The 922,746-nt window shown below is 37.5% G+C and carries 794 protein-coding genes, 14 tRNA genes, 5 pseudogenes and 1 riboswitch (2 of these 814 cut by a window edge); of the genes and pseudogenes, 445 read left to right on the forward strand and 368 right to left on the reverse strand.

The window, feature by feature from the left end; translation table 11 throughout:
- Together PQ459_05770 and PQ459_05775 are read left to right on the forward strand one after the other, a co-directional pair.
- Positions 1 to 85, forward strand: the final stretch of a protein-coding gene (locus PQ459_05770; GenBank protein WDF47988.1) for an exodeoxyribonuclease III. 680 nt of this gene lie to the left of the window's left edge; only the last 85 of its 765 coding nucleotides appear in the window; its start codon lies beyond the left edge, outside the window; it ends in the stop codon at positions 83 to 85.
- A gap of 83 nt (positions 86 to 168) precedes the next feature.
- Positions 169 to 801 (forward strand): trimeric intracellular cation channel family protein, encoded by a 633-nt coding sequence (locus PQ459_05775; GenBank protein ID WDF47989.1) that lies wholly within the window; start codon positions 169 to 171, stop codon positions 799 to 801.
- 160 nt (positions 802 to 961) lie between these two features.
- Here the strand turns inward: PQ459_05775 and PQ459_05780 are convergent, their stop codons facing one another.
- Positions 962 to 1,525 carry a DUF2892 domain-containing protein gene (locus tag PQ459_05780; GenBank protein ID WDF47990.1) on the reverse strand — a complete coding sequence of 188 codons (564 nt, stop codon included), beginning with the start codon at positions 1,523 to 1,525 and terminating at the stop codon, positions 962 to 964.
- Positions 1,526 to 1,709: 184 nt separating this feature from the next.
- Here PQ459_05780 and PQ459_05785 point away from each other — a divergent pair, with 184 nt between their 5' ends.
- Positions 1,710 to 2,114 carry a hypothetical protein gene (locus tag PQ459_05785; GenBank protein WDF47991.1) on the forward strand — a complete coding sequence of 135 codons (405 nt, stop codon included), beginning with the start codon at positions 1,710 to 1,712 and terminating at the stop codon, positions 2,112 to 2,114.
- Positions 2,115 to 2,116: 2 nt separating this feature from the next.
- Here the strand turns inward: PQ459_05785 and uvrC are convergent, their stop codons facing one another.
- Positions 2,117 to 3,907, reverse strand: a complete 1,791-nt coding sequence (gene uvrC / locus PQ459_05790; protein ID WDF47992.1) for an excinuclease ABC subunit UvrC — start codon at positions 3,905 to 3,907, stop codon at positions 2,117 to 2,119.
- Positions 3,908 to 4,087: 180 nt separating this feature from the next.
- Here uvrC and sbcD point away from each other — a divergent pair, with 180 nt between their 5' ends.
- Complete coding sequence (gene sbcD, locus PQ459_05795) at positions 4,088 to 5,293, forward strand: exonuclease subunit SbcD (GenBank protein ID WDF47993.1); 1,206 nt, start codon at positions 4,088 to 4,090, stop codon at positions 5,291 to 5,293.
- 62 nt (positions 5,294 to 5,355) lie between these two features.
- Positions 5,356 to 8,391, forward strand: coding sequence for an AAA family ATPase (locus PQ459_05800; GenBank protein ID WDF47994.1), 3,036 nt, complete (start codon positions 5,356 to 5,358; stop codon positions 8,389 to 8,391).
- Here PQ459_05800 and PQ459_05805 read toward each other — a convergent pair.
- Together PQ459_05805 and PQ459_05810 are read right to left on the reverse strand one after the other, a co-directional pair.
- Positions 8,388 to 9,440 carry a lysylphosphatidylglycerol synthase transmembrane domain-containing protein gene (locus PQ459_05805; GenBank protein WDF47995.1) on the reverse strand — a complete coding sequence of 351 codons (1,053 nt, stop codon included), beginning with the start codon at positions 9,438 to 9,440 and terminating at the stop codon, positions 8,388 to 8,390. The genes PQ459_05800 and PQ459_05805 overlap by 4 nt on opposite strands.
- Positions 9,441 to 9,452: 12 nt before the next feature.
- Positions 9,453 to 9,803 carry an aspartate 1-decarboxylase gene (locus PQ459_05810; GenBank protein ID WDF47996.1) on the reverse strand — a complete coding sequence of 117 codons (351 nt, stop codon included), beginning with the start codon at positions 9,801 to 9,803 and terminating at the stop codon, positions 9,453 to 9,455.
- A 359-nt stretch (positions 9,804 to 10,162) separates the two neighbouring features.
- Here PQ459_05810 and PQ459_05815 point away from each other — a divergent pair, with 359 nt between their 5' ends.
- Positions 10,163 to 10,462: an HU family DNA-binding protein gene (locus PQ459_05815; GenBank protein WDF47997.1), complete on the forward strand. Its 300-nt coding sequence runs from the start codon at positions 10,163 to 10,165 to the stop codon at positions 10,460 to 10,462.
- Positions 10,463 to 10,520: 58 nt separating this feature from the next.
- Here the strand turns inward: PQ459_05815 and ribA are convergent, their stop codons facing one another.
- The 9 genes and pseudogenes from ribA to PQ459_05860 all read right to left on the reverse strand — a co-directional run bounded on the left by ribA (position 10,521) and on the right by PQ459_05860 (position 19,775).
- Complete coding sequence (gene ribA / locus PQ459_05820) at positions 10,521 to 11,117, reverse strand: GTP cyclohydrolase II (GenBank protein WDF47998.1); 597 nt, start codon at positions 11,115 to 11,117, stop codon at positions 10,521 to 10,523.
- Between the two features lie 22 nt (positions 11,118 to 11,139).
- Positions 11,140 to 11,598: a hypothetical protein gene (locus tag PQ459_05825; protein ID WDF47999.1), complete on the reverse strand. Its 459-nt coding sequence runs from the start codon at positions 11,596 to 11,598 to the stop codon at positions 11,140 to 11,142.
- Positions 11,595 to 12,209 carry a DUF4254 domain-containing protein gene (locus tag PQ459_05830; GenBank protein ID WDF48000.1) on the reverse strand — a complete coding sequence of 205 codons (615 nt, stop codon included), beginning with the start codon at positions 12,207 to 12,209 and terminating at the stop codon, positions 11,595 to 11,597. The genes PQ459_05825 and PQ459_05830 overlap by 4 nt, the downstream gene beginning before the upstream one ends.
- Positions 12,210 to 12,218: 9 nt before the next feature.
- Entirely contained in the window at positions 12,219 to 12,428 is a 210-nt protein-coding gene (locus PQ459_05835; GenBank protein ID WDF48001.1) for a twin-arginine translocase TatA/TatE family subunit, read from the reverse strand.
- 30 nt (positions 12,429 to 12,458) lie between these two features.
- Positions 12,459 to 13,994 carry a peptidoglycan DD-metalloendopeptidase family protein gene (locus tag PQ459_05840; GenBank protein WDF48002.1) on the reverse strand — a complete coding sequence of 512 codons (1,536 nt, stop codon included), beginning with the start codon at positions 13,992 to 13,994 and terminating at the stop codon, positions 12,459 to 12,461.
- Positions 13,991 to 14,788, reverse strand: coding sequence for a DUF4292 domain-containing protein (locus tag PQ459_05845; GenBank protein WDF48003.1), 798 nt, complete (start codon positions 14,786 to 14,788; stop codon positions 13,991 to 13,993). The genes PQ459_05840 and PQ459_05845 overlap by 4 nt, the downstream gene beginning before the upstream one ends.
- A 125-nt stretch (positions 14,789 to 14,913) precedes the next feature.
- A complete protein-coding gene (locus PQ459_05850; protein ID WDF48004.1) occupies positions 14,914 to 15,933 on the reverse strand; it encodes a sugar phosphate nucleotidyltransferase in 1,020 nt (339 codons plus the stop codon).
- Between the two features lie 41 nt (positions 15,934 to 15,974).
- A complete protein-coding gene (locus PQ459_05855; GenBank protein WDF48005.1) occupies positions 15,975 to 17,432 on the reverse strand; it encodes an oligosaccharide flippase family protein in 1,458 nt (485 codons plus the stop codon).
- A gap of 45 nt (positions 17,433 to 17,477) precedes the next feature.
- Positions 17,478 to 19,775 (reverse strand): annotated as a pseudogene (locus PQ459_05860) (GH92 family glycosyl hydrolase).
- Between the two features lie 179 nt (positions 19,776 to 19,954).
- Here PQ459_05860 and PQ459_05865 point away from each other — a divergent pair.
- Positions 19,955 to 21,295, forward strand: a complete 1,341-nt coding sequence (locus PQ459_05865) for a dihydroorotase (protein WDF48006.1) — start codon at positions 19,955 to 19,957, stop codon at positions 21,293 to 21,295.
- 138 nt (positions 21,296 to 21,433) lie between these two features.
- Here the strand turns inward: PQ459_05865 and PQ459_05870 are convergent, their stop codons facing one another.
- The gene (locus tag PQ459_05870) at positions 21,434 to 22,036 is read right to left on the reverse strand and encodes an NAD(P)H-dependent oxidoreductase (protein ID WDF48007.1); all 603 of its coding nucleotides are present in this window, start codon (positions 22,034 to 22,036) and stop codon (positions 21,434 to 21,436) included.
- Between the two features lie 109 nt (positions 22,037 to 22,145).
- On the opposite strand from PQ459_05870, the gene PQ459_05875 reads away from it, so the two are divergent.
- Complete coding sequence (locus PQ459_05875; protein ID WDF48008.1) at positions 22,146 to 22,532, forward strand: helix-turn-helix domain-containing protein; 387 nt, start codon at positions 22,146 to 22,148, stop codon at positions 22,530 to 22,532.
- A gap of 78 nt (positions 22,533 to 22,610) precedes the next feature.
- Here the strand turns inward: PQ459_05875 and PQ459_05880 are convergent, their stop codons facing one another.
- The 6 genes from PQ459_05880 to PQ459_05905 all read right to left on the reverse strand — a co-directional run bounded on the left by PQ459_05880 (position 22,611) and on the right by PQ459_05905 (position 28,553).
- On the reverse strand, positions 22,611 to 23,507 hold the full coding sequence (locus tag PQ459_05880) for a helix-turn-helix transcriptional regulator (protein ID WDF48009.1): 897 nt from the start codon (positions 23,505 to 23,507) through the stop codon (positions 22,611 to 22,613).
- Positions 23,508 to 23,703: 196 nt separating this feature from the next.
- Positions 23,704 to 24,705 (reverse strand): aldo/keto reductase, encoded by a 1,002-nt coding sequence (locus PQ459_05885; GenBank protein WDF48010.1) that lies wholly within the window; start codon positions 24,703 to 24,705, stop codon positions 23,704 to 23,706.
- Between the two features lie 104 nt (positions 24,706 to 24,809).
- The gene (locus PQ459_05890; protein ID WDF48011.1) at positions 24,810 to 25,724 is read right to left on the reverse strand and encodes a helix-turn-helix transcriptional regulator; all 915 of its coding nucleotides are present in this window, start codon (positions 25,722 to 25,724) and stop codon (positions 24,810 to 24,812) included.
- A gap of 43 nt (positions 25,725 to 25,767) precedes the next feature.
- Entirely contained in the window at positions 25,768 to 26,667 is a 900-nt protein-coding gene (locus PQ459_05895) for an SDR family oxidoreductase (GenBank protein ID WDF48012.1), read from the reverse strand.
- Positions 26,668 to 26,750: 83 nt separating this feature from the next.
- Positions 26,751 to 27,665, reverse strand: a complete 915-nt coding sequence (locus PQ459_05900) for a helix-turn-helix transcriptional regulator (protein ID WDF48013.1) — start codon at positions 27,663 to 27,665, stop codon at positions 26,751 to 26,753.
- A 48-nt stretch (positions 27,666 to 27,713) separates the two neighbouring features.
- The gene (locus PQ459_05905) at positions 27,714 to 28,553 is read right to left on the reverse strand and encodes an SDR family NAD(P)-dependent oxidoreductase (GenBank protein WDF48014.1); all 840 of its coding nucleotides are present in this window, start codon (positions 28,551 to 28,553) and stop codon (positions 27,714 to 27,716) included.
- Between the two features lie 422 nt (positions 28,554 to 28,975).
- Here PQ459_05905 and PQ459_05910 point away from each other — a divergent pair, with 422 nt between their 5' ends.
- Complete coding sequence (locus PQ459_05910) at positions 28,976 to 29,857, forward strand: SDR family oxidoreductase (protein ID WDF48015.1); 882 nt, start codon at positions 28,976 to 28,978, stop codon at positions 29,855 to 29,857.
- Between the two features lie 197 nt (positions 29,858 to 30,054).
- On the forward strand, positions 30,055 to 32,253 hold the full coding sequence (locus PQ459_05915) for a M1 family metallopeptidase (protein ID WDF48016.1): 2,199 nt from the start codon (positions 30,055 to 30,057) through the stop codon (positions 32,251 to 32,253).
- A 170-nt stretch (positions 32,254 to 32,423) separates the two neighbouring features.
- Here the strand turns inward: PQ459_05915 and ribB are convergent, their stop codons facing one another.
- The gene (gene ribB / locus PQ459_05920) at positions 32,424 to 33,545 is read right to left on the reverse strand and encodes a 3,4-dihydroxy-2-butanone-4-phosphate synthase (protein ID WDF48017.1); all 1,122 of its coding nucleotides are present in this window, start codon (positions 33,543 to 33,545) and stop codon (positions 32,424 to 32,426) included.
- 296 nt (positions 33,546 to 33,841) lie between these two features.
- Between ribB and PQ459_05925 the strand changes: the two genes are divergently transcribed.
- Positions 33,842 to 33,912: transfer RNA gene (locus PQ459_05925), tRNA-Cys, on the forward strand.
- Between the two features lie 85 nt (positions 33,913 to 33,997).
- Here the strand turns inward: PQ459_05925 and PQ459_05930 are convergent.
- On the reverse strand, positions 33,998 to 34,639 hold the full coding sequence (locus PQ459_05930) for a class I SAM-dependent methyltransferase (GenBank protein ID WDF48018.1): 642 nt from the start codon (positions 34,637 to 34,639) through the stop codon (positions 33,998 to 34,000).
- 200 nt (positions 34,640 to 34,839) lie between these two features.
- Between PQ459_05930 and PQ459_05935 the strand changes: the two genes are divergently transcribed.
- Entirely contained in the window at positions 34,840 to 35,670 is an 831-nt protein-coding gene (locus tag PQ459_05935) for an MBL fold metallo-hydrolase (GenBank protein WDF48019.1), read from the forward strand.
- 112 nt (positions 35,671 to 35,782) lie between these two features.
- Here PQ459_05935 and PQ459_05940 read toward each other — a convergent pair whose 3' ends face one another.
- From PQ459_05940 to PQ459_05965, 6 genes are all read right to left on the reverse strand, one after another.
- Positions 35,783 to 36,190: a PaaI family thioesterase gene (locus tag PQ459_05940; protein ID WDF48020.1), complete on the reverse strand. Its 408-nt coding sequence runs from the start codon at positions 36,188 to 36,190 to the stop codon at positions 35,783 to 35,785.
- A 10-nt stretch (positions 36,191 to 36,200) separates the two neighbouring features.
- Positions 36,201 to 36,524: a cupin domain-containing protein gene (locus PQ459_05945; GenBank protein ID WDF48021.1), complete on the reverse strand. Its 324-nt coding sequence runs from the start codon at positions 36,522 to 36,524 to the stop codon at positions 36,201 to 36,203.
- Positions 36,525 to 36,526: 2 nt separating this feature from the next.
- Positions 36,527 to 37,489 (reverse strand): bifunctional helix-turn-helix transcriptional regulator/GNAT family N-acetyltransferase, encoded by a 963-nt coding sequence (locus tag PQ459_05950; GenBank protein WDF48022.1) that lies wholly within the window; start codon positions 37,487 to 37,489, stop codon positions 36,527 to 36,529.
- A 290-nt stretch (positions 37,490 to 37,779) separates the two neighbouring features.
- Positions 37,780 to 38,193 carry a hypothetical protein gene (locus PQ459_05955; protein WDF48023.1) on the reverse strand — a complete coding sequence of 138 codons (414 nt, stop codon included), beginning with the start codon at positions 38,191 to 38,193 and terminating at the stop codon, positions 37,780 to 37,782.
- An 11-nt stretch (positions 38,194 to 38,204) separates the two neighbouring features.
- Entirely contained in the window at positions 38,205 to 40,754 is a 2,550-nt protein-coding gene (locus PQ459_05960; protein ID WDF48024.1) for a collagen-like protein, read from the reverse strand.
- A 4-nt stretch (positions 40,755 to 40,758) separates the two neighbouring features.
- The gene (locus PQ459_05965) at positions 40,759 to 41,238 is read right to left on the reverse strand and encodes a T9SS type A sorting domain-containing protein (protein WDF48025.1); all 480 of its coding nucleotides are present in this window, start codon (positions 41,236 to 41,238) and stop codon (positions 40,759 to 40,761) included.
- Positions 41,239 to 41,368: 130 nt separating this feature from the next.
- Here PQ459_05965 and PQ459_05970 point away from each other — a divergent pair, with 130 nt between their 5' ends.
- The 4 genes from PQ459_05970 to PQ459_05985 all read left to right on the forward strand — a co-directional run bounded on the left by PQ459_05970 (position 41,369) and on the right by PQ459_05985 (position 46,175).
- The gene (locus PQ459_05970) at positions 41,369 to 42,073 is read left to right on the forward strand and encodes a LytTR family DNA-binding domain-containing protein (GenBank protein WDF48026.1); all 705 of its coding nucleotides are present in this window, start codon (positions 41,369 to 41,371) and stop codon (positions 42,071 to 42,073) included.
- Positions 42,070 to 44,157, forward strand: coding sequence for an ATP-binding protein (locus tag PQ459_05975; GenBank protein WDF48027.1), 2,088 nt, complete (start codon positions 42,070 to 42,072; stop codon positions 44,155 to 44,157). The genes PQ459_05970 and PQ459_05975 overlap by 4 nt, the downstream gene beginning before the upstream one ends.
- A 146-nt stretch (positions 44,158 to 44,303) precedes the next feature.
- Positions 44,304 to 44,708, forward strand: a complete 405-nt coding sequence (locus PQ459_05980) for a hypothetical protein (protein ID WDF48028.1) — start codon at positions 44,304 to 44,306, stop codon at positions 44,706 to 44,708.
- Between the two features lie 129 nt (positions 44,709 to 44,837).
- Positions 44,838 to 46,175 (forward strand): Mur ligase family protein, encoded by a 1,338-nt coding sequence (locus PQ459_05985; GenBank protein WDF48029.1) that lies wholly within the window; start codon positions 44,838 to 44,840, stop codon positions 46,173 to 46,175.
- A gap of 149 nt (positions 46,176 to 46,324) precedes the next feature.
- Here PQ459_05985 and PQ459_05990 read toward each other — a convergent pair whose 3' ends face one another.
- The 3 genes from PQ459_05990 to PQ459_06000 form a co-directional block, all read right to left on the reverse strand.
- Complete coding sequence (locus tag PQ459_05990; GenBank protein ID WDF48030.1) at positions 46,325 to 46,771, reverse strand: thiol:disulfide interchange protein; 447 nt, start codon at positions 46,769 to 46,771, stop codon at positions 46,325 to 46,327.
- Between the two features lie 32 nt (positions 46,772 to 46,803).
- The gene (locus PQ459_05995; GenBank protein ID WDF48031.1) at positions 46,804 to 48,894 is read right to left on the reverse strand and encodes a TonB-dependent receptor; all 2,091 of its coding nucleotides are present in this window, start codon (positions 48,892 to 48,894) and stop codon (positions 46,804 to 46,806) included.
- A gap of 218 nt (positions 48,895 to 49,112) precedes the next feature.
- Positions 49,113 to 49,796 carry a Bax inhibitor-1 family protein gene (locus PQ459_06000; protein WDF48032.1) on the reverse strand — a complete coding sequence of 228 codons (684 nt, stop codon included), beginning with the start codon at positions 49,794 to 49,796 and terminating at the stop codon, positions 49,113 to 49,115.
- A gap of 410 nt (positions 49,797 to 50,206) precedes the next feature.
- Here PQ459_06000 and PQ459_06005 point away from each other — a divergent pair, with 410 nt between their 5' ends.
- Complete coding sequence (locus tag PQ459_06005) at positions 50,207 to 51,361, forward strand: homogentisate 1,2-dioxygenase (protein WDF48033.1); 1,155 nt, start codon at positions 50,207 to 50,209, stop codon at positions 51,359 to 51,361.
- A gap of 62 nt (positions 51,362 to 51,423) precedes the next feature.
- Here PQ459_06005 and PQ459_06010 read toward each other — a convergent pair whose 3' ends face one another.
- Positions 51,424 to 51,714: a hypothetical protein gene (locus PQ459_06010; GenBank protein WDF48692.1), complete on the reverse strand. Its 291-nt coding sequence runs from the start codon at positions 51,712 to 51,714 to the stop codon at positions 51,424 to 51,426.
- Between the two features lie 181 nt (positions 51,715 to 51,895).
- Between PQ459_06010 and PQ459_06015 the strand changes: the two genes are divergently transcribed.
- From PQ459_06015 to PQ459_06045, 7 genes are all read left to right on the forward strand, one after another.
- Entirely contained in the window at positions 51,896 to 53,167 is a 1,272-nt protein-coding gene (locus PQ459_06015) for an acetyl-CoA hydrolase/transferase C-terminal domain-containing protein (protein ID WDF48034.1), read from the forward strand.
- Positions 53,168 to 53,238: 71 nt separating this feature from the next.
- Positions 53,239 to 54,036 (forward strand): hypothetical protein, encoded by a 798-nt coding sequence (locus PQ459_06020; protein WDF48035.1) that lies wholly within the window; start codon positions 53,239 to 53,241, stop codon positions 54,034 to 54,036.
- A 368-nt stretch (positions 54,037 to 54,404) separates the two neighbouring features.
- Positions 54,405 to 55,535 carry a 4-hydroxyphenylpyruvate dioxygenase gene (hppD, locus tag PQ459_06025; protein ID WDF48036.1) on the forward strand — a complete coding sequence of 377 codons (1,131 nt, stop codon included), beginning with the start codon at positions 54,405 to 54,407 and terminating at the stop codon, positions 55,533 to 55,535.
- Positions 55,536 to 55,650: 115 nt separating this feature from the next.
- On the forward strand, positions 55,651 to 56,898 hold the full coding sequence (gene fahA / locus PQ459_06030; protein WDF48037.1) for a fumarylacetoacetase: 1,248 nt from the start codon (positions 55,651 to 55,653) through the stop codon (positions 56,896 to 56,898).
- Positions 56,899 to 56,913: 15 nt separating this feature from the next.
- Positions 56,914 to 57,372: a hypothetical protein gene (locus tag PQ459_06035; protein ID WDF48038.1), complete on the forward strand. Its 459-nt coding sequence runs from the start codon at positions 56,914 to 56,916 to the stop codon at positions 57,370 to 57,372.
- The gene (locus PQ459_06040; GenBank protein ID WDF48039.1) at positions 57,372 to 58,196 is read left to right on the forward strand and encodes a flavin reductase family protein; all 825 of its coding nucleotides are present in this window, start codon (positions 57,372 to 57,374) and stop codon (positions 58,194 to 58,196) included. The genes PQ459_06035 and PQ459_06040 overlap by 1 nt, the downstream gene beginning before the upstream one ends.
- A gap of 34 nt (positions 58,197 to 58,230) precedes the next feature.
- On the forward strand, positions 58,231 to 58,476 hold the full coding sequence (locus PQ459_06045) for a hypothetical protein (protein WDF48040.1): 246 nt from the start codon (positions 58,231 to 58,233) through the stop codon (positions 58,474 to 58,476).
- 7 nt (positions 58,477 to 58,483) lie between these two features.
- Here PQ459_06045 and PQ459_06050 read toward each other — a convergent pair whose 3' ends face one another.
- From PQ459_06050 to truA, 3 genes are all read right to left on the reverse strand, one after another.
- A complete protein-coding gene (locus PQ459_06050) occupies positions 58,484 to 59,005 on the reverse strand; it encodes a hypothetical protein (protein ID WDF48041.1) in 522 nt (173 codons plus the stop codon).
- A 20-nt stretch (positions 59,006 to 59,025) separates the two neighbouring features.
- The gene (locus PQ459_06055) at positions 59,026 to 60,774 is read right to left on the reverse strand and encodes an ABC transporter ATP-binding protein (protein WDF48042.1); all 1,749 of its coding nucleotides are present in this window, start codon (positions 60,772 to 60,774) and stop codon (positions 59,026 to 59,028) included.
- Between the two features lie 98 nt (positions 60,775 to 60,872).
- Positions 60,873 to 61,607 (reverse strand): tRNA pseudouridine(38-40) synthase TruA, encoded by a 735-nt coding sequence (gene truA / locus PQ459_06060; GenBank protein WDF48043.1) that lies wholly within the window; start codon positions 61,605 to 61,607, stop codon positions 60,873 to 60,875.
- A gap of 83 nt (positions 61,608 to 61,690) precedes the next feature.
- Here truA and PQ459_06065 point away from each other — a divergent pair, with 83 nt between their 5' ends.
- From PQ459_06065 to PQ459_06085, 5 genes are all read left to right on the forward strand, one after another.
- Positions 61,691 to 61,993, forward strand: a complete 303-nt coding sequence (locus PQ459_06065; GenBank protein ID WDF48044.1) for a hypothetical protein — start codon at positions 61,691 to 61,693, stop codon at positions 61,991 to 61,993.
- A 20-nt stretch (positions 61,994 to 62,013) separates the two neighbouring features.
- Positions 62,014 to 62,508, forward strand: coding sequence for a metallophosphoesterase family protein (locus tag PQ459_06070; GenBank protein ID WDF48045.1), 495 nt, complete (start codon positions 62,014 to 62,016; stop codon positions 62,506 to 62,508).
- Between the two features lie 163 nt (positions 62,509 to 62,671).
- Positions 62,672 to 63,166 (forward strand): DNA mismatch repair protein, encoded by a 495-nt coding sequence (locus tag PQ459_06075; GenBank protein WDF48046.1) that lies wholly within the window; start codon positions 62,672 to 62,674, stop codon positions 63,164 to 63,166.
- A gap of 11 nt (positions 63,167 to 63,177) precedes the next feature.
- A complete protein-coding gene (locus PQ459_06080) occupies positions 63,178 to 64,017 on the forward strand; it encodes an alpha/beta hydrolase fold domain-containing protein (GenBank protein WDF48047.1) in 840 nt (279 codons plus the stop codon).
- Positions 64,017 to 64,406: a DUF1398 family protein gene (locus tag PQ459_06085; protein WDF48048.1), complete on the forward strand. Its 390-nt coding sequence runs from the start codon at positions 64,017 to 64,019 to the stop codon at positions 64,404 to 64,406. Before PQ459_06080 ends, PQ459_06085 begins: the two co-directional genes overlap by 1 nt.
- An 87-nt stretch (positions 64,407 to 64,493) precedes the next feature.
- Here PQ459_06085 and PQ459_06090 read toward each other — a convergent pair whose 3' ends face one another.
- Positions 64,494 to 65,042: a YqgE/AlgH family protein gene (locus PQ459_06090; protein ID WDF48049.1), complete on the reverse strand. Its 549-nt coding sequence runs from the start codon at positions 65,040 to 65,042 to the stop codon at positions 64,494 to 64,496.
- 757 nt (positions 65,043 to 65,799) lie between these two features.
- Here PQ459_06090 and pdxH point away from each other — a divergent pair.
- Together pdxH and PQ459_06100 are read left to right on the forward strand one after the other, a co-directional pair.
- Entirely contained in the window at positions 65,800 to 66,450 is a 651-nt protein-coding gene (gene pdxH / locus PQ459_06095) for a pyridoxamine 5'-phosphate oxidase (protein ID WDF48050.1), read from the forward strand.
- Positions 66,451 to 66,538: 88 nt separating this feature from the next.
- Positions 66,539 to 67,120 (forward strand): N-acetylmuramoyl-L-alanine amidase, encoded by a 582-nt coding sequence (locus tag PQ459_06100; GenBank protein WDF48051.1) that lies wholly within the window; start codon positions 66,539 to 66,541, stop codon positions 67,118 to 67,120.
- A gap of 49 nt (positions 67,121 to 67,169) precedes the next feature.
- On the opposite strand, the gene hisIE is transcribed toward PQ459_06100, so the two are convergent.
- The 16 genes from hisIE to PQ459_06180 all read right to left on the reverse strand — a co-directional run bounded on the left by hisIE (position 67,170) and on the right by PQ459_06180 (position 82,788).
- Positions 67,170 to 67,757: a bifunctional phosphoribosyl-AMP cyclohydrolase/phosphoribosyl-ATP diphosphatase HisIE gene (hisIE, locus tag PQ459_06105; protein WDF48052.1), complete on the reverse strand. Its 588-nt coding sequence runs from the start codon at positions 67,755 to 67,757 to the stop codon at positions 67,170 to 67,172.
- Complete coding sequence (gene hisF / locus PQ459_06110; GenBank protein ID WDF48053.1) at positions 67,754 to 68,506, reverse strand: imidazole glycerol phosphate synthase subunit HisF; 753 nt, start codon at positions 68,504 to 68,506, stop codon at positions 67,754 to 67,756. The genes hisIE and hisF overlap by 4 nt, the downstream gene beginning before the upstream one ends.
- Complete coding sequence (gene hisA / locus PQ459_06115; protein WDF48054.1) at positions 68,506 to 69,222, reverse strand: 1-(5-phosphoribosyl)-5-[(5-phosphoribosylamino)methylideneamino]imidazole-4-carboxamide isomerase; 717 nt, start codon at positions 69,220 to 69,222, stop codon at positions 68,506 to 68,508. Before hisA ends, hisF begins: the two co-directional genes overlap by 1 nt.
- 147 nt (positions 69,223 to 69,369) lie before the next feature.
- Positions 69,370 to 69,951 carry an imidazole glycerol phosphate synthase subunit HisH gene (hisH, locus tag PQ459_06120; GenBank protein WDF48055.1) on the reverse strand — a complete coding sequence of 194 codons (582 nt, stop codon included), beginning with the start codon at positions 69,949 to 69,951 and terminating at the stop codon, positions 69,370 to 69,372.
- 71 nt (positions 69,952 to 70,022) lie between these two features.
- Positions 70,023 to 71,156: a bifunctional histidinol-phosphatase/imidazoleglycerol-phosphate dehydratase HisB gene (gene hisB, locus PQ459_06125; GenBank protein WDF48056.1), complete on the reverse strand. Its 1,134-nt coding sequence runs from the start codon at positions 71,154 to 71,156 to the stop codon at positions 70,023 to 70,025.
- Between the two features lie 109 nt (positions 71,157 to 71,265).
- A complete protein-coding gene (gene hisC, locus PQ459_06130) occupies positions 71,266 to 72,297 on the reverse strand; it encodes a histidinol-phosphate transaminase (protein WDF48057.1) in 1,032 nt (343 codons plus the stop codon).
- Positions 72,287 to 73,579, reverse strand: a complete 1,293-nt coding sequence (gene hisD / locus PQ459_06135; GenBank protein ID WDF48693.1) for a histidinol dehydrogenase — start codon at positions 73,577 to 73,579, stop codon at positions 72,287 to 72,289. Before hisD ends, hisC begins: the two co-directional genes overlap by 11 nt.
- Positions 73,579 to 74,436 carry an ATP phosphoribosyltransferase gene (hisG, locus tag PQ459_06140; GenBank protein ID WDF48058.1) on the reverse strand — a complete coding sequence of 286 codons (858 nt, stop codon included), beginning with the start codon at positions 74,434 to 74,436 and terminating at the stop codon, positions 73,579 to 73,581. The genes hisD and hisG overlap by 1 nt, the downstream gene beginning before the upstream one ends.
- Before the next feature lie 231 nt (positions 74,437 to 74,667).
- Entirely contained in the window at positions 74,668 to 75,480 is an 813-nt protein-coding gene (locus PQ459_06145; GenBank protein ID WDF48059.1) for an aminotransferase class IV, read from the reverse strand.
- Positions 75,477 to 75,743, reverse strand: a complete 267-nt coding sequence (locus PQ459_06150; GenBank protein ID WDF48060.1) for a DUF5808 domain-containing protein — start codon at positions 75,741 to 75,743, stop codon at positions 75,477 to 75,479. The genes PQ459_06145 and PQ459_06150 overlap by 4 nt, the downstream gene beginning before the upstream one ends.
- A 9-nt stretch (positions 75,744 to 75,752) precedes the next feature.
- The gene (locus PQ459_06155; protein ID WDF48061.1) at positions 75,753 to 76,139 is read right to left on the reverse strand and encodes an START-like domain-containing protein; all 387 of its coding nucleotides are present in this window, start codon (positions 76,137 to 76,139) and stop codon (positions 75,753 to 75,755) included.
- 470 nt (positions 76,140 to 76,609) lie between these two features.
- Complete coding sequence (locus PQ459_06160) at positions 76,610 to 77,788, reverse strand: aspartate aminotransferase family protein (protein WDF48062.1); 1,179 nt, start codon at positions 77,786 to 77,788, stop codon at positions 76,610 to 76,612.
- A 294-nt stretch (positions 77,789 to 78,082) separates the two neighbouring features.
- Entirely contained in the window at positions 78,083 to 79,828 is a 1,746-nt protein-coding gene (locus PQ459_06165; GenBank protein ID WDF48063.1) for an OstA-like protein, read from the reverse strand.
- The gene (locus tag PQ459_06170) at positions 79,828 to 80,307 is read right to left on the reverse strand and encodes a transcriptional repressor (GenBank protein ID WDF48064.1); all 480 of its coding nucleotides are present in this window, start codon (positions 80,305 to 80,307) and stop codon (positions 79,828 to 79,830) included. Before PQ459_06170 ends, PQ459_06165 begins: the two co-directional genes overlap by 1 nt.
- Positions 80,308 to 80,335: 28 nt before the next feature.
- Positions 80,336 to 82,315, reverse strand: a complete 1,980-nt coding sequence (locus tag PQ459_06175) for a KUP/HAK/KT family potassium transporter (protein ID WDF48065.1) — start codon at positions 82,313 to 82,315, stop codon at positions 80,336 to 80,338.
- Positions 82,316 to 82,461: 146 nt separating this feature from the next.
- The gene (locus PQ459_06180; protein ID WDF48066.1) at positions 82,462 to 82,788 is read right to left on the reverse strand and encodes a hypothetical protein; all 327 of its coding nucleotides are present in this window, start codon (positions 82,786 to 82,788) and stop codon (positions 82,462 to 82,464) included.
- A 225-nt stretch (positions 82,789 to 83,013) separates the two neighbouring features.
- On the opposite strand from PQ459_06180, the gene PQ459_06185 reads away from it, so the two are divergent.
- Together PQ459_06185 and PQ459_06190 are read left to right on the forward strand one after the other, a co-directional pair.
- Positions 83,014 to 83,187, forward strand: coding sequence for a DUF5522 domain-containing protein (locus tag PQ459_06185; protein ID WDF48067.1), 174 nt, complete (start codon positions 83,014 to 83,016; stop codon positions 83,185 to 83,187).
- Between the two features lie 7 nt (positions 83,188 to 83,194).
- A complete protein-coding gene (locus PQ459_06190; GenBank protein ID WDF48068.1) occupies positions 83,195 to 83,728 on the forward strand; it encodes a DUF4136 domain-containing protein in 534 nt (177 codons plus the stop codon).
- Positions 83,729 to 83,822: 94 nt separating this feature from the next.
- On the opposite strand, the gene PQ459_06195 is transcribed toward PQ459_06190, so the two are convergent.
- The 5 genes from PQ459_06195 to PQ459_06215 form a co-directional block, all read right to left on the reverse strand.
- On the reverse strand, positions 83,823 to 84,662 hold the full coding sequence (locus PQ459_06195) for a restriction endonuclease (protein WDF48069.1): 840 nt from the start codon (positions 84,660 to 84,662) through the stop codon (positions 83,823 to 83,825).
- A gap of 164 nt (positions 84,663 to 84,826) precedes the next feature.
- On the reverse strand, positions 84,827 to 86,143 hold the full coding sequence (locus PQ459_06200; GenBank protein ID WDF48070.1) for an ATP-binding protein: 1,317 nt from the start codon (positions 86,141 to 86,143) through the stop codon (positions 84,827 to 84,829).
- 120 nt (positions 86,144 to 86,263) lie between these two features.
- The gene (locus PQ459_06205; protein WDF48071.1) at positions 86,264 to 87,607 is read right to left on the reverse strand and encodes a sigma-54 dependent transcriptional regulator; all 1,344 of its coding nucleotides are present in this window, start codon (positions 87,605 to 87,607) and stop codon (positions 86,264 to 86,266) included.
- 15 nt (positions 87,608 to 87,622) lie between these two features.
- Positions 87,623 to 88,603, reverse strand: coding sequence for a hypothetical protein (locus PQ459_06210; protein WDF48072.1), 981 nt, complete (start codon positions 88,601 to 88,603; stop codon positions 87,623 to 87,625).
- The gene (locus PQ459_06215; GenBank protein ID WDF48073.1) at positions 88,551 to 88,919 is read right to left on the reverse strand and encodes a hypothetical protein; all 369 of its coding nucleotides are present in this window, start codon (positions 88,917 to 88,919) and stop codon (positions 88,551 to 88,553) included. Before PQ459_06215 ends, PQ459_06210 begins: the two co-directional genes overlap by 53 nt.
- Positions 88,920 to 89,145: 226 nt before the next feature.
- Between PQ459_06215 and PQ459_06220 the strand changes: the two genes are divergently transcribed.
- The 7 genes from PQ459_06220 to PQ459_06250 all read left to right on the forward strand — a co-directional run bounded on the left by PQ459_06220 (position 89,146) and on the right by PQ459_06250 (position 99,117).
- Entirely contained in the window at positions 89,146 to 90,387 is a 1,242-nt protein-coding gene (locus tag PQ459_06220) for an efflux RND transporter periplasmic adaptor subunit (GenBank protein ID WDF48074.1), read from the forward strand.
- 19 nt (positions 90,388 to 90,406) lie between these two features.
- A complete protein-coding gene (locus PQ459_06225; GenBank protein ID WDF48075.1) occupies positions 90,407 to 91,183 on the forward strand; it encodes a DUF2807 domain-containing protein in 777 nt (258 codons plus the stop codon).
- A gap of 35 nt (positions 91,184 to 91,218) precedes the next feature.
- Complete coding sequence (locus PQ459_06230; GenBank protein WDF48076.1) at positions 91,219 to 91,941, forward strand: ABC transporter ATP-binding protein; 723 nt, start codon at positions 91,219 to 91,221, stop codon at positions 91,939 to 91,941.
- Positions 91,942 to 92,075: 134 nt separating this feature from the next.
- Complete coding sequence (locus tag PQ459_06235; protein WDF48077.1) at positions 92,076 to 94,490, forward strand: ABC transporter permease; 2,415 nt, start codon at positions 92,076 to 92,078, stop codon at positions 94,488 to 94,490.
- A gap of 81 nt (positions 94,491 to 94,571) precedes the next feature.
- A complete protein-coding gene (locus tag PQ459_06240; GenBank protein WDF48078.1) occupies positions 94,572 to 96,989 on the forward strand; it encodes an ABC transporter permease in 2,418 nt (805 codons plus the stop codon).
- A gap of 1 nt (position 96,990) precedes the next feature.
- Entirely contained in the window at positions 96,991 to 97,812 is an 822-nt protein-coding gene (locus PQ459_06245) for a GLPGLI family protein (protein ID WDF48079.1), read from the forward strand.
- 21 nt (positions 97,813 to 97,833) lie between these two features.
- Entirely contained in the window at positions 97,834 to 99,117 is a 1,284-nt protein-coding gene (locus PQ459_06250) for a TolC family protein (protein ID WDF48080.1), read from the forward strand.
- Between the two features lie 83 nt (positions 99,118 to 99,200).
- On the opposite strand, the gene PQ459_06255 is transcribed toward PQ459_06250, so the two are convergent.
- Positions 99,201 to 100,748, reverse strand: a complete 1,548-nt coding sequence (locus tag PQ459_06255; protein ID WDF48081.1) for a T9SS type A sorting domain-containing protein — start codon at positions 100,746 to 100,748, stop codon at positions 99,201 to 99,203.
- 324 nt (positions 100,749 to 101,072) lie between these two features.
- On the opposite strand from PQ459_06255, the gene PQ459_06260 reads away from it, so the two are divergent.
- Positions 101,073 to 103,172, forward strand: a complete 2,100-nt coding sequence (locus PQ459_06260; GenBank protein WDF48082.1) for a DNA topoisomerase 3 — start codon at positions 101,073 to 101,075, stop codon at positions 103,170 to 103,172.
- 70 nt (positions 103,173 to 103,242) lie between these two features.
- Here PQ459_06260 and PQ459_06265 read toward each other — a convergent pair whose 3' ends face one another.
- Positions 103,243 to 104,730 (reverse strand): glycoside hydrolase family 28 protein, encoded by a 1,488-nt coding sequence (locus PQ459_06265; GenBank protein ID WDF48083.1) that lies wholly within the window; start codon positions 104,728 to 104,730, stop codon positions 103,243 to 103,245.
- 466 nt (positions 104,731 to 105,196) lie between these two features.
- Here PQ459_06265 and PQ459_06270 point away from each other — a divergent pair, with 466 nt between their 5' ends.
- Entirely contained in the window at positions 105,197 to 106,399 is a 1,203-nt protein-coding gene (locus PQ459_06270) for a trans-2-enoyl-CoA reductase family protein (protein ID WDF48084.1), read from the forward strand.
- Positions 106,400 to 106,483: 84 nt separating this feature from the next.
- Here PQ459_06270 and PQ459_06275 read toward each other — a convergent pair whose 3' ends face one another.
- The 4 genes from PQ459_06275 to PQ459_06290 form a co-directional block, all read right to left on the reverse strand.
- Positions 106,484 to 107,275, reverse strand: coding sequence for a lysophospholipid acyltransferase family protein (locus PQ459_06275; protein ID WDF48085.1), 792 nt, complete (start codon positions 107,273 to 107,275; stop codon positions 106,484 to 106,486).
- A 94-nt stretch (positions 107,276 to 107,369) separates the two neighbouring features.
- Entirely contained in the window at positions 107,370 to 107,999 is a 630-nt protein-coding gene (locus PQ459_06280; protein ID WDF48086.1) for a CoA pyrophosphatase, read from the reverse strand.
- A gap of 152 nt (positions 108,000 to 108,151) precedes the next feature.
- Complete coding sequence (locus PQ459_06285) at positions 108,152 to 109,510, reverse strand: TolC family protein (protein ID WDF48087.1); 1,359 nt, start codon at positions 109,508 to 109,510, stop codon at positions 108,152 to 108,154.
- Positions 109,511 to 109,627: 117 nt separating this feature from the next.
- On the reverse strand, positions 109,628 to 111,001 hold the full coding sequence (locus PQ459_06290) for a glycosyl hydrolase family 28 protein (protein WDF48088.1): 1,374 nt from the start codon (positions 110,999 to 111,001) through the stop codon (positions 109,628 to 109,630).
- Between the two features lie 177 nt (positions 111,002 to 111,178).
- On the opposite strand from PQ459_06290, the gene PQ459_06295 reads away from it, so the two are divergent.
- The 4 genes from PQ459_06295 to PQ459_06310 all read left to right on the forward strand — a co-directional run bounded on the left by PQ459_06295 (position 111,179) and on the right by PQ459_06310 (position 115,859).
- On the forward strand, positions 111,179 to 111,868 hold the full coding sequence (locus PQ459_06295; protein WDF48694.1) for an ABC transporter ATP-binding protein: 690 nt from the start codon (positions 111,179 to 111,181) through the stop codon (positions 111,866 to 111,868).
- Positions 111,869 to 111,999: 131 nt separating this feature from the next.
- Complete coding sequence (locus PQ459_06300; protein ID WDF48089.1) at positions 112,000 to 113,229, forward strand: ABC transporter permease; 1,230 nt, start codon at positions 112,000 to 112,002, stop codon at positions 113,227 to 113,229.
- Positions 113,230 to 113,311: 82 nt separating this feature from the next.
- Positions 113,312 to 114,580, forward strand: coding sequence for an ABC transporter permease (locus PQ459_06305; GenBank protein WDF48090.1), 1,269 nt, complete (start codon positions 113,312 to 113,314; stop codon positions 114,578 to 114,580).
- 88 nt (positions 114,581 to 114,668) lie between these two features.
- Positions 114,669 to 115,859 carry an efflux RND transporter periplasmic adaptor subunit gene (locus PQ459_06310; GenBank protein WDF48091.1) on the forward strand — a complete coding sequence of 397 codons (1,191 nt, stop codon included), beginning with the start codon at positions 114,669 to 114,671 and terminating at the stop codon, positions 115,857 to 115,859.
- 201 nt (positions 115,860 to 116,060) lie between these two features.
- On the opposite strand, the gene PQ459_06315 is transcribed toward PQ459_06310, so the two are convergent.
- The 3 genes from PQ459_06315 to dapF form a co-directional block, all read right to left on the reverse strand.
- Positions 116,061 to 118,658: a TonB-dependent receptor gene (locus tag PQ459_06315; protein WDF48092.1), complete on the reverse strand. Its 2,598-nt coding sequence runs from the start codon at positions 118,656 to 118,658 to the stop codon at positions 116,061 to 116,063.
- Positions 118,659 to 118,688: 30 nt separating this feature from the next.
- On the reverse strand, positions 118,689 to 119,714 hold the full coding sequence (gene mltG, locus PQ459_06320; GenBank protein WDF48093.1) for an endolytic transglycosylase MltG: 1,026 nt from the start codon (positions 119,712 to 119,714) through the stop codon (positions 118,689 to 118,691).
- A 65-nt stretch (positions 119,715 to 119,779) separates the two neighbouring features.
- On the reverse strand, positions 119,780 to 120,556 hold the full coding sequence (gene dapF / locus PQ459_06325; protein WDF48094.1) for a diaminopimelate epimerase: 777 nt from the start codon (positions 120,554 to 120,556) through the stop codon (positions 119,780 to 119,782).
- Positions 120,557 to 120,824: 268 nt separating this feature from the next.
- On the opposite strand from dapF, the gene PQ459_06330 reads away from it, so the two are divergent.
- Positions 120,825 to 121,382 carry a sigma-70 family RNA polymerase sigma factor gene (locus PQ459_06330; GenBank protein ID WDF48095.1) on the forward strand — a complete coding sequence of 186 codons (558 nt, stop codon included), beginning with the start codon at positions 120,825 to 120,827 and terminating at the stop codon, positions 121,380 to 121,382.
- A gap of 13 nt (positions 121,383 to 121,395) precedes the next feature.
- On the forward strand, positions 121,396 to 122,265 hold the full coding sequence (gene lipA / locus PQ459_06335) for a lipoyl synthase (protein WDF48096.1): 870 nt from the start codon (positions 121,396 to 121,398) through the stop codon (positions 122,263 to 122,265).
- A 33-nt stretch (positions 122,266 to 122,298) separates the two neighbouring features.
- Here lipA and PQ459_06340 read toward each other — a convergent pair whose 3' ends face one another.
- Entirely contained in the window at positions 122,299 to 122,487 is a 189-nt protein-coding gene (locus PQ459_06340) for a hypothetical protein (protein ID WDF48097.1), read from the reverse strand.
- A 169-nt stretch (positions 122,488 to 122,656) separates the two neighbouring features.
- Between PQ459_06340 and PQ459_06345 the strand changes: the two genes are divergently transcribed.
- From PQ459_06345 to PQ459_06355, 3 genes are all read left to right on the forward strand, one after another.
- A complete protein-coding gene (locus PQ459_06345; GenBank protein WDF48098.1) occupies positions 122,657 to 124,000 on the forward strand; it encodes an ammonium transporter in 1,344 nt (447 codons plus the stop codon).
- Positions 124,001 to 124,117: 117 nt separating this feature from the next.
- Entirely contained in the window at positions 124,118 to 124,771 is a 654-nt protein-coding gene (locus PQ459_06350; protein WDF48099.1) for a hypothetical protein, read from the forward strand.
- A gap of 114 nt (positions 124,772 to 124,885) precedes the next feature.
- Positions 124,886 to 126,217 (forward strand): hydroxymethylglutaryl-CoA synthase, encoded by a 1,332-nt coding sequence (locus tag PQ459_06355; protein WDF48100.1) that lies wholly within the window; start codon positions 124,886 to 124,888, stop codon positions 126,215 to 126,217.
- Between the two features lie 208 nt (positions 126,218 to 126,425).
- Here PQ459_06355 and PQ459_06360 read toward each other — a convergent pair whose 3' ends face one another.
- Positions 126,426 to 127,343 (reverse strand): AraC family transcriptional regulator, encoded by a 918-nt coding sequence (locus PQ459_06360; protein ID WDF48101.1) that lies wholly within the window; start codon positions 127,341 to 127,343, stop codon positions 126,426 to 126,428.
- A 206-nt stretch (positions 127,344 to 127,549) separates the two neighbouring features.
- On the opposite strand from PQ459_06360, the gene PQ459_06365 reads away from it, so the two are divergent.
- Together PQ459_06365 and PQ459_06370 are read left to right on the forward strand one after the other, a co-directional pair.
- Positions 127,550 to 129,079 (forward strand): aldehyde dehydrogenase, encoded by a 1,530-nt coding sequence (locus PQ459_06365; GenBank protein ID WDF48102.1) that lies wholly within the window; start codon positions 127,550 to 127,552, stop codon positions 129,077 to 129,079.
- A gap of 325 nt (positions 129,080 to 129,404) precedes the next feature.
- A complete protein-coding gene (locus PQ459_06370; protein WDF48103.1) occupies positions 129,405 to 129,794 on the forward strand; it encodes a DUF779 domain-containing protein in 390 nt (129 codons plus the stop codon).
- 136 nt (positions 129,795 to 129,930) lie between these two features.
- Here PQ459_06370 and PQ459_06375 read toward each other — a convergent pair whose 3' ends face one another.
- Positions 129,931 to 131,145 (reverse strand): dicarboxylate/amino acid:cation symporter, encoded by a 1,215-nt coding sequence (locus tag PQ459_06375; GenBank protein ID WDF48104.1) that lies wholly within the window; start codon positions 131,143 to 131,145, stop codon positions 129,931 to 129,933.
- 175 nt (positions 131,146 to 131,320) lie between these two features.
- On the opposite strand from PQ459_06375, the gene PQ459_06380 reads away from it, so the two are divergent.
- Positions 131,321 to 132,571: a CinA family nicotinamide mononucleotide deamidase-related protein gene (locus PQ459_06380; protein WDF48105.1), complete on the forward strand. Its 1,251-nt coding sequence runs from the start codon at positions 131,321 to 131,323 to the stop codon at positions 132,569 to 132,571.
- 67 nt (positions 132,572 to 132,638) lie between these two features.
- On the opposite strand, the gene PQ459_06385 is transcribed toward PQ459_06380, so the two are convergent.
- Genes PQ459_06385 through PQ459_06435 form a run of 11 tightly spaced genes read right to left on the reverse strand, consistent with a single transcriptional unit; the run spans position 132,639 to position 142,706 of the window.
- Entirely contained in the window at positions 132,639 to 133,382 is a 744-nt protein-coding gene (locus PQ459_06385; protein WDF48106.1) for a dienelactone hydrolase family protein, read from the reverse strand.
- Positions 133,383 to 133,384: 2 nt separating this feature from the next.
- The gene (locus tag PQ459_06390; GenBank protein ID WDF48107.1) at positions 133,385 to 134,578 is read right to left on the reverse strand and encodes an MFS transporter; all 1,194 of its coding nucleotides are present in this window, start codon (positions 134,576 to 134,578) and stop codon (positions 133,385 to 133,387) included.
- A gap of 3 nt (positions 134,579 to 134,581) precedes the next feature.
- Entirely contained in the window at positions 134,582 to 135,526 is a 945-nt protein-coding gene (locus PQ459_06395) for an aldo/keto reductase (GenBank protein ID WDF48108.1), read from the reverse strand.
- Between the two features lie 12 nt (positions 135,527 to 135,538).
- The gene (locus PQ459_06400; GenBank protein ID WDF48109.1) at positions 135,539 to 136,531 is read right to left on the reverse strand and encodes an alpha/beta hydrolase; all 993 of its coding nucleotides are present in this window, start codon (positions 136,529 to 136,531) and stop codon (positions 135,539 to 135,541) included.
- 17 nt (positions 136,532 to 136,548) lie between these two features.
- A complete protein-coding gene (locus PQ459_06405; GenBank protein ID WDF48110.1) occupies positions 136,549 to 136,935 on the reverse strand; it encodes a DoxX family membrane protein in 387 nt (128 codons plus the stop codon).
- A gap of 4 nt (positions 136,936 to 136,939) precedes the next feature.
- Positions 136,940 to 137,785: an NAD(P)-dependent oxidoreductase gene (locus tag PQ459_06410; protein ID WDF48111.1), complete on the reverse strand. Its 846-nt coding sequence runs from the start codon at positions 137,783 to 137,785 to the stop codon at positions 136,940 to 136,942.
- A 14-nt stretch (positions 137,786 to 137,799) separates the two neighbouring features.
- Entirely contained in the window at positions 137,800 to 138,090 is a 291-nt protein-coding gene (locus tag PQ459_06415; GenBank protein WDF48112.1) for a DUF3861 domain-containing protein, read from the reverse strand.
- A 3-nt stretch (positions 138,091 to 138,093) separates the two neighbouring features.
- Positions 138,094 to 139,215: an aldo/keto reductase gene (locus tag PQ459_06420; protein WDF48113.1), complete on the reverse strand. Its 1,122-nt coding sequence runs from the start codon at positions 139,213 to 139,215 to the stop codon at positions 138,094 to 138,096.
- Positions 139,216 to 139,257: 42 nt separating this feature from the next.
- Positions 139,258 to 140,241 carry an aldo/keto reductase gene (locus PQ459_06425; GenBank protein ID WDF48114.1) on the reverse strand — a complete coding sequence of 328 codons (984 nt, stop codon included), beginning with the start codon at positions 140,239 to 140,241 and terminating at the stop codon, positions 139,258 to 139,260.
- A gap of 2 nt (positions 140,242 to 140,243) precedes the next feature.
- Complete coding sequence (locus tag PQ459_06430; GenBank protein WDF48115.1) at positions 140,244 to 141,356, reverse strand: L-dopachrome tautomerase-related protein; 1,113 nt, start codon at positions 141,354 to 141,356, stop codon at positions 140,244 to 140,246.
- Between the two features lie 6 nt (positions 141,357 to 141,362).
- Positions 141,363 to 142,706 (reverse strand): amidohydrolase family protein, encoded by a 1,344-nt coding sequence (locus PQ459_06435; GenBank protein ID WDF48116.1) that lies wholly within the window; start codon positions 142,704 to 142,706, stop codon positions 141,363 to 141,365.
- A 198-nt stretch (positions 142,707 to 142,904) separates the two neighbouring features.
- On the opposite strand from PQ459_06435, the gene PQ459_06440 reads away from it, so the two are divergent.
- Positions 142,905 to 143,753, forward strand: coding sequence for an AraC family transcriptional regulator (locus PQ459_06440; protein WDF48695.1), 849 nt, complete (start codon positions 142,905 to 142,907; stop codon positions 143,751 to 143,753).
- Between the two features lie 13 nt (positions 143,754 to 143,766).
- Here the strand turns inward: PQ459_06440 and PQ459_06445 are convergent, their stop codons facing one another.
- The 5 genes from PQ459_06445 to PQ459_06465 all read right to left on the reverse strand — a co-directional run bounded on the left by PQ459_06445 (position 143,767) and on the right by PQ459_06465 (position 149,476).
- Complete coding sequence (locus tag PQ459_06445) at positions 143,767 to 144,180, reverse strand: DUF6157 family protein (GenBank protein ID WDF48117.1); 414 nt, start codon at positions 144,178 to 144,180, stop codon at positions 143,767 to 143,769.
- Positions 144,181 to 144,186: 6 nt separating this feature from the next.
- Positions 144,187 to 144,663, reverse strand: a complete 477-nt coding sequence (locus PQ459_06450) for a hypothetical protein (protein WDF48118.1) — start codon at positions 144,661 to 144,663, stop codon at positions 144,187 to 144,189.
- Between the two features lie 10 nt (positions 144,664 to 144,673).
- Positions 144,674 to 146,212 (reverse strand): sodium:solute symporter, encoded by a 1,539-nt coding sequence (locus PQ459_06455; protein ID WDF48119.1) that lies wholly within the window; start codon positions 146,210 to 146,212, stop codon positions 144,674 to 144,676.
- Between the two features lie 424 nt (positions 146,213 to 146,636).
- Positions 146,637 to 147,854 carry an MFS transporter gene (locus tag PQ459_06460; protein WDF48120.1) on the reverse strand — a complete coding sequence of 406 codons (1,218 nt, stop codon included), beginning with the start codon at positions 147,852 to 147,854 and terminating at the stop codon, positions 146,637 to 146,639.
- A gap of 110 nt (positions 147,855 to 147,964) precedes the next feature.
- Positions 147,965 to 149,476 (reverse strand): trypsin-like peptidase domain-containing protein, encoded by a 1,512-nt coding sequence (locus tag PQ459_06465; GenBank protein ID WDF48121.1) that lies wholly within the window; start codon positions 149,474 to 149,476, stop codon positions 147,965 to 147,967.
- Between the two features lie 311 nt (positions 149,477 to 149,787).
- On the opposite strand from PQ459_06465, the gene PQ459_06470 reads away from it, so the two are divergent.
- From PQ459_06470 to mtaB, 3 genes are all read left to right on the forward strand, one after another.
- Positions 149,788 to 150,111, forward strand: coding sequence for a hypothetical protein (locus PQ459_06470; GenBank protein WDF48122.1), 324 nt, complete (start codon positions 149,788 to 149,790; stop codon positions 150,109 to 150,111).
- A 27-nt stretch (positions 150,112 to 150,138) separates the two neighbouring features.
- Entirely contained in the window at positions 150,139 to 150,618 is a 480-nt protein-coding gene (locus PQ459_06475; GenBank protein ID WDF48123.1) for a hypothetical protein, read from the forward strand.
- A 131-nt stretch (positions 150,619 to 150,749) separates the two neighbouring features.
- Positions 150,750 to 152,108 (forward strand): tRNA (N(6)-L-threonylcarbamoyladenosine(37)-C(2))-methylthiotransferase MtaB, encoded by a 1,359-nt coding sequence (gene mtaB / locus PQ459_06480; GenBank protein ID WDF48124.1) that lies wholly within the window; start codon positions 150,750 to 150,752, stop codon positions 152,106 to 152,108.
- A gap of 76 nt (positions 152,109 to 152,184) precedes the next feature.
- On the opposite strand, the gene PQ459_06485 is transcribed toward mtaB, so the two are convergent.
- On the reverse strand, positions 152,185 to 152,949 hold the full coding sequence (locus PQ459_06485; GenBank protein WDF48125.1) for a hypothetical protein: 765 nt from the start codon (positions 152,947 to 152,949) through the stop codon (positions 152,185 to 152,187).
- A 59-nt stretch (positions 152,950 to 153,008) separates the two neighbouring features.
- Here PQ459_06485 and PQ459_06490 point away from each other — a divergent pair, with 59 nt between their 5' ends.
- Complete coding sequence (locus PQ459_06490; protein WDF48126.1) at positions 153,009 to 153,443, forward strand: RNA-binding S4 domain-containing protein; 435 nt, start codon at positions 153,009 to 153,011, stop codon at positions 153,441 to 153,443.
- Here PQ459_06490 and PQ459_06495 read toward each other — a convergent pair.
- Positions 153,440 to 153,955 carry a shikimate kinase gene (locus PQ459_06495; GenBank protein WDF48127.1) on the reverse strand — a complete coding sequence of 172 codons (516 nt, stop codon included), beginning with the start codon at positions 153,953 to 153,955 and terminating at the stop codon, positions 153,440 to 153,442. The genes PQ459_06490 and PQ459_06495 overlap by 4 nt on opposite strands.
- Before the next feature lie 107 nt (positions 153,956 to 154,062).
- On the opposite strand from PQ459_06495, the gene PQ459_06500 reads away from it, so the two are divergent.
- From PQ459_06500 to PQ459_06510, 3 genes are all read left to right on the forward strand, one after another.
- Positions 154,063 to 154,135: transfer RNA gene (locus tag PQ459_06500), tRNA-Lys, on the forward strand.
- 35 nt (positions 154,136 to 154,170) lie between these two features.
- Positions 154,171 to 154,253: transfer RNA gene (locus PQ459_06505), tRNA-Leu, on the forward strand.
- A 99-nt stretch (positions 154,254 to 154,352) separates the two neighbouring features.
- A tRNA-Lys gene (locus PQ459_06510) sits at positions 154,353 to 154,425 on the forward strand.
- 100 nt (positions 154,426 to 154,525) lie between these two features.
- Here the strand turns inward: PQ459_06510 and panC are convergent.
- On the reverse strand, positions 154,526 to 155,371 hold the full coding sequence (panC, locus tag PQ459_06515) for a pantoate--beta-alanine ligase (protein WDF48128.1): 846 nt from the start codon (positions 155,369 to 155,371) through the stop codon (positions 154,526 to 154,528).
- Positions 155,372 to 155,671: 300 nt separating this feature from the next.
- On the opposite strand from panC, the gene PQ459_06520 reads away from it, so the two are divergent.
- The 12 genes from PQ459_06520 to PQ459_06575 all read left to right on the forward strand — a co-directional run bounded on the left by PQ459_06520 (position 155,672) and on the right by PQ459_06575 (position 170,650).
- Positions 155,672 to 156,442 (forward strand): glycogen/starch synthase, encoded by a 771-nt coding sequence (locus PQ459_06520; GenBank protein WDF48129.1) that lies wholly within the window; start codon positions 155,672 to 155,674, stop codon positions 156,440 to 156,442.
- A 37-nt stretch (positions 156,443 to 156,479) separates the two neighbouring features.
- Positions 156,480 to 158,039, forward strand: a complete 1,560-nt coding sequence (locus PQ459_06525; protein ID WDF48130.1) for a DUF4270 family protein — start codon at positions 156,480 to 156,482, stop codon at positions 158,037 to 158,039.
- A 16-nt stretch (positions 158,040 to 158,055) separates the two neighbouring features.
- Entirely contained in the window at positions 158,056 to 159,909 is a 1,854-nt protein-coding gene (gene glmS / locus PQ459_06530) for a glutamine--fructose-6-phosphate transaminase (isomerizing) (GenBank protein ID WDF48131.1), read from the forward strand.
- A gap of 106 nt (positions 159,910 to 160,015) precedes the next feature.
- Positions 160,016 to 161,437 (forward strand): gliding motility lipoprotein GldK, encoded by a 1,422-nt coding sequence (gene gldK, locus PQ459_06535; GenBank protein WDF48132.1) that lies wholly within the window; start codon positions 160,016 to 160,018, stop codon positions 161,435 to 161,437.
- A gap of 36 nt (positions 161,438 to 161,473) precedes the next feature.
- Complete coding sequence (gldL, locus tag PQ459_06540; GenBank protein WDF48133.1) at positions 161,474 to 162,151, forward strand: gliding motility protein GldL; 678 nt, start codon at positions 161,474 to 161,476, stop codon at positions 162,149 to 162,151.
- Positions 162,152 to 162,197: 46 nt separating this feature from the next.
- Positions 162,198 to 163,766, forward strand: a complete 1,569-nt coding sequence (gldM, locus tag PQ459_06545) for a gliding motility protein GldM (protein ID WDF48134.1) — start codon at positions 162,198 to 162,200, stop codon at positions 163,764 to 163,766.
- A 53-nt stretch (positions 163,767 to 163,819) separates the two neighbouring features.
- Complete coding sequence (gene gldN, locus PQ459_06550; GenBank protein WDF48135.1) at positions 163,820 to 165,037, forward strand: gliding motility protein GldN; 1,218 nt, start codon at positions 163,820 to 163,822, stop codon at positions 165,035 to 165,037.
- 58 nt (positions 165,038 to 165,095) lie between these two features.
- Positions 165,096 to 166,127, forward strand: a complete 1,032-nt coding sequence (locus PQ459_06555; protein ID WDF48136.1) for an FAD-binding oxidoreductase — start codon at positions 165,096 to 165,098, stop codon at positions 166,125 to 166,127.
- Positions 166,128 to 166,211: 84 nt separating this feature from the next.
- Complete coding sequence (locus tag PQ459_06560; GenBank protein WDF48137.1) at positions 166,212 to 166,925, forward strand: phosphoadenylyl-sulfate reductase; 714 nt, start codon at positions 166,212 to 166,214, stop codon at positions 166,923 to 166,925.
- Positions 166,926 to 166,942: 17 nt separating this feature from the next.
- Positions 166,943 to 167,851, forward strand: a complete 909-nt coding sequence (cysD, locus tag PQ459_06565; GenBank protein WDF48138.1) for a sulfate adenylyltransferase subunit CysD — start codon at positions 166,943 to 166,945, stop codon at positions 167,849 to 167,851.
- A gap of 255 nt (positions 167,852 to 168,106) precedes the next feature.
- On the forward strand, positions 168,107 to 169,345 hold the full coding sequence (locus tag PQ459_06570) for a GTP-binding protein (protein WDF48139.1): 1,239 nt from the start codon (positions 168,107 to 168,109) through the stop codon (positions 169,343 to 169,345).
- Between the two features lie 15 nt (positions 169,346 to 169,360).
- On the forward strand, positions 169,361 to 170,650 hold the full coding sequence (locus PQ459_06575; protein ID WDF48140.1) for a TSUP family transporter: 1,290 nt from the start codon (positions 169,361 to 169,363) through the stop codon (positions 170,648 to 170,650).
- 172 nt (positions 170,651 to 170,822) lie between these two features.
- Here PQ459_06575 and PQ459_06580 read toward each other — a convergent pair whose 3' ends face one another.
- Positions 170,823 to 171,338 (reverse strand): hypothetical protein, encoded by a 516-nt coding sequence (locus PQ459_06580; protein ID WDF48141.1) that lies wholly within the window; start codon positions 171,336 to 171,338, stop codon positions 170,823 to 170,825.
- Positions 171,339 to 171,354: 16 nt separating this feature from the next.
- A complete protein-coding gene (locus tag PQ459_06585) occupies positions 171,355 to 173,262 on the reverse strand; it encodes an ABC-F family ATP-binding cassette domain-containing protein (protein WDF48142.1) in 1,908 nt (635 codons plus the stop codon).
- 298 nt (positions 173,263 to 173,560) lie between these two features.
- Between PQ459_06585 and PQ459_06590 the strand changes: the two genes are divergently transcribed.
- Complete coding sequence (locus PQ459_06590; protein WDF48143.1) at positions 173,561 to 174,385, forward strand: carboxypeptidase-like regulatory domain-containing protein; 825 nt, start codon at positions 173,561 to 173,563, stop codon at positions 174,383 to 174,385.
- A 38-nt stretch (positions 174,386 to 174,423) separates the two neighbouring features.
- The gene (locus PQ459_06595; protein ID WDF48144.1) at positions 174,424 to 175,203 is read left to right on the forward strand and encodes an alpha/beta hydrolase; all 780 of its coding nucleotides are present in this window, start codon (positions 174,424 to 174,426) and stop codon (positions 175,201 to 175,203) included.
- Between the two features lie 83 nt (positions 175,204 to 175,286).
- Here the strand turns inward: PQ459_06595 and PQ459_06600 are convergent, their stop codons facing one another.
- On the reverse strand, positions 175,287 to 176,147 hold the full coding sequence (locus PQ459_06600; GenBank protein ID WDF48145.1) for a GH25 family lysozyme: 861 nt from the start codon (positions 176,145 to 176,147) through the stop codon (positions 175,287 to 175,289).
- 133 nt (positions 176,148 to 176,280) lie between these two features.
- On the opposite strand from PQ459_06600, the gene PQ459_06605 reads away from it, so the two are divergent.
- Positions 176,281 to 176,622 (forward strand): hypothetical protein, encoded by a 342-nt coding sequence (locus PQ459_06605; protein ID WDF48146.1) that lies wholly within the window; start codon positions 176,281 to 176,283, stop codon positions 176,620 to 176,622.
- 148 nt (positions 176,623 to 176,770) lie between these two features.
- On the forward strand, positions 176,771 to 177,421 hold the full coding sequence (locus PQ459_06610; protein WDF48147.1) for a hypothetical protein: 651 nt from the start codon (positions 176,771 to 176,773) through the stop codon (positions 177,419 to 177,421).
- A 124-nt stretch (positions 177,422 to 177,545) separates the two neighbouring features.
- Here PQ459_06610 and PQ459_06615 read toward each other — a convergent pair whose 3' ends face one another.
- Complete coding sequence (locus PQ459_06615; GenBank protein WDF48148.1) at positions 177,546 to 178,130, reverse strand: DUF3109 family protein; 585 nt, start codon at positions 178,128 to 178,130, stop codon at positions 177,546 to 177,548.
- 14 nt (positions 178,131 to 178,144) lie between these two features.
- Positions 178,145 to 179,050, reverse strand: a complete 906-nt coding sequence (locus tag PQ459_06620; GenBank protein ID WDF48149.1) for a DUF6427 family protein — start codon at positions 179,048 to 179,050, stop codon at positions 178,145 to 178,147.
- 42 nt (positions 179,051 to 179,092) lie between these two features.
- Between PQ459_06620 and PQ459_06625 the strand changes: the two genes are divergently transcribed.
- A complete protein-coding gene (locus tag PQ459_06625; protein ID WDF48150.1) occupies positions 179,093 to 179,326 on the forward strand; it encodes a hypothetical protein in 234 nt (77 codons plus the stop codon).
- 86 nt (positions 179,327 to 179,412) lie between these two features.
- Here PQ459_06625 and PQ459_06630 read toward each other — a convergent pair whose 3' ends face one another.
- From PQ459_06630 to PQ459_06645, 4 genes are all read right to left on the reverse strand, one after another.
- Positions 179,413 to 179,856, reverse strand: coding sequence for a universal stress protein (locus tag PQ459_06630; GenBank protein ID WDF48151.1), 444 nt, complete (start codon positions 179,854 to 179,856; stop codon positions 179,413 to 179,415).
- 102 nt (positions 179,857 to 179,958) lie between these two features.
- A complete protein-coding gene (locus PQ459_06635) occupies positions 179,959 to 180,567 on the reverse strand; it encodes a fumarylacetoacetate hydrolase family protein (protein ID WDF48152.1) in 609 nt (202 codons plus the stop codon).
- 90 nt (positions 180,568 to 180,657) lie between these two features.
- Positions 180,658 to 181,422: an exonuclease domain-containing protein gene (locus tag PQ459_06640; GenBank protein WDF48153.1), complete on the reverse strand. Its 765-nt coding sequence runs from the start codon at positions 181,420 to 181,422 to the stop codon at positions 180,658 to 180,660.
- An 82-nt stretch (positions 181,423 to 181,504) separates the two neighbouring features.
- Entirely contained in the window at positions 181,505 to 182,251 is a 747-nt protein-coding gene (locus tag PQ459_06645; GenBank protein ID WDF48696.1) for a CDP-alcohol phosphatidyltransferase family protein, read from the reverse strand.
- Between the two features lie 117 nt (positions 182,252 to 182,368).
- Here PQ459_06645 and PQ459_06650 point away from each other — a divergent pair, with 117 nt between their 5' ends.
- The 10 genes from PQ459_06650 to PQ459_06695 all read left to right on the forward strand — a co-directional run bounded on the left by PQ459_06650 (position 182,369) and on the right by PQ459_06695 (position 188,768).
- Positions 182,369 to 184,288 carry a sulfatase-like hydrolase/transferase gene (locus PQ459_06650; protein ID WDF48154.1) on the forward strand — a complete coding sequence of 640 codons (1,920 nt, stop codon included), beginning with the start codon at positions 182,369 to 182,371 and terminating at the stop codon, positions 184,286 to 184,288.
- Positions 184,289 to 184,451: 163 nt separating this feature from the next.
- Entirely contained in the window at positions 184,452 to 184,868 is a 417-nt protein-coding gene (locus PQ459_06655; protein ID WDF48155.1) for a DUF2147 domain-containing protein, read from the forward strand.
- 127 nt (positions 184,869 to 184,995) lie between these two features.
- The gene (locus tag PQ459_06660; GenBank protein WDF48156.1) at positions 184,996 to 185,979 is read left to right on the forward strand and encodes a pyruvate dehydrogenase complex E1 component subunit beta; all 984 of its coding nucleotides are present in this window, start codon (positions 184,996 to 184,998) and stop codon (positions 185,977 to 185,979) included.
- 562 nt (positions 185,980 to 186,541) lie between these two features.
- Positions 186,542 to 186,739 (forward strand): 30S ribosomal protein S21, encoded by a 198-nt coding sequence (gene rpsU / locus PQ459_06665; protein WDF48157.1) that lies wholly within the window; start codon positions 186,542 to 186,544, stop codon positions 186,737 to 186,739.
- A 75-nt stretch (positions 186,740 to 186,814) separates the two neighbouring features.
- On the forward strand, positions 186,815 to 187,693 hold the full coding sequence (locus PQ459_06670; GenBank protein ID WDF48158.1) for a tyrosine-type recombinase/integrase: 879 nt from the start codon (positions 186,815 to 186,817) through the stop codon (positions 187,691 to 187,693).
- A gap of 69 nt (positions 187,694 to 187,762) precedes the next feature.
- Positions 187,763 to 188,053, forward strand: a complete 291-nt coding sequence (locus PQ459_06675) for an HPF/RaiA family ribosome-associated protein (GenBank protein WDF48159.1) — start codon at positions 187,763 to 187,765, stop codon at positions 188,051 to 188,053.
- 274 nt (positions 188,054 to 188,327) lie between these two features.
- Positions 188,328 to 188,401 (forward strand) — tRNA-Thr (locus tag PQ459_06680).
- A gap of 18 nt (positions 188,402 to 188,419) precedes the next feature.
- Positions 188,420 to 188,500, forward strand: a tRNA-Tyr gene (locus PQ459_06685).
- Between the two features lie 85 nt (positions 188,501 to 188,585).
- A tRNA-Gly gene (locus tag PQ459_06690) sits at positions 188,586 to 188,658 on the forward strand.
- A gap of 38 nt (positions 188,659 to 188,696) precedes the next feature.
- Positions 188,697 to 188,768 (forward strand) — tRNA-Thr (locus tag PQ459_06695).
- 116 nt (positions 188,769 to 188,884) lie between these two features.
- On the opposite strand, the gene PQ459_06700 is transcribed toward PQ459_06695, so the two are convergent.
- Positions 188,885 to 190,399, reverse strand: a complete 1,515-nt coding sequence (locus PQ459_06700) for a DUF4394 domain-containing protein (protein WDF48160.1) — start codon at positions 190,397 to 190,399, stop codon at positions 188,885 to 188,887.
- Between the two features lie 240 nt (positions 190,400 to 190,639).
- Between PQ459_06700 and tuf the strand changes: the two genes are divergently transcribed.
- The 4 genes from tuf (at position 190,640) to nusG (ending at position 192,733) form a co-directional block, all read left to right on the forward strand.
- Positions 190,640 to 191,827 carry an elongation factor Tu gene (gene tuf / locus PQ459_06705; GenBank protein ID WDF48161.1) on the forward strand — a complete coding sequence of 396 codons (1,188 nt, stop codon included), beginning with the start codon at positions 190,640 to 190,642 and terminating at the stop codon, positions 191,825 to 191,827.
- A gap of 55 nt (positions 191,828 to 191,882) precedes the next feature.
- Positions 191,883 to 191,953: transfer RNA gene (locus tag PQ459_06710), tRNA-Trp, on the forward strand.
- Between the two features lie 13 nt (positions 191,954 to 191,966).
- Positions 191,967 to 192,170: a preprotein translocase subunit SecE gene (gene secE / locus PQ459_06715; protein ID WDF48162.1), complete on the forward strand. Its 204-nt coding sequence runs from the start codon at positions 191,967 to 191,969 to the stop codon at positions 192,168 to 192,170.
- Positions 192,171 to 192,187: 17 nt separating this feature from the next.
- Entirely contained in the window at positions 192,188 to 192,733 is a 546-nt protein-coding gene (nusG, locus tag PQ459_06720; GenBank protein WDF48163.1) for a transcription termination/antitermination protein NusG, read from the forward strand.
- 106 nt (positions 192,734 to 192,839) lie between these two features.
- On the opposite strand, the gene PQ459_06725 is transcribed toward nusG, so the two are convergent.
- The gene (locus tag PQ459_06725) at positions 192,840 to 193,235 is read right to left on the reverse strand and encodes a hypothetical protein (protein ID WDF48164.1); all 396 of its coding nucleotides are present in this window, start codon (positions 193,233 to 193,235) and stop codon (positions 192,840 to 192,842) included.
- Positions 193,236 to 193,420: 185 nt separating this feature from the next.
- On the opposite strand from PQ459_06725, the gene PQ459_06730 reads away from it, so the two are divergent.
- The 12 genes from PQ459_06730 (at position 193,421) to PQ459_06785 (ending at position 210,751) form a co-directional block, all read left to right on the forward strand.
- On the forward strand, positions 193,421 to 195,079 hold the full coding sequence (locus PQ459_06730; GenBank protein WDF48165.1) for a hypothetical protein: 1,659 nt from the start codon (positions 193,421 to 193,423) through the stop codon (positions 195,077 to 195,079).
- Positions 195,080 to 195,116: 37 nt separating this feature from the next.
- Positions 195,117 to 195,572 (forward strand): S41 family peptidase, encoded by a 456-nt coding sequence (locus tag PQ459_06735; GenBank protein ID WDF48166.1) that lies wholly within the window; start codon positions 195,117 to 195,119, stop codon positions 195,570 to 195,572.
- Positions 195,573 to 195,721: 149 nt separating this feature from the next.
- On the forward strand, positions 195,722 to 196,165 hold the full coding sequence (rplK, locus tag PQ459_06740; GenBank protein ID WDF48167.1) for a 50S ribosomal protein L11: 444 nt from the start codon (positions 195,722 to 195,724) through the stop codon (positions 196,163 to 196,165).
- A gap of 11 nt (positions 196,166 to 196,176) precedes the next feature.
- A complete protein-coding gene (gene rplA, locus PQ459_06745) occupies positions 196,177 to 196,869 on the forward strand; it encodes a 50S ribosomal protein L1 (protein ID WDF48168.1) in 693 nt (230 codons plus the stop codon).
- Positions 196,870 to 196,886: 17 nt separating this feature from the next.
- Positions 196,887 to 197,480 carry a 50S ribosomal protein L10 gene (rplJ, locus tag PQ459_06750; GenBank protein ID WDF48169.1) on the forward strand — a complete coding sequence of 198 codons (594 nt, stop codon included), beginning with the start codon at positions 196,887 to 196,889 and terminating at the stop codon, positions 197,478 to 197,480.
- Between the two features lie 48 nt (positions 197,481 to 197,528).
- Positions 197,529 to 197,894, forward strand: a complete 366-nt coding sequence (gene rplL / locus PQ459_06755; GenBank protein WDF48170.1) for a 50S ribosomal protein L7/L12 — start codon at positions 197,529 to 197,531, stop codon at positions 197,892 to 197,894.
- A gap of 131 nt (positions 197,895 to 198,025) precedes the next feature.
- Positions 198,026 to 198,682, forward strand: coding sequence for a hypothetical protein (locus PQ459_06760; GenBank protein WDF48171.1), 657 nt, complete (start codon positions 198,026 to 198,028; stop codon positions 198,680 to 198,682).
- Positions 198,683 to 198,759: 77 nt separating this feature from the next.
- Positions 198,760 to 201,162, forward strand: coding sequence for a thrombospondin type 3 repeat-containing protein (locus PQ459_06765; GenBank protein WDF48172.1), 2,403 nt, complete (start codon positions 198,760 to 198,762; stop codon positions 201,160 to 201,162).
- 11 nt (positions 201,163 to 201,173) lie between these two features.
- A complete protein-coding gene (locus PQ459_06770) occupies positions 201,174 to 201,758 on the forward strand; it encodes a hypothetical protein (GenBank protein ID WDF48173.1) in 585 nt (194 codons plus the stop codon).
- A gap of 384 nt (positions 201,759 to 202,142) precedes the next feature.
- Complete coding sequence (gene rpoB, locus PQ459_06775) at positions 202,143 to 205,970, forward strand: DNA-directed RNA polymerase subunit beta (protein WDF48174.1); 3,828 nt, start codon at positions 202,143 to 202,145, stop codon at positions 205,968 to 205,970.
- A gap of 123 nt (positions 205,971 to 206,093) precedes the next feature.
- Positions 206,094 to 210,359: a DNA-directed RNA polymerase subunit beta' gene (gene rpoC, locus PQ459_06780; GenBank protein WDF48175.1), complete on the forward strand. Its 4,266-nt coding sequence runs from the start codon at positions 206,094 to 206,096 to the stop codon at positions 210,357 to 210,359.
- A gap of 86 nt (positions 210,360 to 210,445) precedes the next feature.
- Entirely contained in the window at positions 210,446 to 210,751 is a 306-nt protein-coding gene (locus PQ459_06785) for a DUF3467 domain-containing protein (GenBank protein ID WDF48176.1), read from the forward strand.
- A gap of 277 nt (positions 210,752 to 211,028) precedes the next feature.
- On the opposite strand, the gene PQ459_06790 is transcribed toward PQ459_06785, so the two are convergent.
- The 3 genes from PQ459_06790 to PQ459_06800 all read right to left on the reverse strand — a co-directional run bounded on the left by PQ459_06790 (position 211,029) and on the right by PQ459_06800 (position 214,507).
- Positions 211,029 to 211,598 carry a hypothetical protein gene (locus PQ459_06790; GenBank protein WDF48177.1) on the reverse strand — a complete coding sequence of 190 codons (570 nt, stop codon included), beginning with the start codon at positions 211,596 to 211,598 and terminating at the stop codon, positions 211,029 to 211,031.
- Positions 211,599 to 211,659: 61 nt separating this feature from the next.
- Entirely contained in the window at positions 211,660 to 213,513 is a 1,854-nt protein-coding gene (locus tag PQ459_06795; protein WDF48178.1) for a GEVED domain-containing protein, read from the reverse strand.
- Between the two features lie 364 nt (positions 213,514 to 213,877).
- Entirely contained in the window at positions 213,878 to 214,507 is a 630-nt protein-coding gene (locus tag PQ459_06800) for a hypothetical protein (protein WDF48179.1), read from the reverse strand.
- A 206-nt stretch (positions 214,508 to 214,713) separates the two neighbouring features.
- On the opposite strand from PQ459_06800, the gene PQ459_06805 reads away from it, so the two are divergent.
- Entirely contained in the window at positions 214,714 to 215,991 is a 1,278-nt protein-coding gene (locus tag PQ459_06805; protein ID WDF48180.1) for an ectonucleotide pyrophosphatase/phosphodiesterase, read from the forward strand.
- 594 nt (positions 215,992 to 216,585) lie between these two features.
- Here PQ459_06805 and PQ459_06810 read toward each other — a convergent pair.
- The gene (locus PQ459_06810; GenBank protein WDF48181.1) at positions 216,586 to 217,650 is read right to left on the reverse strand and encodes an NAD(P)-dependent alcohol dehydrogenase; all 1,065 of its coding nucleotides are present in this window, start codon (positions 217,648 to 217,650) and stop codon (positions 216,586 to 216,588) included.
- A 52-nt stretch (positions 217,651 to 217,702) separates the two neighbouring features.
- On the opposite strand from PQ459_06810, the gene PQ459_06815 reads away from it, so the two are divergent.
- Positions 217,703 to 218,134 carry a VanZ family protein gene (locus tag PQ459_06815; GenBank protein ID WDF48182.1) on the forward strand — a complete coding sequence of 144 codons (432 nt, stop codon included), beginning with the start codon at positions 217,703 to 217,705 and terminating at the stop codon, positions 218,132 to 218,134.
- Here PQ459_06815 and PQ459_06820 read toward each other — a convergent pair.
- Both PQ459_06820 and PQ459_06825 read right to left on the reverse strand, forming a co-directional pair.
- On the reverse strand, positions 218,121 to 219,803 hold the full coding sequence (locus PQ459_06820) for an OmpA family protein (protein WDF48183.1): 1,683 nt from the start codon (positions 219,801 to 219,803) through the stop codon (positions 218,121 to 218,123). The genes PQ459_06815 and PQ459_06820 overlap by 14 nt on opposite strands.
- Before the next feature lie 92 nt (positions 219,804 to 219,895).
- Positions 219,896 to 220,243, reverse strand: coding sequence for a T9SS type A sorting domain-containing protein (locus PQ459_06825; GenBank protein ID WDF48184.1), 348 nt, complete (start codon positions 220,241 to 220,243; stop codon positions 219,896 to 219,898).
- A gap of 106 nt (positions 220,244 to 220,349) precedes the next feature.
- Here PQ459_06825 and hemB point away from each other — a divergent pair, with 106 nt between their 5' ends.
- A complete protein-coding gene (gene hemB, locus PQ459_06830; protein WDF48697.1) occupies positions 220,350 to 221,342 on the forward strand; it encodes a porphobilinogen synthase in 993 nt (330 codons plus the stop codon).
- Positions 221,343 to 221,616: 274 nt separating this feature from the next.
- Here the strand turns inward: hemB and rmuC are convergent, their stop codons facing one another.
- From rmuC to PQ459_06845, 3 genes are all read right to left on the reverse strand, one after another.
- Positions 221,617 to 222,900: a DNA recombination protein RmuC gene (rmuC, locus tag PQ459_06835; GenBank protein WDF48185.1), complete on the reverse strand. Its 1,284-nt coding sequence runs from the start codon at positions 222,898 to 222,900 to the stop codon at positions 221,617 to 221,619.
- Between the two features lie 148 nt (positions 222,901 to 223,048).
- A complete protein-coding gene (locus tag PQ459_06840; GenBank protein WDF48186.1) occupies positions 223,049 to 223,927 on the reverse strand; it encodes a polyphosphate kinase 2 family protein in 879 nt (292 codons plus the stop codon).
- Positions 223,928 to 224,004: 77 nt separating this feature from the next.
- A complete protein-coding gene (locus PQ459_06845) occupies positions 224,005 to 224,505 on the reverse strand; it encodes a DUF1573 domain-containing protein (protein ID WDF48187.1) in 501 nt (166 codons plus the stop codon).
- 122 nt (positions 224,506 to 224,627) lie between these two features.
- On the opposite strand from PQ459_06845, the gene PQ459_06850 reads away from it, so the two are divergent.
- From PQ459_06850 to PQ459_06880, 7 genes are all read left to right on the forward strand, one after another.
- A complete protein-coding gene (locus PQ459_06850; protein ID WDF48188.1) occupies positions 224,628 to 227,246 on the forward strand; it encodes a valine--tRNA ligase in 2,619 nt (872 codons plus the stop codon).
- Positions 227,246 to 227,890, forward strand: a complete 645-nt coding sequence (locus tag PQ459_06855; GenBank protein ID WDF48189.1) for a DUF4241 domain-containing protein — start codon at positions 227,246 to 227,248, stop codon at positions 227,888 to 227,890. The genes PQ459_06850 and PQ459_06855 overlap by 1 nt, the downstream gene beginning before the upstream one ends.
- 72 nt (positions 227,891 to 227,962) lie before the next feature.
- The gene (locus PQ459_06860; GenBank protein WDF48190.1) at positions 227,963 to 228,871 is read left to right on the forward strand and encodes a PfkB family carbohydrate kinase; all 909 of its coding nucleotides are present in this window, start codon (positions 227,963 to 227,965) and stop codon (positions 228,869 to 228,871) included.
- A gap of 55 nt (positions 228,872 to 228,926) precedes the next feature.
- Positions 228,927 to 229,790, forward strand: coding sequence for an alpha/beta hydrolase (locus PQ459_06865; GenBank protein WDF48191.1), 864 nt, complete (start codon positions 228,927 to 228,929; stop codon positions 229,788 to 229,790).
- A gap of 112 nt (positions 229,791 to 229,902) precedes the next feature.
- Positions 229,903 to 230,547, forward strand: coding sequence for an HD domain-containing protein (locus PQ459_06870; protein WDF48192.1), 645 nt, complete (start codon positions 229,903 to 229,905; stop codon positions 230,545 to 230,547).
- A gap of 28 nt (positions 230,548 to 230,575) precedes the next feature.
- Positions 230,576 to 231,172 (forward strand): hypothetical protein, encoded by a 597-nt coding sequence (locus PQ459_06875; protein WDF48193.1) that lies wholly within the window; start codon positions 230,576 to 230,578, stop codon positions 231,170 to 231,172.
- 390 nt (positions 231,173 to 231,562) lie between these two features.
- Positions 231,563 to 232,852 carry an NAD-dependent succinate-semialdehyde dehydrogenase gene (locus PQ459_06880; GenBank protein WDF48194.1) on the forward strand — a complete coding sequence of 430 codons (1,290 nt, stop codon included), beginning with the start codon at positions 231,563 to 231,565 and terminating at the stop codon, positions 232,850 to 232,852.
- Between the two features lie 225 nt (positions 232,853 to 233,077).
- On the opposite strand, the gene PQ459_06885 is transcribed toward PQ459_06880, so the two are convergent.
- Positions 233,078 to 234,109 carry a L,D-transpeptidase gene (locus tag PQ459_06885; GenBank protein ID WDF48195.1) on the reverse strand — a complete coding sequence of 344 codons (1,032 nt, stop codon included), beginning with the start codon at positions 234,107 to 234,109 and terminating at the stop codon, positions 233,078 to 233,080.
- 117 nt (positions 234,110 to 234,226) lie between these two features.
- Positions 234,227 to 235,189: a YpdA family putative bacillithiol disulfide reductase gene (locus PQ459_06890; protein ID WDF48196.1), complete on the reverse strand. Its 963-nt coding sequence runs from the start codon at positions 235,187 to 235,189 to the stop codon at positions 234,227 to 234,229.
- Positions 235,190 to 235,256: 67 nt separating this feature from the next.
- Here PQ459_06890 and PQ459_06895 point away from each other — a divergent pair, with 67 nt between their 5' ends.
- Complete coding sequence (locus tag PQ459_06895; GenBank protein ID WDF48197.1) at positions 235,257 to 235,868, forward strand: hypothetical protein; 612 nt, start codon at positions 235,257 to 235,259, stop codon at positions 235,866 to 235,868.
- A 15-nt stretch (positions 235,869 to 235,883) separates the two neighbouring features.
- Here PQ459_06895 and PQ459_06900 read toward each other — a convergent pair whose 3' ends face one another.
- Positions 235,884 to 236,423 (reverse strand): lipocalin family protein, encoded by a 540-nt coding sequence (locus PQ459_06900; GenBank protein WDF48198.1) that lies wholly within the window; start codon positions 236,421 to 236,423, stop codon positions 235,884 to 235,886.
- Positions 236,424 to 236,561: 138 nt separating this feature from the next.
- On the opposite strand from PQ459_06900, the gene PQ459_06905 reads away from it, so the two are divergent.
- A complete protein-coding gene (locus PQ459_06905; GenBank protein ID WDF48199.1) occupies positions 236,562 to 237,992 on the forward strand; it encodes a M20/M25/M40 family metallo-hydrolase in 1,431 nt (476 codons plus the stop codon).
- Between the two features lie 119 nt (positions 237,993 to 238,111).
- On the opposite strand, the gene PQ459_06910 is transcribed toward PQ459_06905, so the two are convergent.
- The 3 genes from PQ459_06910 to PQ459_06920 form a co-directional block, all read right to left on the reverse strand.
- The gene (locus PQ459_06910) at positions 238,112 to 238,444 is read right to left on the reverse strand and encodes a 2Fe-2S iron-sulfur cluster-binding protein (GenBank protein WDF48200.1); all 333 of its coding nucleotides are present in this window, start codon (positions 238,442 to 238,444) and stop codon (positions 238,112 to 238,114) included.
- A 151-nt stretch (positions 238,445 to 238,595) separates the two neighbouring features.
- Complete coding sequence (locus PQ459_06915) at positions 238,596 to 239,648, reverse strand: NAD(P)/FAD-dependent oxidoreductase (GenBank protein WDF48201.1); 1,053 nt, start codon at positions 239,646 to 239,648, stop codon at positions 238,596 to 238,598.
- Between the two features lie 201 nt (positions 239,649 to 239,849).
- The gene (locus tag PQ459_06920; GenBank protein WDF48202.1) at positions 239,850 to 241,055 is read right to left on the reverse strand and encodes a methyltransferase domain-containing protein; all 1,206 of its coding nucleotides are present in this window, start codon (positions 241,053 to 241,055) and stop codon (positions 239,850 to 239,852) included.
- 276 nt (positions 241,056 to 241,331) lie between these two features.
- Here PQ459_06920 and PQ459_06925 point away from each other — a divergent pair, with 276 nt between their 5' ends.
- The 4 genes from PQ459_06925 to PQ459_06940 all read left to right on the forward strand — a co-directional run bounded on the left by PQ459_06925 (position 241,332) and on the right by PQ459_06940 (position 247,644).
- Positions 241,332 to 241,925: a TetR/AcrR family transcriptional regulator gene (locus PQ459_06925; GenBank protein ID WDF48203.1), complete on the forward strand. Its 594-nt coding sequence runs from the start codon at positions 241,332 to 241,334 to the stop codon at positions 241,923 to 241,925.
- Positions 241,926 to 242,026: 101 nt separating this feature from the next.
- Positions 242,027 to 243,379 (forward strand): TolC family protein, encoded by a 1,353-nt coding sequence (locus tag PQ459_06930; GenBank protein WDF48204.1) that lies wholly within the window; start codon positions 242,027 to 242,029, stop codon positions 243,377 to 243,379.
- Between the two features lie 7 nt (positions 243,380 to 243,386).
- Positions 243,387 to 244,448: an efflux RND transporter periplasmic adaptor subunit gene (locus tag PQ459_06935; protein WDF48205.1), complete on the forward strand. Its 1,062-nt coding sequence runs from the start codon at positions 243,387 to 243,389 to the stop codon at positions 244,446 to 244,448.
- 7 nt (positions 244,449 to 244,455) lie between these two features.
- Positions 244,456 to 247,644 (forward strand): efflux RND transporter permease subunit, encoded by a 3,189-nt coding sequence (locus PQ459_06940; GenBank protein ID WDF48206.1) that lies wholly within the window; start codon positions 244,456 to 244,458, stop codon positions 247,642 to 247,644.
- A 127-nt stretch (positions 247,645 to 247,771) separates the two neighbouring features.
- On the opposite strand, the gene PQ459_06945 is transcribed toward PQ459_06940, so the two are convergent.
- Entirely contained in the window at positions 247,772 to 248,218 is a 447-nt protein-coding gene (locus PQ459_06945; GenBank protein WDF48207.1) for a KTSC domain-containing protein, read from the reverse strand.
- A gap of 273 nt (positions 248,219 to 248,491) precedes the next feature.
- On the opposite strand from PQ459_06945, the gene PQ459_06950 reads away from it, so the two are divergent.
- From PQ459_06950 to PQ459_06965, 4 genes are all read left to right on the forward strand, one after another.
- On the forward strand, positions 248,492 to 250,135 hold the full coding sequence (locus PQ459_06950) for a sensor histidine kinase (protein ID WDF48208.1): 1,644 nt from the start codon (positions 248,492 to 248,494) through the stop codon (positions 250,133 to 250,135).
- 4 nt (positions 250,136 to 250,139) lie between these two features.
- Positions 250,140 to 250,793, forward strand: a complete 654-nt coding sequence (locus PQ459_06955) for a response regulator transcription factor (GenBank protein ID WDF48209.1) — start codon at positions 250,140 to 250,142, stop codon at positions 250,791 to 250,793.
- Between the two features lie 106 nt (positions 250,794 to 250,899).
- Entirely contained in the window at positions 250,900 to 252,906 is a 2,007-nt protein-coding gene (locus PQ459_06960) for a DUF5050 domain-containing protein (protein ID WDF48210.1), read from the forward strand.
- 113 nt (positions 252,907 to 253,019) lie between these two features.
- Positions 253,020 to 253,421: an META domain-containing protein gene (locus PQ459_06965; GenBank protein WDF48211.1), complete on the forward strand. Its 402-nt coding sequence runs from the start codon at positions 253,020 to 253,022 to the stop codon at positions 253,419 to 253,421.
- A 52-nt stretch (positions 253,422 to 253,473) separates the two neighbouring features.
- Here the strand turns inward: PQ459_06965 and PQ459_06970 are convergent, their stop codons facing one another.
- The 13 genes from PQ459_06970 to PQ459_07030 all read right to left on the reverse strand — a co-directional run bounded on the left by PQ459_06970 (position 253,474) and on the right by PQ459_07030 (position 264,413).
- Entirely contained in the window at positions 253,474 to 253,719 is a 246-nt protein-coding gene (locus PQ459_06970; GenBank protein ID WDF48212.1) for a hypothetical protein, read from the reverse strand.
- Between the two features lie 147 nt (positions 253,720 to 253,866).
- A complete protein-coding gene (locus PQ459_06975; protein WDF48213.1) occupies positions 253,867 to 254,439 on the reverse strand; it encodes a hypothetical protein in 573 nt (190 codons plus the stop codon).
- A gap of 6 nt (positions 254,440 to 254,445) precedes the next feature.
- A complete protein-coding gene (locus PQ459_06980) occupies positions 254,446 to 255,336 on the reverse strand; it encodes a 3-hydroxybutyryl-CoA dehydrogenase (GenBank protein ID WDF48214.1) in 891 nt (296 codons plus the stop codon).
- 66 nt (positions 255,337 to 255,402) lie between these two features.
- A complete protein-coding gene (locus tag PQ459_06985; protein ID WDF48215.1) occupies positions 255,403 to 256,401 on the reverse strand; it encodes a DNA adenine methylase in 999 nt (332 codons plus the stop codon).
- A gap of 3 nt (positions 256,402 to 256,404) precedes the next feature.
- On the reverse strand, positions 256,405 to 257,019 hold the full coding sequence (locus PQ459_06990; GenBank protein ID WDF48216.1) for a hypothetical protein: 615 nt from the start codon (positions 257,017 to 257,019) through the stop codon (positions 256,405 to 256,407).
- A complete protein-coding gene (locus PQ459_06995; GenBank protein ID WDF48217.1) occupies positions 257,019 to 257,837 on the reverse strand; it encodes a M23 family metallopeptidase in 819 nt (272 codons plus the stop codon). Before PQ459_06995 ends, PQ459_06990 begins: the two co-directional genes overlap by 1 nt.
- A 3-nt stretch (positions 257,838 to 257,840) precedes the next feature.
- Positions 257,841 to 258,665: a hypothetical protein gene (locus PQ459_07000; GenBank protein WDF48218.1), complete on the reverse strand. Its 825-nt coding sequence runs from the start codon at positions 258,663 to 258,665 to the stop codon at positions 257,841 to 257,843.
- Positions 258,666 to 258,670: 5 nt separating this feature from the next.
- On the reverse strand, positions 258,671 to 259,636 hold the full coding sequence (locus PQ459_07005) for a Gfo/Idh/MocA family oxidoreductase (GenBank protein ID WDF48219.1): 966 nt from the start codon (positions 259,634 to 259,636) through the stop codon (positions 258,671 to 258,673).
- Between the two features lie 322 nt (positions 259,637 to 259,958).
- Positions 259,959 to 260,216 (reverse strand): hypothetical protein, encoded by a 258-nt coding sequence (locus PQ459_07010; GenBank protein ID WDF48220.1) that lies wholly within the window; start codon positions 260,214 to 260,216, stop codon positions 259,959 to 259,961.
- Positions 260,217 to 260,242: 26 nt separating this feature from the next.
- Positions 260,243 to 261,271: a Gfo/Idh/MocA family oxidoreductase gene (locus PQ459_07015; GenBank protein WDF48221.1), complete on the reverse strand. Its 1,029-nt coding sequence runs from the start codon at positions 261,269 to 261,271 to the stop codon at positions 260,243 to 260,245.
- Between the two features lie 196 nt (positions 261,272 to 261,467).
- On the reverse strand, positions 261,468 to 262,220 hold the full coding sequence (locus tag PQ459_07020; GenBank protein ID WDF48222.1) for a hypothetical protein: 753 nt from the start codon (positions 262,218 to 262,220) through the stop codon (positions 261,468 to 261,470).
- A gap of 259 nt (positions 262,221 to 262,479) precedes the next feature.
- A complete protein-coding gene (locus PQ459_07025) occupies positions 262,480 to 263,304 on the reverse strand; it encodes an SDR family oxidoreductase (protein WDF48223.1) in 825 nt (274 codons plus the stop codon).
- Between the two features lie 131 nt (positions 263,305 to 263,435).
- Complete coding sequence (locus PQ459_07030; protein WDF48224.1) at positions 263,436 to 264,413, reverse strand: ketoacyl-ACP synthase III; 978 nt, start codon at positions 264,411 to 264,413, stop codon at positions 263,436 to 263,438.
- A 294-nt stretch (positions 264,414 to 264,707) separates the two neighbouring features.
- Here PQ459_07030 and PQ459_07035 point away from each other — a divergent pair, with 294 nt between their 5' ends.
- The 3 genes from PQ459_07035 (at position 264,708) to mazG (ending at position 266,796) form a co-directional block, all read left to right on the forward strand.
- The gene (locus PQ459_07035; GenBank protein WDF48225.1) at positions 264,708 to 265,358 is read left to right on the forward strand and encodes a protein-L-isoaspartate(D-aspartate) O-methyltransferase; all 651 of its coding nucleotides are present in this window, start codon (positions 264,708 to 264,710) and stop codon (positions 265,356 to 265,358) included.
- Positions 265,358 to 265,798 (forward strand): PH domain-containing protein, encoded by a 441-nt coding sequence (locus PQ459_07040; protein WDF48226.1) that lies wholly within the window; start codon positions 265,358 to 265,360, stop codon positions 265,796 to 265,798. Before PQ459_07035 ends, PQ459_07040 begins: the two co-directional genes overlap by 1 nt.
- Positions 265,799 to 266,022: 224 nt before the next feature.
- Complete coding sequence (gene mazG / locus PQ459_07045) at positions 266,023 to 266,796, forward strand: nucleoside triphosphate pyrophosphohydrolase (protein WDF48227.1); 774 nt, start codon at positions 266,023 to 266,025, stop codon at positions 266,794 to 266,796.
- Here the strand turns inward: mazG and PQ459_07050 are convergent.
- Positions 266,791 to 267,360 carry a Crp/Fnr family transcriptional regulator gene (locus tag PQ459_07050; protein WDF48228.1) on the reverse strand — a complete coding sequence of 190 codons (570 nt, stop codon included), beginning with the start codon at positions 267,358 to 267,360 and terminating at the stop codon, positions 266,791 to 266,793. The genes mazG and PQ459_07050 overlap by 6 nt on opposite strands.
- Positions 267,361 to 267,626: 266 nt before the next feature.
- Between PQ459_07050 and PQ459_07055 the strand changes: the two genes are divergently transcribed.
- The 3 genes from PQ459_07055 to PQ459_07065 all read left to right on the forward strand — a co-directional run bounded on the left by PQ459_07055 (position 267,627) and on the right by PQ459_07065 (position 272,453).
- Positions 267,627 to 268,361 carry a hypothetical protein gene (locus tag PQ459_07055; GenBank protein ID WDF48229.1) on the forward strand — a complete coding sequence of 245 codons (735 nt, stop codon included), beginning with the start codon at positions 267,627 to 267,629 and terminating at the stop codon, positions 268,359 to 268,361.
- A gap of 166 nt (positions 268,362 to 268,527) precedes the next feature.
- Positions 268,528 to 271,731: a hypothetical protein gene (locus PQ459_07060; protein WDF48230.1), complete on the forward strand. Its 3,204-nt coding sequence runs from the start codon at positions 268,528 to 268,530 to the stop codon at positions 271,729 to 271,731.
- A gap of 65 nt (positions 271,732 to 271,796) precedes the next feature.
- Positions 271,797 to 272,453, forward strand: a complete 657-nt coding sequence (locus PQ459_07065) for a hypothetical protein (GenBank protein WDF48231.1) — start codon at positions 271,797 to 271,799, stop codon at positions 272,451 to 272,453.
- Between the two features lie 107 nt (positions 272,454 to 272,560).
- On the opposite strand, the gene PQ459_07070 is transcribed toward PQ459_07065, so the two are convergent.
- Both PQ459_07070 and PQ459_07075 read right to left on the reverse strand, forming a co-directional pair.
- Positions 272,561 to 273,037: a cupin domain-containing protein gene (locus PQ459_07070; GenBank protein WDF48232.1), complete on the reverse strand. Its 477-nt coding sequence runs from the start codon at positions 273,035 to 273,037 to the stop codon at positions 272,561 to 272,563.
- Positions 273,038 to 274,033 (reverse strand): zinc-binding alcohol dehydrogenase family protein, encoded by a 996-nt coding sequence (locus tag PQ459_07075; GenBank protein ID WDF48233.1) that lies wholly within the window; start codon positions 274,031 to 274,033, stop codon positions 273,038 to 273,040.
- 91 nt (positions 274,034 to 274,124) lie between these two features.
- Between PQ459_07075 and PQ459_07080 the strand changes: the two genes are divergently transcribed.
- The 4 genes from PQ459_07080 (at position 274,125) to PQ459_07095 (ending at position 276,384) form a co-directional block, all read left to right on the forward strand.
- Positions 274,125 to 274,496: a helix-turn-helix domain-containing protein gene (locus tag PQ459_07080; GenBank protein WDF48234.1), complete on the forward strand. Its 372-nt coding sequence runs from the start codon at positions 274,125 to 274,127 to the stop codon at positions 274,494 to 274,496.
- Between the two features lie 82 nt (positions 274,497 to 274,578).
- A complete protein-coding gene (locus tag PQ459_07085) occupies positions 274,579 to 275,181 on the forward strand; it encodes a LemA family protein (GenBank protein ID WDF48235.1) in 603 nt (200 codons plus the stop codon).
- Positions 275,178 to 275,609, forward strand: a complete 432-nt coding sequence (locus tag PQ459_07090; protein ID WDF48698.1) for a TPM domain-containing protein — start codon at positions 275,178 to 275,180, stop codon at positions 275,607 to 275,609. The genes PQ459_07085 and PQ459_07090 overlap by 4 nt, the downstream gene beginning before the upstream one ends.
- Entirely contained in the window at positions 275,590 to 276,384 is a 795-nt protein-coding gene (locus tag PQ459_07095; protein ID WDF48699.1) for a TPM domain-containing protein, read from the forward strand. The genes PQ459_07090 and PQ459_07095 overlap by 20 nt, the downstream gene beginning before the upstream one ends.
- A gap of 56 nt (positions 276,385 to 276,440) precedes the next feature.
- Here PQ459_07095 and PQ459_07100 read toward each other — a convergent pair whose 3' ends face one another.
- Positions 276,441 to 276,941 carry a hypothetical protein gene (locus tag PQ459_07100; protein ID WDF48236.1) on the reverse strand — a complete coding sequence of 167 codons (501 nt, stop codon included), beginning with the start codon at positions 276,939 to 276,941 and terminating at the stop codon, positions 276,441 to 276,443.
- Positions 276,941 to 278,392 (reverse strand): hypothetical protein, encoded by a 1,452-nt coding sequence (locus tag PQ459_07105; GenBank protein WDF48237.1) that lies wholly within the window; start codon positions 278,390 to 278,392, stop codon positions 276,941 to 276,943. Before PQ459_07105 ends, PQ459_07100 begins: the two co-directional genes overlap by 1 nt.
- Before the next feature lie 208 nt (positions 278,393 to 278,600).
- On the opposite strand from PQ459_07105, the gene PQ459_07110 reads away from it, so the two are divergent.
- From PQ459_07110 to PQ459_07140, 7 genes are all read left to right on the forward strand, one after another.
- Positions 278,601 to 279,125, forward strand: coding sequence for an NAD(P)H-dependent oxidoreductase (locus tag PQ459_07110; GenBank protein WDF48238.1), 525 nt, complete (start codon positions 278,601 to 278,603; stop codon positions 279,123 to 279,125).
- Positions 279,122 to 280,975 (forward strand): monovalent cation:proton antiporter-2 (CPA2) family protein, encoded by a 1,854-nt coding sequence (locus PQ459_07115; GenBank protein ID WDF48239.1) that lies wholly within the window; start codon positions 279,122 to 279,124, stop codon positions 280,973 to 280,975. Before PQ459_07110 ends, PQ459_07115 begins: the two co-directional genes overlap by 4 nt.
- A gap of 324 nt (positions 280,976 to 281,299) precedes the next feature.
- Positions 281,300 to 283,438: a M3 family metallopeptidase gene (locus PQ459_07120; protein ID WDF48240.1), complete on the forward strand. Its 2,139-nt coding sequence runs from the start codon at positions 281,300 to 281,302 to the stop codon at positions 283,436 to 283,438.
- Positions 283,439 to 283,547: 109 nt separating this feature from the next.
- On the forward strand, positions 283,548 to 284,714 hold the full coding sequence (locus tag PQ459_07125) for a histidine kinase (GenBank protein WDF48241.1): 1,167 nt from the start codon (positions 283,548 to 283,550) through the stop codon (positions 284,712 to 284,714).
- Positions 284,715 to 284,717: 3 nt separating this feature from the next.
- Positions 284,718 to 285,398, forward strand: coding sequence for a LytTR family DNA-binding domain-containing protein (locus PQ459_07130; protein ID WDF48242.1), 681 nt, complete (start codon positions 284,718 to 284,720; stop codon positions 285,396 to 285,398).
- A gap of 103 nt (positions 285,399 to 285,501) precedes the next feature.
- Positions 285,502 to 286,242 (forward strand): intradiol ring-cleavage dioxygenase, encoded by a 741-nt coding sequence (locus PQ459_07135; GenBank protein WDF48243.1) that lies wholly within the window; start codon positions 285,502 to 285,504, stop codon positions 286,240 to 286,242.
- A 209-nt stretch (positions 286,243 to 286,451) separates the two neighbouring features.
- Positions 286,452 to 287,117 carry a hypothetical protein gene (locus PQ459_07140; GenBank protein ID WDF48244.1) on the forward strand — a complete coding sequence of 222 codons (666 nt, stop codon included), beginning with the start codon at positions 286,452 to 286,454 and terminating at the stop codon, positions 287,115 to 287,117.
- A 111-nt stretch (positions 287,118 to 287,228) separates the two neighbouring features.
- Here the strand turns inward: PQ459_07140 and PQ459_07145 are convergent, their stop codons facing one another.
- The 8 genes and pseudogenes from PQ459_07145 to PQ459_07180 all read right to left on the reverse strand — a co-directional run bounded on the left by PQ459_07145 (position 287,229) and on the right by PQ459_07180 (position 293,392).
- Positions 287,229 to 287,672, reverse strand: a complete 444-nt coding sequence (locus PQ459_07145; GenBank protein ID WDF48245.1) for a carboxymuconolactone decarboxylase family protein — start codon at positions 287,670 to 287,672, stop codon at positions 287,229 to 287,231.
- A gap of 6 nt (positions 287,673 to 287,678) precedes the next feature.
- On the reverse strand, positions 287,679 to 288,119 hold the full coding sequence (locus PQ459_07150) for a DoxX family membrane protein (GenBank protein WDF48246.1): 441 nt from the start codon (positions 288,117 to 288,119) through the stop codon (positions 287,679 to 287,681).
- Between the two features lie 59 nt (positions 288,120 to 288,178).
- Positions 288,179 to 288,752: pseudogene (locus PQ459_07155) on the reverse strand (Crp/Fnr family transcriptional regulator).
- A 30-nt stretch (positions 288,753 to 288,782) separates the two neighbouring features.
- The gene (locus PQ459_07160) at positions 288,783 to 289,676 is read right to left on the reverse strand and encodes a DUF5829 family protein (protein WDF48247.1); all 894 of its coding nucleotides are present in this window, start codon (positions 289,674 to 289,676) and stop codon (positions 288,783 to 288,785) included.
- Positions 289,677 to 289,693: 17 nt separating this feature from the next.
- A complete protein-coding gene (locus tag PQ459_07165; GenBank protein WDF48248.1) occupies positions 289,694 to 290,041 on the reverse strand; it encodes a hypothetical protein in 348 nt (115 codons plus the stop codon).
- Positions 290,042 to 290,074: 33 nt separating this feature from the next.
- Entirely contained in the window at positions 290,075 to 290,683 is a 609-nt protein-coding gene (locus PQ459_07170) for a PH domain-containing protein (protein ID WDF48249.1), read from the reverse strand.
- A gap of 140 nt (positions 290,684 to 290,823) precedes the next feature.
- Positions 290,824 to 291,342 (reverse strand): transposase, encoded by a 519-nt coding sequence (locus PQ459_07175; GenBank protein ID WDF48250.1) that lies wholly within the window; start codon positions 291,340 to 291,342, stop codon positions 290,824 to 290,826.
- 124 nt (positions 291,343 to 291,466) lie between these two features.
- Positions 291,467 to 293,392 carry an ABC-F family ATP-binding cassette domain-containing protein gene (locus PQ459_07180; protein WDF48251.1) on the reverse strand — a complete coding sequence of 642 codons (1,926 nt, stop codon included), beginning with the start codon at positions 293,390 to 293,392 and terminating at the stop codon, positions 291,467 to 291,469.
- A 126-nt stretch (positions 293,393 to 293,518) separates the two neighbouring features.
- Between PQ459_07180 and PQ459_07185 the strand changes: the two genes are divergently transcribed.
- Together PQ459_07185 and PQ459_07190 are read left to right on the forward strand one after the other, a co-directional pair.
- Positions 293,519 to 294,163 (forward strand): hypothetical protein, encoded by a 645-nt coding sequence (locus tag PQ459_07185; protein ID WDF48252.1) that lies wholly within the window; start codon positions 293,519 to 293,521, stop codon positions 294,161 to 294,163.
- 28 nt (positions 294,164 to 294,191) lie between these two features.
- Positions 294,192 to 295,166: a deoxyhypusine synthase family protein gene (locus PQ459_07190; GenBank protein WDF48253.1), complete on the forward strand. Its 975-nt coding sequence runs from the start codon at positions 294,192 to 294,194 to the stop codon at positions 295,164 to 295,166.
- Positions 295,167 to 295,255: 89 nt separating this feature from the next.
- Here the strand turns inward: PQ459_07190 and PQ459_07195 are convergent, their stop codons facing one another.
- The 3 genes from PQ459_07195 to PQ459_07205 all read right to left on the reverse strand — a co-directional run bounded on the left by PQ459_07195 (position 295,256) and on the right by PQ459_07205 (position 296,424).
- Positions 295,256 to 295,402, reverse strand: a complete 147-nt coding sequence (locus PQ459_07195; GenBank protein WDF48254.1) for a hypothetical protein — start codon at positions 295,400 to 295,402, stop codon at positions 295,256 to 295,258.
- Between the two features lie 87 nt (positions 295,403 to 295,489).
- Complete coding sequence (locus PQ459_07200) at positions 295,490 to 295,795, reverse strand: DUF493 domain-containing protein (protein WDF48255.1); 306 nt, start codon at positions 295,793 to 295,795, stop codon at positions 295,490 to 295,492.
- 74 nt (positions 295,796 to 295,869) lie between these two features.
- A complete protein-coding gene (locus PQ459_07205; protein WDF48256.1) occupies positions 295,870 to 296,424 on the reverse strand; it encodes a ferritin in 555 nt (184 codons plus the stop codon).
- 269 nt (positions 296,425 to 296,693) lie between these two features.
- On the opposite strand from PQ459_07205, the gene PQ459_07210 reads away from it, so the two are divergent.
- From PQ459_07210 to bglX, 5 genes are all read left to right on the forward strand, one after another.
- Positions 296,694 to 299,510 carry a SusC/RagA family TonB-linked outer membrane protein gene (locus PQ459_07210; GenBank protein WDF48257.1) on the forward strand — a complete coding sequence of 939 codons (2,817 nt, stop codon included), beginning with the start codon at positions 296,694 to 296,696 and terminating at the stop codon, positions 299,508 to 299,510.
- Positions 299,511 to 299,521: 11 nt separating this feature from the next.
- Positions 299,522 to 300,943 carry a RagB/SusD family nutrient uptake outer membrane protein gene (locus PQ459_07215; GenBank protein WDF48258.1) on the forward strand — a complete coding sequence of 474 codons (1,422 nt, stop codon included), beginning with the start codon at positions 299,522 to 299,524 and terminating at the stop codon, positions 300,941 to 300,943.
- A gap of 77 nt (positions 300,944 to 301,020) precedes the next feature.
- A complete protein-coding gene (locus PQ459_07220) occupies positions 301,021 to 302,409 on the forward strand; it encodes a glucoamylase family protein (GenBank protein ID WDF48259.1) in 1,389 nt (462 codons plus the stop codon).
- Between the two features lie 246 nt (positions 302,410 to 302,655).
- Positions 302,656 to 303,360 carry a prolyl oligopeptidase family serine peptidase gene (locus PQ459_07225; protein WDF48260.1) on the forward strand — a complete coding sequence of 235 codons (705 nt, stop codon included), beginning with the start codon at positions 302,656 to 302,658 and terminating at the stop codon, positions 303,358 to 303,360.
- A 24-nt stretch (positions 303,361 to 303,384) separates the two neighbouring features.
- On the forward strand, positions 303,385 to 305,712 hold the full coding sequence (gene bglX, locus PQ459_07230; GenBank protein WDF48261.1) for a beta-glucosidase BglX: 2,328 nt from the start codon (positions 303,385 to 303,387) through the stop codon (positions 305,710 to 305,712).
- Between the two features lie 81 nt (positions 305,713 to 305,793).
- Here the strand turns inward: bglX and PQ459_07235 are convergent, their stop codons facing one another.
- Entirely contained in the window at positions 305,794 to 307,152 is a 1,359-nt protein-coding gene (locus PQ459_07235; protein ID WDF48262.1) for a PQQ-dependent sugar dehydrogenase, read from the reverse strand.
- 224 nt (positions 307,153 to 307,376) lie between these two features.
- Between PQ459_07235 and secD the strand changes: the two genes are divergently transcribed.
- Positions 307,377 to 310,286: a protein translocase subunit SecD gene (gene secD / locus PQ459_07240; protein WDF48263.1), complete on the forward strand. Its 2,910-nt coding sequence runs from the start codon at positions 307,377 to 307,379 to the stop codon at positions 310,284 to 310,286.
- 313 nt (positions 310,287 to 310,599) lie between these two features.
- Here secD and PQ459_07245 read toward each other — a convergent pair whose 3' ends face one another.
- The 3 genes from PQ459_07245 to PQ459_07255 all read right to left on the reverse strand — a co-directional run bounded on the left by PQ459_07245 (position 310,600) and on the right by PQ459_07255 (position 312,815).
- A complete protein-coding gene (locus PQ459_07245) occupies positions 310,600 to 311,388 on the reverse strand; it encodes a hypothetical protein (GenBank protein ID WDF48264.1) in 789 nt (262 codons plus the stop codon).
- A gap of 297 nt (positions 311,389 to 311,685) precedes the next feature.
- Positions 311,686 to 311,940: a hypothetical protein gene (locus tag PQ459_07250; GenBank protein ID WDF48265.1), complete on the reverse strand. Its 255-nt coding sequence runs from the start codon at positions 311,938 to 311,940 to the stop codon at positions 311,686 to 311,688.
- A gap of 185 nt (positions 311,941 to 312,125) precedes the next feature.
- The gene (locus PQ459_07255) at positions 312,126 to 312,815 is read right to left on the reverse strand and encodes a hypothetical protein (GenBank protein ID WDF48266.1); all 690 of its coding nucleotides are present in this window, start codon (positions 312,813 to 312,815) and stop codon (positions 312,126 to 312,128) included.
- Between the two features lie 133 nt (positions 312,816 to 312,948).
- Here PQ459_07255 and PQ459_07260 point away from each other — a divergent pair, with 133 nt between their 5' ends.
- Positions 312,949 to 314,166: a TCR/Tet family MFS transporter gene (locus PQ459_07260; protein WDF48267.1), complete on the forward strand. Its 1,218-nt coding sequence runs from the start codon at positions 312,949 to 312,951 to the stop codon at positions 314,164 to 314,166.
- 96 nt (positions 314,167 to 314,262) lie between these two features.
- On the opposite strand, the gene PQ459_07265 is transcribed toward PQ459_07260, so the two are convergent.
- Positions 314,263 to 315,513 carry a chloride channel protein gene (locus tag PQ459_07265; protein WDF48268.1) on the reverse strand — a complete coding sequence of 417 codons (1,251 nt, stop codon included), beginning with the start codon at positions 315,511 to 315,513 and terminating at the stop codon, positions 314,263 to 314,265.
- Positions 315,514 to 315,662: 149 nt separating this feature from the next.
- Between PQ459_07265 and PQ459_07270 the strand changes: the two genes are divergently transcribed.
- Both PQ459_07270 and PQ459_07275 read left to right on the forward strand, forming a co-directional pair.
- Positions 315,663 to 315,989 (forward strand): twin-arginine translocase TatA/TatE family subunit, encoded by a 327-nt coding sequence (locus PQ459_07270; GenBank protein ID WDF48269.1) that lies wholly within the window; start codon positions 315,663 to 315,665, stop codon positions 315,987 to 315,989.
- Between the two features lie 5 nt (positions 315,990 to 315,994).
- A complete protein-coding gene (locus PQ459_07275) occupies positions 315,995 to 316,558 on the forward strand; it encodes a phosphatase PAP2 family protein (GenBank protein WDF48270.1) in 564 nt (187 codons plus the stop codon).
- 477 nt (positions 316,559 to 317,035) lie between these two features.
- Here PQ459_07275 and PQ459_07280 read toward each other — a convergent pair whose 3' ends face one another.
- Positions 317,036 to 317,509 carry a 23S rRNA (pseudouridine(1915)-N(3))-methyltransferase RlmH gene (locus PQ459_07280; protein ID WDF48271.1) on the reverse strand — a complete coding sequence of 158 codons (474 nt, stop codon included), beginning with the start codon at positions 317,507 to 317,509 and terminating at the stop codon, positions 317,036 to 317,038.
- 30 nt (positions 317,510 to 317,539) lie between these two features.
- Here PQ459_07280 and PQ459_07285 point away from each other — a divergent pair, with 30 nt between their 5' ends.
- Positions 317,540 to 318,475: a YihY/virulence factor BrkB family protein gene (locus tag PQ459_07285; protein ID WDF48272.1), complete on the forward strand. Its 936-nt coding sequence runs from the start codon at positions 317,540 to 317,542 to the stop codon at positions 318,473 to 318,475.
- A gap of 208 nt (positions 318,476 to 318,683) precedes the next feature.
- On the opposite strand, the gene nhaA is transcribed toward PQ459_07285, so the two are convergent.
- Complete coding sequence (nhaA, locus tag PQ459_07290) at positions 318,684 to 319,850, reverse strand: Na+/H+ antiporter NhaA (GenBank protein ID WDF48273.1); 1,167 nt, start codon at positions 319,848 to 319,850, stop codon at positions 318,684 to 318,686.
- Positions 319,850 to 322,051 carry a RelA/SpoT family protein gene (locus tag PQ459_07295; protein ID WDF48274.1) on the reverse strand — a complete coding sequence of 734 codons (2,202 nt, stop codon included), beginning with the start codon at positions 322,049 to 322,051 and terminating at the stop codon, positions 319,850 to 319,852. Before PQ459_07295 ends, nhaA begins: the two co-directional genes overlap by 1 nt.
- Positions 322,052 to 322,305: 254 nt before the next feature.
- Between PQ459_07295 and PQ459_07300 the strand changes: the two genes are divergently transcribed.
- The 4 genes from PQ459_07300 to PQ459_07315 all read left to right on the forward strand — a co-directional run bounded on the left by PQ459_07300 (position 322,306) and on the right by PQ459_07315 (position 326,247).
- A complete protein-coding gene (locus PQ459_07300) occupies positions 322,306 to 323,748 on the forward strand; it encodes a circularly permuted type 2 ATP-grasp protein (protein WDF48275.1) in 1,443 nt (480 codons plus the stop codon).
- 76 nt (positions 323,749 to 323,824) lie between these two features.
- Positions 323,825 to 324,754, forward strand: coding sequence for an alpha-E domain-containing protein (locus PQ459_07305; GenBank protein WDF48276.1), 930 nt, complete (start codon positions 323,825 to 323,827; stop codon positions 324,752 to 324,754).
- 57 nt (positions 324,755 to 324,811) lie between these two features.
- Positions 324,812 to 325,792, forward strand: a complete 981-nt coding sequence (locus PQ459_07310; GenBank protein ID WDF48277.1) for a transglutaminase family protein — start codon at positions 324,812 to 324,814, stop codon at positions 325,790 to 325,792.
- Between the two features lie 32 nt (positions 325,793 to 325,824).
- Complete coding sequence (locus tag PQ459_07315; protein WDF48278.1) at positions 325,825 to 326,247, forward strand: VanZ family protein; 423 nt, start codon at positions 325,825 to 325,827, stop codon at positions 326,245 to 326,247.
- A gap of 13 nt (positions 326,248 to 326,260) precedes the next feature.
- On the opposite strand, the gene proC is transcribed toward PQ459_07315, so the two are convergent.
- From proC to PQ459_07365, 10 genes are all read right to left on the reverse strand, one after another.
- The gene (proC, locus tag PQ459_07320; GenBank protein ID WDF48279.1) at positions 326,261 to 327,064 is read right to left on the reverse strand and encodes a pyrroline-5-carboxylate reductase; all 804 of its coding nucleotides are present in this window, start codon (positions 327,062 to 327,064) and stop codon (positions 326,261 to 326,263) included.
- 24 nt (positions 327,065 to 327,088) lie between these two features.
- A complete protein-coding gene (locus PQ459_07325) occupies positions 327,089 to 327,790 on the reverse strand; it encodes a DsbA family oxidoreductase (protein WDF48280.1) in 702 nt (233 codons plus the stop codon).
- Between the two features lie 54 nt (positions 327,791 to 327,844).
- Positions 327,845 to 328,993 carry a cytochrome c peroxidase gene (locus PQ459_07330; GenBank protein WDF48281.1) on the reverse strand — a complete coding sequence of 383 codons (1,149 nt, stop codon included), beginning with the start codon at positions 328,991 to 328,993 and terminating at the stop codon, positions 327,845 to 327,847.
- A 2-nt stretch (positions 328,994 to 328,995) separates the two neighbouring features.
- Positions 328,996 to 330,390 (reverse strand): hypothetical protein, encoded by a 1,395-nt coding sequence (locus tag PQ459_07335; protein ID WDF48282.1) that lies wholly within the window; start codon positions 330,388 to 330,390, stop codon positions 328,996 to 328,998.
- 147 nt (positions 330,391 to 330,537) lie between these two features.
- The gene (locus PQ459_07340; GenBank protein ID WDF48283.1) at positions 330,538 to 331,749 is read right to left on the reverse strand and encodes a DUF4876 domain-containing protein; all 1,212 of its coding nucleotides are present in this window, start codon (positions 331,747 to 331,749) and stop codon (positions 330,538 to 330,540) included.
- A 13-nt stretch (positions 331,750 to 331,762) separates the two neighbouring features.
- On the reverse strand, positions 331,763 to 334,507 hold the full coding sequence (locus tag PQ459_07345) for a TonB-dependent receptor plug domain-containing protein (GenBank protein ID WDF48284.1): 2,745 nt from the start codon (positions 334,505 to 334,507) through the stop codon (positions 331,763 to 331,765).
- Between the two features lie 119 nt (positions 334,508 to 334,626).
- Positions 334,627 to 335,661: a UDP-N-acetylmuramate dehydrogenase gene (gene murB, locus PQ459_07350; GenBank protein ID WDF48285.1), complete on the reverse strand. Its 1,035-nt coding sequence runs from the start codon at positions 335,659 to 335,661 to the stop codon at positions 334,627 to 334,629.
- Positions 335,658 to 335,990, reverse strand: a complete 333-nt coding sequence (locus PQ459_07355; GenBank protein ID WDF48286.1) for a hypothetical protein — start codon at positions 335,988 to 335,990, stop codon at positions 335,658 to 335,660. Before PQ459_07355 ends, murB begins: the two co-directional genes overlap by 4 nt.
- Before the next feature lies 1 nt (position 335,991).
- Positions 335,992 to 336,438 carry a hypothetical protein gene (locus tag PQ459_07360; GenBank protein ID WDF48287.1) on the reverse strand — a complete coding sequence of 149 codons (447 nt, stop codon included), beginning with the start codon at positions 336,436 to 336,438 and terminating at the stop codon, positions 335,992 to 335,994.
- A 17-nt stretch (positions 336,439 to 336,455) separates the two neighbouring features.
- Complete coding sequence (locus PQ459_07365) at positions 336,456 to 337,658, reverse strand: pyridoxal phosphate-dependent aminotransferase (protein ID WDF48288.1); 1,203 nt, start codon at positions 337,656 to 337,658, stop codon at positions 336,456 to 336,458.
- Positions 337,659 to 337,990: 332 nt separating this feature from the next.
- Here PQ459_07365 and PQ459_07370 point away from each other — a divergent pair, with 332 nt between their 5' ends.
- Positions 337,991 to 338,617 carry a YiiX/YebB-like N1pC/P60 family cysteine hydrolase gene (locus tag PQ459_07370; GenBank protein ID WDF48289.1) on the forward strand — a complete coding sequence of 209 codons (627 nt, stop codon included), beginning with the start codon at positions 337,991 to 337,993 and terminating at the stop codon, positions 338,615 to 338,617.
- Positions 338,618 to 338,835: 218 nt separating this feature from the next.
- Here the strand turns inward: PQ459_07370 and PQ459_07375 are convergent, their stop codons facing one another.
- Positions 338,836 to 339,156 carry a hypothetical protein gene (locus PQ459_07375; GenBank protein ID WDF48290.1) on the reverse strand — a complete coding sequence of 107 codons (321 nt, stop codon included), beginning with the start codon at positions 339,154 to 339,156 and terminating at the stop codon, positions 338,836 to 338,838.
- Positions 339,157 to 339,277: 121 nt separating this feature from the next.
- Between PQ459_07375 and PQ459_07380 the strand changes: the two genes are divergently transcribed.
- Positions 339,278 to 339,589 (forward strand): NIL domain-containing protein, encoded by a 312-nt coding sequence (locus PQ459_07380; protein ID WDF48291.1) that lies wholly within the window; start codon positions 339,278 to 339,280, stop codon positions 339,587 to 339,589.
- Positions 339,590 to 339,637: 48 nt separating this feature from the next.
- Here PQ459_07380 and murA read toward each other — a convergent pair whose 3' ends face one another.
- The 4 genes from murA to PQ459_07400 form a co-directional block, all read right to left on the reverse strand.
- Entirely contained in the window at positions 339,638 to 340,951 is a 1,314-nt protein-coding gene (gene murA / locus PQ459_07385; GenBank protein WDF48292.1) for a UDP-N-acetylglucosamine 1-carboxyvinyltransferase, read from the reverse strand.
- On the reverse strand, positions 340,951 to 341,619 hold the full coding sequence (locus tag PQ459_07390) for a DUF4290 domain-containing protein (protein WDF48293.1): 669 nt from the start codon (positions 341,617 to 341,619) through the stop codon (positions 340,951 to 340,953). Before PQ459_07390 ends, murA begins: the two co-directional genes overlap by 1 nt.
- Positions 341,620 to 341,853: 234 nt before the next feature.
- Entirely contained in the window at positions 341,854 to 342,276 is a 423-nt protein-coding gene (locus PQ459_07395) for a DUF393 domain-containing protein (GenBank protein ID WDF48294.1), read from the reverse strand.
- A complete protein-coding gene (locus tag PQ459_07400; protein WDF48295.1) occupies positions 342,273 to 342,734 on the reverse strand; it encodes a heme-binding domain-containing protein in 462 nt (153 codons plus the stop codon). Before PQ459_07400 ends, PQ459_07395 begins: the two co-directional genes overlap by 4 nt.
- 444 nt (positions 342,735 to 343,178) lie before the next feature.
- On the opposite strand from PQ459_07400, the gene der reads away from it, so the two are divergent.
- Together der and upp are read left to right on the forward strand one after the other, a co-directional pair.
- A complete protein-coding gene (gene der / locus PQ459_07405; GenBank protein WDF48296.1) occupies positions 343,179 to 344,489 on the forward strand; it encodes a ribosome biogenesis GTPase Der in 1,311 nt (436 codons plus the stop codon).
- Positions 344,490 to 345,172: 683 nt separating this feature from the next.
- On the forward strand, positions 345,173 to 345,823 hold the full coding sequence (gene upp / locus PQ459_07410; GenBank protein ID WDF48297.1) for a uracil phosphoribosyltransferase: 651 nt from the start codon (positions 345,173 to 345,175) through the stop codon (positions 345,821 to 345,823).
- A 76-nt stretch (positions 345,824 to 345,899) separates the two neighbouring features.
- Here upp and PQ459_07415 read toward each other — a convergent pair whose 3' ends face one another.
- The 3 genes from PQ459_07415 to glgP all read right to left on the reverse strand — a co-directional run bounded on the left by PQ459_07415 (position 345,900) and on the right by glgP (position 349,059).
- Positions 345,900 to 346,556, reverse strand: coding sequence for a double zinc ribbon domain-containing protein (locus tag PQ459_07415; protein WDF48298.1), 657 nt, complete (start codon positions 346,554 to 346,556; stop codon positions 345,900 to 345,902).
- Positions 346,557 to 346,652: 96 nt separating this feature from the next.
- Entirely contained in the window at positions 346,653 to 347,309 is a 657-nt protein-coding gene (locus tag PQ459_07420) for a hypothetical protein (GenBank protein WDF48299.1), read from the reverse strand.
- Between the two features lie 97 nt (positions 347,310 to 347,406).
- On the reverse strand, positions 347,407 to 349,059 hold the full coding sequence (gene glgP, locus PQ459_07425) for an alpha-glucan family phosphorylase (GenBank protein WDF48300.1): 1,653 nt from the start codon (positions 349,057 to 349,059) through the stop codon (positions 347,407 to 347,409).
- 283 nt (positions 349,060 to 349,342) lie between these two features.
- Here glgP and PQ459_07430 point away from each other — a divergent pair, with 283 nt between their 5' ends.
- From PQ459_07430 to PQ459_07575, 30 genes are all read left to right on the forward strand, one after another.
- Positions 349,343 to 350,122: a hypothetical protein gene (locus PQ459_07430; protein ID WDF48301.1), complete on the forward strand. Its 780-nt coding sequence runs from the start codon at positions 349,343 to 349,345 to the stop codon at positions 350,120 to 350,122.
- 174 nt (positions 350,123 to 350,296) lie between these two features.
- A complete protein-coding gene (locus PQ459_07435) occupies positions 350,297 to 354,496 on the forward strand; it encodes a GEVED domain-containing protein (protein WDF48302.1) in 4,200 nt (1,399 codons plus the stop codon).
- A gap of 296 nt (positions 354,497 to 354,792) precedes the next feature.
- Positions 354,793 to 360,255 (forward strand): T9SS type A sorting domain-containing protein, encoded by a 5,463-nt coding sequence (locus PQ459_07440; protein ID WDF48303.1) that lies wholly within the window; start codon positions 354,793 to 354,795, stop codon positions 360,253 to 360,255.
- Positions 360,256 to 360,445: 190 nt separating this feature from the next.
- Positions 360,446 to 367,258 carry a GEVED domain-containing protein gene (locus PQ459_07445; GenBank protein ID WDF48304.1) on the forward strand — a complete coding sequence of 2,271 codons (6,813 nt, stop codon included), beginning with the start codon at positions 360,446 to 360,448 and terminating at the stop codon, positions 367,256 to 367,258.
- 273 nt (positions 367,259 to 367,531) lie between these two features.
- Positions 367,532 to 371,179 (forward strand): T9SS type A sorting domain-containing protein, encoded by a 3,648-nt coding sequence (locus PQ459_07450; protein WDF48305.1) that lies wholly within the window; start codon positions 367,532 to 367,534, stop codon positions 371,177 to 371,179.
- A 251-nt stretch (positions 371,180 to 371,430) separates the two neighbouring features.
- On the forward strand, positions 371,431 to 377,778 hold the full coding sequence (locus tag PQ459_07455; protein ID WDF48306.1) for a T9SS type A sorting domain-containing protein: 6,348 nt from the start codon (positions 371,431 to 371,433) through the stop codon (positions 377,776 to 377,778).
- A 138-nt stretch (positions 377,779 to 377,916) separates the two neighbouring features.
- Positions 377,917 to 378,189: a hypothetical protein gene (locus PQ459_07460; protein WDF48307.1), complete on the forward strand. Its 273-nt coding sequence runs from the start codon at positions 377,917 to 377,919 to the stop codon at positions 378,187 to 378,189.
- A gap of 47 nt (positions 378,190 to 378,236) precedes the next feature.
- Entirely contained in the window at positions 378,237 to 378,836 is a 600-nt protein-coding gene (locus PQ459_07465) for a sugar transferase (GenBank protein ID WDF48308.1), read from the forward strand.
- Positions 378,833 to 379,441, forward strand: coding sequence for an acetyltransferase (locus PQ459_07470; protein WDF48309.1), 609 nt, complete (start codon positions 378,833 to 378,835; stop codon positions 379,439 to 379,441). The genes PQ459_07465 and PQ459_07470 overlap by 4 nt, the downstream gene beginning before the upstream one ends.
- Positions 379,442 to 379,714: 273 nt before the next feature.
- Entirely contained in the window at positions 379,715 to 380,848 is a 1,134-nt protein-coding gene (locus PQ459_07475; GenBank protein WDF48310.1) for an aminotransferase class I/II-fold pyridoxal phosphate-dependent enzyme, read from the forward strand.
- A 17-nt stretch (positions 380,849 to 380,865) separates the two neighbouring features.
- Positions 380,866 to 382,797: a nucleoside-diphosphate sugar epimerase/dehydratase gene (locus PQ459_07480; protein ID WDF48311.1), complete on the forward strand. Its 1,932-nt coding sequence runs from the start codon at positions 380,866 to 380,868 to the stop codon at positions 382,795 to 382,797.
- 41 nt (positions 382,798 to 382,838) lie between these two features.
- The gene (locus PQ459_07485; protein WDF48312.1) at positions 382,839 to 383,642 is read left to right on the forward strand and encodes a polysaccharide biosynthesis/export family protein; all 804 of its coding nucleotides are present in this window, start codon (positions 382,839 to 382,841) and stop codon (positions 383,640 to 383,642) included.
- Between the two features lie 22 nt (positions 383,643 to 383,664).
- Entirely contained in the window at positions 383,665 to 385,992 is a 2,328-nt protein-coding gene (locus tag PQ459_07490; GenBank protein WDF48313.1) for a polysaccharide biosynthesis tyrosine autokinase, read from the forward strand.
- Positions 385,993 to 385,999: 7 nt separating this feature from the next.
- Complete coding sequence (locus tag PQ459_07495; GenBank protein WDF48314.1) at positions 386,000 to 388,375, forward strand: polysaccharide biosynthesis tyrosine autokinase; 2,376 nt, start codon at positions 386,000 to 386,002, stop codon at positions 388,373 to 388,375.
- Between the two features lie 41 nt (positions 388,376 to 388,416).
- Positions 388,417 to 389,850 (forward strand): oligosaccharide flippase family protein, encoded by a 1,434-nt coding sequence (locus tag PQ459_07500; protein ID WDF48315.1) that lies wholly within the window; start codon positions 388,417 to 388,419, stop codon positions 389,848 to 389,850.
- Between the two features lie 6 nt (positions 389,851 to 389,856).
- Complete coding sequence (locus PQ459_07505) at positions 389,857 to 390,867, forward strand: glycosyltransferase family 2 protein (protein WDF48316.1); 1,011 nt, start codon at positions 389,857 to 389,859, stop codon at positions 390,865 to 390,867.
- Between the two features lie 140 nt (positions 390,868 to 391,007).
- Positions 391,008 to 391,859 (forward strand): glycosyltransferase, encoded by an 852-nt coding sequence (locus tag PQ459_07510; GenBank protein ID WDF48317.1) that lies wholly within the window; start codon positions 391,008 to 391,010, stop codon positions 391,857 to 391,859.
- A 5-nt stretch (positions 391,860 to 391,864) separates the two neighbouring features.
- Positions 391,865 to 392,959 (forward strand): EpsG family protein, encoded by a 1,095-nt coding sequence (locus PQ459_07515; GenBank protein WDF48318.1) that lies wholly within the window; start codon positions 391,865 to 391,867, stop codon positions 392,957 to 392,959.
- 2 nt (positions 392,960 to 392,961) lie between these two features.
- Positions 392,962 to 393,843 (forward strand): glycosyltransferase, encoded by an 882-nt coding sequence (locus PQ459_07520; protein WDF48319.1) that lies wholly within the window; start codon positions 392,962 to 392,964, stop codon positions 393,841 to 393,843.
- Positions 393,844 to 393,854: 11 nt separating this feature from the next.
- Positions 393,855 to 394,919, forward strand: coding sequence for a glycosyltransferase family 1 protein (locus tag PQ459_07525; GenBank protein WDF48320.1), 1,065 nt, complete (start codon positions 393,855 to 393,857; stop codon positions 394,917 to 394,919).
- A gap of 18 nt (positions 394,920 to 394,937) precedes the next feature.
- Positions 394,938 to 395,900, forward strand: a complete 963-nt coding sequence (locus PQ459_07530; protein ID WDF48321.1) for a glycosyl hydrolase — start codon at positions 394,938 to 394,940, stop codon at positions 395,898 to 395,900.
- A gap of 16 nt (positions 395,901 to 395,916) precedes the next feature.
- On the forward strand, positions 395,917 to 397,035 hold the full coding sequence (locus PQ459_07535; GenBank protein WDF48322.1) for a glycosyltransferase family 1 protein: 1,119 nt from the start codon (positions 395,917 to 395,919) through the stop codon (positions 397,033 to 397,035).
- Between the two features lie 68 nt (positions 397,036 to 397,103).
- Positions 397,104 to 397,574 (forward strand): hypothetical protein, encoded by a 471-nt coding sequence (locus PQ459_07540; protein ID WDF48323.1) that lies wholly within the window; start codon positions 397,104 to 397,106, stop codon positions 397,572 to 397,574.
- 663 nt (positions 397,575 to 398,237) lie between these two features.
- Positions 398,238 to 399,356 (forward strand): glycosyltransferase family 4 protein, encoded by a 1,119-nt coding sequence (locus PQ459_07545; GenBank protein WDF48324.1) that lies wholly within the window; start codon positions 398,238 to 398,240, stop codon positions 399,354 to 399,356.
- Positions 399,356 to 400,324 (forward strand): NAD(P)-dependent oxidoreductase, encoded by a 969-nt coding sequence (locus PQ459_07550; GenBank protein WDF48325.1) that lies wholly within the window; start codon positions 399,356 to 399,358, stop codon positions 400,322 to 400,324. The genes PQ459_07545 and PQ459_07550 overlap by 1 nt, the downstream gene beginning before the upstream one ends.
- A gap of 60 nt (positions 400,325 to 400,384) precedes the next feature.
- Positions 400,385 to 400,843 carry an adenylyltransferase/cytidyltransferase family protein gene (locus PQ459_07555; protein ID WDF48326.1) on the forward strand — a complete coding sequence of 153 codons (459 nt, stop codon included), beginning with the start codon at positions 400,385 to 400,387 and terminating at the stop codon, positions 400,841 to 400,843.
- A complete protein-coding gene (gene rfbC, locus PQ459_07560) occupies positions 400,840 to 401,385 on the forward strand; it encodes a dTDP-4-dehydrorhamnose 3,5-epimerase (GenBank protein ID WDF48327.1) in 546 nt (181 codons plus the stop codon). Before PQ459_07555 ends, rfbC begins: the two co-directional genes overlap by 4 nt.
- A 118-nt stretch (positions 401,386 to 401,503) precedes the next feature.
- Positions 401,504 to 402,895 carry an exopolysaccharide biosynthesis polyprenyl glycosylphosphotransferase gene (locus PQ459_07565; protein WDF48328.1) on the forward strand — a complete coding sequence of 464 codons (1,392 nt, stop codon included), beginning with the start codon at positions 401,504 to 401,506 and terminating at the stop codon, positions 402,893 to 402,895.
- 89 nt (positions 402,896 to 402,984) lie between these two features.
- Positions 402,985 to 404,286 (forward strand): 30S ribosomal protein S12 methylthiotransferase RimO, encoded by a 1,302-nt coding sequence (rimO, locus tag PQ459_07570; GenBank protein WDF48329.1) that lies wholly within the window; start codon positions 402,985 to 402,987, stop codon positions 404,284 to 404,286.
- 523 nt (positions 404,287 to 404,809) lie between these two features.
- Entirely contained in the window at positions 404,810 to 405,178 is a 369-nt protein-coding gene (locus tag PQ459_07575; GenBank protein ID WDF48330.1) for a septal ring lytic transglycosylase RlpA family protein, read from the forward strand.
- Between the two features lie 75 nt (positions 405,179 to 405,253).
- Here PQ459_07575 and PQ459_07580 read toward each other — a convergent pair whose 3' ends face one another.
- From PQ459_07580 to fbp, 12 genes are all read right to left on the reverse strand, one after another.
- Positions 405,254 to 407,374: a cation:proton antiporter gene (locus PQ459_07580; GenBank protein ID WDF48331.1), complete on the reverse strand. Its 2,121-nt coding sequence runs from the start codon at positions 407,372 to 407,374 to the stop codon at positions 405,254 to 405,256.
- A gap of 11 nt (positions 407,375 to 407,385) precedes the next feature.
- Complete coding sequence (locus tag PQ459_07585) at positions 407,386 to 407,955, reverse strand: hypothetical protein (GenBank protein ID WDF48332.1); 570 nt, start codon at positions 407,953 to 407,955, stop codon at positions 407,386 to 407,388.
- Between the two features lie 231 nt (positions 407,956 to 408,186).
- A complete protein-coding gene (locus tag PQ459_07590) occupies positions 408,187 to 408,453 on the reverse strand; it encodes a hypothetical protein (protein WDF48333.1) in 267 nt (88 codons plus the stop codon).
- A 20-nt stretch (positions 408,454 to 408,473) separates the two neighbouring features.
- A complete protein-coding gene (locus tag PQ459_07595; GenBank protein ID WDF48334.1) occupies positions 408,474 to 409,079 on the reverse strand; it encodes a Pr6Pr family membrane protein in 606 nt (201 codons plus the stop codon).
- A 160-nt stretch (positions 409,080 to 409,239) separates the two neighbouring features.
- The gene (locus PQ459_07600; protein ID WDF48335.1) at positions 409,240 to 411,303 is read right to left on the reverse strand and encodes a M48 family metallopeptidase; all 2,064 of its coding nucleotides are present in this window, start codon (positions 411,301 to 411,303) and stop codon (positions 409,240 to 409,242) included.
- Between the two features lie 153 nt (positions 411,304 to 411,456).
- Complete coding sequence (gene groL / locus PQ459_07605; protein ID WDF48336.1) at positions 411,457 to 413,079, reverse strand: chaperonin GroEL; 1,623 nt, start codon at positions 413,077 to 413,079, stop codon at positions 411,457 to 411,459.
- Positions 413,080 to 413,181: 102 nt separating this feature from the next.
- Entirely contained in the window at positions 413,182 to 413,460 is a 279-nt protein-coding gene (locus PQ459_07610; GenBank protein WDF48337.1) for a co-chaperone GroES, read from the reverse strand.
- Positions 413,461 to 413,629: 169 nt separating this feature from the next.
- Entirely contained in the window at positions 413,630 to 414,115 is a 486-nt protein-coding gene (locus PQ459_07615; protein WDF48338.1) for a hypothetical protein, read from the reverse strand.
- 32 nt (positions 414,116 to 414,147) lie between these two features.
- Positions 414,148 to 414,861, reverse strand: a complete 714-nt coding sequence (locus PQ459_07620; protein ID WDF48339.1) for a hypothetical protein — start codon at positions 414,859 to 414,861, stop codon at positions 414,148 to 414,150.
- Positions 414,862 to 414,914: 53 nt separating this feature from the next.
- The gene (locus tag PQ459_07625; protein WDF48340.1) at positions 414,915 to 417,293 is read right to left on the reverse strand and encodes a M1 family aminopeptidase; all 2,379 of its coding nucleotides are present in this window, start codon (positions 417,291 to 417,293) and stop codon (positions 414,915 to 414,917) included.
- 104 nt (positions 417,294 to 417,397) lie between these two features.
- On the reverse strand, positions 417,398 to 418,405 hold the full coding sequence (locus tag PQ459_07630) for an o-succinylbenzoate synthase (protein ID WDF48341.1): 1,008 nt from the start codon (positions 418,403 to 418,405) through the stop codon (positions 417,398 to 417,400).
- 60 nt (positions 418,406 to 418,465) lie between these two features.
- On the reverse strand, positions 418,466 to 419,485 hold the full coding sequence (fbp, locus tag PQ459_07635) for a class 1 fructose-bisphosphatase (protein ID WDF48342.1): 1,020 nt from the start codon (positions 419,483 to 419,485) through the stop codon (positions 418,466 to 418,468).
- A 240-nt stretch (positions 419,486 to 419,725) separates the two neighbouring features.
- Here fbp and PQ459_07640 point away from each other — a divergent pair, with 240 nt between their 5' ends.
- The 7 genes from PQ459_07640 (at position 419,726) to PQ459_07670 (ending at position 425,487) form a co-directional block, all read left to right on the forward strand.
- A complete protein-coding gene (locus tag PQ459_07640) occupies positions 419,726 to 420,964 on the forward strand; it encodes an aspartate kinase (protein ID WDF48343.1) in 1,239 nt (412 codons plus the stop codon).
- Positions 420,965 to 420,971: 7 nt separating this feature from the next.
- Positions 420,972 to 422,816, forward strand: a complete 1,845-nt coding sequence (locus PQ459_07645) for a lysophospholipid acyltransferase family protein (GenBank protein WDF48344.1) — start codon at positions 420,972 to 420,974, stop codon at positions 422,814 to 422,816.
- 94 nt (positions 422,817 to 422,910) lie between these two features.
- Positions 422,911 to 422,983 (forward strand) — tRNA-Phe (locus tag PQ459_07650).
- A gap of 68 nt (positions 422,984 to 423,051) precedes the next feature.
- A tRNA-Phe gene (locus PQ459_07655) sits at positions 423,052 to 423,124 on the forward strand.
- Between the two features lie 84 nt (positions 423,125 to 423,208).
- Positions 423,209 to 423,640 carry a hypothetical protein gene (locus tag PQ459_07660; protein WDF48345.1) on the forward strand — a complete coding sequence of 144 codons (432 nt, stop codon included), beginning with the start codon at positions 423,209 to 423,211 and terminating at the stop codon, positions 423,638 to 423,640.
- A gap of 20 nt (positions 423,641 to 423,660) precedes the next feature.
- Positions 423,661 to 424,008 carry a helix-turn-helix domain-containing protein gene (locus PQ459_07665; GenBank protein WDF48346.1) on the forward strand — a complete coding sequence of 116 codons (348 nt, stop codon included), beginning with the start codon at positions 423,661 to 423,663 and terminating at the stop codon, positions 424,006 to 424,008.
- Positions 424,009 to 424,074: 66 nt separating this feature from the next.
- Positions 424,075 to 425,487 (forward strand): S41 family peptidase, encoded by a 1,413-nt coding sequence (locus tag PQ459_07670; protein WDF48347.1) that lies wholly within the window; start codon positions 424,075 to 424,077, stop codon positions 425,485 to 425,487.
- 50 nt (positions 425,488 to 425,537) lie between these two features.
- Here PQ459_07670 and coaD read toward each other — a convergent pair whose 3' ends face one another.
- The 3 genes from coaD to PQ459_07685 all read right to left on the reverse strand — a co-directional run bounded on the left by coaD (position 425,538) and on the right by PQ459_07685 (position 427,664).
- Positions 425,538 to 426,011, reverse strand: a complete 474-nt coding sequence (coaD, locus tag PQ459_07675; protein ID WDF48348.1) for a pantetheine-phosphate adenylyltransferase — start codon at positions 426,009 to 426,011, stop codon at positions 425,538 to 425,540.
- Between the two features lie 55 nt (positions 426,012 to 426,066).
- Positions 426,067 to 427,050 carry a D-alanine--D-alanine ligase gene (locus tag PQ459_07680; GenBank protein WDF48349.1) on the reverse strand — a complete coding sequence of 328 codons (984 nt, stop codon included), beginning with the start codon at positions 427,048 to 427,050 and terminating at the stop codon, positions 426,067 to 426,069.
- A 248-nt stretch (positions 427,051 to 427,298) separates the two neighbouring features.
- Positions 427,299 to 427,664: a diacylglycerol kinase family protein gene (locus PQ459_07685; GenBank protein WDF48350.1), complete on the reverse strand. Its 366-nt coding sequence runs from the start codon at positions 427,662 to 427,664 to the stop codon at positions 427,299 to 427,301.
- Positions 427,665 to 427,779: 115 nt separating this feature from the next.
- On the opposite strand from PQ459_07685, the gene dnaN reads away from it, so the two are divergent.
- From dnaN to PQ459_07720, 7 genes are all read left to right on the forward strand, one after another.
- The gene (gene dnaN / locus PQ459_07690; protein WDF48351.1) at positions 427,780 to 428,910 is read left to right on the forward strand and encodes a DNA polymerase III subunit beta; all 1,131 of its coding nucleotides are present in this window, start codon (positions 427,780 to 427,782) and stop codon (positions 428,908 to 428,910) included.
- A 125-nt stretch (positions 428,911 to 429,035) separates the two neighbouring features.
- Positions 429,036 to 429,269, forward strand: coding sequence for a hypothetical protein (locus PQ459_07695; protein WDF48352.1), 234 nt, complete (start codon positions 429,036 to 429,038; stop codon positions 429,267 to 429,269).
- Positions 429,266 to 429,538, forward strand: coding sequence for a Txe/YoeB family addiction module toxin (locus PQ459_07700; protein ID WDF48353.1), 273 nt, complete (start codon positions 429,266 to 429,268; stop codon positions 429,536 to 429,538). Before PQ459_07695 ends, PQ459_07700 begins: the two co-directional genes overlap by 4 nt.
- 110 nt (positions 429,539 to 429,648) lie before the next feature.
- Positions 429,649 to 432,078, forward strand: a complete 2,430-nt coding sequence (gene pheT / locus PQ459_07705; GenBank protein ID WDF48354.1) for a phenylalanine--tRNA ligase subunit beta — start codon at positions 429,649 to 429,651, stop codon at positions 432,076 to 432,078.
- Positions 432,079 to 432,151: 73 nt separating this feature from the next.
- Entirely contained in the window at positions 432,152 to 433,405 is a 1,254-nt protein-coding gene (locus tag PQ459_07710) for a photosystem II stability/assembly factor-like protein (protein ID WDF48355.1), read from the forward strand.
- Positions 433,406 to 433,691: 286 nt separating this feature from the next.
- Positions 433,692 to 435,050: an oxygen-independent coproporphyrinogen III oxidase gene (gene hemN, locus PQ459_07715; GenBank protein ID WDF48356.1), complete on the forward strand. Its 1,359-nt coding sequence runs from the start codon at positions 433,692 to 433,694 to the stop codon at positions 435,048 to 435,050.
- A 105-nt stretch (positions 435,051 to 435,155) separates the two neighbouring features.
- Positions 435,156 to 435,986: an alpha/beta fold hydrolase gene (locus tag PQ459_07720; GenBank protein ID WDF48357.1), complete on the forward strand. Its 831-nt coding sequence runs from the start codon at positions 435,156 to 435,158 to the stop codon at positions 435,984 to 435,986.
- A 3-nt stretch (positions 435,987 to 435,989) separates the two neighbouring features.
- On the opposite strand, the gene PQ459_07725 is transcribed toward PQ459_07720, so the two are convergent.
- Complete coding sequence (locus PQ459_07725) at positions 435,990 to 436,457, reverse strand: hypothetical protein (protein ID WDF48358.1); 468 nt, start codon at positions 436,455 to 436,457, stop codon at positions 435,990 to 435,992.
- An 89-nt stretch (positions 436,458 to 436,546) separates the two neighbouring features.
- Here PQ459_07725 and PQ459_07730 point away from each other — a divergent pair, with 89 nt between their 5' ends.
- A complete protein-coding gene (locus tag PQ459_07730) occupies positions 436,547 to 436,990 on the forward strand; it encodes a 6-carboxytetrahydropterin synthase (protein ID WDF48359.1) in 444 nt (147 codons plus the stop codon).
- 74 nt (positions 436,991 to 437,064) lie between these two features.
- Positions 437,065 to 437,694: an outer membrane beta-barrel protein gene (locus tag PQ459_07735; GenBank protein ID WDF48360.1), complete on the forward strand. Its 630-nt coding sequence runs from the start codon at positions 437,065 to 437,067 to the stop codon at positions 437,692 to 437,694.
- A 45-nt stretch (positions 437,695 to 437,739) separates the two neighbouring features.
- Here the strand turns inward: PQ459_07735 and PQ459_07740 are convergent, their stop codons facing one another.
- Positions 437,740 to 438,936, reverse strand: a complete 1,197-nt coding sequence (locus PQ459_07740) for a DUF1343 domain-containing protein (protein WDF48361.1) — start codon at positions 438,934 to 438,936, stop codon at positions 437,740 to 437,742.
- A 4-nt stretch (positions 438,937 to 438,940) separates the two neighbouring features.
- Between PQ459_07740 and PQ459_07745 the strand changes: the two genes are divergently transcribed.
- The gene (locus PQ459_07745) at positions 438,941 to 440,170 is read left to right on the forward strand and encodes an FtsX-like permease family protein (GenBank protein WDF48700.1); all 1,230 of its coding nucleotides are present in this window, start codon (positions 438,941 to 438,943) and stop codon (positions 440,168 to 440,170) included.
- Positions 440,171 to 440,421: 251 nt separating this feature from the next.
- Positions 440,422 to 441,405 (forward strand): pyridoxal-phosphate dependent enzyme, encoded by a 984-nt coding sequence (locus PQ459_07750; GenBank protein WDF48362.1) that lies wholly within the window; start codon positions 440,422 to 440,424, stop codon positions 441,403 to 441,405.
- A 157-nt stretch (positions 441,406 to 441,562) separates the two neighbouring features.
- Here the strand turns inward: PQ459_07750 and PQ459_07755 are convergent, their stop codons facing one another.
- The 5 genes from PQ459_07755 to PQ459_07775 all read right to left on the reverse strand — a co-directional run bounded on the left by PQ459_07755 (position 441,563) and on the right by PQ459_07775 (position 444,746).
- The gene (locus PQ459_07755) at positions 441,563 to 441,811 is read right to left on the reverse strand and encodes a hypothetical protein (protein WDF48363.1); all 249 of its coding nucleotides are present in this window, start codon (positions 441,809 to 441,811) and stop codon (positions 441,563 to 441,565) included.
- Positions 441,808 to 442,137, reverse strand: coding sequence for a DUF2752 domain-containing protein (locus tag PQ459_07760; GenBank protein WDF48364.1), 330 nt, complete (start codon positions 442,135 to 442,137; stop codon positions 441,808 to 441,810). The genes PQ459_07755 and PQ459_07760 overlap by 4 nt, the downstream gene beginning before the upstream one ends.
- A gap of 45 nt (positions 442,138 to 442,182) precedes the next feature.
- The gene (locus PQ459_07765) at positions 442,183 to 442,830 is read right to left on the reverse strand and encodes a DUF4279 domain-containing protein (GenBank protein WDF48365.1); all 648 of its coding nucleotides are present in this window, start codon (positions 442,828 to 442,830) and stop codon (positions 442,183 to 442,185) included.
- Between the two features lie 11 nt (positions 442,831 to 442,841).
- On the reverse strand, positions 442,842 to 443,684 hold the full coding sequence (locus tag PQ459_07770) for an isoaspartyl peptidase/L-asparaginase (GenBank protein WDF48366.1): 843 nt from the start codon (positions 443,682 to 443,684) through the stop codon (positions 442,842 to 442,844).
- Between the two features lie 153 nt (positions 443,685 to 443,837).
- Positions 443,838 to 444,746, reverse strand: a complete 909-nt coding sequence (locus PQ459_07775) for a cyanophycinase (GenBank protein ID WDF48367.1) — start codon at positions 444,744 to 444,746, stop codon at positions 443,838 to 443,840.
- 354 nt (positions 444,747 to 445,100) lie between these two features.
- On the opposite strand from PQ459_07775, the gene cphA reads away from it, so the two are divergent.
- From cphA to PQ459_07790, 3 genes are all read left to right on the forward strand, one after another.
- Positions 445,101 to 447,728, forward strand: a complete 2,628-nt coding sequence (gene cphA, locus PQ459_07780) for a cyanophycin synthetase (protein WDF48368.1) — start codon at positions 445,101 to 445,103, stop codon at positions 447,726 to 447,728.
- Between the two features lie 217 nt (positions 447,729 to 447,945).
- On the forward strand, positions 447,946 to 448,668 hold the full coding sequence (locus tag PQ459_07785; protein ID WDF48369.1) for an MBL fold metallo-hydrolase: 723 nt from the start codon (positions 447,946 to 447,948) through the stop codon (positions 448,666 to 448,668).
- Positions 448,669 to 448,732: 64 nt separating this feature from the next.
- Positions 448,733 to 449,863 carry an alpha/beta hydrolase-fold protein gene (locus PQ459_07790; GenBank protein ID WDF48370.1) on the forward strand — a complete coding sequence of 377 codons (1,131 nt, stop codon included), beginning with the start codon at positions 448,733 to 448,735 and terminating at the stop codon, positions 449,861 to 449,863.
- Positions 449,864 to 449,918: 55 nt separating this feature from the next.
- Here the strand turns inward: PQ459_07790 and PQ459_07795 are convergent, their stop codons facing one another.
- Both PQ459_07795 and PQ459_07800 read right to left on the reverse strand, forming a co-directional pair.
- Entirely contained in the window at positions 449,919 to 450,236 is a 318-nt protein-coding gene (locus PQ459_07795) for a nuclear transport factor 2 family protein (GenBank protein WDF48371.1), read from the reverse strand.
- Positions 450,237 to 450,256: 20 nt separating this feature from the next.
- Positions 450,257 to 451,051, reverse strand: coding sequence for an SDR family oxidoreductase (locus tag PQ459_07800; protein WDF48372.1), 795 nt, complete (start codon positions 451,049 to 451,051; stop codon positions 450,257 to 450,259).
- A gap of 123 nt (positions 451,052 to 451,174) precedes the next feature.
- On the opposite strand from PQ459_07800, the gene PQ459_07805 reads away from it, so the two are divergent.
- Entirely contained in the window at positions 451,175 to 451,546 is a 372-nt protein-coding gene (locus tag PQ459_07805; GenBank protein WDF48373.1) for a winged helix-turn-helix transcriptional regulator, read from the forward strand.
- A 9-nt stretch (positions 451,547 to 451,555) separates the two neighbouring features.
- On the opposite strand, the gene PQ459_07810 is transcribed toward PQ459_07805, so the two are convergent.
- The 11 genes from PQ459_07810 to PQ459_07860 all read right to left on the reverse strand — a co-directional run bounded on the left by PQ459_07810 (position 451,556) and on the right by PQ459_07860 (position 459,988).
- Positions 451,556 to 451,984, reverse strand: coding sequence for a hypothetical protein (locus tag PQ459_07810; protein WDF48374.1), 429 nt, complete (start codon positions 451,982 to 451,984; stop codon positions 451,556 to 451,558).
- A 237-nt stretch (positions 451,985 to 452,221) separates the two neighbouring features.
- A complete protein-coding gene (locus PQ459_07815) occupies positions 452,222 to 452,806 on the reverse strand; it encodes a hypothetical protein (GenBank protein ID WDF48375.1) in 585 nt (194 codons plus the stop codon).
- A 74-nt stretch (positions 452,807 to 452,880) separates the two neighbouring features.
- Positions 452,881 to 453,042 (reverse strand): hypothetical protein, encoded by a 162-nt coding sequence (locus PQ459_07820; GenBank protein ID WDF48376.1) that lies wholly within the window; start codon positions 453,040 to 453,042, stop codon positions 452,881 to 452,883.
- A gap of 95 nt (positions 453,043 to 453,137) precedes the next feature.
- The gene (locus tag PQ459_07825) at positions 453,138 to 453,530 is read right to left on the reverse strand and encodes a hypothetical protein (protein WDF48377.1); all 393 of its coding nucleotides are present in this window, start codon (positions 453,528 to 453,530) and stop codon (positions 453,138 to 453,140) included.
- Between the two features lie 414 nt (positions 453,531 to 453,944).
- Entirely contained in the window at positions 453,945 to 454,328 is a 384-nt protein-coding gene (locus PQ459_07830; protein WDF48378.1) for a DUF5004 domain-containing protein, read from the reverse strand.
- Positions 454,329 to 454,343: 15 nt separating this feature from the next.
- Positions 454,344 to 454,841, reverse strand: a complete 498-nt coding sequence (locus tag PQ459_07835) for a hypothetical protein (GenBank protein ID WDF48379.1) — start codon at positions 454,839 to 454,841, stop codon at positions 454,344 to 454,346.
- A gap of 13 nt (positions 454,842 to 454,854) precedes the next feature.
- Positions 454,855 to 455,451 carry a hypothetical protein gene (locus PQ459_07840; protein WDF48380.1) on the reverse strand — a complete coding sequence of 199 codons (597 nt, stop codon included), beginning with the start codon at positions 455,449 to 455,451 and terminating at the stop codon, positions 454,855 to 454,857.
- Positions 455,452 to 455,655: 204 nt separating this feature from the next.
- Positions 455,656 to 456,609, reverse strand: a complete 954-nt coding sequence (locus PQ459_07845) for a hypothetical protein (GenBank protein WDF48381.1) — start codon at positions 456,607 to 456,609, stop codon at positions 455,656 to 455,658.
- Positions 456,610 to 456,840: 231 nt separating this feature from the next.
- Complete coding sequence (locus PQ459_07850; GenBank protein WDF48382.1) at positions 456,841 to 457,257, reverse strand: hypothetical protein; 417 nt, start codon at positions 457,255 to 457,257, stop codon at positions 456,841 to 456,843.
- Between the two features lie 130 nt (positions 457,258 to 457,387).
- Positions 457,388 to 459,373, reverse strand: coding sequence for an ATP-binding protein (locus PQ459_07855; protein ID WDF48383.1), 1,986 nt, complete (start codon positions 459,371 to 459,373; stop codon positions 457,388 to 457,390).
- A gap of 222 nt (positions 459,374 to 459,595) precedes the next feature.
- Positions 459,596 to 459,988 carry a hypothetical protein gene (locus tag PQ459_07860; protein WDF48384.1) on the reverse strand — a complete coding sequence of 131 codons (393 nt, stop codon included), beginning with the start codon at positions 459,986 to 459,988 and terminating at the stop codon, positions 459,596 to 459,598.
- A gap of 235 nt (positions 459,989 to 460,223) precedes the next feature.
- Between PQ459_07860 and PQ459_07865 the strand changes: the two genes are divergently transcribed.
- On the forward strand, positions 460,224 to 460,787 hold the full coding sequence (locus PQ459_07865; protein WDF48385.1) for a hypothetical protein: 564 nt from the start codon (positions 460,224 to 460,226) through the stop codon (positions 460,785 to 460,787).
- A gap of 237 nt (positions 460,788 to 461,024) precedes the next feature.
- On the opposite strand, the gene acs is transcribed toward PQ459_07865, so the two are convergent.
- Positions 461,025 to 462,965 (reverse strand): acetate--CoA ligase, encoded by a 1,941-nt coding sequence (gene acs / locus PQ459_07870; protein ID WDF48701.1) that lies wholly within the window; start codon positions 462,963 to 462,965, stop codon positions 461,025 to 461,027.
- A 208-nt stretch (positions 462,966 to 463,173) separates the two neighbouring features.
- Between acs and PQ459_07875 the strand changes: the two genes are divergently transcribed.
- The 8 genes from PQ459_07875 (at position 463,174) to argH (ending at position 472,211) form a co-directional block, all read left to right on the forward strand.
- Positions 463,174 to 463,752 (forward strand): GNAT family N-acetyltransferase, encoded by a 579-nt coding sequence (locus PQ459_07875; GenBank protein WDF48386.1) that lies wholly within the window; start codon positions 463,174 to 463,176, stop codon positions 463,750 to 463,752.
- Positions 463,745 to 464,938, forward strand: a complete 1,194-nt coding sequence (locus tag PQ459_07880; protein WDF48387.1) for an argininosuccinate synthase — start codon at positions 463,745 to 463,747, stop codon at positions 464,936 to 464,938. The genes PQ459_07875 and PQ459_07880 overlap by 8 nt, the downstream gene beginning before the upstream one ends.
- Before the next feature lie 288 nt (positions 464,939 to 465,226).
- The gene (argC, locus tag PQ459_07885; protein ID WDF48388.1) at positions 465,227 to 466,192 is read left to right on the forward strand and encodes an N-acetyl-gamma-glutamyl-phosphate reductase; all 966 of its coding nucleotides are present in this window, start codon (positions 465,227 to 465,229) and stop codon (positions 466,190 to 466,192) included.
- A 73-nt stretch (positions 466,193 to 466,265) separates the two neighbouring features.
- Positions 466,266 to 467,435 (forward strand): aminotransferase class III-fold pyridoxal phosphate-dependent enzyme, encoded by a 1,170-nt coding sequence (locus PQ459_07890; protein ID WDF48389.1) that lies wholly within the window; start codon positions 466,266 to 466,268, stop codon positions 467,433 to 467,435.
- A 172-nt stretch (positions 467,436 to 467,607) separates the two neighbouring features.
- The gene (locus PQ459_07895) at positions 467,608 to 468,558 is read left to right on the forward strand and encodes an N-acetylornithine carbamoyltransferase (protein WDF48390.1); all 951 of its coding nucleotides are present in this window, start codon (positions 467,608 to 467,610) and stop codon (positions 468,556 to 468,558) included.
- A 170-nt stretch (positions 468,559 to 468,728) separates the two neighbouring features.
- Positions 468,729 to 469,520: an acetylglutamate kinase gene (argB, locus tag PQ459_07900; GenBank protein ID WDF48391.1), complete on the forward strand. Its 792-nt coding sequence runs from the start codon at positions 468,729 to 468,731 to the stop codon at positions 469,518 to 469,520.
- Positions 469,495 to 470,577, forward strand: a complete 1,083-nt coding sequence (locus tag PQ459_07905) for a M20 family metallo-hydrolase (protein WDF48392.1) — start codon at positions 469,495 to 469,497, stop codon at positions 470,575 to 470,577. The genes argB and PQ459_07905 overlap by 26 nt, the downstream gene beginning before the upstream one ends.
- A gap of 329 nt (positions 470,578 to 470,906) precedes the next feature.
- Entirely contained in the window at positions 470,907 to 472,211 is a 1,305-nt protein-coding gene (gene argH, locus PQ459_07910; protein WDF48393.1) for an argininosuccinate lyase, read from the forward strand.
- Positions 472,212 to 472,365: 154 nt separating this feature from the next.
- Here the strand turns inward: argH and PQ459_07915 are convergent, their stop codons facing one another.
- A complete protein-coding gene (locus tag PQ459_07915; protein WDF48702.1) occupies positions 472,366 to 472,821 on the reverse strand; it encodes an Lrp/AsnC family transcriptional regulator in 456 nt (151 codons plus the stop codon).
- A gap of 258 nt (positions 472,822 to 473,079) precedes the next feature.
- On the opposite strand from PQ459_07915, the gene PQ459_07920 reads away from it, so the two are divergent.
- The 3 genes from PQ459_07920 to carB all read left to right on the forward strand — a co-directional run bounded on the left by PQ459_07920 (position 473,080) and on the right by carB (position 478,385).
- Positions 473,080 to 473,982: an aspartate carbamoyltransferase catalytic subunit gene (locus tag PQ459_07920; protein ID WDF48394.1), complete on the forward strand. Its 903-nt coding sequence runs from the start codon at positions 473,080 to 473,082 to the stop codon at positions 473,980 to 473,982.
- Positions 473,983 to 474,112: 130 nt separating this feature from the next.
- The gene (carA, locus tag PQ459_07925; GenBank protein WDF48395.1) at positions 474,113 to 475,201 is read left to right on the forward strand and encodes a glutamine-hydrolyzing carbamoyl-phosphate synthase small subunit; all 1,089 of its coding nucleotides are present in this window, start codon (positions 474,113 to 474,115) and stop codon (positions 475,199 to 475,201) included.
- A gap of 1 nt (position 475,202) precedes the next feature.
- Positions 475,203 to 478,385 carry a carbamoyl-phosphate synthase large subunit gene (carB, locus tag PQ459_07930; protein ID WDF48396.1) on the forward strand — a complete coding sequence of 1,061 codons (3,183 nt, stop codon included), beginning with the start codon at positions 475,203 to 475,205 and terminating at the stop codon, positions 478,383 to 478,385.
- A gap of 66 nt (positions 478,386 to 478,451) precedes the next feature.
- On the opposite strand, the gene PQ459_07935 is transcribed toward carB, so the two are convergent.
- Complete coding sequence (locus PQ459_07935) at positions 478,452 to 479,498, reverse strand: hypothetical protein (protein WDF48397.1); 1,047 nt, start codon at positions 479,496 to 479,498, stop codon at positions 478,452 to 478,454.
- A gap of 165 nt (positions 479,499 to 479,663) precedes the next feature.
- On the opposite strand from PQ459_07935, the gene PQ459_07940 reads away from it, so the two are divergent.
- From PQ459_07940 to PQ459_07950, 3 genes are read left to right on the forward strand one after another with little or no spacing between them, the layout of a single operon-like run.
- On the forward strand, positions 479,664 to 479,966 hold the full coding sequence (locus PQ459_07940; protein ID WDF48398.1) for a hypothetical protein: 303 nt from the start codon (positions 479,664 to 479,666) through the stop codon (positions 479,964 to 479,966).
- Between the two features lie 30 nt (positions 479,967 to 479,996).
- A complete protein-coding gene (locus PQ459_07945; GenBank protein ID WDF48399.1) occupies positions 479,997 to 480,536 on the forward strand; it encodes a Crp/Fnr family transcriptional regulator in 540 nt (179 codons plus the stop codon).
- A gap of 53 nt (positions 480,537 to 480,589) precedes the next feature.
- Complete coding sequence (locus tag PQ459_07950; GenBank protein ID WDF48400.1) at positions 480,590 to 481,150, forward strand: DinB family protein; 561 nt, start codon at positions 480,590 to 480,592, stop codon at positions 481,148 to 481,150.
- On the opposite strand, the gene PQ459_07955 is transcribed toward PQ459_07950, so the two are convergent.
- Complete coding sequence (locus tag PQ459_07955) at positions 481,131 to 482,720, reverse strand: class I SAM-dependent methyltransferase (GenBank protein WDF48401.1); 1,590 nt, start codon at positions 482,718 to 482,720, stop codon at positions 481,131 to 481,133. The genes PQ459_07950 and PQ459_07955 overlap by 20 nt on opposite strands.
- A 151-nt stretch (positions 482,721 to 482,871) precedes the next feature.
- Here PQ459_07955 and PQ459_07960 point away from each other — a divergent pair.
- The 4 genes and pseudogenes from PQ459_07960 (at position 482,872) to PQ459_07975 (ending at position 485,021) form a co-directional block, all read left to right on the forward strand.
- Positions 482,872 to 483,357, forward strand: a pseudogene (locus PQ459_07960) (Ada metal-binding domain-containing protein).
- Between the two features lie 30 nt (positions 483,358 to 483,387).
- The gene (locus tag PQ459_07965; GenBank protein ID WDF48703.1) at positions 483,388 to 483,894 is read left to right on the forward strand and encodes a methylated-DNA--[protein]-cysteine S-methyltransferase; all 507 of its coding nucleotides are present in this window, start codon (positions 483,388 to 483,390) and stop codon (positions 483,892 to 483,894) included.
- A gap of 26 nt (positions 483,895 to 483,920) precedes the next feature.
- A complete protein-coding gene (locus tag PQ459_07970) occupies positions 483,921 to 484,493 on the forward strand; it encodes a T9SS type A sorting domain-containing protein (protein WDF48402.1) in 573 nt (190 codons plus the stop codon).
- A 3-nt stretch (positions 484,494 to 484,496) separates the two neighbouring features.
- Positions 484,497 to 485,021, forward strand: coding sequence for a GNAT family N-acetyltransferase (locus PQ459_07975; protein WDF48403.1), 525 nt, complete (start codon positions 484,497 to 484,499; stop codon positions 485,019 to 485,021).
- 170 nt (positions 485,022 to 485,191) lie between these two features.
- On the opposite strand, the gene PQ459_07980 is transcribed toward PQ459_07975, so the two are convergent.
- The 3 genes from PQ459_07980 to PQ459_07990 all read right to left on the reverse strand — a co-directional run bounded on the left by PQ459_07980 (position 485,192) and on the right by PQ459_07990 (position 488,245).
- On the reverse strand, positions 485,192 to 485,575 hold the full coding sequence (locus PQ459_07980; GenBank protein WDF48404.1) for a DUF3037 domain-containing protein: 384 nt from the start codon (positions 485,573 to 485,575) through the stop codon (positions 485,192 to 485,194).
- A complete protein-coding gene (locus PQ459_07985) occupies positions 485,553 to 486,341 on the reverse strand; it encodes an aminotransferase class I and II (GenBank protein ID WDF48405.1) in 789 nt (262 codons plus the stop codon). Before PQ459_07985 ends, PQ459_07980 begins: the two co-directional genes overlap by 23 nt.
- Positions 486,342 to 486,469: 128 nt before the next feature.
- The gene (locus PQ459_07990) at positions 486,470 to 488,245 is read right to left on the reverse strand and encodes a T9SS type A sorting domain-containing protein (protein WDF48406.1); all 1,776 of its coding nucleotides are present in this window, start codon (positions 488,243 to 488,245) and stop codon (positions 486,470 to 486,472) included.
- 181 nt (positions 488,246 to 488,426) lie between these two features.
- Between PQ459_07990 and PQ459_07995 the strand changes: the two genes are divergently transcribed.
- From PQ459_07995 to PQ459_08005, 3 genes are all read left to right on the forward strand, one after another.
- Positions 488,427 to 489,410, forward strand: coding sequence for a nitronate monooxygenase (locus PQ459_07995; protein ID WDF48407.1), 984 nt, complete (start codon positions 488,427 to 488,429; stop codon positions 489,408 to 489,410).
- A gap of 127 nt (positions 489,411 to 489,537) precedes the next feature.
- On the forward strand, positions 489,538 to 489,966 hold the full coding sequence (locus tag PQ459_08000) for a DUF4268 domain-containing protein (protein ID WDF48408.1): 429 nt from the start codon (positions 489,538 to 489,540) through the stop codon (positions 489,964 to 489,966).
- 46 nt (positions 489,967 to 490,012) lie between these two features.
- On the forward strand, positions 490,013 to 490,249 hold the full coding sequence (locus tag PQ459_08005) for a hypothetical protein (GenBank protein WDF48409.1): 237 nt from the start codon (positions 490,013 to 490,015) through the stop codon (positions 490,247 to 490,249).
- A gap of 28 nt (positions 490,250 to 490,277) precedes the next feature.
- Here the strand turns inward: PQ459_08005 and pnuC are convergent, their stop codons facing one another.
- Positions 490,278 to 490,940 (reverse strand): nicotinamide riboside transporter PnuC, encoded by a 663-nt coding sequence (pnuC, locus tag PQ459_08010; GenBank protein ID WDF48410.1) that lies wholly within the window; start codon positions 490,938 to 490,940, stop codon positions 490,278 to 490,280.
- Between the two features lie 176 nt (positions 490,941 to 491,116).
- Here pnuC and PQ459_08015 point away from each other — a divergent pair, with 176 nt between their 5' ends.
- Positions 491,117 to 492,760 (forward strand): amino acid permease, encoded by a 1,644-nt coding sequence (locus tag PQ459_08015; protein WDF48411.1) that lies wholly within the window; start codon positions 491,117 to 491,119, stop codon positions 492,758 to 492,760.
- A 311-nt stretch (positions 492,761 to 493,071) separates the two neighbouring features.
- Positions 493,072 to 494,091 (forward strand): glycosyl hydrolase, encoded by a 1,020-nt coding sequence (locus tag PQ459_08020; GenBank protein WDF48412.1) that lies wholly within the window; start codon positions 493,072 to 493,074, stop codon positions 494,089 to 494,091.
- 20 nt (positions 494,092 to 494,111) lie between these two features.
- Here the strand turns inward: PQ459_08020 and PQ459_08025 are convergent, their stop codons facing one another.
- Positions 494,112 to 494,945 (reverse strand): GLPGLI family protein, encoded by an 834-nt coding sequence (locus tag PQ459_08025; GenBank protein WDF48413.1) that lies wholly within the window; start codon positions 494,943 to 494,945, stop codon positions 494,112 to 494,114.
- Complete coding sequence (locus PQ459_08030; GenBank protein ID WDF48414.1) at positions 494,929 to 496,095, reverse strand: hypothetical protein; 1,167 nt, start codon at positions 496,093 to 496,095, stop codon at positions 494,929 to 494,931. Before PQ459_08030 ends, PQ459_08025 begins: the two co-directional genes overlap by 17 nt.
- 207 nt (positions 496,096 to 496,302) lie before the next feature.
- On the opposite strand from PQ459_08030, the gene PQ459_08035 reads away from it, so the two are divergent.
- Positions 496,303 to 496,956, forward strand: a complete 654-nt coding sequence (locus PQ459_08035; GenBank protein WDF48704.1) for an HAD family hydrolase — start codon at positions 496,303 to 496,305, stop codon at positions 496,954 to 496,956.
- On the opposite strand, the gene PQ459_08040 is transcribed toward PQ459_08035, so the two are convergent.
- From PQ459_08040 to PQ459_08110, 15 genes are all read right to left on the reverse strand, one after another.
- Entirely contained in the window at positions 496,953 to 497,657 is a 705-nt protein-coding gene (locus tag PQ459_08040; GenBank protein WDF48415.1) for a DUF421 domain-containing protein, read from the reverse strand. The two genes, PQ459_08035 and PQ459_08040, sit on opposite strands and share 4 nt — an antisense overlap.
- Before the next feature lie 83 nt (positions 497,658 to 497,740).
- Positions 497,741 to 498,922, reverse strand: a complete 1,182-nt coding sequence (locus PQ459_08045) for a hypothetical protein (protein ID WDF48416.1) — start codon at positions 498,920 to 498,922, stop codon at positions 497,741 to 497,743.
- A gap of 25 nt (positions 498,923 to 498,947) precedes the next feature.
- Complete coding sequence (locus PQ459_08050) at positions 498,948 to 499,784, reverse strand: GMP synthase (GenBank protein ID WDF48417.1); 837 nt, start codon at positions 499,782 to 499,784, stop codon at positions 498,948 to 498,950.
- A 90-nt stretch (positions 499,785 to 499,874) separates the two neighbouring features.
- Positions 499,875 to 500,978: a carboxylate-amine ligase gene (locus tag PQ459_08055; protein WDF48418.1), complete on the reverse strand. Its 1,104-nt coding sequence runs from the start codon at positions 500,976 to 500,978 to the stop codon at positions 499,875 to 499,877.
- A gap of 191 nt (positions 500,979 to 501,169) precedes the next feature.
- A complete protein-coding gene (locus PQ459_08060) occupies positions 501,170 to 502,120 on the reverse strand; it encodes a hypothetical protein (protein ID WDF48419.1) in 951 nt (316 codons plus the stop codon).
- A gap of 91 nt (positions 502,121 to 502,211) precedes the next feature.
- Positions 502,212 to 502,925 (reverse strand): alpha/beta hydrolase-fold protein, encoded by a 714-nt coding sequence (locus PQ459_08065; protein ID WDF48420.1) that lies wholly within the window; start codon positions 502,923 to 502,925, stop codon positions 502,212 to 502,214.
- 77 nt (positions 502,926 to 503,002) lie between these two features.
- Complete coding sequence (locus PQ459_08070) at positions 503,003 to 504,196, reverse strand: ATP-grasp domain-containing protein (protein ID WDF48421.1); 1,194 nt, start codon at positions 504,194 to 504,196, stop codon at positions 503,003 to 503,005.
- A gap of 63 nt (positions 504,197 to 504,259) precedes the next feature.
- Positions 504,260 to 504,622: a hypothetical protein gene (locus tag PQ459_08075; protein WDF48422.1), complete on the reverse strand. Its 363-nt coding sequence runs from the start codon at positions 504,620 to 504,622 to the stop codon at positions 504,260 to 504,262.
- A gap of 36 nt (positions 504,623 to 504,658) precedes the next feature.
- Positions 504,659 to 504,946, reverse strand: a complete 288-nt coding sequence (locus PQ459_08080) for a hypothetical protein (protein WDF48423.1) — start codon at positions 504,944 to 504,946, stop codon at positions 504,659 to 504,661.
- A gap of 30 nt (positions 504,947 to 504,976) precedes the next feature.
- A complete protein-coding gene (locus tag PQ459_08085) occupies positions 504,977 to 506,383 on the reverse strand; it encodes a leucyl aminopeptidase family protein (protein ID WDF48424.1) in 1,407 nt (468 codons plus the stop codon).
- A 65-nt stretch (positions 506,384 to 506,448) separates the two neighbouring features.
- Positions 506,449 to 507,573, reverse strand: a complete 1,125-nt coding sequence (locus PQ459_08090; protein ID WDF48425.1) for an alpha/beta hydrolase-fold protein — start codon at positions 507,571 to 507,573, stop codon at positions 506,449 to 506,451.
- A gap of 233 nt (positions 507,574 to 507,806) precedes the next feature.
- On the reverse strand, positions 507,807 to 509,567 hold the full coding sequence (locus PQ459_08095) for a discoidin domain-containing protein (protein ID WDF48426.1): 1,761 nt from the start codon (positions 509,565 to 509,567) through the stop codon (positions 507,807 to 507,809).
- A gap of 7 nt (positions 509,568 to 509,574) precedes the next feature.
- Positions 509,575 to 510,087, reverse strand: a complete 513-nt coding sequence (locus PQ459_08100) for a hypothetical protein (GenBank protein ID WDF48427.1) — start codon at positions 510,085 to 510,087, stop codon at positions 509,575 to 509,577.
- 66 nt (positions 510,088 to 510,153) lie between these two features.
- Entirely contained in the window at positions 510,154 to 511,158 is a 1,005-nt protein-coding gene (locus tag PQ459_08105) for a bestrophin family ion channel (GenBank protein ID WDF48428.1), read from the reverse strand.
- 23 nt (positions 511,159 to 511,181) lie between these two features.
- Entirely contained in the window at positions 511,182 to 511,598 is a 417-nt protein-coding gene (locus tag PQ459_08110; GenBank protein WDF48429.1) for a thioesterase family protein, read from the reverse strand.
- Positions 511,599 to 511,733: 135 nt separating this feature from the next.
- Between PQ459_08110 and dnaA the strand changes: the two genes are divergently transcribed.
- The 7 genes from dnaA to PQ459_08145 all read left to right on the forward strand — a co-directional run bounded on the left by dnaA (position 511,734) and on the right by PQ459_08145 (position 518,449).
- Positions 511,734 to 513,188, forward strand: a complete 1,455-nt coding sequence (gene dnaA, locus PQ459_08115) for a chromosomal replication initiator protein DnaA (GenBank protein ID WDF48430.1) — start codon at positions 511,734 to 511,736, stop codon at positions 513,186 to 513,188.
- A 96-nt stretch (positions 513,189 to 513,284) separates the two neighbouring features.
- The gene (locus tag PQ459_08120) at positions 513,285 to 513,725 is read left to right on the forward strand and encodes a low molecular weight phosphotyrosine protein phosphatase (GenBank protein ID WDF48431.1); all 441 of its coding nucleotides are present in this window, start codon (positions 513,285 to 513,287) and stop codon (positions 513,723 to 513,725) included.
- A 39-nt stretch (positions 513,726 to 513,764) separates the two neighbouring features.
- The gene (locus PQ459_08125; GenBank protein ID WDF48432.1) at positions 513,765 to 515,042 is read left to right on the forward strand and encodes a dicarboxylate/amino acid:cation symporter; all 1,278 of its coding nucleotides are present in this window, start codon (positions 513,765 to 513,767) and stop codon (positions 515,040 to 515,042) included.
- Positions 515,043 to 515,311: 269 nt separating this feature from the next.
- Positions 515,312 to 516,010: an SAM-dependent methyltransferase gene (locus PQ459_08130; protein WDF48433.1), complete on the forward strand. Its 699-nt coding sequence runs from the start codon at positions 515,312 to 515,314 to the stop codon at positions 516,008 to 516,010.
- A gap of 84 nt (positions 516,011 to 516,094) precedes the next feature.
- Positions 516,095 to 517,246 carry an AI-2E family transporter gene (locus tag PQ459_08135; GenBank protein WDF48434.1) on the forward strand — a complete coding sequence of 384 codons (1,152 nt, stop codon included), beginning with the start codon at positions 516,095 to 516,097 and terminating at the stop codon, positions 517,244 to 517,246.
- A 138-nt stretch (positions 517,247 to 517,384) separates the two neighbouring features.
- The gene (locus PQ459_08140) at positions 517,385 to 517,999 is read left to right on the forward strand and encodes a DUF1684 domain-containing protein (protein WDF48435.1); all 615 of its coding nucleotides are present in this window, start codon (positions 517,385 to 517,387) and stop codon (positions 517,997 to 517,999) included.
- A gap of 72 nt (positions 518,000 to 518,071) precedes the next feature.
- Positions 518,072 to 518,449, forward strand: a complete 378-nt coding sequence (locus PQ459_08145; protein ID WDF48436.1) for a hypothetical protein — start codon at positions 518,072 to 518,074, stop codon at positions 518,447 to 518,449.
- A gap of 45 nt (positions 518,450 to 518,494) precedes the next feature.
- Here PQ459_08145 and PQ459_08150 read toward each other — a convergent pair whose 3' ends face one another.
- From PQ459_08150 to PQ459_08165, 4 genes are all read right to left on the reverse strand, one after another.
- A complete protein-coding gene (locus tag PQ459_08150; GenBank protein WDF48437.1) occupies positions 518,495 to 520,642 on the reverse strand; it encodes a DNA mismatch repair protein MutS in 2,148 nt (715 codons plus the stop codon).
- A gap of 399 nt (positions 520,643 to 521,041) precedes the next feature.
- Entirely contained in the window at positions 521,042 to 521,545 is a 504-nt protein-coding gene (locus tag PQ459_08155; protein ID WDF48438.1) for a YceI family protein, read from the reverse strand.
- A 69-nt stretch (positions 521,546 to 521,614) separates the two neighbouring features.
- Positions 521,615 to 522,901: a hypothetical protein gene (locus tag PQ459_08160; GenBank protein WDF48439.1), complete on the reverse strand. Its 1,287-nt coding sequence runs from the start codon at positions 522,899 to 522,901 to the stop codon at positions 521,615 to 521,617.
- A 33-nt stretch (positions 522,902 to 522,934) separates the two neighbouring features.
- Entirely contained in the window at positions 522,935 to 523,471 is a 537-nt protein-coding gene (locus PQ459_08165; protein ID WDF48440.1) for a YceI family protein, read from the reverse strand.
- A gap of 422 nt (positions 523,472 to 523,893) precedes the next feature.
- Here PQ459_08165 and PQ459_08170 point away from each other — a divergent pair, with 422 nt between their 5' ends.
- The 6 genes from PQ459_08170 (at position 523,894) to PQ459_08195 (ending at position 537,944) form a co-directional block, all read left to right on the forward strand.
- Complete coding sequence (locus PQ459_08170; protein ID WDF48441.1) at positions 523,894 to 525,477, forward strand: Na+/H+ antiporter; 1,584 nt, start codon at positions 523,894 to 523,896, stop codon at positions 525,475 to 525,477.
- A gap of 10 nt (positions 525,478 to 525,487) precedes the next feature.
- Entirely contained in the window at positions 525,488 to 525,934 is a 447-nt protein-coding gene (locus PQ459_08175) for a hypothetical protein (protein WDF48442.1), read from the forward strand.
- Between the two features lie 988 nt (positions 525,935 to 526,922).
- The gene (locus PQ459_08180) at positions 526,923 to 529,955 is read left to right on the forward strand and encodes a GEVED domain-containing protein (GenBank protein ID WDF48443.1); all 3,033 of its coding nucleotides are present in this window, start codon (positions 526,923 to 526,925) and stop codon (positions 529,953 to 529,955) included.
- Between the two features lie 111 nt (positions 529,956 to 530,066).
- Positions 530,067 to 532,826, forward strand: coding sequence for a M4 family metallopeptidase (locus PQ459_08185; GenBank protein WDF48444.1), 2,760 nt, complete (start codon positions 530,067 to 530,069; stop codon positions 532,824 to 532,826).
- Positions 532,827 to 533,220: 394 nt separating this feature from the next.
- A complete protein-coding gene (locus PQ459_08190) occupies positions 533,221 to 534,615 on the forward strand; it encodes a LuxR C-terminal-related transcriptional regulator (protein ID WDF48445.1) in 1,395 nt (464 codons plus the stop codon).
- Positions 534,616 to 534,764: 149 nt separating this feature from the next.
- On the forward strand, positions 534,765 to 537,944 hold the full coding sequence (locus tag PQ459_08195) for an Ig-like domain-containing protein (GenBank protein ID WDF48446.1): 3,180 nt from the start codon (positions 534,765 to 534,767) through the stop codon (positions 537,942 to 537,944).
- A gap of 186 nt (positions 537,945 to 538,130) precedes the next feature.
- Here PQ459_08195 and PQ459_08200 read toward each other — a convergent pair.
- A tRNA-Leu gene (locus PQ459_08200) sits at positions 538,131 to 538,212 on the reverse strand.
- Positions 538,213 to 538,329: 117 nt separating this feature from the next.
- Positions 538,330 to 539,097, reverse strand: coding sequence for an MBL fold metallo-hydrolase (locus PQ459_08205; protein ID WDF48447.1), 768 nt, complete (start codon positions 539,095 to 539,097; stop codon positions 538,330 to 538,332).
- 54 nt (positions 539,098 to 539,151) lie between these two features.
- Here PQ459_08205 and PQ459_08210 point away from each other — a divergent pair, with 54 nt between their 5' ends.
- Both PQ459_08210 and PQ459_08215 read left to right on the forward strand, forming a co-directional pair.
- Complete coding sequence (locus PQ459_08210) at positions 539,152 to 540,576, forward strand: TonB-dependent receptor (GenBank protein ID WDF48705.1); 1,425 nt, start codon at positions 539,152 to 539,154, stop codon at positions 540,574 to 540,576.
- Between the two features lie 4 nt (positions 540,577 to 540,580).
- The gene (locus PQ459_08215) at positions 540,581 to 541,027 is read left to right on the forward strand and encodes a GAF domain-containing protein (GenBank protein ID WDF48448.1); all 447 of its coding nucleotides are present in this window, start codon (positions 540,581 to 540,583) and stop codon (positions 541,025 to 541,027) included.
- 72 nt (positions 541,028 to 541,099) lie between these two features.
- Here the strand turns inward: PQ459_08215 and PQ459_08220 are convergent, their stop codons facing one another.
- The 6 genes from PQ459_08220 to PQ459_08245 all read right to left on the reverse strand — a co-directional run bounded on the left by PQ459_08220 (position 541,100) and on the right by PQ459_08245 (position 544,823).
- Positions 541,100 to 541,825, reverse strand: coding sequence for a helical backbone metal receptor (locus PQ459_08220; protein ID WDF48449.1), 726 nt, complete (start codon positions 541,823 to 541,825; stop codon positions 541,100 to 541,102).
- 67 nt (positions 541,826 to 541,892) lie between these two features.
- Positions 541,893 to 542,468: a DUF5606 domain-containing protein gene (locus PQ459_08225; protein ID WDF48450.1), complete on the reverse strand. Its 576-nt coding sequence runs from the start codon at positions 542,466 to 542,468 to the stop codon at positions 541,893 to 541,895.
- 96 nt (positions 542,469 to 542,564) lie between these two features.
- Positions 542,565 to 543,137, reverse strand: coding sequence for a peptide deformylase (gene def / locus PQ459_08230; protein WDF48451.1), 573 nt, complete (start codon positions 543,135 to 543,137; stop codon positions 542,565 to 542,567).
- Positions 543,134 to 543,547, reverse strand: coding sequence for a Holliday junction resolvase RuvX (gene ruvX / locus PQ459_08235; GenBank protein WDF48452.1), 414 nt, complete (start codon positions 543,545 to 543,547; stop codon positions 543,134 to 543,136). The genes def and ruvX overlap by 4 nt, the downstream gene beginning before the upstream one ends.
- 116 nt (positions 543,548 to 543,663) lie before the next feature.
- On the reverse strand, positions 543,664 to 544,257 hold the full coding sequence (locus PQ459_08240) for a hypothetical protein (protein WDF48453.1): 594 nt from the start codon (positions 544,255 to 544,257) through the stop codon (positions 543,664 to 543,666).
- An 80-nt stretch (positions 544,258 to 544,337) separates the two neighbouring features.
- Positions 544,338 to 544,823 carry an RNA polymerase sigma factor gene (locus PQ459_08245; protein ID WDF48454.1) on the reverse strand — a complete coding sequence of 162 codons (486 nt, stop codon included), beginning with the start codon at positions 544,821 to 544,823 and terminating at the stop codon, positions 544,338 to 544,340.
- 515 nt (positions 544,824 to 545,338) lie between these two features.
- Here PQ459_08245 and PQ459_08250 point away from each other — a divergent pair.
- The 7 genes from PQ459_08250 to kbl all read left to right on the forward strand — a co-directional run bounded on the left by PQ459_08250 (position 545,339) and on the right by kbl (position 554,157).
- On the forward strand, positions 545,339 to 546,034 hold the full coding sequence (locus PQ459_08250) for an ATP-binding cassette domain-containing protein (protein WDF48455.1): 696 nt from the start codon (positions 545,339 to 545,341) through the stop codon (positions 546,032 to 546,034).
- Positions 546,035 to 546,123: 89 nt separating this feature from the next.
- Positions 546,124 to 546,381, forward strand: a complete 258-nt coding sequence (locus PQ459_08255) for a hypothetical protein (GenBank protein WDF48456.1) — start codon at positions 546,124 to 546,126, stop codon at positions 546,379 to 546,381.
- Positions 546,378 to 546,656: a Txe/YoeB family addiction module toxin gene (locus PQ459_08260; protein ID WDF48457.1), complete on the forward strand. Its 279-nt coding sequence runs from the start codon at positions 546,378 to 546,380 to the stop codon at positions 546,654 to 546,656. The genes PQ459_08255 and PQ459_08260 overlap by 4 nt, the downstream gene beginning before the upstream one ends.
- A gap of 90 nt (positions 546,657 to 546,746) precedes the next feature.
- Positions 546,747 to 549,194, forward strand: coding sequence for a primosomal protein N' (priA, locus tag PQ459_08265; protein WDF48458.1), 2,448 nt, complete (start codon positions 546,747 to 546,749; stop codon positions 549,192 to 549,194).
- A gap of 149 nt (positions 549,195 to 549,343) precedes the next feature.
- Positions 549,344 to 550,795 (forward strand): D-alanyl-D-alanine carboxypeptidase/D-alanyl-D-alanine-endopeptidase, encoded by a 1,452-nt coding sequence (gene dacB, locus PQ459_08270; GenBank protein ID WDF48459.1) that lies wholly within the window; start codon positions 549,344 to 549,346, stop codon positions 550,793 to 550,795.
- A gap of 79 nt (positions 550,796 to 550,874) precedes the next feature.
- On the forward strand, positions 550,875 to 552,806 hold the full coding sequence (locus PQ459_08275) for a M1 family aminopeptidase (protein WDF48460.1): 1,932 nt from the start codon (positions 550,875 to 550,877) through the stop codon (positions 552,804 to 552,806).
- A 154-nt stretch (positions 552,807 to 552,960) separates the two neighbouring features.
- Positions 552,961 to 554,157: a glycine C-acetyltransferase gene (kbl, locus tag PQ459_08280; GenBank protein WDF48461.1), complete on the forward strand. Its 1,197-nt coding sequence runs from the start codon at positions 552,961 to 552,963 to the stop codon at positions 554,155 to 554,157.
- 197 nt (positions 554,158 to 554,354) lie between these two features.
- On the opposite strand, the gene rplS is transcribed toward kbl, so the two are convergent.
- Entirely contained in the window at positions 554,355 to 554,714 is a 360-nt protein-coding gene (rplS, locus tag PQ459_08285; GenBank protein ID WDF48462.1) for a 50S ribosomal protein L19, read from the reverse strand.
- Between the two features lie 219 nt (positions 554,715 to 554,933).
- Positions 554,934 to 555,386, reverse strand: a complete 453-nt coding sequence (locus tag PQ459_08290; protein WDF48463.1) for an FKBP-type peptidyl-prolyl cis-trans isomerase — start codon at positions 555,384 to 555,386, stop codon at positions 554,934 to 554,936.
- A 508-nt stretch (positions 555,387 to 555,894) separates the two neighbouring features.
- On the opposite strand from PQ459_08290, the gene PQ459_08295 reads away from it, so the two are divergent.
- The 5 genes from PQ459_08295 (at position 555,895) to PQ459_08315 (ending at position 563,823) form a co-directional block, all read left to right on the forward strand.
- The gene (locus PQ459_08295; protein ID WDF48464.1) at positions 555,895 to 556,317 is read left to right on the forward strand and encodes a transcriptional repressor; all 423 of its coding nucleotides are present in this window, start codon (positions 555,895 to 555,897) and stop codon (positions 556,315 to 556,317) included.
- 573 nt (positions 556,318 to 556,890) lie between these two features.
- Positions 556,891 to 558,822: a heavy metal translocating P-type ATPase gene (locus tag PQ459_08300; protein ID WDF48465.1), complete on the forward strand. Its 1,932-nt coding sequence runs from the start codon at positions 556,891 to 556,893 to the stop codon at positions 558,820 to 558,822.
- 235 nt (positions 558,823 to 559,057) lie between these two features.
- Positions 559,058 to 560,791 carry a cellulase family glycosylhydrolase gene (locus PQ459_08305; GenBank protein WDF48466.1) on the forward strand — a complete coding sequence of 578 codons (1,734 nt, stop codon included), beginning with the start codon at positions 559,058 to 559,060 and terminating at the stop codon, positions 560,789 to 560,791.
- Positions 560,792 to 560,926: 135 nt separating this feature from the next.
- Entirely contained in the window at positions 560,927 to 563,395 is a 2,469-nt protein-coding gene (locus PQ459_08310; protein ID WDF48467.1) for a hypothetical protein, read from the forward strand.
- 128 nt (positions 563,396 to 563,523) lie between these two features.
- A complete protein-coding gene (locus PQ459_08315) occupies positions 563,524 to 563,823 on the forward strand; it encodes an MGMT family protein (protein WDF48468.1) in 300 nt (99 codons plus the stop codon).
- Between the two features lie 109 nt (positions 563,824 to 563,932).
- On the opposite strand, the gene PQ459_08320 is transcribed toward PQ459_08315, so the two are convergent.
- From PQ459_08320 to PQ459_08330, 3 genes are all read right to left on the reverse strand, one after another.
- On the reverse strand, positions 563,933 to 566,443 hold the full coding sequence (locus PQ459_08320) for a M1 family aminopeptidase (protein ID WDF48469.1): 2,511 nt from the start codon (positions 566,441 to 566,443) through the stop codon (positions 563,933 to 563,935).
- A 92-nt stretch (positions 566,444 to 566,535) separates the two neighbouring features.
- Positions 566,536 to 567,330, reverse strand: a complete 795-nt coding sequence (locus PQ459_08325; GenBank protein ID WDF48470.1) for a thymidylate synthase — start codon at positions 567,328 to 567,330, stop codon at positions 566,536 to 566,538.
- A gap of 132 nt (positions 567,331 to 567,462) precedes the next feature.
- Positions 567,463 to 568,212 carry a glucose 1-dehydrogenase gene (locus PQ459_08330; protein WDF48471.1) on the reverse strand — a complete coding sequence of 250 codons (750 nt, stop codon included), beginning with the start codon at positions 568,210 to 568,212 and terminating at the stop codon, positions 567,463 to 567,465.
- A 427-nt stretch (positions 568,213 to 568,639) separates the two neighbouring features.
- Here PQ459_08330 and PQ459_08335 point away from each other — a divergent pair, with 427 nt between their 5' ends.
- The 4 genes from PQ459_08335 (at position 568,640) to PQ459_08350 (ending at position 572,556) form a co-directional block, all read left to right on the forward strand.
- Entirely contained in the window at positions 568,640 to 569,851 is a 1,212-nt protein-coding gene (locus PQ459_08335) for a membrane dipeptidase (protein WDF48472.1), read from the forward strand.
- 337 nt (positions 569,852 to 570,188) lie between these two features.
- The gene (locus PQ459_08340) at positions 570,189 to 571,214 is read left to right on the forward strand and encodes a histidine kinase (protein ID WDF48473.1); all 1,026 of its coding nucleotides are present in this window, start codon (positions 570,189 to 570,191) and stop codon (positions 571,212 to 571,214) included.
- A 10-nt stretch (positions 571,215 to 571,224) separates the two neighbouring features.
- Positions 571,225 to 571,818 carry a hypothetical protein gene (locus tag PQ459_08345; protein ID WDF48474.1) on the forward strand — a complete coding sequence of 198 codons (594 nt, stop codon included), beginning with the start codon at positions 571,225 to 571,227 and terminating at the stop codon, positions 571,816 to 571,818.
- A gap of 12 nt (positions 571,819 to 571,830) precedes the next feature.
- Positions 571,831 to 572,556, forward strand: coding sequence for a LytTR family DNA-binding domain-containing protein (locus tag PQ459_08350; protein WDF48475.1), 726 nt, complete (start codon positions 571,831 to 571,833; stop codon positions 572,554 to 572,556).
- 53 nt (positions 572,557 to 572,609) lie between these two features.
- Here PQ459_08350 and PQ459_08355 read toward each other — a convergent pair whose 3' ends face one another.
- The 3 genes from PQ459_08355 to PQ459_08365 all read right to left on the reverse strand — a co-directional run bounded on the left by PQ459_08355 (position 572,610) and on the right by PQ459_08365 (position 575,577).
- A complete protein-coding gene (locus tag PQ459_08355; GenBank protein ID WDF48476.1) occupies positions 572,610 to 573,050 on the reverse strand; it encodes a hypothetical protein in 441 nt (146 codons plus the stop codon).
- Between the two features lie 127 nt (positions 573,051 to 573,177).
- Positions 573,178 to 574,602 carry an HD domain-containing protein gene (locus tag PQ459_08360; protein ID WDF48477.1) on the reverse strand — a complete coding sequence of 475 codons (1,425 nt, stop codon included), beginning with the start codon at positions 574,600 to 574,602 and terminating at the stop codon, positions 573,178 to 573,180.
- A 420-nt stretch (positions 574,603 to 575,022) separates the two neighbouring features.
- A complete protein-coding gene (locus PQ459_08365; protein ID WDF48478.1) occupies positions 575,023 to 575,577 on the reverse strand; it encodes an L-threonylcarbamoyladenylate synthase in 555 nt (184 codons plus the stop codon).
- Positions 575,578 to 575,826: 249 nt separating this feature from the next.
- Here PQ459_08365 and PQ459_08370 point away from each other — a divergent pair, with 249 nt between their 5' ends.
- The 6 genes from PQ459_08370 (at position 575,827) to PQ459_08395 (ending at position 583,122) form a co-directional block, all read left to right on the forward strand.
- Positions 575,827 to 576,303, forward strand: a complete 477-nt coding sequence (locus tag PQ459_08370) for a hypothetical protein (protein ID WDF48479.1) — start codon at positions 575,827 to 575,829, stop codon at positions 576,301 to 576,303.
- Positions 576,304 to 576,725: 422 nt separating this feature from the next.
- Positions 576,726 to 579,272 (forward strand): TonB-dependent receptor, encoded by a 2,547-nt coding sequence (locus PQ459_08375; GenBank protein ID WDF48480.1) that lies wholly within the window; start codon positions 576,726 to 576,728, stop codon positions 579,270 to 579,272.
- 30 nt (positions 579,273 to 579,302) lie between these two features.
- Positions 579,303 to 580,487, forward strand: a complete 1,185-nt coding sequence (locus tag PQ459_08380) for a hypothetical protein (GenBank protein ID WDF48481.1) — start codon at positions 579,303 to 579,305, stop codon at positions 580,485 to 580,487.
- Between the two features lie 636 nt (positions 580,488 to 581,123).
- Positions 581,124 to 581,816: a dipeptidase PepE gene (pepE, locus tag PQ459_08385; protein WDF48482.1), complete on the forward strand. Its 693-nt coding sequence runs from the start codon at positions 581,124 to 581,126 to the stop codon at positions 581,814 to 581,816.
- Between the two features lie 10 nt (positions 581,817 to 581,826).
- Positions 581,827 to 582,513 (forward strand): hypothetical protein, encoded by a 687-nt coding sequence (locus PQ459_08390; protein WDF48483.1) that lies wholly within the window; start codon positions 581,827 to 581,829, stop codon positions 582,511 to 582,513.
- A gap of 3 nt (positions 582,514 to 582,516) precedes the next feature.
- Positions 582,517 to 583,122, forward strand: a complete 606-nt coding sequence (locus PQ459_08395) for an HD domain-containing protein (protein WDF48484.1) — start codon at positions 582,517 to 582,519, stop codon at positions 583,120 to 583,122.
- Positions 583,123 to 583,178: 56 nt separating this feature from the next.
- Here PQ459_08395 and secG read toward each other — a convergent pair whose 3' ends face one another.
- Complete coding sequence (secG, locus tag PQ459_08400; protein WDF48485.1) at positions 583,179 to 583,523, reverse strand: preprotein translocase subunit SecG; 345 nt, start codon at positions 583,521 to 583,523, stop codon at positions 583,179 to 583,181.
- A 61-nt stretch (positions 583,524 to 583,584) separates the two neighbouring features.
- A complete protein-coding gene (locus tag PQ459_08405; GenBank protein ID WDF48486.1) occupies positions 583,585 to 584,196 on the reverse strand; it encodes a T9SS type A sorting domain-containing protein in 612 nt (203 codons plus the stop codon).
- An 88-nt stretch (positions 584,197 to 584,284) separates the two neighbouring features.
- Between PQ459_08405 and PQ459_08410 the strand changes: the two genes are divergently transcribed.
- Positions 584,285 to 586,279 carry a S9 family peptidase gene (locus PQ459_08410; protein ID WDF48487.1) on the forward strand — a complete coding sequence of 665 codons (1,995 nt, stop codon included), beginning with the start codon at positions 584,285 to 584,287 and terminating at the stop codon, positions 586,277 to 586,279.
- 129 nt (positions 586,280 to 586,408) lie between these two features.
- Positions 586,409 to 586,954 (forward strand): hypothetical protein, encoded by a 546-nt coding sequence (locus tag PQ459_08415; GenBank protein ID WDF48488.1) that lies wholly within the window; start codon positions 586,409 to 586,411, stop codon positions 586,952 to 586,954.
- Between the two features lie 106 nt (positions 586,955 to 587,060).
- On the opposite strand, the gene PQ459_08420 is transcribed toward PQ459_08415, so the two are convergent.
- On the reverse strand, positions 587,061 to 587,927 hold the full coding sequence (locus PQ459_08420; GenBank protein WDF48489.1) for an aldose 1-epimerase family protein: 867 nt from the start codon (positions 587,925 to 587,927) through the stop codon (positions 587,061 to 587,063).
- 132 nt (positions 587,928 to 588,059) lie between these two features.
- Between PQ459_08420 and PQ459_08425 the strand changes: the two genes are divergently transcribed.
- Together PQ459_08425 and PQ459_08430 are read left to right on the forward strand one after the other, a co-directional pair.
- On the forward strand, positions 588,060 to 589,226 hold the full coding sequence (locus PQ459_08425) for a HAMP domain-containing sensor histidine kinase (GenBank protein ID WDF48490.1): 1,167 nt from the start codon (positions 588,060 to 588,062) through the stop codon (positions 589,224 to 589,226).
- A 153-nt stretch (positions 589,227 to 589,379) separates the two neighbouring features.
- On the forward strand, positions 589,380 to 590,729 hold the full coding sequence (locus PQ459_08430) for a DEAD/DEAH box helicase (GenBank protein WDF48491.1): 1,350 nt from the start codon (positions 589,380 to 589,382) through the stop codon (positions 590,727 to 590,729).
- Between the two features lie 33 nt (positions 590,730 to 590,762).
- On the opposite strand, the gene PQ459_08435 is transcribed toward PQ459_08430, so the two are convergent.
- Genes PQ459_08435 through PQ459_08445 form a run of 3 tightly spaced genes read right to left on the reverse strand, consistent with a single transcriptional unit; the run spans position 590,763 to position 593,536 of the window.
- Positions 590,763 to 591,215 carry a lipocalin family protein gene (locus PQ459_08435; protein ID WDF48492.1) on the reverse strand — a complete coding sequence of 151 codons (453 nt, stop codon included), beginning with the start codon at positions 591,213 to 591,215 and terminating at the stop codon, positions 590,763 to 590,765.
- A gap of 47 nt (positions 591,216 to 591,262) precedes the next feature.
- Positions 591,263 to 592,573 (reverse strand): ABC transporter permease, encoded by a 1,311-nt coding sequence (locus tag PQ459_08440; GenBank protein ID WDF48493.1) that lies wholly within the window; start codon positions 592,571 to 592,573, stop codon positions 591,263 to 591,265.
- 57 nt (positions 592,574 to 592,630) lie between these two features.
- Positions 592,631 to 593,536 (reverse strand): ATP-binding cassette domain-containing protein, encoded by a 906-nt coding sequence (locus PQ459_08445; protein WDF48494.1) that lies wholly within the window; start codon positions 593,534 to 593,536, stop codon positions 592,631 to 592,633.
- A 1,059-nt stretch (positions 593,537 to 594,595) separates the two neighbouring features.
- On the opposite strand from PQ459_08445, the gene PQ459_08450 reads away from it, so the two are divergent.
- The 5 genes from PQ459_08450 to PQ459_08470 all read left to right on the forward strand — a co-directional run bounded on the left by PQ459_08450 (position 594,596) and on the right by PQ459_08470 (position 598,479).
- Positions 594,596 to 595,666 (forward strand): diphosphomevalonate decarboxylase, encoded by a 1,071-nt coding sequence (locus PQ459_08450; protein WDF48495.1) that lies wholly within the window; start codon positions 594,596 to 594,598, stop codon positions 595,664 to 595,666.
- 192 nt (positions 595,667 to 595,858) lie between these two features.
- A complete protein-coding gene (locus PQ459_08455; GenBank protein WDF48496.1) occupies positions 595,859 to 596,179 on the forward strand; it encodes a GIY-YIG nuclease family protein in 321 nt (106 codons plus the stop codon).
- A gap of 82 nt (positions 596,180 to 596,261) precedes the next feature.
- Positions 596,262 to 597,134 carry an ESP-1 family subclass B3 metallo-beta-lactamase gene (gene blaESP / locus PQ459_08460; GenBank protein ID WDF48497.1) on the forward strand — a complete coding sequence of 291 codons (873 nt, stop codon included), beginning with the start codon at positions 596,262 to 596,264 and terminating at the stop codon, positions 597,132 to 597,134.
- 33 nt (positions 597,135 to 597,167) lie between these two features.
- On the forward strand, positions 597,168 to 598,097 hold the full coding sequence (locus tag PQ459_08465; GenBank protein ID WDF48498.1) for a hypothetical protein: 930 nt from the start codon (positions 597,168 to 597,170) through the stop codon (positions 598,095 to 598,097).
- 4 nt (positions 598,098 to 598,101) lie between these two features.
- Positions 598,102 to 598,479 carry a VOC family protein gene (locus PQ459_08470; GenBank protein WDF48499.1) on the forward strand — a complete coding sequence of 126 codons (378 nt, stop codon included), beginning with the start codon at positions 598,102 to 598,104 and terminating at the stop codon, positions 598,477 to 598,479.
- A gap of 90 nt (positions 598,480 to 598,569) precedes the next feature.
- Here PQ459_08470 and PQ459_08475 read toward each other — a convergent pair whose 3' ends face one another.
- Both PQ459_08475 and PQ459_08480 read right to left on the reverse strand, forming a co-directional pair.
- Positions 598,570 to 598,956 carry a DUF1634 domain-containing protein gene (locus tag PQ459_08475; GenBank protein ID WDF48500.1) on the reverse strand — a complete coding sequence of 129 codons (387 nt, stop codon included), beginning with the start codon at positions 598,954 to 598,956 and terminating at the stop codon, positions 598,570 to 598,572.
- Positions 598,957 to 599,787 (reverse strand): sulfite exporter TauE/SafE family protein, encoded by an 831-nt coding sequence (locus PQ459_08480; GenBank protein ID WDF48501.1) that lies wholly within the window; start codon positions 599,785 to 599,787, stop codon positions 598,957 to 598,959.
- Between the two features lie 85 nt (positions 599,788 to 599,872).
- Here PQ459_08480 and PQ459_08485 point away from each other — a divergent pair, with 85 nt between their 5' ends.
- The 6 genes from PQ459_08485 (at position 599,873) to PQ459_08510 (ending at position 604,198) form a co-directional block, all read left to right on the forward strand.
- On the forward strand, positions 599,873 to 600,409 hold the full coding sequence (locus PQ459_08485) for a DUF1543 domain-containing protein (protein WDF48502.1): 537 nt from the start codon (positions 599,873 to 599,875) through the stop codon (positions 600,407 to 600,409).
- 2 nt (positions 600,410 to 600,411) lie between these two features.
- Positions 600,412 to 600,852 (forward strand): nuclear transport factor 2 family protein, encoded by a 441-nt coding sequence (locus tag PQ459_08490; GenBank protein ID WDF48503.1) that lies wholly within the window; start codon positions 600,412 to 600,414, stop codon positions 600,850 to 600,852.
- Between the two features lie 31 nt (positions 600,853 to 600,883).
- Positions 600,884 to 601,996 (forward strand): 5-(carboxyamino)imidazole ribonucleotide synthase, encoded by a 1,113-nt coding sequence (locus PQ459_08495; protein WDF48504.1) that lies wholly within the window; start codon positions 600,884 to 600,886, stop codon positions 601,994 to 601,996.
- A 265-nt stretch (positions 601,997 to 602,261) separates the two neighbouring features.
- A complete protein-coding gene (locus PQ459_08500; protein ID WDF48505.1) occupies positions 602,262 to 602,873 on the forward strand; it encodes a hypothetical protein in 612 nt (203 codons plus the stop codon).
- Positions 602,874 to 602,880: 7 nt separating this feature from the next.
- Positions 602,881 to 603,525 (forward strand): hypothetical protein, encoded by a 645-nt coding sequence (locus PQ459_08505; GenBank protein WDF48506.1) that lies wholly within the window; start codon positions 602,881 to 602,883, stop codon positions 603,523 to 603,525.
- A gap of 22 nt (positions 603,526 to 603,547) precedes the next feature.
- Positions 603,548 to 604,198 (forward strand): hypothetical protein, encoded by a 651-nt coding sequence (locus tag PQ459_08510; GenBank protein WDF48507.1) that lies wholly within the window; start codon positions 603,548 to 603,550, stop codon positions 604,196 to 604,198.
- 35 nt (positions 604,199 to 604,233) lie between these two features.
- Here PQ459_08510 and PQ459_08515 read toward each other — a convergent pair whose 3' ends face one another.
- Positions 604,234 to 605,196 (reverse strand): EamA family transporter, encoded by a 963-nt coding sequence (locus PQ459_08515; protein WDF48508.1) that lies wholly within the window; start codon positions 605,194 to 605,196, stop codon positions 604,234 to 604,236.
- A gap of 37 nt (positions 605,197 to 605,233) precedes the next feature.
- Between PQ459_08515 and purE the strand changes: the two genes are divergently transcribed.
- Entirely contained in the window at positions 605,234 to 605,737 is a 504-nt protein-coding gene (gene purE, locus PQ459_08520; GenBank protein WDF48509.1) for a 5-(carboxyamino)imidazole ribonucleotide mutase, read from the forward strand.
- 160 nt (positions 605,738 to 605,897) lie between these two features.
- On the forward strand, positions 605,898 to 606,308 hold the full coding sequence (locus tag PQ459_08525) for a hypothetical protein (GenBank protein ID WDF48510.1): 411 nt from the start codon (positions 605,898 to 605,900) through the stop codon (positions 606,306 to 606,308).
- On the opposite strand, the gene PQ459_08530 is transcribed toward PQ459_08525, so the two are convergent.
- The 8 genes from PQ459_08530 to tsaE all read right to left on the reverse strand — a co-directional run bounded on the left by PQ459_08530 (position 606,309) and on the right by tsaE (position 613,748).
- Positions 606,309 to 607,154 (reverse strand): prephenate dehydrogenase, encoded by an 846-nt coding sequence (locus PQ459_08530; protein ID WDF48511.1) that lies wholly within the window; start codon positions 607,152 to 607,154, stop codon positions 606,309 to 606,311. It lies immediately after the preceding gene.
- A gap of 165 nt (positions 607,155 to 607,319) precedes the next feature.
- The gene (locus PQ459_08535) at positions 607,320 to 609,599 is read right to left on the reverse strand and encodes a cation:proton antiporter (GenBank protein ID WDF48512.1); all 2,280 of its coding nucleotides are present in this window, start codon (positions 609,597 to 609,599) and stop codon (positions 607,320 to 607,322) included.
- Between the two features lie 114 nt (positions 609,600 to 609,713).
- Entirely contained in the window at positions 609,714 to 610,103 is a 390-nt protein-coding gene (locus PQ459_08540; protein WDF48513.1) for a hypothetical protein, read from the reverse strand.
- 98 nt (positions 610,104 to 610,201) lie between these two features.
- Positions 610,202 to 610,900 carry a response regulator transcription factor gene (locus PQ459_08545; protein WDF48514.1) on the reverse strand — a complete coding sequence of 233 codons (699 nt, stop codon included), beginning with the start codon at positions 610,898 to 610,900 and terminating at the stop codon, positions 610,202 to 610,204.
- On the reverse strand, positions 610,875 to 611,648 hold the full coding sequence (locus tag PQ459_08550) for a histidine kinase (protein ID WDF48515.1): 774 nt from the start codon (positions 611,646 to 611,648) through the stop codon (positions 610,875 to 610,877). Before PQ459_08550 ends, PQ459_08545 begins: the two co-directional genes overlap by 26 nt.
- A 57-nt stretch (positions 611,649 to 611,705) precedes the next feature.
- A complete protein-coding gene (locus PQ459_08555) occupies positions 611,706 to 612,077 on the reverse strand; it encodes a hypothetical protein (protein WDF48516.1) in 372 nt (123 codons plus the stop codon).
- A 9-nt stretch (positions 612,078 to 612,086) separates the two neighbouring features.
- Positions 612,087 to 613,283: an alanine dehydrogenase gene (locus PQ459_08560; GenBank protein WDF48517.1), complete on the reverse strand. Its 1,197-nt coding sequence runs from the start codon at positions 613,281 to 613,283 to the stop codon at positions 612,087 to 612,089.
- A 57-nt stretch (positions 613,284 to 613,340) separates the two neighbouring features.
- A complete protein-coding gene (gene tsaE, locus PQ459_08565) occupies positions 613,341 to 613,748 on the reverse strand; it encodes a tRNA (adenosine(37)-N6)-threonylcarbamoyltransferase complex ATPase subunit type 1 TsaE (GenBank protein WDF48518.1) in 408 nt (135 codons plus the stop codon).
- A 152-nt stretch (positions 613,749 to 613,900) separates the two neighbouring features.
- Here tsaE and dnaG point away from each other — a divergent pair, with 152 nt between their 5' ends.
- From dnaG to PQ459_08615, 10 genes are all read left to right on the forward strand, one after another.
- Complete coding sequence (dnaG, locus tag PQ459_08570) at positions 613,901 to 615,826, forward strand: DNA primase (protein ID WDF48519.1); 1,926 nt, start codon at positions 613,901 to 613,903, stop codon at positions 615,824 to 615,826.
- Positions 615,827 to 615,901: 75 nt separating this feature from the next.
- The gene (gene clpP, locus PQ459_08575) at positions 615,902 to 616,579 is read left to right on the forward strand and encodes an ATP-dependent Clp endopeptidase proteolytic subunit ClpP (protein ID WDF48520.1); all 678 of its coding nucleotides are present in this window, start codon (positions 615,902 to 615,904) and stop codon (positions 616,577 to 616,579) included.
- Positions 616,580 to 616,936: 357 nt separating this feature from the next.
- Positions 616,937 to 617,197 (forward strand): hypothetical protein, encoded by a 261-nt coding sequence (locus PQ459_08580; protein ID WDF48521.1) that lies wholly within the window; start codon positions 616,937 to 616,939, stop codon positions 617,195 to 617,197.
- A 146-nt stretch (positions 617,198 to 617,343) separates the two neighbouring features.
- Positions 617,344 to 618,726 (forward strand): dipeptidase, encoded by a 1,383-nt coding sequence (locus tag PQ459_08585; GenBank protein WDF48522.1) that lies wholly within the window; start codon positions 617,344 to 617,346, stop codon positions 618,724 to 618,726.
- Positions 618,727 to 618,780: 54 nt separating this feature from the next.
- Positions 618,781 to 619,482 carry an SDR family oxidoreductase gene (locus tag PQ459_08590; protein WDF48523.1) on the forward strand — a complete coding sequence of 234 codons (702 nt, stop codon included), beginning with the start codon at positions 618,781 to 618,783 and terminating at the stop codon, positions 619,480 to 619,482.
- A 305-nt stretch (positions 619,483 to 619,787) separates the two neighbouring features.
- Entirely contained in the window at positions 619,788 to 620,534 is a 747-nt protein-coding gene (locus tag PQ459_08595; GenBank protein ID WDF48524.1) for an electron transfer flavoprotein subunit beta/FixA family protein, read from the forward strand.
- Positions 620,535 to 620,611: 77 nt separating this feature from the next.
- Positions 620,612 to 621,562 (forward strand): electron transfer flavoprotein subunit alpha/FixB family protein, encoded by a 951-nt coding sequence (locus tag PQ459_08600; GenBank protein WDF48525.1) that lies wholly within the window; start codon positions 620,612 to 620,614, stop codon positions 621,560 to 621,562.
- Between the two features lie 279 nt (positions 621,563 to 621,841).
- Positions 621,842 to 622,447, forward strand: coding sequence for a bifunctional nuclease family protein (locus PQ459_08605; protein WDF48526.1), 606 nt, complete (start codon positions 621,842 to 621,844; stop codon positions 622,445 to 622,447).
- A 25-nt stretch (positions 622,448 to 622,472) separates the two neighbouring features.
- A complete protein-coding gene (locus PQ459_08610; GenBank protein WDF48527.1) occupies positions 622,473 to 623,852 on the forward strand; it encodes a nucleoside permease in 1,380 nt (459 codons plus the stop codon).
- A gap of 56 nt (positions 623,853 to 623,908) precedes the next feature.
- Positions 623,909 to 624,475 carry a hypothetical protein gene (locus PQ459_08615; protein WDF48528.1) on the forward strand — a complete coding sequence of 189 codons (567 nt, stop codon included), beginning with the start codon at positions 623,909 to 623,911 and terminating at the stop codon, positions 624,473 to 624,475.
- A gap of 17 nt (positions 624,476 to 624,492) precedes the next feature.
- Here the strand turns inward: PQ459_08615 and PQ459_08620 are convergent, their stop codons facing one another.
- The 7 genes from PQ459_08620 to PQ459_08650 form a co-directional block, all read right to left on the reverse strand.
- Positions 624,493 to 624,759 carry a hypothetical protein gene (locus PQ459_08620; GenBank protein WDF48529.1) on the reverse strand — a complete coding sequence of 89 codons (267 nt, stop codon included), beginning with the start codon at positions 624,757 to 624,759 and terminating at the stop codon, positions 624,493 to 624,495.
- Between the two features lie 177 nt (positions 624,760 to 624,936).
- The gene (locus tag PQ459_08625) at positions 624,937 to 625,914 is read right to left on the reverse strand and encodes a chorismate-binding protein (protein ID WDF48530.1); all 978 of its coding nucleotides are present in this window, start codon (positions 625,912 to 625,914) and stop codon (positions 624,937 to 624,939) included.
- A 16-nt stretch (positions 625,915 to 625,930) separates the two neighbouring features.
- Complete coding sequence (locus tag PQ459_08630; GenBank protein WDF48531.1) at positions 625,931 to 626,362, reverse strand: hotdog fold thioesterase; 432 nt, start codon at positions 626,360 to 626,362, stop codon at positions 625,931 to 625,933.
- 95 nt (positions 626,363 to 626,457) lie between these two features.
- Positions 626,458 to 627,030: a 1-acyl-sn-glycerol-3-phosphate acyltransferase gene (locus PQ459_08635; GenBank protein WDF48532.1), complete on the reverse strand. Its 573-nt coding sequence runs from the start codon at positions 627,028 to 627,030 to the stop codon at positions 626,458 to 626,460.
- Between the two features lie 255 nt (positions 627,031 to 627,285).
- Entirely contained in the window at positions 627,286 to 628,116 is an 831-nt protein-coding gene (locus PQ459_08640) for a GLPGLI family protein (protein ID WDF48533.1), read from the reverse strand.
- A 117-nt stretch (positions 628,117 to 628,233) separates the two neighbouring features.
- On the reverse strand, positions 628,234 to 629,958 hold the full coding sequence (locus PQ459_08645; protein ID WDF48534.1) for a PspC domain-containing protein: 1,725 nt from the start codon (positions 629,956 to 629,958) through the stop codon (positions 628,234 to 628,236).
- Positions 629,959 to 629,963: 5 nt separating this feature from the next.
- Positions 629,964 to 630,299: a PadR family transcriptional regulator gene (locus tag PQ459_08650; protein ID WDF48535.1), complete on the reverse strand. Its 336-nt coding sequence runs from the start codon at positions 630,297 to 630,299 to the stop codon at positions 629,964 to 629,966.
- 616 nt (positions 630,300 to 630,915) lie between these two features.
- On the opposite strand from PQ459_08650, the gene thrA reads away from it, so the two are divergent.
- The 4 genes from thrA to rpsO all read left to right on the forward strand — a co-directional run bounded on the left by thrA (position 630,916) and on the right by rpsO (position 636,539).
- Positions 630,916 to 633,360, forward strand: a complete 2,445-nt coding sequence (gene thrA / locus PQ459_08655; GenBank protein ID WDF48536.1) for a bifunctional aspartate kinase/homoserine dehydrogenase I — start codon at positions 630,916 to 630,918, stop codon at positions 633,358 to 633,360.
- 89 nt (positions 633,361 to 633,449) lie between these two features.
- A complete protein-coding gene (locus PQ459_08660; protein ID WDF48537.1) occupies positions 633,450 to 634,379 on the forward strand; it encodes a homoserine kinase in 930 nt (309 codons plus the stop codon).
- 355 nt (positions 634,380 to 634,734) lie between these two features.
- On the forward strand, positions 634,735 to 636,063 hold the full coding sequence (thrC, locus tag PQ459_08665; protein WDF48538.1) for a threonine synthase: 1,329 nt from the start codon (positions 634,735 to 634,737) through the stop codon (positions 636,061 to 636,063).
- Positions 636,064 to 636,269: 206 nt separating this feature from the next.
- Complete coding sequence (rpsO, locus tag PQ459_08670) at positions 636,270 to 636,539, forward strand: 30S ribosomal protein S15 (protein ID WDF48539.1); 270 nt, start codon at positions 636,270 to 636,272, stop codon at positions 636,537 to 636,539.
- A 74-nt stretch (positions 636,540 to 636,613) separates the two neighbouring features.
- Here the strand turns inward: rpsO and PQ459_08675 are convergent, their stop codons facing one another.
- The 9 genes and pseudogenes from PQ459_08675 to rlmB all read right to left on the reverse strand — a co-directional run bounded on the left by PQ459_08675 (position 636,614) and on the right by rlmB (position 646,065).
- Positions 636,614 to 637,654 (reverse strand): tetratricopeptide repeat protein, encoded by a 1,041-nt coding sequence (locus PQ459_08675; GenBank protein ID WDF48540.1) that lies wholly within the window; start codon positions 637,652 to 637,654, stop codon positions 636,614 to 636,616.
- Positions 637,655 to 637,733: 79 nt separating this feature from the next.
- Positions 637,734 to 638,223, reverse strand: a pseudogene (locus PQ459_08680) (GNAT family N-acetyltransferase).
- Between the two features lie 77 nt (positions 638,224 to 638,300).
- A complete protein-coding gene (locus tag PQ459_08685; GenBank protein ID WDF48541.1) occupies positions 638,301 to 638,717 on the reverse strand; it encodes an RDD family protein in 417 nt (138 codons plus the stop codon).
- A 14-nt stretch (positions 638,718 to 638,731) separates the two neighbouring features.
- A complete protein-coding gene (locus tag PQ459_08690; GenBank protein ID WDF48542.1) occupies positions 638,732 to 641,269 on the reverse strand; it encodes a YfhO family protein in 2,538 nt (845 codons plus the stop codon).
- Between the two features lie 167 nt (positions 641,270 to 641,436).
- Positions 641,437 to 641,664, reverse strand: a complete 228-nt coding sequence (locus tag PQ459_08695; GenBank protein ID WDF48543.1) for a hypothetical protein — start codon at positions 641,662 to 641,664, stop codon at positions 641,437 to 641,439.
- 11 nt (positions 641,665 to 641,675) lie between these two features.
- On the reverse strand, positions 641,676 to 642,854 hold the full coding sequence (locus PQ459_08700) for a hypothetical protein (GenBank protein ID WDF48544.1): 1,179 nt from the start codon (positions 642,852 to 642,854) through the stop codon (positions 641,676 to 641,678).
- A 129-nt stretch (positions 642,855 to 642,983) separates the two neighbouring features.
- Entirely contained in the window at positions 642,984 to 644,177 is a 1,194-nt protein-coding gene (locus PQ459_08705) for a hypothetical protein (GenBank protein ID WDF48545.1), read from the reverse strand.
- An 18-nt stretch (positions 644,178 to 644,195) separates the two neighbouring features.
- Positions 644,196 to 645,236 carry a DUF6263 family protein gene (locus PQ459_08710; protein WDF48546.1) on the reverse strand — a complete coding sequence of 347 codons (1,041 nt, stop codon included), beginning with the start codon at positions 645,234 to 645,236 and terminating at the stop codon, positions 644,196 to 644,198.
- Between the two features lie 73 nt (positions 645,237 to 645,309).
- Entirely contained in the window at positions 645,310 to 646,065 is a 756-nt protein-coding gene (rlmB, locus tag PQ459_08715; protein WDF48547.1) for a 23S rRNA (guanosine(2251)-2'-O)-methyltransferase RlmB, read from the reverse strand.
- 101 nt (positions 646,066 to 646,166) lie between these two features.
- On the opposite strand from rlmB, the gene PQ459_08720 reads away from it, so the two are divergent.
- Positions 646,167 to 647,528, forward strand: coding sequence for a T9SS type A sorting domain-containing protein (locus PQ459_08720; protein ID WDF48548.1), 1,362 nt, complete (start codon positions 646,167 to 646,169; stop codon positions 647,526 to 647,528).
- A gap of 44 nt (positions 647,529 to 647,572) precedes the next feature.
- Here the strand turns inward: PQ459_08720 and PQ459_08725 are convergent, their stop codons facing one another.
- A complete protein-coding gene (locus PQ459_08725) occupies positions 647,573 to 648,007 on the reverse strand; it encodes a hypothetical protein (protein WDF48549.1) in 435 nt (144 codons plus the stop codon).
- Between the two features lie 3 nt (positions 648,008 to 648,010).
- A complete protein-coding gene (locus PQ459_08730) occupies positions 648,011 to 648,487 on the reverse strand; it encodes a DinB family protein (GenBank protein WDF48550.1) in 477 nt (158 codons plus the stop codon).
- A 221-nt stretch (positions 648,488 to 648,708) separates the two neighbouring features.
- Here PQ459_08730 and PQ459_08735 point away from each other — a divergent pair, with 221 nt between their 5' ends.
- From PQ459_08735 to PQ459_08755, 5 genes are all read left to right on the forward strand, one after another.
- Complete coding sequence (locus tag PQ459_08735) at positions 648,709 to 649,713, forward strand: MoxR family ATPase (GenBank protein ID WDF48551.1); 1,005 nt, start codon at positions 648,709 to 648,711, stop codon at positions 649,711 to 649,713.
- A gap of 169 nt (positions 649,714 to 649,882) precedes the next feature.
- The gene (locus tag PQ459_08740; protein WDF48552.1) at positions 649,883 to 650,743 is read left to right on the forward strand and encodes a DUF58 domain-containing protein; all 861 of its coding nucleotides are present in this window, start codon (positions 649,883 to 649,885) and stop codon (positions 650,741 to 650,743) included.
- A 40-nt stretch (positions 650,744 to 650,783) separates the two neighbouring features.
- A complete protein-coding gene (locus tag PQ459_08745; protein ID WDF48553.1) occupies positions 650,784 to 651,728 on the forward strand; it encodes a hypothetical protein in 945 nt (314 codons plus the stop codon).
- Between the two features lie 48 nt (positions 651,729 to 651,776).
- On the forward strand, positions 651,777 to 652,766 hold the full coding sequence (locus tag PQ459_08750) for a VWA domain-containing protein (protein WDF48554.1): 990 nt from the start codon (positions 651,777 to 651,779) through the stop codon (positions 652,764 to 652,766).
- 4 nt (positions 652,767 to 652,770) lie between these two features.
- Complete coding sequence (locus PQ459_08755; GenBank protein ID WDF48555.1) at positions 652,771 to 653,778, forward strand: VWA domain-containing protein; 1,008 nt, start codon at positions 652,771 to 652,773, stop codon at positions 653,776 to 653,778.
- Between the two features lie 31 nt (positions 653,779 to 653,809).
- On the opposite strand, the gene PQ459_08760 is transcribed toward PQ459_08755, so the two are convergent.
- The gene (locus PQ459_08760; protein ID WDF48556.1) at positions 653,810 to 654,244 is read right to left on the reverse strand and encodes a type I restriction enzyme HsdR N-terminal domain-containing protein; all 435 of its coding nucleotides are present in this window, start codon (positions 654,242 to 654,244) and stop codon (positions 653,810 to 653,812) included.
- Between the two features lie 8 nt (positions 654,245 to 654,252).
- On the opposite strand from PQ459_08760, the gene holA reads away from it, so the two are divergent.
- The 3 genes from holA to trxB all read left to right on the forward strand — a co-directional run bounded on the left by holA (position 654,253) and on the right by trxB (position 657,163).
- The gene (holA, locus tag PQ459_08765) at positions 654,253 to 655,290 is read left to right on the forward strand and encodes a DNA polymerase III subunit delta (GenBank protein ID WDF48557.1); all 1,038 of its coding nucleotides are present in this window, start codon (positions 654,253 to 654,255) and stop codon (positions 655,288 to 655,290) included.
- Positions 655,291 to 655,317: 27 nt separating this feature from the next.
- Entirely contained in the window at positions 655,318 to 656,013 is a 696-nt protein-coding gene (locus PQ459_08770; GenBank protein WDF48558.1) for a hypothetical protein, read from the forward strand.
- A 178-nt stretch (positions 656,014 to 656,191) separates the two neighbouring features.
- Positions 656,192 to 657,163, forward strand: coding sequence for a thioredoxin-disulfide reductase (trxB, locus tag PQ459_08775; GenBank protein WDF48559.1), 972 nt, complete (start codon positions 656,192 to 656,194; stop codon positions 657,161 to 657,163).
- A gap of 109 nt (positions 657,164 to 657,272) precedes the next feature.
- On the opposite strand, the gene PQ459_08780 is transcribed toward trxB, so the two are convergent.
- The 8 genes from PQ459_08780 to PQ459_08815 form a co-directional block, all read right to left on the reverse strand.
- On the reverse strand, positions 657,273 to 658,121 hold the full coding sequence (locus tag PQ459_08780) for a YoaK family protein (protein WDF48560.1): 849 nt from the start codon (positions 658,119 to 658,121) through the stop codon (positions 657,273 to 657,275).
- Positions 658,122 to 658,163: 42 nt separating this feature from the next.
- On the reverse strand, positions 658,164 to 658,655 hold the full coding sequence (locus tag PQ459_08785) for a hypothetical protein (protein WDF48561.1): 492 nt from the start codon (positions 658,653 to 658,655) through the stop codon (positions 658,164 to 658,166).
- 345 nt (positions 658,656 to 659,000) lie between these two features.
- The gene (locus tag PQ459_08790; protein ID WDF48562.1) at positions 659,001 to 660,392 is read right to left on the reverse strand and encodes a HAMP domain-containing sensor histidine kinase; all 1,392 of its coding nucleotides are present in this window, start codon (positions 660,390 to 660,392) and stop codon (positions 659,001 to 659,003) included.
- 5 nt (positions 660,393 to 660,397) lie between these two features.
- Positions 660,398 to 661,102, reverse strand: coding sequence for a response regulator transcription factor (locus PQ459_08795; GenBank protein ID WDF48563.1), 705 nt, complete (start codon positions 661,100 to 661,102; stop codon positions 660,398 to 660,400).
- Between the two features lie 150 nt (positions 661,103 to 661,252).
- Positions 661,253 to 661,337, reverse strand: a tRNA-Ser gene (locus PQ459_08800).
- Positions 661,338 to 661,448: 111 nt separating this feature from the next.
- Positions 661,449 to 661,814, reverse strand: coding sequence for a fluoride efflux transporter CrcB (gene crcB / locus PQ459_08805; protein ID WDF48564.1), 366 nt, complete (start codon positions 661,812 to 661,814; stop codon positions 661,449 to 661,451).
- Positions 661,815 to 661,888: 74 nt separating this feature from the next.
- The gene (locus PQ459_08810) at positions 661,889 to 662,503 is read right to left on the reverse strand and encodes a hypothetical protein (GenBank protein WDF48565.1); all 615 of its coding nucleotides are present in this window, start codon (positions 662,501 to 662,503) and stop codon (positions 661,889 to 661,891) included.
- Positions 662,504 to 662,572: 69 nt separating this feature from the next.
- Complete coding sequence (locus tag PQ459_08815) at positions 662,573 to 663,181, reverse strand: ferritin-like domain-containing protein (GenBank protein WDF48566.1); 609 nt, start codon at positions 663,179 to 663,181, stop codon at positions 662,573 to 662,575.
- A gap of 320 nt (positions 663,182 to 663,501) precedes the next feature.
- Here PQ459_08815 and PQ459_08820 point away from each other — a divergent pair, with 320 nt between their 5' ends.
- The 5 genes from PQ459_08820 to PQ459_08840 all read left to right on the forward strand — a co-directional run bounded on the left by PQ459_08820 (position 663,502) and on the right by PQ459_08840 (position 667,399).
- Positions 663,502 to 664,062 (forward strand): AraC family transcriptional regulator, encoded by a 561-nt coding sequence (locus tag PQ459_08820; protein WDF48567.1) that lies wholly within the window; start codon positions 663,502 to 663,504, stop codon positions 664,060 to 664,062.
- 451 nt (positions 664,063 to 664,513) lie between these two features.
- Positions 664,514 to 666,025: an acyl-CoA/acyl-ACP dehydrogenase gene (locus tag PQ459_08825; protein ID WDF48568.1), complete on the forward strand. Its 1,512-nt coding sequence runs from the start codon at positions 664,514 to 664,516 to the stop codon at positions 666,023 to 666,025.
- 375 nt (positions 666,026 to 666,400) lie between these two features.
- Entirely contained in the window at positions 666,401 to 666,823 is a 423-nt protein-coding gene (locus PQ459_08830) for a cold shock domain-containing protein (GenBank protein ID WDF48569.1), read from the forward strand.
- 34 nt (positions 666,824 to 666,857) lie between these two features.
- On the forward strand, positions 666,858 to 667,052 hold the full coding sequence (locus PQ459_08835) for a cold-shock protein (protein ID WDF48570.1): 195 nt from the start codon (positions 666,858 to 666,860) through the stop codon (positions 667,050 to 667,052).
- Between the two features lie 86 nt (positions 667,053 to 667,138).
- Complete coding sequence (locus PQ459_08840; protein ID WDF48571.1) at positions 667,139 to 667,399, forward strand: SemiSWEET transporter; 261 nt, start codon at positions 667,139 to 667,141, stop codon at positions 667,397 to 667,399.
- Here the strand turns inward: PQ459_08840 and pdeM are convergent.
- From pdeM to PQ459_08865, 5 genes are all read right to left on the reverse strand, one after another.
- A complete protein-coding gene (gene pdeM / locus PQ459_08845; GenBank protein ID WDF48572.1) occupies positions 667,396 to 668,040 on the reverse strand; it encodes a ligase-associated DNA damage response endonuclease PdeM in 645 nt (214 codons plus the stop codon). The genes PQ459_08840 and pdeM overlap by 4 nt on opposite strands.
- A 97-nt stretch (positions 668,041 to 668,137) precedes the next feature.
- Positions 668,138 to 670,594 carry a ligase-associated DNA damage response DEXH box helicase gene (locus PQ459_08850; protein ID WDF48573.1) on the reverse strand — a complete coding sequence of 819 codons (2,457 nt, stop codon included), beginning with the start codon at positions 670,592 to 670,594 and terminating at the stop codon, positions 668,138 to 668,140.
- Between the two features lie 163 nt (positions 670,595 to 670,757).
- Positions 670,758 to 672,338, reverse strand: a complete 1,581-nt coding sequence (locus PQ459_08855) for an ATP-dependent DNA ligase (GenBank protein ID WDF48574.1) — start codon at positions 672,336 to 672,338, stop codon at positions 670,758 to 670,760.
- Positions 672,339 to 672,594: 256 nt separating this feature from the next.
- Positions 672,595 to 673,617: a ligase-associated DNA damage response exonuclease gene (locus PQ459_08860; GenBank protein WDF48575.1), complete on the reverse strand. Its 1,023-nt coding sequence runs from the start codon at positions 673,615 to 673,617 to the stop codon at positions 672,595 to 672,597.
- Between the two features lie 130 nt (positions 673,618 to 673,747).
- Entirely contained in the window at positions 673,748 to 674,254 is a 507-nt protein-coding gene (locus PQ459_08865) for a pyridoxamine 5'-phosphate oxidase family protein (GenBank protein ID WDF48576.1), read from the reverse strand.
- 166 nt (positions 674,255 to 674,420) lie between these two features.
- Between PQ459_08865 and PQ459_08870 the strand changes: the two genes are divergently transcribed.
- The 5 genes from PQ459_08870 to PQ459_08890 all read left to right on the forward strand — a co-directional run bounded on the left by PQ459_08870 (position 674,421) and on the right by PQ459_08890 (position 680,174).
- The gene (locus PQ459_08870; protein WDF48577.1) at positions 674,421 to 675,200 is read left to right on the forward strand and encodes a Ku protein; all 780 of its coding nucleotides are present in this window, start codon (positions 674,421 to 674,423) and stop codon (positions 675,198 to 675,200) included.
- A 96-nt stretch (positions 675,201 to 675,296) separates the two neighbouring features.
- Entirely contained in the window at positions 675,297 to 677,837 is a 2,541-nt protein-coding gene (gene ligD, locus PQ459_08875) for a DNA ligase D (GenBank protein WDF48578.1), read from the forward strand.
- A gap of 767 nt (positions 677,838 to 678,604) precedes the next feature.
- Complete coding sequence (locus PQ459_08880) at positions 678,605 to 678,739, forward strand: AraC family transcriptional regulator (GenBank protein WDF48579.1); 135 nt, start codon at positions 678,605 to 678,607, stop codon at positions 678,737 to 678,739.
- A 125-nt stretch (positions 678,740 to 678,864) separates the two neighbouring features.
- Positions 678,865 to 679,548, forward strand: a complete 684-nt coding sequence (locus tag PQ459_08885; GenBank protein WDF48580.1) for an NAD(P)H-dependent oxidoreductase — start codon at positions 678,865 to 678,867, stop codon at positions 679,546 to 679,548.
- Between the two features lie 14 nt (positions 679,549 to 679,562).
- Entirely contained in the window at positions 679,563 to 680,174 is a 612-nt protein-coding gene (locus tag PQ459_08890; GenBank protein WDF48581.1) for an NAD(P)H-dependent oxidoreductase, read from the forward strand.
- A 69-nt stretch (positions 680,175 to 680,243) separates the two neighbouring features.
- Here the strand turns inward: PQ459_08890 and PQ459_08895 are convergent, their stop codons facing one another.
- Positions 680,244 to 681,002: an SDR family oxidoreductase gene (locus PQ459_08895; GenBank protein ID WDF48582.1), complete on the reverse strand. Its 759-nt coding sequence runs from the start codon at positions 681,000 to 681,002 to the stop codon at positions 680,244 to 680,246.
- An 84-nt stretch (positions 681,003 to 681,086) separates the two neighbouring features.
- Positions 681,087 to 682,028: a helix-turn-helix transcriptional regulator gene (locus PQ459_08900; protein WDF48583.1), complete on the reverse strand. Its 942-nt coding sequence runs from the start codon at positions 682,026 to 682,028 to the stop codon at positions 681,087 to 681,089.
- A 527-nt stretch (positions 682,029 to 682,555) separates the two neighbouring features.
- Here PQ459_08900 and PQ459_08905 point away from each other — a divergent pair.
- The 14 genes from PQ459_08905 to PQ459_08970 all read left to right on the forward strand — a co-directional run bounded on the left by PQ459_08905 (position 682,556) and on the right by PQ459_08970 (position 705,988).
- Positions 682,556 to 683,173 carry a hypothetical protein gene (locus PQ459_08905; protein WDF48584.1) on the forward strand — a complete coding sequence of 206 codons (618 nt, stop codon included), beginning with the start codon at positions 682,556 to 682,558 and terminating at the stop codon, positions 683,171 to 683,173.
- Between the two features lie 83 nt (positions 683,174 to 683,256).
- Positions 683,257 to 689,319 (forward strand): thrombospondin type 3 repeat-containing protein, encoded by a 6,063-nt coding sequence (locus PQ459_08910; GenBank protein ID WDF48585.1) that lies wholly within the window; start codon positions 683,257 to 683,259, stop codon positions 689,317 to 689,319.
- A gap of 17 nt (positions 689,320 to 689,336) precedes the next feature.
- Complete coding sequence (locus PQ459_08915) at positions 689,337 to 689,870, forward strand: hypothetical protein (protein WDF48586.1); 534 nt, start codon at positions 689,337 to 689,339, stop codon at positions 689,868 to 689,870.
- Positions 689,871 to 690,034: 164 nt separating this feature from the next.
- A riboswitch (cobalamin riboswitch) is annotated at positions 690,035 to 690,220 on the forward strand.
- Positions 690,221 to 690,329: 109 nt separating this feature from the next.
- Positions 690,330 to 692,345, forward strand: coding sequence for a TonB-dependent receptor (locus PQ459_08920; protein WDF48587.1), 2,016 nt, complete (start codon positions 690,330 to 690,332; stop codon positions 692,343 to 692,345).
- Positions 692,342 to 693,472, forward strand: a complete 1,131-nt coding sequence (locus PQ459_08925; GenBank protein ID WDF48588.1) for a YncE family protein — start codon at positions 692,342 to 692,344, stop codon at positions 693,470 to 693,472. The genes PQ459_08920 and PQ459_08925 overlap by 4 nt, the downstream gene beginning before the upstream one ends.
- A 196-nt stretch (positions 693,473 to 693,668) precedes the next feature.
- Complete coding sequence (locus tag PQ459_08930; GenBank protein WDF48589.1) at positions 693,669 to 694,871, forward strand: cell surface protein; 1,203 nt, start codon at positions 693,669 to 693,671, stop codon at positions 694,869 to 694,871.
- A gap of 35 nt (positions 694,872 to 694,906) precedes the next feature.
- The gene (locus tag PQ459_08935) at positions 694,907 to 697,180 is read left to right on the forward strand and encodes a DUF5074 domain-containing protein (GenBank protein WDF48590.1); all 2,274 of its coding nucleotides are present in this window, start codon (positions 694,907 to 694,909) and stop codon (positions 697,178 to 697,180) included.
- A gap of 334 nt (positions 697,181 to 697,514) precedes the next feature.
- Complete coding sequence (locus PQ459_08940) at positions 697,515 to 698,153, forward strand: hypothetical protein (GenBank protein ID WDF48591.1); 639 nt, start codon at positions 697,515 to 697,517, stop codon at positions 698,151 to 698,153.
- A gap of 83 nt (positions 698,154 to 698,236) precedes the next feature.
- Positions 698,237 to 701,392: a hypothetical protein gene (locus tag PQ459_08945; protein WDF48592.1), complete on the forward strand. Its 3,156-nt coding sequence runs from the start codon at positions 698,237 to 698,239 to the stop codon at positions 701,390 to 701,392.
- A gap of 19 nt (positions 701,393 to 701,411) precedes the next feature.
- A complete protein-coding gene (locus PQ459_08950) occupies positions 701,412 to 701,945 on the forward strand; it encodes a hypothetical protein (protein ID WDF48593.1) in 534 nt (177 codons plus the stop codon).
- Positions 701,946 to 702,310: 365 nt separating this feature from the next.
- Entirely contained in the window at positions 702,311 to 703,648 is a 1,338-nt protein-coding gene (locus PQ459_08955) for a tetratricopeptide repeat protein (protein WDF48594.1), read from the forward strand.
- A gap of 9 nt (positions 703,649 to 703,657) precedes the next feature.
- The gene (locus PQ459_08960) at positions 703,658 to 705,103 is read left to right on the forward strand and encodes a hypothetical protein (protein WDF48595.1); all 1,446 of its coding nucleotides are present in this window, start codon (positions 703,658 to 703,660) and stop codon (positions 705,101 to 705,103) included.
- 110 nt (positions 705,104 to 705,213) lie between these two features.
- Positions 705,214 to 705,687 (forward strand): transposase, encoded by a 474-nt coding sequence (locus PQ459_08965; protein WDF48596.1) that lies wholly within the window; start codon positions 705,214 to 705,216, stop codon positions 705,685 to 705,687.
- Complete coding sequence (locus PQ459_08970) at positions 705,671 to 705,988, forward strand: helix-turn-helix domain-containing protein (protein ID WDF48597.1); 318 nt, start codon at positions 705,671 to 705,673, stop codon at positions 705,986 to 705,988. The genes PQ459_08965 and PQ459_08970 overlap by 17 nt, the downstream gene beginning before the upstream one ends.
- 7 nt (positions 705,989 to 705,995) lie before the next feature.
- On the opposite strand, the gene PQ459_08975 is transcribed toward PQ459_08970, so the two are convergent.
- The 11 genes from PQ459_08975 to kduI form a co-directional block, all read right to left on the reverse strand.
- Positions 705,996 to 706,916 carry a glutaminase gene (locus PQ459_08975; protein WDF48598.1) on the reverse strand — a complete coding sequence of 307 codons (921 nt, stop codon included), beginning with the start codon at positions 706,914 to 706,916 and terminating at the stop codon, positions 705,996 to 705,998.
- 165 nt (positions 706,917 to 707,081) lie between these two features.
- Positions 707,082 to 708,695, reverse strand: a complete 1,614-nt coding sequence (locus tag PQ459_08980) for an altronate dehydratase family protein (protein WDF48706.1) — start codon at positions 708,693 to 708,695, stop codon at positions 707,082 to 707,084.
- A gap of 205 nt (positions 708,696 to 708,900) precedes the next feature.
- Positions 708,901 to 710,358, reverse strand: a complete 1,458-nt coding sequence (locus tag PQ459_08985; GenBank protein ID WDF48599.1) for a tagaturonate reductase — start codon at positions 710,356 to 710,358, stop codon at positions 708,901 to 708,903.
- 5 nt (positions 710,359 to 710,363) lie between these two features.
- Positions 710,364 to 711,893, reverse strand: coding sequence for an MFS transporter (locus PQ459_08990; GenBank protein ID WDF48600.1), 1,530 nt, complete (start codon positions 711,891 to 711,893; stop codon positions 710,364 to 710,366).
- Positions 711,894 to 711,923: 30 nt separating this feature from the next.
- Positions 711,924 to 712,589, reverse strand: a complete 666-nt coding sequence (locus tag PQ459_08995; GenBank protein WDF48601.1) for a bifunctional 4-hydroxy-2-oxoglutarate aldolase/2-dehydro-3-deoxy-phosphogluconate aldolase — start codon at positions 712,587 to 712,589, stop codon at positions 711,924 to 711,926.
- A gap of 5 nt (positions 712,590 to 712,594) precedes the next feature.
- Positions 712,595 to 713,044 (reverse strand): YhcH/YjgK/YiaL family protein, encoded by a 450-nt coding sequence (locus PQ459_09000; protein WDF48602.1) that lies wholly within the window; start codon positions 713,042 to 713,044, stop codon positions 712,595 to 712,597.
- 11 nt (positions 713,045 to 713,055) lie between these two features.
- Complete coding sequence (locus PQ459_09005) at positions 713,056 to 714,060, reverse strand: sugar kinase (GenBank protein ID WDF48603.1); 1,005 nt, start codon at positions 714,058 to 714,060, stop codon at positions 713,056 to 713,058.
- A gap of 114 nt (positions 714,061 to 714,174) precedes the next feature.
- A complete protein-coding gene (locus PQ459_09010; GenBank protein WDF48604.1) occupies positions 714,175 to 714,522 on the reverse strand; it encodes a cupin domain-containing protein in 348 nt (115 codons plus the stop codon).
- A 217-nt stretch (positions 714,523 to 714,739) separates the two neighbouring features.
- Entirely contained in the window at positions 714,740 to 716,143 is a 1,404-nt protein-coding gene (gene uxaC, locus PQ459_09015) for a glucuronate isomerase (protein WDF48605.1), read from the reverse strand.
- Positions 716,144 to 716,199: 56 nt separating this feature from the next.
- On the reverse strand, positions 716,200 to 716,985 hold the full coding sequence (locus PQ459_09020) for a gluconate 5-dehydrogenase (GenBank protein ID WDF48606.1): 786 nt from the start codon (positions 716,983 to 716,985) through the stop codon (positions 716,200 to 716,202).
- A 2-nt stretch (positions 716,986 to 716,987) separates the two neighbouring features.
- Positions 716,988 to 717,824: a 5-dehydro-4-deoxy-D-glucuronate isomerase gene (kduI, locus tag PQ459_09025; GenBank protein ID WDF48607.1), complete on the reverse strand. Its 837-nt coding sequence runs from the start codon at positions 717,822 to 717,824 to the stop codon at positions 716,988 to 716,990.
- 795 nt (positions 717,825 to 718,619) lie between these two features.
- Between kduI and PQ459_09030 the strand changes: the two genes are divergently transcribed.
- The 19 genes from PQ459_09030 (at position 718,620) to PQ459_09120 (ending at position 747,902) form a co-directional block, all read left to right on the forward strand.
- The gene (locus PQ459_09030; GenBank protein ID WDF48608.1) at positions 718,620 to 721,904 is read left to right on the forward strand and encodes a TonB-dependent receptor; all 3,285 of its coding nucleotides are present in this window, start codon (positions 718,620 to 718,622) and stop codon (positions 721,902 to 721,904) included.
- A gap of 10 nt (positions 721,905 to 721,914) precedes the next feature.
- Positions 721,915 to 723,735, forward strand: a complete 1,821-nt coding sequence (locus tag PQ459_09035) for a RagB/SusD family nutrient uptake outer membrane protein (protein WDF48609.1) — start codon at positions 721,915 to 721,917, stop codon at positions 723,733 to 723,735.
- 259 nt (positions 723,736 to 723,994) lie between these two features.
- On the forward strand, positions 723,995 to 726,559 hold the full coding sequence (locus PQ459_09040) for a T9SS type A sorting domain-containing protein (GenBank protein ID WDF48610.1): 2,565 nt from the start codon (positions 723,995 to 723,997) through the stop codon (positions 726,557 to 726,559).
- Between the two features lie 119 nt (positions 726,560 to 726,678).
- Positions 726,679 to 727,707, forward strand: a complete 1,029-nt coding sequence (locus PQ459_09045) for a pectinesterase family protein (protein ID WDF48611.1) — start codon at positions 726,679 to 726,681, stop codon at positions 727,705 to 727,707.
- Positions 727,708 to 727,817: 110 nt separating this feature from the next.
- The gene (locus PQ459_09050) at positions 727,818 to 728,816 is read left to right on the forward strand and encodes a DUF4861 family protein (GenBank protein WDF48612.1); all 999 of its coding nucleotides are present in this window, start codon (positions 727,818 to 727,820) and stop codon (positions 728,814 to 728,816) included.
- Positions 728,817 to 728,837: 21 nt separating this feature from the next.
- Positions 728,838 to 730,088, forward strand: a complete 1,251-nt coding sequence (locus PQ459_09055; protein WDF48613.1) for a glycoside hydrolase family 88 protein — start codon at positions 728,838 to 728,840, stop codon at positions 730,086 to 730,088.
- Between the two features lie 179 nt (positions 730,089 to 730,267).
- On the forward strand, positions 730,268 to 731,521 hold the full coding sequence (locus PQ459_09060) for a glycoside hydrolase family 88 protein (protein WDF48614.1): 1,254 nt from the start codon (positions 730,268 to 730,270) through the stop codon (positions 731,519 to 731,521).
- A gap of 135 nt (positions 731,522 to 731,656) precedes the next feature.
- Positions 731,657 to 733,294, forward strand: coding sequence for a glycoside hydrolase 43 family protein (locus PQ459_09065; protein ID WDF48707.1), 1,638 nt, complete (start codon positions 731,657 to 731,659; stop codon positions 733,292 to 733,294).
- A 56-nt stretch (positions 733,295 to 733,350) separates the two neighbouring features.
- Positions 733,351 to 735,021 carry a glycoside hydrolase family 28 protein gene (locus tag PQ459_09070; GenBank protein WDF48615.1) on the forward strand — a complete coding sequence of 557 codons (1,671 nt, stop codon included), beginning with the start codon at positions 733,351 to 733,353 and terminating at the stop codon, positions 735,019 to 735,021.
- Between the two features lie 11 nt (positions 735,022 to 735,032).
- Complete coding sequence (locus PQ459_09075) at positions 735,033 to 735,941, forward strand: alpha/beta hydrolase (GenBank protein WDF48616.1); 909 nt, start codon at positions 735,033 to 735,035, stop codon at positions 735,939 to 735,941.
- Between the two features lie 199 nt (positions 735,942 to 736,140).
- On the forward strand, positions 736,141 to 737,109 hold the full coding sequence (locus PQ459_09080; protein WDF48617.1) for a pectinesterase family protein: 969 nt from the start codon (positions 736,141 to 736,143) through the stop codon (positions 737,107 to 737,109).
- 205 nt (positions 737,110 to 737,314) lie between these two features.
- The gene (locus tag PQ459_09085) at positions 737,315 to 738,052 is read left to right on the forward strand and encodes a rhamnogalacturonan acetylesterase (GenBank protein ID WDF48618.1); all 738 of its coding nucleotides are present in this window, start codon (positions 737,315 to 737,317) and stop codon (positions 738,050 to 738,052) included.
- A gap of 55 nt (positions 738,053 to 738,107) precedes the next feature.
- Positions 738,108 to 739,007: an alpha/beta hydrolase gene (locus PQ459_09090; GenBank protein WDF48619.1), complete on the forward strand. Its 900-nt coding sequence runs from the start codon at positions 738,108 to 738,110 to the stop codon at positions 739,005 to 739,007.
- An 18-nt stretch (positions 739,008 to 739,025) separates the two neighbouring features.
- Entirely contained in the window at positions 739,026 to 739,937 is a 912-nt protein-coding gene (locus PQ459_09095) for an alpha/beta hydrolase (GenBank protein WDF48620.1), read from the forward strand.
- Positions 739,938 to 740,325: 388 nt separating this feature from the next.
- Positions 740,326 to 741,135, forward strand: coding sequence for a T9SS type A sorting domain-containing protein (locus PQ459_09100; protein WDF48621.1), 810 nt, complete (start codon positions 740,326 to 740,328; stop codon positions 741,133 to 741,135).
- Between the two features lie 492 nt (positions 741,136 to 741,627).
- Positions 741,628 to 742,410: a T9SS type A sorting domain-containing protein gene (locus PQ459_09105; protein WDF48622.1), complete on the forward strand. Its 783-nt coding sequence runs from the start codon at positions 741,628 to 741,630 to the stop codon at positions 742,408 to 742,410.
- A gap of 214 nt (positions 742,411 to 742,624) precedes the next feature.
- A complete protein-coding gene (locus PQ459_09110) occupies positions 742,625 to 743,938 on the forward strand; it encodes a T9SS type A sorting domain-containing protein (GenBank protein WDF48623.1) in 1,314 nt (437 codons plus the stop codon).
- 45 nt (positions 743,939 to 743,983) lie between these two features.
- Complete coding sequence (locus PQ459_09115) at positions 743,984 to 746,629, forward strand: pectinesterase family protein (protein ID WDF48624.1); 2,646 nt, start codon at positions 743,984 to 743,986, stop codon at positions 746,627 to 746,629.
- A gap of 241 nt (positions 746,630 to 746,870) precedes the next feature.
- Positions 746,871 to 747,902 (forward strand): LacI family DNA-binding transcriptional regulator, encoded by a 1,032-nt coding sequence (locus PQ459_09120; GenBank protein ID WDF48625.1) that lies wholly within the window; start codon positions 746,871 to 746,873, stop codon positions 747,900 to 747,902.
- Between the two features lie 79 nt (positions 747,903 to 747,981).
- Here the strand turns inward: PQ459_09120 and PQ459_09125 are convergent, their stop codons facing one another.
- Positions 747,982 to 748,647 (reverse strand): DUF2807 domain-containing protein, encoded by a 666-nt coding sequence (locus PQ459_09125; protein ID WDF48626.1) that lies wholly within the window; start codon positions 748,645 to 748,647, stop codon positions 747,982 to 747,984.
- A gap of 129 nt (positions 748,648 to 748,776) precedes the next feature.
- Here PQ459_09125 and PQ459_09130 point away from each other — a divergent pair, with 129 nt between their 5' ends.
- The 3 genes from PQ459_09130 to dnaJ all read left to right on the forward strand — a co-directional run bounded on the left by PQ459_09130 (position 748,777) and on the right by dnaJ (position 752,335).
- Positions 748,777 to 750,318, forward strand: a complete 1,542-nt coding sequence (locus PQ459_09130) for a S41 family peptidase (GenBank protein ID WDF48627.1) — start codon at positions 748,777 to 748,779, stop codon at positions 750,316 to 750,318.
- A gap of 288 nt (positions 750,319 to 750,606) precedes the next feature.
- Positions 750,607 to 751,146: a nucleotide exchange factor GrpE gene (locus PQ459_09135; protein WDF48708.1), complete on the forward strand. Its 540-nt coding sequence runs from the start codon at positions 750,607 to 750,609 to the stop codon at positions 751,144 to 751,146.
- 67 nt (positions 751,147 to 751,213) lie between these two features.
- Positions 751,214 to 752,335 carry a molecular chaperone DnaJ gene (gene dnaJ, locus PQ459_09140; protein WDF48628.1) on the forward strand — a complete coding sequence of 374 codons (1,122 nt, stop codon included), beginning with the start codon at positions 751,214 to 751,216 and terminating at the stop codon, positions 752,333 to 752,335.
- Positions 752,336 to 752,410: 75 nt separating this feature from the next.
- On the opposite strand, the gene PQ459_09145 is transcribed toward dnaJ, so the two are convergent.
- Positions 752,411 to 753,058 carry a metal-dependent transcriptional regulator gene (locus PQ459_09145; protein ID WDF48629.1) on the reverse strand — a complete coding sequence of 216 codons (648 nt, stop codon included), beginning with the start codon at positions 753,056 to 753,058 and terminating at the stop codon, positions 752,411 to 752,413.
- A gap of 121 nt (positions 753,059 to 753,179) precedes the next feature.
- Here PQ459_09145 and PQ459_09150 point away from each other — a divergent pair, with 121 nt between their 5' ends.
- The gene (locus tag PQ459_09150; protein ID WDF48630.1) at positions 753,180 to 754,211 is read left to right on the forward strand and encodes an aminotransferase class V-fold PLP-dependent enzyme; all 1,032 of its coding nucleotides are present in this window, start codon (positions 753,180 to 753,182) and stop codon (positions 754,209 to 754,211) included.
- A gap of 2 nt (positions 754,212 to 754,213) precedes the next feature.
- On the opposite strand, the gene PQ459_09155 is transcribed toward PQ459_09150, so the two are convergent.
- The 3 genes from PQ459_09155 to yidD all read right to left on the reverse strand — a co-directional run bounded on the left by PQ459_09155 (position 754,214) and on the right by yidD (position 756,191).
- Entirely contained in the window at positions 754,214 to 754,630 is a 417-nt protein-coding gene (locus tag PQ459_09155) for a hypothetical protein (protein WDF48631.1), read from the reverse strand.
- A 43-nt stretch (positions 754,631 to 754,673) separates the two neighbouring features.
- On the reverse strand, positions 754,674 to 755,513 hold the full coding sequence (gene lgt / locus PQ459_09160) for a prolipoprotein diacylglyceryl transferase (protein ID WDF48709.1): 840 nt from the start codon (positions 755,511 to 755,513) through the stop codon (positions 754,674 to 754,676).
- Between the two features lie 441 nt (positions 755,514 to 755,954).
- Complete coding sequence (gene yidD, locus PQ459_09165; protein ID WDF48632.1) at positions 755,955 to 756,191, reverse strand: membrane protein insertion efficiency factor YidD; 237 nt, start codon at positions 756,189 to 756,191, stop codon at positions 755,955 to 755,957.
- A 310-nt stretch (positions 756,192 to 756,501) separates the two neighbouring features.
- Between yidD and PQ459_09170 the strand changes: the two genes are divergently transcribed.
- Positions 756,502 to 757,653, forward strand: coding sequence for an MFS transporter (locus PQ459_09170; GenBank protein WDF48633.1), 1,152 nt, complete (start codon positions 756,502 to 756,504; stop codon positions 757,651 to 757,653).
- A 43-nt stretch (positions 757,654 to 757,696) separates the two neighbouring features.
- Here the strand turns inward: PQ459_09170 and PQ459_09175 are convergent, their stop codons facing one another.
- Positions 757,697 to 758,314: an alpha-ketoglutarate-dependent dioxygenase AlkB gene (locus PQ459_09175; protein ID WDF48634.1), complete on the reverse strand. Its 618-nt coding sequence runs from the start codon at positions 758,312 to 758,314 to the stop codon at positions 757,697 to 757,699.
- Positions 758,314 to 758,769 carry a nuclear transport factor 2 family protein gene (locus tag PQ459_09180; protein ID WDF48635.1) on the reverse strand — a complete coding sequence of 152 codons (456 nt, stop codon included), beginning with the start codon at positions 758,767 to 758,769 and terminating at the stop codon, positions 758,314 to 758,316. Before PQ459_09180 ends, PQ459_09175 begins: the two co-directional genes overlap by 1 nt.
- Before the next feature lie 97 nt (positions 758,770 to 758,866).
- Between PQ459_09180 and dacB (PQ459_09185) the strand changes: the two genes are divergently transcribed.
- Together dacB (PQ459_09185) and PQ459_09190 are read left to right on the forward strand one after the other, a co-directional pair.
- Positions 758,867 to 760,240: a D-alanyl-D-alanine carboxypeptidase/D-alanyl-D-alanine-endopeptidase gene (gene dacB / locus PQ459_09185; GenBank protein ID WDF48636.1), complete on the forward strand. Its 1,374-nt coding sequence runs from the start codon at positions 758,867 to 758,869 to the stop codon at positions 760,238 to 760,240.
- 57 nt (positions 760,241 to 760,297) lie between these two features.
- Complete coding sequence (locus tag PQ459_09190; GenBank protein WDF48710.1) at positions 760,298 to 760,786, forward strand: DNA-deoxyinosine glycosylase; 489 nt, start codon at positions 760,298 to 760,300, stop codon at positions 760,784 to 760,786.
- A gap of 2 nt (positions 760,787 to 760,788) precedes the next feature.
- On the opposite strand, the gene PQ459_09195 is transcribed toward PQ459_09190, so the two are convergent.
- From PQ459_09195 to PQ459_09205, 3 genes are all read right to left on the reverse strand, one after another.
- The gene (locus tag PQ459_09195; GenBank protein ID WDF48637.1) at positions 760,789 to 761,274 is read right to left on the reverse strand and encodes a hypothetical protein; all 486 of its coding nucleotides are present in this window, start codon (positions 761,272 to 761,274) and stop codon (positions 760,789 to 760,791) included.
- Positions 761,275 to 761,399: 125 nt separating this feature from the next.
- Positions 761,400 to 761,726: a LytTR family DNA-binding domain-containing protein gene (locus PQ459_09200; protein ID WDF48638.1), complete on the reverse strand. Its 327-nt coding sequence runs from the start codon at positions 761,724 to 761,726 to the stop codon at positions 761,400 to 761,402.
- A gap of 10 nt (positions 761,727 to 761,736) precedes the next feature.
- On the reverse strand, positions 761,737 to 762,462 hold the full coding sequence (locus PQ459_09205; GenBank protein WDF48639.1) for a shikimate dehydrogenase: 726 nt from the start codon (positions 762,460 to 762,462) through the stop codon (positions 761,737 to 761,739).
- Between the two features lie 127 nt (positions 762,463 to 762,589).
- Here PQ459_09205 and PQ459_09210 point away from each other — a divergent pair, with 127 nt between their 5' ends.
- A complete protein-coding gene (locus tag PQ459_09210; GenBank protein WDF48640.1) occupies positions 762,590 to 763,423 on the forward strand; it encodes an aldo/keto reductase in 834 nt (277 codons plus the stop codon).
- A gap of 66 nt (positions 763,424 to 763,489) precedes the next feature.
- On the opposite strand, the gene PQ459_09215 is transcribed toward PQ459_09210, so the two are convergent.
- Genes PQ459_09215 through PQ459_09225 form a run of 3 tightly spaced genes read right to left on the reverse strand, consistent with a single transcriptional unit; the run spans position 763,490 to position 767,403 of the window.
- Positions 763,490 to 763,861, reverse strand: a complete 372-nt coding sequence (locus tag PQ459_09215) for a response regulator transcription factor (protein ID WDF48641.1) — start codon at positions 763,859 to 763,861, stop codon at positions 763,490 to 763,492.
- A 24-nt stretch (positions 763,862 to 763,885) separates the two neighbouring features.
- On the reverse strand, positions 763,886 to 765,751 hold the full coding sequence (locus PQ459_09220; protein ID WDF48642.1) for a PAS domain-containing protein: 1,866 nt from the start codon (positions 765,749 to 765,751) through the stop codon (positions 763,886 to 763,888).
- Positions 765,752 to 765,762: 11 nt separating this feature from the next.
- The gene (locus tag PQ459_09225; protein WDF48711.1) at positions 765,763 to 767,403 is read right to left on the reverse strand and encodes an amino acid permease; all 1,641 of its coding nucleotides are present in this window, start codon (positions 767,401 to 767,403) and stop codon (positions 765,763 to 765,765) included.
- A gap of 313 nt (positions 767,404 to 767,716) precedes the next feature.
- Between PQ459_09225 and PQ459_09230 the strand changes: the two genes are divergently transcribed.
- The 3 genes from PQ459_09230 to PQ459_09240 all read left to right on the forward strand — a co-directional run bounded on the left by PQ459_09230 (position 767,717) and on the right by PQ459_09240 (position 772,759).
- Positions 767,717 to 770,689, forward strand: coding sequence for a tetratricopeptide repeat protein (locus PQ459_09230; GenBank protein ID WDF48643.1), 2,973 nt, complete (start codon positions 767,717 to 767,719; stop codon positions 770,687 to 770,689).
- Positions 770,690 to 770,825: 136 nt separating this feature from the next.
- Positions 770,826 to 772,619, forward strand: coding sequence for a TonB-dependent receptor (locus PQ459_09235; GenBank protein WDF48644.1), 1,794 nt, complete (start codon positions 770,826 to 770,828; stop codon positions 772,617 to 772,619).
- Positions 772,620 to 772,685: 66 nt separating this feature from the next.
- A tRNA-Arg gene (locus tag PQ459_09240) sits at positions 772,686 to 772,759 on the forward strand.
- Between the two features lie 65 nt (positions 772,760 to 772,824).
- On the opposite strand, the gene PQ459_09245 is transcribed toward PQ459_09240, so the two are convergent.
- The 3 genes from PQ459_09245 to PQ459_09255 are packed head-to-tail and all read right to left on the reverse strand — an operon-like array spanning position 772,825 to position 775,091.
- Entirely contained in the window at positions 772,825 to 773,313 is a 489-nt protein-coding gene (locus PQ459_09245) for a hypothetical protein (GenBank protein WDF48645.1), read from the reverse strand.
- 18 nt (positions 773,314 to 773,331) lie between these two features.
- On the reverse strand, positions 773,332 to 773,751 hold the full coding sequence (locus tag PQ459_09250) for a Dabb family protein (GenBank protein ID WDF48646.1): 420 nt from the start codon (positions 773,749 to 773,751) through the stop codon (positions 773,332 to 773,334).
- Between the two features lie 11 nt (positions 773,752 to 773,762).
- Positions 773,763 to 775,091 carry a hypothetical protein gene (locus PQ459_09255; protein ID WDF48647.1) on the reverse strand — a complete coding sequence of 443 codons (1,329 nt, stop codon included), beginning with the start codon at positions 775,089 to 775,091 and terminating at the stop codon, positions 773,763 to 773,765.
- Between the two features lie 205 nt (positions 775,092 to 775,296).
- On the opposite strand from PQ459_09255, the gene PQ459_09260 reads away from it, so the two are divergent.
- From PQ459_09260 to PQ459_09365, 22 genes are all read left to right on the forward strand, one after another.
- On the forward strand, positions 775,297 to 775,986 hold the full coding sequence (locus tag PQ459_09260) for a response regulator transcription factor (protein ID WDF48648.1): 690 nt from the start codon (positions 775,297 to 775,299) through the stop codon (positions 775,984 to 775,986).
- A complete protein-coding gene (locus tag PQ459_09265; protein WDF48649.1) occupies positions 775,983 to 777,356 on the forward strand; it encodes a HAMP domain-containing sensor histidine kinase in 1,374 nt (457 codons plus the stop codon). Before PQ459_09260 ends, PQ459_09265 begins: the two co-directional genes overlap by 4 nt.
- A gap of 147 nt (positions 777,357 to 777,503) precedes the next feature.
- On the forward strand, positions 777,504 to 778,145 hold the full coding sequence (locus tag PQ459_09270; protein WDF48650.1) for a hypothetical protein: 642 nt from the start codon (positions 777,504 to 777,506) through the stop codon (positions 778,143 to 778,145).
- 5 nt (positions 778,146 to 778,150) lie between these two features.
- Positions 778,151 to 779,284, forward strand: coding sequence for an AAA family ATPase (locus PQ459_09275; GenBank protein ID WDF48651.1), 1,134 nt, complete (start codon positions 778,151 to 778,153; stop codon positions 779,282 to 779,284).
- Positions 779,257 to 780,000 carry a hypothetical protein gene (locus tag PQ459_09280; GenBank protein WDF48652.1) on the forward strand — a complete coding sequence of 248 codons (744 nt, stop codon included), beginning with the start codon at positions 779,257 to 779,259 and terminating at the stop codon, positions 779,998 to 780,000. The genes PQ459_09275 and PQ459_09280 overlap by 28 nt, the downstream gene beginning before the upstream one ends.
- A complete protein-coding gene (locus PQ459_09285; GenBank protein WDF48653.1) occupies positions 779,991 to 782,381 on the forward strand; it encodes a hypothetical protein in 2,391 nt (796 codons plus the stop codon). The genes PQ459_09280 and PQ459_09285 overlap by 10 nt, the downstream gene beginning before the upstream one ends.
- On the forward strand, positions 782,365 to 784,092 hold the full coding sequence (locus PQ459_09290) for an APC family permease (GenBank protein WDF48654.1): 1,728 nt from the start codon (positions 782,365 to 782,367) through the stop codon (positions 784,090 to 784,092). The genes PQ459_09285 and PQ459_09290 overlap by 17 nt, the downstream gene beginning before the upstream one ends.
- On the forward strand, positions 784,085 to 785,107 hold the full coding sequence (locus PQ459_09295) for a hypothetical protein (protein WDF48655.1): 1,023 nt from the start codon (positions 784,085 to 784,087) through the stop codon (positions 785,105 to 785,107). Before PQ459_09290 ends, PQ459_09295 begins: the two co-directional genes overlap by 8 nt.
- A 605-nt stretch (positions 785,108 to 785,712) precedes the next feature.
- Positions 785,713 to 787,086, forward strand: a complete 1,374-nt coding sequence (locus PQ459_09300; GenBank protein ID WDF48656.1) for a glycosyl hydrolase family 28 protein — start codon at positions 785,713 to 785,715, stop codon at positions 787,084 to 787,086.
- Positions 787,083 to 789,935 carry a glycoside hydrolase family 2 TIM barrel-domain containing protein gene (locus PQ459_09305; protein WDF48657.1) on the forward strand — a complete coding sequence of 951 codons (2,853 nt, stop codon included), beginning with the start codon at positions 787,083 to 787,085 and terminating at the stop codon, positions 789,933 to 789,935. The genes PQ459_09300 and PQ459_09305 overlap by 4 nt, the downstream gene beginning before the upstream one ends.
- Before the next feature lies 1 nt (position 789,936).
- Positions 789,937 to 791,259, forward strand: a complete 1,323-nt coding sequence (locus tag PQ459_09310; protein ID WDF48658.1) for a rhamnogalacturonan acetylesterase — start codon at positions 789,937 to 789,939, stop codon at positions 791,257 to 791,259.
- Between the two features lie 365 nt (positions 791,260 to 791,624).
- Complete coding sequence (locus PQ459_09315; GenBank protein ID WDF48659.1) at positions 791,625 to 794,402, forward strand: glycosyl hydrolase; 2,778 nt, start codon at positions 791,625 to 791,627, stop codon at positions 794,400 to 794,402.
- A gap of 9 nt (positions 794,403 to 794,411) precedes the next feature.
- A complete protein-coding gene (locus PQ459_09320; protein WDF48660.1) occupies positions 794,412 to 795,215 on the forward strand; it encodes a DUF4350 domain-containing protein in 804 nt (267 codons plus the stop codon).
- Positions 795,216 to 795,597: 382 nt separating this feature from the next.
- Complete coding sequence (locus PQ459_09325; protein WDF48661.1) at positions 795,598 to 797,499, forward strand: rhamnogalacturonan lyase; 1,902 nt, start codon at positions 795,598 to 795,600, stop codon at positions 797,497 to 797,499.
- A gap of 5 nt (positions 797,500 to 797,504) precedes the next feature.
- On the forward strand, positions 797,505 to 798,668 hold the full coding sequence (locus tag PQ459_09330) for a glycoside hydrolase family 88 protein (GenBank protein ID WDF48662.1): 1,164 nt from the start codon (positions 797,505 to 797,507) through the stop codon (positions 798,666 to 798,668).
- Between the two features lie 293 nt (positions 798,669 to 798,961).
- A complete protein-coding gene (rhaT, locus tag PQ459_09335; protein WDF48663.1) occupies positions 798,962 to 800,050 on the forward strand; it encodes an L-rhamnose/proton symporter RhaT in 1,089 nt (362 codons plus the stop codon).
- A 319-nt stretch (positions 800,051 to 800,369) separates the two neighbouring features.
- On the forward strand, positions 800,370 to 803,411 hold the full coding sequence (locus PQ459_09340) for a TonB-dependent receptor (GenBank protein ID WDF48664.1): 3,042 nt from the start codon (positions 800,370 to 800,372) through the stop codon (positions 803,409 to 803,411).
- A gap of 18 nt (positions 803,412 to 803,429) precedes the next feature.
- On the forward strand, positions 803,430 to 805,499 hold the full coding sequence (locus PQ459_09345; GenBank protein ID WDF48665.1) for a RagB/SusD family nutrient uptake outer membrane protein: 2,070 nt from the start codon (positions 803,430 to 803,432) through the stop codon (positions 805,497 to 805,499).
- A 180-nt stretch (positions 805,500 to 805,679) separates the two neighbouring features.
- Positions 805,680 to 807,782 (forward strand): bifunctional aldolase/short-chain dehydrogenase, encoded by a 2,103-nt coding sequence (locus tag PQ459_09350; GenBank protein ID WDF48666.1) that lies wholly within the window; start codon positions 805,680 to 805,682, stop codon positions 807,780 to 807,782.
- A gap of 243 nt (positions 807,783 to 808,025) precedes the next feature.
- Entirely contained in the window at positions 808,026 to 809,303 is a 1,278-nt protein-coding gene (locus tag PQ459_09355) for a TIM barrel protein (protein WDF48667.1), read from the forward strand.
- Positions 809,304 to 809,542: 239 nt separating this feature from the next.
- A complete protein-coding gene (locus tag PQ459_09360) occupies positions 809,543 to 810,931 on the forward strand; it encodes an FGGY family carbohydrate kinase (protein WDF48668.1) in 1,389 nt (462 codons plus the stop codon).
- A gap of 63 nt (positions 810,932 to 810,994) precedes the next feature.
- Positions 810,995 to 812,146, forward strand: a complete 1,152-nt coding sequence (locus tag PQ459_09365; protein ID WDF48669.1) for an alpha-hydroxy acid oxidase — start codon at positions 810,995 to 810,997, stop codon at positions 812,144 to 812,146.
- Positions 812,147 to 812,217: 71 nt separating this feature from the next.
- Here the strand turns inward: PQ459_09365 and PQ459_09370 are convergent, their stop codons facing one another.
- The 6 genes from PQ459_09370 to PQ459_09395 all read right to left on the reverse strand — a co-directional run bounded on the left by PQ459_09370 (position 812,218) and on the right by PQ459_09395 (position 822,566).
- Positions 812,218 to 813,264, reverse strand: coding sequence for a GntR family transcriptional regulator (locus PQ459_09370; protein ID WDF48670.1), 1,047 nt, complete (start codon positions 813,262 to 813,264; stop codon positions 812,218 to 812,220).
- A 223-nt stretch (positions 813,265 to 813,487) separates the two neighbouring features.
- On the reverse strand, positions 813,488 to 813,709 hold the full coding sequence (locus PQ459_09375) for a hypothetical protein (GenBank protein WDF48671.1): 222 nt from the start codon (positions 813,707 to 813,709) through the stop codon (positions 813,488 to 813,490).
- Positions 813,687 to 814,895, reverse strand: a complete 1,209-nt coding sequence (locus PQ459_09380) for a hypothetical protein (protein WDF48672.1) — start codon at positions 814,893 to 814,895, stop codon at positions 813,687 to 813,689. The genes PQ459_09375 and PQ459_09380 overlap by 23 nt, the downstream gene beginning before the upstream one ends.
- 149 nt (positions 814,896 to 815,044) lie before the next feature.
- Positions 815,045 to 817,180, reverse strand: a complete 2,136-nt coding sequence (locus PQ459_09385) for a hypothetical protein (protein WDF48673.1) — start codon at positions 817,178 to 817,180, stop codon at positions 815,045 to 815,047.
- Between the two features lie 372 nt (positions 817,181 to 817,552).
- Positions 817,553 to 821,161, reverse strand: coding sequence for a DUF4450 domain-containing protein (locus PQ459_09390; protein WDF48674.1), 3,609 nt, complete (start codon positions 821,159 to 821,161; stop codon positions 817,553 to 817,555).
- Between the two features lies 1 nt (position 821,162).
- On the reverse strand, positions 821,163 to 822,566 hold the full coding sequence (locus PQ459_09395) for a glycoside hydrolase family 28 protein (protein ID WDF48675.1): 1,404 nt from the start codon (positions 822,564 to 822,566) through the stop codon (positions 821,163 to 821,165).
- A gap of 225 nt (positions 822,567 to 822,791) precedes the next feature.
- Here PQ459_09395 and PQ459_09400 point away from each other — a divergent pair, with 225 nt between their 5' ends.
- Genes PQ459_09400 through PQ459_09415 form a run of 4 tightly spaced genes read left to right on the forward strand, consistent with a single transcriptional unit; the run spans position 822,792 to position 826,146 of the window.
- Positions 822,792 to 824,027 (forward strand): hypothetical protein, encoded by a 1,236-nt coding sequence (locus PQ459_09400; protein ID WDF45115.1) that lies wholly within the window; start codon positions 822,792 to 822,794, stop codon positions 824,025 to 824,027.
- A 19-nt stretch (positions 824,028 to 824,046) separates the two neighbouring features.
- Positions 824,047 to 824,607 (forward strand): LemA family protein, encoded by a 561-nt coding sequence (locus PQ459_09405; protein WDF45116.1) that lies wholly within the window; start codon positions 824,047 to 824,049, stop codon positions 824,605 to 824,607.
- On the forward strand, positions 824,591 to 824,971 hold the full coding sequence (locus tag PQ459_09410) for a hypothetical protein (protein WDF45117.1): 381 nt from the start codon (positions 824,591 to 824,593) through the stop codon (positions 824,969 to 824,971). The genes PQ459_09405 and PQ459_09410 overlap by 17 nt, the downstream gene beginning before the upstream one ends.
- 8 nt (positions 824,972 to 824,979) lie before the next feature.
- Positions 824,980 to 826,146: a hypothetical protein gene (locus PQ459_09415; protein WDF45118.1), complete on the forward strand. Its 1,167-nt coding sequence runs from the start codon at positions 824,980 to 824,982 to the stop codon at positions 826,144 to 826,146.
- 50 nt (positions 826,147 to 826,196) lie between these two features.
- On the opposite strand, the gene PQ459_09420 is transcribed toward PQ459_09415, so the two are convergent.
- The 3 genes from PQ459_09420 to PQ459_09430 form a co-directional block, all read right to left on the reverse strand.
- Positions 826,197 to 827,651: a sigma 54-interacting transcriptional regulator gene (locus tag PQ459_09420; protein ID WDF45119.1), complete on the reverse strand. Its 1,455-nt coding sequence runs from the start codon at positions 827,649 to 827,651 to the stop codon at positions 826,197 to 826,199.
- A gap of 5 nt (positions 827,652 to 827,656) precedes the next feature.
- The gene (locus tag PQ459_09425) at positions 827,657 to 828,799 is read right to left on the reverse strand and encodes a VWA domain-containing protein (GenBank protein WDF45120.1); all 1,143 of its coding nucleotides are present in this window, start codon (positions 828,797 to 828,799) and stop codon (positions 827,657 to 827,659) included.
- Positions 828,800 to 828,928: 129 nt separating this feature from the next.
- Positions 828,929 to 829,573: a MarR family transcriptional regulator gene (locus tag PQ459_09430; protein WDF45121.1), complete on the reverse strand. Its 645-nt coding sequence runs from the start codon at positions 829,571 to 829,573 to the stop codon at positions 828,929 to 828,931.
- Positions 829,574 to 829,680: 107 nt separating this feature from the next.
- On the opposite strand from PQ459_09430, the gene PQ459_09435 reads away from it, so the two are divergent.
- Complete coding sequence (locus tag PQ459_09435; GenBank protein WDF45122.1) at positions 829,681 to 831,114, forward strand: SDR family oxidoreductase; 1,434 nt, start codon at positions 829,681 to 829,683, stop codon at positions 831,112 to 831,114.
- Between the two features lie 140 nt (positions 831,115 to 831,254).
- On the opposite strand, the gene frr is transcribed toward PQ459_09435, so the two are convergent.
- Both frr and pyrH read right to left on the reverse strand, forming a co-directional pair.
- The gene (gene frr / locus PQ459_09440) at positions 831,255 to 831,809 is read right to left on the reverse strand and encodes a ribosome recycling factor (GenBank protein ID WDF45123.1); all 555 of its coding nucleotides are present in this window, start codon (positions 831,807 to 831,809) and stop codon (positions 831,255 to 831,257) included.
- Between the two features lie 106 nt (positions 831,810 to 831,915).
- Positions 831,916 to 832,623, reverse strand: coding sequence for a UMP kinase (gene pyrH, locus PQ459_09445; protein WDF45124.1), 708 nt, complete (start codon positions 832,621 to 832,623; stop codon positions 831,916 to 831,918).
- Positions 832,624 to 832,805: 182 nt separating this feature from the next.
- On the opposite strand from pyrH, the gene porQ reads away from it, so the two are divergent.
- From porQ to PQ459_09470, 5 genes are all read left to right on the forward strand, one after another.
- Positions 832,806 to 833,801, forward strand: a complete 996-nt coding sequence (porQ, locus tag PQ459_09450; GenBank protein WDF45125.1) for a type IX secretion system protein PorQ — start codon at positions 832,806 to 832,808, stop codon at positions 833,799 to 833,801.
- A 126-nt stretch (positions 833,802 to 833,927) separates the two neighbouring features.
- On the forward strand, positions 833,928 to 834,605 hold the full coding sequence (gene cmk / locus PQ459_09455) for a (d)CMP kinase (protein ID WDF45126.1): 678 nt from the start codon (positions 833,928 to 833,930) through the stop codon (positions 834,603 to 834,605).
- Positions 834,606 to 834,698: 93 nt separating this feature from the next.
- Positions 834,699 to 835,076, forward strand: coding sequence for a YtxH domain-containing protein (locus PQ459_09460; GenBank protein WDF45127.1), 378 nt, complete (start codon positions 834,699 to 834,701; stop codon positions 835,074 to 835,076).
- Positions 835,077 to 835,168: 92 nt separating this feature from the next.
- Positions 835,169 to 835,477: a hypothetical protein gene (locus PQ459_09465; GenBank protein ID WDF45128.1), complete on the forward strand. Its 309-nt coding sequence runs from the start codon at positions 835,169 to 835,171 to the stop codon at positions 835,475 to 835,477.
- Positions 835,478 to 835,481: 4 nt separating this feature from the next.
- Complete coding sequence (locus PQ459_09470; protein WDF45129.1) at positions 835,482 to 835,976, forward strand: phosphoribosyl-ATP pyrophosphatase; 495 nt, start codon at positions 835,482 to 835,484, stop codon at positions 835,974 to 835,976.
- Positions 835,977 to 835,978: 2 nt separating this feature from the next.
- On the opposite strand, the gene PQ459_09475 is transcribed toward PQ459_09470, so the two are convergent.
- Positions 835,979 to 836,707: an RNA methyltransferase gene (locus tag PQ459_09475; GenBank protein WDF45130.1), complete on the reverse strand. Its 729-nt coding sequence runs from the start codon at positions 836,705 to 836,707 to the stop codon at positions 835,979 to 835,981.
- Between PQ459_09475 and PQ459_09480 the strand changes: the two genes are divergently transcribed.
- From PQ459_09480 to rsgA, 12 genes are all read left to right on the forward strand, one after another.
- Complete coding sequence (locus PQ459_09480; GenBank protein WDF45131.1) at positions 836,693 to 839,284, forward strand: BamA/TamA family outer membrane protein; 2,592 nt, start codon at positions 836,693 to 836,695, stop codon at positions 839,282 to 839,284. The two genes, PQ459_09475 and PQ459_09480, sit on opposite strands and share 15 nt — an antisense overlap.
- 13 nt (positions 839,285 to 839,297) lie before the next feature.
- Positions 839,298 to 840,332 (forward strand): polyketide cyclase, encoded by a 1,035-nt coding sequence (locus tag PQ459_09485; protein ID WDF45132.1) that lies wholly within the window; start codon positions 839,298 to 839,300, stop codon positions 840,330 to 840,332.
- A gap of 124 nt (positions 840,333 to 840,456) precedes the next feature.
- The gene (locus PQ459_09490; protein WDF45133.1) at positions 840,457 to 843,267 is read left to right on the forward strand and encodes a 2-oxoglutarate dehydrogenase E1 component; all 2,811 of its coding nucleotides are present in this window, start codon (positions 840,457 to 840,459) and stop codon (positions 843,265 to 843,267) included.
- Positions 843,268 to 843,335: 68 nt separating this feature from the next.
- Positions 843,336 to 844,577: a 2-oxoglutarate dehydrogenase complex dihydrolipoyllysine-residue succinyltransferase gene (gene odhB, locus PQ459_09495; GenBank protein WDF45134.1), complete on the forward strand. Its 1,242-nt coding sequence runs from the start codon at positions 843,336 to 843,338 to the stop codon at positions 844,575 to 844,577.
- A 78-nt stretch (positions 844,578 to 844,655) separates the two neighbouring features.
- Complete coding sequence (locus PQ459_09500) at positions 844,656 to 845,126, forward strand: hypothetical protein (protein ID WDF45135.1); 471 nt, start codon at positions 844,656 to 844,658, stop codon at positions 845,124 to 845,126.
- Positions 845,127 to 845,457: 331 nt separating this feature from the next.
- Complete coding sequence (dnaX, locus tag PQ459_09505; protein WDF45136.1) at positions 845,458 to 846,540, forward strand: DNA polymerase III subunit gamma/tau; 1,083 nt, start codon at positions 845,458 to 845,460, stop codon at positions 846,538 to 846,540.
- A gap of 191 nt (positions 846,541 to 846,731) precedes the next feature.
- Complete coding sequence (locus tag PQ459_09510) at positions 846,732 to 847,157, forward strand: hypothetical protein (protein WDF45137.1); 426 nt, start codon at positions 846,732 to 846,734, stop codon at positions 847,155 to 847,157.
- Between the two features lie 24 nt (positions 847,158 to 847,181).
- Positions 847,182 to 848,318: an AraC family transcriptional regulator gene (locus tag PQ459_09515; protein WDF45138.1), complete on the forward strand. Its 1,137-nt coding sequence runs from the start codon at positions 847,182 to 847,184 to the stop codon at positions 848,316 to 848,318.
- 94 nt (positions 848,319 to 848,412) lie between these two features.
- A complete protein-coding gene (locus PQ459_09520; GenBank protein WDF45139.1) occupies positions 848,413 to 849,852 on the forward strand; it encodes a serine hydrolase in 1,440 nt (479 codons plus the stop codon).
- Between the two features lie 61 nt (positions 849,853 to 849,913).
- On the forward strand, positions 849,914 to 851,392 hold the full coding sequence (locus PQ459_09525; protein WDF45140.1) for a serine hydrolase: 1,479 nt from the start codon (positions 849,914 to 849,916) through the stop codon (positions 851,390 to 851,392).
- Between the two features lie 445 nt (positions 851,393 to 851,837).
- A complete protein-coding gene (locus tag PQ459_09530; protein WDF45141.1) occupies positions 851,838 to 852,917 on the forward strand; it encodes a chorismate mutase in 1,080 nt (359 codons plus the stop codon).
- A 300-nt stretch (positions 852,918 to 853,217) separates the two neighbouring features.
- Positions 853,218 to 854,144 carry a ribosome small subunit-dependent GTPase A gene (gene rsgA, locus PQ459_09535; protein ID WDF45142.1) on the forward strand — a complete coding sequence of 309 codons (927 nt, stop codon included), beginning with the start codon at positions 853,218 to 853,220 and terminating at the stop codon, positions 854,142 to 854,144.
- Between the two features lie 61 nt (positions 854,145 to 854,205).
- On the opposite strand, the gene PQ459_09540 is transcribed toward rsgA, so the two are convergent.
- Positions 854,206 to 855,618, reverse strand: coding sequence for a hemin receptor (locus PQ459_09540; GenBank protein ID WDF45143.1), 1,413 nt, complete (start codon positions 855,616 to 855,618; stop codon positions 854,206 to 854,208).
- Between the two features lie 30 nt (positions 855,619 to 855,648).
- The gene (locus PQ459_09545) at positions 855,649 to 856,695 is read right to left on the reverse strand and encodes a prolyl-tRNA synthetase (protein ID WDF45144.1); all 1,047 of its coding nucleotides are present in this window, start codon (positions 856,693 to 856,695) and stop codon (positions 855,649 to 855,651) included.
- 146 nt (positions 856,696 to 856,841) lie between these two features.
- Here PQ459_09545 and proS point away from each other — a divergent pair, with 146 nt between their 5' ends.
- From proS to PQ459_09560, 3 genes are all read left to right on the forward strand, one after another.
- A complete protein-coding gene (gene proS / locus PQ459_09550) occupies positions 856,842 to 858,317 on the forward strand; it encodes a proline--tRNA ligase (protein WDF45145.1) in 1,476 nt (491 codons plus the stop codon).
- A gap of 183 nt (positions 858,318 to 858,500) precedes the next feature.
- Positions 858,501 to 859,850 carry an OmpA family protein gene (locus PQ459_09555; protein ID WDF45146.1) on the forward strand — a complete coding sequence of 450 codons (1,350 nt, stop codon included), beginning with the start codon at positions 858,501 to 858,503 and terminating at the stop codon, positions 859,848 to 859,850.
- A gap of 115 nt (positions 859,851 to 859,965) precedes the next feature.
- Complete coding sequence (locus PQ459_09560; GenBank protein WDF45147.1) at positions 859,966 to 861,303, forward strand: Nramp family divalent metal transporter; 1,338 nt, start codon at positions 859,966 to 859,968, stop codon at positions 861,301 to 861,303.
- Positions 861,304 to 861,517: 214 nt separating this feature from the next.
- Here PQ459_09560 and fsa read toward each other — a convergent pair whose 3' ends face one another.
- From fsa to gyrA, 3 genes are all read right to left on the reverse strand, one after another.
- On the reverse strand, positions 861,518 to 862,171 hold the full coding sequence (fsa, locus tag PQ459_09565; GenBank protein WDF45148.1) for a fructose-6-phosphate aldolase: 654 nt from the start codon (positions 862,169 to 862,171) through the stop codon (positions 861,518 to 861,520).
- A gap of 107 nt (positions 862,172 to 862,278) precedes the next feature.
- Complete coding sequence (locus PQ459_09570; protein WDF45149.1) at positions 862,279 to 863,658, reverse strand: hypothetical protein; 1,380 nt, start codon at positions 863,656 to 863,658, stop codon at positions 862,279 to 862,281.
- A 65-nt stretch (positions 863,659 to 863,723) separates the two neighbouring features.
- Positions 863,724 to 866,351, reverse strand: coding sequence for a DNA gyrase subunit A (gyrA, locus tag PQ459_09575; protein WDF45150.1), 2,628 nt, complete (start codon positions 866,349 to 866,351; stop codon positions 863,724 to 863,726).
- Positions 866,352 to 866,500: 149 nt separating this feature from the next.
- On the opposite strand from gyrA, the gene PQ459_09580 reads away from it, so the two are divergent.
- Together PQ459_09580 and PQ459_09585 are read left to right on the forward strand one after the other, a co-directional pair.
- A complete protein-coding gene (locus tag PQ459_09580) occupies positions 866,501 to 866,815 on the forward strand; it encodes a DUF4286 family protein (GenBank protein WDF45151.1) in 315 nt (104 codons plus the stop codon).
- Between the two features lie 234 nt (positions 866,816 to 867,049).
- Positions 867,050 to 868,693: an AarF/UbiB family protein gene (locus PQ459_09585; GenBank protein WDF45152.1), complete on the forward strand. Its 1,644-nt coding sequence runs from the start codon at positions 867,050 to 867,052 to the stop codon at positions 868,691 to 868,693.
- Positions 868,694 to 868,710: 17 nt separating this feature from the next.
- Here the strand turns inward: PQ459_09585 and PQ459_09590 are convergent, their stop codons facing one another.
- On the reverse strand, positions 868,711 to 869,949 hold the full coding sequence (locus PQ459_09590) for an MFS transporter (GenBank protein ID WDF45153.1): 1,239 nt from the start codon (positions 869,947 to 869,949) through the stop codon (positions 868,711 to 868,713).
- A gap of 216 nt (positions 869,950 to 870,165) precedes the next feature.
- Between PQ459_09590 and PQ459_09595 the strand changes: the two genes are divergently transcribed.
- Positions 870,166 to 872,373 carry a polyribonucleotide nucleotidyltransferase gene (locus PQ459_09595; GenBank protein ID WDF45154.1) on the forward strand — a complete coding sequence of 736 codons (2,208 nt, stop codon included), beginning with the start codon at positions 870,166 to 870,168 and terminating at the stop codon, positions 872,371 to 872,373.
- A 541-nt stretch (positions 872,374 to 872,914) separates the two neighbouring features.
- On the opposite strand, the gene PQ459_09600 is transcribed toward PQ459_09595, so the two are convergent.
- Positions 872,915 to 873,649 (reverse strand): hypothetical protein, encoded by a 735-nt coding sequence (locus PQ459_09600; protein ID WDF45155.1) that lies wholly within the window; start codon positions 873,647 to 873,649, stop codon positions 872,915 to 872,917.
- A gap of 191 nt (positions 873,650 to 873,840) precedes the next feature.
- Between PQ459_09600 and PQ459_09605 the strand changes: the two genes are divergently transcribed.
- Positions 873,841 to 874,326: a hypothetical protein gene (locus PQ459_09605; protein WDF45156.1), complete on the forward strand. Its 486-nt coding sequence runs from the start codon at positions 873,841 to 873,843 to the stop codon at positions 874,324 to 874,326.
- A 193-nt stretch (positions 874,327 to 874,519) separates the two neighbouring features.
- On the opposite strand, the gene PQ459_09610 is transcribed toward PQ459_09605, so the two are convergent.
- Both PQ459_09610 and PQ459_09615 read right to left on the reverse strand, forming a co-directional pair.
- Complete coding sequence (locus PQ459_09610) at positions 874,520 to 876,163, reverse strand: hypothetical protein (GenBank protein ID WDF45157.1); 1,644 nt, start codon at positions 876,161 to 876,163, stop codon at positions 874,520 to 874,522.
- Positions 876,164 to 876,232: 69 nt separating this feature from the next.
- On the reverse strand, positions 876,233 to 877,615 hold the full coding sequence (locus PQ459_09615; protein ID WDF45158.1) for an RtcB family protein: 1,383 nt from the start codon (positions 877,613 to 877,615) through the stop codon (positions 876,233 to 876,235).
- A 226-nt stretch (positions 877,616 to 877,841) separates the two neighbouring features.
- On the opposite strand from PQ459_09615, the gene PQ459_09620 reads away from it, so the two are divergent.
- From PQ459_09620 to PQ459_09630, 3 genes are all read left to right on the forward strand, one after another.
- Positions 877,842 to 881,837: an AAA domain-containing protein gene (locus tag PQ459_09620; protein WDF45159.1), complete on the forward strand. Its 3,996-nt coding sequence runs from the start codon at positions 877,842 to 877,844 to the stop codon at positions 881,835 to 881,837.
- On the forward strand, positions 881,834 to 882,166 hold the full coding sequence (locus PQ459_09625) for a HopJ type III effector protein (GenBank protein ID WDF45160.1): 333 nt from the start codon (positions 881,834 to 881,836) through the stop codon (positions 882,164 to 882,166). Before PQ459_09620 ends, PQ459_09625 begins: the two co-directional genes overlap by 4 nt.
- 101 nt (positions 882,167 to 882,267) lie before the next feature.
- Entirely contained in the window at positions 882,268 to 883,278 is a 1,011-nt protein-coding gene (locus tag PQ459_09630; GenBank protein ID WDF45161.1) for a WYL domain-containing protein, read from the forward strand.
- Here PQ459_09630 and PQ459_09635 read toward each other — a convergent pair.
- The 4 genes from PQ459_09635 to PQ459_09650 form a co-directional block, all read right to left on the reverse strand.
- Positions 883,275 to 884,417 (reverse strand): DEAD/DEAH box helicase, encoded by a 1,143-nt coding sequence (locus PQ459_09635; GenBank protein ID WDF48712.1) that lies wholly within the window; start codon positions 884,415 to 884,417, stop codon positions 883,275 to 883,277. The genes PQ459_09630 and PQ459_09635 overlap by 4 nt on opposite strands.
- A 43-nt stretch (positions 884,418 to 884,460) precedes the next feature.
- A complete protein-coding gene (locus tag PQ459_09640) occupies positions 884,461 to 884,967 on the reverse strand; it encodes a MepB family protein (protein ID WDF45162.1) in 507 nt (168 codons plus the stop codon).
- 78 nt (positions 884,968 to 885,045) lie between these two features.
- Positions 885,046 to 887,181, reverse strand: coding sequence for a S46 family peptidase (locus PQ459_09645; GenBank protein WDF45163.1), 2,136 nt, complete (start codon positions 887,179 to 887,181; stop codon positions 885,046 to 885,048).
- 113 nt (positions 887,182 to 887,294) lie between these two features.
- Positions 887,295 to 887,714: a hotdog domain-containing protein gene (locus tag PQ459_09650; protein ID WDF48713.1), complete on the reverse strand. Its 420-nt coding sequence runs from the start codon at positions 887,712 to 887,714 to the stop codon at positions 887,295 to 887,297.
- A 175-nt stretch (positions 887,715 to 887,889) separates the two neighbouring features.
- Here PQ459_09650 and PQ459_09655 point away from each other — a divergent pair, with 175 nt between their 5' ends.
- From PQ459_09655 to PQ459_09695, 9 genes and pseudogenes are all read left to right on the forward strand, one after another.
- Positions 887,890 to 888,765 (forward strand): carbon-nitrogen hydrolase, encoded by an 876-nt coding sequence (locus tag PQ459_09655; protein WDF45164.1) that lies wholly within the window; start codon positions 887,890 to 887,892, stop codon positions 888,763 to 888,765.
- Positions 888,765 to 889,823 carry an agmatine deiminase family protein gene (locus tag PQ459_09660; protein WDF45165.1) on the forward strand — a complete coding sequence of 353 codons (1,059 nt, stop codon included), beginning with the start codon at positions 888,765 to 888,767 and terminating at the stop codon, positions 889,821 to 889,823. Before PQ459_09655 ends, PQ459_09660 begins: the two co-directional genes overlap by 1 nt.
- A gap of 49 nt (positions 889,824 to 889,872) precedes the next feature.
- Positions 889,873 to 891,270 (forward strand): MFS transporter, encoded by a 1,398-nt coding sequence (locus PQ459_09665; protein WDF45166.1) that lies wholly within the window; start codon positions 889,873 to 889,875, stop codon positions 891,268 to 891,270.
- 214 nt (positions 891,271 to 891,484) lie between these two features.
- Entirely contained in the window at positions 891,485 to 891,901 is a 417-nt protein-coding gene (locus PQ459_09670; protein ID WDF45167.1) for a DUF1801 domain-containing protein, read from the forward strand.
- Positions 891,902 to 893,086 (forward strand): class I SAM-dependent methyltransferase, encoded by a 1,185-nt coding sequence (locus PQ459_09675; protein ID WDF45168.1) that lies wholly within the window; start codon positions 891,902 to 891,904, stop codon positions 893,084 to 893,086.
- Between the two features lie 125 nt (positions 893,087 to 893,211).
- A complete protein-coding gene (gene typA / locus PQ459_09680; GenBank protein ID WDF45169.1) occupies positions 893,212 to 895,017 on the forward strand; it encodes a translational GTPase TypA in 1,806 nt (601 codons plus the stop codon).
- 126 nt (positions 895,018 to 895,143) lie between these two features.
- A complete protein-coding gene (locus PQ459_09685; GenBank protein ID WDF45170.1) occupies positions 895,144 to 896,688 on the forward strand; it encodes a family 10 glycosylhydrolase in 1,545 nt (514 codons plus the stop codon).
- Positions 896,689 to 896,881: 193 nt separating this feature from the next.
- Positions 896,882 to 897,325 (forward strand): hypothetical protein, encoded by a 444-nt coding sequence (locus PQ459_09690; GenBank protein ID WDF45171.1) that lies wholly within the window; start codon positions 896,882 to 896,884, stop codon positions 897,323 to 897,325.
- An 18-nt stretch (positions 897,326 to 897,343) separates the two neighbouring features.
- Positions 897,344 to 897,712: pseudogene (locus PQ459_09695) on the forward strand (formyltetrahydrofolate deformylase).
- On the opposite strand, the gene PQ459_09700 reads toward PQ459_09695, so the two are convergent.
- The 4 genes from PQ459_09700 to PQ459_09715 all read right to left on the reverse strand — a co-directional run bounded on the left by PQ459_09700 (position 897,699) and on the right by PQ459_09715 (position 901,037).
- Complete coding sequence (locus tag PQ459_09700) at positions 897,699 to 898,217, reverse strand: hypothetical protein (protein ID WDF45172.1); 519 nt, start codon at positions 898,215 to 898,217, stop codon at positions 897,699 to 897,701. The pseudogene PQ459_09695 and the gene PQ459_09700 overlap by 14 nt on opposite strands.
- Positions 898,218 to 898,253: 36 nt before the next feature.
- A complete protein-coding gene (locus PQ459_09705) occupies positions 898,254 to 898,961 on the reverse strand; it encodes a LytTR family DNA-binding domain-containing protein (protein WDF45173.1) in 708 nt (235 codons plus the stop codon).
- A 2-nt stretch (positions 898,962 to 898,963) separates the two neighbouring features.
- Positions 898,964 to 900,127, reverse strand: coding sequence for a sensor histidine kinase (locus PQ459_09710; GenBank protein ID WDF45174.1), 1,164 nt, complete (start codon positions 900,125 to 900,127; stop codon positions 898,964 to 898,966).
- 70 nt (positions 900,128 to 900,197) lie between these two features.
- Complete coding sequence (locus PQ459_09715) at positions 900,198 to 901,037, reverse strand: DUF5694 domain-containing protein (protein ID WDF45175.1); 840 nt, start codon at positions 901,035 to 901,037, stop codon at positions 900,198 to 900,200.
- A gap of 147 nt (positions 901,038 to 901,184) precedes the next feature.
- On the opposite strand from PQ459_09715, the gene PQ459_09720 reads away from it, so the two are divergent.
- Positions 901,185 to 902,288, forward strand: coding sequence for a histidinol-phosphate transaminase (locus PQ459_09720; GenBank protein ID WDF45176.1), 1,104 nt, complete (start codon positions 901,185 to 901,187; stop codon positions 902,286 to 902,288).
- A 10-nt stretch (positions 902,289 to 902,298) separates the two neighbouring features.
- Positions 902,299 to 902,637: a hypothetical protein gene (locus PQ459_09725; GenBank protein ID WDF45177.1), complete on the forward strand. Its 339-nt coding sequence runs from the start codon at positions 902,299 to 902,301 to the stop codon at positions 902,635 to 902,637.
- Positions 902,638 to 902,671: 34 nt separating this feature from the next.
- Here the strand turns inward: PQ459_09725 and PQ459_09730 are convergent, their stop codons facing one another.
- Complete coding sequence (locus tag PQ459_09730) at positions 902,672 to 903,544, reverse strand: AraC family transcriptional regulator (protein WDF45178.1); 873 nt, start codon at positions 903,542 to 903,544, stop codon at positions 902,672 to 902,674.
- 163 nt (positions 903,545 to 903,707) lie between these two features.
- Here PQ459_09730 and PQ459_09735 point away from each other — a divergent pair, with 163 nt between their 5' ends.
- The gene (locus PQ459_09735) at positions 903,708 to 904,301 is read left to right on the forward strand and encodes a DUF3244 domain-containing protein (GenBank protein WDF45179.1); all 594 of its coding nucleotides are present in this window, start codon (positions 903,708 to 903,710) and stop codon (positions 904,299 to 904,301) included.
- Between the two features lie 117 nt (positions 904,302 to 904,418).
- Here PQ459_09735 and PQ459_09740 read toward each other — a convergent pair whose 3' ends face one another.
- The 3 genes from PQ459_09740 to PQ459_09750 form a co-directional block, all read right to left on the reverse strand.
- On the reverse strand, positions 904,419 to 906,155 hold the full coding sequence (locus PQ459_09740) for a thiamine pyrophosphate-dependent enzyme (GenBank protein ID WDF45180.1): 1,737 nt from the start codon (positions 906,153 to 906,155) through the stop codon (positions 904,419 to 904,421).
- An 84-nt stretch (positions 906,156 to 906,239) separates the two neighbouring features.
- On the reverse strand, positions 906,240 to 907,238 hold the full coding sequence (locus PQ459_09745; GenBank protein WDF45181.1) for a glycosyltransferase: 999 nt from the start codon (positions 907,236 to 907,238) through the stop codon (positions 906,240 to 906,242).
- A gap of 172 nt (positions 907,239 to 907,410) precedes the next feature.
- Positions 907,411 to 908,580, reverse strand: a complete 1,170-nt coding sequence (locus PQ459_09750) for a class I SAM-dependent RNA methyltransferase (protein WDF45182.1) — start codon at positions 908,578 to 908,580, stop codon at positions 907,411 to 907,413.
- Positions 908,581 to 908,682: 102 nt separating this feature from the next.
- Between PQ459_09750 and PQ459_09755 the strand changes: the two genes are divergently transcribed.
- From PQ459_09755 to PQ459_09780, 6 genes are read left to right on the forward strand one after another with little or no spacing between them, the layout of a single operon-like run.
- Positions 908,683 to 909,462, forward strand: a complete 780-nt coding sequence (locus PQ459_09755) for a class I SAM-dependent methyltransferase (protein WDF45183.1) — start codon at positions 908,683 to 908,685, stop codon at positions 909,460 to 909,462.
- Positions 909,463 to 909,470: 8 nt separating this feature from the next.
- Positions 909,471 to 910,163, forward strand: coding sequence for a ZIP family metal transporter (locus tag PQ459_09760; GenBank protein ID WDF48714.1), 693 nt, complete (start codon positions 909,471 to 909,473; stop codon positions 910,161 to 910,163).
- 55 nt (positions 910,164 to 910,218) lie between these two features.
- Positions 910,219 to 910,593 (forward strand): bacillithiol system redox-active protein YtxJ, encoded by a 375-nt coding sequence (gene ytxJ / locus PQ459_09765; protein WDF45184.1) that lies wholly within the window; start codon positions 910,219 to 910,221, stop codon positions 910,591 to 910,593.
- A 44-nt stretch (positions 910,594 to 910,637) separates the two neighbouring features.
- Positions 910,638 to 911,231 (forward strand): Crp/Fnr family transcriptional regulator, encoded by a 594-nt coding sequence (locus tag PQ459_09770; protein WDF45185.1) that lies wholly within the window; start codon positions 910,638 to 910,640, stop codon positions 911,229 to 911,231.
- 8 nt (positions 911,232 to 911,239) lie between these two features.
- Complete coding sequence (locus PQ459_09775; protein ID WDF45186.1) at positions 911,240 to 911,737, forward strand: thermonuclease family protein; 498 nt, start codon at positions 911,240 to 911,242, stop codon at positions 911,735 to 911,737.
- Positions 911,734 to 912,180: a GNAT family N-acetyltransferase gene (locus tag PQ459_09780; protein WDF45187.1), complete on the forward strand. Its 447-nt coding sequence runs from the start codon at positions 911,734 to 911,736 to the stop codon at positions 912,178 to 912,180. The genes PQ459_09775 and PQ459_09780 overlap by 4 nt, the downstream gene beginning before the upstream one ends.
- Before the next feature lie 6 nt (positions 912,181 to 912,186).
- On the opposite strand, the gene PQ459_09785 is transcribed toward PQ459_09780, so the two are convergent.
- From PQ459_09785 to PQ459_09815, 7 genes are all read right to left on the reverse strand, one after another.
- Positions 912,187 to 913,047 (reverse strand): hypothetical protein, encoded by an 861-nt coding sequence (locus tag PQ459_09785; protein WDF45188.1) that lies wholly within the window; start codon positions 913,045 to 913,047, stop codon positions 912,187 to 912,189.
- Positions 913,048 to 913,078: 31 nt separating this feature from the next.
- On the reverse strand, positions 913,079 to 913,558 hold the full coding sequence (locus PQ459_09790; GenBank protein WDF45189.1) for a hypothetical protein: 480 nt from the start codon (positions 913,556 to 913,558) through the stop codon (positions 913,079 to 913,081).
- Between the two features lie 77 nt (positions 913,559 to 913,635).
- On the reverse strand, positions 913,636 to 914,640 hold the full coding sequence (locus PQ459_09795; protein WDF45190.1) for an adenosine deaminase: 1,005 nt from the start codon (positions 914,638 to 914,640) through the stop codon (positions 913,636 to 913,638).
- Between the two features lie 79 nt (positions 914,641 to 914,719).
- A complete protein-coding gene (locus tag PQ459_09800; GenBank protein WDF45191.1) occupies positions 914,720 to 914,968 on the reverse strand; it encodes a hypothetical protein in 249 nt (82 codons plus the stop codon).
- Positions 914,969 to 915,027: 59 nt separating this feature from the next.
- The gene (locus PQ459_09805) at positions 915,028 to 915,339 is read right to left on the reverse strand and encodes a thioredoxin family protein (protein ID WDF45192.1); all 312 of its coding nucleotides are present in this window, start codon (positions 915,337 to 915,339) and stop codon (positions 915,028 to 915,030) included.
- An 87-nt stretch (positions 915,340 to 915,426) separates the two neighbouring features.
- On the reverse strand, positions 915,427 to 916,059 hold the full coding sequence (locus tag PQ459_09810) for a peroxiredoxin (GenBank protein ID WDF45193.1): 633 nt from the start codon (positions 916,057 to 916,059) through the stop codon (positions 915,427 to 915,429).
- Positions 916,060 to 916,383: 324 nt separating this feature from the next.
- Complete coding sequence (locus PQ459_09815) at positions 916,384 to 917,574, reverse strand: pyridoxal phosphate-dependent aminotransferase (GenBank protein WDF45194.1); 1,191 nt, start codon at positions 917,572 to 917,574, stop codon at positions 916,384 to 916,386.
- Between the two features lie 251 nt (positions 917,575 to 917,825).
- On the opposite strand from PQ459_09815, the gene PQ459_09820 reads away from it, so the two are divergent.
- The 3 genes from PQ459_09820 to rsmG form a co-directional block, all read left to right on the forward strand.
- Positions 917,826 to 919,073, forward strand: a complete 1,248-nt coding sequence (locus PQ459_09820) for a LuxR C-terminal-related transcriptional regulator (GenBank protein ID WDF45195.1) — start codon at positions 917,826 to 917,828, stop codon at positions 919,071 to 919,073.
- 288 nt (positions 919,074 to 919,361) lie between these two features.
- Entirely contained in the window at positions 919,362 to 922,415 is a 3,054-nt protein-coding gene (locus PQ459_09825; GenBank protein ID WDF45196.1) for an Ig-like domain-containing protein, read from the forward strand.
- A gap of 99 nt (positions 922,416 to 922,514) precedes the next feature.
- Positions 922,515 to 922,746 carry the beginning of a 16S rRNA (guanine(527)-N(7))-methyltransferase RsmG gene (gene rsmG, locus PQ459_09830; protein WDF45197.1) on the forward strand. Its footprint extends 404 nt past the window's final position, so the window shows 232 of its 636 coding nt (coding positions 1-232); it begins with the start codon at positions 922,515 to 922,517; its stop codon lies off the right edge, out of view.

The raw sequence follows: 922,746 nt of genomic DNA on the forward strand, positions 1-922,746 counted from the left end.
GAAAGAAAAAATGACCAGAGCGGTGATCCTCCCAGAGGTCAAACATTCCGATCATTGTCCTGTGATGGTGGAACTATCAATATAAATGATAAGCGATGAATGATAATTGATTTCATTCAGCCGCAATTTTATCATTCATCATTTATCAATCATCAATTATAAAAATCCGTGCACGAGCAATTCAATCTTATCATAGAAATCTTAGGAACCATTTCTTTCTCGATGTCGGGCAGTTTTGCCGCGATGCAGAAACGCTTGGATCCTTTTGGTGTTTTGATCATTGCCTTTGTGACGTCTGTTGGTGGTGGAACTGTGAGAGATCTGCTGCTGGATGTTCCTGTTTTTTGGATGACCGACCTTTTGACGTTTGTATTGATCCTGACGACTTGTGTGTTCACGATGATCTTCAAATCAATTGAGAAGAATTTCAAGGTGACGCTGTTTATCTTCGATAGTTTTGGGTTGGGATTGTTTACGATCATTGGGATCCAAAAAGGATTGAGTTTAGGTTTTCATCCTTTGATCTGTCTGACATTGGGAACCATCACGGGTTGTTTCGGTGGGATCATCCGTGATATTTTGTTGAACAGAATTCCATTGATCTTTCGAAAGGAGATATACGCCACGGCTTGTATCGTAGGTGGAGGAACATTTTTACTGTTGTCGAAATATTCGATCTTGTCTTATACGCTCGTTCAGATCTTTACGATTCTTCTGATTGTTTCTATCAGGACCTTGGCTGTGAAATATCATTGGAGAATTCCGAAATTCTATGGCTACGAAAGTAATCAGGAAATGTAAACACTCGAATCATAGCCCTGATTGCAGTGGAAATCCCACAGCAGGCCCTTCGACAGGCTCAGGACAGGCTGGCTTGCGAGGAATTGCAACGGAAAGCAGGTTCCCGGCTCCTAAAAATAAAAAAAGGATTGAAATAGTTTCAACCCTTTTGATCTGTTATTTAGAATTTTCCTCTTTGTCTCATATGAGGATTGTGCATATGCTTCTGCATCGTTGGCATTTTCATTTGGTCTTTGATCATTTTGATCTGATCGGTCATCATACCTGCAGAATCTAATTGTTTTGCTTCTTCCAGTAATTTTTGAGCTTCAGATTTTCTGCCTTTTGCAAGAGCTGATGCGGCAAGGTTGAGTTTTGCCATTGCGCGGTCGTGCTTCATATTCAGGCCGTAATCCAGCGCTTTTTTCATCAATCCTTCTGTTTTTTGAGGATTGTCCTGAGCGGTTGTCAAAGCCTGCAGATAGTGGAAATAACCGTATTGGCTTTTGTGAAGCTGAGATTGGTAATTGGTGATATTGGATAAAAATTTTGAAGCTTTTTCCATATTCTGTTTTCTGAGTTGCCAAAATGCCAAAAGAATATTTTCGTTTTTGAAGAAAAGCGCAATTGGAATCGCAGATAGAATCACCAAAACGATGCCCCAGCCAAAGTTTCGGTTGAACATCAAATAAACGCCCAAAGCGATAATGACTGCAGCAACTACAAATTTTATGTATTTGTTCATGTTTAAATTTTAGGTTGCAAAGATAATAATTAACGATTGAAATTCCGAATGGGAACTTTATTGATTTCGATTTTAAATTATTGCAATATATTATTTGATATTCGGATTATAATATTAACTTTAATTGTTGATAATTGATTGATTATCAAGTTTTAATTTTGTTTAATCTTAAATAACTAAAGTTATGAAAACAATTACAAATTCATTAATCGCTGGCTTATTTCTGTCAAGTCTATTTTGTTTTTCTCAACAAACTACAAATCCGCTAGCCAATACGCAGTGGAAAGGTATTGCTAATGTTCCGACACCAGCTGAGGTTGTTTTTAGGTTTAATACAGATGATCTTGATCTTCTTTACCAAGGAAACGTCATTGAGAAAATGAAATATTCTTTCACAGACCAAGGCACCTTGAAATTGGTGAAGATTGAAGGCAATTCTCCTTGCGACTCTAAGGATGAAGGTTTGTACAAATATCAAATTGCCAATGATACGCTCACTTTTATAATTATGAATGACAATTGCGGAGAAAGGCAAGCAGCTTTTGATGGCAATGGTTACAAAAAAGTAGTTGCAGGAATGGCTGAGTAGGTTTAGGAATTAAAAAACTCCCAAACCACTTTTGCTTTCACTTTTCCGAGGATTTCCTCCAAGGTCACGATATCCGCTTCTTTGATTCTTTTGACAGATTTCAGTTTTGTCAAAAGCATTTCTATGGATTTTGGACCTACGCCCGGGATTTGTTCCAGTTCAGATTTGATGGTCGAATTTGTTCGTCTCGTTCTGTGATGTTTCACGCCAAAACGGTGAGCTTCATCTCTCACGCGTTGGAGGATTTTCAGCGTCTCCGCTTTTTTATCAATATACAAAGGAATAGAATCTTCTGGGAAATATATTTCCTCCAGACGTTTTGCAATCCCGATAATTGTGATTTTTCCGTAAAGTCCGAGTAGTTTCAAGCTTTTGACTGCCGAAGACAATTGTCCTTTTCCACCATCAATTAGAATGAGTTGTGGCAAAGGTTCGCCTTCTTCCAGCAATCTTCGATAACGGCGATAGATGACTTCTTCCATCGTTTTGAAATCATCAGGACCAACCACGGTTTTCGGATGGAAAATTCTGTAGTCCGCTTTGCTCGGTTTCCCGTCTTTGAAAACCACACACGCCGAAACAGGATTGGTTCCCTGAATATTCGAGTTGTCAAAACCTTCAATATGTCTGGGCTCAACGGGCATTCTTAGGAGTTTTTGCATTTCTGCCATTATTCGGTTGGTGTGTCTTTCTGGGTCGATGATTTGGACTTGCTTTAGTTTTTCAAGTCTGTATTCCTTCGCATTTTTCTCGGAAAGTTCTACGATTCTTTTTTTGTCGCCGACTTTTGGGACAATCAATTTGACATTCGGGATTTCCAAACCGAGATGAAAGGGAATCAAAATCTCTTTGGAGGTGGAATCAAATTTCTGACGAATTTCCACCAGAGCTTCCTCCAACATATCTTCATCGCTTTCCTCTAAAACTTTCTTGATTTCGGTCGTAAAACTTTGAACGATGGAGCCATTTCTGATTTTAAAATAATTAACGTAAGCCGCCGTTTCATCGCTCGTCATACCGAAAACATCAACATCATCGATGCTTGGATTCACGACGGTATGTTTTTCCTGATAATTTTCGAGAGACTCGATATTATTCTTAATCATCTGAGCCTTTTCAAACTCAAGATTCGATGCGAAACGGAACATTCTTTCTTCCAGATATTTCTTTGCAAAGCGGAAATCACCTTTGATAATTCCTCTTATCGCCTCTACTTTTTCATCGTAATCTTCCTTAGATTCCAAATCTTCACAAGGTCCGTTGCAGTTTTTGATGTGATATTCCAGACAAACTCTGTATTTTCCTTCAGCAATTTTAGTTGGAGCAAGATTCAGATTACACGTTCTTATTTTATAAAGATTCTTAATCGTATCAAGCAGAACTCTAGCTGGTTTTACTTTGGCGTAAGGTCCAAAATATTCGGAGCCGTCTTTTATTTTGGTTCGGGTCAAAAATATTCTTGGAAAATCTTCATTCTTGATGCAAATCCAAGGATAGGTTTTGTCATCTTTCAGCATCACGTTGTAGAATGGCTGATGCGCTTTTATGAGATTGTTTTCCAATAAAAGTGCGTCGTATTCGCTGTTCACAACGGTTGTTTCCAATCTATGAATCTTCGAAACCATTATTCTGGTTCGGTAACCATTTTGATTTTTGTTGAAGTAGGAGAGGACTCTTTTGTTGAGATGTTTTGCCTTTCCGACATACAAAAGCTGGTCGTTCTTATCATAATAACGATAAACGCCTGGTTCCGATGGAAGTGTTTTGAGCTGAAGTTCTAAGTTGGGATTCACAGAGCAAATTTACGGAATGATATTGATTCGTGAGAATTGTTGAAACGATATTTCTTTGATGAAAAAATCATCTTTGTCAGTGAATTGTCTAAATATTATATATCGATTTTTTTTTAACGATTCTAAAATCTTTACGGTTTTCCGTTTTGTCCTCTTTCATCAAAAAACTATCTTTATAAAATGAAAATCCTTCACACCGCCGATTGGCATCTCGGAAAACGCCTAGAAAATTTTTCCCGTTTGGAAGAACAAAAACTTGTAATGAACGAGTTGGTGGAGATTGCTGATGCCGAGGATGTGGATTTAGTTCTTGTTGCAGGCGATTTATTTGATAATTTCAATCCGTCGACCGAAGCGGTAGAATTATTTTATAGGACTTTGAAACAACTTTCCAAAAATGGAAAACGTCCGGTTGTTGCCATTGCAGGAAACCACGATTCGCCAGATAGAATTGATGCGCCAAATCCGTTGGCAAAAGAGTGTGGAATCATTTTGATTGGTCATCCTAACGCAGAAATTCCGATTTTCGAACTGGAGCATTTTAAAATTATCAATACCGATAAAGGATTCATCGAACTCAAATTAAATCAATTCGATTATCCGATAAGAATTCTTCACACAGCTTATGCCAACGAAATCCGTTTGAAGGAATATCTTGGAGAAGACAATAAAGAAGTAGCACTCAGCAATTCTTTGCAAAAAACGTGGCAGAATCTAGCTGATACTTATTGCGACGAGAACGGAATCAATGTGCTGATGGCGCATCTTTATATGATGAAAAGAGGTGCTGAAAAACCCGAAGAACCAGAAGGCGAAAAACCAATTATGATTGGAAACGCCGACTTGCTTTACACGGAAATTATTCCATCTCAAATCCAGTACACAGCTTTGGGACATCTCCATAACTTCCGGAATATTGGGACATTGGAGAAGCCTGTTGTTTATTCGTCATCTTCTTTGTGTTATAGTTTTAGTGAAGCTGGGCAGAAAAAATCTGTCAATATCATAGATTTGAAACCTGCAGAAAATCCTCAAACCAAAACCGTCGAAATCAAAAGTGGAAAACTGCTTTTCCGGAAAACCTTTGATAATATTGAAAATACAATTTCCTGGTTGCAAGATAATCCGGAAACTTTGTTAGAATTGACTTTGGAAAGTGACACCTTTCTAAAAGCTGAAGATAGAAAGTTGCTTTATCAAACCCATCACGGCATTATTCATCTCATTCCGAAACTTAAATATGATATCGTCGATTTTATTGAAACGGATAAAAGCATCAATCTGAATCAGGACATTCAGGACTTGTTCAAAGATTACTTCAAATCGAAAAATCAAAATCAGGAACCGAATGACGAACTGATGGATATTTTCAAAGAATTGATTTAAAGAAAGATAAAATTTAAAGACTCAAAAATCAATCAACCAGCAATTATCAACCAACGACCAAAATGCTTCCAATAAAACTTACAATAGAAGGACTTTATTCCTATCAAACCAGACAAACGATTGACTTTTCGGAACTGACTCAAGCTGGCTTGTTCGGGATTTTTGGAGCCGTTGGCTCTGGGAAATCCTCAATTTTGGAGGCTGTCAGTTTTGCACTTTATGGTGAAACTGAAAGGATGAACAGCAAGGACAGTCGTGCTTACAATATGATGAATCTCCGTAGCAATCGGTCTTTCATCGAGTTTGATTTTCAGAATTATGAGAACAGAACGTTTCGCGCTGTTCGTGAGTTTCGTAGAAATGCAAAACGTTTTGATGATGTCAAAGTTTACAACACTTGTTTTTACGAAGAAAAAAATGGTGAATGGATTCCACTGGAACATACGAATGCGTCTGAAATTCTGGGTTTGAGTTATGAGAATTTCAAGCGGACGATTATTATTCCGCAAGGTCAGTTCAAGGAATTTCTGGAATTGGGAGCCAAAGACCGAACGCAAATGATGAAGGAAATCTTCGGACTTCACAAATACGATTTGCAGGACAAAGTTTCTACGAAAGTTTCCGAAACCAAATATGAATTGGCGGAACTCGAAGGGAAACTGGGAACTTTTGAGGAAGTTTCAGAAGAGCTTATCAATCAAAAAAATGAAGAACTGAATCTCTCTAAAATTAATTTTGGTAAGGAAAAAGAAGTTCATAATCAACTTGAAGTAAATTTTCAGAAACTCAAAAATCTGAAAACTGATTTTGATAATCTTAAAATAAAAGAAGCCGAATTCGTCATCAAAGAAACAGAAAATGAAAAATTCCAGAAGCTTGAACAGCAATTGGAAGTTTTTGAAACTGCGGAAAGAAACTTCCAATCGGTGTTGACGGAAAAGAAGCGTTTATCTTCTGAAATCAATCAAAATGTTAAGACTCAAGAATTAACAAAGATTGAATTTGATGCTCTTTCTGAAACTTTAAATCAATTAAAACAAAATATTTCGGCATTAGAAAATGATTTCAATCAACTTGAAAACAGCAAACAAAAAGCCGTTGATTTGTTGAATGTTTCCAAGATTTTGGATTTTGAAACTCAGAAAAATCTGTTGTTGGAAAGAATTGAAAAAGGCGAAAAAACCATCTCAGATTCGAAGCAAAAGGAAATTGAGATTCAAAAAATTATAGATATTGAATCCAAATCGATTTCGGATTTGAAGTCTAAGAAAACGGATACTAAAATTCTGATGGAAGTTGAAAACTGGTTTCAAATCAGGAAAAACTACCAAACCGAATCGTCTAATTTTCAAAAAAATATTCTTTCGAAATCTGAGGAAATTGCGAAACAGCAAATCTTATTGAATGAATTTCCCGAAAACTGGAAAGAAGAATTCTCTTCCAAAAATCTTGCTTTGAATGAGAAAAAACTAAATCATCAAAATAAGAAAAGTCATTTGGAATTGTCTCAAAAATTAGCAGAATTTGCTCAGAACATCGAAGACGGAAAGCCTTGTCCGCTTTGTGGCTCACTGGAACATCCGAAGATTTTGGTCTCAGAAAATGTTTCGGTATCAATGAAGACTTTGAATGCTGAACTTCTGGATATTGAAGAATTAATTGAGGAAATTAAAACAGACGAGAAGCAGATTGAGAAAATTCTGGAACTGAAACAGCTTTTGGAAAATCAGAAAATTGAACTGGAAAATCAAAAATCAGAATCTGATAAAAAATTGAAACTACATTCTGAACAATTCATTTGGAATCAATTTGATAAAGAAAATGAAACCCAATTTTCTATCCAGAAAACTGAAGCTTTTGTATTGGAACAGAAAATTTCTTCTGCGGAGAAATTGCTTGATGAACATCGAAGAACATTAGAAATTCAACAAAAAGAAACCAAACGTTTTGAAGAGGCGATTGTTGATTTTAAAAATAAAAAAATCAGTCTGAAAACTTCTATTTCAGATTTAAAGCAAAATTTGAAAGTGCTTGATTTTAGAGATTTTGAAACCGCAAATTCGGCAGAAATCAAAATTGAAGCTGAGAATCTGTCTATCAAAAATAGTTCGGTCGAAAATCAATACAAACAATTTCAAAAGGATTTGTTGGAAACAACGCCGAAAGTTGCTTCTAAGGAAACCTTGCTTGCCCAAATTTCAAAACAAATTGAAGAACTTCAAAAATCTGAAAAAGAAAATATTGAAAAGATTGAATCTGTCTTAGCTAAATCCTCATTCACAAACCTTGAAGAAGTTGAAGCGATTTTATCTCAGGATTTTGATATTCAAACGTTGCGGAAGGAAATTCAGGATTTTAAAATCAGTTTTAATACGCTGAAAGAAATCATTAATTCTTTAAAGTTGAAATTGAAAGAGTCCAATTTCGAAGAATCAGAATTCGTGGCAAAGGAGAATGATTTTTTAGTTTCTCAGGAAAATATTTCTCAATTACAAAAACAGTTGACAATTATCGAAAAACAACTTTCGGATTTGCAGAAAAGCTTTGAAACCAAGAAAGAATTGATTCTCGAGCAAAATAAATTGTTGCTAAGAAAAACAAATCTTGATACACTTTCTAACCTTTTCAAAGGTGCTGGTTTTGTGCAATATGTTTCGTCGATTTACCTGAAACAACTTTGTGATAACGCGAATATCAGATTCCATAGAATGACTAGAAATCAACTCAGTTTGCAAGTCAATGACAAGAATGAATTTGAAATCATTGATTATCTGAACGAGGGAAAAACGCGAAGTGTAAAGACTTTATCAGGCGGACAAAGTTTCCAGGTTTCGTTGAGTTTAGCTTTGGCTTTGGCGGAAAGTGTGCAATCGCAGGCGAAATCGGAGAGGAACTTTTTCTTTATTGATGAAGGTTTTGGAACACAAGACCCGGAATCTGTGAATTTGGTCTTTGAAACATTGATGAATCTTCAGAAAGAAAATCGAATTGTCGGAATTATTTCGCACGTTGAAGAACTGAAAGAGAAAATCCCAATTTCGCTGAATATTACTAAAGATGAAGAAACTGGAAGTAAAATTGAAATGATTCTGAGTTAAATCTTCCTATTCTTCGCCAACATCGGAATCGAAATCAAGCCCATTACGAGCATAATGATGATTTGCAAGGGCAATGTGATGAAAGAGTAGGCGAGTCCCAATTCTCCGCCTTTTACGGCGTCTTTTCCCATCGAAATGAATAAGGCGGTGAATCCAAATTTCATTGCTAGATTAAAAGCGCCGATTCCGCCACTTGCTGGGATTATCATTCCCAAAGTTCCAACGACCAAGATGAAACAGCCGTCTGCAGGTGTGAAATTGGAAGTTTCTGGCAAAGCAAAGCAAACAAGATAAGATGCGAAAAAATAGCAAATCCAGATTCCTGCTGTGTAAAGGATGAATTTTCCTTTTTGTTCTAAAGTCAGAATAGATTTTAGACCTTCAAAAACCCCTTTTGCAAAATCGATTAATTTATCTTTTTTATATATGAATAAATAGGTTAAGACTGCGATTATAATAATTCCAATAGATATTTTTGAAAAGAAATAAAATTTTTCTAAATCAGTAATTCCAATTTTTAGCAAAGATTGCTCAAACCAATTTAATTCTTTTTTTTCTGTAGCTTTTTGTTGAGTCGCCGCTTTGTAGAAAGCCAAAAGCGCATCATATTTGAAAACCAAAGTCAATAATGCGAAGATTCCCACACAAACCAAATCGACAACTCGTTCCAAAATAATCGTTCCAAAAGACTTGTCAACCGGAACTTTCTCTACGCCATAAAGTGCAGTTGAACGCGCAACTTCACCACTTCTGGGAATCGTAAGATTCATTAAATAACCGAAAGAAAGTGACCAAAGTGAGTTGGAATTGGAAATCTTATGACCCATCGGCTCCAACAAAAGATTCCATCGGATGGCTCTGAACCAATAAGCGGAAACACCAAAAAATCCTGCAAACGCAACCCAAAGGTAATTGGCTTTTTGTAATGAACCTTTGATTTTGTCAAAGTCCAATCCTTTGAGTGCAAGCCATAGAAATAATCCTGCAATCGCAATCGAAATTAAAACTGTCAGAATATTTTTGAGTAATGATGGCTTCTTTTCTTCCAATGTGATGAGGAATTATGTGAGGAGATTGGTCGCTTCGTCTGGGAAAACGATTTTTGGCTGGAAATCTTTGGCTTCCTCAGGGCTCATCTGTGCATAAGCAATGATGATGATGATATCGCCCTTCTGTACTTTTCGAGCTGCAGGACCATTGAGGCAGATTTCGCCGGATTTTCTTTTCCCTTTGATGACGTACGTGTCAAAACGTTCGCCGTTGTTCACGTTTACAATATAGACTCTCTCGCCAACAATCAAGCCGGCTGCTTCTATAAGGTCTTCGTCAATAGTGATGCTTCCAATATAATCAAGGTCTGATGCCGTGACACGGACCCTGTGGATTTTCGATTTAAAAACTTCGATAAACATAGTTGCAAATTTACGCTAAATAATAAAAGTGAGAAAGAACATTTTATGATTCCTCAGAATTGGCATCATTTTTCTATTGAGAGAGACATTGCAAATATTTTTAAAATCGATATTCGATATTATGAATTTATGAATATTGTAAATATTAATTGTTACGTATTATCATTGTTGATGGATAAAGATAAATTATTAAAAATCATCTTCAAAAAATCGAGTGTTTTCGTTAAAAATTGATTTGTCGAAAATTCATTGATTTAAAAAGAATGATACATACTTCACTAATTTTTATAAAAATATTTGCACGATATGAAAATTGTCTTATATTTGCTATAACAACATAACTTTAATTAATAAATATTATGAACAAATCTGAATTAATCGACGCTATCGCGAAGGATGCAGACATCACAAAAGCTGCTGCTAAAAAAGCTTTGGAATCTTTTGTTGCTAACGTAACAGAAACACTTAAGAAAAAAGACGGTAAAGTATCTCTAGTAGGTTTCGGTACTTTCTCTGTATCTGAAAGAGCTGCAAGACAAGGTATCAACCCTGCAACTAAAAAACCAATCCAAATTGAAGCAAAAACTGTTGCTAAATTTAAAGCTGGAGCTGACTTGGCTACTGCGGTTGCTGGTCCTGCTACAGGTAAGAAAAAATAATTTTATTTGAGTTTATTCAAATAAAAAACCGTCGCAAGACGGTTTTTTGTTTTTATTATTAAGAATTCTCGTCATCCAAAAGATGTCCGAAAAAGTCTTTCTTAGTTTTAAGGTAAGATGCGCTGGACAAGTTGGATTTGATTTGCAAAGGTATTCTAGAATTGAAGTTAATATCGCTATCCTCAATGATTTTAATCTTTTCCGGATTGTTGGTCATTAAATTAAGAGACTTTACCTCTAATTTTTTAAGCATTTCTATCGCAATATCAAAATTACGGTCGTCTGCTGGCAATCCCAGTTCCAGATTGGCTTGAACGGTATCAAATCCTTTCTCTTGCAAGGCGTAAGCTTTCAACTTATTGATGATTCCGATGTTTCTGCCCTCTTGTCTAAGGTAGATGATCATTCCGCCGTTTTCCTGCATATATTGCATCGCTGTATTCAGTTGCTGTCCGCACTCACATTTCTGGGAATGGAAAACCTCACCTGTAATACATTCTGAATGAATCCTTACATTAACCGGTTTTGTCAAGTCTGTATCTTTAGCAATCAGAGCCATATGTGGCATCCAATCTTTTTCATTTTCTGAAAAAGCCATCATTCTGAATTCCCCGAAATCTGTGGGAACATTCGATTCCGCTTGTATTTGTAACATTAAGTAGAGTAGTGGTAATAAATTAATTGGAAGACATAGATGTCTCAACACTTTTCGATTGTGAAGCTTCCAAAAGATTGATATTGGTTTTAATTTTAACCATATATCGATTCAAAACTTCGTCATCATCTTTTACCATGAATTTTCTAAGTTTCTGAATTTTCTTATAATACTTTTCAAAATCTTCTAAAGATCGGTGTTTAGAAGATTGATTGAATTCTCTCACCGCTCCCAAATAGTTCGAAAGTGAACCTTTCAAGGATGAAACTTCTCTGTTAACGGCATCATTCCTGAATTTAGGAAAAGTTGCAATTAGATTGGAAATTGAAGATGCATAAACAATAGCTTCTGGAGAGAGATAAGCATAAGTATCAGAAAGCAAATCAGAATGTACCTGTTCCGATGCCGCTGAATTGGTGGAACAAGATCCTAAAATCGCTGTAATAAGTGTTATCGCTAAAAGTTTATGGAAACTTTTCATTTTTTCTGCATTTTTTGATACAGGATTGGATTAAGACTTTCGTCATTATACATCTTCATTTGCTTATAAAGCTTCATCTTAACTTTACCATTCTCAATATCAGAAAGCAGTTGGTCTATGGCTGTGGAAAGGTCTTTTTTCTGTTCCAAAAGTACATTTAGCTTTTGTGAACATTGTAATTTATGTTCTTCAGAAGCATCTTCACGAGAAGCCTCAATAGACATATGATATATTTTCAAAGATAAAATCGAAAATCGATCTATGCACCAAGCCGGAGTTTCGCTGTTTATTCTAGCATCTGGATCAGAAGTAATATTCTCGAAGTTTTTATAAAACCAAAAATCGATCTGTTCTACCAAATCTGTTCTTTTTTGATTAAGTTTATCAATTCTTCTTTTTATTTTAAGAGCTTCTGTTGGGTCGATATCTTCCTCACGTATAATATCTTCCAAATGCCATTGAACGGTATCAATCCAGTTCTTTGAATACAAAATCCATTCCAAACTATTAGCTTGGAATGGATTGTTTTCTTCAGAATTAACATCGTCATTGATGTGATAATCATTAACCGATTGGTTAAAGATCTCCCATGATTTTTCTGTTAAACTCATCAATACTTCTTATAGATTTTGATTAGGTTCGTTGGTTGTAGAAGTAGGATCTTTTTTCTTGTCCTCTTCTTTTACCGCGTCTTTAAACTCTTTGATTCCAGAGCCTAAGCCTTTCATTAATTCGGGAATCTTTTTTCCTCCAAACAACAAAAGAAGAATCAAGGCTACAATTAGGATATGTTGCCAAGAGATACTTAATATAACAGTGGATAATGTCATCTTGATTTTTTTACAAAGTTAAATTATTTTTTAATACGAAACCCATCCTAATGGATCAACTGGATTCGTACCATTCCAAATTTGGAAATCTAATGTAATAGACTCATCAAAATCACTGCCAACTTCTCCAATCAGCGTTCCTGCAGATACTTGTTGATTTGCTTTCACCAATGTGCTGGCAAGATTTGAATAAACTGTGAAATATCCGCCGTGTTTCACAACGACTGTACGGCTTCCATTGATAGACTGAATGCTGGAAACAATGCCCGGGAAAACGCATCTAGCTTTTGTTCCAGGTGAAACTGCTATTTTCACCCCAATATTTTCTTCTACAATATTTTTAAAAACAGGATGCGGCTGTCTGCCAAAACGATGTGTTACAGTTCCCTTTTCAACAGGGAAACCAATTCTTCCTCTATTCTCTGCAAAATTATTTCCTACAACATTGCCAATATCATAGTTTTTCATTACTTTTTTCTCCGCAGCATCTTTTGCATCTTCATTTTTTTTGTTGATAGCGGCTTCATTAGCTTTAGCTGATGCTACTTTTTCATTTGCAATCTTGGCTCTGTCCGCAGCTTCTCTACTTGCTCTCTCTGCAGCTTCTTTTTTCTCAATTGTCTTGTTGGTCTCAGCGAGTTTTCTTTCCTCCTCTGCACGTCTTGCTGCTAAGTCACTGGCACGTTTAGCTTCAAGTTCTGCTTTTTTTCTTTCCGCTTCCGCAGCAGCTATTTTTGCTCTGTTTTCGGCTTCTATTCTGTCTTTTTCTCGTTTTGCAGCGATGTCTGCTAATCTTTTTCTTTCAGCTTCAGCTTTCTTTTCTGCTTCTTCTTTAGCCTTTGCTAGTCTGATTTCTTCTGCAATGATGTTTCTGATTTGACGTTCCAATTCTTTGGACTGTGTCTGTTTTTGTCTGAGTTCACCAGTAAGTTTGACTTCGTTCTTTTTGAATTCGTCCAGCAATTTTTGTTTCTCAATCCTTTCAATTTCTATTGTTGCTAAGTCTTTTTTCTGGGATAATAAAAGATTGTCTTTTTCATTAGCAGACTTCTTCTTCAAAGCAATATTTTTCTTTATTTCATTTGCTTTATTAGAAATTTCGGCTGCTTTTTTATCTTGATATTCAGAATATCTTTTGAGATATTCCACTCTGCTGAGTGCTTCTCCTACATTTTTAGAAGAGAGAATGAAGGTTACTTTGTTCTGTACACCTTTTGTTTTGTAAGCTTTTACCAGAATCTCAGCATAGTTTTTTCTCAAAACCGTAAGCTCACGGTTGTTTTTATTGATTTCTAATTGACGTTTGTAAATATCATCTTCTATAAATCTTTTTTCCTTCTGAGTATTATTGTACACTTTTTCTCTCAGATTAAGTTTCTGATTTACAGTGTTGAGGTATGCGATGGAAAGTTTGGACTCTTGTTTGGTTTGATTCAAAGTCGCATTGAGAGAAGAAATTTGTTTCTTCAAGTCAGCATTTTGCTTTTGCAAAACTTCTTTGTCTTTTTGTCCAAATGCGCTTCCGAAAAGGATGATACTTATAAAAAAACTTAGTTTCTTAATCATTTAATCTCTGTCTTTTTGTAATTGGCAGGAACGGAATAAGTAGTTTCCATCCGGGAAAAATCAAATTTCGTATTTTCTAATAATATTTCGTCCGTTTTCTTAGCTTTTATAATTATTTTAACACTTTTTGGAAAGCTTTCATTGTTGATAATTTCCCTATTGGAATAAGTGATTTCCAGCTGGTCATTATTAGCAGGATTTGACAAGAGCACGTGGCTCAGGTTGAAGTCTGCGTCATAATCCAAGGAGATTTTGTACTCTGTCGTTTTACCGTTTTCTGTAATCTTTTGATTTTGCTTAGAAGTCAAATTAAAACCAGAAATATTCTGAGTCAGATTGTAATCACTCTCAGAAACAGGAATGAAGGTCTTGCCTAAAAGTAAATTCTGTAACGCATTATAATCTATAAAATTGACATTCAGTAATTTATTGAGATAACCAAAATCAGAATCGATATAAGTTTTATCCAATTTGTAATAGCCTTTAATTCCTTCTGGAGTTGCGACTCCTCGTGCTGCCTGTAGAATAACGGCAGTCAAATTCATCCAGACTTTCTGACCATTTTCGATATAAATCACCGCGTCTAGTGTTGGAATAAACGAGCCGGTTTTAGCATCAATTTTACTGTTGATTTTAACGGCATCAAACGTTGATTTTTTCTCTATTGTAGAAAAAAAACTTGCATTGTTTGAGATAGGTTTAGTCGTGCTAATAGGCGTTGTGTTTTGTTTTTTTTGAACTTTACAAGATATAACAAGTAAGGCTGAAACTATGATAAGGATGTACTTTTGCATATTTTTTTAGGATGAAACTTACAATATTAACGCCAAAAATAAACATATATTTCCACGTTGGTATCAAAAAAAAACTTTGTCAAAGTTCTGAACCTTGACAAAGTTGTTAATTTATTATGATCAATTTAATCTTTTGAAAGGAAATCTAAAACTGAATAATCACCTAAAGAGATTTCTCTTGCAACTCCAAAATATTTGGCAGAATTACCAATCATTGAGTTACTTAGGTTTCCATGATCGATAATCGTATTTTCCTGGATTAACGAATTGTCGATGTTGGAATTGATGACAACAGTATTATTTCCAAGAGATACATTCGGGCCAATTTTAGAGTTGAGGATTTTCACATTTTCTCCGATGAAACAAGGCGGGATAATCATACAGTTTTCAATCTCAGCAGATGCTGGATAGTTGGCCATGTTTTCTCTTTCATACTGTAATATCTTGCTATTGGTTTCTACGGTTGCATTTTTGTTCCCGCAATCCATCCAATCATCTACTTTTCCGAGGGAGAATTTGGCACCTTTAGCTCTTAAGTTTTCTAACGCTGTTGTCAATTGATATTCACCACCTTCTGTAATATTGTTTTCCATAATATGGTCAATTTCTGTCATCAATTTCTCAGCAGAATTGAAATAATAGATTCCGATAATGGCAAGATCAGAAACAAATTCTTTAGGTTTCTCAACGAAATCTGTGATGAAACCATAGTCATCCAATTTCACAACGCCAAAAGCAGAAGGATCATCTACTTTTTTCACCCAAATCACACCGTCAGCATTGGTGTCCAGTTGAAAATCTGCACGGAAAAGTGTATCCGCAAATGCGATGATCACAGGTCCGCTCATACTTTCTTTCGCACAATTGATGGCGTGCGCTGTTCCCAAAGGCTCAGTTTGGGCATAGATGCTTCCTTTTGCACCAAGATTTTCAGCGACTTTGATAAGAGATTCCTCTACCTCTGGACCGAAGTCACCGATAATAAAAGCAATTTCCTCAATAGGTTGATTTGCAACTTTTGCAATGTCTTCTACGAGTCTTTGGACAATTGGTTTTCCACCAATTGGAATCAATGGTTTTGGAACCGTTAATGTATGTGGTCTTAATCGGGAACCACGTCCAGCCATTGGAACTATTATTTTCATAAGTTTGTTTTAAGTTGTTGACTATTAATTTGTTAATAGGTTTATTTTATGCCAATTTTGTTTAACATTTTTTGAGGAATCAAATTCTCTGTCTTTAGCAAAATGGTTGCCAAAAGTAAAAATATAAGATTTCCCAACCAAATATTTTCTTTTAAATATTGGTAATACGCCAAAGATACAACCATGGTTACAAGAATGATAATTGTATTTTTATAAATATTATATGGTACCGGATATTTGTATTGTCCCCAAATGTACGATATCACCATCATTGCGAAATAACTGGCAATGGTCGCCCAGGTGGAAGCCCAATATCCATATTTAGGAATAAAATAAAAATTAATAATTATGGTTATCAAAACGCCAATTCCTGAGATGTAAGCTCCAATAATTGTTTTGTCCGTCAACTTATACCAAATCGAAAGGTTGAGATAAATTCCTATAAATAAACTGGCAAAAAACAAAATTGGTAGAATCGAAATTCCCTCATAATATTCCGGATTGTTGATGTAAACTTTTGCAATCCAGTCCAAATTGACAGATAAGAATAAGACAATCAAACAATTGATGGCGATGAAAATATCCATTAGTTTGACATACATTTCTTTCGCATTTGCATTTTTGGAATTGCTGAAAAAGAACGGTTCGATTCCCAAAGAGTAGGCTTGTCTGAACAAAATTACAAACGTCACCACTTTCGCAACACCGCCGTAAACGCCCAATTCGTGTCTTCCGATTTCGTCTGGTAAGAGAAATTTAAGAAACTGTCTGTCAAAGGTTTCATTAATGATTCCTGCTAAACCTGCAATCGTGATTGGCCAGGAATATTTTATCATTTTTTTCCAAAGTTCCCAAGAAAAATGCTTTATTCTTGCGATTAAGAGTTCTTGTGATAACATCAAAAATGTCACTGAACTTGCGACCAAATTAGCAACAAAAACATAACCAATTCCGAATTCCGGACTGTATTTCAAACCAAAAATTCCTTCCGGATATCTTGGCAGAATAATGATGAAAAATATGACTAATAAAAAATTGATGATGCCATTCGTGATTCGGATTCCTGCGTATTTTAATGGTCGTTCGTTTTTCCTTAACATTACAAAAGGCATCGCAGAAAAAGCGTCCAATGCTAAAGTCACAGTAAGAATCGCTAGCAAATCAATCTGGTCCGGCGTTTTGAATGCAATCGCTAAAGGCTGTCGGTAAACTAATGTGAAAAATAAATAAACCAAAGTCACAGCCAATACGCTGAAAAAAGCAGTCGAAATTAGTTTTCTGTCATCTTTCTCGTCCAATGCAAATCGGAAAAAAGTAGTTTCCATTCCGTGGGTCAAAAGCACAGCGATAACGCCAGCTACAGAATAAAAATCAGCAAAAGGAGAATAAGCGGTTGGACCAAATGTTCTTGTAATAATTGGATTAATTACAAACGGAAACAGCCTGATAATCACAGTTGTTAATCCATAAAGAGCGGTTTGTCCGAGAAGCTTCTTCAATTCAAAAATTTTTGCAAAAATAATCTATTCTGATAAGATTCCGATTTATTTCTTCAGCTTATAATTCATAAAGAAAACCAATTTTCCACCTTTCATAATGTCTTCGTGCTTCAATTTATAGCCTTCAAACGGTTTTCCATTCAGCTCGATTCTTTCGATGTAGACATTTTTTTCTGATTGATTTTTAGCTTCGATTTCAAATGTTTTTCCGTTCTCCAGATTTAATTTTGCATTCACAATGCTGGGACTTCCAATCCAATACTCATCGGAACCAGGCGAAACAGGATAGAATCCCAAACTGCTGAAAATATACCACGCACTCATTTGTCCGCAATCGTCATTTCCGCCCAATCCATCTGGTTTTGCTTTGTATTGCATCGTCAGGATTTTTCGGATTTGAGACTGTGTTTTCCAAGTTTGTCCGGCAACATTATAAAGATAAGCGACGTGATGCGCCGGTTCGTTTCCGTGAACATAACCACCGATGATTCCTTCTCTTGTAATATCTTCCGTATCAGCAAAAAACTCGTCAGGCAGATGCATTGAAAACAATTCATCAAGATTTTCGCCGAATTTCTTTTGTCCGCCCATCGATTTCATTAATTCCTCAGGATTGTGCGGAACGAAGAAACTGTAATTCCAGGAATTGCCTTCGATAAAGCCTTGTCCGTGCGTGCTCATCAAATCAAATTCCTTTTTGAAACTTCCGTCAGACAATCTCGGTCTCATAAAACCAATTGAATTATCGAAGACATTTTTCCAGTTTTCGGAACGTTTTAAATATTCGTTGTAGATTTCTGTTTTGCCTAATTTCTTCGCAATCTGTGCAATTGCCCAATCGTCATAAGCATATTCCACTGTGTTCGAAACCGAAGTTCCGTTTTTCTCGGCAGAGATGTAACCTTTGTCGATGTATTCGCCGATGCCTTCGTAATTTCTTTTGTTGGAAGTCGCAATACAAGCCTTCAAGGCTTCTTCCGGATTTCCGGTGTAAGTTCCTTTGATAATCGCATCGGCAATCAAAGAAACCGAATGATAACCGCTCATACACCAGTTTTCGTTGGCATAATGTGACCAGACCGGCAACATTTTCAAACTGAATTGGTCGTAATGCGCCATCATCGACAGAATCATATCATTGTTCCGTTTTGGCTGAATGATATTGAAAAACGGATGCAACGCACGATAAGTATCCCAAAGTGAAAACGTTGTGTAATTCGTAAATCCTTTGGCCTGATGCAAATTTTGGTCAAGACCTTTGTATTCACCGTTCGAATCCATCTAAGTGGTTGGATTGATAAATGTGTGATACATCGCCGTGTAAAAATTCACTTTGTCATCTTCGGAAAGCGTGTTGACAACGATTTTATTCAGTTCTTTGTTCCAATCATCTTGAGCTTGAGATTTTACCTTTTCAAAGTTCCAATCGGGCGTTTCTTTGGTTAAATTTTCCAAAGCATTGGCCTGACTGACAGGCGAAATTGCAAATTTGATTTGAACTTTCTCATTTTCTTGTGTGTCAAAATCAAAATGCATTCTGATTTTCTTTCCTGCAATCTCCGGGAAATTTTCGTCCTGATTCCATTTTCTCCAGAAACCTCGGTAAGCCTGTTTTGTGTCAAAATTTTTCTGACCATAAGATTTGAACGGCTTCGAAAATTCCATTGCAAAATAAACCGTTCTCGTTCTTGCCCAGCCGTTGGTTTGTCGGTAACCCGTAATTCTGTGGTCGTTTTCAATTCTCACGTAGGTCCAAACATTTTTATCATCATAATTGTAAATTCCCGCCATCAAATCCAAAATAATGTGTGCATCATCAGATTTCGGAAAGGTATATTGATGAACTCCAACTCTTGTTGTAGCAGTCATTTCGGCCAGAATATTATAATCGTCAAGTTTCACTTTGTAATAACCGGCTTCCGCTTTTTCGTTTTGATGAGAGAATCGCGAACGAAATCCACTTTCTGGTTTTTGGGCAGTTCCGGGATTTAATTTTAATTTTCCGACTGTTGGCATTACCAAAAAATCGCCCAAATCCGAATGTCCCGTTCCGCTAAAATGCGTATGTGAAAATCCGACTATCGTTTTGTCTTCATAGCGATAACCGGCGCAATACTTATAAACATCGGGATTGTATTTTCCATTGACTTCATAAGAAAGAGAATCGGTTTCCGGACTCAGCTGAACGGCACCAAAAGGAACTGTTGCACCCGGAAAAGTATGTCCCATTTTTTCGGTTCCGATGATTGGATTCACGAATTTTGAAAGGTTTTCTAATTTCTGAGAACTAAATAATGAAGCGAATAAAACGGGTAGAATTAAAATGTATTTTCTCGGAGACATTCTTTGGAATTTTGAAGCAATTTAGTTAAAACCACAAAAGGCACAAAAGTTTTCTTGACTTTAGAAATCCTAAATAATGAAAAACTTTGTATTCTTTGACTTAATTAATGAAGATTGCTTTTTTCTTTTGTGGTTTATAAATTCAAAAACTTAATTTTGTTTCAATCTAAAAAAGTAAAATGAAAATTCTAATAAAAAATGCCCAAATCGTCAATGAAAATCTGGTCTTCGAAAGTGATATTCTGATTGAGAATGACCTGATTTCAAAGATTTCAAAAAATATCTCTGAAGAAAATGTTGACCAAATAATTGACGCGTCTGGAAAATATCTGTTGCCTGGAATCATCGATGACCAAGTTCATTTCCGTGAACCAGGCTTAACATCAAAAGGCGACATCGAAACCGAATCAAAATCTGCAATCGCAGGCGGAATCACAAGTTTCATCGACCAACCAAACACGGTTCCGAATGCGGTGACCCAAGAATTGTTAGCAGATAAATACGAGATTGGTTCTCAAAAAGCGTACGCCAATTACGGTTATATGATGGGCGGAACGAATGATAATCTTGAAGAAATCCTCAAAACAAATCCAAGAAATGTTCCCGGAATAAAACTGTTTCTAGGTTCATCAACAGGAAATATGTTGGTTGATAATCCGGAAACTCTGGAAAATATTTTCAGTAATACCAAAATGCTGATTGCCGTTCATTGCGAAGATGAAGCGACAATTAGAGAAAATACGGAAAAGTACAAAGCGGAGTATGGCGACGACATTCCTGTGAAATTCCATCATTTGATAAGAAGTGAGGAAGCTTGTTATAAATCATCTTCAAAAGCAATTGAATTAGCACAAAAAACGGGCGCAAGACTTCACGTCTTCCATTTGTCAACAGCGATTGAAACAGACCTTTTTCGAAATGATATTCCTTTAAAAGATAAAAAAATAACGGCGGAAGTTTGTGTTCATCATTTGACTTTCACCAACGAAGATTACGAAACCAAAGGAAACCTCATCAAATGGAATCCTGCAGTAAAAACTTTAAAAGATAAAGATGGACTTTGGGAAGCGTTGCTGGACGATAGGATTGATGTCATCGCGACTGACCACGCGCCTCACACCTGGGAAGAAAAGCAAAATGTTTATACGAAATGTCCATCTGGAGCGCCTTTGGTTCAGCATTCTTTAGTGGTAATGTTGGAGAATTTCAGAAATGGAAAAATTACTTTAGAGAAAATCGTGGAGAAAATGTGTCATAATCCTGCGATTCTTTTCAGAATTGAGAAAAGAGGTTTTGTGAGGGAAGGTTACAAAGCGGATTTGGTTTTGGTAGATTTGGATGAAAACTGGACGGTTTCTAAAGAAAATATTTTGTACAAATGTGGTTGGAGTCCGCTGGAAGGAACTGAGTTTCATTCCAAAGTGACACACACTTTTGTGAATGGAAATTTGGTTTATGAGAATGGAAAAATCAATGAGGAAAAATTTGGAGAGCGTTTGCTTTTTGAAGTTCAGGAATAAACAAAAAAGACTGCGATTATGCAGTCTTTTGTTTAAAGTTTCTCGCAGATTAAGGAGATTTTGCAGATGATTACATTGAAAAAAAATCTGCTTTATCTGCCAAATCTGCGAGAGATTATTTCCTGATAAATTTAAATATTAGTCAATCACAATGCTGTCAATTCCTTTTGCCAATGCGTTTTCCATAATTCCCGGAATCGAAAGACCTTCTGCACGGAACACGCTGACATCTTTGACGCCGTAGAAACCAAAAACATTTTTTACATAAGGAACATTCGAGTCAAAAATCTGATAAGGACCTTCCGAATAAATATTTCCCGATGCGAAAGCAATATATAATTTCTTGTCATTCAAAAGACCTTCAGGACCTTTTTCACTGTATTTGAAAGTGTAACCTGCTCTTGATGTAAAATCAAAATATGCTCTGAGTGTCGCGGGAACGGAGAAATTATACATCGGAGAATCAATGACAATAATGTCGGCTTCCTGAAGTTCCGAAATCAAATTTTCAGAATAGGCATTGATGGACTGTTGCTCGGGAGAATGACTTTCTGCGGGAGAGAAAAAAGTGTTGATGTGTGCTTCTTCCAAAAGCGGAACGAGGTTTTTTGTAAGGTCGCGTTCTGTGACAACACTGTCACGATATTTTCCCTGGATTTTTTCAATAACAGCATTTCCTAATTTTCTGCTTGCGGACAAATCCTTTCTCGGACTCGAAATAATGTGAAGTATATTTTTCATTTTTTCTGATGATTAAAATTCTTCAACAAAATTATGTACATTTGCTTATCAAAAGTTAGTACTAAACAAAAGGTTAGTAGTAACCTTTGAGTTAGTTAAGCTTATTTTTATGGAAAAAACTATTGAATTAGAAGAGCCAATTACCGCTCGCAGATGTTCAGAAAGTCTGTCGTCTGTGGAAGATGCGATTTATGTCATCGGTGGAAAATGGAAATTGAAAATTATTATTGCGTTGCAGGAACAGGGAAGTATTCGTTTCAATGAGCTTCAAAGAATTGTTGTGGGAATATCTGCAAGAGTACTTTCGAATGAGTTGAAAGATTTGGAACTTAACGGTTTTGTAAAAAGAATAGTTCATAGCGAACAAACGCCTGTGGTCGTAGAATATATTTCCACAGATTACAGCAAAACGTTGAAGCCAGTGATAATGGCACTTTCCGAATGGGGAAGAACGCATAAAAATAATCTCCGAGAAGATATTTTCGAAAATAAATAAGACGCTCGCAGATTTGGCAGATAATGTAGATTTTAATTTCAATCTGTAAAATCCACAAATTCTGCGAGAGAAATATTTTTAATTAAACGACTGCCGAAATTCCAACGGCGACATCTTAGTTTTCTTTTTAAATAAGGTACTGAAAGACTGCGAATGCTCAAATCCCAGTTCATAAGCAATTTCACTCACCGAAAGTTCCGTGGTAGAAAGTTTCTCTTTTGCTTTGCTGATGAGCTTTTCGTGAATGTGTTGTTGTGTATTTTGTCCGGTTTGGATTCTTAATAAATCACTTAAATAATTCGGCGAAAGATTCATCGCTTCGGCAATTTGATGAACTGTTAGAAGTCCTTTTTCGGAAGATTCTTTATCGAAATATTCGTTCAAAAACGTTTCAAATTTCGTCAAAAGTTGATGACTTCCACTTTTTCGCGTAATGAATTGTCGCTCGTAAAAACGTTTGGAATAATTCAGCAACAATTCAATTTGCGACAGAATAATTTCCTGTGTATGTTGGTCGATGTGCTGACATTCTTTATCGATTTTATTTAAAATTTCAAGCAGGTCATTTTCCTCATCTTCAGATAGATGCAAGGCTTCATTCACGGCGTATGAGAAAAATCCGTAAGACGAAATTGTCGTTGCCAAAGGTTGTTTCAAAAGAAAATCTTCGTGGAAAATCAGCAGATAACCCGTATTTTCACAATCCATCGTTTTCAAATCGAGATACTGAACCTGATTGGGCGCTGTAAAACTCAAAACACCTTTGTCGTAATCGTAATGTTGCTGGCCGTATTTTATTTTTCCCGTCGCATTTCGTTTCAGTGCGACACAATAATATCGGCTCACAAAACCTTTCCAGACCTCATCTTCAATGAAAATACTTTCAGAAAGATTGATGACGCTGACCATCGGATGTTTCGGTTCCGGAAGCGACAATAATCTGTGAAAAGCTGAAATGGAATGTATTGTGTTCATAACTTCAAATTCTAAATATTAAAGATAGTATTTTTTTGGGCGCCTCTTTCCGTCTTCCACTCCCGCTTTTTTGCTCGTCGTACCTCCTCACAAAAAGAGCTCCGTTCAAGCCGGGGCGCGATAGTATTGCGTTTTAAACAAACCTCATAGGTTTCAAAACCTATGAGGTTTACATCTTCGAATCGCCACGAATAAATCAATAATCCAAAAGTCCCATCCCAAATTCATCGTAGGTTGCTCCCGTATCCGTTCCCAAAGGTACAATACTTTCCAGCTTTTGAATATCAGCGTCACTTAAGACAATTTTACTGGCTTCAATATTCTGCTCAAGATATTTTCTGCGTTTCGTCCCCGGAATCGGAACAATTCCCTTGCTGATAATCCACGCCAAAGCCAGTTGAGAAGAAGTAATTTCTTTTTCCTTCGCCAGATTTTCAATCGCTTCCACCAGCTCAATATTTTTGTGGAAATGCTGTTCCTGAAATCTTGGAATTCCTCTTCTGAAATCGTTTTCCGGCAAATCATCAATCGAACGAATCTGTCCGGATAAAAATCCTCTTCCCAAGGGAGAATACGCCACAAAACCAATTCCCAGTTCATTTAAAGTTTTAATAACGCCTTTTTCTTCAACCGTTCTTTCAAAAAGAGAATATTCACTTTGAACTGCTGTGATTGGATGAATGGCGTGCGCTTTTTTGACCGTTTCAGAAGAAACTTCAGACAAACCAATGTAACCGATTTTTCCTTCCTTGACTAAATCGCTCATCGCACCAACAGTTTCTTCAACAGGAACATTTTTGTCGAGACGATGCATATAATAAAGGTCGATGTAATCCGTTTTCAGGTTTTTCAGCGAACGCTCAACCGACTTTTTTACATAATCTTTCTGTCCGTTGATTTTCCAAGTCACTTGCTCATTGTCATCGATTTCCCAACCGAATTTAGTAGCGATAATGTATTGGTCACGATTGCCTTCAATGGCTTTTGCAATCAATCGTTCATTCGCAAAAGGGCCGTACAAATCGGCTGTGTCGAGGAAGTTTCCACCCAATTCCAAAGAGCGGTGAATGGTTGCAATCGCTTCTTTCTCATCGGTTTTGCCGTACATATCGGCGTCGCCAAAACCGGTCATTCCCATACATCCCAATCCGATATTTGGAATGATTAATCCTTGATTTCCTAATTTTACTTTATTCATTTTTTCAATATTAATTTTGATAAAGCAAAGTTGAGCATAAGTGAAGAATCCGATGTATGCAAAATGAAGATTGTCGTATGCAAATTACGGATTGATGATTTTGCTTAATTAAACAACTTACGAAACTCCAAAGGCGAAATATCCGTTTTAGCTTTAAACAGTTTATTGAAAGACTGCGAATGTTCAAAGCCTAATTCATATGCAATTTCACTTACTGAAAGTTCGGTTGTGGAGAGTTTTTCTTTGGCTTTTTCAATGAGTTTTTCGTGGATAATCTGCTGTGTGGTTTGTCCGGTCAAGGTTTTAAGAAGACTGCGCATATATTGTGGCGACATATTTAGTTCGTCTGACAGAAACTGAACGCTAGGCAATCCCTTTTCTTTAAAATCATCTCTTTCAAAATAATCATTAAGCAAAACCTCTAATTTTTCTAAGAACTGATGATGTGCTTTGTGCCGGGTTAAAAATTGTCTTTGATAGAATCTTTCTGAATAATTCAGAAGTGTTTCCAGCTGAGAGATAATTATATTCTGACTGAATTTATCAATATTCGCCTGGTATTCCTGCTTAATATTTTCAGTGATTTGCTGGATTTTTATTTCCTCATCTTCGGATAAAAACAGGGCTTCATTCACAGAATAATCAAAGAATTCATATTTTTTGATGGCAGTTGCCAATGACGTATTCCAGAGAAAATCCGGATGAATCATCATCATCCATCCGGAAGGATTTTTGCCGTGCTCTTCTCTGATGACGCTCAGAATCTGATGCGGCGCCATACAGAACATCACACCTTCGTCAAAGTCATAATCCTGCTGGCCGTATCTGTATTTATGATTCATATCTCGTTTGACAGAAATCATATAAAAATCGAATATCAAACTCTGCTTTCCGCTTTCCAAAGCGAGTGCCATATCCTGAAAATTAATCACACTGATAAGCGGATGCTTCGGCTTTGGTAATCCTCTCAACGTATGAAATTGGGAAATGGTTTTTATTCTCATCGGCGAGTCAGACATCGGTTTAATATTTAATCAAATTTAATGAATCTAAAGGTACAGATTATTGTGCTTCAGAGAAATAAATATCACTTTGCAAATCATCCATCAGAGTTGGATGTTGAGGTTCCCAACCTAATGCTGATTTGGTTTCTTCGCTTGAAGTTAAATTATTAAGCTTAGCAAAATGCGCAAACCAACCAAAATGTTCGGTTGCTTCATCACTTTTGAGAGAAACAACAGGAACCTGCAATCTTTCTGCGATAAATTTGGCAATATCTTTAAACGGAATTCCCGGTTCTGCAACGGCGTGATATCTTGTTCCGCTTTCAAAGGGTTTTTCCAAAGCTAATCTGTATAATTTTGCAGCATCTAATTTGTGAACGGCCGGCCAGAAATTATTACCATCATTAATTACAGCAGATTTGCCTTTTTCTTTTGCAATCCTAATCAATGTAGGGACAAAACCAATGACATCGCCTTTACCGTGAACGGATGGCGACAATCTTATAACCGCCACTTTCACACCTTTCGCGGATACAGCATCGGCAGCATTTTCTGTTGCAATTCTGGGATGTGGATTTACTGAACGGTCTGTTTCTACGGTAAGTCCGTCTTTTGAAAAAAGTGCCGTCCCTGAAGTAATGAGAAATGGTTTTTCGGTTCCCAACAATGCTTCGCCGATGGTTTTGATGACTTTCCCATCCAATTCACACATTTCAGCAAATCTTGTAAAATCGTGAACAAATCCTAAGTGAATCACGGCATCAGAAACTTCAGCTCCGGATTTCAGACTTTCAAAATCATTTAAATCTCCTCGGTGTACTTCTGCGCCGGCCACAATAAGTTTGTTTGCGGATTCCTCTGAACGCGCCAATCCTAAAACTTGATGGCCATTGGCTAATAATTCCTGTACTACAGCTGTTCCTACAAAACCTGTAGCGCCTGTAACAAATACTTTCATTTTGATATATTTTAATGAAGCAAAGTTGAGGTTTCGCTGTCGTACTCTTGTAGCCGAAAAGTATTTTCTTGTAGCCTAAAAATTTAATTAAATGACTTCCGAAACTCCAAAGGAGAAATATCCGTTTTAGATTTAAAAAGTTTACTGAAGGACTGAGAATGTTCAAACCCCAATTCATAGGCGATTTCACTTACGGAAAGTTCGGTAGTCGAGAGTTTTTCTTTGGCTTTCTCAATCAGTTTTTCGTGGATGTGCTGTTGTGTAGTTTGTCCGGTTAATTGTTTTAATAAGCTTCCAAGATAATTTGTCGAGATATTCAATTGCTCCGCTATAAAATTGGCGGTTGGCAAACCTTTATCCATCACATTTTCATTAAAATAATCTTCCAAAATGATTTCTAATTTATCTAAAACCTGATGATTGGTCTTTTTTCGGGTAATAAACTGTCTTTGGTAAAATCTTTCGCAGTAATTTAAAATCACCTCAATCTGAGAGATGATGATACTTTGCGTAAACTGGTCAATTCCCGACTGGTATTCTTTTTCGATGCCTTTGAAAAGTCCAATTAACGTCTCTTCTTCTTTCTCAGATAGGAATAAAGCTTCGTTCACATCATATCCAAAAAATTTATAATTATTAATGGTTTTTGCCAAAGGTGTATTCCAAATAAAATCTGGATGAAATGCCAAAAGATATCCTGAAGGTTTTGTTTCATATTTGCTGATAACCATTTTGACAACCTGTCTCGGCGCAATAAAACACATTAAACCTTCATCAAAATCATACTGACCCTGACCGTAGTGAAGTTTCCCCTGAATATCTCTTTTGAAACCCATAAAATACAAATCCTGAACCCAGCTTATTTCGGATTCCTCGATTTGATACTCTACCAAACTGTAATCTACCAGACTGATGAGCGGATGCTGAGGTTTGGGCAATCCTGAAATTCTGTGAAATTCAGAAATGGTATCGATGGTGTATAATTTTCTGTTATGCATAACTTTAAAAATTAAAGGCAACAGCAAGAAACTGTTGCCTTTACAAATTTAATAATCTGTAGATGTACTTAGCGTTTTAAACTCAGAAATTTCACTTTGAAGCGCATTTAATTTGTTTCCGGCAATGCCGAATGCATCAGAACCTAAAACCAAATGAACCGGCGGATTTTCTAATGCTACCAATTCCATCAATGCCACAGCTGCTTTTTCAGGGTCGCCCGGCTGATTTCCATTGATGTCTTTTTCGTGTGCGGTCTGAAGTTGTCTTGCTACGGTGTATTCCTCGATTTCAGTTTTCGGCGTTCTGAGTGAACCACCCGTTAAGAAATCTGTTCTGAAATATCCGGGATACACCACCGTTGCATTCACTCCAAATTCTTTCACTTCTGCTGCCAAAGCTTCTGTGAATCCCACAACTGCAAACTTGGTGGCACAATAAATTCCCCAACCTGCGAATTCACCTGTTAATCCGCCAATTGAAGCGATATTGATGATGAATCCGCTTTTCTGTTCTCTTAAATAAGGCATTGTTTTTCTGACGATATTCAAAGAACCGAAAACATTGGTGTCAAAATTCTGACGGCTTTCCAAATCAGAAATTTCCTCCAAAGTTCCCAATTGTCCGTACCCAGCGTTATTCACGACCACATCCAGTTTTCCGAATTTCTCTATCGATTTTGAAACTGCTGCTTCAACAGAGTTCTCGTTAATCAAATCAACTTCCAGCGGAAGAAATGATGCATTTTCTTCACTGATGGCTTTCTGAAGTTCAGCAATGTTTCTGGAAGTTGCTGCTACAGAATGACCTTCTGCCAATAATCTTTTGACTAAAGTTAATCCTAATCCTTTTGAAGCTCCTGTCACGAACCATACTTTTTGTGTGTCCATTTTTTTTATTTTTAATTGATTAATTTTTACAGTACAAAGTTGGTCAGAATTCAAAAGCTAGATGTAGCTAAATCAATGCTTGTTGTAGCTGAAACACAGATTTGTAAAAGTGAAATTATTTGGGCAGCTTATCCGCCTTCCGCTCCCAAACCTAACGAAGTGGTTCGACGAAGTCAATCTTTTTTGCAGACGCTCTCAGTTTAAATTGAACTTTTAGAACAAGCAAAAAGGGATTTCCGCTCAAACCTAACGAAGTGGTTCATCGATTCAAATGAAAAATAGAAAAATGAGATAAGTCGGGCTGCTATCGTATGACGTTCATATTTCGCGCATAACTTTTGTTAATTTCCAATCCAAAATAAAAATCTAATTTTACCAAAGCCACAAATGATTTCACTTTTAATCTCAAAATCATTCAATTAATGAATCCATATTCACAACCAATGTTACGCGCAGACGCACTCAAAGATAAAGTAGCCATCGTCACAGGTGGCGGAAGCGGACTGGGAAAAGCAATGACCAAATATTTTCTTCAGCTCGGTGCAAAAGTCGTAATCACTTCCAGAAACCTGGAAAAACTCCAAGGAACTGCAAAAGAATTAGAGGAAGAAACCGGCGGAAAAGTCCTTTGCGTAGCCTGCGACGTCCGAAATTGGGATGAAGTGGAAGCTATGAAAGAAGCTGCTTTGAAGGAATTCGGGAGAATCGATATTCTCTTGAACAACGCCGCCGGAAACTTCATATCACCAACCGAAAGATTGACGCATTCTGCATTTGATTCCATCCTTGATATCGTCTTGAAAGGCACCAAAAACTGCACACTTTCCATCGGTAAATATTGGATTGATAACAAAGTTCCCGGAACGGTTCTGAATATTGTGACCACTTATGCCTGGACAGGTTCGGCCTACGTTGTTCCATCCGCTTGTGCAAAAGCAGGTGTTTTGGCAATGACAAGAAGTTTGGCTGTAGAGTGGGGCAAATATAACATCCGTTTCAACGCGATTGCTCCAGGTCCATTTCCGACGAAAGGTGCTTGGGACAGATTGCTACCCGGCGATATGAAAGATAAATTTGATTTGGCTAAAAAAAATCCACTAAAAAGAGTAGGAGAACATCAGGAATTGGCCAATCTTGCGGCCTATCTGGTTTCTGATTTTTCTTCTTTCGTAAATGGCGAAGTTGTGACCATCGATGGTGGCGAATGGCTTCAGGGTGCCGGCGAGTTCAATATGTTGGAGGATATTCCGCAGGAGATGTGGGATACTCTGGAAGCGATGATCAAAGCCAAAAAATCAAATTGATTTCTACTCAATTTTAGATATTAAAAAAAAGTAAGCTTACTCTTATCAAATACTAAGCTTACTCTTGACCAAAAGTAAGCTTACTTTCACCCGATTGTAAGCCTACTTTTTTGCCCTATCTCACAGTTATTCCTAATGATGTAACAAGTTCTGGATTTTATTGACTAATTTTATTTTAATAATAAATCTATTCCTCAATGAAATTCAAAATTCCAACACTTCTTTCTGCGGTTGCGATATTTGCTTTCTCAGCAAATAGCTATGCGCAGGAAACGCCTGCCTACAGCTACACCGAAGCTTTCAAACCCTTGTTCTATCCTCAGACTGGAACAGAAACCCGCTCTGCAAGCGGACAACCTGGCCACAAATATTGGCAGAACTCAGCAGATTATCAACTCAATGTAAGCCTTGATGCTGCTAAAAATGAGATCACAGGTTCAGCAGAGATCACTTATACCAACAACAGTCCTGATCAATTGGGATTTCTTTGGTTGCAATTGGACCAGAATCTTTTTGCAAAGGATTCCAGAGGTAATGCGGTAGTGCCACTTTCCGGAAGTAGAAATGGTGCACACGGCGAAGAGTTTGATGGCGGTTACAAGATCAAATCTGTAACATACGATGGTAAAGATGTGAAATACACCATCACCGATACCAGAATGCAGATCGATCTTCCAAAAGATCTGAAAGCGAACGGCGGTGTTGCAAAATTGAAGATCGAATATTCCTTCCTATCACCAAAATACGGTTCCGACAGAATGGGGATCGAAGATACGAAGAACGGAAAGATCTTCACGATGGCGCAGTGGTACCCAAGAATGTCTGTCTATGACGACGTTTTGGGTTGGAACACTTCACCATATTTGGGAGCTTCAGAATTTTATTTAGAATACGGAACTTTATCAGCTAACATTACCGTTCCTGCCAATCAATATGTGGTGGCTTCCGGTGAATTATTAAATGAAAAAGAAGTTTACAGCAAAGAAGAGATCAGCCGTTGGAATCAGGCGAGAAGCAGCGACAAAACAGTTGCGATCCGTCCAGAATCTGAATTGGGAAAAAATAATGCAACAGGAACCAAAACCTGGAAATTCAAAATAGAAAATGCTAGAGATTTTGCCTGGGCATCATCAGCAGCTTTCATTTTGGATGCAGCGAGGATCAATTTGCCAAGTGGTAAAAAATCTTTAGCAATCTCTGCTTATCCAGTAGAAAGTGCTGGCGAAAAAGCGTGGGGAAGATCAACCGAATACACGAAAGCTTCCATCGAGCATTATTCAGGAAAATGGTTTGAATATCCATATCCAGCAGCAACCAACGTTGCCGGAAACGAAGGCGGAATGGAATATCCAGGAATCGTCTTCTGTCATATGAGTTCCAAAGGCGAAAGTCTGTGGGGCGTTACCGATCACGAGTTTGGTCACACTTGGTTTCCGATGATCGTGGGTTCCAACGAGCGATTGTTTGCCTGGATGGACGAAGGTTTCAATACTTTCATCAATGAAGGTTCTACCGCAGCTTTCAACAATGGGGAATATTACCACAAACAAAACATCGCACAGATGGGTGCTTACGTTCTTAATGATAATTTTGAACCAATAATGGTTGGTCCAGATAATATGAAGGAAAGAAGCATCGGTGTTTTGGCTTACTTCAAACCAGGATTGGGATTGGGGATTTTGAGAGAAACGATCTTAGGTCCTGAGAAATTTGATAAAGCGTTCAAAACTTACGTGGCGAGATGGGCGTTTAAACACCCGACACCTTGGGATTTCTTCCACACGATGGAAAATGTTTCTGGAGAGGAGCTGAACTGGTTCTGGAGAGGTTGGTTCATCAACAAGTGGAAAGTGGATCAGGCTGTGAAATCGGTAAAACCTTTCAATGGCGATTATAAGAACGGCGCACAGATCACCGTTGAGAATCTTGGTCAGTTACCTATGCCGACAACGGTTGAATTGACCTTCAAAGATGGAACAAAGCAGGTGGTGAAATTACCTGTTGAGGTTTGGAAACGCAACACAGAATGGACCTTCAAAGTGAATTCTACCAAAGAAGTAAGTGAGGTGAAATTGGATCCAGCATCTGGCGTTCCGGATATCAATCCTAAAAACAATGTTTGGACCTCAGCGCAAGCAGCTCCAGTAGAAAAAGTGAATATGAAAGAATTCGCAGGAACCTTCAGCACAAAGGAAGTACCGTTGAAACTGACTTTCACAGAGAAAGGAGGGCAATTATACGGACAGGCAACAGGTCAGCCAGAGTTTCCTTTGGAATATTTGGGAGAGAGCAAATTCTCTTTTGAGCAGGCAGATGTTACCATCACATTTAGCAAAGACAAGAAGAGTATTGATTTTTCACAAGGTGGCAAAGCCTTCAAATTCAATAAGGAATAAGTTGATTATACTTGAAATAACAAAGCTCCGAAATTATTCGGAGCTTTTGTTTTATATTTTTGAACGCTGAATCTTAGCAGCCCGGCTTGAGTGGAAATCCTTTTTTGCGGCTGGAAAAGTAAGGCAAAAAAGATTGGGAACGGAAGACGGATAAAGCTGCCCAAATAATTTTACAGAGCCACCATTTCCGTCACCTCCACATCATATCCGGAGATCACTGGTTTGATGTTCGGATTCTGCGTGATCACTTTGAATTTGTTGATTCCAAGGTCTTTCAAAATTTGAGTTCCGATTCCATAATCACGGAAGTTTGGTGCGATTGTCGGAAGTTCGCTGGTTCCATCTTGATAATTAAGGAAATGCTGAAGTTTGCTCAACGTGTTCTCTTTGTTGGAAACATTATTGATGAAGACCACGGCGCCTTTCCCTTCAGAATTGATGAGGTCCACCACACGCTGCATCAACGGATGTTCGCCATTGGAAAGTCTGCTCAACACATCAAAATATGAACTCGACGATTGAACCCTGACCAAGACAGATTCGTCCGGCGTCCAAGTTCCCGTCGTCAATGCAAAGTGGATCTGCTCCGTCGGTTTTTCCTCGAAAACATAGAATTTGAAATCCCCGAAATGCGTTTTGATATCACGCTCCTCGATTCTTTCCACCAGGTCGCCTTGTCTCAGTCTGTAATGGATCAGGTCTTCTATAGAAACCACCTTCAGTCCGTGTTTCTGTCCAAACTCCAGCAAGTCCGGCATTCTCGCCATATCGCCGTCATCCTTCATGATCTCGCAGATCACGCCGCCTTCCTTCAGTCCTGCCAATCTTGTCAGGTCGATCGCAGCTTCGGTATGTCCGGCTCTTTTCAGTACGCCACCTTCTTTTGCGCGGAGCGGGAAGATGTGTCCAGGTCTCATCAGGTCGCCAGGTTTGGTGTTTGGGTCCATAATGGCTAGAATCGTCTTCGCACGATCACCGGCAGAGATGCCTGTCGTAGCGCCTTTTCCAAGCAGGTCCACAGAAACGGTAAATGCAGTTTCCTTCGGATCGGTAGAATTGGCCACCATCGAGTTCAGTTCCAGTTCGTCACATCTTTTCTCGGTCAGCGGCATACAGATCAGGCCTCTCGCGTGGATGGTCATAAAGTTGATCATCTCCGTCGTCGTCAGTTCTGCAGCAGCAAGAAGGTCACCTTCGTTCTCACGGTCCTCGTCATCTACCACGATGATCATTTTTCCGTTTTTAAGGTCTTCCAGTGCTTCCGCTATCGTATTTAGTTGGATCTTATCCATTGTGCTAAAATTTTTTTGCAAAGATACTTATTTAGAACGTAAATAAAGATTGTAAAAACCGATTAAAGATATGTAGAACGTGTCTATTTTTTGGAGCCGGGAACCTGCTGTCCATTGCAATTCCTCGCGCCAAGCTTTGTCCAAGGCTTGCTGTGGGATTTCCACTACCATCAGGGCTAGGAGACGTTTGGTCTATTAATCAACATTTTACCGTGGTTGAAAACTTTTTTTTGAAATTAAAAGCCGATAAAATTTGAAATTTGAAAAAAAACACTAAATTTGCAATCCAAGAAAACGGTGCTTTGGCCGAGCGGCTAGGCAGTGGTCTGCAACACCACCCACAGCGGTTCGAATCCGCTAGGCACCTCACTGGTAAACCCTAATTCATTTATTTATAATGTTTTAGGGTTTTTTGTTTATTGGATTTCCCAATCAGATCAATGAGATTTTTTTCACGTTAGAAATTCTGCTTTCTGAAAGACAAATGTTGTAAATGATTTGCCGTTTGGTAATCCATTTTCCTCTGATGCAGTAAGTTCCAATCCAAACTTCGATGCAACTTCCTGCAACTCGTCTTTATTTACAATTTTGAAAATATCTTTTACAGATTTGATACTTTCAATGCCAGTCGGACTTACGGAGCCAGCGCCATTATTTGATTGTATCGTGATTATGAGTTTTGCAGATTCGGTCATATTGTTATCAACAAACCTCAAAGCATTATCCAAATCAACATATTCAAAGATCAAAGCTGCCCACAAAAGATCTGCCTTGATAATCGATTGTATGGACTCGGAAATATCCAGATTAAAAAGTTCCAATTGCTCCAGCTTCTCACCAAATCTCTTTTTCGTTTCCTCAAGATAACTTTGATTGATATCAATGCCACATATCCTTTTTGCTTTATTGGCATCAATATGTTCCAAACCATTTCCACCACTGATTCCTAGGAACAAGATATTTTCGGGCTCGTATTTGGTCAGATATTTATTTGTAAGAGCGCTGATCAATTGCGCTTGTGCAACTTCTTGGTGTCGCATATGTTGCTCATAGTCGTCTAGTGGGATTGTGTTCCAGGGATTGGTTTGCTTCATCTTTCTTCGTTCAATTTTTCGCTGTCGAAAGTTACGGAATAATGCGATGATCGTGATTGTGTTTCAATTTAGCTTACCAATTCTTAAATTAAGTTTTTAAATAATTGTTAATTCAACGTTGTTCAAAAAAGAGTTGCCTGTGGTAGCATATTAATTGCTTGCTACTTAGATCAATTTTTATTCAATAAAATATTCAGCGTATGAAATTTTCTTTCAGTATTGCATTTTTGTTGTTAATTCATTTTGTGTTTGCCCAAACGGAGATCAAAGAATACAAAGCACAGGACAATATTTATTTGGTGGGTGACCGTGTTTTTTCACTGTTTTACATCACTCCGAAAGGTGTCATCGTTGTTGATCCTACCAATGATAAAATTGCTGCTGAAACATTGAAGTCGATCAAAAAACATACAAAACTTCCCATCAAATATGTGATCTACAGTCATAATCATTGGGATCATAATTCTGGAGGTAAGATCTACAAGGAACTCGGCGCGAAATTTATTGCCCACGCAAAAGCTGTAGAAAATATGACGCCCAATGAAAACGTCATTGAGGTCGATTCCACCTGGACTGGTAACAAAACTGTTTTTAGTTTGCGAGGTAAAAATATCGAGCTCCATTACTATGGTAAAAATCACGGTGATGGTATGACCGTTTTCCGATTTCCGGAGGAGAAAACGGTTTTCACAGTCGATCTGGTGGTGCCCGATCGTGTTCTCTACGCCTATCTGCCAGATGCCAAACCAAAACAATGGTTGGAAGATCTGTATGAAATCAAAAAACTGGACTTCGATCAATTATTGATGGCTCACGTGAGACCTATTGGAAATCGCAAAGATTTGGATCTGCAGATCAATTACTTCGAAGATCTGTACAAAGCGACCGAACTGGAAATGAAGAATGGAACAAACCTATTCGAGATTCCTACAACGGTGAAATTGCCACAATACAAACATTTGCAAAACTACAACGAATGGCTTCATATGAATGTGTGGCGGATCTTGATGGAAAAATCGATTGGGCAGTAAATTGCAATCTTGATTTTTTTACCTTTAGGCATCAATAGTTTTATCTCACCATATTTGGAAGAAATAGGACATTCTTCATTTAATGTGGTAATTAATTTAAATTTAAATTGTTTCAAATCGGTTTCCCAACGGAAATCATAGTGGCCGTCATTTTCGAGATGAGATTCTTTTCGGAACTGTCATAGACATAGCCTTCGCAAATAGTGAGGGTTTTTCCGGATTGTAAAACCTTGCCGAGAGCAATCAGCTTGTCGGTTTTAGCAGGTTTCAAAAAATTGATCTTAAATTCTACTGATAACACTTCCATATCTTCCGGCAGCATCGTCAACGCAGCGTAGCCACAAGCACTGTCCACAATGCTCGTGGCTACGCCCGCGTGGAAAAAGCCATGCTGTTGCGACAAACCCTCCGAGAAATCTACGGAAATTTTCACCACACCTTTTTCTATGCTCACTAGTTCTGCATTAAGCGTTTTCATCAAACCTTGCTTTTCGAAGCTGTCTTTGATTCTTCTTTGCATCAATAAAAAATTACAAATAATCCTGACGGATTGGACTGAAAACATCTACTACTTCACCAGCTTCCAAAATTACAATAGAGTGCTCAACATCTGCCGGGATAGAATAAGTGTCGCCCTGTGATAACTCATATTCTTCTCCTTCAAATTTCAGTATATATCTTCCAGAGATCACGTATCCGCTTTGTTCATTCGCATGTTTGTGAAATGGGACATTGTCTGTCGATTTGTATAGCATTTTTGTAACCATGGTATTTTTGCCAATAGAAAGCACCACAAAATCGACTCCTAAAAACTGTCTGTTGACAGCGTTTTCCTTTGTTACTATATTTTTCATGATTAAGAATTGTTTTTCAAATTAAGTTCCATCTGGATATTACAACGTTTGTAAGGCGTCGTACGGCCAACGATCTTTTCGTAGCCCATTTTATAATACAAATTGATGGCGGGTTTTAGGATCGTGTTGCTTTCCAGATATAATTTTGAAGCACCCAACTCTTTTGCTTTATTGATGATTGCCTGTCCGAGGAGCCAACCGATGTTTTTGCCTTGTGCTTTGGGAGAAACGGCCATTTTGCTCATTTCGAAGTCATAATCTGGGTCATCCATTTTTATTAGCGCACAAACGCCAAGTGGTTCTTCATTGTAAAGTGCAACCAGGATTTTGCCGCCTTTGTCAAGAATATATTCCTGAGGATTGTCTAAAGCTTTGTAATCGGCAGCTTCCATCTCGAAGTAGTTGGAGATCCATTCCTCGTTCAGGGCTTTGAAGGCAGATTGGTATTTCGGCTCGTAGTCTACGATTTTTACATTTTTACTTTCACGAAGTTTTTTCTGGTCCTGAACTCTTTTTAGCAGTGATTTTTGCTCCAGGAGAAATTCCCATTCTGCAATGGCTTCCCAAAGATTGTGATTGGCCTCGTTAATCATATTTTCCACAGCAATGTCAATATCGCTAAATTGGTCTTTCATCTGCTCAGAGAGTTGTTGTCCTTTGTCGGTGAGACCAACCAGATTTCTGCGTTTGTCTTTGGATTCCAAGTTGTTTTCGACCAATCCTGACGTTGCCATTTCCTTGATGATCTTGGTGACAGAAGGCTGCGAATGTGAGATTTGTTCGGCAATTTCGGTGATGGTCTTCTCGCCATCTTGTGCCAGAATAAAAAATACGGGAAACCATTTGGGTGAAAAATCGTTGCCATACAGCTCGTAGATTTTCGAAGCATCATCGGTAAACTTAGCGGTCAACAGACGTAATCTGCTTCCCAAAGCCATTTTACCAGTTCTCTCAAATAAATTCATAATAGTATAATTAATTACATAATCAGTTATGCAAATTTATAAAAGTTTATTTAAGACACAAATTATTAATGATAAAATATTGGGTTGAATAAGTTGGCTAAAACTTTAGAATGGCTTAATTAAAAATAAAATAGGGAGACCAACAAAGCGTCCCCCTACTTATTCTTAAAAACTATATATAACAGTGAATGGTATTTTTTTAATAACAATTATGCTGCCAAAAATCAGAGGAATGAAAAATCAGAGCAAAATTAATTACTCTGATTCTGGCCATTAGTTTTAAAAAAGGGTTATGGATTTTTAGGAATTGTCTTTTTGATTTCTTCCAAAGTCGCTGTGTTAGGCAGACCTTTCACTGCATTTGTAGGTTTTGAAGCTGTGTTTCTCACCACTTTTCTGTTGGGAATGCTAGCTAAGATTTCTTCCAACGTTGCGTTGTTTGGGATTAATTTTCCTGAAGAAGCGCTGGATTTTGGCTGTGGTGTTGCAATTTTATTTTTCTGTTCCAGACCTTGTTCCGAAGCCAATTGAGCAGTTTTTGATTCCGCTTTTTTCTCGCTTTGCTGATTCATCATCTTTTGCTCGAATGCTTTTGAGTCTTTGATGTGCTGGATGTTGTCCTGCTGTTCGACGGTTTTATTGTCCTGTGCTTGTATAGAAACGATGCCTGCCAACAGGAATGTTGTGATATATAATGTTTTCATTTGGATTGATTTTATTTGATGCTTACTAAAACTTTGATTTTTCCAATGCCTTCCTGATTGTAATCCTGAAGTGCCTTTCCAAGAACCTGACCGATTTGAACTTTTTTCGGGTCAGCCTTCATCGCAACACCTGAGATCGAAGATGTCACAAGCAGATCACCACGTTTGATGTTTCCGCCTTCCAGACAAACTTTGGTTGGAATCACACCAATGACGCCCATTGGGACTTTACCAACTAATTCAGAATCGATGTTTTCCTCGGTTAATAAAACACCAGGTTTCGTGGCGTAAACACCAGCCACAAGCGTAGAGTAGGCTTCGGAAGATTTCTCGATGGTTCTGTCTGTATCGGTTGAGATGACCAGAATGTCGCCTGGTTCGTAATCTGCGGTGTTGCCTTCTACATTAAATGCTTCGGCAACGTCGGCGCCAGTATTCTGCGTTCCATTATTGAAGAAACCTCTTCCTGTTTTATCAATTCTTGCAACATTGGCACTTGCGCTTTGGAAAACAGCGAGATTTCCTGATGGCCCTTGGTGGTTGATAAGCAATGTCGAACCAGTACCAGTTGTAGTGACGTGGACCACTGGTTGGCTGTTTGCATTATTAAAGTTTCTGAAATAGCCGGCTTTACCGGTTCCAAAATTAGGTATCCAACCGTAGATGGCCGAACCTGTACCATCTGCTGTAGCTTCCACGCCGTCTCCGTTGCCGCCTGCATTGGCCGTGATTCCATTTCCGGCTCCTTCAGTCAGGGCTAGTAAAGCGGGACCATTTCCCGCGGCGTTTGAGGCATAAAACAAACCTCCGTATCCACCTGTGCCAGAGGATAGACCATAGACACCTGCAGTACCAAAATTAGCAAAAATAGAATTGACTTCACCTTTCACTGCTGGAGATGTTCCATTGGTATTATCTACAAAGAAATCTCCTGCAGTACCATTTCCCACAGTTGTTGCAGTGAGACTTGCATTGTTATTCGATGTGTTGAAATTTTTGAATTCCGCTGCTTTGCCCGTACTGAATGTAGGTACCCAGCCGTAAATTGCACGGCCAGCTCCATCCACATTCGCCTCTATGGCATCTCCATCTTTTCCTGCGTTTGCAATGAATGCGTCACCATTTCCATCGTTTAAGGCGACCAAAGCTCGTCCATTTCCAGTTGGATTTGAGGAGTAAAATAATCCACCAAAACCTCCTGTTCCAGATGAAACCCCGAAAATACCTGCCGCGCCAAAGTTGCCGAAAATCGTTTTTACCTCACCTCTCACCGCTGCACTTACACTATTGGTATTATTAGAAAGAAAAGATGAGACATTGCCCTGCGTATTATCCGGTATATTTCCATTACCGTTTGATTCCACTTCAAAGGTATTTCGGTCATTGGTCGCATTCGTATTTACAAATCTGCCTGCACGGCCTTTGCCACTATTTTGTCCCACCTGTCCCAGTACACCAACAGATGTTCCTGTTGTATTGCCAGAAACAAAGCCTCTCACGCCAAATCCACCACCATCATTTCGGCCGACAACTGCGCCTGCAATGTCACTGGTATTTCTTCCGACCACGGCTTCTCCGGCACCATTATTATCAGCAATGACACCTGCAGAAGCTTGAGAACTCGTAATTCCGTGGATGGCAAAGCCTGTTCCTGTACTACTCATTACTCCTGCTCCGGAACCAGTGGAAGAAACATTGATTACTACTCCGTTTCCTGAGTTGGAGGCATTAAGGACATTGTTATTATTAGCACTGTTGAAATTGCTCATACTTGCTGCGATACCATTGGTGCTGGTAGCTGTTAGTCCTGTTCCGGTACTACTGTTTGCATAAACGCCAGTTCCAGAACCTGTTGAATTTCCATAAACGCCTAATCCATTAGGTGTTACGCCATAAACGCCCCAACCTGAGCCCGCTTGTGAACCCCAGACGCCAACACCCAATCCGCCAGTTCCATTGTTGATTCCCCGCACGCCAGAAGAAAAACCGCCTGGCGCAACATTGGAAACTGTACCTCGTACAGCAGCAATACTCGAAGTTGTGGTATTGTTGATCCCTTCAACCGAAGTTCCGTCGCCGTCATTGGTCAATGAAAAAAGCGTTGAAGCGTTGTTGGTCGTCGCTGTGTAAGGTAATGTCAAACTTCCGCCGCCACCGCCGCCAGAACTTTTTGCGTACAAGGCATAAGGAACGCTCAGTAATTGACTTGTTCCTGCGATCGTGTAATTAGTTCCGCCTGCAGGATCGGTCTCAGTTTTTAGGTAATAACTGTTGGTTCCCCAATTGATGGCGTTAAAGGTTCCAGAAAGCACAGTTCCTGAACCAATTTCCAGACTTACCAAGCCATTCACATTCGTTGTTCCTGTGACTCTCTCGGAGTACACGGCTGTTCCAGCTGCGGAACCTTGCAACACGCTTACTCTTACCGCAACGTTTTGATTAGTCAATAGTTGTCCAGATGCATTTCTGACAATGGCCTGATAGCTCATTTTTTCAGGAGCCTGAGCGGAAACCATATAAGTTCCCAATGCCAAAGCTGCAATTAATACAATTTTTTTCATAAGGTTATTTTTTAATGATTTTAAATGTTTTGATGTTCTTTTTATCCTGGAAGATCTGAATGATGTACACAGATGTTGGAAGGCTCGTCATATCCAATTCCGTTTTTTGCTGGGAAAAGTTTCCTGTTTTGATCAATTTTCCTTGGGAATCAAACAGGACGTAATTAGAATTGTAGAAGTTTTCCTTTCCGAAATCAACGTGCAGAAAATCTCGTACAGGATTTGGATAGAGTAGGATCTTTTTCTCCATTATGGATTCGTCATCTACTTCCAGCGTGATGATTTCGTACGCCTGTTGTACACCTTCCATCACTTGCTGATCGGCTCCTTTTTGAGAATAGACAACTTGGCCAACACTGTAGGTTGTACTTCCGGATGCACCTGTTGCCGTGCTTCCCGTTGTGAGAATCGCTGTCTGAGCCTTGGTCAATCCAAACGGAATGATGATCAGAGCCAGAAATTTCATTAATAGTATTTTGCTCATTGTAATAGGTTTTAAAATTTTTATCGAAGTTATAGAGAATGCTATCCTATAAAAAGATGTAATAGACGAACAACATTTTAAATAGACCAATGACTTTTTTTCTTAAATTTGATAAAACAAGCAGGCAATAATGGAAAACTTAAAGTGTATTATTGTTGATGACAACGAGATCGATAGATTGACGGTTTTGTCTTTTGCGAAGAGGTTTCCCAACCTCCACATTCTTGGGACTTTTTCTGATTCTATTGAAGCTTTGAAAGCCATAGAAAATCAGTCTGTAGATATTCTATTCCTGGATATTGATATGGCAGAGCTGTCTGGGGTTGGACTAAGAAAGAAGGTAAAATACGTTCCCGCCTGTATTTTTATCACTTCTCATCCGGAGTTTGCAGTTGAAAGTTTTGAATTGGAAGCATTAGATTTTATCGTAAAACCTTTAAAGTTTGATCGTTTTGATCAGACGATGAGAAGAATCACTGATTTTTTCGAAATTCGGAATAAAGCCAGCCTTTTTGAAGCCAGTATCGGTGGTGATGTGATCTACATCAAAGAAGGTCACGAACAAATTAAAGTAAAACTTCACGAAATCCTTTACCTGGAAGCTTTGAAGGACTATACTCTGGTAGTCACTTCCAAAAAAAGACATTGCGTACTCTCCAGTATTGGACTTTTGCTAAAAGAAGTGAGTTTCCAATCGTTTATCCGTATTCACAGGAGTTTTGCGGTGCAGAAGCAATTCATTAATAAAATAAATACGCACGAGATTATTCTGAATAATAATATTGCCATTCCGATTGGTAGAAGTTTTAAAGATAATTTGAAATTTCTGTTATGAAAAGGCTGTTGCTTTTTTTTGCTTGTCAATTGTTTGCTTTTTCATTTTCTCAGGAGCAGCCGGATCTTTCAAAATATCAAAACATAAATGATAAATTAAAAAGATGGGACAATTACTGTAAAGAATTGAGAGATGATGAAAAATATACACTCTTACTTGATAAAGCTGAGTACGGAATTCAACTCGCCAAAAATCATCCAAAGTATTTGAGTAAATTCTATTTCTATAAAGGATATGGTTATGAATATACAGATAACCAATATGAAAAAGCAACTTTTTACTTTGAGAAATCACTGAAGCTGAGTCAAACGACAAAAGATATAAAGCAGGAAGCATTGGCATTAATGCGTCTGAATTATATGTATTACTCCATCAAGGAGCACAAAAAAGCTGATAATCTCATTCATTATATCAAAAAGATTGTTGATACGATACAAGATTCGGACTCCAAAGGAATTTTATTGGGAAGTCTGGGGGAGTATTATCTGGATCGTTCGGAATTTGAAAACTTCATCAATTATAAACTAAAAGCGATTGATTATCTGAAACTTGATAAAAAAGCAGATTCTCTGAAGTTGAATAATATTGGAGTTTCATATCTGCAGATTGCGGATGCTTATAATGATATGAAGCAATTTGAGAAATCTGTGGAATATTGCAACTACGCCAAGCCCTTTCTCAATAAATCTGACGGTGTTGCATTTTTATACAATTCATTGATAGAGGCTTACACACATTTGGGTAATTTGGATCTGGCCAAAAAGAACTATCTCGAGTTGTATGATCTGGCAAATAATAATCCGATGCTGGATCTTAATATTAGTTATGCTAATCGAAATATGTCAGAGTTTTATTTGGGTAAGAACAGATTGGAACTCGCAGATGATTATGCAGATAAGGCTTTGCATTTTGCCATCAAATCAAATGATGAAGAAATAGAAATGGAAGCCAACATCGTCAAAGGAAAAGTTCTTCTGGAGCAAAAAAAATATAAGCCGGCAATCGAAAGATTAAATAAGGCTTTAAAATTTGCATACGTGTACGATAAAAGATCTTTTGCCGAAATCAACAAAAAACTGTCCGAGGCTTACGCAGCTCAGAGTCAATGGAAAAAAGCCTATGACTATCATCAAATTTATACCCAAACCAACGACTCTTTGTCTGTAGAATCTGGTAAAAAAAGTCTTGCTGATACCGAGGCAAAGTATCAAAACAAAAACAAACAACAGGAAATAAAATCACTGTCGGCTGAAAATACAATTCACGAATTGACAATCAGAAATGCCAAAAAACAACGGGTCTATCTCATTTCTGGTTTGATTTCGATTGCTATTATTGGAGGTTTGCTTTACAATCAAAGCAGAAATAGAAAACGGATTAATAAAAAATTATCATTCCTGAATTCTGAACTGGAAAAAGCAAACAAAACAAAAATGCAATTCTTCGGAATTCTAAATCACGATCTAAGAAGTCCCGTTGTATCATTGATTCATTTTCTTGATCTTCAAAAAAACGCACCTGATTTAATAGATAATGAAACCAAGATCCGACTGGAAAAACAAACCTCAGATTCGGCTGATCAACTTTTGACACAAATGGAAGATCTGCTTCTCTGGAGCAAAGGCCAAATGGAAAACTTCGAACCGAATAAACAGTTTTATAGCGCAGATGAGGTCTTTGATGAAATTAAAAAAGAATTTGTCTGGGTTTCAAATATTGATCTGGAATATGAAATTCCTTCAAACCTTAAAATTTTTACAGACAAAGAATACCTTAAAACGATCCTTAGAAATTTGATAAATAATGCCGTCAAAGTTTTGCAAAATGTCGATCAACCTCACATCTTCTGCAAAGTTTGGGAGCAGGGCGATTTTCATTACATTCTAATCAAAGATAATGGCGGTGGAACCAACATTGAAAAGTTCCAAGCTTTGTATGATGACAAGATGAGCATCGGAACCACCAAAGGTTTGGGAATGCACGTGATCCGCGATCTTTGCAAAGCAATTGATTGCAAAATTGAGGTCGATACAAATGTAGAAGTTGGCGAGACTAGAATTATGCTATGCATAAAAAAGATTTGATTTAATTTCATTTTTGATAATTTCCCTTTTTTCTGTTCAATTGTTAAAGTTTGCTTTTTTGGTAGCAAAGAAGAATTGTTTAGCTTTTTGGCAACGATTTTGTTAAGTAGATAATTACCTATATATAATCACTAACATTTTCGCATATGGAAGCCACAGAACTTAGACTCAACAATTTGGTCATCTATGAAGATGAGATCGTACCAGTAATCGGGATGGAAAACAAAAACAATGGTCTTTTTATTAAGATCGACCCATACACCGCGGTAGATCAAAGAAAGCTAAAACCAATTGCCCTTACAGCAGAATGGTTTTCAAAACTTGGATTCAAGGAAGTTTATCGTTCGTCCACGAGAGTGCGATTCGACCTTCCGAATTTCTGCAGATATGATTTTGACCTTAGTTCAAACAAAATTCTTGAAGGATTTTTGTTCTTTGGAAATTACATCAAATGCACGCATCTTCATCAATTACAGAACATCTATTTCACGCTGACAGGCGAGGAATTGAAAGTCGAACACAATCTTACACAAAAAGAGATTGTAGCTTAAAAAATAAAAAACCTGATTTGCAAAAACGAATCAGGTTTTTTTATATCTGAATTTAATGAAAGGAAAAATCTAAGTTCTGGCTTCTAACTTCACACATCTTTCCTTACTTTTGTCTAAAATTATTCAGAATTGAAAACCCATTTCATTGCTATTGGCGGTTCTGCAATGCACAATCTTGCCATTGCGCTCAAAGATAAAGGCTATCAGGTCACAGGCTCGGACGATGCTATTTTCGAACCTTCAAAATCCCGTTTGGAAAAGAAAGGAATTCTTCCCACAGAATTGGGTTGGTTTCCCGAAAAACTAACTTCGGATATTGACGCCGTAATCCTCGGAATGCACGCTCACGCCGACAATCCTGAGCTTGCCAAAGCAAAAGAATTAGGTTTGAAAATCTATTCTTATCCGGAATTTCTTTACGAACAATCGAAAGAAAAAACCAGAGTGGTCATCGGCGGTTCCCACGGCAAAACCACGATTACATCGATGATTCTTCACGTTCTCAATTTCCATCAGAAAGATATTGATTATATGGTTGGCGCCCAATTGGAAGGCTTCGATTGTATGGTGAAAATTACGGATGACAATGATTTTATGATTCTTGAAGGCGACGAATATCTGTCTTCTCCGATTGATTTGCGTTCGAAATTTTTGTTATATCAACCTAATATCGCTTTGGTTTCAGGCATTGCTTGGGACCATATCAATGTGTTCAAAACCTTTGATGATTACATCGACCAATTCAGGAAGTTTGTGGCGAGCATCACGCCTGGCGGTGTTTTGGTTTACAATGAGGAAGATGCGGAAGTGGTGAAAGTGGTGGAGTCGGCTGAAAATTATTTCAGAAAAATTCCTTACAAAACCCCAGATTACGAAATTGTAAATGGCATCGTCAATCTGAAGACCGATATGGGCGATATTCCATTGTCCGTTTTCGGAAAACACAATTTGCTGAATATGGAAGGCGCAAGATTCATCTGTTCGCAATTGGGTATTATGGAAGAGGAATTCTATGAAGCGATTATGAGTTTCAAAGGTGCATCAAAACGTCTTGAAATTGTTAAAAGAGCTGATGGCGGACTGCTTTACAAAGATTTCGCGCACGCACCAAGCAAAGTGAAAGCTACTGTTTCCGCATTTGCAGAACAATTTGCAAAAACTGAAACGTTTGGATTTTTAGAATTGCACACCTACTCAAGTCTGAATCCAGTTTTTCTTGAGCAATACGACCACGCAATGGATGGTTTGGACAATGCCGTCGTTTTCTATTCAGAAGACGCTTTGAAAATCAAAAGGATGGACCCGATTTCTCCGGATTTGATTAAGGAAAAATTCAAAAATGAAAACCTGAAAGTCTTTACCAATGCCGAAGACCTTCACGCATATTGGGAAACTTTGGACAAATCGAAAGGCGCTTTTGTAATGATGAGTTCCGGTAATTTCGGAGGCTTGGATTTGACGAAATAAATTTTATTAAATAATTATCAACCTTCTGTATTAATTTTCAGAAGGTTTTTTATTAATGACAAATCCGAAACCCAAAAATGAAAGTCCCAAAGGGACGACCGATTTCCCAGCATAGGAATTTATTCCTATGCGAATAATATGATAATACATCAATTCAATTTCCCCAACAATAATTTCAAAATCCCATTATCAACCAATCCCTCATTGCGAAACAAAACTTTCCCATCTTTATCAATCAAAATCCAACTCGGATAAACAGGTTTTTTGTTTAATGAAAGCTCAACCGCTAATTCGTGAATCCCAGAATTTCCATTCGAAATGTAGTTGTAATTTTCATCAAAGAATTTAATCGATTCCTTATATTTTTCAGGATTGAAAGTGATAAAATAAACCTTCTCATCCATCAGATTTTTCAACTCCAAATCCTTCTCCATCTGATATTTCTGAATTTTACAAATCGAGCACCAATCGGTTTTGATATAAATCAGAATCGGTTTCTCTAACTTTTCCGGCAAACTTTCAAATCCATAATGCTTCACTTCCTGCGAATTAAAAATCCCGGAAATCATTAATAATATGAAAGTTAATATCTTCACTAGTCTAACTTCTAAAATCTAATTTCTAACTTCTATCTTATCTGATAACGAATCCCCAAAAACGTCCGAATTCCCTGCATCGGCGCATAGCCATAAGTCGTATCAAAAGTATAACCGTAAGGATTGCTGGCAACATCATCCGCTTGATTATCAAACGGGTCAAACGGTCTCAGAATCGGGTTTTTCGGTGTGAAGTTTAATAAATTTCTCACGCCTCCATAAATCTCAAACCCATTATCAAATTTCTTCGTCAACTGAATATTCATCAACGTAAACCAAGGCGAATATTCTGGTCGGAAATCATCCGGAACAGTTGGCAATCGCATTGGTCCGTAAAATTGTCCCGTCAAATCCATCGAAAATTTGTTTGCAAACTGATAACTCAAATTGTAAGTTCCGCTCCATTTCGGCGCGTGCAATTGCTGGATTCTGTCGCCTTCATTTTCCTGATAGACATCCATATAAGTCACTCCAAACATCAACTGAATCGGCAAACTCCAATTGGTGCTAATATCTGCAGAAATCCCTCTAGAAATTGCGTGTCCAGCCAGATTATCATAAATAATTTTATCCGGCTCGGAATCAAAGTCACCCACAATTTTATTGTTGAAATAAGAATAAAATCCGTTCACATCAACATTGATAAAATAATCTTTGATTGGAATTTTCATCAGATAACTCAGATTCGTATTCAAAGATTTTTCCGGCTTCAAGTCATCTGCAATTATCACTTCCCGAGAACCAGTCAGCGCCGAGTGGTCTTCCGTAAAAAGATTCACAACACGGAAACCGGTTCCAAAACTCAACCTCAAAGTATGATAAGGATTCGGCTCAAATTTCCAAGCCACTCTCGGGGAATGCACAGATTTATGAATCTTGTGATAATCATATCTGTAACCCAAAAGCAAAGTATTTTTATCATTGATTTCCCATTCGTCTTCCAAATAAAGACCGTAAATCGGTGATTTCATCGGCTGATTTTCACCTTCTAGATTTGCTGTTCCAGGCGTGTTATCATCGTAGAAAGTCGATTTCAAAGTCGTTCCACTTTTCAAAAGATGTTTGCCCAATTGCTTTTCCCAGTTCATTTGCAGAAACAAAACTTTCTGAGTCGCCAAGTAAGAAGTGTTCCCATAAAACGAATCCTGATGATGATAATTGTAAGAATATTGAAGCAAAAATTTCTCCTTTAAAGGCAATTGATAAATTCCAAAAAACTCAAAACGGTTCGTGTAAATGCTTTCGCCGTAAACATCATCCGAACCGCGGTTTCGCTTTTGCCACTGCATTTCACCACCAAATCTATCTTCGTAAAAATATCTCAATGCAAAACTTGCCTGTCGATTTTCTTTTCTTTTGAAATTCCATTTGTTGAAAACTGAGATTCGGTTTTGCAAAGGCGTGTCGGTGAAATTGTCTTTGTTCTGGTCACTTCTGTTCCCGAAATAGAAATAATTGAGACTCAGCAAACTGGAAAAATTCTTGTTGTCAAACACTTTCTTCGCAATGTCAAGATTGATTTCACCTTGATTTCCCGTCATCACATCGGTAGCAAAATCCGGCGCTTGCAAAGCATTTTTTGTGATGATATTAATAACGCCACCCATCGCTTCCGAACCGTAAATAGACGAAGCCGGACCTTTCGTCACCTCGATTCTGTCAATCAAACTATTCGGAATTCCGCTGAGTCCGTAAACGGTGGAAAGCGAACTGACGATGGGCATTCCATCAATCAAAATCATCGTGTAAGCGCCTTCCAAACCGTTGATGTGAATGTCTCCCGTATTACAAACCGCACAATTCAGCTGAGGTTTCACACCGTTTACCATCGCAATCGCTTCAAATATATTAGCAGTCGGATTTTTCCTAAAAAATTGTTGCGAATAAACATCCGTCGAAATCGGACTGTTCAATTTCTTCACAGAAAACTGATTGATGGTCACTTCATCAATATCATTTGATTTTTTCAAAGTGTCAACTGAAGCATTTAAGGAATCTTCCCGACTAGTTTGCGTCACCTTCAAAGTGTCCACAGAAGAAGTTAAAGAATCTTGCGGAATTGATTCAACTTGCGCATTAATTAAAACCGAAAATAAGCTGAGTATGATGTAGATTAATTTCATTAAAACAAAAATGTTAGACAAAGCTAACAATTTTATTAGAAATAAAAAATTTACTTTGATTTTAATTTCTCGCACACAAAAAAACTCATCAAAAAAATGATGAGTTTTAAATTATAAATTGTCAGTCTGAGGCTCTTGAAAACCTTTAACAATATCAGTTTGAGGTTTTCGAAGACTTTTAGCAATGTCAGTCTGAGGCTCTCGAAGACCAATAAATATTAATCTCTTCTGCTCAAAAATATTCTCAAAATATACCAGAACAAAAGCATTATGGATGAGAACAATTGTAAAGCCGCGCCGACATATTGACCTTTAGAGTATTGATTTTTGATGTTGTAAGTCTCATACAAAATACTTGCACTTGCCAACGCAACCATCGCCAAAGAGAACCAAAGTCCAAGATTGAAGCCGAAAATTGCGCCAACCACAATTACGCCCAGCGCTACAAATCCACCAATCACGATGATATTTCTAAGGAAAGAAAAATCTTTGTTCGTGAGGAAAACTGCCGCCGTCAATCCAGCAAACATAAATGCTGTTACCAGCGCTGCCTGCGTGATGATTTCCGGTGCGTACAAAGTTGCGATGCCCAACATCGGAAGGAAAATTACCGCTTGTATCAAGACAAACAGTCCCAATCCCAAATATTGCGTGGTTTTTGAAACGGAAAACGACAATTTGGTCGCCAACATAGAAACCATCCAAAACACGCCGATGATGAGCAACCAAGTGTATTGGCCAGAAACCATCGACAAAATCATTTCCATAGGAACCACTTTCAACAAGATGCTTTCCACCGCTCCGAACGCCAAAATCGCCACTGCGACGTGCATATACGTTTTTCTGTAAAATTCTGCTCTTTCGATTTCCGAAATTTCCGAAACCATTAATGAATCATTCATTTGTAATAATTTTAATAATCTCAAAGATAGCAAAAGATACAAGAATCAAGAAAAGTTGATGTTATGTTTTTATTTGGGCAGCTATTTCCGCCTTCCGTTCCCAATCTTTTTTGCCTAGCTTTTCCAGCGACAAAAAAGGATTTCCACTCAAGTCGGGCTGCGGTTTTCCAGTATAAATCAACAGTCAGCATAAAACCAATTTTTGTCATTCCGTAGGAATCTCAGCAGTTTAGATTCCTACGGAATGACAAAATTGATGTGAACTGTTTTTTAATTTTCTTTGATGAGTTTTACGTCTTTGCGAACTCAAAAATATTTTCAATAATTTCAAAAAAATCTTTGCGCGCTTAGCGTTCAAATCACAGTGTCAGAAAAAAATATTACATTTGAGAAAAGCCAAATCCAACAAAATGAGATACGTTCAGTTAGGTAAGATTCCACCAAAAAGACACACGGTTTTCAAATCCGAAGACGACCAGTTCTATTACGAGCAACTCTTTGGAACAGAAGGTTTTCACGGCATTGCGTCGTTGTTGTATCACACGCATCGCCCGACTCAAATCAAATCCATTGGCGAAGCAAAAGACGTGACACCGAAAATCGCAGTAGAGAAAAACGTCACGCCAAGAATGATAAAAGGCGCACAAGTGACCGCCGAAGATGACTTTTTGGAAAGCCGAAAGGTTTTGATGCTAAACAACGATTTGAAAATGGGTCTAGCAAAACCCAGAAAATCGCCTGATTATTTTTATAAAAATGCAGAATGCGACGAACTACTTTTCGTACACGCCGGAAGAGGAATTCTGAAGACGATGCTCGGAAACATTCAGTTTTCTGTCGGTGATTATCTCATCATTCCGAGAGGTACGATTTATCAGCTGGAATTGGAATCCGAAGACAATGTTTTTCTTTTCATAGAAGCGCATTCCCCAATTTACACGCCGAAGCGTTACCGAAATGAGTTCGGACAATTGCTGGAGCATTCGCCGTTTTGTGAGCGCGATATTGTTCCGCCAACTTTCGTAGAACCTAAAAATGAGAAAGGCGATTTTCTCATCAAAGTCAAAAAGGAAAATCAAATCACGGATTTCATTTATGCCACGCATCCGTTTGATGTCGTTGGTTGGGACGGATATTTTTATCCTTACAAATTCAATATCAAAAACTTCGAACCGATTACGGGGAGAATTCATCAACCGCCTCCGGTTCATCAGAACTTCGAAGCGCATAATTTTGTGGTGTGCTCGTTCGTGGCAAGAATGTACGATTATCATCCACAAGCGATTCCTGCGCCTTACAACCATTCGAATATCGATTCGGATGAGGTTTTGTTTTATACGGAAGGTGATTTTATGAGCAGAAACCACGTGGATTTGATGGACTTTTCACTTCATCCAGGTGGCGTTGTGCACGGTCCGCATCCAGGCGCAATGGAACGAAGCATCGGCAAAAAATCGACCGACGAATATGCGGTGATGGTTGACCCGTTCAGACCTTTCAAACTGACGGAAGAAGCGATACGAGTTGAAGACCCGACTTACAAGACGAGTTGGTTGGAAGATTAAATGAATAAAGAAAAGCTAACAGAAATGTTAGCTTTTTAAATTTAGTTTCAAAATTAAATGGATTAACTCCCAGCAATCGGACTTCCAAAAATCCCAACGGCCATTTCTGCCCAAATCAAAATTAATAAAGCAATAATCCCGAAAACTAAAATCAATCTGGATTTGAGAGTCTTCACTTTCTTCAGGACAAAATCTACAGCAAATGCCGTTGCGAAAAGCAGTACGCCCATTATCAAAAAGTCTGAAGCTGTCCAATTGACTTCGGTCGTAAATTGCATTGCTATAAGTGGTGCGGTCAAAATAAATGCTGCTGCAGAATAAATAAAAGCTGAGGTTCGGTTTTGTGTTATCATCATTTTAAAATTTAATTCATATTATTATAAAGAACTTTGAATTGCAAAGTAAAATGATTTTGTTGAATTCTCAAAATATTATTGTGACTTTTATCATTTTAAATAATAAATAGAGAGTTGGCTGATAATGCTCATTTTTTACCATTTAATTAAATTCTAACTTTGTTAAAAATAAAAAGCAATGATCAATTACGTAAGCCCAGAAGAAGCAGTTTCAATCATTAAAAGTGGTGACAGGATTTTCGGACACGGAAGTGCGTGTACTCCTAACCTTTTGTACGATGAATTGGCAAAACAATCCTCACGTTTGAAAGATGTGGAAATGGTTTCCATCACGCAGCAAGGCAATGTGGAAATCGCCAAACCTCAATATAAAGATAGTTTTTACATCAATTCACTCTTCACATCTGCGCCAGTTCGGGAAGCTGTGAATTCCGAAAATGGCGACTACGTTCCAATTTTTCTGAGCGAAATTCCAATTCTTTTCAAAAATGGGATCTTGCCAATTGATGTTGCTTTGATCACCGTTTCGCCTCCAGATGCTCACGGCTACTGCACGCTTGGAACTTCTGTAGATGTAGCGCGTGGTGCAATTGATACGGCGAAAAGAATCATTGCGATCGTGAATCCGAAAATGCCAAGAACTCACGGCGATGGAATGATCCACATCAACCGAATTGAAAAATTGGTTTGGAGTGAGGAAGAACTTTTGACCATTAATTATAGCGAGAAAGTGGGTGAGGAAGAGATGAAGATTGGTAGAAATGTGGCCGAATTGATTGATGACAAAGCGACGATCCAAATGGGAATCGGAACTATTCCGGATGCGGTTTTGCAGTGCCTTCACAACCACAAAGACCTTGGTGTTCACACAGAAATGTTGAGCGATGGTGTCATCGATTTGATTAAAAATGATGTCATTAATAATAAATATAAAGGCACGCACGCCAACAGAACGATTACCAGTTTTTGTTTCGGGACCAGAAGATTGTACGACTTTGTAGATGACAATCCTGCCGTGGCTTTTATGGATGTTCAGCACGTGAATTTTCCAATCAATATTATGAAGAACAAGAAAATGCACGCCATCAATTCCGCAATCGAAATTGATTTGACAGGACAGGTTTGTGCAGATTCTATCGGAACTTATCAGTTCAGCGGAATCGGTGGACAGATGGACTTTATGCGTGGCGCAGCGTTGAGCGAAGGCGGAAAGCCAATTATGGCCTTGTCTTCCAGAACAAAAAAAGGTGTTCCTAGAATAGTCCCTTTCCTAAAACAAGGTGCTGGTGTTGTGACAACGAGAGGTCATATCCATTACGTGGTGACGGAGTTTGGAACGGCTTATCTTTATGGCAAAAACCTTCGTCAGAGAGCGCAAGCTTTGATAGAGATTTCGCATCCCGATGACAGAGAAATGTTGGATAGAGCAGCGTTCGAAAGATTTAAATAAAACTAAACAAACTTTTAATTTTTTCTTGATTTTGTTGTATATTTGATTAAACACACAAGAAAAAAAACTAATTGAAATCAATCTATAACTTACTGAAAGAAGAGGTAAGAAAAAATCAAGCTGTTCAGAATTCTATTTTAGGTAATTCTCATCCTTGGAAAAGGAGTCATTATATCATACTTTCTGAAATCATTAAAGAAGACCTTTCTAACCGAGAAGAGTTGCAAAATGAACGCAAATTTGAGTTGGGAACCAGCATCTCTCACATCACTTTGCAACGTTTTTTCGAAAGTGATTATCATTATAAAACCCATAATGACCTTCGGTTTTTGAAGACTTTGGACAAAATCTGCATCTTCCTTGGTTTCAAAGACCTGAACAGCTACGTGATGAATGTTAAGGAAAACAACATCTACAACGAGGCTTTCTTCAGCAAGGAATTCACCACAGATATTGTCTATCGATATTGCCACACCAATTTTGAGTTCTTCAAATATTTTCCCACATTACAACTGGAAGTATTTGACGGACTCATATTTCCGGAAGCACCGTTCATAGAACGCATCAAAAATTACAGTTCCAAACTTTGCGACAATGGATTGAAATTGTTTACACATAACAATCGTTCCAATTTTGAAATTTTTGACCTCGACATCATTTCCGAAGAATCTGACAAAATGGTCATTAAGACCCAGGAGTTTTGGAATTTGGTTTTCGTTGTAGAAGAAACGGGCGAAGAGTATATTGTGAATGAACTCAACACACAAATATATTTTATCAAGAATATTGACGAAAAATGGATGATTTGGGATAATTATAATCCAAATTCTGGATTACTTAACAATGTGATAAACAAAAAACCGCACTAGGTACGGCTTATTCATTGATTTGTTTTTTTAGAATCTTGATAATTCTTTAACAAAAGTAGTCATAGAAAACGAACGAAATTAAACTTAAATAAACTTGTAAATACATATTGTATTATTATCATTAAAGTTAAATTAATAATGTGGATTGATTAACCTTTGTTAATTAATTTTATATTTAAATTTTAAAATGATGATTTATAATGAATTATCAATAGTGCAATCGGTTGCATTCAAGTCGTTGATTTTATTTAATACTAATTCACAATCACACGGATTACATTCTCCAAAAACATAAAAACTAACAATCGTTAGTTAGTTTCTGAAAAATTCTTATCTTGGCATCAACAGATATAAAAGTAAAAAGTAAAATGTCAACACTCACTTTTGCCGAGAAAATCGCACAAGCCGAGAATTTTCTCCCCATCAACGGAACAGATTATTTAGAGTTTTATGTAGGAAATGCCAAGCAGGCGGCGCATTTTTACAAAACCGCATTCGGTTTTCAGTCCGTGGCTTACGCAGGTCCGGAAACTGGCGTCAGAGATAGAGCGTCTTACGTTCTTCAGCAAGGAAAAATCAGATTGGTATTAACTTCAGGACTTAAATCCGATTCTCCAATTTGTGAACATCAAAGAAAACACGGCGATGGTGTCAAGATTTTGGCACTTTGGGTAGATGATGCCGAAAAAGCCTTTGAAGAAACCACAAAACGAGGCGGAAAACCATATTTGCAACCTCAAACTTTGACCGACGAATTTGGCGAAGTGAAGATGTCCGGAATCTACACTTATGGCGAAACGGTTCATATGTTCGTGGAACGTAAAAATTACAATGGCGCCTTTATGCCAGGCTACGAACCTTGGAAAAGCGACTACAATCCTTCCGATGTTGGACTTTTGTACGTGGACCATTGCGTCGGAAATGTCGGCTGGGACAGGATGATTCCAACGGTTGAGTGGTACGAGAAAGTGATGGGATTTGTGAATATTCTCTCGTTTGACGACAAACAAATCAACACAGAATATTCCGCTTTGATGTCAAAAGTAATGTCCAACGGAAACGGATTTGCAAAGTTCCCAATCAACGAACCAGCTGAAGGTCAACGAAAATCTCAGGTCGAGGAATATCTCGATTTCTACGAAGGCGAAGGCGTTCAGCACATTGCCGTTGCAACAAAAGATATCGTGAAAACTGTTACAGAACTGAAGAGTAGAGGCGTCGAATTCCTTTCACCACCGCCAGAAGCCTATTACGATATGATTCCGGACAGAGTAGGGAACATTGACGAAGACATCAAGAAACTTCAGGATTTAGGCATTTTGGTGGATTGTGATGAGGAAGGTTATTTGCTTCAAATTTTCACAAAACCAGTGGAAGACAGACCGACGTTGTTCTACGAAATCATCGAGAGACACGGCGCTCAGAGCTTCGGTGCTGGAAATTTCAAAGCACTTTTCGAAGCCTTGGAAAAAGAGCAGGAAAAGCGTGGGAATTTGTAATTTTTTTTAAACTTAATATAGTTAACCCTTTCAGAGTTTTAAACTCTGAAAGGGTTTTTTGAATTTGCTTTAAATTTTCACCAATATTTTTTACCTTTCAAAATAAATTAAAAAAATGAAATCATTCATAGAATATTCCTCAGATTCAGACTTTTCCATTCACAATATTCCGTTTGGCGTTTGTGTTTTTAATAAAGAATTTATTGCCTGTGCAACAAGAATTGGTGACATCGTCATTGATTTGGCAACTTTGTACGACCTCGGCTATTTTGAAGAAATCACGGAAATGGACGACAATGTCTTCGAAGCTTACACCATCAACGAATTCATCGAACTTGGAAAACCAGTTACGAATAAAGTCAGAGAAAAAATCCAACAATTGTTAATGGAAGATTCGCTTCTTTCAAAAGATGAACGGACGATTACAGATTGCTTCTATAATATCGATGAAATCCAAATGATGATGCCTTTGCACATCCCGAATTACACCGATTTCTACAGCAGTATCCAGCACGCAACCAATGTCGGGATGATGTTCCGAGACCCTGCCAATGCGCTTCTTCCAAACTGGAAACATTTGCCGGTTGGTTATCACGGTCGTGCTTCATCCATCGTTTTATCAGGCATCGACATTATCCGACCTTGCGGACAAATCAAACCGCCAGATGCAGACAAACCGATTTTCAGTGCATCAAAACAACTGGATTTTGAATTGGAAATGGCTTTTGTCGTAAATAAAAATACAGATTTGGGCGATAGGATTTCTGTGGCTGAGGCCGAAGACGCGATTTTCGGAATGATGATTTTCAATGATTGGTCGGCGAGAGATATTCAAAGTTGGGAATATGTTCCGTTGGGACCATTTTTAGGAAAGAATTTTGGCTCGTCTATTTCGCCTTGGATTGTGACTTTGGAAGCTTTGAAACCTTTCAAAACCGAATCTCCAAAGCAAGAACCGGAAGTCTTGGATTATCTGAAATTTGAAGGCGATAAAAACTACGACATCAATCTCGAAGTTTATTTGAAACCGGAAAACTCAGAAGAAAATCTGATTTCACAAAGCAATTACAAATTTATGTATTGGAATATGTTCCAGCAATTGGCGCATCACACAGTCAATGGTTGCAATGTGGAAGTGGGCGATGTTTACGCCAGCGGAACGATTTCCGGAGAAGACGAAAACTCCTATGGCTCGATGCTGGAATTATCTTGGAAAGGCACAAAACCATTGCAATTGAAAAACGGCATCGAAAGGAAATTCATAGAAGACGGCGATACGATAACGATGAAAGCTTGGTCTGAGAAAGACGGCATCCGAGTTGGATTTGGGGAAGTTTCTGGGAAGATTTTGCCTGCTGTTTAAAATTTATCGCTTAATATGAAAGTTTCAATTCTTCTTTTTATTTTCATTCTTTTGTTTAGTTGCAAAAAAGAGCACGAAGGAATTAGTGATTGTATGTGCGTCAACGGAGATGTGCTGGATTCGGTAATGACAATTACCAATCCTGTTTTTGAAACTAATGATAATCAAGAGTTTGTACGTTATAATTGTGCTGAGGTAGAAATCGCAATCGCTTCTGTGACAGATTCTGCAGGCAATGAATCTTGCGAAAATCTAGTAGATGTTGTGTGTATTTCCAACACGCCTTATACTGTGAAACTGGCAAAAAAAATCAATTATACTTCTACAGATTTCACTAAAATCAGCACGGATAAAGAATCTGATAAACGTTTTCTAATTAATGAATTTAAAGAAAATTCTAAGCAAATTTTCGAAGTGAATATTGATAAGAATAAAGAAATCGTAGCAATAAAAAACTTGAGAAATAATAAATAATGAAAACAATCATCCCATCCGGTATTTCCGCCGTTCAGTTGCAACAAGTAATGCAAACTGCGATTGCACCGAGACCAATCGCTTTGGCAAGCACCATCAACGCAAAAGGAGAAATCAATCTTTCGCCTTTCAGTTTTTTCAATATGTTCAGCACGGTTCCACCAGTTGTGATTATTTCGCCTTCGAGACGGGTGCGTGACAATACGACCAAACACACTTTGGAAAACCTGAAAGAAGTTCCGGAATTGGTCATTGGAAATGTGAATTTTGAGATGGTTCAGCAGGTTTCTTTGGCGAGTACGGAATACGAAGATGGCATCAATGAATTCATCAAATCCGGATTGACGATGAAACCATCCGACATCGTAAAACCACCTTTGATTGCAGAATCGCCAGTTAATTTTGAGTGTAAAGTTCTTGAAATTAAAAGTTTAGGAAAACTTGGAGGCGCAGGAAATCTTGTGATTGCAGAGATTGTAAAAATTCATATCAATGAAAAATATTTGGATAAAGCGGGAAATCTAAACCAAAAACAATTGGATTTGGTCGCAAGATTAGGCGGAAATTTCTACTCCCGTAACAACGAAAGTAACATCTTCGAAGTTCCAAAACCGCTGGTGACAAAAGGAATTGGTTATGACCAGCTTCCAGACGAAATCAAACAAAGTCATATTTTCACGGGCAACGATTTAGGAATGTTGGCGAATGTGGAAATTTTATCGACTGGTCGTTTTTCTTCGGAAAAAGATGTACATTTATTAGCTCAGAATTATTTAAAAAACAATGAAATTGAAAATGCGTGGAACGTTTTAAAATCTGAATGATAGCCATTAAAAACTAAAAACCATTAATTAAACTATGAGAAAATCGGGGTATCAAACCATCATCAGCCTTCTGATTTTGGTGATTGTGATGTCGGTTTTTGCCGTTGTCAACATTCAGGTCAGTTTGAAATATGAAACTGAGAATATGAAAGATTGCATTTCTCTGATTTCCGGGAGAAATCTTTGTCAGGAATTGTTGGTGTCAAAAATCATCATTGTGATTTGCCTGATAATTGTTTCTGGGATGTTGAGTTTTAGAAATAGGATTGTGAGAGATTGAATTTATATTATTGTTTTGATGCAATTTCAATTTTTTTAATATCATTCATTTCATCTCCTTTTACATAAGTGATTCTAACCTTCAATCCGTTATAGAAAGTTCCTGAATGATTTCCTCCAAAATGATTGAATTCGTAGAGAGCATTATCTATGTATCGGAATCTTACAGAGTCAACTGTAAAACTTTCACTTGTATCTTTTCCATTTCTAACATATACTACTGTTCTTTGATAGTTTGATATCTTTCCTTCGACCTTTTGTAGTGTCTTGGCGTCCAATAATTCATTTAATCTTTTCTCATTTCTAGTATCATCTTCTATAATTAGCTTTAAATAGAAATATCCAAAACAAGAAATAATTAAAAATAAACCTGATAGAGTCAAATACAATTTCTTCTCAAAATCAGATTTTTTGAATTTTAAGATTGATAAAAAAAGACATAACGAAAGAATTAAAATAATTAGAAAGATTGTGCTGGAAGATGTAGAACTTGGAGAATCGTGAATTGACCAATAAGTATAATATTCCATCTGGTATCTTCTTTAAAATTCTAAATCATTTTATCCCCATCAGGCGAAACCACTTGCGCCTTGTAAAGCAAAGAATAATAACCATTTTTCGTAATCAATTCCTGATGCGTTCCTTCTTCCACAATCAATCCGTGGTCCATCACGATGATTTTGTCGGCTTTTTCAATGGTTGAAAGTCGGTGTGCGATGAGGATTGACGTTCTGTTTTTTGTGATTTTCTCTGTGGCTCTTTGGATTAATTTTTCGCTCTCGTGGTCGATGGATGAGGTCGCTTCGTCAAGGATTAAAATTTTCGGGTTGGAAAGATAAGCTCTCAAAAATGACAATAATTGTCTTTGTCCAAGCGAGATAGATGAACCTCTCTCGCTCACCACATAATCGTAACCGTTTGGCAAACTTTCAATAAATTCATCAACGCCAATTTCCTTTGAAGCTTTTTTGACTTGTTCCAAAGTAATGCTTTCGTCGCCCAAAGTCAGGTTTTCAAAAATACTGCCGTGGAAAAGGAAAACGTCCTGAAGAACCACGCCAATATGACTTCTCAAATTATACAATTCATATTCCCGAATATCAACATCGTCCAACATTATCTTTCCAGAATTGATGTCGTACAGCCTTGTAATCAAACTGATAATGGTAGATTTTCCAGCACCAGTTGCGCCGACGATTGCGACACTTTCACCCGAATTAACCTTAAAGTCAATGCCTTTCAGAACTAATTGCTTCTCGTCGTAAGCAAAGTGAACAATCTGAAATTCAATCTTTCCGTCGAAATGGTCTCGGGCAATCGTTCCGTTATTTGGCATTGCTTGGTCTTCATCCATCACGCCAAGAACCCTTTCTGCACCTACAATTCCACGTTGGATATTATTAAATCTATCCGCAATCTGTCTCAACGGACGAATCAACATATTGATGAATTGAATAAAAGCAATGATTACACCTGGCGTAGATTTGATGAAACCACCATAAAATAAGATGAATCCAATGAAAAGTGACGAAATCAATTCCACAACTGGAAAAAATAGCGAAAAGATGAAAACCGTTCTCAACAAAGCTTTCTTCAGTTCGATATTAATTTTATCAAACTTAGTAAATTCCGCTTCCTGTCTGTTAAAAACTTGGATTAATGGCATTCCTGCCAAACGTTCCTGAACAAAACTATTCTGCGTCGAGGTCCAGCTTCTTTCCAATCCGAAAGCCGTTTTCAATTTTTTCTGGAAAACCCTCGTAATCACCACCATCAGCGGAAGAATCGCCAATGAAATTAGACTGAGATGCGTGTCCACCTGAAACATCGCAAATAACACCATTACAATTCTCAGAATATCCCCAAAAACCATCAAAAATCCGTCTGTGTAAACCGTCGCAATCGTTTCTACATCGCCAACCGCTCTTGTTACCAAGCTTCCAATCGGGGTTTTATCAAAAAATGCGGTCCGGAAATAAATCAGTTTGTGATAAAGCCTTTCTCGGATGTCACGAATCACATTCTGAGAGATGAAATTTGAGAAATAAACCAAGAAAAAATTCAGAATCGTCTCTGCAACCACCAGTCCGATGAGCAGATAGATGTGCTTCATCAATTGAGACTTATCTCTCAGCTGAACGATGTCGATATCCACAACATCCTTCGTAAGAATCGGTCGGTAAGTGGAGACAATTGCCAGAACGATGGAGATGACCAGCGTGATGATGAACCACGAACGGAATTTCATCCCAATTAGAAATAGTCTTTTTACAATATCCCAAGTCGTTTGTTTCTTCATTTTTCTTTTAATTCCAGAGATTTTCGCTGTTGAAAAAATCTTTGCAAAAATAAGGTTTTAAAATTTTAAAACTTCCCGAAAAAAAATTGAAATATATATTAAAATTCATACCCAACATCCACCAAAAAAAGACCTTGCGCTGGAGCAGAAACGCCCGCTGAATTTCGGTATTTGTCTTCAATGATTTTTCGCAAATCGTTGGGTTGTAATTTTCCGGTTCCGATTTCTACCATTGTGCCGACAATGGCTCTTACCATATTTCTCAAAAATCGGTCAGCTGAAATCGTGAATTTCAGCTGATTTCCAAACTGTTCCCATTCTGCTTTGTATATTTTGCAGATGTTGGTTTTGTTGTCTGTGTGGAGTTTGGCGAAACTTGTGAAATCATCGTACTCAAAAAGGATTTTACACGCCTCGTTCATCGCATCGATGTTCAATGGTTTTTGACGCCAGGTTTGCCAGGACGAGTCAACTGTGAACGGATTTTTCTCAGTTGAAATATAATATTCATAAGTCCGGAAAGTCGCACTGAATCGCGCGTGCATATCGGCTGGAACTTCAAAAATTTGTTTGATGGAAATATTTTCTGACAAAAAGGAATTGAGTTTGTAAACCAAATTTCCATCGATATTTTGTTCGGTTTCAAAGTGAGCAAACATTTTTTTTGCGTGCACGCCAGTGTCAGTTCTTCCTGCTCCGGTTGTTTTTATCGGCTCTCTCAGAATCGTGGACAAGGCTTTTTCCAATTCTTCCTGCACAGAAATTTCGTTGGGCTGGATTTGATAGCCAAAAAAAGAAGAACCGTCGTAAGCAAACTCTATAAAATATCTCATTTCGACGCAAATTTCCTGATTTTTTTTTAATTAATAAGAAAATCTTAATTCGTAATTTCGTGACTCGAAAAATCCTTCAATCAATGAAACCGCTCAAGACAAACAAACTTTCCAATCCTTCAGAATTCATCAAGCTGATGGTCATCATTTTTGTTTTGGTCTCAGTTTTTCTTTTCAGTCAAGGAGTTTCGCAACAGCAAACCATCATCAACGTTGTCGTCCTTTTGATTCTTTTCATTTGTTTGCAATTAACATTTGTTATTTTGTACAAAAAGGGAATCAAAACTTTGGCTTTTTGGATTTTGATGATTTTGTTATTAATGGGAATTTCGTTGGGTGTGGCAATCTGGTATTATTCAAAATATGGAATTACTTTTCAGCTTTAATCATTAATTTTAATTTTAAAATGAAACGCATCCTCCTTTTATCAGACACACATTCCTATATCGATGACCGCATTCTAGATTACGCCAAAGATGCGGACGAAGTTTGGCATTGTGGCGATTTTGGGAATATGAAAGTCATTGAAGAATTAGAAAAAATAAAACCAATCCGTGGCGTCTACGGAAACATCGACGAAGCAAAAATCAGAACGATTTTTCCTGAAGTTTTGAGTTTCAAATGTGAGGATGTTGATGTTTTGATGATTCACATCGGTGGTTATCCAGAAAGATATTCAGCTTTGGCGAAACAAGAGATTGCTGAGAAAAAACCGAAGTTGTTCATTTCCGGACATTCTCATATTCTGAAAGCGATGTATGACAAGAGAAATAATTTATTACATCTCAATCCCGGTGCTTGCGGAAAAGTCGGCTGGCACAAAGTGAGAACAATGATGCGTTTTACAATCATTAAAGATGAAATCAAGGATTTGGAAGTGATAGAATTGGGAAGTAAATAAGTTGGAGAGTTGGAGAGTTGGAGCGTCGGAGGATTTGAGAATTTTAGAGTTGGAGTCAAAGTCCTATCGGGACGATTATATCTTAGCATAGGAATTTATTCCTATGAATGGAGATTATATGCAAGCATAGAAATATATTCCGATGGAAATTAATAAATAGAAAATGAAAATAGGAGACAAAGTTTCGGTAATAGATGATGATTTGAAAGGAACCATTTTGAAAATCATTGCTGACCAGGTGAAAATCGAGGATGAGCACGGTTTCACCTACAATATTCCTAAAAGTCAATTGACGCTTATTGATTCTGGATTATATGAGAATTCGCCGGTCATCAGAAAAAATGAAAGCTCGAAAAACGTTTCCAAAAGACATAATAAAACACCTTTAAAATTAGATTTACATTTTCAATTATTGGTCAAAAATACATCTGATTATGATGCTTTCGAGAGATTGATGATTCAAAAAGAAAAACTTTTGGAGACCATCGATTTCTGTAGAAAAAATCACATCAAGAATTTGGAAATCATCCACGGCATCGGCGATGGCGTTTTGCAGAAAATGGTCTATGATATCTTGGAAGGACTATCAAATGTAGAATACGATGAACACGGATTTTTCTACCACGAATCGGGTAGAGTAGAAGTCAAATTTTTATAAAATTATTAATGATGCTAAGAAAACATTTAAGCCTTATTCTGATTCTTGTGTTTGCAATTTCTTTTGCTCAGACAGAATATAAAACCGAGAACAATATTTCCTATTATCCGGAAAATATTTTGAAAAAAGATGCTTACATCAACTCTCAGTGCAAGCTGAACTTCTATTATCCGACCAATGTCAAGGACTTCTCAACGGTCATTTGGTTTCACGGTGGCGGATTGACTGGCGGAAGCAATGAGCTGCCAAAAGAATTATTGAATGAAAATATTGCTGTCGTAAGTGTAGAATATCGCTTAGCGCCAAAGGTCAAAGCGCCAGCTTACATAGAAGATGCAGCCGCTGCAACGGCTTGGGTTTTTGAAAATATCGAAAAATATGGGGGAAATAAAAATCTCATTTTCCAATCCGGCCATTCGGCTGGAGGCTATTTGGGAATGATGATCACGTTGGACAAAAAATACCTTCAAAAATATAAGATTGATGCGAATGAGATTGCAGGTTTGATTCCATTTAGCGGCCAGGCGATCACACATTTCCAAATCAGAAAAGAAAAGGGAATTGCTGAACTGCAACCAACAATTGATGAATATGCACCACTGTTCCACGTCAGAAAAGATGCGCCGCCAATCGTCCTGATCACGGGCGATAGAAATCTGGAATTGTTCGGACGCTACGAGGAAAACGCCTATTTGGCAAGAATGTTGGAGCTTGTGAAGCATCCTTCGGTCAAACTATTGGAAGAAGATGGATTCGACCACGTGAGTATGGCAAAACCAGGTTTTCCTTTGTTGCTGAAGGAAATCAGAGAATTATCAAAGAAAATTAAAACACAGAAAAATATAAAATAATGTTTACACTAGCACAGATCGAAGCTGCACATTCCGATGTGGAAAGCGGAAAAAATTTCCCAGCGTTTGCAAAGACCATCAAAGAATTAGGCGTTCAGACCTTCGAAACCTACGTGGAGGATGGCTCCACAACTTATAAAGGCAATGACGAAACCCAAGTGACTTCAGCCCAACAATACGCCCCATTGCTGATTTATGGAATCGTGAATCCTGAAAAATTTTTAGCAGACCTAAGGAATCACCAACAAGGAAATACCGACTTTTTCCAATTCTGCAAAGATTGCGCAGACAGTGGTGTTTTCAAATGGATTGTAGATTTGGATGCAAAAACCTGCACTTATTACGATTGCGAAGGCAAAAGCATTTTCGAAGAGAAAATCCCAGGTTAGAAGTCATTAATCAAAAAATGGTCATAAAAAAAGGAGACAATAGCAATGATCTATTTTCTCCTTTTTTATTTTAAGGTATAAGTAAAATTAATTCATCGAAACATCCTCCGGCGCATTCGCCCACAGCAGAAATTCGCCGCCCAGATTTTGCATAATATTTTTCCAGAGACCTTGGTCATTTGGCAGCGTGTAATCCAGATTGTAAACATCCACAATCGTCCACATTTTCCTTTGCAATTCGCCTTCCAGCTGCATCGCAGACCAACCAGAATATCCAGAAAAAACCTTAATGTCAAACGTGCTGATCTCGCCATTGATCATCGCCGAAACCACAGAGTCAATATCTTCAGTCAAATAGAATTCTTTATTGATCTCCACGAACTCCGAGGTTACTTTTTCACCTTTCACGATAAAGTAGATCCTTTCGTTTTCCACAGGTCCACCTTCGTACAGTTCCACGGGGAAACCCAGGATATTAAGCAGTTTGGAGCTCATATTCTGGTTCTTTTTATTCAGTATCAAACCAAACGCGCCATTCTCGTTGTGATCCACAATCAGAACGACCGAACGGGAAAATATATCACCCGAGATATCCGGCGTCGATATTAAGATTTTACCTTTGTAAGAGTAATTCATCTATCAAATCTATAAAAAAATATTTTTTTGAAAAAAGAATTCGACGAAAATTTAAGTTAAAATTGTCTCGATTCAAATAATTTGGGCAGCTTGATCCGTCTTCCACTCCCAATCTTTTTGCCATAGCTTTTCCAGCCACAAAAAAGGATTTCCGTTCAAGCCGGGCTGCAGCTTCGCCAAGTTGAAGATTTGTCTGTCAATCAAACTTTCACTTTCCATTCGAAGTTGTAACAAAGGTTGTTAAGCTATATCAAAAACTATAGAAGAAATACAAAGCCGCAGAGCGTCGAACTATTGTTAGAATAATACAAACACCACAAAAAAAGCTCCAGAGGAGCGACTGTCAAACCAACATTTATATCCAATTTGAAATTTTAAACATTGCTTTCCTCTTTATATTAAAAACTTAACTCCATATGCTAAACTGTAGAACGGCAAACTATTGGTAGAACAATACAAACACCACAAAAAGCTCCGGAGGAGCGACTTTCAAACCAACATTTGTATCCAATTTGAAATTTTAAACATTGCTTTCGTTTGTATATCAAAAACTTAATTCCATAGGCAAAGCCGCAGAGCGGCAAACTATTGGTAGAACAATACAAGCACTACAAAAAAAGCTCCAGAGGAGCGACCTACAAAAATGCGACAACCAATTCTTAATTCGATATCCAAAACGGGCTTCTCCAAAATTAAATCAAATTATATAAAAAATCTTAACGAACTTTGCGTTTAGAAATTTAGAATTCGAAAGAAAATGAACAGCGAAAACCTCCACGATAAACGAAGAATCTACGAAAAATCACAACTCATAGAAACTGAGATAAAAGAAAATCCAATCGAGCAATTCCGCGACTGGTTCCTGGATGCAGAAAATAATCTCGAAGTCTCAGAATCCAACGCAATGGCAATCTCAACAGTGGAAGAAGACGGCTGTCCCAGAACAAGAATGGTTCTCCTGAAATCATACAATTGGGAAGGCTTCATCTTCTACACCAACTACGAAAGCCGAAAAGGAAAATCAATCGAGAGCACGCACAAAGCTTGTCTGCATTTTTTCTGGCCAAGTCTGGAGAGACAAATCATCATCAAAGCAAATGTCGAGAGAATCGCAGAAAATCTCAGCGACGGCTATTTTCATTCAAGACCGAAGGGAAGCCAATTAGGCGCCGCAGTTTCTCCACAAAGTCAAGAAATTCCCAACCGCGATTTCCTCGAAAATAAATTAAAAGACCTCGAAAAAGAATTCGAAAACAAAGAAGTTCCAAGACCACAAAACTGGGGCGGCTACATCGCAAAACCCTACGAAATCGAATTCTGGCAAGGCCGTCCAAACCGCCTTCACGACAGAATTATCTACACTTTGGAAGATAACATCGATTGGAAAATCTCAAGATTGGCACCGTAATCTTAACATTTTTTATAAGATTGTTAACGTAGATTTTGATTAATTTTTTCGTTATTTGTTTAATTAACCATTTAAAAACAAATCAATTATGAAAAATTTACTGAGAGTCATCAGCGTTGTCGCGCTTGGCGTTTTGTTATCATTCAGTTTTTCGAAGGAGAAAAAAGTCGTGGTCATAGATGCTGGTCACGGCGGTACCGATTTGGGCGCGACTAGAGAAGGCGTTTCGGAGAAAGAGATTGTCCTGAATGTTGCCAAGAAAATTAAAGCGCTCAACCAAAATCAAAACCTCGAAATCATATTGACCAGAGAAGATGACAGTTATCCATCATTGGCGCAAAGAACAGGGAAAATCAATGAACTGAAACCTGATTACACGATTTCTTTGCACGTCAATAATTCACCAAGAACAACCACAGAAAGTAAAGGAGTGGAGGTTTTCGTTCAGGAAAATGAAGTTTCAAAAAAGTTGGCAACCAAGTTTTCAGAAAAGTTCCAGGCTACAAAAATTAGAACGGGCAACCTTCATATGTTAAGAGAATCCAAAGTGCCAACCATCTTATTGGAATTAGGATTTATGAACAATCCGCAAGAAAGAGAATATCTGGGAAGTGAAAAAGGACAAACCGAAACAGCAGAGAAAATATTGAAATTTATTGATGAGAATTAATTCGATTCAGAAATTTAACACACAGAAAAACCAGCAATTGCTGGTTTTTTTATTTGCTTCTTGCTTTCAAAATCTGCTCCACATCTTCCAAAGTAAAACCTTTCGCTTTCAGCAAAATCAGATAGTGATAAAGTAAATCAGAAGCTTCATTTAAAAAAAGTTCGTCATCATTATCTTTCGCTTCAATCACAAGTTCCACAGCTTCTTCGCCCACTTTTTGCGCGACTTTGTTGATGCCTCTTTTGTAAAGTTCATTGGTGTAAGAACTTTCGTCATCGCTATCAATTTTATCCGAAATCGTTTGCTGCAATTCGTACAAAAATCCTTTATCGGTTTCTTCAGCAAAACAAGTCGTCGTTCCGTTGTGACAAGTTGGTCCGAAAGGTTTTGCTTTGATGAGAATCGTGTCTTGGTCGCAATCGATTTTCCAATCAATCAATTCAAGAAAGTTTCCAGAAGTTTCACCTTTAGTCCAAAGTCTGTTTTTGGAGCGGGAGAAAAAAGTGACTTTCTTTTCCTGCAGAGTTTTATCAAAAGCTTGCTGATTCATATAACCGAGCATCAAAACTTTCAGATTGAGATAATCCTGAATGATTACGGGAACCAAGCCTGTATTGTTATCAAATTTTATAGTCATCGTATGGGTAAGTTTTTAGATTTTAAATAGTTTTTAAGTTCCGGAATTCCGATTTCGTTGAAGTGAAAAATACTCGCCGCCAAAGCTCCGGTTGCTTTGGTTTCCGTGAAAACATCTTCAAAATGTTGCATTGTTCCTGCGCCTCCAGAAGCAATCACTGGAATATTGATTAATTCCGAAAGCGTTTTGGTAATTTCAATCGCGAATCCAGCTTTGGTTCCGTCCGTGTTCATCGACGTTAAGAGGATTTCTCCGGCTCCCAGATTTTCGACTTCTTTTGCCCAGGAAAACAATTCTTTATCAGTTTCGACTTTTCCGCCGTTGCTGAAAACTTTGTGTTGATTTCCAACGAATTTGGTGTCAATCGCCAAAACCATACATTGTGAGCCAAACCGTTTGGCGACTTCACTTATCAAATTTGGATTCGATAATGATGCAGAATTGATTGTGATTTTGTCCGCACCATTTTTCAGAAGTTCCTCCACATTTTCCAAAGCATTGATTCCACCTCCAACGGTAAACGGAATATTGATGTTCTCTGCAATTTCCTTTACTAACGGAATTAAAGTTTTTCTTCGTTCGTCCGTTGCAGAAATATCAAGAAAAACCAATTCGTCTGCACCTTGCTCAGAATATTTGATGGACATTTCCACCGGATTTCCAACTTCTTTTAAATCTAAGAAATTGACGCCTTTCACAGTTTCTCCGTTTTTAATGTCGAGACACGGAATGATTCTTTTTGCTAGCATTAGAGAAATGGTTTTAAATCGTTAAACGTGATTCTGTTTTCATACAAAGCTTTCCCGATGATTGCGCCTTCACAACCTAATGATTTTAATTGAACTAAATCGTTAGTAGAAGTGATTCCACCGGAAGCGATTAATTTGATTTCAGGATTTTGAGAAATTATATTTTGATATAATTCAAAAGAAGGACCTTCCAACATTCCGTCTTTATCAATATCTGTAGAGATAACGTACTCGATTCCGGATTCTGTTTTTTCTTTGATGAAATCATAAATATTCTTTTCGCTTTCTTCCAACCAACCGGAAACTGCGATTTTTTCCTGTCGTGCATCAGCGCCTAAAATGATTTTTTCTGAACCATATTTTTCAAAACTTACTTGAAACAATTCTGGATTTTTCACAGCGACACTTCCAAGCGTGACTTGAGTTGCGCCACTTTCGAAAGCGATTTCAATGTCGTTTTCGGATTTCAAACCGCCTCCGAAATCTATGATTAAATTGGTTTCTTTTGAGATTTGTTCTAAGATTTTATAATTGATGATTTGATTTTGTTTTGCGCCGTCCAAATCGACCAAGTGTAAAAATTGGATTCCGTTGGCTTCGAAGTTTTTGGCAACGTCCAAAACATTGGAATTATAAATTGTTTTTCGGTTGTAATCGCCTTTGGAAAGCCGAACACATTCGCCGTTGATGATGTCTATTGCTGGGATGATTCTCATTTCTATTTACTTTAATGTTCGATTGATAGGGAAAACTTCGATTTTTGCGAAGCGCGCCCCGGCCTGAACGGAGCTCTTTTTGTAAGCCTTGGAAAAGCCTTGGCACAAAAAAGCGGGAGTGGAGGACGGATAAAGGCGCCATAATAATTATAATTTTAAAAAGTTCTCTAATATTTTGCTTCCCAAAATTCCACTTTTCTCTGGGTGAAACTGAACGCCGAAAAAGTTGTCTCTTTGCAAAGCCGTGCTGTACGCTTCGGAATAATCCGTGGTCGCAATCGTGTGTTCGTTTTTCGCAACGTAGTAACTGTGAACGAGATACGTGTAAGTCTGCTCCGGAATTCCCTCGAATAAATCCGATTTCAAATCATAAATCTGATTCCAGCCAATCTGCGGAACCAAAACAGAATCCGGAAATTTCCTGACCGAAACGTCGAAGATTCCGAGCGCTTTCGTACTGCTTTCCTCCGAATCTTTGCATAGCAACTGCATCCCGAGACAAATTCCTAAAAGTGGCTGTCGGAGCGCCGGAATCAGCGAATCCAGCTGGGTTTCCCGCAAGGAATTCATCGCAAAAGAAGCTTCGCCAACGCCAGGAAAAATGACTTTGTCGGCGTTGGAAATCTCATCCGGATTGCTCGTAATCTTCGCCGAAAAACCCAGTCTTTCTATGGCAAACAGGAGACTTTGGACGTTTCCGGCTTTGTAATCTATGATAACTGTATTCATTTTTTTATTTTTTAGATGATAAATTCAAGATTCAAAATCTATCATCTATTTGTCTATTATCTAATTGTCTCCTACAACATTCCTTTTGTTGATGGTAAAATCATTTTGTCTGGGTCGCGTTTTACGGCGGATTTCAGGCATTTTGCGAAGGCTTTGAAAATCGATTCTATTTTGTGATGCTCGTTGTCGCCTTCCGCTTTGATGTTGAGATTTGCCCTTGCCGAGTCGGAGAAGGATTTGAAGAAATGGAAGAACATTTCGGTGGGCATTTTTCCAATCATTTCGCGTTTGAAATCCGCTTCCCAAACAATCCAGTTTCTTCCGCCAAAATCAAGTGCGACCTGCGCCAGACAATCGTCCATTGGTAAGACGAAAGCGTAACGCTCGATTCCCAATTTGTTGCCTAAAGCTTGATAAAACGCTTCTCCAAGCGCAATTCCAGTATCTTCAATCGTATGATGTTCGTCCACTTCCAAATCGCCATCCACTTTGATTTCCAAATCCATCTGACCGTGTTTCGCAATCTGGTCGAGCATATGATTGAAAAAAGGGATTCCTGTTTCGATGTTGGATTTTCCGGTTCCATCGAGGTTTAGGTTTATTTTGATTTTCGTTTCGTTGGTATTTCTGATGATTTCGGAAGTTCTGTTTTTGAGTTTCAGGAATTCGTAGATTTCTTTCCAAGAAGTGGTTTTTAAACTAACTACGCTTTCTAAATCATCATTTTCTAGAATTTCTTCTGCACCAAGATTTTCATCGGTATTAATGAAAATAGCTTTTGAATTGAGGTTTTTTGCCAGTTTCACATCAGTAATTCGGTCACCGATAACGAAGGAATTTTCTAAGTCGTAAGTTTTTTTATCAAAATATTTTGTCAGTAAACCTGTATTCGGTTTTCTGGTTGGCGCATTGTCTTTGGCGAAGGTTTTATCGATGAAGATATCTTCGAACTTGATGTCCTGGCTTTCAAACGCTTCAATGATAAAATTCTGAATCGTCCAAAAGTTTTCTTCGGGATGAGAATCTGTTCCCAAACCGTCCTGATTGGTCACCATCACCAATTCGTAATCCAGTTCGTTGACGATTTTTGAAAGGTAAGTGAAAACCTGCGGATAGAATTTCAGCTTTTGAAAAGAATCAACCTGATAATCTTCGGGTTCGAGGACCAAAGTGCCGTCGCGGTCTATGAATAGTAGTTTTTTCATTTTTTTTATGGACTTTTTATTTTTATGTGGCTTCGAGAGCCTCAGCCTGAAAACTGCTTAAACTTTCTTACAATTTTTATTTGTCACACTGAGCTTGTCGAATTGCTTTTTAATTCAATTTTTGGAGCGTTTCTATTAATTTCAAATTCTCTTGTGGAGAACCGATTGTGATTCTCAAGCAATTTTTGATGACCGAATTTCGGTTTCTTACAATCACATTTTCATCCACTAATTTTTGATAAATCAAATCTGCATTTTCAACTTCTATCAAAATAAAATTGGCGTCTGAAGGAAAAATTTTCTTAATCAATTTCAGTTGTTGTAAATTTTGAATCAGACTTTTTTTCTCATTCAAAATCAGTTTGATATTTTCTGAAACTTGATTGATATTTTCATCATTCAAAGCATTAAGAATTGCATTTTGATTAAGCTGACTGATGTTGTATGGCGGTTTTGTCTTATTGTAAAATTTGATAATTTCCTCGGAAGCATAAGCAATTCCAACCCGAACAGAAGCCATTCCCCAAGCTTTGCTGAAAGTTTGACTGACGATTAGATTGGGATAATTTTTAATTTGAATTCTGAAACTTTCTTCCGGACTGAAATCAATGTAAGCTTCATCAATGAAGACAATTCCGTTGAAGTTTTCAAGAATGTATTCTATGTTTTTAATTGAATTTCCAGTTGGATTATTTGGTGAGCAGATGAAAATAATTTTTAGGTTTTCGTCTTGTAAATACGGTTTCAAAGTCTCCAAATCAATTTGAAAATCTTCATTCAATTCCATATTGATAAGTTCAACATCATTTATGTTCGCAGAAACTTCATACATTCCATAAGTCGGTGAAAATGTCAAAACTTTATCCTTTTTCGGTTCACAAAAAATTCTGAAAGCCAAATCAATCACTTCGTCGCTCCCGTTTCCTAAGAAAATATTTTCAATAGAAATCTGATTAAGTTCACTTAGTTTTTCTTTAATTTTCCTTTGGTAAGGGTCGGGATAACGGTTCAATTCTCCGAAAGGATTTTCGTTGGCATCCAGAAAAATCCCGTTCTCACCTTCGAATTCGTTTCTTGCGGAAGAATATGGTTTGAGATTCAGAATATTTTTTCTCACCAATTTTTGAATATCAATTTTCATTTTTTAAGTATTTTAATCGGACAGAAACTGCGTTTTTGTGAGCCATCAATTCTTCGGCTTCCGCCATTAATTCGATGGTTTTTCCGATGTTTTTAATTCCATTCGTAGTGATATTTTGGAAAGTGATTTTCTTCACAAAACTATCCAGAGAAACACCACTGTAATTTTTCGAAAAACCATTTGTAGGCAAAGTATGATTGGTTCCGGAAGCGTAATCGCCTGCGCTTTCGGGACTGTAATTTCCTAGGAAAACTGAACCTGCATTTGTGATTTTATCAGTGAAATTTTCAGCGTTTTCGATTGACAAAATCAAGTGTTCTGGCGCATAAAAATTAGAAAAATCAATCGCTTCATCAATGGAATTCAACAAAATCGATTTACTGTTTTGCAATGTGATTTCAGCAATTTCGTTACGCGGTAATTCTTTGAGTTGGTTCTCTATTTCAATATTAATTTCATTTATAACTCTTTCAGAATCACTCAATAAAATCACCTGAGAATCCGTTCCGTGTTCCGCTTGAGACAATAAATCTGACGCTACAAAAGCTGGAATTGAACTTTCTTCAGCAATCACCAAAACTTCACTAGGACCAGCTGGAATATCGATGGCGACATTATAATTGAGAGCCAATTGTTTCGCAAAAGTCACGTATTGATTTCCTGGTCCGAAGATTTTATCAACTTTCGGAAGCGTTTCTGTTCCAAACGTCAAACCTGCAATCGCTTGACTTCCACCAACTTTAAAAACATTTTTAATTCCAACCAAATCAGCCGTAAACAAAATGGCTGGATTGATTTTTCCATCTTCGTCTGGAGGCGAACAAAGCGCAATATTTTTACAACCTGAGATGTTCGCCGGAATTCCCAACATCAGAACCGTAGAAAACAAAGGCGCTGTTCCACCTGGAATATAAATCCCAATATTTTCAATCGCTCGGCTTTCTCGCCAGCAAAAGACGCCTTCCGTCGTTTCAATGATTTTCTTCTCTTCTTGTTGAGATGCGTGAAATTTTCTGATGTTTTCTGAAGCTGTTTTTATAGCAGATTTTAATTCTTCAGAAACTAAATTTTTTGCATCATTGATTTCTGATTCTGAGACTTTTAAATCATTAAGAACAACGCTATCAAATTTTTCTGTGAAGAACTTCAAAGCTTCATCACCATTAATTTTCACTTCATCAAATATAGATTTTACTTGCTCAGAAAGGTTTTCCTGATTTTGCAAAGGTCTTTCGCAAAGTGACTTCCATTCTTTGATATTTGGATATTTGTACTGCTTCATCATAATATCATTTTTTCGATTTGCAAAACTAAAATTCCTTGTGCGCCTTCATTTTTCAATTTTTCTATCACTTCCCAAAACTGGTCTTCTTTGATGACTGAGTGGATGGATGACCAGCCACTTTCCGCCAATGGAAGAATCGTCGGCGATTTCATTCCGGGTAAGATGTTGATGATTTTTTCCAAGTTTTCATTAGGCGCATTCAGAAGGATATATTTGCTTTCAGAAGCTTCTTTTACGGCGTTGATTCGGAATAACAATTTTTTCAGAATGTCTTTTTTATCTTCTCGTAAATCAGAATTGGAAACCAAAACTGCTTCACTTTCTACAACCGTTTCAACTTCCTTCAAACCATTTGTCAACAAAGTTGAACCTGTGCTAATGATATCGAAAATCGCATCGGAAAGTCCGATTCCAGGAGCGATTTCTACGCTTCCACCAATCTTTTCAATTTGTGCATTGATTTTTTTTTCTTGGAAATAGTTGGAAAGAATCTCTGGATAAGATGTTGCAATCTTTTTACCTTCGAAATATTGAATTCCATTATAGCTTTCTTCTTTAGGAATCGCCAAAGACAATCTGCATTGTGCAAATCCCAATTTCTGGATGGTTTCAATTTGCTTTTTCTGTTCCAGAACTTCATTCAGACCAAGAATTCCGATATCGGCAACGCCTTGTTCCACGTATTGGGGAATATCATCGTCGCGAAGGAAAAGGATTTCCAGTGGAAAGTTGGACGAAACGGCTTTCAGTTTCCTGGTGCCATTGGAAATTTTGATTCCGCATTCTTCGAGGAGTTTGAGCGATTTTTCGCTCAGTCGTCCGCTTTTTTGTAAGGCTAATTTCAGTTTACTCATTTTAGATTTTGACATAAGTCCGAGTAAACGACAGGAGAATTTTTGGAATAAAAAAAACCGACTGATTACTCAGACGGTTTATATTTTTAGAAGTTATGACATATCACTACCTTCCCGTCTGTGCGAGGAAATGGTGATGATGATGCATAAATTGTGTAGTCATTTTGATATTTTAATGAAGCAAATGTATAGAACTTATTTTAATAAAATCTAACTTTTCTGGAAAATTAACTAAATAAAATTCTCGGCCCACTTCTGGACCATCTCAGAAAACCGTGTGTTTTCAAAGGTTTTGTTCCTGATTTTGGAAACCGAATGAACACCTTTTTCATCCGAAATTCTTAAAATCTCTTCTGCTTTTTGAGATTCGAAAGCAATGATTTCCGCTTCTTCGATTTCAGCCAGTTTATTTTTATGGATAAAAGTGACGAAGTTTTCCATTAGTGGCGAAATGTATGCGCCTTCGGTTTGTTTCGGGATTTTAATCACGTTATCCTGCAAAAACAAAAGATTTCCAAAGATACTTCTGGCGATTTTTTTGTTTGGATTAAGTAGAATTACATCGTCCAAATCATTTTCCTTAGCATAGATTTGAGCGTAAATATTTTCCGGAGAATGCACTCTGATATTACTCAGAAGATTAGCATTCACATTGATTTCCTTAATCAAATCCAACTCTACATTGCCTTGGATTCTCAAAACATCTTCCGTCTCATCCACTTCAAAGAAGAACGCCGTTTCCGATTTTGCCAAAGGTTTTTCGTCCTGTTTTCTGTAAGCCATCAACTGGACGATTCCGTTCTGAACGCCTTTCGATAAAACTTCGTTCTGAAAAAGTTCCTGAAAAAACTCCAATGTGTAAGTCAAAGGAATGTTCAATCTCATCTTTCGCATCGAAGCCATTAGGAAGAAGTAAGATTCTTCCGCCATTATGATTTGACCGTTTCTGATGAAAAATGAAACCCAAACCGAATCTCCAAAGAGAAAAGACCGATTTAGTATCTGTAAATTGTCTTGTATGTAAATTAATTTTTGTGAAATCATTTTTGTGAATGATTATTTATCATAAAAAATATAAAAAGAAAAAAGCACATCATTACAACAAATGCAAAGATAGATTTTGCGTTGGCAAAATTAATTGTCCAACCAAGCGCTGGATTACGTTTTGGCGGAAATAATCTTTTGTCTTCTTTATTATAATAAAAAATGCCGTATTTCCATAATTTGGAGCCGTCATTATTTAAATTTGAAGAATTCATTTGTAGTACTTTATTTATAAAAAAATAATGAACGATAAAATCGTTCATCCATTATTTTTAAGAAGCTCCTAATTTTAACTGTAGATTTTCTATCAGGTTTTCCCAATAGAGTCTGTTTTCCTCCTCATCGCCAGGCTCGCAGAAGTCTGTGATATTAAGAGAAAGGTCATCTGTAATCTCGTCTATGACAATAGAAAGTTCGAAGAAATATTTGGAACCTTCGTCCTCTTCCCAACGGAAACGCACGAAACTTTCCGGCTTATATCTGATAAGTGTCGCCTTTTCAGCAGGACCACTTCCCCAGCTGAAGAAAAAATCGTCTCCACGCTCCACCACATCTTCCGCAAACCATTCTGATAATCCTTCTGCACTCGCCAAATACTCGTACAAAATCTCTGAGAGACAATGCATATTGTATTCGTACTGCACTTTCGTTTTCGCCATATTCAAATTCTAATTGTGGCGCAATATATAAATTAATTTTTTATTTCCAAATCAAAATGTCTATGGAAATTCAAAATTTTTATAGAAATAATGTATGATTTTTATTAGCTGATTTCTACGATTCGAAAAACCTACAATTCATCGATTATTGGGGCAGCTTTATCCGCCTTCCGCTCCCAATCTTTTTTGCAGACCATTTCAGTTAAGTTGAACTTGAGTACAAGCAAAAAAGGATTTCCGCTCAAGTCGGGCTGCAGATTCGTCGGTAAATCAAACTTTGTCCTAAAAACATAATTTTGTCATTCCGTAGGAATCTCGATAGTGAAGTTCAGATTGCCTTAGTCTAACCAGTTCGTTAGGTTTACTACGGAATGACAAAGTATATTAAAATTCTTTTCTAAGCGTAGCGCCTTTGTGAACTTTAAACATTTGATTGTTAAAAAAATCTTAGTGTGCTTTGTGTTTAAAAACTATTCCACTTCATTCAAAGCTTCCAAGATAATCGCACAACCTTTTCTAATTTCTTCTTCCGAGATGGTCAAAGGCGGAGAGATTCTCATATACTCATTTCGATAAAGTTGCCAGAAGACAATCAATCCTTTTTCCATACATCTGGAAGCGACTTTCAAAGTGTATTCCGGACTACCAAGATTCACAGCCAACATCAAGCCTTTTCCATTCACATTTTTGATTTTTGGATGAACGAGTAATTCACGGAAGAGTTTTTCTTTTTTGTCGGTTTCTTCCATCAATCCACTTTCCAAAACTTCTTGTAAAGTTGCAAGAGAAGCAGCTGCAATCAGCGGATTTCCACCAAAAGTCGTAATATGTCCCAACTTCGGCGAATGCGAAAGGCTCGTCATAATTTCTTTAGAACTCATAAATGCACCAACCGGAACGCCACCGCCCATTCCTTTTCCCATCACTAGAATATCCGGAACAATCCCAAAATGCTCAAAAGCAAACAGTTTTCCCGTCCGTCCAAAACCTGGCTGAATCTCATCAAGAATCAACAACGCTCCGACTTCCTCACAACGTTTTTTCAACTGAATAAAATAGTTGTCTTTCGGCATTATAAACCCTGCAGCACCTTGAATTGTTTCTACAATCACGCAAGCTGTTTTCTCCGTGATTTTATCAAAATCATTTTCATTATTGAACTCGATGAAATTGACCATTGGCAACAACGGACGAAATTCTCTTTTGTGGACTTCATTTCCGGCAACAGAAAGTGCGCCGTGCGTGTTCCCGTGATAAGCTTCTTTGAAAGCTATGATTTCTTCTCTTCCAGTATAACGTTTCGCCAATTTCAAACTTCCATCAATGGCTTCTGCGCCTGAGTTGACAAGATAGGTTACTTCCAAAGGTTCAGGTGTTGCTTCTGCCAAAAGTTTGCAAAGCGCGACTGGTTTTTCCTGAGCATATTCTCCGTAAACCATCACGTGCAGATATTTGTCTGCTTGTTCTTTGATGGCGTTTACCACTTTCGGATGCGAATGTCCCAACGTATTTGCAGAAACGCCGGCTACAAAATCCAAATAAGCTTTTCCATCTTTTCCGTAGATGTAGCTGCCTTCTGCTTTTTCCACTTCGAAACCTGCGGCGTAAGGTGTTGTCTGGGCTTGGTATTTGAAAAAATCGGTCTTCATTTTAATATTTATAACATCAGTTTGTCATTCCGTAGGAATCTAAATAAAGCTGTCGAGATTGACTTCGTCGAACCACTTTGTTGGGTTTCCTAGGGAATGACTAAAATGGGATTATTTTTATAATTTAAGAAATTTCAAAGTTCGGAAAATTCTTAGTTTTTTCGTGGATATATCGACGAAAATTTCAATCTTGACGAAGCGCGCCCCGACTTGAGTGGAGCTCATTTTTGTTGCTGGTTTTAGCGAGGGCAAAAATAGCGGGAACGGAAGGCGGATAAAGGCGCCCAAATAAAATTACTTCTTCACCCGAATCGGTGTCTTCGGTTTGTTCTTTTCCTCGAGTTTTTTGCGTTCGGCATCTGCTCGTTCGAAGAGAGAATTGTCCGATTGATAAACGGTTTCCGGATAGTTTGGTGTGTCCAGGAAGATGTCGCGCCACTTTTGTGGTCGGTCTTTGGTGTTCCAGTTGAAATCCTTGAAAAACCGCTGTTCTTTTGAAATCAAACTCATCGGATAGGTGTCCGTATTGGCACCGATATTACAATCTACAACTTCCAATCGACGTTCCAAAAACTGCGCTGCGATCTCGCCACAAGTGGACAAGGCGACACCAATTCTCGTGATCTCGTGAGTTTTTTGATTTTCGTCATCGGCATAATTGATGGCTTGGGCATTGCCAACAGCTTTTGCAATGTCGATGGCGTTGTCTTTCAGATAGACGATCATATTTTTGCTTTTGATCTGGTGGAATTCGTCTTTCATATTCAGTGAGTCCACTTTGCTGATCGCGAAGGCATTTCCTAAAACCCGGATGGAATCTGTGATCTCTTTTTCTGGATTGCTGTATACGCGGATCTCATCGCCAGTAACCTGTTTCACGCCCATCCAAAGGATCGGTTTTCTGATCAGGTGCATCTCGCCGTCGGTCTCATTGAAACTTAATGAATCGGAACGGCCTTGCATATTGGTTTTGAAAATCCGTACTTTTTTGAACGCTCTCAGGAAGCTTTTTTTCTTAAGCTTGTTTACAGAATCCGGACGCTGATAGGTCAGGAATTTTTCTGCGGAAATATAGACGGAATCTTTGCTAAGGATTTTGACAGCGTAAGGTTTGTCCGTTACCATCGCAGAATCTTTTTTCTCGTAGATCTCGCCATAGCCGCCTTTGATGAAACGTTTTTGCTGTGGGTCGTCCAAGGTCACGTTGCCGTTTCCTTTTCCAAAACCTGTGTTTCTATTGAAATAGAGTTTGTCTCCGGTCAGGATCTTGTCGTTGTAATGTATTCTTGAATTCTTGTTAAGGAAAGATTCGCCGGTTTTGGAATTGTGAGTTCCCAATTCTGTGTAGACGTAATTTCGTGGATTCTCTTTAGCTCTGATGGTTGTTGGTCCAAAGAAGTCGGACACGCCTGTTGTCTGATTGGTTTTGATATTATCGCTTACAATAGTGTATTTATCGGTTTCGATGTTGGAACGACCAATGAAATCAATCATCTTGGTGTTGAGATAATAAGTTGCCGCCTTGGTGTACATTACGCTTCCATCGTTACTGTAAATCGTTCCGCCAGTGTTGAAGTAGGCCGTATTCGGAATCTTATCGTAATATAACGTTTCTGTTTTGATGGTTTGTTTCGGGTCGGTGAGGACCACGTTTCGTCTGGCAATTCCACGTTCGGTATTGCCATCATATTCCATTTCTTCTGCTGTGATCCGGTTACCGTCCGCCGTAGTCAGGACGACGTTTCCGATGGCTTTCAGGAAATTTTCTTTTTGATAAAGAACGACCTCGTCAGCTGTAAGCACAGAGCCTTGATGTTCAAACACAACGTTGCCAGAGAAAACAGGATTTCCCTCGTACTTGTCTTGTTTGATACCAAAAACATCAGAATGTTTATGTTGAACTTTCTTGGAAGCTTCCGTATTTGGTTTTGGATTGTTGAAAAAAGGATCTTTTACCAGACCTGTATTTTGGGTTGGCGCTACTTGCGAAAAGATTCTTACAACAACTAAAAGTAATATTAAAAGAAAGGTTTTCTTCATTAATTTTCAGACTTCTTATGTCCGTAGAAGTACAGCGAGTGCGTATCAATACTGACACCAAATGCTTTTTCAATCGAGTCTTTGATCCCTTGAATCCTTGGGTCGCAAAATTCTATGATCTCTGCAATTTCTTTGTCAGAATCTTCTTTGTATATCACCAAATGGTCGTGCTGCTTATCGAAATATGATTTTTCGTACGATGATGTACTCAATGTTTTCTCTCCGAACTGGTGCTTTCTGATCAATCCTGCATCAAGGAAAATCTCAATCGTATTGTAGATCGTGGCTTTGCTCACGTGGTATTTTTTCTGCATCATCAGAAGATAAAGATCGTCCACGTTGAAGTGATGTTCCATATTGTAAATCTCTTCCAAAATGGTATAACGCTCCGGCGTGTTGCGGAAGCCTTTATCCATAAGGTATTGTCTTAGAACATCTTTTATAGTTGCGATATTCAACTCTTTTTGTTTCGTATCCATCTTACAAAATTAGCGATTTTTTTTGTGATTAATCAAAATGCTTGCCTTCGACTCTTTCTATCTTCTCTGTTTTGATCTTCTGATCCAGTAGTGGCGCAGATTCTACAACCACATTGTGACTTGCAACACCATAAGCCGTGAAATCGTTGCTTCCAAGTTTCTTAACAAAATTATAGATGTTAAGAATAATTTTATCACGGATCGTCAATAAGAAGTCGTTGATGTAAACATTATCGATGATGACAAATTTCAGATCCGGTGGAATGTTATGCGTTCTGAGTGACGGATGTGAACTTCTGGATGGAATCGTTCCTTCTTCCATCATCTCTGCCAAAACTTGCTGGAAATAGTCGTTGATCCTTCTGTCTCTTTTGAAACCGAGTAAGAAACTGATCTTATAAATTGTTCCAGGTAGAATTTCCTCCACATTATATTTGAAGCTGTATGGATCTTCCTGGTTGACGATATTTAGAATGAAATAATGGTCTGCTCTCTTAGGTTGCGCTCTGATAATGGAGTAGATGATCTTTGATTCCACTTCGTCGTCTCTTTTTGCACGGCTGATAAAGGCCAGATTGGTCGCATATTTTGGAATCGTTTCATCCAGCTTCATATCTTTTATTGTGGAGATATATTTCTCAAGTTTCACAAATTTTATGAAAGTGGTTTTGATAATTCTGCCGTTGTACCAAGCGTACATACAGATTCCGATGAATCCTGCCAGAAGAACAGACATCCAACCGCCGTCAAAGAATTTGATGATGTTGGCACTGAAAAATCCACCTTCGATGACGATATAAATTAAAGCAAAAAAAGCAATCCATATTTTATTGGTTCTTGTTTTAAGAAACCAGAAAATGAGAAGAATCGTTGTCATCAACATTGTGACGGTAATGGAAAGTCCGTACGCCGCTTCCATTTTACTGGATTCTTTAAAGTAAATCACGACGATGAAACAAAGTATCAATAATCCCCAGTTGATTTTCGGAATATACATTTGACCTTTGATTCCAGAAGGATATTCGATTTCCTGATTTGGCCAAAAGTTGAGCGACATTGCTTCCGAGAACATTGTGAAAGCACCTGTGATAACGGCTTGACTGGCAATGATTGCTGCAGCGGTCGCGAGAACAACACCTGGAATAATAAACCATTCCGGCATAATTCCAAAGAATGGATTCTTGCCTGCAAAAACTTCGTGGTAATTGCTTAATAACCAAGCTCCTTGACCAAGATAATTTAGAATCAACATCGCTTTTACGAAAATCCAACTGGCCTGAATATTCTTAATACCACAATGTCCAAGGTCAGAATATAAAGCTTCTGCTCCCGTCGTACAAAGGAAAACAGCGCCTAAAATCACGATGGCACTTGGCGAATTATAAATCAATTTAAGTCCGTAATAAGGATTGAAGGCTTTCAAAACCATTGGGTGTTCTATCAATTGTACAAGGCCAAAACCTCCCAGAACCAAGAACCAAAGCACCATTACAGGTCCGAAGAATTTCCCGATAAAGCTGGTCCCAAATTGCTGAACAACAAAAATCACAATCAAAATGACTAGAGTAATAGGAACAACAGGCGGCTTATGCGTCACGAGTTCCAGACCTTCTATGGCAGAAATGACCGTCATCGATGGTGTGATAATACTGTCGGCGACCAATGTTGCCGCACCAATGATGGCCACGATGTAGAGCCACTTTTTCTTAAAGCGTTTCACGAGAGAGTAGAGTGATAAGATTCCACCTTCGCCTTTGTTATCGGCTTTCAAAGCGATGATAACGTATTTGATTGTCGTCTGTAAAGTCAGTGTCCAGATGATACACGAGAGTGCACCTTCGATGTATTCTTCCGAGATGATGCCTCCGGATTTTCCAGCGTTGATGATGGCCTTCATCACGTACAACGGCGAGGTTCCGATGTCTCCGAAAACAATTCCTAATGAAACTAAAATCCCAACTGCGGAAAGTTTTTTGAGGTCAAAATGACCACTGCTATCTTGCGACATAATTTAAGAATTATTGAAAAATAATTTTGCAAATTTAGATTATTTTATAGTCTGAGAAATTTTTTTAGTGAAAATGTAATATTGGAGAAGTTTTTGTAATTAATATAATTGATTGTCAGGCGGTTGTGAGCCCGATTTTTCTTGAATTACAAATACGAAATGAAACTCCACCATTTCCTGTTTTTAAGATAATCTAAGTTTTGGTCGTTCTTGTAAGCTTCTCTTTCGAAGCTGATGTTTCGGTAAGCCAGGTCTGGATTTTTGTATTTAAGATATTTGATGTAATATTCTGACAAGTACCAAATGTAAAATGGAATAATCAAAAGTTCCAGCTGCTGCCTAAGATGGATTTTCTCGTGGTTGATGAGAACCGGATTGTGTCTCAACTCTTTTTTCCTCAGCAAAATAAACGGGAACAAGGTAATCCCCGAAATTTTAGTATTTTTGAGTAATCTTTGGCAGATGATTATCATAGTTGAGTTTGGAAGATGGAAGTTAGAGGATGGAAGTTAAATCTTATTTTTAATTGATAAATTTGATTTGAAGACGAATCTGCAGCCCGACCTGAGTGGAAATCCTTTTTTGTGGCTGGAAAAGCGCAGGCAAAAAGATTGGGAACGGAGGGCGGAAATAGCTGCCATAATAATTTTGATTAATAATCTATCAAAGATAAAAATTTTGGTACAGTTTTTTAACTTATGAAACTAAATGACATCAAAGAGAACGAAGACTTCTACTACAACGAGCAAGGTTACAAGGTTTTTACGGAGAAATTCCATCTGAAACGTGGCTATTGCTGTAAAAGTGGATGTCGACATTGCCCATATGGCTACGATAAAAAGACGGATACATTTATTAAAAAATCTAAATAATATTACAATGAAAAAATATTTCTTCATATTACTGGCAACAGTTTCTCTGGGCGTGACTTCTTGCAGCCCTTTCAACGTGAAATCTGACTATGCAGCGACGGCAAATTTTGCCAACTACAAAACGTATTTGCTGAGAACAGACGACTTGAAACTGAACGATATCGACAAAGACAGAGTTTTGAACGAATTGTCCAAACAATTGCAAGCGAAAACTTTGACGTCGGCTCAGAATCCTGATTTGATTATCAATGTGAAAGCTTCGCACAAGAAAGTGCAGGATGTGACGACTTCTTACGGCGGCGGTTTCGGCTGGGGACGACCTTGGGGCTGGGGCGGTGGTTTCGGAATGGGAAATACCTGGACGAACAATTACAACAGTGGAACCATCGTAGTGGACATCGTGGATGCGAAAACCCAGAAATTGGTTTGGCAGGGCATCGGAAGCGGACTTTCTGTAGATTCGCCGAAGTCTAAACAAAGACAAATCCCGGAAATCGTAGCAGAGATAATGAAAAATTATCCGCCACAGAAAGGAAAATAGTTTTCAAAGACATTTAGATAATAGACTGATAGATTTTAGACTTTATCTTTCTTGTACAAATATTAACCATCTCATTTTTTATGAGATGGTTTTTTTATTCCGAAATTTTGATGACCAGAAGTTCTTTTGCTTCTTTCAAAATTTCTGATTTTCTTGCTTGATTAAGTTCCAAAATGTCTAGTAAATTTTGATTGTTGAATAATTCCTTTACCAAAACACATTTTTTCTCCAGCAGTTTTTGTTTCTGTTTTCCGTCCAAGGTTGTTAGACAAGTGATTGGATAGAGCGCATTTTGGTCCACCAAACTTTTGATGTTTTTACCTTTTGGATAATCCCAAGACAACAATCGGAGTCCGTAATATTCGCCAAAAGCCACAGAATCTTTGGTGAAATAGGTATTGGTGATGAGCCAGCCATCGGTAAATTCGGTTTGAGTTCCGAAGAGATTATAATTAATTCCAGAAATATCTTTGATTCTCGATAAGACGTACATCGGCGTTGTGACGGAGATTTTCGTGTCTTCCGCATTTCGGAATTTGCATTCTACCCAATAGGTTTTCTCATCTTTTTTGGCGATGACGTCCGCTTCGTGCGTCACCGAATGTCCTTTTATCAGTTGTCCGGTTTCCGTTTTGTAGCCGATGTTTTGAAAAACTCTCGCAATCCACTGTTCGAAATAAAATCCCGCAGGTCCCAATTCCAACAACGCTTTTTTCAGGCTGTATCTCGCTGCGACTGAGTTTGAGATTTTCTTCAGCTCGTCGAAAGCCAATTTGTAAATTTCTCGTGTTGTGACACCTTCGATGCAATTTGGTAAAATATTGTCAATCACTTTTTTGATGGAATTTTCTTCCGCTCCGGAGTTCCGAAGTGAGTTTTCCAGTTTTGAGATTTCAAATTCTACAATTTCGCCAGCGTTGTTTTTGATTTTCATAGTTTAATTTTTATTTGGGCAGCTTTATCCGCCTTCCGCTCCCAATCTTTTTGCCTAGCTTTTCCAGCCACAAAAAAGGATTTCCGCTCAAGTCGGGCTGCGAGCAATTCGACGTCCTAAAAGATAATAAATACTTTGTACTTAATACATTTTACTTTTTACATTTATTCCAAAAACCACATTTCAAATCGACTTCCTTTTTCCAAAGGTTTATAATTAAGGTAACCTTTATGCGCTTCAATAATACTTTTGCTCAAAGTTAAACCAATTCCGGAACCGCTGATTCGGGTTGTGAAAAATGGCAGGAAAATCTTGTCTTTAATTTCATTAGAGATTCCGATGCCGTTGTCTTCAACGCTTAAAAGAATTCGTTTGTTGAATGTTCTTATTTCTGTTTTAATGATTCTTTCTGAATTGTCAGCAACTGCATAAATTGCGTTTAGGTAAAGATTAATCAAACATCTCTCAATCATTTTCTGGTCAGCAAATATCACTTGATTCTCCAGGAAATTAATGATTGTAATCTGATTTTTTTCGAACTCTGGCTTGAGGAAATTAAGTGCAGATTCTACAATTTGAGTCAGAGAAATAGTTTTGAAAACGGGTTTTGGAAGTTCTGCAACTTGTCGGTAATCGTCCACGAAATTCAACAGTTGTTTGGATTTTGAATTGATAATCATCAGACTTTCCTTCATTTCTTCCTGGTCATCTTTGTCAACAATATCCTGATTGGCGATATATTCAAGATTTTGAATCAAACTGTTGACAGGTGTTAAGGTATTAAGAAGTTCGTGCGAAATGACTTTCATCAAATTATTCCACGCTAGTTTTTCTTTTTGCTCAATGATTTTCTGAACAGATTCCAAACTGATGATGCAGAAACGGTTTTTGACATTCTGAACTTTTTTGGTACGAAGTGAAAATGACTGCTTCACATTTTCATTAATCGAAATATCAAAGAATTCCTGCGAGTTTTCATAATTGGTTTGCTCGATGATTTTATAAAATTCTGATGTTTTGGATTCGTACAATTCCCAGGAATTATATTTTGGAATTTGTAATATTTCCAGGAAAACAGGATTCACATAAAAAACTTCCCACTGATTGTTTTTCTCAGAAAGAATCATCAACCCGATTTCCAGTTGATTGAGAATTTCTTCGTACAAAAGTTTGTAAGATGATAATGACAAATATTCTTCTTTGCTTTGATAATAAAGTTTTACAGCATTATCCACCAGATTATTTTCCTCCGTTTTTGGAAACAATGAAAAATCTTTTTTCTGAATCGCCAACAATATTTTCTCACTTTTCTGAACATAACTCAAAGCTGAAATCTGCGCCAAAATAATGCATCCAATAATTATAGCAGTAAACAATCCGAAGTTAATCCACTTGCTTTGTGTATAAAAATCAAAGGCGAAAATCCCACTGACAATCGCCAGAAGAATAAATATTAGCCAGATAATTTGTTGTTTGTTCATCTACAATTCAAATTTTGATTAATAGGATTTCATCCTATTCTTGATTAAATAGTTCCTTCGGAACTGTGCTTGAATTTTAACTTCAGACTTCCTTCCTCCATCTTCCAACTTCCTGCTTTATCACAATTCAAATTTTTCCATTCTTCGGTAAAGTGCCGCACGCGACAATCCCAAATCTTCCGCCGCGAGAGAAATATTTCCCCGGTGTTTTTTCAAAGCTTTTTTGATGAGAATTTCTTCCATTTCCTCGATGTTGAGATTGACGATTGGTTTGTCAGATTCTTCATCCTGAGGCATTAACAATTTCAAATTTTTCTCGTTGGAAAGAATCACGCTTCTCTCGATGCAGTGGTCGAGTTCACGGATATTTCCCGGCCAGGAATACGTTGTGAGTTCATTAGTCAAAGATTCATTTAAAGCTAAATCAGATTTGTGATACTTCTGTTTGTACTTCTCCAAAAAATAGTTAGCCAAAGTTGGAATATCTTCCAATCGCTCTCGTAAACTCGGAATTTGCAATTCAACGGTGTTGATTCTGTAATATAAATCTTTTCTGAAACGATTTTCTGAAACGGCTTTTTTTAAATTTTCATTCGTCGCAAAAATAAATCTGACATCCAAAGTTCGTTCTTTATTTTCCCCGATTCTGGTTAATTTTCGATTTTGAATCAGGCTCAACAATTTGGTTTGAAGATGAAGCGGAAGATTTCCAATCTCATCCAAAAATACCGTTCCGTTCTGGGCATTTTCAATTTTCCCCGAATAATCCTGATTCGCGTCGGTAAACGCTCCTTTTTTGTAACCAAATAATTCCGCTTCAAACAAATTTTCCGACAGACTTCCCAAATCGATATGAACGAAAGGCTGGTTTTTTCTTTCCGATAATTCGTGGATGTGCTCTGCCAAAACATATTTTCCCGTTCCATTTTCTCCTAAAAGTAAAACGTTGGCGTCAGTCGGTGCCACTTTTGTGATTTGTTCCATCACTTCTTGCATCGCAAAAGACGCAGTTTCCAATTGGTATTGATTGGTTTTTACGCTCACATTTTCCCACTGATTCAGTTTTTTATTTTTTCTGGAAATATCGACTGCGAGATTCACGGAAGCATATAATTTTTCATTATTCCAAGGTTTTAGAATAAAATCCGATGCGCCGTTCTTCAAAGCTTCAACCGCCAATTCCACCTCTCCGTAAGCGGTCATCAGAATAATTGGAAGCTGAGGTTCCAAAGTTTTGATTTCATTCATCCAATACAATCCATCCTGTCCGTTTTCAAAACCTTTCCGGAAATTCATATCGAGAAGAACCGTGTCAACCTGTTGTTCGGCTAAAAATCTCAGAATATTCTTCGGCTGACTCAGACAACTAACTTCGGTGAAAAATTTCTTGAGCCAGACTCTCGCCGAAAATAAAATATCCTCGTCGTCATCTACTATTAAAATATGAGCTTCTTTTTTTCGCATTTTAGTTTAATATAATTATTCTGCACCAGTTTCAAATTCAAAAAGATAAGGCTTTGAAAAAATACCATTTTTATTTCTGAATCCATTATTGCCTTTTATCATAACCTGATATTTTTTGTTAGGTGCAACTTCTATTTCGATGGTCAGAGCTCTATTGTTATTGCTCCAACCTATTAGTTTTTTGAATTTATAAATTGCCTGTTCTCCCAATGGTCCATAATCAAAGCCTCTGAAATTGATGTCCATTTCCTGAGAAAAATTGATTGAATATTGTATAACTCCCGGTTTTACATTTTTACTGCCATTTTCAATCTGGGAAATTGAAAGAACTTTTGGCTGATTTTTTTCAAATTCTTTCTTATAGAAATCTAATTTCTTTGGAAAATAATTTGCCTTTTCAACAAAATTAATGAGCTTGTTTTCATTATTATAATCAAGCTGAATCATTTCTTTTACTGCAACTTTCTTGTCTTTGGATTGCTGGTAATATTTTTTACAAATCGCGTAACCTACAAAATATCCCAAATCACGCATCCCAAACTGATTATCAGGCGAATTCATAATCCAGTTATAAATATTTGGAGAAAACATTTCTTTTTCGAATTCACGTTTTATCTTTTCTTCATTTTTATACCCGAATTCAATTTGAGGATTAGGCGATTTTGTATTTAAAGCAATTTCTGCCAAAAATTCGGCTACACCTTCCATTATGGTTTGTGATAAAAGTGTATTTCCAATCGTTTCTTTCTGTTGAGTGTGAATATATTCGTGCGTATTGAGGAAGACAACATCATTGATAGGATTTGTATCAAAATGATTTCTAAGATTAGGATATTTCTTATCAAATTCTTCTGTAATGACTGATTTATCAGCCAAAGCAACTTCACTGCCAATCAGTAACATTCCATCAATTGTAGTTCCTCCGGTTCTTAAAATTCCGATTTCAAAATAAGTATTGACCGGTTTTAATTCCGGATAAATATTTTTTAGTTTCAACTCCTTTTTCTATTTGTTTTGAAAATTGATTCGATTTAAGTGTGTTTTCACGAATCGATTTCCAGAATTTTGGGTAATTATTGATAGCAAAAACATATTCTTCTGCGGAATAATTTCTTGCCTTCATAATTCCAGCCAATCCTGGAGTTGCCTTATCAATGTATAAGGTTTTAATTAAATTGATTTGATTATCCTGATTCTTTTCCTGAATGATTTTATCATAAGCATTCCAAAAATTAGAGACATCTTTGGTAATAATTTGTTGTCCGAATCCTAAAAATGGTAAAGTCAAGAACAGTAATTTTAAATATTTCATAAATAGTTTTTTAAGTAGACATTTGAAGTTTCTATATCATTACATTTCCGCTTTTCTTAAATTAAAATAAGAATGATTGTCCGTTTTCGCACAAAAAGTGTCCGATAATGAACAGTCTTAAAATTAAATAAAATATATTTAGTCACATTTTCAGAGTGTTACAAACTTATAAATCTCTGGCATCTGCATTGTGTAATAGTCTGTAGATAAATAAGTTATCTAAAATATGGATACGAAAATAGTAAAAAAGAAATCTAAACTAAAATTAATATCGATTATCATTCTTTCTGGTTTGTCGATTTCAGTTTTTGGCTGGTACTTTTTGAATCAGAAAAAAACTTATAATGTAAAGTTGGAGGATATTCAAATGGATGAAGTGACGAATGGAAAGTTTGAAGATATGTTGATGGTGACGGCGCAAACGCAATCTCTCAATTCTTCCCTAGTGAATGTTCTGGAAGGTGGCGCGGTGAAAGAAATCTTTGCGGAAGATGGACAACTGGTAACGAAAGGACAGCCTATCGCAAGAGTTTACAATCCGAATACAGAATTCAATTATCTGAATCAGGAAACGGGAATTATGCAACAAATCAGTCAGATGAGAAGTTCGCTTTTGGAATTGAAGAATCAGGAATTCAATCAGGATAAAGAGTTGCTTCAGTCTCAAAATGATTACAACACAGCTTTGCAATCCTTCAATCTTCAGAAAAGATTGTACGATGCGGAAATCGGAAAGAAAACCGATTATGATATCGCTTTACAAAATCTGAATTATCAAAAACAAAGAAAAGTGATTGTGGAAAAAGGCGCTTCCAGTGAAAAGGCTTCCAGAAATTCTCAGTTTTCCGCCATTAATAGTTCCATTAATCAAATGGAAAAAAGTCTGAATATTCTTCGTTCCAACAAAAATAATTTCCTGATAATGTCGCCGGTTTCTGGAAGATTGTCATCATTTAATATTTCATTAGGACAAAATCTGACGAGTGGAGAAAGCATTGGAAAAGTCGATTTGATGGGCGGTTATAAGCTGATTGCAAAAGTGGATGAGTATTATATCAATAAATTAATCAACGGCATCAAAGGAAATCTGGAAAGCAATGCGAAACAGTTTGATGTGATTATTACCAAGATTCTTCCGGAAGTGAAAGACGGACAATTTTCTGTGGAACTTAATTTCGTTGATGTAAAACCTGAAAATCTGAAAATCGGAATGACGTTCGGAGTTAAACTGAAATTGTCTGCTGACACGCAAAGTATGATGATTCCAAAAGGAAATTTCTACAAAGACACCAACGGAAAATGGATTTTCGTAGTAAAAGGAAACAAAGCTGAAAAGCGAAGCATCAGTCTGGGAAGAGAAAATCAAATGTATTACGAAGTGGTTTCCGGACTGAAACAGGGTGAAACGGTCATTACATCAGATTACACTGAACTGAAGAAATATGAGATTTTAGATATTCAAAAATAAACTTAAAAAACTAAATATAATGCAAAAACTATTTTTACTAATAATAACAATGATTATCGGACTTTTTGTGTCCTCGACAACAATTAAAGGAAATGATTTTTCGAACGGGATTCAGAAATCAGAAACAAAAACTTTTAATTTGAGTTCTTTTAATGCTGTGAAAACTTCTCAGGCGATTGAAGTGGAAATTGTAAAGTCGAACGAGGAAAAAGCGGTTGCAACAAGTACGCATTTATCAGAACTAAAAATCGAAGTGAAAAATAAAACACTTTATATACAATACAAACCAAATGTTTCTCTTAAGAATGCCGATACAAAAGTTGTTGTCTATGTAAAAGACCTTGTAAAGGCAGAAGCTGGAAATGCATCTTCTATAAAAGTGAAAAGTGTTTTCGAAAACGCAGAGCAAACTTTTGAAAGCAATGGAAGTGGAAAAATTTATGCAGATTCAAAAGCTTCGGTTGTTAACATCAATACAAATAGTGCAGGCGGATTTTCAGGAAAAATCAATACAAAAAATCTGAATGTTGATGCTAATTCTGCAAGTATGGTAAAAATCAGCGGTTCAGCTGATAATGCGGAAATCAATGTGGATAGCGCAAGCTCTCTGGATGCAAAAAGTATGATTATTCAAACTGCAAAAGCCACGGCAAGAGCCACATCATCAATCACTTTGAGCATTTCAAAAGAATTGAGAGCATCCGCAAGTTCATTAGGCAAAATCAGATACAAAATGTTGTCAGGTATCAAATTTTCTGCAAGTAGAAGTTCAGGCGGAACAATCGATTCAATTTAATTCAAAATAAACTATAAATTCAAAATAATACTACAATGATAAATATTCAAAACCTTTCAAAAATCTATAAAACAGAAGATGTTCAAACCAACGCTCTGAATAATGTAAGCCTGCACATCAAAGAAGGCGAATTTGTAGCGATAATGGGACCTTCCGGTTGTGGAAAATCTACCTTCCTCAATATTCTTGGACTTCTGGACAGCGCTTCCTCCGGTTCTTATCAATTCGAATCAACAGAAACTATCGGAACTTCTGAGAAGAAAAAATCGGACATCCGAAAGAAGAATATCGGTTTCATTTTTCAGAATTTTAATTTGATTGATGAACTCACGGTTTATGAAAATATCGAACTTCCATTAATCTACAACGGCGTTTCTTCCTCAGAGAGAAAAAAACGTGTGGAAGAAATTATGGAAAAAATCAACATTGCGCACAGAGCAAAACATTATCCACAGCAACTTTCCGGCGGTCAACAGCAGAGAGCGGCCGTTGCTAGAGCATTGGTGACAAGACCAAAATTAATCCTTGCCGATGAGCCAACCGGAAACCTCGACAGCTCCAACGGAAACGAGGTGATGAACCTTTTGGCGGAACTTCACAGAGAAGGTTCCACAATTGCGATGGTAACGCACTCGTCTTACGACGCAGGTTACGCCTCAAGAATCGTGAATATGAAAGACGGCGAAATCTTCAGCGAGGAACATTCTTCTCAAAGAAAAGACGTTTTTGAGAAAGCAGATTCCAAGAATTTTGAGTAAAAATCCTCCCTTAACAGGGACTAAAAGTCCCAAAGGGACGGACGATTTGAAAAGCATAGGAATTTATTCCTATGAATACAAGAAAAATTCATTTCCATATTAAATCATTAAGGTTTTAGTAAAAATCAACAACTATGTTACAAAACTGGCTCAAAATCGCCTTCATCAATTATAAAAAAAACTGGCTTTCCACCATCATTAATCTTTTTGGATTGACAATAGGACTGACAGGATTTATGCTCATCCTGATGCATTGGAATGACGAAGAATCCTATGAAAAATGGAATCCGAAGAAGGATAATATTTATGCATTTCAGCAACACAACATCAAAGAAAACAAGTACAGCCCAAGTATTTCTTACCCACTTGCAGACCGCGCGGTGAAAATGATTCCGGAAATCAAAGATTATGTTTTGGTGAGTAGTTCTGGGATGGGTTTCAAAATGATAACCAAAAACAAAACGGCCTATCAAAAAGATGGAATGTCTGTTTCGGAAAATTTCTTTAATTTTTTCCCTTTCAAATTGATTTCGGGAAGTTACAAAGACGCTTTGAAGGGAGAAACTTCGATTGCCATTTCTACAGTCACCGCGAAAAACTTATTTGGCAAAACGGATGTGGCAGGAGAAAGTATAAAATTTGATGGTGACAATTTTGTAGTTACTGCAGTGTACGAGCTTCCGAAAGGAAACAGCGTCATCAATCCAGAATTTGTAATCCTGGCCTACGAACAATTGAAAAATGACAAAGAAGGCTGGGGCAATTTCAACTACGGTTGCTTTTTTATGCTGGACAAAAATGCGGATACAGAAGTTGTACAGAAAAAACTCTATGACGACGTGTTTCTCTACCGTGCGAAAATGAATGCGAAGGGTGCTGGAGTCACACCTCAGAAATTTTTGGAATTGTACGGTCCGCAAGGAAGTTTGCTCACACCGTTGGACCAGATGAAACTCCACGGAAAGGCCTACTGGTTTGGGACTGGCGATTTGAAAACAATGATGATTCTGTTTACACTTTCTGTGTTGATTTTGATTTTGTCAGCCATTAATTTCATTAATTTAAAAACAGCTCAGGCTTCTCAGAGAGCAAAAGAAATTGGCGTAAGAAAGGCTATTGGTAGCAATAAATCCAAATTGGTTTTGCAGTTTTTATTAGAAACTTTCGTGATTTGTTTTGCCTCGTACATTCTGGCTTTAGCCTTGACAGAAATCCTCTTGCCGAGCTTCAACAAGTTTTTTGACAAACAGATTGTAATGAACGATTGGCGCATCTACTTTTATTCATTTGCAATGGTTTTGCTAATTGCGCTGATTTCGGGATTGATTCCTGCAACCTACTTGGCCAACTTCAAAGCGATTGAAACGCTGAAAGGAAATTTTGCCAGAAGCAGACACGGGATTTGGCTCAGAAACGGAATTCTGACTTTACAATTGATAATCTCTTCATTCTTCATTATTGCAAGCCTGATTGTAAGTTCACAAGTGAAACATATGATGGATAAAGACCTTGGTTTCAGTGGAAAACAGGTTATGATAGTCACCTTCAATGATAATGTGCCTCAGCCTTGGCTAAAGTATGAGCGCCTCAAAAACGAAATGCGAAAAATACAGGGTGTGGACGATGTATCATATGGTGAAGCCGTCGCAGGAAGCTATCGCTACAGCAATTCCAATATGGATTATATGGATAAAACAATCTATGCGCAACACGGCTCGATGGATTACAATTACCTCCAGTTTATGAATGTGAAACTGAAAAAAGGTCGTTGGCTGGATTCCAAATTGGCTTCTGACACGATTAATAATGTCTTGGTCAATGAAACATTTGTGAAGCAATTCGGTTGGAATGATGACCAGGCTTTTAAGAACGAATTCCGCCCAGGTTTTGATGAGAAACCCTACAAAATCGTCGGAATTGTAAAGGATTTTAATATCCAAAGTTTGAAAACCGAAGTAGAGCCGATGATTTTCTTTCATTACCGCGCAACCTCTTGGAAACGTTTCAACGTCTATAATATTCAGCTGAAAATAAAACCAGAAGATATGGACGGAACGGTGAAAAGAATCAAAAAATATTGGCAGGCAAATGTAGAACCCGGTTATCCCTTCGAATCTAATTTTATTGATAAGCAATTCGCAAAAACCTTTGTTAAATATCAAAAACAACAAACGCTTTTCACAATTTTAAACGCGATGGTTCTGATGGTAGCCTTACTCGGATTATTCGCCTTATCATCCTTAATGATAGAACAAAAACTGAAAGACGTCGCCATCAGAAAAACGCTTGGCGCATCAGACGGAACTTTGATTGTCGGATTGACAAAACAATTCCTCTGGATTACATTAATTGCAGTACTTATCAGTATTCCAATCAGTTATTATTTGATGAATGAATGGCTGAAAGATTTCGCTTACCGAATTGATATGCCAGTTTTCCCATTTGTCTTGAGTTTGATTTCATTATTGATTTTGACATTCGCAGTAGTAAGCGTCAAAGCATATCAAGCCACAAAAGTGAACCTTGTCAAATATCTGAAATACGAGTAAAATTTGTTGACAGTTGTCAGTTGATAGTTGATGGGAATTATCACCTGTCAACTATCAACCATCAACTAAAAACCATCAACTATGTTAAAGAACTGGCTCAAAATAGCATTCATCAATTACAGAAAAAACTGGCTTTCCACCATTATTAATATTTTGGGACTGAGTGTTGGTCTGTGCGTTTTCCTGTTGATATATATCCATTGGCAGGATGAAAAGTCTTACGAACAATGGGTTCCCAACAATGAAAATATTTATTTTGTGGAAAATAAAAGTTCGGCATTTGGCGTAATGTCAAGCTCCAGTTATCCCGAGATTTTTGTTTCCAAAGAAAAATTTTCAGAGATTGAAGATGCTACAATCTATAATGATTGGGGAAAGGAGAAACTCAGTTTTGGAGGCAATTCTGCCTATGTTGCAGGCTCGGTTTCCGTAGATTCGTTCTTCAGACTGTTTCCTTTTGAGAAAGTTTCAGGTAATTTTCAGGGTGCATTGTCGGATAATGGAAAGGTCGCGTTGTCAGAAAAAACTGCACGGTTATTATTCGGTGATGATTATCTCAATGCCGTCGGAAAATCCATAAAAAATGATTCCAAAGGCACAGAATATGTGGTGACCGCAATTTACAAACTTCCTGCAAGCAACACGGTTTTCCAGCCAGATTTTATCTACAAAAATCCCTATTTGGAACAATCCAAAGACCAATGGACCAGTTTTAGCTACAACGGATTTTTCAAGTTGAAGCCAGGCACAGATGTCAAGGCGCTGGAAGACAAACTATCGAAACAGATGCAATTGCAAGACGAGATTTCTGCCAAAAAATGGGGTTATGCAGTTGATAAGAAAAATCTGCCATTGGTCTATCTGACACCTATCAGCAAGATGAAACTTGATGCAAAAAGTGAAGGCATCAACAAAGGTGACAAAAAATCTATTCTGTCTTTACTGGCATTATCTGCCTTGATTCTGCTATTATCTGGTATTAATTTGATAAATCTGAAAACTGCGCAAGCTTCCCAAAGAGCGAAAGAAGTAGGCGTGAGAAAAGTAGTGGGAAGTTCGAAATCGAAATTGGTTTTGCAATTCCTGCTGGAAACATTTTTGATTTGTCTCGTAGCTTATTTCATCGCTTTTGCAATGGTAGAATTGTTTTTGCCGTCATATAACAAATTTCTCAACAAGGAAATCAAACTCAATAATCTAAATTTATTCTTTTACACAGGCCTATTGCTGTTGATTTTCTCATTGATTTCGGGATTGATTCCGGCACTTTACCTTTCCAACTTCAAACCTATTAATACATTGAAAGGCAATTTCGCAAGAAGCAAACAAGGCGTTTGGTTGAGAAATTCTATTCTGACCCTGCAATTGATTATCTCATCATTTTTCATTATTTGTTCGCTTATTATTCATACGCAGGTCAGTTTTATGATGAATAAAGATTTGGGTTTCAAAGGCAATCAGGCCATTCAAATCAATTTCAAAAAAACAAATTGGGAAAATAACTTTAATGTTAAGAAGTACCGTCAACTCAAAAATGAATTGTCAAAAATCTCTGGCGTCATTGATGTCACAGGTTCGGTAAATTCCATAGGTAGCGGTTCTGCCAACGCCTCTGTCGCTAAAAAATCAACTGATACAACTAAAACTGTCCAGACTATGCTTGGCGGAATAGATGAAAATTTCCTACGCTTTTACGATGTGAAATTCCTATCCGGCCGAGACTTGGATTGGAAAAAAGCATCCGACACCATTAACGGTGCTGTGGTAAACGAAACCTTTGCAGGAAAACTGGGCTATAATCCCAAAACAGCGTTAGACAAAGAATTTTTCACTGGTTGGGACGGCAAGAAAAAATATAAAATATTAGGCGTGGTAAAAGATATAAACTACGCCGGTGTTGAACAACAAGTTATGCCAATTGTGTACTTCAATTATGACAGAAACTGGGTCAAAAATAATATGTCAAATCTTCAAATAAAAATATCAGGAGACGATATCAACGGAACATTGGAGCGCATCAAAGAATTTTGGCTTACCAAAGCAGAACCTGGCTATCCTTATGAATATCAATTTGTTGATAAGCAATTCGCCAAAACCTTTGAAAAATTCCAGAAACAGCAAACGCTTTTCACCATCTTAAATATCGTGGTTTTGGTGATTGCACTATTAGGATTATTCGCCTTGTCATCATTATTAATAGAACAAAAACTGAAAGACGTTGCCATCAAAAAAACCTTGGGCGCAGATGAGAAAACCATCATTTGGGATTTGACGAAAAGATTTTTACTGATTTGCGTGGTTGCCGTTTTAATAAGTATGCCATTCGGATATTATGCAATGAATGAGTGGCTGAAAGATTTTGCCTACAGAATCGAAATGCCCGTTTGGCCTTACGCTCTGAGTATGATTCTATTATTCATTTTAACCTTCGTGGTCGTGAGTTTCAAAGCTTACCGAGCCACAAAAATTAACCTTGTCGAATACCTTAAATACGAATAAAATGGAAAAACTAATTATCCTAATATTTACATTGATTATCAATTTGCTTTGCGCACAAACCAATAGATTCATTTACGAAATGGAGATGAAACTTTCTGAGCGACCAATGAAAATGAATATGGTTCTGGACATCGATAAGAATTTTACCAAATTTTACGATTATGATTTCCTCAAAAATGATTCCATCAGCAAGAAAACCGGACAAAACTGGCAGTCCAATACGCAATCTGACCAATTGATTTTAAGAAAAACCAATTCCAATGAGAACAAAGCTTTTCACGACAATATGTTCGACTATTTTGTAATTGAATCAAAAGATGAAATGAATTGGAAAATAGAAAATGAAACCAAAAAAAGCGCGGAATATACTTTGCAGAAAGCAACGACTAATTTCGGCGGGAGAAAGTGGACGGCTTGGTTTTGCTCTGCGATTCCTTTTCAGGAAGGACCTTACAAATTCCGCGGTTTGCCGGGATTGATTTTCGAATTGCAGGATGACAAAAGCGATTACAGCTACACCTTATCAAAAAGCATCAATCTTCCCGAAACATTCGTCACAACCAATTTTCTGGAAACGCATTACGGAAATCAGCCTGTGAAAGTCAGTTTGAAACAATTTCAAAAAGTAAAACTCGATTATTACAGCGACCCGACAGCAGATATGAAAAACGCACTCAAAGGTGGCGGAACGGTGATGATTTCTGGAGAGAAAATCACGAGTCTGGAACAACTTGACCAAAAAAGGAAATTCCTCCAGAAAGATATTTTGAATAATTACAATCCAATAGAGCTAGACAAGGCAATTCCTTATCCCAAAAACTAAAATTGTCAACGACAATCTGTTATGAAAAAACTATTCTTCATATTAATCATCAACCTTTTCCCAGCACAAACCTGGACTTTGAAACAATGCTTGGATTACGCCTCTGCCAATCATCCGTTGGTGAAGCAATCGTCGGTCAACATTCAAAAAAATGACCGATTGGTTTCCGCGTCCAAAGGAATGCTGTTGCCGTCTGCAGATGCCGGAATCAACCATAATTACAACTTCGGAAACGGCATCAATCCGCAGAATAATCAGCGTGAAAGCATCAATACCCAAAATGACAATTTCTACGCACAAGCCAATTGGGAACTGATGAACTGGCGAAACTACCTCAATATTTCGTTGTCCAAAATCAATCGCGAAACCTCAACTTTCCGAATGAAACAAGCACAAAATGAGGTGAAACTGAACGTTATCCAAATGTTCTTCAATTATCAAAACAACAAAAGTTGGCTGGATGTTCTGGAAACCCAAATCGCCGGAATCGAAGACCAAATCAAGCGTACCGAAAAGGAAGTGGAAATCGGAAACCGACCAAAAAGTGACGTTTACGATATCAAGGCCAACCTCGGAACTTTGCAGGAACAATGGGTTAGCGCAAAGAATTCCAGAGATTTGTCCAAGATTAATTTGCTGAATGCCTTAGCCATCACTACCGATTCTTTGGATTTCAAAATGGAAGACGACGCGTTGGCGCATTCCAATTTCAACGATGCGGATTTTGTCAAAAATCTCCTCGAAAAAAATCCGGCTTATCAAACCGTTTTGACCGAAATCAAAACCAATCAAAAAAACATTGCCATCGCAAAATCCGCCTATTTGCCGACGTTGAACGGCTCTTACACTTGGTCGAGTTTCTACAGCAAAACTTTGGGCGAGTCGGCGGATGCATTTTCGGAACAATTCAAACGCAACAAAAATCAACAATTAGGTTTCGGACTCAATATCCAGATTTTCAACAAATTACAAGTGAAGAATAACGTTGAAATTGCAAAACTGAACGTCATCAATTCCAATTATGACAAAGAAATTGTCATTAATAATCTCACGCAAAGCATCAATTCCATCAAGGCACAATTCCAGAATTCCGAAGAAAAATACACGTTACTCCAAGCCAATTTCGAAAATCAAAAACTCTCTTTCCAAAAATCCGAAGAGAAATACAAAGAAGGCTTAATGGACGCTTACACATTTTTCGTAGTTCGAAACAACTGGCTACAAGCAAATTACAATCTCATCAACAGCAAAAACGAAGTCATCCAGCAAACCGAACTTTTGAAAGTTTTCGAAGCTGGATTTTAAGTTAAAAAATACATTATAGATTCTCACGAATCCTTCCGGAATTTATGACTTCGGAGTAATTTTTTTATGGGTAAAATTTTGGATTATTTCTTAATTACTTTTTCTATAGTTGTTTTTCCTTCAGAAATAATTTGTATCAGGTATGTTCCTTTTTGCAAAGATTGTAAATTGATTTTAGTAAAATCATGAGTTTCTTCTAATATTTTTTTACCAGACAGATCTGTTAATATTATTTTATCAATTTTCTTCGCAGATTGTAAATATAAAATATCAGCAGTAGGATTTGGATAAAGAGTAAAAGATTTATTTTTAGACAAATCCTGTACATCTAAGTTATCTGCAGCTAATTTGACAACCCATACATCTGCACTCCCGTGGTAATTCGAATTTGTTGTATCACCATCAGTGGAAGCTGTCCAGCCGGCTACAATATAACCACCATCATTAGTTTGCTGCAAACAATAAGATTGATCGTATTGTGAACCGCCTAAGGTTTTTTTCCATTTGATTGTCCCAAGACTATTAAGCTTTACAACCCAAAAATCGGCACCTCCATGATTTCCAGTTACATCGCCGTTAGTCGAAAAAGAGCGTCCTGTAAGAATATATTCTCCATCAGTTGTCTGGTGTATTTTATGCATCTCGTCGTAACTAGAACCACCTAATGTTTTTTGCCATTCTTTGGTACCGTTACTGCTGATTTTTAAGACCCAATAATCCATCCCGCCTTTAGAGCCTGTGACATCACCATTATTTGATTCTGTATTTCCACCAACAATATAACCACCATCACTCGTTCTTTCTATGGAATAAGCAATATCGCTCCCTGTTCCGCCATATGTTTTTTGCCATTGTATAGATCCTGTATTATCTAATTTCAGAACCCAATAATCGTAATTACCTTTATTTTCTGTGACATCACCATCGTTAGAATATGTCCAGCCAGCAGCTATGTAACCTCCATCTGGAGTTTGTTGGATACTTTGTAAATAATCTGAATTGGTGCCTCCATATGTTTTTTGCCATTCAACATTTCCTGTATTGTTAAGTTTAATAATCCACCCGTTTACATCACCATCCACATCAGAATCTGTAATATCACCGTCAAAAGAAGATGTCCAGCCAGCAACGATATAACCACCATCTGTAGTTTGATGTATATCTTCTACATATTCATAATTATTCCCGCCAAATGTTTTTTGCCACTGAATCTCTCCAATACTACTAATTTTTATCACCCAAAAATCAAATCCATAATATCTCTTATCTGTTATATCTCCATCAGTAGAGCCAGTCCAACCTCCAATGATGTATCCACCATCTGATGTTTGACGGATAGTATATGCTTCCTCAGAACCGGATCCTCCGAAGGCTTTTTGCCATTGTAAGCTTCCGTTGCTGCTAAGTTTTATCACCCATATATCATTATAAGCATGATGGCCAGTAACGTCTCCATCGTTGGATTGTGTATCACCAACAATTATATATCCACCGTCAGACGTTTGTCTAATATCTTTCGCTTGATCATATTCGCTTCCTCCATAGGCTTTTTGCCATTGTATAGATGGAGACTGAGAAAAAATATTAATGGTAGAAAAAAAGGTAAGAAAAAAAAGTAATTTTGTTTTCATAGGTGTATAGTCTGTAAAAGTTTTATACCACAAATATAATTTATTAATCCGGGTTTATTTATGATTTGTAAATGTTTGATGTCAATATAAAGTAATGATATTGAGGGTGAAAATTTATATTTTATAATTTTTTGAAAATTTTTTAAAATTGATCTGACAACGATAATGTTTCTTAATATTAAAGAGCAGGTTTGCAAAAAATTATATATTGATTCATGAAATTATTTAGAAAAAAAAATCGCATTTTTGCAAGCCTTATTTCCAAACTGAAGATGAAACGTATTGACGTTCCATTTGACCTTTAAAGAAAAATAGAATCCTCAAATGAAACTTTGTATAGCCGAAAAACCCAGCGTTGCCCGTGATATTGCCAAAGTTTTGGGAGCCAACAATCCCAAAAGCGGTTATATGGAGGGAAATGGCTATTGCGTCACCTGGACTTTCGGACATCTTTGCACGCTGAAAGAACCGCAGGATTACGCACCACATTTCAAATCCTGGGATTTAATTTTCCTGCCCATCATTCCCAAACAATTCGGAATCAAACTGATTGATAACAATGGCGTTGAGAAACAATTCAACACCATCGCAAAATTGGTGGAGGAATGTGATGAGGTCATCAATTGTGGTGATGCCGGGCAGGAGGGTGAATTGATTCAACGGTGGGTATTGCAAAAGGCAAAATGCGACAAACCGATGAAACGGCTGTGGATTTCGTCCTTGACGGAAGATTCCATCAAAGAAGGTTTTGAAAATTTGAAACCTGCGGAAGATTACAAAAATCTTTATCAGGCTGGAAATGCAAGAGCAATCGGCGACTGGCTTTTGGGAATCAATGCAACCAGATTATTCACTAAAAAATTTGGAGGAAACAAAGCGGTTTTGTCAATTGGTCGAGTTCAAACGCCGACTTTGGCAATGCTCGTTCAGCGTCAAAAAGAAATTGATGCGTTTTCTCAGGAAGAATATTGGGAACTGAAAACCAAATACCGTGATGTGCTTTTCAGCGCTTCAATCGACCGATTAAAAACCTTTGAAAAAGCTGAAAAAGGTTTAGAATATCTCAAGAAAAATCAATTCGAAATTGTCTCTTTTGAAATCAAGGAAGGAAAAGAAAAGAATCCAAGATTATTCGATTTGACGGGACTTCAGGTGGAAGCCAATAAGAAATTTGGTTTCTCGGCGGAACATACGCTTAATTATATTCAAAGTCTGTACGAGAAAAAACACACGACTTATCCAAGAGTTGATACGACTTACTTATCAGAAAACCTCTATCCAAAAATTGGTGGCATTCTGAAAAGTATGACTATTTATTCAGACTTGATTTCGCCGTTGCTCTCTCAACCAATTCCTAAAACTAAAGCGGTTTTTGATGATACGAAAGTGACGGACCACCACGCGATTATTCCGACAGAAATTCCGCCTTCATCAAATTTGAGTCGTGAGGAAAAATTAATTTATGACCTTGTCGCAAAACGATTTATCGCTGTTTTCTATCCGGAATGTAAAATTTCAAATACTTTAGTTGAAGGTCTGGTTGGTACAATTCCGTTCAAAGCTTCCGGAAAACAAATCCTGGAACCAGGTTGGCGAGCGGTTTATGCGAAAGATAAAAAAGAAGAAAAGGACGAAAAAGATAAAGACGAGGAACAAACAATCCCCGAATTCGTAGCCGGCGAAAAAGGCGACCACGCACCATTGATTCATCAGGGAAAAACTTCGCCACCAAAACCTTACACGGAAGCAACTTTGCTGAGAGCAATGGAAACCGCAGGAAAACAAGTGGAAGATGAAGAACTCCGCGAAATGCTGAAAAATAACGGCATCGGAAGACCTTCAACCCGAGCCAACATCATCGAAACTTTGTTCCGAAGAAAATACATCGAACGCAAAAAGAAAAATCTGGTAGCGACCTCGATTGGTATTAATTTGATTGACACCATCGAAGACGAAGTTCTCAAAAGCCCTGAACTCACGGGAGAATGGGAATCGAAACTTCGAAGAATCGAAAAAGGAGAGTACGAAGCGAACCAGTTCAAAGACGAATTGATAGAAATGGTAACAGAATTGACCCGAAAAGTCATCAGTTCAAAAGGGAAAGTGATTAATTTTGAGGAAGAAAAACCTGCACCGCCAAAAGAAAAAGTGCCGAGAGTAAAAACCGAAATCATCTGGACGGAAACCCAATGTCCAAAGTGCAAAGCCAACAATTTGATGAAAGGAAAAACCGCCATCGGCTGTTCGGATTTCAAAGCTTGTGGTTTCAAAGTTTCATTCGAAATATTAGGAAAAAAACTATCAGAAAAACAACTTCAGGATTTGATTCTTAAAAGCAAAACTTCAAAACTGAAAGGTTTTACACAAGGTCAGGAAGAAGGCGTTTTGCTAATGAACGAAGATTTTTCTATCGCTTTAAAATAAAATAGAAAAAACCCTTTCAGCTTCAATCTGAAAGGGTTTTGAAAATAACACCTTTAATAATTGTAAAAAATTATTTCACAACAATTGCTTTCTTCAGATTACTATCGATTTTATAATCTGTACTGTTATTGATTTTCACATTTTCAAAAACGATATTGTTGGCATTTTTCCCAACAATTCCTTTTTTACTCGTGATATTCACGTTTTTAAAGAAAAGGTTCTCAATCAATTTCTCAGGAAGTCCACTGAAACTGAAAGCCGTTTCCGCCGAAGAACAGTTGATATTACTCACATAAAAGTCGTGGAAATAAGGGACTTTGTCTCCAGAATGTTGCGCCTCTTCGCTTTCTTTCGTACTTCCAACTGGCGCATCTGCGTAGAACGTGTCAAAGAAAACAGCAGATTTCACAATGTTTTTCATCTCGATATTATCAATGAAAATCTGACTCACATCGCCACCTCTTCCGGAGTTGCTTTTCACACGGATTCCGATGTCCGTTCCGTCAAAATTACAGTTCGAAACAAAAATATTTTTCATTCCGCCATCCGTATTACTTCCGATGACGAATCCGCCGTGACCCTCACCAACAGTACATTCTGCGATGATGACGTTTTGCAGATTCGCTTCGCCATTTTTCGGCGTTCCGCTGGATTTCATACAAATTCCGTCGTCGCCGGCGTTCACTTTTGTGTTGTAAATAATTACATTTTTAGAAGCACTAATGTCAATTCCGTCACCATTTTGAGCCCATTTCGGATTGTAAACGGTTGTGTTTCTGATGACAAGGTTTGTAATTTGTTTTGGATTGATGACAAATTTCGGTGAGTTTCGGAACGTTGGGCCATCAATCAAAAGATTCGTCACTTTGGAAAGCGTGAACATCATCGGTCTCAAGAAATGGTGCAACTGCTGGTACATATCAATCGTAGCATTGGGCGTTTTCGCAATCACTTTTGCCAATTGTTCGCCATTTTTTGCCGACTCGCTAGGCCACCAGATTTTCCCGTCGTCGCTCAGCGTACTTCCTTTTTTCGCCAGCAATTCTTTCCATTGCGCATCCGTCGTTTTGAATTTCTTCACAGGACGCCAAGCTTCTCCTGCACCGTCGAAAATTCCTTTTCCGGTGAAGGAAACATCCTTCAAATTATTTCCCCAAATCGGAGCCGTCACTTCAAATTTCCCAGACGAAGTTTCTCTCATCGGAAATTGCTTGATATCACTGCTGAACTGCACGATTGCGCCTTCCTCCACGTGGAAATCGATTTTACTTTTCAGCTCGATTGGCCCCGTCAACCAAGTTCCAGCTGGCACAATCAATCTTCCGCCACCATTCGCGGAAATTGTCGTGATTGCTTTTTCGAACGCTTTGGTGTTCAGGGTTTTTCCATCAGCAACACCTCCAAAATCCTTGAAGTTGTAATCCTTTTCTGGAATATTAGGCAAAACCATTGCTCCAAATTTGAAAGGCGCTTTGTCGATGTAATATTGGATGTCATTTTTCTGAGCAGAAATGAGCGTTGCAACAGAAAACGCAAGACCTATTAATAGTTTTTTCATTGTTTATTGATATGAGTTCTTTTGATTGATTATAAATGTTTTAGTTAAGTCAGTTCATTAATTATAATTTGGGCAACTTTTCCGCCTTCCATTCCCGCTATTTTTGCCTTCGCTTTTCCCGCCACAAAAAATGAGCTCCATTCAAGTCGGGTTGCGCTTCGCAAGGTTCAACGTTTGTCTATCAATCAAACTTTTCCCAAAGTATCGAATTTCCTTAAAAGCCTTGTCAAGGTTTCAAACCTTGACAAGGCTTAATGGTAGATTCGACTTTTTATAACTTACCGACCGCAGTAAAATTAAAAAAAATAACAACCTGCGCAATCGATTGCATAAAATAAAGATTCACATATTCGTAAAGTCTCATTAATGCTAATCAAATTAAAATTTAATAAGTTCTTTTTAAACAAAAATTCCTCATTATTTGCTCAAATTTCTTTAATTTGCAATGCTAAAAATAATTTCAACAATGATTATTCAACCAAGAACAAGAGGATTTATTTGCTTGACTGCGCATCCAGATGGAGCACTTCAAAGCGTAAAAAATCAAATAGAATATGTAAAGTCCAAAGGCGCTATCAAAAACGGGCCAAAAAAAGTTTTGGTAATCGGTGCTTCTACAGGTTTCGGACTTTCTTCCAGAATCACGGCGGCTTTCGGTTCCGATGCGGCAACAGTTGGTGTTTTCTTCGAGAAGCCAGCTTCTGAAGGTAAAATGGGAACTGCTGGCTGGTACAATTCGGCTGCTTTCGAAAAAGAAGCGCACGAAGCTGGACTTTATGCCAAAAGTATCAACGGCGATGCATTCTCAGACGACATAAAAAAACAAACGATTGAATTAATCAAAAAAGACCTTGGTCAGGTTGATTTGGTGGTTTACAGTTTGGCTTCTCCAAGAAGAACGCATCCAAAAACGGGCGTTGCACATTCATCTGTTCTTAAGCCAATCGGGAATTCTTACACCAACAAAACGGTGGATTTTCACACAGGCGTAGTTTCTGATGTGACGATTGCTCCGGTTGAAAACGAAGAAGATATTCCAAACACTGTTGCCGTAATGGGTGGCGAAGACTGGAAATTCTGGATGGAAGATTTGAAAGCGGCTGGCGTTTTGGCTGACGGTGTTCAAACGGTTGCCTATTCTTACATCGGCCCAGAATTGACTTTCCCAATCTACAGAAATGGAACCATCGGTCAAGCGAAAAACGACCTTGAAGCGACTGTGACTGTTCTAAATGATTTATTGAAAGACCTTAACGGAAAATCGTATGTTTCTGTAAACAAAGCTTTGGTAACTCAGTCCAGTTCTGCGATTCCTGTAGTTCCATTGTATATTTCTCTACTTTACAAAGTGATGAAAGCGAAAGGAACGCACGAAGGAACAATCGAGCAAATTCAAAGACTTTTTGCTGATAGATTATACACGGAAAATGGCGAAGTTCCTTTGGACGAAGCTGGTAGAATCCGAGTTGACGACTGGGAAATGGCGGAAGATGTACAGGCAGAAGTTGACAAATTGTGGAAGGAAACAACAACTGAAAACCTTTCTGAAATCAGTGATATCGCAGGTTACAGAAAAGAATTCTTCAACCTTTTCGGTTTCGAAGTGGACGGTATTGATTATGAGATAGATGCTAATGAGAATGTTCAAGTTCCAAGTATTGAGGCTTAAATTTAGACTGAGAGATGAGAGACTATGAATAAGTCAATCATTTTAATTATAAACAAAAACGGCTACTTTTTCAGTAGCCGTTTTTTATTGTTGGGATTTTGATTCTTTCAGTTTGGTGTCGTAATCGTGTAGAATGTTGTGTTCGGGTGTTTGCTCGATGGCGTGCATTATTTTGTCCAGAATCTCGTTGGCCGACTCATTATCATAATCAATATCCAAAGCAGGTTTGAACTCCAATGTTGGTTTTACGCCAGTGACTTTTATCTTCAGACCTTTCTTGTCAAATGCGCGCCGGAAACCATTGATTTTAATGGGAATTACAGTTGGTCTTTGATTCTTTATCAATTTTGCAGTTCCTTTTCTCCCTTGTGCAAAAGCGGAAGTTGTACCTTGAGGAAATGTTACGACCCAGCCATTATCTAAAGCCTTCATAATATTCTCAATTTCGCTCATATCTACCATTCGGTTGACATTTTTTCCTTCTGCGCGCCAAGTTCTCTTCACTGTCACAGCACCGGCAATTTTGAAAATTCTTGCCAACACACCTTTATTCATAGTTTCCTCTGCAGCAACGTAATAAAAGTCTACTTTTGGATTCAGAAGATAGACAGGATTTTTGATGGTGTTGTGAAAACCATTGTTCACAGCGCAAAAAGTATGATACATCGCAGCAACATCTGCAAAGTAAGTTTGATGATTGGAAACGAAAAGCACATTGCTGTCTGGCAAATCGCCTAAGTTTTCCGTTCCCGTGATTTTCAGTTTGTTGAAACCGTTGAACCTCCTGTAGGAAACCAATCCCAAAAGAAAAATGATAAACCTTTTTAAAACATAGATGTTTCCAAAAGAATCGGTAAAAATATTTTTTTTTGCCATTTATGCTTAAATAGATTTTAAACTTAAAACCATTATTAATTTAATAAATTGATTAACCAATTTTCATTCCCAAAGCATAGGAATCTCTGCAAAACTAAACATTTTTTAATAAGTTGCTGAATTCGCTGAGTATCATAGAGGTAGCGCCCCAGATGATGTAGCCATTAAAATCGATGACTGGAACTTCCGCGCCATTGGTAGATGGCAAAACCATATTTTTTGGCTGGTCGGGAAGACTTAATAAAGAAGAAATCGGAAATTCTATCAATTCCACCGCTTCACTTTCTTGAAGGAAAAATTCCGGATTTTTTTTGGTGTAAGAAACAAAAGAGTGAACATAAAAATTACTTGGCGGAATGTAAATCGGGGACATTTCTCGGATGATTCTTACGTAATGTTCATCAATTCCTAACTCTTCGGAAGTTTCACGTTTTGCTGTGTGGGCAAAATCCAAATCTTCTTTTTCATTTTTTCCGCCAGGCAGAGAGATTTGTCCGCTGTGTCTGTCACGTTCATTTTGAGAGCGAACAATCAACGGGAAATGCCACTCGTTATTTTTTAGATAAAGTAAAATATTGACGGCCGCGAACTTTGGATTTCGTGTCAGAATATCTTCATAAGTAAAAATAGGACGATACGGCGGAGAATAGATTTTATGAGCGTTTTCGCCCAGCAATTCCGCACTTTTTATATCTCTGAGTAAATCTTTTCCAAAGGTCTGCATATCTCAAAGATAAGAAAAATATCAATAATTTTTATCGCAAAGTCACAAAATTAGTCTCAACCAAATCGGAAAAAGTCGCAAAGATTGGCTTTGCGACTTTTAAAATATTATAGATTCAAAAACTTGCTTGCGTCTTTGCGTTTTTGTTTTACTTAAAGCGAAATCCCACGTCCCGCATAGAAATCCAAAACTTTCACACTGAATAAATAATTATACTTTGCTTGAGCCACAGAACCTTGTGCATTTGCAAAATTGTTTCTCGCCATCGTGACGTCATAAATGGTCGAACGTCCAGCTTCATAACTTTTCGTTGCAAAATCCAGCGCCAGTTTTGTACTTTTCTCAGCTTCCATCGCAGAAACATAAATCTCGTAGTTCGAATCAGCATTGAACTGCGCCTGCTGAATATCCTGCTTCAACTGGAACTTCTGTTGCTCCAAATTATTTTTCGCAATCGACTCATTGATTTTGGTTTGCTCCACTTGCAATCTTGTAATTCCTTTGTTAAAAATTGGAATGTTGGCAGAAATCCCGACTTGCTGACCAAAATTGGATTTGTATTGCTGGATGAAACTTCGTTCCTGCACGGCAACTGGAAATCCGCTTGATGCGTCGTAGCCGGTGATGTTGGTGTTCAGTAGATTGTTGTAGAAAGTTCCAATTCCTGCAGTAGCCGTGATTGTCGGATAGAAATTCGTCTTCACCACTTCCGTTTGTGCCTCTGCAGATTTGATTCTACTTTCCGCCGCTTTTATCACGGGCTGAGATTCATAGGCAATATTCAAAACCTCATCCACGGTTTCTTTTTGAGGTACCAACTCATCCGGAACAGGAATATCTACAACATCAAAACTCTTGTAATCCTGAAGCTGTAAAATCTGAGCCATTGCAAACAAAGCCCTGTCCACATTGATTTGAGCCGTTTGTACATTCTGTTTTTCTCTGGCGACGGAAGCGGTTGCTTCTGCCAAAACCGTTTGTGCGGTCGTTCCAACTTCGGTTGTGATTTTCGCGCGGTCGTAGAGTTGTTGAGCATTTTCCATTGCACTTTGGGAGATTTTCTTGATTTCCCTGTTCAGCATTACAGAAAGATATTGTTGTGCAATTTGAAGCGCGATGTTATTCTTTATCGTTTCAATATCCTGCAAACTCGCCTCCACATCGAAACCCGTTTTTCTAATCGCTTTCTCCAGCCTTCCGTTGTTGTACACCAGAATATTGGCGCCGACACTCGAGTTGTTGCTGAAGTTGTCATTTCGAATACTCGTGTTCACAAACTGTGTGTTTCCAAAACTTGCCGTGTTCGAGATGCTTCCGGAAACCGACGGTAGATAATCTCTCTTTGCCATTTCCAGATTTTTTGTCTGCACATCTTTGTTGAGAGCCTGCGCCTGAACCTGCAGATTATTTTTAATCGCATAATCCACACATTCCTGAATCGTCCATTTCTTCTGAGAAAATCCCAAAACCCCAATAGACAAAAGCGAAATACAAAAAACTTTTTTAAGCATAAAAGAAAAATTATACACAATAAGACTTCGGAATGTTGGATTTGTTACAATTGAAATTTACAATCGGATACTTTTCATAAAATTTTTTGTTTTATAGAAAAAAACATTAAACAAACTTTAATGTTTAGAAGATGGGATTTGTTCTTCTTTACCAATAGTAACATTATTAAAAATAATATTCTCTGTATTGGTCATGCTTATTGCATTCTTTGCTTCATTGATTTTTACATTAGAAAATACAATATTATTTACTTTCTTCGTAGGATAACCCTGTATTACGATTCCAGCGTTGGTCGCTTTTTTAACTTTGAAATTATTGACAAATAAATTATGGATGTCTGTTTCGTGACCTTCTCCTTCCCCTTTGTAGAAAGATGTGATGTAAATTGCATCCTCTACCTCTCCAAAATCTACATTGTTGATGTAAATATCCTTGATGTAACCACCTCTGTCCGCATTAGATTTCAGATATAGAGCACGTTTGCAATAGCCGGCAAAGGTCGAGTTTTCTACAAAAACGTTTCTTACGCCAGATGACATTTCACTACCAATCACAATCGCATGCAAACCTTTGAAACGGCTATTTCTAACGATAATGTTTTCTGATGGCATATTGGTTTCTCTGCCTTCTCTGTCTCTCCCAGCTTTGATGGTGACATTGTCATCTGCATTGTCAAAATCTACATCATCAATCAAAACATTTTTAGAATATTCTATGTCGAAGCCATCATTGTTTTTGTTTTGAGAATCAAATTTTACTTTCCGAGCGGTGATGTTTTCTGATTTTAGGAAATGAACACACCAGAATGGAGCGTTTGTAATGGTAACACCTTCAATCAAAATATTTTTACTTTCAAAGAACTGAACAAGCTGAGGTCTTAAAAAGCTGTTTTTCCCGAAGATTCTTTCCTTTACAGGCGTCATCTTCAAGTTCATATCTCTGGTTTTTGCCTGTGCAGGTTTTTGCTTGTCGTACCATTGGCTGAAACCATCTTTGCCATTTCCATCAATTGTTCCTTCACCAATTATCGCAACATTTTCTACTTGATAGGCGTAAATCAAGGGACTGTAATTATAAATAAGTGTTCCTTCCCAACTCGTGAGAACGGCAGGAAGGTAATCTTTTTCATTTGTTCCAAAGATTATTTTTGCATCTTTTTTTAATTCCAAAGTCGTGTTGCTTACGAAGTGAATCGGCCCGTTAATCAAGTAAACACCTGCCGGAACTACTATTTTTGCGCCTTTTTTTGCCTTGCTTTGTTTCATTGCTTTGTCAAAAAAAGGTTTATTATCTGTTTTAGAATCGCCCTTGGCACCGAGATTTGTAATTAGAATTACATTTTTTGAAACTTTGGGAGCTTCTATTGTTTTAAGAATATTATCGATTGCACGAGATTCAACAGTTGCAGTATCAAGGATGTTTATGTTAATTTTCGCACCAAAGCAAAAAAATGAAAGACTGTAGAAAACGATTAAAATAATTTTTTTCATTTTATTTTTATTGAGATTTTTTATTTCGTTAATAATAATAAAAATCATTGTAATGATGGTTGATTTTCACGGTTAATGTATTGTTTTTTTCTATTGAAGTGGTTTTTATCTTTTTTTGATGTAACAATTCAGCAATCGGATTTACTTATATGTAAAATCAAGACAATGTCTCATCCCATTCTAAGAATAGAAGATATCAACAAATCCTACGACACAGGCAAGAGCAAATTGCACGTTCTCAAAGGCATCAACCTGAATATCAACGAAGGCGAATTTGTTTCTATTATGGGAAGCTCCGGTTCCGGAAAATCGACATTGCTAAACATCATCGGTATTTTGGACGAGGCAGACAACGGCATCTACGAGTTGGACGGCGTTCCCATCAAACATCTCACAGAAGTCAAGGCCGCGGAGTACAGAAGTCGTTTTCTTGGATTTATTTTTCAGTCTTTCAATTTGATTAATTATAAAACAGCTTTGGACAATGTGGCGTTGCCGTTATATTACCAAAATGTTTCCAGAAAAGAAAGAACCAAACGCGCCGAAGAATATCTCGAAAAAGTAGGACTTCTAAGTTGGAAAGACCACCTTCCAAGCGAACTTTCCGGAGGACAAAAACAAAGAATCGCCATCGCGAGAGCACTCATCACAGATCCGAAATTAATCTTGGCCGATGAGCCGACTGGAGCTTTGGATTCCAAAACGACAAACGATATTATGAAGTTGCTTCAGGATATTAACAAAGAAGGAAAAACAATCGTCGTCGTAACACACGAGCCCGATGTGGCCGCGCAAACCAAGAGAAACGTCGTCCTGAAAGACGGATTAATAGAAAGCGATACATTCATCAATCAAATTGTATTGTAGAGCTGGATGACGGAAGTCTGGTGATGGAAGTTAGCTTCAAGAGCCTCAGCCTGACAAAAAAATAAAAATTAAAATAATGCGAAAAGTAGGAAACTTCCAACTTCCTTCTTCTAGCTTCCAACCCAAAAATTATGTTTGACTTAGACCGCTGGCAAGAGATTTTTAGTTCCATTCGCAGTAATGTATTGCGGACGGTTCTTTCTGGGTTTACGGTGGCTTTGGGATTGTTCATCTTCATTGTATTGTTTGGCATTGGAAACGGCCTTAATAATTCATTTGCCAAAGCATTTACAAGAGATGCAACCAATCTGATTATGATTTGGGCAGGCAAAACCACCGTTCCTTATGCGGGTTTGCAATCCGACAGACAAGTGACTTTCAACAATGATGATTTCGATGCCATCGTGAAAGAAAGCGAGGGGAAATTAGAATATGCTTCGCCAAGGTATCAAACCAGTCTTACTGTGAAATATGGAAAAGAAAGTGGTGGTTATCAAATCAACGGTGTTTTGGGCGACGAGAAATTCCTTGAGAACAGAACAATGATTGATGGACGCTACATCAACCAACGAGATAATGCGCTGAAACAAAATGTAGCTTCGATTGGAAGAATGGTTTGGCGAGATCTGATCCGAGACGGAAATCCGATCGGGAAAGATCTGGAGATCAATGGGACGATGTTCAAAGTGGTTGGTGTTTTCTCAGATCCTGGCGGTGACTGGGACGAGCGACACATTTCGGTGCCACTTTCTACATTGCAACAGATGAAGAAAAGTTCTGACACCATCAGTACCGTAATGTTGTCTTATGACCCAAATATGACGCCGGATCAAGGGGTGAAATATGGGAACGAATTGGAGAAAAGTATCAAAGCACGACATAAAATTTCTCCGGATGACCAGCAGGGAATCAGAATCAATAACAATGCGAAAAATACACAGGATTCATTTGCTTTTCTATTTGTGATCACTGTCGTTGTTGGATTTATCGGACTTGGAACTTTGCTTGCGGGAATCATTGGGATCAGTAATATTATGGTTTATATCGTAAAGGAGAGAACCAAAGAAATCGGTGTCAGAAAAGCGATTGGCGCAAAACCAGGTGGCATCGTCGCATTGATTCTTCAAGAAAGTATTGTGATTACGGTGATTTCAGGAATTGTTGGCGTTGGCTTGGGCGTTTTGGCACTTAAACTCATTGGGAATAATCTCGAAGATTACTTCATCACAGAACCTTCCGTGGGTTGGGGATTGATCGCTTCTGCATTTTTCTGTCTTTTGCTTTCGGGAACCATCGCTGGATTTGTACCAGCCTACAAAGCTTCCAGGATTAAACCAATTGAAGCATTAAGATCAGAGTAAAAGAGAAACGAATCAAGAACAAATAGACAAGATCAAGACTCAGCAAAATCATCAACTATCAACCAACAACCATCAACCAAAAATGAACATACTTTTCAAAAGAGATACCTGGCAAGAAATTTATTATTCCCTTCGGAATAATAAGCTCCGAACGTTTCTCACGATGATTGGCGTTGGTTGGGGAATGTTTTTATACGTAAGCTTGCTTGGCGCGGCGAATGGAATGGAAAATGGGTTCAACAGATTGTTCTCAGGTTTTGCAACCAATTCCGTTTTCCTTTGGCCACAAAGTACCAATATTCCTTACGAAGGTTTTCCAAAAGGCAGAAAGATGGATCTTCACTTGAAAGATATTGAATATATCACCAAGAAAGTTCCAGAAGTCGATTATATTTCGCCCCAAAGTGTGAGAGGGAATTTTGGAACGCCGGGCGATCAGATCTCTAGAAACGGGAAGAAAAATACATATATGATTACGGGAGATTTTCCGGTTGGTAATCAGATTTCTAAGAAAAAATTGTTGTTCGGAAGATATATCAATGACGCTGATATTCAATCTAAAAAAAATGTGATCGTAATAGGAGAGGAGATCTACAAAAATCTTTTCGATGCCAAGAAAAACGAGAATCCAATTGGAAAATCAGTCAATTTGAAAGGGATATTTTTCAATGTCATCGGTGTTTTCCGAGTGCCAAGAGGTGGCGGGATGGAGAATGACCAATCGGCTTATATTCCGTTTTCCACTTATTCCGGAATGTACAACGAAGGCGACAAAGTCGGATTCTTCGCGATCGTTGGAAAACCAAATGCCGAAGCCGCGGTCGTAGAAGCTAAAGTGAAGGATGAGCTTAAGAAAATCAACCACGTTTCGCCAGAAGATACTAATGCGTTTGGAAGTTTCAATCTCGCTAAAGAGTTTAAAAAACTAACAGGATTTCTGACCGGAATGCAATTGCTGACCATCATTGTCGGAACCTTGACGATTTTGGCTGGTGTCATCGCGATTTCAAATATTCTATTAATTACAGTGACAGAGCGAACCAAAGAAATCGGAATCCGAAGAGCTTTGGGCGCAAAACCAGCTGAGGTTCGAAATCAGATTCTGTTGGAAAGTGTTGTGATCACGCTGTCGTCGGGACTTTTAGGATTTTTGTCTGGAATATTTTTGCTCATTATTCTAAATATTGCGACGATGAACAATGATGCTTTTCCATTTTACAATCCAACAGTCGATTACGGAAACGTGTTCTCCGCCATGGGAATTATGATTTTCCTTGGATTGATCATCGGATTGATCCCCGCACAAAGAGCGGTAAAAATTAGACCAATTGAAGCTTTACGAACAGAGTAATTATAAAATTATAAATGATAATCGATTAGTGATAAATGATTTTACTAATTTTTAATATTAAAATAAAAACAAACTATATTTCTATATAATGGAAAAAAAGAAATTTACATTCAAAAAAGCATTGTCCATATTTTTCGGATTGCTATTCGTGGTCGCGGTGATTGGTGGAATCGGTTATCTCATCAAATCAAATTCGGCTGAGAATGAAGTTTTCCTCACCAGGAAACCGACCATTCAAAATCTGGATGACAAAGTGATGGCAACCGGTAAGATTGAACCTCGCGAGGAAATCGAGATCAAACCAAATATCTCCGGAATCATCCAAACCATCAATGTGGACGAAGGTGACAAAGTGACTGCAGGACAACTCATCGCAACCATCAGAATCGTTCCGAACGTCACAGATGTGAACAACGCGACTATGCAGATCAACAATTCTCAAATTCAACTGACGAATGCCAAGATCAACGTTGAAAATCAGAAGAAACAATTTGAGATGCAGGCAAAACTGTACAAGCAAGGTGTAATTTCCAAGCAGGAATACATCACGGCTCAGCAACAGTTGGAGACCAATATCCAACAACAGAAATTGGCAGTTCAACAGTTGAACGCAGCTCAAAAACAATTGCAAATCGTGAGAACTGGAGCGACACCGGAACTTCAAAGTATGGCAACCACGCAGATTCGTGCAAAAGCGGCGGGTGTAGTTTTAGAAATTCCTGTGAAAGTAGGAAGTCAGGTGATCGAGGCCAATGCCTTCAACCCGGGAACTACGATTTGTTCTATTGCAGATCTTAATGCCTTGATTTTCAAAGGTGATATAGACGAAGCACAAGCTGGAAGATTACAGCAAGGGATGGAAATGAAAGTGGTAATTGGTGCATTGCAAAATAAATCTTTCCCTGGAAAATTGACGCTCATCGCACCAAAAGGAAAAGAAGAAAGTGGAACGATAAAATTTGCTGTAGAAGGCGATGTTTACAACAAATCTGGAGATTATATCCGCGCAGGATTCAGTGCAAATGGAGAAATCTTATTGAGTTCTAAGAAAAATGCATTACTTTTGGACGAGTCGCTGATCCAATATGAAAAGGGCAACAATAAATCCTTTGTAGAAGTGAAACAGCCGAAAGGAAACTTTAAGAAAGTTTATGTTAAGCTGGGATCGAGTGACGGAATCAATGTTCAGATCCTTTCCGGAATCGATAAGAATGCGGAAGTGAAAGTTTGGAATCCATCAGACAAAGACAAAGAAGAACTGAAGGAACAAAAGAAATAGACCTTTAAATTATAATTGTTAAAAAGATCCGTCTGGTATTCATAGCTAGACGGATTTTTATTTTTAAGATTATTATAATAGATAAAAATTCTAGTTGAAGTAATTTGAGAAATCAACATAGATTATTATTGCGATGTATCTTTAATAATAAAAAATCCTGCAAAATTACTTGCAGGATTTTTAAGTATTGTATGTTTGAAATTACATAGGACCTTGTTGATCGTCACCACTTGCGTTGGAATTGATGTCCTTTTTACGCTTCGGCTGATCTACTTTTTCGCCTTGTTTGAATCTGTATGTCAGAGAAACCGTGAACTGTCTTGGTTGCCATTGCATATACGAATCTCTTGTGCTGTTGGCTGTGTAAGTCGTTGCCTGCATTGCTCTCGTGTTGAAAACATCCTGAATGTTGAACGCAATCGTTCCATTTCCGCTCCAGATGGTTTTGGAAGCACCAAAGTTGATGGCGTACATTTCTTTTCTATGTTGGAATTCCGTTTTCGTAGCGCCTCTGAAGAAACCTTGAACTTGGAAATTTAATGTTTTGTCAAGCTTAAAAGTACTTGTCAATCGGCTTCTTGTGGAAACGCCCGTACCATTGAAATTAGCTGTGGAAACAATTGGATTTAAATCTTGATCCAATGTGTCGTACAAGGTACTTCCTTTGATATTATATCCGAAGACATCCACATTCCCCATAAATTTCAACCAGCTTGTAGCATCCCAATTGAAGTTAAGATCCAAACCATAAGTTTCTTCTGATCCAAGATTGATAGGTCTTGTATGGAATTCAATTCTTTTTCCAATTTGTGTATCACCTTGTTCATCTAGGAATTCGTACTCAATAGCTTTATTATAAACCAACATTTTGGTGTCGTCTGTTTTACGCTTATAATATAAAGTCGGATTGATTGTGAATTTTTTCTTAGAAATACTGTATCCAACTTCGAAAGAGTCAACATAAGCAGGATTTAGATCGATGTTTCCATCAAAGATATTCTGATTGTCGCTGTAGCTTGGATTTGGAATTAAGAAAAATCCTCTTGGTCTGTCAATTCTTCTCGAGTAATTTACCAATAATTGATTGTCCTTCGCAAACTCATAGCTCAAGAAGATACTTGGGAAAAGATTGTTGTAGGTTTTCTTATCGTTTACAATTGGCTCTGTATAACCTTCAGATCCAGGAGTTAAAAGATTTTGATAATCGATTGTTACATTAGAAAGTTCATTTCTAAGTCCTAATTGGTAACCTATCTTTCCTGTTTTACTTTTAAATTGTAAGTAAAAAGCATTGAACACCTCTTTGTAGTTAGCATCGTAAGTGTACAAAGGTAATAATGCCAAATTTGGATTTGCAGATGTGCTTTCCAAAACATTATTGTCATAGCTATTATCATTGGAATCCAAACGGTAACCAGCTTCTAATTTTGAGATTTCGCCAATTGGCAATTCGTAATCAAGTTTCGCAACGATGTTTTGATTTTTGGTTGTTTGATTGATAATATTTTCAAGAGTAGTTTCAGGATTGAAATTCTCATATTCCAGGATGTTCGTGTCATTGTTGGAACGGTTTTTTTGTAAACTTAATGACAATGATAAATTCTGTCCTTTGTCATCAAACTTATGATCCAAACCAAAATCTCCCTGGAAAGCCAAGTTGTTGTTTTTACCAATGTTTCTTCTCAATGTATAAGTGCTTGGTGCATTTAGTAGAGAAAAATTATAATCGATATTTCCAACGTTGTCACTTTCAAACGTTCTTACAGTTCCGGAAGCATTTACCGAAGTTTTGTCATTGATGTCATAAACAATCCCGGCAGTTGCGTTGTAGTTGCTGTTTTTGTTTGTGATTTCAGAATTTTGACGAGATTCTAATTCGTTCCCATCTATCTTTACGTTGTTGTAGATATTGGTATTTCTGTTGGTATTTTTAGATTCTCTGTAACCACCGCCACCGTTTAAAAACCAAGAAAAATTGCCTTTTCTCCAGCTTAAACTTGTGTTGAGGTTGGTCTGAGGAAGATATCCAAGCGTTCCGATCACACTTCCGTTGAAACCTGTTTTTTTGTTTTTCTTAAGTATGATATTCAAAATACCAGCGGTTCCGCTCGCTTCAAATTTCGAAGAAGGATTTGTGATCACTTCAATCTTTTCGATTTGATCTGCCGGAATACTTTGCAACGCATTCGCACCATCATCGATTCCGAGAAGGGCAGAAGGTTTTCCATTGATCAAAAATCTCACATTGGAACTCCCTCTCATAGAAACTGTTCCGTCCGTATCCACAGAAACTGAAGGTACATTTTGCAAAACATCCTGCAAACTTCCACCTTTGCTCACCAGATCCTGAGAAGGGTCGTAAGTTTTTTTATCGAGTTCTACTTTATAAGGTTTTGTAGAAGCTGCTGTAATGACAACACCTTGGATATCGGTTGTATTCGTCAGGTTCGTTTTTCCCGCTGATACAATTACAAAAGGTGCAATTGGTCCCGCTTTTTCAACTCTTATTGTCTGCGTGAATTTTTTGTAATCTACAGCTTCGATTGTGACATCGTAGCTTCCCGGAGTCAAATCTAATTTATAGTTCCCATCTGCATCTGCCAGTGCGGCATCGCTCAATTGTGAATTTTGTTGGTTTTTGAAAGTTACAGACGCATATCCAATTGCGCCATTTGCATCTTTCACATTTCCAGAAACATTCACTTTTTGCTGAGCCATTACAAAGCTTGCGGCTCCTATTGTCAAGGCAAGACCAAAAGCTCTCTTTTGAAATACACTTACAATTTCCGTTCTTTTCATTCCTAGTTTATTTATGAGCACTTGCTCTATTTATTTTATATTCTTTTTATTCAGCCAATCTTGGTAAGCTTTTGCGTTTATCGCATGTTCTGCAGCATTGTCCGTGAATTTATGATAACCAAATCTCGATGGATCCGCACACATAAAGATGTAATTGTTGTTCTCTGCATCCAAAACCGCATTCAGAGAATTTTGGTCAACAATACAAATTGGACCTGGTGGAATGCCTTTATTCGCATACGTATTATAAGGCGAAGGTTCTTTTAGGTGTTTGTAATAGACACGTTTAATTTGTTGTGTAAAATTACTGGCTTTGTTCACAGCATAGATCACCGTAGGGTCACTTTGCAGTTTCATTCCTTTTTTATATCGATTCAGATATAGGCCAGCGATTGTTTTCTGCTCATCCGGTTTTCCACCTGATTCTTTGTAAACGATAGAGGCCAAAGCGTAGATTTGATCTCTTGTCAAGCCGGATTGTTTTTCTTTTGCAATTCTCTCCGCAGTCCAAAATGCTTTATATTCATTGTCGAATTTCTCAAAGAATTCCTTAGGCGTCACGGTCCAGAAGAAATCGTAGGTGTTATTGAAGAAATATTTTTTCAGATCTTCAGCATTTTTGTAACCTTTGCTGACAGCGATTTCATTCATTTGATCAGCAAATTTTGTGGAATCGATTTCTGTCTTTTTGGTCACTCGACCGATCATCTGATAAACATCATCGAAGTCTTTGATCCGGAAAGAATTCGGTGTTTGATTTCCTGCGAGGATCATATTGACGATTTCGCGGTTGTTCATTCCCGATTTCAGTTCGTAGCGTCCTGGTTTGTAATTTGCCCCAAGATTTTTGTCTTCTGCGATACTGGTGAAATGATCTTTATTTTTAATATAAGGAGAGATCGAATCCAAGATCTGCTGAGACTTCGCATTGTGCGGGATCAAAACAAAGCCTTCTTTCTCCACATTATTTCCGACATATTTATTGTAAAATCTGATCCCGAAAAATCCCAGGATCGCGATGACAACAATAGATATTATAAGAATTATTTTTTTCATAGTTTAATTTGTAAAAGAGATCTAGAACTTTAAATTTTTTAATTTTCTAATTATTGAATCTTTAATTATAATGCAATATCTCCTTTAAAAACTTGATTTGCTGGCCCTTCCAACCAAATGTCACTGAAACCTTCGCCATTTTTCTCAGCATAAACTTTCAGTTGTCCACCCAAAACCTTGACTGCAACAGAGGTTTGATTGTTTTTATCCATAAAAGTTAAAGCCGCAGCCGTCACTCCGGTTCCACAACTGTAGGTCTCATCTTCCACGCCACGCTCGTAGGTTCTTACAAACAATTCCCTGTCAGAAACAGTTTCCACAAAGTTGACATTGATCCCTTCTTTCTTATAAGTTTCAGAATTTCGTATTTCGTTACCATTTTTGAAAACATTATAATTATTTAACATTTCCACGTACTTTACGTAATGTGGTGAACCAGTATTTAAAACAAAGTCATTTCCGTCTGTGCTAATGTTTTTCACATCGATCATTTTCAATTTTACGATGCCGTTTTTGATTTCCGCTTTGTGTAGTCCATCGATCGCATCAAATGTCGTCTTGTCCTCGAAAATATCCAAGAAATGGGCAAATGCCACGATGCAACGGCCACCATTTCCGCACATTGTACTCTCGTTCCCGTCGGAATTGTAATACACCATTTTGAAGTCCGATTTTTCATCGTTTTCAAGTAGGATCAGACCGTCGCCACCTATTCCGAAACGTCTGTCGCAGAGTTTTTCGATGAATTCGGTGCTTTTTGGGAATTCCAGATCGCGGTTGTCGATCATTACAAAATCATTTCCTGTTCCTTGATATTTATAAAATTTGATTTGTTTGTTCATAGTTCCTGTATTGGTAAATGCAACGCTTAAGTATATTTTGTTGAAACAATATTTCCACAAGCATTTTATTTATAATTCTGATTGTTAGTTGATTAATTTGATTTTCCATTACAAAAATCAAGCCTGTAAAAATACTTATTTTAAAGACAATCCAATCTTGATAAATGTTATTTAAATTTAATCTAAAATGCTCCTTCATTATAGAATTTCTCAATCTTGCTATGTTGAATTTTTTTAATTATTATACCTATCTTTGTTCGTCGAAAAAATGAAAGAAGATCAATTACTTACGCTCATTCTAAAAGCCCGAGACAAAGATCAAAAGGCTCAGACACAACTCATTAATTCTTTTTGGGTGGATGTGTTCTCATTTGTGATGAACAAAGTGAAAGATGAAAATGATGCGGATGAGATCACGGTTTCGGTTTTTTCGAAAGTCTTGAACAAGTTAGATCTCTTCGATCCCAGCTTCCAGTTCAAAACCTGGATCTTGACAATCGCGCAAAATACGATCATCGATTTTTGGAGAAAAAGAAGCCGCGAAAACGAAGATCCAAATGCCAACCTTCAAGACGTTAAGAATGAATTTGCAAGATCTCCCGAGGAGTTATTGATCTCCGAAGAAGACCAGCAAAAGATCATCAAGATCATAGAAACAATGGATGCTAAGAATCAAGACATTATCCGTCTAAGATTTTTCGAAGAGAAAAGCATCAAAGAAATAGCAGAAGAACTCAATCTTTCTGTGGCCAATACAAAAGTGAGAATAATGCGCGCCAAAAAGATCTTGGCCGAGTTATTAAAAGAAGACGAAACCGATTTTTAAATTTAAGATCAAAATGGAGGATTTAATTCAACAAGATACAGCCATTCAAAAACCAAAATGGATCCGCGTAAAATTGCCAACTGGCAAAAATTACCGCGAACTAAGACATTTGGTAGATAAATATAAGCTGAACACCATTTGCCAAAGTGGAAGCTGTCCAAATATGGGCGAATGTTGGGGCGAAGGAACCGCAACGTTTATGATCCTCGGAAACATCTGCACCAGAAGTTGTGGATTTTGTGGTGTGAAAACTGGAAAACCCTTGGATGTGAATTGGGATGAGCCGGAAAAAGTAGCACGTTCTATCAAATTAATGAAAATCAAACACGCAGTTTTGACTTCGGTTGACCGCGACGATTTGAAAGATATGGGTTCGATTCTTTGGGGTGAAACGGTGAATGCTGTTCGTAGGATTTCTCCGGGTACAACGATGGAAACGTTGATTCCAGATTTTCAAGGCATTACAAAACACCTTGACAGAATGGTAGAAGTAGCGCCAGAAGTGATTTCCCACAATATGGAAACTGTAAAACGTTTAACCAGAGAAGTGAGAATTCAAGCGAAATACGAAAGAAGTCTTGAAGTTCTCAGATATTTGAAAGAAGCTGGACAAAATCGTACAAAAACTGGCGTAATGCTAGGTCTTGGCGAAACAAGAGACGAGGTTTTCCAAACAATTGAGGATATCAGAAACGCCAATGTGGATGTGATCACGATGGGTCAATATCTCCAACCAACCAAAAAACACCTTCCTGTGAAAAGTTTTATCACGCCGGAACAGTTTGATGAGTACGGCGATTTTGCAAGAAGCTTAGGTTTCCGTCACGTGGAAAGTTCACCTTTGGTGAGAAGTTCTTATCACGCTGAGAAGCATATTCACTAAGATTTCAATTTGATTCAAAATAAAAAAAGACTCCTATATGGAGTCTTTTACTTTTTGTTCTACAGGTTGTATGTTTTCGGTTTTGTTCATATTCTCCACTTGTTGTGGGATGAACATCATATAAGCAAAATATCCTAATAGGAATACAACTACCACAATGATAATGGCTATCATTGGGCCTTTGTTGGTTTCGCTGTCTGCTTTCGGAATGTCTGATCTCATAGTTTGGATTTTTTTAATCTATTGCAAAACTAGTGCCTGATTGTTATTTAAATAATTTTCAAATTATTAATTTGTCATCTGTAAAAATTACGAGGTGTAATTGGCTAAATTATATGTTTTTTAAAATTAACCCTCTATATTTGCAGGGTTAAAAATTAAATTTATTAAAATGAAAATAGAGAAACGCTGGATTATTTCTTTTGTTGTCATAAGTATTATTGCAATTGCAGCACTTTTCTGGCCAGAACAGACGTCTTTGCCATTACCGGGAACTTTTCTGGGTGAAGACAGTATTGTAGGAGCCGATGTTGCTTGGATTTTAGCTTCCTCCGGTTTGGTTTTATTAATGACACCCGGACTTTCATTTTTCTATGGCGGAATGGTCGGGAAAAAGAATATGATCTCTACAATGCTTCAAAGTTTTATTGCCTTGGGTGTGATCAGTATTTTGTGGGTTGTAGTTGGTTTCAGTTTGTCATTTGGAGAATCTATTGGAATCACGATCGATGGCGAACATTATGGTTTGATAGGAAATCCAACCACATATCTATTTTTCAACAATGTGGGTGTTTTGCCACACAGCAAGATGGCTTCTACTGTTCCTTTTATTCTGTTTGCTTTATTTCAAATGAAATTTGCCGTCATCACACCAGCTTTGATCACGGGTTCTTTTGCAGAACGCGTCAGATTTATTTCCTACTTGTTGTTTATGGTTTTATTTAGTTTGATCATCTATACGCCGCTTTGTCATATGGTTTGGCATCCAGACGGTTTGTTGAACAAATATTTTGGAGTGAAGGATTTTGCGGGAGGAACAGTCGTTCATATGAGCGCAGGATTCGCTGCTTTGGCTGGCGCAATGATGATTGGCAAAAGAAAAAATCCACACCACGAACCTTCGAATATTCCATTTGTCATCCTAGGAACTGGGATGCTTTGGTTTGGCTGGTTTGGTTTTAATGCTGGTTCTGCTTTGGCTGCGAATGCGACCGCTGCGATGGCTTTTGGAACCACAACGATTGCGTCAGGAACGGCAATGTTATCCTGGATATTTTTCGATAGAGTCAATGGAAGAAAGGTTTCTGCTTTAGGTGCTTGTATTGGTGCTGTTGTAGGTTTGGTAGCTATTACGCCTGCCGCAGGTTTTGTGACGATTCCGCACGCGATTTTTATAGGTTTTGTTTCAGCGATTGTTTCAAATCTGATGTGCCACTGGAAACGTCTGAAAAAAGTAGACGATACTTTGGATGTATTTGCGTGTCACGGCGTTGGCGGAATTATGGGAATGATTCTAACAGCGATTCTGGCGCAAGGCGAGAACGCAAGTCTTCTCCACGGCGGCTTCGAAGTCTTTGCACATCATATGATGGCCTTGGTTTTGGTTTCCGCATTCACATTCTTAGGCTCATTGATTTTATATAAATTGACAGATATGATCATTCCATTGAGAGTTGCTGAGGACTCAGAGAATATTGGATTGGATTTATCTCAGCACGATGAAAGTTTTGCATAATAATGCAGCGATGCATATTTGATTTTGATATGAAGAAAGCCTCACTAATAATGTTAGTGAGGTTTTTGTTTTATTTAGAGTAAATGTTTTTAAATTTGTTATTATTAATAAAAACTAATGAAAACCAGAATTTTAGTATTAAGTTTTATCATCCTTTTCTTTAACTGCAAATCGCAAGATTGTCCACAAGGTATCAATGTTTTACCAATGTATGGAAATGCGAAAAAATGTAAGGAACAACTCGAAAGTGACAAGGAATTTCTTGCAGAGATGGACAAAAAATTTGATAACAGAAAAGATGCTGCAAAGAGTCTGATAAAATCTGGATGGGATTATTTTTACAAAAATGATTATAATACTTCGATGAAACGCTTCAATCAAGCTTGGTTGATAAATAAGGAGATTTACGAGATTTATTGGGGTTTTGGTAATTTGGTGGCCGTTCAGGGAAATCCTGAGAATGCTCTAAAATACTTTGATTTGGCAAAAAAATACAATCCACAAAATTCAGATTTTTACAGTTCGACTGCGATCGCATATGCTCAAATTTATTTAAAAAACAACAATAGTGAATTACTAAGAAAGGCCATAAAAGATTTGGAAACAGGATTGAAAATTGATCCAAAAAATGCAAAGCTTTACTCACTATTATCAACGTCTTACTTTTATTTGAACGATATGAAGAACGCGAAAGCTTATTTTAAGAAAGCAGACGAAATTGATAGTTCAGTAATTAATCAAGAATATAGAAAAATAATCAATTCCAAATAATAATTGGCATCTATTAAATATAAAGTATTTCTAATAATTCCCAAACTTTCTCCCCAAAAGACACCCAAAATCCGCCGAAAAATCTCTAAATTCGTGTCTTAAATTTTTTATGAGATGACGAAATTCGGAGTGGATGCGGCCAGTTTTTATGTGCCTTCTTTATATTTAGAAATCAAAGACCTTGCAGAGAAAAGAGGAATTGAACCCGCGAAATTGGAGAAAGGTCTGGGGCTTCACAAAATGGCTTTGCCAGATGTTCACGAAGATGCAGCGACGTTTGCGGCAGAAGCTTTACTCAGATTAATTCAAAATTACAATCTCAATACTAAAGAAATCTCCAGAGTTTACCTCGGAACGGAAAGCGCTTTGGATGCCGCAAAACCAACTGCTACCTATGCGGTTCAAATGGTGGAAGAATTTTTAACCGAAGAATTTGGTGAAAGGGTTTTCAAGCACTGTGACGTTGTTGATATGACGTTCGCTTGCATTGGAGCGGTGGATGCTTTACATAACGCTTTGGATTTCGTAAGAGCAAATCCAACAAAGAAAGCTGTCGTCATAGCCAGCGATTACGCAAAATATGAATTGGCCTCATCAGGAGAATATACGCAAGGCGGTGGCGCAGTTGCCTTATTGGTTTCAGCCAATCCGAAATTAATAGAGATTGATAACAATTGGGGAGTTGCCACAGAAAGTGTTTTCGATTTCTTCAAACCGAGACGTCATTTTTCTAAAGCCGATTTCCCATCTGCTCCGGAAAATTTCCCTGACAAAATTGAAGTGTTCACAGACGAACCAGTTTTCGATGGTCAATATTCGAATGTTTGTTATCAGGACAGAATCCGTGAAGCTTATGAGCATTACAAAGAGCAGACTTTCACCGTAAGACCTTATGAGAATTGGCGCTATTTGATTTTCCATTTGCCCTATGCTTTCCACGGAAAAAGAGTTTTCACCGAAATTTATAGTTTAGAAAATCACCTTGATTATTCTGATGCAGAGAAACAAAAAGCCATAGCAAAATCCGAAGATTATATCAATTTCATTAATGAAAAAATAGAGAAATCTCAACGCGCGTCTTCTGAGATTGGAAATATGTACACGGCTTCAATCTTTATGGCGTTGCTGTCAGCGTTGCAAACTTCGCTTAATGAAAATGAGGATTTGGCAGAAAAAGAAATTGGATTCTTAGCTTACGGAAGTGGCTCCAAATCGAAAGTCTTCGTCGGCAAAGTTTCCCCAGAATGGAAATCGGTCGTTGAAAAATGGAATCTTTTTGAAGAATTGAAAAACAGATTACCAATCGATTTCGACACTTATGAAAAACTACATCGCAAACAACTAGATTTTTCGGTTAACCAAAATTACAAAGGTTTTGGATTGACGAGAATTGAAAAAGAAAGTCCAGTTCTGAATGGTGCGAGATATTACAGTTATCAGAAATAAAAATTAGTTAACCAAATAGACAGATAGATTTTTATTTTTCAAAAAGTAAAAATAGATATCCCAGCTATTTCTACTTTATTATCTAAATTTTTAATTTTAAAATAATCTATGTGCCTATGTGGTTCAAAACAAAACGTATAAAATCGAAAACGAGCAGAAATTTCTGCTCGTTCTCTTTTGAAAATCTATAACTAACTACTAACTTAATTCAAATTATTTTTTTGTTCTGAAATATTTTCGGCGTCACACCTTCAACTTGTTTGAAAACCCGAATGAAATAATTCGTATCCGAAAATCCAGTACTGAAAGCCGTTTCACTCACCGAATTCTGTTGGCTCAATAACTCCTTCGCTTTTTTGATTCTCTCTTGGATGATAAACTCATTCGGAGAAAGTCCCAATTCCTGTTTGAACATCTTGAAGAAATTCGATTTGCTGACGTAAGCCATCTTCGCAATCGCATCAATCGATAATTTCTGATGAAGATTCTTCTTGATGAAATCTGCGACAAAACCAATTCTCGATTGATTTTTCAACGTATTCTTCTCAACCAAGTTTCTCGCTTGCGTCTGCATCAGTCGGATTAATAATTCCTTCAAAGCAAAATCTGCAATCACATCTTTATGAGAATTATCGTCCATTGCAATCCTCATAATATTGTTCGTTGCTGAAGCAAGTGCTTTGTTATTAAGCAAATAAAATTCGTCAAGAGAAATATTCCAATGCGAAGAATCATCGATTTTTGTGGATGTGAAATTTAAATTTTCCAGAGATTCTTTCACAAATTCAGGACTCAAAGTCAAAGAAACACATTGTGCTGGCTGAATATCAGCTTCCGGGAAATCAATCACCATCGTTTCGCCAGGCGCAACCAAAACACTTTCTCCAGGAAGATATTCGAAGTAATTGCTTTTGTCTTCAAGCTTCATCCATTTCTTTCCTCGCAACATTCCAGTGAACGCCAGATGCTCAAAATGCAGTTTCACATCGTAAGCCGTCTTGTGCGTTTCATAGACACTGAGTTCACAATTATTTAAACTGAACTTGGTTTGATTTTCTACCAACGTATTCAATTTTTTTTCGTGCGTCAGGCTTGGTTTGTTAAGTTGAAAATGATTTGGATTCATAATTTCAAGATTTGTAACATCCTGTTTTTCAAATATAAGATTTATTTATGACTTCGGCTCTTAAATTTTGTTAAGGACTTATAAACTATTATAAATGTAGGATTTTACTGTTTATTTGGAGGATTGTGCTATAATTCTTGTTGTATTAGTAATTAATTTAGCATTAATCAAATATTAATTCAGTATTAATAAAACCAAATATTATTATGAGTACAACAGCAGAACAAACACAAAATTCAACCACTTTGGCTTGGCCAGAATTCAAATCAAAATATGATAATTACATCGGCGGAAAATTTGTGCCGTCAGCAGGCGGACAATATTTCGATGTGATTTCTCCAATCAACGGACAGGTTTTCACACAAGCCGTTCGTTCCAACAAGGAGGATTTAGAGAATGCCGTCAATGCTGCGTCAGAGGCTTTCAAAACTTGGAAACTTACCTCTGCAACAGAGCGAAGCATCATTCTAAATAAAATCGCTGACAGAATAGAGGAGAATTTGGAATATATTGCAACAGTTGAAACGATTGACAATGGTAAAGCCGTAAGAGAAACTCTGGCTGCCGATATTCCTTTGGCGATTGACCATTTCAGATATTTCGCTTCCGTAATCAGAGCAGAAGAAGGTTCACACAACGAGTTAGACAAAGACACCGTTTCGTTGATTGTTCACGAGCCACTCGGTGTGATTGCACAAATTATTCCTTGGAATTTCCCAATCTTAATGGCAGTTTGGAAGCTCGCTCCAGCTTTGGCCGCAGGAAATTGCGTGGTGTTGAAACCAGCAGAAAGCACGCCAGTTTCTATTATGGTTTTGATGGAGTTGATTGGCGACCTACTTCCTGCAGGAGTGGTAAATATCGTCAATGGTTTTGGAGCAGAACTAGGAAGAGCGTTGGTTACGAATCCAAAAGTCAACAAGGCGGCCTTCACAGGTTCTACGGTGACTGGACGAATGGTGATGCAATATGCAACAGAAAATATCATTCCGGTGACTTTAGAGTTAGGAGGAAAATCACCTAACATTTTCTTCAATTCCGTGATGGATGCGGATGATGAGTTTCTTGATAAAGCTGTCGAAGGTGCTGTAATGTTTGCGCTGAATCAAGGTGAGATTTGTACTTGTCCATCAAGATTGTTGGTACAGGAAGATATTGCAGACGCATTCATCGCAAAAGTGATTGAAAGAACTGAGGCTATCAAAATTGGAAATCCATTGGATAAAACGGTGATGATGGGAGCGCAGGCTTCGAAAATCCAGAAAGATAAAATTATGGGTTACCTGAAACTCGGTAAAGAAGAAGGTGCGGAAGTTCTGACAGGAGGTGAAGTAAATGAAATTGAAGGTCTGGAAGAAGGTTATTACATCAAGCCTACCATCTTCAAAGGAAACAACAGAATGAGAATTTTCCAAGAGGAGATTTTCGGACCAGTTGTGGCTTTTACGACTTTCAAAGATGAGGCAGAAGCTCTGGAAATTGCTAATGATACGATTTATGGTTTAGGAGCGGGCGTATGGACGCGTGATGCACACCAATTGTACAACATTCCAAGACACGTGGAAGCGGGTAGAGTTTGGGTGAATCAATACCACGCTTATCCTGCTGGTGCGCCTTTCGGAGGTTACAAACAGTCGGGAATTGGTAGAGAAAATCACAAAATGATGCTTGACCATTACCGTCAAACCAAAAATATGTTGATTTCTTACGATAAGAAAAAATTAGGGTTCTTCTAATCTTAATGTTTTATAATTAAGTTTAAGACTTATCAATACTCTGAACCCGACAGATTTTTTTGTCGGGTTTTTGTTTAACTTTAAAATAATAATGCGCACAAATATTACTTGCCGATTTTAAAGTCAAAATGTTCAAATTAATTAGGAATATTTCACAAAGCTCCAGAAGAGCTAACTATTGGTAGCAAAAGATAACAAGCAAAGTAGCAAAGCTCCGGAGGAGCGACCTGTTGGTAGAAAAAAGGAAGCAACCAAAATAGCAAAGCTCCGGAGGAGCGACCTATCAACCGGCATTATTATTTATTAATTTCAAAAATAAAAAGAAATGGAAACTAAAGATAAAATCTCAAGACTATCCGTCACCGACGAGGCGATGGAAGTCATTTGGGAACTCGAGAAAAAACACGGCGAACTGATGTTCTACCAAGCTGGTGGCTGTTGCGAGGGCACGCAACCCCAATGTTTCGAAAAGGGCGGATATTTCCCAAGGATGAATGACGCGATGATTGGAACCATTAATGGTTTCGAGTTTTGGATAGACCGCGACCTTTTTGAATATTGGAAATATTCGCATTTCACATTGGACGTTTTGGAAGGTTGGGGACCAGGCGGATTTTCTTTGGAAACGCCTTTGGGAAAGACATTCAAGGTTCATTACAGACTTTTCACGGCAGAAGAATTGGAAAACCTGGAACCGATAAAGCGAAGTGAATAGATTATAGAATCGTGACATATCCCCGATAGGAACGGCATCCTTTTTTGCTTTTTGTACCAACTTTCTTTCGAAGAGCAAACTTTCTGAAAGCAAAAAAGATATAGTGGATAGCGGGAAATAGCTCCTAATTAATATTTTAGCTAGTTTCTACTTTTACGAATTTTGAGACAATCATCGAAGCCAAAATGTTTCCGACGGAATTGAGGACGGTTGCCAACGGGTCTACCAAAGTTCCGATGATAATGACTGCTGGAACGACGTCGGGTGGGATTTTGTAAACCGAAATCATCAGCATTTCGCCAATGTAGCCACCATTTGGGATTCCGCCAGCGACTGCGCTGACGAAAACGGTGATACCAAGAGCCATTATGAGATTCATCGGTTCGAAGAAATTCCAGCCCAAGAGTTGGAATGCGACGTAGATTTTGATGATGGAGGAGATGGACGAGCCGTTTTTGTGAATCGTCGTTCCAATCGGAATCACAACGTTGGCGATGGATGCGGGAAGGCCCATTCTTTTGGCAGACTCGATGGCGACGGGCATTGTCGCCAAACTGCTACACGTGCTGATGGCAGTTGCTGATGGCAAAAGGCTTTCTTTCCAAAATGCTTTCACGCCGTTTCCACCTTTCCAAACGAAGGCGTAAAGACTGAAAAACACGATGAAATAAATGGTTCCGGCAATGTAATAAAGTCCTAAAGGTTTCGCGTAAAATCCAAAAAGCTGAGGGCCAATCGTGCCAACTTGGTACGCAAAATAAGCGCCTAATCCGACGGGTGCGACTTTCATTATTAACAACAAAAGCTGTTTCATCACTTCGTTTCCGGAGAGGATGAAGTTTTGGAATGCCTTTCCCATTTCGCCAGATTTTCTGATGGAAATCCCCACCAAAAAAGAAAAGACCAAAAGTGCGAGCATATTTTGTCTCGAGAATAAATGATAGAACTCGCTGACGGTGAAAAATCCTACGATTTGGTCATTGATACTGGTATTATTTTGAATGTTTTCTGATATGGTTTCGCTAATGTTTTTTGGCGCTTCAGTTGGGAAGAAATAAACTAATATGATGCAAAAAGTGGCGGAAATCAAGATGAAACTGAGGAAAGTCAAAACCATTGTGCCGATGATTTTTCCCAATTGATTTTGTTGCTCGATGCTTGAAATGGCGGAAACAATCGCGAAAAAAACGAGTGGAATGACGGTTACGAAAAGTAAATTCAGGAAAATATCGCCAATCGGTTTTAGGTAAACGACAAAATCCGGTGCGAAAATTCCCACGAGACTTCCAATGAAAATCCCGATGAGAAGCAGGATGATGTTGCTGTAGTTTTTCCAGAAAGATGATTTCATTCCTCAATTTTAATCAAAGATAAATATTCTTGATGCAAAATAAATTATAAAAATAACATTCACTTTGTCATTCCGCAGGAATCTAGATAGTTGAGATTCCTGCGGAATGACAAAGCTGTTTTTTTATTCTTCAATAAATTGATTTGAGACGGAAAAATTCCCGAAATTTGTTCTTATGAAAACAGCTGTTCTGATTACCATCGGAGACGAGATTCTCTCTGGAAATACCGTTGATACCAATTCCAATTTCATTGCCACACAACTCAAAGAAATTGGTGTGAAAGTGACTTCCATCTTCACAATTCCAGATGATGAAAGTGCGATTGTTTCTACACTTGCAAAAGCATTTGAGATGGCAGATGTGGTTTTCACGACTGGCGGATTGGGTCCTACGAAAGATGATATTACCAAGAAAGCGTACGCTGAATTCTTTGAAGACGAGTTGGTTTTTTCTGATAAAGTCTACGAACATTTGCGTGCTTATCTCGAAAAGCGAAACCGACTTTGGATTTTGGAACACAATAAGGAGCAATCAATTGTCTTATCAAAAGCTGAGGTTTTTCTGAACTATTTCGGGACTGCACCTTGTATGGTTATGGAAAAAAATGGAACGTTTTGTTTCAGTTTGCCGGGCGTCCCTTACGAGGTGAAACCTGTGGTGAAAGACCAAATAATTCCATTTTTGAAAGAAAAATTATCATTAGAACATATCGTGACGAGAATCGTTTCCGTAGTAGATGTTCCAGAAAGTATTTTGTCAGAAAATATTGAAAGTTGGGAATTGGCTTTGCCGAAACATATTGCGTTGTCTTATTTGCCAATCGGAACACGAGTGAAATTAAGATTGACCGCTTCCGGAAGTTCTCAGGAATTATTAAATCAGGAACTTGAAACTGAAATCCAGAAATTAGTACCAATCATCGGTGAAAATATCATCGCTACACACGAAGATAAAATCGAGAAAATCCTAGGCGAATTGCTGAATGACAGAAAGTTGACCATCTCGGTTTCGGAAAGTTGCACAGGCGGAGAATTGTCAAGATTAATCACATCAATCACAGGAAGTTCGAAATATTTTATTGGTGGAATTGTGAGTTACGCGACAGAGAAAAAAGTTGATATTCTGAATGTCAATCCAAAAACAGTCGAGGAATTCACCGTCGTGAGTGAGCAGGTTGCTTCCGAAATGACGAAGGGTTGTCAGGAATTATTCAAAACGGATATTGCTGTTTCTACAACAGGCGTTGCTGGTCCTGGAAAAGGCGAGGATGGGAAAGATGTGGGAACAGTTTATTATACAATTAGAATTGGCGATGAAGAAGTAACCTCAAAATTATTTTTGCCACATCTGGAAAGGATTGATTTTATGAATTTCGTTTCTCAGAAAGTGGTGCAGGATATTGTTTCATTGCTCATCAAAAAATAAAAAAAGACAGCTGTAATGGCTGTCTTTCTTTCTAACTTCTAATATCTAAAGTCTAACTTCTTTCTATCTATTTCAAAATTTCTTTAAGGAAAGTCAAAGTGTGATTCCACGCGCGTTTCGCCATTACTTCGTTGTAATCTAAAGATTCCGGACTTGTGAAAGTATGTTTGGAATTGGCATAAGTGATGATTTGAAAATCCGTTTTTCCGGCTTTCAATTCCGCAATCAGATTGGTCATATCTTCGGGTTTTACGCTTTCGTCGTCGGCTGGATGTTCTACGAGAACTTTAGTTTTAATGGGAACATTCAGTCTATCATTTCCTTTCGCCAATCCGCCGTGAATAGAGATGACGCCAGCAACAGGCATTTGCGCTCTCGCCGTTTCCAATGCGCCCGTTCCACCGAAACAATAACCGATAACCGCAATTTTATCTGGGTTTGCACCTTGTTTTTTCAATTCTTCCAAAGCCAGAGCAATTCTTTTTTGATACGCTTTGTAATCTTGCTTGTAAGTTCCCGCAATCTTTGAAGCCGAAGCATTGTCGGTCGGGATATTTCCTTCGCCATAAATATCAGCGATGAAAGCGATGTAACCTTGCTTTTCCAATTCTATGGCAGAATTTTTAGCTTCATCGTCAATGCCTTTCCAAGCTGGCAGAATCAAAACGCCGGGAAGTTTTTTTCCTGCGTTGGAAGTGACTAAACCATTCAATTTTTGAGTGTCGTCTTGATAAGCGACGGATTTTAATTTTTGTGCTAATGTGAGTTGCATTCCGAGGAACACAGCGAATAATGTGAGTGAGAGTTTCATATTTAAGATTTTGTTTGATTAATTTTCTTCCGTTTGACGACGTTCATTAGATTCATTAAAAGTACAACTAAACTGAATACCACGAGCTGAATTCCAACATAATGCCAAGCACCAAGTTCCCAACATTTGAGCCCAATGAAAGTTCCCAAAGCGCCACCAACAAAGTAGGAAGTCATATAAATCGTGTTGATTCGGCTGTTCGCTTTTTCATCTAAACGATAAATCAATGCAACATTCGTGACTTGAATGGACTGGACGCCAACATCAATGAAAATCACGGCGATAATAATTGAAATCAAATAACTCGGAAACAGAAAAATCACGACCGAACCAACTAACAAGATAACACTTGCAATCAATTGTGTGTATCTGGAATCGCCTTTGTCAGAAGCTTTTCCAATCAATGGCGCAACCAAGGCACCGGCAATTCCCAACATTCCGAAAAGTCCAATCGTGTCTGAACTGTAATTGTAAGGTTTTTCAACCAACAAAAATGTCAAAGTTGTCCAAAACGAACAAAACACCGCAAATGCAATTCCGCCAAGCAAGGCCATAAACCGCAATTGTGGAAATCGTTTTAATTGATAAAACGACGACGAAATCAATTTAAAATAAGATTCTTTGAACGTTGGTTTTACACTTGGCAATTTGAAATAGACAAAAGCCAAAGAGAAAATCGTGAATCCAGCAGAAAGATAATACACCATTTTCCAACTGCTCCATTCAGAAATATAACCGCTGAAAACCCTTGCCATCAATATCCCGACAAGAATTCCGGTGAATATTATTCCGACATTTTTCCCTTTTTCGTTGCCTGATAATTCCGCCGCCATTGGCAAAATAACCTGAGCCGCAACCGCCGTCAATCCCAACAATAAACTGAATAAAAAGATGAAGTAATAATTGGAAACCAACCCGATTGCAATCAAAACAAAGAATAAAGTTCCCAGTAAAGTCAGTATTAATTTTTTCCTATCAACTTTATCGCCCAACGGAACCAATGTCAAAAGTCCAGCGCCATAACCGACTTGTCCGAGTCCGACCATAATTCCCATTTTGCTTTCCGGAACGCGGAAACTTTCGGCGATTTGATGTAGAATTGGCTGTGCAAAATAAATGTTCGAAACGCTAATTCCTGCGACGACAGCCATTCCAAGAACCTGACCTTTGCTCAGTTGTGATTTTACCTCTGACATCGCTTATTTCGAAGCTTGGTTAAGGATTTCCAAATCTTCAGAATCTAAACTCAATTTTGGTGCATCGAAAATGGTTTGTAATTGTCTTTCGCTCGTCGCACTTACGATTGGAGCAGTGACTAGCGGATTTGCCAACAACCAAGCCAATGCAACTGTTGCAGGTTGAGCTTGATGTTTTTCGGAAACTTTATCCAATGCACTTAAAACTGCTTTTCCTTTATCATCAAAATATTTCTTGATGCCGGCGCCTCGGGTTGTTTTCTCAAAATCTTCTTCGGTCCTGTATTTTCCGGTTAAGAATCCTGCGGCCAAAGACCAATATGGGAAAGCGCTCAATCCGTATTTTTCAACCAATGATGCGTATTCCGTTTCGAATTTTTCTCTTTCCACCAAATTGTAATGAGGTTGAAGTGCAACATATTTTGGCAAATTATTTTTCTCAGCAACTTCAAAAGATTCAATCAATCTTTCTGGCGAAATATTCGAAGCGCCGATATATCTTACTTTTCCAGCTTTGATGATTTTGTCATATGCAGAAAGCGTTTCTTCAACCGGCGTTACTTTGTCGTCAAAATGCGTGTAATACAAATCGATGTGGTCTGTCCCAAGACGTTTCAGAGATTCATCCACAGATTTCAGGATGTGTTTTTTGCTGATGTCAAAGCCGTGTTCTTTGGTTTCGGAACCTACTTTTGTAGCGAGAACGATGTCTTGTCGGTTCTTTTTTTCCTTCATCCATTTTCCGATGATTTCCTCGGATTGTCCGCCTTTTCCGTTCACCCACCAGGAATAAGTGTCCGCTGTATCGATGAAATTAAATCCTCCTTCGTCAAATTTATTCAGGATATTGAATGATTCTTTCTCGTCCAAAGTCCATCCAAAAACATTTCCTCCAAAGTTAATTGGAGCGATTTCTAAGTCTGTATTTTTAATATTTACTTTTTTCATTTTGATAATTTATTATTTTAAAAATTCCTTTACAGGTTTGATGAATTGGTCAAAAACCTCGATGTGTGGCAAATGTCCAACGTTGTCGATTTCCACCAGTTTCGAACCTTTTATTTTTTGTTGAGTAGTTTTTCCCAATAGGTCGTATCGTCCCATCGTTTCAGCTATTTTTGGGTCTTTCACATTATTTTTTCCAATCGCCGTTCTGTCTCGCGTTCCGATAATTAATAAAGTTGGAACATTCAAATTTTGAAATTCATAGACCACGGGTTGCGTGAAAATCATATCCGAAGTTTTTGCGTTGACTAAAGCCACTTTAGGATAATCTGGCGCTTTTGTCCAGCCTGTCAAAAGATAAACCCATTCGTCATATTCCGGTTTCCATTTGTTGTCGTAATAGAATCCGTTTTGATATTTTTTCGTCGATTCGTAGTCTGCTTTCAGTTCGGTTTCGTAATTTTTATCGATGGAAGTGTAAGGCGCCACCAATTTCCAATCTTCCAGTCCTATTGGATTTTCGAGGATTAATTTCTCAACGGTTTCTGGGTACATTAATGAAAATCTTGTCGCCACCATTCCGCCCATCGAATGTCCGAGAAGATAAATTTTATCGATTTTTAATTCATCCAAAATAGCTTTCGTATTCTGAGCCAATTGCTGAAAAGTGAATTGATAATCAGTTGGTTTTGATGATTTACCGAAACCAATCTGGTCTGGAACGATTACTCGAAATCCTTCTTTTGTCAAAGCGTCAATCGTAGTTTTCCAATACGCACCATTGAAGTTCTTGCCGTGAAGCAGAAGGACGGTTTTTCCATTCGCTTTATTTGGTTTGATGTCCATATAAGCCATTTTCAAATCCTGATTTTGGCTTTTGAAATTCAGAAAACTGACTTTGTATGGATATTCATAATTCGTCAACATTATATCCAAAACCGGCCGATTTGCCTGAGCGGATAAATTGATTGATAAAATCAGAAATGCTATTATTTTTATTAATTTCATAATTTAATTTTTGTTGATTAATGAGTTGAAGCTGGTCGATATCGTTCCCAATACCAAAGCAATCCACCCAAATAAATCGAATGTACCAATTGCGCTTCAATCGCGCTCCAATTTTCCACAGAAGCACTTCCCAAAACTAAAAGTCCCATCAACGCCAAGCCAGCATAAATGGCGTATTTGGTTTGATAGCCAATTAATAAAACCAATCCAATCAGAAATTCTGCAATCGGAATCAAGTACCCAAAAGGCGTCAGCAAACTCTCAGGAATTGCTGATTTCTCCATCGATTTTACCATTCCTTCCGTGAAGATTTGCAACTTTGGCAATCTTACTAAGCCGTGACCAAAAATGGAAAGCGCGATGGGCAATCGTAAAAAGAAATAGGTGGTTTTGAAGTCTTTCATCGGTTTATTTTTTCAGATAATTGATAATTCCAATCACGTCATCTTTCCCAAAACCTGCGTCATTGGCTGATTGATAAGTTTCTATCAAAGTCTTTGTTAAAGGAAAATCGGCGCCTGCATCTTCCGCTAGCAAAATATCTTTCAACATCAAATCCAAAGCAAATGTCGGTGCATAGTTTTCTTCCGTCAACAGAGGCGTTTTCACCTTCGTAGCGCCACTTCCGCTCGCACTTTCATTAATGATGTCGAGCATATCCGAACGATTGATTCCCTGAGACTCTGAAAACAAAACCGTCTCTGCCAAACCTTGATAAATGGTAGCTATAAAGTAATTGACCGATAGTTTCGCCGCCAAGCCTTTTCCATTTTCTCCCAAATGTTTGATGCTTTTTCCTAATTTTTGCAAATAAGGCTCAGCACGTTTCACATCTTTTTCATCGCCACCGACCATTATAATCAATGTTCCGTCTGTTGCTGGTTTTGTGCTACCGGCAACCGGCGCGTCCAGAAGAGAAGCTTCTTTTATTTTTAAAGCTTTTGCAATTTCACTGGATACTTCCGGCGAAATGGTACTCATATCAATGAATAATTTTCCCGTAATATCAAGCGATAAAATCTCTTCATAAACTGCTTTTACCGCATTATCATTTGTAAGAATGGTGAAGATGATGTCGCTGTTTTCAACCAGTTCGCTGATACTTTCAGCAATGTTTGATTGGTCTTTGAAGTCTTCTGCTTTTTCGATGGTTCTGTTGAAAACGGATAAATCAAATCCAGCTTTCTCGAGATTCTTTGCCATCGGATGGCCCATATTTCCAAGACCTATAAATCCTATTTTTTCTGAACTCATTGTTTTAATACTAATTACTGACTTTTTAACTTTTTCATAAATTCCATTATCGCCGGTCTTAATTCCTCAAATAATGGATGTTGTTTGTTCTTCAGCATCACTTCGGTAAATAGTTTTAAACCTAAAGCGAATTCGGTTGCCGTATTTTCATCATCAAAAATTTTCTTGGATTTAATGACCTCAAAAATGTTGAAAATATCATCGTGGTTATCAAATTCAAGACTTACACTTTTTGTGCCTTCAGAACCTTCTTTCAGTTTAAGTTCCTTTAAATCTAATTGATAAGTATTGTTTCTTTTTTCCATTAATTAAGATTTTGGAACTGGCGCATTGGCTTCGATTAATTTTTCTTTCTTCAGTTCTGCCCAGAAATCAGCCGGAATTTTCGCTTTGAATGAGGCCGCATTTTCCTCAGCCTGCTTCACCGTATGTGCACCAGGAATCACACCCGAAACCACTTCCGGCGCTGCTGCAAATTGAAGTGCCGCCGTTCTCAAATCTACTTTGTGATTGTCAGTAACCCTTTTCAAAGCTGCTAATTTGTCTTTCACACCATTCGGGAAATCGCCGTTGTACAAATATCTGTCCTTACCAGAAAGAAAACCAGCACACAGCGGAGCGCCGACAACAATCGAAATGTCTTTTTCGGCCGCTTTCGGGAAAACTTTGTTGAGGTCATCGGAATGATGAATTAGCGAATACTGACAGGCAGAAAGGAAAATATCAGGGTCCGAAACTTCGATGGCCTTCAAAATCGGCTCGATGGTGTTGACACCAAATCCCCAACCTTTTATCAGACCTTCCTCACGCATTTTGATAAGTTCCGGCATTGCGCCTTTCGCGGCAATATCAAAATATTTGACCCAATCGCCTTTCATATCTTTGTTGTCAGGAGAAAGGTCGTGGATGAAAACAACGTCCAATGAAGCAACGCCTAAACGCTGTAAACTGTCTTCAACACTTTTTCTCGCGCCAGCGGCTGAGTAATCATAGTCGTAAGAAAAATTAAGTTTTCCTTTCCAAAGTCCATCCAATTTGAAATCATCGTGAGGTTTCAGGATTCTTCCCATTTTGGTGGAAATTGTGAATTCATCGCGCTTTTTATCTTTCAAAAACAGTCCCATTCGGTGCTCGCTGAGTCCCAAACCGTACCACGGCGATGTGTCAAAATAACGAACTCCCGCATTCCAGGCGGCTTCTATAGATTGTAAACATTCAATATCCGGATTGATGTTGAAACCATTTCCCAAAGCGACTCCGCCGAAACCGGATTTGTTTTTGGGTCTGAATCTTTTATGCTGATTTGAATTGTCAAACTGTTCCATAATGTTTCCTTTTAGTAATTGTGATGCAAATGTGGGAATGGCAGATGAAGCCATTAATCCTGCAGCAGCCAGTCCGCTGTTTTTAATAAATGTTCGTCTTTCCATTTTTTATATTTTGTGATTGGTGATTTTATTTTATTTTAAAGCTTAAAAAGCATTGACAAGTTCATCGATGGTCTGTAATTCTTCTTTTGTAAGATTAATGTCCATCGCTTTTGCATTTTGAACGGCTTGTTCTGCATTTCTTGCGCCAGCCAATGCAATCGTAATTCCAGGTCTTTCAATCGTCCAACGAAGAACCAATTGTCCAAGCGTTGCATTATGCTCGTCGGCAATCGGTTTGATTTTGTCGAGAAGTTCGTTGGTCTTCTTGATAAAATCTGGTTGAAAATGAGGATGACCTGCTCTGTGGTCGCCCTCTTGGAATTTGTAATCTGAAGTAATTTTTCCCGTCAACAATCCTCTTTCCAAAGGACTGTAAGCCAAAATGGATTTGTTGTTTTCGATGCAGTAAGGAACGGTTTCGTCCTCAATACCACGATTGACCATACTGAATGGAATCTGATTTGAAACCAATTTCAACGTTTTCTCAGCCTCGACCATTTGTTTTGCGTCATAATTACAAACGCCAGCAAAACGGACTTTTCCTTGTTCAATCAATCTTGAAACCGCTTCAAATGTTTCATCAATTGGCGTCGTAGTGTCCGGCCAATGGATTTGATAAAGGTCGATGTAATCTGTTCCCAATCTCTTCAAACTTTGCTCACATTCGTAAATGATGCTTTCTTTTCCGGCGTATTTGTAAATGTCGATATCATTTCCGTCGTTATTTTTGCTGTTCATTGCCAACGTTCCCTTGTCCAAATCCCAACGCATTCCAAACTTTGTAAGGATTTGAACCTTGTCTCGAGCAATATCTTTAATCGCTTCGCCCACAATTTCTTCGCTCGTTCCTTGTCCGTAGATGGGCGCAGTGTCAATAGAAGTTACGCCGACATCATAAGAAGCTCTGATGGCCTCGATGGCTTCATTTCTGTCCGTACTTCCCCACATCCAACCGCCGGCAGCCCACGCTCCGAAAGTGATTGCTGAAACTTCTAAATCGCTGTGTCCTAATTTTCTATATTCCATTTTTAATTTTTATCTGTTTTGATTTTTACTACTAAATAAGGTGGTTTTCTCAGGTCTTTCCCATCATTGAAACTTGGAAGTCTGTTCCATTGCCCGAGTGTGACGTAGACGTAGCCGTTTCTGTAAGCCAAACCATCCGGCCAGACGAAGTTATCTTGGTCGTGTGACAAAAGGGTAAATTCGCCGTCTTTGTTTCTTTTAACGATTGATTGCTGTTCGAAGGCTCCGAAGTAAATATTTCCCTTTTCATCTTCTGCCAGACCATCACAAGCCGGTCTTTCGCCTTCGAGTTTGACGGCGTCTTCAACTTGTTTTTCTGTTGAATTAAAGTTGCTTAAAATATCTGTGGAAATGCTGAACAGTTTTCTCCCTGAAATGGCTGTCCAATACAAAGTTTTTTCGTCCGGGCTAATGGCGATTCCATCTGCGCCTCCAAGGGGAAATTTTTGTTTTTTGAAATCATATTTGAGTGGTTTTCCTTCCAGAAATCCCATAAAACCAGGTTCTGGCGAAGTGGAATAATGGTTGAGTAAAACTTCCTCTGCTTTCCCGGAATCAATATCCAAAACAACCAAAGAAAAACGTTCTCCGAACCCTGAATTGGCAATGTAAACTGTTCCTTTTTTTCCGTGTGAAAGGTCGATTCTCAAATCATTGTAATGCGAATCATCCGACAGAATTGGTTTGGGGATAATAATGGTGTGAAGGATTTTCTTTGAATTAATATCAATGCCAACCACTTTCGCTGCACCTTCCGGAATTTCCTTGATTCCTGAACGTTTCCCGTCGTCCAAAACCCAAAGGACATCATTTTTATCAATGTAAATCCCGTGAGGAGAAACCAGTTTGTCTTTGTAAGGTTTGTCGCTCGGATAAACATATTCTTTATTAGGAAACGGAATCAGATTTCCGTTGACCAGTTCTGCCAAAGCAAATTCCTTGTGGTCATCTGCGTGGCGTGGAAATCCTAAGAAAACGCGGTCTTTGGAACTTACTGCAATACCCGATGGGTCAGGATTTGGTGCTGAAATTTTTGTAACAATTTCGTAATTGGATTGTGCATTGGTCATCAATGAAATTCCGCCGAGACATAAACTTAATAATAACTTCTTCATCTTCATTTATTTTTCTAATGGTCCTTTGCTCACTTCCTTCCCCGCTTTGTAAACTGAAAAAATATCTCTTGTATTCTTAATATTTTCTGTAGGATTTGAATTTAAAATAATAAAATCAGCCGTTTTCCCAACTTCAATCGTTCCAAAATCTTTATCAATCTTCAAAGCTTTAGCTGAATTTTTGGTAGCAACTGTGATGGCCTGAATTGGCGTCAATCCAGATTCCGTCATCAACTGTAATTCCAAATGTTCCGAAAATCCCTGAGCTCGCAAAGGCATTGCACCGCTGTCAGTTCCCATCGCAACAAGAATTCCGAAATCATAAACTTTTTTCAGATTCTGTTTAGCGGTTTCAAAAGCTTTGATATTCAAATTATAGTTGGGAGAATTTTTTATTTCATTTTGATATTTCTCAGAAGTTATCATTTCGTAAACGCCTGGTTCTAGTGATTTTTTGAAGAATTGATTATCGACCCATTCCGGTTTTTTGGCGTACACGTAAGCGTATTCGTCAAGCGAAAGAGTAGGGATGTAAATGATATTTTGCGCTTTCATTTTCGCTAACGTCGCATCATCAATCACTTCGCTTCGTACGCTGTGGCCGATGACATCGATGCCGTTTTCAACCAGTTGTTTCAAATCCGAGAGATAATAAACGTGCGCAGCAACTCTCAGATTTCTTTTGTGAGCTTCCGTGATAATGGCTTTGTAAATCTCAGGACTAATTTTTTTCTTGAATTTTCCATTAAAATCATCGACCCAGATTTTCACCAATTCTGCATTGATGTTTTTTAAACTGTCCATCTGAGCCGGAATTTTATTCACAGAACTTGGTCTGAACACTTTATCCATTGCAAAATCGAGTGGTGGAGCGCCGTCGGTCACGCCAAATCCATAACCTGCAGAATGTATTCTTGCGCCATCAATTTCGCCTTTCGCAGACTTTTCCCTCAGTCCGCTTTCAAACAACAAAGGCCGGTCGGTTCCCATCGACATTACATTGAGAACGCCGTAATCTTGATATTTTTTAAGTTGCGAAAGGATGTTTTCTTCGGTATAATTTTCTGGAACTGTGGTTTTTCCCTTCAAAGTTCCAACGTGGGAATGGGCAGAAATCAAAGCTGGAATAATTGTTTTGCCCTTTAGATTAATCCGTTTTTCGGTTTTGTCAAAAATGGTTTTTCCGATTTTGGAAATTTTATCATTCTTAATGAGAATACTCGTGCTTTCTATTGGAGTTCCGCCGTTTCCATCGATGAGCCGGACGTTTTCTAAGATTAAACTATTTTGCCCGAAAGAAAAATTAATGATGAAAAAAGATAAAGCGGTAATTATTTTCCAATATTTCATAATGTTAAAATTTTTGATGTTTCAGAATATTTTAAGAACTAAAAAAGGTTTCTGAAAAATGAATATTATCGAGGGAACAATTATTATGCCCCGCAATTGCATTACAAATGTTGAAAAAAAATAAAAATTTTAGCTTGTAGAATTAATTTAAATAATTGTAGATTTATCCTATCATAACAAATTTAAAATTAATTTAATATTGTGAAAAAACTGCAGTTTGAGTCTTTGGTGATAGGTGATTTGGAAGGTGAGGAGTTTGGTCATCCATCGCACAGCCATACTTATTATGAAATGATTTATGTTTTGAAGGGAAATGGCAATCATCACATCAACAACATTATTCTGCCTTACAAATGTGGCGACCTATTTCTGATTTCGCCCGATGACCAGCATTATTTTGAGTACAATAAATATTCAAGATTGATTTTCATTAAGTTCACCGATGATTATTTCAAAGGGAACAAACACCTTTCGCCAGATTCTTTCGCGATGAATTCTCCGGAAAACGTGATGCGAAAGCAAATCCTGAAAGAGAAAAAACTCATCTTCACCGAACCCTGCAAGACGATTCTGAAAAAGACGATTGAGAATATTTTGTCCTACAATTGCAGAAAAGATGTTTCCACATCGCCGATTGTATTTTATCAAATCCTTTCAATTTTCGGATTGATAAAAGAAGCGACCTCAAAAATGGACATCAGATTGGACGTTGGACTTCAGAATAAGGAAGATGTGATTTCGTATATCCATCAGAATATCTACCAGCCGGAGACGATTCGAATCAAAAATATCGCCTATCATTTCAATATTTCACCGACTTATTTCAGTGCTTACTTCAAACGGAATTTCGAAGTTTCTTATCGCGATTATGTCAATGATTATCGGATGACTTTGATAGAAAGACGAATGGAATCGGGACAAAATACCATCAAACAAATCGCTTATGAGTTTGGTTTTACGGACGAAAGCCACTTGTCGCATTATTTCAAAAATAAGAAAAGCAAAACGCTGGGTTCGTACAAAAATAAGAGTCGGAGTTTAGCGTAGATAAATGGTGAAATCACTTTTTTGACTTCATCGCCTTTACTTTTTTGACAGAATCATCAGCCAACATTTTTTGATAATCATCAGATTCAGCTGGAATCAATTGGACTTTGGAATCTTCATTGTGAAAAATCCCGAATCCATTTTTCTTAGCCAAAGGTGACGTTCGCAAACAAGGTTGACCTTTGGAAAAGAATTTCTGTTTTTCTTCTTCAATTTCTGAAGGCGAAACATCATTTCGTTCCGCAAAGATTTCAAATAACAATTCGTCGGAAGTATATTTCAAAGGTTGTTTCGAAAGCTTTTCGAATTGATAATTGGCAATCGTTTTCTTCTCATTCTTCACCACCGGAATCACTGCTTTGGAAACCGGAGAATCTTCCGCGATTTCTATTAAGGTGTTGGTGTAATTGGTGGTGTGGGTTTTCATTTACTTTTATAATTTCAAAAGTCTAATAATATGCAAACCATCTGTTCTTTTCAAAATTTCTTCAACAACAAATTTTTCTGTATTGTTTTTACTAATGATATTTAGAATCAAATTATTGGATTCAATTGTATATCCAATTGTATACCAGTCATCTCCTGTTGTTACTGTTGAAAGAGGCGGCTCTGAACAAAGATTTGAAATGTTTTTAATAAATTTGTTTTTCTTGTAAAAAGTCCAATTAATATATTGACAACAATCGCTAAATTTTTCAAATTTTGTTTCATACAAAAAAATTTCATTGCTAGTTGTTTCGATACACAGTTTCCAGGAATTTTCACCAATACTGATTTTTGATTTTCTTGGCTGATGAATACTTTTCGTAAATACTTTTTCTAATGCAGATTTCTGTGCATTTAAATCTTGGCTAAAAGCAAAATGAAAATTACAAATCAGTATTAAAAATAATAATATCCTTAGTTGCATATCTCTTTAATTATTCTACAATTAAAGTTTCTCTCTTCGACCTCACCAACCACAACCCAACAAACGTCAAAAACCCATTCAAAATAATCAGTTCCACCCCAATTCTGTAATCCGTATTATTTGTCACATAAAGATTAATCAAATAAGTCAAAACCGGCGCAAGTAGCGTTACCGCCAATATCGAATACTTTTTCACAATCGTGAATTTCGTCAAAATCCCAAAAGCAAACAGTCCTAAAAGTGGCCCGTATGTGTAACCTGCGATTTCCATTATCAGGTAAACAATCGACTTCTCATTGATGGCTTTGAAAACCATTATCAACGCAAAAAATATGACCGTAAACGTCAAATGAACTTTCATTCTCAGTCTTTTCTTTTGCTTCTCGGTTTTTTGCTGGTCTTCGTTCAAACCCAAAAGGTCAACGCAGTAAGAACTCGTCACCGCCGTCAAAGCCCCATCAGCAGACGGAAACAAAGCGGAAATCAAACCGATGATGAAAATCACAGCCAGCGCCATCGGAAAATGTCCAAGTGACAAAGCTGGGAAAAGGTCGTCGCCCATTATATTGCTGATTTGTCCATCGGCACCCTTGAAACCGAAAACGCCATCGCCATAAACTGCTCCATTTTGTATCGCAAAAAGATAAAGCAAACCACCCAAAAATAAGAATGCGAGATTCACAAAGAGCAAAGTTCCGGCAAACGTCAGCATATTCTTTTTCGAGTTTTTCAGGTTGTCCACCGAGATGTTTTTCTGCATCATTTCCTGGTCAAGACCCGTCATCGCAATCGTGATGAACATCCCGCCGAGAATCGTTTTCAGGAAAAAAGTCTTTGAATTAATGTCAGTATTAATGAAATGCGTGTACTGCTTTTGCTCCAAAATGGAGTAGGCCTCTCCAAACGACAAATTCAGATTCGATAAAATATAAACGATGCACGCAATCAAACTCAAAATCATAAACGATGTCTGCAACGTATCCGTAATCACAATCGTCTTCACGCCACCTTCAAACGTGTAAAGCAAAATCATCAAAAGCAACACAAAAGCCGTTACCCAAAACGGAACGCCCAGATTCTCAAGCAAAAATATTTGAAGAATATTCACCACCAAATACAATCTTGCCGTCGCCCCAATCGCTCTCGAAATAATGAAAAACAAAGACCCGATTTTATGCGCCTCCACATTGAATCGTCGCCCTAGATAAGTATAAATCGAAGTCAGATTCATCCGGTAATACAGCGGAAGCAGAACGCCAGCCACGATGAAATAACCGATGAAAAACCCAATCACCATCATATAATATTCGAAACCGCCAAACGCATAATCGCCCGCCGTCATCTTCCCAACCGTCCCCGGAACGGAGATAAACGTCACGCCCGAAAGCGACGTCCCAATCATTCCAAACGCCACCAGCCACCATTTACTTTTCTTGTTTCCGATGAAAAAAGACTGGTTGTCGGAGTTGCGACTTGTAAAATAGGAGATTACCAAAAGCCCAATAAAATAGGCGAATACGAATAATAATAAAACAGTTCCCGGATTCATTGTTCAAATTTGAGTGGAACAAAAATAGTTTTTTTATCGCATTGGTTCGAAAATAATTATTTGGGCAACTTATCCGCCTTCCGTTCCCGCTTTTTTGTCATTGCGAACGACGTGACTCAATCAATAGAACCATTCTACAATCGCAATGACAAAAAGAGCTCCACTCAAGTCGGGTTGCAGATTCAACATAAAACCACGATTTGTCCTATGTATAGAGAGCTTTAAAAATATTTTTGCATCCGTAAGTTATATTCTTGCATCCGGAAGCTATATTTTAACATCCGGAAACAATATTCTTGCATCCGGAAAGTATATTCTTGCGTCTGGAAGTTATATTCTTGAATCCGGAAACAATATTTGTGCTACGATAAATTATATTCTTGCTCCTGCAAACTATTTTCTTGCACCTGTAAATAATATTCAACTACCGCGTCGGAATCATCTTCTTCACCACAATATAAATCAAAACCGCCGACAACGCCAACACACCAAACGACCCAATCCACAAACTGTCAAACCCAAATTGACTCACCACATAAGTTCCCAAAAACGGCGTGAAGATAAATGAGAAGGAAAATGCAATACCATTCAGTCCCATATACGCACCTTTGTTTCCCCGCTCAGCGCGCAATGCCGTCACGGTGGACATAAACGGAAGCACCCAAATCTCCGCCACCGACAATATCGTCATTGACAGCAAAAGTAACGCAACATTACTTCCCAAAAGCAAAATCAAATACGATAATCCAGCCATTACAATCCCAATGAACAAAATTTGAGGAATCTTCAAAGTCCGTTCTGCAATACTTACCAAAGGTATTTCCAATAACACAATGATAAATCCACTATAGCCCAAAACAAACCCAATCGTACTTTGACTCAACTTCGCAACATCTTTATAAAACAATGGAATCGTATTAAAAAATTGGAAAAAACAAACCGCAAAAACTGCACACAAAATACTGTAAATCAAAAACGGGAAATCTTTGTAAGGTGATTTCGTCGCGATGTTCTGAACCTTTTTTTCAGGTTCCAATCTCTTTTTCTCCCGAAAAATTTGGTTTCTTTTTCTGAAAAACACAACGTAAATAATGCCTGCAACCACAGCGCCGATGGCATTTACCACAAACAAAAAATTATAAGAAATCCCAGATAGAATTCCGCCCAAAGCCGGTCCAATTGAGAATCCAAGATTGATGGCCATTCGGTTCAATGAAAAAGCTTTCGTCAGATTTTCAGGTCTTGCATATTTCGTAATCGCTACAGAATTCGCCGGACGAAATGTATCGCTAATCGTACTTTGAAGGAAAATCAGAAACGCCATCATCTCAATACTCGGAAAAAATGGAATGATGAGAAATATCGGCGCACTCAAAAACAAACTCCAACATTGCACGTAATATTCACCAAATTTGTCCGTCAACAATCCGCCCAAGTAAGAACCGAGCACAGAACCAATCCCGTAGAAACTCAAAACGATTCCCGCATTTTCCAAACTGAACTTCAAATGGTCTGTCATATAAACACCCAAAAATGGCAAAACCATCGAGCCGGAACGGTTGATGAGCATTACGATAGACAACATCCAAGCTTCCCTGGAAAGCCCTTTGAAGGTTTTGATATAAGAATTGAAAAGTTTCATTTTGATTTTCGAACCGCAAATTTACCCAAAAAAGAAAGCCATCCGTAAAGAATGGCTTTCAAAATTTATGATTTAGAATTAGTCTAACTACTAAAGTCTAACTTCTAGTCTTATTGTAATTTAAATCCTCTTGTCGTAATTCTTCCGTAGGCGTCCACATATTTTACCTGAACGTTTCCTTTGTAACCATTTAGGATTTTCTCAACATCTTTCTGAGAGTTAACAGGTTTTCCGTTGATTTCCATTACGATGTAATTATCAACGACGCCAATCTTATCCATCTCGCTTCCTTCTGTCACATTTTTCGCGATAACGCCACTTTCCAGACCGTAATCTGTTTTCACCCTTTCGCTTAATGGCTCGAACTCAGAGCCGATTTTTTCAGTCACTGTCAGGTCATCTTTGCTTCTGGATGAGGTTCCGCCTTTCAAATCTTTCAGGGTCACATTCACGTTGTTGACTTTACCGTTTCTGGTGTAAGTTACCGCTACTTTGTCGCCAGGTCTTCTGCTTCCAATTGCTAGAGAAAGGTCAGAGAATCCGGAGATGTCTGTGTTGTCGATTTTTGTGATGATATCACCAGGTTGAATTCCTGCATCTTCAGCACCACTTTTTTTGGTGATTTCTGTTACGTAGATTCCGTCGCCGGCTTTTAGGTTTTTCTTTTCTCTTTGGTTGTAAGCCGCCACTTGCATTTCATTAGACAAATCTAAACTTCCAACTCCCAAGAAACCTCTCTGAACCAAGCCAAATTTCTTGATATCCTCAACGATTTTTCTCGCCAGGTTCGAAGGCACTGCAAATCCATAACCTTCATAATATCCAGTTTTTGACTGAATCGCTGTGTTAATTCCAATCAAATCTCCGTTCACGTTGACCAATGCGCCACCACTGTTTCCAGGGTTGATTGCCGCATCCGTTTGGATGAAACTCTCAATCGGTGTTCTGGATTGTTGACTCAAAATATCAATGCTTCTCCCTTTCGCTGAGATAATTCCCGCTGTTACAGTGGAATTAAGTCCAAGCGGATTTCCGACAGCTAGAACCCATTGTCCAACTTCTGTCAAATCAGAGTTGGCAAAATTGAGATAAGGAAGACCTTTTTCTTCAATTTTTAAAAGTGAAATATCGGTGTTTGGGTCAGTTCCAATCAATGTTGCGATGTAAGTTTTTTTGTTACTCAATACCACTTCCAATTTATTGGCACCTGCAACCACGTGATTATTGGAAATAATATAGCCGTCTGGCGAAATAATTACACCAGAACCCAATCCTGAAGGCATATTTTTAGGAGGCTGCTGTTGTCTCTGTTGATTCCCACCTTGTGGACCAAAGAAAAAATCGAACATATCCGTCTCCGGCATTCTTTGGGAAGCCGCACGGTCTTGATAATTTTTGATGGTTACTACAGCTGGAACCGTAGTTTTAGAAGCTTTTACAAAATCATCACCAACCGCGGAACCAATGCCTGCGAAGGATGCTTTGTTAGAAGCTGTCGTGAAATATGAGAAATCTTCTCCATTTTTTTCTGAGCTGATGTAGTGACTCGCCCCGAAAACCGTTGCACCGGAAATAACCCCGGTCAATGCGTAAGGCATTAGTTTTTTGAAAGTATTCTTCATCTTAATATTCATTTCTTTTTTGAGATTATTGTTAGACAAATTTAATGCTAAATTAGTATGAACTAAAAACTTAGTGTTACAGTTTTAACGAAGTTTAACCAATTTTAAAAATTCCTTAATAAAATTATAATTATTTTAAGTCAAATTGGCAGTATTCATCGATTGGTTCATTTGGAAATTAGATGATTCTTTGTCTCGATTGTTAAAATTTGTTGAGAAATTAATCAAAACAAAATTATGATGTCAATGTAAAATGTTGTCGCTGTCACTTTTGGCAGAACTTTTGTTTTTAAACTTTAAAATAAGTTAATATGAAAAATACGATAAAAGTTGCGTTGGGATTTGCTGCAGGTGGCGCATTGATTCTTTTAAATCAATTAAGAAAGAGAAAGCAGAAGGAAAATAACAAGTTTATGGCGCCGGACGGCAACAAATATCTGAAAAACGAAATGTACCGAAGTGCGGAAGGCGAGATTTTCAAAAATGGAAAGAAACTACATTTCGAAACACCGAAACATTTGGACGATGCCAATAATAAAATTGATGCTCGTCTCGCCAGAAATGTTCAGTTCAATGACCAAAATCCGAACAACAGAAATGTGACCTATCACAAGCGCGGGGTTAGGCATCATTAATAAAAATTAATCACAAAAGAATAAATTATGGAAACGGAAAATATCGTCGAAAGACTAAACAAATACGAGTTTGATAACAGCAACGTCTACACAGGATTTAAATCGGTAGGTGAGGCAAGGCAGTTCGCAACCGAACGAAATGGGAAATTAGTAGAAGTGGGTTTCCTTGACGGAAATGACAATCCTGTGGAAGATGATTCCCAAAATCTGATTGCTGAAAATAAATATTACAAAGCTTTTGCTGGACGAGATTACAAAATCATCCACTCATCGGATGAAGGTTTTCAGGAAGTTGCAGATAAATTAAAAGAGAGACAAACCGAAATCACGGACAAAAGTCCCGATGAAAAATACTTCTCAGATGCCGATTGGCAAATCAAAGAAGATGCGGTGATTGTCTTGTTCAAGGGTGAAATTGAAAATATTACTTCCCGCGAACGTTCAAAATATCTGATGCATACGAAAGTTTATGAATTGGCCGTTAGCGTTCCAAAATCGACTGAATAAGTTAAAATAACATTCATTATATAAAGAAAATCCGGGTCATTGATTCGGATTTTTTTGTCTGATTATCTAATTTAATTGGGGAAATTCTTCATTTGGAATGATTTGGATTTTATTAATAACTTTGCAGACTTATGTCGAATGTCATTTCTCAACCGAAAACCGTTGCGTTTCACACACTTGGCTGCAAACTTAATTTTGCAGAAACGTCCACTATTGCCCGAACTTTAACAGATGCAGGTTATCAAAAAGTCAATTTTGATGAGCCGGCGAAAGTTTATATCATCAATACTTGCTCAGTTACCGAAAACGCTGATAAGGAATGTAAACTTCACGTCAAACGTGCGGCGAAGGCGAATCCTGATGGATTGGTTGCCATTATCGGTTGTTACGCGCAGTTGAAGCCGGAAGAAATCTCTTCAATTACCGGCGTAGATTTGGTGTTGGGAGCGAAGGAGAAATTCAATATTCTGAGTTATCTGGATGATTTGGAAAAGTCTGAAAGTCGTGCTGAGATTCATTCTTGTGAGATTGATGAAGCTGATTTTTTTGTGGGTTCTTATTCAATCGGCGACAGAACGAGAGCTTTTTTGAAAGTTCAAGACGGTTGTGATTACAAATGTACTTATTGTACGATTCCTTTAGCCAGAGGAATTTCACGTTCGGACACCATCGATAATGTAGTGGCGAATGCCAAAGAAATTGCGGCGAGAGACATTAAAGAAATCGTTTTGACCGGCGTCAATATCGGTGATTACGGAAAAGGTGAATTTGGAAACAAAAAACACGAACATACTTTTCTTGATTTAATTTCTGAATTGGATAAAGTGGAAGGCATCGAAAGAATCAGAATTTCTTCCATCGAACCAAATCTTCTGAAAGACGAAAGCATCGAATTGGTTTCCAAAAGCAGAAGTTTTGTGCCGCATTTCCATATTCCGCTTCAGTCTGGAAGCGATGAATTGCTGAAAAAAATGAAGCGTCGTTATTTGACGAATTTATATTTTAACCGCGTAAATAAAATTCGTGAAGTAATGCCGGAAGCGGCAATTGGTGTGGATGTTATCGTTGGATTTCCTGGCGAGACGGAAGAATTATTTATGGAAACTTATAACTTCCTGAATGATTTGCCAATCAGTTATCTTCACGTTTTCACTTATTCCGAAAGAGAAAATACGGAAGCGGCTAATATGCAAGGCGCAGTTCCAATCCCAGAAAGAAAACGCCGAAACAAAATGCTGAGAATCCTTTCCGAAAAAAAGAAAATGGAATTCTACAGAAGTCAATTGGGAAGAAAACTGAGCGTTCTTTGGGAACACGAAAATAAAAATGGATTGATGTTTGGCTTTACAGAAAATTATGTGAGAGTTTCGAAAGCATTTGATGAGAATTCTATCAATCAAACAGAAACTATTATTCTCGATAAGATCTTAGAAGACGGCAGTGTTTCTAGTAAAGAAAAACAGTTTGAGGATTTTCTTGCGAAAATCTAGATGTTTAAAATCATAAAAATAAAAAGCGGAATATTTTAAAATACTCCGCTTTCTTTATGCTTATTTTTTTATAAAATTAATCTCCAGCTACCGCTCTTGTTTTGGTATTATAAATCTGGAAATTAAAAACAAAAGTTCTATTATTCCAATTTGAATTGTTGTAAGGATAATGAACATCCCTAGCAAAAGCAGCTCTTGAAGGAACAATAATTACACCTTGAAGATTATAATCTGCAGCGTCAGTAAGATCAAAAGATTTAAAGTTTTTTAAACCTTCAATAAATCCTTCTATCTGATAAAATGACTTGTCATAGCTTGTACTATTTGTTGTGTTGTAAGTATCCACCACCGTTTTTTTAACGTAATAGTAAGCAGGATCGTAAATTGGTACTCCAGAACCTGTAATTGTATTACTGAAAATTAATCCCGAAGTTAGGCTGATATTGCCTGTGGTAATGTTTTTAGCAGCAACATAAGCAGTAGTATTCTGCATTATGGTGATAGCGTCGTCCGTATTAATTGTTTTTCCAGGATTTGGTTGGAGAGAATCTTCACGTTTAACATAAACAACTCCTGAATTTAGTTTTACAACATCATATGCAGAAAGCTTTTTCTCATTATTGTCGGTTTCGATAGCATCATCGAACGCAACTACATTTCCCTTCGCATCAAAGTAGTGTTCATCCAAAAATTTGGTGATAGAAGTATCATCCCAAGTGTTTTGCTCATCTGTTGTCTCGGCAATTATAATGGTGGATGTTTCCTCATCATTATCATCATCCTTCTTGCATCCTTGCAGTACAACTACAGAAAGAGCAATTCCTAAAAGTATTTTCTTCATTTTTTTTATTTAATCTTAAATTGCGATTAATTTTTAACGTGACAAAAGTATAAAAAAATATGAGAATAGATAAATATTTGTGGAGTGTAAGATTTTATAAGACAAGAACAATCGCTACAGAAGATATAAAAAAGAACAGAGTCATCATTGGCGAAAATCCAGTAAAAGCTTCCAAAGAAGTAAAAGCTGGCGATGTCATCAAGATCAGAAAGAACCAAATAGATTACAAAATAAAAGTTCTGGACATTCCGAAAAGTAGAGTAGGAGCAAAGCTGGTTGCTTTATATGTTGTTGATATGACAGAAAAGGATCAATATGAAATCCTAAAGATGAGAAAAGAATCGCAAGATTACTACAGGCATAAAGGCATCGGAAGACCTACGAAAAAAGACCGAAGAGATATGGATGATTACGTAGACGATGGTGCTCCAAATGATACGGAAAATGACGATTGGGATACTTTTTTCAAAGAGATTGATGTTACCGAAGATTAGATTTCTAATAATTTTGTGATCTCTTCAGATACTTCTGCGGCATTTTTCGAATCGGTATCTATTGTGAAGTGCGCTTTGGAATAGTAGAGATTTCGCTCGAAGAGATGCTTTGCAATGAACTCCGGGACATCAGAATCTTCCAGTTTTGCGATTAGCGGTCGTGTGTTTTTTTGTAATAGGACGCGTTTAGTAAGAGTGTTCACAGATGCTCTTAGGAAAAAGCTTTTTGATTTTTCATTAATGATCTCCATGTTTTCATAGTACACAGGTGTTCCGCCTCCAAGACTTAGGACAAGGTTTTCTTCAGTGGTCAAAATTTCTTCCAAAATCCGTTTTTCTTCTTTTCGAAAATAGATTTCGCCTCTCTTTTCGAAGATTTCGGGAATCGTTTGCTGATGTTCTTCAGAAATTTTCTGATCGAGGTCAATTAATTTAAAATTTATTTTTTGGCTCAAGTTTTTGGAAATGTGAGATTTACCACTGCCCATGTACCCTAAGAGAGAAATTATCATAATTTTATTTTAAACAAAGTTCGAAAAAAATTTTGAGATTTTAAAAAAACGCCTATCTTTGCACCACTTTAAAACGAAATAGTAATATTGAAATTTTAAATGTGGCCGACTCGGTAGCTCAGCTGGTAGAGCAATACACTTTTAATGTATGGGTCCTGGGTTCGAATCCCAGCCGGGTCACAAGCAAAAAGTCCGTAGCGATACGGTTTTTTTTTGCCTGCGTGGTGAAATTGGTAGACACGCCATCTTGAGGGGGTGGTTTCCTAAGGATGTGCTGGTTCGAGTCCAGTCGCAGGCACTGCAAAAATTAAGAATGAAAAATTGAAGAATTTATTTTCCGATGTTTTTCAAAACCAAACAACAATTTTGATTAATAGCAATATTAATTAAAGTGGCCGACTCGGTAGCTCAGCTGGTAGAGCAATACACTTTTAATGTATGGGTCCTGGGTTCGAATCCCAGCCGGGTCACAATTTACGCAAGTAAATTTTTTTCATATTAATATTTTGTGATTTGGTGTAGGAACTTCTTGTATAAAGAAGTTCCTTTTTTTATGTCCAAATTTTAAATTTAATCCAAATGAAGATTGTCAATCAATCTCACATTTCCAACATTCACTACAATGAAAGCCCGGAAATCATCATCCGCCGAAAAGAAATCCACCTCTTTTAAGGTTGATTCTTCCGCAATCATAAAATATTCCAGATCCATATCTTCTTGCTCAAATATTTCTTCAACTCTTGTTTTGATTTCCGGTACAGAAATCACCTTAAACCACTCATTCACTCTTTTCAAAGTTTGGTAGATGAGCGCAGAAGTTTCCTTTTCGATTGCAGAAAGGCGCATATTTCTGGAACTCATCGCAAGGCCATTTTCTTCCCGATGGATTTTGACGCCGTGGATTTTAATATTCAAATCCAAGACTTCAACAAGTTTCTCGATTATCTTGAGTTGCTGAAAGTCTTTTTCTCCAAAATAGGCATTGTCTGGCTGGACTTGTAAAAATAATTCTTGTACCACAGTTCCGACACCGTCAAAATGTCCTGGTCTGGCGGCGCCTTCCATTTCGTTTTCTATGCCTCCAAAATCATAGTGTTTTCTTTCCATTCCATTTGGATAGATATCTTCGACCCTTGGGACGTAAACTGCATCCACAAGTTTGGAAGTTTCTAATTTCTTGATGTCATCCTCCACAGTCCGAGGATATTTTTCCAGATCTTCCGGATTATTAAATTGTGTTGGATTGACAAAGATTGACGAAACTACAATATCATTATCTCGTCGTGCTTCTTGATAAAGTGAAATGTGACCTGCGTGCAAAGCGCCCATTGTAGGAGCAAATCCAATGGTTTGGTGTTGTTCTTTCTTTGATTTGATATATTCAGAAAAAGAATTCTTGTCGTAGAAGACCTGCATGTTTTATTATTTTATCAATCAAAGATAATCGTTTTTACAAATTCTAATATAATAGAATGCTGAATAAACAGTCATTTCACCATAAAAGGCTGGAAATAATAATTCTAGAGAATTTTAACAATTTGAAAAAGAATAGATAAGTGATTTCTCGTACAAAAATTAACATTAATGATAAAGTAACTGGTTGATTTCTAATATGTTTTCCATTTGACTATTAATATTAACTAAAATAAATAATTTGATTTAATTTTTTGTAATTTTGCAAAATGAAGATTTTATACTTCATTTAAAGTAAATTTTATGCCTAATCAAAAGATTTTATACGTTACTACAGAGATGTTTCCATACCAAGAAGACACTAATATGGGAAGTTTGGTACACAAAATGGCGCTGAAAATGCACGGAAGTGGTAACGATGTGAGGGTTTTTATGCCCAGATTCGGACAGATAAGTGAAAGAAAATTTCAACTTCACGAGGTAATCAGACTATCCGGGATGAACATTATTATTAATGATCTGGATCAGCCTTTGATTATTAAAGTTGCTTCTTTGCCAGGCGAGCGTCTGCAGGTTTATTTTATTGATAACGAAGAGTACTTCAAAAGAAAACAATATTATCACGATGATGAAGGAAAAGCATTTGAGGATAATAACGAAAGAGCCATCTTCTTCGCAAGAGGCGTTATCGAGACCATCAAAAAATTAAATTGGGTACCTGACGTTATCCACCTGAATGGTTGGATGTCTTCATTAATTCCTATTTATCTGAAGACTTATTACAAAGACGATACTTATTTCAACGATACAAAGATTGTACTTTCAGTTTACAACGAAGAGGACATCGAACTCAATAGCAACACAAAAGAAGTTTTGGCTTTTGATAATATTTCCGATCTGCAATCGTTAGATAATCCTAGCTTTCTCAACTTTGTGAATGACAGTATGCAGTATGTAGATGTCATCGTCAAAGGCAATGAGTTTTTGGAGGAAAAGCTAGATGAGGCTTATGGAAAAGCAAATGCCGAAAAATCTGATTATTTGAATGCAGATTCTATAGCAACAGTTTATTAATTACTATTTTTTTAGAATGATAAAAATAAAAAATTTAATGAAGATGATCCCGTTTTTGGTAATGGGAATGATGGTTTTGAACTCTTGTGAAGGAGAATTGGATGATCTGGGATCACAATTGGTAAATGGCAACGAGGCAAATGGCAATGAAACAGCTTACAGTCTTGTAGCATATAATATAAGTAACAAAGATACAATCCAAGCTGACGCATCAAAAATTGACAGTGTAAGATTAGGTGCTTTTAAAGAATCTGTTTTCGGAGGACAAAAGGTTTCCTATATTACCCAAGTCAGATTAGCTACCTATAATCCGGATTTTGGAAAAAACCCTGTCGTAGATTCTGTTGTTTTGACAATGAAACCCAGATACGAGACGGCTACAGACTCTGTTAAAACTACAACCAACGAAGATTATATCTATCCGGACGGAGCAGTGGCAGCTAAGAAAGTTGTAACCACTTATCCTGTAAGCAAGTATGGTAAAGCTAAAATAGACGGCAAAACGAAATTTACAATCAGAGTACATGAAGTTGATGATTTCTTAGGCGGGACGTCTGACAAGCTTTCTTCTAATAAGGTTGTTGCTTTGAATTCTAACGTAATTGGGTCCAAGGTGTTTGATGGTACTGTAAATTCTGTAGTGGTTACAAAAGATTCAGATGCTTCAGAATTGTTAAACAGATCAGTTTCATTGCGAATGAAATTGGACAGTGCTTTTTTTCAAAACAAACTTATTGCTAAACAGGGAAATCAAGTGTTAAAGGATGTTGCTTCTTTTATCAGATATTTTAAAGGAATCAGTATTTCTGTTTTAGAGAACGATGGTTATTTGTTTTCAATGGCGCCTAATGACACGGCAATCACTATTTATTATAAAAATGATGTGACCGCTACAGATGGGACAGTGACCCGTACCAAAGCAGAATTAGCTTTGAATTTAGGATCTGGAAATGTTCATTTGAGCCAAATAATCTATGACAGAGCAGGATCAGATTATAGTGGTGCAATTTCTGATAACAATGCGCCAAATGATATTTCTGGTGATGAGGTGATCTACACTCAGGGGATGGGAGGTGCTAGTTTTGGGATTAGAATACCAGATAATACAGTAGCTCGCCTAAGAGAAATGTATAAAAATGAGAAAATTGGAATTGTATCTGCGAAAATCAGACTCTATAATGACGAAACCAAATGGAATAATTCTTACAGAAAACCAAGTAGTTTCTTAGTTAGAGAAAGAGGAGCAACCAAAGATTCTATAAGATTTCTTCCAGATATGACAGCTTTATCTTCTGCTGGTTACACTTTGATAAGAACTGCAAATCTTGGAACCAAGGACGCTTATTATGAAATTGGAATTACAAAGAGTCTAAAAGATATTGTTGAAGCAGAATCTGTAATTAGAGGATTTAGAGTTGATGTAGGTGGCTATTTGATAGATAATCAAGGAATTTTATTAGGACAGAATTTTAATACAAGAGCATACAGCCCTTTCCGAGTTGTTCTTAAAGGAACAGGTCAACAAGGTATTATAGGTGATGCCATAAATAAGGAATCCAAAGTAGCTCAGTTAAGAATAATATTTACAAAAAAATAAAAACAAATAATAGTATATGTGTGGAATCGTAGGATATACAGGTTTTAGAGATGCTTATGATATTGTGATCAATGGATTGCGTCGCTTGGAATATAGAGGATACGACAGTGCAGGAGTTGTTTTAGAAACCGATAATGGAGAATTTGAAGTCAAAAAAACAAAAGGTAAAGTTGATGATCTTGTAGCAATTTCCAAAGCATTAAAAAGTACTTCTAAAATTGGGATGGGACACACCAGATGGGCAACTCACGGTATTCCTAGTGATAATAACTCTCATCCTCATGTTTCTAATAATGGAAAAATAGCACTTGTTCATAATGGTATCATAGAGAATTACGATACAATCAAAACAATGCTTATCAATAAAGATTTTGATTTTAAATCTGAAACAGATACAGAAGTTCTAGTTAATCTTATCCAGTATTTTATGGACAAAGAGCCAACTTTGGAGTTTCCCGAAGCTGTTAGATACGCTTTGAATGAAGTGTATGGTGCCTATGCTGTTTCTGTAATGCACGAGGATTTTCCAGGACAACTGGTGGTTGCGAGACTTGGATCTCCTTTAGCTGTTGGAATTGGTGAAAACGAATTTTTTGTAGCATCTGATGCTTCTCCATTTGTTGAGTTTACAAAAGAAGCTGTATATCTTGAAGAAGGACATATGGCTACGATATCACTGGAAACTGGAATCGATATCAGAACGATCAAAGAAAACACAAAAATAGAGCCTGCAATACAGGAGTTAAGACTTAATCTTGAGCAAATCGAAAAAGGAGGTTACGAGCATTTCATGTTAAAAGAAATATTCGAACAGCCAAAATCCATACTCGATACAATGAGAGGAAGATTGCTTGCAGACGAAGGGATCATAAAAATGGCTGGAATCTGGGATCATTTGGAAAGATTAACAAATGCGGAGAGAATCATCATTATTGCTTGTGGAACGTCTTGGCACGCCGGACTTATTGGGGAGTATCTTATCGAAGAATTTGCCAGAGTACCGGTAGAAGTAGAATATGCTTCAGAGTTCAGATATAGAAATCCAATTATCAGTTCCAAAGATGTTGTTATCGCAATCTCTCAATCTGGAGAAACTGCGGATACGATGGCTGCTATTAAATTAGCTAAAGAAAAAGGAGCGTTCGTATTTGGTATTTGTAATGTTGTAGATTCTTCTATTGCAAGATACACAGATGCTGGGGCTTACACTCACGCTGGACCAGAGATTGGTGTAGCTTCTACAAAAGCCTTCACAGCTCAGCTTACCATATTGTCTCTTATTGCTATCAAATTAGGAAATCATAACGGTAATCTCGGAAAAGCAGATTTCATGAGATTGATTACAGAACTGGAAGCTATTCCTAAAAAAGTAGAAGAGGTTCTGAATACTGTTGATGATGTTGTCAAAAATATTGCTAAAAAGTTTGCAAATGCTACCAACTTCTTATATTTAGGAAGAGGTTACAACTTCCCTGCTGCTTTGGAAGGAGCACTTAAACTTAAAGAGATTTCTTACATCCACGCAGAAGGTTATCCTGCAGCAGAGATGAAACATGGTCCAATTGCATTAATCGACGAGAATATGCCAATCGTTATCATTGCTCCAAAAATCGGACACTATGATAAGATTGTAAGTAATGTACAGGAAATCAAAGCGAGAAAGGGCAAAGTGATCGCAGTTATTAATAAAGGTGATGTGCAGGTAGCAGCTATGGCAGACTATATCATAGAAATCCCTGAAACGTCTGAGTGTTTCTCACCAATCTTAGCATCAGTCCCTCTACAACTGCTTTCGTATTACATTGCAGTAGAAAGAGGTGCAAATGTGGATCAACCAAGAAACCTTGCAAAATCAGTAACAGTAGAATAATTTCACGGTTTGTGAAATATTCTTTAACAATTTACGTTTTGAATAAAAATTGATAATTATTCATAAAAAAAATTATATATTTACCGCTTAATTTCTTTAAAATAGGATGAAAAGGATATTACTAATATTATTATCAACGTCGGTTATTGTTTCTTGCTCCAAAGGTAGTAAGGGAAGTGCTGGTAAGCCCGGTCTTAAGGGAGAGCTTGTTCCGAGAGGATCATCAAAATCATTTGTTGCAGAACGCCCTTACGGTATGGTGTCCATACCAGGCGGGTCATTTGTAATGGGTATGGCGGATCAGGACTTTGCAGCTACACCCGAAAAAGCAATGCCTAAAACTGTAACAGTATCTTCTTTTTTTATGGATGAATCTGAAATTACTAATGCAGAGTACAGAGTATTCATCAATGCAGTTAGAGATTCTATCGCAAGAGGTCTATTAGCAGAGGCTGCTGGAGAAGGCGGCGGCGAAGAAGGTGGAAATGGAGGTTCCATTGGAGATTACGCTTATGCTGGTAAAAAGACAGGCGAAGAGGCTACACCTTATCAAAAATTCATGGAGTCTCAAGGTGGTAGAGATGGTTACGACGATTCTAAAAAATTAGATTGGAAAGTTCCAATCAATTATAATACTTCTGCTTATCCAGACGAAAAATATGCTGAGGTTCTTGAATCTATGTATCTGCCTACAGAAAAAAGAATCAATAATGAGAGAATCATAGATTGGTCAAAGATCAAATATAATTATCAATGGGAAGATGTAATGTCTGCCGTAAAAGATAAAGATAGAGGTGCTAACTATTTGAAAAAAGAGAGCATCGCAATATATCCGGATACAACTGTTTGGGTTAAGGATTTTAATTATGCGTATAACGAGCCTTTGTTCGATCAATATTTTTGGCACAATGCTTATAAAGAATATCCAGTTGTAGGTGTAACTTGGGATCAGGCAAGAGCGTTCTGTGATTTCAAAACAAAATTGAAAACTGATTATAACAACAGTCAGAAGAAGAAAAAACAAAAAGCTATGAGATTCCGTCTTCCTACAGAAGCAGAGTGGGAATATGCTGCTAAAGGTGGAATCGAGAATGCTACTTACCCTTGGGGTGGTCCGTATTTGCAAGACGACAGAGGATGCTATTTGGCAAACTTCAAACCGAAAAGAGGTAGTTATATAGAAGACGAGAAAAAAGGAAACTACACTTATACAGCTCCTGTTAAGAAATTCCCTAAAAATGGTTTCGGTCTCTACGATATGGCTGGAAACGTTTCTGAGTGGACTGAGTCGCCGTACAGCAACTCAACTTACGAATTCTCCTCAACGTTGAATCCTTATTTATCTAATCAAGCTTATAGAGAAGTGAAGAAAACTGTGAGAGGTGGATCTTGGAAAGACGTAGGATATCTACTAATGACTGGAAACAGAGATTGGGAAAGAAAAGATTCTGCAAGAAGTTATATCGGGTTCAGAACAATTCAGGATATCCCATCCGGTGCTGGCAAATTTAAAAGAACAACTAAATAATTAACTAACTATTACTAACTAAAAATTTAAAAGAACATGTTTAAAACTAAAGATTCTATCACGAATTTTGTGTATTCGTTTGGTGCTGCTATCGTAATCTTGGGAGCTTTATTTAAAATGACTCACTGGAGTATTGGTCCTATCTCAGGAAACGTTGCTCTTGCTGCTGGTTTGATTACAGAAGCATTAATCTTCTTATTCTTCGCTTTCGATCCACCAAAATCTGAAGAAAACTATGCTTGGGAAAATGTTTATCCAGAATTATTAGATGAAACTGCAGAAAGACAGCCTAAGAAAGTTGTTGCTAAAGTTGAAAACAAAGAATTGGAAGTGTCTCTTTCTAGCAAACTAGATCAAATGCTTGCTGATGCAAAATTAGACGTAAGCTTATTCGAAAGACTAAGAGGAGGAATTGATAAATTCTCATCTTCAGTAGATCAGATCAACCAAACAGTAGACGTTTCTGCTTCTACTCACAAATATAATGAGCAACTTAACTTGGCTGCTTCTCATTTGGAAAGTATGAATGCTTTGTATGCACTTCAATTAGAGCAAGGACAAAAGCAATCAGAATTCAGTAAAAAATATGTTGAAGATATCCAAAAATCTGCAGCACACTCAGAAAAATTCAACGAAGAACTACAAGGCCTTACTGGTAATCTAAATAATCTTAATAGAGTTTATGGTGGTATGCTTAGCGCAATGAAGTCTTAATCACTATCATTTTAATTTTGTTTAACAATTAATTTAATTTATTAAAATGGCAGGAGGCAAACAGACACCACGTCAGAAGATGATCAACCTGATGTACCTGGTTTTCATCGCGATGCTAGCGATGACAATTGATCAGCAAATCATTAGGTCATATAAAGATACAAATCAGTCATTGACTGATACAAGGCTTACAGTTGAAGACAGAAACGATAAAATCTTCAAAAAAACATTAGAGGCTAAGGCCGTTTCTTCACCTGAAAATTATGGTCCTTTATTAGAACAATATAAAGGTTTAGAAGCTAAGACCAACGATCTTGTAGGTTTTATCGAAGGAGTAAAGAACAAAATGATTACTGAAGGAGAGTATGATGCTACTCAGCCTATCGAGGAAAGTCTTACTGCTCTTAACAATACAGAACCTTCTACAAAGAATTTCTTTAAAGACGGTGATGAGGAAACACCTTCTAAAACATCAGAAGATCTTAAAAATAAAATTAATGATTTAAGAACTTTTATTATTTCAACTTTTGGAAGTAATCCTCAACTTAAGGCAGTAGCTGACAGAGCTACAAGAACTCTTGTTGCCGAGTTTCCAAAAGGAGACAAAAGAAGTAATCAAGGATGGGTACAGTACAAATTTTATAATCAGCCTTTAGTTGCTGCACTTTCTAACTTGGAAGTGATACAATCAGAAGCTAGAAACTTACAGTCAGATGCATTGACATCTATGTTGCAAGAAAAAGTGGATGCTGATATCAAATTTGATTCTTATGAAGCTTTGGTTTCTGGTCCGAGTTCAGTAATGAAAGGTGAGCCAGCTGAGATTAAAGTCGCAATTGGAACTTTTGCAAGTTCTGTTCCTGGATTAAGCATCTCTGGTGCTAAATTGGTTAATGGTCAAGGTATCATTACACCAGCAACAGGAGCTGTAGGAACTCAGGAATTAAAAGGTCAAATTTCATTTACTGATAAAAACGGTAAAGTTCATACACTTCCATATGCTCATACGCTTAATGTTGTATCAGGTGCAGAAGCATTGAAAGAACAGAGTGGTGCTATATTAGCGGCGGATAAAATGAATGTTCTTTATAGAGGTTTATCTAACCCAATTTCTGGATCTATCTTGGGTGCAAATCTAGACGCGACTACATTGTCTGCTCCAGGTGCATCTGTAAGTGGAGGAAAAGGAAAATGGAATGTAACACCTGGCGGTGGAAACGAGGTGACACTTACAATTGCTGGAAAATCCCCAAGTGGAAAAACCATATCTCAACCTTTCAAATTCAGAGTTAAAAACATCCCTCCACCAAGAGGAGAGATCAGAGGTAAGAGTTATGATGTAATGCCTGCCAATATGATATCTAAACAAACTTTGACTGCAACACTTAAGGATTTTGATTTCCCAGTTTCTTTCAACGTTGTTAGTTTCAAAGTGAAGGTTCCAGGAAAAGCAGTAATGTCTGTGAATGGTAGCTCTCTGGCGCCAGTGGAATCTTTGACAAAAGGTTTACGAGCAGGAGACAATATCGCAATATTTGATGTTCAGGCAACTGCACAAGGTTTAAGTGGCGTAGTACTTCCAAATATTGGAGGTGTTGTGATCAGTGTACTTTAATTTATTTTAAAAAGTTATTTTTAGCTTATTGATTTTATATTTCAATAATTATTATGAAAAAGATTATATATAGTTTAATTTGTCTTTCCTCAACGATGGCTTTTGGACAAAGTAGCATTCTTAATGCTGGTTCTCCTCAAACATTCCGAGAAGACCGTGAGGTTAAGAAAGATAGTATTACACCTCTTAAGTATGGATTTATCGAAGATAAAGACATCTTGAGAAGTATGGTTGTATGGGAAATAATTGATATGAATGATAAGATCAATCAGCCTTTTTATCATAACAGTGATGGTCTTGTAACTCAAAACAAATCCCTATATCAGATTTTATTGGATGCTGTTAATTCAGGTAAAATAAAAGAAGTGTATTCTGGTGATGATTTTACAACAAGATTGACTCCTGAGGGAATTGCAGCTGCAACGTCTGTTCCAATGGTCGATAATTATTTTATCGAAACTTTGAATGCAAACAAGATTTCAGATTCAGAAGCTCAAGGTTTGTTAAAGTATTTCACTTCATTGAAGGGAACTGATAACAAACAAGTCAATGGAATGTTTATGAAATATTCTACAAGGCTAGCAGACGTTTTAGAATTTAATGGTTCTGCTCAACCTGCTGCTACAGAAGAAACTGTAACAACTGGTAAAGGAAAAAAGAAGAAAACCGTTAAGAAAACTTCTAAGGCACCATCTATCGAGCCGGGAACTATGCTAGTGAACTTGGATGGATCTTGGTATAAGATCAAGAAGTCTGATATCGAAGCTAACGTTGGATTCTCTGAAACTAAAACTGAGAAAGTAAAAGCATTGAAGTTGATGGGTATGTGGTATATCGATAAGAGAGATACACAACTTAGATACAGATTGCTTGGTATTGCCGCGATGGGAGAAGATCCTAATGCTGCCATATTGAAGGCCGAAAGAGCACAACAGATGCAAGAGTCTGGAGCGCCTATGGATCCATCAATCCTTAACGAAGCGGGTGATTTGATCGACCTTTTCTGGATCTATTATCCGGATGCAAGACAGGTACTATCCAGCAACTACATATTCAACGCGAAGAACTCAACTTCTGATATTACTTTTGATGATGTTCTTAATGCAAGAAGATTCTCAGCTGTTATCTACAAATCAGATAATGGTCTTGGAAGAGGTGGAAGCGGAATCATCGATGAGTACATCCCTGCAGATGCTGACGGACAATTGGACGAAAGCGACAGGATCAAAGCACAGATCCTACAAATGGAAAATGATATGTGGAATTACTAATATTTCTCATATTCCAAATAGAAAAACCTGAGTATCTTTACTCAGGTTTTTTATTTTTATGAAGCAGATAGATTATATTATTGTCGGAGGTGGTTTTGCAGGTTTTTTTCTTGCACATCAACTGCAGAAGGAGAACAGGTCTTTTGTTATTTTTAATGGAAGACAAATTTCCGGGTCACACATCTCCGCAGGTGTTTGTAATCCTGTCATCCTAAAGAGATTCAGTACTTTCTGGAAGTCCAAAGAACAAATGGATTATCTGGAAACGATATTCTCGGAAATAGAATCCTACACCGGTAAAAATTACATCATTAATGAACCCGTTGCCCGGATTTTTCACGATGAAGCTGAGAAGAAACAATGGCTCAAAAATTCAAAGAAAGAAGATCTGGAATCTTTCTTGGATAATGATTTTGTCACTTTAAAATCTGTAGAAAATCCACTGGAATCAGGAGTTGTAAAAAATTCCTGCAGAATAGATGTTGAGAATTTCTTTAAAGATATGTTTCAGTATTTCGATATAAAAGGCGTCCTTATCAATGCGTCTTTTGATTACGATCTCATTGATTTTGATAATTCAACTTACAAAGATTTTCAATTCAAACATATTGTTTTCTGTGAAGGCATTCATACCAAAGACAATCCGTATTTTAACACGATTCCAATTCTTCCAAACAAAGGCCATTGCTTGGAAGTCAAGATTGGTGGACCAATTGATCCGTACATCATCAAGAAAAAACATTTCTTATTCTCACTTTCGGAGAATCGATTTTATTATGGTGGAACCTACAACCGCTTTGATCAGACACCAGATATCAATTCCGAATTTGTACAAGAATTAGAAACAGGACTTCAAGCTTTTTACAAAGGCAATTATTCCATCAACAAAGTCAGGACAGCGTTCCGAGCAACAGTTGATGACCGACGTCCAATCCTTGGAACGCATCCGGAATTTAAAAATCTTCACATCTTCAACGGTCTCGGCGCAAGAGGTGTTCTGAACGGAACCTATTTTTCCAAAGTGATGTGCGATTATTTGGAGAAAGATCTAGACCTTGATCCGGAGATCGATGTAAAAAGATTTTATTAATAAGGTCTTTTTGCATTTCATATTATACTAATTTGGTAAGATATGTATGAATCATTAACTTTGCAACCAGCAACGATTAAAAAAATGAACGAAGATTTAAAGTCCATCTTTCAAAACCTAATTCAAAACAACATTCAGAACAATTCTATCGAAGAAGTTTTGGATCATCTAACCGACCTTTTCCACCAAGATATCTGCTTTTCTACCAGTTTCAGTATGGAAGATCAGGTCATCACAGATTTTGTTAAGGATTCCGACATCAAGATTTTTACATTGGACACAGGCCGCCTTTTCGAGGACACTTACAACACTTGGAATTTAACGAGGTCAAAGTACAAAGTCAATGTCAAAGCCTACTATCCAGATCAGGAAGAATTGGAACCGTTCATTCAGGAAAAAGGTCCCGATTCTTTTTATACCTCGGTTGATAACAGAAAAAAATGTTGCGAGATCAGAAAAGTTCATCCGCTGAAGCGCGCTTTGAAAGGCAACAAAGTTTGGATCACAGGTCTGCGAGCAGAACATTCGCCAGATCGCGAAAATCTCCAGCAATTTGAATGGGATGAGTCTAACCAGATCATCAAGTACCATCCGATTCTTTTCTGGACCACCGAGCAGGTCAAAGATTATATCAAACAAAAACAAATTCCCTACAACATCCTACACGACAGAGGTTTCGTAAGCATCGGTTGTGCGCCTTGTACAAGAGCAATTCAGCCAGGCGAGGATTTCCGCGCTGGTCGCTGGTGGTGGGAAGATGCCAACAAAAAAGAATGTGGCCTTCACGTTCACAAATAACTATTTAACAGAACAAAATGTCAAAATATCAATTGGATTATCTGGAGCAACTGGAGTCCGAAGCCATTCATATTTTCCGCGAGGTAGCGGGTCAGTTCGAGCGCCCAGCTATGCTTTTCAGCGGAGGGAAGGACAGCATAACGCTGGTTCACCTTGCACTCAAAGCTTTTCGCCCTGGGAAATTTCCTTTCCCGCTGGTTCACATCGATACAGGCCACAATTTCCCCGAAGTTCTGGAATATCGGGATCAATTAGCCGAACAGATCGGTGAAAAACTGATCGTAAGAAAAGTGGAAGACACGATCAAAGAAAAAGGTCTGACTGAGCCAAAAGGCAAATTGCCAAGCCGAAATGCACTCCAAACCTTCACACTTCTAGACACCGTGGAAGAATTCGAATTCGACTGCTGCATCGGCGGTGGAAGACGCGATGAGGAAAAAGCTAGAGCCAAAGAAAGGATTTTCTCCGTTCGAGACGATTTCGGACAGTGGGATCCAAAACTTCAACGCCCCGAATTGTGGAATACCTACAATGGTAAGATCCACAAAGGCGAGCAGGTGAGAGCATTCCCGATCAGCAACTGGACAGAACTCGACGTTTGGAATTACATCTTGAAAGAGAACATCCAATTACCATCGATCTATTTTTCTCACGAGCGCGAGGTCCTCAACTTCGATAGCCAGTTCATCGCAATGAATGAGTTTGTCAATCTCGAGGAAAGTGATGTTGTGACCACAGAAAAGGTCCGCTACAGAACCGTTGGCGATATGACCTGCACCGCCGCAGTCCTTTCCAATGCCGCGAATCTGGAAGAAGTGATTGCCGAGATCATCACCACCAAAACCAGCGAACGAGGCGAAACCAGAATCGACGACAGAACCTCCGAAGCCGCAATGGAAGACCGAAAAAAGGCCGGCTACTTTTAATTATTAATGAAAAAATTATAAGTGATGAATGATTAAATAGCAAACAAATTCTCAAAATCATTTATCACTTATCAATCATCAATTATAATGAGGAGCCGGGAACCTGCTGTCCACTGTATCTTTTTCTCGGTGCCTCAGCTTGCCCGACCCCAACGAGAAAAAGGATGCCGTTCCCATCAGGGCTATGGAGCAATTCAAAACAATTATAGTTGCAAAATAGACGATCAACTATCAACCAACAACTGACAACGAAAAATGGACATATTAAGATTTATAACAGCCGGAAGTGTAGACGACGGAAAAAGCACACTGATCGGCAGATTATTATACGACAGCAAAAACATTCTTATCGACCAGCTGGAAGCCGTAGAACGTGCCAGCAAATTCAAAAATGATGGCGAACTGGATCTGGCTTTGCTTACAGATGGTTTGCGTGCGGAGCGCGAACAAGGGATCACCATCGATGTGGCTTACAAATATTTCTCGACCCCAAAACGAAAGTTCATCATCGCAGATGCGCCAGGTCATGTGCAATACACGAGAAATATGATCACCGGTGCCAGCAATGCAGCTTTGATCATTATTCTAATTGATGCCAGAAATGGGATCATAGAACAGACGAGACGCCATTCCATCATCGCATCGCTCCTCAACATCCCAAATGTGGTGGTGGCGATCAACAAATTAGATCTTGTCAACTATTCCGAAGAGATCTTCAACAATATCAAAGAGGAATATTCCAAAATCGCAGAGCAGCTGTCGCTGAACAATGTGATTTATATACCAATCAGTGCCTTGGACGGTGACAATATTGTAGACAGATCCGAGAAATTATCTTGGTACGAAGGGAAAACTTTGCTAGACCATCTGGAAACTGTGGAATTGGAAAATACAATCAACCTTGATAAAGCCAGATTTCCTGTCCAATACGTCATCCGCCCGCAGTCTGAAGACTACCACGATTACCGCGGTTATGCCGGAAAGATCACCAGCGGTATTTACAAAGTAGGAGACGAAGTGACTATTCTGCCTTCTGGAACAGAAAGTAAAATCTCCGCGATAGAAATAGATCAGAAAAACGTGGAAGAGGCTTTCGCACCTCAAAGTGTGATCCTGCATTTGGAAACAGATGTCGATATCAGCCGAGGCGATCTGATTGTCAAGTCAGATGATTTGCCAAAGCTCGAGCAGGAACTGGAAATCCTGGTATGTTGGATGGGCGAAAAACCGTTGAAGGTCGGTTCCAAATACCTGATTCAAAACAACACGACTCAAACCAAAGCCGTGATCAGAAACATCGAATATAAATTAGATGTCAACACACTGGAAAAGCACGACGTGGAGCAGGTTTCTCTTAATGAGATTGTGAAATTGAAACTCAAGACTGCAAAACCATTTGCCTATGATGCGTACAAAGATCTGGCTTCAAATGGCGGCATCATCTTCATCGATGAGACCAGTTTTGTGACCGTTGGCGCAGGTTTGATCCAATAATTTAAATCTGATAATTTGAAAACAAAGATCTCACTTCCAATTTTCATCAACGCATCCACCAACAAGATCCTGATTGTTGGCGGTGGGAAACTGGCGTCGGAACAGCTCAATGATATGATGCAGAATATTCCGGAGGCTGATATCAGTGTCCTGGCCAAAAGGCTTTCAGACGATATCAAAAACCTGTTGTTGGAAAATACTTTCATCAAGATCATCAATGACGATTTCAAAGATGAATATTTAGAAATCGCAGATCTGTTTATTGTGGCAACAGAAGATCCAACGCAAGATCAGCTCATCATCTCAAAATTAAGGGAACACAAGAATCTATATTTCGCACCCAACAACCCGACAGAAAGCGATTTTACCTTTCAGACAGACGATCAGCACGAGAAAAAAACCATTTTCCCAATCAATAATGAGAAGAAATGGCGCAGAACCGCCACCGTATTCTTCCTCGCTTTTGTCATTCTTTTAATTGGAAATATCCTGTCTTTTTACATCGGTTTCAAAGATTTGGAGGTCGCTTACCAATATTTGAACGCAAACACAGACGAACGTTTTTTCTGGCTGTTTCTCGTCGGATTTTTAGCACAATTGATTGACGGAGCCCTGGGGATGGGCTATGGCGTGACTTGTACTGCAGCATTGTTGTATATCGGGATTCCTTTGCCCGCAATTAGCAGCAGTATCCATACCGCCGAAATGTTTTCCAGTGGCGCATCCGGTTTCAGCCATTATAAGTTTGGGAATATCAACAAGAAATTATTCAAAAATATCCTGATTCCAGGCGTTTTAGGTGCAATATTGGGAGCACTAATGTTATCTTACTTGGGAGAGAAATATGCAGGAATTATCAAACCGATTCTCGCTCTTTATACATTCATCCTAGGCATAAGGATTTTACTGAATGCCTTCAAGAAAAATAAAATCAGAAAGAAAACCAAAAGAGTAGGTTGGTTAGCCGGAGCTGGCGGATTCCTGGATTCCTTCGGCGGTGGCGGTTGGGGACCATTGGTCACATCAACCTTGATATCGAAAGGAAAAACCCCGCGCTACGTCATTGGAACCGTGAGTTTGACTGAGTTTTTCGTCACTTTTGCCAGTGCATTGACCTTCTTTTCCGTCATCGGAATCAGCCATTGGCAACTCATTGCAGGATTGATTTTGGGTGGTGTTCTAGCTGCGCCTATTGCCGCAAGATTAGCGGGTAAATTACCTTTGAAAGCAATGTTCATCGGAGTCGGCGCCATCGTCATCATCTGGAGCTTGAATGTTTTACTCAAAACTTTCCATATCATATAGAAAATTTAGGGCAAATCCCTCGCCCACGCTTGTCATCCTGAGGCTCTCGAAGGGCCTCCGCTCGGGTCGGGCTGTCCGTTACTATCTTTTTCTTCCCTCAGCTTTTGCCTGCCCAAGAAAAAGGATATCCACTACCATCCCTTTTGCAGCTGGCGCAAATAGGAAACTAAGTTTATAAAAACGTCAACAACAAGGCAATTACAACCCCAATCGCTGTGAAAACCATTCCACGTTTGAAGACCTTGGATTTAGGCGGGAACATCCAGAAACTGGAAATCACAAAGAACAACAGACAGATGCCGAAAAATGTATTCAGCGGAGAAAGTGCATTTTCAGATTTTGCCTTGTGAAGTTTCGTCATTTTATCCCAAACAAAAGGCAATTCCTTCTTCGTATAATCCGCTTTTCCAGTTATAGAATTATAAGTGCCTTCTTTGAAATAAAAGACGCCGTTCTCACTTTTGGTCACTTCAAAGTTCTTGATTTTCGTCTCTTCACCAACTTGTTTCTCGGTCAGATTTTTCTCAAAGATTTTCTCGTAATGATTTTCTCTTTTCAAAAAATCCGTATCACGGTAAACGAGAATCACACCGCTGATGGCATAGACAGCCATTATGCCCGCCATCAAATATCCAAGATATCTGTGAACGATTCTCATAAAACTTCTCGTGTCCTTTATCTTATCCATAGAATTTTTATTGGATTTAATCCTGCAATTCCAGCCAACGCAATTCGAAATTCTCCAATTTCTCAGAGATGCTTTCCAATTCCGCTGAGAATTTTGCAATTTTCTCGTAATCGGTTTCGTTGTTCAGTTCATCAAGGATTTTGCTTCGTTGCTCTTCCAATTTCGGCATTTCCTTTTCGATTGTTTCCAACTCGTGTTGCTCTTTGAAAGATAATTTCTTCTTTGGTTGTTGGTTGTTTGTTGGTTGAGGATTTGTCACAACTTGCACAGTCGATTTTTCTTCCGACTTCTGACTTCCGGCTTCCGTCTTTTCTGCCTTAGGATTTTTCTCTTCGTTCTTCAGGTTCTCTCTGTACTCTGAGAAATTTCCAACAAACTCTTTTATTTTTCCGTCACCTTCAAAAGCCAGAACGTGGTCCACAATTCTGTCCATAAAATAACGGTCGTGAGAAACGATAATCAAACTTCCCTGGAAATTCTGAAGAAAGTTTTCAAGAACTGTCAAAGTCGGCAAATCCAAATCATTCGTAGGCTCATCAAAAATCAAGAAATTTGGATTCTGATACAGAATATACATCAAGTGCAAACGGCGTTTTTCTCCGCCCGAAAGTTTCGAAATTGGTGAATATTGCGTTTGGTCATCAAATAAAAATAATCTCAAGAACTGAGAAGCCGAGATGGTCTTTCCATTAGCCAAAGGAAAATTCTCCCCAATTTCTTTGATGAAATCAATCACGCGTTCGTCTTCTTTGTAAGTCAACCCTTTCTGTGCAAAATATCCGAATTTAATCGTTTCGCCGGTTTCAATCTCTCCAGAATCTTTCGGCTCAAAACCTTGAATGATATTAAGTAAAGTCGATTTCCCAGCACCGTTTTTTCCAACAATCCCTACTTTTTCACCTCTTTGAAATTGGTAGGAGAAATCTTTGAACAATACTTTCTCTCCATAACTTTTATTGATGTCTCGAAGTTCAAGGATTTTATTCCCCAATCTTTTCATCTCGAAATCCAACGCCAGAGTTTCTTTTCTCGTGTCGGTTTTCGCTATTTTTTCAGTTTCGTAGAAATCATCTTGACGCGATTTTGATTTCGTGGTTCTCGCTTTTGGCTGTCTTCGCATCCATTCCAACTCCTTTCTGTAAAGATTGTTGGCTTTATCAATCGTCGAATTCAAGTTGTCCTCGCGAATCATTTTATTCTCAAGGTAAGTCGCATAACTTCCGTTGTGGAGATAGAGATTTCCGTCTTCCATTTCCCAAATCTTGTCGCAAACGGCATCCAAGAAATAACGGTCGTGCGTCACCAAAAGCAAGGTAATTTTCGCCTTACTCAAATAATTTTCCAGCCATTCTACCATTTCCACGTCCAAGTGGTTGGTCGGCTCATCCATAATTAATAACGTATGACGATGTTCCGCTCTGGTTTCTGTCAATAGTTTTGCCAACGCAATTCTTTTGATTTGTCCACCAGAAAGCGTTCCCATTTTCGCCGACAAATCGGTGATTTTCAATTGGGAAAGAATCTGTTCCATCTCATTTTCCAAATCCCAGGCCTTATGGATTTCCATCTCAGCCAAAGCCGTTTCCATATCATCTGGATTTTCCGAGGTCAAAGCGTGATGGTATTTCTTCAAAGCGAGAATTGGCGCAGAATCCAAAGTCATCATAAACTCTTCTACAGAAAGTTTCGGGTCAAAATCAATTTCCTGATCGAACAAAACAACCTGAATGTCTTTGTTAATCACCACTTCACCTCCATCCGCGATTTCTTTTCCCATTAGGATTTTCAGAAGTGTGGATTTTCCGCTTCCATTTTTGGCAACGATGGCAATTTTGTCGCCTTCGTTCACGTGGAAGGTAATATTTTTGAACAGAACTTTGACGCCGTAAGATTTGCTAAGATTTTCTGCAGAAACGTAATTCATTTTGGGTTGGATGATGAAGGTTAAATGCTGGAAGTTTTTCCAGCTGCGAAAGTACGAAAATGAAATTTTAAAATTCAGATAATCATAATTATTTGGGCAGCTTTATCCGTCTTCCACTCCCAATCTTTTTGCCAGCGCTTTTCCCTCGAAAAAAGGATTTCCGTTCAAGCCGGGCTGCGGAGATTCTATGTTTCATTGACATCTTTAGAAAAATTTAACGAAAACCAAAACGCATTTAACCTTTCCTTGAGATAATTGGAATGGGAAATTTCAGATGTTTGCAATCAAATTAAACTCTATGAAAAAACTCAACTTTCTTTTTGCCATCTTCGCATTCGTAGCTTTTCAGGCACAAACCATTTCCGGAATTGTCCTTTCAAAAGAAGATAACACACCAATTCCTTACGCTAAAATTGGGATTATGAACGAAGGTTCCGGAATTCAAGCGGATGAAAATGGGAAATTCCAAATTCAATTGGACAATGTTTCGAAAGACAAAGAATTAATAGTCGCTGTTCCCGGCTACAAACAGTTCCGCAGCTCGGTAGAAGATTTTGTAAAACAGAATCCTCACACTATTTATTTGTACGAAAAAGTCACCGATATTCAGGAAGTAGTCTTGGCTCCAAATAATTACAAAGACAAAAATCTGGGTGTGAACAGCAAATCGAAATCTGTGATGTTTACGCCGAATATGGAAAAAGGAAATTCAGTCGTAGAAGAAACTGCGGTGGAATTCAGCTCCAGCAAAAAACTGAAAATCACCAAAATCAATATCAATTTTTCCAGATTCGAAGCTACGACGCCCATCAAAGTTCGTTACACGATTTACGATGAGAAAGATGGCAAACCGAACAATCTGATTTTGAATAAAGACATCATCGCTAACATTGATAAAAGTAAATTGGATAATTCAACTTTTTCTGTGGATGTGAGCAATGAAAAAATCTGGCTTCAAGGAAAATTCTTTGTAGGGATTCAGTTTATTGGACAGTCGGATGGGAAAGTGGCTTTGAGTGGAGCGCTTTTCAGGTCGGGATATTACCGTTCGTTCTATGGTAATTGGGAAAAAATCGGAATGGCAGCGCCAGCTATCAACATTGATGTGAAAGTGAAAAAGTAGTTTGATTTATTTCTAAATTTGACCATTAATCAAATCCAATGAAAAAGATAATATTTTTAGTCTTGTTATGTAGCTGCATTTTCGGCATTGCCCAGGTTTCGGATTTTGGAAAAAATGAAAAAGTGGGAAAAGCACTTCATTTAAAAGGTGCTGATATCTACTATGAAATTTACGGAGAAGGAAAACCATTATTTTTGCTTCACGGAAACGGCGGAAGCATCGATGCTTTTTCAAAAGAAATCCCGGAGCTTTCTAAACATTTCAAAATCATTGCGATGGACACGCGCGCTCAAGGTAAAAGTACGGATACTTCGACTGGACCTTTGACCTACATTAAATTTGCTGATGATGTAAAAGCTTTGGCGGATGAATTGAAATTAAAGAAAATCAATATTCTCGGCTGGAGCGATGGCGGAAATATTGCGATTGAATTTGCAATCAAATATCCAAAAAATATTAATAAAATCATCACAAGTGGCGCCAACGTTTTCCCGAATGGCGTAGGAGAAAGTGAAGTCGAAAATATGAAAAAGGACGCCGCGAAAATGAAAGCTGAAAACAAACCTGAACGTGAGATTCGCCTGCTTCAATTGATGATTGACGAACCAAAAATCACCACGGAACAACTAAACCATATCAAAGCGAAAGTCTTTGTCCTAGCTGGAGAAAATGATTTGATTCTGCGTTCGCATACAGAATACATCGCTAAAGAAATTCCTAATTCCAAATTGAAAATCTACAAAGGTGCTTCACACGGCGTTCCGATAGAAAGAGCGGAAGAGTTGAACAAGGATGTGATTGAGTTTTTGAAGAAGTGATAAATAAAACACTTCGACTCCGCTCAGTGTGACATTTATAATACTAATTGTCTGTCAGTCTGAGCGGAGTCGAAGACCTTTGTCTAATCTATCGTCATCATTTTCAAGCTCCAGAGATTTCCATTGTAAATATCCAAATCAACTTTGGAATTAATCCCATAGACAATACCGTTTTCTGAGAATTGCCAGAACTGAAACTCATCATCTGGTGACGGCGTAGGAACATCATTGTAATTCGCCAGCCACAGCGGATAATCATCGAATTCGCCTTTTAGATAATCTTTGTAATAATGGTAGTAGGTGTAGATGATTGGTTTCTCACCGTATGTTTCTTCCATTATTTTAATCCAAACCTTGAGGTCAGAAACCAATTGTTCTTTTGATTTTTTTCTTGGATTTTTTTCGATGTCAAGGATTGGAGGCAAGTCGCCCGATTCTAATTTTGCAACTGAAAGGAAGGAGTTCGCCTGCATTATCGGGTCTTCATCCGGACGGTAAAAGTGGTAAGCACCTCGGATAAGACCGTGGTGTTTTGCCGTTTCCCAAAAATGGTCAAAGTTCTTATCCAATTTTCTATTGCCCATACTTGCTCTCAGAACTACGAATTTCAAAGGAATCGTTCGGTTGCCAATACTCAGACTATCCCACTGGATGTCTTCTTTTCTTTGATAATGGGAAATGTCGAAGCCAAAAGTCTGATTGGAATAGAGACCAACGATTTTATCAATTCTCGTTGATTCCTTTTGCGAGTTCGTGAGATTCTTGTGTTCAAAGTGTTTTCCTAAATAGTAGGAGAAGTAATAATTTATTTTTTGCCTTAGATAAAAACCTGTACCGAGCAGAGACACCAAAAGAATCAAGAGAAGAATCCAACGCTTTTTGATAAAAACGTTTTTTCTCTTCTGATGGATTTTCCGCTTCGTAGATTGGTTTGTCTTCGCCATAAGTTTTGCAAAAATATTATATTTCCCTTTTGAAAAAGAACAAGATGAATTTATTTTTAAAATTTAAAATATTGATTAATTTTTTTGGCTTACTTTGTGCTTAGAATATCATATTAATTTAAAATATAAAAAGATGAAAAAGAGAATCTTATCAGCAGCCGCATTTCTATTAGTAGCAGTTGCAATGAATGCCCAAACTGTAAAACAGGAAGTGAAAAAGGATGCAAAAGCTGTAGGAACGGCCGTTGAAAAAGGTGCAAAAGCAACTGGTGAAGGCGTGAAAGATGGCGCAGAATGGGTTGGCGATAAAACCAAAAAAGGCGCAAAAGCGACCAAAAAAGGTGTGAAGAAAGGCGCAAAATGGACAGGCAAAACAGCAAAAAAAGGTGCTAAAGCCGTAGAGAAAACGGCAGTGAAAGGTGCTGATGCTGTAAGCGACACTTATAAAGACGTGAAGGCGGATATCAAGAAATAGATTTAGTTCAGAAAGACTTCAAAATTTGAGGTCTTTTTTTGTAACATTTTACTATAATTGATAACTAAATAAAAGACAATATTTCACGAAAGGAATATTTGATCTTAGAAAATTGACTAATTTTATTCAGGGAAAAATTTAAAAAAATATGAAACGAATCATTTTGACATTCGCATTATCGGTTATGATGGTGGTAACGATGTCTGCACAAACGGTGCCAACAGCAAAACAAATCATTGATAACTACGTGACTGTTCTTGGTGGAAAACAAAAATTAGAAGCTGTAAAAACACTTTCTATGAAAAATACCATCAGCGTGATGGGAATGGAAATGGAAGGAAAGACCTTGAAGAAAGATAACAAGTTCAAATCCACACAGTCTATGATGGGACAGGAGATGGTTCAGGTTTTTGATGGCGAGAAAGGTTATGCGTCTCAAATGGGTCAGAAAATGGATCTTCCTGCAGACCAGATATCAAAACTAAAGACAGCTAAAATAATGGATGCATTAGGATTGGATCCGGCGAAAATCAAAACTGTTGAGAAAACTCAGATTGATGGAAAAGATTATTATTTGCTTTCTTCAGACGATTCCAAATCTTACTTCGATGTGAAAACTGGATTGCTTTTCAAAACTGAAAATGAAAAAGGCAATATGACCATCAACAAATATACGGACGTGGACGGAATCAAATTCGTAGAAGAAATGTCTGTAGATGCAGCAGGACAGCAGATCAGTGTCAAAAACTCTGATATCAAGATCAACCAACCGATCTCTGATGACGAGTTTAAATTGTAAAAAGAAAAATGTATATTGTACATTGTACATTGTACATTGTACAAATATTACTAAATAAAAAAAGGAGTCCAAATTGGATTCCTTTTTTTGTCTCTTATCTCCTGTCTTAAGATCTCCTGTCTAACTAAGAATTATATTCTTTTTCCCATTCTTCTGCGGCGTCGCAAAGGGTTTTGTAGAATTCTTCCCCGTATTTGCGGATGAGTGGCTCTTTCAGAAATTGATAGATTCTCACTTGTAATTCTTTCCCCAAAGTACAGGCATCATTACAAATTTCCCACTCGTGATAGTTTAGCGCGATGAAGGTTTTATAATCATTCACTCTTATTGGATAAAGGTGACACGAAATTGGTTTTTTCCAATCAACAACGCCGTCTTCATAAGCTTTTTCGATACCACATTTGGTTGTGCCTTTCTCATCAAAAATAACATAGGCACATTCGCTTCCGTTGACCAATGTCGTCACGTAACCGCCGTCATAAGGGTCTATAACCCAAGTTCCCTGTTCTTCGATGGCCTTTACGCCTTCTGGCCTGAGGTAAGATTTTATTTTAGGGAAAATTTCCTCAAGAATTGGCAATTCGTCCTTGTCGAGTGGTGCACCAGTGTCACCATCTACGCAGCAAGCGCCTTTGCACTTGGTAAGGTTGCAGACAAAACTTTCTGCAAATATATCTTCGGAAATCAGTTTATCATCTATCTGGATCATTCTTCATCAATTATTTAATATTGTGCAAAATTAGCGATTTTAAATGCTGCCAAGCAAAAAACAACAATCCAAAGTCCCAATTCCTGCATCCAGTATTTTGGAAGGAAACGCAACATTCGGCTGATAATAATGCTTACAGGCAAAGCAAGTAGCAAAAGATATTCGTAATCATAGCCCATATAAAAAATGATCGTGATCAATTGCGCAAGCGAAAAAACCAGGACAAAAGTATATTTGTATCGGCTGATAGGACTTTTCTCATTGTAATGTTTGAAGTGATCGGAAAGCGAGTAGATGATCATCAAGGCAATCGGGATCAAAATATATAAAGGATAATATGATCTCAACATTTCAAATGAAGCTGAAAATGGTAGATAAGAACGATCCCACGTGGTGAAATGTATCAAGTACATCACACCAAAATAACTCAAGACAATCAAAATGGCTCCAAACAAAAGGCGAAACATATTAAGACCAATTCGTCCGGAAGTTCCGATGATATGGAAGATCACGAACACAGCCATTGGCCAGCTGGGCGGGAAAACGAGAAATGTAAAAGCCAAAATTGCACCTACAAGCATATATGAACTTTTCCTCAATTGGTCATTTTGACTCGTCAAGATCAATAATAAAATGGAGCTCATCAAGAAAGTACAGGCCAAACCCAGATTGATGGTTCCATCGTAAAAAGCAACCACAAAAACCGTGTAAAGAAATAATGGAAGATGAGAGAATTGGTTTAATGCAATCGCATTGAATAAAAAATATCCCAAACTGATTCCGGTGAACGTAATTAAAGTCGGAATAAGCGTTATGTTTTTGAAATCTAATAAGTTAAGTGATAGAAATATCAGAAACAAAGCGCCAATGTAGGCCGGAACAGAAAAAATATTGCTTTCTTTTGAAAGTAATCGAAACATTTTTTATAAATTTGTGCAAAGTTAATTTAAAAAAAGAAAAATATGACATCTTTCTGGTTAGCATTAAGTGCAGCTTTCAAATGGTCTTTCGGATTCTATAATCTTTTTGGTAACGTTCTGAACTGGGTGCTGTTTCTTGTAGCAACAGGATTTTTCTGCTACTGGTGTTATATTTTGGTAGTGACTTTGGGCGCTCAAAAGGACAAAGATTACTTCTCTCCAACAGAAGGTAAAAATCCATATTACGACCCGAAAATTTATAAAAACGAAGGTTAAATAAATTGATTATATAATAAAAAACCCGTCTTGTTTTTGCAACGAGACGGGTTCTTTTATTTTAGTATCTTGATTTTTATTTCATATTATTCTTCATCGTGACAAGGAACAACCAGAACAGGTATCTTTGACTTTTTGGTGATCTCCTTGGTCAAACTTCCGATGAAAACATCATAAACACCGCTTCTGCCGTGTGAACCTACCACGATGTAATCTCCATTTTGTTCATCTGCAAATTCCAAGATCGTGTCGCCAGCAATTCCCTGTTTTAGGATATGATTACAAGTAACGCCCTGTGCAACCACTCTTTCCTGAATTTTATTAAGTTCTTTCAATTCGTATTTGATCTCATTTTCCTCAACTTCAGGAAAATATTGGAATCCCATATCACCGATCACAAAACCAATATCTGTCGCCGCAACGTGGATCAATTGGATTTCGGCATTGACTTCTTTCGCAAAATTGATGGCATAATCTACCAATTTATTTGAGGTGTCGGAAAAATCTACGGGTAAAATAATTTTTTTCATAATCTAAGTTTATAAGCTACAAAGTACAAAAATTTAGCCATTATAAAAAGAATTCAACTGATAACCGTCAACTATTAACCAATAATCATCAACTAATTCTGACTATTGGATCTTTAAACTGAACAATTTTTTATCTTCCAAATAAGCTTCAAGCAGATCATTCTCAGAAACTTTTCCAACACCTTTTGGCGTTCCCGTAAAAATCAAATCGCCAACTCTCAAAGTGAAATATTGCGATGCAAAAGCAATGATATCCTCGGGACTGAAAATCATTTCGCTCGTGTTTCCGTCTTGAACTTTCTCATTGTTCTTGGTCAATGAAAATCCAAGATTTGTCAAATCAAAATTGTCTTTCGAAACAAAATCTGAAACCACCGCCGAACCATCAAAACCTTTCGCCAATTCCCAAGGCAAACCTTTATTTTTCAGCTTGGTTTGCAAATCTCTCGCCGTGAAATCCAATCCTAAACCAATCTCATCATAATGATTTCCTGCATTTTCTTTTTGAATATATTTTCCACCTTTTGAGATTTTCAAAACCACTTCCAATTCATAATGGATGTCATCAGAAAATTCAGGAATGTAGAAATCCGAGCCTTTTTTCAAAATGGCGGTGTCAGGTTTCATAAAGATCACTGGATCTTCCGGAATGTTATTTCCCAACTCTTTGGCGTGCTCGCCGTAATTTCTTCCTACGCAGATTATTTTCATAATATTAATGTAACAATTTATCAGTAGAACAATGTAACAATCTTTAATTTCAAATTCTTACGCTATTCGATTTTCACAATGGTAATTTAATTAAAACCTAGATTTCAGCTGGATTTTTGTAAATATCTTCTTTGTATAAAGCGGAAAATCAGCACTTTGAAGCCAGCCGTAATAGCCAATATCTTTTTGGAAAACGTCCTTCACAAGTTGTCCTTTGTATTTCCCAAAAGCAAAAATTTCCTGGTCTTTGTCATTAAAATGAATCATTCCAGCCAAATCTGCGAACTTGCTGTGGAAAGAAAACTCGCTAAGGCCAGCAACTTCATTCGGCAAATCTTCGTAATGTCCAACTTGCGCATCCAAAACTTCGAAAGTCGCCAAAACATCGGCTTCCGCAGAATGCGCGTTCTCCAAAGTTTTTTGACAATAGAAATTGTACGCTGCAGAAAGATTTCTCGGTTCCATTTTGTGATAAATGGTTTGCGCATCCACCAGCTTGAATTTGCTCAGGTCGAAATCCAAACCAGCACGCAAAAGCTCTTCTGCCAAAAGTGGCACATCAAAACGGTTGGAATTAAAACCTCCCAAATCCGCTCCGGAAATCATTTCCAGAATTTTCGATGCAATGTCTTTGAAAGTTGGTGCGTTCACAACGTCTTCATCGTAGATTCCGTGGATGGCGGAGGATTCTTTTGGAATTGGCATTTCTGGATTTACTTTCCAGGTTTTACTTTCTCTTGATGCGTCCGGATTTACTTTCAGGATGCAGATTTCCACGATTCTGTCTTTTCCCACGTTGGTTCCCGTCGTTTCCAAATCGAAAACGCAAAGTGGCTTATATAGTTTTAAGTTCATTTGTTTATAATTATGAGTTACTAGTTATGAATTATGAGTTTTCAAGTAATATTAATGATAACTTTTAACTCAAAACTCATAACTATTTAAGTTGTTTTTGAAATATTAATGAAACAAAAATGTAATAAATGATAATCAACGGAATTCCGACTGTTTTGAAAATTAGTAAAATCAAAATTCCTCCAATTAATAAAGCCAATTTTGGATAATTATCTTCTAATTTTTTTGATTTGAATTTCATTGCAATCATTTTGATTGGCGAAATAAGTAACCAAGAAGAAATGATTGTAATAATTATCCAAACTTCTGCACTAATGTTTAGAATAAAATTTCCTAGTTCGTTTGGAGGGAATATGCTAAGAACACTTTTTGTTATTTCTAAATTATAATAAATTCCAAAAATCAAAACTGTATTACTCGGTGTATTCAAACCTTTAAAATAATACTTCTGATCGTCATCCAAATTGAAAATTGCTAATCTAAGACAAGAAAAAAGTGTAATCAAAAATCCAAAATATTTAATTTCAAAGGGTAATTCGATTCCTAAAAAATTATTGCCAAATGGTTCTAGCATTTTCATCATCGCAACGCCAGGCAAAAATCCGAAACTTACCATATCTGCCAAAGAATCCAATTGTCCACCCAGATTACTGCTGGAATTCATTGCTCTTGCAATAAAACCGTCGAAAAAATCGAGAACCAATGAGATAATAATGCAAATCGCTGTCGTTTGATAATCGCCCGAAATGAGGTGAACAATCCCAACACATCCCGAGAAAAGATTCCCTAAAGTAAATGCGTTGGCAAGGTTGTTTTTGATGAAATTCATATCACAAAAATAGGAAAATTGTTGGAGGATGGAGGTTGGAAGATGGAAGTTTTTCAGGTGTGTGGAAAAACTTCCATCTTCCATCATCTGACTTTACACTTTTCGTAATTTTGCAAAATGAAAAATTTGAGAGGGCAGGAAGTTTTGGCCTTGGTTTACAGACTTTTTTTGGTGTTTTTCTTTTATCAAATGGCGAGATTCCTGTTTTGGTTTTTCAATCGTGAATTGGTGAAGGTCGATGGAATTTCCGAATATTTCAAGCTTTCTTATTACGGGACTGCGTTTGACACGACTGCGATTCTTTATGTGAACTCGGTTTTTATTTTGTTAAGCATTATTCCGATTGTTATCAATACAAAAAAGAATTATCAGAAATTTCTGTTTTTCTGGTACTTCATCACGAATGGAATTACTTACGCTTTCAACTTTGGCGACATTATTTATTATAGATTTAGCCAAGCGCGATTGACTTCCGCTGTTTTTTCTGTAGCTAAAAACGAAAGTAATATCGGAAAGGTCTTTTTCAATGCGGTTTTGCAGAATCCGTTTGTGATTGTTTCCTTTATTTTAATGATTTTCCTGTGGATTTTCCTTTACAAAAAAGTGAAAGTGGAAGAGGAGAAACCTAAAAATTTAATCAAATATTTTGCCTCATCTGTTGCTATTTTGTGTGTAATAGCACTTTTAGTGGTTGGCGGAATCCGTGGCGATTTTAAACATTCCACAAGACCTATTAATTTGGTTGATGCCAACAAACACGTCAGCAATCCACTTCAAGGAAACTTAGTTCTGAACAGTGTTTTTTCATTTTTCAGAACGATTAATACCAACAATTTCAAGCTCGTCAATTTTGTTGATGAGAAATTCATTAATCAAGAAATTAAACCTTATAAATTATACGAAAGGGAAGTGGGAGACAAGCCAAATATTGTCATTTTCATTATGGAAAGTTTCGGAAAAGAATATTCTGGGGCTTTTAATAGAAATTCGAACATCAAAGATTTTGTTTCCTACACGCCATTTCTCGATAGTTTGGCAAAAGAAAGTCTGATTTTCACCAATGCGTTTGCGAACGGAAGACAATCCATCCACGGAATGAGTTCTGTGCTTGCGGGAATTCCGAGCTTGACCGATGCTTTTACGAGTTCCCCTTATTCCAATCAAAAAATCCAGTCGATTGTTTCGGTTTGTAATGATTTGGGCTACGACACGAGTTTCTACCACGGCGCGCCAAATGGCTCGATGGGTTTTCAAGGTTTTGGGAATATTTTGGGTTTCAAACATTATTTTGGAAAAAACGAATACAATAATGACAAGGACTTCGACGGAATGTGGGCGATTTGGGATGAACCATTTTTTCAATATTTTGCGAAGAACATTGGGAAAAAGCAACCGTTTATGTCCACAATGTTTTCAGCTTCGTCTCACGACCCGTTCAAAGTCCCGGAGAAATATCACAACAAGTTCAAATCTGGGCCATTGCAGATCCACGTTCCAATCCAATACACAGATTTTGCGTTAAAGAAATTCTTCGAAACGGCGAGCAAGCAATCTTGGTATCAGAACACAATTTTCGTCATAACGGCCGACCACACCAATCAAATCCATTATGAGGAATATCAAAAAGCGATGAACAGATTTGCGATTCCGCTATTGTTTTTCTCTCCAAATCCAAAATATAATTTGAAAGGAATTGATGACCGTTTTGCCCAGCAAATCGACATTTATCCAACTTTGGCTGACTTGCTTGGTTATAACAAAAAAATCAGAAGTTGGGGCAGAAGTTTGGTTTCGGACAAGAATGAAGATCATATGATCATCCATTCCGATTCCATCAATGAGCAAATTGTAATTGGAAACTACGTCTACATTTTTGATGGAAAAGAAGTGACGGGAATCTATGACAAAACAGATCTGGCGTTGTCCAAAAATCTGTTCAGCAAAAACCTTAATCCAGAACAAAAACTCGGAATCCTAAAAACAAAAGCGTGGTATCAGGATTATATGGATCGTGTGATCAACAGAAAACTGTATTAGATAAAGGTGTTTAATATTAAAAAATTCTGTCAATTGGCTTTATTTATGCTTTGGATAGCAAATAATTCTTGTTTGTTTAAAATTAATTTATATTTTTATCAATATTAATTTAACGTTAACAAGTTAATCACATCAAACAATAAACAAACTTAAAATAAAGACAATGAAAAAGTTATTATTATCATTTGCCTTATCATTCATCGGGGTTCTTTCATTTGCTCAGATCGAAGGAAAATGGAAAACTATCGATGACGAAACCGGAAAACCAAAATCCATCGTTGAAATTTCTAAAGATTCTAAAGGGAAATACAACGGGAAGATTGTACAACTATTGATCAAACCAGAAAATGCGAACTGCGTAAAATGTAAAGATGACCGCAAAAACAAACCATTAATCGGATTAGAGATCATCCGTGGTCTTTCAAAAGATGGCAACGAATTCTCTGGCGGAACCATTACCAATCCAAAAGACGGAAAATCTTACAAAACTGAGCTGGTACGTGAAGGTGATGTCCTGAAAGTAAAAGCCATTGTATTGGGAATTGCTGTTAAAACGCAAACTTGGCATAAAGTGAACTAACAATCTTTATGATAATTGACAGGCTTCCAGATGGGAGCCTTTTTTGTTATGCAGATAATAAAAAAATTAATACTTTTGTATTTCGAAATTTAACAAAGAACATTTTCATAATCAATATTACATTATAATGAAGGAATATACATTTCGTGAAGTAATTGCTCAGGCTATGAGCGAAGAAATGCGTAAAGACGAATCCATTTTTCTAGTAGGAGAAGAAGTTGCAGAGTACAATGGTGCTTACAAAGCGTCCAAAGGTATGCTGGCTGAATTCGGAGAAAAAAGAATCATAGATGCACCAATTGCGGAACTTGGATTTACAGGGATCGCTGTAGGCGCGGCAATGAACGGGAATCGTCCGATCGTAGAATATATGACTTTCAACTTCTCTTTGGTTGCGATCGATCAGATCATCAACAACGCTGCGAAAATGTACCAAATGACAGGTGGACAATGGAATATTCCAATCGTTTTCCGTGGTCCTACAGGTTCAGCAGGTCAGTTGGGAGCAACACACTCTCAGGCTTTCGAAAGCTGGTACGCCAACTGTCCAGGTCTCAAAGTGATCATTCCTTCCAATCCTTACGATGCAAAAGGCCTTTTGAAATCTGCGATCCAAGATAACGATCCAGTGATCTTTATGGAGTCTGAGCAGATGTATGGTGACAAAATGGAAATTCCAGAAGAGGAATATTACATCCCGATCGGAAAAGCAGACATCAAGAAAGAAGGAAAAGATGTGACTTTGGTTTCTTGGGGTAAGATTATGAAAGTAGCTTTGCAAGCTGCAGAAGACTTGGAAAAAGAAGGAATCTCTGTAGAAGTGATCGACCTTAGAACCATCCGTCCTTTGGATTACGATACGATTCTGGAGTCCGTAAAGAAAACAAACAGATTGGTAGTTCTGGAAGAATCTTGGCCATTTGCAAGCATCTCTACCGAGATCACTTATATGGTTCAGCAGAAAGCATTCGACTATTTGGATGCGCCGATCAAGAGAATTACAACGCCAGATGCATCAGCGCCATATTCAGCGCCATTGTTTGCAGAGTGGTTCCCGAAAGTGGAAAAAGTGAAAGAAGAGATCAAAAACGCTCTTTACATCAAAGCATAAAACAAAACTCCCGGATTCATTCGGGAGTTTTTATTTGTAGACTATGTTGGAGCTGTTTGACGTAAGTCGAATAGCTTTTTTAGATTTTTTATTTGGAGCTGTTTCCCGCTTTCCGTTGCAATCTTTTTTGCCCGACGATTTCCCTCTAAATAGAACTTTGAGCAAACGCAAAAAAGGATTTCCACTGCAATCGGGGCTAGGGATTTTGTCATCCAATCAACAAGACAGATAATAACACCATTTTGTCATTCCGTAGGAAGCCTAACAAAGCGGCTCGACATAGTCAATCTCAACTGTCGAGATTCCTACGGAATGACAAACTTAACGTCAAATTCTAATCTACAAAATTTGCTCAATCTGCGAGACACAAAAAAACTTTGATGAGTTTTACGTCTTTGCGAACCTTACAAAATATTTTCAATAATGTCAAAAAATCTTTGCGGTCTTTGCGTTAAAAATATTTAGATGGAAAAAGTTCTTTATAATATTAAAAATAACTCTTCAAAAATTTGCGAATTAATAAATAATTCATATTTTTGCAATCCAAAATGAGATGTAATATATGTTAATAATTCCAGTAAAAGACGGAGAGTCTATCGACAGAGCTTTAAAAAAGTACAAGAGAAAATTTGATAAAACAAGAGTTGTAAGAGAACTTAGATCAAGACAACAATTTATCAAGCCTTCTGTAACTTTGAGACAATCAAAACTTAAAGCAGCTTACAAACAAAGAAACGCAAGCATCGAAGAACAAGCTTAAGTTCTTTTTTGCAAAACATAAGAAAAATCACTTCCGAATTTCTATATTTGGAAGTGATTTTGCATTTATAGACCTATGATAGAAAGATTCCTGGAGTACATCGAAGTGGAAAAGAGATATTCTCCACACACGCTTACCAATTACACAAAAGACCTTTCGGACTTTTCAGCCTTTGTTTTGAAAACAGAAGCAACGGAAGATGTGGTCCACGTACATAAGAAAGTAATCAAGAATTTTATCGTAGAACTCAGCAATTCCGGTCTGGCTAAAAGAAGCATCAACCGGAAACTTTCATCACTCCGAAGTTTCTATCTATTTATGCTCCGTTTGGAGGAGATAAAAGTCTCGCCAATGGAAACCATAGATTCGCTCAAATTCTACGCAGAAAAGCGCATTCCGTTCTCTGTGGAAGAGATGGACACAATGAAAACGGAAGTGGAGGAGAAGGGACAGATGACACTTCTCGAGAAACTCATCATAGAAACGCTCTACCAAACCGGAATCAGAAAAGCTGAACTATGTAATCTCCTACTTAATAATGTCGATTTCTCAAAAAAAGAGATTTTGGTCATCGGAAAAGGAAACAAGGCCAGGATCATCCCGATCGCGGACGAATTGCTTTCCGATTATCAGACCTATCTTGCTACAAGACTTCCAGATCCCGAAAACCAGCAATACTTTTTCATCAATAAAAAAGGAAAAAAACTGGGAGAAAAATTTGTTTATGTAGTCGTTAATAGGTACTTTAGTAATGTTACTTCCAAGCAGAAAAGAAGTCCACATATTTTAAGACATACCTTTGCTACACACATTCTAAACGAAGGTGCAGAGATATCAAAGGTTCAAAAATTGATGGGACATTCCAGTTTGGCAAGTACGCAAGTTTATACCAGCGCGAATATTGAGAAACTGAAAGAAGTTTACAAGAACGCGCATCCAAGAGAGAAAAAATAAATTTGATAAAATAGAGAAGATGGAATGATTTTTACATTTTACATTGTTTAACCATTTAAAACAGACGTTATGAAGATTACAATTCAGACTGCAGGTGTCACACCGCACGAACCATTAAAAGAAAGAATTGAAAAAAAATTAGCTAAGCTTGAGACCTTTTATGACAAAATTGTTGAGGCTACGGTTTACCTTAAAGTTGAAAATACTACTGAGAAGTTAAATAAAACGACCGAGCTCGTTATCAAAGTTCCAGGTGATGATATCGTCGTAAAAAAGACTTGCGCTACTTTTGAGGAAAGTTTAGACGAATCTGTTGATACCGCTAAGAAACTGTTAATCAAGAAAAAAGAATTAGCTTAGAAAAAAATACGTTTTTTTGTAAAAAAACATTTGTAGGTTTCAAAAAAGAGTCTCATATTTGCACTCGCAAAACGGAAGCAACCGGATTGCAGAAATATGATCTTTAATTTGAAGCCTACTTTTTTGTTTAAACTGACTGTTTAGATTAAATAAAAAAAATCAAAATTTTTTTAAAAAATATTTGCAGGTTTGAAGAAAAAAGTCTCATATTTGCACTCGCAAAAAGGAAGTAACCTTAGCGCAAGATTGACGATCATTATTAAAAAAAATAAATGCCTCCATAGCTCAGTTGGCTAGAGCAGCTGATTTGTAATCAGCAGGTCGTGGGTTCGAGTCCCTCTGGAGGCTCATTTATAGAAAAATTTTGGGGAGATACCAGAGCGGTCAAATGGGGCTGACTGTAACTCAGCTGCTTCGGCTACGTAGGTTCGAATCCTGCTCTCCCCACTTTTTTTATAAAAAATTTATTTGCAGATTATAAGATTTATTTCTAAATTTGCACACCGTTAACCAACCTTTTTGGAAACAAAATGCGAAAGTAGCTCAGTTGGTAGAGCGTCAGCCTTCCAAGCTGAATGTCGCGGGTTCGACCCCCGTCTTTCGCTCAAAATCACAAACCTTACGGAATGTGATTTTTTTTTAGGCCGACTTAGCTCAGGGGTAGAGTGCTTCCTTGGTAAGGAAGAGGTCACGGGTTCAAATCCCGTAGTTGGCTCAGAAGGTCCCGAATCCGTTCGGGATTTTTTATGTTTAAATTAAAACTGTTGTTAAAATAAGAAGCCCAGAATAGATTTCTATTCCGGGCTTCTTTATGAAGATCTAAGGTTGTTTTTAGAATCCTAATCCTACAGCAAATCCTTTGACCATATTCGGATAGTTTGAAACAGCTGTTGCGGCTGCATTCGTAGTGTTTACCGTATAGATTTTAGTTTCAGTACCGACGGTCGCTACCAAGTATGCTTTCTGGCTTGTACTTCCGATATCAAATCCGTTGTTTGAAGTGATGTTGATTCCCAAAGCGCCTCGTTCTACTAATGTTCCAGCATTCGGTGGATTTTGAAGATATAATTTATCGGTGTTGTGGTCGATTACAAACAGTGAAGTCGTTGTTGCGCCAGCGAAGTTGTCTGTGTACGCTGCAGAGCTTAACGTCGGTGTTCCCGGGTTTATGATGCCATCTACTGCTGCCACAGCGCCATCAATTGGATTTAATCTAAGATTTTGTCCAGCATCACTTACGACTCTAATTCTGTCAACCGTCGGATTGAAATCAAATCCGAATTCGGTTCCGATAAGTGGTGTAGAAAGTGTTCCAGAGCCAACTTGAGTTGCAGCGCCAGTTCCTAGATTGATCGTGTAGATTCTGCTAGAGCTTCCCAAAGCGTAAAGTTGTCCATTCAAAGGTCTAAAGTCGATTCCCAAAATACCTTCTCCATTTTGCAATCCAGTGATTGCTTTTGAAACGGGTTCTGGTTTGTTGGGGTTAAAGATTTGTAGTGTATTCGAAGCATCAATAGCGTAAGCAACGGCATCAGTTGGAATAGCAATGTCGATCAGTTTTTGAGATAAGGTTCCAATGTTTGTGGTTTTACCATTGGTAAGGTCCAACGTGTAAAGATTGTTTTTAGAATCTTTAGTGGTTGCAATCAATGCCACGCTATTGTCCGGATTGATGTCAAATGCTGCCTGTCCAGTGAAGGTGATTCCCAAACTGCCGACCTCTACCAAAGTTCCATTATTCGGCGGGTCTTGTTTGAATAATTTTCCTGAAGTCATATCCAGATCATATAGAATTGTAGAAGAAGCACCTGATTTACTATTGGTGTAAGCGATTCCGGCAATCGAAGATGTAGTGGCAATGCTGGTGTCCATAGCGGCAAGAGCTCCATTTTCAGGATTTAGACGAAGATTTTGGCCTGTATTTGAAACCAATCTGATGCGGTCCACTGTAGGATTGAAATCAATGGAGGCGATTGTTCCCGTAATTGCGGGCGTGAAAGCCGTCGTGCTTACAACTCTGGAAGTTGCTGTCGCAGTATTGATGATGTAGAACTTACTAGCATTAGACAAAGCGTAGAGTTCACCTGTAGCTGGTCGGAAATCAATGCTTAACAATTTTTCTCCTGTAGCAATACCTGCAATTGCGGTTTTCGAACTGAACGTAGAAGGGTTGTTGGCGTTGAAAGCAACAAGTTCATTGTTCTCCGTAAGTCCATAGGCCAGTTGATTTGGACCCACGGTTACAGCTGGTTCTTCCGGCATTCCGGTGATGGTGTCATCATTATCACAAGAGATTACCGAGACAATGGCAACAGTTGCCACACAAAATTTGAATAATTTTTTCATAAAGCTTATTTTTTTAGAGTTTCAATAAGCATATACGAGATAAAAATGATATTGGATTTAATGCGCTTTTTTTAATTGATTTTTTTATGTAAATTTGCAACGTCAAAAGACAAAAATGCTTTGGTTTGTGGTTTTTGAATTTGAATATCGAAATTTTTAATAAAAATATTTTTGATATTCAAAAAATCGTTATATTTGCAAACCGAAAAAAATAAATAATTAATTAATAAATATTAAATCATGGCAAAGGAAACGTTTAATCGTAACAAACCCCACTTGAACATTGGTACTATTGGTCACGTTGACCATGGTAAAACTACACTTACAGCTGCAATCAGTAAAGTGTTATCTGATAAAGGATTCGGAACTGCAAGAGATTTCTCTTCTATCGATTCTGCACCAGAAGAAAAAGAAAGAGGTATCACTATCAATACTGCTCACATCGAGTACGAAACTGCAAACAGACACTACGCTCACGTTGACTGTCCAGGTCACGCGGATTACGTAAAAAACATGGTAACTGGTGCTGCTCAAATGGATGGAGCTATCCTAGTAGTAGCTGCTACAGACGGACCAATGCCTCAAACTAGAGAGCACATCTTGCTTTGCCGTCAGGTAAACGTACCTAACGTACTTGTTTTCATGAACAAAGTAGATATGGTAGATGATGAAGAATTATTAGAATTAGTAGAATTAGAGATCAGAGATCTTTTATCTTCTTACGAATATGACGGAGACAACGCTCCAATCATCCAAGGTTCTGCTTTAGGTGGATTGAACGGTGATGCTAAATGGGTAGGTAAAATCGAAGAATTAATGGATGCTGTTGATACTTGGATCGAACTTCCAGTTAGAGATCAGGATAAACCATTCTTGATGCCAATCGAAGACGTATTCTCTATTACAGGTAGAGGTACTGTTGCAACTGGTAGAATTGAATCAGGTGTAATCAATACAGGAGATCCTGTTGATATCGTAGGTATGGGTGATGAGAAATTGACTTCTACTATCACTGGTGTTGAGATGTTCAGAAAGATCTTAGATAGAGGTGAAGCTGGAGATAACGTAGGTCTATTGTTGAGAGGTATTGAAAAAACTGACATCAAGAGAGGTATGGTTATCGCTAAGAAAGATTCTGTTAAACCACATAAAAGCTTCAAAGCAGAGGTTTATATCCTTTCTAAAGAAGAAGGTGGACGTCACACTCCATTCCACAACAAATACAGACCTCAGTTCTACGTTAGAACAACTGACGTTACAGGTGAGATCTTCTTGCCAGAAGGTGTAGAAATGGTAATGCCTGGAGATAACTTAACTATCACTGTAGAATTGTTGCAACCAATCGCTCTTAACGTAGGTCTTAGATTTGCGATCAGAGAAGGAGGTAGAACAGTAGGTGCTGGTCAGGTTACTGAAATCACAGACTAATTATCTAAATAATATAAAAAGTTCCGTAAGGAAACTTACGGAACTTTTTTAATCTACGGGCATCGTCCAATGGTAGGATACCGGTCTCCAAAACCGTTGATCTGGGTTCGAATCCTAGTGCCCGTGCAAAAAGAAAATAATGAGCTTAGTAGAATTTTTAAAAGGTTCTTACACAGAATTCAAAGATAAAGTAGAGTGGCCAAAATGGGCAGACTTGCAATCTTCTACGATTGTAGTTTCTATCACTACTGTTATTCTTGCTTTATTTACATTCGGAGTGGATTCACTTTTCAGTGTAACGATAAAGAATTTTATTGCGACGTTTATTAATATGTTTAACTAATCCCTAATACTTTCCTAATGAGCGAATCGAAATGGTATGTGCTGAAAGCTATTAGCGGACAGGAAAATAAGGTGAAGAACTATATTGAGAGCGAGATCCAGAGAATGAATATGGAGGCTTACGTCACTCAGGTAGTAATTCCGATGGAAAAAGTGATCCAAATCAGAAATGGTAAGAAAGTTCCGAAAGAAAAACCTTACTATCCTGGTTACCTAATGGTGGAAGCTGATCTGATTGGAGAAGTACCTCACGTAATCAAAAATATCCCTGGCGTAATTTCTTTCTTAAGTTTGACAAAAGGAGGTGAGCCAGTTCCAATGAGAAAGTCTGAAGTCAACAGAATGCTCGGAAGAATGGATGAACTTTCTGAATTTGCTACAGATGTAGAAATTCCTTTCGTAGTTGGAGAAAACGTGAAAGTGGTCGATGGTCCTTTCAACGGATTCAACGGAACGATTGAAAAAATCTTAGAAGACAAGAAAAAAGTGGAAGTTTCTGTTTTGATCTTCGGAAGAAAAACGCCAATGGAACTAAGCTTTATGCAAGTAGAAAAAGTAGTATAAAAAATTATACTTTTAAAATATAGAAAGCTATCAAATTTTGATAGCTTTTTTTTGTGCTCTAAAATAAATTTAAACTCAGAAAAAATCAATTCATTATTATTGAAAATCATTTGAATTTATTTATAAACAAAAGTATCGCAGAGAATATAAACGCAATCCCAATCATATTAATAACCCATGAAAAAGGCGCATCGCTCTCTTTCGAATATCCGAAAGTAGGATGGTAATTTCTGTAAATTGAATTTTTTGCTTTTTCATCTTCTGAAATATACAATTTCTTGTCTGAAATTATTTTTCCTTTATAATCAAAACTTACGGAAGCGGAATAGTTGTAATTAATATTAGTGTTTTTTTTATAAGATGTACTGTCAATTTTATGAATTTTCACATTCACTTGATCTCCTAGATAATAGGAAAGAGTAGATTTATAGGAGATTGAAAAAATGAAAATTCCAAAAGAACCGAAAATGATTCCGATAATGATTTTTGTAGTTGAGTTCATTTTTTAAATTTAAAAATAATTTAAAATAATCTGCCTTCATTCTTTTAAGATTTGTTAATTCTGAAACAAGCATTTCTTCTCAAAAAATCCTAACAACTATTAATATTTGTTAATTTTCTTTAATGAAATTAAATATGCTTAAAAGGAATAGCGATTAGTTCTATTTTGGCCAAAAAAAATTATCTATGAAGAAAACTACGTTATTATTTATTTTGTTTTCAGGAATGGTGTTTTCTCAAACTACTGCTGAACTTCAAAAATTAAAAGATTTTGCTAAAGCTTACGGAATTGTAAGATATTTTCATCCGAGCGATGAAGCCTCGCAAATCAACTGGAATTATTTTGCTTCCTACGGAATCGAACAAATATCCAAAGCAAAAGATCAAAAAGAATTTGAGGGAACTCTGAAAAATATATTCTCGCCAATTGCGCCTTCTGTTACATTTAATGAAAAAAAATATGTTTGGAATGATAAAAATTTGGTTCCCGTTTTTTGGATTCATCAAGGATTGGGAATTGATGTCGTAAAAGAAAAAAGTATTTATTCTAGCAAAAGATCGAACAGGGCAGAATCTTCGAGAAAGATATTTAATTTTGTTTCCTTAACGATGAATCCTGAGAAAATTGATTCTCAAATAAAAATTACCTACGAAGCAAAAAGTACAAATGACACCGAAAGTTTTGTGTACACCAATGTTTATAACGCCGGAAATGAAAAGCCAAATTTTAAAACACATCAACACGAACCTGTAACTTCGAATAATTGGGAGAAAAAAGAACTGTTGATTGATAATGATAAATCAGTTAGTAAAATTAATATAGGCTTGATGTCTTCAAAAGGGGGATCCGAATTTCAAAATTTAAAACTTTTGTATTTGAATGATAAAAATGAATGGATTTCCTATAATCTTCCAGGTTTCACAGATGTTAACTGGAAGGCGAATAAACCAACGAACCAAACTGAACGTTCAGATTCTGTTTTGAAAATTGTAAATAAATCTAATGCAAATGCCGATTCTCACACGATTGATTGGGATAAATATCTTACAATAAATCTCTCAAATAATTTTAATTTGAACGTTCCAACTGTGGTTTATTCCGATGAAAAATCTACGTTGCCTATTTCGGACAAGCTCAAATTTGATGAATTGAAATCTCAATTAAAATCTGGAAAATTCAATAGAAATATCGCTCTGGCAAACGTCATCATCAGTTGGAATATTTTTAAACATTTTTATCCTTACCAAGATGTTGTGAAAACCGATTGGGACAAAGTGTTGGAAGAAGCCTTGAAAGATGCTTATGATGACCAAAATGAAGATGACAATTATCTTACACTGAAAAAATTCACTTCGAATTTTGATGACGGACACATGTCGGTTTTCAACAAAAGTGTGAATGATAAAAACAAATTTGCTCCCGGAATTGCTTTGAGGTTTTTAAATAATGAATTAATTGTTAAAAGTGTTGCTTTAGGAATTGTAGGAGTTGAAAAAGGCGACATTATCACAAAAATTAATGGTACGGAAACTCAAAAAGTCATCGCTGATCTGCAACAATACATTTCCGGTTCAAAACAGTATAGAAATTGGTTAGCTCCACAATCTTTACTGAGAGCGGCGGAAAACAGCACCATTACTTTAACTTTAAAAAATAATAAAGAAATTATTGTAAAAAGAGACCGTGAATATTCTCAGAATTTTGATTTTTACACAAGAGAAGATGTCACAAAATCGAAAGAAATAAATCCTGAAACCTATTATGTAAATATGGATAAACTTTCTGCCGAAGAAATGGAAGCCGAAATTCCCACCATTAGAAAGTATAAAAAATTTAATTATTGATCTAAGAGGATACCCAAGAACCGACCAATCGCATCGATTGCTGAATTATCTTTTGCCTGTTGAAGATTCTACAAAATGGCTTTGTGGAAGAGAGATTTATCTCCCTGATTTTAAAAATTATAAAGAAACTTGTAATGGTCATCGTTTAAGAAAATTTATTTCAGATCATCCGCTGAAAACCAATAACGTATTGCTTGTTGATGAAAGAAGCGTAAGTAATGCAGAAATGTTTTCGCAAGTAGTAAAACATTACAAATTAGCAACAATTATTGGCAGAGCAACAGCCGGAGCAAACGGAAACAGAAATGATATTCATTTATTAAACGAATTTACGATTGGGTTTACAGGCTTAAAGGTAATCAATCCCGATGGTTCCCAATTTCATGCAGTTGGTGTTGTTCCCGATATTTTTATTAATGAAAGTCAGCAAGATATCAAAAACGGAAAAGATGTGTTTGTAGAAAAGGCTTTAGAAATTTTTAGTAAAAAATAACTAAAAATCAACACATTCCGTTTGCTGTTTCAAAATTTATTTATACTTTTGCAATCCGAAATGTAGGTCTTCTTTTATGCGAAGTGACTTATGTTGAATAATTAATGCTTCCACATTCAATTATTTATTAATCAAATCAAAACATTAAAATGGCTAAAAAAGTCTTTAAAATGGTAAAACTTCAGGTGAAAGGTGGCGCTGCCAACCCTTCTCCACCAGTAGGTCCAGCATTGGGTTCTGCAGGTGTGAACATCATGGAGTTTTGTAAACAATTCAACGGTAGAACTCAGGATAAACCTGGTCAAGTTCTTCCGGTAGTTATCACGGTGTATGAAGACAAGTCTTTTGAATTCATCATCAAAACACCTCCAGTTGCAATCCAATTATTGGAAGCTGCAAAATTGAAAGGTGGTTCTGGAGAACCTAACAGAAACAAAGTAGGTGCTGTATCTTGGGCTCAGGTTCAGAAGATTGCAGAGGACAAAATGGGAGATCTTAACTGTTTCTCTGTAGATCCTGCAATTTCTATGGTAGCTGGTACTGCTAGATCTATGGGATTGAGAGTAACAGGAACTAAACCAACTAACGCTTAAAACTTAAAGAAATGGCAAAATTGACAAAAAAGCAAAAAGAAGCTTTAAGCAAAGTGGAAAAAAATAAAATTTACAATCTTGACGAAGCATCTGCTTTGGTGAAAGAAGTAAATTTTGCAAAATTTGACGCATCTGTAGATATCGCTGTTAGATTGGGTGTAGATCCAAGAAAAGCAAACCAAATGGTAAGAGGTGTTGTATCTCTTCCTCACGGTACTGGTAAAGATATCAAAGTTTTGGCTTTGGTAACTCCAGACAAAGAAGCAGAAGCGAAAGAAGCTGGTGCAGACTATGTAGGTCTTGACGAGTATTTGACTAAGATCAAAAACGGTTGGACAGATGTTGACGTTATCGTGACTATGCCTGCAGTTATGGGTAAACTAGGACCTTTGGGTAGAGTTTTGGGACCAAGAGGTCTTATGCCAAACCCTAAGTCTGGTACTGTAACTATGGACATCGGAAAAGCTGTAGCTGAGGTGAAAGCTGGTAAGATCGACTTCAAAGTAGATAAATATGGTATTATCCACGCAGGTATTGGTAAAGTATCTTTCGATGCTGCTAAACTTAAAGAAAATGCTGCTGAGTTGATCTCAACATTGATTAAGTTAAAACCAACTGCTGCAAAAGGAACTTATGTAAAAAGCATCTATTTGTCTTCTACAATGAGTCCTGGAATTGCAATTGATACTAAATCTGTTAACTAATTATAATCCTTAAGACAATGACAAAAGACCAAAAAGTTGTAGCAATACAAGAGATCAAAGACTTGCTTCAGGATGCAAAAGTAGTTTATGTAGCAGATCTTGAAGGATTGAACGCTTCTAAATCATCTGATTTCAGAAGACAAGCTTTCAAACAAAATATCAAAGTAAAAGTTGTGAAGAACACATTGCTTCAAAAAGCAATGGAACAGATCGAAGGTGTAGATTACGCTGAGATGTTCGAAACTTTCAAAGGAAACTCTGCATTGATGATTGCTGAAACGGCTAACGCGCCAGCAAAATTGATCAAAGATTTCAGAAAGAAAGAAGAGAAACCAGCTCTTAAATCTGCTTTCGTACAAGAAACTTTCTATGTTGGTGATGAGAACCTAGACGCTCTAGTAAGCATCAAGTCTAGAGAAGAAATGATCGGTGAAATCATCGGATTGCTTCAGTCTCCAATCCAAAGAGTTGTTTCTGCTCTTCAAAACAAATCTGAAGCTGGAGAAGCAAGCGCTGAAGAAGCGGCTCCTGCAGTAGAAGAAACGCCTGCTGAGGCAGCTCCAGAAGCTCCAACTGCAGAAAGCACTGAGGAAACTCCAGCTGCTGAATAATTAGAACTCAAAAAAATCAATCAATAATCAACAAAAAACATTACAACAATGTCAGATTTAAAAAATTTAGCTGAAACGCTAGTAAACTTAACAGTAAAAGACGTAAACGAATTAGCTACTATCCTTAAGGATGAGTACGGAATTGAGCCAGCTGCTGCTGCAGTAGTAGTTGCTGCAGGTGGTGGAGAAGCTGCTGAAGAGAAAACAGAATTCGACGTGATCCTTAAAGCTGCAGGTGCTTCTAAATTAGCAGTTGTTAAATTGGTAAAAGATTTAACTGGTGCAGGTCTTAAAGAAGCTAAAGATATGGTAGATGGTGCTCCTGCTGCAATCAAGCAAGGTGTATCTAAAGACGAAGCTGAAGCTCTTAAGAAACAACTTGAAGAAGCTGGTGCTGAAGTAGAATTGAAATAATTCTGGTTTACATCCAAATATAGACGCCCAGACTTAGGTTTGGGCGTTTTTTGTGTTAATTTTCCGTAATATGGATTAACAAAAGTTAATTTTAAGCCCAACGACAGGCTTATTTTTAGTAATTTTGCGCGATGAAAAAAGACTTACTGTCTTTCAACGCGCAGGTAGGAATTGGTATTGATTTTTTAAGTAAAATCAAGCTGGTTTTTGTACTTCTTTTTTCATTTTTTATCATTCCATTTTCGGCTCAGGAAATCAAGAGTGAGGAAGATCTAAATAGCCAAGTTGTCATTACTGTTATAGATGATGCATTCATCTATTCAAAAGATGAAGCTTTTAATAAGCAGGTTTCTAATAATAAGGATTTACAGGAACATTCTACAATTGAAATCAGCCAGGATCACGGCCTGAAAATTAGTGCTAAAACCTCAATCCAATTTTCTCCCAAAGAATCTGAAAAGAAGAAACCAACAAATATAGTTTTAGCATCCAAGAAAAGCGATCAATACAAACCTGTTGATTTACCTAAAAAAGCTGTAGAAATTATCATTCGAAACGGAGCAGAAGGTGATCAATTTCTCTTGGGCTCCAATGCGTCGGGCAGTTCTTTTGTGACGCCAAGCAATGATCTACTTACATCAAAGTACTTTCTGATTTATACTGATAAATTAGTAAAAGTTTCTTTGTTGTTTTCTTATTTTGTCAATTATTTTTATCAGAATAATAATTCGAAATCACAAGTCTTTCATAATGACTATTCCGTGAGACCACCACCTTCTCTGATTTAATTTTCAACTTTTCGATCTACTATTTCTATGAATTTTTCAATTCATAGCGATCAATTATTTATCAATAATAATTTTCTATGAAAAAATTAAATCTACTTTATATAACGGTTTTCCTGCTTATAGGGACAGGAATGCTGTATTCTCAGGCTTCTGCAGACAGGCTTTATTTATCTCTACAAGCTACAGGAAGAATATACGACATCACAACACCGCCTGCTAATGCTGCCACAGCCATAGCTTTGCCTGCGCCAGTAAATAATCCAGGTATTCCAGGTGGCGCTGCAGCCAATGCAAGTAACCTTGCTGTAGGTTATGACGTACAGGGTGGTAATCCAGGTAATCTTGTTTTTTTACAATCTAATATTGATCCAACTGTTAACTCTGCTATTTATAAAAACGGAACAGCTATTAATGGAACAGTACTACCTTCTGGTAATAACTTGACAATTGGTGGTTTTGCAACAAATAATGTACCTGGGGCATACTTTGGAAATACCTATGGTTTTGGATCTAATTCTAAAACAATTTACCCAATCTATCCAAGCGGTGCACCGATAGCTGTAACAGGAGATAATGAATGGACAAATGGTACTACGCTAGGTACCGATACGTTTTATGATTATCTGAACAACATTTATATGTTTATCAACTTTCCTACAAATAATCCTACGACAAGATATTTATATAAAATTACTCCAGCTGGTGTTGCTACAAAAGCATCTCCCGCCATCACTGGTCCTGCTGGAATTTCCTTAACAACAATACAAGGGATGGCTTATTTGCAAGGTTATGTATACGTTGCCACCGTTACCAACAATCCTCAAGTTGTAACAATACGTAGGATTAATATGTTTGACGGTACTTCTACTTTGTTTGCGACATACACAGGTGGGAATTTTCAAAATTTAGATTTAGGAACTGTTCCATATTATGTTCCGTTTCAATTTACTTGTAGCGGAATCACACAGACTTCTAATGTGCCATTTGTTGCAGGAGTACCAAGTAATTCACAAAAATTCATTACCATTCCAATTACAAACGTTTATGAAGACGGTAATTATATTATTAATGTTACCGGCACTGATTTTACGAATCCAGCGTACTCTGCTGCTATTACAAGATCTACTACGTCCATACAGGTTCCGTTAATCTATAATGGAACAGGAGCTGCCGGTACACGAACTCTTTCTGTCAATCTTAATGGTAGTACTACCGCTTGTTCAGTAAATGTAATAGTTGAAGCGGATACGGACAGCGATGGTATTGGAAACTCACAGGATCTGGATTCTGATAACGACGGTATTCTTGATATTTTTGAATGTCCTGATGCTTTTGTAAGTGTTGACTATAACTCCACGAACGGAACTGTAACAAACTTTTCTGCACCAGCTGCAGATCTAGGATTTATATTCGATGTTTATACGCTTGATAACTCTTTCAACTTGAATATCAATGGGGTTAATCTATCAACTTCTGTACTGGAGTTTCAGCCGGATCAAACAGATAATGTCAGATTCCTAGATGGATCCCGATACGGTAACGGTGGGATTCCAGAAATTTATCAAATGACGGGAAGTGCTGCTACGCCTTTGGTAAGAATTATTATCCACAAAAACGGTTCTGTAAATATGTATGGAAGCAAAGCTAGTAACGGACAGTTATTCCCTCTTCAGCTTTACAACGGTAATTCATTTAATACGATTATTTGGAATCAGTCAGGGCCTAACTCAATTGCCCTAAGTCAACCAGTAGTAGGAACAACTTACATTACCGGTAGAGGTCAAGGTATCAAAAATGGATTCTGTGATCCTGATAATGATGGGATTTCCAACCAATTTGACGTAGATAGCGATGGTGACGGCTGTCCAGATGCAATTGAAGGCAGTGAAGCTGTAAGATATGATCAGGTCAATTCTATGACTAGTCTGCCAATCGCAAACCGTGGCCAGATCAAAGTAACTTATAATGGTACAACGACTGGTACGCCAGCACAAATCATTAGTACAACGCCATCTTCTAATGGGGTTCCTCAATTAGTGAATTATGCAGGTGTCAATTTTAATGCAACTACAAATGCTTCCAACTTAGCTGGTCTTGTGGATAATACAGATGGAACTATGGATGTTGGGCAAGGTGTCGGAACTTCACAAAATGCAGCGGCAAGAGATGTAGAATGTGACAGATGCTTCCGTCCTGCAACAAGTCCGGGCGTTGGTGGATTATCTACCAGCCAAGGTTTCACAGCGCTTGAAAGAGCAGGTGGAGGAACTACAGATTGGCCAATCAAAATCAAAGGAGCGTACACAACTCTGGATGCAAAGACCAAAGGTTTTGTAATTAACAGAGTTCCTACCTCATCATTAAGTTCTATTGTTGGCGTGGTTGGTATGATGGTTTATGATACCACTGTCAATTGTCTTAAAATTTATGATGGAACAACTTGGTCTTGTTTCTCTGTACAAACTTGTAATAATCAATAAGAAAAGAAAAGATGAAGACATATATAATATTTTTATCCGTATTGACATCCATTGTATCTTTTGGACAAGTAACAATTGGTAAAACCAACCCTTCAAGCGCTCCGGCAAATGCAACAGTATCTTTGGAATTCGGTAATGCGACAGACGCAGGTGGATTACGACAAAAAGGAATCGTTTTACCTTGGGTGACATCAGCAACCAGTGTTACTACGCCTGTTCCCGGAACGTTGATTTTTGACAGTGCTGATCAGAAAATTAAATTTGGTACCGCAACTGCGCAAAATGCAACTGCAATTACAGGTTGGGTAGATTTATCTGCCGGAGCTTATGCGCCTACCACAGCAAATGTTCCTGATGCCAATACAGAAAATACTAGCGCAAAAGCCTTAATAGGAGGAGTTCCAACCACGGATACAACTTCTGGGATTTTGGTGTTAGGAGATACGAACAAAGCGATGATTCTACCAAGAGTGAATTCATTTGCAGATATTGTAAATCCAAGTGCTGGGATGATGGTTTATGTCACAGGAACCACGCCGAACCAGTTGGCTTTTTTCAATGGCAGAGAATGGTCTTTCTGGACAAAACAACCGTAAGATATTCATAATTAAATATTTCTAAACCACTTTCGAAAGGAAGTGGTTTTTTATTTTGAATAATAATTTGTATATTTGCACCATCTTTTGGCGCGACTTAATATTATACTTTAAATAACGAATACTCTTTCATCTTAATGGAAGGGCATTTTCTGTTTAATGATACCGTTACTTCAAACCAAAAAAAATAAAATATTTTGCACTACACCGTGAAAAGATATACCGGTGTTGCTCTTAGGAAGAATCAGATTAATAAGTTAAAAGCCAAGGTCTCACGTGCGCGCCAAAACACTTTTTCCTTTTGCCTTTTATCTTGTTTCTTAAGTTTTTCCTGATATTTTTTGTGAATCAAAATATTTTTTAACCATTTTTTCTTATAATTTTATGAGTAAAACACAGGCCACACAAAAAGTGAAAGGAACGGAAAGAATCAACTTTTCCACTGCGAAAGGTAGAATCGACACCCCTGACTTTTTGGACATCCAAATCCAGTCTTTCAAGGAGTTTTTCCAGTTAGACACGCTTCCTGAGCAACGTTTGAACGAATCACTTTACAAAACGTTCCAGGAAAATTTCCCAATTACAGATTCTAGAAACCAATTCGTTTTGGAATTCCTAGACTATCTGGTAGATTCTCCTCGTTACTCTATAGATGAGTGCGTTGAGAGAGGTTTGACGTACAACGTGCCTCTAAAAGCTAGACTTAAACTATACTGTACAGATCCGGAACACGAAGATTTCCAGACTGTTGTACAAGATGTTTATTTAGGTCCGGTTCCTTATATGACACCTTCTGGTTCATTCATCATCAATGGTGCAGAACGTGTTATCGTAACTCAGTTACACAGGTCTCCGGGTGTATTCTTCGGACAGACGTACCACGCAAATGGTACCAAACTTTATTATTCAAGAATTATCCCTTTCAAAGGATCTTGGATGGAGTTTACGACGGATATCAATAACGTAATGTATGCGTATATCGATCGTAAGAAAAAATTACCTTTAACTACATTGTTAAGAGCGATCGGTTTCGAATCTGATAAAGAGATTCTTCAGATCTTCGACCTTGCTGAGGAAGTGAAAGTTTCCAAAGCAGCGCTTAAAAAAGTAGAAGGAAGAACATTGGCTGCGAGAGTTTTGAACACTTGGTTCGAAGATTTCGTAGACGAGGATACAGGTGAGGTGGTTTCTATCGAAAGAAACGAGATCATCCTAGACAGAGAAACGATTCTTGAAAAAGAACACCTTGATGTTATTTTGGATTCTGGCGTTAAGTCGATCTTGATCCACAAAGAAAATAGCAGCGAGTTCTCTATCATCCAGAACACGTTACAAAAAGATCCAACCAACTCCGAAAAAGAAGCGGTTGAATATATCTACCGTCAGTTGAGAAATGCTGATGCACCAGATGAGGAAACTGCAAGAGGAATCATTGAAAAACTATTCTTCTCCGAGCAGAGATATTCATTAGGTGAAGTAGGTCGTTACAGACTTAATAAAAAATTGGGTCTTAACATCTCTCAGGAAAATCAAGTATTGACGAGAGAAGACATCATCTCTATCGTAAAACACTTGATCGAGCTAGTTAACTCAAAAGCTGAGGTAGATGATATCGATCACTTGTCAAACAGAAGGATCAAAACTGTTGGAGAGCAATTGTCTGGACAATTCGGCGTAGGTCTTTCTAGAATCGCTAGAACGATCAAAGAAAGAATGAACGTTAGAGATAACGAGATCTTTACACCGGTTGACTTGGTTAATGCTAAGACTTTGACGTCTGTTATTAATTCATTCTTTGGTACCAACCAGCTTTCTCAGTTTATGGACCAGACCAATCCTCTATCAGAGATCACGCACAAGCGTAGACTTTCTGCCCTAGGACCTGGTGGTTTATCAAGAGAAAGAGCAGGTTTCGAGGTTCGTGACGTTCACCATACACACTATGGCCGTATCTGTCCGATTGAAACGCCAGAGGGACCAAACATTGGTTTGATCTCTTCTCTAGGAATGTATGCGAAGATCAACACGCTTGGTTTCATCGAGACGCCTTATAGAAAAGTTGAAGACGGTAAAGTAGATCTACAAGCTGCTCCAACTTATCTAAATGCTGAGGATGAGGAATACAAAGTAATTGCTCAGGCAAACGTTGAGTTGGATGATAATGGTGTTTTCCAAACAGACAGAATCATTGCTCGTCTAGATGGAGATTATCCAGTAGTTGAGCCTCAACAAGTGGATTTGATCGATGTTGCACCAAACCAGATCTCTGGTATTTCTGCTTCATTGATTCCATTCTTGGAGCACGATGATGCGAATAGAGCGTTGATGGGATCGAATATGATGCGTCAGGCTGTTCCATTGCTGAATCCTCAGGCACCAGTTGTAGGTACAGGTTTGGAAAAACAAGTAGCTAGAGACTCTAGAGTTTTGATCAATGCAGAAGGAACTGGAGTTGTAGAATATGTGGATGCTGAGAAGATCACGATTAAATACGAAAGAAGCGAAGAAGACGATCTAGTTAACTTTGACTCTGCAACTAAAACTTATAAACTGACCAAGTTCAGAAAAACCAACCAGAGTACGACCATTACACTAAGACCAAACGTAAGAGTAGGTGATGTAGTAGAAAAAGGACAAGTTCTTTGCGACGGTTACGCAACTGAAAACGGAGAGTTAGCTCTTGGTAGAAACTTAGTAGTTGCGTTTATGCCTTGGAAAGGTTACAACTTTGAGGATGCGATCGTAATCAATGAAAAAGTAGTTCGTGAGGACTGGTTTACATCGATTCACGTGGACGAATATTCTCTTGAAGTTAGAGATACCAAATTAGGTATGGAAGAACTGACAGCAGATATTCCTAACGTTTCTGAAGAAGCTACCAAAGATCTTGATGAGAATGGTATGATCAGAATCGGAGCAGAAGTGAAGCCTGGTGATATCCTTATCGGGAAGATCACTCCAAAAGGTGAATCTGATCCAACACCGGAAGAAAAACTTCTTAGAGCGATCTTCGGAGACAAAGCTGGTGATGTGAAAGATGCTTCATTGAAAGCAGATTCTTCATTGAGAGGAGTTGTGATCAACAAAAAATTGTTCTCTAGAAATATCAAGGACAAAAAGAAAAGAAGCGAAGAGAAGATCAAATTGGAAGAGATCGAAAATACTTACAAAGCTAAGTTCGACGGTCTAAGAAATACTTTGATCGACAAATTGAATACATTGGTTTCTGGGAAAACTTCTCAAGGTGTACAAAACGATCTTGAAGAAGAAGTGATCAGCAAAGGAACTAAATTCACATTGAGATTACTTCAAAATGTTGAAGATTATAACAACATCAGTGGTGCAGATTGGACCGTTGATTCTGACAAGAATGAATTGATCAAACAATTGGTTCACAACTACAAGATCAAATACAACGATCTTGCAGGGGTTAAAAACCGTGAGAAATTTGCATTGTCTATCGGAGATGAGTTGCCTGCAGGGATTATCAAACTAGCTAAAGTTTACATCGCTAAGAAACGTAAATTGAATGTTGGTGATAAGATGGCTGGTCGTCACGGTAACAAAGGTATCGTTTCAAGAATCGTTCGTGAAGAGGATATGCCGTTCCTAGAAGACGGAACACCAGTAGATATCGTATTGAATCCACTTGGGGTACCTTCTCGTATGAACATTGGTCAGATCTACGAAACTGTTCTTGGATGGGCTGGTACCAAACTAGGACTTAAGTTTGCAACACCGATCTTTGATGGTGCAACGCTAGAGCAGATCACAGAATACACAGAACAAGCTGGCGTTCCGAAATTCGGAAGTACACACTTGTACGATGGTGGAACTGGGGAGAGATTTACTCAGCCTGCAACTGTAGGGGTGATCTATATGCTGAAACTAGGACACATGGTAGATGACAAGATGCACGCACGTTCTATCGGACCATATTCATTGATCACGCAACAGCCATTAGGAGGTAAAGCGCAATTTGGAGGTCAGAGATTTGGAGAGATGGAGGTTTGGGCTCTAGAAGCTTTTGGAGCATCCAATATCTTGAGAGAGATCTTGACTGTGAAGTCAGATGACGTGATTGGTAGAGCGAAAACTTACGAAGCGATCGCGAAAGGAGAAGCAATGCCTGAACCAGGTATTCCGGAATCTTTCAACGTATTACTTCACGAGTTACAGGGTCTTGGACTTGATGTAAGATTGGAAGAGTAATTTAAATTAAATTATCAAAAAATTTAAAATTAAATTATTAACCAATGGTTGAAAAGAATGATTTCTAAAAGTAATTTTTTAATCATTTAATGTTTCAATCTTTTAATCAAATACATAAAACAAATGTCAAATAAAAATAAAACAAGTAGATTTACTAAAATCACTATTGGTTTAGCTTCACCAGAATCCATTCTTCAGGAATCGAGAGGAGAGGTCTTAAAACCAGAAACGATTAACTATCGTACACACAAGCCGGAAAGAGATGGATTGTTCTGCGAGAAGATCTTTGGTCCTGTAAAGGATTACGAGTGTGCTTGTGGAAAATACAAACGTATCCGTTACAAAGGGATCGTTTGTGATAGATGTGGGGTAGAAGTAACAGAGAAAAAAGTACGTAGAGAAAGAATCGGACACATCGGTCTGGTTGTTCCTGTAGCGCACATCTGGTATTTCCGTTCTTTACCAAACAAAATCGGTTATTTATTAGGTATTCCTTCCAAGAAATTGGATATGATCATCTATTACGAAAGATACGTCGTGATCCAGCAAGGTATTGCTAAGAAAGCAGACGGTTCTGACTTCGATGACAAAGAATTCCTTACGGAAGAAGAATATCTGGATGTTCTGGAAACGCTTCCTGTAGAAAATCAATATCTTGATGATTCTGACCCGAACAAATTCCTTGCGAAAATGGGAGCAGAAGCGGTTGAAGAATTGTTGAAGAGAATCGACCTTGATTCTTTATCATTCGATCTAAGACACAAAGCGCACAACGAATCTTCTAAACAAAGAAGAACCGAGGCTCTTAAAAGATTAAATGTTGTAGAAGCATTGAGAGGTGCCAATACAAGAATGATCAACAAGCCTGAGTGGATGATCATGCGTGTACTTCCAGTTATACCACCAGAATTGAGACCATTGGTTCCATTGGATGGAGGACGTTTCGCAACTTCTGACTTGAATGACCTTTACAGAAGGGTGATCATCAGAAACAACCGTCTGAAGAGATTATTGGAAATCAAAGCTCCGGAAGTGATCTTGAGAAATGAGAAGCGTATGCTTCAGGAATCAGTAGATTCATTATTCGATAATACAAGAAAATCTTCTGCCGTAAAATCTGAATCAAACAGACCATTGAAATCCCTTTCTGACTCATTGAAAGGTAAGCAAGGTCGTTTCCGTCAGAACTTACTTGGTAAGAGGGTAGATTACTCCGCTCGTTCGGTAATTGTTGTAGGACCGAGTCTTCAACTTCACGAGTGTGGTATCCCGAAAGATATGGCTGCAGAGCTTTACAAACCGTTCATCATCAGAAAACTGATCGAGAGAGGAATTGTAAAAACTGTAAAATCAGCTAAAAGGATCATCGACAGAAAAGAGCCTGTAGTTTATGATATCTTGGAAGGTGTAATGAAAGGTCACCCTGTACTATTGAACAGAGCACCTACTTTGCACAGACTTGGTATCCAGGCATTCCAGCCGAAGATGATCGAAGGTAAAGCGATCCAGCTTCACCCATTGGTAACGACGGCTTTCAACGCCGATTTCGATGGGGATCAGATGGCGGTGCATTTACCTTTAGGTCCAGAAGCTATTTTGGAAGCGCAACTATTAATGTTGGGTTCTCAGAATATCCTTAACCCTGCAAATGGTTCTCCTATCACGGTACCATCTCAGGATATGGTTTTGGGTCTATATTTTATGACCAAACAATTGGATTCTACAGATGATATGAAAGTAAAAGGCGAAGGTCTTGCTTTCTATTCTCCAGAAGAAGTAGAGATCGCTTATGCTGAGGGACAAGTTTCTCTTAATGCAAAAGTAAGATGTCGTCTTCCAATCAAAGAGAATGGTGTCATTACAACGAAGTTATTCCCTACGACAGTTGGTAGAATTTTATTCAACCAGATCGTACCGAAAGCTTCTGGTTATATCGATGAGTTATTGACTAAGAAATCTCTTAGAAATGTAATTGGTCAGGTATTGGCAGACACAGATTTCCCAACTACGGTGAAGTTCTTGGATGATATGAAAGATCTTGGATATGCAAACGCATTCAAAGGTGGACTTTCATTCTCTCTAGGAGATATCGTGATCCCGGTTGAGAAAAAGAAAATGATCGCAACTTCTATCGAAACTGTAGATGAGATCAAGGCTAACTATAATATGGGTCTTATCACAGATACAGAGCGTTATAATCAGGTAATTGACGTTTGGACTAATACCAACGCCAGCCTTACCGAAATGATTATGAGCAGAATGAAAGTAGATCAAGGTGGATTCAACTCTGTATATATGATGCTTGATTCTGGTGCGAGGGGTTCTAAGGAACAGATCCGTCAGTTATCTGGTATGAGGGGATTGATGGCAAAACCACAAAAAGCAGGTTCTGTTGGTGCTGAGATTATTGAAAACCCGATTCTTGCAAACTTTAAAGAAGGTTTGTCGATTTTGGAATACTTTATCTCTACCCACGGTGCTCGTAAAGGTCTTGCGGATACCGCTCTTAAAACTGCCGATGCTGGTTATTTGACCAGAAGATTGGTGGATGTTGCACAGGATGTTATCATTACAGAACAAGACTGTGGAACACTTAGAGGTACAGAAATTACTGCACTTAAGAAAAACGATGATATCGTAGAAAAAATCGCTGAGAGAATTCTTGGTAGAGTTTCGCTTCACAATATCTATCACCCGGAAACGGATGAGATCTTGGCACAAGCGGACGAGTTGATCGTAGAAGCAGTGGCTAAGCAGATCGAGGAAGCTGGAATCGAAGCTGTAGAAGTTCGTTCTCCATTGACTTGTGAGGCTAAAAAAGGTATCTGTGCAAAATGTTATGGTCGTAACCTTGCAACAGGTAAAGGCATCCATATGGGAGAAGCTGTTGGTGTAATCGCTGCACAGTCTATTGGTGAGCCGGGAACTCAGTTGACATTGAGAACGTTCCACCAAGGTGGGGTTTCAAATAACATCTCAGAAAATCCAAGCATCGTTGCAAAACGTGATGGTATCGTTGAGATGGATGAGGTTAGAACTATTAAATCGGAAGGTGAAAATGGAGAGTCAGCAGATATCGTTGTTTCCCGTTCAACTGAATTCCGTTTGGTAGCTGACAACGAAGCTAGAACACCGATTATGATCGCTAACGTTCCTTATGGATCCGAGTTGTTTGTACAGCCAGGTGACAAAGTGAAAAAAGGAGATATGATTGCTAAGTGGGATGCTTATAACGCGGTAATCATTGCAGAGAACTCTGGTAAGGTAGAGTACGAGGATATTATCCAAGGTGTCTCTTTCGTATTGGAGATCGATGAGCAGACTGGTTTTGAAGAGAAAGTAATCTCTGAATCTAGAAATAAAAAAGCCGTTCCTACCCTTAGAGTTGTTGACTCCAAAGGTGTGGAGCAAAAAGGTTACAACTTACCGGTTGGAGCCCACATTATGGTAAACGATGGTGAGAAAATCAAGGCTGGTAAGGTCTTGATCAAGATCCCAAGAAAATCTGCGAAAGCAGGGGATATCACCGGAGGTCTTCCGAGAGTTACCGAGTTATTCGAAGCTAGAAATCCTTCCAACCCAGCGGTTGTTACAGAGATTGACGGTGTAGTTTCTTACGGTAAAATCAAAAGAGGTAACCGTGAGCTTATTGTGGAAGCTAAAACTGGAGAGATCAAGAAATATTTGGTTAAATTATCCAACCAGATCCTTGTTCAGGAAAATGACTTCGTGTATGCAGGAGGCGCACTTTCCGATGGTTCTGTGACGCCAGACGATATCTTGAAGATCAAAGGTCCAACTGCGGTTCAGGAATATTTGGTTAATGAAATTCAGGAGGTTTACCGTCTTCAAGGGGTGAAGATCGATGACAAGCACTTCGAGATCATTGTTCGTCAGATGATGACAAAAGTATCGATTGTGGATGGCGGAGATACGCAGTTCCTAGAAGGAGCTTTGGAACACAAATACGACTTCTTGCAAGAGAACAACAGAGTATTTGGTCTGAAAGTAGTAATGGAAGCGGGAGATTCTAAAGAATTCAAACCAGGACAGATGATCACAGCTAGAGAACTTAGAGATGAGAACTCGAAACTAAGACGTGAAGATCAGGCATTGGTTGAAGTAAGAGAAGCACTTCCTGCAACTGCAACTTCTGTACTACAAGGTATTACAAGAGCGGCACTTCAAACCAAATCATTTATGTCTGCAGCATCGTTCCAGGAAACGACTAAGGTTCTAAACGAAGCAGCAGTGTCTGGTAAGATCGACTTCCTGACAGGTCTTAAAGAAAATGTAATCGTAGGACACAGAATCCCTGCAGGTACAGGTCTTAAGGATTACCAAAATGTGATCGTAGGTTCTAGAAAAGAATTCGAGGACATTAACTAAAATTAATCAAAATGAAATTTGAGGTTTGGAATTATTTTTTATACTTTCACAACCTCAAATTTTAATAAAAAAAATAACAAAACAAAATGGACAATAATCAAAACCAAGATCCAAACAACATCAACATCAATCTAAACGAAATGGTAGCTGCAGGAGCATATTGCAACCTAGCATTGGTAAACCATTCTCCATCAGAATTCGTAGTGGATTTCATCCAATTGATGCCAGGTGTACAGCAAGCGAACGTGCGTTCAAGAGTAATTCTTGCGCCACTTCACGCAAAGAGAGTTTTAGCAGCATTGCAACAAAACATCACTAACTATGAGCAGCAATTCGGAGAGATCAAAGAATTGGAGCCTTTCGTAGTTGGAGGTAACAACGTACAAGCTTAAGATTTTTTTCTTAACATAAATAATCCCGTTTCGTTTTATTACGAGACGGGATTTTTTTATTTAATGATAAGAAGCGTAGTAAAATACTATGATAATTTTATAGCTTGTAACTTTTTCAAAATGTCATCAATATTTAAGTCTAAAACCATTCATTACTTGATAAGCAAATAAAATTATAGCACTTTACACATATATTAACTTCGAAAAAATATTTATAACAAAAAAGCGGATAGATTTTTAAGATCTATTCGCTTTATCATAGCCTATTTTATTTTCTCTAAGGTTTCCAAAATGTCCATTTCTGTCCGTTGAAGATAATCAAGCGATGCTCATCTGCTGTTAGTCCCTTTAGGAATGCCATCATTCCCGGAGAGGGATTTATGATAGCGGTATAACTGGAAACAATTGGTAAAACCAATGCTTTATCTGTAGAATCTAATACCAGGACACCGTCTGTCGTAGTATTAGCGTCACCTATAATGACTTTTGCATTATTTTGATCTGCTAATGGCAAAGCTTGTGGCGTCTTTACCGCTGTTTCGACATTGGATGAGTATCCCGATATTCCACTGAGATCTTTCCAACCGTTGTTTTCATTTTTAATTTTTACTTTGTACTCCGTGTTTGCAGAAACATCAAAGATGATGGTGCCGCCTTTTGAATTGTTCGCTCCTGTAGGTACCGTTTCAACGTAAGGAAGGATAATACCTTTGTTACCATCTGTACCAAATTCCAACAATACGGAGGTACTGGAAACATTGGCTGCCGAATTTGTAGCTCCTATTCTTACCTGGGAAAATGCCAGAGCCGAAAGAAATATGGTTAAAATAATTGCTGTTTTGTTCATGATTTTTTATGTTGTTTGAGAACTTAAGACTTTTAATACTCTGAAAGTTAGATTTCACTATTTAATGAAGAAGTACGCTGCAACCTTGAGTGTTGAAACATTTCCAGCCTTCTCCAGTGCCCGCGCCGGTGTAGATCTTAATACAACCTGCGCCTGCGTTCTCATCGGTATCGAAAACCATCATTCCCACAACCGGAATTGCGATAGTCGTTTCTGGATTGCTGTTTCTGGTGATCACGAAACCTTTGGTCTTGCTTTCCAATGCTGTGTATGCAGAGTTTCTGATTGTTGGCCAATCTCCAGCGTTTGCTCTTCCAAGAACTGTTATGCCATGTTTTACAGGGTAGAGTTGTCCTGGATCCAAAGTTGGGTCATCATAGCAATATCCGGGAATTGTTAATTTTCCATCTTCTACTTCCCCTCCGAAGGCAGAACCTGTTGGCAGTGTGATATCTGCAGCGTTTTTTGCAATTCTCAGTCGGTAATAAGTATCTCCTGCTGTTAATCCTGATAATCCTGTCCAGGTAAGCGAAACGCTTGTTGCACCATTTGGAACGGTCACTGTAGCAGATTCTGACGAATCAAAAATTCCGTTTTTGTTAAAATCTATCCAGCCTTTCAGTGTTGCGCTACCTCCTGTTGTATTGACTACAGGAACAACAGCGGTGTAAGAAGTGGATGATGTATACAAGGTTGTAATTGAGATGCTGTTTTCATCATTGATATTACTCAGATCATCGCCATTTGCACTCGTATTAGGACTTCCGTTAATTTCTAAATCTAATTTGTTCCCAATCATCAATGATGCAGTATTGGTTATGGCATCATATTGAGAAGCTCTATGCCTTGGACCATCGGATGTAAGGAATGTTTTATAAGTATCGGGCGCATCACCGAAATCAGATACTGCAAATGGGCTTATCGGAAATGCACAACTTGTTAAATCTCCACCACCTCCTGCAGGCGATATTGCACCGATAGAGGAGATGGTAAAGTCGCCATTCATTCTGAATAAGGTTGTATTGGTAGTGATGTACATTTCACCGGTCGGACTGAAAGCAATACCATTAGGACTACTTCCAATATCTTGTTTTACAATTTGTTCCAAAACCAAAGGCGTTGCTCCCATATTTGTTGTAGGAACTGGGCTCTTAGCTCTGAAAACGTAAGCTGTTGGGCTAGAGCCGGTACCTGCCAAGATCCAAAGATCACCGTTACCATCCATAGCGATATCGCCACCACCATAGCTGGCAAGAAGTGATGTAAGGCTGGCTCCGTTTTGATCTACATAAGTGCTTGTAATTGTCGTCCAAGTATTATTTGTAATGCTGTAATATTTTAATACATTACCATTGGTAATAGCATAATAGCCAGAACCATTAGTAGTTACGGTACCTCTGTAAATAGTTCCTGTTGTTCCCGCCAGCGTTTCGTACAAATTGGTAGCAGGATCATAACTTACAAAAGTATTGTTACCAGAAGTAGCCTGAATCTGAACATAATAAAATTTATTGGTCAGATTGCTGTATCCCAAGGCATTTGCACCATTGGCAGAACTTGCAGGTTTGACGGGATAAGCAGTCGTGTTTACGACAGTTCCCAGTGTACCTGATGTGGCAGGATCTATGAATGCTTTGATTTCTCCTGTAGCTCCAGCCAAACTGTAGATTTTTCCTGAACAATCAAACGCATCAACTGCAATTTTAACCACATTTGAATTTGTAGTGAAGTTATCGGAAGTTACCGCTGTGAATGGTACCAATTGCGTTTGACCATTTTCTTCACCTGCAGTCATCTTGAGTGATATTCCAGCGCTGAGACCTCTCAGCTGGGCAAAAGCTAGATTGCTAATCAGCAGTAAAATTATGACGATGAAATGTTGGACTCGCCCTAGAGTGGGCTTCAATTTTTTCATTTATTTAGTGTTTTTTATGTTTTTATTAATGAATCATATAGTTTTAGAAAGGCCTTTGTTTCTTTGGTCAAAAGTTAAATTGTTGAGATTTTCCATTTTGTCAATTTGATTTATTGACAGGGCTTTATGCTCGAAACACCAAAGTTTTGGTTCAGAGTTTTATTTTGACCGCTGCGTTCCAGAATTGGATCGTGCCAAGTGATGTTTTGAGTTTTAGCTGAACTGCAGGAAGTAACTGCTGGTTTTTAATTTCCAGTGCTTATAATCCTGTACGGTTGAAAATTGATAAATGCATTTTACTTTGGCAGCACATCGGGATGTGATCTCTTTTTAACTACCGAAGAAATAGTAATTAAAGAAAAATCTATACGTAAAAAGGAGGAGGTCTTACAGCGTAAGAATCTGAATGGATATTGCTATGAAAGCACGCTAGATATGTTGAAATGTATTTCTCAATTTGATCTAAAACAATTATTTGAGAATAAATAAAACCAATATTGACAAAATATTTTAGAACTTGGTTTTGTGTTTGGACAATGGCAATTTGATTGATGTGTTGGATGGAAATTGCAATATCAGATTCTGGAGATGAAGTGAAAGTCTCCTCTGATTGCGAATGAGTCTGAGCTAATCTTGGTCTTTGATACTCCGTTTTTATCACAATCTTCTTTTTGCTTTCTATTTTTGAAGACTTCGAGGCAATCGATTTTTTTGGATTTGAGACCTTTACAATTTTATAGTTTGTCTCTGTATCCAGATTTGAGATGCTAACGCCGGATGTAATGTAGATGACAGCTTGAGATGTATTTGGACCACACAAAGAAATGGAATCTTGTGATTCTATATTTCCTTTTTCGAAATCAATGCTATCATTTTTTATGGATTTGGCAAAATTATTTTGAAAAATCAGAAACAACAATAGGAACAATATCTTACCGTCGAATGACAATAAAATATGGTTGCTATTTCCGTAATCTGTTTCTCTTTTTTGCATTGATTAAACTGGTTGATTTTTCCGCGGCAAAGGTAAAAAGCCTAAGTTAATTATACTAAAATTAACGTACCCATCAGCGACCCTTTAATTTTAAATAATTGTTTATCAGTTGATTGTGTTTTAATCGAAATATATTTAAACTTGATAATAGCTTCATATTCACTTAAAAAGAAACCATTATTTTTGCATTAATTTTTTTTGTTTTAATGAGGATTTATCTCACCATCTTATTCGTTTTGTCTTTCGTTCTTTCATTTTCTCAAAGTAAAATAGATACTGCACAAATTGTTGTTACAAATAGGATTAACAGCGCAGAGGCTATTTCAAAACCTTATGTCATTATGATTTCTACAGATGGTTTTCGCTATGATTATGCTAAAAAGTACAATGCGGAGAATCTCTTGAAATATTCAAAACACGGCGTACAGGCAAAAGCGATGATTCCAAGTTATCCAAGCATCACTTTTCCTAATCATTGGAGTTTGATTACAGGACTTTACCCTTCTCATCACGGTTTGATTGATAATTACTTTTATGATTACAATAGAAAGGAGAGGTATGCGATGAGCAAAAGGGAAAATGCCGAGGACGGAACTTGGTACGGCGGAATCCCACTTTGGGCTTTGGCAGAAAAGCAAGGAATGATCTCGGCTTCGTTGCAATGGGTTGGATCTGCAAGTGATGCTGGTGGAAATAGACCAACTTATTATTATCATTATCACGAAAAATTCACACCCTCGGAGAAAGTTGATAAAGTCATTAATTGGCTGAAGTTGCCGGAAGATCAAAGACCACATTTCATCTCATTGTATTTTCCGGAAGTGGACGGGGCGGGACATCATTTTGGACCAGAATCTAAGGAAACAGAAAGTGCAGTTCATCTGATTGACGATGCGATTGGCAATTTGGTTCAAAAAGTCAATAGTCTGGGCTTAAAGAATGTCAATTTTGTTTTTGTTTCCGATCACGGAATGATTCAGGTAAATGGAGGAAATCCTTTGGAAATTCCTCAGATGGTGATGGATAACGATAGATTTGACTACTATAATTCTCAGACTTTATTTAGAGTTTATGTTAAAAATCCGAAAGAAATCCGATCCGTTTTCAGAGAATTGAAGAACAAGGAAACCGATGATTACGATGTTTATCTGGATAAAAGATTGCCAAAATATCTGCATTTTGCCACAAGAGATGACCAATATAAAAGGATAGGGCAAATCCTCTTGATTCCCAAAGCACCGAAAATATTTTTAGAAAAAGGACAGAAAACCTCTAGTGGAAAACACGGCTACGATCCCAAATTGGTTCCAGAAATGAAATCAACATTTTTTGCCTGGGGACCTGCATTCAAAAGCAATCTGATCATTAATGAATTTGAAAATGTGAATATCTATCCTTTGGTAGCAAAGATTCTGGATTTGAAAATAAATCAGAAAATAGATGGTAAGCTGAAAAATTTGGAATGTGTTTTGAATACAAAATAATTATTTAGAACTAATATTAGACTAAAAAAAAAGCCCTCAAAACCGGATTAGGCTTTGAGGGGAGATGTGGAAGTAAAAACACACAAATTACTTCCTAAGTTACCAGTTTACCAATGATAAAAAATAAACTGGTTTTTTTTTATAATGATAATGGATAACTTTTCCATCGTCAATTGTTTTTATTTTTAACGATTCCAATCAGCTTGGTTTATTAAAACCAACGAAGCTAAGTTCTATCATTTTTTTTCTTTAGGGATCGTAATTTTTTTCAGTTATTACTACGGTTTGTTTTTTTTGGTAATGAGGTTGCAAAGAAATGTAGATAAGCTGTTTTTTGCTAAAAATCCGATACCCATCCGATACCCAATTTCAGTAAATTATTGATTGTAAATTAAAAAGGATTATTGCCAATCTGCAACTGGTTTTTGATGGAAAAAATAATTTAACTTTCTAAGTATCTTTCGGTGCGAAAAGATCAGTTTTTTATATCAGTTATTTTATAAAAGGGTACCTAGTGGGTCTTGAATATAATTAGGTTATAAAAAAAGAGAACACAAAAATGTGTCCTCTTTTTTTATGATATGAAGATTTAAATTAATCTTTAAAGCTTTTCATATCAATTACGAATCTGTATTTCACATCGCTTTTCAACATTCTTTCATATGCTTCGTTGATGTCTTGCATTTTGATAATCTCTATGTCAGAGACAATATTTTTCTCCCCACAAAAGTCCAACATTTCCTGAGTTTCCTTAATACCTCCAATCAACGATCCTGCGACAGAACGTCTTTTATAAATCATTGGTTTGGTACTTACAGAATCATTTTCGAATTCTCCAATAAACCCTACCAAAACCAAAGTTCCATTCACAGCAAGAGTCTGCATATAAGGATTAATGTCGTGTTCGTAAGGAACTGTATCGATGATTAGATCAAATTTATTAAGAGCGGCTTTCATCTCTTCTTCGTCTGTAGAGATGATTACCTGATCTGCGCCTAATTTTTTAGCATCTTCCGTTTTTCCCGCACTTCTGGAGAACAAGGAAACTTCAGCTCCCAAACCTTTCGCCAGTTTGATTGCCATATGTCCCAGTCCGCCTAAGCCAACGACTGCTACTTTAGAATTTTCATTCACATTCCAGTGTTTCAAAGGCGACCAAGTCGTGATTCCTGCACAAAGAAGTGGTGCAACAGCTGCCAAATCCAAGTTCTCAGGAACGTGCAGCACAAAATGCTCATCCACAACAACGGATTCTGAGTAACCGCCATATGTTCTTTGGTTCTCTATGTATTTGTCTTTTCCGTTGTAAGTTCCTGTAAATCCATTTTCGCAGAATTGCTCAAGATCCTGAGCACAGCTGCTGCAAGTTCTGCAAGAATCCACCATACAACCTACGGCAGCCAGATCCCCAACTTTGAATTTCGAAACTTCGCTTCCAACACCTGTGATTCTACCTACAATCTCGTGTCCGGGAACTGCAGGGTAAACAGATCCTCCCCAGTCATTTCTCGCTGTGTGTAGATCTGAGTGGCAAACGCCGCAATACAGGATATCAATCTCTACATCTTTTGGTTGGATTTCTCTTCTCTCGATGGTTATTAGTTCCAAATCGCTTTCAGGAGCGTCTGTCCCGAAGGCTTTTACTTTGTGTGTCTGCATTATTTTGAATATTTTTACTTAAAATTTTTATTAATTTATCTATTATCGTTTGATGAAAAAACTGCTTTACAAATGCTATCCTGCACTTATCAATGTCTATACCGTTTGGATGTTATATTTGCTTTTCTTTGCATCTTTTCGCTTTTCAGAGACCATTCTTTTTACAATCAAGACTGTTCCTTTCAAGACCATTGATGAGTACACAGTAAACGTCATCAGATACGATAAGTTAGAATTTTTCAAGAACATCTTTGGAAATATCATTCTATTTATTCCTTATGGTTTTCTAGGCATTCTTTATCCAAAACTCAACAACGTCATTTGGTCTATTCTTACTTTTTTTGTCGTCATTAATCTTGTAGAGTTTTCGCAGTTTTATTTCAAAAGAGGGTTTGCTGATATAGATGATGTTATTCTCAATACTTTTGGATTTGTGATTGGTTTTGTTATATATAAAAGATTTTTCTTTACTAAGGACAAATAACTTTCATCTCCGTTCTACGATTAACTTGATGTTGATTTTCTGTGCAGTTTACATTATTTTTGCATTTATTCAATAGTTGTGTTTCTCCGTACCCGATAGGTTTCAGTCTTGTCTTGGCGATTCCTTTTGCAACCAAATAATCTACAGCTGCATTCGCTCTGTTCTGAGACAATGTTTTGTTATAATCATCCGAAGCTCGTGAATCTGTATGCGATGCTAATTCCACTTTTGCATTCGGGTTGTCTTTCATAAACTGTACCATTTTGTTGAGCTCAGCTTTTGCATCCTCACGAATGAAAAATTTATCCAGATCATAATGGATATTTTTCAGATTGATTGGTTTTCCGCAAGTGGTTTCCTCCATACAGACTTGTAGATTTAGGAAAAACGTATTGTTTCTGTCTACATTTTTCGAACTTACAGTTTCGGTTTGCGAGAAGTAATTTCCTTTTTTTCCGTAGATGTGATAAGCGGTGTTCTTTTCAGCTTTGAAATAGAATCTACCTTCAATGTTGGTTTTTATCTCGTGGACAATTTCGGTTTCATTATTCTTAATGACAACCGTGACATCTCTCAGCGGATTTTTAGAATTACAAATATTCACCTGCCCCTTTACGAAAAATGTTTCCTTATCTGTCGTGATCTCTTTCTTCAACATTCCATTTTTGACGAACTCACTTTTATCCGTTTTGGAAGAAATCAGATCTATATTATAAAGACTTCCTTTGATTTCATAATTTTCAGGCTTGATATTTTTAAAGAAGGCAACCCCTTGCGCATTGGTTTTGGCGAAGTAAGCGCGTTTCCCATTCTTATAAAGTTCTACAAAAGTATCTGGCAAAATTGTTCCTGTTTCTTTATCTCTAGCAATAACAGATAATCCATAATTTGGACTTGAGTCTTTGCCTGAAAATCTGAACGTAAGTCCTGCAAAAACACCAACCGAATGCGCCTCATGATCCAAAGCCGAAGTTCTAATCTCAGTGTTTGCCGTAGAGATCGTGTTTCGATTATCCGTTGTCGCAAAAGGAATATAACCAGATGCATTTCCATTCGCCACTAAATCCTTTGTTTTGAAATGTTGCAAGTAATATCCGCCGACATTCAGCCCAATATTTTCTGAAAAGAACCAGTTAAATTCCAATTCGCCTTTCCCGGAAAAAACATTTTTCTCATCATAACCTCTATGAAAATTAAGATTGTAAGCTGTTGCGCCATTATTTGAGATTAATGAAGTTTCGCCACCTTTGATATTCGAGATTCCACCTTTTAGCTTAAAGGTCAATCCCATATCATCGTTGATCACCCATCGAAAATTCGGACCGATTCCAAAGAAATAACGTTGGATTTTGTTTTCCCTTAAACTTGGATCAGAAAGTTTCATACTTCCCAAATATAAATTCTCCGTTGGATAAGAACTTTTTGGAGTGTTTGAAAGATAATCCGCATTGATTCCCAAACCGATCCAATTAAAATAATAATCTGCCGAAATCCCCAGATTCAAATTAGGTTTGTAATTAATGTATTTTGTTTGGTTGTCGTAGGAAGGAAAATCCAGTCCGCCTCGTAGTGAGATATTAAATTGATTTTCGTCGTACAAAGAACTCCTGAACTGCGAATTGAAAAACTGAGTGAAAATTAGGAATAAAAGAAGGAGAGATTTTCTCATTGATGTAGCTTTCTTGGTTGCCACAAATTTACTGAAATTAATAAATAAAAATGCCGGCTATAAACCGGCATTGTATGTTGAAAATAAAATTTTTACTGTTTGATGATCTGTGTGATCTTCTGTGTATTATCATCCAACGTGTATCTCATTAGATATTTTCCTGGACGCAATTTGTCAAGTCTTAATTCAGTATTATTACTATTGATGTTATACTCTGCAACTTGAGCTCCCAAAATCGAGAAGAAAGTCACTGTTTTAATTTTAACAGAAACGTCTTTTGATTTTAAAACCAAAACATCCTTGGTAGGATTAGGATAGGCTATCAAAACACCATCATCGGTCCTTTGAGAAGAGATTGTACGTGCAGTCTGTGCTTTCATTTCTCCCGAAAATCCTACTGATACTACCGTAAATATGATAAAGAATAAAAGTTTTTTCATTCGCTTTAGTCTGTATTATTACAATTACAACAAATATATTTTAAATAAATTACCTACGCAATAGTCTAACAATAAAAGTATAATTAAATTTGCATAAATATTTTCAATAAAGATGATCTCAAGAAATAGAAGACTCAGAACCAACGATTCTATCAGAAGTCTAGTGCGCGAAACCAGCCTTACAACAAACGATTTGGTCTTGCCAATGTTCGTTACAGAAGGTGACAACAAAAAAGAAGCCATCTCATCTATGCCTGGCGTTTTTAGACAAAGTTTAGATCTTACGGTTAAAACTGTTAAAGAAAATTATGACCTTGGCATCAAAGCCATCAATCTATATATGAAGGTTTCTGAAAACCTGAAAGATAACACCGGAAAAGAAGCCTGGAATCCAAACGGATTGATGCAGACTGCCATCAAAGCTATCAAAGACGCTGTTCCAGGAATCATCATTATGCCAGATGTGGCGTTGGATCCATACTCGATCTACGGTCACGACGGCATCATCAAAAATGGAAAGATTGACAACGATTCGACTGTAGAAGCACTCGTAAAAATGGGCGTTTCCCTTGCAGAAGCCGGCGCAGACATTCTCGCACCAAGCGATATGATGGACGGTCGAGTATTAGCAATGCGCGAAGGTCTGGAGGAAAACGGATTCACAGATGTTGGGATCTTGTCCTACGCCGCCAAGTATGCAAGTGCGTTCTACGGCCCGTTCAGAAGTGCTTTGGATAGTGCACCAGTTGACAATCAGGATATTCCAGCGGACAAGAAAACCTATCAAATGGATTTCCACAATTCCCGCGAAGCCATCGATGAAGCCTTGAAAGACGTGGACGAAGGTGCCGACATCATTATGATAAAACCCGGAATGCCTTACCTGGACATCGTTTCCAAGATCCGCGAACTCATCACGCAACCAATCGCTGTTTATCAGGTCAGTGGCGAATATGCAATGTTGAAGGCCGCAGTGCAAAACGGTTGGCTGGGCAATGACAAAGTGCTCATAGAAAGCCTCACCTCCATCAAACGTGCCGGCGCCGATATGATCTTCACCTACGCCGCTCCCGAAGTTGCAAAACTATTGAATAGATAATATTTTAGGAGCTTAATCCCGCTTTCCACTATATCTTTTTTGCTTTCATCACATTTGGTTTTCGAAACACGATTTGTAAAAAAGCAAAAAAGGATGCCGTTGCAATCGGGGCTATGGGTTTTGTCATCCAAACATTGCTTTGTAAAAAAGTTTTTCCATCTCTTTAAAGAAAGCCAAAGAGTGGCGACCTATTAGTAGAAAATGTAGTTAGGATGAGCAAAGCTCCATAGGAGCGACCTGTAAAAACAGGCATTAAAAAAAATATATAAAAAAATCAATCTTCCTCGCCCAAACCCTGAGGAAGATTTTTTTTGTTCTTAATTCCCAGACCTTTCAACTTCTGAGTCTGGATGATCAAATTGTCATTCCCAGAGCTCAACTGCTTGAAAGCGTCATTGTAAGAATTCTTAGCCTGATCGATATTTTTTCCAATGCGTTCCAGATTATCAACAAAGCCAACAAATTTATCGTACAATTTCGCGCCTCTGTCCGCAATTTCCATCGCATTTCGATTTTGATGTTCGCGTTTCCAAAGGTCTTGAACCAATTTCAAAGAAGTGATCAAATTAGTTGGACTCAGTAACAAAATCCTTTTGTCATAGGCAAAATTCCAAAGATTTGGGTCAGTTTGCAAAGCCGTCATATAAGCCGCTTCACTTGGAACAAACATCATTACAAAGTCCAAGGATTTATCAAAATCATCGTAGGCTTTCTGACTCAGTTGCAAAATGTGATTTTTGACCGATTGCAAATGTTGATTCTGCTTGATGGTGAAAATTTCAGCATCCGTTTCGTCCGTCATTTCCACAAAAGCGGTGAGAGAAACTTTGCTGTCGATGATCACATTTCTATTGTCTGGGTATTTTACAACCGCGTCAGGACGCATTTTTTTACCGGAAAATTCGGAGAAAATGGCTTTGTTGTTTTCATCTCGGAGTTCGTGCTCCATAAAATATTCCTGATTTTTCCTCAATCCAGATTTTTCCAGAATACTTTCCAAGATCATTTCTCCCCAATTTCCTTGGGTTTTGCTCTCGCCTTTCAAAGCGCGCGTCAGCTTTTTGGCGTCTTCGGAAATCTGTTGGTTCAGATCTTTCAGTTCACGCACTTTTTCGCCAAGAGAAAAACGTTCCTTGGATTCCTTGTCATAAGTTTCGTTCACTGTATTTCTCAGTTCATTGATCTTTTCCTGAAAAGGTTCGAGAATCAACTTCAATTGATTCTGATTGAGTTGCGTAAATTTCTCAGATTTTTGTTCCAGAATTTGATTTGCCGTTTTCTCAAACTGAAGTCGATTCGTTTCCTGAAGTTTTTCGAAATCCTCTTTTTGATGTTCTAGATTTTCCTGCAGGTTTTTGTAATGCGCATTCAGTTCCGCATTTGTGAAAAGAAGTTCTTCCTTACTTTTTTGGATCAATGAATTTTCTCTCGTCAATTCAAGATTGGAAAGTTTTAACTCTTCAATTTTTTGTTGATAATTGAGTTCATTTTCCTGAGCGCGAATCAGTTTTTCATTGGCTTCGTCAAAGTTTTTTTTGCTGACGGAATTTGATTTCATTAAAAGGAAGATTAAAATTCCTCCTACGATTATTCCAATAAATAAGTAAATGATTTCCATTTTATCCTTCGTTATTTTTCACAATATTAAAATAACTTCTGTTCATAAAACTGAGGTTTTCCGTAAAATTAATAATTGATCCAGAATCTTATTTCTCGTTTTCCAACTTATTTTTAGATTCTGCCAAAGCTTTTTTCTCTTTGCCGGAAAGTTCAGGAAATTGCAGATCCATTTCCTCGAGCTTATCAATGATGATTTGAATTGCAGCAACTCTGGAAAACCATTTTTGGTCAGCTGGAATCACAAACCAAGGTGCAGAATCTGTGGAAGTCTCTTTGATTGCTTTTTCGTAAGCTTTTTGATAATCATCCCAGAATCCTCTTTCTGTAATATCGCCTTCCGCAAATTTCCAGTTTTTATCTTCTTCATTGATCCTATCGAGAAATCTTTCTTTCTGCTCCTCTCTGGAAACATTCAGAAATATCTTGATGATCTTCGTTCCGTTATTGGCCAAATGCTTTTCAAAGTTGCGAATACTTTCGTATCTGTTCTCCCAAAACTTATCATCAAATTGCTTCACATCGGTCCAGGTTTTTTCGCTGAGATTATATTCTGGATGAACTTTGCAAACAAGAACACTCTCGTAATGAGAACGGTTGAATATCCCGATTTTTCCCTTCGCAGGAAGAGCCAGATAATGTCTCCAGATAAAATCGTGAGAATAATCTTTGGAACTTGGCGTTTTAAAGCTGGTCACTTCACAGCCTTGCGGATTCACACCACCAAAAACGTGTTCTATCAAACTGTCTTTTCCTGCAGCATCCATCGCTTGAAGGACGATTAGCAAAGATTGACTTCCATCCGCGTAGAGTTTTTCTTGCAGCAATCGAAGTTTCTCTTTTTCAATTTCTAAAAGTTGTTTTGCTTCGTCTTTGTTGATCTTTCCTTTATATTTTGTTTCGTGTTTTCCTATTTCGAATTTTGAGTTTTCTTTGATCAAAAAGTCGTCTGAGAAATTGTAGTCCATAATTAATGATTTAATGTAAAAATATAAAAAAAACCGCTCCAGAAAAGGAGCGGTTTCAAATATTTGTGACTAAATAATTATTTAGCAGCAGCTTCTACATTTTTAGAAGTCGCTCTCTTGATTGCTTTTTTAGCTGGTGCTTGCTGAGCTTTAACAGTTGCAACTGGTTCAGGGTTAGCAGTCAAACTTACGGCTTGAGCTGTAGCTCCGGCAACATCTTCTACATTACCTTTGATGTAAAGTACAGATCTGTTATTTGCAGGGTCGTTGGAATAAACTTCAATTAATTTATTGAAAGCACCTTTGATACCTGTATTGTATCCAACTTTTATTTGAGCTGATTTTCCTGGTAAGATTGGGTCTTTGCTCCATTCTGGAGTTGTACATCCGCAAGAAGGTTTTACCTCACTGATGATAAGTGGCTTGTCTCCTGTGTTTTTTACAGTGAAAAATCTGTGACCATCAGCTCCAGCTTTTACATTTCCGTAATCGAAAGTCGTTTTGTCAAATGAGATTGTTTGAGCAGATGCAAAAGCCAAAGCTCCTGTCATAAATAATCCTGCAAGAATCTTTTTCATATTTTTTTGTTTTAGTATAATTAAACTTTTAAGTAACAAAGTTATAAATAATTTAAATATGTGATGTTATTTTTTCACATTATCTTATTTTTGCAACTTATAAGCCAAAAATAACTTAAGAAATGCAGATCGCTGACAAGTATAGTCCACAAGAAACTGAGCAAAAATGGTACGACTTCTGGTTGGAAAACAAATATTTCCACTCAACACCGGATGACAGACCACCTTATACGATTGTAATTCCGCCGCCAAACGTGACAGGGATTCTTCATATGGGTCACATGTTGAACAATACCATTCAGGATGTTTTGGTCAGAAGAGCGAGAATGCAAGGTTTCAATGCTTGTTGGGTTCCGGGAACGGATCACGCATCAATAGCAACCGAAGCGAAAGTTGTGGCAAAACTGAAGTCTGAAGGCATCAGCAAAAAAGATATCACGAGAGAAGAATTCCTGAAGCACGCTTGGGAATGGAAAGAAAAATACGGTGGAACCATTTTGGAACAATTGAAAAAATTGGGTTGTTCTTGCGACTGGGACAGAACGAGATTCACGATGGAAGAGAATCTTTCCAAATCTGTGATCAAGGTTTTTGTTGATCTTTATAATAAAGGATTGATCTACAGAGGTTACAAAGTGGTGAATTGGGATCCGGAAGCTCAAACCAATATTTCTGACGAAGAAGTAATCTTCAAAGAACAAAACGGGAAATTATTCTATTTAAAATATAAAATCGAAGGAACAGAGGATTTCCTAACTGTTGCGACGACACGTCCGGAAACCATTTTTGGTGATGTTGCGGTGTGTGTAAATCCAAATGACGAGAGATATGCTCACTTGAAAGGTAAAAACGTGATTGTTCCAATTGTAAACAGAGTTGTTCCAATTATTGAAGATGATTATGTGGATATTGAATTCGGGACTGGAGCGTTGAAAATCACGCCGGCTCACGATATCAATGACTACGAAATTGGACAAAGACATGGCTTACCAATCATCGATTCTATGGATAATGACGCGGTTCTGAACGAACACGGAATGCATTACCAAGGTCAAGGCAGATTCACGGTTAGAAAAGAAATTGCCAAAGAATTAGAAAAAAATGACCTTCTTCTAAAAGCGGAAGATTACGTGAATAAAGTTGGAACGTCTGAAAGAACCGGCGCCGTGATCGAGCCGAAAATATCGGTTCAATGGTTCCTTAAAATGTCTGAAATGGCAAAACCAGCTTTGGATGTTGTGATGGATGATAAGATCAAATTCCATCCTGAGAAATTCAAAAATACCTATCGCCATTGGATGGAGAATGTTCACGACTGGAATATTTCTAGGCAGCTTTGGTGGGGACAACAGATTCCGGCGTTCTACTATGGAACGGGCGAAAATGAATTTGTGGTAGCTGAAAATATCGAAGATGCTGTAAAATTAGCTCAAGAAAAAACTTCCAACTCCCAACTTCAAGCTTCTGATTTAAGACAAGACGAAGATGCGCTAGATACTTGGTTCTCCTCTTGGTTGTGGCCAATGTCGGTTTTCGAAGGGATTTTGGATCCGGAAAATAAGGACATCAATTATTATTATCCGACTGCGGATCTGGTTACTGGACCAGATATTATTTTCTTCTGGGTTGCCAGAATGATCATGGCTGGATTGGAATTCAGACAAGAAGTACCGTTTAAAAATGTTTATTTTACAGGAATTGTAAGAGATAAACAAAGACGAAAAATGTCCAAGCAACTAGGAAACTCACCAGATCCAATTGATTTGATCGATAAATATGGCGCAGATGGCGTTCGTGTGGGAAGTTTGTTGAGTTCTGCAGCAGGAAATGATCTTTTGTTTGATGAAGACTTGATGTTGCAAGGAAGAAATTTCGCAACGAAAATCTGGAATGCGTACAAACTGATCCAAGGTTGGAAGCGCGACGAATCTATCAAAGCTCAAAACCACGACCTTCAAACCATTGAATGGTTCGGTGAACAACTGAATAAAACGATTGGCGAGATTGAAGATCAATTCTCTAAATTCAGGATTTCTGACGGATTGCATTTGGTTTACAAATTGATCTGGGACGATTTTTGTTCTTGGTATTTGGAAGCTGTAAAACCGAATTTCGGTGAGGCAATTAGCGAAGATGTTTATCAGAAAACAATTGCTTATTTTGAGGAATTGATGAAGCTTTTGCATCCATTTATGCCTTTCTTGTCAGAAGAACTTTGGCAATCAATTTCAGACAGAAAGATTGATGAAGCTTTGATCATTACACAACAGAAAAAATCTGAAAGTTATAACGAACAGACCATCAAAGATTTTGATTTTGCTAAAGAAGTAATTTCCGGCGTTAGAAATTACCGTCAGTCAAAAGGAATTTCGCCAAGAGAATCTGTAGAAGTTTTCACAAACGCAACAGAATTAAAAGATGCTGAGGTGATTCAGAAATTATCCAATATTTCAGAAATCAATTTCGGTCAGAAAACCGATAAACCTAGTTTCACATTCTTGGTTGGTTCCAATGAATTCTCAATTCCATTAAGCGAAAATCTTGACCTTGGTGAAGAAAAAATCAAAACTGAAGAAGAGATCAAATATCTGAAAGGTTTCTTAATTTCGGTTGACAAAAAGCTTTCAAACGAGAAGTTTGTGGCTAATGCAAAACCAGAAGTTGTAGAGATCGAACGTAAAAAACAAAAAGACGCTCAGGATAAAATTGTCCTTTTAGAAGAAAAACTGAAAAGTTTATAATGACTCATATAGAAAACATAAAAAAATTATTCTCCAAAAATTTTGTAGAAAACCCACTTCTGGAAACGTATGAGGCTGGAGAAATTCATATTTCTTCAGGTTTCATCGTGGCCAGCGATCCTTTGATTTCGCCAGATCATTCGGCTTTCACGCAGGAATTCCCAAAAGGTAATTTCCCGGTTCATATTTACAAGGAAACAGAATCCAATTGCGTGGCTTACGCGGAGATTGTTTTTGATAAAAATAAAATCGCTGAAAACTGGAAACTCGCTTTGTCTGACGGTCAGAATTTGAAAGATCTGAAGGACGAAGAAATCTACGGCTATCTTGTAGAATCCGGGATGGGAAGTTTTATGGACAAAGATGCTCAGAACGCTTTGAACCAATTGGAAAAAGATTTATTTAATCAAAAAGGCGATCAGTTTATGGGAATCTATGAGGAATTTTTCCATTCGCATTTCTTCAATGATAATGGCGCAATTGACCAATTTTCATTATTAAAACCATACGAAGATAAAAAGGAAAATATCGCCGCATTCGAGACAGGTTATGGCGAAGGTTTCTATGCAACGTATATCGGTTATTCTAAAGATAATCAAGTAGTTAAATTAATTTCTGAATTTATAGAAATTGGTATGGATTAATTGATTACTTTAGCTTCAATTGAAATCGTAATTGGCGATTCCATTTGACTCCTAATATTATCAAAATTACCAATGAAACTGAGTAATGCAAAACCGCAAATCGTAGTTGTAGGAAGTTCTTCTATTGATTTGATTATGAAGACTTCCAAAATTCCAACCGCAAACAACACTGTTCTCGCAGAGAATCTGTCGAGTTATTTGGGTGGAAAAGGAGCGAATCAAGCAATTGCAACTTCACGACTAGGCGCGCATACATCGCTCGTGAGTTGTGTGGGAATGGATCCTTATGGGCAACAGGTTTTAAGAAATTTGGATGATGAAGAGGTGAATGTGGCCTACGTTTTCGAAGATGAAGAAGAAGCCACTGGAACGGCATACGTAACAGCTTCCGAAGATGGAAATGCCATCACAGTAGTTCCCGCAGCCAATTACAATTTATCCCCGAAAAATATAGACGAGGCCGAAAAATATTTGGCAACCGCAGATTTGATCCTGACTCAGATGGAAATTCCTGCAAAAACTGTGGAATATCTTTTCAAAAAAGCCAAAAAACTGAATAAAAAAATCGGAATTTACGCTGCTCCGGCAAGCAGACTTTCTGATGAGGTCATAGATTATGCCAGTTTCATTGTTGCGAAAAGCACAGATTTAGAAATTATCTTTGGTGAGGGAAATCATGAAGATATTATGAAACATCTTCCTAATAAATTATTTGTGAGAGATGGCGCCAACAGTACCAGTTATTTTGGTGGTTCTGAGATGAAATATTTCCGAAAAAATCCAAGCACAGAAGCGCACAGCATGGGATTGGGAGACGCTTTTACATCAGGATTTTCTATCGCACTTCTTCATCATAATTCTATAGAAGATTGCGTAAAGTTTGGGAATGAAGTTGCTTTAAAAGCCGCCGATTACAGAGGTTCTCAGAAAGGTTTGCCTTACCTTAATGAGATGAAGGAATTAATATCTCTTGCATATTAAAAGTCCCTAAAACTCAAATAAAATTTTCTACTTTTACTGAAATCTAATCGCTTTCATGAAAAGTATCGATGTTTTGACCCAGGACAATTATTCATTGTCTGTCCACCTTTTTGAGCCTGCAGATCCGAATCACAAATTAATACTGATCAACTCTGCAACTGGCGTTAAACAGCAGATCTACTTTTCATTTGCACAATTTTTCTGTGATCAAGGTTTTACGGTCATCACTTACGATTATCGCGGCATCGGACTTTCGAAACCAAAAAAGATGAGAGGTTTTGAAGCATCGATGAGGGTTTGGGGAACAGTAGATTATAAAGCAATCACAAGTTACATTAAAACCAATTTTCCAGACTATCAAAAGTTTTGCCTTGGACATTCGCTCGGTGCTTTGATCTTGGGAATGAATGAAGATTCGAAGATGTTTGAGGAGTTCATTTTTGTTGGAACGCAGAATGCTTTTGTTGGAAATTTAAAGTTCAAAACAAAAATCGAGGCTTATCTTGGCTTCGGAATTGCACAGCCGTTGTCGACAAAGATTTTAGGCTATTTTCCCGGAAATTGGTTCGGACTTGGCGAAAGTTTACCAGCTGGAAGTGCTTTCGATTGGCAAACGCTGATTCTCAATAGAAGATCGACCAACAAGTTATTGGAAAAGGTAAAGGATTATTCAAAAGAGCTGACTCAAAAGGTTTTTGTTATCAGGGCAGAAGACGATGCGTGGCTCACGGAAAAAGGCGTAAAGTCTCTTTTGGAGGACACTTACCCGAATATGAGACCAACTTATAGATTAATAAAAACCTCCGAATCCGAAAGGAACGAAATAGGACACATCAACTTTTTCCGAAGCTACAATAGGAAACTTTGGAATATCATTCTTGAGGAGCTAGAAGTTGGAGGTCGGAAGTCAGAAGATTAAAAAAGGTAAAAAAATAATTTCTTTCTTTGATGAGTGAAACATCCTTGCGAATCTTAAAATATTTTTAATATAAATAAAAAAATCATTGCGCATTTTGCGTTTAAAAAGTAATATGGAATTGATCAACAAAACAATAGAATTAGTAAAAGAAAAATTAGAAGGTACAGAATCCGGCCATGACTGGTTCCACATAGAACGCGTTTGGAAGCTGAGTTTGAAAATTCAGGAAAAAGAAGGTGGAGACAAATTAATCATCGAATTAGCTGCGCTTTTGCACGACATTGCCGACCCAAAATTCCATAATGGCGACGAAACAATCGCTACAAAGATTGTAACCGAATTTCTGACCGAACAAAAAGTAGATCAGGAAACCATAGACAAGGTCATTTTCATTATAGAAAATATGTCCTTCAAAAACAGAAATGATGCTCCGAAAGAGTTGCCTTTGGAACTGAAAATTGTCCAAGATGCAGACAGATTAGACGCGATTGGTGCCATCGGAATTGCCAGAACTTTCAACTTCGGCGGCTACAAAAATAATCTGATGTACCATCCAGACATCCAACCAAAACTGGGACAATCCAAAGAAGAATACAAAAAATCCAACGGAACCACCATCAACCATTTCTATGAAAAATTGTTGCTTCTCAAAGATCTGCTCAATACAAAAACAGCCAAAGAAATCGCAGAACACAGGCATCAATTTATGCTTCAATTCCTGGATGAATTCTACAAAGAATGGAATGTCACTTTTTAATTAAAGAGAAACCATTATCTTTGTTTCAATGATAATCATTCTAATCCTAATTTTTCTCATCATTGCATTGTTTCTATCGGGCATCCGGGGAGGAAAATGGAGTTTTTGGAACAAGGTCGTCCGCACAATTATTACCATTTCTGCAGCGGCCTATTTCACATTTTGGTTCGTAGAGAGGAGTGTTTCCCAGTTTTTGGAAAACTCATTGGCGGTTCAGGTCATCAATTATCTGCCGCAGCCGATAGATTTCTACATCATCAGAATTCAAGACCAAGTGCCTGAATATCAGAAATTCAGTTCCAAACACGTTGGTCAGATCCGCCCAGAATATTTCAGGATCGAGTATCTTAATATGCAGAAGTCCAATGAGTTTTGGGTCGTTGGTTATCTGGGGAAAGGTAATTTGGTTTACTTTTCACAAGTTGCCGTTCCAAACAAAAACGAAGACAAGATCATCGAGGTTCGCAACTACATCAACCACAGTTTGAAACTCTCTGCCATCGCCACAGAAAAAGTAGCCGAATTGAAGTACGAGAACATCAAACTCAGCATTTGGGTGACTTTGGACCTGCTGTTGATATTCCTGAACGCCGTTTTGCTTTTCAAAAGCAGTAAGAAAAAGTAGAATTATTTGGGCAGCTTTTGACATCCGTCGAAACCTTATTTTTATTGTTTTTATGGCAGCTTTTCCGCCTTCCACTCCCGCTATTTTTGCCTTTGCTCTTCCAGCCACAAAAAATGAGCTCCGTTCAAGTCGGGCTGCGATGACGACCTAGTTTCGACACTTGTCTTAACAAGTAAAAGGTTTAAGCCATAATTTTCATATTTATAGATTTTACGCTGAACTGAGTCACAACATTTTACAAATCTCCAATTTCATTATTTATAAAATTTAATACTAAAATTTATAAAAAGTATAAAATTTGGTTTTCGGTTGATGAGCAACTTTGTACATTTAGCAATTCAAAAAAAGTGGTACAATTACTGCAGCCTAATTAGACAAAAAATATTTCGAATGAATCTAACCAACAATATAAATTCAGCACAGAAAACTTTCCTGGAATGGAAAAAAGTACCGTTCACAGAAAGACAAACTTTACTCCTAAAACTCGCTGACGTCCTTGAAAAAGACAAAGAAAAATTCGCAAAACTCATCACCACAGAAATGCACAAACCGATTTCTCAATCCATTGCAGAAATCGAAAAAAGCGCAGGAATGATAAGATATTATGCAAAAGCAGAAAACGTCCTGAAACCAGAGAAAATCAAAACCGAATTCGATGTTTCTGAAGTTCATTACGATGCGTTGGGAATTATTCTAGGCGTGATGCCCTGGAATTTTCCGTTCTGGCAAGTCCTTAGATTTGCAGTTCCAGCGATTTTGGCAGGAAATGTAGTCTTGTTAAAACACGCTTCCATCTGCTTCGAAAGTGGCGATGCGGTCGAGAAAGTTTTTAAGGATGCAGGTTTCCCAGAATACATTTTCCAAAATCTGAGAATCGGCCACGAAGAAATCAAAGAAATCCTGGAAAATCCATATGTAAGAGGCGTAAGCTTGACTGGAAGCGAAAAAGCCGGTGCAAACGTTGCAGCACTCGCTGGGAAAAATATCAAAAAATCTGTTCTGGAATTGGGCGGAAGTGATGCTTACATTGTGTTGGACGATGCAGATGTAGAAAAAGCAGCAACAGAAGCGCCAAGCGGAAAACTTCAAAATACAGGTCAGGTTTGTAATGCAGCGAAACGTTTCATCGTGCATCAAAAAGTGGAGAAAGATTTTGTTCCGAAATTCGTTGCGGAATTTAATTCTTATCAACCAGCTGACCCTTTCAATAAGGAAACGAAGCTGAGCAAAATGGCAAGACCAGATTTGGCGGACGAACTGGAAAGCCAGTACAAAAAAGCTTTGAGAAATGGGGCAGAAGTGGTTTTGGCCTTGGAACGTATTTCGGAAAGTGAGTTTCGTCCGGGAATCATCTTGGTGAAGGAAGGTAATCCGATTTTGCAGGAAGAACTATTCGGACCCTTGGCTATGCTGATGGTTGGAAAAGATGATGAGGAGATTCTGAAACTGGCGAATGATATTCCGTTTGGATTGGGAAATTCTGTCTGGACGAAAGATAAAAAACGCGCACAATTCTTCATAGAAAACCTGGAATCTGGAACGGTTTCCATCAACAAATCTACAAGTTCTGATGCAAGACTTCCTTTCGGCGGTGCAAAATCCTCTGGTTACGGCGTTGAGTTGTCTTTGCACGCCATCAAGGAATTTACGCAAATCAAAACGGTGGTTGGAAATATTTAGATAAGTAAAAGATAAGCGCTTTGACTCAGCTCAGTGTGCCGATTATAATAATAAAAAACCCTTTCAAGATAATCTTTGAAAGGGTTTTTGTTTTATTTGAATGACAAATCTTGTTTTGAAGACCAATCCCATAGCCCCGATAGTAACGGTTACCCCACAGCAGGCGTTGGGAAAGCCTTGGCGCGAGGAGTAATAGTGGATAGCGGGATCAAGCTCCTAAAAAACTTAATTCATATTTGCTGATAGTTGATTCTGGCTTTTTAGATTGGCGAGAGAATCTGCTTTTGCTTTTTTCTCAGCTGTAACCTGCTGAATCACAATGTCTCTGTTTTCCTGCTCTTTCATAATGGTTGCAAGATGAGGTTCTATGATTTTGTTCATTTCATCTTCGGAAATGTTGTTGGCTTCCGGCGAATCTAGAAGTTTTTTCCAAGGTCGTCTCTTGCCCCAAGGATAATCGCCGTAAACGATAACAGGCGTTCCCTTTGCTCTTTCTGTTGCTCCGCCTTTGTTCAGAACCCAATTGTCAACCCAGGTGTACATCCATTTGGCGTCCTCCTCCAACATCCGGAGACAAGCGTGCGAAGCTGGATATCCAGGCATTGCGTACTGGTGCCAGCCGATGCCGTCGAAATTGGCAATATTCACGTTCCATCGCAACTTCCACTCATCGCTGACGGTGGAGATGGCGACTTCTTTTTTCCAGTTGGCGAACATCAAACCGGTCTTGGTCTTGGTGGCTTTTTTGCCCATACTGGTTGGTCCCCATTTCACGATGTTTCCGTACTCATAAACGCCGTACGCCTGAATCGGGTAGGAGAAGAACACGAATTTTTTCACATTCTCCAGACTCGTGATGTGACCTGGAAATGGTGAGTATATCAGGAAATCGTCCTCGATTTTTGCGGGAACTACCAAAGTGTCTGCTGCGCCAATGTTGGCTCTGTCCAAGCGGTTGAGCGCAAGAATCGTGTAGAGTGCTTTGCCGGTAAATTCTTTTTTGTTCTTTTGAGAAACGGAGTCGGTGCTTTTGTAGACCCAAGGGAAAAATCCGAAATCTTTTCTTGGGATGACCACGTCCGGTACTTTTGGTTTTTCTTCTTCTTCTTTTTTCTCTTCCTCTTTTTTGTCATCGGAACCCAAAATGTCTGTGATGGGATTGTCTCTTGTCTCGGAAGGTACATTTTCGTCCTTTTTACATTGAACCAAAATTAAGCTCGAGGCGATGAATAAAGGAAGTAAGTTTTTAATTTTCATAGGATTCTTAGTGTTTTTTTTTCAGCCTGAATATAAACAAAAAGAGTACCATTTGGAAATTAAAATGAGTCTTAACTGATAAATGTGGAAAATTTAATTATCAATATCAATAATCGTTTATGACTTCTCAATGATGTTTTTGATGATTTGTTTGGCGTGGATTCTGGAATTCTCTATAAACCAGAGATGCGTGTCTTTTCCACCACAAACGACGCCTGCGAGGTAAATCCCTTCGATATTGCTTTCCATTGTCTCGGGATTGTAATTGGGATTCAGACATTCGTTTTGTAAATCGATGCCGATATTTTGGAGGAAATTAAAATCTGGCAGATAGCCTGTCATTGCGAGGACGAAGTCATTTTCTATTTCTTTGATGTCACCGGTTTCTGTTTTGAAGATAACGGAATGTTCCTTCACTTCCAAGAGTTCAGCGCCGAAGAAAGCCTTGATGCTGCCTTCTTTGATTCGGTTTTCGATGTCTGGTTTGACCCAATATTTGACGCTTGGTGAGATTTCATTTTTACGGACAATCATCGTCACGTTTCCACCTTTTCTGTAGATTTCCAAAGCAGCATCCACTGAGGAATTACTGGAGCCTATGACCACAACATTTTGAAAGGCGTAAGGATAAGGTTCCGTGTAATAATGCTTAGCCTTAGGTAAATCTTCTCCTGGAATGTCCATCATATTTGGAATATCATAGAAACCTGTGGCGATGATGACATTTTTGGCAAAGTAAATCTGTTTACTCGTCTCGACCTGAAAAAAAGTTGATTTCTCAATATTCAGAACTTTCTCATACGGTCTGATATTAAGTTCTTTTTGACGCGCAATGCCTTGGTAATATTCAAGGGCGTCTTGTCTGCCAGGTTTTGGTTTGGTGGTGATGAATGGGATTTCGTCAATTTCCAAACGGTCGGCCGTTGAGAAAAAAGTCATATACAAAGGATAGTTGTAAAGGCTGTTCGCCACCGTTCCTTTTTCTATAATGATATATTTTAAATTATTTTTTTTCGCTTCCAGAGCGCTCGCCAAGCCTATTGGTCCGCCGCCAACAATAAGAACATCGTATAATTCCATAACTCAAATTTACGAAGATAAAATTTTGATTGTATATTTATGGCCATTATTTTGATAAAAATTAATTATGAAAATCAATACATTATTAGTCTCGGTAATTCTAATTGGATGTAATAAAGTAGATCCTAATCAAGCGATTATGCAGAAAACAAATACCGAACTTACAGTAGAAAAAGGAAATTCGGAAGAAAAAACGATTATTAATATTAATAAAGAAATCGTTGATGTGCTGAAAAACAAAGATTACGCAAAGCTCTCTACGTATCTTCATCCGGAAAAAGGAATTCACTTTTCGATGTACAGCTTTGTTTCGGATCAAGACAAGAGTTTTTCCAAAGCGGATTTCGAAAAATATATTGATGCTGATGAGAAATTCACCTTCGGTCACAAAGATGGTTCCGGTGCGATTTACACCGTGTCACTCAAAGATTATCTAAAGGATTGGGTTTACAAAAAAGATTTCAGCACTGCTAAGGTCAATTACAATAATTTTGAAGGAAAAGGAAATAGCCTGAACAATGTCAAAGAAAAATATCCCAACGCAGTAACTGTTGAAAATTACTTGGCTGGGACAGTGGAGTATTCTTATATGGATTGGAATAGTTTGATCTTGGTCTTCGAAAAGGTTGATGATCAGTATTATTTAGTTTCGATTTGTAATAATCAATGGACGGTTTAGTCGTGTGAGTAAGCGCTATTGTTTGACCCAGATCAACTTCGAGGTGTCATAGCCGACAGATTTTGCTTTTTCCAAAAATCTGCTTTTGATCTCTTCTGGAATCGTTTTTTCTCTAGAAAGAATCCAAAGGTAATCCAGGTTTTTTCCTGCAACCAAGGCGTATTTGTAATTCTCGTCCAGGTCGATCACGTTGTAGCCTGACCAAAATGGTTTGAAAAAGGAAACTTTCAATCGCGCCTCGTTCTCAGCATTCACAAACTTGGCTTCGCCCGTGCTTTGTTTCCATTCTTTTTTGACGTAATCATAACCTCGGTTTTCAACTTTGATCGTACCGTCTGGATTTTTGGAATAAGTTGCCGTCACCTGGTCCATATTTTTTTCAAATTTATAATCGAATCTGGCAATCTCGTACCATTTCCCAAGGTATTTTTCAGATTCAAAATTCTGAATGGCTGTGGCCTTTTCCGGGATTCCCGCTGAGCAAGAATTTAAAAGTATTAATCCTAAAATTCCCAATGATACAGGGATTCCTATTTTTAAGAATGAATTTTTCATTTGATAATATTTCTTCCATCAATTCAAAAATAGTTCCATTCAAAGTAGATTACAGAATGCTTTGTTATTATTTAATATTATTAATGATAATTAAATTATTTGGTTAATTTTACGAATTATTAATTATAATTATTAGAAATGAAGATAAAATTATTTTCTATACTTTCAATCGCTTTGTTTGGTCAGCTCTCAGCGCAATCCGATAAATTCTACGCAACTACAGATGCCAAGAATGCTATCGAATTAAAATCAAAAATGCCAAACGAGGTCGAGATCATCGGTTCCAATGATAGGGAATCTGTCGTTTTTCTATCTCCAAAAGCAGCAGAATTCCTCCATCATAATGTCATCACACACGGCCCAGGCTATATTTATAAATCTTCCGAGCAAGAAGCGCTATTGGCTATCAGTAAATCAAAGAAGTCCAATAAAGTTTTAGCCTTCACCATTGATCAAGATGCAACGGTAAATTCTGCCATTGGAAAAGTAAATGCGGATAATATCAAAAGCCACATCCAAGTTCTGGAAGCCTATGGAACCAGACGTCACAATACAAATCAAGCGCTGACCTCTGTCCAGGATCTGAAGGCGAAGTGGGAAGGCCTGATCGCGACAACTGGCAGAACCGATCTGTCTGTGAGAATTGTAAATCACGTCGGAACGCCGATGCCTTCTCTTGTTTTTACGATCAATGGAAATTCGGCGCCAAATGAGTACATCATTGTTGGCGGTCATATGGATTCGATTTCCAGCAGTGCGGCGGCGCCAGGCGCGGATGATGATGCTTCCGGGATTGCAACTGTTACAGAAATGATCCGTGTCCTTCTGAATATCAATTACAAACCTGCCAAAACCGTAGAATTTATGGCTTATGCTGCAGAAGAAATCGGTTTGGTTGGATCCTCTGAGATTGCGGAAGATTATGCAGCGAATGGCAAAAACGTCATTTCCTATGTACAGTTCGATATGACCAATTACAAAGGCTCCAACCGCGATGTTTACATCTCCACGGATGCTTACAACAGCAACGATCTCAATTTGTTTTTGATAGAGTTGATGGAGCATTACAACAAAACTGGAAGTCACGTTTTCACTTACGGAAACACTATCTGTAATTATGGATGTTCCGACCATTTCAGTTGGGCGCAAAACGGCTATGATGCTGCTTTTCCGTTTGAGGCTTCTTTTTCACAATCCAATCCTTATATTCACTCGGCCAATGATACGTTGTCCAGAAGTAATAATTCAGCGACACACGCAGCGAAATTTGCAAAACTTGGTTTGGAATTTATCATCGAGACAGCGAAAGGTTCCGTTTTGGCAACTTCAGAAACGTTAAATCAATCGGTTGAGATTTATGTGAAAAACAAATCCCTTAATTATAAACTCGGAAAAGAATCCATTGAAACTCTAACGATCATCGACACCAGCGGAAGACAATTGGTAGAATCAAAAAATCTTCTATCAATAGGAAAAATCGATTTGAATAAAATCAATACTGGTTTTTATCTTGCTGTTTTCAAAACAAAGTCTGGAAAAGTAATCACGAAGAAATTTATTTTAGATTAATGATTTAAAATAACATTAACACAAATTTTAAAATAAAAAAGAGCAAATAGATTTCAATTTCTATTTGCTCTTTTAATTTTTGAGGAACTAAACAATGTTCCTGTGTGGTCGATTTTGATTTACGCTTCTGGTGCAAGTTCTACAATCAGTCCTTCCAATTCTGCCGTTACAGGAATTTGGCAGCCCAAGCGGCTGTTTGGTTTCACGTTGTAGGCTTCATCCAACATTGCTTCTTCATCCGGCAACATTTCCGGAAGTGGCACATTTTCGCTCAAGATATAGCATTGGCAAGAGGCGCACATCGCCATTCCGCCGCAGATTCCGATGGTTCCTTCTTCCGCCAATTCGTAGGCACGAACGATTTCCATTAGGCTCATCGCCATATCGGTTGGAGCGGGAATTGTGTGAGAAACGCCGTTTCTGTCTATGATTGTAATATTAACGTCTGACATTTTGCAAAGATAAGAGATAGATCTTAGACAATAGATGACAGAAGTTGGAAATTTTGATTAAGCACAAAAAAAGAGGACTTAGAAATCCTCTTTTAATATTAGATGAAGTCAGAAAAATCTAATCTCTAACTTCTAAAATCTAATTTCTTTCTTAATCAATAGATTTCACGACCGCTTTTTCAGCTTCTTTTCTGGTTCCGTCGAAACCGTCAACGCCGCTTACGGTGGTGTATTTTAGGACAAATTTCTTACCTGGATTCATTCTGTTGTACACGCTTTGGACCATCAAAGTTGCCTCGTGGAAACCACAAAGGATCAGTTTTAATTTTCCTGGATAAGTGTTGATGTCACCAATTGCGTAGATGCCTTCGATGTTGGTTTGATAATCCAAAGCGTTGTTCACCTTGATTGCATTTTTCTCGATTTCTAACCCCCAATCTGATAATGGTCCCAACTTAGGCGTCAATCCAAAAAGTGGAATCAAATAATCTGTTTCGATGATGGATTTTTCGCCGTCTTTTTCAATTTCGATTGCTGTGATCTTATCTTCACCAATCAAGCCCGTCACTTCTGCAGGAGTGATTAGGTTAATTTTTCCCTGATGCTTCAATTCTGATACTTTTTCAACAGAATCTAAAGCGCCACGGAATTCGTTTCTTCTGTGGATCAACGTCACGTCAGAAGCAACATCGGCCAAGAAAACCGACCAGTCCAATGCAGAATCTCCACCGCCAGCGATCACGATTTTCTTATCACGGAACATTTCCGGATCTCTCACGAAATATTCAACGCCTTTTTCCTCGAATTTAGCGATGTTTTCCAATTCCGGTTTTCTTGGGTCAAAACTTCCCAGTCCGCCAGCAATTGCGATGGCTTTTCCTTTCACTTTGACGTCACGGCTTGTGGTCACGATGAATTGTCCATCTTCGGTCTTCTCATAGCTCACTGCCTTTTGAGCCAATGAAAACTGAGGTTCGAACTGCTTGATCTGCTCCATCAAATTATCCACCAAAACACCAGCATCCACACTTGGAAATCCAGGTATGTCGAAAATCGGTTTTTTAGGATAAAGTTCGGTCAATTGTCCGCCAGGTTGTGGCAACGCGTCAATCAAATGACATCTTAGTTTCAACAATCCCGCTTCGAAAACAGTGAAAAGTCCAGTCGGACCAGCACCTATTATAATGATATCTGTCTCAAACATTTATATAAATTTTGGAGTCCAAATTTAAAAATTATAAACTATTTTTAGAATTAATCTAAATATGATTTTACTTAGCTAAAATTAATTCCCAATAAAATCTTACCAAATGATAAGAAATTATTTTACGGTTTCCCGTAATATTGTCCTTTCATCATTTGTGTTTTTAATTCCTGAGCGTAATTTATTACCTCAGGAATTTTTTTATGCATTACGCTTGATGAGCGCCATATAGAATCCGTCGTAGCCTTCGCTCGGCATGATCTTTTGGTCTTTGATCAAGGTGTAATCTGGATTATTTTCCAAGAATGTCTTCACTTGTTCGTTATTTTCTGAAGGTAGAATAGAACAAGTCGCATAGATCATCTGTCCACCTTTTTTAAGGATTTTAGAATAATCCTGAAGGATTTGTTGTTGTTCTCCTTTGATTCTGTCGATGAAAGCTTGGTCGATTTTCCATTTGGAATCTGGATTTCTTTTCAAAACACCAAGTCCGGAACAAGGTGAGTCGATCAGCAATCTATCTGCTGTGTTGTGAAGTCTTTTGATGACTTTGTTGTCAGAGATCATTCTTGCTTCTATGTTGTGAGCACCGGCTCTCTTGGCGCGTCTTTTCAGTTCTGCCAATTTCCATTCGTAGATGTCTAGTGCGATGATCTGGCCTTTGTTTTTCATCAAAGCGGCCAAGTGCAACGTTTTTCCACCTGCACCAGCACAAGCGTCCACCACGCGCATTCCTTCCTGTACATCCAGTAATTCTCCGATTTTTTGGGAACTTGCATCCTGAACTTCGAAGAATCCATCTTTGAAAGCACTGGTCAAGAAGACATTTTTCTTTTCTGCCAATTGGATCGCGTCTGGATAATTCTTGATTGTGAAAGCTTCCACATTTTCGTCATTCAGGTCTGCGATCAATTCTCTTGGAGTAGTTTTCAAGGTGTTTGCACGTAGAACCGTTGGTGCTTGCTCATTGAGCGCGACCATTTCTTTTTCCCAGTTTTTACCTAATTCTTTTTCCAAAGTCTCAGCCAACCAATCTGGAATCGAATGTTCGATAGCCTTCGTAGGAACAGTTCCTTTTTTCAGTTTTGTAAGGATATCGGCAACTTTGATCCCGTCGAATTCCTCAAATTTTTTGTAATGCGTTTTGCTCCAAAGCAAATAAGCAATGATCATTTTATAAACATTGGTCGGTTTTACACTTTCGCCCATGTAGTATTCCAGACGTTTTTTCCAACGGATGATGTTGTAGAAAATCTCGGAAACTACGCGTCGGTCTTCGCTTCCCCATTTTCTGTGGGCTTTTAAGAGTCTTTCTATGACCTTGTCAGCGTATTTTCTGTCTTCGAAAAAGGTTTCTTGCAGGCAATCGTGAATCCCGATCAGAAGGTTGCGGTGTATAAGTTCCATTGATTATGATAAAATGTTATGATTTACTATTTGAGAATGTGTGTCTTACAGAATGGATAGGTTCAATTTTACGAATTAAAAATTTCTGTAATTCAAGCGGCAAAGTTAATGATTTTAATTTAATTTTTTTTGAGTGTTCTTGCCTTATGAAAAGCTGCACAGATTAGAGCTATGTTAAATTTGTATTAAGTTTCTCAAATTTGTTTAATTAATTTGTTTAACAATTTTGTCAAAACAAATGATTGATATAAATTTGCACAAAATTGTTTAACAAAAATGTCAAAACAAGAAAAAAAGGACCAAACACAGGAATTGATCAAAGAAACGACCAAGAATTTATTCTTCGTCAAAGGGAAGTTTGATGCCACCACGCAAGAGATTGCGGATGAGGCGGGCGTCAACAGAACGCTTATCAATTATTACTTCAGATCTAGAGATAATCTCGTTCAGATCGTTTTTGATGAAGCGCATAAAGTGGAAAAAGAAAAGTCTGAGATCATTATGCGATCTGATCTCTCTTTCAAGGAGAAGATCAGTCAGTTCATAGATGGAAGCCTCTCAACAAGTTTGCAATATCCATATCTCGAAACCTACATTGTTTCTCAGATCAACAAAGGGAGTTGCCATAAACGAGATGTGGAAAAAGAAGATCTCGAATTGTTTTACAGAGATATCAAAAAAGAAATGGAATTGGGAACGATTGAAAAAATGGAACCCGTTCAGTTTATCTTCAACATGATCTCTCTCTTGGTTTTTCCAAGTGCAATAAGACCTTTGTTTATGGAAAATATGATGATCAGTGATAAGGAATTTGATAGATTGATTGCCGACCGGAAAGAAATCATTCTAAATATGCTTTTTAAGAATTAGTTAAAATAATTAAAAATTGTTAAAGTATTTATAAAATCGGATCGTCATCAATGATTAGAGATAAAAAGAAAAAAATTAAAAATAAAAGAATTAATTAAATTATGAATAGAAAACGTATAACTGCAAAGAAGCTAGGAATCAGCGTCGCTGCAGTATTTATGATTTTCGGCTCTACATCTGCGTTTGCCCAACAGCAGGTGTCTTTGCAGGAAGCCATCAAACAGGCCTTGCAAAACAAAGCAGAAGCCAAAAAGGCCACGCTTGAGATCAAAAGAGCTGAATTGAAGATCACTGAAGCCAGAGCTGGAGCACTTCCACAAATTAGTGCGACTGCAGGTTTAACATATAATCCTATCATTCAGGAATCTTTACTGGAATTTGGTGGAGAAAGAATCAGAGCGCAACTGGGACAGCCCTGGACCTCAAGTGCTGTTGTTACTTTGAATCAGGCGATCTTTGATCAAAGGGTTTTTACAGGTCTAAAAGCAGCGAAATCTACCAGAGAATTTTACGTTCTGAATGCGCAACTTTCCAACGAACAGATCATCGAGAATGTTGCAACAGCATATTATCAGGTTTTTGTTCAGGAAGAGAATCTGAAGACGCTTAATGTAAGTTACACCAATACGGAAAAAGTACGTAACGTCATCAAAAGTTTGGTGGATAACGGTTTGGCAAAAGGAATCGATTTGGACAGAACGAATGTTCAGTTGACAAACATCAGCGCCAACAGACAACAATTGATCAATGCGGTGGAACTTTCCAAGAACTCTTTGAAATTCTATATGGGTGTTCCAATTGAGAAACAGATTGAACTTGAAGAGAAATCCATCGAGCCAAGACCAGAACTGATTACTGGAAACGTAAATCTCGATGAAAGAATAGAAGTGAGAGTTCTTAATAAAAATAGAGAACTTCTTCAATATAATCTAAAAGCTACAGAAGCTTATCTGTATCCGACAGTTGGCTTGCAGGCAAACTATGGTTGGGCTGGACAAGGACCTAAATTTCCTCTTTCCAACGGTTTAAGAAACGGTGTCCTTTGGAGCGACTATTCAGCGATTGGCTTGAATGTCAATATTCCGATTTTCACAGGAGGCGCTACGAAATCTAAGATCCAGCAGGCTGAGATTGATATTCAATCTTTGGATGTGGATATCCAAGAAACCCAATTGAGTTTGAGTCTGGAGTACAAAAATGCCATTACCAATATGGAAAATTCTATCATCACCATCGAAAATATGAAAGGAAATGTGGAGTTGGCAGAAAAAGTACAGAAAGACACACAGTCCAATTATCAATACGGTTTGGCAACTTTGACAGAGGTTCTAGATTCTGAAAATGCACTCACAGATGCAAAACAGAACTACACGACTTCATTATTAGATTATAAACAAGCCGAGATCAAATTGATCAAAGCAAAAGGAGAACTTAATACATTACAAAATCCATAATAAAACTATGAAAAAGACTTTTATATATATCATCGTAGCAGCTGTACTTGTAGGTCTGGCCGCTTGGAAAATTGCCGATAATAAGAAGAAGCAGGAAACTGAAGTAAAAGAAGTAGCAAAACAGGTTGACAAGATCAACGTGAACGTAGTGACCGCTTCCAGAACCAACATCGATACAGATTATTCTGCAAACGGAACATTCATTCCAAAACAAGAAACCAATCAGTCTGCGGATATCTCAGGACGTGTGGTAAGTGTTTTCGTGAAAGAAGGTTCTAGAGTAGGTGCTGGACAAGTTCTAGCTACCATCAAAAGAGATGCGATCGAAGTGGATGTGACTCAGGCTCAGAACAATTTACAAAATGCCATCATCGATAACCAACGTTACGAAAATGCTTTCAAAACTGGAGGTGTGACCAAACAACAATTGGACAACTCAAGATTGCAACTTCAAAATATGAAAGCTGCAGTAAGAGCGCAAGGTGTTAAGATTAATGATACAAGCGTGAGAGCTGGGATCAGCGGAACGATTAACAAAAAAATGGTTGAGCCAGGAGCAGTGGTTGCGCCAGGAACAGCTTTGTTCGAGATTGTAAATATCAACTCTCTTAAGCTTTCTGTTTTGGTTGATGAAAGCCAGGTTGGAAGAATCCAAATTGGTCAAACCGTGAACATCAATGTGAATGTTTTGCCTGACGAATCTTTCAGCGGTAGGATTACCTTCATCGCTCCAAAAAGTGATGCGTCTCTTAACTTCCCAGTAGAAATTGAAGTTCAAAACAAAGGAAACTTAAAAGCCGGGATGTACGCAACAGCAGTTTTCAAAACCAACCACGGTGCAGAAACTCAGAATATGTTGACCGTTCCTGCAGAAGCTTTCGTAAATGGTGTAAGTTCAGGTCAATTGTTTATCGTTCAAAACGGAACTGCAAAATTGATCACGGTACAAACAGGAAAGGTTTACGGCGACAAAGTTCAGATTATCAGCGGTCTTAATGGTGGCGAGCAAGTGATCACCAGCGGACAGATCAACCTAGATAACGGTTCAAAAATCAATATCGTAAAGTAACAGAAGAATGAAGTTAGCAGAAATATCCATTAAAAGACCGTCCCTCGTTATCGTACTCTTTACGATCCTGACGTTGGGAGGTTTGTTAAGTTACTCCATGATGGGGTACGAGTTGATCCCGAAATTTGAAACCAATATGGTAACGATCTCTACCGTTTATCCGGGAGCTTCGCCTGCAGAGGTGGAAACTTCGGTGACGCGTAAGATCGAGGATGCCGTTGGTTCTTTGGAAAACGTAAAAAAAGTAGAGTCATCTTCCTACGAAAGTTTATCGGTAATTATGGTTCAGTTGAACACAGGTGCCGATGTGAACTATGCTTTGAATGATGCTCAGAGAAAGGTAAATGCGATTTTAGCAGACCTTCCGGAAGATGCAGATCCGCCGTCATTACAGAAATTCTCACTGGATGATCTCCCGATTATGACATTGAGTATTTCCAGTAATAAGTTAAACAACAAAGATCTTTATGACCTTTTAGATAAAAAAATTGAACCGATCTTTTCCCGTGTAAATGGTGTCGCTCAGGTTGACCTAGTTGGTGGACAGGAAAGAGAAATTCAGGTGAGTTTGGATGAGAAAAAAATGCAGGGTTACGGTCTTGCGATTGCAGATGTACAGCAGGCGATTCTTTCTTCAAACTTAGATTTCCCGACGGGAGCTTTGAAAACCAGAACTTCAAGATCTACGATCAGACTTTCTGGGAAATATAGAGATGTACAGGAAATGAACAATCTTGTGGTTTCTAACAAGGATGGCGCGCAGGTTCGTTTGTCTGATATCGCAACGGTTTTCGATACACAAAAAGATATTGAGAAAGTAGCGAGATACAATCAGAATTCTACAATCTTGATGCAGATCAAAAAACAATCGGATGCGAATGCTGTAGCGGTTTCAGAATTGGTGCAGAAAACCATTGCTCAGGTAGAAGGGAATTATAAAGTTCAGGATATCAAAGTCAATATTGTAGATGATACGACAGAATTTACCCTGGAAGCGGCAGATCACGTAATTTTCGATTTGTTCCTGGCGATTATCTTGGTAGCTGTCGTGATGTTATTATTCCTTCACAATATCAGAAATGCATTTATCGTAATGGTTTCGATTCCTGTGTCGTTGATTGCAACGGTGATCGGAATGTATTTAATGGGATATACTTTGAACTTGATGAGTTTATTGGGACTTTCATTAGTTGTAGGTATCCTTGTGGATGACGCGATTGTGGTTTTGGAGAATGTTTACCGTCACATGGAGATGGGGAAAAGCAGAATCCGTGCAGCTTATGATGGTGCTTCCGAAATTGGATTTACAGTAACAGCGATCACGATGGTAATTGTCGTGGTATTCTTACCAATTGCGATGAGTTCCGGATTGGTGTCTGATATCCTGGCGCAGTTCTGTGTCACGGTAGTTATTGCGACGATGTTCTCATTGTTGGCTTCATTTACCATCATTCCTTGGTTGTCTTCAAGATATGGTAAATTGGTTCATTTGACTGGTAAAAATCCTTTTGAGAAATTCATTCTTTGGTTCGAAAAACAATTGGAGAAATTCACACATTGGATCTCAGGAATTCTAGAATGGGCGCTCAAATCTGGATTAAGAAGAATAATGGTGGTTGTAGTGACTTTCATTGTTTTGATTGCTTCATTTATGTTGGTAGCATTCGGATTTATTGGAGGTGAATTCTTTCCGAAAATGGACAGAGGACAGTTCCTTGTTCAGATGGAATTATCAAAAGATGCGTCTGTAGAGAAAACCAATCAGGTGACTTTGGCAGTTGAAAAATATTTGAGAGATGATAAAGATGTAGTCGATATGATCACAACCGTTGGTCAGCAGTCATCAGGTTTTGGTGGTGCGCAGGCAACTTTGTATCAATCCGAAATCCAGGTAATTTTAGTTGACAAATCTGAACGTAACGAAAGTACTGACATTAAATCAGCAAAAATAAAGAGAGCTTTAGAAGAGAAATTCACAGGCGTTGAGTTCAAAACAGCACCAATTGGATTAATGGGAGCAGACAACGCACCAATCGAAATGGTGGTAACTGCTCAGGACAACGCAACAGCAAATAAAGAAGCGAACAGAATCCTAGAATTACTGAAAAAAGTGCCTGGTTCTGTAGATGCAGAATTGTCAACCGACTCCGGAAGTCCGGAAGTTCAGGTGAATATCGACAGAGATAAAATGTCTTCTTTAGGTTTAAATCTTTCCAGTGTAGGACAAACGATGCAGACTGCATTTAGTGGAAATACAGACGGAAAATTCAGAGCTGGAGAATATGAATATGACATCAACATCCGTTTTGGTGATGCCAACAGACAATCGATTGATGACGTTAGAAACTTAATGTTCACCAATCCTTCCGGACAGCAAGTAAGATTGAGCCAATTCGCAGATGTGAAAATGGGTTCAGGACCAAGTTTGCTGGAGCGTAGAGACAAAGCACCTTCTGTAAAAGTAAAATCCAAAGTGGTAGGTCGTCCTGTAGGTGATGTTGCCAACGAATGGGCTGCACAGTTTATGGACAACGAAAAAACCAAACCAGCAGGCGTAAGCTACATCTGGAGTGGAGATATGGAAAATCAGACCGAAGGTTTCGGTACATTAGGAATCGCTTTGTTGGCGGCCATCGTATTGGTTTATTTGGTAATGGTTTCCTTGTATGACTCGTTTGTCTATCCGTTTGTGGTATTGTTCTCAATTCCTTTGGCATTGATTGGAGTAATGGTAATTCTCGCCATCACAGGAAATTCATTGAACATCTTTACGATGCTCGGGATGATTATGTTGATTGGTTTGGTTGCGAAGAATGCGATCATGATCGTCGATTTTGCCAATATGAGAAAAGCCGCTGGTGCAAGTACGCACGACGCTTTGATCCAGGCCAACCACGCGCGTCTTCGTCCGATTTTGATGACGACGATCGCAATGATCTTTGGTATGATCCCGATTGCAATTGCAAAAGGAGCAGGAGCGGAGATGAACAATGGTTTAGCTTGGGTAATCATCGGTGGTTTGACATCATCATTGTTCCTAACCTTGATTATCGTACCAGTTGTTTATTCATTATTTGATTCACTTCTTAGAAGAATGGGCAAAGGCGAACCAGTAGATTATGACGCTGAAATGAAAGCCGATTATGACCACAGAGAACTAAGTGAAGACGGATTTACCCCGAAACACGTAGATTAAAATATCAATTATTTAATCCTTGAAACCGTATCAATTTTTATTGATGCGGTTTTTTTGTTTAATAGTTATAGTAAAAAAAACTCCCAGAAAAATCTGAGAGCCTTCAATATATTTTTAAAGCTAGAAATTAATCTGCCATTGCTTCACCGGATTTTCTGTAGATGAAATTTCCGTAGATGTGTCTTCTCGCAAAACGGCTTGGAGAATCAGAATTCACCATTTTGATATAGATGTTTCTTGGAACACCAATGTATTCAAACATTTTCCCGTTCAAGTGCTGAACTTTCAAGATTGATTTTTCTAGATAGAAATCTGTGATGATAGATGTCGTGATCGTATCTGTGTATTCTTCTTTATATTTTTCCTGAGTTTCCTCGTGGATGCTCACTAGAAAGTGGTAAGCCTCGATCACAGATTTGCTTTTGTCTTCTGCTTCCAGTTTTCCAGCTTCGTCATTCACAAATTTGTCAGGATGCGTGTCCTTCATTGTGTTTCTGTAAATGGTTTTAAGGTCTTTCAGAGTTGCAGTTTTGTCAACGCCAAGAAGCTTTCTGTGTTCGCCTATTCTTTTCATAAGTAGATTTTAATAATTTGTCATAGACCAAATCACGGGTCTATTTTCGGGGTGCAAAATTAAGCTTTTAAATTTAAAAAATCATAACTTATTCATTATTAATTTATTTGAAACTTTCGGATAACTTTTTGGATTTGCTTTTGGTGTGATTTAGATCAAAATATCTTTATTTTGTATTGCGATTCTGAGATTGTCGATATGAAAAAAATAATTCTAAATTTTTATCTATTTATAAAACCAATTGGATTATGCTTTTTCTTATCATTTGTTTTTATGAATGCTAATGACAAAAATCCATTGGCGGATGCTCACGATCTCATTAGGAAAAACAAAATCGATGAAGCAATCATTTTCCTTAAACAAGAAATTCCGAAATCAGAATCCGAGGTAGAGAAGGCTCTTTTTCTTGTCGAACTTGGAAATGCGTACAAACTAAAACAGCAGTACGAAAAATCGCTCAATGCGTATCAAACGTCGCTTCAAATCTTTCAGCGCAAAGGACTTTTGCAAAATGAGTTTTTGGTTTACACGCAACTTGCAGAGTTTTACAGGTATCGCAGAATGTATTCAAAGTCAGAAGAATATTTAAAGTTGTGCGAAAATATTTTAAAACGGGAAAAAATCACAGATGCGCATTTGATGAAGTTTTACAGCAGAAAAGCCGCACTTTTTTCTGAATATCAAAATAACCAAGACAGCGCAATTTCTTATTCAAAAAAATCCTTGAAATTATCTCAGAAATTAGGTGATTCCGAAAGTGAATTGGTTTCATTGATGGAAATTGCCGGCATTTATGAAAATAAAAAAAAATATGCTGAGGCGATAAAACAATTCAGTAAAATCATAAATCTTGCTGCTGAGAAAGCAAATATCCAGTTGCAGTGCGATGCAATGGTCAACCTTTCCAGAAATTATAATGCTGTAAAAAATTATAAAGCCTCAATTGATGTTTCATTGATGGGATTTGATCTGGCAGAGAAAAATAAATTAAGCTTCAACCAACTTCTGTTTGCTGACAATTTGCAGATGGCATACGCCAAAACTGGTTATCATCAAAATGCATTTAAATTTCTAAGTACAAGATTAAAATTGACAGAAGAATATTATCACAAACTCTATGATAATAAGGTTTTGGAGTACGAAGAAAAATTCAAAGTTGCGGAAAAGCAGAAGATCATTAACGAAAACAAAAAACTAATCGAGCTGAAGGAAGAAGAGATCAAAAGGCAAAGTCTGATCAAGTATTTCATTCTTTTCGGATTGATTGCCATCCTGATTTTTGCTGCGATTTTACTTAATTATATCAAGATCATCAGGAAACAGAACAAAAGATTGACTTTTGTATCTGAGCAGAATGAATTTTTGGTTTCCGAGACGCATCATAGAATTAATAATAATCTCCAGTTAATCACCATCCTGATCCAAAATGAATTAAAAAAAAATCCAAACTCAGATGATCTTACCAACCAAAGGATCATTGCGAAAATAGATTCATTGGGGATTTTGCACCGGCAGTTATATGAGAATCAAGACAAGAAAAATCTCGATTTGAATGGCTTTTTATTAGATGTTAAAAAGAATATGGACTTGCTGTTCACTGAAAATAATATTCAAGTTCACTTTGATGTTGAAAGTATTTTGATTCCTGTCAACAGTGCGATGTACATTGGGCTTTTGGTGACAGAGCTTTGTATCAATTCTATGAAACACGCCTTTTTGGATCAGTCTGAGAAAAGGATCGATCTCAGGATTCATTCTGTTGAAAATCATATTTATTTTGATTATCAGGACAATGGCGAAGTAAAAAAAGAAATCACAAAACTAAATCTGATTGAAAAACTTTGCAGACAGTTGAAAATCAAATATAAAGTTGATGTGGAAAATGGTTTTAAGTTTAGTTTTAATAGGAAATTGTAAGCTTGTGAATTTTGTAAAAATTTTAATTGTAGAGGATGAGGTTCTGATTGCAGATTACATCAACGATATTCTGGAAAGTAATGGCTGCAGTCGTATTTCTATGGCTCATTCTGTAACAGAAGCGCGGGAGAAAATGGAAACTTTTCAGCCAGATATCATCTTGATGGACATCAATCTGGAAGGTCATTATGAAGGAATAGAACTGAGCAAATTGAAGCGTAAGGACGCATCTGTCATTTTCATTACAGGACAAAGTGATTCTAAAACCGTGGAAGACGCGCTCAGCATCTCTCCGGATTCTTACCTCACGAAACCAATTCGGGAAATAGAACTGATCACAGCGCTGAAGATTATCATTAATAAAAAACAAAAACAATATCTCTTTGTGAAAGATGGCTATGCTGATATCAAGCTCATCATACAGGATATCATCTACATCGAAGTGGACAGAAATTACCTGGATATTTTTACCATCAATAGAAAAGTGACAGTGAGAAAAACATTGCAGGAATTTGGAAAAGAATTGCCTTCCACTTTCAAACAGATCCACCGTTCCATTGTCATCAATACAGATCTGATAGAGGAGATCTCTTCTGATGAGGTCTTGGTAAAAGGCTTCCGGCTGCCAGTTTCCAGGCATTTCAAACAAAATTTGTAGTCATATTTTACTTTTATATACAAAGTTTTGCATTTCGTCCCAGTTTAATATTATGTTAAATAGCGGTCGTTATTTTTGCTTCGATAATTAGTAAAAATAAACGTTTATGAAAAACTTTTTCCATGTGGTTTGTCTGGGAGTTTGTCTATTTTTAGGTACTCTTGCTTCAGCACAAACAATCTTAGTTGAAAATCTCAACACACCTTATGATGTGATTGGAGATCAGGATGGTCACATCTATATCAGTGATACATACAACCGAAGAATCATTAAAACCAATTCCGATGGAAGCAATCCTATTGTATTGAATACTTTTTCAGGAACTGTTTACGGTCTCTTGATTAGTAATAACAAATTGTTTGCTCTGGTCGGAGGAAACCTGATGAAAATGAATCTCGATGGAACTGATCCTCAAATTTTAGTGCCTGCTCCAGGTGTTTATTATTTAGCATCTGGTAATGACAACTATATTTATTTTATAGGTAATCAGAGTAAAAATCTACAAAAAGTAAAAGAAGACGGAACTGGGCACACTACGATTGCCAGTTTGGTAAATCCTATGGGTGTTACCTATGATCCAAATCTGGATTTGTTGTATTATACAGATAATGGTGCGGTCTATTCTATAAAAAGAGACGGGACAGATAAGCAATTTATATTAGATGGATTTTATAATCCTCACAACTTAAGATTAGATTCTTCTGGAAATATCTACATTGCTGTTACCAGTAGCAATTGGATCAGAAAAATATCCGCTGATCGAAAGACAGTTACAACATTCCCCACCACATCTTTGAATGCGCCAACATCTACATTTGTAACGAAAAATGGAAATATCTTGATTTCCGATACTTGGGGAAATAAAATCAGATCTATAGATGCGCCAGCTGCAACTTCCCTCAATTTTGATGGCATTGATGATTATATCTCAGGAACCAACAGCAGCTTACCACAAGGCGCCAACGAAGTCACGATTGAAGCAGTCGTTAAAACATCTTCTGATAAAACAGGATCAATATTTGACTTTGGTAGTTTCTCTCAATTCAATAGATTTTGTATGTTGTCGTTTGGTGGTAAACTTACCTTTATGGGAGATGGGCACGGTGTTGTAAGTGATGTACAATTAAACGATAACAAATGGCATCACATTGCTATTACTTATAAAAATAATCAGATTAAAATATATGCAGATGGCACACTTGTAAAACAAGATGTCTTGTATAATCTAAATATTACTGGATCACAATTCCATATAGGAGCCAGCAACAGAAATGGGATTGATGAACTTTTCGAAGGTGATATCGATGAGGTCCGTGTATGGAAAAGAGCGCTCAGCGAAAATGAACTGAAGAACAGCAAAAATTGTGAAGTTTCAAACCCAGTTTCTAAGGACGGACTTGTAAGTTATTTCAAATTCAATCAGGGGAATAATGAAGCGGACAATAATGGCGTGACGACATTGATAGACGAAACGGGAAAAAGTACATCTGTCACTCTCAACAACTTTGCGCTGACAGGAGCACAATCCAATTGGCTGTTGTCTTCACCTATTGTAGCAGGCAGTTCTTGTCCACCTTATGTTGCACCATTATCTTGTGCCACAGTTACTTTGCCTTCCAATGGTGTGTCGCCAAACGTAAATCCGACAGTGAGTTGGTCCGCCGTAACCAGTGCAAACAATTACAAAGTTTTCGTTGGCACATCTTCAGGGAACTACGATATTATTAGTGCAGCTTACGTTAGTTCTACCAATTTTGTATTGGAAGGATTATCAGAAAGTACAACTTACTATGTGAAAATAGTACCAGACAGTTCCACTGGATCTGCAATTGGGTGTACAGAATCTTCTTTTACCACCGGAACTTATCTTTCAGTTGGCAGCGCAAATAAAAAGTCAATCACTTTGTATCCGAATCCTTTTACAAATGAAATCCATCTGTCCTATCTGGAAGACGTCGTTTCCGTTACAGTAAATGATAATTCCGGAAAATTATTGAAAACTGTAAAACCATCAAAAATTATAAATCTATCTTCTCTGACGCAAGGATTGTACATCATCAATGTAAAACTGACAGATGGAACATCTAAATCATTCAAAGCAATCAAGAAATAAGAATAACCATAAAACCAAATGAAGAAAGGAGACAGTTTAAAACCTGTCTTTTTTCTTTTTATGAATATTATGTTAAAAAGAAAATCCTATCTTTGGAATATAATTTATATCAAATGAAAAATATTTTTTATACCACCATAGTAGTACTGGTAATGGCTTCCTGTACCAGCAGAGTAGGGAATGCTTCCAAAGTTGGGAAATCACAGGCAGCGGTTACAGGCACACAATGGGTTTTGGCAGATGACATCACAAACAAGCCAACCCTGCTTATAGAGCAAAACAGAATCTCTGGAAACGCAGGCTGCAACAATTATTTTTCTGATGCAGTGATAGATACTTCTGCAGGTAATTTTTCTGCAAAGAACATTGGTTCTACAAGAAAGATGTGCAACAATATGACTGCGGAGACCAGTTATATCAGTGTTTTACAGGAAGTGAACAAATATGTGGTAACAGAAAATACATTGGAGCTTTATAAAGACAATCTATTGTTACTGAAGTTCAACAAGCAATAGTCATAAAATTAAAACATAAAAAAAGGAACTCAAAACTGAGTTCCTTTTTTTATTATTCTTCGTCTTCTTCCTCGTCGTCGTATTTTGCTAGTTCTTCATCACACCATTTGAAGGCTTCTTCAACAACTTTCGTAGCCTCGTTTGCTACAGTTTCTTCATCATCTCCTTCCAAGTCATCCAACCATTCTACATCCTCTTCTTCTACGTTAAGGATAAAACGTGGATACTCTGTGTGAACTACAAAAAGATCTTCTGGAAATTCAGAATTGTCGGCTAATAAAAACTTAGGTAATTTCATAATATAAAATTTTAAAATAAATCAGAGCATTCGTGACTCTCACTCTATGGTTCAAAGATAGAAAAAATCCCGAAATTAATTATTGATAATTATTTTTTTTGCTGATGAATATAATTTCAGATTGATATCATTTATAACCATTAAAACTTATTCTTTATATAGCCTTTTTTTCTCCGCAAGATAATAGCTTGTGTCCTTATCTATGTAAATCGAAAAAGCATTTCCGAGATTGTCAAAATAGGCTTTTGGTAAAACCATTTTCTTTTTGATAGTGGGGATTTTGACTAATTCCGTTTTGTTGTTATCCCAATAATTCCATTCACCGATGTAAGTATTCGTAAGCAGATTCACGCTGGATTCTCCACTTCCGTCATTGTTGGCCGGACCAAATTCGTTACGTTCCATTCCAATGAGGCGCATCTTTCCGGTTTCTTTTTCGAAGCGAAATTGATAAGCATTGGAAGCCCGCATTTGATTTAGACTCACTCTGAAACCATTTTTAGCTTTATCAAAAAATATTTCGCCGGAATCTTCAAATTGATCGGACGATACTTTTTTGAATTTCTGCGAAGAAAGTTGATAAACCACGGCTCCGATTTTGGAATCCAAATAGACTTTGTCATTAACCTTATCACCATCGAAATCTGCAGAAAGTATCTTTTCCTGCGAAAAAATCAGCGTAGGAAAAAGGCAAAATAACAAATACTTTTTTGCAAACATTTCAATTTATTTTAAGAACATTTTCGAAACTTTTTCTGCTTTTTTACTTTCGGAATAATCATAGAAACCTTCACCGGATTTCACACCTTTTTTACCAGCCATTACCATATTTACCAATAAAGGATTCGGTGCATATTTCGGATTTTTGAAACCGTCGTACATCACATTGAGGATTGCTAAACAAACATCAAGCCCAATAAAATCTGCCAACTGCAAAGGTCCCATTGGATGCGCCATTCCGAGTTTCATCACGGTATCGATCTCCTCCACGCCTGCAACGCCGTTGTAAAGTGTTTCGATTGCTTCGTTGATCATTGGCATCAGGATTCTGTTGGCTACAAATCCAGGATAATCATTCACTTCAGTAGGCACTTTTCCTAAAGCTTTACTCAGTTCAAAAATTTCGTCAAATGTTTCTTTGGAAGTCGAGTAACCTTTGATGATTTCTACCAGTTTCATAATCGGAACCGGATTCATAAAATGCATTCCAATGACTTTCTCAGGACGTTTCGTCGCAGCTGCAATTTGAGTGATAGAAATAGATGATGTGTTGGTCGCAAGAATACAATTAGCTGGCGAAAGTTCGTCCATCTGCGCAAAGATTCTCAGTTTCAAATCCAGGTTTTCTGTGGCTGCTTCTACAATAAGATCAGCATTGGGAGCTGCATCTTTTAGATCCGTAAATGTTGTAATATTTCCAAGAGTATTGGCTTTTTCTTCCTCAGTCAGGTTTCCTTTGGCGATGATTCTGTCCAGATTGGTGGTAATGGTTTTCAGAGCTTTATCAAGATTTTCCTGTTTCACATCTACCAAACTTACTTGGAATCCACTTTGGGCAAAGGTATGAGCAATTCCGTTCCCCATAGTTCCTGCGCCTATTACAACAATGTTTTTCATTATATTTTTATTTAAATTTTAATATTGATTTGTAGTTAAGTCTAAAACCTATCTCCTAAAACCAAATTACTTTTTCTCCAGATAATAAAGATACTCAGTCGTTTTCGAAGCTTTATGATTTCGGTTGTTTTCCTTATCTGCACGGAAACGCTGATACTCGGTTGTAAATATATCATATTTCCCGAATTTTGAAAGTATCTTTTTAATATCGCTTTCAGCCATCAATCCTTCATTGTTATAGCTCAGGAAAATATGCTGGAATTTCGCGTTTTCAATAAGGTCTTCAAAGGTTTTCAAAACTTCTGGTTTGCTGCAGTATTTTGATTTTTGATAATCCCGAAGTCCCGTTTTTCCTTTCGGAGAGAAGTTGTCGTATTTCGCAATCGTGTTCAAAAGATGATAGTTGGCGCCGTATTGACGGGCGTTGTAAGGCGGATCGAGATACAGAATATCGCCTTCTATTTTTTGTATTAATGAGTTGCTGTCTTCGTTATAAACATCGTGTGCATTTTCAGTCAATTCAAAAACGGAAGGAATAATTTCCAGTTTTTTCTGAGCGGATTTTTTAATTTGTTTAAGGAAAGCGCCGTAAACTGAAGCCGTGTTGGCAATTTTATCAGCAGCTTCCAAAAGTGAACACAGCAGAAAATAATATTGATTTTCATCTATTTTCCCAGAGATTTTCCAATCTTCAATTTTTTGTCGGATCACATCTATTTTCTTCCCGTTTTCTTCCGAAAAATAAAGCCTTTCCGATTTCCCATTCTCCGAATATTCCTCTGAGATAAAACCAGATTTACCTTCTGTCGAATTCAATTCAGCAATCAAATCTTCATCATTAAATTTCTGATGATTTCCGACATAGTTTCTGTTCAGAACGTAGCTGTAAAATTCAAAATCATTGCTGATAACTTTCTTCGTTCCCGCTTTGAAATTCCGTCCGACAATCCCGGTTCCTGCAAAGAGATCGCAAAATATTTTGTTGGATAAATCTTTGTCAACAACTTTATAAACGGTTTGTTTGATGAAATCCGAAAGTTTGTTTTTGGAACCGATGTAATTCATGAATTAAGCTTTGATCCAGATGATGTCTGATAGGATCTCGTGAGATTCCAAATTTAAGGAAACTAAATTGTCTCTCGAAAAATTGCTGAGATATTCTGTGATTTTTTCTTTGATTAAAGTCAGTTCGGTTTTCAATTTCCAATGTTCTCCATTTTGCTCATCATAAAAAATGATGAACAACCGATTAGCGTGATGTTTCCTGCCTTGCTGACTTTGATTGTTATAAAGCCATTCAATCAATTCTTTTTTGTGATCAACAGCATAATCAAAATTTTTCCCAAACTGTCTCGGAAAAACACTGCTTTTATGATCAAATGGAATTCCTGAAATGTAAAAATCTACGGTTTTAGAAAATTCATTGTCCTCTTTTTTTACCAGATGATTTGATGTGAAAATATATTCAACGGCTTTTGCAGACCAGAAATTCAGCCAACGGTTGAACGCATAGTTTCTTAGACCTTCTTCAAAATCCTTGCATTGATTTTCCAGACTTTCAAAATCTTTAGTCTGATAAATAAGTTTGGTTTTAAAATCCCAATCATCAGACTGCTTTCTCCCCCAGTTATAAGGAAAATTAAGTCGTTTTTTGAGTTCGGATTCCAGTTGAGTTAAGGTCATTAATAATTTCGTGTATATTTTCCTTTCTCCTGCAAGTAGATCGGATTGGGGCTTTCTTTTACTTTAAATTTTGTTTTATAGTAAGTTCGCTCGCCATCAATCGTATTTGTAAAAACTGAAAAATGAAGGTGCGGACCTTTGCTCCAACCTGTATTTCCGCTGTATCCTATAAGTTGACCTTGTTTTATCTCATCACCATTATTGACAATAACGCCATTTTTTTTGAGATGAACATATTCGGCAAAGGTGCCATCATCGTGTAGGATGATGATCTTATTGTTATATTTTGCACAGTCTTTTGTTAAACAAGATTGGTCGGAATCGGACTTTGTGATCACTATTTTTCCACTTCTTGCGGCATAAACTTCCGAGCCCAATTTGTGACTGAAATCTAATGAGTAACTATTCTGATGAGAAAATTTCCCATTATAACCTTGGTAGATGGATTCCGTTTTATTCGTCGCAAAAGGAAGCCAGTATATTTCTTCTATGTCAGAAGGCTTAGCATTCACATCACCAAAAGCATAACGGACTTTGTAGCTGAAGTTATAGGCTTTCGTTTTATTTTGCTGATCGATCCTCGTGATTGTAAATCTTTTCGCATTTCCGGGAACTACAATGATCTGCTTGTTTGCTAAACTAGATTTTATATTTTCTCCTGTATATTCATATTCCACACTCACTGGGCAGATTTCCTCATTGTCTGCAAAGATCACAATGGTATTCTTGTCGTTGTATTTGTCAAACTTCAAGTTTGGTGATTCTTGAGAGAAGAAAAATACTGGTAACAATATTAGAAATATAAAAATCTGTTTCATATTTTATTTTGAAAAATCTATTTTTCCGTCATTGTACGCAAACTCCCAAGTTCTAATTGCAACAGTTGAAGCTTGACCAAAATAATTATAAGACTTTTTTTCATAATGTCTGTAATTGTTTTCAGAAAGAGAACGATTGAATACATCATCAAAAATCATTAAATTTTTGGTTGGATTTTCGCTGTTATCATAATCTTTAAAAATCTCTACAGTTCTCATTTTCGGATAGTAAGGAGAGTAGCCATAAGACTGATTTGCAGAATTGTATACGAGATCTCTTGTAACAATGCTATCCAGATTTCCTTTAGAATTATAATGATAAAGCGTTTCTGAGGTTGGTTTTTTGTAATTTCTGATTGCTTTGGATAATTTATTATGCGTGTAAAAATAATTTATAGTGTCAACAGGAATATTATTACTTCCAACATTGACTCTTCTCACTATTTTTTTATTTTCAAATTTAAAATGCCTAGTCGTAGAAAGTAATTGAGGATAAGAATAAGACTTTTCCTTTATAGCAACATCATCATTTGTATAAACAAGATCATCATAAACATCGGAGGAAAATGCAAAATCAAAACCGGACGCTTGTGGCAATCTTACCAAGCCATTATTTCTTTTGATAGGTCTTCCTTTGTTATCATAATCAATAGTTATCAGTCCATTTCCAGACGCAAGCACGCCATCAGGAAAATTCATATTCCTGAAATGATAAGAATACAATTGTGGAGTTTCTGTTGATTCAGTATTCTCATCTCTATCTTTTTCGCAACTAAGGATAGAGATTAAAATCAATAAATAGAAAATGATTTGGTTATTAGTTTTCATTTTAGTTATTTCTGAATCAACCTCATAATCTCCAGCGCCACCTTCAAAGCCTCCGTTCCATCTTCCAAAGAAACCTGAACGGGAACATCATATTGGATAGCATTGGCAAAACTTTCCAACTCATCAAGAATCGCATTATTCGGCTGAATGTTTGGATATTCGAAAAGGATTTGGTTTTTTTCGCCTTCCGCATTTTCGATGATCATATCAAAGTCGGATGGATTTTCCGGCGCCGGTTTCATTCGGATAACTTCCGATTTTTTTTCCAAGAAATCGACGGAAACATAAGCATCTTGCTGGAAAAATCTCGATTTCCGCATCGCTTTCATTGAGATTCTGGACGTCGTCAAATTCGCAACACAACCGTTTTCAAACTCAATTCTCGCGTTGCAAATGTCCGGCGTTTTGCTCACAACCGAAACACCACTGGCGTGAATCAACTTCACTTTCGACTTCACCAGACTCAGCAAAATATCCAAATCGTGAATCATCAAATCCAAAACCACAGAAACATCCGTCCCTCTTGGATTGAATTCCGCAAGTCTATGAATCTCGATGAACATTGGATTTTTAATATAATCTTTCGCACCAATAAAAGCTGGATTATAACGTTCAACGTGACCAACCTGCGCCTTGATTCCAAACTCGTTGCATTTTTGAAGAATTTCTTCCGCCTGTTCCAGCGTTTGCGTCACAGGTTTTTCAATGAAAAAATGGATGCCTTTTTCAATCGCTTTTAATGCGTAATCATAATGGTAAAGCGTTGGCGTCACAATATCCAACATTTCGATTTCGTTCAAAAGTTCTTCTAAACTTTCAAAATATTTATAACCGAATTCCGCTTCCAGTTTTCGGCCGTTTTCTGCGTCTTTGTCGTGGAAACCAACGAGTTCGTACTTCTCAGATTGATTCAACAATCGCAAATGGATTTTCCCCAAATGTCCCGCGCCCACAAGTCCGGCTTTTATCATAGCTAATTTTTCTTAAAGACGTAAATTTAAGAATTATCGCCAACCAACATAAAAAAAGACCCAGAATTTTTAAACTTTCTGAGTCTTGTCATTTTAAATATTTTTATTTGGGCAGCTTTATCCGCCTTCCACTCCCGCTTTTTTTTTCATTGCGATTGAGGCTTTGTCAATCAATAGAACTTTACAATTCTCGCAATGAAAAAAAGAGCTTCGTTCAAGTCGGGCTGCAGATTCTGCATTAAAACAAGATTTGTAATAATCACAACGTTTGTCATTCTGAAAGAATCTAAACAAGCTGTCAATCATTTCCTTAGAGATAATGCTATTTTGAGTTCCACCAATTCATTATTTGATTCACAAAAATTTCTGAATTAAACTCATTGCTAAAAAGACCATAAGTCGAAATTAATTCTGATTGTAATATTCTGTCAATTTTTTCTACGTCTGCATTTTTATAAAGCTCACTCAAAATTTTATTGTTAAGAGAATCAAATTCATCATCCTGACTTCCAGAAATCAGATTCCAAGAATTGATGATTTTTCTTAATTGTGAAAAATCTCCATCGTAAATTCTTTTCAAAGCTTTTTTCTCCAATATACTATTATTTACAAAACAGCAATTTTCCCTTTCTCCGAACTTTCCTTCGCCGCTTCAATCACTTTCATCGTATGAAAAGCTTGTTTCGCCGTTACAGGAACTTTCTTGTCATTCACAATCGAATCATAAAGGTCATCACAAAAATTAAGATAATTCCCTTGAAAAGTAGGGAAGTGGACAACTCTATCATTGTAAACTAAAAGTCCGGTTTTCTCTTCCGGCTCCGTTCCCCAATTCTCTCGATTCGGAACTTTTCCCAATTTCAATTCATCTTCTTGCACGTCGCCACGGTGTTTCAGGAAACTTCCTTTCTTGCCGTGGAAAACATAAGCTGGCGTTGGTTCTTTCACGAAATAACTGGATTTCAATCTCACACGTTTGTCAGGATAATAAAGCAAAATATCAAAATAATCATCAATCTGCGTATTCTCTCTCGTCCTTCTGATATCCGCAAAAACTTTCTCAGGATAACCGAACAAAGTCAAAGCCTGGTCGATGATATGCGAACCCAAATCCATCAAAATACTTGCGCCGGGATTTCCATTTTCTTTCCACGCTTTCGGGCTCAGTTCCGGATTGTATCTTTCAAAACGGATTTCTGCTTCCACAATTTCGCCAAGATAATCCTCATCCAAAACCTTTTTCACAGTTTTGAAATCGCTGTCATATCTTCGGTTTTGATAAACACAGAGTTTTAGTTTTTTCTCTTTCGCCAGTTTGTGCAGTTCCTCAGCTTCCTCAGAAGTTGTCGTAAAAGCTTTCTCCACCAAAGCATTTTTCCCAGCTTCCAAAACTTTCTTTGTAAATTCGAAATGTGTGTCGATTGGCGTATTCACCACAACCAATTCAGCATCGCTTTCCAGAACGGCTTCGAGAGAATCAAAGCTCGTGACTTCCGGATAATCTTGCTGGATTAATTTCTTGCTTCGTTCATAAGCGCCCAATAATTCGTAACCTTCGTGAACTTCGAAAAACGGTGCGTGAAACAATTTCCCGGAACCGCCGTAAGCCAACAAAGCTGTTTTTATTTTTCTCATAAAATTTTTACAATTAATTTGAAATAATTTCTGTCTTGCAAAGTCGCAATAAATTTAAAATAAAACCACAAAAGTCACATAGGAATTTTGCAGTTAAAAAAATATTGTTTTAGTATTTTGGGCAACTTGGGAATACAACTGGAATTTATTAAAAATTTAACCTAATGAACTATGCTAGACTTTTATGATGCAACATTTATTTTCTCTTTTTTGAAAAAACTTCCAAAACTCCATTTTTTCCTTTTTCTCCATACTTATCTGTTGCATTTTTTCCTTTTATCACATTAATTTTGTCGACATCTTCAGGTTTTAGAGAATACATTGATTCTTCACTAACTTCTTTTCCGTCCAGTATTATTAATGGTTTTACCTCTTCCGGATTTTCTTTATGATATGAATAACAATTAGCCCAAAAGGCAATTCCTACAATAGGTTGTTCTGAATAATATTTTTTATCAACTGGATATTGTGGTTTTTTGTCCTTATTGATTTTTACATAAAAGTAGATTTTTTTACCTTTATTAATTCCATAATAATCAGAGCACCCACGAGATGTCCAAGTCAGGCTATCATATTTTTTTATAATGTCATTTGCTTTTAGGGTTTTCATATCAATATAATTTCCATCAGGCAAATAACCTTTAAAGTCTTCTGTTAAATGAATTTTCGCAATCGTATTTAAGTCAGATTGGTGTTTTTGAAAAATCACGCCTGGATATAATTGGCTTTCATATCCAATTCTGTTTTCAAATCTAGCATCTTGAACAAAACCATCTGAGCATAAATCCATCTCGACGACGCTGGATTGCTTTAAATTTGGGTCTTTTTGTTTCAGATAATCAATTGTCAACTCACATAATTTAAAATCGAAAAGTTTAATAGTATCGTTTCTTTGTGAATACGTTTTAATAGTTGTAATTAAAACTAAAATTGTTAAAATTTTCTTCATTGTAAAGTTTTCTATAGTCAGATATTTGGCAGACTAAGCTGATTTTGCAGATTCAATTTTATAAATCTCCTCAATCTGCCAAATCAGCGAGATATTTGTACTTGTGTTTGTTATTGAACATAAATATAGAAAAGACTTCGAGAGCCTCAGCCTGACATCGCTGAAAATAAACAGTTAGGAATTAGATTTGTCACTCTGAGAGGATTCGAAGACCTTCAAAACTCTAAGACTCTAAAACACTCCAAATCTCAAACCCAAATTATCCCATAATATGAAAACCACCATCCACGTGACGGATCTCGCCAGTGATTCTCGTTTCTTTTCTGAACAGATGAACAATCTCGTGCGCCAAATCTTCAGGTAATGCATTCCCAAGCGGACTGATTCTGTCAGCTCTTTCAACATCTTCAATTTTCAGCGTTGCGTTTCCGGCCTTGCTTCCCATATAAGGTGAAAATCTGATGGCGTTGGCGCGGATTCCGTATTCTTTTCCTAATTCATAAGCCATTTCAATCGTTAGCCTTTCGAGCGCGGCTTTTGCAATACTCATATTGATGTAAGGGAAAAACGAGACTTTTTCTGCTGCGATATAACTCAACGAAACAATCGAAGAACCTCTTTGTAAAACACCATTGGACAACAAAGCGTGACATAAAGAAATCAGCGAAAACGCCGAAACATTCATCGTATCATTGAATTCCTCAGCCGTTACTTCCAGCATCGGTTTTACAGATTTGTTTCGGATGGTTTTGTCCATCGCAATTGCGTGAAGAAATCCATTCAGCTGAATATCTTTACTTTTCAAATCCTCAGCAAGGAACTTTAAACTTTCTGGAAGCGTCACATCCAAAGGTGCGGTGTAAACATCATTTCCTAAAACTTTCTTACAGGCCGATTCAAAATCCTCATAGTTTTTATTGAGAAATCCTGCTGCTTTTTCCGAAAGATTGTTGTGGAAAGGTGTGACGCCCAAACCTGTGCAAACGACTTTTCCGTTGTTTTCTAATATTTTCTCAGCGGTTTTCATCGCCAAAGAATTTTCATCTGCAATTCCTGTAATCAAGAAAGTTTGATTTTCTAACATAGTTTCCAAGTGTTATTTATTAACGCAAAGGCGCTATTTTTTTATTTGAATTTTGTTTAAAAGTCGCAAATGAAAACTTTGCGACTTTTATTAGTTTTTTACTTTGAAATCTTGCGACTTTGCGATAAAAATTATGCCTTATAAAGCGCAGTTCCCCAAGTCCAACCCGAACCAACAGCTGCAAAAAGCAAGATATTTCCAGGTTTTACTTTTCCACTCTTGTAGGTTTCATCAAGGACTATTGGGATTGTTCCGCCGGAAGTGTTGGCGTATTTGTCCATATTAGTCATCACTTTTTCGAACGGAATATTGGTTTTTCTCGCTGTTTCCTGAAGAATCCTGATGCTTGGCTGATGTGGAATTACCCAATCTACATTGTCAGAAGTCATTTTGTTTGCTTCCAAGATTTCGTCGATTGTTTCTGGTAAAACACGAGTGGCAGTTTCAAAAACTTCTTTTCCATTCATTTGGAAATAATGAAGTTTCTGTTTTAAAGTTTCTTCAGAAGCCGGCATTTCCGAACCTCCTGCTGGAATATTAAAATGATATTTCCCAGTTCCGTCTGCGTGCAGTTTGAAATCGAAAAAGCCTTTGTCTTCAGTTGTTGCAGATAACAAAATCGCACCTGCACCGTCTCCAAAGAAAACTGAATCTTTTCTTTCCCAATCCGTAATCGTCGAAAAAGTATCCGCGCCGATAACCAAAACATTCTTGTACATTCCGGTTTCTATGAATTGGCAACCGATTGCGATTCCATAAAGTCCGCCTGAGCAAACTGCCGAAATATCGAAGGCAACCGCTTGTGGCGCATTCATTTTTTCCTGCACGAAACAAGCGGTTGATGGTGCTTGACGGTCAGGCGTTGAAGTGGCGACTATTATTAAATCAATATTTTCTGGTTTTACATCGGTGTTTTCCAACGCCTTGAGTCCGGCTTTGTAGGCCAAATCGCTGGTGACTTCTCCTTCCGCGATTCTGCGTTCTCTGATTCCGAGATTCTTGAAAATCCATTCATCGGACGAACCTACTTTTTCGAAAAATTCATTTTTTAAAATTTTTGGTGGAACGTACGAGCCTGTTCCTTTAATGTAAGCTCTTATTTTCTGCATAACATCCATTCGTTCATTCAATTAATTAAAAGTTTATTTAAATATTTGGTAAAAAAACAATCAAATTTATAAAGTTTATTCTGAATTGGGATTAAATTTTTAATAAATGTTGAAAATTATGATTCTTGTTTGGATTTTAAATTTATCCTTCGGAAATTGCAAGTTATAATAGTTAATTCCATAAAACGGAAAGGCTTCGACTCCGCTCAGCCTGACATCGCTGTAGTAATAGCTTAAGTATTAGAGTTGTCACACTGAGCGGAGTCGAAGTGCCAATTAAAAAGCAATTAGTAAATGAGAGATACTTACGTTCACAAAGGGAAAAGAAAACAATTAATGGATTATCTTCATCAGAAGATTGGAATCACGGATGGTTTTGTTTTGTCTGCGATGAACGAGGTTCCAAGGCATCTTTTCATAGAAAGTGTTTTTGAGGATTATGCGTACGAAGACCGCGCTTTTCCGATTTTGGCGAAGCAGACGATTTCTCATCCGTCAACTGTTGCGGAACAAACCGAATTGTTGGAAGTTGAAGAAGGCGAAAAAATCCTTGAGATTGGAACTGGTTGCGGTTATCAGACGGCGGTTCTTATAAAAATGAAAGCTTTGGTTTACACAATTGAACGTCAAAAAGACCTGTTCGATTTTTCTCATAAACTTTTCAAAGAATTGGATTTGCGTCCTAAGTTCCAGAGTTTTGGTGATGGATTTGCGGGTTTGCCAACGTTTGCGCCTTTTGATAAAGTGTTGGTAACTTGTGGTGCGGAAGTTTTACCCACCGAATTGTTGAAACAATTGAAAGTCGGAGGAAAGATGGTGATTCCGCTCGGGAAAACCGATGAACAGATTCTTTACCGATTTACGAAGATTTCGGATACACAGTTTGAGAAAGAGGAATTTGGGGTTTACAAGTTTGTTCCGATGTTGCAAAATAAGTCACACTGATGAAAGTTTACAAAAGCAGAAGAGACTGGATTTATGGTTCTATATTTTTGGGAATCACTTTGCTTTTTGCTGTCATTTTGGTTTCATCTTATTTCGACAGCGACTTTTGGGATTGGATGTGGATGGTTTTTATTTTAGTTGGAATCGATTTGATAATATTAATCAATTTTTTCTTTATTAAAATTAAAATCAAAGATGAAGAATTGATGGTTAGCGTCATCTATAATGTTTTCAAAATCAATATTTTCAAAATCACGAAAATCAGAATCGGAGAAACAATGTGGAGCGGATTTCATAAATGTGGAACTGCAACGGGCGGACTGATTATCTTTTCGAAAAATAAAAATGACCTTTACATTACACCCGAAAATCAAGATGAATTTTTGGAGGAATTGCTAAAAGTCAATCGTCACATCATTATTGAAGATGTCAGGAAATAGTTGATGGTTGTTGGTTGAAAGTTGATGGAAATTGACTTTGAAAGACAAATATTGAACTTTGCGAAGCGCAGCCCGACTTGAGCGGAAATCCTTTTTTGCTTCTTCTCAGTTTCTATTAAATTAGAAATGTTGTGCAAAAAAGATTGGGAGCGGAAGGCGGATGAAGCTGCCCAAATAAAATAGAGTAGAATTAATAATCATTTATCAAATATCATTCATCATTTATGAACACACGAGAGGAAAAAATGGAGGCTTTTGGAAGGCTTCTCGATATTATGGATGATTTGCGGGAAAAATGCCCTTGGGACAGGAAGCAGACCTTGGAAAGTTTGCGCCATCTGACGCTTGAGGAAACTTACGAATTGTCTGACGCAATATTGAATAATGACCTTTTGGACATCAAAAAAGAGATTGGCGATGTGCTTCTGCATTTGGTTTTCTATGCGAAAATTGGTTCTGAGAAAGAGAGTTTTGATATTGCTGATGTCATTAATTCTTTGAATGAAAAATTGATTTTCCGTCATCCACATATTTACGGCGATGCTGTTGCGGAAGATGAGGAAGCTGTGAAGCAAAATTGGGAAAAACTGAAATTGAAGGAAGGGAATAAGTCCGTGTTGGAAGGTGTTCCGAAGAGTTTGCCTCCGATTATCAAGGCTTACAGGATTCAGGATAAAGTGAAGGGAATCGGTTTTGAATTTGATTCTGCGGAAGATGCGTGGGCAAAAGTGGAAGAGGAGCTGGAGGAATTTCACGCGGAAACTGAGGCTGATAAAAAAGAACAGGAGTTGGGCGATGTGTTTTTCTCTTTGATTAATTATGCGAGAATTTCGGGTTTGAATGCTGATACAGCTTTGGAGCGAACGAATTCGAAATTCATTTCCAGATTTCAGAAAATGGAAGAGATTGCGAGGTCAAAAAACCTTAACCTTTCCGATTTGAATCTTGTGGAAATGGATGAACTTTGGGAAGAGGCAAAGAAAGAAATAGGCCTATAAATTCAAATTTTTTCTAATTCTGCTCAAGGCTTGTGGCGTGACGCCGATGTAAGACGCAATGTAATTGAGTGGAATCTGATCTATGTACTTCGGGAAGTTTTCAATGAGAAACTGATAGTATTCTGTTGGCGTTTTGGTCAAAAGATTGAACTGTCTTTTTTCTTTGATCAGAAAATTTTGCTCCGTAATTTTTCGTGCAATCAAATTTCCGGACTCTGTCTGTTTATAAATCTTCTGAATGTCATCGTAATGGATTGACAGTAATTTGATGTCTGTCACAGCATCTACCGTGTACTTGGACGGAAGTCTGGACAGGAATGAGTCGTATGAACTGACAAAATTATTTTCAAATCTAATATCTACAGTTGTTTGTTTCCAATCACCCTCGTGATAGATTCTTGCAATTCCATGAGAAATGAAACTCACATAATCTTCAACCTTGTCTTGATGACTAATAATTTCTCCCTTTTTTAGCTCCCGGACCCAAATTAAGCTTTCTATGTAATCCCAATTTGTATTTTTATCAGGAATGAAGTTTTCTATAAAACGTCTGAAATTCTTCATTATTTGTGTTAATTGTGTTTTTTTATCAGTATATTTTACTTATTTAAATGATTGTAAAATAATGTTGGGAATCTACTAATTAATTTTAAATAAATAAAATATGAGCTAGATAAGATGTTAATTGATAATTAATTGCCTAAAAATTAAAATATTTTGAGATAATGAACTTGGGTTCAGCGATACATTTTATAAATGAGTGTACTTTTGCAATGCTTTAAAAGGAAGCGTTGTAATTTCTCTCTTTTTATTAAAGTTTTGCACAAATGATGAACCTGAAACAAAAAATTTCCATTGGCGGATTTTCGAATATATTTTGCTGTCTAGCATTATATATGGTTGTTTTCTGTACTTTCGTCTATTTCGTTTTTAATTTTGACAGAGGGAGAAATCGTCTTTGCAATCGTTTATTTGGTATTTCTGCTAGTAAAGAACATTTTCAATTTCCTTCGGTTAGTAGAAGGAGCCTTTCTCTTTTATTTTCTACTGCCTTTCTTTTTACTTCCTTTTTCAATGGACAAACTTCCGTTCCTAATGATGAATCCGTATTACATATTACGGAGGGAACTATGGTTTATGGCGGGACATCTATATATGTTGATGAAAAACCTGAAATTTCACACAGTGCCAAAAAAGAAGTTGTAGAAAATAGAACTTCAAAAGATGACAAAAAAAATGTAATCAAGGATGCTGTAGAAAAAAAGAAAGTAGCGCTGGAATTGCCGAAAGGTAATTTTGATGAAATAATCTATCGCAAGGACTTAAAATCGAACTCTTTCTTTCTCAATTCAACTTTTAAATTTAATAGTTGCGCAATCGTTTGCGCTAGTTCTCTGCACAATTTCATAGGCGAGAATTTCATCGCCTACAATGATTTTCAAACGTCAAAAGAAGTTCAGTACTGCAATTTAAAAATTGAGTTTTTAAGTAGTGCTGCATTTTTTCTTTCGGAGCATTTTTCCTATCAGTTTTTTGGTACTTCGCCGCCTTTTTCTTTAGGCTAATACAATCATTCGTAGATATATTCTACAATTTTCCTATTCCTGAACAACTCGTGATTTTGTTTGGGGTGGTAAAACTTTGACCTAATTCTCGAGTTTTTTTAAAAGAATCATTCAATTAAAATAATCTATCCATTGGATCTTAGATTATTTTTCAAAACATCAATTAATGAAAAAATTTCTACTATTCTTATTGGTTTTTGCAGCCAATATCTATTCTTATGCACAAAGCTGTAATTGTGCCAACTCACTTTCCACCAATAGCAACAACTTTACATTTCCCTCCGGAGCGACTTGCGTGAGTGGTAATGTCACTTTGGAAGACACTGTCACTTTTGATACTGACGCTGTGATTTGCGTTTCGGCAGGACAAACTTTGAACTTTAATAATGTAAACAATTTCAACTTTCCGACAACAGGTGAAGTTATAATAGAAGTTTATGGTGATCTTAATATCAATGGGAATCCAACATTTGGTAAAAATATCCATATCAATATTCATCCAGGAGGAAATTTGATAACCGGCAATTTGAAATTTGAGGGTGATTCCAGCAGCATTACAAATAATGGCTCTGTTTCATTTTCCAACTTAGAATTAGGTAATGGAAAAACAATTACCATCGATAATTATGCAACAATGCAAGTTCAGGGAAATATGAACTTTGCCTCCGGAACTTCATTCGTAAGAAACCAAGCGAATTTGAATGTAACAAGTAGTTTCAGCGTTTCTGCAACATCTGTTTACACGAATTGTGGAGCTTTCGAAGGACAGTTTAACCTTGGCGGTGGAAAAGTGATCAATACAGGTCATTTCATCAGTTCACAAATTAATATGGGAGGAAATTCGAATGCCAGATTTGATAATTACAACCACGTCCAACTTACTGGGAATCTCAATATGGGAGGCACTAACTCTATTTTTTACAATCAAGGTTTTGTAGATGCTTCCACCGGAAACGGAAATATCCAGTCTGATGGAAATTTAATTGGTCCGGAAACCGGAAAAGGTTTCTTCCTACTGCGATCTCAAACTGTAATCAACAATGGAAATATTGGACCCAATTTAGGCTTCACAAGAAGTGATTTGGGAAGTGCCACAATCTGGAGTGATGTTTTCAATAGTAGTCTGATTGTGCAGTCGTCCGTCACTTTTGGCGATGCGATGCCACCATTGACTAGTTTGCCATTAGTAACGTGTCCCAATCTGGATGGGAGTTTTCCCCACGTACCTTTGAGCTTGGCCTGCAATGAGTTTACGGCTATTGCTGCGCCAGCATTTCCTTTGGAGATTGTTCAGGCTAATACAGGAACGTTAGGATTTGGTGTAGTTTCTCAAGCTCAAAATGTTATCGACGGTGATTTTACGAGTTATGCCTCTTTGTCTCCTGTTCTTTTGTCTTCCGCATTTTTATCAGTCAAAGATAAGACAAACATCTATCCGGCGGAAACATTTGTAGGATTCAGAATTACAAATCAGAAGGCGCTAAGTCTAGACCTGGTTGGTAATACATCTATCGTAACTTATTTAAATGGCGTACAGCAGGAATCTGTGTCTGGAAATGCTTTGCTTTTAGATGTAGGATTATTGAATTTTAACTCTCCAAAAACAATAGGATTCATTACCACTTTACCGTTCAACGAGGTTCAAATCAAACAGAAAGCTACAGTTAACTTAGGTACAACAAAAGTTTACAGCGTTGTGATGAAAAAATTCTGTGAAGGAAATCCCTTGCCTTGCAATACGTATATCGATTACACAACACCTGCTTATCCTGTTGCCATTAACTCGGCGGAAACAGGAATTAAAGGACTGCTTGCTGTTGGAGCTTCTGTCAATTCTACTGATGCTGTTCTTGATAATGATCTCAGCAATTTTGCAACAATTACTTTGGTGGATGGTGTTGGAACTTCCGGAGTACTTGCTGTTAAAAAACCATTATCAAATTTTGAAGCAGGAACTTTCGCAGGTTTTGAGATCGAAAATACCAATTTGTTAGATCTTAATCTTTTGGATAATATTCAGCTTTCCACTTATAAAGACGGTGTTTTTCAGGAAAGTGTTTCAGGAAGCGGATTGATAGTAGGACTAAATACTGATTTGCTGGGATCTTCCGGTAAGAACACAATTGGTATCAGTTCTACATTGGAGTTTGACGAAGTTCGATTATCGATTAATAGCTTACTTGCCGTAAATCTTGGGACTACAAAAATTTACAAGTTTATAGTTTTCAAAGGCTGCGCTCTTGTTTTGGAATGTAATAATACCTATACGCTCAAGAATCCGGAATTTCCAGTTGTTATCAATTACAACAGAACGGGCGTTCAGGGCATTGCGTGTGTACAGTGCAAAGTGGAGGACGCGCAGAATTTGATAGACAGTGATCCCACAAATAAGGCAAGATTATATACTACTGTGGGAGCAGTAGGATCGGTGGATATTAGTGTTTTAAATCCAATCAGTTTATATCCAAAAGGCTCATTTGCCGGATTTACAATCTCTCAGGATGTTGTTTTGCTTAATTTAAATCTACTGGATTTTATAGTGGTGACCACTTACTTGGATGGCGTTTTACAGGAGAGTAAGACAGGAGCTGATCTACTGGATTTATCATTGCTGTTTACTGCCAGCACTGGAGAAAAAAATGTAGGCTTCTATACTACCAAAGATTTTGATGAGATTAAATTTACAGTACTTCCAATAGTCGGTGTCATTAACTTGGTTAATGTCCACAAGGCTTTCATCGATACATCAACCAGCGATGGTTTTAATTGTATAAAAGCCGTTAAAGATGATTTCACAATATCCGCAGGAGGCAGCAGTACAATCTCTATTTTAGATAATGACTTAATAAATATAACACAGGCAAGTCCATCAAATGTGATTATTACTGAAATTTCATCTACCAATTCGGGAGTGTCAATTGATACATCTACCGGGATTATCAATGTTGCACCAGGTACACCGTCTGGAACGTACACAATGGTTTATAGAATATGTGACATCACGGATTCTGGTAAATGCTCTTTGACAATCGTAACTGTAAATGTGCAAGGCGCTTGTTACAAACCAGCAAGTTTAGGCGGAACTTCATTACCAGTGAATCACGGAATTACAGCATTGTCCCGAGCTGGCGCAGAAACTGGAAACTGGCCAATGGAAAGGAAAGGTGCCTGGACAGTTTTAGAATCAAAATCAAAAGGTTTTGTTGTAAACAGAATCCCGACGACACTGGCACTTTCCAACATCACAAACCCAATAGAAGGAATGATGGTTTATGACGAAGAAGCCACTTGCCTCAAAATCTACACCATCAAAGAGGGCGAACTTTCCGCAGGATGGCATTGTCTGTCAAAACAAACTTGCCCAGATTAATCATTAATAGAATCAAAAAAACGGAATCAGAGTTTCGTGAATTCAATAAAAATAACATTAAAATTATGAACAACAATATATACTTAATAATCTCAATATTTCTAATGTCAAAACTCGGCGCTCAGGTCGCAATTGGAAAATCAGGGCTAAGCAAATTGGCAGATAGCGTAACGGTGAATCCCAGTATATCCTTAGAGTTTTACGATGGCGAAGACAATGCTAAAGGTCTTGTTTTGCCCTGGGTTTCTACAGTTGCAAATAGTCCGACAGTTTACGATGCAATCACAGGAGAAGGTTACAACGGATTGCAGGGTAATTTGTCAGACGGAACCATTATTTTTGACCTATCCGACAAAAAAATAAAATACAGAAAACCTGGCGAATGGTTCGATTTAACAGGCGAACCAACTTTTCCCCTCACTGTTAAAAATGAGTTGAATAATAATATTGTAATTACTGCATTTGATTCAGTAGATTCTACTTTGCAGGACAATATGCAAGAACAGGAAACTGCTAAAGTTGCCATTGGTAGTAATGCCTCAGATGATCACACAGTCGGGATTCTAGTCCTTACAGATACAGATAAAGCGATGGTTTTACCAAAAGTGGCAAGTCCGCATCTAGCAATTCAGAATCCTGCCGCAGGTATGATGGTCTATGACACCACGAAAAAGCAATTGGCAGTCTATAACGGAACTCTTTGGTCATTTTGGAAACCTTAATCTCAACGATATATTCAGATTTTAAATTCTCGCTGATTTGGCAGATGAAGAAGATTTTCATCAAAAATAAATCTGCAAAATCTGCGAGATGTAAAATATTGTGCTAATTATTCAGCATCAATCAAAACTGCCAATTGGATACAGTTTTCATCAGAACGATTACTCCAAGCGTGATTCGTTCCGGTCTGAATAACAATGTCGCCAGCTTGCAAAAGCGTTTCATCTGTGTCGGTGATTAGAAAAATTTCTCCCGACAAAATAATGATGTAATCCAGACTTTTGGTTTGATGCATCAGCGGATGAGGTTGTCCCGCAGGCGCTTCGATTCCTAGTTGCTTATCTGGTGGAATCTGAACGTAGCGGAAATAAGTTCCATTTTTAATGACACTTGGAATTGCGGAATTTTCTATTGGTTTTTCCTGTTCAAAACTTGCAGGCGTTTTGCTGGTTTGCCAAACGTCAGAAATGATTAATCCTTTAAAATGTTCTGAGACATTGGTGACGATTTCGTCTTTTTCGATGTAAGATTTTCCATCTTTCGTTCCGGTGATGATTCGTCTTGGAATTGCTTTGATGTTGCTCATTTATTCTTGATTTTGCATTATTAATTTTTTGCCTTGCGTTTGATTATTCTTCAATAATTGTTGCGCTTTTTCAGCAGTTTCAGAGGAAAGTCCGCCTACAATTTTGATTGGTAAAGGTTTGACTTGTCCATCGTCGATGTATTGTTTGATTTGATTGAGAGATGTTCTGAAATGATTGTAATTTTTCTCTTTTGCATAAATAAAATTTGAAATGTTGAGAATTGTTGCGCCAATTCCGAAGAGTGAATCGTTGGCTTTTGAAGTTATAAAATGGGTAACGTTGGCATAAATCCCATTAGCTTTCAAAACGTCGGCGGAGATTTCTGATAATTGATGTCCAACTGCATCGATGACCAAATCGAATTTTTGATTTTGATTGATTTCTAAAATCTTCTCAGCTAAATCATCTTGCTTGTAACTGATGATTTGATTTTCATTAAGACCAAGATTAATCAATTGCTGAATACTTTCTTGATTTCCTGCTGTGACAACCATCTTCTTATTTAAATTTCCTAAAATCAATCTCAAAACAAAATTTCCAACGCCGCCGGAAGCTCCAGTTATAAGAACACTTTCTATTTGATTCCAATCAACACGATTGAAAATTTGTAAAGCTGTAATTCCGATAGAAGGCAGACCAGCTGCTTCTTCAAAACTGATTGAAGTTGGTTTTTTAGCAACAATGCCTTGAGTCAAAATAATTTCTTCAGCATAAGTTCCGTTGCTTCCCATACTTCCGCAAACAAAAAAAACTTCGTCATCAATCTTCAAACCGCTTACATTTTCTCCAGTTTCGACGATGATTCCGGAACCTTCTCTTCCAAGGATATTCGAAAACAAATATTTCTTTTCGTGTTCATTTTCCCTCATCTGATAATCGATGGGATTGAAGCCGGACGCGATGATTTTGATTCGGACTTCATCTGGATTTATTGGTCTTAGCGTGACGGTTTCGTCTTTAAGCTGATTGTTGTCGTCTAGAATAATAGCTTTCATCTTGCTTTCTTTTAATACAAAGTTATTGGTTAAAAGCTTTAATTTTGTTAGTAGTTAACCAAAGGTTACTAGTTACCTTAATGAAATCGATATGAGTAAAATTGTTGTAAATAATATAGAAAGAGAAGCAACTTGCGGTGAAGAACTGATGGCGATGAGAGATTGTCTGGATATTCTGGGCGGCAAGTGGAAGCTGATGATATTGAGATACTTGACCAATCGGGAACATCAAAAGTTGCATTTCAAAAAACTTCAACGCGAAATTAATGGAATCTCTGCCAAGATGCTCAGTAAGGAATTGAAAGAATTGGAAACCAATCTTCTCATCACCAGAACTGTCGAAGATGACACGCAAATAATGGTTTTCTACGCCATTACGGAATACGGTAAAAGCGTCACGCCACTTACAGAAAATCTCGTCCAATGGGGAATCAAACACAGAAAGAAGATTATTGAAGGTTAATGCCATTATCCATAAAAATTAATTTTAAGATTGCATTTAATTTGTATATTTGATTAATTAACAATTATAAAAAACATAAAATATGAGAGGTAAAGGTTGCCTGGTTGTCGGTGTCGCATTATTGGTCATCGCAGCATTAGTTTTCTTTTGGGGATCTGGAAGATACAATTCTATGGTTCAAGCGAATAATGACGTTCTGGAAAAATGGGCGAATGTAGAGACCGTTTATCAGAAACGTGCGAACTTGATCCCGAATCTTGAAAGAACGGTAAAATCTTACGCAAAATTTGAGCAGGAAACATTGACTCAAGTGGTAGAAGCGAGAGCAAAAGCAACTTCTGTGAATGTGGACCCAACAAATATGACAGAAGCGGATATGGCAAAATTCCAGCAGGCTCAAAGCCAATTGAGTGGTGCGCTAGGAAAATTATTGGTCGTGGTTGAGAAATATCCTGACCTGAAAGCTGATCAGCAATATATCAATTTCCAAAGAGAATATACGGCGATTGAGAACAGCATTCGTTCAGAAACCGTTTACTACAATGGTTCTGTGAAAGGCTTCAACAATTTGGTTGAAAGTTTTCCTGGAAATATCGTAGCGGCATTTTTTCCAAAATTCCAACCTAAACCAACATTCAAAGCAACAGAAGGCGCACAAAATGCACCAAGTGTTTTCTCAGAATAATGAATCATTTTCTTACAAATACAGAGATGGCTTCCCTCGTGGAAGCCATCAAAATAGCTGAAGATCACTCCTCGGGAGAAATTCGTGTGCATATCGATTCGACCTCCGAAACCAATTTTGCAGAGAAGGCTTTTGGCATCTTCAAATCTTTAGATATGCATTTGACCAAGGAAAGAAATGCCGTTCTATTCTATGTGAATTTTGAACAGCATTACCTCACGATCATTGGCGACGAAGGCATTCATAAAAAAGTGAGACAATCTTTTTGGGACACGATCCACGATGAGATCACAGCTGAGTTTGCTAAAGAAAATTATTACAACGGACTGAAACAAGCCATCCTGAAAACAGGCTTCGAACTGAAAAAATATTTCCCTGTAATTGGGGAAAATATCAATGAACTATCCAATGATATCAGCTTCTCTTAAACGATATACATTCGCATTATTCCTGATCTTTGGTTTGTTTATCAAAGCTCAGCTTGTGCCCGAGAAACCTGTGGTACTTTATCCAGTTTATGATAAAGCCAATTTGCTTTCGGAAAGTGAAAAGGAGGCGCTCAATCAAAAATTGATCAAATTTTCTGATTCCACTTCTACAGAGATCGAAGTTATCATTCTTCCAACCACCAATGGCGAAGATGTCAATTATCTTGCGACAATGTATGGAGAGAAATGGGGAATCGGACAAAAAGGTGTTGATAACGGTGTCGTCTTTTTAATTGCCACGGAAGACCGCACAATGTCTATTCAGCAAGGTCGAGCTGTTGAACAATATTTGACAGCTTCGGTTGCCGGACAGATCTTGGATTATCTCGTAACACCAAGTTTCAAAAAAGGCGAATGGTACAATGGCATAGACCGTGGAACTTCCGCAATAATGGAAGCTGTTCAGGGGAAATTCAAACCAATTGTCAAGAAACAGAACAAAGATGGCGGTATCAGTATTGGCTCGCTTGTGTTGATTGTCATTATTATCATTATTTTAATCAGCATAATGACCAAGAATAACCGAGGTAACGATGACGACGATGATTACACGCTTTCCAGAAAAGGTAGCCGAAGATACGGCGGCGGATTCTTCCCATTCCCAGGCAGTTTCGGCGGCGGTGGATTTGGTGGCGGAAGCAGCGGTGGCGGCGGTTTCGGTGGATTTGGCGGCGGCGGAAGTTTTGGCGGCGGCGGTGCTTCTGGAGGCTGGTAAACTAATTAAGCTAAAAAATATTCAAGTCAAAATTCAGCAATGGATTTTGACTTTTTTTATCTCCAAAAATTCCAAACCTTACCATCAAATACAGCTACCGATTTGGATGTTGTATCATAGCAGATCATACCTGGATATGGACTTCTGACGTTGGTCTGTGGTGAGGCAATCTTTGGCAAGACCAATGCTTTATTTGTAGCTTCCAAAACTAAAACTCCACTTGCAGAAGAGCTGTTACTTCCGATAATTACACCGTTTCCAACTTCTGAACTCGTGTTTTGCGCTATTTTTGACAAATCTCCAGGATTGGTCATATCAACCCAGGTGTTGTTTTGCCTCATTTTTACCTTGAGATCCGACCGGTCAACTAAAAAAGTTCCATTTGATGGACTTGTAGGTAAACTTGTTACTGCAGACAGAATGAGTCCATTGGTTGTTCCAGTAGCAAAATCCAGAATTGCACCAGTGCTGTTAGGTGCTTTACTGATGGCAACTTGTGATTTATAATTTTGAAAAGTTACAAAAATCGAAAATATTAAAATGGTTTTCTTCATCATTAATCAATGCAAATTCTTTGGATACAACGCCAGGTTGTACCATTGTAAAGTTTAATACAGTTATCTGTTGTGTCGTAGATCAGCATTCCTTCCACCAGATTTGCTGTAGGAATAGATGCGGCCGTGGTTCTGGTAATTACTAAACCTTTATTTTGAGATTCCAATGCAATGAAACCATTGGGAATACTTAGTGGCCAAGTGGAAGAAGCACTTTCCTGTGTGTTGATTCCAACTTTTGTGGTATTGGTACTGGCAGCAGTATTGAAAGGCTTTGTACAGTATCCGCCGGGAATAGTGACGGTCACAAATGCATTGTCACATTGGTTAGCATCACAGATCTGATACTCAAAGATGACAACATTATTGGTCTGAGTATTGGACGCGGCTGTGAAGATAATATTGTTACCGGAAACAACTGCTGTTCCTTCAGAAGGCGGTGTGTAAATTGTTAAGGTTACGGGATTTGATGAATTATACAGGTCATTATTCAAAACGGGAATTGTGACAGAAGTTCCTGGATTGGTTGTTGCAAAATCATCATTTGCTAAGAAGAAATTAAATGTTTCTTCATTATAAGCTAATATTCCAGGGTCACTCTGTCCGTTGAATCGATACTTGAATGTCTTTACAGCAGCATAATTTGCTGTCGTGATTCCAAAAGACGTAATATCTGTCGCAAACACACGGATGTCTCTCACGCCATTGGTATTCCAGACGGGTGTGTTTTGCTTGATCTCGTAGAAGTCCATATTCCATCTTCCAACGGAAGGATTCTGCGTGTTGGATGAGAAGTTGATGGTCACCATATTTCCTATCATTACACCATTGGCATCTTCAAACCAACCTTCATCGAAACCATTTGTACCTGGATCCGCCTGTTGTGTAAAAAACATATCTGGCGTTCCATCATTGATCTTTGTGGGATCCAGAGGGAATTGCAAAGTAAACTCAAGAGGTGTGGAGGAAGGCACGTTTGTAAGTGCTGACCCAAGTCCCATACCTTGTGAACCTCTGTTGAGCGCAATCGATATTTTGTAATCAGGAAATTTAAAAGGTGGTGTGAGCGCTTGATTCACATTTCCATCTATTGCAGAGGCAAAAGCAAAAAGAAATGGTCCGCCAGATCCAGAGATTGGCTCTCCAGCAGCATTACCAGGGAATTTGACATCTTTGATTGGTAATGATCGGAATCTTGTATTCTGAAATGCCACACCGTTAGTGGTCAGTAGTGTGTTGTTAACACCCGTAGAATAAACTCTGGTTGTGGTTCCATTATTGTATCGGAAGCCCAAGAGTTCACAATCGTTATTAATTGGGATTGAGGTCATTCCGCTATTCCAGTAACCATTGAAATTACTATAGATGTAATCTACTCTTTGGGAGAATGCAAAAGAAGAAATTATTAAACAAAAAAGAATTAAAGCGTAAAGATTTGTGTTTTTAGGAATCATTTATTCTAATTAAACAAGTGATGGTTTAATATTAATATAGTGCAAATATAGAATAATATGCTTTAAAATTGCTGATTGGTACGGCTTTATTAATGTAAAATTAATTCAATTGTAAACTGGATTCGCATAATTTTGGATAACTTACTTCAAAAATAATTCTTGATTTTTTTACATTTATTAACTATATTTACGAAAATCGCAGTTTCTTTTGAAAAAAACATTGGTACTTTTTGCACATCCTTATTTTGAACATTCTACTACAAATGTTAGATTGTTAGAATGTTATGAGAATATGCCAAACGTTACTTTCAGAGATCTTTATGAGGATTATCCCGATTTTCACATTCAGCCGTTTCGCGAGAGAAAGAGGATTGTAGAGTATGAGAGAATCATTTTTCACTTTCCAATCATTTGGTTTGGATTGCCGCCATTGCTGAAACTTTGGATAGATGAGGTTTTTGATATGCGCTGGATCTCGGAAGGACAACAGAATATTTTGTCCGGAAAAGATGCAATCATCATTACAAGTGTTGGTGGAAGCGAAGGAAACTACACCAGAGAAGGAAAATATAAAACGACTGCAGAAAGCCTCCTCACAGGTCTCCAGGTTTCTTTGGATATTAATAATATAGAACTCAAAAAAACGCACATCATTTACAACGCAGATAATCTGGATGAGAAACAGTTGGATGTTTTTTGTGCAGAATTGGCAGCAATATTAAAATTAGAATGACAGAAAATTCAATTGCTATGACAATCCTTATCTTTCTGGGTGTTGCCATCATTATGGTGCCGCTTGGGAAAAAACTGGGTTTGAGTTCCGTCATTGGATATCTGCTGGGCGGAATTTTGATTGGTCCTTTTTGCTTACAATTGACCGGAAGAGATGCAGAAGACATCATGCATGCTTCTGAACTGGGCGTTATTATGCTTCTGTTTTTAGTAGGTCTGGAACTTGAACCTCAGAAACTTTGGCAGATCAGAAAACGAATATTAGGACTTGGCTTAAGCCAAATGCTACTCAGTATTGTCGGAATTTTCATTGTATTTTATATCGCCGGTTTTGGACTTCAAAAATCCCTAATCATTTCGCTTTGTTTTGCAATGTCATCTACAGCGATTGTTTTGCAGACCTTGAAGGAGAAGAATCTTTTCCGGACTGTAAGCGGCGAATCATCGTTTTCAATTTTGCTTTTCCAGGATATTGCAGTAATCCCGATTTTGGCGCTTTTGCCCTTTCTCTCGAAGTCGCAAAAAGCAATTTCCCAGGCGGATCATGACAAAGTATTGCTGCATTTCATTCCCGAATGGTTGCAGCCTTTTACTGTTATCGGAGCCGTTCTAGCATTGATCTTATTAGGACGATATATCTTCATTCCTTTTTTAAGATTTGTTTCCAGGTCAGGTCTCAATGAACTTTTGACCGCTGCTTCGTTATTCCTTGTGATCGGTGTTTCAGAATTGATGATCTCAATTGGACTGAGTCCTGCTTTAGGCGCATTCATCGCTGGTGTGATGTTGGCCAATAGTGAGTTTCGTCACGAACTGGAAAGTAACATTGATCCATTTAAAGGTTTGTTATTGGCCGTATTTTTCGTGAGTGTTGGTGCAACGATCAACTTCGATATTATTGCTTCAAAACCTGTTTTTATCTTTACGGCAGCCTTCATCGTTTTGGCAATCAAAGCAACAGTTCTTTTTGGGATTGGAAAATATTACAAGATGAACAATGAGCAGAGTTTCTTCCTCGCCTTTGCATTGTCGCAGGTCGGTGAGTTTGCTTTTGTTTTGATTAATTTCTCCGCCAGTTTATTTTTAATTGATTATCAAGCGAACTCAGAGTTGATGGCAATCGTAGCGATCACGATGTGTATCTCGCCATTGCTTTTGATCTTCAAAGAAAAAGTTCTCGACAAGCGATTTATCAAACAAAAATCTGAGGAAAACGTAGAACTCGGGATCATCAAACAACGGAAGATCATCATCGTCGGATTCGGATATTTTGGAAGTACAGTGGGAAGATTGTTGAAAGCCAACGGCATCCGCTCCACGGTTTTGGACAATGATCCGGATCGCGTCGCGCTGTTGCGTTCCAACGGTTTCAACGTGTATTACGGCGATGCCACGAAACCCGCATTGTTACGTTCTGCCGGGATCGAAGAGGCGGAATTGCTCGTCATTTGTCTGGATGATCCGGAGAAAAACAAATTCCTCGTCGATTACGTCAAAGAAAATTATCCCGATATAAAGATCTTCGTCAGAGCCAAAAACCGTTTGGATGCCTACGAATTTCTCAACAAAAAGGTCGACAATATTTACCGCGAAACCTTGGGAACTGCCGTAGATATGGCCGTCGACATCCTAAAGGAAAACGGAATGCGCAAGTACACCGCCAGAAGAATGGGAAAACGTTTCATGATCATCGATAAAGCGATGACTAGACGACTGGCCAGGGAAAAAGACGAAAATATGGTCACGTTCACCCTCAGAGAAACTTTGGAACGTGAGGCACAACTGTTGGCTCTCGACAGCATCTCCTTCGAGGAAAACCATTGGAGCGGCGATGAAGACGAGGATAAGTAACTAGTTGATTCCTATTTGCGAACAGCTACAAATGGGAATTATTTGGGCAGCTTTTGACATCCCTCGAAACCTAATTTTTATTGTTTTTATGGCAGCTATTTCCGACTTCCACTCCCGCTATTTTTGCCTTTGCTTTTCCAGCCACAAAAAATGAGCTCCGTTCAAGTCGGGCTGCAGATTTCACGGTAAAAGAAACATGGGTCTTCGGAATCACGAAAATCGTTACGTAGCAGATCGATCAATTCCGAGATCATTACTTCAAAAAAGCAAGTCGATTATTCCCTCACTTTTCATTACTTTTATTCCCCAATTAATTTTTATTATATGAAGAAAATAAAAACATCATTGCTTGTCGCATTTATGGCGTTCAATACAGGAAATATGATGATAAATGCCCAGCAGAAAAAGACCACGGCAACCACAGAAAAAGCTATGAACAACAATCCATTTCTTAAAAAAAGTACCTTACAATATCAAGCACCGGAATTTGACAAGATCAAAGACGAGCATTTCAAACCCGCTTTCGAATTTGGTTTGAAAGAACAATTGGCCAACATCGATAAAATTGTGAATGACAAAGCGGCTCCAACATTCGAAAATACCGTTCTTGCTTTGGAAAACAGCGGACCAACTTTGGGAAGAGCAACCATTATTTTTTATAATTTGACGAGCTCCAATACCAACGATGCGCTTCAGAAATTAGAAGAAGAATTTGCGCCGATCTTTGCATCGCACGCAGACAAGATCTCTTTGAATGAAAAATTATACAAGAAGTTAAAAGCCGTAAAAACGGATAAACTCGACGCAGAAAGCAAAAGACTGACAGAATTTTACCTCACCAATTTCGAATTGGCCGGCGCAAACCTTTCTGCAGAGAACAAAGAAAAATTAAAAGAGATCAACCAACAATTGGCAACTTTGGCAACCCAATTCAGCAACAAATTGTTGGAAGCCAGAAAGAATGGCGCCGTTCTGATCTCTGATGTCAAAGAACTAGACGGACTTTCTGCCGACGATATCGCTGCAGCTTCGGAAGACGCAGAGAAAGCTGGACAAACGGGAAAATATCTCCTGGCTTTACAAAATACAACGCAGCAGCCACTTCTTCAAAATCTTAAAAACAGAGCCACCAGAGAAAAACTCTACAAAGCATCCTGGACCAGAGCCGAAAAAGGTGACGCCAACGATACGAGAGAAACGGTTGAGAAATTGGCTAAACTAAGATTGCAAAAAGCACAACTCTTCGGAAAGAAAAACTTCGCAGAATGGAGCTTGCAAGACCAAATGGCAAAAACGCCGGAAGCTGCAATGGGACTTCTAGCGCAATTGGCTAAGCCAGCAGTAGAAACTGCAAATCGGGAAGCGGCGGAAATCCAGGAAGTGATCGATGCGCAGAAAGGTGGTTTCAAAGTGGAACCTTGGGACTGGAATTTCTATTCCGAGCAAGTTAGAAAAGCAAAATATGACCTGGATGATAACGAGATCAAACCTTACTTCGAAGTCACGACGGCTTTGGAAAAAGGTGTTTTCTACGCTGCTGAAAAATTCTACGGCATCACTTTCAAAGTGAGAAAAGACCTTCCGGTTTATCATCCAGATGTGGTGGCTTACGAGGTTTTCGATAGAGACGGCAAATCTTTGGCGCTTTACTATTTGGATTTCTACACCAGAAGCAACAAAAGTGGTGGTGCGTGGATGAACAACTTCGTTCAGCAGTCACATTCTCTAGGTCAGAAACCGGTGATCGTAAATGTTTACAATTTCCAGAAACCAGCGCCAGGAAAGCCATCTTTGATTTCCTACGATGATGTAGAAACCTTATTCCACGAGTTTGGTCACACTTTGCACGGCTTATTTGCGGATCAAAAATACGCCTCGATCTCTGGAGCCAACACACCGAGAGATTTTGTTGAATTTCCGTCTCAGATCAACGAACATTTTGCTTTGGAACCAGAGATCTTGAAAAATTATGCTTTGCATTATCAAACCAAACAACCAATGCCACAAGCACTGATCGATAAGATCAAAAAAGCGTCCAACTTCAACCAAGGTTATGCAACGACAGAATTGGTAGCGGCTGCAACTTTGGATATGAACTGGCATACGGTGACTGCCGACAAACAATTGATCCCAGTTTTGGACTTCGAAAAACAAGCTTTGAACAAGTACGGATTGTTGGTTCCACAAGTTCCGCCAAGGTACCATACACCATATTTTGCGCACATCTGGGGCGGTGGCTACTCAGCGGGCTATTATGCTTATCTGTGGTCAGAAACTTTGGATTCCGATGCTTGGGAATGGATCAAAGCCAATGGTGGGATCACGAGAGAAAACGGTGACCGTTTCAGGAAATATATTCTTTCCGTTGGTAACAGCGTTGACTTGAACAAAGCTTTTGAGGGTTTTACTGGTCATAAGGCAGACATCAAACCATTGCTAAGAAGCAGAGGTTTTATCAAATAATAATAAAGTTCAATTATAAAAAACGTTTCTAATTTTGGGGACGTTTTTTTTGTTCTAGATTCGAAATATTTTTGACTAACTTCGTTTAAATTTAGAAAACAATCATTTTTTGAAAAACATCTACTACCATATTCTCTTGATTCTATTACTGTTACTGATTCCAATATTATCTTCACCGGAATTGGACGGTAGTCTGCGTTTGATCAGTTCGAGTTTCTTTCAGAGGGACTTTTCCAGATATGTTTTGTTTATTGTTTTCTTCTATTTGAATCTGGCTTTTCTGCTTCCAAAGTTATATGATAAAAGAAGGCTACTACTTTATTGGGTGAGTGTTTTTGTGTCATTCATCTGGATTTGTACACTTCCTTATTTCATATTTCCAAATGACCACGGAAGCGACCCGAAGTTCGATTTTTTTCAGAATCAGATTTCAAATCAATCACAGAAGAATCAACAACGTTTTCAGGATTTTCCACCACCACCTGAAAATTTTTCGCCAAAGGATAGAGCCGAATTTGAAGCTCATAACTTTCCGGAGATGCAACGCAGCAAAAAAGGTTTTCCGCCGCCGCCACATCTGAGAAAAGATGATTCGTTTAGCAGGAAATATGTGTCTAGTATTTTGCCATTTCTGTTTTCGTTTCTCAGTTCTTTCTTTTTGTACCAGTCCATCAAAAAAAAGGAAATGGAACGCGCGAAAGCAAAAGCTGACCTTCTCAATCTCAGATATCAATTGCAGCCGCATTTTTTATTCAATACGCTGAATTCTGTTTACTCATTGATTTTGATTAAGTCTGATGACGCGTCGGAAGGGATTTTGAAATTGTCAAATGTAATGCGCTACATCGTAGAAGAAAGCGAAAATGATTTTGTGCTACTGTCAAAAGAATTATTTTACATCAAGGATTACATTGCATTACAGTTGATGAGAACTGACGAAAGTCTCGATTTTGATTATCAAGAAAATGGCGTGACAGATGATGTGAAGATCGTTCCGATGATTCTCCTCAATTACATCGAAAATGCCTTCAAATATGGTGTGAACGCAGAAGAGAACTCCAAAATTTCTATTGAAGTGAATGTGAAAGACGGACAACTGAACTTCAAAGTTTTTAATCACATCGTCAATCATTCCGCTGCTGACGAATCGACCAAAGTTGGAATGAAAAACACAACAGAACGTCTTGAGAAACTATATCCAGGAAAATATACTTTAAACATCGAAGAAAATAAAAAATCGTATTTTGTGGAACTCAATCTGGACCTCAGTTCATAACTTATGATAAAAGCAATCGCTATAGACGACGAAATCCTGGCTCTAAAGATCATCGAAACTTTCGCTTCGAAGATGGAAGGCATCAGCCTGGAAAAGACTTTTCATAAACAGAGCGACGCTGAAAAATATCTGCGTAAGTTTCCCGTCGATTTGATTTTTTTGGACATCCAGATGCCGAACAAAAACGGATTGGAGTTCTATAAAGATCTTTCCCAGGACATCAAGGTGATCTTCACTACCGCTTTTTCGGAATATGCTGTCGACGCTTTTGATGTGAATGCGATTGATTATCTGGTCAAACCTTTTTCATTTGATAGATTCCAAAAAGCGGTTGAAAAATTAGCACTTAAATCTTCAAATGAACTGCAGCCGCAACATCTCCTGATCCGCGCAGACTACAAACTTCATAAGATAGAATTTGAAGATATTATATTGATAGAAGGTTTGGACGATTACATCCAGATCCATCTCAAAAATGCCCCGAAAATCACAGCAAGGTCATCTATGAAAAATATTTTGGCGAAGCTTCCGGAGAAGGATTTTATCCGTGTTCATAGGTCTTACATTCTTCCGGTCAAAGCCATCAAAGGGATTGTGAACAAGAATATTCATCTGGAAGATTTCATCATTCCGGTTGGTGAGACGTACAAAGATGATCTCAAAAAAATCATTGGATATTATTAAGATACCTTTAAGATTTAGCCGAAAAATCGACACATTTCTTTCGTTTCTCTCAAAAATTTCTTCCTCTTTCTAGCTCGTCCTACTTTTGTCCTGTAAAACTTAAATGTTTAGAAAGATGAGGATGGTGAGTAGGAAAGACTTCCTGAAAAGTCTCGGATTAGCAGGTGTAACTGCTGTTGCAGCACCATTTATTTTGCGTTGCAGCAGCAAAAGTGAAGAAGAAGAAAATGCAGCGATCGATAATTCTGTTTCTACAGAATGTGCGGTGACGAATTCTGAAACGGAAGGTCCTTTCCCCACCAAATCCCCATCGACTCTAGTTCAAAACAATATTGTTGGTGACAGAACAGGATTTCTCTTTGACATTAATTTGACAATTCAGAACGTAAAAAACAATTGTGCGGCTTTGCAAGGCGTGATCGTAGATATCTGGCATTGCGACAAAGACGGTAATTACTCCGAATATGGCGGCGGCGGAATGCAGTCCACGAATTACACCAATTATCATTTCCTGAGAGGCAGACAGACGACGGATGAGAACGGGAAGGTAAGTTACAGATCGGTTTTTCCTGGTTGGTACAATGGTCGGGCGACGCATATTCACGTTCATATTTATAACAATGTGGGAACGTCGCTTCTCATCACGCAAATCGCTTTTCCGGAAGGTTCGGGAAGTCAGGTGGAACTGGTGAATGCAAGCAGTGGTTATCGCGGAATGAGCGGTTATACCTACAACGCCAATGACAATGTCTTCGGTGATGGAACGGCAAATGAGATGAGTACAATCAGCGGAAATTTAAATGAAGGATTCAAGCTGGAACACACGATCAAGGTGAATGCTTAAATCATTGGGTCTTAATAAAATATTCTAATATCTTTTTAAAAATTTAACATCTGTAATCTTTTGTCTCTCGTAGATATAGATGTCCATAATAATTTTCATAAGTTTATTTTTTTTCCGGGATTCATGATGTTGTCAGATTTTCATAGGTTAATGGCAATGGATCCCGGAATTTTTTTTAAGTCCATTCACTAATGTTTTAAAAATAAAATATGTTGGTTCAAACGCCTTCAAAAATATTGAAATCAGATTACAGGTTTTGGGATCTTGCCCCAAGTGCTGCCATTGCGGATGTTTACAAAAATGAGAGAAAGGTAGGCGGCACGGACCATACGTTGTATGAAGTTTTAGAGTTTGTGATTTATAGAGACTCTCAAAACCTTGTAACTCTGAAAGCGGATCAAAAGGCGATCTTTCTACCACTTTACGGAAAGATCAGGATCAACAACTTCCAAAAGGTTATCGAAACAGGCGAGGCTGTCATCTTTGAAGCGTCCGAAGATCAGGACGTTTTCATCAAGAATATTCTGACCGATGAAGATGCGGATGTCTTAGTGATTAAATTCAATAAAAAGATAACGGAAAATTCTTACCGCATCAATCAATTGAATCTTGAGATCCGAAACAAATTGAACTTCATTGATACAGGTTTCAGTTTTCCTGGTTTCATTGGGATTTTCGATGGGAGAGAAGTAGGACGCTACATCCTGAAAGAACGAAATAATGGAATCTTCGGAATGGTGATCAATGGCGCCTTTGAGTTTCAGAACAGATTGCTGGAAAACCGGGATGCTGTTTTGATATGGGACATTGAGGAACTGGAATTCGAAGCGTTGAGTGAAAATGCTATTATTCTTTTCTTTGAGATCCCAGAATAAAAATTAAAATTGTTGTTATTAATAAATTTTCATTTTTTCGATTTATTAACCCAAAGAATCCCGGTCAGATTTTGATCGGGATTTCTTTTTTGATGAAGGTATTTCGAGCAATTATTCTCCTATTTGAAGTTGCGTACTGATCGCAATCCTGTTCCAGGCATTGATGGTCACAATGGCCATAATGATCTCAGCGACTTGTTTCTCAGAAAAGAATTTCAAAGCTTTTTGATACGTTTCATCGCTCAAACCGTATTGCGAAATTTGTGTGATCTCTTCCGTCATCTTCAAGGCAACTCTTTCCTCTTCTGTGAAATGACTTTCTGCCTCGTGCCAAGCGCTGACGATGAAAAGCCTCTCTGCGCTTTCACCATATTTGATGGCATCTTTGGTGTGCATCGCCAAGCAATAAGCACAATTGTTGATCTGTGAAGCACGGATTTTGATGAGTTCTTTGATGGTTTTAGAGATTTCTGCCTGAGCCAGATAAGCTTCCAATCCTAGCATTGCTTTGTAAGCGTGAGGTTCTGTCGTGTTGATGTTGATGCGTTTGTCCATTGTGAATTATTTTTTAGGTTGATTTAAATTTTCATCGATGCTGAAAGGGAATTTTTCCTGAGCTGAAAGCAAAAATGCCGCAGCGCTTCCTACCCAAACCGAATAGTCAAAGGTCGCTTTGATACCGAGCGTGATGCTCATACTCAGTGCAAAGATCAAGAGCAGTGATCCTGATGCGTAGGCGGTGATCTTGGTTTTGAAACCCAAAATCAGAAAGAGGGCAAAAACAATTTCTAAAAATGTCGCAGCATAAGCGCCGAACTCGCTGAAAGATCCTGGTAGAAAAGCAGTGATCTGTCTGGTGTAAGTGACAAAATTTTCCCAGTTCCCCCAAACGGTATTTTTTCCTAAAATTCCCAAGCGGTCTGCCACTGCGGACAAAAATGTAAAGGCTAATGCCAGTCTTAGGAAGAGCTGTGGATAGATTTGTTTTAGAGGATATTTCATTTGTTCTTGTTTTGCTTGGCAAAGTAACAAAGAATGATTTTCTAAAAACTTAAACTGGTTTAAGAAACGATCCTTTTCCGGATCTCACTCAGATATTCTGGCGTGAAACCAAGAAAAGAAGCAATGAGATATTGCGGAACACGCTGAACGAAAGCTGGTTGCTTCCTCAATAGATTGAAATAAAATTCTTCTTTGGAAAGTGAGAAGATATATTTGACACGCATTTGGTTGGCAGCATACGCCCGTTGGTAAACAAACCTGAAATATCTTTCCATCACAGGAAATTCTACCAACAATTTTTCCTGAGAATCACTTGATATTACCAAAATTTCAGATTTCTCGACAGTTTGAATATAAAATTCCGAAGGTAATCTGTGCTCGTAAGAGATGTTGTCCGTCATCCACCAGGTTTCGATGGCAAATTCTGTAATCTGTTCCGTTCCTTTTTCATTAATGAAAAACTTGCGCAGAAGTCCGTTCAGTACAAAATAATTGTACTTGCAAACTTGTCCTTCTTCCAAAAGATTTTCTTTTTTAGCAAAATTTGACCTCGAAGTAAGACAAGATTTCTTCAAAATCTTCATCGTTGATCTTGATAAATTTTTCTAAATGGTTTCGGAAGATCTGAGACATTGTTGTTAAGTTTAAACGAATTTATTTTGTTTAATGATCATTCGGACAGCATTGATCTTTTGGATAAAACCACCAGGTGCTTTGTTCTTTTTCAATTTCAATTTTTGAGTCATTTGAAAACTTGATCTCTCGTTTCTTCGGAGAATAATTGTTTTTAAATTGGAGATACCACAGTTTGTTTTGCTCGCCGTGGAAAAGAGAAAATGTCATCTTTCCTTTTTGAAAAACAGAAGCTCTTTTGTTGGGCTGGCTTTTGTAGCCGATCGTCTGCAACCATTTGGATGTTTTTTCAAACTCAGAACTGTCGAGCATCAATCCAATATCGGTAATTTCTTTAGCGATCGTATTCTTGGAATAGTATCTTTCGGCGCGTTGTTTTTTGCCTGTAATATCATATGGCGTTTTCTGTTTTCCAAAATTATTCTCGATGAATCTTGGATAGAATTGCTGCAACCAAAGGTCTAGGTTTGTTGCTGAATTATTTTCTGGTTTAATGTAAAAAGTGGTGTGTAGCTTCTGTTTTAGACTGTCTTTTTCGTCGTAGGATTCCACTTCTTGGTATTTTGATCTTAGAAGTTCAGACAATTCTTCCTGAGAGTTTTCTTTATTACTTGCCCAGCCGATTCCTATTTTATCAAGTGGTTCTTTCCATTTGTTCTGGTCGCTTAGTAATTCAAAATAGCTGTTTTCCAATCTGAAATACACTTCTTTCTTTTCCGGAGAATCTATCGCTTCGAACTTGGGCCAACCTTTGTCGCCACTGGTAAAGATTTCTAAAAAATAGGAATCTGAAACCACTTTTTGAAAGACAGAATCCGGAATTACAAAGTACAAATGGTCAAATTCTATGTTTTTGGTAATCGCTTTTTCCTGCCCGAATACAAAGCTTTGAATCAAAATAAAAACGACAATCAATGATCTCATAATTCAAAAATTTTTGATCAACGCATCCAGTCGATCGTATCGATCATCCAGCCACAAAAACATTCTCTACTGGCCATCAAACAACCAATGTAAACGATAAAAATGAAAAACGGAATCAGAAAAGGAATATTGATCAAAGCAATTTTGTACTCTTTTCTGCTTAGTCTCACCAAAAGATCGACGAGAAATCCGACGAATAAAGTGATTAGAATAAAGGCAAGCAAAACGACGATTCCCAAACCTGCGTCTGTTGGATGTTCTTTTTCTCTGTTGGCTTTAAAAGCTATTTGAGCATAACAATACAAAGCCAGCAGAGGAATTGCAACGATCATCAATCGGAGTAGAAAAGCTTTGAGTAACTTCATTCTTTACATTGGTTTCTGAAACGAGGAAAGAACTTACATTCTAGCCAAGATCTCTTTCTTTTTGGCTTCGTAATCTTCGGCAGAGATGAGGTCATTGTCCAGATAGGCTTTCAATTTCATCAGCGTTTCCATTGGATCTTCTGTTGGAATGTCTTTCTTCGGTTCTTCTTTTTGCTCAGGCTGCGTATTGACCGTGATTCCTCCAGAAGTTGCACGCTTGTCTTCCAGTTCTTTTTGTCTGCGAAATTCTATCATTTCTTCCTCTTTGGCTTGTGCATATTGATACAACTTTCTCGCTTGAGATTTTGGAATATAATCAATCGTCTCCACAAATCCGCTTACCGCCGTCATCTTAAAAGTAGAACCAAGAATCGCCTCGCTGATATGACTTTCACCCACATCTTTCCAAAGATAATCCTGAAAATCCGTCACCAAACCAAACGATTTTGAACGGAAAAAGATGATCCTTTTATTCGTAAGGACAATTGAATCTGGCGAAATGTTGATTGCAGGTTTATTCTGAACAGCGATGTATTCCAGGGTTTCACCATTGGTCAAAAGGTCATTTACTTTTTCTATGATTTTTTCAACGGATCTTGGGTCTTGCTCTTCGTTGAGGTATTTTTTGAGGTTGTTGATCATCGTATAACTTTTGTGATTGAGGTTTTATTAAATGTGAAATTACGAAAACAAACGGAATATTTGTAATGCTGTTTCCAAGTCTCAACTGAACTTAAAAGTAAAAAAGCAAAATCAACATTTTTCTTTGTATTTGATATAAATTAGTTCCAATTTACTTTAAGGTCTCTCAATTCGATATTTGATTTAGTTCCAAATCCAGAACTTTTCTCCGATAAATAAAGTGTTTTAAACCTGAATAATTTTATAAATAAAGGTTCGCCCTGTATTTCTCTGAATAAAAAACTTAATTTAAGAGGAACATTTGTTGCCAATTGCGGATATGGTCTACTAGATTTAACTAAGTCTTCTTTATACTCATTCCCTTCAGTATCTATAATAGAAATATCGCTTATGGTCATATTTTTATTTTCGTCTTTAGCTTCAACAAGAAAAGTAATAGTGATAGTTTTATCAGCTTTATTACCAACAACTTTTGTGATTCTAAAATTATTATTGTTTTTCTCAGATTCCAGAATTGGCGTATTTAACTCAACAACTTTTTTTAGATAATCATTTTCCGTTTTTAGATTCGTGTTTTCAAGTTTTACATTGTCGCAGTTGCTTTGCGCATAAAAAACGCCACTAAGAAGAATAGCTGAAATCAGGATGTGTTTTTTCATCATCGTGTTTTAAATTAAAAATTGTGTTTTACAATCAGTGAAAATATAAAAAACTAAATATATTAAACAAAAAACTGCATCAGAATATCCAATGCAGTTTATATTTTACCTTAAAGTTCAAATCCTAACCTTCCAACTGAGTTCCCAAGAATTCCCATTCCTGCAAAGTCAGATCCAATTCTTCTTTGATTTTGTTGTAAGTTTCCAAAGTTTCTTCAGACGGATTTTCTTTGGTGAAAGAACCTTCGAATTCCTCGATTTTCAATTCAAGTTCAGAGATCTTTTCTTCGACTTTTTTGATCTTATTTTGGATGTTCTTTTGTTCTTTGCTAACGATGATATTAGATTCTTTCACAGGCTCTTGAACCTTAACTTTTACTTCCGGGATCTCTTCTTCCTGATGAAGTTTTGCTTTCTCAGCAGAGATCTCACGGATGCTTTCTTTCTGTCTGAATTCCAGATATTCGTTGATGTCACCAAGAAATTCCTTCATACGTCCATCACGGAATTCGAAGATCTTGTCAGACAATCCTTGTAGGAATTCACGGTCGTGAGAAATGACGATCAAGGTGCCTTCAAACTTCTGAAGTGCCAATTTGATAATTTCCTTTGACTGGATATCCAAGTGATTCGTAGGCTCATCCATGATCAACGTGTTGAACGGACGAAGCAACAATTTACAAAGCGCCAAACGGTTTCGCTCACCTCCGGAAAGGACTTTCGTTTTCTTCGTCACATCTTCGCCTTGGAAAAGGAAAGATCCCAAAAGATCTCGAACTCTAGGTCTTGTTTCCTCGGTTGCAGAGTCTTCCGCTTCCTGTAGAACGGTTTTATCCGGCGTCAAAACTTCTTCCTGATTCTGAGCAAAATAACCGATGTTCACATTGTGTCCAAGATTCCAGCTTCCAGAAAAATCGGTGATATCGCCGGCAAGAATTTTTGCCAAAGTCGTTTTTCCTTGTCCATTTTGTCCAAGCAAAGCGATTCTTGCGCCTCTTTCTACGATGAAATCCACCTTATCAAAAATCTGTTTTTTACCGTAGGCTTTCCCCAGATTTTGAGCTTCGAAGATCACTTTTCCAGGTTGTACACTCGGTTGGAAACGAATATTGAATTTAGAAACATCTTCATTCTCCACTTCAATGCGTTCTACTTTGTCTAGTTTTTTGATCAACGATTGCGCAAAAGAAGCTTTGGAAGCACTCGCACGGAATTTGTTGATCAATTCCTCTGTATGTTTTATTTCAGCATCCTGATTCTTTTTGGCCTGGATGAGTTTTTCTTTTCTGTCTTTTCTTAATTCAAGATATTTGGAGTAGTTTGCCTTGTAATCGTCTATTTTTCTGTTGTTGACATCAAAAGTTCTGTTACAAGTAGAGGTCATAAATTGCTTGTCGTGACTTACAAGCAACATCGAGCCTTGATAATCTTTCAAAAAATCCTCCAGCCAAATGATAGATTCCATATCCAAGTGGTTGGTAGGCTCATCCAGAAGCATCAGGTCGTTTTGCTGAAGAAGCAATTTTGCCAGTTCGATTCTCATTCTCCAACCGCCGGAAAACTCATCGGTGATTTTTTGGAAATCATCCGCTTTGAAACCCAATCCAAATAGGATCTTCTCCACATCGCCTTCCAAATTGTAAGCATCGAAATTCATTAGAAGATCGTTCAGATCTGTCATTCTGTTAATGAGATCGGTGTAGGCATCACTTTCGTAATCGGTTCTGGTAGCGAGTTGGTGGTTGACTTCTTCCAACTCATCCTTCAAAGCATTGATCTGCTCAAAAGCCTGCATCGTCTCGTCCCAAACGGTTCTTCCTTTTACGAAGTCAAGATCCTGTTTTAGGAAGCCGATTGTGATCTTACCTTCTGTGACCACATTACCTTCGTAGAAATTGATCTCTCCGGAAAGTATTTTGAGAAGCGTGGATTTTCCAGCTCCGTTTTTTCCGACCAATCCGATCTTATCACCTTTTTTGATGGTAAAATTGGTGTCTTTGAAAAGATAATTTCCTGCGTGATGTAAGCCTAATCCCTGAACCGAAAGCATTGTATTCTATATTTTATTTGAATTTGCAAAAGTAATGAATTATGTTGGAAGTTGACTAGTATATAATATGTACAATATTTAACCAAATTGATTATTACAAATTGTTACTTTTGCAAAAAAATTAATATGATCAAAAAATTACTTTTTGCAGCAATGTGTTCTGCATCAATATTTTCTTTTGCACAGGAAAAATTTTCAATTATTCCATCTGTAGGTTTCGGATGGAGAACTGCTGAGAATCCTGAAGGACTTACAAATGCAGAAGAAGATTACATCAAAGGTTTGAAAAGCGGTGTGAATTTCGATATCTCGGCTTATTATCATTTAAGAGGAACTGTTGCGCTGGGACTTAAATTTTCAAACTACAGTGCATCCAGTACTGGTACATTGTCTGGCGCAGATCAAAATGGTAACGTGGTCTATATCACAGCTGATACCAAGGATAATATCACTTATTTTGGACCTTCTGTTATGATTTCCAATTTCAATGACAATACAAGACATAAAGGTTTTGTTGATATTTCTCTTGGTGTAATCAGCTATACCACCAGAACTGGAAATGTGAAAGGCACTGGCTCAAACTTTGGTGCAGAGATGAATCTGGCCTACCAGTATGAGGTAAGCAAATTTTTCTATATTGGTCCAAAACTTGGATTGACGGGTGGAACACTGAGCAAGATGAAATATAATGGACAGACGATTAATTTTGGAGATGATAAGGAAGGTTTAAGCAGAGTTTCTTTAAGCGCCGCTGCTACTTTCCGCTTTTAATTTTATCTTTGCAAAAATCTTAAACAAAATGAGCAAACCGATTACTGAGTTCATAGAGAAATATTATCTGCATTTCAATGCTGCGGCGTTGGTAGATGCGTCCAAAGGATATGTTGCGCATCTAAAAGATGGCGGGAAAATGATGATCACACTTGCTGGTGCAATGTCGACTGCGGAATTAGGGAAAATTCTTGCTGAGATGATCCGCCAGGGAAAAGTGGATTTCATTTCTTGTACTGGTGCAAACCTTGAGGAAGACTTGATGAATCTTGTGGCGCACACGCATTACGAAAGAGTTCCAAACTATAGAGACCTTACGCCGAAAGAAGAATGGGATTTGTTGGAAAGAGGCTTGAATAGAGTGACTGACACTTGTATCCCGGAAGAAGAAGCGTTCCGAAGATTGCAGAAGCATATCTACGAGATCTGGAAAGATGCAGACGAAAAAGGAGAAAGATATTTCCCGCACGAATATATGTACAAAATGATCTTGTCTGGCGTTCTTGAACAGTATTACGAAATCCCGAGAGAAAATTCTTGGATGATCGCGGCGGCAGAGAAAAATTTGCCAATCGTGGTACCAGGCTGGGAAGATTCTACAATGGGAAATATTTTCACATCTTATTGCATCAAAGGCGATTTGAAATTTTCTACAATGAAATCAGGAATCGAATATATGGCTTATCTGGCTGATTGGTACCCGAAAAATTCTGGTGGAAAAGGCGTTGGATTCTTCCAAGTTGGTGGTGGGATTGCAGGTGATTTCCCAATCTGTGTGGTGCCGATGTTGTACCAAGATATGGAGATGCACGATATTCCGTTCTGGAGTTATTTCTGTCAAATCTCTGATTCTACAACTTCTTACGGATCATATTCCGGAGCAGTTCCGAACGAGAAGATCACTTGGGGAAAATTGGATATCAACACACCGAAGTTCATCGTGGAAAGCGATGCAACGATCTGTGCACCATTGATGTTCAGTTATATCTTAGAAAATTCATAAAGCTGGATGACGGAGGTCAGAAGCTTGAAGATAAAAAGAAAGCGTTCAAATTATTTTGAACGCTTTCTTTTTTATTTAATGTTGATGATCTAGTCTAATGAATTTACCAAAACCTTATATCGATAACCGAAAATGAGTTTCTGAAATTTGTTGAGTTTTGTAAAATCTCGTTTGCTATATTTTGGTAAAATTGCTTTGTTAATGTTGTTCAGAACTCTGAAAAATGCTTTTTTCATAACTTGAAATTTTAAAATACTAATGGTTAAAATACAAGTTTCAAGCCACTCTAAAATCATTTATCGATCATCATTTATCAACTATAGTTACAGCATCATCACATTTTCTATTTTCGCCACCTTTTGATAGATGTCGATGACTTGATCCGCATCCATCACGAAACATTGCAAAGAAACGGATGTGTATTTACCTTTGGAACTTTCTCTGTTGGATAAAGTGTATTTAAGGCCATCAAAAACTCTCAAGATCTCTGTGATCTTTTCAGAATCTCCAGGAACTATGAACTTGAAAAGGTATTCCTCTGGAAAGTTGTGCTGACTTTCTAATTTTTCCTTTAATGATTTGTAAAACTCTTCTGGATTATTGTGGTTGGTTTCTACGATATCTGCCATGGTTTTGAATATTAAATTAATAAAAAATCTCCGCTAAAAAACGGAGATCAAAGTTAGTGATATTTAATTTGTCCTTACGAAGGATTTTCAGCAGTCGCCTCTTGTGGAAGGGAAACGTCGTCTGGCGCTGTTTCCAAGGCTTTGTCCAACGTGAAAAGAGATTCGTCTGAAGCGCTGTCTCCACCAGCGATTTTCAATTTGTCGATCAATTCCAAAGCTAATTTTTCTTCCTCAATTTGTTCTTTCACAAACCATTGCATAAAATTCCACGTTGCCCAATCTTTCTCTTCAAAAGATAAGTTTACGATTTCGTAAATGGCAGTTGTATTGTCCACTTCGTGTTCAAAAACCTTATTGAAGGCGTCCGTTAGATTGAAAGGATTTTCCGGTGGTGCAGGAATCGCTTCCACTCTTGCCTCGCCACCTCTGTCCAAGATGTAACGCATAAATTTTATCATATGATTTCTTTCCTCCTGTGAGTGTCTGTATAGGAAATTGGCAATTCCGCCATAGCCTTTGACGTCTGCCCAACAGCCGTAGGAAAGGAATATTTGTGAAGCGTGTGCTTCTTTTGTCATCTGTTTGATTAATGCCTCTTGCATTTGGGGCGATAGTCTATTAGTATTCATTTTCTAATATTTTTTGTAATGTTAATTTTTTATTTGAATTGAAAATTATTATTGGCTCATTTTGAAACAATAAAGGAAGTGTTTTTATAAAAAGACAAATATTGAGCCAAAATCCGGTGAAGTAGAAAGGGTTTGTTATCATACGAATGGCGTGATTTTTGATGTGTAATTGTCTCATTATTAGTATATTAAATTTTTTTTAGGATTAATTAACATTCTGTTAATTATTTGTTTATATTCGATGTAAGAAAATAATACATAAGAACATTATGAGAAAAAATTATGTGAAATTACCATTGCTCATTGCTGCGATCTATTTTGGAGGCAATTTGCATGCCCAATCCACACAGGATACAATTTCTAAAGAAAACAAAATTGAGGAAGTTGTTGTTGTGGGTTATGGTACTCAAAGAAAAGAGAATGTGACGGGAAGTATCGGGATTGTAACTGCAAAAGATTTAGCAGATAAACCTAATGCGAATCCACTTAACTCTGTGCAGGGAAAATTGGCCGGTGTGAATGTTGTGACTTCTGGTACGCCAGGAGGATCTCCAAGAGTTGACATCCGAGGTGTTGGATCATTATCAGGAAATACGGTTTTCATCGTAGATGGAATGATGACAGAAGATATATCTTTCCTAAATCCTCAGGATATCGAATCTATGAGTGTTTTGAAAGATCCATCATCTTTGGCGATTTTTGGAGCGAAAGCAGCTAATGGTGCTGTAATCATCAAAACCAAAAGTGGGAAAGGAAAACCAGTTTTTAATGTAAACTCTTATTTGGGTTTCAAGACGGTTACCAATGTTCCAAAAATGGTCAACTCTGATCAGTATATTGAACTTTACAATGAGAAACTGATCAATGATAACGGATCTTCTGCAGGATCTATTTCCAGAGCAAATTTTCCGGCTGACACAGATTGGTTCAAAGAGATTTTCCGCACAAGTATTATTAATTCAAACGATTTTTCTGCATCCGGAAGTTTAGGGAAACTTAATTATTATGGTAGTGTTGGATATCTTCAGGATGAAGGTAATTTGGCTGCCGGCCAGGGAATCAACTCAGGAAGTGGTTTTAATAGATTTAATACAAAATTGAATCTTAGCTACAAGATCACAGACAATATTACAATTGGGAATAATTTCTCTTTCTCAAAAACACGTACAGACGTGTCGCAAAATCCTTTGCTAAATGCACGTAATGCACCGCCATTGTTCCCGACAATGGATCCTGCAACTGGTAGCTATCAGTTTTTCAACGGATATTCTATCGCCAATCCAAGAGCTCAGCTGGATCTTTACAGATCTCAGGTAAGACAGGAGAGATTGCTTAATAACGTTTTTGCAGAAATTAAATTCCTAAAGGATTTCACTTTTAGAAGTAGTTATACTACAGATAATTATAGTCCAAGTCAGTACGAATATACTCCAGCAATTACATATACTCCACAAGCAACTATTTCTAATTTGCTAACTAGAAACAACAGATACAGAAATTATGTTTGGGATAATACGATTAACTGGAAAAAGAGTTTCGGAAATCATAACCTAGAATTATTAGGTGGTTTCTCTAGAATTAGAGATTCCCAGTCTGAAGAAGTTTGGAATGCAAAGAATGTTGCTTATGATGGAACAAATGGATCTTTGGATGTCTTTAACGGAACAGATATACTATATTACAATGATACAGCAGAGGCTACCGGTGCAAGACCAGCTGCAACTCAGGATCAGCGTAGAATAGAGTCAATATTTGGAAGAATCAACTACGACTATGCTGGGAAATACCTTTTGAACGCTTCGGTACGTAGAGATGCAACATCACAAATTTCTACAGATAGATACAAAACTTTTCCAGCTGTAAGTGTTGGTTGGGTTGTATCTAAGGAGGGATTCATGAGCGAGCAAAATGTTTTCAATCTATTGAAGTTCAGAGCGAGTTATGGTGAATTAGGAAATCCAAACGTAACAAGAAGATTTACTCAACGTGTTACAGTGATAGGCGGCGGTGCATATTATGGAAATAACGGATATCCAGCTTCTACAGTTGATGAGGTAATTGATCCAAGTATTGGATGGGAAACTACTGTAGGTACCGATTTCGGAGTTGAAATGGCTTTCCTTAATAATGATTTGAAAATCGAAGGGACTTACTATAATAAAGAATCAAAAGATGTGGTTTACGGAATTAACCAAGGAACAATATCTGGAGCAAGTAACCCTAGAAACTTTATTACCAATGCTTATTCTTTCAGAAACAAAGGTTTCGAGGTGTCGCTTAATTATAACAAGAACCTTAGCGAAAGTGTAAAATTGGGATTCTATGGTAACTTCACATCACTTAAAAATGAGATTACTGATGTTTTCGGAGGATCTTTCTTAGAAACAGGTGCTAGTTTGTTTGGTAACTCAATCGTTAGATTGCAAGCTGGACAGGCAGTTGGCTCTTATTATGGATACGATGTTGCGGGTGTATTCCAGACAGATGCGGAAGCGGCAGCCTCTGGTCAGACTGGTGCAAAAGCTGGTTGGTTTAAATTTGCTGATCAAGATGGAAACGGCATCATTGATACCAGAGATAAGACATTCCTAGGAAGTCCTATTCCAAAAGGAACTTATGGTTTCGGTTTCACGCTTAATGTACATTCCATGGATTTTGGAATTGATTTCCAAGGTGTATTCGGGAACAAAATTTATAATTACAATCGTGAACAACGTTATGGTAACGAAAGTTGGGATCTAGATATGTACAATAATAGATGGAGAGGTGCTGGAACTTCTAACACCAATTCTATGATTACTTCTAATCAATCTATTATTTTGCCAAGCAGCTTTTATGTAGAAGATGGCAGCTATTTCAGAATCAGAAATATTCAAGTAGGTTACAGCTTACCTTCAGTGATAGCTCAATCTCTATCTGTTAAAAAACTGAGAATTTATCTTAGTGCACAAAACCCTTGGACTAGCTTCAAGTACAACGGATTCTCCCCGGAGATTATGAACCAGGATAGAGTACAGATGGGTATTGATAATAATATCTATCCTATCTCTGCGATTTATACAATGGGTATGAACTTAACATTTTAATTAGAAAAATCATGAAAAAAATATTTTTAACACTCTCCATATTCTCCGTATTTGCTAGTTGTAGTGAGGATTTTGTAGACATAAAACTAGAAGGAGTCACAGTAGCAGATGATTTCTTCAAAACACCAGATGATGCTATGAAAGCTACCAATGCTATTTATAGTTTCTTAAGAAGCTGGGAGAACACAGGCTTTCCTGCACAGTATGTATTTGGTGTAACAGGAGATGATGTGGAAAAAGGATCTAATCCTGGTGATGCATCTTTCATCAATGCTTATGATAACTTCAGTTACACAATCAGTGATGACGGGGTTCACGGTTATTGGACGGGACAATGGCAGGCAGTTCAGAGAGCTAATCAAGTTATTACCAACGTTCCAAAAATCGAAATGGATGAAACTCTAAAAAACAGATTAGTTGCAGAAGCTAAAATGTTGAGAGCTTATTTCTACTTCAATCTTGTAAGAATCTACGGTGGCGTTCCAATTTTTGATGGATTGCAAACCAATTATATTCAACCTAGAAACTCTTCCGCTGAAGTTTATGCTTTTATCGTAAAAGATTTGACAGAGGCATCACAAATTCTACCTCAGAATTATCCAGCATCTGATGTTGGTAGAGTTACAAAAGGAGGTGCTTTGGGACTTCTTTCAAAAGTTTATCTTTATATGAAAGATTACCAAAAAGCTTATGATACTTCTAACCTAGTAATGGGATTAGGTTATGGATTAGATCCAGATTTTAACCATTTGTTCAGACCAGCTGGAGAATTCGGTTCAGAGTCAGTTTTCGAAGTAAACTGTGGATGTTCAGCTGAATTTGGAGGTAGTCAATATGCAGAAGTTCAAGGTGTTAGAAATCAGTTTGGATGGGGCTTCTTCACGCCTACTCAAGCTTTGGAAAATGCATTTGAACCAGGTGATATCAGAAAAGAATTGACGATTTTGAGAGAAGGTGAAACAACTCTTGAAGGAGATTTGATCAAGAAAGGAGATCCTCAGGCAGGAAACATGTGGAATCAAAAAGTATATGTTCCAACATCTCTAAACAACAATGCTTGTGGCTATGGTTCTATCCAGAACTTAAGAATTTTAAGATTTGCAGATATTCTTTTGATTAATGCAGAAGCTGCTAATGAGTTAGGAAATACAGCTGCAGCAATCACTAATATTAATAAAGTAAGGCTTAGAGCTAATCTTGGAGAAACTACCGCTAGTACCCAATCTGCTCTTAGAACTGCAATCTGGCAGGAGAGAAGAGTAGAGTTGGCAATGGAAATGGACAGATTCCCAGATCTTGTAAGAACAGGTCAGGCTGCTGCAGTTCTAGGACCATTAGGATTCCAAACAAATAAAAATGAGTTGTTCCCAATTCCTTTGCAGGCAATTACAGATAGTAAAGGTGTTTTAACACAAAACCCAGGATATAACTAATAGTTTTTGTAACCTGAAAATTTTAAAGAGGAGGATTTTGTCCTCCTCTTTTTTTATTAATTGATATAATATAAATTATGAAAAATATAGTATCATTAGCGGTTGTTCCGCTCACACTTTTACTTTCCTGTAAAAATTCACAAGTCACGAATTCTGACCCAAGTGCAAAACAAATCTCAAAAAAACTCACAGACAATCAACTCATGGACAAAGTCCAAAGCGATGCTCTCAAATATTTCTGGGAATTCGCAGAACCAAAATCTATGTTGGGCAGAGAACGCTACCACGAGGATAACATCTATCCGGATAATGACAAACATGTAGTTACAACTGGCGGTTCAGGTTTTGGATTGATGACGATTTTAGTAGGTGTTGATAGGAAATTTATTCCTCGTCAGGAAGCTGTCAAAAGACTCAATCATATTGCAGATTTTCTGGCAACAGCAGACCGTTTCCACGGCGCCTGGCCACATTGGATCAACGGAGAAACTGGCAAGGTTGTCCCTTTTGGAAAGAAAGATAACGGCGGAGATCTTGTAGAAACCGCATTTTTGACACAGGGAATCATCTGTGTCAGAGAATACTTCAAAAATGGAAATACAGAAGAAAAACAACTGGCCGCAAAAATGGACAAACTCTGGAAAGGCGTCGAGTGGAACTGGTACACAAAAGGTGGACAAAAGGTTTTATATTGGCACTGGTCGCCAACTTATGGCTGGGAAATGAACTTTCCACTAGAAGGTTACAACGAGTGTCTGATAACCTACGTTCTCGCAGCAGCATCACCAGATTATTCCATAGATTCAGAAACTTATAACAAAGGCTGGTCTCGCAATGGAACCTACACCACGGACCGCACAAAATACGGATTGCCACTTTACGTCAAACACAATTATGCGGAAGAATTCGGAGGGCCATTGTTTTGGTCGCAATATTCTTACTTAGGTTTGGATCCACGCGGACTATCGGATCAATATGTGAAAAGCTATTGGGATCTCAATCGAAATCATGTGTTGATAGATTACAAATACTGCGTTGAAAATCCGCTAGGCTTCAAAGGATATTCAGAGAAATACTGGGGACTTACGGCTGGCTACACACGAAACAAAGATGGCTCCGTAGGTTATGCAGCGCACCAGCCTATGAAAGAAGACTTTGGTGTCATCACGCCAACAGCAGCGCTGAGCTCAATGCCATACACACCTCAGGAATCAACAGCATTTTTAAGATTTTTGTACGAAGAAAAACCGAAATTTATCGGTCAGGCTGGGCCATATGATGCAACTTCCATCAATTTTGATGACTGGACAACGCCACGATATCTCGCTATAGATCAAGGCACTATTGCACCAATGATAGAGAATCACAGATCAGGATTACTTTGGAATCTTTTTATGAACGCACCAGAAATAAGAAATGGTCTCAAAAAAATCGGATTTAAGTCCACAGAACATAAGATTCAATAAAACAAAAAGTACTATCTTTAAACACTAAATTTTATTGTATCTTTTTGAGACATTAAATAATTTTTGGAGCTTAATCCCGCTGTCCGCTATATCTTTTTTGTTTTGGAACGTTGTCATTTTGATTTAATTTTTTACAAAAAACAAAAAAGGATGCCGCTACCATCGGGGCTAGGGATTTGTACATAGAATAAAAATTCAACACAGATAGAAGATTTGAATTCTAAAGTGTTTTTGAAAATTTAAAATATGAAATTAAAAAATATCGCTTTTTTGCTACTGGTTTTTTCATCTTTCGCAAAGGCACAGGAGATAAAATCTGAGTTTAATAAAGAAGTTAAAATCCAGAAGAAACTATCATACATCCTGGATATTCCTCAAAATACAAAAAACAAAATACCGTTGATTGTATTTCTGCACGGCTCAGGAGAACGGGGAAACAACCTGGAAATAGTAAAGAATCATAGTCCATTCACTTACAAAAGCCTGATCAGCGAGCCTGTTGCTATTTTAGCACCTCAATGTCCGGAAAATACATGGTGGGACACAGACGCTGTTTATTTTCTGATCAAAGAAATCTCAGAAAAGTATAAGATTGACAAAGACAGAATCTATCTCACTGGACTATCCATGGGAGGCTGGGGAACTTTGAAGTTAGCTAGCGAGCACCCGGAAATGTTTGCAGCAGTTTCAGCAGTTTGCGCACCTACGGACAGAGTAATGTTGGCAAATATTCAGAATTACAAAGGTCTTAATATCAAATTATTCCACGGTGGAATGGATGATATTGTACTTCCGGAAAATGCTTTCAATTTCTATCAAAAATTACATCCCGTGAATCCAAAGGCAGAACTCACAATCTTTCCAAACGATAACCACAACTCTTGGGATTCCACATATTCTGATCCTAAACTATATGAATGGATGTTATCTTTGAGAAAAAATAGAAATTAGAAAAAAAAATTAAATATATATAGAATGAAAAAGTTTGTAATCTTAGCTGCATTGGCATTATCGCCATATTTTCTGGCTCAGAATATTATATCAAAACCTGTCCAGTCTTATCAGTCGGCGCAGTACCAATCTAAGAAAAAAGTTTTCGTAGACAACTTGCTTTCCAAAATGACTTTGGACGAGAAGATTGGACAGCTTAATCTGCCTTCTTCAGGAGATTTTACCACTGGCCAGGCTCAGAGTTCAGACATTGGTAAAAAAGTAGAACAAGGCTTGGTTGGAGGACTATTCAACATCAAAGGTGTTGATAAAATCCGCGAAGTTCAAAAAGTAGCTGTTGAAAAAAGTAGACTGAAAATTCCAATGATTTTTGGGATGGACGTAATCCACGGTTATGAAACAACATTCCCAATTCCTTTGGGAATTGCATCATCCTGGGATATGGATTTGATCCAGAGATCTGCTCAGATTGCTGCTCAGGAATCAACTGCCGACGGAATCAACTGGACATTCTCACCGATGGTAGATGTTTCAAGAGATCCACGATGGGGAAGGGTTTCCGAAGGTTCAGGTGAAGATCCGTACTTGGGAAGCGAGATTGCCAAAGCAATGGTTTATGGATACCAAGGTGATGATCTTTCTAAGAAAAATACAATGCTTGCGTGTGTAAAACACTTTGCACTTTATGGCGCGGCAGAAGCTGGTAGAGACTACAATACCGTAGATATGAGTCATGTGCAGATGTACAATACCTACTTTCCACCTTACAAAGCGGCTGTAGATGCAGGCGCGGCTTCTGTAATGGCATCTTTCAATGAAGTGGACGGAGTTCCTGCCACTGGAAACAAATGGCTGATGACAGATGTACTCAGAAAACAATGGAATTTCAAAGGATTCGTTGTAACAGATTACACCGGAATCAATGAAATGATTGATCACGGAATGGGCGATCTTCAGCAGGTTTCTGCTTTGGCAATGAACGCTGGTGTAGATATGGACATGGTTGGAGAAGGGTTTTTAAAAACTTTGAAACGATCAATCACAGAAGGAAAAGTGACCGAGCAAACCGTGACGGATGCAGCAAGAAGAATTTTAGAATCCAAATATGATCTTGGTCTTTTCGATGATCCTTACAGATATATCGATTCCAAGAGAGCACAAAAAGAAGTTTTCAGTCCGAAAAATCTAGAAGCAGCGAAAACAATTTCTTCGCAATCTATGGTTCTTCTGAAAAATGACAAACAGGTTCTTCCGCTTAAAAAATCTGGAACGGTTGCAGTGATAGGTCCATTGGCAGACAATGCCTTGAATATGACCGGAACCTGGAGTGTTGCAGCAAAGCATGCTAATTCAATATCATTACTTAGAGGTCTTAAGGAAACCGTTGGTAAAGATGTGAATTTCATTTATGCAAAAGGAAGCAACATTTATGAATCTGCTGCTATGGAAGAAAAAGCAACAATGTTTGGCAAAACAGCAGAAAGAGATAGTCGCCCAGCAGAGCAGATCAGAAAAGAAGCAATTGCGATAGCAAACCAGGCTGATGTGATTGTTTTGACAATAGGAGAAAGTGCCGAGATGAGTGGAGAATCCAGTTCCAGAACGGACATCGGAATTCCCGAAACTCAGAAAGAATTGTTGAGAGAACTTAAGAAAACTGGCAAACCGATTGTTTTGGTTTTATTCACTGGTCGCCCACTTGTCTTGACAGAAGAATCCCAATTGGCTGATGCTATTTTGAATGTATGGTTCCCTGGAAGTATGGCTGGATACGCCGTTTCAGATGTACTTTACGGTAAAGTAAATCCTTCTGCAAAATTGCCGATGACTTTCCCAAGAAGCGTAGGACAGGTTCCTCTTTATTACAATGCTAAAAATACAGGAAGACCACTAAGTGTAGAAAATACGGAGAAATGTACGTTTGAAAAATTCCGTTCCAATTATCTGGATGAGTGCAACACACCTCTTTACCCTTTCGGATTTGGATTGAGTTATACTAATTTTGGATATTCAGAGGTTTCTGTTAGCAATGCAAAACCTGTTGGGAATACACCTATTGAAGCAACTGTTACATTAACCAATAATGGAAAATATGACGGAGCAGAAGTGGTTCAGCTTTATATCAGAGATTTAGTGGGAAGCATTACAAGACCAGTTAAAGAATTGAAAGGTTTCCAAAAAGTTTATCTGAAAGCTGGCGAGAGCAAGAAAGTCACTTTCAAGATTTCTCCAGACGATCTCAAATTCTACAACAATCAACTGAAATATGATTGGGAAGCTGGCGATTTCGATGTGATGATCGGAACCAATTCCCACGATGTGAAAACCACAAGAGTTAATTGGAGTAAATAAAATTTTATTCAAATTACAGAAATGAAAAAAGCCTTTCGGAAAACTCTGAAAGGCTTTTTTATAATATAGAATACTACTTTATTATTCTTTAATTATTTTCTGACTAATTAATTTGATATCATCTCTTTTCAGAACCAAAATGTAATCACCGGATCTTAAAGTTGTAACATCAATGCTTTTATCATTTTCAGCAACCTTAGTGTTCAAAACAGATCTTCCTGATAAATCCAGAATTTCAACGGTCAGATTTTTCTCATTAATGTTTTTAATATAAATAAAATCTTTCGCCGGAATCGGAGTAATTTGAATACTAGATTTGTCAACGTCCGAAACTGCCAGGAAGTTAGTTTTTACTTTAAATATTTTCCCACTTGCAGCAGCAATATATAATTGTTTGCTATTGTCCTCTCCAAAAGTTGTAAAATTATTACCGGAAAACGCAGAGCTCCAAGTGATAGTCGTATTATCAAGAATCCCAATTTGAGTAGAGCAGTAATCTGCAAATACATATTTCCCAGCTAAATCAGCATAGAGATTTCCTCTGTAAACATAGCCTCCAGTGATGGAACATTTTCCTCCGGAATGATCATAATCTACAACAGGAAAAGTCATTGTTGAAGCATTCGCACAGCCAGCAGTATTGTACTCACTGTTGCCTTCGTAACATCTCCAGCCATAATTAATACCTGGAGTCGTTGCCGGAACTCTGTTTATTTCTTCAATCAAATTCTGTCCCACATCCGCAATCCATATATTATTCGTCGTTCTGTCAAAAGAATACTTCCAGCCGTTTCTAAGACCGTAAGACCATATTTCATCCGCACCATCTACGCCAACAAAAGGATTACCTGCAGGGATGCCATACGCTTCTGTAGAGTTCACATCAATTCTCAATAGTTTCCCTAAAAGTGAATTTTTGTTTTGTGCATTATTATCGGTATCGCCGCCACCACCGCCGTCACCAGTAGAGATGTAGAGGAATCCATCTGCTCCAAAGTGTATACTTCCACCATTGTGATTGGTCTGGCTTTTCGGAATCGACATCATTACTTTTTCTGAAGCTGGATCCGCAATATTTGGATTAGCAGAATTGGCAGTAAATCTCGAAACAGTAATCGTTCTGCCAGCTCTGTTGTAATAAACGTAGAAATAACGGTTCGTTGCAAAGTCCGGATGAAATGCCAAACCAAGCAATCCCATTTCCCCACTGAAGTTGACTCTGTCTGTGATATTTAGAAAATTAGTAGCTTCAAAAGTACCGTTTGTGTTCAGAATTCGGATGGTTCCGGATTGTTGGACTACGAAAAGTCGGTTGTCATTCGTTGGAGATGCCGTCATTTCTACGGGATTGGAAGCCGTTGCAAACTCCTCCAGTATGATCTGTTGTGCTGATATTTCCGATGCCAGTGCAAGGGAAAAAACAAGTAGTAATTTTTTCATAACTTATTATTTTATAGATTATTAATTAAGTTACCAAATTTAATGCCTTACCTTTTGATAATTATTTAATTGATAATAAAAGTTCATTTTTCACTTGTTTTTACAAAGAAAAACCAGAATTAATTTCAATATAAAAACTATAATGCACTTTTCTCATTTTCAAATTCTTATTTCCGCTATAAATCATTATATTTGCCGACTTAATTTATATATATCGTAAGAAAATGCAAGGAAAAGGACTCGTTACATTAGTTGCCATCGTTCTTGGATTAATTTGCCTCAATGAGCTTCTGCCTTCTTTCTATGCCAACAAAATAGAAAAGGAAGCAAGAGCAGTTGCCGGCGAAAATTCAGTGAAATATCAGGCTGAGCTCGCAAGACTTTCTAAAGACACCCTTAATCTAGGTTTTACAAAACTGGATTATGCGTCTGCTAAGCAGAAAGAAATGAAACTCGGACTGGATCTTAAAGGTGGTATCAACGTATTATTGGAGATCAACCAAAGAGATTTGGTAAATGATCTTAGTAATTACTCTACAAATGCTACTTTAATAGAAGCACTTAACAGAACAGACAAAGCACAGAAAAACTCAAGTAAGCAATACATCGAGGATTTCTTCACGCAGTTCGACACTGTTAATCAGGAAAAAGGAACCAACCTGAAACTTGCAGATCCTGAGATCTTCGGGAACACCAATCTTTCTGAGATTAAGTTCAACACACCGGATGATCAGGTAAAAAATATTATCAGAAAAAAAATCGATGCCTCTGTAGGAACGGCTTATGAAGTTCTTAGAACACGTATCGACAAAATGGGCGTGACGCAGCCAAACGTTCAGAGAGTTCCTGGAACTGGAAGAATCTTGGTGGAAATGCCAGGTATCAAAGATATCGACAGAGTTAAAAAAATGCTTCAGACTTCTGCAAAACTTCAGTTTTGGGAAGTACAACTAGGACCGGAAGTGGTTCCATATTTCTCTCAGCTGGATCAATTGGTTAAAGTGAAAGGCGATTCTATCGGTGTTGCAAAAACAACGAATCTGATGAACTTGATCCAGATGAATTCTACACCTGGAAATGCTGTTGCTAATGTAAAATTGGCTGATACAGCAGTTGTGAATAAATTACTTAACAGCGATGCTGCTATCAAAGCAAGACCTGTTAACTTGAAATACACCCAGTTTATGTGGGGTTACAAACCGGAATCTACAACTTCCAACAGTCTTGTTCTTTACGCGATCCGTGGGAACATCTCTCAGAATGCGCCAGTTGACGGTGCTGTAGAATCTGCAAACATCAACTATGACCAGTTGGGTCGTATCGTTGTAGATATGCAGATGGATTCTCAAGGTGCCCGTGACTGGAAAGCAATGACTGAGAAAAACAATGGAAAAGTGGTAGCGGTAACTTTGGACAACAGAGTTTACACGGCGCCTTCTGTAAACAGCGTGATCCCTGACGGTAGAACGCAGATCTCAGGAAACTTCACTCAGGAAGAAGCTAAGGATTTGGTAGATGTTTTAGGTGCTGGTAAATTGCCTGCAGGTGCAAAAATTGTACAGGCAGACGTTGTAGGTCCATCACTTGGAGCTGAATCTATCAACGATGGTGTGATGTCCTTCCTTATCGCATTTGCAGTAATTATTGTTTACATCATTTTCTACTACGGTGGTGCCGGCGTTTATGCGGTTATCGCAATGGTGATCAACTTATTCTACATCTTCGGAATTATGGATTCTGTAGATGCAACATTGACGCTTCCTGGTATCGCAGGTATCGTATTGTCTATGGCAATGGCGGTGGATGCGAACGTTATCATCTACGAAAGAACAAAAGAAGAACTCTTCCGTGGGAAAAGTATTCTGGAGGCTTACAAAGATGGTTTCAAACACGCAATCTCTGCAATTATTGATGGTCACGCGACTACTTTCATTACCGCATTGATTCTTTATATCTTCGGAACAGGACCTATCAAAGGGTTTGCAGTGACGTTGATGATTGGATTGGTGATGACATTGTTCACTTCTGTATTATTATCAAGAGTTATGATCTTCAGCAGACTGGAGAAAGGTAAATCTCTTTCTGTATGGACTGCTCCTACGAAGAATCTTTTCAGAAACACTTGGATCGATTTCATCGGGAAAAGAAGATACGCATATTATTTCTCTGCTATTTTGATGGTGATATCAATCGCTTCAATTGCAAAGAATGGTTTCAAATTCGGGATCGATTTTACAGGTGGACGTAACTATGTTGTGAGATTCGAAAAGCCGGTAGATGCAGAAAATATTGAAGCAGGTATTGCTAAATTGATGAAGACTGCAGACGGTCAAAACAATATTGTTGAGGCTAAAACTTTCGGAAACTCTTCTCAATTGAAAATCACAACCGATTATTTGATTGATGATGAATCTCTTGCAGCTGACCAGACTGTAGAGCAGAAAATATACGAAGGTATCAAATCCGAATTACCTGCTGGAATGACTTTAGCAGATTTCAAATCAGCGGACAAAGGACACGCAGGAATTGTATCTTCCACCAAAGTTGGACCTACTGTAGCAGATGATATTCAGACACACGGGATGCTAGCAGTCGCTGCTTCATTGCTAGGTATCTTTATTTATATCTTGGTAAGATTTGACAAATGGCAGTTCTCTCTTGGAGCAGTTGTTGGTTTGTTCCACGATACGGTGGTGATCCTTGGGGTTTACTCATTGTTCTACAAAGTAATGCCGTTCAACATGGAGATCAATCAGGATTTCATTGCGGCGATTCTTACCGTAATTGGATATTCCATCAATGATACGGTGATCATCTTCGATAGAATTAGAGAGTACCTACGTGAGAAAAAAGCATTGACACTTGCAGGATTATTCGATGACTCTATCTCTAGTACAATCGGTAGAACTTTCAACACTTCTTTCACAACGATTTTGGTGATCCTTGCGATCTTCATCTTTGGGGGAGATAACTTGAGAGGCTTTATGTTCTGTTTATTGATTGGTATTGGATTCGGTACTTACTCATCTATCTTTATCGCATCGGCTACGGCTTATGACTTCCTAAGAGGTAAGAAAAGAGAAGACAAAGTGACCGGAAAATCTTCTATCAGCAATGCTGAAATAGTAGAATAATTTTCTTAAAATATATAAAAAAAGCCCTCAAGAGATTGAGGGCTTTTTTTGTTTTATGTATTAGGTCTTTTCGATTACGCTCAGACACCAGTGAGGGAGTGGTTGGTTCGAGAAGTAATTTGTGATTCCAAAGGACTCGAGAACGTAGAACAACATATTTTTTTACTAAGGAAATTCTTTTTTTTATGGTGTCTGAGCGTAGCCGAAGACCCATTAAAAATCCTACAGAAATATATCTGTAGGATCCAAATTGGCTGACACCATTATGAAACATAAAACACACTAATGAAACCCACCGATCAGCCAATCTTTATTATTCAACAGGTGGCGGTACAACTTCTGGGAGACCACTTGGCGTATCATAGATGATGTAGTCATTGTACTTCGCTTCGTCAATTTCGTAGAAGATGTCCTGTCCTATGCCTGCATATTTGGTCAGCAGTCGGTAGAGGGTGTTGAGGGTTTCCACGCGGTCTTCCGTGGCGACATCCCGGTCCGAGATGCCTTTCGCTTGCGCATCCAGAGCCAGGTCCAGAGCCAGGTCCAGAGTTTCGCGCTGTGAAGTGAGCACATCGATTTTGGCCGTCGTCAAGCCTTCCGGTTCCAGTTCTGGCAGGTATTTGTCTGCTGCGGCCACCATTATCCTGGCGTTGCGGACGAGCTCTGCATCTGGCTGACGGCTGACATCCGATGCACCAAACTCCTTATGCTTGGCACTAGTGAATCCAAAGACATTCTCTGCCATGTTGAGGATGGTGCGCATCGTTTTTTCCAAGGCACGGCGGGCATCATCCTTTTGGGTGGTGAGGTCTATTTTGATGGCTTCCAGTTGTTCATCGGACGGGAACTCATCCACAGCGTTGCGGGCATTGGTAAGTTCGGTTTTCTTGGCAGGCGAGTAGCCCCGGTCTGTGAATTCTACAATATCGCGGTCCAAGAGGTTGATAAATTCATCTGCTTTTTGTCTTAGGACGGCATCCGGGAATAGATATCCCCTTGTAACAGGATTTTTTTTCATAGTAAAGATCATTTGTGTTAATATTTCTAAATTATCATTTTTTTTCATTCTCACAAATATCTTGGTGTAAAATTCTGAAAACATTGCCTAACTAATTGGATGATAGTGAATTTGCCTCAACTAAATGAATCAACGGCTCAACTAAATGAATCACTGGCTTAACTAAATGAATCAATGTTCCAACTAAGTGCATCAATGGCCCAACTCAATGGATCATCAGTATAACTAATAGAAACAGGGTCACTACTAAGTTCATCAATGATATTTATAAATCCATCAATGACATAGCTAAATGAGTTTCTGATATTTTTAATCATTTCACTAAAAAAACAGACATTGGCGATGTCTGTTTTGGTTGTTGTATGGTTTGTTGCCGGAAAGTTATTGTTTTGTAAATGTCCAATCGCCTGAGAGCGTGCCGTTTTTCCAGGTTCCTTTTTTATCTTTTAACTTACCATAGAGAAAGAATGTGTAGTTTTCTGATAAGACCGGCTGCAATGTACCATCGTCATAAACGTAGCTTAGTAATCCATCATTATTCTGTCCGTACGTTCCGGTGATATTTCCGCTTTTCGATACCGAGAGAATGAGTTTTCCATTGCCTTGTCCGGTGTAAGATCCGACCCATTTTCCCATGTAGGGTGAAGTGTAGTTTTCTTGAGCTTGGTGTTCGTAGTAGTTGTCTATGATGCGATCGCAGGATGTGAATGCGCAAGACAGGATAAGAAGTGAGAGGAGGGTTTTGGTTTTCTTTGGTTGTTGTCTTAGTTTGTGAATTTAGGAAAAAAAGACATCGAAAGTGTCTGTTTTGTATGTTGGAGCTAGTGTATTTTACTTATTAAATCTAAATTAAGCTTATTAATTCCAAATTTCGAGATTTTATTTTCAATAAATATTTTATTTCCAAAAATCGGTTTAGCAATAATTCCTGCAACATTTTCGCAAAATTTAGGGTAATCTTTTAAAATTGAGTATTTATTTTCAAAATCTAAATAATCTCTTAAATCAGTAGCAGTTATAAAATCATTCTCCAAACCGATGACGTCGATGCAGATAATTAATTTATAATCATCAAAACAAACCAAATCTCGATATGTTTCTTCCTTATTAGTAATTTTTGATAACTGAGGAATAAAATTTTTTCTTGACGTAGAAAATGATGTTTTTTGATGACCAATATATTCATCTCTTTTAAACAATTCTATTTTAGAATTTAATTCTTTTTCTAAAGTGTTTATTTTTTTTACTTCGAATATAATATTTTGATTTTCAGATTTTACCAACCAATCAGGTGTTTTTCCATTTAGCTTCGGCTCGTAAACTACTTCTGAAAAAATCTGGTTTAGTGAATAGCCAAATTCCATCTCAGAAAAAATAGATAAAATGTTAATTTCATTTTTCTCTTTTGTTAATTTCTTTGTGAATCTCCCATTGTATTGAGAATCTAAATAATCAAGATTAATTCTATAATCTGATTTATTACTTAGAATTTTTTGAGCGGTTATATTCATTTTTTTAAATATAGATATGGTGTAAAGTAGACATGTAATATTACTAATTTTTAAAGTACAGTGTTCTAATGAATTTCTAAAAGCCTATTTAGAATAAAAATTCTAAAATCAAAAAATTCCTATCTTCGCAAGCATGAAAACAAATCAAAAATCTGCTGCCATTGGTTTCATCTTTATCACGCTGTTGATAGATATTACGGGTTGGGGAATCATCATTCCCGTGGTGCCGAAACTGATAGAAGAACTGATCCATGCAGACATCAGCGAGGCAGCGAAATATGGCGGCTGGCTGAGTTTTGCATACGCCTTTATCCAGTTTGTTTTCTCACCATTCGTAGGAAATCTGAGTGATAAATATGGACGAAGACCTGTGATCTTGCTGTCGCTTTTTGGCTTCTCCATCGATTATATTTTCCTGGCTTTGGCACCGAGTATCTGGTGGCTATTTGTTGGAAGGATCATTGCGGGGATCACCGGCGCAAGCATCACGACGGCGAGTGCTTACATTGCAGATATCTCTAATGATGAAGACCGTGCGAAGAACTTCGGAATGATTGGGGCGGCGTTTGGTCTTGGGTTTATCATCGGGCCTGTGTTGGGCGGTGTCTTAGGACATTATGGGGCGCGCGTTCCGTTCTATGCGGCGGCGGTCTTGTGTATGATCAATTTTATCTATGGCTATTTCGTGTTGCCGGAAAGTCTTAGCAAAGAAAACCGACGAGAGTTCAGCTGGAAACGCGCAAACCCGATCGGTTCTTTCAAATTCCTGAAAAGACATCCCGAAATCTCAGCCCTTACAACGGCTTTGATCCTGATCTATATTGGCGGACATGCGGTGCAAAGCAACTGGAGTTTTTACACAATGTACCGATTTAGTTGGGATGAGCGCATGGTAGGCTACTCACTAGGTTTAGTCGGTTTGCTGGTTGGTCTGGTACAAGGCGTTTTGATCCGGTGGATCAACCCAAAGATCGGTGACCAGAAAAGTATCTTTTATGGCTTGATGCTTTACGCGGTTGGAATGCTGTTGTATGCCTTTGCGACGGAAGGTTGGATGATGTTGGTCTTCACGATTCCTTATTGTTTGGGTGGGATCTGTGGTCCGGCATTGCAATCCATCATTACCAAGAATATTCCGTCCAACGAACAGGGTGAACTGCAAGGTGCGCTGACGAGTTTGATGAGCGCCACTTCTATCATTGGGCCACCATTGATGACACAGCTCTTTTATTACTTTACACACAAAAATGCGCCGTTTTTGTTTCCCGGTGCGCCATTTCTTTTAGCATTCTTGTTGTTTGCGGTGAGTATTTATTTTGTTTCGATTAGCTTTAAGGGGAAGAAATCTTAAAGATGAATCTTCCGCAGATCGAGCTGATTTTGCGGATTTTTAAAGAAATCTGCTTTATTTGCTGAATCTTTGAGATTTGAATTTTTAAAATAGATTTTAAGCTTTCGGAGCGTAGGTGTACACGTTGTAAGGCAAAATTCTTTGCGCTGTTTTCTGAGCAAGAATACATCCTAATAAAATAGGGAAGAACAGAGCGTAACCGTTTGGAACCAGACTGCAGGTCAGGATCAATGCGGTGAAAGGTGCGTAGATTGCGGCAGATAATGTGGCGGCGATGCCTATCAAAACAAAATTGATCAAGATCAAAGACGTCCCGAAAAAAGTGTTGCATGCGATGGCAAACGCTAATCCCAAGTAGGCACCCACAACAATGCTCGGTGCAAAAACGCCACCGTCGCCACCAGCACCTAAGGTGAGAGATGAGGCCAATGGCTTCAGCAAGATCAAAGCAAAAAGGAACAGCAGTGAATAACTTTGTGGATGATCAATCAATTCATTCAAAGAATAGTAACTTTCACCATACAGGAATGGGAAAATACAGATCAAAGTTCCAACTGCCAAAGCACCTAGATTGACTCTGATAAAATTGTTGTTGATCCCAGAAAAGAATTCCTTCATTTTGATGACCAAGAACGTGAAATAGACCGACAGAGTTCCGCTGAGTAAACTTAGAACAACCATAAATGGAATCGCTACCCAATGCCATTCTGTAACGGGTAAACTGATCAAAGAAGTGGAAGGGAAAAAGTATAGGAACAACCACGACAACAAGGCCGAAGCAGAACAACTGATGAGCAAAGTCTTACTGAATTTCCTCGCGATCACTTCCAAAGCAAACAGAAAACCAACCAATGGATTTCCGAAAAGCACGCCAACGCCAGCCACGACGCCAGCACAAATCAATTCCAACTTATAGACATTTGCGGCAAACTCTTTCTCATAAACCGAATTACCGACGGTCGCCGTCGCTACAACGGTTGAAACCTCGATGCCTGTTGACCCACCGAAGATGACGGTCAAAAAGCCATTGAAGTAGTGGGATGGAATTTTGAAGAAAGGCAGATGGTCTTTCCGCTGATCTACGGTTTTGTAGATCTCTGTAATGCCTTTGTTCTTTCTGTTTTTGAAAAGGTATTTTCTTAAAAAATAAATGGTCGTGATCCCGACTGTTGGAAGAATGATGAAGAGATAGGAATTGTTTTTCTCCGCAAATTCGAAGAGGTGTTCCTGGCAATATTCTGTAATATTTTTAAGAGAAAGCGCCAGAAAAGAAGCAATGATTGCGATGAATAATGATGATGTGATCAATTTGAAATAATTGTGCGCCTGTACTTTTTGTCTTTTCATTTCCCTAAACTCTTACTGGTCACAAATTTACGGTAAAAAGTCCAAAATGTTTTCAGTCCAGAGATGACATATCTCTTTTTATCAATTTTATAATAAATTTAATAATGATCTGTATATCACTTTTCTAAATCTTTGCTTAATTTTGTCGAATGGAATTGAGTATTGGTGAAATGCTGATGATTGCTTTGGCGATCGTTGTTTTATTTGGTCCCGATAAATTACCCGAAATCGCAAGAGGTTTGGGCGAAGGTGTGCGCAAAATGCGTGGTGCCGTGGACGATATCAAAACCGAAATAATGAAAGAAGCGGACAATCCCCTTTCCGATATCAAAAAAGAAATTGATAACGTGAAGAAGTCTGCCCAAGATTACAATCCGCTGGCTGATAGTAAAACAGAAACTTTCATTAATGAAGAAACGCCAAAGAAAATCGATCTCTCTGAAGATGATTCTCACGAAGGACCAGTAAGCCGATAATTTTTATGAACGGATTGATCGAAAAAGACCAGCAGCTTCTACTTTTCCTCAATGGACTGGGCAATTCTGCCTTTGATCCTTTTTGGCTCACGGTTACCGGAAAATGGTTTTGGATTCCGTTTTATGCTATTTTACTCTATTTACTCTACAAAAGTTTTCCGCTTAAGAAATTACTTTTTGTTTTAATTTTTATTACCATCGGAATTACAATTTCTGACCAGTTGGCGGGAATTTTCAAACATGGGATTGCAAGATACAGACCTTGCCACACGGATTCGTTAATTGCGCATATGCGGCTGGTGATTTGCGGTGGTAATTACGGATTCTATTCTTCACACGCTTCCAATTCATTTTTCCTGTTCAGTTTTCTCACCATTCTGATAGGAAAGAAATACAAATATCTGCCTTACATTTTGTTCGTTTGGGCAACTATAGTTTCTTATAGCCGAATCTATCTAGGCGTTCATTTTCCTTTGGATATTGCGTTTGGTGCTGCGGTTGGTTTCCTTTTAGGTGGTGTTTTGGCGAATTTGGCAGAGAGAGTTGTTTACAAACAAACTGCGATTTAATCTACTCTTATTGGAGAATAATTTTCAAACTATCTCGACTTGTTTGATTATCCATCAAAATAACTTTTTTTAAACTGTCCTTTTCCACCACTAATCTGACTTTTGGACATCCAAATCCGCATCCAATCAAAATGGTTTGTGATTTGAAATAGCCACTCTCGTTTGTATATAACGTTTTATAACGGATATATTTTCCTTGAAGGCTGACGTGTAAATCATCTTTTATTCCAGATTTTCTTAAGTCGTTTCTTCTTTCGATGGAAACCGAATCTGGTTCTGAACCAATCTTTTCTATTGGTCTTTTATTGATGAGTAAAGTGATTTTTGCGTTAGAAATTGGTTTGTTTGAGGAGTCATAAACGTTTCCATTAAATCTTAAAATGCCTCACAAGAAGTTAAACAGAACAATATAACGACAATGTTTATAATTTTAAAAGGAGCTGTTTTCATCAGATTTGTCATTAAAATAATTAAGATCTAATCATTATGATAAGGCTTCCCTTGCAAAATAGTTGCAGCTCTGTAGATCTGTTCCACGAAAAATAAGCGGATCATCTGATGCGTGAAAGTCATTTTGGATAATGAGATTTTTTCATTTGACCTTTGATACATTTCTTCCGAAAAACCATAGGCGCCACCAATTAATATATTAACTTTCTTCACGGAACTTCCCATCCAGAAATCAATTTTCTCAGAGAATTCGCGGCTTGTGAATTGCTTTCCTTTCTCGTCTAGAAGAATGACGAGTTCAGAAGACTCCATTTGACTTAGGAATAATTTGGCCTCCTCTTTCTTCAACTGGTCAGGCGTGAGGTTTTTAGCATTCTTAATATCAGGCATCTCGATAAGTTCGAAATTCCAGTGTTTCGGGATTCTGGGAAGATAATATTTGATGAGAGAAATGATTTCTTTGTCATCCGTTTTCCCAATGCAGATCAAATTAATACGCATTTACTATATTTGTCGTGCAAAGATAAATGAATGGCAAAAAAAATACAGCGTTTTTTCCTTAATATCAAAAACTTTTTCGACGGGATTCATATTCCGGTTTTGGGAATTTCTTTGTGGAAAATGTTCTCGATCTATTCCGATGCGATTTTCAAAAATCCTTTGGGGAGACAGGCTGCGAGTATTTCCTGGAACTTTTTTCTGAGTCTTTTTCCGATGATTTTGTTCTTCTTGTCCGTTTTGCCGTTTATGCCTCATTATGATAAGCTTCAGTTTTATATTTTCGAAGTTTTGATGCCCAGAGTTTTCCCTTCTCATATGCAGAGCGATGTCACGAGTTACATTCAGGAAAGCATCATTCCCAATATGAAATCGATTAGTAATCTTACAATTCTACTGTCTTTCGTTTTTGCGACCAATGGTTGTTTTACTTTGATTAATGGTTTTAATAGAAATACAGAACTCTCCAGAACTTTTGTGAAAGAATATCTTCTGGCGATGCTGGTGACGATATGTTTTCTCACACTCGTGTGTATTTCGATTTTTGGAATCTACTACAGCGAGGTTGTTTTGAAACTTTATACGCCGACTTATGACATCACTTGGTTTACGAAAAACCTTACCAAAATTATCAGTTTCGTTTCTTTTCCGATATTTTATTTTGCGCTGCTAACTTTATTTTACTGGGTTGGCTGCTTGAAGATCACAAGAATCAGAGAAGCGTTTCCTGGCGCAATTTTGACAACAGTTTTGTTTGTTTTGCTGACTTATTTCTTTGCAATTTATGTTTCTAATATTGCCCGTTACAATGTGCTTTACGGATCCATCGGTTCCATTATTTTGGTAATGGTCTGGGTGAACGTGAATGTGTTTTTGGTTTTAATGGGAAATGAACTTAATCTCGCTATCAAAAAAGTGAAGTTGGAAAAGATAGTTCGGGATGAGATGCGGACTCTCAATGGATTTTAATTCAAATCTAAACTTAGTTTTGAAAGGAAATTATTATATTTACAATACTTAAAAGCAACTAACACTAAAATATAATAATATGGCAAAAGGTCAGGACGTAAAAAAGGCTGTGAAAAAGGAGCCTCTGAAAACAGCAAAAGAAAAGAAAGAAGCAAAAAGAGAAAAGAAAAATGCTTCTAAAAGAGATTAAAATAACAAACCTTTCAATTTAATTATTGAGAGGTTTTTTCTTGGATTTCAAAATAAAATATCCCACAATTCCCGATAAAACAGAAGCAATCAAAATACTGATTTTCGCAATATTCTGAATTTCAACTTCATCTGGGAAAGCCAGAAGTGAAACGAAGATTGACATCGTAAAGCCAATTCCGGCCAGAAATCCTACGCCAATCATTTCCCGCCAACCAGAAAATGTTGGTAATGTTGCCCATTTTGATTTGATGGCAACCATTGAAAAAATATTAATGCCCAAAACTTTTCCAATAAATAATCCACCAATAATTCCCAAGCTCAAAGGATTGATAAAACCTTCAAAAATCTCTTTCTGAAAAGTAATATTCGTATTAGCCAAAGCGAATAATGGCATAATCAAAAAACTGACAGGGATGTGCAGTTTACCTTCCAGTTTTTCTAAAGGTGAAATCTCAGTTTTAGACCTATTTGTAGGAATTGTGAAAGCTAAAATTACCCCAGCAATCGTAGCATGAATCCCTGAATGGTGCATAAAATACCAAAGAAAAAGTCCGGGAATGAGATATAATATTAAATTTTTAACACCGTATCTATTCAAGATAATTAACAACATTGTAATTCCTGCACAAATGCCTAGTGAAATCCAGTCAATTTGATCTGTATAAAATAGTGCGATGACCAGAATTGCTCCCAAATCATCTACAATCGCCAACGCACTTAGGAATATTTTGAGTGAAGCTGGAACGCTTTTTCCCAACAGAGAAATGATGGCCAAAGAAAATGCAATGTCCGTCGCCATCGGAATCGCCCAACCATTTTTATAATCTGTGTTGTGATTGAAGATAAAATAGATTAAAGCCGGAATTAGCATTCCGCCAACCGCTGCAAAAATTGGTAAACTTGCTTTTTTGATGTCGGACAATTCGCCTTCCAGCAATTCACGTTTGATTTCCAAACCAACCAAGAGGAAGAATACTGCCATCAATCCATCATTGATCCAAATAGAAACCGAATAATCAAGATGAAAAATCTCCGTCCCAATCTTTGTGTCCAGTAGATTTTGAAAACTTGATGACAATGAAGAGTTTGCAATCAGCAAAGAAATCAAAACACAAATGATCAGAACAATTCCGGAACTTTTGCTGTTGTGAAAAAATTGCTGGAAATATTTGGATAAAACCATTATGTTCGTTTCACTTTAGAAACCCCATTGATGCTTTTCAGTTGTTTGAAGGTTTCCTCCAGCTGGCTCTTATTCTTCACTTCCAAGTTGATGTTTCCTGTAAAGATCCCATCGTTAGACGAGATGCTCATACTTTTCATATCCATATTCATAGAACCACTGATGACCGCTGTAATGTCATTGATCATTCCAATTCTATCCAAGCCTTCTATCTCAATCTTAATTCTGTTTTTGAAACTTTCTGCATTTACCCATTTAGCCTGCAAAACCCGGTAGTCATAATTGGCTCTCAGATTGATAGCATTCGGACAACTCTCACTGTGTATTTTAATTCCGTCCGAAATAGTGATGAATCCAAAAATCTTGTCCCCAGGAATCACTGTACAGCATTTTGCAAAAGAATAGTTTAGTTTTTCTTCATCTTTTCCAAAGACAATCATATCAAGATTGGAATCCACTTTTTCTACAAACTCCTCTTTGTTAGAAGTCTTTCTAAAGCGTTGAAATAGGTTGCTCAATATGCTTTTTCCGTCTGCGTACCGTTTGATATCTCCAATGTCAAAAGTGCCATTTTGGAAACCAAGGAAAAGATCTTGTGACGTTTTCAGGTTAAGGGATTTTTGCAGACCATTAATTTCTTCATCAGAGAAATTCAGTTTTGCATGGCGCATTTTTCTTTGTAGGATTTCCTTTCCTTCTGATGTATTCAGGTTTTTTTCAGAATTAAGAATATTTTTGATCTTGGATTTGGCTTTGGAAGTCACTACAAAATCCAGCCAATCCGGTTTTGGTTTTTGATTCTGAGAAGACAGAATATCAATCTGGTCACCGTTTTGAAGTACGTAACTAATAGGAACCAGTTTTCCATTGATTTTTGCACCAAGACATTTGGTTCCCAAGTCAGAGTGTACAGAAAATGCAAAGTCCAATGCTGTTGCCCCAGTTGGAAGAATCTTGATTTCTCCTTTTGGTGTGAAAACGAAAACTTCCTTGGAGTATAGATTAAGTTTAATATTATCAAGAAGTTCTGATGTAGAAAGGTTTTGCTGTTGTTCCAAAACATCACGAATCTCCGCAACCCAGTTTTCAAACCGTTGATCGTCGGTGTTTTTTCGGTAGCCTTCTTTGTATTTGTAGTGTGCTGCAACTCCTTTTTCAGCAATCTCATTCATTCTTTCTGAACGGATTTGTACTTCGATCCATTTTTTGTCCGGCCCCATCACAGTAAGGTGGAGACTTTCGTAGCCTGTGGATCTTGGCTGCGAGATCCAGTCACGCATTCGGGAAGGATTGCTTTGATAAAGATCTGTCACGATAGAATATATTTTCCAGGCCAGGAATTTCTCATTCCTAGGATCGGATTTGTAAATAATTCTGATCGCATAATTATCATATACTTCTTCGAAAGTCACATTTTGCTTCTGCATCTTACGATAGATAGAGCTGATAGCTTTCGCACGACCTTTGATTGTGAAGTTTAGGTTTTCCTCCTGCAGCTGCTCAGAAACTTCCTTGGTAAATTCCTCAACATATTTTTCACGACCTTCCTTCGCTGTCTCCAACTTGCTTAGGATCTCATTGTAAACTTCCGGATTATTGTATTTGAGAGAAAGATCTTCCAACTCAGATTTGATGGAGTAAAGTCCGAATCTATGGGCCAGCGGTGCGTAGATATAAGCGGTTTCCGATGCAATTTTTTTCTGCTTGATGGGATGCATACTGTCTAGCGTCCTCATATTGTGCAGTCGGTCTGCAATCTTTATAAGGATGACCCGAAAATCTTCGGAAAGTGTGAGAAGTAGCTTCCTGTAATTTTCAGATTGTACAGAAATATTTTGCTGATTCATCACAGAGATTTTGGTCAGTCCACTCACAATGTCAGCAATGGTTTTCCCAAAAATTTTACTTAAGTCCTCGTACGTGTATTCAGAATCCTCTATGACGTCGTGCAGTAGTGCACAAGCGATACTTGTTGCACCTAAGCCGACTTCGTTGGCGACAATCTTTGCAACCTCTATCGGATGATAGATGTATGGTTCTCCGGTTTTTCTGCGCTGATCTTTGTGCGCATCCAAAGCAATGTCAAAGGCTTTTCGGATCAGCTTGTTTTGTTCCTCATCCAAAGTACGGTATGTATTGGTAATGAGGTCTTTGTATCGGGCAAGGATTTCCTTGTTTTCTTTCTCTAAATCGTAGATCATCGGCTTATGTTATCTCTTAACGAATATAAGAAAAATTGAGGCCATTGTCAAGAGTTATTTTGCACGGTCAGAATAAATTTTCGCGTTTTTTTTAGTTGTAATAATTTTTTTTCTAAACATTCGAATTTTAAAATTTGATTAATTTAAATTAAAACCCCTTTTTATTTTAGTTATTGTATATAAAATTTATAAAAAATCACAATATTACCCCTTTAAATTTATATATTAGTTCTTGAAATTATAAAAACTAATATATGGCTGAAGGTTTACTCAATCATTATCAAACTTTGGAAAGTGTTTTTGATGAGATGATGTCTGATCAATTTGTAAGGAGTCATTATCAAGAATTCATTAGTTCTTTTGAAAAAATGGACATTTCTGAAATGGATCAGAAAACTGAGCTTGCCAAAAAGCTTTTTATGACGCAAGGTATCACTTTCACTGTTTATAACGACGGCGAAGGCATCGAGAAAATATTTCCTTTTGATATTGTTCCAAGGATCATCCAATCCGCAGAGTGGGGTTTTATAGAAAAAGGGATCAAGCAACGTTTGAAAGCTTTGAATATATTCCTGAAGGACGTTTATCATCAGCAATTCATTTTGAAAGATGAGATCATTCCTTCTTCTTTGATATATAGCTGTCCGAATTTTCTTCGGGAAATGATCAATGTGGATGTTCCTTTTGATATCTACACGCACATCAGCGGAATCGATCTTATCAGAGACCACGACGGGAGTTATTATGTTTTGGAAGACAATCTCAGAACGCCTTCGGGAGTAAGTTATATGCTTGAGAACCGTAAAATGAGTTACCGCCTTTTTCCTAATATTTTGCCGAACATCAAAGTAAAACAAGTCAATAATTATCCAGATCTACTAATTAAAAATCTACTCTCGCTCGGAAGGCAAATCAGTTCAAAGCCAAATGTGGTCCTTCTCACACCTGGGATTTACAATTCCGCCTATTTTGAACATACCACTTTAGCGAGATTAATGGGAATTGAGTTGGTAGAAGGTCGCGATCTTGTGATTCAAAATCATATGGTCTATATGAAAACGACAAAAGGTCTTAAAAAAGTGGATGTGATCTATCGCCGGGTTGATGATGAATTTTTGGATCCACTGGTCTTTCAGAAAACGAGTGTTTTGGGTGTTCCAGGATTGTATCATTCTTACAGAAAAGGAAATGTGATCATCGTGAATGCAATGGGAAATGGTGTGGCAGACGATAAAGCCATTTATTCTTACGTTCCCGATATGATCCGGTATTATCTCGGCGAAGAACCGTTATTGAAAAGCGTTCCAACCTACCGAATGGAAAATATGGACGAACGGAAATTCGCAATCGAGAATATGGATAAAATGGTCATCAAGAAAACCGACGAAAGTGGCGGTTACGGAATGTTAATCGGCGACGTAGCAACTGATGAAGAGATTGCAGAATTCACCAAGCAGATCAACCTTAATCCAAGAAATTATATCGCCCAACCAATTATCAAATTATCAACTTCTCCCTGTTATATTAATGGTGTTTTGCAACCAAGACGCGTCGATCTGCGTCCATTTGCTTTATACGGTCCAGACGGAATCGATATCGTTCCAGGCGGATTGACAAGAGTGGCGATGAAGGAAGGTTCCATCGTGGTGAATTCCTCACAAGGCGGCGGAAGCAAAGATACTTGGGTCGTGGACTAATTATAAATGATTAATGACCAATTATAAATGATGAAAAATCTAAAAACCAAAAACCATCACCAAACACCAGGACAAAATGTTAAGTAGAGTTGCAGAGAATATCTTTTGGATGAGCCGTTACATGGAGCGCTCCAATTTCCAGATCAAGGTTTTCCATACCCGGTACATTGCCTATCAGGATGGCGCTTCCACAGAAAGTTGGGAGAATTTTTGTGATGAATATCAGATCAAAGTCGATGATGGCGATTACAGTTTTGGAAACCTTTTGTCCAAAGCACTTTTCGATATCGAGAACGATTCTTCTATCGCAAATAATATCTTCCGGGCAAGGGAAAATTGCAGAAGTGCGCAGGATCATATCAACAAAGATGTGTGGCAATGTCTCAACGATTTTCATCATCAAATGAAAGATCAAAGTCTGATCCGTCAGGCAAAATACGGCGATCCGATAAGCGTTTTCGATGCTTTGGTAAAGCAGGCGATGGTCTATTATGGTGTCATTGATAATTCTGTGGCAAGAGATTTTGGCTATTGTTTTATCGAGTTGGGAAAATACGTGGAAAGGATTCTGAATGGCATCAATCTCATCAGGAAACAATGGCTTTTGTACGGCGAGGATCTTTTGGATAATGATTATTCCAGCTGGCGGTATTTTCTGAGTTCGGTGAGTGGTTACGACTTTTATCTTCGGAACAATCTCGGAACAATGGAAAAGGAAAGGATATTTTATCAGATCATTTATGAACCTTTGTTTCCAAATTCAATAGCTTATTGTCTTCAGGAAATAGAAAAGTTTGCCAAACATTTGCAGGCCAACAGCAATGCTGAGGAAAAAGATGAATCTGTGGAATTCTTCATTGGGAAATGTATTGCAAACGTCCAGTTCACGAGGCATCCGAGAACGAGAGATGAAAAAATGCAGTTTCTCGCCAAGATAGAATCCGATGTTTACGAAGTCGTGAATGTCTTTAATCAAAGCTTTTTCGGATTGGTCTTGAAAATCTGAAAATCTGTCTCAATTTAATTATCACTCTAAAACCCTCAAACTCTCCAACCTAATATTATGCCAGTTTTTAACGTTTTACATATCACAAAATACGAATATCCATCGCCTGTTACAGATAGTGCGAACCAAATTATCCTATCGCCTTTGAGTAATGATTTCCAAGAGGTCATCAGCCAGAAATTGAGTCTTTTTCCTAATGTCAAACTTGATTTCTATTTTGATTTTTTCACCAATAAAGTCGGTGTGTTTACCATTGTAGAACCTCACAATTTTCTGGAAATCAAATCAGAATTGGTTGTGGAAACTTACCCGATTGAATTGCCAATTGTCGATATGGATGTCCAAACGCAATGGCAAGATGTAAAAGAGCAAAGTCAGGTTTTTCCTTATGTAGATTTTGTACGTCAGGAAAAGATTCAAAGCAAAGATGAAATCTTCGAAACGGTTAAAGATATCGCAAAACCAGAGTTGTCTGTGATGGAAACAACGACTGAACTTTCTACTTATATTTATGAGAATTTTGCCTACAAACAAGGCGTTACAGATTATGAAACCGAGATTGACGAAATCTGGAAACTGAAAGCCGGCGTTTGTCAGGATTTTGCACACTTGCTTTTGGCGATGCTGAGAATGTTAGGAGTTCCTTCGCGATACGTGAGTGGTTATATCAGTCCAAGTAATCAGGAGCTTAGAGGTGAAGGTGCGACGCACGCCTGGGTCGAGGTTTACATTCCTGGTTATGGCTGGCTGGGGAATGACCCTACAAATAATTGCTGGGTGAGCGACCGACATATCAAAATCGCCATTGGACGAGATTTCAACGATTGTACGCCTGTGAAAGGAACTTACAAAGGTCTTTCTAATCATATTTTAAGCGTTTCAGTGATTATCACAAATGAAAATACCAAAGAAAAAACCAGTTTACCGATTATTCCGATGTATGTGAGAGAAAATCCAAAAGTGATAGAGCAGACGTTGGATAACAATTCTTACCGCCGATTTTTGGAAATTCAGCAACAGCAACAACAGCAGCAGTAATTTTGAATATTAGATTCTGTAATTTTGCAGAAATGTTTCAGAAGTTTTATAAAATTACGATTCCGTTTTACACGATTTTTCTTTTGTATCTGATGTTTTTCGGATTCGGGAGAAGTCAGTACGATATTAATATTGTAAGGCTTTCACCGCTGATCTCCACCTTTAGTTTTGTGAAGGAAACGATTCTGTGGAAAACGATTATCATTAATGTTTTCGGGAACATCATAATGTTTACGCCCTTTGGATTTCTCGGAATTGTCTTTCCGAAACTCAACGATTTTAAAACATTAATCATCAACTTTCTATCTGCAATTATTCTGATAGAAAGTCTCCAATATTTTACAAGACTCGGCGTATTCGATATTGATGATATTATTTTGAATACGGTTGGTGTAGCGATAGGCTTTTGGGTTTATAAATTCTTCAAGTTGAATAATCCATCAACCAACAACTGACAACCAACAACAATTATTTATTCAATTCCTTAGCCCGATTTTCCGCCGCCAAGATTCCTTTTTTCAGGATTGTTTTCAATTCGTTTTCGTCAAAAGTTTTGAGTGCAGCTTCTGTTGTTCCACCTTTTGATGCGACGTCTTTTATTAATTCTTCCAGAGACTTGTCCGAATTATTGATAAGATGATAGGCGCCCAACATCGTTTGTTTCACAAATAGTTTCGAAAGATTTTCATCGATTCCCATTTCGGTTCCGGCTTTTATCATCGCATCGATGATGTAGTAGAAATACGCAGGTCCGCTTCCGGAAAGCGCCGTTACACCGTCCAAAAGACTTTCGTCTTCCAAATAAACAGAGCGTCCTGTCGAATTCAATAGTCGCTCGACATTCATTAATTCAGAAAAAGAAATTCCGTCTGCCGCTGTATAACCCGTGATTCCCATTCCCAGAAGCGTAGGGGAATTTGGCATTGCACGAACCACGAATTTATGATTCAAAAGTTTCTGGATTTTTTCGATGGAAATTCCCGCCATTATCGACAAGACCAAAGATTTTTCTGAAATTTTGAAAGGCAGATTTTCCGCAACAAAAGTAAAATCCTGAGGCTTCACCGCAATGATGATTAAATCGGCTTCCAGATTTTTAACTTCTTCAAAAGTGGAGATTTCTGAGTCGGGAAAAGATTCTTTCAGTTTGGATTTTTTGTTCTCGTTTCTTATGATGAGATGAAGGTTTTGCGGTTTTATCAATTCATATTTCAAGAACGACCTTGAAAACGAAATTCCCATATTTCCTGCTCCTAAAACTGCGATTTTCATAGTTGTGTTTTGTTTTTTTGTGGATTAGCAATTCCCGTCAACGTCACAAGAATCGCCTTCTTCAATAATTTTTAATTTTGAATCATATTCAGAAAATTCTGACCAGCTTTTCTCCAAAACTTCAGAAAAAAGGTCGGTAGGTTGCGCACCAGAGACACCATATTTTTCATTGAAGACAAAAAACGGAACTCCTTTAATGCCTAAGGAACTAGCGGCGAAAATATCATTCTTCACCAACTTTGCCAACTCTGGAGATTGTACCGCATCTTGAATTTCTTCTTTTGAAAATCCCAATTTTTCTCCAATGTCCGAAAGCACTTCAACATCGTCAATATCTTTTCCCAATTGGAAATAAGCTTCGAAAAGAAGTTCTTCCATTTCATTCGCTTTTCCTTTTTCTTTTGCGAGTTGAACCAGCATTTGGCTTTTGAAAGAATTAGAAACCTTCACGTCATCAAAATTAAAATAAATCCCAGCATTTTTCCCCGATTGAATCAGGTTTTCGTGCATTTGCATAATTTGAGACATCGGAAAACCTTTCACTTCAGAGAGATATTCGTAGTGATTTTTAGTCAAATCGGTTTTCATATTGGGGTCGAGTTGGAACGAATGCCAATTGACCTCGACTTTATCATTCTGAGAAAATGCCTGAAGCGCTTTCTCAAAATTTCTTTTTCCGATGAAACAAAACGGACAACGTGTGTCACTCCAAATATCTACTTTCATTGCTTGTCTTAAAATTAATCTATTAATGGAAAACAGAGTAAATTTAGGTAGAATTTATTTAACAGGAATCTCTGGTCTTCTCATTTTGTATTTGGTACCATTCAGAGATTCCAGAAAAGAGATCAAGGCAGATTTTTCATCTTTTGTCAATTTTAATGGTTGCATCAAAGAATCGGTAACAGGATAGGATGGGTCTTTTAATTTTTGCTCAGGTTTTGGGTCAATCATATGCATCCCGCTGTTGTAGATATTTACAATACCTTCCAACTGGTCAAACAAGCCGTTGTGCATCCAAGGTCTGGTCAGGTTAAGGTCTCGTAGCTGTGGTGTTCTGAATTTACCTACATCTTCAGGCTTCTTTGTCACGTTATAAAGTCCCAGATCTTCGTATTCTCTTTTGTAGTAAGTCAGTCCGATATTGTGAAAGGATTCATCGGTCAAGTTTTTTCCATTATGGCAGTTCATACATCTTGCTTTTGTGCGGAAGATGTGCATTCCGTAGATTTCCTGATCGGTAAGCGCATTATATTTGCCATCAATGAATTGGTCAAATCTGCTGGGCTGGCTTTTGATGGTCTTTTGAAATTCGGCAAGCGCTTTCACTATTTTGTTGTAGGTCACTTTTTTATCACCATAAGCGTTTTCAAAAAGAATCGAGTAATCTTTGATCTTTTGGATTTTTTTTGGTAATTGTTTTACATCCATTGCCATCTCGTGATGTGCGCCAAGTGGTCCGGAAGCTTGCTCTTCCAAAGATCTGGCTCGTCCGTCCCAGAAAAAAGCTTTGCGGTCGGCAATATTGTAAAGAGACATTGTATTCCTGTTCCCCATCAGATGGTCATTTCCCAATGCGACACGTCTTTTGTCTGTCCATCCCATTTCTGGGTCGTGGCAAGAGCTGCAGGAGATTTGATTGGAATTTGAAAGTTTTGGGTCAAAGAATAGCATTTTTCCGAGGATCACCTCAGGACGTTCCTGTTCTTTGAAATATAAGGAATCTCGTTTGATGGAGGAAAATTCGTTCCATTTTACGCCGTAATGAATGGTTGGTTTTGGCCATTCTGTGATTGCTTTTTTGTAGCTTTTGACAATTTCTTCGATGCTTGGATCTGGATTGTCCATCAGATCTTGTCCTACTTTTGGAGTAAAACTGAATAATATAAAAACTAGAGCACCGAAAATTGCAAGAAAAAATCTCTTCATCACTAAAATGTTATGCCTAAACTAAGGACAGCAAAATTATTATTTTTTTCTTTAATTCTATTCGTGATCCATTGTCCGCTAACAAAGAAAGAGGGTAGCTTCTGAATTTTGACATCGTATCGCAACAATGCTCCAACAGTAGTGATCTCACTTGTCAGGATTGTGAAGTCATCATAGATCCATTCCAGTTTGCCAGAACTTACATTGGTGTCCAAGGCGTTAATGGCCTTATTCACATTTCGAAAAGCATAATTTGGTCGGAAGGTCAGAACTTGTTTTTTATTGATCTCTAGTTTCAAGTCCAAGTCCAATCCAAAAGTGTAAGAGTCGTATTTTTGACCAGAAAAAGGATAGATTCTACGGTCTGTAACTTCCTGATGAGAAAAAAATGGTATTGCCGTAAAAGTGTATTTTTCTTGATTGAGTTGATATAGACCTTTAATGTTTGTTGTGTAATGTTCTTTTTTGTAGGCTTTTCTTTTGAAGATCACTTCGGTGTTATCAGAATTGCTGGTGTAGCCATATTCTTCGCCAGTTCGGATATTAGAATTATAATTAAGTATCAAACCAATCCGATTATTATTTAAATTAATGAATTTAGCCGCTTCAATTTGAGATATTCTACTTTCCAAATCGCTTGTGTCATAATAGCGATTGCTATTTTTTGGGTAGATGCTTTTTACATTATTTGAGCTCGAAAGCGTTCCGATGATATAAAAGTCTTTCCCATTTTTGCTGGAAATCTGTCCACCAATCTTGTAACCAAATTCCTCAAACTGGGTTTTGAAGCTGTTGTTGAAAAAATAATTGGTATATCCAAATCCAATGGATTGATAAACAATTGGATAGCTGACGATATTTACAAAGCTCAGCGCACTATTCTGTGAATATTTATTAAATTCACCAAATATTCCCACTTGATAATCTCTGTACACTTTATAATTGATCCCGGCAGAAAGTAGCAGGTCGGATGTCGTGTTTCGCAAGCGTGGATCCCTGGATCTGTAAGCCATTTGAGCATCATAACTTCCGGAAAGGCCAAAGGAAAAACGATTCAGTTTTTTTGCAAAACCTCCCGAGAAGTGATAGTTTTCTAAATTAATATCGCCGCCGACAGAATCTAATGTGACGTAAGGCGCTATTCTTTCAAAATCCAGATTCTCGTTGTATCGCAGGTTTTTTCTCGTCATATTGCTATAACTGGCATCTCCCCAAACAACGCTGTTGGACTTCAGTTTTTTGTATGAATTGGTCTTTAGAATCATCCCGTTGTCACCAGAACCCATTTGCCTAAGGTAGGTTTTTTGTTTATCAGACTGATAATTGACATTAAATTCCGACATCGAAAAATCACTATAATCCGACATATTTGCCGGATTATAGTAATAGTTTTTCATTTGTATTCTTTCATCATTGTATTGGTTGCTGATCCTTGGAAATAGCCGTAGACTGTCTTGTCCAAAAATAAAGGTGGAACCTAAAGAAAGAAAAAAAATGAAGAAAGATTTTGATCTATTCATTATTAGAAAAGATTATTTCCAATGTTATTTTACGATACCATTTTTTAAACTTGGTTCAGAATTGCGAACAAAATCCAAAGTCGAATTGTTGGTGTCTTTGTAAAGATTTTTACCGTTTGACATCGTTCCTAATACTTTTCTTCTTACTGTTTTTCCATTGTATCCAGGCGATGCAGTTGTCCATCCTGCATCAATAGAAGGTGTGGTAACGATTTGAAGGAAGTCATTCTCACGGGTTGTGTTAAGCGCATCTACGATCCAGGTATTTGGGATTTTATAAACACTTCTATTCGTAACGCCTCCTGCTGAATTGGTGTACGAATAATCGTATTTGTTTTGTGCCAGGAATGTCTCAGAAGTTTGTCCTTCGGGAAGTCTTGCCAACGCATAGCCTTGCTGACTGGTTGTGTAGAGGAAGATCATATTGAAAGTCATCTGAGTATAAGCTATGTTCATATTCGGAACACTTGGGTTGTCCACTTGTCCAAGACTTGGGTTTGTAGAAGGAAATTCAAAATCCGCGTTTGTCAAATTGAAACCGTTAGAAGCAGTATGGTCAATCGCATTATCTGCTACAACGATGAAGCTTCCTGGCTGCACCGGATGTTCCTTGCCTGTTCCCGGAACAATCATTACCGCACTGATAGGGAAGGCCTGATCTACAATGTTCGGTGTTACCGTTCTAGCCACAGTTGTAAAAAATTCTGAAGTTGCGATCATCAATCGGTCTGCATAAAGAACCTCATCTGTATTATTGGTAATTTTGAAATAACGGGAATTGTTGTAATTTTTACCGTCATTTGTTTTTACACCAGCAAAGAAAACCTCTTCTATGATGAAATCTTTGTTAAATTGTTTGATGATCAACGGCAAAGATAGATTGACAACACCAGTATTGATATCCTGTTGAGCAGTTGCACCTACTTGTACTTCCTCGTTGTCTTTGGTTACAACGGTTCCGTTGGCTACGATTTTGTAAGATCCATAAGGTAATTCAAAGGAATAGGCACTTGCATTTTCCAATGTTTTTTTTGTGATGGCTCCGGAATTGGTTTCTAGGATCTCCAGTTCAATTGTTTTGAAAGTGGCAATATTGTCGCCTGCCAAAGTTACAGTAAGAACACTTTTGTTAGAAACTTCTGTCCCGAAGTCATCATCGTCGCTAGAGCAAGAAACAATTACTGTTGTAGAAGCCAGGACGGCCATAAAACCGATTGCTAAAAATCTTTTTTTCATAATATATTAAATTTTAAAAGTTATAATTGAGTTCCATTCCGAAGTAAGGTTCGTTCCCATCCTTTCTGATGATTTTTGTTCCCACGAAATAGTATGGATGTTCGTAACTGAATAATCTGTTGACAAACATTGATGTTTTAAGACTTTTGTAAATGATCTTTGTCACTTTGAAATTTGCCCGGATCGTATAGGTGTATCTCCTGGGAAGATTGTCTGAAGTAGAGACGTTTCTTACAAGCCATTGTTTAAAAGTATCTGTTCTGTCAGATTCCAAAAAAGGATGTGTTACGCCGTCCAGGTCAATATAAGAAATTGGCTCTGGTATTCTATGATCTTGTTTCTGATAATTGTATAGAGAACCTTGTACTGAAGCGGAAACTATCAATCCTAAATTAGGAATATAAGTATCTATGATCAGATTGTAATTAAGGTTTTCATTGATATAACCGTGATCATTTTTGTAAATTCCGTAGTAGGGATAGGAGCTTCCAACTAAGGAAATACCTGGACGTTCCAAAACAGGAACCGTATTTCTATATTGTGTTTTGAACCAGGCACCAGTTAAAGTAAATTTGGTATTGATGCCTTTAATCCTCGGGGAAGTGTAGCCAAACTCAATCCCGTCTTTAAGCGTAGCACTTCCGTTCTCTGTGATACTATAATCACCAAATTCTCGGATGGTCTCGTATGGAACATCGGTCAAATCAGGTCCATTTTCCCCCCACTGTGACAGGTCGATATAGGCTGTATTGTATTTCTTATAAGAATGAACTGGATTTTGTGTTGTGCTTCGGAATCCGTTTTTAAGGTCTTCTTTGAAATAGGTGATGAAGAAGTCGTGACCTTTGTAACTTAGATCAAGACGCATCTCTTTCTTAATGTTCTTTGCAGCAGTTAAGTTTTTATTTTCACGGTTCTGAACATAGGTCATAAAGTTGACGTAGCGGTAGTTTTCGTCATTGTGGTAATAATTCACCTGAGCATAATCCGAAAATTTCTGATTAGGATATAACATCAACAAAGTTGGTTGCTTGTACAGGATTCCGTAGCCTAGTGTTACATCTATTTTCAAGGGATTGTCATTAATGAAAATATGTGGCAGGTTGTACTGGAAGTTAGCTCTGGGCTCTGCGAATATCTTTTTGCTGATGGCATAGGAATTATCGATTCCCAGAAGTTTGGAAACGCGCAGACCTGTATATAGAGTAAACTTGTGCTGATTGAGATTATAAGACATTTGGTTTCCTGCAAAAAGAGCCAAATTCTGCCAAGCAGGAATATCATCAAATTCCCTTGGTCTTGTTCCTATAGTTGCGGAAGGTGGCGTTGCCATATCCCATTGTTGGCCTTTTCCAAAGTTTTTGGAATATTTCCAATCGATGCCTATTTCATATTCATTATTAAGCTTGCCAATTTTTCTGGAACCTGTGGCTTGAGAAAAGACGGATAGATCCATAGGTTTTCCGTCTGTAGAAGATTCTGCAATATAACGCGTGTTTGGATAGATCCCAATGTTTTCTCCAGCGGTTGTAGCTAGAGAAAGAGCTCTGGGGCCAGAAAGCTGTACCAATTTGACCTGTTCTATACGCTCGAACCCTTGTCGGATGGCCGTATTCAAAACCAATTTGTCGAAAATAGCGTTAGCATCAAGTTTGTAAATGAAGTTGTTGGTAATGCTTACACGCTGGTTGGAGTTTTTATAAGAATCTGTCAATGCATAACCCGTGTCAGGGTCATACTTCTTTTTATCGATGTTGTTAGAGAAATCGATATTCGAACGCCATTCCAGTGGTCTTTCCCAAAGGTTTGTTTTTAATTTGGAGCGTAATGATGCAGTGATTCTCTGATAGTTTTCAAATTCATCAGTTGGATTTTGCTTGGAATCCAAATAGTCCATATTGGCATTGATACTCCAGTTTTTATTAATAATAAAACCTTTCCCAACATAATATTGTTTGCTGAAACCATCCGCCTTAAATCTTGCTTCCAAAGCTGAATAACCAATTTTTCTCTCGATTTTGATGACCCCTGAAGTCAAATCTCCATAGGCAGCAGATGGGATTCCTCGGATGACTTCCACTTTTTCAATATCATTGGTGGATATCGTTCGCATATCTGTTCCTATGCCTGGTGTCGTCCTGTTTCTTGGAGCTTCGCCCATTTGGGTATCATCAATTGAGGTCTGCAGATTGGCATTGGTGTTCCAGACGTTGTCGTCGATCATGAACTGAGTACCTAAAGATGTTGTATTATAAGACGAAGGACCACCTGGATTTTCTCTTAATAAGACTCTATTGGCTGTGCTGAGGTTGGGGTCTCGGGACAATCCACCCGGAAGCAATTCCATCAGGTCTGCAAAACTGGAAGGCTGCAAATGTTCCATCGCTTGTCTGTTGATGACAGATTTGCTGGTCAGGCCTTTACCTTCCTTTGCAGTAATGATGACTTCTGCAATTCTGGTCTCTTTTTTTAACTCTACCGTTTGCGTTTGCTGACTTTCAACATTGAGATGAAACTCTTTTTCATCGTAACCATCTCGCGTAATAAGTATGGTGTGTTTTCCTTTTGAAAGATTGAGAACGGCAATTCCATCCGTATTGGTAAGTACATCTTTTTCTCGGTCTTGCTTTACGATTGCATTCACCAAGGGACCTTTCGAATCATTAAGAACTTGAATGGTAACAGGAAAACTTTCGGATTGTGCTTGTACATTGATGCACACAAAACTCAAAAGAAAAAAACAGAAGTATTTAAACACACCGGTTATTTAAAAATAAGGGTGCAAAAGTATAGATTAGATTAAGTTAATCCAATGTTTATTTAGACTTATTTAAAATAAGGAATATGATTTTTGTCTTGTTTTGAGATAATAGGTTTTTAAATGATATTCACTTCCCGTTCCAGCTCAATCCCATATTTTTCTTTTACGGAATCAAGAATCATTGTTGAGAAATCAAAAATCTCTTTTCCAGTCGCATTCCCAGTTGCATTGATGATGACCAAAGCCTGCAATTTGTGCGAAGCCACATTCCCGATTTGTTTGCCTTTCCAACCACACTGTTCAATTAGCCAGCCGGCGGGGACTTTTACAAAATCGCCATTCGGATAACCCGGAATATTTTCGAATTTTAGTTTTAAAGTCTCATATTGAGTGAGCGGAATTGTCGGATTTTTAAAGAAACTTCCAGCGTTTCCAATCTCTTTTGGGTCGGGCAATTTGCTTTGTCTGATGTTAATCACTGCTTTGGAAACATCTTGAATAGTCGGATTGATGATTCCTATACTTTCCAATTCCGATTGGATGGCACCATATTCAACATCAATTCTATGGGTTTTTGTGGTCAATCGGAAAGTCACTTCCAAAATCACATATTTCCCTTTTCCTTCCTGCTTGAAAATCGAGTCTCTGTAACCAAATCGGCATCTTTCTACATTGAACACTTCGAGAGCCTCAGTGTGACATTCGTTGAGCGTTTCAAGATTCAAAACTTTGCAACTTTCAAATACGTCCTTGATTTCCGTACCGTAAGCGCCAATATTTTGCATCGGCGAAGTTCCGACGTTTCCTGGAATCAACGACAGATTTTCCAATCCACCATAATTTTTCTCAAGACAAAACATCACAAATTGATGCCAGTTTTCACCCGCTTTTGCAGTGACATAAACTTCATTATCATTGATGATTTCCTCCGTGATTCCTTTAAGATTTAATCTAATTGCCAAACCTTCAAAATCCTTTGTCAAAAGCAAATTGCTTCCGCCACCTAGGAAGAGTTTGGGCGTTTGAGGGTTTGAGGATTTGAGAGTTTCTGTGAGTTCTTCTACTGAATTGACTTCAGCAAAATATCTAGCAGAAACATCTACGCCAAAGGTGTTGTAAGTTTTGAGAGAAATGTTTTCCTGAATTGTCATAAATTCTTTGAAATGTATAGAGTGTCTGATTTTAAAATGCCAAATACTTTTGGGGTTTTAAAAACATCAATTTTTTGTTCATTATTTATATTCTTATCGAATCTCTCTTTTATTAACAACTCCTTTTTTTGGATTTTAAATTTTTTATCTATCTCAAAATCCCATCTACTTTCAAAATAATCATAATAGTGGTCACTTCCTTTGTAAAAATAACCTTCAAACGTAGGAGAAGAATTTATTACGAATGTATTTTCAGAAGCTTTTACTTCCATATATTTTTCACAAGATAATGTTAAAATAAAGATTGAGAATAATAAAATTCTTCTCATCTTATTTATACTGAGGAAGCAAATTATTCAATTCGGTTTTCAATTTTTCCAATTGCTTGTAACCTACAGATCCAACGGGAACATTGTAAAATTCATATTCTTTGGAATCTGTAACGATGGTAAAAATCTGATCTGGACCGTCATAATGTCCGCGTCTTTCGCCACTTTGGGTTTTTTCTAAAACTGAGATATCAATTCCGGAAACTAATTTTGTCCAATCCTTCGTATTTATTTTCTTCTTGAAGCTTGGGAATTCCTCAGTTCTTCCACCTCTCGCAGATGATTCCAAAGAGTCTTTGCTTGCATTGATAAAAGTTGCGCCGCCTCGTCCCATTGTATGTCTGTACGAAATCGATTTGATGGACGAAGTCGTTTGAGCAGTTGTTTTGCAACTAAGCAAAAATAAACTGATTGCTGAAAGGACGAATCCTATTTTGATAATTTTCATCACTGTATTTTTTTATTTTAATTAAATTCAGAATTGTATTGGGTGATCGCATCTTTCAGGATCTCAACACTTCTTTTCAGGTCTTCCTGTTTCAAAACGTAAGCGATCCTCACTTGTTTTTTTCCAAGTTCAGGATTGCTGTAGAAGCCACCCATTGGCGCGACCATTACGGTTTCGCCGTTGTTGGAATAGCTTTCCAAAAGCCATTGTGCAAACTTCTCTGTGTCATCCACTGGCAATTCTACACCACAGTAAAATGCGCCTTTTGGTTTTGGACAGATGACGCCTGGGATCTCATTCAATAATCCGACCAAAAGGTCACGGCGCTGTTTGTATTCCTCTCTTACTTTAGCAATATATTCTGCATCATTTTTATGCGCCGCAGTTGCCGCGATCTGTCCCAATAGTACTGGACTCAATCTGGCCTGAGCAAAAAGAATTGCCGCGTCGTGAATTTTTTTGGAACGCGTGATGAGGCAGCCAATTCTTGCGCCACACATCGAATATCTTTTCGATTCAGAGTCGATGACGATAACGTTGTCTGCCACTTCTGGAAACTCGAACATAGAGATCTGCTGTTCTCCGTCGTAAACATATTCTCTGTAAACTTCGTCGGAAATAATGACGATGTCGTGCTTTTTTGCGATTTCTGCCAATTGCTGAAGTTCTTCTCTTGAATACAAATAGCCTGTTGGATTGCCTGGATTACAGATGACGATCGCTCTTGTTTTATCTGTAATTCTTTTCTCAAATTCCTCGATTTCTGGCAAAGCAAATCCTGTATCAATCGTAGATGGAACAGCAACGATATTGATGTTGAAAGTTCCTGCAAAACCGTTATAATTTGCGTAGTAAGGTTCTGGAATGATAATTTCGTCTCCATCATCGCAAAGTGTGGAAATGGCGAAGTTCAAAGCTTCGGAACCACCGTTGGTTACGATGAAATTATCGGTGGTGAGATCTGTGAATCCTAAAGAATGGTAGTAGTCTCTAAGCGCAGTTCTGTATTCCAGATTACCTTCGGAAAGGGCGTATTCGTAGATTTTGAGGTGGTTGTTTTTGATGGCTTCCAGCGCTGTCTCCGGCGTTTCGATGTCGGGTTGACCAATATTGAGGTGGTAAACTTTGATTCCTTTCTGTTTTGCTGCTGTTGCAAACGGAACTAATTTTCTAACTGGAGACGCGGGCATATGTTGAGCGCGCTGAGATATTTTCGGCATTGTTTATTGACTTTGGGATACAAAAATAGTGATTTTTTGGTTGTCGGTTGATGGTTGTCAGTTGATAGTTTTCAAAATTCGAGAGAATGTGATTTGATGACAGATCGTGAACATTTGCGAAGCTGCAGCCCGGCCTGAGTGAAAATCCTTTTTTGCTTGTACTAACATTCTGTTGAACTGGAAACTGTCTGCAAAAAAGATTGGGAACGGAGGACGGAAAAGCTGCCATAAAAATATTTGTAAATAGCTTTCGACTCAAAGTCTAATAGCTGCCCAAAAAATTAATAAGTAAATGCTTTCTGTAATTTGAATCTTCAATTATCTTTGCAGCTATGAAAAATTTTGTTTTACTTTTTTTGTTCTTGTTGACATTAAGTTGTAAAACTTACAATACCTCAATTTTGGAAAACGGTGACCTACTTTTTGTGCCTGCTGTAGAAACGGGATTGTCCGGCGCCATCAATAATGTGACGCAAACGGAAAAGAAAACTTCGTACGACCATATCGGAATCGTGAAGAAGGAATCTGAGCATTTGTACGTATTACACGCTGCTCCAAAAGGTGGTTCTCAGAAACAAAAACTCAATTCTTTTTTGAAAGAGCAAACCAAACTCGGACAGAAAATCGACGTTTATCGTTTGAAAGAAGCATACAAATCGTCCATTCCAAATTCTGTTTTGAAAGCTGAAACTTTGGTTGGCAAGCCTTATAATTTCAATTATATTCTGGATGAAAATTCTTATTACTGCTCAGATTTTGTGGAAAGAGCTTTTCGGGAAAATCAAATCTTCACATTGGAACCAATGACATTCATCGACCCGAAAACGAAAAAGACGAATGCGTTTTGGGAAAAGTTCTATCAAGATAGAAAACTGAAAGTTCCGGAAGGTGAGCCAGGCTGTAATCCAAACGGTTTGGCTGCTTCTGAAAAATTGAGTAAAGTCGGGGAACTGAAATAAAATTTTTTTAAATTTAATTCATACTTATTTGGTGGGAATTAAATAATTTATATATTTGCAGTAGAATTAGAATTAAATGAAAGGCATCTTCTCTCAAATCATAATGTGTAACTCCAAGTAAATCATTGGATAGGAGAGAATATGTCATAAGCTTTACCTTTCCGGTAGAGCTTTTTTTATTTAAAAATTTTAAGAACAATGAATCAAACAAATAAATTTTACACGGACGAAAATACAGTCAGATCGACTGCGTTTTTGGTGATCATTGTTCTCGCGGTCGCCCTTATTTTCAAGTGGCCGTATTTGGTTTTACTCTTAGTTTTTGATTTTATTATGAGGGCTTTAGGCTTATCACTTTCTCCTTTAGCCCTTTTTTCAAGATCGATCTCGAAAATATTGGGATGGAAAAGGAAACCGATATTCGCCGCACCAAAAAGATTCGCGGCGACATTGGGTTCTCTTTTTACATTATTAGTTTTTTTATTAATGCTCAATGGATTGTATGATCCGGCTTTCGCAGTCGGGTTTCTCCTGATCATCTTAGCCAGTCTGGAAAGCTTTTTCAAGGTTTGCGTCGGCTGCTATCTCTACCAATTCATTGTGATTCCCATCCAAAATAAATTTAAATAACAAATCAACTCACCAAAAAAATATTCAATTATGATCTATCCACAAGAAACGCAGAAAGGAGGCTTCTTTCAAAAGCCCGCAAAGGAAATAATCCTGGAAATAGAACTGAATGGTAAAATAAGATTTGATATCCTGCTTTACACGATCTACAATCATTACAAGATCAGCTACAAGATCGTGAACGCCCATATCGAATATCTGAATGGCAATAACTTCGGCAACGTAAAACTTCTTCTGAAGATCACGGATGACGAAATTGATAAGATTGAAAATTACCTTGGTGAATACAAACTGATGAGTTGCAAAATACCAGTCCTACAACAAACAAAGGAAGCTTCATAATGAGCTTCCTTTAATTTTTTATAAACGATCAAGCTGTCGGCTGACAACTTATTGTTCGATTCTTCTGATGTCTGCGCCAATCGCTCTCAATCTTTCGTCGATATTCTCATAACCACGATCGATCTGTTCGATGTTCTGAATGATGGATTTTCCTTCTGCAGAAAGCGCCGCGATCAACAAAGCATTTCCAGCTCTGATGTCTGGCGAAACCATAGACGTTCCTCTCAATGGTGTTTCCTGATTCATTCCGATGACGGTTGCTCTGTGTGGATCGCAAAGGATGATCTGCGCGCCCATATCGATCAATTTATCGACGAAGAACAAACGGCTCTCGAACATTTTTTGGTGGATCAAAACAGAACCTTTGGCCTGAGTTGCCACAACCAATATGATTGATAAAAGATCCGGCGTAAATCCTGGCCAAGGTGCATCTGAAACTGTCAAGATTGATCCATCGATGAATTTCTGGATCTTATAATTCTCCTGAGAAGGAATATAGATATCATCGCCTCTTTGTTCCAATTCAATTCCTAGTTTTCTGAAAGTATTTGGGATCACGCCCAGTTCATTCCAGTTTACATCCTTGATGGTGATCTCCGATTTGGTCATCGCAGCCAATCCTATCCAAGAGCCGATCTCTACCATATCTGGTAGCATTCTGTGGTCTGTTCCGTTCAATTTGTCAACACCTTCTACAATTAGAAGATTGGAACCAATTCCGGAGATATTTGCACCCATTCTGTTCAGCATCTTGCATAGTTGCTGAAGATATGGTTCGCAAGCCGCGTTGTAAATACTTGTTTTTCCTTTTGCCAAAACGGCAGCCATTACAATATTGGCCGTTCCGGTTACAGAAGCCTCTTCAAGAAGAATGAATTTTCCTTTCAGTTCTTTAGCTCTTAGAGAATAATAAGCTTCTTCCTCATCATAAGTGAATTCTGCGCCCAATTCCACAAAACCTTGGAAATGCGTGTCCAAACGTCTTCTTCCGATCTTGTCTCCACCTGGTGTTGGCAAATAGGCTTCCCCAAATCTCGCCAACATCGGACCCAAGATCATCACAGAACCTCTCAGTTTTGCGCCATCTTTCTTGAATTCCTGAGATTTTATATAATCGAAATTGACCTCATCTGCTTTGAAAGTGTAGTCTCCTTTTCCGTTTTTCGTAACTTTTACGTTAAAATCCTGTAAGATGTCAATCAATTTGTTGACATCTTTAATATCCGGAATATTACTGATTCGCACCTCATCTTCAGTCAACAAAACAGCACAAAGGATTTGTAAAGCTTCATTTTTCGCACCTTGTGGTGTGATCTCTCCGCTTAATTTTTTTCCTCCTCGTATTTCGAACGCATTACTCATTATTTTCTCTTGTTTTTATGGTTTTGGAAGTTATTCCTTCTGTTATTGTTGTTATTATTTTGATTTGGATTCCTGTTGTTACTATTTGGGTTCCTGTTGTTATTGTTCCTGTTGGCAGCGTAGTAGATCTTGCTTCTTTCCAGAGATTCCAAAGTGGTAAGGTCCAATTTGTCATTGGAAAGTTCCTTCAAGTGGCGGAAGATCACATCGTCCTGCACGTGTTCCTTGTTGTAGACATTGTAGGACTTTTTCATATTGTTGGCGATCACGTGGGTCAAAGCTTCTTTTTCGTCGCCTTCTTCCAGTGCGATGGCTTTTTCTATCAATTGCAGGATGCTCTTTCCGTAGAATTTATAAGCATTATCCAAAGAAGGATAGTCCATTTTTCTAGGTTTCGTGATCAGGTCATCCGCAGAAAGTACCGGATACGGAGAATCTACATCCAAGTTGTGGTCTGCCAAAATAAACAAGTGGTCCCAAAGCTTGTGCTTGTAGTTTTCCTCATCGCGAAGATGTGGGTTTCTCTGTCCCATAAACTCGATGATGGCAAGCGCCATTTCATTTCTTTCCTCTTTTGTTTGCAGGGTTTTGCAATGCTCCACCAGCTGCTGTATGTTGCGCCCATATTCGGGCAGTAATAGTTGTGTTCTGTCGGTATTATAATCCATAATGTGCAAATATAAAAATATAAAATCAGAAAAAATTCAATTTTAAAATTTTAGAAAAAACTAACAATTATTTGGGCGTGTCCCTTTGTTTCCCAGCCGCAAGATCCCAACGCAAAACAAGCGGGCCGTGCTTTCCGCTATATCTTTTTTCCGCAGCCGCATTTCCACCACCACAAAAAAGGATGCCGCTGCAATCACTCACGCAGCTACAACGTCAATTCACGCTACAACCAATTAGTTGATGAATTTTTTCCGCTGTTCCGCACTCGGTAAGAAACATTGATTTGCAGCCAATTTTTTACGATTTCTGGAAACGAGATTGTAGAATTGATTCCCGATCGCATCAGGAAGTATTTTACCAATTGAAGCCAAAGAATAAATACCGCCAATTTCTGAAGCTATTTCCAAAATCGCCTGATATTTGGTCAAGTAAAAACTATCTGGTTTCCAAAGGTAAAGCGTATCAAAAACCTGGTTGGGCAGATTTCGTTCATTCAAAAATTTCTGTCCAAATTCCGATTGTAATGACGAGAACAAGAACTTGTCATTTTTATCCTTCTCCAAGATCCATTGCACCCAATGGTTGCAAAATCCACATTCGCCATCATAGAAAACGATGTTCTTGTCTTTGAAACTTACTGAGATATCTGTGGTCATAAGGCGTTGGCTTGTTGGATTTGTTTTTGGACCATTCGAAAATAATCCACTAGTTGTTTTCTTTGTTCATCGGTCAATTTCGCATCGGGATGTCCGAGTGTGTAACTTTCCAAAGGCATTTTCTTTTGCTCCACATATTCCGCAGCCTCTTCCAATTTATGGATTTGACGTTTGGAATCGTAGGTTGCAAATGTAGAGAAATTAAGCTCCAGTCTTGCCTCATCAATATGACTTTTCAAAAGCCAACCCGCTGGCTGAATGTAACTGTAAGCCGGATATTTGGTCTCGTTGGAATGACAATCGTAGCAGGAATTTCTGATGATGTTGGCAATCGGTTCCGGCGTATTTTTAATTTTTATAAAATCCATTCCATCATTGGTCGCTGGATTCACTTTATCAATTTGAAAAAATTGGATCATAATGAAAGCCACCAAAAGAACAATTAATACTTTTTTCATAGTTTGATTTTGCATTAATATAACAAAATCTCGTCCAAAAGGTAAAATCAAGAACCAAGGCTTCGAGAACCTCAGCCTGACAGGAAAGAATTAAGACAAAAAGTAAAAAAAATCAAGTTTGGAAAATCCATAAATAATAATTTTGAGTTTTTCGGTTTCGACCTTTAAATCTTTGATGAGTTTGTAGTCTATACTGAGCTTGTCGAAGTGTCTTTCCGAACCTTAAAATATTTTCAATAAAGTCAAAAAATCTTTGCGGACTTTGCGTTCAAATACCGCATAATTATCCCTCACAAAACCTTGAAGCTGAAACTCAAAACCTTAAACCCGAAAAATTTCGTACATTTGCAAAAATTTTGGGCTTCGAAAGTCGAAGTAACCCATTCTTAACCAAGTCTTATGCTCAATGATTCTTAAGCTGAGCTGAGACCAAGAAACAAATTTATGTCAAATATTGTCGCAATCGTTGGGCGTCCCAACGTAGGAAAATCCACATTATTTAATCGATTATTAGAAAGAAGAGAAGCCATCGTAGATTCCACTGCCGGCGTTACCAGAGACCGTCACTACGGAAAATCTGACTGGAACGGCGTTGATTTTACCGTGATCGACACAGGTGGTTACGACGTAGGAACAGACGACGTTTTCGAAGTGGAGATCCGCAAGCAAGTTCAATTGGCTGTGGACGAAGCAACCTCTATCATCTTTATGGTAAGCGTGGACGATGGACTTACAGACACCGATCAAGAGATCTTCGAATTATTAAGAAAATCAAACAAGCCATTATATTTGGTAGTCAACAAAGTGGATTCTTCCAAAGAAGAACTTCCTGCAACAGAGTTTTACCAATTGGGCGTTGAAAAATATTTCACTTTATCTTCCGCAACAGGCTCCGGAACTGGAGAATTGCTAGATGCTGTTGTAAGAGATTTCCCGACAACGGATTACAAAGATCCATTCGAAGGTTTGCCAAAGATTACCATCGCAGGTCGTCCAAACGTAGGAAAATCTACAATGACGAACGCGCTCCTTGATGTGGAAAGAAATATCGTAACCGACGTTGCAGGAACCACAAGAGACAGTATCCAGACTTTGTACAACAAATTCGGACACGAGTTTGTGTTGGTAGATACAGCTGGAATGCGTCGTAAAGCGAAAGTTTCCGAGGATCTGGAATTCTATTCCGTAATGAGATCCATCCGCTCCATCGAATATTCCGACGTCGTGATCTTGATGGTAGATGCCACACAGGGTTGGGAATCTCAGGATATGAACATTTTCGGATTGGCTCAGAAAAACAGAAAAGGAATCGTGATCCTTGTCAACAAATGGGATCTCATCGAGGACAAACACACCAATACGATCCGTGATTTCGAGCAATCCATCAGAGACAAGATCGGTCAGTTCAATGATATTCCAATCCTTTTCGTTTCAGCTTTGACAAAACAAAGGATCCTGAAAGCCGTAGAAATGGCAATGGTCGTTTACGAAGACCGTAAGAAGAAGATCAAAACGTCCAAACTGAATGAAGTGATGTTGCCGATCTTCGAAGCAATGCCACCGCCATCCAACAAAGGAAAATACATCAAGATCAAATATTGTGTGCAGTTGCCAACGCCATCGCCACAGTTCGTATTCTTCTGCAACCTTCCGCAATATGTGAAGGAGCCGTACAAGCGATTCACCGAAAATCAACTTCGAAAAAACTTTGGTTTCACCGGAGTGCCGATTGAGATCTACTTCAGACAAAAATAAAAATCCAAACCCTTTCTTAGTTCAAACTTCGAGAGGGTTTTTTATTTTTAGGAGCATCACGTGTTTATTTCTTTTCACCATTCCAACCCGCTATCCACTATATCTTTTTCTTTTCCGTTGCCTGAGCGTAGCCGAAGTTAACGGAAAAGAAAAAGGATGCCGTTCCTATCGGGGCTATGTTGAAGCTTTCAACCATCTTTCAAGTTTTCAAAATGCTTCAAAGCAAAGTTATATCAGAAAAAGTCGCGGAGCGATAATCTGTTGGCAGGAAAACAAATCACGACCTGTGGCAAAGCTCCAGAGGAGCGACCTGTTACAATGAGATAATATGATGTGATAACCAATGCAATTATGTCTTCCTAGAAAAACCAAACAGTCTAGATTCCTACGGAATGACAAAATAATGATAAGAAAATCTAATGTTAGCAAAATCACCAAAGCCTAAGATTTAGAAAGAAACCACAGCGTGGCGACCTATTGGTAGAAAAGTAATTGAACGATTGGCAAAGCTCTAGAAGAGCGACCTGTTGGTAGGAAAAAAATCAACACCATTAGCAAAGCTCCAGAGGAGCCACCTATAACAATCAAAATATCATTAAATAACTAATTTCATCTAAAATAATTTGGAACCAAATCCAGACAATTTCCAAATTTTTACGATATTTACCCACAAAATAAACGAAATGCTAAAAGTTTTATCAGAAGAATTCTCATTGGTGAACTCCTGGATCAATGACCTTCGAAATGTTGAGGTACAAAATGACCGCTTAAAATTCCGTAGAAATATGGAACGTATCGGTGAAATTGCCGCTTTCGAGATCAGCAAAACTTTGAATTTCATCGACATCGAAATCACCACGCCACTTGAAAAAATCTCCGTCAAAGAAATCGAAACACAACCAGTGATCACTACGATTCTTAGAGCTGGCGTTCCATTGTTCCAAGGGATTCTCAATTATTTTGATAAAGCAGATTGTGGATTTGTAGCGGCGTATAGAAAACACGACATCAACGATTATTTTTCCATCAAACAAGATTATCTCACTTGCCCGAAATTGGACAATCGTCCACTGATTGTATCTGATCCAATGTTGGCAACCGGCGCATCCCTAATCGAAGCCATCAAAGATCTTTTGACCAACGGAAAACCTACGTCCATTCATATCGTCGCGGCTATTGCAAGCCGACAGGGTGTAGAAACCATCCAGAAAGCTTATCCTGACGCAAAGATCTGGATTGGCGCATTGGACGAAAGTTTAACTCCAAAAGGTTACATCACGCCAGGTTTGGGCGACGCGGGGGATTTGAGTTACGGTGAGAAACTTCAGAGATAGATCATTATAAACGATAATTGATAAATGATAATCGATTGCCACTCATCATTTATCAACTATCAACCATCATTTATATTTACACATTCATCGCCATCACAAGCAAACTGACCCTCACATTGTCTGAATTATTTATGATTTCCCAAGCGATGTTGGAACTTGTGTTTCCAGTGGTGTAAACATCATCGATCAATAATAGATGCTTATCACGGATCTTCTCGGTCAGTTGGTAAGCATTTTTTGTTTTTAGACGTTCGCTTTGCCCTTTCTTTGCTTGTGCTTTGGAATGTTTCGTTCGCTGAAGAAGAGAATGACTGATCGGAATCTGAAAATGCTTTGACAACTCATTCGAGAAAATATGAAGTTGGTTGTAGCCTCTTTGTTTCAGCTTTTTGGGATGGAGTGGAACGGTGGCGATGAGGTCTGGTTTTTTGTCTTCGAAGTTGAGTTTCTCGATAGTCCATTCTGCGAGATTCTTCCCGATCTTTTCTCGGTGGTTGTATTTCAGTTGTTGGATGATCTTCTGCGCCAGACTTTCCTTTTCGTAAAGCATTAATGAAAATGCATTTTCGACCGGAAATAGGAGAGAAGCCTTTTCCTTCAAACCATTGTTTTCTGAGAATTGATGATGGGAAAAATGGATCTTGTCTTTGCAAATCTCACAGACGATCTCATTTTTGTCAATCAACTGATTGCAATCCAGACAGCGGTTTGGAAAAAGAAAATCGAGGATCATAATTTGTGTTTTTGAAACTTAAAATTAGGAAATAAATCCAAATTAAAAAGCCTTTCAGAAAATTCTAAAAGGCTGATGTGAAAAGTTTTCGAAAAGTTATTCTACATTGCTTGCTTTGAACTCATTGTATTCTTTTACAATTTGTGGGATGTCTTTCGCAGATAATTTTTTACTTTCGATTTTATCTACCAAGGTTTTATCATCGGACATAAATCTCGCAACACTTTTCTTCAAATATTTGTGAAAAGGAGAAAATGCAGAAAAGCCATCAATGTTTTCTGAAGAAAAAAAATCTCCTTCTTTTTCTTTTTCCTTTTTGATGAAATAATATACCGCCGGAGTTTCCGCTACATTATATTGCTTGTCTGAAAACTGAATATTTCCTTTTTTATCAAATGAAATATCTGCGTAAAAATATAAATCATAATAACCTGAATCTAGTTTTAACATCAAAAGAGATTCTGGCTTTTTTCTTTTTTCGTCCATAAAGACAGATACATTTTCAAATTCATAACTTTCTCCAAAAGAATCTTGAAGGCTAAATGATTTTACTAGATCAATGGAAAGTGTTTCGGTAGAAGATTTTTCGCTGCTTTTGAATTTTATTTTCTTAGCTTCTTTATCAATTTTACCATTTACAAAACCAGTTTTTGTATTTCCATCAACCATCTGAATTATTGCTTTCTGAAATTTTTGTCCAAACAGAAAGCTTGAAATAGTGAGAAGAGTTAAAATGATAATTTTGGTTTTCATTATTTAGTTGGTTAAAATATGTTATTTTTTGGAAATTTACAAAAAAAGCCTTTCATATGTATGAAAGGCTTAAATTATTTATAAAATTAATGGAAGATTAATAAAGTAATTTGTAATATTCATCTGCCATTCTATCACTTCCAAATTGGATTTTCACATCGTCCATTGCAGTTTGAACAATCTTTCTCCACTGGTCAGGTTTTTCGTAATATGCTGGGATGATCTCGTTTTCCAAAACATCATAAAGATTATTAAGATCGAAATTATCTTGCTCTATCGTTGGCCAGTTGTCGTAATCTGCTTTAGGAACTACGAAGGAGTTTTCTCCGTGTTTCGCAAATTCAGGGATCCAGCCATCGTCAGTTGAAAGGTTGACAGATCCATTCATAGAAGCGGTCATCCCACTGGTTCCGGATGCTTCTCTTGGAACTCTTGGATTGTTCAGCCAGATGTCAGAACCTTGTTTTAATGATTTGCTTAATGCCAATTCGTAGCCTGTAAGCACGGCCATATTTTTATGATTTTTGCTTTCCTCAACCAGGTTGTTGAAAGTCGAGATCGATCCATAATCCATCGGGTAAGGTTTTCCTGCCCAAATGATCTGAACTGGATGATCTTTGTTGGATAGCAATTTTCTGAAACGCTCTTTGTCTGCCAAAAGAAGGTCTGCTCTTTTGTAACCTGCGAAACGTCTTGCCCAAACAATGGTGAGAACTTTTGTGTCAAACATATTTCCAGTTTGATCTGCTACGATTCTGAAGGCTCTTTTCTTTAGATAAGCTTTTCTGATGTCAAATTCTTCATTGTCGCCATTTTCTTTGTGCTGATAGAGTGCTTTGTCTCCCCAATAACCAAATTCCTGAGCGTTGGTGATCGATTTGATTTCGCAGATGCCTTCATATTTGTTCCACATTTCTCTGGAAACCACGCCGTGCAACTGGGAAACACCATTTGCAACTCTCGCCATTCTCAAGGCACAAAGTGAGTGGTTGAATCTGTCGTCTTCTACACCTTCGATCTTCTTTACCTCATCGATGGTCAATCCGCAAAAATATGACATATCGTGGCAAAGGTAGATGTTGTGTTTTTCGTTTCCTGCTTCTTCTGGTGTGTGCGTTGTGAAAACTAATTTTTCTTTCACTTTGGCCAAATCACCGCCATATTTTCTTAATAAATAAAATGCCGCTGGCAATCCGTGCGCCTCGTTCAAATGGTAAACATCTCTTTCGAAATTCATCAAATCCAAAAGTTTTGCTCCACCTTTTCCTAGAAGGATGTATTGGGCAACTTTAGTAGATTCGTTGGCGTCGTAAAGTTTATGGCAGATTGTTTTTGATAAATGGTCGTTTTCTGGTACGTCTGTGCTCAAGAAGAACATTGGACAAGTTTTGAAAGTCTCTGGAGCCAAGTACCAAACTTTTACCCAAACCGGGGCGTTGTGGATCTCGATTTGAAATTTGATGCCTGTATCTTCCAGGAAGCTGTACATTTTTTTTGTCCAGATAGGATTCAGGGTTTGATCCATATTTCTGCTTTGGTCGTAGTAACCATATTTCCACAAAATCCCGATTCCCACGAAATCCTGTTTCAAATTGTAAGCACTTTTCATATGAGAACCTGCAAGGAATCCCAGACCGCCACTATAAATCTTAAGTGATTGGTCTATCGCGAATTCCATAGAGAAATAAGCTGTTTTCTTGGTGTAATCTGGATTGATGCTGTAAGGCATCTTGAAGTTTTTAAAATCCATTCGTATTATAATTTTTTAAGGTCTTGTCTATATGCCTGCAAATATAACAATTAGTTTTTTGTACAATGAGTTACGGACTTATAATGTGAAAAAATGTGGTTATCAAATTAAGAATTCCGCTGTCATTGCTTGTTTGTGAAGCTATATTGCTTTTGGAATGTCACTCTTTAATGGCATTTTTCATTAAGCGACTTCCCATTAATTATTAATTTTAATTCATATAAGTATTTTGTAATCAATTATTTATTAAATTTAAACAGGTTAAATTTCTAATAAATTCAAAATGATCTATTGTGAAGACCTTCAGAAAAATTTGGATGTGTATGTCGCTTCCAAAACTTGCCAATCGGATAATATGGTAAAGTGGTACGATTCCATTGGCAACGCCAATCTGCACGAGCGCGAGGAATATCAAAAGAAAACCGAGCTCCTTTTGCTCAGTACCTTATTCGCCCATTATCCAGATATCGAGATCGAAAATTTGACAGGTGAGAGTCCGGATTTCATTATTAATTATCAGGGAAAAAGCATCGGTGTTGAAGTTTCAGAGATCATCAATCATTTTGAACTCAAGAAAAAGGAAAGTTACATCAATCATATCTTTCGAACCGTGGAAAGTTTGCTGTCAGATTATAAAAGTCTCTCTGGTATCTATTATCTCAGCATCGATTATCACCAGGAGGATTTTTACCAGCAACCAGAGCAGTTGATCAAAGAAATCTCGTCTGCAATCACCAACAACAAGAACACGAAATTTGTCAAACATATCAGAAGAATGCCCCATCACAAGGGCGTTCTTTTGTTTTTAGAATATCGGTTTTCTCTGTTTGATGAGCTTCACTCCGAAAAAATCCGACAAGTAATTGAAAAGAAAAACAGCAAGTACAAACTTTACAATACGAAAGCCAAAGAATGCTGGCTGGTGCTCGTCTCCAATATGTACAATATTGCTTCCCGATATACTTATATCCACGCCAAGGAAGAGTTGAAGAACATTAGCAGTCCATTTTCTAAGATTTTACATATTGAAAATCTTTATAGTGAAATGATGGTTATAAAGTAATTTAGTTTGATATTACTTCTTTAGTATGAATTAATTTTTTTTATTGTTAATTATTTTTTTTATTGTAAAATAAATTTATATTTGATGATGATGTAAAAATATAATTCTATTATGATGAAAAATTTATTTATTTATGATTGCGTAAGTATATTTCGCAATTTTGTAATTTCGTGCATGGCTTTGTTTTGTGTGGTGAATATCTCAGCGCAAGCTTCCCTAAACTATTTTGATGATTTTGAAGGAACCAACGAATGGGTTCTCGTAAATGGTACCCAAGTTAACAAATGGCATGTGGGCGGAGCGACCTCTAGTGGATTGGGGTCCAAATCTCTTTATATCTCCAATGATAATGGATCGACGAATGGCTATAACGGAAATGCTGCCTCTGTTGTTCACGCTTATCGAGAAATCGCAATCCCTTCAGGTACTACAAATGCTACGCTCAGTTTCGATTGGAAAACGAGGGGCGAATATTTTTTGACCTATTACGATTATTTACGTGTCTGGCTCGTTCCTTTGAGCTATAACCCAACTGCAAGTACTAACATCTCGGCGTCGTCAATAAGGATACAGGTCTCTGGTTATTTTGTAGATCAACCCAATTTTGTAACATTTACCAGTACGCAAAATCTTAGCAGCTTCGCAGGTCAAACAATGAAGCTAATCTTTGAATGGACTAATGATGGAAGTGTCGCAAACCTACCTCCGGCAGCTATAGATAATGTATCCTTGTCAGTCAACAGTTGCCTCATCAATCCATCTAATACAAATGTCTATGATAGGATTGTTAATATGAGTCTTACCAGTTCGCTAGGAGCAACTTATTCCAATGCGACACCGACAGGGAACTCCGGTTATTTGTATACTAACAATCAACCACCATTAGATCTTGTAAGAGGTTCGACAACAAACACGCTCACGATGACTTTCGGTACTAATGATCCTGTTGATATTCAGTATAGCGGTGCCTGGATAGATTTTAATGGGAATGGTATTTTTGAAGCGACAGAAACTATTGCAATGGCTATAGTTCCTGCTACCAGTAACGCTACGGTGACATATACGTTTTCAATCCCGGTGACTGCAGGTCTTGGGCAAAAAAGAATACGGCTGCGGGGTGGAAGTGATACTGCATACACCAATGCCGGAGCGTGTAATACCACCATCTACGGAGACACAGAAGATTACAATGTCAACATTGTGGACTCATCCATCTCAAACAATTTTACATGGAACGGAAATGTCAATTCAAACTGGCAGATTGCTTCCAATTGGTCGCCAAATGGGGTGCCTACAACGTTTGATAATGTAATCATCAATTCCGGTGCAACAAATCTTAATATCACAGATAGCCGAGCCATCAACAACTTTACACTGAATGGCAATCTGAATATGGCAGCAAACAGCAATCTGATAATTCGCGGGAATGTTTCTTACAATAGTGCTGCTGCTACGGCTAATCTAAACTGCGCCAGTAAAATTGAAATTAGGAGTGCTGTCTCGCAAACTATTCCGCCGCTTAACTATGGTACGCTGGATGCGGCAGGTGGAAACAGGGTTTTGTCTAGTACGGGCACAGTTGGGATCTGCAATGTTTTTAATCCTGGAGTGGGAACTTATACCGTGACAGGAAGTACAGTGAATTTCTTCTCACCTGCTACGGGTAATGTTTTCACTGCTCCATCTTTTACATATAATAATCTTACGATCAGCGGGACTGCAACTTACACGGTCGGGCAGGGCAATACCATTAATGTAAGAGGTAACTATTTGCAGTCTGCAGGTATTGTCAATCTAACCAACTTTACTAGCGGAAACAATACTATAAACATCGATGGCGACATGACTATCACTGGTGGTGTTTTTGATATGAATGCCAATGCGGCTCCGGGTGCAGTCTCAACTGTTAATCTGAAAGGCGATCTTACAGTGACTGGTGGAAAACTGGATGCGTCCCTGGATAATAATTCAAATAAGATATTTAATTTTAATGGTGTAGGAAACGGTACTTCGGCAAGCCAGATTCAAAGTTTGAATGTTGCTTTTCCAGATGTTGCCCGCAATCGAAGAATTCAGTTTTACGCAAGAGCTGGCAGTTATGTGCAATTATCAAGGGATTTTGATCTTGGAGATAGATCGAGATTTTATGTGGACGGCGGTGCTGTTTTGGATTTTGGATTTACAGGAACTACTGCTAACAATATCACAGGAAACGGAAGGATTGCAACAGATTTCACTTCTGCGATAGGTGCGTATCTCAAAATCTCATCGCCACAAGGTATTTCTGATGTTGCCGGCTCAGTTGGAAACGTGAGAACCACAAACAATCCAAACTTTGCTTATGCAACCTTCCATTACATCGGGAAAGTAAATCAAAGTATGGGAGCTGGAATTGGAACTGGAGCCAACGGTAGTGCTGTGATTGTAGAGCTTGATAATAATAACTTGGTTTTATCACCTAGCACCGCTTTCAGACTCATCAATTTACCGAATGCTAATATCAATAATGGTCTGGGAGGTATTCTGGATATCAGAAGAGGACGGGTAGAAGAGACGGATGTCAACTTCATCTCTACTTCAGCTATGATGAGTGCTTCCGGTATTCTCAAGATGGCTGCAGGCACAGGTTACAAGATTACCAAAGCATCATCTAATAATATTGACTCAGAGTATATTCCTAGATTCTTCAATATGAATCTATCAGGTGGTGAGATTGAGCTGGCTTCTGCAGAAAATCAAACGCTGAGAAGTAGCAATTCTTATCAAGACATCAGAATCTCAAATAGTGGTGTGAAAACGTTGTCTGGTAATACAAGGGTTAATAATCTGATTGCTGTCACAGGCGGTACGCTTAGAGTTCCGCTCACCTTGGATTTGGTTTCACCAGTCGTCCTTACTGCAGCAAAAGGAATTCAGAATACCGGTGGATCTGTGATTTTCGAGAATAATGCGCAACTTTTGCAGGATGCAGATGCTGTTAATACTGGCAATATCCAATACCAAAGGTTGGCTAGCAATATTAATAATCTTACGATCCAGATGGATTACTTGTACTGGAGTTCTCCGGTAGCAGGGCAGGGCTTGCAGGCTTTCTCTCCAGGTACGCCGGCTAACAGGCTGTATCAATATAATGAGAGTAATGATTTGTTCAATGCCGTAAATCAAACCTTAGAGCCAAACTTTGTGGCAGGAAAAGGGTATGCCTTCCGTGCAGAAAGTACAGTTGTCAATGGCAGTTCCAAGACTTATGTCTTCACCGGAACTCCAAATAATGGTAATATTAATTATGATATTAAAAGATCGGCTAATACAGGAACTGACGGATCGATGGTTCACGGTTATAACCTTATAGGAAATCCTTATCCATCGAATATCAAGTTTGATGAGTTGTATTTAGGAAACAGTTCCTTGATTTGGAACACGGCTTACTTCTGGACCAACAACAACTTTACGCCTACGCAGATTGGTTCCAATTACTCGGCAAATAACTATGCTGTGTACAACGGGACTGGAGGTAATGCGGCAACTTATGCAGCAGGAGGTACCGGCATCCTGGCAATTCCCAACGGTATTGTAAAAGTTGGCCAAGGATTCATCGTTCAGAAAAAAAACTTTGGAACAGGAAGTCTCCAGTTTAAGAATTCTTACAGCGCAACCAACATATTACGGGTTGCGAGTAATGGAACTTTCTTCCAGAAAAGTGAGGAATCTAAAAACAGATACTGGCTCACAATGACGTCTCCTAAAGATATTGTCAATTCACTATTAGTGGGCTATATTCCTGGTGCAACAGATGATTATGAAACCGATTATGATGGTGAATTATTCATGGTAGGTTCTGACTCGTTCTACTCAATCTTGGGTGCGAAGAAACTTGCGGTGCAGGGAAAAGTTGCAGCTTTCAGCACGGAAGATGTGGTGCCGTTGGGCATTGTCTTCTCTGCGGCTGGCAATTACACCATCACACTTCAAACGCGGGAAGGCATTTTTGATGGTGCTCAAACCATTTACCTAAGGGATAAACTACTGAACCAATACGTTAATCTAAGCAGCGATGGCAGCTACACATTCCAGGCTGCAAAAGGAACAGATGCTACACGTTTCGAGATCGTTTACAAGGAGTCTGCAGTTCTTGGAAGCTCAGATGTTTCAAAATCTGATTTCCAGGTTTACAGAGATGGAGATTCCTTTGTGGTGAAATCGTCTAAAGTTTTGGGTCAGGTTGCGCTTTATGATGCGGGAGGCAAGCTGGTTAAAAGTTATAAATCTCCGTCTAAAGATTTAAGGATTGATGTGTCTGCGCTTCCAAACGGTGTATTCATCATCAAAGCTGAAAATAGTGGCGATATGCGGACTAAGAAAATCATCAGATAAATTTTTCATATTTCATATTTCATTTTTATTTGAAAATACACTCCATTCAGGGGTGTATTTTCGTTTTTAATGAGGCGGTGTTATTTGTTGTGGTTTTGCTGATATGTTTATTATTTAAAATAGATCTCATCATTTAATTTGGGACTGTTTAATATTTAGTAAAGGATCCATTTTTTGAATGTTAATCAAATCTGAAGTAATTGTAAAGAGACAATTACATTTATATTAACAATTAGGAATCCCGGTTTTGTGGTGATTTGAAGGATTATATTTGCGACCTAAGTAAACAAATGAAAATGAAACCAAATTTATTCTCTATGAGAACATTTATTCTTGTCAAATCGATAGAAGCTTTTTTCTTTCTTTTTTTGATAATGTATGGGGTGAACGTTTTTGGACAGACAATTACGATTGTTCCTAACAAAACCATTACTGGTACTACTAGTAATGCGTATATAACTTCTGCAACTGATTTTAGCGCATCTAGTGTTGGGTGGTCTATTAATAACTGGAATCCCAGTAATTTGCAAATTCGAGGCAATCAGGCATCTTCTGGTTCGAATTTTCAGTTTTCAAATACCAGTGCAGTCCCTGGGGATATTACTAAAATTACAATAAACAGGTCATCAGGTTCTTTAGTTCCAAGTAAAATCAGACTGCTGGTTGGGGCAGATGAGCAGACAGCAGTATCTGGTGGAGAATTAGGTACAGGATCTGCCGCGCAAGTAGAATGGACGCCTGATGCGGGAAATAAGTTCTTTAAAATTTATTTCGAAAATGGAGGTACCTCAGGTAATACGTATATTACTAATATTGTGATAGAATACGCCTCGGGTCCATCTATCACAACCACCACTCCTATCTCAGGTGCACCATTTTGTGTTACCTCTGCAGCAGGTGCACCTTTGAATGTTCCATACACAATAAGTGGTGCATTTACAACAGGGAATGTTTTTACTGCTCAACTTTCTAATGCTTCTGGAAGTTTTGCATCGGCTACTACCATTGGAACAAGAACAGCAATTAATGCTGGAACAATTAATGCAACTATCCCTGCTGGAACGGCTACGGGAACAAATTATAAAATCAGGGTCATTGCCAGTAATCCATCTATCACGGGTTCTGAAACAGCAGCGTTTGCAATCAATCTAAGATCTTCTGCTATTTCACCTACGACTGTTCAAAATATAGTTACTGGTGCGAATGGATCTACACTTTCTTCAACTGCTACCGGAGTCACTTCCAGACAATGGAAGTATTCTACAACAGCGGGAGGACCTTATAATAATACCATTGCTGGTGCAACAAACTCAAGTTACATCCCCAGTTTTTCAACGCCAGGAACTTATTATGTGGTTTGTGAAGCTACATTTGCTGGTTGTGGTGTCATTACTAGTAATGCAGTTCAGATCAATGTAACCGCAGCAACCGCAACCCTCACAGTTTCGCCTTCCACCTTATCCGGTTTCACATATTCTGTGAGTAATGGGCCATCTCCATCGCAGAATTTCACAATCACCGGTAATACTTTGAATGGATCTAATGTGGATATTCTTCCTGGAGATGACTACGAAATATCTTTGGACAACGGAGCTACCTGGGCAGATTATAGTGCATCGCCAATCAATGTGCCTTATATTGGTTCAACAATTTCCAGGCAAGTATCAGTTCGTTTGAAAGCTGGTTTGGCGGCGGGTAATTATAACAATTCAAGCAATCATATTATTGTTGTAGAAGGTGGTGGTGTTGTCTCCGGTCCTAAGTTGACTTTGTCCGGAATAGTTACTGCGTGTGTTGCGCCTACAACTCAGTCGGTGGTTGCGCCATTTACAGGAGTAGGTACAAATGCGATGACTGTGAATCTTACGTCCGGAAACGGTGTAGGAAGAGTGGTGACGATTAATACTACTAATAGCTTTACGAATCCTATTACTTCTAATACGTTGCCGGCAGCTAATTCAGTCTATGCAGGCAGTGGACAGCAGGTTGTTTATGCTGGTACGGGTAATAGTGTGGCGGTAACTGGCTTATCGCATTCCACAACTTACTATGTGAGAGTTTATGAATATAATATCTGTTCTGGTAATTATACATACAATACGACAACGCAGACAAATAATCCAAGAAGTCAGACAACTCTGTGCGAATTACCTGTAAATCCTGCGGGCGAGGTAGATTTGGAGAATCCTTATTGTGGTTCCGCAACACTTGTCTATCAGCATGGTTCTGCGCAGCCGCAGACAGGAGTTGCTTACTATTGGCAAACAACTGCGAATGGGACATCTACGGCAAATCCTGTAACCAATACTTATACTGTGACATCCGGAGGTGCTTATTATGTTCGTGCTTATAATGGCAATTGCTGGAGTGCGGAATCTTATCCGACCCAGGCTGTTGTGATCAGTTCTGCCGCAGCTGTCAGCACGCAGCCAACGAATCAAAATGCTGTGGTAGGAGCTACCGCAACCTTTACTGTGGTAGGAACAGGGTCGCCAAGTTATCAGTGGCAGCTTTCTACTAACAATGGCACAACTTGGACTAATATTTCCGGAGCAACGTTTGCATCTTACACCACGCCAGTGACAACCTTAGCAATGAACGGCTACAGGTACAGAGTGCGTTTGAGTAATTCTTGTAATGCAGTGACTTCTAATGTGGTTGTATTGTCTGTGGTTTCAGGACCTTGTTTGAGTGAAGGTTTTGATTCCGGATCCACGCCGTCAGGTTGGTTGGCAACTGGGGTGAGTTGGACAGAATATAGTGATGGAGGAAGTTTTAATGCTAATAATGGAACTTTGACTTCTCCAGAACTAAGTAAGCCTTCTAGATTGACATTTGATTTAAGAAGAACAGGAAATACAACTGCTAAAACTCTGTTGGTGAAAATTTCTACTACTGGGCAAAATACTGGTTTCGATACGACTATTGCTACATTTACTCATGCTAACACAACAAATAATGGACTTACATCTGTTGATATTGACTTGTCTGACTATTCTACAGAAAGTAAAGTTTGGATTCGTTTAGAAAAGTCTTCGGCTACTACAGCTCCTTGGAGATTTGATAATTTTGAAGTGTTCTGCGCGCCAGTATGCACCCCAGCAACCATCACTGCGACACCGGATAATGGTCCAGCAAACACAGTTGTTATTATTAATGGAAGTAATTTTACATCTGGTTCAACGATTAAATTCGGGACAATTGATGCAGATGTGGAATATATCAGCGCTACACAATTAAAAGCGACAGTTCCGGCATCGGCAAATGGAAATATCATCGTCGATACTGCGCTAGATTGTGATTCTGAGACGGCCTTTACATTAATAAAACAAGATGCATCTGGTTGTGAAGTTTTACCAAACGGATCGGGTTCCGGAAATGCCTTCGCTTCGGATTTGATTTTCTATGAGGTTTATGACGAGAACGGCGGAACTGGCGGAACAGTTACAATTTATAATGGAACCAATGCTGCCGTAAATCTGAATGATTATAGTTTCTTCAGGTCAAGAAATGTTGGAACTGATGCCTACGAACAATACGGAACGCTATCTGGAAGTGTTGCATCGGGTGAACTTGCAATCATTGGTATAAGTGGAACGTGTACCATTAGTCCAACACCTATAAATGGAACTATTAGCGGAGGTTTTAATGATAATGATGGTTTCCGTCTGATGAAAGGATCTGCAATTGTAGATGAGGTGCTTGCTCCTAACTATGTTGGATACTATATGAAAAGAAAACCAGCCAACCTTTCGTCTAAGTCTATTTATGATAGTAATGATTGGACGACGGACGATGTAACACAGTGTGTGGCAGGAGTAGGTTCGGAAACGCCGGCAGTGAAAACATTGCCGCCTGTCATTGTAGTCCAGCCAACATACACGCTTTCTTGCGATGTGGTGAATGCGGCTCTTACGCTGACTGCTACTGAAGGTTATGAAGGTGGGAATGCGTTGGCTTACCAGTGGTATGTTTTGGATAATTCGGGAATCTGGAGTGCGGTTTCTAATAATTCTAACTATTCTGGTGCAACCACTGCCAATTTGAATATTGCTGATGTGGCCGTTGTGGATAATTTCCAGTATTACTGTCAGGTAAGAGAAAATACTCAAACTTGCTACACGGCGACTGCTGCAACACAAATCAAATCAGCTTCCAATACCTGGAACACGGCTAAGGTTTGGTCTAATGGGTTGCCGGTTCTTGGCAGTAAAGTCATTATCGCAGGAAGCTATGATTCTCAAGCTAACGGAGCTTTGGATGTTTGTGAATTGACGATCAATGCTACCGGAACTATGATTGTGAAAGCGAATAGTCCTGTTAAAGTAAAAAAGAAAATCATTAATAATAATATTGCTGCAGATAGTTTTGTAGTTGAAAGCGATGCAAATCTTATTCAAACAGACAATATCGCCAACCAAGGAAACATCAAAGTTGAAAGAGCTGTGACTGGAATGAATAATGTAACCGGAAATATTGATTACGTGTATTGGAGTTCGCCGGTAAGCAATCAGCCAATCAAAGCATTTTCGCCAAACACACCAAACAGTGGTTTCCAGCAGTATAATGAACCTAATGATAAATTTACGGTAACTTCGGATCCGAATTTTGTTACAGGTAAAGGTTATGCTATCCGTGCAGAGAATGTTTTGGCGAATAGTTATAATAAGACTTATAGTTTCAGTGGTGTTCCTCACAACGGCGATGTTTCCACTCCGCCATTGCTAAAATCACCAGGTGCGGATAAGGGTTACAATCTTATTGGCAATCCATATCCTTCAAATATAGATTTTGATCAGTTCCACGCGCATAATGCCAATAAGATTTATGCATCGGCATTCTTTTGGACTAATAATACTTACACGGCACAACAAATGGGATCAGGCTATGCGGGAAACAACTATGCAATTTACAATATTACAGGCGGTGTGCCTGCAACTTATGACAAAACAAATCCAAACTATTCTATCGCACCAAATGGTAAAGTAAAAGTGGGTCAGGCATTCATTGTGCAGTCGAAAATTGCAGGAGCATTGGATTTTAATAATAGCATAAGAGTTACGGACAATGGTACTTTCTACCAAAAGAATACCGCTAAAAACAGATTCTGGCTGACGATGACATCGCCTAATAATTTGGTAAACACAATTTTGATTGGTTATGTATCAGGTGCTACAGATGCTTACGAAACTGATTTTGATGGTGAATTGTTTGCTGTAGGTTCGGATTCATTCTATTCAGTTTTGGGCGCAAGGAAGTTGGCGATCCAGGGAAGAGCAGATCAATTTACTCCGGAAGATGTAGTTCCTGTCGCAAATGCATTTTCGGTAAACGGAAATTACACCATTGCACTTCAAAATCCTGAAGGTTTGTTTGATGGCAATCAGCAGGTTTTTCTAAAAGATAAATTACTGAATCAATACATCAATCTAAGTACTGAAACAAGTTATACATTTTCGGCAAACAAAGGTACAGATGCCACACGTTTTGAAATTGTTTACAAAGACCAGAAAGTTTTAGGCGCAGGTGAAGTTTCTAAAAGTCATTTTGATGTTTACAGGTATGGATCAGTTTATGTGATTCAGTCATCAAAACCGTTAGGCCGAGTTGATATTTATGACGCAACTGGCCGACTTTTGATAAGTCAAAAAACATCAGAAAAGACTTTGAAGTTTGATGGTACAAGACTTAACAGCGGAATGTACATCATCAAAGCAGAAAACTCTGGTGAAATGAAGACCAAGAAAATTTTAAAGTAAGTTTAGCGAAAATTATAATTTGTAAAACACCTCTATTAGAGGTGTTTTTTTTGTTTTAGTACTGTAAGTAATTCATATTTTAAAGTCTGTAGTGTGCTTTTTTATAATGAATGATGTGTTAAATTTATAAAAAATGTATTTTATTTTTCAAATAAAGTTATATTTGTTTATTAATAAAACACAAATTGATATGAAAAAATATTTATTCTTCAAACGAATGTTTGAGGGGAATTCTACCCCCAAAACTTTTCTTTTTTCTTTTTTCTTTTTGATTGTTACACATTTTTCAGGGCAGGTAACGATGTTTCAATTCGACTTCGAATCAGGAACTTCGCCTAGCGTAGATAATGTAACAGGAACTCCTTCTTTGTCGAATATTGGAATTCTCAGTAATTATAACACTACTGCATGTAATGGAGTTGGTGGTTATCAATATACAGCCTGGGACTCTGGAGACGCCTATAGATTTACTGTAAATACAACTGGTTTTACAAATATGACTTTCAATTACAATGAAAGAACATCAAATAACTCAATTGGTAATTTTCTTGTAAGAGTTAGTTCAGATGGTGCTAATTGGACAACTATCAGAAATGCTTATGTTCCAACATCAAATTGTGAGGCATCAGGTAGTTTGACTATTCCCAATACTTTTGGAAATCAAGCTTTAATGTATGTTGAAATTTACAAGCCATCAAATGCAGGTGCTGCGGGTAATAATTTTAGAATTGATGATGCAACTTTAATCGGTTATGTCTTAGCACCCTGCTCTGGAACACCAACTCCAGGAAATACTTTAGCGGCTACAAATCCTGTGGTTTCTGGAGGAACAACAGTTTTGTCTTTACAGAATTCAACTGCAGGCTCAGGCGTTACCTATCAATGGCAAAGTTCTACTACAAGTGCAAGTTCAGGCTTCAGTAATGTTACGGGCGCAACTAATTCTACTTATACAGCTACAGTTACTGCTAAAACCTGGTACAGATGTCTTGTAACTTGTGGCAGTAACAATGGAACATCGAATCCTGTTGAAGTTAATTTGACGTATTGTACACCAGCAGGAAGTTTGAACTGTACGCTTAATGACTTTATAAGTAATATTACTATTAATACCTTAAATAATTCTACTGCTTGCAATTCCGGAGGATATACTTTGTTTCCGGCAAGTGGAACTCAAACAACCAGCTTAACTCAAGGGTCGGCATATGTTCTTTCTTTATCAGTTGGATCTGGTACAGGAACTCATAGTGCAGCTGTTTACATTGACTGGAATCAAGATGGAGATTTTGTAGATGCTTCAGAATTTATCCTAATTGGAAATTCAATAGCTGCTAGTTCTACCAATACTGTATCAGTGAATGTTCCCTCTGGTGCTGTTTTTGGAAATACAAGAATGCGTGTGAGGTATTCATTTAACCAAAATATGACTATCGCTACTAGTTGTACAATTGCAGGTAATTATGGAGAAACAGAAGATTATATTGTCAATGTCGTTGCGCCACCTGCAAATCCTGTTCTGGCGATCTCAGGTACGCCAATAGACCATGGTTCTGCATGCCTGGGAACAGCAGCAACTCCTGTGACTTACACCATTACCAATACGGGAGCTTCTGCAGCAACAGGAGTTAGTTTAAATTCTAGTGATCCTCAGTTTGCAGTAAGTGGCTTATCATCTTCTACCATTGCTGGCAGTGGAGGAACGGCTACTTTTACGGTGACTTTCACACCATCTTCTGCTGGTGCAAAATCTGCGACTATTACTGTATCAAGTCTTACAAGTGGAAGTAATGCGCCAACCATCACGCTTGGTGGTACAGGAAATGCTTCTGTTACACCCGTTGCAGTTGCTCTTGCTGCTAATAATATCACGGTAGATGCGGCAAGACTACGTGCGAGTGCAGGAACTACATTTGGTGTTTGTCCTACAACTGTAGAAAAAGGTTTTGTTTACTCATCTGTAAATAGTTTACCTACCGTAACGGATACAAAAATTGCAATACAACCATTAGGAACTACAGGAGTTGCATACAACTATGACGCAACAGGTTTATTTCCTGCTACAACTTACTATTATAGAGCTTATCTTTACGATGGAACAACATACACTTACAGCGCTGTTCGAAATTTTACAACGCTTACGCCTCCGGCAAATGATCTCTGTGGGAATGCGGTCGATGTAACAGTAAATTCAGCAGCAATTACTGGAACGCTTGTGAATTCTACTTTTTCCGCACCTTTTTCCAGTGGTCGGGATGTTTGGTATAAGTTCACACCTGGTTGTTCAGGAAATCATACTGTTACGGTGAATGGTTTTTCAGGAGATGTTGATATTTATCTTTATCAAGGTTGCCCTACGGTAGATTCAGCTTTAGCAGCTTCTTCTAGTAATACTGGTACGTCAGAGGCTTTTACTTATAATGTTACGGCGGGTGTTACTTATTATGTTGCTGTTTCAGCTTATGACGCTGCTGCAGAATCCAGTGTATTTAATATTTCTGTAAACAATCAAATTCCTATTGTAACACAACCATTAAATCAGGTAGTAACGGAGGGGACAACGGCTTCATTTGGAATCTCCACTCCTGGAAATCAAACCGGAAGACAATGGCAGGTTTCAACAGACAATGGTGTCTCTTGGAATAATATCGCTGGAGCAACGGGTTCACCATACGTTACCCCTGCAACAACAATTGCAATGAATGGTTATAAGTACCGCGCAGTCATTTCTAATGGAACTTGCAGTACTGTCATTTCCAACGAGGTAACTTTGACGGTGAATTATGCCTCTCCTAATAATGCTGCCAATCTAGCTGCGTGTATTGCAAATAATCAGATTACATTAAAATGGGCAGCGCCTGCTACAGGAAGTGCGCCTACAGGCTATATTGTTTTTGCTTTACCAAATACAACAGTTCCTGCAATGACTGCTGCATCCGCTGGAAACGCTTCTTCTTATATTGCCAATTCAGATTATTCTGTAGCAAATACTTACACCACTTTAGGGAAAGCTGTTTATAAAGGAAGTGCACTTACTGCAACTGTTACAGGGCTGGTTAATGCCTCTCAGTACACCTTCAAAGTGGTAGCTTATCGGGGTGAAACAGGTACAGCCTGGGCAGGAGGAATTAATGCTACCGGATCTTGGAACCAGACATATTTGGCTGATGTTCCGGAGATTTCAAATCTAGCAGCTTCTATTAACCCAACATCTTCTACGGTAACGTGGAATGTGGTGCCAGCATCTGTCGGTTGTTATGAATATCTTGTAGTTGCCAATCAGGGTGCTGTTTCGTTCACACCTTCTGGAGATGGCTCAGCATATACATCCATTAGTTCTGTTTACACAATGCCTAATCAAGTGGTTTATAAAGGAACAGGGAACAGTGTTATCGTAACGGGACTTACCGATGGTTTGCAATATTGTTATAAGGTATTTGTAAGAGAAATTAATAGTGGAAACCAATGGAGTGATGGGACTTCGGTCTGCCAAACAACTGGTGTCAATTACTGTACGTCCACAGGTAGTATGACGGATCTTACAAGTATTACATATGTAAAATTTAATACTATAGAAAATGCGACACCGACAAAGGTGCAGGCTTACACCAATTTTGCAACGCCAACAACGACTGTTGTAAGAGGTGAGGTCATTCCGTTGACTGTTCGGGTAAACACAGATGGAGATTATACTGTTTACACAAAGGTTTGGTTTGATTGGAACCGTGATGGAGACTTTGCAGATTCGGGTGAAGAGTTTGTGTTGGGAACTGCAAAAAATGTTACTGATGGAGCAACATCTTTATCTCCTTTAAATATTACCATACCAACAACTGCAGCATTAGGAAATGTAAGAATGAGGGTGAGTTCGAAATTTAACTTAGCTTCCACATCTTGTGAGAGTTTCACTTTTGGCGAGGTGGAAGATTATACAATTACTGTTACTCAGCCAACCAATGCGGAAATCAATGTCAAAGGAGGGAATATCTCCATTCCAAATGGTTTTGATGAGCCTTACGGACTTAACAATACGGTGTTTGCGGCGACTAATATAGGTTCTGAATCTACAGAAAAAGAATTCACAATAGAGAATTTAGGTTTGGCTAATCTTAATCTTACAGGATCGCCAATTATAAATATTATCGGAACTAACCCTTCGGATTTCATTGTGACACAACAGGCCGTTACTCCGGTGGTGAATGGTGTTACTACATCCTTTAAAATTAAATTCCGTCCTACGGTGGCGGGTATTCGCCAGGCGGATGTCAGCATTGCAAATAATGACAGTGATGAGAATCCTTATGTTTTCAGAATCCAGGGAACGGGAACTTGTGCAACTTCCCTTTCTATAGCTGCATCTCCATTATCTGGTCCTGCGAATACAATAGTTACATTCACATCATCAGTTAATGATTTGAGTTCTGCAACCGTAACTTATAATGATGTAGCCGTACCAATAATTTCTGCAAATACCGGTAAGTTAGAGGTCGCAGTTCCGGCTGGGGCATTAGATGCTAATTTTGTTGTGAGTTTACTGAATGGTTGTAACGCGACACAGGTCTTTGATGTAATTAATTCTGTACTTACAGATTGCGAAACAACATCTGGCGGACCTGTAACTGCACCTGCTTCGGATTTAATAATTTACGAAGTATATGATGAGAAATCAGGTTCTGGAGGTATTGTTACAATTTTTAACAGAACAGGATCTGCTGTTAATCTGAGTTCATATTCCATTCAGAGAGCTGGTGATTATGGGGGTACTTATTCTACATATGCAAATTTATCTGGAACTGTGGCAGCAGGATCTATAGCAATAGTAGGAGTTAGCGGATCTAGCTGCGGATATGTTACAACAGGGAACGGAGGTTTTGGAACAGGTTTCAATGCGAATGATGGAATTAGACTGATGAAAGGAACGGTGGTGATAGATGATGTGCATGCGCCCAATATCACTGGATTCTATCTGAGAAGAAAAAATGATTATCTCTCTCCTAAAACTGTTTTTGATGGTAATGAATGGACTAATCAAGCCTTAGCTAGCGGACAGTGTCTTCCTTCTAATGAAGTGGGGCAACCACCGGTCGTTAAAAATCCACCAATTGTGAATACGCAACCTTCGTATTCTTTGTCTTGTGATGTCGAAGGTACTTCCTTGGCAATTTCTGCATCGGAAGGCGTCGTGGGAGGAAACGGGTTGACATATCAATGGTTTGTATTAGGAACTTCTGGAACTTGGAATGCGCTTGCTAATGGTGGTGTTTATTCCGGAGCGACTTCTGCAACTTTAAATATTAGCAATGTTACCGGACTCAATAATTATCAATATTACTGCCAGGTGAGAGAAAACACAGCGACATGTTTTACGGCTACCAATGCAGTTCAAATCAAAGATGTGACGAATACATGGGAAGTTGCAAATGTTTGGTCAAATGGAACACCGATATTGGCAAGTAAAGTAATTATTGCAGGGAATTATGATACACAAGTACATGGTGCTTTGGATGTCTGCGAGCTTACTGTAAATTCTTCAGGAACTATGGTTGTGAAACCAAGTAGCCCAATTAAAGTAAAAAAGAAAATCACTAACCTTAATACAGCAAATGACAGTTTTGTGGTAGAAAGTGATGCTAATATGATTCAGGTCGATAATATTACTAATGAAGGGAGTATTAAAGTCGAAAGAAGTGTGACAGACATGAATAATGTGACTGGAGATATAGATTATGTTTATTGGAGTTCACCAGTAAATGGTCAAACCATCAAAACAGGATTTTCTCCAGGTACGCCTGCAAGTGGCTACCAGCAATACAATGAAAGCAATGATAGATTTATTGTAACGCAGGATGTAAACTTCGTAGCAGGGAAAGGATATGCGATTCGTGCAGAAACAGGTTTTCCTGATGGATATTCTAAAACGTATAGCTTTACAGGAATTCCGCACAATGGTAATCTGTCTTCACCATTCCTTAACAAAAGTGCAGGAGCAGATAAAGGTTATAATCTAATTGGTAATCCTTATCCGTCAAATATAGATTTTGATTTGCTTCACTCTCTAAACTCTGCTAAGATGTTTAGCACTGCATTTTTCTGGACAAACAATACTTACGAACGCCTCCAAATGGGTTCTGCCTATGCTGGAAACAATTATGCAATCTACAACGGCACGGGTGGTGCTCCCGGAACTTACAATGATGAAAATCCAAATTATGGAATCGCTCCCAACGGAATCGTCAAAGTGGGGCAGGGTTTCATCATTCAGTCAAAAATTGCTGGTGCAATAGATTTTAATAATAGTATTAGACTTACGGATAATGGTACTTTTTACCAAAGAGGAATAGTTAAAAACAGATTCTGGTTGACTTTAAAATCACCAAATAACTTAATTAATACAATCTTGATAGGTTACATTCCTGGTGCTACTGATAATTTTGAAACAGATTTTGATGGAGAGTTGTTTGCAGTAGGATCAGATTCTTTCTACTCGATATTGGGTGCAAAAAAATTGGCCATTCAGGGAAAAGCGGATAACTTCTCAGTTGAGGATGTGGTTCCCGTGGGCAATGCGTTTTCTGTAAATGGCGACTACACCATCAGGCTTAAGACTGCGGAAGGCATTTTCAATGGTAGTCAAAAGATCTATTTGAAGGATAAGCTGCTGAACAAATATATTGATTTGAGTTCAGAAACTAGCTACACATTCTCCGCTGTAAAAGGTGCTGATGCCACACGCTTTGAGATTGTTTTTAAAGAGAATGCTGTTTTAGGCAATGATGAAACTCAAAAATCTGATTTCATCGTTTACAAAGACGGAGATCATTTTGTTATCAAATCATCAAAAGTAATTGGTAAGGTAGATGTTTATGACGCCGGTGGCAGGCTGATTCGTCAGTTGTTTTCCAAAGAAAATAAATTGATAATCGACGCTGTGGATTTCGCAAATGGTGTTTATATCATCAAAGCTCAAAATTCCGGAGACGTAAAAACAAAAAAAATACTGAAATAATTAATCTTAAAACCATTTTATTAAAACACCTCAATTGGGGTGTTTTTTTTTTTTTTTTTTTTTGTTTTTTTTTTGTTTTTTTTTGTTTTCATTAATAATAATGATATATGAATAGATTATTACAATCAAAATGTATTATATTATTATAAAATGTTTTTAATAATGATTTAAATTCATTGATTTTGCAATTGTGATTTAATTTTTTACTAAATAATAAGATAAATCAAATAAAAAATATAAATTTGCGCCAGACCTTAAAAAAACACAAATCTGATGAGAAAACTTTTCTTATGGTTATTCCTATGTGGAGTAACCATGCTTTTTGGGCAAGGAAAACTTCACTTTACAACCACAAATGCTGGTAGAGTAAATCTTTATAAATTTGATCCTGTAGAAGCAGTTGGCTGGCCAGGAAGCACTGTTGCAAATCCATCAATTAAATTTGATGATGCAGGAGGAGGCGGTTTTTATTCAGATAATATTAGTCCTCAGAAAAAATTCATCCTAAATAATATTAATGGTTCGGGAAGTCAGACTGGAAATATTGATATAAGCCAAGACACCTGGGGCCAATACAATGGTACAAGCACATTCACGTCATTAATGACCACTTCTACAATGACAAATGTTGGAATCGTTAAGTTTGCTTCGGGTGGATTACCTGGTGGATGGGCTACGCAGGAAAATACCAGTTATGATGCAATCAACCAAGTTTATACTTTAACAAAATCTTACACCAGTGGAAGTGGATTTGATATTTATATTAATGGGACTAAGTTTTTGTACCGATCCACTTCTCAAGTTATAGGTTATAATACTTCTTATAATGGTGCCTCGGTAACAATTACCTTCAATCCATATACAGGTGTGGTGGCAATGACGCCAGGACCTACAGTTTCTGCAAATTCAATTTCCGCAACTTCATTGTGTGCAGGTGCTTCTGTAAATGTACCTTACACTGCAACAGGAACTTTTGGTACTGGAAATACTTTCACTGCTCATTTGTCTGATGCAAGTGGTTCTTTTAACGCGCCTACAACAATTGGTGGTTTAACATCTGTTTCATCAGGAACCATTGCCGCAACCATACCAGCGGGAATTTCCTATGGAACGGGCTACAGAATCAGAGTTGTTGCAAGCAATCCTAATATTACAGGGGGGAACAATGGGACAGATTTAACTATCTATCCGGCTATTACGTCAGCCATTATTCAAAGTCCAAAAACAGCAGTGATTTGTGACAATGTTCCATTTACGGTTTATGGACGAGTAGGTGCCGCTGGAATTACCAATAATGATTCAACGCCATTTTCAGCTCTCACGGCACAATTCGGGTACGGAGCATCCAGCAATCCAAGCACGTGGACTTGGAGTTCTGCGACTCATAATATTCAAGGTGCAAGTATTGACGGTACAAAAGACGAATACAATTCCACAATTCCTGCGAATACTCTATCTGCAGGTACACCTTATTATTATGGTTTTAGGTTTCAGTTGGGAAGCTGTATGACTGTAGTGGCAGGGCAGAACGGAATTTTTAATAATGATCCCGGTGTCCTGACAGTTTCACAGGCTACGAAGATTACCGCACAGCCTACGCCTTCACAAACTGTAAATCTTTACACGCATACCACTCTTTCTGTAGGTGCAACAGCCAATACGTCTGGTCCATTATCTTATCAATGGTACAGAAATACAACAAATTCCAATGTGGGAGGTGTTGCAATTGCGGGTGAAACTACTTCAACTTATGTGGTGAATACTTACACTTCCGGTACTTTCTATTATTATGCAATAGCGACGACAGGAAGCGGATCTTGTGATTCTGTTACAAGTAACGTTGCAACTGTAGTTGTGAACAGTGCTGCAACATCAGGAACTGCGAACTGGGCGAACATCCAGAGTCCAAAGACAGAGGTGAATGTTTTCTTAGGCGTCGGTATTGATGTTTTTGCGCAGGTTTTTGTACCAAACTCAACGCCGGGGCCAGGATATGATCCTGCTATCAAAGCATGGATTGGGTACAATTTTTCCAACACCAGTCCAAACACATGGCCGGAGACACAGTGGGTAGAAGCGGAAATCAATTATTTGCAATCTCAGCTTGTAGAAAATAATGATGAGTACATGAAACAGAAGTTTGGTGCGGATCTACCAGCAGGAACTTACTATGTTGCTTCTCGTTTTCAAAAAGGATCGGGTGCTTTCATCTACGGAGGAACGGAAGATACCACAGACAATGTGAGTGGCGGAATCTGGGGTGTTGGACCTTACAAAAGTTTGAAGATCAACATCAATCAAATTGTGACCTGGCTTCCAAATGTTGGTGCTACGGCAGGAGAATGGAACAATGGTAACGGTCCGGTAATTACAAGTCCTGCAGTTATTGCCACAGACATCACGTCACCACCATCTTTTTCTGCCAAAAAATTAACAATTAATAATGGCGTTGGACTTACAATTCCAAGTGGTCAATCTATCACTTTGGAGAATGAGCTGATTAATAACAATGAGACTTCACCTACCAAAACTTTGGTAGTAGAAAGTGGGGCTAATTTTATTCAGAATAATGCATCAATTTCGAATCTCGGAAAAATCCGTGTGAAGAGAGATGCGTCTGTCCCTGCCATTCAGTATAATTTCTGGAGTTCACCGGTTGCTGACCAGGAGCTTTATACTTTTTATCAAACTGGAAATGCAGTAACGCCAAAGAGGGTTTTCACTTACAATACATTGACGGATTACTACACGACTGTCAATTCCGGGACGTTTGCAAAAGGTGTTGGCTATTCTATCAAAGGAGAGAATTTTGGAAATTCCAATGCCGTATTTTTTGGTGCGCCTCACAATGGGAATGCGACTGTGAATCTGGCGTCTACTGGTCAAAGATATAATTTGATAGGAAATCCGTACGCTTCCAATATTGATGCTGTGGAGTTCTATCTTGAAAATCAAAATAATATTGAAAACACACTTTACTTCTGGGATAATAATGGTAATAAAGCAACAAGCCAAATGGGATCCGGTTACACAACTTATACGTCCAACAATTTTGCAACCTATAATATCAGTTCAGAAATTGGGAATCCGGGAACAGGAACTCAAAATGGAGCCAGCAAAATCCCGAATGGAAAAATAGTTGTAGGACAAGGATTCATAGTTCAGGCAAAAAGTGGCGTTACAACTCCTTCTGTCATTTTTAAAAATGCAATGAGAACGGCGGAAAATGGCGTGTTCTTCGCCAGACAAAGTCAAGAGAAAAATGCTTTCTGGTTGCAGTTGATTGCACCTTCTCAGTTGATTAGTACGACGGCGGTTATTTACAAAGACAATGCACAAAATCTACTGGATACTTTCGATTCCGAAGTAGCAACCTTAAGTTCTGACGCTTTATTTTCTTTTGCTGATAATAATCCTAAGAAACTCAGTATCCAAGGCAGGAATGCCAATCAACTTGAGGATGATGTGATGAAGCTGGGAACTCAGTTTTACAAAGATGGTGTTTATACTTTTGCATTGAAAGATAGGCAGGGCATTTTCGCCAACGGACAAAGCATTTATCTGCACGATAAGCAGAATGGTATCTATACAGATTTGCAAAACGAAAACTACACTTTCTCAGCCATCAAAGGTCTGGACGAAAACCGATTTGAGATTGTGTACAAAGAAAATGCAGTTCTTGGAAATGATGATACAAAAACTTCCGATTTCCAAATCTACAGAGACGGTGAAAGTTTTGTGGTCCAATCTGGCAAAAATCTTGGTAGGATAGAAGTCTATGGCATGACAGGACAACTGTTGAAAACTTTCTTTGCTAATAGTAAATCGGTCAAGCTCGTTGTTTCAGATTTGCCGGTAGGAACTTATATCATAAAAGTTGATAACTCCGGAGACGTACGAACGAAAAAAATTATCAGATAAACATTGATTAAACAAGAAATTGTAATTGTAAAATTTAAACTAAAACACTCTATTTGTAGGGTGTTTTTTTATTGCTTTGTCTTGATAATCATAATCATAAAGTTAAAAATCAGTTCCTTTGATTGTTGAATTAATTAAATGATCGTTTGTTTTATTGTTAAATTTTTAATAAATGATTGTAGATGATGGAAATCTATTTACATTTGCAATCCTTTTTTAGGAGATAAAATATTAAAAACAACAACACTTATATGAATAAAAGTTTATCCACACCGCGCGGACAATCTCTTTACCAATTCGCAAAAACCCTGCTACTACCAGTTCTTCTTTTTTTATGGGGGAATATTTGGGGGCAGACTACGGTTACACATACTTTTGCGGGTACTTCAGGTACTATTGATTCAAATATTTCTTTTACCACACAATCAAATTCTGCATCAAATGCACCAGCATTTAATGCAGGTGATAATACATTAAGATTATATTTTGGAAGTGCTTCGCCTTATAATGGATGTTCTATAACATTAATTCCTTCAAATGGTGCTACTATTACAGCTGTTGAACTAACAGGAGTCACTGGGAATACTCCGGTTATGAGATATAGCATTGGTACAACAGCGACAACTTTATCTGACCCTGCTTTAGCTTTAGCAGGTAACATCTATACTGTGTCAAGTCTAAGTGTCACTTCTAGTTTAAAAATTAGAAATGCAAATACCAGTAATACGCACGGTAGATTTACTGGTATTAAAGTCACCTATACACCTGGGGGACCAACAATTGCTTCTTCAGCAACCACACTTACAGGTTTTTCCGCAACGCCTTCTACGCCTTCTGCGCCACAGACTTTTAACGTTTCTGGAAGTAGCCTTGGTGCTAATATCTCAGTAACGCCTCCAACTAATTATGAAATTTCTCTTTCTTCAGCATCTGGATATACTTCTTCAGCAATATCTTTAACACAAACCAGTGGTACAGTTCCGTCAACACCAATCTTCGTTAGATTAAAGTCTGGTCTTGCACTAGGTGCTTACAATGGAGAAGTGATTAATATAACAAGCGGCTCCGCAACAGCTAAAACGGTTACATTAAGTGGAGATGTTGTTAGGAATACAATTATTTCTACAACCAGTGGAGACTGGAACACCGGAACAACTTGGGTGGGTGGAGTAGTTCCTACTTCTGGCGATAATGTGGTGATTTCAACAGGACACACGGTTTCTGTTGCTGCAGGAGTCACAAGAGATACCGGAGTTACTACTACTGTAAATGGTTCTTTCCAATTAAATAATGGTGGTTACGCCGGTGGAGCTCCTTTCACCTATGCTGCAACTGGTAGTGGATTAATATTCAACAATGGAAGTGTTTATGGCGTTGGAGTGGGTAATGCATTTTGGCCAACAACTACTCCGCCTTTTAATGTGACGATTAACTCAGGTTCTGGTGCAAAGCTTGACACGCCGGTTGGCTTAGTTTCTGGGACATTGACACTGAATGGTCAACTTAACGCCGTAAATGCAATTACCGTAAATGGAACTTTGCAATTAAATAATGGTGGATTTGTTTCTTCCAATGCACCTGTGTATGGAGCATCCTCAACATTAGTTTATAATACAACTTATGGAGTAGGTACGGAATGGACTACAACCGGTACAACTGCCGGAAGTGGAATTCCAAATCACGTTACAATCCAAAATAATGCAGCTGTAACTTATGGGGCAGTGGGAGCAAGAGGTTTGGCGGGTAACCTTACTATTACTTCAGGGTCATTAACATCGGGAGATATTCTAAATGTAAAAGGAACAACTACGAACGTTGGAACATTGACTACGAATTCTACCGCTAATTTTACAGGATTGGTTACAAACTCAGGAACGTTTAACTCTAATGGAGTTTCAAATCTTGCAGGTAACTTTACCAATTCTGTGACTGCTGCTATTCTTAGTTTAGGAGGCGATTTCTATTTAGGAGGAAACTGGGCAAATGCCGGAACTTTCACACCAAATAATAAAGCTGTATTCTTTAATGGTGCTACAGGCACACAGTCTATAACAAATACAAATTCATCCAATTCGAATACCGAAACGTTTGCATATTTAGTTAATAATAAGGCTGCGGGAACACTATCTATCACAAGTAATATTATTATCTCTGGTACTTCTGGAGATGTTTTTCAGATTATAAATAGTGCAGCCACAAGTCTTAATGGGGCAAACAGAACCATAACATTCAATGGAAATGGTGGTAATATCCTGGTATCAGGAGCAGAGCGTACTATTACAGGAACATCTACTACTGCTGCAATTGTGATTAATGGAACAAAAACAGTACGATCAACTTCTGGAGGTACACTTGTTTTGGGTACAAATATTACAACAAAACTTTCCAATGGAATCAATTTTGGAGCGGGACTTACAACGGTTTCAACTGCATTGGAAATTAATAATGGAGGTTATGTCATTACAAATGCACCAATCTACGCATCTACATCTACGCTGACTTATAATGTTGGTGCTGGGTATGGTGTAAATAATGAATGGACTGGTAATGCAACAACCGCAGGAGCAGGAATTCCTCAGAATGTTATCATTACAGGGAATACAATAATTAATATGCCAAATAGCATAAGAGGACTGGCTGGAAATCTTAGTATTAACGCGCTAAGTTCTTTGAATATGAACAATACTATTGGGGCAGATCTTGCTTTGGGAGGAAACTTCACAAACAATGGAACTTTTGCACCGAATAATACGGCTGTTATTTTTAACGGGAATGATACTACGCAGACTATTTCCGGAGCAACAGCATTTGATTATTTTATAGTCAATAAAACTGGAACATTTGGAACTGTAACCTTGGCATCGTCTATTATTATTAATAAAGACCTTACATTAACAAGTAGAAGCATTACACTTAGTTCTTTTAATTTGACTTTACCAAATAAGTCTTCTGTTATAACTTCTAACGCGAATTCTTATATTAATGCGACAGGTACAGGTAAATTGATTCGTCAAAATATTGATGGTACAGCAGATTGGATATTTCCAATGGGTGTTGCTGCGACATTAAGGTATGCACCATTAACAGTTAAAAATCTTTCAGGAACTACTGAAATTGGTGTGAATGTGAATGCTACTTTATCAAAGTCTGTTTCAGTTGCTGCAAATACACTTAAGACAGAATGGAGAGTTTCAACTACAAATAATGTAACTGCAAATGTAAGAGCTGACTGGACTGCTACCGAACAGAATACAGGAGTTGTAAATCCTGGTCCGGGAGATTTGGGAGTTTACAATTCTACAGTTGGAAGTAATTACACCTTATATGATGTTACGCTTGCACAATATAACACTCAGGCGACTGGTGTTGTACTAGCAAATACTGGTACAAACTCTATTGTAATTGGAAATGATGATTCCATCATACTTAGTAATGATGAATGTTTAGGCGCAAAAATAGTTGTAGTAGATGCTGTTTCAATTTCAGGTTCCAATACAGGAGCGACCACCAGTACAGGAGCAGTATGCGGAGGATCAGTGGCTAGTGATGTCTGGTTTAAATTTACAACCAGCGAAGCGGGATCTTATAAGATAAATGTGGTAGGGGCAAGTGGTGTAGATCCTATTCTCAATTTGTATTCCGGTACTTGTGGATCTTTAACTTCTTTGGCTTGTACTAATGCAACTGGAAGTGGAGGAACAGAGTTTATTACACAACCTTTGAGTGCAAATACTATTTATTATTATAGAGTATATACTCTGAGTGCTTTATATCAGGGAGCCTTCACAACAAACGTAGTAACCGTCCCAACAATTACGGTTAATCCAACATCATTAGCTTTTGGAGATGTTTCTGTTACCACAGATTCTACTGTAAAAACTTTCAGTGTACAAGCGAGCCTACTTACATCTGCTACAGGAAATATTGATTTAAATGCTCCAGCCGGATATCTTTTATCATTAGATGGAACTACAGCTTGGTCTTCTGTATTAAATCTTCCTTTTACAGGATCAAAACTTGCAGAAACAATAGTTTATACCAAATTTAATCCTTCAACTTGCGGCGATTTTAATTCAAATATTACAGCTTCGGGAGGTGGAGCAACTAGTGCTAATGTTGCAGTTACTGGTAAAGGGGTTATCTCTGCGCCTACGGCAAACTCAGGAACAGATATCACAGCAACAACTTTTGCTGCTCATTGGAATGGAATTCCTGGAGCGACAGGTTATTTGTTAGATGTATATTTTAAAGGAACTGTTGTTAACACATTGATAAATGCGACCTTTGATGATGTTGCCGGGACAGGGGGGAACTCTGGCGGCTGGAATGGTAGTATTGCTACGGGTTCTATTCCAACAGCATATACTACAGCTGGATGGGTTTTCAACAGTTCAGCTGGAGCTGATAAAAGTATTAAAGCTGGTTCAGGTTCTAATCTTGGAAGTGTTACAACACCAGAATTAGCAGTTAACGGTTCTGGAACTTTAACTTTCCGTGCTGGAGCTTGGGACGGTACTTCAGAGAGTACAACTTTAAAATTAACTGCTACCAATGCAACGCTAAGTACACCTACTGTTACTTTAGTAAAAGGTAGTTTCAGTACTTATTCTGTAAATATTACTGGAGCAACAGGAAATGTTAAGATTAGTTTTACAGGAAATACTGCTGCTAATTCAAGGTTCTTTATTGATGATATTAAGGTAACTACCTCTGGTATCGGAAATATTGCTTTTTCTGGTTATAATCCAAAAACAATTGCAGGAGGTTCAACAGTAACAGAAGTAGTTAATGGACTGTCATCAAATACTCAATATTATTATACAGTTAGAGCAACAACCGCAACTTGCGAATCTGCAAACTCTAGTGAAATAGAAGTTACAACAAACAATACAGTAATTTGGAACACAGGAGCTTGGAGTAATACCACGGGGCCTGATGCAACTCTCGATGCAATTATCAGATCTCCGTTTGTTGTAGGAGCAAATGCGTCTCAGGCAACTTTCACAGTCAAAGATTTGACGGTCGAAAATACAGGTCTCCTGGAAATTCCTGCAAACCAGGGAATTACTGTTGCAGGTAAAATTACTACAGCTGACAACAAAATCGTAATTGATAGTGACGGAAGTCTTTTGCAGACTAATTCACCAGCTGCTAATGATAATTCAGGTAAGATCATTGCGAAGCGAGATGTAAAAATGAGTAAAACGGATTATACTTATTGGAGTACACCGGTTACTGGACAGAAACTTTTGAATAACGCGGCCCTTGGTGACGGATTCTCAGTTGGTACGCCAAATAACAGAATTTATGATTATTACGAGCCAACAGATAATTTCAAAGCAACGGCAGATTCTAATTTTGCAAATGCAAAAGGTTATGCGATAAGAGGTAAAGATACATACAGTTCGACTGTTCATACTTTAGATACAGATATGAAATTCACCGGAGTTCCAAACAATGGATCTTATGTGATTGATATTCAGAAATCTAAAAATACAGTTTCTGGAAATCCGCTGGAAACCTATACACATGGCTACAATCTAATTGGAAATCCATATCCTTCTAATATTAATTTTATTCAGTTCTATAATTTAGAAAGAGGCGATGGAACGAAGAATAGTGATGTCATCAATGCTAAAGCTTGGTTCTGGACAAATTCTTCTCCTACAAAAACCCAAAGTGGTTCTTCGTATGCCGGAAATAATTATGCTACTATTACTTTAGCAGGTGGTACACCTCCTACAATAGCTAATGGTCAATCTGCTGGAACGCCAATACCTAATGAGTTTATAAAAGTAGGACAAGGCTTTATTGTTGAGATGCTTGGAACGCCTCCAACAGGTAATACACCTTTAACTGCTAATTTGAAATTTGATAATACAATCAGAACTAATAATAGCACAGGGCATTTCTATAACAATAACAAATCATCTGATGCAATCAATCGTTATTGGGTTAAGATGATTTCTCCGGAAAATGTTGTTAATACAATTCTTGTAGCACATATGGATGGCGCAACGAATCAGTATGATGCTAACTATGATGCAGAATTACTGGCAGTAGGTGATGACTCTTTCTATTCTAAACTGAATACTCAAAAACTGCAAATCCAGGCAAGAAGCAATCCGCTAACTACGGAAGATGTGATTCCTCTGGGTAATAAATATTCTGCAAACGGAAACTACAAAATATCGTTAGGCAACAAAGAAGGTATTTTTGCGGGTGATCAAAAAATCTATCTTTTAGATAAACTTAACAATTTGTACACAGATCTTTCCGTTCAAGATTATATATTTACAGCTAGTAAAGGGACAGATGATACACGTTTCGAAATTGTTTATAGAAATCAAGAAGTGCTTGGTACAGACAATTTAAGCAAATCGGATTTCTCGGTTTACAGAGATGGGACAAGCTTTGTTATCAGATCTACTTTTAGTCTGGGGAAAATAGAATTGTATGATGCGAGTGGAAAATTGGTAATAGCAACATCTTCTAATCAAAAGGAATTCAGATTAGATGCTGCTGCGATTGCTTCAGGTGTTTATATTATCAGAGCAGAAAACTCCGGAAATATCAGGACCAAAAAAATTATCAAATAGTTAAAAATTAAATTTATTTAATATTAACTTCATTTAAGTTTTATCAATTTTTTATATATTTACACCTTGAAAATTATGTTTAGTTTTAAACTGCAGATGAAAAAATATTTAACTTTATTATATGTAACCTTTAGTGTTATGTCTTTTGCTCAGTTCACAGACAATGTCTTTGATCAAAATCAGTCAACGTCAGGAGCGTCCAAGACTGAAGCAAATCCAGGCACGTACAATCCAAATGAAACAGAGCAGACATCATCATCAATTGGTGTTCCTGGGCCTGGAGATCACGAAGAAGCGCCAGGTAACCCTGGAGAACCGGTGCCGATTAATGGTTACATCCCAGTCCTGCTACTGGCTGGTTTGACTCTGATTATTTATTATCAGAAGAAAAATAAAAAGATTAATATTTAAAAATATCAAAATCCGAAATTACTTAATTTCGGATTTGTTTTGCCCTTATGTATAGAAATGTTATTAAACCCTTTTTCGACTTTTTGTTAGCATTGACATTGGTTCTGTTTTTATTACCTGTGTTCATTGTCATCATTATCCTGTTGTATTTTTTCAATCAGAAGAATGTATTCTTCTTTCAAGAAAGACCAGGTAAAAATGATAAGGTTTTCAGGATCATAAAGTTCAAAACAATGACGGACGAGAAGGACGAATCAGGCAATCTTCTGCCGGATGAGTTTCGTCTTACCAAGATGGGAAAATTTGTTAGAAAAACATCTCTGGATGAATTGCCCCAGCTAATCAACGTGCTGAAGGGCGATATGAGTTTCATAGGCCCGCGACCGCTATTGGTAAGCTACCTCGAGTTGTACAACGAGGAGCAAAAAAGAAGACATCTTATAAAACCGGGCATCACAGGCTGGGCACAGGTGAATGGCAGAAACACGATAAGCTGGGAGAAAAAATTTGAATATGATGTCTGGTACGTAGATCATTTGTCTTTTGCTTTGGATTTCAAAATTTTACTATTGACAGTGAAAAAGGTGATTAAAAGCGAAGGAATCAATACCGCAGGACAGGCGACAACAGAAAGTTTTAAAGGATGAAGGAAGAAATTTGCATAGTAGGTGCCGGAGGTCATGCCAAGGTGGTCATAGAAATTGCGGAACTGCTTGATTATAATATTAAAGGAATTTATGATCTGAATGAAACTGTAGAAGATGTTTTGCACTATCCAGTTTCTCATAACTTCGAAAGTATAAAAGAAGGAGCGAATTTATTTTTTGCACTTGGGAATAATCAGAACAGGAAAAAGAACTCGGAAAGTTTTAAATATCAGTCTGTTAATCTTATCCATCCTGCTGCAGTTGTATCTAAAAATAGCCAATGGGGAATTGGCAATGTTGTGATGGCAGGTGCGGTTGTAAACTCATCAGTAAAAATCGGTAATCATTGCATTATAAATACCTCCGCCAGCGTAGATCATGATTGCAAAATTGAAGATTTTGCTCATATTTCTCCGCAGGCTGCTCTTGCAGGTAATGTGAAAGTAGGCGAGGGCGCACAGGTGGGAATTGGAGCTTGCGTCATACAAAATGTTACCATTGGAAAATGGTCTGTAATAGGTGCTGGGAGTGTGGTGATAGAAGATGTACCAGACAATGTAATTGTAGTAGGCAATCCAGCCAAAGTCATTAAATATATCGAATAATTAATTTTCGAATTGCAGATATTTTTAATATTGAATGTCCGTTTTCGAGAATGAAAACAGATGTCTGTAAAAAATATGAAAATCGAATTTTTTTTTGATTAAATTAACTAACTTTGCAAAATTGTTGGGGATAAATGATTTAATATTTTTTTTAACTGAAACAATATCATTAAAAAAATACTATTAATATTTCTTGAGAATAATATTGTTTTGCACAACTGTAAATACAGCGAAACATTTAATATAGATAAAAATACAGAATTTAAAAAATAAATGGAGTCTAAAATTTGGCTATCATCGCCCCATATGGGAGGTGGAGAAATGAAATATATTCAGGAAGCATTCGATCATAATTGGGTTGCTCCTTTGGGTAAAAATGTAGATGAATTTGAAATAGCGATTGAAGATTTTCTTAATCAAAATAAATTTGCTTCTGCACTTAGCTCGGGAACTGCAGCGCTGCACTTGGCGCTTATCCAATTAGGTGTAGGATATGGTGATGAGGTCATATGCCAGTCTTTTACCTTTTCAGCATCTGCCAATCCTATCAAATATCTGGGTGCGACTCCCGTTTTTATAGATTCTGATGAGAAAAACTGGAATATGTCTCCTGTTTTTTTGGAAACTGCAATTCAGGATAGAATTAAAAATCATAAAAAGCCAAAAGCCGTCATTGTGGTACACCTCTATGGTATGCCTGCTCTGATGGATGAGATCTTGGAAGTTTGTAACAGATATGATATTCCATTGGTAGAAGACAGTGCAGAATCGCTAGGCTCTACCTATAAAGGACAAAAATGTGGAACCTTTGGTGAGTTTGCATTATTATCCTTCAATGGTAACAAAATCATTACAACTTCTGGCGGTGGAGCTTTGATAACGAATAATATGGATCAAAAAGCCAAAACGATTTTCCTCTCTACCCAAGCCAGAGATCAGGCACCACATTATCAGCACTCGGAGGTGGGCTATAATTACAGATTGAGTAATATCTGCGCGGGAATTGGAAGAGGCCAAATGGAAGTTTTGGAGGAAAGAGTAGCACAAAGAAGAGCAAATCATGATTTTTACAAAGATTTGTTTTCTCAGATAGAAGCGGTCAATGTCTTCACAGAAGCCAATTCAGATTTCTACTCCAATCATTGGCTAAGCAGCATTACATTAAATAAAGATTTAACCACACGGACAAATCTTGACCTGATGAATGCATTTGCTGAAAAAAATATTGAAACACGACCATTGTGGAAACCAATGCACCTTCAGCCTGTTTTTAAAGATTGTCCGTATTACGGAGAAAATGTAGCTGAAGAATTATTTAACCAAGGTTTGTGTTTGCCTTCTGGTTCGAACCTGACAAATGATGATAAAAAAAGAATCTATGAAGTAATTAATAATTTTCAATTTTAAAATAACCACCAAGAACAATGGAAAAGGTTAAAAATCTTAAGAGATTTTCACTCAATGATAATGTATTAGATCTTGCAGATCTCAAGTTCTTTCCGAGATGGGTTATCTTAGTAATTGATGTATTCATAGTACTTGCTTCACTTTTCATGTCGCATTTGCTGATAATGGGTCTGGAGGTAAATCACTACAAAGTCTTCCCATTACCTTATGTATTCCTGTTTATAGTGGCGGTGAATGTTTTTTATATGTATATATTCAAAACATATCTCGGTGTTATCAGGCATTCTACTTTTGTGGATCTTTTCAAGATATTCTTGGCCAACCTATGTGGGATTCTTACCATTGTAATTATTAATTATACTTACTATCTGAGTGTTCACGTCAAAGTGGTTCTCATTCCTTTCCTAGGATTATATTTTGCGATTTCATCATTGTTTTTATTTGTTTTCAGATTGTGTGTTAAAGGTTTTTTCAACATCATCAAAGAAAATAAAAGAAGCGGGAGCCGAAAAAAAATATATATTTTGGGAGATGATGATACTTCTGTTGCAATAGCGCAGGTAATCCTTTCCAATCCTAATTTGCCTTTTGATATTCGCGGTTTTATTTCTTACCATAACAAGAGGGCAAGTATAAAGCTGCTAGACAAAAAAATTATTACCAAAGTAAACTTCCTAAATAACCTGAAAAATGGCAATAATGAAGTTAGTGGAGTTTTGGTGATCAAAGAAACATTACAAAAAGAAGAGTTGGACTTTTGGGTCAATATCTTTTTGGAATACAATCTGAAAATTTATAAAGCACCATCACTTCAGAAGTTGAGAAGTAATGAGATCATCAATCAAATTAATACAATACAGATTGAAGATCTTCTTAACAGAAGACCCATAAAGCTGGATAATCTGGAAATCAAGAAGAGACATTTCCAAAAAACGGTATTGGTGACTGGGGGAGCTGGTTCTATCGGTCGTGAAATTGTAAGACAAGTTGCACTTTTGGAACCTATGCAAATTGTGATTTTGGATCAATCGGAAACGCCTCTGTACGATACAGAGTTGGAAATGAAGGAAACTTACCCTCACATCAATTTCAAATTTGTGTTAGCAGATATTTCTAACCTTAGCCGTTTGGAGCCTATTTTTAGAAAGTATAATTTTTCGATGGTTTATCACGCGGCTGCCTACAAACATGTTCCTCTAGTAGAAGAAAATCCGCACGAAGCTGTATTGGTAAATGTAATGGGAACCAAAAATCTGGCATTGCTTGCTAGTAAATATGCAGTAAACAGATTTGTAATGGTTTCTACAGACAAGGCTGTGAACCCAACGAATGTAATGGGTGCATCCAAAAGGGTGGCAGAATTATTTGTGCAGTCTTTGCAAAACCTGGACAACAACCATACGAAATTTATTACAACTCGTTTTGGGAATGTTTTAGGCTCCAACGGCTCCGTGATTCCTCATTTCAGAAAGCAAATCGAAAAAGGAGGGCCGGTTACAATTACCCATCCGGATATTGTAAGATATTTCATGACCATAGCAGAAGCATGCGAATTGGTTTTGAATGCTGGTACAATGGGACAAGGTGGCGAAATCTATGTTTTTGATATGGGAGAACCTGTCAAGATTTTGGATCTGGCGAAAAGAATGATAAAGTTATCTGGGTTTGAGCCTGATATTGATATAAAGATTATCTATACAGGACTGAGACCAGGAGAAAAGCTATATGAAGAGCTCTTGAGTGATAATGCGCGCACATTACCAACCTCCCACGAGAAAATTATGATTTCCAAAGATCCATCTATGGCATTTGAAGAAATCGACGAATTAACTGAACTGGTGATTGATTTTTCTAAGAAAGAAGAGAAGCAAGAAATTGTGAGGATACTAAAATCTATCGTAAAAGAATTTAAAAGCAATAATTCTATATATGAATCGTTAGATAAATAAGAATCCCTATATTTGCAAACCTTCAATTTAAGAAATCATTTATGAGAAGAGCTTTATCCATAATTTTTATGGCTTCATTGTTTTGTGTAATTTTTTCATGTAAAGTAAAAGAGGATATCGATTACATGAAGAATATAGAGCAGACAGCAATTCAAACATCGATCCAAACTTCAACTTTTACTATTCAGCCGGGTGATCAGTTAGTGATTAATGTTTCCGCTAAGGATATGGAGGTTGTTAAACCATTCAATCAGAATTATTCTTCCAGCGATATTTCACAATTTTCAATATCTAGTAGTAATCTTCCTGCACAGGGGCAATCATCTGTTTCTGGTCCAACTTACTTAGTGGATTCTAAAGGAAATATTCAATACCCTATTCTTGGAGAGCTTAGCACCAATGGTAAAAATTTGGAGCAGTTTCGTGATTTGATAAAAGAGAGACTTAAACAATATATTAAAGATCCCGGCGTAAATGTTAGAAATACCAATTTCAAAGTTACAGTCCTGGGGGAAGTGAATAAAACTGGTACTTACCTTATTCCGGATGGACAGTCTATGACCTTATTTGGTGTATTGGGTATGGCTGGAGATCTTACCATCTATGGCCAAAGAAAGAATGTTCTTGTGATAAGAAATATAGATGGTGCTACAACTAAAGAGTATATAGACCTTACCAATGCAGAATTATTCAATTCTCCTTATTACTACATAAAACAAAATGATGTGATCTACGTTTCACCAAACAATACGAGAAAAAACTCTTCTGCATACGGACCTCAGGCAGGAATTTTTATCTCAATTGCTTCGGTACTGGTAGGTCTACTAGCACTATTATTTAGATAAACTTCATTTTAGTTTATACTTGATGGAAAAAAACACAAATAACCTCCAAAATTTTGACGTAGAAGCAATTATTAAACCATACCTTTCCAAATGGTATTGGTTCTTAGTAAGTATTCTTCTTTGTCTAATCTTGGGCATCTTATATATTAAGACGTCCATTCCAGTTTATAATGTAAAGGGTGCTGTACTTATCAAAGATGCCAAAAAAGCCTTAGGTGGAGCAGGCGATATGGGAGTCTTAGAAGGACTTTCCGGATTTGGCGGAATGAGTACCAACAGCATAGAAAATGAACTTGAAGTTTTCAAAACAAAAAAACTAATCAGGGATGTTGTAGCAATCAATCAGTTGCAGACTTCTGTACATACAAGTTCCCAAATCAAGAAAAAAGAACTTTTTGGAGATACTTCTCCTATTGTCATTCATATAATTAATGAAAAAAAGAACAAGAAGTATCCGGAAAAAAGTTTCCTAATTACTTTTGAAAACAATAAAGTCATATTGGAATCTGAGGAATTTGATTTCAAAAAAGAAATTGAATATGGAAGATCGATCAGTCTTCCTTTTGCCAATATTATCATCACAAAGAATATCAAATTTGATAAAGAAAAGGCGGGTGATATTGGCAATACGCTGGAAGTTGATTTTTCGCCATTAGAATCTTGTGCATCCAATGTTCAGAATATGGTGAAAGTAGATCTTGCGGACAAAGATGCGACAGTCATTAATCTTTCTGTGGATTATGCACAGACGGATAAGGCTAAGACAATCATCAACTCTTTGATTGACGCGTACAACAAGGATGCGATCCTGGATAAGAATTCAGAATCTCAGAAAACAAAAGAGTTCATTGATAATAGAATTGATAAAATATCCAAAGAGCTTGGCAATGTAGAATCTGAAAAAGAAAGATTCAAAAGTGAAAACAAGATTACAGATATTATGACTGAGGCTAAAATCAGTCTGGAAAGTTCTGCGGATGCCAAAAAGAAGCAATTGGAGCTTGATGCCCAGTTGGAACTGAATGATGACCTGATTTCTTATCTTAGTAAGCAAAATAGTTATCAGCTTTTACCAGTCAATATTGGTCTGGAAAGCGCAGAGTCGAATAACAGCATTGCCACTTACAACAAAATGGTGATGGATAGAAACAGATTGCTGGAAAATGCTACGCCTCAAAACCCATTGGTCGTGGATATCACGCAACAGATCAATTCTATGAAAAGATCTGTTTCCGAATCTTTGCAGAAAAATAAAGTAGCTTTGCAATTTGCGTTGAATGAGTACCAATCTGAGCAAAATAAAATAGGTTCCAAAATAACCAAAATTCCGCTTCAGGAGAAGCTTTTTAGGAGTTTGGAAAGGCAGCAGCAAATCAAGGAAAATCTGTATCTTCTTTTACTGCAAAAAAGAGAAGAGACCGCAATTTCCCTTGCTGTAGTGGCTCCAAAAGCACGTGTAGTAGAGCCTGTCTTTGTTTCGGACAAGCCTGTGGCACCTAAAAAGATGATCATTTTTTTTATAAGTTTAATGATTGGTCTGGCGATTCCTTTTGTCATCATTTACCTGAAGGAGTTTTTCAATAATAAAATTGTTTCTAAGAATGATCTGAAAGACTTGACAGAAATCCCAATTGTAGCAGAGGTTCCGGCAATCAGTAAGAATATTGATCATCTGATACGCCACAATGACTTCTCACCTTTGGCAGAAGCATTTAGGATATTGACGACCAATATTGGATTTATGATGGATGAGAGTAGCAGTAGCAAAATTATCTACGTCACATCATCTATAAAAGGAGAAGGTAAAACCTTTGTTTCGATGAATTTGGCGCTGTCTCTGGCAAACTCCAGCAAAGACAAGGTCATCATCATAGGGGCAGACATTAGAAATCCGCAACTGCAGAGATATAAGATACAAAAAGGACTAGATAAAGGATTGACTGAGTTTTTATATGATAAAAATGTAACTGCAGATGAAGTGATTTTCAAAAATCCTGTCAGTGACAAGGGTGATATCATCTATTCAGGGACAATTCCTCCAAATCCAACTGAACTGTTGAAAAATGGAAGATTGAAGGTCTTGTTGGATGAGCTGAAAACAAAATATCAATATATTGTAGTAGATACGGCTCCTCTGTTGCTGGTGACAGATACGTTGACAATTTCGCAGTATGCAGATCTCAAATTGTATGTTACCAGATCCAATTTTACGGAAAAATCACTCATTGATTTTGCAAATGAAGCCGTGGAATCTGGTAAATTGAAGAATGTAGCTTTTGTTCTGAATGATTTGACAAAAGAAAACTTTGGCTATGGTAACAAGTATGGCTACGGTTATAATAATAAATAATACTTAAATGGACGTTACGAGAAAAGAAGAAGAAATCAATTTAAGAGAACTTATCAAGCCTTATACTAAAAAGTGGTATTGGTTTGTACTAGGGGTTATTAGTTTTTTAATATTAGCTGTTATCTATATCAAATTAACGGTTCCAGTTTACAGAGTACAATCATCTGTCCTTATCAAAGATGCGAAAAAGATGTCTAGCGCTTCGGGAGATTTTGGAGTATTATCTGGTCTGGGTGGATTTGCCGGGATGGGTACAAACAGTATCGAAAACGAATTGGAAATCTTCAAGTCCAAAAGAATTGTAGCAGATGTTGTGAGCAACAAAAAGTTACAAACTTCTATTTATTCCAGAGAAAAATATTACGATGTTGAGCTTTACAAGGATACCAATCCGGTAAATATATATGTCCTTAATGAAAAATCTTTCGAAGAACTTCCGAAGAAGCCTATTGATATTAAAATAAAAGGGGACGAAATTACTCTAAGTTCTGATGAGCTAAAAAAGCCTGTGACAGGAACTTTTAACAAAACAATAAGTCTACCTTATGCGAATCTAATCGTTACTAGGAATCCAGATCTTAACCGTAAAAGGGTTAAAAAGATGAAATTGGATGATTTATATTTCACTTATTCCACTTTGGAGAACGCTGCAGACGGCCTTCATAAATCAATTAATATCGATCTTGTTGATAAAGATGCAACCGTAATAGGTCTTACAATCAACTATGCCAATCAGGACAAAGCAAAAGATATTCTGAATGATATCGTAACAGTTTATAATGATTATGCTACATACGATAAAAATAATGAGTCAAAAAAGACCAAAGATTTTATCGATGAGAGAATTCTTATCATTTCGAAAGAATTAGGAGATGTAGAAACACAGAAGGAGAATTTTAAAATCAGCAATGACATTGTTGACATCCCAACCGAGGCCAAACTTAATTTGCAGATCTCTACCGAGACCAGAAGAAAAACTTTGGAATTGGATACTCAGATTGAGCTCGCAAGAATGCTTCTGGATTATATAAATGCCCAGGCCAACAACTATCAGGTTTTGCCGACCAATATTGGTTTGGATAATCAAAATGCGACATCTAACATCGTTGCTTACAACAAACTGGTAATGGATAGAACAAGACTATTGGAAAACGCAACACCTGAAAATCCATTAGTTCTAGAAATTACAAAAGATTTGAACTCACTGAAAAACGCAATGAGAGAAAATCTAAACCGATGGTTGATATCTTTAAGTGTTACGAAGAATCAAGTGGTGGGTGAAAATGCATCCAGCGATTCCGAAATTCATAAAGTGCCTACGCAGGAAAAACTGTTTAGAAATATTGAAAGACAGCAACAAATCAAAGAAAATCTATATCTATTGCTTTTACAAAAGAGAGAAGAGGCTGCGATCTCAATGGCTATTACAAGTGATAAAGCAAGAGTTGTTGATTTTGCATACACTTCACCAAAACCTGTGGCACCTCAGAAAATGCTGGTACTACTTGGCTCCGTTATATTAGGATTATTGTTGCCATTTGCATATATCTACTTGAGAGATCTATTCAATAATAAGTTGGTAGGGAAGCATGATATGGATAAGTTGACAAAGGTTCCTGTACTGGCAGAAATTCCTAGAATCTCTAGTAAAGAAAGTGAATTGGTACAGATGAATGACGTAACGCCACTGGCAGAATCATTCAGGATCCTCGTGACGAATACGACGTTTATGCTTCCCAAAAAAGCGGATGCCAGTATCATATTGATTACTTCTACCGTGAAGGGTGAAGGGAAAACATTTGTTTCTGTCAATCTAGCATTAGCATTGGCCTCTCTTCAGAAAAGAGTTTTGGTAATAGGTTCAGACATCAGAAATCCACAATTGCAGAGATATAATCCTTCTATGAAAGGCTCAGAAGGTCTTACAGAATTTTTATACGGTGGGGTGGAAAATGTACAGGATATTATACATCCAAGTGGATTTAATCCAAATTGTGACTTCATTTATTCAGGAAGTATTCCTCCGAATCCGGCAGATCTTCTGCAAAATGGAAGATATCAGCTATTATTAGAATCTCTGAAAGACAAATACGAATTCATCATTCTAGACACTGCACCATTGATGCTTGTGACGGATTCATTCCTTATTTCTGAGTTTGCAGATGCTACCATTTATGTAACTAGATCTGAGGTGACAGAGAAAGATTTTATAGCATTTGCTAATAAAAACGTTGAGTCTCAAAAAATAAAAAATGTAGGATTTGTTCTGAATGATGTTCATAAAACAAATTTCGGATACGGTAATAAATATGGATACGGATATCAGGCGGAAGAAAAAGGTTTTTTCGGTAAGCTGCTAGATAAGTTTATTCCGGGTAGATAGGCTTAGCGATAGCTATCTGTTAAGTTGTAAGAGAAATTATAATGAGTGTCAAAAAAAACTTTGCTTTTAATGCAATACTGTCTGTAAGTCAGATCATTTTTCCGATCATTACTTTTCCTTATGTAACGAGAGTTTTACTGCCCAATGGTTTAGGAACCATTACTTTTATTGATAGTTTCGTTCAGTATTTGGTAGTGGCGAGTGCCTTGGGAATTCCTATGTACGGTGTTCGCGAAATTGCACGGATAAAAAATGATAAAGAAAAGTTGTCAAAAACTTATTCTGAATTGATCATTATCCACACGGTGCTTTCAACTTTGTTTTCAATTGTTTTTTGGATTCTCGCGCAGATGATTCCTAAACTAACGGTTGAATATGAGCTGTGTATGATAGGTATCGGCATAATAATCAGCAACGTTTTTCTAATCAATTGGTTTTTCGCCGGTATGGAAAAATTTGCATTTATCTCCACTATTTCCATTATCATCAGAGTTTTAACGATTACGTGCATTTTTATTTTTATAAAAACACCGGAGGACAGAATTCTATATTACAGCTTTAATCTAATAGGAAATGTCATTACAGGTATCATCTGCATGATATTCGCTCACAAGAGTACGAGTTTTACTTTCAAGGATCTTAATTTTACACAACACTTGAGATCTCTGATTCTTCTATTTTCACTTACTGTTATTACAAGTGTGTATGTACTTTTGGATTCTGTAATATTAGGTTTTATGAAGAATAATACAGAAGTGGGTTATTACGGCACAGCCATGAAACTTAGTAAGATTCCTATAGCTCTTCTTTCAGCACTTACTTCGGTTTTGCTGCCCAAATTGTCATCTCTGGAATTTGGTGATGAGTTTAGAAATTTATTAAATAAATCAATGAGTTTCTCATTCATAATAAGTATTCCGATCGCTTTTGGACTGTTTGTATTATCTAAGGAATTCATTTTGATATTTGCAGGAGAGTTATATCTTCCAGCTCTGGATGCCTTTCGAGTTTTATCATTTATCATTATTCCTATTGGATTTGCTCTGGTAAACTATCAGATTTTACTTCCCTACAATAGAGAAAAGTATATGATGAGCTGCTCCATCATTGGTGTGGTTTGCAGTCTTTTGCTTAATTTTTTATTAATTCCGTATATTGGTAATGTTGGAAGTGCTATAAGCAGCTTGAGTACAGAGGTTCTTGTTTCTGTGGTTCTATTTGTATTAAGCTATAAATTGTGCAAAATCAGGATACCTTATAAAATGATTTCATATTCTGTGCTCACATGCAGCAGTTTCTTTGGCGTTAAATATCTGATTTATTTATTCTCAAGCAATCAGTATGTGGTTGTCGTTATCACGGGAATTATATGTACACTATTTTATTTTATCATTATGGGATTTGTTTTTAAGATACAGCTCATTAATGATTTCTGTAAAACGATATTTGCTAAGATTAATCTTAAAATTCACTAAAATCTTATGATGGAAAAAGATTTTTTAGTATCAGTAATCATACCTAATTACAACCATTCTTCATTTCTTAAAGAGAGAATAGAATCTGTAATTGCTCAGACCTATAACAACTATGAAGTCATCTTAATGGATGACTGCTCAAAAGATAATAGCAGAGATATTATAGAAGAATACAGATTGCATCCAAAGGTTTCCCAAGTTATATTTAATGAAGTTAATTCCGGTAGTACATTTAAACAATGGAATAAAGGAATTTCAGCAGCAAAGGGCCATTATATATGGATCGCCGAGTCAGATGATGTCGCGTCCCCTTTATTCTTAGAAAAAATAATGGCTCCGATAATGTCAGACGAAAAAATTGTGCTTAGTTTTTCCCAGTCGTACCGAATGGATCATAAAGGCAGTGTTACAGGAAGCTGGCTGGATTTTATGAAATCAACAGACAAAGATCTTTTTTTAACTGATTTTGTTTTAGAAGGATCAGAATTTATAAAAAGATCACTCTTATTTAAAAATACGATACCTAATGCTAGTTCGCTAGTTTTCAAAAAATTAGCTTACTTGGAGATTGGAGGCGCTGATACAACTCTGAAGTACTGCAGTGATTGGTTAACTTGGCTTAAAATTGCAACCGTTGGAAAAGTAAGTTTTAATACATCTCCATTAAATTATTTCCGATATCATCAGAATAGTGTGATAGCAAAATCTAAAGTATCAAAAGAGATATTCAAAAAAAAATATGATATCATTTTAAGAGAACTATTTGCAAAATTTTTAAAAAGTTCATCTCCAGACACTTCAATTTTAGGAGCAAATGAAAAACAAAAGCAGGCAGAAATTGAAATTGAGAAATTTGTAATCCTTAAAGCAGAAAAAAAATATCTATCTGCTGTAGGTGTAATATTTCCAAATATATTTGATAATAGATTTTTCAAAATGTTTATTGATGTTATGAAAGAATCTATTTCAGAAAAAGTCAACAAGACAATGCTCAAAAAATTACGGAAGCAAGTCTAAAAATAGGTTGCTTTTAGATAAGCTGTTTTATATATTTACGTTTTTAATATCAAATTTGAAATGGCATATATAAATTTTGAAATGATATTTAACTTGTTAATATAAACATAGAGTTAATAAAAAATAATTAAAAAAAATTAATGAAATTATTATCGGTAGTTGTAACATATGTTCCAGATTTTCATGATTTGAAAAAGAATATCAAAACATATCTCCCTCACGTAGATCAATTGATTGTATGGGAAAATACACCTACCAATCAAATAAAATATAATAAAGAAGAATTAGATAAAGAAAATGGAAAGCTGATTTTCCTAGGAGAAGCGAAAAATGTAGGTATGGGAAAAGCTTTGAATGCAGCTGCTCGATATGCTGTTGAGAATGGATTTACCCATTTACTTACTATGGACCAAGATAGTTTTTTCGAAAAGGGAATGCTAGAGAAGTTCAAACAATTAATCATAGACGGTGATTTTTCAAACGTAGGAGCGTTTGGTGTCAATTATGCGTCCAATGATAAATTAGCATATAAGAAAGATTCCACAGGTATAACAACAGTGGAAGAGTGTATTACTTCAGGTTCTATATTTCCAGTTGAACTATTCAGAGAAGATATATTCTTTGATGAAAAATTGTTTATAGATGCTGTTGATTTTGAATATTGTTATCGGTTGAATAGAGAATTTGATAAGAAGACAATTATTTTTACAGATGTTGTTTTAACACATCAGCTAGGGTATTCTGATGATTCTTTTTTTGGTAAATGGGCAAATAATTATTCAGCTTTCCGAACTTATTATCTGTTAAGAAACCAACTTTACATTTGGAGAAAATACCCAGAATTTTTTGGTTTTTATAAAAGAAGACACTTTGTTGTACATTATGTAGGTATCAGGTTTTTTTCTATAATTTTTTCAGAAGATGATAAAAAAGAAAAACTAAAATCTTTTTTTAAAGGTTTGTTTAAAGGATTGTTTGATAAAATAAATTAATAGTAGTGCTAATAATCGTTCTCATTTTTTTACTTCATTTTATATTCGGACTGATTGTTGAGAATCTGTCGGGAAGATTTGTATCGCTATTTTTTAACATTTTTCTATTTGCTTTGATTTTGGTGTTTTCTGTAGGCGTTACTTACACTGCAGACTGGCAAATGTATTATTGGTTTTTTAAATATGAAGAAGATACAACCGATAAGGTCTATTACAGCCTCACATTATTATTCAAAAAATGGGGACTGCCGTTTGAAGACTTATTCAAATTCCATATCGTAGCTATTAATGTTCTATACTATTTTTTAATCAGAAAATTTACAAGAAACTACTTCTATGTAATGCTTGTATTTGTAGTAATAAACTATGTCCATTCTGTCAACCAGCTGAGGTTTTTTTTAGGATTACCCATCATTCAGATTGGCTTCTATTATCTTTTGTATAAAAGAAATTTATTGATTTCCTTACCACTTTTGGTTTTGGGAGTTCTTTGCCATTCTGCATTGGTTTTGCTATTAATATTGATACCAATGTTTTACATATCCCAACAAAAATATTTAAAAAAAATATTAGTTGCTACAGCGGTATCTTCAGTAATAATATTAATAGCATTAAAAACTGGTTTGATGGCTATACTACTGCATTTTAGTGCCTACTTTGAAGATGATGCCACCAGTAGTTTTTTAGGAGGTCTTTTTAATGCTTTTCCATATATAATTTATATTACCTTTTTATACATTGAGAATAAAAAGATGATTAAAATATTTCCTGAATATGAAAATGATAAGCTTTATCAATATCTCTATAAACTAACTTTCTTTCCAGTAATATTTATACCGCCTGCTTTTGTAGCACCAGTTTTGGGACATAGATACGTAATACCATTTATCGTTATCTGGGTTATTTTTTATTTATATATAATAAAGGATTTGAATCATAAACAAAGATTTACCAAATTTTTGGTATTTATGATGATACATATTATTGTGACATGCTTTTACTATATTTTTCCAGATTTCATTGCAAAAGACAATCATTATCTCCATGAACTTGATGTAATGTTGAAATCTATCAATTATTTAAAATCTTTTTATTATTAACAATGAAATCTCTATCCGTAATTATTCTTACATATCTTTCTAATAGTGATATTATAAATTGTATACAATCAGTGATTCAGCAGTCAGATATTCCAAGTGACCAGCTGGAAATTATTGTGGTGGATAATAGTCCTATGGAAGTTTTTTTAGAAATGGAACAACTCATAAAAAAAGAATTTGGGGATCTTATCAATGTTATTAAAAATACCGATAACAAAGGATTCGGACAGGGGAATAATGTTGGAATAAGAGCTAGTAAGGGGAGATATGTATGTGTTGCAAATCCTGATATACTTTTCTTGAGACCAATGTTCAAAAAAGTATTAGAACTTTTTCAACAAGATAAAGATCTTGCATTGATAGGGGGAAAACAGTTCGGAGGAAGAGATGTATCTTTTCTAAATAGGATGGAGTATGATTTCTTCATAATTACAGCACCTCTATTTAATTTACTTAATAAGCTCAATATTTATATTGAGAAATACAGTTATCTATCAGGGGCATTACTATTTATGGACAAACAAAAATTCGAAGAAATAGGGCTGTTTGATGAAAGTATTTTTTTATGCTGTGAAGAGGCAGATATAACCAAACGTTTCTTGAATAAGAATTACAAGACCAAATTTGTCAAAAATTTTGAATACAAACACCTGATAGATGATAGAACAGGTGTTTCCTCAGAGAATAATTTTAAGTATAATTATGATGCAGCAAAAATATATCTTGAAAAAAACAATTATAGTTTTCGTTGGTTTTTGACTAAAAAAATTATTTCATATCATATCATAGCATTCTGTTATAGGCTATTGGGAAGAAAAGAAGATGTTGCTAAAAATAAATTATATTTATCTAGGTTTCAAAAAATGAAGGAACATACTCTTTAAAGTTAGGTTTTATGTTAGTTATCAATGCAAGGTTTTTGACACAATCAATAACGGGAGTCCAGCGTTTTGCGTTAGAACTTTCACGAATATTGAAAAGAGATCTGAAAGGAGAAGTCCAGTTTGTGACTTCAAAGGATGTATTACATAAAGACATACAGCAAGAATTAGATGCAAAAATTATCGGTAAAAATACGGGGCACCTTTGGGAGCAAATAGATCTTCCAAAGTATTTGAAAAGTATTGGTTCGCCATTGTTGCTAAGTCTTGCAAATTCATCGCCTATTGGCTATAACAATAAGATTGTAGCATTACATGATATTACTTTCGCTCGTTTTCCAAAGTCTAGTACCAGAAAATTTTTTTATTTTTATAAAATACTGACACCTCTAGTACTCAAAACATCGAAACATATACTAACAGTTAGTGAGTTTTCAAAGAAAGAAATTATTGATTATTATAAGATTAATGGAGATAAAATTTCTGTAATATATAATGCAGTTGTACAGGATTTTGTGGCAGATCAAAAGATAGATCATACGGGTAACGATTATTTTATGACTTTATCCTCTACAAAGCAAAATAAAAATCTGGTATCACTTTTAGAAGCCTTCAAGCTTTTAATAAAAATATATCCAGATATAGAACTTCGGGTTGTTGGAAAAATGCTGTCAGAAACTAAGAATGATTTGAATATTGCAGAATATCAAAGTGTGAAGAATATCAAATTTCTTGGAAGAGTAGACGATAATGATTTGAAAAAGATGTATAATAATGCCAGAGGTTTTATTTTTCCATCCTTATATGAGGGATTTGGCATACCTCCGTTAGAAGCACAGTCCTGTGGATGTCCTGTAATTGTCTCTGACAGAAGTTCTTTGCCTGAGGTTTTTTCTGATAGTGCTTTGTATATTGAACCAACTAATTTAGAAGATTTGAAAGAAAAAATGCAAAGTTTGTTAGTTAATAATAATCTTAGAAATGATCTTATTCAAAAAGGGTACGAAAATAGTAAGAGATTTTCTTGGGAAAAAAGTGCACATCAAATCATAGCGATTCTGGATAATATTAAAAACTAAATATTTAAAAAAACACAAATGAAAAAGTTTAAGAATATAAAAATTGTTTTGCGACAAAATATATCTTTACTGCTACTGCTGATTGGAAGTTTAAATCTCCAAGCTCAAATAATATCAGGAGTAAATGGTCATCCATTATATTCAGAAGATTACAGACCATTCAGTTTTGAGCAGCAAATGCAGCTATTGAAAAAGAATAATTTTTCCTATTATAGATTCGAAGCAACTTTTAATCCAGATGGCACTATAAGATATACTAATGGTACACTTACTGATCTTATAGCTGTTGCTAAAAAATATAATGTTAAGTTACTTCCCAGTATTTTGATTCCTTCATCAGAAGTCCTTGATTCTGTTTCTAATGTGTATGAAAAAGGTTTTACAGAAGGACGAAAAGTAGCTACTCAAAATGCAAAGTACTTCCCCGTAATTGAAGTTGGAAACGAATACAATCTTAGGATAGTTAAAGACGGCAAGATTCCAGAAGATGGAGTGTTTGTTTATGATACTCGTAAAGAAGTGATTCTCATGGGATATATGAAAGGCTTTATAAACGGAATCAAAAGTGTAGATAAATCGGTCAAGATACTTGTTGGTGTTGCGTTGGATGATTATCATTTTTTTGAAGAAATGAAAAAATTCAATATTGATATCGATATCATAGGTAATAATAGATATAAACCTGGTGATGCCGCAATCTTTAAAAAAATGTATGATGTATACAAAAAGCCTATTTGGATTACAGAATTCAATTATCCAGAAGGCAGTACTCATGCAGATGTTTCAAAACAATCAAAATGGGTAAATGAAAATATAAAGAAACTTAAAAGTATAAAATATATTGAGGCGATTTTTATTTATCAGCTTCTTGATGAGAACCGTAATCTAAACAAGGCTAATATTTTACCTGCAGAAGCTAATTATGGTCTGTACAAAGTACAGGGTACAAAACTTACCCGTAAGTTGTCTCTTAAACCATAATTCGTAATATAACAAGATGAGAAGAATAGTTATTGATTGTAGGATGTATTTTTCATCTGGTATTGGTCGTTATTTACAAAATATTGTCCTTCATCTTTTGCAAAAGACAAAGGAATATGAGGTCATTCTTTTAGGAAACGAAGACTCTATAAAAAAACAGCTTGTTGCTTCTGGTGTTCTTGCCTCAGAGATTAATATAATCAATTTTGATGTTCCAATATACACCATAAAGGAACAATTGAAGTTACCATTTGTTATCCCCGAATCAGACATTTTTTGGTCTCCGCATTTTAACATACCGTTATTACCTATTAAATCAAAAAGAAGAATTGTCACAATTCATGATGCGTATCACTTAGCATTTTTGAATCAATTGACTTTCAAAGAAAAAATTTATGCAAAAATAATGTACAATAGTGCCTTACGAAAATCAGATAGAGTAATTACTGTTTCAGATTTTTCAAAAAAAGAATTGTTGAAGTATTCTAATTTTTCCAAACCAGAAAAAATCGAAGTTATTCATAATGGAGTTGCAGAAATATCTTTAGAAGGGAATAATTTTCATAATCCGGAATATATACCATATTTATTGTCGGTGGGGAATTTAAAGCCTAACAAAAATTTCATAAATGCATTGTTGGGTTTTTCAAAATTTTTGCAAGAAAATAGAGATAGTAATTTAAAATTCATAATCATTGGAAAGAAAGAAGGGTTTGTAAATGGTGATAACCGTATTGATGATCTCATGAATAAATATTCATATCTTCAGGACAAAGTTTATTTTACTGGACATGTATCGGATCAGGAACTAGCGGTATTATATCAAAACGCTACTGCTTTCATTTTCCCTTCTATATACGAAGGATTTGGTTTGCCACCGTTGGAGGCAATGTTGTATAATGTTCCTGTACTGTGTTCCAACGCGGCTAGTATGCCAGAGATATGTGGAGATTCTGTCTTGTACTTTAATCCAATTGATCCAGATGACATAGCTAGGTCTATTGTTCAAATCTCCACGGATGATATTTTATCAGAGGAGTTACAAAAAAAAGGTAAGGAGCGTTCTAGTCAATTCACATGGGAGCTCTCTGCAAAAAAACATTTTTCCATTATTGATGAATTATTTAGTTCGTGAAATTAAAATTTGTTTGGAAATAATTTAAAAAATTGCTTAATCTTGCAAGAGATTGCTGAATAATAAGGATGATCAAAAAAACACAAAAGAATGATAGGAAGTATGATAGTAAAAGAATAATGGAAAAGGGTAATCATATATTTAATAAGTTAGATAGATACATTGGTATTCCTGTATTATTTATACTCGGTTTTTTCAAAAGAAAAACTGTACTTCCTAATATCATAAAAAGAATAGCTATTCTCAATTTGGGATCTAATGATCACAGCCATGAAAAGCATGAAATAGACAATTATAGGGCGTTGATTAATTCATTACATATTGCTAATAGTAATAATCCACAACTTATTAATAAAAAATTTGATCTTAGTAGATTAGGATTAAATACGTCTAAGAAAATAGCAATTTTTCATCCGTGGTTGGGCAGGTTGAAAAAATTAGATGAGCAATGGTCAAATGATAATTGGAAAGACTTATATTTTAATATATCCAAAGACTTTAACCCAGCCTTTAACTGGTGTTCAACGCTTCGCAATTGAAATCTCTAAAATATTAAAGAAAATAGTTTAAGTCTGATGTCATCTTTATATCACTCACAGATATAATACACAAAGATATAGCATCTGAATTAGAGGTTGGGAAAACAGGGAAACACAAATGCCATTTATATAGGAACAGATAGAATTGCCTAGGTTCTAGAAAAACAAGGTTCTCCATTACTGATTAATCTTTGTAATACGGCTCCATTATTTTAATAAAAAAATCTTCTGATATTCATGATGTTGGTTTTGAGGCTTTTCCAGACATACTCGAAAAGATTTCTTTTTTTTTATATAATTTCTTATTAGAAAGACAGCCAAATCACCAGGTACCCCACCACTTGAAACGCAAAAAATGTGGAACACCATCTATTCTTTCAAAAGCCAGTTGTTTTCCAGAGATATTTGGAGAAAGTGTATTATGACCCATATAATGTTTCTTCTCTTGTAAAGCAAATAGAACTAATTTCAGATGATGAAACTAGAAAAAAAAATTTAGTAATAAATTGAATAAATAATGAAAACAATACAATTGGAGAAAAAATACTCTTAAATTAATAAATATTATAACATCCATAAAATATTAAATTATATATTTATATGATTTAAACATATAATTTATTAATTTTTGAGATCAAAAGTCATTAATACTATTTTAAAGTTATGAAAGTCGCAATTATTCAGGAATGGCTAGTCTCAGTAGGAGGGTCAGATAAAGTTGTAAAAGCAATAACTGATATTTTCCCTACAGCTGATATTTATACATTGGTCGCAGATAAAGGAGTATGTGAAGAGCTTGGGATCAACTATTCAAAAGTGAACACCTCTTTAATCCAAAAGCTTCCCTTTGGTGCTAAAAAGTACAAAATGTATCTTCCTCTTTTTCCTTATGCTATAGAGCAATTTGATTTGCGAGGTTATGATGTGATTATATCATCATCTCATGCTGTAGCCAAGGGAGTTCTTACAAAAGCTGATCAACTACATATTTCCTATTGCCATTCACCTATAAGATATGTATGGGATATGTATAATGAATATCTTGAAGAAGGTGGTCTTACAAAAGGATTTAAAAGTTTTTTAGCAAGATATCTATTACATAGAATTCGAAAATGGGATGTTTTATCAAGTTTCCGGGTAGATCATTTTATTAGTAATTCTAATAACGTGGGAAAAAGAATAAAAAAAACCTACAGACGAGATTCGGTAACAATATATCCAAACATAGATATATCCAATTTCACACTTTGTTTGGAAAAAGAAGATTTTTATTTAACCAGTAGCAGATTAGTTCCATACAAAAAAATCGATTTAATTGTGAAAGCTTTTAACCAGATGCCAGATAAAAAATTAAGGGTTATAGGATCAGGGCCAGATTACGAAAAAATAAAAAAAATAGCAAAGTCCAATATCACTGTTATGGGGTATCAGCCATTTGATATACTGAAAGATAATATGCAGAAAGCTAAAGCATTTGTTTTTGCAGCAGATGAAGATTTTGGAATGATTCCAATCGAGGCTCAGGCTTGTGGGACACCTGTTATCGCTTTTGGAAAGGGTGGCTCTCTAGAAACTGTCGTAAATAATGAAACAGGACTATACTTTTATCAGCAAACATCTGACTCAATCATTGAAGCTGTATCACGATTTGAACAGATAGGAAATACTTTTAATTACGATAGAATCAGAAGCCACGCAGAAAAATTTTCAGAGGAGCGATTCAAGAAAGAAATCAAAAAATATGTAGTAGAAAAGTATGATGAATTTTTAAAAAATAAATAATGAATTATTATCTTTTTGGAGGTTCCGGCTTTATTGGAACACACTTGGTCAATCTTTTAGCAGAAAAATATCCTAATAGTATTATTTATAACTTAGATATTAAAGAAAATAATCACAGCGGAAAATCCAAATACATCAACTGTGATGTCCGCAATCCGATCAAATTAGATATTTCTGTTGATCAACGTGATGTCATAATTAATCTAGCAGCTGTTCACACCACACCAGGTCATCCAGATCACGAGTATTTCGAAACCAATATGTTGGGCGCAGAAAATATTACTGCATTTGCAGATTTGTTTGGTATCAGAAAGGTCGTTTTTACATCATCAATTGCTCCATATGGCGCATCGGAGAGTATGAAAACTGAAACCACTTTACCTACACCTAATACACCATATGGTATCTCTAAATTAGTTGCTGAAAAAATCCATATTGCCTGGCAGGTAAAGAACGAAAATGAGAGGGAATTAACGATTTTAAGACCCGGAGTGGTCTTTGGAAAAGGCGAAAATGGAAACTTTACAAGATTATATTTTGGAATAAAGGGTCGTAAGTTTTTTTATGCAGGAAGAAAAGATACCATCAAAGCTAGCATCTATGTCAAGGAGTTAGTTCGTTTTATCTTATTTAGAATTAATTCTTCCAATCCTGGTTATGATATTTTCAATTGTACTTATGAACCAGCGTTTACCATTCAACAGATTTCTGAATCTATGATGAAGGCTACCAATATGAAAAGGAATATTCAGAAAATTCCTGCAGGACTGTTGATGTTTGCTGCAAATATTATAGGTTCATTAGGTGGTAAAAAATTAGGAATCCATCCAGATCGTGTAAAAAAACTAATGATCTCTACCAATGTTAATGGTGCGAAATTGGCTAAATCGGGATACAATTTTCATTATACTTTTGATGAAGCGTTGACTGACTGGTATAAGGATAATAATGACACTGCACTTAAGTAATAATTTTGATAACGTATTGCAAAATATTTTCCTATTTTTGTAATCAGAAAACTAAAATTTATGAAAACACAGAAAGTTGGAATAACCTTTTCTTCTTTTGACTTACTTCATGCAGGACACATCAAAATGCTCGAAGAAGCAAAAACTGTCTGTGACTATCTGATTGTAGGACTAAAGTTGGATCCCACATTTGACCGCCCTAATAAAAATAAACCATCTCAATCTATTGTAGAGCGCTACATCCAGCTAAAAGCATGCAAGGATGTGGATGAAATCATTCCATATAACACAGAGGAAGACTTGATGGATATCTTACAATCCTTTGTGATAGATGTTCGTATCATCGGAAGTGACTATAAAGATAAAAAGTTTACCGGCAAAGAGTACTGTGAGGAAAAAGGGATAGAGATTTTTTACAACAAAAGAGATCACAGATTTTCAAGTTCTGCCCTCAAAAAATCCGTATTCGAACAGGAACTGAAGAAACTTGACTCCACATTAGGAAAACAAATTGTATGAAAATAAAAGAAACACCACTTAAAGATTGCTATATTATTGAACCAACGGTATTCGAGGATGATAGAGGATACTTTTTTGAAAAATATAATGAGAAAAAATTTGAGGAAATCACTGGACTGAATGGTCACTTCGTTCAAGACAATATTTCAAAATCATCTTATGGTGTCTTAAGAGGTCTTCATCTCCAAAAAGGTGAGCATGCACAGGCAAAATTAGTTTCTTGTCTGGAAGGTAAAGTCTTCGATGTTGCTGTGGATTTGAGAGAGGATTCTCCTACTTTTGGAAAATGGTTTGGGATAGAACTAACGCCTGAAAATAAGCTGCAACTATACGTGCCGAGAGGTTTTGGTCACGGATTCTCAGTTTTGAGTGATACAGCAGTTTTTGCATACAAATGTGATAATTTTTACAACAAAGAGTCGGAAGGTGGCGTGCTTTGGAACGATGAAGACATCAATGTCGATTGGCAACTTCCATTGGAAGACGTTATTTTATCGGAAAAAGATGCAGTACTTACGAAGTTTTCAGAACATAATTTTTAAAGTAAATTTGTATCAAATTGTTAAATAAATGTTATATTTGAGAATAACATTTATATGACCTATTTGAAAACCAGATTTATCTGATGGAATTAAAAAATTATATTTCATATTTTAGAATATGCCTCTGTATTTCCTAAAAAAACTATCCAGGTACCTCGTATTTGGAGATTATATAATAATCAATATTTTCTTTCTATTAGGGATTAATTTTTTCATTAGTCCTTCGGAAATCTCTGTTATCAAACCAGATTATAAAACTCAGCTTTTGATTCTTAACTTTTCTTGGTACATTATTTCCAAATTAGTGAAATTGTACGAAGATACTTACTACAAAGATTCTGCAAAGCAATTCAGCTCGTTATTCAAAGCGCTTTCCATATTTATCATTTTCTTTTTCTTTTACAATACATTAATCTATTCCAAGTCAATAAGTATTTGGTTTACTGTGAAGTATCTGCTATCTGTGACTTCGATGCTTGTTTTGGGAAGGATTGTGATATTTTTGATTAGGAAAAAATATAGAATCAAAATCAACAGAGAATTAAGTTCTGTCAATACTATTTTAATTGGTAAAAATAACTTTTCAAAAACCATATTGTCCAATGATGAGATTAGATCGTCTATGGGGATCCGTGGTTTTTATTCTCTCGAAGATACAACTGAAAAAGGTAAATATCTCGGAGATATTAATAAACTCCTTGTAGATCTAGAAAATGAAAAAATAGATAATATCATCCTGTGCGATGACTCTATAGATGAGCAGCTTTATCATGAGATTGTTTATTTGGCAGATCACAAGATGGTTAGGATTTATATAGTACCGGATTTTAAGTACATCAACATGGGTCCTCATTCTCTTAATGTGATACAGGGTGTCCCATTTTTGAAACTAATGTCAGAACCACTGACTAATTCTGAAAATCAATTCATTAAAAGATTTTTTGATATTGCTTTTTCTCTTTTTGTCATTGTTTTTGTTCTCTCTTGGCTTATTCCTATCGTTGCATTGATTATTAAACTGGAAAGCGCAGGTCCCGTTTTTTTTCTACAAAAGAGATCTGGGATCAAAAATGAACCTTTTAGCTGTATCAAGTTCAGAAGTATGGCCATAAACAAACATGCGGACATTGCGACTGCAAAAAAAGGTGACAGCAGGATTACTAAGTTTGGTAAATTTATGCGCAAAACAAGTATTGATGAGTTACCACAGTTTATCAATGTATTGATTGGCAATATGTCTGTTGTAGGTCCAAGGCCGCACATGCTTTCGCAAACCAAACAGTATTCTAAGATTACAAAGAAATATATGTTGAGGCATATTGTAAAGCCGGGTATCACTGGTTGGGCGCAGGTAATGGGTTCTCGTGGAGAGATTTTTTCTGATAAAGACATGGAAAAAAGAATCGAGAAAGACATCTGGTATATCCAAAATTGGTCATTCTTTTTAGATTTGAAAATTGTTTTCCTAACATTTTACAATATTATAAAAGGAGATGAACAAGCTTACTAAATCTGCTTGTTTAAACACAGTCTAAATAGAAAGAACCAAATTTTGGTTCTTTTTTTTATCACTAAATTTGCAACCTCAAATTTTTATTAATGCGTACGAAATCAACAGGTAAGAAAAAAATAAATATAGTAACTCTAGGATGTTCCAAAAATGTCTATGACTCAGAAGTTCTGATGGGGCAGCTGGAGGCCAATGGCAAAAGCGTGGTGCACGAGGAAAAAGGCGATATTGTGGTGATCAATACTTGTGGATTTATTGATAATGCAAAAGAAGAAAGTATCAACACCATTTTGGAATATGTTGATCTGAAAAATCAAGGTGTTGTAGAAAAAGTTTTTGTGACAGGTTGTCTTTCCGAAAGATACAAACCAGATTTGATCCGTGAGATTCCAGATGTAGATCAATATTTCGGAACAAGAGATCTGCCTATTCTATTGAAGCACCTTGGCGCTGATTACAAGCACGAATTGGTTGGCGAGAGATTGACGACTACTCCAAAACATTACGCTTACCTCAAGATTTCCGAAGGTTGCGATAGACCTTGTTCTTTCTGCGCCATCCCATTGATGAGAGGAAATCATATTTCGACGCCAATTGAAAAATTAGTGATTGAAACTCAGAAATTGGCGAAAAAAGGAGTGAAGGAATTAATTCTCATCGCTCAGGATTTGACTTTCTATGGTCTTGATATCTATAAGAAAAGAGCTTTAGGAGAATTACTTCAAGAACTGATAAAAGTAGAAGGTATCGAGTGGATCAGACTTCATTACGCTTTTCCAACAGGTTTCCCAGAAGATGTTCTTGACATCATTAGAACAGAACCGAAAATTTGTAATTACATTGATATTCCACTTCAGCACATCAATACAGAACTCTTAAAGGCGATGAAACGTGGAACTACTTTCGAAAAAACAAATGCACTTCTTGATAAGTTCCGTGAGAAAGTTCCAGATATGGCGATCAGAACCACTTTGATCGTTGGTTTCCCGGGCGAGACAGAAGAGAAGTTTGAGGAGTTGAAACAGTGGGTCAGAGATCAGAGATTTGACCGTTTGGGTTGTTTCACATATTCTCACGAAGAAAATACAACTGCTTATGTCTTAGAAGATATTATTTCTGACGAAGAAAAGCAGAATCGAGTAGAACAGATTATGGAAATCCAGCAACAAATCTCTTGGGAGAAAAATCAAGAGAAAATTGACAAAACATTTAAATGTATCTTCGATAGAAAAGAAGGTGATTATTTCGTCGGTAGAACAGAGTACGATTCTCCAGATGTTGATAATACAGTTTTGGTTCCTGCAAAGGATGTTTATATTTCCATTGGAGAGTTTGCAAATGTGAAGATTACTTCTGCGGAAGATTTTGACTTGTACGGAGAGTTGGTATAAACTGAATTTTAAATAATAAAAGCCTTCATATTTTGAAGGCTTTTTTGTTTTCTGTTAAAATTTTGAATCAATTTATGTAAATAACTGACAGTTAGGTTTTTATATTAAATCTAAGTTGAGCTAATAGCTATTTATATAAATAAATATTAATTTGATATTAATATGTGTTATATCAAGTTGTATTAATCATTATCGGGATTAAATATTAAATTGTTTTAGCTAAAAAAGCTTTAGAATTATTGAATAAATAATTTTTGATTTGGTTGTGAATTGCCTTATTTTATATAAGTTGTTGTTAATTAAGTATTTGTGTATTGCGTGTTTTGTCGCTGCATTGTAATTAATTAACAAAATATGAATTAAATTAACATTTTTTAACAAATCTCGTGGTTGACTTACTGTAGGTTGTTGTAGAGGATTTGAAATTTGAAAAACTCCCGTATTGTGCGGTGTTTGCTGGAAAGTGAGGTAGCGATACGCTTTCCTGGTATCTTTGCGGAGTCAAAACCAATAAAAATTCAACATGATAAAAAGAATTCTTCTTGTAGTCATAATGATGATTTCAACACTTGGTATTTATTCTTTCAAGAGTTATGCCACAGATGCCAAAACAAGTTTTGCATCGTTCTACCACGATAAGTTTAACGGTAGAAAAACAGCAAGCGGGGAAATTTTCAGCAACAAAGCACTTACCGCTGCGAATAAAACACTTCCTTTCGGGACAGAAGTAAAAATTACAAATTTGATCTCTGGGAAAAGTGTTGTAGTTAGAGTTAACGACAGAGGACCATACCACTCATCTAGAGCCTTTGATCTCTCGAAAGCTGCATTTGATTCGATAGGCGACACCAGAAAAGGTACCATCGCAATCGAATACGAAATTATCGACTAAGATTCAACTTATTTTAAAGTTTAAAAGCCATCCGATTCGGATGGCTTTTTTGTTTGTTTTAGTCTCTCTAAAATATTATCTGAAAATCTTCTTGATGATATTTCCAATCTCGACAAAATCATCGTGGTTTCTTACAGATCGGATTTCTGTGTTTTCTTCATCAACCTTTGAGTATGGATAGATGAGCAGATAATTCTTGTTCGGAAGTTTTGAGTTGAGGAAATCCGGAATATATCTCATTTTTGGAAAGTACGAAGTCATTCCACGTTTGGCCAGGATCAAGATCAATCCTTCATTGTCCTTTATTTTTTCCGCTTTCTTCTCTGCATCTGCCCAAGAGTCGGTGATGATGAAATCTGCCTCGATATTGACTTTCTTGATGATCTTCTTCAAGACATTGATGATGTTTTCAGGCGCATAGAAGCTGATCACCGCGCCAGAATTTTTACCAATGTTCCAAACTCTTGCCAGAGAATGGAAGAATCCAGATTCCATATGTGCATTCTCCGGAATCATCACCAAATATCGTTTCACTGTAGAAAGTGGTTGTGCGGCGTGATACACGAAGATATTGATATCGTTGTTCTGCAGATAACCATTGTAAAGATTGTCTGCAAACGACGCGGAGAAACCTTTCTCATCTTCCAAACCAATGATCAGGTCCGTGATCTTCTGCTCTTTCACCACGTTATTGATTCCGTTGATCACATCGTTGTCGTAGCGTGTCAGAGGCTTTAATTTGACATCTGCTGCAGAAGCGGTGTTCACGGCGTAACTCAGGATTTTCTCAGCGTTTTTGATAGAGGAATCATTTTTATCTTCATTAATGACATTCAGGCCGAACATATTTTCTGTGTTCGCGTGATTTTTAACCAATAATCCAAGATTTACGGTCTTATCAACCATTCCTTCATAATTAAGCGCCAAAAGGATATTTTCCTGCTCGTGATTGTTTCCGGTGAGTGTGTCTTCATTTTCAGCTTCTGCAATCTTTTCCGCGCTTGCCATTGAGATGAATGATGAAATGGTACACGATATTAATATTAATAAAATACTGCCATTCAAAACGTGTTCGTTCAATAATCTGACAGGTTCGCCAGCTTCGTTTTCAGAAAGGATAATGTTGTAACCAACCATTACTGCGGCCAGAGTTGCAGCGGCCGAGGCGGAACTTAATCCAAAAATCAATTTTCCTTCGTGCTTTGTCAATCGAAATGTTTTCTGGGTCAGAACGGCCGCTACATATTTTCCTAAAATGGAAGCCACCAACATTACAGATGCGACTTGCAAAGTTTCCCAACTTTTGAAAAAGACTTTGAAATCGATCAACATTCCAACGCTGATCAAAAAGAAAGGAATGAAGATCGCGTTCCCGACAAACTCGACCCGATTCATCAATGATGAAGTGTGTGGAATCAATCTATTCAAAGCCAATCCTGCCAAGAATGCGCCGATAATGGCTTCAACGCCAGCTAATTCTGCCAAAAGTGCGGCCAGGTAGATCATTACAAGTACAAAAATATACTGCGAAATCTTATCATCCACTTTCTTGAAAAACCATCTGCCGATGATTGGAAATATTAATAAAACCACCAATCCGAAAGCTAAAACCGAAACGGAAAGCTTGATCCAAAATTCGCTCCCAACTTCACCCTGCGACATTCCGACGACCACCGCCAAAACCAATAGGGCAAGCACATCGGTGATCATCGTTCCACCAACGGTGATGTTTACAGAGAGATTCTTCGCAACGCCCAACTTGCTGACAAGCGGGTAAGCGATCAAAGTGTGTGATGAAAAAAGACTGGCAAAAAGGACGGTCGTCAAAAGCGAGAATCCTAAAATATAATAGCCGCCCAAAAAGCCGAGGACAAAAGGAACAACGAAGGTGTAAAGTCCAAAGGTCAAACTTTTCCATTTGTTCTTTTTGAAGTCGCCCATATCGATTTCCAGACCGGCGAGAAACATAATGTAGAGTAGTCCGGTTGTGCCTGTTACCACAATACTGCTGTCTCTCGAGAGAACATTGAAACCATTTGGTCCAATGATGGCGCCTGCGATGATGAGTCCGAGAAGATGTGGAACTTTGATTTTGTTGAGTAATAGTGGCGCGCTGAGAATGATGATGAGAACCACCAAAAATTTCAGAACGGGATCTTCTAATGGAAGACTGAGGTTGTGAATACTTAAAAGCATTTGTGTGTTTTTTATTTTGGACGTACCAATTCTACAGAAAATACAGCAGAACAGTTGTTATTGACAGTGATTGTTCTCTTTCCGCGAATCTTTTCGGGCGAGATCTCATTGAGCAGAATGTTCATATCAACCAGCTTGGAAGAAGTAGAATCGGTTTTGAAATTGAGTTTGATCTCGTTGTTTTCCAGCTTTCCGGCGTATGTTCGTACCAAATTATTTTTGCTGTAAACATTGACCGAAGTTTGCAAAGAATCATTCACGAATTCCCAGATGTCCGTTCTCTGGTCACCGATCACGTAGTCGGAGCAGTTGGATTCTGTGCAGATCACCTTTCCGGTCCACTTCCCAAGAATGTATTCTGGCCAAGTCGGGATCATTACAGAATCTATTTTTTTTGCGTATAGACTGTCTCGCATTTTCAACAGCGCATCAAATTCTGCTTCTTTTTGGGAGAAGACATTTTCCTTTTCAGACAAGAGTTTTTCCCTTGCGTCCAGCTGTTTTTCGCGTTCGTTTTCTTTACAGGAAAATAAAAATATTGACAGACAGCATAACAGTAGAATTTTCGTACTTCTCGGCATAATTTGATTTATTTTAAATCTCAAATTAACAAAAAATATCCAAAGTCGCAACTGCAGAAAACGCTGGATTGGTGGTTTTGATTAAATATTTTCTCTCAAAACGCTAGAATATTGGAAGTTGTGGTGGTTTTATAAAAAGAAAAATTGTAATTTTTAATTTGTGAATATTGGTTTTTTAAGACTTTTTTCAGATATTGAAAATCACTTTTTCATTAAGATTAATTTTAAATATCAAGAAAGTTTCACCAATCTCACAATCTGATAGACCGCGTGATTTTTCAGAGACAATGATCTTGTAATTTCCGGAATCGCCTGCAGGTTGGCCTCACACAAATATCCAAATTCCAGTTCTTTGATGACTTTGCAATGTTCAGAGATTATTTTCTTCAGCTTTTTATCCGCTTTGTAAAGCTCGACGTAAACGAGATATTTGCTGTCAGAATATTCGTTAGGATTACCGATATTCTTAATGTATTTTTCCAGATCTTTCTTTTTCATTTTGATGAAATTTAAATTAATTAATGTTTTTCAAATTTGTTATTAATAGCAATTAGCACAGATCCGATGGCTAAAAATACGAAAAGCATCAACACGATATTGATACTGACCTGCTCATATCCAAGTTTCCGAGCATCCAAAAAAGGGTAGGGGTACCAATGCACGATGGCGCCACGGATTAGAGAATAGACCAAATAAATTAGTGGAAAGATCAACCAGAAAAATCCGTGCTTCCAACGCAATTTTTGTTTTTTGACAAAGAATATCCAGTGCAAAATATATGAAACCGGAATGACGACGTGCAACATATTATCCAAAAATAATTGCCAGCCGGTGGGTTTCCAAATGCCACGCAAAATGATATTATAAACAACAAAGACGACGAAAATGTAAAGTGCGATCGCTGTTTTGACGGAAAGGCTGGCGAAAAAATTTCCCAGTTTCGTTCCATTGAGAAATGTAGAAAAAGTCAAACTAAGCGCAACCAAGAGATTGCTTAGAATTGTAAAGTAGCTCAGTACATTCGAAAAAGTTCCTTCTGTGATGTAGAACTGAAGGATCACGCAAAACCAAGCAAGCAAAGCAATTGTGGAAGCGAAGATGGTTTTGGTTTTTAGGTTTTTCATTAATGTCAGTATTTAGATCAATGAATTTTGATTAACGAACAAAACAAAATAAACTTTTCGTTTGCTCATCTTTATTTTTAATTCAATCAATAATAATTCTAAAATTATCATTTTATGTCAGAGTAAAAAACCGCTCACGAAAATTGAACGGTTTTTAAAATTATGAAACTTGAGATTGAACTTTGCTTTTTTCCAAACTGGACATTTGATCCAAAAGTCTTTTCTTCAGAAGGAAATAATTTCTTGCAATGTAATATTGGTAACTATTGATGGCGAAAAACAATTGTTGCAGATTTTTGTCAAAATACTCGTTGTGGCTAAAATAGATCATCGTATAATTCGCATAATAATCCAAATCCTTTCTGTTTTGCTCGTCGATTTCGTTTTCAAGAAGTGGATTTTTCAGAATGCTTTTCAATGCTTCTTTCAGTTTGGCTTCTAGAGGAATGTTGTTTTTGAAATTTTTCGCAATCTGTTCAAAAGGTGTCGTCACACTCACGAAGGCAAATGCGTTGCTAAGATCCAAATACAATTGGAATTGATTTTCGTAAGTCACATCGCACTCTGCAAAGTCGGAATAGATTTTTCTAAAGTCGGTTTCCAGATTTTGGGTTTTGGCAAGATTCAGGAAATAATGGTAGAAGTTGATGTCGTTTTCTGTCACTTCTTTTTCCAAACTTTTGATTTCATTTTCCAAGGTTGGAATCAGCTTTTTCGCGTCGGAAGCTTTGTATTTGGTTCCATCGTAGTCAAAAGTTTTGATGTCCAATTCCTTTTTGGAAATCGCTTCGATGGTACTTTTATCATTTTGAAGTGCGATCAGATTGTAGGCGATCTCGATTTTATCTTTACCAAAAAGTTCGTTAAAACTTAGGTTTTCATTGGTTGGCGAAGCATTTTCAATATCAAATTTATCCGGATTTTTGTTATCATAATAATTGTTGAAAATTTTATCAAAAGTATCTTTGTTGTAATTGGCTTCGAATTCTTCTTTGAAATGATCAAATTCCAAATTGGATTTTTCACTTTCGTATTGAACATTCGAAAACAATTTGGTGGTCAGCTTTTCTTCTGTTTCTTCAAAATTTTTGAAAAGGAATTTTGCCGGCTGATTGTCCGCATTTTTCTGAATATTCAATTGTCTCAGGCGGTTGACTCTCTCCTCGGTCGACGGATGCGACGCCCATTGATTCTCGATGACCAATTTTGATTTGTTGAAAAGTCCTGCTTCTTCCAATTTTACAACTGGCAAATCATATTTGTTTTCCAAATCGCTTTCCTTCGCCAAAAATCCCATCACGTAGGATTGTTCTCTATAGATATTTTTGCTGGCTTTGTTTTCCTTGATTTTATTTTCATAGAAACTGAGGACATTGTTATACGAATTATCTGCCAAGTCCAGCCTCAAAAGCGATTCTTCCAAAGCCAATGATCCAGCGATATTGGCAGAAACTTCATCTGCGTGAAACTCCATTTCCCTGGAAAGTGCAAGATGCCTGATATTCACAAAGGAATACATCTTCGCAAGAATCCACTGGATACCTGATGTGAATTTCAATGCTAATTCTGCAAAGAATGCGAAATATCCACTTGCGTTGGACCAGCTTTGAATCGTGTTTCTGTAGGATTCGTCGTCATTCACCAAATTGAAAATAATCTGATTCACATTGTAAACATAACTTCCCACTTTCATCGATCTTTGAGAAAAATGTCCGAACTCGTGTGCGAGAATCGCCTTCAGCTCCTGTTTTGTACAAACGTTTACGAGTCCAACTCCAATTGTCAGATTCTTTTTGATTGGCAAAAACATACTCCAAAACGTGGAATCGTAGAAAACGCTTGCGTTGACATCGTAGCTCAGATAGACTTTTTTAGGAAAATCCGTTCCTGTTTCTTTTACCAGTTCGTTTATCATTGCGAAAAGTTCGGGTTCGTCTTTTTGTTGGATTTCCGTGAGGTAACTTCTGTCGTTGATGTGTTTTTTGAAAATAAATTTTATCAAAAAGTAAAAGATCAAAATTCCAAAAATTGCCAGCCCAAGACCGATCATCACTGTAAAAAACATCGGCTTTGCGGCAATTAGGAAAATTCCTCCTGCGATGCAAGCAACCGTCAATGCAATGGCGGCAATGAAAAGTAAAATGTAAACGATGATAAATGAGATGATGGAAAAAATAGCGGCTTTGCTTTTCTTCCTGAAGTCTGCCGAGGTTTGGATTAGCATAAATCTAATTGGTTGTTAATTTTGAATTAAAAATATAAAAACCATTTAAAATTTCCGAATCATTTGATATTAATTTTAATAAAAAGTAGAATTCATAAAAAAACCGCTCAGAAAAAATCTGAACGGTTTTATATATTTAGTTGTCGTTGACTGTTACATCATTCCTGGCATCCCGCCGCCCATTGGCATTGCAGGCTCAGCGCTTTTCACTTCAGTGATCACACATTCAGTTGTCAATAGCATTCCAGAAACAGAAGCTGCGTTTTCCAAAGCAACTCTCGTTACTTTAGTTGGGTCAATGATCCCAGCCTCAAGCATATTCACGTATTCGTCAGTTTTTGCGTTGTAACCGAAATCTCCAGTTCCTTCCGCTACTTTTGCAACGATCACAGAACCTTCGCCTCCAGCGTTGGTAACAATCTGTCTCAACGGCTCTTCGATCGCTCTTTTGATGATCTTGATACCAGTCGTTTCGTCAGCATTTGAACCTTCGAAGTTAAGGGCAGCAACCGCTCTTACCAAAGCAACACCACCACCGGCAACAATTCCTTCTTCAACAGCAGCTCTAGTTGCGTGCAATGCATCATCAACTCTGTCTTTTTTCTCTTTCATTTCTACTTCAGAAGCAGCACCTACGTAAAGTACAGCAACACCACCAGCCAATTTAGCCAATCTCTCCTGAAGTTTTTCTCTGTCATAGTCAGAAGTCGTTGTCTCCATCTGAGCTTTGATCTGAGAAACTCTTCCTTTGATCTGAGCTTCCTCGCCACCACCGTTTACAAGGGTAGTATTGTCTTTGTCGATCACTACTTTCTCAGCAGTTCCCAACATATCGATGGTAATGTTTTCCATATTGAAACCTCTTTCTTCCGAGATCACGGTTCCGCCTGTCAAGATTGCGATATCTTCCAACATTGCTTTTCTTCTGTCACCAAATCCTGGTGCTTTCACAGCAGCAATTTTAAGAGAACCTCTCAATTTGTTCACTACCAAAGTTGCCAAAGCTTCTCCTTCAACTTCTTCAGAAATGATCAAAAGAGATTTTCCACCTTGTGCAACTGGCTCAAGAACTGGCAATAATTCTTTCATCGAAGAGATCTTTTTCTCAACCAACAAGATGTAAGGGTTTTCTAGTTCAACCACCATTTTTTCTGGATTGGTCACGAAATATGGAGATTGGAAACCTCTGTCAAACTGCATTCCTTCTACAACATCTACAGTTGTATCTGTTCCTTTTGCTTCTTCAACAGTGATCACACCTTCTTTTCCAACTTTTCCAAAAGCTTCAGCGATCAATGATCCGATTGTATCATCATTGTTTGCAGAGATAGAAGCAACTTGTTTGATTTTTTCTGAGTTGTTCCCCACTTCCTGAGACTGAGATTTAAGGTTTTCAACCACAGCCAATACAGCTTTGTCGATTCCTCTTTTCAAGTCCATTGGGTTTGCACCAGCAGCAACGTTTTTAAGACCTTCTCTTACGATAGCCTGAGCAAGTACTGTAGCGGTAGTTGTACCATCTCCAGCGATGTCATTGGTTTTAGAAGCGACTTCTTTCACCATTTGAGCACCCATATTTTCTACTCTGTCTTCCAGTTCGATCTCTTTTGCAACGGTTACACCATCTTTGGTAACGTGTGGTGCACCGAAAGATTTTTCGATGACAACGTTTCTACCTTTTGGTCCTAAAGTTACTTTAACTGCATTTGCCAATGCGTCAACACCTCTTTTCAAAGCGTCTCTTGATTCAATATCGAATTTAATTTCTTTTGCCATTTTTTGTTGTATTAATGTACTTTGTACAATGTATTAATGAATGTTGTATTCACGAAAATTTAAATCATTTTACGTAAATACATTTTACTTTTTACAAATTTTTTACCCAATAATTCCAAGTAGATCTCCCTCTTTCACGATAAGATAATCTTTCCCTTCAAACTTAAGTTCTGTTCCTGAATATTTTCCATAAAGCACTTTGTCACCAACTTTTACAGTGGTTGGCTCATCTACTTTTCCTGGACCAACTGCTACAACCGTTCCTTCCTGAGGTTTTTCTTTTGCAGTGTCTGGGATGATGATTCCTGATGCTGTTTTAGTTTCTGCAGGTGTTGGTTCTACCAAAACTCTGTCCGCTAATGGTTTGAAATTTACTGACATAATTATATTTGATTTTTTAATATTTATTCTCATTCCTACATCTCCAAGAATGTGCCAATGATGAAGGAAGTTGGAAGTTGGAAGATGGATGTTCTATTTGGCAGAGTTTTATTCTTGATGCTGAAATTTTGGCAGAAAAAAAGTCATTCGGTTTGAATGACTTTTGCGGTTAGCTATTGTGCGTTTTATGTTTTTTGTTTTTACTTCTGGAAGTTTTTAATAATTGTTTAGCATAATCTACAGCCATACAACAAACATTGCCAAAGCTATTCTCCTCCAAATATTTTTGATATGAATTGATGAAATTAAAATATCCAATTTTTGCTTTTGAATTTTTTTTTGCTTCTAATAAAATATTGTAAGACGAATTTCTATATTCCTTAGCAAAAATATCATCTACGTATTTTCGTAATTCTTCATCCGAAACATAGATTTCATTATCAAGTTCTTCGTGTTCCTTCTTTCGATTTTCTTTTTCTTCTGGAGTTTGTCTCCCAAATAAATCTTGCACGATTCCTTGATTCATCGCATCATAATCTGCTTTGTACTTATGAGGAAAAGCAACCAAACTGTTTCCTTTTTCATCTGCAGGATAAAACCAGATTTGCTTGCGAAGTTTTTTCTTTTCTAATCGAGGTAATTTAAACTTGTCCATAATGTTTTTTACTGATGACCAAATTACTCTATTTATTCAATTATCATCTTTCTTCCACCAGCATTAATTTCTTGTTTAATGACTTTCCTTGTAACCGAATCAATGTAATAAACGCTTTCCGTTTTTCTATCCTGAATATCATCCGTAGTATTCACGATCCAAACATCCTTTCCATTATAGTCACTTTTTTCAACCTTTTCAATATAAGCTTTGATAACACCTTTTTTTGCTGTTGGATTATAATCATAGATAGAAATTTCAGATGTGTAATTTTCTTTTAAAGGCAAAAATCTTATTAATGCCGGATAACTATTACTGTCAAAATAGGCTGAAGTTGTAGCTTCATTAATCAAATCTTTTTTCTGAGTTTTCTTATCCAAATAATAGCCTGTCACCTTATTTTTATTAAATCTAAGCGACATATTTCTCATCGAATTAAAGGACGAATGATAAACTGGCTGGAAATCTGAGATTTTAACAATCGTAGAATCAACCCAAGCCTCAGGAGCTTGCTTCATTTTGACTGTTGTTCTTATCAAAAGGTCTTTCTTGTTTAATTTCTTAAATTCTGTTGTCACTTTTCCGATTTCTATTTTAGCGCCTGCATTTTCCATTGTCCAGCCAACTTCTGATAATTCTTCCTGAATGTATTTTGAATCAATTTTAATGTTTGAAGGTGAAAGCAGATTTTGTGCAGAAAAAAAATTGGCACTACCAATTATTAAAAGGATAAGAAATGTTCTCATATTTTTTAATAATAAGTGGTGCCGAATATTATAAAGTTACAGCAAAACTAAATTTACTTTTTCCCCGCGGCCTGCATTGGATTCACTTTTCCGCTTGCGCCGCCTCTTGCGGTCTCTCTTTGAGCCTGTTTGAAAACTTGGAATTTCGAAGGCGCTTCTGTTGATGAAGTTGCTGCCCAATAATTGTTGGAAGTGTCAATGTCTGCAGTTTCTTTCATCGGATCCAATTGGATGGATTTAATTTTCTTACCGAAATAGTAAGTTTTTGAAACTTTCTGCTCATTAGATCTCCAGATTTGAACATTGATCTTGTCATTCAATTTGGAGCCATCTTCAAAGGTAAATTCCAGAATGATCGGCATTACCAATCCGCCTTTGTTCGTAAAATCGATTTGATAAGCAGTGATGTTTTTATTAATGCCTTGAGTTTTTTCTTGAGCCGACAGTTTTTCGGAAGCTGGAGATTTTAAAGTATACTCTTTAGATGTATCCACTTTTTCCTCGCCTCGGTCATATCTGTAATAGAAATCCTGAACGGCTTTGTCGCCATCCACATAGAATTTGATCTTCTCATCTCTGTTTCTAACTTTCGAGATATCTTCAAACTCGTTAAGCGCTGGCGCATCGGTTTTATATTTTACTTCCGTTGCTTCTCTTGGTGCTGCATCGTAGTCTGGTGTTGCGATAGAAACTTTGTCAATAGCTATATCTACTGGATCTGTGCTGTAGAACCAACCTCTCCAAAACCAATCCAGGTCTTCGCCGCTCGCATCTTCCATTGTTCGGAAAAGGTCTGCAGGCTCTGGATGACGGAATGCCCATCTTTGCGCGTAGGTTTTGAAGGCTTTATCAAAAAGTTCTCTGCCCATAATGGTTTCACGAAGGATATTCAATCCAGTTGCTGGTTTGGAATAAGCGTTTGGTCCAAAACGAGCGATGTTTTCTGAGTTGGTCATAATCGGTTCCAATTCGTCTTTCGGAAGTTTCATATAATCTACAATCGTCCAAGCTGGTCCACGTTTCGAAGGGAATTTATTATCCCATTTTTCCTCGGTCAAATATTCTACAAAGGTATTCAAACCTTCATCCATCCAAGACCATTGTCTCTCGTCTGAGTTGATGATCATTGGGAAAAAGTTGTGTCCAACTTCGTGGATGATCACGCCCAACATTCCGTTTTTGATGGCTTCAGAATAAGTTCCGTCTTTCTCCGTACGTCCATAATTAAAACAGATCATCGGATATTCCATTCCGTTGGAAGCTTCTACAGATTGTGCTACCGGATATGGATAAGGAATCGTGAATTCTGAATAGGTTTTTATGGTGTGAGCCACCGCTTTTGTAGAGAATTTCCTGTAAAGTCCGTAAGCTTCTTTTCCGTAGAAACTCATCGCCATTACCTTATTGTTGTTTTCTGGGATCAAAACTTTCATGCCGTCCCAAACAAATTTTCTTGATGAACCCCAAGCAAAGTCACGCACATTTTCCGCTTCGAATTTCCAGGTTTTTCTTTCCTTGGATTTATTTTTTTCTGCTTTTTTAGCTTCATCAAGTGTTACGATCTCAATCGGTTCGTTAGAATTTTCAGCTTGCTTGTATCTTGCCAATTGAGCCGAAGTCAAAACTTGGTCATAATTTTTACAAACACCAGTTCCGCCAATGATGTGATCCGCTGGAACATTCATAGAAACTTTGAAGTTTCCAAAAACCAATGCGAACTCGCCACGACCTGTAAATTGATGGTTTTGCCAACCGTGGAAATCGCTGTAAACGCACATTCTCGGATACCATTGTGTCATTGTGTAAAGGTCATTGCCATCGTCAGGGAAGTTTTCATAACCACCACGACCGCCTTTTTCCATTCGGTTCGGGATGTTATAGTTCCAGTCCACTTTGAAGGTGAATTTCTCTCCAGCTTTCAAAGGTTTTGCCAGGTCGATCCTCATCATCGTTTTGTTCACGACATATTTGATCGGCGAACCGTTGGCGTCGGTCACTTTTTCAAGATTTACACCGTAGCCATCGTCTTTTGCAGGAAGTTCAGATGTTTTTAATCTATCGATGTTTGCTGCTTTGGGTAGAGTGGAGGAAGAAGGGTAATCTGCATTTTTTACAGAAGATTGCTGATTCTCATCCAGCTGAAGCCAAAGATATTCTAAAGTGTCGGGAGAATTATTATAATAGGTGATCGTTTCGGAACCTTTAAGATTTCTTTTGTCTTCATCCAAATAGGCGGAAATATCGTAGTCGGCACGTTGTTGCCAATATTGATTTCCTGGCGCACCAGAAGCCGTCCTGTAAGTATTTGGTGTTGGAAGGATCGTGCCGAGTTGTTCAAACTTATTCCCGTGATTGCTCCCAGGATTGTTTTGAATATTTTGAGCACCGACAAAAACACTGGCAAATAGAAGACCTAAAACTTTTAATTTCATTTCCGAAAAATTAATGACTAATAAAATTATATGTCATCAAATTTAGGAAATAGTTACTGAAAAATTTGAAAAGGAAAAGGCTTATTGCTGTTTTGTTTGCAAAATCAATTTTTAAACCACAGATTTTCGCCTTTTAGAATCAGTGGACTTGGAAAATTGTTGGTAAATAATCCTCCAGTTCCCAGACCTTGTGGCATTGGATTCTTTTTGTTATAAGTATATTGTGCTATGGCGTTCAGTCCGATGTTGCTTTCCAATGCGGAAGTGATCCACCAATCGATGTTGTTTTTTTCTGCCAAATTGATCCACTCATCTGAGCCGGAAAAACCACCGATCAAACTTGGCTTCAAAATAATGTATTGAGGTTCGATCTCCTTCAGAAGTTCTTTTTTTGACTCGATATTTAAAACGCCTATTAATTCCTCGTCGAGAGCAATTGGCGTTGGCGTGTTTTTGCAAAGTTCAGCCATCGCTTTCCAGTTTCCAGCTTGTATTGGCTGTTCGATAGAATGAATTTCTAATTCTGCCAATTCTTCCAAAACCAATTTTGCCTGTTCCGGAGAGAAAGCACCGTTTGCGTCCACACGAAGTTCGATTTGTTCTTTCGGGAATTTATTTCTTATTGATTTGATCACTTCTTTCTCCGATTGCCAGTCTACGCCGATCTTCAGTTTGATGCAAGTGAACTGATCTTTCAATTTTTCTTCAATTTGAGAATGCATAAATGCTGCATTTCCCATCCATATCAAACCATTGATCTTGATTGAATCTTTTCCTTCTGTAAAATCACTCGGAAAATAGAGGTCGCCTTGATGTTTCAAATTGGCAAGCGCTTGTTCGATCCCAAAAATAATCGACGGATGATTTACCAATTCTTCCTTCAATTCTTCAAAACTCAAATTGATGTTCCGACAAGCCCATTCCAAAGCAGCTTCGTAATCGTCGTCGTCATCAAAACTCAATCCTCGGAAAAGTGCACATTCTCCAATTCCTTTTTTGTCGTCTTCGGTAATTTCTATGAAATAAGTTTCTTTCGTATTCAAAACACCTCGAGATGTTCCACTTGGCTGTTTGAAATTAAGAATGTATTGGTTGAATGTCGCAGTCTTCATCCTACAAAAATAAGAAAAGACCGAGAAAATCGGTCTTTTGTATAGTTTAAAATTTTAATTCTAATTTTTGCTGACAGCTTTTGCCATAAATTCCTCAGCCTGCGTCACCATTGCCGCGCTTCCGCAGAAAAACGGAACACGCTGATGCAATTCTGTTGGCTCGATCTCCATAATTCTCTTGAAACCGTCGCTGCACTTTCCGCCAGCCTGTTCTGCTAAGAAAGCCATTGGATTGGCCTCGTAGAGCAGTCTCAATTTTCCATTTGGTGAATGTGATGTTTGCGGATAGATGTAGATCCCACCTTTCAACATATTTCTGTGAAAATCTGAAACCAAAGATCCAATATAACGTGAAGTGTAAGGTCTGTCGCCTTCTTCCTCCTGACAATATTTGATGTAATCTTTCACACCTTGAGGGAATTTTGCATAATTTCCTTCATTGATGGAATAGATTTTCCCCATCGTTGGGAATTTGATGTTTTCGTGAGATAAATAATAAGTTCCAATCGATGGATCTAAAGTAAATCCGTTCACGCCATTTCCTGTCGTGTAGACGATCATTGTAGAAGAACCGTAAACCACATAGCCTGCAGCCACCTGATTGACACCTTTTTGTAAGAAATCTCTCAATTCTACTGGGCTTCCTGGATCGGAAACTCTTCTGTAAATAGAGAAGATCGTTCCCACAGAAACGTTCACATCAATGTTGGAAGAACCATCCAGAGGATCGATCAAAACAACATATTTGCTAAGGTGCGCATTTTCTGTACATTTCACCTCGATGAAATCATCACTTTCTTCTGATGCGATGCCGCACACAACTTCTCTCTGAGATAATGCGGCGATGAAGATGTCATTCGCCAAAACATCTAGTTTTTGCTGATCTTCACCTTGGATATTCATATTTCCAACGTTTCCGATGATGTCTGCAATTCCGGCTTTGTTCACTTCACGGTTTACAATTTTGGTTGCAATTCTGATAGAGCTTATAAGACGGGAAAGTTCTCCGGTGGAATATTTGAAATCATCCTGTTTATCGATGATGAATTCTCCTAAAGTTTGTAACGCTTGTTTTGACATGGGTTTAATTTTCAGATTTACAAAACTATATTATTTTTCAAACAAATGAAACAAAATTTATCACTATTTGATGATACTTATCATATTTCTATTAATATGGTGTAATGTTTCATATTGAGTCATTAAAAAATGCAAAGTCCAATTTTTATATTTCGTTCATTATTAATATTTTTGGGGGTTAATAATAAATTAACGATTTTATTACATTAAAATCAACTGCTTTAAGTCTTAAAAAATCTAATGAAAATCTACAAATTTGGTGGTGCGTCTGTAAAAGATGCTGAAGGTGTAAAAAATGTAGCCTTGGTTCTGGAAACTCAGGGTTTTGAAAAATGTCTGCTGGTGGTTTCCGCAATGGGGAAAACCACGAATGCTTTGGAAAAAGTAGTGGAATATTATTTCAAGAAACAGGATTACCAGAAGGAGATCGAACTGATAAAGAACGATCACATCGCCATTGCCAAAGGTTTATTTTCTGAGAATCATCAGGTTTTCGGAGAGATCTCATTATTTTTTGATGACATTGATTCTTTCTTAAGACGAAACAAATCGCCTAATTATAACTTTGTTTACGATCAGGTTGTGAGTTGCGGCGAGATGATTTCTTCAAAAATATTAAGTGAATATCTTAATGAGATTCAGTTTTTTAACCATTGGCTTGATGCTAGAGATTACATTAAAACTGACAGCAATTACAGAGAAGGAATCGTAAACTGGCAGGAAACGGAACAGAATATTTCCAAATTGGATAAAATCAATTGCTACGTTACTCAAGGATTTATCGGTTCCGAGACCAATAATTTCACGGTAACTTTAGGAAGAGAAGGTTCCGATTACACGGCCGCAATTTTTGCTTATTGCCTCAATGCGGACGAAATGACCATCTGGAAAGATGTTCCGGGTGTGATGACTGGAGATCCTAGGAAATTTGATAACGTGGAATTGTTGTCTTTCATCTCTTACGAAGAAGCAATCGAGATGGCTTATTACGGCGCATCCGTCATTCACCCAAAAACTTTACAGCCACTTAAACAGAAGAATATTCCGTTTTTCGTAAAATCTTTTGTAGAACCGAAAGAACCGGGTACCAAAGTCGGAAACTCCACAGAAAACGAATCTATCGAAAGTTACATCCTCAAAGAAAATCAAACTTTGCTGAATGTTGAAACCCGAGATTTCTCTTTCATAGCCGAGGATCACATCAGTTTGATCTTTACACTTTTAGCAAAATATAAAATTAAAGTTTCTTTGATGCAGAATTCAGCAATTTCATTAGCTTTATGTTTGGAAGACAAATTTGGAACGGCGAACGAATTTAACGAAGAACTGCAACAGAGTTTCATCACACAAATGACGAAAAATGTATCCTTGTTTACCGTTAGAAATGCTGAATTGGACAAGCTGGAGAAATTCTACAAGGACAAAAAAGTACTGTTGGAGCAGATTTCCAAAAAAACCTTCCAAATGGTAACCATGTAAAAACACTATGAGCTTAATTTCTAAAGAAGACTTGATAAAAGCAGCCGGACTCGATAAAATTGGTTTTCTCAAGAGACCCGTTGCGTCTGCGATCATGAATCTCACCAAAATAAATGAAGTCAACACACTTTATAATAAACTCATCCATACAAAAGGTGTGGAATTTTTTGATGAATTTGTAAAAGCGCAGGAACTCAGCTACATTGTTTTTGCGGAAGATCTTTCCAAAATTCCCAAGACCGGACCTTTCATCATTGTTTCCAATCATCCACTGGGTGCGTTGGATGGGATATTGATGTGCAAGATCATTTTGAGTGTCCGTCCGGATTTCAAAGTGATGGGGAATTTTCTCTTGTCCAAAATCAAACCGATGGAACCCTTCGTGATTTCCGTAAATCCATTTGAGGAGCGGAAAGATGCGTATAGCAGTTCATCGGGAATGAGAGAAACTTTCAGACATTTGTCGGAAGGCGGATGTTTGGGAATATTTCCAGCTGGCGAAGTTTCAAATAAAAATAATGAGTACGGGGAAATTCTCGACAGACCTTGGGGAAAAACAGCGCTGAAGATCATTAAAAAAGCAAAAGTTCCTGTAGTTCCTATGTATTTCCACGCCACCAATAGTAAGATTTTTTACAATTTGGCCAAGCTGCATCCAGATTTGCAAACCTTGATGTTGCCAACAGAAATGATGCGCAAGAGAGATCATCCAATCCGTATCCGAATAGGAAAGGCCATCTCTGTAAAGCAAATGCAGGAAGAGGAAACGATCGACGAACTTGGCGATTATCTTTATAATAAGGTTTATATGCTGAAGTCCTATTACGAAAGGAGAAAAAGCATTACGGAAAAATTGAAGCTTCCAAATATGTCGCTCAAAAATCCATTGGTAAAGCAGAATAATATCGTACAGAATATCATTGATGAAACGCCGACGGAGGATATTGAAACCGAAATAAACACGCTAAAAAATACCGAAAACAAAAAGCTTTTCTCTCACGGCGATTACGATGTGTTTTTTACGACGTCAGCCGAGATTCCTTTTATAATGAGGGAAATCGGGCGTCAAAGAGAATTGACGTTCCGGGCAATTGGTGAAGGCACAAACCTCCCTTTTGATCTGGACGAATATGATAACCATTATCACCACCTTTTTATGTGGGATAATGCCGGCAAAAAGCTGGTTGGCGCCTACAGGATGGCTTTGGGGTCAGAAGTGATGAAGAAATATGGAATTGATGGATTCTATACGAGCTCACTTTTCGAATACGATCCGGAGTTGCAACCATTCTTCCGAAAAGTGATCGAAATGGGACGTGCTTATGTTTCTGTGGAATATCAGCAGAAGCCTTTTCCGTTATTCTTACTGTGGAGAGGAATTGTGCACGTTTGCCTCCGAAATCCAGAGCATAAATTCCTGATGGGTGGTGTAAGTATCAGCAATAAGTTTTCAGAATTTTCGAAATCTTTGATGATTGAGTTTATGCGATCTCACTATTACGATTCTGCCGTTGCGCAATACATTCATCCAAAAAATGAATTTAAAGTGGTGATGAAGGAACGTGATAAAGCGTTGTTTTTCGAAGATATTGATGCCGATCTTAATAAATTAGATAAGATTATTGATGATCTAGAGCCAGAACTTAGATTGCCGGTTTTAATCAAAAAATACATCAAGCAGAATGCAAAAATGATCGCCTTCAACGTAGATCCAAACTTTAACGATGCGATTGATGGATTGATGTACATCCGAATCAGCGATCTTCCGGAAGATACGATAAAGCCTGTTTTGGAGGAGTTAAGTGATTTTTTCAAAGCACAAACTGAAAAAAAATCCTCTGAAAATCAGTAATTTTCACATAAATATTGACTAATTTTCAATATAATTTGCATCGTAAGGATAAAGACTATATTTTTGCACCACTCAAAATAACAATGCGAGTGATGGTTTCTTAGCTCAGTTGGTAGAGCAATGGATTGAAAATCCATGTGTCCCTGGTTCGATCCCTGGAGAAACCACAATTTAATATTGATTTACTATTAATATTTTAAAACTAATAAATGAGTTCATTGCTCAAAAAAACAATGGTTTCTTAGCTCAGTTGGTAGAGCAATGGATTGAAAATCCATGTGTCCCTGGTTCGATCCCTGGAGAAACCACTTAAAACCGCCTAACTTTAGGCGGTTTTTTTTATTTGTATTTTTGATCAATTTAATATTCTTTTCACAAATCACTCTCGTCAAATGAAATTTGAATTTTACAAACCAAAAAATGAACTTTTGAGAAAGTACATTGAAGGATATTATTTCATTTCGCCAGATGAGAACGCAGGGCCATTGCATTACTGGACGTTCCCAAATAATTTCTTCATAGTCTCCATAAATCAAAATGCAGATGTTGAGATCAATGACAAGCAAATAATCGTCAGGCAATCCAAGAATGAAAATATCATTTCAGATTTTGTTGCAAAATATACTAAGCCAATTGAGGTGTGCTACGAAGGTGTGGTAGCTGAAGTGACAATTTACTTCAAGCCATTAGGGATTAATCAATTTGTGAAAAATCCTGAGATTTTCTTTAAAAATATTCTAGGTCTGCATTTTAATCCTTTCGAAGATTTGAATGATTCGATGGAAAGTATCTTCAAAATCAAGGATAGAGAAATTCAAAATTAGAAGAATTTTGGCTTTCAAAGTTGGAAGAGAAGGATTTTTCAGATTTAGAAAATATAATTTCCGACATCGAATCAGATTTTAGAATTGATGATATTGCCATCAAAAATAATTTCTCAAGACAATATCTAAACAGACTTTTTTCTAAGACAATCGGAAAATCGCCGTCGGAATATCGCAAGATTCATCGTTTTAGAAATGCGATTATCAATCAAAAAAATCAGAAAAATTTGACCGATCTGTCACTTGAAAGTTCATTTTACGACCAGTCACATTTAATCAAGGATTTCAAGCAACTTACGAATGTGAGTCCGAATTCTTTCTTTAAAACCGTCAATACGGAAAAGGAAAATGTCTGGCTTTTTATCTAAGGTTTCCATTTTTACAATCTCAGGTTGTTTCCCAAATCTATATTTGCATCATAATATTTAGATATAATGAAACAATTACTTTTTTTAACGGCAGTATTGTTAGTAAATTTCACTTTCTCCCAAGAAACTAAATGCAACTGCAGCCAGGCATTAAATCAATTGATCAACAAGATAGAGAACAATTATCCAGGTTTTGAAGATAAAACCAAGGACAAAGAATCTTACATCGATTTTAAAAACAACCTGATTAGTCAATCCAAAAGTTCAGACGATTTGGCTTGTCAAAAAACAATGAAAAAGTACACCGATTTCTTCAAAGATCCGCATCTTTGGGTAGGGATGAACAATCGGCCTTTTGCAAATGCAAATAATGGTTCTGCTGAAAAACTAAATATTGACATTAAAGATTTTCAGAAAAATATAGTTAAGTCAGTTGATGAATTTGAAGGTATTTGGTCAACAGACGGTTATAAAATCGGAATTAAGAAGACAAATGCGAATGAATATGTCGGTTTTATCATTGAATCTGCTTCTAATTCCTGGAAAGCTGGCGATGTAAAATTCAAAATATTCTCCGAACAAAAATTTGAATATTTGTTAGGAGATAAATCCAAAAAATATGGAAAATATAAGTTCTTCGATAAAAACATTTTGTTCTTCGATGAAATAGATGTCGCATTAGCAAAGGAGATTTCCAAACCAAGTGTCGCTTTTGAACAGCAGGAGAAAAGATTGAAAGACTTGACAGGTTTTAGTTTTAAAAAAGTGTCGGAGAAAACTTCAATTCTGAAATTACCAAGTTTTGAACACCATCTTGTAAAAGAAATCGACAAACTGATCGAAGATAATAAAGCTTTGCTAGAAAACAGCGAAAATCTCATTATCGATATTAGAGGAAATGGTGGAGGAAATGGTGGAGGAACAACGGATGCATACCAAAAACTATTGCCTTACATTTCTGGAAAATCAATCCAACATACTGGCGTTGAGTTCTTGGCAAGTCAGACTTTCCTCAATAGTTTGGAAAAATATAAAAAGAACCTTGGAAAAGATGAGTCAACTGAAATTGTTGATAATCAAATTGCTAAAGTGAAAGAAAACCTGGGACGATATTTTAATTACGATGAAAAAGGCGGATTGAATCGTGTCCAAAAAATTGATGTCGCATCAAAAAGTCCAAAAAACATAATTATTCTGGCCAACAAATGGACAGGAAGTTCCGCGGAATATTTGCTTTACATTGCCAAGCAAAGCAAGAAGGTAAAAATTATGGGAATCCCAAGTTACGGCGCTTTGGACTATGGAAATGCAATTTATACAGAATTTGGCTGTCAGGATTATCAGCTTTTATTACCAACTTACAAGGCGATGCGCTTGCCGGAATATCCAATTGATAACATCGGAATTCAACCCGATATTTATCTGGATCAATCGGTGGAAGATTGGACACAATTTGCAATCGATTATTTAGAAAATTAGTTTTTAATAAAAACAAAAAATCCTGAATCGTAAATATTCAGGATTTTCTTTTATAGTTTTTTCTCAACTCTCACTGCATCAGGAACCATAATCTGATAGTTTCCGCCATAGGAGATTATTTCTCGAACAATGCTACTGCTGATGTACGATTTGCCTGAAGATGTCAAAAGGAAAATTGTTTCAATGGTATTTTCCCTTGTCAAAGCTCGGTTGGTTTGGGCAATTGACTTTTCAAATTCAAAGTCGGCCGGATTTCGCAAGCCTCTCAAAATGAAATTCACGTTTTTACTTTTACAGTAATCGATGGTCAATCCTTCAAAATCATCGACTTCAACATTAGGAAATTTTTCGAAGGTTTTTCTGATGAATTCCTTGCGTTGCTCCAGAGAGAACATATATTTTTTCTGAGAATTCTTTCCGATGGCGATGATGATCTTGTCAAAAAGCGGAACGGCGCGCTCTACGATATCGTAATGTCCAAGTGTGATGGGATCGAACGATCCGGGGAAAACAGCAATTTTCATTTATTTCAGATTTAAAAAAAATTAAGCCAAAGACTTTTCTCTGGCTAATTTATAATTATTTATTTAAAGCTTTCTCAACTTCGCTTCCACAAAGGTCTTTGATGGAGATTCCGTAGATTTTCGCTTGTTGCGGAAGGATACTTGCCGGCGAAAATCCAGGATTTGTATTCATTTCCAAAAGGTAAGGAATTCCGTCCACAATGATGAATTCTGACCTCGAAAATCCACTCATTCCAAGTGATCTATAAGCTTTGATGGAGATCTCTTCCACCTTCTTTGTCGTCTCTTCGTCAATTCTTGCAGGCGTGATCTCCTGGGAAGCGCCTTCATATTTGGCTTCATAATCGAAGAATTCTTTGTCCGGGATGATTTCCGTAATTCCAAGCACGATGACTTCACCTTTGTAATCCAAAACGCCCACAGAAACCTCGGTTCCGTTTAAAGCGCTTTCAATTAGGATCTCGTCGTCTTCCTTGTAGGCGATTTCAAGTGCATTTTTCAATTCGCTTTTTTCTTTGACCTTGGAAATTCCGAGTGAAGAACCGCTTTGATTGGGCTTCACGAAAAGTGGCAATCCCAATTCTTCCACGATTTTGTCATCAGAAATATCTTCGCCTTTTCTTAGGTAAATACTTTTTGCTGATGGAATTCCGTATTTTGAAAGAACCGCTAAAGTATCTTTTTTGTTAAAGGTCAAGGCACTTTGATAGAAATCACAGCCCGTATATTTTTGTCCAACAGCGTCCCAATAAGCTTGCAGAATTCCGTTTTCGCCAGGCGTTCCGTGGATGATATTGAAACAAGCATCGAATTTCAGACTTTCTCCATTTCCTAGATCGGCAGAAAAATCAGCTTTGTTGATTGGTTTTTTTTGATCGTTTTCATCGAGGAAATACCATTCATCCTTCAGGATGACCACTTTGTAAACATTATAGATTTCACGGTCCAAAGAATCGAAAATCAATTGTCCACTTTTTAGAGAAACTTTGTATTCATCAGAATATCCGCCCATTACGACGGCGATGTTTTTTTTGCTCATTCTAGAATTATATTGAAAACAAATGTAAAAATTTTATGTAGAAAATAGGATTAAATCTTTTCTAATTTTTAAAATATAAACTTAATGTGAAATCAAAAAAACACAAAGGCACAAGATCATTTATAATTATTGATTTATTTAAGGCGCAAAGTTTAATTTCATTAAATAAAAAATCTCTGATTTTCCTCGTGCCTTAAAGCAATAAAATGTTAAAAGAATATTGTGTCTTTGTGTTAAACAAATTTATATCAATAAAAATACAACTTCAAATAAGGCCAATAAACCAAAGCTCCAATACAGATTGCAGATATAGTCGCTAGCAAAACCGCTCCACCAGCCAAATCTTTAATAAGTCCAATTTTCAGATCAAATTCCGGTTGGATGTAATCGCAGATCTTCTCTACGCAAGTATTCAAAGCTTCCGTCACCAAGACGAAGAATGAAACCATAATGATCAACGCACTTTCAAAATTTGAAAGTCCCAAATAGACGATCAGAAAAAGATTAATGATCAATCCCAAAATATGGATCTGGAAATTGCGCTCGTTCCTCAAAATCCACAGGATTCCACGGATTGTGAACTGAACACTTTTATGAAATGGCGGTTTTTTCATAGGAATAATATCAACAAAGATAGATAAATCTAAAAATTGTTAATAACTAAATAAATACAGCTTTTAAAATCACATCAAATTCATTATCTTTGTAGAATTGAAATAAATACAGTTTATGAGATTTATTGTTGCCAGTGGCGATTTGCAAAAAGCTTTACAGACCGTTAGCGGTGTGATTTCCGGTTCACAGTCCAGACCGATTCTGGAGAATTTTCTTTTCGAGTTAGATCAGAACTTGTTGACTGTTACCGCATCAGACGGCGAAACAACGCTAATCACTTCTCTTGAGGTGAAGTCAGATGACAAAGGAAAAATAGCAGTTCCCGGGAAGATCTTTCAAGATTTCTTGAAGACTTACGGCGAGCAACCTTTGACTTTGGCCGTGAAAGATTCCGAAGACGGAAACGGGAGCGTGCTGGAGATCTTGGATGAGAAAGATAACTTTGCAGTAGCGCTAGACAATGCGGACGATTACCCGGAATTGCCGGAGTTCGATGCGTCTCAAAAAGTGTCCATCTCTGGTGGCGTTTTGGCAGAAGCTTTGGCGAACACTTTGTTTGCGACGAGTAACGATTCTCTTCGTCCAGTGATGACAGGTGTTTTGTTTCAATTCAAAGAAGATGAGACGAACTTTGTGTCCACAGATTCTCACAGATTGGTGGTTTATAAAAGAACAGATGTCACACATCCTGAGACTTTGGAATTCATTATGCCGAAAAAACCATTGGCGATCTTCAAAAATATCCTGAACAATTCAACGGAAGATGTTTTGATCGAGTTTAGCGACAATATGGCGAAATTCACCTTTGGGAACAACACTTGGATCTGTCGTTTGATTGATGGAAAATATCCAAACTACAACGCTGTTATCCCGAAAGAAAATCCAAACGTTTTGACCATCAACAGAGGTTTGCTTTTGAGTTCTATCCGTAGAGCGTCCATTATGTCAAACAAATCGACCAATCAGGTAAGATTCAAATTGTCTGGAAACGTGCTTCACCTTCACGCAGAAGATACGGAATACGCAAACAAGGCAGATATGCAGATTCCTTGCGATTACAATGGTGATGATATCAACATCGGTTTCAGTTCAAAATTCCTGACAGAGATGTTATCCGTTTTAGCTTCAGATGATGTCACGATGAAAATGTCTCAGCCAAACAGACCAGGAATCGTAGAACCAGTTGACGGATTGGAGGATAACGAAAGTATCCTGATGCTGTCAATGCCAGTGATTGGTTTATAAGTGATAAATGATAATTGATGAATGATTATTTATCAATTTTATAAATAAGTAAGATTTGAGATTTGATGATTCAAATCTCAAATTTTGTTTAATAAATATTTTTTTAACCTATAAAATAACGGAATATGACAACGTTCACATTTGAAGCGGATAAATCCGAAGTTGAAAAAATCCGCACAATTTTAAAAGCGCTTGGCGTTAAAAAGCTTAAGGTAAAAGAAAATGCTTCAGATTCAGCTGAGAAAATAAAATATTCTCGTAAGGAATTTGACGAAATGCTTGATGAATCAAAAAAAAGCAAGAGCAAAAAGGTGCTGAAGTCAAAAGACGAGGTCAAGAATTTTTTTGATTCATTATGAGTTTTTCTGTAAACTATACCGAAAAATTTATTGAAGACCTGAAAAAACATAAAAAATCAGGACAAAAACAGTTGCTTTCAAAAGTCGAACGTTTTGTAACGGAATGTCTGGATAGTCCTAGAATTGGAACGGGAAAACCAGAACAGCTTAAACATCGAAAAGTTGAGACTTGGTCTCGCGAAATCAACAAGCAACATCGTTTGGTTTATGAGATAGAATCTAATGATATTCTTTTTCTTTCGGCTTGGGGACATTATGATGATAAGTAGAATACAGCTTTAAAATAAAAAAAGAGATTTGAAGATTCAAATCTGAAAAAAATTAAATTAAAATAAAACCTCGGACATCAGACTTCTGACTTCCGACAATAATATAAATAATGAAAATTTCAAATAATTGGCTTAAGGATTATATCAAAACTGAACTTTCTACGGAGAAGATCAGTGCGTATCTTACAGACATCGGTCTGGAAGTGGAAGGCGTGGATAAATTCGAAAGCGTAAAAGGTAGCTTGGAAGGAATCGTTGTTGGCAAAGTTTTGACTTGCGAAAAACATCCGAATGCAGATAAACTCAACAAAACAACCGTTGATGTTGGTGGAAAAATTCTAGAGATCGTTTGTGGTGCGCCAAATGTTGCTAAAGGGCAAACCGTTCCCGTTGCAGTGGTTGGAACCAAGATTTATGCAAAGGACGGCAGTTCTTTCGATATCAAAAAGGCAAAGATCCGTGGCGAAGTTTCCGAAGGGATGATCTGCGCAGAAGACGAATTGGGCTTAAGCGATGATCACGGCGGAATTATGGTATTGGATTCAGAAAAATTCGAAGTTGGAAAGAATTTCGCAGACTATTTTGAATTGACAAACGATGAGGTTTACGAGATTGGATTGACGCCAAACAGAACCGACGCAATGTCACATTACGGCGTTGCCAGAGACTTGCAGGCTTTCTTGGTTTCCAATAACCTGAAATCAGAATTCACGAAAATAGAATCCAAAGTTTTAAATATCGAAGGTTCTCACGATTTCAAATTACAAATAGAAAACTCTGAACTTACACCAAGATATTTGGGTGCAGTAATCGAAAATGTAGAAGTGAATACTTCTCCAGATTGGTTGAAAGCAAGATTGAAAGCCATCGGACTTTCGCCGATCAATAATGTGGTAGATATTACCAATTATATTCTTCACGGTCTCGGACAACCACTTCACGCTTTTGATGCAGACAAAATTGCAGACAAGGTCGTGAAAGTTGGAACAGTCCAAGAAGGGACAAAATTCAAAACTTTGGATGGTGTGGAAAGAACTTTGAACGGTTCCGAGATCATCATCAAAGACGGAAAAGACAATCCGCTTTGCATTGCCGGCGTTTTTGGTGGAAGTGAAAGTGGTGTTTCTTCGGAAACCAAAACGATATTTTTGGAAAGTGCTTACTTCAATCCGGTGGCGATCAGAAAAGCTTCAAAATTCCACGGACTCAATACCGATGCATCTTTCCGTTTCGAAAGAGGTGTGGATCCGAACAATGCAAGAACCGCTTTGACACACGCGATCCAGTTGATCGATGAATTGGCTGGCGGAAAATTGGTTGGCGAGATCTTGGAAAGTTATCCGGAGAAGATCAAAGACCATTACGTCGTTTTCAGATATTCGAAGATCGATCAGATTCTTGGAACTAAAATTCACAGAGAGAAGATCAAAGAGATTTTAAAATCTTTGGAGATTACAATTCTTAATGAAATTCAAAATGGATTGGAATTATCAATTCCAGTATACAGAGCCGATGTTACCAGAGAGATTGACGTCATCGAAGAAGTTCTAAGGATCTACGGTTACAACAAGATTGAAGCACCAAAGAAGATCTCCTTCACGCCTGTGAAATTAGATTTCGAAGATCAAGATGCTTTGGAAAACGCTTGGGCAAGGACTTTACAAGGCAATGGCTTCAACGAGGTGATGAACAATTCATTGACTTCTGTGAAAGACGAGACCGATGCAGTAAAGTTGTTGAATCCATTGAGCAACGATTTGGCTTATATGAGAAAGTCTTTGCTGGAAGGACTTTTGGGAAATGCAATCTACAATATCAACAGAAAATCAGCCGACATCAAGTTTTTCGAATTAGGGAAAATTTATCATAAAAAAGAATCAAGCGAAGCGTATCTTGACCAAAGGGAAAAAAAGTACGAAGAAAGAAAACAATTGGCGATTCTGACAACTGGGAGAGAAGTTGCAGAGAACTGGCTTCAGCCAAAAAGCGCGACAGATTTCTACCATTTGAAAGCTTACGTGAAAATTCTTTTGGAAAAATTAAACCTTGACCTTCACGAATCCGCTTTGGAAGATCCACGTTTTTCCGACGCTTTGGAAATCTCGGCAGATGGGAAAACTTTGGCAAGATTAGGGAAGGTTTCCCCACAATTGTTGAAGGATTTCGACATCAGCCAAGACGTTTTCTACGCAGAGATCGAGCTGGAAAATTGCCAGTGTTTCAGAAGCAACGAAAACCTGAAATTTGTCGATATTCCAAAATTCAACAAGATCAGAAGAGACCTTGCGTTGCTGGTGGACAAGACGATTTCTTACTCAGAATTGTACGAGTTGGCGAAGAAGAACAAATCGCCTTTCCTCAAGAAGATCAACCTTTTCGATGTTTACGAAGGCAAAAATCTTCCAGAAGGCAAAAAATCCTACGCGATGAGTTTCGAACTCCTCAACGAAGAAAAAACCTTGGAAGACAAAGACATTACAGAAGTAATGAACTCGCTTATCAAGTCCTTCACAAAGGAATTGAACGCAGAATTGAGATAAGCATTTCATAACAGATAAAAATTAAATCGGGAATTATATCCCGATTTTTTTATTTTTACGAAAAATTAAAACCTTGAAAAAACTATTATTTTTTCTGCTAATTATTGCAGATCTAGCTTCAGCACAGACTTATAATTGGAAATCATTATCATCGCCTCCTTCAACAACCGGAAGATATGACGATGTTTTTTTTCTTAATGAAAATATAGGCTGGGCGGCGAGAGGCGGAAACGGAACTGTTTTCAAAACGACCAACGGCGGCGTCAGCTGGACAGAACAAATTGTAAGTTCTACCACAGGACAATATTTTAGGAATATAGAATTCCTCAATGAGAACATTGGTTTTGTAGGTACGCTTAATAATAATTTTTATAAAACAGTAAATGGCGGAACCACCTGGACAAAAGTCAATAATATTTCCCCCAATCCACCAGCTATTTGTGGATTAGACGCTGTTGGAACATCTACAGTTTATGGCTGTGGTGCTTGGTTTTCTCCAGCTTATGTCATTAAATCCACAGATTCTGGATCCACTTGGAAGTTTATCGATATGTCTGCCTACGCAACAGCTCTTGTTGAGATAATGTTCATAGATGAAAATGTTGGTTTCGTTTCCGGAGGAGATGACCAAGGCGCAGTGATCCTAAAAACTATAGACGGCGGCGAATCCTGGACTCAAATTTACAGAACCAATGAACCGGGAGATTACGTTTGGAAAATGCAGATTTTTGAAGACCAAAAAAAAATGTTCTGCTCCATAGAATCTGAGACACAGGGAAAATTATTAAAAACATTGGATGGCGGAATTAATTGGCAAACAAAGAATTTCCCGGATCCTTATGTTCAGGCGGTAGGTTTTGTGTCAGAGACACACGGCTGGATGGGAGGTCACAACTCGGGTTTTATAGAAACTTTTGACGGCGGAACTACTTGGGTCAACAACAATCTCGGCGGGTCTCTCAACCGAATCTTTTTTGTGAATAACAATGTTGCATTTGCCTCAGGAAATCATATTTATAAAATGACGACCACAGGCTTGGCAACCAACGAAACAGAAAATGAAAAAGTAATAAATCTAAAAATTGAAGTTGTTCCAAATCCTATTAAAGACAAGCTCAACCTCAATATTCAGTATTTACATTCGGATCATATTATCATTGGATTATATGATTTGACGGGAAAATATTTGGGAAATATTCTGAAGGATGACGTAAGCAGTAAAGGACTAAAAAAGTATTCTCTGGATTTCAACTATCCTGTTGGAGAATATATTTTAGCAGTACATTCCAATCTCGGAAGACAGTCTATAAAGATTGTAAAGAAATAATAAAAAGAAATTAATTTAAATTTCAACCTTTCAAAATCAGAATTTGAAAGGTTTTTTTGTTCAATTTTTAGGAGCTATTTCCCGCTATCCACTATATCTTTTTTGCTTTCAGAAAGTTTGTCATCAAAAGAAAGATTGTACCAGAAAGCAAAAAAGGATGCCGTTCCTATCGGGGCTATGGACTTTGTCGTTTTATAGAAATTTGGACATCCATTATAGAAACTACCAATCAAAAGTCATCCTAATTCAAATTCATTCCAAACTCAAATTTTGTAACTTTGCCCCAATGAATTCTTTAGTTGACAAATACAATATTCCTGGTCCGCGTTACACCTCTTACCCGACTGTTCCTTATTGGAATGAGGAAGGTTTTACCGCAGATCTCTGGAAAAAATCAGTGATAAGATCTTTCTCGGAAAGCAATTCTGAGGAAGGGATTTCTATTTATATTCATTTGCCTTTTTGTGAGGCGCTTTGTACATTTTGTGCCTGTCACAAGAGAATTACGAAGCAACATTCTGTAGAAATTCCATATCTGGAAAGCGTTTTGAAAGAATGGAAATTGTACTTGGAATTGTTCGATCACAAACCAAAATTGAAAGAACTTCACCTTGGAGGCGGAACTCCGACTTTCTTCTCACCAGAAAATTTGAGAACACTTTTACAAGGCATTTTTGATACGGTAGAAATTGCCGAAGATCAGGAATTCAGCTTTGAAGGTCATCCGAATAATACAACCCGCGAACATCTTCAAACCTTGTTTGATCTAGGATTTACGAGAGTTAGTTTCGGTGTTCAGGATTATGATCCGAAAGTTCAAAAGGCGATCAACCGGGTTCAGCCTTTCGAAAATGTCGAAAATGTGACCAATTGGGCAAGAGAAATTGGCTACAAAGGCGTGAGCCACGATTTGATCTTTGGATTGCCACATCAGACTTGGGAAGCGATGGAATTCACAATCCGTAAAACAATGGAATTGAAGCCGGACCGATTGGCTTTTTATTCCTACGCACACGTGCCGTGGGTGAAAGGTGTTGGTCAACGTGGTTTCGACGAAAATGATTTACCAAGTGGCGACGAAAAGAGAAGACTTTACGAAGACGGAAAAAAACTGTTGGAAGATCTTGGTTACATAGAAATTGGGATGGATCATTTCTCTTTGGAACACGATGATCTTTATCAATCTCAAATTCAGAAAAAACTGCACCGTAATTTTATGGGTTACACATCAAGCAAAACCCAACTGATGGTTGGTTTGGGAATGTCCGCAATTTCAGATTCCTGGTATGCGTTTGCACAAAACGTGAAAACGGTGGAGGAATATCAGAAGTTAGTTGAAGAAGGACAAATCCCGGTTTTCCGAGGTCATATTTTAGACGCAGAGGATCTGAATATCAGAAAACATATTTTAAATCTGATGTGTCAGCTGGAAACCAGTTGGGATCTGCAGAATTCCTTCCCAGAGATTGAAAACTCCATTGAAAAACTGAAAGAAATGGAATCTGACGGATTGGTAGAAATTTCGGAAAATCAAATCAAGATCACGGAAAAAGGAAGGGCTTTCACAAGAAACGTTGCGATGGTCTTTGATCTAAGAATGTTAAGGAACAAACCGGAAACACGGATTTTTTCGATGACGATATAAAATATATTTGTTTCAAAATTTTACATCTTTTTGTCATTCCGCAGGAATCTAAACTATTGAGATTCCTACGGAATGACAAAATTGTGTTTTAACAATACTTCAATTATGAACTTGATCAAACAAAAAAATATTGTTCTAAAAGGTGAAAGAGAATTCTTGGCAGATGCCTTTTTTCCTGAATCAGAAAAGAAGCTTCCTTTAATAATATTTGTTCACGGTTACAAAGGCTATAAAGATTGGGGAACTTGGGAACTGATGGGAGAGAAGTTGGCGAATGCAGGATTTTATTTTGTCAAATTCAATATGTCGCATAATGGAACCACGATTGAAGATCCAAACAACTTCGGCGATCTGGAAGCTTTTGGGCAGAATAATTATTCAAAAGAATTAGATGATCTGGAAACTGTTATCGATCATTTCAAAAATCAAAAAGAAGTTGACGCTGAAAATATAATTTTACTAGGACACAGCCGAGGTGGCGGAATTTCGATTGTTAAAGCTTCAGAAAATCAAAATATTACCGCATTAATAACGCTTGCAAGTATTTCGACGCTTGACAGATTTCCGAAAGATGAAGCTTTTGAAAACTGGAAAAAGAATGGCGTATATTTCATCGAAAATGCCAGAACCAAACAAAAAATGCCTCATTATTTTCAATTTTTCGAAGACTACGAAAATAAAAAGGAAAGATTTGATGTTGAGAAAGCTTGCAAAAATCTGAAAATTCCGGCTTTATTCATTCACGGAACTGATGATGAAGCGGTTACAATCGATCATTCCGAAAACCTTCATCATTGGACAAAGGATTCTCAATTCAAAATCATACACCAGACTGGTCACACCTTCGGTGCAAAAGAGCCTTGGAAAAGCGATTCTTTACCAAAAGAATTAGATGAAGCCGCTGAAATCTGTATTGATTTTCTAAAAGAAAGATAGAGTTTACTTTTGCTTCTTAACAAGGTTGTTATTCTCAATCCAGCGTTTGTTGCTATTAATATCTTTCAAATACCAGATGTCGCTCGCATTCATGATGTATAAACTGTAAACCAATGGCATGGCAATCTGTTTGCCTTCCAGGAAATTGGCTCTTACAGAAACCGCATTTTTCTTGCGAATATAATCTCCCGTGAAAATATTAGAAAAACTCTGTCCGCTGGATTTGTCATCAATCAGTTCAATTAATGTCAAAGTCCCGTCAGCATTGAATTCTAAAACGTGACGTTCTCCGTGGTCTTCAAAATCCTCTACCAAAACGAATTTTTTACCTTTGAGATCGTAATTGGTAGCATCTTTCATTTTTTTTCCTTTTTCCTCAATTTTTTCCAGGATTTTGTTGATACCAGAAAAATCTTGAGAATAGAAATAAACAGAGGAAATTAAACTTAAGAATAGAAGTGCTTTTTTCATAATAACATTGTGTCTTTGACTGCAAAAATACGAATTTGAAAAAGTTTATCGTCAAAATAATTAAACAGATTTTTAATTATCTTTGCAGAATGATAAGGATTACCAAGATTTTTACTTTTGAGACCGCTCACGTGCTCTATAATTATGATGGAAAATGCAAGAATATGCACGGCCATTCCTATAAATTATTTGTAACTGTGAAGGGAAATCCGATCAACAATCTCGATGACCACAAGAACGGAATGGTCGTAGATTTTGGTGATATCAAAAAAATTGTAAAAGACGAAATAATTAATCTTTGGGATCACTCAGTTCTTGTGAATGGAGCATCGCCACACAAATTGCTAGGAGAGAGTTTGGAAAATCAAGGTCATAAGGTGATTTTTTGTGATTATCAGCCGACTTGTGAGAATATGCTCTACGATATCGCTTCAAAAATCAAATCCAAACTTCCATCTGAAGTTCAGCTTGCGTACCTGAAACTTCACGAAACCGAAAATTCTTACGGTGAATGGTTGGCAGAAGAAAATTAATTTTATGATTTCTTATAAGTTGTTTTGTTTTAAGTTAAAATAATCTTAAAATTGCAGACTAAAATTAATCAACTATGAAAAAACTATTAGTTCTTGGAGCCATTGCACTTTTTGGAACAATGAACGCTCAAACTGAAAAAGGATCTTGGGTTGTCGGTGGATCTACTACTTTAGGATTTAATTCCGCCAACACAAAATATAAGTATGATAATAACTCCACAGACGGACCAAAAGTATCAACTTTTACAATCACACCTTCAGCGGGTTACTTTGTGATTGATAAATTAGCTATTGGTATTGATCTAGGTTACACATCACTTACTACGAAAGTGGAGAGCACTTTTATGGGGACAAATTACTCCGCAAAAACCACATTGTCCACATTTTCTATCTTGCCAACTGCAACTTACTACTTTAAATCAGACTCTAAAGTTTTACCTTATTTAGGTGCTGGTGCAGGATATTCTACTTCTAAAGAGAAATTTACACAGACTGGAACAGGGTCTAACAATTACGAAGATAACCTGAACGGCTTTGCTTGGAAAGGAAAAGGTGGAATTGTTCTTCTTATAACACCTTCAATCGGTATCGACCTTGGGGTTTCTTACACTGGGACTAACGGTAAGTACGATGATGACAGCGATGTGAAAGTACAAACAAACACTTTCGGTGTGAACGCTGGTATTTCAGTTTTCTTGAAATAACAGAATAATAAAAAAAACAGAAACCTCGCATTCCGCGAGGTTTTTTTAGTTTGGATAAACAATATATTTCTGTCTTACTTTCTCAAAATCTGCAAGATCTTTTTTCCAGCTTTCTTTGATTTCTTTTTCAGATTTTCCAGCAATGATCTGTTTTCTGAGTTCATCACTTCCTGCTAATTTGTCAAAAAATAAATTTTGTAAAAAATAGTTTTGTTGAGGATTTTTATAGTCCTTGTAAGATTTGATTAGCCATTCCAGACTCAAACCCCGCAAGTCCTTTGAGTAACTGCTAAGATTTTCTCCGTAGCATAATTTTCCATTGAGGAATGGATCTTTTGCACCTTCAGCTGGTTTTGGCGTGAACTGATAAGGAAAGGTTTTTGTCCAGGGACTTCCAAAGATTTGGAAAGGAAGATTTGTTCCCCTTCCCACAGAAACCTGTGTTCCTTCAAAAAAACAAAGACTTGGATAGAGATTGATGGATTTATCATTTGGAAGATTGGGCGAAGGTTTATCGGAAACGCCATATCTTTTTTGCTTGTGATAATTCAGCATCGGAACCAAAGTGTATTTTGCTGTGATGTTATTTTTGAGCCATCTCTCTCCATTTACCATTTTTCCATATTCGCCAATTGTGAGTCCGTAAACCACAGGAACATTATGCAATCCTACAAAGCTTTTCCATTGGTTTCGCATCATTGGTCCATCGGTGTAGCCATCGTGCGGATTTGGTCTGTCCAGAACAATCACTTCGATGTTATTTTCAGCCGCCGCTTCCATTATATAGGATAATGTGGAAATGTAGGTGTAAAATCTAACACCAACATCCTGGATATCGAATAAAATCACATCTGCACCTTTCAGATATTCAGCCTTTGGTTTTTTGTTGTCACCGTACAGCGAAACGATTGGCAAGCCGGTTTTCTTATCAACGCCGCTTTTCACGTGTTCACCAGCATCGGCAGTTCCGCGAAAGCCGTGCTCGGGTGCAAAGATGGATTTGATTTTGACATTATTCTCAACTAAAAAATCAACCAAATGCTTTTTATCCTTTAGGAGGCTGGTTTGGTTTGCAGCAACAATTACGTTTTTATTCTTCAAAAGTGGAAGGTAAAGTTCCGGTCTGTCGGCAGCAGTTGCAAAACAGTCTTTTACAGCATTCTGAGATTTAATAAAAGTGATTGAACTAAAATAAATTAGCAGGATAAAAACTAAAGTTTTATTTTTGAAGCTTAATATCATTGATTTGAATTTTCCGTTATATTTCTCGAAAAAGATAGCGTTTTCCAAAGATAATAAAAATAATCTCTCGAAAGTGATTGTCTACATTGGCAGGCTTTCCGTTGCATTAGGCATCATTGTTTCTTTGATTACAATCTCTACAGGTCTCGGCTCCAAAAAAGCCATAGAAGACCGAATCTCAAATTTCAGCGGCGATATTTCTGTCAAATCCACACGTTCCAATTCTTCCTACAACTCATCGGTTTTGGAAACGCAAGGTTTGGATATCAATGCGGTGAAAAATATTACCGGCGTAGCAGGATTACAATCTTACGCCTCAGTCAGTGGAATCCTGAGAACAGAAACTAATTTTGCAGGAATCATTCTGAAAGGTGTCGGGAAAGACTTTGACAAAACCAGATTTCAGCCGTTTATGATTTCCGGATCCATTCCGGATTTCAAAGAAGAGGGGTACAACAACGAAATTATTTTGTCCGAAAAAATAGCCAACGATCTTTCTCTGAAAGCGAATGACAGCATCGTTACTATTTTTTCAAAGGAAGATCAGAAACCGATTTACAGAAAATTTGTCGTCAAAGGGATTTATAAAACCGACATCAAACTTGTGGATGATCTCTACATCATTGGCGATATCAACCACGTCCGAAAAGTGATGAATATGGAGGACAAGCAAGTCGGCGGATTGGATATTTTCCTGGATGATACAGACAAAATAGATCAAGTCTTTCCGGAGATCGAAAAATACATTGGCTATAAAAATTATGCAGAAAAAGTAACAGAGAAATATCCGCAGATTCTGGATTGGATCAATATCTTCAACCAGAATATTTCGCTTATTATCACGATAATGCTTTTGGTAGTTGTCATTAATATTGTAATGGTTCTCTTAATTTTAATCATAGAAAGGACCAACTCCATCGGTGTTTTGAAAACAATGGGCGCTTCCAATGCACAGATCAGATCCATCTTCATCAATTACACATTATTAATTATGATACCGGGATTATTGGCAGGAAATGTCATCGGGCTGGGATTATTATTGATTCAGAAATATACAGGATTTATCAAATTAGATCCCGAGAATTACTTTATCAGTACAGTTCCGGTGGATCTCAATCCGCTTTACATCATTGCAGTTTCAGTCGGCATCTTTATTGTTTCAGGTATAGCGATGATCTTGCCAAGTTATCTCATCAGTAAAATCTCACCAGTAAGAGCCATCAAGTACAGTTAAAAAATTATTGTAATTTGGGCAGCTTTTCCGCCTTCCGTTCCCGCTTTTTTTTGCCAAGGCTTTTCCCGATGCAAAAAAAGAGCTCCACTCAAGTCGGGCTGCAGATTCAAAATAGAAACAACGTTTTCTCATCATTTAGAACCAGTTACAATTAAAAATATAAAACACAATTAAAAATATCAGATAGTTATTAAGCGATTCTTCGATTATCGTCAATCATTTATAAACTATCAATCATCAATTATACAATTATGAAATATTACAACAACATCGTAGAAACCATTGGTAATACACCATTGGTCAAAATAAACAGAGTTTTGGGAGAAGATTTCCCAGCTTTGGTTTTGGCAAAAGTTGAAACGACAAATCCAGGAAATTCCGTAAAAGACAGAATGGCCCTCAAAATGATCGAAGATGCTGAGAAAGACGGTCGTTTACAACCAGGCGGAACCATCATCGAAGGAACTTCCGGAAACACAGGAATGGGATTGGCTTTGGTTGCAATTCAAAAAGGTTACAAATGTATTTTCGTAACCAACTCCAAACAATCTAAAGAAAAATGTGACATTCTCCGTGCTGTAGGAGCAGAAGTGATAGTTTGTCCAACAGACGTAAAACCGACAGATCCAAGATCTTATTATTCAGTTTCAAAAAGACTGGCGAAAGAAACTGAAAATGGCTGGTACGTAAATCAATACGATAATCTTTCCAACAGATTAGCACATTACGAAAGTACAGCGCCAGAAATCTGGGAACAGACAGACGGAAAATTAACGCATTTTGTTGCTGGCGCTGGAACAGGCGGAACAGTAACAGGTTGCGGAACATTCTTCAAAGAGAAAAATAAAGACATCAAAATCATTGGTGTGGATACATACGGTTCAATCTTAAAAGAAATCCACGAAACTGGAGAAATCCACCTAAATCACGCCTACACATATATTACAGAAGGCATTGGCGAAGATATCCTTCCAGAAAATTACGATATGAGCGTCATCGACCATTTCGAGAAAGTGACCGACAAAGACGGTGCTATCTATGCGAGAAGACTGGCGAAAGAAGAAGGGATTTTCTGCGGCTATTCTGCGGGAAGTGCAATGTCTGCTTTGGTTCAGATGAAAGATCAGTTCACGAAGGACGATGTTATTGTCGTTTTGCTACACGATCACGGAAGTCGTTACGTTGGAAAAATCTACAACGATGATTGGATGAAAGAAATGGGTTGGCTGGAGTAATTATAAATGATGAAACATCAACGATAGATGATAGAAAAACCGTCTTGTTCTGTAACAAGACGGTTTTATTTTATCAATAGGAGTGGGCTTTAGCCCGCTTGTTCGTTGGACTTGCTTGCAATTGGCTTTAGCCTAAATAAATATCATTCCTTAGTGATTACAAAATTCCGCCGCCTAAAATCAATCTGATAAATCCGAAAAATGCCGCCGCGCCACACATTGCGATGCCAGCGATGGCGTTTCCTTTTGGCAGATCATCTTCTTGCACGTAAGCTACAATGCTGATCACCAATCCGATCATTGAAAATGGAATGTTGAGCCAGTTGAACGCTCCCAAACAAGGGATGAATCCGAAAAGCATTCCGAAAATCGCTAAGATTCCTATCACCAGACTTGCTGTTTTCATAGTTTTGTTTTATAGTTTTTAAATAAATATTTTAAAAAGAAAAGTGAATTTAAGATTAGTAAAACACACATAAACGGACTTAACTTATTCAATGCAAAAGCACCACTGAAATTCAGTTTTTTAAGTTCGATAAAAGCGTGAGTAGATCCACATAGAAAACATTCCAATCCCTTTTTCCGAGCTTCACAAGTTGGAAGTTGTAACAGGATTTTTTGCTCATCTACAAAAAATAAAACCAATAAGATTAAAAGTGATAAAATTGCAGAGACTTGCCAGACAATTACAATCGCGTTTTTGAACTCTTGGTTTTTGTAGATTTGATTCATTTCCTAAGCTTTTCTAGAAAGTTCATTAAGCAATTAACTTGGTTTCTAAGAAATGAATTTATTTCCCGAAACGGCTAGATCAAAATCTACTGATAAATCCATTTCGCTTAATTTTTGAATGATTTCTTTAGACAAATTTGGACCTCCAATCAAGCCATTTCCATTATGAAACTCCATAAGAACCTGAATGTAGCCATCTGCAAGTTCAGCTAATTTTTTAATGCCATCTCTGTCATTTTCTAATTCAGAAATTAATGCATTAAGTTTTGCTTCAAATGAGTCTGGAGTTTTGTTAATATCAATAATTACAGAACTGAAGCTGTAAATTCCTTTTCCGTTTTTTCTAATATCTCCTTTGTTCCAACTTTCAGTAATTGCCAGTTTTGTATTTTTTCTAAGTTCATCACTACTTAAATTTTCCGATGTTGCTCTAAAATAAATCGAAATGTAAGGCTCAGTCGATATTCCAAAAATTTCTTTTTTGATTAAATCAATATAGAAAGTCAGATAGAATCTTTCTCCAACAATCGGAAGATATACAGTCACTTCATTATTGGCTGTGATTATATTTTCGATTTTGACAATATTATTAATGTAAACCGGAGAATGAATTTCTAGAAATTGTTCTGTAAAACCCCAATCCTTTTTTTCTATTTCAGTTTGGATAAGAGTAATTATTTCTGATTCATTCATTTGAAAATAATTTACCCAAAAACATCAAAATCCACCCCGTCAAAACTCGCAAAAACCATCGTAGGATAAGAATCCTGATGGAAAATATTTCCCTCAGAGTCAATCCCAATAGCGCCTGCAAAACCATCAATTTCTTTCAACTCTTCAAAAGTTCTGTCGAAGGCATTTTCAATAGAAATTCCGTCTGTGACTCTAGTCACGATTTTGGTAGCAGTCGCATTGCTCACAATATCTTCGCCAACGCCTGTGCAACTCACGGCACAAAAACGATTGGAATAATTTCCAGCAACCGTTGCAGAATCAGATATTCTTCCCGGGATTTCAAAACCTTTTCCGCCGGTGGAAGTGGCGACTGCCAATTTGCCGTCTTTGTCAATCGCAACAGCGCCAACAGTTCCTTTGCCTCCGGTTTTCAGTTTTTCTTCGTACTCTTTTCTTCGTTGTGGGATTTCCGTTGAGAAATCTTCAAAACCATTCGCCGTGGCGTATTTTTTTGCGCCATTTCCGCCAAGAACGCGGTCGTCTTCTTTCATCAATTCCTTAGCCACAAAGATTGGATTTTTCACATTCTGGATATTGATGACGCCGCTCATCTTCTGCGTTTCACCATTCATAATTGCAGCGCTCATTCGGATCACACCGTCACTTTGGATTTGTGAACCAATGCCAGCGTTGTAGAGATCATCATCTTCCAAAAGCGAAACTGCGTAAGCAACAGTATCAAAAGCCGAATTGTTTTGTAGGAATTCATAAGACTTTTTTGCAATCTCTTTCAGTGAATTTTGTTTTGCTAATTTCACTTCGTTGCTTTGATTGCTTTCGGAGAAGAAACCGCCGTGGATGATTATTTTCATAAATGGAATTTTAGTTTTTATGTCTTCGAGAACCTCAGACTGACAAAAGAACTTTCTATATGTTTTCTCTTCATCAGGCTCAAGATAAACTTCGCCTCAGACTGACAATCTTAAATTCTAAAATTTGTCACACTGAGCGGAGTCGAAGTGTTTTTAATCGCTCGTATAATTACTCGGGATTACCTGCGGAATCGGGTTGTACTGGGAATTGACGATTGTCATTTCTCTGGATTTCAAATCAAAAGTATCATTCATAGAAAGGACATCCACAACTAGATTTTTAATGGAAATCGGTTGTCCGAGATCAACATTGGTCAAGTTGGTGTCTTTAATTTGAAGTCCATCCACAATGATGACCAGACCAGAACCGATCGCTGTCATTGTATCATCCTCGATAAATAAACCTGTATCTTCACCAAGACCAATTCCTAATGTTCTCGGATTGTTGACAACGGCCTGAAACAATCTTCCGATTCTTCCTCGCTGCACGAAATGCGTATCGATGATCACATTTTCTATGAATCCAAGACCTTGTGTGGTTTTGATTTCGCCTTTCAACAACGCTTCAGAACTGGAACCTTGATAGATCATATTTTCAGAAGCAGCAGCAGCACCGGCAGAAGTTCCCGCGTAGATGAAATCTTCGGTCTGATATTTCGTTAAAATCGCATCGTGAAATCGGGTTCCGCCGAGAATAGAGGTTAAGCGAAGTTGGTCGCCACCCGTGAACATCACGACATCTGCCGCATTTGCTCTCGCTACGATGGCGTCGCTGTTTGCTTGTTCACGGTTTTGGATGTCCAGGATGTTACAGTTTTTAATGCCAAGATACTCGAACGCCTTTTTATATTCTGGTCCCACAATATCTGGAATCTGAGAAGCTGTGGTAATCACTTCGATGACAGAATCTTCTTTGTTTTTAGATTCATCGATGATCTTTCTGAGGATTCCTCGTTCAAAAAAGTTGAGGTTTTTTTCGACGTTTTGGTCAAAACTGGTCTCTGTAAAACTACCTTTGTTTACAGCGCCTCCAATGATGACTAGTTTTCCTTTTGATTTCATAGTTAACAAAAATAATAAATCATAATAGAATATACGTCATATTTAGAAGGTTAAAATCAGCAACTCTCATTTAAAGTTTTAATTATTAAATATTTATTTAATGTAAAAATCGTATTTAAATTAACAAATCATTAATTATTTTATAAAAATGATAAAGAATCTGTTTTATAACAAAATATTTATTTCTAAATTTTCTTGATTTAAATGCTTTTCTATTATCTTTGATAAAACTAGAATTTAGGAACGGCTTTGGTAAGTGTTTTTGATTGTCTGAGGTCACTCAATTATAAAATTTCAAAGCATTGATTTTAAGACCAATACTGAAATCTAATATCTAACAACTACTTTTTAAATATGAAAATCGAAAAAATACAGGTTCTAAGAGGTCCGAATATCTGGAGCATCACTAGAAAAAAATTGATACAGATGCGTTTGGATCTGGAAGAAACAGAACATTTCCCAACCAATAAGATAGATGGTTTCCGAGAAAGAATAGAACAATTGCTTCCATCATTGATCTCCCACAGATGTTCCGAAGGCTGCGTAGGTGGATTCTTCAAACGTGTGGAGATGGGAACTTGGATGGGCCACGTGATCGAGCATATCGCTCTGGAAATCCAAACGCTGGCTGGAATGGACGTAGGATTTGGAAGAACCCGCGAAACCAAAACACCAGGCGTGTACAACGTGGTTTTCAATTATAGAGAAGAGCAAGCCGGTATTTACGCAGCGGAAGAATCCGTAAAGATCGCTGAGGCGTTGATGGCTGCAACAGAATATGATATCGACAAATGTATCCATAATCTGAAAGAACTCCGTGAGAGCGAAAGATTGGGCCCATCTACTGGCAGTATCGTAGAAGAGGCCGTTTCCAGAAGGATTCCGTGGATCCGATTGGGAAAAAATTCTTTGGTTCAATTGGGTTATGGGATCAATCAACAAAGATTTCAGGCTACGATTACAGGTAACACGAGTAGCATTGCCGTAGATATTGCTTGCAACAAAGAATTGACGAAAAAAATGTTGGAAGATGCCGCAATTCCTGTTCCTTCCGGAAGTTTGGTAGTAGACGAGGAAGGTTTGGATCTTGCAATCAGAAAAATAGGTTACCCAATCGTGATCAAACCATTGGATGGCAATCACGGGAAAGGGGCTTCCATCAATGTGAATGATTATGAAACGGCTGTGGTTGGGCTGACACACGCGCAACAATATTCCAGAAAAGTAATTGTTGAAAAGTACATCACCGGTTTCGATTTCCGTGTTTTGGTCATCAATCATAAAATGGTGGCAGCAGCGAGAAGAGTGCCAGCTCACGTGGTTGGCGATGGCGAGTTAAACATCCAAGAACTAATCGATAAAGAAAATACGGACCCAAGAAGAGGTTACGGACACGAGAACGTCTTGACCGAAATTGATGTCGATAAAGACACCAACGAACTTCTTGAAAAATTAAATTATACTTTAGCAACGATTCCTCAAAAAGGAGAAATCGTTTACTTAAAATCAACTGCAAATCTATCTACCGGCGGAACATCCATCGATGTGACCGATATGATCCATCCAGAGAATGTTCAGATGGCAGAACGTGTTTCCAGGATCATCGGATTGGATGTTTGTGGGATCGATATTATGGCTGAAAACCTGACGCAACCGTTGAAGGAAAGCGGTGGCGCGATCTTGGAAGTCAATGCGGCACCAGGTTTCAGAATGCACCTTGCGCCAAGCGAAGGTTTGCCGAGAAACGTTGCAGCGCCGGTTGTAGATATGCTTTATCCACCAGGAAAAGAATTCAGGATTCCAATCATTGCTTTGACGGGAACGAATGGAAAAACGACAACCACGCGAATTCTTGCACACATCGTAAAAAACAATGGAAAAAGAGTAGGATTTACCACATCTGACGGCATCTACATCCAAAATACATTACTACAAAAAGGCGATACGACCGGACCTCAATCTGCCGAATTTATCTTGAAAGATCCCACTGTGGAATTCGCTGTTCTGGAAACGGCGAGAGGCGGAATTCTTAGATCAGGACTTGGTTTCGGAACTTGTGATATTGGTGTTTTGACGAATATCAAAGAAGACCATTTGGGAATCAGCGATATTCATAATCTTAAGGACCTGACGCGAGTAAAACGTGTGGTTCTGGACAGCGTCAAAAAAGATGGCTGGTGCATCCTGAATGCTGATGACGAATATTCTATGAGATTGGTCGATGATTTGAAATCAAAAGTAGCCTTGTTCAGTTTGGATGAGAACAATCCGCACATTAAACGTTTTGCTAAAGAGGGTAGAATTACCTGTGTTTATGAAGATGGATATGTGACCATCAAAAAAGGCGAGTGGAAGATCCGCATAGAAAGGGTGAAAAATATCCCAATCACGATGGAAGGCAAAGCGAAGTTTATGATCGCGAACGTTTTGGCAGCGTCATTGGCCGCTTACGTTTATGGTTTCGAAATTCCAAACATTGCTTTGGCTTTGACGACATTTATTCCAAGTGCGCAATTGACACCTGGACGATTGAATATCTTCAATTTCAAAAACTTCAAAGTGATGATCGATTTTGCGCATAATCCTGCTGGTTATGAAGCGATTGAAGATTTCTTGAAAAGCGTGGAGGCCAATAAGAAAATCGGAATCATCTCAGGTGTTGGCGATAGAAGAGATGGCGACATCCGCGAGATCGGGAAAATTGCCGGAAGAATGTTCGATCACATCATCATCAGAAACGAAAAACATCTGCGAGGAAGACCAGAAGAGGAAATCAATGGACTTATCATCGAAGGAATCCAGGAAGCCAATCGAGACATCAGCTACGAATGCATCCCAAAAGAGATCGATGCTTTGAAACACGCGATGAGTCTGGCCGAGGAAGGAACATTCATCACAGCACTCAGCGACGTGATCACGAATGCCATAGAATTGGTTCAGGAATATCAGGCTAAGGAAGTTCAGGACGAAGGAAAATATTAGACGAACTTTTTTAAATTAATAAAACCGCTCTAGCAAAGGGCGGTTTTGTTTTTGTCAAAAGATACTTTATCACAATAATCGGTCTTTCAAATCCGAGCCTTATTTTCTCCACGCTACATCTTGGAGCTACTTCATTTTCCTCCTTGGAATTGTGGTTTTGATTTCTTATTTTTTGTCATTGAGAAAAATGAAAGTTATTTAATTTAAAAGATTTAAGATGAAAATATATCCGCTAAAAGACGGGAATTTCAGTGTTGATAAAAATAAAAATTTTACCTATCTCGAAGATTCCGAAAACGAGAAGGACCTCAAAATAGCAATACAACCGTTTCTAATCGAGAACAAAGATGATCTGACCTTGTTAGATGCTGGACTTGGCTGGCTGGAAAATGGCGTTCCGAAGATCCACCTCAATGTTGAAAAAGCCGGTCTGAAACCTGAAAATGTGAAGAGGGTCCTGCTTTCTCATCTGCACAAAGATCATATCGATGGATTGGTGAATAAGGATGGAGAACATTGGTCGCTTAATTTCCCTGAAGCCGAAGTTTACCTTCAAAAACGTGAATTGGAATTTGCCCGGTCCAAAGATGGAAATCCCTCATTCGATCTGGAGGTTCTGAATTTTATTATTGATAATGCCAAAATTGTTTGGATGAATCTCGACAAAGGAAACCTCACAACCGAAATTTCATACGAAGTGACAGGTGGACACACGCCATTTCATCAGGTTTTTTGGATCAAAGAAAATAGTGAGACCGCATTCTACGGCGCAGACAATCTTCCACAAATGGGTTATCTGAAATATCAGATCGCCTTCAAAACAGATTTTGACGGGAAAAAGGCAAGGGACGAAAGAATGCTTTGGGAAAAACAGGCGAGGGAAGAACAGTGGAAAATCCTTCTTTACCACGATCTGGAACTGGATATTGTGACAATATAAATAGGTTTGATTAATTTATAGAATTTGTAAATTGCATAGTTTTCTAACATTTTCAAATAGTCCAATGCAAAAATTAAAAATCATAACAGCTGCTCTCGTTTTCAGTTCGGCTCTGTTGTTTTCTCAAAACTTTAAAACGTCTGTCACAGCAAAGGACGGAAAAGAATTTCCTCGAATTGATGCTAACCGAAAAGCAGAGTTCAAAGTCTATTTTCCCAAAGCAAAATCTGTGACGATAGAAGGTGGAGACGGAATGCAGAACCTCTCTTACGATGCTGCTGAAGGAACCGATGGATTTTGGTCTTTTTCAACGTGGCCATTGGAAATTGGCTTTCATTACTATTGGTTCAACGTTGATGGCAAAAGGACGAATGACCCGAATACAGAACTTTACTTCGGCTACGGCCAGCCTACAAGTGGGATTGAAATTCCGTCTGGTGAAGATTTCTTTTTTGAGAAAAATGTAAAACACGGAAAGATTATAGACGACAGTTTTGAATCTGAGATCACCAAAGGGAAACGAAACTTTAAAGTGTATTTGCCACCAAATTATGGCACGCAGAAATTCCCGGTCTTATACCTCTATCACGGAACTGGCGAAGATATGACTGGTTGGGAAAGACAAGGTTACATCAAAAATATTTTGGATAATCTTTTCGCAGATAAGAAGGCAACCGAAATGATTGTCGTGATGGATTACGGCGTTGCACTAACTTCCGAACAGGAAAAATTACCCGACGATTATCCAAGAACAGTTCTTTCTACAAAAAATCTAGACAAGCTGGTGACTCAGGAGCTGATTCCATTCATCGAAAAAAAATATAAAACGAGTGGTGAAAAAGCTATCGCAGGCCTTTCTAGAGGAAGCTATCAGGCAATGTTCATCGGGGCAAATCATCCCGAATTGTTTTCTGCCATTGGCTCGTTCAGTCCGGTGATCTACGAAGGAACGGAACTTCAGCCTTTTAAAGAATTGCCTGTTGAAAATCTATTGAGATCAAAACAAAAACCATTTTTCTTCATCGGAATTGGCGAGAAAGAAGAAAAGCGTTTTGCGGAATACAACACCACGTTAGCTAATTATTTAAATGAAAACAAATATCCATTCGTCCAATATAATTCAGCAGGAACCTACCACGAATGGCTGACTTGGAGACGTTGTCTCAATGAATTTGCACAACAGATTTTTAGATAATTTAAACTAAAAAAAACCGTTCTTCAACAGAACGGTTTTTTTATGAATGAGATTTCTAACCTGTAATTTTTAGAGAGTCGATCAATCCGTCTTTTAACTTAAAATGATAAGCCAAAACAATTGGACTGCCTGGGAAATTCCCTGAAACTTCAGCTTTCAAAATTTCATCGGCTTCAGAATATTCCAAAGGTTTCATAGTGGCTTTGTATTCTGTATTGGCTTTCTCAATCCATTGTTGGATCTCGGCTTTTCCGTGGTGCGTTTTTCCTTCGTCAAAAACTTCTGCGTTTTCGGAAAAACAATTGGCGTAAGCAAGACTGTCAAAATCGTTTTGAGCATTTGCTAGATCTGTGATGACGTTTGGTAAGTTCATAGGTTTGATTTTTAAAATGATTAAATTGTTGGGATGGTTCCGCCGTCGATGATGTATTCTGTTCCGGTGAGATAATTGGCTCTTGGGGAAACCAGGAAACCGACAAACTCTGCAATTTCCTCGGGCTCAGCTGGCCGTCCGATTGGGATTCCTCCCAAAGCATCCATCACGCTTTTCCTAGCTTCTTCGATGGTAGAATTGGAGCTTTCGGAGATGCGTTCCAGCAATCTCGTAGATGATTCTGTCATGATCCAACCTGGTGAAACGGTCAAAACCCGAATGCCCTTTGGCGAAACTTCCTTAGAAAGTCCTTTGCTGTAATTGATGAGACCAGCTTTTGCGGTTGCATAAGGCAAAGTAGAATCGTACAAAGGCAATCTTCCCTGTATGGAAGCAATGTGAATGATCACGCCACTTTTTTGCAAGAGCATTTGTGGGAGAAATTCTCTGTCCAATCTGATAGGCGCCAAAAGATTTACATTGATACTTTGTTCCCAATCTTCATCAGTCAAAACCGAAAAACCGCCACCTTGGGTTTCCGAGCCACCAAGATTGTTAATAAGAATATCCAGTTTTCCAAACTTGGCAAAAACTTCTTCGGCTACTTTTTTAGTGCCTTCTGATCTGCTGAGGTCGGCAGAAATGAAATGTAAGTTTTCTGTCGCCGTTTCGGGTTGGTTTCTTGCCGTGATGATGACGGTGGCGCCAGCTTTCAGAAGTCTTTCTGCAATTGCTTTTCCCGCGCCTTTTGTGCCTCCAGTTACCAAGGCGATCTTGCCAGATAACTCGTTGTTGAAATTAAAATCTTGTACCATTGCTTTATTTTTGTACAAATTTCTAACATACTTCAACATTGCACAATTACGGAAATACGATTCACATAGGGAACAATTTTTCCCCTATTGCACAATTTGGAACATAGGTTTAATTTTGCTTCTATGTATGAGAGAAAGATTTTACCCAACCTCAATTGTGGCCTCGATCTGATCGGCGAAGTGCTCTATGGCAAATGGAAAATTCGGCTGCTTTGGTTTATCAATCAAGGACATCTGCGCCCGAGCGAATTGCAACGCAAAATTCCCGATGCAACCAGACGCGTTTTGAATATTCAACTGAAAGAAATGGAGGAGCACGAGCTGGTAACGAAAGTCATTTATCCTGTGGTTCCGCCAAAAGTGGAGTACAACTTGACTGATTTTGGAAAGTCTTTGATTCCCGTGATCTCCGTTTTAGGAAATTGGGGCGACGAGAATGAGGAACGTCTGAGATCTGTGATTATGAAAAGATTTGAGTCCGAAAGTGATGAGTAGCGCAACTTACTAGCGGTTCGTGGTTCTGGATTTCAGTTCTGCATGGCTGTTATTGTACGTCTTTCCTTTTTTCGGATGGGTGAATTTTATGCCAGACCAAATTTCATTGATGCTCAGACACGTGCTTTCCACCAGTCCGAATTCGTAACCGGTCTTGATCACTTTTGGCAGAGAAAGGTCGGTTTCCAGCTGTCCGCCTTTTGGCCATGAGACCCACAGCATTCCATCCAGTTTCAGGTGCTCTTTTAATGTTTGAAAGATTTTGGCTTGCTCGCTTTGTTTTATGACAAACAAATGGATGTAGCCAAATTCTCCACTTAACTTTTCTTTCAGTTCAATGTTGGGAAGTTCTATTGATAAGATCACATCCTCAGGCGCATTGGCGAAATAGCTTCTGACATCTTCCTTGATTCCCATCTTCTGTGCTACGGTTTTCATTGCGATTGCTTTTGTGTTATTAATTTTCCGAAACAGTAATTGCGCCAAATTGATTATTCTTAATATTGACAATCTATTGTAATGGCACTTTGTATCTCTAAAAATACGACCTCATCTTTCATTCATTTAGATTAATGACAGTTTCAATAATCATTGTTCAGGTATCAAATGAAAAGGTTAATTATTATGACTTGCATTCCCAATATTTCCATTAGAAGAACAAAGTCAAAATTTGATTTACTTAAGCTGTGAAAAAAGCGTTGCAACTTCCTGATGCTTCTCCAATGGAACAATTGTAAAAACATAGCTGTCCGAGTCGATATCCAAAATTTCCAAAGAATAACCAATGGATTTCAATTCCTTATCATTGATGTGATTCAGAATATCAAAGGTTTCATTGTCATCATATTTTGATCCGCTTGAAAGGCTTGCATAATTTTTTGCCTCCAAAATTCGGTTGATGGCATATCGGATTTCATCTTCATCTTCCTTCCAATCCACTTCTGCCATTTGATCTTCGTCTTGCATTGTATCTATCAAAACAAACTTCGGCGTCAGCGCCACATCTTCTGGGTAAGTCAGTCCACGCTCAGACAGTTTGAATTCATTATCATCATCGTAAAAAGATTTTGGATCTTCGAAAGCTTGTTTCAACTTTAGTTTCAGGCTGGTTTGCAAAGCTTCAGAAATAGTAATGTGATTAACAGTTTCCTCGTACAGTGTAAAATCAGTTTTTGTTTTGTCGGTAGAAAATTGGTCGGTTGCGTTGGACTTCGCTTCGTCTTTGCTTTTTTGTCCGAATAAGTTTGAAAATAATCCCATATCAATGTGTTTTTATTTGGTTTGATTTCATTAATAGAATCAATTCCAAGATCCTAAATTTAGTCCGTTAAAAGTTACTTCTCCACTCTCCTCGTGTAATGCCTTACCAGCACCGCAACTGCAAACAAAAAAGTAACCGCATACAGCACAGACAATGCCGGCTTCTCCACAGTCATCGTATTAAAATCAATTTGTTTGTATAAGGCAGAACCAACAATGATGGCTACTATTCCCATTGTGAACACGGGTGCTTTGCTCTTTTCCATAGTTTTAGAATATTTAAGTTTTCTGTTTAGTTTAATAGAACTAAAATAAGAATTATTTTCAAGAGTTAATTCTGATTAACAGATAAAAGTCTTTTGCTGGTCTTGTCAAAGGTGAGCGTCTTATTTGGTCCGCCATAGAAAAGGGTAATCGCAAGCGTGCTGTCTGTTTCTTTTTCAAGAACAATATTCTTTGCCTGGCTGATCCTCAATTCCGGTCGCAGCAGGACATCGTACTTAACATTGATGGGTTCGTTTTTCAGCCGCTCGATGTCCATTTCGGTGGTTTTGTAAACGACTTGCTCCAGCAATCCTTGTTTCTCGATCACCTCTAGCCACGGGTGAACCATCACGCCATAACCCACAATTTGCGCGCGGTACTTATCATTCAAATCCTTTTTCAGATGCAGTCCTGCTGAGGTCATAGAGAGTATCAGGCTGTAGAGTGGAAGTCCCATCATCAGCACACTTCCCAACACCGCCAAAGCCATCAAGCCCAGAAATACTTTGGCCATAACTTTTCGCCAGTAAAACACAATTACAAAGAGACTAGACAGAAGCCAACTCCAAAACAGAATAATATCACTGTAGTACCCAGCCAGACTAATATTATGATAATAAAACATCAGACAGTCAGTCGACAGCAAAACGGTGCAGAGGATGAAAAGGTAAAGGCTTATTTTCATGCTAATAGAAATGGTTTGATAGAACTAATTTAATTAAATCGACTGTAACCATTACAATTAATATTCTCCTCAGCTGGTTTTAATTCAGTTCACCAGACTTTCTATAAGTTTTTGGATGTTTCAAAACCGAATGATCAAGTGTGAAAAACAAAAAACCACCTCAAAAGGTGGTTCTAATTGATAAAAAAGTTACTTAATTTGCTCTGGCTCTTTCACTTTCAGATAAGTAAAGGTTCCGAGATCTTTATAGGTCATCACACGTCTGTCTGTGTCAAAAGAGTCGATCCTGAAGGTGACGGGCAATAGGGCCGAGGTCATCGTCAGCTCCGTATTGTCTTTGGAAAAGTGCCATTTACCTTTGTGGCTTTCGCCGGCCACCAGACTTTCAAACGTACGGTCGTCGTGGAAAATTTGAAACACCTGATCTGTCTTGAAATAAGACTGGATGTCTTTCTCCTGTCCGTTTTTCACCCACTTCACGAGTTGCCATTTCCCAAACAACTCCTGAGAGGTCTGTCCGCTCACACCGATGAACACGGCAAGCATTAAGCTTAAAATTAATTTCTTAATCATGGTTCTAAAGTTTAATTACAAGGTCTTGCGTACAGTCACATTCGGCGCTTCGCCTTGTGGGACGATGAAGATGGCATTGTCGCTCACCGATCCGCCATTGTCCAGGAAGTAACCCGATATGACCGGGATTACAAAGCTTTGGTATTTCCCCTCCTTGGTGTACGCCCAGTAGGTCACGTTCAGGTTTTGAGGACTCATTTTCAGAGCCAGTTTTTTAGACGTCAGTTTGACGCCGGTCGCATTGATGCAGTTCAGTTCTACCAACTCTGTGTTGGTCACCACTTGCGGGGCGTTGCTCATTCGCAGGTTGAAGTCTTTTCCGGAGTTGTTCACCAGTGTAGCCGAGACCTTGTAGCGGTCATAGGTTTTTCCGCCTGCCGTCACAGACTCTTTGTTCAGGATGTTGAAGGTTACGGCCAGGCCGTCCACCGTCACTGTCTCGCCGTCTGCAATCTTCTGGGCACTTAGGCTTGTGAAGACCAGCAATAATAAAAGAGGGATCAGTTTTTTCATAACGAAGATATTTTTAGAATTGATGCTCGGTGAGTTGTTCTGTGAAGATGCCTTGCGCATAGTCGCTTGGCTCTTTGGTAGAAGCGGGTAGGACAGAAGGGTTCGATGGATATTTCCCATTCTTAAACGTCAGTTGTTTCCATCCGTCACGGTCCTGCACGAGTAGTGTTTTCCATCCATCCGTTGTTTCTTGCTCGGCATAGAGTGGTGGCGTGGTGACTGTGAATTTCGTGATCGGTTTCAGATGATCGTCTAGCAAAACCATAGAGCAGCCGCCGGAGCCGCAGAAGTAAGGCGTGAAGAAACTCACAAAGACTTCCATCTTCCCATCGGTGTTCAGGTCGATTGCTTGGTAGCGGAATTTCCGCTCGCTCATCGGGATGGCTTTCAGGTCGCCGGGGGTCAGGTACTCGTTGGCAATGTAGTGTGCTACTTTCTCTGCGGTGTCGTCCTTGTTTTCGGGTTGTAGGTTTGGTTTGGCAGTTACCGTGTCGCTCAGAGAGAGTTTCTGAGGCTCTGGTGCAGGGCTTTTTTCCGTTTTACTGCATTGAAGCGTCAGGAATGCCATAGGCACCAAAATAAGAGATCGTGTTATGAGATGCTTTTTCATAATCAGAATTTGTTCCCCGAAGTTACGCCAATTTTGCAAAACCTTTGATGATTGATGTTAAATTTTGGCTGATTTTTAGGAAAAATAAAACCGCACTTTAGCAGCGCGGTTTTGGTATTATTCTATGGATGATCCGAGGTTCTGTCCTTACTTTAGTAGACCGCCAAATCCGCCATTTTTACAAATTGTTGTCAGCAGAAGTTTCTATTGATGTAATTTCTCTAATTCCGACAACTCACTTTTATACTTTTCAACGTCCCAATTCAAATTCCAGTTTTTAACATAGTCAGAGATAGGGCCAAGGCCAACTTCTGTTCTTCTTTTATCCACATTGTCAGGGTCGGTCAATGGTAAAACATAGTGCGAATTATCTTTCGGATTGATACCTATCTGACTGCCGTAGATTTGTTTCCGGCCTTCTCGGATTTCTATCCTGTCGATCAACAAAGCCAAAGAACCTGCATTTGCATTTCCTTTGGTTACAGCTTCTCTCATCATTGGCAAATACTTTCGTTGCGTCTCCAGATCCGAATGTTGAATGACAAGAAATATCGCACTGTTGGCTTGCGCGCCTACTTTTTCTTTTCCAACCCAACCTTTTTCATCTAATATCTTTTTTACTCTTAATAAGTTGATTGAGTCGCTCTGAAGTGTTATTTTCCAGAGGTCTTGCATTTCTTTAGAGTCATCACTGTGGGTTTTTAGCGTTTCGTGGATCTGCTTTCTGTATTTTTGGTCTTCCTCCAGAATGGTCAACAATTCGGCCTGCAATGGTTTGTCATAATTCGCTTCTACCAACTCTAATTTCTTTTCCAACTTTTCAACCGTTTTCTCCCATTCTTTTTTTGAATGCAGATTGTCCAGATCAGTATCCGACTTTAAGTGCCTTAGATTGGTCCAGCCATTTTCTATGGATAAGTTCAACCATCTGAATGCTTTTTTTGTATCGCCTGCCAATGCAGATGCACAAGCACCATTATACAAGTGACTTGGATTTTTGCTTTCGATTTTAAAAGCTTTATCATACAGCTCAGCAGACATTTTGTAATCTTTTGAGGCGTACGATTGATTCGCTTCACCGATTAAGGTCGAATAGTCTTGCGCATTAACACCTGTGAATAAAAATAATAATAACAAAGTATAAAGGTGGTTTCTCATTTTTTTCTTTATTAGATTTTAGAGGTTTGCGTTGTGTTTTTTCTTAATGTTTGCTAACTTTATGAGGCGCTTGATATTACGGATTTGTAATTCGCGTTATCTTGGTATTGTATTCTGCCACTGGTGCGAGGCTCTGGCTCGTATCATCTTTCATTTAATATAGCTTTAAAGATTTTAAGTAGTACACAAGCGTGACGCTCGCGCCAGCGGGGGTGCATATTTGTTATCAAACTACTTTTTCAAATTATCTATAATTGTTCCTATAAATGCTCCTCCTGCTGCGGTAACAAGAAATAATGGAAGTCCTATTGCTGAACCCAATGCTGCTATACCAGCTCCTTGTGCTCCCGCAAACAAAATTCCTACGCCACCTCCTACTAAACTCAATCTTGTTGGAAGGTTTGCGTTTTTCCATTTAGTAGAAAAAATTTGTGTGACAATTTTGAAGGCACTTTTAAATGCTTTAGAATTGTTAAGCTCTTTTAATTCTTTTAATTTTTCTTTTTTGGATAACGTTGTTTGATCTTGAATCATTTTGATCTGAGTCGCCCAGTCTAAAACAATTTCACGGTCACTTTCTGGTATCTTTAAAATTTCAATTTCGAGTCGCTTACTACTTTCTGTCTTAGTTAGATTAGTGTTCATCATTATTTTTTATCCTTTGTAAGATTTCGTGTTGGTGCGAGGCTATGGCTTATATCCTAATTAAATTAAAGAAAACTCTTGAGATTTTTAATATTATGCGAGCGAATGCTCGCACCACCGGGGGATATAGATCTTATAAAATAGTATAAATATTATCTTGATCACTTGGCTGAAGACCCCATCTAAAAGCCATATGAACTTCCCAATCATAGCCAAAGTCTTCAAATTTCGGTACTAAATAGCGATTTTCTTCGAAATCTTTTCGTTCAATGAATCCATCATGCTTTACTTTAGTTGCAGTGATAAAATTAATTTTATATAAAAAAGCTGCTAATTGTCTCGCATCAGCAGGTTTGCCATTTGAAAATTTGAATTCACCACGCTCTCTAATTTTATTAATTTTTAAAAGAAGACCTTGTGTTGTATAATAAAAACTATCTGACGTCTTCGCAGTTCTACGATCTGGTTTCATCCCGAAAAGTAATCTTTCTATTGCTGGAAGCTCAGATTTGTATTCATTTATAGTATCCTGAATTCTGTCTAACGAATATTCATCAAAGACTGCCTTTAAATCTTGAGTTGAAATAATCGGAGATTTTCTGTTTTCAGCATTTCTTGCTGCTAGTGTTAAAAGTTTTACCAAATCCCTTGGTCTTTTTCTTATCACTGATAGTAGTACTCTAAATGTCTCCCGACTTTCCCATTTTCCTTGACCAGAGAAGATAGGCTCAATAATACTTATTAAGTTTCTCGCTAGATCTGCTTGATGTGAACTACGTAATAATGCCTCATCAACGGGTTTCTTAAAAAAAGTCCTAACACGTTTTACAAGTAAGGCTAGAATCTCGTGGTAAGACCATCTATACCAAATTACAGAACTTTGAGTTTTATCTGTACTTTCATCTGATGTTCTATATAAAAAATATACATCTGATCTTAAAGAAATTTTAAAATGTAAACGGCGGTTCTCCTCACTAATTATATCTCTGATTGCATTTAAAAGTGCAGATATTTTAGTAATATCCGATTTAGTACCTTCCCAGCCACGATCTAAATCATCAACGTAGATATTTATTGCGGGATTTAATAAAAAATCTTCCAATGACTTTTGGTGTTTCTCAGGTACAAATCCGTCATTTATAGATTCTTCAAGCTTTTCAATAATTAAATCTACAAAGTTTCCTTCGAAATCACTGAAGTCTATTTCTTCAATCTGCTTAATCCCAAAATAGCTGAAAGTTTTTTTTAAGATAATTGTAAATAAATTAACTCTCCAGTTTCTGATTATGTCTGAGAATTCTGTTAAGCCTTTACCTATTTGAGCAACATCGTTAGGCTTAATTTTTATAGGTAATTTTCCTGCATCTTTATCTTCAGACATTGCTACACTAAAAAGAGCTGATTTTCCAATTCCTTTGTGACCAACTAATATTCTGAGCGGTAAATCAACGGCTATTTTATTGAAAATTTCATTTTTGAAATAATATTCTTTTAGTCTTTCAACGTCTTCATCTTCTGCTGCTTCATTTCCAAATAATTGTTGTATTGTAATTTCATCGAATTGAAAAGACGTTTCTCGATTTTTAGCAATTACTTGTGCTTTTGAATTTAATTGTGCTTTCTGTGGTATAGTTTTTAACCAATCTGAAATTCGTACTACTTCATCATATCCAGCTTTTTCATTACTTGTATTTCTTCTAATGTAAATAACATTTCTCTCTAATGAACCGCCAAAAGCAGTTGGTAAGCAAGGACTAGAATATCTTTCAACTGGAATTTCTATGATCTGATATTTTAAACCATTTTCATCAATGAAGGGGTAAGTATTAAATTTAGGGATAGGCAATATTTTATCTTTAATTTTTGATTGAAGAACTGCACCATCTATAAATTCATTTTCTCCAATTCCAATCCTATCGCCATTATCCTTAACTCCAATAATAATATATGCGTTAACATCTCGGACTGTATTAGTAAAGGCAATTATATCTTTCACGAATTCTGCGTCTTTGTCTTTTTTTGAAGAGCTTACAGAGTCTGTAAAATATCCAATTTCTTTAAAGTCTACGAAGTCATTTTCTCCATTAAGGATGAGTTGATTAAATAATTCTGTTGTCATGGTTTTTTTTTTTAAAACGAAGGAAATATAATGAATTTTGTCTTCGCATCGTCCAAGTTATGTTCTCGTATATATTAATCTGTAATTGTAGTTAATTATGTGAATTTTAGCTAATTAGGATATAAAAGTGATAGAAGTAAAAGAATTTTCTTCATTGGAGGGGTTATGGTATTACTTTTTTTAGTTTGACTCAAATTTACAAAATATTCCGATGTCACGTTATTACTCTTCCTTTAAACAAAACGCACTATAGAATCCCTCTCCAATAGAATCTGGTGTTACGTATTCTAGATCTACAAGGTATTCTTGTTCTGACATCTTGCTCATAAGTTTTCCCTCTTTGGAATAAACACTTACTTGTATTAAACCTATTTGTTTGGAGTAACAGTCAAATTTCCACAATGTTAATCGGTAACCGTCAACGTATTTTGAGGTTTTCGACGTTCGGGTGGGATAATATTCCGTTTTATCGGATACTGATTTAATCCAAGCAGTATTTTCTGTATTAGGCTTGTAGTAGTAAGCGACGTCATCCGCTTCAAAGATCGGTTTCCAATCCTGAGCATAGCTGAGTGAGAATACAAGAAGTAATAGAAGCAGAAGAATTTTCTTCATCGGAGGGTAATGGTATTAGTTTTATAGTTTGATTCAAATTTACAAAATACTCTGATATTCAGTAAATTAATTTTATAACTTAACATAATATAAACCATAATTAATAAATTAAGTCTTAAAAATTCAATTTATCATAATACGTTATATAAATAATTCATTAAAAATACTTTTTGTATTAATAAAATATTTATTTTAGAAGTTCAAATTTATGTTAAATCTTTAAAAACAACAAACGATGGCAGAAAGCAAAAACAACATCATCACACACGGCCTTAGCGGTAAAGTAGGAGACCTTATCGTATTCAGCCAAAGAAACGGCAAAACCATAGTGTCCAAAGCACCAAGGGATAAAACCGGAGAAGATTCTCAAAAACAAAAAGACCAACAGCTCAAATTTCAGAGAGCTGTCCTCTACGCCAAAGCGGTCTTAAATGATCCGGAGCAAAAAGAATTGTACGAGGCAGAGTCAGACCGTTCAATAGGTGTTAGTACCTACAATGTAGCGGTAGCAGACCTCCTCAATGCCCCAAAAATAGAAAAGATAGACCTCTCAGAATATGCAGGACAAAGAGGGGATGTCATCAAAATCACAGTAACAGATGATTTTCAGGTAAAAGAAGTGACTGTTCGGATTGAGAATGAAGATGGCAGCCTGGTAGAAGAGGGTTCCGCCCTGGATAGCGGCTTCGAATGGCTTTACACAGCAACTAAGGCAAACTCGGATTTATCTGGAGACAAGATCACGATAAAAGCAACGGACAACCCTGCCAATCTGACAGAAAAGTCTCAAACCCTATAGTTCCCAAAAACAAACTTCCGACGAAGGATCGACGAAGGAACGACGAAGCGACACACGCCTAAAATAATATGTCAAAATGACAAAGCCACCCAATCCAGGTGGCTTTTGCTATAAATATTTGAAGATCTAAGTCATTGTCAGGCTGAGGCTCTCGAAGCCCATCAATATAAAAACCAACGCCAAAACCACAGAATCGAAACGTCTCTCATCTCTCATCTATCCGTCTCTTATCTCAAATTAAACTCTTTCATTCTTAATCTCATCCACAATCTCCGGATTCAGCAAAGTCGAGATATCCCCAAAACTGTTGAAGTCGCCCTCCGCGATCTTTCTCAGAATTCTACGCATGATCTTCCCGGATCTCGTCTTCGGCAACCCGGACACAAATTGGATCTTGTCCAGCTTCGCGATCGGCCCGATCTGCTCAGAGATCAACTGGTTGATCTCCTTAGCAAGGTTCTCGCGGTTTCTTTCCACCCCTGCATCTTTCAGGATCACAAAACCGTAGAGGGCATTGCCTTTCACATCGTGCGGATAACCCACTATCGCAGACTCCGCCACCGCAGGATGCTCATTGATGCTATCCTCGATAGGCGCCGTCCCCAGATTGTGCCCGGAAACGATGATCACATCATCCACGCGCCCCGTGATCCGGTAATAGCCCACTTCATCTCTCAAAGCCCCATCACCCGTGAAGTATTTCCCAGGGAACGCAGAGAAGTAGGTCTCCTTGTACCGCTGATGGTCGCCCCAAATTGTTCTCGCAATCCCAGGCCACGGAAAACGGATGCAAAGATTTCCATCCACCTGATTTCCGGTGATCTCATTCCTTTTCTCATCCATCAACACCGGCTGAATGCCTGGCAATGGAAGGGTAGCGTAAGTTGGTTTGGTAGGCGTCACAAAAGGGATCGGCGAGATCATAATGCCACCTGTTTCCGTCTGCCACCAGGTATCCACGATCGGGCATTTCTTCTTCCCAACGTGGTCATTGTACCAATGCCAAGCCTCATCGTTGATAGGTTCACCCACAGAGCCAATGACTTTCAGCGAACCTAGATCGTGCTTCTCCACCCATTCCACGCTTTCCTTCGCCAAAGAACGGATTGCCGTAGGAGCTGTGTAGAACTGGGTCACTTTGTGTTTCTCAATCACTTCCCAGAATCGCCCAGCATCAGGGAAAGTCGGCACCCCTTCGAAGATGACGGTGGTCGCACCATTTAGAAGTGGTCCGTACAAAATATAAGAATGCCCCGTGATCCAGCCGATATCCGCCGTACACCAATAGATGTCATTTTCTTTATAATTAAACACATTCTTGAACGTGTAGGCCGTATAGACCATATAACCCGCGCAAGTGTGCAACATCCCTTTCGGTTTCCCAGTCGACCCCGAAGTGTAAAGGATAAACAACGGGTCCTCCGCATCCATAATCACCGTCACGAAATCCGCGGAGGCTTTGTCGTAGTATTCGTCCATCCAGTGGTCACGGCCTTCTTTCATCTTCACGTCGTTGTGCGTTCTTTTCACAACCAATACGTTTTCGACGGTCGGTGTTTTCTCTAAAGCTTCATCCACAAGACTTTTCAAATCCAGAACTTTGTTTCCCCTGTAACTTCCGTCAGACGTGATGACCATTTTCGCACCGCAGTCATTCACCCTCGAAGCCACCGCCGAAGCAGAGAATCCAGCAAATATCACGGAATGCACAGCGCCCAATTTAGCACAAGCCAACATCGTGATCGCCAATTCCGGAATCATCGGTAGATAAATACAAACACGGTCGCCTTTCTCAATGCCCATTTCACGGAGGATATTCGCTACTTTGTTGACCCTGGTGTACAGTTCGCTGTATGAGATATGCTGTGCTTCTTCCTTTGGGTCGTTCGGTTCCCAGATGATGGCAGTCTTGTCACCACGCACAGAAAGGTGTCTGTCCAAGGCGTTCTTGGTGATATTGAGTTTCGCATTCTTGAACCATTTGATATTGGCTTCCTGCATATCGTAATCCACAACTTTGGACCAGCGCTGATACCAGACGAAGTTCTCATCCGCAATCTTATCCCAAAACTTCTTTGGATTCTTAATTGACTTTTTATACTCTTTGAAATAATCCTGCAGATTCTGAATGTGATAATTTCTCATACTGATTGATTTATGATGGTGGTTTTGATTAATGAATAGTTGCGAATCCTTTATAGACCGCAGTAATAGCTTAGCCAAATTACACAAAATCTATAACAAATAGAATATCTGCCACGATTATTATTTGGCTGAATAACAGATAATATTGTTGTTAAATAATAATTAACAGATAATATTATCTTTTTAATTTGGATAATAAAGATAAATGTATTTAAATTTGCCACTTAATTAGATAATATCAATGAAATTAGAAGTTTCCTCAGAGAAGCATTTGGTCTATGTGGAAGAAATCCGAAACGAAATGGAGGATTCTGCAAAGAAAAGAGGAACTGGCATCGCAAAACGTTCCTCCGAATATCTGGGCAAAAAAATCTCGGAAGGTAACGCCATCATCGCCATCGACGAGGATGGAACCTGGGCAGGCTTCTGCTACATCGAAACCTGGACGAACGGAGAATACGTCGCGAATTCCGGATTGATTGTTTCGCCACAATTCAGAAACGCAGGATTGGCCACTTTGATTAAGGAACGAATCTTTGAGCTTTCCCGGGAGAAATATCCAAATTCAAAGATTTTCGGCCTCACCACCGGATTGGCAGTGATGAAAATCAACAGCAGTTTAGGTTATAAACCGGTGATTTATTCGGAGCTGACTCAGGATGAACAGTTCTGGAACGGTTGCAAAAACTGTGTGAATTATGAAATTCTGATGATGAAAGAACGCAAAAACTGTCTTTGCACAGCAATGCTTTTCGTCCCGGAAAAAGTAAATGTGAATAAAGAAAAAGATTTTGAATCTATAAATAAAGACAATGAGTAAGAAAGTAGTTTTGGCATTTAGCGGAGGTTTGGACACGTCGTATTGCGCCAAATATCTAAGTGAAACTTTGGGTTACGAAGTTCACGCAGTCACAATCAACACGGGTGGTTTTGATAAAAACGATGAGGTTTTGCTTAAGGAAAAGGCAGAAAAATTAGGCGTGGCTTCTTACAGGTTTATCGATGCTTCAGAAAAATATTATAACGATTGTGTCAAGTATCTGATTTTCGGTAATGTTCTGAAAAACAACACTTATCCATTGTCAGTCAGTGCAGAAAGAACAATTCAGGCGCAAACCATTGCCGAATCTGCTTTGGAAATCGGAGCCGATGCAATTGCACACGGAAGTACAGGCGCAGGAAATGACCAGATTCGTTTCGATTTGATTTTCAATGTTATGTGTCCGAAAATCGAAATTATCACACCAATCCGTGATTTAAGTTTATCGCGTGAAGACGAAATCCAATTCTTGAAAGACCACAACTACGAAATGGATTTTGACAAAGCCAAATATTCCATCAACAAAGGACTTTGGGGAACTTCCGTTGGCGGAAAAGAAACTTTGACCTCCCGATTTTCGCTTCCAGAAGAAGCTTTTCCTTCGCAAGTTGAAAAAACGGAACCATCTCAATTGGAAATCGAATTCAAAAATGGCGAATTGATTTCTGTCAATGGCGAAACTTTTCCCCATCCGGTTTTAGCGATTCAGAAGATTGAAGAATTGGCATCACCTTACGGAATTGGTCGTGATATTCACGTTGGAGACACGATTGTCGGGATAAAAGGGCGTGTTGGTTTTGAGGCCTCGTCGGCGTCAATCATCATCAAAGCGCATCATCTTTTGGAGAAACATACACTTTCCAAATATCAGCAGACCATCAAATCGCAATTGTCAGATTGGTACGGAAACTGGCTTCACGAGGCGCTTTTCCTGGACCCAGTGATGAGAAACATCGAATCGTTTTTGCAGGATTCTCAGAAGACAGTCAACGGAAAAGTATTTATCACACTTCATCCTTACCGTTTCGTCTTGAACGGAATCGAGTCTGAAAATGATTTAATGTCTTCAAAATTTGGAAGTTACGGCGAAGAAAATCTCGCTTGGAGTGGCGATGATGTGAAAGGTTTTACCAAAATCCTCAGCAACTCGCTTAATATTTATCATCAGGTCAACAAATTGAATTAGAATTTTTTGGGCAGCTTTTCCGTCTTCCACTCCCAATCTTTTTTGCAAGACGATTTCAGTTTAAGTAGAACTTGAGTATAAGCAAAAAAGGATTTCCGTTCAAGCCGGGCTGCAGATTCGGTAAAAAAAAGGCAACATAAAAACACAATTTTGTCATTCCGTAGGAATCTCGATAGCTAAGTTGAGATTCCTACGGAATGACAAAAGAACTTTAAAGTCTAGCTCTTTGCGGACTTAAAATATTTTCAATAATTACAAAAAAAACTTTGCGCTCTTTGCGTTAAAAATATGAAAAAATCAGTCGGAATCATCGGAGCCAATGGCTACACAGGAAGCGAACTCGTTCGTTTGCTCGCATTCCACTCGAATGTAGAATTAAAGTTTTTGTTCAGTCGTTCCAATTCCGGAGTGAAAATTTCCGAATTATATCCGGATTTGGACTCGATTTGTGATTTGGTTTTGACGAATGAAATTTCAGAAACGGACATTCTTTTCCTCTGCCTTCCTCACAAAGAAAGCCAAAACTGGCTGAATGAAAATCCAATTTCAGAAAATACTTTGGTCATCGATTTAGGAAATGATTTCCGTCTAGATGGCGATTTTGGAAACAGAAATTTTGTTTATGGTTTGCCCGAAATTTATTTTAATGAAATTCAGAATGCGAAAAGCATTGCGAATCCTGGATGTTTTGCAACCGCGATTCAATTGGCATTATTGCCTTTAGCAACAGAAAATTTGCTGAAAGATGTTTACACAGCAGGAATTACGGGTTCAACAGGTGCAGGACAATCTTTGCAACCGACAACGCATTTCACTTGGCGAAATGACAATATTTCAGCCTACAAAACTCTGAATCATCAGCACGTCGACGAGATTTTAAAACAAGTGAATTTGCTTAATGAAAAGAATGTGGAACTCAATTTTGTGCCTTGGCGTGGCGATTTTGCAAGAGGGATTTTTACCAGTTCTATCATCGAATGTGATTTGGAATTAGAAAAAATTTACACCTTATATAAAGACTTTTACAAAGATTCAATTTTTGTGAAAATTTCAGAGAAACCGATTGATATGAAACAAGTTGTGAACACCAATTTCTGCGTCATCCAAATCGAAAAACAAGGAAGCAAAATAGCAGTTCATTCCGCAATCGACAATTTATTAAAAGGCGCATCCGGACAAGCGGTTCAAAATATGAATGTCGCCAATGGCTGGGAACAAAACCTCGGATTAAACTTAAAACCATTGGCTTTCTAAACTTTGCGACTTAAAAGCAGTTTGAAATTAAAAAAAATCTTCGCGCACTTTGCGTTAAAATAAAAATGTAAAAATGAATTTATTCAACGTATATCCACTGTTCAATATCAATCCTGTCAAAGCCGACGGTTCTTTCCTTTGGGATGAAAACGGACAAAAATACCTCGATTTTTACGGTGGTCACGCTGTGATTTCCATCGGTCACAATCATCCGCATTATGTTGAAAAATTGAAAAACCAACTGGATAAAATCAGTTTTTATTCCAATTCGGTTCAGAATAATTTGCAAACTGAATTAGCTGAGAAATTAGGAAAATTATCAGGTTACGAGAACTACTCATTGTTTTTATGCAATTCTGGAGCAGAAGCAAACGAAAATGCTTTGAAACTGGCTTCATTCCACAACGGAAAAAAGAAAGTCATTTATTTCTCCGAAGCTTTCCATGGCCGAACTTCTGCCACGGTTGCTGTAACAGACAATCCGAAAATCGTAGCACCAGTCAACGAATCCGAGAATTTCATTAAATGTGAATTCAATAATTCTGTAGAATTGGAAAAAGTTTTTGCCAAAAATCAGAACGAAATTTCAGCAGTAATTGTAGAAGGAATCCAAGGTGTTGGCGGAATCAATTTGTTGGAAAAAGATTTCATTTTAACGATTGAAAAATTATGCAAAGAAAATGATGCGATTTTGATTTTGGACGAAGTGCAGTCTGGTTACGGACGTTCCGGAAAATTCTTTGCGCATCAGGAATTCGACATCAAACCAGATTTAATCACGGTTGCCAAAGGAATGGGAAATGGCTTCCCGATTGGCGGTGTTCTGATTAGTCCAAAATTCAAGGCGAGTTACGGATTATTGGGAACTACATTCGGCGGAAATCATCTCGCTTGCGTGGCTGGAATTGCAGTTTTGGAAGTGATTGAAAATGAAAATCTGATTGATAATTCAGAAAAAATCGGAGCTTACATCGAACAAAAAATCAAAGATTTTCCTCACATCAAAAATATCAAAAGGCGCGGTCTGATGATTGGAATCGAGCTCGACCAAGCTTGCGCAGATGTCAGAAAAGAATTGTTATTCGAACATTTTATTTTCACTGGAAATGCCAATGACAAGAATGTTCTTCGGATTTTACCGGCGCTCAATATTTCGGAAAAAGAATCCGATTTGTTCATCAATGCTTTAGAAAAAACCTTGACAGCCATTGATTCTAAAAAACAGGTTTTAACAGAGAATTAAAAACATACTATTTGTCATTCCGTAGGAATCTAAACCGTCGAGATTCCTACGGAATGACAAGTGAATGTTTCAAAATTGCTTAGCTGAGCGTAATCGCCTTTGCGAACCTTAAAACGTTTTCAATAATTAGTAAAAAATCTTTGCGCGCTTTGCGTTCAAAAAAATCTTCAAAATGAAAAATTTCACTTCGGTTTACGATATAGATAATTTGCAGGAAATCATTGCAAAAGCCTTAAAAATAAAAGAAAATCCATTAGAAAATCCAACCAAAGGAAAAGGGAAAACGATTGGTTTGGTTTTCCTTAATTCCAGTCTCAGAACAAGATTGAGTTCTCAAATCGCCGCTCAGAATTTAGGGTTAAATGTCTTAACACTCAACGCTGCACAAGAAGCCTGGAATCTGGAATTCGCTGATGGAACTGTGATGAACGGCGACACAGTTGAGCACATCAAAGATGCCATCGAGGTTCTGAATCAATATTGTGATATCATCGCCGTAAGATGTTTCGCAGGAATGAAAAGCAAAGAAGACGACGTGAACGAAAGTATTCTGAGCCAATTCCTAAAACACGCCAAAGTCCCAGTGATTTCCTTGGAATCCGCAACGCGTCATCCGTTGCAAAGTCTGGCAGATTGCATCACAATCACAGAAAATTGGACAGAAAACAGAAAACCAAAAGTCGTTTTGACTTGGGCGCCTCACATCAAACCGATTGCGCAGGCTGTCGGAAACTCATTCACAGAATGGATGCAACAAATGGACGTTGATTTCGTGATTGCCAATCCCGAAGGTTACGATTTGGATAAAAATTTCACAAAGGATGCGAAAGTAATTCATAATCAGGATGAAGCATTGAAAGATGCAGATTTTGTTTACGTTAAAAACTGGTCGTCGTTTGAAGATTATGCAACTATGTCGAAAGTTGAAGAAAACTGGATGTTGACCAATGAAAAGTTAAAATTGACAAACAATGGAAAAGTGATGCATTGCCTTCCCGTCCGTAGAAATTTGGAATTAAGCGATGAAGTAATGGACGGCGAAAACTCAATCATTTATCAGCAGGCAAAAAACAGGATTTTTTCTGCACAGGCTGTTTTCTCTGAAATATTAGATGACTTATAACTCCCTCTCCTTTGGAGAGGGTTGGGGAGAGGAAAAACTTTGCTGAGCGTAAGCGCCTTTATCTCAAATGTTTATTGATTTTAAAGGAATCGATGAATCTTTGATTTGCGAACCTCAAAATATTTTCAATAATTAAAAAAAAATCTTAACGCACTTTGCGTTCAAAATAAATGCAAAAACTACACATCATAAAAATCGGAGGCGCTCTAATCGATGACAAAAAATCATTGAAAGCTTTTCTTCAGCAGTTTTCTCAAATCGAAGGCGCCAAAATCCTGATTCACGGCGGTGGAAAGATTGCAGAAACTTTGGCAGAAAAACTGAAAATCACACAGACGATGATTGATGGACGCAGGATTACCAACAAGAAAACTTTGAAGTTGGTGACGATGGTTTACGCCGGAAGAATCAACAAAAATATTGTGGCGAAATTGCAGAGTTTCAATTGCAACGCGATGGGATTTTCCGGCGCAGACGGCAATTTAATTCAAGCTGAAAAACGCCAGCATCCAACCATTAATTTTGGATTTGTGGGCGATATTAATGAAAAAAGCATCAATCACGAATTGATTACAAATATGATAAATCTGGGTTTGGTTCCGGTGTTTTCTGCAATCACTCACGATAAAAAAGGAAATCTGTTAAACACCAACGCAGACACGATTGCCGGAACTATTGCTCAGGCTTTATCAAAAAATTTCGAGACAGAATTGTTGTTCTGTTTCGATAAAAACGGGGTTTTGGAAAATGTGGAAGACGAAGATTCAAATCTTAAGATCATTAATAAAAATGAATTTTCTGAATTAAAATCACAAAGAAAACTTCACAAAGGAATTTTACCAAAACTCGAAAATGCTTTCAAGGCCAAAGAAAATGGCGTTCAGAAAGTGTCTTTGATTAACGAGAAAAAACTGTCAGACCAAATAAAACAAGGAAATGAAGGAACTGAAATCTGTCTTTAGCAGAGAAGAACTTGCGGAAAACGCCGTCAAATTACTGAAAAAACTCATCGCAACACCCTCTATGAGTCGAGACGAATACAACGCTTCGCTCATCATCGAAGGCTTTTTCAATGAGCATCAATTGAATGTCAACAGATTCAAAAATAACATCTGGGCAACCAACAAATATTTTGATGCAGGCAAACCATCCATTCTTCTGAACACGCACCACGACACGGTAAAACCAAACAAAGCTTACACTTTGGACCCGTTCATTCCAGTGGAAAAAGACGGCAAATTATTCGGTCTGGGAAGCAACGATGCAGGCGCGTCTTTGGTAGCTATGGCGCAGACGTTTCTTTATTTTTATGAAGCCGAAGATTTGTCGCATAATTTAGTAATTGCTTTGACAGCCGAAGAAGAAATCTCAGGTCTGGACGGCATCGAAGCCTTGTTTCCGCAACTTCCGAACGTCGAATTGGCAATCGTTGGCGAGCCCACAAAAATGAATCTGGCGATTGCAGAAAAAGGTTTGCTCGTCATCGATGGCGAAATGCTGGGAACGCCTTCTCACGCTGCGCATCCAAACGATGACAATGCGATTGTGAAATGTATGAAGGATTTGCAAAACATCCTCGATTTCAAATTTCCGAAAGTTTCCGATTATTTGGGCGAAGTGAAAGTCACATTATCAGTTCTCAACGCAGGAACGCAACACAACGTGGTTCCCGAAAAATGCAATTTCACACTGGATGTCCGCGTGACAGACGAATACACGAATCGCGAAGTTTTCGAAATCATCCAGTCGCAGATGAAATCCAAACTGACACCGAGGTCATTCCGTCTCAATTCCTCAAAAATCGACGTCAACCATCCGTTTGTTCAGGCTGGATTGGCGTTGGGCAGGACAACTTACGGTTCGCCGACATCCTCGGACCAGGCGATTATTCCGTGCACGTCGGTCAAGTTGGGACCCGGCGACAGTTTGCGTTCCCACACCGCAGACGAGTTTATCTACATCGACGAAATCCGAGAAGGCATCGATGTTTACATTAAAATATTAGAAAATATTTTATAAAGTCCTAAAAGGACGTTTTAGCAAAGGATAGAATGTAATCCTATTAAATAAAGTAGAAAAATAAGGATTTGGGCAGCTTTTCCGCCTTCCGCTCCCAATCTTTTTTGCCTACAATTCCAGTTTAAATAGAACTTGAGTATAAGCAAAAAAGGATTTCCGCTCAAGTCGGGCTGCGCTTCGCAAAGTTGAAGATTTGTCTTCAATTCAAAAGAACTTTAGAATTCATTCTTTGGTGAGCGTCAGCGCCTTTGCGAACCTCAAAAAATGTTTTCAATAAAATAAAAAAAATCTTTGCGCGCTTTGCGTTCAAAACATCAAAATATTACAAAATGAAAAAAATCTGGCAAAAAGACAATACGACAACCAATGATTTGGTTACAAAATTCACAGTCGGGAAAGACTTGGATTTTGACGACAGATTAGCAAAATACGATGTGTTGGGTTCTATCGCCCACGCAAAAATGCTCGCAGAAGTTGGATTGATTCGACTGGATGAAGAGCAGGCAATTGTGGCCGTTTTGGAAGAAGTTCTTTCTGAAATCGAAAAAGAAACTTTCGAAATCGATAAAACAGCAGAAGATATCCATTCTCAAATCGAAAATATCCTCATCGAAAAACTGGGCGAAACAGGAAAAAAAATCCACACCGCAAGGTCCAGAAACGACCAGATTTTGACGGATATCAAATTATACTTAATAGACGAAATCAGAGAAATCACAGAGCTGACCGATTCATTTTTTCAAATCCTGAAAGACAAAGCCAATCTTCACAAAGATGTTTTGTTGCCTGGCTACACGCATTTGCAGGTGGCGATGCCGTCGTCTTTCGGATTGTGGTTTGGTGCGTATGCAGAATCTTTGGTGGACGATTTGGAATTGCTGTTTGCGACGAAGAATATCATTAATAAAAATCCACTAGGCTCGGCTGCAGGTTACGGTTCGTCATTCCCGATTGACAGAGAAAGTACGACTTACAAACTCGGTTTCAGAACTTTGAATCATAATGTGGTTTATGCGCAGATGACGCGTGGGAAATCCGAGAAATTGTTGGCGAATTCGTTGTCGGTTATAGCAGGAACTTTAAGCAAATTTTCTTACGATGTTTGTCTTTATTTAAGTCAGAACTTCGATTTCATAAGTTTTCCGAAAGAATTCACAACTGGAAGCAGTATTATGCCACACAAGAAAAATCCCGATATTTTTGAATTGGTAAGAGCGAGATGCAACAGAATTCAGGCTTTGCCAAATGAATTGATTTTGGTGACGAATAATCTGCCGTCAGGTTATCACAGAGATTTGCAATTGACAAAAGAAATCCTTTTTCCGGCCATCGATTCCTTGAAAGAATGTCTGGAAATCCTGATTTACACGCTTCCAAACATCGAAGTAAAAGACAATATTCTGGATGATGAAAAATACAAATACATCTTCAGCGTAGAGAAAATCAACGAAGAAGTGAAGAATGGAAAATCATTTCGAGATGCCTATATCCAAATCGGTCAGGAAATAGAAAATGGCATGTTCGAATATGATTATAAAGAACTCAATCACTCTCATCAAGGCAGTTTGGGAAACCTTTGCCTCGACGAAATCGAATATCAATTCAATAAAGTCAGAGATAAATTGTTGGGTTGAAAAATATCGCAAAGGCGCAAGATTTAATTAAACTTGATGTTTTAAGTCGCAAAGTTTTAAGTTACTTGGAATGATGTAAATCGAAGGTTTTATTTTGCGACTTTCAGCAGTTTATTAGTAAATAATTTTGCGACTTTGCGATAGAAATATATTTTTAATCCAGTTTGAACTTGGTAGATTTTTTCACTTCAGCCAAAACAATAGAACTGTGATATTGCCCAATGTGAGGACTGTTTGAAATCACATTAACAGTGAAGTGATTATAGGAATAAATGTCGTTTGCTAAGATTTTCAATTGATAATCATATTCGCCGGAAAGACTGATGATTTCCTGGACTTCATCATATTTTGAGATATAATTTTCGAAATCTTTAAGCGTGTTTTGAGACTGTTCTTTGAGTCGGACATTGCAATAGACAACGATATTGATTCCGAGTTTTTCACGGTTGAGTAGGGCGACATATTTTTCTACAACGCCACTTTTTTCAAGGTTTTTGATACGCTCGTAGGTCGGCGTGAAAGTCAGTCCGATTTTTTCGGAGATTTCCTTTACCGATAGCGTAGAATCTTCCTGTAGAAGCGAGAGAATTAATTTGTCTTTTTTGTCCAAACTCATAATAATGTCAATTCTTTCAAAAGTAAAGAAAATATTTGACTGGAGAAATTTTAAGCGTAGAAGTTCATTGATTTATTACAAAAAAAATAGATAAGATTTCATCATATCGAAAATATTGGTATCTTTGCACCCAATGAATCTGGTACAGAATTTAGCGACAATAGTGTTTGGCAAATTTGCCGACAACAACAATATTTTTTATATTTAACGAAGTCTTTTAGGCTTCGTTTTTTTTATTTAAAAATTTCAGATATGATTAAGCTTGCACGCGTCTCCACGGAGAGTATAGAAAAAATTTTACAGGAAGCACAACAGTTTGCAGATGGTAAAGTCAGCAAAATTAAAGGTGATGTTTTCGCCGCGAACCTCTTTTTTGAGAATAGTACAAGAACCAAAACAAGCTTTGAAGTTGCTGAAAAGAAACTCGGACTTCAGGTTATTGATTTTGAAGCTGAAAAAAGTTCCATCGCAAAAGGCGAAACAATGCTTGATACGATTAAAACTTTGGAGGCTATCGGCGTGGAAGTTGCGGTTATCAGACATTCTGAAAAAAGATATTACGACCAGCTTCAAGATGCGAAATTGAGTATCGTAAATGCTGGCGACGGCGTTGGAAGCCATCCTTCACAGGCGCTTTTGGACGCTTTGACCATCATTCAGGAATTTGGAAAGATAGAAGGTTTGAAGATTGGAATCGTAGGTGATGTGAAACACAGCCGAGTTGCCAATTCAGGCGCAGGATTGTTCAGAAGAATGGGAGCGAAAGTCTATTTCTCTGGCCCGGAATTCTGGTTTGACGAAGGAATGTTGGTCAACGGAACGTATATGCAGTTCGACGATTTGGTGAAAGAAGTGGATGTTTTGATGTTGTTGAGAATCCAGCACGAGCGTCACGAGAGAACTTTCAACTTCAAGTCCGAAGATTATCTTAAGAAATTCGGTTTGACCAAGGAAAGAGAAAAGAAAATGAAGCCAAACGCCATCATTATGCATCCGGCACCAATCAACAGAGGTGTGGAGATTGATTCGGAATTGGTGGAATGTGAAAGGTCCAGAATCTTCAAACAAATGCAGAACGGCGTTTTTGCAAGAATGGCGATTCTTAAATTTGACCTTGAGAATAAAGGATTCGAGTTTGTCGACTCCCAAAATTAAAAATTAATTCACGCTTTTCGGGCGTGTTTTTTTTGAGTAAAAATGGAATAAAATATAGAAAGGAAGACAGAAGCGGGGAGAAGGAAGACTTCCAACATCCATCTTCCCGCTTCCAACATAAAAAGTAAAAATGAAAAAGAAATTAATATTAGAATCCGGAGAAGTATTCAATGGGGTAGGATTCGGAGCAGAACAGGAGACTGCCGGCGAAGTGGTTTTCAACACAGGAATGACGGGTTATCAGGAATTGATTTCCGACCCAAGCTATTGCGGACAAATCGTTTGTATGACGTACCCGTTGATAGGAAATTACGGCATCAACCGCGACGATTACGAAAGCATCGAACCGGCAATCAAAGGTTTGATTGTCAAAGAATTGTGCGATTTACCTTCCAACTTCCGAACTCAAATGACCTTGGATGAACTTTTCAAAAAGAAAAATCTATCCGGAATCTCAGGAATTGACACGAGAAGACTGACCAGAATTCTTCGCAACAAAGGTGTGGTTAAAGGAAAAATCGTTAACGCAGAAACTGACGAAAATTCTGTGGTTGAAGAATTGAAAGTAACTAATTTCCCTATCAATCAAGTAGAATCTGTTTCCACAAAAACTGCTTATGCAAGTCCTGGAAGAGGCTTCAAAGTGGTGTTGGTAGATTTCGGTTCCAAGTTGGGAATCATCCGCGAATTATCTCAAAGAAATTGCGACATCATTGTGGTTTCTCAGGACACAACCGCAGAAGATATTTTATTGATGGACCCAGACGGCATAATGCTTTCCAACGGTCCCGGCGACCCGGAAGATGTGAAAGGTGCCTCAGAATTGATTAATGGATTGCTCGGAAAAGTGCCGATTTTCGGGATTTGTTTAGGTCATCAATTGATTGGTCTGGCTTGTGGCGCAAAGACTTACAAACTGAAATTTGGTCACAGAGGTGGCAATCATCCGGTTTTGGATTTAGAAAAAAATAAAGTGGCTATCACTTCTCAGAATCACGGTTACGCGATTGACCAGGAATCTTTGAAAAACACAGACTTAATCGAAACACACATCGCACTGAACGACAAAACCAACGAAGGTCTGAAACACAAAATCCATCCTTGTTTCTCCGTTCAATACCACCCGGAAGCAAGTCCAGGCCCAGAAGATGCGAATTATCTATTTGATGATTTTATTGAATTAATGGAGGAGTTTAAATCTAATCAAGTAAAAAAGTAAAATGGCAAAGCGTACAGACATAAAAACAATTTTAGTAATCGGCTCAGGTCCCATCATCATTGGCCAGGCGGCGGAATTTGATTATTCGGGGACACAAGCTTGTCTTTCCTTGAGAGAGGAAGGTTACAGCGTGATTCTAATCAATTCCAATCCGGCAACGATAATGACGGACAAAGAGATTGCCGACAAAGTTTATATCGAACCGATTTCTCTGGAATTTGTTTCCAGAATCATCAGAAAAGAACGTCCGGATGCATTGTTGCCAACTTTAGGTGGACAAACCGGACTTAATATGGCGGTTGAATTACAGAAATCCGGAATCTTGGAGGAATGTAAGGTGGAAGTTCTGGGAACCAAATTAGACGCTATCAATCAAGCCGAAGACAGAGACCTTTTCCGTGAATTGATGCACGAATTGAACGAGCCGGTTCCAGATTCCGACATCGTAACAACTGTTGAAGGCGCAATTGATTTTGCTAATAGAATCGGTTATCCGGTAATTGTTCGTCCCGCTTTTACAATGGGTGGAACAGGCGGTGGAATTGCTGCCACAGAACCCGAACTTCGTGAAATTGCTGAATTGGGATTGAAATATTCTCCCGTAACGCAATGTCTGATTGAGAAATCTATCGCAGGTTTCAAAGAAATCGAATACGAAGTGATGCGTGACAAAAACGACAACGCCATAGTGGTTTGTAATATGGAAAACATCGACCCGGTTGGTGTTCACACGGGAGATTCAATTGTTGTTGCGCCCTCGCAAACACTTTCTGACAGAGAATATCAGATGCTACGAAATGCATCACTCAAAATAATTCGAGCATTGGGAATCGAAGGTGGTTGCAACGTTCAGCTCGCTCTCGACCCGCATTCTTACCAATATTATATCATCGAAGTAAATCCGAGAGTCTCGCGTTCATCGGCTTTAGCAAGTAAGGCAACTGGTTATCCGATTGCGAAAATTGCTGCAAAAATTGCCGTTGGATTGACATTGGACGAAATCAAAAATCCTGTAACCGGAACGTCTTACGCTTGTTTCGAGCCAGCTTTGGATTATGTCGTGACCAAGTTTCCAAGATTCCCATTCGATAAATTTGAAACGGCTGACAGAAGATTGTCGACGCAAATGAAAGCGACGGGCGAAGTAATGGCCATCGGAAGAAATTTCGAAGAGTCTTTGCACAAAGCCATCCGTTCTTTGGAAACCGGACTTCGCCATTTGGGATTAAAAGCAAAACAAGCTTTAGCCCTTACCGACGAGGAAATTGAAAGAAGGATTCGCGTTTGTGATGACGAGAGATTGTTCATCATCGGTGACGCTTTGAGAAGAGGATACGATTGGGAACAGATTGTGGAATGGAGCAAAATCGATAAATTCTTCATCTGGAAAATCAAAAAATTAATTGATTTCGAAAAGACAATTGCAGATAACAAGTTTGAGAAGGAAACGCTTATCGAAGCTAAGAAATTAGGCTTTGCTGACCTAAATATCGCTCATCTTTGGGAAACGACACAACGTGAAGTTTTCAATTTCAGAAAAGAAAATGGTGTGATGCCGGTTTACAAAATGGTGGATACTTGCGCGGCAGAATTTGAATCTGAAACGCCTTATTTCTACGGAACTTACGAAGAAGAAAATGAAAGTGTGGTTTCTGACAAGGAAAAAATCATCGTTCTTGGTTCAGGTCCAATTAGAATTGGGCAAGGTGTTGAGTTCGATTATGCTACGGTTCATTCGGTTTGGGCGATTCAGCAGATGGGTTACGAGGCGATTATCATTAATAATAATCCGGAGACGGTTTCTACAGACTTCTCGATTGCTGACAAATTATACTTCGAACCTTTGGCGGAAGAAGACGTGATGAACATCATCGAACTTGAAAAACCAAAAGGTGTTGTGGTTCAGTTTGGCGGACAAACCGCTATTAATTTAGCAGATAAATTATCGGCTCACGCCGTTCAGATTTTGGGAACTTCACTCGAAGATTTGGATAGAGCGGAGAACAGAGATAAATTCGAGAAAGCGCTTCAGGAACTGGGAATCCCACAGCCTTTAGGAAAAACTTCGACTTCAAAAGAAGAAGCAATTGTGATTGCCAACGAAATTGGTTATCCGGTTTTGGTGCGTCCAAGTTATGTTTTGGGAGGTCGAGCTATGGAAATCGTTTATACGGAGAAGGAACTTTCGCATTATATGGAAAATGCGGTGGAAGCGAGCCCAGACCAGCCAGTTTTGATTGACCGATATTTGACAGGCCAAGAAGTCGAAGTAGATGCAATTTGCGACGGCGAAACGGTTGTCATTCCAGGGATTATGGAACATATCGAAAGAGCTGGTGTCCATTCCGGAGACTCAATCGCCGTTTATCCGCCACAACATTTGACGGAAACTCAAATCAAAACTTTAGAAGATTACACGATAAGATTAGCTAAAGGCTTGAATGTGATTGGATTAATGAACATCCAATACGTGATTTCCAAAGGTGAAGTTTTTGTAATAGAAGTGAATCCACGTTCGTCCAGAACCGTTCCTTTCCTATCCAAAATAACGGATGTTCCTATGGCAAATCTTGCAACCAAAGCAATTCTTGGGGCGAAACTCAAAGACTTGGGTTACACATCGGGATTGATTCCGAACAAAGAAGGCATTTTCGTGAAAGTTCCGGTTTTCTCTTTCAGCAAATTGACGAAAGTGGATATCTCTCTCGGACCAGAAATGAAATCGACAGGCGAAGTAATGGGCAAAGATTCAACCTTCGAAAAAGCCTTGTACAAAGGATTAATCGGTGCTGGAAGAAAAGTGCCGACACACGGTTCCATCTTATTCACAGTGGCTGACCAGGACAAGGAAGAAGCGTCTGAAATTGCGAGAAGATTCCATACGATTGGTTTCAGAATCTGGGCAACAGAAGGAACGGCGAAGTATTTCGAGGAAAAAGGAATCCAAACCAAAATCGGTTACAAGATTGGAGAGGAAGATGTCAATTTGATTGATTTGATTCAAAAAGGAAAAGTCCAATACGTTGTGAATACGACCACCAAAGGAAAACAAGCCGAAAGAGACGGTTTCCAAATCCGAAGAATGTCAGTTGAAAACGGTGTTCCTTGTTTAACGTCAATGGATACGGTTGAAGCGATTTTGAAGGTGATTGAGAGTATGACTTTTAAAATGGAGGCGATGTAATTTTAGGATTAAATATAATAAAGAAAGCGTTGTTAGATTTATTCTAACAACGCTTTCTTTTATTTATTATTTAATGGTTTTCCATTTTGGATTTTCTGAATTATCTGCAATCTTGAGAGGGATAAAAGTTTTAAAATCTTTTGTTTTGTATTCAATCAACATCGATGGGCAACAATTTGCATCATCTTCTTTGTACAAATTGGTTGACAAAAAATATTCATCACTGGTCTTTTTTATATCAGCTCCTGCTCTTCCTTCAAAACGGAAACCTTTCTTGACATATTTAGAAACTTTTTTAACGAAATTTTGGTCTTCATAAGGATAAACGGAAATGGGAATTATGTTATCGCCATCAATTTTATAATAATTTTCGAAGGTTCCTGCTGCATAACCGGAAGTTACACCAAATGCAATGATTTCGTTATTTACAACCTCATAAATTTGCGCTTCGCTGTCGTGCTTGGAAACTGGATTTGGAAAGTTGATATAATTTGGACTGAAGTTTTTCAACAATAATTCTTCAGTTTCTTCGGAGTTGTAATTCTTTTTGGCAAATTGCTCATTTAATTTTTGAATCACCAATTTTCTGCTTTCTGGTGAATAGATGCTGTTGAAAGGGTTTTTTTGAAACTCATAGTTTTCCCTATACTGCTCATAATCTTTTTTCACATCTCCTGTTTTGTCGGATGTATTGTCCAATATACTGGTAAAAAGTTTGTAATGTTTTGGGTCGTCTTTTTTCATTTTTTCCAAGCTTTCCTTTCGTTTTTTTTCTCTTTCCTTTTCAAGTGAAGCATATTCTTCAAAGGTCATCAGTTTTTCTTCTTTATCATTAGAAGTTTCTTCGTCAAATCCAAAATCGTTGCGTAACACGATTGAATCTGTAAATTTTTTCAGCAGATTATCAGAGTATTTTTTGGAATTAAAATTCTTTTTTATTTTTTCGAAAAGACTTGCTTTTAAATATTGACTATAAAATTCCTGTTGTTCATTTGCAGGTATCGAATTCTGCATATTTTGAAGTTCCGAAGTTGAATAAATGTTTGCTATTTTTTTTTGAGCAATCATAAAACCGCCTATCAGTACGGTAGAGAAGATAATTAGTTTTTTCATTGTAAATTTTCTGGAAAATTATATATAATTAATAAAACTTCCTTACGGTTTCCCGTAATGCGTAAAAAATATTTTGTCTTTATTATAAAATTTTTTGTACTATAAATATCTCTTATTTGCAGTTAGAATTAATCGTATTTTTGATTTCAAATAAATCATCAAAAAATGAAAGCAACAAACATTTTAATTTTAGCCATTTCCGCATTGTCAATTTTCTCCTGCAAGTCCGTTCACGACAGATTGCAAACAGGAACCATTGTGAGAGATTGTACGGGAACTTATGTCAGAGTCGCAGAAAACGAAGATTACTTGGTTTGCAATGCAGATATTTTAGCCACGAAAAATGATGGCGAAAAAGTATCAGTGATTTACGATTACACAAAAGAATGCGCAGAAAGGGACGGCAAAATAATGTGTATGATGTACCACGAAAACAAAGGAATGATAAGAGTTAAAAGCATAAAATAACTCCAAAATATTACAAATCCTCATCTGAAAATGAGGATTTTTTCTTTGGATATGATAATAGATTTATTGCAAAAAGAATTGCATTGGGAAACCAAAAAGCTGAAACGAAATGAATTTCTAAAAATTTCCGGGACCACAGATACAAATGTTTATTTGGTGGAAGAAGGAAGCGTTCGGATTTTCATTGATGATGATAACGAGGAACGCATCATCCGCTTCGGTTACAAAGGAAATATCATCGTTTCTCTGGATTCTTTTTTGTCGGATAAACCATCGGAATTTTATATTCAGGCGATTAAAAGTTCCATTTTCAAAGTAGCATCCAGAAAGGATTTTTATACATTTGTCAACTCAAATGTTGAACATCTGAAACTTTGGAATTCCATTCTGGAAGATTTGGTCTTGCAACAGATTGAGCGCGAAAAAGATTTGCTGTACAATTCTCCGAAAATCCGCTACGAAAGGGTTTGGAGGCGAAGTCCGAAATTATTCCAAGAAATCCCGAATAAATATATCGCCAAATACCTTCGGATGAGTCTGGAAACTTTGTCAAGGCTCAAAAAATCTTGAGTTCAGTCAAGATTTAAGAATGATTTTCTGAGGATATTTGTAAAAAATCATCAATGAAAATTTCGACTTCAAAATTAATTTCAGAATTAAAAAACATTACCCACGAAAATATTCAATTTGCAAAAACGCTTTTGGGTAAAGAGATTTCCGAACTCAATTTTCGAAATTCCGAAGAAAGTTGGAGCGTTTTGGAATGTCTGGAGCATCTCAACCGTTATGGTAATTTTTACATTCCCGAAATTGCCGACAGAATTTCGACTTCTAAGTTTCCTCCAAAAACTGAATTTTCATCTGGGATTTTAGGAGATTATTTTGCCAAAAGTATGCTTCCAAAAGAGAAGTTGAACAAAATGAAAACCTTCAAATCAATGAATCCAATCCACAGTAATTTGGACAAGGATGTTGTGAAAGAGTTCATCAATCAACAAAATCAATTGCTCGGTTTATTGGAACAATCGAATAGAATCAATTTAGAAAAAACCAAAACCTCAATCAGTATTTCAAAGCTCGTCAAACTCAAGTTGGGCGATACATTTCGCTTTGTCATCTATCATAATTTAAGGCATATTGAGCAAGCGAAAAATGTTTTGAAAATTATTTCTTCAACAAATTGATACTCACCGTCGCCAACTCAGAGTCCGGAAATTTCTTGAACAAATTGACGTCCGGTTCCAAACCAGATTCCTTGCAAATCCTGTGGAAAACATCGACTTCCAAAATGTATTGGTCAGAAAATCCGTGTGTCGCGTCGTACGCTGTGGAAGCTGTCAAACCAAGATTTTTCGAAGTGATTTCTGGCGAAAGTGTGTGAAGCTCAATCAAAAGCAAGCCAAATTTCTCAACATAAGGCGTCCATTTTTTGAGATGATTCAAAAGATTTTCTTCGACATCACGATTGGACAATCGTTTTCCTCGGAACGCAAATGCGCCTGTTGAAGTGCTGATTCTTTGGCTGTCGGTGTCCAAAACGTCTTCCCAAATTCGGTTATGGTCGAGGAATGTTCTGATGTTCAGCAAATCTCCCAATTCGATATTGTAGTCGGATTGCAAATCTTCGGCAAGTTGTTTCGGATTTCCAATGTCGCCCCAAATCACCTTTGCCCAAATGTCATTTTTGATGAGATTGGCGCGCGTTACTTTCAACGATGCTGGATTGTAATCTGCGCCAACCAAAAATAACGGATGTTCTTCCAAATATTTTCCGCGCAAAGTTTGTCTTTCTATGACTTCATAAAGATGTTGCAAAAGAGCGCCGTTTCCGCAACCCATATCCAAAATTCCCTTTGGTTGCTCATTGATTGGCCGGTTGAAAATCTCGATGATAAACTCATCAATCACTTTGAAGTAAGTCAAATGCGCGCCACCACTTCCCCAAACATTCATCTCGCGGTTCACGTGAATCTCGTCTTCGCCATCTTCAATTTCACGGATTTCTGAGGCTTTTCCGAAAATCAGATTGTCCAATTTTGAGAACATAGGAAGGTAAGAAACCGTTACGCCATAAGCTGTTGCGCGTCTCGCAAAGAAAAGTCCCGTTTCCGTGAATTGGAAATTATTTCCCTTTTTGGAAAACCAGCCGATTTCTGAAAGATAATTGAGGATGATTTCAAAATAATGCGGATTCTTGTGAAACTCTTCCGCGCTGAAACTCGCTTCCATAAAGTATTTGTGGAACATTCCACTCATTCCGAGTTTGATGATGATGGGACCAACCAGCGCACCTTCGATGTGTTTTTGGATTTGATATTTCAATGAATTTCCATCTACATTTTCCATCAAAAAAGATTTGTATTTTTCGAAGATTGCAATCCACTTTTTGCAGAGTTCTTCGGTCAGTTCTTTGGAATTGATGACGTTTGGGTCGGCCAGAAATTCTGCCAAATCACAGTAGATTTTTTGATAAGAAAATGCTTCTTCAGTTTTGGAATTGGCTGATATTTTCACAACATTCGTTTCATTATTCAAGTGATAATCCAGAAAACCTTGAGACGCCAAAACTCTCAGTGCAACATTCAAATAACCTTCATTGGAATTGAATTTTTCATTGATTTCAGAAAGTTCCAAAGTTTGTTTTTCGTTAATGAAATCTAAAATATTTTTCTTTGACAAAGCTGAAATCACTGGCGCTGTCACAATCCCATCCAAATGTCTGAAAATCGATTCCCGAAGTTTTTTCTTATCCATAAAACTGTTGATTTTGTGTTTTGGAAGATAATATTTTTCAGGAATATGAAAGAGAAAAATTGCTTGTTCATTTTTCGGTTGTCATCAAATTTCCAAAACGATTACATTTGTATCATTAATTATCATTTTTATGAAACCGAGTTTCGAACAGATGTACCAAGCTTCTTTCCAGAAAAATCCCGACTTCGAAGGTGTCTTTTGGATGGGCGTGAAAACGACCGGGATTTTTTGTCGCCCAACTTGTACTGCCAGAAAACCAAAACCTGAGAATGTTGAATTTTTTGATAATACAAAAGATGCCATTCTAAAAGGTTATCGACCGTGCAAAGTTTGTAAACCATTGGAAAATCCAGATGAAACGCCGATTGAAATTCAAAAGTTGATGTATGAATTGTCCGAAAATCCAGAACTAAAATTCAAAGATGTGGATTTGATCAGTCGTGGATTATTGCCTGCAACCGTAAAACGTTGGTTTCTAAAACACCACGGAATGACTTTCCACACTTTTCAAAGAACGTTTAAAATCAACTCGGCTTTCAAAAAACTTCAGCAAGGTGAGAATGTTTTGAATGTCGCTTTGGAAAATGGTTATGAAAGTTTGAGTGGTTTTAATGAAAGTTTCAAATCCATCATCGGAACTTCACCAAAAAATTCAAAGTTTGAAAAAATTGTAGACCTCAAAAGAATCGAAACACCGCTCGGAACTATGATTGCCTGCGCCAACGAAAATGGAATTTGTCTATTGGAATATTCCGACCGAAAATCACTTTCGAGAGAATTAGAGGAAATCTCAAAATACTTTAAAGCGAATATTATCCAAGGAGAAAATCCGCATTTCAAAACTCTGGAAACAGAATTGAGCGAATATTTCGAAGGCAAAAGATTGGATTTCACCGTTCCGCTTTCGCCAGTTGGAACAGATTTTCAAAAGAATGTCTGGCAAATTCTAAGAACCATTCCGTACGGAACGACGAGAAGTTACCAGCAACAAGCTGACATTCTTGGCAATCCAAAAGCTGTGCGCGCTGTTGCCAATGCGAATGGCCTTAATAAAATTTCAATTATTATCCCTTGTCACAGAGTAATCGGAACCAATGGAACTTTGACGGGTTATGGCGGTGGAATCTGGCGGAAGCAGAAACTTTTGGAATTGGAAAAAGCTATTTTGTTTTAATTATTTTAGATTTGTAAAAAAACACAATGAAACTAAAATTACTCTTTTTATCAATTTTCTTTTTTTGTTTTGCACAGTCACAAATTAGCATTTCCAGTCCGGTTGATGCTACAATTTGTGTTGATAACAATAGTGAATTTGTAAGCGTTAATCTTATGAATTATAATTCGCAGTTTTCGGATAATGTGAATTTTTCGTTTAAATATTTTTCAAATTTGAGTGATGCTCAAACAAATATAAACTCTATTCCGTCGCTACAAAATATATCAGGTTCAACGACATTTTATGTGAGAGTAGAAAGCCCGCAGGATGGTTTTGCGATAGGGTCTTTGAATATTATACTCAATGATAACTGCGAGATGTCCGTTTCTGAAATTGTATCAGGAAAAATTCAAATATATCCAAATCCTGTTGTTGATTTTATTATGATAAAAAGTGAAGAAAAATTTATCAAAGCTGATGTCTTTTCTTTATTAGGAACAAAATTGTCTTCTTCAAAAGATGCAAATGTTAACCTGTCAAAAGTAAAATCTGGAGTTTATATCTTGAAAGTTTTCACAGATAAATCTGAAAAATCGTTTAAAATTATAAAGAAGTAAATAATGAATTTCTCTGTTCAACCTATTCTCGAAAACGAAAATGTAAAACTCGTTCCGCTTGATCAAACTGATTTTGAGCAATTATTTTCTGTTGCTTCGGATCCTCTCGTTTGGGAACAACATCCGAACAAGGACCGCTACAAAAGGGAAATCTTCGAGAATTTTTTCAAAGGTGCGATGGAAAGTAGTGGTGCGTTCAAAATCATTGAGACAAACACAGGCGAAATTGCCGGAAGTACAAGGTTTTATGATTATAATTCTGATGATAACTCAATCTTCATTGGTTATACTTTCTACGGAAGGAAATTCTGGGGCTCAAAACTGAATCCACAGGTCAAGAAACTAATGCTGGATTATATTTTTCAATTCGTTGATAAAGTCAATTTCCACGTTGGGAAAGACAACATCCGTTCGCAAAAAGCGATGGAAAAATTGGGTGCGCAAAAAGTGGATGAAGTGAATGTTGCATATGCTTATGAACCAGAACGATTGAATGTCGTTTTTGAAATTAAAAAAGAGAATTATTAGAAGTTAGAGGTTTTTTTAAATTTCATCAAAATTATTTCCCCCAACCCTAAAGGGAGTAATTTCGATGAAATTTCTAATTGATTTTTGCTCCCTTTAGGTTTCGGGTAAACAAAAATCAATTAGAAAAAAATATTAGGTCTTCTACACAGAATCTTTTCGTTCAAAATTTTTCACAAAACCAATTCCTCGAACAATCTCTCAAAAGTCTTCTCCAAATCCAAGCTCGCTCCAGGATGCGGGCGAGAAGTCTGAATGATAGAACTCTTCACAGCGGTCAACCATCGGAAACGCTCGGGAATTTCGAGTTGCGCAATGGAGCCAGCCGACTTTTCGCCATTGGCAATATTGACAAAAGATTCCAAATGTTTCTTCACATCATCAAAATCAATTTTCGAGTGGATTACCCGAAATTTCTCCTCACAAAGATGAATTTTCACCTTGATGAATTTCTCTCTTTTTGAGAATAAAATCAAGCCGACGTTGAAAAATTCCTCACGCTCAGGCTTTGGTACCAGGCGGATCACCGCGTACTCATATAACTTTTGCTCTTGCATTTTTGGCTTCATTTAAAAAGTTATCAGAATGGTCTCGTCTCAAAGTCAGAAATTGAAAGTAAACATTTTTTATTTCAGTCGGCGTCAGTTCGGTATCGTTCCATTGCAACCAATCTTCAGGAATTAGTTCTACGATCTCTCTCAAAACGTCGTCCGTCAATATCGCTTTGAATCTTTCATTGGCAGAATCCAATTCAGAAGCTTGAGGCAACAAAACGTGGTCTTTGATCATCACAAACGGACTCACGGCATTCTTCTCCCAATTGTCCCAAGAATGGTGGAAGTAGAGCGAGGCACCGTTGTCAATCAGCCACAATTCCTTGTGCCACATCAGCATATTCGTATTTCGGAAAGTACGGTCGATATTGGTGAGGAATGCATCCAGCCAAACAATCTCGGAAGACAATTTCGCATCGATTTTCACTGCGCCAGGATCGTAAGTGATGGCGCCGGAAAGATAATGCAAAGCGAGATTCAGTCCGCAACTACCCTTCAAAAGGTCCTGGATCTCTTCATCGGCCTCACTTCTCCCAAAATCCACGGAAAGATTCGCAAACACCAATTCTGGAATTCGGAATCCCAAAACCTGCGAGATTTTCCCACCGATCAATTCCGAGATCAAAGCTTTGACGCCGTGTCCAGCACCTCGAAACTTCAACACATATTTGAAATCGTCGTCCGCTTCCGCCAACGCTGGCAGAGAACCACCTTCCCGTAAGGGCAGGATGTAGCGGGTTACCGTAACTGTTCTTAAGGATAAGTCCAATTTATAATTTTTTGTAAAAATAGGGATTTGTGAAGCGTTATTTCAAATTATATTTTTAGTAATTTCTGCGATCAGGTTTAAAAAAAAGACTGTCAATCAGACAGTCTTTAGTATAGAATTTATTTTGATTATTTTTTGATTATTTTCAAGGATTCTGATTGTTTATCAGTGTTCACTTTCAGAATATAGACACCGGCTGGTAGAACTTTCATATCAATAGAACCTTTCTCAGAATTAAGTTCAATATTTTTCATTAATTGTCCGGAAGCATTGTAGATATCTACATTTTTGATTTTGCTGGTATTGGTAATTTGCAGGTAATCTGTAACAGGATTAGGATAATAGCTGATTCTTGCTTTATTGACATCATGAATTGCAAGTGTTACATCTGTGAATTCATTTCCACCTAAATCAGGCGTTGTAGTACTTCTGGTGTTTCCATCTATATCCAGAGCTACCTCTGCAATAGGAGTGCCTTTATTATCTAATGCTGCATTGCCAGTAGTGGCCAGATGGAGATCTGTAGCGGATACAAATGCTGGAAGAATGTTAAGGGAATTCACGTTTCCTCCAAATCCTGTCTGTATTGCGGCGAGATTAATTCTTGCCGATCCGATGTAACCTAAGTTGGTTCCGGTAGAGTAATAATCGTTGTAATTTATATTAGAGTACACAGTGTTTGCAGCTCCCGAATATATAGCATATCTGTCTCCTGCCTGGGTTTGCTTGTTTACAAAGATATTATTTCTGATATCGATTGATGCAGCGGTAGTTACAGTACTTAAAATATTTAGTGCGGAAGGGCGCCCGGCATTGGTCTGGTTTGTATCCATCACCACAGTATTGTAGTAAAGTTTAAACCCTCCACCATTACCAATCACGATACCGTTCCCGTTATCCGCTAGCCCGCCGCCTAAAGAATAGCCAGTCCCTGCGATATCATTAATGAAGTTGTTATATATTAATAAATTGGATGCGGGCACATTTGAATTGATATATAGTCCTACCGCTCCATAGCCCGCAGTGTTTGGCTGTTTAATATCTGAGATTTTATTGTTGAAAATTTGTCCATTAGTCACTGCTGCACCTACTAAAATACCTTGTGCTGTACCGGTCGAAGTTGCAGGCAAAGCAACCCCTTTTATAATATTTCCGCTAACTTCAAAGTTTTTGGCATTTTGAACAGCAATACCTCTGAACAACATTTTATCTGCAGCAACGGTTGAGCCTATTTCATTATTTCTAATAATCCAGCCAGTATCTGTATTGGTTGCATTACCAACACCGAAAATTCCGTTTTGCGCTCTTGCGAAAGTATTATTGATTGCAGAAAAATTATTATTTGGAAATTCAGCCGCACCCAACGCCGTTCCCGATATGATTACAGCTCCAACTGTTCCAGCGCTTGTAGATCCTGAAAAATTAGTATTCTTGAGCGTAACATTTTCTGCCCCGTCTGTAGTTGTTGAAGATACCCAAAGTGCTACTGGATTTGTACCTGTTGTAGCAACATACGTTGTGTTGATGCTAAGGTTTCTGGAAGAACTTCCGTTGTTGCTGCCATCTATAGTCACATTATCAGCTCCAAAGAATCTGATAGTTGCAACTGGACTTGCACTTGTAATTGTTGCATTTACACCTGTTGCAGGTTTGATCAGGACTGAAGTGTAACTGGATGTCCCCGCGCTTGCATTTAAAACAGCAGTTGTGGTTTCTGTTGTGTCACCAGTAACATTGATGATAATAGCACCTTGATGTGTTCCTGCATTAATTGCATCGAATGCACCCTTTAAAGTGGTATAGCTTCCTGTGGATGTGCCGGAAGTCGCACTTACATTCACTTGGGCTTGCAAATTGTTTGCAAGAAAACCCAACACTGCTAAAGATAGTAGAGTTTTTTTCATAAAATAATATATATAATAGTTTGTTGTTGTGAATTTAATAAAAATATTAGATATATAGAATTAGATTTACATTAATTTTTTAAAATAATTATTTTGCAGTGATTTGAGGCGTCGAAAAGATTATTTGATAACTGGTTAATCCTACCAAAATCTTTTTTTACTTTTGGGAAAAATAAAATCAATGTCCAGCTTCATAGACTTCGGAATTGCCTCAAAACAATATCACGGAATGAACAAAATCACACAGCTTTTCAACATCAAATATCCAATCATTCAAGGTGGAATGATTTGGCACTCAGGATGGAAGTTGGCTTCCGCCGTTTCAAACAATGGCGGATTGGGATTGATAGGTTCTGCCAGTATGTATCCCGATATTCTGAGAGAAAATATTCAGAAATGTAAACAAGCGACGGACAAACCTTTTGGTGTCAATATCGCTTTGCTTTATCCAAATATTGAAGAGATCATCAACATCATTCTGGAAGAGGGCGTAAAAATCGTTTTCACATCAGCAGGAAATCCAAAAACCTACACCGAAACTCTAAAGAAAGAAGGCATCAAGGTTGCTCACGTGGTGGCGAGTTCCAAATTTGCAGTGAAATGTCAAGATGCAGGCGTAGATGCTGTTGTAGCAGAAGGTTTCGAAGCGGGTGGACATAATGGTAGAGAAGAGACAACAACACTTTGCCTAATTCCAAATGTCAAAAAACATATCGATATTCCACTCATCGCAGCGGGCGGAATTGGACTGGGAAGTCAGATGAAAGCAGCGATGATTCTTGGCGCAGACGGCGTTCAAATTGGTTCTCGTTTCGCAGCAACAGTTGAAGCAAGTTCGCACGATAATTTCAAACATAAAATCACGGAATTGAAAGAAGGCGACACGCAATTGACTTTGAAGGAATTGGCGCCAGTAAGATTAATTAAAAATAAATTCTACCACGATTTGGAAGGCCTTTACGACTCTGGCAGAAATGTTGAAGCGTTGAAAGCAACTTTGGGAAGAGCTCGCGCAAAACTTGGGATGTTTGAAGGTGATCTCACGGAAGGTGAATTGGAGATCGGACAAGTTTCTGCTTTGATTGATGAAATTCTTCCCGTAGAAAAAGTCTTTCAAAATTTAATCAAGGAATTCAACGAAGCAAAAGTAGATTTGACTTTATAAGAAGTAAGATAAAAGGCAAAAGAGTCAAGGAAAAATTATTTTAAAAAGCCTTCGAGAGCCTCAGCCTGAGAAAGCCGAATTACAAATCATTTATCAATCATCATTTATCAATCATCAATCATCATTTATGTTTTCAAAGCAAGAAGCACAACAACTCAAGACAGAATTCTGGACGGCTTTCGGAAAGGCTTTTCCGAGGAAATGGTTGTTGTACGATACCAAGATCAAGGATTTTTCTTTCAAGTTTTCTGCTGATAACAAAAAAGCGGAGGTCTCAATTGATATTGAAATGAAGGATGAACTCTTCAGAAATGCCTACTTCGAGAAGTTTCAGTCTTTGGAAGATCTGTTGAAAGATGAGATCGGCGAATTCCAGATGGATGAATTTTACACTTTGGAAAGTGGAAAAGTCATCAGCAGAATTTGGGTGGAAAAACACAATGTCAGTATTTTTAATAAGCAAACCTGGCCAGACACTTTTGAATTCTTTGTCGAGAAAATGAATGCCTTCGAAATATTCTATTATGAATATGAGGATTTTATAAAATCAGTTTAAAACAAAATTCATTATACTTTTTACATTCTACATTTTACAATTAACAATGAAAAAAATTACAATAAAAGCCAACGACTTCTTCGAACTACTCAAACTTAAAGGCGAATCGATGTGGGATATTTTCGCACAATTAATTGATGATGAGGAAAAGGAAATCACTTTTGTAGATGACAAAAACGAATATCTTTTCCATTACATTTTGCCAACAACCTTAGAGAAACTTCAGCAAGATAAAGAGGTTTTCGCAAAAGAATATGGCGACAAGTTATCAGGAGCTAACTAAAAATTATCAGTTTCGGCAAGAGGGAATTTCAAATTTTTGCTAGGCTTTTCTTCCATTCCACATAACCTATGATGGCCATTATCGTAAAAATAACGTATTGGATAGACGTGATGGCTAAGCCTTTCTGATACATCATCGGAACACAAATGATATCTGCTACAATCCAGAAAATCCAATTCTCGATGTTTCTTTTGGCCATAAAATACATTCCGACGAAAAACATAGAAGCCGTAAGAATATCTGTGTAATTCGCCCAATCTAAGTGGTAAAGTCCCATCTGTACGTTTTCCATAGAAAATTTATTATCAATAAAAGGCTTGTAATAATAAATGATTCCGATCAAAATCAAACTGCCTACAAACAGCAGACTTCCTTCCTTCCATTCTTTCGCACTGGCCTTTTTGATTGCCACATGAATATCGTCTTCCGAATTTTTTGACCAAAGAATCCAGCCGTAGATGCTCATTACACTGTAATAAAAGTTAATGAGCATATCGCCCAACAGACCAAATTTGTATGTAATATATATGAAAAGTACTGTGGATATGATGCCGGTAGGATAAACCCAGATATTCTGTCTGATTGAGAAAAAAACACTCAGTAATCCAAAAATAACGGCAATCGCTTCAAAATAAATAAGATAAGTCTCGTAGGAACTGTACTGCGCAGTGAGAGTTTGTAAAAAATCCATTTTCAAAGATAATTATTAAGCGTCAGAAAGTCTGGTAAAATCTGGAATTAATACAAATAAGTAAAATTATTTAGTTAAAAAAAGTTAAGGATGACATTTTTTTAATATTTTCGTAATTCAAAACAAACAAACAGAAGAAAAGCCCCTCAATTTTTTGGGGATTAAAAAATTAAATTATGGCAAACATTTGGATTAAGAAGCCAATGGAAGCGTACGAAGCAGACATCAAAAAAAGTCAGCTGAAACGCGTATTGGGGAAATGGAGTTTAACGGCTATTGGAATTGGTGCTATCATTGGGGGTGGCATTTTTGTTTTAACAGGTACAGGAGCTTATTATAATGCTGGTCCGGCTTTGGCACTTTCATTCGTTGTGGCTGGGATTGCCTGCGTTTTTGCAGCACTTTGTTATGCAGAATTTGCTTCAATACTTCCGGTAGAAGGTTCAGCTTACGCTTATGCTTACGGAACAGTTGGAGAGATCTTCGCTTGGATCATCGGTTGGGGATTGATTTTGGAATATGCAATGGGATCTATGACGGTTGCTGTCTCGTGGTCCGGTTATTTTGCGAAACTGCTCAAGATGTTCGGTTTGCATCTGCCATACTGGATGACTACAGATCCCGGGACAGCTAACAAAGCCTTTGGAGAAGCTACTTCACAGATTGCTGCAGGAGGATTGCCATTAGAAAAATTACAAGCGTTTCAGGAAACTATCAATAATTTCAATGCAGCGCCTGAACTCTTGAATTTCAAATTGTTCTTGAACTTACCTGCATTACTAATCGTTTTGGTAGTTATTTCAATCTTAGTAAGAGGAACAAAAGGAGCCGCAAAAGCCAACAACTTTATTGTTATCTTAAAAGTTTCTGCTATTATTTTCGTGATTGTAGCCGGCGTATTTTTTATCAATGTTGAAAACTGGACACCTTTCATTCCGGAAGCTACAACGATAATTGAGAACGGAAAATCCGAACCAGCTTATGGTTACAGCGGGATTATTGCCGGTGCAGCTGCTATTTTCTTTGCTTACGTAGGCTTTGATGCCGTTTCTACACAGGCAGGAGAGGCGATCAATCCGAAGAAAGACGTTCCTTTTGCAATCATCACTTCATTGGTAGTTTGTACTGTTTTATACATATTGGTTTCATTGGTACTAACAGGAATGATGCATTACACGGACTTCAATCCACTAGGTAAATATCCGGACGCCATCAAAGCACCTGTGGCTTACGCCTTTGATATCGCAGGACAGGCTTGGGCAGGCTACATCATCACGATTGCAGCTACAGTAGGTTTGATCTCAGTTTTAATGGTAATGATTATGGGACAATCCAGAATTTTCCTAGGAATGTCAAAAGATGGTTTGATTCCTTCCACTTTCTCAAAAGTAGATGCAGAAGCAGGCGTTCCGAAAAAGAATCTTTACATCTTGGGCGCAGTGATTGCAGTAGTTGCAGCATTCACGCCAATTAATGATTTGGCGCATATGACCAGTTTCGGGACATTATTTGCCTTCACAATGGTTTGCGTAGCCGTTTGGATCCTAAGAAAGAAAGAACCGAATCTGCAAAGAAACTTCAAAGTTCCAATGCTGCCGGTTGTTGCAACTTTAGGGATTTTGATCAACGTTTATTTGATTTTCAACCTTAGTCCGGAAGCTCAGAAATATTCATTGATCTGGCTAGCTCTAGGATTTGTGATTTATTTCCTTTACAGTAAGAAAAATTCCAAGATGCAGAATGGCGGATTTGGAGAGACTTTCAAGGCAGAACAGACACCTTTGGAAGAAGTGGACGTCGATATAGACAACAAACATTAAGAATATAAATTCCGCCTCGTGCGGAATTTTTTTTTGGAGCTTAATCCCGCTATCCGCTATTACTCCTCGCGCCAAGGCTTTTCCCATCGCTTGCTGTGGGGTAACCGCTACTATCGGGGCTATGGGTTTTGTTTTTCAATCAAATTTTGCCACAGTTGAAGATATTTGACATAAATTTTATAAAAAATAATATGCGCATAATTGCAATGAGGTTCCAAATAAGCCAATAAATAAATTACACTGTCATGCTGAGGTTCTCGAAGCATACAATAAATTAACTAACTTTTCCAAACTTTCATTAAATTTATAAAATGAAAAAACTAAGTTTACTTCTACTGTTGATTTCAATATTCTGTTATTCTCAGAACTTCAAAATCGATACATTATTGAGAGATAAGATCAGCATCCGAGCCATTCAAATTTGGGATGGGAAAGTTTGGTACGCAGGGACAGATTCCAAGTTTGGTTATGTGAATATGAAAGATAAATCTGATAAGAAGCAAATTGTGTTTTCTCAAAAACCATTACAATTCAGAACGTTGGGGCAGAACAAAAATAATTTCTATACAATTAATATAGAAAGTCCAGCTTACTTTTTTCAGATTGATAAGAAAACTTTAGATTTTAAAGTTGTTTTTAATGATAACGATAGTACAGCTTTTTATGATGTATTAAAATTTGTTGACAACGACTTCGGAATTGCCTTCAGTGATCCAACCAATAATCAACGTCTAAATATTTCTCAAACCAGAAATGGCGGAAAAAAGTGGGTGCACTGTAATGATTGCAAAAATTTCCCTTACTTAGAAAAGGGCGAAGCTGCATTTGCAGCAAGTAATACAAATATTGCAAGTGCTGGCGATGCAATTTGGATTGCGACAGGAGGTAAAAAATCCAGAATTTACAGAATGAGAAACAAAGATTGTGATTGGAAAGTTTTCGAAACACCATTCACTCAAGGAACATCATCACAAGGCATCTATTCCATAGATTTCTACGACAAAAATTTAGGAATTGCAGTCGGTGGAGATTACACAAAACAAGCAGATAATATCAACAATATCGCCACCACAAACGACGGCGGACAAACCTGGCAAATCCAAGCCAGCGGACAAAATGCGGGTTATATGACCTGCGTCAAATTCCGTCCGAAAACCAAAGGCAAAGAAATCGTTGCAGTCGGCGATCAACACATCAGTTTCTCAACAGACTATGGCAAAACGTGGACGAAAATCTCAGACGAAAAAAATCTCTACGCCTGCGAATGGCTAAATCACGATACGTTGATTTTAGCAGGAAAAGGTAAAATATTAAGACTGAAATTCGATTAGAAAAATTAATTTTATGGCTATCAAGGATAGTTTATAGCTTTGTCCAATTCGATTGGATTATTATATTTCTTGATAACATTGCGAAGTTGATTGTTGATTTCTCTCTGATTTTGAGAGTTAACAACTGTTCCATCATTTAAAAAGAAGTCATCATTTTTTGAGTTACCGATTCCATTTTGGATAAAGCTGACAGGAGATTCGTAATAGTTCAGTTTCATTGCTTTATACTTTTTCCAATCTACGGCGATGCTCATCTGTCTAGACATTTCTATGAATTGATTCTCTTCTGGGTTTGCGATTTTTTCAGATTTAGCCAATTCAAAACGGTAATTGTTTTTATCATCAGAAAGTTCAATGATTAGACCCGGCAAACCGTGGAATTTATTCGGACCCTCTGGAAATGGTAAACTTGTTGTGAACCACGCAATCCAATGTCTTCCGCCCCAAGTTGTGGTAGCTTTTTGTAATATTAAATTTTTAATCTGTTTCTTTTCATCGGTCAATTTCCAGTTTTGGCTGTTCTCAGTTTTTAGATTCAGAACTGTATTTTCTATCAGGTCATATTCCTCAAACTGATTACTTCCAATCTTGTGAGCGATGATGTTAGAAGTATTTAGTTTCATTTCCTTAGGAAAAGGAATATTGTTATTAATTAATGAATCTGCGAGATAAAAATCCCGAGTGTAGAAAAGCGTTTCAGACTTGTTAATATCCAAGATGTAATTTTCCTTCGTAGTAACCTCAGATGTAGAATCTTTTTTATAAATCACATCATATATGAAACGGTGAGTTTGCCCTTTTGCAAAATTGGTAAGCATTACCAATGCTAAAAAAATATTAATCCTGTATCTCATTCGATTTTTCATTGATGAATTCTTCTTCTTCTTTCGATAAAAGTATTTCGCCTTTATCATTACTCATCTTCAAATCTTGCCAATAATCTTGGTTGATTTTGACTGGATTTTGAACACCTTCTGACGTTGATTTTGCAAAATTTTTGAAAATAATCTCTCTTGCAGAACGTTTCTCATAAATTTTATCTCCGACATAAGTTTTTAATTTTTCTACCGCAAAACCAATTTTCGATGGCACATAGCGGTCTCCATTTTTATAATAATCAAAACTAAGAATTCCATCTCCTAATTGTCGTAGATATTCTACACCATCCTCATCTTTTAATGATAAAGGTTTGGTAGAACTTTGATTGAAATGTAGGTCAAAATGCGTGATGGCTTTATCTATTTTATTATACAAAATCCGTCCCTTGTAAATATGAGTAGAATCTAATTTGATAAGAAAAGAAATGTCTTGTTCTGTTCCATTATCGTCTAACAGCTTTCCTGATGTTTTTGACCTTTTCAATTCAGCAAACCTCAAGGTTCGGAAAAGTTCAAAACTTAAGAACAAATCTCCGATGTTATCTTGAGTAGTATTTTGTTTTTTTACTTTGATTTTATTCTCATAAGTTTCGGATTTCAAGTATCGCAAATCATCTAGCTGGAGTTGAACGAAATTATCAAATCTGTTGTTGATAGCTTCTTTTGGATAATAGGTTCCATCTTTACTCCAGAATTTTCCATCAGCAATCATCAGAAGTTTCATTTGGTTATTTTCGAAAGCTCTTTGTTTTATCGTGATGTCATAAAGTTGAGGTTGGTCATAATAGATTTTGGAGTAATTGTCAGAAACATCTTTCAATATTTTTTTGATGTCGATGGAAACAATTTTTACTTCATCAATATTTTGATATTTTGGTTTTAAACTAATTGTTGGTTTGTAATTTTTCACTGTTTCCGACAAATAACCAATTGCAGAAATCTCTTGTTTATCATTATTTTCTGGTAAGAGAATAAAGCCATCATCATTGGAATAATAAACATTTTGGTTGGAGATGATTCTGGCATTAGGAATTGGTTTGGATGTCTCGGAATCTAAAATCTGTACTTTCTGTTGAGCGAGGAAAAGAATGGGAAATTGTAAAAAGATAAATAGTATTCTTTTCATATAAAATGGTTTTAATTTTTATAAAATTACTTTAAATACAACGCTTCTTGTTATAATATATTACTAAAATTGATTTGCTAAATGTTAATTTATACCAATTAATTAGAGCTTAAAATTGATAATTTGAATCGTAGTTAATCAAAACAACCAATATATAATCACTATTTTTGCACCAAATTAATGAAACTGAATAGAGGAAAGTTACGAATGAAAAACACGGTTATTTTTGATATGGACGGCGTGATTGTAGATACAGAGCCACTTCACAAGAAAGCTTACTACCAACATTTCGCAGAATTGAACATCGAGATTGACGCTGAATTATTCTCAAAATTCACAGGCAAATCTACCCGAAACGTCTATCAAATGGTCAAAGATATTTTCGGCATCGATACAGCAACGGAAGTATTAATTCAAAGGAAAAGGACTATTTTTTATGATCTTTTCGATACAGATCCAGCACTCAAATTATTGGATGGCGTAGAAACTTTGATTAATCAACTTCATTCCCAAAATTTCCAATTAATCTTAGCATCTTCTGCTGCAAAAACGACAATCGACAGAGTTTTTAAGCGTTTCAATTTATTTCCGTTTTTTACATTTCTCGTAAGTGGAGAAGATTTCCCGGAATCAAAACCGCACCCTGCAATCTTCATAGAAGCACAGAGGCTTTCCGGAAATGACAAATCAAATTGTATAGTGATAGAAGACAGTACCAACGGAATCTTGGCAGCCAATGGCGCAGAAATATTTTGTGTTGGATATAAAAGTGCCAACAGTAAAAATCAAAACTACGCCTTGGCAGATTTGGTTATCCATCATTTTGATGAGTTGGATGTTGAGAAACTAAAAATTCTTTAGGAAATTCTTTTTTTGTTAGAAGATTCCACCCATTCATCTTTGCCACAAACTTTGCATTGGCTTTTGTTGTGTATTTCAAATTCTTGAGTGTAACCGCAAAAGCTGCAGGAATAATATGAGTTTTTAGCAAATGTTTTAATGGCTTTGTCCAGAGAATTTGGCATAATCGGCAGACCGTATTTCACGTCCTTGTCCTCATAATAGAAAACACTGATCTCACCCGAAATTTCCTCAATTGCTTTTTCGATTTGACCAAGATGAGAAACACCTTTCAATCTTAATTCTGCAAAGAATTCGTCTTCGCCAAGTGCTTCTTTTTTAAAGTCTTTTATGCAGAAAACGCCTTGATCAATTAAACAAATTGGTTTTCCTTCAACCAATTTTTCAAACTTTTTACTTTTGCTGATAATATAAGTGATAATGCTGTAAAGACTGATGATCATTGTGAAAACCACCAACGCAGGCATAATTCCGACGTCTTTGTAAAACATCGGATCTCCAGCCGCTGAACCTAATCCGATAATTACAACCAGCTCAAAAACTGACAATTGTTTTACACCTCGTTTCCCAAGAAGCCGAAGTCCGAAGATAATAATGAAGAACATAATACTCGTTCTCAGAATGGTCTCCAAAAGGAAACTCCATTCTTCAGAACCGAGTAGAATTTGTTTAAGGTCGAATGAATCGCTGGTGAGAAACATAGTTTTTTTGAGTAGCTATGTCAAAAAATACGCCAGAGGAAAATTGATAGTTTTTTTATAATTTGATAATAAAAACTATTTGATTAATTCCCAAAAAACGCCATAGAACTCCCGATCCAAATCGCATCTTTCTTGTTAAAATCCACATTCACCATTGCAGCTTTTGTCATTCTAACAAGATTTACCAATAACTCCGGATCTTCTTTTTTCGGATCCCAACCAAAAAGCAAACGAATCTCTGCTTTGGAAAATTCGCCGTTGATGTCTTCGAAAAGTGGAGCGTAAGTTACTTTTCTTTGGAGAATGTAATTTTCTTTATCATCAATTTGGTCAATGATTTCCTGAGTTGGATTCAGGTTGACGCCACTTCCTGCGAAAGAGAAAAGGGGTTTTAATACAAAATTTTCAAGCGTTTCATTTTCTGGAAAATCAGACAGGAAATAACTCTTCGGAACAAACGCGTGTTTCAATTTTGGAAGAATATATTTTGAAACTTTGAAGAACCAATTCGGATGCGTGATCCATTCCACATCCACATCTTCACGGAAATCAAATTCTGTTTTCAATCCTTCGATCTTATCCAATTCATCAAAGATCACTCGATTGTAAATACGATTGATCGGAATTAATTTTCCATCTTTTTCATAAAACAATTTTTTGCCTTCCTTTTTAACTTTCGTCAGACAAACCGTTTTGATTCCCAACAATTGTTCTGTCAATACAAAATCAACCGACGTTTTTTGTTTCTCGGGATAGATTTCCAGCAAGATGACATTCTCTGGATTCTCGTCTCCAACAATCACAGCTTTCAATTTTTCAACGAATTCTTCCTGTGAAAGCGATTTCTTCAGATCATTAAGAAAAGGATAAACTTCTGTGATCACTCCCTCAAACAACCTTTGAAATCCAAACAAACTTGGAAACGCTTGCAACTCTATCAATTGTGGAATGATCTCGCCATTTTCATCTTGACAGATCCCAAAATCTATAGCTAGAAAGTGTGGTTTCTTGGTGTCATTCGGAACCTTGCAATTGGCGGGAATCGCTTTGCTCAATTCTTCATCAGACATATTTTTGATCTGCGTAATAATCGATTGTGAAGCGTCGTCCAGCTTATTCCAAAAATCGTTAGTGAGAAAAATCGGACTTTCAGAAAGACGAAACGCGGCTTCCTGACCGCATTTCTCTATGATTAGCTCATTTGTTTTCTGATATTTTTCCTGAGAAAATTCTTTGTTGAATTGAGTTCTGTATTTTGGGATCATAGTTTGTGTTTGGTGGTTTTTTTTATTAACTGTAAGCTAAATTTTTAGCGATCTGCTCAGATGCAAATTTCAAGAATCTTGGAACGATCTGCGCTTGTGTCAGAACAATCTTGTCATCATCATTCATTCTGTCGATGGTTTCCAGATATTTTTCCATTCCGAAGGTTTCGATCATTGCTGTTTTATTTTTGGCGTCTTCAAGATTCTTCACAAATCCAGTTGGATCTGCTTCCGGATGAAATTGTGTTCCGAAAATCTCATCAGAAAAACGAACGGCCATCAAAGCTCTTTCCAAATGAACTGTTGGACGGTATTTTTCCAAAGCCACGACTTTCATATCCAATTCATCTATTTTTTCCTGATTCGGCTCAATGCATTGATAACCTCGGGAATCTACTGCGTAGAAAGGGTCTGCGAGATTTTTGAACAAGAATTCTTTCTCTCCGTCTTCAGATTTGTGGATCGGCATCACACCGAAAGAGTACGATTTTCTCTTGCAAACATTCGCAATTCCAAAATGGATCACTGCCAATTGGAAAGAATGACAAATTAGAAATGCATATTTTTTCTGTTCACTTTTCTTGTTGTGATTCCAGATCTGGTCTAAGAAATCAGCGTATTTGTTTTCCCATTCATAGCCTTCACGGTGCGGATTTCCTGGTCCTCCGGAAGATAAAAATATATCAAAATCATTAATATCTGGCATCTCGTTTTTGTAACGAACGTCGAAGATCTCTACCGAAACATGATCATCAGATTGCTGTTGAAAAGCTTGAGATAATTCTTTAATATTGCGCATCCCTTGATTCGGATGGTTGTTATTCATATCCAAAAGCGCAATTCTTACATCATTCTTACTCATATTCATAAATTTTCTACAAAATTAAGAATTTTAAATTTGAGGGAGTTTTGAACCAAAATTCAAGTATGATTTACAGCTCATTAATTATAATTAAATCAATCCTTTTTCGGTTTCATAGATCATATAATCCACGACTTTTTTCAGGTCACCGCCACTTTCGTTGAAGACTTTCAGTTGTCGGTCTGCGCCAGTTCCCATTTTGCAGATTTCTCTCGCGTATTCCACTTCTTTTCTGCAACCCAAATCGTCAACAACGTCATCAATGAAAGCCAACAATTCTTCCAAAAGGTCACGGTAAGGAACGCTCGCTTCTTTGCCGAAGTCGATCAAGTGTGCATCGATTCCATCTTTTGAGGCGCGCCATTTGTTTTCGGTCAATAATAATCTTCTGTAACTTCTGTAACTCGTATTTTGCTGGTGCATTTTGTATATTTTTGCTACCAGAGACTGCATAATTGCCGCAAGACAAACGGTTTCGTCAATCGTCATTGGCATATCACAAATCCTGAATTCGATAGTCGGGTAGAAGGGATGCACTCTCAAATCCCACCAGATTTTCTTGGCATTGTCAATCGTTCCGGTTTTTACCATCAGATTTACATATGCATCAAATTCGGCAACACTTCCGAAGTAGCTAGGCAAACCTGTTCTTGGAAATTTAGCAAAAACTTCTTGTCTGTAAGATTTAAAACCCGTCAATCTGCCAACCCAAAAAGGGGAATTGGTGGACAAAGCATAAACGTGTGGCAGAAAATAACGCATCACGTTTTGAATTCTAATGCCTTCTTCACGGTCTGGAATTCCGATGTGAACGTGCAATCCAAAAATCAGGTTTGACCTCGCCACATCGCCCATATCACTCACAATTTTGTCATAACGCGCATCTTTTGTGATGACGTTATCTTTCCAATGCGAAAATGGGTGAGTTCCGCCACCAGAAACGCGCAAGCCTTGGTCGTGAGCGGTCTTTACAAGATGTCTTCTGAGGTCGGTGAGCTCCTGGCGCGCCTGCTGGATATTTTCACAAATTCCAGTTTCCATTTCCACCACAGATTCGTGCATTTCGTGTTTTAAGTTTTCACTTAGAACGGCTTTTCCTCCTTCGATGATTTTTGAAACGTGCGAGACCAAATCCCGCGTTTCGGCGTCTATAATTTGATATTCTTCTTCTACACCTATCGTAAATCTGTGCATATTATTTGTGTTTGTTAGTTAAAGTTAGTTAGTCGTTAGTTTTTTTTCAACATTGAATTACAGCAGCCCGACTTGAGCGGAAATCCTTTTTTGCTTTGACTTAAAGTTCTACTGAACCTGAAATCATCTGCAAAAAAGATTGGGAGCGGAAGGCGGAAATAGCTGCCATAACAATATGTCTAATTTTTATTTTAAAGTTTATTGGTCACAAATTTTCCCCAGTTGATATTCACTTTTCCTGGTTTGTAATCTTTTGCTTTTTCAATCGCCAATTTTGCAGAATGTTCTACAATCCAAGCGAAGTTTTCTTCACCAACGGAGTTTCTATCCGCATCTGGCGCTGGATTACAGAAGTCAATCGCGTAAGGAATGCCATCTCTCACAGCAAATTCCACGGTGTTGAAATCGTAGCCTAAAGCTTCATTCATTTTCAAAGTGTAATCTGTGATGGTTTTAAGCAATTTTTCTCTTGCCGCGCCTTCAGTTTGATGTGTAGTTGCATATCTCAAATGGTGTGGATTTCTCGGCTCGTAAGGCATAATGTGAACGTACTTTCTGCCTAAACAATAAACACGGTAGTAATCTTCAAAAACGATTTCTTCCTGCACCATCATTACCAATTGCTCTGTCTCAGCGTGTTTTGCCCACATATCTTCCGGACTTTCAACTCGGTAAACATTTCTCCAGCCGCCACCATCGTGCGGTTTCATATAGGCCGGAAATCCTACATAATCGAAAATATATTCCCAATCGTGTGGGAATTTCAGATTTCTGAATGAAGTTTCTGTAGTGTTTGTCGGTCTTTCATAAGACGGAAGCAACACCGTTTTTGGCAATGGAATTCCGATTTTCAGCATCAAGGCATTGTTGAAGAATTTCTCATCTGCGCTCCACCAAAATGGGTTGTTAATGACGTAAGTTCCGCTCACTGCCGCATTTTTCAGATAAGCTCTGTAGAACGGAACATCTTGCGAAATTCTGTCGATAATCACAGCGTAACCATAATCTGCGCCTTGTTCCAATTTGTCGATTTGAACTGGTTCCGCAATGTATTCGCCTTTGCCCAATTCATTAACCTTATCGATGAATGCCCACGGAAAAGTGTCTTCCATTCCGAATAAAATTCCAATTTTTTTTGCCATAATTTTTGTTTTTTGATTGTCAGAAATCCAAAGTTGAAAGTCTGAAGTTATTTTGATTTGTTATTATTTTAAATTTGAATTAAGCTTAGACTTATCCGAAAAATCTTCCAATAAATTTAGGGAAGACCATTCGCCAAAGCACCCAATCGTGGTCTATCCATTTTTGCTCGTCGTACCAATGGTTGATGCCTTTTGAGGTCAGGATTCCCGCCATCTTTCTCGTTGGTTCCAAGCAAATATCACGGTCGGAAGTGCTGAGGACGATGTGCATATGTTTGTACTTCCAAGCTTCATCATTCTTGATAAATTCGTCTGGACAATTGAAATAGATAAGTTGGTCGTCATAACCATCCATAAAACTTCTGATAGAAAATGCGCCAGACAGACAGAAAAGATGAGAAACCAAATCAGGAAACCTGAATGCGAAATTGGCGGCGTGATAACCACCGAAACTTGCGCCAGCCACCACTACACGATGCGTATTATGCGTTCTCTGAATGTACGGAATGAACTCCTGAACCAAAAACTGAACGTACATTTCGTAATTTCGGATTCTTTCGTAGGGTGAAATCCCTTTGTCGTAAAAACTGAATTTGTCGATGGTTTGGATATTGAACAATTTCAAAATTCCATTGTTGGTGAAGTGCGAGATGCTTCCATTGAGATGGAAATCCGCATTCTGAGTGTAAGAACCCTGCGAAGTCGGAAACATAATCACCGGAGTTCCAAAATGTCCGGTAACTTCCACCTGGAGGCTCATCCCGAGAATATGTGAGTAATAATCTGTATGTGTAATTTGAGGCATACCTTATTTATAAATGATGAATGATAATTGATGAATGATTAAATATTGAACCTTGAACCTTTAATTTAGTTCGTTGGTTAGTCTTTGGGAGGCAGAATATTCAAAATTTGCTCGGTGACGATTAAGGCTGCTTCGTCCAATCTTTCTTCAATGATATCAGCTGTTTTGGCCTTGTAAACAATTCCGATGTGATAGTCGATTGGTAAGAATTTTTCCACGTGCTCATTATTCAAGTCATCCGTGTTCGAGTGTTTTTCTTTGGCAAGCGAAACAATCAATCCGGAATATAATTTCTGAGTTTCTTCAACCGTGTATTTTTCGCCGTCCAATAATGCATTTTCCAATTTTGCCCATTCTCTCCAGATGTTGACGCCAGTTGCCGCTTCCACCATATCGGGAATGTGCGCGCCACCCACTCTGGATGAAGTTTCCAGAAAGTAGTATTGACCATCAATTCCTCGGATATATTCGCTGTGTGTTGCCCCATTTTGAATCCCGAATTTATCCAAAACCTCTTTGTTGATTTTTTCTAAACCAATCGCTTCTTCAGATTTTTTATCCAAAGTTTTGGTTCGGAAAACACCACCTTCGTGAGACACTTTCATTGGTGGAGAAAGGTATTTTGAGAAGCAGGAAAACACGATTTCTTTGTTGTAAATCAAACAATCCACGTGGTAGACATCGCCAGGTTTGAACGCCTCCAGTAAAAATTTGAAACGTTCGTCGCCCAGATTTTCTACCGCTGGCCAAAGTTCTTCGGCAGAATTTATTTTGATAATGCCACTGGCAGAAGCTTCGGAACGTGGTTTCAAAACCCAAGGTCCGGGAACATCCTGTGTGAACTTATGCAATTTTGCATCATTGAAAATCGATGAAAATTCGGGTACGGAAATCCCGTTGTCCTTTGCCTGTTGGCGCATTGCCAGCTTGTCTCGGAAATAACGGTGCGTCGTTTGTCCCATTCCCGGAATACGGTAGGTTTCACGAATCATCGCCGCTTTTTCCACATCAAAATCGTCCAAGGCAATCACCGCATCTATCTGATGATTTTTCATCAAATATGCAAAACCTTGCACCAGATGGTCCAGATTCCAAACCGAAGCTTCGATTTCCGGCATATAATAAACCTCGTCTATCGCGTGCCAAGGCCAGTTTTTTTCTTTCAGGTTTTCTGATGTGATGAGAATGACTTTGTTTCCAAGCTTTTTGCACTCGTCCATAAAGTCGTAACCTTTGTAATAACAGGAGATGCAGACAATTGTTTTTTCCATATTCGTTTATTTTTGTCGGAAGTCAGAAGTCGGATGTCCGAAGTCTGATTTCTTATTAGTTTTTTAAAAGCCGTAAGCTTCAATTCTTTCTTTGTATTTTTTCTTTTCTATGACCCAGATGACTTCATAACTTCCCGCTCCATCACTGTTTGACGAGTAGATGTATAAAATGTCATTTTTTTCATCATAATTTGCTCCAGCAAGGAGTAGGTTTGGCTCATACAAATTTTTCAAAGCAACATTCGGTAATGTTATTTTTCTATTATTAATTTCAATTTTAATTGATTTATACTCTTTTTTAGGAATATTTCCATCTGTTCCAAAAATTGGCAAATCATCAATTTTGTCTAATTGATTTGTATTCTTGTAGAAAGTCAACTTATGTTTTTCTCTTACAAAGTAGGTTCCACTGATTTCAATTTTCACATTTTCATCTCCCAATTCTATAACTCCACCATAATTTTATTTATGAACTACCGCTGTGAAATCAGTGATGAATTTGATTCTATCTTTATAAATGTATCCGTTTAATTCTTTTCCTTTCTTTTTATAATCAACATTTATCCAGTTACCATTAGGTTCAAAAGAATAGACTACAAAGCCATTTTCGAGTTTATCACAAATGTTGTTCCCAATTTCAGCCGTGCTTCTTACGTTTACAAAACCATCTTTATCAGAAATAATTGCAAATTGTCCAAAAGCCGTTTGAGACATTATCAAAATAAATATGAAACTTGCTATTATTTTCATTAATGATTAATGTTGTGTTTGCTCTAATGACTAATTATAATTCTCAATAAAATCCAAAAGCAACTGCACGCCATAACCTGTCGCCGCCTTATCTTTCGCATAACCAACATTTCCAAAAGCGACGCCAGCAATATCGAGATGCGCCCAATTCTGATGGCCTTCTATAAATTGTTCCAAAAATTTTGCAGCAACAATGCAATCCCCAAAAGGCTTCATCGAGATGTTCTTAAAATCTGCAACATCCGAAGTGAAATCATCTTTCCAGACATCCCAAAGTGGCAAATTCCAAAGTCGCTGATTGGTTTTATCTGCCGACTTTTCCAATGATTTTTTCAAATCGGCATTGTTGGAAAAGTAGGCGCCACAAGTGTAACCGAACATTCGAACGGAACTTCCTGTCAAGGTTGCCAAATCAATCAGAACATCGGTTTTATAATTCTTTGACAAGTACGAAAGTCCGTCTGCAAGCGTCATTCTGCCTTCCGCATCGGTGTCCAAAACTTCAATTGTTTTTCCATTGTAAGCCGTAATCACGTCACTTGGCAAATACGATTTTTCCGAAACTGCATTGTCCGTAATTGGCAGGATTGCAATGATATTCACCGGAAGTTTGAGTTCCGAAGCTGTAATCAAAGCACCAATCACAGCACTTGCTCCGCCCATATCACTTTTCATATAATGCAGATTGGCAGAGCCTTTGATGGAAATTCCGCCCGTGTCGAACAAGACGCATTTTCCAACCAAACCGATGGTTTTGGCGTTCTCATTTTCAGATTTATATTCCAAAATCGTGAAAGAGGCTTCCTGCGAACTTCCCTGATTGACCGCGACAAACGCGCCCAAACCTTCTTGGATGGATTCTTCTCGGTTCAATGATTTGTAATTCAAACCATATTTTTCTGCGGTCGATTTCAGAAATTCTGAGATTTGGTCCACCTTTTTATGGTTCGCAGGTTTGTTCAGCCACTCCATTCCAGCAAATTGCCCGTTGCAAAGGGCTTCGGTTTTTATGGACAAATTCTTCGCTTCATCTTCGGAAATATTTTCAAAATGAAGCTTAAAATTCTCCTGCCAAAATGGATGCGACTTTTCAAAAGGGTAGAGGTAAGTTCCCAAGAATAGACCTTTTACGAACTCTTCAATCAAATCAAATCCTAGTTTTGAATGAACCGAAGTCGGAACAGCCTGTAGATTTTTTTTATAATCGTTCGCAAATTTTTTCGCTACAGCCTGGATTTCAAAACCTTTTGAATCTTTCCCGATTCCAATGAAAAAATTGATTTCGTTGGAATCAGTTTTAATGAAAACCTCGCTTTTTTTTCCGTTGAAGAAATGTTCCGTATTCGGATAATTTGATTTTTCCTGCTCCCAATCGTCTTCGCTGAACAGGAATATATTTTGTGTGGTTGCTTCTTTTTTATTGTAGATTTTAATCATAATTGCTTTACTGGTTTCATAGGAATAAATTCCTATGCTAAATATGGGTCGTCCCGATGGGACTTTTAGTTTTTGATGTCATTTTCCAATTCATCTTTTGCCTTCACCGGACTTTCCAAACTGTCGATGAAAAGCCATTCTACAGCTCTTGGGAATTCCTGGGACCAATAGAATTCCTGATGTGTTCCTTGCTCGTTGATATTGGTTTTTACTTCAAAATCAAACAATTTCTGAGCATTCAATCTTTTCAAAGATTTCTCGAAAAGTCTGATTCTGCCGACCATTCTGGAACCTTCCTGTCTTCCGCCATACAGATAAACCTTGATTTTATAAGGATTGCTGAAGCTAATCATCGGAAAATCATTCTCTGGTTCTACCCAAAGCGACGGCGAAAAAATCAACAGTTTGGAATAGACTTCCGGATAGAGAAATCCACCATAAATACTAATCAAACCACCCAAAGAACTTCCACCGATTCCCGTATTTTCACGGTCTTTTTTGGTCCTGTAATTTTTGTCAATCCAAGGTTTCAACGTGTCGGTGATGAACCTCAGATATTTTTTGCCTTCCGCATCTTTTGTCACGGCATCGTTGTCAAAAATATATTCCTTAATTCTATCGTCGTTCCCGTGTTCAACAGCAATGACGATGAGTTCGCCTCGTCCATATTCTGCCAGAAGCGCCAACTTTTTATCAATTTCCCAATTGCCATAAGCCGAGCCTTCATTAAACAAATTCTGCGCATCCTGAAGGTAAAGCACAGGATAAGTTTTCTCAGATTTGTGATAATCGTAAGGCAAAAGCGCCCAAACTTTCCTGGTCTTATCGAGCTGAGGAATGTAAAAAGCCTCATCTACCAATTCCACCGTCGGGAAAAATTCCTTCTTGAAAGGTCCCCAGTTCAGTCGCCATTTTTCTATATTGACCTGGACTTTTTTGTCCTCTTTTCTTGCTTTTCTGTTGGGCGTAATGCTGTCATATTTGTCGATTTCTACATTTTCCCAACCGCCTTTTGTAAATTTAAATTCTATCTCATCACTCAGTTGTTCATCGGGAATATGGATGTAATAGTTGCTATCATCCAATTTTTCCAATTCAAATTTGGAATCGCGCGGATTCCATTTGTTAAAATTTCCGGTAATGAAAATCGCTCGGTCATCATTGTCTTCTGACTTCAGAAAAAACTCCATTCTTTTTTTTAATTCTCTTTAATGAGTTATAAATTTATAAAATTATTTCTATTAATCGAATAATGTTGAGTTTTTTTCTTTAAAAATATCGGTTTATTATTGAATATTAACCTAAAATTAAAAATCATTGAATTAATGAAAATTTAATATTTCGAAATCATATTAATAAAAATAAAAAAGCTTTCGAAGAATGACTCCGAAAGCTTGAATTTTTGATTAAAAAAGTTAAAAATTTATTCCGATTTTACAACCTCTGTTCTCTCAGAGATTCCGTTGGCATTGAAAGCTTCAATTTGGAAATAATAAGAATCTGTTCTGTCGGCTCCAGTGAAAAAGTATTCGTTTTTACCGTAAACCATTATGCTTCCGTACAATTTGTCCGGCGATTTTCCCCAATAGATGACGTAGCCGTCGGCGTCAGAATTCTGTTGCCATTTGAACCAGATGCTTCTTCTCTCGCCATATTTTTTCGGGTCTGCGCGCAATGGAACGAAGTTTTGAACTTTCGCAGGTTTTGCACCGGCACCTTTTCCAAAAACTCGGAATCCGCTCAATGCAAATTTTCCTGTTGGCATTTTCAGGTTTTCCATTTTTAGGAATCTTGCTTTTGCGGGTTTTTCAAGTTCGATGTAATCGTGCGGAACGTCGGTTTGGTTTTTGGATTTATCGACAATCACTGTCCATTTTTTGCCGTCATTGGAACCATAGATTTTGTATTGGTGCATTTTGCCAAGCGTTTTTCCCATAAACTCAGCATCCTGGTCCGCATAATTCACTTGGATGGCGTTGATTGTGGAAACTTCGCCCAAATCCGTTTGAAACCATTCTCCAGAATTTCCAGTTTTGGCGCTCCAATAAGTTTTAATGTCTTCATCCACCGCAAGATTCGCCTGATAACCACCCAAAGTTGAGGAAACCTGAACTGGTTTATTGTAATTCAAAAGCATCCAACCTGGGAACAATCCTTTCGTAAAATCTTTGCCTTGCGCATATTGCGGAAGCAAAGTCGGATAATCGCCGTAAGCGGTGTTGGTGTACATCACATCATCTTTGTCGAAGCCAGTTGGCCAGATTCCCAATCGTCTTTCAAAATTGTTTTTGGTCGAAATGAAAATCGTGGAAACGTGCCACCAATTCCCAAAATTATCTTCGAAAGTTGCTCCGTGGCCAGCGCCTCTCGCAAATCCGCCTGGTTTGTAGGAGAATGGATTATGTTGCTGATATTCAAAACCTTCCAATGGGTTTTTAGAAACGTAAACGCCGTCAGAATAACCACTGAATTCTGTGGCTGGCGCACCGTATTGCATATAATATTTGTCTTTGTATTTCGTCATCCAGGCACCTTCTACAAAGGGTTGTAGGAAAACATTGTCATTATATTCGCCAAATCTTTCCCAGCCGTGGTCTTCTGGTTTCAATCTTAAAATCGGTTTTACGAAACCTTCGGATTGCATTGTTTTGGTTTTGATTTCGGTTCCTAGAAGTGGCCATTCGTTGCTGGAACCCCAGTATAAATACAATTTGTTTTTGTCCTCATCATAATGAAAAGCTGGGTCCCAAGCACCAACTTTCAAAGTATCGACAGCGATTTTCCAATCGTCTTTGGTTGGATTGGTACTTTTCCAAATCGGGAAATCCTGTTCCCAAGTGGAACCGAAAACATACAATGTATCTTTCATCGCCCAAACTGCTGGAGCGTTCAAATCGTGGGTGTACTTATTATCGAGAAGGAATTTTCTGTGGACAAATTTCCAATTCAGCATATCATCAGAATGCCAATAACCTTCCTGATTGGTCGAAAATAAGAAAAGTTTTTTCTGAAAATTGACAATCACTGGGTCGGCCGTTGCGCGGTGTTTCCCTTGTCTGGAAAAAACCTCGAAAGGCGTGTAGCCATAATCGATGTTGATGGGATTGCAATAGGTTTTTTGTTGCGCCGAAATCTGACCGATGAAAAGTAAGATTGCGAACGTAAAAATTGTTTTTAATTTCATTTGAATTCTAAGGTTTGCTATAATGTTCAAGTGTGTTATTTACGAATCTGAAAGTGTCCTGTTTGATTTTCATGTTGTCTTCGATATCTCTGTAATAGAAAAGAATATTGTCTTTGTCATCAATCGTGAGTTTTTTACCAACTGATTTTGCTTCGTAGAATTTATCTAGTTTATAAATGACATATTTACCGCTTTTCAAAGTAATGATAATTGGGAAAAACTGAGATGGAGCGACATTGGTTCTGTTAAAATTATTAATAACATTAGCAATATAATCTTCCTCGCCATCTTGGTTAAAATCACCCTGATCAATTGTCAATACATCATTTTCTGACAAGAAATTTTCGAACTGAATGTCTTCAACGCCGTCTGGTCTGTAATATTTCATTTCATCGTTCACATTGAGCTTGTTGGTAAAGCTGTTTTTGCTGATGATGCTTTGCAGGGTTTTGAGGTCCATATCACTTCTGATACAGGAAACCAAGCAGACTGCAATTAATAAATAATAGAAGATTTTCATGAAAAAAAGATTTATCCCAAGTTATGTAAAAATGATGAAACTCGGCTTTTTATCTTATTAAAATTATCACATCAATATTCCATTGGATGGCTGGATTGCTTGTGGAAGGTTTGTTTCATTCAACATATCGCGCATATCGATTTCTATCATTCGGCTTATTTGTGAGATTGGAACATCATTAGCACCGCCTTCAAACGGGTTTTCGCAACTTTCACCGATCTGTTCCAAAACTAAAAAGACCCAACCCAACAACATACTAAAGGGAATCGTCAGCCAAATGTAATTGTTTTCCAATTTTGCAAATTCATTCAGAAAACCCAAAGGTAAGAGGATGCAGAAAAGATTGGTGAAGTAGGTATTGATTGTGGAAAACTGTCTTGGATAGGGAAAGTTCTTGATTCTTTCGCATCTGCCTTGTTGATCATAAAAATCTTTTAGCTGATTTTCCAACGCCGTATAATTAAAATCATTAACAGAACCAGACTCGTGAAGTTTCCTCAAGGTTTCGGATTGCAAGGTGATGATTTGCGTTGCCCGGTTTTTCTTTTCGAGAAGGAAATTGATCTCGTTTTGATCAATGTAATTTTTCAATTCTTCGCCAAGTTCACATTCCCATTCCGGAACTTTATAATATTGAAGATAACGTCTGTTGTAAGGTCGCGTTTTCACGTTTTCCCAAGCTTTCACCTCTCGCAATTGAAACCTCAAAGCAGTCAACCAAGCAAAATGACGATAGAACAATTCTTTGTGCAAGCGTTTTTCCTCATCAGAATTATTTTGTCTGATGAAATCTTTGATCATTATTCCAAAACTCCGACTGTTGTTGATGATGGAACCGTAGATCTGCCTCGCTTCCCAAAGCCTGCCATAGGTCTGTGTATTCCTGAATCCGGAAATAAAAGCGGTCGCAGTTCCCAAAAGTGCAATTGGAACCCACGGAATTGCCAGCCATTTCCACCCTAAAAAATAAAATAGCAATGTTGGAATTGTGCTGATGATGAGCATTTTGATGATTTTCTCGCGACTCCACATAATGAAGTGGGAAACTTTGTAGCGATTGGATGCGTTCATTCGTGTTTTTTATTAATTTAATTTTAAAGATTTGGATTCCATTTTTTCTCGATTAATTCCATCAAGTAATCTGGACATTTGACAATCTTTTTGGTTTCAGAATCGAGGAAAAATAGAGTGGTGGAAGCTTCTGTAATTTTTACATTTTCTTCATTATAAATTTCATAATCGAACTCAATTCTAATTCCCGGAATTTTTCTGATGTAAGTCCTGATTTCCAAAAGTTGGTCATAAAGTGCTGGTTTCAAATACTTAATTTTGTATTCCGAAACTGGCAAAAAAATTCCCCTTTTTTCTATTTCGTCATAAGACATTCCAAGGCTGCGAAAAAGTTCTACTCTGGCGACCTCAAAATATTCTGCATAGTTGCCATAATAGACGTATTTCATAGGGTCTGTTTCTCCGTAACGTACTCGTATTGAGGTGGTTGTGTGTATCATTTGTAGCGCTTAATAATTCATACAAATATATTTTTTAATAATCAATAGAGAAAAAATTTTTTTATGAAAATTAATAATTAGATATTTGTTGTCTTCTTAAAAAACTAAAATCTTACCGGAAATAGCAGCAGAAAAATGAATGAAAATTTAGTATTAATCTGGGATAGGTGTCTCCAATTTATGAGGGACAATCTAAACGCAGCGGAGGACAACACAGACCTCAAAAAGTTAGAAAACTCTTTCGACTTGTTATTTGATAAAGTTCAGCCAATTTCTTTGGTGAACAATAATCTTACGTTGCTTGTTCCTAGTGATTTTTACAAAGAATATATCGAGGACAATTACTTGTCTTTACTGTCTGCTGCGCTTAAAAAAAATATCGGTAAAGGGGTGAAATTGTGGTATTCTGTGATGGAAAACAAACCATCTGGGAAGGAAAAACCAATTACGATGAACGTAAAAGGGATTTCTACACAACAACCTAAGATCCAAGAAGCGAGACCAGTTCTTAGAGAAAATAACGTCAATGCTTTTGCGGTGCCAGGCATCAAAAAGATCAACATTGATTCTAACCTGAAAGCCGACCAATCTTTTGATAATTTCATCGAGGGAGAAAGTAACAAGTTTGCTTCAACCGTTGCGAGATCGATTGCGAAAAGACCTGGTTCTACGGCCTTCAATCCATTGTTTGTTTACGGAGGTTATGGTGTTGGGAAAACGCATTTGGCCCAAGCGATTGGTTTGGAAGTGAAATCGACTTATCCGGAGAAAGTGGTTTTGTATCAATCTTCAGAAAAATTCATTCAGGATTTTGTGAAAGCGGCGAAGTCCCAGAACAAGACAGATTTTCAACATTATTATCAGATGATCGATGTTTTGATCATCGATGATATTCAGTTCTTGTCTGGTAAAGCGGCGACACAAGACAGTTTCTTCCATATTTTTGATTATTTGCATCAAAACGGAAAACAGATCATTCTAACTTCTGATAAGGCACCTGCTGATATTCTTGATACTCAGGAGCGTATTATTTCCCGTTTCAAATGGGGACTTTCTGCAGAGATCAAATCACCAAATTTCGATACGAGAAGAAAGATTATCGTTGATAAATTAAGTCGCGACGGAATCGAATTGACAGACGATATGCTGGATTATCTAGCATCGGAAGTTAAGACAAATGGTGTAAGAGAACTGATCGGCGTTGTAAATGCCGTTATCGCTTACTCAACAGTTTATAAATCTGATTTCAGTCTTGACCTATTAAAAGACACCATCAATAAGTTAGCGACGACTCAGAAGAAAACCATCAATATTCCTTACATCCAAGAGATTGTTTGTGATTATTTCGGGATTCAAAGAGAGCAGCTATTGTCTAAAACTAGAAAAAGAGAAATCGCGTTACCAAGACAATTGGCTATGTATTTCGCAAAAGAATATACCAATGCAACTTTCACGAAAATTGGTGAGGAAATGGGTGGAAAAGACCACTCAACAGTGATGTACGCTTGCGACACCATTCGAGACGTTTCGAAGATCGACAAAGAGTTGAAAAAATACATCAAGGATCTGAAAGAAAAGATCGCTCAATAACAAATACAAGGATTTAAATTTTTTTAAATCCTTTTTTTATTTTTAAATTTAAAGTCATTTTACTTTTTAAAATACACATTTTACAGTTTTATTATTATGAAGATTTTAATGGTTTGCCTCGGAAACATTTGCAGAAGTCCTTTGGCAGAAGGGATTTTGAAACATAAATTAGGAGACGATTATTTTGTAGACAGCGCTGGAACGATTAATTACCACGAAGGAAGCCAGCCAGACGAACGCTCTATAAAAACCGCAACCAAAAACGGGATCGATATCTCTACCCAAAAATCCAGACCGATCACAAAATCAGATTTTGATAAATTCGATTTGATATTCTGTATGGACAAAAACAATTACAAAGACGTTCTGAAACTCGCAGACGATTCTCAGAAACACAAGGTCAGATTGATCTTGGATAATGAACTCGAAGTTCCAGATCCCTATTTCGGCGGAATCGACGGTTTTGATAAAGTTTACAAAATGCTCGACGAATCTTGCGAAATAATTGCCGAAAAAATCAAGAACAATAGCATATAACTCGCAAACAATTCTAAATTTGTAAGACAACATTTTCTTATGAATTTTGACATTGAACAAAAACCGCTGAAGCCAAAAAAATTCTATCAGCATCTCTATATTCAGGTTTTGATAGCCATTATTTTCGGCGTTTCGCTCGGTTATTTTTATCCAGATGTAGGCGAGAAAATGAAACCTTTGGGCGACGGCTTCATCAAGTTGGTAAAGATGATCATCGCGCCCGTGATCTTCCTCACCGTTTCCACAGGAATTGCCGGAATGAGCGACCTCAAGAAAGTCGGACGAGTTGCGGGAAAGGCTTTCATCTACTTTTTTACATTTTCCACGTTAGCGTTGATCATCGGTTTGATTGTCAGTAATGTCGTTCAACCAGGAAAAGGTCTCAACATCGATCCAAGTACTTTGAACAGTGCAGAGATCGATCAATATGTCAAAGCTGCGCACCACAACTCGATGGTGAATTTCATCTTCAACATCATTCCCGAAACCTTGTTCAGTCCTTTGACGGGCGATAATATTTTGCAGGTTTTGTTGGTCGCGATTTTATTCGGAGTCGCACTGGCTATCACTTCCGAGAAAAGTTATCCCATTTACGATTTCCTTCAAACCTTGACAATCCCGATTTTCAAAATTGTTGAAATTCTGATGAAACTCGCGCCTATTGGTGCTTTCGGCGCAATGGCTTTCACGATTGGCAAATATGGTTTGGAATCTTTGAAAAATCTAGCGATGCTCGTCGGCACATTCTACGCTACTTCCGCTTTGTTCGTAATTTTGGTTTTAGGAAGTGTCGCTTGGTACAACGGTTTCAATATTTTCAAATTCCTAAGATATCTGAAAGACGAAATTCTACTCGTTCTCGGCACAAGTTCCTCTGAGCCAGCACTTCCAGGATTGATGAAAAAACTCGAAAATGCTGGTTGCGAAAAAGGCGTTGTCGGTCTCGTAGTTCCGACGGGCTATTCCTTCAACCTCGACGGTACCAACATTTATATGACTTTGGCGGCGCTTTTCATCGCTCAGGCTTGCAACATCGATCTGAGTTTGGAGCATCAGCTCGGTTTGCTTTTGGTCGCGATGTTGAGTTCCAAAGGTGCGGCAGGCGTTTCCGGCGCGGGATTTATCACATTGGCAGCCACTTTGGCGGTAGTTCCCGAAGTTCCAATTGCGGGGATGACCTTGATTCTCGGCATCGACAAATTTATGTCCGAATGTCGCGCATTGACCAATGTCATTGGAAATGCCGTTGCTACCGTTGTCGTTTCCAATTGGGAAAATCGTTTGGACAAAGATCGATTAAAAGAAGTTTTGAATTAGATTTGTAGTGACAAATTTTTGGGCAGCTTTATCCGCCTTCCACTCCCGCTATTTTTTGCCAAAGCTTTTACCAGCACCAAAAAATGAGCTCCGTTCAAGTCGGGCTGCAGATCCAACATAGATCAAGTGTCAACATTAAAATGTAATTTTGTCATTCCATAGGAAACCAAATGAAGTGGTTCGACCAAGTCAATCTAAACCCTTAAGATTTCTACGGAATAAGAAATATCGTAAATACATTTTACATTATACTTTTTACAACAAAAAATATGCTTTACCTTTTACCAGCTTACCTTTCAGAAAATTCTCCAATCGATTATTTCGCCCCAACGATCAAAGACATCATTATGAATGTCGACCATTATTTTGTGGAAAATGAAAAAACGGCAAGAAAAGTCATTAAGTTTTTCGCTCCGGAGAAAAAACAACCAGAACTCAAATTATTTCTCCTTGACAAATATTCCGAAACGGCGGATCTGAAAGAAGCGCAAAAACTGATGAAAGAAGGCGTAGATTTCGGATTGTTGTCAGAAGCTGGTTTGCCCTGCATTGGAGATCCGGGAAATATTATCGTTGGTTGGTCGCATAAGAACAACGTAAAGGTCATTCCTGTCAACGGACCAAGTTCTTTCGTTCTGGCTTTGATCGCTAGCGGATTTAATGGTCAGCAATTTTCATTCAACGGTTATTTGGCAATCGAGAAAGATAAGAAGAAAAAGGAGATTCAACAGTTGGAAAGTCTGGTGGAGAAAACGGGATTCACGCAGATCTTTATGGAGACGCCTTACCGCAACAATCCACTTTTCGAAGATTTGACGAAGTTCCTAAATCCAAATACAAAACTCTGCATCGCCTCCAATATCAACGATCCGGAAAATGAATTCATCAAAACAAGAACCATCAACGATTGGAAAAAAAACAAACCGGAATTGCATAAGATTCCCACAGTTTTTCTGATTGGGAAATAAATCAATAAAAGAAGTTAGAGGTTAGATGTGAGAAATTAGTCTAACTTCTAATCTCTAAAACCTAAAAATCTAATACCAAATTATATGAATCAAACCTATCCTTTTTATGTAAAACTTTCCTGCATATTGATCAGTATTGTGATCTTGGGATTCCTTGCTATCATTGGCGAACAGATTTTGATTCCGATGGTTTTGGGATTGTTGATCTCGATTTTGTTGATGCCTCTCAGCCGATTTATGGAGAAGCGATTGCGGTTTCCGCGAAGTCTTTCTTCGATTCTGGCAAGTCTTTTGGCGTTGGCAATTATTGGTGGTGTGATCTACGTGTTGTCGCTCCAAGTGGCGAAGTTGGCGAATGATTGGCCATCATTTCAAAAGCAGTTTGTGGATTTGATAGATGATCTTCAAGGTTGGATTTCCAGAACTTTTGGTGTGCGGAGAAAAGATCAATTGTTATATCTGAATGACACGGCGAAAAAGTCGATCAGCACCGGAACTGCGATTCTGGAAAGAGCCTTGAAATCCATTGGTTATGTTTTGATGTTGACAGGTTTTACGTTTTTGTTTACGCTTTTTTTCCTTTTGTACAGAACACATTTGCTCAAATTTTTGGTCGCCAGTTTTTCTGAAACGTATCACAAAACGGTTTTTGAGATCATTGATAATATTCAGTTTATGGTGAAGAAATATTTGGTGGGACTGTTTCTCCAAATGTTGATCGTCACGATCTTATCATTGATTGCTTACACGATTATCGGCGTGAAATATAATTTTATGCTCGCCATTCTCACGGGGATTTTGAACATTTTACCCTATATCGGAATTCTGATCGCGTTGCTGATTGGCGCATTGATTACGTTTGCAACCGCAGGAATCAGTCACGTATTGTTTATTGTGATTGCCATTGTCGTGATCCACGCCATCGACGGCAATATCATAATGCCGAGAGTTGTCGGTTCCAAAGTGAAGATTAATTCTTTGATCGTGATCATCGGTTTGGTGATTGGCGAGATGCTTTGGGGCATTGCTGGAATGCTTCTCACGATTCCGATCTTGGCGATTCTGAAAATCATTTTTGATAGAGTAGAAGGTCTGCAATCCTGGGGATTCCTGATGGGTGAGGATGATGATGTTCCGGTCTTCAAAGCGACGTTTGACAAATATTTTCTGGTAAAGAAAACCAAGGTGACGAATGTGGAAATCATTTCTAAGCCTGAAGACGAGATCGGGAAATGATTTGGAAAAATTTTAAAAAGAAATAGAAATCCCGCAACCCGACTTGAACGTAGCTCATTTTTTGTGGCTGGAAAAGCGATGGCAAAAAATAGCGGGAGTGGAAGGCGGATAAGTTGCCCCAATAATTAAAAATTAACTATGAAAAAATTAAGTCTTCTAATGTTGTTGCTTTCTGTATTTTGGAATGCGCAGACGAAAAAGGAAAATCTGAAAGCTGTAGAAAAGTTCCAAAATGAGCTGAACGCAGAATATCTCAACCCAAAAGAATCGCCATTGCGAGGGGACAATTTGACGAATTTCAAAAAGCATCCGTTCTTTCCAGTCGATCTAAAATATCGGGTGAAAGCAAAATTGACCAAGACGGAAAATCCCGTTCCGTTTGAGTTGGCGACTTCTTCTGGCCGTTTTCAAAAATATAGGGAATATGGGACGGCGGAATTCGAAATTGATGGGAAAAAGTACGCGCTGACCATCTATCAAAACTTGAGACTCATCGAAATGGAGAAATATAAGGATCATCTTTTCCTGCCTTTCCGCGATGAAACGAATGGAAAAGAAACCTACGGAGGCGGAAAATATATGGATTTGAGAATTCCGAAAGGTGATGAAATAGTTTTGGATTTCAACCAATCCTATCAGCCGTTTTGTGCTTACAACGCTTTTGATTACAACTGTCCAATTGTTCCGGAGAAGAACAAATTAGCTGTGAGAATAGAGGCTGGCGTGATGTACGAGGATGTCTATCATCATTAGAATTTGAACTTTAACGTTCCTTAACAGCGCATTAGCACGAACCTTGGAACTTATCTTTCAAATCAAAAAATTATGACTGATAAAAAAGTAGCCGGACTTTGGATAGACGGCAGAAAAGCAATTGTAGTAACGAATCACGATGGACAAGATGTTTCAGAATTTGAAGTGAGAGAAACGGTGAAAGCAGATGTTCAACACGGAAATTCTAACGAAAACGCGGCGAATAATGTAGAACAAACCAACAAAGCGAAGTTCTACAAGGAAATCGAAAAAATCATCACCAACAGTACAGATCTTTATGTGACTGGGCCAGGAACTTCTCAGGAAGAATTGAGAAATCACCTTTTGGACACAGCGCAATACAAAAATCTGAATATCAAACTAGGAACGGATTCGCAACTCAGTGAAGAGCAAGTTCTGGAAGAAGTGAAATCTCACTTCAACGCATAAAAAATGAAAACGATCCCGAAACTTTGGGATCGTTTTTTTTTTGGTTTAAATCCTCTCCAATTCCCCAGAATCAATCGTCGTTTTGAAAGTTCCATAGTTCACGGTGACTTTATTTTTCTTGATTTCGTCAATCGTTCCAACACTCGCACTGCCTTTGATGCGGACGCGCTGACCGACTTTCATCCAAATCGCACGTTCTGCAACACGTTTTTCTTCTAATTTTTCGTTGGTTTCTACGATTTTTTCCTGAACATCTTCTTTCTTGAGTTGTTGCGTTATTTTTCGTTTGATGACTTGTAGGCGTTTGCTTTCGTCTTTGTCCACGCCGATTTTTCGGAACTTTTCCTGTTCCAAGATCTTCACGAAATCTTTCACCACATCTTTTCGTGATTTTCCTTTCACATAACTGTCGATGAAGGATTCTATCTTGTTTCCGAACTGTAGTTTGCGGTGTTCGTCTTCATACAATTTTTGGAAATTATGAAGTTTTTGCTGAAGTTGCTCGTTCAGCTTTTGAAGATTATCGCGCTTGTCTTCTACAGAATCTCGCTTTTCCGAAAGATCGGATTTGATCTTCTCAACCTCGAATTTCTCCTGCTGAAGTTTGACGATGGTCTTATCAAGATTTACAATATCGTGTTCTACTTTTTTCTTGGCAGAATTGATGATGAATCTCGGAATCTTGTTTTTCTCCGCCACTTCAAAAGTGAAAGAACTTCCAGCTTGTCCAACTTCCAATTTGTATAATGGTTCAAGGGAATTTTCATCGAAAAGCATTGCGGCGTTTGTAGCTGCGGGAAGATTTTCCACGACTAGTTTGATGTTCGTGTAATGCGTCGTGATAATCCCGAAACTTTTTTTGTCATAGAAGAATTCGAGGAAACTTTCTGCCAACGCGCCACCCAATTCCGGATCGGAACCAGTTCCAAATTCATCGATCAACAAAAGCGATTTTCCGTCGGCCTGTTTGATCATTCCGGACATTTTTTTCAGTCGGGAAGAGTAGGTGGAAAGGTGATTTTCAATGGATTGATTGTCACCGATATCCGTCATTATTTTCTCAAAAAAGAACATTTCCGATTTTGGATGACAAGGAACCAAGATGCCACTCTGAATCATCAATTGCAACAATCCAACGGTCTTCAGCGTGATGGATTTTCCACCGGCGTTTGGTCCGGAGATGCAGACAATTCGGTTGTGTTCCGTCAAGGAAATCGTTTGTGAGAAGATCTCTTTGTTCTCCGCTTTGTTCCTGATCCAAAGCAAGGGATGAAAAGCTTCTCTCAATCTCAAAGTTTGATGGCGATTGATCTTTGGTAAAATTCCATTCACTTTCTCAGCGAATTTTGCTTTGGCTCGGATCAAATCTAAATCAAAAATATAAGTTTGATAATCTGAAAGTTGCGGTTGGAATTCTGCAATTTCGGCGGTCAGTTTTCTAAGGATCTTATCGATTTCTTTTTTCTCTTCTTCCTGATTTTCTTTCAGTTTGAAATAATGTTTAACGACACTTTCCGGCTGGATAAAAGTAATAGAACCTGTTTTCGAAATGCCCAAAACTCTTCCGTTGACTCTTTTTTTGAATCCGGATTTCACGGCCAAAACTCGTTGATCTTCAATAATGCTTTCCTTGATGTCATCCAAAAAATCACTTTGTCCGTAGTTGAAAAGAGCTCTGTTGAAGTTTTCATCAATGGTTTTTCTCGCGTGCTGAATTTCTGTTCTGAGGACTTTCAGAATCGGCGACGCTTCGGTTTTTACGTCTCCGAAACGGTTAAAGACCTTGTCGATTTTGTCAACAATTTCTTTTCGGAATTCCAAATCTTTGATCTCTTCCAGAAGAGTTGGGAAAAGCTCTGAAAGTTGAGGGAAAAATCTTTGCAATTTCCCGATCTGCTCCGTCATCGTTTTGATTCTGATGAAGGATTTGTTTTCCAATCGGAAATTCTCGATCAGCATCAGTTTCAATTCTTCTTCGATGTCCTCGTATTCGTTGAAGGGAACAGCGGTTGAGCTTTCGAAGCTTGAAAGGAATTCTGAGGTTTTTTTCAAGGATATTTCGGCTTCGTCTATGGGCATTGGACGAAGTTCCATTATTTTGTCTGCCGTTTTTGGCGAGAATGCGAAAGGAGCGATCTCCGAAAGAAGTTCCGGAAATTCTAATTCATTAAGGTCTGCTTGATTGATATTCACAATGCAAATTTACGAATTTGAAATGTTTTAAAATTTGAAAATTCATATTTGAAATTTCTTTCAGAAATTGAGTTTTTATATGTCTTCGAGAGCCTCAGACTGACAGCTTTGGATCTTGGAATTTAACTTAGTCATTTTCTTTTTTTGAATAATGAGTTTTTAAATGGATATTGTCGTTTGATTTTGAAATAGAATCGTCGATCATTGCGAAGCGCAGCCCGACTTGAACGGAGCTCTTTTTCTTTTCTGTTGCTTGGACTTGGGTTTGGAAACAGAAAAGAAAAAAGCGGGAGTGGAAGGCGGAAAAGCTGCCCAAATAAATCATTCTACAAAAAACAACACCACCAGAAAAACCAGCGATGTTGCATTGAAAAATCTAATTGTATGAAAAAGTATTATTTAAATTTTTGTTGCTAAGCTGAATGTCAGATCCAGATCATCTTTTACGACGATCATTCCGCCCATTTTTTTCGGTGGTATGATGTTGAAATCACTGAATTTTACATTCTTCCGGCCAATCATTTTGTTGTTTTCTACATTGAATTCTACGTTGTATCTTTTGCTTTGATTCATCATTCTTACTTCTACGACTGCATTGTAACTTTTTTGAGTCTTTGTAAAATGGATGATCTTGATGGTCATTTCCGGATATTTTTCCGCATTTAAAATCTTCTGAAAATCTTTGGTCATCATCTTATTTCCGCATTCGAAATCTGTGACTTTCAGAATGATATTCGGAAGGTTTTTGTCAGAGAGGGAAAAAACGCCATCATTTTTGAATTTGCTGTTGATGCATTGGAAACTATTGACATTTGTGCTACCATTGATTTTCACAAAGTTTTCCTGTGCTTTTACTTTTATGATTGAGATTAATAAAAGAATTAAAATATAGAAAGTTCTCATGATTTTTGATTTTAAAGAAAGCAGAGGATTCCCGGGAGTTTCCTCTGCTACTATTAACTAACTAAATATTTAAAAAGAGATCACAGCTTCCAACATAAATCCGTTGAACTTACCATCGCTTTTGATGTTGGTTGTAGGATATCCGTCGTATTTCTGATTCACATACTCCAGTTTTGTCAGGATATTCTTGGTCATAAACCAGCCTCCGCCAATGTTGTATCTGTCCACGCTGATGTCTTCGCCACTGATGAGTTTTCCGTCCACCTTGTTGTATCGCCCTCCAAAGTAGAAGTTTTCGTCGTTACCAAATCTGTAAAGCAACTCTGCTGCATATTGGTTGTAGGTTCTTCTTTCGGTCTCGGCAAGGTTGCGTCCTGATGCAGATTCGAAGATTCCGAAAAATTCCAGTCCTTTGTATTTCACAAATGGATTGATCATAAATGAGGTCAAAGTGTTTTGGAAATCCGGATCTACCATTCCGCTTCTCATTTGGGCAGAAGAAGTGGCTGCTGTATTTTCCATCACGAAGTAATACCTAGATCCTGCTCTGTCTCCATTGTAAAAGTCTAGTCTTGGTGCTCTTGCAATGTTGTAGGCAGAACCTGTCAATCTTACTCTCAGATCTTCATTGACTTGTTTGTCGTAGCCTATCTTTCCGTAGATTCCCGGACTTGTGCCTCCGGTTGCGGTTTGATTCAATCTTCCATTGGTCACACCACCCATTACAATGACGCCATTTCTTCTGTAATAAACCTCTGCGAATGGAAAGGTTGCATAGGCATCCATTAGATAATTTCCGACAAATGGATTCATGATAGCGTAGGCATTGTCTGATCGTCTAAGTTGCGCATCACCGTAGTTGATTTGGTCTTGTCCTATTTTGATAGTTGTATATTTCATAATATCTTCAGCAAAACCTTTTTGGATGAAATCCAACTTGTCGATTTGCAAGTAGCCGCCTTTTACATAAGTTTCGTTGTGGTGACGAGAAGATAGAAAAGTTCTCAAGTGCAAGTTCACACCATCATACAAAGCAACGTCCAAGTCTAAGTTTGCAGTTGGAAGGTTGATATTATTTCCTAAGTCAAACAACTGATTTGTATTTACGCCAGCTGTATTGAGAACTGGAGTTGCATTATTCTCGTGTTTCAATCCCTGGAATTGAAGAGCAAATGCGCCACCCACTTTTACTCTCAAGTGGTCAAAGGTTGAAACGGTATCTTTTGGATTTTCGAAAACTGTCAATCCGCGTTTGTCTCTTGGTTTCAGATTGTCTAGTTTTCCTTCCTGAGCGAATCCGAATGTTGCGGTTAGTAAAGCAGCGATGAAGCCGGCTTTCAGTAGATTTCTTTTCATGATATTTAACTATTTAGTTGTTGTTATTTTAAATTACTCTGCTACCACACTCACTTTTACAGTGACTACATCGCCAGTTTTGATTCCCATAAATCCAGGACGATCCATTCCGAATTCTGATAGTTTGATGGTTTCGGTTCCATCGATGATGTATGTGTTTCCTTTTTTTACGATTGATACTGGGAAAGAAACATTTTTGGTGGTTCCGGCGATTGTCAGTCTTCCTACGGCATTGCTTTTTCCGAGATTAATAGATGTTGCAGAAAAAGATACATTTGGAGCTTTGTCAGACTTCAAGGCTTCGTAAGCTTTCTTTTCCATAGTCTTTCCTTTTTCAGCGTTTAAGGTTTTAACTGGTACGGTATAAGAGATGTTTGTAATGGAATTTCCATTTACAACGCCTGAAAAAGTTGCGGTAGAACCTTTCATTTCCCAATCGTGCATTGGTGATGTTCCGGAAATTATTATTGTTGTAGATTTTTGATTTAATTTTTGAGCATTTGATAATTGAGGAAATAAAATTGCTCCTAGAAATAAACCGATACTGATGATTTGTTTTGTTGTTTTCATTTTCATAAAATTTAATTGTTATAATTATTTATTTTTCTATTTTGATATATCAAAGGTATAAGGTTAATAATAAAAGAGACATTATATTATGATGATAAAAATCTTACGATTATGTCGGATTATATTATTGATAATTTTTTTCAATGATGATTATCGATTATTTCTAAATGTTAAAATTATATTAATCTTTGATTTGACTTTTATTAATAATGGTTGATGATTAAACAGATATGACATTTGTTAGGTAGCTCATTAATGATGAAAATCAGTAGAACTATTTTTGAATAATGATAAAAAATGTTAAATTATTGTGAAATATTTAAATTTATATGACGAATATCATAGCCAGTCTTAATTTTGAACTTTGTATTTTATAAAGTCATTGTAATTCTTATTTTTGTACATTAAACACAAATAATTCAATGCACAGTCTTTTACCTTTTCTACTGGCGATGGTCGCCGTCATAGTTCTTCTGAATATGTTTGCGGCCAAACTGAAAATTGCTTATCCAATCTTACTGGTTGTTGGAGGTCTTTTTATAAGTTTCATTCCAGGGTTGCCAGTTATTAAAATTGATCCGGATCTTATCTTTTTCATATTTCTTCCGCCATTGTTGTTTGAGGCTGCATGGACTATTTCTTTTAAGGAAATGAAGAAATGGTGGCGAATCATTGGGAGTTTTGCATTTCTGGTCGTTTTTTTTACCGCATTATCCGTTGCCTTGATTACGAATCATTTTATTCCAGGATTTACCATCGCTCTTGGATTTTTACTAGGAGGCATAGTTTCTCCACCAGATGCTGTGAGTACCGGAGCGATTACAAAATTTGTTAAAATACCAAAATCAACTTCTACAATTTTGGAAGGAGAAAGTTTGCTGAATGATGCATCGTCACTTATCATTTTTCGTTTCGCACTGGTTGCGGTTGGGACGGGTCAATTTGTTTGGCAAGATGCTACGCTTAGTTTCTTTTGGATGGTCATTGGTGGGAGTCTAGTCGGGTTGATCCTCGGATATCTCTTTGTTCAGGCGCATAAATTACTGCCTACAGATGCGCCTTCTGATATTGCTTTGACAATCATAGAACCATATTTGATGTATTGGATTGCAGAACAATTGCATAGCTCGGGTGTTCTGGCGGTCGTTGTCGGTGGTCTTTTTATGTCTGCAAGACGGTTGAAGTTTCTCAATAGTACCAGTAGGATTCACGCATACAGCGTTTGGGAAAGTTTGATTTTTATTCTGAATGGCGTCGTTTTCTTGATCATTGGATTGGAACTTCCGGAAATTGTAACTGGACTGAGGGATGATCAAATTCCTTTGGAAACAGCTATTGGCTATGGTGTTTTGGTGACTGTGATTTTGATTGCTGCAAGAATGATTAGTTCCTATGCAGCATTGGTTGCAACTGTGATTTTCCGCCCGAGCGTAAAGCCTCACGCTTCGTCCAGAACGCGGCGATGGATGATGCCGCTGCTATTGGGTTGGACGGGAATGCGTGGTGTGGTCTCTCTTGCCGCGGCTCTTGCTATTCCTGTGACATTAAGCAATGGTGAAGCTTTTCCGCATAGAAATTTAATATTATTCATAACCTTTGTTGTGATTCTTCTGACGCTTCTGGTGCAAGGTCTCACTTTGCCCTTTATCATAAGAAGAACAGGCTTTTTTGATGGTATTTTTGATGAAGAAAATGAGCGTTCAACCAAACAGAAAATAAAAAAAGAACTGAAACAGCATATGTATCAATTCTTAAAGTCCAAGTACGAAAACGAATTAAAAGATCACGCAGGATTAGAGATGTTCCTAAAACATTGGGAAGAACGTACAAAAGCCACTGATGACAGTTGGATGAATGAGAAAACAAAAATAATTTTCGTAGAAATGCTCGAAATTCAACGTGAGTATCTTTCTGAGCTTAACAAAGATCCGAAGGTAAATGAGGAAATTATTCGCCAACAATTATTCCAAATCGATCTGGAAGAGGAGCGCTTGAAAATGATTTAATTTTGGATATATGAAAAGCATCAATCGGAATCAAATACTCAGTTTATCGAAGCGAATTCTTTTTGTTGCGTTAGTTGTTTTTGGTTCTACATTTCTGCAGATTTACTGGTCTATGGGACAGTTTGCGGATCAGATGTCAAGTGCGTGTCTGGAATGTTGGTTTGTAGAAGATGCTTTCTATATGTCAGTGATGACTTCTGTGTTTCTGGCAATTGTTTTTAATTTTCTGGAAATGGTGCAGAGTCGAGTTTTTAGAATTGTTGTTCAGTTTTTACTTCTGATCTCAGCTTGGTTTTTTTTGGACTATTCGATATTTGTAGAACGTGAGTCGTCTTGGAGTACTTATCATTTTAATGAAGAGCTGTATTATGTGGCTACACTTTCATTTTTATCCATATTGATTCTATCTTGTTTGAATATTATGATAATTAATTATAAGTCTTTTCTTAAAATTTAGAATTCATATTTAAACAAAAAAGCGATTGAGATTTCTGTGCTTTTATACACATAAACAAAGAACTGTCGAAATGCTTTAATTGAAGATTAATGGAGGGTTGATGTAAAATAATTAGTCAAATATTTATAACAGTTTCTTTAATTACAATGAACTATGCGAATGCACTAGCAAGATATCCTTCTATGGCAATGTTGATATTGTAGCATTCAGCAATCTGTACTTGTAATACAAATAATTCAAAATTCTGTACTGATGTTTTCGATGACGCCTAGACATCAAGTGTAAGTAATTTTTATTTAAGTTTGTTTTCTTAATAAACTATTCGGTTTACAATATTTAAAAGAATTTAAACTTTCTAATCAATATTTGTTTTCAACCAATATTTTCTGCTTCAAACTAAAATAACGTTTAAATAAGTGTTTTTGAAGGGCTAAAGGAATTGGTGTCATCGGATAAAGTAGCTTATAAATCTGATTATTTAAGTGCCACACATTTGTGAAAAAATAGTAAATTTTACATTTTCATATTAATCTTAAATAATTTTAGGGCTTGTAACGTATTGATAGTCATATGAGAGTATCTGTTGTGTATGTCGTTTTTTTGGTAGAGTAACCAATCGTGTATGCTGTTATTACTAAAATTAAGCTTCTGTATATACATTTGTGAAGACACTGAAACCAGATAGTCACAATTTAGACAGACCGATTTCTAATGAAAAAAATATTTCCAATTATTTCTTCTTTTTACTAGCTTTTCAATTTTTGATAATGCTGGTAATATAGTGGTTGACAATTCCACGCCTCAATTTTCTCTCCTAAATTTTGTGCGGAACTGGTGGTCAGTGAATGGATAATTGTTCAGGTTTTTTTTTGATCATTTTTACATTATCATATTTGTAAATATTGATTTAAAATAATGGTATATTATCAAATAAAATAACTTAAATGTAATTATTTAATAAATTATAACTTCTCAACTATTAAAAACTATGAAAAAAAATTTACTGGCAAGCTTTATAGTCCTTGGAGTAGGAATGTCTGCTCAGGTCACAGGCTCAAAAACTATAGGTATGGATTATCCAAACCTTAATTCCGCTTTCGCAGACCTTAATACGAATGGTTTGGGATCTGGCGGTGTAACATTGAATATTCCGGCAGGATATACAGAAACTTCGCCCGCTGGAGGATATATGCTGGGAAGTACAGTTCTAAATGCCTCTCTATCATCAGAGAATCCTTTACTCATCCAGAAAAGTGGTTCAGGACTCAATCCTTTATTTACAGGAAGTACCGGGACATCCACAACTGTAGACGCCATTTTTAAATTTTCCGGCGTAGACTATATGACCATTGACGGTATTGATCTGCGAGAAAGTGCTGATAATACTAATGCAACCACTTTAAACGAAAGAGGATTTGCTTTCTACAATCTAAGTAATACGGATGGTTGCAGCTATAACACGATAAAAAACAGCACGGTAACTTTCCTTAAAACCGTAAATAATACAGCTACCGGAATTATCTTCATTCACAGTACTGCTACAGGTACATTGGTTTTCCCAAGTGCTACTACTGGAAGCCACAGTTTTAATAAAATCTATAGCAATACCATAGTGAAAGCTCTGGGTTCCGCCATCAGTTTTACCGGTTATGCCGCTCCTTCACCATACACGCTCTATGATCAAGGGAATGATGTGGGGGGAAGCACATCCGAAACAGGTAATACGCTCACAGATATCGGAGGAATGGCAGGTGGAGAATTTATTACCAATAATTATGGTCTGTCCAATACCTATCAGAACAATGCAAACATTTCGAATAACAAAATTAATTTTTCGCCCGATGGAAAAGGAACTATCGGTATTTATGCATTTGGTGCGAGTTGTACCTATACCATCAATAATAATACTGTAAATGCATCAGGGAAAATAGATAGTTCAGCTGGTACTTCGCATATTGGTATCTATGGTAGTTCTTCAGGACTCAATCTTACGGCTAACAATAATGTAGTCAATGTATTGGCTGCTCCCTTTAGCGGAAGGACCGCTACTTATGGTCTATGGTCCCAAAATGCTGGCGGAAATCTTTCATTTGATGGAAATACTGTTATGGCAAAGGGAGATGATACCGTCTACGGTATATATGCTAATGCTACTGGCGCATCTGTTAATGTCACTAATAATACGGTCAAAAATATTACAAGCACTGGCGCTTTTGGTAATACAAGTGCAATCTATATGAATGCTACCGGAATCGCAACAAATATATCTGGCAATAAAATAAGTAATCTCACTGCCAACGGTTTATTAGGAAGCGCTTATGGCTTATATGTAGGTGGCTCAACAGCTTCGACCACAACCAATGTTTTTAACAATCTAATCGGTGACTTGAAGACGCCAACGGTCAATGACGCGGCAGCGCGATTAGTAGGTATCTATCTCGCTGCTACAGGAGCCACATCAAAATTGAATATATATTATAACACTGTTAATCTCAATGGAACCTCTAACGGTACCAATTTCAGTTCTTCAGGTATTTATCATACTTTCAATACAAATGCGACAACAGCTGCCTTGGATTTGAGAAATAATGTGATTGTAAATAATTCAATGCCAAATGGTTCGGGAACTGCCAGCGCCTTCAGAAGAAATTCTGCAACCAATCTGAACAATTACGCAACGACTTCTGATAACAATGATTTCGCAGTAGGCCCGGCTGGTTTCATATTTTTTGATGGAACAACAAAGTACAACCTTGCAGATTTTAAATCTTTGGCCTCACCCCGAGATGACAATTCATTAAGCGTGATACCTCAGTTTACATCGCCTGTAGGTACAGATGCAGATTACCTGAAACTGAACAGCTATGCACCAGTCAATGAGCAATTAGACAACAGAGGTGTTGACATGATGGGATTTGCTACAGATTTTGCGGGAGTTACCAGAAACTCGGTTACACCTGATCTGGGTGCATATGAATTTTCATTCGCAGTTCCTACTGTAGCACCAAATTGTACAACAGTATATGCACCGGTTAATGCATCAACTGGTAATATACCAAACCAAATAACAATCAGTTGGCTTCCTACAGAGTACGCAACAGGCTACAAATTATACTTGGGTACTACACCTGGTGGAGCAGAGTTAATTGATGGTATGGTATTTACAACTTTATTATATCCCACAACTCTTGAAAAGAACAAAACTTACTATGTAAAAGTGGTACCTACAAACAATATAGGCGATGCCTCGGGATGTTCTGAGACCACTTTTTCAACAACCGAATTTTCTTTTTGTCCAATCACTTATCCTAATGTTGAGCCTATAAGCAATGTCACATTTGCGGGCATTAATAATTCTAGCAGTTCGGACGTAACAGGAAATACTGGATATCAAGATTTTACCAATGTTGTAGGACAGGTTTACACGAATTTAAGTTCTACATTGACCATCGCTGGAAACACCAACGGAAATAGAACGTCTTATTATGCGGTCTTTATAGACTGGAATCAAAACGGAAGTCTGAATGATGCTGGCGAAGTGTACTTTGGAGATGGCTCATTATTCATTACCAATTCCACAGGTGCAGACGAAAAAATAGCTACCGCAAATATTGCAGTTCCGTCAAATGCGAAACTAGGTCTTACAAGAATGAGAATCAAAAAAGAATACTCTGCCGCAGTCCCAAGCAGTACTGGTAATTTTGCCAATCCTTGCGATAAGGTTCAAAGCTTTGGACAGGTAGAAGATTATACCCTGAATGTTTCGGATTCAACTTTGGCTTTATCCGATGTGAATAAAACGAAAATATCGGTTTACCCTAATCCATTCACAGATGTTCTAAGAATCTCCGACGTTAAGGATGTTAAGTCAATTTCCATCAGTGATATGACAGGAAGACAGGTGAGATCTTTGAATCCGTCATCAGCCCTTAAACTTGGTAATCTGAATGCTGGATTATACATTGTAAATCTCCAGATGGAGGACGGAAGCTCAAAATCTTTCAAGATAATTAAAAAGTAATTTATTTAGGTCACAAGTTGTTTTTGACAATGACTTGTGATCTTAAGTTTTATAAATAATTGACAACAATTAGAATTTTATAATTTTTGAAATGAATTTAATATTTAAGATATGAAGAAAGAAATTTTACGTATTGGTCTAATTTGCGGAATGCTAGGTGTAAGTATTTCGGTAAGTTCACAAGAATATGTCGACAGGAAAACTGTTGAGAAAAATGGAAGTGTCAGTCTTGTTACTTTTAAAAAGAATACCGGCTTGGCATCAAAGTCCAAAGCGGAACTTTTTAAAGAAATATTACAACTTCCCGCAGAAGCAGAATTAAGACTTTCAAAATCAGAAAAAAATTCTAGCGGTAATTTCCTTGATGAGAAATATCAATTATATCACAAGAATGTGATCGTAGAGTTTGGAATCTATAATCTGCATTACAAAAATGATGATCTGACCAGTATGAATGGCGAGATTTTTACGACTGCCAATGCAAGTGTAATTCCTCAGATATCATCACAGGTGGCTTTGGATAAGGCAATCGCAAGTGTCGGCGCAAAGAAATATATGTGGGAAGATGCTGACGGCAATGTCGATAATTATAAAAAACCGTCTGGAGAATTGGTGCTTCTTCCAATACAGCAAGCTGACGAAAGCTATAAACTGACTTTAGCATATAAATTTGATGTTTTTGCATCTCAGCCTATAAGCCGGGCCTATATTTATGTAAGTGCAATTGATGGCAAAATTCTGTTGAGTGATGCGATTATGAAACACTCTTCGCAAAATATTTTACAAAAGGAAATCGATACCCGTAAAATCATTTCGGATGTAAAAGATTCAACCTTAAAAAATACTCTAGCAAAACTTGTTCCTGCAAATGCTGCTACCAAATACAGCGGAGCTCAGACAATAGAAACTTCCCTAAATACAGCTGGCACTAGTTACCTTTTGTACGATACCACTAGAGGGAATGGCATCAGAACATACAATCTTAAAAAAAGCAGCAATCTGGCATTAGCTGTAGATTTTACAGATGTTGATAATAACTGGAGTGCTGCAGAATTCGACAATTCCAATTTTGACAACGCAGCTCTGGACGCGCATTTCGGTGTTGAAAAAACTTACGATTACTTTAAAAATATTCATAACAGAAACAGTTATGACAACAACGGGTCTATTCTTAGAAGCTACGTTCATTACGGTACCAATTATAATAATGCATCCTGGGCAGGTTTATACATGCTGTACGGTGACGGTGACAGAACGACGACCTTCAATGTTTTGACGGCATTTGATATTACGGCGCACGAATTGGGACACGGCGTTTGCTCCACTTCGGCAGGACTTATCTATCAAAGAGAATCTGGTGCTATCAATGAAGGTCTTTCAGATATTTGGGGAGCAGCGGTAGAGAATACTTATTTGCCAAATAAACAGGCATTCTTGATTGGTGAAGATATTACTCTTTATTCGCCTTTCTATCTTAGATCGATGAGTGATCCAAAATCAGCAGGTCAGCCAGATACTTATCGTGGAGAGAACTGGATTCCTGCAACGGCGCAGGAGGGCTGTGCTGTTCCCGCATCTGATACCAATGATAACTGTGGCGTACATACAAACAGTGGTGTTCTGAACCATTGGTATTATGTTTTAGTTCAAGGGAAAACGGGAACCAATGATATTGGAAAATCATATTCTGTAACAGGAATTGGATTTGAAAAGGCCTCCAAGATTGTTTATCGCCTAGAGACCGTTTTCCTTACACCTAATTCAACATACAGCAATACGCGTGATCTGGGAATTCAGGTTGCCATTGAGCTTTATGGCGCGGGCTCTCCTGAGGCTATTGCTACTCAGGACGCATTTTATGCAGTGGGTTTAGGGACAAAATACAATCCTAATGGAACAGACACAACAGCTCCAACTTCACCGCTTGATCTTACAGCAACTTCCACGACCAATGTTTCAACTTATCTTACCTGGACGGCTTCTACAGATGATTTTGCATTGGATGGTTATAACGTTTACAAAGATGATGTTTTGTTGGGGACAACTTACAAGCCTTCATTCTATGTGACTGGACTGACGGCTTCGAGCACGTATAATTTCAAGGTTGAAGCAAAAGACGAGGCAGGAAATAAATCCGGCTTCAGTAATATCGTTCCTGTTACAACATTGGCAACTGGTAATGCTTATTGTACTTCACAATCTACATCTACAAGTTTTATGAAGATCCAAAGTGTAAAACTAAATACAATCGATAACCAAAGTACAGGAAATGCTGGATACGAAGACTTTTCTTATATCTCCACTGATGTGAAAAAAGGGCAGACCTACACGATTACCATAAAGCCATATTGGTCTAGAATTATTTACCCTCTGAGATACAGATTGTACATCGATTATAACAACAATGGCATCTTTACAGATAGTGGCGAAAATGCCTGGTCACAAATAACAGCTACGGATGCTTCGACAGTTTCCGGCATTTTTACGATTCCAGCGTCTGCTGTCACAGGAACTGTCAGGTTAAGAGTTCAGGCTGCATACAATCAGACACCAACATCTTGTTCGACGATCAATTATGGACAAGTGGAAGATTACTCTTTGAATATTCAGGATCTCTTAGCCGTTTCTGATGTTGATAATGCAAGCCAGGTTGTAATCTATCCAAATCCTGTGAAAGATGTTATTCATATTAAGTCTGATGATTCCGGCGAATTATCTTATCAGGTTTATAATGCTACAGGACAAATTGTTCTTAATGGTAAGTCTTCTGATAAGACCATAAATGCACAGAAATTAACTTCCGGAAATTATGTTTTGGAATTGACTAATAAACAAGGACGAAAATCTACACAAAAGTTTATCAAAAAATAATTTTCATCTTTTGATCATAAATCTTAAGAAAGATTAAAAGATCAAAAACCTTTCTTTATATTTTAAGAGTTCGGTGTAATGCCGGACTTTTTTTATTTATATAATGTTGAACTGAAATCCTATCTCATTTGAAAATAACTTTTATCACAATTGACAGTTATTTACCAATTTTTTTAATACATTTAAATTCCTCAAAATCACTAAGTATTAAAGTATAATACTGCCACTTTATTTGAAAATTTAAAAACATCGAATTAAAGATTATAATACTGAAGCTAGGATATCAATAATCTATTTTAAAATTAATTAAAAAAATGATACCTTTATTCGTTCAAAATGATCAGACAAATAATTCTACAATATTTTAATTTAGATGTTTACCAGAAATTCAATTGTGCATAAATTTTTCTTAATTTTCTATTTGTTCACTGGATTTCTATGTGTTTCACAATCTCATGGAAATAATGCAATCAAGGAAAAGGTTACAGCAAATGCAAAACTTTTCACCAAAAATATTGACAAAGCCTATCTACAGATCGATCCATTATTAAGATCTTCCCGCGCTGCACACGATTCGCTCTCTGAGTTGAAACTTCTGGACAGAAAGTGTCGTTATTTTTACAGTAAAAATCAAATCGACAGTTTGCTGAAAGCTTCGGAAAATCTGGAAGCAAAGGCAAGTGAATACAATGATCTCTATTCGGTTTCTATGGGAAATGTTTATATGGCAGAAGCGTATTCCATCAATCAATTTTATGATAAGGCAATCTATCATCTCGACATTGCGTACAAAGCATTGGAAAAGGATAAATCAAAAAATGCCAAGATATTTTTTGCGAAATCCAATGTTTTAAACAGCTTTTCCAATGTTTATGCAGATAAAGGAGAGCCTAGAAAGGCAGTAAAAAAACTGTATAAGGCTATTAACAGTTACAAGGAATTGTCTGATCCTGTTCAGATTAATAATTTTCAGTACGTTAATTACTCCAATATAGCAAGTATTTACCTAGCTTATGACATAGATTCTGCAAACTATTTCGCTCAAAAATCTGTAGACTTATGGACTAATGATAAAATGGATGACAAAATAATGATTTCCAATTATCAGGTATTTGGAGAAGTGTATAAAATAAAGAAAGATTACGAAAAATCACTCTACTACTATCACAAAGCTCTTAAACTCACAGGCAAGAGTGGTTATGAGCTAAATGTTAATAATCTATACAAAGATATTGCTGAACTTTATAAGTTAACAGGCAAGCGGGATAGTTCTATTATTTATGAAAATCTGCTGAAGCAAAATGAGATTTCTGAACTTCAAAGCAAATACAATTCTCTACACGAGGTAATTTCAAAAGACCGCAAAGATGAGGGCAAATCCAAAACGATTAATAATGTCATTTTAGGAGGTGTCATCATAGTTTCGGTTTGTTTATTATCCTGGAGTTTTATTTTAATCAGAAGAAAAAAATTAGCAGAAAAAGAAGCACCACACGAAACGTATAACAAACTGCTTAGCCTTTTAAAAGAAAATGATCCGTCATTTATGTTTGCTTTTGAAAGTACTTATCCGGAATTCTCAGAAAAATTAAGGAAAATAAATCCCAGCCTTTCTAATTCGGAAATAGAATTCTGTGCCTATTTGAAATTAAAACTATCAACAAAAGAGATTGCAAAGATTACTTTTATGGAACCCAGGACAGTTCAAAATAAAAAACACAGGATCAGAAAACGACTTGATATCCCTAGCACTACAGATATTTATAATTGGTTCGATACCATTGTGTAAATTATAAGTTGTTGATTTTCAAATGTGAGTATCTGTTGTGTATGCAGATTTTCGCTGTGAAGTAAAGCATTGTGTAGGAGATTTTCGTTATTTAGTTTTTGATAAACATACATTTGAGTTGTGTTTATTAATTACTAAATAATTTTTATATGAAAAAAACTTTTACAAATTACGCATTGCTATTCTGGCTTTTGCTGTTTGGACAATTACATGCTCAGGTTTGGGAGCCGGTAGGAGCTGCTTCCGGAATCTCTAATGGCGTTGCAGGGCGACTGACGTTGGTAAATGACTATCAAAATAATTTGCTTGTAGGATATTATGATGCAGCTGCTCAAAAAGGTTCCGTGCAAAAATTTGACGGTACAAACTGGTCATATCTTGGTGGCGCGCCTGGAATGACACCTAGTTTTGCTTCTTATAATTCGCTAAGTGTGGATAATCAGGGTTCTGTTTATTTTACCAATCAGGCCGCATCACCGGCTACAGGTATGGAAGTCAGAAAGTTTACAAACAACGCCTGGGCCACATTGGCAAACGTTACCAATACCGTTATTAATTTCAATACTTCTGCCATCGCTGCAGACAACACTTTGTTCGCTGCAAATAGTGAGAACTCAGGAACTGTAAAGAAATTGGTAGGAGGTGTTTGGCAACAAGTTGGAACATCTAGTTTTAATGGAGCTGGAGCTTCTTTCCTTGATATGGTCGTTGGAACCAATGGTAAAGTTTATGTTAGTTTCAATAACGGTGGCTTCGTTCACGTTTACGAAAATGATATGAACGCTAGCTCTACAACAGCTTGGCAACCTGTAGGAGGTATTGCAAATCTTGCAGCAGCAGCTAATACAGAGGATTACAATTCTTCTCTTGCAATTGACAGTAATAATAATCTGTACATTGCTTATGTTTCCGGATCTGCTGGAGGAAATAAGCTTAATGTTAAAAAATTTAATGGTACTTCCTGGTCTCAATTAGGCAGCGAAAATTTTTCACAGTTCAGAGCAAAACATACAAGTATAGCTGTTGGTGCTAATAATATTGTTTATGTTGCCTACAGCAAATGGGAAAATGATGATCTTCTCAGAAACTTTGTTGTTGCATACAATGGAACTACCAATTCTTGGTCTCAGGCCGGAACCGGATTTGCGTCACAAGGACAAGGAATTTATAATTCGTTAGCTGTTGATAGTTTTGGAAATCTGTTTCTTGCTTTCGCAGATTCTGGTTTAGGTAAATTATCGGTCAAAAAATTAAATTTAGGTGTTGTTGCTGCAGAAAGCATTGAGATAACAACAGAAAATAATGTGCCTGCAGAAATTACTCAGGACAATGGAACGCTTCAACTTAAAGCAAGCGTCCTTCCTCTTGCTGCAAATCAAAATGTAATTTGGAGTATGTTTGAAGGAGGGAATTTTGCTACTGTGAGCAGTACAGGATTGGTCACTGCAACAGCTTCTGATGCAATAGTTTCTGTAAAGGCTACTTCCGCTGAAAATAGTTCGATCTTCAAAACCTTTGCTGTCAATATAAAGAATCAGGATAGTGATGTTGCCGCACAATCCGTTACAGTAACAACGGCGAATGGTTTCTTTCCTGACATCAATGCGATTGGCGGTACTTTGCAATTGAAGGCAGAAGTAATTCCTGTGGAAGCAGATCAGAAAGTAACCTGGACCATACAGCAAGGTTCTGATGTTGTAAGTCTAAGTAATAGTGGCTTAGTTACCGCTTTGCAGGAAGGATTTGCAATTATCCGTGCAACACACGTTGATGGTACTTTGTATGGCGAGATCAGAGTTAATGTATTCAAAAATGGCTGCGGCCAGGGTAATGAGTCTTCTCTTTATGGATATGGAGCAGGAATAAGCAAGAATCTTATTACAAGTGCAGATGACTTCATAGTGCCGGCACTTACCAGATTTACCGTATCGAAATTAAGAATGACCGTGATCTATCCATCACAAAATTTTAATACATCTTATGACCTCAGATTTCTGAAAAATGATAACGGAGCTCCTGGACAGCTGATCAGAGAAATATTGAATATTCCAGTGACTACCCAAAGATTGGTGAAAATAATAGGAAATAGTCCCAATCAACAATTCTTGTATGAAATAGAATTAAACTTACCACAGGCAGTTGCTTTTGATCAGGGAACGTATTGGATTAATCCTGTGGCAAATACAGCACAATCCATATTCTGGGATACCACTACATTTGGAGGAATTGGTAGCGATTATCATTTGAATAGCTATGACGGAAATGGCTGGAGAAAATTAGGACAAGGTGGTTTCAATGCTTCTTTCAGGATTAGTGGAAACTGTACACCAATGCCGGTAGTCGTAAATACGCTTGATGGCTCAAATGCAGAGGTGTTTATGGGACAGAGCTTACAGATGAAAGCAACCGTGAATGCACAAGGTCTCTCACAGAATGTCAACTGGACAGTAGAATCAGGTTCTGAATTTGCAACAATTAGCAGTACTGGTTTGGTAGCCGGATTGAAAGCTGGACTGGTAGTTGTGAAAGCGACATCTGTTGATGATCCTACTTTAGCTGGAACTTTTGAAGTAAATGTTTTGGATCCTAACGCTTGTATAAGAGAAGCTTTATCAAACGAACTTGAAAATGCATTTCTTCTAAATGGTGATACTGAACAACGATTGGCGGTAGATTTTGAAGTTGCAGACGGAACATTCACAATCAATTCTATAGAGCCTTCTGTAGCTAAGTTTGCTACTACGTTTGGATTTGCGATTCTAAAGGATAATAATGGATTACCAGGAGAAGAAATAGCTTTCTCAAACGGACAGATCGTTCACGATCAGGTTACAGGATTTGAATTTAATTTTTATTTCCACCGTTATAAAGTAAAACTTGACAATCCAATCAAACTTCCAAAAGGTAAGTATTGGTTAGAAATGAGAGGTGACGCATTAGCTTGGGAAGCTACATCGGCAGATGTTCAAGGTCAATTTGCGGCTTATTATAATAATGTTACTAACAGCTGGGGATATCTTACCAACGGAGAATTTGTTTATAAGATCAATGGTGTCTGCTTAGCAGCAAATATGGGAACAGATGACGTAAGCAATGCTGAAAAAGTAACTTTCTATCCAAATCCGGTAAAAGACATATTAAATATTTCTTCTGACGAAAAATTGATAAATGTTACCATATACAATATGGTCGGACAGAAAGTTTTAGGAAATAGTTTGAATGAATCTAAAGTAAAAGTGAATGTTGCTGATCTTCCAATTGGAACGTACATCGTAGAAGCAGCTACGGTAGATGGAAAAGTTAAGAGATTTAAGATCATTAAGAACTAGAATTTTTTAATCATAATTATTTTTTGATAGGCTTAGATCTTTGGATCTAAGCCTTTTTATTTTAACTCATTTTGTAAACAATTCTTACTATCTTTTTGGATGGATTTATCCTTTTTGTATCTGATTATTAATAAATATTTTTACGCAATAAAAAAGAGACAACTATTTGATAGTTGTCTCTTTAAGTACCCAGTGCCGGAATCGAACCGGCACATCTTTCGATACTAGAGTTTGAGTCTAGCGCGTCTACCAATTCCGCCAACTGGGCTGATGTTTGTTTTAAATTGGTGTGCAAATATAGGATTATTTTCGACCCGATAAAAATGAATTTAGATAATTTTTACATTTATTTTTTAACGGACTGTAAATCAAAAATATATTTTTTCTAAAATTCGATTTCCAGACCATCAAAAGCCAGATGAACGTTCTCGGGAAGCTCTTTTTCCACTTCATCATGGAATCCCAGATGATGACTGATGTGAATGAGATAGGTTTTTTTTGGTTTAAGTTCATCCACCAACGCCAAAACTTGTGGCAAAATGAAATGTGAATGATGAGGTTCCGTCTTCCTAAGACAATTGATAATGAAAAAATCAAGATTCTTCAACTTCTCTTTTTCCTTATCATCAATTTTACTGGCATCCGTAATGTAAGCCAGATTCTTAAATTTAAAACCAAGAATATTTATCTCTGAATGAATGATGTCAATCGGTTGAACTTCCACTTCATCAAACAATTTAAATTCTTCCTCTATTTCATAAAGGTCAAAACTTGGTGCGCCTGGATATTTTTGTTCTGAGAAAGCGTATGGGAATCTCTCTTTGATCTCAACTGCAACCCGCGAATTACAATAAATCGGCATCGAGCTTTTATTTTTAAAGATCAAAGGCCGAAGGTCATCCAAACCGATAATATGATCGTTGTGTTCGTGCGTGATGAGAACCGCATCAATCTGTTCCTCGTGATTCATCAACATTTGCTGACGAAAATCGGGGCCGCAGTCAATTAATATTTTCTTTCCAGAATCCGAAGTTACAAGGGCAGAAGTGCGTAAACGTTTGTCTTTTTGGTTGGTAGAAAGGCAGACCGGATGATGGCTGCCAATAACAGGAATGCCTTGCGAAGTACCGGTTCCTAAAAATTTTAAAAGCATTTTTATTTTTGCTGTTATTTTGGTAAATTTACAAAATAAATCTAATTCTTCGTGATAAAGCCAAAACTTACCCCTAAGCAGAAAGCATTAGCCATCAATCTGGATTCATCCATCTACGGAACTTTTGCGGAGATTGGAGCGGGCCAGGAAACTGTGAGACATTTTTTCCGTGCTGGAGGTGCCTCTCAGACGATTGCAAAAGCGATGTCTGCTTATGATAAGGATTTCAGTGATGCCATCTACGGTACCGAAAACAAAAACCGATATGTTACGCAAAACCGTCTCAGAAAGATGCTACGCTACGAGATGGCGCTTATCGAAGAAAGGATTCCGAGAGAAAAAAATCCGGGAAAAAAGTTCTTTTCCTACGCCAATACGGTAACAACCATCAATTTCGATAAAACCTCCAAAGGCCACGGCTGGGTGGGAATCAGATATCAAAATTCTGAAAGCGAGGAATATAACGAGATCGTGATCCACGTCAAATTCAAAGAGACCAATCCGACGTTACAGCAGGAAACTCTGGGAAGTTTGGGTGTTAATCTGATCTACGGTGCTTATTTCTATATCGATAATCCGAGAGTTCTTGTAGAATCTTTATATGATGATCTTTCACTTGACCGTTTGGAAATTGATATGATCGACTTCAGCGGACCGGCTTTCCAGTATGTGGACAATCGCTTGATGAGTCTTCAGTTGGTGAAATTGGGAATGACAGACGCGGTAATCTTCAACTCCAAAGGAAGCAATATGTTGCCTGCAGACATTCTTTACAAGAAAAATATTTTTGCAGTGAGAGGAAGTTTCCGTCCTGTAACGCGCGTGAATATTGATATGTTCGAGCACGGTTTGGATCTATTCAATCAGGATAATGCCTGCGATAGTGAGAATACGCAGATTCTATTTGAAATCACCATTTCCAATCTGAGAGCGGCCGGCGATATCGATGAGCGTGATTTCCTTGATAGAGTCGATATTCTTGGAACGTTAGGCTACACGGTGATGATTTCCAACTTCTCAGAATATTACAGGATGGTGGATTATTTCTCATCGTTTACCAATCAACACATCGGCGTTGCGATGGGCGTTAACAACCTTTTGGATGTTTTTGATGAGGAATATTACAAGAATCTGCCAGGTGGAATTTTGGAAGCCTTCGGTAAGTTCTTCAAAAAAGATATGCGCGTTTATCTGTATCCTTACAAAGACCCTGAGAATGGCGAATTGCTAACGTCAGAGAACCTGAAAGTTCACGATAACCTGAAAGAATTATACAAATACTTCAAGCTCAACAAGAGAATTGTTGACATCGAAAAATATAATCCAAAATTCCTGGAGATCTATTCCAGAGAGATTCTGAAAAAAATTATGGCCCACGATTTGGGTTGGGAAGAGGAATTGCCGAAGAGTGTGGCACAAATGATAAAAGACCGGGGAATGTTCGGTTATAAAGAATTAACTTTCGAAGGATTAAAATAAAAAAATGGTAGAGCTAAAAAAACGACTTTCAGTAATTTTGGAAAGTCCACAAGATACAAATGTGAAGCTTCTGAAAGTTTGTCAGCTTTTGGATAGAGAGATCTCTTATTACAACTGGACAGGTTTCTATTTCAAAAACGGCGACAAGGACGAGTTGGCTCTTGGGCCTTACGTGGGTGCGGTGACGGATCACGTGATCATTCCATTTGGAAAAGGAATTTGCGGTCAGGTAGCGGTTTCTGGAGAGACTTTCGTGGTGCCAGATGTTCACGCTCAGGATAATTATCTTTCTTGCTCCATTGATACAAAAGCAGAGATCGTGGTTCCGATCTTCAAAGACGGCGAAAACATCGGTCAAATTGATATTGATAGTCATTCCATCGACCCATTCACAAAAGAAGACGAAGAATTGCTCAACTGGCTTTGCGAGGAGGTTGCGAAGGTTTTGTAGAATTTCAAAATCAGAATGAAAGATATAAAGTCGTAAAATTTATTTTGCGACTTTTTTTATAATTTAATTTTGTTAATTAATTTCCTCCAACAGCTTCAGATAATATTCCCCACACTTTGCCAAGTGCGATCCATACCACGAAAAAGCTTCTCCATCCACAATCATAATTTTCTGATCAATACAAACATTCTGGATTTTCCCAAGATGTTTTTCTTTAAAAGGAAAAGGCTCTGATGAAAGGAAAATCAAATCTGCTTCTTTCAAATCTTCCAATCGAACTTCGGGATAGCGTTTTTGGTCTTTAAACAAATTTTCAAATCCCAATTCTTCCAAGATCCTCGATATAAAAGTGTCGCCACCAACCGTCATATAAGGATCTTTCCAAATGAGATAAGCGACCTTCAATTTTTTTTCAGGCTTCGGAATATCAAAAACTTCGTAAGTTTTCAGATTGAAAAATTGCGCTTTTTCTTCCTTCGCAAATAGATGTCCAAGTTGTTTGATCAAGTAATAGTTGTCCTCCAAAGTTTCCACATTCGTCACCAATACTTTGAAGTCTTTCATCAATTCTTCAACCTGTTCTTTCACATTTTCTTCCTTGTTGGCAATGATGAGGTCTGGTTTTAAAGCTTTGATTTTATCAATATTAAGGTTCTTCGTTCCGCCAATGATCTCGACATCTTTTACCAATTCTTTCGGATGAATGCAGAATTTTGTCCTTCCAACAATTTCATTAGAAGTCAAACCTAAGTCAAATAAGGTTTCTGTAATTGATGGAACTAGTGAAATAACTCTCATAAAAAAAACTCTCTCAAAAATAAACATTTCTGAGAGAGTTATATAATTTGAAATTAATTAAGAAAAATTAATCTTCTTTTTTAGTCGCTTTCTTAGCTGCTGGTTTTTTAGCTGCCGGTTTTTCTTCAGCTGCTTCTTCCGTTTTTGGAGCTGCTTTCTTAGCTGCTGGTTTTTTAGCTGCAGGTTTTTTTTCTGCTGCGTCTTCAGTTTTTTCTTCAGCCACTACTACTTCAGAAGGTGCATCTGTTTTTACGAAACTTTCTGGTGTGATGTAGCCTGCTTTGTGCAAAAGGTTGTACCACTGAGCCAATTTTTTGATGTCAGATTCGTAAACTCTTTCCACATCATAGTTTGGAAGAGATGCAGTCATAAATGCTCTAAGCTCGTCGCCAGAGGATTTGTGACTGATGGTCGCTTTGTAATCGTAGTTTTTTGCAACATTTTCAAAAACTTCGAACAATGGAACCTCTTTGTCAAAAGTGAACATCGCGATATTGTCCAACAAACTTACTTGACTTGAGTTTGAGATGCTTGTTTTCTTTTTAGTTGAGATATCCTCAACGATAAATCCGTTCTTTAGTTGAGAAACCAATTTGAAAAGTCCCGGTTTTCCGGAGATTGAAATAATTTTTTCTAACTGCATTTTAGTATGTTTTCTTTAATCTATTTTATAATTGTCGGTTGTCAAATGTACAAAGTCGGTTGTACTAATTACATTGTACATTTTACTTTGTACTATTTACTTCGGAAATCTCATTTTGTAATTCACGCTCACGTCGCCGTTTGCGATCTTCTGAAGTTTTCCCTTCACGATTTTCTTCTTCAAAGCACTCAAGTGATCTGTGAAAAGGATTCCTTCGATATGGTCGTACTCGTGCTGAATCACTCTCGCTCTGATGTCCTGAAAAGTATCGGTATGTTTAACAAAATTTTCGTCGTAATATTCTATTTTGATGGTCGATTTACGCTTCACATCCTCGCGAACTTCCGGAATGCTGAGACAACCTTCGTTGAATTTCCATTCCTCGCCAGATTCTTCCAATATTTGTGCATTGATGAACACTTTTTTAAAGTCTTTCAATTCGTTCGCAATATCTTCATAATCCTCATCATCCGCAAGAGGCGAAACATCGATGATGAAAAGACGAATATCCAAACCGATCTGAGGCGCCGCCAAACCAATTCCGTTGGCACCGTTCATCGTATCGAACATATTTTCGATAAGCGTTTTCAGCTCAGGATAATCTTTGTCTATTTCCTGTGCTTTTCTTCTTAAAACCGCGTCGCCAAAGGCTCTAATTGGTAAAATCATCTTTTTTGTTCTAAAAAATTCTGCAATATGATCGTTGCACTCACTTTGTCGATCAATCCTTTTTCCTGTCTTTGTTTCTTGTTCTTTCCGCTTTGGCTAATGAAAAAAGAAGCCATTTTGGAAGTGAAACGCTCATCCAGACGATTGATCTTTTTATCTGGAAATTCCTTTTCGAAGCCTGAAATAAATTTCTGGATCTCAGTTTCGATATCGGACATATTTCCTTTCAAATCTGTGGGAAGTCCTATAACGATTTCATTTACTTGGTTCTCGGAAAAATATTTTTTCAGAAAATCCATCAGCTTCGGTGTCTCCACCGTCGTCAGTCCGCTTGCAATGATTTGCATATCGTCTGTCACAGCGATTCCCGTTCTTGCTTTTCCGTAGTCAATTGCCAGGATCTGTCCCATAAGTTCGCAAATTTACAAAAATTTTCAGCTTATGAAAATCAGATGCTTATTAATAAAAATAAAAAGCCGTAAACTTTTGAATTTGCGACCTGAATATTAATAATGTCAGCCTAATGCTACTTCTTCATCTCCTCAACCAAAACCTCAATCTTTTTGATATATTTTCCATAAAAATATTTGAACCAAGCCGTTCCTATAAAATAAACCATTGTGAGTCCAAATGCAACCGAGCCCAGAAAAACCATAGCCAGCATTGCATTTGAATAGTTATGAGTCTGCGGAATTGATTCTAAAACGATAATCATTTCACAAACAAAAAATGGCACAAAACTCAGATAGAAAGAAACGTAGTACTGCTTGTTCAGCTCAAATTGATGAAGAAGGTCTTTCAGGGAATCCAAAGTTCCCAAAGCCGGATTGCTTATTTCTTTATAAAGTTTGAAAAATTTGTTAAAGAAAAAACCCGTGACCAAAGTCATAGAAAGTACCAGAATTTCTAAATATAAGTTGAATCTGAAAGGCAATGGAGAAAACCAAACTATCATTAAAATAATTGGCATCAAAACCACCGTTGACCAAAATTCATAGCGCATATTTTTCCTGATCCTTTCCAAAGGATGATGCAGTTGTCTCTGCTTCTCAGGCGAAATCTCCGGCGTTTCGGAAACATCTTCCTTATTCCAAAGTGATTTAAGATTATCGAGTTCCATATTTTTGATAGTTGATAGTTGATAGTAGATAGTTTGTGCTGTCTTGAGAAACGTTGTCAGGCTGAGGTTCTTGTAACCTATTATAAAATTAATTCCTTCAGTTTCTCCTTTGCTCTGTTCAGTTTCACCCGCGCATTTCCCTCCGAGATTCCCATTTGTTCTGCCATTTCCTTCCCGGAAAAATCTTCCAAGTAATAGAAAATCAAGGCTTTGTCAATTGGATTCAGTTTTTGGATGGCTTCATACATTTGTTTCAGTTTCAGCTCATCTTCGAGGTTGTAATCTTCCTCTTTGATTTTATAAACCGAAACATCATCGTTCTGAATAAAGCTCCGTCGCTTTTCCGATTTCAAGAAAATAATCGCCGTATTCAATGCAATTCTGTAAAGCCAAGTTGAGAATTCAGACTTCCTTTCAAAGCTGGGAAAAGACTTCCAAACCTGATAAACAATCTCCTGGAAGAGGTCATTTTGGTCATCACGGTTGTCCATATACATTTTGGAGATTTTAAAAATAATCCCTTTATGTTTATCGATTTTCTCTAAAAATTCTTTCTCAGAATCCATTCTTGCTTTAACTCTATTCGGTTAGTAGAAATAAAAATTATTTGTTACAAAAAAAGTGGAAGACACAAGAAAAAAGGCGAAAGAATAAAGATTTTAATAGTACAATAATTATAATTTGGGCGCCTTTATCCGCCTTCCGTTCCCGCTTTTTTTTGCCAAAGCTTTTCCCTCAGCAAAAAAAGAGCTCCACTCAAGTCGGGGCGTGCTTCGCAGAGTTTCAACATTTGTCTCTTAATCAGCATTTTCTCAATTGTTGAAACTAACGAATTTTTTTATCCAGAATATTGTCATTCTGAAAGAATCTAAACTGTCGAGATACCTACGGAATGACAAAAATAATTTTTTAAGCTTTTTTCTTTGATGAGTTTTACGTCTTTGCGAGTCTTAAAAATATTTTCAATAATGTCAAAAAAATCTTTGCGTGCTTTGCGTTTAAATTATACCAATCAATTTTCATAATTTTGTAAATCAATTATCATTCATCATCTATCATTTATCATTTATAAAAATCACAGATGTCTTTAAAAATTTTAGGACTCACAAAAAAATTCGGAGAGCAAATTGCGCTCAACGATATCAACATAAGCATTTCAAATAACGAAATCATCGGACTTCTCGGCCCAAACGGCGCTGGAAAATCCACCTTGATGAAATCCATCACAGGCGTCCTGAAAATCGATGAAGGCGAAATTTTGTTCAATGACAAAAACATCAAAGAAAACGAAATCGAATCCAAAAAGAAAATCGGTTTCCTTCCGGAGAACAATCCGCTTTACAACGAGATGTATGTGAAAGAATATCTGCAATTCGTAGCCAATCTTCACAACATCAAAAAAGAAAGAGTAGAAGAAGTGATAGAATTGGTCGGAATCACGCCAGAAAAATCCAAGCAAATTTCCCAACTCTCCAAAGGTTACAAACAACGTGTAGGATTGGCGCAAGCCATTCTGCACGAACCAGATTTATTAATTCTAGACGAACCAACCAACGGCCTCGACCCCAATCAAATCGTCGAAATCCGAAACGTCATCAAAGAAATCGGAAAAGAAAAAACTGTGATTCTCTCCACGCACATTATGCAGGAAGTAGAAGCGCTTTGTTCCAGAGTGATTTTGATTCACCAAGGAAACATCATCCAAGATTCCCCGATTTCTGAGTTCAAAGGAAAATTCGGAAGTCTGGAAGAAGCGTTCCAGAGTTATACGGTTTAGTCATCAATGATGAATGATAATTGATAAATGATGTTTTGAGCAAAAATTAAAAATTGTAAATTCGTAGAGGTTTAATAAAATAAAATACGATGGAAGCATCAATTATCATACATCCAAGAAACAGAAAAGAAGCGTCATTACTCAAAAAAGTCTTGAAAGCTTTGGATGCGCAATTTGTTTTCAAAGAAGAAAAATCAGAAAGCTTAAGTCCCAGCAACGACCCCTATTTTGATATTCCGGAAAACGTAGCGGAATTGGAACGAAGAATTGATAAGGCAAAGAATAACAAGGAAAAAGCTGTTGTTTTAAAGACAAAAGACGATATCAAAAACTTTTTGGGTTTATGAGCTATGAGTTAATATTCAAGAAACAAGCGCAAAAAGATATAGACTTCTACAAAAAATCGGGGAATCAAATTTTATTAAAAAAGCTTTTTCAACTTTTAGGAGAAATTCAGGAAAATCCTTATTTCGGAACAGGAAAACCAGAACGTTTGAAGTTTCAAGAATCCAATATTTGGTCAAGACGAATCGACAGCAAAAACCGTTTGGTTTACAGTGTCGAAGAAAATATCGTAACCGTAGAAATCATTTCTGCAAAAGGTCATTATGGTGATAAGTAAGAATTCTAATTTTGAAATAATAACACAATTTATCTTAAAACCTTACTTTTAATAATCTTCTGACCTCAGACTTCCGACTTCTGACAAAAAATGAACTTCGCCCAAATTATCCTTCCACTCAATCTCAAAGGAACTTTCACGTACAAAGTTCCAGAAGATTTTTTGGATAAGATTGAAGTTGGAATGCGCGTTCTGATTCCGTTTGGCGGAAAGAAAATCTACACCGGAATTGTTGTCGAATTATTTGATGAATTCGAGGACAGTTTTGTTCCGAAAGAAATTATCAATTTGCTTGACAATCAACCAATTGTTCCAAAACAACAATTGGAATTCTGGAATTGGATGAGTTCCTATTATCTCTGCAATCTCGGCGAAATCTACCGTTTTGCATTTCCATCGTCTTTGAAATTGGAAAGCGAAACTTACGTCCGATTATTATCAGAAAGAACAATCGATTGGCAAAATCTGGATGCGAATGAGACGTATCTTTTGCAAGCTTTGGAAGTACGTCAAATGTTGAACTTGCAGGAAATCGAAGCCTTCATTCCAAAAAAAGAAATCATCAAAACCATCAATGCTTTGATTGATGAAAGATATATTTCCGTCGATGAAAAAATTACGGAGAAATATAAGGCCAAGGAAATCGCTTACGTGAAAGTGAATGATGAAGCTCTGGTTTCGGAAAATCTGGCGAAGATTCTTTTGAAATTGGATAAGGCCAAGAAACAGAAAGATTTATTCCTCAATATTTTATCTAAACAAATTGATGAACCCAAAACACCGATTCGGAAATCTTTGGTTTTTGATGAAGGCAATTTTGTGAATCAACAACTCAAATCTTTGATAGAAAAAGGTTGGGTTTCAGAATATTATCTTGAAATAGACAGAATCGATTCTTACGAAGGTGAACTGGAAGAAATTGAGAAATTGACTGAAAATCAGAAGTTGGCAGTTTCGGAAATTAACAAAGCCTTCGAAGAAGATAAAAACGTTTTGCTCCACGGCATCACATCTTCCGGAAAAACGCATATTTATTTAGAAAAAATTGAAGACTGCGTCAATTCGGGAAAAAATGTGCTTTTGCTTTTGCCAGAAATTGCTTTGACGAAACAAATCACCATTCGTCTTGAAAAAAAGTATGGCAAAAAACTCGGATTTTATCACAACAAATTAACGGATTTTGAAAGGGTAGAAGTCTGGCGGAAAATCAAAAAAAATGAACTTCAAATCTTGATTGGAACTCGGAATTCTTTATTTCTTCCGTTTGAAAATTTAGGATTGATAATCGTTGATGAAGAACACGATTCTGCGTATAAATCCAGAGATTCCAATTTCTTTTTCAATGCGAAAGATTCGGCGATGATGTTGGCAGAATTTTACAATTCAAAACTGATTCTGGGTTCTGCAACGCCTTCGTTGGAAAGCTATGATTTGGCGATGAAGGACAAACTACGCTATGTGCCTTTGAATGAGAGATTTGGAAACGTGGACGTTCCGAAGTTTGAAATCATCGATGTTAAGGAGGCGCAGAGTCAGAAGAAAATCATTGGGAATTTCAGCCAAAAAATGGTGGACGAAATCAGTCTTCAGTTAGAACACAAAAAACAAAGCATCATTCTCCACAACCGCCGTGGATATGCCAATGTCATCGAGTGTGAAACTTGCGGACACGTGACTTATTGTAGCAATTGCGACGTCGTAATGACCTATCACAAATCTGCGAACGAACTGAAATGCCATTACTGCGGACACAGAGCCGGAAAACCGACGGCTTGCCCAAGTTGTCACGGTACCAATCTGAACACAAAAGGTGTTGGCGTGGAGCAAATCGAGGAGGAAACGCAAAAAATATTCTCTGACGCCGAAGTTGACCGAATGGATGTAGACGCGATGCGCAAGAAGTTTGCGTACGAAAAACTCTACGAAAAATTGGAAAATGGCGAAACCGATATTTTGGTTGGAACTCAAATGATTTCCAAAGGTTTGGATTTCGAAAACATAGAGTTGGTCGTGATTCCGAAAGCAGATGCTTTGATTTATGTCCAGGATTTTCGGGCTGAGGAAAGAGCATATCAATTGATTACGCAAGTTGCAGGAAGAGCGGGCAGAGTTTCGGGTGAAGGAAAAATATTAATCCAAACTTACAATCCGTCGCACTCGATTTTTGAATTAATTAAAAATCAGAATGTTAAAGAGATTTATGATTATTTCCTAGATGAACGAAAGAAATTTCTCTATCCGCCATTTGTGAAATTGATAATGATTGAGCTGAAACACAGAAAAGAAGACAAATTGAATAGAGCTTCTCAATTTCTGGGTTCGGTTTTGAGAAAATATATTCCTGAAGAATGTATTCTCGGACCAGAAAAATCGCCAATTGCCCGAATCAACAATCTTTATCAATATCAAATTCTACTGAAGTTTCCGAAGAATAAAAATTACAAAATCTACAAAGAATTGCTTGCGAAATCTTTGGAAGAATTTGATGAAATTACCGCATACAAATCTATCAAAAAAGATTTCCTAGTTGATTTTTAACTATAATTAACAAAATTTTGAATCTTTTATTACGGGTTCCCGTAACTACCTTGGCAATATTCTCTAAATTTACTACGTTTTGAAATTAGATTAATTTCTTCAAAATCTTAATTAAAAATAATTCAATAAAAAATGTAATTCTTTTGAGAATGAATAAATTCAAAAATTATTTTTCGATTTTAGGCTTAGGGCTTTCCTCTTTTATTTTTTCACAAGGCACATCTGCAGGAACTTTGCCTCAGGTTGCAGACCAACAGCTTCTCGTAAAAGACATCACGGCGGAGAAAGCGTTGTTGTCTCCAAAAGAGCAAATCGAATTCAATATCAACAAAATGTTCACCGACCCAGTTCTCCGAAATGCAAATTGGGGATTTGTGGTTTATGATACCAAAACTGGAAAAATCGTCACTTCTTATAACGAAAATGCACCATTGGTTCCAGCTTCAACCACAAAATTGTTGACCACAGAAACTGCTTTTGCATTGTTGGGAACCAAATACAGATGGAACACGCAATTGGAATATTCTGGAAGCATTGATGCAGAAGGCGTTTTGACCGGAAATCTTTACGTCGTAGGAAGTGGCGACCCGTCTTTGGGCGGAAACAGAGGTGGCGCATCGAGTTACGGACAAATCGTGAATCAATATCTGGACGCGATAAGAGATAAAGGAATCAAGAAAATCACAGGCGATATCATCATCCAAACAGCGATTTTCAAAGAAAATAAAACCGACCTTCCGCAGAACATCGTTTGGTTGGAACAAGCCAATTATTTCCTGCCAGTCGGCACTACGAAGGACATCAATCCAAGAAATGAAAAACTGATTGTAAGCCAATCCAACAATCCTTTCAATCAGGTTAAAAAATATTTTTACGTTTCGCCTTACTCCAACAAGATGGTTTTTGCAGACCAGTTTGACGGTGCTTGGGTGACAACGAAAGTGGCTGAACCACCTGCTTTTTTGGCTAACAAATTAAGAGAAGGTTTGGTAAGAAGTAAAATTTCAATCGTTGGAAAAGTAACGCCGAAAATCGTTGATAGAGAACCAGAACCCCGAGAAATTCTGACAACTTACAAATCACCGACTTTAGCAGAAATCGTGAACTATACGAATCAGAGAAGTGACAACGGATACGCAGAAGCTATTTTGAAATCGAATGGTTTTATGAAATTGGGCGACCAAACCACAGAATCTGGAAGAATCGTTGTGACAGACCATTTGAAAGACATTAATTTTGATACCGTTGGACTCAATTATATGGATGGAAGCGGACTTTCAAAGGCTCATACGGTAACGCCAATTTCGCAAGTTAAGTTCTTGACGGCGATGATGAAAACGCCTTATTACAAGGAATATATGGAATCTTTGCCAATTGCGGGACAAACCGGAACATTAAAACATATGTTTTTGGTAAACTCCAATGGACAGATTTTCGCGAAAACCGGAACTTTGAATGGGGTGAAATGTTTGGCAGGCTACATCAAAACCAGAAGCAACAGAACGCTGGCTTTTTCTCTTTTAATTAATAGATTCTCGGGCTCCGTAGCGCAGGTGAAAGACAGAATGGAACAATTGCTGGACCCGACCTTAGATTTGTAACAATCAATATTTTATAAATTAAAAAACCCACATTTTTTCTGGGTTTTTTTGTAGCTTTGATTACATAATTTTATAAAATATGAAACGTTTTTATACTTTAATAATTGTTTTTTTAGCAATCAGTTCATTTTTTGGGCAATTCCATAATATTGATAGAAAGGGATTGATAGAGTCTGAAAAATCGGCAGCTTCCAGATCAACATTAGATGTGAATGTCAATCCAAATACTCTAAATTATGATTTGCAGTATGTGAGATTAGAATTGGATTTAGATCCTACGAAACAATTTGTTGCCGGCACGGTCACGTCTCGCTTCAAAATGTTAGCAAATTCAAATAGTATTTATTTTGATTTGGCAGATAACTTAGCAGTTTCAGTAGTTAAATATCATGGCCAAAATCTCACGTTTCAGCAATTAACTACGGACGAAATTAAAATTAATTTCCCAGCAGCTTTGACTGCGCAGACTACAGATTCGCTTTCAATTACTTACAGCGGAATTCCAGATTCCAGTTCAGATGCATTTGTTGCGGATTACAATAATGCTGGAGATCCTATCTTGGCAACATTGTCAGAGCCATTTGGAGCCAAGGAATGGTGGCCAACCAAACAGAGTATGAATGACAAAATAGAAAAGTTAGATATCAAAATTACAACGCCTGAACAGTACACAGTTGGATCCAATGGAAAATTGATGTCAGAAGCTATTTTAGGAAATGGTAAAAAACTCACATATTGGCAAACCAATTATCCAATTCCTGCCTATCTTTTTGCGTTAGGTATTTCCAACTATACTAAATTAAATTCTACAATTACAACCACAGGGAGTTCTTTTCCTTTCCTTAATTATCTGTATCCCACTTCGGTCAATAGCGACGTTCAAAATAATTTGAATTGGACAGCTAGCTGTATGCAGTCTTTTGAAGATCACTTTGGATTGTATCCTTACAGGAATGAGAAGTATGGTCATATGCAGTTTAATTGGGGAGGCGGAATGGAGCATGCTACGATGACTTCAATGGGTGGTTTTAGTCAGGATTTGATTGCCCACGAATTAGCACACCAATGGTTTGGAGATAAATTGACTTGTGGCGCCTGGAATGATATCTGGCTAAACGAAGGCTTTGCTACAATGGGCGAGTATGTGATCTATGAAAAACAATTGATGACACCATCTCAATTTCAAAATTATTTAGGCAGCGAGATGGATTACATCACTAGTGATCCTGGCGGAAGTATTTACATTCCGGATGCTGATCTTAATTTTAATAGAATCTTCAATGGCAGATTATCATACACAAAAGGTGGCTATGCTCTTCGGATGATAAAGTGGATGATTGGCGATGATCAATTTTATGCAATGCTGAAAGCTTATCAAAATAACCCAGCCTTTGCTTATAATTATGTCAAAACATCAGATTTTCAGAATTTTTTGAGTAATTACACGGGAAGAGATTTCACGGAATTTTTCAACGATTGGATCTATGGAGAAGGCTATCCAACTTATCAAATCAGATGGACTCAAAACGCGGTTAATAATAAACTGACTTTTCGGGTAGGACAAACCAGAAGTAGTTCCACCGTTAGCTTCTTTGAAATGCCTCTACCGATAAAGGTTTCTGGATCAGGTGGTCAAACTGCATATTTTGTATTGGATCATACCTCCAACAACCAATATTTTACAGAAGACGTTAGCTTCCCAGTTACAAGTGTAGCCTTTAATTACGAAAAGCAGATTATTACAAAAGGTTCGACTGTTTTTAGGGATAATACTCTTGCGAATACAGATTTCAATAAACAAAAACTCGAGGTTTATCCAAATCCAGCAAAATCCTTCATTAAAATTTCAGGCTTAGAAAAATCTGCAGAGTATGAAATTTTCTCTGTCGATGGAAAATTAATTAAAAAAGGAACAGCCAATCCAAACTCCGAAATCAATATTTCTACTTTGGTGAAAGGAACTTATATTTTGAAATTTAGTAATCAATCTATTAAAATCATTAAGGAATAAATAGAATTAACCCCTTCAGAGTTCAAACTCTGAAGGGGTTAAGTTTTCAAACATTTGCGTTTATATTTTAATTTTCCCAAACGTTAAAACATCACAAAAAAGCACGCAATTGAAGTGCTTTTTTTATTTTTGTTAAAATCGAAAATCAAGAAAAATGATATCACAAAAATTCCTCGAGAACATTACCAATGAGCTAACTAATATAGAAAACAACGGTCTTTACAAAAAAGAAAGAATCATCACTTCCCAGCAAAGTGCGGAGATAGAAGTCGGAGGCAAGCGACTACTGAACTTTTGTGCGAATAATTATCTGGGATTATCCAACAATCCAGAAGTGATGAAAGCTTCCAAAGATGCAATCGATTCTCACGGTTATGGGATGTCATCGGTTCGTTTTATCTGCGGAACTCAGGATATTCACAAAGATTTGGAAACTAAGATTTCCAAGTTCTTAGGAATGGAAGATACTATTCTTTACGCTGCTTGTTTTGACGCAAATGGCGGCGTTTTCGAGCCATTGTTTTCAGATGAAGATGCCATCATTTCGGATGAACTCAATCACGCCTCAATTATTGATGGTGTAAGATTATGTAAATCTGCTAGATACCGTTACAAAAACAACAATATGGAAGATTTGGAAGCCCAATTGATAGCGGCTTCCGAAAAAAATCACCGTTTCAAAATCATCGTAACAGATGGCGTTTTCTCAATGGACGGAATCGTTGCTGACTTAAAAGGTGTTTGTGATTTGGCAGACAAGTATGACGCTTTGGTAATGGTTGACGATTCCCACGCAACCGGATTCATTGGAAAAACCGGACGTGGAACGCACGAAGCAAATGATGTGATTGGAAGAGTCGATATCATTACTTCAACATTAGGAAAAGCGTTAGGTGGCGCTTTAGGCGGATTCACTTCAGGAAAAAAAGAAATCATCGATATGTTGAGACAACGCTCTCGCCCATATTTATTCTCAAATTCATTGGCACCCGGAATTGTAGGTGCCGCGTCCAAAGTTTTGGATATGATTTCCGAAGATACTTCGTTGAGAGACAAAGTAATGGAAAACGCCGAATACTTCCGAAAAGAAATGAAAGCCAAAGGTTTCGATATTCCGGACGGCGACGCGGCGATTGTTCCTGTGATGTTGTATGATGCAAAATTAGCTCAGGAAATGGCGGAAAAACTTTTATCAGAAGGCATTTATGTGATTGGATTCTTTTATCCGGTTGTACCAAAAGGCAAAGCAAGAATCAGAGTTCAATTGTCCGCAGCACATTCCAGAGAAAATCTTGACAAAGCGATTGCTGGCTTCGAGAAAGTAGGGAAGGAGCTAGGTGTAATTTCTTAATTCAAAATAAGTTCTAAAAATTTCATCAAAATTATTTCCCCAACCCTAAAGGGCTAAAGGGAGTAATTTTGATGAAATTTTAAATAAAATCTGCTCCCTTTAGGGTTGGGGCAAACATAATTTATTTAAAATTCAACAAAACAAAAAGACCAGCAAAAAATGCTGGTCTTTTATATTTCAAGAAGAAAATCTCAGGATTATTTTTTACCTCCGTAAGACTTGTCTTTGATTCTTGCTTTTTTACCTCTAAGGTCTCTGAAGTAGTAGATTCTAGCTCTTCTAACTCTACCTTGTCTGTTAACTTCGATTTTTTGAAGGGCAGGCATATTGATAGGGAAAACTCTCTCTACACCAACATCACCAGACATTTTTCTGATAGTGAAAGTCTTAGTAAGACCAGTTCCTCTCAATTGGATTACAGTACCTTTGAAGAACTGAGTTCTTGTTTTAGCACCCTCTTTAATCTCGTAATACACAGTGATGGTGTCACCGGCTTTGAATTCTGGGAATTCTTTTTTCGTAATGTACTTATCTTGTACGTATTTTACTAAATCCATTTTTTGTAATAAAAAATTTGTTTTGTCAAGCCAAGCAACATTCACGTCCTTCGTCAGAGGTTGATTAACAGGTTGCAAAAATAAAAATAATTTTTAAAACAACAAAGATTAATTTGAATTAAATCATAACTTTTTCTAAGCCGAAAATCTTTCACTCAGAAATGCTATCACATTGACATTAAAGTAAATAGCCAAAAGCCAAAAGCAAACCGCGAATTGCTACTTGATTTCCAACAGTTCCACATCAAAAACCAAAGTACTATTTGGTCCAATTTCTTTGCTCACTTCCTGCTCACCATAAGCCAAATGTGGCGGAATAGTAAATCTGAATTTACTCCCAACCGACATCAATTGCAAACCTTCTGTCCAGCCTTTGATGACTCTGTTCAATGGAAAAGAGGCTGGTTTTCCGCGCTTTACAGAGCTGTCAAAAACTTTGCTCGTAATCGTAGTTCCGTGATAATGGCATTTCACCGTACTTTTCGCTGTCGGTTTTGGGCCTTCCGTTTCCACCAGGATTTCATATTGCAAACCACTTGGCAAAATCGTCACACTATCTCTTTTCCCGTTTTCAACCATATAATCCTGGCCACTTCTTAGGTTTTTTTCAGCCAGTTCTTTTTTTCTTTTGAATAACAAATCCGCTACACCCATATCAAAATTTTTTTTCAAAGGTATTTATTATCCGCTAATTCATCAAAAATTCTGACTTATTTCCCTTAACTTTGATAGAATAAATTAAGGTCATATATTTTATTAGGAGCTTAATCCCGCTGTCCACTATATCTTTTTCTCTTCCGTTGCCTGAGCGAAGCCGAAGTTAACGGAAAAGAAAAAGGATGCCGTTCCCATCGGGGTTAGGGGTTTCGTCAAAGATTAAAGATTTGCCTTCAATATAAAATTTGTCAAAAAGTTGAAAATTAAAAAATCTAGAATAAAACATACAGTTTGTCATTCCGTAGGAATCTAAACACAGTAATTATAATATAGCTTTAGATTCATCCAGAATGATAGTATTGCGTTTTAAAATCTGCAAAATCCGCCCAATCTGCGGGAGATAATTACGTACTATTTCTTCCCTGAGCGTAAGCGCCTTTGTGAACCTTAAAAATATTTTCAATACAGTAAAGAAAATCTTTGTGCACTTTGTGTTAAAATTCCCCTATTTAAAAGAAAAATTATGAACAAAGAAATCGAAAACAAACTCATCCACAAAAATACCAAACCAACAAGTATGAGAATCTTGGTCTACGATTTTCTAAGCTCACAACAAGTCGCAACCTCCTTATCCGAAATCGAAAACCACTTCGAAAACGCCGACCGAACCACAATCTACCGAACCCTAAAAACCTTCGAAGAAAAAGGAATCGTCCACAGCATTCAGGAAAACACAACCACCAAATACAAATTGTGCCACGACGATTGCGACGAAAAAACGCACAATGACTGGCATCTCCATTTCTACTGCAAAATATGCAAACAAACCACCTGCAAAGAAGACATCTCGCTCCCCGAAAGTATGAAAACCAATTTCAGAATCGATGAAATCAGACTTTTCGCCAAAGGAATCTGCGAAAACTGCCTAGAAGCTAATTTTATTTAAGTCAGTTCACAGAAGAAAATATCAATAGAGGCGGGCTTCAGCCCGTAATTAATGCGGGAAAATTGTAATTGGCTTTAGCTGAAAGTAATAGTAAATTTTGGCTAAAGCCAATTTCGACTCTATTAAGTCATTAGGCTAAAGCCCAACGCAATTGATATTAATTGTGTGATTCAACATCGATTTTTGTCAGTCTAAGGTTCTCGAAGATTCACAATATTTATTTTGAACCTGAGTTCGATTATAATTTACTCGGTAACATTTGACCATAATAGCGTTATGCAATTATCAATAGCGTCGAGCTTTAGCTCGATGTAGAATTTGCAAAATTAAAGGCTTTAGCCGAAACTTAGCATCAGATTTTGACTAAAGCCAGTTTCGACTCCATTAAATCATTAGGTAAAGCCTAACGCAAGAGTTGTTTGATTGAACATCGGTTTTTGTCAGTCTGAGGCTCGCGAAGACTCACAATATTTATTTTTCAGCCAAACGCTAACAGCCATTTGCCATCAGCCAACAAAGTTTGCAATAGCATTGCATTCCCAATACCGCTACATTTGTTAAAAATTATTCGATATGGAAGAATGTTGCGGTACAAAACCAAAAAAAGAATACAACCACGAAGGTCACGACCACAGCGACCACGACCATTCGCACAGCAATTCCAAATTGGGATTAATTATAAGTCTAGTCATCTTTTTTTCTGGATTAATATTAGATTTTTGGATTGAGGCAGATTGGTTTACAGAAAATGTTTGGCTAAGATTCAGTTGGTATTTCGTGTCTTATGTTTTGGTGGCGTTTTCGGTGTTCAAAGATGCATTTCAATTGGCCAAAAGTTTTGATTTTTTCAATGAGTTTTCGTTGATGGGAATCGCAACAATTGGCGCTTTTGCAATCGGCGAATTTCCGGAAGGTGTTGCCGTGATGCTATTTTACACGATTGGCGAAATGTTTCAGGAATCCGCAGTTAACAAAGCCAAAAATAATATCAAAGCCTTATTGGATGTTCGTCCAAAAGAAGCGACAGTTTTTCGAAATGATAAATGGGAAACGATTGCACCTAATGAAGTGAAAGTCGGTGAAAAGATTCAAATTAAAGTTGGCGAAAAAGTGCCTTTGGATGGAATTTTAATCTCAGAAAAAGGAAGCCTCGACACATCAGCTTTGACGGGCGAAAGCAAACCTTCATCCATCAAAAAATCAGAAACTGTTCTTGCCGGAATGTTGAATCTTGACCAAGTCATAGAGGTCGAAACAACCAAATTATTTGAAAATAGTTCCATCGTCAGAATCTTGGAAATGGTTCAGGAAGCAAGTTCCAGAAAAGCAAAAACCGAATTATTCATCCGAAAATTTGCTAAGGTTTACACGCCGATTGTATTTGTTTTAGCATTATTAATAACATTTATTCCTTACTTTTTTATAGATGATTACATTTTCAGAGATTGGCTTTACCGAGGTTTGGTTTTCCTTGTGATTTCTTGTCCTTGTGCTTTGGTAATTTCCATTCCGTTAGGTTATTTCGGTGGAATAGGAGCGTCTTCCCGAAACGGAATTCTATTCAAAGGTTCCAATTTCCTGGATTTGATTGCAAACGTCACAACTGTTGTGATGGACAAAACTGGAACCTTGACGAAAGGTGTTTTCAAAGTTCAAAAAGTGGTAACCAATGATATTTCTGAATCCGAATTTCTATCAATTTTATCATCAGTCGAAAGTCATTCAACACATCCGATTGCAAAAGCGATTTCCCAATTTCATCCATCAAACCAAACGCCGGAATCTGTAGAAGAGATTTCTGGAAAAGGCATCAAAGCTGTCATTAGTCAAAAACAAATTCTTGCGGGAAACACTCAATTGCTGAAAAGTTTCAATATTAATTATCCTTCAGAATTAGACCAAATCGTGGAAACAACAGTTGTTTTGGCAATCGATAATCAATATAAAGGTTACGTTTTGATTTCGGATGAAATGAAAGAAGATTCAGAATTGGCAATTAAAAATCTGAAAAATGCTGGCGTCAAAACAATGATGCTAAGCGGAGACAAAGATGCATTGACTCAAAACATCGCCCAAAAATTAGGAATCGATTCCGCATTTGGTGGTTTACTTCCGGAGGGGAAAGTGGATAAATTACAAAACCTCAAAAATAATCCAAAGGAAATCGTTGCATTCGTAGGCGACGGAATCAATGATGCACCGGTTTTAGCCTTGAGCGAGGTTGGAATTGCAATGGGCGGATTGGGTTCAGATGTCGCGATTGAAACCGCCGACGTCATCATCCAAACCGACCAACCTTCGAAGATTTCGACAGCGATTAAAATCGGAAAAGCGACGAAGAAAATTGTTTATCAAAATATTGCTTTAGCTTTCGGAGTTAAAATAATTGTATTGATTTTAGGCGCTGGCGGATTGGCGAATATGTGGGAAGCGGTTTTCGCCGATGTTGGCGTTGCGTTGCTTGCAATCCTGAATGCAGTCCGAATTCAGAATATGAAATTTTAAGCTTAAACCACAAAAGTCACAAAAGAGAAAGTGATAAAAAATTCTTTTTAAGAAGAGCAAAAAGAAATTTGAAGAGATTATTATGTTGTTTTCAAGTATAAGGCACTTAACTTTTGTGCCTTTTGTGGTTGAAAGGTAGCAGTCCTTTTTTAATAAAAATTTATTGTGGATTTTAAAGTTATCCAAATTCCTTTTCCGATAGAAAAATAATATTATCTTTATCAAAATCAAAATTATGAAGAGACTCGTATTTTTTTCTGCACTTTTATTGTCTCAATTCGGGACAGCTCAGGGGTTTTTAAAGACTCAAGGTCAGAAAATTGTAGATTCAAAAGGTGAGAATGTTTATTTGAAAGGCCTGGGATTGGGCGGCTGGATGCTTCAGGAAGGTTATATGCTGAAGACCGATGACTTTGCCGGACCTCAATTCAAAATCAAAGAAAAGATTGTAGAAGTCGCTGGTGAAGATGGCAAAAATGAATTTTACAAAGCCTATCTCAAAAATGGAATCACCAAAAAAGACATCGATTCCTTGGCAAAATGGGGATTCAATTCCATCAGATTGCCTATGCATTACGACCTTTATACGTTGCCCATCGAGAAAGAAAAAGTGAAAGGTGAAAATACTTGGCTGGAAGAAGGTTTTGTGATGACAGATAACTTGCTGAAATGGTGCGAGGACAACAAAATCTATTTAATATTAGACCTTCACGCTGCGCCAGGCGGACAAGGCAACGACGCGAATATCTCTGATAACGACAAATCTAAACCGAATCTTTGGGAAAGCGAGGAGAATCAGAAAAAGACCATCGCACTCTGGAAAAAACTGGCAGAACGCTACAAAGACAAAGAATGGATTGCGGGTTATGATATGATTAATGAACCAAATTATGGTTTCACTGGCAAGAACCCAAACGGAACCGATGAGATGTCCAATGCGTCGCTTTGGAAACTTCAAAAAGATATTTCGGACGCCATCAGACAAGTGGATAAAAATCACATTATTATCCTCGAAGGAAATGGCTGGGGAAATAATTATAATGGTCTGCCGAAACTTTGGGACGACAACTTGGTCTTGAGTTTTCACAAATACTGGACGACCAACGCACCAGAATCTATTCAGAATATTGTTGATATGCGTCAAAAGCTGGATGTTCCGGTTTGGTTGGGCGAAACTGGGGAAAATTCCAATGTTTGGTTTACGGAACTCAATCAGTTATTATTGAAAAACAACATCGGTTATGCTTATTGGCCGATGAAAAAGATTGATAATATTGCGGGCGTGACGAATGTGAAAATCACTCCAGATTATCAAAAATTATTGAACTATTGGAAAAACGGCGGACAAAAACCAACGAAGGAATTTGCTAGAAAAACCTTAATGAAAATAGCTGACAACTACAAAATGGAAAATGTGGAAGTCAAAAAAGATGTCATCGATGCGATGTTCCGACAAGTGAATGATGAAAGTACAAAACCTTACAAAAAACACGTTGCGCCGGGAAGAATCTTTGCGACAGACTATGATTTGGGAAGATTCGGAAGTGCTTATTCAGACAATGATTTCCAAAATGTTTGGGTGTCAACCGGCAATCGTACGGAATGGAACTCAGGAAACAAAATGAGGAATGACGGCGTTGATATTTACCTTTGCAAAGACAAAATCACCAACAAATATTTCGTTGGGAAAACCGAAAAAGGCGAGTGGCTTCAATATACTGTGAAAAGTTCTGCGACAAGAAAGTACAAAGCCAGTATTCGCTACAATAATGAATCCAGTCAAGCTTCTGAATTGGTCATTAAAACCGAAGATGGAGACGACTTGGGAACTATCAAACTACCGCCGACAGGCAAAGGAATCTGGAAGACGGTTTCTGTAAACAATGTAGCTCTCGTAAAAGGCGAAAACAAGTTAAGACTGTACTTCGAAGCTGGAAATGCCAACCTCAATTACTTCGAACTGAATTAATAAAATTGTCAATAAACTATTCGAAACATCTCATATTATCTGTGAGATGTTTTTTATTTTCATAAATTTAAATGTTTGGCTGATAAATTGCCTACAGCTTAAGGTTAAACCTAATTTAAAAAATAATTTAAAAATATGATGAAATCGCTTTACCTGCTTTTTTTCTCAATTTCCTTCTCGATGCTGTATTCGCAAAGCACACTTACCGTTACGAGGTCGGACAATCAAAAGCCCATCAAAGGTGCGGCTGTTTCTTGCAACGGCAGAGTTTTGGGCAGGACCAATGACAAGGGAATCGTCACTTTTACGACCAAATGTCCAAAGGTGGATGTAGAGATAGACAACTTTATCGGCGATGAAGTCGTGGTGGATAAGGTGATGGAGCTGGCGCTGGACCGCGATAACATCAAATCAAATCAAATACAAGGCGTCACACTTTCCAACGAAAGTGACCCACGCGCCTTGGCGATTATCGAACAAACTTTTAAAAGATTCAAAGACAATTCTCCTAATGCCTTGGATTCTTATTCCTATAAATCTTATGAGAAAATGTCATTCGATTTGGATGAAGACAGCATCAAGGATTATTCGAGATTTGTGGAAGCAAGGAAAGATTCTCTTTCCAGAGCGACCAACAGATTGCTTCCAAAGAAAGAAAAAGACAAAAAAGATTCTATCGAAGGCGAGCAGATGATGTCTGTTGCCAAAGACAGCAAGTTTTTTTTGTGGGAACGTGCGATGGAATTTCTTTATTCCAAAAAATACGGCGAGAAAGTCAATATTCTTGATAATAGAATCTCAGGTTTAAAAAATCCGGTTTACGAAATGCTCGCTTTAAGGTCCAACAGAGATAAAATCCCAAGAGAGATTCTTCCGGAAAATAAAAGCCTTTACAGATATTTCCTGACAGATTCCATCGAAATCGAAGGCCGAATGAACTACGTCATCAGATTCCGACAAGTGGATTACAAAGTTCCAATCAATAGAAGAAAATACAATGGTTACCTCTACATCGATAAAGATTCTTACGCCATCAAAAAAATTGACAGCAACAGCAAGGTGAAGTCGGATGGAAACATTACGTCAGTATGGGTTCCTATTAATGACAAATGGTTTCTGAAGACTGAGAACCTTAAAATAAAAATGGGTGTTTCAGAATTCAATACCATTCAGAAGAAGGAAAATGAAACGGCTGAAGAGAAAAAGGCGAGACTCGAAAGTGTCAAAAAATTTGGTAATTATGCCTATATGAAAGCGGATTATTTCGACTTCAAAACGCCAGTGGAACTGAAGCCTTCGCAATTCAACGGTTACACGATGAGTGTTGAAAATACAGATGGAACATTGTTGAATCAATACAGAACAGACAGCCTTTCTGCAAGAGAAAAGCTCACTTATGTCAAAATCGACAGTCTTGGTAAAAAATACACTTTGGACAGAAAAGTAAAGGTTCTAACCGGATTGTTACGAGCAAAATTTACGGTCGGAATGGTTGACATCAATCCATTACAAACAAGATACAACCGGTATGAAGGTTTCCGATTGGGTGCAGGTTTCAAATTGAATGAAAAATTCAACAAATACATTTCGCCTGATGTTTACTTGGCTTATGGTTTCAAAGACCGTGGTTTCAAGTATGGTGCAGGAGTGGACGTGAAGACCACCTTGGCGAGAAATTCATTTTTCCGTTTCGAATATTTCAATGATGTGGCGGCTTCCGGACGATTCAGCCAAAATCTTTGGAGCGCAAAGATGGCCATCAACAACAGTGGAATGACCATCCGTAATGACAAATATTACAAATACGATGGTTTCAGATTTGGCTATCAGGTAGACCTTACCAACTCTTTGACCTTGGATGTTTCCGGGAAAAAACAGAATGAGGAATCTGGGATTCCGTACGAGTTTATGGGAATGTCCAGAAAGTTTGAGAACTTCAGCTCTACAGCGACCATTAAGTTTTCTCCAAACAGTAGAAATATTATGACGCCTTATGGCAAATATACCTACGAACAGAACTTCCCAGAGGCTTTTCTGAATTATGAGCAAGGCTACAAAAGCTTAGGCGGTGAGTTTAATTACAGCAGATTCGATGCTTTGATCACGCACCAATTCCGCAGTTCTTGGGGAACAACATTGGCCAGAGTTTATGGTGGCTATTATGTTGGGAAAGCACCAATGTGGCACCTGTTCGAGATGGGCGGTCTGGATGCCAATAGCGGAACCGGAATCTTGTCCAACTTCTCTCTGACCAGTTATTTAGGATTTGCGACGATGACGTCTGGGAAATATTTCAATGACAAATTTGCAGGCTATTATGTTTCGCACCGTATTCCGTGGTATTTCAAAAGTTTTGGAAAGAACACGAGTAGTTTCGACATCATTGCCAGAGGTATCATTGGTGATTTGAAGAATCCTGAGTATCATACGGTAGAGAACTTTTCCCCGCTGAATCATCTATATCAGGAAATCGGATTTGAATATAACAACTTTTTAAGTTCAAGGTTCAATCTGGCATTTTTCTACAGAGTGGGACATTACAATACCACCAAATTCAATGATAACTTCGGTGTTCAGTTGAAGTTCAAGTTGCTTGAGTTTTAATGTTTATAAGAATGATATAACGCACACTTTGTCATTCCGTAGGAATCTAAACTGCTGAGACTTACTTGAAATGACCAAAAGAATTTATTTTAAATATTTTTTGTTGATATAAATAATTTAAATAAAAAATGAACGACCTATTCAAACAACAGGTTTATGAGATTACGAAACTCATTCCAAAAGGAAGGGTTTCCACTTATTGCGCATTGGCAAAAGCGGTTGGTTATCCCAATCATTCCCGCCACGTTGGCAATGCAATGGGCGGTTGTCCGGCAGACGTCCCAGCACATCGCGTCATCAGCAGTTCGGGAAAATTATCGGTGCCAGCATTCCGGGAGCGTTTAGAAAAAGAAAATGTGGTCGTACAGGACAATTGGAAAATCAAGGATTTTAAAACACTTTTTTGGGACCCTTTGAAAGAATTATAAAACAGTAGAAAACTGCTGAAAAACAAGTAAAAAAAACCATCTCATTTGAGATGGTTTTTTCTTGTTGCCTTATTTAAATGATGTTAGAAATAAATGCATCATCTAACTTCTATTTATAAGCTTCCAAAGCTTTGTTGATTGCATCTACCTGTTGGTGGATGGTCGGGCTGTTTGGATTTGCTTTCAGGACTTCCATTTTCTTGGCAAGTCCATCTTTTAGCATTTGCACGATCATCATCTTCACTTGTGGATTGTCCGGGATCTGGGATTTGGCCTGAACCAAAACTTTCGTCACTTTCTCTGTCGCTTTCAGGTTGTCGGAGCTCATGATCCAGTTGTAACCTTCCTCAGCAGATTTTCCTAATACAGGATCTTGGAACTTGATGAAAGGGTAGAACGTCACAGATTGCCCGATAGCTGGCATATGTTTCTCGATCTTGTTTTTGACGATGATCGGAAGCAATTTTGTGATAAGGTCTTCCGAAGCTTTGTCTAGGTCGATCTTGTCTGCCAAAGCCGCTACTTTTGTTGGGTCGAGGTCAGCAATTCCTGCCAGTGATGCACCTTTCACAGCATTAGAAACCGCAGTCATCCCTTTCTCATATAGTGAAGCGTATTTTGCATTTTTGGTCTTTGTCAAAGCCGAGATCGCAGCCGCCTGAACCAAGGTCTTCGGGTCGTTGGAAGCTAGTTTTTCAACTTCTGCTGTCAAAGCCTTTGCCTGATCCGCATTGGAAAGGTCCATCTGTTCCAGAGCCTGCTCTCTCAATCGGAAGAAAGGGTCTTTAAGTGCCGCCGCCAACAATTTGATGACCACCGGATTCTTAGCATCTGCTTCTTTGATGGATGATAAAGCTCTGTATCTGTTCAGGAATTCTCTAGAATTGGTGAACTGTAATAAGTTTTGCTCAGGTGTCTTGGTTTCTGTGATCTCGGAAAGTAAGATTCCATCGGCATTGATGTTGATAAGGTCAGGCGTTTTGGAGGAATCAAATGTAAAGGTATTCTTCGCCTTTGCATCAACCCAAACATTGGTACGTTTTGGTTTTCCGTTGTCATAAACATCGATGGCAAGAGGAAATTCAAATGGTGTGTCCTGAGATTGGTTGATGATTACCGTCACTTGTTTTTTTACAGGCTCGTAGGTAGATGTGTAGCTCAGCTTCGGATTTCCGCTACCGAAATACCATTGGTTGAAGAACCAGTTCAGGTCTTTCCCAGACACTTTCTCAAAGGATAATCTTAATTGATGTGCTTCTCCATTTTGATACTCGTTGGTTTTGAGATAATCTGTCAAACCAGCGAAGAAAGCGTCGTCTCCAAGGTAATTTCTCAGCATATGAAGGATCCCGCCACCTTTGTTGTAAGTGATCGCATCGAAGACATCTTCACGGGAAGCATAATCAAATCTCACCAGATCTTTTTTGAATAAACCCGGATTGTGAATGTAGGCCGAAAGGTCGCTCATCAAATGGTGGTCGGCATTGTCTTTCCCATATTTATGCTCCTGCCAAAGATATTCTGAGTAGTTGGCGAAAGATTCATTGACCGTCAAATTGCTCCAACTCTCAGCTGTAACCAAGTCACCAAACCAGTGGTGGAAAAGTTCGTGCGCGATGGTATTTTCCCATTTGTTCTCATCGATGAGGTCGCCCGGTTTTTGCTGCGCCGATTCCTGATGAAGCGTTGCGGTCGTGTTTTCCATAGCGCCAGAAACATAGTCTCTACCTGTGATCTGTGCATATTTGGACCAAGGATAATCGTAGCCCAACCTTTTGGAATAGAACTCCATCATCTCTGGCGTCAATCCAAAAATTTGTTTTGCGTAAGGCTCATATTCTTTCTCCACATAATAATCGACGTCGATGTTTCTCCATTTATCCTTTACTACAGCGAAGTCGCCCACGCCCATAAAGAAAAGATAAGTGGAATGTCTTTTGTCCATCACCCAATGGTCTGTTCTAAGGTTTCCAGATTCTTTTTTAGAATCTTTCAGAAGTCCGTTGGAAAGTGTCACATATTGGTCAGGAACGGTCATATAGATTTCCTGAGTGGTTTTTTGATTGGATTTATCGATGGTTGGGAACCAGGCAGATGAAGATTCGGTTTCACCTTGCGTCCAGATTTGAGTCGGCTTGTCTTTGTCCTTGCCTTGTGCATTGATGAAATAAAGACCTTTTGCATCATTGATAGCCGCGCTTCCTTCCTGTTTTACCTCATTCGGACGAGCAGTGTATTTGATGTAAACCGTGTAATCCTGATTTTTTTGATAAGTTTTATCCAGCGTGATTTTCAGGACATCATTTTTATAATCAAATTTCAAAGGTGACCTGGAGCCGTTTTTGTCCAAAGCCACTTCGTGGATCAGCATTCCTTTGGCGTCAAGTGTCAATTCGTTTGTCGCATAGAAATAAGGACTTGCGGTCAGCCATTCTTCACCATTCATCTGTTCTTTCTGATAATCAAAATTGACTTTCAGTTTGGTATGTTTTAGCTCTGTAACTTTGGTATGTGTTGCTCTGTAAACTGGATTTCTACCAGAAGTTTCCGTTTGAGCAAAGATGGTATTTGAATTAAATATAGCACCCAGAAAAAGTGCAGCAATGAATATTTTCTTCATTTTATGAAATTATATCGTTGATTTATTTTAAAAGAGATAAGTGTTGATTTTTAGGAAAATGTTACAAAAAAAGCGGGAAATTCCCGCCTGTTTTATATCGCCACCGGCGCCTTGATTCCCGGATGTGGGTCATAATTTTCCAAAGTGAAATCCTCAAAATCAAAATCAAAAATATCTTTGATTTCAGGATTCAGTTTCATTGTTGGTAACGGTCTGGTTTCTCGGGAAAGCTGTCTGTTAACCTGCTCGAAATGATTATTATAAATATGAACGTCACCAAATGTGTGTACGTAATCGCCAACTTCAAGTCCTGTAACCTGCGCCACCATCATCAATAAAAGTGCATAACTCGCAATGTTGAACGGAACGCCCAAGAAAACATCCGCACTTCTTTGGTATAACTGAAGTGACAATCTCCCATCCGCAACATAAAATTGAAATAAGGCGTGACAAGGTGCCAAAGCCATATTTGGGATTTCCGCAGCGTTCCAGGCAGAAACGATCAGCCTTCTGGAATCCGGATTTTTTTTGATTTGCTCAATCACTTCCGAGAATTGGTCAACCACTTTTCCGTCAGCACCGCTCCAACTTCTCCATTGCGCACCATAAACAGGACCTAGGTCGCCATTTTCATCTGCCCATTCGTTCCAGATGGAAACGCCGTTATCCGTCAGATATTTGGTATTCGTATCACCTTTGATGAACCAAAGCAATTCATAAATTATCGATTTCAAATGAACCTTTTTCGTCGTCACCAAAGGAAAACCTTTCGACAAATCATAACGCAATTGGTAACCGAAAACGCTTCGTGTTCCAGTTCCGGTTCTGTCGGTTTTATCGGTTCCGTTATCTATAATATGCTGAAGTAAATCAAGGTAGTTTTGCATTTTTGAGGCTAATAATTAGGAGTACAAAATAAAGAATTTTTAATTTAAAAATCAGTCAAAAACACAAATATTAGTGATAGAAAAAAGCATCCACAAATTGTGAATGCCTTAATATTTTTATGATTCAAAATCTTAAACTGCCGTGTAACCGCCATCCACAAGATAATAGCCGCCCGTCATAAAAGATGATTTTTCTGAACTTAAGAACAGGACCAATTCCGCAACTTCTTCCGATTTCCCAAGTCTTCCCATTGGATGTTTCGCAATCAGTGCTTCCTTCATATCGCCACTCGCACTTTCCAGCAAAGGCGTTTCAATATAAGCAGGTCCCACTGAGTTACAGCGGATATTTTTCTTTCCGTATTCTGCACCAATATTTTTTGTCAATCCAACAACGGCGTGTTTTGCAGCAGTGTAAGCGGACGAAAGTGGAGCCGCAACTGTTCCGTGGATTGATGCGATATTTACGATAACGCCGCCACCATTTTTCTCCATTTGACTCAATTGGTATTTGCAACCGTAGAAAACGCCATCTAGATTCACATTCAGAACTTTTTTCCAGCTATCGATGCTGTAATCTCCTGTGGTTGCCTGTTCACCACCAATTCCAGCGTTGTTGCAGGCGATGTCCAATCTGCCATAAGCGTCAACGGTTGCTTTTATCAAGGCTTCAACCTGTTCCGGATTTGATGTGTCGGCTTTTACGAAAGTCGCTTCTCCGCCAGTTGACTTTATGTCTTCAACTGCTGATTTTCCGTGTTCTTCATTGATGTCTGATACAATTACTTTTGCACCTTCTTTTGCGTATAATTTTGCGATGGCAAGTCCGATTCCGGAACCTGCACCTGTAACCAAAGCTACTTTATTGTCAAGAATTTTCATAATAACTGAATTGTTTAATTATGAATCACAAGCAACAATAAATATGCAAATCGCAATCACCAAAAGTTAATAATTTCATAAATGATTCACTATGAAACAATGGTGAAATTTTCCATCGATACAATCTTTGTATTCATCTATAAAAATGCCTTGTTTGTATATCAGATTTGATTTTAAATTTTCTCCGACGCAATTTTGATTCATAAAACAGAAAAGGAAATCCTTAATAATTTTTCAATATCAAAAGAATATTTGACGACATAAGAAAGCATTTATAGATTTGGGCAGCTTTTCCGCCTTCCACTCCCGCTATTTTTGCCGGCGTTAAACCCACGCAAAAAATGAGCTCCGTTCAAGTCGGGCTGCGAAAGATTCACCGAGATTATCTTTTAGCTTAAATTTATACCATTCAAAAACTTTATAAAAAATGGAATCCATTCAAAATAACTGGTCAAGACGAAAATTCATATTTACATTGGGTGGCGCAGGCGCATTTGTTCTCATCAATCCTTTTTCATCCTGGACTTTCGCAAACAACTCGGAGGACGAAGTTGCGAAGATAGTGGCCAGGACATTTGGAATTGACACCCACAATCATATTGATGTTCCCTTGAATCTGGCAGAACTTCCCGGTCCAAAACTCGACCTTATGGGAGAAATCAAAAAATCTGGATTGTCCGGTATGGTGATGACTTTTGCGGTAGATTATCAAAAGTTGACCAGAGAAGGCGAAGCTTACGAAAGATTTTTAAACGGCCTTACAGCAATGGACAATGTCTTGGAAAGCAACGCGATAAAAAGAGCTTTGAATCTGGCCGACCTGCAAGCGGCTAAAAAGTCGAAGAAACCAATTGTCATTCAATCCGTGGAAGGCGGTCATTTTTTAGAAGGCAAGATTGAACGTTTGGAAGTGGCTTACAAGCGTGGTTTAAGACATTTGGGTCTGCTGCACGACAACGATGCTTCTGTTCCGCTGGGTGATGTTTTTACAAATCCTCCAAAATGGGGCGGATTGACGACTTTTGGTGCAGACGTGGTGAAAGAATGTGAACGGCTTGGTATTTTGGTAGACCTTTCCCATTGCGATGACAATACCATCAACGGCGCACTCAAGATAGCTACAAAACCGGTTCTGGTATCTCATACCGGACTCAATACACGTTTGGGGAATAATGAATTGATGTCCAAAATGATGCGGCCAAGATTAATCAGTGAAGCACAAGCGAAAATCGTTGCAGAAAAAGGTGGCGTGATTGGCGTCTGGACACATCTCGCCGAATCGCCGACAGAATTTGCCGCTAACATAAAAGCAATGGTAGATATCGTTGGGATAGACCACGTGGCCATTGGTACAGATACGAAGATGACGCCGGCTTACCATTCACCAAACGACAATTGGGGACAGAGTCAGGATAAACCGAAATTAGAAGTAAATCCCAATAATGATAGTAAGCCCAAGCAAGAAAACAAAAAACACGCAGAAAAAACCACTAATACCAATTGGGAAAACCAGAAGCGTGGATTCTACTACACTGTTGTTGAAGCCTTATTGAAGGCTGGTTTCAATGAAAAAGAAATTGGTAAAATCGGAGGCGGAAACTATTGCAGAATTTTTGATGAAGCAACTAAAGGACGATAAGAAACTTTTTCAAGTATATTTTAAAAAATCCCAATGATGATGAATTTATGAAGTGAACTTTTTGCAAGACCAAATGCAGCTGCGATGAAGAAAGAAAATGAAAAGACAATGAAGAAGCGGTTTTGTAAAAAGTTTTTTATTAAAAATAGCTTGTTAAGAATTTCAGATAAATTGTCTGAATCTTTTGAGAAGTTAAATTAAAATGAATGAACGATGCTGGAAAAAATCTTAAATTCACTTCTTGAAAATTTTCATAAATCCAATATTTTCAGGAATTTAAACAAATTCAAATTTTAGAAAAGATAGGAATTTCAAGTCTTTAATCCTTAATATATAAATGATAAAAATCAAAAATAAAAACCTCGAAATCAGCCTTCATCTCTTGATTTGGCTGGTTTTGTTTTTTCTTCCTGCAGCATTCACCATTGGTTCGGACACGGACTGGAACGGGATTTTCAAACATTTTTGGTTGCAGTTGGTTTTTCTTGCTATCATATTGTATGTCAATAATTTTGTTCTCGTAAAATGGCTTTTTGATGGTAAGAAAATTTGGTTTTATGTCTCAAACGCCGCGCTTCTGATTTTTTTGATTTTCATTAAAAGTCAAATTTTCGAGTGGCTGGAACCACAAAAGCCTAGAATGTTCGGGAGACGGCCACCAGACGGAATACGCTATTTTTTTGACTTCCTGATTTATCTGATTCCTGTAGCATTTTCAATCGCAATTAACGCAAGTAAAAGAATGAAGAAAGCCGAAGAAATGAAAATCGAAGCCGATAACATCAAACTGCAATCCGAACTCAAACATCTGAAATACCAGTTGCAGCCGCACTTCTTCTTTAATTCTCTCAATAATATTTATTCCTTGATTGATTTTGATTCCGAGAAGGCGAAACAAAGCGTTCATAGCTTAAGCAAATTGATGCGTCATCTTTTGTACAAAACGGATGTCGATAAAATCAGCCTTTCCGAAGAAATCGAATTCCTGAATAAATATATCGATTTGATGTCCGTGCGATTGAATGATAAAACGAAGGTCTACACCAATTTTCCAACGCGCATTCCCAATTTGGAAATTGCGCCTTTACTTTTCATTTCGATTGTTGAAAACGCTTTCAAACACGGCGTTTCGGCTACGCAACATTCCGATATTAGTTTTAAAATGGAAATTGTTGAAGACGAAATTCACTTCACAGCGTCAAACTCCAATTTTCCAAAAACCGACACGGACAAAAGCGGTTCCGGAATTGGCGTAGAAAATCTGCAAAAAAGACTTAACTTGCTTTATCCCGAAAAACACGAGTTTCATTCTTGTTTGAATGACGGAATGTACATTGCGGAAGTGAAATTGAAAACGAAGTAAGATTCAATCTATGAAAAAACTTTTGACATTATTTTTATTATTGATTTTGATTGGATGTTCAAAATCTAAATTTGATATTGAAGAAAGAAACGAAGATATAAGCTCGATTATAAAAACAGTTATTGAAACAGATAGCCTCAATGTTTCGAAAAATAATCCTGAAAATAACAAAATTGTGCAGTTTCTAAAAAAGGTAAAAGTTGTTCTTCCTAATCCTGATAAAAATATAATTAGTCCTCCAAATAGAGACGCTAGAGAATTAGATGAAATTTATAATTCTAAATCTGAAAGAGTTTTCAGCAAAAATGATTCACTTTATTTACTGTCTCAAAATACCAATCCGGATAGTTTAGAAATTAGCAATAAGCTGAAAGTAAAATATAATTACTCTCAACTTTCTAAAATTTTAAAGGATAGAGATAATGGGAATTATTATCAATATTATGAATTTGAAATTCCTCTGTTTTCTAAGGATAACAAAACCGCTTACATCGAATTAAATTATCATTCTAAAGGTTATTTTGGAAAAGGAATTGCCTACATTCTTAAAAAGGAAAATGATAAATGGAAAGTGGTTGATAGAACATTAACTTGGATAAACTAAAAGACATAGATAATGAAAAAAATAACCTGCCTCATTGCCGACGACGAACCAATGGCTCTCAGTTTAATCGAAAGTTACGTTCTCAAAACTCCTTTTCTGGAACTGAAAGCCAAATGCAACAGCGCAATCGAAGCAATGCAGGTCTTGGAAGAAGATAAAGACATCGATGTATTTTTCCTCGATATTCAAATGCCGGATTTATCTGGTCTGGAATTTTCAAAACTTGTTCCGCAAAACAAAAAAATCATTTTCACAACCGCCTTTGACCAATATGCGATTGATGGTTATAAAGTCAACGCTTTGGATTATCTGTTGAAACCTTTTGATTACAATGAATTTTTGAGTGCAGCCACAAAAGCCCGGAATTATTTTGAATCACAACAACCAGTTTCAGTATCAAAGCCTGAAAAAAAGCAGGAATTTTTCTTCGTAAAATCAGAGTACAAGCAAATCAAAATCAACTTTTCCGAAATTCTCTACATCGAAGGTTTGAAAGATTATGTCAAAATTTATCTGAAAGACAATCCGAAACCAATTCTCACTTTGATGAGTCTGAAAAAGCTGGAAGAAGAATTGCCATCTGATAATTTTATGAGAATCCATCGGTCCTTTATCATTGGCCTGGATAAAATCGAAGCCATCGAAAGAAATCACATCGTCATAGGAAAAGAACAAATTGCCATTGCTCCAAATTACAAAGATGCGTTGATGGAATATATTGGCGCAAAGAGTTTGTAAATTCCCATTCTTTGGAGGGGTGGAGATTCGCCTAAGCGAATTGACGGGGTGGTTTATAAAATCTCAACAATCTTCTGACCCATATTATTCAGAGAAAATACATCACCTTTCTGTTTTTCATTCATCGCTTTTGCCAGCGGAGATTCCGGCGAAATACAAATGATTTTCTCACTATCAATTTTAATCTCACCTAAGGAAACCGAAATGAAAAACAAACCTTTTTCAGTTTTTACAATGGCACCTTTTTCGGCTTTGTCATTTGGTTTTGGCAAAACAGTTTTGAGGAACTCCTTTTGTTTCAAAATCTCATTCAGCTGAATTTGAAGGTTGTTGATTTCCTGCTGCAGCATTTCTCTTCCCGTTTCATACTTGTCGCCCATCGAGCTTTTGGTGTCGTTGCTAGATGCGCGGGTTTCTGAAATCAGTTTTTCAAAATTCTCGATTTTTTCGGAGAGTTTCGTTTTGATAATTTGTAATAGGTTTGATTTCTCCATAGAGATTTTCTAGTTGTCAAACTCTCGCCGATTAAGCAGATTGAGCAGATTTTTTTAATTAATTAAATCTGCAAAATTTGCTTAATCGGCGAGATGATTATTTTTTAAGATGAAAAATTCACAAAGATTATTTTACTAAAGTCAATCCTAATTTCTCAGCTTCATTAATCACAAATTCTCTGGCTTCAACCTTGTCATTTTGAATTTCGCCTTCCAAAATTGCTTCTTTTACTTTTTCTTTCAGAATTCCGATTTCTCTGCCAGGATTTAAACCAAAAAGTTCCATAATTTCCTCACCCGAAATCGGTGGTTGAAAGTTTCGAACTTGGTCTTTCTCCTCAACTTCTTTGATTTTCTGCGCAACGTATTCAAAATTCTTTTTGAACTTAGCTTGCTTAGAATAATTCTTGGTCGTGATGTCCGACTTACAAAGTGTGAACAAGTCTTCCAAATCTTCTCCGGAATCGAAAAGCAAACGTCGCAATGCAGAATCCGAAGCATCATCCGTAATCAGCGCAATTGGTCTGGCGTGCATTCTCACAAGTTTTTCCACATATTTTTGCTCTTGTCCAAGTGGAAGTTTCAACCGTTTGAAGATTGATTTTGTCATCTTCGAGCCTAGAAATTCGTGACCGTGGAAAGTCCAGCCGATTCCTTCTACAAACTTTTTCGTCGGTGCTTTTCCGATGTCGTGCAGTAGCGCTGACCAACGAAGCCAAAGTTTATCGGTGCTTTCCGAAATATTATCTACGACTGCCAAAGTGTGATAGAAATTATCTTTGTGCGTTTGTCCATCGATGTCTTCGATGCCTTTTAGTGCGGTAAGTTCTGGGAGAATATATTTTAAAAGTGAAGTTTCTTCCAACAATTTCAAACCTTTTGAAGGTCTGTCAGAAAGCATTATTTTGTTGAACTCCACCATAATTCTTTCCATCGAGACAATTTTCATTCTCTCTGCTTCATCTTTGATGGCTTTCAAAGAATTTTCTTCGATTTTGAAATCCAAAGTTGTCGCAAAGCGAATCGCCCGCATCATTCTGAGTGGGTCGTCGGAATAGGTTTGATGCGGTTCTAGTGGCGTTCTCAGGATTTTTTTGTTCAAATCCTGAAGTCCGTTAAAAGGGTCGATGAGTTCGCCAAAATTTTCTTTGTTCAATGAAATCGCCATTGCATTGATGGTAAAATCTCTACGTTTTTGGTCATCCTCAATGGTTCCAATTTCTACGGATGGTTTTCTCGAATCCTCGCTATAGCTTTCTTTTCGCGCGCCAACAAATTCCAGTTCCAAATCCTTGTATCTGAACATCGCTGTTCCATAGGTTTTGAAAACCGCGACTTTCGTTTTTGGGTCGATCTCTTTGGCGATGCTTTCCGCTAATTCGATTCCGCTGGATTCTGTGACGAAATCTATATCGGTTGGCACTTTTCTTTTCATTATCAAATCACGAACGAATCCGCCAACAGCGTAAACGGTTTGTCCGTTTCTGGAAGCGACTTCAGAAATGATCTTGAAAAGTTTGAGGTTTTTATTTTGAGCTAAGTTGATAATCATCGGAAAATAAAATATTAGGTCATTGTGATCATTAATCGTTTATCAATTATCACTTATGATAATGGGCAAAGATAATTCTTTTGGGAAAAGTTCCTACTATGCGAAGCTGCGTAAGCGATAGTAGCGGTTATCCTTTCTTGTGGGCTTGCCAGCCCATAAGAAAGATAATAGCGGATAGCGCGGTCTCCCTATTTTTTGCGTGGGCTTTAGCTTCGGGAAAAATAGGGAGATACGCCCAAATTGTTATGAATCAGGACATTTTGACTTTTAATTTGAGGTAGAAATCTGAAATCGAGAAATTCTGTCCGCAAAAATCTTTCGGTATTTCTTTTGCGATAAGAGTAAATACAAAAAGTAGTTTTTTTTCATAGTTTATTTTTCCGGCGGATGATCTTGCGAGAGGTCATCCGCTGGTTTTTTTTATTCGCGAAGAATTTTGATCTGGCTGTTGTTCCAGATCTTGATAACGGACGAGCCGGGATATTCCGAAACCTTGTCGTGAAATTCCTCTACAATGTGATCCACCGAGTTTTTGATCTCGTCGGAAATATCAGAAAACTTCAAAGGTGATCTTTGTCCGCTTAGGTTTGCGGAGGTGGAGACCAAAGGTTTGTTGAGTTTTGTAATGAGCTTTTTGCAGTAATCATTTTTGACCAAACGGATTCCGATGCTTCCATCTTCTGCCAATAATTCTTTCGGGAGATTCTTTGGATTTTCATAGACGATTGTCACGGGTTTTTCGCTGACGTCCATTATTTGCCAGGCTATTTCGGGAACATCTACCAGATCTTGCAGCCGTTTCTCGGACTCGACCAAGATGATGAGTGATTTGTTGGCTTCACGCTTTTTGATGTCGAATATTTTTTGGATGGCTTCTATATTAGTAGCGTCGCAACCGATTCCCCAGATGGTGTCTGTCGGGTAAAGGATGGTTCCGCCGGATTGCAAGGTCTCTAGAGCTTTGGTAAAATACATATTGAAAATTGTATTGATTCTGTTCAGCTGCAAATTTACTAATTATAGAAAGATGATTGTCCTTTTATATAGAGACTCAAAAATGCTGTGTTGAATCAGAGTTTGAATTGTTGGAAAATGCAATTTTAAATTGTTGATTATGAATTAATAATCGAATTAATTTGTTAAAAAATCAATCATAATCGGTATTTGGATGATGTTTGGTTTAAAAATTGTTGCTGTTCGAACTTTAATTCAAACAAAAATATTATGAAAAATTTGAAGAAATTACTTTGGGTATTGTTACCTGTCCTCACCTTGTCGGTGGTATTGTCGTGTTCTAATGACGACGACGATTATGATGATGCTAATGAGAATAGTAAGAATATCAAATTCACGGTCACTGCAACGGACGTGGAGGATCAGGATTATGTTTCCTTTGTTTTCGTAGGCGCGGACCTAAACAATTCCAACACGGTTTGGAAAGTGAATGGCGTGACAAAAAATAACGAGACCGCAATTTCTTTGGGTAAAAATGATTTTCTAGGAAGCACCAAAACCTACGTCATAGAAAGTACGACGCCTTTGAGATTGGTAACCACAAGCTCACAATGTCTGAATCCAGGTGCTGACAATCCTCCATTCAAAGTGAGTTTCAAAGCTGAGGTGAATGGAAAAGTGGTGACGAATGACGAGAATTTCACAGTGACTTCCACGTCAGACTATTCTCATAAATATGATTATTAAATAGAGATACGATCCAACTATAATAAAAAAAGACGCTTTTTCAAGTGTCTTTTTTTTGTTTGACTCTACTCGAAAATAGAGTTTTTGATGGTCACTGAACTGGAGTGCAAAGTTTTTAAAACATTTGGAAACCCCAAACGACTGTAATTTTCGGGAATTTCGGAATGTTAACATATTTTTAAAAATTCAAACCGCTCATTTTTAGTGCTTTAAATAGTTTAAGGATTTTTTGCAGTCAAAATTATCTGCTTCAAATTTAACAAATGGTGAACAGACTTTTAAATAGCCTTAACCTGTTAACCTGGATTTAACATAATCTTGATTTTCGTAACAGGATGTTAAAAAATAGTTGTTAATTCTTATACATTCGGATTGCTTTCCAAAGCATTTCTTTGGCAACGAAGAAAAAAGGAAAGAAAAAAATGAAAGCAAAAACAATAGGCATTAGTGCTTTGTTTCTTTGTATGTCAACCACAATGTTGTTGGCGCAAACTACACAGGATACGCTGAAAGGCGAGAAGAAGATCGATGAGGTGAAGATCATCGGGAACACGAAAAAGGGGAGCGAGTCTAATCTCATCTCCACCCAAAGAAAATCTGCGGAGATCATAGAAAGAGTGGGCGCGGTCCAACTTTCTAAGCAAGGTATTGGCGACGTGGCCACCGCTGTTACAAAAGCTACCGGAACTGTAAAGCAGGAAGGCGGAAACACGATCTCTGTTCGAGGTTTGTTGGACCGCTACAACGCTACCACTATGAATGGCCTGCCAATTCCGTCGGATGACCCCGAAAACAAAAACATTGACCTATCATTACTCAAAACAGATATCATAGATTACATTTCTCTGGAGAAGGTTTTCAATCCAAGATTGATGGGAGATTTTGGAGGTGCCAATATCAACATCGTTTCCAAAGAGTATTCTGGTAAAGGTTATATTACGTTTGGACTAGAAAGTGGTTATAACGTTCAAAATTCCAAAACAGATAAATTTTTATTACAGGATGGTCCTAATTTTTTCGGAACCAAAGTTCAGAAGATTCCTTCAAATGCATTATCAGGTTACAATTTTCAAACAAGCTGGAATTTCAAAGATGCCTTTGGCCCATCGATGTTGATGCCAATTAATACGGGAATGAATCTGCAAGGTGGTAAATCTTTCAAAATAGGTGAACAAGGTAAACTAAACACTTTTGCCTTCGTTGGATTCAACAATGATTTTACATATAGGGAAGGATCTGAAGGACAGTTTGGAGGGCAGGAAACTATTTTCAAGTCTTTCGATAAGGTTCAGAAATACGCCTACAAAACCAATACGACCGGACTACTCAATTTATTTTATAGAATTAATGCCAACCATCAGTTAAAATGGATCACAAATTATATCCATTCCACAGATCAGGAAGCAAAGATCTTTGAAGGGTACATTCGTGATTATGCTGAAAATAATGGTGGGTATGTAAGAAGAGCAGATTATAAAATAACCAATACTTTGATCAACCAATTAGGTGGTGATCATAAATTTGGAGACAAATTCTCTATCAACTGGATTGCAGGTTACAATTACCTAAACAGCCAAAGACCAGACAGGATTACCAATACCTTGGTGCGAAATGATGATGCAGAAGGTACATATACTGCAACTAGAGAAACAGGTCTTAATAACCGTTACTATGACAATTTGGATGATAAAGAGTATACAGGAAATGTAACTTTCAATTATGATCTGAACGACAAATTTAAGATTGCAGCAGGATATCAGGGACGTTTCAAAAAAAGAACATTCTTCTCCAAGCAAATAGATTTCAAATGGAGAAATGATATTGCGCAACCTCTTAAAATCTCAGATCCAAATAATGTAGACCAGATTTTCAATTCTTATAATTATGCCAAAGGTTTCTTTGATATCTCAAGTAACTTCGGAGCAGCCAGTGAACTAGTTCCTATCCTTTACAACGGAGATCAGGATGTAAATTCTGGATTTGCAAACATAGACTATAAGTTTTCTGATAAATTGATGGTACAGGTTGGTGCTAGATATGACAAAATAAGACAATATGTAGAATGGCAGACTAATTTCAAAACGTACAATGTCAATGATGTTGAGATTTATAATATCGAAAAAAATTATAACAAGTTTTTACCTGCAGTCAATGTAAAATATTCTATAAATGACAGGCAGAATCTAAGACTCGCAGCATCCAGAACCTATACACTTCCACAGCTGAAGGAAATGGCACCATATATCTATATTGATATTACAGAAACCACTCAAGGTAATCCATTCCTAAAACCTTCTGACAATAATAACTTAGATCTGAAATGGGAGTATTTCCCAAAATCAGGCGAGGTGATTTCATTTACTGGGTTTGGAAAATACATCCAGAATCCAATCTCAAAAACCTATATCAATTCCTCAGATCCTTATTTCTCTTATCTTAATGCAGGGGACTGGGCATATGTGTATGGTATTGAGGCAGAAGTAAGAAAAGACCTTTTCAGTTTCGGTAGTGGATCCAAACTCTACACTTTTGTTAATGCGACTTATATGGATTCCAAAGCAGAATTGGATACAGACAAAGTAAACAGAGAAAATAGATACTCGGTAAACTTCGATGTGAAAGAAGATAAATTACAGGGAGCTACAGATTTTGTAGCCAATGCAAATCTTGGACTCAATCACAAATGGAACAGTGGAAACGAATTGGACTTGGTAGCATCCTACTCTTATGTAGGCAATTACATCTACTCCATCAGTACAAATACTATTGGAAACATTGTGCAAAAACCAATCAATATGTTGGATTTTACAGCGAAGTTCAGATTCCAGAATAATATAGATTTCGGTATTTCACTTAAAAATCTTCTCAATCCAGAAATCAAAAGAATTCAGGAAAATGACATCAATTCCGAAACTTATAACTTCAAAAGAGGACAAGTTATCGGCGTAAACGTAGGTTATAAATTTTAATAATAAATCAATAAATAAAAATAAATTACAATGAAAAAGTTAATCTCAAGTGCATTAGTTCTTTGCACACTATCTCTTACAACAGTTTCAGTTTTTAATTCTTGTTCTTCTGACGAGGATACAACAATTACACCTAACCCAAGCAACGTCACAATCGACCCGAATAACTTCAAAGGAACATTAAACCCTGGCGATAAATTGGTTTTAGACGCAACTGTTACATACCGTATGACTGGTGCAATCGTAGTAAGTAACGGAGCTGAATTGACAATTCCTGCAGGTACAAGAATCATTTGTTCGGGCGGTACTACAACTTATTTAGCTGTAGCACAAGGCGGAAAAATTTTCTCAAATGGTACAGCTGCTAGTCCAGTTATTTTCACTTCTGCAGCTACAACTCCTGCAAAAGCAGATTGGGGGGGTATCGTAATCTGTGGAAAAGCGCCTATCAATGCTGGGGCAACTGCAACTTCTGAAGTGGCTAGTTTAACTTACGGTGGTACAGAAGTAGCTGATAACAGTGGTTCTATCACTTACACACAAATCAGATGGGCTGGAGCCAGATTCAGCGATACAAAAGAATACAACGGGCTTTCTCTTTTCGGAGTTGGTAACGGAACTAAAATCGACGGCGTTTCTGTAATCGATGGAGCAGATGACGGAATAGAATTCTTCGGCGGTACAGTAAACGTTAGCAACATTGTTTCTGTAAACAATGATGATGATGCTTTTGACTGGACAGAAGGCTGGAATGGTACAGCAACCAATGTTTTTGCAAAAAGAAATTCTGCAACTGTTGGAAACAGAGGTATAGAAGCAGATAATAACGCAAATAATAATAATGCAACACCAATGTCTAACCCAACTATCAAAAATGCAACTTTCATCGGGTTCGCAACTACAGATAACGAAGGTGCAGGAACTAACTTGTTCAGAGTTGGTACTGGTGCTACTTTGGATAACGTTGTATTCTCTGGATGGGCTACAGCAATTACTATTCAGCACGATGCAACTATTGCAAACCTAAACGGTAAAAACAAATTCACAAACATCAGATTTGACAATGTAACTACAAAAGCGGTAACGATTGCTTCTGCTTCAGGGTCTGTAGCTCAGCCTGCTGCTGCTGGGACTTATACTGAAAAAACAGATGCAACAGGAGCGGGTAGTGGTACTTCTACACCAGCTTGGGCTTCTTCTTGGGCAGGATTATAATTTCTTTTTTCTTCATATCAAATCAAATTTATTTGAGCCCGCAATTCACTGCGGGCTTTTTTGTATTTTCTATTTCATAACATATAATGCTAATAAAAAGCCGCAGAGCGGCGCACTGTTAGTAGAAAAATCAACAATCAATAAGAACCAAAACTCCGTAGGAGCGCCCTGCTAATATCAGAAATAGCTTATTATTAATATCAGACTACCTGCAACTTATATTCTTGCTCCTGCAAATTATGTTGGAGCACCTGTAACTTATATTCTTGGTCCTGCAAACAATATTCTTGCTCCTGTGATTTATATTGGAGCACCTGTAACTTATATTTGAGCATACGGAAGTTATATTCTTGCATCAATAAACAATATTCTTACATCTGGGAGTTATATTCTTGCATCCGGAAATTATATTTGAGCATCCGGAAACAATATTCCTGCATCCGGAAGTTATATTGGAGCATCTGGAAACAATATTCCCGCATCCGCAAAATAATTTCAAAAAACTTCAAACTATTTTCTATCGCCATAAAAAACATTTCCCGAAATTTGAACTATCAACTATCAACTATCAACTATCAACTATCAACTATCAACTATCAACTATCAACTATCAACTATCAACTATCAACTATCAATATGAACATCATCCTCGCATCCACCTCCACACTCTTCGGCGGACAATATTTGGAATACCTCAAACCAAAACTCATGAATTTGTTTGAAGGCATAACAGATATCATCTTCATCCCATTTGCCAGACCAGGCGGCATCTCCCACGATGACTACACGCAGAAAGCCAAAGATTTCTTTTCAACAATTAATATCAATGTCAAAGGCCTTCACGAGTTCGAGGATAAAATAGAAGCGGTCAATTCTGCGCAGGGATTCTTCACCGGCGGCGGGAACACATTTCTATTAGTAAAGACCTTGCACGAATTAGGATTAATGAATGTCTTGAAGCAAAATATAGAATCAGAAAAACCATATCTCGGTTGTAGCGCAGGCAGCAACATCGGCGGCGTCAATATGAAAACCACCAACGATATGCCCATCGTCTATCCATCAAGCTTCGATTGTATGGGATTGGTTCCGTTCAATATCAACCCACATTACCTGAACCCAAATCCCGAGATTAAACACAACGGAGAAACCAGAGAAACCAGGATCAAAGAATTCCTGACCCAAAATGACATCAAAGTTGTTGGCCTGAGAGAAGGCAACTGGATCCGAAGACTCGGAAACCGAGTGACCACAGAAGGCACAGAATTGACAAGGATCTTCGAAAAAGGAAAAGAACCGTACGAGGTAGATCCCGGATATGAACTATAAATTAGTCGATATGAAAAAGAAAGTCGGATTTTTATTAATGACAATTGGCCAGCTCTATTTTGCACAAGCCAATTATGTAATTAAAGGCGGATCAAAACGCTTTGATGCTCACATTACCGTTCAGACGTGTGATGACGAAAGTTGCAATGGAAAAGGAATTGTAAAATTAATCGACAAAAAGACAAATCAACTTTTCCAAACTTTTGAATCGGATGATCTCAGTTTGTTTTTGGACAAAGATCAGAAACCAACGGTGAACGTCATACAATTGTACAACGAGCAGAGTCCTTTGATCTTTGACGATTTTAATTTTGATGGCTCTGAGGATTTAGCGATTAGGAATGGCAATCAAAGTGGTTACGGCGGACCTTCATATGACGTTTATGTTTATCACGCCACCAAAAAACAATTTGTCCCAAGTGATGAATTGACAAGTCTGGCCTATGAAAACCTCGGAATGTTCCAGACCGATCACGATAGAAAACGCCTCATCACCTTTGCAAAATCCGGATGTTGCTGGCACATCACCACAGAATATGCCGTTATCCCAAAAAAGGGACTTCAAAAAGTTTATGAATTTGAGGAAGATGCAACTGGCGGCGGAGAATTCGTAAAAGTAATCACCCGAAATCTCATTAATAACAAATGGGTAAGCAAAACCAAAAAATATAAAATAAGCGAGTATTATAAAGATTAAGGAATGAAGATTCAGAAAGAAATAGATTTCATCCTGGCAATAGATGCTTTGAAGAATATCAACAGAAGAAATTACAACGCCGACGATTCCAGACGAGAAAACACCGCAGAACACAGCTGGCAGATTGTTGTCTTGGCACAGATCCTTTATCCTTATGCAAAGGATAATCAGGACATCAATTTATTGAGAGTAATCAGAATGCTGTCTATCCACGACCTCGTAGAAATTGACGCTGGCGACACTTTCCTTTTTGATGAAGTTGGAATGCAGGACAAATTCGAACGGGAAAAGATAGCTGCAAAAAGAATCTTCGGAATTTTGGATGAGCCTCTCTCAACAGATTTTTACAACCTCTGGATTGAGTTTGAAGAGGAAAAAACGCCCGATGCAATTTTTGCCTGCGCCATCGATAGAATCATGCCATTCATCCTCAACGCCCACACCTCGGCAAAGAGTTGGACAGAAGCTGGCGTGACCGAAAAACAAGTGAGAACCATGCTGGAAAGTGCAATTTGCAGAGCTTCGGATGATTTGGGAGATTGTTTTAGAATTTTAATGGATAGATGTTTGGATGATAATAAAATAGTAAGAAACCCAATTGTGGAATAAAACAAAAAAATGCCCCGAAATTTTCCGGGGCATTTTATATTTAGAATAGTTTTCTATTATTTCGTTGCAGGAACCTGGGTTGCTGGAGTAGTAGTATTAGTCGGAGCTTGATTTACTGGCGCTTCAGATCTCACTGGTGTTGGCATTGATGGCGCTACTTGCGATGGTTTTCCTGTAAGAATGATGCTTAGGAAAATCAAAACAACAATAGTTCCTCCCAAAGTCCAGGTTGCTTTCTCCATAAAATCATTGGTTCTTTGTACCCCAAAATTAGTAGCAGATGCACCGCCGAAAGTCCCGGAAAGTCCGCCTCCTTTTGGATTTTGAGCCATGATGATGATAACTAATAGGATGCTAGCAATGATGATTAGGATCATAAACAGCGTAAATATTGTGCTCATAGTATAGTCTTAGTAATAAATTTTGAAGCGCAAATATATGGATTTTAATCAATAATAAAACTTATTTCTTGATAAATTTCACAATATTGGTTTCATTACTCAAAGATTTTAATTTAATAAAATAAACACCTGTTTTCAGATTGCTGATATCAATTTTACTTCCTTTGAAATCTTTATTAAGAAGCAGTTTTCCCGATTCCTCTATAATTTCATAGGCAACAAAGTTTTTGTCAGATTCGATATTCACAAAGTCTTGAACCGGATTTGGGAATATTTTTACCACGACCATATTTTTAGCGGATTCATTCACAGCCAAAAGACAAGCTGGCGGATTTGAAATTGGACCAGCGGAATAGTCGTAGAATATTGTATCCGCTGTAGTTACAGAGACGGATAGATAATCAGGATGGGGAGGTGCACCGGCAATATATTTACAATTATTAAAAACAAATTCTGCAGTATTGAATGGCGTACTGTATTTGTACCAGCCTTCACAAGTGCTTGCCATGGGAGGTGGCGAGAAGAAATCTACTAATGTTGGAGGGTCAATTACATTTGGCCATACGCAGGCAGATGTCCAAGTGGAAGGTGGTTTGAAGTAAGCGGTTTTCATAGTTTGGCTGGATACAAATTGAGAAATTACTGCTAAAGAAAAGAGTAGAAATTTTTGCATAAGAATTAGTTTTAATTGGTTAAAGCCAAATTTACATATTAATTTAATAACTTCGTCCGAGTTTTTTCAAAATTATAATTCTAAACAGATGAAAATCAAACATTTCATAGCTGCAGCAGCAACAATACCTTTTATGATGAATGCACAACAGGTTATGACACCAGAGATGATGTGGACGCTCAATCGACTTGGTATTCAGTCGGTTTCGCCGGACCATTCTTCTCTCATTTACAAAATCAGCAAAACAGACCTCAAAACCGAAAAGTCAAACTCCGAAGCTTTTTGGCTGGACCTTTCCGGAAAATCTACCAAAATTGATTTAGGCAAGAAAAGCCTGATTCAATGGGACAAAAACGGAATTTACGCTCTAGAGAACAACCAAATTTTCTTGTCGAAAGATTCAGGTAAAACTTGGTCAGAATTTTATAAGGTTGGTGAGGTTGACAATATTGTCATTTCTCCAGACGGGAAAAAAGTGGCTTTCAGCAAAGCAGTTCATATCGAGGATCTTCTGGGTAAGGATAAATATAAAGATCTGCCAAAAACGACGGCTCAAATCTATACAGACCTCAATCACAGACATTGGGATGCTTTCAATGAAGGTTCTTACAACCACGTTTTCACAGTGAATATTTCTGAGTCTGTGGACAGGGCCAAAGATCTTTTGGAGGGAAAAGCTTTCGATTCGCCGCAGAAACCATTTGGTGGAGCAGAAGATTTTGTTTGGAGTCCGGATTCGTCGCAGTTGCTTTACGTTTCCAAGAAGAAAAGCGGCGCAGAATATGCGCAAAGCACCAACACAGATATCTATTGCTATGATCTGGCAAGTGGCGTTACCAAGAATATTACAGAAGGAATGATGGGTTACGATGTGAATCCGAAATTCAGTCCAGATGGTAAATTTCTCCTCTGGAACTCAATGGAAAGAGACGGTTTTGAAGCCGATAAGAATGACATTATGATAATGGATTGGAAGGCGATGAAGTCTGAAAATCTTACAAAAGCCTGGGACGAAAGTGTCACTGGCGATGTTTCGTGGAGTGCAGATGCAAAAGCGATCTACTTCACTTCAGCTTTCCGCGGCACGAAACAATTATTCTCCGTTGATGTTAAAAGTAAAACTGTAAAACAAATTACGAAAGGCGATTTTGATATCAACGAGATCGTACTCGAAAACAAAGGCAAACTTTGGGTCACCAAAACAGACATCAATCACAATGCAGACCTTTTCGAAGTGGATTCCAAAGGTGTATTGAAACAGATCACGGATATTAATAAAGACAATTATTCCAAACTGGTTCAAGGAAGATCTGAACTGAAAATGGTGAAAACGACCGATGGAAAAGAAATGGGCGTTTGGTTCCATTATCCGCCCAACTTCGACCCAAATAAGAAATATCCAACTCTAGTTTATTGCCAAGGAGGACCACAATCTGGACTGACGCAGTTTTTCTCCACAAGATGGAACTTCGCTTTAATGGCCGCAAACGGCTACATCGTCGTTGCACCAAACAGAAGAGGAATGCCAGGCTGGGGCGTAAAATGGAACGAAGCGATCAGTGGCAACTGGGGCGGACAACCAATCGAAGATTATTTGTCAGCAACCGACTTCGCTAAAACATTACCTTACGTAGATGGAAGCAGAGTGGCGGCTGTTGGTGCGAGTTACGGCGGATATTCTGTATTTATGTTGGCTGGTGTTCACGAGAATAGATTCAAAACATTCATTGCACACGACGGTTTATTTGATATGAAATCCTGGTACGGAACAACTGAGGAACTCTGGTTTGCCAATTGGGATTTAGGTGGAAATTACTGGCAAAAGCCAACACCAAAAGCGTATTCAGACTTCAATCCAAGTAATTTTGTGGACAAGTGGAACAAACCGATTATGGTAATCCAAGGCGGAATCGATTTCCGTGTTCCTTATGAGCAAGGTCAGGAAGCTTTCCAAGCTGCGAAACTGAAAGGTCTGAAAACCAAATTCCTTTATTTCCCGAACGAAAACCATTGGGTGCTTCATCCGCAAAACGGTTTGGTTTGGCAAAGAGAATTCTTTGAATGGCTAAAAGAAACATTATAAAATTCCCCTCCATTGGAGGGGTGTCAAAAATTTTTTAATTTTTGACGGAGTGGTTTATAAATAAAAATTAAAATGCAGTTGAATTATCATCTGCATTTTTTTATATTTATCTAAATAAAAAACACGAATATGAAAATTTTATTACCAATGCTATTCATCGGAACGATGATGACTGCACAAGTTTCCAACATCGTAAGGCACCAGAATTCTTACAAGGATTTCCCTTTCGAAGGTGTTAGAATTGTTCAGGTGGACGAGGTGAATTCGCCGGACAGTGAGGACAATGTCTTTATCTTTTCAAAAATCGAAAAAGGAGCAAAGCCTGATAAAATGACTTTCCAGAGATTTACAAAAATCGGTGGAGAATGGAAAGTGATAGCCAAAAAACAAATCGAGCACGCGGGAATCATTAGTTCTTGGGGACAAAGAAAGTCCTTTGCGGATTACGATAAAGACAAAAGCATCGATGCACTTTTCATCTATTCACTAAACGATTATGATTTCAAACAGCAGTCAGTTCATTTGATTTTCTCCAAGAATGCTGAGTTTTACGAAATCTCAACTTCTGCAGAAAGTGGTTATTCGAAAGATGTTTATTCTGATAATTTTAAAAATCTGCCACAAAATATCAAGAATGAGATTCTGGAATATTGGAATAAGTTGGATAAGCAGTAATTTTTTTAATAGAAAACCCCTTTATAGTTTAAAACTCTGAAGGGGTTGTTTTTTGCGACTTTAAAGCGTTGTAATTTTTAAATTTTAGCGACTTTGCGATGAAAAATCACTCAATCTCAACAGCCCAATCACCCTTCCAATCCTCATTCCTTTCCAACTTCAAAATCCCGAATTTCTCAGTTAATTCCTGGTTGTGGTCTTCGATATCTGCAATGCCTTGCCAAGGTTCCAAGCAAACGAAATCAGCATTTTTTGCCGCCCAGATCCCGAAATATGGAAAGTTTGAAAAAGTGAAAATCACTTTGTGGTTGTTTTGATTATTTTTCAAGATCAATTCTTTGCTTTTCATATTGGTCATCACCAAAGCGTCTTTTGAGAACAATTCGTATGAAAGTGGAAGCGTTTTATTTTCCAGGTTGATGGTTTCGGTTTTTTTGCTGATGAGATTATCGATCAATGGATGAATTTCCAATTTTTCATCATCATAAAAGGTGATTGCGTAATCATCATACTTCAGTCCATTTTTGGTGTCAATCGAAAATCCAGGATGAGCACCCAAAGAAAAATATAGTTCTCCTTCCGAAGTATTTTTCACGTTGTAAGAAACGGTCAACTTGTTTTCAGTCAAAGTATATTTGATCTCCAAACTGAAATCGAAGGGATAGAATTTCAAAGTTTCTTCATCAGAATTTAATTCAAAGACAACTTCATTTTCAGAAGAATTTTTCACGTCGAAAAGCTTTCTTCTGGCGAATCCGTGTCTTGGCATCTCATAAGTTTCGCCTTCGAAAATATAAGAATCATCTTTCAAGGCGCCAACAGTCGGGAAAAGGACCGGACTTTGGCCGCCCCAAAAATCAGGATTGCCTTCCCAAATGATCTCTTTTCCTGTTTCGAGATTAATTAGCGAAATCAGTTCTGCACCGAGTTCGTTGAAGCTGGCCTTTAGTTTTGTATTTTGAAGTTGGATCATGATTTTTATTTTGAAATTTACTCGATTACAAATCTAGGATAATCTTTGATTTATTAGTCTATCCTCTAAAAATCTATTGTCTCTAATCTCAATTTTACAATAAATTCCTAAATTGCCGTTTTATAAGCAATAATGAAAGGTTTCAATTTTCTTAAAAGAATCAACAGTTGGGTCGTGTACTTTATACTCACGGCGATTGTACTTGGTATTGCCGTTTCTTCTTTTTTAATTATTGACAATCTCAGGAAGCAGGAGATTCAGAAAATCAATCTGATAGGTACGGCTTTGAAAGCCTATACCGATGATGAGATCTCAGCAGATCCAAAGATTCAGGAGTTGTATCTTGCTGTAATGCAGGATAATACCAATCTTCCAATTGTTGTGACAGATAAACATAGAACACCTATTTTCCAAGCCAATATTCCCGAACACATCGAACAAGATTCCCTCAAACTGAAAAATCTGATCAGGAAAATGGAAAATTCCTACGATCCTTTTGTCGTAGAATTGCCATCTGGACAGAATCAGTTTATCTATTATGACAACTCCGATCTGCTCAATTATTTCAGGTTCTATCCGTACCTGATCGCTTTGTTCATCGGCGCTTATTTGATATTTTCCTTTTGGTTCCTGAGAACTCTCAAGAAAACCGACGAAGGCTTTGTTTGGGCAGGTTTGGCGAAAGAAACAGCGCATCAAATCGGAACGCCGTTGTCTTCAATGATCGGCTGGGTTGAAATTATGAAACTCGAAGATGAAAATGGATTAGGCGTAAAAGAACTCGAAAAAGATGTTGAAAGACTGAAGACCATCTCCGAAAGATTTTCTAAAATCGGTTCTATTCCTGCATTGAATGACCTTGATATCAATGAAACCGTTCAGCAGAATTTCGATTATTTAAAATCCCGAATTTCGACCAAAGTTGATTTTACGTTAAGAAAAACCTACGAACCAGTTCTGATTCCGCACAGTAAAATCCTGATGAGCTGGGTGATCGAAAACCTGATCAAAAATGCTGTCGATGCGATGAAAGGTGAAGGGAAATTGGAACTTTCACTCTACAAGAAAAACAAGAGTGTCTATATCGACGTGACCGACTCTGGAAGCGGAATGACAAAACAACAAGTTAGAAATGCCTTCAAACCGGGATTCTCTACCAAGAAACGTGGTTGGGGATTAGGCCTTTCATTGACCAAAAGAGTTGTGACAGAATATCACAAAGGTGAAGTGAAAATTGCCCATTCTGAAGTGGGAAAGGGAACGACTTTTAGGATTGTTTTGAGGGAGGAGCAGAAATAATTTTTATAATTATCTCAAAAAATCAATAGTTTTCCGCTTGATTTCAAAATCCCTATCTTTGCCGATTGAAACCAAAGAAAATATTGTATCAATTCATTACAATTTCAATTTTCGAGGTTATTCTTTACTACTTTAAAAATAAATTTTTCCCAGATGAAAACCACTTTTGCAGACTTCGATTTACCGGAAAAGATTCTGGATGTACTAGCCGATCTCAACCTTTTTGAACCAACGCCTATTCAGGAAAAAAGCATCGGACCGATACTTTCCGGACGCGACGTGATGGGAATTGCCCAAACAGGAACAGGTAAAACTTTGGCCTACACGCTTCCAGTCCTTAAAACCTGGAAATACAACAAGTCTGGAAATCCAACCGTTCTGGTTTTGGTGCCAACCAGAGAATTGGTGGTTCAGGTAACAGAAGTGATCACAAAAATGACGGAAAATCTGACCGCAAGAGTGATCGGAATTTACGGTGGAAAAAACATCAATACACAAAAATTATTGTTCAATGACGGTTGCGACATTTTGGTGGGAACACCTGGTCGAGTAATGGATCTTGCGATTGACAATGCAATCTCATTGAAGGAAGTTAATAAACTGATCATCGATGAATTTGATGAAATGCTGAACCTTGGATTCCGTCCACAGCTCACGCACATCTTCGAAATGATGAAAGAGAAAAGACAAAACATCCTTTTTTCTGCAACGATGACCGATGCTGTAGACGCTTTGCTGAACGAATATTTCGCTGGTCCGATTGAGATCTCATTGGCAAGATCAGGAACGCCTTTGGAGAAGATTGCACAATCTGCAGTTCCGGTGGAGAACTTCAACACCAAATTGAATTTATTAATTCACCTTCTTAAAACAGAAACGGACTTAGAAAAAATTCTGATTTTCGCTAACAATAAAAAACACGCCGATTTAATCTTCGAAAAACTGAATGTAGAATTCCCAGACCAGTTTGGTGTCATCCATTCCAACAAATCCCAGAATTTCAGATTAAGAGTGATGCAGGAATTCACCAATGAAGAATTGCGAGGTGTGATCACAACGGATATTATGGCGAGAGGTCTTGATATTCCGGATATTTCGCACGTTTTCAACTTCGAAGTTCCTGAGGTTCCAGAGCAATACATTCACAGGATCGGTAGAACGGGTCGTGCGGACAAAGAAGGGATTTCCATCACGTTCTTTACCAAAAAGGAAGAAGCGCAACTTTTGGATATCGAACTTTTGATGGACAGAGAGATCAAGAAAACCGAATTCCCGGAAGCTGTGACGATTTCCAAAGTGAAGCTCGCATCGGAACAGGAAGAAGTGAAGATGAAATTCTTGACCACAGCCAAACTCAACGAAGGCGATTCCGCTTTCCACGAGAAAAAAGATAAGAACAAGAAAAAAAATCTCGGCGGACCAAGCAAGCGAAAAGCTCCTAAGAAATTCGGTGCCAACAGAGCTCAGCAGAAGCAGAAGTCTATTGCTAAGAGAAAGAAATAAAACTAAAAATCCTCAGAATTCTCTGAGGATTTTTTATTTACTGAAGACCATTACACGTTTATCTATTACGCCGTCATTATTTGCGTCATAACCGAAGTAAGAATCGATTAATTGTAATTCATTATTTGTAATGGAATTAATTTTAATAATGTAAGGGTTACCTGTGAGAGTAGATTTAAAGGTTACTTCTCTCTGATTTTCATTGTAATTGAATTCGCCATTTTCTGTTTCATCTACAACGCAAGAACCTATAAAATTATCTTTGAAAATAGTCAATGTATACCTATTGTCAGAAAACAAATAAGTCATTTTATCCGGGCAATCCGAAATAATTTCTGAACTTAAAACGGAATTGTCTTTTCCGGACATAATTTGTATTTTAGTCAGATTCCAAGTTCCCAAAATCAAAGATTCTTCTTTCTCATCATCTTTCCGACAAGAAATAATAGATAACGAAGCCAATGCAATTAGAATAAATTTTTTCAAAGTATTAATTTTCCACAAATAAAATGAAAATTAATTTAACAATGAAATCAACTCCTGATCCACTTCCAGATCTCTTTCAAAGTCGCCTTGTTCCCATACATCAAAATCCCAACTCTATAGATTTTCGAAGCAATGAAAACCATTAATAGAGTAGAAGCAATCAACAAAAATATCGACAACAAAATCTCCCAAAGTGGAACCCCAAACGGAATCCTCGCAATCATCGCAACCGGCGAAGTAAACGGAATAATGGACAGCCAAAAAGCCATCGGCCCATCCGGATTATTCATTATCGTGAAACTTCCGTAAAGTCCCAACATCAGCGGAACCACAGCGAACAAAGTAAATTGTTGCGTCTCAGTTTCATTGTCAACCGCACTTCCAATCGCCGCGTACATCGAACTGTAAAAGATATAGCCAAACAAAAAGAAGAACACGAAAACCCCGATGATTCCAACATAATTCATATCCAAAAGAATGTGCGAAACCTCCGTCGCAATCTGCTGAATATCCAGATTTTTAAGAACGCCTTCTTCTCCAGCCGGAATATTTTTCTGCATCGCCGAAAATCCTGTATTCAAGAATATGGCCGCTGTCACGGTCATCGCAATCCAAACGATGAATTGCGTCAATGCCACCAAAGTTACACCCAGAATTTTCCCCATCATCAATTCAAAAGGTTTGACAGACGAGATGATAATTTCCACAACACGGTTATTTTTCTCTTCCAAAACGCTTCGCATCACACGCACGCCGTAGATGATGATGAACATAAACACCACGTACATCAATCCCATACTCAGCGCGGTTTTGATGCCAAAAGCAAGGTCACTTTCAGGCTTATCACTTTCCGTCACGTTTTGGGAAATCAGTTTGAAATTCTTATCAAGATTCACAATTCTGTCTTCCTTGATTCCAAGCTGTTTGATTTTTTCTTTCTTCAGAATATTACTCAAATCAGCCGATACTAAACTTTTCGTATCCATCCCGACCTTCTTGTTGGTTAACAGTTTTGTCCCACTTTCCAACGCATCAAAATTGGTGTCTTTGAGTTCCGGGATGATGAGCAAACCATCTGTACCTTTCAGTTCTTTCAGGTTTTTGACGAGTGCGTTTTCCGTATTTTCAGGCACAAAAGTATAAGTGATTTCTTTCGTCGATTTCAATTGTCCCGCGAAAAGTCCGCTTTTGTCCACCACATCAAAGTGATATTCCGCTTCGTTCGCCTTGAACATAAAACCAATCAAAACCCCAAAACCAACCATCAAAAGTGGCGCAAGAATCGTCAGAATAATAAAAGATTTCTTCTTGACCTGCGTCAGAAATTCCCTCTTGGTAATTAAATATATATTTTTCATTTATTGTAAAAAGTAAAATGTAATAAGTAGAATCATTTATCAATTATCATTCATCAACTATGATTGCACCGCATTAATGAAAACCTCATTCATACTAGGGATCTTCTCGTTGAAAGTCCGTATTGTTCCTGTTTTCACCAAATCCTGAAGCAGGATATTTTGATTCTCAGAATTCTTCAGTTCAAAATGAAACAAACCATTGTTGGTAGTCATATTTTCGATTTGATATTTTCTTGTCAGTTCCTCCAAATTTTCTGAATTCGTGTCCGCCAAAACCACAGAGAAAACATTCTGTTTGAATTGTTCGCGAACATCAAAAACTTTCCCGTCCAAAACCTTCTTAGAATTGTTGATGAGCGCCACAAAATCACACATTTCCTCCACACTTTCCATTCGGTGCGTCGAGAGAATGATGGTCGTTCCCTCATTTTTCAGACGAATAATTTGGTCTTTGATGAGATTTGCATTCACAGGGTCAAAACCCGAAAAAGGCTCATCCAGAATCAGCAATTTCGGGCGGTGCAAAACCGTCACCACAAACTGGATTTTCTGCGCCATCCCTTTCGAAAGTTCGCTCAGTTTTTTCTTCCACCATTGGTCGATGTTCAGTTGTTCAAACCAGAATTTAGCCTGCGAAAGTGCTTCTGCACGTGACATTCCTTTCAACTCGCCAAAATACAAAAGCTGGTCGCCCACCGTCATATTCTTGTAAAGTCCGCGCTCCTCCGGCATATAGCCGATGTTTCGGATGTGCTCCGGATTCAGCTCCTGGCCGTCAATCCAAACCTTTCCCTCATCTGCTTGCGTGATTTGGTTGATGATACGGATAAACGACGTTTTCCCCGCGCCATTCGGACCCAAAAGCCCATAAATACTCGCCGTAGGCACATCGATAGAAAAATCCTGAAGCGCAATTTTCTTCCCCGCGTTGTATGTTTTTTTGATATTTTCAGCTTTCAGCATTGATAATCTGTAATTAAAAAATGAATAAATAATATTAAGGAGCAAGACGATTTCCCCTTCGATTCACTTGTCCAACCCGCTTTCCGTTGCAATCTTTTTTTTCAAAAAAGGATTTCCACTACAATCGGGGCTATGTTGAGGTTTCGTCTTTCCATCGACGATTTTTAAAACCTCACAAAATTAGTTCATTAATCTCAAAAATGTTACAGAAAAACTTTGTAATTCAACTGTTCTTTGTCATTCTAAAAGTTTAGTTTCAATGTCCGCATTATTAATCTGAGCCTGATTGTTAGAAAATTGGTAGATATCAATAGGAACGGGCTTCAGCCCGTTTTAAAAGAGAATGGCGAGAGTTGGCTTTAGCCAAAATCTTTTTTAAGTTTCGGCTAAAGCTTTTGATTTTGAAATTTCTACATCGAGCTAAAACTCGACGCAATTGATAATCGATTAATAATCTTATTGTTATTAATGATTAAAAAAACAATCAAATCAGGTTTTTAGCAGTCTATATTCGTTGTAACAACAGATTTAGACGATGCAGTTATCTAAAACTGTAAACTTTTTATTTTTTCTTTAAAAATTCAAATCAAACACAATCCCAATTGCAGGAAATGCCGATGAATACGTGAAGACGCCTCAACTAAGTGAATCAACGGCTTAACTAAATGAATCACCGCCTTAACTAAATGAATCAAAAGCTCAACTAAATGAATCAATGACCCAACGAAGTGAATCGTCATCCCAACTAAACCAATCAACGGTTTAACTAAATTATACAATTAGGTTTCGTTATGTATCAACGTCTTTACGAAATGTGTTTTTGATGAGTTTAATCTTAAACAGAATAAAACCACATCTTTAGGTTTACTCCATAATAACAAAAAGAGTATAGAGATTCTTTGTTAGGACTAATTTAAAGCAGTTATTTTTTGACTTTATAACGAAGAAATCAATTACTCAGAAATCAACTTTCACGAAGCCTTATTAATTCTTAAATTAGCCAACCAAAACCAATCCGCCAAAGCGAACAGCCAAAAGCCGATTGCCAAAAGCAACACTATGACTCAAGAATTTTTGGGAAATTCCCAATTCAACATATCAAACCAAGCGGTTTCCGCAAGCTGTCCGTCCAATATCGCATTGATAAAATATTGGGGAAAATACGAAAACCAAATCCCGGCAAATCCCAGCATCAGCTACACGCTGAACCATTGCCGAACCAACACCACAATGGAATTTATCGCTGGAGAAGAATTCTCAGTTCAAACTTTTCTTGCAGGAAATGAAGAACAGAAATTCGCAGAGAAAATCGAAAAATATTTCAAAAACATCGAGCAATATCTCCCTTGGATTCTCAAAGGAAAATACATCATCAAAACAGAAAATACCTTTCCACACAGTTCAGGCATTGCCAGTTCCGCATCCGGTTTCGGCGCGATTGCAAAATGTCTGATGAACCTGGATGATATTTTCACGACTAAAGAACAAGGCTTCGAGAGCCTCAGCCTGACAAAAACCAAAAAAGAAAGTTTCCTCGCAAGATTAGGAAGTGGAAGTGCTTCCAGAAGTCTGTACGAAGGTTTGGTCGTTTGGGGAAAAACAAAAGAAGTCGAAGGCAGTTCAGATTTATTCGCTGTTCCATATAACAACAATGAAATCCATCCAATCTTCAAGAATTTCAACGATTGGGTGTTGCTGATTCACGAAGGTCAGAAATCGGTCTCATCCACTGTTGGTCACGGCTTGATGAACACCAATCCTTACGCCGAAAGACGTTTCCAGGAAGCCCACGAAAACTTTGAAAAATTGAAAACCATCCTCGCAACAGGCGATATGGAAGGTTTCATCAAACTTGTAGAGCACGAAGCGTTGACACTTCACGCAATGATGATGATGAGCGAACCGGCTTTCATCCTAATGCAAACCGGAACGTTGCAGGTCATCAATAAAATTTGGGAATTCAGAAAAATCACTGGTTTGGCTCTGTTCTTCACGTTGGATGCCGGCGCAAACGTTCACTTGCTCTTCCCAAATGATATCGATAACAAAAGAATTACAGATTTCATCACCACAGAACTGATTCCGTTGACTCAGAAAGGTGGTGTTGTGAAGGATGTGATGAGGTTTTAAGAAGTCGGAAGATGGAAGCTGGAGGTCGGAAGTGAAATTATAACGCAAAATTTAACCCGCATTTTTGTCATTCCGTAGGAATCTCAACTGCGTTTTCCTTCTGTGTTTAGATTGACTTCGTCGAACCACTACGTTAGGTTTCCTACGGAATGACAATATTATGGAAAAAGACTGTCTTGTAAACACAATAAAATGATTGAATTTCCAGAAGGCGCTTACACGTTTTATGTTTATATTTTAACAAACAAAAGCAAAACAGTTCTGTATACGGGAGTTACAAACAATCTTCATATTAGATTGCATCAACATAAAACTAAAACAAATCCAAACAGTTTTACTGCAAAATATAATGTTGAGTTTTTAGTTTATTATGAAAAGTTTGGTTGGATTCAGCAAGCGATTGAACGTGAAAAAGAAATAAAGGATTTGTCAAGGAATAAAAAATTGGAATTGATAAGAATCCAAAATCCTAATTTGGAATTTTTAAATCATTTGTTTGAACAACAATTTTAACTAACCATAAAGTTTGTCATTCCGGAGGAATCTAGACTGCTGAGATTCCTCCGGAATGACAAAATACCGTTTTAAAAAAAATATGAAAAAGATAAGCCTAATACTTTTACTTATCATCTCCTTTACCGGAAATGCACAAACAGTGACAGAGCCAACCAATCATTCCGCAGAATGGTCGCAACCTTACGAACCCTTCAGAATTGTGGGGAATCTGTATTACGTAGGAACTTATGATTTGGCTTCGTATCTCATTGTGACGAACAAAGGAAATATCCTTATCAACACTGGTTTGGCAGATTCTTATCCTCAAATCAAAGCGAATATCGAGAAGCTTGGATTCAAATATAAGGACACGAAAATCCTGACTTTGACCCAAGCACATTTCGACCATATGGGTGCGATGGCCGATATTAAAAAAGAAACGGGCGCCAAACTTTATGTGGACGAAGCAGATGTTGCCGAACTGAAATCTGGCGGAAAATCGGATTACGAATTGGGGAAATATGGCGTGACCTTCAAACCGTTATCGCCTGATTTTATGTTGAAAAATAATGGCAAAATCAAACTGGGAAACACGACTTTGACTTTGCTTCATCATCCAGGTCACACAAAAGGTTCGTGCAGTTTTATCTTCGAAACGAAAGATAAAAATGGAAAATATAAAGTCTTGATTGCGAATATGCCTTCCATCATCATCGACCACAAATTTTCTGATGTGAAAGCGTATCCAACCATCCAAAAAGATTATGCTTACACACTTGATGCAATGAAAAAACTGGATTTCGATGTTTGGGTGGCTTCTCACGCCAGCCAATTCGACCTTCATAAAAAACGAAAAGAAGGCGATGCCTACAATCCGAAATTGTTTATGGATAAGGAAAATTATTTCAGAAGACTGAAGGATTTGGAAGATGATTATTTGGAGAAAGTGAAAGAGGAATCTCAAACAAAATAAACATATTCGAGCCAGCGTTTATTAAATAAAAGAATGAGAAATAAATTTTTAATCTGTAATATTGTTTTTATTTTCAGTCTGCTAGTTCTTTTTCTGAACGACCATTTTTTGAAATTATATTTTCACAATTGGTTTACTGGAAAATTGTCTGATGCTGCAGGGATTATTTTGTTCCCATTTCTATTGACTTTTTTGTTTCCTAAACTTCGTCAGAATTCTGTTTACATTACGGGATTATTTTTTACATTTTGGAAATCTTCGTATTCAGAAAAATTCATTGAGTTCTACAATGTAATTTCGCCAATTTCCATTCATCGTGTTGTAGATTACACAGATTTGTTGACTGTTGTTTTTCTTTTTATTCCTTATTATTTGATTAAAAATAAGGATAAGCTAAAAATATTTGAAATTAATAAATTGTCAGCAAAGATGCTTATCGTTCCAAGTGTTTTAGTGTTGATGTCAACTTCTCCACCGCGCTACTATAAGTATGTTCCTTATACGGGAAATATTATTTTTTCGAATTTCAGCATTACATTTAAAGATAAATCAAACGAGGATGTTTTTAAAGACTTAAAAAATAGAAATGTACATTTTCGAAAAGATACAGTTAGGATAATTTCTGAAAATAAGAGGGAGTTACTGATGGCTTGGCAAATTGAGACAAAAAATTTAGATTCAAAAAAACAATTATTCGAGGTGTCTCAAGATTCGTTAAAAAATGACATTAAAAATTTAATTAATAATTCTAATTGGTTTATCATAGATAGTATTAAGCTTGAGGATGAAATGGTAAAAAACATTCAGTTTACTGCAGATGATTATACAACAAGTAAATCAAAAGAATCTGTCATTACTATTAATGGTCTTACAACAGATAAAAATCTGAACGATAATTCTGTAAAACGAAAATTGAAACAACTTTATAGAAAATCAATTTTAAAAGAATTTAAAAATTATTAAAACTATGAAAATCCATCACATCGCCATCATCTGCTCAGATTACAAAGTTTCCAAAAAATTCTACACCGAAGTTTTAGGTTTGAACATCATTCGTGAAGTTTACCGTGAAGCTAGGCAATCTTACAAGTTAGATTTGGCCATCGGAGAACACTATGTCATCGAATTGTTTTCATTTCCAAATCCGCCAGAACGACCGTCCAGACCAGAAAGTTGTGGCCTCCGCCATTTGGCTTTTTCTGTTGATAATGTCCAAGAAAAGAGAAATGAGTTAGTGGAAAAAGGTTTGGATTGCGAAGACATCAGAATCGATGAGTTTACGGAGAAGAAATTCTTTTTTACAACCGACCCGGACAATTTGCCTTTGGAGTTTTACGAAAATTAGACTTAGAGATAATAGACGGATAGATTATAGACTAAATTGATGAATTTAAAAATCATTCATCAATTATCATTTATCAATCATCATTTATATTTAATGTGCGTAACCTGTCAGAAAACTCACGGTCATAATCGCCAAGACAATTAATGAAATTACAACGTAAGTATAATCTTTCTCCTTCAAATAACCGATTAATGCAAAGATAATTCTCACTAACGGCGTTAAAATCAGGAGTAAAATTCCCAATTGGATAATTGCCATTCCTTCACCTTTGCAAAGTGAATTCCAGAAACTTCCCCATACTTTTTCGGAGGAATCTCCCATTTCCAAAAGTCTGTATTTTCTTGGCATCACAAAACCTTCCGAAAAAAGTTTGACGAAACCAACCAAAGAGGTTATTACCGAAAGAATTACCCCTAATCTCAGGAGATTCCCAACGGAACGATTCAGGTCAACGTCTGTAAATGGTTTTGTTCTCATTTAATGGAAATTTTTGGTTACACCGTTGTACATCATATATATGGATAGGACTGTGATCACAATCGCAAAAAATACTTTCAATTTCTTAGTTTTAGAGATCATCAACGTTTTTGAACCAATGAAACTTCCTACCACCACACCTATCAAAACCGGCGCTGCGATTACAGGGATAATTTGTCCTCTTTGAAAATAGATCAAAGCGCCTGCAACAGCCGTCACGCCAATCATAAAGTTACTCGTCGTCGTAGAAACTTTGAAAGGCAATTTCATCATATTGTCCATTGCCAAAACCTTCAAAGCCCCGGAGCCGATGCCCAAAAGTCCAGACATTGCGCCAGCAAAGATCATCATCAGAAATCCTGGAATGGTGTTTCTGGAAGCGTAATGTTTGATGCCATCTTTGTCTGGAAAAGTCCCGTAGAGTTTCAGTTTGTCGGCAAGACTTCCCTTGATCAGAGTTTCCTGATGATCCGGTTTTCCTTTTAAATTCAATAAAACCGTCAAGATCAAGATACTTGCAAAAATAATCCCGATTGTATTCGGATTCAGAAATCCTGAGACCAATGCACCAGAAACTGCACCAGCTGTGGTCGCAATCTCCAGGAACATTCCAATCCTCATATTGGTGAAACCTTCTTTCACAAAAGCCACTGCCGCTCCGGAAGATGTTCCGATCACCGAAATAAGAGAAGCGCCAATCGCATAGTGCATTGGAACGCCAAAACCGAGTGTGAGTAGAGGAATAATAATGACGCCGCCGCCCAGTCCGGTAAGAGATCCCATCAATCCAGCTGCGATAGCTCCAACAAATAGAATTATGATTTCTGACATCCCACAAATATAAAAGGATTGATTTGGGTACACAAACTTTGAAAAAGATAATTTTGATGTATTTTTGTGTAACAATTTTTCCAAAATGAAATTATTCTACATCATCCTGGGAGCAGAGCCAGCAGACCGAAATATCGAACAACACGATGTTTTCTTTGGTATCGCCGAACGCGTTGAAGATCTGTACCCGGAGATCAAACAATTTTGGAAAGGTGTCAAGCTTCATATGGACTGTTATCAGGAAGTGAAATTCGTTGATGGTTACGAGGTAAAGATTATTGAAAAATCTTCTGAAGCTAATGATGATCAGCTGTTTTTTATTAATCTTGGCGGCTACAAGTTGGGACATTTCGAAGAGTTTCACGAGCAGCATCTGATGGTCGGGACGTCTATGGCAGAAGTCATCAAACGTGTGAAGAAAACTAAGTTTTACAAGACGATGGGTTTTAAAAATGCACCCAGTCATATTGATGACAAACTTGGAGTTGACATAGATGATCTTTACACGGTCAACGATCTGCTGTCCCAAATCACAAAGGACAAATATTCGATTATTCTTGAAAAATCAGAAGTTGAACATCAAGAAAATCCGATGGAGATCGGTTATTTTAAAATCAAATAATTATGAAAATATTCTCATTCTTTTTTGTGTTGATCTCAACCTGTGCGTTTTCTCAAAGTTCAGAAGAGCTACTAATCAAAGCCTCTATCAATAGCTTGTTTGATGGGATGAAAACTTCGGATTCTACCAAAATTACAAACGCTTTTTCAAAAACTGCTGTACTGCAGACCATCGCAAAAAATGGTGAGGTGAAAAATGAAAATATCAAAGATTTTGCGCTGAGTATTTCCAAATCTGTGAAAGGAAGCTTGGACGAGAGAATCACTTTCTCTAATATTTTGATTGATGGAAATCTCGCTTCTGTTTGGACGCCTTATGAGTTTTATTATCAAGGAAAGTTTTCGCATTGTGGTGTCAATTCTTTTCAATTGGTTAAGACTAATAACGAATGGAAGATCCAATACATCATTGATACAAGGCGAAAAGAAAATTGTAAGAAGTAAATAAATCTAATAGTAAAAAGAAAAGTATAAAATGAAAATCGGAATTTTAGGAGGCGGACAACTCGGAAGAATGTTCATTCAGGAAGCATTGAAATATGATGATGAATTCTATGTTCTAGACCCAAATCCAGAATGTTCTTGCGCTAACATTTCACATTACGTGAGAGGAAATTTCAATGATTATGATGATGTTCTGGAATTTGGAAGAGACAAGGATGTCGTAACGATTGAAATCGAACACGTGAATGTTGACGCTTTGGAAGAACTTGAAAACCTTGGTGTGAAGGTTGTTCCGAATTCAAATATTATCAAGATCATCCAACAAAAAATCCTTCAGAAAAAATTCTACGAAGAAAACCGTATTCTTTCACCGGATTTTGAAATTATGGATGGAAGCGAGGAAGAGATCAAGATCCAATTACCATTCGTTCAAAAGCTCAATACTGGTGGCTACGACGGAAAAGGCGTACAACTAATCCGTACGACGCAAGATTGGAGAAACCTTTGGACGCAGGAATCTGTCTTGGAAGATCTTGTGGATATTGATAAAGAGTTATCCTTGATCATTGCCAAAAATGAGAATGGCGAAACCAAAACTTTCCCAGTCACAGAAATGGTTGCAGATCCAAAACTGAATCTTTTGGATTTTAATATTTGCCCGGCTGATATTTCGGAAGATGTCCAAGATCAAATTGACAGAATCGGTAAACAATTCATCTTAAGTGCCGATTCTCCAGGCCTTTTTGCCATCGAATTGTTCCTTGATAAAAATGGAAAAGTTTGGGTGAATGAAACTGCGCCAAGACTTCATAATTCGGGACATCAATCGCAGGAAGGAAACTCAAATTCCCAGTTCGAGCAATTTTACAGAGTGGTGACAAACTCACCTTTGGCTGACACAGATGCTTACGGATTTTCTGGAATGTTGAATTTGGTCGGGGAAGAAAACCATTCCGGAAAAGTAAAATATCACGGGTTGGAGGACGTTCTTAAACTGCCAAAAACCTACGTTCATCTGTACGGAAAAACCGAAACAAAACCGGGGCGAAAAATGGGACACATCAATGTTCTCGCAGATTCCAGAGAAGAATTGATGGAAAAGTTGATCCACATCAAATCCTTAGTAAAGGTGATTTCTGAATAATATTACAATTTTTCGTCAAGAGAACTAATAAAAAAAACAATTTTTGTTGAAATGACTTTTTAAAGCCTTGAATAATGAATTTGTTAAATGATAATTCATTATTGATATTAAATCATTAAAAATATTAGATTATTAATAATTTATTCTTTGTTAATTTTAGAGAATTTATCTATAAGTAATTGATTTTCAGTTTATTTTTTATAAAAATTATCTTTTGTTAATAGTTTGTTTTTGCATTATTCATATATTTGCATAAACACAAATGATGAAAGAGAAATTTTATTTATCTCTTGCTGCATTATTATTCATAACTACAAATGCACAAGTAGGGATTGGTATTAATACTGCCAACCCAAGAACTGACCTGGATGTAAACGGCAGTTTCAAATCCGATAACATTATTGCAGGCAAAGTCGATCAAGTCGGCTCAGAAGAGAAGGACAGGTACCTGCTCCTTACTCAGAATGCTTCGGACAACAGTATTAAAAGAATAGACCCCAGACTTTCCGGTGCTCCCGGAATTGCAACCATCGCGACTTACAAGCTTACCAATGTCGGCGGTGACTGGTTGGAGCGGTTCAATACCAGGATCAATAGTAATGATTATGCATTGGTCATTATGTCGGCTTACTTTGACCGAAATGTATCACTTGGCGGTTCAGGTCTTGTAGCTTTGCCTTCTTTCGGGGTTCGGAGTATTGGCGGTTTTTGGAATTTGTATGCAGATTATTCTGGAATGGCTCCATTGACGGATGGTACCTGGACGTTCGTCTGTGCAATTTATCCCAAAACTTATGTCAAACTTTTTGGAGAAAGAACCAAGAATCTGAACAATACATCTTCCGGCACTGACACTTCACCCATTTTAAATCCATAAAACACAGATGAGAAATTATTTAATTCTCCTTTTGCCATTGGCATCAGGAATTTTGTCCTCCCAGAATGTTGGGATTGGTACTGCGACTCCATCAGAGCGGTTGGAAGTCAAAGGTAATGTTGCGATTGGAAATTCAGTTTATATTAACCCAAGTACCTATACAGCAGTTCCGCAAGGTTTTGATATTTTGGCCACAGATCCGCAGTCTGCGGTTGTAAATGGAAAGATAATGAAGGTGGAGACGCTTTACAAACCCATTATTATTCAGCCATATTCCATTTCGAATGTTTATCGCGATGATCTTAATGATCTCAATCTTCAGATACCTTCTGATAAATATATAGTTGCGATTACCAACTTCGAAGCAATTCCGAGCACAACCAATTCATCTCAGCCAAATAATGGGATCTATTCCAATACATCGGTAAAGAGTTATTTCGTCATCAGAACTTTTGAATCGGGAGGGATGTGGCACGTCAATATAGGCTATCCAACATTGAGTACCCAATACACCAGCGGCCGCTATACTTATAATTTTGATATTATTCTGATGTCGAAGAGATTCTTTAAAATTTTGAATCAATCGGTCACGACTTATGATCTGAAAGGCGAAATCACAGGAGATGCTCTCACAACACCCGCCGGAATTTAATTTAAAAACAAAAACACAAATGATGAAAAAAATATTAATTACAACAGCAAGCCTTCTTTTTTTTAATTTAAGTTTTGCTCAGGTAGGCATAGGTAAGAATAATCCAGTCCAAACACTTGATGTCAACGGAAATATGAAATTATCTAAAGTGCTTTATCTGGAAAATCCAGGCGTTTATATAGGTCCGGCTGCCAATTCCTATCTTCTGGTAAAGGACAATAGCAGTCAGATGATCAAAAGGTACGTCCCAGAAACTGCCGACTACAGTGCAATAAGCAATGTCACCTATGCTTTGACAGCGGTTAACTTTTCAGGATTGACCAATTACGACACAGGAATCTCTGCTACAGCCTATTATTTGACAATTGGAGGTTATATCATCAGAGGTAGTGGAGATACATCTAATGTTTATATTGCGGGAGATACCGATAATATTCCGATGTATTCTGCCAGAGCATTTGTACAAAACGGAACCTGGAGGTTGAAATTCTTACCCAATAGCAATCGTGTTTTTACAGTTCCTAGCGATATCAATCCAAAAAATATCGAAATCAGGCTCAATGTCATTGTTCACAGAAAAGATATGCTTACAATCGTGAATCCAACTATTAATGTTGATATGAACTCAAACATCGCAGGAACAGCAACCGCGACAGCGCCAGAAAAAATGTAAGTTTAATATAAGGACAAGCTGTCTCGAGTGAAAATTCAGACAGCTTTCTTTTTCTTACCAAATCCCAGCATTCCCGTTTTATAATTAATGACGAAAACACCACTAATAATAAAGGCGGTTGCCAGAATGAATTTTGCCGAGATCGTCTCACCCAAGATTAGCCAACTTAGGAAAATACTGATGATCGTATTCACATAAGAAAGAATGGAAACCTGCGTCGGAAGTAATGTTTTTAATAAATAATGATAAGCGAAAAAGGCAGTCACAGAACCGAAAACTGCGAGATAAACAATCGCTGAGATACTTTGCGCAGACCATTTTGCCACATCGATCTCCTCAGAAAAGGTGAAAGCGAAGATCAGCTGTACAATTCCTGCAAAAGCAAATTGATAAAAGAGATTCAGAAACAGATTATTGTTTTCAGAATGTAATTTTTTGGTGTAAATCGTTCCGCCGCCCCAACACAAGATGGCCAGGAGTAAGATCAATAATCCATTTCGATAATCCGGATTTCCAAGGTCGTTGATCCCATCCCAAAAGATAAAAACAACACCAAACAATCCCATCAAAAGCCCGATCAAAGTCCGAAAAGTGAACTTCTCCATCCCAATGATCATACTTCCGATAAATATGAAAACTGGCGAAAGTGCGCTGATCAACGATGTCAAACTACTCGTCAGGTCTTTCTCTGCAACGGTTGTCAATCCATTGGCGCCAATCAACATCAAGGTAGAAAGTGTAATTTGAATAGAAAGTTTTTTCCAGCCGATCCATTTCAGTTCTTTTTTGAAAAGTAAAATTGGAAAAAGAATGATCGCTGCCAAAAACTGACGCAATCCTGCAACAAACCAAGGTGGAACAGTTTCCACACCGATCTTGATGCCCAAAAAAGTCGTTCCCCAAACGATGGCAACGATGAAAATACAAATGATGGTTTTGGAAGTCAAATGGAAAGAATTAAAAACAAAGATATTCCAAAAATCCCGAGTTTTACTCATAAATCTTTATCTTTGAGCATCTAATAAATTTGAAAAAATGGTCGGAATAATAATGGGTAGCCAAAGCGATCTCCCAATCATGCAACAAGCAGCAGATTTTTTGAAATCTCTGGAAATCCCGTACGAACTCACCGTGGTTTCCGCACACAGAACGCCGGAAAGAATGTTCGATTATGCAAAAACTGCGAAGGAAAGAGGTTTGAAAGTCATCATCGCAGGAGCAGGCGGCGCAGCTCATTTGCCTGGAATGGTTGCCAGCTGTACCACTTTGCCCGTGATCGGCGTTCCAATTTTATCCTCAAATTCCATCGATGGTTGGGATTCGGTTCTGTCCATTTTGCAAATGCCATCCGGAATTCCCGTTGCGACAGTTGCGCTGAATGGTGCTACAAATGCAGGAATTCTCGCTGCGAAAATCATAGGGACTTCTGATTCTGAAGTTTCTCAGAAATTAAAAATTTACCAAAACTCATTGAAGGATAAAGTGCTTGGAACCGTGGATGACATCAAGAAATTGCATCCGAATCAGTTTGATAAATAAATCTTTCCAGAACGTAATGCTGTAATTCAAAAATTAGTAAAACAGAAATTTCCTTATTTTCTTAAACATGAAAAAAATATTAATAATTATTTTCGCAATAATTTGTAACCTGTCATATTCTCAAACCAGCAATTCTAATCTAAACAGCCAACTTCAAACGATGAGGAAATATTTTTTAGAAAAGAAATATAAAGAATTTCTGAATTTTACTCATCCAAAAATTGCTGAAATGGTTGGAGGTAAGGAAAAATTGGTTCAAGTCACAGAGGCTGCAATGGGGCAGGTTGAAAAAGGCGGTTTTAGTTTTTTGGATGTTAAATTTACTAATCCTTCTAAATTTATTAAGAAAGGTACTGAAACGCAATTTACAATTACCCAGGAAATCCTGATGAATACACCAAAAGGAAAAGTTCTGGGAGGAACTACACTTGTAGGGATTTCAAATGACTATGGTAAAAATTGGAAATTTATTGATGCTTCTGGCAAATCAAAGGAACTTATGAACAAGTATTTCCCCAACTTAAGTTCGGAAATAGTAATCAAACCAAAATATCAAAAAAGCGTTGAATAATTACTTATCCAAAATCCCCCGAATCTTATTCGCATTCGTGATCAATTCTTCTAAATAATCAAAGTTCTCCTTTTCCAACGCAGATTTGAACTTTCTTAGCTGCGTAATATGTTCATTCAAAACGTCTAAGACATTTTCTTTGTTCTGGCGGAAAATAGGAACCCACATTTCCGGATGTGATTTTGCCAAACGAACCGTACTTGAAAAACCGGAACTCGCCAACTGGAAGATTGTGTCTTCCTCGCGTTCTTTTTCCAAAACCGTATTTGCCAAAGCGTAAGATGTAATGTGGGAAATGTGCGAGATGTAAGCTGTGTGAACATCGTGTGCATCGGCATTCATATAGATCGGGTGCATTTCCAAATTCTCAATTACTTTTTCAACGATTGCCAAAGCATCGGCATCGGAATCTTCTCGGTTGCAGATCACGGCCGCTTTTCCTGCGAAACTTTCTTTGGTCGCAGATTTTGGACCAGAGTTTTCTGTTCCCCACATCGGGTGAAATGCCACAAATCTTTTTCTATTCGGGTGATCTTTGATGGAATCTACAATCCCAGATTTTGTGGAACCAACGTCCATCACCGTTTGATTTTCATTAATGAGATCCAAAACCGAAGGCAATATTTTTCTCGCAGAATCTACAGGAATGGCAATGATGATCAATTCGGAATTCTTCACGCTGTTTTCCAAGTCTGCTTTTTCATCAATGATCTTTAATTCCAATGCTTTGTTGAGGTGAGCTTCGTCCTGATCGATTCCGTAAACGAAATCTGTGAATTTTTTATCTCTCAATTTCAATGCGATGGATCCACCGATCAATCCAGTTCCTATAATGCTAATTTTCATAATAATTTAATTTTTAAAACAAAAAACCCCGTCACTAGGACGAGGTTTTGATATGGGTACATACGAATCCTAATCCTTCATAAGGGTTAACATTGCGTAATAATATGTCGTGTTTATTGTTTTCACAGAACGAAGATAGACATTAATTCTGAAATTTCAAATAAATTATGGATTTGAAATGATCAACGTCGATGGAATGTCGGACAACCAAAGACTTTTGGAATCGATGAGGTTTCTCCAGCTCTTGCTGCTGATCAACATCAGATCTTGGCTTTGTAGGAAATCTTTTTCAATCGTTTTCTCGTTGTAAAGCGTGATGTGGTTTGGCGCAATATGTTCGATGTTTCTGATCAATTCGCGGATTTCCGTGTTCTTTCTGATTTGTCCAGCAGCATCCAAAATAATCACTTGTGAATCATTGTTATTGATCAATCGTTTCGCATATTCCACCAAGAAAAAATCATTTAACTCAAAAATTGGGATGAAAATCTTGTCTGCACTTTCAAATTTTTTATTCACCATTACACCCACAGGAATATTCGTTTTGTCGAGAATGCTCAGTGTGAAATCGTCAAAAGGCGATGCATTGAAGATGTAGGATTTTCCTTTTACAGTATTCAAAAGTTTCTCAGGATTGATGATCTTGGTCGTGAATCCGAGAAGCTTTCCGAGCAAACTTCCTTCGTAAATGGATTTTCCAAGCATTACAAGAAGCAGGTCATAATTACCTTTATTAGTAATATTGATAAGGTCGTTTTCGATATCTGTGGAAGCTTTGAAAAGGGTAGTGACTTCCAATTTCAATTCATTCGAAGTTTCAATCACATCTTCAAAGAGTTCTTTTTCGTAATTTTCAATATCGTAGGCGTGAAGCTCATCAACAGGAGCAATATTCATTGCGGTGATGCTTTTGTTGCCATTCATCTTGTTCGTCAGATTGTCCGCAAATTTCAATAATGCGCGTCCAGCATTGGGGGTTTCAAAAGATAGAAGGACTTTGTACTTTTCGTTATTCACATCTTGGTCTTCTTCCAACATTGATTTTTTCCCTTTGAAAAGATAATTGATCAAGTCTAATGACGGTCCGGTCATAAATGTAGTGAAAAGTGCCATTATCACCATCATTGCAAACAATTCTGGTCCCATAACGCCAAGGTCATAACCAATGTTTAGTACGATGAGTTCTGTCAATCCACGGGTGTTCATCAGAGCACCAATTGTAAGACTGTCTTTCCAACTGATCCGCAGGAATTTTGCCGTCAATGCACTGCCGACAAATTTACCGATGACCGCTGTCAGTACGATTAGTCCGCCTATTTTCCATAGGTAAGGATCATTAAGCAAACCAATTTGTGTTCTTAGTCCTGTAAAAACGAAGAAAAGAGGAAGTAACAGCACCAAGGCAACATCTTCAACTTTCTCTATAAAAAGATTTCGGAATTTCACATTCTCCGGCATAATTGCTCCGGCCATAAATGCACCAAACAATGCGTGGATACCAATAACTTCTGTTGCGTAAGATGAAATAATTAGGACTAAGAAAAATACAGCAACCAAAGCTTTGTTGATGAAACCTTTTCCTTTTTGTGATTCTGCAATTCTGGTTAAGAAAGGTTTCACCAATTTGATCATTAGGAAAACGTAGAGAACTGCCATCAAAATAACAAACACAGATCCTGAAAAAGATCCGGCTTTTACAATCGCAATGACTGCAGCCAAAATACACCAGGCCGTGATATCATCTGCTGCTGCACAAGTAATTACAATGGTTCCAATCTTGGTTTTATGAAGGTTTCTCTCCTGTACGATTCTCGCCAAAACCGGGAAAGCCGTGATACTCATCGCAATCGCAATAAATAGAGCAAAGGAGCTAAACTGAACACCTTCCGGCGCAAATTCTTTATAAATGAAATACGAAAGTCCAATGCCTAAAGCAAATGGAAAAATGATACTTGCGTGACTAATAACGACCGCATCGTGCGCCTTTTTTCTAAGAACACTGAGATCCAGCTCCATTCCGACAATATACATAAAGAGAATCAACCCAATCTGACTTAAGAACTGCAAATTCGGAAGTGATTCTTTCGGGAACATAAAAGCAGAAAACTCAGGGAAATAAAGTCCTACCAAAGACGGACCGAGCACAATACCGGCAATCATTTCTCCAATGACAGATGGTTGTTTCAGCTTTACGCAGATCCATCCGAAAAGTTTGGCTACCATAATGATGGTAACAATCTGTGCTAATAAAAGCGCCAACGGATGGTGAAGGTTTGCAAGAAAAGAATCAGTGAAGTTTTCCCACATCGTTGCGCCTGTTGCTTTGCTTGGTGCAATGTTTTCCCCAATTTCCAAAGTTTTCCCCTGGATGAAAAACCAATACATCAAGCATGAAAAGAAGGCGATCGTAAGAACGTAAAAAATAATATTCCTGTACTTTTTCATAATCATTAATTTATATTTTACCTGATTTTAAGACGCTAAGTTGAGAAGTTTTGGGCAATATCAACTCAATCTTTTTTTAGAAATGTAATGAAATTTGTAAATTATGTAATCAAATTATTTGAAGCGGTAACCAAGGCCGATTCCTACTTTCCATTTTCCGTTTTCAGTAGTGGATTTTGCGTTGTAGTACAGCGGAATTTGCAGAGCCAGCTTTTTATACGCTACAGTAATTCCCATTCCAAGATTGGGCGTTACAATGCTGTTTTTTGTGGTTCCAGATTTATCTTCTTTGATTCTAATGGAAGGCAGCATTCCCAGCATAACTTTGGTCTGATTGTGTGTGAAATTTACATTCGGACCTGTGAAGTTCAGGAAGGCACCATTGTCAACATAGCCAGCCACAGCAATTCCGTCAAAAAATGAAACGTTGACCTTTGAATTATTTTCCTGAGCGAAATTTAATATTGAAATAAATAGTACGGCGAAACTAATAAGCTTTTTCATTGCGATCATCTTGTGGAATTTTCGGCAAATGTAGTTGTACAGATGATTCGAAATAAGATCCTGTAATGAAATGGCTGTAAAATGTAGTTAAATCAAATTTAGAATTTGTCCATCAAAGAATTTCGATAAACTTCACTGACCGTCAGTTTGAGCGGATTTCCATCTGTAGAGTTGATATCGAGAATGATTTCGGACGATGAAAATATCTTGATGTGCTTCACATTTACCATTTCTTTTTTGTTGATCTGAACAAAATGTTTTTGCGGTAATAATTCTGATAAATGTTTGAAACTAAGATTTTTAAGAATGATTTCTGAGCCGTTTTTAAGTGAGATGTCCTTGTCGCGGCTGTCTATTTCGGATGTTTTGATGTAAACAATCTGGTTTGTGAAAATCACGGTTTTACCAAGGTTGGTGTTCCATTCGAAGAAATTATTTTTTTCCTGATCGGTAATTAGTTTTTCTGCCTTTTCGAAAGCCTGGTGAAGGCGTTCTTTTTTAATTGGTTTTCGGACATAATCTATCACATCCAGATCAAAAGCTTCAGCTGCATATTCTTTGTACGCCGTCGTGAAAATGATTTTTTTACCTTTAATCAGTTCAGCAACCCGCAGGCCATTCAGTCCGGGCATTTCGATGTCGAGAATGCAAAGATCACAGTCGATATTGTCAATTTCCTGAAGAAAAACTTTGGGATTGTTGAATGCTTTTACAACCTCCACATTCAGCTCATCACACAGCAGTTTCAGGTAACTGATTGCCAGCAATTCATCATCCAGTATAACGCATTTTATCATAGAATTCTCCCAGATTTATTTTTAAATGTGCGGTGTAAATATCGTTGTTAATGCTTTTTGTCAGTTTGTAATGACTTTTATAAATCATCTTCAGGCGTTGGTCAAAAGAACCGCTTCCGAAACCGCTGTTTTCCTTTTGCATTGGGGTTTTTTCGGAGATTTTATTGCTGACTTTCATTTCAAACTGTCGGTTTTCCAGACTTAAATTAATAGAAATGAAGGAGTCCTGAGCCAAAAAATCGGTGTGTTTAAAGGCGTTTTCTATCAAGTCAACAGAAATCAAAGGTGCGAATATTTTCTCGGAATAGATCGAATCTTCTTTGTCAATTTTAGTTTTGATTCGAAGGTCGAAGAGTGGGTTAATTTTGATTTTATTAATGTCAATCAAACTCATAGCAAAGTCCAGTTCTGCTTTTGCGCTGACGTATTTGTTGCTGCTTTCGTAGAGGATGTAGTCCAGAATGTTCGCCAATTTGTCAAGCGAAATATAAGTTTGATAGGCGTGCGACTGAACAGAATTCAGAATATTTTTGAAAAGATGAGGATTGAGTTTGGTCTCGATGTGATCCAGTCTTACATTGTCCAGCTTTTTCTCGATGACTTTGTAATTTTCCTCCAGGATTTTGTTCTTGGTTTTAGCCGTCTTGTATCTTCCATAGAGAAAAAACGACAGAACAATCAGAAGAAATATGGCGAAAATTCCTCCGAATAGAAAATAGTCCGGGAGTAATAGATTTCTGCCATTCATAGCGTAGCTGTTAGAAGTTAGGTTTTAGAAATGAGATTTGAAATTAAAACAATAAATCTATTTTATTTTTTTCAATCCTGTAAATTCTGCGTTTTCCTTACATTTAGAATAATTAACTTCGAATCTTGGATTGTCTTTCGGGTAAAGAAGAAGATATTGCGGACAAGGTTTTGCCTGAGCTTTACTTCTGTCAAAATCGATTTTTCCTGCTGCGATGATGCTGTCTTTTAGAAATTTCTCAGAGATCTTGTTAACTTCCATTTCAGTTTTGAAAGTTGGAGAATAAGTAAAATCTTTGGTCAAAGTCTCTGCAATCACCCTGTCATTCGGGAAGTAAGAGCAGGTTGTTCCTTTTTGATTTAGAATAAAAAATACAATCAATAATCCTGGAATAAGACCGATGGAGTAGAATTTAAGTTTTTTGAACATTGTCGCGTCTTAGAAAATCAGTAGATTAATATCGTGATAAGGAAGGTCAAATCTGTTGCAAATCAACTGTTTGGTGTGTCTTCCTTTGTACATGTAAAGTGATTGTTTGATCTCAGCTTTATGAATCAGCATATTTTCAAAACCTCCTTCCTCGTCGTAACCTAAAAGATAACTTAGGAAGAAATTGCTGACCGCCTTCGTAGTCGTTCTCGGCATTTTTGAAGTCAAATTTGGAAGTCCGCAGTGGATGACGCCATGTTTTACAACGAAAGGGTTTTCGGTCGTCGTCAATTCAGAAGTTTCGATCACTTTTCCGTTATCAATTGTAATATCAATGATGACGCTTCCTTTTTTCATTTTCATCACCATATCTTCGGTTACGATTGGTGGAAGATTAAGTCTTGGCAAAGCGCCTATGACAACGTCGGCTCTTCTTAATGATTTTGTCAATTCTTTGGGATCTATAATCGATGTCGGAACGCGGCTGTCAACTAATGTGTGAAGTCTTCGGAGTTTTGAAAGTGAATTATCAAACACTTTCACACTCGCACCAAGTCCGATTGCCGCTTTCGTAGCAAATTCACCAACGATTCCTGCGCCTAAAATCACAACTTCTGTTGGACGAACACCAGTGATTCCGCCAAGCATCAATCCGTTTGACATCGCCAAAAGTTCGGATGCATATAATATAGAAACACTTCCTGCAATTTCTCCGATTAATCTTACTAACGACAACTGCTTGTACTCATCCATAATGAATTCAAAAGCGATTGCATTGACTTTTTTACAAGCTAGTTTCAGGAAATAATCCTTATCTCTAAGGTTGATCTGCAAAGCCGAAATCAAGTAAGTCATCGGTCTTAGATACTCGATTTCCTCTTCTGTGGGCGGATTTATTTTTAAAACAAGATCCTGAGCAAAGGCGACTTTTGGATCGTTGGTGATTTCTGCGCCAGCTTCGGAATATAAAAGATCAGAGTAATGTGAACCCAAGCCAGTTCCGGCTTCGATGATGACCTTATGTCCATTGTTTACCAAAATCTGAACAGCATCCGGGATGATGCAGGTTCTTTTTTCGTTCAGACAAGTTTCTTTTGGAATCCCTATGCTGAATGTTTTTCCTTTTTTTACAACTTCAAGTTTCTCTTCCTTAGGAATCAGATCTTCCTCGGTAAAAGGCGTAAATATGGTAGATGTACTGCTCATGAAAATGAATCGTTAATCAAAAATAAAGAACAAAGATAAAACAATTTACGGGAAGGATTAATTAAATTCGATCTCTCTTGCGGATTCTGTATTCGTAATCGTCATTTGATGAAAATCGTAACCGTCCAGTTCATCCATATAAATCTCCGGCCATTCAATGATTGAAAGATAACAATTGTCCAGATATTCCTCAATTCCGAAATCATAAGCTTCATCAACAGATTTCAATCGATAGAGATCAAAATGGAAAACTTTTCCTTTAGGCGTATCATATTCATTGACGATAGAGTAGGTTGGCGAGGATATTTCGTCTGTGCTTCCTAATTCTTTAAGTAGAAATTGAGAAAAAGTCGTTTTCCCTGCGCCCAGATTTCCTTTTAATAATAGAATAGGATGTTTGATCTGGGGAATGATTTGAGCAACAACGTCTTTCCATTCTTCAAGAGTAGTGATAGAGAATTTCATTTTTCTTTTTTGCAAAAATAATCTTTTAGAAAATTATTGGTGGATGTTTTTAATCAAAATTATTGAACATATTATTAACTTTACAGATTCAAATTTTTATTAATATTAAATAGACAAAATTCCAAGTCTAATATTAAACATCTACGCAAAGATTGATCACAAAAGAAACCATAGACCAGATTTTTTCGACCATCCGAGTTGAGGAGATCATCGGCGAATACGTCCAACTGAAAAGAGCTGGCTCCAACTTCAAGGGTTTGAGTCCTTTTCACGAGGAAAAATCACCGAGTTTTGTCGTTTCTCCGAGCAAACAGATTTGGAAGGATTTCTCAACGGGAAAGGGTGGAACCGCCATTTCTTTCTTGATGGAAATCGAGAATTTCACTTATCCAGAAGCACTTCGACACGCTGCGAAAAAGTACGGGATCGAGATCAAGGAAGATGTAAAAGAATATTCCGAAGAACAGATCCAAGCGCAGACCGAGCGAGACATTCTGTACAAGATCCACGAGATTGCCAACGATTTTTTTCAAACGCAGCTTTGGGAATCTGAGGAAGGTCAAATGATCGCCTATTCTTACTTTAAAGAAAGAGAACTTCGAGATGATATTATCAAGAAATTCCAACTAGGATATTCTCCAGAGAAGAAAAATGCCTTCACCGAATTTGCGCTCGATAAGGCTTATTCCAAAGAAATATTAGAAAAATCAGGACTTTCAATCTTTCCAGAAAACACACCTTCTGGAATTGATAGATTCCGTGATCGTGTGGTCTTTCCAATTCACAGCTTCTCAGGAAGAGTTCTAGGTTTTGGCGCAAGGATTCTCAAGAATAATGTCAAAACGGCAAAATATCTCAATTCGCCAGAAACCGAGATTTACCATAAATCAAACGTCCTTTATGGTCTAAATCAAGGCAAGCAAGCGATTTCCAGAAAGAATCTCTGTCTTTTGGTCGAAGGTTATATGGACGTGGTTTCCCTTCATCAAAGTGGAATTGAAAATGTGGTTGCAAGTTCTGGAACGTCTTTGACAACGGAGCAAATTAAACTAATAAAACGCCTCACCGAAAACGTAACCATTCTCTTCGATGGTGATAATGCGGGAATCAAAGCGAGTTTCCGAAGCATCGATATGTTGCTTTCGGAAGGAATGAATATCCGCGTTTTGCTTTTTCCAGACGGCGATGATCCGGATTCTTTCGCAAGAAAACATCCTCAAGATTACGTTGAGAATTTCATCGACAAAGAAGCGAAAGATTTCATCGATTTTAAGGCTGAGATTCTTCTCAAAGAAGCCAATGATGATCCTATCAAAAAAGCAGAAGCCATTCGAGACATCGTGAAGTCGGTAGCTTTTGTAAAAAACGATTTGAAGCGTGAAGTTTATCTGAAAGAAGTTTCAAATAAATTTGGTCTCAGCGAGCAAAGTTTGTTCAATGAACTTCAAATCCATAAAAATTCAGCGGAGCAGGAGAGAAAACCTTCATCGTTTCAAGAGAAACAAGCGCCTCAGAAATTAGAAGTCGTTCAGGAAATTTCAGAAACCATCAATCCGCTTTTGATGCTCGAGGAGAAGTTGGTGGATCTGATGTTGAAATATGGCGACCTCGTTCTCAACAGAAAAGACCACGAAGGCAACGAATATCAGATCACGGTCATCGAAGAGATCCTCAATCATCTAGAAGAAGACGAATGTGAAATTCAGCTCAACATCAATCAAAAAATAATTTCCGAGATCAAAGAAGGAATTGAAAAAAAAGAGTTGCGTTCTGGTAAATTCTTCTTCAATTTTATGGACGAGGAAGTTTCCGGCAAATTGGCCAATGCGCTTATCGATAATTATCAGACCAGCAATTGGAATCAATACAATATCTATTTCAGCTCCGAGGAAGAAGTGCTTCCAAAAATGGTTTCTGACATCGTTTTGAGACACAAAAGAGAATATGTGGTGAAAATCATCAATGACCTCAAACATTCGCTTAATACAGAGGAAGATGGAACGCCGATCTACCAGCAAATAATCCTTCTGACTCAACTGAAGAACAACTTAGACAAAGAATTATTTCGTATTTTGTGACAGAAAGTCCTACTTTAGCAAAGGAATAGAAATTGCAAACTCAATAAAAGATTATTAAAAACAACCACAGATAATATGGACATTAAAAAAGAATTCAGAGATTTCTCAGTAAAACATTTGGGAAACAACGGTCTGGTAACCGATCAATATATGGGAATGTTTAACCCGACCAACCTGACACCTTACATTATGGAGGAGCGTAGAATGAACGTTGCGCAGATGGACGTTTTCTCCCGATTGATGATGGACAGGATCATTTTCCTTGGAACAGGCATCGATGACCAAGTGGCAAACATCGTGACAGCACAGTTGCTTTTCTTGGAAAGTTCTGACTCGGCGAAAGATATTCAGATCTACATCAATTCCCCTGGAGGAAGCGTTTACGCAGGATTGGGAATCTATGATACGATGCAGATCATCAAGCCAAACGTAGCAACCATCTGTACAGGGATCGCAGCCTCAATGGGCGCAGTGCTTTTAGTTGCAGGTGAAAAAGGAAAACGTTCCGCCTTGAAGCACTCAAGAGTGATGATCCACCAGCCAAGCGGCGGCGCACAAGGTGTAGCTTCCGATATGGAGATCAACCTGAGAGAGATGTTGAAGTTGAAAAAAGAACTTTATGACATCATTTCCGACCACTCCGGACAAACTTATGAATGGGTGGAGAAAGCCTCAGACAGAGACTACTGGATGACCTCTACCGAAGCCAAAGAATACGGCATGGTAGACGAAGTTCTAGAAAGAAAACCTTAATATATCAATTATTAAAACCACAAAACCTGATTCAATCGAGTCAGGTTTTTTATTTTAACTCTCCAACTCTCAAACCCTCCAACTCATTAACCACCTGATCAATTTGGGCGCCTTTATCCGCCCTCCGTTCCCGCTTTTTTTTGCCCTCGCTTTTCCAGCCACAAAAAAAGAGCTCCACTCAGGTCGGGGCGCGCTTCGCCGATTAGCAACATTTGTCCTTCGATTTCAGATCTATAACAAAAATTGAGGGGAATTAATTAGACTTATTACATAATACATTATACAGCGCACATTTTACAAAAAACATTTTGCAGAAAATCTCAATTTCACTACTTTTGATGCATTAAAATTATCAGAATGAAAAAATCAGTGATATTGTTGGCTTCCGCTATTCTAGTTGTTTCTTGTGATCTTCCTGCTGGAGGAAACAAAGGACGTATTGTAAAAACAGATGAGGTCGTAAGATACGATGATGCAAATGCAGCTCACGGAACTTACAAACCAGCCTCAGATACTGCAAAAGCTGAGCACAAGATCGCTGACACAGCAAAAGCAGCTTCTATGGAATCCAAAGCAACGGCTCCAACTACTACCGAAGCACCAAAAGCTGAACACTAATAGGAATTTTATAAAAATATTATCATAAAAAATGTCTTGCGTTTGCAGGACATTTTTTATTTTTACGAACCTACTTTGTCAAAGTTTCAAAATCCTTGACAAAGTTTTTTTAATCATTTATCAACCATCATTTATCATTAAATCAAATGAGCACAACCCAAACATACATCAACGAAAACAAACAACGTTTTCTGGACGAACTTTTCGACATTCTTAGAATCGCTTCCATAAGCGCAGATCCAGCCTACAAATCAGAAGTCCTGAAATGTGCAGACGAAGTGGCAAGACATCTGAAAGTAGCCGGCGCAGACAACGTAGAGATTCTTGAAACCAAAGGTTATCCAATCGTTTTCGGAGAGAAGGTTATCGATACGAACCTACCAACCGTTTTGGTCTACGGACATTATGATGTTCAACCGGCCGATCCATTGGAGTTATGGACAAGCGATCCATTCGAGCCAGTTGTGAAAACGACCGAACTTCATCCGGAAGGCGCAATCTTCGCAAGAGGTTCTGCCGATGACAAAGGTCAATTCTTTATGCACGTCAAAGCGTTCGAAGCAATGATGAAAACAGATTCTTTGCCTTGTAATGTCAAGTTTTTGATAGAAGGTGAGGAGGAAGTTGGTTCTGCAAGTTTAGGTGATTTTCTTGAAGATAATAAAGAGAAATTAAGTTGCGATGTGATTTTGATTTCCGACACGCATATTTATTCTAATGAGCAACCAACTGTCACAACAGGTTTAAGAGGTCTAAGTTATGTGGAAGTTGAGGTAGAAGGTCCAAACCGTGACCTGCATTCTGGACTTTACGGTGGCGCAGTTCCAAATCCAATCAACGTCTTATCAAAAATGATTGGAGAATTAATCGATGAAAAAGGACACATCACAATCGACGGTTTTTATGACAATGTTTTGGTCGTTTCAGATGAAGACAGAAAAGAAATGAACAAACTGAAAGATGACCCAGAAGCTTACAAGAAATCGATTAATCTTAATGATATTCAAGGAGAGGAAGGTTACACAACTTTGGAAAGAGCGTCAATTAGACCAACTTTAGATGTCAACGGAATCTGGGGCGGTTACACAGGTGAAGGTGCAAAAACTGTGATTGCTTCCAAAGCTTTTGCTAAGATCTCAATGAGATTGGTTCCAAACCAAACACCAGAAGAGATCACGGAAAAGTTCACAAAATACTTTGAAAAGATCGCTCCAAAAAGTGTGAAAGTAAAAGTGACGCCTCACCACGGCGGAATGCCTTACGTTTTGGAAAGCGATACCAAAGAATTTTTAGCCGCAAAAAAAGCAATGGAAAAGGCTTTCGGAAAAGAAGTTTTGCCTTATAGAAGTGGCGGAAGTATTCCAATTACGTCGTTGTTCGAGAAAGTTCTTGGCGCGAAATCTGTATTAATGGGATTCGGTTTGGATTCTGATGCGATCCACTCACCAAACGAACATTATGGACTTTACAACTATTACAAAGGAATAGAAAGTATCCCTTATTTCTTTGAATTTTACGCAAAAGGATAAAAAATTAAAGACAGTTTTCGGCTGTCTTTTTTATTAATATTAAAAATAAAAATTATGTCAAAAGTAATATACATCACAGGCGGAACCAAAGGAATCGGTTTCGGGATTGCAGAAGTTTTATTGAAAAACGGTCATAAAGTTGCCATCAGCGGACGTAAACAAGACGATGTGGATAAAGCTGTTTCAGACCTTAAAGTTATTTCAGAAAGTATCTTCGGCGTAAGTTCAGATGTGAGGAATTTTGCAGATGAAGATAATGCGGTTTCCAAGATCACCGATAGATTCGGAAGTCTTGATGTTGTGATTTCCAATGCAGGTTTAGGCGTTTTCAAACCGGTCGACGAATTGAGTATCGAAGATTGGAACGCGATGCAGGAAACCAATCTGACTGGCTGTTTTTATTCATTAAAAGCTTCGGTTGAGGAACTGAAAAAATCCGAAGGTTATTACATTACAATCGCGAGTCTTGCCGGAACAAACTTTTTTGAAAATGGCGCCGGCTACAACGCTTCGAAGTTTGGAGTGGTAGGTTTCACGCAAGCAGCGATGATCGATCTTAGAAAATATAATATCAAAGTTTCGACGATAATGCCGGGTTCTGTTGCTACTTACTTCAACGGAAATGTTCCTTCAGAGAAAGATGAATGGAAAATTCAACCAGAAGATATGGGAAATCTTGTCCTCGATATGTTGAATATGAATCCAAGAGTTTTGCCTAGTAAAATAGAATTCAGAGCGAGCCAAGTCAAAAAATAAATCATTTAAATAGAAATTTGTCCTGTTTAAGTTATTAAAAGTGTTGATACTTTTGAAGCAAAATAGTCAATGTTTATCAGCTTTATTATTTATAAATATTCTAAATATCCGATAAATAAAGGCTTAGCGAATCCTATTTAATAAATAACAATAAATTATGCATGCATAGCATTTTTTATATAAATTAGCCAAGTTCATCTTATAAAACAGATGAATAATACGATTGAATCGCCATTATTCTAAAAATAATATTAGTATAGAATTGAGCGATAAGATATGGCAATTAAAAACATTAAAAATTACATATGAAAATATTAGTTTGTATCAGTAGTGTTCCAGACACTACCAGTAAAATTAACTTTACGGCAGACAAATCTGCATTCGACAAAAACGGAATCCAGTGGGTGATCAATCCTTTGGATGAGTTTGCTTTAACAAAAGCTATAAAATTACAGGAATCCCAAGGCGCAACAGTGACCGTTGTGAATGTTGGCGATGCAGGAACAGAAGCAGTGATCAGGAAAGCTTTGGCAATCGGAGCAAATGATGCAATCAGAGTAAATACAGAAGCGAAGGACAGTTTCTCTGTGGCTAAAGAAATCGCTAGAGTTGCTCAGGACGGTGCTTATGAATTAGTATTGATGGGAAAAGAATCGATAGATTACAACGGTGGCGCAGTTCCAGGAATGGTAGCACAATTGCTAAATTTCCCATTTGTGAATGCAGCTGTTGGGTTTGATGTCAATGGTTCAGAAGCAACGGCTGTAAGAGAAATTGAAGGCGGAAAAGAAACGATCTCAGTGAAATTGCCAGCTGTTGTCGCAGGACAAAAAGGATTGGTAGATGAGAAAGATTTGATCATACCAAATATGAGAGGCATTATGTCTGCAAGAACAAAAGCACTTCAAGTGGTAGAGCCTTCTAATACAGAGGTAAAAGTTGAAGCGGTTTCTTTCGACAGCGTTGCACCAAGAGCAGCCGTAAAATTAGTTTCTGCAGATAACCTGGACGAACTGGTAAGATTACTTCACGAAGAAGCAAAAGTTATTTAATCATTCAAAATTTCATATTCAAGATTCGCAGTTTTTCGATCGTGAATTTTGAATTTTAAACCTTTAATTTAGAAATTATGGCAGTATTCGTATACGCAGAAAATATAAACGGAATTTATAAAAAAGCAGCATTTGAAGCCGTTTCTTATGCAAAAGCAATCGCAACAAAAACTGGAGATTCAGTGACTGCGATTTCTATCAATCCTACAGATTCTTCAGATTTACTTTACAAATATGGCGCAGACAAAGTCATTAATGTAAAAGATGCAGGTCTGAAAAATTTCAGTTCCAAAGCTTATGCACAAGCAGTGAATGAGGTTTTCGACGGTAACGTGATCGTTTTTCCCCACACAACAGATGCCTCTTCAGTAGCGCCAATGTTGGCAATTCAGAAAAATTATTCTTTGATTACGAATGCGATCGACGTTCCAGAAAGCACTTCACCTTTTCAGGTTAAGAGAAGAGCATTCTCCGGAAAAGGTTTCATGCACGCAAAAGCTGATGCAGCGGGCGTTATCGTAACGGTTTCTCAAAATGCTTATGGTGTGAAAGAAAATGCAGCATCTGGTTCGGAAGAAGTGAAGGAATTGAGCATTGCCAACGAAGATACAAAAGTAATCAACCACGAGCAGTCTTCCGGAAAGCTCGATCTTAAGGAAGCAGAAGTTGTTGTTTCAGCTGGTAGAGGTATGAAAGGTCCTGAAAACTGGGGAATGATCGAAGACTTGGCAAACGTTTTGGGCGCGGCAACAGCTTGTTCTAAACCAGTTTCTGATATCGGATGGAGACCTCACACAGAGCACGTTGGACAGACTGGTAAAGCCATTTCTCCAAATCTTTATGTGGCGGTTGGTATTTCTGGGGCAATTCAGCATTTGGCTGGTGTCAACAGTTCCAAAACAATTGTTGTCATCAACAATGATGCGGAAGCACCTTTCTTCAAATCTGCAGATTACGGCGTAGTAGGCGATGCTTTCCAGATTATTCCTGCATTGACAGAGAAAATCAAAGCATTGAAAGGAGCATAATAGTCTTCAAAATAAAATCAAAACCTGAGTCATTGGCTCAGGTTTTTTTATGCATTAAACTTTTAACAAAATTCATTGTAAACCGAAGTCTTAACAAAAAACGATTCTGCTCAGCATACGGATATTGTATGTTCAAAATCAACGCGTTATAATCCATTATTGTTTGGCATTTTGAAATAAATAGTTTTTACATTTTACTTTCTACATAAATACGATTGAAACCACGTAAAAATCAACAATTTCTCAATGAAAATTAACAAAAAATTTTATATTTGCTAAATGGATTATAAAAAATTAATCATAAGAGGAATCTCATACAGCCAAACCCAATCGGGAGCTTATGCGCTGTTGCTGGAACATGAAGAAACATCAGTCAAACTGCCTGTTGTTATAGGGAATTTTGAAGCGCAATCCATTTCTTTAGGATTAGAAAAAGACATCAATCCACCTCGTCCTTTGACGCACGATCTGTTCACACAATTTGTGAAAAACACCAATTTTAAAATCGAATCCGTCATCATCTATCAAATAAAAGACGGTGTTTTCTTCTCGAATATAAATTTCAAGAATCCATTATCAGACGAGGAATTGATTTTGGACGCCAGAACTTCCGACGCCGTTGCAATGGCAGTTCGTTTTGACGCACCGATTTTCACGACTTCTGATGTTCTGAATGAAGCTGGAATTCTACTTGAACTTGACGAAACGCCGAAAGTGGGAGATGAGGAAATCGAATCCGATGATGTTTCGGATTTTAATGATCTATCGGGTCTCACTGTAGAAGAGCTGAACCAATTATTAGCTGATGCTGTAAAAGAAGAAGATTATGATACCGCGCTGAGATTGCAGGAAGAGATCAAAAGAAGAAACAAAAAAATCGACTAACCAATACTAATATCATTTTATAATAATGAGTCTTAAATTACGATTGACTATACTTAGCTTTCTGCAATTCTTTGTTTGGGGAGCTTGGCTGATAACGATGGCAAACTTCTGGTTTGGAACCAAACATTGGGATGGGACACAGTTCGGAGCTGTTTTCGGGACGATGGGAATTGCCTCGATTTTTATGCCAACCATTACAGGGATCATAGCAGACCGTTGGGTCAATGCGGAAAGGATTTATTCTGTTTTGCAGATTTTTTATGGTATTGTACTTTTTATTTTACCACATGCTGAAACACCGGATTCATTCTTTTATATTATGTTGATCGCAATGTGTTTCTACATGCCAACAATTGCTCTGACTAACTCAATTTCTTATACGATTCTGAAGAACAGTCACTTGGATGTTGTAAAAGATTTTCCACCAATCAGAGTTTGGGGAACAATTGGTTTCATTGTGGCTATGTGGATTACTAATTTGACAGGAAACAAAGCAACAGAAGGACAGTTTTACATCGGTGGAGCTGCGGCAATTCTTTTAGGTTTATATGCTTTGACATTACCAAAATGCCCACCACAAAAATTAATCGACAAGAGTGCGCCTCTTTCTGAGCAATTGGGACTAAACGCTTTCAAACTTTTTGGCAACTTCAAAATGGCTTTGTTCTTTTTGTTCTCAATGCTTTTGGGTGCTGCTTTACAATTGACAAATGCTTACGGAGACGTATTCTTGAGTGAGTTTGCTAATTTTCCAAAGTACACCAATTCGATCGTAGTGGAAAAATCAACAATCATTATGTCAATTTCCCAGATTTCTGAGACGCTTTTTATTTTGGCAATTCCATTTTTCTTGCGAAAATTCGGAATCAAAAAAGTAATGTTAATCAGTATGTTTGCGTGGGTTTTGCGTTTCGGATTATTTGCTTTTGGAGATCCTGTAAATGGACTATGGATGATCATTCTTTCCTGTGTTGTTTACGGAATGGCTTTCGATTTTTTCAATATTTCCGGATCACTATTTGTTGAAACTACCACTGATAAAAAGATTAGATCGTCAGCGCAAGGTTTGTTTATGATGATGACTAATGGTTTTGGAGCTGTACTAGGAAGTTATATCGCTGGTTGGGCCATAGATAAGTTCTTTACAATAAAATTCACAACAGTTAACGAGTTATCATCTTATCTGGAAACAACGCCGGATAATTCTACTTTCTTAGGGATTTTAAAAAATTCATTTAATTCCGCTGTTAATCCAGATGGTACATTATCAAATATCGTTTTTGTAAAAGACTGGACTCATATTTGGCTTTATTTTGCGGCTTATTCATTAGTAATTGCAATCCTTTTTGGTTTGTTCTTCAGACATAAACACTCAATTGCAGATGTTGAAACCATCAGTCATTAATAATTTTTAATAATCGTGGCATATTTTTATATACACTTACAGAAAAATAATGTTTTATGAGAAAATTAATCACCAGTGTAATCTTGATTTCAGGATGTCTAATGGTAGGTAATGTTGCATTAAGTTGCGACAAAGTAGACGAATTGATTGACAATATTTCTGTACCTATTCCATTTACTATTCCTCTTGATTTTAATGCAGAATTTCCTTTTGCTACTGCAAGTACGACAGAAACTGTGACCTATCCAGAAATTCCTGTCAACATAGATGTAGATGCAAAAATCAAAGAGCAGTATTCAAATTTTTCTATCAATAATTTGAAAGCTGCAAAATTGGAAAAATTCAGTATCACTGCTATTGAAGGAAATGCAGTACCACTGGATGCCATTTTGGATGCTGAGGTGTTTTTCAAAACACCAGAAAATGGAGAAATTAAAGTAGCAACAGTCACAGGGAATACAAATCCTACAGTGATTACTTTTTCCCCTACCAATGCTGATCTTATCAATCATTTAAAGTCTAAGCAGAATTCCTTCTTTTTGAAAATTAAGGGATCAAAAATTACTGCCGGACTTATGAAAATTAAAATCAATACAGGCTTCAGAGTAGAAGTAGGTTTATAAAAAATAAAAAAGATGACTTAGCGGTCATCTTTTTTTATTTGATCTTCGTACGGATTATCTTCCGCAAAAAGCATATTTAGTATCAGCCCGATAATGATGATAATATTAATAATGACCCACAAAAAATTTGGGAAAGGAAATGTGATAAATGGGTTGTAGAGCAACGCTAGAATCACAAAAATTTTCACGTCCAACTGATCTCTCCTTTGAAAAGCATCATAGGCCAACCAGCCAAATCCAGCAAACAACAGATAACCGGAAAATCTGTAGAAAATAATCGGCATTTTTAAAAAACAAAGAATCAAAATTCCTGTTAATACTAATTTTAGAAGCTGATTCATATTTATCAGTTTCCTGTAAAATTAATAAATAAATATTTATCTTCTAGATTAATATTTTAATCTTTGATAATTTGATAAAAATTTCTGGTTATAAATGTTAAGGATAATTAAATATTCTTTTTATTCAAAAACCAAATTATTCTGGATTGCCAAAGATTTCAGTTCCGTTTCTTCCCATTCTTTTTGGGCGTCGCTTTTCAATGTAATGCCACCACCAACAAAGAGAAATGCGTAATTTTTAAAGAAGCTTGCACATCGTAGATTCACAAAATAATAAACAAAATCCTCAGTCTCAACCTTGATGTAACCAGCGTAAAATTCTCTGTTGAAATGCTCGATACTTTTGATTCCTTGCGCGCAAAGTTCTTTAGGAAAGCCACAAACTGCGGGTGTTGGATGCAATTCCGAAATGATCTTATCCAAACTTTCCGGACTTATTTCTGCAGAAAAATCAGTTTTGAGATGTTTTATGTTCCCTGAAATCAAATCTTTAGTCGATGAAACTTTCAGATTGGAAGAGAATTTCCTCAAAATAGATTGAATGTATTCCGTAACTGCTTTCTGTTCCTCGATTTCTTTGTCTGTCCAACTTTCATCCAACGGCAAAGTTCCTGCGAGGCTCATCGTTTCAAATGAGTTTGTTTTCTTGTCAAATTTTCCCAAGACTTCAGAAAATCCACCCATCCAAATCTCATTGTTTTTTTCGAAAAGATAACAGAATGCAGAAGGGTAGTTGTCGCAGAATTTGAGGAAACTTTTCGTTAATGATAATTTTTTCTGAGAATCAATGTCGAGATACATCAAAAGTTTCCTTCTGGAAAGTACCAACTTTTTAAGCTCGTTTTTCTCGATGAAATCTTTGGCTTGGTTAATTTTGATTGCATAGGAATCGCAAGTTTCTTTCCCGATTTCTATTAATGAACTCTTGTTTTTCGGAGCAACATTGCAGTTTTCTATGTCTTCTTTTGAAATTTCCTTGATGGAGCCTTTGAAATCCAAAACGGTTTTAGAATCAAAACTGACGAATGAAACCTGTTTTTCTGATGAGTTTTCTAGCGTGTGAAAAACCTCTGAGTCGGGCAATCTGAAAACGAGCATATTGGAAAAAAATAAATTAAACTTTTCCGACTGGGACGATGTTGTTCGTCATTGTCGTGTGATTGATGAGATTTCCTTTTTCGTCTCGAATCTCGATTTGGGAAACGTGCATCGTGTTTCCTTTTCGGATGAAAGTCGCCGTTCCAGTCACGACTCCTTCTCTAATTGCTCGCAAATGATTGCTGTTGATATTTGTGCCAACCGGAACCGATTTGGAAAGGTCAAGATTAATTAATGACAAACAAGATCCCAAAGTCTCCGCCAAAACGCAACTCGCGCCACCGTGCATAATGCCGTAAGGCTGATGAACTTTTGATGTCACCGGCATCGTCGCGGTCAAGAAATCATCGGAAACATCGGTGTATACAATGTCAAGCGTTTCGCCCAAAGTGTTTTTACTGGCTTTGTTCAACCGGTCAAGTACTTCTATTTTTTTTGCTTCGTCCATCGAGTAAAATTAAAGGATTAAAGGATTAAATGATTAAAAATTAGTGAAAGAAGTAATTTTGCTATCAACTATCAACTATCAACTATCAACTATCACTAGTAGATCTGCGGATTCCAGTTCTTAGGATGTTTTGGCGTAATGTCATATTTCAAATAGAAATCCTGAATTTCCTGCATGATCTGTTCAAAAGTATGCGTTTCCAATTTCTCGTACGGAATGATGTAGCCTAGATTGACGGTTTTTCTTTTGTAATCACCACCAGCTAAAACGATAGGAACCTTTGCTGCCAAAGCCATATTGTAAAAGCCTTTTCTCCACTTTGGGACCCAACTTCTTGTGCCTTCCGGCGTGATCACCAAACTGAAATCATCTTTCTTGAATTCGTCTGCTACGAATTTCACGAGGTCATTCTTCTGAGAACGGTCAATCCCTATTCCGCCAAGGCCTTTCACGATGCTGCCGTAGAAAGCTTTGGTATGCGCATCCTTGATGATAATCTTTAGTTTTTTACCCAATGCCCAGTAAGCAAGGTTTCCGAGAATGTACTCGCTGTTGTCGGTGTGTGGCGCAACTACGAGGATGCATCTGTCGAGATTGTTGACATCGCCTTGGAGAGCGATTTTCCAGCCTACCAACTTGAGGATGGCTTTTCCTAAGAATTTTTTCATAGACAAAAAAATAAAGTACAGCGACAAAGCTATACTTTACAAATTTACAAAATATGTTTATTTTCTAAGAAATATCTAGATATTCTTTACGTGTCAAAAAAGGCTTGAGAAAAAATCGACCAGCTTGATGGCGATTGTAATTACCAATTGTATCATTTTGTTGTAGTTTTTTAGTTAGAAATTGATTTTCTGAAACAAATTTAAGAAATTAAATAATGGGATTAATAAAAATTTGGTTAATATTTTATTAAATTTTTAATTCATCTCCGGATAGGTTACGGCGTTTGTAAGATCCAAAGGATTGTAGCTCTTCAAAATGTGCTCCTGCATTACCTTTGCCATTTCTTTGAATTGGTCTTTGCTCGTGATTTTCTTCCCGCCCACTTGGAAAGTTCCTGGTGGTACATCATCGAACTTCTCTCTTAGATCTTTCATCGGATCGTTGTAGAACTTCAGCATTTGCTTGTGCATATCTTCGATCTTGACATTCAGAGGTTTCTTGCCTGCGAAAGCTTCTAAGAAATCTGAGGTGTCGTAGGTCTTTTCTATTTTCTGACTTTTGATCAATTTAAATATAAAGTTATCCTTACTGTCATTCATTTCAAAGATCAAACCTGGCAAACCTCGGAATTTGTAAGGTCCTTCTGAGATGTTGATATCTTTGGCAAACCAAGCGGTCCATTCTCTACCTCCGAAATTGGTCGTTGCTTTTTGCAAAGTGTACTGTCCAGAAGTCTTGGTCTCATTTTCCAGTTTCCAATCCATTTTGTCGGTGGTTTGGTAGGAAAAATAGTCCATCATCATTTCGTAGTTCGTATTCTGATAAGAGTTTTTCTTCCTGGTGATGACAGGTGCGCCGGTCCAATTGTAATTGCGACCTCCTTTTTTATTAATGGAATCATTCAGAACGCTTTCGTAATCGTAGAACTTGACATCAGTTGGATTGATGTCCAAAGCCATATTGGTCTTTCTGTATTCTGTGGATTCTGAATTTAGCTTGAATTGATATTCGTAGATGAATCGGTGCGTTTGAGCTTTTGATAGCGTCGTGAACATTACCAAAAGAAACAAAGTATAGATTTTCATAGTTTATGATCATTTATCATTTGACAATTATCATTTATAAATCTTGGAAGAACTAGAGGAAAAGCGGAAACTCTTTACAGTTTTTGACCCGCTTTTCGACTAATCCACTCTCAATTTTTATTTAGTTTTGATGTTGATCTCTTTCTTTCCGTCTTTGATGTTGATGTTAAGGTCTTCAATCGATTTCTTAACTTTCTCATCAATTTTCAGTCTTTCCAAAACCACGTCTGCAGAATCTTTGGAGTAATATTTTCCATTGATCTTCACACTGTCATTCTCATCAGAATTGTACTCAATTGTAGTTCCATTGATATTGATCTTGTTTTTCTCAACGGTGATTCCGCTGTTGTTATGATTGTCAGAATCGTTGTCATCATCGTCGTTATCATCGCTGACATTGACCTGATATTCTTTTTCATTAATGACTTTCGTATTTCTAGGAACTACAAGTTCATAATCCAATCTGTAATTTCTGAAACGGTATTCGTAAGGATACTCGAAGTAGTTTGGAAGGATGATTCTGTTCCCTACAATCTCTACAGGTACTCTCATTTTCAGAGGCTGGTTGTAACCATCAGCTTCTCTTTTTACGATCAGATATGGCGTTTTGATGTCATCTTTTCTCGTGATTTCTACGTGAGGATAATCCTTTTTGTAGATCTTTGATTTGTCAGAATAGATATTATTGAAGTACGTTTTGAAGTTCTCAGGAATGTCCACCTTTTTGCTATCAATGTAGATTGTGTCAATTGCATTTGGAGCGCTAATCGAGATGTTTTCATAATCTTCATTTTCTCCACTATAGGCAAAGTTGAATCTTGAAGCATTCGCCGCTAGCACGCCAACCAAAACCAACCAGATAATCCCTAATGTTCCCAAAACAGGTCCTACATAGTTGAATTTCGTCTTCGGAGAGAATAATTTGATCGATAATAATAAGAACGCAACACCGAAGATAATCGTTGGCAAAGCCGCAATCGCTAAGATCAGATAGCCCATATTGTTTTCCTCAAGATAGAATCCAAGGTTGTTGTCTATCCCGAATTTTCCAGATCCATAAGCAAAAGTCATTGCAAAAAGTCCGATGAAGCAGCCTGCAGCCATCAATGCCAACCAAACGGCAAGACAATATTTAAGGATTTTCAGGATCGTGTCACCAGCTGAACCAATTTTAGGTTTGTTCTCTGTGTAGATCTCGCCTGCTCTGGTCGTAGTTTCATTAGCAAACTGAACGATTTTTCCAGATTCTTCCTTTAGATTATCAAAGTTCAAAGGTTTCCCTTTCATTTTCAAAAAATCTGAAGCTGATTCTGCTTTTGGCAAAACGGCCCAAAGGATAAAGTACAAGATCACCACTAGGAATGAAGATCCTGGCGCTACCCAAAGGAAAAGAAATGCACCGATCCAGATCAGTCTCATCCAGCTGATCTCCATTCCGAAATAAGCTGCCAAACCTGCACAAACACCTGCTATCTTTTGTTTCTCGGGATCACGGAACAATTGCTTTTGAGAATTGCTGCTGTAAGAGAATGTTCCAGAAGTTTTAGATTGTTTCTGTTTCCCTTCAGAGAAGTAAGCTTCTTCTTGTTCGTCAATTTGTTCAGGCGTTCCGATTTGAGCAATCACTCTCTCAACATCAGAATCATTGATCACCTCTCTCTTTCCAAGTGTTTCTTTGAAGATCTCCACCATTCTGATCTCGATGTCGTTCATCACTTCATCTGCTTCAGCGGCGTCTAGAGAATTTCTAAGAGCATTCAGATAATCGCTTAATTTTATGTAAGCCAGCTCGTCTATCGTAAAGGAAAAACCAGCGAGTGCTATAGATAATGTCTTGTTCATAATAATTAGTTTTGAGAGTTTGAGATAATTTGGTTGACAGAATCTGTCAGTTCTTGCCAAGTGGTTTGCAGTTCAGCGAGGAAGAGGCTTCCTTTTTCCGTGATCTGGTAGTACTTTCTTGGCGGTCCGCTTGTGGATTCTTCCCATCTGTAAGCGAGGAATTCGCCATTTTTCAGTCTTGTAAGGAGCGGATAAAGCGTTCCTTCCACTACATCCAGTCTTCCTTTTTTGAGAGATTCTATCAGGTCGGAAACGTACATTTCACGTTGTTGAATAAGACTCAAAATACAGAATTCCAGAATTCCTTTGCGCATCTGCGCCTTTGTGTTCTCGGTATTCATATTAATTGTTTGGTTTTATAATTCAAAATTTAAAGTTCAAGATTCAATGTCTTAATGTTAAAATCTTCTGACTTCCATCTTCTGACTTCCGTCTTCAAAAACATCTTTCTTTAACTTTACATTGCAAAGATATGTAAACTAAAAGGTATTGTGCAATACAAAGTACCAAATATTTTTAAAATTGTTATTTAAAGTACTGGTAATCAATTGTAAAATTTCAACATCTAATTTTGATTAAATTTTTAATTGAGCGAAAATTCAGGTTTTTGTTGATATTTTAAGCTGAAAGACTGGTGGTATTTTGAAATTTTATATCTAAAAACAAATACCTTTTTCTTTAAATTAATTTTTGATGAAACTTTAAAGATTTGGTAAATTCATAAAATAAAATAATTATTTAACCCGAAATTACTTGCATATTAAAAACACTTTTCTATTTTTGTAATAGAATTAAGAATAACAAAATGAATTTCACAATTACAACAACGATTTCTACAACGACTACAACAGTATGTCGCGGAAAGGTCTGTATGTGAAATTGAAAAATTATAACAATATCAAAAGCCTTTCTGAATTTTCCAGAAAGGCTTTTTTATTTAAGATAACTACAATACAAATGAAAGTATTAAAATTTGGAGGAACTTCAGTCGGAAGTTTGGAAGCATTGAAGAATGTAAAATCAATCGTTGAAAAAGAATTCAATGAAAATGAACCTTTGATTGTGGTTTGTTCCGCATTTTCAGGAATTACAAACTCACTTTTGTTGTCCGCGGAAGAGGCATTGCTACAAAATGATTTCTCAGAGATATTGAAAGTCGCAGAAGAAAAACATTATCAAATCATCTCAGGATTGTTACCAAGAACTTCTCAAAATCCTTTGTTGATGATGGTAAAAGTGAGTTTCAATGAGATTGAAGATATTCTTTTCAGCGTTAAAAACTTGGGCGAATTATCAGGCAGAATCAAAGACAGATTGTTGGCTTACGGCGAACAAATGTCCAGTAAAATCATTGCAACTTATCTTCAATCAGAAAATTTCCCTGCGAATTACAAAGACGCGAGAGAATTGATTGTCACGGATTCAAACTTCGGAAATGCATCAGTAGATTTCATCAAAACCAATGAAAATCTTAAGAATTGGAATCTTGAAAATCAAATTTATGTAGTAACAGGTTTCATTTCGCAAGATAAAAATCAAGATACAACAACACTTGGAAGAGGCGGTTCGGATTATACTTCAGCAATTTTAGGCTCAGGTTTGAAAGCTAAAGAAATCCAGATTTGGACAGACGTCGACGGCTTTATGACAGCTGACCCAAGATTGGTAAAGAATGCGTTTTCTCAACCCGAACTTAGTTATCAGGAAGCGATGGAAATGTCTTATTTCGGCGCAAAAGTCATCTATCCACCTACGATGATTCCAGCCATCGAAAGCCAAATTCCGATTTACATCAAGAATACTTTCAACCCAGAAAATCCAGGAACTTTGATTCAACAGAAATCCGAAGTTTCAAAAGGGCTAATCAAAGGAATTGTCTCCATTGAGAAAACTTGTCTCGTCAATATCACCGGAAACGGAATGATAGGGATGAAAGGTTTCAGCGGAAGATTGTTTAATGCGTTGGCGAAATATGACGTCAATGTCATCTTGATTACGCAGGCGAGTTCGGAACACAGCATTTCGTTTGTCGTTAATTTTAATGATGAGAAAAAAGCCGAAAAGGCCATCCGAGAAGAATTTGAATTTGAAATCAATGCCAACAAAATCGATGAACCGCAATTCGATAATGAGCTAAGTATTCTTTCCGTAGTCGGCGAGAATATGAAAAAAACGAGAGGAATTAGCGGAAAATTTTTCAGTGCTTTGGGCAAAAATGGAATCAATATTATCGCCATTGCACAAGGTTCATCGGAGCTCAATATTTCAGCTGTCATTGAAAGAAATGAACTTTCAAAAGCTCTGAATGTTGTCCACGATTCGCTCTTGCTTTCGCCAGTGAAAACCTTCAATGTGATGTTCGCTGGAACTGGAAATATCGGTAAAGAACTCTTCAAACAACTGAAAAGAGAGGAAGAAAATCTAAAGAAAAATCACCAAATAAAAATCAATGTTATAGGCGTAACAAACAGCCGACAAATGATTATTTCAGAAAAAGAAAGCTTGAATTTTGATTTAAATGAAATTTTAGATAAAAATTTAGAAAAAGCTAATTTAGAATATTTTATAAATTCTATTTCAAGTAAAAATTTACCTAATTTAGTTTTCATAGATAATACTTCCAGCGAAGATGTGGTGAGCCATTATCCTCAATTTTTTGAGAATAATATTTCAATTGTAACTTGCAACAAAAAAGGAAATTCTTCGGCTTACGAACAGTACAGTAAATTCAAAAGATTGGCGAAAAAGAACAACGTCAGTTTCCTATATGAAACAAATGTTGGAGCCGGACTTCCAATCATCAAAACGCTAAACGACCTCTGGATTTCTGGAGACGAAATTCTGAAAATAGAAGCCATTTTATCAGGAACCATTTCTTACATTTTTAATAATTATGTTGGCGACAAAACTTTCGCTGAAGTTGTAAGAACAGCGCAAGAATTAGGTTACACAGAACCCGACCCAAGAGATGATTTGAACGGAATGGATTTCTCCAGAAAGATGCTGATTCTTGGAAGAGAAATTGGCTTACCTTTGGAAATGTCCGATGTCAATATCAAAGATTTTCTTCCGGAAGCTTGCCTCAAAGCAGATTCGATTCCGAGTTTTTATGAAGAGTTGGAAAAGAACGAACCTTACTTTTCCTCATTCAAAAATGAAGCAGAAAATTCTGGTCAAAAACTCAGACTAATCGGAATTCTGGAAGACGGAAAAATCAACATCGAAGTCAAAATGGTTGATGCACATCACGCTTTCTACGGACTTTCAGGAAGTGATAATATCATTTCATTCACCACTTCAAGGTACAAAAACACGCCTTTGGTTGTCAAAGGTCCAGGTGCTGGCGCAGAAGTTACGGCTGCAGGTGTTTTCGCAGATTTGGTAAGAGTTACGGCTCAATAATCATAAAAGATAAACGATAATTGTTAGTTGATTTCAATTCATCGTTTTAATAAATATCATTTATCACTCATCATTTATCAATTATAAAAATGGATTTTATAAAAGTTTTCGCTCCAGCAACAGTCGCCAACGTCGTTTGTGGCTACGATATTCTCGGTTTCGCCATCGATAAGCCAGGCGACGAAATCATCCTGACAAAAACCGATTCCAATAAAATCACCATCACAAAAATCGAAGGCGACGGCGGAAAACTTCCCAAAGACCCAGAAAAAAATGTAGTTTCCCACGTCATTCGATTGTTTTTGGAAAAGATAAATTCGACCCAAGGAATCGATATCGAGCTGTACAAAAAAATGCCACTCAACAGCGGAATGGGTTCCAGCGCAGCGAGTAGCGTTGCGGCTTTGGTCGCCATTAATGAATTGATGGGAAAGCCTTTTTCTCGTCAAGAATTGTTGCCACTCGCGATGGAAGGCGAACGAATAGCCTGCGGAAATGCACACGCAGACAACGTTGCGCCGGCACTTTTGGGCGGAATGGTTTTGGTCAGAAGTTACGAACCGTTGGATGCGCTCAAGTTGCCTTATCCAAAGGGTTTGTCGGTGGTTTCCGTTCATCCGCACGTAGACGTTCCGACAGGCGAAGCGAGAAAAATCATCAAGGAAAGAATCAGCCTGAAATCTGCCGTTCAGCAATGGGGAAATATCGCAGGGTTGGTCGCCGGATTTTGCACCAACGACCTTGGTTTGGTCAGCCGAAGTCTCGAGGACGTCATCATAGAGCCAGTTCGCGCGATGTTGATTCCGTATTTTTATGAGATGAAACAACTCGCTCTGGACAATGGCGCGATTGGTTTTGGGATTTCCGGTTCCGGTCCGTCGGTTTTCGCTTTGTGCGAAAAGAAAGAAATTGCAGAAGTTATTTCACATAAAATCAAGGAATTGCTTACTCAAAAAAATATAGAAAGCGAATCATTCGTCACAAAAATCAACGACGAAGGCGCGCGAGTAATAAATTAGAATTATTTGGGCAGCTTAATCCGCCTTCCGTTCCCAATCTTTTTTGCCGAAGCTTTACCAGCCACAAAAAAGGATTTCCACTCAAGTCGGGCTGCGGATTCGTCGTTAAATCAAGATTTGTCCTAAAACCCAATATTGTTATTCCGTAGGAAATCAATGTAGTAGTTTGACGAGGTCAATCTCAAAGGTCTAGATTGCTAAGGAATGACAAAGGCTTTAAAGTTTTATTCTTTGATGAGCGTAAGCGTCTTTGCGAACCTTAAAAATATTTTCAATAAGAATCAAAAAAATCTTAGCGGACTTTGCGTTAAAACCTTAAATCTATCAACCAACAACCATTAACTATCAACCAAAAATGAAATACATATCAACAAGAAAACAAGAAGAAACCAACATTAAAACAGCCATCCTAAAAGGTTTGGCAGATGACGGCGGACTTTTTATGCCCGAATATATTCCGCAACTTGATGCTGGGTTTTTTGAAAATCTACCAAATCTTAGCTTGCAGGAAATCGGTTTCCGAGTAGCAAAAGAATTTCTCAGCGAATCCATTTCCAATGATAATTTGAAAAAAATCATCGATGAAGTTTTGAACTTCGAAATTCCGGCTGTGAAAATCACGGAGAATATTTACTCCCTGGAATTATTCCACGGTCCAACGATGGCTTTCAAGGATGTTGGCGCGCGATTTATGGCGAGAATGATGGCTTATTTCTCAGAAGGAAAACCGATGAAAGTTGTTGTGGCGACTTCTGGTGACACGGGAAGTGCGGTTGCGTCAGGGTTTTTCGATGTTGCGGGAATTGAGGTTTATATTCTTTATCCAAAAGGAAAAGTGAGTCCGTTGCAGGAAAAACAGCTGACAACTTGGGGCGGAAATATAAAAGCGTTGGAAATCGATGGGACTTTTGACGATTGTCAGGCTTTGGCAAAACAAATTCTGTCCGACGAAGAATTGAATCAGAAATTCACTTTGACATCGGCAAACAGTATCAATATTGCGAGATTAATTCCGCAATCATTCTATTATTTTTGGGCGTTTGCTCAATTAGAAAAATTAGGAAAGCCAATCGTATTTTCTGTTCCGAGCGGGAATTTTGGGAATTTGACAGCTGGACTTTTTGCTAAGAAAATGGGATTGCCAATTCATTATTTTATTGCTTCAACCAACGCAAATGATGTCATTCCAAAGTTTTTAGAAACTGGAACTTACGAGTCGAAACCTTCAAAACAAACCATCAGCAACGCAATGGATGTCGGAAATCCAAGCAATTTTGAAAGAATGAAAAGTCTTTTCAATGATGATGTTTCGGAATTTAAAAAAGAAATTGAATCATATTCTTTTTCGGATGAAGCAACAAAAGAGACGATGATAAAGGTGAAAAAGGATTTCGGTTATACTTTGGACCCGCACGGTGCGGTTGCTTATTTGGGATTGGAAACTTTTAAAAAATCCTTCGACTCCGCTCAGGATGACAAAACCAAGTTGTCAGATAATGATTTCATCGGTGTTTTATTGGAAACGGCTCATCCTGCAAAGTTTGTGGAAGTTGTAGAAGAGGTTTTAAAAACGAAAATCGAAATCCCTGAAAAACTGGAAGCTTTCAACAAAAAGGAAAAACAATCTGTGGAGTTTCCAGCGGAATTTGAATTGGTGAAACAATTTTTGAAGGAGGAGAAGTGATTTATCACAAAGGCGCAAAAAGCTTTATTAATAATATCTTTGTAAGTCGCAAAGTTGATTCGGAGCTGTTTTGCGACTTACAAAGATATTAATCAAATTAAAAACTTTCGCCTTTGCGATAAAAACTTTTGATTATCAGTTTCCAATCCCAAATAAAATCCTATCTTTGCACCCGAATTACATAATAATCATTAAATAATATTGGAATGTATTTAACAACAGAAAAAAAGTCAGAAATTTTCGCAAAGCACGGAAAATCTGCAAATGACACAGGAAGCGCTGAAGGACAGATTGCTCTATTCACTTTTAGAATCAACCACCTTTCTCAGCATTTGAAAGCTAACCGTCACGATTTTGCTACTGAGCGGTCTCTAGTGAAATTGGTAGGTAAGAGAAAATCTCTTCTTGATTACTTGAAGAAGAAAGAAATCTCTAGATACAGAGCTATCATCGCTGAATTGGGAATCAGAAAATAATTTCCGCTTTCAAGCAAGAAAGAAAAGCAACTCAATTTGGGTTGCTTTTTTGTTTTATAAATTTTCTGGAATTTCTATTTCCAATAATTTTTTGACCAATTTTGGAATTCTTCAATTTTATCAGAATGTTCTTTGCTGTACTCAATGACATCTGGATTTTGAGACGGAAGAAATATGTAGTATGCAAAGGGTTCAATGAAGTTTTTCTTTTCCATTTCAATAAAATAGGGCGCCAAAAATTCTCTGTAATAACCTTTCTGATTTTTCTGTGTCTCTGCAATTGATTGGCAAAGTGTTTGGAATTTCGCAATGAACTTCTGGACTTCTGATTTGTCTTTGTTTTTATCATCATAATCCAAAGCGGAAGACATTGACAAAACCATATCTGTCGAAGAAAAGTCATTTTCGCCCTTCTTTTTCTTGTTGACCTTATCGAGTGTTGCTGAATCTATCGAAACTGATATAGAGTTCTCACCAGTTTGTGAAACACCTTTATTCATTAGTTTCATAAGAGCATCAAAATTACCCTTTGCTCTTCCTGATTTGTTGTCTATCACAAGATATCTACTGAATGCTAAAATAGAGGCTATCCTGTTTGATTGTCCAAGAATTGCCAATGCATTGAACGAGCTCGAATGATTTGGATTTAGTTTTGTGGATTGTTGAAAGCAAATGATGGCTTTTTCGTTTTCTTTTGTATTAACCAAAGCAATTCCTTTGTTGAAATAGAGCTGATAGTAATCTGGATACTTTTTTATACCTTCATCGTAAATTTTCAGCGCTTGTTCTGCTTTGTTCAAATGGTCCAAAGAATTGGCGTAGGTAACATAAAGTGTCTTGTTGTCTTCATTTGGATATAACTTTAAAACTTGCTTACTGACTTCTATCGCCTCATCGTATCTTTTCACAGATTCCAGCGTCATTGCTTTTTCCGTGAGAGCTAGGGAATTATCTCTATCCAGATTTAAAGCCTCATCATATTTTACCAAAGCTTCGTCGTATTTTCCGGAATCGTGTAGTGCAACGCCTTCATTCACTTTAACTTCGGCTTCCGTTTTATTTTGAGAAAAGCTTAAAACAGAAAAGAAAATTGGTAATAGGTAAATCTTTTTCATTCGATATATCGGTATTAAGTTTTTTTATAAATTCAAATCTAAGGAAAAAACAAAAGCAACTCAATTTGGGTTGCTTTTTTTATTTCTGAATTTTGTAAATCACACCTTTGTTCTTTTCATCAAAATCAAATTCTTTGTCAAAACTGAGTCCTATTTTTTCCAGGACTTTGATTGAAGCAATATTTTCCAACATTGCTCTTCCGATGATTGTTTTTAAATTCAAATTCTAAGCAAGCTTTTGCGCTTTCCGTAGCGAAACCTTTGTTCCAATGTTCTTCAAAAAATCTGAATCCAATATCGGTTTCATCCAGATTCTGGTCATATTTCAAACCGCACCAACCAAGAAATTCATTATTTGATTTCTCAATCACAGCCCATCTTCCAGAACCGTTGAGTTTATAATCCTGATAGTTTTCAAGGAATTCTTTGGCTTCATCAATATCTTTGAAGGCGGAATTTCCTGTGTATTTTATGACATTTGGGTTCAGGTTTAGTTTGTAGAAATTTTCAGCGTCGTCGGGAGTTAATTCTCTTAATAAAAGTCTTTCTGTTTTTAAGATTTCTTTCATTTGGTTTTAAGTTTTTGCTAATTTCAAATCTAAGAAAAAAAAGAAAAGCAACTCGGTTTGAGTTGCTTTTTGAATATTTAATATTCCACTTCTATAACTTTTGTCTTTGCGAGTAAATCTCCTAATCTTTGACTTTCGTTTGAATTTTTTAAAATAATGATTGCGACTAATCCAAAAAAGAACATATCTAAAACATCTATAATATGTCTTAAAACAGATTGCTTCAAAGTGATTTTATTTTCGGTTTGCAAATCAACAGGCCTTAATCTGACAATGAAATTTCCTAAAGTTGAACTAAATGTTGTTTCGGTTACACATAAATAAACAAACCAAAAAAGCATAATCGGAAAAGTCTTAATTCCAGTCACAGAATATTCTCCTTCAGCATTTAAACTTCCAAAAGTATAAATGTAATAATAATTTACAGCCAATATTATCGAATAGTCGATGAAACCTGCTAAAAATCTTCGAAAAATAAACTTTTTATTCTTCATATTATCAGTTTAAATTAAGCTTCCGCAACCTCAGATTTCCGAGAATCTCTTACCAGAAAATAGACCCCAACCAAACTCAACAAAACAAACAATCCGAAACTTATCAAAGAAAATAATTTTCCAGTTTCGATAACGGCTGGCTCAAATTTCATTTCAATCTTATGTTTTCCTGCTGGGACGTAAAGCGCTCTTAAAAGGTAATTCGCTTTGATGTAATCCACTTTGTTTCCGTCCAAATAAACATTCCAGCCGTGAGGATAATAAACCTCAGAAAACACCGCCAATTGAGGCGTTTTGGAAGATGAATCAAATGATAATTCGTTTGGCTGATAAGACTTCAAAGCCAAAAAAGCCGTTGAATCTTTTATCAGATTTTTTCCGTTGAAATAGGCTTTGTCATCTTTAGAAATCACCGCGATTTTCTTGGTGTCGAGATTTCCTGTTTCGTTCAGTTCCTCGTTTGGATTGTCCACGAATTTGATGTCAGAAACAAACCACGCATTGCCGTTGGCTTCAGGATTTGGAGAGATTTCTGGTTTTTGCTGGTCGCCAACTAAGAAATATTTGGTGTTCAGCATATTCAGGATTCGGATGGTTTTTACTTGGTCTGTGGTCGAGAAATACTTATTGATTAAATCATCGTAACGTCTCAATTTAACTGCGTGATAACCACCGATTGAAGATTTGAAGTAAGAAGTATTCGTCTCGCTGAAAGTTCCCAAAACATTGTTGAAAATCCTGTAATGGTCTTTGTCTTTTTCGGCGATGGTTTGTAAGGCTTTGTTCACTTCGGTCTGTTGCAAAAGGCTTTGAACAAAAGAATTGTCGCCCGCTTTGCTCATCAGATATTCTGAATTTTCGGTTTGGAAAGGATAATCGGCGAAGGTTTTGTCAACATAATTATTATCATTCAAATATCGTCTGTTCACCGTCCAAAGGTCAAACAAACTCACGAATCCGATGATTAATAGAACGATGTTGACATTCAGTTTTTTCTTTAATCCAAAAAATAAAACGCCAGCCGTAATCAAAACATAAATAATCGCTTTCAAAGCATCGGTTTGGAACATCGACGCTCTTTCATCAATCAAATAATCCAACACATACGGCGGAAGATAAGTTTTCTCATTCGCTGTGTAGAAGCCCAAAATTCCTTTTCCGAAAACCATCAAAATCAATGTGATTCCGAGAACACTTCCCGAAACGTAAAGCAGGATTTTCTTTTTGTATTCTTCGGTCAGATTTTCATCCGTAAAGAATTTATACAAGCCAAGAATCGCAATCAAAGGGAACAAAAATTCCACAACCACCAAGATAGAAGACGGCGCACGAAACTTGTTGTACAACGGCACATAATCGATGAAGAAATCTGTCAGCACAGAGAAATTGCTTCCCCAAGCCAAGAAAATCGTCAAAATCGAAGCACCCAAAATCCAATATCTGTACTTTCTTCCGGCAAAGAAAAATCCTAAAACCGCGAGGAAACAAACCACCGCGCCTTGATAAGCCGGACCTGAAGTACTCGGCTGGTCGCCCCAATAAGTCGGGGTTCCGAAACCTCTTAGAAACATATCGTATTCTTGTTGGGATTTGATGTTGTCCTGAGCCAAAACCTGAATTTGCTCCATAATTTTGTCGGAACCTTCTTCCTGACTTGCGCCTCCCATTAATCTAGGAATGAATAAGTTAAGCGTTTCCAGTTTTCCGTAGCTCCACATTGTGATGCTTTCTTTGTCCATTCCGGATTTTCCGGCAGTGTGATAGCCTGTGTTCAGGATTTGCTTTCCACGAACGGTTTCTTTCACGTATTCGGCGTTTGCCATCAGTCTTTGCGAGTTCATTCCAACGCCGATGATTCCAGCGACTGCAACGATTCCAGTAGAAATCAAAAAATGTTTCCATTCAATTTTTCCTTTGATGGCTCTTATTAATTCAGAGAGGAACAAAAATCCTAATCCGAGAAATAGATAATAAGTCATCTGTGGGTGATTCGCACAAATCTGAAGTCCCATAAATAGGGTCGTGGTGATGAATCCGAGAATATATTTTTTCCTAAAATAGACCAATAAAATCCCTGCTACCAATGGCGCAAAGTAGGCAATCGTATGCACTTTTCCATTATGTCCAGCCGAAATAATGATGTAAAAATAAGTTGACAATCCAAAGAATGTCGCGCCGAGCAAAGCATATTTCCAGTTTCTAACAGCCACCATTCCCAAAAAGAAAAATCCGGCAAACAGCAAGAACAGGTAGTTTGCAGGTTTCGGAAGGAACAAAAACAAATCGTCAATTTTTTTGATGACATCGCCACGGAATTGCGCTCCAGTTTGGTAAGTTGGCATTCCGCCAAACATTGCGTCGCTCCAATAGGTTTCATTTTCGTTATTCGCACGGTATTGCAAAAGTTCCTGCGCGCCACCTTTGTAGAAAACGATATCGTGTTGCATCAAACGTTTTCCAGAGATGACAGGATTGGCGTAAACCACCGCCAGCAAAATGAAAACGACCAAACTTGCAAGGATGAAAATGAGATTTTTCTTGTTTTTGAACATAGATGTTAGATATTAAGCTTTAGATATTAGGTTTGAAATCAGAGTCTTAACAATTAATATTAATTGTCAAAATGGCTTTAAAATTTCAAATTCCAAATTTAATATTAAAAAACCTTTCAGACTTAATAATCTGAAAGGTTTTATGTTTATTTTATGTCAGAATCTGACTATTGTTTTTTCTCCTCTTTTATTTCCTCAAAATCCACCGTTTCTGCATCCCATTTTACTTTTTGTTCGGGCATTTTTTTCGAACTGGTTTGCTGGTTTTGCTGTTGATTTTTTGGATTCAGAGTGGGGAAGTTTTTATAAAACGCACTGAAAAACAAGCGCTTCAAAATATTCCAAACGAAGAATATGATGATGGTTGCTATGATGAGTTCTAAAATGTATTTCATTGTTTTCTTAATTAAAAAATGTTGTAGCCCGCGGAGAGCAAAACGATATTGTTGTTAAGTTTTCCAAATAGTCCAATGCCGCTTTTTTGATTAATGATCTTACAATCTAAGGAAAATTTGTTATTATATGTGTAACCCAATCCAAATTGGAGGCCATTAAAGTTTGAAAAATCATCACCATATAGATTTTGAATTGTGATACTATATTCAATTGGGATGTTGATCACAAAAGCGCCAGAAAGAGATAATTTATTTTTATTATTCAAATACATATAATGCTTGATTCCTAGAGGTACAACGATAGATTGACTTGAGATATTGTACAATCTGCTACTTGCAAAAGTATAAGAATAATTAGCCGCTATTGTCTTTTCTGCAGCATAATTATAATAAGTTGGTTCTGTGAATACAGCCCATTTGGACTTATTGAAGCCAAAAACATATTCTAATTCTAACGATCCGGTGAAACTTGTTTTAGTATCGAATTTAAACACATTTTCTCCCTCATCGAATTTCATATTTGAGGAGATAAAAGTAGGTTTGATCCTAATATTAAATTTTCCTTTTTCTCTTTTGATGATTTCGTCTGAGTTTTTGCCGCTGTATTGTGAAAACCAGTTGATTAATGACTTGTCATCATACTTTAAGTTCGCTGTATTGAAATTAGGATTGATACTGTCTAACTGTTTTTTATAATCATTATTATTCTGAACATAAGTTCTGTCTTTCTCGTCAACCAAAAATTGTTTGTAAATCAACTGTTCAACATTGCTTTCATTTCCTTTTTTAATAAAATATTTTTTATCACCATTAAAAGAATATTTATAAAGTTGAGTGTCTCCATCTACCAAAAGTTTTAGGAAAGCAGTTTTTTTAACCCAAACAGGATTTCTGTCTTCTCCAATTGCATTCAGATTTTTTGCTGATTTATCAATATCAAAAGTGAATCTTACATATTTTGTCTCATCAACAGAAAATTCTTTAACTGTTGTGATTCCAGCTTTTTTCATTTCTCCCTTTTCGGTCTCCTTATAAAAAATGAATTCTGGATAATCTTTCCATGCTGAATCTTTTATCAGGCAATCTGTTTTCGTTCCGTTATTGCTGATAAAATAACCTTGTTTAAATTTAATCTGAGCAAATGATAAGATTGAGATGAATAATATTAAAAAGCTAAAGTTTTTTTTCATGGTTATTTTTAAGTTTGTGCGGTACAATGATTCTAAGTATCGTACTTTTTTAAGTTTTGTATAATAGGTTTTTATCAAGGGAAGTCAGCGTATGATTGAGATCAAATATAATGAATCTCTATTCTTTAATTAAAAAATGTTGTAACCTACGCTAAGACCATAAAAATGTCCTTTTGACATGACTAGGCTGTTATCGGATAGAAATTTCCCTTCAACAGAAAATTTATTTTTGTAGACATACCCTAATCCGAATTGGTATCCTGCCAATATTGAAAAACTACTATCATCATAATCATAATAGACTGTTCCAGTTGTTGGGTCTGATTCCTTCACTTTGCTATTTAATACAAGAGTGGACATAACTGCTGCGCCAAAGAAAATTTTATTATCATCATTAAGGAAAATATAATGTTTGATACCTGTTGGGATTAAGATCGAGTTGTTTTTCACCTCATACAATCTATTGGTTGTAAAAGTAAAAGAGAACGTGGACTGCACATTTTTTTCTGTGGAAATTCCTCTGTAAGTCAATTCTGCAAATACACTCCATTTGTTCTTGTTGAATGCAAAGACGTATTCCGCTTCCACACTCGGGCTAATGACTGTTTTGGATTCGAAATTAGATACTGAATAGACTGAACTGGATTTCGAAGGACCATTTAAAAAACCAATTTTTGCTCTGATATTAAACTTTTCTTCTGCTATTCTGTTATTATCCTGATTTTGTTTCTCCGAATTTTTTGTGAAGAGTGAGATTAGAGAAGAATCATCATACTTGATTTTTGAAGTGTCAAAATTTGGATTAATGCTGTCCAATTGCTTTTTGTAGTCATTGTTGCTTTGAACATAACTTTGGGTTGTACCTTCTACTAGATATTGTTTGTAAATTAATTGTTCAACAACATTACTATTAGGTTTTTTTACAAAATATTTCTTATTTCCTCTGTAAGAATATTTGTAAAGCTGAGTTTCTCCATCTGCCAAAAGTTTTAAGAATGCAGTTTTTTTGATCCAAATAGGTTTTCTGCTAGGCCCCATTGCATTTAAATTGGTAGGAGAATCATCAACATTGAAATCGAATCTTACATATTTAGAATGATCTACGGAGAATTCTTTCACATTGGTGATTCCCGCTTTTTCGATTTCTCCGTTTTCAGTTTCTTTGTAAGAAAAATATTCCGGAAACTCTTTCCAGGCCATATCTTTTATGAAACATTCTTTTTTAGTTCCGTCGTTTGTAATAAAATATCCAGGTTTAAATTTAATTTGAGCAAATGATAAAATTGAAATAAATAGTAATAAAAGGCTAAAGTTTTTAGTCATAAGTTTTTTAGTAGGTTATTATTTATAAGAAGGATTGATGATGATAGACGTCGTCGAGTTTTTGCTCATACTCTGTGTCTGTTTTCCATCAGAAACACTTTCCTTCTGATTGGTTTTGATGCTCAGGTTTTGGTTTAGAAGCCAGCCTGTGTTTTCATCGATGATGATTTTTCCGCTCTCTGTTCCGCCAACGCTCATTGTGTGCGTCATTCCGTTTTGGGATTGTTTATCAGATTTTGAAGGAATCACGCCGGTTACGCTGATTTCCGCTTTTCCATCTTCAACTTTGGTCAAGGTGAAAGTCAAGGTTTGTTTTACCTTGCCTGGAACGATATCTTCAGAATCAGTCCATTTGTCGCCGATTTTTGCGCCTTTTGCAGGAAGAAGTTTTAGATTTTTACCCAATTGTTCTTTCATCATTGCCTCGTTGAAGCCGGTTTTGAAACTTTCGATAAAAGCAGTTTGCTGTTTTGTGTCCTTCACAGTTCCTGCGATTGCTTTTTTAAGATTGTTGTAAACGGCATCGAATCCAGTTACAGATTTGATATTTCCGTAAGCATCCATCTTCACATTCAGTTTATTTCCTGCTAGACCTTTGCTTACAAGATAGTCCATTTTAAGCGCTTCTTCCTTTGGAGCGGCTTGTTTCGTATCGATGGAAACCGTTTTTCCATTTGAAGTATTGGACATTCTTTTGCCAACCATATTCAGGGTCAAATCGTAGATGTTATCTTTAAAATCGTTGACTGTTACAGACATTTCGTCCGTTGTTTCAGTAGTGGCAGACATTGTTTTTCCATCTGGTGTGTTCAGCGATTGGATTTCTCTTTGATAAGAAACCAACGGGTAAGTCACGCCTTTTTCCAGAATGAATTTTTGTTTGAAAACGCCACTGCTGTCAGCTATTGCTTTTGGTTTTGAAGCTTCTTCTTCGGAAACTTCCACGGTTACGGTTTCGGTTTTTCCGGTTTTTGGGTCAACTCTTGTAACGGTTTTTGTTTCCTTTTTACAAGCGACCAATGTTATAGCAATTAGCGCAAGCGCTGTTATTTTTTTCATAATTGATGTTTAATAATAAATTATAATTGATGTTTTGATAATTAACAAGTTGATTTCTATCAACCAAAAACTATCAACCAGCAACAACTATTTTCTGTCTCACGGCTTCATAAAGAATCGCACCACACGCTACAGAGACGTTCAGAGATTGGGTTTTACCTTCGATTGGTAATTTTATTTTTTCATCGGAGTGGTGAAGCACTTCTTTGGAGATTCCCGTTTCCTCATTTCCCATCACGATTGCGCACGGTTCTGTGAAGTCCACGTCGTATATCAATTTCTGCGCCTTTTCCGTTGCAGAGAATACCTTGATGCCACTTTGCTGAAGGAAATCCACCGAGTGGGCAAGGTTTTTTTCTTTACAGATTTTGATGTTATAAATCGCTCCAGCCGAAGTTTTGATGGCGTCAGAATTAATCGGTGCACCACCTTTTTCGGGAATCAGAATTGCGTCAACGCCCACACATTCAGCTGTTCTACAAATGGCTCCGAAGTTTCGAACGTCGGTCAATCTATCTAAAATCAAGATAAATGGCGTCTTTCCTTCTTCAAAAAGCTGAGGCAACACATCCTCGATTTTGTGGAACGGAACGTCTGAAATGAATGCAACCACACCTTGGTGATTTTTTCGGGTAAAACGGTTGAGTTTTTCTACGGGAACGTAGTTTGGGCGGAGATTATGCTTGGCCAAAAGTTGCTTCAGTTCGAAGTAAATTTCGCCCGTCAAAGCGTTTTGTAAAAATATTTTATCTACGGTTTTTCCGGCTTCTAAGGCTTCCATCACTGGTCTTAAACCGAATATGAAATCGTCTTTTTTCTCTGGATTCATTAATGATATTTTGTTTTGCAAAAGTAAGGTTTTTGATTTTAGTTATTTAATATATTAGGATATTTACGATTATTTTATAATTTCGCCGAAACAAATAACCTATGAGAAAACTATTTCTCTTTTTTTACAGCATAGTCAGCATTTATTTATCGGCACAGGATGGGAGTGTAGATCTTAACTTTAATACTGGTCTTGGACCTGATGGTTATAATATTATGGCAATGGGTTTGCAGACAGATGGTAAGATTATCGTAGCAGGCGATTTCACATCTTATGATGGTATTGCAAGAAAAGGTATTGCAAGATTAATGTCGGACGGAAGTATTGATCAAACTTTTAATCCAGGTTCGGGTATTGTAGGAAGGGTTCTAGATATAATTATTCAGCAAGACGGAAAAATCATTATTAGCGGAGATTTCACACAATTCAATAATATTCAAAAAAATTATATTGCGAGACTGAATGTAGATGGAAGTTTAGATACTACTTTTAATATTACAGGTTCCGGGGCTTCTAATGTTATTTATTCTATTGCTCAGCAGACTGACGGAAAGATTCTCATCGCTGGGGATTTTGGATTATATAACGGAATTGCCAGAGGAAGAGTGGCACGTTTAAATAAAGATGGATCGCTAGATCAAACCTTTGACTCAGGAATTGGATCAAATAATTTTCTTAATTCCGTAGTTTTACAATCTGATGGTAAAGTTCTGATTGGCGGTTATACAAGTACTTACAACAATATTGCCAGAAGAACTATTGCCAGATTGAACATCGATGGCAGTCTGGATACAAGCTTTAACCCTATTGGTTCGGGTGGCAATCTTCCAATTTATTCTATGACAGTACAGCTAAACGGAAAAATAATAATTTGCGGAGGATTTACTTCGTTTAATAATGTTGAAACCGGAGGTATTGCACGTCTTAATAACGATGGAACTTTGGATACTACATTTATAAAAAATAATTCAGCCAGCGCCAATTCTGCTATTGTTTTGCCAAACGGAAAAATTTTAACTAACGGAAATTTTTATTCGACCAGCAAATTTCATCGTCTTAAGACAGATGGAAGTGCGGATAAACTATTTGATACCGTAGGAGAGGTTAGAAGAATGATTTTGCAACCTGACGGTAAAATATTAGTCTGTGGATATTTCAGTTCATTCGATGGTGTCAATAAAAAACAAATTGTAAGAATAAATGGAGAAAATATACTTTCAGTTTCTGATAATGAAAAAGAAAATCTTCAAATTTATCCGAATCCTGTAAATGATTTTCTAAACATTAAAACTTATCTTCCAATTTTCGGATACGAAATTTATTCTTTAGACGGAAGAAAATTAACAACAGGAAATAAAGTGAATGACTCCAAAATAGATGTTTCTACTTTACAGAAAGGAAATTATCTTTTGAAAGTTAAAACAAAATCAGGAGAACAAACAACTAAATTTATTAAAGAATAAACAACAAACGCTTTTCAAATCTGGGAAGCGTTTTTTTATTCTAATTAATCCAACACAAAAACCAAAAACTCATCATTCTCAGTTTTGAATTTCAAATCGCCGGTTTTTCTGTAATCTTCGAAAAGTGGCGTTGGGAAAGTATCGTCGAATTGTTTGGTCTTGAAGAATTTTCCCTTGATTTTTAAAGGGATTTTCTTGATGAGTTTATCCGTCGTCACCGGAATTTTGAATTTCCTTTTCTCTGGGTCTTTGGAATCGACGTAGAAACAATGCGCAAACAATTCTGCTTTGTCAACGTATCTTTTGTAATCCGAAACTTTCACGAAATTCGGAAGCGTAGAGTCTTCCCAAGTCAGATACAGAACTTCGATTTCCTGAGTTTTGCTGATAGGTTGGTAATATTTGAATCGCTCATTATCCGAAATCGAAAATGATAAAATTCCCAAAAGGAAAACTGGAAAAAGGAATCTGAATTTCATTAATTATAAACTTAAGCCTTCCGCAATCAAAGCTCTTTTCTGCGCAAGAATGTAACCGTAATGAATGCTTTCGTGCATATTATTAAAGATAATAGCGTCTTGCACATTTTTCAAATCAATCCCAAAACTGGTGGAATAGGGCGTGTAATCTGAGAAAAAGTCATCATCGTAATCCTTCATCAAAATTTTTGAAGTTTCAATTAGCAGATAAGCCAAATCCTCCATTTCGGATTGTTTCACATCCACGTTTGCGAACGTTCCTTTCTTGTAAGTTTCCACCCAATATTTATCGATGCGGAACTGGTTTCCGCTGAGATAATAGCAAAGCAACTGTTGCTGAGCCACACAATGCGCGATGTTCCAATAGATGTTGTTGTTGAAACCGTCTGGGATTGTCAGAAGGTCTTTTTCAGAGGTCGTTTGTAGAATATTTAAAAGGTTTTTTCGAACCTGTCTATGATTGGCAAAATGATAATTCATTTTCGGAGAGAAATTTATTTAGTTCAAAGTTATATTAATTATAAATAAACGACAAATTATTGAGATTTATTAGCAAAAAGTAAATCAGTTTGCTCAAAACTTCCATCATCTGGCTTCCAACTTCCATCTCTTTAACAAATATTTAACGGAAGTTTGGCAATTGTTATGTTTGCTGTTGCTGGATTTTATGTGAAATTTACCAATTATTTTTATTAATTGATATGTCAGAATTGAATCAAGCAGAAGATATCAGACAACTTACCGAAAAAGTTAAAGAACAAAATTACTTTTTCTCCATCTTAAAACAAGAAATCAACCGCGCCATCATTGGGCAGGAATATATGATAGACCGTTTGCTCATAGGACTTCTTGGCAACGGACACGTTCTCTTGGAAGGTGTTCCGGGATTAGCAAAAACCCTGGCCATCAAAACCTTGTCAGAAGCTGTTGACGGACAATTTTCCAGAATCCAGTTCACGCCGGATTTGTTGCCCGCAGATGTTGTAGGAACGATGATTTACAGCGTGAAAGACAATGATTTCAGTATCAAAAAAGGACCTGTTTTTGCGAATTTTGTTTTGGCAGATGAGATTAACCGCGCGCCGGCGAAAGTTCAGTCCGCACTTCTCGAGGTGATGCAGGAAAAACAAGTGACGATTGGCGATGAAACAATGCCTTTACCAAAACCTTTCCTCGTATTAGCCACTCAAAATCCGATTGACCAGGAAGGAACTTATCTTTTGCCAGAAGCGCAAACCGACCGTTTTATGCTCAAATGCAAAATCGATTATCCCGAATTTGAGGATGAGAGAAAGGTGATGCGAATGATTTCGACGCAGGATATTCCGCAAATCAGAAAAGTGGTGGATTTGAATCAAATTGTTGAAGCCAAGAAACTCATCAATCAAATTTACCTCGACGAAAAAATAGAAAAATATATTCTGGATATGGTTTTCGCAACCCGTTTTCCAGAGCGATATGGCTTGTCCGAAATCAAAAATTACATCAGTTTTGGTGCGTCGCCGAGAGCAAGCATCAACTTGGCCATTGCTTCCAGAGCGTATGCATTCATCAAAGGAAGAGCATTCGTCATCCCGGAAGATGTTAAAGAGATTGCGAAAGATGTTTTGAGACACAGAATTGGATTAAGTTTCGAAGCTGAGGCAGAGGAAGTGACTCAAGATGATATTGTGAATAAAATTCTGGCGAAAATTCAAGCGCCGTAAATGAGTTGGAGGGTTTGAGAGTTTGAGAAAATATTAAGAATATTCAGGACAAATCTTGTTCTAAAATTTGGTTAATCTGTTGATAGTGGTCAGTCGTCCTATTGTTTTTGAAAAAACTAAGAGGTCTGAAAACTATCAACCGATGACCGCCAAAAAAGCATAATTCGAATTGCAAATAAAAGACATTGTCAAAAAAGTAAAGCAGATAGAAATCCGGACTCGTAAGAAGACGGAAGCATCGCTTATGGGGCAATATCACAGTGCATTCAAAGGTCAGGGAATGACTTTTTCTGAGGTTCGCCAATACCAATTTGGTGATGACACCCGAAGAATGGACTGGAACAAAACCGCACGTTTCCGCGAGCCATTTGTAAAAGTAATGGAAGAGGAACGAGAGCTCACAATGATGCTTGTCGTGGACGTTTCCGCCTCGATGGATTATGGAACGAGAACTCAGTTGAAACGAGAATATGTTGCAGAAATTTGTGCATCGCTGGGATTTTCGGCCGCTGGGAATAATGACAAGATCGGATTGATTCTCTACGCGGACAAAGTTCTGAAAGTAGTTCCACCACAGAAAGGTAGAAAACACGTTTTGTCTATCATTAGCAACATTTTGTCTGCCGATTATGTTCCTGCAAAATCCAATCTGGATATAGCTTTCAATTATATGATGAGCGTTTTCAAAAGAAAATCTTTGGTGTTTCTGTTTTCGGATTTCGAAGATGAATTTGACCAAAAAATCCTGAATGTGACCGCCAGAAAACATCAGGTTTTGGGACTTCGTGTTTTTGACGAAAAAGATATGGAGATTCCAGACATTGGTTATGCACTTTTTCGTGATGCGGAAACTGGTCAGCAAGTTTGGGCAAACACTTCCAGCGCTAGATGGCGATACGATTTTGCCGAACAACAAAAACGAAAAATGCGCCAGACAAAAGAAGAATTCGAGAATTCATCTGCCCATTTTTTAGATATTAAAACATCGGATGATTACAGCAAGTTTTTGTATCAATATTTTAAAAAGTAAAAAACAAGAACCAAGAGTCAAGATTAAAGACAGTCAAATAATGCCTTACAGAATTTTCAAAATATTTTTTTCGCTTTTCATATTTATTTCTTCGTTTAGTTTCGGGCAAACCTTATCATCCAATCTTGATAAGACGACTTTGGCGTTGGGAGAAGTTGCGATTTTCAAGATTCAAATTCTAGATCTTAATGGAAAACAAGTACAGGCCGCGCCAAGAAACGAAATGCTTCCTTTTCATTTTGAAATGGTGAATGACAGTATTGCAGTTCAGAAAGATGTTTATTTAAGATCCATTAAATTCGCCGTTTTTCAGGAGGGGAAATTTACCATTCCGGAAATAGAGATCAGAGTTGGAGACCAAATCTTGAAAACTATTCCTTACGAAGTCGAAGTCATCAATACTGCGAAAAAAGATGACCAGATCAACGACATTATGAAGAATAAGGAAGTGGATCTGAATGTCAAAGATTATTGGGATCTCTACAAGTTCTATGTTCTTCTGGCTTTATTAATTATAGCGATCATTGTTTTGATCTACGGAATCATCAAATGGGGAAGAAAACGTAAAGACAGTCCAGCAGTGACGACCAATCAAACCTTGAAGGATTTGGATAAATTAAAAAAGAAAAACTACATCGAAGACCAGAATTTCCGTGCTTTCTACGTTGAATTAATTGAAATTTCCAGAGCCTTCATCACTAAACAATATCAGATTCCAGCAGACGTTTTGCTCACTGACGATTTGATTGTTTATATGAAACAAACCAACGCCATTTCTCCAGAGAATGAAAAAGTGGTAGAAGATATATTCCTGCGTGGCGATCTCGTGAAGTTTGCGAAAACAATCCCGAATCAAGAAATTATGACGAAGGATTTTGCGGAGATCAGAGCGTTTGTAAAGCGTTCCACAAAAGACATTGAAGCCGAAAATCTACGAAGTATAAACAACGGAGAACAAGAAAATTTCAGAGTCAAAAACCCATAAGCTATATTAATCATTTATCAACCATCATTTATCAATTATAATTAACCCGTGAATTTCGAATTTTACAGTCCTTGGTTTTTATTACTTTTTCTTTTGTTCATTCCATTGTTGATATTGGATGCGGGCAAGAAGAAGAGTCGTGGGATTGCGGTGCCTTCGGTTCAGAATATGCGACCGAGCGGAAATATCTCCTTGGTGATGTGGTTTTTGAAGATCTCAAAATATTTCATTCTGTCAGCTTTGATCATCGCTTTGGCAAGACCAAGAACTTACACGGTTTCCCAAGACAGAGACGAGTCAAAGGGAATTGACATCATCCTTTCTGTGGATGTTTCGCTGAGTATGTTGGCAAAAGATCTGGATCCCGATCGATTGGAAGCGTTGAAAAAGATTGCCGTCGATTTCGTTAATAAAAGAGAAAATGACAGAATTGGTTTGGTAGCTTACTCGGGAGAAGCTTATACAAAAGTTCCGTTGACCACAGACCATCAGGTGGTTGTAGATGAGCTGAATCACTTAAATCCTTACGACCTGCAACAGGGAACTGCCATTGGCGAAGGTTTGTCTGTTGCGGTGAATCACCTTAAGAAGAGCAAAGCAAAAAGCAAGATCATCATTTTGATGACCGATGGGGTCAATACAATCATCAATGCAATGCCACCTCAAATAGCCGCAGAATTAGCTAAGAACAACGGGATTAAAGTCTATACGGTTGGAATTGGAAGCAATGGATTTGCGGCTTTCCCCACTGGAACCAATATTTTCGGAGACATTGTTTTCACAGAACAAAAAACGGAAATAGATGAAAATACCTTAATGGATATTTCACAATTGACAGGCGGAAAGTACTTTCGGGCAACGGATAACACAAGTCTTCAAACCGTTTATAATGAGATCAACCAATTGGAAAGATCAGATGTGAAAACTTCAAAACTTTATAATTACGAAGAGTATTTTAGGATTTTTCTTTGGGTTGCTTTAGGTTTTTTGGTGTTGGATGCATTGTTTCGTTGGGTGGTGTTTAAAATTTTGAATTAAGCTGATGAATTGGTCTTTAGGAAATTATTATTATCTGTTATTGCTTCTGCTGTTGCCTGTCATCGGTTATTTTATCATTCATTATATCCGATGGAAAAGCAAGCGAAGAAATGTTTTCGCAGAAGACAGATTTCAGGACAGACTTTTTGAGAAGACTTCTTGGTTCGCAAAAATTTTCCCTGTACTATATCTCGTCGCATTTCTCTTCTTGATATTTTCTATCATCGATTTGTTGGGAGGGAAAGAGGAGATCAGCGTGACTCAGAATGTGAGCAATACAGTTTTTGTTTTAGACGTTTCTAATTCGATGAATGCACAGGATATCCAGCCAAGCAGATTGGACGAGGCCAAAAATATCATCATCAATTCGCTTCAGAAAATGAGTAATGATAGGGTAGGGATCATAGTGTTTGCAGGCGATGCGTATTCCGTGATGCCTTTGTCCAGTGATTATTCGGCAGCGGAAACCTACCTTTCCGGAATTGAGACTAGTGTTGTGCAAAACCAGGGAACCGATTTTCTGAAAGCGATGGAAGTGGCAGCTCAAAAATTTAAAAACATCAGCAAAGGTTCAAAGAATGTAGTACTGATCAGTGATGGTGAGGACAACGAAGGTCACGAAGAAGAAGCCATTAATCTGGCCAAAAAACAAGGTATCAAAGTCACAACAATCGGCGTGGGTACAGAAGATGGCGCACCAATTCCAGAATATTATTACGGACAATTGATGGGTTACAAATCTGATATGTATGGTGAAACAGTCGTTTCTAAATTACAGACAAAGGCCTTGAACAATATTGCCTCCTCAACGGGCGGCGCTTATTTTAATGGGAATAATCTTGAGGAAGCCATCAATCATTTGACAACCGAATTACAAAAAAATACAGGTTCTAGTTCTACGACCATTAGTTCTCAATCGTCAGTTCATTACTACCAATATTTTCTGGCAGTATCTGTGCTTTCCTTTTTCTTGATTTATCTATTCAATCCGAAAAAAGATTTTAATTTATAATCTTTTTTAAAGTTAATTACTGAAAGAATTTTTAGACTTTTCTATCCAAAAAGTGGTACTTTTCATCTTTGTAAATAGCAAAAATGTGGTGAAGTCCATTGCTGATAATGATCTGTTCCGCACCAATCAAACTGTTGTATCGGGCAATTTGCTCAAAATGAATTTGTTTCAAAGGAATGTTTGGCGCCTTGCATTCGATCAGTATTTTCGGTTTCGTTTTTTCTGTGACTAGAAGGTCGATTCGCTTGGTTGTACCGTTTAGTTCCAGCTTTTTTTCTAGAATTAATGATGACAAGTTTTTCTTTTTTATAAATCTGAAATAATGCAGCCAGTGCTGCCTTACCCACTCTTCAGGCGTCAGTACGAGCCAGATTTTCCTTACTAAATCATAGATAAAAAATGTATCTTTGTCTTGTTTGATCTGCAGATCAAAGTCATTTTCAAAGTTAAGTTTCGGAACCTGCATACGTTAAGATGAAAGAAATAGATATTATCCTCAAAAATATTAAAAATAAAGAACTATTACCGGTTTATTTTCTTCACGGCGACGAGTCCTTCTATATCGATCTCGCTGTCAAGCATTTTGAGCAGGATGTTTTGGAGGAAGATGAGAAGGCTTTCAACCAAACGGTTGCTTACGGAAGAGACACCAATTATCTGGAAATTCTGTCATTGGCAAGACAATATCCAATGATGGGCGACAAACAGCTCATCATCGTGAAGGAAGCACAAGATATGAAACTGAATGACGACGAATCCAAAGCCTTGGAAACTTATCTGGAAAATCCCGTTCCGTCAACAATCTTGATTTTTGCTCACAAGCTTAAGAAATTAGATGCGAGGAAAAAAGTCACGAAAACATTAGCCAAATCCGGAATGCTTTTCACGAGTGAGAAGATGAAAGATTACCAACTTCCAACTTGGATCCAAGGCGAAATGAGTGTGATGGGAATCAAATCTGCGCCGAACATCAGCCACCTTTTGGCGGAATATCTCGGGAACGACCTTTCCAGAATTGCGAATGAACTCAACAAACTGAAAATCGTTTTGAAAGACGGCGCGGTTCTCGATGGAAAAATCATCGAGGAACATATTGGGATCAGCAAGGATTTCAACATTTTCGAACTTCAAAAAGCGTTGGCTACGAAAGATCAGGCGAAGGCTTTCAGCATTGCTTATTATATGGGCAAAAACAAAAAATCGAATCCTGTTCAAATGGCTTTCGGCGCGTTGTACAATTTCTTTTCGAATATCGTCATTTATCATACTTTGACGGGTCAATCTCCGCAGAACATTGCTTCTCAAATGGGCGTGAATCCTTATGCAATCAAAGATTACTCGGAAGCGGCGCGGTTCTATCCATTGAAGCACGCGACAAGAGTGATTTCCATTCTTCGCGAAATGGATTTGAAATCCAAAGGTGTTGGCGTGAGACAAATGGAAGATGACGAGATTTATAAAGAGCTCGTTTACAAAATCATCAAAGTGGATGAGTTGAAGGTGAAGGTTTAAAGTCATTAATAAAAACAAAATACACAAATGAAAGAAGAATTAATTGGTAACATCAAGCTGTTCGCAAAGATCAGCGGAAAAGCTTCCTTAGCTTGGATTAAAGTTGCGTTGATAGGCGCAGTCATTATGATTGTGAATATTATTATTGCAGTCATTTTATTTGGTGATAATTCCGGTGGCGGATTTCCTGCGGCTGCTCACGGTGGAATTTTGGGTGCAATTGTCGGGTTTTTTGTACTTTTTACGGTCGAGTTTTGGACGGCGTTGCTTATAACTGTCGGGATTTTGGCACCTGTTCTTTTTATTATTTTAGCCAATAAAAATGCGATTGCTTCTGCTGTTTATAATGTTTGGAAATATAAGATTGCAGATTTCATAGAACCTAAAATTGATTTTTACATCGACAAGATTCTCCAGAAACAGCCTGGATTTTTGAAGAACATCACAGAATGGAGCGTTGTGAAAGTAAAGTTGCTGGACACTATCAATAATGATTCGCAGACACCAAAATTGCAGAAGAGAATCATCAAGTTCGTTCTCAAAAAAATCAAAATGGACGATGTTGATTTTAAAAATCCTGACACCAATTTGAGCAGTATTTTGTCTCTCAAAATCAGACAATTCATAGAAGGTTTTGCAGAGCCGGATTTAAAACTGGTTTGGATCCTTGTTGGGATTGATATTGTGCTGATTATTTTGGCTTTTGTTTTCAATCATCAGTAAATAAATATTATTCATCATTCGTATCTCTCAAATCGACAGTTTAGATAGGTTATGAATAATTAATTCCCGAAATTTGTGTTCGCTTTTTTCGCGTAAAGATTTATATTTGAAAACTTAAAAACGAGGAAAAAATCGATTCATAAATTAGTCTTAAGAATAAAATAATTTAATTATAAAAATGGAAAACAATATCTTAGATTGTGTGATTGTAGGATCTGGACCAGCTGGTTTTACAGCAGCGATCTATGCTGCCAGAGCAAGTCTGAAACCGGAATTATTCACAGGACTGGAGCCAGGAGGACAGTTGACGACGACTACAGAAGTAGAGAATTTCCCAGGCTATCCAGATGGAATCACTGGTCCGGAAATGATGTTGCATTTGCAAAAGCAAGCGGAACGTTTCGAAACGAAGGTTCATTACGAGATGATTTCCAAAGTGGAATTTTCCAAAGTAAGAGGGGGCGTCCACAAATTGAGTACAGGTTCTCGTGAGATTCTTGCCAAAAGTGTGATAATCTCCACTGGAGCTGCTGCAAAATATCTTGGCTTGGAAGATGAGAAAAAATATTCTGGCGGCGGTGTTTCTGCGTGTGCGACTTGCGATGGATTTTTCTACAGAGGAAAAGATGTTGTAGTGGTTGGCGCTGGAGATACGGCGGCGGAAGAAGCAACTTATCTATCAAAAATCTGTAACAAAGTTACCTTGTTGGTTAGAAAAGACCACTTCCGAGCTTCCAAAGTTATGGTAGATAGAGTCCTAAGCACAGCAAACATCGAAGTGAAATACAACCACGAACTCATCGGAATCGAAGGGGAAAACTTCTTGGTAGAAAGAGCGAAAGTCGTGAATAATTTGACTGACGAAGTTTCTACAATCGATGTTCACGGGATTTTCATCGCGATTGGTCATAAGCCAAATACAGGAATCTTCAAAGGACAAATCGACTTGGACGAAAACGAATATATCATCACCGAAGGCAAATCTGCAAGAACCAATCTTCCAGGTGTTTTCGCAGCAGGCGATGTTCAAGATCACCATTACAGACAGGCGATCACAGCGGCAGGAAGCGGTTGTATGGCAGCAATGGATGCAGAGAAGTATCTTGGTGAATTAGCTGGTGAAAACCATACTTGGGTAGAGCAGGATTAATTCATAGCACATATCATAAAATCAAAATACACCGAGAGATCCTCGGTGTATTTCTTTAGAAAAGAACTATTACAAAAAACTAATATATATAAATTGTGTTTTAATCTTTTTAATCCTCGCTGAAAGCTAGTTTTGCTTTGCTTCTAGAATGGCTTGTTGTTCTTTTTTCTTCCTTATTGTGAATTTTATAATACAGGAAAGCGATCAAAGTTGGCTTGTGAAAAATTCTGTAATATCTGTATTCTGTATGGAAATGTCGAAGATTGATCTTATAAAAATCATAACCAATGACAACTAATAGACAGACGCTGATCACGTAGAATACACGAAATTCCAGACTGTAATAAGTTAATCCTGAGAATATTGCTCCCAAAACGTACGCCGCCATAATGCTCATTAGTAATTTGGCTCTGGCAATTAATTCAGGATTCTTTCTGAATTTTTTCTGTGTGAACATAGACGCCAAGATTCCCAAATCGGTAGTCGTACCAGTAAGGTGAGTGGTCTTCACGGAGAAGTTTGAGATACTGGCTGTCAAACCATTTTGAAGACCTGTTGCGAACAACATCAATGCAACCAAAGCCTCTGTCTCTCCTAAAGTCTTTTCGTAAAAAAACTGACCGTAGACTCCAACTGCTAAAAGACACAATATCTCCAGAAAAATAGGAAATGAGTGCGCAAAATATTTGCTTTTTTTATTAAGATTGATGACACTCATATTGGCTACAAATCCTCCAAAGAAGAACAGGAAAATCCATCCACCTACAACTGCAACCTGAGACCAGTTTCCCTGGCTAATTTCTGCCGCAAAGATGGCGTAGTGACCTGTGACATTGGATGTAAAAGAGAGAAATATCAATAGAGATGCTATGTTTATAGTCCCCGCCGTAAAGGCAGTCAGCGTCCCCAGTCTGATGTTGTCTCCCAACGTTCTGCTGTTACTATAATTTCTTAACATTTTACTTTATTTTTAATAATTAAATTCTGAAAATTCATTTTCCTACAAGAAGACTTCTGCCAATCTACCTTTCTCCGGAACAAATCCTGACGTTGCTGTTACCACTTCGTGCGCCTCTACGTGTTTATTTTTCTTCAGATAAGTTGTAATTTCAAATTGGTTTTTACCAAGGTTTTTACTTTTTGAAGTAGAGAAGTAGGCTTCATCTATATTTGCCGCCTCAATGTAGTTGTTGAAGGTTCTCTGAAAACTTCCGGTGAAGATGTCACAAGTGATTTTGTTGATGAGGTTGGGATATTTGTTGTTGATAATGCTGTAGGCATCACAAAATTCCTTAGATCTTATTTTAGTTAGGATAGTACCTTTGGTTGTGAACAGTAGATCTCGGATAGAATCACCCATATCGTAACCGGCAACGAAAAGAATATTATATTTGTTCTCATCGTGTTGTTCATTTTTCTTTTTCAACACTTTTTTCAAGATGTCCAAAGATTCCAATGAAAAGTCTGTCGCTATTAAAATGGTTTTGGTCATAACTTTATAATTTTGTGAGTTGTCATTTTTTGATACTACAAAACTATACCCACCAAATTAGAAAGTCTTTGGAACCAAATTAAAATGTAATTAGAGAGATTAAAATGAGATTAGAATTTCATCCCGAATGCTAAAACGAATTATTTGGGCAGCTATTCCGCCCTCCGTTCCCGCTATTTTTTGCAAGAAAATTTCAGTTTCAAAGGAATGCAATACTTCGCAAAAAATGAGCTCCACTCAGGTCGGGCTGCAAATTCCACACAAAATTTAGATTGTCATTGTTATTCAGATTTTCCCTTTGTATAACTCTGATTAAGAGTTTGCTATGAACTTTTTAAACAGATATTAATAAGTCACAAAGATTGGAAAACTGATTTGCACGGTTGTGCCAACATTTTGTTTAGAATTAATGATCAATTCACCATTATGGATTCGGATAATATTTCTTGCCAGCGGTAATCCAATCCCGTAGCCTTCATAGTTTTTTGTATTAGAAGCTCTGAAAAAGGGATCATAAATCTTATCGAATTCAGAATCAGGAATCCCGATTCCATTGTCTTTTACAATGATGTAAACGTGCGTGTCCGTGGCACCAAGTGAAACTTTAACTTGTTGAAAATTAGAATATTTACAAGCGTTATTAATAATATTAGCCATAGCAAGATGCAGTAGCTGCTCGTTTCCTTGCACTTTCAGTTTTTTTGGATTATCCGGCAGCATACTGATGTCCATAAAGACATTGTTGTCAGAATTTATTCTAGTCGCCGTTTCTATTACGTCCCAAAGCAATTGATCCATCCGCACTTTATCCATTTTTTGGATCTTCCCATCAAATCCAGTTTGGGCAATCATCAGCAATGCTTTGATTTTTTTATCCAGTTTTTCAGCCTCTTCCAGGATTATCTGAAGTGTTTCCTGGTAATGTTCTTCTGTCCTTTTCATAGAAAGCGCAACATCGGCCTCACCCATAATGGAGGTCAATGGCGTTCGTAATTCGTGGGAAACATTTCCTATCAAATGGTTTTGTGTTTCGAAAGAAGTTTCGATTCTATTTAGCATTCCGTTGAAGGTGTCGACTAACTCATTTAGTTCCGTGTTTCCTGGCTGAGGTTCCAAGCGGAGATGCAGGTTTTCTGAACTTATTTCTTTTACCTTATTCGTGATTTTCAGAATTGGTTTGAATAAGGTTTTAGAGAGATAAAAAGAAAAAATCATAGAAAAGAAAAGAGCCAGAATCATACAAGTGATCAGCGTTCTCTTCAAATATCCCAGATAGTAAACAACATAATGGTTTTTCGCAGAAGCAATCGCAATGTAATCCTTGTTGTGAGAGCGGAAACTCTGTCCAATGTAGTAGAGCTCTTTGTCATTATAGTTGGCTTCTCCTTTTTTTACAATGCTTTTGAAAAATGTATCCGGAATATGAATCTGATGAGAAATCTTTTTGTAGTTGGAATCTTTTGGGATTTCAAAAACGTAATCTTTTTCCATAGGCAATTCCTCTTCCCTGGTCAGATTTGTAATGATTTGATTGGTAGAATTATCAATGTGAGGTTTGCTCTTCTCGATCTGAACGATTGTAGTTGCGCGGATCTTCAGTAATTCATAAAACCTCTGATGAGAAAAATTAACAATAGAAAAATAAACCAACCCACTGAAAAGCAGTATGACTACTGTGAAAACAAGCATCAGAAGAAGCATTGTCTTGGTTTGATTGGTAGAGATTCTTTTCAGCATAATTTTTAAGGTTTTTTCAGAACATAACCCATTCCTATCACAGTATGGATAATCTTACTATCATCCTGGTTGTCTAGTTTTTTTCTCAGATAATTCACATAAACATCCACTACATTGGTCCCTAACTCGTAATTCACACCCCAAACTGCTTCCAGTATTTCGGCTCTCGAAATTACTTTTTCAGGATTGTTTAGAAAGTAGAGTAGTAGCTTGTATTCTGTTGATGTCAGTGAAATTTCGGTTCCACTTCGGGACACTTTTTTAGTATAATCGTTGACAGTCAAATCCTCGAATTGATAGATGTTTTCGTCATTCTCCACTTCATTAGAATCTGCTCCGTTGCTGTGTCCGCTGCGTCTTAGCAGTGACTTGATTCTCGCAACCAGCTCAATAAATTTAAAAGGTTTTACAAGATAATCATCACCACCACTTTCCAAGCCCATCACAATGTTTTCGGACGAATCCAGAGCGGTCAGGAACAATATAGGAACCGTTTTATTTTTCTTTCTGATTTCTTTACAGACTTCCAGACCGTTGATGTCTGGCAGCATAATGTCGAGGATGATCATATCAAAATCATTACTATCTACCATTTTGATTCCTGTACCTCCGTCAAGTGCTACAGAAATTTCGTAATCCAATTCCTGAAGACCCTTCTTAATAAAGGAAACAACGCTTGATTCATCTTCGATCAGAATAATTTTTTTCATAAAGTTTGGATTCACAATGATAGTGGGATTTCAAAAATAACAATTTAAAATTGAAATTAAAACAACAAAAATTTGGAAAGTCTTAATTCTTGGACATAAAAAAACCTTTAAATGCTATGATTTAAAGGTTTTGGGTTTTTGACTCCTTTGCGGAGAGAGAGGGATTCGAACCCCCGGACCTGTTACAGTCAATAGTTTTCAAGACTATCGCAATCGACCACTCTGCCATCTCTCCTTACTTGCTACGATCTCTCGTTTTCAGTGGTGCAAATATAAAACGCTTTTGCTTTATGACCAAATTATTTTTGAGAAAAAGTTTTAATGCTTTCGTTATCAAAGAGAAAAATTAATTCTTCATCAATTGGAAGCCTAGGGAAACCACCAATATTCCCACAATCAGACTTACTAAACTGTATAAAATTAGAATATTGTAATTGCCATTTTGCCATAGCGAGAAGTTTTCTGCAGAAAAGGTTGAAAAAGTTGTGTAACCTCCGCAGACTCCTGTGATCAGAAGATATTTGAAAGAATTGTCAACTTTCAAAAAATAGGCTGATAGAATACCAATCAAAAAGCAACCGGAAATATTTACAACAAAAGTTCCCATCGGAAAAGCGTTGATATTCCATAATTTCTGAGTGTAATTCGAAATTAAAAATCTCATCACGCTGCCAAAACCGCCTCCCAAGAAAATGTAAACTAGATTTCTCATCTAGCAAATTTATGAAAATGGTTAATTAAAGTATTTGTTTTCTTTAATGATTCGTAGATTTCAGTGGAGTACTTTTAAAACTTCAGCATTTCATCTGCAAAAATTTTCCATTGTGTTTTTGACATTCCGAACATTCCGCCAATTGCAATTGCTATATTTCTGACTTTACCTGCCAAATTGGTATTTAAATTTGGCGTTTCGTTTCTACCGTAGATTCCGATTTTTATATATTTCGCTCCTTTCGAAATTTTAAAATTAGAAGTCGAATCCTCGGAATAAAAATGAGCAATGTGGCTATTGTCTTCCTGGTTTGGAATTGTGGTGGGTTTGCAAACAATAATCAGATTTTCGATTTCTCCTTTGATGAGGTGTTGATCACTTATTTCTCTGATTTTTACCCATTCATAGCCTTTTGATTCTGGATTTCCGGGTCCGGGAATATCAATTCTGATCAGATCACTTTCTATAGGCAAGCGATCAATATGTTTTCCTGATGAGTCGAAAAGTTTGAATTCTGCAGATTTTTCGCTGCAATAGTTTTTCCACTGGTTGATATCTAAAAATCTCTTTTTTAATTCTTCAAAGCCAGCGTTTGTATATTCTGAATCATTAAAAAGTTTCCTGCTCTCTGAATCGTGAAAACTGCCATTTTTTTGTTCAGGAATTCCGGGTATTAGTTTTGGTTTCATTTTTATTTGAGTTTTGAATGAGATTCTTGATACAAAAAAAATTCCGGATGATCCGGAATTTATCTGATTTTATTTTGCTTTGGAATTAAGATTTGTGTCTGCAATGCTGGTGAGCAATTCGTCACAGCCTTTTTCTTCTTCCAATGTTTCCAGTAGATTTTTAAGACATTTTTTTTCCTTAAGAACTTTTGCAAAGGCAGCTAACGTGCCATAAGTAGCGATTTCGTAATGTTCCACTTTTTGTGAAGCAGCAATGATTCCTGCATCTCTCACGCTTCCTGGCTCTGTTTCCTCAATGATGCTTGTCCCTTCGTCCAAAAGACCTTGCATAGCATCACATTTTTTTGCGACAGCTTTTTTTCCCAATGATGCAAAACAGTCCTCTAATCGTTTAACCTGACTTTTGGTCTGCTCAAGGTGTGAATTGATCGCATCTTTTAGTTTTGCGTCGGTTGCATTTTTATACATTTTTGGTAACGCCTTAACAAGGGCTTTTTCTGCCCAATAGATATCTTTCAGACTATCTTCAAAAAGATCTTCTAATTTTTTAGCTGCATCCTTTTTAGCTGCATCCTTTTTAGCGGGTGTTTTTCTAGTTGATGTTTTAGTAATTGGACTCTTTGCTGCAGTTTTCTTTTTTGCTGTACTTTTTGTATCAGCTTTAGTTTTGGTGGCCATAATATATTATTTTGATTTGTGACATCATATTCACAACTTGTATGCCAATGTTTTTTATAATAAATATTTGATTTTTAATTAATTGTGTTTGTTTTTTGGTTTGATTTTTGAAATGTCAGACCGCTAATTCATTTGGATTTTATTACTGTTGCTTGTAATCTAATTTTTAAGGCAATTAATACGATTGAATTATCAAGCTAATGTGTTAATTATGTATCAAAATAATCCCGTTAAAATAATTTTCACAACTCTAGTTTTTAAAGCTAACTTTGAAAAACACAAATCGTAATTTGTTGATTTTCAGATTTAAAACACAAATGATGAAATTATATATAAAAAACATGGTAAGTCTCCGTTGCAAGATGGTTGTCCATCAAGAATTGGAAAAATTAAAAATTCTGAATGCCGTAGTAGATCTTGGACTGGTAGAGACTGAAGGTGATATAAGTTTTGAACAGCGGGATAGCCTTAGAATCAATTTATCCAAATCTGGACTAGAGCTAATGGATGATAAGAAAAGTATTCTCATTGAAAAAATAAAAACTGTAGTTGTGGAGTTGATTCATCATTTTGATGAGTTTCCCAAGGAAAATTTTTCAGACCACATCAGTAGAAAATTAGGCTATGATTATACTTATCTTGCTAATACATTTTCTGAAGTCAAAGGCATTACACTCCAACAGTTTATCATCATCAATAAAATTGAAAAGATAAAAGAATTGCTTTTGTATGACGAGCTCAATCTTACAGAGATTTCTTATAAGCTTAATTACAGTAGTGTGGCACATCTGTCCAACCAATTCAAAAAGGTCACTGGATATTCACCTTCTTATTATAAACGATATAATCAAAAACGCCAGGATAATCTGGAAGATTTATAGAAAAGTGTGATATGTGTAATTATATTTAAGAATAATGTAATAATATTAGAATTTATTTAACCGAAATTTGTCTTTGTAATAATCCATTCAACAATAGCTAAACACTAATAAAGAAAAACACTAAATGATGAATTAGTAACCAAAACTCAGTTATCTTTAGATCACTGAATTAAAATTGGAGAAAAGAGAATATCTTTTCAACAGTTTTAATATAGAGAACAGCAGCTTCGGCTTCCTGTTCTTTTACTTTTTGCATCATTTGCTTGCAATATCAATAGAAATCTCAACATAAGATGATCAAAGTAGTATGAACCAATTAATTATCTTACCTTTGTTTTATTATTTATAATTGTGAAGCTGCTGGATTATTTTATTGATTCAATCGCCATTCGCCTCACTTTAAAATTTTTGCTGTAATTAATGGCTTACGGCACTTTATCTCTCACACTATATGAATGCACTAGCATTGGATTTACCTACAGATTCTTACTCAGAATTTCTGGAACGTTTCAAAACTTCTATCTCATCACTTTTTCAAAAAGAAAATATTGACCAGCTCAGCCTTTCGCGAGGTTTGCCGCCCAATGTTTGGAAAGAGATCTTCAATTTGAAACCGTTATCTGTTGCTATTCCCAAAGAATTCGGTGGGAGAGGTGTGAAGGTGAAGGAGTGTCTTGGGATTTTGTCTGCTGCCTCATACGAGTCTTTGCCTTTGTCATTGACATTCGGGATCAATATTGCACTTTTCCTGGAGCCTTTGGCCAAATATGGGAATGAGATCATCAAAGGTGATATCTTCAAACATTTCTTAGATTATGGCGCAATGGGTGGATTGATGATCACAGAGCCAGATTACGGAAGTGATGCTTTGAGTATGAGAACTCAAAATCAATTGATCGATAACGAATATCACGTAAAAGGAACAAAACACTGGCAAGGTCTTACAGGATTGGCCAATTACTGGTTGATCACTTCCAGAAACGCCAATGCAGAAGGCAATCTGGGAAGAGATGTAGATTTCTTTATCGCAGACACGCACAAGCCAAATCAAAATATCGAGGTTCTAGAATATTATGACAATGCGGGATTGTATATGATTCCTTACGGTCTTAATAAAGTAGATGTCAAACTTCCTCAGGAAAATAAATTGATCCCAGAATCTACTGGATTAAAATTGATGCTGGACGTTCTTCACAGAAGCAGGTTCCAGTTTCCAGGAATGGGAATGGGATTCCTGAAAAGAATGATGGATGAGGCGACAACGCATTGCAAAGAAAGAATCGTTGGAACTTCCAATCTTTTCGCTTTGGACCAAGTTCAGTTTCAATTGGCAAAAATGCAGTCTTATTTCACGCTTTGTTCAGCAATGTGTGCGAAAAGTTGCAAAGTGAGCGGAATTGAAAATGATGTTTCAGGAAGCGGTGTTCACGCGAACAGTATGAAAGCTTTGGTGACGGATATGATGCAGGATTCTGCACAGATGTTGGTCCAGCTTTCTGGCGGGAAAGGTTACAGATTGAGCCACATTGGTGGACGCGGCATTATGGACAGCCGTCCGTTCCAGATCTTCGAAGGTTCCAACGAAATGCTTTATACGCAGATCTCAGAAGGCATCTTGAAAGATATGAAGAAGAAGAAAACCGATAACTTGGGAGATTATCTTGCCATCAATGAGTTGACAGCCAATGCTTCAAAACTTTATACAAAAGAATTTGATTTTACAATTGGAAGTCCAATCTCTCAAAGAAAAATGATCGATCTTGGTAAAATTATCGCAAGAGTAGTAACAGTCAATGACCTTTTGGAATTGAACAACGAAGGTTTCAGCCAGCAATTGACAGATAACTCTATCGAAATGGTGAGACAGGAAATCGTAATGCTTCTAGCTTCATTGCAACATCACAAAGACATCAGCGCATTATGCGAAATTGGTGATAATAGTGATTGGATGAAGTTCGCTTAATCAATCCATTACAAAATATAAAGACCTCAAATCATCCTTGTTTTGAGGTCTTTTTTTATTAATAAATTTTCAAAAATTTTTAATATTTATATTAATTTATAAATCAATTATTTGAAAACGTGAAAGTTTCATAAATTTGTTGTATATTTGCATTATAATTTATAAAAAGAGGTGTCTGCCTTGCTTTTTCTGTTACAGTTTAGAATCACAATTTTTCTCTCCCCAGTTTTCGCTTACAGTACCAATCTTTAAATTTTAATTTTCGAATTAAAATCTTTTGCCGACCTCGTTTATTAAATTATAAAAAGAATAATGCTCGTGGAAAGGCATTATCATTACCAAAACAAAAATATTAATATAATACTTAAATAATTTATGGCAGATTCTTTCTCCAAAAAAGAAAATTTCAAGAAAAAAATCGCAAAACAAAAAGAAAAGGCTATTCGTCGTGAAGAGCGCAAGTCCAATAATGACAAAGGTAAAGAAGCAGAATTTATGTATGTGGATGCATACGGAAGATTGACTTCTACACCGCCAGAAGAAAGATTGGAAGTAAACTTGGATGATATCCAACTAGGTGCAGCGCCTATCGAAGCCGAAGAAGCTGTGAAGACAGGAATTGTAACGTTCTTTAGCGAGAAAGGTTACGGTTTTATTACAGAGGATGGTAACAAAGAAAACGTTTTCTTCCATAGCAACAATTGTGTGCACTTGGTGAAAAAAGGAAACAAGGTGTCTTTCGAAAAGGAAAGGTCGCCAAAAGGTTACTCCGCTATCAACATTCAACTTATCAAATAGATAATAATAACAACAATTTTTTAATACCATTACAATGCAAGAAGGCACAGTAAAATTTTTCAACGAAACAAAAGGTTTCGGATTCATTTCTCCATCAGCTGGAGGAGACGACATCTTTGTACATTCATCAGGTCTAGTTAGCAGAAACATTCGTGAGAATGACAAAGTAACTTTTGAAGTACAAAAAGGACAAAAAGGATTAAACGCAGTTAATGTAAAACTTGCGTAAGCATAAAAGTTTTTCCTATGAAAATGGTAAGCTCCGAATTTATTCGGAGCTTATTTTTTTGGCTTTATTTTGGATTGATGACCAATATGGACGAAAACTTACTCGGAATTATCGCAGGTATCCTGACATCGGTCGCAATGATGCCACAACTCATCAAAGTCATTAGGGAAAAAAACGTAGAAGACATTTCAGTAATGATGCTTTTGGTCCTGATTTCCGGACTTTCACTTTGGGTCTGGTATGGAATCCTGAAAGACGAATTACCAATTATTTTATCTAATGGATTTTCAGTTTTGGTTAATTTGACTTTGCTGACGTGCTGCTTTATCTTTAAAAATAAAGATTAAATCTCATAGATTTCAGAATCGGTAAAGACAAAGTAACTTCCTTTCTTAGGAATATTTTTAGTGTCTAATCCCGTAAACTCGCTGAAGGCAGGTAACAATAATTGTTTTGAAGTCTGGGCGAAACAGGGGAGTTTTATTCTTTTTACAGGAGAATTAATAACAAAACCCGGATGAATATGTCCCGTAATCTGAAATTTTGGATTTGAACGGTCAAAGTCGTGGACAAAAGCGATGTCATCAATTTCTAGAGAAGCACTTCTCGAATCCAAACATAATTTCTTTTCCAAGGTTTTCGAAATCCTGTCGTGATTGCCTTCTACAAGACAGAACTTAATCTCTGGATATTGATTTTGCCACGTGCAAAATTCGTCAACGTCAGAATTATTTCCTGCGTGCAACAAATCGCCAACGATAATAAATTTATCGGGCTGAAAATTTTCAATTAAAATAGATAAACGCTCCAAATCATTTTTCATAATATGATTCGCCAAAGCAATTCCGTTTTTACGGAAATGAGCGGTTTTTCCGATATGTAAATCTGAAAAAATTAAGGCTTTTTCTTTTTCCCAGTATAGCGCGCGTTGATTAGTTAAGGTAAAAATTTCGTTATGTATCGTAATATCTTTAGTCGCTATATTCATTTAAATTTATCATTTTTCATTCTGCAATAACTTAATTTTTTAATATCGGCAACGTTGAAATTCCTTTGGAATGACAACTTTACGGATATCTTTCGACTCAATCGTCTTTAATATTTCTACCGGATTGCTTAATTAATTTTTGAATTCTCGCATCGAGATTTTCACTCGTCAAAGTCTGCCTTAAACTGTCGACCTTTATTGGGAAACTCAAAGGTGTAAATTTATTGGAATATTTTAAAATAAACTTCGATTTTTCAATCCTTTTAAAAGCTTCCACCAATCTTTGCTCCTGCAACTGCATATTAAAAACTTCCGTATAGGCCTGTCTCACGAGAAAATGATTCGGGTCGTAATCTTCGAGAACTTTAAAAATCAATCCGGCCGAACTCTGCAAAGCTTTATTCGAACGTTGCTGTCCAGGGAAATTCTGCACGACCATCCCCGAAATCACCGCAATATCTCTGAATTTACGGCTTGCCATTTCTGCTGAATTGATACTCGAAATCACATCAACCATCAGATTATCTCTGGTCAGAATTCTATCTAAATTATCTTCAGTCACAGGAATTTCTTTGTCACTGAACAGTTCAAAACCGTAGTCATTCATCGCCATCGAAAAAGAAATCGGAGCCAGTTTGGAAATCCGGTAGGCAATCAAAGCCGCCATCACTTCGTGCACCAAACGTCCCTCGAATGGATACATAAATAGATGATAGCCTTCGCGGTTTTTAATTAATTCAATCAAAAATTCATCATCTTTTGGAATATGTGACCGCTTTTCCTGATTAACCAAAAGTGGATGCAGAAATTTCAATTCCTTTTCAGAAGCTTTCGGATTAAGTGCTCCTGATAATTTTTCTCTTAAAAAATGCCCCAGATTTGAACTTAAAGGCAATCTTCCACCCAGATAACTCGGAGCCTGCGCTTTTCCTTTGGAAGCCCGCACGAAAACAGTCATATCTTTTATCATTGCCACTTCCAAAACACGACCGGCCAGAATAAATTTCTCTTCTTTTTTCAGTCTCGAAATAAAATATTCCTCAACCATCCCAATGTAACCGCCTGAAATAAATTTCACTTTCAGCATCGCATCGCTGACAATCGCACCCATATTCATCCGGTGGAGCATCGCAATTTTTCTGGAAGTCACTTTGTGCAAACCGTCTTCCATCACGACAACTTTGTGATATTCTTCGTAGCTTTTTAAAGCACTTCCACCAATTGTGAGGAAATCTATCATCGCTTTCCATTCCTCATCTCTAATTTCCTGAAAAGTATAGACTTTTTTAATTCTTTCGTAAACTTCGTTCGGTAAAAATCCATCACCAACCGCCAAAGTCATCAGAAACTGAACCAAGACATCGAAACACAAAACCACCGGCTCGCGAGGCTCTATCACTTTCTGTTTTACGGCTTCTTTTAAAGCCGCAACTTCAATCAGTTCCAGAGAGTGGGTGGGAACACAGAAAATTTTTGAGGTTTCAAAAGGGGAGTGGCCACTCCGTCCCGCCCGTTGCAGAAATCTCGCAACGCCTTTTGCAGAGCCGATTTGAATGACTGTATCAACAGGTTTAAAGTCAATTCCCAAATCCAGAGATGATGTGGAAACAACTGCTTTTAACTTTCCTGAACTTAAATTTTCTTCAATCCAGATTCTCAGATGCGCATCAATCGAACTGTGGTGAATGGCGATTTGTCCGGCAAAATCAGGATAGGCATTCAGCAAAAGCTGATACCACATTTCGCTCTGGCTCCTCGTATTCGTAAAGACGATGGTCGATTTTGATTCCAAAATAATCGGAACCACTTTATCGGCTAATTTTTGTCCGAGATGCCCTGCCCAGGGCAAAAGTTCAACTTCATCCGGAAAAACCGAAATGATATCGATTTTCTTAAGTTCTTTCGCAGTAATTTTTGTCTTCTTAATATCATAGGGAATCAAAACATCCTGCGCTTCATCAAGGTTTCCGATGGTTGCCGTGATTCCCCAGATTTTAAGTTTAGGAACATAATGAAAGAGCTGTGAAATCCCCAATTCAACCATCACGCCCCGTTTTGAACCAAGCAATTCGTGCCACTCATCCACAGCAACGCAATGCATATTGGTAAAGAAACGCTGATGGTTTTTCTGTCCTAAAAGTAAATGGAGACTTTCGGGTGTGACCACCAGAATTTCAGGCATATTCTTAACCTGTTGCTGACGGACTTTCGGGTCGGTATCACCGTTTCTGACGCCGACTGCCCAGTCTAAACCAATCTCGTCAATCGCTTCCTGCATTGCTTTGGCGATGTCTTTTGAAAGGGAACGAAGAGGCGTAATCCAAATCATCTTCAGTCCTTTTTTGTACTTCTCAGGATTCGTCAGAAAATCTGAAACCAAAGCTAAAAATACCGAAAATGTTTTCCCAAAACCCGTCGGAGCAACCACCATTCCGCTGTAGCCACTGCCAAATTTCTTCCAGGTATCGACCTGAAATTTAAATGGCGCGTTGCCCTTTTCCATCATCCAGTTTTGGATGATTTTAAAGCCTTCGGTATTTTCGTAGTTGCTCATTTTTTACTGTATAAAATTTTACCACAAAAATCACAAAAGAAAAGTTTTAATTAATACTTATTAAAGTTCAAAAAGGCTTTGCCATCAGCTTTCTTGAACTTCTGATTCTCATAAATTAAAACAATTACAAAAACTTTTGTGACTTTTGTGGTTTAAATCAAATCTACTGTATCAGTTTCTTAATCTCTTCAATATCATCAATATCATTCACGGTTTTGTCTTTCCGCCATCTTAAAATCCTTGGGAAACGCAATGCCACACCGCTTTTGTGTCGGTTACTGAAGCCAATTCCCTCAAATGCAATTTCGAAAATCAACTCAGCTTTCACAGTTCGCACAGGACCAAATTTTTCAATCGCATTTTTATTGACAAACTTGCTGACTTCCATAATTTCCTTATCCGTCAATCCGGAATAAGCTTTGGCAATGGTAACCAATTTATCACCACTTTTCACGGCAAAACTGTAATCGGTGTAGTAGGCGCTTCGTCGTCCGCTTCCTTTTTGGGCATAAATCAAAACAGCATCAATCGTCAACGGACTGATTTTCCACTTCCACCAATCGCCTTTTTTTCGACCGGAATGGTAGTGTGAATTTTTCTGCTTCAGCATCAAACCTTCACTGTTGATTTCCCTTGAATTTTCTCTGATTAAATCTAATTTGCTCCAGTCTTTAAAATCAATGGACTGAGAAATTTTAATGTTTTCTGGCTCTTCATTTAACAATAATTCCTCCAACATTGCTCTTCTGGCGGAGATGGGTTTTTCCCTTAAATCAGTTCCTTCCAGTTCCAGAATATCGTATGCGAAAACTTCAATAGGAATTTCAGCGAGCATTTTTTTAGTTAAACTTTTACGGTTTAAACGTTTCTGTAATTCATTAAAATTTAAAACATTACCTTCCATTACCGCAAGTATTTCTCCATCTATTACAAAGTTACCTTTCATCGCTTTCACGGTCTCGGCAATTTCGGGAAACTGCTCGGTGACCAGTTCTTCACCACGCGACCAGATGAAAACTTCACCGTTTCGTCTGATAATTTGTCCACGGATTCCGTCCCACTTATATTCAATCAACCATTCTTCAGGTTTTCCCAAATCTTCCAGCTCTTTTTCCAGTGGATAAGCCAAACAGAAAGGGTAGGGTTTTGAATTATCGGGATTGATATTTTCAGCCGAAATCAATTCCTGAAATGAAACTTCATCAGGTTGCCATTTCCCCATTAAACTGTGCATCAACGTACTCGCTTCCTGTCCGGAAAATTTCGTAAGAGAATTAATTAAAGTCTTTGAGGAAACCCCAATTCTGAAACTTCCACCCAGTAATTTATTGAAAATCAATCGTTCCGTGTAATCCAAACCGTTCCAGGAATTAAGAACAAATTCTTTTTTCTCAGCTTCGGTTTTCGTTTTAAGTCCGATGATTTCATTCATCCATTCAGATAAAGTTTTCTCTATTTTTTCAGTTGGTGGCGGAAGAATCAAGGATATCGTTTCACCCAAATCGCCGACTGAGGAATAACTTTCCTGAAAGAGCCAAAATGGCAGTTGGGTAATTTCCAATGCCCATTCTTTCATATAGTTGGTGTTCACATTTCGCTTGGGTCTTTTTCCCGTAAACAGGGCGATGAACCACAATTTATCATCATCAGGCGCACGCTCAAGATAATCGATGATGGCATCGATTTTAGCATTTGTTTTATTCGTACTTTCGAGGGCATTGATGAGTTCTGCGAAATTTTTCATTGCTTATCTTTTGTTTAATTTGGGCAGCTTAATCCGCCTTCCGTTCTCAATCTTTTTTTGCAAGACGTTTTGTCTTTAATTGAAGTTTCATTTTATGCAAAAAAAAGGATTTCCACTCAAGTCGGGCTGCGAGCAATTCGATGTTTAAAAATTAACAGGTCACTGCTACGGAGCTGTTTAAAACTACTCGGCATTTTTCAAATCCGAAATCTATTCTTAAAGTTTGTCGCCAACCTTGACAAGGTTATTTTTAGAATCAATCATTATCTTTTACAACTTCTTTTTCAGTTACCTCTTCATCATCGTCCCCATACAAAGTTTCCACAACATCAGATTTAATTCCCAATTCATTTAAATATTTAGAAAAAACTTCGGTTTGTCCGTGCGTTACGTGAACGATTTCTGCTTCTGTAGCTTTAATGGCTTGTAATAATCCTTTCCAATCGGCGTGGTCGCTCATTGGAAAACCGGCGTCCATACTTCGCCACCTTCTCGCACCGCGAACCTGCATCCAACCGGAGCAAATCGCAGTTGCTGCATCCGGAATTTTTTTGATAACATTGCTGTCCAACAAGGCCGGAGGAACAATCACAATGTCGCCTGCAACGTGTTTGATGCTTTCCCTGAAATCGGGAACTTCATAATCGGGAAGCACGATTCCAACTTCTTCAAAGGCTTTATTAAGTTTGCCAATCGAGTAGTGAACGTGAATTTTTCCCATTCCTTCGACGGCTTTCATAATTCGTTGCGCTTTACCCAAAGAATATCCGATGAACACAGAGGTCTTCTGATTTTCCTGATTTCGTAAAACCCAGTTCTGAAGTCTTTTATTTAAATCCGGAACTTCGAGCCAGTTGTAAATGGGAAGTCCGAAAGTACTTTCCGTCACAAATTCATTGCATTTTACGAGTTCAAAAGGAGTACTCAAACCATCATCCTGAACTTTATAGTCACCCGAAATCACACTAACATAACCTTTATATTCCAGACGAATCTGCGCCGAGCCAATGATATGACCAGCCGGATGCATCGAAAGTTTGACCCCATTAATGTCTAAAACCTCGCCGTACTGCAAGGTCTGACATTCGATGTCAGGAGAAATTCTTTGGTGTAAAATAGGTTTTGTAAAATGATGACAAAGGTATTTTTTCATTCCCCAACGGGCGTGGTCGGCGTGTCCGTGCGTGATGACCGCATAATCTACAGGTCGCCACGGGTCAATGTAAAATTTCCCTTGCGGACAGTAAATACCTTTGTTTGTGAATGTGATGAGTTTCAAAAGTGTGATGATGTTGGTGTTATTTGAATATTCAAAAAGCTGACCAATTGTTTTTCATTTATTAATTCTAAAAAAAATCTCCAACAATAAATGAATATCGTTGGAGAAATTATAGTATCAATTAAGAAAATTAAATCGTTGCGTTTCCTTCCACTCCGTCAGAATTGTCTGTTTTATTTCCCGTGATTGCTGCGGTTGCGAAAGTAAGAAGACTTACTAATTTTCCAGCTTTCGTATCCCAATAATAAGTTTCTTTCGGTTCTACTCGGATGATGGAAACATTCGGGTCATCTTTCCCGTCGAACCAAGCGTTTGCCATTGGCGACCATTTGTCCTCGATGGTGGATTTGTCTTTATAAATGTAAGCATCGCCGAAGATGGAAAGATATTCGGAATCGCTATTGTTCATAAAATAAAGTTGAACGCGCTTATCTTCCTTGATTTCGAAATTCTTGTTGCTCGTTTCACTACTGATAAACCATAGATTTCCGTTCTCATCGGTTTCCTGGATTCCCATTGGTCTGGAGTTAACTGGCAATCTGTCCAACTCTGTACAGAACATACAGATTCTCGCTTTTTCCGACAGTTCCTTGATTTTTTCTATTGCTTCTTGGTTTGTTAAATCTTTTGTAGACATAATAATTTATTTTTTAGTGATTGATTTCTGTAGCAGTTACAAATAATGTGCTAAAAGATTTCAATCTTGTTAATAATGAAATTTAAAAATTTTGACGATGGAATATTTATTGTAACAGAATCAGTAATAATTTTTCATTATTAATTTCAATTTTAAAAACTGAATTATGAGAGCAATCTGGAATGGCGCCATTGGCTTCGGACTTGTGAATATTCCCATCAAATTATATTCTGCGACAGATTCCAGCACTTTGGATTTGGATATGTTGGACAGCAAGGATTTGAGTAATATCAAATTCAAACGTGTCAACGAGAAATCTGGAAAAGAAGTGGTTTGGGAAAATATTGTCAAAGGTTACAAACTTGAGGACAAATACATCGTTCTCGACAAAGAAGATTTCGCGGCCGCAAGTCCGGAAAAATCAAAAGTTCTCAGTATTGCCCAATTTGTAAAACAAGATGAAATTGATTCTGCCTTGTTCGAAACACCATATTTCCTTGAACCTCAAAAGAATGGCGAAGCGGCTTACAAATTATTATTAAAATCATTAATGAAAACCAAAATGGCCGGCATCGGTTCTTTTATTTTAAGAGAACGTGAAATCCTATGTCTGATTCGGCCTTATGATGACAAAATATTGATGGTCAACAGAATGCGTTATCCTGAGGAAATGAGAAGCTACGAAGATTTGAAAATCCCAACCGGAAAAGCACCAAAACCCGATGAACTCAAAATGGCTGAGTCATTAATCAAATCTCTGGCAACCACTTTTGACCCTTTAAAATACAAAGACACTTACAATGCAGATTTACTGAAAATCATCAAGCAAAAAGCAAAAGGCAAAAAGGTGAAATTGGTGGAAGAAAAAGAACCAAAAGGAAAGACCACCGACTTGATGGCAATGCTGAAAGCCAGTCTCGAAGGCAAAAAGAAAAAAGCTGGATAAAAAGATTCAAGAAAAAATATAAGGGCTTCGAGAACCTCAGCCTCGCAAAGTTCAACTTCACTCAAACTCTCAAACTCTCAAACACTCCAACCCAAAATGGCACTCGAGGATTACAACAAAAAACGGAACTTCAAAGAAACTTCAGAACCGAGTGGAAAGGAAAAGGCGAGTGGTAAAAAACTGAAATTCGTGATTCAAAGGCACGCGGCGTCGCGATTGCATTACGATTTTAGATTGGAAATGGAAGGCGTTTTGAAAAGTTGGGCCGTTCCGAAAGGACCGTCACTGAATCCATCTGACAAACGATTGGCGATGATGGTGGAAGACCATCCTTACGAGTACAGAACTTTTGAAGGCTCGATTCCGAAAGGGAATTATGGTGCAGGCGAAGTGGAAATTTGGGATGAAGGAACCTACGAACCCATCGAAAAAGTAAAAGGCAAAACAGATGACCTTGTGATGCGCGCCGAACTTCACAAACAATCTCTGAAATTTATTCTTCACGGCAAGAAATTGAAAGGCGAATTTGCATTAGTCAAAATCAAAAATCCGCAAGAGGACAACGCTTGGTTGCTCATTAAACATAAAGATGATTTCGCGGTTTCCGACGATTACAACGCCGAAGAACACACATCCAAAAACTCAAAAGTAACGGCTTACCTCGAAGGGAAAGACAGTAAAAAAAAAAATACCGCCTCCGAAAGCATAAAGCATTTTAAAAATTATACTCCAGCACTTTCCGGCGAGAAAAAACTGTCGGATTTCATTGTGCCGATGTTGTGCAAAACTACTGATAAACCTTTTGATGATGCGGATTGGGCGTTCGAAATTAAATGGGACGGTTATCGGGCGATTGCAGATTTACGAAATGATTCTATCGGATTATATTCCAGAAACGGTCTGGATTTTTCTCAGAAATTCAAGAAAGTGGCGAATGCATTGAAACTTCAGGAACACGAAATGATTCTGGATGGTGAAATCGTTGCTTACGATGACAAGGGAAAACCAAACTTTCAATGGCTTCAAAGAATTGGCGACAATCCTGATTTGGCATTGATTTATCAGGTGTTCGATTTGCTTTGGCTGAACGGACATTCAACCGAGGAACTGACTTATCTTGAACGGAAAGAATTGCTGAAAGAAGCTTTGGTTCAAAACGACATTGTCCAATTCCACGACCACATAATCAAAGACGGAAAAGATTTTTATCAAGTCGCAAATGACCTTGGTTTGGAAGGTATTGTTGCGAAGAAAACCGACAGCACTTACAAAGAAGGCGTCCGAAGTTCGGAGTGGCTGAAGATTAAAATCAATCAAACCGATGAAGCAATTATCTGCGGATTTACAGAACCAAAAGGCTCTCGGAATAAATTTGGTTCCCTGATTCTCGGGAAATATCTGGACGGCAAAATGGTTTTCTGTGGTCACACGGGAACAGGTTTCAACGACAAAGCGCTTTCTGAACTTCATCAATTAATGAAACCTTTGATTATCGAAAAATCGGTTTTCAAAATTACGCCGAAGACGAATGCAAAAGCGACTTGGGTGAAACCGGAACTGGTTGCTGAAATCAAATTTACGGAAGTCACCAAAGATTTTATTTACCGTCATCCCGTTTTCCTGCGACTTCGCGACGATGTGAAACCGAAAGATGTGGAATTCAATGCTGAAAACAAATCAAAAAACGAAATTGTGAAAAAAGCCGAACCAAAAACCAGAACTGCCAAAAACGAAATCACCAAAAAAATCGGAAAGCAAGAATTGAAACTAACGAATCAAAACAAAATCTATTTTCCCGATGATGACGTGAGCAAAGGCGATGTGATAGATTATTATCAAAGTATTTCGAAATATATTCTGCCACATCTCAAGGCGCGTCCGCAATCTATGAATCGTTTTCCGAACGGCATTAAAGGACTCAGTTTTTATCAAAAAGATGCATCGGAGGAAACGCCCAATTGGATTGAAATTGAAAAAGTTTTTTCGGAAAGCAGTGACAAGTACATCAATTATATCATTTGCAACGACAAGGAAACTTTGGCTTATCTAAACAATCTCGGTTGTATTGAACTCAATGTTTGGACGAGCCGATTGCCTAAAGCTGATTTCCCCGATTACTTGGTTTTGGACCTTGACCCATCAGACAAAAATACGTTTGAAGATGTTATTGAAACCACTTTGGCGGTGAAAGAAGTTTTGGATTTGGCTGGAATCAAAGCAGTTCCAAAGACTTCGGGGAGTTCCGGAATCCACATTTATATTCCGATGGGCGCGAAATATGATTACGACCAAGTCAAGGATTTTGGACATCTTTTGATGCAAATGGTTCAGCAAAAATTGCCAGATTTGACAACACTTGAAAGAAGCCTTCAAAAACGTGATAAAAATAAAATCTACCTCGATTATCTTCAAAACCGCCGTGGACAGACGCTCGCGAGTGTTTACAGTCTTCGACCAAAAGAAGGCGCGCCCGTTTCGATGCCGTTGGAATGGGATGAGGTGAAAGTTGGCTTGAAGCCTACTGACTTCAATATCCATAATGCATTGGAACGATTGAAGGAGAAAGGCGATCTTTTCAAACCGGTTCTTGGAAAAGGAGTTGATATGTTGAAGGTGATCAAGAAGTTGGAAAAATAAGAGTTTTCATTAGAAAGTGGTACAAATTATTACATTTGTACGATGAAAACTTTCAAAGACTTCAAAACGTATAACGACTACATCGGTTTATCAAAACCTTTGGATAATGACATCGATGTTGGCTATTACGACCCGCCGAATATGTTGTCGAAGTCGGAAGCCGTTGCGGTTGATTTTTATAGGATTTCATTTAAAATCAATCTTAAAAATAGAAATACACCAGATTTAAAACCCATTACCGCGGTCTTTTTCAACAGTCCAAATATGGTTGTGGATGAAGGTTGGGATGTGGAACCGACTTATCAGGGAATGTATCTTCAGCTTTCAAAGAAATTCATTGAGGAAAACAGGTTTCTCTTTAAAACTTATCTGGATTACGGTCTGCACGAAGCTTTGTACTTGACCGATGAAGAAGTCCAGGAAATCAGTGATGTTTTTAAATTAATGATGAAATATTACGAAAGTGAGAAACGTAATTTCAATGTGCTTTTGTCTTATGTGAATGTACTGATTTCTTTGGTGGAAGCATTTTATAAACGTCAGTTCTCCACCGACCCGAAGCAATATAACAGAGTCGTTACAGATTTTCAGCAAAGTTTGGTCGAGTATTATCAACAACCGGTAAAACAACTTCCGAACGTTCAGTATTTTGCTGATAAATTAGGGTTGACAGCGAATTATTTAGGTGACATCATCAAGCATTTTACCCAAAAATCAGCACTTGAAAATATCCACGAATTGTCATTAAAAAAGCCAAAGAATTGCTGGTGGAAAATGAAAAACTCAACACGACGGAAGTTGCCTACGAATTGGGCTTCGAGTATCCGAATTACTTTTCAAAATTCTTCAAAAAACAGGTCGGAGTAAGTCCGAAAGAATACCGCCAGGAACTGATTAAATAATACAAACGTCTTCGAAAGGAGGCGTTTTTTTGAAATCCGTAATTTGTTTCTTTTTTATTGGTAGTTTGTTTCCGTCAATTTTTTCAATCGCTTTTACCTTTGTCGGGTAATCAAACATTGAATTAATGAAAGCAAAAAAAATCCTTTTTACATTCCTGATTTTCTTTTCATTCGGAATACATCTAAATGCGCAAAAAAAATATTCAAAACAGAAAACAGTTTTATTGATTAATACGCATTTGAGCTATCCCGGCTGGTCTGAGGGTAAACTTAACGCTTCTTTCTATCATAAAGCCAAAGAGTTTTTCATTTCTAAAAACTACAAAGTTCTTGAAACAAAAGTGGAAGACGGCTACAATGCGGATGAGGAAGTGGAAAAACATCTTCAGGCCGATATCGTCATCCTTCAGACGCCTGTCAATTGGGAAAACACACCCTGGATTTACAAAAAATATGTGGATGAAGTTTTCAACAGCGCCTTGAAAAGCCAAAAGTTCCTTTCCGGCGACGGCCGTTCCGAAGCTGAAGGTTCCAAACAGTACGGAATGGGAGGGAAAATGCAGGGCAGAAAGTTTATGATTTCTGCCACTTGGAATGCGCCTGAAGAAAGCTTCAATGACAAAAACCAATATTTGTTCAAAGGCAAAAGTGCCGATGACGCTTTGTGCAATGTTGCTGCAAATTATCTTTTCACAGGCTTTGAGGTCGTTCCAGGCTACTACTGCTACGACGTTTATCACAATAAACATATTAAGGAAGACATCGAAAATTATCCTGCTTATTTGCAGAAAGTTTTTAACATCAAATAAAATTATTCAATAAAATGACAACTAATTCAACTAAAAAAGTACTCTTAATCAATACGCATTTAACCTATCCAAACTGGTCCGAAGGTTTATTAAACGATGCATTCCACCAAAAGGCCAAGGATTTTTTTCTGGAAAAAGGCTTTGAAGTCATAGAAACCAAAGTAGAAGATGGTTACAATCCGGATGAAGAAGTAGAAAAACACATTGATGCTGACATTATCATCCTGCAAACGCCTATCAATTGGTTTGGTGCGCCGTGGATTTACAAAAAATATGTGGATGAAGTTTTCAACAGTGGTCTGTTCAGCGAAAAATTTCTTTCCGGCGATGGCAGAACCAGAGAAGACCTTACAAAACAATATGGAACTGGCGGAAAAATGCAGGGCAAAAAGTTTATGGTCTGTTCCACTTGGAATGCTCCAAAAGCAAGTTTTGACGACAAAAATCAAATGCTTTTTGAAGGCAGAAGTACAGCTGATGTGCTCATTCAGATTACCAGCAATTACCGTTTCTGCGGTGTAGATATTGTGGCAGATTATAACTGTTTTGATATTTTCAAGGACGGCGATATCGTTGGTACTTTAGAAAATTATCCAAAGCATTTGGAAAAAGTTTTTGAACTTTAAAACAATCCTAATGATAAAAAATCCCATTCAACAACTTGCGAATGGGATTTTGATTTATTTTAAATTTCATTAAAGTTTGAAACCGCCTGAAACTTCAACTCTTTGACCATTAATCCATTTGGAATCGTCTGAGCAAAGAAACGCGACCACGCTTCCGATATCATCCGGCAAACCAACTCTTCCCAAAGCCGTTTCAGAAGCCAAATGTTTGTTCAAATCTGAAATGTCACGGACAACGCCTCCGCCAAAATCAGTCTCAATCGCACCTGGAGCAATCGAGTTTACTCTAATTTTTCGAGCGCCAAATTCCAAAGCCTGGTATCTTGACAAAGAATCGATTGCCGCTTTCATCGCGCCATAAGCGGAATATCCAGGCATTGAGAATCTTGCCAAACCTGAAGATGTATTCACAACACTGCTTCCGTCATTCAACAATGGTAGAAGTTTTTGAGTTAAGAAATATGGGCCTTTGAAGTGAATATTTGTCATTGCGTCCAAAATCTCCTCAGTCGTCGTTTCAAAACTTTCGTTGATTCCGATTCCCGCGTTGTTGACCAATGCGTCCAGTTTTGCAGAAGAAAATTGAGTCTTCAAAACGTCTTTCACTTCAGTTACGAACTGGTCGAAACCTGCAGTTGTAGAAATGTCCAAAGGTAATGCGAATGCTTTTTGCCCAAGACTTTCGATTTCTTTTACAACTTCGTCCGCTGCTTCTTTTTTGGTTTGATAAGTTAAGATGATATCAAATCCTTTTTTCGCTAACTGTAAAGCTGAATCTTTTCCCAATCCGCGGCTTGCGCCTGTTACTAATGCTATTTTACTTGCCATTTTTATTTGTTTTAATTAATGATACAAAGTTGAAAAATTATCGCATTCGTTGGTTTGCATAAATCAAATTAAAATTTGTGAAAATCAAACAATCAGCAATTCGCGGTAGTGTTGAGGTGATTGTTGGCTGTATTTTTTAAAGAAGTTAGAAAAATGCGCGACCTCTTCAAAACCCAATGTGAAAGCGATTTCCGAAATATTCCATTGCGTTTGGGTCAGTAATATTTTAGCTTCCTGAAAAATCCTGCTTCCGATGATTTCACCCGTTGTTTTTCCCGTTGTTTCTTTCAGAACTCTGTTGAGGTGATTCACGTGAACGCCCAAAATTCCCGCAAAATCTGCTGGTGCTTTCAGTTGAAGAAGTTGGCTGATATTTTCGATAGGGAACTGTCTTTCCAATAGTTCTATGAATAGAGTAGTCGTTCTGGAGGCGGCAGTTTTGGTATTTTCAATTGGTTTAATTGGTTTTAATTTCTGACCCAAATGAATCAATTCCATCACGTAATTTCTCAGCAAATCATATTTATAAACATAATCAGACTTGATTTCTTCGTGCATTTTCAAGAAGATTGCTTCGAATTGATGAAACTGTTCTGTTGATATTTGAAAGATAAAATCGCTCTGAGCCGCGAAAACCGGAAGCAGGTCAAGCTCCAAACCAACTTTCGTGGCTGGCAAAAAATCTTTGGTAAAAACACAAAAATGGCCCGACTGCTCTTTACATTGATTGGTGTAGTTGTAAGGAATCTTCGGCGATGCGAAAAGAACGGCGCAATCCTCAATCTCAATGGTTTTGTCTGCGTATTCTACTTTATTCTTACCATTGATCAAACTTATTTTATAGTAAGTTCTCCTGTTGTAGGGCATTTCAGTCTTCGAAGTACTGGTCCTGTAGATTTCGGAAATATCAAAAACATTGAAGTGGCCAATATCCTTATTGATATTTTCAGTAAGAAATTGATTGATGTCAGGACAAGTGTCTCCCAAAATATCCTGATAAAATTCTTTGATGGTGATCGAGCTCATTGGTTTGTAAAAATCAAAGATACAAGTTTGGAATTAATCAAAAAATAGGAATCTGCAAAATCGGTGAGTATCTCCGAATTGACTCATCGTAAATCTATAATGAAAAAATATCGAATAATTTTTTTCATCTTATCATTAATACAAAAAATATAAGAATTAAGATAAAGACGAAAAGTTTCGGCAGTGGAACTTAGAAGTAAAAATTTATTATCCTTTCTACGTCCCTGTTTGAAGCAGATTTGGTGAAATAAAGTTTGAGTTAAAACAATCAAGAAATTGGATATTTTTTGCTTATTAATGTTAATTGATTGTGAATTTTTATGAACATAATCTATTAATGTTTTAAATTTAATACAAATATTGTCTTATTGTTATTTTATTGCTTGTTTTTCGATGATTTTGTTTTACATTTGTCGAAATTATTTTAAATATTTATCAATCAGTTCTTTAAAAACAAAGACTTTCGTCTTTTGGAGCTTGTTTTATTAAAATTTTATTACACCACATTACTCTTATCAGGTGCAGGAATGAAGGAGAAAAAAGAATTTTTGAATACCGTTCAACCAAATGTCTTTCTTAGTTTAAGAAAAGTGTTTGGGATTTTCTTTTTGTGCCTGGTTCATCTACTATCTGCAAACGTCATTAACGGAAATAATGAATCTGTTGTTTTAGATTCTCTATCCACCGATCATCAGGATCAGGTGCAGCCGCAAGGGAATATCTATATATCCTCTGGTACGACGATAGTTACGGTGGATAAGCCAAATTTTACGATTGTAAAGGTAGAATCGGCTCCTGTAAAGTCAAACACTAAAAAAGCATCACCTCCCAAGAAACTGCTTACTGTAAAAAAGCAGGAGAAGAAGCTGGAAGGTCAGATTAAGGAAAAAAAATACGTCAATAGTTACAAATTTTCTGGAACTAGTCCATCTGAGATTAGTTTTTCCAGATTTTCCAGAACGAAGTTAGCTGTTCTTGGTTCTTCTAATCATAAAATAGAAAATGGTGAGGTTGTATTACTTCTCTTTGATTTTAGTCAGCCCATCATTGATATTGAGTCGAGATCGTTCTCGTATTCGGATTCTGTTTTTTCAAATTATCAATTCGCATTACTCTTTGTAAGGCCGCCGCCTGCTGTTATATAGATTTCGGTAACAAAACATTTTCCTGAGTTATAGATTAATTCGGGGCAAATGTTTGTAATACTAATATTTATATAATAAAAACAATGACTAAACTATTACCCATTTCGATATGGCGGAAATTCCATTTTATATGTATGGCTTTTCTGCTGTCAATCAATGTCTTCGGACAGACCACCCTTGAGTTTGCTAAAGTCACGGGTGACAACAACCCAGCAGGCAATGGACCTGTTGTAAGTACAACTATTAATTTTGTTCAAAATACCACAGGCAATGTTTTTGCTCTGTACGATGCAACACCGCTGTCTGCAACAATCAGCTTTGTAGATCAGCAATATGATGCTCCTGCAGTTGCTGCGCCACCAGGAAGTATTTTGATGGGACATTCTGGGACTGCAGCTGAAGCTCTTTTCACTACAGGAAACTGGAATGGAAGTCCTGCAAACGCAAATTTTACAAGTACAAATTCTGCAAATGGTACTGGAATCAGTATTACCAATAATTATGTTCTAGGAATAAGGAATTTTACCCGAGCGATTGGAAACACGTTTAATCTGAGAACCAGAGTGTATGTTGGGCGTATGGAAGTTGTATTCAACCGTGCTACGACCAATCCAATCATTCACGTATCAGGATTGGGAGGGAACTCTGGCGGTACTATTTATTATGCTACCAATTTGGATTTGAACTTATCACAATCTACACCTAATACTGGTATCACTTTACAAAGATTGTCTGGTTCTACAACTTTTGGACTAAATGGTGGCGTTTCGATTGCCAATAATTTCAATAGTTCTTTTGATAATGCAAGTGGTTCTGTGAGAATCATTGGTACCAATATTACGAAAGTAAGTTTTGATCTTTACCTGGATGGTGCAGATTCCAATACCAATACAACTGGTTTCTGGGGTTCAGGAAATGATTCCGGGGATGCTTTTGATATTGGTTTTTCAGCAGCGGAAGCAAGCGTTGTTGCAACGAACGACGTTTTCGGTGTTGTAAGAAATGCAACCTCACCAGTTTCTTTACTGGCAAATGATACTTATAATGGTGGAGCTGCCGCATCTAACGTGACGATATCTGCACCATCTCTGCCCGCAGGATTTACACTCAATCCAAATGGAACAGTCAATATTGCAAATACGGTAGGGTACGGAACTTATAGTTTTGATTACACAATTTGTGATAATACCAATCCCGGGTTATGTAGAACAGCAAACGCCACCTTCATTGTTGATATTGACTCTGATGGCGATGGAATTGTGAATACACAGGATTTGGATGATGACAATGACGGGATTTTGGATACCGTTGAGTGTCCTCCCGTTAATAATATTACCAATGGAACCTTTGCAGGAAACATCACTGGATGGTCCACAACAGGTACAGGTTGGATCTATAGTGCTGCGAACGGGCAAACAGCGATAAATGAAAATGATAGTCCTGCAGGAGCCACAATATTTCAATCCGTTACCAATCTTAGTTATGCAGAAAACGGAATTGTTGCTCTGAACTTAAGGGTTGGTTCTCAGGATAATGCACATCTTGCAGGCACAACTTCTGCTTTAGAGATACTTTTAAACGGAACAGTCTATGCTACGCTTAGAAATGGTACACTCAGAAATACTTCCAACATCTCTATTGAGATGGCAAATGGAGCTACAAGTAATTTTACAACTTTTGGTACAACGGGAGTCAATGGTTTCACATTTTCCACACCGTTTACAATTAATATTCCTTACACAGGACCCAACACTGCTGCGCTAACCTTTAGAATGGTAAGCGGTCCGGATGATTGGGGCTTGGATGATATCTCCATCAACGCTTCATTTTGTGATACAGATGGCGATGGAATTAGGAATTCTTTAGATCTGGATTCTGATAACGATGGCTGTTCAGACGCTATTGAAGGTGCTTCCACAACTATTGGTGTGGGTAATCTTGTCAATTCTTCGATGCCAGGTGGGAACTCTGGAGCAACCAGTGGATCTTACAATCAACCTGTGATTCAGAATCTTGGTAATACGGTGAATAATACCGCAGGATCAGCCAGTTATGGTGTGCCAACTATTGCAGGTACCGGTCAGGGCATTGGACAGTCGCAAAACACAAACATAAACGATTGTTTTGATAGTGATGGTGATAATATTCCGGATTATGCAGATCTAGATGATGATAACGATGGGATTTTAGATGCAATAGAATCCCCAGGCTGTTTCTACAATATTGTCGAAGCTAATCAAATTGTTTCTGTGATATCTCCATTAAACGGAGCAGCAGGTGATCCGCAAGCTGGAACAAATATTACAACTTTGTTTAATACGAATACTAACGATACCAATCCGTTTAATTTTGTTGCGGGTCAGGCACTTGTTAGCGGTGCACCTATTTTTACGATTCAGTATCCAACGCCAGTTGCTTTAGCTACTATGACAGTATCACAAAGTATAAATGGAATAAGCACAACAGCTTTTGGAAGATTATTTGGATCAACGGATGGTGTTAATTACACGTTGTTGACGACTGCAACTAATGCTGTAAGTCTTTCTCCTGCAACTGTTACTTTTAACAACACTTCTACCACGCCTTATCTGTATTATCAAATTAGGTACACTGGAACCAATGCAACAAACACAACTTCTGGGACAACGGGTACTGCTGCTATTCAGGAAATAGCTTCTGTGATTTCTACGAATGTAGTTTACAATCCGTCTGCTAATCCAAAACCAGGCATTTGTGGTGTTGACACTGATGGCGATGGAATTCCTAATCACTTGGATTTGGACTCTGACAATGATGGTTGTGTAGATGCATTGGAAGGTACTGGCAATTTCACTGCTGCTCAGTTGACGACAGCTTCTGGAACTATTGCAACACAAACACCAAATCAGAATTTTGGAACTGCAGTTAATACAACTACAGGGATTCCAACGGTTGCAGGTGCAGGTCAAGGATTTGGCTTTTCTCAAAATGCAAATGTGAAGGTTTGTCTAGATAGTGATAATGACGGGATTGCTGACATCTACGATTTGGATGATGATAATGATGGCATTACCGACGCTGCTGAATGTGGAGGAGGTGCAATCTTCAATTATACTGGTTTCGGAATTCAGGCAACCTCTGGTACTCAATCAGATTTGTACGGCTTTACCGGAGTTGATAACACACCTGTTTTGATTGCTACTAATATTTTAAGTGGCGCAGGAGCAAATCATTTAGCTACAGATACTGCAAGAAGGAGAGTTATCTTTACAAATGGTGCTGCACAAGGAGCTATTTCGGCTTATGATTTTACAACACAAACAATTTCTACGATTAGTACTGCTACTTTTCTGTCAACTTTGGGGACTTCTTCTGGTGGTGGGGCCATGTACAATGGTGATTATTATATCTATGACGATACGGATGGTACTGCAAACGAAGGTCTGTATAGAATTACGTTCGATGCTGCGGGAACTGCGAGTAGTGTTACACGAATTGCAGAATCTGCAGTGGGTGCAGATCTTGGAGATCTTGCAATCAGTCCTTTAGGTGTAGCGTACATCATCTCATCTGGTAGTTTGTACAAGTTGGATTTGACTGCAATCTATTCAGGAGCTCCTGCACCATCGTCTTCTTGGATATTGGTAGGTACTGCTTCAAATGTAACTTCATCCCAGTTATTTTTTAGAGCAAACGGTGATTTAATAGGAAGTAACAGTGGAAGTTTGGTTAAAATCAATCCAAATACTGCAGCTAATGAAGGAACAGTAACGACACTTACAGGATTTACATGGAATGATCTTTCAGAAGGTCCTACAATTGGTTTCGTTTGTGGTACAGACACAGATGGCGATGGAATTCCTAATCATCTAGATTTAGACAGTGATAATGATGGCTGTCCAGATGCAGTTGAAGGTGGTGGACCATATATCAATTCTCAGTTAGTCACTGCGACTGGTCCTATTTCTACTCAAACAACTAATAGAAATCTTGGAAATACTGTTGGCAGCACACCGGTAACATTGGGTATTCCAACCATTGCTGGAGCAGGACAAACGATTGGTAGTTCTCAAAATGCTGCGGTTAATGATTGTTTAGATACAGATGGTGATGGTATTCCGGATCTTCAGGATTTGGATGATGATAATGATGGGATCTTAGATGCTGTAGAATCACCTGCTTGTTTCTACACAGCTGCAGAAGTGAAAAGTATGATCACCGGGATCACTTCACAATTTCCTACAACAGACAACTTCAATTTGTTATATAATGGAGTTACTGAAACTTCAACAGCTGCAGGATTTAACTTTACGACAGCAGTTACAGCAGCGACCAATGTTTCGGGAAGTAATCTATTCACAATTACATTCAATGATCCTGTAGAATTAGCTACCTTGACGCTTACGGATAATATTTCCAGTACAGCAGCAGCAAGAGCTCAGCTTTTTGGATCAAATAACAATTTAGATTTTGTTCAGTTGAGTAATACGGCTGGTGGCGTCAATATCAACACTGGCACAGGTGCAACATTCACAGTTGCTCAAAATGCAGCAAAATATAAGTATTATAAAATCCAGACAACAGTTGCAGGAGCAATTGCAACTACAGATTTTATTGGAGAGTTTAATTTTACATTACCTTCAACTTATATTCCAAGTGAATATCCAAAACCAGGTATTTGTAGTGCTGATACGGATGGCGATGGCTGTACTGATGCACTCGAAGGAGGAAATCCTATCACAGCATCTAGCTTGGTGACAGTGACTACGGGACCTCTTTCTACCCAAACGCCAAATCAAAATCTTGGAAATACGGTTGGAAATACAGCGACAACACTTGGAGTTCCAACGGTTGCAACCACCGGACAAAGCATTGGTGATTCTCAGAATTTAGGTGTCAACGATTGTCTTGACTCTGATGGGGACGGCATTCCAGATGGTCAGGATGTAGATGATGATAATGATGGGATCCTGGACACCGTAGAATGTAGCAATACAGTCGAAGATATGTATGCAAAAGCACTGCAGTTTTTGGGCAACGGAACAGGAGGTGCACTTAGAATTGTCCCTTCGGATTTTAATCTGGCATTGGGTGTTAAGAATCAAACAGTTACCAGAGATTTGAGTGCTAAATTCGGCTATCCTGCAAATTCTGGAGCTTTGATTATTACTTTACAAAATGCTTCTGTGCATCCGTCAATTGACGCCTTTTGGACGAAAGATGGTGAAGCACCTTCCATTTGGAACGTAAGCGGAAAACTAAGTGCATTCATATTAATGGCACAAAATAATGAATATTACGGGCAAGATAGTAAGACCATTCACCTTTACGATGGTTCCACGGTGATTCCTTTTAATTTAACAGGATTTGAAAATCAAGGTGCTACTGCAGATTGGAGTGTAACTGAAACAGCTTCTGTGAAAACATTAAGAAGTCTTAAACCTGAGCAAACAAGTGTTACTGCGTTTGGAAACTGGAGGTTTGCCAATATGAATTTTGGAGCCAAAAGATTCGGTTTCTCTACCACTACCAGATTTGCAAATCCTACTTATGAGGTCATTATGTATCTTGAGTGTGATTCTGATATGGATGGGATTCCAAACAGACTAGACTTGGATTCCGATGCAGATGGTTGTTCCGATGCTTTGGAAGGTGGCGCAAATATCTTATCCACACAATTGTTACAAGCCGGAGGAACTGTAAATGGAGGAAGCACAAGTGTCACTCAGAATATTTGTACAACTTGTGTGAGCACAGGTGGAGCAAACATCGGATTGCCACAGTTCACGACACTGCCAACTGGCTACAGCAATGCAACAGGACAAACGGTTGGCGATTCACAAAACGGAGCTATTGGAGGATGTTATTGTACACAACCTCCTGCTGCAGGAACAGGAGAAATCACGAGAGTAGGAATCTCAGTTCAGCAGAAACAGGCAAATTGGCCAGAGAATATCCCGAATGGTCACATCGTTCTGGAATCCAAAGAGAAAGGCCTTGTGATCACGAGAGTTGCGCACGTAAGTTTTGTACCGCAGGCTACAGATTCCATCGCTTCACCATTTGCGGGAATGTTGGTTTATGATATTCAGGATGCTTGTGTGAAACTTTTCAATGGCATCAACTGGAAATGTCTCGAGAGAAGTTGTAACACGGCTAGTAATTAATCAAAATAATTAAACAAATGAAAAACATAATATTCACAGCGGTTTTGAGCTTAATTATGACTAATGTCAACGCGCAGGTTGCAATTGGCAAAAGTACGATTACCAATGCCAGTGTTCTCCTGGAGTTTGATAATGCCACAACAAACAAAAAAGGTATTATCCTGTCTGGCGTAGAGAATGTAAATAACGCAATCACTACAGCGACTCCAGCGGTAAACAACGGCACTTTTCTTTTTGATAGAAGTGATGACCGCGTCAAAATGTATCAAAACCAGACTTGGGTCAACCTGAGCGACCCTGGCAGCGAAGCAAAAATCACCCCAAATACCTCTGATGAAATCGTCCCAAATCAGGGAACCATCATTGGTTCGGCCACGAGTGCCGCAAAAGGTGTTTTGGTCTTGGAAGCTGCCAACAAAGCAATGGTTTTGCCTTGGGTTGCGAATCCACATTTGAATGTGCTGAATCCTTATCCAGGAATGATGTGTTACGATACCACAAGCCGAAGTTTGGCTGTCTTTGACGGCACGGTTTGGAACTATTGGAAATAGGAGAGACGTATTTTTCTCTCTATATTAATAAAAAAAGGAACTGCAGATTATTCTGTGGTTCCTTTTGATTTTAATGATTTGAAGTTGTAAGTTATTGAGAATTAGTAATTAAGTTAAATTTTAACCAAACAAAAAGAGAGCGGTGCTTTATAAACCTATTTTATATATCTTTGCGCCAATCTGGTGAGCCGTAAAAAGCGCTTAATAGGGAATCCGGTGAAAATCCGGAGCAGACCCGCTGCTGTAAGCTTCACACAAAGGTTTTTGGAAATTATATCCACTGTCGCAAGATGGGAAGGATTTCAAAAATGAAGTAAGTCAGAAGACCTGCCAGAATGTTTTAATATTTGACGCTTTCGTGGAATAAAGCTTAGTCAACAATGATTTTGTGCAGCACAAACTGCGCCTTATCCTTGCTTTCTTACCTCCATTGGCGTCATCATTATTCGATTTGAGCTAATGGTGACACGATTTACTTCTCGGTTTTTCAAAACTGTTGTTGCAATATTTGTAACAGCCTCATCTTTCTGTTTTTCCCAATCCAAAAAAGATTCTGTTGAAACTGAAATTCTCAAAGTTGATGTCTACAAAAAGAATTTCAAAGAGATTTTACCGGCACAGACACTTTCCGGCGAACAGTTGGAAAGACTCAATAGCCAATCGGTTGCCGATGCGCTGAGGTATTTTTCAGGTGTTCAAATCAAAGATTACGGCGGGATTGGCGGACTCAAAACCATCAATATCCGAAGTATGGGAAGTCAGCACGTCGGCGTTTTCTATGACGGAATCCAATTGGGAAATGCGCAAAATGGTGTCGTCGATTTAGGAAGATTTTCTTTGGATGACATCGAGGAAATCTCACTTTACAACGGACAAAAATCTGAAATTTTCCAGCCTGCGAAGGATTTCGGTTCATCGGGTTCGATTTATCTTCAGCCAAAAACACCTAGTTTTAAATTTAATAAAAAAACAAATCTCGTTCTGAGACTCAAGAACAGTTCCATCGATTTGTTCAATCCTTCTATCCGATTGGAACAGAAGATTTCGGATAAGGTGTCAGCAAGTTTTAGTTCTGAGTTTCTGCAGAGTGACGGGATTTATAGATTTCGTTACCGCAAAAAATATCCAGATGGAGCCATTGCTTACGACACGATTGCGAAGCGTTTCGATTCCGATATCAAAGCCAAACGTTTCGAAACCAGCTTTCACGGAACCCTGAATAACGGAAGCTGGAACGTTCGCGGTTACGGCTATTTGTCTGACCGCGGCATTCCGGCAGCAATTGTCAACAACCGTTTTGATGGGCGTGGACAAAGGTTGGTGGACGAGAATTATTTCGTTCAGGCCAATTTCAGAAAGAAGTTGTTTCCGAAATTAGAGACGCAGTTCAAAGCCAAATTCGCTTACGATTACACGCATTACATCGATACAGTTTCATCCATCAAAATCCAGAATAAGTACATCCAGAGAGAGATTTATTTGTCTTCATCTAATATTTATAATGTAACCCAGAATTGGGATGTCAGCGCCAGTTTTGACTTTCAGTATAACAATCTGGATGCGGATTTGGTCAACTTTTCTTATCCTACGCGGTACACTTCTTTGCTCGCTTTTGCCACGACTTACCAATGGAAAAAACTAAAATTTCTTGGAAGTGTGTTGGGAACTTTTGTCCACGAAGATGTGGAAAAGAATGCCAAATCGCCAGACAAAACCGAGTGGACGCCCGCCGCTTTCCTCAGCTATCAGCCTTTTGATTCCAATGATTTTACGGTAAGAGCCTTCTACAAACGGATTTTCAGAATGCCGACTTTTAACGATTTGTATTACACGATGATTGGAAATGCTTTCCTTGAGCCGGAATTTACCAATCAGTACAATCTTGGATTTACGTACCAGAAGTCTTTTAATAATCAGTTTTTTCAAAGTTTCTATGCGAAGGTCGATGGCTATTTTAACAAAGTTGAAAACAAAATCATCGCCGCGCCAACCGGAAATATGTTCCGCTGGATGATGCTGAATCTCGGCGAAGTGGAAATTATCGGAACCGATGTCAATGTTCAAGCTGATTTGCTCGTCGGCAATGTCAAACTGAAACCATTGTTGAGTTACACGTTCCAAAGAGCCAGAGATTTTTCCGACAGAAACGAAACTTATTTTGGTGACCAAATCCCGTACACGCCGTGGCACTCCGGAACTTTTTCTCTAATGTCGGATTACGAAGATTGGAGTTTCAATTACAGTTTTATGTACGTCGGCGAGCGTTACGACGGTCAGCAGAACAACATCCAGTACAATTACATCCAGCCTTGGTACACGCACGATTTATCAATCCAAAAAAAGATGAATTGGAAAAATCACCAGTTCAAAGCCAGCTTCGAGGTCAATAATATCTTCAATCAATATTATGATGTGGTGCTGAATTACCCAATGCCAGGCCGGAATTTCAAACTCATTTTAAGCTTTACATTATGAAAAAAATAAACTTTTTTCTGCTCATTCTACTTTGCCTGATGTCCTGCCGAACAGATGAAATAATCGTTCGCCCGGAAATTGAAGAAGGTCTTGCGACGCCGGAAAATACGGCTATCAAAGGTTTTTATCTTTTGAACGAAGGCAATATGGGAAGCAACAAAGCTACCTTGGATTTCTTCGATTACACAACCGGAACTTACCACCGGAATATCTACGCGGACATCAATCCGGATGTGGTGAAGGAACTTGGAGACGTTGGGAACGACATCAAAATCTACGGCAGCAAAATGTACGCAGTCATCAATGTGTCCAACAAAATAGAAGTTCTGGATGCAAAAACGGCCAGACGAATCAAAACCATCAACCTGGAGAATTGCAGATATGTGACTTTCAAAAATGGGAAAGTTTACGCTTCGAGCTACGCCGGACCTGTCGTTCTAAATCCCAACGCACCACTCGGAAAAGTCGCTGAAATTGACACGATTTCGCTTTCCATAAAACGTGAAGTTGTGGTCGGTTATCAACCCGAAGAAATGCAAATCATCGACAACAATCTCTACGTCGCCAACTCCGGCGGTTACCGTTTCCCAAATTATGACAGAACCGTTTCAGTAGTTGATTTGAACACTTTTACCGAAATCAAAAAAATCGATGTCGCAATCAACCTTCATCACATTGCAAAGGATGACGATGGCGATTTGTACGTGAGTTCCAGAGGCGATTATTACAACGTTCCGTCCAGTTTATTTTTGGTGGATGCAGCAACGGGAGCGGTCAAAAAGGACTTCAAAATTGCGGTCAGTGAGATGACGATTGTGAACGGCAAACTCTTTTATTACGGCAACGAGTTCAACTACAACACGCACGCCTACACCAAATCTTTCGGCATCATCGATGTGAAAACGGAGCAGATCATCTCTAACAAAATCATCGACCAGGAATATGTGGACGACATCAAAACACCTTACGGAATCGCCGTGAACCCAATCACAGAAGACATTTATATGACCGATGCGCGGAATTATGTTTCCACAGGATTCGTCTATTGCTTCGACAAAAATGGAAAATTCAAATGGAAAACCGAAGGCGGCAACATCCCGGCGCACTTTGTTTTTCTTTATAAATAATAGATATGAATAAATATTATTTGGGCAGCTATTTCCGCCTTCCACTCCCAATCTTTTTTGCAGACGTTTTCAGTTTAGTTGAACCCGATGACCACGCAAAAAAGGATTTCCGTTCAAGTCGGGCTGCGGATTTCAACATAAAACCAACAGTCGACATAAAAACAAAAACACTCTGAATAATATTAAATCAATAAAAATGAAACATAAATTTATAAAATTCACATTGCTTTCATTCCTCACCATTGGAATGATTGCCTGCAAAAGTGACCGTGAAGAACAGGATGAGGTCATTGCTCCAGCAGAAGTTCTCAAAGATTCCTACACCATCGACCGCTTCAAAGTCTTGAACATCGCTCCAGACGTTTCAGGAACTTCAAAACTGACTTGGAGTGTCAATGATTCTTTGCTTTCAGAAAATTCAGCTTTGGATTTCATCAGTCCATTCGCCAAAACCTATCCTTTGACTTTGAAAGTCGAAGCGAACGGAACAACCACGACCTACACTTCAAAAATCATTGTTAATAAAGAAAGTTCTGCTTATAGCAAATACATTTCAAACGTCTTCGATTTCCGTCCAGCCGTTGGTCAATTCATTAATGAAATTCCGGAATACGTGGCTGGAAATACGACTGAAAATATGATTCAGAAAGCGAAACAATCTTTGGTCGGTTCCAACTCCTCGATGATTACGTTGGGCGGATTTGGCGGTTATGTCACTTTCGGATTCGACCATACAATCCCAAATATGAATGGCCGGGATTTTAAAATCTTAGGAAATGCTTTTTGGGGCGATTTGTCTCAAGACGAACGTGCTGGCTCTTGCGAACCTGGAATCATAATGGTCGCCTATGACAAAAATAAAAACGGAAGACCCGATGAAGCCGAGTGGTACGAGATTGCAGGAAGTGAATATTTCAAAAATACAACGGTCAAAAATTACAACATCAATTATTTCAAACCCAACGAATCCAAACCGCCAGTTCCCGGAAATGAATATTGGGAAAACGACGTAGAATATATCAAATGGACAGATAATCTGGGAAATACTGGTTATAAAACTAAAAATGTTTTCCATATCCAAAGCTATTATCCATTGTGGATTACGGATGCTTCTTATCAATTTACAGGAACCAAACTCGCCAACAATTACTACGACCAAAGTGGAACGGGAACTTATTGGGTCGGGAAATCTTACGCCTTCGGATACGCTGACAATGCGCCGAATACCGATGAAGCTTCCAACATCGATATCTCTTGGGCAGTCGACAAGAACGGCAATTATGTCAAACTTCCCGGAATCGATTTCGTGAAAGTCTATACCGGAATCAATCAGGAAGCGGGTTGGCTGGGTGAAGTTTCTACCGAAGTGGCTGGCGCTTACGATTTACATTTAAAATAATCATTAACAATAAAAATTCTTTAAATCAATTAAAAATGAAAAAGTTTTATCTTTTGACTTGGCTGTTGTTCTTTGCATTTTTTACCAATGCGCAGGTCACAGTACAAAGTGTTCCCAGAAATGACATCAAGGGAAACTCAATTAAAAAACAATCCAAAAAAGCCGATTTCAATTTCGATGACATCGTCTATTGGGTAGGAACGGGAACCAACGAAGCGGCTTTCGTGGTTCAGTGGAACGATTCTAAGAATCCAGACGCTCTAGTTTGGGGCTTCCGATGGAACGGAACGGCGACCGGCGAAGATATGCTGAAAGCGATTGCTAAAACTGACAAGCGATTTTTTACATTGCTTTATCAAGGAACACAATTCGGAAGCGCAGTCGGCGGTTTAGGTTTTGACCTGGACGGGAACGACACCAATGCGCTATATAAAAGTGGGAACACCACTTATCCACTGTATCCTGTGGATGGCATTATCAATACGACATCCTATGATTTTGATGATTATACCGCAAAAGGTGCCGATGACCATTGGGGTTCTGCTTGGTACACGGGATATTGGTCTTATTGGGTAAAAGACCCGACGGATTCAGATTTCGGATATTCAGGTTTAGGAGCGAGCAGTAGACAATTGGTGAACGGTTCTTGGGATGTCTGGAATTTCAATCCGAATATGGAAAGCTACGACATCTCTTCCACTTTGACGCCGGTTTCAGCTTATTCTGCGCAGGCAGATTTTACCAAAGGTTACTTTATGGTGAATGAAGAATGGTTCGGTCACACCAACGGTTCCGTGAATTTCGTAGGAGAAAATGACCAAATCTATTACAGAGTTTACAGCGAAAAGAATAACAATCAGGCTTTCGGTGCGACGACTCAGTTTGGAACAATCTATGGAGACAAATTCTATTTCATCTCAAAACAAGCAGCAGATGGCGGTGATACACAATATACGCCAGGCGGAAGATTGGTAATCGCGAATGCCACCACAATGGAAAAAATTGCAAGTTTCGATAACATCGGTGGAGGAGACGGCCGTTCTTTCGTAGGTGTGACGGACAAATTAGGTTACATTGGAGCATCCAACGGAATCTACACTTTTGACATCGAAAATCTACAAGTTGGCACTTTGATCACGGGAACTGGCGGTGGAAGTCAGTACGCAGGACAGATTGGAAATATGGTCAGAACCTCGCAATATGTTTATGCAGTGAAGCAATCTGCGGGAATCTTGATCATCGACCCAAAAACAAATACTGTGATCAAGACCATTTCTGGCGCTTATCATTCGGTTGTTCAGGCAAAGGATGGAAGTGTTTGGGCCATTCAAAATCAAAAATTGATCAACATCGACCCAAAAACTTTCGCAACTACGGAATTTGCACTTTCCACATCGACCCAATATCTCGGTTCTTGGGGCGCTTGGAACGCGGGAAGTTTTACTTACAGCAGTCAACAGAATGCATTGTATTGGATGAACTCGGTGAATGCATTCACGTCAGGTGCGAAAATCATCAAATTTGATGTGACGTCAAAAACGCTTGTTGATAATTTCATCACAATCCCAGGACAGGAAGGCACTTACAAGCAAATCCCTTACGGTGCAGCTTTGAGAGTAGATCCTGTTTCTGACAGATTGATTTTGAACACAACAGAAAGCGGTTACGGCGCGCATTACCAAAAAAATTGGATCCATACCTATGACAACACTGGAGCTTTGCTAAATACAAAGATCTTAAATGATTATTATTGGTTCCCAGCTGTCACGGTATTCCCAGACAATACTTTGCCAGTCGTGGCTTCTAGTTTCCCAACAGAAACGACTTTGAGTGGTGTGACGAAGATCGATCTGAAAACGGTTGTTTCCGATGCGGATAATTTGTCTTCAGCTATTGTAAAATCTATTAAATCAAATAGCAATTCTACAGCGATCTCAGCTGAGGTGAATGCGGATGATGAGTTGGTTTTGACACCTCAGAGTGCAGGAACGGCAAATCTGGTCATCAGTTTTAATTCCAATGGAAAAGTGGTGGAGAAAACTTTGACCGTGATCTCGTCTTCTTTGGCTGCCACAGCGGATGTTAAGAAATTGGAATTGAGCATCTATCCAAATCCGACAACAGAAATTTTGAATGTTAAAACATCGGATAAAGTTCTTGAAGTTTTCATCTTCGATAGTTCCGGGAAAGTTGTGAATTCTAAAATCGTAAACGGACAGATGAATGTATCTCAACTTCAAAAAGGAGATTATATCCTAAAAGTGGTTACAGAAAAAGCAGTTTACCAAGAGAAATTTATCAAGAAATAATCCCTTTCAAATATCAATTATCAAAACCTCCAAATTACTTTTGGAGGTTTTTTTGATGAAAAATCATTCTTTGATTCTCTTTGAAGCATTTATTTTTTTGTATAAATAATAATTTAATATTTAATAATTCGTAAAAATAAAATGATTCTACGCTTTTGTGCCGCTGTCAAAAATTATCTTTTGTTAATTCTGTGTTTAATTTTAATTAATTCATTATTAATTAGTTAATGTAGTAGGGTACCCGTTGGGGCTGGTGTTTTTTTTATTGTGACATTCTTATTTGTTCCTTTGCCAACCTGATCAAGAGATATTCTTTTTTTCAGAAATCGCAATGATGGCAAGAACACAAATTTTGAAAGACATTAGACCAAACATTTTTCTGTGTGTTAGAAAAGTGTTTGGGATTTTGTTTTTATTATTCATTCATTTTATCTCTGCAAATATTACCAATTTCAATAGTACAGATTTAGCTGAAGAAGAGAAATCCACGGTTGATTTAGATTCTATTATCACCAATCAGCCAGATAGTATTTCGTCAGTTAGCAATATTTATATTTCGTCTGGAACTACAATTGTTGATTTGGATGATATAGTTGAAGGAAAAATTGTAATGGTTGAACCTTTGGAATCTGATGTTAAAAACGCATCTGTCGTAGAAAATAAGATGCCTGAAAAAGTTGTAAAGCCAGTTGCTAAAGATAATTTTGTCAATATAGATTCTGAGGAAGTAGCTGAACAATATTCTCCATCTTCACAGACTAATTTTTACTATTCCATAAGCGAATCATTTACAAAAGCTGTTGTACCCACGCAGCTTTCATATACGAATGTATTTGTAAGGCCTGTCAATATATTTGATTATCAAATCAATATAAATTTAATTGAGATTAAAAGTTACGGATTCCATTCTCAAAATCTCATCTCTCAATACCAGAATTTACTTTCTGGAAGAGCACCTCCGATTTTAGCTTAAAAATATCAAAAACTTAATTCCTCCTTGTTTTTTCTTCAGTTGATACTGTAAGAACAGGATTTCTATTACACAAATTCGACCAAATGAAAAAAAATATCTTCATAATGCTGATGTTGATCTTTACAGCATTATCATACAAATCACAGACACCTAACTTGATTGGTAATTATGTCTATTCCACTAAAGGGGCTGGAGCTGCAGGAGTTCCTGCTTTTAATTATGATATTCCTGCTGGAAAAAATAGAGTTATGATTGTAGCTGCCTATTTTGAAAGGGATCACGGAGCCGCAAAAGGAAGCAACTATCCGGGATCAAATGCAGACAATGTTCCTCAGTTAAGAATTGGGACAAGTAATCTTACTTATCATTATTATACATATCAGTATTATGGCAGTGACAGTGGCTATCCTAACACTGCTTACATAAGTTCTTCGCTATTTTCCTATGTGATGAGAGATAGTGACAATCTTCCAACCGGAAGCACCAGTTTTTCATTTCCTGCAATTTCCAGTAAGCCTCCGTACAGTGGTGGTGATGATGTGATTATAAGTGTTGCTGTTTTTGAAAATGCAGGTCAATCTACAATCTCATCTAGTTTGATCGGTAACGGTATTGTCTCGCCGGCATACTCTTCCTCTTTTTCTCCATTTTCCTCAACTGCTCCGGCAGCTCCTGTAGGAACTTTGCAGACTAACATAGTCTATTTAGCTAATGGTGCCATCACACAAGAAAGTAATTTAAGCAACTCTGCAGGCTGGATAGATATTAATTCCCTAAGTGTCAATAATCCGTTGGGAAATAATTACTCTACTTTTCCTAGTGGTGGCGGCTACAAACCTGTGAACGAAGCTGATGGTGTTGCTATGAAAACTGTTTATCGCACAGGTGTCACTGGAAATCCTAGTATCAATTTTTCAAGAACATCTAGTACTCAGATTCTGAGTTTTCTTGGTAGAATCACGCCTATACTTCCTTTAGCACGCCCAGCTGTTTCCGGTACAGTTTACAGAGATCAAAATGGGAATAGCATCATAGACGGAGATGGAACAAGCAGTGGCGTATGGAACAATGGGATTCCACTTTATGTCAATGCAATAGATACCAACGGTAAAGTAATTGCCACCACTGCTGTGAATACGAGTAATGGTACCTTCACTTTTCCGGTAGGTGGAAATTTAATTGAGAGAGAAATTGTGAAATTTCAGTTATCAAAAAATCAAGGCATTGTAGGGCAGAATGCACCAATTAAAGAACTTCCAAATGGTTGGACAACAGTAGGCGAAAGTATTGCTAGTGGTACAAGCGATGGATCAGCCGATGGTGAATTTACACTTACCATAGGAACAGCCAGTAGTCCTAACTTTACAACAAACCGTTTTGGTGTTGCAACTTGTTCTGCAGGTGCGTTTGAGCCATCCATCAATGCTGCCACTAATTATTCTACAGCCAACTCATCATATAACATTCCTTGCGGAGCTACCACAGCCAACCTAAGTTCTTTGACTGCATCAAACAAACCTACACCATCTACAGTTACTTTGACATGGCACACTGCTACACCAGCGACAACTGCAAACAAGATTAGTAATGTTACGGCTTTAACTGGCACTACAAAATATTACGCGTCATTTTTTGATTCGGTTAATAACTGCTATTCTCCCACCAAAGAAGTAATTGTCTATGCTCCAATTTGCTCAGCCAATGATAATTACGCCGGTACGCCAATCACTTACGGTGTAGGGGGAACGTTGCCAAATATTTTTGCTAATGACACCTACAACGGAACTACTGTAACATTACCATTAACAAATATCAGCTTTAAAGAAGTCGTATGGGTAGGTATGAATGCGCAGGTAAGTGTAAGCAATGGAACGCTATACATTCCACCAACCACGCAACCTGGCATCTACACGTACACTTACAGTATTACAGATTTGGATGCAGATGGGGTAGAGGATAGTAATATCAGTTATTCTACAGTAACTTTCAGGGTTGTGCCTGATTCTGACGGCGATGGTATTAATGACGATCAGGATGTAGATGATGATAATGACGGTATTCTGGATACAGTAGAATGCAGCAATACAGTTGCAGATTTGTTTGCTGTTTTTCAAGCAAACGGTTTTATAGATCTTGTACCATCAGATTTTGGATTAGCCTTGAATGAAAGAAATCAAAATGTAAGCAAAGATGTAAGTGATAAGTTTGGATATCCTGTAAATTCTGGAGCGGTGATTGTTTCTATTTTAAATGCTTCGGTACATCCGACACAAGATCATTGGTGGACAAAAAATGGAGAAAAGCCATCTATCTGGAATATTACTGGAAAGCTGAGCGCCTTCGTTCTGCTATCTCAAAACAATGAGTATTTTGGAAATGACAGCAAGAGCATTTATGGATACACTGGTCCATTGATTCCTATCACCGCGCCTGCTGGTTTCGTCAATCAGACAGCTGTAGCGGGACAATGGGGAATTACCGAAACACAAACAGAGAAGACATTGTCCCGTCTCAACTCTACAAGCGCATTAGCAAACTGGAGATATGTTGATCTTAATTTTGGAAGTAAGTCTTTTGGATTCTCAACAACTACTACAGTCGCAAATCCAACGTATGTTGTGAGAATGTATCTGGAGTGTGATTCGGATGGAGATGGAATCCCAGACAGACTGGATCTTGATTCTGATGCAGATGACTGTGCCGATGCATTTGAAGGTGCGGCAGATGTAAATCTTTCACAACTTGTTACAGCTGGTAGCTCTCTTTCAGGAGGCAGTACATCTGTTTATAAAAATCTTTGTGGTGGCAAAACTTGTGTAAGTACCAGCGGAAGTAATATTGGATTGCCTCAGCTTTCAACACCACTTCCGTCTGGATACAGCAATACAACTGGGCAAAGTGTAGGAGATTCTAAGAATGGCGCTATAAAGGGTTGCTATTGTGTACAGCCGCCGTCTGCAGGAACACCAGAGCCTACCAAGGTAGGAATCTCAGTGCAGCAAAAACAAGCAGGATGGCCGGAGAATATCCCGAATGGTCATATTGTATTGGAATCCAAACAAAAAGGTCTCGTCATCACCAGAGTTCCACACGTCAGCTTCGTTCCTCAGACTACAGATTCTATTGCCTCTCCATTTGCAGGGATGTTGGTTTATGATATCAAGGATTCTTGTGTGAAATTATTCAACGGAATCAATTGGAACTGTATCAAGAGAAGTTGTAACGATGTAAGCAATTAATTTTTAAAGATTAAACAAAATGAAAAAAATAATATTCATAACTCTTTTGAGCTTAATTATAACTAATTCAAACGCACAGGTTGCAATTGGCAAACCAGATGTTACGAATGCAAGTGTAATTTTGGAATTTGATAATAATGATTTAAATAAGAAAGGAATCATCCTCTCTGCCGTAGAAAATCTTAACAATGTTTTGAGTACTACAAATCCAGCATCAAACAACGGGACTTTCGTCTTTGACAGGAATGATGACAAAGTTAAAATGTATGAAAACAATGGCTGGGTCAACCTAAGCGATCCTGGTAGTGAGACGAAAATTACGCCCAACACTTCGGCAGAAACATCCAGCAATCAGGGCGTTATCATAGGATCAGCAACGAGTACTGCAAAAGGTGTTTTGGTTTTGGAAGCCGAAAATAAAGCAATGATTCTACCTTGGATCCAACATCCAAGTACAAATGTAAAAAATCCTTATCCTGGGATGATGTGCTACGATACAGCAAGCAGAACACTGGCAGTATTCGACGGCTCTGTTTGGAATTACTGGAAATAATTTTTTTGTGTGTTTATTTCCACAGTCCTCAGAATTTTTATAGTTCTGGGGATTTTTTTCTTAATATAATACTGGAAAATCTTAATTTTGTACTTAATTAAAAATAACCAATACCTACTTATTCATTGTGATAAATCATTTAATTAATGATTTTGAAGAATATTTTTTCATTATAATAAATCTGTTTAAATTTCTTTGTAATCCCAGAGTGTTGGGTGCTTAGCAGAAAAATTAATTTATAAAAGATTTATAGAAAACATCCCAATTTGAAAACAGTTATGCGAAATTACATACTGATAATATTATTTTGTTTACCGGTTTTTTTTTCTTCGCAATACTCGAAGAAACAGATAGATTCTATAAAAATGCAGGTTTTCCAGCTTAGGAAAGAAGGTCACTTGGAAGAGGCATTAGAACTATACAAGAAAGTTTTAAAAGAAAATAAAAATTCTATTGATAAAAAAGAGTTAGTGAATATCTATGTCCAGAGCGGAAATATTCTCTCTAATCTTTCTAGAATCAAAGAAAGTTTTGAATACCTGGAACGTGCTATGGAAAGCAATCAGGAACTTCAGGATACAGAGATCGCCGCCAGAATCTATGGTGAATACGGGCGAAATTACATGGCTCTTGGTTTCAATCAGAAGGCAATAGAATATTTTACGAAAGGTATTGATCTTAGCAGGAATATCGTAGATGCTAAAGCTAGGAATACTGTATTGCAATATTTGTACAGTACGAGAGGTGTCATTTATGAAGAAAGTAATCAGCTGGATGCCTTGTATCAGGATCTTCACAGTGCGTACAAAGTCATTCCCGATACGTATTCTGCATCACGGCTTGCAAAATATTTTACGGTTCACCGTGAGAATCTGGATTCGGCAAAGTTTTATCTGAAAAAAGGAGAGGAAATGTTCAGCACGGGTAAGTTTCCTATTTTTCAAAAATCGATTTTGCTGAGAAGCTATGGGCGGTTTTATTTTCAAAAGAAAAATTACGAGAAAGCCATTTCATATTACAAACAATCTCTCGCTATATCAGAAGAATTAAACAAACCGAAAGACATCAAAGATACGCACAAGTTGCTATATGAATCTTATAAAGCTGTAAACGATGATAAAAATGCGGGTGAAAACCTGGAACAATATTCTAGGATCAGTGACAGTCTGTCCAGTGAGCACAAGAAAATTCAGGAGACACCGATAAAGCATATCCTGAAAGAGAAGCAAGAAGAAGTGATCGAGAAAGAGAGAAGTTATCTGTTTATATTTTTCATTATTTTTGTGCTCATTATTGTAGCAGTCTATCTTGTTTTGAAAAGAATTTCAAAATTTAATAAAAAAGAAAAGCAGGAGATCATATCCGAAAATGAAACAAAAACACAGGAACTGAAGCTAAAAGTCAATGAATCTTTTGATGAAGTCATTCAGCTTGCTAAAAGTAACAGTCCCGAGTTTTGGGGGAGATTCCAGGAAGTTTATCCGGATTTTAGAACCAAATTATTATCGCGTAATCCCGATCTCAAACCTTCCGAACTTACTCTCAGTGCTTACATCTATCTTGGATTTGCAACAAAGGACATAGCTGAATACACTTTTAAGGCAGTCAAAACAATTAAAAATAATAAGTACAACCTGAGAAAACGATTGGATATTCCCACAGAACATGATTTTACAATCTGGATAAGAAATTACCTCAGTTAAATAGAAATAATGGTTAAGAAAATATTCATAATATTCCTTTTTTGTCCTGTCATACTATTTTCACAGTTATCGAAGGTAGAGATAGATTCTTTGATTTTTCATGTCTCAAAGCAATTACGCTCGGATGCGAAATACGAGGAACTCATCCCCATCAGCAAAAAAATCATACAACAGTCCAAAAATATTAAGTATACCAGAGGAGAGGCGTGGGGCTACAGCAGATTGGGAAATGCGCTTTGTACGTTGGGAAACTACAAAGAGAGTCTGAGTGCTTTGGAAAAGGCGGATCAATTATCAAAATCTATAGATGACTACAGCCTGAAAGCATCAATTGCTACAGAAACCGGCAGGAATTACAATGAGTCCAAACTTTCGGAAAAACAAGCGATCGATCAGTTTACCGCGGCAGAAGGTTTTGCGAAAAAAATCTCAGATAAATACGACCGAGACAGCTATCTCCTCTACGCCTACCAAAGTTTACTGTCGGCATACAGCAATATGAACAGAAATGACATTGCAATCAAATATGCATGGAAGTCCAAACAAATAGAGGAAGATGCCTACACCTTGTCATTCATTACATATTATCATATTAAAGAAAATAAAAATAATGACTCTATTGTCCATTATCTCAACAGATCGACTGCATTTCTAGACAAACATCCAACTTATACTTTTGAAAAAACAATTCTCTACAACCAGTGGGGAAAGTATTACGAAGATCATAAGGATTACAAAAAAGCGGCTGAATTCTACAGCCAAGCAGAGAAATTTGGAAAAGACAGTAAGGCGATAGACGAGCTTCTAAAGTCATTTTCTGGTTTGTCCCGATCTTATGAAAAGTTGAATGATTATGAAAAGACAATCAAGTACGAGAGACAATTTTCTAGACTGCAGGACAGTATTACGAAAGCTAATAATGCTAACGTAAATAATTCTGTCGATCATATTGTTAAAAATAAAGAAGAAATCCATGCAGAGAAAGAATCTGTCTTGAAATGGATTATCATAATCGTTCTCATTTTAATTGCAATCATTATTTTGTTTCTGATTGTCAATCGTAAGGAAAATCAGAAAAAATCGAAACTCCTGACAGAGAAAGACAACGTTCTTCACCAGAAAGAAGAGGAAACGCAGGAACTCAAATTGAAAGTCAATGAGTCTTTTGAAGAGGTCATTCAACTTGCGAAAAGTAACAGTCCGGAGTTTTGGGGAAGATTTCAGGAGGTGTATCCGGAGTTTAGAACCAAGCTTCTGTCAGTCAATCCAGATCTGAAACCGTCTGAACTTACACTCAGTGCCTACATTTATCTTGGATTTGCCACGAAAGATATAGCGGATTACACTTTTAAAGCAGTTAAAACGATTAAAAATAATAAATACAATCTGAGAAAACGATTGGACATTCCCACCAAGGATGATTTTACGATTTGGATGAGAGATTTTATCAAATAACTTATCAAATACCTTAAAATATTGATTTCGGGTACTTCTTGGGACTCGGTTTTTTTTGATAATTCGCGCAGGTTTAGTTTTTTTGTTGGAATTAATTCTAATAACCAACTATGTCCTCTGATTCCTCAGACCGAATTCTCAACTTCAAAAATATCCATATCGGCAGTTTTCTGAAACAAAGAGTTTTGGAATGCGAAATTGATGATCGCAGAATCTGTAATTTTCTGAAATGCACAGAAAATGAACTACGCCTGATGTACGAACAGCAAAGTCTAGATTCTGAGATTTTGTTGAAATGGAGCAAACTTTTATCCTACGATTTTTTCAGGCTTTATTCCCAGCACCTGATTTTCTATTCTCCACCAAGCAAAGTTTCTCAGGACCAGACAGCTAAAAAATCTGATCTTCCGGCTTTCAGGAAGAATATCTACACGCAAGAGGTGATAGATTTTATCTTGGAACAGATCAATTCCGGGGCAATGACAAAAAGCAAAGTGATGGAGCATTACAACATTCCACGGACGACTTTGTACAAATGGATCGAAAAACACAAACCAAAACCAAGTGATGAAACCGAATTATAAAAACATCTACACAGACATTCTTCTGAAAAAGTTTCCGCATAAACAGCAGGATTGTCTTTCAATTTTAAACAAAAAAGATCTTTCTGATCTGGACGTGATAGAACTCAATATCAAAATATTTGGTAAGAAAAACAAAGAAGCAGAGCGTCAAAATCAAAAATACAGATCTTACAATGAAACCACTATTCTCGAAATTCTGGATTACAAAAAGAAGAATAACCTGAATGATTCTCAGCTAGCAAATCATTTCAAACTAAGCCGCAACACGGTTGCCAAATGGAAAAAAGTGTTTGTCGTTTGATCTCAATTTAAAAAATAGATTCTTCGGTTGCTGTGGTAAAAAGTTCCAGAAACTTCATTCCGCGGTAAGAATTCCCTTTTGGATTCAGCTTTGGACTCCAGACCGTGATGACATATCTGCCTGGAAATAATGCTGTAATTCCGCCGCCAACACCACTTTTACCAGGAAGTCCAACCCGAAAAGAGAATTCGCCAGACTCATCATAGAAACCACACGTTTGCATAATGGCATTCACTCTTTTGGTTTGGCTTTTGGTCAAGATCATTTTATGGTCTGATATTTTTCTGCCGCCATTGGCCAAAAAGCTAAAAGCATGGCACAATTCCATCGTATTCATTTCTACTGAACAGATCAGGCTGTAAAGATTTAGGACTTCATCCGGATTGTTTTTAATGTTCCCAAAAGATTTGATAAAATTACATAGCGCAGCGTTTCGGTAACCAATATTCAGTTCACTTTCCGCTACAGTTTCTGAATAGTTGATAGTTTCCGAGTCTGTGATATCTCTCACAAAAGTCAAAAACGCTTTCTTTGGATCTTCGAACAAGTCGATCAGAATGTCAGAAATAACAAGTGCACCAGCATTAAGAAAAGGATTTCTGGGAATTCCCTGATCAGATTCCAATTGAACTAGAGAATTAAACGGATTCCCAGACGGTTCCACGTCGACGCGTTCCCAGATCTTCTCGCCCGTGCGGCTATAAACTAGGCAGAGTAGGAGAACTTTAGAAATGCTTTGGATAGAAAATCTGGTTTGATAATCACCATAGCTGTAGTTTTCTTCATTTATGAGCTTGATAGAAACAGCAAATTGATCAGGGTCAATATTGGCAAGCTCCGGGATATAAGAAGCCACTTCGCCAGGATTTTCTTCATTTTTGATCTGATGAAAAATAGTCTCGATGATAGTCTGATAGTGCTGAGTCATTTTCTAAATTAAGTTCCCAAATGTATGAATTAGATTAACCCATCATCAAATTTTTATATCAAATTTTAAATCTAATACCTTAAACGTAATTTCTAATACCTCAAACAAAAAGAGCACTCTTCGAAAAGAATGCTCTTTAATAAAAACCTTAAAAATTCAAAAAAATTATAATGACACCCCTCGTTTCCAAGGGATAAAGACATCCTGTTTCAGTTGGTCTGCTTTCGTTTCTACGTTTCCGCTCGCCAATTCGATGATGTAATCTACGATCTCCTCACCAACTTCCTGAATGCTTTTTTCGCCCGTGATCACAGTTCCTGCATTCACATCGATGATGTCCGACATTCTGTTAATCAATGCCGTGTTAGAAGAGATTTTCACAACTGGTGCGATCGGATTTCCCATTGGATTTCCTAAACCTGTGGTGAATAGAACAACTGTTGCACCAGATCCTACCAATCCTGTGGTACATTCGGCATCATTTCCTGGCGTGTTCAAAAGATTCAGACCTGGTTTCGAAATATATTCACCGTAATCCAAAACATCTACGATTGGTGCAGTTCCACCTTTTTTGGAAGCACCTGCAGATTTCATCGCGTCAGTGATCAATCCATCTTTGATATTTCCTGGTGATGGATTCATATCAAATCCTGAACCTGCATCTACAACAGATTTTTCAAAAGCTTTCATTAATGATAAAAACTTGTCTGCTTTTTCTTCGTCCACGCATCGGTTCATCAATTCTTGCTCAACGCCACACAATTCCGGAAATTCTGCCAAGATTGTTTTTCCGCCCAACGCTGCAAAAATATCGGACACAACGCCCAAAGCTGGGTTGGCAGATATTCCTGAGAATCCATCGGATCCACCGCATTCCAAACCAATACTGATCTTCGAAACTGGCGCAGGCTGACGCTCGATTTTGTTGGCTCTTTTGATGGCTTCGAAAGAATCTTTGATCACCATTTGGAACATCTTATCTGTAGTTCCGATTTTCTGTTGTTCGAAGACCAAGATTTCCTTGTCGCTGTTCGGACTCATTTCTTTCAAAGCATTTTGAAAAATATCAACCTGAAGATTCTGACAGCCTAAACTCAAAACTGTTGCACCAGCTACATTAGGGTTGTTTACATAACCTGCGAGCAACTTTGCCAACAGTTCCGAATCTTGTCTGATACCACCACAACCACCTTGGTGATTGATGAATTTGACTTCGATATTGTCCAGAAGATTCTCATTTCTTGAGTTGTCTTCTATCTCTGCGATGTTTTTTTCCTCAATCAAAGAGCGTAGGAAGTTCTTGTAGGAAACCTCTTTCTTCGGTAACAATTCGTTTTCGAAAATATCTTTCAGCTTCTCGATGTTCTTGTTTTCACAAAACACCAATGGGAAAAACAACCAGACATTTTTGGTTCCAACTTGCCCGTCAGAACGGTGATAACCATTGAACGTCTTGTCTTTCCAACGGTCAACATTTGGTGGCGTCCAGCCAAGATTTCCAGTCTTTTTGAAAACCGGTTCACTCTGGTGCTTCACATTTTCAGTCGTGATCACTTCCCCTTTTTGGATGGCTTGATTGGCTTTCCCAACCACAACACCATACATTATGATTTGGTCGCCAGCTTCAAAATGTTCTCCAGCGAATTTATGTTTAGCTTTTGTATCCGTTAAAACTTGGTATGGCGTTCCGTCTAGATCAACGATTTCGCCAGCGTAAAGATCCATCAGCGCTACAACAACGTTGTCTTTTGGATTTACTTTTAATACTTTTTTCATAATTTTTAAGTATTTTAAAAATTAATTGTTTGTCATTTAATAATTATTTGGGCAGCTATTTCCGTCTTCCGTTCCCAATTGTCATTCTGAGGTTCTCGAAGAATCCGCTCAAGCCGGGCTGCATTCGATTTGTAAATCATTTGATTTATTCAGATTGACAGCAATTTATCAATTTTGTCAGGCTGAGGTTCTCGAAGCCAAATAAATACTATTGAATGAAATTCTTATAACCTTCCTCAATCCCTTTGGAATCGATTGCACTCAACGCTTTGGTCACAGATTCCAATAGTCCTTGAACTTCTGTAAGATCCTGATCCCAGAAACTTATTTCAGACAAAGCTGCTTTTGCCACTTCTCCAAGATCATTAGTCGCCCAGATCTCGTTGAATCTTTTTACAACTGGCGCATCATCCATCACTGGAAGTTGTTTTCCATTGAATTCACCTTGGTAGAATCTAATCAATGCGGCAAGAGCAAACGTCAGGTTTACAGGCAATTCTTTTTTATCTTCAACATATTGCAACAAACTTGGCAATACTCTCACTTTGAATTTCGCAATTGAGTTCAACGCAATGCTAGAAAGCTGATGTTTCAAAAATGGATTTCTGAATCTGTCAAAAACTTCCTCAGCGAAAGCCGTCAATTCTTCTTTTGATAAATCTAAAGTTGGAATGATTTCGTTATAAACCGTATCGCTGATCCATTTTCCAGCGAAATCTGCGTCGATGGCTTCTTTCACAGTTTCTTTTCCGTCAAGTATAGAGAATGCCAACATTGCGGTGTGAGCACCATTTAGGATTCTTACTTTTCTGGTTCTGTACGGTGTGATATCATCAACAATCAAAACCTGATCATCAATTTTATCAAAAGGTATCTTCGCTTTCAATTTGTCATCACCTTCAATCACCCAAAGTAAGAATGCTTCGCAAACTACCATCAAGCTATCATCATAATCAAATTTAGCTTCGTATTCGTCTTTTTCTTCTCTTGGATATCCAGGTACGATTCTGTCCACCAATGTGTTGTGGAAAGAGTTGCTGTTTTCTACCCAAGCAGAGAAACCTTCTTCAAGATTCCAAAGTTGAGCATATTGAAGGATATATTTTTTTAATGTCAATCCATTATTCTCGATCAATTCGCACGGAATGATGTGAAGACCTTTGTCATCAGCACCATTGAAGTATTTGAATCTTTCGTAAAGGAAAGCAGTCACTTTTGCAGGGAAATTTTTGTGAGGTCCAGCTTCCAAAGAAGTTTCGGACTCGTCAAAAGCAATTCCTGCCTCAGTTGTATTGGATAAGATGAATTGTAAATCTTCCCCTTTCGCTAGATCTAGATATTCTTGATAATGTTCGTAAGGACTCAAAGATCTTTGAATTGCGGAGATCACGCTTTGGTCGTCCACAATTTGACCTTTCTTCACACCTCTTACAAAAAGAGTGTAAAGGTTGTTTTGCTCTTCCAGCATATCCACAAGTCCACCTTGTGTTGGCTGAACAACGGCAACTCCAGCATTGAAACCAGCTTCTTTGTTCATCTTGTCAATCAAGTAATCAACAAAGGCACGCAAGAAGTTTCCTTCTCCAAATTGTAAAAATTTTATAGGTAGTTTCTCAGTTAATGCTGAGTTTTCACGGCTAAGTTTTTGTTTTGTCTGATATTCCATTTTCTTTATTCTTTAATGATTTTGTAAGTTGGAACCAATGATTTCATTACAAACCATGCAATCAAATAAGCGACTGCACAGAATGAGAAAATAATCATATATCCTTTGTCGATGCCGTCTACAACCACGGCACCAGATTTTTGTAATTGTGCAAAAAAACCTTCCGGCAAACGTTGATCTGCATATTGGGGGAATTTTTCCAAAAGTGGAACGCCATCCACAGTCGTCCAAGCTTTGTGCGAATAATCGAACAATAGACCAGAACTTTTATTGATAATTGTAGAACCGATTCCGCCTGCCAATCCACCAATTCCTGTAATGGTCGCAATTGCTTTTTTAGGGAACATATCACCAACAGTGGAGAAGATATTCGCGGACCAAGCCTGATGCGCCGCACCTGCAATACCAATGATCAGTACTGGGAACCAGTAAGAGACTTTACCTGTAGATTGTGCCAATAATGCCAACAATGGGAAGAATGCGAAGATCAACATCGCTTTCATACGACCAGAATAAGGGTTCATTCCTTTCTTTTCTACAAAGTAAGTCGGAAGCCAACCACCAACGATGGATACCAAAGTAATCATATATAGAACGAACAATGGAAATGCACTCTGCGTACTGTCCATTCCGTAAACTGAACTTAGATAAGCTGGTGTCCAGAAAAGGTAAAACCACCAAACGCCATCTGTCATAAACTTTCCAAAGACAAAAGCCCAGGTCTGTCTATATTTGAAACATTGCGCCAACGTAAAAGTTGTTTTTGGCTGAGACAAATCTTCTATGATTGTAGTATCGATATCTTGATTGATGTAATCCAATTCACCTTGATTCACTTTCGGATGCTCGTGTGGTTTTTTGTAGTAGAAAATCCAAATTCCCATCCACAAAAATCCTAGGGCACCAATGATGATAAACGCCATCTCCCAACCTAAAGCCTGCGCAATAAAAGGAATAGAAATCGGCGCCGCAAGCGCTCCAACCGTTGCACCAGCGTTGAAAATACTGGTTGCCAAAGCTCTGTCTTTTTTAGGGAAATATTCTGCCGTAGTTTTGATGGCCGCAGGGAAGTTTCCAGCTTCACCAATGGCCAAGATCAATCTTGCAAAAATGAATAAGGCAACACTTACGTTGATCACTCGGGAAATATCTTTAACTGTGGCAATGTTGTGTTTTGCACCTTCAAAACTTACAAACCAATCGCCTAATATGATCCCAGATGTCGCGATCCCACAAAACGCGTGTAAAACTGCACCCACAGACCAAACTCCGATTGCCCAAAGAAAGCCTTTTTTGGTGTCCATCCAATCCACAAATTTCCCTGCGAAGATCATACTTGCAGCATAGAAAATCGAGAACAATGCGGTGATGTTACCATAATCATTATTGTCCCAATGGAATTCTGGTGCAATAAAATCTTTCCAAGTCAAAGATAGAACTTGCCTGTCCAGATAGTTTACCGTAGTTGCCAAGAAAAGCAAACCAACGATGGTCCATCTGAAAGTGGTCGGTTTTGTGGTTGTAGATTGATTCATATTTGAATGATTTGGTTGTGTTTTTTATTTTTAAGAAGCTTTTATCGATTTGATGATCTCTAAAACTTTTTTGGTTTCGTTTTCTATGGTGGCATAGTCTTTTGAAGCCATCAATTCTTTGCTTACTAATTTGCTTCCCATTCCAACAGCAGAAACACCAGCTTTGAACCAGCTTTCGATGCTTTCTTTGGTGGTGTCAACACCGCCGGTTGGCATAAAAACTAAATTAGGAAACACGTCTTTTATCGCACTCATAAAACCTGGACCTAAAGCATTTCCCGGGAATAGTTTCACGAAAGTCACGCCTGCATTTTCTGCTGCGATGATGTCTGTTGGCGTCATACAACCTGGGCTGTAAAGCAAATGTTTGGAGATCAAAAATTCTGCAACTTCGGGTACAAATCCTGGACTGATAAAGAAATCTGCGCCAGCTTTTACATAAGCATCTGCCTGCACCAAATTCTTGATTGTTCCGATTCCTAAAAGCATTTCTGGCATTTCGGCATTTCTCAATTCTACCATTTTGGTGAAATTCGAAAGTGCGTTTTCGCCTCTGCTTGTATATTCTACAGCACGGATTCCAGCTCTGTAAAGCGCTTTCAGTATGTCGAGAGTTACCGTTTCGTCAGCGTTGTAATACAAAGGCAAAATACCTTGGTTGATGATGGCATTGGTAACTAATTGAATCTTTGTCATTTTTCTTAAATTTTTACTTTAAAAACTATTTTTCTAATAAAGCCGTTTCCAATCATCGGTGCGTGGACATCATTTGGATAAAAAATAGCAAACTGATTATCGTTTAATTGGAAAAACATATCTGGATCATCATTGTAAAAAAGAACATCTTTTTCTGCATTGTATTCTCCGATTGGGTTTGTGCATTTTTGCCTTGGTTTCCAACCCATATTTTCTATTCCCTTCAGACAAATTTGAATATCGATATTTTGATTATGACATTCGAATTTGGAAAGACTTTCTTCTTTTGTTTTGGCCATTTCATCAAAAACAATCATTCTAAGATCTTCCTGAATCTCTGTAACTCCAACTTCTAAAGAATCTAAATTCTTGTTTTTTAAATAGTCGAAAGCTTTTTCAAATAATGGATTTAGCAAAAAATATTGAGAAGCATTTTCTAATGTATCTATGATCATTTTTTTCTAAATTATCTCTTTATTCTTCCGCCCTTGTCGCCATTCATCACATCCAAAATGTCAGAAGCGCTACAATGGTTGATGTCGCCAGGAACCGTGTGTTTAATCGCACAAGCGGCGTTTCCAAACTTAAGAGCAGTTTCATCATCAAAGTTTAATAGACCATAGATCAAACCTGCAGCGAACGCATCGCCAGTTCCGATTCTATCTACAACTTGAAGGATTTCGATTGGTTCAGATTCGAAGTACGTTTCGTTTGCCCAAGCTCTTCCTTGGGTTTCCTGAGTACTTGCGCTGGCACCGACTCTCACTTTGTCAAATATCTTTTTGATAGATGGCATTTGCTTTTGAAACTCTTTACAAGCCTCGATGAAACTGTCTTTATCAGAAGAGAATTTTGTTCCGATGATCTCGTTGATCTCATTCACGCCACCGATAAAAATAGTGGAGTAGGACACCAATTCTTTCAAAACTTCGAAGCCTTCTTTTCCATATTTCCAAAGGTTGGAACGGTAAGCTGGGTCAGCAGTGATTTCGATTCCTTTTTCGTTGGCAGTTTTCAAACCTTGTTTCAAAGCGATGTAAGCACTTTCCGAAATTCCGGGAGAGATTCCTGTCCAATGGAAATAGTCTGCACCTTCCAAGGCTTTTTCCCAGTCGATCTGGTTTGGATTGATATTTGCAAATGAACCATTCAAACGGTTGTAAGCAATTCTGGAAGCACGAACAGAAGAACCAACTTCAAGAAAATACAATCCCAAAGGATGCTCGTTTTTTGCAATGTGAGTGGTATCTATGCCATAACTTTTGATGGATGAAATGGCTGATTCTCCAACGAAATCATCAGAAACAACGCTCACGTGTTTTACGTCACAACCCATTGTCGCCAGTGACGCCGCAACGTTCAGTTCTGTGCCTCCGAAAAAGAATTCCATCTCGTTGCTTTGCTTCATCATCCTGTTGTTGGCAGGTGACAATCGCATAATCACTTCTCCAAAGCTTACTACTTTGCCCATTAATCTAAATTTATTTTAAGAATCAAGATACAAGAATCGAGATTCTGGATTTTGTTATTTAATAGGATTTTATCCTACCTTTTTGTTAAATCATCCCTTTGGGACTTTGTTGATTTATTTAATAAAATCTTCTCTGTGCGGGCTGAAAACATCAACCAAGATTCCGTCTTCGAGACAGACAACACCGTGAACAATATTTGAATGTACGAAAAATGAATCACCTTTTTTTAAGGTTGTTTTTTCTTCGCCGATGGTCACTTCGAAACTTCCTTCAGAAACGTAAGTTACCTGAATGTGTGGATGTTGATGTGCATAGCCAATTCCTCCTTTTTTGAAACGAACATTCACCATCATTACAGAATTGTCGTAGCCAACAATCTGTCGGTCGATGTATTCATCTATTTTTTCCCATTCTGTAGAATCGGATTTGTAGAATGTTTGTGGTGTATGTTCTGTTTTCATTTTTAATTTTTTAGAATCGAGATTCAAGATGTGAGAATCAGGATTTTTCTTTTTTAACAGCGAATCACTCGCAGCCCGACTTGAGCGGAAATCCTTTTTTGCTTTTACTTAAGTTCTATTTGAACTGAAATCGTCTGCAAAAAAGATTGGGAGCGGAAGGCGGAAATAGCTGCCCAAATCTTTATTTTATTTCCTTCGAGAGCCTCAGGATGACAATTTAAAAAGTGAAATAGTCTTTTGCATTGTTATAACAGATGTCCGAAACTATTTTTCCTACTAAATCCATATCTTGTGGAAGTTCTCCAGACTCGATCTCGTTTCCTAACAAGTTACATAAAACTCTGCGGAAATATTCGTGTCTTGGGAAAGAAAGGAAACTTCTGGAATCCGTTAGCATTCCAACGAAAGTGCTGATCAATCCCATATTTGAAAGGGCGTTCAGTTGTTTTTCCATTCCATCTTTCTGGTCCAAAAACCACCATCCGGAACCAAATTGTACTTTTCCTTTCACAGAACCATCGTTGAAATTTCCAATCATCGTTGCCATAATTTCGTTGTCGGCAGGATTTAGATTGTAGATGATGGTTTTTGTCAATTTATCTTTGGAATCCAAGGTGTTAAGGAATCTTGAAAGATTCGCCGCCTGACTGAAATCGCCGATAGAATCCCAACCTGTGTCTGGTCCAAGAACTTTCAGCATTCTTGCATTGTTGTTTCTCAACGCGCCCAAATGATATTGCTGAACCCAACCCAAAGAATGGTAAGTTTCTCCTAAAAACAAAAGAATCGCTGTTTTGAATTGCTCAATCTGATGTGCTGTTAAGGCTTCTCCTTTTCTCTTCGTTTCGAAAATCGAGTTGATCTCTGAATCTGTGAACGTTTCGAAAGAGATATTGTTCAATCCGTGATCACACAATCTGCAACCGTTTTCGTGGAAAAACTGGATTCTTTTGTTCAAAGCGTCCTGCAAATCTTGGTAAGAATTGATTTCAATACCTGCAGATTCGCCTAATTTATCGATGTAAGCATTGTAATCTTCGTTGTCAATCAAAATCGCTTTATCAGGACGGAAAGCCGTGCTAACTTTGATTCCGATGTTGTTCTGTTTGATTGTTTGATGATATTCCAAAGTGTCAATCGGATCTTCTGTCGTACAAACTGTTTCCACATTTCTCATTTTCAACAAGCCGTGAACAGATTTTTCCGGTGTCTGAAGTTGAGCTGATACATTTTCGTAAACTTCGTCTGTATTTTTTTCACTTAGCAAGTCATAAACGTCAAAATATCTTGCCAATTCCAAATGCGTCCAATGGAACAAAGGATTTCTCAAAGTATTCGGAACTGTTTTTGCCCACGCGGCGAATTTTTCTTTGTCAGAAGCGTTTCCAGTGATGAATTTTTCGTTCACGCCCATCGTTCTCATCGCTCTCCATTTGTAATGGTCGCCACCGATCCAGACTTGAGTAATGTTTTCAAACTGACGGTTTTCTGCGATCTCTTTTGGAGGCAAGTGGTTGTGATAATCGATGATCGGCTGTTTTTCTGCAAAATTGAAATACAACTCTTCAGCGAATTTATTTTTTAGTAAAAATGTATCTGTGATAAATGGTTTTGTACTCATAACGAGATTTTTGTTGATAGACTAAGAGATAATAGACGAATAGATGATAGACCGATTTATTCGTTTGAAGGTTTTCCGATGGTTGCTAAGATTCCGCCATCAACGTAGATGATTTGTCCGTTGATGAAATTACTGGCTTCTGAACCTAAGAAAATAGCGGTTCCGGCAAGATCTTCTGGATTTCCCCAACGACCTTCCGGTGTTCTGCTGATAATGAACTCGTTGAAAGGATGGCCGTCCACTCGGATTGGTTCGGTCTGAGAAGTTGCAAAATATCCAGGACCGATTCCGTTCACTTGGATGTTGTGTTTTGCCCATTCTGTCGCCAGATTTTTGGTCAGCATTTTCAATCCGCCTTTTGCAGAAGCGTAAGCCACGACGTTGTCACGGCCCAATTCGCTCATCATAGAACAAATGTTGATGATCTTTCCAGCTCTTCTTTTGATCATATTTCTCGCCACCAATTGTGACATAATGAAAGGTCCAGTCAAATCTACGTCGATCACTTTTCTGAAATCAGAAACTTCCATTTCCAGAGCTGGAATTCTTTTGATAATTCCAGCATTATTGATAAGGATGTCGATCTGTTTGTGATTCGATTCGATCTCTGCTACTTTTTCAGAAGCTTGTTTCTCATCGGTCACATCAAAAATATAACCTGTTGCTTTGAAACCTTTTGATTGATAGTATTTGATAGCTTCTTCCAATTTGGAAGGAGTTGTACTTGTCACCACAAGTTCTGCACCTGCCGATCCCAAACCTTCTGCCATTGCCAAACCAAGACCGTGTGTTCCACCGGTAATTAAAGCTACTTTTCCTGTTAAGTCGAATAAATTTGTCATAATTATTTTAATTCGTCAGTTTTTACGGCATCCATATCGCCATAATCCATATTTTCTCCTGCCATTCCCCAAATAAAACTGTAGTTGGAAGTCCCAACACCAGAGTGGATAGACCATTCCGGAGAGATCACTGCATCTCTGTTTTTCAGGAAAATGTGACGTGTTTCTGTCGGTTGCCCCATAAAATGTGAGATCGTTTGCCCTTCTTCCAGATCGAAGTAGAAGTAAGCTTCCATTCTTCTGGTGTGCGTGTGAGAAGGCATTGTGTTCCAAACGCTTCCTTCGTGCAGTTCGGTCATTCCCATTTGAAGTTGGCAAGTTTCCAGAACGCTGTTCACAATTAATTTGTTGATGGTTCTTCGGTTTGCATATTTTGCATCGCCTAATTCTACGATCTCCGCTTCATCTTTTGTAATTTTCTTAGTTGGAAAAGCGTGGTGAGCTGGCGCAGAATTGATATAGAAATATGGTTGTTCGCCGTTTGAAGCTTCGAACGTTACTTCCTTGTTTCCTTTTCCTATATATAAGGCCTCCTTATTATTAAGTTCGTAAACTGTTCCGTCCACAGTTACTTTTCCTTTCCCGCCAACGTTGATGATTCCTAATTCTCTTCTTTCAAGGAAGTAAGGCGCTTTCAATTCATCGATAGTTTCTAAAGTTAGAGCCTGATCAACTGGCATAATTCCACCAACGATCAAACGGTCGTACATTGTGTAAACCAATTTGATCTGGTTTTCTACGAACAAATCGTTGATTAGAAATTCTCTTCTAAGGTCTTCTGTTGTGTAATTTTTGGCATCGTTTGGATGATGCGCATATCGGAATTCTGATTGAGTCATTTTAGTCTATATAATGTGAACAAATAATTAACGCTGTGTAATCGATTGCATTGATAAATATGCAATTTGGCACAGCAAATAATTTTTGTAAATATAAATATAATTTTCAACTGGGAAACAAAAATTTAAATTTAATTTTAAATGTTTAAAATACAGTGTTTTATATGTTGTTTTCGTAATTAAAGTTACTGAAAATTGCTTTTTTTTATCAATTATTTTTGCCCATAATAAGAAAAATCTGTGCAATTTTATAAAAGTTGTTGCTCAGAGAATAATCTTTCACAAAATAAGATTATTATTGTTTTAATAATTTGTAAATCAGATGTTTATGTTTTTGTTATCTTATTTTATGTCATAATATTTAAGTAATTCTCCAAAATACTAGTTTTAACATAAAAAAAAGTAGATTTTGCCAAAACACAGAATGTTAAGTTAATTTTTGGTTAATTAAAATGATCGTTTTTTCTGTGAATAATGATTTTAATCATCATTATGAAGTGTTAAAAATTGTTAATTTATCCATTTGATATCTTCGTTTGTTGTTTCATTATAGTAAATAAATAACTAATATTCAGTTGTTTATGTCTATTGATCCAATCTGAGAAATTGCTATGTTACATTAATATTAATAAAATATTTATTTTTTTTATTTGCCAATTAGAAAATAATCTTAGTTTAGTCGAGTTAAGAAATCGTTAAAAAATACGTGCAATCGATTGCATCTTTTAAGACAATTTTTTTGATACTATATATAAGTAAAAAAAATATTACTAATTATAAAACTAAAAAATATCTATGAGTGGTTTAAAACTAGGTATTCAAAGTGCTTTTATTAAAACGACGATCGCATCAGTCTTTTTATTACCGGCATTTGGTTTGGCTCAAGAGTTAATTAAGGTTTCCGGGAAGATCACTGATCAGAACAAGCCTGTACAGAATGTAGAAATTTCAGTGAGAAATTCGAAGTTTTCTACAATGACGAATAAAGCTGGACAGTATGAACTGAATGTACCTAAAAATGCAACCCTTGTAATCAGATCAAAAGGATTTGAGGAGCAAGAGGTAGAAGTGAATGGACAAACCGTTATCAATGTTGCATTGGCAAAGTATGACGGAAACAAAGAAAAGAATATTGATGAAGTTGTACTAGTTGGTTACACAACCGTTTCTAAAAAAGATGTTACCAACTCGATTGCTTCTGTAAAAGGAGAACAGTTAGCTGATATGCCTGTAAACAGTGCAGCGGAAGCAATCCAGGGAAGAATGGCCGGAGTACAGGTGACTTTTGGAGAGGGTTCTCCTGGGTCCGATCCTGAGATTAAAGTAAGAGGTGGAACTTCCATAACGCAGGATAACGCACCGTTGTACATTGTAGATGGAATCCAGATGGATAATGCACTATCACTCATCTCACCTAAAGAAATAGAATCGATAGAGGTTTTGAAAGATGCTTCGTCTACTTCCATTTACGGTGCAAGAGGAGCAAATGGAGTAGTCCTCATCACGACAAAAAGTGGTAGGAAAAATACGAAAACAAACGTCAACTACAACGGTTATACTGGTGTTCGTACCATTGCAAAAACTTTGGACGTGATGAATCCTTATGACTTTGTACAGTATCAATATGAATTGTACAACAAAGACGGTTATCAAGAACAAATTGATAAATTCATTAGCTTATATGGCGTTTACAATGAAGTAAGAGATGCTAATGGAAATATAATTGATCCAGGAATCAACAGATACAAAACCATCCAGGAGAGAAATTGGCAGGAGGAAGTTTTCGGTAAGGAAGCATTCAACTTTACGCACAACCTTAATATCTCTGGAGGTAATTCTAATTCAGCATTTACATTATCATTAAACCACGTTGAGGAAGATGGTATTATGATCAACTCTGGCTATAAAAGAAATATGGCCAATTTCAAATATGATTTTGATATCAGCAAAAAATTGAAAGTCGGATTGACAGCAAGGTACAGTCAAACCTTCATCAATGGTGCAGGAACTACAACTGCAGGCTCACAAAGTACAAACAGACTTAGAAACGTGATCCGATACAGACCTTTTGAAAACGGAATCAGTGCAGGAACAGGTTCTGATGAGTTTGATACAGATGATTTCGCAACTACCAACTTGGTGAATCCGGTATTATTATCTAATAACGAAATCAAGTACAATAATACCGATAACTTATTCCTAAATGGTGTTATTACATATAACATTATCAAAGATTTAACTTTCAAAAGTGTGATTGGATATGTGCAGAATGATCAGGAGATTAAGCAATTTTCCGGTCCTAAAACATATCTATCAAGAATCAATTCTGATATGTCCGTTGCACAATTAACAAACACACAGACAAGAAGAATTACCAATACCAATACGCTTGCCTACAAGAAAAAAATTGGTGATCATAAAATGGATTTCCTTTTAGGTCAGGAGATTGTGCAGACAGATGGTAACAAGCTTGATATGAATATCAAATGGTTGCCTACATCACTTTCTCCGGCACAGGCGTTTGCAAATATTCAATTGGCGATGCCACCTGCAGGAATGATCCAGGATGCGCCTGCTACAACTACTACGGTTGGCAGATTGGCTTCTTTCTTTGCAAGAGCTAACTATATTTATAACAACAAATATATAGCAACAGTCTCTGTAAGAAGAGATGGATCCAACTCTTTCGGACCAAATAACAGATGGGCTAATTTTCCATCAGCATCATTGGCATGGAAGATTGGGGAAGAGAATTTCCTTAAGGATTCCAATATGATCAATGATCTAAAACTACGTATCGGTTACGGACAATCTGGAAATGACAGAATTGCCGCTTTCCTATATGATACTTTCTACACACCATCTAGCCAGTACGGTTACACGGGAGGTACAGGTATCATCACAGGTTCTGCGCCAGGAAATATTATGGCAAATCCTAACATCAAGTGGGAGGCGACAGTTTCTAAAAATGTTGGTTTAGACTTTACTGTATTCAATAAGAAAGTTTATGGTGCTATTGATGCTTACATCACGGATACAAAAGATTTGTTGTTATTAGCAAAAATTCCTCAAACATCTGGATATGAATACCAATATCAGAATTCTGGGAAAACACAGAACAAAGGTTTGGAATTTAGTTTAGGAGCAATCATCGTTGGTAATGAAAACTTTACCTGGAAAACAGATTTCAACGTTGCTGCAAACAAAAACGTGATAAAAAGCTTAGGTTCATTAACTGAGTCAGGTACGGATTACTATTTGGTACCATCTGGATGGGTGAACAATTTATTTGATTTCAAAGTTCAGGTAAATCAGCCAGTCGGGATGTTCTACGGCTATGTGACAGAAGGAAGATATGAAATCAGTGATTTTGATTTCAATCCCGCAAACAATACTTACAAATTGAAAGCAGGCATTCCATCTACCAGTTCTGTAGCATTAGGAAACAGAGTAGTGCAACCCGGAGATTTGAAGTTGAGAGATTTGAATGGCGATGGCATCATTGATACGAAAGATCAAACTGATCTTGGAAATGCTCAGCCGAAGTTTTATGGTGGTTTCAACCAGACTTTCAAATACAAGAATTTTGATATGAGCTTATTCTTCAACTTCTCGGTAGGGAATAAAGTTTATAATGCAAACAAGATAGAATTTACCACCAAATACCAATACACAGATCAAAACATGCTGGCCGAGATGGCTGACAGATGGAAGTGGTTTGGTGCAGATGGCGTGAAGGTAACAGATCCGACTGCTTTAGCGGCACTCAATGCCAATACAACGATGTGGACTCCTACAGGAGGTAACTATTTTTTACACTCGTATGCAATCGAGGATGGTTCTTTCTTAAGGCTGAACAACGTCACTCTTGGTTACTCACTACCAAAAGATGCTTTGTCTATGCTTGGGATTAGCAACCTTAGATTATACGCTACAGCTAATAATGTTTTTACAATTACCGGTTATTCAGGATATGATCCGGAGGTGAGTACTAGAAAAAGTACACTCACTCCAGCAGTGGACTACGCCGCTTTTCCACGAAGCAGATTTTTCTTAACAGGTGTTGATATAACTTTTTAATTCAAAAAAAATGAAACTTAACAGATTAATTTCAATTCTAAGTTGTTTGATCGTCTTATTCACATTTACTTCCTGTGATGAGTTCTTAGATGCAGAAAATATTTCTAACTCAAACGAAGAACAACAATTTGACAGTACAGCAGATACTTTCACTGCATTGATTGGTGTTTACAATCAGGTGATTGGTGACGATGGATATGGTCAGCGACTTAATTTATACTATCCGCAGTCAGGTGATGATTTCAAAACCTCCGGGGATTTCAACTGTAATGACAGAAGAGGACTCAGTACTTTTGGCGCATGCACATCCAATCCTGATCTAAACAAACCTTTCCTTAAATTATATTCAGGAATAGAAAGAGCAAACCTTGTTATCAAAAATATTCCATTGTCCTCTGTTTACCAAAGTGGTTCTGCAGCAGATAAAAAATTAATGGATAGATATTTGGGAGAAGCTTACACTTTGAGAGCACAATTCTATTATGATTTGATCAAAAACTGGGGCGATGTTCCTTTGCAACTGGTTCCGTCATCTGATTTGGAAACAGTTTATCTTCCTAAAACAGACAGAGACGTTATTTACGAGCAAATGATTGCTGACCTGGCAACTGCAGCTACATTAGTTCCTTGGAGATCAGAAGCAGCAACTAGCAATACGAGAATTACAAAAGCTGCTGTGAAAGGTCTTAGAGCCAGAATTGCATTGGCTAGAGCTGGATATTCCCTTAGAAGAGATCCAAGAATAATGGCGAAAGGTTCTAATTCCGAAGTTTATTACAAGATAGCTTACGATGAGTGCAAAGACATTATTACAAAAGGAGACCACGCGTTGAATGCAAATTTCGAAGCCGTTTTCAGAGCATTGCACGACAATACGGAAGATGCAGCACACGAAGTTATTTTTGCTGTGGGAGCTTTTGGAGGTAATGCCGCTACAGACAGTAAAATTGGTTACTACAACGGAATGAGACACAGTGACAATTCTTCATGGAAAAGTAGTGGTGGGATAAACGCCCTTCCGGTTTACTTCTACGAGTTCGGAAAGTTTGATGTGAGAAGAGATATTACGGTGGCATCTATGCAGATCAATGATGCAAACCAAGCAATCCTTGCAACAGGCGCTCTGTGTACAGATGGAAAATACAGAAAATCTTGGACCAGTATTACAGGAACTGCACAAAACCTTGCAATCGACTGGCCAATGATCCGCTACTCTGATATCTTACTGATGTTTGCAGAAGCTGATAATGAAATCAATGGTTCGCCATCTGCAGAAGCAGTGAATGCAGTACAGCAAGTTAGAAACCGTGCTTATGCAGGCAACCTTGGACAGGCAGGAACAATCCCAACTGACAAAACAGGATTCTTCAATTATGTCGTTCACGAGAGATTGTTGGAATTCGGAGGAGAAGGTCTAAGAAAATATGACTTGATCCGTTGGAATCTTTTAGCTACAAAAATCACTGAAACCAGACAAAAGCTCGCCCAATTTAAAGATGGAACCGGCCCGTATGCGAATGTACCTTCTGTTTTATATTACAAGGACTCTCCTTATGATAGAACAAAAACAGCACAGGCAGCGCTTCAGGCAATAGATATTTATGTACCAGCGGGTGTGAGTAGAGCCGATGTTTATTACACGCCTTCTCCGGGATCTGTACCATCAGGCTACAAAACAGCCAACTGGAGGCTTGCGGTGACACAACAATACATCAGTGATCCGGCTAAAGGATATGCTCAATATTTCGAAGCAAACAGAAAAGAATTGTTCCCGATTTATGATGACATCATCTTGTCGAATTACAATTTGAAACAGGATTACGGTTATTAGAAACCGGATTCTTATCCACTTGAATTTTTAAGTTTTTATATTTTTAATTTTTTTTGAAGGATTCACTCTATCAGGGTTTTATGCCCTGGTAGAGCTGATTCTAAAGCCCTTGTCGGCTTTATTCAAAAAAATATTTCGCAGTATTATTTAAAATTAGTTAATGAAAATAGGTTCGTAGAAGAAAAACACTAATTACAATAATTTCACATTTATTAGACCTTACAACTAACACAATTAACTCAATTAAAATAAATTCTAGATGAATAAAATTAAATTACTTTATGTGTTCCTACTTCTTGCATTCACGCAGGTATTAGGACAAACTGTTACATTCAACGAATCAAAAGGTTGGATAGAAACTGCCTTTGTAAAATGGCAACCAGTGGCAAATGCTGGGCGATACAACGTTTATTACTCCGGTGAAGGTGTTGTAGATAAAAAGATTGACGATTATTTGATTCGTAGCTACGGAACGTATTTCCGTGCAGACATCCCTGGATTGAAGGCTGGTTCTTACACCATCTCTGTAAAGCCAGTGGTTTTAGGAATTGAAGGTACAGGTTCTACAACCAGTACATTGACAGTTCTTCCGCAAGACAGAACAGGTTTTGCTTTCCATAATGGAAGAGTGCCCGGTGGTTACAAAGCGGATGGAACGCCAAAAGATAATGCCATTATCCTTTACATTACTCAAAAATCTAAAGATTCTGTTCCTTTCAATGTCGTTACTAAAGCAAATGGCGGTACTACACCGTACGTTGGATTCCAAAATATTCTTTCCGGAATTAAAAAAGGTTATGACACAAGACCATACATTTTCCGTTTAGTTGGTAACATTACAGATGCAACAACGATGGAAGGCGGCGATTTTGTAATCGAAAATGACAACAATGCAAACAGCTACATCACTGTAGAAGGTATCGGAGACGATGCAACTGCAAACGGTTGGGGAATTCGCGTGAAAAATGGAACCAATGTAGAGATCAGTAATATTGGTTTCATGAACTGCGACAGCGGCGAAGGAGATGATATCGGTTTACAGCAAAACAACTCTTACGTGTGGGTTCACAACAACGACCTTTTCTACGGAAATGCAGGTAGTGATGCAGATCAAATCAAAGGAGACGGTGCTCTCGACAATAAAGGAAGTTCTTACAACACTTTTTCTTACAACCACTTCTGGGACAATGGGAAAGCAAGTTTATTAGGTCTTAGTGAAAATACAACGACTGGTCTTTATATTTCTTATCACCACAACTGGTTCGACCATTCAGATTCAAGACATCCGAGAGTAAGATTCTATTCAGCTCACATTTACAACAACTATTTTGACGGAATTGCAAAATATGGTTCCGGCTCTACAGAGGGTTCTTCTCTTTTCTTGGAAGGAAACTACTTCCGTAATGCAAAAAATCCAATGATGATCTCTCTTCAAGGAACAGATGTTTGGAATCCAACAAAACAGATGAATGATCCGGGTAACCAAGGAACTTTTTCAGGAGAAGATGGAGGAATGATCAAAGCTTTCAATAATAAAATGGATTTAGATATTGCAACGAATTCTATGCGTTTCGTAGCTTATGCTGATCCGGATCCATTATTTAACATCGAAGGAAAGATCAGCTCTTTGACAGATTTTGATGCTTACCTGGCAGCAACCCGTGGAGAAACTGTTCCAGCTACAGTAAAATCTAAAGTAGGTGCTAAAGTGTACAACAACTTTGATACAGATGCTTCTCTTTATATCAAAAATCTGGTAGTAGAAGATCCTACTGTTGCAAGAGATAGAGTAAAACTTTATTCTGGTAGAGTACAAGGTGGAGATTTCAAATGGGTTTTTGATAACGCAATAGATGATAAATCTTACGCTGTGATTACAGGACTTAAATCTCAGCTGACAAACTACACAACCAATATGGTTTTCATCCAGGCAGAAAGCAGCAGCCAAACTTTGGTCAATACTTCTGGTAACAAAGATCAGACAGTAGCATCTGGAACTGCAATTGCTTCTATCGTTTTCACTTGGGGTGGAGATGCTACAGATGTTGCAGTAACAGGTGTACCTGCCAACGGACTGACTGTTGCGAAAGATGCAGCTGCTAAAACAGTGACTATTTCTGGAACACCGACTGCTTCAACTTCTTATACAATTACTACAACCGGAGGCTCAGGATCTGCAGCTTCTATCAGTGGAGCCGTGACGGTAGGTAACACACCTCCTCCAGCAACTGGTGGTGAAATCCACAACTTCACAACTTCTGGAAAAGTGAGTACGTTCTACACGATCACAGGAAATATGAACTCAACAGATGGTTCTACCTCTTATGATGGATTGACATTGACCAAGCGTTTCAAAATGGAGTCCGCTACAAGTATCAATTATACAACGTCTCAAGTTTCCACTTTGACATTGGTATTCGATGCTGATTTTGCGAAAGCCGTGAAGTTTGACGGAACCAATTACACAGCGGTCAATGGCGTGGTAACCATTCCAAACGTTGCAGCAGGAGCTCATAGTATTACAAAGGGTGACACCACCAATTTGTTCTACATCAAAACAGCTTATGCAACGATGGCGACCAGTGATATCAACAAAGCCCAAGTAACATTATATCCAAATCCGGTTTCTGATTATTTAAATATCAATACAGCCGGACAGAAGATCCTTAATGTAAAAGTTTACACTTTTGCAGGGAACATGGTTAAGCATATAAATGATGCAAAAGAAAACGCAATTGATTTGAGAAGTTTGAATACTGGTAATTATATCGTGACGATTACAACAGATAAAGGAACAATTACCAAAAAAATTATCAAAAAATAACCATACATAATTTAATGTCAATCTGTAGTTTTCAGATCACATTATTTAATTGTTAAATTCATACAGGTTTTCACTCCAAATGGGGTGGAAACTTGTATATTTAAAAAAGATAAGTAAAAATGAAGCAACCCAACATCAAAAAAATTCTATTGTTTTTTTCCTTTATCCTTGCTTTGACCAGTATCAATTCTTTCAGCGTTAAAATCAATGATTCTGAAAAAATATATACGGTTTCAAAAGATGGTTCTGGAGATTTCAAAACAGTTCAGGAAGCGATTGATGCAACAGGAAACGAACTTCAAACTTTTACTAAGATCTTTATTAAGAAAGGAACGTACAGAGAAAAGATAACAATTCCAGCAACCAAAGGTCCAATCACTTTTGAAGGTGAAAACCTCAAAGAGACCATTATCATCTATGATGATTTTGCGTCCAAGAAAAATGTTGAAGGTAAAGAAATGGGAACAACTGGTTCATCCACGATCTTTATTTTTTCTAATGACTTCTCAGCGAAGAATATCACGTTCCAAAATGATGCTGGCAAAGTTGGACAAGCTGTTGCTGTTTTGATTACTGGCGACCGCTCGATTTTTGAGAACTGCCGATTTCTTGGATTTCAAGACACATTGTATTTGAAAGGCCAGCAAGACGATCCCAACAAAACGAGAGAAGTCAGAAGTTATTTCAAAAACTGCTACATCGAGGGAACAACGGATTTTATCTTCGGAGCGGCAACGGCTGTTTTCGAAAAGTGTGAGATCTACGCAAAAGAATCTGCAACATATCTCACGGCAGCTTCAACGCCGGAAGGTAAAAAGTATGGTTTCGTTTTTATAGATTGTAAAATCACAGGCGATGCAAAATCCCAATCTGTTTATCTCGGAAGACCTTGGCGACCATTTGCGAAAACGGTCTTCATCAATACAGAGATCAGTGAAGTCATCAAACCCGAAGGCTGGCACAATTGGAACAAACCAGATGCTGAGAAGACCACATTTTATGGTGAATTTAACTCCAAAGGAATAGGGTCAAATGTAAAAGAAAGAGTTTACTGGTCTCATCAATTATCAAAAAAAGAAGCTGAGGAATATTCCATAAAAAACATCCTGTCTGGAACAGATAACTGGAATTTCAAAATTAAAAAGTAGTATTTGCAATGTCACACTAAGCGGAATCGAATTGCCTTTGTGAACCTTAAAAAGTAAAGAAATTAAAGAGAAAATTTGTGCATTTTGTGTTCAAATTAAAAAAAGTAAAAATGAAAAATATCATCCTCAAATCCATCTACTCCGGAATTCTGATCAGCTTCATCAACTGTTCTGCCCAAACCGATGTGATCCAGAAGATCAAAAAAGAAGGAAGCAAACCTTTCTCCTACGCCGAATTATCAGTTAAGGAAGGCGGGAAATGGGAAGGTAACAAATACGTTGGCGGAACATTTAAAAATATTTCAGAACTCAATATTCCAGCGGAGCACACGGACCATTCCTCTTACATTAGATACGAAGGAATCGGTCTGGAAAACAACCAGGTTGGTTACAGATTATATTTGGATTGGAGAAATGCCACAGATATTTTCGGTAAAAAAGTCAATACTTTGGTTTTACCAGAAGTGGGGCAAGACGGTTTTGAATCTTACCACCACGATGCACCTTGGGGACAGGATATTTTAAAGTCTGGTCGAACTATTGGTGTTGGTTCCTACGGGAGATATGATGAGCAAAATGATTTTGTTGAGACATTCAAAACGGTAAAAAATACGTCGGTAAAAGTTATTAATGAGAAAGATAGATCTTATGCTGCAATCGATTACACAGGATGGAAAACTTGGGGAGATGCCGTAGATTTGAAATCAAAACTGACGATATTCAACAAAGACCGTTTTGTAAAAGTCGATTTGTCTCTGAACAACGCGATTTCAGGTTTGTGTACCGGGATCGTTGCCATCAAAGATATTCCGTTCAAGCAGGTCATTAGTAAAAACAAAAAATGGGCTTACATTGCTACTTACGGCCAGCAGACTTTAGCCAAAAAAGAGGACAATCTCGGAATGGCAGTTTTCTATCCGATAGAAAGTTTTGATAAATATGTTCAGACAAAATCAACGCACGTCGTGGTTTTCAAGAAAAACAAAAATGTGTCCTATTACTTTCTAGGCGCTTGGTCGCAAGAACCGAATGGCATCAAAACAGAAACCGAATTCTACCAGGATCTGGACAAAAAGTTAGAAACATTAGACCAAAATAATCAATTATAAAATTTCAAAACAATGAGTTTTATGAATAGTAAATTAAAAATATACACTTTCGCAATTCTAAGTTCAGGGATGTTCCTGGCTTCTGCGCAGACAAAAACAATAGAAGCTCCAAAATCGAAAACTGAAACTTCAAAATCCGGAAAAGTAGTTCCCATAAATCTGAAATGGTCCGAAAGAATGCTTCTTTCCGAGATGAACCGCTTCCCAGAATCCTGGATGCTCGACTTCAGCAAAAGCCCAAAATGGACCTATCCCGCAGCCATCGTTTTAGATGCAGCCGAGCAAGTCTACGCAAATACCGGCAAAAAAGAATACTACGATTACATCAGCAGCTTCGGCGACAAATTAGTCAAAGAAGATGGAACCATCGTTTCCTACGAACTGGAAAAGTACAACATCGACCTTTTGAATAGCGGAAACGTATTGCTTTATCTTTACGAAAAAGAGAACAAAGAAAAATACCTGAAAGCCCTACAAACGCTTCGCCTTCAAATTGACGGACAACCCAGAACCAATGAAGGCTCTTTCTGGCACAAAAAAATATATCCCAATCAAGTTTGGTTGGATGGACTGTATATGGGAATGCCTTTCTACACGCACTATACCAAAGATTTCACGAAAGGAGCTGATGCTACAAAAGCCTATGATGATATTGTGATGCAGTTTGATTCGGTTCAGAAAAATCTTTTGGACAAAAAAACAGGATTACTTTACCACGCTTGGGACGAGAGCAAAGAGCAGGCTTGGGCAGACAAACAGACCGGACTTTCTCCCAATTTCTGGGGTCGTGCAATGGGCTGGTACGGAATGGCGATGGTTGACGTTTTGGACTATCTGCCAAAAGATCATCCCGGAAGAGCAAGGATCATTTCCTACATCAAATCCTTCGCAGACGCTGTGATCAAATATCAGGACAAAAAATCAGGTCTGTGGTATCAGGTCTTGGACAAGCCATTGGCAAACGGCAATTATGAAGAGGCAACGGCTTCCGCAATGTTTGTCTACACGATGATCAAGTCGGTCAACAAAGGTTATTTGCCAAAATCCTACAAAGCAGCAGCGAAGAAAGGTTATGACGGCATCATCAAAGATCTAATTACAGTGGACGAAAATGGCGTGGTCAATCTCAACAAATGTTGTGCTGTAGCAGGTTTGGGTGGAAAACCTTACCGCGACGGCAGCTACGAATATTACGTCAACGAGCAGATCCGTTCCAACGATGCAAAGGGAACCGGACCGTTCATCTTGGCAAGTCTGGAATTCGAAAAGTAAGATGGTAAGAATTATTTGGGCAGCTTTTTCCGTCTTCCGTTCCCGCTATTTTTTGCCAGTGCTTTTGCCAATTCAAAAAAATGAGCTCCACTCAAGCCGGGCTGCAGGTTCCAGATAATAACAAAGTTTCGTTTACAGAATTTTTGTTCATTCAAAAAATAAAAAAAATTAAAAGCAATATGAAATTTCAAACACTCAAAGTATTATCCATCGCAGCATTCGCTTCAGGATTGTTCCTTTCTTGTGCTCAAACAAAATCGGCAACAGCTTCAAATACCAAAACAGAAACGTCACAATCCGGAAAAGTAGTTCCGACCAATTTGAAATGGTCCGAGAGAATGCTCCTTTCCGAGATGAACCGTTTCCCGAAAGCTTGGATGTTGGATTTCAACAAAGAACCGAGATGGGCTTATCCGGCAGCCATAGTATTGGAAGGTGCAGAACAGTTGTACGCCAAAACAGGAAACAAAGAATATTATGAGTACATCAGCAACTTTGGCGACACGATGGTAAGAGAGGACGGAAGCATCGTAAGCTACGAACTCGACAAACACAACATCGATTACCTGAATTGTGGAAATGTCCTTCTTTATCTTTACGGAAAAGAGAAAAAACCAAAATACCTGAAAGCACTTCAAACGCTTCGTTACCAGATTGAAACAATGCCAAGAACCAAAGAAGGCGGTTTCTGGCACAAGAAGATCTATCCGCACCAGATGTGGCTGGACGGTTTGTATATGGGCGAACCTTTTTATGCAAATTACACCAAAGAATTCAGCAAAGGCGCGGAGGCCGACAAAGCTTACAACGACGTTGTCAACCAATTTGATCTGATTCAAAAGAATCTGCTTGATAAGAAAACCGGATTGCTTTACCACGCTTGGGACGAGAGCAAAGAGCAGGCTTGGGCAAACAAGGAAACCGGACTTTCTCCCAATTTCTGGGGAAGAGCGATGGGTTGGTACGGAATGGCAATGGTAGACGTTTTGGATTTCTTGCCAATAGACCATCCGGGAAGAGCTAAAATCATTGGTTACCTCAAGTCTTACACAGATGCGATCATCAAAGTTCAGGATCAGGAAACCGGACTTTGGTATCAGGTTTTGGACAAAGGCGGCGAAAAAGGAAATTACACCGAAGCTTCAGCTTCATCGATGTTTGTTTACACGATGATCAAGGCCGTCAACAAAGGTTATTTGCCAAAGTCTTACAAAGCAGTTGCTCAAAAAGGCTACGACGGGATTCTGAAAAATCTGATCTCTGTGGATGAAAACGGCGTTGTTAACCTAAACAGATGTTGTGCGGTAGCAGGCCTAGGTGGAAAACCTTACAGAAGCGGAACTTACGAATATTACGTCAACGAAGAGATCCGTTCCAACGATCCAAAAGGAACAGGACCATTCATCCTTGCAAGTCTGGAATTCGAAAAATAAAAAATAACCATAGTATTTGTCATTCCGTAGGAATCTCTACAGCTAGATTTGGATTGCTACGGACTGACGCATTACCTTTTTTAATGTTTTGACCTTACGTTAAAAAAAAATTATTTTAAAATTTAAGATTTGAGAATCAACAAAAAACATATCATCCTTTCATTGTTTGCATTGTCAATCAATCAATTGGATGCGCAGAAAACGAAACCTTACGTCTCAGAAGTCTGGGTTTCTGACCTAGGAAATGGAAATTATAAAAATCCAGTTTTGTATTCAGATTATTCTGATCCAGACGCAATCCGTGTTGGTGATGATTATTATATGACCGCTTCCAGCTTCAATGAGGCGCCTGGCTTACCAATTCTTCATTCAAAAGATATGGTCAATTGGAAACTGGTCAACTATGCGATTCAGGATGTTTTGCCTAAGGAACATTTCTCTGTACCAAGAAGAGGTGATGCCGTCTGGGCGCCAAGTATCCGTTTTCACAAAGGTGAATTCTACATCTATTGGGGCGACCCGGATTTTGGAATTTATATGGTGAAAACCAAAGATCCATTGGGGAAATGGGACGAACCCGTTTTGGTAATGGAAGGAAAAGGATTGATTGATTCTTGCCCGTTTTGGGATGACAATGGCGATGCATATATTGTTCACGGTTGGGCGGGAAGTAGAGCAGGCGTCAAAAGTATTTTGACCTTAAACAAAATGAATCCTGAAGGAACCAAAGTTCTGGACAAAGGCATTCACGTTTTCGATGGTCATAATGCACATCCAACAGTTGAAGGTCCCAAAATGTACAAAAGAAATGGCTATTATTACATCTTTGCTCCGGCTGGTGGCGTTGCAACTGGTTGGCAATTGATATTAAGGTCAAAAAATATTTACGGTCCTTACGAGGAAAAAATTGTTCTGGAACAAGGAAAATCCAAAATCAACGGTCCACATCAAGGTGCTTGGGTTGATACTCAGAAAGGTGAAGATTGGTTTTATCATTTTCAGGACGTGGATGCGGGCGGAAGACTTGTCCATCTCCAGCCGATGAAGTGGGAAAAAGACTGGCCTGTGATGGGAATCGATACAGATAACAATGGGATCGGTGAACCGGTTTTGACTTATAAGAAACCAAACGTCGGGAAAACTTTTCCCATAGAAACGCCTGTAGAATCTGATGAATTCAATGATGATAAGATCGGACTGCAATGGCAATGGAGTGCCAACGAAAATGTGGTTTGGTCTGCAAAGATTGCGGGAAAAGATCATTTGAGATTGTTCTCGATGAAAGTTCCAGAAGGTGAAAAGAATCTTTGGAATGTTCCGAATCTTTTGACGCAGAAATTTCCCGCACCTGACTTTGTGGCAACGACCAAAGTGAAACTATTCCCAGAGGAAGCCAAAGAAGGAAAAGTTGCCGGACTTTTGGTAATGGGAACAGACCACGCTTCACTCGTCATCACCAATAAACCAGATGGTTACTATCTTCAATTAAGAAAGGCGCCCAAAGCTGAGAAAGGTGGCGAAGAGAAGATCATTAATGAAATAAAATTAAAATCTAACGAAGCTTACCTGAAGATCAATGTGAACGAACCAAATGGGATTTGCACATTCAGCTACAGCGAAAATGGAAAGACGTTTAACAATATTGGCGAAAAATTCCAGGCAAAACCGGGAAAATGGATCGGAGCGAAAGTCGGGATATATTCTGTGAGCGATGCAAAGGTTGCAAGAGGCGGTTATGCAGATTTTGACTTTTTCCGAATCACTAAAAAATAAAATTAATAAAAATAAAATCCAGGATCTCGGTTCCCGATTTTAAAATCTAAATAATAATGAAGAAATCGATTAAATTATTAGCCTTAAGCTTGGCAACGTTATTTTCGACAAACAGTTTTGCACAAACGCAAATGGCGGATATCTACAAAAATGTGGAGTTCAAGATGCCAACTGTGGCAGAAACGTCTTTTCCTGCAACATCCGTGAGTATCAAAGATTTTGGTGCCATTGCCGGAACCAATGTGAAAAATACAGAAGCATTCAAAAAAGCAATTACAAGCATCAATCAGAAGGGTGGTGGAAAAGTAATTGTTCCTAGAGGAATCTGGCTGACCGGTCCAATTGTTCTTCAAAGCAATGTTAACCTGCATTTGGAAGATGGCGCAATGATTATCTTCAGTAAAGATTTTGCAGATTATCCTTTGGTAGATGTCAGTTTTGAAGGTCTTAATACAACCCGTTGCCAATCGCCGATCTCAGCAAAAGGTGCCACCAATATTGCCATCACAGGAAATGGCGTGATCGACGGAAGTGGCGATGCGTGGCGATATGTGAAAAGAGGAAAAATGACCGACGGACAATGGAAAGACCTTTTGTCCAAAGGTGGCGTTTTGTCCGATGATAAAAAGATCTGGTTCCCAACAGAAAGTTCAAAATTAGGATTTACGAGTACAGCAAATTTCAATATCCCAGAGAAATTAACAACCAAAGCAGACCTGGAAAAAGTAAAGGATTTCCTTCGTCCCGTGATGGTAAGTTTGGTAAGTTGTGACAAAGTGCTATTGGATGGACCGACTTTCCAAAACTCTCCAGCGTGGAATCTTCACCCATTGATGTCCACCAACTTGATTCTTAGAAATCTGAATGTTAGAAATCCTTGGTATTCTCAAAACGGAGACGGATTGGACCTGGAATCTTGTAAAAATGTTTTGATCTACAACAATACGTTTGATGTTGGAGACGACGCGATCTGTATCAAATCCGGAAAAGATAAGGACGGACGTGACAGAGGCGTTCCGACAGAAAATGTTATCATCAAAAATAATACAGTTTACCACGCACACGGCGGAATCGTGATCGGAAGCGAAATGTCTGGCGGTGTAAGAAATCTGCACGCTTCAGATTGTACTTTTATTGGAACAGATATCGGTCTTCGTTTCAAAACGACGAGAGGTAGAGGCGGTGTTGTGGAAAATATCTGGATCAGCAATGTGGATATGATCAACATTCCGGCGCAGGTGATCGGCTTCAATATGTTCTACGAAGGTAATTCGCCGATCATTGAGGAAGATCAAAGTGCAGACGACGAGAAGAGAGTCGAGAAACAAATTCCAGTGACGGATGAAACACCGATCTTCAGAAATGTGTTCTTCAAAAATATCACTGCTACCAATTCCTACGAAGCGATCGCTTTGAGCGGATTATCCGAAATGAACCTCAAAAACATCGTGATTGAAGATTCTAAATTCGATACCAAAAAAGCTCTGACAATCGTAGATGCAGATGGAATCACTTTGAAAAATGTAAAACTGAAGTACAGCGAAGGTGTTGGTGCAACCATCTACAACAGCAAGAATATCGACATCTCTGGATTGACTTTGGAATCGGCAAACAAACCAAGCATCAAGATTTTAGGAAGCAAAACGACAGCCGTAAAACTTCCTAAAAGTGTTGCAAAAGAACAGATCACTCTGGCGAAAGAAGTCGCTAAAAGTGCTGTGAAATAATCAATTTTAATATGGGTTTTCACAAACTATATTTTCTTATTTTTTTCTTATTTGGAGCTAAATCTGCATTCGGACAAACCACACGTCCGAATGCAACTCCTTATACCAACGAAACGACGTACGAGAAACTTAAGAAAAAATATCCTTTCATCACACCGATTGATAGACCAACGCCGACCAACATCGGAATTGATAAAGATGTGGAATATGCGAACGTCAATGGTATTTCTTTGAAGGCAAATATCTATTATCCGCTAGATAAGTCAAAAAAATATCCAGGAATTGCAATGGTTCACGGCGGCGGATGGATTTCCGGAAGTAAGGAAAACGAAAAATATATGGCTCAGGAACTGGCTTCCAAAGGCTACGTTGCAATGGCCGTAGGTTACAGGTTAGCAGATGTTGCAAAATATCCTGCAGCAATCATTGATGTTGAGAATGCAATACAATTCTTAAAGAAAAACAAAAAGAAATATTCATTAGATTCCAAAAAAATTGCAGTTTTGGGAGAATCTGCCGGAGCTCAAATCGCAACTTTGGTTGGCGTAAAAAAGGAAAATAAAATCAAAGCGATTGTGAATGTGGACGGTATTGTTTCCTTCATCCATCCCGAAGCGGAAGAAAGTACCTACGCTGCTTATTGGTTGGATGGCGACAGAAATGTCAATCTCAAAAACTGGACAGAAGCGTCACCTTTGGAATTTGTCGATAAAAATACGCCACCAACGATTTTCATCAACAGTTCCCAGGCCCGTTTCCACGCAGGAAGAGATGATATGATGAAGAAACTGAAGGGCTTTAATATTGCCACAGAATTTCACGAAATCAAAGACACGCCGCACTCTTTCTGGTCAGCAGAACCTTGGTTTACTGAGACTTTGGATTTGACGGTTCAGTTTTTAGATAAAACATTAAAATAGGTAACTCAATTTTAAACGCAGAGATTTAATTACAATACTGCAAATTTTAAGAAAGCAAAGATAGAGACAAGGCTCTGATGAAAAATATTTTTGATTTAAGCTTCATCCAATCAATTTATTGATTCCTACTTTGCTCACTAAAAATATGAAGAATGAAAAAAGACTTTTGCGTTTAAAAAATTACATTTAGAATAAAATTATGAAGCGGATTTTATCAATATTAATGATGGCTTTTGTTCAAATTCTGTTTGCTCAAACTACGCCTTACATCACAATTAATGTAGCATCGGACGGAAGCGGACAATTCACTTCTATTCAGAAAGCAATCAATTCATTGAGGGATTTTGGTCCGGGCGAAGCTTTAATCAAAATAAAAGCGGGAACTTATAAAGAGAAAATCGTCATTCCGTCTTCCAAACACAAAGTCACGTTGCAAGGCGAGAACGCTGAGAATACGGTGATTATTAATGACGATTATTCTGGTAAAATTGACGCTCTGAACGAAAAAATGACGACCTTCAATTCCTACACACTTTTGGTGATGGCGGATGAGGTTAAAATTTCAAATTTGACGATTCAGAATACTTGGTGCAACAAAGGTCAGGCGGTTTCCCTTCACGTGGAAGGCGACAAGTTTGTCATTAAGGATTCAAAGATTTTGGGTTGTCAAGATACGGTTTATGCAACAGGAAATCACAGCCGACAATATTTTGAGAATTGTTTCATCGAGGGAACTACGGATTTTATTTTCGGTTCGGCGACGGCTGTTTTTAAAAATTGTACCATCAAAAGTTTGGCTGACTCGTACATCACAGCCGCTTCGACACAGCAAGGGAAGAAATTCGGGTTTGTGTTTTTCGATTGTCAATTGATTGCAAAAGAGGGCATCACAAAAGTTTTTCTTGGAAGACCTTGGCGCTCGTTTGCCCGTACAGTTTTCATTAATACAGAAATGGGAAATCATATTTTGCCAGAAGGCTGGAATCCTTGGAAAGGCGATACAATGTTTCCGGAAAAAGAGAAAACCACTTACTACGCGGAGTTTGGAAGTAGAGGTGAAGGCGGAAATGTCTCGAAAAGGGTTTCCTGGTCTCATCAATTAACCAAAAAAGAAGTGAAAAATTATACCATCGACAAGATTTTCGGTAACTGGAATCCTGTCCAATAATTATATTCTGTTTAATTTTTATTTTAACCACAAAAGTCACAAAAGTTTTGACGATTTTTAAGCCTTGCAAAAGTTCAAAAAAGGGTAATGTTATGATAAGTATTCCTTTTTGCTCTTGGAAAAGTATTTTTTTAACTTTTTCTTTTGTGACTTTTGTGGTGAAGAATTAATCGAATTTTTGAATAAGCTCGTAATCTTAATTAATATGAAAAAATTGCTTTTAAGTTTATCAATTCTATTTTCAGTTTTGATATTTGCTCAGAAAAAACCAACCTTGTTCCTCATCGGAGATTCTACAATGGCAAACAAAGATAAACCAGACAAAAATCCTGAACACGGCTGGGGACAGGTTCTTCCTCAATTTCTGACCACGGAAATCGAACTTCAAAACCACGCAATGAATGGCAGAAGTTCCAAAAGTTTCCGCACAGAAGGCCGATGGGACAAGGTGGAAAAACAACTGAAGAAAGGTGACTTCGTGGTCATCCAATTTGGTCACAACGACCAGAAGGTGAAAGATTCTACAAAGTTTACCAATCCATACACGCAGTACAGAGCTAATCTGGAAAGATATGTCAACGAAACCAGAGCAAAAGGTGCAACACCAATTCTGATGACTTCCATCGTAAGAAGGGATTTTACAGAGAATGGCGTTTTGGTGGACACGCACGGCAATTATCCGTTGGTAGTGAGATTGGTGGCGGACGATATGAAAGTACCTTTTGTCGATATGCAATTATTAACAGAACAAATGGAAATCGCGGCTGGTCCGGAAAAATCAAAATTGCTTCACTTGCATTTCAAAGAAGGCGAAGTGGAGTATTATCCCAAAGGAAAAGAGGACGACACGCATTTGTCAAAACTCGGTGCAGAAACGGTTGCAAAACTGGCATTGAAAGCTTTGAAGCCTTTGAAAACAGGCTTGGAAAAGTACATTAAATAGTTTTAATTATAGGTTATCATTAATTTTAGTGGTAACTTTTTTAATGAATAGATTTATGAAAAAGACACTTTTCATTGGATTGATATTTTTGATTAATCAAATATCAGCGCAGGAAAAAATCCTGTTCTGGCCAAAAGGTTCGATGCCAAATTCCAAAGGTCTGAAAATTGAGAATCCAACTTCAAATCCAGAAATTTCAACTCAGGAAGCCGAACTTTTTGCCTTCTTGCCACCGAAAGCGGAGCGTTCCCAAAGGTCTGTTATCATCATTCCTGGCGGTGGTTATTCAAAACTGACCTACAATGAAGGTGCTTTTCAGATAGCAAAATGGATGAACACTTTGGGGATTTCTGCCTTTGTTTTATATTACAGATTGCCGACTTCTCCAGATTTGATTCAAAGAGAAATTGCGCCGTTGCAGGATGCTCAGGCAGCGATAAAATATGTTAGAAAAAATGCTTCGCAATGGGGAATTTCGCCAAGTCAAGTAGGCGTTGTGGGAACTTCAGCTGGTGGACATTTGGCAACATCGGTTAGTAATATTTCGACAGATTACACAGGTTTGAAAGGCGATTGGACGAGCATTTCTACGATTCCAGATTTTGCAGTGCTCTTTTGTCCGGTCATTGATTTTGGTGAATTTGCTCACGCGGGAAGCCGCAAAAGTTTGCTTGGAGAAAACGCTTCTGCCGAAAAAATCACAGAATTTTCGATGCAAAACCGCGTGACGGAAAAAACGCCGCCAACGATTCTCTTTCACAATCAGGATGATAAAGCGGTTCCTGCGATGAATAGTATTTTGTACTTCAAAGCGATGACGAAAAGTAAAGTGAAAGGTGCGATGTTTATTTTCCCGGAAGGCGGTCACAGGTTTGCAATTACCAATAAAAATGAACTGAGCGAGAATTGGAAAAAGCTGTGTGCCGATTGGTTGAAAACTTTGGATATTAAATAGTTTTAAATTCTAACATCAATGAAAAAAATACTTTTAATTATATCCATTTTCGTCATCAGTCAAATCTTGGCGCAACAGAAAATAACGCTTTGGGAAAACGGAAAAATGCCCAATTCCAAAGGTTTGAAATTAAAAACGATAGAGGAGAAGGAAGGAAGAATCACACAAATCCAGGAACCCGAATTGGTCGCATTTTTACCTGCGAAAGAGGAACGGAACAAGATGGCTGTCATTATCATTCCCGGCGGTGGTTATCACCATTTGACCTACGATTTGGGCGGCTATTCCTACGCTAAATGGCTCAATACTTTAGGGATTTCTGCCTTCGTGCTCAATTACCGATTGCCGACTTCTCCGGATTTGAAGCAAAGAGAAATTGGTCCGTTGCAGGATATCCAGGCAGCGATAAAATTCATTAGAAAAAATGCAGCCCAATATGGGATTTTACCCAACCAAATTGGTGTTTTGGGAACTTCGGCTGGCGGACATTTGGCAGCAATGGCAAGTGATATTTCTACAGATTACACCGAATTGAAAGGCGATTGGCAAAATTATTCCGCTATTCCAGATTTTGCTGTTTTGATTTCTCCCGTCATCGACTTGGGCGAATTTGCGCATAAAGGTAGTCGAATCAATCTTCTGGGTGAGAATGCTTCTGAGGAAAAAATCAAAGAATTTTCGATGCAGAATCGTGTAACGGAGAAGACACCACCAACGATTCTTTTCCACGCTCAGAATGACCCTGCAGTTCCCGTCATCAACAGTATTTTGTATTACGAGGCGATGATTCAGAAAAATGTGAAAGGTGCAATGTTTATCTTTCCAGAAGGCGAGCACAATATTGGAATCGGTAATAAGGCAGAACTCACGGACAATTGGAAAAAGGTCTGCGCAGACTGGCTGCAACAATTAAATAACAGAAGCAATTAAAAATTAAAATTGACCATTTTTATAATATCAAATCCTAATTTAAAATTAGGATTTTTTTGTTTTTATAATCAAAGTTCGTTGCAAGATGATTTTTTGGTTGATTTTATGCAATCGATTACTTTGATTTTTTGCTCAAATTGTAATTTTTGAGTCATTATCTGATTACTAATTCCATTTTTAATTAAACATTCATTTAATGGATTTCTTTAGTAAATAAAGGATATTTTAATTTTATATTAATCAAATTTAACATCAGGATAAAAAATAAATTAAAAATTTCTGTTGTGATTTAAAAATAATTTTATATTAGAACCGTCGAATTAATACAGAATATTGTGTAATCGATTGCATAGAAATTATTAAAACAACTAAATAAAATTAATTTATCATGAAAAAACTATTATTCTCTTTCATCTTAGCAGGTGTTTCTGCAGTAACTTTCAATGCTCAAGCCAGCAAAACTTGGAACTTTTCCTCAAACTCTACACAGGCAGCGGTAGGGGAAAATAAATTGGATGATAATCTGGCATATATCCCAGGTACTGAAGGTGCTACGAATGGTTTTGGTATCATAGAAAGTCATTCTCCGGGCAGCACCGGTGATTTCGCTGGCTTTAGTTTTACGAAAAGAAATAAAACTGGTGGCAATAGTTATTCCAATAGTACGCCATCTAATTTTGCGGTATTTACCAAAAGATATTTATACTTCGCAGTTACAGGAAATAGTGAGGTGAAAATTTATTTCAGATCTTCAGGCTCGGGATCGCGTACACTTTATGTGACAGATGGGACTAATGTTTTGGGATCACTGACTGCAACTGATTCCAGCACCAATTATCTATTAACAGTTAATTATACAGGGCCAGCTGCTAATCTGTATATTGGCGGAACTAATGGTTTCAATTATTATCAAATTACGGCGACCAACGTAGGACAGACTGAACTTCCTGCTACAATGGCTGTGGGTGATGTAAAGTCTGGTTTGAAAGCTACCGCATTCTCCAGCGGCAATAAAATTTACATTTCGGATTTGGAATCAAAAAATACCAATATCAATGTTTATAACGCGAACGGATCTTTGGTGAAGTCTCTGAAATCCTCTGCAGATACTAATTTTGAGATCAATACAAAGGGACTTTACATTGTAAATCTTAAGTCTGAGACTGGCGAAAAATCCGTAAAAGTTCTTCTCAAATAAGAAAGCTAAGTAGTAAATATTTTCATAATTTTTTTCAGAAAACCCTACAGACATTGTTTGTAGGGTTTTTTATTTACAATCAAAGATCTGTTATTTTAGGATATCTCAAAAAATCCTCTTTTGATTCTAAATGAAGCATTAATATGAGATTATCAATGAAAATTATTAGTTTTTGATAAACATTTGTTTGAAAATTGATTTAATATGAAATTGGTCATTATTTCTGTTATTTTAGGACAACCGATTGCACTATTTTTTGCCATCAAAATACATTTTTGGTGGTTGTGATTTTGCTTTTTTTTAAATTTATCATCAGCTAAAACTGCTATGAATAGAAGGTTTATAGGTTATGTTAAAAAAAATTAATATTAAATTAAAAAAAAATATCACGGTATTGAATAATAATTTTATATTAGAACCGTCGAATTATTACAAATATTTGTGTAATCGATTGCATAAATAATATTAAACAATTAAATAAATCATTTTATCATGAAAAAATCATTACTTCTTTTAGCTTTTTCAGTAGTAGCTTCTGTTAACTCTTTTAAAGCGCAAACCACTTGGGATTTCTCTAGTGCTGCATGGCCAGTGATTGCTGGTGAAACTACAGCGGTGGTAAAAAATAATTTAGGACTTGTTCCGGGACCAGCTACTGTTGTCAACTTTGCACAGGTAGAGGGTAATGCTGCTACATTCCCAGATGGTTTTTCTGCTACAAAACGTTTCAAATTGAATGGTGGTGGCTACACTTCAACTGGCGTAAACACGACACCAACACAACGTTACATTGTAATCAAAGTAAACGGTAACTCTGAGGTGAATGTTTGGTACAAAAACGGTGGTGGAAATGACCGTACACTTTACATTGGAACTGGATCATCTATTTTAGGTTCAAAAACTTATTCTAATTCCCAAGATGCATTGATCTACACTTACCAATATGTAGGTCCTGCAAGAGATTTGTACATCTACGGAGATCAGTCTCTTAACATCTACAAAATTACCGCTACAAATGTTGGAACTACTGTTCTAGGCGTGAATGATGTTAAGAAATCTATGAAAGCTAACGTTTTCTCAAGCGGTAACAAAATTTATGTTGCAGATCTTGAGTCCAAAAACACACAAGTAAATGTTTACAACGCAAACGGATCTTTGGTAAAAACTACAAAGACATCTGCAGACACAAACTTTGAAATCAACAACAAAGGATTGTACATCGTAAACCTTAAATCTGAAGCTGGAGAAAAATCAGTGAAGGTTTTATTGAAATAATAACTGATAACCAGGAAGATTTAAAATTACATGAATTAAATTTTTCATTAATAGAAGTTTGATGAAACCAGTTTTCATCAAACTTTTTTTTTCCTTTTTTCTAAAATAGGATAATTGTAATTAATTAAAAATCAATTTGTTATAATGTTTTTATTAATTCAGAACCTATTTCAAATTCTAAATATCATTCTAATTCTTAAAAGATAATTACCCAATGAAGAGAATATTCTTAATGTCTGTATTTCTGATGGCTACCTTGTTTCAGACCAATGTAAAGGCGCAATGTCCTGCTGCGGGCTGGGCTTCCCAGAATGGAGTAACCGGTGGCGGAACTGCAGTACCAACTGTGGTGACAACTTATGATCAGCTGAAAGCTGCGGTCAATGCAACGGCTGTAAAAGTGATTCACATCTCTGGTCAAATCACTTTCCCTGCCAATGGCAGACTTACCCTAAATAACCAAACCGGAAAATCAATATTAGGATTGGCCGGAGCTCGATTGGTTTCTGTAGATCTTACTTCTGGCGGATCTGGAATTCTCTATGCAAAGAACAGTTCCAATATTTTGATTAAAAATATAACCTTTGAAGGTCCTGGTGCTTACGATGTAGATGGGAATGACAATTTGACGATTGACAATTGTACGAACGTCTGGGTAGATCATTGTACTTTTCAGGATGCTTTGGATGGTAATCTTGATATCAAAAATGCCTCTGATCTTATCAGCGTTACCTGGACAAAATTCGAATATCTAAAAGCTCCAATTCCCGGTGGCTCTGGTGGCAGCAATGACCACAGATTTTCCAACCTATTTGGATCTGGTGATGATGCGACACAAGACGAGGGAAAATTGAGAATCACTATGCAATATTGCTGGTGGGGACCTGGCGTGAGAGAAAGAATGCCAAGAGTAAGATTTGGCAAAGTACATTTGCTGAATAATTATTTTAACAGTTCTGTCAGCAACTACTGTATCTATGCAGGTTACAAAGCGGATCTTCTGATCGAGGGTAACTATTTTGAGAATGTAAGAAATCCAATCAGATTAGAAACTGGAAAATTCACTGCTGCACAACTGGTGGAAAACACTTTCTCTGGAACCAGCGGAACTATGGTAGGTTCTGGGACTGCTTTCACACCGCCATATTCAATTAATAAAATTGCATCTCAGGATGTGAAGCAAACTGTAATGGCAGGAGCCGGCGCAGTACTTTTGCAGCCAACCGATTGTCTTTTTTTGGCAACAGGCGAAGTAAATTCTAAAAATAACGCAGCTTCTTTACTTTACCCAAATCCAGCCTCTGAACAGATTTCTCTTAAAATTTTTTCCAAAGAGAATAACAAACCTGTACAGATTCTGGTTACAGATTTCTCTGGAAAGTCAGAAGGCGTTGTTTATAACGGCATCTTAAATAAAGGAGAAAATACAATCAATGCCATTTCAATTAAGAAATTAAGCAAAGGCTTGAAATTATTTGTGGTAAAAACTGATAATGATTCTTACACACAAAAAGTAATTGTAAAATAGTTACAAGATCAAAAGCCAAATCACAACTGTTAATCAAAATCAACAATGAAAAAAAAATTACTCTTTCCCGCTGCACTCTTGAGTGCTGTGATGATTTTTGGGATTGGAAAAGGTGTATCCTATTTCTATGATTCACCAAGTCATAATGTGAAAACTTCTTTTGCTAATGAAAAAATCAAAGAAGAAAATAAACTGACTGAAAGTAAAAACCTGAAACCATCCAAAGCTTTTGAAGCTACTCCCGCATCGGTCAATTGGCCTTTGATTGCCAATATTACAGAAAAATCTGTTGAAGGTAATCTGGAGTCAAGTATCAGTTATCCAAGCGCAAATGTGGCTTACAATGTCAATACAAAAATTGTCTTTGCTCCTGCAACGACTGCAGAAAGTAATGTGCTGTTTTGGCAGGTCATTGGTGGTGCGAACAGTTGGTCTGCAACCACCAATGCAACGACCATCAATCCGGATGTTTATGTTCAGTTAGATGTTAATCCTACAAATGGAGGTACATTTACCATTAACAAAATCGAGGCTCTGGTTGGAGCGGCAGGGACTGGGAATATGTACTATCAGGCATTTTACTCTGTTAACGCTGATTTTTCTAATTCGGTTTCTATCCAAAGTTCTTTAAAATTGCCAAACAACGGTTCTGTTGCTTTAAGTGCTACACTTTCTACGCCGGTAGTTCTTACTGGCAGTCAAAAGCTTTATGTAAGATTTTACCCTTATTTGACAGCCGTGGCAACCAATAAGCAGTTTGGTTTAAGGAATGTTAAAATTTCGGGAACGATGGAAGGAGCGGTTGCAAACCCTGCAACGGTTTCTACAGCGGGCGTTTCTTCGGTTTCTACAGCGAGCGCGGTTTCAGGTGGTAATATTTCCAGCAATGGAGGTGGCGCCGTAACAGCAAGCGGAGTCGTCTGGAGCACCAGCGAAAACCCAACAATCAATAATTCTAAAACCACAGATAATGTAGCGAGTGGATCTTTTGTAAGTTCTCTATCTAATCTTTCTCCTGAAACGACTTACTTTGTGCGTGCTTATGCTACCAATTCTGCTGGAACAGCGTATGGGAATCAGGTTAGTTTCACCACATTGGCAAGTGTTGTTGCGCCAACTTTGACCAACACATCACAGTCTCAGGTGACAAATAAGTCGTTTGTGGTTTCTGGAAACGTGGCAGATTGGGGCGGCGCTACTGTTACAGAAAGGGGAATTGTGTGGTCAAAAACCAATAATAATCCAAGCATTGACAATGCCACCAAAGTATCTAGTGGTTCTGGATTGGGCGCTTTTTCATCTTATGTTTTTGGTGCAGATCCTTCTACAGTTTATTACGCAAGAACATTTGCAACCAATTCTGCAGGAACATCTTATGGAAATGTAATAACTGTTACAACCAAAGCTACTGATCCTGATGTCGTCAAAACAATTGCTAAAGATGGTACTGGGGATTACACTACGGTTCAATCAGCCTTCAATGCGGTTCCGGATAATTACACAGGACGATGGATTATCCATATCAAACCGGGGATTTATACTGAAAGACCTACACTTTTGGCAGCAAAATCTAATGTTTTCTTGATTGGTGATGATGCCAATACTACCATCATTACAAATAATGTAGCGGCAGGCAATATCAATCCAGAAACTGGTTCTCCATACGGAACATCTCTTTCGCAAACGATGGCAGTTTTTGCTAATGATTTCACAGCTTCCAAAATTACAATTGCTAATACATTTGTGAATTCTACAGCCAATACAGCGATTAATCCTGCGACACAAGCCGTTGCTTTGAAAACGCAAGGGGACCGTCAGGCATTTTATGATTGCAGGATTCTTGGTTATCAAGATACTTACTTAGGAAACAGTATTGGAAGAGCTTATTTTAAAAACTCTTATATAGAGGGGAATGTGGATTTCATCTTTGGCCGTCAGACGGTTGTTTTTGATCAGTGTACAACTTACATCAACCGTAATAATAGTGTGGTTACGGCGCCATCTACAGAATCTACTACAAAGTTTGGGTTTGTATTTCTAGATTGTAATTTAACGGTTCCGGCTGCAGGTACGCAAGATTTTAATGGAACGGTAATCAGTAATTTCCATTTTGGACGTGCTTGGCAAAATACACCGAAATCTGCCTTCATCAGAACTGCAACACCAGCAATGCTGAATCCAATTGGCTGGACAACACCCATTAATGGAGCGCTTCCTGTCACATTTGTAGAGTATGGAAACACCGGCGATGGTGCAACGACCGAAAGATTGGCGCTGAGAGCAAATGGAGGTGTGGTTCTCACGGAAGCACAATCCCAGGTATTTACAGTTGCTAATGTTTTCAAAAAAGAAACAGATCCTACGTTTCTTTTCGACTGGATGCCGGAGTCCTCTGTCAATATTGACTTTTCAACTTTAGCGGTTGCAAATATCAAGGATGCAAAACTGAGCGTTTATCCAAATCCGTTTACAGATCAGGTAACAATCGCTTTTGATTTGAAATCAACTTCTGATGTGAATCTTGTAATCTACGATATGAGTGGAAGAATTGTTAAAACGATACAAAAAGCAAATCAAAAATCTGGTCTTAATAATCTAACCATTCAAGCTAAAGATTTAAAAACCGGAACATATTTCTACAGCTTAAAAACAAATGCGAGCCAGCTCAGCGGTAAATTAATCAAAAATTAGTAATATTTTTCATAATGAGAGCCAATTTCATTTCGGTGAATTGGCTTTTTTCTTATGGAATTTTTAAAGAAAGATTATCCTTGCTGTACTATTATTTAATAGTAATGGTTTTATTTTAAAAATATAAGGATTTTTGAAAATAATTCTTGATTTCTATGAAAAGTGAATTAAAATTTCAGCACTGACAGGGATTATTTTATATATTTACATCAATAGTATCTAATGTTTAGATAAAGAATACATGACAAAGAAAAACACCACAATATATGATATTTCCAAAAAACTGAATGTGAGTGTAGCGACTGTTTCCAGAGCGCTGAACAATCATCCCAGGATAAGCCAGGCAACCAAGGAATTGGTGGTGAATATGGCCAAGGAAATGGACTATAAGCAGAATAATCTCGCAAAAGCACTCAAAAGTGGAGAGACCAAAACAGTGGGCGTAATAGTTCCCTATATCAATACCAACTTTTTCTCATCCGTGATCCGTGGGATCGAGGAGGAGCTTTCTCCGCACGGTTACCGTGTCATCATCTGCCAAAGCCACGATGATGCTGCTGTGGAAAAGAAACAGCTTAATACCTTGCTGCATACTCAGGTGGATTGTATTTTTATTTCGATTTCAAAAAATACAGTCGATACAGACTACATGAAAAAAGTGGTGAGCACTACTAGTACGCCAATCATTTTTTTTGATAGAAAGAAGGATGTTCCAGGCATCAGCACCATCACAATTGATGATCACAAGGGCGCCTATCTCGCAACAGAACAGTTGATTAATGAAGGTTATAAAAATATCTATCACTTTTCCGGAGATCAGAATTTGGAAATCTATCAAAACAGGCTGAAAGGGTACATCAGTGCATTGCAGGATTACAAGCTACCAGTAGTTCAGGAAAACATCATCAATACAGGAAGTTCCATCGAGGAAGGCATCCATGCTATGAAGAATGTTTGGAAACGCAAAATAAAGCCAGATGCTATTTTCTCTGCTTCAGATTTTACAGCTTTGGGCGTTTGCAAAGAAATTAAGAATCTGAAACTCAAGATACCTCAAGATATTGGTGTGATTGGCTTCAGTAATGAGCCCTTTACGCAATTTATGGAGTTGTCGATCAGTTCTGTAGATCAAACACCGGTGATGATGGGTAAGGTGTCAGGCAGTGTGTTTTTAGATAGTATTAAAGATAATTTCTCTGGCATTACCATAGAAAAGAAACTGGTCCTCACACCGATGCTTTGTGTCAGACAATCATCTTCCCGTAAAAAATAAGATTTTCATATTTTACAATAAAAAAACCTGCTGTTGAGCAGGTTTTTTTATTAAGCTTTTTATGTATTTTTGATGACGATTAATGATATCTGATTTTTCCACCAGCAATCTTCTTATCATTTTTAGATTTTGGTTTACCATAGATATCAATGATTCCGCCAGCTCTTGTGGTAGCATCTACAGATTCCATTGCATTTACAGAGGCTTGTCCGCCAGCATTGGTAGTGATGCTTGTGATTTGTGTTTGCAGACTTTGTCCGTCATATTTCCCACCGGTATTGACGACTACTGATTGTGAATCCGTAGTTCCCGACAATTTTAAACTGGCACCAGTATTTACTTTTCCTTCGATGACTTTGGTATTGACATTAAGATCAATATTGGAACCTTCGTTGGATGTCAATCCTAATTTGGATGATTTGACGATATCGGATGACCATATTTTTGCACCCTGACTTGCCTGGATGTCACTAATGTCTGTATAGTAAAGCAAGATCTTCACATCATCACCTTGAAGAAGTTTTGTGGGTTTCATCCGCACTCTTAATTCATTTCCGGAATTCACGAATTCTACTTCATTGGCCATTGTACCACTCAATTCCGCTTTATAAGAATCAGATGCGACCAGCTGAACCGGAATCTTGTCAAATACTTTAAGATTGGTAAAAGCCGTGATTTCTTTGGTTTGTGCAAATGAAAACTGAGCAATTAGAAATGCTGAGGCTGCAAGAATTATATTTTTCATAATGTAACTGTTGATTTTAATAACAAAGACTTCTTACAAATCTAAAACCACTTTTTGTTATAATATGTTAAAGTTAGAATTGATATTAATCCTTTTTGGTTTAAATATCTTATTTTTAGTCCCTTATTTATGAAAAGAACCTTCGCCTTTTTGATATTAATAATCCTGTTTTCTTGTCAGTCTGTCAAGAGGAACAATCTCTTTTTGGAGAAGAAGATTCCAACAGCAGAACTTAGAAAAGACATAGATTTCACATATCAAAAACTGCAGAGATTCCACCCAAATCTTTACTGGTACATTTCTAAAGAAGAATTGGATCATAAGTTTGACAGCCTCAAAACCAATATCAAGGAACCATTGACGCCAAATCAATTCTACTTCAAATTGGCTCCTGTAGTTGCAAGTATCAATGAAGGTCATCTGCGGCTCAGGTCTGTCGGGAAAAAATATTCTAAGACCGAACAGAAGGAATTCAAAAAGAAAAAACCGCTTTTCGCATTGATGGATTACAAAATTATCGATGACCGAATGTTTGTCGTGGAAAACAAAGAAAATGTAGGACAGATAAAAGCAGGAACCGAAATCCTTAAAATCAATGATGAAAATGTTTCGGAGATTATCAGGAAATACCAAAAACTCTACAGCTCAGACGGGGAAAACAGAACTTTCCAAAAGTATTTTATGAACCTAACTTTCTTCAACTATTACACTCTGGAAAACGGCTATCTGGATAGTGTAAAACTGAAAACAGTTTGTGATAATCAGATAGCAGACATTGTTCTCAAAAGACAGAAGAAAGAAGCCAAAGCAGAGTCGGAAGAAAAAAAACTACCGAAAGTCACAGTAGATCACAAACTGCAGGACTATGATGCGATTTCCAAAAGTTACAACAGAAGTTTCAAATTCCTGAAATCCGACAGCAGTATTGCCTACATCAAGATCAAATCCTTCTCCGCAACCTACGCCAAAAAATTCTATGATCAGACTTTTCGAAAGATCAAAAATGCAAAATCCGATTATCTTATTATAGATGTTCGAGACAATCTCGGCGGTTCACTTTCGGAAATCAATACACTGTATTCCTACCTTACCGACAAGAAATTTACGCTAATTAAGTCGCCCGAAATGACTTCCAAAACTTCCGGGATGCACCAAAATTACTTCCGCGAACAATCTGTATTCACAAGTATTCTTAGTGCGCCTGGTTATCCGTTTTTCTTAGCAGGCAACTATTTTTTGTCCTCGAAAAAGGATAAGAAATATTACTTCCGTGAGTTCTCATCCAAACCTACAAAACCCAAAGAAAATGCCTTCAAAGGAAATATCTATGTCCTTGTCAATGGAGCCAGTTTCTCTGCGTCGTCCATCATTTCAGCAAAATTAAAATTCGAAAACCGAGCCGTCATCGTAGGCGAAGAAACAGGCGGTGCCAATGATGGAACAGTTGCAGGCGTAAACAATACCGTCATTCTTCCCAATTCACATTTGGCACTTCCAATCGGACTTTTTCTGATTCGCCCAAACATCGAGTTTGAAGATCAAAAGAGAGGTGTGATTCCCAACCATTACGTAGATCCCAACTTCGAAGACATCTTTGGCGCAGACGACAAAATCCTCAATTGGACTTTGGAAGACATCAACTTTCGGACTTCCGTTTCCAATATGAAGTAAAATTTGGGCGTGCCCCTCACAGCCGCATTTCCCAATGCCCGGGTCGCGCTGTCCGTTACTATCTTTTTGTCTTCACCATAGGTCATTAGAAAGAACTTACCCAAACACAAAAAGGATATCCACTACCATCGCTCACGCAGCTTCGCCAAGATTGAAGATTTCAATTCCAAATTCCAAATCTCAAATCTGGAATCTGGAATTTCAAATCTCCTACCCAATCTCTGCCTAATTGTCAAAAAACCACGATTGGCAAAAGAATTGAGAAATGTACTTTGTAAAATTACCATTATGGAAGAAAACAAAGATATACACGAGGAAAACCTGAATCAAGAAACGAATTCGACAGAAAATCAAGAAACGGAAAATCAAGAAAATGTGTCACAAAAACCGACGCCAGAAGAACTTTTGGCAGAAGAAAAAGACAGATACATCCGTCTCTACGCAGAATTCGAAAACTATAAAAAAAGAACCTTAAAAGAGAAGAACGATTTCTATTTGTATGCTTCCCAAGATTTGATGACCTCAATGCTTGGCGTTGTAGATGACTTCGAAAGAGCCATCAAAGAAATCTCCAAAAGTGGCAACGAGTCCGAACTCAAAGGCATCGAATTGATCTATCAAAAATTGAAAAGCAAATTGATAGAAAAAGGTTTGAAACCAATCCACGTAGAGCAAGGCGACGCTTTCAATGTAGATCTACACGAGGCTATCACATCGATTCCTTCGCCATCAGAAGATTTGAAAGGTAAAATTGTAGATGTAGTGGAAACTGGATATCAACTTCACGAGAAAGTGATCCGTTTCGCAAAAGTAGTGACAGGAAACTAAGTTTATTAATGATAAAGTTAATTGGTCAGAAGATCAATTATCATTTATCACTTATCAATTATTTATTATGGCGAAGCGCGATTATTACGATATATTAGAAGTCAGCAAATCAGCAAGTGCTGACGAGATCAAGAAAGCCTACCGAAAAATGGCGATCAAATTTCACCCGGACAAAAATCCAGGTGATAAAGAAGCAGAGGAAAAATTCAAAGAAGCGGCAGAGGCGTATGAAGTTCTAAGCGACGACAACAAGAAAGCGAGATATGACCAATATGGTCACGCTGGCGTTGGCGGTGCAGCAGGTGGCGGATTTGGCGGCGGCGGATTCGGCGGCGGAATGAATATGGAGGACATCTTCAGTCAGTTCGGTGATATTTTCGGCGGTGGCGGATTTGGTGGTGGTCAGCAAAGACAGCAGCAGTCTCGCGGTTCTAATCTTCGTGTCCGAATCAAATTGAACCTGGAAGAAATGATCTCTGGTACTCAGAAAACCATCAAGGTCAAAAAAATGAAGTTGGCAAAAGGCGTAACTTCCAAGACTTGTCCTACTTGTGGCGGAAGCGGTGTTCAAGTGAGAATGATGAACACAATGTTCGGACAGATGCAAACGCAAACGACTTGTGGAACTTGCCAAGGTGTTGGGAAAGTAGCGGACAAAATCCCTGCTGGAGCCAATGCGCAAGGTCTTGTGAAAGAGGATGAAGAGATCACGATCAATATTCCGGCTGGTGCAAGAGACGGAATCCAACTGAATGTAAGAGGCAAAGGAAACGACGCGCCACTTGGTGGAACGCCGGGTGACCTTTTGGTTGTGGTAGAAGAGGAAGTGGACAAAACCATCAAACGTGAAGGCGACAATCTTCATCAGGAATTGTATGTTTCTTTCGCAGAAGCAGCTTTGGGAACGACTAAGGAAATCAACGTGGTTGGTGGAAAAGTGAAGATCAAAGTGGATGAAGGAACACAATCTGGCAAAATCTTAAGATTGGCAGGAAAAGGTCTTCCAAACATCGAAGGTTACGGTGGCAAAGGCGATATGTTTGTTCATATCAATGTCTGGACGCCACAAAAGCTGACGAAAGACCAAAAAGAATTCTTCCAAAAACAATTGGAAAATGGCGATATGAACGCCGAACCCACCGGAAAAGAAAAAACATTCTTTGAGAAAGTAAAAGATATGTTCAACTAAATGAAAAAGAGACTCGGTTATGAGTCTCTTTTTTATTATATCTTTATAAAACTTGGTATAATTTGAAATCAAAATTTACTTCACCAACAACCTCTCACAAACCGTCTTGCTAAAATTCTCTTCGCGCCCGTTGTAAGCAATCAACATCGATTGGTCAAAACCTTCGATTTGCAAGATTTTCAATTGTGTTCCCAAGCTCAAATCTCTTTTATTAAGGAAATTCAGAAAATCTTCTGATGAGGTTGTAACGGAGGCCAATTCTACTGTTTCATTTTCCTTGCACTTGCTCAGTTTTTTGTGATCAGGCTGAATGACGTTTCCATCTTTGTCAGGAATGGGTTCGCCGTGAGGATCCATTTTTGGGTAATTCAGAATCTCATCCATTTTATCAAAAAACGCATCGGAATGGATATGTTCCAATTGTTCCGCGATCTCGTGGACATTTTCCCAGCCAAATCCCATTTTTTCTACGAGAAACATTTCTGTCAATCGGTGTTTTCTCACGATGAGCGACGCTTCTTTTTTTCCAGATTCTGTGAGTTTGATGGGTTTGTACGATTCATATTTCACCCAGTTTTTTTCCGCAAATTTCTTTACCATACTGTTGACAGAAGGCATTTTGATGTTGAGTTGTCGGCTGAGGTCGTTCACAGAAACTTCATCATTCTCATTCACAAGATGATAAAGTGCTTTCAGGTAATTTTCTTCGGTCAAGGAATTCATATTTCAAAATTAAACAAAAGTTAGAAGTAAATCAAATTTTGACTAACAATATAATGCTGTTTTAATTTTAGCTCATAAATCAAAATCAATACCTTTGGATCGTCAAAAAGCAGAAAGAAAAATGAAGAAATATTCCTTTAAAAACGATTACTCCGAAGGTTGTCATCCCAATATTTTAGAAGCATTAATTAAAACTAATCTCAATCAGCAAAATGGCTACGGCTACGATAATTATTCTGATGACGCGAGAGAATTAATCAAGAAAAAAATCAATGATAAAAATGCTGAGATCTACTTTGTGAGTGGTGGAACGCAAGCCAATCTTTTGGTGATTTCGTCAATTCTTCGACCGCACGAAAGTGTGATCTCTGCAGAAACTGGACATATCTTTACCAATGAAACCGGCGCGATAGAAGCGACAGGGCATAAAATCCACGGCGTAGTAACGGAAGATGGAAAACTAAAACCAGAACACATTCAATCGGTTTTGGATTCTCATACCAACAAGCCGCATCAGCTGAAACAGAAATTGGTCTATATTTCAAATTCCACAGAAATTGGGACGATTTATCAAAAACAAGAGCTGACGAAGTTGTACGAATTTTGTCAAGCAAATGATCTCTTTCTTTTTATGGATGGCGCAAGATTGGGACAAGCGCTGACTTCTGAGGTCAACGATTTGACTTTGGAAGACGTAGCCAATTTTACAGACGTTTTCTATCTCGGCGGAACTAAAAATGGCGCACTTCTCGGCGAAGCAATTGTGATTACTAATGACAATTTGAAAGAAGAATTCGGCTTCCACGTCAAGCAGAAAGGTGCGTTGTTGGCAAAAGGAAGATTGCTGGGAATTCAGTTTTTGGAATTGATGAAAGATGATCTGTATTTTGATTTGGCCAAGATTTCCAATGTTCAGGCAATGAAGATCAAATCGGCTTTTCAGAAAAAAGGATTCCAGTTTTTATCAGAAACTTTTACGAATCAAATATTCCCAATTCTAAACAATTCTCAAATCGAAAAGTTATCGAAAAACTATGATTTCTACGTATGGAAAAAGATGGATGAAGAGAATTCTGCAATTAGAATAATAACTTCCTGGGCGACTTCTGATGAAGTTGTGGAAGATTTTATTAATGAAATTAAAGCTTTGTAAATTTAGAATTGATTGTTTTGTTCTATCCATTTTGAAACCCAAAGTTTACAAACTAATGATACAATTGCCCAAATTAAGAATGGTATTAGAATAATGAATAAGTCAACGTTTGTGTATTTTAGATTAGTCAAATTTTTAAAATCAAATCCCCAAGAAATTAAAACACCTAAATAAATGATGTGGTAAATAAAGATGGAAGTGATTATAGATATTTTCTTTTTTGAATTAATGATTACAAATGCAATTGTAGAAAGCAGAAAAGTAATTCCAAAAATAATAATCATTGCAATTGGAATCATTCCAACTTCACCTCCAGCTAATTTTGTTGCTTTTAAATACTCACCGAAGGTTAAAATATTTAAAACTGCAATTAGCAAGTAAATTATAATCGTTGTTGCTGTTCTATTAAATCTCATCATCTCACAAAATTAAAAAACTCCCAAAATATTGGGAGTTTTCATTTTATACTGTTTCCGTTTTTGGAAGGTTATATTTCTTAGAGATGATCATAATTACCGCTCCTGCAATCATAAACGGAATACTCAAAATTTGACCAGTATTAAGTCCGGCAAAACTGATAATCTCGTCTCCTTGTGGCTCTTTCAAGAATTCTACAAAGAATCTGATGGCCCAAAGGATGATGAAGAATAATCCAAACAACCAACCTTGCTGATATTTTTTGTCGGTCTTTTTATATAAAAACCAAAGCAAAAAGAAAAGACAAACATATCCAAAGGCCTCAAACAATTGCGTTGGATATCTTGGAATCGTAACGCCATATTCTGAGCTCTGTTGTGGAAAAAGCATTGCAAATGGCGAAGCAGGATCAATAGGTTTTCCTAAAATTTCGGAGTTGAAAAAATTTCCCATTCTCACAAAAGCACCGCCGGAAGCAACTACAATCCCGATTCTGTCATAAACCCAAAGTGGATTTTTCTTGATGATTTTGATGCTGTAATATAATGTCGTTGCAATCACCATAATCGCCGCGCCGTGACTGGCCAATCCGGAAAATCCTGTGAAATGCAAACCGCCTCGCGTGCTGATTGGCAAAAATACACTGAGGAAATCTTCCTTGAAAAGTTCTGGCTGATAAAAAATAACGTGACCCAATCTTGCACCCAAGATAGTTCCAATCAAAGTATAAGTGAAAAACGGCTCCAGATATTTCTCGTCCACACCATCTATTTTGAAAATTTTGGCCATAATAAAATAGCCTAATCCGAAAGCAAGAATGAACATTAGACTGTAAAAATGAAGCATCACTGGTCCCAGTTTGATTCCTTTCACTGGATCCCAAATTTTATAAACTGTTTCTAGTTCGGCGCTATCTGTTGGTTTCAGAACTGTATTAGATTTTAAAAGATATTTGAAATTCTCAATATTTTTCTGCTCCAGCGTTGCATCAGCAGGTTTAAAATCTTTATCTAAAAACTGAAAATTGAAAGCTTTATATTTCAACAGAATATTCTGGATCGAAGCCAATTGTTCTGCAGATTCTGCTGTGATATTATCTTCATTCAAAATGATCAATTCATTGGGAACATTTTTGGAAGCCTCGTCGTACAAAGAATCTGGTCTCTGCGTTGCAAAGATTTTCACGGGTACTTTTTCATTATTGTTAATTTTTAAAATTCCCTCAGAAACATTAGTTGGGGAATTTTGCGAAGAAACCAATTGGAAAAATCCGACAAAAAGAATAAGAAAAAATCTTAGAAAAATATGGTTCATTGATAGATGATTTTAATGTTGTTTTGGTGGCACAGGATCATAGCCTTCGCCTCCCCAAGGATGACAGCTCGCAATTCGTTTCATCGCCAGCCAGCTCCCTTTGATAAGTCCGTGAACTTTTAAAGCTTCCAAAGTGTAATGCGAACAGGTTGGATGATATCTACAGTTCTTACCAAGCCAAGGCGAGATGGCGAGTTGATAAAATTTTATCAAAACTACGATTGGAAAAGTGAGGATTTTGTTCAACATACTTTTAAGCTATGCAAAAATAGTAGAAAAATCAAAACAGAACGGAAATAACGCAATTAATAATCATTTTTATGGCAGCTTTATCCGTCCTCCGTTCCCAATCTTTTTAGCCTAGCATTTCCCAGCCAAAAATGGATTTCCACTCAGGCCGGGCTGCAGATTTCAGGGTTAGTTCATATTTTGTCAATAATGTTACAGTTAAAGTTCAATTATTAACTCAGTTTAAACAATAGTTTAATTTAATCTTACCATTCGACATTTTAAATCCCTAAAATTTGAATTTGAATTTTAAATTGAGGACTTTTGCAAAATGGATAAGAGAATACTTCCGCTCACTCTCGGCGGATTGGCAATTGGGACTACAGAATTCGTGATAATGGCACTTTTGCCCGACGTAGCAAAATCATTAAAAATCTCGATTCCCCAAGCTGGACATTTTATTTCTTCTTATGCAGCAGGCGTGGTTGTAGGCGCGCCAATCTTGGTAGCTTATGCCGCAAAGTTTCCTCCGAAGAGAATTTTGATTTTCTTGATGATTGCATTTACCATCTTCAACGGATTGTCGGCTTTGTCCAATGATTATTACACAATGATGATCCTGAGATTCCTGTCTGGGTTGCCTCACGGTGCGTTTTTCGGTGTGGGGATTGTGGTTTCATCACGATTGGCAAAACCTGGAAAGCAGGCGCAAAGTATTGCAATGATGTTTGCCGGACTCACGCTTGCTAATCTTGCGATGGTTCCATTTGTCACTTGGCTCGGACATCAGCTTTCGTGGCGATATGCTTTCGGCGTTGTTTCTTTGATAGGTTTGGTCACGATTTTAGCGCTTAAATTTCTGCTTCCGTATATGAACAGTCTGCGAACTGTCGGTTTGAAAGATGAATTGGAATTTTTCAAAACCATCAAAGCTTGGCACATTATTTCGATTTCAGCAATTGGATTTGGTGGTTTGTTCGCGTGGTTCAGTTACATCACACCTTTGATGACCAATGTTTCAAAGTTCCCGACAGATTCCATCGCTTACATAATGGTTTTGGCAGGTTCCGGTATGGTCGTAGGTAATTTCTTAGGTGGAATAATGTCTGACAAAATGCGACCAGCTTTAGCTGCAGCTATTCTTTTTACAGCAATGATTTTGGCTTTGATCTTCGTGTTTTTATTCTCAGAAAACAAAATTATTTCTCTGATTCTCACCTTTATTTGTGGGGTTTTATCGATGTCTGTCGGAACGCCGATCAACATCATTATGTTGCGAACGGCCAAAAATTCTGAGATGATGGCTGCGGCAATTATGCAAGCTGCTTTCAATATCGCAAATTCCCTTGGAGCTTATTTCGGTGGATTGCCTTTGGAATATGGATTGACTTACAATTATCCATCGTTGGTTGGCGCAGGATTATCTATTATAGGTTTAATTCTATGTCTTGGATTTATGAGAAAATACAAAGCAGTGATTTAGATTGAAAATTAAAATTACTCCCTTTAGGGTTGGGGAAATAATTTTAATTTTTTGATTTATCAATCGTCCTGAAAGTCAGGCTGATTCTCGGTTTTATGATTCTCGTAGTCGTTGGCAATCTGTGAAGCCAAAATTTCTGAGTTGTATCTTTCATCATCAAGAGGCTTCCGTTTTCCAAAATTAGTGAGACCAATTCTTTCGTCGTTTTATGTTTGAAATTGAATTTCCTTTCTGCTCCAAAACTTACAGAACTGATGGCGCCATTTTCTTTAAGATCTTTTTCGCCATCGCTGTGATATGCCATTCCTTCAGAGCCGTCGTGGTAAAGATTTAGCAGACAAGAATTAAAGTTTTCTCCACTTACAGATTCTATTTTTTCTTTGATCTCCAATAATGTTTTATTCCAGGTCAAAGCCGTTTTTGTTCGTCCCGAATAAGTATAACTGAAAGCTTCGTTTCCGTACCAGGCGACTTTTCTTTTGGTTTCAATGAGTTTTCCGAAGATCACGGCTTCATCACTTTTCCATTCAATTTCTGTCATTAATTTGTTGAAATAATCATTCGCTTCATCCTCAGAAAAAACTTTTCCGTAGTAGGAAGTGATGCCGTCGTATGGCAGGATGTTTTCTAGTAATTCAAATTGGTCGTCAAAAAGGCTCATTATTTTGCTTCTTCAAAATTATTGTAATAAGTATAATCTTTGGTTATTTTTCCATCTTCAATAGTAAAAATAGTGGTGATGGGAAGTTCAAATTTCGATTGATCTGGCGCAGTTCCAGTCGAAACAAATTCAACAATAATATTCTTGTCGCCAGATGGATAAACCTGAATTACTTTGTCTTTTAAATCCGGAAATACTTGATTAAGCTCCGTATATTTTTTAACAAATTCAGCTTTAGATTGTTTCACGATCCCATTTCCAAAAGAGGGGTCTTTGAATTCTGCATTTTCAACATAAAACTCTGAAAGCTCTTTCCATTGATGTTCGTTGAAAAGTTTGAAATAATTCTCAATCACCATTTCATTTTTTGCTTGAATTTTTTCTATGGAATCTTTACAAGAAGTGGTCATTGAACATAAAACTACTCCAAAAATCAGAATTTTAAGCGCTTTCATATTGTTTGTTTTGATGATCTAAAATACGATTTACTTTTCAATTACTCATTATTAGAATAGTTTGATTGGTAATCCTTATTTTTGATAAAAATTCCAAATGAAGACCTTTCTTTTGATTCCATTAGTTATATCGCAAACCGTATTTTGTCAATCGGTTTCTGCTGACCTTGATAAATCGGTGAAAGAAATGATGTCTGCACCAAATGCTTTGTCTGCTAATCTTTCGTTCTACGTTTCAGATGAGAATGGAAATCTGGTTTATGAATTCAACGGGAACAAAGGTCTTTCGACGGCAAGTACACAGAAGATCTTTACTTCTGTGGCGGCTTTGGAAATCTTGGGGAAAGATTTTCAATTCAAAACAACCGCTTCATATTCTGGTAAAATATCGAACGGGAATTTGGATGGTGATTTCTACATCACTTCAAATGGCGATCCGACTTTGGGAAGTTGGCGCTACGAAGCCTACAAACCAGAAAATTTCAAGCAAAAACTACTAGAAGCTGTCAAGAAATCGGGCATCAAAAAAATCTCTGGTAATTTAATTATTGATGATTCTTATTTCGATTTCCAAAGTACGCCTGGCGGTTGGCCTTGGAACGACTTGGGAAATTATTACGGCGCTGGAACTTTTGGCGTGAATTGGAGAGAGAATCAATTTGATATCAACATCAATGGCAATCAGATCAAGAACTATTCTTATGATCTGGAAAATGTGAATTGGGTCAATGAATTGAAAACCGGCGGAAGCTCCGACCAAAGTCTCATCTTCACTGCGCCACATTCTGAAACTGCAATTATCAACGGAATGTTGCCCGCAGGAAAAGTTACAACTGTTTCTGGTGCAACACCCAATCCTCCAATGCAGTTAGCTATTGAAATCAAGAAAACGCTTGAAGAAAATGGGATCTCGGTTTCTGGAAAAGTATCGACTTATTATAATGAAAAATTAGAAGGGAAATCTGTTGCAAAAGCTCCGACTTCAAATCTAATTTTCGAATACAGATCGCCTACGCTGGAAAAAATCGTTTATTGGTTTTTGAGAAAAAGTATCAATCTCTATGGAGAAACGCTCATCAAAACAATGGCAAAAGAGAAACGCAACAATCCTACTTTTGAAACAGGAATTGACTTTTTGAAAGACTTTTGGAAATCAAAAGGAATCAATGCTAATATGATTAATTTTGCTGACGGAAGTGGTCTTTCGCCTCAAAATTATGTCTCGGCGAAAGCGCAGGTGCAAGCTTTGTTGTATGCGAAAAAACAAAATTATTTCGATGTTTTCTATGAAGGATTTCCGACGCAAAATGGCATAAAAATGAAAAGTGGAACGATTAAAGACAGCAAATCTTTCGCCGGTTATCAGACTTCTAAAACTGGAAAGAAATATGTATTTTCCATCATTCTTAATAATTATCAGGGTGGAAATATTAGTACTGCATTGTTTAAGGTTTTGGATAATCTGAAATAAAATGTAATCTGGAAAACACTTCGGTTTTTCAATCTGAGGCTCTCGAAGACAATTAAAATAATGAACAGAATAAATTCTTTCCCACCAATCGTAGATGAAAATTCCAGAATCCTGATTCTTGGATCGATGCCTGGTGCGAAGTCTTTGGAAATGCAGCAATATTATGCATTTCCGCAGAATCAATTTTGGAGAATTATGTTTCATCTTTTTGACGCGGAGTTTTCCAACGATTATGAGACAAGGATCAATCTCATCAAAGCAAATCATATCGCACTTTGGGATGTGATAGAAAGCTGCGAAAGAAAGGGTAGTAGCGACACTGAAATCAAAGCAGAGATTGATAATGACATTCCGCAATTGATTGAAAATCATTCAAATATTAAAATGATATTTTGCAACGGACAAAAATCTTATAAAAATCTGCTGAAAATTCTAGGTAAAAACTTCAAAATTCCAATTGTGGTTTTGCCTTCTACAAGTCCGCTCCATACGGTGAAATTTGAGGAGAAATTGGAAAGTTGGAAATCAGTTAGAAATCACTTGTAATTCTAGTTTCTATCAAAAGTTTTTGGGATTTTATTGTGCTCCAATTCCTTGTCGAATATCCAAGAGAAAATGAACCATCTTTTGTTTTCATAAAAGAGTTGAATACTGTTGATTCCTCGTCTCATTACCGGACCATTTTGTTCTAAACGTGTTTCGTAAGTGCTCCAAACTTGCGCGATATTGCCAAAAATTCTAACTTCTCTATTGATTTCGTTTTCATAAAAAGCTGTCTCCATAGTCATATTGTCAGTTTCTTGGTGGAAATCTTTGACGGACATTACGACTTGTCTTGTCTCATTATTTTGTCTTTCTGTAAAGGAATAAATCGCTTTTGGGTGATGAAGAAATCTATCTCTTTCCCATTGTCTTTTTGCTCCCTTTTCTCCAGACACAACTTCGTAAGAAGCTTTGATAATGGCATCAATTGATACGACATCTTTCAGAAAAATGTTTTCCTTGGAAGCTTGTGATTTTGCTTGTAAACTCATAAAAATTAGAATTGTTAAAAATGAATATTTCATATTTTTTGAACAAAACTAATTTTTCAGTAAGGGATTTGGAAATTTATTATTTGCTTTGTCAGATATATTATTTGCTTGGTCAATTTTATGATTTACAATAATAATTTATCTATGCTTTCTAGCAGACAATATTTGTAACTTTTGGCCACCGCAATTTTGTTTTTACCTATGATAAGCTGATTATCTTCGAAATATTCTACATTTTTTAAATTAATGATATAAGAATTATGAACTCTCATAAACTCATCTGGAAGTTTATCTATCAATTCTTTTAATGATTTGTAATAAACGAATTTTCTGTCATCGGTCATAAAAATCTCAACGTAATTACCTAGACCTTTGATGATGGAAATTTGGTCGAAATTTAGTTTGACCAGCCTTTTGTCAGATTTTATAATAGTAAAATTATTTTCAATCATCTTGCTGAGGCTATTTATTCCAAACTTCCCACGCTTTTTCTGCCTGTTGCTCCAGCATATAAAAACCATTTAAAGTGGTTGCGCCTTTTTCCGCAGATCTTCTCAGGAAAGCTGTTTCTGACGGATTGTAGATCAAATCGATGACGTAATGTTTATCCGTGATCGCATCAAATGGAAAAGGAACTGCGTCTTCAATATTCGGGAAAGTGCCGACTGGCGTGGTTTGTACAATTACCAATGAATCTCTCACCAGATCTTCAGAAAGGTTTTCAAAATTGATCTCCGACTTTCTGGAAACTGTTTTGTGTTCAATGTTGTGCTTGTCTAGAATATATCTCACGGCCTTTGCAGCGCCGCCATCTCCGAGGATCAGGGCTTTTTTGTGGTGTTCTTTTTTATTGATGAGAAGCGTTTTCTCAAATCCGAAAGCGTCGGTGTTATATCCGATTTTTTTTCCATTTTGAAAGCTTACGCAATTCACTGCGCCAATCTGTGAAGCTTCGTCACTTAATTCATCAAGGAACGGAATAATGGCCTGTTTGTAAGGAATCGTGACATTCATCCCAACAAGATTTGGATTTTCTGTGACAGAATTTAAATGGTCAATTTCGGGAATATCAAAAAAGTTATAGCTGTAATCCTTCAAAAATAGTTTTCTGAATTTCTCTTCGAAGTATTTTTTTGAAAATGAGTAAGAAATATTCTTTCCTAGTAAACCGAATTCCTGTTTTTCCATAGGTCAAATTTATAAAATATCATTAGATTTTTCATCATTATTTTTTGATTCTTCCATCAGTTGAATTATTTTCAGAACCGATTTCGATGGCGTAATTTTGGCTTTTAAATTCAAAAATATTTTAAAAATGAAACAAGTCATTCTAAATAATGGGACCGACATCCCAGAAATTGGTTTTGGTACCTGGCAAACTACAGAGAGCGTTCAAAAAACTGTAAAGACCGCATTGGAAGCAGGCTACACGCATATTGATACGGCGGACATCTACGGAAATGAAGCGGAAATAGGAGAGGCGATCCAACAATCTGGGATTGATAGGAAAAATTTGTATCTGACGACCAAGATTTGGAACAGCAATAGAAGCGCAGCTGGTGTGAAAAACTCTGTAGAACAGTCTCTTAGAAAACTTAAGACAGATTATCTCGATCTCCTTTTGATTCATTGGCCTGCTAATGCGAAACAATTTGAAAATTGGAAAGAGATCAATGCAGAAACCTGGAAAGCGATGGAAGAATTGAATAGGTCTGGTGTTGTAAAAACAATTGGTGTAAGCAACTTTATGCTGCCACAACTAAAAGCTTTGTTGGAAACAGCGGAAGTGATTCCTGCAGTCAATCAGATCGAGTTTCATCCAGGATACACCCAAGACGAAACGGTGAACTATTCCAAAGAAAAGGGAATCGTGATAGAAGCCTGGAGTACAATTGGTTCCGGAAGACTATTGAAAGATGAGGATTTGAAAGATATTGCAGATAATTATGGCGTTTCGCCAGCAATCCTATGCATTCAGTTTTGTTTGCAATGTGGCACGGTGGTTTTGCCGAAATCTGAAAATCCCAAGAATATCAAAAATAATTTGCATTTCGAAAGATTCAAAATTTCAGAGACCGATATGAAAGCACTGAAAACCCTGGAAGAAACAGGTTTCTCTGGTTTGAATCCAGAAACTGTCGATTTTTAAAGTCAATAATACAATAAAGTAAAGCAGTTCGATAGTAATATCAAACTGCTTTTTTTTGTCTTTAAATTATCCAGCTTTTTCTGAATAATATCTAATTTTTTCTACAATTTCACCCAGGTCAAAAGGTTTTGGGATGAAATCTATCGCACCACTTTCTATTGCTGTGTCGCCCAATCCTCGGCTTGCAGACATAATGACCACAGGAATGTTTTTAAAATCCTGGTGTGCCTTTATCATTTTGCAGATGTCACGGCCATCTTCGCCAGAAAGCCACATATCCATTAGGATAACATCGGGTTTCGAAGAAGTTGAAAGTGCATTGAACATTTCCGAACCTCTTTCGTAATTGTCCACTTCATAACCTTCCATATTTAGCATCAATTTTACTGAATCCAAAATGGCTGGGCTATCATCTACAACATATATTTTTTTTGACATTTTCTTAGTTTTGTAATAATTTAATTAGGTTTGTTCATTTTTCGGAATCTCAAAACAAAAATCAGACCCTTTCCCTTCAACTGAATTTACAAAAATCCTGCCACCAGTTCTCTTGATAATCTCAGATGAGATATAAAGTCCAAGTCCTAGTCCGGGAAAGGTGTGCTCCTTGCTTCCGCTGACCCTGTAATATTGTTCGAAAACTCTATCTTTTTTATTTTCTGGAATACCGATTCCAAAATCCTTGACGGAGAAAAGAATGGTATTGTTGTTTGTTAATTTGCTTGTTATAAGTATTTTATCAGAATCAGGTGAATACTTCACAGCATTGCTGATCAGATTGCTGATGACCTGAGAAATGCGGTGCCTGTCACTGTAAACGGTTCCAACAGAGTTGTCAGATTCTACCTCGATCTTATGTCTGGTACTCATCTGTTGCTCTTCCACAACTTCAGTCACAAGTTCCTCAAAATCGAAATCAGAATTGTTTAGAAGAATCTTTCCATTTTGGATTTTCGTAACATCCAAAAGGTCGTTTATGAGATTATTGAGTTTGTTGATTTGTTCATCCATTTTCAAAGCGACCACGGCATTGTTTTCGTCTTCTCTTTTTCTGAGATTTTTTTCCAGAAATTGAGAGTAGAGTTTAAGGCTTGTCAGCGGCGTTTTTAGCTCGTGGCTGGCAATGCCGAGAAAATTGTCTTTCTGCTGCTGAAATTGTTTGAACTCGTCGATATCAGTGCAAGTTCCAATCCATTGCACGACTTCGCCATCCTGATCTTTGATTGGAATCGCTCTGCCAAGGAACCATCGGTACCCATTTTCCTTGGTTCTGTCCTTGAACTGGTACTCGATCTCATAACCTCTTTTGTTTTCTTTACTGATCTTCCAAAGTTCTGTAGCCTTTGGAATATCATCAGGATGAAGGATTTTCTGAGTTGCATTTTCTCGGGTATCGATGCCTGAAAAACCAGTGTAATCGTACCATTTTCTGTTGTAATAATCTATATTTCCATCTTTGTCAGCCGTCCAGATGATGATTGGGAGGCTGTCTGCAAGATTTCTGTATTTATCTTCGTTTTCCTGTAATTTTCTTTTCGTCAAGACAACATCTGTGACATCTACGGCAACATTGGCAATGGCGTAAACTTCTCCATTGTGATTTTTGAGTGGTTGATAAGAAAAATTGTAATAAAAAGTCTGTAATTTCCCATCCACCACAAGATCTGCGCGGTCCTCATTCGCTGCATAAGTCTCTCCAGATTCATACACCTTCTTTAAAAGTCCTAGAAAAGATTGTCCCACCAATTCCGGAATCCCTTGTTCTATTCTTTTTCCAATGATTGATTTGTCTTTTCCCCAGGTTTTAAGCATCTTATCATTCGCCATATCGATGATGAAATCTTCGCCTTTGTAAATAGCGATAGCGAAATCTGATTCTTTGATGAGATTGGCAAATTTGTATTCTGTTTCAGCAACTTTTCTTTCGGCCAGAACTTGATCGGTAGTTTCTGTTGCGACCACACTTACACCGATGATCTCCGATTCATCATCATTATAAATCGGTGCATAGATGAAGTCAAAGTAGCATTCCGTGGTTTCGCCATTTCTTACAATATAGGCGAGATGTTTATAGCCTTTGTAAGGCGTTCCCGTTTTTTTGACATCAGTTAAAATATCGATAAACGGCTGGTCCTTGATCTCTGGCAAAGCGTCTATCAATCTTTTACCAATGATCTCTGGCTGCTTTCCCCAAAGTTCCAAAATTTGAGGATTGGCTACTTGGATCACGAAATCGTCTCCCATCAACATTGATAAAGCAATGGGAGCCTGCGTTAATAAAAGAACAAGAGAATCTTGGGAAATATTACTCTTTAAAAAGTTTTTCATCGATTCAAAAACTAATTGTTTTTAAGTTTGTTTAGCTTGCTGTTTTTATAACCATACAGGAAATAAAACACCAATCCGATAACAAGCCAAATGCCAAACCACTTCCAGTTGGAAACCGCCATTCCGGTAAGAAGATAGCAGCAAGAGACCAGTCCTAGCAATGGAATCAAAGATAGATTTTTGACGAAGGCAAGCACGGACATCACAATACAAAGGATGAAAAACACGACCATCGAAATATTGGTTGCAAAGTGCTCCTCAGAAAATCTGAAGGTATCCGAGAAAAATGTAGGAAATAAATATTGGATCAACCCTGCAGAAACGATGACCAAAGCAGGAAAAATGAATTTTGAATTGATATAAGGAATTCTGAATTTTCCTTTTGTCGCACGTTCCGCCAATTCGGCTTCACTCTGTGGCGAAAGCATCAGAACACCGCCGCAGACCAAAACAAAAGCGAACAAAGTCCCAATACTCGTGAAATCTAAAACCAAGTTTTCATTTGTGAAAAATATAGGAAGTCCGACCACAAGTCCGGTTACAATGGTTGCAAACCCAGGCGTTTTGAATTTCGGGTGGATCTCTGCGAATTTTTTAGGCATCAGTCCATCTCTTGCCATCGTCATCCAGATTCTAGGTTGTCCTAATTGGAAAACTAGCATTACACTCGTCATCGCCACTACAGCCGCAATTGAGACAATGAAGAGCATCCATTTTACTCCCTTTAAAGCAAATATTTCTGCCAAAGGATCACTTACTCCAAGTAATTGGTAAGAAACCATTCCAGTTAAAACTAAAGCCAAAATGATATAGACAATGGTGCAAATGACCAAAGAATAGATCATCCCTTTTGGCAGATCGCGTTGTGGATTTTTGCTTTCTTCAGCCAAAGTTGAAACGGCGTCGAAACCTATGTAGGCAAAGAAAACAGCAGAAACGCCGCCCATCACGCCACCAAAACCATTCGGCATAAATGGCGTCCAGTTTTCAATATCAACATAAAAAGCTCCCACAACTATTACCAATGCAATGATTGCTAATTTGATGTAAACCATTGCATTGCTGAAGTTTCTTGATTCTTTTGCGCCTCTGTAAACCAAGTACGTGATCAAAACATTGATGATAACGGCTGGTAGATCGAAGATGATTCTTAGATTTCCAATCACTGGTGCATTTTTCCAGGCAGCAAGACCTTCAGCGCCTTTGTTCATTGTAAAAGCTTCTTTGGCAGACAGATAATTAATGGTCAACCATTCGGGAAGATGAATGTGAAAAGTTTCGAGCAAATTGGTAAAATAACCACTCCAGGAAAAGGCGATATAAATATTTCCGATGGAATATTCCATGATCAATGCCCAACCGATGATCCACGCAAAAATTTCTCCGAAAGAAACGTAAGCATAAGTGTAGGCACTTCCAGAAACGGGAACGCGCGATGCAAATTCTGCATAGCACATTGCGGTAAATCCACAAGCAATGGCGCAAATGATATATAAAATGACAACGCCAGGACCACCGGAAAAACACGCATTTCCAATGGCACTAAATGTTCCGCCACCAATAATCGCCGCAATCCCGAAGAATGTCAAATCCTTAACAGTAAGAACTTTATTAAGTGCAGAATGTTCGCCATCGCCGCCTTGGTTTAGAATCGCATTAGTAGATTTTCTTCTGAAAAGTGAGTTTATCAAAGCTTGAGATTTTTATGAAAGAAACAAATGTAATGAAAAATGATGATTTCGTTAAAAAATTGTTAAACGAAAGTTGTAATTCCTTCTAATTACGATGAAGTTTCTAATTATAAATGTAGGATTGAAATTGTAAAGATCTATCAATTAAAATTATAATATATTCCCAATTAATACCATCAAATAATATCTTTTCCCTATTTTCGTTGAAAAGGAATAAACTTTGTTGAAGCCGTTCTTCGACAAACTCAGAATGACATTAATTTTGAAAATCTATATGAATTCAAAAAAAATAATAATCGCTTCGACGTTATCTCTTTACGGGATTTCCGAGGCGCAACAATCTCAATATTTTACAAAGAACGAAGATTATCATTTCGGTTTGGCAGATAATCTCTATCAGACCAAGATCTACAACGCTTCGCAATACGAATATTCCAAACAATATTTCTACAACAAGAATCTCAGCAATTCCAGAAAGGAAGCTTCAGCATTTTTCAGTAATGTGATCGGCGTAATCCTTCAGCAACAATATGCGGAAGAGGGCTTGAACGCTTTTATGAAAGAATATCCAAATTCGGCATACTTTGCACAGGCCAATGGACCTTTGGCGGATTATTATCTGGCGAAAAAAGATTTTGAGAAAGCGTTGGAAACTTTGCAGAAGGTCAATCAATACCAATTGAGCAAGGAGGAAAACACGCAACATATTATGAAGTTGGGTTACGCCAAATTTATGACCGGCGACTCTGCCGGCGCGATCGAGGCTTTGGAAGAATCTTTCAAATCTGCGGACGAGACCAGCAAACCTGCAATTTCGTATATGCTCGGGCATTTGTATTACGCTGACAAACAGAATGATAATGCCTTCATTTATTTTGACCAGATTAAAAATAATGAGGAATATGCACATCTCGTGAAGCCTTATTATGTTCAGATGTACTACAATCAGAAGAATTATGATTTGGCAATTTCTGAGGGAAATGAACTTCTTAACAATGGAAAATCAACCAGTTACGATACGGAAATCCATAAGATAGTTGGTGAAAGTTATTTTATGAAAGGCGATTACCAATCGGCTTATCCGCACCTGAAATTGTTTTTGGATAAGGAACAAACACCTTCAGAATCTGACCTTTACGAGATGGGATTTGTTTCTGCTCAATTGAAGAAAAACGATGAAGCGGTTGGCTATTACAATCAATTGATCAACAGCAATTCTCCGTTGGCTCAAAACGCTTATTACCAATTGGGAAATGCGTATTTAGAAACCGGGAAAAAGCAGGAAGCTTTGTCGGCGTATCGTAATTCTTCACAAATGAATTATGACCCGAAAGTTCAACAGTTGGCTTTGGAACAATACGCGAAATTGAGTTACGAACTTGGAAATCCATTTGAAAATTCATCGAAAGTCATTCAAAGATATATTGATAAATATCCGAGTGGTGCAAAAACTCAGGAAATGAGATCGCTTTTGGTTAAATCCTATCTGTATTCCGGAGATTACAAAGCTACTTTGGATGCACTCGGAAAGCTCGACCAGAAAACGAACGAGACCAAGAAAATAGAGCAGGAGGTTTCCTATCTTTTGGGTTCTGAGGAATTCAACAAAGGGAATTTTGATGTGGCTGAAAAATATTTCAAACAAAGTCTTCAATCTAATTTAAATAAAGAATTTTACAAGAAAGCGCAATATTGGTTGGGTCAAACTTACTATCAAAAAGGTGATTACAAATCAGCGATTGCTACTTACACAAAACTTGAAAATGAAACGGCAGAGGGTTTCCCAGAGCGTGAGCAATTGGATTACGATCTAGGTTATGCTTATTTTAAGGCTAAGGATTTTGCGTCGGCGCAGGAATATTTTAAGGAATATCTGAGGTTCCCGAAACAGGAATTCAAGGCGGATGCAGAATTGCGTTTGGCGGATACTTATTATGCTAACAATCAGTTGAATGAAGCTTCAGAGATCTATAACAAAACCGAAAATGCCAGTGATTACACTTTGTATCAAAAATCTTTGGCTCTTGGTTTCAAAGGTGATACGGTTGCGAAAATTACGGAGCTGAAAACCTTGATCTCAAAATATCCAAACTCTGAATATGTTGATGATGCGAACTACGAAATCGGAACGGCCTATGCGCAGAATGATGATTTTAATAATTCAAATGCTTATTTCGATAAAGTTATCAAATCCAGTCCGGACAAAGATCTTGTAGCAAATTCCCAAATCTACCGAGCTCAGAATTACATCGACCAAGACCAAACGGACAAAGCGATTGCTGAGTTTCAGCTTTTGGCCAATCAATATAAAAATACAGCGTTTGCAGAGAAAATCGTTTTGGCTTCCAAACCTGCTTTTGTCAAAAAAGGCGACGTTGCTGGTTACGAACAATTTGCTAAAACTTTGAATGTGAAAGTTGACACTTCAGAGATCAATGAGATCAATTTCAGTCTGGCGCAGGAAAGTTTTGCTAAGAAAGATTATGCGAAAGCTGTTTCTTACTACGAGAAATATCTGGATCAAAGTCCAAGTGGTGACAATCTTTTCAAATCTCAATACGAATTGGGCGAAAGTTATTATCAGTTGAAACAAATTGACAAAGCGATGTTGCCGTTGCAGAATGTTGCGGATTTCCAGAATGATTATCAGCAAGATGCGCAAGTTCGATTGGCGCAGATCTACATTTCGCAAGACAAAATTTCGGATGCAAAAAAATATCTGGAACAAGTTGCCAACTCCACGAATGTGAATATCAAAAACTTCGCTTCGATTGAATTAATGAAAATCTACGCGGACGAAAAGAACTTTGCCGAAGCTGAGAAATTCGCTAATGCCGTGATCTCGAATTCTAAAAATTCTGCAGCGACATTGGAACAGGCGAAAGTCATCAAAGCGAGAAGTCTGATGCAACAATCGAAAGATAAAGAGGCGCAAACAGCTTACACAGCTTTGGAAAAATCCTCTAATACAGAAGTTGCGGCGGAAGCTCTTTACGCAAAAGCTTTCTATCAAAACAAAGGAAAGGCCTTCAAATCGTCCAACGAAACGATTTTCAAATTGGCAAATAATTACGCTTCGGAAGAGTATTGGGGCGCAAAAGCTTTGGTCATTATGGCGAAAAATTATTTGGCTTTGAAGGACAATTACCAAGCGAGTTACACTTTGGACGAGATCATCAATAATTACGGTGATTTCCCGGAAGTTGTGGCGGAAGCGAAGGAAGTGAAAGCACAGATTAAGAAGTAAAGATAAAGGTTATAAATTTTTAAATCAATTTTTACCCCGACCCTAAAGGGAGAATTGCTTTAAAAATTTCATCAAAATTACTCCCTTTAGGGTTGGGGAAATAATTTTGATGAAATTTTAAAAAATAGAAAAATAAATGAACAAACTGAAATATATCGCCGTTCTGGCATTTTTAGGAACTTTCGGAATTTCGGAAATCGGAGCTCAGATCAAAGAAGAGCAACTGATCCTAAACAGAAAACGTGAACCTGAAGTTAAGAAGATCGAGAAGAAGAAAACGTCTGTGATCCAGGAAAAAAATTATCCGCCGGAAAACAAAAAGAAGGAAGATTCTCTCAATCTGAAATACGATATCGTGAATGTTCCGCCGGTTTCTGACTTCAAAACGACCGAGATCCAGAGCGAAGATATTTCTCCAAAATTCAACAATGATTTTCAGTCCAACTATTTCAGATTGGGTTACGGAAATTATGGAAAATTCCTGGCAGATGCGAATATTTCTGGAAAAGTGCAGGAGAATGTAGAAGTAGGAGCGGACGTTCATTATTTGTCAACGACTGGACTGAAGAAAGATTACGATTGGGATTCCAAAAGCAGTCAAGCAAAGATTGGTGCTTATGCGAACATCTACGCGGAAAAAGGTAAGTACAATCTGGACACGAATTATGGTTTTAATAATTACAATTATTACGGAATTTACGCGTTTTCGCCAACAAATTCTGATCTGGATTTGCAGCAAAAAGTCAATAAATTCAGTGTGAATGCTTCGTACGACCATTATTCCAACGAGATTTTGAATAATGTAAAAGTGAGATCGTATTTCCTTAGTGATCACTTTAATGCGAAAGAAAGTTATGCTGATGTTGAACTGAATTTGTCAAAACACGATTTTGAAATTAGCAATGACATCACAGCAAACGCAGATTTGGGAATCGATTTAGAAACCGTTAATTCAAAATTCGAATTGCTGAATCAAAATAATTCCAATCAACTGAATTTCACTTTGTCTCCAAAAGTCACTTTCTACAAAGGCGAATCTTATTTGTTAATCGGGTCGGATTTTAGTTTTCTTAATTCAAAATTATCCGATTTTACGGGAGAAAATAAAGGGAGCAAATTTTACTGGTTTCCAAGAGCGGAAGTTTTGGTTGCGGCCGCAGATGAATTCAAATTCTATGGAGGAATCGATGGCGGTTTGAAGCTGAACACTTACGGAAATCTGTTGGAAGAAAATCCATTTTTGATCTCCGATTTGCTTTTGACGCCAACTGAAAATAAATACCATTTCTATTTTGGTCTGAAAGGTGACATCAACCAGATGTTCAAGTACGATGTGAACGCAGGATTCAGCAAAGTGAATAATGCGCAGTTTTTTGTCAGCAACCCATTATTGTATTTGCCCAATCCGAATCCACTGGGTGTAGATCTGAATCTCGGTAGAGATGGATACGATTTTGCCAATACATTCCGTTCGGTTTATAATAACGGGACATTGATGGAAATCAAAGGTGATTTGCAGGCATTTCCAATGGAAAATCTGACTGTTGATGCAGGTTTGCATTTTATGAAATATAAATTGGACAACTTGGAAGAAGTTTATTACAAGCCTTTGGTACAATTCAATCTCGGTGCAAAATACACAATGCTAGAAAAGAAATTAGCTTTAGGTTTCAAAGGTTATTTTGTAACGGACAGGACTGCAAACTCGTATTCTATTGTGACGACTTCTCCTGCATTTTCACAGCAAGAGAATATAAATGAGAAAGTTGGCGGCTATGCAGATTTAAATTTGTCGGCAGAGTACAAACTTCACAAAAATTTCAGTATTTTCGCACTCGGAAATAATCTTCTAGGCGCCAAATATCAGAATTACTTGGGCTACAAAGTTTTGGGAGCACAGGTTGTAGGAGGTGTCAAGATTACGTTCTAAACATAATTGATAGATGATAATCGAAGAATTATCATTCATCACTTATCGATTATCATTTATAAAAACGGCTTCGTAGTTCAACTGGATAGAATATCGGATTTCGGCTCCGAGGGTTGGGGGTTCGAATCCCTTCGAAGTCACAAATACAATTAAAGCCAAACAACGCCACTAGATTTCTAGTGGCGTTGTTTTGTAATTTAGATAATCAATCGTGATCTGTATTTGCGACAAAATAGTCATCAGCATTCTCCGCAATAGGAATGTAAAGTCGTTCCCAAGCTTTACTTCTCACCATATCCCAACTGTGGCCTTTCCCCTTCAAATCTTCTGCTAATAGCACAGTTCCCGGTTTGATGATGAAGGTAGAACCATCTGTCACCTTGAATCTGATATTTCCCTTCAAAGTGATTACGTACTGTCTTCTCGGAGCTGGATGCGCATTCTTTTCCCAATCTTCCGTCTTGTTGCTCATCCAGAAAGTGGTGGTGTTCAGATGTTTCAAAGTAGGAATTCTGCCTTTCTCGAAAGTACAAGAACCATCGGGATTGTTGATGAGCCTCACCGCTGGAATATATTCTTTCGATTCTTCCTTATTGACCTTGATGCTGAGGTTTTTGTTTTCTTTGTCCTGTGCTTTCATTACGAATGAGCTTAATGCCAATGCGAGGCATATTCCTTTGATGAATTTTTTCATTTTAAATATAATTCTTTATTAATTGTAAACAGTATCATAGACCAACATTTTTTCAAAAAATGGTTTGTATTTTTGAACTAAGGCCAGATGCTCTGGTAGTTTACCATAAGCTTCCAGTTCTTCCAAAGTCTCAAATTGCATTGCACAATTGTAACTGTAGGTGCTGTCCAAAACTGTTCTTGGGCTGGAGCCTGCCGGTTTTCCGTATTGAAGATTTTTTTGATAAGGAAGTTTTTTCAGACCTTCGAAGAAGTTTTCGAAGTCTTTTACTTCTGCAGTAGAAAGGTCTTTTCTAAGCCAGAAGAACAAATTGTGAGCGTACACTTTTTTTGGTTTTATAGGATTGATATTTGTTAAAACTGATGCGAACATCGTTCCTGATAAAAGTAGCAGGGCAGAAGCCTGTACAGACCGGAACAAGAATTTTCTTCTTTCCATTTTATTTATTTTTAATTAAAATCGATTCTATATTTAAGGACAAACTGCCATTGTCTGTCAGAAACAACACCTTTATTTAAAGCATCTCCAGTGAAAATTGGCCGGTTCTGTGCATCGAAGGTCAATCGGGAAGACATTCCATTCATTAGTAATGAGATTCCGGCGTCATAAACGATTGCGTTGTCTTGAAGGCCTTTCAAGTTTGATAATTGCATCCCTACCGCTGGCTGAAGTTGCAGGTTCTTTTTATCTTTATTAAAGTAGGGAAGCGTGCCACCAACTTGTACATAATACGTATTTCCAGTTCCGATGACAGGCATCGCATTTCCGGCACCATTGAGACTTGCCTGAGTAGCATTCACGGAAGTTGCCGGATTATTGGTTCCAACGTAGCGAACATAGTTTGGTCCATAATCATTGTACATCGCCATTCCATAGGCACTTATCGAGGTTCCTTTGTCTTTGTTGATTGGCGCATCATAGAACAAATCGACCGCGTAATTCTGCATATCATCAGTCTGAACATTGTTATCAAAGTCCTTGTGCCAAGTTGCATTATGAATGTAATCGAAACCCGCTCCCAAACTCAAAACGTTCTTTTTACCGCCATAAGTCCCGGAATTGAAAGGTGTCGTGATGTTTTCTTTATCCAAAAATGCGTAACGGAAATAACCTGAGAAATCCTTACCTGGCGAGTTTTTACTGAAGGTCGCAACATTCACTTTTGGTTCCGCGGTCGCCATTGTGTAGGGATCGGCGACCACCAATCGGTAATCGAATCTTCCTAATTGACCTTTCGCATATAGGCTTAATTCTCTCACGGTGTAATCTGTTGCGCCAGCATTTGAAGTGGCGTAAGCAGGCAAATCGTACAGCAAAGTATTCAAAGGTCCTGTCGTGAATCTTGAAAGTCCTCTCCAAGTGGAACGCCCGGCGCCGACCGCAATTTTATCATTAAAAGCATATTCCGCATAAGCATCCAAAAGGTCGATGTAATTGCTGGCTTTCGCATTCATATTCACATTGGTGGTTCCGGCCTGTAAAACGAACATTAGTTTTTCTGTAGGTTTGTAGGTCATTTTAACTCTTACTCTTCTAAGTGACAGATCGGAAACGTCAGATTTTGCCTGATCGTTGATAAGACTTCCAGGATTTAGTTGCGTATATCTCGCCCATAATTCCGCATAGCCACTGAAGGAAACATAGCGTGTATGTTCGTCGTTCAGATAATGGGTGAGTCCTGGATTATTAAAGTCATTTTTTTTCTGAGCCTCCATTTTAGCTGACATTCCCAATATGGTAAGTAGGGCCAGCCCGGCTTTAAAAGATTTTTTGTTCATAATATGGATTGTCCTTTTTTGTTGATTTCAACGGGACAAAATTACTTTCGGAAATCTCGGATCGTTGTTAGAAAACCATTAGAAAATCTTTAGAAATTCATTAAGAATAAAAATATGAGATACCTTTGCAGAGAATTTAAATGGATAATTAATAACTGTTTATGATTGACAATTATGTAATATTTTATCCAGAAACAATTTTCCTATGAAAGTTTTAATTATTGAAGATAACGCCCGTGTTTCCGCACTTTTGAAAAGAGGTTTGGAAAGTCAGGGTTATCAGATCTATATTTCGGAGGACGCGGAAGATGCTTTGGTGATGGTCGATAAAATAGTGTTCGAGCTTGTGATCACAGACATTATGCTTCCCAAAATGAACGGAATCGAATTGAGTAAATCAATCAAGAAAAAAAATCCGGAACTTCCCATCATTATGCTGACCGCACTCGGAACGATTGATGAAAAGATTGAAGGTTTTGATGCCGGCGCAGATGATTATATGGTGAAGCCATTTGAGATCAGAGAATTGTACGTCAGGATCAAAGCGATTTTGTTGAGAAAATCAAATTCATCACAGAAAAGTGAACTCTCGGATCACATCGAATATCAAAATCTAAAAGTTGACAAAAATACCAACCGCGTTTTCCGAAATGAGAAAGAGATCAATCTCACGCCAAAGGAGTTTAAGCTATTGGTTTTTCTAATGAGCAACGCCGAAAGGATCCTCACCCGCGACGAGATCGCAGAGAATGTCTGGGGAAATCACTTCGATACAGGCACCAACTATATCGATGTTTACATCGCATATCTCAGAAAGAAAATCGATAAGGATTTTGATGAAAAATTGATTCACACAAAACCTGGCGTTGGGTTTATTTTTACTGATCAGATATGAGAATCGCTACCAGAACTGCGCTCAGCTACGCACTGCTGACAGCCGGCATCCTTTTCGTTTTTGCTTACGTCTTGTATTTTGTTTCCGAAAAGAATAGGGAAGATGAGTTCAATGACAGATTAGGCTACAAGATCATTTGGCGCTCAGAATTTATCTTCGATGCAAAAATCAACAATTCCAAGATCAAAGAACTCCACGAGCGCAACAAAAAAATGCTGAACGAAGCGGACATCAGTGTTTACAACAGCAAAAAAGAACTGCTTTTTACGGACATCAAACCTTCTTCCAAAAATCAACATTATTTGGATCAATTGATCAGGTCTAAGAAAAATCAAATCACCTGGCATAGAAGAGAACGCCAATATATGGCTTTCAAATACAGGTCTGATGAAAAGGACTTTTACATCATCGGCAGCGCAGTCGATGTTACCGGAATTGCTCATATTAAGGAATTTAAAAAGGATATTATCGTTATCTATTTCATTTCGATTCTCATCATTTTTATTATCGGTTTTCTGTTTTCATACTACACTTTGAAGCCTTTAAAAGACATCATTCTCCAGATCCGCGATATTTCTGAGCATAATCTGAACAAAAGATTGATTGTCCCGAAAGCAAAAGATGAGATCTATGAATTGGCAGAAACCTTCAATTCGACCTTCAACCGTTTAGAAAAATCATTTAATAATCACAAACAGTTTGTCACAACCATTTCCCACGAATTCCGAACACCACTTTCAACATTGATTGCAGAACTCGAACTCGCCAAGGAACTGAATACCACATTGGATGATTATAAACTTTCCATTGATAATGCTTTGCAGGACGCCAATCACGCGTCACAATTGTCATCGGCACTTTTAGATTTTGCGCGCGCAAGTTATGACGTCTCGCAGATCAGTTTTTCCGATATACGTTTGGATGAGATTGTGGCGGACGCGAAAGTAGATTTGCTTCAAAAGAATCAGAATTACAAGGTCGGGATCAATTACATGGATGATCTTGCAGACAAAGATGAGAGCAATTATGATTTTTATGGCAATCCTTATTTGTTGCGCATTGCTTTCCTCAATCTGATGGAAAATGCTTGCAAATATTCTCCAGACAAAACCTGTAGTGTAGAGATTGATGTTCAAAATGAAAATCTCGAAATCCGATTTATCGATCACGGAATAGGGATTTCACGAGAAGATCAGACCAGAATTTTTGACCTTTTTTACAGGGGAAATAATAAGAACTATGAGAATGGCAATGGCATTGGATTGTCCATTGTCAAAAGAATAATCGAAATTCATAAAGGCATTTTAGAAGTCCAATCTGAATTGCAGGTTGGTAGTATTTTCAGAATTAAATTACCAGTGAAAAATTAAGGTGACAGGTTTTTCTTTTAATAGTTAAGATTTTAGTCATTATAGAAAAGATGATTTTAGATTTTAATGTCATTAGATTTTGATAAATTAACTATGAATCATTCAATTAAAATTTTATTCTCAGGAAAATAATTTTATTTTTGTTAAATGACGGAAATCAAATCCCCATTTTTAGACACCTTGTTTCATCTGCGAAATGATGAGCATATCACCATTTTTGTAGCCATTCAGGATATTCCTAAAAAAGAAGAACAAGATGTTACAGGCTATCTCGAATCTGAGTTTGAAAAGGAAAGATTAGAGTTTTTATCAGATCAGATTTCTTTTGATTCCGAAGCGTCACTGTGGGCGGCAAAAATTCTGTATCGCAGTGCTCAACTGTATTTGATACGGAAAGACACAGATAAGAATCTTGAGAAATTAGTTCCAGCCTTCAATGGGAAACCAAATGTTTCAGCAGTTTTATCAGCGGATTTATCATTAAGATTTTTACCGCAAATTATTTCAGCTTTATACAATGCAGATGCGGAAGATCCATTAATCAAAATGCTGGAAAATATAATGATTCAGTTTCATTACTCAGCCGTCGGATTCGATCTGGATTTAGATAAAATCAACTGGGAAGAAGAATTAAAAGATGACACGTACAGAAAATTATACCTCGAAAGAATAGTTGAGAAGAAAGCTTACAAACTGGCCGAAATTCCATTCATCAATAAATTATTAATGGCAGAATTCGGAATGTACAAAGACGTTTTCTGGAGAGAATTAAAAACTATAACCAAATAAAAATAATGACTCAAAATATTGAAAAACTAAACCAAGTTCTAACACACGTCAAAGACACTTTCATCGGAAAAAATGATGTGGTAGATTTGTTGGGAATTTGTCTATTAGCACGAGAAAATGCCTTTTTGTACGGACCTCCCGGAACAGCAAAATCCGCCATTGTAAGAACCTTGGCAAAAGCTGTGAAAGACGGCAAAAACTTCGAATATCTCTTAACAAGATTTACCGAACCGAACGAGATTTTCGGACCTTTCGACATCAGAAAACTGAAAGAAGGAGAGCTTTTGACCAACACGGAAGGAATGATGCCGGAAGCGTCTATGGTTTTTCTGGATGAAATCTTCAATGCAAACTCTGCGATCCTGAATTCACTTTTGATGGCTCTGAATGAGAAGATTTTCAAAAGAGGAAAAGAAACAAAAAATCTTCCGGCTTTGATGTTTGTCGGCGCCAGTAACGTGCTTCCAGAAGATGAAGCTTTAAACGCACTTTTCGACCGGTTTCTGATCAGAATTAATGTGGATTATGTGCATCCCGATCTTCTTCAACAAGTACTTTTAGCAGGAAGAAAGCTCGAAAACAATCTGGAAACTGAAACACCGGAAATCCTTTCCCAAGAAATCAAGGAACTTCAAAGTTTGTGCAAGACTATTGAACTGAAGCCAATTTATGAAGTTTATTTAAATACCATCATCAATCTAAGAAATACTGGTATCGCCATTTCCGATCGTAGAGCTGTAAAACTTCAAAACCTGATTGCAGCAAGTGCTTTAATTTGCGGACGAAATGAAGCAATTCTTTCTGATTTATGGGTTTTAAAACATATTTGGGACACTGAAGAACAAATTGAAATCCTGGAAGGAATCATCAACCGAACCATCGAAAAAGATGAAAATCCGAAGTCGCATCCACAAGCTTTACAAAACAAAATTCCAAATCCCGAAGAGGTAATGAAAGATGTGAAAATTCTAGTCGAAAAATGGAATTCAGGAAGTCTCACTTTTGAAGAGCAAAATGTCATCAAAGATAAATTGAGATACCTCCAAACCCGTTGCGACTGGATCAGAAATCCTGAACAGAAACAGTACATCCAAACAGAAATCGAAAATCTATGGCAAAAGATTCTGCAAACGGTTTAAAAGAGTTTTGGGCAGAAATTCCCAGGATTGATGAAGATTTTCTTGGGTCAATCCGTGACTGGAAAAATATTCAAATTGCTTCGGAAGATGATGTGATCTGGCTAAAAGGTTTTACGGGTGAGCAGGCAGTTTCAGCGGAAATTCAGCAGTTGCCAAATTTTATTCTTTACGAATTGCGGGATGGGCTTCTGTTTCGAAAAGATGCATTGGTTCCCACCAAAAAAGTGCGAACTGCCTTGCTGTGGACGCCAATTGATAAAGCGTTAAAATTAACTTTCCCAATTTCAAACAACAATTTTTTCGGAATTGATGAAAGAATTGAAGTTAAATTAAAACCAAGTGAAGAAGAACAGCCAGCTTTTGCTTTGCTAAGTTCAATTGCTGAAATTAAAGAACTCATCATTGCTTTACCAAAATTCAAACTGGAAAAACTGGATTGGATTGTCATTAATGATAAAGCATTATTTGTAGGAAATCCACTACTAAGTTTCCCCGGAAAAACATTCTGGTTGAAAGACGGACATCTGTTGCCGTCGGGCTCCGATTTTGAATTTAAAAATTTGAGTTCCTTATTACAGAAAAAATACAATTCAGATCAGAATTACTTGATATTATGGAAGGAAGATGGTAGTTTTTTGAACATCAATAAAGATGATTTCCGACAATTGTCCGTCAGTTCATTTCGCCTCACAGAAAAATCGAAAGAATGGACTTAAAAGAATATTTCCAATCTTACGAAAACTACTTCTGGGAATGGACCACAGACAGAGATATCCGGGATGAGTCACAATATGATGACAACAATCTCATCTCGATCCCAAATGTCGGCGTAATTGCTTACAGAGCTTATACGATTGGGCTATTGAAGGAACTGACGGACGAGGGTTTTCCACCTTTTGGTTCATTTCTTCTTGCGATGTACGCTTTACAGGATGGCTATCTCAATCTGGATGGTCTGTTTTATCATCTGAGAAAACAAAAGGACAAAACCTATCTTAATGATCTCGAACTAGCCATTACTTTCTTGGAAAACCTAAGTCATGTTGGCCGTTCTTTCAAAAGAGGACAGAATAAAATCATTCTTTTAAAAACCATTTTTAAGGATGGACATAATCAGATTTCTGTGGGAGCTTCGGATTTAATGATCAGAAGATTTGAAAAAAGACCGCATAAAATCTCAGAATCTGCTGATAAAATTGAATTAACGCAATCTGTTGTCAACAAAGATATTAAGACATTAGCTGTCATCCAAGGCCGATTCCCAACGACGGAATCTATCATTAATGCAGTTCGTAACGCAGCTGATATTCCGGATTTGGAGGATGAAGTTGTGGAAGAGGAAACTACCATTGATACCGACAAGGACTTCATTCAGCAATTAATTGAGGATCCAAAAACGTTTCAGGTGGGAAGTTTGATAAAGAGAATCTGGAGCGGTCTGAAAATTCCGATGCGTCACCTTTCTCCTGGCGATCAGCCAATTGGAGGCGTTTCTGATATGACCAACAAAGGCGATTTCCACCGAATGCTCTTGTCAGAATTTGCCAATGAAGATGAGGTTTTTATGAGCCGTGTGGCAAATAACGAAGTTTTGTATATTCAGCGTGAGATACCGCCGGAGGAAAATATTTTCGAAAGGATCATTTTGATTGATACTTCGCTTCGAAATTGGGGAACGCCAAAAGTGTTGGCTTTCGCCTCGGCGATTGCGGTAATAAAGCATCCCAAAGCACATTCCGAGTGTCAGGTTTTTGCAGTGGGGGAAACTAATGTTCCTATCAATTTGAACAAGGTGGAGCAGATTGTGGATAATCTAAATCAAGTTAGTCCCGTTTTAGAAGTCTCGATAGCACTTGAAAAATTCTTTGCTGAAGAACATTCCGGGAAGGATCTGGAAGTGTTTTTCATTACACATCAGGAAAATTTGAATAATCAGAACCTTCAAAAAGTGATTCACGAAAACAGAGAGCGGCTGAAGTTTTTGGTAACGACTTCATCAGATGGCGAATTGAATTTTTACAAGCATCACAAAGGTACAAGGAAACATATTCAGAAAATTCAGCTGCCTGTAAAGGAATTGTGGTCAAATCCACCTAAACCAAAATCAAAAGGTGAAAAAGAAAGTCCCCGAAATCTTAAAAAGATTGAAGTTCCAAAGAATTATCCAATCCTTTTTCCAACACCAAAAAATAAGATTGCGACATTCTTGTACGAAGGTGAATTTTATATTTTGAGTTCCAAGAAGCAGTTGCTAAGGACTTATCTGTCAAGTAATTATTATAATGAAAATTATTTCGAACATTACAAAACACACCGAGGTTGCGAAGTTCTGATAGAAAATATATCTGTGAAACCGCGAGGTAAATTTGCATTGGCGAAAAACAGACAAAACCAATATATTCTTTGTCAATATCAAAATGATAAACAATTGGTTTCCAAACTCAATCTTGATACAAAAGAATACTCAGAACTCAATGTTTCCGGACATCATATTCCCTGGAACTTTGAACCGGTTTATTTTAATCAGAATTTTTACCTCTTTCAGGACGAATTTCCTTCTATTTTTAAGATCAATATAGAGGGCGAACTTTCCATTGAGATGGTGAAAACAGACAATGATATTTCCAAAAATCTTGCTAAAGTAAATGTAGAACTCGAAAAACAAATTCATAATGATATCAAGATTTTAAATAGTTTTAACAAGGTGGGAATCAACTCAGAAAACAATCTTGTGATTTCAAATAATGAGTTGGCAAAACATCTGGAGGATTCATTGACTTTGTACAGAAACAGATCCGCAATTAAAATTTCAGCACAGCAGAACAAAAATAAATTTGTTTTTTCCGATGGGAGCGAAATCATCACAGACTCCCGTGGTATGCTGACTTTCAAGAGCAGCAACAAGAATATTCCGGTTTTCTATATTCCTTCGGCGGAAGATGGCTTTCTGGCTTTAGCTACTGCGTATGAATTTGGCGGTTCAGAGTATTATTTATACGAATCTACAAAACTAAAAATTCGGGAACGGGAGGAGATGTATTCGGAATATCTGGATGCTTATATTAATCATATCTTATCTTATGGAACTGATTCTTAAGCCTTTTTCCGAAAACAGCTATCCTAAGAAAGGGATTCTGATCAAGAGTTCTTCTCCTTTCGCCTGGCTTGCTGAGATGGATTTTTTGGAAGTTGATATCAATCAAGTGAAAGCGTACGCTATTCCATCAAATGAACCCAACGTTTTGTATGGTTGTCTCCTCGTATTTGATCATATTGCTCCGAAAGAGATTGGCAGAAATTCTTATTTTCAATGTGTTAATGACAAATTGTTTATTCCCGAAAACACCATTGTCTATCCTAAAATAAATCCGGAAGACTGGCAGAATATTCAGCAGGAATATTTGATTATGCATCCTGATTTTGGATTGGTAAAATTAGCTCAGGAGATTGACTGGATTTCTTTGCTTCAAGAATCTGAGAAAAGCAATGATGTCATTAGAAAAGCATCAAAGGGTGTTAAAATTCCGCAAAAAATAGAAAGTTTTGCAGTTGAAATCAATGATGATAAAATTCTGGAGGAGCTGCAGAATCCAAAAAATGAGGAAGAATGGATGAAAGATCTGCCTTTTGACCTGAAAAAAGTAATGGCAGGCAACAAAAAAGAGATCGAGAAGTATCTGCAATATTTGGATAAATATCCCGACAGAGCTGCAGATTTGGGAGTTCCGCTGGATATTGCAGGAACTTCCAGAGGCGACGGCTTTGCAAAATATAGATTCGGAGGCAGTTGGCTCAGCAAACTTTTTGGAAATCACAGGGCGTCTTCCGAAGGTGGTGGGAAATCTGACTCAGGTAATCTAGGGTGTATATTTCCTGTTATCATCATCGTTATGTTAATTGCCAGAGTTACTCTCATCAATTTCAATAAAAATGAAACCCGAAAGCAATCTTCTGGTGATGTTCAGACCATCAACAAAGACTCAGTTGCGCTGCCACCGCCAGCTCCAGTAATTGGATATAAATCAGGCGTTACAGACATTGATCTGAAAATCGATTCAATGTATGGCAAAAAGCGGCAAAGTTTGATACAGGAATTTACCAAAGCGTCAATGTTTATCGGCAAAAAGGATGAAAAAAGCTATCAGGATTATTTAAAAGAAGGCGGGCGGCCAATTAAGGAGATTCAAGATGAAGTGATGGATTTTGAAGACAAAACATTTTTTTCGAAAGATTCCTTAAAGTTAGTCTACAGAAAGAAAATTGAAAAATACCTAGTCCAAAACGAAGAAAAATTTAAAAAGAAAATTCAAGATTCTTTGAAGAAATCAGGGTCAGGAATACCAGCGGACCAAGGCGTCGTGTCGACCCTGTTAAAAAAGAAAAAAGTTTTAGTAGAAGATTCACTCGGGCGACTTTTAGGAACCAAGGAATATCCGGATCCGCCAATGGATCCAAGTAAAAAAGGTACAGCAATCAAAAGCTTAGACAAAGAAATGCCTTATTCTAAACAAAACGTTTCATTGATGGAGATGATCTATCTGGTTGCGGGAATCATTGGAATTGTCGGACTATATTCCTATTTTTTCAGAAAAAAATCCTTGAGTTTGGGAGGCGACAATGTTCCACTCGGAATCAAGATTTTTTTGATGGTTGTACTCGTCGCGATGTTGGTGTACATATTTTTTCCATTGATAGAAATGTTTGGCTACAATTGGTTTGTCTGGATTTTGGTTATTTGCATCATCCTACTACTTTACCGATTGTTCAGTGAAGACAAAAATATTTTAAAATCAGATAAAGATGAATAAGCAGAAGTTTATCAGCAAATTTGTTGCGGCATTTTTCATTCTTGCGTTTTTCAAAATCGTTGGGTTTCTGGCGCAGCTCTTTCACGAAGATTTTTGGAGTGTCATTGGCACTATGTTGATTTTTCTCCTTGTGGCTTTTATCATATTCGTCGTTATTCTAGGTCTTGAAGATAAGGAAAAAGCAGGGCGTCTTTCCAGGCGAAATGGTGGACGCAATGGTGGAAATTTTTATCTGGAATCTACCATTTTTGACAGACTCAGAAATAAATATGAGGAACTTGCCCAGAAATACGTAGACGAAAAAAATTACATCAAAGCTTCGAAGATTTATATGAATTTGCTCAAAGATAATTACCGTGGTGCCAAGACTCTGGAAAACGGTAGTTTGTACAATGAAGCTGCTGTCATCTATCTTAAAAAACTAAATAATAAATCCGAAGCCGCCAATTGCTACGAAAAAGCAAAACAATACCGGAAAGCCATTGATCTTCAGAAAGAACTCGGACAGAAAGAAAAAGTTGGTGATCTTTATAAAGAAATTAATGACCAAGAAAACGCAAACGCCTATTACCAAATGGTTGTGGATGATTATGTCAACAATAATCAAATGGTGAAAGGATCTCTTGTTTATCGAAAAAAAATGGAATTGCCGGAAGAGGCGCAAAAGATTTTATTGAAAGGCTGGGGCGAGGATAAAGATGGATTCAATTGTCTTAATAATTATTTTGCCAACATTTTCGAGGTAAAAACTTTGGACAAGAGGATTCAGGAGTTATATCAGGATTTACCTTCAGAAAAGAAGTTGAATTATCTGAAAGCGATTAAGATAGAATTCAAAAAAGATCCAAAGCTTGAAGAAACGACCCGGAATATCGCCTATGAAATCATTTCTGAAAAAGTAAAAACGCATTCCGAAATTGTGAATGAATTAAAGCATTTCAATCCTGATGATGAGGTAATTTTGAAGGATATTTCCAGATTTAGGACAAGCAGAAATAATATGTTTAGAAACTAAACCAACAATTTATTTTAAAACAGAGATAACTGTACCCGTTTTACTCTTTGGAGATTTTCCGGAAAAAGGAAATATTTCTATGATTTCAAATTGTCTTACTTTTTTATTTAACTATCTAAGAGCGAGTCCAACACAAAGGGATAAGCGATTTCTGTAATCACCAATTTTAAAAATTAATTCCTTTTTCCAAACCTTGAAACGTTTGATAACAGGATTGTAAGGATGTATAATAATTGAATGTTTTTCGATCATAATATTCTAAAGGATAAGTAGTTAAAGATATTAGGTTAAGCACAATTAAAATAAAATAAACAATTTTATTCCTTTGATTTTAATGTTTTGGCAAAAAATTTGATGTTAAAAAATCAAATAAATCTAATTCATAGTTTATTAGATTTATTGATAAGGAGGGCAGCAATGCCCTCTTTCCTAGACATCAATAAATTCAATTATATTTTAACCGAAGAAGAGAGGCAGCTCAAATTTGTCTCTCTTCTTTTTTGTTATATTCCACCTGCAAGTGCAGGACACTGTAAGTTCCTAGAATGTTTATTTTTATAAAGTTGAAATAATGTCGATTTTTAGCATTATAAAAAAAATAAATTATGAAACTTCAAAGCAACTTTATATTATCTCTGTTTATAACTTTTCTTTTTTTATCAAATGTAAAAAGCCAGGACAAATGGCCAGACGGAACCAAAATCGACAAATGGTTTAAAGAAATCAAACCAGTAGACATCAATAAATTAGGAAAAAAATACATCCTTACAACCAACGGCGTGAAGAACGACAGCACAATTCTTCAGACCAAAGAACTTCAGGCTGTGATTGATTTGGCTTCTAAAAATGGCGGTGGAGTTGTGGTGGTTCCGAAAGGAACATTTTTAATTAGTTCGGTTTTCTTCAGACAGGGAACGCATTTGCATTTGGAAAGTGGCGCGAAATTAAAAGGAAGCGACGACATTAATGACTTTCCGGTGGTAACAACGAGAATGGAAGGTCAGACGGTAAAATATTTTCCGGCTTTAATTAATGCTGACGGATTGGATGGTTTCACGATTTCTGGTAAAGGAACTTTGGACGGAAACGGACTTCGCTTCTGGAAATCATTCTGGAAAAGACGCGAGTGGAATCCTAAATGTACCAATATGGATGAAATGAGACCAAGGATTCTCTACGTTTCCAATTCAAAAAATGTTCAGGTAGAAGGAATTACCATTAAAAATTCTCCGTTCTGGAGTACACATTATTACAAAAGTGATTTCGTTAAATTGTTAAATCTGACGATTCTCGCTCCGAAAGAACCTGTGAAAGCTCCAAGTACAGATGCGGTTGACATCGATGCGTGTTCCAATTTCCTGATTAAAAATTGTTATATGTCAGTCAATGACGACGCGATTGCTTTGAAAGGCGGTAAAGGTCCGAAATCCGATAAAGACCCGAACAACGGTGAAAACAGAAACATTCTAATCGAAGACAACAGCTTCGGATTTTGCCACAGCGTTTTGACTTGCGGAAGTGAGTCGATTCACAATTATAATGTGATTTTGCGAAATTCTAAAGTGAACGATGCATCAAGATTATTACATTTGAAAATGCGTCCGGACACGCCTCAGCACTACGAATTTCTTACGGTTGAAAACATTACAGGAAATGTAAAAACATTTCTGTATGTAAAAGGCTGGAACCAGTTTTTTGATTTAAAAGGCGAAGAAAGACCGAGAAAAGGATTGGCGAACAATATCACCATTAAAAATATCGACATCAGTTGCGAAACGGCGTTCTCTGTTGAAAAATCTGATTTATTCGATTTAAAAGATTTCACATTTGAAAACTTCAAAATCAAAGCTTTAAAGCCTGAAATGCAAAACCTGAATCATATTCAGAATTTAAAGCAAAAAAATATCAATGTGACGCAAGTCGCTTCTCTCACGCAATCTTACGACAAAAAAGACGATTCCGATATTTCTGCTAAATGAGTTTTTTTTCCAAAATATTCGTTCTTTTATGCTTTTGCTCACAGTTTCTGCATTCTCAATCTAAGGAAATCCAATTCCTGAGCGGGACAGATTCTGAGCATACCAAAGAATGGGATTTTTGGATAACCGGCGGAAGAAAATCTGGAAGCTGGAATAAAATTCAGGTTCCGTCACAATGGGAACAGCAGGGATTTGGCTCGTACAACTATGGAAGAGATTACGTCACCTACGGCAAAAATTTTAAATTTAATGATGAAGTAGGTCTGTACAAACACAAATTTTCAGTTCCGAATTCGTGGAAAGGAAAATCAGTCAATATCGTTTTAGAAGGTTCGATGACCGACACCGAGGTGAAAATCAACGGAAAATTGGCCGGAGAAATTCATCAGGGTGCTTTTTATGAATTTAAATATGATATTTCCGACAAAATACTATTCGGAAAAGAAAATATTTTAGAAGTTAAGGTTTCTAAAATGTCTGCGGATAAATCGGTTAACAGCGCAGAACGTCTGGCGGACTATTGGGTTTTAGGCGGAATTTTCCGTCCGGTTTATTTAGAAGCCAATCCTAAAGAAAATATTTCATCAACATCCATCGATGCCAAAGCAGACGGAACTTTCCGTTCGAATGTTCATTTAAAAGGAATTCAATCTGCCAATAATGTAAAGGTCGAAATTTTTGATGTTAAAAATAATTTAGTTGGTGAATCTCAAGTGACCGTTAAAAAAGGTGATACATTAAAACAGATTCAATTTTCGATTAAAAATCCAAAACTCTGGACGGCTGAAACACCTAATTTATACAAGGCGAAATTCAGTTTAAATAAAAACAGAAAAAACATCTACCAAACCGAAGAAAAATTCGGTTTCCGAACGGTTGAAATCCGACAAGGCGATGGCATTTACGTCAACGGAACCAAAATCAAAATGAAAGGCATCAACCGTCACGTTTGGTGGCCTGAAACGGGAAGAGCGGTCAACAAAAACATCGATTTGATGGATGTTCATCTCATCAAGGAAATGAATATGAATGCCGTTCGCTGTGCTCATTATCCACCGAATAAATCGTTTCTTCAGATTTGCGATTCTTTGGGTTTGTATGTTTTGGATGAACTCGCTGGTTGGCAGAAAAAATACAGCACTGAAGTGGGCAAAAAGCTAGTGAGAGAAATGGTTACGAGAGATTCTAATCATCCTTCTATTATTTTCTGGAGCAACGGAAACGAAGGCGGACATAATTTCGATTTGGATGCAGAATATGCCAAATATGACCTGTCCAACCGTCCCGTCATTCACGCGCATCACAAGCCAGGAAACGCTTTCAACGGAATTGATTGCAATCATTACGAAGATTACTACAGTACCAAAAAAATTCTCGAAGGAGAAAATATTTATATGCCGACCGAGTTTCTGCACGCGCAGGACGACGGCGGTGGCGGAACTTCTCTGGCCGATTATTGGGAACTGCACTGGAATTCCAAAAAAGGTGCGGGCGGTTTTCTCTGGGCGTTTGCAGACGAAGGTTTGGTACGAACCGATTTTAATAATCAACTCGATGTGAACGCAATCAATGCTCCGGATGGAGTGGTGGGTCCGCATCGTGAAAAAGAAGGAAGTTTTTACGCGATTCGGGAAATTTACAGTCCGGTAAAAATTGATTTGAAAACGTTGCCGGATGATTTTAATGGAACAATTCTTGAAAACCGATATCATTTCACGAATTTAAATGAATGTCAGTTTGAATGGAAGCTGGTCAAATTTAAAACTCCATTTTCTTCTGAATCTGGTTTTGATGTTGTTAAAAATGGTAAAGTACAATCTCCGAATATTAATCCAACTGAAAAAGGAAGTATTAAATTAAATCTTCCTCAAAACTGGAAAGAAAGTGAAGCCTTGATGCTGACTGCGACCGATTCTTTTGGAAAGGAAATTTACGCCTGGACTTGGAAAATTAAATCGAACGATGATGTTTCCAAACAGTTTTCGAAATCCTTAGTCAAAGAATTTCCGGTTTCAGTTATCGAAAATGATTCGTTGTTTATTTTGAAATCAGACGAAAAGGAATTTTCATTTGGAAAGAAAGACGGATTATTAAAATCTGTGATTTTAGATAAAAAAGGCAAAAAAATGACCTTCCGAAACGGACCGGTTTTCGTGAATGGAAAAACGGAATTATCTTCCATAAAAGCTTTTGCAGAGGGACAAAATCAAGTCATTCAGATTTCATACAAAGACGGGAAAAAAGCAGTTTGGAAATTAAATCCGAATGGTATTTTAGAATTGAATTATGAATATTCGCTTGCCGGAGATTATAAGTTTGCAGGTGTAAGTTTTGACTATTCCGAAAATTATGTCATCGGCGCAAAATGGCTCGGCAAAGGTCCATATCACGTTTGGAAAAACAGGACTCAGGGACAGACTTACAACGTCTGGCAAAATCTCAAGAACTCGACCAGAACAGGTTTTTCACCTTGGATTTATCCTGAATTTAAAGGATATTTCGACGATATTTCGTGGTTGCAGTTGAATACTGCAGAAGGAAAAATCACGGTTGGAACGAAAGAAGAGAAAATGTTCGTCAGACTCTTTGATTTTTACGGAATTTACGGTGCAGAAGGTTACCCGAAACTGCCGACCGGAAATATTTCTTTCCTCGATGCGATTCCGCCGTTGGGAACTGCTTTGGCGTTTAATATTAATAATGACACTGCAACTTTAGGCCCGGAAAGTGAACCGAATCATTTGAAAGGAACATTCAAAAGAACTTTGTATTTCTATTTTGGCCTGCCGGATTTGGGCGATGAAAATAAACAGTTTACAATGCCGAAAGAAAATATTTTAACAGATTAAAATGAAGAGCTGGATAAGATTTTTGACGCTGTTTTTAGGTTCGCTTTTGTTCGCACAACAGACGAGTTTCAGGTTTGATTTTGGCACAGACAGAACCGAAAACGGATTTATTCCCATCACATCAACATCGAAATTTGATAAGAAAATTGGTTACGGATTTATGGATATTTCCGGTTTGAAATCTGTTGATAACGGCGGAAATGCTTTGACGGGAGATTATATTACCAGCGACAAACCATTCTATTTTTCAGTCGCAATTCCTGAAGGAAATTATAATATTACATTAAAGCTTGGCGATACCAAAAGAACATCCGAAACAACCGTTCGTGTAGAAAACCGCCGTCTGATGCTGAATGATATTAAAACGAAAAAAGGCGAAATCCTCGAAAAACAAATCACAGTTCACGTCAAAGACAGCATCATCCGAAATCAGGATGGAACTCAAATCGGAATCGTAAAACTGAAACCAAGAGAAAGAAAATATTTACATTGGGACAATTTGCTGACGATTGAGTTCAATGACAAAGCACCAAAAGTTTGTTCGGTCATCATTCAGCCCAACAAAATGGCAAAAACTATTTATCTGACCGGCGATTCCACGGTTGTGGATGCGCAGTACGAACCCTGGGCGTCTTGGGGACAGATGTTGCCGTATTTTTTCGTTCCGAATGAAGTCGTGATTGCCAATTATGCTGAAAGTGGAGAAACTTTAAAAGCTTTTGAGGACCGCCACCGAATCGATAAAATCTGGAATAAAATAAAGCCCGGAGATTATCTTTTCATTCAGTTTGGGCACAACGACCAGAAAGCGGGCAACAGTACAAAATCAGGTTACAGAAAGAGATTAAAGGAATGGATTTTAAAAGCAAAAGAACTGGGAGTAATTCCGGTTTTGGTTACTTCAATGAACCGCAGAGTTTTTGATGAGAACAATAAAATCGTCAATACTTTAGATGATTTTCCCGATGCAATGCGTGAAATTGCGAAGGAAGAAAAAGTCTATTTAATCGATTTGAATGCATTAAGCAAAACCTTATTAGAAGCAATGGGACCGGAAGAAGCAAAAAAAGCATTCGTGCATTATCCAGCAAATTCCTATCCCAACCAACCAACTGCTTTGGCGGATGATACGCACTTCAACACGTATGGCGCTTACGAATTGGCAAAATGTGTCGTGAAATCTATCGTCGACCAAAATTTACCTTTAAAGAAATATATTTCAAAAAATTATAAAAAATTTAACCCAAATAAACCTGATAAAGTTGAAAACTTCCACTGGCCGGAATCTGTTTTTATGGAATCTTTGAAGCCTGATGGAAATTGAAAGTAATAGAATGATTCGAACCGAAATTTTGTTTGCCCCAACCCTAAAGGAAGCAAAATTTCTGTGAAGATTTCATCAAAATTACACCCTTTAGAGTTGGGGAAATGATTTTGATGAAATTGAAAGTCCTGAAAGGACGTTATCAAAAGCATTGGGTGAAGCCCAATGATAAAGTGAAAGAAATAGCAAGCGAGCCCTGAAAGGGCGAAATCAAAACGTAACAAAAAAATCTTTGATTTTTAAAAACTAATGTGCTCTCTTCAAAAGCCGAATCGCTCACTAAAAAAATAACTAATGTGTCCAAAATCTTTTGTGACTTTTATGGTTAATTTAAAAGTTAACAGCGGTAAATTAAACAGTCAAAAATGAAAATTAAAAATATAGTCAGTCTCAGCCTCCTCTGTTTTGCCTTGGGAAATCTCTCCGCACAAAACCCGTGGCCCAAAACCACCGAGACCGCAAAACCGTGGACCCGCTGGTGGTGGATGGGAAATGCCGTCGACGAAAAAGGACTGGATAAACAACTCACTACTTTACATAAAGCAGGTTTTGGAGGTGTTGAAATCGTCCCAATTTACGGAGCAAAAGGTGTTGAAAAACAATACCTGACTTACCTTTCTCCGGATTGGATGAAAATGCTTCAGTTTACGACTAACAAAGCCAAAAGCCTGAATATGGGCGTTGATATGGCTGTCGGAACTGGTTGGCCGATTGGCGGGCCGCAGGTTGATGAACAGGATGCGGCGACAAAAATGATTGTTCAGACGTACGCGATTTCATCAGGTGAAAAATTTTCAGATAAAATCGTTCTGAAAGATGAGAAACAAAAGAATTTAAAAACAGTAAAACTCGATATTGTCACTGCTTACAATGAAAGAAATGAAGCTGTAGTTTTAACGGATAAAATAAATGCTGACAGAACGTTGAACTGGAAACCAAGTTCAGGAAAGTGGACGGTTTACGCAGTTTTCGTAGGTAAAACTTTACAAAAAGTAAAACGTGCTGCGCCGGGTGGCGAAGGTTACACTTTAGACCACTTTTCGCCGGACGCAACCAAGGATTATCTGAAAACTTTCGATAAGGCCTTTGGAAATTCCAATTATGGGATTCGTTCATTTTTCAATGACAGTTATGAGGTTTATAACGCTGACTGGACGCCGGATTTTTTAAATGAATTCAAAAAAAAGAGAGGATATGATTTAAGTCCATTCATCAAGTATCTCGTGAGCAATGAGGAAAATGAAACTGCAGGAAGGGTGAAATCGGATTACAGAGAAACTCTGAATGAACTGATTTTAAATAATTTCACCAAAGATTTTACCAACTGGGCGCATTCCAAAAACTCAAAAAATACCAATCAGGCACACGGTTCGCCGGGGAATTTGTTGGATTTGTACGCAGCAGTTGATATTCCTGAATCTGAAACTTTCGGAAGTTCGATTTTTGAAATTCCGGGTTTGAAAAGAGATACTGCGGATATTCAGAAATCAGATATGCCGGATTTTAATATGTTGAAATTTGCTTCTTCGGCAGCAAATGTGACGGGCAAAAAATTTACGTCCAACGAAACTTTTACCTGGCTGACAGAGCATTTCAAAACCTCTTGGTCACAGGCAAAACCGGAAGTAGAGCAGGTGTTTTTATCGGGAATCAACCACGTTTTTTACCACGGTACGACTTATACTCCAGCCGATGTGAAGTTTCCTGGGTGGCTGTTTTATGCTTCAGTAAATTTCGTTCCTGAAAACAGTTTATGGCCACATCTGAAAGGACTTAATTCTTATATCGAACGTACGCAATGTGTTTTGCAAAGCGGAAAATCGGATAATGAACTGCTGATATATTGGCCGGTTTACGACCAGTGGGCAAGTCCGAAAGGGAAGGATGTGACATTCAAAGTTCATAACGTGGAAAAATGGTTGGTGCCGACCCAGATGTATGAAAATATGAACAAGCTCAGTAAAATGGGGTATTCTCTCGATATGATTTCGGATAAAATGATTGGCGAATCTAAGTCGGAAAATCAGAAGATTCAGGTTTCGAAGGAAGGCTCGGCTTATCAGGCTTTAATTATTCCTAAACTGACGTATCTGCCGGAATCTACTTTAAAAAGCATAATCGATTTAGCTCAAAACGGTGCATCAATTGTCTTTCAAAACGAACCAAAAGATATTCCCGGAAACTTTGAAGTGGAAAAAAGAAGAACGCAGTTAAAATCTTTATGGAATCAGATTCCGTTTCGAAATCAAACTGGAAATGTAAAAATGGCAAACTTTGGAAAAGGAAAAATTCTATTGAGTTCTGATGTTGCAAAAGCTTTGGAATATTTAAAAATCGAAAGAGAAAAACTGACTGATACAGGATTGAAATTCGTGAGAAGACAGTTCGATGGCGGAAAATATTATTACATCGTCAACCATACTTCAAAGGAAATCAATCAAAATATTCCGTTAAATTATATCGGAAAACAAGTGACTTTGATGAATCCTGAAAATGGAGATTATGGACTTGCAGAGACTCAGAATAATTCAGTAAAAGTTCAGTTGAAATCAGGAGAATCCTTAATTATAAAAAATACTGAAGATATTTATACTTCGATTCCCAATTGGTATTACGTTGAAAAAACCGATGCGGCGATTCTTTTAAATCAACCTTGGCAACTCACTTTCAAAGACGGCGGTCCCGAACTTCCGAAGACCAGAACTTTAGACAAACTTCAGCCTTGGACAAACTTCACGGAAGATGCTTCAACCCAAAGTTTTTCCGGAACCGGAGTGTATACAACGACTTTAAAATTAAAAAAGAAAAATGCTGACAATTATCTTCTGAAATTCGATAAACTCTATGAAAGTGCAAAGGTGATTGTCAACGGTCAGGATGCCGGAATTGTCTGGAGTCTGCCTTTTGAAATCAACATCGGAAAATATCTGAAGAAAGGGAAAAATACAATCCAAATCGAAGTCTGCAACCTGATGGCGAACCGAATCCGTGATATGGACCAGAAGAAAATCCAGTGGCGAAATTACCACGAAATCAATTTTGTGAATATTAACTACAAGCCGTTTGACGCATCCAACTGGAAAGTTCAGCCTTCCGGTCTGGACGGAGAAATTCAAATAATTCCAATTTATTATTCAAAATAAAAATTAATTATGACTAAAAATATCATAAAAACATTTGCATTAGGAACTTTGCTGACCTTCAGTTTTTCCAATGCTCAGCAGAAACCGAAAGTAGTTTTAGACAACTTTTTCAACAACGAAAAAAAGGAAAATAAAGAAACCAAAGTTCTCGAATCTTGGCATTACACGTGGAACGACACCAGCAACGGCGGGTTTTCTTTGCTGGGAGAAATCTTTACAAAACAAGGTGCCGAAATCAGTACTTTGACCACGGCTCCCACCAAAAAAGATTTGAAAAATGCCAATATCTACATCATAGTCGATGCCGATATTGACAAAGAAGCATACGGCGGAAAGGCGAATCTAATTGACCCGACCAGCATTAAAAATCTGACAGATTGGGTGAAAAAAGGAGGCGTTTTGGTTCTGATGAGCAATGATAACGGCAATTCAGAATTCGAACATTTCAACAAACTTGCTGGAGAATTTGGAATTCATTTCAATGATGATAGCTACAACCGCGTTCAGAAAAGAGAATTTGAGCAGGGAAAAGTAATGGTTCCGGCCGGAAACGAAATTTTCGCTGAGCAGAAATTATATATGAAGGAAGTGGCAACGGTTTCCGTGAAAAGTCCGGCGAAAGAATTGCTTTCTGCGGAAGGCAAAAACATCGCAGCCATCGCAAAAATAGGCAAAGGAACTGTTTTCGCACTAGGCGACCCGTGGTGCTACAACGAGTATATCGACGGCAAAAAACTTCCTGCAGATTTCACCAATTATCAGGGAACTGAAGAGTGGGTGAAATGGTTGTTGAAACAGACTTCTAAGAAATAATTTTTTTAAAGTGCAATCGGTTGAAAATTGTTTGAGAAGATTTATTTGGGCAGCTTAATCCGCCTTCCACTCCCGCTTTTTTGCTCGTCGTTCCTCCTCACAAAAAGAGCTCCGTTCAAGTCGGGCTGCAAATGATTCAACGTTCAAAATTGCTTTTAAATTTTGAAAAACCCCTGAAAGGGCATAATCAATAGTATTGGATGTAGCCCAATGATAAGAACAACAGATGTGAATCAGCCCTGAAAGGGCAATATCAAAAGCATTGGGTGAAGCGCAATGATAGATTAAAGGAAGATTTCACACAGCCCTGAAAGGGCGAAATCAATTAAAATCAACCTTTGGAAAACGGCAACCATTAGCCAAAACTTATAAAATCAGAATTATGAATGTAAAATTCAAATTTATTTTAGGTGCAATTCTTTTTTCAGAGCTCCTGTCAGCACAAAGACAAATGGAATATCTGAAACGGGGAATCGTGGCCCTACCTTCAGATTCAGGTGTTTTTGTGAGTTGGCGTTTGCTCGGCACAGAAGCTCAGGACACCCATTTTGATTTGTACCGAACTGAAAATAATTCAACCAAAAAGCTGAATGAAAAACCACTTTCAAACGAAACCAATTTTTTAGATAAAACCGCAGACAAAACAAAAAATTACACTTATTTCGTCAAGTCAAATACTAATGACAAATCGGTTGATATTGATTCTGCAAACTATGTTGCGAATCAAAAACCTTATTTTTCAATCCCACTGAAAACACCACAAGGTTACACGCCAAATGACGCATCAGTCGCAGATTTGGATGGAGATGGTGAATATGAAATCATCCTTCATCAAACCGGAAGGTCAAAAGACAACAGCCAGAAAGGAGAAACCGACCCGCCGATTATTCAGGCTTACAAGATGGATGGCAAGCTTTTGTGGGAAATCAATTTAGGCAAAAACATCAGGGAAGGAGCGCATTATACGCAGTTTTTGGTCTATGATTTAGACCAGGACGGAAAAGCGGAAATCGTAATGAAAACCGCTGACGGTAGCAGAGATGGCAAAGGAAAATTCATAGGCGACCAGACAAAAAATTACGTCAACGAAAACGGAATGATTCTCTCCGGACCGGAATTTATGACTGTTTTTGACGGGGAAACCGGCGCAGAAATTCACACCGTGAATTATGAAGTTCCAAGATTGGCCGGCAGTTTAAATCCAACAGACGAACAAATGACCGAAACCTGGGGCGATGCGAAAGGAAATAGAATCGACAGATTTTTGGGAGCAGTTGCTTATCTGGATGGCAAAACGCCGAGTGTGATTATGTCGAGAGGGTATTACACCAGAACCGCGATTGCGGCCTGGGATTATAAAGATAAAAAACTCAGCCTGCGCTGGCTTTTTGATACCGAAAGTTCGGAAGAAAATAAAAAATACCGCGGACAGGGAAATCACAATCTCAGCATTGCGGATGTCGATAACGATGGGAAAGACGAAATTGTTTTCGGTGCAATGACTGTAGATGATAACGGAAAAGTGTTGAACAGTACAGGTTTTGGTCACGGCGATGCTTTGCACGTTGGAGATTTAGACCCATCCAATCCGGGATTGGAAATTTTTGATATTCAGGAAAGATTTGATGATGCGGGCGCGCATTTCAGAGATGGGAAAACTGGAAAAGTTTTATGGAAATTGCCATCAACTCTTTACAGTGAATCCAGTAAATTTCAGGGACCGGGACGGGGTTTGTCTTTGAATATTGACCCACGTTACGAAGGTTCGGAATCGTGGGCAGCCGGAGCTGGATTAAGAGGAGTTTATAACACGAAAGGAAAAAAAATCAGCAACAAAAATCCACCAGCGAATATGGGAATCTATTGGGATGGAGATTTTTTAAGCGAAATTTTAGACGGAACCAACGTGTCAAAATGGGACTGGAAAAAAGAAAAATCCAATCTGATTTTTGATGCTAAAAGTTTCCAATGTGAATCGAATAACGGAACGAAGAAAAATCCGGCTTTGGTGGCTGATTTATTCGGAGACTGGCGTGAAGAGGTGATGTACAGAACGGCCGATAATCAGGAATTGAGAATTTTTTCTACGACCATCCCAACAAAACACAGGCTGTACACTTTGATGCATAATCCGCAATATAGATTGAGTATTGTCTGGCAAAATGTCGGGTACAATCAGCCTCCGCATACCGATTATTATCTGGATGAATCGATTAAGGAAATGCCTAAACCGAATGTTAAAACAGTAAAACCTCAGAATAAAATTAATAAAACAATAAATTAAAATATATGAAGAGATCATTAATCAAAAATGGATTTTTCGCCTTGATCATTGGAGTTTTGTCCTCCTGTTCAACTCAAAAATCAAGCTCTGCAAGCAAAGTTGAGTTGCCTAGTAAAAAAGAAGTTCTAGAAGTCTCGAGAAGAGCCAACCAATATTTTATGGACAAATGGCCAGACACAAAAAAAGAGATTGTAGGAAAGAAAGTTTGGCCAAGTAACCTCTGGACGAGAGCGGTCTATTATGAAGGTTTGATGGCATTACATTCCATTGATCCTAAAAAAGAATACTATGATTATGCGATGTCTTGGGCAAACAATCACAATTGGGAATTACAGCGTGGAACATACACCAGAAATGCAGATCATCAGGCGTGTGGACAAACGTATCTTGACCTCTATGAAATTGATGGAAGAAAACACCCCGAGAGAATTAAAAATGTAAAAGCAGCAATGGACAGTATGATTGCCACATCAAAAGTTGATGACTGGTGGTGGATTGACGCGCTTCAAATGTCGATGCCGATTTTCACGAAATTGGGTAGAATAACTGGAGAACAAAAATATTTCGATAAAAATTATGAAATGTATGCCTATACAAAATACAAGCACGGCGGAAATGGTCTTTATAATCAAGAGGACAAAATCTGGTGGAGAGACAAAAGTTTCGTTCCGCCTTACAAAGAACCAAATGGTGAAGATTGCTACTGGAGCCGTGGAAACGGTTGGGTAGTGGCTGCATTGGCGAAAACCCTCCACGATACACCGAAGTCTGATCCTCATTATCAAGAATATCTGCAGGATTATAAAGATTTGTTGGCGGCATTGCTTCCGATCCAGAGAGAAGATGGATTTTGGAATGTGAGTTTGCACGATCCTACCAATTTCGGTGGAAAGGAAATGACCGGAACCGCGCTTTTCGTTTATGGAATGGCGTACGGAATTAATAATGGTTTAATTGATCGAGATATCTATTTGCCAGTTACAGTAAAGGCTTGGGATGCGATTGTAAAAGATTCCGTGCAACCAAATGGATTTTTAGGATGGGTACAAGGAACAGGGAAGGAGCCAAAAGATGGTCAACCACTTTCTGTAAGCAAAGAACCGGATTTTGAAGATTATGGTTTAGGTTGCCTATTGCTTGCAAGCAGTGAGGTTTACAAACTGAAGTAGTTTTAATTAGTTAATATAATTTTGAAAGGACTTAATAATGAAAATTGTTAAGTCTTTTTTGTTGTTTCAAATTCATAATCATTCAGCATAACAGTTACTCAGATCTATTTTCAGGGAAATTAATGAAATTAAAAATGTTTAAAAATAAAGATAACTGCCATCATAGTAACAAGTTGAAACAAATGTTTAATAAATTATAAAAAATCATATTTTTCAGAACGTTATGCATGACACTACAAGATGCGCAATCGATTTCATCTTGTTAATTTTCAAATTCAAGCAATACAATCATTATGAATGCATTATTAGGAGTTTTATTTCATTTCTTAGGTGGATTTTCATCGGGCAGTTTCTATTTGCCTTATAAAAAAGTGAAAGGTTGGCAATGGGAAACGTTTTGGTTGATTGGCGGTACTTTTTCCTGGATTATCGTTCCACCATTGGCAGCATATCTTACCATTCCAGGATTTTGGGAAATTATAAAGAGTGCGAGTTCCTCAATTATTGGATTGACTTTTTTATTCGGCGCGCTGTGGGGAATCGGTGGATTTATGTATGGTCTGGGCGTCCGTTATTTAGGTGTTGCGTTGGGAAGTAGTATTATGTTGGGACTTACGATGGTCATTGGATCTCTCGTTCCATCTATTTTTTATGAATTTTCTCCGCAGACTGGAAAAGATAATATTGGTTTAATGCTTTCAGAATCTTGGGGACAGTTTGTTTTGCTTGGACTTTTCGTTTGCGTTATCGGAATTATAATCAGCGGAAAAGCTGGTGTGATGAAGGATAAGGAACTTCAAACGAATTCTGTTGATCCTCACGGAATGGAAGTGAAAACTGAATATAAATTTGGTTTAGGATTAACTGTCGCAATCATTTCTGGGATTTTGAGTGCTTGTTTCAATTTTGGATTGGAAGCCGGAAAACCGATGGCGATGGTGGCGAATGAGGCTTGGAAAGTTGCAAATCCAAATCAGGGAGAATTTCTTTTTCAGAATAATGTGACCTACATTGTGGTTCTCTGGGGCGGAATGGCCTCCAACCTGATTGGTTGTTTGTACTTAGCTTTCAAAAATAAATCATACACCGATTACACAAAGAAAGATGTTCCAGTCGTGAAAAATATCATCTTTTGTGCGATGGCTGGAACGATGTGGTTTCTACAATTCTTCTTCTACGGAATGGGGGAAAGTAAAATGGGGAATGGACCAAGTTCGTGGATTTTGCATATGGCATTTATCATTTTGATAGCCAATTTGTGGGGTGTAATTATCAAAGAATGGAAGGGCGTTTCCAAAAAAACGATTACGACAATTTCTGTAGGAATGCTCATTATGTTCGTTTCGATTTTAATAGTTGGATATGGAAATTCTTTGCGATAATATAATTTTTTCAATCTCAAATATTTTAAGGCAATGATTTTTATCAGTTGCCTTTTTTTCTGAAAACTAAATGACGTGCTATTTTCGAATTCTATTTCAAAAATTCTAAAGAAATCTTAATGTTAAGTTAAATTTTAAGATTTTAAATTCATTAATAATTTTAATAATTATTCAATTTATTTACGCTAATTGATGCTTAATAAATAAAATATATGCGTGTAAATTATTTATTCGATAATGCAGGATATTGCAGGATGCTAAACTTTGCCTAACGATGTAACATTGTCATAATAAATTTAACATTACAAAAAATTAATATATGTCACTAATAATTAAACACAAAGATATTAAGCGAATAGTCTTTCCGGCTTTTTTGCTTTCGTCTGGCTTCCTTTGGGCTCAACAACCGGTAAGTGATACTGCCAATACAAAAACGAAAGACATTGACGAGGTCGTGATTATCGGTTACGGATCTGTGAAAAAGTCAGATCTTACAGGATCAGTATCATCTGTGTCGGCTAAAGATTTGGCAGCAACTCCAGCAATGAATGCTTTACAGGCGCTTCAGGGTAGAGCTGCGGGTCTTAATATTGTCACAGCAAGTGGTGCGCCGGGAGCTAGTGCCAATGTTACAATCCGTGGTGGAGCATCTATCACACAGGGAACAGAGCCACTTTACATTGTAGACGGTTTCCAATTGGACAACGCACTGAATGTGATCAATCCAAATGATATCGAAAGTATTGATGTTCTGAAAGGTGCTTCCGCCATTGCAATTTATGGTGCGCGTGGTTCTAACGGTATTATTGTCATCAAAACAAAAAACGGAAAAAAAGGAAAAACAATTATCAATTACAACAACTTTACATCTTTTGATACGCTTTCCAAAAAATTGGATATGCTTTCTAATGCAGAAGACTATGTAAAGTATCAATATGAAATGGCCTCTTTAGCGGGAAGAACCGCACAATGGAGCAATGTTTTCGATAACAATTTGGCACCTGAATCTGCTGGTTTTTACACAGGCGCTTATAACAGAATTAGTGAGCGATATGCTAATGCGCCAACACTGGATTGGCAGGAGAAAATGTTGGGAGGTTCTGGCGTGACGACCAATCATAACTTCAATTTTTCTGTAGGGACTGAAAAAACACAAGCATTTGTCAGTTATAACTACAACAAGCAGGATGGATTGCTACAGAATTTTAGCGAAACCAGAAACTCTTTGCGAGCCAATGTTAAATCTGAGTTGTACAAAGGAGTACGAGTAGATTTTAATACGACATTTAATTCTAATTCACTGAATGGTGGTGGTGCATATTCCGGGATGAAGAAGATTCTACTTCAGCCAATAACCGGAGGAACGCGTTTCAATTTAAACCAACTCTTCAATGCTCAGAACTATGGTGATTTTTCTGCATTGGAACCAAGTTTTGATACGGAAAATCCAAACGTAGAGCTACAGGCTACTACTTCCAATGCGAGAGCAAGAAACTTTGTAGCGAATGCAGGTTTGGAAATTGACCTTTTAAAGAATTTCACTTTCAGAACTGCTGGACAGTATAACTGGAGAAATACTAAAACAACTTCTTTCTCAGATCAGAACTCAAGGGCTAATCTAACCGATCCAACGACTACAGGAATCAATGGAAAAATCGGGAACAGTGAGTCTTATGGTTATCAGATCACAAATACACTAACCTACAACAATACCTTCGGAGAAAAGCATAAATTGAATGCCCTGATTGGCCAAGAGGTTGTGTACTCGCAGTCAGAGAGCAATAATATGACTTTGATCAAATTCCCTTTTCCCAATTTTGGATTGGATGATATTTCTACAGCAACGATTTCGGAAAAATCAACTGATAGAAGCAGTATGTCTTTGATGTCTTATTTTGGGCGTGTAACTTACAATTATGATGACAGATATCTTTTGACTGCCACTGTGAGACAAGATGGATCATCTAAATTTGGACCAAATAGAAAATGGGGTACATTTCCTTCCGTTGCAGGAGCGTGGAGACTTTCTCAGGAAAGCTTCTGGCAGAATTCAAAAATAAACAACTTTGTTAATGATCTTAAATTTAGAGTTGAATATGGTGTGACAGGTAATAACGACATCGGTAACAATCTCTTCTTGACCACCTATTCTCTCACAGATTATCCGATTAACAATACACCAGGAAATCCAGTTTACGTCACAAGCTCCAATCTTGGAAATCCTAACTTGAAATGGGAAGAGCTAAAATCAACCAATATCGGAGTAGATCTGGCGTTCTTTAACAATCGTCTTAAACTGACTTCTGAATGGTATAATAATAATGTCAGTGATATGCTTCTTGAAGCGGTTCTCCCAACATCCACTGGTTATTCGAGACAGTACCAGAATATCGGAAATATGAGAAACAGAGGTATTGAGTTTACTTTGAATACCATCAACTGGAAATCAGAAAACTTTAGATGGAGTACAGATTTAAACATTGGACATAACAAATCAAAAGTACTTTCATTAGAAAAAGGAAGAGATTTCAGACCTTTCAGTGTTGGAAGTAATAGAGCAGGAGTTGTAACATATTATGCAAAAGTTGGCGAGCAGTTAGGAGAAATGTATGGTTATGTTTATGATGGGATCTACACAACCAATGATTTTATCCAAAATGCAAACGGAACCTTGACTCTTAAAGACGGTGTGGTAAAGCCAGCTACAGGAACACCAAAACCTGGAGATATCAAATTTGCTGCAGATAACGAAGCAGGCGACCAATTCACGAGAAAGATGGTAAAGATTGGTGATGCAACACCTGATTTTATCGGAGGTATCAGTAATAATTTTTCTTACAAAGGTTTTGATATTGCCGTATTTATGAAGTTTAGTGTTGGTGGTGATGTGTACAATGCGACAAAGCACAGTTTAAGTCCATACGCTTTGTTCCAGAATGTTCCAACCGAATTTGGAAATAATTTCTATCACCTGATTGACCCTAACACGGGACAGCAAACTACTAGTTTAGTCAGATTAAAAGAACTTAATCCAAATGAAGATTCACGTCTTTGGAGTCTTAGCAATACAAATACACAAACCATCACTTATCCTTCATCATACTATGTAGAAGATGCTTCTTATTTGAGAATTGCACAGCTCACATTGGGATATTCTCTACCTAGAGATTTCCTCAGCGAAATTATGGTTTCAAATGCCAGAATATATGTAACGGTTAATAATCTTGCTACCATTACAGGTTACTCAGGCTTCGATCCAGAGGTTTCTGCAGCAAGTGGTGTGGCAATTACGCCTGGTTATGACAGTTCTACATTTCCAAGATCAAGAAGTTATGTACTTGGTATTAATTTAACTTTTTAACTTTTAAATTGATTTAAAATGAAAAATATATTTATTCAACATAGATTCTTAAAAAAGGCAGTGGTGATGTCTTCAGTTTTTTTAACTGTTCTAATGACCAATTCTTGCAGCGATGATTTTTTGGATCAGCCTGCTTACAACAATACAGATTCAGACAAAGTTTTTGAAAATCTTCAGACCGCAGAGATGTTTGTATTGGGCTGTTACAGAGGTTTGGTGCCGACAGAGATGTTTTATCAGCTTGGCGCCGGTGATACTGTGAATCATTCTCTTGAGGCTCTTAACAATTCAAAATATAATGTTGGCAATTATAACTACGATGCCTACACACCATTTACTGTAACTGGTATTTATTCTGCTATGTATGCCGTTATAGAGCGTACCAATATCGCAGTTTACCAATTGTCAAAAATGCCGGAAAGTGCAAAACGGGATGCCCTTATAGGAGAGGCTAAATCTATCCGTGCTTTTTGTTATTATAATCTAATTAGAATCTACGGCGACGTTCCGGCTGTCTGGGAGCCATTAGAAACTTTGGATCCTAATGCCGAAAGTACGTTTTACCCAAGACGTGCTTCCAGAGATGAGATCTATGACAAAATTGTTGGCGATCTGCAAGAAGCCGCAATTAATATTCCAACCTTGGCACAGAGTGGTTTTGGAACTACGGAAAGATTATCAAAAGAAGGTGTCAATGCTCTTCTTGCAAAAATTGCACTTTACGCTGCAGGATATTCACTTCGTTGGGAACTGAATACTTCTAATCCAGGTGTTGTTTCCCGCCGATCAGATAATGCAAGGGTAAGAGAACTTTATCAGATTGCAGATGATGCCTGTTCAGCCATAATAAATGGTGGTACAAAGAGTCTTGTTCAAAGTCAAAGTGGTAAAAGTGGCTTTGAAGCACTATGGTTCAACTTTAATCGTAGAAACTTTGGAGCTGTCAACTCCGAGATGCTTTGGCATATCGCTTCCTTGGGACAGAATACCAATTCAGCGTTCCAAGTTTATGCACATCCGGGCTATCGTGGCGGTGTTTTTGGCTCTCGTTCTTCCCAACAAATGATTTTGCCATCTTATTATCTTTCATTTAACCAAAATGATACACGTAGAGATGTGACTTGTACTTCTTACAGCGTCTATTTCTTGGCAGATGGCGGTGCTAGCGACACTTTTGTAGATGTTGGTACAACTTATTCTGCAATTATGCCAGGCAAGTTCAGACTGTCTTGGAGTGTAGAGCCACAGGCTGCTGCAGATAGAAATCTTAATATCCCAATACTTAGATATGCTGATGTTCTTTTGATGTACGCTGAAACTCAAAATTATCTTAATAGTGGTCCAACTGCTGCAGCCAATGCCGCATTGACAGCGGTACGTACCAGAGCAGGAATAGGTACATTAACATTGCCTGCTGGACAGGCCGACTTTTTAAAGGCGATTGTACAGGAAAGAAAATGGGAATTTGCTGGTGAGTTCACACTTCGCACAGATCTTATCAGAACCAATAGCATGACAACTGAAATCGAAGCTACCAGACAGGATATGAAAGATTTGACTAGAAGAATCGGTAAATATGCGAACGTAGCAACTTACAGGCTTTATAAATTTCATAGAAATACACAGGTCTATGGTGATCCGTTCTTAGCTTTGCCTTATATCGAGATTACTAATCCTACGGAAATTACAACCATCAAAAACGTTCCTACCAATTCAGCCAATTTTGCAGCCTATCAAACAGCATTAAGAGCTATTGTAGCGGCACACGGACAAACCACTTCGCCAGACGATAAATGGTATCCGACACAGATGTTCGAAGCGTACACAAGTACTTTCAACGGCAATGCTAGAAAAGCAGTAGGATTTGGAGCTGGATTCAACGTCTTGGGGATGGGAAATAATATGTATTCTAAGCCTTTTGGATATGCCGAAAATGGTAATGCATATCCTGGTTGGGTAGAGTCTGCAAATGATGGCCTATTCTTCGGTTTCAAGACCAACAAAACAGAACTTTTGCCTTTCGCCGCTGCTTCTGCAGGACATCCAATGATCGATAATCCAAACCTAACTCAACTTCCTGGTTATTAATCATTAAGTTTAATGATCAAAAAAAATTAATTACCACTAATAAGCCAAAATTAGATTGACCAAAAGTTGAATTTATTTCAATGTTAATTTAAGTTTAATTAAAGCAATCATCAGTATAGTACGGGATGCTATAGATAATGGAACAGTCTAATTTTGGTTTAAAATTAAGAATATATAAAAATGGAAAACGTAAAAACATTCAAGTACGTAGATTATTTATGGGACGAGGAGAAAGCAGCATCTTTTGGAGATGATCAGGTTGCTTTGTTTTTGTACCGTTCAAACATATTAGGAGCTGATCTTAGAATTACAAATTACGGTGGAGGAAACACCAGTTGTAAAACTATTGAGAAAGATCCACTGACAAATGAAGAGGTAGAAGTAATGTGGGTAAAAGGTTCTGGCGGCGACATCGGAACTTTGACAAGAAAAGGAATCGCAGGTTTATATACAGAAAGATTGAGAAATCTTAAAAATGTTTACGGCGGTCTGGCAGACGAGGACAGAATGGTTGGTTTGTTCGATCACTGTATTTTTGATCTTGACAGCAAAGCACCTTCAATTGATACACCACTACACGGACTTTTACCTTTCAAACATATCGATCACCTTCACCCAGATGCATTGATTGCAGTGGCTGCTGCAAAAGACAGCGAAGCAATTACCAAAGAAATCTGGGGAGACACAATGGGTTGGGTGCCTTGGCAGCGTCCTGGTTTTGATTTAGGTTTACAATTGGAAAAATGTCTAGCTGACAATCCTGGAATCCGCGGAATTATCTTAGGAAGTCACGGTTTATTCACTTGGGGTGATACATCTTACGAATCTTACATCAACAGTTTGGAAGTTATCGAAATGGCTTCTGAATATATCGCTAAAAAAATCGAAGAAAAAGGACAGGTTTTCGGCGGTCAAAAAGTGGAATCTCTTCCATCTGACGATCGTAAAAACAAAGCTGCTCAAATTATGCCTTTGTTAAGAGGTTTGGCTTCTTCTGAAAACAGAATGGTCGGTCATTTCACAGACAGCGAAGTTGTTATGGAATACATCAACAGTAATGATTTGGAAAGATTAGCTCCACTTGGAACTTCTTGCCCGGATCACTTTTTGAGAACTAAAATTCAGCCGTTGGTTTTGACTTTAGACAAAAATGAAGATTTATCTGATTCTAAAGTCATTCTTGAAAAACTAAATCCACTTTTCGAACAATACAGACAAGAATACAAAGAATACTACGAAACTTGCAAGCATCCAAACAGTCCTGCAATGCGCGACCCGAATCCGGTGATCATCATTTATCCAGGCGTCGGAATGTTCAGTTTCTCAAAAGATAAGCAAACGACTCGTGTTGCAAATGAATTCTACGTGAATGCAATCAATGTAATGAGAGGAGCAGAAGCTATTTCTCAATACACATCTTTACCAAGACAGGAAGCTTTCGATATCGAATATTGGTTACTCGAAGAAGCTAAACTTCAAAGAATGCCGAAAGAAAAACCATTGTCCAGAAAAATTGCTATCGTTACAGGAGCAGGCGGTGGAATAGGACAGGCAATCGCTGATAAAATGGTGGCTGAAGGTGCAGTAGTAGTTTTCACAGACCTTAATCACGAAGCTGCAGAAGCTGTTACTGCAAAATACAACAAAGATCAGGCAATCGCAGTTCAATGTGATGTGACGAATGAAGAAGACATTGTAGACGCTTTCAAAGAAACTGTTTTAGCTTTTGGAGGTGTTGATATTTTGGTTCACTCTGCAGGTCTAGCAATTTCTAAATCTTTGGAAGATACAACGACGAAAGATTGGGATCTTCTTGAAAATGTTTTGGTTAAAGGTCAGTTCTTAATTGCTAAGAACGGAACTGAAATTATGAAAAAACAAAATCTTGGAGGTGATATCGTCAACATTGCCAGTAAAAATGGTTTAGTTGCGGGTCCAAACAATGTAGCTTACGGCACTGCAAAAGCGGCTCAACAGCATATGACGAGATTATTGGCAGCAGAATTGGCCGCTGATAAAATCAGAGTTAATGTGGTGAATCCAGACGGCGTGATCGTTGGAAGTAAAATCTGGGAAGGTTCTTGGGCGGAAGGCCGTGCAAAAGCAAACGGAATTTCTGTAGAAGAATTACCTGCATTTTACGCAAAAAGAAATTTATTAAACGAAATTATTCTTCCTGAAGATATTGCAAACGGCGTTTTTGCTTGTGTTGCAATCTTGGACAAAACAACAGGAAATATCATCAATGTAGATGGCGGAATGGCGAATGCGTTCCCAAGATAAATTTAATTTTTTAGAAGGTTTTTATTTTAATAAATTGAAAGCTTGCTTTAACATAACCACAAAAGTAACATAAGACTCTAATACAGTATTTTCTGAAAATCTTTGATTTTCTTCTTATGTAAACTTTTCTTATTTTTTTAGCTTTAATAACCATATGGTTTTAAAGTTTAAAATAAAACTTATGTGCCTTATGTGGTTTAAAAATATTGCAAGCTTTTCAATTTTAAAATTTTAAGATATATCATGATAATAGGAAAAGATATTATAGATCAGTACAACAAAGCAGGCGTTGAAAACTTTAATTCAGATTTCGATTTTCTGCAAAATAAACTGACGAAATCGGGAGCAAATGTTGCTGATATTGTTAACAAAATTGCCGATTTCCAAGTAGCAATTCCAAGCTGGGCTTTAGGCGCAGGCGGAACTCGTTTCGGGAGATTTTCTTACGGCGGTGAACCTGCTGTTTTGGAACAAAAATTAGATGATGTTGGTTTGCTTCATGCTTTGACTCATTCTGCCGGAGCGGTTTCCCTTCACATTCCTTGGGATATTCCAAGCGATGTAAGTGCTTTGAAAGAAAGTGCAAAATCTCACGGACTTGTTTTCGACGCCATGAATTCCAACACTTTTCAGGATCAGCCTGGCGCACAAAAATCATATAAATTCGGTTCTTTGAACTCCGTTAACGAAGATTCCAGAGCTTACGCTGTGGAGCATAACAAGGAAGTAATTAGAATCGGAAAAGAATTAGACTCCAAAAGTTTAACCGTTTGGTTGGCCGACGGCGCAAGTTTTCCAGGACAATTGAATTTCCAAACTGCTTTATCGAATACTGAAAAAAGCTTGAAAGAAATCTACGCAGATATGCCGGAAGACTGGAAATTGTTCATCGAATACAAACCTTACGAACCAAATTTCTACTCCACAACAATTCAGGATTGGGGAACTTCTTTTATGCTGGCAAACGCTTGCGGCGAAAGAGCTTTCACGCTGGTTGATCTTGGTCATCATTTACCAAACACAAATATCGAGCAGATCGTTGCAACGTTGATGTACAAAGGTAAATTAGGCGGTTTCCATTTTAATGACAGTAAATATGGTGATGATGATTTGACGGTTGGTTCCATCAAACCTTATGCTTTATTCTTGATTTTCAACGAATTGGTTTACGGAATTGAAAATAACAAAAACAATCCTTATCCAGCTTGGATGATCGATGCTAGTCATAACATCAAAGATCCTTTGGAAGATTTGTTACAATCTTTGGAAGCTATATTAATTGCTTATGCTCAGGCACTTTTGGTTGATCAGAAAGCTTTGAAAACTGCCCAATTAAATAATGATGTTGTAGGAGCACAGGATATTTTGCAAAACGCCTACAGAACGGATGTTCGTCCGTTGTTGCAGGCTGCAAGATTACAAACCGGAGCAGCATTAGACCCAATCGCCGCTTACAGAAATCTGAAAGTAAGAGAAACTTTGATTTCCGAAAGAGGCTGGGCAAAAGCAACAGGATTGTAAAATCCTATTTAAATTTGATAATTCTAACTTTCATGCGATCTGAAAGTTTTATTATAAACCACTCAATTTTTTTTCATTTAAGGTAAAGTGTTTAGAGCATTAAGTTTCAATAAAGTAAGAAGTAATGATTTTCTTGATATCTAAACACTCCTTTAAATGATCATTAATTTGACAGAATAAGTTTAATTTCAAACCTGAAAAATCTTATTCCGTCATCCAACAATTAACTTATTGCAAGAATGTCCAAAAAAAAGGTTACCATCGTATTTGATATTGGAAAAACCAACAAAAAGTTTTTTTTATTTGATAAAAATTACAAGGAAGTCGTAAGGGAATATACAGAATTACCGCTCACAACGGACGAAGACGGATATCCGACAGAAGATCTTGCGGCACTTCAGAATTGGATCAAAGATAATTTCAATGCGATCCTTGACGATGAAAATTTTGATGTGAAAGCCATCAATTTTTCCACTTACGGTGCCAGTTTTGTACACTTGGATCACAAAGGAAATGTCCTCACACCTTTATACAATTACACCAAACCAATCGATGAAGATATTCTCGATTTGTTTTATGAAAAACACGGCGACAAACTAAAAATTGCCCGAGAAACAGCATCACCACAAGCTGGAATGTTGAACTCCGGATTGCAATTGTTTTGGTTGAAGTACAAACATCCTGACGTTTTTAGTAAAATCCGTTATAGTCTTCATTTACCTCAATATTTATCGTATCTGTTTACTGGAATTTGCGTTTCTGAATTTACGTCAATCGGTTGTCACACGAATTTGTGGGATTATGATAAAGGTGATTACCACGACTGGGTTTACGAAGAAGAAATCGATGTTTTGATGCCGCCAATCGTACCAACTTCTGCGAGTATCAACACGTCTTACAGAAATAAAAAAATCAAGATTGGTGTCGGAATTCACGACAGTTCTTCGGCATTATTACCTTATATTTTAAGCAAGAAAAATCCGTTTTTACTATTATCGACAGGAACTTGGAGTATATCTCTAAATCCTTTTAATGATGAAAGTTTGACCGATGAAGATATCGAAAACAACTGCTTGAATTATATGCGGATCGACGGCAAACGTGTCAAAGCTTCCCGATTTTTTATGGGAAATGAATACCGAATTCAGGTTGAAAAACTTTGTGCTTATTACGGAAAAGAATATGGTGCTCATCGAGAAGTGGAGTTTGATCAGGAATTATATTTAAATTTAATGAAAAACAAAGCGGTCTATTTCCGTTTTGAAGGCATTATTTTAAAAAGAAAATTGATCACCGAAACAGATTTGAAATCTTTCGCAACTTTCGAAGAAGCTTATCATCAGTTAATGATTGAATTAATGGATCTTCAGATTCACACGATCAAAAATGCCATTGGAAATTCTGACATTGACACGATTTATATTGATGGCGGTTTTACAGACAACGACGTTTTTATGAAATTAATGTCGCATCATTTCCAGCATTACAATGTGATGTCAACGCATTCTCCGCTTGGTTCAGCTTTAGGAGCATCTATGGTGATTTCCAACAAAAAAATCGACGAGACATTTCTACAACAACATTATCAGATGAAAGTGCTTCAACCTTTAATTCTTAATTATCATTAATTAATTCTTTGAAAGTTTTAGTCAAAAAACCATCAACAACCAACCAAAAACCATCAACCAATTATGTCATTCCCATTTGATACCAATTATGCTTCGCTAGAACTTCTGATCGAAAAAGCTAAAAAGAGAATGCCTCAATTCGCTTTTGATTATCTGGATGGTGGCTGTAATGAAAATATCAACAGAGACAGAAACACAAGCGAACTGAGAGATGTTTTGCTTCGCCCGCAGTACCTTCAGGATCATTATCGTGAAGCCAATATGGAAACGGAATTGTTCGGCGTCAAATACGCTGCACCATTCGGGATTTCACCAGTTGGGTTGCAAGGTTTGATGTGGCCGAATGCTCCGGAAATTTTAGCAAAAGCAGCTTTCAAACATAATATTCCTTTCATTCTAAGTACCGTTACGACCAGCAGCATCGAAAGAATCGCCGAGTTGACCGAAGGTAAAGCTTGGTATCAACTTTATCATCCAAGAGAAGAATGGTTGCGCGATGATATTCTCGAACGTTGTGAAGCTTCTGGCTACGACGTTTTGGTAGTTTTGGCAGACGTTCCGACTTTCGGCTACAGAGCCAAAGAAATCAGAAATGGTCTGGCAATGCCACCGCAATTGAATTTAAGAACCGTTTCTCAAGCGATGGTAAAACCACAATGGTGTCTGGAAATGTTGAAACACGGCGTTCCTAGCTTTGCCACAATGGATAAGTATATGGACAAGAATATGGGCGTGAAGCAGCTCGGACAGTTTATGAATTCTACTTTTTCTGGAAGATTAAACTCAGACAGAATCAAAGCGATTCGTGATAGATGGAAAGGGAAATTGGTCATCAAAGGTGTTGCTTCTGACGAAGATGCTGCTGAATCTGTAAGGTTAGGATTTGATGGAATGATCATCTCCAACCACGGCGGAAGACAGTTGGATGCTGGAGAATCCACGATTTCAGTTGTCAAAGACATCAGTGAAAAGTACAAAGGTCAAATCAAAATTATGATGGATAGTGGCGTAAGAACTGGTCCGGATGTTGCCCGCGCACTAAGTTGTGGCGCTGAATTTACATTTATGGGAAGAACATTTATGTACGCCGTTGGAGCTTTGGGGGAAAAAGGTGGCGATCATATTATTGAAATGTTGAAGATGCAATTCCGACAAGTGATGGAGCAACTTTGTTGTAATGAAACGACTGAATTACAGAATTTTAGGGTAAAATAATATAGTTGTTTTAATAATTTTATTCTAATGAAACGGGTTTTTCAGAAAGCTCGTTTTTTATATTTATTAAACTAAAGAGATTCCCTTTCAATAAATTTAAAAACATTATTCACCTGTTCTTTCTTGTTTTTCAACACCATATAAGCTGCAGATTCAGCCATAGCTTTGAAATCTGTTGTAATCACAGTAATTCCTAATAATTCTTTTAGAGGCGTTTCGTTATAGGAAATGATGCCGATATCTTCGCCTAATTTCAGATTTTTCTGTCTGATTTGTTTTACCAAATTGACCAGATCACGTTCCTGAATCGTCACAAAAATATCTTTGTCCTGCAGTTCCATATCAGGATAGATGGCGTCCAGAATTTCATAATCAAATTTGAATTCATTACAAAACTTCTCGAAACCACGTACAATTCGGAAAGGATATGGATTGACTGATTTGTTGGGATAAACCAAAATAATCTTGTCATACTTTTTGATCTTCTCCAAACCTTCCTTCAAAGCATTATAAATATCTTGTGCAAAATCCTGAAAAACAGAACCGTATTCGCCTGAAATATTTGGTTTTGTATTGTCTAGCATCACCAATTTATTCTTAGGTATTTTCTCGATCATATCAATCACTTCCTGCGTAGAGCTGGTGTGTTTGGACTGGTCATCACGGAAATGGGGCATCACAACGTAGTAGTCAAATCCTCCCAAATTTCGCTTCAAAGCATTGATGAAAAGCGTCTCGTCGCAATGGTAGATATACATTTCAACATTTCCCTTGGTTCCGATGGCATTTACAAAATAATCATAAATCATCATTTTGTAAGTGCTTGGCTTATTGATCAAAAAGAAAATATTGATGACATCACTTTTATTAATCCTCGAAATATAATAACCTTTACCTTTTACGGATTCTATGATTTGCCTTTTTCTAAGCTCTTTGTAAGCTTTTTCAACGGTATCTCTGGAAAGAAAACAAGCTTCACTCAATTCATTAATAGAAGGTATTTTTTCTCCAATTTTAATTTCTCCGGCGTCAATTCCATTTAGGATAGAATCTACAATTTGTTTGTATTTTGGAACTCGGGAGTTTTCGTTAATATTGACTTCGAATATTTCTGACATAACGCTTTTAAATAGGAATATTACTTTCAGTTCTAAGAATAATCTGACCTTAGAAAATTGATTTAATAAGTAAAGACAAGATACTAAATTTCTATCAATAAGATTTTATTATTTAATATTGTTCAAACTCAGCGTGTTTGCATTATTTAAAGTCGAAAAGTTCTCTCAAATTTAACATACCAAATACCATTTTTTGCATTCTAGGAGACATTAATAAATATTGTTAGTTCATTATGTTGTTAATATAGATTTCGATATTCAAATAATTTTTGCAAACTTTACTAGGCTTCAACGCGTCTGAAGGATCATTGGGATCAAGACCCATTTTCACTTCTTCGAAATCCGGAATTCCATCTTTGTCACTGTCTTTTTCAGCTTGATAAAATGGGAAATCGCCCAATCCATTATTTGCAATTGGAAGGTCATCTTCCGTGAAAACATACAAACCTTTTTTTTTTTTTTCCTTTAGAATCAACTTCAGAAATAATCAGATTATCCACATCATCACGCATTGGGAAATTGGCTCCTGCATTTTTTAAAACATATTTAAAAGCGTCCTTTGCGGACATTTTAGGATTGGAAAAAGGGTAGGGGAATGGTACACTTTTAAACTTCAGAGGTGTTTCTCCAGGATATCCAATTTCGTTGTGAGGAATCAATGTTCCATCCAATTTACCGTTCTTATTGTCATCAAAATAATTTCCGGATTCATAGAGATTAAAAGTGTTGGTTCCTCTGCTGAAGGGTGTTGTTTGTTTTTCGACATTCAATGGTCCGGCCACAAAATAATTATTAATGATATTTACTTCCGAAATTTGTGTCGAACCACCCATAATGTAGCCATCGCCAGAAACAAAATGCCCGTTTTCATTTCCTAAGTTCCCGAAATTGTAAATCACATTATTGACAAATTCGTTCTTCCCCTTTACTTTTGGATTCCTCGTTTTGTTGCTTGCGTACAGAGATTTGATGATGCTAATGCTACCATTCGTTTGAATCAATCCGCCTGCAGAATGATTGTAAAGATGCAATCCTTGCGCAATAATTGAGTTCTGAAGCGTAACGCTGTCGGGCTCGAATCCTCTTCTATCCCAGTTGATGGAGAAAACTTCGTCCATTCCCCAAGAAATCGAGAGATGATCGAGAATGATATTTTTACCGTTTGAAATTCCGGAAGCATCAGTATTCTTCGAAACCTTGTTTTTATTTCCCAATCTGATTTTCAAATATCTCGCGATTGTATGATTTGCCCCCGAAAAAGAAACTTTTTGACCAGACAGAACGATTCCTTTTCCAGGTGAAGTTTGTCCGGCAATCGTCAAATTTTCAGACACAGTAACTGGTGATTTTAAATTAATAATTCCGCTCACCGAAAATACGATAAATCTTCCTGATTTGCTCACTGCCTCGCGGAAAGAGCCTTCGCCACTGTCATTCAGATTGCTTATGGTGTAAACTTCTGGATTCGAAACACCTCGTGCACCTTTTGCAAATTTTCCAAAACCCTCAGCCTCTGGAAAAGCCAAAACCTTCTCTGGATTGCAACTTTCAGGTAATTGATTTATTTGATTTTGAGAATGACAGGAGATTAAAAATAGTGAAGCGAAAGACGCTATGATATTTTTTTTCATACCTAATTATATGTAATCAATTTAAAGTCATATCAATTAAAAATTATCCTGCACTATGCTGTTTATCAGTTTAGTTTTTAAAATTTAAAAACAAAAAAGCCTGCCGTTTCCGACAGACCTCCTAACTAAAAATATGAATGTGAAATTTTTTAAGGCATCTTTTTAAAACCTTCCGCTTTTATTTTCCAGCTTCCGTCTTTCGGGAAACCAGGAAATTCTCCTGTCGAAGCATCCCAGCCTTCCAGCATCATTGCAACGGTTGTCAAAACACCGCCGTTTCCTGGAAGATAAATTCTAAGACGTTTGTCCTGGAAATTATGTCCGTTTTTCAGATATGTATTGGTTTGAATGTTCATAAACAAAGCATCCAAAGCTTTATTTGGAAGTCCCAGTCTCGCAGCGTTCATAGCCGTCATTGGGAAATCCCAACCCCAGGTATGTTCCCAGTTCCATCTTTCCCAAACGATATCAAGGGTGTTTTTCATTATTTTTTTATCCAGTTTCGGAGATTCAGGAACCATTCCTAATGCGCCCAAAACCGCAGGGTGGTCAGTCATCCATTTTGGAAATGTGAATGAATCTTTTGCCGATTCTGTCGATAAATAAACGCCGTCCTGTACCGGAAGCGGAGCCAGTTTATTAATCACATCATCCCATTTTTTATCTCTCGGCTCACCCAATCTTTCTTTCCACTGCTGAGCGATTTTCAGCGACCAATCCCAATACGCCACTTCGTAAGTCGGGTTGTAAGTATCTTTCGCAGGGAAAACTTCCTGAGCCGGAATAACGCCTTTTCCTAAGTTGTAGCGGTTTTTCTCCTTGTCATAAGTCGCAAAATCAGCCATAAAATCAGCCGTTGCAAAAATCAAATCTTTATATTTTTCAAGAACTTTTTTATCCTTGCTGTTGCGGTACAAAAGTTCGGTCATATAAATAATGTGCGGTTGCTCCCAAATCAAAAATGCAGCAACAGAAGACGGACTTTCGTTTCCTTCATTGTCTGACATTTTAATCCAGCGAACGCCTTTGTAGCCTTGTCTTTCCGCTAATTTTTTAGCTTTATCAAATGACCTGAAATAATAATCCAGTTGCTTTTCCAAAATTTCCGGTCTTCCCCAAAGTGCAAAGTGAACACCGTGCCACCAATGCATTTCCGTATGCGGTTTCCCATACCAGCTGTTGAAAGTCAAACCCGTTTCCTGAGGCGGATTGTTTCCACCACACTGAACTTTCGTTAAATATTCTGATAGCACAACTCTTCGTTCAAGCTCATTGGCTCTCGGGTCTGTACTTCCTTCAAAATCAACAGCAGCACCGCTTTCCCAGAAGTTTTTCCAGCCAGAAGTACTTTCTTTTTCAGCATCTGCGAATAAAGTTCTGTTAGATTTCGGACTTTTAGCTGAAAACTCAACACTTAACTCAGCGGTTTTATTTTTCGAAGAAGGCTCGTAAACAAAATAATGTTTTCCGGCCTCACGAAGTTTTCCTTCCGTAAAATTGAATTGAGTATAATAATCCGTGCTTTGCAATTTATGCTGAATCAAGCCTTGAGTCGACTGTGAAGAAACAATTTTCGTGGTATGTTCGTTTTCTCTTCCGTAAAATGCGGCGTCATCCAAAAACTGTCCCGACGGATGCGGATATTTAGCAAAAACTTTAAGTTTTCCTTTAGCCACCAAATCAGATTCAATTTTCACCCCGATTCTATCTGAATTTTGGAAAGAAGCCGTCCAGACTTTTACCGGAGTTCCTTCCAGAGAAAATTCGCTGGTGATGATTCCCGTCCACAAATCAATTTTCTGATTGACGTTGGTTAAATCTGAAATTTTCGCTTTCTGACCGTCTTTTTTCGTCAGTTCAATCCCGATATTTCCCAACTGCAAACGGTGTTGATTCACACGGAAATATTCCACTGCACCTTTATTTCTTTCCGGTTCTTTGATTTGAACAGAGTACAAAGCTTTTCTCCCGTCGTTATTGAAATCGTAAGGTTTTAAAGTCTCTTCAAATTTATAATTTTCTTTGTTAGGAAAGCTGTTCCAGCCCCATTCAGATTGGGTTCCGAGGGAAACACCGTTTTTATAATATTCAGGAAACGACTGCATACCTGTAATGTCAACCGTGTAGGCAAACTTTCCGTTTCCAACCGTAAAAGTGGAAAGCGTATCGGCTTTAGTGTTGACAATATTATGTCGCTGAACGACCTTCTTCCGGTCGATTTTCTGGGCATTCACTGAAGAAAATCCCATCAGGAAAATCCCTAGATATATTGTAATTTTTTTCATTTTTCTTTTATTTCAGTAAATAAATTTGTTCAATGTTATATTTTATTCTGGGCAGCTATCGATTACCTCGAATGTTATTTTATTTTTTTTTGGCAGACATTTCCGCCTTCCACTCCCAATCTTTTGTTCGTCGTTCCTCCTCGCAAAAGGATTTCCGTTCAAGTCGGGCTGCAATATCTCACGTATCAAAATAGAACATCATTCATTTTGATTATTATTTTCTAATATTTATCAATAGGAATGGGCTTTAGCCCATTTTATTAGTGGTTAATATTCATTGGCTTTAGCCAAAATCTAAACTAAGTTTTGGCTAAAGCCAATAATAATTATTTTTTCAGAACAGGCTAAAGCCCGTCCCTATTGATTTTAAATTTATTTCAAAACCGTCGCACTCATCATTCCAATCACCACATCATTGCTCACGGCCGTTAATTTTATCGATTTTAATTCTTTACTCGCATCAATCGGCAAATCCAGAATTGTGGCAGAACCACCATCCACCTGACGGTCTGTAAATCCTTTAATGCTTGAATATTTGCTTAAAGTTCCGCCTTTGTACAATTCGCCCGTTTTCAGTTTTACTCTGTATGGAATTTTATCATCCGGAATTTCAAACGCAAAATTATCATCAAACAAATCCTGCTCAATCGGCCACCAGTTTGTCGGATTTTTCAGCTCTAATTCGGTTATCGAACCGTCTGCATACTGTACCGTAATTTTTCCATTCACAATCTGCGACTGCATCGGATTCGTAGAACCAGCCATCAGAAAATAGATTTTCTTACCTTTTCCTGAAATTGGGATTTCAAGAGCATCTGAATAATTATCCCACTGACTTACAAATGCAATATTTTTATCGGTTTTATCAATTAAAAATGGAATTCCAAGAAACTCAACTTTGCCGTTTTTTCTTTTATTCATCAATCCGCTGTCATCGATTTGAGCGGTAATTAACGGGTAACACCAGTTTCCGATTCCCTGCCACGGAAGCTGTAATGTCGGAACTTCCAGTCTTGGTGAAAGGTATTTCTGATTGAAAATCTCAGTCACTTTTTCATTGTATTTTGAAGCTAATGAAATGTTGTTGAATTGACCTTGATTCTCAATTTCCCAATCTGTGATTTCAATATTTTGCTTGATTCCGTTGTAGTCAAGTAAAATTGAATTAGTTCCTTTGCTTAAATAATTTGCAGGAATTTCAATCGATGCACTTTGATTTTTTTGAATCGAAAAAGTTTTGTTTAAACCATTTATAGATAGCTTTCCATTAATTGGATTGGAAGATTTGGATTGAACCTTAAGTTGTTTATTCACCCATTTTGTCTCCAAAGGAAAACGAATGTCAACATTTACAGGTTGCCACCAGGTTGTTCCGTTTTGCTCGACCTGAACGAAGAAAGTTCCTTTTCTTTCTTTATTATCTAATGTGATTGACTGGTTAACCACCCCGTCTTCTCCCTTCGGTCGAATCCACCCCTCCAGAGGAGGGGAATTTTTAATCATTCCTTGGGGGTCGTAGATATTTTTAATTTTTTTTTTTGAATCAAAATTTAACTGAAGATTTTCGGAAATATAATTGACGTAATCGGTTTGTTCGTTTTTCAGTTCTTCTCCGGAATAATTGATTTCGATTTTAAAATCTTTTCCTTTCGGCGTTTCAAACTGAACAAATGGTTGTGAAATCGAATTGGGTTTAATTTTCCAATTCACCTTTTTACCGTTCACTTTCACCGATTTGATGTTGGAATAATTCACAGGAATCTGCATTTCCAACGCCACCGGATTCTGATATTTTGATTTAAATAAATACTCGGTTTTTCTTGAAGTTCTGGTAAACTGATAATCCCAATCAGGAAGTTTCAGCTCAGCAGAATTCCAGTCTTTCGGAAAACCAGGTTTGATGCTTATTTTATTTTCCAGTAAATTCGGATAGACTCCGAAAAGTCCTTCCGTCAAAGTTCTGGACGCCACACCAATCGGGTCGGCAAAATCACGGTACAATTCTCCACGGAACGCATCGTAATGAGAAAGCTGTTCGAAATTCCCCGGACTGATGCCGTAATACATCGACTCCACCAGATTTCCCTTCCAAAGTTGATATGCATCCTCAGTTCTTCCGGCTTGCCAATACGCCAAAGCGGTCTGTAAGTTTTCCGCCAAAGCCACATTATTAATTGACCAGTCGTATGGTTGCCAATTTGTTGTTGCTAAAGTAAAATAGTCTTTATTATCAGCACCTTTTACGGTAATCGGAATTTTAGGCGTATGATGATTGATGTACTGTAAGTTTTGGTAATCTTCAAATTCATTCAGAATAAACGCATCGGAAACGTGATAAATCGACCATATTCCCGGTTTGTCGTGAACGATTTGATTGCCCAAAGCATCTTTATATTCAGCAAAATAACCTTTGTCTTTTATCCAAAGCTGGTTTTTCATTGCTTTTAAAATCGCATCTGCTTCCTGTTCATAAGGTTGAGGATTTTCGCCAATGATTTTCGCCAGCTTCGCCATTTCACGGTTGGCTCTGTAATTATAAGCCGAAGTATGCGTTACTTTTCCACCCGAATATTGCAGTGCATCGCTCGCCCAAATCGCCGCATAAGCATCATACAAATCACCACGCTTGAAATTCCGTTTTTCCCAGTCCATATGACGAAACATCGTCGGCCACATTTTCTTGAGAAATTCTTTGTCTCCCGTGTAATTGAAGTGTGAAAACATCTGGTCAAAAAACACCAGATTCATATCGTAATGGTGCGGTTTTGTGTTGTCATTCGGATTTCTGGAAATATATCCGCTTGAAAAAACAGAAGTTCCCATTTTCTCCTCGTGTCGGGCAAGATGACGCATCGTGTCCATTTCTACAGGTGCAGAATCGGGTTTTAAGACCTGCGAGTTAGCATAACTTTCAAAATGTTCTTTTGCTCTGTCGTGCCAGTTCAATGCATCTGCTGTGTAAGCGCCACGCCACGCATTCAAACGCATTCTCCAGGCAACGGCGCCGTGAAGAAAGGTCGGACTTTCCCAAATTCCATCCGCTGCGACCGCTAAATTAGCTCCGAAGTTATTTAAATCCGCATCCGGAGTATTTAGCTGAATTCTGTTCGTTAATGTCAAACGGGATTTTTCCGCTTCATTGAAAATATTTTTCAAATCTTCATCTGAAAAATTCTTATTTGATTTTCCTTTGGTAACCTGAATATAAACCGGTTGTTTTTGTGAAGAATACGAAGCGTAAACTATTGGAGATTTGTCTGTTTTATTTTGAGTAAATTCAGCCAGTTTTTCCAAAGTCTCAGCATCAGTTTGCTGTAATGAAGTGATATTCGAAAAACTTCCATAAACGGTTTGAGTTTCTTTTTTCTTATTTAAATAATTAAGCTGAAAGTGATTTTTATTCAACTGAAACTGATTATTCAGACAATATTCAGGCAACAGATAAAATCCGGATTCCGGGTCTGCGCCGATGTCGCCGTTCCTGCTGAAAGTCGTTCCGCTCGCACCGCCGTAAACTGCATAGATTTTTGTTGAAGAATCTACATTCACAGTTTCCATTTTTAAAACCAAACCTTCTTCTTTGGCCTGTGCCAGAACGGTCAGTTTTAAAGTTCCAGTTCCGAGAATCGGGTCTTTGATTTCATATAACATCGAACCAGGTCGGTAACGTGTTTCAATTTTATCAGCCTTTATTAATTGTTTAATTGAATTTCCTTTCTGAATAACGAACTGAAGATTTCCGCCCATTCCCGGAAGATACAGCGCAAATTCAGGCAAATCTCCCGCTTCAACTCTCGAAGCACGGTTATCACCATACAAAGCACGGTTGAATCTGTATTTTCCGTTGACCAATAAAAAATCGCCTTTGTCTTCTTTGTAATGCAGTTCACGCTCGTTATTCTGCCAGTGTTTCGACTGGGAATAGGAGAGTGAGAATGCCGACAAAACCAGAAGTCCGGCGAAAATGGTTTTTCTTCGCATTTTATGGTTTTAACTCTGTTAATGGCTGTCCGTTAACGGTTACATTTTTTAAAGTCACATTTTTAAGGTAATCTACTTTATAAGGAATCTGAACGCCCACCATTTTAGCATTAATCATCTTGAAATCGGTTACTGGCGACGATTCATAGGCATCAGAAAATACGGCATATTTCCCGCCTTTGTCAACGGTTAAATTTTCAACCCAAATATTTCTGATGGTCGGAATGTGATTTCCCGGCTTTTCATAATGCATATTGAAACGTACAGCAGCCTCTTTGTAAGCGCCCACTTTTGTGTTGTAGAAAAATACATTTTCTATCGTTCCGCCACGGCTTGAGCTGGTTTTAATTCTCAACGCCCGGTCAAGATTCTTGCTGTCCATCACGTTTCCGATGGCATAAATATTTTTCGCACCGCCCGCAATTTCACTTCCAATCACGACACCGCCGTGACCGTCTTTCATTTCGCAGTTTTCGATGATGTGGTTTTCGGCTGGTCTTCCGATGTCTCTTCCGTCTTCATCTCTTCCAGATTTGATGGCGATACAGTCATCTCCGGTATCAAAATATGAATCTTTAATCCAAACATTTTTACACGCTTCAGGGTCGAAACCGTCGTTGTTCGGTCCGTGACTGATGACTTTTACTCTTTCAATCAAAACATTTTCACACAAAACAGGATTCAGATTCCACATCGGAGAATTTTTCACCAAAACATCCGCCATATAGAAGTTTTTTGATTTGTAAGGCTGAACGAAATTCGGTCTTAAATACCATCCGTCCCCAAAAATTCTTTCTCTTGCAGGCGTTCTGTTGGCCATATATTCGTGAAGTTTAGCTCTTGCAGGGTTCTGTCTTCCCGGACGCGATGTGTTGTAACCATATTTTGTAGCACCACACCAGAACCACCAGTTGTCTAAATCTGAATTTCCATCCAAAGTTCCTTTTCCGGTCACGGCGATATTTTCTTCTTCATATGCATAAATCAAAGATGAATAATTCATACATTCCATTCCTTCCCAGCGTGTGAAAACGATAGGGTAGTCGTTGCTGTCCTGACTGAACAGAATCGTTGAACCGTCTGTCAAATGCAGATTCACATTAGATTCAAGATAAATCGCACCCGTTAGGAAAACGCCGTTTGGAACCACAACTCTTCCGCCACCTTCAGCACTGCATTTTTCAATTGCTTTTTTGAATGCTTCCGTATTTTTTGTTTTTCCGTCACCTACTGCTCCGAAATCAGTTATCAGATAATCCACCTTTCTGAATTTTGGAGCTTTGATTTGTTTCTTTAAAGCTTTGATTTCTTTTAAAGGTTGCTTTGCGGAAGTCCAAGGTGTATATTGAGCGGAAAGCGGTATTGACAGTAGAAATGCGAGTAGAATCAGCGTGAATTTTTTCATAATGACAGAATTAAATTTTCTTAAAGATGCTAAAAATCTTTAAATAGTTTCTTTATAAACGCAATCTAAAATTATTATGAGGAACGATTGTCCTGCACTGTCTGTATATTCAAACTTTTTTTTGCATAAAATTTGATTGCTATTTATCTTGAAATGTTTTGGTAAATTAGTCAAAACATAATTCGGGATATTTATAAAACTAATAATCATTACTTTACTTAGCCTATGAGCGAATTTTATGAGTTCTACAATACTCTGGAAGTTGATAATGGACTTCTGATAATGTTGATGGTAATGAGCGTCTTCGTAGCGATTTTCCATACAGTCATTACGATGGGACTTTACGAGGTGAACCTCAAACCGAAATGGCTTTTCTTTGTTTTAAATCCTTTGTTGATTTGGCTATCGTCTCTATATGACAGCAGATTGGGCGCTTTGGTTGCAATCATTCTTTTTCTTTCTGTTTTTGTTTTGGGTATTATTGGAATGATAGTTTCAGCAATTAGAAGTGGTTTTCAAAATTCTAAAGAAGAAGATGCTAGGCAGATAAGAATGGGAAAACCGATCGTTCCGATGTGGAAAAAAATTCTGTTGACAATAGGCGGACTCATAGTATTAGGAACTGTTTTGTCTTTGGGAGTGCCTTACTTCATCATCATAATGTTTATCATTCTTCCATTTATAAAATCATTAAAACCAGATAACAAAAAACGTTTCTACAAATATCAGCGGACACTTCCAACTTCCAATATCCGTTCAGTGGCGATGGGATTGTCTGAGATCTCCGGAAAAGCAAAAATAATTGAACCAATGATTTCGCGCATTGGAAAAAAAGAATGCATCGGATTTCTTTATACCGTAGAAGATGTGCGAACAGACAAGGATGGTGATGACTCTTATATTTTGGAATCCTCGGAAACGATTTGTAAGCCTTTCTATGTACAGGACAAGTCTGGCCAAATGAAAGTTGTGACGGATGGTCTTGAGTTTATTGATTTTGAAATTGATGAACGATATCAATCATCGATGAAGCGCTACACGCAATATCTTTTGACAGAAAATTTGGAAGTTCTACTAATCGGTAAAGTTGGCGTCAAGGAAAATAATGAAGCGGTTTTTCAAAAAGAAGAGGTGAAAGATGTTTTTGGGATTTCGCCGGTTGCAAGCGTTGAAAACTACAATACAATGCGACCGATTCTGCAATCTGCTGGTTACTTTGTTTATTTCTGGGTTATTCTGATTGCATTGATATTTCTCACGCCAATTAGTTTGAAGAATTATACTTTGGTGTTTGGCAAAATCAACTTTGATCTGCCTTTCAAAAATTCAAAACCAGTAGAATCTGTGACGGATTTTTATGACAATATCTATGAGAGTTATGAAAATAAAGAAACAGAACCCATAGAAAATATTTACCCAAAGGAAGCTGACAGTGCAGAAGTGACGCAGGCTCCGGAATAAAATTTAAAAAAATAAAACTATGATACAGATCTTTGCTTATGTAATTATTGGATTGGTCATCTTAGGCCTTCTCAATGTCATTGTCTCGACTTACAACAGACTTGTAATGTTGAGAAATAATGTCGATAAATCCTTTGTCAATATTGATGTTCTTCTGAAACAACGGGCAGATGAAATTCCTAATCTTATTAAAGTTGTAAAAGAATCTATGAGGTTCGAGGAATCGATGTTGACAAAACTTACGGAACTCAGAACCAATTTTCTTAATGCCAGTTCCGCTGAGGAAAAAGTGGAACTTTCCAACCAGATGCAAAATCAACTAAAATCAATTTTTGCGGTTGCGGAGAATTATCCGGATATTAAGACCAATCAGAATTTCCAGTTGCTGCAAAACCGTGTTTCCCAGATTGAAGATGCCATTGCCGACAGAAGAGAATTTTATAATGAAAGTGTGACGATGTACAATATTGGGATTCAGGAATTCCCCAATTTCATCTTAGCAAAAATTCTGATTTACGATAAGAAACATCTCCTTCAGATTTCAGAACAAGAAAAAAAATACGATGGAATTGCCTTTTAATATTATAGATATTCTTCGTCACGTAGAAGCGGAACCTGGTTTTTTGGTTGCATTCGCAGCATTTCATCCGTTTGCTTTGATGGTCTTGCTGATTCCACTTTGGATTTTCAAAAAAGCTGGAGTTTACACGCCGGCTCAGGAATTAGGGATTTTTGGATTTTCTGTTGTCGTTATTATGACTGTTGGCTGGCTGATGGGTTTTGTGTCTCAGATTTTGCTGATGTTTATGGGTATTTCCGGTCTCAAAATGCTGATGATCTACTTCGCAATGTATCTTTGTATCACCGCTTTTGTGATTGTGAATGCAAATGGTTTAAAGAAAATTTATGAAAAAGATCTGTTAAAAAAGAAACCATTGGCTTAATTAAATTGATGAAAAAATCTGCAATTATTGTCTTAATAATTTCTGTTCTTGCGCTGTTGTTTGTTGACAGATGCACAACAGTTAATTTGACGACAGCAGATATTTTTAGACCAGAATCTTACAATCATTTCAAAGAATTGCCAGGTCATCCTCAATCCAAAAACTACGAAATAGTTGCTGCTAAAGGAAATTTTCCATTATTATACAATATTTCGAAAAACGAATTTTATTTGAAGTTCGGGCAAGGCTTGACAAAGTATGATGCTTTTGGAAATATTATTATTTCTAATGATCTGAGTCACGAAGAATACACTTCTGTGTTTGATTTTGCCAATTTTGTGCCTTATGTTTTTGCAAAAAATGGTGTCTATGATTATTCAGGAAATCGATTGGTCTACAGCAAATTTTCTCAAGTTCTGAATTCCCAAAATGAAATTAATGATGAGGATTTCAAATCTATTTTCGAAAGCAATTATAGAAAGGCAGATTTAGTGATTTATGACACAAATAGAAATATTGATTCCGAAAGAGATTGTTTTCCGATGTATTTTAAAATCAATGACAATTGGATTCTGATGTTTTCTCAGAAAGGTGATTTTCGTTTTTCTCATCAGGGAAATGATAAACTTAAAAATGACACCATTGGGCAGATCGATTTTTTGGGTTTTCCAGCGAAATTTGCTGATAAAAGACTGACGGTTCTGAAGGATTTTAAAAACAAAATCTACTCAATCAATCTCTTTGGAAAAGAAACAATTGATGACCGCTATTTAGATACTTATTACACTCAGATTTTGAAAGAAAGAAAAGTAGATTATCAGACGAATGACAACGTCAAATTACTCTCGCGGAAAAAAGATGAGTATTATTCCTCAGGGAATCCGTTCAGTTTGCCAAATTGGGTTTCTCCATCGTTTATGAATACTGGCTATTTCCGCCTGACTTATCAAAATGAAAATTTATATTTCAAAGAAAAAGCTTTGAAGCGGAGTGGAGATTCCGGAATTCAAAATGACTTTTATCTCTACGAATTACCAAAAAAATTACGTTCAAAATCAAAGGTTGCTTTTTTGGATTACAGTCTAAACGTTGGCGGTTACATGAATGATAGTACAGAGGTGGTAGAACCAATTATCAAAAGTGCCGGACTATATCTGATTAAACCTAAAAAATAAAAATTCCCCAATCGCATGAGGAATTTATTTTATTATTAAAACTTCAGTTATTAATCTCTAAAAAACTGCCCAATTCCTGCAGAATCAAAAGTATAAGCATTTGAATTTTCGGATCGATCCAGTTTTTTACTGATTGTCAATGCCCAAAGAACCAATTCTTTGCAGAAATTCTGATCTTCAGGACTCAGGTCAGAGGCATTTTCCTCTACGACGGTTACTAGGGGATTGATGCTGTTTAGTTTAGCATAAAATTCTTCGTCTGTATCTGTATAATTAAGTTCCAGATGATTTTTATTAAACCATTTGATTAAATCTGTGTAAGGTGTTTTGATTCCTTCTTTTTCAAGTTTAGAAATTCTTGGAAAGATGCTTTCAAATTGCGTGATTACAGCCTTGTCAATTAGTATTTTGGCCACATAGTCTGCACCTTCTTGTTCACCTTCGTACACCAACTCAATTTTTCCTGTAATCGATGGAATGATGGACATAAAATCAAGCAAGCGAACTGTCGTTTTTTCGGAAGCAGTTTCTATCAAACGTAATTTTGCGGCAGCAATTAGATTTTCCATTGCGCTAATTGTTAGCCTTGCACTCACACCACTTTTTGCATCCACATATTCACTGTTGCGGGCTGCAAAAGCTACTTCCTCCAGAAGGTTTTTCGCCAGATCTGGAATTTGAATCTGGGATCTATCTTCAGCTGAAATGGCAGCTTCTTGCTCAGTAATTTGTTTTGCAAGCGCAATTGTTTTTGGATAATGGGTGAAAATTTGAGATCCAATTCTGTCTTTCAACGGCGTCACAATGCTTCCACGATTTGTGTAATCTTCCGGATTTGCCGTAAACACAAATTGAATATCCAAAGGCATTCTCAACTGGAAACCTCGAATCTGAATATCACCTTCCTGCAAAATATTAAACAAAGAAACCTGAATCCTAGCCTGTAGATCAGGAAGCTCATTTAAAACAAAAATCGAACGGTTTGCTCTTGGAATCATCCCGTAATGCAAAACGCGCTCATCTGAGTACGGCAATTTTAATGTCGCTGCTTTGATTGGATCTATATCGCCAATCAAATCAGCAACATTCACATCTGGAGTTGCTAATTTTTCAAAGAAACGTTCGGAGCGGTGAACCCAGGAAATCGGAGTTTCGTCATCCAATTCTGCAATGATATCTCTTGCAAATTTTGAAATGGGCTGGAATGGGCTGTCATTAATTTCCGAACCTTTCACAATTGGCATGTATTCGTCCAAAAGATTGACCATACTTCTTGCAATTCTGGTTTTCGCCTGGCCTCTTAAACCCAGTAAATTAATATGATGACCAGCCAGAATTGCTTTTTTCAACTGCGGAACTACAGAATCTTCGTAGCCCCAAAGTCCTTCAAAAACTGGTTCTTTGCTTTTAATTTTTTGAATTAAATTCGCCTGGATTTCCTGACTAATCGTTTTATCTGTGTAACCGGAATCTTTCAATTCCTTAAATGTGATATCTTTTTTCATTTTTTCTAAATTCTCTTTATTCTATTTTTTTCGTAATCTTCAAAAATCATTTGTCCTAAGTCGGAAAGTCCTGTAAGAAAAGCTTTCCCTTTGTTCTGAGCAGTGAAAGCTTCCACAAATCTGCGTAGATAGGGATCCTGAGCAATCATAAAAGTTGTGATCGGGATTTTGAGTTTCCTTGCCTGTGCAGCTTTGTTGAGACATTGTCCTACGATCATTTCATCCAGACCTACACTGTTCATGTAATATTCGCCGGTGGGTAATTTGATGCAGCTAGGTTTTCCGTCTGTAATCATAAAGATCTGTTTGTTAGTATTTCTCTTCCTGCGAAGAATATCCATTGCCAATTCCAAGCCTGCAACTGTATTCGTGTGATATGGGCCAACCTGCAGATAGGGAAGATCCTTTATTTTTATCGGCCAGGCCTCGTTTCCGAAAACGATAATGTCAATGGAATCTTTAGGGTATTTTCTGTTGATGAGCTCTACTAAAGCCATTGCGACCTTTTTAGCCGGAGTTATTCTATCCTCGCCGTACAAAATCATTGAGTGGCTGATGTCTATCATCAAAACCGTACTCATCTGGGCTTTGTGCTTGGTTTCTTCTACAATGAGATCATCTTCTGTCATTCTCAGATCAGAAATTCCGTTATTGATTTGGGCATTTTTCAAGCTTTCTGTCATATTAACAGTTGACAGATCGTCGCCGTATTGGAAGTTACGGTTATCGCCATCACGCTCGTCACCCACGCCAGATTTATTGGTTCTGTGATTTCCAATACCTGATTTTTTAAGTTTTCCGAAGATCTGATCCAAGGCATATTCTCTCAATGCAGCTTCCAATTTGGCTGTCAGAATATTTTTCCCTTTTCCGGTACCTGTATTTCCGTCTTCAGAATCATCTTCTTTTTTGATGTAACCGCGTTTTCTGAGATCTTCTTCAAAATCTTCGATTGTATAGTCGTCGGTGAAAATGTCGTATTCTTTATCCAGCATATTCAGCCAGTCGAAGGCTTCTTCAATATCACCGGAAGTGTGCGTCAACAGATCTTTGAACACATCAAAAACGCGATCAAAATTGGATATTTCCTCCGGAACGTGTTTGCTGAATGTTAAACCCTGTTGAAAATTAAATTGTTTATTCATCATAAAATCAATCTCCTAATTAGAAAGTACAAGTTATGGAAATATTAGACCAATGATACAAGATTGGAAATAGAAAAACCCAATGATTGTGATATGGATTGAAAATTTTAGTCGTCTTAATTAAGTTAATTTTTAGATTAATTTTTCAATGTCAGTAAGTTCTGAATTTTTATATTCAGCATAGAGATGGGAATGGAATTCATTTAGTTTTTTTAATATTTTGAGAAGTTCCTTTTTCTCATCATCGCTCAAGGTTCCGGATAGGATTTTGGACGTTTGATTGACATTTGCAACTGATTGGTGGAAAGTTTCTTCGCCTTTTTTCGTAAGATTGAGTCGTTTGCTGCGTTTGTCATCCTGGTCATTTTTTTCTTCTAAAAAACCTGCTTCCAAAAGTCTTTTAATTATTTGAGTTCCTGTTTGTTTTTCGTGACCGTTTTTTTCTATCAACTGGATTTTCGTCAAATCAGGTTCATCTTTTAACCGGTACAAATATGTGAATTCTTCATTAGCCAAATTCGGGAAATCGGATAAACCTTTTCTTATCAGCAATTTTGAGTATCTGCTTAATAAGAGGATTTGTTTGCAAATTTCATTTTCAGTAAATGATACATTGTGATTTTCATTTTTGAAAAGCTTCGTTGGACTTTCATTAGCATATTTTTTATCATTCATCCATATCCGGAAGTCGTCCACACCTGAATTAGTTTTGTAGGCATCCGAATTTTCAAATTCTTTGATCTCGTGGAATAGTTGGATAAAAAAGTCAGTTTGCATAGTTTACCTTTCTGGTTAGTCTTTAAAAACAAATTTAGTAAATTATTTTACTACAATCAGATAGAAGGTATATATATTGTATTGTTTGGATTCAAATTAATCTATAAATGAAAAAGATTTTATTAACCGGTGCCACAGGCTACATTGGAAAAAGAATGATCAGTGTGATTGCAGCACAAGGTTATAAAGTGATTTGCTGCTGCAGGGACAAGGCTCGATTCTCCAAACCATCCGGAATTGATGCATCTATGATTGATGTGATTGAAGTTGATTTTCTAAAACCGGAGACGCTGGAAAATATTCCGCAAGATATTTCTGGTGCATATTATCTGATGCATTCTATGAGCAATACGGAAGATTATGAAGATGTCGAAAAAGAATGTGCACGCAATTTTATCGCGAAAATAGAAAAGACACAGTGCGAACACATCATTTATTTATCCGGATTAGTAAATCAAAATGAGCTGTCCAAGCATCTGAATTCCAGATTTCAAGTAGAAAGAATATTAATGGAAAGTCAAACTCCGGTCACCGTTCTGCGGGCTGGAATCATCATCGGTTCAGGAAGTGCTTCGTTTGAAATCATCCGAGATCTTGTAGAAAAATTGCCCGTGATGATCACACCAAAATGGCTAGATACAAAATGTCAACCTGTCGGAATTGCAAATGTTCTGGATTTTTTGATTTTTACTTTGTTTCAGGAAGATGCTTATCACAAAAGTTTTGATATCGGTTGTGATGATGTGCTTACTTATAAAGAAATTCTTTTAGGCTATGCTGAAGTTAGAGGTCTCAAAAGAAAGATTTTTACGCTACCTGTGATGACGCCAAAATTATCGTCCTACTGGCTTTATTTCATAACATCTACATCCTACAATCTTGCTTCATCATTGGTGGGAAGCATGAAAATTGAGGTTGTTTGTAAATCGGATAGTCTTGCGGAAATCAAGAAAATAACTGGTGTACAGCCATTTTCTTATGTTGAAGCTCTGAAAAGAACATTAGCTAAAATCCAGGCCAATGAAATCAGTTCCAGTTGGAAAGATAGCTTCATCAGCAGCAGACACGATACTACATTAAGAGAATATCTGGACGTTCCCAAATTTGGGTGTTACACAGATGTAAGAAGTGCAGCGTACGACGACCGCGAAAAATGCCTGGACCGATTTTTTAGTTTAGGTGGCAAAAATGGATGGTATGGGCAAAGTCTTTGGAAGATTCGTGGTTTTATGGATGTGCTTGTGGGAGGCCCAGGTTTACGAAGGGGAAGAACGCATCCTTTACAACTGCACGAGGGTGATGCGTTGGATTTTTGGCGTGTACTCTATGCCAATAGGGAAGAGGGAAAACTCATTCTTTTCGCCGAAATGAAATTACCGGGAGAAGCGTGGCTGATGTTCAAACTGTACAAAGGGAAACTTTGGCAAAAAGCTGTTTTTCGTCCACACGGATTAGCTGGTAGATTATATTGGTACTCTGTTTTACCATTTCACGGAATTATTTTTAAAGGAATGGTGAAAAAGTTGGCCCGTGGAGAATGATTTAAAATATATAACATTTAGAAATAAATCACTGGACTTATCAGTACTACTTTACTTATATTTTATTGTAAAGGATTAAAAATCAAAAAAACCTCGCTCCAAAAAATGAAGCGAGGTTTTTATAGAATTAAAACAGAAACTTAAACTTTTAAGATCTCTGCTTCTTTTGTTTTGTAAGCGTCGTCAGACTTTTTCACGTAAGCATCTGTCAGGTCCTGAATATCTTTCTCAGCACCTTTGATGAGGTCTTCTGCGATTCCATCAAGTCTTTTCAGTTCCTTGTTACCTTCCTGTCTTGCGTTTCTAATTGTTACTTTCGTTTGATCCGTTTCACCTTTAGCTTGTTTCGCCAATTCACGTCTTCTTTCCTCGGTCAAAGGCGGAACGTTGATGATGATCACATCACCATTGTTAGACGGTGCAAATCCAAGGTTCGAGTTCACGATTCCTTTTGCGATCGCACCAATTGCCGTTCTGTCCCAAGGTTGGATAGAAAGCGTCATCGCATCCACTACAGACACGTTTGCCACTTGGCTTAGAGGCGTTGGCGCTCCGTAATATTCCACCATCACGTCCTGAACCATAGATGTAGAAGCACGTCCGGCTCTGATCTTTTGGAACGCATGATCCAAATGCTTGATTGCAGCATCCATCTCTTGCTTTGCGGAGGCTACAATGAGTTCTAATTCTTCCATTGTATATTTAAAATTTGATAATTGACACATATAATTAATTCAAAGTTGGAGATTTAAAATTCAAAGTTGAAATACTTTCGACTTCTGACTTCTATCTCTGACTTTTTTACACATTTACCAGTGTACCGATATTTTCGCCGTCGATTAATCTTTCCAAGTTACCTTCCTTGTTCATATCAAAAACGATGATTGGCAATTTGTTCTCGTGGCTTAGAGTGAATGCAGTCATATCCATCACTTTGAGGTTTTTCTCAAAAACTTCGTCGAAAGACAGACTATTGAATTTCACTGCGTCTGCATTTTTCTCAGGATCACTATCATAGATTCCGTCCACTCTGGTTCCTTTTAGTATCACATCTGCATCTATTTCGATGGCTCTAAGTGTCGCCGCAGTATCCGTTGTGAAATATGGATTTCCAGTTCCAGCACCGAAGATGACAACTCTTCCTTTCTCCAGGTGACGAACAGCCTTTCTTTTGATAAATGGTTCAGCCACTTTGTCCATTTCGATAGCAGATTGCAATCTTGTAATGATTCCTGCATCTTCCAAAGCACCTTGCAAAGCCATTCCGTTAATCACAGTTGCCAGCATTCCCATATAGTCGCCCTGAACTCGGTCCATACCTTTTGCAGCGCCTGCCAATCCTCTGAAAATATTTCCACCACCAATCACAATTGCGACTTCACAACCTTTGTCGACTACTTTTTTGATCTCGACTGCATATTCTCTCAGTCTGTCGTTGTCGATGCCGTATTGGCGTTCTCCCATTAGTGCTTCACCGCTCAGTTTCAGAAGGATTCTTTTGTATTTCATTTATATTTTTATTTTTTTGTCTTGGTCAATTGAAACTTGGATTTTCAATATTTCAAATTTATTTTAAATTTTGACTGTGCAAATATAATGAAAGGAAAAGAATTACGTTAATGAAAAAGATAGTCGTTCAAAAATTTTGATACGCATCAAAATAGATTATTTTTGCAAAGCTAAAATACAGTGTGAAGAAGTTCTACAATCTCTTTTTTATCGTAGTTTCTAGTGTGGTTTTTTCTCAAACGGGAACCACCGTTTATCAGTTTCTGAATATTCCCATCTCTCCAAGACAAGCGGTTCTGGGCGATGCTGTTTCTGTTCGGGATTATGATGTCAATTTTACAGCAGCCAATCCGGCGTTGATGAATATTGATATGGATAATATGCTGTCTGTAAACTATGCTTCATACCTCGCTGATACAAAAATTGGAAGTATCAGCTACGTTCGTGATTTGGAGTTTGGACATTTGGTTTCCTTCAATGCGAGATATATGGATTATGGATCTATGCCTAGGACTGATGAGAACTCTATCATCAATGGTGATTTTTCTGCAATGGATGCCTCTGTTGGGCTTGGTTATGCTTATCAGTTCGAAGATAACTGGACAATTGGAGCCAATGTCAATTACATTACTTCAAAAATCGATACTTATTCCTCTTCTGCGATCACTGCAAATGCCGGTGTGACTTATTATTTTGATCAAAGTAATGAAACTTTAGCATTGGTTTTCAGGAATTTTGGTTATCAGATGCAGCCTTATAATGGTGTTCGGGAGAAATTGCCTTTTCGCGTAGATCTTGGTTATACGAAGATTTTGGACGAGTTTCCTGCAGCACTTACAATCACAGCCCACGATCTACAGCAACCCAATATTTCAGCTGCAACAGATATCAACGGACAGCCGACTAAATTTGGAAGGAAAGTATTAGACCATTTGTCTTTCGGAGCAGAGTTGTTCCCTGGACAGGCTTTCAATATTAGGTTTGGATATAACGTAAAAAGAGGTGGGGAATTGGCAGTTCTAGATCAAAGGAGTTTTACAGGATTGTCCGCGGGTTTTAGTTTGAAGATCTCATCATTCCGTTTTGATTATTCTCACATGCGTTACCACAATTCTTCAAATGTCAACATGCTTGGTCTTACGATGGATTTGATTCAGCTTGGCGGAAATAGGAGGTAAGATAAGATTCAGCAATTAAAGAATTATGAAACCGGAAAAATCTCCGACAGTTAATTCTTCGAATATTCCTCATTTAATCTTTCAATTTCATAAGGTGAAAATCTCAGAATTTTTTAATTTTGTGCTATGACAAAAAAACCGGTTATCGCAATCGACGGATTTTCATCCACAGGAAAAAGTTCCATTTCTAAAATCATTGCAAAAGATCTAGGCCTCATCCATATGGATACAGGTGCTCTTTACAGGGGCATTACTTATTTTGCACTTCAAAATTGTATTAATGATGACCAATCAATTAATATAGAAAAATTAATTTCTGATCTTCCCGATATCAATCTTGAGTTTCAAAACGTTGATGGTGAACTTCAACTATTTCTTAATGGGAAAAATATTAATAGAGAAATCAGATTTCCACAGGTTTCAGACAATGTAAGCCAGGTTGCTAAAGAAGCTGAGGTGAGAAACTTCTTGTTGGAAACCCAACGCGTTATTGCAGAGAAAGGTGGAATTATTATGGACGGTAGAGATATCGGGACAGTTGTTTTGCCGGATGCAGATTACAAATTTTTTATGACAGCAAGTCAGGATGAACGTGCCAGAAGACGCTTCCTGGAACTTGAATTGGCAGGTGAAAATATAGATATAGAAACGGTCAAACAAAATCTGATTACAAGAGACAAAATCGACAGTGAAAGAGAAGTTTCTCCTCTGAAACAAGCTGATGACGCTATCTTAATTGATAATACCAATATCAATAAAGAAGAAACAATTGCCTTAATTTTGTCCTATATCAAAAAGTTTTAACAAAATTTTAAGAACATTAATCTCTCTTTGGCATTTTAGTTGTAAATTTATAAACAACATTATCGATTTTAAATTAACTTAAAAATAATAACAATGTCAAAAAAATCAAATTCAGCAGCAGTATTAGCTGCATTGTTAGCAGGAGCAGCAACTGGTGTAATTTTAGGATTGCTATATGCACCTGAAGAAGGTAAGGAAACCAGAAAAAAAATCAAGGATAAAGCTAACGATCTAAAAGATAAAGCCGTTGACGAATATGGCAAAACTTCTGAAGTTGTAAAAGACAAATATTCTGAAGTTTCTCACAATGTGAAAGACAAATACAACTCTTTATCTTCAACTTTCAAGGAAACAGCTCAGAACGTTGCTTCTACTGTTAAAGATAGTTATGATAAATATAAGGATCAGATTGTTTCTAAAACATCTGACGTAGTAAAAGATGTAGAAACTGAATTGGACGGTTTGAAATAAGCCTTAGAATTTAGTTTTCTCGAAAAGGAATTTAATTTTTAAATTCCTTTTTTTGTAAATAATTGTGTAATTTTAAATTTAATAAGATTCTTATGATTGATATTATAAAAGATTATACGACCAAGCGTCTGGATCTGATCAAGCTTCAGTTTACAGAAAAATCTTCTTTATCAGCTGGTATTATTGCGTTTCTATCAATCGTAGTAATTGCGTTTTCGTTCTTTATTATCCTATTTAATTTCGGTATTGCTTTCCTAATTGGTCAATCGATAGGTAGCACAGGCTATGGATTCTTGATAGTAGCCGGATTTTATTTCGTAGTAATGATTGCTGTTTTCTTCCTCAAGAAATTGATTGTAAAATCTATCGCAAATCAGGTAATTGATTTTTTAAAAAAATAAACGTATGGCAACTAAATATACTAATCTTGATGAACTAAGAAGTGAAAAAAGACTTCTGAAACAGGAAATAGGAGAGTTGGAAGACATTCTGACTTTCAAAAGTAAAAAGGATAGCCTGAGTGTAATGACAAGTGGCCTGACAGACAAATTCCTGAAAGAAACGGTAAACGAAGAAGGGGAAAAATCGCTTTCTTTGGATACTCAAAATATTATGAGAGAAATCTCTTCCGGAATGAAAGAGACTGCATCCAGAAAAAATGTTCTAAATTTGGCAAATGATAGCGTTAAGTCCGGATTGCTGGAAACAACAATCAAAATGGGAACTGTTGCGCTGGTAAGTAATTTTGCAAAAAAAAGTGTGATGAATAAAAATTGGAAAAGAAAAGCAGTCGGTTTGGCATTGGTGTATCTTGCACCGTACGCATTGAGATTCATTAGAAAAAAATTGGATGAATATCAGAAAAACCAAACAGCATCCAGCCTGGAAAAATTAATCTAAAATTATTTTTTAGAAAATATCTCCCCTAAAATGATTCCGGCAGACATAGAGACATTCAGACTTTCTGTGGACTGTGATCTTCCGAATCTTGGGATGGTAATCATAGTGGAAATAAGATCTTCCGTGGAAGGTCTTAATCCATTTCCCTCATTTCCGAAAACCAAAGAAAATTTCTCCGGAAATTTTGTCTCATAAATGTTTTCCCCATTCATATCTGTCCCGAAGATTGGGAATTCATATTCCTTTAGATAGTCATCAAGGTCTGTGTAAAAGATATTGACTCTCAAAAAAGAACCCATCGTTGCCTGTATTACTTTTGGATTATAGATATCCACGGTATCATTGCTGCAGACGATCTGCTCTATACCAAACCAATCTGCCAGTCTGATAATCGTACCCAGATTTCCAGGATCCTGAATTCCGTCCAAAATTAGTTGAATCGAAACCTCCTTCAAATATTTATTTTCCGGAATTTTACAAACGGCCACAGAATCTTTCGGGTGCTGTAGAAAACTTATTTTTTTCAGATCGTTGGGCAAGATTTTATGAATTTCCTGCGTTTTGAAAATAATATTTTCCGGATCTGTGGAATATAGGTTTTCAATTTCGTAATTAGAGTTGGGAAGTTCTTTTATAATTTTATTACCCTCAACTAAAAACAAATTGTATTTTTGCCTGTATTTCTTTTTGTCCAGAGATTGTATAGTCTTTATAGTATGAGCCGTAAGCATAGTAACAAATATTTTCAAAAATATCATATATTTTATTACTCCGCAATTTTAAGTGTGATTTTGTATGCATGTAATGTGACCAAAAAAGTACCTGACGGAGAATTTCTTCTTACAAAAAACAAATTTGAGTTTACAGATGGTAAAGTTTTGGCGGACGAATTACCAGATATGGTGGCGCAAAAACCAAATAAGAAAACACTTGTAGTTGTTCCATTGGGACTGATGTTCTACAATGCTGCCAATCCCAAATATGATACGATTCTGAAAGAATATATGACTTATCCTAGTGAGATGAGAAATCAGAAACTTAGGGACTCATTATTTGTGAAGTACAATCATCCCGAATATGTTGGGAAGAATCTTTTCTGGAATCGTTTCTTTCATACAGTAGGAAACGCTCCGGTCATCTTCAGTGATGCAAAAACTAAACAGAGTGTCAAGAGTATCAATAATAGATTGATCAACCGAGGCTATTGGGATGCGGAAGTTAAAACAACTGTGGATAAAGATTCAGCTGCGAAAAAGGCCGAAGTAGAATATATTATTACTCATAAGGACCCTACCTATATAAAAGATTATTATTACAATATTCCTGATCCCAACATCAGATGGATTTACGAAAGTCGATTAGACAAAAGCCTTGTGAGAAAAGGTCAAATTCTAGATGAGACTGTTCTTGAAAAAGAAATTACGAGAATTAATGACCTGATGAAGGATTCAGGTTATTATAAATTTAATAATGACAACCAGGATATCTATTTCGTAGCAGATTCCTTGAAGAGTAGGAAAGATGTTCCATTAGTAATGTCTATTCACAAAGATTCTGCTGATACACCATACCGGAAAGCAACTATTGGAAAAATAAAAGTCTCTGTCGTGAGAAATGGAAATGATACCAAACTTCCGTTGAAAGACAGTATCCGAGGCATTAATATCTTCAGAAAAGACAGCGCATACAGAGCAAACGCCCTATGGTTGCCAATAACCCTGCGACCGGGTGAAGTCTACAAGCAGACAAATTTGGATTTGACCAGAAGAAATCTGATTGCGATGAATAATTTTACAATTCTAAAAGCTTCTGACGAACTGAGAAAAGAAGGAACCGCAGCAGAAAGAGACAGTATCATAGATGTGGAATATCTTTTGAAGCCGCTTCCAAAGTACGAATTCAGCTACGCTACGGATATTCATTATTCTCAGATTCTTAATTTTGGTTTTTCTCCATCGGTAGATCTTACAACAAGGAATGTCTTCGGAGGAGCAGAAAATTTAGTTACAAGTTTTTCAGGAATTGTGGGTACTACAAAAGATCCAAAAGATCCCAATGCCTTCTTCAATGCTTACGAATTGTCTGCACAGGCTTCATTACAGTTCCCAAGATTATTGGTGCCATTTAAGAATTATTGGAAACTTGTGCCCAAAAGATATTCGCCTACCACTAGTCTTAATCTTGGTGCATCTGTTCAAAACAACATTGGTCTTGGAAGAATCAATTTTAATACGGGACTCAGCTACTACGCAAATGTAAATGATGGAAAAGTACAGCATAGGTTGACCTTGTTTAATACCCAGTTAAGCCTTACCCAGAACAAGGACCGATATTACGATTACTTCCCGGCTGACAATGAATACAGGGAAAATATATTTAATCTGTATGCAGTAAATCATCCTGAAATTCTTACCTCAGGATATTCCTACGACCAGATTTCTGCAATTGTATTACAAGATACAGGCTTTATTACCAATCTTCTGGCTTCCGATAGTGGTTTGCTGTACAATTATATGCAGTCAATTTACAATAAGGAGCGCCAGACGCAGGACGTTATTATTTCTTCTATCATTTATAATTTTACTTACAATGAGATTGGTAAGAAGGATTATGTCAATCCATTTTCATTCACGGGAAAAGTTGAGATTGCTGGTAATTTCCTTAATATGATTACCAAAAAAGAAGAAAACTATCTGGTTTATGGTAATACGAAAACCATCTTCAAAATTCCTTTCTCTCAGTTCATTAAGTTTGATTTGGATTACCGTAAATATTTTACATTCTTTAATGACAGGGCAAAACCACATACTCTCGCTTTTAGACAGTTTGTAGGAATCGGAATTCCTTATGGTAACTCCAGCGAGATGCCTTTTGTGAGATCTTATTTCAATGGAGGCGCGTATGACATCAGAGCTTGGGTCGCTTTCGGAGGATTGGGTCCGGCAGATTCTCAGTTAGACGAGAGAGTAAGGTCTTATGCGATGGACAACGTGAAACTTACGACAAGTGTAGAATATCGTTTGCCTCTCACAGATACTTTCGAGGCAGCATTATTTACGGATGCGGGGAATATCTGGGGGCTCAAGGATAATGGTTTCGGAGATCAGTTCAAATTCAAAAAATTTATCAGCCAAATGGGTATTGGTAGTGGTTTTGGTATCAGGATGAATATAGCCTATGTGAATTTACGATTAGATATGGCTTATAAAATACACGATCCAAATAGACCAGAAGGTGAAAAATGGGTGATTGATAAAATCAAGCCTTTGCAGCCAACGATTAACTTCGCAATCGGTTATCCATTCTAAATTTATTTTACAAATGCGTTTTCTCAAATTTATTATCATCATTATTCTCTGTTTATTTGGAGTCTATTCAATCTCTATGAATTTTGTGGATGAAAGCAAAAGTTTCGTTCATCATTCCGAGATTGCATATCCTGTTGACAAGGTTTTTCCTCAGTTTAATAATCTACAGAACTTCACTGCCTGGAATGATTTCTTTAGTGGAAAAGATGATATCAGTTACAGTTTTTTCACACCCTATGAAGGCTTAGGCAGCTCGATGAAATTCTCCGACAAGACGAATGATGATTTCGGAGATTTGTTTATTAGATATTCTAATGCAAACCGAACTTTGCGATATCAGCTCTTCGAAGGAGAAAGCGAAAATCCTTATTTGATTGATGTGAAATTCATACCAGCAGGCAATAAGACCAAATTAATCTGGAACATTCATACACCAAAAAGAAGTTATCTGGAAAGATCACTCAATTTAGTAGCAGAAGATTTTTTTGTGGAGAATATTGATAAAAGTATGAAGAATCTATTTTCACATTTAGGAAATAAAGTGGACAAAGATCAACAGTTAGCCTCCATCAAATATGACAGCGTGATGGTGGAAAATCAGGAAGGCGGAATACTTCTTGGGGTTAACGTAAGTACCAGAAATACAAAAGAAATCATTTTCAAAAACGTATTGATGAATCACAACAAGGTCTTGAATTTCGTCAAATCTGATCTTGGGAAAAAAGATGATGAAATTGGTGTGCCGGTTTTACTAACCAATCCAGCCAATCTCAAAGATAAAGAGATGTCATATTTTTATGGCGTGCCTTTATCAAAAAGAGTCTCCGTCAGCGATAATAATTTCAATTTCCAAACTCTGAACGCTTCAAAAGTTTATGTGATCTATTTTCAAGGAAATTATAACAGCAGGATAAAAAACGTCCAGGAACTGCTGAAAAAGGCGAAGAAAGACACACTCAGAAACGGACAGCTTATGGAAGAGTTCCTCGAAGAACCAACTGACGTTCAGGATGTAAAACTGAAATTATCTCTGCCAGTTTACCGCTAGTAAATCTGATAAATATCATGTATATTTACGGTAATAAATAGACGCTTTATATGCCAATCCACAAAAAATTAGTAAATTTGTTGGCAATTATTTAATAATAAAATTTAACAGATAATCTGTAATAATGGATAAATTTTCATTTCTAAATGCTGTACATGCTCAATTAATTGATGATATGTATGCGCAATACCAAAAATACCCCGATTCTCTTGAACCTTCTTGGAAGTCTTTTTTCCAAGGTTTTGACTTCGCTTTAGAAAACTATGGCGATGATGAGCCGGTTTCTGCAGCGCCTTCTGGTTCTGCTCCTGTTCAATATGCTCAGCAAGCCGTTACGAATAATGCGGTTTCAGAAGATATTTCAAAGGAATTTAAGGTAGTGAACCTGATCGAGGCTTACAGGTCTAGAGGTCACCTTTTTACCAAAACAAATCCAGTAAGAGAAAGAAGATTTTATTTCCCTACGCTTGATATAGAAAATTTCGGATTGTCTAAAGAAGATCTGAATAAGAAATTCAATTCTGCAACACAAACCGGAATGCCTGGACCTGCGACTTTGCAGGAAATCATTACGCACCTTCAGAACATCTATTGTGATTCTATCGGTGTGGAATATATGCACATCCAGAATGTAGAGGAGAAGAAGTGGATTATGGAGTGGGTAAACGTTAATGAAAACCATCCAACGCTTTCTGCTCAAGAAAAAACTGAAATTCTTTTCAAACTAAACCAAGCGGTAGCATTTGAAAATTATCTTCACACAAAATTCGTAGGTCAAAAACGTTTCTCTCTCGAAGGAGGCGAATCTTTGATTCCAGCTTTGGATCAATTGATTACAAGATCTTCTCAATTAGGCGTTGACGAAGTTGTGCTTGGAATGGCTCACAGAGGACGTCTGAATGTTTTGACTAATGTTTTCCAGAAGTCTTATAAACAAATCTTTTCAGAATTTGAAGGAAAGGAATTTGAGGAAGATGTATTCTCAGGTGATGTAAAATACCACTTGGGTTCTTCTAAAAAAATTACTACAGCAAACGGAGAAGAAGTTAGAATTAACTTAACGCCGAATCCATCGCATTTAGAAACTGTAGCTGCCCTTGTAGAAGGAATCTGCAGAGCAAAAGTTGATAATACATACAAAGACGATTATTCTAAAGTTCTGCCAATCGTGATCCACGGAGACGGTGCTATTGCCGGTCAGGGTATTGTTTATGAAATCGCTCAGATGATGAATCTGGAAGGTTACAAAACGGGCGGAACAGTTCACATTGTTGTGAATAATCAGGTTTCTTTTACCACCAATTATACGGATGCAAGATCTTCTGTTTACTGTACAGATATTGCAAAAGTGACAGATTCTCCGGTAATGCACATCAATGCTGATGATGTAGAAGCTGTAGTTCACGCAATTAGATTCGCTGCAGATTTCCGTGCGAAATTTGGTAAAGATGTTTATATCGATCTTTTAGGATATAGAAAATATGGTCATAACGAAGGTGATGAACCAAGATTTACTCAGCCAAATCTTTATAAATTAATCTCAAAACACCAAAATCCAAGAGAAATCTACAAAGATCTTTTGATTAAAGAAAATGTTGTTTCTGACGAAGTTTTGAGCAAAATGGAGAAAGAATTCAAAGCCTTGCTTGATGAGAATTTTGACGCTTCAAAAGAAATCGAAAGAAATACAATGGACGTTTTCATGAAAGACGACTGGACAGATTTCCCAATCGGTGGAAAAGGTTGTGTTTCAAATTCTAATGTCGATACAACTTACGACCTTGAAAAATTAAAGGAACTTGCAGTTAAAATCTCTACACTTCCTGCAGACAAAAAATTCATTAATAAAATTACCCGTCTTTTCGAAAACAGAGTGAAGATGGTGGAAAATAATTCTTTGGATTGGGCAGCAGGAGAGTTGTTGGCTTATGCAACACTTCTTACGGAAGGATACAACGTTAGACTTTCCGGAGAAGATGTGGAAAGAGGAACGTTCTCTCACCGTCACGCAGTTGTAAAAACTGAAGACACTGAAGAAGAATATATCCCATTAAGACATATCAACGAACAAAGATTTGATGTTTACAATTCACATCTTTCAGAATACGGAGTTTTAGGATTTGACTATGGTTATGCTATGGCTGCTCCTAAAACATTGACAATCTGGGAAGCTCAGTTTGGTGATTTTACAAACGGTGCTCAGATCATTGTTGACCAATATTTGGTTGCTGCTGAAGAAAAATGGAAAATCCAGGACGGTTTGGTAATGATGTTGCCTCACGGATCTGAAGGTCAAGGTGCAGAACACTCTTCTGCTAGACTGGAGAGATTCCTGACGCTTGCTGCAAATGAGAATATCATCGTTGCAAATATCACTTCTCCAGCTAACTATTTCCATTTGCTGAGAAGACAAATGAAATTCGGATTCAGAAAACCATTGGTGATCATGACGCCAAAATCATTGTTGAGACATCCAAAAGTAGTTTCTCCATTAGAAGATCTTGCAACAGGAAGCTTCCAGCCAATTTTGGACGATCCAACAGCAGATCCAGCAAAAGTGGAAAGATTGGTACTTTGTACTGGTAAGCTATATTACGATCTACTTGCTAAGAAAGAAGAATTGAATGATGATAAAGTAGCTTTGGTAAGACTTGAGCAAGTTTATCCTTTAAATTTTGAAAAAGTTCAAGCCATCTTTGATAAATATAATAACAAAAAAGACTTGATCTGGGCTCAGGAAGAACCTGAAAATATGGGAGCTTGGAGTTTCATCCTAAGAAACTTCCGTGATACCAATATCCAGTTGATCTCTCCAGTTGCCAGCGGAACGCCAGCGCCAGGAAGTCACAAGATGTTTGAGAAAAACCAGACGAAAATCATCAATTCTGTTTTTCAATGTAACGATGAGCCTGTAAAAAGACCAGTTACAGCTTAATAAAATTAATAAACTATAAAGAATAACAATCCTCACAGATTGTTCTGAAATTAAAAACAAAAAAGAATATGTCAATATTAGAAATGAAAGTTCCTTCACCGGGAGAATCTATCACAGAAGTAGAAATTGCGACTTGGTTAGTACAAGACGGTGATTACGTAGAAAAAGATCAGCCAATTGCAGAAGTAGATTCTGATAAGGCAACTTTGGAACTTCCTGCTGAGCAAAGTGGAATCATCACTTTGAAGGCTGAAGAAGGTGAAGTGGTTCAGGTTGGCCAAGTGGTTTGCCTTATTGATATGGATGCTGCAAAACCAGAAGGTAGCGCTGCGCCAGCTGCAGAGAAACCAAAAGAAGAGCCTAAAGCGGAAGAGAAAAAAGAAGAACCAGCACCAACTCCAAAAGCTGAGGCTCCAAAAACTGAAACTTACGCTGCTCAAACGCCTTCTCCTGCTGCTAAGAAGATTCTTGACGAAAAAGGAATTGCTCCAAGTCAGGTAAGTGGTTCTGGCAGAGATGGCAGAATTACAAAAGATGACGCTGTGACTGCTTCGGTTCCTGCAATGGGAAGTGCAAGTGGTGGAAACAGAGGAACATCGACTACAAAACTTTCAGTTCTTAGAAGAAAGATCGCTGCAAGATTAGTTTCAGTGAAAAATGAAACTGCAATGTTGACGACTTTCAACGAGGTTGATATGTCTGAGATCTTCAGAATCAGAAAACAATATAAAGAAGAATTCGCTGCAAAACACGGGATTGGTCTTGGATTTATGTCTTTCTTCACGAAAGCAGTAACCAGAGCTTTGAAGCTTTATCCAGATGTGAACGCATCTATTGACGGCGATTTCAAAACCAACTATGATTTCGCAGATATTTCTATCGCGGTTTCAGGACCGAAAGGTTTGATGGTGCCAGTTCTTAGAAATGCAGAAAATATGTCTCTAAGAGGCGTTGAAGCTAACATCAAAGATCTTGCTCTAAAAGTAAGAGATGGAAAAATCACAGTTGATGAGATGACTGGTGGAACATTCACTATCACAAACGGTGGAACTTTTGGATCGATGTTATCTACGCCGATCATCAACCCGCCACAATCTGCGATCTTGGGAATGCACAACATCATCCAAAGACCAGTTGCTGTTGACGGACAAGTTGTGATCAGACCAATGATGTACGTTGCAATGTCTTATGACCACAGGATCATCGACGGAAAAGAATCCGTAGGTTTCTTGGTTGCTGTGAAAGAAGCAATCGACAATCCAGTAGAATTCCTAATGGATGGTGACGAAAGAAAAGCTTTGGAATTGTAATTAATTTCATCAGTATAAAAAAAGAGAGCAAGTTTTTTGCTCTCTTTTTTTTGTTATATTTAGTCATAAAATTGAATTATGATGAATTGCTTTGAGTTACCACTTTACAAAAAATCACAGGAAATCTACGAAACTTTGAAGGTCATTACGGATTTGTTTCCAGAAGACAATGATTATTTACAAACCGTCAAGCAACATTTGTTGGGCGATAGTATGATTATTCAGGCAAAGATTTGTGGCGCAGAAGCAGTAAAGTTATATGACATAAAAATGGAGAATGCCACAATCATTAGGAAAGCGGCGCGCGATATAATGGTCGGTGGTAACAATTTAGAACACTTTGGTTTCTCCGATGCAAAATATTATCATCTTGTCAGAAAATTAGTTGACGAATTTAGACTTTTGTTTATCGATTGGGTTGGAACTTTTAATCAGAAACATTATATCGTTGATGATTGGGGATTGTTTAATCCACTTGGAGTTTCTCCAGACCATATTCAAAGCGATGACGAACTGGACTTTTTGGATGAGGACGATGAAGATTATTAATGAAATTTTTTTGGGCAGCTTTTCCGCCTTCCGCTCCCAATCTTTTTTGCAGACGATTTCAGTTTAAATAGAACTTTGGTACAAGCAAAAAAGGATTTCCGCTCAAGTCGGGCTGCAGCTTCGCAAAGTTGAAAGTTTGTTTTCTAGTTTCAGATTTACCAACCGTTGAAATTTATCTTTGGTGAGTTTTACGTCTTTGCGTACCTTAAAAATATTTTCAATAATTTCAAAGAAATCTTTGCGCTCTTTGTGTTTAAATCTTCTCCCAAACCAACAAACAATTATTTAAAAACCATTTCCAAAATTCACAATTAATCCTTACTTTTGAGCAATGGAAAATTTCATCGTATCCGCACGCAAGTACCGTCCGCAAGAGTTTGACACTGTTGTTGGGCAATCGCACGTTACCGATACTTTGGAACACGCCATCGATGAAAGTCAATTGGCTCAGGCTCTGCTTTTCTGCGGGCCAAGAGGTGTTGGTAAAACAACATGCGCCAGAATTCTAGCAAGAAAGATCAATGAAAAGTCAGGTGCTGCAGATGATGATGGTTTCGCATTCAATATTTATGAATTGGATGCCGCTTCCAACAACTCGGTTGATGATATTCGTGAATTGATTGACCAGGTTAGATTTGCACCTCAAGTAGGGAAGTACAAAGTGTATATCATCGACGAGGTTCATATGTTGTCTCAGGCTGCTTTCAATGCGTTCCTGAAAACTTTGGAAGAACCGCCAGCGCACGCTATTTTCATCTTAGCAACGACTGAGAAACACAAGATCATTCCGACGATTCTTTCCAGATGTCAAATCTATGATTTCAAAAGAATCACGATAGAAGATATCCAGGAGCATTTGAGAAAGATTGCTGAGAAGGAAAATATCACTTACGAAGACGATGCGCTTTACTTAATTGCTCAGAAAGCGGATGGTGCTTTGAGAGATGCTTTATCTATTTTTGATAGACTAAGTACTTTTTCTCAGAAAAACATCACACTCGAAAAAGCAGCGGAAGTTCTCAATATTCTGGATTACGACCAATATCTGAAAATCGCTGATTTAGCTAAGGAAAATGATATCCCAGGTGTTTTGACAGCATTCGACGAAATTGTGAAAAAAGGTTTCGATCCGCACATTTTCATTGCCGGATTGGGAAATCATTTCCGCGATTTGATGATGGCTCAAAATCCAAAAACTTTGAACCTGATCGAAGTTGGAGAAAAAACAAAATCCAAATTTGCCGAGCAATCCCAAAAATGGAAAGCTCAGGAATTGATAGACGGAATCGAGATTTGTAACTTCGCCGACATCAATTATAAAAATTCCAAAAATCCACGTTTGACAGTTGAGATTGCCTTGATGCAATTATCAAGTCTCACGGCAGGTTTGGAAGCTAAAAAAAAAAGTTCTTAATATTAGCGCCACTTCTTGAAGCTAATTTAATTTCCGAAAAAAAACCAGTCTCTACTGAGCCAAAACCTCAGGCAGAAACCAAACCAGAACCTGCAAAATCAGCTTTCGAAGAACCTAAAAAGGTAATTCAGAAAGCGTCTGAACCGATTGCCAGAAGTTCTTCCAATTCCAAATTCAGCATCAAAGCGGCTTTGGAACAAAAAGAGGAAATCAAGAAAGATGAGTTTGCTGAGATCAAAGATGAAAATCTGCCTTCCAACCATTTCTCACAGACCGATGTGGATAGAGAATGGGATATTTTCCTTAAAAATCTTGCCAGAACCAATACTTTCGTCTACAACGCCATCAGCAGTTTCAAGTTAGAAAAAACGGATGAACATCAGATCACGGTCAAATATTCTTCCGAATTTGCAAAGTCGGAATTCGACAGATTGAGCATTGAATTCTTCAACCATTTCAAACACAAAGTCAGCAACTTCAAAATTGAAATCGAATATCAGACAGATTTGACCATCAAAAAAGAAGTTTTGACCAAGCGTAAGATCTTTGAAAAGTTTGTGGAGATCAATCCGCTTCTGAAAGATCTGGACGATTTGATGCGTTTCGATTTGACGTAGTTTTTATAACTATATTTCATACCATTGGATAAGCTCAGCTTTTTAGAAATCACTGCTTTCATCGGAATTTTCGTCATTCTGTTCCTTGCCGTATTTTTGCTGACCGTTAAAACTAAACATAAAGTAGGAAACCAACTTTTCGCATTTTTTCTTATCGGAAATGCCATAGATGCAGTGAAATTTTTGATGCGAGAATTTCCGGTTAATTATATCAATCTCGAGGCATTTCGGTGGAGTTTTGTGTATTTGGTTCCGGCATTGTTTTACCTTTATATATTATCTGTCTGCTATTCTAATTTCCGTTTAAAAAAGAAACATTTACTCCACGCCATTCCTTTCGCTGCCTTCAATTTTTATCTGATGTGGGGAATTTATTTTGTAGACAGACCATCTAAAATACAGTTTATCAACGGTATGAATGATATGCCTTTGATGCAGTTTTTTCAGTTTCTTTTTGAATGTATATTTCAAGTTTATTTTATTTCTTCATTTTTGGTGATTAGAAAATCTAAAACGGTTTACCTTCAAAATTATACGAATCCAAATATTTCTGTACTCAATGCCCTGCATAAAATATCAATTCTCTACTACTTTCTGCATTTCATAGTTCTTGTAAGATGGTTGGTCACTTTTATCTTCGGTTCAGGCGAAATTCGGGTATGGGTTGTAACACTTGATGGGTTTGCATTTTTAATTTGCACTTGTTGGTATTTATTTGAAGCATTAAATAATCCGGAATTTTTTAGAGGTGTCAATTCACAGTTAAAAGTAATTGAAGAAATTATCCCGAAAAAAGAATCTTCTCCTTCAATTGATGATGAAAAAAATAATCAGATAGAATCTTTGAAAGATTTTATGATTTCAAATGAACCTTATCTGGATTCAACATTAACGATTCAGGATTTGGCAGAGCAGGTGAAAATGCCGGTCAAAGATTTATCGGCTTTGATTAATCTGTATATGAACAAACATTTTTTTGATTTCATTAATGAATATCGAATCGAGAAGGCGAAGGAGATTTTGAAAGATTCTTCACAAAATGATTTGACTATTCTGGAAATTCTCTATCAGGTTGGTTTCAATTCTAAATCTTCATTTAGCACTTCATTTAAAAAACACACGGGGAAAACGCCTACGGAATTTCGTAAAAATTCATTTTAAGTATTGAAATTATTGAAAAATCAGTTCGACTTTTTTTAATCGGTCGTGTATTAATGCGTTCTGAAGCATCTTTGCATCAAATTATAAAATCAAAATGAAAAACCGATTTTTCTTATTAGTACAAATTTTTTTATTTGCAAATATGCTTTATGCCCAAGAATTAAATAATCCTAAAGAAACAAATAAGAGACATCAAAATTCGACAAAACAAAAATCAGAAATCAATCAAATTGATTCCTTAATGGCAAAATCCTACGAAAGAGGTTTATTTAATGGGAATGTCCTTATTTCTAAAAACAATAAAATCATTTATCAAAAATCATTTGGTTTTACCGATGAGACGCGACAAACAGCTCTAACCGATAAATCAATATTTAACATTGGCTCTATTGCAAAAGAGTTTAATGCTGTTTCAATAATGATTTTGGTGGAACGTGGTCTTCTCAACCTTGATGACCCGATTTCCAAATTTAATTTGGGATTACCAAAATGGGCAGAGAAAGTGAAAATACATCATCTGATTAATTATGCAAGTGGCATTCCTCCAATAGAGTCAGGGCTAAATCCGGTAAGTGATGCAGATGCGTGGAGGATTTTGAGAAGCAATGATGATTTATTATTTGAACCTGGAACAAGCTACAAATACGATAACGGCAATGTGTTTTTGCAAAGAAGAATTATTGAAAAAGTAACAGGAATGTCATTCCAGGAATTTGTCATTAAAAACATTGTTAAACCGTTGAAAATGACAAATTCAGTTTTTGACCCAAAATCAGGTTTTAAAAACCGGACGTCCTGTTATGATTTTGACAATGTCAGATGTCCGGAAATGAATTTCATTAGTGGATGGCTTTGGGTAGATATCAATGATTTTTATAAATGGATTGAGGCTATGAACTCTAATCGTTTAATTTCCAAAGAATCCTTTCAAACTTTGTTGAATAATCCATACGCAAAAGACGAAGGTGGCTCAATTGGCAGATACTTTGAAAAAGAAGAAATACAAAGACACAATGGCGTATCATATAAATTTGAATCCATCTTTTTAAACGATTTTAAAAATAATATTACGATAATTCTACTGTCAAATAATCTCAATAGAGTTTGGGATTTGGGCTATACTATTCACAATCTGATGTTAGGAAAAGATTATGAAATTCCTAAAAAATCTGTTTATCTAGCGATAAGAAAGGAATCTCTCGACAACATAAATAAAGCTATTGAGAGGTACTATTTACTCAAAAAAAATTCTGAAAAAGAATACAGTTTTGAAAACCCAAACGAACTGAATAAATTAGGATATGAACTCTTAAGACTTGGAAAAAACAATGAGTCAATAGAAATATTTAAACTGGCTACAAAAGAATTTCCTAAAGATGCCAATCTCTTCGATAGTTATGGAGAGGCTTTGTTACGCAATAATCAAAAAGATAAAGCGATACAAATGTATCAAAAATCGGTTGAGCTAAATCCTGAAAATGAAAATGGGAAACAAATGCTTTTGAAAATTGAAAAGGAAATTACGGGGGAATAATGTTTAGATGTAACAAAGTTATTCGATGAGTTGTCATATTAATTAGAATCAATTATTCCAAATGAAAAAACTACTTTCCATCATCATCTTAACATTCGGATTTTCAGCATTTGCCCAAAAAACTTTAACTGAAAAGCAAATTTACGCAGTAATGGATGCTCAGGCAGAAGCATTCTTGAAAGAATCAAAAGCAAATTCTTTCTCTATCGGAATCGTAAAAGACGGAAAAACCTACACCAGACATTACGGCGAAATTGACAAAGGGAAAGGAAATAAAGCCAACAATTCTACATTGTTTGAAATTGCTTCCGTTACCAAATTATTTACCGGAACATTGGTGGCGAAAGCTGTTCTGGATGGGAAAATCAATTTGGATGATGACATCAGGAAATATATCACAGGTTCTTATCCGAATCTTCAGTTTAATGGAAAGCCGGTTACGATTAAAGATTTGGTTTCTTTGAAATCTGGTTTTAATAAAGATTTGCCAGACCGAAGTGAAGTGATGAAAGTAAGGAATGACAGCACCGCTTTCAAAGTTGAAAAACTGGAAAAAGCTTACACGAAAGAGCAGTTTTTCAAAGATTTGAATTCAATCAAAATAGAGACTTTACCAGGAACTGTCTATAATTATAATAACGGAACTCTACAACTGACAGCACATATTCTTGAAAATGTTTATGGAAAGAGTTATGAGACTTTATTGAAGGAAAATATCTTAATTCCTTTAAAATTAAATCACACAAAACTTCACATCAATCAAAATGAAAAGATTGCAAATGGCTACGATGGAAACGGCGTTCTGATGCCATTTTTACCATATTCACTTTGGGGCGCACAAGGATATTTGAAGTCTAATCTAACGGATTTGACCACATTTCTGAAATTTGAATTGGATAAGAAAAATCCGCTGGTTCAGGAATCGCAACGGGATTTGCTTAATAATAAAAATTATTGGAATGCTTATTTTTGGGATGAAGTGACCGTCAATCACAACGGTCGAAATGCCAGAAAACACGGTGGCGCTTTTGGAACGCAGAATTTGTTTTGGGTTTTCCCGGATTATAACATCGGTATTTCTGTGATCACCAATCAAGGTGGCGAAAATACTTATGGGAATTTATACAATGCGGTCCAAAATCTGATTGACGATTTGAAACCGTTTGGTCAGAAATTAATCGGAAGAGAAATCGAGAAAAAATGTTTTGAAAATATTGATTCAGGAATTGCTTATTACAAAGAATTAAAGAAAAATAAACCCGATTCTTACAATTTTTCTGATGAATCTGAATTGAACAATCTGGGCTACAAACTGATGAGAAGTGGAGCAGTAGAATCAGCCATCAAACTATTTCAACTCTATGTTTCCGAATTTCCAAACTCTGGAAATCCTTATGACAGCTTGGCTGAAGCTTATTTCAATAATAAAGAGTATGCGCTTTCTAAACAAAATTATTTGAAATCTTTGGAGCTAAATCCTGATAATTCAAACGCCAAAGAAATGCTAGTGAAAATCGAAAATGAAACAAAATCAAAATAGGTTCAATTTTATTTTACTACAACATTTGTCAGTTAATGAAAAATTAATTGCCCAATCGTAGTTCTCATTTCCCATTAATTTATATATTTGTTCAAGATTTCGCTGACAACAGTGGAAATCAATTAACCCAAACAAGCTAAAAAGCCTTCCAGTAAGGCATTTACAAATGGAATCAATCCAATTTCCATATCTTTCAACTTTTGCATCTGCCGAGTATTTTGGTGGATCATTTAGCTTTTTTGGAACTTATTATAGAAATTTTAGAACCTATTACCGATTTTATTGGTTTAGCTAAAAAATTTCTTTCTCAAAAATCTACGGAAACATTCAGCTGTCCGTATCTCATTTAAAATTTTTAAACGTCATTTTTTTGGAAAAGAATTATAAATAAACATTTATAACAGATATACTATTGCATTAATTTAAAATATATAAAATTAGAAATATGAACTTAAACGAATTGACAAATGATTGGGTAAACGACTTCGCAAACCCAATGATCATCGCAGGACCTTGTAGCGCAGAAAGCGAATCTCAAATGCTTGGGACCGCAAAAAGACTGAAAGAAAGTGGTGCGCAGATCTCCGCTTTCCGTGCTGGGATCTGGAAGCCAAGAACAAAACCAAACGGTTTCGAAGGTGTAGGCGTGATCGGTCTTAACTGGCTGAAAAAAGTAAAAGAAGAATACGGTTTCAAAACAGCAACTGAGGTGGCAAACGCGCATCACGTTTTCGCAGCGTTGGAAGCAGATGTGGACATCCTTTGGATTGGTGCACGTTCTACAGTGAATCCATTTACAGTTCAAGAGATCGCTCAGGCGTTGAGAGGAACAAACAAACCGATTTTGGTGAAGAATCCAGTGAATCCAGATCTTGCACTTTGGATCGGCGCTTTGGAAAGATTGTTAGGGCAAGGGATTGAAAATGTTGGTGCGATCCACAGAGGTTTCTCCACTTATCAAAAAACGAAATACAGAAACATTCCGAACTGGCAGATCGCTTTAGATTTCAAAAATCAGTTCCCGAATATCCCATTATTCATCGATCCATCTCACATTTGTGGGAACAGAACAGGTTTGGCTGGCGTTGCACAGGAAGCTTTCAACGTAGGTTACCAAGGTGCGATCATAGAAAGTCACGAAGATCCGGACAACGCTTGGAGCGATGCTTCTCAGCAGATCACGCCGGAAGTTTTGGCAGAGATGATCGGCAATCTTCAGATCCGTAACTCGGATATCTCAGGCTACGAGGACGAGATGGGAAAACACAGAACACTCATCAGCGATATGGATTTCCAATTGATCGAGTTGCTTTCCCAAAGAATGAAGATCTCCGAAAAAATCGGAACTTTAAAAAAAGAGAACAACATCGCAATCTTCCAGCCAGAACGTTGGAAAGTGATCACAGAATATGCCAACCAAAAGGCGAGTGAAACAGGTATGTCCCAGGATTTCATCGAGAAAGTTTTCAAAGCGATCCACGAAGAAAGTATTGAGGTTCAGAACGGCATTATGATCAACAAATAATTGTCAGTCTGAGGCTCTCGAAGACTTGGCATTGTCAGTCTGAGGTTCTCGAAGACCAGAATTATTTGGGCAGCTTTTCCGCCTTCCACTCCCAATCTTTTTTGCAGACGACTTGTCTTCAAAAGAGATTGAAGTGGAAGCAAAAAAGGATTTTCACTCAGGCCGGGCTGCAGATTCAACGTAGAACACGTTTTGTCAAATAAAATACAAATAACCCTTTCAGATTTCAAACTCTGAAAGGGTTTTTTATTTGTCAACACGATAAAAGCTTTAACTTTGTGAAATATTAAAATCTATTTTTTGAAAGGAATCATCATCAAATCTACGGGAAGCTGGTATCAGGTTTTGGAAGAGAAAACTAAAACTGTTTACGAAGCCAGGATCCGAGGCAAATTCAAACTGATAAAAACAAGACTTACAAATCCACTTGCAGTAGGAGACGAAGTCGAATTTTCTTTGGAGCAAGATGATGTGGCCTGGATCACCAAAATCTTTCCGAGAAAAAATTATCTCATCAGAAAATCGGTGAACCTTTCCAAAGAAGCTCATATCATTGCATCGAATGTTGATATTGCCTGTTTCATTTACACTTTGAAGTTCCCTGAAACCTCGTTAGGATTTTTGGACCGTTTTCTTGCTTGCTGCGAGGCTTATAACATCAAGCCCTTGATATTATTCAACAAAATGGATACTTTGAATGACGAGGAAAAGGAAATTGTAGAAAACATCGAGACAATGTACCAAAACATCGGTTACGACACTTTGAATATCTCATCCTACACAAAACTGAATCTCAATTTCTTAATTGATAAGATTAAAGATAAAACATCAGTGTTTTTCGGACATTCAGGTTGTGGGAAATCAACTTTGGTCAATGCAATGCAACCTGATCTTCATATCAGAACTGGTGAAATTTCGGAATCTCAACTCAAAGGGAAACATACCACAACTTTCGCTCAGATGCATTTCTGGGATTTTGGAGGTTCGGTGATCGATACACCTGGCGTTCGTGAGTTTGCAATGATCGACGTTCAGAAAGAAGAGATCCAGCATTACTTTCCTGAAATCTTCCAGGCGGGTAGGAGTTGCAAGTATCACAACTGTATGCATATCAATGAACCGAAATGTGCCGTTCTGCAAGGATTGGAAACAGGCGAATTAGAAGAGACCCGATACATTACCTATCTCAAACTGATGGAAGAAGCAGAAGAGATGAATCAAAACTAAAATAAAAAAAGTCCTGTAATAATTAATTTACAGGACTTTTATTTTATTTAAAATTGAAACTTTAGAATTTCCAACCAACAGTTACGAAGAAGTTATTTCTTGTATTCTTCACTTTAGAAACAGCGTAAGCATCACTGTTGACATCAAAACCACCGTTGAAATATCCTGAGTTGTAATCTATATTTCCTTGTAGGAATGGACTGCTATATTCAGACGTGATACTTTGGTATGATGCATCGATGTAGAAAGCCTGAAAGTCATATCCCAAACCTGCACCGATTGTATTGCGTTTCCCCACTAAGAGGTTAGAATAAGATTGGTTAGATGCCAATCCATTGTCATTATAACTTAGTAAAGATAAATTATCAAAATTGTTTCCTTGGTACGCATAACCACCTCTCAACCTGAATGCACTGATTCTGTACTCTGCACCAGCTCGTACTTCTGAAGAATTCTTGTAAGAACCATTGAAGAAATCGTTCAATTCTCTTTCTGCATTGCCATATTCCTTATACTTAGGTTTAGTGATACCTTGGATAAAATCGACATTCAAAGCGAAATTTTTACTAGGAACGAACGCAGCACTTAAAGTCGCTTTCATTGGCGTTACCAAAGTTCTGTCTTCTTGAAATAATTCAGAATTATAGTCGAAATAATGCTGTGTATAAACACGGTCAATATTCCACCAGGTAGGCGATTCTACAGCTGCACCAACCCTGAATTGATTGCTCAATTTGGCAATAACACCTATGTTTGCAGAGAATCCATCAGAGTGTTCATCAAAACCTGTGTATTGTTTGTCGTACCCAAGAGAAGTTTTGTCATAATCTGAATAGAAGTTCGCTCTATCATTTTGTGTCAAGAATGAATTATGAAAATTAAGTCCTGCACCAAAGTATAAACGGTTATCATAATTAGCACCTACCGCAAAATTTAATTTTGATTGATCTCCATATCGTTCATAAACATGACCTTGATAAGTATAATTAATGATTGTATTAGCAACAGAAAAATCATCTACAATTTTTATATTCCCGTTACCTGCGGATATCGACCTGTTATCCAATGATCTATTAGAATAGTTAACTCCAATATTTATAAACTTCCATTTCGAAGCAGTGTCAGCGAGATTAAAAGTCAGTAGTCCTCCTGTATTGCCAATGTCAGTATTATTAACCTTGCTGACCTGAGATTGACCAGCAAGAGTAGTTGTATTTTTATTATTGTTAATACCTAAAGTAAAGTTTAAATCGTTTGTGATAAAAACTCCAATACCAGCTGGATTCACATTGGCAGAAGAGATGTCACCACCCAATGCGCCTATAGATCCTGCCATCGAATTGTATTTTGCTGTCCCGTTGATTGGATTAGCTGAGTAGACATCTACCGTGTTTGTGAGTACTGAAATGTCCTGAGCCTTCAGATAAACAAAAGAAATGGGAATGCTTAGCAGTAATAAAGTCTTTTTTAGCATTTTTATATGAAATGTTTTTTTAATTAATGATTATCTTCTTCCACCGCCACCGCCGGATCTCATTCCGCCGCCACCAGATGAACCACCAGATCTCATTCCGCCGCCAGAGTTGAAACCTCCAGAACTTCCGGATCTACTAGGTGAATATGATTCATTTCGGAAACCACCATTGTTAGGAGAAGTTCTCACATTCCCGTTATTAGGATATGTTTGGTTTCTTGTACCTCCGTTATTTGGATAATTATTTCTAACATTTCCATTGTTTGGATATGTTCTGATACCGCCATTATTTGTTCTGATACCATTTGGGTTTCTCATTCCATTATTACCAGTTCGGATGGCACTATTTCTAGTTCCAACATCATTTCTGATATTTCCTGCTGTTCTGATTCTGCTGTTATTGATACCTTGGAAACGGTTGTCATTTCTACCACCGACTCTATTTTGAGAGATCATGCCACCAAGTCTACCTGACCTGTTATAGTTAATTGGATGATAGTATCCGCCACCATAGTAACCGCCCCAGCCACCATAGCCGTAGCCCCAGAATGGATCATAGAATCCGCCGCCCCAGCCCCAAGGCGAATAGAAGGAGTCACCCCATCCAAATCCCATTCCCCAACCCCAAGAGTTGAAAGGACTGTTCCAGCCGTACATTCCGTAGCCAGGATATCCCCAGCCGCCAAAACCTCCCCAGCCAAAGCCCATTCCCCAGCCACCATAGCCCCAGTTGTTGAAGCTCGTGTAATTGGTTTCAGAACCTGTAAAAGTTCCCCAGTCAGAAGAACTGCTCGCTAGATTGTAACGATTGTCCTGATCCTGAATGTTTTGTTGGTTGTTATCATAGATGCTCGGATAGGTATCTTGATAATTGTAGTAATTGTCAACCTGATTGTTACCATAAGAATATGTTCCCGCTGGTAAAGAATCTCTATTTGGGTCGTAGTAGACACCATCAGTTTCTGAATAACCACCTGTGTAGATCACACAAGAGGTCAAAAGAGAACTGCTGGCAATCAAGATCAAAGCTTTGGATCTGATCAGATTTAAAAAGCGATTATTGTTGATATTTTTCATTTTATGAGAAGTATTAAGTTTGCTATATTTGTATTCTTAAAAGAAACCAAATTTTGTACCAGTAATTATTTACAAAGTAGCGTAAAATTAGGCTTTTTATTTAGATTAGGAAAAGTTAAAAAAGTTAAAAAAAGTTTTAAAAAAATATGGCAAAATTAACATCAAGAGCAGAAGATTATAGCAAATGGTATAACGAATTGGTTGTTAAAGCGGATCTGGCAGAGAATTCTAGCGTTAGAGGATGTATGGTGATCAAACCTTACGGATATGCGATCTGGGAGAAGATGCGAGACGAGATGGACAAAAAGTTCAAAGAAACCGGACATCAAAATGCTTACTTCCCGCTGTTTGTTCCCAAAAGCTTATTCGAAGCAGAAGAGAAGAATGCAGAAGGTTTTGCCAAAGAATGTGCTGTCGTTACACACTACAGATTAAAAACAGACCCAAACAATCCAGCTAAATTGATTGTTGATCCAGACGCTAAATTGGAAGAGGAACTGATTGTACGTCCAACGTCCGAGGCGATCATTTGGAGTACTTATAAAAACTGGATCCAATCTTACAGAGATCTTCCGATCTTGATCAACCAATGGGCGAATGTTGTACGATGGGAAATGAGAACCAGATTGTTCCTTAGAACTGCAGAATTCCTTTGGCAGGAAGGCCACACCGCACACGCTACAAGAGATGAAGCATTAGATGAAACTGAGAAGATGTTGGAAGTATATGCAAAATTTGCAGAAGACTTTATGGCAATCCCGGTTTTCCGTGGTATCAAGACACCTTCAGAGAGATTTGCCGGAGCAGATGAAACCTATTGTATCGAAGCTTTGATGCAAGATGGGAAAGCTCTACAAGCAGGAACTTCGCACTTCTTGGGTCAAAGTTTCCCGAAAGCTTTTGATGTGAAATTTACCAACAAAGAAGGAAAACAAGAATATCCTTGGGCTTCATCTTGGGGAACTTCTACAAGATTGATGGGCGCATTGATTATGACGCATTCTGATGATCTTGGTTTGGTCTTGCCTCCAACTTTAGCGCCAATTCAGGTTGTCATTGTTCCAATTTTTAAAGGAGAAGAGCAATTGGCGGAGATCAGTGAAGTGGCTTTGGAAATTCAAAGTAAATTGAGAGCGAAAGGAATTTCGGTTAAATTTGATAATGACACGCAGAACAAACCAGGCTGGAAATTCGCTGAATATGAATTGAAAGGTGTTCCTTTGAGAATTGCGCTTGGACAAAGAGATCTTGAAAACAAGACCGTAGAGTTGGCAAGAAGAGACAATCTGACCAAGGAAACAGTTTCTATCGAAGGTCTTGATGTTTATATCGAAGAATTATTGAAAACCATTCAAAGTGATATCTATAATAAGGCTTTGAAGTTTAAAGAAGAAAATATTACGAAAGTTGATTCCTACGAAGAGTTCAAAAAAGTCCTTGTGGAAAAAGGTGGATTCATCTTGGCGCATTGGGACGGAACTGCAGAGGAGGAAGAGCAGATCAAGCAAGAAACCAAAGCGACCATCAGATGTATTCCTTTGAACAATGAGCAGGAAGATGGGGTTTCATTGATATCAGGGAAACCATCCAAGCAGAGAGTTGTATTCGCAAAAGCTTATTAATACTATATTTCTATAAATTAAAATCCGGAGAATTTCTTCGGATTTTTTGTTTTAAAATAAATTCGAAATTCAAAAGTTAAATTCATAATTAGTTAAAGTTTTATTAAAATTTTTAACAATGAAAATTTGTGGATTAATATTTGGTAACATTACAAAACATCAAACTTTAAAAAATAAACTATTATGTCAATTAACTTAATCGACCTGATCAAAGGTCAACTAGGACCAGCTACGGTCTCTCAAACTGCAACTCAACTTGGAGAAAGTGAATCTGGAATCTCAAAAGCTATTTCAGCTTTACTACCTGCTTTGGTTGGAGGTTTTGCAAATAGCAATACACAATCCGAACTTTTGGGAACGGTAAAAGAGGCAGCCTCATCTGGCGTTCTATCCAACTTATTAGGAAATCTAAACGGAAGCGATTCTGTGATTTCTAAAATCCTAAGCTTGATCTTTGGAGATGGCGATAAATTGGCTGCAATTACAAATGCAGTGTCATCTTACGCTGGCATCAAAACAGAATCTACAAATTCTCTATTGAATCTTGTGACTGGTGCTACTGCCGGAACACTCGGAAAATATGCAATAGATAATAATCTAGATGCATCTTCTTTTGGAAATCTACTAAGTGACCAAAAAGGAATCTTGTCTTCATTATTACCTGCAGGTTTCAGTTTTGCATCTTTAGGATTAGGCAACTGGTTTGGATCTGTAGATGCAGAACCTATCAATGTTGTTCCTGAACCATTACAAACACCTTTGGCAGATGTAAATCCAGTGACGCCAGTTACAGAAAGACCAATCGTACCAGAAACGCCAAAAGCAGTGGTAACAGACACGCCAAAAGTAGATGTTACGAGAAGTGGAAGTACACACGAGATCGTTTCTGACAATTCTGGTGGTGGAAGTATCTGGAAATGGTTATTGCCATTGCTGTTATTGCTATTGTTAGGTTGGTTCTTCTGGAAACAATGTGATAAAAAAGTAGAAGCAGTTCCTGTGACAACAGTTGATTCTACTGCTGTGGTATCAGATTCTACCGCTCCAGTTGGTGATTCTGTGGTTACCAAAAGAGAAACTTTGGTAGTTACTTTGCCTAGTGGAAAAACATTGCAAGCTTACAAAGGTGGGATCGAAGATCAAATCGTAGCTTTCTTAAAATCTGACGAGTATAAAAATTCTACAGAAGCACAGCTAAAAGACAGATGGTTCAATTTTGATAATCTTAATTTTGAATTTGGGACTACGAAATTAACTCCTGAATCTCAGGTTCAGTTAGACAACTTAAAAGCGATCTTGGCTGAATTTCCAGATGCTAAAATCAAAATCGGAGCTTATACGGATAACAAAGGCGACGCTGCTACAAACTTGAAATTATCTGGTGACAGAGCTGCAGCTGTAAAATCTGCATTAAGCACTGCACAAGTAATCGAAGCAGAAGGTTACGGATCCAAATTTGCTAAAGTTTCTGCAGACGCAACTGATAAAGAAAGAGAAGCTGATAGAAAAACTTCTATTAGATTTACAAAATAAAATTAATATCCAATTAAATAGGAACTGCCAAGCGATTGGCAGTTTTTTTATTGTTAACTTGCGAGTTAAGTACAGTATAACTATTTTTGTTAGTCTAATCTAACAATGAAAATCATTGAATCCATCAAATCATAATACAGGCTGGAGAACCGAGAAAAGTTCGAATTCACTCAATGAGGTTTTTTCCAGCGTCAACATTCCCAAAGATGGGAGTTTTAAAAAGAAATTATTAGCCTATATGGGGCCAGGATTACTGGTCGCAGTTGGTTATATGGATCCTGGAAACTGGGCCACAGATATTGCCGGTGGAGCCCAGTTTGGATATACGTTGCTCTCGGTCATTTTAATTTCAAACTTATTTGCAATTTTGTTGCAACATCTTTCTGTAAAGTTAGGTGTGGTAGCGGAACGCGATTTGGCTCAAGCTTGTAAGGACCATTTCCATCCGGCGGTCAATTTTGTGCTTTGGATCTTCTGTGAGATCGCCATTGCGGCTTGTGATCTTGCCGAAGTGATTGGGTCGGCTATTGCCTTGAATTTATTATTTGGAATTCCGTTGAGTGTAGGTGTTGTGATAACCATCGTCGATGTGTTCCTGATCTTGTTCCTGCAAGCAAAGGGTTTTAGATATATTGAAAGTATCGTTGGCGGATTGATATTTATTATTTTCATCGCTTTCTTTTACGAGATATTTCTGAGTAAACCAGATATTTTCCCATTGTTGGAAGGCTTGATCCCGAAGAAAGAGATTATTACAAATCCATCAATGCTTTACATTGCGATAGGAATTCTGGGCGCCACAGTGATGCCTCATAATCTTTATCTTCACAGCAGTATTGTGCAAACGAGGAATTATCCAAGAACTACGGAAGGGAAAAAAGAAGCTTTGAAGTTTGCGAGCATCGACAGTAGTCTTTCGTTGATGTTAGCTTTCGTCATCAATGCGGCAATCCTTATCATTGCTGCGGCAACTTTTCATACGTCGGGGAACAAAGATGTGGCTGATATCAATGATGCTTATATGCTTTTGACGCCGCTTTTGGGAACGACTTTGGCGAGTATTTTCTTTGGAATTGCTTTGTTGGCCTCCGGACAGAATTCTACTTTAACAGGAACTTTAGCTGGCCAAATTGTGATGGAAGGTTTCCTTAATATCAGATTAAAACCTTGGGTCAGACGATTGATCACGAGGACGATTGCCATCATTCCAGCTTTGGTCATTTCTATTATTTATGGTGAGAAAGGAACGGCTGAACTTTTGGTTTTCAGTCAGGTGATCTTGTCGATGCAGTTGAGTTTTGCGGTGGTTCCATTGGTAATGTTTACAAACAGCAAAGCGAAGATGGGAGAGTTTGCCAATAAAATGTGGCTCAAAGTCTTGGCGTTTGTCATCAGTGCTATTATTATCGTTCTGAACCTTTATCTTTTGAAAGAGACTTTCTTTCCTCAATAATTAGAAATTAATAAATAAAAAAACCGTCTCAAATAAGTGAGACGGTTTTTTTTTTGTTCTAAAGTTGTATCGAGTACCACCTTTCGTTCTTGCGAAGCGCGCACCGACCTGAGTGGAGCTCTTTTTTGCAGCTGGAAAAGCTAAGGCGAAAAAAGCGGGAACCCTTCGACAGGCTCAGGATAAACTCCGGGCGGATAAAGGCGCCCAAATAATTTTACCCTAATTTCTTAGAATCTGCAACGAATTGTGCCAATCCAGAATCTGTCAATGGGTGATTCAATAGATTAAGGATCGATGGTAGAGGAGAAGTAATCACATCTGCGCCTATCTTTGCACAGTTGATGATGTGCATAGGACTTCTGATGGATGCAGCCAAAATCTCTGTATCAAACATATAATTGTCAAAGATCAAACGGATCTCCTCGATCAAGTTAAGACCATCAACAGAGATATCATCCAGTCTTCCCAAGAAAGGAGAAACATAGGTTGCGCCTGCTTTTGCTGCCAAAAGTGCTTGTCCTGCTGAGAAGATCAAGGTACAATTGGTTTTGATGCCTTTGTCTGAAAAATACTTCAAAGCTTTGATCCCGTCTTTGATCATTGGAATCTTCACAACGATTCTTTCGTGAAGTGCAGCTAGTTCATCACCTTCCTTGATCATTTCTTCGTAAGTCGTGGAAAGAACTTCGGCAGAAACATCACCATCTGAGATATTGCAAATGTCAACATAGTGTTTGTTGATCGCTTCCTTGCCAGAGATGCCTTCTTTTGCCATTAGAGAAGGGTTGGTTGTAACGCCATCCAAAATTCCAAGATCTTGTGCTTCTTTGATCTGTTCCAGGTTGGCTGTGTCTATAAAAAATTTCATATGTAAAAATTTATTTGTTTAATATTTATGAAAGTTGCTCACAAATATACATTTTAGTTTGCTTAATAAAAATGATAAAAAAAAGAAGCCCGAAGGCTCCTTTATGATTATTTCATTGCAGTTTCTTTCGCTTTGAATTCGTTGTACTTTGCAGTGTTTTGTGTTGTTTGGTACATTCCTTTCAGAAGCCCAATGACTTCTTTGTTGGTTGGATTTGCCTGATACATTTGCTCTGCATAAGGCAAAGCTTTTTGAAATCTAGCTCTTCTTTGTTCAAGCACTTTGTTTGCAGCATCTATCTTTCCTGCTTTTTTGAGATCTCTGTACTCATTGATTGCTGCGTCATCTTCTCCAATGATTGCAAAAACAAGATTGTTAAGTGCATCTGGATATTGAGGATCAATTTCAATTAACTTTTTGAAAGTAGCCTCTGCCTCTGCAATTTTAGTTGGGTCTTTGCTCAGCATTACACCAAGATTATAAAGACTTTCTTTATCAGCTGGATTTTTTGCAATCTTAGCTTTCAAGTTACTCACGAACTCATCTGTTTTACCAGATTTGAAATAAGAACTACTTTGAGTTTGTGCAAGAGACTTACTATTTGGAAATTTTTTCAATCCTTCTTCAGCAAGTTTTCCTGCCTCATCATATCTTTTCTGATCGAAAAGTAGTGATGCAGTTATGTCGTATAGTTCTTCTTGCTTGCTTGTGCTTGTTTCAGTTTTGAAGTCTGTGTAACCAGCACCTCCAGGCGTTTTCTTATAAAGATCATACGCTGCTTTGTCTAATGTTTCCACTCCACCTGCTTTATTTTTAGCTGTGTAAGTAGTTTCTACGCCAGTGTAACCAGATTTAATCAAAGAATCTAAAATCTCAATAGCTTTAGCTTTGTTGTCTGTGGTTTGTGCATATGCAACACCTGCATAATAAAGATAATTTTTATCATCCTGTCCTGCTGCTTTGAAAAGGTAATAGGTTTCAGCGAATTTTGCTCCAGCTACATCATATTTCTTTTCGTTATAATTAGTTGTAGCTGTTTTGCTTGCATTTTGTAATAATGGATTGATAGATTCTCTTAATTTATCTCCTAACGATGGTGAGAATTTATCTTGTTTCAAAGATAATCCAGCACCAAATTTGTCTGCAGCTTCTTTTCCAACAAAATAAACTTTGTTTTTCTCAGCATCTTTTCCTGTGTAGATTTGCTCTTTGCCAAGATTTGCAATTTTGGCTAAATATTCTGCACCTTCCGTGTTTTTTCCAGCTTTAAGCAAAGAGAAACCTTTAGCATAATAATATTGCTCAAGAAGGGAAGGTTCTAATAAATAAGTTTTGTCACCAAAAATACCTTCTGCTTTTGATATCTCTGAATTGGCAGTTGCAAGATCTCCTGAATCAACTGCTTTTACAGCGTTAGCGATTTCTTTTTTCTGTGCATTGATGAATGTTACAGATAAAACTGCTAAACTTAAAATTAATCTTTTCATATGATAATTTTTATTTTTTTATTTGGTCATATGTTATCGCAAGCGACTTCATAATATTTTAATTTTTATTCGTTGTCTTCTGGCTCATCAGCATTCTCAGCGGCTTCCTCGTCTTCGATTTTCTTTAGTTCCTCTTCATCGCCGATGTTGATCTGATTGTTTCCTGTCTGAGGTTTCACTTTGAATTCAGGATTGTTGCTGTCGTTTTCTGCAACTTCTCCATCTTCTTCTTCCACAACCTCACTATCCATTTCTACTTTTGCAATCGCTGCAATTTCGTCTTTGGTTTTCAGATTAATGACTTTCACACCTTGGGTATTTCTACCCATCACGCGCATTTCGTTCATATTCATTCGGATGGCAACACCAGATTTGTTGATGATCATCAATCCATCTTCGTCTGTCACACTTTGAATAGCGATCAGATTTCCAGTTTTCTCAGTAATGTTCAAAGTAATAACACCTTTTCCACCACGGTTTGTGATTCGGTAATCTTCAACAGCTGTTCTTTTTCCATAACCTCTCTCTGATACAACCAAAACTGTATCATTTTCCAAATCATTAACAACAATCATTCCGATTACTTCGTCACTATCTTCAAGGGAAATACCTCTTACACCGATTGATCCTCTTCCGACAGCTCTCGCTTTTTCTTCAGGGAAACGGATACATTTACCATTTTTGGTAGCAATCATAATTTGAGAATTTCCGTCTGTCAATCTTGCACCTAGTAGAGCATCATTATCACGGATCTCGATGGCATTTACACCATTAGTTCTTGGTCGTGAATAAGCTTCCAACGATGTTTTCTTGATGGTACCGTTCTTGGTGATCATCACAACATTCATTTGGTTGATATATTCCTGATTCTTAAGGTCTTTGGTTCTGATGTAAGCCTTGATCTTATCGTCTTGTTCAATATTAATTAAATTCTGAACCGCTCTTCCTTTCGCTGTTTTAGAACCTTCCGGAACTTCGAAAACCCTTAGCCAGAAACATTTTCCTTTTTCTGTGAAGAATAATAGATATTCGTGGTTAGTGGCGGTAACAATATATTCAAGGAAATCCTCGTCTCTAGTCGTTGCCGCTCTGTTTCCAACGCCACCTCTGGACTGTATTTTGTATTCGGAAAGAAGTGTTCTTTTGATGTAACCAGCGTGAGAAATGGTCAAAACAACTTTCTCATCCGGGATCATATCTTCGATAGAGAATTCTCCACCAGTATAATCAATCTCTGAACGTCTTTCGTCGCCGTATTTTTCTTTGATCTCCTGAAGTTCTTCTTTGATGATCTCATAACGTCTTGGCTCATTGGTCAGAATGTCTTCCAAGTCTTTTATCAAGGCCATGATCTCGTCGTACTCAGCACGGATCTTGTCCAATTCCATTCCCGTAAGACGAGCCAAACGAAGATCTAGAATTGCCTGCGCCTGAATCTCAGAAAGTTCAAACTCCTCGATCAATCCCTCCTTCGCAGCTTGTGGATTCGCACTGTGACGGATGATGGCAATCGCTCTGTCAAGAGAATCCTGAGTGCCAATCACTTTCATAAAGCCTTCAAGGATGTGGGCTCTTTCCTGTGCTTTTCTAAGTTCGTATTTTGTTCTTCTTACGATAACCTCGTGACGGTGATCTACGAAATGTAGGATCATATCTTTCACGTTCAGTTGTACAGGACGTCCTTTTACCAAGGCGATATTGTTAACTGAAAAAGAAGTTTGTAGAGAAGTATATTTATATAATAGATTTAAGACAACATTTGGAATCGCGTCGTTCTTAAGTTCATAAACGATACGCATACCATTTCTGTCAGATTCATCACGGATCTCGTAGATTCCTGGAAGTTTGTCATCTTTTACCAACTCAGCAGTTCTGGCGATCATCTCCGCTTTGTTGACTTGATAAGGAATTTCTGTTACGATGATCGCATTTCTGTTCCCGATCTCTTCGAAGTTGATCTTCGCTCTCAAAACGATACGTCCTCTTCCCGTATGGAAAGCATCACGCACGCCATCATAACCGTAGATGATTCCACCTGTCGGGAAATCCGGCGCAATGATGTGCTTCATCAGCTCATCGATTGTAATTTCTTTATCATCAATGTAAGCGCAGATCGCATCAATACTTTCGGATAGGTTGTGAGGCGCCATATTCGTCGCCATCCCAACTGCAATTCCGGAAGCTCCGTTTACCAAAAGACTTGGGATCCTAGTAGGAAGAACGGTAGGTTCTGTTAAACTGTCGTCAAAGTTATTTTGGAAATCAACAGTTTCTTTATCAAGATCGGCAAGGATCTCATCGGATATTTTTTTAAGTCTTGCTTCGGTGTAACGCATTGCTGCTGGTGGATCGCCGTCCATAGAACCGAAGTTACCTTGTCCGTCAACCATTTGATAACGCAAACTCCAAGGCTGAGCCATTCTTACCATCGCATCGTAAACAGAGCTGTCTCCGTGCGGGTGATATTTACCTAGAACGTCTCCAACAATTCTCGCAGATTTCAAATGTTTTCTGTTAGAAAAGACATTAAGACCGTACATACCGTAAAGAACTCTTCTGTGAACGGGTTTCAGTCCGTCTCTCACATCTGGCAAAGCTCTTGATACGATTACTGACATCGAATAATCGATGTAAGAGGTTCTCATCTCGTCAACAATGTTGATCGGTATTAACCTTTCTCCTTCCTTATGCATAAATATTTTTTAATTTATTGTAAATCAGAATATTAAAATACATTCTGACCCTTTAAGTTTTTCTGTTTTTTATAACGGGCTAATTTACAAAAAAAATACGATTTTTGCATTCTGAATTTATCAACATTAATCATAAAAAAATATTAAAAATGAGCATCCTAAGTATTACATTTCATACAATCGAAAATAAAATTGAAGAATGGGACGTCTATGTGGAAAGTGATCTGCATCAAATGGTTGAAAATCTTTTGGATGTGGTACAGTACATTCTTTCCGAGGTTCAATCCGATATGGTGAGCGAGGGAAAAAACACGAATCTGTTTTTGGTTTTTGATAATGATGAGATGAGAGATCAATTTATGGAAAGCGAGATGTTGAATTTGGAAGAGAGGATCAATATGAGATTTGGAGAACAAGTGATGATCTTCCCAACATTCCTCAATCCTAAGAAAAAGAGATTTTAATTCAATTTTAAAATCTGAAAATATGCGCTCGCAGATTGTGCTGATTTTGCAGAATTTAATTTTAGATCTGCTTGATTTGCAAAATCTGCGAGATTTTTACTTTAAAGTTCTATCTTATTGTCATTAAAAGCGGAATCAAATACTTTCAAATGTCAGTCTGAGGCTCACGAAGACTTTTTTTATTAGTAGGAATAATTTTTGGAGTTACTTTGTAGCTCCTTTATTTTATAAATTATGTTCGATAAACAACAACGAAAACTTAAACGTTCTGCCAAATTAATTTCCGTTCTCAGCAAATATGGCTTCAAAGATATGATTGCCAGAATGGGGAAAAAACCAGAAGAAAATTCTGTGAATTCTGATGAAATTATTTCCAAAGGGACTGTTTACGAGAGGATTCGATTGGTTTTGGAAGAGTTGGGTCCGACCTTCGTGAAGCTTGGGCAGACGTTTAGCAATCGGGAAGATCTGCTTCCGCCAGAGTTGATTCAGGAATTGCAAAAACTTCAGGATAGAGTAGAAGTTGTTGATATGAATGTTGAGGAAATCCTGGAAAATGAATTCAATATTTCGGTCAAAGAATATTTTTCTGAAATTGTTTCCAAACCTTTGGCGACGGCTTCTATTGCACAAGTTTACAGAGCAACTTTGATCACTGGCGAAGAAGTGATTTTAAAGATCAAAAAACCAGATGTTCTGAGTGTTATCGAGGATGATTTGCTACTTATAAAAGATTTGGTAAAACTGATTTCGACCTATTCCGAAATTGCTTCAAAACTAAATCTTAAACAAGCGATTGCGACGTTCGAAAAGTCTTTGTTAGAAGAAGTGTCTTTGGTGAATGAACGCAATAACATCAAACAGTTTGCTTTAAATTTCAAAAATAATAAGGAAACCTACGTTCCGATTGTCTACGACGAATTTTCCAATAATAATGTCCTCTGTATGGAATTTATTGATGGAATCAAAGTCACCGACAAAGCTGAGCTTCTTAATCATAATATCAATCCAGTCGTGATTTCGGAAGTTGGTTTGAGGCTTTTCGTTTCTCAGATTTTGGATTACGGATTTTTCCACGCCGATCCACACGCTGGGAATATCTTGGTGAAGAAAGATGGGAGAGTGGTTTTTATTGATTTTGGAGCCGTCGGTAAAATTCAGCCAAATGATAAGGAGATTCTTGAAAGTCTGATTGTAGCTTTTGTTGCTAAAAATTCCAACAAAATTGTGAGGTCATTGAAGAAAATGGCGGTCAGTTACGAAATCCCAGACGATAGGCGATTTGAAAATGACGTGGAGGAAGTTCTGAATTTCGTTCACAGCACGTCATTGAAGAATATCGATCCGCATATTATCATTAATAAAATGAAAGACGTTCTGAAGGACAATCAGCTTTATATGCCGGATTATTTTTATCTGTTGTTCAAAGGAATCGGTCTGATAGAAGGCGTTGGGCGAACCATCAATCCTGATTTGGACATCGTTCAAAGTCTGCATCCTTACACAAAGAAAATTTTATCGAGAAAGATCAGTCCGAAAAAGATCTTCAAATCCGGAATGGACAAAATGCTGAATTTCACAGACAATATTGATGAAATTCCAAAAGAATTGCGTTCCGTTCTGCAAAAATTGGATGATAACAAATTCACCATTTCGAGCGAAATTAAAAATATTGAGAAGACCAATCAACTCATCAAATCGAGTATCATTAATCTAATTTTAGCGATGCTTTTGGGCGCAAATATCATTGCAACATCCATCGTTTTCGTTTCGGAATCCGGACCAAGAGTTGGCGAAATGTCTTTGGTAGCTGTTTTGGGATTTGTATTTTCAGTTGTTCTGGTGATCATTCTTTTGTTGAGAATCACCCGAAAATAGATATTAAAATCAAAAATTTATTTCACTTCTTCTGCTTTTATATTTCCAGTTTCTCTAAAGAAAATAGAAATGACAATCGCGCAAGAAATTCCTATGACAAAGAATAAAAGCGAATGTTGTAACAGAGAATCTGCGTCTAAACTCTTCGTCAATTTTGAACCATACAATTTAGAAAACAAAGGTGCTAAAAGTGTCGTCACACCAAAGGTCAAGAAATTGATGGCTCCTGTTGCGCTTCCTTTTACTTTGTCGGGATTCACTTCTTTGATGATGGAGTAAGGAATCATCGCGGCGCCAGAACCTATTCCCATTAATAAAAGCGAAATGTCAACGGACATTAAACTTGGTAAATAAGCTAATTGTAATAAACTTAGGATCATCAAAACCGCACCTCCGATAATGACCGGAATTCTGCGCTTGATCTTATCTGCGACCCAACCTAGAAGCGGACATCCAATTGCCCAACCGATTGGAACTAAAGCACAAGCTACTGTCGCGGTCTCGTGGGAAAGACCTCGGCTTTTTTGAAGAAAATCTACACCCCAGATCATCGCAAAAATCGTGGTCGGAGCGAATAATAATCCCGAAACCAAACCAGATAAATAACTTTGAGGATTTCCGAAAATGATCTTGTAATTATCAAGAAAATTCTTTTGCTTTTCAATCTTTTCTCCTGGTTCTGTTTTGGGTGTGAACAAAAATGCCAGTAAAGCTAAAATTAATGAGGTGACACCAAAAATAATCCAAATGCTGGTGACGCTATTTCCATTGGTCAAATAAGTGTTGCTTAATTTCTGTCCGGCAGAACCTCCCAGCATTCCTAAAGTCTGTGTGATTCCAATCGCTGTGGCAAGATTCTTTCCAGAGAAAGCTTTCACAGCGATGTAAACCGCGGCCGGAAAAGCCATTGCAGAACCTGCGCCCTGCATCAATCTTCCTGCATATCCAACTACATAATGAGAACCTCCAAAAAGTAATGAACCAATCGCCAAAACCAAGATGCCGAAAAACACAGGCTTTCTCGCGCCCATTCTGTCCAAAAATAATCCCGCCGCCAAACTCGTGATGGAGTAGCTGATGTAGTAGGCGCTGATCATCGAGCTGACTTCTGTCCTGGTCGCGCCATAGGATTCTTTGAGGTCACCAATCATCACGCTGGGAGAAGATCGGATCGCATATTCCAATGCGTAGAATAGTAAGGCCAATATCCAGGAGATAAAGAAGGGATTTTTGAGAAAAGAAGTTTCGGTTTTCATAGGGGAATTTTGGATGTGAAAACAAACATTTTCACTTCGGTTTAAGAGATCTTTTAAAGCTCTTTTAATTAAATGAATTGTAAAAATAGAATATTAAAATCTATATTTCAATGGAATTTCAGAAAATCCAAACAAAAACTGTAAATTTGCACCACATTTTTAGACGAAATATAATTAATTAAAGCACTCAATACGGAGTGCAACACAAAACAATTTATGAGTATACCTCAAGCAATTACAGAAACGGTCATTCTTGCAGACGGCAGAGAGATCACAATCGAAACAGGGAAATTGGCAAAACAGGCTGATGGATCTGTAGTAGTAAAAATGGGTGGAACAATGCTTTTAGCAACTGTTGTAGCCAGCAAAGAAGCAAAAGATGGCGTAGATTTCTTGCCATTGACAGTAGATTACAGAGAGAAATTCTACGCAGGTGGGAAAATCCCTGGAAACTTTTTCAGAAGAGAAGCTAGACCATCCGATCAGGAGATCTTGACGATGCGTTTGGTGGACAGAGTTCTAAGACCATTGTTCCCTGAAGATTTCCACGCGGAAGTACAGGTGATGATCTCTTTGATCTCTTACGATGGACAATCCATTCCAGATGATCTGGCTGGTTTTGCAGCATCTGCAGCGATCGCGATCACGGACATTCCTTTCAACGGGCCAATGTCTGAAGTAAGAGTGGTGAGAATTGACGGGAAACTTTCTGTTAATCCAAAATTAGAAGACCTAAAGATCGCTGACCTTGATATTATGGTTGGTGCAACGAAAGATTCTATCGTAATGGTAGAAGGCGAGATGAAGGAGATCTCTGAAGCAGAAATGCTGGAGGCTATCAACTTCGCTCACGTTGAGATCAAAAAACAAGTTGAAGCTCAGGAGAGATTGGCTGAAAAAGTTGGTAAATCATTCCCGAAAAGAGAATACAGCCACGAGAATCACGACGAAGCAATCCGTGAAAAAGTTTGGAAAGAAACTTACGATAAAGTATATGAAGTAGCGAAATCGCCTTCAGGTAAAGAAGAGAGAAGCGATAAATTCAAAGCGGTGCGTGAAGAGTTCTTGGCTCAATATGTTGATAACGCTGAAGAATTGGAAAGAGTAACACCTTTCGTAAAAGTGTATTACCACGATGTTGAGAAAGAAGCGATGCGTCAGATGATCTTGAATGATAAGATCAGACTAGATGGTCGTGATCCTCAAACGATCCGTCCGATCTGGAGTGAGATCGATTATTTGCCAGGCGCACACGGTTCTGCCATCTTCACAAGAGGGGAAACTCAATCTTTGACAGCTGTAACTCTAGGTTCGGTGAAAGATGCAAATATGGTTGACAGCGTGATGATCAACTATGACGAGAGATTCTTCCTACACTATAACTTTCCACCATTCTCTACTGGTGAAGCTCGTCCTTTGAGAGGAACTTCAAGAAGAGAAGTTGGTCACGGAAACCTGGCTCAGAGAGCTTTGGCGAATATGATCCCGGAAGAAAATCCTTACACGATACGTATCGTTTCTGATATCTTGGAATCTAACGGTTCATCTTCTATGGCAACTGTTTGTGCAGGAACTTTAGCATTGATGGATGCGGGTGTTCAGATCAAGAAACCAGTTTCTGGGATCGCAATGGGATTGGTAACTGACATCAAAACAGGAAAATTCACAGTGCTTTCTGATATCTTGGGTGATGAAGATCACTTGGGAGATATGGACTTCAAAGTAACCGGAACTGCAGACGGGATCACCGCTTGCCAGATGGATATCAAGATCCAGGGATTGTCTATGGACATTATGGAAAAAGCCCTTCTACAAGCTAGAGACGGAAGATTGCATATCCTTGATAAATTAAACGAAACTATCTCTGCACCAAGAGAAGACGTGAAACCTCACGCTCCGAAAATGGTGATGCTAGAGATCTCTAAAGATTTCATCGGTGCTGTGATCGGACCTGGTGGAAAAATCATTCAGCAGATGCAGAAAGATACGGATACTGTTATCGCTATCGAGGAAGTTGGAGAGATCGGAAGAATCGAGATCTCTGGTGTGAGTAGAGAGAAGATCAACGAGGCTATCGCGAAGATCAACGAGATCACTTTCGTACCAACTGTAGGTGAAGTTTACCAAGGTAGAGTTGTGAAAGTAATGGACTTCGGAGCTTTCGTAGCGATCGCTAAGGGAACTGAAGGACTTCTACACATCTCTGAGATCGAGTGGGCGCGTCTTGATAAGGTGCCTTACAGTGAAGGTGACCAAGTTGAGGTGAAATTTATGGGTTATGATGACCGTAAAAAAATGAAACTTTCCAGAAAAGTATTGTTGCCAAGACCAGAAAAACCGGCGCCAAAACCAAGACCGGAAAGTCAAGTGAACCCAGAAGGTAAAGACCAACCAGGAGAGCACAAGCCTTTGAACGAAGCATAAGATCAAGTCTTAATTATATTGAATCCCCCGAGTTATCGGGGGATTTTTTTTTGGAAATTTTTATTTATTGTCCTTCGAGAGCCTCAGGATGACGGGGTTGGGGTGTGCCTCTGGCACTCTTGTGTTTGTGGGTTGGGCGTTTCTATTAATAGGTTGCTCCTCCGGAGCTTTTGTGAATTGGGATTTAGTTTCCGGATAAGAGAATATTAATTACGGATGGCAGAATATTGTCTACGGATGTAAGAATATAATTTCCGGATGCAAGAATATAGTTTCCGGATGCGAGAATATAACTTACGGATGCAAGAATATAGTTTACGGATGCGAGAATATAACTTACGGATGCAAGAATATAACTTACGGATGCGAGAATATTGTTTCCGGATGCAAGAATATATTTTCCGGATGCGAGAATGTAGTTTTTGGATGAAAGAATATATTTTGAGAAGGTGTTGTATAAAAAAATCCTGTCAAAATATTCTGACAGGATTTTACATTAGAAAAATCAGACTGTGCAATAGATTATTGACTCGTCTGTGTATTATTTAGGTTCCGTAAACTTGATTGATGATACGTTGGCATATTCTGTAGAGGTAGCACCATAAAGGCCTTTGACATATTTTTTGACGTTTTGGGCGATATCATAAAGTCCGGAGCCTTCTGTGTATAGAATCTGGTTTCTTTCTATGAGTTTGACGTTGAGTTCGGCTTCGGTCTGGTCTACGGGTTGGGTGGTGGCTACTAGTGATTCGTGGTAGGTGTTGAGGTTGTTTAACTGTAAATCTTCTTCGTTGGGTGTGTAGGCCGAAATGGTTGCTAGCAACTGTAAAAGAATCCCAAAATTTTCTGCCTGCTGGGTGTAGGATTGTCGGGAGGTTGAAATTGGATTGTTGGATGATGATTGTCCGTTTTCGGGATTTTCTGTGGGTGGTTTTGTTTTGTTTTTGGTGCCTTGGATCGTGCGGTTTAAAGTTTTTGCCTGATTGAGCGTTCCTTCTGGCAGACCTAAAATGTCTAAAAGATTGATAATTCTTGTGGAAGTTGGTTTTAGGTTTTCGAAAGCGGTTTGACGAAGGGCGATGGCGTTTTTGTTGGCGTTACGTTTTTCTTCTACTTCGCTGAGTTTTGCAACGGCAGTGTTGTAGAGAGTCTGGAGATTGGCGACCGACAAGCTTGCTACGGGAGGGTTGTAAAGGGTGTAAACGGAAACTTGCTCTGTGAGTTTTTGTAGGTTGGCTACGTTTTTAGCGTGTCCTACTTCTGAGGTACTAGACATAATATTTGTGTTTTTGAATTATTGTTTTCAAATATAAAATTTATTTTGAATATGACAATAAATTGGGGTAATAATTGTGAATAGTTAAATATTATGTTAAATGAGAAACCCCGGCTTGGGGGCTGGGGTTTTTGGGTTTGAGGGAGCACGAGCGGGACGCTCGCGCTAGCGGGGGGGATGTAGAGAAATTGTTGAAAAATTTAGAGACTTATCCTGATGAATATATTTCTTCAAGTGTTACATCTGAAATAAAACAATCTCTTAATGATTTAAAAAAGGAAATAAAAGGATTATTAATTTTATTATTTATCTCTGTAATTTCTGTAGTTGGTCTTTTAGTAGTGTTGGTGTTTCAAGATATATATAATGAAAAATTAATTGAAACAAACACTGTTATTAGGGATAATAGTCCGGACTCTCTGATGAAAAAAATACTTGACATTAGAAATGTAAATGATTCAACTGTAAAATATTCCTATGCAGTTGATGATGTAGGTAAAATTATTACATATCATCAGGCATTAAAGAAAAGTGATAGTCTTATTAATGAAATTAATTCATTGTTAGATAAGCATAATAAAACGATTGATTCAATTAATAAAATTACTAATACAGAAAATAAAGAAATAAGGTTGAAAACAAAACCTCTCGTAGATAGTATATATAAAAATAAATGATAAGCTTGAAAGATTTCTTTGCAACAAAAGAAATCTAATTAGATTTAAGTTCGTAATACTCTATAAAAACTAAAGCAGTAATAATTTTTATTACTGCTTTACCATTTTTATTACCGTAAATAAAAATATAAAAGTCTAGCTTAGCATTACACTATTTATAATAACATAAAATTAATTTAATTTTTTATAATGCTTAAAGTGATTTTAAATATGGATAATCAATTTTATCTGTATATAAAATCCCTGATTGGGTTTCTTTATTAATTTTTATAGTTTCATATGGTGATACATTTTTGAGAATTTTTTTTAGCGCATTTATCGTGTATATAGCAAATTTTGAATCACAATACATATATAAAGTAGGAGTGCTGATAATGAAGCATCCCATTACAGAGTAAGTTGAAAAATCTCTTTTAGTTTTAGTTAAAACTTCAAAATGTTCCTCAAATAAATTTTTATTAGTATTTGCAAAATTTACCTTATTTTCTAATTGCTTCTCTAATTTATCTCTAAATGTTGTAAAGTCCATTTTAAAACCAACACCTTCAGTACGAAGTTTTAAAAATTTACAATCAGAAACATAAATGATTTTATTTTTATCATCAATAAAAACAAAATCAATTTCTCCGCATTTTTTTATGATATCAATGTTTTGATTGTTTTTCTTTAATAGTGATGTTATATTTTTATCAAATGCGAAAGATTTATTATTAAGGAAAATTTGTTCAATATGACCTTCAAGATTACTTCCAGTTACATTACTAATTTCTTGTACATAATTTTTAATACAATCGTTTACCTTCCATTCTTCATACAACTCATTCCAAGGAAATGCTTTTAAATGTAACATAACTATTGTTTCACTAATTTTATCAATAGATGTTAGAAGCCTTTTCTTTCCGTTAATTTCATAAATTAGTATAGGTTTATAATGAAATCTATTCAGTTTATGAGGTCTAATAATTACTTCTTTTAAGCTCTGTTTATTGTTTTTGGAAAGATATAATCCAGAGTAAAATATTTCTGCCGTTTCTTTTTTAACTCCATTATTAATTAAGTTTTGTTCTAGTGTTCCAAATTCAATATCTTGTAGATGCGAGTCTGTCGGCTTATGATATTTTTGAATTTCATCAATTTGTTTTAATGCAAAATTATAATCTATATTGAAGCAATCTTGTATTTTATCTTTGTAGACTTCGACTCTTTCAACACTAGCATTATGCAATGCTTCACTAAAGTCATTGTCGATTTCAGAGTTTAAAGCTTTATAAAAATACGTGACATTCTCATTTTTATATTTAATATCAATTATGTTTTCTTTGTTAATATCGATATATAAAGGACTATCAAGCATAGATTCTATTGAGATAAAATCTGCAATGTAATAAGCCCAACTGCCTATGTAAAGTAAATCTTCTAGTAGCTCTTGATATTTTTTTTTTAATGTTTCGTCAATTTTATCTCTTTTTATATTTACATCACATCCTTGCTCTAAAATTAAACCTAAAACTCGTCGATTCATTGCGAAATTTTTATATTCCAATTCTTGCAAATTTCTTCCTGATTCACTTTTAAATAAAAGTTTAATATAGTTATTGTTAAAATGAAACACATATTTATAAAACCAAATATTTTCTTGACTAAATATAATTTTTAAGAATTTATCTGTAATAATCTCAAACAAAAAATTAAGTGCATCCTTAATTTGTTTGGATTCTGTTATATTATCAGTTCCATATTTTTTGCATAATTCACTGGAAAAATAATTCCAGTATTTTTCTCGAGACCTGTCACTCCAGTCAATTACTTTTATGTTCGAATCTTCTATTATTGGCATTTTAAAAAATTAAGTAATAAATATAGTTATAATTAATACAAAAGATTACGGAAACCCGTAATCGTCAATTTATTTTCTAAATTTCTTCTTCCTCTTCCAAGGCGCGTTCCTCCCCACATCGCCTGCCATAATACAACCATAAGGCATCACTTCGTCCAAAACTTCGCAAAGTCTGTATTCCTCAATTTGGGTTCTTACGTTTTTGGCGCTTTTGTAGGCGCTTGGGAGTTCGGAGATGTCGATGTCGTTGGAGAAGAAACGGATGTCGAGACCTTGCGTTTCTTCGGCGAACACTTCGTCGATGGTTTTGTGGGCCAGGGATTTTTTGTGTTGCGTTCGGCTGAAATTTCTTCCCGCACCGTGTGGCGCAAAACCTAGATTTCTGCCGTTGGTGGTCCCGGAGACAATCAACACAGGTTCTGCCATATTCAGAGGAATCAACCTCGGACCTGTGATGTCGGGCAAAAATTTGTCGTCCAGTGGTGTTGCGCCCTTCGCGTGGTAAAACAGGTCACCATCTTTGAAAACAAAATTATGTTCGTTCCAATATCGGTCTTGTTTTTCGATATTGAGTTTTTCCAAAACAGCATTGTGGATGGATTCGTGGTTTTCCTTCGTCCAATCTCTAATGAGTTGCAAGGCTTCCCAATATTGTTTTCCTTCCTCGGTTTCGTAGGGGATCCAGGCGTTTTCCTTCAAGGTTTCCGGCGAAAGTTCCATTCGGAAACGGTTGGCGACCTTCATCCCTTTGTCGTACAACATTGCGCCGGGCGCTCTGGAACCGTGGTGCGTTACCAACATTGTGTTTCCTGTATTTTTGGAAACCCCGACGAACAAAAAATGGTTGCCGTCGCCCTGCGTTCCCATATGCGAACGGGCGATGCTGATGAGTCTCTCGTCGTTCAAAAAGAAATTCTCCCGGAAGGCATCCATCAATTCCTGCGACATCGGCATTTGCGACCCGCGGTCTCTACCGCCGTAACCGAAATGCGTGATGGAATGTGCGGTGTCCAAAACCGTCTTCGGGTCTGCCTTTCCAAAATCGGTCAACATCACGGAACAGCAGATGTCTGCCGAATGAAATCCCGGATGGATGGCATTTTTCGCTACCACCACACCGCCCACCGGAATGTGACCTTCGGGACCAGTAGGGCAGGCGTCCGGCATAATGGCACCGCTGAGCAAGGTTGGGGTTTTCATCAAGACCTTCATCGTGCTGATGACCTTTTCCACGTTGTCTGTTTCGCTGTCGTTTTCCGCTTTGATGTTGATGATGAACTCCTGTGGCTCGGAATGGAGTGGGATCGGGTCTGGTGCGCGGAATTGTTCCAGATAGTCCAGCATTTCGGTTTCGTTCAATTGATTTTCGTTGATGTGTTCCAAGGCTTCTGCAAACCATTTCTTTGGTGTGAATCCTAATGCGATCAAATCATTTCCTGTGATTGTAGTCATTATTTTAGTTTTTATTTTGGGCAACTTTTCCGCCTTCCGTTCCCAATCTTTTTGCCTTAGCTTTTCCAGCCACAAAAAAGGATTTCCACTCAAGTCGGGTTGCGGGTTTTCAGCTTTTAAGTTGTTTTGTCGTTATTTGATGTTGCAAAGTAAAAGTGTAAGTGCGCAATGTTTTTGCGTATCTGAAATTTTTTATACATTTAATGAAAATTTTTTACAAAGCACAATGGAGAATTTGAATTCGGAGCTCTTTCAGGCCTTTCAAAACAAGCTCAAAACCGGAAACAGGCGAGGCGTTCACCTGAATGCGATTCCCGGAAACTCGAGATACAAATTCGACCTTGCGCGGTTGTCTGAGATCAGCAAAAGTCTGCCGGAGCATTTCATCATCGATCTGTTGACGCAGAAAAATGTGAATTTCAAATTCTCTGTCCATCAAAAAACAACTGAGACACCTAAGAATGACAGTTATCTTCTGGAGGACGAGGGGAAAACCAATGAAGAGCTGTTTCCCAACTCTGCGATTGCGGAAGTTCCTCAGGAGAAAGATAAACTGACCGCACTGGATAAGCTGACGACCAGCCTGGAAAATCTGATCTTTCAAAATGAGGTGATCCAGTCTGAGAAAGGTGTGAATTCTTTGGGTTTTGGTTTCCCGATCCTGATCCGGAAAGATATGGACGGACAGATCTCGGCGTCACCCATCCTGATATGGTCTGTGACAATCAAAGCCGTCAATGAGATGAATACCTGGGAAATCAGCAGGACGGAAGACGACCCAATCTATGTGAACGAGGTGCTCATCAACCATCTGCAAAGCGATTCTGGCATTAGCATCAAACAGATCTCGGAGGAAATGATCGCCGATGGGAAAATCGATAAGCCAGAACTTTTGAATATCTGTCAGAGCCTGTTGGATCAATTGAAGATCACGCAGAATCTGGATTTCATTCTCAATAATTATGAAGAAATTCCCTTCATCAAAGCCAAAGCGTCTTACGAAAACCGAGTTCCGAATAAGGGTGATGCCGTAATTTTGAAGTCTGGTGTCTTTTCCATCTTTGAAGTTCAGAAGCAGAACATCATCAATGATTATGAAACTTTGAAGAAGGAATTCAAACCGTTGGAGCATTTTGAAAAAGCTGGTTTCCAAAGTATCACTTCCGTAGAAACCGATCCTTCGCAACAAGGGATTTTGGAGTCGTTGAGATCTCAGTCCAAGATCTTGATCCAAGGTCCGCCGGGAACGGGGAAAAGTCAGACCTTGACCGCTGTTTTGCTGAATGCCTTGGAGAATAAACAAAAAACCATCGTGGTCTGCGAGAAGCAAACGGCGCTGGAAGTGCTTTACAATGCGTTGCAAAAGTTGGGTCTGGGACGCTATTGCATTATGATCAAAGATGCGTCTACTGATAGGAAGTTGGTAGTCGATTCGGTGCGAAATACGATTGACTCGGCAGATTTTAAAAAGCTGATCCAACCTTATTCTGAGCAATCGTTGCAAAATCAACTGACGGAAATCTCTCGGCATAAAGATACGATTAATACAGTCCACGAGCTCTTGAATTCTGAATTGATTCCGGGGAAAAACTGGAAGGAGATTGTCGGAAGTCTGTTGAGCTACAAGGATTCTAATGAAAATATCAATCTGCAAGATCTGAAGTTTTATTTTTCTGAAGATGAGGTCAAAGTTATTGAGAATGTTTTGGAAAATGGGGAAGAACTATATCAAGATTTTAAACCCTTTGAAGCTTCAACGTTCATCGATCCTGAAAAATTGATCAAAGATAATTTCCACAGCAGTCAGCAGAATTTGGATTCGGCTTTTCAGAATTATGAGACTTCTTGGAATGAAATTCAGCGTTCGATCAGTGATTTCAAACCGATCTATGAGGAAAAGAGGAAGCAGGATTTTGGGAAGAATCTGCAGGAGGTTTCCAATTATATCAATGAAACCGAAGTTCTGACCTCGACTTTAAATCAAAATTCGGAGGAATTGCATCCGGAAATCACGAATGGATTTTTCTATAAACTGACGGCGCTATTTTCATCAAGCAAAAAAAATAAGATCAAGACCCAGAAGCGATTGCTGGAGTTGAGTTCAATGGTAAAGCAAGTTAGTTTGAAGGAATTCTTTCCGGCGATTACTTTATCTGATAACCTTTGGAATAATAGAAATGAGATTATTAACTACAGGCAGAAAGTTCAGGAGGTCCAGTCGGGTTTTCTTTCGAAGTTAGAAACAAGTTTTGCAGAGATCGATTTTCTTAATGCCTTTGATACCGTTGTTTCTGGAAGAGAAACCGAAATGATTTCGCAAAAAATCCAGCAATTGCGGAAGATTATTTCCAATGATCATTGGGTGAAGAATCTGGATTTTGGGAATGCTTATCAAAGCTTCAAAACTTACATTAATCACACTTTAAATCTTTATAAAACTTACAGAAACAATCCAGAGAATCCTTTGTTGAAAGAATTTAGCTGGTTTACCTTTTATTATTCGCTTTCGGATTTTCAGAAGTCGATTTTGGAGAAATTGTATCCAATTAATAGTTGGAAACCAACGTTTTATTCGTCTTATTATCCATTGTTGCTCAATCATTATTCTGATCCAAAACTGAATTTCAGTGAGAAAAATTATGAGGAAATCGAAAAGAAAATTAAGCAATTAGGGATTTCTCAGAAGAGTTTCGTGGAGTTTTTCTGGAACGTTGCCCAGCAGAATTCAGTGAAGCAATTTGAGCAAAATAACAAAGATGTTACGGTTGCGAATCTGTATAATAAAAGAAGCAGTATCAATCACAAAAGGCTGACTCTGAGACAAATCGTTCAGAAAGATATTGACCTTTTTACACATTTCTTTCCCATTATTTTGACGACGCCAGATGCTTGCAGTAATCTTTTTCAGGGGAAAAATTTCTATTTTGATAATGTCGTTTTTGATGAAGCCAGTCAGTTGAAGTTGGAAGACAATCTGCCAGCGATCTTGAAAGGGAAAAACGTGATCATTGCAGGCGACGAGCATCAAATGCCACCTTCTAATTATTTCAGCAAAGTGTTTGATGGAACTATTGAAGACGAAGATGATATCGAATCTGAAACCGAAGTTATCACGTACAAAAATGCAATGTTGAACATCGAATCGCTGTTGGACTATGCGATGGAAAATAATTATGAAAAGAACCATCTGGATTTCCACTACCGTTCAAAACATCCTTATTTGATAGACTTTTCTAACCACGCTTTTTATAATTCGAGATTAAAACCACTTCCGACAAAGTCTGATAACAAACCCATTGAGTTTTTCCAAATCGATGGTATTTTTGATGACCACACGAATAAGGAAGAAGCTGATAAAGTGTTGGAGATTTTGGAAAATATTCAGCCTAAAAAAGATGGCAGTTATCCTTCGGTGGGAATTGCGACGTTCAATATTTCGCAACGGAATTACATCAAAAGAAAGATCGTGCAGAAAGCCAGTTTGCCTGAAAATGAAAGTTTCAAAGAGAAAATCCAAGGATTGGAATCTGCAGGATTATTCATTAAAAATCTTGAAAATATCCAAGGTGACGAGCGCGACATTATCATCATTTCTACAACCTATGGGCGGAAAGCGAGTGGGAAATTCATTCAGAGTTTTGGACCGGTGAATCACACCAAAGGTTACAAATTGCTGAATGTAATCATTACGCGAGCCAAAGAAAAAATCTACATTTGCAACTCGATTCCAGAAGAAATATTTTCCAATTACAAAGACGCATTGCAACAGGAAGGTTCCAACAACCGGAAAGCGGTTTTCTATGCTTATTTGGCTTATTGCAAGGCGGTGAGCGAAGAAAATGAGAATGGACGAATTGAGATCCTGAATGTTTTGGATCAATTTGGATATTCAAAAGAAGCTAATGTAAGTGGCAATTCCAATCTTTTTATTGACCAGATCTTTGACCGATTGCAAAGGGATTTTCCAGATCACAAATTGTCGAAAAATATGGACTTTGGTGGATATCAATTTGATATTCTGATTGAAAAAGAAGGAAAGAGATCTGTGGTCGTAGAATGTATGAGCAAGGAAAAATACGACGATGAATTGGGCTATTTGGAAGATCTGCACAAAGAAAAAGTATTGAAGAATTCGGGGTTTGAGTACGTAAGGATTTGGAGCCAGAATGTTTGGCAGAATGTAGAAAATGAACTTCAAAAAATAAATAAAAAATTACAATGATATTTGAACAATTAGAAAAATCAGCGGGCGAGATTCAATTCAAAGATGTTATTGCATTCATCGATGAACATTACGATTTTACGCCTACTAAATTTACAAATGGAAACACAGTGAATGAAGCCGACCAGAACAATGGCTCTTGCAAGGTTTTCAGTTTTGCAAAGTTGAATGCGCTTTCTAAGGAAGAGACTTTGGCTTTGTTCGGCGACTTTTACAGAACAGATGTTTTGCAGAATCCGGACGGTGATGATCATCAGAATATCCGAAACTTTATGACGTTTGGTTGGGATGGGATTTCGTTTGAGGGTGAAGCTTTGAAGAGAAAGTAGAATGGTGTGTGATGATTGACCACCCCGCCAAAAAATTCTTCGAATTTTAGTCGCCCCTCCATTGGAGGGGAATTTTTTACTTTATACAAATTTAAATAATTATGTCTTCGAATAAAAACGCTTTAATCCGTTACAAAACTCTGGACAAATGTCTGAAGAACAAGTACAAAAAATACACTTTGGAAGATCTGATGGAGGAATGTTCCGAAGCTTTGTTTGAATTTGAAGGCAAAGAATCTTTTGTGAGTAAACGGACCGTTCAGCTCGATCTGCAGAATATGCGAAGTGAGAAGTTCGGTTATGAAGCGCCAATTGAGGTTTATGAAAGAAGATATTATCGATACAGTGATCCTGATTATAGCATTCATCAGATCTCAGTCAATGAAAATGATCTGAAGGCGATGAACAATGCGGTGCAGATCCTGAAGCAATTTAAAGATTTTTCGATGTTCAAAGAGATGAATGGAGTGATCCAAAAACTAGAAGATTCGATACAGTCGACGACTCAAAAATCCATCATTCATCTGGATAAAAATGAGCAGTTGAAAGGCTTGGAGCATATTGATATTTTGTATGAAAGTATTCTGAACAAAAACGTTTTGAAAATCTGTTACAAGAGTTTCAAGGCAAGGGAAATGAATATTCTGACCGTTCATCCGCAATTATTAAAGGAATACAATAACCGTTGGTTTCTCATCTGTTATCACAAGAACAGCATTATGAATCTCGCTTTGGATAGGATGGAGGAAATTGAAATCGATGATAAAACGGAATATATCGACAAGGATTTCAATGCTGACCGTTATTTTGGAGAAGTGATTGGTGCGACCGTTTCGGAAACTCAAAGGCCTCAGAATGTGATTTTCCACATTACCAAAAAACACGCACCTTATGTGAAAACCAAGCCATTTCACCACAGTCAAGTGATTATGGAGGAAGATGAAAATGGAACCACTTTCAAGATCTGTGTCCAGCTGAATTTTGAGTTGGAAAGAATGATCCTTGGAATGGGAGAATTCATTAAAGTTTTGGCACCGAGGAAGTTGAAGCAGAGAATTGCGAAAAGTCTAAAGTTAGCGAGTGAAAATTACATTTCTGAAACGGAAAATTAATAACCGCGTAGATTAATTCCTTCTGTTCTTTGAAGTGTGACTTTCTTTCCCATTTTCTTTTGAATGACGCGGAAATGTTGCAATTCGTCATCGGTCAAAATGCTGATTGCTGTTCCTTTTTCACCAGCTCGCCCCGTTCTACCAATTCTGTGAATGTAATCCAGAGGCGAACGTGGCAGTTCGTAATTAATGACGCAAGGCAAAGCATCAATGTGAATTCCTCGACCAATCAAATCCGTTGCAACCAAAATTTGCGCACCGTTTACTTTGAATTCTTCCAAATTATTTCGTCTTGCGCCTTGCGATTTCTGACTGTGAATCGCAACTGCTTTTATTTTATTTTTCTTTAGTTTTTCAACCAGATTATCCGCAGATTTTGTGGATGAAACAAAGATTAATGCTTTCTCAACCTTTTTTTCTTTAATCAAATATCTTAAAAACGGTCCTTTGTTTTCCGGAGAAACGTGATAAGCCAATTGCTCAATATCATCAATGGTAACTTCTTCTTTTTTAATTTCAATCAATGTGGGATTAATGGAAAGACGCTGTTTCATCTCAGAAACTTTATCATCCAAAGTCGCTGAAAACAAAGTCGTTTGTTTCATCGCAGGCATCAAACCGAAAAGCTTGTTCATCTCGTCGCCAAAACCCAATTGGAACATTTTGTCCGCTTCGTCTATCACCAAATGTTGGATTCCAGAAATGCTCAACGCATTGTGGTCAATCAAATCCAATAGACGTCCAGGAGTCGCAATTAAGACTTCTACACCAAACATTCCTTTCATTTGTGGATTGATGGAAACTCCGCCGTAAACTGCCATCGTGCGAACGTCACGTTTTAGATTATCTGTGAAAGCTCGGAAAACTTCGTCAATTTGAATCGCCAATTCGCGCGTCGGAACCAATATCAAAACTTGAACGTTACGGTCTTTTTTCACTTCCGTATTTTGAAGTTTTTCTAAAATCGGCATTACGAAACAAGCCGTTTTTCCAGAACCAGTTTGCGCAATTCCTATCAAATCTTTTCCTTCTAAAATCACCGGAATCGCTTGCTCTTGGATTGGAAACGGCTTCAGATAACCTAACTTTTTTATAGAACTAATAATATTGCTTGATAATCCTAACGACTCGAATGACATAAAATATTGATTTGGTGCAAAGATAAGTTTTTGCAATTGGTTTCTAGTGATTTTTAGAATTCAAGATGGTTTCAAATTTCTCAAGGATCGAATTTTCTGTATCAGATAAGTTAATGAAATATCGTGTTTGCCAAAGTTTGGTTTTCTCAGCTTGTTTGCTGATTGGAAACTGCCAGTCCGAGTAAACTCTAAAACCGCGTTTTCCGGTTTTCAATTGACTGGAAATTAGGTCTTGTTTTTCTAAAATCGATTTTGAAAAGATGAAAAATCCAGCATTCTCATTTTCTTCCATTAAAACAATATAGAAATCAAAATCATCATTTACATCAAAAGGAACTGTTTTCTTGTCCTGATCTCGCTTCCAAAATGTAACGAATTGTCCAATTTTCTTAGGCGTCAATTTTGACTTTCTGAATTTGATCTTAATGCAATTAATTCTAAAATTAAAACCAATATATTCCTCAGATTCTTTGTCAGGATCTATTTCTGAGAGATGATAGTTCAAAGCTTTGAAAATCAGATTATCAAGTTTTTCTATTTCATTTATCATAGATTTCGTTTTTAATAAAAAAAAACTTTGTCAGAACCGGAGCTCTGACAAAGTTTAAATTATATTATTTCTGATTGCTTACTTCACGATTTTCATCTCGTTCAGCAACCATTTTGAGTCCGCATATTTATCAATAACAAACAGAATGTACTTCGTATCAACCATAATGTTTCTGCACAGTTTAGGATCATAATTGATGTCACTCATTGTACCTTCCCATTGTCTGTCAAAGTTAAGACCGATGAGGTTTCCGTAAGCATCCAAAGCAGGACTTCCGGAGTTTCCACCGGTTGTATGGTTGGTAGCTGTAAAGTTCACAGGAACATCGCCAGTTTTATCTTTGTAAACACCGTAATCCTTGGTGTTGTAAAGACTGATTAATTTTTTAGGCAAATCAAATTCATAATCACCCGGAATATATTTTTCCATCACACCAGCAAGATGCGTTTGATAGCCATAAGAAACAGCATCTCTTGGATCTGAACCTTTCACCTGTCCATAAGTTACACGCAATGTAGAATTAGCATCTGGGAAGAATTTTCTGTCCTTATCCGTTTCCATCTGCTGCGCCATAAATTTCTTTTGTAAAGCATCAATATCAGTCTGTAGAGAATTTACTTTTGCATCTGTTGTCGCTAAATAGGAACTTTTAAAAATTCCAAACATCTGGATGAATGGATCCTTTTTCAGATTATCAACCAAGACTTTTTGATCTGTAAAAAATTTGTTGACATCATTGGCTTTTGTTCCATTGATATTTCCTCGGCCTGTGATGATTGACATTTTGGAAACACTTTCCATCATTCCAAGATTTTTATTGGCATCTTTTAGCTGCTCAAAATCTTTCGGTAAAAATTGTGCGGGTGTTTTGTCAGCATACAGAGCAAGTATTTTTGCTGTCACTTTTGCATCTAATTCTGCATCATAATCTTTATAGAATTCTGTCAATCTGGACTTTAATGATTCCAAATATTTTGCATCTACTTTTCCTGCTTCGTAATCGCGAATGTAATTGGAATAGATATTGGCTAAAGTGAACGTTTCAGAATTTCTTGCAATCTCGGAGTAGTAGGCTCTATGAAGGCTGTATGGAGCTTGTTCGCTGTATTTTTGATTTAGACCGTCAATAGTCGGTTTGATTGCTGGATTTTTAGAAATTAAAGTCTGCTCGTATTGTCTTTTCTTTTCAACGGCATTGGATTTTTTGAGACCTTCCACCTCGCCAATCCATTTTTTCCAATAGTTAGCAACTCTTGCATACTTTGAAGCATATTGAATTTTAGTTGCAGCATTGGTTCTCATTTTCTCATCCAAAGTTTTCAGAGCAACATCGCGCACTGCAATCATTGCAGGATCTGTCTCTGTCATAATTTTCTCCACAGCAATAGCAGGCAGATATTCTGTCGTTCTTCCCGGGAATCCAAATACGAAAGTGAAATCATCTTCTTTCTTATCTTTTACGGAAATCGGAAGGAAATGTTTCGGTGTGTAAGGAATATTATCTTTGGAGTATTCTGCAGGTTTGTTGTTTTTATCAGCATAAATTCTGAACATAGAGAAATCTCCTGTATGTCTTGGCCAAACCCAGTTGTCTGTGTCCGAACCATATTTTCCAATGGCGGAAGGTGGTGCACCCACCAAACGGATATCCTTGAAAGTCTCGATAACATAAGCATAAAACTTATTCCCGTAATACATAGATCTCACAGAAATAGTTTGGTAAGATTCTGTTTTTTGAGCTTTTTTATAAGCTTCAATATTTTCGTTGATTTTCTTAATCAGATCAGCGCCCGTCAGGTTTTCTGTTCCTGGAAGGATTTGAGCAGTCACTTCTTTGATGTCTGTGATAAAGTCAACCGTGACGCCAGGATTTGGCAATTCGCCGGTCATATCTTTTGCCCAGAAGCCATTTGTTAAAAGGTCATTTTCAACCGTGGAGTGGGATTGGATGTTATCATAACCACAATGGTGATTGGTAAGCAACAACCCTTTTGGGGAAATCACCTCGGCTGTACAGCCACCGTCAAATTGCACCACAGCATCTTTGATACTCGCTTTATCCGTATTGAAGATGTCTTTTGCCGAAATCTTCATTCCCAGGCTTTTCATTTCTTTTTCATTAAGTTCCGTCGGGATCCACATTCCGCCGTATTGCTGGCCAAAAGCCATGACAGCTGGAAGAAGCAGGGCTGATAGAAGGATTTTTCTTTTCATTATATCAAAATATCAATTTATAAACGTGACGAATTTAAAGAAAATAATCTGAACAGGATTATACTTCAGCAACTATCAAAAAAAAATAGAACCTAATATTAGATTCTATAGATTTATAAGGGTTGATTTCCTGCAGATGTATTCTTGACATTCAATCGATCCTCTACATATTCTATTGTGGTTTTACCGTGCGGTTTAGGATTTCCATCTTCGTCCAAGGCTACAAAAACTAGTCTTTCGATGGTAATAATCTTTTGATGCGTCATTTTATTTCTAACCTCGCATCGCAATGTCAAAGATGATCTCCCGAATTCTACTGCTTCAATCCCAATCTCAATGATGTCACCTTGCTTTGCAGAACTCACAAAGTTGATTTCCGAGATATATTTGGTAACTGTCCTCGAATTTTCCAATTGAATAATGGCGTAAAGCGCTGCCTCTTCATCTATCCATTGCAGCAATCTACCTCCGAAAAGTGAATGATTTGGGTTTAGGTCTTCCGGTTTTATCCATTTTCTGGTGTGGTAATTCATCATGACTCTATACTGTTTTAAGATGCTGCAAAGGTAAGAATTTACTATAAAATGAAGGTTCTAAGAATATAGAAATTACTAATGATCAAATTAATTTTTCGAAATATGAGTTTAAATCTTTTGGTTGGATTTTTGATTCCCTAGAATCTTAGTATTTTTGTAAAAATTTTTAGAAATGTCAAAAGTTAAAATCGGAACTGTTCAGATGTCTTGCGTTGCAGACAAGCAGCAAAATCTGGACAAAGCCATTGAAAAAATAAGAGAGGCCGCAGCTAAAGGAGCACAAATCGTTTGTTTGCAAGAGCTTTTCACATCCTTATATTTCTGCGATGTCGAAGATTACGACAACTTCGACTTGGCAGAAGCTATTCCTGGACCTTCAACAGATGCTTTGTCTCCTGTTGCAAAGGAATTGGGCGTTGTCATCATCGCTTCATTATTTGAGAAAAGAGCTCAGGGACTTTACCATAATACAACCGCAGTGATTGATGCAGACGGAACTTATCTTGGTAAATATCGAAAAATGCACATTCCGGATGATCCCGCTTTCTATGAGAAGTTCTATTTCACGCCAGGTGATCTGGGCTATAAGATTTTCCCGACGAAATTTGGAAAAGTTGGTATCCTGATCTGTTGGGATCAATGGTATCCGGAAGCATCAAGAATCACAGCTTTGATGGGTGCTGATATTATGTTCTACCCAACAGCGATTGGTTGGGACACAACTCAAGATGAAGAAACAAACCAAGACCAATACAACGCTTGGCAAACCATTCAACGTTCTCACTCGGTTGCAAACGGACTTCCCGTAGTTTCTGTAAATAGAGTAGGCTACGAGCAAGATGGCGCGATGAAATTCTGGGGCGGAAGTTTTGTTACAAATGCTCAAGGAAAATTATTATATATGGCTTCTCACGACAAAGAAGAAGTGGAAGTGACAGAAGTTGACCTGGCACAAACAGATTATATGAGAAAGCACTGGCCATTCTTGAGAGACAGAAGGATTGAGACATATTCGCCGATTACAAAACGTTTTATTGACGAGGATTAATGACAATAGATAAAGATTTCAATCCATTAGAAAGTGGATACACTTTCCCAGCAGAATGGGAAGAGCACGAAGCAACCTGGCTTTCTTGGCCACACAAAGAGGAATCCTGGCCGGAAAGAATAGATTTGATCTATCCAGCTTACGCCAAATTCATTACAGAACTCACGAAAGGTGAATTTGTTTGCATCAATGTAAAAGATCAGGAAATGCAGGCTTTCGCAATGAAACATATTTCCAAAGCCGGCGCTGATATTTCGAAAGTCGAATTTTATTTCCACGAAACGAATGACGCTTGGTGCAGAGATCACGGTCCTGCTTTCTTGGTTAATAAAGACGGAGAAGAGCCTCAGAAAATTATTGTAGATTGGGGATTCAATGCGTGGGGCGGAAAATATCCACCATTCGAGTTGGATGATGTCATTCCAACCAAAATTGCTGAAGAAAAAGGATTGCCAGTTCTTTATCCAGGAATTATAATGGAAGGTGGTTCGGTTGAATTCAACGGCGCTGGAACGGTTTTAACTTCCAGATCTTGTTTGCTTAATGAAAATAGAAATCCACATCTTTCTCAGGAAGAAGTAGAAGATTATCTAAAAAAATATTACGGACAAAAACAAGTCCTTTGGGTAGATGATGGCATTATTGGCGATGATACAGACGGACACGTGGACGATACGATCAGATTCGTAAATGAAGACACCGTTCTAACGGTTATTGAAGACAATAAAGAAGATGACAATTACGAGATCCTTCAAACCAACCTTCGTCAATTAAAAGAAATGAAATTGTTGGACGGAAGACCTCTCAATATCATCGAACTTCCAATGCCAGATCCAGTTTATTGCGATGGACAAAGATTACCAGCGTCTTACGCCAATTTCTACATCGCCAACAAATCTGTGATCGTTCCAACCTACAATTGCGACAAGGATCAAGTTGCTTTGGACATCATCCAAAAATGTTTCCCGGAAAGGGAAGTGGTTGGCATAGATTCCACAGATATTATTTGGGGCTTGGGAAGTTTCCACTGCCTCAGTCAACAAGAACCTTTGGTTTAAAATACAGATCCGCGAAACAGGCGGATCTTTTAATTTTTCAATTTAAATAATGAGCGAAACACAGACTACCGAACAGGTCAAAAAATATCTTCCTTTTATCTTGGGAACAGCCATTTTTATGCAAATGCTGGATTCCACGATTCTGAACACCTCTTTGCCTTCAATCGCCAGAGATCTGCAGGAATCGCCTTTGGATATGCAGAATGCAATCATCAGTTATGTATTGACTTTGGCTTTGTTTATGCCAGTTAGCGGTTTTTTGGCGGATAAGTTCGGGACGAAAAGGATTTTCATTCTTTCTCTCGCTGTATTTTCTGTGGGATCGTTATTTTGTTCTTTATCGCAGGATTTGACGCAGTTGGTGATCTCACGAATTGTCCAAGGAATTGGTGGAAGTTTGATGACGCCTGTCGGGAAATTGGCTTTGATCAGAGCTTTCAACAAAAATGAACTTTTGAAAGCGATGAACTTCGCTATCATTCCCGCATTGATCGGACCGGTAATGGGACCATTGGTTGGTGGTTATATGGTGGATTATTTGAGTTGGCACTGGATTTTTTTAATTAATATTCCGATTGGATTGATAGGAATAATTCTGAGTTTGAAATATATGCCCAATTACAAATCGCCAGTTATCGACTTTGATCTGAAAGGATTTCTAATTTTCGCAATGGCATCTTTACTTCTTTCTGTTTCTTTGGAATTGCTCGGAAATGCGCAGAATATCACGCCAGTTCTCTTGGTTTTGGTCTTGGGATTTTTAATGCTTTACTTTTACTACAAGCACGCCAAAACAGACAACAATCCGATTTTTCCATTGAATCTTTTTCAGGTTCGGACGTTCCGTGTTGGGATTTTAGGAAATCTTGCTACAAGGCTGGGAATCAGTTCAATTCCGCTTTTGGTTCCGTTGATGATTCAGATCGCATACGGACAATCGGCGCTTACTTCAGGTTGGATTGTTGCACCAATGGCACTTACAGCGATGTTCGGAAAATCTTACGTGATCGGGATTTTGGATAAATTCGGTTACCGCAAGACCTTGATGACCAACACGTTTGTGATTGGCGTCTTGATCTGCTGTTTGGCAATTCCAACAGTTCAAAGTTCGATCTATTGGTACATTCCAATCTTGTTGGTTCTAGGTTTTTTCAATTCCATCCAGTTTACATCGATGAACACGATTTCGATTGCCGATTTGCGACCATATCAAAACAGCAGTGGAAACTCTTTGGTTTCTGTCAATCAGCAGTTTGCGGTTGGATTCGGGATCGCGTTTGGTTTGATAGTTTTGAAATTGTTCGAAGGCGATACCACTTTCATCAAGAACGAAGTTCACAACGCGTTCCGATACACCTTTTTGATTGTCGGATCTCTCACGATTCTGTCCGGTTTTGTTTTTCGAAGACTCAATTTCCGTGATGGCGACAATATGAAATCGGTTTAAAATTAGTACAATTTAACTTCGTCGAACCTTAAGGTTTGGGCAGCTTTATCCGCCTTCCACTCCCAATCTTTTTTGCAGAAGATTTCAGTTTAATTGAACTCGAATACCACGCAAAAAAGGATTTCCGTTCAAGTCGGGCTGCGAATTTCGATATAAAAAGACGATTTGTTAAAATATAAATTTTTCTATCTTTAAAAATTAAAAACTTCTCAAGATGGCAAAAAACAAAACCACCGAAAACAACCTTTCCGTAGATGATTACATCAATAATATCACCGATGAAAAACGCCAAAATGATGTCAGAGAATTGGTCAAAATTTTCGAGGCAACATCAGGATTTCCACCTAAAATGTGGGGCGAGGCCATCATAGGATTTGGAAGCTATCATTACAAATATGAAAGCGGTCACGAGGGCGACGCACCTTTGGCCGGACTTTCCAATCGTGTTGCTCAGATCTCGCTGTACGTTTATCAGGACATAGATGACAAAGAAAATCTATTTTCAAAATTGGGAAAAGTCAAAACCGCAAAAGCTTGCATCTACATCAAGAAACTGGAAGATATCAACATCGATGTTTTGAAAAAGATCATCACCAATTCAATCAAAACCATTCAAAAGATCTACGGCTAAATGGATTTTACAAACTTGCTTGCTACGGAAGTTCAAACCTTCATCAATCAAAATATTGACAGTGACATCAACAGATTATTATTAAAAAAATCACCGTTTCCAAATGTGACGATTCAGGAGATCGTTCAACAGATCAAGGGCAGAAAAGTGGCGCAGAGAAAGTTTCCATTCTTATTGAATGAGAACATTATTTTTCCGCCCAATCTCAATTTGGAACAATCTTCATCGCAATCCACAGCAGAATATAAAGCTAAAGATCTAAAAGGAAAATCATTCCTCGACTTGACCTCTGGTTTCGGGATTGACGCTTTTTTTCTATCTCAAAATTTCGAAGAAGTCACTTTGGTGGAGCAAAATCCAGAATTAATAAAAATCGTAGAACATAATTGGAAAACTTTAAAAAGAAAAGCAAATTTCATCAATCAAAATCTTGAAGAATTTCTTGAAAATCTTGGACAAGCTTCGAATGACGATTTTAGCAATTTTGACGTCGTTTATTTGGATCCTGCGCGAAGAGATCAGAATAACAAAAAGAAATTTCTGCTGGAAGATCTTTCGCCAAATTTTTTAGAAATTGAAGAACAACTTAATTCAATTTCAAACAGGATAATTGTGAAATTTTCGCCGTTGATCGATATTTCATATTTGGTTTCGGAACTTCAAAACATCAATGAGATTAAAATCATCGCCGTTAGAAATGAAGTCAAGGAATTGGTGTTAATTATTGATAATAAGCTATGTACTGCCAACCGACAACCAACAACTATAAGCTGTGTCAACTTGGAATCTGATGAGCCAGAATTTTCTTTTTACATTAATGAAGAGAAATCTGCAACTTCAGAATTCTCAGAAACTCTGAAATTTATTTATATTCCAAACAATTCAATCCTAAAAGCAGGCGCATTCAATATTATTTCAGAAAAATTTGGATTGAAGAAACTGCACCCAAATACGCATTTCTACACTTCGGAACATAAAATAGAAAACTTTCCCGGAAGGATTTTGGAAGTTGAAAAGATCGATGGAAAGGATTTAAAAAAGAATGACCAGTTCAATATCATTTCCAAGAATTATCCTTTGAAACCTGACGAAATCAAGAAAAAATACAAGCTGAAAGATGGCGGAAACCGTTATCTGATATTCACGCAGAGCATCAACGGAAAAGAGATTCTGAGAAGCGTTTGATTTAATGTATTGATTAACAAAATTTTAAATAGATGTTAATTAATGTAGCTTATTTTTAAAAATAATTAAATGAGCGTTCATCTTACCATAAAAATTCACTACATTTGCACGCGTAAAAAATAGATATGCAAAATATTAGAAATATAGCGATTATCGCACACGTTGACCACGGAAAAACAACTTTGGTTGACAAAATTATCCACGCCACAAACATCTTCCGTGAAAATCAGGAGAGTGGTGATTTGATTATGGATAACAACGATCTTGAGAGAGAAAGAGGAATTACGATTTTATCAAAAAACATCTCTGTAACTTATAAAGACGTTAAAATCAACGTTATCGATACACCTGGTCACGCCGATTTTGGTGGTGAGGTAGAGAGAGTATTGAAAATGGCTGATGGTGTTGTTTTGTTGGTAGATGCCTTCGAAGGACCAATGCCACAGACAAGATTCGTACTTCAGAAAGCTTTGGAACTTGGATTGAGACCTCTAGTGGTTATCAATAAAGTAGATAAGCCAAACTGTCGTCCGGACGAAGTTCACGATCAAGTTTTTGACCTTTTCTTCAACTTGGATGCAACTGAGGAGCAATTGGATTTCCCAACGTTCTACGGTTCATCTAAACAAGGTTGGTTCAACACTTCATTGGAACAAACTGACAACATTTTCCCACTATTGGACGGGATCTTAGAATACGTTCCAGAGCCGAAAGTAGAAGAAGGTAACCTTCAGATGCAAATCGTTTCCCTTGACTATTCTTCTTTCTTAGGAAGAATCGCAATCGGAAAAGTGATTAGAGGTGAGATCAAAGAAGCTCAATGGATTGGATTGGCGCAAGCTGACGGAAAAATATTGAAAGGAAAAGTAAAAGAACTTTATATTTTCGAAGGTCTTGGAAAGAAAAAAGTAGCGGAAGTGAAAGCTGGAGATATCTGTGCTGTTGTAGGTTTCGATGCTTTCCAAATTGGAGATTCTTTCGTAGATCTAGAAAATCCAGAACCATTGCCAAGAACTTCTATTGATGAGCCAACGTTGAATATGACGTTCTCTATCAATAATTCACCGTTCTTCGGAAAAGATGGTAAATATGTAACTTCTAATCACCTGAAAGAAAGATTGACCAAAGAACTAGAGAAAAACTTGGCATTGAGAGTTCAACAGACTGATGATGCGAACACTTTCCTAGTTTTCGGTAGAGGTATTCTTCACTTGTCAGTTTTGATTGAAACGATGAGAAGAGAAGGTTACGAAATGACAATTGGTCAGCCACAGGTTATCTTGAGAGAGATCGACGGAGAAAAATGTGAGCCTTACGAATCTTTGGTTGTTGATGTTCCAGAAGAATTTGCTTCTAGAGTTATCGATTTGGCAACTCAGAGAAAAGGAGATCTTCACATTATGGAAACAAAAGGTGAGATGCAACATATGGAATTCGAGATCCCTTCTAGAGGTTTGATCGGATTGCGTTCTCAGATGTTGACTGCTACTGCTGGTGAAGCTATTATGGCACACCGTTTCACAGAATACAAACCTTTCAAAGGGGCGATTCCTGGAAGAAGTAATGGTGTATTAATCAGCAAAACTCAAGGTCCAGCGACTGAATATTCTATCGCGAAACTACAAGATAGAGGTAAGTTCTATGTTGATCCGGGAGAGGAGATCTACGCAGGAATGGTGATCGGTGAGCAAAACAAGCCAGGTGACTTGGTTGTAAACATCGTGGAAGCTAAACAGTTGAACAATATGAGAGCTTCTGGTAAAGATAAAGATACAGGTGTAGCACCAAAAATCTTGTTCTCTCTAGAAGAATGTATGGAATATATCCAAGCTGATGAAGCGATCGAGGTGACTCCTAACTTCATCCGTATGAGAAAGAAGATCCTTTCTGAAGAAGAAAGAAAAAGAGTGGAAAGAGGCGCTAAGTCTTAATCTAATCTTAATTAATATTTAAAGTCCTCAGAAATGGGGACTTTTTTATTATATTCGATCTTCAAAATTCAAAATCATATTAGATTTCATTTTATGAATCATAAACGCCAGTTCCATTTTTTTTGGTTGATACTAATTTCTGTTTTAATCTACAATTGCTCACCACAAAAGAAGCAAGTTAGCAAGATCAAAACGCCACCTTCAAAACCTGTGATCAAGTCAGTTCCGGCCAACGTAAAAGTTGAAGATAATTATCGTGTGGATCTGCCTGCGATCAACAGAGAATTTCGTGGCGCTTGGATTGCGTCGGTTGCGAATATCAATTGGCCGTCCAGAACGAATCTCACATCAGAACAACAGAGATCGGAAGCGATTGAAATGTTGAATATGCTTCAAAATAATAATTTCAATGCGGTGATCTTGCAAGTGCGTCCTTCCGGAGATGCTTTGTACAAAAGTTCTCACGAGCCTTGGTCTTACTTTATGACAGGCGAAATTGGCAGAGAACCTTATCCTTATTATGACCCTTTGGAATTTTGGGTAGAAGAAGCGCACAAACGCGGAATCGAATTGCACGTTTGGCTAAATCCTTACAGAGCGCATCATTCCAACGGTGGAAAAGTTACCTCCCAATCTTTGGCCAACAAATTTTCGGACGTCACTTACAGATTGAGAAATGGAATGTATTGGTTCGATCCGGCAAGTCCGGTTATCCAAGATCACGTCTCTAAAGTTGTTAATGAATTGGTGAAAAAGTACGACATCGACGCTGTTCACTTCGATGATTATTTTTATCCTTACGCGACTTACAACGGTGGTGCGGATTTTCCCGATTCTAAAACCTGGAATGCGTACAGAAATTCTGGAGGAAATCTTACGAGAGCAGATTGGAGAAGAGATAACGTGAATCGTTTCGTGGAAAGGATTTATAAAGAGATCAAAAACGAAAAGAATTATGTGAAATTCGGGATCAGTCCGTTTGGCATCTGGAAACCGGATTATCCAACGGGAATCAAAGGTTCTTCGCAGTACGATGAACTCTATGCCGATGCAAAACTATGGCTCAACAAAGGTTGGGTGGATTATTTCGCACCGCAGTTGTATTGGCCGGTCAATTCCACAGGACAGAGTTTCCCGAGATTACTGGAATGGTGGAAAACGGAAAATAATTTTAATAGACATCTCTGGCCAGGACTCAACACCGTAGAAATTAAAGTTTCTGATAAACCTTCTGAGATTGTCAATCAAATCGAGTTGAGCAGACACATCTTGAAAGATGACACTGGCGAGATTCATTGGAGTATTGCGGGTTTGACCAAAAGTTACAGTATGCAAAATTCTTTGAAGACAAGAGTTTATCAGGATAAAGTTCTGATTCCGAGAAGTCCGTGGTTGAAGACTGACAAGGAACTTTCGCAACCAAAATTAAACTTGAAAAATAATGGAGGCAACATCTCCGCAAATTGGAATTCATCCAATGGTGAAAAGGCTTTCCAATGGGTTCTGTTCACAAAATATGGCAACGAATGGCGAACTCAGATCCTAAATGCTGATATTCAAAATATGGAGATTATAAAGTTTTATAATGGAAAGAATCTTAACACAGTTGCCATCAAAGCCATTGACAGATTAGGAAACGAAAGCGATTATAAAGCAGAGAAAGTGAAATAGGAAAACTACAATTTCAATATTCTCGCAGATCAGGCAGATCAAGCAGATTTTATTCAAAACAAATCTGCAAAATTAGCTTGATCTGCGAGATTTTTTTTAGCTAAGTTTTTAAAATATTTTAAAAATCTTTTAAAAATCTTTGCAACATTAATTTTAAAGAAACATTATCATTAAATTTGATGAAAACTAATCGATGAATTTCACTTTCAAAATTACCTGCACCGACGAAAAAGGCTTGGTTTACAGAATTTCCGAGGTCCTTCTCGAAAACGGTCTCAACATCATCAAAAATGATGAATTCGTGGACAGCGAAAAGTCTCTATTCTTTATGAGAACCGAAGTTGCAGGAATTGCCGATCCTAATAAAGTGATTGCCCAACTCAAGGATCAAATCGGAAATTGTGAAATAGAACTGAGTAGCAACAAACCAAAAGACGTCGTGGTTTTTGTAACAAGAGAACATCATTGTTTGTCAGATTTGTTGATCAGGAATCAATTTAAAGACCTTAATTTTAATATTCTCGCAGTCATTGGGAATTATGAAAATCTACGAGAATTGACAGAGAAATTTCAGATTCCATTTCATTATATTTCGACTGAGAATATCACAAGAGACGAACACGAAAACCTGATCTAAGAAACGCTACAGAATTATAATTTTGATTATTTGGTTTTGGCAAAGTTTATGAGAATTCTGTCTTCAGATTTTGTGGCGAATTTCAAAGGTAAGATCATCAATATCCACCATTCATTTTTACCGGCTTTTATTGGCGCCAATCCTTACAAACAGGCTTTTGAAAGAGGCGTGAAGATCATCGGAGCTACAGCACATTTTGTGACAAACGATTTGGATGAAGGTCCAATTATTTACCAAGATATAATCAAAGTAACGCATTCCAAAACAGCAAAAGATCTGGCTAAATTAGGAAGAGATGTTGAAAAGAATGTTTTGGCTAATGCTTTGAAATTGGTCTTTGAAGACAAGGTTTTTATCGATGGAAATAAGACGATTATTTTTGAGTAAAAATTTTTTCTCGTTTAAGTTTTAGAGTGTATTCTATAACATTTTTATATGACAACGATTGAGTTTTTTCTAGAGAAACAATTTCAAATTTTTCGATTAATTTTTCTTGATTGTAAAGTTCTAAATATTCTTTTCTATTAATTTCAGTTAGTTTTAATTCAAAATAGTCTTTAATCTTAGTTACTGTATAAGTTGGTGGTTCTTTGCAATGGTCTCCATAAGTTCTGATGAATTTATTTTTTCGATAGAAAGTCCAGTTAACATCCTTACAATAATTATTTCTTTTACCGTTAGTAAAAACTATTGTATCTAATTTTGCAAAATCATCGTTGCTGTTGTCAGTTATCCAAGGATTCGAAACCGTTCTGATTGACCTTTTACTTTCCTGATTTATCGTCTTTTTGAAAACATTAAATAAATTTTTCTCTGTAATTTCAATTTTCTGCGCTGAAATAAAATTTACAATAAATGTAAGTAATATAATAATTGTTTTTGTTGATGTCATTTGAAATATTTCCAATTAAGTAAACTTAAAAAAAAATTACCTGATCCCCAACAACTGAAACAATTCCTCTTTCTTGTTCAGCGCAATCGAAATACTTTTTCCGTTCACAAGTTCCACCATATTTCCGTTGAGACTTCGGATGGCTTCCAGATTGATGATAAACGAACGCTGAACTCGGAAGAATTTTGGTAAAGTCAGAACTTCATCCATCGACTTCAAAGTTGCTAGAGTAGTGTATGTTTCATTTTGGATGACGATTTTCAAATAATCGCCTTGCGCTTCTACATAAAGGATTTCGTCTAAAAGAATCTTCGTGAGTTTTCCATCAGACTTAATGAAAATCCGATCAGAATTGACTTGATGAACCGTAGAGTTTTGTTTTAAACTGATATAATCTTTAGCTTTGTTCACAGCTTTCAGGAAACGGTCAAATCGAACAGGTTTTACCAAATAATCCGTCGCTCCAGTTTCAAATCCGTCCAAAGCAAAATCTCTGTGAGCCGTGACAAAGATAATAACAGGCGGATTTTCCAGACTTTTTACCAGATCCAAACCATTGATCTTCGGCATTTGAATATCACTGAAAATTAGGTCAACATTATTATTCTCCAAAAACATCAGAGCTTTTACAGGATCTTCAAATGAATCCACAAGTTCCAGAAAATCAATTTCTTTCACGAAGTTTTCTATGATCTCTCTTCCGATTGGTTCGTCGTCCAAAACGATGCAACGTAGTTTTTCCATTTCTATAAATTGATTTTCAGTTCGACTTTAAAGCTGTTTTCAAGGGTTGTGATCTTCAGATCGTGTTGGTTTGGATATAGTAATTGAAGTCGTTTTTTGATGTTTTCCAAGCCAATTCCACCAAATTCTTTTTTGATCTCTGTTTTGTCAAAATCATTTTCCAGAACAAAGTAAAAGGTGTCACTTTCGACTTTAATTTTCTGGTCAATAAACTGATTGGCAGAATTCTTCAATCCATATTTGAAAGCATTTTCGATGAATGTAAAAGTCAAAAGTGGAGCGATGTAAAGCCCAGCGATCTGATCATCTCCCAAAATTTCCAAGTGGATATTTTTGTCTCTCGGATAACGCATTTTTTCAAGCTCAAAGTAGTTTCTGATGAAGTCCAATTCCTTTTCCAGGGACACTTTTTCAGAATTGGATTCGTAAAGCGTGTAACTCATAATGTCAGAAAGATTCAAAACAACTTCCGGTGCGGAATCGTCTTTTCTCACAATCAAACCGTACAGATTATTCAAGGTATTGAAGAGGAAATGCGGATTGAGTTGCGATTTCAAAAAGTCTTTTTCAATATTGACATTCTGGATCTCGACCTGTAGTTTTTGTTGCTGAAGATGCGTCGTTTTGTTATAAATTCTCACAATCTCAAACAAGATCTTCACAAAGAAAAAAGGTGACAAAATATAGATCACAAGCATAATGTTGGACAGTACAACCTCAAGTCCGATGACTTCTTTAATGCTTTGATTCGCAAAAACCTTGATCATTCCGGAGAATCTTCCGGTTTTTATTTCCCAACCAAAATAATGGTAGAGGCGAAACATAGAATTGTTGACAATTAACCAAATATAAATGCTGACAGGAATTAATATTGATGTGATGATCAGGAAATTATTGATTCTGAATTTCTTAATTTTTGGAAATATCAAATAAAAAAATCCATAAAAGATAACTGCATTGCTTACAAACGTCCTGAAAGTCATAAGGAAACATTCAAAATAAGTGATTTTGGAATCAAAACGATAATAGACAAAAAGTAATGCAGAAAATACAAACCACATCAAACAATGGAAAATAATCTTCGGACTTTTGTTGTAGAATCGTTCAAAGTCCTGCAGGAAATTTTGATCCGACGATTGTTCTTTTGAGAAAGGGTTTTCTTGCATTTTGCTTGTGTTAAAAGGCATTTTCAAAAATAGGCTTTTGATATTTTAATTTGAAATAAATCCAGAATTTTTATAAGATCTCATCCACTTCTATTAGATTGAAATTCCTATCATTTTTGATGAAATCATAGATCATCGCAGAATGTCCGGCACCGACTAGGATCAAAACATTCTTGCTTCCTTTCTTGATCTGATCCTGAAAATTAGCATAGATCAAAAGATTTCGTCTGTACCAATCCGCAACCAAATTGGCTCCGAAATAATTGTCAGCAACACCAATTTTATTTGCTAATGAAATGTAAAAACCTTTGTTGGATAATCTGTTTTCAGCGGTATTTAGACATTTTAAAGTTTTTATCAATTCGATTTCGTTGATGCAGATCTTGTAGTCAATTGAGAAACTTTTCAGACTTTCAGAGAATTCATTTTTAAGTTCTTCATTCTCGCCAGCTTTCTTTTGGAGCAGGTCAAAACGCATCTCTGAGAAATGATCGATTGGATAGATGGAATCATTTTTCGCCTTCTTTCCCAATCTGAAAGCCAGTTGATAGATCTCATTTTCCTTGTGCTTTTTCTTGGATCTCGCATTGGAAATCGTGTCTGTGATCTTATCAAAAGAATTATTGAGATAAGCTTGGTAAAGTTGATTCAGTTTCGCTTTATTCGAAAATTCTTCCTCAACAAATATTTGCTCGGGTTTCAGTTTTTTATAAATCAAGTCTGTGATATGCTCCAGTTCAGCTTGGTTTTTTGGTTCGAGGATGTTACGGACCTCAGATTTTATCGCATCATTTCCCGGATTGTTGAAGTGGTAGGTGCCAAGAAGTACAACATTGATCTTGTCCTGAGAATAGATCAAGGAATTGAAAAATATCAGAGAAAGAACAAAAAATATTTTAGCAGTTTTCATAGCATTGAATTATTAACGGACCAAAAGTAAAATCGAAAAGGTTTTAAATCAATTATAATCGGTGAGAGTGCATCTTTGTCCGTCAGAATTTAATTTTTAATCGATGAAGAAAAATCATTATTTTTATCGGGAAATAAATCAAAAACTATGTCGATCAACAGACGAGACTGGCTTAAAACAGCTTTGCTGGGAAGTGCAGCACTCACACTTTCCCCACTTGAATTCCTTGCGAAAAATACCCCAAATTTTCACGAATTGAAGAACGATGACAAAACAATCCGCCTTTGTTTCAACGAGAATCCGTTTGGCATTTCCCCGAAAGCTTTGGAAGCCATGCAAAAAAGCCTGAGTCTTTCTTCGATGTACGATTTCAAATTTGCGGATACTTTGAGTGCGAAACTGGCGGAGAAAAACCAGTTGAAGCAAGAAAATATTCTAGTGGCTGCAGGTTCATCTTTTTTGTTGGAATTGATCATCAAATATGTTTCGTTGGACAAAGGTCATTTCATCATTCCGGATCCGTCGTTTACAATCTTTGAACCAATCGGCGAATTTTTGGGAATGTCAAAAACCGTAGTTCCTTTGAATGAACAAAAGCGAATCGACCTTAACCAAATGAAAAGTGCGATACGGAAAGACACAAAACTCATCTACATCTGCAATCCGAACAATCCAACTGGAGATTTGCTTTCAAGAACGGAAATTGAAAGTTTTATCAAATCTATTCCAGACAATATCACAATCTTGGTTGATGAAGCTTACATCGAATTTACCAATCAGAGATCCTTGAGCGATCTGGTCAATACTTATAAAAATCTGGTCGTGACGAGAACGTTCTCCAAGCTTTATGGATTTGCTGGCGCAAGATTGGGATACGCCATTGGAAATCCGACATTGATCAAAGAACTTAAGAAACTTCAAAGTTGGAGTGGTGCAGAAATCAGCGTGACGACGATGGCTGGTGCAATTGCAGCGATGGAAGATCAGGAATTCATTTCCAAAGTTTTGGACAACAATCAAAAAGTGAAAGATTTTACAATGTCTGAATTCCAAAAAAATGACATCAAAACCATTTCGTCTGCTGCCAATTTCGTTTATTTTTCTTTGGATAATTATAAGGACAATTATTTTAAAAAGTTGAAAGATGCAAAGATTTTAGGAGGGAAGACCTATGAACAAAGCGGAAAGTGGACTAGAATAAGTTTGGGAACGATGGAGGAAATGAAGGTGTATTTTGGGGCGATTACTTGAAAATAAGATTATGATTTTTAACGAAATTTCTTTTCACGATTCTCATATAATGCAAGTCAAAGAAAATCCAGCTAAACAAACACTAGATTTTTTTATAGATTTTCCAACCGATTGGGAAAATAATATTTTTGAGCATAAAATCTTAAGGTTTGAAAACGTCACTTTTTATAGTTTGGAAGAAATTCCATTTGATGGTTTACCAACCATTTTGAATATTAATGATTTAGGGGAAATAACTAAAGATTTTTCAACTTCAAATTACGAATGGATAATAGTTCGAAATAAAATAGAAATACAAACAAATGCAGGAAATAGGATTATAGAATTTTCTAATTGTACATTTATTTAAAGTAATTTTTTTTTAATCTCAATAATAAAAGATATCAAGCCATAATGTTACTAAACTCCTTCCGATACTGCGACGGACTTTGCTTTGTATGTTCTTTAAAGGTCTTATTAAAATAACTGAAATTGTTGAAGCCACTTTCAAAACAGATCTCGGTAATGCTCATCGGCTGTTCGGCCAAAAGTTTCAGGGAATGTGTGATTCTGTATTCATTCACAAATTGAGTAAATGTTTTATTCGTAATTTTTTTGAAATATCTGCAGAACGAAGGAACAGTCATCGTTGCCAATCCTGCGACCTCTTCCAAACTGATTTGGTTTTTAAAATTATCTTTCACGTGATTGAAGATGAGATTGATCCTATCATTATCCTCTTTTTGCGTTTGCAGATAATATTTTGCAGCGTTGAGAATTTTAAAATCTGAGGTGTGAGCGAGTTCATCCAGAATCTCTATCAGCTTCAGAAGTTTGTCCAGATAAGATGATTCTGACAAAGCTTTGATCTTTGGCTCCAGCGCTTTCTTTACTTTTTCTCCAAAGACGATTCCACTTTTTGCCGCTTCCAGCATTTGGAAGATTCTGTTCATTTCTGGTGCATTCCAAAGTTCAGTTCCAAGGAAATCTTTGGAAAATTGGATCACGACTTCGTAATCGTTATTTGTATTTTCATTCGTCATTCCGCAATGTGGCAGGTTGCTGCCAATCAATATCAAATCACCATCTGAGAAGTAAGAAATATTACTTCCAATTTGTCTTTTTCCGGAACCACCGCAAACAAAAATCAGTTCAATCTCCGGATGATAATGCCATACGTGCGATTTGATGTTTTCATTTTTGGTAAAATGAAGACACGTGAAACTGCTTCCAATATTAGGTTTTATCGATTCAAATGACGGATTGTGATGTTTCATAGAACAAATTTACGAAATCTAAATTATATATTCAATATTGTCTTTAATATATAGTTAATATTTGATTAATGTTAATATAGAACATATTTTTGAAAATCAGAATGTATTATTTCTGCGGACACAGATCTACATTTGCATAGTAAAACAATCAAAAAAGAATATTATGAAAAATTTTATAAAATTAAGTTTCCTTGTAGCAGTAACATTGATCTCTGCAAATGTTTTTGGAAAGGACAAAGGTTTTTCACTTTCTATCGGAGAGGTAAAAGAACAGACTGTACACTTTGAAGTTGCTAATGCAAAAAATGTTTCATTATATGTTTATAACAGCGACAAAGGTGAAGTTTATTCTGAGAAGATCATTAATAGTGACAGCGTAGAGAAGTCTTACAATATGAGCAGTATGGCTTCAGGGACTTACTATCTGGTTGCTGAGTCAGATTCTAAAATTGAAAAATATAAGATCACAGTAAATGATAAAAAAGTAACTGTTGATAATTCTCCTATTTCTGCAATCACTAAGCCAGAATTTACCATCAATAAAAATATGGTTAAGTTACAAATGACAAACGTTATAGGAGATGTGAGAGTTTCTATCTACGATACAGCAAACAACACGTACTATAGTAAAAATAACGTTTCTAAGGACGGATTGATTGATCTTACTTTCGATCTTAATCCTCAAAATCCAGAAACTTACATCATCAGTGTTGAGAAAGACGGCGACAGCTTTAGCAGAATGATTTCTTTGAAATAGTTTTTTAAACTAAGGTTATATATATATTATTTTCTAAAAGCTTCACATCGTGTGAAGCTTTTTTTTGGTTTAAGATTGAAATAAAAAAGCCCAATTGGATTGGGCTTTTCATTTATGTTAAAGGACTTCTTTAATGTGTCTGTAATTGCTGGAAATCGTATCTGCGACTTCTTTGAAATTTCCATCCAGCATCATCTTCGTCATCGCGATTCCCATTCCTTTCATCTGATCCCAGCCAACTTTCGGTGGCATTGCCAGTGCATTTGGATCTGTAAAAACATTGACCAAAACTGGGCCTTTTGTTTGTAAAGCATCATCAATCGCTTCTTCCACTTTTTCCGGATTGGTAACATTGATTCCTTTGATTCCAAAAGCCTGAGCCAACAATCCGAAATCTGGATTGATCATATCGGTTTCGTTATCCGGAATGCCGTTCACTTCCATTTCCAGTTTTACCATTCCCAAAGATCTGTTGTTGAAAACGATGATTTTGATTGGAAGATTGTATTGTTTAATAGTTGCGATATCGCCCAACAACATAGAAAGTCCACCATCACCGCAAAGTGCGATCACTTGTTTGCCTGGATTGGATAATTGTGCTCCTATGGCCATTGGCATCGCGTTCGCCATGGTTCCGTGATTGAAAGATCCCAGTAGTTTTCTCTCGCCAGTTGCATTGATGTATCTTGCACCCCAAACACAACACATTCCTGTATCGACCGTGAATATGGTGTCTTGATTAGCTTTAATATTTAATGTTTCTGCAACAAATTCCGGAGAGATGTGATTTTCTTTTCCTTTGTCTTCGACGTAAGACTGTAAATTATTTTTGACTTTTTCATAAAATTCTAATTGTTTCTCTAGAAATTCTCTGTCGTCATTAATTTTTATTAATGGTAAAAGACTTACTAATGAATCTTTGATTTTTCCTGCAAATCCTCTCGTCAATTGCGCACGTCTTCCCAAACGTTCCGGCTTGTCATCAATCTGAATGATGACTTTATCAACTGGCATAAATTTCACATAAGGAAAATCCGTCCCGAGTAATAAAATCACATCAGCCTCGTGCATCGCTTTGAAAGCGGAAGGCAAACCCAGAAGTCCGGTCATTCCCACTTCGTAAGGATTATCATACTGGATTCCCATTTTTCCACGGAACGAATATCCAATTGGCGCCTTCAGTTTTTCTGCCAACGCAATTACTTCTGTATGAGCATCTGAAGCACCAATTCCACAATAGATTGCTACTTTTTTCCCCGAATTAAGATGGTCAGCAATCCAATTGGTTTCTTCTTCTGAAGGAATCATTCTAGGATTTGTTTTAAAGATTGAATCTGAGCTGATGTTTTTCACAGAATCGGCTTCAAAAAGATCGCCGGGCATTCCTAAGACTGCCACGCCTTTTTGCGAAATCGCGTGTTGCAACGCAGCTTGTAACATTCTTGGAGCCTGTTCGGGCGTTGTTGCAATCTGATTGTAAACCGAACAGTCATCAAACAATTTAATCGTATTCGTTTCCTGAAAATAAGAAGTCCCGAACTCTGAACTTTCACAAGTTGACGCAATCGCTAAAACAGGAACATTTGCACGATTAGCTTCGTAAAGCCCGTTGATCAGATGAACGTGACCTGGACCAGAACTTCCTGCACAAACCGCAAGACCTTCCAATTCAGCTTCGGCAGCAGCAGCAAAGGCTCCAACTTCCTCGTGTCTTACGTGGATCCATTTGATGGAACCTTCACGTTTTATGGCGTCATTTAAAAAATTAAGGCTGTCACCAGTGACAGCATATAAGCGTTTAACTCCCGTTTTAACTAGGATTTCGACGAATTGATCAGCGATATTTTTAGACATAGTTTTATGAATTTAATTAATAATTAAAATTCACAAAAGATGTTCCAATCAACGATATCTACTTATAATTAAATGTTAATTAAATCAATGAAAATGTTTTGGGAAAGCTTCTCGTGGCGATTGTTTCAGAATATTAATAAGAAACCATGATTTAAGAAAACCATAGCCATAAGAAAACATTTGAATGTATGTTGAGATCACAGCCATTGATGCAATGCTGATATTCTTTGTCACAACCAAAGCGTGAAACAATACCAGAAAAGTGTAAAGTCCATACAATGCGAGAATCAAACCATTTCCCCAAACAAAGTAATGGATAATTCCAACCAAGTATCCTAAAAGAAAAATGGCTGGAAACCAAAATGTTAGCTTGACATATTTTGGATGTCTTTGATTTAGAATCGGTCTTGCACATCCAAATTGATAAACTTGTTTGGAGAATTTTCCAAAGTCCGTTCTGCGTTTGTGGTAAACGCCAATATTGTCGTAAAACATTGTAGTAAAACCATTTTCCCAAAGTGTCATCGAGAGATCTGGATCTTCACCGATTCTCATTTCGGAAAATCCGCCAACTTTCAGAAAAATCTCTTTGTTCACGCCCATATTAAAACTTCTCGGCTGAAACTTGGTCACAGCGCTTTTCTTTCCTCGGATTCCACCAGTCGTAAAAACCGAGGTCATAGAGTAGGAGATCGCTTTCTGCATCAGGTTGAAACCTTTGTGCGCTTTGTCTGCGCCACCAAAAGCATCGCAAGGATTTTCGCTAAGATTTCTTTTGATATTTTCAATGTAATCTGTCTCAACAATCACATCGGAATCTACGAAAACCAACCAATCATTTTTTGCCCGTTTCGCCCCGTAATTTCTGGAAAGTCCAGGCCCGGAATTTTCTTTTCTGAAAAATTTGATGTCCAATTGTTCTTCAAATAATTCTACAGTTGGAAGAAGTGCAATCTTGGAACCATCATCCACAATAATGACTTCAAAATTTTTATCCGTTTGATGAGACAGGGAATTGAGAAGCTCGAACAATTCGTCTTTTCTGTTGAAGATGGCTATGATGATGGAGATTGTCTTGTTCAATTGTTAATCTTTAAATCCAAAAATTCCGATTGCTAAAAATATTATACTTAGGGAAAACCAACTTATAATACTTCTAATTTTTGACGTATTTATGTCTCTGTAATTATTTAAATATTTTCTATATTCCCAAATACCTAAACCGAAAAATATTATTGATAAAAGATAGAACATTTTATTCCGCTTCCTTATTCATATACTTCCCTTTCTTAGAACCATCATACATTTCATATTGCAGGAATCTTGTTTCCAATTTCCCATTGAACAATTTGATTTTTCTTGATGGTCTCAATCCAATTTTCTTCGGCGCGTCAAGATCTGCAGAGATCAGCCAAGCCAAAGTGTTTGGATAATGTTGTTTGAAAGTGTCTCCGATCTTCTTGTAGAAATCATCATCATTAATAGAAATTCTCTCATCATAAGGCGGATTGAATACCATCAACAATGGAAATAGATCTTTTTCGGATTCGAAGAAATCTTTATTTCTAAGTGTGATGACATCTTCCATTTCGGCAGATTCTATGTTGATATGCGCAATGTCCAAAGCTTCGGAATCGATGTCATAACCAACTATTTTCCCTGTGAATTCTCTCACACGATTCAATCGTACTTCTTTGATGGTTTTGAATAATTCAGAATCGTAGTTTTTCCAGTTCTGGAAACCAAAATATCTTCTGAAAGTCTGCGCTGGCAAATCCATCGCAATCATCGCCGCTTCTATCAACAATGTTCCGGAACCACACATTGGGTCTAGGAAATTTCCCTTTCCGTCCCAACCTGCCAATTGCAACATTCCCGAAGCCAAAACTTCGTTGATCGGTGCTACAGTTTGTTCCTGTCTGTAACCACGTTTGAAAAGCGGATCGCCGGAACTATCAATGGAAATCGTTACCAACTCTCTATCGATGTGAAGATGGAATTTGATATCCGGATTGTCCTTGTTCACGCTTGGTCTCATCTTATGTTTGTCCTGAAAATAATCCACAATGGCGTCTTTCATTTTCAAAGTCATAAACTGAGAATGGTGAAATCTCTCAGAATTTACAGTCGCGTCTATCGCAAAAGTCTGGTTTTTGTCCAAGAACTCGTCCCATTCAAACTTGAAAAGCTTATCGTAATATTTACTTTCATTGTAAGCCTTGAATTCCATAATCGGAATGATGATCTTAACGGCGGTTCTGCAAGAATAATTGAGTTTGTAAAGGAATCCCAAATCGCCTTCGCAAGTGACTGCACGATTTTTGACTTCCACATTTTTACCTCCCAATTTCTTGACTTCTTCTGCCAAAATCTGTTCTAATCCGAAAAAAGTCTTGACCTGTATCTGTAGATTTTCTATATCCATTCTGCAAAATTAATGAATGATAATCGATAAATGATAATTGATTTGAAAAATCTATCATCTATATTCTATTTGTCTCACGTCTATTTTCACTATTTTTGCAAAATGCAATGGTTCGAAGAATGGTTTGATACACCATATTATCATATTTTATACAACAACAGAGATTACAACGAAGCAGAAAACTTTCTGAATCTTTTAACCGATTTTCTAAAACTTGAGAAAAATTCAAAAATAATCGATTTAGCTTGTGGAAAAGGCAGGCATTCTGTTTATCTTAATAAGTTGGGTTACGAGGTTTTAGGTTTGGACTTGTCTGAGCAAAGTATCCGTTTTGATAAGCAATTCGAGACAGAAACTTTGAAGTTTCAGGTTCACGATATGAGAAACCCGGTTGAAAGCGAGCCTGTAGATGCGGTTTTCAATTTGTTTACGAGTTTTGGATATTTCGAAACGGAAGCCGAAGATAGAAGTGTTTTCAAATCTGTTTCGGATGTTTTGAAGGATGAAGGTTATTTTGTTTTAGACTTTTTGAATTCTGAATTTGTGAAAAATGTAATTGTTCCGCAAAGTTCTGTTGAGAAAGAAAATATTCTTTTCAATGTCAAAAAACATATTGAAAACGAATACATTGTAAAAGAAATCGATTTTGAAGACAAAGGCAAAAAGTTTCATTTTTTCGAAAGAGTAAAACTGACGTCCGCTGAAAAGATCCAACAATATGCGCAAGAATTCGGTTTTGAACTGGTGAAAAGATGGGGCGATTATCAACTGAATGATTTTGATGAATCGACTTCGCCACGCTGTATCAACTTGTTTAAACGCCAGAAGTCAGAAGACGGAAGAGGGAAGACTTCCAACATCCAACTTCCATCTTCAAACTAAACATTATGATTATAATTTTACTACTCATATTGAGCGTCTTAATCGGTGTTTTTCTCGGAAAATACTTCGGGAGCAAACAGCAATTCGCTAAAAATCTTTTGATTCTGAGTGCCGGTTTCCTGATTACGATTTGCCTCAACGAGGTTTTTCCCGAGGTTTATGAATTAGGCGGACATCAAATTGGAATCTTCGTAATTCTGGGTGTTTTGATTCAAATGCTGTTGGAAAATCTGACCAAAGGTTTTGAACACGGCCATCTTCATCATCATTCAGACGATCACGCGATTCTTCCAGTGGCGCTGATTGCGGGCTTGTTCGTTCACGCTTTTATCGAGGGAATTCCTTTGTCACACGAGAAAGAGACTTTGTCGCCGTATCTTTTGGGGATCTTGTTTCATAATATTCCAATTTCTTTTGTGTTGGGAAGTTTCCTGGCGCACAGCAAAAATTTCTCTACCAAATTTTGGGTCATCGTTTCCGTTTTCGCATTAGCTTCACCTTTGGGAATGTTGCTGGGAAGATACTTTGACGAGGATTTGAAAGTTTATTTCTTGGCCGTTGTTGGCGGGATTTTCCTTCATATTTCGTCAGTTATTATCTTTGAAAGCAACAAGAATCACAAAATGGATTGGCAAAAGATCGTGCTTGTGATTGTCGGGATTGCCCTGGCATTGACTGGCCATCTTTTTCATCACCATTAAAAAAAAAGATTTTATTTTCTGATGGGAAAATCTTATTTTTACTCAAATTAATTTGATGGGATTTTTAGACCAAATATTCGGAAAGAAAGAAGAGCAGGATCAGAGTAAAAGTCTTTGGAAAAAGATAGAAAGTGAGAAAGATCTAGATTTGGCTGTTGAAAGATCATTTCAGCAGAAGGTGTTGATTTTCAAGCACTCGACGCGTTGTTTCATTAGCAAAACTGTTTTGAAGTCGTTTGAAAAGCAGATGCAAGATTCGGATAAAGATCAATCATATTATTTCTTGGATTTGATAGCGCATCGTGATATTTCAAATGAGATCGAAAGCCGTTTTGATGTCACGCACCAAAGTCCGCAACTCATCGCTTTGGAAAATGGAAAAGCGTTCTACAACGCGTCGCACCAAAGTATTGATTTGGACAAAGTCTAGTTCAGAATCAATTGTACCAAAATTAAAAACACACAAGACAATAAATGGTATATCAAAATTTTCGCAATCATCTTTCCAAGATCTTAGGCGTTCCGATTGATAGTTTAGAAGTTTGCGCAACGTTCTACGAAGTAAAAGAAGTGAAGAAAAACGAGATCATCCTGAGAGAAGGCGAGATTTCGGATTCTACTTTTTTTGTGGAAAAAGGGTTGCTCAGAATGTATTCCATAGACAAAGCTGGGAAAGAGCACGTGATTCAATTTGCGCCTGAAAACTGGATTATTTCCGACACAACAAGCCAGTTGCTGAATGAGAAATCGAGGTTTTACATTGAAGCCATCGAGGAAAGTACTGTCATCATTACGAAAGAAGGCTTTTTCGAAAATCTGTCCAAAGTTTATCCTGATGTTGCAGAGAAAAACCAGCGATTGATGTTCAATCATATCAAAAATCTGCAGAACAGAGTGAATGCATTGATCAGCACAACTGCCGAAGAACGTTATATGGATTTCCTTAAAAAATATCCCAATCTAATGCTGAGGGCACCACAATGGATGGTTGCTTCGTACCTTGGAATCACGCCCGAAAGTTTGAGCAGAGTTAGAAAAGAATTGGCAAAGAAGAAATTTGAGATTTAAATTTTTGAATGCGAAATTTCCTATTCCTAATTTTATTTTCAGTTCAGATATTTGGACAAACACAACTTTCCGAGAAGCTTTCCAACAAAACATTTTCTGCAAAAGTCATCGGAATAATGGATGGCGACACGATGGAAGTTCTTTACAAAAATGTTCCCACAAAAATCCGCTTAGCACACATCGATTGTCCTGAGAAAAGAGGAAAACAACCTTTTGGAAATAATGCTAAAATCGTCTTGTCAGATCTTTGTTTCGGAAGAATTGTAACGATCAAAGGTGAGAAATATGACCGATACAAAAGATTGATTGCAGTTGTCATCAATGATAAAAAGCAGAACGTGAATCAGGAAATGGTAAAGCTGGGAATGGCTTGGCATTTCACAAAATATTCTAAAGATCCGGTTTATGCAAAACTGGAAATTGAAGCCCGAAAAAAAAGAGTAGGACTTTGGCAAGATAAAGATCCGATAGCGCCCTGGCTTTGGAGAGAAAAAAAGAAAAAATGAACTACGAAATTTTAAAAGCAAAAACCGCAGATATTCCTGAATTATCTCAAATGATGAAGGATTTCTACGCCATTGATCTTTATCCTTTTGATGAAAAAGTGACGACTGAAAATTTCGCCAAATTCATTAATGAAGAAAAATATGGCGATTGTTTCAAAATCTGCTTCGAAGGCGAAATTGCGGGCTACATTATTCTTGTAAAATATTTCAGCTTCGAATTTGGTGGTGAGATCTTGTTTTTGGATGAGTTGTTCATCAAACCAGAATTTCAGGGAAAGTCGCTGGGGAAAAAAGCGCTGGAATTTGTAAAAGATTACTCGTTTGAAAACGGCTCTAAAGTGGTGCTTTTAGAAATCGAAAACCATAATGACAAAGCGAAAAAACTCTATGAACATTATGGTTTTCAAAATCATAAAAGGAGTTTGATGATTCTTAAAAACTGATCAGTTTTATTTTTCTAATTCCTTATTAAATCCCATTTTGATATAATCAATTTCTCTCTGATTTGCTTTTCTTCCTTTTATTTCTCCCCAAATTTCAATAGCATCATCAAACGTATTGACTCCCATTTCAAAATTTGCTCGTCCCCACTTGTAAATAGCAATATTTTGTTTTGTTGAAAAAATACCTTTTTTTACTTGAATGCCATCCATCTCTTGACCTTTGATTTCAGTAAAGAAGTCTAATTTTCCGCCAACTTTACTTTCATCAATTATAGTTTTTCGTAAAAGCGCTTTGTCAGCAATTTTTAAATCACTGGCTTTTCCTTCATTCAGCTTTTCCTTTTCAATTAATTTCGTAATGCCTTTTTTTAGTTCATCACTAGAAATTATCTTAAATTCTTTATTATTGAAAAACAACTTGTTATCAATTATTTTGGCTGTCGAATCATATTTTTTCTCGATAATTTCCTTAGCTCGGGTTTCAGTAATGTCTCCTTGCAGATTGCATTCAAAAGTTTTGCTATTGCCCGTGGATGGATTGATCACAAAGTACTTTTTATCGGGATTCTCCACGACCATAACCATATTAATTGGTGAATTATCTTTTACGATAAGAAAGAAATCAGACGGTAATTTTGTAGCAAACTTTTCTACTTGATCCAACGTAGGATTTTCACTCATAAAAACTGAAGAATTCTTATTATTGATGTTGTTGTCAATCGTATAATAATTCGTATTGAGTTGATAACCATTCAATTTTTCCTCAGAAACTGTAACTGAATTAAAAACGGGATTTCCATTTCTGTCAGTTTGTGAAAATAAATTTAATGACAGGAGAATCATTAAAAACTTGTAAACTTTATTCATTATCTATATGTTTTGATTTGTAATTCTTAGTTTATTTGAACTTTAAAGTAGTGACAGCTTTTAACAATTCTGTTTGAGTTTCTTTTGTCAAGTTTTCTCCCATAAAATTGAACTTTACTTCACCGTGCAATTCAGTTTCTATTTTATCTATATAAATTCCAGTAATTCCTTTTCCAATTTTTTTTGGAATTAGAACCTTGGCTTTGTAACCATCTATATTTTTGTAAGAAATTTTACTTTTTATATAATCCTCTCTATTTACATTTTTAGTACTTTTTACAATAATAAAATCTGATGTGTCAATTTTAGGATCTTGTGATAGAATTTCTTTAAGAAATATGCGATCAATAATTATTGGATTTTCTTCAAGAGAATTTGAGTACATTCCATAATCAAAGTGAATCGAATCTTTGTTTTTTGTTACAATAATTCCCGCGTTGCTGTCATAAGGAATGACTTTTAATTCTTTCCAATGTCTTGGAACTTGAACTTGAAAATCACCAAAATCCATAGTTTTCAAGGAATGCTCTGAGCAATTAGTTAATAAAATAAATAAAAGTGAATAACTGAAGGGTTTAATTTTCATCATTAATATTTAGAAACAACTTCATCAACTTTTTCCAAGTAAGCTTTCTTCTGCTCATCTGTCGCAAACGCGTAATTAAAAGAATTTTTAACCAATGTTACAATCTCTTCTTTCGAAAGATTCAAAGCTTCCTGAACCGCAACAAAATTCGCATTCATATATCCACCAAAATATGCAGGATCATCAGAGTTGACGGTTGCTTTGATGTCTTTATCCAAAAGCTTTTTCAAAGGATGATTGGTCATTACGTCTGTGTTTCTCAACTCAAGATTAGAAAGTGGACAAACTGTTAAAGCCAAATCTCGTTTGACGATTTCATTCACCAGATTTTCATCTTCCAAACATCTGTTTCCGTGGTCGATCCTTGCAACTTTCAAAACATCGATGGCTTCCCAAATATATTCAGTTGGACCTTCTTCGCCAGCGTGAGCAACGGGAATGTAACCTTCTTTCACAGACGCTTCAAACACATTTTTGAATCTGCTTGGCGGATTTCCCATTTCGGAAGAATCCAATCCTACAGCTGTGATGATATCTTTGTAGGGAAGCGATTGTTTCAAAGTTTCAAATGCTGAATCCTCGGACAAATGTCGCAGATAACTCATAATCAACAAAGAATTGATTCCCCATTTTTCTTTTGCATCGATTCTTGCTTTTTGCAAACCGTTGATCACCGTTTCGAAGGAAATTCCACGTTCTGTATGTGTTTGTGGATCGAACATTATTTCGGTGTGAATCACATTGTTCTCGTAGCATTTTTTATAATAAGCCATCGCCAAATCATAGAAATCTTTCTCGTGGATCAGAACGCCAGCTCCGGCGTAATAAATATCAAGAAAATCCTGAAGACAAGAGAATTGATAGGCTTTCTTGACCTCGTCGATGGTTTTGTAAGGAATTGCGATCTGGTTTCTTTGGGCAATCTCGAACATCAGTTCTGGTTCGAAACTTCCTTCGATATGCAAATGCAATTCAGCTTTTGGAAGTGCTTTGATAAAATCCTTCATAGTTTTTGATTTATTCAAATTTAATAAAAAAGGCTTTAGAAATGATTCTAAAGCCTCGATATCATATAAAAGTTAACTTTTATTTATCAATGGATCCCATTACTTTTTGAGCAAATGAGTTGAGCGCATCTTTTTCGCTCATTCCATTGTTGACATTTGCGTGAACTTCAAGCGCACCGCAAATGTTGGTGATCAATTCTCCCGCAACGTTCAAATCTTCCTCAGAAACATTTCGGAATTCTGAAAAACTTTCCAAAACTTCCAAAGTCGCTTCCAGATTTTCTGGCGTTTGGTTTTGATAAAACTGTCTTATGATGGGTAATTTCATTATTTTGATTTAAAGATTAAAAAAATTAAATGATTAAAAATATTAGAAACGATTTAATTTTAATTCTTAATTTCTGAAAATAACGTGGTCAAGCTGTCAGCCTTGTTGGTTTGAACTTGGCTTTTCAAAGCGCCACCTTCGAACACTGCGAATGTTGGCAAATTGTCAACTGTCGCCAACTTTCTGCTTTCTGGCAATTTTTCTGCATCTACGTAATAGAAAGGAATCTCGTCATTTTCTGAAGCCAATTTTTTGAATTTCGGTTTCATAATTCTGCAGTTTCCACACCACGTTGCACCATACTGAACCATCACTTTATCATTCTCACTTACAATTTGTTGCAAGTTGTCTTCTGTAAGTTCTATGTACATAATTTTATAAATTTAGCAATGTAGCAGTTTAACAATTTGTCATTAATTAATTCATTGTTAAACTGTTACATTTTTTACATTGTTATATTAGTTTTTGCTGAAGTATTCTGCAACGCCAGTTCTGTTGGCATTCATTGCTTCTTTACCTTCTTCCCAGTTTGCAGGACAAACTTCACCGTGTTTTTGAACGTGAGAGTAAGCATCGATCAAACGAAGATATTCTTTCACGTTTCTTCCAAGTGGCATATCGTTTACAGACTCGTGGAAGATCTTTCCAGTTTCGTCGATCAAATAAGTAGCTCTGTAAGTTACGTTAGAACCTGTGTAAACCTCATTTCCTTCTTCATCGTAATCCAAATCCTGATCTACAATTCCAAGGATGTTTGCCAATTGTCTGTGTGTGTCAGCTAAGATCGGGTAAGTTACACCTTCGATTCCGCCGTTGTCTTTTGGTGTGTTCAACCATGCGAAATGTACTTCATTTGTATCGCAAGATGCACCGATGATCACTGTATTTCTCTTTTGAAATTCTGGTAAAGCCTCTTGGAAAGCGTGCAATTCTGTAGGGCAAACAAAGGTGAAATCTTTTGGATACCAGAACAAAATTACTTTTTGCTGATTGTTCACTGCTTCTTCAAAAACGTTGATTTTAAGATCGTCGCCCATTTCGCTCATTGCATCAATCGCTACATTTGGGAATAATTTTCCTACTAATGACATAATATTTAAGTTTTAATTGTTATTTTTTGATAGTGCGAAATTACAAAGATTTTGTGAATTGAATATTAAATATCGATTTATAAAATCTATCAATATGAAAGTCTGGAAACTAACGGTGTTATCCGAGAAAAGATGGACATAAATTAGTTTAATTAATAGATTGATAAACAATAAGGTTTAAAATATGATTCAAATTTCAAACAATTAATTAACTTTTTGAATGTGCTAAGTTAGGATTTTGATGATTTAGAAAATAAAAAAACACCACATTTAAGTGATGTTTGATTTTATATAATGTCTTCGAGAACCTCAGACTGACAGTTTTTAAAACTTCTCTACACAATCTTTAATTCTTTTCATAGCTTCTCTTAGGTCTTCTTCCGAAGCCGCATAGGAAAAACGAATACATTCCGGACTTCCAAAACTAACGCCGCCAACGCAACCAACGTGCGCATTTTCCAATAGGAACATTGCAAAGTCGTCAGCATCTTTTATCTCGGTTCCATTCAGGTTTTTTCCGATGAAATAGGAAATGTCCGGGAAGAAATAAAAGGCACTTTTTGGCGGATTGCATTTGAAACCTTTGATGTCTTTCATCAATTCAAAAACCAAATCGCGTCTCTTGTGAAACTCGGTAATCATATATTGCAATTCTGAAGGATCCATTTGCATTGCAGTAATAGAAGCTCTTTGGGCAACCGTATTTGCACCACTTGTCATCTGACCTTGAACTTTGTCACAAGCAGTTGCCAACCATTCTGGGCAAGCAGAATATCCGATTCTCCAACCAGTCATTGCGAAAGCTTTACTCATTCCGTTGATCACAGCCGTTTGTTCGTAGACTTGTGGGAAACTTGCAATAGAAACGTGCTCGCCTTCGTAATTGATGAACTCATAGATTTCATCTGAAATGATTGTTACGTGAGGATGTTTTGCGACAACATTTGCGATTGCTTCCAATTCTTCTCTCGTGTAGTAACTTCCGGAAGGATTACAAGGCGAACTGTACAATAACGCTTTTGTTTTAGGCGTAATAGCTTTTTCAAGTTGTTCCGCCGTAAATTTGAATTCTGTATCAATAGAAGTTTCTATGAAAACAGAGGTTCCGCCAACCAATTTTACCATCTCGTCGTAACTTACCCAATATGGAGCGGGAAGAATCACTTCGTCGCCATCATTTACGATAGCCGACAGAACATTGATGATAGATTGTTTTGCACCGTTAGCAACACAGATTTGTGATGGTTTATAATCCAGATTGTTATCTCTTTTAAGTTTTGCGGCAATGGCTTGTCTTAGTTCCAGAAATCCCGGTACAGGAGAGTAGTGGCTGTAATTTTCATTAATGGCGTCAAATGCAGCTTGTTTTATTTTTTGAGGAACATCAAAATCTGGCTCTCCCAATGTTAAACTGATTACATCTATTCCTGCCGCCTTCATATCGCGCGCCTTGTTGCTCATCACGAAAGTCTGAGAATAACTCAGTCTGTTCAATCTGTCCGAAATTTTACTCATGAAACTATTTATTAATTAGATTTAATGACAAATATAATTTTTTAATATAAAATTTGCCGATTGTTTTAGAAATAATGTTGAGAAAATTTCAGAAAAAACGTCATAATTTTAATTTTGTGGTTTGTCCCGGAAAAATAAGTATTTACACGCAACGGAATGTGTCGATAATTGATTATTTTTGCGAATAAATTTTTTAATAAAACATCATTTTGAGAATTTAATGATTGTTAAAGAGAATTTTTTAACACACAATGAACAAAAAAATTAAAAACTATATTCCGCTTCTTCTATTTCTATTTTTCGGTATGCTAAGTGCGAAAGATATTAATATTAATTCCCTCGAAAAAACAATCGTACAATATAATAGAGAAGGCAAACATAAAGTTTCACAGCAAAAATTATCAGAACTATTGCTCTCTAATGGATTGACAGAGGAGGAGGAAGCCAATATTCTTTTTCTGATGGCTGCTACGTACAGAAGTGTGAATGATTATGTTTTGTGCTTGGATTATCTCAATAAATCTAGTTCACTTGCAAAAAAACTGCCTAAGAACAATGTACTTCGGATGAAAATCCATTATGAATTTGCTTTTGTCCATTTTGATAATAAGAATTTCAAAAAAGCCAGCCAGGCGATGAGGCGTATTGCTGCAGAGAATTACCCTAATACATTTCCGGAAAATAAGGCCTATATACTGATGCAGGAAGGTTATCTTTTTTTGCTAAATCAAAAATATGATGATGCTGAAAAGAGATATAGTGAAGCTTCCGCAATCATTAAAAGGGTTAATCCCTGTAATCTTCCTGTCGTGATGGCTAAAACAATGGAGCTTTACAACCGGAAAAAGGATATCAGAAAAGTGGAAAGCATCTACAAGGAGAGCGAAAAAATGTCTGAAAGTTGCGGTGTTCTGAAGTATAAAGTATTCTTGGCTGCAGAGATGGAAAGGATTTATAAGGAGAATAAGATGTATGATAAAGCCTATATCATTGGATTAAATCTTGACTCCCTCAGAAAGTTAGAAGACCAGGGTGCTAAGATCTCCGAAATGCACATCTTAGAAAAATCATTTCTGGAAAAGCGAGAAAAAATTGAAAACAGGCGTAATTTTTGGGAGAAAGTAATTGCTTTAATTGTATCAAGTACGCTTCTGGCTTTTATTGGGTTTTCATTCGTGAGAAATAGGAGTCTGAAAATTGATAAAGTAAAAATGGAAGAGGAGATTTTGCAGATGAAGGAAGACTTGTATTCTCATTCGCAAAATTATCATTTCAATGAGAAATTTGTAAATCCAGAATTGCCCATCAAAGACTCCGATAAGTTAACAGAGAGACAAAAAGAGTTGCTGGGATTGCTGGCCGCAGGATTGTCCAATAAGGAAATTGCTGAAAAACTTTTTATTACAGAGAGTACTGTGAAATATCATGTGAAAAACATCTATAATATTCTAGATCTGAAAGATAGAAAAGACTTATTCAAAAAAATAAGTAGTAATTAGCTCTTACAAACCTACAACATACAGTAAACATCGACTATCCCTAGGGATAGTTTTTTGTTTACAATCTTAAACTACCCATTAGTATAGTCTGTTTTTGTAAAATTAAGAATAATATTGCATTATTATTAGTCAGAACACAAATGATTTCTTTTGAAGAATGTCCTTAGATTGAAGAGATATTTCTTGAAATTTTAAAATGATTATGCCGCATTTTCTTATCACACATCAATTTTTGAGAGGATGGGCGGTGCTTAAATTTGCAATGTTGATTTTTCTAAACAACAACTGATGAAAAAAAATTTATATATTCTATTTGCAATGTTCATTGCAAACATTTTCTCTGCGCAATCAGATCTTGCCAGATGGAATTTGTCTAATGGCAATCCTACTTCCTATAATAATAATTTGACGGTGAGCAAACTCCGGGCAGTGGGTGTAAGTTTGTCTTCGCAAGGTGGATTTTATTATAATAATTCCAATCACAATGTCTTCGTTACGAATGGGTGGCCCACGGTGCAGGATGTCACGTATGACAAGAATAAATTTATAGAATTCACCATCAGTCCAAATAATGGATACAAATTAAATTTATCAGAATTGAATATTTCTTGTGGTGCCTACGGAAACGGTACACTGCGGGTTGATTACTCTCTGAATTCTGATTTTTCCAATCCGGCAACGCTGTTGGCTCCTACAGCGATTAATTCTTCGATGGCAAATTTTCCAATTACCGGATTTCCATCACCACTTGCGACAGATGGTCAGGTAGTCTATGTAAGGATGTATTTCTATAATACCTACCAAAGTTTTATGATCCTTTTCAAGGAAGGAGATAATGTTGGTCCGGTCTTTCGCGGGACATTGACTTCGAGTTCAACAACGCCTATTGCTACCAATGATAATGTAACCACAATTATCAACGATGATATAGACATCAAAGTTCTCACTAATGACGATTACAGCAATCAGGTTGATTCTGTACATTTTAGCCAGCCTTTGCACGGGACAACAACTCTTAAAGCTGATAATTCAATCAATTATTTACCAGAAAAAGGTTATTCTGGTCCTGACTCATTTTCTTATTATATCAAAAACAAATTTGGAACTTCTAACACAGCAACGGTTAATATCAATGTTGTCGAGAATAAAACTTCAACGCTGATCCAGTGGGATAACAGCGGTCACGTTGGTACACCGTATCAAAGCTTTATAAACAATACTTCTATGACGGTTGCCGGCGGCGTTTCTCTGTCCAACGGATCAGAAAACACACCCATCTTTTTATTTGGAAATATTAGTAATGCAACATTAGATCCTTCAAAATATACTCAATTCATAGTTGATAATAAAAGTACAATCAAGACCATAGAGTTAAAATCATTTAGCTATATCACAAGAGGTTACAATAATACCAATTATGAAATCCGATACTCCAAAAATGCGAATTTCTCTGGCGAAGTGGGCGTACTGGCGTCCGGATTTCAGGCAGCCAGCGGGAGTTATCAGACTTTGAAATTCGAGTTTAATACGCTTGTCAAATTAGAACCTGAAGAAAAACTATATTTAAGATTATATCTGTATAATAATAGCTCAAGCTACGTCATCCAGTACCGTTCGGGAGACTTAGGTCCAAAAATCGAAGGATTATTTTACAACAAAGTATATTCTACAACAGACACCATCTGGCAGAACTCGGCTTCTCCAAACTGGAGCAACGGATTTCCAACTGCTACTAAGAGTGCAATCATCGCAACCAATTACAGCACGTCCCTGTATGGGAATTTTGAAAGTAATAGTTTGACGGTTAATGCCGGTGCAAGTCTTGTGGTCAATTCAGGAGGTTTTGTCACAGTTAATGGTCAGATTATCAACAATGCAAGCGATACAGGTCTCATTGTCGAAAATGATGCGAATCTGGTACAGAAAAATAATTTTCAGAATACCGGAAATATTACAGTTAAAAAATCTGCTCTCATTCCTAAGATGGGCTATAACTACTGGTCATCTCCTGTCTCAGGTCAGAATCTTTATCAGTTTTCTGATGGTTACAATCAGGCTGCACCTCCTAGCAGTCCTCAGGGAACACCTTGGAACAGGTTTTATGTTTATAATGAATCGAATGACTATTTCGTTACCACAATAGCAAATGATATTACACTTAATTCTTCATCTGTTTTCCAGCAGGCAAGAGGCTATGCAATTCGTGGCCAAAACAGATTTTTGGAACAAGTGACAGAAACATCGCCAACCTGGCAATTTGTCTTCAAAGGAATACCTCAGAATGGAGAAATCTCTTCCTATCCAATGAAATGGACAAATGCAGATCACGGATACAACATGGTAGGAAACCCATATCCTTCTAATATTGATTTTGATGTTTTAGCAGCAGCAAACAGTGATGTGATTAATGGTGTCATTTTCCTTTGGACCAACAATGATAGCAAGATTAAAGTTCAAATGGGAAGCAATTATACACCTAACAACTATGCGCTCCTGAATAGAACTGGTGGAATTTCTGCAACCTTTTCGGGGTATAACAACAAGAAGCCGAATGGAATGATCTCGGTTGGTCAAGGCTTCATCGTTCAGGCAAAAGAAACTGGTAAAAACAAGCCATTGGTTTTTAATAATTCGTTGCGCCGTGCAGAAAACGCCAATTTCTACAACAAAACAGAGGTGAGGAAAGACAGGTTCTGGCTTGTATTCAAATCACCATCCGATATTAATAATGAAATTTTGTTGGGATATCTTCCAGATGCTACAAGCGGTTTTGACAATGATTTTGATACAGAACTTTTGTCTATCGGTAATGATTCTTTCTGGAGTATTTTGGATAGTCGCAAATTGGGAATCCAGGCAAAGAACGCACCTTTGTACAGCGAGGACTACGTGAAACTTGGTATCAAGGCATCCGTGTCAGGTATTTACAGTATTAATCTTACAGATAAAGATGGAATTTTCGCTGAAAACCAAGAGGTATATTTGCACGATAAATATCAAAATACCTATACAAATCTTAGTAATAATTCTTACTCATTTTTTACGAATATAGGACAATATGAAGATCGTTTCGAAATCCTTTACAAATCTCAGGGAACTTTAGGAACTGCAGATTCTTCGAAAAAAGGGATTGAAATTTACAGAGACACTCAGAACTTTGTTGTTAAATCACCAGACAATCTAGATGAAGTAAGCGTTTACGATGCACTTGGAAGATTGGTTTACGATTCCAAAGTTTCCAAGAAGGAGATTTTGATTGATAAAACCAATTTCGCAGAAGGAATTTACATCATCAATGCAAAATCAGGAAAAAACAATATCACCAAAAAAGTTTTGAAATAAAAATTAGAAACACAGATAATCCATAAATTTTCTCAAACCATCAAAATTATTTTTGATGGTTTTTTCTTAATCTAATATTAAAATTCATAATTTCGCTCTATGTCATTAGAATTAGTTTTAAAATATTTCCCAGATATCACCAGCGAGCAAAAAGACCAGTTCGCAGAGCTCGAAAAATTGTACAAAGATTGGAATGAGAAGATCAACGTCATCTCCAGAAAAGATACGGACAGTCTCTACGAAAAGCACATTCTCCATTCTCTCGGAATTGCAAAAGTGATGCAGTTTGCGGACAATACCAAAGTTCTCGACATCGGAACTGGAGGCGGTT

The sequence above is a fragment of the Chryseobacterium sp. KACC 21268 genome (genome assembly GCA_028736075.1).
GTDB lineage: Bacteria > Bacteroidota > Bacteroidia > Flavobacteriales > Weeksellaceae > Epilithonimonas.

Excerpts from the sequence above, each read along its gene's own strand:
- PQ459_06235 (WDF48077.1), top strand. The coding sequence starts at position 92,076 with ATGTTACAAAACTGGCTCAAAATCGCCTTCATCAATTATAAAAAAAAC.
- PQ459_07450 (WDF48305.1), top strand. The coding sequence starts at position 367,532 with ATGAGAAAACTTTTCTTATGGTTATTCCTATGTGGAGTAACCATGCTT.
- PQ459_07430 (WDF48301.1), top strand. The coding sequence starts at position 349,343 with ATGATCTATTGTGAAGACCTTCAGAAAAATTTGGATGTGTATGTCGCT.
- PQ459_09460 (WDF45127.1), top strand. The coding sequence starts at position 834,699 with ATGTCAAAAAAATCAAATTCAGCAGCAGTATTAGCTGCATTGTTAGCA.
- PQ459_08100 (WDF48427.1), bottom strand. The coding sequence starts at position 510,087 with ATGAAAATCTTCTATTATTTATTAATTGCAGTCTGCTTGGTTTCCTGT.
- PQ459_07805 (WDF48373.1), top strand. The coding sequence starts at position 451,175 with ATGTATGAGAGAAAGATTTTACCCAACCTCAATTGTGGCCTCGATCTG.
- PQ459_08500 (WDF48505.1), top strand. The coding sequence starts at position 602,262 with ATGAAAGAGAAATTTTATTTATCTCTTGCTGCATTATTATTCATAACT.
- PQ459_07065 (WDF48231.1), top strand. The coding sequence starts at position 271,797 with ATGAACAACAATATATACTTAATAATCTCAATATTTCTAATGTCAAAA.
- PQ459_09290 (WDF48654.1), top strand. The coding sequence starts at position 782,365 with ATGGAACTGATTCTTAAGCCTTTTTCCGAAAACAGCTATCCTAAGAAA.
- PQ459_08485 (WDF48502.1), top strand. The coding sequence starts at position 599,873 with ATGAAATTATTCTACATCATCCTGGGAGCAGAGCCAGCAGACCGAAAT.
- PQ459_08465 (WDF48498.1), top strand. The coding sequence starts at position 597,168 with ATGAGAAATAAATTTTTAATCTGTAATATTGTTTTTATTTTCAGTCTG.
- PQ459_07810 (WDF48374.1), bottom strand. The coding sequence starts at position 451,984 with ATGAAAACCGTAGCACAGAAGATGGGAATCAAGGAAGATGTCAGAAGC.
- PQ459_07050 (WDF48228.1), bottom strand. The coding sequence starts at position 267,360 with ATGAAGAATTTCAGACGTTTTATAGAAAACTTCATTCCTGATAAAAAT.
- PQ459_08540 (WDF48513.1), bottom strand. The coding sequence starts at position 610,103 with ATGAAAAAGCTTATTAGTTTCGCCGTACTATTTATTTCAATATTAAAT.
- PQ459_07335 (WDF48282.1), bottom strand. The coding sequence starts at position 330,390 with ATGAAAAACTATTACTATAATCCGGCAAATATGTCGGATTATAGTGAT.
- PQ459_08705 (WDF48545.1), bottom strand. The coding sequence starts at position 644,177 with ATGACTAAAAACTTTAGCCTTTTATTACTATTTATTTCAATTTTATCA.
- PQ459_08505 (WDF48506.1), top strand. The coding sequence starts at position 602,881 with ATGAGAAATTATTTAATTCTCCTTTTGCCATTGGCATCAGGAATTTTG.
- PQ459_09040 (WDF48610.1), top strand. The coding sequence starts at position 723,995 with ATGAATAAAATTAAATTACTTTATGTGTTCCTACTTCTTGCATTCACG.
- PQ459_09060 (WDF48614.1), top strand. The coding sequence starts at position 730,268 with ATGAAATTTCAAACACTCAAAGTATTATCCATCGCAGCATTCGCTTCA.
- PQ459_08000 (WDF48408.1), top strand. The coding sequence starts at position 489,538 with ATGTTTTCAAAGCAAGAAGCACAACAACTCAAGACAGAATTCTGGACG.
- PQ459_07095 (WDF48699.1), top strand. The coding sequence starts at position 275,590 with ATGATATCAGCTTCTCTTAAACGATATACATTCGCATTATTCCTGATC.
- PQ459_08580 (WDF48521.1), top strand. The coding sequence starts at position 616,937 with ATGAAAAAATCAGTGATATTGTTGGCTTCCGCTATTCTAGTTGTTTCT.
- PQ459_07415 (WDF48298.1), bottom strand. The coding sequence starts at position 346,556 with ATGATCCTCGATTTTCTTTTTCCAAACCGCTGTCTGGATTGCAATCAG.
- PQ459_08315 (WDF48468.1), top strand. The coding sequence starts at position 563,524 with ATGAACGACCTATTCAAACAACAGGTTTATGAGATTACGAAACTCATT.
- PQ459_06285 (WDF48087.1), bottom strand. The coding sequence starts at position 109,510 with ATGCTTAAAAAAGTTTTTTGTATTTCGCTTTTGTCTATTGGGGTTTTG.
- PQ459_08365 (WDF48478.1), bottom strand. The coding sequence starts at position 575,577 with ATGTATTTTACCAAAGCTCTAGAGACCTTGCAATCCGGCGGAACCATC.
- PQ459_07220 (WDF48259.1), top strand. The coding sequence starts at position 301,021 with ATGAAAAATATAGTATCATTAGCGGTTGTTCCGCTCACACTTTTACTT.
- PQ459_07130 (WDF48242.1), top strand. The coding sequence starts at position 284,718 with ATGATAAAAGCAATCGCTATAGACGACGAAATCCTGGCTCTAAAGATC.
- PQ459_08620 (WDF48529.1), bottom strand. The coding sequence starts at position 624,759 with ATGCCGATTATTTTCTACAGATTTTCCGGTTATCTGTTGTTTGCTGGA.
- PQ459_09090 (WDF48619.1), top strand. The coding sequence starts at position 738,108 with ATGAAAAAGACACTTTTCATTGGATTGATATTTTTGATTAATCAAATA.
- PQ459_06975 (WDF48213.1), bottom strand. The coding sequence starts at position 254,439 with ATGTTTGCAAAAAAGTATTTGTTATTTTGCCTTTTTCCTACGCTGATT.
- nusG (WDF48163.1), top strand. The coding sequence starts at position 192,188 with ATGAGCGAATCGAAATGGTATGTGCTGAAAGCTATTAGCGGACAGGAA.
- pdeM (WDF48572.1), bottom strand. The coding sequence starts at position 668,040 with ATGAATATAGCGACTAAAGATATTACGATACATAACGAAATTTTTACC.
- PQ459_08125 (WDF48432.1), top strand. The coding sequence starts at position 513,765 with ATGAATTTTGACATTGAACAAAAACCGCTGAAGCCAAAAAAATTCTAT.
- PQ459_07975 (WDF48403.1), top strand. The coding sequence starts at position 484,497 with ATGAATTTCTCTGTTCAACCTATTCTCGAAAACGAAAATGTAAAACTC.
- PQ459_07980 (WDF48404.1), bottom strand. The coding sequence starts at position 485,575 with ATGCAAGAGCAAAAGTTATATGAGTACGCGGTGATCCGCCTGGTACCA.
- PQ459_06730 (WDF48165.1), top strand. The coding sequence starts at position 193,421 with ATGAAGAAAACTACGTTATTATTTATTTTGTTTTCAGGAATGGTGTTT.
- PQ459_07720 (WDF48357.1), top strand. The coding sequence starts at position 435,156 with ATGAACTTGATCAAACAAAAAAATATTGTTCTAAAAGGTGAAAGAGAA.
- PQ459_06915 (WDF48201.1), bottom strand. The coding sequence starts at position 239,648 with ATGTTTGAGACAGATATCATTATAATAGGTGCTGGTCCGACTGGACTT.
- PQ459_09205 (WDF48639.1), bottom strand. The coding sequence starts at position 762,462 with ATGGAAAAACAGGAATTCGGTTTACTAGGAAAGAATATTTCTTACTCA.
- PQ459_07355 (WDF48286.1), bottom strand. The coding sequence starts at position 335,990 with ATGAGAAGAATTTTATTATTCTCAATCTTTATTTTAACATTATCTTGT.
- PQ459_08955 (WDF48594.1), top strand. The coding sequence starts at position 702,311 with ATGCAGGTTTTCCAGCTTAGGAAAGAAGGTCACTTGGAAGAGGCATTA.
- PQ459_06905 (WDF48199.1), top strand. The coding sequence starts at position 236,562 with ATGAAGATAAAATTATTTTCTATACTTTCAATCGCTTTGTTTGGTCAG.
- PQ459_06445 (WDF48117.1), bottom strand. The coding sequence starts at position 144,180 with ATGAAAACCCACACCACCAATTACACCAACACCTTAATAGAAATCGCG.
- pepE (WDF48482.1), top strand. The coding sequence starts at position 581,124 with ATGAACATCATCCTCGCATCCACCTCCACACTCTTCGGCGGACAATAT.
- PQ459_07330 (WDF48281.1), bottom strand. The coding sequence starts at position 328,993 with ATGAAGAGATTTTTTCTTGCAATTTTCGGTGCTCTAGTTTTTATATTA.
- PQ459_08295 (WDF48464.1), top strand. The coding sequence starts at position 555,895 with ATGAACAAAGAAATCGAAAACAAACTCATCCACAAAAATACCAAACCA.
- PQ459_06620 (WDF48149.1), bottom strand. The coding sequence starts at position 179,050 with ATGTTTCGATTACTTTCAAAAGAAAGCAATATTTTTTCTGTTCCGGCC.
- PQ459_09075 (WDF48616.1), top strand. The coding sequence starts at position 735,033 with ATGGGTTTTCACAAACTATATTTTCTTATTTTTTTCTTATTTGGAGCT.
- PQ459_07790 (WDF48370.1), top strand. The coding sequence starts at position 448,733 with ATGCAAAAATTAAAAATCATAACAGCTGCTCTCGTTTTCAGTTCGGCT.
- PQ459_09155 (WDF48631.1), bottom strand. The coding sequence starts at position 754,630 with ATGATGAGATTTAATAGAACAGCAACAACGATTATAATTTACTTGCTA.
- pdxH (WDF48050.1), top strand. The coding sequence starts at position 65,800 with ATGAACAGCGAAAACCTCCACGATAAACGAAGAATCTACGAAAAATCA.
- PQ459_08135 (WDF48434.1), top strand. The coding sequence starts at position 516,095 with ATGAATCAAACCTATCCTTTTTATGTAAAACTTTCCTGCATATTGATC.
- PQ459_06855 (WDF48189.1), top strand. The coding sequence starts at position 227,246 with ATGACTCATATAGAAAACATAAAAAAATTATTCTCCAAAAATTTTGTA.
- PQ459_06805 (WDF48180.1), top strand. The coding sequence starts at position 214,714 with ATGAGGATTTATCTCACCATCTTATTCGTTTTGTCTTTCGTTCTTTCA.
- PQ459_06630 (WDF48151.1), bottom strand. The coding sequence starts at position 179,856 with ATGAAAAAAATTATTTTACCCGTAGATTTTTCCGACACCTCAAATAAA.
- PQ459_08160 (WDF48439.1), bottom strand. The coding sequence starts at position 522,901 with ATGAAAAGAAATCTACTGAAAGCCGGCTTCATCGCTGCTTTACTAACC.
- pheT (WDF48354.1), top strand. The coding sequence starts at position 429,649 with ATGAAAATTTCAAATAATTGGCTTAAGGATTATATCAAAACTGAACTT.
- PQ459_07770 (WDF48366.1), bottom strand. The coding sequence starts at position 443,684 with ATGAAAATAATCATCCACGGCGGTTTCTTCTCCGAAAGCAATCAAAGC.
- PQ459_09520 (WDF45139.1), top strand. The coding sequence starts at position 848,413 with ATGAAAAACCGATTTTTCTTATTAGTACAAATTTTTTTATTTGCAAAT.
- PQ459_08690 (WDF48542.1), bottom strand. The coding sequence starts at position 641,269 with ATGTTCAAAAACAAGAAAAATCTCATTTTCATCCTTGCAAGTTTGGTC.
- PQ459_06310 (WDF48091.1), top strand. The coding sequence starts at position 114,669 with ATGGAAAAAAAGAAATTTACATTCAAAAAAGCATTGTCCATATTTTTC.
- PQ459_05880 (WDF48009.1), bottom strand. The coding sequence starts at position 23,507 with ATGAACACAATACATTCCATTTCAGCTTTTCACAGATTATTGTCGCTT.
- rplJ (WDF48169.1), top strand. The coding sequence starts at position 196,887 with ATGACAAAAGACCAAAAAGTTGTAGCAATACAAGAGATCAAAGACTTG.
- PQ459_08965 (WDF48596.1), top strand. The coding sequence starts at position 705,214 with ATGTCCTCTGATTCCTCAGACCGAATTCTCAACTTCAAAAATATCCAT.
- PQ459_09785 (WDF45188.1), bottom strand. The coding sequence starts at position 913,047 with ATGAATAAAGTTTACAAGTTTTTAATGATTCTCCTGTCATTAAATTTA.
- PQ459_07115 (WDF48239.1), top strand. The coding sequence starts at position 279,122 with ATGACAGAAAATTCAATTGCTATGACAATCCTTATCTTTCTGGGTGTT.
- coaD (WDF48348.1), bottom strand. The coding sequence starts at position 426,011 with ATGAAAATTGCTGTTTTCCCCGGATCGTTCGATCCCATCACACTTGGA.
- PQ459_08850 (WDF48573.1), bottom strand. The coding sequence starts at position 670,594 with ATGAGCAACTACGAAAATACCGAAGGCTTTAAAATCATCCAAAACTGG.
- PQ459_06890 (WDF48196.1), bottom strand. The coding sequence starts at position 235,189 with ATGGAATTATACGATGTTCTTATTGTTGGCGGCGGACCAATAGGCTTG.
- PQ459_09660 (WDF45165.1), top strand. The coding sequence starts at position 888,765 with ATGACAATAGATAAAGATTTCAATCCATTAGAAAGTGGATACACTTTC.
- PQ459_06910 (WDF48200.1), bottom strand. The coding sequence starts at position 238,444 with ATGTCAGACGTTAATATTACAATCATAGACAGAAACGGCGTTTCTCAC.
- PQ459_09400 (WDF45115.1), top strand. The coding sequence starts at position 822,792 with ATGAGCGAATTTTATGAGTTCTACAATACTCTGGAAGTTGATAATGGA.
- PQ459_07530 (WDF48321.1), top strand. The coding sequence starts at position 394,938 with ATGAAAAAGTTTAAGAATATAAAAATTGTTTTGCGACAAAATATATCT.
- PQ459_07395 (WDF48294.1), bottom strand. The coding sequence starts at position 342,276 with ATGACCACAGATATCTCAGTAAGTTTCAAAGACAAGAACATCGTTTTC.
- PQ459_08595 (WDF48524.1), top strand. The coding sequence starts at position 619,788 with ATGAAAATATTAGTTTGTATCAGTAGTGTTCCAGACACTACCAGTAAA.
- PQ459_09810 (WDF45193.1), bottom strand. The coding sequence starts at position 916,059 with ATGTCATTAGTAGGAAAATTATTCCCAAATGTAGCGATTGATGCAATG.
- glgP (WDF48300.1), bottom strand. The coding sequence starts at position 349,059 with ATGGATTTTAAAAACTTCAAGATGCCTTACAGCATCAATCCAGATTAC.
- glmS (WDF48131.1), top strand. The coding sequence starts at position 158,056 with ATGTGTGGAATCGTAGGATATACAGGTTTTAGAGATGCTTATGATATT.
- PQ459_07310 (WDF48277.1), top strand. The coding sequence starts at position 324,812 with ATGCCAGTTTTTAACGTTTTACATATCACAAAATACGAATATCCATCG.
- PQ459_08985 (WDF48599.1), bottom strand. The coding sequence starts at position 710,358 with ATGGAATATCAGACAAAACAAAAACTTAGCCGTGAAAACTCAGCATTA.
- PQ459_07950 (WDF48400.1), top strand. The coding sequence starts at position 480,590 with ATGAAAATTTCGACTTCAAAATTAATTTCAGAATTAAAAAACATTACC.
- PQ459_08345 (WDF48474.1), top strand. The coding sequence starts at position 571,225 with ATGAAAAAACTTTTGACATTATTTTTATTATTGATTTTGATTGGATGT.
- PQ459_05935 (WDF48019.1), top strand. The coding sequence starts at position 34,840 with ATGAAATTTTCTTTCAGTATTGCATTTTTGTTGTTAATTCATTTTGTG.
- PQ459_07480 (WDF48311.1), top strand. The coding sequence starts at position 380,866 with ATGGAAAAGGTTAAAAATCTTAAGAGATTTTCACTCAATGATAATGTA.
- PQ459_09720 (WDF45176.1), top strand. The coding sequence starts at position 901,185 with ATGTCGATCAACAGACGAGACTGGCTTAAAACAGCTTTGCTGGGAAGT.
- fsa (WDF45148.1), bottom strand. The coding sequence starts at position 862,171 with ATGAAATTTTTTATAGACACAGCCAACCTGGAACAGATCAAAGAAGCA.
- PQ459_07435 (WDF48302.1), top strand. The coding sequence starts at position 350,297 with ATGGCTTTGTTTTGTGTGGTGAATATCTCAGCGCAAGCTTCCCTAAAC.
- PQ459_07370 (WDF48289.1), top strand. The coding sequence starts at position 337,991 with ATGAAAAATTTTGTTTTACTTTTTTTGTTCTTGTTGACATTAAGTTGT.
- PQ459_05840 (WDF48002.1), bottom strand. The coding sequence starts at position 13,994 with ATGATTAAGAAACTAAGTTTTTTTATAAGTATCATCCTTTTCGGAAGC.
- PQ459_07455 (WDF48306.1), top strand. The coding sequence starts at position 371,431 with ATGAATAAAAGTTTATCCACACCGCGCGGACAATCTCTTTACCAATTC.
- PQ459_08635 (WDF48532.1), bottom strand. The coding sequence starts at position 627,030 with ATGAAAAAATTCTTAGGAAAAGCCATCCTCAAGTTGGTAGGCTGGAAA.
- PQ459_07085 (WDF48235.1), top strand. The coding sequence starts at position 274,579 with ATGAGAGGTAAAGGTTGCCTGGTTGTCGGTGTCGCATTATTGGTCATC.
- PQ459_09390 (WDF48674.1), bottom strand. The coding sequence starts at position 821,161 with ATGCGAAGAAAAACCATTTTCGCCGGACTTCTGGTTTTGTCGGCATTC.
- PQ459_07360 (WDF48287.1), bottom strand. The coding sequence starts at position 336,438 with ATGAAAATTATCAAAATAGGATTCGTCCTTTCAGCAATCAGTTTATTT.
- PQ459_07550 (WDF48325.1), top strand. The coding sequence starts at position 399,356 with ATGAATTATTATCTTTTTGGAGGTTCCGGCTTTATTGGAACACACTTG.
- PQ459_06245 (WDF48079.1), top strand. The coding sequence starts at position 96,991 with ATGGAAAAACTAATTATCCTAATATTTACATTGATTATCAATTTGCTT.
- PQ459_06240 (WDF48078.1), top strand. The coding sequence starts at position 94,572 with ATGTTAAAGAACTGGCTCAAAATAGCATTCATCAATTACAGAAAAAAC.
- PQ459_07195 (WDF48254.1), bottom strand. The coding sequence starts at position 295,402 with ATGAAAAAAGCATTTTTCAGAGTTCTGAACAACATTAACAAAGCAATT.
- PQ459_07995 (WDF48407.1), top strand. The coding sequence starts at position 488,427 with ATGTCCAGCTTCATAGACTTCGGAATTGCCTCAAAACAATATCACGGA.
- PQ459_07060 (WDF48230.1), top strand. The coding sequence starts at position 268,528 with ATGAAAAAATTTCTACTATTCTTATTGGTTTTTGCAGCCAATATCTAT.
- PQ459_09395 (WDF48675.1), bottom strand. The coding sequence starts at position 822,566 with ATGAAAAAATTCACGCTGATTCTACTCGCATTTCTACTGTCAATACCG.
- PQ459_08840 (WDF48571.1), top strand. The coding sequence starts at position 667,139 with ATGGACGAAAACTTACTCGGAATTATCGCAGGTATCCTGACATCGGTC.
- PQ459_06590 (WDF48143.1), top strand. The coding sequence starts at position 173,561 with ATGAAAAAACTCAACTTTCTTTTTGCCATCTTCGCATTCGTAGCTTTT.
- dnaX (WDF45136.1), top strand. The coding sequence starts at position 845,458 with ATGGAAAATTTCATCGTATCCGCACGCAAGTACCGTCCGCAAGAGTTT.
- PQ459_08370 (WDF48479.1), top strand. The coding sequence starts at position 575,827 with ATGAAAAATTTGAAGAAATTACTTTGGGTATTGTTACCTGTCCTCACC.
- PQ459_08895 (WDF48582.1), bottom strand. The coding sequence starts at position 681,002 with ATGGCAAGTAAAATAGCATTAGTAACAGGCGCAAGCCGCGGATTGGGA.
- gldL (WDF48133.1), top strand. The coding sequence starts at position 161,474 with ATGTTTAAAACTAAAGATTCTATCACGAATTTTGTGTATTCGTTTGGT.
- PQ459_06205 (WDF48071.1), bottom strand. The coding sequence starts at position 87,607 with ATGCGAAAAAAAGAAGCTCATATTTTAATAGTAGATGACGACGAGGAT.
- PQ459_08830 (WDF48569.1), top strand. The coding sequence starts at position 666,401 with ATGGCAGATTCTTTCTCCAAAAAAGAAAATTTCAAGAAAAAAATCGCA.
- ligD (WDF48578.1), top strand. The coding sequence starts at position 675,297 with ATGGCACTCGAGGATTACAACAAAAAACGGAACTTCAAAGAAACTTCA.
- PQ459_06395 (WDF48108.1), bottom strand. The coding sequence starts at position 135,526 with ATGAAAAAAGTAAATATTAAAAATACAGACTTAGAAATCGCTCCAATT.
- PQ459_07490 (WDF48313.1), top strand. The coding sequence starts at position 383,665 with ATGGAAAAAAACACAAATAACCTCCAAAATTTTGACGTAGAAGCAATT.
- PQ459_05915 (WDF48016.1), top strand. The coding sequence starts at position 30,055 with ATGAAATTCAAAATTCCAACACTTCTTTCTGCGGTTGCGATATTTGCT.
- PQ459_09670 (WDF45167.1), top strand. The coding sequence starts at position 891,485 with ATGGCAAAAAACAAAACCACCGAAAACAACCTTTCCGTAGATGATTAC.
- PQ459_09475 (WDF45130.1), bottom strand. The coding sequence starts at position 836,707 with ATGCTTACGGCTCATACTATAAAGACTATACAATCTCTGGACAAAAAG.
- PQ459_05870 (WDF48007.1), bottom strand. The coding sequence starts at position 22,036 with ATGAAAAATATACTTCACATTATTTCGAGTCCGAGAAAGGATTTGTCC.
- PQ459_09780 (WDF45187.1), top strand. The coding sequence starts at position 911,734 with ATGAACTACGAAATTTTAAAAGCAAAAACCGCAGATATTCCTGAATTA.
- PQ459_08530 (WDF48511.1), bottom strand. The coding sequence starts at position 607,154 with ATGAAAATTAGCATTATAGGAACTGGATTGATCGGTGGATCCATCGCA.
- PQ459_06870 (WDF48192.1), top strand. The coding sequence starts at position 229,903 with ATGGAATTGATCAACAAAACAATAGAATTAGTAAAAGAAAAATTAGAA.
- PQ459_07465 (WDF48308.1), top strand. The coding sequence starts at position 378,237 with ATGTATAGAAATGTTATTAAACCCTTTTTCGACTTTTTGTTAGCATTG.
- PQ459_07670 (WDF48347.1), top strand. The coding sequence starts at position 424,075 with ATGAAACAATTACTTTTTTTAACGGCAGTATTGTTAGTAAATTTCACT.
- PQ459_08490 (WDF48503.1), top strand. The coding sequence starts at position 600,412 with ATGAAAATATTCTCATTCTTTTTTGTGTTGATCTCAACCTGTGCGTTT.
- PQ459_07475 (WDF48310.1), top strand. The coding sequence starts at position 379,715 with ATGGAGTCTAAAATTTGGCTATCATCGCCCCATATGGGAGGTGGAGAA.
- PQ459_07830 (WDF48378.1), bottom strand. The coding sequence starts at position 454,328 with ATGATTAAGAAATTAATTTTAAGCTTAATGCTTGCCGTGTTCATCGGT.
- rlmB (WDF48547.1), bottom strand. The coding sequence starts at position 646,065 with ATGAATCCAGAGAAAAAAGACGATTTCATATTCGGTTTAAGACCAGTG.
- PQ459_06675 (WDF48159.1), top strand. The coding sequence starts at position 187,763 with ATGAAGATTACAATTCAGACTGCAGGTGTCACACCGCACGAACCATTA.
- PQ459_06330 (WDF48095.1), top strand. The coding sequence starts at position 120,825 with ATGAAAGAAGATCAATTACTTACGCTCATTCTAAAAGCCCGAGACAAA.
- PQ459_06850 (WDF48188.1), top strand. The coding sequence starts at position 224,628 with ATGCAGATCGCTGACAAGTATAGTCCACAAGAAACTGAGCAAAAATGG.
- PQ459_06400 (WDF48109.1), bottom strand. The coding sequence starts at position 136,531 with ATGAAATTAATAAAAATAATAGCATTTCTGATTTTATCAATCAATTTA.
- PQ459_05900 (WDF48013.1), bottom strand. The coding sequence starts at position 27,665 with ATGCATAACAGAAAATTATACACCATCGATACCATTTCTGAATTTCAC.
- PQ459_06470 (WDF48122.1), top strand. The coding sequence starts at position 149,788 with ATGAAAAATACGATAAAAGTTGCGTTGGGATTTGCTGCAGGTGGCGCA.
- PQ459_08865 (WDF48576.1), bottom strand. The coding sequence starts at position 674,254 with ATGTCTACAAAAGATTTAACAAACCAAGAAGCAATAGAAAAAATCAAG.
- PQ459_08550 (WDF48515.1), bottom strand. The coding sequence starts at position 611,648 with ATGAATGGCAGAAATCTATTACTCCCGGACTATTTTCTATTCGGAGGA.
- thrA (WDF48536.1), top strand. The coding sequence starts at position 630,916 with ATGAAAGTATTAAAATTTGGAGGAACTTCAGTCGGAAGTTTGGAAGCA.
- PQ459_08070 (WDF48421.1), bottom strand. The coding sequence starts at position 504,196 with ATGGAAAAAACAATTGTCTGCATCTCCTGTTATTACAAAGGTTACGAC.
- PQ459_06180 (WDF48066.1), bottom strand. The coding sequence starts at position 82,788 with ATGATAATCATCTGCCAAAGATTACTCAAAAATACTAAAATTTCGGGG.
- PQ459_08870 (WDF48577.1), top strand. The coding sequence starts at position 674,421 with ATGAGAGCAATCTGGAATGGCGCCATTGGCTTCGGACTTGTGAATATT.
- hisF (WDF48053.1), bottom strand. The coding sequence starts at position 68,506 with ATGCTAGCAAAAAGAATCATTCCGTGTCTCGACATTAAAAACGGAGAA.
- PQ459_06415 (WDF48112.1), bottom strand. The coding sequence starts at position 138,090 with ATGGAAAAAAGAAACAATACTTATCAATTAGATTTAAAGGAACTTAAA.
- PQ459_08255 (WDF48456.1), top strand. The coding sequence starts at position 546,124 with ATGGAAGCATCAATTATCATACATCCAAGAAACAGAAAAGAAGCGTCA.
- PQ459_09180 (WDF48635.1), bottom strand. The coding sequence starts at position 758,769 with ATGAAAGCGCTTAAAATTCTGATTTTTGGAGTAGTTTTATGTTCAATG.
- PQ459_06195 (WDF48069.1), bottom strand. The coding sequence starts at position 84,662 with ATGAAAATCAAAAACAACGCTGGCGAAATTGTAGAATTTGAAATCTCA.
- PQ459_07275 (WDF48270.1), top strand. The coding sequence starts at position 315,995 with ATGAACGGATTGATCGAAAAAGACCAGCAGCTTCTACTTTTCCTCAAT.
- PQ459_07625 (WDF48340.1), bottom strand. The coding sequence starts at position 417,293 with ATGAAATTAAAAGTTTTAGGTCTTCTATTTGCCAGTGTTTTTGTCGGT.
- PQ459_09595 (WDF45154.1), top strand. The coding sequence starts at position 870,166 with ATGAGTATACCTCAAGCAATTACAGAAACGGTCATTCTTGCAGACGGC.
- PQ459_07760 (WDF48364.1), bottom strand. The coding sequence starts at position 442,137 with ATGAATCAAATCTACAAAAACCAAGAGTTCAAAAACGCGATTGTAATT.
- PQ459_06725 (WDF48164.1), bottom strand. The coding sequence starts at position 193,235 with ATGAACTCAACTACAAAAATCATTATCGGAATCATTTTCGGTTCTTTT.
- PQ459_09110 (WDF48623.1), top strand. The coding sequence starts at position 742,625 with ATGAAGAGAATATTCTTAATGTCTGTATTTCTGATGGCTACCTTGTTT.
- PQ459_09120 (WDF48625.1), top strand. The coding sequence starts at position 746,871 with ATGACAAAGAAAAACACCACAATATATGATATTTCCAAAAAACTGAAT.
- PQ459_09350 (WDF48666.1), top strand. The coding sequence starts at position 805,680 with ATGGAAAACGTAAAAACATTCAAGTACGTAGATTATTTATGGGACGAG.
- PQ459_07365 (WDF48288.1), bottom strand. The coding sequence starts at position 337,658 with ATGCCGAAAATATCTCAGCGCGCTCAACATATGCCCGCGTCTCCAGTT.
- PQ459_06255 (WDF48081.1), bottom strand. The coding sequence starts at position 100,748 with ATGAAAACAAAATTACTTTTTTTTCTTACCTTTTTTTCTACCATTAAT.
- PQ459_08340 (WDF48473.1), top strand. The coding sequence starts at position 570,189 with ATGATAAAAATCAAAAATAAAAACCTCGAAATCAGCCTTCATCTCTTG.
- PQ459_08240 (WDF48453.1), bottom strand. The coding sequence starts at position 544,257 with ATGGAACTCGATAATCTTAAATCACTTTGGAATAAGGAAGATGTTTCC.
- PQ459_07205 (WDF48256.1), bottom strand. The coding sequence starts at position 296,424 with ATGAATACTAATAGACTATCGCCCCAAATGCAAGAGGCATTAATCAAA.
- PQ459_06015 (WDF48034.1), top strand. The coding sequence starts at position 51,896 with ATGATCAATTACGTAAGCCCAGAAGAAGCAGTTTCAATCATTAAAAGT.
- PQ459_06650 (WDF48154.1), top strand. The coding sequence starts at position 182,369 with ATGAAAAATTTGAGAGGGCAGGAAGTTTTGGCCTTGGTTTACAGACTT.
- PQ459_07270 (WDF48269.1), top strand. The coding sequence starts at position 315,663 with ATGGAATTGAGTATTGGTGAAATGCTGATGATTGCTTTGGCGATCGTT.
- PQ459_06405 (WDF48110.1), bottom strand. The coding sequence starts at position 136,935 with ATGAAAGACTTCAAAACCACCTATTTCTTTTTACGATTGCCCATCGCG.
- PQ459_08380 (WDF48481.1), top strand. The coding sequence starts at position 579,303 with ATGAAAAAGTTAATCTCAAGTGCATTAGTTCTTTGCACACTATCTCTT.
- PQ459_07895 (WDF48390.1), top strand. The coding sequence starts at position 467,608 with ATGAAAAATTTCACTTCGGTTTACGATATAGATAATTTGCAGGAAATC.
- PQ459_09305 (WDF48657.1), top strand. The coding sequence starts at position 787,083 with ATGAGTTTTTTTTCCAAAATATTCGTTCTTTTATGCTTTTGCTCACAG.
- PQ459_06485 (WDF48125.1), bottom strand. The coding sequence starts at position 152,949 with ATGAAGAAAATACTTTTAGGAATTGCTCTTTCTGTAGTTGTACTGCAA.
- ribA (WDF47998.1), bottom strand. The coding sequence starts at position 11,117 with ATGTTACAAATACAAGCGGAATCGAATGTTCCCACAGATTTCGGGGAA.
- PQ459_08515 (WDF48508.1), bottom strand. The coding sequence starts at position 605,196 with ATGAGTAAAACTCGGGATTTTTGGAATATCTTTGTTTTTAATTCTTTC.
- PQ459_09105 (WDF48622.1), top strand. The coding sequence starts at position 741,628 with ATGAAAAAATCATTACTTCTTTTAGCTTTTTCAGTAGTAGCTTCTGTT.
- PQ459_08245 (WDF48454.1), bottom strand. The coding sequence starts at position 544,823 with ATGGATTCTGAGAAAGAATTTTTAGAGAAAATCGATAAACATAAAGGG.
- PQ459_07510 (WDF48317.1), top strand. The coding sequence starts at position 391,008 with ATGAAATTATTATCGGTAGTTGTAACATATGTTCCAGATTTTCATGAT.
- proC (WDF48279.1), bottom strand. The coding sequence starts at position 327,064 with ATGAAAATCGCAGTTTTAGGAGCAGGAAATATGGGAATTTCGTTTTCA.
- PQ459_09005 (WDF48603.1), bottom strand. The coding sequence starts at position 714,060 with ATGGGCAAAGTAGTAAGCTTTGGAGAAGTGATTATGCGATTGTCACCT.
- PQ459_07070 (WDF48232.1), bottom strand. The coding sequence starts at position 273,037 with ATGAGCAACATCAAAGCAATTCCAAGACGAATCATCACCGGAACGAAA.
- PQ459_05965 (WDF48025.1), bottom strand. The coding sequence starts at position 41,238 with ATGAGCAAAATACTATTAATGAAATTTCTGGCTCTGATCATCATTCCG.
- PQ459_07340 (WDF48283.1), bottom strand. The coding sequence starts at position 331,749 with ATGAAAAAAAGATTTTTAGCAATCGGTTTTATGGCCGTCCTGGCTTCT.
- PQ459_06785 (WDF48176.1), top strand. The coding sequence starts at position 210,446 with ATGGACAATAATCAAAACCAAGATCCAAACAACATCAACATCAATCTA.
- PQ459_08195 (WDF48446.1), top strand. The coding sequence starts at position 534,765 with ATGAAAAAAACTTTTACAAATTACGCATTGCTATTCTGGCTTTTGCTG.
- PQ459_08810 (WDF48565.1), bottom strand. The coding sequence starts at position 662,503 with ATGAAACCAAAACTAATACCCGGAATTCCTGAACAAAAAAATGGCAGT.
- PQ459_07295 (WDF48274.1), bottom strand. The coding sequence starts at position 322,051 with ATGATCTACGATTTAGAGAAAGAAAACAAGGAAATCCTTGCCCGATAC.
- PQ459_07725 (WDF48358.1), bottom strand. The coding sequence starts at position 436,457 with ATGAAAAAAGCACTTCTATTCTTAAGTTTAATTTCCTCTGTTTATTTC.
- PQ459_08760 (WDF48556.1), bottom strand. The coding sequence starts at position 654,244 with ATGCAGGTTCCGAAACTTAACTTTGAAAATGACTTTGATCTGCAGATC.
- PQ459_08305 (WDF48466.1), top strand. The coding sequence starts at position 559,058 with ATGAAGAGACTCGTATTTTTTTCTGCACTTTTATTGTCTCAATTCGGG.
- rpoB (WDF48174.1), top strand. The coding sequence starts at position 202,143 with ATGAGTAAAACACAGGCCACACAAAAAGTGAAAGGAACGGAAAGAATC.
- PQ459_08055 (WDF48418.1), bottom strand. The coding sequence starts at position 500,978 with ATGCACAGATTTACGATAGGTGTAGAAGAAGAATATCAAATTATAGAC.
- PQ459_09420 (WDF45119.1), bottom strand. The coding sequence starts at position 827,651 with ATGAAAAAAGATATCACATTTAAGGAATTGAAAGATTCCGGTTACACA.
- PQ459_07390 (WDF48293.1), bottom strand. The coding sequence starts at position 341,619 with ATGGATTATAATACCGACAGAACACAACTATTACTGCCCGAATATGGG.
- PQ459_09790 (WDF45189.1), bottom strand. The coding sequence starts at position 913,558 with ATGGATTTTGGTGATTTTCAAGTTCAAGTTCCAAGACATTGGAAAGAA.
- PQ459_07540 (WDF48323.1), top strand. The coding sequence starts at position 397,104 with ATGATCAAAAAAACACAAAAGAATGATAGGAAGTATGATAGTAAAAGA.
- PQ459_08710 (WDF48546.1), bottom strand. The coding sequence starts at position 645,236 with ATGAAAAAAATAACAGCGCTTGCGCTAATTGCTATAACATTGGTCGCT.
- PQ459_08630 (WDF48531.1), bottom strand. The coding sequence starts at position 626,362 with ATGGACGAAGCAAAAAAAATAGAAGTACTTGACCGGTTGAACAAAGCC.
- PQ459_09330 (WDF48662.1), top strand. The coding sequence starts at position 797,505 with ATGAAGAGATCATTAATCAAAAATGGATTTTTCGCCTTGATCATTGGA.
- PQ459_08310 (WDF48467.1), top strand. The coding sequence starts at position 560,927 with ATGATGAAATCGCTTTACCTGCTTTTTTTCTCAATTTCCTTCTCGATG.
- sbcD (WDF47993.1), top strand. The coding sequence starts at position 4,088 with ATGAAAATCCTTCACACCGCCGATTGGCATCTCGGAAAACGCCTAGAA.
- PQ459_06600 (WDF48145.1), bottom strand. The coding sequence starts at position 176,147 with ATGGCGAAGACAAACCAATCTACGAAGCGGAAAATCCATCAGAAGAGA.
- PQ459_09640 (WDF45162.1), bottom strand. The coding sequence starts at position 884,967 with ATGATAAATGAAATAGAAAAACTTGATAATCTGATTTTCAAAGCTTTG.
- rpoC (WDF48175.1), top strand. The coding sequence starts at position 206,094 with ATGTCAAATAAAAATAAAACAAGTAGATTTACTAAAATCACTATTGGT.
- PQ459_06420 (WDF48113.1), bottom strand. The coding sequence starts at position 139,215 with ATGGAAAGACGAACATTTATTAAAAACAGCGGACTGGCTGCTGCAGGA.
- PQ459_05905 (WDF48014.1), bottom strand. The coding sequence starts at position 28,553 with ATGGACACACAAAAAGTATGGTTCGTGACAGGAGCTTCAAAAGGATTA.
- PQ459_08480 (WDF48501.1), bottom strand. The coding sequence starts at position 599,787 with ATGTCAGAAATCATAATTCTATTTGTTGGAGCTATCGCAGCTGGATTG.
- groL (WDF48336.1), bottom strand. The coding sequence starts at position 413,079 with ATGGCAAAAGAAATTAAATTCGATATTGAATCAAGAGACGCTTTGAAA.
- PQ459_08030 (WDF48414.1), bottom strand. The coding sequence starts at position 496,095 with ATGAAAAGAATACTATTTATCTTTTTACAATTTCCCATTCTTTTCCTC.
- PQ459_07040 (WDF48226.1), top strand. The coding sequence starts at position 265,358 with ATGAAAGTTTACAAAAGCAGAAGAGACTGGATTTATGGTTCTATATTT.
- PQ459_07905 (WDF48392.1), top strand. The coding sequence starts at position 469,495 with ATGAAGGAACTGAAATCTGTCTTTAGCAGAGAAGAACTTGCGGAAAAC.
- PQ459_06930 (WDF48204.1), top strand. The coding sequence starts at position 242,027 with ATGAATAGAAAACGTATAACTGCAAAGAAGCTAGGAATCAGCGTCGCT.
- PQ459_09195 (WDF48637.1), bottom strand. The coding sequence starts at position 761,274 with ATGAGTTTACAAGCAAAATCACAAGCTTCCAAGGAAAACATTTTTCTG.
- PQ459_09650 (WDF48713.1), bottom strand. The coding sequence starts at position 887,714 with ATGAATTACCACACCAGAAAATGGATAAAACCGGAAGACCTAAACCCA.
- PQ459_08615 (WDF48528.1), top strand. The coding sequence starts at position 623,909 with ATGAGAAAATTAATCACCAGTGTAATCTTGATTTCAGGATGTCTAATG.
- PQ459_07055 (WDF48229.1), top strand. The coding sequence starts at position 267,627 with ATGAACCTGAAACAAAAAATTTCCATTGGCGGATTTTCGAATATATTT.
- hisC (WDF48057.1), bottom strand. The coding sequence starts at position 72,297 with ATGAAAATTGATATTCAAAAATTGGTGAGAAAAAATATTCTGAATCTC.
- PQ459_06465 (WDF48121.1), bottom strand. The coding sequence starts at position 149,476 with ATGAAGAATACTTTCAAAAAACTAATGCCTTACGCATTGACCGGGGTT.
- dnaJ (WDF48628.1), top strand. The coding sequence starts at position 751,214 with ATGGCGAAGCGCGATTATTACGATATATTAGAAGTCAGCAAATCAGCA.
- PQ459_08470 (WDF48499.1), top strand. The coding sequence starts at position 598,102 with ATGAAAATCCATCACATCGCCATCATCTGCTCAGATTACAAAGTTTCC.
- PQ459_08545 (WDF48514.1), bottom strand. The coding sequence starts at position 610,900 with ATGATAAAATGCGTTATACTGGATGATGAATTGCTGGCAATCAGTTAC.
- PQ459_08355 (WDF48476.1), bottom strand. The coding sequence starts at position 573,050 with ATGGAGAAATCAAACCTATTACAAATTATCAAAACGAAACTCTCCGAA.
- PQ459_07935 (WDF48397.1), bottom strand. The coding sequence starts at position 479,498 with ATGAAAAAACTAATTATCTTCTCTACCGTACTGATAGGCGGTTTTATG.
- proS (WDF45145.1), top strand. The coding sequence starts at position 856,842 with ATGGCAAAATTAACATCAAGAGCAGAAGATTATAGCAAATGGTATAAC.
- PQ459_08755 (WDF48555.1), top strand. The coding sequence starts at position 652,771 with ATGAATTGGTCTTTAGGAAATTATTATTATCTGTTATTGCTTCTGCTG.
- PQ459_06800 (WDF48179.1), bottom strand. The coding sequence starts at position 214,507 with ATGCAAAAAAGAGAAACAGATTACGGAAATAGCAACCATATTTTATTG.
- PQ459_05830 (WDF48000.1), bottom strand. The coding sequence starts at position 12,209 with ATGAGTTTAACAGAAAAATCATGGGAGATCTTTAACCAATCGGTTAAT.
- PQ459_07815 (WDF48375.1), bottom strand. The coding sequence starts at position 452,806 with ATGGGATTATTTTCAAACTTATTCGGACAAAAAAGCAAAGACGAAGCG.
- PQ459_07700 (WDF48353.1), top strand. The coding sequence starts at position 429,266 with ATGAGTTTTTCTGTAAACTATACCGAAAAATTTATTGAAGACCTGAAA.
- PQ459_09385 (WDF48673.1), bottom strand. The coding sequence starts at position 817,180 with ATGAAAAAAATTACAATATATCTAGGGATTTTCCTGATGGGATTTTCT.
- PQ459_06460 (WDF48120.1), bottom strand. The coding sequence starts at position 147,854 with ATGAAACTTTTCAATTCTTATATCAAAACCTTCAAAGGGCTTTCCAGG.
- PQ459_09255 (WDF48647.1), bottom strand. The coding sequence starts at position 775,091 with ATGAACAAAAAATCTTTTAAAGCCGGGCTGGCCCTACTTACCATATTG.
- PQ459_07120 (WDF48240.1), top strand. The coding sequence starts at position 281,300 with ATGAAGAAAATAAAAACATCATTGCTTGTCGCATTTATGGCGTTCAAT.
- PQ459_06250 (WDF48080.1), top strand. The coding sequence starts at position 97,834 with ATGAAAAAACTATTCTTCATATTAATCATCAACCTTTTCCCAGCACAA.
- PQ459_06895 (WDF48197.1), top strand. The coding sequence starts at position 235,257 with ATGAAAATCAATACATTATTAGTCTCGGTAATTCTAATTGGATGTAAT.
- bglX (WDF48261.1), top strand. The coding sequence starts at position 303,385 with ATGAAAAAGTTTGTAATCTTAGCTGCATTGGCATTATCGCCATATTTT.
- PQ459_07210 (WDF48257.1), top strand. The coding sequence starts at position 296,694 with ATGAGAAAAAATTATGTGAAATTACCATTGCTCATTGCTGCGATCTAT.
- PQ459_08525 (WDF48510.1), top strand. The coding sequence starts at position 605,898 with ATGAGGAAATATTTTTTAGAAAAGAAATATAAAGAATTTCTGAATTTT.
- PQ459_06100 (WDF48051.1), top strand. The coding sequence starts at position 66,539 with ATGAAAAATTTACTGAGAGTCATCAGCGTTGTCGCGCTTGGCGTTTTG.
- clpP (WDF48520.1), top strand. The coding sequence starts at position 615,902 with ATGGACATTAAAAAAGAATTCAGAGATTTCTCAGTAAAACATTTGGGA.
- PQ459_08175 (WDF48442.1), top strand. The coding sequence starts at position 525,488 with ATGAAAAGCATCAATCGGAATCAAATACTCAGTTTATCGAAGCGAATT.
- PQ459_06490 (WDF48126.1), top strand. The coding sequence starts at position 153,009 with ATGAGAATAGATAAATATTTGTGGAGTGTAAGATTTTATAAGACAAGA.
- PQ459_08060 (WDF48419.1), bottom strand. The coding sequence starts at position 502,120 with ATGGCAAAAAAAATTGGAATTTTATTCGGAATGGAAGACACTTTTCCG.
- rfbC (WDF48327.1), top strand. The coding sequence starts at position 400,840 with ATGAAAATAAAAGAAACACCACTTAAAGATTGCTATATTATTGAACCA.
- PQ459_08700 (WDF48544.1), bottom strand. The coding sequence starts at position 642,854 with ATGAAAAAAAACTTTAGCTTTTTAATATTATTCATCTCAATCTTATCA.
- gldM (WDF48134.1), top strand. The coding sequence starts at position 162,198 with ATGGCAGGAGGCAAACAGACACCACGTCAGAAGATGATCAACCTGATG.
- nhaA (WDF48273.1), bottom strand. The coding sequence starts at position 319,850 with ATGGTTTTATCCAAATATTTCCAGCAATTTTTTCACAACAGCAAAAGT.
- PQ459_05995 (WDF48031.1), bottom strand. The coding sequence starts at position 48,894 with ATGAAATTAATCTACATCATACTCAGCTTATTTTCGGTTTTAATTAAT.
- PQ459_06000 (WDF48032.1), bottom strand. The coding sequence starts at position 49,796 with ATGAATGATTCATTAATGGTTTCGGAAATTTCGGAAATCGAAAGAGCA.
- PQ459_08335 (WDF48472.1), top strand. The coding sequence starts at position 568,640 with ATGGAATCCATTCAAAATAACTGGTCAAGACGAAAATTCATATTTACA.
- def (WDF48451.1), bottom strand. The coding sequence starts at position 543,137 with ATGATTTTACCAATTAGAGCCTTTGGCGACGCGGTTTTAAGAAGAAAA.
- PQ459_09740 (WDF45180.1), bottom strand. The coding sequence starts at position 906,155 with ATGTCTAAAAATATCGCTGATCAATTCGTCGAAATCCTAGTTAAAACG.
- PQ459_06810 (WDF48181.1), bottom strand. The coding sequence starts at position 217,650 with ATGCAGACACACAAAGTAAAAGCCTTCGGGACAGACGCTCCTGAAAGC.
- fbp (WDF48342.1), bottom strand. The coding sequence starts at position 419,485 with ATGTCAAAACAAGCGTTACAAACTTTAGGAGAATTCATCATCGATAAA.
- PQ459_08625 (WDF48530.1), bottom strand. The coding sequence starts at position 625,914 with ATGCTCGTTTTCAGATTGCCCGACTCAGAGGTTTTTCACACGCTAGAA.
- PQ459_09310 (WDF48658.1), top strand. The coding sequence starts at position 789,937 with ATGAAGAGCTGGATAAGATTTTTGACGCTGTTTTTAGGTTCGCTTTTG.
- PQ459_07765 (WDF48365.1), bottom strand. The coding sequence starts at position 442,830 with ATGAATGAATCAGAAATAATTACTCTTATCCAAACTGAAATAGAAAAA.
- PQ459_06970 (WDF48212.1), bottom strand. The coding sequence starts at position 253,719 with ATGAAATTACCTAAGTTTTTATTAGCCGACAATTCTGAATTTCCAGAA.
- PQ459_08420 (WDF48489.1), bottom strand. The coding sequence starts at position 587,927 with ATGATCCAACTTCAAAATACAAAACTAAAGGCCAGCTTCAACGAACTC.
- dnaA (WDF48430.1), top strand. The coding sequence starts at position 511,734 with ATGAATGAAAATTTAGTATTAATCTGGGATAGGTGTCTCCAATTTATG.
- rmuC (WDF48185.1), bottom strand. The coding sequence starts at position 222,900 with ATGAAATCAAATTCCGTCAGCAAAAAAAACTTTGACGAAGCCAATGAA.
- PQ459_06950 (WDF48208.1), top strand. The coding sequence starts at position 248,492 with ATGAATGCTAATGACAAAAATCCATTGGCGGATGCTCACGATCTCATT.
- gldN (WDF48135.1), top strand. The coding sequence starts at position 163,820 with ATGAAAAAGATTATATATAGTTTAATTTGTCTTTCCTCAACGATGGCT.
- PQ459_09820 (WDF45195.1), top strand. The coding sequence starts at position 917,826 with ATGAACAAAAAAATTAAAAACTATATTCCGCTTCTTCTATTTCTATTT.
- PQ459_05895 (WDF48012.1), bottom strand. The coding sequence starts at position 26,667 with ATGAAAGTATTTGTTACAGGCGCTACAGGTTTTGTAGGAACAGCTGTA.
- PQ459_05800 (WDF47994.1), top strand. The coding sequence starts at position 5,356 with ATGCTTCCAATAAAACTTACAATAGAAGGACTTTATTCCTATCAAACC.
- PQ459_09270 (WDF48650.1), top strand. The coding sequence starts at position 777,504 with ATGACGGAAATCAAATCCCCATTTTTAGACACCTTGTTTCATCTGCGA.
- PQ459_08015 (WDF48411.1), top strand. The coding sequence starts at position 491,117 with ATGGCAAACATTTGGATTAAGAAGCCAATGGAAGCGTACGAAGCAGAC.
- PQ459_09275 (WDF48651.1), top strand. The coding sequence starts at position 778,151 with ATGACTCAAAATATTGAAAAACTAAACCAAGTTCTAACACACGTCAAA.
- PQ459_09145 (WDF48629.1), bottom strand. The coding sequence starts at position 753,058 with ATGAATTCCTTGACCGAAGAAAATTACCTGAAAGCACTTTATCATCTT.
- PQ459_09365 (WDF48669.1), top strand. The coding sequence starts at position 810,995 with ATGTCATTCCCATTTGATACCAATTATGCTTCGCTAGAACTTCTGATC.
- PQ459_09530 (WDF45141.1), top strand. The coding sequence starts at position 851,838 with ATGAACTTAAACGAATTGACAAATGATTGGGTAAACGACTTCGCAAAC.
- PQ459_08045 (WDF48416.1), bottom strand. The coding sequence starts at position 498,922 with ATGATCCCAAAATACAGAACTCAATTCAACAAAGAATTTTCTCAGGAA.
- PQ459_09800 (WDF45191.1), bottom strand. The coding sequence starts at position 914,968 with ATGAAATTACCCATCATAAGACAGTTTTATCAAAACCAAACGCCAGAA.
- PQ459_07255 (WDF48266.1), bottom strand. The coding sequence starts at position 312,815 with ATGAATATAACCGCTCAAAAAATTCTAAGTAATAAATCAGATTATAGA.
- PQ459_05845 (WDF48003.1), bottom strand. The coding sequence starts at position 14,788 with ATGCAAAAGTACATCCTTATCATAGTTTCAGCCTTACTTGTTATATCT.
- PQ459_08140 (WDF48435.1), top strand. The coding sequence starts at position 517,385 with ATGAAAAAATTAAGTCTTCTAATGTTGTTGCTTTCTGTATTTTGGAAT.
- PQ459_07325 (WDF48280.1), bottom strand. The coding sequence starts at position 327,790 with ATGAAAGTAGATATTTGGAGTGACACACGTTGTCCGTTTTGTTTCATC.
- purE (WDF48509.1), top strand. The coding sequence starts at position 605,234 with ATGGTCGGAATAATAATGGGTAGCCAAAGCGATCTCCCAATCATGCAA.
- PQ459_07470 (WDF48309.1), top strand. The coding sequence starts at position 378,833 with ATGAAGGAAGAAATTTGCATAGTAGGTGCCGGAGGTCATGCCAAGGTG.
- PQ459_09230 (WDF48643.1), top strand. The coding sequence starts at position 767,717 with ATGAATTCAAAAAAAATAATAATCGCTTCGACGTTATCTCTTTACGGG.
- PQ459_09730 (WDF45178.1), bottom strand. The coding sequence starts at position 903,544 with ATGAAACATCACAATCCGTCATTTGAATCGATAAAACCTAATATTGGA.
- PQ459_06365 (WDF48102.1), top strand. The coding sequence starts at position 127,550 with ATGAGTACAACAGCAGAACAAACACAAAATTCAACCACTTTGGCTTGG.
- PQ459_08455 (WDF48496.1), top strand. The coding sequence starts at position 595,859 with ATGATTGAATTTCCAGAAGGCGCTTACACGTTTTATGTTTATATTTTA.
- PQ459_06920 (WDF48202.1), bottom strand. The coding sequence starts at position 241,055 with ATGGAACTTATACACCGCAACCTTCTGATCGGGATTCACGATTGCCTG.
- PQ459_05940 (WDF48020.1), bottom strand. The coding sequence starts at position 36,190 with ATGCAAAGAAGAATCAAAGACAGCTTCGAAAAGCAAGGTTTGATGAAA.
- PQ459_07565 (WDF48328.1), top strand. The coding sequence starts at position 401,504 with ATGCCTCTGTATTTCCTAAAAAAACTATCCAGGTACCTCGTATTTGGA.
- PQ459_07400 (WDF48295.1), bottom strand. The coding sequence starts at position 342,734 with ATGAAAAAAGTATTAATTGTTCTTTTGGTGGCTTTCATTATGATCCAA.
- PQ459_09750 (WDF45182.1), bottom strand. The coding sequence starts at position 908,580 with ATGGATATAGAAAATCTACAGATACAGGTCAAGACTTTTTTCGGATTA.
- PQ459_08410 (WDF48487.1), top strand. The coding sequence starts at position 584,285 with ATGAAAATCAAACATTTCATAGCTGCAGCAGCAACAATACCTTTTATG.
- PQ459_06880 (WDF48194.1), top strand. The coding sequence starts at position 231,563 with ATGAATCTAACCAACAATATAAATTCAGCACAGAAAACTTTCCTGGAA.
- PQ459_09555 (WDF45146.1), top strand. The coding sequence starts at position 858,501 with ATGTCAATTAACTTAATCGACCTGATCAAAGGTCAACTAGGACCAGCT.
- PQ459_06655 (WDF48155.1), top strand. The coding sequence starts at position 184,452 with ATGAAAAAGTTATTATTATCATTTGCCTTATCATTCATCGGGGTTCTT.
- PQ459_07460 (WDF48307.1), top strand. The coding sequence starts at position 377,917 with ATGTCTTTTGCTCAGTTCACAGACAATGTCTTTGATCAAAATCAGTCA.
- PQ459_06190 (WDF48068.1), top strand. The coding sequence starts at position 83,195 with ATGAAAAAATATTTCTTCATATTACTGGCAACAGTTTCTCTGGGCGTG.
- PQ459_07940 (WDF48398.1), top strand. The coding sequence starts at position 479,664 with ATGAAAGCAACAAACATTTTAATTTTAGCCATTTCCGCATTGTCAATT.
- PQ459_08825 (WDF48568.1), top strand. The coding sequence starts at position 664,514 with ATGAATGCACTAGCATTGGATTTACCTACAGATTCTTACTCAGAATTT.
- PQ459_07545 (WDF48324.1), top strand. The coding sequence starts at position 398,238 with ATGAAAGTCGCAATTATTCAGGAATGGCTAGTCTCAGTAGGAGGGTCA.
- PQ459_08685 (WDF48541.1), bottom strand. The coding sequence starts at position 638,717 with ATGAAGAATAAAAAGTTTATTTTTCGAAGATTTTTAGCAGGTTTCATC.
- PQ459_09320 (WDF48660.1), top strand. The coding sequence starts at position 794,412 with ATGACTAAAAATATCATAAAAACATTTGCATTAGGAACTTTGCTGACC.
- PQ459_08275 (WDF48460.1), top strand. The coding sequence starts at position 550,875 with ATGAAACGTTTTTATACTTTAATAATTGTTTTTTTAGCAATCAGTTCA.
- PQ459_06220 (WDF48074.1), top strand. The coding sequence starts at position 89,146 with ATGGATACGAAAATAGTAAAAAAGAAATCTAAACTAAAATTAATATCG.
- PQ459_07575 (WDF48330.1), top strand. The coding sequence starts at position 404,810 with ATGATAAAAAGAATTCTTCTTGTAGTCATAATGATGATTTCAACACTT.
- PQ459_09805 (WDF45192.1), bottom strand. The coding sequence starts at position 915,339 with ATGTACATAGAACTTACAGAAGACAACTTGCAACAAATTGTAAGTGAG.
- PQ459_08930 (WDF48589.1), top strand. The coding sequence starts at position 693,669 with ATGAAACATAAATTTATAAAATTCACATTGCTTTCATTCCTCACCATT.
- PQ459_07855 (WDF48383.1), bottom strand. The coding sequence starts at position 459,373 with ATGACAACAGAATTATTTAATCAACTCATCCTTAATGGAGAAAATGAC.
- PQ459_08945 (WDF48592.1), top strand. The coding sequence starts at position 698,237 with ATGAAAAAAAATATCTTCATAATGCTGATGTTGATCTTTACAGCATTA.
- der (WDF48296.1), top strand. The coding sequence starts at position 343,179 with ATGTCAAATATTGTCGCAATCGTTGGGCGTCCCAACGTAGGAAAATCC.
- PQ459_08995 (WDF48601.1), bottom strand. The coding sequence starts at position 712,589 with ATGACAAAGATTCAATTAGTTACCAATGCCATCATCAACCAAGGTATT.
- PQ459_07265 (WDF48268.1), bottom strand. The coding sequence starts at position 315,513 with ATGAAAAGACAAAAAGTACAGGCGCACAATTATTTCAAATTGATCACA.
- hisD (WDF48693.1), bottom strand. The coding sequence starts at position 73,579 with ATGAAGCAGTACAAATATCCAAATATCAAAGAATGGAAGTCACTTTGC.
- PQ459_06795 (WDF48178.1), bottom strand. The coding sequence starts at position 213,513 with ATGAAAAAATTGAAGCCCACTCTAGGGCGAGTCCAACATTTCATCGTC.
- carB (WDF48396.1), top strand. The coding sequence starts at position 475,203 with ATGGCAAAGCGTACAGACATAAAAACAATTTTAGTAATCGGCTCAGGT.
- PQ459_09715 (WDF45175.1), bottom strand. The coding sequence starts at position 901,037 with ATGAAAACTGCTAAAATATTTTTTGTTCTTTCTCTGATATTTTTCAAT.
- PQ459_08440 (WDF48493.1), bottom strand. The coding sequence starts at position 592,573 with ATGAAAAATATATATTTAATTACCAAGAGGGAATTTCTGACGCAGGTC.
- PQ459_08785 (WDF48561.1), bottom strand. The coding sequence starts at position 658,655 with ATGACCAAAACCATTTTAATAGCGACAGACTTTTCATTGGAATCTTTG.
- trxB (WDF48559.1), top strand. The coding sequence starts at position 656,192 with ATGGAAAACAATATCTTAGATTGTGTGATTGTAGGATCTGGACCAGCT.
- PQ459_07585 (WDF48332.1), bottom strand. The coding sequence starts at position 407,955 with ATGCCGAGAAGTACGAAAATTCTACTGTTATGCTGTCTGTCAATATTT.
- PQ459_09325 (WDF48661.1), top strand. The coding sequence starts at position 795,598 with ATGAATGTAAAATTCAAATTTATTTTAGGTGCAATTCTTTTTTCAGAG.
- PQ459_08605 (WDF48526.1), top strand. The coding sequence starts at position 621,842 with ATGGATTATAAAAAATTAATCATAAGAGGAATCTCATACAGCCAAACC.
- PQ459_06175 (WDF48065.1), bottom strand. The coding sequence starts at position 82,315 with ATGTCGCAAGATAGCAGTGGTCATTTTGACCTCAAAAAACTTTCCGCA.
- PQ459_05885 (WDF48010.1), bottom strand. The coding sequence starts at position 24,705 with ATGAATAAAGTAAAATTAGGAAATCAAGGATTAATCATTCCAAATATC.
- PQ459_05945 (WDF48021.1), bottom strand. The coding sequence starts at position 36,524 with ATGAAAAATATAGTAACAAAGGAAAACGCTGTCAACAGACAGTTTTTA.
- PQ459_09315 (WDF48659.1), top strand. The coding sequence starts at position 791,625 with ATGAAAATTAAAAATATAGTCAGTCTCAGCCTCCTCTGTTTTGCCTTG.
- carA (WDF48395.1), top strand. The coding sequence starts at position 474,113 with ATGAAAAAGAAATTAATATTAGAATCCGGAGAAGTATTCAATGGGGTA.
- PQ459_08090 (WDF48425.1), bottom strand. The coding sequence starts at position 507,573 with ATGGAGTTTTTTCTGAAGTCAGAAGACAATGATGACCGAGCGATTTTC.
- holA (WDF48557.1), top strand. The coding sequence starts at position 654,253 with ATGAAAGAAATAGATATTATCCTCAAAAATATTAAAAATAAAGAACTA.
- PQ459_09620 (WDF45159.1), top strand. The coding sequence starts at position 877,842 with ATGGAGAATTTGAATTCGGAGCTCTTTCAGGCCTTTCAAAACAAGCTC.
- argB (WDF48391.1), top strand. The coding sequence starts at position 468,729 with ATGCAAAAACTACACATCATAAAAATCGGAGGCGCTCTAATCGATGAC.
- PQ459_07005 (WDF48219.1), bottom strand. The coding sequence starts at position 259,636 with ATGATAAAAGCCGGACTTGTGGGCGCGGGACATTTGGGGAAAATCCAT.
- tsaE (WDF48518.1), bottom strand. The coding sequence starts at position 613,748 with ATGAAATTCTCTATCACTACTCTTGAAGAATGGAAAGACGTTGTTGCT.
- PQ459_08475 (WDF48500.1), bottom strand. The coding sequence starts at position 598,956 with ATGAGAACAAAACCATTTACAGACGTTGACCTGAATCGTTCCGTTGGG.
- PQ459_08085 (WDF48424.1), bottom strand. The coding sequence starts at position 506,383 with ATGATTAAAATCTACAATAAAAAAGAAGCAACCACACAAAATATATTC.
- PQ459_07920 (WDF48394.1), top strand. The coding sequence starts at position 473,080 with ATGATTAAGCTTGCACGCGTCTCCACGGAGAGTATAGAAAAAATTTTA.
- hisH (WDF48055.1), bottom strand. The coding sequence starts at position 69,951 with ATGAATACAGTTATCATAGATTACAAAGCCGGAAACGTCCAAAGTCTC.
- PQ459_06055 (WDF48042.1), bottom strand. The coding sequence starts at position 60,774 with ATGAAGAAACAAACGACTTGGGATATTGTAAAAAGACTATTTCTAATT.
- PQ459_06450 (WDF48118.1), bottom strand. The coding sequence starts at position 144,663 with ATGCAACTAAGGATATTATTATTTTTAATACTGATTTGTAATTTTCAT.
- PQ459_09710 (WDF45174.1), bottom strand. The coding sequence starts at position 900,127 with ATGCAAGAAAACCCTTTCTCAAAAGAACAATCGTCGGATCAAAATTTC.
- PQ459_07145 (WDF48245.1), bottom strand. The coding sequence starts at position 287,672 with ATGGACAAACGCATCAACATCAACACGACAGAACCTCACGCTTACAAA.
- PQ459_06275 (WDF48085.1), bottom strand. The coding sequence starts at position 107,275 with ATGGCAAAAAAAAATATTTTTACCGATTCTTTTGGAAACATCTATGTT.
- PQ459_08855 (WDF48574.1), bottom strand. The coding sequence starts at position 672,338 with ATGAAAAATTTCGCAGAACTCATCAATGCCCTCGAAAGTACGAATAAA.
- PQ459_06080 (WDF48047.1), top strand. The coding sequence starts at position 63,178 with ATGCTAAGAAAACATTTAAGCCTTATTCTGATTCTTGTGTTTGCAATT.
- PQ459_06980 (WDF48214.1), bottom strand. The coding sequence starts at position 255,336 with ATGAAAAACATTGTTGTAATAGGCGCAGGAACTATGGGGAACGGAATT.
- PQ459_07535 (WDF48322.1), top strand. The coding sequence starts at position 395,917 with ATGAGAAGAATAGTTATTGATTGTAGGATGTATTTTTCATCTGGTATT.
- PQ459_08330 (WDF48471.1), bottom strand. The coding sequence starts at position 568,212 with ATGAAAATTCTTGACAATAAAGTAGCTTTGGTTACAGGTGCAGGTTCC.
- PQ459_08905 (WDF48584.1), top strand. The coding sequence starts at position 682,556 with ATGAAGGAGAAAAAAGAATTTTTGAATACCGTTCAACCAAATGTCTTT.
- PQ459_09135 (WDF48708.1), top strand. The coding sequence starts at position 750,607 with ATGGAAGAAAACAAAGATATACACGAGGAAAACCTGAATCAAGAAACG.
- PQ459_09020 (WDF48606.1), bottom strand. The coding sequence starts at position 716,985 with ATGACAAATTTATTCGACTTAACAGGAAAAGTAGCTTTAATTACCGGT.
- PQ459_09410 (WDF45117.1), top strand. The coding sequence starts at position 824,591 with ATGGAATTGCCTTTTAATATTATAGATATTCTTCGTCACGTAGAAGCG.
- PQ459_07750 (WDF48362.1), top strand. The coding sequence starts at position 440,422 with ATGAAATATTACAACAACATCGTAGAAACCATTGGTAATACACCATTG.
- PQ459_09340 (WDF48664.1), top strand. The coding sequence starts at position 800,370 with ATGTCACTAATAATTAAACACAAAGATATTAAGCGAATAGTCTTTCCG.
- typA (WDF45169.1), top strand. The coding sequence starts at position 893,212 with ATGCAAAATATTAGAAATATAGCGATTATCGCACACGTTGACCACGGA.
- PQ459_09525 (WDF45140.1), top strand. The coding sequence starts at position 849,914 with ATGAAAAAACTACTTTCCATCATCATCTTAACATTCGGATTTTCAGCA.
- PQ459_07500 (WDF48315.1), top strand. The coding sequence starts at position 388,417 with ATGAGTGTCAAAAAAAACTTTGCTTTTAATGCAATACTGTCTGTAAGT.
- cysD (WDF48138.1), top strand. The coding sequence starts at position 166,943 with ATGTCAAAATATCAATTGGATTATCTGGAGCAACTGGAGTCCGAAGCC.
- PQ459_08110 (WDF48429.1), bottom strand. The coding sequence starts at position 511,598 with ATGATACACACAACCACCTCAATACGAGTACGTTACGGAGAAACAGAC.
- PQ459_09600 (WDF45155.1), bottom strand. The coding sequence starts at position 873,649 with ATGTCTAGTACCTCAGAAGTAGGACACGCTAAAAACGTAGCCAACCTA.
- PQ459_09585 (WDF45152.1), top strand. The coding sequence starts at position 867,050 with ATGTTCGATAAACAACAACGAAAACTTAAACGTTCTGCCAAATTAATT.
- PQ459_09590 (WDF45153.1), bottom strand. The coding sequence starts at position 869,949 with ATGAAAACCGAAACTTCTTTTCTCAAAAATCCCTTCTTTATCTCCTGG.
- PQ459_06605 (WDF48146.1), top strand. The coding sequence starts at position 176,281 with ATGAAAAAGAGAATCTTATCAGCAGCCGCATTTCTATTAGTAGCAGTT.
- PQ459_06430 (WDF48115.1), bottom strand. The coding sequence starts at position 141,356 with ATGAAGAAGTTATTATTAAGTTTATGTCTCGGCGGAATTTCATTGATG.
- PQ459_07600 (WDF48335.1), bottom strand. The coding sequence starts at position 411,303 with ATGCTAATCCAAACCTCGGCAGACTTCAGGAAGAAAAGCAAAGCCGCT.
- PQ459_05930 (WDF48018.1), bottom strand. The coding sequence starts at position 34,639 with ATGAAGCAAACCAATCCCTGGAACACAATCCCACTAGACGACTATGAG.
- PQ459_06090 (WDF48049.1), bottom strand. The coding sequence starts at position 65,042 with ATGAATTACTCTTACAAAGGTAAAATCTTAATATCGACGCCGGATATC.
- PQ459_09170 (WDF48633.1), top strand. The coding sequence starts at position 756,502 with ATGGATAAGAGAATACTTCCGCTCACTCTCGGCGGATTGGCAATTGGG.
- PQ459_09540 (WDF45143.1), bottom strand. The coding sequence starts at position 855,618 with ATGCTAAAAAAGACTTTATTACTGCTAAGCATTCCCATTTCTTTTGTT.
- PQ459_06005 (WDF48033.1), top strand. The coding sequence starts at position 50,207 with ATGAGATACGTTCAGTTAGGTAAGATTCCACCAAAAAGACACACGGTT.
- PQ459_09095 (WDF48620.1), top strand. The coding sequence starts at position 739,026 with ATGAAAAAAATACTTTTAATTATATCCATTTTCGTCATCAGTCAAATC.
- PQ459_09615 (WDF45158.1), bottom strand. The coding sequence starts at position 877,615 with ATGACTACAATCACAGGAAATGATTTGATCGCATTAGGATTCACACCA.
- PQ459_06815 (WDF48182.1), top strand. The coding sequence starts at position 217,703 with ATGAAAAAACTGCTTTACAAATGCTATCCTGCACTTATCAATGTCTAT.
- PQ459_06435 (WDF48116.1), bottom strand. The coding sequence starts at position 142,706 with ATGAAATATTGGAAAATAATTACCGCTTTATCTTTTTTCATCATTAAT.
- PQ459_07300 (WDF48275.1), top strand. The coding sequence starts at position 322,306 with ATGGCTGAAGGTTTACTCAATCATTATCAAACTTTGGAAAGTGTTTTT.
- secD (WDF48263.1), top strand. The coding sequence starts at position 307,377 with ATGCAAGGAAAAGGACTCGTTACATTAGTTGCCATCGTTCTTGGATTA.
- PQ459_06520 (WDF48129.1), top strand. The coding sequence starts at position 155,672 with ATGCCTAATCAAAAGATTTTATACGTTACTACAGAGATGTTTCCATAC.
- secE (WDF48162.1), top strand. The coding sequence starts at position 191,967 with ATGAGCTTAGTAGAATTTTTAAAAGGTTCTTACACAGAATTCAAAGAT.
- frr (WDF45123.1), bottom strand. The coding sequence starts at position 831,809 with ATGGAAGAATTAGAACTCATTGTAGCCTCCGCAAAGCAAGAGATGGAT.
- PQ459_06390 (WDF48107.1), bottom strand. The coding sequence starts at position 134,578 with ATGTCAGAGGTAAAATCACAACTGAGCAAAGGTCAGGTTCTTGGAATG.
- dnaN (WDF48351.1), top strand. The coding sequence starts at position 427,780 with ATGAGATTTATTGTTGCCAGTGGCGATTTGCAAAAAGCTTTACAGACC.
- PQ459_09645 (WDF45163.1), bottom strand. The coding sequence starts at position 887,181 with ATGAAAAGAAAAATCCTTCTATCAGCCCTGCTTCTTCCAGCTGTCATG.
- PQ459_09045 (WDF48611.1), top strand. The coding sequence starts at position 726,679 with ATGAAGCAACCCAACATCAAAAAAATTCTATTGTTTTTTTCCTTTATC.
- PQ459_08145 (WDF48436.1), top strand. The coding sequence starts at position 518,072 with ATGACTGATAAAAAAGTAGCCGGACTTTGGATAGACGGCAGAAAAGCA.
- PQ459_08535 (WDF48512.1), bottom strand. The coding sequence starts at position 609,599 with ATGAAAAAGTACAGGAATATTATTTTTTACGTTCTTACGATCGCCTTC.
- PQ459_07485 (WDF48312.1), top strand. The coding sequence starts at position 382,839 with ATGAGAAGAGCTTTATCCATAATTTTTATGGCTTCATTGTTTTGTGTA.
- PQ459_07890 (WDF48389.1), top strand. The coding sequence starts at position 466,266 with ATGAATTTATTCAACGTATATCCACTGTTCAATATCAATCCTGTCAAA.
- PQ459_08040 (WDF48415.1), bottom strand. The coding sequence starts at position 497,657 with ATGTTTCTCACCAGCGATTCATTCGACCTTAAACAAATTCTACTCGGT.
- PQ459_06230 (WDF48076.1), top strand. The coding sequence starts at position 91,219 with ATGATAAATATTCAAAACCTTTCAAAAATCTATAAAACAGAAGATGTT.
- PQ459_08320 (WDF48469.1), bottom strand. The coding sequence starts at position 566,443 with ATGAAGAAAATATTCATTGCTGCACTTTTTCTGGGTGCTATATTTAAT.
- PQ459_08650 (WDF48535.1), bottom strand. The coding sequence starts at position 630,299 with ATGAATACCGAGAACACAAAGGCGCAGATGCGCAAAGGAATTCTGGAA.
- PQ459_07030 (WDF48224.1), bottom strand. The coding sequence starts at position 264,413 with ATGCAGAAAATAAGAGCTTACATTAAAGGAACAGGCTCGTACGTTCCA.
- PQ459_09405 (WDF45116.1), top strand. The coding sequence starts at position 824,047 with ATGATACAGATCTTTGCTTATGTAATTATTGGATTGGTCATCTTAGGC.
- mltG (WDF48093.1), bottom strand. The coding sequence starts at position 119,714 with ATGAAAAAAATAATTCTTATAATATCTATTGTTGTCATCGCGATCCTG.
- PQ459_09345 (WDF48665.1), top strand. The coding sequence starts at position 803,430 with ATGAAAAATATATTTATTCAACATAGATTCTTAAAAAAGGCAGTGGTG.
- hemN (WDF48356.1), top strand. The coding sequence starts at position 433,692 with ATGAATTCTTTAGTTGACAAATACAATATTCCTGGTCCGCGTTACACC.
- PQ459_08660 (WDF48537.1), top strand. The coding sequence starts at position 633,450 with ATGGATTTTATAAAAGTTTTCGCTCCAGCAACAGTCGCCAACGTCGTT.
- PQ459_06875 (WDF48193.1), top strand. The coding sequence starts at position 230,576 with ATGATAATCATTCTAATCCTAATTTTTCTCATCATTGCATTGTTTCTA.
- PQ459_09295 (WDF48655.1), top strand. The coding sequence starts at position 784,085 with ATGAATAAGCAGAAGTTTATCAGCAAATTTGTTGCGGCATTTTTCATT.
- PQ459_05890 (WDF48011.1), bottom strand. The coding sequence starts at position 25,724 with ATGTCTGACTCGCCGATGAGAATAAAAACCATTTCCCAATTTCATACG.
- PQ459_07105 (WDF48237.1), bottom strand. The coding sequence starts at position 278,392 with ATGATTCCTAAAAACACAAATCTTTACGCTTTAATTCTTTTTTGTTTA.
- crcB (WDF48564.1), bottom strand. The coding sequence starts at position 661,814 with ATGAGAAATCTAGTTTACATTTTCTTGGGAGGCGGTTTTGGCAGCGTG.
- PQ459_09115 (WDF48624.1), top strand. The coding sequence starts at position 743,984 with ATGAAAAAAAAATTACTCTTTCCCGCTGCACTCTTGAGTGCTGTGATG.
- PQ459_09470 (WDF45129.1), top strand. The coding sequence starts at position 835,482 with ATGGCAACTAAATATACTAATCTTGATGAACTAAGAAGTGAAAAAAGA.
- PQ459_07200 (WDF48255.1), bottom strand. The coding sequence starts at position 295,795 with ATGGCAGATATCGTAGAAACCAACCACAATAATCCAGAAGAGTTTTAC.
- PQ459_07075 (WDF48233.1), bottom strand. The coding sequence starts at position 274,033 with ATGAAAGCTATTATTCTAGACGACAACAATCAGCTTAAAGACGAAACC.
- PQ459_07280 (WDF48271.1), bottom strand. The coding sequence starts at position 317,509 with ATGCGTATTAATTTGATCTGCATTGGGAAAACGGATGACAAAGAAATC.
- tuf (WDF48161.1), top strand. The coding sequence starts at position 190,640 with ATGGCAAAGGAAACGTTTAATCGTAACAAACCCCACTTGAACATTGGT.
- PQ459_08220 (WDF48449.1), bottom strand. The coding sequence starts at position 541,825 with ATGAGAGTTATTTCACTAGTTCCATCAATTACAGAAACCTTATTTGAC.
- PQ459_08065 (WDF48420.1), bottom strand. The coding sequence starts at position 502,925 with ATGCCTCAAATTACACATACAGATTATTACTCACATATTCTCGGGATG.
- PQ459_07445 (WDF48304.1), top strand. The coding sequence starts at position 360,446 with ATGAAAAAATATTTATTCTTCAAACGAATGTTTGAGGGGAATTCTACC.
- PQ459_08080 (WDF48423.1), bottom strand. The coding sequence starts at position 504,946 with ATGAAAATAATAGCAAGTTTCATATTTATTTTGATAATGTCTCAAACG.
- PQ459_05825 (WDF47999.1), bottom strand. The coding sequence starts at position 11,598 with ATGAAAAGTTTCCATAAACTTTTAGCGATAACACTTATTACAGCGATT.
- PQ459_07180 (WDF48251.1), bottom strand. The coding sequence starts at position 293,392 with ATGCTTTCGGTTCAGGGATTAGGCTTACATCACGCAGGAAATTATCTT.
- dacB (WDF48459.1), top strand. The coding sequence starts at position 549,344 with ATGAATAAATTCAAAAATTATTTTTCGATTTTAGGCTTAGGGCTTTCC.
- PQ459_07260 (WDF48267.1), top strand. The coding sequence starts at position 312,949 with ATGAAAACAAATCAAAAATCTGCTGCCATTGGTTTCATCTTTATCACG.
- PQ459_07225 (WDF48260.1), top strand. The coding sequence starts at position 302,656 with ATGAAATTAAAAAATATCGCTTTTTTGCTACTGGTTTTTTCATCTTTC.
- PQ459_06410 (WDF48111.1), bottom strand. The coding sequence starts at position 137,785 with ATGAGTTCAGAAAAAATAGGATTTATAGGTCTTGGAAATATGGGCCAT.
- PQ459_09050 (WDF48612.1), top strand. The coding sequence starts at position 727,818 with ATGAAAAATATCATCCTCAAATCCATCTACTCCGGAATTCTGATCAGC.
- PQ459_06070 (WDF48045.1), top strand. The coding sequence starts at position 62,014 with ATGAAACGCATCCTCCTTTTATCAGACACACATTCCTATATCGATGAC.
- PQ459_08185 (WDF48444.1), top strand. The coding sequence starts at position 530,067 with ATGAAGAAAGAAATTTTACGTATTGGTCTAATTTGCGGAATGCTAGGT.
- PQ459_08005 (WDF48409.1), top strand. The coding sequence starts at position 490,013 with ATGAAAAAAATTACAATAAAAGCCAACGACTTCTTCGAACTACTCAAA.
- PQ459_06585 (WDF48142.1), bottom strand. The coding sequence starts at position 173,262 with ATGAATTACGTTTCTGCAGAAAATCTTAGCAAATCTTACGGCGTCAAA.
- PQ459_06865 (WDF48191.1), top strand. The coding sequence starts at position 228,927 with ATGAAAAGTATCGATGTTTTGACCCAGGACAATTATTCATTGTCTGTC.
- PQ459_06165 (WDF48063.1), bottom strand. The coding sequence starts at position 79,828 with ATGAAGAAAACCTTTCTTTTAATATTACTTTTAGTTGTTGTAAGAATC.
- PQ459_05810 (WDF47996.1), bottom strand. The coding sequence starts at position 9,803 with ATGTTTATCGAAGTTTTTAAATCGAAAATCCACAGGGTCCGTGTCACG.
- PQ459_09700 (WDF45172.1), bottom strand. The coding sequence starts at position 898,217 with ATGACATCAACAAAAACAATTATTATATTACTTACATTTATTGTAAAT.
- PQ459_07755 (WDF48363.1), bottom strand. The coding sequence starts at position 441,811 with ATGAAAACAGCAAGTCTGGTGATAGGAATCTTAGCGATTTTCGGAATG.
- PQ459_08300 (WDF48465.1), top strand. The coding sequence starts at position 556,891 with ATGGAAGAATGTTGCGGTACAAAACCAAAAAAAGAATACAACCACGAA.
- PQ459_08745 (WDF48553.1), top strand. The coding sequence starts at position 650,784 with ATGCCTTACAGAATTTTCAAAATATTTTTTTCGCTTTTCATATTTATT.
- PQ459_06840 (WDF48186.1), bottom strand. The coding sequence starts at position 223,927 with ATGGACTACAATTTCTCAGACGACTTTTTGATCAAAGAAAACTCAAAA.
- PQ459_07170 (WDF48249.1), bottom strand. The coding sequence starts at position 290,683 with ATGATCAACAACCTCAAAAAATACCTCAACGAAGAGCAAGACCCAAGA.
- PQ459_09210 (WDF48640.1), top strand. The coding sequence starts at position 762,590 with ATGAAACAAGTCATTCTAAATAATGGGACCGACATCCCAGAAATTGGT.
- PQ459_06350 (WDF48099.1), top strand. The coding sequence starts at position 124,118 with ATGAAAACCAGAATTTTAGTATTAAGTTTTATCATCCTTTTCTTTAAC.
- PQ459_07140 (WDF48244.1), top strand. The coding sequence starts at position 286,452 with ATGTTGGTTCAAACGCCTTCAAAAATATTGAAATCAGATTACAGGTTT.
- PQ459_06945 (WDF48207.1), bottom strand. The coding sequence starts at position 248,218 with ATGAAAAGAATAGGCGAACACAGAAAGCTTCTTGGCGTTGACAAAACT.
- PQ459_07820 (WDF48376.1), bottom strand. The coding sequence starts at position 453,042 with ATGGGAATAGTAGCCATCATTGTTGGTTCTGCCTTATACAAACAAATT.
- PQ459_08960 (WDF48595.1), top strand. The coding sequence starts at position 703,658 with ATGGTTAAGAAAATATTCATAATATTCCTTTTTTGTCCTGTCATACTA.
- uxaC (WDF48605.1), bottom strand. The coding sequence starts at position 716,143 with ATGAGTACAAAACCATTTATCACAGATACATTTTTACTAAAAAATAAA.
- PQ459_08510 (WDF48507.1), top strand. The coding sequence starts at position 603,548 with ATGAAAAAAATATTAATTACAACAGCAAGCCTTCTTTTTTTTAATTTA.
- PQ459_05960 (WDF48024.1), bottom strand. The coding sequence starts at position 40,754 with ATGAAAAAAATTGTATTAATTGCAGCTTTGGCATTGGGAACTTATATG.
- PQ459_08730 (WDF48550.1), bottom strand. The coding sequence starts at position 648,487 with ATGAATTATCATTTTGCCAATCATAGACAGGTTCGAAAAAACCTTTTA.
- PQ459_07795 (WDF48371.1), bottom strand. The coding sequence starts at position 450,236 with ATGAACTTACCAAACGTCATCACAGATCTAGCAAATGCTCAAAACGAT.
- PQ459_07245 (WDF48264.1), bottom strand. The coding sequence starts at position 311,388 with ATGTTTTCAGAATTTTACACCAAGATATTTGTGAGAATGAAAAAAAAT.
- argH (WDF48393.1), top strand. The coding sequence starts at position 470,907 with ATGAAAAAAATCTGGCAAAAAGACAATACGACAACCAATGATTTGGTT.
- PQ459_08035 (WDF48704.1), top strand. The coding sequence starts at position 496,303 with ATGAAAAACACGGTTATTTTTGATATGGACGGCGTGATTGTAGATACA.
- PQ459_07840 (WDF48380.1), bottom strand. The coding sequence starts at position 455,451 with ATGAAAAAGCATCTCATAACACGATCTCTTATTTTGGTGCCTATGGCA.
- PQ459_06370 (WDF48103.1), top strand. The coding sequence starts at position 129,405 with ATGGAAACTAAAGATAAAATCTCAAGACTATCCGTCACCGACGAGGCG.
- PQ459_06820 (WDF48183.1), bottom strand. The coding sequence starts at position 219,803 with ATGAGAAAATCTCTCCTTCTTTTATTCCTAATTTTCACTCAGTTTTTC.
- cphA (WDF48368.1), top strand. The coding sequence starts at position 445,101 with ATGAAAATCGAAAAAATACAGGTTCTAAGAGGTCCGAATATCTGGAGC.
- PQ459_07730 (WDF48359.1), top strand. The coding sequence starts at position 436,547 with ATGATAAGGATTACCAAGATTTTTACTTTTGAGACCGCTCACGTGCTC.
- PQ459_07800 (WDF48372.1), bottom strand. The coding sequence starts at position 451,051 with ATGGTACAAGATTTTAATTTCAACAACGAGTTATCTGGCAAGATCGCC.
- PQ459_06185 (WDF48067.1), top strand. The coding sequence starts at position 83,014 with ATGAAACTAAATGACATCAAAGAGAACGAAGACTTCTACTACAACGAG.
- PQ459_06045 (WDF48040.1), top strand. The coding sequence starts at position 58,231 with ATGAGAAAATCGGGGTATCAAACCATCATCAGCCTTCTGATTTTGGTG.
- PQ459_08130 (WDF48433.1), top strand. The coding sequence starts at position 515,312 with ATGCTTTACCTTTTACCAGCTTACCTTTCAGAAAATTCTCCAATCGAT.
- PQ459_09000 (WDF48602.1), bottom strand. The coding sequence starts at position 713,044 with ATGATCATAGATACATTAGAAAATGCTTCTCAATATTTTTTGCTAAAT.
- PQ459_08495 (WDF48504.1), top strand. The coding sequence starts at position 600,884 with ATGAAAATCGGAATTTTAGGAGGCGGACAACTCGGAAGAATGTTCATT.
- PQ459_07875 (WDF48386.1), top strand. The coding sequence starts at position 463,174 with ATGAAATTAGAAGTTTCCTCAGAGAAGCATTTGGTCTATGTGGAAGAA.
- PQ459_08795 (WDF48563.1), bottom strand. The coding sequence starts at position 661,102 with ATGAAAAAAATTATTCTGATCGAAGATGAATCAAGCGTTGTTTCCTTT.
- PQ459_09125 (WDF48626.1), bottom strand. The coding sequence starts at position 748,647 with ATGAAAAATATAATTCTTGCAGCCTCAGCATTTCTAATTGCTCAGTTT.
- PQ459_07990 (WDF48406.1), bottom strand. The coding sequence starts at position 488,245 with ATGAAAAAAACTCTACTATCTTTAGCAGTGTTGGGTTTTCTTGCAAAC.
- PQ459_09435 (WDF45122.1), top strand. The coding sequence starts at position 829,681 with ATGAAAAAGATTTTATTAACCGGTGCCACAGGCTACATTGGAAAAAGA.
- PQ459_06360 (WDF48101.1), bottom strand. The coding sequence starts at position 127,343 with ATGAATCCAAATCATTTTCAACTTAACAAACCAAGCCTGACGCACGAA.
- PQ459_06935 (WDF48205.1), top strand. The coding sequence starts at position 243,387 with ATGAAAAAGACTTTTATATATATCATCGTAGCAGCTGTACTTGTAGGT.
- PQ459_05875 (WDF48008.1), top strand. The coding sequence starts at position 22,146 with ATGGAAAAAACTATTGAATTAGAAGAGCCAATTACCGCTCGCAGATGT.
- PQ459_06455 (WDF48119.1), bottom strand. The coding sequence starts at position 146,212 with ATGAATCCGGGAACTGTTTTATTATTATTCGTATTCGCCTATTTTATT.
- PQ459_09085 (WDF48618.1), top strand. The coding sequence starts at position 737,315 with ATGAAAAAATTGCTTTTAAGTTTATCAATTCTATTTTCAGTTTTGATA.
- PQ459_09795 (WDF45190.1), bottom strand. The coding sequence starts at position 914,640 with ATGAAGGATTTTATCAAAGCACTTCCAAAAGCTGAATTGCATTTGCAT.
- PQ459_06385 (WDF48106.1), bottom strand. The coding sequence starts at position 133,382 with ATGAAACTCTCACTCACATTATTCGCTGTGTTCCTCGGAATGCAACTC.
- PQ459_06635 (WDF48152.1), bottom strand. The coding sequence starts at position 180,567 with ATGAAAATAATCTGCGTAGGAAGAAATTACGGCGAGCACGCCAAAGAG.
- PQ459_05955 (WDF48023.1), bottom strand. The coding sequence starts at position 38,193 with ATGAAAACATTATATATCACAACATTCCTGTTGGCAGGCATCGTTTCT.
- PQ459_07375 (WDF48290.1), bottom strand. The coding sequence starts at position 339,156 with ATGATCAGGAGAAACCCGACTGCGAAAGCCGGATCATACAATCCATTG.
- PQ459_09735 (WDF45179.1), top strand. The coding sequence starts at position 903,708 with ATGAAAAATTTTATAAAATTAAGTTTCCTTGTAGCAGTAACATTGATC.
- rplA (WDF48168.1), top strand. The coding sequence starts at position 196,177 with ATGGCAAAATTGACAAAAAAGCAAAAAGAAGCTTTAAGCAAAGTGGAA.
- PQ459_09625 (WDF45160.1), top strand. The coding sequence starts at position 881,834 with ATGATATTTGAACAATTAGAAAAATCAGCGGGCGAGATTCAATTCAAA.
- PQ459_09220 (WDF48642.1), bottom strand. The coding sequence starts at position 765,751 with ATGAAAAACTTTTTAAAGAGTAATATTTCCCAAGATTCTCTTGTTCTT.
- PQ459_07860 (WDF48384.1), bottom strand. The coding sequence starts at position 459,988 with ATGAAGAAAATTCTTCTGCTTCTATTACTTCTTGTATTCTCACTCAGC.
- PQ459_06345 (WDF48098.1), top strand. The coding sequence starts at position 122,657 with ATGAAAATAGAGAAACGCTGGATTATTTCTTTTGTTGTCATAAGTATT.
- PQ459_08645 (WDF48534.1), bottom strand. The coding sequence starts at position 629,958 with ATGAACAAGACATTATCTATAGCACTCGCTGGTTTTTCCTTTACGATA.
- rpsO (WDF48539.1), top strand. The coding sequence starts at position 636,270 with ATGTATTTAACAACAGAAAAAAAGTCAGAAATTTTCGCAAAGCACGGA.
- lipA (WDF48096.1), top strand. The coding sequence starts at position 121,396 with ATGGAGGATTTAATTCAACAAGATACAGCCATTCAAAAACCAAAATGG.
- PQ459_07945 (WDF48399.1), top strand. The coding sequence starts at position 479,997 with ATGAGGATTTTTTCTTTGGATATGATAATAGATTTATTGCAAAAAGAA.
- PQ459_06645 (WDF48696.1), bottom strand. The coding sequence starts at position 182,251 with ATGAATTTCATCAAAAACAACCTTGCCAACGCATTTACTTTAGGGAAT.
- PQ459_06270 (WDF48084.1), top strand. The coding sequence starts at position 105,197 with ATGATTATTCAACCAAGAACAAGAGGATTTATTTGCTTGACTGCGCAT.
- PQ459_05980 (WDF48028.1), top strand. The coding sequence starts at position 44,304 with ATGGAAGCCACAGAACTTAGACTCAACAATTTGGTCATCTATGAAGAT.
- PQ459_06305 (WDF48090.1), top strand. The coding sequence starts at position 113,312 with ATGAACATACTTTTCAAAAGAGATACCTGGCAAGAAATTTATTATTCC.
- PQ459_07000 (WDF48218.1), bottom strand. The coding sequence starts at position 258,665 with ATGAAAACTAATAACCAAATCATTTTCTATTTATTGATTTTAATCTCT.
- PQ459_09480 (WDF45131.1), top strand. The coding sequence starts at position 836,693 with ATGAGCCGTAAGCATAGTAACAAATATTTTCAAAAATATCATATATTT.
- PQ459_07100 (WDF48236.1), bottom strand. The coding sequence starts at position 276,941 with ATGATGAAGAAAACCATTTTAATATTTTCGATTTTTGTAACTTTTCAA.
- PQ459_09250 (WDF48646.1), bottom strand. The coding sequence starts at position 773,751 with ATGGAAAGAAGAAAATTCTTGTTCCGGTCTGTACAGGCTTCTGCCCTG.
- PQ459_08405 (WDF48486.1), bottom strand. The coding sequence starts at position 584,196 with ATGCAAAAATTTCTACTCTTTTCTTTAGCAGTAATTTCTCAATTTGTA.
- PQ459_09360 (WDF48668.1), top strand. The coding sequence starts at position 809,543 with ATGTCCAAAAAAAAGGTTACCATCGTATTTGATATTGGAAAAACCAAC.
- PQ459_07025 (WDF48223.1), bottom strand. The coding sequence starts at position 263,304 with ATGTTAGAAAATCAAACTTTCTTGATTACAGGAATTGCAGATGAAAAT.
- pnuC (WDF48410.1), bottom strand. The coding sequence starts at position 490,940 with ATGGATTTTTTACAAACTCTCACTGCGCAGTACAGTTCCTACGAGACT.
- PQ459_08095 (WDF48426.1), bottom strand. The coding sequence starts at position 509,567 with ATGAAATTAAAAACAATTTTTACGTTCGCAATCTTACTTTTCATCGGT.
- PQ459_08155 (WDF48438.1), bottom strand. The coding sequence starts at position 521,545 with ATGAGAACTTTCTATATTTTAATTCTTTTATTAATCTCAATCATAAAA.
- PQ459_06425 (WDF48114.1), bottom strand. The coding sequence starts at position 140,241 with ATGGAATATAGAAAATTAGGACACAGCGATTTAGAAGTTTCAGCAATC.
- PQ459_05910 (WDF48015.1), top strand. The coding sequence starts at position 28,976 with ATGAATCCATATTCACAACCAATGTTACGCGCAGACGCACTCAAAGAT.
- PQ459_06145 (WDF48059.1), bottom strand. The coding sequence starts at position 75,480 with ATGATTTCACAAAAATTAATTTACATACAAGACAATTTACAGATACTA.
- odhB (WDF45134.1), top strand. The coding sequence starts at position 843,336 with ATGTCAATATTAGAAATGAAAGTTCCTTCACCGGGAGAATCTATCACA.
- hppD (WDF48036.1), top strand. The coding sequence starts at position 54,405 with ATGTCAACACTCACTTTTGCCGAGAAAATCGCACAAGCCGAGAATTTT.
- PQ459_08415 (WDF48488.1), top strand. The coding sequence starts at position 586,409 with ATGAAAATTTTATTACCAATGCTATTCATCGGAACGATGATGACTGCA.
- gldK (WDF48132.1), top strand. The coding sequence starts at position 160,016 with ATGAAAAGGATATTACTAATATTATTATCAACGTCGGTTATTGTTTCT.
- PQ459_06525 (WDF48130.1), top strand. The coding sequence starts at position 156,480 with ATGAAGATGATCCCGTTTTTGGTAATGGGAATGATGGTTTTGAACTCT.
- PQ459_07630 (WDF48341.1), bottom strand. The coding sequence starts at position 418,405 with ATGAAGACTGCGACATTCAACCAATACATTCTTAATTTCAAACAGCCA.
- PQ459_09370 (WDF48670.1), bottom strand. The coding sequence starts at position 813,264 with ATGTCAGAAATATTCGAAGTCAATATTAACGAAAACTCCCGAGTTCCA.
- PQ459_08555 (WDF48516.1), bottom strand. The coding sequence starts at position 612,077 with ATGTTCAAAAAACTTAAATTCTACTCCATCGGTCTTATTCCAGGATTA.
- cmk (WDF45126.1), top strand. The coding sequence starts at position 833,928 with ATGACAAAAAAACCGGTTATCGCAATCGACGGATTTTCATCCACAGGA.
- PQ459_09825 (WDF45196.1), top strand. The coding sequence starts at position 919,362 with ATGAAAAAAAATTTATATATTCTATTTGCAATGTTCATTGCAAACATT.
- PQ459_06610 (WDF48147.1), top strand. The coding sequence starts at position 176,771 with ATGAAACGAATCATTTTGACATTCGCATTATCGGTTATGATGGTGGTA.
- fahA (WDF48037.1), top strand. The coding sequence starts at position 55,651 with ATGAAATCATTCATAGAATATTCCTCAGATTCAGACTTTTCCATTCAC.
- PQ459_09690 (WDF45171.1), top strand. The coding sequence starts at position 896,882 with ATGAATTTCACTTTCAAAATTACCTGCACCGACGAAAAAGGCTTGGTT.
- PQ459_07590 (WDF48333.1), bottom strand. The coding sequence starts at position 408,453 with ATGAAAAAGAAAGATCTGGAAAAATACATTAAGAATATCGGTAATCCT.
- PQ459_07685 (WDF48350.1), bottom strand. The coding sequence starts at position 427,664 with ATGAAAAAACCGCCATTTCATAAAAGTGTTCAGTTCACAATCCGTGGA.
- PQ459_09430 (WDF45121.1), bottom strand. The coding sequence starts at position 829,573 with ATGCAAACTGACTTTTTTATCCAACTATTCCACGAGATCAAAGAATTT.
- hisB (WDF48056.1), bottom strand. The coding sequence starts at position 71,156 with ATGAAAAAACTACTATTCATAGACCGCGACGGCACTTTGGTCCTCGAA.
- PQ459_07185 (WDF48252.1), top strand. The coding sequence starts at position 293,519 with ATGATCAAAAAATTACTTTTTGCAGCAATGTGTTCTGCATCAATATTT.
- PQ459_08445 (WDF48494.1), bottom strand. The coding sequence starts at position 593,536 with ATGCTGAAAGCTGAAAATATCAAAAAAACATACAACGCGGGGAAGAAA.
- PQ459_08915 (WDF48586.1), top strand. The coding sequence starts at position 689,337 with ATGAAAAACATAATATTCACAGCGGTTTTGAGCTTAATTATGACTAAT.
- PQ459_06300 (WDF48089.1), top strand. The coding sequence starts at position 112,000 with ATGTTTGACTTAGACCGCTGGCAAGAGATTTTTAGTTCCATTCGCAGT.
- PQ459_07380 (WDF48291.1), top strand. The coding sequence starts at position 339,278 with ATGATCTATCCACAAGAAACGCAGAAAGGAGGCTTCTTTCAAAAGCCC.
- PQ459_09070 (WDF48615.1), top strand. The coding sequence starts at position 733,351 with ATGAAGAAATCGATTAAATTATTAGCCTTAAGCTTGGCAACGTTATTT.
- PQ459_07555 (WDF48326.1), top strand. The coding sequence starts at position 400,385 with ATGAAAACACAGAAAGTTGGAATAACCTTTTCTTCTTTTGACTTACTT.
- PQ459_06965 (WDF48211.1), top strand. The coding sequence starts at position 253,020 with ATGAAAAATATTTTTTATACCACCATAGTAGTACTGGTAATGGCTTCC.
- PQ459_08920 (WDF48587.1), top strand. The coding sequence starts at position 690,330 with ATGGTGACACGATTTACTTCTCGGTTTTTCAAAACTGTTGTTGCAATA.
- PQ459_06085 (WDF48048.1), top strand. The coding sequence starts at position 64,017 with ATGTTTACACTAGCACAGATCGAAGCTGCACATTCCGATGTGGAAAGC.
- PQ459_09285 (WDF48653.1), top strand. The coding sequence starts at position 779,991 with ATGGACTTAAAAGAATATTTCCAATCTTACGAAAACTACTTCTGGGAA.
- PQ459_08780 (WDF48560.1), bottom strand. The coding sequence starts at position 658,121 with ATGTTAAGAAATTATAGTAACAGCAGAACGTTGGGAGACAACATCAGA.
- PQ459_09725 (WDF45177.1), top strand. The coding sequence starts at position 902,299 with ATGATTTTTAACGAAATTTCTTTTCACGATTCTCATATAATGCAAGTC.
- PQ459_07420 (WDF48299.1), bottom strand. The coding sequence starts at position 347,309 with ATGAAAACCAAAATTATCATTTTAACTCTTCTCACTATTTCAAGCTTT.
- PQ459_06960 (WDF48210.1), top strand. The coding sequence starts at position 250,900 with ATGAAAAACTTTTTCCATGTGGTTTGTCTGGGAGTTTGTCTATTTTTA.
- PQ459_06215 (WDF48073.1), bottom strand. The coding sequence starts at position 88,919 with ATGAAATATTTAAAATTACTGTTCTTGACTTTACCATTTTTAGGATTC.
- PQ459_09245 (WDF48645.1), bottom strand. The coding sequence starts at position 773,313 with ATGAAAAAATTCATCAAAGGAATATGCCTCGCATTGGCATTAAGCTCA.
- PQ459_08050 (WDF48417.1), bottom strand. The coding sequence starts at position 499,784 with ATGAGTAAGAATGATGTAAGAATTGCGCTTTTGGATATGAATAACAAC.
- PQ459_07845 (WDF48381.1), bottom strand. The coding sequence starts at position 456,609 with ATGAGAAACCACCTTTATACTTTGTTATTATTATTTTTATTCACAGGT.
- kduI (WDF48607.1), bottom strand. The coding sequence starts at position 717,824 with ATGACTCAATCAGAATTCCGATATGCGCATCATCCAAACGATGCCAAA.
- PQ459_08560 (WDF48517.1), bottom strand. The coding sequence starts at position 613,283 with ATGAGCAGTACATCTACCATATTTACGCCTTTTACCGAGGAAGATCTG.
- PQ459_08735 (WDF48551.1), top strand. The coding sequence starts at position 648,709 with ATGTCAGAATTGAATCAAGCAGAAGATATCAGACAACTTACCGAAAAA.
- PQ459_07785 (WDF48369.1), top strand. The coding sequence starts at position 447,946 with ATGAAAATATATCCGCTAAAAGACGGGAATTTCAGTGTTGATAAAAAT.
- PQ459_09415 (WDF45118.1), top strand. The coding sequence starts at position 824,980 with ATGAAAAAATCTGCAATTATTGTCTTAATAATTTCTGTTCTTGCGCTG.
- PQ459_07285 (WDF48272.1), top strand. The coding sequence starts at position 317,540 with ATGGCAAAAAAAATACAGCGTTTTTTCCTTAATATCAAAAACTTTTTC.
- PQ459_07305 (WDF48276.1), top strand. The coding sequence starts at position 323,825 with ATGTTAAGTAGAGTTGCAGAGAATATCTTTTGGATGAGCCGTTACATG.
- PQ459_07190 (WDF48253.1), top strand. The coding sequence starts at position 294,192 with ATGAGCAAACCGATTACTGAGTTCATAGAGAAATATTATCTGCATTTC.
- rplS (WDF48462.1), bottom strand. The coding sequence starts at position 554,714 with ATGGATTTAGTAAAATACGTACAAGATAAGTACATTACGAAAAAAGAA.
- PQ459_08725 (WDF48549.1), bottom strand. The coding sequence starts at position 648,007 with ATGAAATTCAGATTCCTTTTTCCAGTTTTCCTTTTGGGAATTTTATCA.
- PQ459_07580 (WDF48331.1), bottom strand. The coding sequence starts at position 407,374 with ATGCTTTTAAGTATTCACAACCTCAGTCTTCCATTAGAAGATCCCGTT.
- PQ459_08935 (WDF48590.1), top strand. The coding sequence starts at position 694,907 with ATGAAAAAGTTTTATCTTTTGACTTGGCTGTTGTTCTTTGCATTTTTT.
- pyrH (WDF45124.1), bottom strand. The coding sequence starts at position 832,623 with ATGAAATACAAAAGAATCCTTCTGAAACTGAGCGGTGAAGCACTAATG.
- PQ459_05835 (WDF48001.1), bottom strand. The coding sequence starts at position 12,428 with ATGACATTATCCACTGTTATATTAAGTATCTCTTGGCAACATATCCTA.
- PQ459_09030 (WDF48608.1), top strand. The coding sequence starts at position 718,620 with ATGAGTGGTTTAAAACTAGGTATTCAAAGTGCTTTTATTAAAACGACG.
- PQ459_09580 (WDF45151.1), top strand. The coding sequence starts at position 866,501 with ATGAGCATCCTAAGTATTACATTTCATACAATCGAAAATAAAATTGAA.
- ytxJ (WDF45184.1), top strand. The coding sequence starts at position 910,219 with ATGGGATTTTTAGACCAAATATTCGGAAAGAAAGAAGAGCAGGATCAG.
- yidD (WDF48632.1), bottom strand. The coding sequence starts at position 756,191 with ATGTTGAACAAAATCCTCACTTTTCCAATCGTAGTTTTGATAAAATTT.
- PQ459_08600 (WDF48525.1), top strand. The coding sequence starts at position 620,612 with ATGGCAGTATTCGTATACGCAGAAAATATAAACGGAATTTATAAAAAA.
- PQ459_06260 (WDF48082.1), top strand. The coding sequence starts at position 101,073 with ATGAAACTTTGTATAGCCGAAAAACCCAGCGTTGCCCGTGATATTGCC.
- PQ459_06995 (WDF48217.1), bottom strand. The coding sequence starts at position 257,837 with ATGAAACAGATTTTTATATTTCTAATATTGTTACCAGTATTTTTCTTC.
- PQ459_09265 (WDF48649.1), top strand. The coding sequence starts at position 775,983 with ATGAGAATCGCTACCAGAACTGCGCTCAGCTACGCACTGCTGACAGCC.
- PQ459_05785 (WDF47991.1), top strand. The coding sequence starts at position 1,710 with ATGAAAACAATTACAAATTCATTAATCGCTGGCTTATTTCTGTCAAGT.
- priA (WDF48458.1), top strand. The coding sequence starts at position 546,747 with ATGAACTTCGCCCAAATTATCCTTCCACTCAATCTCAAAGGAACTTTC.
- PQ459_09630 (WDF45161.1), top strand. The coding sequence starts at position 882,268 with ATGTCTTCGAATAAAAACGCTTTAATCCGTTACAAAACTCTGGACAAA.
- PQ459_06170 (WDF48064.1), bottom strand. The coding sequence starts at position 80,307 with ATGGATACGAAACAAAAAGAGTTGAATATCGCAACTATAAAAGATGTT.
- PQ459_08250 (WDF48455.1), top strand. The coding sequence starts at position 545,339 with ATGTCTTTAAAAATTTTAGGACTCACAAAAAAATTCGGAGAGCAAATT.
- panC (WDF48128.1), bottom strand. The coding sequence starts at position 155,371 with ATGCAGGTCTTCTACGACAAGAATTCTTTTTCTGAATATATCAAATCA.
- mtaB (WDF48124.1), top strand. The coding sequence starts at position 150,750 with ATGTCGAATGTCATTTCTCAACCGAAAACCGTTGCGTTTCACACACTT.
- PQ459_08770 (WDF48558.1), top strand. The coding sequence starts at position 655,318 with ATGAAAGAAGAATTAATTGGTAACATCAAGCTGTTCGCAAAGATCAGC.
- PQ459_07135 (WDF48243.1), top strand. The coding sequence starts at position 285,502 with ATGTTTAGAAAGATGAGGATGGTGAGTAGGAAAGACTTCCTGAAAAGT.
- PQ459_07160 (WDF48247.1), bottom strand. The coding sequence starts at position 289,676 with ATGAGATCATTGATTGTCGTTTTTATTTTGATTCAAAGCTTTGTATTC.
- PQ459_06900 (WDF48198.1), bottom strand. The coding sequence starts at position 236,423 with ATGAAAAATTCATTCTTAAAAATAGGAATCCCTGTATCATTGGGAATT.
- PQ459_07495 (WDF48314.1), top strand. The coding sequence starts at position 386,000 with ATGGACGTTACGAGAAAAGAAGAAGAAATCAATTTAAGAGAACTTATC.
- PQ459_07680 (WDF48349.1), bottom strand. The coding sequence starts at position 427,050 with ATGAGCAAAAAAAACATCGCCGTCGTAATGGGCGGATATTCTGATGAA.
- PQ459_08835 (WDF48570.1), top strand. The coding sequence starts at position 666,858 with ATGCAAGAAGGCACAGTAAAATTTTTCAACGAAACAAAAGGTTTCGGA.
- PQ459_08720 (WDF48548.1), top strand. The coding sequence starts at position 646,167 with ATGAGAAAACTATTTCTCTTTTTTTACAGCATAGTCAGCATTTATTTA.
- PQ459_06760 (WDF48171.1), top strand. The coding sequence starts at position 198,026 with ATGAAAAAAGACTTACTGTCTTTCAACGCGCAGGTAGGAATTGGTATT.
- PQ459_09465 (WDF45128.1), top strand. The coding sequence starts at position 835,169 with ATGATTGATATTATAAAAGATTATACGACCAAGCGTCTGGATCTGATC.
- PQ459_07020 (WDF48222.1), bottom strand. The coding sequence starts at position 262,220 with ATGAAGAAAATTTTAACAATTTTAGTTTTAATTACAACTATTAAAACG.
- PQ459_06615 (WDF48148.1), bottom strand. The coding sequence starts at position 178,130 with ATGATCCAGATAGATGATAAACTGATTTCCGAAGATATATTTGCAGAA.
- PQ459_08205 (WDF48447.1), bottom strand. The coding sequence starts at position 539,097 with ATGCTTTTAAAATTTTTAGGAACCGGTACTTCGCAAGGCATTCCTGTT.
- PQ459_05815 (WDF47997.1), top strand. The coding sequence starts at position 10,163 with ATGAACAAATCTGAATTAATCGACGCTATCGCGAAGGATGCAGACATC.
- PQ459_06670 (WDF48158.1), top strand. The coding sequence starts at position 186,815 with ATGATAGAAAGATTCCTGGAGTACATCGAAGTGGAAAAGAGATATTCT.
- PQ459_09260 (WDF48648.1), top strand. The coding sequence starts at position 775,297 with ATGAAAGTTTTAATTATTGAAGATAACGCCCGTGTTTCCGCACTTTTG.
- hisA (WDF48054.1), bottom strand. The coding sequence starts at position 69,222 with ATGAGAATCATCCCAGCAATAGACATCATCAACGGCGAATGTGTTCGG.
- PQ459_06770 (WDF48173.1), top strand. The coding sequence starts at position 201,174 with ATGAAGACATATATAATATTTTTATCCGTATTGACATCCATTGTATCT.
- PQ459_08170 (WDF48441.1), top strand. The coding sequence starts at position 523,894 with ATGCACAGTCTTTTACCTTTTCTACTGGCGATGGTCGCCGTCATAGTT.
- PQ459_09570 (WDF45149.1), bottom strand. The coding sequence starts at position 863,658 with ATGAAAAGATTAATTTTAAGTTTAGCAGTTTTATCTGTAACATTCATC.
- mazG (WDF48227.1), top strand. The coding sequence starts at position 266,023 with ATGAACACACGAGAGGAAAAAATGGAGGCTTTTGGAAGGCTTCTCGAT.
- PQ459_09080 (WDF48617.1), top strand. The coding sequence starts at position 736,141 with ATGAAGCGGATTTTATCAATATTAATGATGGCTTTTGTTCAAATTCTG.
- PQ459_09755 (WDF45183.1), top strand. The coding sequence starts at position 908,683 with ATGCAATGGTTCGAAGAATGGTTTGATACACCATATTATCATATTTTA.
- PQ459_09380 (WDF48672.1), bottom strand. The coding sequence starts at position 814,895 with ATGAAAAAAAATATCATAGCGTCTTTCGCTTCACTATTTTTAATCTCC.
- PQ459_09705 (WDF45173.1), bottom strand. The coding sequence starts at position 898,961 with ATGGAAAAACTACGTTGCATCGTTTTGGACGACGAACCAATCGGAAGA.
- PQ459_09355 (WDF48667.1), top strand. The coding sequence starts at position 808,026 with ATGATAATAGGAAAAGATATTATAGATCAGTACAACAAAGCAGGCGTT.
- PQ459_08105 (WDF48428.1), bottom strand. The coding sequence starts at position 511,158 with ATGAACGCATCCAATCGCTACAAAGTTTCCCACTTCATTATGTGGAGT.
- PQ459_08020 (WDF48412.1), top strand. The coding sequence starts at position 493,072 with ATGAAAAAACTAAGTTTACTTCTACTGTTGATTTCAATATTCTGTTAT.
- PQ459_06990 (WDF48216.1), bottom strand. The coding sequence starts at position 257,019 with ATGACCTTAACTCAACTGGAATCCGAACTCAAAAAACGACTTAATTTT.
- PQ459_05780 (WDF47990.1), bottom strand. The coding sequence starts at position 1,525 with ATGAACAAATACATAAAATTTGTAGTTGCTGCAGTCATTATCGCTTTG.
- PQ459_09490 (WDF45133.1), top strand. The coding sequence starts at position 840,457 with ATGGATAAATTTTCATTTCTAAATGCTGTACATGCTCAATTAATTGAT.
- dacB (WDF48636.1), top strand. The coding sequence starts at position 758,867 with ATGAAGACCTTTCTTTTGATTCCATTAGTTATATCGCAAACCGTATTT.
- PQ459_08940 (WDF48591.1), top strand. The coding sequence starts at position 697,515 with ATGGCAAGAACACAAATTTTGAAAGACATTAGACCAAACATTTTTCTG.
- PQ459_07835 (WDF48379.1), bottom strand. The coding sequence starts at position 454,841 with ATGAAAAAACTGATCCCTCTTTTATTATTGCTGGTCTTCACAAGCCTA.
- PQ459_06035 (WDF48038.1), top strand. The coding sequence starts at position 56,914 with ATGAAAGTTTCAATTCTTCTTTTTATTTTCATTCTTTTGTTTAGTTGC.
- secG (WDF48485.1), bottom strand. The coding sequence starts at position 583,523 with ATGAGCACAATATTTACGCTGTTTATGATCCTAATCATCATTGCTAGC.
- PQ459_06065 (WDF48044.1), top strand. The coding sequence starts at position 61,691 with ATGAAACCGCTCAAGACAAACAAACTTTCCAATCCTTCAGAATTCATC.
- rpsU (WDF48157.1), top strand. The coding sequence starts at position 186,542 with ATGTTAATAATTCCAGTAAAAGACGGAGAGTCTATCGACAGAGCTTTA.
- PQ459_09035 (WDF48609.1), top strand. The coding sequence starts at position 721,915 with ATGAAACTTAACAGATTAATTTCAATTCTAAGTTGTTTGATCGTCTTA.
- PQ459_06340 (WDF48097.1), bottom strand. The coding sequence starts at position 122,487 with ATGAGATCAGACATTCCGAAAGCAGACAGCGAAACCAACAAAGGCCCA.
- murA (WDF48292.1), bottom strand. The coding sequence starts at position 340,951 with ATGAGTAATGCGTTCGAAATACGAGGAGGAAAAAAATTAAGCGGAGAG.
- PQ459_06495 (WDF48127.1), bottom strand. The coding sequence starts at position 153,955 with ATGATAATTTCTCTCTTAGGGTACATGGGCAGTGGTAAATCTCACATT.
- PQ459_09215 (WDF48641.1), bottom strand. The coding sequence starts at position 763,861 with ATGTCAAAAAAAATATATGTTGTAGATGATAGCCCAGCCATTTTGGAT.
- PQ459_06560 (WDF48137.1), top strand. The coding sequence starts at position 166,212 with ATGAACGAAGATTTAAAGTCCATCTTTCAAAACCTAATTCAAAACAAC.
- PQ459_06380 (WDF48105.1), top strand. The coding sequence starts at position 131,321 with ATGAAAACAGCTGTTCTGATTACCATCGGAGACGAGATTCTCTCTGGA.
- PQ459_07440 (WDF48303.1), top strand. The coding sequence starts at position 354,793 with ATGAAACCAAATTTATTCTCTATGAGAACATTTATTCTTGTCAAATCG.
- PQ459_07825 (WDF48377.1), bottom strand. The coding sequence starts at position 453,530 with ATGATGGGACTTCCACTCTACAGCCTGATACTCTCTATGACCTCAGCA.
- PQ459_08990 (WDF48600.1), bottom strand. The coding sequence starts at position 711,893 with ATGAATCAATCTACAACCACAAAACCGACCACTTTCAGATGGACCATC.
- PQ459_08325 (WDF48470.1), bottom strand. The coding sequence starts at position 567,330 with ATGCAAAACTACCTTGATTTACTTCAGCATATTATAGATAACGGAACC.
- PQ459_06475 (WDF48123.1), top strand. The coding sequence starts at position 150,139 with ATGGAAACGGAAAATATCGTCGAAAGACTAAACAAATACGAGTTTGAT.
- argC (WDF48388.1), top strand. The coding sequence starts at position 465,227 with ATGAAAAAATCAGTCGGAATCATCGGAGCCAATGGCTACACAGGAAGC.
- ribB (WDF48017.1), bottom strand. The coding sequence starts at position 33,545 with ATGGATAAGATCCAACTAAATACGATAGCGGAAGCACTGGAAGACCTT.
- PQ459_06640 (WDF48153.1), bottom strand. The coding sequence starts at position 181,422 with ATGAACTTAAAACTATATAAGCCACTTTGCGTTTTCGATTTGGAAACG.
- PQ459_05950 (WDF48022.1), bottom strand. The coding sequence starts at position 37,489 with ATGAATTTATTTGAGAGAACTGGTAAAATGGCTTTGGGAAGCAGATTA.
- PQ459_07695 (WDF48352.1), top strand. The coding sequence starts at position 429,036 with ATGACAACGTTCACATTTGAAGCGGATAAATCCGAAGTTGAAAAAATC.
- PQ459_06050 (WDF48041.1), bottom strand. The coding sequence starts at position 59,005 with ATGGAATATTATACTTATTGGTCAATTCACGATTCTCCAAGTTCTACA.
- PQ459_08820 (WDF48567.1), top strand. The coding sequence starts at position 663,502 with ATGAAATTATATATAAAAAACATGGTAAGTCTCCGTTGCAAGATGGTT.
- PQ459_09425 (WDF45120.1), bottom strand. The coding sequence starts at position 828,799 with ATGATGAATAAACAATTTAATTTTCAACAGGGTTTAACATTCAGCAAA.
- PQ459_06660 (WDF48156.1), top strand. The coding sequence starts at position 184,996 with ATGAAGGAATATACATTTCGTGAAGTAATTGCTCAGGCTATGAGCGAA.
- PQ459_06265 (WDF48083.1), bottom strand. The coding sequence starts at position 104,730 with ATGAAAAAACTATTAATAGGTCTTGCGTTTTCTGTTGCAACGCTCATT.
- dapF (WDF48094.1), bottom strand. The coding sequence starts at position 120,556 with ATGAACAAACAAATCAAATTTTATAAATATCAAGGAACAGGAAATGAT.
- PQ459_07620 (WDF48339.1), bottom strand. The coding sequence starts at position 414,861 with ATGAGAACATTTCTTATCCTTTTAATAATTGGTAGTGCCAATTTTTTT.
- PQ459_08975 (WDF48598.1), bottom strand. The coding sequence starts at position 706,916 with ATGACTCAGCACTATCAGACTATCATCGAGACTATTTTTCATCAGATC.
- PQ459_07615 (WDF48338.1), bottom strand. The coding sequence starts at position 414,115 with ATGGACAAGTTTAAATTACCTCGATTAGAAAAGAAAAAACTTCGCAAG.
- PQ459_07250 (WDF48265.1), bottom strand. The coding sequence starts at position 311,940 with ATGGGAAAATGGGTCGGATCTTACACCGGACAAGGCAATGGAAAACTC.
- PQ459_06160 (WDF48062.1), bottom strand. The coding sequence starts at position 77,788 with ATGAAGACCGATTTTTTCAAATACCAAGCCCAGACAACACCTTACGCC.
- PQ459_07645 (WDF48344.1), top strand. The coding sequence starts at position 420,972 with ATGAGCTTAATTTCTAAAGAAGACTTGATAAAAGCAGCCGGACTCGAT.
- PQ459_06625 (WDF48150.1), top strand. The coding sequence starts at position 179,093 with ATGACATCTTTCTGGTTAGCATTAAGTGCAGCTTTCAAATGGTCTTTC.
- PQ459_07525 (WDF48320.1), top strand. The coding sequence starts at position 393,855 with ATGTTAGTTATCAATGCAAGGTTTTTGACACAATCAATAACGGGAGTC.
- PQ459_08425 (WDF48490.1), top strand. The coding sequence starts at position 588,060 with ATGAAAGGTTTCAATTTTCTTAAAAGAATCAACAGTTGGGTCGTGTAC.
- PQ459_09610 (WDF45157.1), bottom strand. The coding sequence starts at position 876,163 with ATGCCAATAATAGAAGATTCGAACATAAAAGTAATTGACTGGAGTGAC.
- PQ459_07970 (WDF48402.1), top strand. The coding sequence starts at position 483,921 with ATGAAACTAAAATTACTCTTTTTATCAATTTTCTTTTTTTGTTTTGCA.
- PQ459_08025 (WDF48413.1), bottom strand. The coding sequence starts at position 494,945 with ATGAGATACAGGATTAATATTTTTTTAGCATTGGTAATGCTTACCAAT.
- PQ459_09815 (WDF45194.1), bottom strand. The coding sequence starts at position 917,574 with ATGAGTAAAATTTCGGACAGATTGAACAGACTGAGTTATTCTCAGACT.
- PQ459_08640 (WDF48533.1), bottom strand. The coding sequence starts at position 628,116 with ATGAAAATCTATACTTTGTTTCTTTTGGTAATGTTCACGACGCTATCA.
- PQ459_09150 (WDF48630.1), top strand. The coding sequence starts at position 753,180 with ATGAAGAAATATTCCTTTAAAAACGATTACTCCGAAGGTTGTCATCCC.
- PQ459_08610 (WDF48527.1), top strand. The coding sequence starts at position 622,473 with ATGAGTCTTAAATTACGATTGACTATACTTAGCTTTCTGCAATTCTTT.
- PQ459_05970 (WDF48026.1), top strand. The coding sequence starts at position 41,369 with ATGGAAAACTTAAAGTGTATTATTGTTGATGACAACGAGATCGATAGA.
- PQ459_09635 (WDF48712.1), bottom strand. The coding sequence starts at position 884,417 with ATGTCATTCGAGTCGTTAGGATTATCAAGCAATATTATTAGTTCTATA.
- rimO (WDF48329.1), top strand. The coding sequence starts at position 402,985 with ATGCGTACGAAATCAACAGGTAAGAAAAAAATAAATATAGTAACTCTA.
- PQ459_08970 (WDF48597.1), top strand. The coding sequence starts at position 705,671 with ATGAAACCGAATTATAAAAACATCTACACAGACATTCTTCTGAAAAAG.
- PQ459_08590 (WDF48523.1), top strand. The coding sequence starts at position 618,781 with ATGTCAAAAGTAATATACATCACAGGCGGAACCAAAGGAATCGGTTTC.
- PQ459_08900 (WDF48583.1), bottom strand. The coding sequence starts at position 682,028 with ATGAGCTCGATCACCATCAAAGAATTTTATCAGGATATTTTGGGAGAC.
- PQ459_09545 (WDF45144.1), bottom strand. The coding sequence starts at position 856,695 with ATGAAAAATATCAACAATAATCGCTTTTTAAATCTGATCAGATCCAAA.
- PQ459_06225 (WDF48075.1), top strand. The coding sequence starts at position 90,407 with ATGCAAAAACTATTTTTACTAATAATAACAATGATTATCGGACTTTTT.
- PQ459_08885 (WDF48580.1), top strand. The coding sequence starts at position 678,865 with ATGAAAGCAAAAAAAATCCTTTTTACATTCCTGATTTTCTTTTCATTC.
- PQ459_08165 (WDF48440.1), bottom strand. The coding sequence starts at position 523,471 with ATGAAAACAACAAAACAAATCATCAGTATCGGTTTATTTCTAGGAGCA.
- PQ459_08675 (WDF48540.1), bottom strand. The coding sequence starts at position 637,654 with ATGAAAAAGATTTACCTATTACCAATTTTCTTTTCTGTTTTAAGCTTT.
- upp (WDF48297.1), top strand. The coding sequence starts at position 345,173 with ATGCTAAAAGTTTTATCAGAAGAATTCTCATTGGTGAACTCCTGGATC.
- PQ459_09500 (WDF45135.1), top strand. The coding sequence starts at position 844,656 with ATGATGAATTGCTTTGAGTTACCACTTTACAAAAAATCACAGGAAATC.
- PQ459_07015 (WDF48221.1), bottom strand. The coding sequence starts at position 261,271 with ATGAGAAAAATAAAAACAGCTTTGTTGGCTTACGGCGGTTCCGGGAAA.
- PQ459_06010 (WDF48692.1), bottom strand. The coding sequence starts at position 51,714 with ATGATAACACAAAACCGAACCTCAGCTTTTATTTATTCTGCAGCAGCA.
- PQ459_08430 (WDF48491.1), top strand. The coding sequence starts at position 589,380 with ATGAAAACCACTTTTGCAGACTTCGATTTACCGGAAAAGATTCTGGAT.
- PQ459_06155 (WDF48061.1), bottom strand. The coding sequence starts at position 76,139 with ATGGCGAAAACGAAAGTGCAGTACGAATACAATATGCATTGTCTCTCA.
- PQ459_06765 (WDF48172.1), top strand. The coding sequence starts at position 198,760 with ATGAAAAAATTAAATCTACTTTATATAACGGTTTTCCTGCTTATAGGG.
- PQ459_07165 (WDF48248.1), bottom strand. The coding sequence starts at position 290,041 with ATGAAGTTACTCAAAGCTTTTCTACTCCGATTGATGATCGTTGCAATT.
- PQ459_06075 (WDF48046.1), top strand. The coding sequence starts at position 62,672 with ATGAAAATAGGAGACAAAGTTTCGGTAATAGATGATGATTTGAAAGGA.
- PQ459_06860 (WDF48190.1), top strand. The coding sequence starts at position 227,963 with ATGAAACTGAGTAATGCAAAACCGCAAATCGTAGTTGTAGGAAGTTCT.
- PQ459_06845 (WDF48187.1), bottom strand. The coding sequence starts at position 224,505 with ATGAAAAAGATTCTTGCAGGATTATTTATGACAGGAGCTTTGGCTTTT.
- PQ459_06825 (WDF48184.1), bottom strand. The coding sequence starts at position 220,243 with ATGAAAAAACTTTTATTCTTTATCATATTTACGGTAGTATCAGTAGGA.
- PQ459_06790 (WDF48177.1), bottom strand. The coding sequence starts at position 211,598 with ATGAACAAAACAGCAATTATTTTAACCATATTTCTTTCGGCTCTGGCA.
- PQ459_06280 (WDF48086.1), bottom strand. The coding sequence starts at position 107,999 with ATGCAGACCTTTGGAAAAGATTTACTCAGAGATATAAAAAGTGCGGAA.
- kbl (WDF48461.1), top strand. The coding sequence starts at position 552,961 with ATGATATCACAAAAATTCCTCGAGAACATTACCAATGAGCTAACTAAT.
- PQ459_08790 (WDF48562.1), bottom strand. The coding sequence starts at position 660,392 with ATGCTGAAAAGAATCTCTACCAATCAAACCAAGACAATGCTTCTTCTG.
- PQ459_09665 (WDF45166.1), top strand. The coding sequence starts at position 889,873 with ATGAGCGAAACACAGACTACCGAACAGGTCAAAAAATATCTTCCTTTT.
- PQ459_07150 (WDF48246.1), bottom strand. The coding sequence starts at position 288,119 with ATGAAATATCCTCTAAAACAAATCTATCCACAGCTCTTCCTAAGACTG.
- PQ459_09100 (WDF48621.1), top strand. The coding sequence starts at position 740,326 with ATGAAAAAACTATTATTCTCTTTCATCTTAGCAGGTGTTTCTGCAGTA.
- PQ459_09770 (WDF45185.1), top strand. The coding sequence starts at position 910,638 with ATGGTATATCAAAATTTTCGCAATCATCTTTCCAAGATCTTAGGCGTT.
- PQ459_08375 (WDF48480.1), top strand. The coding sequence starts at position 576,726 with ATGAAAGCAAAAACAATAGGCATTAGTGCTTTGTTTCTTTGTATGTCA.
- PQ459_08350 (WDF48475.1), top strand. The coding sequence starts at position 571,831 with ATGAAAAAAATAACCTGCCTCATTGCCGACGACGAACCAATGGCTCTC.
- PQ459_06355 (WDF48100.1), top strand. The coding sequence starts at position 124,886 with ATGACGAAATTCGGAGTGGATGCGGCCAGTTTTTATGTGCCTTCTTTA.
- PQ459_08910 (WDF48585.1), top strand. The coding sequence starts at position 683,257 with ATGACTAAACTATTACCCATTTCGATATGGCGGAAATTCCATTTTATA.
- PQ459_05975 (WDF48027.1), top strand. The coding sequence starts at position 42,070 with ATGAAAAGGCTGTTGCTTTTTTTTGCTTGTCAATTGTTTGCTTTTTCA.
- PQ459_09300 (WDF48656.1), top strand. The coding sequence starts at position 785,713 with ATGAAACTTCAAAGCAACTTTATATTATCTCTGTTTATAACTTTTCTT.
- PQ459_06985 (WDF48215.1), bottom strand. The coding sequence starts at position 256,401 with ATGAATTACATCGGTTCCAAAAACAAACTTTCGGATTTCATCAAACAA.
- PQ459_08890 (WDF48581.1), top strand. The coding sequence starts at position 679,563 with ATGACAACTAATTCAACTAAAAAAGTACTCTTAATCAATACGCATTTA.
- murB (WDF48285.1), bottom strand. The coding sequence starts at position 335,661 with ATGACAATTCAGGAAAACATTTCTCTCAAAACTTACAACACCTTTGGC.
- PQ459_09130 (WDF48627.1), top strand. The coding sequence starts at position 748,777 with ATGAAAAGAACCTTCGCCTTTTTGATATTAATAATCCTGTTTTCTTGT.
- rplK (WDF48167.1), top strand. The coding sequence starts at position 195,722 with ATGGCTAAAAAAGTCTTTAAAATGGTAAAACTTCAGGTGAAAGGTGGC.
- PQ459_08950 (WDF48593.1), top strand. The coding sequence starts at position 701,412 with ATGAAAAAAATAATATTCATAACTCTTTTGAGCTTAATTATAACTAAT.
- PQ459_09485 (WDF45132.1), top strand. The coding sequence starts at position 839,298 with ATGCGTTTTCTCAAATTTATTATCATCATTATTCTCTGTTTATTTGGA.
- PQ459_06940 (WDF48206.1), top strand. The coding sequence starts at position 244,456 with ATGAAGTTAGCAGAAATATCCATTAAAAGACCGTCCCTCGTTATCGTA.
- PQ459_06925 (WDF48203.1), top strand. The coding sequence starts at position 241,332 with ATGTCAAAACAAGAAAAAAAGGACCAAACACAGGAATTGATCAAAGAA.
- PQ459_07865 (WDF48385.1), top strand. The coding sequence starts at position 460,224 with ATGGCAGAAAGCAAAAACAACATCATCACACACGGCCTTAGCGGTAAA.
- PQ459_06885 (WDF48195.1), bottom strand. The coding sequence starts at position 234,109 with ATGAAAATTAAAAACTTACTTCCTTTATTCATCGCCTCGAGCTTAATT.
- PQ459_08390 (WDF48483.1), top strand. The coding sequence starts at position 581,827 with ATGAAAAAGAAAGTCGGATTTTTATTAATGACAATTGGCCAGCTCTAT.
- PQ459_07740 (WDF48361.1), bottom strand. The coding sequence starts at position 438,936 with ATGATATTAAGCTTCAAAAATAAAACTTTAGTTTTTATCCTGCTAATT.
- PQ459_08450 (WDF48495.1), top strand. The coding sequence starts at position 594,596 with ATGACTCAAGAATTTTTGGGAAATTCCCAATTCAACATATCAAACCAA.
- PQ459_07880 (WDF48387.1), top strand. The coding sequence starts at position 463,745 with ATGAGTAAGAAAGTAGTTTTGGCATTTAGCGGAGGTTTGGACACGTCG.
- PQ459_08815 (WDF48566.1), bottom strand. The coding sequence starts at position 663,181 with ATGGCCACCAAAACTAAAGCTGATACAAAAAGTACAGCAAAAAAGAAA.
- PQ459_07215 (WDF48258.1), top strand. The coding sequence starts at position 299,522 with ATGAAAAAAATATTTTTAACACTCTCCATATTCTCCGTATTTGCTAGT.
- hisIE (WDF48052.1), bottom strand. The coding sequence starts at position 67,757 with ATGACTATAAAATTTGATAACAATACAGGCTTGGTTCCCGTAATCATT.
- PQ459_07080 (WDF48234.1), top strand. The coding sequence starts at position 274,125 with ATGAGTAAAATTGTTGTAAATAATATAGAAAGAGAAGCAACTTGCGGT.
- PQ459_07035 (WDF48225.1), top strand. The coding sequence starts at position 264,708 with ATGAGAGATACTTACGTTCACAAAGGGAAAAGAAAACAATTAATGGAT.
- PQ459_06200 (WDF48070.1), bottom strand. The coding sequence starts at position 86,143 with ATGAACAAACAACAAATTATCTGGCTAATATTTATTCTTCTGGCGATT.
- PQ459_07505 (WDF48316.1), top strand. The coding sequence starts at position 389,857 with ATGATGGAAAAAGATTTTTTAGTATCAGTAATCATACCTAATTACAAC.
- PQ459_06595 (WDF48144.1), top strand. The coding sequence starts at position 174,424 with ATGAAAAAGATAATATTTTTAGTCTTGTTATGTAGCTGCATTTTCGGC.
- ruvX (WDF48452.1), bottom strand. The coding sequence starts at position 543,547 with ATGGGACAGATCCTGGCAATTGACTACGGAAAAGCAAGAACGGGAATC.
- PQ459_06700 (WDF48160.1), bottom strand. The coding sequence starts at position 190,399 with ATGAAAAAATTATTCAAATTTTGTGTGGCAACTGTTGCCATTGTCTCG.
- PQ459_08120 (WDF48431.1), top strand. The coding sequence starts at position 513,285 with ATGAAGATTTTAATGGTTTGCCTCGGAAACATTTGCAGAAGTCCTTTG.
- PQ459_09055 (WDF48613.1), top strand. The coding sequence starts at position 728,838 with ATGAATAGTAAATTAAAAATATACACTTTCGCAATTCTAAGTTCAGGG.
- PQ459_06290 (WDF48088.1), bottom strand. The coding sequence starts at position 111,001 with ATGAAAAAAATTATTTTAATCGTTTTCTACAGTCTTTCATTTTTTTGC.
- PQ459_06315 (WDF48092.1), bottom strand. The coding sequence starts at position 118,658 with ATGAAAAGAACGGAAATTGTAAGTGTATTTCAAAAGAGAGCTTTTGGT.
- thrC (WDF48538.1), top strand. The coding sequence starts at position 634,735 with ATGAAATACATATCAACAAGAAAACAAGAAGAAACCAACATTAAAACA.
- PQ459_07175 (WDF48250.1), bottom strand. The coding sequence starts at position 291,342 with ATGAAAAAACACATCCTGATTTCAGCTATTCTTCTTAGTGGCGTTTTT.
- PQ459_09280 (WDF48652.1), top strand. The coding sequence starts at position 779,257 with ATGGCAAAAGATTCTGCAAACGGTTTAAAAGAGTTTTGGGCAGAAATT.
- PQ459_08395 (WDF48484.1), top strand. The coding sequence starts at position 582,517 with ATGAAGATTCAGAAAGAAATAGATTTCATCCTGGCAATAGATGCTTTG.
- PQ459_07735 (WDF48360.1), top strand. The coding sequence starts at position 437,065 with ATGAAAAAACTATTAGTTCTTGGAGCCATTGCACTTTTTGGAACAATG.
- PQ459_08180 (WDF48443.1), top strand. The coding sequence starts at position 526,923 with ATGAAAAAAAATTTACTGGCAAGCTTTATAGTCCTTGGAGTAGGAATG.
- PQ459_09010 (WDF48604.1), bottom strand. The coding sequence starts at position 714,522 with ATGAAAACAGAACATACACCACAAACATTCTACAAATCCGATTCTACA.
- rplL (WDF48170.1), top strand. The coding sequence starts at position 197,529 with ATGTCAGATTTAAAAAATTTAGCTGAAACGCTAGTAAACTTAACAGTA.
- PQ459_05850 (WDF48004.1), bottom strand. The coding sequence starts at position 15,933 with ATGAAAATAATAGTTCCAATGGCTGGACGTGGTTCCCGATTAAGACCA.
- PQ459_06375 (WDF48104.1), bottom strand. The coding sequence starts at position 131,145 with ATGAAATCATCTTTCTGGAAAAACTACAGCAACATCATCCTGCTTCTC.
- PQ459_09200 (WDF48638.1), bottom strand. The coding sequence starts at position 761,726 with ATGATTGAAAATAATTTTACTATTATAAAATCTGACAAAAGGCTGGTC.
- PQ459_07660 (WDF48345.1), top strand. The coding sequence starts at position 423,209 with ATGAAATTTGAATTTTACAAACCAAAAAATGAACTTTTGAGAAAGTAC.
- blaESP (WDF48497.1), top strand. The coding sequence starts at position 596,262 with ATGAAAAAGATAAGCCTAATACTTTTACTTATCATCTCCTTTACCGGA.
- PQ459_07955 (WDF48401.1), bottom strand. The coding sequence starts at position 482,720 with ATGGATAAGAAAAAACTTCGGGAATCGATTTTCAGACATTTGGATGGG.
- PQ459_06580 (WDF48141.1), bottom strand. The coding sequence starts at position 171,338 with ATGGATAAGATAAAGGACACGAGAAGTTTTATGAGAATCGTTCACAGA.
- PQ459_08225 (WDF48450.1), bottom strand. The coding sequence starts at position 542,468 with ATGCAGTTAGAAAAAATTATTTCAATCTCCGGAAAACCGGGACTTTTC.
- PQ459_07595 (WDF48334.1), bottom strand. The coding sequence starts at position 409,079 with ATGAAAAACCTAAAAACCAAAACCATCTTCGCTTCCACAATTGCTTTG.
- PQ459_09655 (WDF45164.1), top strand. The coding sequence starts at position 887,890 with ATGTCAAAAGTTAAAATCGGAACTGTTCAGATGTCTTGCGTTGCAGAC.
- PQ459_08925 (WDF48588.1), top strand. The coding sequence starts at position 692,342 with ATGAAAAAAATAAACTTTTTTCTGCTCATTCTACTTTGCCTGATGTCC.
- PQ459_06150 (WDF48060.1), bottom strand. The coding sequence starts at position 75,743 with ATGAACGATTTTATCGTTCATTATTTTTTTATAAATAAAGTACTACAA.
- PQ459_07775 (WDF48367.1), bottom strand. The coding sequence starts at position 444,746 with ATGAAATCAAAAGGAAAACTAGTCATCATTGGAGGCGCTGTAAACAAA.
- PQ459_07850 (WDF48382.1), bottom strand. The coding sequence starts at position 457,257 with ATGATGAACACTAATCTAACTAAGACAGAAAGTAGTAAGCGACTCGAA.
- PQ459_08360 (WDF48477.1), bottom strand. The coding sequence starts at position 574,602 with ATGATTATCAACTTAGCTCAAAATAAAAACCTCAAACTTTTCAAGATC.
- PQ459_09775 (WDF45186.1), top strand. The coding sequence starts at position 911,240 with ATGCGAAATTTCCTATTCCTAATTTTATTTTCAGTTCAGATATTTGGA.
- PQ459_09235 (WDF48644.1), top strand. The coding sequence starts at position 770,826 with ATGAACAAACTGAAATATATCGCCGTTCTGGCATTTTTAGGAACTTTC.
- PQ459_07235 (WDF48262.1), bottom strand. The coding sequence starts at position 307,152 with ATGAAAAAATTACTACTTGTTTTTTCCCTTGCACTGGCATCGGAAATA.
- PQ459_08215 (WDF48448.1), top strand. The coding sequence starts at position 540,581 with ATGGTAGAGCTAAAAAAACGACTTTCAGTAATTTTGGAAAGTCCACAA.
- PQ459_06555 (WDF48136.1), top strand. The coding sequence starts at position 165,096 with ATGAAGCAGATAGATTATATTATTGTCGGAGGTGGTTTTGCAGGTTTT.
- PQ459_08585 (WDF48522.1), top strand. The coding sequence starts at position 617,344 with ATGAGCACAACCCAAACATACATCAACGAAAACAAACAACGTTTTCTG.
- PQ459_07610 (WDF48337.1), bottom strand. The coding sequence starts at position 413,460 with ATGTCAGTAAATTTCAAACCATTAGCGGACAGAGTTTTGGTAGAACCA.
- PQ459_08695 (WDF48543.1), bottom strand. The coding sequence starts at position 641,664 with ATGAAATACATTTTAGAACTCATCATAGCAACCATCATCATATTCTTC.
- PQ459_07315 (WDF48278.1), top strand. The coding sequence starts at position 325,825 with ATGTTTCAGAAGTTTTATAAAATTACGATTCCGTTTTACACGATTTTT.
- rhaT (WDF48663.1), top strand. The coding sequence starts at position 798,962 with ATGAATGCATTATTAGGAGTTTTATTTCATTTCTTAGGTGGATTTTCA.
- truA (WDF48043.1), bottom strand. The coding sequence starts at position 61,607 with ATGAGATATTTTATAGAGTTTGCTTACGACGGTTCTTCTTTTTTTGGC.
- PQ459_05865 (WDF48006.1), top strand. The coding sequence starts at position 19,955 with ATGAAAATTCTAATAAAAAATGCCCAAATCGTCAATGAAAATCTGGTC.
- PQ459_06040 (WDF48039.1), top strand. The coding sequence starts at position 57,372 with ATGAAAACAATCATCCCATCCGGTATTTCCGCCGTTCAGTTGCAACAA.
- PQ459_06570 (WDF48139.1), top strand. The coding sequence starts at position 168,107 with ATGGACATATTAAGATTTATAACAGCCGGAAGTGTAGACGACGGAAAA.
- PQ459_09175 (WDF48634.1), bottom strand. The coding sequence starts at position 758,314 with ATGAGCCTTTTTGACGACCAATTTGAATTACTAGAAAACATCCTGCCA.
- PQ459_07520 (WDF48319.1), top strand. The coding sequence starts at position 392,962 with ATGAAATCTCTATCCGTAATTATTCTTACATATCTTTCTAATAGTGAT.
- hisG (WDF48058.1), bottom strand. The coding sequence starts at position 74,436 with ATGAGTAAACTGAAATTAGCCTTACAAAAAAGCGGACGACTGAGCGAA.
- PQ459_07640 (WDF48343.1), top strand. The coding sequence starts at position 419,726 with ATGAAAATCTACAAATTTGGTGGTGCGTCTGTAAAAGATGCTGAAGGT.
- gyrA (WDF45150.1), bottom strand. The coding sequence starts at position 866,351 with ATGCATAAGGAAGGAGAAAGGTTAATACCGATCAACATTGTTGACGAG.
- PQ459_08260 (WDF48457.1), top strand. The coding sequence starts at position 546,378 with ATGAGCTATGAGTTAATATTCAAGAAACAAGCGCAAAAAGATATAGAC.
- PQ459_09675 (WDF45168.1), top strand. The coding sequence starts at position 891,902 with ATGGATTTTACAAACTTGCTTGCTACGGAAGTTCAAACCTTCATCAAT.